The organism is Haloterrigena sp. KLK7 (genome assembly GCF_037914945.1).
Taxonomy (GTDB): domain Archaea; phylum Halobacteriota; class Halobacteria; order Halobacteriales; family Natrialbaceae; genus Haloterrigena; species Haloterrigena salinisoli.
Window position 1 is genome coordinate 846,655 of record NZ_CP149787.1, and the last position, 894,210, is coordinate 1,740,864.

Genomic DNA, 894,210 nt, shown 5'->3' on the forward strand with positions numbered 1-894,210 from the left:
CGTCCTGAATCAGTCCCTCCACGCGCTCGAGGAGGTCGTCGAGTTCCTCGGTGCGCCGCTCGAGGGCGATTTCGGCCTCCTTGCGCGCCGTGACGTCGTTCTGGAAGCCGACGTAGTTGGTGACCGTTCCGTCCGCGTCGCGGACGGGCGCGATCGTGACCTCGTTCCAGAACTCGGTGCCGTCCTTGCGGTAGTTCTTCAGTTCGACGGTGACCGGACGGTCCTCGTCGATGGCCGCGGCCATCTCGGCGATCGCCTCCTCGTCGGAGTCCTCGCCCTGCAGGAACCGGCAGTTCCGGCCGACGACCTCGTCGTAGCCGTAGCCCGTGATCTCCTGATAGGCGTCGTTGACGTAGACCAGCGGGTTGTCCTCGCGGTCCGGATCCGAGATGGTGATCCCGACCGGCGCCTCGTTGATCGCCCGGTCCTTGACCGTGCGGTCGCTCTCGCCGATCGCCGTCTCCGCCCCGGTCTCGGCCGCCGCAGCGTCGTCCGCGTCGCGGTCGAACGTGACCGTCGCCACCGCCGCGTCCCGGTGGATCCGCGCGTCGTACGGCTCGTCCTCGAGGGGGACCCGGCGGGCCGTTCCAACGGTCGTCTCGTCGATGGCGGCCTCGAGTCGCGGCCACGACTCGAGTTCGCTCGCCGCGTCCCACTCGTCGGCCCCGGGCTCGCCCTCGGTCGACGCCGTCAGGTCGAGGGCCGACCGCGCTGCACCGTTCGCGTACGTGATCGTCCCGTCGGCGACGGCGACGACGGGGTCGACGACGGCCTCGAGCGCGCTGGCCGCGGGCCCGATCCGACCCTCGTTCTCCGCCGCATCGGCGTTCTCCATAGCCCTCCTTGGGTCGGCAGCGCCGTAAGAACCGCGGTGCCCGATCGAACGGGTCAACGATCGGACGGGTATCCTAGATTGTTATGTAATGCCATACCATAACTAGACGTATGTCAACCTATCGGTCACCCTTCGAGCGACTCAAGGCGAAATTCGACGAGTCGGATCCGAAATGCCCGGCGTGTGGCTACGTCGACACCGAAGGCGGCTGGCGCGTTCGGACGAGCGGGAGCCGCGTCACCTACCAGTTCGTCTGTCCGACCTGTGACGCCATCGAAACCCGGGAGATGCGACTCGGATAGGCCGATCGGGACCGAACGGGTGGCAGTGCGTCGCTTCGAGGGAGATCGATGACACGGAATTTCATCGCCGAGATGATCATCTCCCACCCCGATCTCCCACTGACGCCGACGATTCGAACCGTTGACGGCGTGGAAATAGCAGTGGAATCTGAGCCGTTGACCTATCCGGATCGATCCGGATCGATCCTCTTCTATTCGGTAACGAACTGTGACTTTCGAGCGTTCGACTCCGCGCTCGAGACCGATCACACGGTAGACGAATGGGAAGTGACGATGGAGTTTCGAGACCACCGCGTCTACCAGATCTATCACACCCGCGAGACGAAGTTCACGAGCCCCGAAATCGCCGATCTCGGGTTACAGGTGCTTTCCAGTCGGACCGTCGACCGGGACTGGGAACTGCGATTACACGCGCCCGATCGAGAACGGCTCGGCGACTACTGGGAGTTCTGTCGCGAGGAGGACATTCGATTCGATCTCGAGAAGATCTACAGCACCGAATCGCAAGCGAGCGCGGTCTCCGTCGGTCACGCCGAGGTCGCTCTCACCGAACGCCAGCGAGAGGTCGCCCGGACCGCGGCTCGAATGGGCTATTACGAACCCGAGGGCGCGAGTGCGGCCGAAGTCGCCGACGAACTCGGTATCTCACAGTCGACGCTATCGACGCATCTGCGGCGAATCATGGCCAAAGTGTTCCGCCACCTGTTCGACGACTGACGGCTCCGAAGGAGGAATCGACCCCGATCATCCGCCCCGGTATAAATAACGGAAGAATACGACAGTAGATACGAGGCCATCGAAGGAGACCATTCGGTAATGAGTGAACCAATCTTCTCTGCAGAGCCATCGAGCGAGACACCGAGTCTGGAGATCATCGAACGGGTCGCCTCGCTCGAGGAAACCGATCCGGTGGCGTTACCCCCGCTCTACGACACCATCGATCCCGACGCGTTGAATTCGCTCGTTCAGTCGTCGACTGCCGACGGCGCACGGACCGAATCGACGGTCCGCTTCACGTACTGCGGATACGACGTTCGCGTCGGCGCAGACGGCAGTATCGTCGTCTCCGAATAACGCCGGCCGATATCGTAGCGGTGCGCTCGTGCCCCCAGACGAAGGCGCTTTACGCGCCGGACTGCTTCCCCCTCGTAATGAGTAAACCGAGCCCCGACGTCTACGAGCAGGGCAAGGGCATGGACGCCCACAATCAGGTCATGCGCGAGATCCGCTCGCGCAAGGAGGCCAGCTACGATCCCCACGAGCCGACCCGCGTCTGGCTCGACGAGGACAACACCCCCGGCGGCGTCAAGCGGAGCCTGACGATCATCCTGAACACGGGGGGCTGCCGGTGGGCCCGCGCCGGCGGCTGTACGATGTGTGGCTACGTCGCCGAGAGCGTCGACGGCGGCAGCGTGAGCCACGAGGCCCTGATGGACCAGATCGACGTCTGCCTCGAGCACGAGTCGGAAAACGCCGACGACACCGCGGACCTCATCAAGATCTACACCTCCGGCTCCTTCCTCGACGAGCGCGAGGTCGGCGCCGAGAGCCGGCGGGCCATCGCCGAGACGTTCGCCGACCGCGACCGGATCGTCCTCGAGTCGCTGCCCGACTTCATCGACCGCGAGAAGATCGGCGACTTCACCCAGCACGGGCTCGATACGGACGTCGCGATCGGCCTCGAGACGGCCACGGACCGCGTCCGTCACGACTGCGTGAACAAGTACTTCGACTTCGCGGACTTCGAGGACGCCTGCGCGGAGGCCGCCGCGGCCGACGCGGAGGCGGCCGGCGACGCCGACGCGGGGATCAAGGCCTACCTCCTGATGAAGCCGCCGTTCCTCACCGAGTCCGAAGCCGTCGAGGACATGATCTCGTCGATCGAGCGCTGCGCCGACGTGGAGGGGTGTCACACCGTCTCGATGAACCCCTGTAACGTCCAGCGCTACACCATGGTCGACGAACTCTACTTCAACGACGGCTACCGCCCGCCGTGGCTCTGGTCGGTCGTCCACGTCTTAGAAGAGACCGCCGACGTCGACGCGATCGTCGTCTCGGACCCGGTCGGTCACGGCTCCGACCGCGGCCCGCACAACTGCACGGAGTGCGACGACCTCGTCCAGAAGGCGATCAAGGACTTCGACCTCCGGCAGGATCCCTCGGTCTTCGAGCAGGTCTCCTGTGAGTGCGAACTGACCTGGGAGACCGTGATGGAGCGCGAGCGGAGTTTCAACCAGCCGCTGACGCGATAGGTTGACTCAGTCGTTGACGCGTAGCTGGCCCAGGACGAAGGTTCTCTGAGGTCCCGCGACCTTCCCAGTCGATTTCGTCACTCGCGTGGCTCGGTGCGTCGCATCCTCGAGAGAACGGTGTAAAACGAAGCGTCCTGCTATCGTGGCGACAGGGAATCGCCACGCCCTCCCCAGCCGATTCGCTCGGTCGCTTCGCTCCCTCACGCATCCAACGGAAGGCGCGGAGCGTCTTCCGAGCCGTTCGCTCATTTCATCTGCTCACGGGCTTCGCGCCGTTCGCACGGTATGCGAGACCTCCTGTCTCGCACTATTCGCGAAGACCTCGCACGTACTCGTCGGTCGACCTCACTCCCGTTCGGTCGACCGACAGCGCGCGCCGCCGCACGTCGAGCGGTCGTCTCGAGCGCGGGTCCTTCGCTGGTCTCGCCGGCAACGAGAGCCGCGCACCGAAACCGGCATCAGTAGTCGCTGGTCACCGTCGAGTCGCCCGTCGAACGGGCCAGTTCGGCGTCGGCCCGCGGAATCTCGAGCGTGACGACGGTGCCCCGCGGCTCGTTCGCGTCGAAAGTGAGCTGGCCGCCCGCCTGCGTGACGACGAGGTTGACCAGCCAGAGCCCGAGACCGCTCGCGTGGCGCAGCTGGGTGATCTCCCGGTCGCCCTGGAGCAGTTCCCGCTCCTCGTCGGGCATTCCGGGCCCGTCGTCGGCGATCGACAGCGAGAGCATCCCGTCGTCGCGCCGATCGCAGACCGAGACGTCGATCGTCGGCGCCGACCGGTCGTGGTGTTCGACCGCGTTCTCGAGGACCTGATAGAGCGCGGTCCGGAGCGAGGCGTCGATCCGGGCGAACAGTCGGTCGGGGACCGAACGGGTGACGGTGACGCCGGGATAGTCGGTCTCGAGGCGGTCGAGGGCCTCCTCGATCGTCTCGGTGACGTCGATCGGGCCCGTCGTCACCGACTCGCGTTCCAGGACGCGCTCGACGGCGCGGGTCTTCTCGGCGAGCGAGACGAGTTCGCCGGCCCGCTCCTGAATGGTGGTGGCGTACTCGATATCGTCGTCGTCGACGGCGTCGGCGAGCATCTCGGCGCAGCCGTCGATGATGTTCATGCCGTTTCGCATGTCGTGGCGCAGGACGCGGTTGAGGATCTCGACGCGCTTCTGTCGCTGTTTCCGGTCGGTGATATCGGTGTAGAGGCCGAACGTGTGGTCGGTCGACTCACCGCGGTCGACGGGAACGACTCGCATCATGAAATCGCGCAGTCCGTCGGCAGTCCGTCGCTTGACCTCCGTCTCGATGGTCTCGCCGTTACCGCCGCGGCGGGTGAACGTTTCCGCCTCCGCGGTCCTGTTGGCGGGCACGATGATCCGATCGAGCGGCCGACCGACGATCGCCGACTCGTCGTAGCCGAACATCCGTTCGAACGCCGGGTTGACTGCCTCGACGATCGCTTCGTCGGCGGTCTGGCGCGCGCTGACGACGGCATCGGGGACGTTCTCGAACAGCGCCGCGAACCGATCGCGTTCCGCCCGCAACTGCTCCTCGAACGCGAGCCGATCGAGCGCGGCTTCGGCCGTCGCGGCCAGAACGTGGGTGAGGTGAATCTCCGCGAGATCGAAATCGGCGTCGTCCGCCGGCGCCACCGACAGCAGACCGTGGTCGCCGAGCGGGTAGAGGACGGCGTTACTGACGGCGACCCCGATCTCGTACGGGATCAGCTCGGTCCTGACGTCCTCGATGACGAACGGCTCGCCGTCCTCGTAGATCTGCCAGAGCGCCCCGCCGTCCGGTCCGATCGAAGAGATGTCGCCCGTTACCTCGTCGAGCGTCTCGCTGATCGCCGCGAGCTCGAGCGCCTCGCGGTCCTCGTCGCGGATCCGGACCGCGGCGAGCGGACGATCGATGACGTGTTCGGTCGCGTCGGTCACGATCGCGGCGATCTCGTCGGCCGACCGGGCGCGCATCAGTTCGCGGGTCGTCTCCTGAAGCGCCTCGAGCGCGTTCGCGCGCTTGCGTTCGGGGGTGACGTCTTGAACGAACGAGAGGACGCCGACGATCTCGCCGTCGTCGTCGGTCAGCGGCGTGTTGACCCACTCGCAGGTGATCGTCGTCCCGTCCTTGCGAACGTTCTCGTTGACTCGCCACGCGGTGTTCCCGTCGAAATCCCCATCGAGCAGCTGCTCCCAGTGTTCGAGGACCTCCCCCCGAACGTCGGCGGGGACGATCAGTTCGGTCGCGGACCGGCCGCGTGCCTCCGACGCCGCGTAGCCGAACAGCTCCGTCGCCGCCGGATTCCAGCACGCGACGTCGAAGTCGAGCGACCACTCGATAATGGCGAGCGGCGATTGGTCGATCAGTAACTCGAGACGGTCCGAGAGATCGGTCGTCGAACCGGACGCGGAGGGAGTCACAGCGGTCGACGACGCGGTGTCGTCGTCCTCGAGGAGGGCGTCGAGACGGGTCGCGAGCGTGTCGACGCCGTCAGCGCGGGGAACGTAGCCGTCGGCGCCGGCGGCGACGGCCGCGCCCGCCAGCGACTCGCTGCCGTCGGTCGGGAAGACGACCACCGGGAGCTCGGGGCGGTACGCTCGGAGTCGCCGACAGCACTCGATCGGATCGGTATCGGACAGTCCGTCACCGACGACGACGCAGTCGGCGCTCGAGAGGGCCGTCGGACGGTCGGCGACGGCGTCGACGGTCGTGACCCGACCGACGCGTTCGCGCAGTTCCCGAACGGTCCCGTCGGCGCCGTCGGGGCAGACGTAGACGACCTCCGTTTCAGATCCCATGCGCTCGTCCCCACCGGTTGGATATACCGGCGTCAACGAACTGCCGTCTCATTACTGTTCGACTCGACTCAGAAACTGAGTCGTGGCTCGATCGGCAGTCTGGCGGCGCGGTCGGACGATCGATAGCGGGAGCAGCGGACGTCTACGCCTCCGTCTCGGACAGTTCGAATCCGCGGAGGATCCCCTGGCCGTCCGTCGGGCCGACGTCGGGTAGCGTCGCCCGTTCGGGATGGGGCATCAACACCGCGACGGTCTCGCGCTCGCCGAGGACGCCAGCGACGTCGTGTTTCGAGCCGTTCGGGTTCACGTCCGGCCCCGTTTCGCCGTTCTCGTCGCAGTAGCGGAAGAGAACTCGGTCGTCGTCCTCGAGGGCGTCGAGTCGGTCGTCACCGATCTCGTAACGGCCCTCGCCGTGGGCGATAGGGATCTCGATGACGTCGCCCTCGTCGTAGGCGGCGGTCCAGGGCGTGTCCGCGCGTTCGACGCGCAGGTAGACGCGTTCACACTGGAAGCGGGCGCTCTCGTTTGTGGTGAACGCCCCCTCGGTGAGCCCCGACTCGCAGCCGATCTGGGCACCGTTGCAGACGCCCAGAACCGGCGTCCCCTCGGCCGCGGCCTCGCGAACCTCGGCCATGATCGGCGAGCGCGCGGCCATCGCGCCGGCACGCAGGTAGTCCCCGTAGGAGAACCCGCCCGGGAGGACGATCCCCGAGGTGTCGGCGGGTAGGCCGTCCTCGTGCCAGACGATCTCGGCGTCGATATCGAGGTGCTCGAGGGCGCGCTCGGCGTCCCGGTCGCAGTTCGAGCCGCCGAAGCGAATTATTGCAACGGTCATCTACCGCTCGTCGACCTCCACGTCGTAGTCGTGGATGGTCGGGTTCGCCAGCAGGCGCTCTGCCATCTCGCTCGCGCGATCGTGGGCGTTCTCGGTCGATTCGGCCTCGAGGTCGATCTCGAAGCGGTCCGCCGAACGCAGGTCCTCGAGGTCGAAGCCCAGCCGCTCTAAGGCCTGCTGGGTCGTCTCGGCCTCGGGATCGAGGACGCCGTGTTTGAGCCGAACGGTCACCGTCGCGGTGTAGGCGGTCATTACCTGAATCCCCGTATCCGTGCTCAAAAACGCTTTCGACTCGGATTCGTAATACACGTTCGTGGATATCCGCACGTATCAAGCCGGAACGGCCGGTCGGCGCGCCTCGAGCGTGCGTGCGATCCGGTCGGCCGCGCGCCGGCGACGTTGCCCGCCAGCGGACCGACGGTTCCCGCCGCGAGCGCGCCCGTAACGAACAGCGGCGTCTCGTCGCCGGTCGCGTCGCGCCAGGCCAGCGTCTCGTCGTCGAGTATCGGCATCCCGCGGTAGCCGCGCGCGAGGTCGAGCGACGCGGCGACGCGCTCGACGAACGGATGCTCGAAGACGGGAGCGAACCCCGTCGCCAGGACGACGCGCTCGGCCGAGCAACAGCCGCCGTTCTCGAGCAGCAGCCGAACCCGATCGTCGATCTCGCGTGCGGAACGGACGTCGCCGGTTCGAACCACCAGATCGCCGTCGTCGACGGCCGACTCGAGGCGCTCGAGCAGTCGCGGCGGAACAGTGCCGTCGTTGCGCGCCTCGCGGACGGTCTCGAATCGCACCCGCGATCCGGGCGGGTACCGATGAAGGTGTTTCTCGATGTGGTTCCAGTTGATCCAGCGCGGATCGGCCTCGATCGTCGCTTCCGCGATGTCGTCGCGGGGACACAGCGTCACCGGTTCGCGCTCGGCCAGCGCGGTCGCGAGCTGGACCGCGGTGATCCCGCCGCCGACGACGACCGTCTCCTCGGCGCGGCGCCCGGGATCGAACCCGTCCCAGACGTGGGTGATCGCGTCGACGCCGTCGGCCCACGGCGGATACCGGTAGCGACCGCCGTGACCGATCGCCAGCACGCAGCTCCGCGTTCGGATTCGCCCTCCACTCGAGTCGCCGTTCCCGGTTTCGTCTCCGTCCTCCGCTCCGTCTCCGTCGCCTGCATCCGTCTCGAGGACCAGCGAGCCGTCGCCCTCGGTCGATCGGCGAATCGACTCGACGGCGGCTCGCCGGTGGCGGTCGGCGAGTCCCTTGCGTTCGATCGCGTAGTCGGCGAAGTCCAGGAACAGCGACAGCGTCGGACGCGGCGGATACCCCGGCGTCGGCCGGAGTTCCCCCTCGCGACCGCGGCTCTCGGCGAACGACTCCAGACCGAACGGTTCGGTGCCGACGTGCTGGACGAACGTCGATCGGAGTTCGTCCATCCCGCAGGCCGCCGCCTTCCGACGAAACGACGCGAGCAACTGGTCGTGCGGATCGACGAGCAGGAGGTCCTCGCGCTCGAGGGCGGTGTCCTCGAGTAGGCGCTGACAGCAGTAGGTCCCGTGAACGCCGCCGCCGACGATGACGCAGTCGTACATCGAACCGCGGTACACCCTATTATTACTTTAGTGCTTTGTATTATTAACTACAGCTATTCTTCACCGATAGATTCACACCTTTGCCGAAACTCGAGCGACTCCGCGTGCGGGACCTCGAGGGCGAACGCAGCCGCGACCGCAAGCGGTCTCCGGGTGAGTGCCGTCGACGTTGGGACGGAATTGCGATCAGTACAGAAGCCGTCCCGTCCACGCGATGACGAACGCGAACCCGACCGCCGCGGCGGCCTGTCGCGCGAGCATCGCGGCGACGAACCGCACCGAGACCTCGCGGGCGACCGTGATCGCCGTGACGAGACAGGGCAGCAAGACGCCGGCCAGATAGACGGCGACCAGCACCTCGACGGGCGAGAGGGCCTCGATCGCGGTCGACTCGGCCGTCAGGAGCGCGATTCCGTCCTTCCGGATCGCCGCGAGGACGATCGGCAGCGCCGCCTCCGATGGGAGGGCAAAGGCGGCCATCGCCGGCTCGAGGACGGTTCCGAGACCCTCGAGCGCACCGACGTAGTCGAGCAGCGCGGCGACGACGCAGATAGCGGCGAAGACGGGGAGCGCCGTCGTAACGAAGCCGTCGAGCGAACTGCGGGCCTCGCGCCAGACAGCGCGAGGACGGGGCCGCTCGAGGAACGTCCGACGGGCGACCGCCAGATCGGTCGTGCGCGCTTCGGGAGGCGCGATCAGGCGGACGTAAACGAGCGTCGTCGCGGCGAGAACCGCGAGATACGGACCGACGAGCCAGGGCATGCCCACCGCCGCGAAGACCGCGAGCGTCGCGGGGAACTGGTAGGAACACGCCGAGCCGAACGAGATCGCCGAGATGGTCGTACAGCGCGTACAGTCCGAACAGCCGCGCGTGCTCGTGACCGCGGGGACGTTACAGCCGAAGCCCATGACGATCCGGACCAGATCGCGACCGGCGAGACCGACGCGGCGCATGGCCGGATGGAGCGCCGTCGTGACTCGCATCGTGAGCCCGCTGGCCGAATACGCGCCCGTGAAGAGGGCGAAGATCAGCAGCGTCGGCAACGCCCAGACGAAGAGGAACGGCCCCATCGAGAGCAAGCCGTAGTCGCCGGCCGAGACGGCCGCCAGCGGACCCGGCAGCGTCCGGCCCCAGGATACCGCGGGCTCGAGGGCGGCCCCGACGAGCGGATCGAGGTCGTCCGCGACGGCGTTGGCGAACCAGACGGCGACCGCGGCGGGCGACAGGAGGACGAGGGCGCTCACGACGGGGCCGAGGTACGGGCGCTCGAAGACGCGCGCCGGCGGTTCGACCGCCCAGCCGGCCCGCACCGCGGTCCCGCCGGGGAGTTCGTCCGCGTACCGCAGCGCGGCGCGGACGTCGCGACCGTCGGCCGCTCGAGGCGCCGTCGCTCGTCGGCGTGGCGCCGTCCGCCGCGACGCGCTCGAGGGTCCGCGCGTCGACCGGCACGACGGGGACGCCCAGATCCGCCTCGAGGTCGGCGATCGTTCCGCGCGCCTCGCCGGTCGCCTCGACGCGGTCCCAGTGGGTGACGATCACCGCACCGGTCCGGCCCTGCACGAGCGGCAGGAGGTCGGCGAGATCGCGATCGAGGTCGGTCGCCGGCACGACGGGGACGACCGTCTCGGCGTCCGCGAGCGCTGTCAGCGCCTCGCGGGTCGTCTCGGTGTCGGCCTCGAGGGTGATCCCGGGCGTGTCGATCACCTCGAGGTCGCCGCTCCGGTAGACCTCGCTCGAGACCGTCGCCCCCGCGACGTTCTCAGCGGCCGGCGCCGCGCCGGTGAGTCCCGCGGCCAGCGCCGACTTGCCGACGCTCTCCTTGCCGATCAGGACAACGCGGTCGGGTCTCGAGCCGTCCCGAGCAGGATCTGCGTCGATCATTCGGCCCCGATCACCTCGTCGCGTCGTGCGGTTCGGTCAGCGGACGGTACACTCTGCGCCGGCCCCAGCGATGATCCTCGCATGCTCGAGTCGGCTATGGTGCCACTGATTTAATAATCCTACTGCATAAGATAATAATATCTATTACATTGGAGCCAATATTGTTAATTGAATGCCCGACAACTCGACTCCCGTCACGGTACTCTCCGGCGTCCTCGGAGCCGGAAAGACGACGACGCTCAACTACGTGCTGGGCGAGACCGGCCGCGATCTCGCCGTCCTCGTCAACGATATGGGCGAGGTGAACGTCGACGCCGAACTCGTCGCCGAGTCCTCCGACATCACTGACGAGGACGAGGAGCTGATCGAGCTCTCGAACGGCTGTATCTGCTGTGAACTCCGGGGAGACCTGCTCGACGCCGTCGGCGAGCTCACCGCGTCGGACCGGGAGTTCGACGCGATCGTCGTCGAGTCGACCGGCGTCGCCGAACCCCTGCCCGTCGCCCAGACGCTGACGCTCGGCTTCGACCAAGCCGATCTCGATCCCACCGAGTTCTACGAGGAGACCGGCATCGAACCGCTCGAGGGCTGTCACCTCGATACGACCGTTACGGTCGTCGACGCCCACCAGTTCCGGACGGCGATGGAGTCGGACGAGTTGCTCGACGACGACGGCACTACGAAACATCTCGGCGACCTCGTCGTCGAACAGATCGAGTTCTGCGACGTCCTCCTGTTGAACAAGTGCGACCTCGTCGACGAGGACACGCTCGCGGAGATCGAGGCGACGCTCGAGGTGCTCCAGCCCCGCGCCGAGATCGTCCGCACCGAACACGGCCGGGTCGATCCCGACGACATCGTCGACACCGATCGGTTCGACTTCGAGGCAGCCAGCCAATCCGCGGGCTGGATTCGGGAACTTCAGCAGCCCCACGAGTCGGCCGAGGAGGAACACGGCGTCTCCTCGTTCGTCTTCGAGGCGCGCCGTCCGTTTCACCCGGAACGCTTCGCCGATCTGCTCGACGAGTTCCCCGACGCCGTGGTCCGCGCGAAGGGCCACTTCTGGATCGGCAGTCGTCGGGACGAGGCGTTCACCCTCAACGTCGCCGGCCAGTCGATTCGCGTCGGTCCCGGCGGGACGTGGGTTGACGCGCTACCCGAGGACGAGCGCCGCGAACGACTCGCCGAGGAGCCCGAACTCGAGTCCGTCTGGCACGACCGATGGGGCGACCGCGGCGTTCGCCTCGTCCTGATCGGCACCGAGATGGACCGCGAGTCGCTGCGAGCGAGCCTCGAGGACTGCCTGGCGACCGACGCGGAACTCGCGGCCGATCCGGACGCGTTCGAGGACCGATTCCCGACGTTCGAAGCGCCCGAGGACGCAGAGGTAGCGGCGGCCGACGAGGACGATCCGGACACCGCCGATGCGTCCGAGGACCGCGACGACCACGCGGAGGAACTCGGCATTGCGGACTGACACTGCACCGCGATGACCGACCGAGACACAGACGCCGAGACCGCGAGCGAAGCGCCACTGCGCCCGGATCCGCAGCCGGCCGACGGAGAGATATCGCCGTGCTACAAGGCCTACGTCGAGCGAAACGAGCACCGACCGGACGTCTGTACGATCTACTCGGACGTGACGCCGGGCGACGTCGAGGAGACGTGGATCCGCGCCGTCGGATCGGCGTTCGTCTCTCGAGACGAGATCCGCTGACGACCCATAACTCGAATCAGAGGCCGACTGCGCTCGAACGGGGCGGAACTCGAGCCGCGCCCGATACGCGCGTCCGGGTGCCCCGTCGACCACGTCGTCTCGGTGCCGGCGATATCTCGGCCCCTATTTTTGTGATCGGCCGTGGGAGGGCAACCCGAACCATGACATACAGCTGTTCGAACTGTGACGACTCGTTCCAGTCTGCCGCCGGCGTCACCCAGCACGTCGCGCTCCACCACAACACCTGTGCCGTCTGTGACGACTCGTTCGACGAAACCGACGAATTGCGCGAACACATCCACTCGAGTCACTGACGCGAACTCGGAACCGCTCGAGTCCGTTTTTTCTGCCCGATCGCTCCCTCAGCAGTCGCAGTAGTCCGGCTCGCAGCACTCGAGGTCTTCGAGGAACATCCGCTTCTCTCGGTACTCCTCGAGCGGATCGGTGTCGACGCCGAGTCGGTCGCCGACGGTCTCGGCGACGACGGCGAACCGCTGGCGGAACTTGTAGATGAAACAGAACTGCTGACCGTCGTGGGCGACCTGTGGCCCGACCAGAAAGAGGCCAGGTGTCTCGGTCGACTCGTCGCGGTCGGTCAGCGCCGGCGCGCCGCCGTCGAACGCGAAGAGGTCGTCGACGACGGCGAGACTTCCCTCGAACCCGGTCGCAAGTAGCGGCGGCGCCCGCGAGCGGAACGCGTCGCCGTCGGCCGTCCGGACGACGTACTCGTCGCCGTCGGCCCTGACCGGACCTCGTCGCTCGCGCTCGATCGCCTCGACGCGCGCGTCGGTGACGAGATCGATCGGCCGCCCCTCGGTGAGCGCCGACTCGAGCCGATCGCTCGTTCGCGGCGAGAGCACCTCGCTGGGGTCGGAACTGCGGTACTGCCAGGGGCCGTCACCGTCGAGAACGGTGACCGAGCAGCCGGTATCGGCGAGCCCGAGCGCCGCGTCGATGCCGCTCTCCGCGCCGCCGACGATGACGACGTCGTCGGTGATCGGCCCGGCCGCGCCGGCGCCGTCGGCCGCGATCCGCGCTGGCTCGCGGTCCGCGTCGCTCGCAGCGCGCTCGGCTTCGGCGTTCCGTTCGTCCTCGTCGATCGACCACTGGCCCGCGTAGGACGCCCACGAATCGACGGTCGAGACGTGGACCGCGTGGTCGGCGCCCGAGAGGGAGCCGTCGGACGGATACTGGTACTGGCCCGCCGCCCAGACGACGTACTCGGCCTCGATCGGCCCCTCACTCGTCTCGAGAGTGAAGCCGCCCGCCTCGTCGCCAGCGGCCGATCGATCGGCCGTCTCGTCGTCGGGAACGACGCGGTCGACTTCGACGCCGCCGTAGATCGGCAACTCGTGGAACGTCGCGACGGCCTCGAGGTAGTCGGCGTACTGCTCCCCCGTCGGGTGTTCGCAGTCCAGCGCGAGCGCGGGCGAGGTGTCGGTCGTGACCGCGTTCAGATCGCGCACTCCGAAGGCGTTAGCGGGGAACGACGGCGTCAGGAGCCGCATCTCGTCGGGCCACTGCCGGAACGAGGCGCCGATGCAGTCGCGCTCGAGGACGACGTGTTCCGTCTCGAGGGCGTCGAGTGCGACCGCCGTGCCGATTCCGGCGGGACCGGCGCCGACGATCGCGACGTCGATCGTACGTGGGAGTGTCATCTGTTGCTAGTACTTGTCGGTCCGCTATTAACAATACCTATAGTTATCTTACTAATATATCATAACTAGGCCTCCTTCTTTATTATGACCGGCCTCAGAGACATCCGCGGAAAGCAGGACTTTTGGCGGCAGGTAGATTGAAACACGTAGTGATGAATCCAATTTCGCTCGAGCGGAGGTGGTCCCGATGACGACCGATATCACCGAAATCACCGTGATCGGAGACGACGACACGGGACTGGTCGCCAACGTGACCAGCCTCCTGTTCGAGCGCGGAATCAACATCGAGGACCTCGATCAGGCGGTCCGCGACGGCGTCTTCCGGATGTATCTCGCCGTCGATACCGCTGAGATGGTCTGTACCGAGGAGACGCTCCGCGAGGACCTCCACGAGCTGGGCGACGACCTCGGACTCGACGTTCAGGTTCGGTTCCCCGCCGACCGCGAGACTCAGCAGATCGCCGTTCTCGGAACGAAGGAGAGCCACTGTCTCGAGGCCATCTTCGAGGCGTGGGCCAACGACGAACTCGGCGCCGACATCGGCGTCGTCATCGGGAACCACGACGACCTCCAACCGCTGGCGGAGCACTACGACGTCCCCTTCCACGACATCGGCGACGAGAAGGGCCAGCAGAACGAGGACGAACTGCTCGAGTTGCTCGCCGAGTACGACGTCGACCTGATCGTGCTCGCGCGGTACATGCGCATCCTCTCGCCTAACGTCGTCTTCCGCTACGAGGACCGCATCATCAACGTCCACCCCTCCCTGCTGCCCGCGTTCCCTGGGGCCGAAGCGTACCGTCAGGCCCTAGAGGAGGGCGTCCGCGTCGCGGGCGTCACCGCCCACTACGTGACGACCGATCTGGACCAGGGGCCGATCATCACGCAGCGCGCGTTCGACGTCCCCGACGACGCCGACTTGGACGACATGAAACGTCGCGGCCAGCCCCTCGAGGCCGACGCCCTCCTCGAGGCGGTCAAACTCCACCTGAACGGCGACGTCTCGGTCCACCGCGGCCGGACCTCGGTCCGGGAGAACGGCACCGACTACCAGCTCGGCCTCCCCGAGGAGATCGACGAGGTCACGCCGGACCGTCCGGTCGACGGCATCGGCGACGTCGTCGCGAAGGAGCAGTAGCGAGTCGGACCGGTCGAGCGCCGATCGGGAGCGTTCCGCACTGCCGTCTCGCAGTGCGATTCGCGGTTTTCGAGTCCGCGTCGAACTACGACTCCCAGCTCTCGAGGCAGTCGTCGCTACAGAAGTGTTCGTAGACCGTCTCGCCGTCCTCGACGGTTGTCACGACGCGGTGGTCGGAAGACGATGCAACGGGGTCGCCACACGCTCGGCACTCCTGTGAGTCCTCGTCCGTCGAATCAGCCATTAGGTGAGTGAAGGGACAAGACCCACTTCAACGCACCTATCGCGGCTGATACGGCCACCGGCCGACGAATCCGCCCGCTGAGCGGATCTGACGGCGAAAACCGCGCTCAGAGCTGCTCGGGATCGACCGTCACGTCCTCGAACAGCGGGTGGAGGTCGTCGTCGAGCTGGGACGTGAGATCCCGGACCTCGCCGTCCGTGAGCGCGGCGGCGACGGCGTCGGTGACCGCCTCGGCGAACTGCTCGGCGTCGTCGGGTTCGACGTCGGTGTCGCGGAGGTGTTCACCCACGCGGTCGACGAACGCCTCGCGGTCGTAGCCGGCGCCGTCGTGGTCGGCGTCCTCGAGAGTCCGCGCCAGCTCATCGGGCAACTGGGCGGCGACGTCCTCGGCCTCGCCGCCGGTCAGGGTCTCGCCGAGGGTCGCGAGGACGGCCTCGCTGGCCGCCTGCGCGCGATCCATCGACTCGAGGTGGCCGGCCTCCTGTACGAGCGAGTAGAACTCGTTTTCCTGCATACGCGGGCGTTCGACGGTGATCAGTTTCGAAATTAGGCACGCAGATACAAGGACGGCGAAGCGACACCTCGAGCGGGCGACGGCGCGACCTGACGGGGTAACGGCGCGGCCTCGGTGGACGACTGCCGACGGCGCTACCGGCCGCTCTCGCCGCCGGTGAACAGCGATTCGACGTCTTCGGGGAGCTGTGAGCGAACGCCGCGTTGCTCCTCGCGGGGGATCGTCTCCTGCAGCGCCTCCGTGACGGCTTCGACGCGGGGCCGGAGTTCGTCCGTCTCGTCGGGGATTCCGCCGCCCGCGTAGTCGGCCGCGCGGTCGCGGACGCGTTCGACGAACGCCGCTCGAGAGATCGATTCGGCGGCCTCGCCGTCGGTGTCGCTCTCGTCATCGCCGGCGCGCTCGCTCGCGTCGGTCAGCGTCGACGCGTACTCGCCGGGGAGGTACTCGGCGACGTCTTCGGCCTGCCCGCTCGAGAGCGTCTCGCCGAGGGTCTCGAGGGTCGCCGCGGTGATCGGTTCCGGGTCGTCGATCTCGCCGGCCCGCGTGACGCGGTCGTGGAAGTCGGATTCGTCCATCTCGACTCACCGTCGAACCCTAGAACGTTCCCGCCACTACCGGCGTTGCCATCGATTGCAAGCGTGGCTCGAGACTGTCAAAATCAAGGAGCAACGCGCTCGAAACGCGGGTTCCGGCGACAGTAGGCTTATCGACGACGACGGCGTAGTGTGCTATGTCATGGCACAACGAGAGGTTCAACAGGAACTGTCCGTCGACCAGTACACGCTCGGTCTCGTCGGTCCGGATCAGGAGTGGGCGGGCACCGTCGCGGACGGCGGGACGATCGAGACGTACACGCCGCCGGGCTGTTGGGGTCCGATGGTGACGCCCGAGTTCCGCGGCGGCCACGAAGTCACGCGGCCGATCCGCGTCGAGGGCGCCGAGGTCGGCGACGCCGTCGCCTTGCACATCCGGGACGTCGAGGTGACGAGCATGGCGACCAGCACGGGCTCGATGGCCGAGCGCGAGGACGCCTTTTACGACGACCCGTTCGTCGATCACCGCTGTCCCGAATGCGGGACCGAATGGCCCGAGACGACCGTCGAGGGCACGGGCGAGGAAGCGATCAAGTGCGCCGAGTGCGGCGCCAACGCCTCCTCCTTTGGCTTCGAGTACGGCTACACCGTCGCCTTCGACGACGACCGCACCGTCGGGATCACGCTCGACGAGGACGGCGCCCACGAACTCGCGAAAAACGCCGACGAGGTGATGGACATCCCCGAGAACTCGCGCCAGCACCCCATCCTGCTGTACGAACCAGGCGAGATGCCCGGCACGCTGGGTCGTCTGCGACCGTTCATCGGCAACGTCGGAACGACGCCGTCGATCACGATGCCCGACTCGCACAACGCGGGCGACTTCGGCCAGTACCTCATCGGCGCCGAGCACGACTACGGCCTCGAGAGCGAGGACGAACTCGAGGCCCGCACCGACGGCCACATGGACATTCCCCAGGTGCGGCCGGGCGCGACCCTGCTCTGTCCGGTCGAGATCGACGGCGCCGGCGTCTACGTCGGTGACCTGCACGCGAACCAGGGCGACGGGGAACTCTCCCTGCACACGACCGACGTGAGCGGCACCGTCCGGATGGACGTCGAGGTCATCGACGACCTCGAGCTCGACGGTCCCGTCCTGCTGCCGCCCGAGGAGGACCTGCCCTTTATCAGCAAACCCTACAGCGAGGACGAACGCGAGGCGGGTCGCGAACTCGGCGCCGAACACGGCGTCGATATCGAGGACGACATGGGCCCGATCCAGGTGATCGGCTCCGGCGCGACGGTCAACGACGCGACACAGAACGCCTTCGACCGCGCCACGAAACTGCTGGACATGAGCGAAGGGGAGGTCCGCTCGCGGTGTACGTTCACCGGCGGCGTCCAGATCGGTCGGCTGCCGGGCGTCGTCCAACTCGACATGCTCGCGCCGCTGGACGTGCTCGAGGACCGCGGCATGGCGCATCTGGTGCGCGACCAGTACGGGCTGTAGGCGAGAAACGGCTCGGCGGTCGTAATGCGGTGGCGCGCGCTGAATCGGGGTGAGGCGTGCGAGGTCCTCCCGTCAGTTGGACCTCGGTAAGCGAGCGGTGATCGAAGGGAACCGCGAGTCACTGACGAACCCCGATTCGATATCGTGCGAGCGAATCGGGTGGGGAGGGTGTGGCCTTCCTAGCTGCCGCGTGAGCAGTGCCTCGATCGCCCAATTACCCGGATCATAGCGAAACGTCTCGAGAGCCGCCCTGAACCGCGGGCATTAGCGCCAGCGACGCGTCGCTCGGAACCGGTTCGTCGAGGCCCGCGCGCTCGTCGTCGACCGTCACCCTGACGCTCGGCCGCACCGTCTCACCGTCGTAGAGCTGTGACTCCGCTCGCGGATACGCGTCGACGAACGCCGCGATGGCGTCCGCGGCGGTGCCGCCAGACCACTCGAGCGTGACCGTCTTCTGGCCGGTCGCGCTCCGGAGCGGGCCGTAGACCGTGATCTCGGTTTCCATACTACCCGTTCGGTGACGGAAGACATATAGAACGTGACGCGGGTCGTTGTTCGTCTGATCGCGAAAATCGAAACCGAATCGGTCGTCAGTCGTCGCTGGGTTCGGCGCCGGCCGCGTTCGTCGCCGTCGCGTCTTCCCGGCCGGACCAGTCCGAGGAGAACGCCGACGCGAGCGTGAAGTAGAGCATCACGAGGACGAACAGCCCCAGCACGGCGCTCGCGACGGTCCCGATCCCGGACGTGAGGTTGAACAGGACGATACCCGCTGCGATTCCGCTGGCGGTGAGAGACATTTGCGCTCGTTCGAATGTGGTTCGGCCCTCAATATGAGGGTTACTTCTCCGGATCCGGGTGCTGATCGCTACCACAGCGCTCACTTCGGTGGCGGTCTCGCTCGACGAGTCGGTCGTCGGTCCGAGAACTGCCGGTCAGTCGCGGTCCGGTCGAACTAGAGGCGTCTGACCGCGCCGATCGCGCTCGAGAGCGGCGGCGCGTCGAACAGTTCTCTGCCGGTGTAGGCGTTGGCGCCGGCGCAGTAGAGGTCGCGGGCGGTCTCGACGACCTCGTCGTCGAGCGGTTCGGGTTCCTCGTCGCACAGCGACTTCCAGTCGGCGACGTCGGTCCGTTTCGCCTCGGCCTTGGCCTCGTCGACGGCCTCGACCCAGTCGGGCTGGGTGCGCTTGTGGTACTGCCGGAGGACCTCCTTCGAGAGCTGCGTGCCCTCGTAGCTGAAGCGGTTCTCGTCGAACGTGCCGACGACGTCCGCGACGCGGATCTCGCCCTGATAGTAGCAACACTCGATCTTCCCGTCTTCGTGGGTCAACCCGGCCGACTCGGCCTGCTCGGTGACGATCCGGTTGACCTCGCGAGCGACCGACTCGAGCTCCTCGATATCGGCCCGGCCGGCGATCTCGTCGGCCTCCGCGCGGTCGAGTTGCCGGTCGCTCTCCTCGTACTTCGTCGTGAACTCGACGATCGGCTCCTCGAGGTCGACGGCCTCGTCGGGCCACTCGTCGAAGGCGAGACCGTGGTCTTCGGGCTCGGTCCGACGGCGCAGACTCGAGCCGACGGGAACTCGGTTCCGGAAGACGATCTCCAGCGGGACGAGGTAGTTCTCGCCCGCATCGGCGTGGTAGCTGTCGTACTCGTACTCTCGACCCTCGTGGGGGAGGTCGGGGACCTGCGTCAGCTCGATGGCCATCTCCCAGGGCGGACTGGAAGTCTCCTCGAGCGGGACGACCTCGCCCGACTCGACGACGCCGCGGTAGTGGGTCGAGACGCCTTCCGACTCGAGCAGTTCGAAGTTGAACGCGCCCATCGTACAGAGGCTCGCGCCCTTGTCGGGGATGCGATCGGGCATCTGGCCCCAGTCGAAGACGGAGTAGGCGTCGGTGAAGACGAACGACCCCTCGCCGAGTTCCTCGTCGGTCGCTTCCTGCTCGATCCGGAACTCCTTGACGCTCGTCACGTGAGACACCTCCGACGGGGGCGTACGTGACGTTCGAACGGTTTCGCTGTGAGAGCAGTCATACGCGACACCTCAGGACGTGTCCGCCGCCGCAGTTCATACCCCAGTTGCCGTGGTCGGCCCCTAAGAAGGTTTCAGTATCGCGCAGGGGACTCCGGTCGGCGAGGCCGCGTCTCGAACCGGAGTCCGAATCGATCGCTGGATTCCCGCTCACTCGCCGTCGACGGTCTCGAGCAGTTCTTCCGCGTCCCGCTGGAGCGGGTCCTCGAGGGCCGCGTCGTCGACGAGGTGGCGAAGGGCCGAATCGCACTGGGACGTCGCCATCGCTTCGAGCGCCTGCCGTCGATACCGGTCGGCGATGTCTCCTTCGCGGACGAGCGCCGCGAGCTCGTCGCACTCGTTGGCCGTCTTCAGTTCGCGGATCGCACCCGCGCGTTGCTCTTCGTCGGCCCCCTCGTCGAGGGCGAGGTCGATACACTCTTCCGGTGTCCGTGAGCTCATAGACGACCGTTCGCGGTCACTGCCGATAACTTCGGGACCTGCGATCGACGGACGGGCAGCGGAACCGTTCGACGACGACGGGCCGGGGAACTGACGTGACGCCGGCCCGTCCGCGAGTCCGCAAATTTTCGCGCTCTTCCTGTCCGTATCGGTGCAAAAGTCCGACACGGCTGGCGCTCCTTCGACGCGTATGGAGCTGAATCACATCCGTCGCGGCGACGGCGAGCCGTTGCTCCTCGTTCACGGGCTCGGCGGCAGCTGGCGGACGTGGACGCCGGTGCTCGACGGGCTGGTCGCCGAGCGGGAGGTGATCGCGGTGGACCTCCCCGGTCACGGTGAAACGCCGCCGTCGTCCGGCGAGGCGTCCGTCGACACCCTCGCTGATGACGTCGCCTCGTTTCTGACTGCGAACGATCTCGAGGGGGTCGACGTCGTCGGGAACTCGATGGGCGGGCGGCTCGTCCTCGAACTCGCGCGTCGGGGCGACGTCGGCGCGACCGTCGCGCTCGATCCCGGCGGGTTCTGGACGGGCTGGGAACGGTACTTCTTCTACGCGACGCTGGCCCCGTCGATCCGCCTCGTTCGCGGGCTTCAGCCCGTGATGGATCGACTCATGGACAGCGCCGCGGGCCGGACCCTGCTGCTGGCGCAGCTTTCGGCTCGTCCCTGGGACCTGCCCGCCGACGTCGCCCGCGAAGAGATGCGGACCTTCGCCGACTCGCCGTCGTTCGACGAACTGTTGCGGCGATTGGCGTTCGGACCCGGCCAGCCCGGGACGGAGTCGACGCCGGGACCGGTCGTGATCGGCTGGGGCCGCAAGGATCGGGTCACGCTCCCTCGACAGGCCAAGCGCGCCGCGAACCGATTCCCCGGCGCGCGATTCCACTGGTTCGAGGAGAGCGGTCACTATCCCCACTGGGACGCTCCCGAGGAGGCCACGCGGGTGATCCTCTCCGCCACGGCCCGCGAGGCGTTCGACGAGTCGTGAGGACTGGACTCCGCGACCGCTGGCGTGGAACGCGGTCGCGACCGAAACGACTCGAACCTCGCTCCGACCGAGACGTCTCCTCCGAGCGGACGAAAGGAAGGATCCATCACCCTTTTCTCGCTGTGCTGGTATCGTTACGTCGATGGAGCGACCGGTGACCGAGGCAGACCTCGCGTTCGAACACACCCCCGAGACCGACCAGTCCTTCGAGAACGCACTCGAGAAGGCGCGCGACGGCGACCGACTCACGGTCGACGACGCCGTCGAGTTGCTGACGACGGGAACCGACGGCGAGGGCATCGACCAGCGGCGCAAGGAGCAGGTCCTCGAGGCCGCCGACCGCCGGCGCGCCGAGGTCGTCGGCGAGGAGGTCACCTTCGTCGCCAACCTGAACAACAACGTCACGACCGCGTGTAACGTGGGGTGTCTGTTCTGTAACTTCAAGGACGCCGCCCACACCTTCGAGAGCGACGCCGAGGTCGAGACCGCCGGCTTCACGAAGACGCCCGCGGAATCCCGCGAGATCGTCGCCGACGCCGTCGATCGGGGCATCTACGAGGTCACCTCGGTCTCCGGTCTCCACCCCGCCTTCGCGCTCGACGCGGAACACCGCGAGATCCTCGAGGCCCACCCCGAGCCGAAGGAGATCAACTACAAGTCGCCCGAACGCTACGACACGAGCCCCGGCACCTACACGGATCAGATCGCGGCGATGAGCGTCGACGGGGTGCACGTCCACTCGATGACCCCCGAGGAGGCCTATCACGCCCGCCGCGGGACCGACTGGTCCTACGAGGAGGTGTTCCGACGGCTGAAGGACGCCGGCCTCGACACCGTCCCCGGAACCGCTGCCGAGATCCTCGTCGAGGAGGTCCGCGACGTGATCTGCCCCGGCAAGATCGGCACCGAGGAGTGGCTCGAGGCGATGGAGGCCGCCGCAAACGTCGGCCTCGGCATGACGGCGACGATCATGTACGGCCACGTCGAGAACGAGGCCCACCGCGCGCTACACCTGAAACGGATCCGCGATCTGCAAGACCGGACCGGGAACATCACCGAGTTCGTTCCGCTGTCCTTTATTCACCAGAACACGCCGCTGTTCGAGCACGACGTCGTCTCGAGCGGCGCGAGCATCGACGAGGACGAACTCATGATCGCCGTCGGTCGACTCTTCCTCGACAACGTCGATCACGTCCAGTCCTCGTGGGTCAAGTACGGCGACGAACAGGGACTGAAGATGCTCTCCTGTGGCGCCGACGACTACATGGGGACGATCCTCTCCGAGGAGATCACGACCCGCGCCGGCGGCGAGCACGGCGAGTTCCGCTCGTTCGAGGACTACGTCGAGATGATCTCCTCGATCGGCCGCGTGCCGGTCGAGCGCTCGACCGACTACGAGAAGCGCCGCGTTATCGATCCCGAGAACCCGCCCTTCGGCCCGCAGTTAGGACCGAAGGCCGACGGCACGCCGCTGCTGACTCGGGAGGAGCGGGAGTCGCAGACCGCGATCGCGGACGACTGAGATCGACCACGAGTCGAGGGCCGTCGTCTCGAGCGTTGGGTGGCATACTCATTCCACGTCACTGACGCCGACCGCCCGAGCCGGTGCGCCGTCGCTGTCGAGCGCGATCGGATACGCTCGGAGGTCGAACCGATCTCCGAACGCGTCGAGGTTCGTGAGGTTCTCGAGGATCAGCAGGTCATTGCCCAGCGCGTGGTGGGCTGCGAACCCGTCCGGTTCGTCCTCAGTGGCGTTTTCCGTCGGCGTCGGATCGGGGTTGAGGTCGCCGACTGCGGCGACGTTCCGGTGTTCCCGATGGACCTCGAGACCACCGCGGAGTCGATTCACGGTCCACGTCGCGACCGTCGCTGCGCAGGGGACCATGCCCGTCCTCGTCGGCGGCGATCACTACTGTACGTTCCCGGCGTTTCGAGGCTTCGCGGAGGGGTCTGACCACGAGACGATCGGGCTGGTCCAGATCGACGCCCACACCGACACCGCCTCCGAGAGCCCGCTGTTCGGCGAACACTTCCACGGCTCGCTGACCACCACATCGCGGACTCGCCACACACCGACTTCGAACACGTCGCCCAGGTCGGGATCCGCGGCTACGAGTCCCCCGTGTTCTTCGAGTTGGCCGAGGAGACCGGACTCGGGCACTATATCATCCGCGACGTCGAGAAACGCGGCGTTCGACCAGTCGTCCGCGATGCGATCGAACACGCTGCGGCCGAAACCGACGCCGTCTACGTCACGTTCGACATCGACTCGGTCGACCCGTCGGTCGCACTCGGAACCCGGCGGCCTCTCGGCCTCGCAGGCACTGGCCGTCGTCGAAACCCTCGGAGAGCACCCGGCGGTCGGCGCCGCCGACCTAATGGAGGTCGCGCCGCCGTACGACCCCACCGACGAGACGGCGCGGCTGGCCGCGTATCTGTTGACGACGCTGCTCGAGCGGCGGTTCGCCGAAGAGGTGTTTGAGCCGCGGTAGCTGTTCTATTTCAGTCGCGTTAAAAGAGCAAGATTTCCGTGTGCGCCTCTCCGGATCGGTAGGCGTTACTGCTGTACGAGGGAGAGTGTCTCCGATTCGGTTACTGCACCGCCGAGGATCGAAACGGTAGCGTTGACCGTATTACCGAAGATATCGATGAGGTCGTTGAGACTGTCCTGAACGACGATCTGAACGAGATCGTCATCAGCGGTAAGGATTTCGACGTCCGAGATATCGATCAACTCATCGTTGAAGAAGAGCTGGACGTTGTTCGCATTGAGGGCGTTCAGACTGACACCGCCGACCTGGAGAACGACGAGTCCCTGTCCTGCTTGATTAGCGGTCACATTGCTTTGAATGTCCTCTATCGTCGGCTGACCGCCTTGTCCTTGCCCACTCTGTCCTTGTGCTGCAGCCTGTCCGCCGAGTGCGGCGAGACTGGTCGTTGCTGCTACACCTTTTACGAACGTACGTCGGCTGGATTTCTCTGTCATAGCGAGCCGGGTAGGACGGGACCGCGAGTCCGTAAAAACCGACGCGACCGTTCCGGGGAGTTTCTCTCGAGAATTCGATAGCCGGTCGATCGCCGAATCGACAGTATCGCAGTCCGGTACGTGACGCCTCTTCTTGGCGGTATCACAGGTTCCGTTATCGATGATTAGTCGATCCGCCGCCGATAATCGGGCAACGATACAGCGATATATCGAGCGAAAACGTTCGTTGTCTCGGACCGATCGCAGCGACCGCACCCGTTTCGGTCTCTCGGAAATCGGTCACGAACGCGGGTTCGAGCGTTCCACTCCTGAAACGGAAACTCCGCTGATAGAAATCCGTGATTTTCATCGGGTCATATTTGATATCCAACCGTCACTTCTGATCTGAAGCCGAATGGCCGATCTGTCATGCGATCTACCACTGGAACCGGGTATACCGAAATCCGTTCGCTTGAAAGTGATCAACTGCTGTCAGTACAGCCAATGCGAAGAGTCCGTCGCCGAGACTCGACTTGAGCCGGCAACTCGACGCATCGGTCCGATATTTATGTGGCTACTCGAGAAGGAACGCGTATGCGACTCGAAGGCAAGACAGCGTTTATCACAGGGGCAGGGTCCGGTCTCGGCCGAGAAGCAGCGCAATTGTTCGCCGCGGAGGGAGCGACGGTCGTCGCCGCCGATATCGACCTCGAGAGCGCCGAGGAGACGATCGACCGCGTCGAAGAAGCGGGTCAGGACGGGGCCGCCGTCGAACTGGACGTCCGCGACGCGGACGCGGTCCACGCGGCCGTCGACGAAGCGGTCGAGGAGTTCGGCCTCGATATCGTGGTGAACAACGCGGGCGTCAGCCACGGGCGCGCGAAGATCGAGGAGATCGACGAGAGCGAGCGCGACCGCGTCATCGACGTCAACGTGAAGGGCGTCTGGAACGGCTGTCACGCCGCGATTCCGCACTTCAAGGAGCAGGGGTCGGGCGCGATCGTTAACACCGCGTCGCTGGCGGGCGTCATCGGCGCGCCGGAACTGGGCGCCTACTCGCTGTCGAAGGGCGCGGTCGTTAACTTCACGCGAACGGTCGCGGCGGAGGTCGGCCCGGCCGGCGTCCGGGCGAACGCGGTCTGTCCGGGCGTGACGGACACGGCGATGCCCCGGAAGAACCGCACCGAGGAGGAGTGGGAACGGGCCAAAGAGGAGATGGCCCGGTACTATCCGCTCAAACGACTCGGAAGGCCCGAGGACATCGCCAACGCCATGCTGTTCCTCGCGAGCGACGAGGCCGACTGGATCACCGGTCAGGCGCTGGTCGTCGACGGCGGCTTCTCCTGTTCGTAACGACCGGCGGCGTTCCCGCTCGAGGGGAACCGTTTCGGAACCGACGGTCGAACGTCCGCTATGGCCACCGATGAGTCCTTCGTGCGGCAGGCGATCGACCTCGCCGGATCGGCAGTCGAACGCGGGAACACCCCGTTCGGTTCGCTGCTCGTCGTCGACGACGAGGTCGTTCGAACCGCGGAGAACACCACGCTCACCGACGACGACGTCGCCGCCCATCCCGAGTTCAAACTGGCTCGGTGGGCCGCGAGCGAACTCGAGCCGGCCGAGCGCGAGCGATGTACGATGTACACCAGCACCGAGCCGTGCCCGATGTGTGCGAGCGCGATCGTCTACGCGGGGCTCGGACGGGTCGTCTACAGCGTCTCCGTCGAGTCGCTCGCGGAACGCAGGGACGACGGCGTGATCGAGATCCCCTGCGAGGAGGTCGTCGACCGGGCGGACGCCGAGACGACCGTCGAGGGTCCGTTCCTCGAGAACGAGGGACTCGCGGTCCACGACGAGTACTGGTAGCGCGGCGTCGACTCCTCAGCGCGTCGCCGCCGCCGCGTTTCGGAGCACCGCGCGATACCGCTTCCCGGCCCCGTCGTCGGCCGCGAGCGCCTCGCGGATCGTCGGCGAGAGCCACTCGCGGTCGGTGGCCGGATCCCGTTCGCCCGCGGCGCCGGCGGTCCCGTCGGCGGCCACGCCGTCGAACCCGTCGGTGCGCAGCTCCTCGGGCAGGAACCGCTCGTAGACCGGGAGCCGCTCGCCCAGCGGTAGCTCCGCGGACGCGGCGATCTCCTCGAGTTCGCGCAGCGCGGGCCACTTGTAGTCGGGGTTGATGTGGTCGTCGGTGACCGGCGAGACGCCGCCCAGGTCGTCGACGCCGCAGTCGATCAGGTCCGCGGCGGGGGCGAGGTTCGGTGGCACCTGCACCGACACCTCCTCGGGTAAGGCGGCGCGGGCCATCGCCGTCACCCGGCGCATCGTCTCGAGGGCGGGCGATCCAGCCGACCAGCGCTCGTTTTCGACGACGGGCTGGACGATCACCTCCTGGATGTGGTCGTAGCGGTCGTGCATCTCGCGGATCGCGAGCAGGCTCTCGGCTCGGTCGCGCCACGTCTCGCCGATCCCCACGAGGATTCCGGTGGTGAAGGCGACGTCGAGTTTCCCGGCGTTCTCGATCGTTCGCAGGCGCTGGCCCGGTTCCTTCGTCCGCGGGCCGGCGTGGGCGCCGACCTCGGCGGTCGACTCGAGCATCACGCCCATGCTGGCGTTGACGTCCGCCACTTCGGCCATCTGCTCGCGCGTCTGGTCGCCCGGGTTGGCGTGGGGGAGCAGCCCCTCCTCGAGGGCGACCTCGCAGGCCTCGCGCAGGTAGGTGTGGATCGAGTCGTGGCCCCACTCCGCGAGTTGCGCGTGGATCTCGGTGTAGCGGTCGTCGGGGTCGTCGCCGAAGGTGAACAGCGCTTCCGTACAGCCCGCGTCGGCCCCCTGTCGGCAGATCTCGCGGACTTCCTCGAGCGAGAGCAGTGAGGCCTGTCCGGGCGGATCGAAGTACGTGCAGTAGGTACAGGTGTAGCGACAGGCCGTCGTCAGCGGCACGAAGACGTTTCGCGAGAAGGTCAGCGCGGGCGGCGCGCCGACGTCGGCGGGCGTGACCTCGAGGAGGTCGTCGACCGCCGCGTCGTCGACCGCGATGTCGACGCCGTACTCGCTCGCCCCGGGGAACATTACCTCCGAATCCCGGCGCTCGACACATAAGCCCTTCACTTCCGGGCGGCCCGACGCAGCGCGGACGAGGGATCGCCCGATCGAGCGTCCGGTCGGCGAAAAACTCCCGGACCGGTTGAATTACGTCAGTGGTCCGGCATAGGGGTATCCGTATGCTCGATATCGCACTCCATACCGGTACAGAACATCCAGACCTCCTGTGGATTCTCGTCCCTAGCCTCCTGACGTTTATCACGGGACTCGTCCTCGCCGCGTATTCGGACCGGATCCGAGCGTGGTCCAGTCCCGAGGACGACGCTGTGACCGAGTAACGGCCGTCTCGCTCTGTTGAACCCGAGTTTCCACGCGTCGCTGAGTCCCGACTCCGCCCCGTCGACGGCGCTACTCCGGTCGCGACTCCTCGAGTCGCGCGACGGTCACGCGGCCGTCCGTTCGCTCGAGTTCGAACCCGAACTCGCGAAGCCGGGCGGGCGCGCGGTCGGTCTCGGTTCCGTGGACGAGCACTTCGACGAGATCCGCGGGTTCGTCGACGTCGGTCCCCAGCCGGAACGAATCGACCGTCTCGAGGGTCGCGCCGACGTCGCGGGCGATCTCGCAGTGATCGAGATAGGAGGCACCGTGGTAGTCGACCCGAAAGTCCGGGTGGGCGACGACGAGCGCGTTCGTCCCGCCGCCCCGACCCGGTGCGACCGCGATATCGCCCCCGGCGGAACACAGCGACTCGAGCGCGTCGGCGGTCGTCAGCGCGAGATCGGCCATGACGACGGCCACGGGGTCGGGATCGGTGCCGTCGCCGCGCTCGGGCAGCCGCGCGTTGACCGCTTCGGTGAGCGACCGCTCGTCGACCGCGACCGAGACCGCGGCGCGGACGTCGGCCGCGAGTTCGAGCGTCTCGAGATCGAGCGGCGCCGTCGCGAGGACCGTCGGCTCGTGGCCCGCCTCGACGACCGCGGTCAGGACGTCCGCGAGCATCGCGCGTGCGAACGACGTCCGCTCCGCGGGCGTGAGGACGTCGGCGAGCCGGGTCTTCGGCTCCGTCGCGGCGAACGGGACGACGACCTGCATCGACCGACGGTACTCCGGACGGGGGCAAAAACACGTCGAACTCGGACTCGAGTCCGGAATCGAGAGCCGACGGGGCCAGCGTCCCCCGTCGTACCCCCCGATACGAGTGCGGTCGCTGGCGCCGTCGGGGTCCGAAAGAAGGGCGAGCCTAGAACAGCGGCTCGAGTTCGTCCTCGTCGTCTTCGACGAGTTCTTCGAGGTTCTCCTCGCTCTCCTGCTGGATGTCGTCGATGTTGTCCTGTGCCTCGATGGCGACCTGCTGGAGGCGCTTGATCCGCGGGACGTTCGTCACGCCCGAGAGCAGGATCGCCGCGGCGACCTCCGGCTCCTCGCGCGGGTAGTCGCCGCCGCGGACTTCCATGCTGCCCGTTTCCTCCTCGAGCCACTTCCGCCCGCGTTCGATGCCTTTCCGGTTTAAGTACTCCGAGGGGCCGGCGAGCACGAGCAGCGCGCGCTCGGTGCCTTCGATCTCACACGGGAGGGTCAGGCGTCCGAGCGCGGCCTTACGAACGAGACTCGTGATGCGGTTGGTCGTGTTCGCGGCGTCCAGCTCGTCGTCGCCGCCGGCGTCGCCGGTAAACCGGGAGAGCAGACCGCCGCCGGTGTTCAGGTCGACCTCCTCGCTGGCGAAGCCGACCGTGGAGACGCCACCGCCCGAGAGCGTGTTGATGATCTCGGAGGAGTCGACGACGCTCTCCGCCACCTCCTGGCCGTCACCGACCTCGCCGGCGCCGAAGAGGATGCCGAAGCGACGGACGATCTCCTCGTTGATCTGCTCGTAGCCGCCTTCGACGGACTCGCCGGTCTGCCGCCACGAGTCGTTGTCGAAGACCATGAGGTTGTCAACCTCGCGGACGAACGTCTGGAACGAACGGGCCGCGTTGAGCGTGTAGATCCCGCCCTCGTCCGTGCCCGGCAGGACGCCGAGCCCGTAGACGGGGATCGTGTAGATCCGCTTGAGGTGCTTCGCGAGGACCGGCGCACCGCCGGACCCGGTCCCGCCGCCCATCCCGGCGACGACCAGAAACGCGTCGACCTCGTGGGTCGGAATCGCGTCGATGGCGTTTTGCACCTCGTCGATGTCTTCCTCGGCGACTTCCGCGCCGAGCTCGTTGTCTGCACCCACGCCGTGGCCCTTCACCCGGGCCTGGCCGATGAGTACTCGATTCTCCTGTGGTATATTCTTCAGACCCATGAGGTCCGCTTTCGCGGAGTTCACGGCAATCGCCGCACGGACGATTCCGCTACCCGTCCGATCGTCGTAATCGAGGAATCGATCGACGATCTTGCCACCGGCCTGTCCGAATCCGATCATCGCCAACTTCATAGTTTGTCAGGGGGCTCCGTTGAATTGGTACAGAGTGATCAAGGGCATAAGTCTTTTGTTGAGCTGAATTTCTCGTCTTCTTCAAAGTCCGCGAAAATCGCAAGCGGGCGTCGGGATCGATCGCGTATTCCCGCGGAAGAAAGCCATCATGTACGACGAAGGACCTCTGTTTTATATTAAATGTTTGGGCCGACTGGTCCGGTCGTAAATGGGGGGAGCAATCGCCGGACGGCGGTATCGCCTCGGGCGCGGGTCACGGTGACGGTCGAGACGCCCCCCGTCGCCCGGTCGCGCCGACGCCGAGATACGAACCGAGCGTCGTCAGTTCGTCCTCGGAGACGCCGAACGCCGACGCGTCGTTGGTGACGACGGTGTTGTTCATCTCGAGCGACCGCGCCTGATCCGCGCCCAGCGGAACGAACGGTAGTGGATCGATAGCCGACAGCCCGAATTTCGCCAGCGACATCGGAATCGAGACGATGGAGACGGACTTCCCCTCGGCCGCGTAGGCCAGTTCGGTCGCGTCCGCGAGCGTGACGATCTGTGGCCCCGCGATCTCGTAGGTCTCGCCGACGTGGGTGCCGTCCTCGAGGGCGTCGGCGAGCATCGGGACCAGATCGCCGACCCAGATCGGCTGGAACCGCGTCTTCCCGCCGCCGGGAAGCCCCGTCACGTACGGCGTCGTCAGCTGTTTCGTGAACTCGAGGAACTCGGCGCCGTCGCCGAAGACCACGGAGGGGCGGACGATCGTCCACGCGAGCCGCGAGTCCCTGACGACGGCCTCGGCCTCGCCTTTGGTACGGAGAAACTCGGTGTCGGCGTCCGGGTCCGCCCCGAGGGCGCTCATCTGGACGAACCGATCGACGTCGCCGTCTTCGGCCGCCCGGACGAGGTTCGCCGTGCCCCCGAGGTGGACCGTCTCATGGGCATCCTCGTCGGGGGGTTTGTACAGCGGCGAGAGCGAGACGAGGTTGACGACGGCGTCGTGGCCCGCGACCGTCTCGGCGATCGAGTCGTAGGCGCTGACGTCGCCCGCGGCTCGCTCGACGTCTGCGGGAAGGTCGGCGTCGCTGGGATCGCGGGACAGCGCCGTCACCTCGTGGCCACGGTCGTGGAGTTCCGTACAGAGGTTCGTGCCGATGAAACCGGTACCGCCGGCGACGAGGATCTTCATACTCGAGAGATGACGACGCAGCGATAAATAGCTGGTCGCCTCCGCTGTTGGGGTCCGATGGATCCTTCTAAATACCCCTCGGCCACACGTGGGAGTATGCTGGTCACGCTCGAGGGACTGGACGGAAGCGGCAAGACGACGGTCTGGGAGGCCCTACAAGGTCGCTATCCGGACGCGGTCTTCACGCGGGAGCCCACGAACGACTCCTGGTACGGCGACGCGGTCTACCGCTCGATCGGCGACGACGACGCCGACTCGCTGGCGGAACTGTTCCTCTACACGGCCGACCACGCCGACCACCTCTCGCGGGTGATCGAACCCGCCCTCGAGCGGGGCGACCTCGTGATCTCCGATCGCTACTCGGACTCCCGGTTCGCCTATCAGGGCGCGACCCTCGAGACGTACGACCGCCTCTCGGTGGACGACCCGCTCGAGTACGTGATCGACGTCCACGACCCCTTCACGATCCCGCCGGACCTGACGATTTACCTCGACGTCGACCCCCAGACCGCCGCCGAGCGCGCGGGCGCGACGAACAAGTTCGAGCGGGCCGACTACCTCGAGTCGGTCCGCGAGAACTACGAGCGACTCCTCGAGCGCGACCCCGACCGGTTCGTCCGCGTCGACGCGACGCAGGCACCGGACGCGGTGCTCGAGGCGGTGTCGGGGGCTCTCGAGTCGGCGCTTGAGGGGTCCGGCCTCGAGTCGGCCTGAATCGTTCGAGCTGTGGCAGTAGATAGCGGTGGTGTTTATTCAACCGAGTAGACATGTGAAACCTACGGCAAGTACAGGATGCTCACTTAGCAGGAGACCTCCCCTTGTGAGGAAGACGAGGTCGTCCTCACGTATCAAGAGGCACCAACCAAGACGGAAGTCCCTCGATGGCATTCGGGATGGTACCATAGCGATGCTGCATCCATACCTGGACAGCAACGGTCACGTAGAACCACAGATTCGAGAGAGGGTCCTCTTCGTACCTCCCTTAACTACTGGACTGATGCGTCCAGACTTCGGAGCACCATCTGCGCCGCAGCACTGTCAGTCGCAGTTCCGAAGTACATGTGGAATTCATGTTACACTCCAACTCGTCGTCTCGAAGCATCCTGATTAACATCCACAGTAGGCCTTACCAACAATCAAGAATCAATATGAATAGCCGCCAACCGACGACCGATCCAACAGTACAGCAGAGTATCCGAACTCCCGGGTAGAGTGTTCTCGGTATCCAGTCGATGAAGCACGGAGTAAACTAGTGATGAACGAAAATAATACGACAGACGAAGATATCACGGCAGGTCTCACCTATGCGTTCCCCGAGCGAGAGATCGAGGCGGTGCGTCCCGCGGGACTGTCTTGGAACGACCTAAACGAGACAGTTCGTGTCGAGTTCGCCGACGGTCGATCGGCGTTTCTAAAGGTCGCCAGAGATGACGATGGGTCCAGAATCACCCGGGAGTGTGCCGTTATCGACTACGTCGACACATGCTGTGACGTGGACGTGCCAACGGTGGTTGCAAGCGATGCGACCAGTGAACCGCCGTATCTCGCTACAGCACCGATGTGTGAGCGGACTCTCGCATCTCAATGGGAAGAATTGAGCAGGACTGAACGGACAACTGTCCTGCGACAAGTTGGGGGTGCCATCGCTGAGGTACACTCCCAAAAATTCGATCACCACGGGCACATCGTAGATGGTGATGCAGACGGATTTGTGGTAGACACCGGATCGTGGACCACCATCCTCGTCGAACGAATCGAGATGATGCGAGAATTAGCGTCGGCAGATCGCTTCGAACATTACTTCGACGAAGTGGTCGAGGCCGTCAACACAAATCACGAACGTCTCGACCTCGCACCAGCGACTCTCGTTCACGGCGATCCGGCGATGCCAAACATCTGTCGAAGCGAAACGACGTTCGGTTTCATCGATTGGGAAATTGCGCATATTGGCGATCCCGCCAGGGAGCTTCATAAAGCACAAAAGCGGTTACTCGAATCGGTGGATCGTGGAGACGACGAGCAACTCGTACGCGCACTTCACGAAGGGTACCGACAACGCGCGGGTTCCTTGCCAGCCGGCCTCGATGATCGTGCACCGATCTACGATGCAGTTCTGTTCCTCGGGACGGCTGGATACTTCGACAAAGTCGTCGACTCCTCCGACGACTCACCCGAGGAAGTTGCGAGGTGGATTGAGACAGAGATGACTGAACGACTTACAGCAATTCAATAGTTAGTAGTGGACGACAACAAGAACCGGCAGGCAGACGCTCCACACTGTTCCCGTCGGGCCGACAACGAGGAACGGTGGTCGTTCATTCGAGTCCATGTTTCTATCAGGCATAATCACTATATCAGTTGATCATAACTGTCTGCTGTGCAGCAGCTCAGGGACCTCCGGAGATGGGTGTTCATGCGGTTCCAGCCGTCTGAGCGGGAACTTTCGTTTTCTCGTGGTAGTGTCTCAGCTGTGCAAATGGAGTATGGCGACTACGTAGAGTTGAACCGGGTCGGATCGGAATCGAGCCTGATCACCGAGCTGTGTTCACGCGCCAGCTCGGACGATGTCTTCTTCGACATCGGGGCGAACCTCGGGGTGGTCTCCGCCGCGGTCGCCACGCACACCGGGGCGACGGTCCACTCGTTCGAACCGAACGAATCGACGGCAGCGAAGTGTTGGGAAACGTTGCGACGCAACGGGGTCGAGCCGTCAGTATTCGAAGTCGCTCTGTCGGACGAAAACGGCACCGGACGCCTCGAAGCACCGTGGGAACATGGGCAAACCGCTGTGTCGGATGACGGTAGTATCGAGGCCACTCTCCGACGGGGGGACGATTTCGTCGACGACGCCGACCTCCCCACTCCCACTCTCGTCAAGATCGACGTCGAGGGACACGAAGCGGCAGTGTTGAACGGACTCAAACGCACACTGTCCAAACAGCAGTGTCGGACGATCTTCTGCGAGGTACACGACGAGCGCGGTATTGAGGTAGAGGAGGTATCTTCGCCACTCAGGCGCTATGGGTTCTCGGTGACGGAGTTTGAGACGAGAAAGTACACAACGATGCTCGTCGCCGAAAAATAGTGGGACTGAGGCACGTGAGATGGACTCCCGATGCGATTGATGTCGAGATGAGCCACGAATGGGCAACAACGAATGATCCGTGAATGGACCGCTGCTTCAAAGACAATTCTGCTCAGTACGCACACGTAGTTACCGAGTCCTCCAATCCGCGCTGAATAACGGATCCGTTCTCCTGATGGATCCCCGACGAACGTCGCCGCGGCGAGTCGCGCCCCCCGTCAGAGCCCCCAGAAGAACGCGATACCGAGCACCGTCACGACGGAGAGCAGCAACTGCAGCGGCGCGCCGACGCGGACGAAGTCCATGAACTTGTAGCCGCCGGGGCCGTAGACGAAGAGATTCGTCTGGTAGCCCACGGGCGTGAGGAACGCCGTCGAGGCCGCGAAGGTCACCGCCAGCACGAACGCGAACGCGTTCGCGCCGATCTGGGAAGCGGTCTCGACGGCGACCGGGAGCATCAACACGACGCTCGCGTTGTTGGAGATGACGCCCGTGATGAGCCCGGTCGCGAGGTAGAACACCCAGAGGACGCCGATGACCGGGAGATAGGCACCGGTCGCGGCGACGAGACTCCCCAGCAGGTCCGCGCCGCCGGTCTGTTCTAAGGCCATGCCGAGGGGGATGATGCCGGCCAGCAGGAAGATCACGTCCCACTCGACGGCGTCGTAGATCTCGGTCGGCTTGAGGACGCCCGTCGCGACCATCGCCACGACGCCCGCGAGCGCGGTGACCATGATCGGGAGCGAAAGCGCCGACATCGCCTCGAACGCCGCGACGCCGGTCGCACCGGCGAGGGCGGCGCCGACAGCCCCCCAGGGCACGGCGACGAAGCCGACGACGCCGGCCATGATCGCTACCGCGTGCGGGATCTTCTCGCTCCGGTAGTCCGGTTCCTCGGGTTCGTGGGCGACGATGAAGTCGTCGTTCTGCGAGAGCCGGTCGATGCTATCGGGGGCCGCCTGGACCAGCAGCGTGTCACCGACGCGGATCCGTCGCTCGTCCATGTGATCCCGGACCGTCTCGCCCCGACTGCGGAAGGCCAGCACCGTCGCGTCGTACCGCTGGCGGAAGGTCGAACTCGCGAGCGATTCGCCCACGAGGAACGACCCCCGCGGGACGACGATTTCGACGAGGGTCCGCTCGGGCACCTCGTCCGGCTCGAGGTCGTCGACCGTCTGCGGGTTCCCCACGAGCGAGAGAGTCTCCTGATCGACGAACTGCCGGACGGTATTGCGGTCAGCGCGCAGTCGCAACACGTCCCCTTCACGGATCGTCTTCTGGCCGATCGGTTCGATGAACTCCTCGCCGTCGCGGACGACCTGGAGGATGTCGGCGTCGAACTCGACGTGATCGATGGCGTCCTCGACGGTCGTCCCGACGATCGGCGAGTCGTCGTCGACGACGACCTCGGTCAGGTACTCCTCGATGGCGTACTCCTGGACGTAGTCCTCCTCGACGGGGACGCGCTCGGGCAACAGTCGGTGGCCGACGGTCATGAGATAGATGCTGCCGACGATCAGCACGATGATTCCGAGCTGGGTGAATTCGAACATCGAGAACGGATGGTCGAGCAGCCGCGCGGAGACGTCGCTCGCGAGGATGTTGGTCGAGGTGCCGATGAGGGTGAGCATCCCGCCGAACATCGAGGCGTAGGAGAGGGGGATCAGGAGCTTCGAGGGCGACGTCTTCCCCTTGTGAGCGATGTCCGAGACGACGGGGACGAGGATGGCGACGACCGGCGTGTTGTTGATGAACCCGGAGATCGGACCGCTGACGCCGATCGTCGCGAGCAGTTGTTTGTCGAGGTCCTCGCCCGCGAACGCGGACATCTTCCGGCCGACGATCTGGACGACGCCCGTTCGGCTGATCCCCGAACTGAGGATCAGCATCGCCAGCACGGTGATCGTCGCCGAGTTCGAGAAGCCGGAGGTCCCTTCCGCGGTCGAGATCTGCGTGAAGTTCACCACGCCGTCGGTGCCGAGCACCATCAACAGCACCATAACGAGGATCGCGGTCACGTCGATCGGCAGCCACTCGGTGACGAAGAGCACGAGCGCGAGCAGGATGATCCCGAACACGACGATCATGTCCGGCGTCACCTCGAGCCCGCCGGCCTGTGCGGGGAAGAAACCGATACCGTCACTGAAGAGAAAACGACCGAACACGGTTGACGTCCCGGACTCTCGACCGATCCCGCTTGAAGGTCCCGGTTCGGAGAGATGGACAACGGCGACGGCATTCGGCACCCGGTGGCCGATACCCGCCGCCCGCCGCTGGGCAAAGGCTTTAGTCGTGCCATAGAGTACCACACTACCGATGGTCCACGCGTTCATCATGGTGAAGACGGCCGCCGGAGAGTCCGAGGGGTCGCTCGCGGAAATCAGGGGCCTCGAGGCGGTGACCGACGCCCACATCGTCGCCGGCAACTACGACATCATCGCCGAGGTCGACGGCCAGGAGGTCTACGACGTTCTCGAGACCGTTTCCTCGAGCGTGCAGGGACTCGGCGGCGTCAGCGACACGAAGACCTACATCGCGATGGGGTGAGCCGAGCGGTCGCGCCGCGAGCACGGCGGTACCGACCCCGAACGGACGACGGCAGGCCGTTTCCGCGCGGTCACACTCGTTCTCTCGTCCGGTCTCCCACGGCGGTCGCGGACCGCTCGAGCCGGTAGCGACGACCGCGTAGTCGCGCGATCGCGACGGTCGAACCCCGTACGGCAGCCAGCCTGTCGAACAGCTACCATGGTAGTCGGGGGCAAGCTTATTCACGGGGGCGAGCGTACCCCTGTCCATGCGGTTCGTGATTATCGGGGCAGGACGGGTCGGCCTGCGCACGGCGCGCGTCTTGCGCGACGAGGGCCACGAGGTAACGATGATCGAACGCGACGAGGCGAGGGTTCGCCGCGCTCGCGACCAGGAGTTCCCCGTCGTCGAGGGCGACGGCTCCCGCGAGGACATCCTCGAGGAGGCCGGCGTTCGCGACGCCGACGCGTTGGGCGCGCTGACCGGCGATCTGAACGTCAACTTCACCGCCTGCATGATCGCCAACCACTACGGCTGCCGAACGATCATGCGCATCGACGAGGCCTACCGCGAGGGGATCTACCGCAAGTACGCCGACGCCGTCGACGAGGTGATCTACCCCGAACGCCTCGGCGCTATCGGCGCGAAAAACGCGCTGCTGGGCGGGACGATCCGCGCGATCGCGGACATCGCGCCCCACCTGCAGGTCGTCGAACTCACGATCACCGACGCGGCCCCCGTCAACGGCTACACGATCAGCGAACTGCAACTCCCCGCCGACGCGACCCTCCTCGCGTTCGGCAAGCGCGACCAGCCGCTCGGGCTCCCCGACGCGGACCTCTCGCTCGAGAACGGCGACCGCCTCATCGTCCTCGCGGACTTCGACGTCCTGAGCGAGGTCCGCCAACTGCTGGTCGGCGAATCGGCGGCCACGGCGGCCGCGAACGCGGGTTCGGGCTCGAGTTCGGCGGCGACGGACCTGTCGTCGGAGACGGACACCGGAGGTGTCAACTGATGGTCACGGCATTCATCATGATCAAAGCGAACACGGGCGAAGCGGATCGACTCAGAGACAGCATCCAGACGATCGAGGGCGTTCAGTCCGCCTACATCGTCGCCGGCGACGTCGACATCATCGCGAAAGCGCAGGTCGAAACCCCCGCGGCGGTAAAGGAGATCGCGGCCACCAAGATCCAGGGCGTTGACGGCGTCGAGAACACCCAGACGTACATCGCGATGGACTAGCAGCGAAGTTTTGCGCTGCGGGCGCGGCTTCGCCGCGCCCTCGGCAAAAATTCGATTAAAAGCAACGGAAGACGTTCCCGCTCACTCCGTTCGCGGGCTGCGACTTCCGAGCCTTCGTTCGCTCCGCTCACGAAGACACTCCTCCCTCCGTTCGGCCTCTTCGAGGCCTCCACATCGGTCGTCGGCCCGCTCGTTCACTTCGTTCACTCGCGGTGATCGACTGGGCATTAGCCTGCCCTTCCCCGGGTCGCGCGACTCTCGCATCTGCTCGAGTCGCTCTCCCGGCCATCCCGCAGTTTCAAACGTTCGTTTGAGTAGACAATCTGATGCCGTCGAATCATTCCACCGATATGACGTCGGCGAGCGAGCGGTTCGGAGAACCCGAGCGACGCCGTTCACCGAGCGCTTCGCGCTCGGGCCGACGACTGACATGGAACGAACGAAGTGAGTGGAATGGAAGGAGGAGTGCTTTTCATCGAAGTTTTACCGAGTGCGGTCGCTTCGCGACCGCACGCAGAGTAAAAGTTCGGTCTACATCGGCATGCCGCCGCTGCTACCGTCGCCTCCGTTCTCCGCGGCCTGCTGGCCGCGGTTCTGGGCGTTCTCGAGCAGCGTCGCGGCCGCGCCCTGGTACTCGTAGCCGGGGATGATCCCCTGAGCGAACGTCCCCTCGACGAACTCGATGAGGGCTTTAGCGTCGTCGACGCCCTCCGCGGCGTCCCAGGCGACGTACTCGAGCGTGACGGTGACCGCGTCGTCCCCGCGGTCGACGGCGGGCTCGTCGTGCGTGCTCGTCTGCGCGACCGTGAACGTGTCCTCGAGACGGCGCTCGAGGGTCTCGAACCAGCCGTCCTCGACGACGGGGGCGACGGTCTCGCCCGCGACGGCGGCGTCGAGCGTCGGGAGGGTAACGGTGACGCGGAACTCGCCGTCTCGTTTCCCCTCGGCGTCGTCGGCGGTGACGGTCGCATCGAAGACGGTCGTCGTGAGGTCGTACTTGGGGCCGTCCTCGAGCGGGACGAACGCGTCGTGGGACTCGAGTTCGCGCGCGACGGGGTCGGGAAGGTCGGTCATTATCACGTCGAACGGCGGTGAGCGAAAAGGGTGTTACGCTGTCGGGGTATCTATCACGAACGTTGTCTTTCGAAGGGGACTGTTACAGGGGTAATCGCCCGACGGCGGCGGGATCGTTTCACGACCCTAATCGTCCATTTCCGCAGCAAATGGGATGCATTACTACAACGGATATTGCCGTTTTTCGTCGGCATGAGTCTCGATAGACATGCCGCTGAACGCCGCCGGTTCGCACGCCTCCTCGGTATCGACGGGGAACTCGGCTCCGGACTGCCGATCGGAACTCGCTCGAGCGGAACCGCCGAGGAGGACATCGACCGCGACCGTCGCGAACGGGACGACGACCGAGCGACCGGCGAGGAGTCCGCTACTGGATCTCGCGATCGTTGAGGAACGTATTGATTGCCGTCGCGACCTCTTCGAAGTCCTTGACCGTGAGCCCGTCCGTGGTGACGAAGATCCCCTCGCTGTCGCTGGTCACCCGGACGAGAAAGCCGTTGTCGAAGACGCGAATGGTGTAGTTATAGTCGCCGAGTTCGGAGTTATCGTAGGCCGTCTGGGCGGTCTTGAAGCCACGCCACTCGTGACCGATGAAGGTCGACAGATCGGCGTCGCGCTCGAGGTCTTCGCGCAGGTACACCTGCTCGAAGTCGTCTCGCGTGAAGTAGGTGATCGAACGGAGACTGTCGCCGATCGCCGTCCGACAGGTGATGACGATCTGTTCCGCAGCCTCGTCCGTGAGTAACCCAGTAGGCATACCGAACGAATCGATCCGCGTGACCTTAACGACAAGGGGCTGATTCGACTCGCTGAAAACGGCGTTCGACGTCGAGCGCCGTTCCGCCGTCGAACACCGATCCGCCATCGAACGCCGTTCTATCACCGAACGTCGTTCTGTCCTCGCGCGCTGTCACCGGCGACTCGAGGGCGAGCGATCAGGCCGCGTCGATCGCTCGATCCAGATCCGCGATCACGTCGTCGATGTCCTCGATGCCGACCGAGAGACGCACCATATCGTCGGTAGTACCGCTCGCGAGTTTCTCCTCCTCCGTGAGCTGCTGGTGGGTCGTGCTCGCGGGGTGGATGATCAGCGTCTTCGCGTCGCCGACGTTGGCAAGCAGGCTCGCCAGATCGACCTCGTTACAGACCGTCTCGGCGGCGTCGTAGCCGCCCTCGAGGCCGAAGGTGATCATCCCGCCGTAGCCGCCCTCGAGATACTTCCGGGCGTTCTCGTGGGTCTCGTGGCTCTCGAGGCCGGGGTAGTTGACCCACTCGACGTCGGGATGATCGTCGAGATACTCCGCGACGGCCATCGCGTTCTCGCAGTGTTTCTCCATCCGGAGGGGGAGCGACTCGAGCTTCTGGAGGGTCACCCAGGCGTCGAAGGGGGACTGCTGGTTGCCCAGGTCGCGCAGACCGCGAGTCCGCGCGACGACCGAAAACGCCGCCTCGCCGAAGGTCTCGTAGAAGTTGACGCCGTGGTACGCGGGATTCGGCTCCGTGATCTCAGGATACTCGCCTCGTTCCCACGGGAAGGAACCGCCGTCGACCAGCACGCCGCCGACCGTCGAGCCGGCGCCGTGGATCCACTTGGTCGTCGAGTTCCAGACGAGGTCGGCGCCGTGCTCGAGCGGCCGGCACAGGTACGGCGTCGCGAAGGTGTTGTCGACGAACAGCGGCACGTCGTGGTCGTGAGCGATGTCGGCGATCCGTTCGATGTCGGGCGTGACGAGCGCGGGGTTGCCGATCGTCTCGAGGTGGACGAACGCGGTGTCGTCGTCGATCGCCTCCGCGTAGGCCTCGTAGTCCAGCGTGTCGACGAACGTCGTCTCGATCCCCCGCTTCGCGACGGTGTGGGTGAGGTAGGTGTACGTGCCGCCGTACAGCGAGGACGCGCTCACGATGTTGTCGCCGACGTCCGCGAGGATGAACGTCGCGAGGTCGAACGCGGCCATCCCCGACGACGTGGCGAGGGCGCCGACGCCGCCCTCGAGCGTCGCGATGCGCTCCTCTAACATCGCGTTCGTCGGGTTCATGATCCGCGAGTAGATGTTGCCGGTCTCCTCGAGTCCGAACAGCGCGGCGGCGTGATCGGTGTCCTCGAACTCGTAGGAGGTGGTCTGGTACAGCGGCGGCGCCCGGGCGCCCGTCGTCGGATCCGCTACCTGACCGGCGTGGACGCTGTTCGTGGCGAACTCGTTGTCGTCGGGGCTGTCTCCCATATCCGGCTCGTTGTCAGCCGTGGGAGTAAAACTGGAAGTCGATCATGTTCGGGCCGCCGCGGCGAGCGGCGCGTCGAAAAACGAAAGAGGGCGAAGCGGTCAGCGGAGTTTCGCGAGCACGGCGGCCACGAGGGCGGCGAGCGCAGCGAGCGCGGGGCCGACGGCGAAGCCGGGGACCGACTCGGCGTCGTCGTCCGACTCACTGTCGTCGGCGTTCGATCCCGAATCGTCGTCCGATGGGGAACTGTTTCCGTCGGATTCGGAGCCATTGCCGTCGGATTCGGACCCGTCACCGTCGGATCCCGAGTCGGGACCGTCGGACTCCGAACCGTTGGGATCCGATCCCTCATCGCCGGTTCCGGGCGTCGTCTCGGGCGTGTCGTCGCCGATCGTCAGCGTTCCGGCCTCGAGCGACGGATCGATAGCGCTGCCGTCGTCGTCGTCGACCTGCATCGACGTCACGCGCAGGTCCGTCTGACCGTCGTCGCCGCCGGCCACGTCGATCGTCGCCAGCGTGACGTTCGTCGCGCCGGCCGCGATCTCATCGTCGAGATCGGCGGCCTCGACGGTGACGGTCTCCCCGTCGGCGCTCACGTCGGGATCGGTCGTCAGTCCGAAGTGGTCCGGATAGCTGGCGTTCGCGACGGTCGCGACGTCGCCGTCGTCGACGGCGAGCGTGAGCTTGAATCCCGCGAGGCCGTCGGGTACGTCGGTCAGCGAGACGCGGAGACCGGCGGTCGAATCGGGCTCGACCGTCGCGTCGGAGACGACCAGCGTGGGCTCAGTTCCGCTCGAGGCGGAATCGGTCGACGCGGCGCCGACCGAACCGAGCGCGGCCGTTCCGGCGACCGTTCCGATCGCGAGCGCGACGACGAGCGTCCGGAACGCGCGCCGGCGGAGCGCCGAGCGATCCCTGCGGCGCGATTCGGAACCGGACGTCGACGCGTCGGTGTCGTTTCGAATCATCGGTTACAGTTCGTCGTAGAGGGCGACGACGTCGTCGTAGTCGATGCGACCGTTCTCGTTGAAGTCGAAGGCGGCCTCGTTGAGCCGGACGGACTCGTCCTCGAGGTTCTCGAACAGCAGGGTGACGTCCTCGTAGTCGAGGCGACCGTTACCGTTGACGTCCTCGAAGAGCCCGTCGCCGTCGAGGTCGGTCGGGGCGCGGCCCGAGCCCTCGCCGACCGGCGGCGGGCCGACGACCACGACGCCCGGACGAGCCTGAGTGTCGATCGCCGTCCCGTCGTCGTCGTCCAGCGAGTGGACCTCGATCGTGACGTCGGTCGTTCCGGTCCCGACGCCCTCGAGGTCGAGCGTCGCGAGCGTGACCTCCTCGCGGGTGGCACCGATCTCGTTCTCGAGGTCGGCGAAGCGGAACTCGACGCTCGAGCCGTCGCCGTCGATCGACGGCCCCGAGGTGAGTTCCAGCGCGTCGTGGTAGCTGGCGTCGGTGATCTCGGCGACGTCGGCGTGCTCGACCGAGACCGTGATGCGACCGCCCGCGAGCCCGTCCGGAATCGACGACAGCGTCAGGTCGACCGTCCCGGTCGCGCCGTGGCTGACCGCCACCGAACTCGCCTCGAGAACCGCCGGCGGCTCGTAGACCCACAGCGCGTCGTTCTCGTACGTGCGGCCGAAGCTGCCCTTGTCCTCACAGAGGAGCACCCGACCGTCGTCCATGACCATCACGTTGTCGACGTTGATGAGCGACTCGTCGAGCAGCGATTCGGAATCGCTCGCGTTCGGCCCGACGACGACCGGCTCGAGCGTCGAGACGTCGTAGTCCGCCTCGAGCTCGGCCCGGTAGAGGACGCCAGTGTCGACCTCGTCGAACCGGAGGTCGCCGTGCTCGTCGGTCATGTAGCCGCTGAGCGAGGAGATGCCGAAGTAGATGAAGTCGCCGGGCTCGGCCTCGTCGTGGGAGTCGATCCCCTCGGCCTTGTTGAACTCGATGCTGGCGCCGATCTCCTTGGCCGCGGCGCGGGTCTCGAGGAAGGGGACGCGCCGCAGGTCCTCGTCGACGCCGTCGGGGCCGCGCTCCTCGTACTGCTCGGCCCACTCGACGACCTCCTCGTCGGTGATGTAGTCCTGATTGCCGTTGATGGCGACTTCCTCGTCGGCTTCGGCGAGCGCAGCCTCGAGGTCCTCGGTCCAGTCGGTCTCGGCGTGGGTCTCGAGGTAGTCGACCTGCGTGACGTCGTCGTACTCGGCGATCCAGGACTCGACCTCGGCGTTGCTCGCGGTACCGAGTTCGAGCCACTCGACATCGAGATCGGTCTCGGCGACCGGCCCCTCGCCGATCTCGGTGGCCTTGATCGCGTACAGGGTGCCGCGGACGTCCATCCGGTCGTCGTAGCTCGGGATCGGTTCCTCGGCGACGAACTTGTAGATGCCCTTCGCGCCGCCGTCGGAGGCGAGGTAGACGGTCCGCTCGTCGGGGAGGACTTCGGGACACTCCCACGCGGCGCGGCCGAAGACGTGGTGTTTGACCGGGATCGGCTCCTCGGCGGTCGGTTCGGTGATCTCGACGATGTACCCGTACCGGTAGCGGTTCGGGAACGCCTCGTCCCCGATGGGGCGGGGCGTGTTCACGGTCTTGGTGCCGTCCCCGTCCTGATCCTCCGCCGCGTCATCGACCTCGACTTCGGTCATATCGATCGGCTCGGCGCCGAGCTGATAGGCCATCTTCTCGGTGCCCCGGTTGTTGTTCAGTCCCATCGGATACGCGTGCTCCTCGCCGAAGAGGTCGCTGAGCGAATCGTGGACGTCCAGAATGTTGGGGCGGTTCCAGAACTCGCTGCCGCCGCGAAGGCCGACGCCGCTGCCGGCCTCGACGATATCGCTGACCGTCGCGAGCCCGTTGACGCGCGGATGGCCGTACTCCTCTTCGGCCGACAGCGGCGTCTCCCACGGACTGAGATCGCCGTAACAGTTGACCTTCGTTCCGCCGACCTCGCGGAACGCCTCGGTGTTCTCGAGTTCCATCGCGTTCTCGAGGTCGGCCTGCCAGTAGCCGTCCTCGTCGCGGTAGAGCGGCGTTCGGGAGATCGCGCCCGGTCGCGTCTCGTTGTTGGTGAAGAGGTACCCCTCCGTGCCCTCGTCGTTCGTCGCGACGAAGAAGTTCATGTCGGCCTGTTCGCCGACCCCCTCGTAGGCCTCCGCGGCGATTTCTTCGAGGTCCGTGCCGTCCGGCGTCTGCGGGTGACCGAACCGTTCGTCTCCGCCGTTGATCTCCTCGCCGGTATGGACGAGGAGACGGTACTGACCGGCCGCCGAGAGGACCTGTCGCTCCTCTTGTTTGGTTCGCGGCGCCTCGAGTTCCTCGAACTCGTCGTTCTTCCCGTTGAAGGTGAACCGGAAGTCGTCGAAGACGCCGACCCCGCCCGTGTCGAAGGGAGCGACGTTCTCCGGGCTGGGACCCTGCAGACTGTAGAGGAGTTCCCCCGTCTCGAAGACGAACGGTCCGGTGACTTCGGCGCCGAGCGCCGTCGTCGAGAACCGATCGATGTTCCCCTTGACGTAGGGCGCCTCGAGCGTGTCGTGTTCCTCCGGGTCGTCCTCGCCGCTCGCGACGCCGACCGTTCCCGCGCCGATCGCCGCTGCCGCCGACGATGCCATCAGTTTCCGCCTGGTAAATTCGACCATGCAGACGGATCACTCTGCGATTAACTAATGGCGGTTTATAATATTCGGATGTAGGACACTATAGGTAATGAGATAGAACGTTCGGAAATATACGGAACATACGTCTCTGACGGCTATTGATCGGTCCGTAGTCGACGGTATCGGTATGTAGCTGACCCATCACGGAGACGGAAGCGTTACCACACCGGCGAACGACGGACGGGCGATCGAGCGACGAGTCCGCACGGCCGAAACGGAACAGTGTCGCGAGTCGCGCCGAGCGAGCGGCGCGGCCGCGAGGACGGCGGTCGCCGTGATCGGCGATCCGAACGCGGAGCCGGGACGACCGAGCCGGCGTCCGATTCCGCGCCATCGGCGTCGGACTCGAATCCAGTGCCGTCGAATCCGATCGGTCGTCCGATCTCTCCTCCCGGTTACAGTTCGTCGTAGAGGGCGACGACGTCGTCGTAGTCGATGCGACCGTTCTCGTTGAAGTCGAAGGCGGCCTCGTTGAGCCGGACGGACTCGTTCTCGAGGTTCTCGAACAGCAGGGTAACGTCCTCGTAGTCGAGGCGACCGTTACCGTTGACGTCCTCGAAGAGCCCGTCACCGTCGAGGTCGGTCGGGGCGCGGTCCGAGTCCTCGTCGACCGGCGGTGGACCGACGACCACGACGCCCGGGCGGGGCTGGGTGTCGATCGCCGTGCCGTCATCGTCGTCCAGCGAGTGGACCTCGATCGTGATATCGGTCGTTCCGGTCCCGACGCCCTCGAGGTCGAGCGTCGCGAGCGTGACCTCCTCGCGGGTGGCACCGATCTCGTCTTCGAGGTCGGCGAAGCGGAACTCGACGCTCGAGCCGTCGCCGTCGATCGTCGGCCCCGAGGTGAGTTCCAGCGCGTCGTGGTAGCTGGCGTCAGTGATCTCGGCGACGTCGGCGTGCTCGACCGAGACCGTGATGCGACCCCCCGCGAGCCCGTCAGGGATCGACGACAGCGTCAGGTCGACCGTCCCGGTCGCGCCGTGGCTGACCGCGATCGAGTCGGCGCGCAGGACCGCCGGCGGCTCGTAGACCCATAGCGCGTCGTTGGTGTAAGAGCGGCCGAAGTTCCCCTTGTCCTCACAGAGGAGCACCCGACCGTCGTCGAGGACCATCACGTTGTCGACGTTGAGGGGCGACTCGTCGACGATCGACTCGCGATCCGTCGCGTCGGGACCGACGACGACCGGCTCGAGCGTCGAGACGTCGTAGTCCGCCTCGAGTTCGGCCCGGTAGACGACGCCGCCGTCGACGCGATCCATCCGAATGTCGCCCTCGTCGTCGCTCATGCCGTCGTTGAGCTCCGAGATCCCGATGTAGAGGAAGTCGCCGGGCTCGGCGTCGTCGAGCGAGTCGATTCCCTCGGCCTTCCGGAACTCGACGCTGGCGCCGATCTCCTTGGCCGCGGCGCGGGTCTCGAGGAAGGGGACGCGACGGAGGTCCTCGTCGACGCCGTCGGGACCGCGCTCCTCGTACTGCCGGGCCCACTCGAGGATTTCCTCGTCAGTGATGTAGTCCCGATTGCCCTCGACCGCGACCGTCTCGTCGGCTTCGGCGAGCGCTGCCTCGAGGTCCTCGGCCCAGTCGGTCTCGGCGTGGGTCTCGAGGTAGTCGACCTGCGTGACGTCGTCGTACTCGGCGATCCAGGACTCGACCTCGGCGTTGCTCGCGGTGCCGAGTTCGAGCCACTCGACCTCGAGGTCGACCTCGGCCGGGGGACAGTTCTTCGCCGCGTCGTCGTTCGTGACGCGGGCGGCGTACAGCGTGCCGCAGACGTTCATCCGGTCGTCGTAGCTCGGGATCGGCTCCTCGGCGACGAACTTGTAGATGCCCTTGCTCGCGCCGTCGGAGGCGAGGTAGACGGTCCGCTCGTCGGGCATGAACTCGGGACACTCGAAGGCCGCCCGCCCCATGACGTGGTGTTTGACCGGAGTCGGCTCCGCGGCGGTCGGGTCGGTGATCTCGACGATGTGGCCGTACCGGTAGGGGTTGGGGTAGACGTCACCGATCGGGTCCGTCGTGTTCGTCTCACCGTCCTGATCGACGGGCTCGGCCCCGAGGTAGTAGGCCAACATCTCGAGTCCCGCCAGCGCCCACGTTCCCTGCGGGTCCCAGCCCTCGTCGAACAGGTCGCCGTCGTCGCCGAGTTCGCCCGCGATCTCGGTCGGGTTCGGTCGGTTCCAGAACGCCGCCGCGCCGCGGAGACCGACGCCGCTGCCGGCCGCGTCGATATCGCTGACCGTCGCCGGCCCCGACACGCGCGGATGGCTGTAATCCTCTTCCGAGGACATCGGCGTTCCCCACGGACTCAGGTCGCCGTAGCAGTTGATCCGGGTGCCGCCGACCTCGCGGAACGCCTCGCGGTTCTCGAGTTCCATCGCGTTCTCGGGGTCGGCCGTCCAGCCGTCCTCGCCGCGGCTGATCGGGGTCCGGCTGATACAGCCCGGACTCGTCTCGTTGTTCGTAAAGAGGTAGCCCCCGAGCCCGTCCTCGTCGGTCGGCACGAAGAAGTTCATGTCGGGGTTGTAGCCGACGTCGCCGTACCGGGACCCGACGTAGTCGGCGATGTCGGTGCCGTCGGGCGTCTGGGGGTGCCCCCACCGCTCGTCGCCGCCGTTGATCGGGTCGCCCTCCTGGACGAGGATGTCGTACTCGCCGCCGGCGACCTGGACGCGCCCCTGTGCCGCGTCCGATCGCGGGGCCTCGAGCTCGTCGAACTCGTCGTTTTTCCCGTTGAAGGAGAACCGGTGCCCCGCGAGGACGCCGACCGCCGCCGTATCGTACGGCGCGGGGTTGTCCCGGCTCGGGTGCTGGAGACTGAAGAGGATCTCGCCGTTCTCGAACACGAACGGTCCGGTGACCTCCGCGCCGCGAGCCGTGGTCGCGAGGCGCTTGATGTCGCCGTTGATTCGCGGTGCTCCGGGCGTGTCGCCGTCCTCCTGTCCGGAGACCGTCCCGATCGCCCCAGCGCCGATCGCGGTCGCTGCCGAGGTTGCCATCAGTTTTCGCCTGGTGAATTCGACCATGCGGGTAGAGAAAGCCGTTCATCGGGGTATCAGATTTTATAATAGTGATACCAATCCGAATGTAATTCGACGTTTAGATTCGTACTACTGGATAGATACTGCGAACACAGAGCGGACTATCTATCGAGCGAGAGCGGGAAGGGGAACGGCCGAACACCGTGGGCGGCGCCGGTGACGAAAACGGACGGAGTCGGCAGCGAGCGACGCGGTTGACGACACCGCTACCGCAATCCGTTCTCGGGTCGATATCGAGTTCGGCTCGAGGGACGAGCGAGTCGTCCGAGAGAAGAGCGATCGGCGGTCAGGCCCGAGACGACGGAGCGGCGGACGGCTACTCGAGGTCGCGGTTCGCCGCTCGAGTGCGGATCTCCTCGGCGCGGTCGCGGACCCACGTGAGGTAGCGCTCGGTTTCCTCCGGCGTCGCGCCGTAGAAGGAGGCGACCCAGTTGACGTCGGCCCAGGGCATCGTCACGAGGTACGCCGCGAGGGTGTCCTTGCCGGCTTGCACGACCTCCGGCGGAACGCCCCGCTCGCCGGTGCCCTCCTCGACGAAGCCGTTGACGTCGAAGTAGACGTCGGCGTAGAGGCGGGCGTCCTCGAGGCTGTCGAACGCGATATCGGTGTGTTCGGGCGCCTCGAATCGGTAGCGCTCGTCGGTCTCGTCGTCGACGATGCGGACGCCGAAGACGTAGTCCTCGACGACTCGGTCGGCGGTTTCGGGGGCGGGATCGGACGTGGACATCTCCGTGAACCCACTCGGGCCCGAGACGGTATTGAACGTTGATATGATGGCTATAGGGATCTCGTGAGCGGTTCGTACCGCTACCGGATCGAACGGACCCGGAACCGTGTTCGAGTCGCGGACGCATCGGCGGCGTACTCGGCGGCGGAGTCAAGCAGGCCCTATCTTTTCGGAGAGCGCCGTCGTCACGGGCGGATACGACGCCGAATGAACGTCCTGATCGTCCTCGGCCATCCCCGGACCGACAGCCTCTGCGGCGCGCTGGCCGAGGCCTACCGCGAGGGGGCGCTCGAGGCCGGCTGCGAGGTCCGCGAACTCGCGGTCGCCGACTGCGAGTTCGATCCCGACGTCCGCGAGGTCTCGCCGACCGACCAGCGGCTGGAGCCCGACCTGCGGGAGGCCCAAGAGCTGATTCGATGGGCCGACCACCTCGTCTTCGTCTACCCGAACTGGTGGGGGACGATGCCGGCGCGCCTGAAGGGCTTCTTCGATCGCGTCTTCACCCCCGGCTTCGCGTTCGTCGAGTACGACGAGGGGGAGGGCGCGGGCCACGAGGGGTTGCTCTCCGATAAGACCGCCGAGCTACTCGTGACGATGGACATGCCGCCGTGGGTCTACCGCTGGATCTACCGCCAGCCGGGCAACAACGCCGTCAAACGGGCGACGCTGGGCTACGCGGGGATCCGCACCACGCGGATCACGAACCTCGGTCCCGTCGCGGAGTCGACGCCCGCGGAGCGCGAGGCGTGGCTCGAGCGGGCGACCGAACTGGGCAGGGACCTCGCCGACGGCCCCGACTCGCGGTCGACGCGCGTCCGCCGGCGGACGACGGCGTGGCTGAAAGCGCTGCGACTGCAGTTCTATCCGATGGCGTGGGTGGCCTACACCATCGGCGCGCTGGCGGCCGTGGGCTCGAGCGACGTGTTCTCCTCGCTCGCCTACTGGCTGGGCTTCGCGTTCCTCTTCTGCCTCGAGGCGGCGACGGTGCTCTCCAACGAGTACTTCGACTACCCGACCGACCGCGAGAACGCGTTCGCCGGCCCCTTCACCGGCGGCTCGCAGGTGCTGGTCGACGGCCCGCTCGAGTTCGACGATCTCAGACGGGGGATCGCCGCCGCCCTTCTGTTTGCCGTCGCCGCCGGCGGGGCCGCGCTCGCGGTCGGTCCCGGCTCGCCCGTCGCCCCGGCGGCCGTCATGGCCGTTCTGGGGCTGCTGGCGCTCGGCTACACGGTCCCGCCGCTCGAGCTCTCCTACCGAACCCTCGGAGAACTCGACGTGGCCGTCACCCACAGCACCGGGGTCCTGCTGGTCGGCTACGTCCTGCTCGGCGGGCGGGCGACCGACCCGCTCCCGTGGCTGCTCTCGGTGCCGTTCCTGCTGTCGGTGCTGCCGTCGATCACGCTGGCCGGCGTTCCGGACCGCGACGCCGACCGCGCCGCCGGCAAGGAGACGATCGCGGTCCGCTTCGGCATCGACGGCGCCGCGACGGTGGCCACGGCGACCGCGGGTCTGGCCTGTCTGACGGCGCTCGCCTGGATGGCGTTCGACGTCGCCGGCGGCGCCTACGGGCCGCTGGTCGCGCTCAGCGTCCCGCACGCGCTCGGGCTCTGCTGGCTCCTGCGGGATCGGCTGTGGGACCGGACGGAGCCCGCCCGGATCGACGGGCTGATGGCCGCCGCGCTTTCCTTTCTGAGCTGGTTCGGCGTCGTGCCGCTGCTCAACCTCGCCTGAACTCGAACCGCGGGTCGGGCCTACTCGAGCAGCGACTCGCCGGTCATCTCCGGGGGCTGCTCGAGGTCGATCAGCTCGAGGATCGTCGGCGCGATGTCGGCGAGGGTGCCGCCCTCGCGGACCGTCCGGCCGCCGTCGGTTCCGTCGTCGGCGACGTAGACGAGCGGGACGAGATTGTACGTGTGCGCGGTGTGGGGGTCCGCCTCGGTCCCCATGTCGTCGGCGTTGCCGTGATCCGCGGTGATCAGGACGTGCGAGCCGGCGGCCTCGAGCGTCTCCGCGAGCCGGCCGAGCTGGGCGTCGACGGCCTCGACGGCCTCGATGGCGGCCTCGTAGTCGCCCGTGTGGCCGACCATGTCGGGGTTGGCGTAGTTGAGCACGAGGACGTCCGGATCGTCCGACTCAATGGTATCAACGGCGGTGTCGGTCACCTCGGGCGCGCTCATCTCCGGTTGCAGATCGTAGGTCGGCACGTCCGGGCTCTCGACGATCTCCCGGATCTCGCCGTCGAACTCGATCTCGCGGCCGCCGTTCAGGAAGTAGGTGACGTGGGCGTACTTCTCGGACTCGGCGATTCGAAGCTGCGTCCGGTCCGCGTCGGCCAGCACCTCGCCGAGCACCTGCTCGGGCTGGTTCGGCGGGTAGGCGATCGGGAGGTCGAAGGTCTTGTCGTACTGGGTCAGCATCACGACCTCCGCGTCCGGCGGGCTGGTTTCGAACTGATCGGCCCAGTCCTCGGACCGGATGTCCGCCAGCATTCGCGTGAGTTGACGGGCGCGATCGGAACGGAAGTTGAACCAGACGACCGAGTCGCCGTCCTCGAGGGCCGGCCCGCCCTCAACGAGGGTCGGCTCGACGAACTCGTCGGTCACCTGGCGGTCGTAGGATCGCTCGACCGCCTCGACGGCCGTCTCGGCTTCGTGGTCGGCCTCGCGGTGGACCATCGCGTCGTAGGCCCGCTTCGTCCGCTCCCAGTTCTGGTCGCGGTCCATCGCGTAGTAGCGACCCGTGACCGTCGCCACGTCGCCCGTTCCGTGCTCGGCGACGACGTCCTCGAGCGTACTGAGGTAGTCCCGACCGCCGGTCGGGGAGGTGTCCCGACCGTCCGTGATCGCGTGCGTGACGGCCTCGACGTCGCGGTCGCCCGCCAGTTCGATCAGCGCGTGGAGGTGCTCGTGGTCGGAGTGGACCCCGCCGTCGCTGACGAGGCCGACGAAGTGCACCTTGCCGTCGTTCGCGCGGGCGTTATCGAACGCGGTGTTGATCGCGTCGTTCTCCCGGAAGGAGCCGTCCGCGATCGAGTCCGAGATCCGGGTGTACTCCTGGTAGACCACGCGACCGGCGCCGATGTTCAAGTGGCCGACCTCGCTGTTGCCCATCTGCCCGTCGGGGAGACCGACGCGCCGGCCCGCGACCTCGAGCGTCCCGTACGCGCCGTCGTCGGCGAGCCGGTCGAAGTTCGGCGTGTCGGCGGCTTCTACGGCGTCTCTGCTCGTCCCGTCGCCGAGTCCCCACCCGTCGAGGATGATCAGCGCAGCGTCCATGTGCGACGGGTCGCCAGCCTCTCGTAACTAGCTGTCGTTGTCTCGCAGACTCGAGGAGGGCCGGAGGCCGAGCGGGGCCTGTGGGATCCGGACCCGTCCGACACCGCTCGGGACGGTCCGAGCGAAGCGACCCGCTCGGCGACTCCCGACGACGCCTGTCGCCAGACGGAAAGTATATACAACGCAACTAGAGAATGTGGCGCAGTTACGGGTCGCCGCGACGGCGGCGGCCGCCCCTCGATCATGACCGGCCGTCCCTCCCCCACGACGCTGCCCGATCGCGCTCGGCTCCGCGACGCGCTCGATCGCCGTCTCGGGATCGACGCCCGCGCACTGGCGGCGTTTCGGATCCTCCTCGGCTGTACGCTGCTGTTCGACGTCCTCCACCGGTCGCGGGATCTGGTCGCGTTCTACGCCGACGCCGGCGCGTACCCGCGGGCGCTGCACCTCGCGGTCGGCGACTCGACCGGCCGGTACTCGCTGCACGTGCTGTCAGGCGAGCCGTGGGTGCAGGCCGCGCTCTTCGGTCTCGCGGCGCTGCTCGCAGTCGCCTTGATCGCCGGCTACCGAACGCGGCTCGTTACCTTCCTCTCGCTGGTCCTGCTGGTCTCGGTCCACTTCCGCAACCCGCTGGTGCTCAACGGCGCCGACAGGCTGTTGCGCGAGGTGCTGTTGCTGGCGCTGTTCCTGCCGCTCGGACGGCGGTGGGCCGTCGACGCGCTCGGCGGCGACCGAGCGCGCGACGGCGGAAGCGAACGCGAACGACGGAATCGGGCGGGTGCGGGCGGCGAGAACTGGGTGGCGACGCCCGCGACGGCGGCCGTCCTCGTCTACGTCGTCGGCTTCTTCGCGAATAACGGCCAGCACAAGCGACTCGGCGACACCTGGACCACCGGCGAGGCGCTGGGGTACGCTCTCCGACAGGATCACATGACGATCCTGCTGGGCGACCGCGTCGTCGACTATCCGCTGTTCCTCGAGATCGGCACCTACGGCTGGCTGGCCATGGTCGTCGGCGCTCCGCTGTTGCTGGTGCTGACGGGGTGGCTCCGGACCGCCTACGTCGGGGCGTTCCTCGGCGCCGTCGCCGGACTGGGGCTGAGCATGGCCGTGGGACTGTTCCCCGCCGTGCTGACGGCGGTGCTGGTGCTGTTCCTGCCGTCGTTCGTCTGGGACCGCCTCGAGGCCGCCGGCGCGGCGCTCTGCGAGCGCGTCGGGCCGCTCGAGCGCCTGCGAACGCGAGCGGGCGCGCTCACGTCGCGGATCAGACCGCCCCGCAGTCTCCGTTCGGCGGTGCCGCCCGGGGTCAGAACTCGACAGCGACGGGTCTGGTCAGTCGTCCTCGGTGGCGTGCTGCTCGTCGTCGTCCTCTGGAGCATCGGACTGCTGGGCTACGCCGACCCGTTCGAGCCGGTCGACGCCATCGATCCCGACGACAACCAGTGGACGATGTACGCTCCGAACCCGTCGACGAGCTACGGCTGGTACGTGGTCGAGGCGGAGCTCGAGTCCGGGAAGGAGATGGACGTCCTGCGAAACGAGGCGCTCCGGGACGGGCCGCCGCCGGAGGCGTCCGACACGCTCCCGAGCTTCCGGTGGCGGAAGTACATGAACTCGCTGGACGAGGAGGCGGCGCGCGCCGATCGGTTCGGGACGTACATGTGCGACCGCGCCGCCGACCAGTTCGATAAACCAGTCGAGCGGATCGAGGTCACCTACCACTACCGGTCGATCGAACCCGAGGGAGACGAACCGACGATGGGGAGTGCGACTCGCGTCGAGACGGCGTGTTCGGGCGCGACCTGAATCGGGACGGGACCGGAACGTTGACCACTCGGCGATTCGAACTCGGGATATCCGATGGACACGGACGTACCGGACGACGGCCCGATCGTCCTCTTCGACGGCGTCTGCAACCTCTGTCACGGCTTCGTGCAGTTTCTCATTCCGCGGGATCCGGAGGGCCAGTTTCGGTTCGCGTCGTTGCAGTCCGACGTCGGCCAGCGGCTGCTGGCCGAGCACGGTCTCTCGGACCGCGACCTCGATTCGGTCGTGTTGCTCGAGGGCGACGAGGCGTACGTCAAGTCCGACGCGGTGATCCGGATCGGCCAGCTACTGGGCGGCGTCTACCGACTGCTCGGGCCGTGTCGGTTCCTCCCCCGTCGGTTCCGCGACCGGGCGTACGACCTCGTCGCGCGCCACCGCTACCGGCTGTTCGGGCGGAAAGAGCAGTGCATGCTGCCGACCGGAAACGTCCGGGATCGGTTCCTCGAGTAGACAACAGGGGCTCCACTATCGGTTGCCATCGTATCTCGGAGGACGGTGCTACCACGTGAGGCGGCTGATGTGCACCGAATCAACGCCGCGAACGCCACAGGGGTCCGAGGACGGTGGTAACGACACCCGCATCGCTGATTCTACCGGTATCTCGACAGGTAGACGGAGACCGATATTCGACGCCGGTAGGGCGGCCCGCGTCGTCGAACCCGACTCGAGTCGGACTCCTCGAGCCGTCGGGAAGAGACTAGTCGCGGCGGTGGTCGAAGGTCGCGCCGCAGTCGCCACAGACCGTGCTGCGGCCGGGTTTGGTCCGCTGGGCGAAAACGGCGCCGCACTCGTCGCAGATCATGAAGAGCCGACGTTCCGGCGGGACGCCGGCCTCGAATCGGACCTGGATCCAGGCGTCGGCGTTCGTCTCGTCGTAGAGCGTGACGTCGGCGCCGTCCTGCCGCCAGTTGATCGGGTCATCGTCGGTGTCGACCGCTTCCAGACCTCGCTTGGACATCGGGGTATCGGGATTCATCGTCCGCCCACATATAATTTTTCTGATAATTTTTTACCCGGCCTCGAGTTAATGCATTGCTACCGGAGCGATCGGTCCGACCGCGGTCTTTTTGCGAGTGGGGCGGCAGCCACCGTGTATGACTCTCGATCCGGTCCACTTCGACGGCATCGCGCAACTCGCGAGGCGGATCGATCACGGGGCCGACGAGCGCGATCGCCGCGCCTTCGCCGAGACGGTCTGGACCGAGTTCCTCGACCCGCTGATCGACCGGGACGGTCGGACCGTCCTCGAGCCGGTCGACGAGCGGCACCGCCGTCACGTCGACTGCGAGGACGTCGCGCTCCGCGATCGATCGTTCGCGAGCGAGCACGGCCTCGACGCGGGAACTATCAATCCGACGACGTTCAAAAACGGCCTCGTCATCGACATCGCGCAGGCGGCGATGGCCGCCACGCCGAGCGACCTCGACCGTCACCGCTCGCGGACCACCGTGATGACGGTCCACTCCAACGACGAGACGATGACCGTCGACGAGTCGTGGGGGAAGTTCGACGAGGGCTACAGTCGGAGCCGCGCCGTCAAGATCCCGCCGCTGCCGCGCTTCGCCGAGGGGGTCGTCCACGCGCTCGCGCTCTACCTCGCCGAGAGCAAACACGCCCTCGAGAACGCCGACGCGGTCGACGACTTACTCGTACTCGACGGCCCGATCTACCCCCGCGGGCTCCTCCGCTGGGCCGATCAACACCCCGACCTCGCGGACTTCCTGCTCGAGGATCCCCGACCGACGACGGTGCTGGAGAACTACGTGCGACTGGTCGAGCGGTTCGTCGAGCGGGACGTGCCGCTCGTCGGGTTCGTCAAGAACCCGGCGACGCGGGTCATCACGCGAACGCTGAAGAACAAACGGGACGTCGACGTCGCCACCCCGTGGAACGACGACGCGGCGCTGTTCACGCGCCTCCTCGAACGCGGCGAGTACGTGGACGACGTCGACGGCCAGCGCTGGGAACGCCACACGTCGGCGCTGACCTACACGAACTGGTTCCGCTCCCGCGGCGGGGTCGATCGCCCCCTCTCGGTCGAGGGCGACGCGCTCGGCGTCGAGCGCGACCTGTCGCTCGAGTCCTACGAGGTGACGTTCTTCGTCGTCTACGATCCGCGCGACGATCTCGTCTACCGGATCGAGGCCCCCTACGCGTTCACTCGGGAGCCGGAGACCCGGCGGGCGGTGACGATGCAGGTCCTGCAGGACGTCGCCGTCGCCCACGGCCCACCGACGGTCGTCGAGAAGGCCGACGAGCTCGCCAAAATCAGCCGCTCGGAGAAGGCGTCGCTGCGCGAGACCCTCGAGACGCAGTTCGACACGTCGCGGGACCGGACCTACGACGACCACCGGTGGGACGAGGAGTACTAGCGCCGCCGACGGTTCGATCGAGTACTGTGACAAACGTACTGGATCCGGCAGCACATAGCAACGATAGTGGTAATTCCTTTCGCTGACTGTCACGATGACAGGAACGTCCGGACGTGACGACAGTGACTCGACCGACTCGGGTATCGATCCGCGCCGCCGTCGATTGCTCGGCATGGCCGCAGGCGCGTCGGCCGCCGCCGTGCTCCCGACGACCGGGAGCGTCGGAGCGGAATCCGCCGAGACGGTCACGATCGTCCACGACACGCACTTCCACGGCCGGTTCGAGGACGCCGAGGCGGCCGCCCTGAACCTTCCGCGGTACTACACGGTCGTCCGAGACGCGCTCGCTGACGCCGATAACGCCCTGTTCGTCGGGAACGGCGACGACATCGCGCCCTCGGTGATGGGCCTCGAGTTCGAGGGCGAGCACATGATCGAGGCGCTGAACGCCACGGAGCTCGACGTCGTCGGCGTCGGCAACCACGAGTACGATTTCGGCGCCGACGTCGCGACCGAGCGGTTCGAGGAGAGCGAGTTCCCGTGGGTCGTCGCGAACCTGCTCGACGACGCGGGGGAGCCGGTTCCCGGAACCGAGCGGTGGGCAACGTTCGAGGAAGGGGACCTGACGGTCGGCGTCTTCGGCCTCGTCTCGACGAACTTCCACTCGCTGACCGACTATCCGGAATCGTGGCAGGTGCTCGGCTACGTCGAGGGCGCGCAGGAAGCGGTCGACGCGCTCCGCGAGGAGGCAGGTGCCGACGTCGTCGTCTGTGCCTCGCACGTCTCGACGGGCGTCCACTACACGCTCGCCGAGGAGGTCGACGGCCTCGATGCGATCGTCGGCTCCCACTCCAACGTCGTCTTCGACGAACCCGAACGGGTCGACGGGACGGTCATCAGCGAGTTCGGCGACGAGTTCGATCACGTCGGCTCGCTCACGCTCGACGCCGACGGCGAGCTCGTCGACTGGCAACGGACCGATCTCTTACCCCCCGAGGCGGATCCCGACCCGGTCGTCGACGAGTACGAGGAGATCGGCGTCCGCTACGCGGACGAGATCGAGGAAGACGACGCCCTCGCGGCCGTGGCCGACGACTGGTCCGAGAAACTCGAGGCGGAGCTCGGAGCGCCGGTGGTCGAAAGCGAGGTCGAACTGAACGCGACGTTCGACAACTACGCGATCGAGACCAACTGGGGGAACCTCGTGACCGACGCGATGCGAACCGTCGGCGAGATCGGCGACATCGAGGTCGACATCGCCGCCCAGAACGGCGGCGGCATTCGCAGCGGGTCGACGTACGGCCCCGGCGAGATCACGGGCGCCGACGTGATGAACATCCTGCCGTTCCCCAACGAGATCGAGGTCGTCGAACTGACCGGCGAGGACGTCGTCGCGTACCTCGAGGAGGCGATCCGTCCGCATCCGTCGGAGAACTACGGTACGCAGCCGGCGATTCAGGTCTCGGGAATCTCCTACGAGTGGTGGGGACACGACGGCGAGGCCCGGGTCGAGAACGTCTTCGTCGGCGGCGAGCCCATCGATCCCGACGAGACGTACTCGCTCGCGCACAACGACTACTCGATCGGGAACTCCGACGTGCTCTCGGAGGCCGAGGTCGTGCTCGCCTCCGGTCAGTATCAGGGCCCGTTCGTCATCGACTGGCTCGAGGAACGGGACACCGTCGCCCCCGAACGGGAGAACCGGATGCTCCGAGTCGACGAGACGGTCGGCGAGGCGTCGGTCGCCGCCGGCGACGGCGAGGCCGTGCTCACCGTCGACGTCCCGGACGGCGCCGACGAGGTCCTGCCCGACACGTTCCGGGCCGTGATCCGGACCGGCGCCGACCTCGAGGCGAAATCGGCGACCCGGAACGGCGACAGCGTCGATGTGACGTTCGATACCGACGACTTGCTCGCCCTCGTCGCGGACGTCGACGAGCCGGCGCTGCGACTGTTCGGCGGCTACGACCCCGATCAGGAGTACTGGGACTACGACTTCGAGGTACCGACCTCGAGCGGCTACGACCACTTCCGACTCCGCGCGGAGGTGAGCGCGGCCACCCTCGAGGGCCTCGGCGACGACTCGAACGGCAACGATGGGACGGACGACGATACCGACTCGAACGAGACCGACGAGGGTGACGGTTCGGGCGATTCGGGCAACGGGTCTACTGACGACGGTTCGGGCAACGGGTCTACTGACGACGGTTCGGGCAACGGGTCTACTGACGACGGTTCGGGCGACGGGTCTGCTGACGACGGTTCGGACGATTCGGGCAACGGGTCTTCCGGCAATGGATCGGACGACGGGTCTTCCGGCAATGGATCGGACGACGGGACGCCCGGCTTCGGTCCGCTCGGCGCGATCGCCGGCGGGAGCGTCGGCGGCTACCTCTACTCGCGTCGTCGGGCCGCCGGCGACGACGAACCCACCGAGACCTCGACCGACGGAGCGGACGACTGATCGGCCGATGCGACCATGCTCTCGCCTCCCCAGCGCGACGATCAGCGTCAAACGAGGAACCGCGCGATGAGAGTCGCTACGGGCCGACGGACGATCGCCGTCGGAAGCGGCCTGCTACTGGGAACGGCCGTCCTCGCGCTGCTGACCGTCTCCCTGCTCGGGTTCGCCGCCGGTACGGCAGCCGCCGGCGATCGGTCCGCGGCCGTCCTGCCGTCGGAACGGACGATCGACGCCGACCCCGGCGAGGCGGTGACCGTCGACGTCGTCATGCAGAGCGACGGCGGCTACGGCGGCGAAGGCGTCGAGTCGGTCACCCTCGTCGCCCGGTACAATCCCGAGTATCTCGAGATTACCGACGTCGAACGGGGGCCGTGGCTCGAGCAGGGCGCGGAGACGGAGGTCCGCGCCGAACGGGCGCTCGCACACGACGACGGTACCGCCGTCCTCGAGCAGCGGCGCGATCCCGTCGCCGACGGCGCGACCGGCAACGCCGAACTCGCGACGCTCACGATCGCAGTCGCCGAAGACGCGCCGCCGTCGGAGGCGGCGATCTCGTTCGAGGAGAGCCGCGTCGAACTCCTGCGCGGGACGCCGATTCCGGTCTTCGATACGAACGCCACCGTCTCGATCGACGGCGGGGGCGACGAGGCACCACCGTTCGATCATCCGGATCCGGACGAGCTCGAGACGACGGCCGTCGACGACGAAGCTACTGACGGCGCCCCGTTGTCGGGGACCGAATCGGCGACGGAAGACGAGTCGACGGAGACCGACGGCGCTGAAAATGGAAGCGGCGAGACCGAGCGGGACGACGGGGACGCCGTTCCGAGACTCCCGGCACCGATCACGGCGGCGATCGTCGGCGGAACCGCTCTCGTCGTCGCCGTCCGATCGCGCCGAAGTGCCGGCGCTCGAGCTGGCTCGGAACGGAACTAGCCGTCGATTACCCGGATAACAGGTCTTGGGAAACGGTCGTGTCCCCCCGACCAAACCGGCATCGGCAAACCCGTGAGTTCACAGCCGGGGTAATCTGCTGGCCGGATTGCCCACGGAGGAATCCCACGACTTCAGTCGTGTGGAGGACGTCAATCGTCGGTTTCGCTGTTTTTCTCGACCTCGAGTTCGACGTCGTCCGGATCGACCCCGATGCGGGCGAACTGCGTCCGGACGTGTTCCTTGGCGCCCTCGAGGGCCTGCTCGCGGGTGTCGAAGCCGCGGGGCATGGGGGATTCGAACGCGAGGTGAACCTCGCGGCCGTCGATCAGCTGGGTCGAACCGCCGCTGTCGACCTCGTAGAACTCGTCGCAGACCCAGACGTAGGCGGCGTCTTCGTCGGGCGCGCCGCGAAACGAGGGCGCTCGTTCGCCCCGTTCGTACAGCGTGCCAGTGAGTTCGGTGCCGCCGGCACGACCGCGGATCAGTATCATACCGCTCTTTGGGCTCGTACGCGCAAAAAGACAGTGGCACGAGTCTCAGGGACGTTTCCCACCGTCTGTCGGTCTCGAACCGGATTCGCCGCCGAAACGGACCGGCCGACCCCGCGGTCGGGATCGAACGCAGCGGTTAGTATCGACGAATCTCACGATTATCCTACCGTCTAGAAGCGAGTATTCTTCCCTCTCGAGGGGGTTTCGCGGCGGATTAGCGCGTTAGTCGGCTATTACGCGAGTAACCATTCGTTCCGGATCCAAATCGTTTTGGAAATGGGCTTAACCCCGTTCCACCGCTGCCTGTTAGTAATGAGTTCGAAAGCGTCCATCGGCGGTGACAGCGACCGGGGCCCATTGACAGACGTCCCTGAGGAGTGTTACGACGTCCTCCGACACCCGCGCCGGCTTCGCATCCTCGCGACGCTCGGCGCCCGTCGCACGCGACTGTCGCTGATGGAACTGACGACGGCGATCGTCGAGAACGAAGACCTGGACGTCCCGACCGGTAAGGCCCGCCACGACGTCCGCATCAGTCTCGTCCACAACCACCTCCCCCGACTGGCCGAGTACGGCCTCGTCGAGTTCGACGCCGAGACCGGCGCCGAACTGGTCGACGAACCGCCGGTCCACCCCGCCGATCTCGTCAGCCTGCTCGATCTGTGCGAGGACCCGGAGGGACAGCGCGTGCTCGAGGCGATCGTCCATCCCGTCCGAATGCGGGTCCTCGCGATGCTGTCGGGCGCCGAACGGACCGTGTCCGTCGACCGGCTCGCGTCGGAACTCGCCGCCAGCGACGTCGGCGCGGACGACCCCGAACGCGCGAAGATTTCGCTCTACCACGCACAGCTCCCCATGCTGGCCGACGTCGGCGCACTGGAGTTCGACGCCGACGCCGGACTGGTCACGCGACGCGAGCAGACCGCGTCGATCCTCCGCTGAGCGCCCCTCGTCACCGCCGAACTCGCCGCCGGTCTACCGCTGGCGCGATCGGCCCTCCACCGACAACCACCGTCGCCCGGCCCGTTGACGCGGTTTCCGTTTCTCCTCGACGCCCCTGGTCGCAGGCTTCGGCCGTTCCGTTCTGTCGTCAGTCCCGATCGTCTGTCCCGACGAACCAGTGTGCCGCCTCGAAAAGTAGTTGTGGGGGCGGCCTGATGGACCTGATATGACCGATCTGGGTGACTTCGGCGATTTCAACGCCGGGTCCGGCGCCGATTCCGGCGACAGAGACGACGACGTGGGCGGTTCCGACGGATCGACGGGGACCCCGTCGAGTGCCGGCGGATCGACAGGTACGGACGGCGGAACGACCGACGAGTTCGAACCGACGCCCGTCGAGCCGCGAGGCGAGGACGTCGGTATCGGCGCGATCTGCGTCTCGCAGGGACTGCGCGTCGCCGAGGACGGCGACGAGACCACCCTGCGCGCCTACGTCACCCGCGGCAACCGTTCGTCGATCCGCATCGGGAGCTATCTGCTCGCGCCCTATCCCGACGGCGAGACCCTGTTCTGTCGTATCACCGGCCTCGAGTACGCCCAGCAGTACCACGCAGACGACGCCACCGAGATCCACGCGCGGCGCGCGATGCGATCGGACGGGGTCGACGAGGCCGACTACAAGTTCGTCGCGGAACTCGAGCCCGTCGCAGTGCTGTACGACGACGACGGCGAACTCAAACGGCGGATGACCGACCGCGTCCCCAAGCCCCAGACGGTGATCCGGCAGGCCGACGATACCGCCGAGATCAAGACCGGGCTGAAGATGCCCGACGACGGCGTCTTCCTCGGCCACCTCTCGGTCGGCGGCGAGAAGGTGCGGACCGCGGCGTCGCCGCCGACCATCGATTATCGGCTGAAAGACGACTACGAGGCCGGCGACCCGCTGGTCTACCGACACACGCTGATCGCCGGCGGAACGGGGTCGGGGAAGACCCACGGCGCGAAGAACATCCTGCGCCAGTACCTCGCCGAGGATCGCACCTATCCGATGGACGACGGCCGCGAGGTCCGGCCCGCCGTCGTCCAGTTCGACCCGCAGGACGAGTACGCCCAGATGCACGACGACAACCCCGACCTGGACGACGAGTTCGCGCGCCGCCTCGAGCGAGAGGGAATCGCCTACGGCGGCCACGAGGACACGACGGCGTTCGTCCCGAAGGTGGGATCGGCGTCGTACGCGGCGGGCCACCACCGCGCCCGGCAGGTCGAGTTCACGATTCCGTTCTCGATGGTCTACGACAACCCCTGGCTGGTCGCGGGCAGCGGGCTGAACGACAACCAGTACGGCGCGCTGGTCAGCGTCCTCCTGCCGCGGTTCCGGAAGCAGTACGGCGAGGACGGCACCTACGAGGAGTTCACGACGTTCCTCGACGACCCCGCGCTGCGCGAGGAGCTCGACGAGTCCGGCCGGGTCCACGAGGCGACCTTCGACGCGGTCCGGCGGCGCGTGCTCGGCTTCGGCCACGTCTTCGATCAGGACGCCCGCCCGATCACCGACCTCGTTCACGAGTTCGTCCGTCCCGGCGGGCTGACCGTCGTCCCGACCTACCACATCAACGACAGCCGGGCGACCGAAACGATCGTGCTCGCGGTCTCCTCGCTGCTCATCGACCAGAAGCTCTCGAACGACCCGTTCTACGACCGGATCAAGGAGACGCCGCTGGTCCTCGGGATGGACGAGGCCCACAACTTCCTGACCGACGCCGACTCGGTACAGGCGGGGAAAGTGATCTCGAAGTTCACCGAGGCCGCCAAACAGGGCCGCAAGGAGCGACTCGGCCTCTTTCTGATCACGCAAGACCCCCAGGACATCCACGACGCCGTCTTCAAGCAGATCAACACCACCGTCGTCCTGAACCTCGGCGACGAGGACGCCATCAAGAGCGTCAATATCCCGAGCAACCTCGAGTCGAAGGTGCCCTACATGGAGAAGGGGCAGATGGTCGTCTACTCGCCGGACAACTCCGAACCCGTCGAACTGATCGGCCTCTCGAAGTGTCTGACCCGGCACGGCCGGGACTGAAAAAAGAGCGTCGCGGATCGCCGTCCGACGACCCTAACAGAAGTTCTGCGTGACGAACACGCGGTTATCGTCGGTGACGGAGACGCCGATGCCCTCGTTCTCCCACTGGGTCGCGAGGAGGTTCTCGCGGTGGCCCGGCGAGTTCATCCACTGCGTGACGATTCCGTCCGCGAGTTCCTGCTCGGTCTCGTAGCGGACGGTCTCGCCGTCGTCGGTGACGACCGGCGTGTCGTACCACGTCTGCGCGAGGTTCTCGCCGCCGGTGTAGCCGTTCGCGTTGCACTCGTATCCCGCCTGTTCGTACCGGTCGGTGACGTCGTTCCCTTCCGGATCGACGTGCGCGAAGTAGCCGCGCTCGGCCATGTCCTCGCTGTGGGCCCGGGCGATGTCCCGCAGCTCGGTGTCGAATTCGAGCGGCTCGAGGCCGCGGGCGGTGCGTTCCTCGTTGACCGCCTCGTGGACGTATCGCTCGAGGGCCGCGCGATCGATCTCGTCGCTCGAGCCGTCGTCGGTTTCGTCGCTCGAGCCGTCGTCGGTTTCGTCGCCCGCGGTGTCGTCGGTTTCGTCGCCCGCGGTGTCGTCGGTTTCATCGCCCGCGGTGTCGTCGGTTTCATCGCCCGCGGTGTCGTCGGTTTCATCGCCCGCGGTGTCGTCGGTTTCATCGCCCGCGGTGGCGTCAGTTTCGTTGGTCTCGTTTCCGTCAGTTTCGTCGCTATCCGTCTCGTCCGTTTCGTCGTCGCTATCGGTTTCGTCGGTCTCGTTGCTGTCGGTCTCGTCAGTTCCGTCATCGCCGTCAGTTTCACCGGTCTCCTCACCGTCCGTCTCATCCGCTCCGTCGCCGGTATCGTCATTCGTCTCGTCCGTTCCGTCGTCCGCATCGTCGGGCGTGTCCTCGTCGTCGATACGGTCAGTGATGTCGCCGTCGAACAGCGACTCGAGCAGCGACGTAGCGTCGCCGGCCTGTCCGCTATCGAGGTCGCCGACCGGCGACTCGACGTCGCTGTCGAGGCCATCGGTGGTCACCTCGACGGTGTCGTCGGTCCCCGAGGTCACCGACGAGACGGTGGTCACGTCGGACTGGGTGACGACGTTCGACTGCGAGACGTCGTCCGTATCGGTCTCGGTCGACGCGTCCTCGACCGGACTCGCGGCGGGCGCGGCGGCCCCCGCACCGACCATACTCAGAGCGAGCAACGCTACGACTGCGACGGCCGTTATCGATTGCAGTTTCATCCGCGATATCTTTCGGAATTTCATCGGAAATAGTAATACTCGAGATACCGGTCAGAAGATGGTTCAGGATTCTGCAAGAGTCCGTCTCGAGACGAAGGATCGATCGATACCGTTTCGAAGAACGCTGTATGCGATAGTTTCGCCCGGATTCGGTTCGCCTACGGCTCGAAAGTGTCGGATACGGCGGCCGACGGCGTCTCGAGACCGCGTCGCCGAATCGATCCGCCGGACCACTCACTCCTGTGGCTGATAGTACTGCTTGAGCCAGGTCGTCAGCCCCTCGAGGTCGGGAAACAGCGTCCGGTGGTTGACGTTCATCTGGTCTAACTTGTCGCGGAACTCGAGTTTGCGCTCGCCCGGAATCACGATCTTCCGGTAACAGTCCGGGCGATCCTCGAGCCAGCGGTCGAGGGTGAGCCGGGGATCCGACTGGAACGAGAAGACGGCCGACTGATTGGCGATGCGGTCGTCGATCGCCGGCGGCCGGAAGAAGACGACGTACTGGTCGTCGGCCTCGTCGTCGGCGTCGACGCCCCACCGCTCGCGCCAGAGATCGTCCAGTCGAGAGACGTCGTTTATGTTTCGCGTCGTCGCCTCGTCTCTCGCGTCGGCCGCGGCCGCATCGGCCTCGAGCGTCGCGTTCGAGAGCAGATGCACGTCGAGCATGTCCGTCTCCGTCCGCTCGAGGACGCGCTGGTAGTGGTCGGGCAGGGAATCGTGGAGTTGCCGGAAGTCGACCGCCCAGACGGCCCCGTCGTGGGCGGTGTCGCCGTCCCGGACCGCGAAGTAGGTCGCGACCAGCGGCGAGAACGACCAGTCCAGCAATCGGGTCGGCAGGCCGTAGTGCTCGGCGATCGAGAGCAGGTGCCAGACCGACTCGGGCTCCTCGATCTCGCTCACGGCGTACTGGTGGAAGTTCCGCAACAGCAGCGACTCGAGTTTCCACTCCCCCGAGTCCCCGACGAACCGCTTGATCGAGGTCTCGAGGGTGTGGTCCCGTGAGGGGACGCCTCGGAACACGAAGGGGGAGCGATGCCGCGAGATGTCGGGCATCCACATCTCCGCGGTGACCAGTTCCTGTAGTTCCGCCCACGATTCGGCCCGGACGGTCGACGGCGAGCTATCGGCAGTCATCGGTATGTACGACCGTTCCGTCGTCGATCGCGCGTCGGTTCCGCATCGAAGCGATACTCACAGGGTCGGGGCACGATTGTCCACGGTCGACGAAGGATACCGGTCCGAGCGCGTCGTCAGAGCGGACGTCTCGAACCGCCGTCACTGTGCGAGGTACCCTCCCTCGACTGGCAGCGTCACGCCGGTAACGCGGGACGAGAGGTCCGATCCGAGAAAGAGCACGGCGTTCGCGATCTCCGTCGGGTCCGCGAGGCCGGGCATCGGCTCGGTGTCCCGGAACTGAGCCTCCATCTCGGGATGGTCCTCGATGGTTCGTTCGATCATTTCGGTGCGGACGATTCCGGGTGCGACCGCGTTCGCCCGGATGCCGTCCTCGGCGTACTCGATGGCCGCGTACTTCGTGAGCTGACTGACTGCCGCCTTCGCGGCCCCGTAGCCGCTGTACTGCGGCACCGCGACCTCACCGCCGATCGAGGAGGCGCTGACGATAGCGCCGCCGTCGTCGGCCAGCATCGCCTCGATCGCGTACTTCATTCCGTACCAGACCCCCTTCAGGTTTATATCCAGGACCTGTTCGAAGGCATCGCTATCGTACTCGTCGATTCGCGCGACCGGCCCTTCGATGGCCGCGTTGTTGTAGAGGACGTCCAAGCCGCCGTAGACGTCGATCGCAGTTTCGATCATTCGTTCGACATCATCTGGATCGGAGACGTCGGTCTCGACGAACGTCGCCTCACCGCCGTCGTCGGTTATCGCCGCGACCGTCTCTTCGGCGCCGTCGGCGTCGACGTCGGCGACGACGACGGACGCACCGTTGTCGGCGAACGTCTGCGCCGTCGCTCGTCCGATTCCGGATGCCGCCCCCGTGATCACCGCGACGTCGTTTTCGACTACGTTCATCACCTGTTATCAGCCCTCCTGAGCGGATATAGCTAGTGATGCGAAAGCCATCGTGTATCATAATCTTCCGATATATGTCGCGGATAAAGGAACGGTCCCGTTCGTTCTGAGTAGCGTCACGGTAAGTGACCGGACATCGTAAATCAGACCGCGAGACGGGAACGGAACGATTCGTCGCTCCGACGGCGTCGCTCAGTCCGACGCGAGCAACGTCCGTTCGAAGAACGTCGCGACCTCGCTCGCGATGGCGTCGCGTTTCCCGAGGAAGAAGTGATCGCCCGCCAGCGCGGAGACCCCATCGCCGCGCTCGCGAGCGCGCTCGACCACCGGCTCCCAGTCGACGGTCGTGTCCCGTTCCCCGTAGAGGACGTGGACGGGCGTCTCGCGCTCGAGTGACTCGAGCGCCGCGACCGCGTCGAGGTCGTCGGCCAGTCGCGCGGTCGGCGCGAGGACGGCGACGGCGTCGGGATCGACGTCCGCCGCGGCGAGCAGCGTCAGCGACGCGCCGAAGCTGTAGCCGAAGACGCCGACGGGGCAGTCGTACTCCTCGCGGGCCCAGCGGACGGCGTTGCGCACGTCCTCCCGCTCGCCGTATCCGTCGTCCCACGACCCGTAATCGAACCGGAGGCTAGCGATACCCGAGTCGCGAAGCGCCGCCGCGACCGCCACGAGGCGCTCGTCGCTGCGCGAGCCGCCGTGCTGTGGGTGGGGCGGACAGGCGACGACGATCGCGTCGGCCCCGTCGGGCGGTTCCTCGAGGATCCCGCGGACGTCGCGACCGCCGGGAATCAGGACGTCGCTCATGGTCGGTCGTTCGCCGCGGGCGATAATCAAAACACGTCACTCGATCGGCGACGACGGACGCGCGCCGGTGCGGTCGGAAAACGACTCGCGCAATCGCAACCGCTCGTACTCGCCGACGACGGCGTAGCCGACGAATCCGAGCGGTAGGGCCGAGACGCCGAGGCCCTGTACGCCGACCCCGATGGGCGGCTCGGTCCGGCCGTCCCAGACGACGACGGCGGCGACGAGGGGACAGCGACGATCCTCGTCGACGAGTCGGTCGCGGTTCGTTCGGTTTCGGTCGACCGGTAACGGCCGCTCGAGTCCGGCGTCGGTGCCCCGCTCGATTGACCGGCCGGCTGACGGCCGCGTGACCGGTATCGAGACGGTCGCGTTCATCACAGTCTGTTGACGAAGTGATGTTTTTAAGGGCGACGAGCGATACGTACGACTATGGGCATCCTCTCGCGGACCTCCTACATCATCCGGTCGAAGCTCAACTCGGTGCTCAACCGCGCCGAGGATCCGACGGAGACGCTCGACTACTCCTACGAGCAGATGCGCGACCAGCTCCAGCAGGTCAAACGGGGCATCGCGGATCTGACCACGCAGAAGAAGCGCCTCGAGATGCAGAAGCGGCGCCTCGAGGAGAACGTCGAGAAACACAACGATCAGGCCCGCACCGCGGTCCAACAGGACCGCGAGGACCTGGCGCGACGCGCCCTCGAGAAGAAGAAGACGAAGATGAACCAGATCGAGGACCTCGAGCGCCAGATCTCGAACCTGCAGAACCAGCAGGACAAGCTGATCGACCAGAAGAACGAGCTCCAGAACCGCATCGAGCAGTTCCGCACCAAGAAGGAAACGATGAAGGCCCGCCACGAGGCCGCGAAGGCGAGTTCGACGGTGTCGGAAGCGATGACGGCCACCGGCGAGGAGTTCGAGGACGTCGGCCGCGCAATCGAGCGCGCCGAGGAGCAGACCGAGGACATGGAGGCACGCGCCGCCGCGATGGACGAACTCCACGAGTCCGGCGCGTTCGAGGACGTCCTCTCGGACAAGGACAACATCGACCGCGAACTCGAGCAGTTAGAGACCGACAGCGGCGTCGAGGCCGAGCTCGAGACGCTGAAATCCGAGATGGGCGAGGGAGAACGGGAATCCGCCGCCGAACCGGCCGGCGACGTCGACGAGGAAGAACTCGAGGACGTGGAGTCCGAGGTCGAGGACATGGAAGCCGAGGTCGACGACAGCGAAGTCGAGGCCGAGCTCGCGGAGCTCCAGGACGAGGAGAACGCCTGAATCCGCCGACGGAGGTCTACCGATAGCGACGCGGGCGGCGACCGGTCCGTATCGGATCCCGCGCGATCGTTTTCTCGCAGTGGGTCGTGGGGTAACGACTACCACAGTTGACGTTGAACCCCGAGTATGGCCACGGATACGGACACGGATACGGACGCGTTCGACGAGATCTCGCTGACCAATCAGGTCGTGCTGCTCGGCGTCGCCGAACTCGATCGGCGCGGCGAGACGCCCGTTCAGACTCACGACCTGCGACGCGTCTGCGAGACCCAACTCGAGGGCGTCGACGTGGGCGTCGTCGGGACGCTCACCGAGGCGGACGTGATGCGATCGCTCTACCGACTCGAGGACGAGGGGTTCGTCGAGGAGATCGACACCGAGCGGACGTCGCCGACCGGAAAGGGGCGTCCCGCGTACGCGCTCGATATCGCTCCCGAACTCGTTACCGAGGGCGTCGCCGACGAACTCCTCGAGTCCACCGACTGAGAGGAGTCAGCACGTCGGGTCGGCGGCCGAAGAGGCGTTAGGACGGCGTCCCCAACACCGCGATGTCGTAGTTGGCGACGTCCGACGGCGCCTCGAGGACGACCACCTGGAACTCCCAGGTCTCGCCGCCATCGAGGTCGCCCGTCGTGGCCAGATACCGACCGATCACGTTGCCGGCGTCGTTGTAGATCCGGGTTCGCACTTCGACGATCTGGATCCGATCGCTGCCCGTGTTCTCGACGGTTCCCTGCACGGTCGAGCCGAGATAGCCCCCCTCGACGACGAACTGGTGGTCGGTCAGCGAGAGGGGATCCAACGGCGTCACGGACTGAGACGGTTGCTGGTTTGCGAGCGCGGCCGCCGTAGACATCTCCGACGTCGTCCGGTTAGAGACGTTACTGGCGTTTATCTCGACGCCGTTGCCGTCCTCGTAGGAGGGTTCGCCGCTGAGGCCCCCGCTGCCGGTACAACCGGCGACCGCGGCCGAGACGCCGGCACCGACCGCTGTGAGAAGTCGGCGTCGGCTCGTCGACTCCGATCGGGTCATCGCCGTCGCACCCCCCTCCACGAGTGGGTTCCGTGACCGAGCATGTATCGGACCGACACTGTCGACGCATTTCAGTGTAGGCCCTGAAGGGGCAATTCTCGAGTCTACCTTCTCGCGTTCGGCCGACGTGTCGGCGGCGAGGACGATCCGGTATCGACGCTTGCGCTCACACGGTTCCCGTTGCGGTCCGGTCGCGGTGCCGGCGGTGTGCAACGCAGGCTCTTATTGTCGGGTGTGTGGAACGTGGCGCCATGAGTCCCTCCGAGAGCGATGAGACGCTCGAGTCCTTCGGAGCCGACGTCGGGAAACGGGAAGGGACGGTGACGCGGGTTCAGGAGTGGTTCCTGATCCAGGGAGGTCGTCTCGCCGTCGCTGCGGTCCTCGCACTCGTCGTCCTCGTCTCGCTCGTCGCGGCGTACGAACTCGAGGTCGTCGCGTTCGCCAATCCGAACTCCGTGACGCGCGTGGCCAGCGGGATGATCGCCGGCACGTTCTCACTGGTGACGCTGGTCGTCTCGGTCAACCAGCTCATCCTCTCCCAGGAGTTCTCCGCGGCGAGCAAGGCCCGCGACCGGCTCGACGGAGTCATGGAGTTCCGGCAGGACGTCGCCGAGGAGGCCAGCGTTCCCGCGAGTCCGGCCGCGCCCACGAGGGTGCTCGAACTGGTCATCGAAGCGATCCGCCACGACGCCGTCGAACTCGCCGACGCCGTCGCGGACCACGACGACGAGGTCCGCGACGTCGTCGTTCGGTACACGAACAGCATCGAGCAGCGGGCCGATCGAATCGACGAGACGCTCGAGGAGACGAGCTTCGGCACGTTCACGGCCGTCTCGGCGGCGATCAACTACGACGAGGCCTGGCAGCTGTACGTCGCGACCCACCTCCGCGGCGAGTACGCCGACTCGCTGTCGTCGGACGCGACCGAGCGACTCGACGAACTGATCGGCTCCCTGAAGCTGTTCAACGTCGCCCGGGAGCACCTCAAGACGACCTACCTGCAGCGGGAGCTCACCCGGTTCTCGCAGCTGACGATCTACTGCGGCGTGCCGTCGATCCTGTCGGCGGTCGCCATCGGGCTCCTGTACGCCGACTTCACCGGGCCGAACGTCAACCTCGCCGCGATGCCCTACGCCGTGATCGTCCTGATCCTCATCGGGCTCTCACCGCTGTTTCTCCTCGTCTCGTACATCCTCCGCACCGCGACCGTCACGCGACGGACCGCGTCTATCGGACCGATGATTCCTCAGAAGGATCCCGATGAGGGGCCGTTCGACGTGTCCTACGGCGAGGATTCCTAACTATTCCCAACCGACGTCCTCGCCGCGATCGGTCTCCCGAAGGATGAACGGGCCGATCGCGAGCGTCCACTTCGCGACGGTGACGACCCGCAGGATGTACGACAGGAAGATCGCGAAGGGCGCCACGCCGACGGCGAAGGCGAGGCCGACGAACAACAGTCCCTGATCGAACCCCGCGACGATCCCGGCCACGTCACCCACCTCGAAGACGAGGATCATGTACGCCGAGACCGCCAGCGCCGGTAGGGCGAGGTACGCCAGCGACCGCGAGAGGGTGATGATCTCCCACCGGAAGTACAGCGTCTTGAAGTGTTCCCGGGCGGGGCCGAAGAAGCCGAGCACCTCGAGCAACTCCTCGAGTTGCTCGTCGATAGCGTCGGGAAGCGCCTCCTCGTGGCGGTTCCGTACCCGGTTGCCGGTGTAGATCTTCCAGGAGTAGTTGTACTCGAGGGCGGCCTTGACGACCTCGAACCGACCGAACTGTTTGCCCTCGAGGTTGTCGGCGACCCGTTCGGCGTCGGCGGCGATCCCCTCGGCGTACTCGCGGACGTCCTCGCGAACCGCCTCGTCGAGATCGGGGTCGGACTCGAGCGCGTCGATGAGTTCGTCGGCCCGGTCGCCGGTCGCTTCGACGAGTCCGCGGAGGAAGGCGGAGGGCTCGGGGGGGCTGGTAGTCCGGTCGACGGCGTCTTCGGTATCCCGGCGGAACTCCATCGCACCGGCCATTCGCTCGCGCTGATCGGCGACGGGGCCGAGTTCCTCGGCGAGGACGAACTGGTTGAACGTCAACACGAGCGTGACGCCCATGATAATCCCGATGATGGTCGGAGTGAACGTCGAGGCGATCGGCGCGGGATCGAACAGCTTCGAGATGGAGCCGGGGCCGAACGTGCCGAGAACGACGAGGATGGTGTAGGAAACGGCGAGCATCACGCCGGCGACGAGAACGCGATTCCCCTCGACCAGAAACCACAGCATCGGTCGACCGCCGCGAACGCGGTCGACCATCGTGTTCGACGTCTCCTCGCTCGCGCTCTCGGCGGACTCGCTCATGGAATCGGTCGTACCATGGCCCCGCCTACAAGCCTTTGGCCGTCAACGGTAGTTTCGGTGGTGGGAACGAGCGACAGCCGTCGACGTCGGGGTTGCTTTCGCCCGGATGACTCTTTTACCCGCCGCCGTGGTCACTTCGGGCAGGCAATGAGCGACTCGGACTCGAGCGGCGTGTTGGGACAGCGGGCCGGCGTCGGCGGCCCGCGGTTGTGGGTGTTGCTCCGGCTGAACCGCTGGCTCTTCACGGCGGCCGTGCTGGTGATCGTGTTCGCCGTGCTGGTCGGCGCCAGTCTGTTCGGGCTCGCACCCCACCGGGTACTCGTCGAAACACACAACGCGACCTTCTGGATCTTCTCGGGGTTCATCGGGGCGATCATCACGGGGACGTCGATCGTCGTCACGATCAACCAGCTCGTGCTCTCCCAGGAACTCGGCGCGGTCGGCGATCAGCGCGAGCGCATGCAGGACGCGATGGACTTCCGCAAGGACATCGAGGACTCGCTGGAGTACGAGGACGTGACGCCGCCCGAACCCGCGGCGTTCCTCTACGAGCTCGTCGACGGCGTCGAGGAGGAAGCGCAGCAACTCGAGGAGACAGTGGCGGACGACCACGGCGACGAGATTCAGGAGAAGGTCTCCGGCTACGTCGACGACGCGGTCGAGAACGCACAGGTCGTCAAGGACGACCTCGAGGACGCTCAGTTCGGCACGTTCGACGTGATCTGGAACGCGCTGAACTTCAACTACTCGCGGAAGATTTACGACGCGCGCAAGATCCGCGCGGACCACAGCGACGACCTGTCGGACGAGGCCGACGACGAGCTCGACGAGATGATCCAGATCCTGAAGTTCTTCGGCCCGGCCCGCGAGCACTTCAAGACGCTGTACTTCCAGTGGGAGTTGATCAACCTCTCGCGGGCGCTGCTGTACGTCTCGGTCCCCGCGCTCACGGCGATGGGACTGCTGATGATGTATATCGACGGTACTGCGCTCCTGGGAACGTTCCTGGGGATCGACAACCTCGTCTGGCTGACCAGCGCGGGGTTCGTGATCGGTATCTCCCCGTTCGTCGTCTTCATCGTCTACATCCTGCGGATCGCCACCGTCGCGAAGCGAACCCTCGCGATGGGACCGTTCATCCTGCGGGAGACCAAGCGGGACGAGGATCTGGGCTGAGTCGCGTCGCCGACTGCGATCCTGCCGTAGCTATTTCCCGCCCATCGTGGTACTCTCGCGCTCGAGCGATGAGCGACGACGGCTCCCAGCCCAGCGACACGATGGCCGAGCGCAGCGAGTCTCCGACGCTGAAGCATACCCTCCTGTTGAACGCGAACCGGTGGTTGATCACCGCGGGACTCATGCTGTTCGTCTTCGTCGGACTGCTCGTCGCCGCCCGGCTCAGCCCCGTCTCGCTCCAGGCGGTCGTCGGCGCGCGGGACCCGATCGAGACCCTCTTTCAGGCCCTCGTGACCGCGCTGATCACCGGCGTCACGCTCGTCATCACCATCAACTCGCTGGTGCTCTCGCAGGAGCTCGGCGCCGTCGAGGATCAGCGCGAGCGGTTCTCCGGGGCGATGGATTTCAGGGAAGACGTCGAGTCGTCGATCGACGCGCCGATCAGTCCGCCGGAACCGTCGTCGTTCTTTCAGGCGATCATCGCGGCCTCCGAGGACCGGGCGACCGACTTCCGCGAGGCCGTCTCGGAGAGCCAGGACGAGGAACTCAGAGAGCGCGTCGACGACTTCGTCGACAACGTCACGACCCACGCCGACTCGATCCGCGAGGACCTCGAGGACGCGGACTTCGGGACGTACGAGGTGATCAAGGCGGCGTTGGACTACAACTACTCCTGGAAGATCTTCCGGCTCCGCCGGATCCGAAACGTCCACGCGGACTCGTTCACCGACGAGGCCCACGACGCCTACGACGACTTGCTCGAGTCGCTGAAACTGTTCGGCCTCGCCCGCGAGCACTTCAAGACGCTGTACTTCCAGTGGGAACTGATCAACCTCTCGCGAGCGATGATGTACGCCGCCGTTCCCGCGCTGGTGGTCACGATCTCGATGATCCTCTTTTTCGATCCGAGCGCCGTGAGGGGGGCCGCCCTCGGTATCGACGCCGTCGTCTGGGCCGTCGCGGCGGCCGCGACCGTCGCCGTCGCCCCGTTCCTCCTGCTGATCGCGTTCATCCTGCGGATCGCGACGATAGCCAAGCGAACGCTGGCGATCGGCCCATTCATCCTGCGGGACTCGAGTCGCGGCGAGGAGATCGACTGGGAGTGAGGTCCCACTCCTGGCGACGGTTACGCTTCGCGCTGTGGCTTCTTACGTTTCGCCGACCAAGTGACACCCATGGCGAGCACCGCCTCGGATACCGTTCGCGTCTGGCTGGTCGAACGGACCTATTCCGACGACGAACAGAACCTGATCATCCTCACCTACGCGACGACCGACGGCGAGCGATACTTCCGGAAGGAGCGCGCGCTCACCTCGTTCACGGACGTTCGAGACACGACCGCGGCCGTCGACGTCGATTCGGACAATCTGGGCGCAGTCGACGATCCCGACCTGCGAGAACAGTACGCCGCCGAAGCCCAGCGGATGGCCGAGGTTCACGACCCCAGCGACGTCATCTGACGGCGGTTCGACCGCAATCTCGACTGCGATTCGAGGCCGCTAGAGCGGCGCGCCGACCAGGACCAGCTTCACGCGCTCGTCGCTGCGGTTGAAGATCTGGCGGGTCTCCTCGGGATCGAGCCGGATCAGGTCGTCTTCCTCGAGCGTGACCGTCTCGTCCCGGTCGGTCAGTTCGACGTCGACGGTACCGCTGACGACGTAGTAGATCTCCTCCTGTCCGCTGTCGCTCTCGTCGTGTTCCATGCCCTTGCCGTCGGGCTCGAGCTCGAGGATCGAGAAGCCGGCCTCGTCGGCGTCGACCTCGTCCTTGAGGAACCACATACCGCCCCACTCCTCGTCGATGACTGACTCCGGATCGGTCTTGCTGGCAGTGTCGTAGCCCATGCGTGGTCGTTCACGCGAGAAGCGTAAATCGATGAGGGAACCGGCACGGGAGTGGGGTGGCTCGCTGCGATTCGCGTTCGTGGTTCCCGTTCCGTTCGCGCTCGAAGACGCTCGGGGTCGGTTTTCGCTCGAGACAGTCGATCCGGTATGCGGTGGCGCGCGCTGTCGACCGTCCGAGCGGCGCGAGGTGCGAACGGAGTGAGCACCTCGGAAAGCGAACGTGAACGGAGTGAACCGTGAGCGACAGCGAGGACGGGCGTCGAACTCGTGCGAGGGACGAGTGAGCGAGCCTGCGAGGGACGAGTGAGCGAGCCTGCGAGCGAACGAATCGGTCGGGGAGGGTGTGGAAATCCCTGTTGCCACGCGAGCAGCGCACTTCCGTTCATTTGGGTTTTTGAATGGGCTTGTGGGAGAGATAGTGGTGAAAACAACGTCCTGCTATCGTGGCAACGGGGAATCGCCACGGCCTCCCCAGCCGATTCGCTCCCTCCGGTCACTCATCCCTCGCACGGTATTATCGATCGGCCCTCACTGCGTTCGGACACGATCGACAGCGCGCGCCATCGCAACGGCGATCGGAGCATCTCGAGCGAGAGATAGACTGCTTGCACCGCGCGACACGTAGCGATAATTCGACGACGGTTAGGGGCCCGAGGACTAATTTCGCCCGTGAGTGCCGAGTGATCCTCGTCGTCTGTGGGCCGCCGGGCGCCGGTAAGACCACCATCGCGACGGCAGTCCGTAACCGCCTCGAGGCCCGCGGCGAACCTGTCCCCGTCCTGCTCCACCACTCCGACGACTTCTCGAGTCGCACCTACGAGCAGTTGTTCGAGCGAGCCCGCGACGACCCCGTCGAGACGCTCACGGTCGTCGACGGGACCTTCTACGAGCGCGAGTGGCAGACGCAGTTTCGGACCCTCGGCTTCCGCGAGGCGATCCGCTTCGTTTTCGTCACCGCGAGCCTCGAGACCTGCCTCGAGCGGAATCGAACGCGCGCGGATCCGATCGAGGAGCAGGGCGTCCACGTGATCTACCGGGAGTTCGACGCGCCCGAGGACGCTCTCGAGCTCGATACCGACGCGGTGGACGTCGAGAGCGCCGTCGACCGGATCGAGCGCGCGCTCGAGGCGTGGAACTGGATCGCAGAGTCGACGACGTGACCGGCATCGCCGCGCGCGGAGCCGATCGGACTCGAGTCGGCGACTAACCCGGTGAATCGAAATACGCTATACGCAATCGGTGGCGAGCGCTACAGCCCCGGCACCAGCGCCGCCAGGTCCTCCGGTCGCCGCTCCGGGACGAGTTCGTCGGGCAGCACGTCCCAGTCGAGTTCGTCGGACCCGGGTTCGGCGTCGGTCTCGAAGCCGGCCTCCGCGGCGGGTTCCCGATCGCGGTTCTCCGCCGGCGGCGCGTCGTGCGCGTAGACGCTCTCGGGGTGGTCGACCGCCCAGACGTGGAGCATACAGGGCGTCCGACAGGGGAGGTCGATGTCTCCGTCGGCGAAGTCGCGCTCGTAGGCCTGCTGGTAGTACCACCACGCGAACCGGCCGGGGAGGCCGGAGTGATAGTGCCACGGGGAGCAGGGGGACTCCGGTTCCGCGGTGGCGCCGATGGGGGCGTCGTCCGCCGTCTCGCCGCTCGCATCGCCGCCGTAGACCGCCGGCGGCTCGATCCGCTCGCCGTTCCGCGTCGCGACGAACATCACGCCGATCGACCGCCAGGACTCGTCGTCGACCAGTACCGACTCGGGTCGTTCGGGGTCGAGCACCGCGTCGTCCCCGACGTACTCCGGATTGATCCAGTGGGAGTAACTGTCGTCCTCCCGATCGAGCGTGTCGAAGTACGGCTGGTACCCCTCGTCGATCAGCGCGCCCACGTCGGAGTAGCGCTCCTCGAGGGCCGTCTGCACCCCCGATCGGAGTTCGGTCGTCGCCGGATGGTCGTCCGCACAGCCCTCCATCCCGTTCTCGACGCAGTGGCCCATGTTCGGCTCGAGGGTCGCGTCGGGACAGCGGTCGTCGAACCACGGCGTCGTCCCGGTGGCGTCGCTCCCGTTCGCTTCCGCCGATCCGACACCGACTGCAGAAAATACGGCCGTCCCCGCCGACGCTCGCAAGAGCGTTCGCCGAGAGACGGTCACGTCATCGGTACCGTCGTGCATACCAGCAGTTCTCCACCGACGACCGTTGTAAACCCCCGTTGCCGACCGGAGTGACAGTCCGACCGCGTGATCCGTTTCGATGAGTGATGAGACTACTCGCGGACCGCGCCCGTCCCCGACCGCTCGAGTCCCGCCAGATCGATCCGACCGCCGGGCATCGGGACGCCGTCGTAGGGATCGTCGGCGAGCAACAGCGAGCCGTCCAGGTCGGCGTAGTCCAGCAGCGGCGCGAGGTGACAGGCCGCGGCGATCGAGGCGTTGGACTCGGTCATACAACCGCACATCACCTCGAGGCCGTGGGCGCGGGCGGCGTGGATCATCCGCTTCGCCTCGCGGAGGCCGCCGCACTTCATGAGTTTCAGGTTCGCGATATCACAGCGGTCCGCGACCTGCGGAATATCCGCGAGCGTCACGCAGGACTCGTCGGCGGCGATCGGCAGCGGCGAGCGCTCGTAGACGTATCGCAGTCCCTCGGGGTCCTCGGCGGGGACGGGCTGTTCGACGAACGCGAGGTCGTAGTCCGCGAGGCGCTCGATCTTGCGGACGGCCTCCTTCGGCGCCCAGGCCTCGTTGGCGTCGACGAACAGCCGAACGTCGGGTGCGACCGCCCGAATCGCCTCGACGATCTCGAGGTCCCCATCCGTCCCCAGTTTGACCTTTAACGTGCCGTGGCCGCGCTCGAGGGCGGTCTCGGTCTTCTCGCGCATCGTCTCCGTGTCGTCGAGACCGATCGTGTAGGAGGTCTCGAGGGTCTCCGCCGGATCGAGCCCCCAGTACCGGTAGAGCGGGACGTCGAGTCGCGTGGCGACCAGATCGTGGCAGGCGATGCTGACCGCGGCGCGAGCCGCCGGGTTCCGCCGGACGGTCTCGCGCATGCGACGCTCGATGCGCTCGAGTCGGTGGGGATCGCCCACGTCCTCGACGACCGCGAGCAAGTCGGGGAGGACGGCCGTCACCGTCTCGACGGTCTCGCCGTAGTGGGCCGCGGGCGCGGCGCCGCCGACGCCGACGGCGTCGTCGTCTTCAATGCGGACCGTGACGACCGCTCGCTCGGTCGTCGTCCCCCGGGCGATCCCGAACGGGTACTCGAGGGGCAGCGCGTGGCGTTCGAAGGAGGTCTCGAGCGCCATGGTTCACTCGACGATGGCCTCGAGGACCGCGTCGGCCCCGAAGCGGAGCACGTCCGTCGCGGGGGCGTCGATCTCGGTCCCGTACGCGTCGACCGCCTCGCGCGCGTCGGCGTCGGTCTCGAGGCCGCTGGTGTTCAACGCGCCCGCGACGATTTCGCCGCCCGAAACGGGCGCGGACAGCGACTCGTAGAGGTCGACGTAGGTCTGCAGGTCGGGGAGCGAGAACGACTCGTAGCCGTGGATCGCCTCCTGTCCGGCGTTGTGACAGAGGACGAGTTCGTCCGGCATCGACCCGTGGAGGATCCCGCAGGTGACCGCCGAGTACGCCGGGTGGACGATGCTGCCCTGGCCCTCGACGAAGAGGTAGTCGTGCTCGTTCCCCTTCTCGAGGACCATCTCCTCGACCGCGCCCGCGGTGAAGTCGCTGACGACGCGGTCGATCGGGTTCCCCCAGCCCTCGATCATGATCCCCGTCTGGCCGGTGGGGATCACGGCGGCGTCGTGGCCGGCCTCGCGGGCCGCCCGCGCCAGTTCCATCGTGGTCGTCATCTTGCCGACGCCACAGTCGGTGCCGACGGTGAGGACGACCTCGGCGTCGACCTCGCCGGCGACGCCCTCGGCGACGGTCAGGTCTTCGGGCGGCTCGCGGACGTCCCGCAGCTCGCAGCCGTTTTCGGCCGCGAGACGGGCGAATTCCTCGTCCTCGGCGAGGAAGTAGTGCAGCCCCGAAATGACGTCGCAGCCGTACTCGAGGGCCGTTCGCACGTCATCGCGCCAGCTCTCGTCGAACTCGCCGCCGATCGGAGAGATGCCGATCAGCAGGGCGTCGACGGCGTCGGCCTCGAGGTCGGCCATCCCCTCGACGATCGGCGCGTCCTGGACGTCCGGGACGACGTCGTTCACGCGACGGCCGGCCGACTCGCGATCGAGGACGGCCGCGGCCTCGTAGTCGGCGTACCGCAGGACACCCAGCGCGGTCTTGGCTCGGTCGGGAAACTTCTCGTGGGCGAGGATCGCGACGCGCATACCGGATCATCGCCGAGGGTGCACTTAAACGGTCGATATCGCGATCCGAGTGCGACCGATCGAACGACGTGCGGTGGCGCGCGCTGTCTGCGAGGCGCGACCGAAGGGAGCGCCTCGAAACGCGAATCGCGCGGGACCGACGGTCCCGCGAACCATACGAACGGGCGCGGAGCGCCCGTGAGTAGACGGGGAACGAAGTGATCCGTGAGCGAGGACGACCGAACGACAGTGAGGTCGGCCGACGACACCGTGCGAGGTCGTCGCGAGCGTAGTGAGTGACGGCTTGGAAGACGCGAAGCGTCTTCCGTTGGATGAGTGAGTGAGCGGAGCGAACGAGCGAATCGGCTGGGGAGGGAGTGGCGATTCACTGTTGCCAGCACGAGCAGGACGACCCGACCTGCTTCCGCAGAAAGCGGTGAAACGGAGCTCCCACGAGAGTCCCGCTAGTCGCTACCCCGTCCGCTCGAGCGAGAAAACAACGATCCGCACTCGATCGCGCTCGGGTCGCGTCCTCGAGCGCGGTCGTTCCGGTTAGCGATCCGTTTTCAGCGATCTATTTTCAGTGCTCCTCGAGCGCGCAGGCGGGCGAACAGAACCCGCGATCGGCCGCGTTCGCGTCGGGGTATGCCTTGAACTCGTCACCACAGCCGCTGCAGCTGACGGTTTCGAAGTCGGACATCGCTCGGTCGAACAGTCGTTCGCGCCGACCAAAAATGCCCCCGATTCGGCTCGAGCGACACTCCACCCGAACTCGGACACCGGTCCCGGCCGGCTCAGAACAGCCGAAGCTCGGTCGTCCAGAACGACCGGTGGGCGTCCTCGAGCGCCGGTTCCGGGTCGCCGGTCGCGTCGACGGCGGCGGTGCCGGCCGGCTCGAGGCCGCTCTCCTCGGCGAGGGTCTCGACGACGCCGCGCTGGCCGACCAGGTACAGTCGCTCGATGTCGTCCCCGACGTCGTCGGCCAGCGCCTCCCGGCAGCGCTCGAGGTGATCGTCGATCTGGTCGTCGCGGATGCGCTCGAAGCGGGCCTGCGAGAAGCCGCCCTTCGAGTGGTTCCCCTTGACGTCGCTCTCGAAGCCGCGATAGTCGACGCGGTCGCCGTCCTCGTAAGCCCCGAGGGCGAAGAGGTCGGTCCGGACGAGCGCGAGCGCGTACCGACCGGTCGGCAGGAACCACTCGCGCTCGAGGGCGAACCGATCGTCCCAGGCGACCCGCGAGTCGGAGCCGGGGTCGGGGTCGGGCATCGCCGGCGGCTCGAGCGCGGCGGCGATCAGTCCGGCGTCGTCCAGACAGAGCACGCACGGCGTCGCCTCGTCGACGAGCGCGGCGCGGTCGCCCAGCGGCGTCTCGAGGTCGACGTCGAACTCCTCGACGAGCGTCTCGCCGCCCTCGTCCTCGCGGAGAATCGCCGTCAGGGCGCCCTCCGGACCGGTGCGAAACGACGTCAGTCGGTCGACGACCGCCTCGAGTCGGCTCCCCCGGAGCCGTTCGCGCCGGCGGACGGAGCGGCCGGCTTCGTGGCCCTCCAATTGCTCGAGTTCGCCCTCGAGCTGGGCGATGCGGTCCTCGAGGCGGTTGACCCGCTCCTCGGCGTCCTGTCGGGCGGTGGCCGCCTCCGATCGGCGCTCGGATTCGGCCTCGTACCGGTTTCGTAACCGCTCGTTTTTCTCCTCGAGTTCGTCGATGCGCTCCTTGAGGGAGGCGCGGCCGAGTAACGCGTCGAGCATCTGCGTCTGGACGAAGGGGTGCAGCGAGGCTACTTCTAGGTTCCGGCGGCGGGGTGGTCGTCGGAAGCGGACAGGCCGCCGGCCCACGTGAGCAGCTGCTCGGCGCGCTCGCGACGGGCGAGCAGGACTTCCCGCAGCGACGGCGGGTTGCGCACGTCGGTGTCCTCGAGCATCGGTTCGGGCACGGCGAGCGTGTTCGTTGGCACGGCGTCGTCGCCGTGGACGGGGAAGTGCCCGGACTCGAGTTTCATCACGAGCGGCGCGTCGAGGCGCTCGAGACCGTCGCCGGTCGCGTACACCTCCTCGTTGATCCGCTCGTGCTGGTCGCTGTGCATGAGGGCGCGGTCCCCGTCGATGGGGGTCACGTAGAGTCGTCCGAGATAGTAGCTCCGCGAGAAGACCTCGAACATGGTACTAACACACACGGGCTGGCGGGATATAACTATTTTCGGATAGATTTATGTCGTCGGACTTTCAGCGAAGAAGACAAACATATATCGTCTACAGCTGGACAGACGAAACGTATTAAGAGTTGTTTTCCATTGAATGCACAGCAATCAACTGTTGTGAGCGTCGGAAACGCTCCCGTTGCGATGCTCGAAACCGATCCGCGAGAGAGCGGACAGCGCGGCGCTCGTCTCGCTGACCGCCGACCGTCAGCGGGGCCGAATCGCCGCTCGGATCAACAGTTCACGTGATTCAAGAGCCAGTTGAACCGTGCTGACAGTGTCTCCGCCTCGCGTAAACGTTCGAACCGTCAGAGCGACGGTTACGGAGGGGAGTAAACGGTTCGAACGAAGGTTCGTCTTTTTAGTACGTTCGACGGAACGGGCGCAGTGATGACCTCTCGGTCGGTTGCGCTCCTCGCACTGGTCGCCGTCTTCGGGCTCACGATCGCCCCGCTCGTAAGCGGTGCCGTCGTCGTTCCGTTCGCCGACGATACCGGAACCGAGTCGAACAGCAACGCCACCGTCTCGACGTTTATGCAGTCGAATGCGGCCGACACCGAGAACACGGTTGACGCCGAACTGTTCACCAAGCGATACGAGGGGGCCGAAAACGAGAGCCGCGAAACGCTCGTCCTCGAGCGGACGGACGACCTCGTCGAGCGCCTCGAGACGCTCGAGGCCGAACGCGCGGAACTGCGCAAGCGCCGGGACGAACTCCACCCCGGGGAGTATCGGGCGCGGATGACCCGATTTACCGTCGAGATCCGCGCCCTCGAGCGCGAGATCGATCGAACCGAACGGCGCGCTAACGAGACCGACGTCGACGCCGACCGCCTCGAGGCCCTCCGTACCGACGCGGCGAACCTCAGCGGCCCCGAAGTGGCCGAAATCGCCCGGGAACTCGGCGGACCGGACGCCGTCCCGGGACGGGGGCCGCCGGACGACCGATCCGGTAACGGTCCACCTGACGACCGAACCGGGAACGGACCGCCCGCCGAGCGCGACGACGGAACGCCGGGTAACGGGCAGGGCCAGAGCGCCGAGCGGTCGCCGGGGCAGAACGAGGGCGGTCCGTCCGGCGCCGCGGACGACGGCTCGAGCGCCGATCCCGGGCCGCCCGACGAGACCGGGACCGCGGACCGCGAGCGGTCCGGGAACGACGACAACGGCTCGGCCGCCGACGGCGAACAGCCCGATACCGTGACCGACGGCTCAACTCCCGACTCCGCTTCGCCGATCGCTGGAGGGGGCGACGGCTCGAGTTCCGATTCGGACTCGTCGGCCTCGGACGAAGATTCGGCAGCCGACTCGCCGGGGTCGGCGTAGCGAACGGCTACCCGGGACACGGTACCGCGCCGAGCGGTGATTCTGATAGCGGTTCTCACACTGAGCAGACACGCTTTTCAGCGCCGACCCCCAATCATCGCTCGATGGACTCCGCCGCATTACTGGATTTGCTCGGAAATGAGAACCGGAGACGGATTCTTCGGTTGCTCGCCCGCAAACCCTGTTACGTCACGGAAATCTCGGATTACCTCGGCGTGAGTCCGAAGGCGGTCATCGAACACCTGCGCAAACTCGAGGAGGCGGGCCTGATCGAGAGCCGGGTCGACGACCAGCGGCGGAAGTACTTTCATATCGCTCGCAACGTCCGTCTCGAGGTGAACGTCTCGCCGTACGGCTTCGCGAGCAAGAGCGCCTATCCCGCCAGCAGTAGCTTCGACATCACGACCTGCCGGCACCTCTCGCTGGACGTCGCCTGGGAGGACGCCGACGAACTCGACGACCTCCTGCGGGCTCTCGAGGACCTAGAACAGCTCGAGAACGAGCTCTCGCTTGCCCAGCGGTGGGTGCAGGGACGGCTCTGTGACGTCCTCGATGGGATCTCCGAGACCGTCGGCACGGGCCCCGAGAGCCGGATCTACGCCGACCTGCTGGCGAGCATCCGAACGGAGCCGAAGTCCGTCGGCGAACTCAGCGAGGACGTCGACGCGCCCCGCGAGGTCGTCGCCGACCTCCTCGAGTCGATGGCCGACGAGGGGATCGTCCGCCGCACCGAACGCGGCTGGGAGCTGACGACGAGTTAGGAGTCGGTCGAAACGCCGTTACTCGATATCCTGAGTGAGCCCGTTTCGCAGATCGCGTCCGAAGTAGTAGCCGAGCAGACAGCCGACCAGCCCGACGGTAACGCCGACGGCGAGGACGGCCCGCGTGGAGCCGGCGATCGCGATGACGGCGTTGCTGACGACGGCCGAGACGCCACCGACGGCGGTTCCGGCGGCGCCCATCTCGAGGTAGCGCCGCTTCGAGGTGAGCAGGCCGACGGCGAAGGCGACGCCGAACATGCCGACCAGTCGACCGGCGATCGGAATCGCCATGCTGCCGGCGAACAGCCCTGCACCGACGAGGAGCACCAGCGCGAGAAACGCCCGCGGCGAGAAGTAGTCGCCCGGCGAGCGCCCCGGCGTGAGCCGGGACCGCAACCGTCCGAGCCGCGAGCCCGACGACTCCGGGGACGCGTCCGCAGCCGGCGCGGGGCCGTCGGACGACCGCACCGAGTCGGTCCCGAGCGGATCGTCGGCGGCTCCGACGTCCGCGCCCGCGTCCGGTCGATTCTCCGGCGTCGAGGCCGTTCCGGTCCCGGGATCGGCCTCGACGTCCGACTCCGAGAGCAGGCTCTCGGTCTCCTCGAGGAGGTCGTCGGTGTCCCGGCTCTCGGTGACCTCGTCCGAGCGGTCGCTCATGCGTTCTCGTTGGGCAGCCGACAGCATGGGTCTTTCCCATCGGCCAGAGGATATACGACCGCGGACCGCCCACCGGCGGTATGAGCTGGCTCCCGCTCGCGACGTTCGGCCTCTTCGCGGCCGGCGCCGGCGTCCTCTGTTACGTGCTCGTCGCGAACGTAGAGCCACAGCCGGAGTATCCGGAGCTGATGACCGATCTGGTCCGGCTGCTCGGTCTGGGGATCGCGCTCGGCGGGCTCGCGATCGGTGCCGTCTTCCTGCGGGCCGCTGCCGGTGCGTACGTGTCGTGAGTCGACGGTCGTCGGCGTTCGACTGTCATCGTCGGACCGGCGGCGTTCGTCTGTTATCGTCGGATGGGCGGCGGATCATCATCGGCGGATCGCCACCGTCGTTCGCCGGCCGAGCGGAGACGAACGTTCTCGACTCTCGAGTCGTGGGGCCCTCCCTTATCACGCTGGCCGCGGTAGCAACGACGGATGAGCACCGAGCTGGTCGCGTTCGGTATCAGCGCGCTCGCGCTGGGGATCGGGATGCTGGTGGCCGGCCGGCGGCTTTACCCGCGACTCGACGTTCCCGAAGACGCCGAGTCGTCGCTGCAGTCGCTGACCGCGATGATCGCGGGAATCTTGCTGCTGACCGGGCTGGGACTCGTTCTGCTCGGACTGTTTACCTGACGAGAACGCGACAACGGGATCGATCCCGGAAAGCGTGCCTTCAAGTCCGCCGCCGCGCAACGCCCACGCATGAATCCAGGCGATCGCGTTCGCGTCGACCGCGCGGATCGCACGTACGAAGGCGTGTTGCTCCCCTCGAGTACGGACGACCACCTCGTGGTGAAACTCGAGGGCGGCTACAACGTCGGCGTCGACCGAGCCGAGGCCGACGTCGACGTGCTCGCGGAGGACGTCTACGAGATCGACGGGACCGACTCGACGGGGGCGGACGACGACACGGGCTCGGAGATCGAGTTCGACGACGACCTGCCGACGATTTCGCTGCTCTCGACCGGTGGAACGATCGCCTCGACGGTCGACTACCGCACGGGCGCGGTGACGGCGCAGTTCGACGCCGAGGACGTCCTGCGCGCGGTCCCCGATCTGGCGGGCCGGGCGAACTACCGCGGCCGCGTCGTCGCGAACATCCTGTCAGAGAACATGGAACCGCCGCTGTGGCGGGACCTCGCCCGCGCCGTCGCCGAGGAGATCGAAGCCGGCGCCGACGGCGTCGTCGTCATGCACGGCACCGACACGATGCAGTACTCCGCGTCGGCGCTCTCCTTCATGCTCGAGACGCCCGTGCCGATCGTCTTCACCGGCTCGCAGCGCTCGGCGGACCGGCCATCCTCCGATAACGTGATGAACGCCGTCTCGGCCGTCGAGGCCGCCAAGAGCGACTGCGCGGAAGTGATGGTCTGTATGCACGCGTCGGAATCGGACGACCGCTGCGCGCTCCATCGGGGCACCCGCGTCCGGAAGAACCACACCTCCCGTCGCGACGCGTTCGAGACCGTCGGCGCGGAGCGGCTGGGTGAGGTCGACTACGACTCGGAAGAGATCACGTTCCACCGCGACTACCGGGAGCGCGACGAGACGGAACTGGAACTCCGCGACGACCTCGAGGAGGACGTCGAACTCCTGAAATTCACGCCCGGAATGGATCCCCAGTTCCTCGACGTCGTCGAGGGGAGCGAGGGCCTGATCATCGAGGGGACCGGACTCGGCCACGTCCACACCGATCTGATTCCCCGCATCGAGGACCTGATCGAGGAGGGCACGACGGTCGTGATGACCAGCCAGTGTCTCGAGGGCCGGGTCTGCGACCGCGTCTACGATACGGGTCGGGACCTGCTCGAGGCCGGCGTCGTCGAGGCCGGCGACACGCTGCCGGGGACGGCGAAGGTGAAACTGATGTGGGCGCTCGAGAACAGCGAGGACGTCGAGGAAGCGATGGGCACGTCGCTGGCCGGCGAGATCCAGGAGCGGTCGGTTCCCTGGGAGTAAGCTGCGAGATATTCGGGGCGGATTTTCGTCGGCGGTCCGCGTCCGAGACGAACCGAGGAGGCTCGGTCTGCTCACACTGGCGGCGAGGAATTGCCACGCCCTCCCCAGCCGATCCGCTCGCTCCGAGGCTCACGGCTCGCGCCGTTCGCTTCACCGCGGCGCGTCGCGCCGCGCTCCGCTCGCTCATCCCTCGCGCAGTGTGATCGCCCGCCCTCACGTTCGCTCGGTCGGACGACAGCGCGCGCCACTGCACTGATTCTGCGAAGTTCTTTCCCGTTCGACCCTATGAGAGTCCCATGGTCGATCGACGATGGTAACTGACTCAGTAGCCGACCCCTCCATTGAGATCCGACGGGCGACCCACGACGACTACGCGGCCGTGGCCGACTTCACGGGCGATATCTGGGCCGAGCGCGGCGGCGACTACATCCCGCGGGTCTACCACGACTGGCTTGAGGACGAACCCGGACGGGGGAAGAAGACCTTCCTCGCGGAGGTCGACGGCGAGGCAGCGGGGATCGTCCAGGGCGTCATGCTCACCGACGACGAGGCCTGGTTCCAGAGCCTGCGGGTCGCGGCCGACTACCGACGACGGGGCATCAGCCACCGACTCAACGAGGCGACCTTCGAGTGGGCCCGCCGGCAGGGCGCGACGGTCGGTCGCGTGATGATCTTCTCGTGGAACGCGCCCTCCTTCGGCGCCGCGCGGGCCAGCGGCTTCGAGCCGCTCACCGAGTTCCGTTTCGCGCATCCGGACCCAGACGCGGCTGTGGACCTCGGGTCGAACGTCGACGGCGCTTATCGGGTCTCGAGCGATCCCGCCGCGGCGTGGCGGTACTGGACCCACAGCGACGCGCGCGAGCACCTGAACGGACTCGCGATGGCCCCCGAGGAGTCGTGGGCCGTCCGGGAACTGACGCGCGCGGACCTCGAGCGACTCGCCGACGAGACGGCGGTGTTCGCCGTGACGGGACCGGACGGGCTAGCTGGGACGGCCTACCGGTCACGAACGTACGAGCGCGAGGGCGACGAAACCGACGAGTCCGACGAGGCAGCCGATACCGAGACGTGGGCCGAGTACGGCGTCGGCGCGTGGGAGGGCGTCGACGCCGCCCGCGCGCTGTTCGCCGCGATCGCTCGAGACGCGGCCGACCGCGGCGCCGACGAGACGCGCGTCCTGATCCCCGAAACGCCCCGTCACGTCACCGACGCGCCCTACGCGGGGGTCGGTGTTTCAGAGGAGCCGGACTTCGTGCTCGGGATCGATCTGGGCGGAACCTGATCGCGAGCGAGACCGATAGCGGAAACGCTGGGGGACGGCGAGCCCGCGTTTTGTTATACAGCGAAAGACACGGAGCGTTCTGCTATCGTGGCTTCAGGGATTGCCACACCCTCCCCAGCCGATTTCTGCTCACGGGCGCTACGCGCCCGTTCGCATGGTTCGCGGAACCGGAGGTTCCGCGCTAACGCTCCCTTCGGTCGCTCATCCCTCGCACAGTGTCGTCGGCCGCCCTCGCTAGCACTCGGTCGGCCGACAGCGCGCGCCACCGCACGGCGGCTGATCGTCTCAGAACGAGCCGCCGCTGACGGGCGGGAACAGCGCCAGTTCGTCGCCCTCCTCGAGCACGGTTTCTAACCCCTCCTCCTCGACGAGGACGTTCGTCCCGTTTCGCAGGACGTTGATCTGGGAGCGCAGGTCTCCGTCCTCGAGGACCCGTCCCTCGAGGTCGGGACGGTCCGCGACGAGTTGCTCGAGGGCGTCCCCGACGGTGTCGCCGGCGTCGGCCTCGACGGTGACGTGTTTGTCGCCCGCGCGTTCGGCGAGGTCGGCGAAGAGCTTCCACTCGGTGGCCATACGTGGCGGTATCGGTGCCGACGGCAAGTAGCTACCGCTCCCAGGTGCGTTCCCGCGGGGTGTCGCCGGCCGGCTCCGCGTTGTCGTCCGGGTCGAGGTCCGACGCCGGCCCAGGTTCCGTGTCCGAGTTCGGATCCGCGTCGGAACTCGCGCGCTCCGCCGGGCCCGATTCGGACTCCGCGTCCGGCGTCCGCTCGAGGTCGCCGATGCGCCGCAGGGCGTCCGGGCGGCCGAGGACGTAGGCGACGTCGCCGGCCTCGAGGCACGTCTCGGCCGACGGCAGCGCGACCGGTTCGGCGGTCTCGTCACCGGTGCGGTCGAGGGCGACGACCAGCACCGGCAGGGAGCCGACGGTCGCGCCCTCGAGCGGCTCGCCCGATTCGACGGGAAGCGCGGTCACGGTCTCGTCGGCCGCCCGGAGCAGGGAGACGAGGTCCCGCTCGGCGCCGGGGTCGCGGGGCAGCGTGACGAGCCGGTACTCCTCCTCGGACGGGAGCGATCCAGCGTCGTCGGCGTCGACGGCGACGGTGGCCACGTCGCCGGCGACCCCGCGGAGTTCCCCGCCCGTGGCCCGTCGGAGCGAATCGCCGTCGCGTCGCCAGATTCGAACGGCGTCGCCAGGGCTGGCGTCCGGCGCCGGATCGCCGCGGATCGCGACGGCGACGGTCCCCGGCGCCAGCGTCGATCCGATTCCCGACGGGCGGCTGCCGAGGGCCAGGTAGTCGATCGTCCGATCGGCCCCGAACTCGACGTCGACGTGACCGATCCCGTAGTCGCGCTCGAGGCGGTCGACCAATCGCTCGCGCAGGTCGTCGACCGAGAGGCGCCGCGGGAACAGCAGCGTGTGGCCGGCCAGTTCGGTCTTGATTGACTCGTCGACGGGGTCGTAGCCGTCGACGTCCGCGATCTCCGCGGGGAGTTCGACGGCGACGACGCGGCCGGCCGACCGGACCAGCTGCCCGACCTCGGTGATCGTCCGCGGCGTCGCGATCGAGAAGACGTCCGTCGCGAGGTAGTCGCCGAGCCGTCGGCCGCCGTCGGCGGCGATCGCGCTCGCGGCGAACGCGACGACCGTGGAGACGACCGTACTCAGCTCGAGCAGTTCCGCGTCGCCGCTGATCACCTGCTGGAGCGCCGACTGGGCGTTGAGCCAGATGGCGACCATCGAGACGCCGAGCAGAATCGCGACGCCCTCGGGGATCCCGTCGGCGCTGTACCAGCGGAAGACGAAGGCGACGCCCGCGGCGGTTCCCCCCGCCAGCAGCGTGAAGCCCAGGATCCCGACGAGCGAGGCGAGCAGCGTCTCCGAGGTGATCGTCTGGGCGAGAATCGGCTCGAGTCCGGCGGCGACCGTCGCCGTCATCGGGCGACCGCCTCCACGAACTCGTCGGTCGCCGCCCTCGGCCCCGCGACGAACACCTCGTCGCCGGGCTCGAGCGACCGTTCGATGCCGGGCGCGAACACCCAGCCGCTGCGGCGGCCGCCGGTCTCGCTGCCCTGTCGGCGGGCGGCCAGGACCGTCACGTCCGCCGCGGCGCGGACGTCTGCGTCCGCGCTCGGGCCGACGGTGAACCGCCGGATCGCGTGCCCGGCCCGCTTGACCAGCGTGAAGGCCTCGAACTCCCGGCTGGTTCCCCGGGAGCGGACGACCAGCCGCGGCGTCTCGGCCTCGAGCAGCGCCTTGACGTCCCGGCGGGCGACGGCGACGGTGACGCGGCCGACGCCGCCGGCGCTGGCCGCGGCCGACTCGGGCGCGGGGGTCGGGCCGGCCTCCGCGTCGCCGCCGTCGGGGACCGGCGTCTCGCCGTCGTCGACCGGCTCGTCACCCGCGGCCGCGTGTTCGTCGTCGACCTCCGTCCGGGCGCTCAGCACCGTTCCGGAGAGCGTCCGCTCGCCGGCGCGGATCGACACCTCGTCGCCTCGCGCGAGCCCGGTCGGGACCAGCGTCGCGATCGAGACGGCCCGTCGGCCGTCGGGGATCCGCTTGGAGAGCCCGCCCGACGGCGGGGCCGCGGTGATCACCGCGCGGGCCCGCTCGTCGATCGTCACGTCGATGTCGGCCAGGTCGTGATCGGTCCGCAGTCGCTCCTCGAGGCGGGACTCGAGCTCCGAGAGCGGCAGATCGGCGGGGAGCCGCCAGGAGCCGTTCTTCAGCGATCGGCGGAGGGCCGGCGACAGCGGCGGGTAGCCCTCCATGTCGTGGATCTCCCCGGTGGGACGGACCGTGACCTGGCCCATGTTGCCGACGAGTTCGACGACGTCGGCCGACAGGGTCCGCTGGCGGATCGAGGTGAAAGAGAGGTGCCGCGGGAGTTCGGCGCCGAGTTTGTCGCCCTGGTTGTGGGCGTAGAGCGCGAGCATGAGAACGACGAGGACGGCGACCAGCAGCCGCGGCGACTGGGCGATAGTCGGTTCGACGAGACCGAGCAGGCCGCCCTGCACGCTGGCGATCGAGAGCGCGAGGACGACGACACCGAAGCCGGGCAGCGTCACCCCCGTGAAGTAGCGGACGAGAAAGCCGAGCGAGCCGGCGACGAACGCGGGAACGATACCCGTCAGGAGACCGAGATAGATGCCGAGCAGGACTTCGACCGGGAGCGCCATTGTGGGCGAGTGGGACGGGATCGTTAAATCTCCACCGGCAGCGGCGGTGCGCTCGCCGGCGCGCGATCGGTTCCTACGGGTGGCGAGGGGCCGCTAGACTGCCTCGGATCGCGACGAGCGAACGGAACAATCGGATCACGATGAGCGGACGAACGGCCAGTGATCGACGGGCGGACGGAACGTCGGATCACGATGAATTGACGAGCTGACAATCGATAGGCAGCTGTGAACGTCTGCCAACAGAGGCGTTTAACTGACGCCGTCGCGGATCGGGGTGTATGGCCGACGACCGGTCGTTTCGATCGCGGCTGCCGGACAACTGGCATCGAGTCCTCTCGATGCGGGCAGCCGTCGCGCTGGCGCTGATCGTCGCCGGGCTCTCGGTCGCGACGGCGATCGTCAACATCGGCACGAACGCCGTGGGCGGGCCGCTCAGCGACTACGTCCCCGAGGCGATTCAGAGCGCCGCCGCGTTCACCGGGGCCCTCACGGGATTCCTGATGGTCGGCAGCGCGCTCGCGCTCCGGCGGGGACTGCGAGTGGGATGGTGGGCGACGCTACTGCTCCTCCCGCTGACCGCCGCACAGGGGTTGCTCCAGTCGAGTCCGTACTCGCTCCCGCTGGTCGTGCTGTCGCTGCTCGCGATCCCCGTACTGCTGATCAGCCACGGGCGGTTCGACAAGTCGCTCTCGCTCGGCACGACCCAGATCGCCGCCGGCTTCGCGCTGCTGGGCGTCCAGGCCTACGGCACTATCGGCGCGTACGCGCTCCGCGAGGACTTCGAGGGGATCAACACTATCCTCGACGCCTTCTACTTCACGCTGATCACCTCGAGCACGGTCGGCTACGGCGACGTCACGCCCGACCAGGGGTCGACGGAGGCGATGCTGTTCACGATGTCCGTGCTCGTCCTGGGCGTGGCCAGTTTCGGTATCGCCATCGGGGCGCTGGTCGGCCCGGCGATCCAATCTCGCATCACGAAGACACTCGGAAAGATGACCGACTCACAACTCGAGTTACTCGAGGACCACGTCCTCGTGCTCGGCTACGGCGAACTGACGGAACCGATCGTCGACGAACTCGCGGCCAACGACCGGGAGTTCGTCGTCGTGACCGGCGACCGCGAGGCGGCGGAGGCGCTGACCGATCGCGGCCTGTCGGTGATACGGGGCGATCCCAGCGACGAGGAGCCGCTCCAGCGGGCGAAGATCGACCGCGCGAGCGCGATCCTCGTCGCCACGAACCACGACGCGGAGGACGCGCTGTCGATCCTCACCGCGCGCCAACTCGCCCCCGAGACCCGCATCGTCTCGGCCGCGACCGACCGCGAGAACACCCGGAAGCTCGAGCACGCCGGCGCGGACGCGGTGATCAGTCCGTCGGTGCTGGGCGGGCACCTGCTGGTCCAGTCGGCGCTGGGCGAGGACGAGAGCTCGCTAATCGAACACATCATGGGCGGCGACTGAACGTCGCCCCGGTTCGCGGGAGGCGACGACACACCGCAGTGCGGGATCGCGGCGACTACTGATGGCGACCGCGGTGAACGATCGCCACGTCGGTCTCGAGGTCGCTGAGCCGTTCGAACGTCGGCGGGGAGACGAACCGCGAGGCGGTCGACCGATCGGTGCTCGAGCCGACGAAGACCACGTCGTACTGCAGCGAGACCCGCTCGAGGTAGGACTCGACGGGTTCGGTGACGACGTGGGTCTCGAAGCGGCCGTCGAAGGCGTCGACGAGATCGGCGACTGTGGTCTCCGCGCTGCGGCGCTCGGATTCCCGGTCGATACAGGTACAGACGCTGGTCGGGTTCCAGGAGCCGGTCACCCGCTGGGCGAAGTCGACCATCGCGCGGGCGGTGTCGCCGGCGCCCCGAACCGGGACCAGCGCGTGCTCCCAGCGCTGTCGCGGCTCGGCGGCGCGGAAGGCGATGACGTCGATCTCGCTGTCGAACAGGCCGACGATGAACGACGAGAGGCCGCCGCCGTCGCGCTCGGCGTACGGCGTGACGATCAGGTCGCAGTTGTGCTCTCGGGCGGTTCGAAGGACCTGCCCCGACGAGCGCTCGCCGGCCGCGACGACGACCTCGCAGGGGACGTCGTACTCGGCCGCGAGAGCGGCCGCGAACGACTCGAGGCGGCGGGCCGCAGGTCCCGGTTCGCTCTCGGCGATCGCGTCGCCGTCGTCGACGATGTCGAAGAGGACGATCTTCCCGGCGTCGTGTGCGCTGGCGAGTTCGGCGGCGAATCGCGCGACCGGTGTCGCGTCGCCGTCGTCGTCCCAGCCCTCGTCGAGCGGGACGAGGACGTGGTCGTCGCCGTCGGTCGTCCGGTAGAGGTACTGCGCTCGGCGCTCGTAGAATCGGTTCCGCCAGACGACGAAGACGGCCGCGACGAACGAACTCGAGACGACGATCCCGAGCACGTAGACGAAATGCGCGTTGCCGGAGACCAGCACGAGCAGGGCGGTCGAGAACGCGGTCGGCTCCTCCAGGTCAAGCGCCCAGGTGAGGGCGCCGGTGAAGAAGATGCCCAGCGCCGCGCCGGTCGCGCTGACGCCCGCGGCGCCGTTGACGCCCGCGGCACCGACGGACTCGAGCGCGAGCCAGCCGCAGAGCGCCCCCGCGGTCATCCCGCCGACGAACTTCGTCGGCGTCGAGTACCGGCCCTCGGGATCGGCGAACAGCGTGTACGTGCCGGAGGCCAGCGGCGGGAACAGGAGGAAGGAGACGGCGGCCGTCGCGTTCGCCAGCCACGTCACCGCGCCGATCAACAGCGGGACGAAGAGCAACACCGAGAGGTGAATCAGGTTCCCGGTGTGCTCGAGCCAGCGCACGAACGCGTCGAGTTCGCGCCGCTCCAGCCGGCGCAGTCGCCGCCGAAGCGATCGAATCCGGGCCCAGACCGACTCGAGCATAGGCTCCGTTGGACGACGCCCGACGAAAAGTGTTCGCGTTCGTGATAGCAATCGCCGATCCACTGTCGTCGTTTCGGACCGATTCGCCGACGGCGGGACGACCGGAACCGGAACCGGTCGCGTCGTCCTACTCCGGTGCGCCCTCGAGGATTTCGACGCCGCTCGAGGCGCCGATCCGCTCGGCGCCGGCCGCGAGCATGGCCATCGCCTCGTCGTAGCTGCCGACGCCGCCGCTGGCCTTGACGGGGAGGTACTCGCTCATGAGTTCGACGTCAGCGACGGTCGCACCACCGTCGGCGAATCCGGTCGAGGTCTTCACCATCGCCGCGTCGGCCGCGTCCGCGGCCTCGCAGGCCCGGCGCTTCTCCTCGTCGGTCAGCAGCGCGGTCTCGATGATCACCTTGACCGGGATCGGCACTGCGGCCGTAACCTCCGCGAGTTCGGCCCTGACGACGTCGATCTCGCCGGCCTTCAGCCGACCGACGTTGATGACGACGTCGAGTTCGTCGGCACCGGCCTTCCAGGCGAGGACGCCCTCCCGTCGCTTCGCCGCGGCACTGTGCTGGCCGTGGGGGAAGCCGATCACCGTCGCGAGCGTCACGTCGGGCGCGTACTCGGCCATCTCCTCGAGCGCGAAGGGCGGGATACAGGCGTTCATGCCGTACTCGCCTGCCTCGTCGACGACGCGGCGGACGTCGGCGATCGACGTCTCGGGGCCGAGCACGGTGTGATCGATCAGCGGGGCGAGTTCGCTGCGGTCCATACGGGGAGGGAATCGCCCGACGGGCAAAAACCCCGCCCGATCACTTTTGCCGTCCGGAGTGCAACTCATTGGCATGGACGACCGTGGACCCGACGTCGCGCCGGCCGTCGAGACGACCGCCGACGAGATCGCCGCGATGGAGATCCGCGGGGCCGCGACGATCGCTGACGCGGCGGCCGAGGCGCTCGCGATCCAGGCCGAGCGATCCGACGCGGAGCGGCCCGACGCGTTCGAGCGACAGCTGCGAGCCGCCGCGAAGACGCTCTACGAGACGCGCCCGACGGCGGTGAGTCTGCCCAACGCGCTCCGATACGTCCTCGCCGGGATGGACGGCGAGACCGTCGCGGAACTGCGCGCGTCGACCGTCGCCCGCGCCGACGAGTTCCGGCGCGACCTGGCGCAGGCGCAGTCGAAACTGGGGTCGGTCGGCGCGAACCGGCTGCGCGACGGCGACGTCGTGATGACCCACTGCCACTCGACGGACGCGCTGGCCTGCCTCGAGGCCGCCGTCGAGGACGGCACGGAGCTCGAGGCGATCGTCAAGGAGACCCGACCCAGGCTGCAGGGTCACATCACGGCCCGACAGTTACGCGAGTGGGACGTGCCGGTGACGGTGATCGTCGACGGGGCGGCCCGTCGCTACCTCGATCGGGCGGATCACGTCCTGGTCGGGGCCGACAGCATCGCGGCCGACGGGAGCGTGATCAACAAGATCGGAACCAGCGGACTGGCGGTCATCGCCCGCGAGCGCGGCGTGCCGGTGACCGTCGCCGCCCAGACGATCAAACTCCACCCCGATACCATGACGGGCCACACCGTCGAGATCGAACGCCGCGACGAGCGGGAGGTGCTCGACGACGAGGAGCGGGCCGCGATCACCGACACCGCCGACGGCGCCGACGACGGACTGACCGTCGAAAATCCCGCCTTCGACGTCACCCCGCCGCGGTACGTCGACGCGATCGTCACCGAACACGGCCAGTTCCCGCCGGAAACCGTCGTCACGCTGATGCGAGAGCTGTTCGGAGAGACGGTCGACGAACCCTGGGAGGAGTAGCGGAGCCGCCGGAACAGCGCCGCGAGACGGCTCGCAGACGTTACGGCGTCGGGAAACAGTCAGCCTCGTGAATAATTAGCAATCGGAAAGTGTTTGTCACTGGTGTGTGCCAGTACGGATATGGTATTACCCGAGGGGTTCGTGCTCCCACCGTGGTACCTCCTCGTCCCGCTGCTGGTGATACTGGCGGGGATCGTCGCATTGCTGTGGGTACTCGAGCCGCCGGTGACCGACCGGACCGTGCTGGCGTTCGCGCCGTGGATGATGTTCGGCTCCGCCCTGCACGTCCTCTATCAACTGAGAGCGTATCCGGAGAGCGTCGAGACGCTGTTCGCGACGCCGACGGTCTATCTGGTCGCCGCGGTCGTCGCGGGCGCCGCCTGGATCGTCGCGATCTTTCTGTACGCCGGAGGGCTCCAGCCGACGATTCCGCGATTCTTCGGCATCGCCGGAACGGCCTTTTTCGCCGTCTTCGCGTCGATCATTCTCAACCTGAGCTGGGCCGAAGAGACGTTTAACCTGTTCTGGCCCGTCATCATCGTCGTCGTCACCGGAATCGTCACCGCGGTCGCGTGGGTCGCACTGGGACTGTGGTTTACCGACGTCGCGGCGACGACGAGTTACACCGGCGCGCTGGTCGTCTTCGGCCACGCGCTGGACGGCGTCTCGACGGCCGTCGGCTACGACATCATCGGCGTCAGCGAGACGGTGCCCCTCTCGGCGCTGCTCCTCGAGGCCGGCGAGTCGCTGCCGACCGCCGAGTACGTCGGCGCCGGCTGGCTGTTTATCCTGGTGAAGACCGGCCTGGCGATGGTGATCCTCGGGCTGTTCAGGGAGTTCGTCGAGGACGAACCCCAGCAGGCGCGGATCGTCCTCGCCGGGATCGCCGCGGTCGGACTCGGGCCCGGCGTTCACAACGTCTTACTCTTTATCGCCACCTAGATTTTTTTCCGACGGTCCCTTCTTCTCGGTCGTATCGAATGGCCCCCACCGTACTCACCGCCGGCCACGTCAACTGGGACGTGACGCTGCGCGTCGACCGACTCCCCGCCGCCGACGGCGAGGCGACGATCCGCTCACAGCGCCAGTCCGGCGGCGGCAGCGCCGCCAACGTCGCCGCCGCGCTCGCCGGTCTCGAGGTCGACACCGGGCTGATCGGCAGCGTCGGCGACGACGACAACGGGCTGCTGGCCAGGCGCGGCCTCGAGGAGGCCGGCGTCTCGCTGTCGGGGATCCGGGTCGTCGAGGGCGCCGAGACGGCGGTCAAGTACCTGCTGGTCGACGACGACGGCGCGGTCGCGATCCTCGGCAACGACGGCGTCAACGAGGCCGTTCGGCCGGCGGATATCGACGCCGATCGGATCCGGGCGGCCGACCACGTCCACCTCACGAGCCAGCGCCCGGCAACGGCCGCGGCGATCGCCACGACCGCCGCGGCGGCCGACGTCACCGTCAGTTTCGATCCCGGCCGCCGGTTCGGCGACCGCGACTACGGCGAGACCGTCGCGGCGGCCGACGTCCTGTTCGTCACCGAGCGCGAGGCCGCGGCGCTGGCCGACGCGGCCGCCGTCGATTCCGAACCGACCGATCGGATCGTCGCGATCACGTCCGGCGCCGACGGCGCGGCGATCCGGACCCCAGAGGGCAGCCACACGCATCCCGGGTTCGACATCGACTCGGTCGACACGGCCGGCGCCGGCGACTCGTTCGCGGCCGGCTTTCTCGCCCGCCGGCTCGAGGGGGCATCGATCGCGGACGCGCTCGAGTACGCGAACGCCTGCGGCGCGTTGACGGCGAGTCGAGAGGGAGCGCGCAGCGCGCCGACGGCGGCCGAGGTCGAGCGGTTCCTCGAAGAGCGCGCGGGCTGAGTCGAGGGCCGATGTCGGCGCCGGTCCCCGCTCGAACGCGGTGACCGCAACGCGATCGTCGTCACTGACCGGCGGAACGAAACCGCTCGAATCGGCCGCTACCGCGCAGTTTTCACCCGATGTTGTCTGACGGTAAGTATATGGTCGGGGCCGTTGCCCACTCAGCTAGACGGTCACGGAGACGTGACGGAGAGATATGACGGAACGAAGGATCAGAGAGTCCCCTGGATGCGAGTTTCAACGCCGCATTCAGTACGAGCGAGATACGGACGAATCGCCGAGTATAGCCACTGCAACCGCGCTGTCGCAGTATTTCGACGAAGATATCAGTGCGACCAGTACCCGACTGTACGACTACATCGACCCGGACGCACTCGACTCCCTCTTCGCGGATACGAACCGGGGAGCGAGTCGAACCGACGGGACCGTCGAATTCAGCGTCGAGGACGCGACGGTACGGGTCACGCCCGAACGGGTAGAGATCTCCCCGAACTGCTGACCGAACGGCCGGATCGAACGTCCCTCGCGGCCGGGTCGCACTCGGCGGTGGGTGGGGACGGGGGCGATCGCAGGTCGCCGAAACGACGGACGCTCGGGACCCGTCCTCGAATCTTTTTTCTCACCGCCACTGGAATCGACGGGTATGGCAACGCAGCCACACCTGTTGGTCGACGACGGCGACGTGACCGATCGCGTACTCGTGCCGGGCGATCCCGGTCGCGTCGATCGCATCGCCGACCACTGCGACGAGGCGGAGACGGTCGCCCAGAACCGCGAGTACAAGGTCGTCAACGCCACCTACGAGGGGCAGGCGCTGACGATCTGCTCGACCGGCATCGGCTGTCCGTCGGCGGCGATCGCCGTCGAGGAACTGGCTAACGTCGGCGTCGAGACGCTGGTCCGCGTCGGTACGATCGGGGCCCTCCAGTCAGGTATCGAGATCGGCGACATGATCGTCGCGAACGGGGCGGCGAAAAACGAGGGAACGACGAAACGGTACGAGGACGTCTCCTATCCGGCCGTTCCCGACTACGACGTGCTGTCGGCACTGGTCGACTCGGCCGAAGCGAACGACGAAGCCGTCCACGTCGGGCCGGTCGCCACCGACGACGCCTATTACGCCGAGAGCGGCGACGTCGTCGACGACTGGGAGGCCGCCGGTCTCCTCGCCGTCGAGATGGAGGCCGCCGCGCTCTTCTCGCTGGCCCGCCGCAGGGGCCTGCGCGCCGGCGCGATCTGTACCGTCGACGGCAACCTCGTCGAGGGCACCCAGAAGGGCACCGACACCGAGGACGACGAACTCCCGGAGAAGGCGAAGAACAACGTCGGCCGCGCGATCGACATCGCGCTCGAGGCCGTGACCGACCTGTAGTCGGGCGGCGCGGACCGTTCGCTCGTTACTCCGATCCGAACAGCCGCTCGCGGAGCGACCGCTCCGCCGGCCGTTCGGCGAGCAGGACCGAGCAGTCGACCTCGTCGACGACGTCGAGGACGAGCGAGCCGCGGACGAGCCGCGAGAGCAGGCCGCGCTCGGTCGCGCCGATGATCACGAGCGTCCGGTCGTCGGCCTCCCGGGCGATCGCTCCCTCGACGTCGCCGGAGTCGTCGACGGTCAGGACGGCGTCGCCGAACCCGTGTTCGGCCGCCCAGTCCGCGAGGAACTGTTCGCCCGACTCGCGCTCGGTCTCGTCGTCGACGACGTGGAGCAGCTGGATCGACGACCCGGTCGCCGAGCGCAGCGTCTTCGCGACCTCGGCGCTGAGATCGGAGTCCGGCCCGCCGGCGGTCGGCAGGAGGATCCGCGAGGGATCGTAGTCCCGATCCTTCAGGACGAGGAAGTCACACGGCAGGTCGGCCGCGAGTTCGTCCAGCGGCCGCTCGGCGCGGCCCGCGGCCCACGGGCGGTCGCCGCCCCAGCCCATCACGACGCGATCGGCGTCGTGCTGACGGGCCGCGTCGAACACTTCCTCGAACGAGCGGTGGGAGACGATCGTCGTCGTCTCGATCTCGGCGCCGCGGCCTTCGGCGTGCTCGCGGGCCTGCTCGAGCAGCGCTTCGGACTCGGCGTCGATCCGCTCGAGGTCGTCGGCGCCGCGATCCAGCGGCGTCTGGTCGGGGACCTGTACGATGTGGACCGCGTGGACGACGCCGTCGTTTTCGGCGGCGAGCGTGCTGGCCAGTTCGATCAGGTGTCGCTCGGTCCGGGGGTTGGCAAGCGGCACCATGACGCGGTACTCGCTGGAGCCGTCGGGTCGAGCGGCGCTGGCCGCCGAGACCGCGACGTCGGGCATCGACTCGGAGCGATCGAGGATGTACTCGCCGAGGACGCCCTGTCGAGGCGTCTTCGTGCGGGCGTAGAGGGCGTACCACAGCACCGCGACGGCGACGAACGCGAGGCTCAGCGCGATCTCGATCGTCTCCATGAAGGCGACGAGCCCGAACGAGAGGGTCGCGCCGACGATCGGCGTCACCGGGTAGAACGGTACTCGGAAGTCGGGCTCGTACTCGGGGACGTCGGCCTCCCGAAACGCGATCAGCGCGACGTTCATCAGCGCGTAGACGATCAGGTGGAGGACGCTCGCTGCCTTCGAGAGGATCTCGAGGTCCTGCCCGAGCGCGGCGATGAAGACGATGATGACCGCGCCCGTCAGCATGATCGATCGGTAGGGCGTCGCGTATCGCGGGTGAATTTCGTTGAGTTCGTCCGTGACGATCTTATCTCGGCCCATCGCGAAGTTGATTCGGGCCGAGGAGAGGATCGACGCGTTGGCGCTCGAGGCCGTCGCCAGCATCGCCGCCAGCGAGATCAGCGTCACGCCGACGGCGTCGAGGACGGGGATCCCCGCGAACGTGATCTCGGCGACCTGCGAGACGGGGACGCTGTCGTCCAGCGAGTGCCACGGGACGATGCCGACCATCGTCCCGACGAGCACGGCGTAGATCGCCGTCACGACGCCGACGCTGCCGATGACCGCGATCGGGAGGTTCCGGCCGGGGTTCTTCAGCTCCTCCGCGACGGTCGCGATCTTCGCATAGCCGAGGAAGGAGACGAACACGAGGGCGGTCCCCGGCAGGATCGCGCCGTAGCCCGCATCGGTCGGCGCGAGGCCGTCGGTCGTCAGCGTCGACCACTCGAAGTGGAGGAAGCCGGAGGCCGCGAAGACGGTCAGAATACCCAACAGGATCGTGACGATCACCGTCTGGACGCCGCCGGTCTCCTTCGCGCCGACGTAGTTGACGCCGACGAACAGCAGGCCGGCGATCAGCGCGCCGAGCTGGATGTCCGTCAGCGTGACCAGGGCGAGGTCGAGCGTCGGCAGCGCGAGCATCGTCCCCGCGAGGAGCTCGGTGAGGTAGCCGCCGAAGCCGATGCAGTAGAACGCCGACGCGAAGGCCAGTCCCATCCAGTCGCCCATCCCCGCGATCGAGCCGAACAGCGGCCCGAGCCCGCGGTTGATGTAGTAGTAACCGCCGCCGGCCTTCGGCATCGCCGTGCCGAGTTCGCTCACTGCCAGGGCGTTGACCATCGCGATCAGGCCGCCGATGACGAACGAGACGACGACGATCGGCCCGGCCTCCTGGGCCGCGACGCCGGGCAGCACGAAGATGCCGGCGCCGATCATCGTCCCCATGCCGATCGCCAGCGCTGACAGCAGTCCGAGGTCCTTGGCGAGTTCTTCGTCACTCATGGGCGTCCCCCCCGCGGCGGGCGTACCGCCGGTCGATCCGCGTCGGCGAGCCGATTCTGTGCGACGTCGGTCCCGTACGGGTGCTCCGTGTCGACGGCGGCGTTCGTCCCGGTCACCGCCGTCTCGAGGCGGAACTCACCCATCGAGCGACCCCTCCGTCGGCGATCGCCGACGCGCGCGTGTCGGTGGTCGATCGCCCGAACTGTGCGTTCCCTCCCTACACGGTTGATCGGTCATTATCTCGCGCCTTTCCCCGACTAGACCATAAATGATCCGAAGCCATTGCTGATTACTCATTTTGGAGCGGGGAGAATTGGCGCATCGGCAGAAATGACACTTCGGTTATCGTTCTGCCCACGAAAGATCAGAACCGTGTATATCGATGACGGAATACCTGGAGACATGGACCACCGGCTCGACGAGATCGATCGTCGAATTATCTACGCGCTGATGGACGACGCCCGAAACATTTCGGCTCCGACGATCGCCGCGGACGTGAGCGTCTCTCCCGGGACGATTCGAAACCGAATCGAGCAACTCGAGGAGCGAGGGATAATCACCGGCTACCACGCGAACGTGGACTTCGAACGGGCGGAGGGACACCTCGCGAACCTCTTCATGTGTAACGCACCGGTTTCGGAGCGCGAATCGATGGCCCAGCGGGCACAGGTCATCCCCGGCGTCATCAACGTGCGGGAGTTGCTGACCGGCCGGCGGAACCTGCACGTGCTCGCGGTCGGCGCGGACACGTCGGACCTGCGCCGGATCGCGCGGGCGCTCTCGGATCTGGGGATCGAGATCGAGGACGAGGTGCTCGTTCAGAACGAGACGACGCGACCGTACGCGCCGTTCGGTCCCACGGACGAGACCCACGAGGCCATGCTGACGGACTTCATCAGTCTCTCCGGAGACGCCGAAGTCGCCGAAGTGACCGTCGATCGGGACGCGCGGATCGCCGACATGAGCCTCCAGGAGGCGGCTCGCCGCGAAGTGCTCGACGACGATTCGCTCGTCGTCGCGATCGAGCGCGACGAGGACGTCCTGACGCCCCACGGTGACACGGTGATCCGGCCGGACGACATCGTCACGCTGTTCGCTCGCGACGGCGTGGCCGACGAGACGATCGACGTGTTTCGCGCCGACGACGAGGCGGCGTGAGACTCAGGACTCCGTCAACTGGCTCGCCAGCGTCATCGTTCGGTCGGTCAGCGTCTCCGTCGTCGTCGAGGCGCCCTGGAGGCTGTCATTGACCGACGAGAACAGCCGTTCGAACGCGATATCGCCGTCCTCGGTCCGCCAGTCGGCCGTCTCGAGCGCCTCGAGGCCGCAGGTCGAACAGACATCGCCCTCGATCGGTTCGAAACAGCCGTGACAGCGCTCGAGTCCCGCGGGAACGGACTCGGCGAGGGCGACGGCCTCGCGCAGCGTCGACTGCAGGTCGGTCGCGGTCTCGACGACCGTCGACAGCGACGAGCGGACGTCGGCGTCGAACGCCGTCTCGTCGACCGCCCGGACGCGCTCGAGGCGGGCGTCGGCGACGTCGAGCGCGAGCAGGGCCTCGCGGCGGCCGTCGCGATACTCCGCGGCGGTCTCGTCGACCGCCGATTCGAACGCCGACCCGGAGTCGGCCGCGGCGTCGGCGTCGGTCCGGGCCTCGGCGATGGCCGTCGGCAGCGACGTCGCGAGCGAGGCGAACGAGGCGACGTCGGCGATCGCGCCGCCCTGTACCCGAGTCGTCTCGCGGACGAGGCGGAACAGGTCCCCGCTCGAGACCGATTCGACGGTCGAATCGGGCGAGTCGCGGGCAAACTGCAGCGTTTCGAAACAGTCGGTACAGACGGTCGCGAGGGAGCTCTCGTGGACCGTTCCCTCGAGGGGGACGGCACCGACGGGATGCGTTCGGAGGTCGGTCGGGTCGGCGGCGTCGCCGGGTTCCTCACAGTGGCGACACGCGCGGTCGTCGCGGTCGAAGACGGCGCGCCGGTCGGCCTGCCAGTCGCGGGAAGTCACGGGCGAGCGGAGACAGCGCGGCGACAAAAACGCACCGGCCCTCCGGACCTCGGTCGGAATCCGACCAACCACTAACACGCTGGCCGACGTAGGGGTCGTATGGACGACTCACCGACGGAGATCGAGTTCGAACTCGAGCGCGCGTACGACCGCGAGGAACTCGCCGCCGTCTTCCGCGAGTTCGCGGCCGCACTGGCCGACGACCGCCCCCTGAAGATCGACGACGGCGACCGGACCGCGGCGGTGTCGATTCCGGAACGGGTCGTCGCCGAGTTCGAGGCCGAATGCGAGGACGACGAGCCGCCCGTCGCCGAACTGGAGCTCGAACTCGAGTGGGACGACCCGGACGGATCGACGATACGGCTCGGCGACAGCGAGCGCGAGACGCCCGGCGTCGTGGGCGCCGAGCCGGCGGGAGAAGGCGAGCCCGAGACCGATCCCGCGGCGGCGACGATGCCGCCCGAGGCCGTCTCCGGTGGCTCCGACGCGGACGACTCGTCGTCGGACCGGACCAGTCGGTTCGAAGTCTACGAGGACCGCGGCGGCCAGTGGCGCTGGCGGCTCGTCCACTGGAACGGGAACATCGTCGCCGACAGCGGCGAAGGGTACAGCTCGCGGTCGAACGCGAAACGGGCGGCCCGAAGCGTCATGCGGTCGGCGCCGACCGCGAGCGTCGAGGATCGGGAGGACTGAGCTCGAGACCGATCGTCGCGTCGCGGCTACGGCCGGAACTCGTCGATATCGGCGTCGAAATCGACGTCCGGCGTCCGGATCGCCGATTCGTACTCGAGCGACGGTCGCCGCCCCGACGGGATCGCGTCGTACGTCCGCAGAAACGAGACGACGCCGCGTTTCCCGCCGAAGTCGCCTCGATACCGGTGAAAGAGTCGGGGAACGGTCGCGACGCCGGCGTCGGCGTCGTACGTGACGGTCTCCTCTATGAACCACTCGACGGCGACGTCCAGTTCCGCGTCCACGTCGGGCGGCGAGTAGGTCGTGATCGGCGGCGAGGGATCGGCGCAGTGACTGATGGCGAAGTGAATCCGCGGGTCGCACTCGGGGAGCCGATACCGCCGCTCGAACGACGAGGGAAACGGCCGCGGGACGTAGCCGAACCCCCAGGGGTGTTTCGACCGCCGAAGCATCCCGTGTTCGATGTCGGCGAGGCTGAGGCGAACGCCGCCGATCGGGATCCGATCGCGGGAGACGAACTTCCAGCGCTCGAGGCGGCCCGCCTCGCCGTCGAGTTCGGACCCGTCCTCGAGCAGCAACTGGGTGTAGGCGTTGTAACAGTTGAGCCAGAAGGCCAGCTTCCGGTCGCGGGTCTCGAGGGCCCGGTCGAGCCGCGATCGCTCGAGCGTCGCGAGGTGGTCCTGCAACCAGTCGGTATCGCCCTCGGTCTTGACCGTATAGAGCAGATCGGCCGAGAGGGAGAGGGGATCGAGCTGGGTCGACATTCCCTCCGACGTAAGCCAACCAGCACCTTGAAGCCGTGTGAGAGCGAGGGCGACAGTCTCCCCACCGGACAACTCCGGGCCCGGTTTTATCGGTTAGTAGGTGGACAGGTGGCCTGTGAACCTCAGCAAGGGGTATCTGCTGGCGCTGGTCGGGGTCTTTACGTATCTCTCGTGGCTGCTCGTCGAACCGTTCGTGCAGTACGTCCTCGCGGCCGTCCTCATCGCGTTCGTCCTCTATCCGCTGCAGGGCCGACTCGAGGAACGCGTCTCGCCGTCGATCGCCTCGTTCCTGCTCATCCTGCTCGCGGTCGTGGCGTTCTTCCTGCCGTTTCTCGTCGTCGCCGGACTCGTCGCCGAGGACGCCGCCCGGATCCTCGAGAACGCCGATACGGGCGCGCTCGGGATCACCGAACTCGAGCAGACGATCGAGGCGGAGACCGGGATCAGCGTCGACCTCACGTCGTCGCTGATGGACGCCGCACAGGGGATCGGAACGACGGTGCTCGAGCGCTCGACCGCGTGGTTCAGCGCGTTCACCCACGCGCTGATCGGGCTGGGGCTGGCGCTGTTCCTCGTCTACTACCTGCTCAAGGACGGCGACGACCTGATGGCGTGGCTGCGGGAGATGACGCCGCTGCCGGCCGACGTCCAGAACGACCTCTACACCGAACTCTCCGACGTGATGTGGGCGGTGCTTGCCGGCCACGTCCTGATCGCGATCATTCAGGGCGTCATCGCTGGATTGGGGCTGTTCGCAACCGGGATTCCCAACGCCGCGCTGTGGACGTTCGTCATGGTGATCCTCGCGCTGATCCCGCTGATCGGCGCGTTCCTCGTCTGGGGACCCGCGGTCGTCTACCTCTTCGCGACCGGCGAACCGGCCCTCGCGGTCGCACTGGCGGTCTATAGCACCGTCATCGTCGGCGTCTCCGACGACTACCTGCGGCCGATCGTCGTCGACCGCTACGCCGAACTCAACCCCGCCGTCATCATCCTCGGGGTCCTCGGCGGCGTCTACGCCTTCGGCATCATGGGACTGTTCTTCGGCCCCGTCGTCCTCGGGGCCCTGCTCGCGACGATCGACGTCGTCGACGACAACTACGACCGCCTCGAGGGGGAGTCGGGAACGACCGAGACCTGATCGCCGGCGGCGAGACCCGCCCAACGGGCTCGAGCCCCCTCGCGAAACGGACGTTCCTTCACCGTCGAGCCCGTACCCCCGTCATGCGCGTTCGGACCTACATCTACGATTCCGCGGCCGCTCCCGACCACGTCGACCGCGTCCGCGAGCGACTCGCGGCCCGCGACGAGGAGATCGAATCGCTGGACGTCGCCGGCGCGGACGATCGGTCCGACGCCGTCCGGGAGGCGATGTTCGCGGTCCGCGAGTCGGTCCGGATCGGGACGGCCCCCGACGAGATCTACGACGAGAGCGGTGAGCCAGACTTCTCGGCCGGCGTCCTCCTGACGGAGGAGCCGACCGGCCGTCGGAACGTCCACGTCGGACGGGACGCGCTCGAGGCGCTCGCCGACGACGAGTGAGACGACAGGAGCGATGATCCCGTCCGGGTCGACCGTCGCGTCGATACCGCCGCATCCGCTTAGATCCACGACGTCCGACGGCCGAGCCAGCGTCTGCCGAGCGCTCCGGCTCCGAGGAGCGCGAGCAACGCAACTACGGTGAGTCCCGGATTGTCGATAGCGACGGCGGCGACCGTCTCGAAGAGCGACCGCTCGCGGCCGTAGTAGACGACGCTCCCGGTGGCCGCGTAGAACCCGACGGTCCCGACGGCCGTGAAGACGCCGAACCTCGTCGGGTCCATTCCCGCGAGCCCCGCGGGGATCGAGACCACGGACCGCAACGCGGGGAGGAATCGGCCCCAGAGCACCGACGACTGGCCCCACCGTCGGAACCACTCCTGGCCCCGTTCGATTCGGGCCTCCGAAACGTCGATCCGATCTCGGAGCCAGTCGGTTTCGCCGACTCGAGCGCCGCGAAACACGTAGAACGGAACGAACGCACCGACCGTCCCGCCGACGCCGGCCGCCACCACGAACGCGAGAAACGACGCGGGGTCGCTGATGAGCAGTGCGGCCGCCGCCGGGACGACGACCTCGCTCGGGAGAAGCGGGAAGAGCATCGACGTCTCGAGGAAGGTGAACAGACACAGTGCGAGCGGGCCGTACAGACGCAGGAACCGGAGCGCGACCGTCGTCAGGTCCACCATGGGCGGGCTAGGTGCCGCGGTCGTAACACGCTTTGGACGGGGATCGGTTCGGGAGCGAACGCGCCGTCTGCGGACCGTCCCTCGGGAGGGGGCACGCACCACCCGAACCGGATTCGTCGCGCTTTTGCCGTCCCGGACCCGAAACACGTTCAAGCGAATGGCCCGGTATCACATCGAAACCTACGGCTGTACGTCCAACCGCGGGGAGAGCCGCGAGATCGAGCGCCGGCTCCGCGATGCGGGCCATTACCGCGTCGACGGTGCGGACGAAGCCGACGTCGCCATCCTCAACACCTGTACCGTCGTCGAGAAGACCGAGCGGAACATGCTCCGCCGGGCCGAAGAGCTCTCCGAGGAGACCGCGGACCTCTTCATCACCGGCTGTATGGCCCTCGCACAGGGCGAGGAGTTCCGCGCGGCCGACGTCGACGGCCAGGTGCTCCACTGGGACGAAGTACCGGAAGCCGTCACGAACGGCGAGTGTCCGACGACGACGCCCGACGCCGAACCGATCTTGGACGGCGTCGTCGGCATCCTCCCCATCGCTCGGGGCTGTATGTCCGACTGTTCGTACTGCATCACGAAGCAGGCGACCGGCAAGATCGACTCGCCGCCGATCGGGGAAAACGTCGAGAAGGCCCGCGCGCTGATCCACGCCGGCGCGAAGGAAATTCGGATTACGGGGCAGGACACCGGCGTCTACGGCTGGGACGAGGGCGAGCGAAAGCTCCACCGACTGCTCGAGGCGATCTGCGAGATCGAGGGCGACTTCCGGGTGCGCGTGGGGATGGCCAACCCGAAGGGCGTCCACGGCATCCGCGAGGAACTCGCCGCGGTGTTCGCGGAGTACGACGAACTCTACGACTTCCTGCACGCGCCCGTCCAGTCCGGATCGAACGACGTGCTCGGCGACATGCGCCGCCAGCACCAGGTCGAGGAGTACGTCGAGGTCGTCGAGACCTTCGACGACGTCCTGGACTACTGGACGCTCTCGACGGACTTCATCGTCGGGTTCCCCACTGAGACCGACCGCGATCACGCCCAGTCGATGGCGCTGCTGCGCGAGACCCGCCCCGAGAAGATCAACGTCACCCGCTTCTCGAAGCGCCCCGGCACGGACGCCGCCGAGATGAAGGGGTTGGGCGGCACGGTCAAGAAGGAGCGCTCGAAGGAGATGAGCGAAGTCAAGCGCGAGATCGTCCGCGAGGCCTACGCCGACATGGTCGGCGAGGTCCGCGAGGACTGTCTCGTCGTCGAGCAGGGAACCGCCGACTCCGTGAAGTGTCGCGACTCGGCGTACCGGCAGGTTATCGTGCAAAACGCGAGCGAGTACGGCCTCGAGCCCGGCGACTTCGTCGACCTCGAGGTCACGGCCCACGAGACGATGTACGCGTTCGGCGAGCCGGTCTGATTTTCCGCCCGTCGTCGCGTCCGGGTTAGAGACTCGCGATTGCGTCTTCGATCTCCTCGAGCGGCAGCGGCGAGATCCAGTCGTCCGCGACGAAGGCGTACCGGACCTCGCGGTCGGCGTCGACGACGAACGCCGAGCGCCACGGCGTCGCGACGTCGGCCATGTGATCGCGGTCGACCAGCAGGTCCAGCGACTCACCGATCTCGCCGTTCACGTCGGCGAAGAAGCGGAACGCGGGCTCGTCCAGCCAGCGCAGGAACTCGTTTTGCGCGTAGGGCCCGTCTCGGCTGACACCGAGGACGGCGACGTCCTCGAACGCGCCCCAGCCGGCGCGGACGAACTGCGTCCACCAGTTCTGTGCGATCGCGCTGAACGCGAAGCCGGTGCTTATCAGGACGCCGCCGCGCTCGCCGAGCGCCGCGGACAGCGCCGTCGAGCGGAACGTCTCGCCGTCGCACAGCAGCGCCTCGAAGTCGGGGAGTTCGTCGCCGACGGTCGGTGGCATACCCGAACTGGTCCGGGCAGCGACAAAAGTCTCCGTGCCCCGGCAGGTCGTTGCCGACGAGCGGGCGAGGCGATCGCGGGCGAGCGACACCCACCCTTTTGGCGATCCGCGCCGAAGCGCCGACCATGGTTACGCTGTACCAACTCGAGGGCTGTCCGTACTGCGAGCTCGTCGCCGACCGCCTCGACGAACTCGATATCGACTACGACAGCGTCTGGGTCGAGGGGCTGCACTCGAAGCGCGACGAGGTCAAGCGGATCTCCGGCCAGCGGCAGGTCCCGGTGATCGTCGACGACGAGTACGGCGTCACGATGGCAGAATCCGAGCGGATCGTCGACTACCTCGAGCAGACCTACGCCTGATCCGTCGAGGGAGACGGCGCCCGTTATTCGTCCTCCGTCTCCGCCTCGAGCCCGTGGGGATCCAGTCCCGGGTCCTCGACGGCCGGCGCGCCGATGGCGAGCACGACGCCCTCCTCGTCGCCGACGTTGCGGTGGCCGTGGCCGATCTCGGGTTTGGCGATCCAGAACGTTCCCGGTCCGGCCTCGACGTATTCTTCCTCGCCCGAGCGGCCGAGCTTCAGCGAGAACTCGCCCTCGAGGACGTAATAGAGCTCCTCCTGCTCGGCGTGGGCGTGATACCGAATTTCCTCGCCGGGGTCGAAGTACCAGAGTTTGAGGTGGACGTCGTCCGTGTCGAGCACCTCGTCGAGCGCGCGGATGCGCAGGTCCGGCGGGACGTCGTCGCTCTCCGAGAGATCGGTCATCGGGACGTCGTCGGTGTGGACGACTTCATACTCCATGCTACCGAATCGCACTATACCGGCCACCAAAAGTGTCCGGTCCGCTCGCCGCGGCTGCCATCACTCGTCGTTTCCGCCGGTATCGTCCGGGCCGACTCGAGACGCGGATCGCGGGCCCACGGCGGCGGCCTGTTCGAGGGCGCTCGGGCTCGCGGCGGCGAGATCGATCCCCTCGCGCTCGAGGCGATCGACGATTTCGCGGGCGTACTCCGAGCGAATGCGACCGTAGGTGCCGCGGTCGGGGTCGGCGATCCAGAACGAGGCGACGACCTGCACCGCGTCGTCGAGGGCCGCGATTCGAGCGGTCGGCTCCGGGTCCGCGAGGATCTCCGGGTGGTCGATCGCCGCGTCGGTCAGGATCCGAGCGACGGCGTCGAGATCGTCGTCGTACCCGACCGCGACCGGAAAGGTCAACCGGAGGCGGTCGTTGAGGACGGCGTTCGTGACCGCGTTCGCGGTCAACTCCGAGTTCGGGACCGTGATGATCTCGTTGTCGAACGTCCGGACTCGCGTCGCGCGGAAGCTGATGTCCTCGATGACCCCCTCCTGCTCCGACCAGCGGATCCAGTCGCCGATGTTGAAGCTCGGATCGGTGACGATGAACGCGCCGCTGACGAAGTTGCCGACCACGTTCTGGGCGGCGAACCCGAGCGCGACCGTCAGGCCGGCGACGAGGATCGCCGCTCGATCGAGGACGAAACTGAGGCCAGCGATCGACAGCCCGACCACGACCGCGGCGGCGATCACGCCGATGGCCACGACCCGCTCGAGGCCCTGCTGGAGGGTCCGTTCCGTCTTGCGATAGTTCAGCGCGGCGCTCACGAGCGGTCGGACAATGACGCGACCGAACGCGTACACCAGCGCGAACGTCAACAGGAAGGTCGCGACGTTGTCCAACAGGGAGAGATACGCCGCGATCAGTTCCTCGAGTCTGGTCAGCACGTACACGCGTTCGGCGTTCGACGGGGACTCGGACAAGGATTCGGCCGGCAATCGCGCCCGGGACGAGGTCGCAGCGCGACCTCGGCGGCGTCACTCGAACTCGAGGACGACGGCGTCGTCCTCCTCGGCGACGGTCGCGCCCGGTTGCTCGGCGAACGCCTCGCGGACGCGATCGTAGGTGTCGGCGAGCGCCTCGACGATCACCGACGTGTCGCTCAGGACGGGCATGAAGTTGGTGTCGCCCTCCCAGCGGGGCACGACGTGGGTGTGGAGGTGGTCGTCGATGGAGCCGCCGGCCCCGTCGCCGAGGTTCAAGCCGGCGTTGAAGCCGTCCGGTTCGAGGGCGACCTCGAGCGCGTCGAAGGTGCGCTGTTTCAAGCGGGCGTGATCGAGCAGTTGCGCGTCCTCGAGCGCGGTGTAGTCGCCGGTATGAGCGTGAGGAATAACCATCGCGTGACCCGGGTTATACGGGTAATTGTTGAGCATGACGAACGCGTGCTCGCTCCGGGCGACGATCAGGTTCTCCCTGTCGGGTTCGAGGGCCGGCAGTTCACAGAAGACGCAGTCCTCGATCTCGGGATTTCCGTCGTCGCGCTCGATCCAGTCGATCCGCCACGGTGCGAATACCTGCTCCATACCTGACACAAGTGAGGAGAGGTCTAAAGGGTTTCACTCCGCCGATTCGTTCGTTATGGATGGTAATATAACATTTCGTGTTAATACTGGAGGGAATGTAGGGGCAGAATAACGTTTCGAGAGAGCTCGATAAACGATATAGAACGTTCTCGGAGCGTTCTATAGACACCATAACGCCGTCTTGCGGTTTTTCGACTCAGTGTTCGAAATGAAACAGGGATTTAAGCTTGTACTACCGAAAGGACTCGGTAATGGCAACGACAGACGACTCCTTCAACGGGATGACCGAGCACTGCGACGACTGCGACCTCGAAACGCTTCACGAGGTGTCCGTTCAGATTCGGACCGAGAGCCTCAAGAAAGAAAACGCCCAGTTCTCGCGCGAACCCTACCGCGTGGCCGAGTGCCAGCGGTGCGGGAACCGCTCGAGCCAGCGGATGAACAACGCCTGAGAGCGACCGAACGCCGACCGCGCTACGAACCGCCCTCGTTGCCGGTCTCCCGCTTACCCCCCTACACCCCTCTTCTCGACGCGCGATCACGTCGCCGAGCGAGCGCTCGAGACGAGTTCGCGACCGTCAGTCGGACGCCGTCGTGACCTCACAGCCGTCTTCGGTGACGATGATCGTGTGCTCCTTCTGGCTGACGAGATAGCCGTCGTCCTCCTTGAGAACGGGGTACCCGTGGACGATGTCGTTGCGCTTGAGCCGTCGCAGCGCCATCTCCGCGCGGTCGGTCTCGAGCCATCGGGTCGCGAACGGCAGCGTGCGGAACTCCTCAGTGATCTGTTCCAAGGCCTCGCGGGCCTGTCGGTTGCGGACGGAGCCCTCGCGCTCTAAGGCGAAGATCTCCTCGCTTGCGCCCTCGCTGACCTTGCCGCCGCCGTCGGTCGCGAACGGCTCGATGGCGACGACGTCGCCGGTCTCGAGGGTCGTTCCCTGCGAGACGGCGCGGTTAGGGATGTTCGGGCTGGTGTGTTGCTCCCAGTGCCCCAGTCCGTGTCCGGTCAGGTTGACGACGGGGTTGTAGCCGTAGCCCTCGATGACGTCCTCGATCTCGGCGCCGATGTCGCCGGTGTCGATGCCCGGTTCGATGATATCGAGAGCGGCCTCGAGGGCCTGCTCGGAGGCCTCGGCGAGCTCCGGATTGCCCGAGAGATCGACGGTGATCGCGGTGTCGGCCAGCCAGCCGTCGACGTGGACGCCGATGTCGAGGTTGACCATCTCCTCGCCGAACGTCGTCTCGTCGCCGATCGACGGCGTCGCGTGGGCCGCCTCCTCGTCGATCGAGATGTTGACCGGGAAGGCGGGTTCGCCGCCGAGTTCGCGGATGCGGTCCTCGGCGAACTCGGCGACCTCGAGGTGACTCGTGCCGACCTCGACGCGCTCGGCTGCCTCTTCGCGCACCTGCGCGAGGATCTCTCCCGCCTCGCGGTGCTTCTCGTACTTCTCGGACTCTAAGTCCACCTCGGATTCGGCCATGCACCGGGGTTGTATCGGTCGACAAAAAGAGGTTCCGCCTTGGCGACGGTCCCGGGAGCGCGATCGGGAGACGGTAACGGCGGCGCCGACGTCACCGCCGAGCGTCAGTCGGCATCGATCCACTGACACTCCGGACAGGCGTCGACGCCCTGGACATTGGACAGCGTCGTCGCGCAGTGGGGACAGTGTCGCGCCGCGTAGTGTGGTGTTTCCAGCATACGTCCGACCACGGCAACGACGATGATAAAACTACTCGACGTCGATCGTCGAACTTTCGAGGCCGATCGCGGGCGGGCGGCCGATACCTGACCCGTCGACTCGCGGGAAGTCGGCCGTCGATCGCGGAAGAAATCACCGATAACATTAGTACGTTGCCAGAAACGGTCACCGGCGTTTTATCGCGCGCTCGCGTCGGTGTAGCCGGCGTGAGAGACGCCACTCCGAGCGAGTCGGTTCCGACGGTCAGCGCGCGACGTGAACCGTCCTCGAGTCGGCGGCGAATCGACCCGGCGGGTGGAACCGCCGACCTCGAGGGCGTTCACGGCCGATGTCTCCTCGCGTCTGTGAGCCGCGTCGACGCGCCGCGATCCATCGACCCGAGAGTTCCACGTTCGTCGATACCGATCTCCCCTGCCGTCGATACGAAGTTGTGATTTTTTCCGTCTGCGTACCCGTCATAAGACGAATGTTTATATGAAGCGCATATCTCCCTCCGGCAGAATTCAACGGCTGCAGTACCTCACGCGGCGGATGTCTCTCTCGTCCCCGTCGTGGATCGTTCAATTTTTGCCGGCCGTCGATGGAAATGGTAGGCCTTTTACCCCCATCGAGTAACCGTATAGACGAGATGAGCTACGACAAGATCGAGGTCCCCGAAGCGGGGGAGAAGATCACGCTGAAAGAGGGTTCCGAGGACGAGATCGAGGTGCCCGACAACCCGATCATCCCGATTATCCACGGCGACGGTATCGGGAAGGACGTCGGTCCCGCCGCACAGAAGGTCCTCGAGGCCGCCGCCGAGGCGACCGGTCGCGAGATCAGCTGGATGCGCGTCTACGCCGGCGAAAGCGCCCGCGAGAAGTACGGTGAGGACGTCAACCTGCCCGACGAGACCGTCGACGCGATCGAGGAACACCGCGTCGCCATCAAGGGCCCGCTGACGACCCCCGTCGGCGCCGGCTTCCGGTCGCTGAACGTCGCGCTGCGACAGACGCTGGACCTCTACGCCAACGTCCGTCCGACCTACTACCTCGACGGCGTCCCGTCGCCGATGAAGGCGCCCGAGGAGATGGACATGGTGACCTTCCGGGAGAACACCGAGGACGTCTACGCCGGCATCGAGTGGGAAGCCGGAACCGACGAGGTCGAGCAGGTCCGGGAGTTCGTCGAGGACGAGATGGGCTTCGACGAGACGATGCACGACGGTCCCATCGGTATCGGCCTCAAGCCGATCACCGAGAAGGGGTCGAAGCGACTCGTCCGCGAGGCCATCGACTACGCCCTCGAGCACGACCGCGACAAGGTCACGCTCGTCCACAAGGGCAACATCATGAAGTTCACCGAGGGGCAGTTCGGCGACTGGGGCATGGAGGTCGCCGACGAGGAGTACCCCGACGAGGAGGTCTTCGCCGCGCCCGACTCGCTGTGGGAGACCCAGGACGAGGTCGACATCCCGGAGGACGCCGTCATGGTCGAGGAGCGCCTCGCCGACGCGATGCTCCAGTGGATGCAGCTGCGCACCGACGAGTTCGACGTGCTCGCGATGCCCAACCTCAACGGTGACTACCTCTCCGACGCCGCCGGCGCCCAGATCGGCGGCCTCGGCATCGCGCCCGGCGGCAACTTCGGCAAGGGCCGCATGCTCGCGGAACCCGTCCACGGCTCCGCGCCCAAGCGCGCCGGCCAGGACATGGCCAACCCGACCGCGATGATCCTCTCCGGCCGACTCATGTTCGACTACCTCGGCTGGGACGACGCCGCCGACCTGATCCGCGACGCCGTCGAGGAGACCATCTCCTCGGGCAAGGTCACCTACGACTTAGAGCGCCAGCTCGAGGACGCCGAGAAGCTCGGTACCAGCGAGTACACCGACGAGATCGTCGACACCATCGAGAAGCTCTCGTAGAGACCTTCTCGTCCTCTCGCGGCGAAGCCGCGAGAATATCGAGCAGCTGTCGTAAGCCGGCGTTTCGGGCCGTCGGAAGCGTCGCGTTCTGACGCGCTCGGGAACCCGGCGGAGACGGTTTTTCGCACTCGCACGGGCTCTCCGTGCGACCATCGAGGCGCGTTCTCCGACCGCGTCTCACCCGCAGTTTCGCGTTCGCAGTTTCTCTCTCCCTCTTTGTCGATATCGTCGATCGCCGCGCGCTCGAGACCGTCGAGGAACGGAGCCGGGAGCATCGCTGGTCCGATCGACGAACCCGACAGTCACCGATGCCGCGAGGAGCGACGGTATCGATCGCGATCAGTAGCTTTTCGGGGCGGTGTCAACGCGTGTTACCCATGAATCCGACCCTCGAGCCCGAACCCCTCTGCGAGCGCGACGACGTCGACGTACAGACCGAGACGCGGACGCTCACCCGGACGGAGTTCGAGACCGCCCGCGACCTCGAGAACCACCTGACGATCGGCGTCGCGAACGACGCGGGCGAGGTGCTGCTGGTCACCGACGGCGTCCGCGGCTGGACGCTGCCCGGCGCGCCGGTCGATCCGGACGGCGACTGGGACGGCATCGCCCGCCGCGCCCTCGAGTCGCTGACCGGGGTCGACGCCGACATCGCCGAGCCGGTGCGCGTCCGGCGGGTCGAGTTCCGGCGGGAGGGCGACGCGGGCCGCCAGCGGACGACCTACGACGTGCTCGTCCGGACGGCGTCGGTTCCCGGCCGGCCCATCGCCGACGAGCCGACGGTGGCCGGCGAGGACGTCACGGACCTCATCTGGCTCGACCGCGTCCCCGAGGACGCGTCCGACGCGATCGCGGCCGATATTCGATCGATCCTCGAGCGGGCGGCGGAGTGACGGTTCGGCGCGGAGACGTCGGCAGGAGTACCGGTCGTCGCGCGGTTTCGACCGGAGACGCCGAGACAATTCACCGCCGGTTATCGTCCTACATCCCTAAATTCGCGTTCTCGTAACCATCAACTAACCTTATTCGCCGCCGCAGAAGATTAGTAGATTGACACATGACAGACGATCGCGATCCATCGGCGACGCCCAGACGAGCGTTTCTCGCGGGAACCGTCGGAACGGGGCTGATCGGGACCACCGCGGCCGCGGTCGGAGACGAGAACGGCCGTGGGAAAGGCGAAGGGAAACGAAACCGGGGCGGGCGGAAGGGACGAGCGGACGGCTCCGAGACGGGGCCGCCGACCGCCCACGATCTGACGATGGACGACGGCCACCGACTTCGGGTCTGGGAGCGGACGACCGCCGCCGACCCCGCCGAGGCCGTCATCTTCGTCCACGGGATGACCTACGGCGCGCTATCGATGTTCGAACCGCCCGTCGCCGAGGGCTTCGGCTGGCTCCCGTACGCCGCGACCCAGGGGCAGGCGACGTTCGCCCCCGATATGCGCGGCTACGGCGACACCGAACTCCCGCCCGAGTACGACGAACCGCCGGAAGCGAACGGGCCGCCGCTGTCGTTCGAACGCGAGGCGCTCGATATCCTCGAGTTGACCCGCTGGCTCCGGGAGGACCGCGGCTTCGATCGCATCCACTACGTCGGCCTCTCCGGCGGGACCTGGCGCGGTCGCGCGGTGTACGAACTCGGCGACCCCGACTACGCGACGGTCACGCTCGCCGGCGGCTCGTTCGACACCCTCGAGGTCGGCGCCGATCCCGAGGGTCCCGCGTACCTGACTCAGGAGCGGTCGGAATTCATCGACCGGTGGAACGCGGAACTCCCCGAGGGTGCCGACCGCGACTACTGGATCGGCGGCGAGGAGTACACCGCCGACGAGGTCCAAGCCGCGGTCTGGGAGGCGATCTACGAGACGAATCAGGCGATCGGCGACGGCGAGGCGTCGGAGACGCCTCGAGAGGGCGGTGAAACCGCCGACGAGGAGACGATCATCGCCCCGCTCGTGGTGCAGGAAAGCGAGTACCACCCGCGGCAGATCGACGATCCGACGCTCGTGATCCGCGCCTCGAGCGACGGGATCATCTCCCGGGCGGGCGCGCTGAACCTGTACGACGCCGTCGGTGCGATCGATCACCGGAAACGGTACGTCGAGATCGGCGGCGGGACGCACTTCGTCTTCCTCGAGCGCAAGCGCCGGGAACTCTTCGACGCCGTGAGACGGTTCCAGACCAGATACTGAGGCGGCGCCGCGGATCGGGACGGAAGCCGGTCCGCCGTAACGTTCTCGTCGCGGCCGTGCGTACTCGCGGCCGATGGTCGAGGTACGCGTCGCCGACACGGAGCGAGCGCGCGAGGACGCCTTCGCCGTCAGGCGAACGGTGTTCGTCGAGGAGCAGGGCGTCGACGAGGAACTCGAGTACGACGAGCACGACGCGACGGCGACCCACTTCGCGGCCTACGACGGCGACGAGCCGGTCGGCGCCGCCCGCCTGCGAGCGTACGAGGACGGCGTCGGCAAGGTCGAGCGCGTCGCGGTGCTCGAGTCGCACCGCGAGGCGGGCGTCGGTCGCGCGGTGATGGCCGCTCTCGAGGAGCAGGCACAGCGGGAAGGACTCGAGTCCCTCAAACTGCACGCGCAGACTCGCGCCGCCGGGTTCTATCGCAGTCTGGGCTACGAACGGTACGGCGAGGAGTTCGAGGAGGCCGGGATTCCACACGTGGCAATGCGGAAATCGCTCGAGTGAGTCGTTCGACGCGTCGCTCAGGTTGGACCAAGCAGTTGACCCGAGCAATAGCGACGGAATACGAATCGTTTCGAGTTGAAAGTCGACGTGTGGTGGCGCGCGCTGTCGAGTGACCGAGCGGGAGCGAGGCTACTCGACGCTGGGGAGGGCGTGGCAGCTCCCTGTCGCCACGATAGCAGAGCGGTTCGTTCGACTCCGATCCGCCTCGAGTAGACCGTTCGAACCGAGTTATCGCTCTCCCTCGACCCCGAGTTCGTCGGCGAATCGGGCGAAAAACGACTCCGTGAACTCCCATCGGGACGCCCCGAGGCGACGGGCGGGGTCCGTATACAACTCGTCCAGCCGCTCTCGCGCCCACTCGCGGAGGAGCGCGACGTCCGGACCGTCCGCCGTCGCCGCTCGCTGCACCGACGAGTCGTCGATCACCGCGTATTTCTCGCCCGTGCGACCCGAGCGTTCGCCGACGATACAGGCCAGACGGACGATGCCGACCGCGCCGGCCGCGTCCAACTTGTCCGCGTCGAAGAGCAACTTCGCCTCGAGCGTCTCGGGCTCCGGAGAGCTAGACCGAATACTGTGCGCCCGAACGCAGTGTTCGATCGCAGCGATTCGGTCGGCAGACACCTCTTCGCCTGCGAGAAGCGCTGCCGCTTCGCCCGCACCCCATTCGTCGTGGTCCTCGATCTCCCCCGTTCGCTCCGCGGGACGACCGATGTCGTGTAACCACGCGGCCGCAGCCAGCACGTCTCGATCGACGGTTCCCTCGCACTCGTTCGCTAATCGGAGTGCCACATCGCGGACGCGATTGGCGTGGAAACTGTCGTGTGCGGGGAGGGCGACTTCGTAATACGGAATCGATACCTCTCGAGCGAGCCCGTCTAATTCCAGACTCATCCAGCGGAAAGAAACCGGCCATCGATATAGGAGTTGTGGGACGGCCGACAGGACCCGGACGTGAGACTCGAATTCGCTATCCGAGCCGCTGCTCCCACTCCTCGGCGGGCATCGACTCGCCGCTGACGCCGTCGGGACCCTGCGCCGCGAGGAGCACGGCCGCGTCGTTCATCACGTCCGGATCGAGGATCTCCTCGCGCTCCTCGTCGGGGAGGTGCGCCCAGATATCGGTGTCGACCCGGCCGCCCGGATCGAGCGCGTTGGCGTTGACGCCGCGGTCCTCGCCCTCGAGCGCGATCGTCTGGGTCAGCCCCTCGAGACCCCACTTCGAACTGACGTAGGGGCCCGCGCCGGCGATGGCGTGCCGGCCGAGTCCCGAGGAGATGTTGATGACGTTGCCCTGCTCCTGTTCGTACATATGGGGCAGAACGGCGCGAGTGAAGAGGAAGACGCCCTTGAGGTTGACCTCGAGGACGGTGTCCCAGTCGTCCTCGCTGATCTCCTCGAGCGAGGTTCGCCCGTCGTACATCCCGAGCAGGCTGACGCCGGCGTTGTTGACCAGCGTGTCGACGCGGCCGAACTCCTCGATCGTGCGGTCGACGACCCGTTCGACGGCGGCGGCGTCCCGAACGTCCGCGGGGGCGACGAGCGACTCGCCGGGCAGATCGGTAGCGACCTCGTCCATCCGTTCCTCGTCGCGGGCGGTGAGCACGACGCGAGCGCCCTCGTCGGAAGCGCGTTCGACCATCGCGCGACCGAGGCCGCGGCTGGCGCCCGTGACGATGACGACGTCGTTCTGAAGGTCTCCCATGAGCGATCGGTCGGTTCCGATCGGCTTGAAGATTGGTCCGCGAGGCGATCGCGCTGCGAGTGGTCCGCGAGACGATCACGCCGCGAGCCGATCGCGACCGTATTTGCCGGCGAGGCCGACGATCGCCAGCGCCATCGCGGCGGCGAAGACGACGACGAAGGCCGAGGCCGGTTCGGTAATCGTCTCGAGTTCATCCTGAACGAACTCGCCCGCGAGGACGGCGGCGACGACGAACAGGGCGATCCCGCCGACGTTGGCGGGCAGCGAGTTCGTCTCGGGGACGACGTCGGGGTCGTTCAGGAGCACGAGGAGCACGGCGATGGCGAAGGGCGTCCCGACGAGCCCGAACGCCAGCGTGAGCACGAGCAACTGGAAGAACGTCCCGCCGAGGAACGCGCCGACGGCGGAGACGAGCGCGAAGCCGGCGATCGCGGCGCGGTAGCGGCCGTCGTCGGTGGAGCGCTCCCAGCCGAGTTTGTCGGCGAGCAGGTACGGCGGGACGATCGTGTTCCCGCCGAGGGTCGACACCGCGGCCCCGAGGAGGCCGGCGAGGAACACCCAGGTGGCGTACTCGCCGGCGACCGGGCCCAGCGTCTGTGCGGCGCCCACGCCGTCGATCGTCGCGGGGTCGACGCCGGCCGACGGGAGGACGCTCGCCGCGACGAGAAAGACCGCGAGGCTGAAGGCGCCGAACGCGAGGAGCATCGAACTCGCGACGTCGACGAGTGCGGTGTCCGCGTCGCGGACGGTCCAGCCGCGGGCGCGCATCGTGTAGCTCTGCATCGTCAGCAGCGTGATGTGGACCGCGCCGCCGAGGATGCCCGCGGCGACGAGCGCGCCGTCGACGCCCGCGGGCATCGCGGGGACCAGTCCGCCCGCCGCCGCGGCGGGATCGATCGGTGCGACGAACGCAGCCGCGAGGAACGCGACGACGACGATCGAGACGAGCACCTTGGCCCCGGCCTCCGCGAAGCGGTAGCCGCCGCCCGCGAGTCCCAGCGCGAGGAGGAGGGCCCACGCGATCCCCCAGAAGCGCGGATCGGTCAGCGCGGCGACGCCGACGCCCGCTTCGGCGGCCATCGTCGCGCTGACCGACGCGAGCGTCTTCATGATCACGATCTGGGCTAACCCCGCGGCGAGCACGGCGTCGACCACGAGCACCCACGCCCAGAACGAGCCGAGGTGTCGTTCGGCGACCGAGACGATCCCCGCCTCGGTGAGCAGCCCCAACCGCATCGCGAGATACTGACCGACGGTGCCGAGGACCGCCGAGAGGACGACGACCCACAGCAGCGCGTACTCGAAGCTCGCCCCCGCGACCAGCAGGCTGCCCATCGTCGCGGGCCCCGCCGCGATCGCGCCGGCGAGCCACGTCGGCCCCAACCGCTCGAGGTGCGTTCCGATGCGTCCGATTCCTCGGGAGTTCGATGACTGCGACTCGGTTGCCATCGACTGTCCTTGCGAGTTCGAGCGTATAACTCCGTGGTATTCGTAAGTGTATCGGCGGTGAGAGACGACGCTCGCGGGAGCGATCGGCGATTACTCCGACTGCCAGCTCGGATTCTCCCGCGGCGGGCTGAAGATGTCGACGCCGCGGACCGTCTCGTCGCCGCGGTTCTCGGCCGCGTGGGGCTGGTCGCCCGGGATCGCGTAGGAGTCACCGGGTCCGCAGATGATCTCCTCGCCGTCGGTGAGGAACGTCAGTTCGCCCTGCGTGATGTAGCCCGTCTGGTCGTGGGGGTGGCTGTGCTCGTCGACGGTCGCGCCGGGTTCGATCTCGAAGTGCTGGACGTTCATCGAGTCGGTACCGGCCATCAGCGCCAGGTGGACGCCGTCGGCCGCCTCCGACGGATCGCAGTCGTCGATCGAAACGCGTTCCATACGAAGGGCACCGGTGACGATCCACATAGGTCCGCCGGTCCCGGCGATCGGCCGTTGATCGCCGACTGCCGACCGTCGGCCGAGATCGCGGACTCGAGGCGCCGCTCGCCCGTCGGTTCGGCCCGTCGACTCGAGCCGGTCGCGGACCGCCTCGTCGTTCCACTTCCGCCGCGCTTGCCGAACCTTGAACTGCCGGGCGCACCCACTGCGAGCCATGTACGCCGTCGTCGGCTGTAGCGAGTGTTCGAACCTCTGGATCATCGAGGGTCGCTCCGAGACGACCCAGTGTCCCCGCTGTGGCGCGCGGAAGGCCTACGAGAAGCGCAAGAAGTTCGTCGAGACCGACGACGCGAGCCACGCTCGCGACGTCCGCGCGTCGATGCTCGCGAACCGACAGGGCGAGGGCGAGGCCTTCGCCGAACTGGACTCCTTCGACGCCTTAGAGGACGAGGTCGCCGACGGCGTCGTCGACGACGACGAGTACCTCGCGGAGTCCGGCCTCGACGTCGACGAGGTCTCCGCCGCCGGCGAGCGCGACCCGCGCGGGCCGACTCGCAGCGGCAGCAAGAAGGAGATCGTCGAACGCGCCCTCGAGGACCTCGAGCGGCCGACCGAGGACGAGATCGTCGACTACGCCGGCGAACGCGGCGTCTCCGCGGAGTACGTGCGGGACGCGCTCGAGAAACTCGTCGGCCGCGGCGAGGTGAGCGAGAGCCGCGGCCGGTATCGACGGCTGTAGCGGTCGCCCGAGCGGCGGGGACGCATCGACGAGCGACGTACTGGAACGGCAGGGCTTTGCACCGCGGACGGCAACTCGGTGTCATGGACGAGACGGTGGACGTACAGGAGCAGGCGATCGGTGCCGGATCGATAGCGGCGCTCGCGCTCGTCGCGTACGGACGGTTCATCGACGAGACGCTGTTGGGCGTCGACGCGACGACGCTGGGGCTGGTCGCCTTCGCTGCGACCTTCGCCGCCGTCGCCCTCCTCCACGGCGCGTACGGGCGCCGGGACTTCGCGGTCTCGCACGCGCTTTCGGCCGTCGGGCTGGGGCTGGTCGCGCTGGCCTCGAGCGTGCTCCCGATGCTCGTCGGCCTCGTTCTGCTCGTCGGCGCCGGCAGTTACACCGCGCGAACGACGATTCGCGCTCGGAACGAAGCGACGGAGGAGCGCGAGGCCGCGACCGAGAACGCGTAGTCGGATCTGCCTCCGAAATCGAAGCCGTCACTCGAACGGATCTGCGACGCCACACGCGGTACAGAAGTTGAGCTTCGACGGCTTCCCGACATCGTTCGAATCGACGGGGATGTGGGCCACGGACAAGTTCTCGGGATCCCGCGGGAGGTCCTGAAGGTGATGACAGTCGCGTTCCGCGTGGAAGAGCGGATTCTCCCTGTAGACGCAGAACCAGAAGCGCATCATCGGCACCGAGTCGGTCTCGTTGCTCATGACCATCGATTCTCGGTCGACTCGCTTATTCTTTATAGCGAGTCTCGACCGGTGACAGTGGCTCGAGAGTCAGTTCACCGCCCGAGATCCTCGTGAGCGCTCGCGAGGTGACGGGACGACAGCGCACCGAGCAGGGAGAGTTCGCCGGCCAGCGCGCCGACGGCGATGATCTCTGCTAAGGCGTCGGCGTTCGATCCCGGCGGGTCGCCCCCGCCCCGCAGCCCGAGGACCTCGAGCGCCTCGGCCTGCGTCGGCAGTTTCGTCCCGCCGCCGACGGTGCCGACCTCGAGTGAGGCGAGCGAGACGCTGGCGTAGAGGTCGGTGGTGCCGTCCTCGCGCTCGCGGGCGTCCATGGTGGTGATCGCGTTCGCGGCCTCGACGACCTGGGCCTCGTCCTGGCCGGTCGCGAGGAAGGCGGCGGCGACGACGTTGGCCGCGTGGGCGTTGAACCCAAGGCTGCCGGCCTTGGCGCTGCCGGTGAGATTCTTGCGGGTGTTGGCCTCGGCGATGGCCTCCGCGGTGGTGTGGAGTCGGTCCTCGACGAGTTCGCCGGGGATCACGGCGTCGGCCGTCACCGAGCGCCCGCGGCCCTCGACGGCGTTGATCGCGGCCGGTTTCTTGTCCGAGCAGAGGTTGCCCGAGAGCGCGACGAGATCGGCCGGGGTCTCGCGTTCGACGATCTCGCAGGCCTCGCCGGTCGCGATGGTGGCCATGTTCATCCCCATCGCGTCCTTCGTGTCGTAGGCGAAGCGCAGGTAGACGGAGTCGCCGACGACGTACGGTTCGACGTCGATCAGTTCGCCGTGGCTCGTCGTGGACTCGGCGGCTTCGGCCAGCGCTTCGGTGTTGTCGTCCACCCACTCGACGGTCTCGGCGGCCTCGGCGACGCCCGCGACCCGAAACACCGGCGCGCGGGTCATCCCGTTTTTCGTCACGCGGGCGTCCGCGCCGCCCGCGGAGCGGATCACGCCCAGCCCGCGGTTGACCGACGCCAGCAGGGCGCCCTCGGTCGTCGCCAGCGGCAGGTAGTAGTCGCCGGCGGCCGCGCCACCGTCGTTCGCTGCGGTCTCCTCGCCGTTGACGGGCACGGGGCCGACGACGCCCATCGGCACCTGCGCGGCGCCGATCATGTTCTCGATGTTCGGTTCCGCCGCCTCGGCGGGGAAGGCGTAGTCGCCGATCGCCTCGAGTTCCGTCCCCGTCTCGCGCTCGAGGAGCAGCCGGCGGGCTTCGGCCGCGGTGTCGTGGTCGGCGTGGTCCTCGAGTTCGTGCAGGCGCAACTCGCCCTCGCGTACTCGCTCGACGAGGTCCTCGGGGTCTGTCATGCGTTGCCCAAAACGGCGGTCGATCCTAAGGATTGCTGATTCCGCACGCGACGGCGATCACCCCTGCGAGAGGCTCCCCTCGCTCGAGCCGCGGTGCCACCGCAGCGCCTCGTAGCAGACGAGTCCGATGACCGCACACGAGCCGATGGTCGCGATCGCGAGGTAGCTGATTCCCGACGCGTCGTCGGCGAAGGCGAGCGCGAAGACCGCCGTCGCGACGGCGGCGAACTGGACGCGGCTCCGGGCCGGGTCGTGGTCCCTGGTCTCGTCGTCGGTCGCGGCGAGATAGAGCTGCGGCGCGGCCAGTGCGAGACCGGCGAAGACCAGGAACGACAGGACCGGGTACTCCCGCAGTCCGACCCCGAGCTGCGCCTCGACGACGATTGAAAGGGTAAGCACGAGAACCAGCGACAGGAGGGCGCCGAAGACGATGCGGCCGTCGCGATCGATCATTGTTATCGGGGGATCCACGAGCCGGTAGGTTAAGCTTGCGCCGGACTGCACGCTCGGTCGCTCAACGGGAGCGAGAGGAGCAGTGATCGATCGTGGCGACTGACTGGTCGAAATACCGAGATATCGGCTGACTGGACGAAATACGGCGGTGTCGGCAACCCGGGAACCCGTCGCGATATCGGCCGGCCGGTCGACGCTCCCGGGCGGGACTGAACGGGGCGACTCGCTGGGCGCCCGCGCCCAGCGAGTCGGGGCTTTCGGGTGGGACTGAGAGGGGCTGCCGCGCTCGAGCCGACGGATCGAGCGCGGCAGGGGCTTTCGCCCGAACCGTTTTGGCCCTCGCCGACACCCTCTCGAGCATGACCGAGGCCGCCGATCTCCTGTTGATCGACGGGGAGATCCACGCGCTGACCGACCCCGATATCGTCTACGAAGCGATGGCGATCCGCGACGGCGAGATCGTTCGACTCGGCGACACCTACGAGGTCGAGTTCCTCGAGGGCGTCGCGACCGACGTGGTCGACTGCGGCGGGCGAACCGTCCTGCCGGGCTTTATCGACGCCCACACGCACGTGGAGCAGCTGGGACAGCACCTCGTCCACGCCGACCTCTCAGATGCGACGAGCGTCGCGGACTGCCTCGAGACGCTGTCGGCCCACGCCGACGCCGAACCGGACCGCGAGTGGGTCCTCGGCTTCGGCTACGACGAGAGCGCGTGGGACGACTCGCGGACGCGACCGCTCACGCGCGAGGAACTCGACCGCGTCAGCGAGGACCGCCCGGTCGTCGCGATGCGCGTCGACCTGCACACCGCCTCGCTGAACTCGGTCGCCCTCGAGCGACTCGGGGACGACCTCCCCGCGTCCGATCTGCGGCGATCGGGCGGTGAGCCGACCGGCGTCGCCGTCGAGGACGCCGCCGAGGCCGTCCGCCGGGAGCTGACGGCCGACCGCGCGGAGATGCGCGAGGTGCTCGCGGCGGCAACCGAACGCGCGGTCGAGTTGGGTGTCACCGGCGTCCACGACAAGGTCCGCGGCTCGGTCGCGCCGCGAGTCTATCGCGACATGGCCGTCGACGGCGACCTCCCCCTGCGCGTTCGGATCGACTACTGGAGCGACCACCTCGAGGCGCTCGAGGAGGTCGGGCTGGCGACGAACGCGGGCGACGACCGCGTGCAGACGGGCGCGATCAAGTCCTTCTCCGACGGGAGCTTCGGGAGCCGAACGGCGCGACTCCGGGAGCCGTACGCGGACGCCAGTGCGGCCGGAGCGGACGCAGAACACGATGCGGACGAGGGGACCGACGACGACGACCGCGGCCAGTGGGTCGTCGACCCCGACGACCTCGCGGCGCTGGTCGAGCGCGCCGACAGTGCGGGCTATCAGGTCTGCGTCCACGCTATCGGCGACGCGGCCATCGAGGAGACGCTGTCGGCCCTCGAGTCGACGGCCGATCCCGGCGGCCGGCGCCACCGGATCGAACACGCGGAACTGGCGACCGACGACCAGTTCGAGCGCATGGCCGACGCCGGGGTCGTCGCGTCGATGCAGCCGAACTTCCACCGCTGGGCGGACGAGGGCGGCCTCTACGACCGGCGACTGGGACGCGAGCGGCGGAATCGGACCAACCGGTTCCGGCGGGCGCTCGAGGCCGGCGTCCCGCTCGCCTTCGGCTCGGACTGCATGCCGCTGGATCCCCTGCTCGGCGTCCACCACGCCGTCACCGCGCCGACCGAGGCCCAGCGACTGTCGGTCACCGACGCGCTGCGGGCCTACACGCGCGGCGCGGCGTACGCCGGCTTCGACGAGGACCGACTCGGGACCCTCGAGGTCGGCAAGAAGGCGGATCTGGTCGTCCTCGAGGAATCGCCGTGGGACCGCGCGGATCGAATCGACGAGATCGACGTCGCGATGACGATGGTCGACGGCGACGTCGTCTTCGACGGGGTCGGCGGCTGACGGCCCTCGAGGCGTCGTCTCGCGGCGGACCGTTCGCCTCGAGTGATAGACGGTCTGCCTGGCGGGAACTGTAACTGTTATTTGGCTAAGGGTTGGCCGGACTAGTGTGGGAGATAATGTCAACCGAACAACTACCAACGGCGACCGCAGTGGTCGTCGACGACGTCCGGCGGACGTACCGGCTCGGGGAACCGGTTCACGCGATCGACGGGATTTCGCTGACGCTGGGTGAGGGGTCGTTCACCGCGGTGATGGGACCGAGCGGGTCGGGGAAGAGCACGCTCATGAATTTGATCGGCTGTCTGGACACGCCGACCGAGGGGCGGATCGAGGTCGGCGGCGAGACGATCGGGGAGCTCTCGGACGCCGAACGGGCGCGGCTTCGCGGCACCGAGATCGGTTTCGTCTTCCAAACGTTCAACCTCATGCCGCGGCTGACCGCCGCCGAGAACGTCACGCTACCGATGGTGTTCCACGACGCGGTCGACGAGAGCCGGCGCGAGCGCGCCGAGGAATTGCTCGAGCGCGTGGGGCTGGGTGATCGGCTCGAGCATCGACCGACGGAGCTCTCGGGCGGCCAACGCCAGCGGGTCGCGCTCGCCCGGGCGCTCGCGAACGAGCCGACGCTGGTTCTGGCCGACGAGCCGACGGGGAACCTCGATACCGAGACCGGCGCGGGGATCATGTCGCTGTTGGCCGAACTCAACCGGGAGGGGACGACGGTACTACTGGTCACCCACGAGCGAGCGGTCGCCGAGCACGCCGACCACGTCGTCCACCTCGTCGACGGGCGGATCGAGGACGTCGAGCACCTCGCGGACGCTCGAGACGTGACGGGCGAGACCGTCGACGATCGAATCGGCGAGAGGCGACCGGATATCGGCGATTCGGGGTCCGAACCTCTCGGTCCGAGCGAAGCCGGCCTCGCCGACGAGGGGGTGCGCGAAGAGTCATGAACGTCCGCGAGAGCCTCCGAATCAGCTGGCGATCGATCCGCTCGCACAAACTGCGCTCGACGCTGACGACGATCGGCGTGATCATCGGTGTCGCGGCCGTGATCACGTTCGTCGTGCTCGGCGGCGGCTTCTCCGAGAGCGTGATCGGCGACGTCGAGGCCGAGCAGGAGCCCGTGATGACCGTCCAGACGCAGACGAACCCCGAGGCGGGGTACGGGATCATGACCGTCGACACGCCGATCTACACCGAGAGCGACGTCGCGGCCCTCGAGGATAGCGAGGGCGTCGAGTTCGTCGCCCCGCAGGGGACGGTCGACGTCGTCCAGACAGCGACCGACGACGAGCAGGTGACCGGCGTCGTCGACGCGCAGGCGACGACAGCGGATCGGTTCGAACACGCGACGTTCGTCGCGGGCGGCCCGTTCGACGGCGAGGGCGAAGTCGTCGTCAACGAGCAGACGGTCCAGCTGTTCGAGGGCGACGTCGCGGTCGGCGACGAACTGACGCTCACGTTCGAGGACGGCGAGACCGAGACCGTCACCGTCGCCGGGGTCGTCGAACCCGAGTTCGGCGACCAGACGCCGCCCCGGCTGTTCCTCTCGATCGACGCCTACTACACCACGACGGTCGAGACGCCGGCCGGCGAGGAAGAGCGGGCTTACCCGGGACTACTGGTCGGCGCCGAGAGCGTCGACGAGGTCGACTCGGCCAAGGCGTCGGTCGCCGACTACCTCGAAGAGGAATCACACGCGGCCGAGTTGAAACAGGACGATCACGAGATCGCGGTCCAGACCGTCGAGGACGCCATCGAGCAGTTCACCGACATCGTCGATCAGCTCACGCTGTTCATCGGCGCCGTCGCCGGGATCGCGCTCGTGGTCGGCTCGATCGGCATCGCTAACATCATGATCGTCAGCGTCACCGAACGGACCCGCCAGATCGGCATCATGAAGGCCGTCGGCGCGACGAAACGCGACGTCATGCAACTGTTTCTCGTCGAGTCGATGATCCTCGGCGTCATCGGTGCCGCCGTCGGCGTCATCGTCGGGATCGGGGTCGGCTATCTCGGCGTGTCGCTCCTCGAGTGGCCGATGGCGTACCCGATCGACTGGATCGCCGTCGCTATCGTCGTCGGTATCGGCGTCGGCGTCGTCTCGGGGCTCTACCCCGCGTGGCGCGGCGCCCGCGTGGACCCGATCGAGGCACTGCGCCACGAGTGAGTCGGTCCGTGGCGAGTTTCGTCACGGATTCTCCCGGCGGCTCGAGTTCCAAGGTTCATGTGAGTGGATAGCAAACGGTTCCGCATGAGCGAGGCGCGGGTCATCGCCGAGATCACGCTCGTCCATCCCGAGCTGGTGCTCACCCCGACGATTCGGGCGCTTCCCGAGATGACCACCGAACTCGAGTACCAGACGATCGCCGGGCCGGGGGAGTACTACCTCTTCTTCGAGACCTACGGCGGCGATTTCGACGCGTTCGACCGCGTCGTCGCCGACGATCCCACGGTCTCGGAGCCGACGGTCGTCATCGACGGGGGCGAGTTCCGCGTCTACCGGATGCGACTGACCTCGGCGGAGCGGCTGGTGTTGCCCCGCGCCGCCGAACTGGGGATGCGGGTCCTCCACGCTACGAGCGGTCGCGGCGGCTGGATCGCGACCCTCGAGGTGCCCGAACTCGGCCGGTTACAGGAGTTCCGCGACCACTGTCGGAGCAAGGACGTCGCCTTCACCGTCGACCGGCTCTACCACGCCGAGGACGGCGACCGGAGCCCGGGACAGGGCTACGGTCTGACCCCCGTCCAGCGGGAGACGCTCGTCACCGCCTACGAACGCGGCTACTTCGAGGATCCGCGGGACTCCTCGGTCGAAGACCTCGCGGACGCGCTCGAGGTCTCCTCGTCGGCCGTCAGCGGTCGCCTCCGCCGCGGGCTGAAGGCGCTGATCGAGAACTCGCTCGTCCGATGAGCTTATAAAACCGGGCATATACCGTCCGCTCCTTCAACGTGTTTGCGGACGTATTCAGTGCAATGAACGGCCTTCTCTCCGAACACGAGTGTCCGCCCGTCCACTGCGCCCATTTCGACCCGACCGTCTCCGGCCAGCTCTCGAGTGCGATCGTCAGCGCGGTCACGACCGTCACGGACCGTTCGCCGATGGCGATCGACCCGCTGTGGGAGACGATCGATCCGGAGGCGCTCGAACGACTGCTCGACCACGCGGCCACGCAGGGCGAGGGGACGTCGTTCGGCCTCGAGTTCAGCGTCGCCGGTCTCGACCTGGTCGTCACCGACGCCGGGGAGATCGTGGTGTACGACTGCGCGAGCGAGCGCGAGTCCGCGGACGGTCTCGAGTTCACGTTCGAACGGTAGCCCGATTTTTTCTCGCTGGCTCCCGTCGTCGGGAGCATGGACGTCGGACTCATGGTAACGTCGTTCGGTGACCTCGATCTCGCGGACATCGCGGTCCGCGCGGAACAACTGTCCTACGACGCCGTCTGGGTCGGCGAGCTCTGGGGCGAGAGCGGCGTCGTCCAGCTGACCGAGATGGCCTGTCGGACCGACGAGATCGGCCTCGGGAGCGCGATCCTGAACGTCTACTCGCGGTCGCCGGCCGTGCTCGCGATGACCGCCGCATCGTTGCAGCGAGCGTCGGACGGTCGCTTCACGCTCGGCGTCGGGACCAGCACGCCGAAAGCCGTCGAGGACCTCCACGGGATGGCGTTCGATCGGCCCGTCCGGCGGGCCCACGAGGCGATCGAACTCGTCCGCGCGTACACCGCCGGCGACGGCCGCGTCGACTACGACGGCGAGGTGCTCGCGGCCGCCGACTTCCCGTCGCTCGAGGCCCCGGTGCCGATCTACCACGCCGGTCTCGGGCCGGCGAACCGGCGGGTCGTCGGCCGGCTCTGCGACGGCTGGATCCCCCACAACATCCCGTTCGCGCACCTCGAGGAGGCCTTCGAGGAAGTCGCGGACGCGGCCCGCGAGCGCGACCGCGATCCGAGCGAGATCACCGTCGCGCCCTACGTCCCGTCGGCGGTCAGCGAGGATCCCGACGAGGCCCGGGAGACGCTGCGCCGGCACGTCGCCTACTACGTCGGCAGCGGCGAAGGATACCGCCGTGCGGTGGCGACGGCGTACCCCGAGCGCGCGGACCGAATCGCCGACGCCTGGCGCGGCGGGAACAAACGCGAGGCCGCCGAGGCGGTGACCGACGCGATGCTGGCGGACCTCGGCGTCGCCGGCACGCCGGACGACGCGCGCGAGCAGCTTCGGACGCTCGTCGCCGAGACGGGGATCGACCACCCCATCGTCGTCGTTCCGGAACCGGCCTCGAGGGACGTCGTCGAGACGACGATCGACGAACTCGCACCCGACCGGCTCTGAGCGGGTCGGCTCGAGCGGCGCCGATCGCCCGCCTCGAGGCGATCGAGAACCGTTTCTCAGGCCATGCCAATCCCGGGATGACGTTTTTCGACAGTTCTCTCCACAGTACCGGGCGAGGGCTCCCCTCTGATTCCCGATGTCCCAGAAGAAGACCAACTACACGGACTTCGTCGGCGAGGTACAGCATCGCATCGAAGCCGGGACCCAGGCCGAGGCCGTCCGGACGGTGCGGGCCGTCCTCGAGACGATCGGCGAGCGCGTCGACGAGGGCGGCGCGACGGACATCGCCAGCCCGCTGCCCATGGAGATCGACCGCTATCTGCTGGGGGTCGACCACGGACAGGGGTACGACTTCGACGAGTTCGTCGGACGGGTCCACGAGCGGCTGAACTACGACGACCTCGATCTCGACACCGGCTACGGGAAGCCCGCGGAAATCGACGAGAGCGAGGCAGTGTTCCGGATCAAGGCGGTCACCGCCTTGCTCGCCGAGACGGTGCCCGGCGGCGAGCTCGCGAACGTCGAGGCACAGTTCCCCGACGAGTTCGACGAGCTGTTCGAGCTGGTCGACGCCGAGTCGACGCCGTGGGAGGAAGCGTCCTCCTGACGGGCCGAGGATCGTTTTCTCCTCGAGGTACAGTCGTTCCCAAACGTACCTCCGTGGGAATCACTGATTGGCTGCGACCGCGGTGGCGCGCGCTGTCGGCGAGGCGCGACCGCGGAGAGCGCCTCGAGAGCGAACGGAGAGCGAAGCGAGCCGTGAGCGAGGCCGGCCGAACGTCGTGAGGACGGCCGACAACGCCGCGCGAGGGATGAGCGAGTGAGCAATGCGAACGAGCGAATCGGCTGGGGAGGGGGTGGTACTCCCCGTTGCCAGCGCGAGCACCAGAGACTGTGTGTTACCGCGACGTTTCATCGGCCCGTTTCCGCCCGCGCTGATACGCCGGCCCACATCGAATCTCGAGGTCCAGCCGGCGAACCGTCACTCAAGAGCTACCCGACGCCCGTCACTCGAGCCCCACTCGACACCCGGTCTCGGCGGACTCGTAGGCGGCCTCGATCGCCTCGAGATCCACGAGTCCGTCCTCGCCGTCGGGCTCCGGCGCCGTCCCGGTGAGCACGCAGTAGCCGAAGTAGTCGAACTCCTCGCGGACCTCGTCGACCGGCGGGCCCGTGTACTCCATGCGGACGTCGCCGCTCTCGACGACCATCTCCTGGGGGACGACGCCGCCGAACGGCGACTCGACGTGGATCTTCCCCTCGGTGCCGACCAGCTCGAGCTGGCTGCTGGCGTGGGCGTCGAAGCTGGCCGTACACGAGGCCGTCGCGCCCGACTCGAACTCGAGCTGGAAGGCGACGTGTTCGTCGACCGCGTCGAAGGGCGCGCCGCTCGAGTGGGTGGTGGCGTAGACGCCCGTGGGATCGGCCTCGAGGACGAACCGGATCGTGTTGAGCGGATAGACGCCCAGATCGACCAGTGCGCCGCCGCCCGCGAGGTCTGGATCGAGGCGCCACGTGTCGGGACCGGCGTCCTCGAGCAGCGGGTGCGAGAAGCCCCCGTGAACTTGAACAATGTCGCCGATGACGCCGCTGCGGACGAGTTCCCGCGCCCGTCGAACCGTCGGTTCGGTCTGCAGCCGATAGGCCGTCATCAGCGTCACGTCGGCCGCCTCGCAGGCGTCGACGATGCCGAGAGCGCGCTCGCGAGTCGTCTCGAGGGGCTTCTCGCAGATGACGTGTTTGCCGCGCTCCGCGGCGGCGACGGTGTACTCGCCGTGAGTGGCGTTGGGCGTCGCGACGTAGACCGCGTCGTAGGAGTCCGCGTGGTCGCCGGCCAGAAACGCGTCGTAGCCGAGGACGTGGGGAACGTCGAACGACTCGGCGACGGCCCGCGTGCGATCTGACGAGCCGGTGACCAGCGCCGTCGTCTCGCAGTACCGACCCGCCGCGATCGCCGGGAGCGCGCGATTCCGGGCGAAGCCGCCGACGCCGACGACGGCGAGTCGAACCGTTTCGTCGGGCGATTCGTCCTCCCAGTCCCGCCGGGTGAAGTGCGTGAAGACTTCCTCGAGCGCCATATCCGCTCTAGGGACGCGAGCGGAAAGGAGCCACTGCACGGAGAGGTGACTGTCAGCGAGAACGACCTATAGACCAGGCTGAACCACGGGCAATCAGTTTTCGTCCGTCATATCCATCGATGGTATTCCGCCGGTGTGCAGTATCGAAGGAAAAACTTCTTCAACGGAGCGGTGTGACGTGGAGTTACCCACAGGTGACGTGAAATGGTCAAAATGGAAACGGCGGAGCTGGAGACCGATTTGAGTCTGTTCAAATACGATAATCTCGAACAACTACCGCCTCGATACCGTGATCTCGAAGAAGACGAGCGCACGAAGCGCATCGAGGCGGCGCTCGAGGAACTCGGCGACGACGTCGTGATCCTCGGGCACAACTATCAGCGCCGGGAGATCGTCGAGCACGCCGACTTCATCGGCGACTCCTACCAGCTCTCGAAGGAAGCCGCGAACGCGGACGCCGAGTACGTGATTTTCGGTGGCGTGACGTTCATGGCCGAGAGCGCGGACATCATCACCGACGACGACCAGACGGTGATCCTCCCCAGTATGGAGGCCTCGTGTCCGATGGCCGGGATGGCCGAGGCCCTGCAGGTCGACAGCGCGTGGGCCGAGATCACCGACGCGGCGCCCGACGCCGACATCGTCCCGATCACGTACATGAACTCCTACGCGGACCTAAAGGCCTTCTGTGCGAGTCAGGGCGGGCTGGTCTGTACCTCATCCAACGCCCACAAGGCCTTCGAGTACGCCTTCGAGCGGGGCGACAAGGTCCTCTTCCTCCCCGACAAGCACCTCGGAGAGAACACGGCCCACCGGCTGGACATGGAAGACGAGATCGCCGAGTGGGACCCGTGGGACCCCGAGGGCAAGGACGCCGAAGAGGTCGCCGAGAGCGATATCATCCTCTGGGACGGCTACTGCCAGGTCCACGAGCGGTTCCGCGAGGACCACATCGCCGAGATCCGCGAGGAACACCCCGAGGCCAACGTGGTCGTCCACCCCGAGTGTCGCCGCGAGGTCGTCGAGGCCGCCGACGTCGTCGGCTCGACGAGCACGATCTGCGAGACGGTCGCGAACGCCGACCCCGGCGAGACCTGGGCCATCGGCACCGAGATCCACCTGACCAACCACCTCCAGCGCTGGCACCCGGAGGTGAACGTCCTGCCGCTCTGCGGCGACGCCTGCATGGACTGCAACGCCATGCGCCAGATCGATCCGAACTATCTGACCTGGGTCCTCGAGGAGCTCGTCGCGGGCCGCGAACGCAACGTCATCGAGGTCGCCCCCGAGGAGAAGGAACTCGCGGGCGTCGCGCTCGACCGCATGCTCGAGATCTGAACCATGACCGATACACCGAACGCGACGCAGGAGACCGCGGACGTCCTGGTCGTCGGCAGCGGGATCGCCGGCTGTGCGGCCGCGCTCGCGGCCGCCCGGGAGGGCGCCGAGGTCCTCCTGCTGACGAAGGCGACGAAACCCGACGGCGCCAGCACCGACTGGGCCCAGGGCGGCATCTCGACGACGCGAGGCGATCCCGAGAGCCTGAAAAGCGACATCCTCGAGGCGAGCGACGGCACCGCGGATCCCGACGCGGTCGACGCGCTCGTCGAGCACGCCGACGACGCCGTCGAGGACGTGCTCGTCGATACCCTCGGGGTCGACTTCGACGAGGGCGACGACGGCGAGTTCGACTACACCCGAGAGGCGGCTCACTCCGACCACCGCATCCTCCACGTCGACGCCGCGACGGGGACCCACATCCTCCGGCCGTTCCTGAATCACGTCGACGCGCACGAGCGGATCGAGGTCCGCCAGGACACCGCCGCGCTCGATCTGATCACGCACGAGGGGCGGGTTCACGGCGCGCTGACCGACGAGGAACCCGACGGACACCCCGTCTTCGCCGGGACGACGGTCCTCGCGACCGGCGGGATCGGCGCGCTCTACGCGCGCTCGACCAACCCCGACGACGCGACCGGCGACGGGATCGCCGTGGCCGCGCTCGCGGGCGCCGAGGTCGAGGACATGGAGTACGTGCAGTTCCATCCCACCGCCTACGACGGTGACGACCCCTTCCTGCTGTCCGAAGCGCTCCGCGGCGAGGGCGCCGTGCTCCGCAACGGCGACGGCGAGCGGTTCATGGACGACTACCACCCCGACGCCGAACTCGCGCCGCGGGACGTCGTCGCCCGTGCGGTCGAGACGGAGCGCGAGGAGACCGGTGAAGTCGTGCTTGACGTGAGCACGCTCGAGGGCGAGTTCGCCGAGGAGTATCCCGCCATCGCCGAGAAGTGCCGCGATCGGGGCATCGAGGGCGACGAGATCCCCGTCGCCCCCTGCGAACACTTCCTGTGTGGCGGAATCGCGGTCGACGACCGCGGTCGGACGTCGCTCGATCGGCTCTACGCCGTCGGCGAGTGCGCCCGCACGGGCGTCCACGGCGCCAACCGGCTGGCGAGCACGAGTCTGCTCGAGGGGCTGGTCTGGGGGCTGCGGGCCGGCGAGGACGCAGTGGCGGCCGGGTCCGAACCCGAGGTCGTCGAGGCGCCAGACCTCCGGAACAGCGACCCCGACCTACCCGAACGGTTCGCCGCCGAGAAGTCCGTCCGCCTGAAGCGGACGATGGACGAGTACCTCGGCCTCGAGCGCGACCCCGAGGAGATCGCCCGCGCCAGTGCCGTCCTCCGGCGACTCAAGGGCGAGGTCGACGCCTACGTTCGGACGCGGACGGCGCGCGATCTGTACGAGCACCGGAACGCCTGCGTCGTGGCGCTGCTGATCGCGCGGGCGGCCGGCGAGAACACGACATCGACGGGCTGTCACTACGTGAGTGACTCGAGCGACGAGTCGGCGGCGGAGCCCGAACCACCGGCGGACGACTGACCACCGATGATCACGAACGCACAGGTCGAACGCTGGCTCCGCGAGGACGTCGGCCACCACGACGTGACCAATCAGGTGCCCGGCGAGACCACGGGACGGCTCGTCGCCAAGGAGTCGGGCGTCGTCGCGGGCCTCGAGGCCGCGACGGCCGTCTTCGACTATCTCGACGTCGCGGTCCGCGACGCGCTCGAGGACGGCACCGCCGTCGAACCCGGCGACGAACTGCTCCGCGTCGAGGGGGCCGCACGCGAGATTCTTCGAGGCGAGCGCGTCGCGGTCAACCTCGCCGGCCACGCCTCGGGAATCGCGACGCGAACGAACGAGGTCGTCGAGTGCGCTCGCGAGGCGCAACGCGCCTCGGAGACGCGAGCGGCTACCGGCCGCGAGCAGCGCACCGAATCGGAGGACGTCCGCATCGCCGCGACCCGCAAGACCACGCCCGGTCTGCGCGGCCTCGAGAAACGCGCCGTCGTCGCGGGCGGCGGCGACACCCACCGACTCGACCTCTCCCACATGGTGATGGTCAAGGACAACCACGTCGCCGAGATGGGACTCGAGGGCGCGATCGAGCACTTCCGAGAGCGGACCTCGTTCGCCACGAAACTGGACGTCGAGGTCGAGTCGGTCGACGACGCGCCGCGGGCCGCCGAAGCGGGCGCCGATATCGTCCTGCTGGACAACATGACGCCGAACGAGACTGCAGAGGCCGTCGACCTGCTCGCCGACTACGACGCACTCGCCGAGGCCAGCGGCGGCATCACCCTCGAGACCGTCGCCGACTACGCCGCGACGGGCGTCGACATCGTCTCGATGGGATCGCTGACCCACTCGGCGCCGTCGCTGGACCTGTCGTTCCGGACGGGCGACTGACGGCCGGGGACCGAGCGGTTGGTTTCGCTCGAGCGAGTACGGGCGATCGTGACGGACCCGATTCGAACCTGTGAGGAGCACGGGCCGTACTCGAGCGCCAACGGACGGTGTCCCGTCTGCGACGCCCGCGGGAAGCTGTTGCTCTCCGGTGAGCGACGCCGCCGGCTTTCGAAATTCGTCAGCGGCGCGCTCCGACACTTCCCAGAGGACGTCGGTCTCGAACTCGACGAGCGCGGCTGGACCGACTACGAGTCCCTCGCCGATGCGGTCGAACGGAAGTACGACTGGGCCGAGCCCAGCCACGTCGCGGCGGTGATCGCCACGGATCCGAAGGGACGGTTCGAGCGGACCGACGTGGAGTCGGAGAGCACGGGCGGGGGTCGCGTCCGGGCGTCGTACGGTCACTCCGTCGACGTCGACCTCGAGAGCGAAGCGACCCGCGAGTCGGAGCCGACCGACGCGCCGGTGCCCGACGAACTGTATCACGGGACGGCGCCCGCCAACGTAGCGTCGATACGCGAGGAGGGGCTCCGGCCGATGTCCCGCCAGCGGGTTCACCTCTCGGGGAGCCGCGAGGCGGCCCGCGGCGTCGGAGCGCGCCACGCGAGCGATCCCGTCGTGCTCGCGGTCGACACCGCGGCGATGCTCGCGGACGGCCACCGCATCATCAAACGCGGCCGGGAGACGTACACGACCGACGCGGTAGCGCCCGAGTACATCGATTTCCCCGCGAAGGAAGGCTGACTACGCCGCGAGCGACGCCACACCGACCACGACACCGAGGAACGCGGCCACGCCGACGGCGGCACCGACGATCAGATAGAGCCGGCGCTTCGTGCGGATCACGAGACCGTCGCTCAGCCCGTCGGCCCCGTCGTACGACGGGAACGAGGGCAGCCGGGACGCCACGACGGCGCCGACAACTCCGGCGAGCGCGAGTCCGATCCCACCGAGGACCGACGGCGAGAGCGACCCACGCAGCGTCTGCGCGGCGAGCGCGAGCGCGGGTCCGACGATCGTCAGCCCGAGAGCGACGAGGATCGCGCTCCCGCGGAGGTACTGGGTCCGACGGTCGGCGATCGCTCCGTCGGCGTCGGTCGGGAGCGCCAGTCCGGCGGCCTCGAGCGCTGTCCGGACGCGCGGCAGGTCCGCGTCGGAGATCTCGAACGCCGTCGGCTCCGAGACGTTCACGCCGGCGTACGAGACGGTCAGTACGGTCGTTCCGGGGAGCGAGAACGCGCCGACCGATTCGACGCGGTCGAGGTCGATCACTGGGACGTCGCCGGTCGCGGGGACCAGCGGATTGTCGGTCTCGACGCCGACCCGTTCGATCTCGAGTCGGCGGGCGTCGGTCTCGAGCGTGTACTCGGTCCGCGCAGCGCCGGCGGACGTAAACCAGACGAACAGAACGGCGATGAACCACGCGCCGGCGGCGAACGTCAGCCCGGGTTCGCCGACCGCGGCGACGATTCCGGCGACGACGAGCGGGCCGGCGACGAAGAACGCGACCAGTATCGATCGGGGCATGCCGGCGAGGGTCACCGCGACGCGGAGCGGAAATCGAATCGGCCCGCGGTGATCGACGGTCCAGGTCGTCGGTTCAGTCATCGTACATACCTGATAGCTGTGTAACAAAATACGTTCCGTCGCGACGCCGCTCGCGTCCGAGGGAGAACGACGAACCGCGATGAAGGGACTTCGACGACGACACGATATTTTCACCAGGAGGTTACCGGCATGATCCACAGCAACGATCAGCCGATCAACGACGAACCCCACGTCCCCTTCGGCGGGATGAAACAGTCCGGACTGGGGCGGTACAACGGTGAGTCGCTCCTCGAGGAACTGACGACGACGAAAGTGGTCTCCGTCCAGCGCGAACGGCGGGAGTACCCCTTCTGAGCGGCCCGGTCCGCTCAGTCGTCGGACTCGTTTTTGACGATCGCGAACCAGAAGTCCTCGACCTCCCGGACGAAGTCGATGAACTCCGCGGTCTCGACGGGCTTGCGGATGTACTCGTCGGCCTCGAGGCCGTGGGAGCGGACGATCTCCTCGCCCATCTCGGAACTGGTGAGCACGATAACGCGGATCTCGTCCAGCGGCGGCTCGTTTTTCAGTTCGGAGAGCACCTCCATCCCGCTGGTTCCCGGGAGCTGGGGCTCGAGCAGGATCAGGTCCGGTCGCGGCGCGCCCTCGTACTCGTCCCGCCCGTGGAGAAAGTCGAGCGCCTCCTCGCCGTCGGTGACGGCGTGGACGGCGTTCATGAGCTTCGCGTCGCGAAAGTTTTCCTCGAAGAGACGGGTGTCGCCGGGGTTCGGCTCGACTAACAGAATATCGATCGCCTCCCCCACATCGGTCTCACCCGTCTCGTCTGCTGACGCCATACCTGAGCATGCGGCTGCAAGGATAAAGTTGCAACTCTCACGGAGTCCACACGGTCACTCCCGCCGCCCTGTTTCGGGCTCGAACTATCGGCTGCGAGACGGCCGTTCGAGGAGATCGGTCGGCGGCCAACTGTCTAACTCGTCGGCGGCCTCGAGGAGCTGATCGACGCACTCTTCGTCGGTCAGCGCTACCGCCTCGTCGTCCCAGTCGATATCGATCAGCTCCCGCGCCTGGAGATGTGGGAAGTGAGCGTGCACCAACCGGACGTGCGCGCGCTCGACCATCGCGTCATCAATCTTCCCGGACGAGAGCCGATGCCGTCGAGCGGCCACCTGTCGCGAGAGATCGTCGATACTGGCCGTCCCGTCGCGCTCGAGGAGTTCGTGGAGCACGAGCTGGCGATCGGCGCTCGCGAGAACGCGGAATGCCTCTGTTTGTTTCATAACGATGCGTGTCTCGAGCAAGAAGACCGAGGGGGAAAGCACCTCTTCCTAAAGCCATTGGCACTTGCGTCTACTGCCGTCACCGTTACATTACTGCGATTATCGCTACGAAAGCAGTGCGAGGGTTGGGATTTGAACCACGCCCGAGAACCTACTCGCGTCGCTTGCAGAACCTCGGTCTGATTCAAATCCCTCGTCTCGCAGACACGACTCTCACTGTCGTTCGAGTCGGTATGCGAGGGTTGGGATTTGAACCCAAGGACCCCTACGGGAGCGGGTCTTAAGCCCACCGCCGTTGGCCTGCTTGGCTACCCTCGCACAGAAGCGCACTCGAGGGTAGTCGTCCCCCGGGAATGTGCGTTTCGATGTTCGCCTCCCGAACGACTGCGGCGGGTCTGCGTCGTGATTGCGGTCACTCGACGCTCAGCGATCGAGTCTGGCACGAATCCACGTCGATCGATGGCGCAGGCGCGTCCCTGTACAGCGCGGGCGGTGTGCTCAAAGCGTGCCCGTTCGGAGAAACCGAATCCGTTAGTCCCACAATCTGTCGGGGGAGAATGTACGTTCGTTGCAATACAATTTAGAGACGGATTCGCGTGTCTACTGATGTGGGCTGTTTTTGCAAGCCAAACGCACACCCACGATCGTCCGATTCTCGTAGTATGGATTCGCTAGTAAACGGCGGCGAGCGGTGTCGAAACGCGATGGTGGTGGTTCGCGATGGCGAATAGTAACCGCTACACGCGGCGGGCGTTGCTCGGTGCCGGTGGGGCGACGGTCACCGCAGCGACGGCAGGCTGCCTGAGCTCGCTCACCGACGCCGGGGCGAAACCGGGGGAGTTCACGGTCGGCGAACTCGGTAACCCGAACGACAATTGTCTGGACTGCATCTCGCCGTCGGCGTCGTTCGCAATCGCCGATCGCCTCGAGGAGGAATCGGACGGCGAACTGACGATGATCATCCAGCCGGACAACCAGATTTGCAGTTCAGCGAGTTGCGGAACGAAAGTTCAGAGTCAGGTCATCGAAGCCGGCTACGGGTCGGTCGGGAACTCGACGGCGTTCTTTCCGGAGAACCAGGTCTGGCTCGTTCCGTACACGTTTCCGTCGCCGGAGTCGATAACGCACACGCTCACGCACGAATACGCCTGGGAGAATTTCTGGCTGCCGTTCGCGCGGAAGTACAACGTCTTGCCGTTCTATTACTGGACGCCCGCGCTCCGGGACGTCTTCATCTCCGAGGACGGGACGGACCAGATCGGCGGCGACCTCAGGCGACCGGAGCAACTCGAGGGCCTGATCATTCGCCGGACCGCGTCGCGGGCCGCCGACGAGTCCCTCGGGACCTGGAGCGCGACGCCGACCGAAGTGTCGTGGGGCGACACCGTCCAGGGGATGGAGACCGGCGTCGTCCAGGGGCTCGAGACGTGGTCGTCGGTCGCGATCGGCTCGGGGATGGGGCCGGTCATCGATCAGGTCGTCGACGTGGGGTTCATGTGCGGGCAAGGGACCCTGTGGGTGAACACGGACTGGCTGCAGTCGCTCCCGGACGAGCATCGCGACCTGATCGCCGAGGTCACGCGGGAGACGACCGAAGAAGCGGTCGCGCAGGCCGACGAACTGGTCGACGAGCGCGTCGGGCAACAGGAGTCGCCGCCGGACGGCTCGGCGTGGGACGATCTCGGCGTGACGGTGAACATCCTCGACGACGACGAGCGACAGGCGTGGGTCGATCCGCTCGATCCGCGACAGAACCCCGAGAAGTGGGAGCCCGAACGGGCACTGCTCGATAACTTCGAGGAAACGCCCGACGACTTCTACGAGCGGATCTACGAGATCGCCCGCGAGGGCGACGCGCCGGAGTCGCCGTCCGAGTTCAGCATCGACGCGTGGTGGGACGACTACCTCGAGGAGATATAACGACCATGTCAACGATAACGGAGACGAGCGACGTTCGGTTTCCGCCCTGGCTCCAGTACCTCGAGAAGTACTTCGAGGGAATGCTCGCACTGACGCTGTTGATGGTGGTACTAGCCATTACGATTACGGACATCTTCGGTCGCACGTTCTTCGCGTGGACGATCGACTGGGGGTTCGAAGTCGCGCAGGGACTGTTCGTCTGGATCGCGTGGCTCGCTGCGTCGTTCGGCCTCCGCCACCAGTCGTACTTCCGGTTTACGCTGTTTCGATCGAATCTCTCGGGGGTCGGCCAGTACGCCATGTACGTGATCGAGTGGCTGCTCTGGGTCCTCGTCGTCGGCGCGATCTTCTGGCACTCGCTCCCGGAGCTCGTCCAGGTGTTCGAGTCCGGTCGGATGGTCGTCGGCACCGAGAACGTGATGCAGGCGCACTTCTATCTCGCCGTGCCGGTCGGGACGGGGCTGATCCTGCTCCGGGTAGTCCAACAGGCAATCACCACGACGATCGCCTATCGAAACGGTGACGATATCCGCCCGGACCCGCAGATCGGGGTGAGAGACGAATGATCGCCGCGAGCCTCCCGCTCGAGGTGCTCCTGCTGGCGGTCGCGATCGTCAGCGTCCTGCTGTTCGCACTCGGCGTACCGCTCGTGCTCTCCTTCGGTCTCTGGGTCGTCACGTTCTACCTCTTCGTTCCCGGCTTCTCGATGGCGAACATGTCGATCACGGCCTTCTCGGAGTTGGAATCGTTCACGTACATCGCGATCCCGTTATTCATCCTCGTCGGGGACCTCTTCAGGAAAGCGGACGTCTCCAAGGACATCATCGCGTTCTCGCGTGCCTGTCTCGGCTGGCTTCCCGGGAGCACCGGGAACACGGTCATCGGGACGTCGGCGATCTTCTCGGCGATCACGGGATCGAACGCCGCGACGACCGCGTCCGTCGGTCAAGCGCTCTACCCGTCGATGGAGGAAGAAGGGTACGAGCCGGGGTACGCGGCGGCCACGATCGCGTCCGGCGGAACGATCGGGAGCGTACTCCCGCCGAGCATCATGCTCATCGTCTACGGCGTTACTTTCGGCGTCTCGATTCCGGACCTGTTCATCGCCGGCATCGTTCCCGGGATAGCGATGCTGGGTATTCTGCTGGGCATCAACATGTTCATCTCGAATCGGTTCGATTACGGCATCGACACGGACGCGTACGACTTCGAAGCGCGGGACGTCGCGGAAACTGCCTGGAAAGCGAAGATCGGGCTCGGCGCGATCGTGATCCTGCTCGGCGGCATCTTCGCAGGGATCTTCTCGCCCGCGGAATCGGCGTCCGTCGCCGTACTCTACATCCTCGTGACGGCAGTCGTCACCGGTCGACTCCGGAGCGGGAACGAAATGGTCAGGGCCGGCTACACGTCGCTCGTGCTGGTCGGCGTGCTGATGCCGATCATCGTCATCGCCGTCCTCGTCCAGCAGAATCTGGCGTATCTCAACCTTCAGGACGCCGTTTCGGAAGCGATCCTCTCGCTGGGATCGGACTGGCTCATTATCGTCGCGCTCGTCGCGACCGTGTTGATCGCGGGCCTGGCCCTGGCGTCGATTCCGAATGTCGTACTGACGGCACCGCTGCTGACGCCCGCCGCGCTCGAGATCGGCCTCGATCCGGTCGCCTGGGGCGTCATCTTCATCCTGGGCGACGCGATCGGCTTCATCACGCCGCCGTACGGGCTGAACCTCTACATCATCAGCGGACTCACAGACATCGACTACATGGTCGTCGCGTACCGCGCGCTGCCCTACCTCGGCGGTCTGCTGGCGCTGCTGTTCGTCCTCCTGGCGTTCCCGCAGGTCAATTTCCTCGCCTGAGGGGGCTATTCGCACTCGGTCGCTCGAGACGCGATCGACGGTCGAGTCGCTACCAGTCGACGCTCAGCGTCCCGTCGCCGTGCGGATCGGGCGCGATCTCCTCGTCGGTCCGGCGGTCGACGACGTGGATACAGCCGTCGTCCTTCTTGGCCGGGCAGACCTCCGCCGCGCGGACGTTGTGCTCGAGGTCCTCCTCGCCGAAGAAGTACTCGTTCGGTTGGGCCATCCCCGAGGCGATGGACATCTCCCAGTTGTCGCTGACCTCGGCGCACTTGCCCGCGCCGAAGCACTTGTTCGCCTCGAAGACGATCTTGTAGGGCTTCTCCTCGACCGGGGGCGCGTCCGACGAACCGACGTCGCTCGCACGCTGGATACCGTCGTCGCTCATTACTCGATGATTCGGCTGCGTCGTCTTTCGCGTTACGGTCGCCGCGACGTCGGTCGCCGGCCCGGACTCACGGCGACTGAGCTTTCGGCTCGGGAAGTCGGTCGTAGGTCACGCCGGTCAACTCGCTCGAGACGTCCCACAGCCGTCGGGCCGTCTCCTCGTCGTAGGAGCGGTCCGAGGAGGCCTGACGCTCGGGCGCACCGCGCATGTTCTTGAATCCGCCGGGGCCGTAGTAGGCGCCGCCCTCGGCCTCGGGCGCGGTCGCGGCGTACAGCGTCGGCAACGCGCCCATCTCGGCCGACTGCGCGAGAACGGTGTTCATCACCTTCATCGCCGCCTTCCGGACCCGGCTGCCGCTCTGTTCGGGACCGCGAAACTGCAGCCGCGTGTTCGCGTAGCCCGGGTGGACCGCGTTGCTCGTCGCGTTCGCGTCCGCCGTCAGCAACCGGCGCTCGAGTTCGTAGGCGAACAGCACGTTGGCCAGTTTCGACTGGGCGTAGGCGTCCCACTTGTCGTAGGAGTCCTCGCCCTGGAGGTCGTCGAAGTCGATCTCGCCGCTCTCGTGGACGCCGCTCGAGACGGTGACGATCCGCGAGTCGCCCTCGTCGTGAATGCCCAGGTTCTCGAGCAACAGCCCCGTCAGCGCGAAGTGGCCGAGGTGGTTGACGCCGAACTGGGTCTCGAACCCGTCTTCGGTCTCCGAGCGAGGGATCGCCATGACGCCGGCGTTGTTGATCAACACGTCGAGGTCCTCGCCGTCGAGTCGGTCCGCGAACGATCGGATCGACTCGAGGTCCGCGAGGTCGCACTCCTCGACGCGGAGGTCGGCGTCGGGAACGTCCGCGCGGACGTCGCTGACGGCCTCCGCGCCCCGCGCCGCGCTCCGGCAGGCCATGATCACCGTGGCGCCGTTGCGCGCGAGCTCGCGCGTCGCCTCGAGACCGATACCGCTGTTGGCGCCCGTGACGACGACCGTGCGACCGTGCTGATCGGGAATATCGGCGGCAGTCCAGCCCATACGCTCGCTACGAGGCGTCGCGGGTAAACGGATGGGATACCCCTCGCGTTCGCCGGCTCCGGCCGCGACGGCTACGAGTCGCGGGAGGCGGGGAGGGCGACGGAGAACGTCGAGCCCTCGCCGGGTTCGGAGTCGACCCAGATCTCCCCGCCGTGGCGCTCGACGATGCGCTCACAGAGCGCCAGCCCGATCCCGGTCCCGTCGTACTCGCTGCGACTGTGGAGGCGGTCGAAGATGGTGAACACGCGGTCCTGGTCCTCGGGATCGATGCCGATCCCCTCGTCCGCGACCGAGATCACCCACTCGTCACCCCGGCGCTCGGCGCCGACGTGAATCCGTGGCGATTCGTCGCCGCTGTAGGTGAGCGCGTTCGACAGCAGGTTCTGGAACACCTGCCGCAACTGGCTGGCGTCGCCCTCGACGCGCGGGAGGTCCTCGACGGTGAGCTCGGCGCCCGTCTCCTCGATCCGGAACTGGAGGTCCTCGAGGACGTCGTCGACGATATCGTCGAGATCCATCGGTTCGAACGGATCGCCCCGCGTCTCGACGCGGGAGTACTCGAGGAGGCCGTCGATCATCTCGCGCATCCGATCGGCGCCGTCGACCGCGAACTCGAGGAACTCCCGCCCGTCCTCGTCGAAGGCGTCGGCGTACCGGTTCTCGAGCAGCGTGAGGTAGCTCGTGACCATCCGCAGGGGCTCTTGCAGGTCGTGGCTGGCCGCGTAGGCGAACCGTTCCAACCGCTCGTTGGACTCCTCGAGTTTGCGCTCGTACTCCTTGCGCTCGGTGACGTCCTGGGCCATGACCATGCCCGCGAAGATCTCGTCGTCCTCGTTTCGAAGCGGGAGGGTGTGGGCCCAGACGTCCCGTCCGTGGGCCTGATACTCGAACGTGTTCGACTCGCCCTCGAACACGGCCCGGAAGTACGGTCCGATCTCCGCGACGAGCTCGTCCGAAAACCGCTCGTCGACCGTCGCCCCGGCGACCTCGTCTTCGTCGATGCCGAGGTCGTCGAACGCCTCGCCGCCGACGACGATGTACTCGAGGTCCTCGTCGTACAGCCCCACCGCACCGCCGGGGAAGTTCTCGACGAGCGTTCGGTACCGCCGCTCCGACTCCTCGAGCCGGCGTTCACGTTCCCGTCGCTCGCTGATGTCCCGGACGATGCTGACGCGGTGCCACGCGCTGTCGTCCTCGGGCAACATCGAGAATGTCGCCTCGACCGGGAGGCGGTCGCCGTCGGCCGTGTGGACCTCAGCCTCGAGCGTCGGTCGGTCGACCTCGCCCGCCATCAGTTCCTCGACCCGTTCGACGACTTCGTCGTCGACGATCCGCGAAGCGTCGGTCCCGACGAGTTCGTCCGGTTCGTAGCCGAGCATCTCGGCGTAGGTCTCGTTGACCATCGTGAAGTTCCCGTCCTCGTCGACGACGTAGATGCCGTCGTTGACCGTCTCGACGATCGTCTCGTAGCGCTCGAGGTGTCGCTCGCGCTCGAGCCGGTCGGTGATGTCGCGCCCGATACCGGCCAGTACCGTGTTCCCCCAGGGATCCTCGAGGCGCGAGGCGTTGAACTCGAAGGGGACGGCGTCGCCGTCTTCGGTCCGGACCGTCAGTTCCGCGTTGAACGACCCCGTCTCGAATCCCTCCCGAACGGCGTCGAGGGCGCCCTCCAGATCGTCGTCCGTAAAGAGGTCCGTCGTGTCCATCGCGGCGATCTCCTCGTCCGCGTAGCCGGTCACCTCGGTCACGCTCCGGTTCCACCGCTGCAACGAACCGTCCTCGCCGACGACGTAGAACACGTCGTCGATGGCGTCGAGGATCTCGTCGATGTACTCCTTGTACTGCTCGAGGCTGCGCTCGCGCTCGCGGAGTTTCCGCTCGCGTTCCTTTCGCTCGGTGATCTCCTGGACCATGACCATCCCGCCGAAGATCTCGCCCGCGTCGTCCGTGACGGGGACCGTGTACGCCATCCAGACCCGGTCGTGGTACTCCCACTCGAAGGCGCTGATCTCGCCCTCGAGTGCGGCCTCGAATCGCGGTTCCAGACGCTCGGCGACGTCCGGGGGATACCGCTCCCAGAGCGTCTCGCCGATGATCTCGTCCGCGGAGACGCCGATCTCGTCGAACGCGCCGCCGCCGGCGATCTGATACTCGAGGTTCTCGTCGAACAGCCCGACCGCGCCGTTGGGGAAGTGGTCGATCAGCGTCCGGTAGCGCTGCTCGGACTCCTCGAGTTTGCGCTGGGACTCCCGGCGCTCGGTGATGTCGGTGACGGTGACGACGCCGCGGGTCACCTCGCCGCGCTCGTTCCGGACCGGCATTCCCTCGACTCGGACGATCCGGCGCTCGCCGTCGGCGGCTTCGATCTCGTAGATGTCGGGCTCGGTCACCGCCTCGCCGTCGAGGACGCGCGCGAGAGTCATCTCCCCCGGAGAGACGCGCTCGCCAGTGTCGGCCGACCACACCGGATACTTCTCGTACTCCGCGACGGAGTCGGTATCGAAGACGTCGCCGCCCCAGATCTCCTCGGCGGTGTCGTTGGCCTGGAGAATCCGACCGTCGGCGTCGGCGACCACGACCCCGACGGGGAGGACGTCGAACAGCGTCTCGAGTTGCTCGTTGGTCCGTTCGAGCTGTAACTCGGCGCGTTTGCGCTCCGTGATGTCGGTGACCACGCCGGGAAATCGGACCGGATTCCCGTCCTCGTCGCACTCGACGCGGCCCCGGGCGACGACCCAGCGGAGGTCGTCGTCGGCGGTTCGGACGCGGTACTCCGCCTCGTACTCCCCGCAGGACTCGAAAGCCGCTTCCAATTTCTCCTCGACGCGCCCGAGGTCGGCAGGGTGGATCGCCTCGAAAAACCGCTCGCTCGAGATGCCCGCGCGGGCCGCCTCGGGATCGACGTCGAAGGTCTCGGCGAACGTCTCGCCGGCGACGATCTCGTCCTCCGGAATGTGCCACTCCCACGTCCCGACCGCGCCCGCCTCGGTCGCGGCCTCGAGTTGCGCCGTCGTCTCCCGGAGGTATCGCTCGTGTTTCTTGCGCTCGGTGATGTCCTGGGCCATCGTCATCCCCGCGAAGACGTCGCCGCGCTCGTCCGTGATGGGGGCTACCCGCAGGACCCACTCGCGACCGCTGTACTCGAGTTCGATCGACTGCGCCTCGCCGTCCAGCGCGGCCTCGAACACCGGCTGTAGGACGTCGGCGGTCTCGTCGTCCCAGACCTCCCTGACGTGGCTGCCTTCGAAGTCCGCGGGATCGACGGGAATGCGGTCGAATCCCTGTCCGGCCGCCAATTCGTACCGGAGGTCGGGGTCGAACAACGTCACGAGTCCGTTCGGGAAGTACTCCGTGAGCGTCCGATAGCGCTGCTCGGACTCCTCGAGTTCCCGCTCGCGCTCCTTGCGCTCGGTGACGTCCTGGGACATGCCGAGCGCGGCGAACACCTCGCCGTCGTCGTCCCGAACCGGGACGACGTGGAAGTCGAAAACGCGCCCGTTAGCGGTCGCCTCGAACGAGCTCGACGCACCCTCGAGGGCGGCTTCGTAACACGAGACGAGTTCGTCGGCCAGCGGAGACGGGACGGCCTCCGCGACCGGCTCGCCCTCGATCTCCTCGGCCGTGGCGTCGGCCGTGTCCGTCGGACTCCCGCCGACGGTCCGATAGGTGAGGTCCTCGTCGACGAGGGCGACGGCGCCGTTGGGGAAGTGATCGACCAGCGTCCGGTAGCGCTGTTCGGACTCCTCTAACTGCCGTTCGCGCTCCTTGCGCTCGGTGACGTCGCGATCGGAGACGATCACCGAGATGACCTCCCCCGCGTCGTTCGTGACGGGTCTGAACGCGCCGTTCAGGGTGTATCGCTCCCCGTCCGGCCGCGTGAGATCGGCCTCGAAGTTCACGTATTCGCCGGCCGCCGCTCGCTCGGTCCACCGCCTGACGTCGTCACGGACGTCGTCGCCCTCACCCCACCACGGCGTCTCCCAGAACGGCTCGCCGGTCACGTCCTCGAGATCGGCGTCGATGTACTCCATGGCCGTCCCGTTGATGTCGAGGACCGTCCCGTCCGGCTCGAGCAGCCCCGCGAGGATGTTCGGGTCCTCGAAAATCGCCTCGAACCGTCGCTCCGTTCGCTCGAGCTCGCGCCGCGTGCGGGCGCTCTCGACCGCCGACCCGAGGACGTCCGCGACGCGCTCGAGGAAGTCGACGTCGGCGTCGGCAAACGCGTGTTTCTCGGTCGCGTACGCGCCCAGAACGCCCCACGGCTCTTCGGCCGGCCCGATTCGGACGGCGACGCCACTGCCGGCGCTGTGATCGGCGAGCAGTTCCGAGGTGGAAAACCGCGATTCGTCGTCGAAATCGTCGGCGACGACCGGCTCCACCGCACGAGCCGCGCGTCCGATCCACGTGGACCGGTCGGCGGACACGGCGGTCGATCCGACGGAATCGGCGGACCAGCCGGCGCCGGCCCGCAACGCGGCCGTCGTTCGATCGGGTCGGAGTTCGAAGACGGTACAGTACTCGATACCGAGCGTCTCCGCGACGGCCCGCGCCGCGTCCGCCAGCACTCCGTCGAGTTCCCCCGTCTCGAGGGCCTGCTGGCTGAGGTCGGCGACGACCTCCTGCCGGTGAAGCTGCGCGCGGTGATCCGCGTCAGTGGACGACGATCCCATTCACCGGAATACAGTAGCGGGGGCGGTAAAACGTCTTGGTCGGCCGCTCCCGAATACCGCGTCACTCGAGGGGGCAGTGACGGCGATCCGGACGGCGATAGCCGTCAGCGACGGCTCCGCAGCGGGTCGTTACTCGTAGTCGACGGAGACCGACTCGAGGACGACGTCCTCCTTCGGCTGGTCGTTGGCGTCGGTGTCGACGCTCCCGATCTCGCGGACGACGTCCATCCCGTCGATCACTTTGCCGAAGACGGAGTGGCGGTCGTCGAGATGGGGCTGGGCGTCCAGCGTGATGAAGAACTGCGAGCCGTTGGTGTCGGGCCCGGAGTTGGCCATCGAGAGGATGCCCTCGTCGTCGTGGCGAAGCTCCTCGTGGAACTCGTCGTCGAACTGGTAGCCGGGGCCGCCGCGACCGGTCTCGGTCGGGTCGCCGCCCTGGATCATGAAGCCCTCGATGACGCGGTGGAAGGCGACGTCGTCGTACAGGGGCTCGCCCTCGACCTCCTCGCCCGTCTCGGGGTCCTCCCACGTCTTCCCGCCCGTGGCCAACCCGACGAAGTTGTCGACGGTCCGCGGTGCGCGCTCGTCGTAGAGTTCGACTTCGATATCGCCGCGGTTCGTGTGCAGGGTGGCAGTAACGTCTCCCATGTCCGCCGGGACGGCGGGACTACGGAAAACGGTAGTGGTCTCGACCGCTGCTCCCTCGCTTCGAGCCGTCGATATCTGTTCTCATCGCCCTCGATCCGTTCACGGCACGTAGACACTAGTTCCAGTAAAAATACTGCTTCCACACATGCGAACGGGACGACCACCTGCACACATGCGAACAGAACGACTCCTGCAATGTATCGTAGCGCGAGAGAAGGTCACACCTCGTTGGCAGGAGGGGGGAGCCGCACGGTAGACAACCAGAAGTTCTCGAACACGCGAAGTGTCGCTTCGAGTTCGTCCGGTTCCGCTGTCTTGGTAATACAGGCGTTCGCGTTCTTCGCATACGCATCGCGGACCTCCTGTTCAGACTGCGATCCCGTCAATACGATAACGGGGATACGACGGTGATTCGAGTCGGAGTTCAGTTCGGCTAATACGGTCCCGCCATCTATGCCGGGGAGATGCCAATCGAGGAGGATGAGGTCCGGCCGCTGGGCATCTACGTATTCTCCGCGTTGATTAACGAAATCGAGCGCCTCATCTCCCGTCGAAACGACGCGGAGTCGGTCCGCGAGTGCTGGACTGAACGCTTCCTCGATGAGCCGTGCGTCACCCGGATTATCCTCTACGAGCAAGAGCGTCTGGGAGTGGCCGCTATCCGGCGTCGCACAGCTATCGGTCATTGTCGGTTCAAATGCTGCTATCTGTATAATCGTTGTGTGAGTAATCGGGTGAAAGGGTGGTGGTCGTACAGTCGTCACCTGTACTCATCGTTGAAAATATAAATACTATAATACTATTAGCAGTTCAGTATGCTTCTCTCAGAGCGGTTACGTTTGTAATCTCGAGCGATATCGGCAACCGGCCGGCCGCAGCTACATACCGCCGGGCGTGGAACGACGCCGTATGAGTCAGCACACCGGATACACCGGAACCCATACGGCGGAGGAGGTGACGCTCGCGACGCTCCCCTCGGGAGTCGACCTCACGACGACGATCCACACCTACGACGGCGCCGAAGACGGACCGACGCTGTACGTACAGGCCGCCCAGCACGGCCGCGAGATCAACGGCACCGAGACGCTCCGGCGGTTTCACGAGCGGCTCCCGCTCGAGGAGCTCTCGGGAACGGTCGTCGCCGTCCCCGTCGCGAACCCGCTGACCTTCGATCTCGTCTCCTACATCACGCCCGAGGAGTTCGACAGCGTCAATCCGAACATGAACCGTATCTGGCCGGGCGACGCGGACGGGAGCCTCCACCAGCAGATGGCCGCGCGGCTCTGGACGGAGGTCAGCCGCGCCGACGCCATCGTCGACCTCCACACCGGGAGCCCCGACATGTACCCACACGTCGTCTACCGTGAGGGGGACGAGCGCTCGCGCGCGCTCGCCGAAGCCTTCGGTACCGACCTGCTGCTCTCCGAACAGGCCGACGAGGAGGCCTCCGACGAGTGGCACCGGCGCGGCTTCGCGGGGAAACTCCGCGTCGCCGCCGCCGGGGAGGGGATCCCGTCGATCACGCCCGAGCTCGCGCACAACAAGCAGATCCTCGAGGACGCCGTCGAGGAGGGCGTCGACGGCCTGCTCGACGTCTGTCGGTATCTGGGGCTGCTCCCCGGCGATCCCGCCGAATACGACGGGACGGTCGCCCGGAACCACCTGGGACAGGTCACCGCCGACGGCTCCGGCCTCTTTCGCCCGGAACCGGAGCTCGAGGTGGGTCAGTCCATCGCCGAGGGAACGTCGCTCGGGACCGTGTACGATCCGCGGACGTACGAACCGCTCCACGAGGCGGCCGCGGATCGCGACGGGATCCTCTACGCGCTCACCCGGGAGGCGACCGTGACCGCGGGCGATCAGCTCGCGAGCGTCGCGCTGGTCCGCGAGGAGTGACCGCTCAGGGGAGCCCGAGCAGCGAGAGCCCGACGGTCGAACCGCCGACGAGAACGACCGTCCAGGCCGCGAGTCCGACCGTGAGCCAGCCGGCGGTCAGCCGCGCGTCTTCGCCGACGACCACCGCCAGCAGCGCCGTGAGGTGGATTCCGGCGAGTATCGGGCCGGCGAGCGAGAGCCCGACGATCCCGTAGCGCTTCCAGACTCGTCGCGCGCGGCCGTATCGGTCGCTCGAGTCGAGTTCGTCGCCGCCCCGCCGGCGAGCCCACCAGTCGGTCAGTCGCTCGTGGGCGACGACGATCAGCCCGACCGCGGTGACGCTGCCGGCGAAGGCGGCTCCGCCGGTGGCGACCGGATCGAATCCGAGCCCGATCGCGACCGGGATGACGATGAACGGTTCGATCGCGGGAATCATCGCGAGGGCGAACACGAGGAGGTATCGACCGGCGCCGGTCGCCTCCTCGAGCGCGCTGCCGACGTCGACGAGTGCTGGAGCGAGTGTCATGGGACCGTCGTCCGACGAGCGGACGTGTTAGTGGAGATAGAATATCGCTGTTGAAAAAACGGTTTCGGTCCGACTGCGAACGGCGTCCTCGAGCCCGGTTTCAGGCCGAATAGCCGCCGTCGACGACCAGTCCGTGGCCGGTGACGAACGAGGCCTCGTCGCTGGCGAGGAACAGGATCGCGTCGGCGATCTCCTCGGGTTCGGCGAGCCGCCCGAGCGGGTACTCCTCGACCATGGCCTCGCGAGCCCGCTCCGGGTCGCCCTGCTGTTCCAGATAGTCGTCGAGCAGCTGGGTCTCCGTGAAACCGGGACAGACGGCGTTGGCGCGGACGCCGTAGGGGCCGGCCTCCGCCGCGACGGTTCGGGTCAGGTTCAACACGGCGGCCTTGGTCGTCGAGTAGGCGGCCTGGTGTGGGAGCCCGAGGATACTCGCCAGCGAGCCGACGTTGACGATCGCGCCGTGGCCCTGTTCTTTCATGTGCGGGAGGGCCGCGGAACAGCCGTTCCAGACGCCGTTGATGTTGATATCGACCACGAAATCGCGGACCTCGTCGTCGAGTTCCTCGAGCGGGCCGCCGGGATGACCGGTGCCGGCGTTGTTGATCATCACGTCGAGCCCGTAGTCCTCTGCGACGGCGTCGACGACGTCGTGGACCCGATCGCTGTCGGTGACGTCGAGTTCGGCGAACTCCGCCTCGCCGCCGGCGTCCTCGATGCGCTGGACGGTCTCCTCGCCGCCCTCGACGTCGACGTCAGTGACGATGACGCGCGCGCCCTCGTCGGCACACCGTAGTGCCGTCTCCCGACCGATTCCCGCGCCCGCACCCGTGATAACGACGGTTTTGTCTTCGAGTCGCATACTGACAGTATCGGCCGCTCTTTATATAAATTCGTTCATTATTTTAGCGGGTAGCGGAACCTCTGTTCGCGAAAGTCAGCCCTTAGGGAAACAGTGGTAGTTACAGAAGGTAGTAGCCGAACGATCGGTAGTTAGAAACCGGACTCGGGAGAAGTCGGCGCTTCGTTCGAGGACGAACGCTTATCTGACGTTCGACGCTAGTAGACCGTATGGCCGCGATCGAGATCCCGGAAGCAGTGTACGACGCGCTTCGCCTTCCGGAAGGCGAACGAGAGGGCATTATGCGCGAAGAGCTCGCGTGCTCGCTGTACGATCGAGACGTCCTGTCCTTCGGAAAGGCCCGCGAGCTTGCAGGAATGACGAAACGGGAGTTCGGTGAACTACTCGGTGAGCGCGGAATCGAGCGGCATTATACCGCGGAAGAACTGGACGAAGACCTCGAGTATGCCAGCGACTGAACTCGTCGTTGCGGATACCTCTCCTCTTCTCAATTTGGCTCTGATCGACCGTCTCGAGCTTCTTCGATCGCAGTTCTCATCGATTACAATTTCCAAACCGTCCGAACGGAACTGCTTGCTGGCGAGGCTGGCGTCGAGAGACTCGAGGCACTGCTCGATACCGAATTCGTAGCGATCGCTCACCCACAGCGCGATGACCTCGTTCGGGAACTTCGAACCGAAATCGATGGTGGTGAAGCGACCGCGATCGCACTGGCGATCGAACGTGATGCGGATCGCGTACTGATCGACGAGCGGGACGGCCGTCAGGTCGCGCGCCGTCACGAGATTCCCGTAACGGGAGTTGTCGGGATCCTTCTCAAGGCCGCTCGGCAAAACGATCTCGCCATCGAACCGGCGCTCGACGAACTTCGCGAAGCCGGATTCTGGATCGGTGACGATCTCTACCAGCGTGCGGTCGACGCCGTCGACGAAAGTGATACCTGAATCGGCCACACGTACTGGGCCGCAATGCGGATACTGACGAAATCGACCGCCACGTCTCAGAACGCCCGCAGGTCCTCGAGCACCGCCTCGGCGCTGCCGTCGGCGATGACGTCACGGGCGGTCTCGAGGCCCGTCTCGAGACTGTCGACGTCCTCGCGGGCGTACATCCGGAACGCGCCGTTGAGGGCGATAGCGTCGGCGAAGTGGCCGTCGCGCTCGCCGGCCAGCACGTCCTCGGTGATCGTCGCGGAGTCGGCGGTGACGTCGTCGACCTCGAGGTCCTCGTTTTCCATCTCCATCCCGTACTCGGCGGTCTCGATCTCGTAGTCCTCGAGTTCGTCACCTTCGGTCCATTCGGCGACCTTCGTGTATCCGGGGCGGATGTCGTCGTAGCCTTCCATCCCCTGGAAGAAGATGGCTCGAGAGTAGTCGAGGTGGTCGCTGTTCCGGATGAGGTCGGTCAGCTTCTTCGCGAACGCGAGGTGGTAGAACGAGCCGAGGTGAACGTCGGCGTTGGCGGGGTTACCGACGGTCTCGATCGTGTTGACGAACGTCCGGACGCCCATCTGGTCGCGCCGCTCGAGCAGGTCGTGAACGCCGGGATTGAATTCGGGCTGGTAGTAGAAGCCGAATCCGGTCTCGTCGACCATGTCGGCGCTCTCCGCGGGCTCGAGCTCGGTCCTGACGCCGAGTTCGTCGAGGACGTGTTTATACGCCGTTTCTTTCTGGGTCGGGACGCGGTCCCCGGAGTGAACGACGACCGGCGTGCCCGCGGCGGCGGCCACGAGGCCGGCGCCGACGCCGAGGACGGCCGAACTGTGCTTGCCGTCGTAGTTGGCTCCGCAGTCGACCGGATCGGCCTCGGGCTCGGCGGTGACGACCGACTCCTCCCGCATGACGTCGGTGTAGCCGGCCAGCTCCTCGGGGTTGTTTCGCTTCCAGCGGTTGGCCAGCCAGAACGCGCCCAGCGTCGTCGCGTCGGGCTCGCCGGCCAGAATCCGCTGGAAGGCCTCGCGGGCCTGCTCGCGGCTCATGTCGTCGGCCGACTTGGGACCGGAGCCGACGACCTCCGTCATCAGCCGTTTCAGCGGCCACTCACCGAACTCCTGGGATGCCTGCGCCATGAGAGTCCGTTCGGACGGCGTCCGCAAAAGGGTCCCGTTTCCGGCGACGGAAGCCAGTATGAATGCCTCGAGAATCCGCGAGCGTAGCGAGCGGTTTGCTACGAGAGAGCGTTGCTCTCTCGGCATCTCGCGGAACGAAGTTCCGCGACGACTCATCGAGGTGGCTTTGCCACCTCGAGATCACGAAAGAGCGCTCGGCGCTCTTTCGAACGACACCGCCGAAGCGGGCGAAGCCCGCGGAGGCGGCCTTTTTCATCGAAGTTTTTGCGCCTACGAGGGACGCAAGGCGTCTCTCGAGCCGTGCGAACGGGAGCGTAGCTCCCGTGAACAGAAAGCGGTTCGCCGCAGGCGAACCCGATGCGCAAAAAGTTCGCTACAGTTCGATCGCCATCATCACCTCGTCGATGTACTCGTCTTCGAGTTTGTAGTGGTCCTCTCGGACGGCCTCGATGACCCAGCCCCGATCTTCGAAGAACTCGATGGCCGCCTCGTTGCTCGAGGGGACGCTCTGGTAGACCTTCTCGTGGCCCTGCGAGCGCGCCCACTCGAGGGCGCGGTCGAGCAGTTCGCTCCCGATCCCCATCCCGCGGTACTCCTCCAAGACGCCGACCGTCAGTTCGGCGGTGTGGGAGAGCTTCGCCAAGTTGGGGACGTGCAAGTGGGCCCAGCCCACGACCTCGTCGTCGACGGTCGCGACGAAGAACATCCGGGATTCGAACTCGTTGTGCCGGAGCAGGACGTTCTCGTGGTCGAGTTCGTCGGCGACGGTCTCGGCCTCGATATAGGTCATCCCCTCGACGAGCCGTCGCATCGCGCCGACGATGCCCGAGAGATCCTCCTGTCTGGCGGGTCGAATCGTGACGTCGACGTCCTCGATCGAGAACTCCTCGCGCTCGTCCTCGACGTCGATGGCGATGCGGAGGGTTCCGTCGTCGTCCTCCTCGAGATACCCGTCCCGCTTCAGGATCGCCACGTTGTGCCGAAACGCTCGCGTATACTGGGGGTCTCCCGGCGGATCCTCCGGGAAGAGCTCCTCCCGAGCACGGACCCGAGCGACCGCGCCGTGGGTCTCGACGTACTCGTAGATCTGCTCCCGTTCGTCGCCCTCGATCGCGATCGGTTCGGTGAGTGCCATGTATAATGATAACGTTCACCACCCCCATAATCGTTTCAATAGTCACGCGGGAGAGACTGTAATACCCACGAATACGAGCGAAAACCGTCTCTCGTCGGCCGGACCCGAAAGCAATACGGTACCCTTCTCCCTAGGGGCACTAATGAGCACCCTCTCGGGGGACTGGCGCGAGGGGATCGACGACGTCGACGCGGCCATCATCGACGGCTACCAGAGCGGTGTCCCCGTCGAGGAGCGACCCTTCCGATCGATCGGCGCTGCGCTGGGGATCGGCGAGGACGAGGCGCTCGAGCGCGTCACGCGCCTCCACGAGTCGGGGATCGTTCGGCGGTTCGGCGCCGTCCTCAACCCGCCGGTGATCGGCTCCTCGACGCTGGCCGCCGTCAAGGCGCCCGAGGATCGGTTCGACGAGGTCGCGGCCGTCATCAACGAGTACCGGCAGGTCAACCACAACTACGCCCGCGACCACGAGTGGAACATGTGGTTCGTCGTCACCGCCGGCTCGCGGGCCCGACGCGACGAGATCCTCGCCGAGATCGAGATGCGCACGGGCTGTCCCGTGCTCAACCTGCCGATGCTGACCGACTACTACATCGACCTCGAGTTCCCCGTCGTCAACGGCGATCGTTTCGCGCGGGAGAGCGCGGACCTACGGTCCGCGGAACAGGCGAACGGTGAAACCGTGAGCCGCAAATCGCTCGAGGAACGACTGGACTCCTCCGCGACTCGGATCAGCGAGGAAGCGACGGGCGATCTCTCCGCGCTCGAGGCCGAACTGTTGCTCGCGATCCAGGACGGGTTCCCGCTGTCGGCGACGCCGTACCGCGACATCGCCGCGGAGGTCGGATACGCCCTCGAGGACGTCCTCGAGGGCGTCGAGCGCCTCGTCGACGCCGGCTGTATCAAGCGGATCGGCTGCGTGGTCAACCACGTCGTCACGGGGTTCGACGCGAACTGCATGGTCGTCTGGGACGTTCCCGACGACCGCTTAGACGAGTGGGGCGAACGCGCGGGGGGACTGCCGTACGTCACGCTCTGCTATCACCGGCCCCGCCGCCCCGAACAGGCGTGGCCGTACAACCTGTTCACGATGATTCACGGGCGCGATGCCGACGCCGTCGACGCGAAGATCGACGAACTGGCCGCTGAGTATCTCCCCGTCGAACACGAGCGCCTCTACTCGACGGAGACGCTGAAACAGACCGGGGCGCGCTACGAGGAACTGGTCGATCGCTGAACCCGGTCCACGATACCGTTTTCCCGTCCCTTCCCCGTCCCCTCACCGTGGTGATACCAGCCACACCTCGAAAATCGTCTGCGTCGATCTTCGTGAGGCGAGAGAATCCCGCTGTCGGTCACTCATCCACGTCCGGGTGGAAGAGTTCCTCGACGGCACAGTCGAAACACCGGGCGAGCTTGAACGCCAACGTCAGCGACGGATCGTACTTCGAGTGTTCGATCGCGTAAATCGTCTGGCGGCTCACGCCGACCTCGTCGGCCAGTTCCTGCTGGGTGAGGCCGCGTTCCTCGCGCCGTTCCCGAAGTTCGTTGTCCATCGCTCGGTCGAATATCGGGCTCGAGCATCAAATACGCTGACGGATCTCGGTCGCACCGAGGACGAGCAAGACCGTGACGACGCCGACGGCGGCGAGAACGTCGACCTCCCGCGGAACGGTGGCGTCGCCCACAACGTTCCAGCCGTAGAGACTGACCATCGTTCCGAGGAGGACTGCGCCGACGACGGCCAGCGCGAGATCGAGGTTCCGGACGTCGCGCTCGTCGACGACGCCGCCCGCACCGCGGCGCGTCCGCCCGTAGTAACCGACGTTGAAGAGGAGGACCAGTATCGTCGGAGACACGAGGAGGGCCCCGAGCGACGGATCGGCGGGCGCGGTCCCAGTAGCGACTTCGAACGCCGGGATAACCAGTGCCGGCACGAGAAACAGGAGCACGTTGTACTGTAGGGGGAGCAGCGACCCCGTCGACCCGTCGGCCGGGGCGGGTTCCGGTCGGTCGGCACCGAAGAATTCCTCCTCGAGGATACCTCTGAGATCGACGGCCAAACCGACGAACGCACAGACGACTATCACGCCGACGGCCCCGAGGTAGCCCCAGACCGTGATCGTGTCGAGAACGACATCGATCGCGACGAATCCGGACGCAATGACGAGGCCACTGGCGATCACTGCAGCGAGAACGAAGAGGGCGCCGTACGCCCTGAGCGGGTTTTCGGGCATACGCGATACTTGTGGCTTGTCCTACATAAATGTAAAGGTATCTTTGCATTCGGTCGGCCATCGACCGTGGAGCGGCGACTCGAGCCGGACCTCGGCCCTCGGCTCAGCGCATCGAATCGATTCGTTGAGCCGACGATCGAAGCCGGACGGCATATTCGGCGTCGACGAGTTGGAACGAGTCCGGAACTCGTCGCCGAAGACGAGATCGCCTGCGAGTCGCTCCCGCTCGTCGAGGCGGCTGAAACGGTCCCCGAGGCGACGCTGGAAGCCGAGACCGGTTCCGATCGGGGCCGACACCCGCCGTTTATCACCACCGTGATTCACGACTGCCCGAACGAGTCGAACGAGCCTTCGACTCGCCGGCGTTCGCGGCGGAGTACCGCTGATCGACCGAACTGACGAGCGACGACCGTCGCGTCCGAACGCGGTCGTCTCATCGGAGACGTTCTATCGAAGGATTGACTGGGTCCGGCCGCTATGCCTTCTCATCCGGAGTGTCGAGTGAAATCGGCCGATTTCTCGGCGAGAAGCGGTTCTCGTTACCACTCCGGAACTCGACACCCCGACTGTCGAATGAAATACGATAGCGAGGCGAACAGCCGTTCGAGCGTGACCGCCGAACCCGCGAGCCGGACCAATCCCCGAGCGACCTGTCCCGTAGCCGAGTCTCGAGTCTGGGCGGCTCCTAATACCCCGGATGTCGAGTGAAATCAGTGTGGGATCTCCACCCCAGGTGTCGAGTGAAATCGGTCGTGGACTGCTACCCTACGTGTCGAATGAAATCAGTGCGGAACCACCGCCCCAGATGCCGAATGAAACCGGTCGGGAACTACTACCCCAGGTGTCGAGTGAAATCAGTGCGGGACCACCACCCCAGGTGTCGAGTGAAACCGGGGCGATTTCCCGGTGGAACAGGTTTCTATTACACACTTAGGAATTTGACACCCCAGGTGTCGAGTGAAATCGGTCTCGAGGTTCTGGGTGCCGCGTGCCCGTCAGACTCGAGTGTACGTAAAACCCACTACCCCAGGCGTCGAGTGAAATTATTGGAAATAGTCACCCCGGGTGTCGAATGAAATGCAATCCCATGATCCGAGGCGTCGAGTACACGGGGAATCCACTACCAGAGGTGTCGAGTGGAATCAGTAACCCCAGGTGTCGAGTGAAATGTGGTATCGAGACACGTTCGTCGGGCCGCGGTCTGCGTGGACCGACTCGCCGCCGTGAACCGACTCGCCGCTCACCCCAGGTGTCGAGTGAAATCAGGTCTCGAGAGTCGAGGGTCGAGTACACGGAGACTCGAACGTCGAGGATACGGCGGACCCGAGACCCCAGGTGTCGAGTGAATTCCGCTCGAATACGTTCCTTCCAGTTACTGCTGCTCGAGTTCCGAGAAGCGATCGTCGTCGTGAATAACGGCCTGCACGACGGACGGGTCCTCCAGCAGGTAGTAATAGTTCGTCACGCCGCTACTGTATCCGCGGCCGACTCGTTCGGTCCGGCCGAGGATATCCAGAAAGACCTGCTCGTCGAGTTTATCGCTCATCCGACGCTGCGAGAGCGTCTCGATCCCGAGGGCGCTGTCCGAGGTAATGGACTTGTACATCTCGTAGATTTCGCGGGTCGCGAACTCCTCTCGATCGCTGTGTCGGTCGGCGAGTATCGACAGCGCGTACACGGACGCCTTGATCTGCGTCGGCTGCCCCTCGAGGAGCTGCGAGAAGCGGTCGATATCGGCCTTCTCTCGAGCGTTACGGACGTGGATCTCGGTCACCTCGTCGGCGTCTTCGTCCTTCGCCAGTTCGCCGGCGTTTCGGAGGATGTCCAGCGCCTTCCTCGCGTCGCCGTGTTCCTGTGCGGCGAAGGCGGCGCTCAGCGGGATGACGTCGTCGGAGAGGACGTCCTCTCTGAACGCGTCCTCTCGATTGGACATGATTTCGCGGAGCTGATTCGCATCGTACGGCGGGAAGACGAATTCGCGGTCCTGGAGGCTGCTGAGGATCCGCTCGTCGAGCGTTTCCTTGAACGAGATCTTGTTACTGATCGCGATGATCCCGACCTTACAGGCGTCCAACTTCCCGGCTTCCCCCGCCCGCGATAGCTGCATGAGGATCTCGTTGTCCTGGAGCTTGTCGATCTCGTCGAGAATGATGATCGCGACGTCGTAGAGTTGATCCAGGATCGACCAGAAGCGCTCGTAATAGACGTCGGTCGAGAGCCCGGTGACGGGAATACTGATGCCGGTCTCTTCCGGCTCGTTCAGCTCTTGAGCCAGATTAATCACGACGCGGGTCTCGGTCTTCGTCTGGGTGCAATCGATGTACGCGCGCCCCATCTCCGTCCCGTTTTCGACCGAATACTGCTGGGCACTTCTGGTAACGTGTTTCGCGACGAGCGATTTGCCGGTTCCCGTTTTCCCGTAGATGAGCGTGTTTCGGGGCGATTGGCCCTTCACTGCGGGGTGAATGCTCGAGGCGACGTTCTGAATTTCGCTGTCCCTGCCGATGATCCGGTCCTCGTTCGGAACGAGGTCGATATCGAGGAGTTCCTTGCGGTTAAAGATCGGGTCCTCCGTCGCCCAGAAATCCTCAAGAGATCCGTCTTCGTGACCGGAGCCGTCGTCCATACTCATCACCTACCGATGAGGGTTACATATAGGCTAGTGATTGAGAGCCACCGAGTGTCGTATGTAGACCCTAGAAATTAGCAGCCCTATCCCATCTATTGCAGAGATGGTGCGCATACCGATCATCCTCGTGTCGAGTGAAATTGAAGCGGTGAGTCGGCGAAATTCGTTCGGCGACCCGCCTGTCGAGCGAGAACCGATCCGCCAGCCGTCCGTGAAACGATGAGCTGAAGAACGATCGCACTCGAGTGGCCCACACCCCAGGTGTCGAGTGTAGATTGTCGAAAACGAAAGGGGAGACGTCTAGAACGCGGTTTTAGAAATGGATGTGGTCGCGAGTGGATAGCGAAGGGGTGAGACGCGCGTAGTGAGAAGGAAGAGAACTGGCGGAGACTCCCAGCAGAGACGTTGCGCCGCCCGTTCGAACGGTCGTTCGAACTCTATCGGTCCAGTACGGTTCTGGTTTCCTCCTACTCTACATAAATATTTCCTATTAGGATGGGTATTTGTTCTCACTATATTCCTTCTCACTATACTGATACTACTGATACTGGAGATCTCTTTCATCGACGGAGACATCGCTATTGGCGTCAGCCGAGCACTATACTCCGTTTGACTGCCATTTCAGTTCCACCAGTAAATCCTCTCTACCCCCGCCACACAGACATCTACATTCGACACCTGGGGTGTGGGGGAGCAGAAGAGAAGTTGGAGGCTGAAATCGGAGGCTGAAATCAGAGATCGAAATTGGACGAAATTGTGCGTGAAATTAAACACGAAATCGAACGTGGAGGGAACGTGGGAGTGTGATCGTCTCGAAAAGAACTGGCGGTGCCGCGCCGCGAGTCGCGGCTACTCGAGCGCCTTCGCCACCAGTTCGATCGGCGTCGGCGGATTCTCGTCGGCGCCGGGACGGTGCTCGAGTTGCGTTCGACACGACGCACCGGGAGCGACGACGCGGTCGCCCTCGCTCGCGTCGACCTGCTCGTAGAGGATCTCGCCGATCCCGTCGCTCATCGAGGCGTGTTCGGCCTCGTAGCCGAAACTACCGGCCATCCCGCAGCAGCCCGAATCGAGCGGATCGACGGCGTAACCCGCCCGGCGCAGGACGCCGACCGCGTGGTGGTCCTTGGCGACGGCCTTCTGGTGGCAGTGGCCGTGGTACGTCAGCGCCTCGGTGGCCGCGCTCTCGTCGAACACGATTTCCTCGTCCAGCCGGAACGTATCGACGTACTCGCAGACGCCGTACGTCGCGGCCGCGACCCGTTCGGCGCGCTCGTCGGAGAGCAGATCGAGGTAGTCCAGTTGGAACATGACCGCGTCCGAGGGCTCGATGACGACGATCTCTCGGCTGTCCTCGACGAGCGGCGCGAGCTTCGAGACGTTTTCGCGGGCGGTCTCGCGGGCCTTCTCGAGGAAGCCCTTCGAGAACGCCGGCCGACCCGTATCGCCCAGTTCGTCGGGGACCGTCACGTGGACGTTCGCGGCCTCGAGCACCCGTACCGCGGCCTTCCCCGCTTCGGGATGGCTGTAGTTGGTGTAGGTGTCTGGATAGAGGACGACGTGCCGGTCCGCTTCGGACTCGCTGACCCGCGCACGACCGCGCTGGTCGAACCAGTCGCGGAACGTCCGCACCCGAAACGTCGGGAGCGGACGATCGGACGCGATACCGACGGTCGCCTCGAGGACCTTCCGGGCGCCCGGCAGGTTCGGCAGGGCGTTCGAGAACGGGGCGAGCTTCGACCCCACTTTCGAGAGGGTGGCGACGTTGGCGAAGAGGCGATCCCGCAGCGTCGCGCCGTTGCGCTGGTGGTACTCGTGGGTGACTTCGGCCTTGAGCTTCGCCATGTCGACCTCGCTCGGACAGTCGATGGCACAGCCCTTGCAGCCGATACACAGGCCCATCACCTCCTCGACGAACTCGTCGGAGACGGCCTCTTCGGGATCGAGATCGCCGCTCATGGCCTGTCGAAGCGCGTTCGCTCGGCCCCGGGTGGCGGTGATCTCCTCGCGGCTCGCCCGGTAGGTCGGACACATCACGCCACCGGTCGTCTCCTGCTCGCCGCGACAGCCGCCACAGCCGTGGCAGAGTTCGACCATCCCCTGCATGCCGTTGTCGTTGTCCCACTCGAGTTCGGGCTCGAAGCCCGCCTCGAACTCGTAGTCGGGATCGAACCGGAGATGCTCGCGCAGGTCGGTCGGGTCTTCCTCCCGAAACACGACCTGGCCCGGGTTCAGAAGCCAGTCGGGATCGAAAGCGGTCTTGAGGTCCTGAAACGTCTGCCAGAGCTCGTCGCCGTAGAGCTTGCGGTTCCACTGGGTGCGAGCGCGGCCGTCGCCGTGTTCCCCCGAGACCGAGCCACCGAGCTCGACGACGAGATCGGTCACGTCGTCCGCGATCCCGTGCAACTGCTCGAGGCCCACCTCGGTCTTCGTGTTCACGAGCGGTCGCACGTGGAGTACGCCCGGACCCGCGTGGGCGTAGAAGCTGGCGTAGGTGTCGTGGGACTCGAGGATCGACTCGAACTCCTCGACGAACGCCGGCAGGTTCTCGGGCGGGATCGCGGTGTCCTCGATAAACGAGATGTGCTTCGCGTCGGTCGTCCGCGAGAGCAAGATTGGAAGTCCGGACTTGCGGAGTTTCCAGAGCTGGGCGCGTTCCTCCCTCTCGTAGGCCTCGAGCGCCTCGAGGGCGAGCGTCTCCGCGCCGTCGGTACGCGGCGCGTCCTCGGCCGGCTCCCCCGCGGGCGTCGCCGACGGCACGCGGTCGGTGAGCAGTCCGGCGACCTGTTCCTCGCCGTGGTCGGCGTCCTCGGCGTAGAACTCGACCAGCAAGACGGCGTTGGTTCCCTCGGGGAGCATCTCGGTGACCGGCCCGAACTCCGCGGTGTCGCGCGCGAGGTCGATCAAGACGTCGTCTAACACCTCGACGGCGGCGGGGTCGTGTGCGAGGATCGGTTCGACGTCCCGCATCGCCTCGTGGAGGTCCGGATAGCACAGCAACGCGACGGCCTTCGTCTCGGGGACGGGCTCGAGGGCCAGCGTGGCCTCGGTGACGATAGCCAGCGTCCCCTCGCTGCCGGCCAGCAGGCGCGCGAGATTGACCGTACCCGGCTCCCCCGCTTCGGCGGTTTCACCGCCTTCGCTTCGCGACGACTCCGTCGTCGCGCTCCCCTCGCCGCCGGGCAGCTCCTCGCCGCGGGCTTCGGCGACCAATCGGTCGAGGTTGTATCCCGAGACGTTCCGCTTCAGGTCGGGATACGCCTCCTCGATCAGGTCCGCCTCGTCCTCGAGGATCCGCTCGACTTCCGCGTAAATGCGCTCCTCGAGGTCGCCCTCGGGGTCGGCCCGCTCCGCGATTTCCTCGAGGGTGACTTCGCCGAAGGTCGTCACGGTGCCGTCGGCGAGGACCGCTTCGCACTCCTCGACGTACGCGTCCGTCTTCCCGTACTTCAGGGAGTGCGAGCCCGTCGAGTTGTTGCCGATCGCGCCGCCGACGGCGCTCTTGTCGCCCCAGGCGGGGTCGGGCGCGAACTTGAGGTCGTGGGGAGCGAGGGCCTCGTTCAGCGTCCCGAGGATCGTCCCGGGCTGGACCGTCGCCGTCCGCCCGTCGGGATCGATCTCGAGGATATCGTTCATGTACCGCGTGAAGTCCAACACGACGGCGCGATTGACCGTCTGGCCGGCGAGACTCGTTCCGCCGCCGCGCGGGAGCACCGGAATCCCTCGCTCGGCGCAGTACTCGACGATCCCACCGACGTCGGCGGTCGACTCGGGGAAAGCGACGGCGATCGGCGTCACCTCGTAGGCGCTCGCGTCGGTCGCGTAGAGTTCCCGCGAGTAGGAGTCGGCGCGAACGTCACAGTCGACGAGTCGCTCGAGGTCGTCGACCAGCGCCGGCCGATCGACCTCGTCGCTCCGGTAGTCGTAGTTCGCACGTCCGTCGGCGGCCGGATCGGCGCTCGGCTCCAGTGACATAGTTGTCCCTTGTCCGGCGGTGCTTAAGTGATCATCCTTCGGGAAAGATCCCGCCCTCGGACGGTTCGTTCCGAAGCGTCCGAGATGAGCGGCGATATCCGCGGTAGTGTAACCGTTTCAAAACCGAATCGTTGGCCCGCGGTGTCGCCACGAATATTTGCGCCACGAGCAACTGCCGCTGATAACGGTGATTATCACCGTCGTCAACCCGTCGTTCGGCCGGTCACCGCCACCGAAGCGTACGAGAGCGATACGGTCCGAACGGTCGCCGCGATTCTCGTTTATGGGTTCGACAAACGGTACGCGGTTCGATCACTTCCGGTTGCTTTTCTCTACTGCAATCCAATTCAGACGCTAAGTATCTGTGTAACTGCTACAATCGAATTTAATATCAGGGAAAATATGGGCGGTAGTACCGATGACTCACTCCTCATGAGTTGCCATTACTTCGTATCAATGACACGCCGAATCCGGTCCGGCTTCAATCGGACGACGCGAGTTCGGTTTCGATCAGCGACCGCGCACGGACCGCGCACGTAATCAGATGGGATCGGTCGTTATCTCTCTCGATGCAGAAGTAGGCTGGGGATTTCACCACGACGAATCCGTGTCGGAGACGTTTCTTCGCAACACGCACCAGAATTGGCGTCGCCTCCGGGAACTATTCGACGCGTTCGAAATTCCGGCGACATGGGCGGTCACCGGGCACCTATTCTTGCGCTCGTGTACTGACAGACACCGGAACCACCCCGCCGGCGAGCGATGCTGCCAGAAATCGATCGACGACCTTCCCGCGAGCGATATCTGGTTCGGAGCCGAACTCGTCGACGAAATCGCGACCGCCGACGTCGACCACGAAATCGGCGGTCACGGGTTCACGCACGTTCACTTCGACCACGATCGGATGGACGAAGCGTTCGCCACTCGAGAGATCGAAAACTGCGTTCGTGCCGCGTCGCGCCGCGGCCACGACCTGTCGTCGTTCGTCTTCCCCGTCAACAGGATCCGACACCGGGACGCACTCGCGGCACACGGTTTCGACTGTTATCGCGGGACGAACCCGCTCCGCGACTCGCAGAGTACGCTGATGCGACAGTTGACGAAGGTATCGAGCGCGGCGGTCGGAAAACCGACGCCGCCGATCGTCGACCCGTACGTCGACGACCACGGCCTGGTCAACGTACCGGCGTCGATCTACCTGTTCAACTTCGAAGCGAAGTATAGGAAACTGTTTTCCGCGTTCGGTGAGGATCCGGTAGTCAGACAAGTGAAATCCGGGATCGACCGCGTCGCCCAAACGGACGGCGTGTTGCACATGTGGCTTCACCCTCACAACCTCCGGACGCCGGCGCACTACCAGCGGCTTCGATCGATCGCGGGGTACATCGACCGTCGTCGAAGCACGGACGGCCTACGCGTCGAAACCATGGCCGAGGTCGCAGACAGGGTGCGAGACGAGAGTCGACCGGGAACGACATTCGAGAACAGCTAACGTCTATCGATGACCGATTCGGACCCGTACGAGATCCGACAGTACGAACCGGCCGATAGGGACGCGTTTCTCGACCTGTTCGCCGACGTACTGGGCGGGCGAATGGGCGACGACTGGTTCACGTGGAAGTACGAACGGAATCCGTACGTCGACCACGTTCCCATTCTAGTTGCACAGCGAGACGACGAACTCGTCGGCGCGCGGGCGTTCTTCCCGCTCCGCCTCGCGGCGGGCGACGACGAGTTCAGCGCCTTCCAGCCGTGCGATTCGATGGTCCGTCCCGAGCACCAGCGTCGGGGACTCTTCACGCGGCTGACCGAGCGGGCGATCGACAGATACGACGACGTGGATCTGTTCTTCAACTTCCCGAACCACCGCTCGCTCCCGGGGAATCTCAAACTCGGCTGGCGGGTCGCGAGCGAGCGAGAGACGTACTACCGAATCCAGAATCCGACCGCGTGGCTCCCCCGACTCGAACCGGTCGAGCCGATCGTTCGATCGCTGGCGAGCGGGTACGTCTCGCTCCGGGATCGATTCGCCGATCCGACCGATGCGGTCGAACTCTCGCGGTACGATCGCGTGCCGGCCTCGCTGCTCGCGACGCTGGCTTCGTCCGAGACGATCCCGGAATTTCACGTCGTTCGCGACGAAACGTTCTACGAGTGGCGGTTCGCGAATCCGCTCTGGACGTACCGCACGATCGTCGCGACGCGGGACGGAGCGCCCGTCGCAGCGGTCGTCTACGGTCGACGGGATCGAACGACCGGTCCGACGGTCGTCCGAATCCTCGACGTCCTCCCGCTCGCAGCGGGGACGAGTTCGTCCCCGTCCCGGCAGGCGACACTGGCTGCACTTCTCGACGCGGTGCTTCGAGAAACCGGCGATGCGGACGTCATCGCCGCTCCCGGGTCGGTGGTCCCCCGGGCGGTGTTGCGGTCGCGGGGCTTTCACAGCGACCAGCGAGCGCCCCTGAAGTGGGGCACCTCGTCGTCGACGCACGTCGTCAGACCGGCCGGGACACCGCCGCTTGACTGGACGCGGTCCGGAACCCGGCTCGCGGACGGCGCGAACTGGCGACTCGCGTTCTGCGAGGTCGACAGCGGGTGAGGAAACCTCGTTTTCGGTGACCGCGTTCGGACGCTCGATCACCGGGCGTTAGGCCGAGAACGAACCCGTCACCGTCCTCGTCGGAGTTCGTCGGTCAACTGCTCGATCGTCTCCTGTTGGCTCTCGAGGCGATCGCTCTGCCGTTCGATCCTGGTTTCGATCGTTTCCAGTCGCTCGCGAACGTCCGAGCTCGAGACCGCGTTGCTTTCTGCCGCCGCGTTTCGGTCTTCCGGTTGCTGTCTCTCTCCGACGGTCGACGCGTCGTCGTCCGGGTCCTCGTTGACGTCCGCTTCGCGGTCATCGTCGACACCGTCGAACGTAGCACGGAGGGTGGAGCCGAACGAACCGATCGGGTCCGGTGCGGCCTCGAGGGGGGTGATAACCTCGTCGAGGTCGAGCGCACCGACGGCGACCGCGGCCACGAGGAAGAGCGCCGCCCCCACAGGGGGGACGACGGCCAGTGAGAGGATCGAATCCCCGAGAAATCGTGCCAGCAGACCGATCGGAATCGAAGCGATCCCGCCCGCGAAAATGACCCGCGGAATCCGCGCACCGGTGATCGGGTCGAATCCGATTCTTTTGGCGCTCCAGACGTGAAACACGAACATAGACCCGTAGCTGAGGCTCGTTGCGGTCGCCGCACCGTACATTCCGTACCGGGGGATCAACAGCGCGTTGAGCGCGATGTTGCCGACCGCCGCTGCACCGGTCGAGGCGATCAGCACGTGAAGATCGCCTTTTCCCTGCCCGATCGCGAGAATCGGTCGCGCCAGCGCGAACCCGACGCAGCCGGGAAGCAACAGCAGGATCGGACCGTAGCTCGCGATGTATTCGTCACGAAATATGATCGGTAGCGCAACCGGGGCGAGCGTGCCGATGCCGACCATGAGTAGTAAGGTAAACAACAGTGTGTATCGTGTGACACGAGAGGCAAGCGAGTTGATCCGCTCGTGGTCGCGATTCGACCAGATGTTCGAGGTCGAGTGTAAGAGCACGTTCTGTAACGCCAGCGGGACGATCCAGAGGAACTCCGCGATCGTGAGGGAAATGTTGTAGTAACCGGTCTCCTGTGCCGTCGTAAACATCCTGAGCATTATGACGTCGATTTTGTACAACGACGTCAAACAGAGGATCAAGACGATGCTGAGCGCGTTGAAGGTGAACAGTTCGCGGCGCGGAAAGTCTGTAGGCGGAATCCGGGCGAGCGCGGTTCGCAGCGACACTGTGCGGTTTATCAGTACGAGCCCGATGATCGAGGTCGTTACCGCGCCAGTCATGTGGCCGATCAGCACACCCGGGACGCCGTGTCCGAGGAACGCGAGGCCGACGCCGACGGTGATAAACAGAATTTTATCGAGGAAGAGCAACGGCTCGGAGTAGCGCTCGAGACCGAATCCCATGAGCGTCCGCCGCGTGTACTCGCGGAACTGGGAGGTGAACACGAGCAGCGAGAGGAGATAGAAGTACGTCCGATACGACGTCCCGAACCGGGACGTGATGATCCCGGTCTGGGCCGCGAGCGCGAGTCCGAAACAGCCGATCGCCGCGAGCAGGATCGCCATCCGAAGGTAGAATCCGACGACGTGTTCGTCCCAGTGGGGACTGTCGCGTTCCTCCGCGACGTACTTTCGCACGCCGTCGCCGACGCCCGAACTGACGAAGATCATGTAGACCGAAAAGATCGCCATCAGACCCGCGTAGTCACCGTATCCCGACGACCCCAGAAACCGAGTCAACAGCGGTGCCGAGAAGAAATCGAGACCGATGAGGAGAAACTTGATGCTGACGATCGAGAGAAAACCGCTCATGATGCTTCGTTTCATGTCTCGTGATGCAACCGTCGCGATAGGGTGTCATTCGCGCTACGCGTTATCAGTTCGGCCGACGTACCGAGCATCGGGGTGAACTTGACGACTCCGACTCGCGGGTCGGACGCGTCGACGGTGCAACGAAAGCGACTGGCGATGATCGGACGCGCGCAGTCGATGGAAACGGCGACGAACTCGTTCGCGTGCGCTGGAGAACGCGTCCGTACGTTCGACCGCTCGAACGGAGAGAGTGACGACCGACCGGTCAGATCCATTGATCGCTCGTAGTAACCGTTCTGGGATTATTATACAGCGAATAAGTGGCCGGAAGCACCGATTTTCCCGAATCCGACGATAGCCACCCCGGTCGGGGAGGCGGACCGCGAGAGTCGCGTCGCGAACACCGTCCCGCGAGCGGCCGGCGTCGCTCTCGCAGTTATCCTCCGAAAACACCATAAAACATTCATATATGTCGTCTAGATATTTTCAGTGCGGCTTTCACACGTCGAAACGTCTAAAAACGAGTGAAACGTCGATATATGGCCAAATAAGGCGGTTTTACCGTCGAATTTGGCCAGCAATCAGAAGGAGTTAGATAGTTTAATTATTGGTCTAATATCGGTATTCAAGCACCCTAAACGGCGGAGATATGATGTTCTCGATCGAGATCGGTGGAACAGCGTTAAAAACATAATAGAATAGAATAGAACGATGTCTTATAACTAATCCAGAATATTATGCCGTCTCACTACTCGCCGGTGAACTCCGGCTCGCGGCTCTCGAGGAACGCCTCGATTCCCTCGTTGTCGTCTTCGATCGCAAACGGCCGAACGGTTCGGCTCGGACTCGAACACCGTCCGCGAACGTTCCGTCATACTCGATCACGTCCGCAGCGGTAACGAACGCGCGCGAGTCCACCCGCCGGTGAAGACGTGCACGCGAATCGCGTCCGCGACGGTCCCGCTAGTTCGGTGCGGACCCGCCAGTCGACGCCTCGGGGCGTTCGTGCGTTCGATGGCGACTGTCGTCACCGCTCGGGGTGTCCGCCAACCGGGACGAAGACCGCTTCGAGAGTAGCGTCGAGCGCGGCGAGTCCGATCATTCGTCCGTACCCCAGTCGCCGCTCGTGCCGACGCGCTCGCCGTCCTCCCAGACGTAGTAGCCCTCGCCGGTCTTCTTCCCGAGCTTGCCCGCGCGGACCTTCCGGCGCAGGGACTGTGGCGGCTTGAATCGCTCGCCGAGCTCCTCGCGGAGGTGTTCGGCGATGTGCAGGCGGACGTCCAGCCCGACGTGGTCGGTCAGTTCGATCGGTCCTATCGGGTGGCCGTAGCCGAGTTCCATCCCCTCGTCGATGTCGGCCGGCTCGGCGACGCCCTGTTCGACCATCCGGATCGCCTCGAGTCCCAGCGCGACGCCGAGTCGGGAGGTGGCGAAGCCGGCCGTGTCGCGGACGACGACGTCCGCTTTCTCGATACCCTGCACGTAGTCGACGGCGAACGCCTCGGTGCGCTCGTCGGTCTGTTCGGCGATCACGATCTCGACGAGGTCCATGATGTGGGGCGGATTGAAGAAGTGCAGCCCCACTGCGCGCTCGGGACGCTCGAGCGCGCTGGCCATCTCCGTGACCGACAGCGAGGAGGTGTTCGAGGCGATGACGGTGTCCTCGCTCGCGGCGTCCTCGACGTCCGCGAAGACGTCCTTCTTCAGGTCCATGTCCTCCGGGACCGCCTCGACGACCAGGTCGGCGTCTTCGACGGCCGCCTCGAGGTCGGTCGTCCCCTCGATGCGCTCGAGGGTCTCCTCCATCTCGTCGTCCGTGATTTTGTCCCGGTCGACGCCCCCCTGCAAGTTCTCGCGGATCCCCTCGAGGCCGTCCTCGACGAAGTCCTCCTCGATGTCCCGCAGCACGACGTCGTGGCCCGCCATCGCGGAGACCTGTGCGATTCCGTGACCCATGCTCCCGGCTCCGAGGACTGCGACGTGCATGTGCGAAGCCACAGCGGAAACTATCAAAAGCGTTCCCGTTCGAACAACCCGCTCGAACCGCACGCGTACGGTACCGGTCCGAAATCAACTGCACGGCAGTCGAAACAGTCCACGTGGCGCGACGTATTCCTCTCTACTGCCCATGACACCGGCCGAACATCCACCACTGGACGTAATGGATGAATCGTCGATCACGTAGCGGAGAACGGAGCTACTTTGGGTTCGGAGCCCGAGTCAATCGGTACCAATGAGCGACCGACAGCCAGTCATCATTGCGGCAGTCAGGACCCCGCAGGGGAAACACGGTGGCGTCTTCGCCGAAACCGGCAGCGAGGAGCTCTCGGTGCCGCTCGTCGACGAAATGCTCGAGCGAACCGGCCTCTCCGGCGACGACGTCGACGACGTCCGCTGGGGGTGTGCCAAGCAGGTCAACGAGCAGAGCAACAACATCGCCCGCGTCATCGCCCTCCTCTCGGAGCTCGGCGAGGGCGTTCCCGGCACGACCATCGACCGCCTCTGTGCCTCCTCCGCGGAGGCGATCATGAGCGCCAGCGACGCGATCCGCGCGGGCCAGCGCGACGTGATCGTCGCCGGCGGCGTCGAGAACATGTCTCGCAACGAGCGCCGGAAGGGGATCGACTCCTACGACGGCATCGCCGAGCAGTACGACGCCGCCGGCCTCGCGATGGGCCAGACCGCCGAAAAGGTCGCCCGCGAGTACGACATCTCCCGCGAGGAACAGGACGCATACGGCGCCCGCAGCCAGCAACGGGCCGTCGAGGCCACCGAGGCGGGGAAATTCGACGACGAGATCGTCCCCATCGAAACCGAGGACGGCACCGTCACCGAAGACGAGGGCCTTCGTCCCGGCACCACGACAGAGAAGATCGCCGACCTCCCGCCGGCGTTCGAGGAAGACGGCACCGTCACCGCCGCCAACGCCTCGCAGGTCTCCGACGGTGCCGCGGGCGTTCTCGTCACCAGCCGCGCGTTCGCCGAGGAGAACGACCTCGAGATCGCGGCCGAAATCGAGGACCACAACGTCGCGGGCGTCGACCCGACGATCATGGGCATCGGCCCGGTCCCCGCGGTGCGGGGCATCTGGGAGCGCAACGGCCGCTCGGCCGAGGACTACGACCTCGTCGAACTCAACGAGGCCTTCGCCAGTCAGACGATCTACTGCCGCGACGAACTCGGCTTCGACGACGAGACGTTCAACGTCAACGGCGGTGCCATCGCTATCGGTCACCCGCTGGGTGCGTCGGGCGCCCGCCTCCCCGTTACGCTGATCCACGAACTCCGGCGCCGCGGCGGCGGTCTCGGGCTCTCGACGATGTGTGTCGGCTACGGACAGGGAGCGGCGATCGAATTTACCGTCGACTGAGACGGTTCGGCTGGGATTGTGCGAGGCCGACGCTGCGCGTCGGCCGAGACAAACGGTGGACGCGTCAGGACGCGACGGCCGACGATCGGCGGTAAACGGTCGGCCTCGAGCGCCGCGGCTCGTGCTGGCGAGAACGAGGGAACGACACTGACGGCTACGACGCCGTCCGACGAGGGAACCGCGGAACAAAGGCGGTGAACCGACCGAATCAGAAGATCTGGTCGGCGATGATGTTCTTCTGGATCTCGCTGGTGCCCTCGTAGATCTTCGTGATGCGGGCGTCGCGGTAGTACCGTTCGGCGGGGTAGTCCGTGACGTAGCCCGAGCCGCCGTGGACCTGCACGCCCTCGTCGGCGACCTCGACGGAGATCTCGCTCGCGAACAGCTTCGCCATGCTCGAGTACTGCGCGGCGACGTCCTGGTTGTTCCGTTCGACCTGGCTGGCGGCGCGGTAGGTCAGCGAGCGGGCGGCCTCGACCTTGGTGGCCATCTCGGCGATCTTGTGCTGGATGGCCTGGAACTCCTTGATCTTCTGGTCGAACTGCTCGCGCTCGTTGGCGTACTCGACGGCGGCGTCGAGGGCCCCTTGCGCGGCGCCGACGGCCTGCGCGGCGACGCTGGTGCGACCGGAGGCGAAGAACTCCATCAGTTGGTAGAAGCCCTTGTCGACCTCGCCGATGACGTTCTCCTCGGGGACGCGGACGTCGTCGATGACGACCTCCGCGAGGTCGGAGGCGCGGATGCCCAGCTTGTTGGTGATCTTCTCGGTCTTGATGCCGTCGCGGTCCATCTCGACGAGGAACGCGGTGATACCGCGGTGGCCCTCGTCGGGACTGGTCTTGGCCATCAGGACGCCGACGTCGGCGACGGTCCCGTTGGTGATCCACATCTTGTTGCCGTTCAGGACGTACTCGTCGCCGTCTTCCTCCGCGACCGTCTCGATGCCGGCGACGTTCGAGCCGTGGGCGGGCTCGGAGATCATGGAACAGGAGGCGGTCTCCCCGTTAGCGATCTTCGGGAGCCACTCCTCTTTCATCCACTCGTCGCCGAACTCGATGATCATGTCCGAGCCGAAACCGGCGCTGCCGACGGCCGAGCCGATCCCCGGATCCGCGCGCCAGAGCTCCTCGGTGACGATCGTCGTCGAGAGCTTGTCCATCCCCGCACCGCCGTACTCGATCGGAATGTTCGGCGCGACGAAGTCGTATTCAGCGGCCTTCTCGCGAAGCTCCTCGGGATACTCGTGCTCCCGGTCGTGCTCCTCCGCGACCGGTGCCATCTCGTTTTCCCCGAACTCGCGAACGGCCTCGCGAATGGCCTCGTGTTCGTCGGACAGCGTAAATGCCATACCGTATCGATCGACTGCGGGAACCAAAATAGCTTCGGTATATTCAACAGATGTAAAGTGTCCTCGCCCAATCGCTAACCTTGTTAAGGATGCTCGGCGAAACGGCGAGCCGCGAGCAGAACGCTTGTTGCCCATCGGACCCACTCCGCCACGCCCCTCAAAACGTATTCGTCTGACAGAACGTACCGTAATACCTATCCGGACATTGGTAGAGTATCACGTATGCTGGATTTCGTCGATCTCGAGGCGGATTTGGACCAGGAAGAGCGCATGATCCGCGATACGGCCCGGGAGTTCGTCGCGGAACACGTCAGGCCCGCCATCGGCGAGCACTTCGAGAACGGGACGTTCCCGAAAGAGGTCATCCCGAAGATGGGCGACCTCGGCTTCTACGCCCCCAACCTCGAGGGATACGGTTCGCCGAACGTCTCCGAAACGGCCTACGGACTCCTCATGCAGGAACTCGAGGCCTGCGACTCGGGGCTGCGGTCGATGGCGTCGGTCCAGGGTGCACTCGTCATGTATCCGATCCACGCCTACGGGAGCGAGGCCCAGAAGGAGGAGTGGCTGCCGAAACTCGGCGAGGGCGAGGCCGTCGGCTGTTTCGGGCTCACGGAACCCGAACACGGCTCGAACCCGTCGGCGATGGAGACCCGTGCAGAGGAGGACGGCGACGGCTACGTCCTCAACGGCTCGAAGACCTGGATCACCAACTCGCCGATCGCGGACGTCGCGGTCGTCTGGGCGCGCGACCAGTCGGATCCCGACACCCCCGTCAGAGGCTTCCTCGTCGAGACGGACCGCGACGGCGTCTCGACGAACAAGATCACCGAGAAGCTCTCCCTGCGGGCCTCGATCACGGGCGAGATCGGCCTCAACGACGTCTCCGTCCCCGAGGAGAACGTCCTACCCGGCGTCTCCGGCATGAAGGGGCCGCTGTCCTGTCTCACGCAGGCCCGCTACGGCATCGCCTGGGGCGCCGTCGGCGCCGCCCGCGACTGCTTCGAGGAGGCCCGCCAGTACGCACAGGACCGCGACCAGTTCGGCGGCCCGATCGGACGCTTCCAGCTCCAGCAGCGCAAGCTCGCGGAGATGGGAACCCAGATCACGCTGGCCCAGTTGCTCGCCTACCGCCTGGCGGAACTCAAGGAGCGCGGCGAGATGCGGCCCCAACACGTCTCGATGGCCAAGCGCAACAACGTCCGAACGGCTCGCGACCAGGCCAGAATCGCCCGCGAGATGCTCGGCGGTAACGGCATCACGACCGACTACTCGCCGATGCGCCACATGGCCAACATGGAGACGGTCTACACGTACGAGGGCACCCACGACATCCACACGCTCGTCCTCGGCGAGGAGTTCACGGGTATCCCGGCCTACCAGTAACGACTCGAGGCGACCGTCTCGAGACGGTCCGGTACGAGAACTGCGTTACCTGCAGGAAGCGATTCGTCACTCTTGTCCCGACTTCCGGAATACGTATTTCGTAATACGGGATATTGTTCCCGGAAAGCGAAAATAGTCGGGTCATCTCGCGACGGCAACGACAAGCGTTCCGCAGCTCTGCAACTGCGTTTCACTCTCCGGAACATTGAACTGGTTAGTGACGGATGTACACGTATGGAGACGGACGAGGGAGACGAAACCGACGCGGGCGTCTCGACTACGCGAAAGACGTTCGCGATCCTCGAGGCGCTCGCGGAAACGGACGGGCTCACGATCACGGAACTCACCCGCCAAACGGGACTGAGCAAGAGCACCGTCTACCGCCATCTCGCGACGCTGACCGACATGGGATACGTCGTCGAACGCGACGGCGAGCACTCCATCGGCTTCCGACTGCTCGAGATCAGCGAGCGGGCACGCAACCGAGAGGCGGGCTACGCGGCCGCGAAACGGGCGGTGTTCGAACTCGGTCAGGAGACCGGCGAGCGAGCGGTCTTCACCGTCGAAGAGCGCGGCGAGGCCGTCTACATTCACCGATACGGCAGCCGCTCGAACACGTTGATCGGCGAACGGCGGCCGCTGCACTCGCTAGCGTCGGGGAAGGCGATCCTCGCGGAGTGGGACGACGACGCGGTCGCCCGGTTCGTCGACGAGAAGGGTCTCGAGGCGATCACGGACAACACCATCACCGACCCCGGTGAGCTCCGCGCCGAACTCGAGCGGATCCGAGAGCGCGGCTACGCCGTGAACGATCAGGAACACATGGACGGCCTCCGGGGCGTCGCCGTCCCCGTCTACACGCCCGACGACGACCTGCTCGGCGCGCTTAGCGTGTTCGGACCGACGAGTCGATTCAAAGACGCGACCGTCCACGAGGAACTTCCGGCCCGACTCCGAGACAGGGCCGACGAGATCCGCGTGACGCTCGCCTACGGCTGAACCGGTCGCGATCGATCCGACGGCGTCGAACGGACGTCCGACTCGTGCGTTCCCACGCTCGAGTGATCGATCCAGTAGCCGGTTCGACTCGAAACGAGAGACAGCCACCCGTTCGATTTCCCGTCCTTCGATTTCGTCTGCATATTGTTTCACCATACGGAACAGATGACTGGCGTAGCGAGAACGCTCACTGCGGCCGCACGTTTATCAGTGATCACGCGGCCAACGGGGGTATGTCGACGCGACAGCAATCGACGCGACGAACGGTACTCCGAACGATCGGCTCGCTGGGTCTGGCATCGGTCGCCACGGCGGCGACGGCCAGCGCCGACAGCGACGCCGACGAACCGACACCGCCCGCAGACGCAGGCGATGCCCGCTCGAGGTCGGCTACGGCCGGCTGCGAGCCGGCCGACGTGAACCAGTACATCGCGACCGTCGACCGGATCGTCGACGGACGATACGTCGTCCTCTTGCTCGAGGAGGACGGCGAACTCGTCGATCAGCACGTGGCTCCGCGATCGACGCTCGAGTCGGTCGATGCCGACGATATCCTGCGAGTAGTTATCAAGGACGACGACCTCCTCGTGGCACAGCGACTCCCGAGACGACCCGGCCGGAGCGCCACGGACCCGACGCCACAGGAACGATTCGACTCGCTGGCCAGCGACGACGAGCCCGCGTAGCCACGGTCGTCGAAGCGGTGGGTAGCCGTCCGGAGGCGACTCCGGCAGTGGGCCAGAACCATCTGTAGCCATCGCTCTATCGGGCGTTTCCCGGTATCGGCCCGATCGAACGAGGGGCGAACTCGCCCGAGAGTCACCTCATGATTACACACATACGGGTGTAATATTCTGTTAGAATAGTTCCGCTTCGAGCGCCTCGATCTCGTCTCTCAGCAGGTGGCCGATCTCCTCGCTCGTCGATTCGTCGACGGCCATGCGGTACGTCGGGCCGCCGATCGAGAACGCGCCGACGACCTCGCCGTCCGGACTCGTCACCGCCGCGCCGATGGATCGATACCCCTCGATCAGTTCTTCGTTGTTGATCGCGTACCCGCGAGACCGGATCGCCTCGAGTTCGTCGAACAGCGCCGTCTCGTCGGTGACGGTTCGATCGGTCGTGGCCGGAAGTCCCCAGCGCTCGATGATCTCCCGAACGCGCGATTCGGGCATCGACGCCAGCATGGCCTTGCCCGAGGCGCAGTTGTGCATGTAAAACCGATTACCCGCACGGAAGGGGCCCGACTCCGACAGTCCCCGGCGGCTCGACTCGCCGATGGCGTACTCGAGGGAGTACGCGCGTCCGTTTTCCTCGACGATGAAGTCGGCCTCGTTGCCCGTCTTCTCCGCGAGGGCGTAGACCCGCCGCCGGGCCGTCACGTACCGCGGATTTCGGTCGCGCGCGTGCTTACCGAACGGGAGAAACTGGAGCCCGACGTGGTAGGTGTCGCCCTCCCGAACGAGAAACCCCTCCTCGACCAGCGTGTGGAGGTGGTTGTGAACGGTACTCTTCGCCAGCTCGAGTTGGCCGGCCAGGTCGCTCAACGTGGCACCGTCGCTGTCGCGGATCGCGCGCACGAGCTCGAGCGACGTTTTCGTCGTCTTGACCGAGCGTGGACCGGTATCCGACATTGTTCAATCCGTGGTCGTCCCTCGACATAAGCGTTCGGAATGTGTGAACGGGTTTGTCGGGATGAATGATTACAATCTCAAGCCGCTACATTATTTCTAAAGATAGTTTCTGAAAAGAGCTTTATTTCATATATGAGTTAGAATTGCAGTCTGGAGCAGGTACCGACGATACGTTCCCGTCATCGACGGTCATTCGGCGAGTCGCTCTGACGGAGATATGTTCGGAAAGCGTGAACGGTCGGAAACGGGCGGTGTCCGTTCCGACCGAGTTCGGGAAACCATCGTGCGTTACTGGTCAGTATCGATATCGGTCGTTCACGCATTCGGAACACCATCGCCGAAAAGGTAGTGCACCCGCGTGTCGCCGCGTTCGGTTCGCGCGAGATTCGATTCGCGCGGACAGGACCTGATCGAGTGAACTCAGTGGAGAACAGCAACCGGGCCGATCGGCGCTAGTCGGCGCCGCAGCGTCGCATCCAACCGCAGTGCCGACACCACTCCGACGAGACGGCGGCCGGTCGACCGCAGAGCGGACAGCTCGTCTCAGTCATCGTCGGTCGTGATGTCAGCGGACAGCCCCTGGGCCATCTCGATGTCCTTCGAGTTGTTCAGTGTCCAGGCGGTGCGTTCGGTGACGGCTTCGATCACTTCGCGACCGCTCGGGTAACCGTTCCCGGACTTGTTGACGCCGCCGAACGGCAGGTGCACTTCCGCACCGATGCACGGCAGGTTGCCGTACGCGAGCCCGACTTCGGCGTTATCGCGGTAGTAGTTGATCTCGCGGTAGTTCTCGGAGATGATCGCTCCCGCGAGCCCGTACTCGGTATCGTTGTGGATCTCGACGCCGTCCTCGATGTCACCCGAGTACTTCATGAGCGCGACGTGAGGACCGAAGACCTCCTCCTGCGTGCAGCGGAGGTCCGCGTCCGGGTCGGCCTCGTAGACGAACGGTCCGATCCAGTGGCCGTCCTCGTGGTCGTCCGGAATCTCCTCGTCGTCCAGTTCGTCGCGGTCGACGAGGACGTTCACGTCCTCGTTTCGGGCGAGTTCGTTGTACTCGAGGACCTTCTCCTTGTGCTCGCCCTCGACGAGCGGGCCCATGAAGGTGTCCTCAGCCAGCGGATCGCCGACGGCGAGGTTCTCGGCGATCTCGACGAATCGCTCTTTGAACTCATCGTAGACGTCCTCGTGGACGATCAGCCGTTCGCTCGAGACGCAGCGCTGGCCGGTGGTCTTGAACGAACTCATCACGGCCGAGTGGACGGCCGTGTCGAGGTCGGCCTCGTCGCTGATGACGACCGCGTTCTTGCCGCCCATCTCGCAGGCCGCGAGCTTCCCGGGCTGTTCGGCGACGGACCGAGCGACCTCCTGGCCGACCTCGGCCGAGCCGGTGAAGAGGACGGTGTCGACGCGCGGATCGTCGACGATCGAGGCCCCGGCGTCGCCGAAGCCCTGCACCATGTTGAACACGCCGTCCGGGATGCCGCTCTCCTCGAACATCTCGGCGATGATCTGGCCGCACCACGGCGTCTGCTCGGCGGGCTTCCAGACGACCGTGTTCCCTTCGACCAGCGAGACGGCCATGTGCCAGAAGGGGATCGCGACGGGGAAGTTCCACGGCGTGATACAGCCGACGACGCCGCGGGGTTTGCGACGCATGTAGGCGTCCTTGCTCCCGATCTCGCTCGGCACCACGTCACCGTGGGGGTGACGGGCGTTGCCGGCGGCCCACTCGACCATATGGGCGGCCTCGACGACGTCGGCCTTGCCCTCGGAGATCTCCTTGCCGCACTCCTTGGTGACGATCTCCCCGAGTTCGTCCGTCCGCTCGCGCAGCTCGTGGTAGATGTCCCAGAGGTACTCCGCGCGGTCGATGTACGACAGGTCGCGCCACTCCTCCTGTGCTTCTTCCGCGGCCTCGAGGGCCTCGTCGACGTCGGCCTCGGTCCCGCGGTGGAAGGTCCGCAGCGTTTCGCCGGTCGCCGGGTTCTCGCTTTCGAAGGTCTCGTCGCCGTTCCCATCGGTCCACTCACCGTTGATGTAGTGCCGGTCAGGCTGGGCTGTCGTCTGCTGACTCATACGGTATGGATGACGGATCACCGCGGAATAACCACGGCCTCCCATGGTCGGGCGCTCCCGCGTCCATCGGTGACCGAGGAGCGGACCATCGCGCGGCGCGATTTCGAGTCGCGGTACGGACGGAACCGATACGAGCGCCGTGGAACGAGACACGAACGCTGACGAGCGGACGGGCGTTAGCGACATTCAGTATGTTTATGGTGCGCACACGGGAGTATCGAGTAGAGCCGACGCATGAGCAGCACCAGTCCGACGACGACTACGACAGGGACCGCGGACGGCACACGACTCACGCTCGAGATCTGGCATCCGGATTGCTGGGGCTTGCAGGCGACCGAGGCGGTCGACGCCGGCCTGCTCGTCCACACCGTCCATCGAACCGTCGAGGATGCGGTCAAGGGTCACTTCACCGTCTACGCCGACACGACGGACCAACTCGACGAGTTCGTCGCGTTCGCAGACGAGTCACCGCTGACGCACTCGACGGTCGAACTCGGACAGCGACCGACCGGCACGGCACCGAACCCGGGGAACGCGACCCGCGAACTGTTCGTCGAGTACGAGCCCGAACACAGCATCAGCGACGCGCTCGTCTCCCACGGCTTCATCCACGACGCGTCGGTGCGCGTCGAAGGCGGCGTCGAACACTGGCCCGTCTTCGTCGCCGGCGACCGCGACGAGATCCGGGCCCGACTCGAGGCCATCCGCACCGAGACCGATGCGGAGATCTCGATCAGCCGAGTCGCCACGCCCGACGGCGGCCCGTCGGAGACCGCCGACCGGACCGATCGTCTCACGCCGCGCCAGCGCGAAGCGTTCGAACTCGCCTGCGAGCGAAACTACTACGCCTGGCCCCGCGAGATCAGTACGCGCGAACTCGCGGACGAACTCGACATCTCGAAGACCACGCTACTCGAGCACCTTCGGAAGGCGGAAGCGAAATTGCTCAATCCCGACGACGCCTGATCCGTTCTCGAGGATTTATTCTCACTCCTTCAGCCCGAATCTTTTGGTCGGGTATCGATTTAGGGGGCTTCCGTTCCAGCGATTGGGTATGATTCCCCCGATCGCAAGCCGGTTCGTCGCCGGCACGTCCGCATCCGGTGCACTGGATCACGTTTCGGAGTGTAACGAAGCAGGCATGGGCGGCATCCTGAACCTGCTCGGCGAACACTATCACGAGCCCGAACCTGCGGCCGAGGACGCCGACGAATACTGCCGTCTCGCCGCGGGTCTGGCCGACCGCAATCTGAACGGGACCATCTCGGTCAAACCCTCCCAGATCGGGATCGACGTCGGTCCGGACGTCTTCACGGAGAACTTCGAACGAATCGTCGAGGCCGCGGCGGCCGAAGACGTGTTCGTCTGGTGTGACATGGAAGACCACACGACGACCGACACGACACTCGACGCCGTCGAAGCGACGGCCCGCGACCACCCGAACGGCGTCGGCGTCGCGATTCAGGCCAACCTCACGCGGACGCGCGACGACCTCGAACGACTCGCCGACGTTCCCGCAGCGGTCCGTCTGGTCAAGGGCGCGTACGACGAACCGTCGTCGGTCGCTCTCGATTCGAAAGCGGCCGTCGACGAGGCCTACGAGGACCACCTCGAGTTCCTGTTCCGGGAATTCGATCAGGGTATCGCGGTCGGAAGCCACGACACGAAGATGCTCAAGACCGCAGTCGACCTCCACAAGGAGTACGGAACGCCGTTCGAGATCCAGATGCTCATGGGCGTTCGCGAGGACGCCCAGCGCGAACTCGCCGAGAAGGGCTACGAGGTCAATCAGTACGTTCCCTACGGCGACAAGTGGATGCAGTACTTCTACCGTCGCGTCCGCGAACGGAAGGAGAACGCGCTGTTCGCCCTCCGCGCCGTCGTCGGTGTGTGACGGAGCCGGGAACAGTTCGAAACGCGACGCGATGACACAGCGATTGACTACTGGAATGTAATCCCCCTGGAATTCTTTCCGTTCCGAGATAATCCGCTATCAAGGAGGTAAATTCGGTATGTTTATCTGTGGGTAGTAAGCACACGGCAGTATGCTTGAGAGTGGTTCAGTCGAATTGCTGTGGTTATTCGGACCGTTCGCCGTGTATCTGGTGATGCTCGGCGTCTACTACGTCTGGGAGGGAAAGCGCGAAGAACAACTCCGAAAGCGCTACGAGGAGGCAGAGCATGGCCAGTGACGGACTAGCCGGCTCGGCCGGAATCTGGGTGCTCGGAACGTTCGCCGTGTATCTGCTCGTCCTCCTCGGGATCGGCCTGTACTCCTCGCGACTCATGGACTCCGTCGACGACTACGTCATCGGCGGACGGAGCGTCGGCCCGGTCGTCACGGGCTTCTCCGAACGCGCCTCCGAGATGAGCGGCTGGCTCACGCTCGGTGTCCCGAGCGACGCGTTCGGTACCGGTGTGATGGCCTTCTACAACGGGCTCGGGATGATTCCCGCCGACCTGTTCGCGTGGGCCGGAATCGCGAAACGCCTCCGGAAGTACACGGAAATCGTGAAGGCGGTCACGCTGCCGACCTTCTTCGAGACGCGTCTCCAGGACGATACCGGCTACGTCAAGGGCGTCTCCGCGTTCGTGTTGATGATCTTCGAAGGCGGATACGTGGGTGCACAGATCGTCGCCGCCGGGACGCTGCTGGAGGTCCTCACCGGTGTCTCGTCGCTGGTCGGGATCCTCGTGGGCGGCGTCATCGTCGTCGGCTACACCATGCTCGGCGGCTACTTCGCCGTTGCGTGGTCCGACTACGTGCAGGGCGCGATCATCCTGGCCGCGTTCATCGTCCTGCCGATCATCGCCTTTACCAACTACGGGCTCCCGTTCGGCGAACTCGCGTCCGCCGGGAGTTCGTACACGAGCGTCACGGCCGGCATGACCGGCTGGGCCGCGATCTTCGGTATCATCAGCTACGCCGCGATCGGGCTCGGTATCCCCGGGAACCCGCACGTGATGGTCCGGTTCATGGGAATCGACGAGGTCGAGAACATTCGGCTGGCGGCGCTGGTCGCCCAGCTGTTCATGTTCGTCGCCTACATCGGCGCCGGCTTCGTCGGACTGTACGCGCTGGTCGTCTTCGGTCAGGGCGGCATCAACGACCCGAACAACGTCATGCCGCTGCTCACGCTCGAGTTCTTCCCCGGTGCGATCGCGGGGATCATCCTGGCGGCCGCACTCGCCGCGATGATGTCTAGCGCGGACTCCCAGCTGCTCGTCGCGACGAGCGCGATCGTCGAGGACGTCTACCACGGCTACGTCAACCCGAACGCGAGTCAGGAGACGCTCGTCCGTTACTCCCAGTACGTCACGCTCGGGCTCGGAGCAGCGAGCGTCGCGTTCGCCTTCCTCGCGCAGAACACGCCGATCTACACGCTCGTCCTCGACTACGCCTGGGGCGGCCTCGGCGCGGCCATCGGTCCGACGCTCATCGCGGCCGTGTGGTGGAAACGGGTCACCGCGACCGGATCCGTCGCGAGCATGATCGTCGGAACCTCGACGATGATCCTCTGGACGCAGCTGTCGAACGTCCTCGACCTGTTCGGACTCATGGGAGCCGTCGAGGGCTCGGCGTTCCTCACGGGACTGGTCGGGGTCTACGGACTCTTCCCCGCGTTCATCCTCTCGACGGCGACGCTCATCGTCGTCTCGCTTCTGACGACGCCCCCGGAGGGCGTCGACGACCACTTCAAGTCCTTCAACAAGCCGCTCTCTGCCCTCTCGAGCAGTGACGATCCGACGGGAACCCCCGACTACGTGACCGACGGCGGTCGCGACGTCGGTCCGAAGGCCGTCACGGAAACCGATAACATCCGCGCACACGTTACGGCCAGCGAGTACTGGGACGAGGGTGACGAGTAGATGAGCGACACGCGTCGGCAGTCGGTCGAGCCCGCGCCCATCACGGGCGAGCCGCGTGACTGCGCGGACCTCACCGTCATCGAACCGACGGTGACGCGCGAGGACGTCGACTCGAGCGGTCGTGTCGGCGCTGTCGCATACCCCTATCGCATTTACGACGCCGTTGCGACGATCGAACGACCGCTGATTGCGGACCGCGACGTCGAATACGTCGTCAGCGTCGATCGTTCCCGTCGACTCGCCGTCCGGGCCGACGTGTTTCCGGAGACCGTCGCGACGACGGTCGACGACGTGCTCGTCGTTCCGTCCGAACTCTCCGACGAACAGGTTCGCGAGAAAGCCGAAGACGCCGTGTTCACGTGGACGCTTCGGAAGGTCGCCGTCGGCTCCGCGCCGGACATCGCGTTCGAGCAGTCGGTCGACGCTCACAAGCTGTTCTGGATCGCGTCCCGACCCGACGGCGACGTCATCGTCGATAGCGTCCGCGGGACCGAGTCGCCGCTCGCCGACTGAGACTCCTCGCGTCCGCGACGCTCCCGAACCACCGTTCGGGACGTCGATTCTCTCGTCCTCGTTCGTCTCGAGCCTCGCAGTCACATCGCGAGCCGGTCGATGCAGCAGCGGCGCGAAGCTACTGCTCGTATCACGGGCTACGATTTACGGCCGTGTGCGCCCGAGAACGTCGCGAGGATCTACTTCGACCGTCCGTACTGCTATAGTGGTTTAGGGAACAGTATATTCGTCGTTGTATCGGACTACCCATGTATTTGGTAGCGCGGCAGTTTCCACACCAGTCGATTTCGAGACTGACTGTACCGGGACGGGTACCGTTCGGTTGTATTCCCTCTCGAGAAGCACAAGCGCTGCTCTGTGTTCCGTTCCACTCCTGAAAGAACGCCCGTGTCGTACCCGCTCACCGGGATCGGCAACCGAAGCGGCTCGCTGCACTCGTGAACAGCGCCGCACAGTCAAGACAACGGCTCAGCGATCCGATTACTGCTTCGTGTAGTGGCTCCGTTGACCGGCGATTGGTTTGAAAATTCACTCGAGTCGAACCTGACCACGACCCCACTTCGATCATCGATCAACGCTAACCCTCGGATTGGCGAGTAGTTTTTGAAAGCGAGGGGTGTATAGAATCGGTCTCTCCGTGGTGGGTATCATGGCTAGACTATTACGTTCGTAGCGATCGTCTCCTGAGCACTCCCCAAACGGCCGCGGGATCGCTCTCGTATTCAAGACACTCGTGGACGGCTCTGCTGTACGAGCCGTAACGCCGACCGGCGGGATCGAACCGCCGCCGGACTACTGTCGATTCTCGAGGACTGCCTCTATAAATACGAAACGCCCCACACAGCAGTGGCTGTGTGGGGCATAATGATGGGAGTATGAGTGGATGGCGGCGAATCGGGTCTCCCAGAGGCTCGCGCACTCCAGTACTCGCCGAAACGCAGGTGGGCTTAACGTCCGTGTTCGGGATGGGTACGGGTGGCACCCCACCGCTGTGGCCGCCTCAACGCCGATCGACGGAATCGAACCGTCGCAATACCAGTATCGGTGGCAAAACCGTGTATAGTACGTGTAGTCCAGTTAGCGCCTGGACCCGTTTCCGGGTCAGTGTTGATCCAGATGCGATATGAGTGTGTGGCTTGGCCGGTTAGTGCTCGCGGACTCAACACCTCGTTGCCTTGGTGCGTACATCCCGAGTCTATCGAACTCGTCTTCTACGAGTGGCCTCGGTGGTATCTCTTTTCCAAGTGGGTTTCGAGCTTAGATGCGTTCAGCTCTTACCCCGTGGTGCGTCGCTGCCCGGCACGTGCCCTCTCGGACAGCCGGTACACGAGTGGCACCCATTCGTAGTTCCTCTCGTACTATACGAACGTTCTTGTCAGATACCGTAACACCCCCAATAGATAGCAGCCGACCTGTCTCACGACGGTCTAAACCCAGCTCACGACCTCCTTTAATAGGCGAACAACCTCACCCTTGCCTGCTTCTGCACAGGCAGGATGGAGGGAACCGACATCGAGGTAGCAAGCCACCCGGTCGATATGTGCTCTTGCGGGTGACGACTCTGTTATCCCTAAGGTAGCTTTTCTGTCAGCAATGGGCCGCATCAAGCAGCCGCATTGGTTCGCTAGACCACGCTTTCGCGTCAGCGTCCGTCGTTGTGCCGGACACTGTCAGACTTCCTTATGCTCTTGCGCTCTTTCCCGCGTCTCCGACGCGGGTGAGGAAATCTTGGGGCGCGCTCGATATCTTTTCAAGCGCGTACCGCCCCAGTCAAACTGCCCGGCTACCAGTGTCCTCCGCCAGGAGTGAGAGTCGCAGTCACCATCGGGTAGTATTTCAATGCTGGCTCGGTGGCCCGCTAGCGCGGGTACCTGTGTAACGCCTCCTACCTATGCTGCACAATGGCGACCACGTCTCAGTGACAGCCTGCAGTAAAGCTCTATAGGGTCTTCGCTTCCCCTTGGGGGTCTCCAGACTCCGCACTGGAACGTACAGTTCACCGGGCCCAACGTTGGGACAGTGGCGCTCTCATTGATCCATTCATGCAAGCCGCTACTGAAGCGGCAAGGTACTACGCTACCTTAAGAGGGTCATAGTTACCCCCGCCGTTAACAGGTCCTTCGTCCCCTTGTACGGGGTGTTCAGATACCTGCACTGGGCAGGATTCAGTGACCGTACGAGTCCTTACGGATTTGCGGTCACCTATGTTGTTACTAGACAGTTGGAGCGCCCGAGTCACTGCGACCTGCCTCGTTGCGAGGCAGGCATCCCTTATTGCGAACGTACGGGACTAACTTGCCGAATTCCCTAACGTCGGTTGCTCCCGACAGACCTTGGCTTTCGCCGCCACGAATACCTGTGTCGGATCTCGGTACGGACAGTGTGCTCGCCTTTTCACGGGCTCTAGGTTGACCTCTCTTGCGCTATCCAGCCATTCGCTCGCTTCGTGCCATTACGGCTTCCACGAGTTTCGACTGTTCGCCCGGGCGAAAACCCGGGAGAGGCGGCCCCAAAGCGTCGGCTTTGAGTGCACACTGGCATAGGAATATTAACCTATTTCCCTGTTGTCTGCTTCGACTTACGGGCAGACTTAGGACCGGCTAACCCTCAGCTGATCAGCATTGCTGAGGAACCCTTATTCGTTCGGCCGTCGGGGTTCTAACCCGACTAACGCTGCTACTATGACCAGGATTTTCGTTACTGAACGGTCCACACGATCTCTCGACCGTGCTTCCACCCGAACAGAACGCCAACCTACGAGATCACCTTGTGACAGGTGCTGCTAGGTCTCGGTGGTAGACTTGAGCCCCGATCATTTTGGGCGCCGCAAACCTCGGCCGGTAAGCTGTTACGCTTTTCTTAGAGGGTAGCTGCTTCTAAGCTCACCTCCCGGCTGTCTAGGGCTTGCGACCACCTTCGATCGCACTTAGTCTACACTTGGGGACCTTAACCCAGCTCTGGGTTGTCTCCCTCACGGTACACAGGCTTACCCCGTGCACCGGACTCCCTGCGTCGAGCGGCGTTTGTAGGTTCGGAGTTGGACAGGGGGGCGCACTCCTCTCGGAGTGCGGTCCCCCAATCCGTCGCTCTACCCCACAAACTACCTCGGCAGAGGTCATGCTTCGACATGTTTCGGTTGGAACCAGCTGTTTCCGGATTCGATGGGCCTTTCACCCCTAGACATAGGTCACGCGAGGGTATTGTAGGACACCAACGCTATCGGGCCTCCACGTGGCTTTCGCCACGCTTCACCCTGCCCATGCCTAGATCATCCGGTTTCGGGTCGTGCCCGTTTGACTCCCCGCGCTTGAACACGGCGGCCCTCGTCGTAAGACTGCGGCCATGTCGGTTTCCCTACGCCTTCCTCGATGATCGAGTTAGACTCGTCAAACAGGCACACTCCCTGGTTCGTTTTTCAAAACGTACGACTGGACACCGGCTTCCCGAACGGCTTACTACAGGTTTGCACCTGATTCATTGGGTTCGGGACCTTTTGTGCCCAGTCGCTCCATCGCCAACTGATTTCACGCCCTATTGCACCTCCCTTCGTGGGGTGCTTTTCAGCGTTCGCTCACGCTACTTGTTCGCTATCGGTCTTGAGGAGTGTTTAGTCTTCGCGGTCGATGCCCGCGATCTTCACGAGGGATATCCAACCCCCGATACTCTGGAGCTGACTCGTCTCTTACTAATCGACAGTACGGGACTGTCACCCTGTTTCGTGCTCCATTCCAGGAGACTTCGTGTCGCGGTTCGGAGAGTGATCGTCAGTCCGAACACCACATTGCCCGTGAAGGCTTCGGTTTGGACTGTGTCGCGTTCTTTCGCCAATACTAACGACATCGCGTTTGCTTTCTTTTCCTGTCGATACTAAGATGTTTCAATTCTCGACGTTCCCCATTGCGCGAAGCAATTGCGGTGGGGATTCCCATTCGGAGATCCTGAGTTCTTCGCCTCCGTGCGGCTCCCTCAGGCTTATCGCAGCTTGGCACGTCCTTCTTCAGCTCTCAAGCCGAGCGATCCACCAGCTGGCACAGTAGCCACGTTCATCGGATCGACGTTACACGGAAGTGTAACGGATAGTGACCCGGGAACGGGTCCAGTGGACGCCTGGACTACACGTACACACGGTCTCATCTGCACACCGTAGACGCGGCATGCATTAACCCTTCCCAGCCACGTTTACACGGGCTGGTGCATCGGTTCGTTCGGATTAGATCGAAAGTCCGTCTCCCACTTAAGGGACACGATTCGATCCGCTCCGAGTATGGACCCACAGGGATTCGAACCCTGGGCATCCTCCTTGCAAAGGAGGCACTCTACCACTGAGCTATGGGCCCACGTCCGCCCGGAGGGCGGACAGAGCGCGAAAGTGTTAGCCTTGGTAGTTCAAAGGTGCCCGATCGGCCTAACGTGGGTCGATCGAACGTGAACTGCGTGGCGCAGAGCGCCACGACTTGTGGGCCGGGGCAGCGCCCCGGTCCCGGTCTGTGGAGGTGATCCAGCCGCAGATTCCCCTACGGCTACCTTGTTACGACTTAAGCCCCCTTGCGGAGCCCAGATTCGACCAGCGTTGCGCTGGCCTCATCCGGACCCCACTCGGGTGCTTTGACGGGCGGTGTGTGCAAGGAGCAGGGACGTATTCACCGCGCCCTTCTGAGGCGCGATTACTACCGAATCCAGCTTCATGAGGGCGAGTTTCAGCCCTCAATCCGAACTACGACCAAGTTTCGGAGATTAGCGCCCCCTTTCGGGGTTGCATCCCACTGTCTTGGCCATTGTAGCCCGCGTGTCGCCCAGCACATTCGGGGCATACTGACCTACCGTTGCCCGTTCCTTCCTCCAGTTTGGCACTGGCAGTCCTCCTAATGTACCCAACCACCACAAGGGTGTTGCTGGCAATTAGGAGTGCGGGTCTCGCTCGTTGCCTGACTTAACAGGACGCCTCACGGTACGAGCTGACGGCGGCCATGCACCTCCTCTCAACGGCTCCAGTAAGCTCATCACACTGACCTTCACGGCACGTTGTCGATGCTGGTGAGATGTCCGGCGTTGAGTCCAATTAAACCGCAGGCTCCTCCGGTTGTAGTGCTCCCCCGCCAATTCCTTTAAGTTTCATCCTTGCGGACGTACTTCCCAGGCGGTCTGCTTCACGGCTTCCCTACGGCACAGCACAGGCTCGTAGCCTGTGCCACACCTAGCAGACATCGTTTACAGCTCGGACTACCCGGGTATCTAATCCGGTTCGTGACCCGAGCTTTCGTCCCTCACCGTCGGATCCGTCTTCCAGAGGCGCTTTCGCCACCGGTGGTCCGTCCAGGATTACGGGATTTCACTCCTACCCCGGACGTACCCCTCTGGTCTTCCGGTCCCAAGCCATGCAGTTTCCACCGGACGCCCGCGCGTTAAGCGCGCGGATTTCCCGATGGACTTGCACGGCCAGCTACGGACGCTTTAGGCCCAATAATAGCGGTCATCACTCGTGCTGCCGGTATTACCGCGGCGGCTGGCACCGGTCTTGCCCAGCACTTATTCTGCGACCACCTTACGGTCGCGAAAAGCGAGGACGATATGCCCTCGCACTTGGAGTCCCCTTATCGCACTCGCGTGCAGTGTAAAGGTTTCGCGCCTGCTGCGCCCCGTAGGGCCCGGTATCTTGTCTCAGATACCGTCTCCGGGCTCTTGCTCTCACAACCCGTACCGATTATCGGCACGGTGGGCCGTTACCCCACCGTCTACCTAATCGGCCGCAGCCACATCCTATGGCGCCGTAACGTTTCGGATTCCCCGCAGTTCCAGCGTGGGAATCGTATTCCGAATTAGCCTCAGTTTCCCGAGGTTATTCGGATCCATAGGGTAGTTTGGCCACGTGTTACTGAGCTATCTGCTACGAGTCTAAACTCGTGCAACTAGCATGGCTAAATCGGACTCCAATAGCAATGACCTCCGGCAGGATCAACCGGAATGCTATATGATCTCCCCAGTTGGGGAGGGTTTGTTGGCGGTGAATGTTAAGATACACACTCACACATGGGTCCACGTTCGGTGACCACGGATCGTCGACCGATCGGGCGTCACCGAACTACCAAGGCTAACATCAGACCCCTTCTGTACGGCGGACCGCAGGGGAAGGGTCCTCATCTTCTGCGTATTACTTTGTAACCGCTGGGTACTATTTAAGGCCTCTGAATCGAACCTTCAAAGATAGGTAGTACCATGCAACAATCAATACGAATATACTATTCCGATCCGTGTGATCAGTTCGGCTACTCGAGACCGGAACAGGAGACGAGTCATCTTCGGATCGCCGCTCACTGAAAACGCGTACGCGATGAGTTATCCTGATCGCTCGAGTGAACCGGGGGAGCCCGTTCGAACACGAGACCGGTGGCTCGCTGTCTCGAGTAGAGGGCGACTCCCTCCGAGCGTGAACATGCGTTACCCGTGATTCCGACCCTCGTGGTACGGTGGTGCTCAGTAGACGAGTCTGTTCGTCGAGAGAGACGGATCGCTACGGATTTGGACGATCTCGAGGTGACGAGATCGCCGACCCCTTTCGCGTCGGTCGCTTCGGGCTGTGACTCGCAGAGACCCAGCTGAGGTGCCGGACCGAGGAAGACGCTCTGGAGTACTCACTCTGTCCGTTTCCGAGTACGCGATTTCCGGAGTTCCGATTCGAGTGAGTCTATACCCGCAACTCGCGAATTTACTCGTCGAACCGTAGTGAGGCGATTCGAATTAGAAACAACCGAAGACGTTCCGGGTCGCTCACTTCGTTCGGTCCCGGGCGTGCGACTTCCAAGGCTCAACTCCTCGTGGCTGCACGTATCTCCGACTCACGGATTTGTTCGTCGGAAAAGTAGTGGGCCAACTCGGATTTGAACCGAGAGCCTCCACCTTATCAGAGTGGCGCTCAACCTAATTGAGCTATTGGCCCGCGCTTCGCACTCAATAGTTGCGGGGTGGAACGTTTAAGCGTTTCTTTCTTCGGGCCCCGTGCGAACCGCTACCGGGCGGAGGGGTCGTCGTCCAGATCGTCGCCGGAATCGGACGTCCGTTCGTCGCCGAAGTCGATCGTATACGAGTCCCCGTCGCCCGTGTCGTCGACCGTGTAGTCGTCAGCACCGAGATCGTACGTCCCGCCGTCGGTCGAACCGCCGCTGCTACGCCCGTCTCGAGTCGATCCGTCGTCGGGGAAGCCGAACGTCCAGACGTTTCCACTGGCGAAGCCGCCGGTCTTCTTGTCCGCGTAGGGGACGATCACGTAGCGTTTGAGCGCGGCCCGAATCGGAATTCGGGTCAGCGGGACGGCCAACAGGAAGCCGATGGCGTCCGTGACGAGGCCGGGAGTCAGCAGGAAGGCCCCGGCCGCGATCAGGAGGGCACCGTCGAGCAGTTCGTTCGTCGGTGGCTTCCCCTCGGCCATCGTTCGCTGCATCTTCCCGATAGTTCGGCGACCCTCGGCACGGACGAGCAACATGCCGACGAGTCCGGTCAGGACGACGAGCAGCACCATCCCGACCCAGGTGAGCGCGCCGAACTGGGTGACGAGGAACCCGAGCAACACCGCATCGAGGAACGGGATGAGCAACAACGCGGCAATCCACCGGAGCATGCCTCGACATAGCCGGCGGAGGGTGAAAACGCTTTACTCTCACTACACATCCGTGAAACGACCACTCCGGAGCGGCTCCGCTCGCCAGCAGGTCGATCCGGTTGATCCCGCGATCACGCCGGTTTCATCGGCGGTTCCGCAGTCGAAGGGCTTACGCCCGCGACAGCCGAGGGTCCGATATGAACGACCAGACGCGTGTCGAGTGGCGCGAGTGGGGTCAGGACGCCTTCGACGAGGCGGCGGAGGCGGACGCCCCGGTCTTGCTCTCGCTCACTGCGACGTGGTGTGATCACTGCCACGAGATGGACGCGGAGACCTACGCGGAGCCCCGCATCGCGGCGAACGTCAACGACAGTTTCGTCCCCGTTCGTGTCGACGTCGATCGTCGCCCGCGCGTGCGTGATCGGTATAACATGGGCGGGTTTCCGTCGACGGTCTTTCTGGCCCCGGACGGGACGGTGCTGACCGGCGCGGGCTATCTCGGTCCCGACGGGATGCGACAGGTACTGGACAGCGTTCGGACCATGTGGCAGACGAAAGGCAGTGGCGCCGGTCGCGTCCCTCGCCCGCTCCGCGAGGACAACCCGCCCGCGGGCCGACTCACGGCCGACGTCGAGTCGGCGATGCTCGGCCAGTTAACCGAGGCCTACGACGAGACCGCCGGCGGCTGGGGCGGGAGTCCGAAGTTTCCGCTGCCCGACGCCCTCGAGTTCGCGCTCAAGCGCGACCGTGAGATGGCTCTGCGGTCGTTCGACGCGGTCAGCGCGAACCTGCTTGACGAGTACGACGGGGGATTCTACCGGTTCGCGGCCGAACGCGACTGGGCCGGACTCCAACACGAGAAGCTCTTAGACTCCAACGGCGCGCTCGTGCGCGCGTTCGCCAACGCCTACCTGCTGACGGGCAGAGACGAGTACCGCGAGCCCGCCGAGCGGACCGTCGACTACCTCACGACGACGCTGTGGAACGACGACGCCGACGCCTTCGCGAACAGTCAGGCGCCCGGCGAGGACGACGCCCACACGATCGACGCGACCGACCGCGCCGCGGCCGACGAGCCGCCGGTCGACGAGGGCGTCTTCGCCGGCCCGAACGGACTGGCAATCGAAGGACTGCTCACCTACCACGCCTACACCGACGACGAGCGGGCGCGTCGGTACGCCGAACGCGCCCTCGAGACCGTCCGAGCGGACCTGCTCGAGGACGGCGTGGTCGTCCACGCGCTCGAGGGCGACGCCGAACGCGACGCGGACGGCGAGCCGATGGCGTTGCTCGCGAATCAGGCCCGCGTCCTGTCGGCGCTGACGACGACCGCGAGCGTCCTCGAGAGGGACGCGCTGGCGTCCGCGACCGCAGTCGCGGACGCGGCGATCGATCGGCTCCGCGACGGGGAGTCGTTCCTCGACGGGCCGGCGACGGGGGCCGGACTCCTCGATCGGCCGCTTCGACCGCTGGATACGAACGTCGCCCTCGCGGACGCGCTGCTGGAGCTCGCGGTCCTGACCGGCGAGACGGAGTACCGCGAGGTCGCCCGGGAGACGCTCGAGGCCTTCGCCGGCGCGAGCGACCGCTTCGGCGTCCAGATGGCCCGCTACGCGACCGCCGTCTCGCGACTGCTCGAGGGGCCGCTGGTGATCCGCATCGCGACCGAACCCGGAACCGATCTCCACCGGGCCGCCCTGCGAATGGCGGACCACGAGAAGGTCGTCGTTCCCGACGCCGACGACCTCGAGGCCGGTCTGGCGCGAGTCGAACGCGGCGAGCAGCGCTCGGACGTCGCCGAAACCCCTGCCGAGTTGAGCGAACGCGTCCAGTCGGTCCTCGAGTAACGCGCGTGGCCGAGTTCGCGCGCCAGTCAGTCGTCCATCAAACGACCACAGCGTTTATATTCCCGCGGTTAGTTCTTGCAGACAATGTCCAGTCTCAGGGATCTCGGGCTCTCGGAGTACGAGGCCCGAGCCTACCGGTCGCTGCTCAATACCGGTCCCACAACGGCGAAAGAGTTGTCGCGTGCCAGCGACGTGCCGATGGGACGGATCTACGACGTGCTCAACAGCATCGAGCAGTACAACCTCGTCCGGAGCCAGACCGCGAGTCGGCCAAAGAAGTACGTCGCCGTCGAACCGTCGACGGCCCTCGATCGGCTGCTCGAGGACAAGAAACGCGAACTCGAGGAGAAGGCCGACCAGTACGAGTCGATCGTCGACGACCTGGCCGACGAGCTCGACGCGGCCGAGCCGGTCGAAGACCAGTTCTGGACCGCCGCGGTCGGCCCCGAGGAGACCGTCGACCTCATGCTCGAGCGACTCGCGGCCGCCGACGACCACATCGTGATGGTGTCGGCCGATCCGTCCCCGCAGTGGGACATGCAGTCGGTCAGCGAGGCGGTTACCGCGCAACTCGAGGACGCCCTCGATCGGGGCGTCTCCATCGATCTCCTGATGACGCGCGAGATGGTCGCCTCGATGTCCGAGGAGGTCGGCGAGCGCTACCGGGAGACGCTCCAGCAGCGTGACGACTTCGACGTGCGCACGAACGACGACATCTCGGGGTCGTTCAACATCATCGACGGCGTCGAAATCTGTATCCAGGTGCCGAACCCGCTCTCCTCGGGCGACGCGTTCGGGATGATCGACCTCAAGGACCCGGAGTTCGCCGCGAACGTCCACGAGGAGTTCGTCCCCCGATGGGGGGAAGCGGAACCGCTCGAGTTCTGACGCGCCGACTCGATCCGTCGATCGTCCCGTCCGCGTCAGCCGTCACGCCTCGTCGAGGACAACGGGGACCCCATTGGCCGCAACGTCGGCGGCGAACGCCCGCGAATCGGCCTCGAGGTCCGGGAACGTGTTGTAGTGGATCGGACAGACGAGGTCGGGATCGATCGCCGCGGCGAGTTCGGCGGCCTCGGTCCGGTTCATGGTGAAGTTCTTCCCGATCGGCGGCAGGAATAGCGAGACGTCGAGATCGGCGTGACCGTCGAGAACGTCGCTGTCGCCGGTCCAGAACGCGCTCGTTCCGTCGACGACGAACCGATAGCCGCAGCCGAATCCCTCGGGGTGGATCGGCTCGCCGCTCTCGTCGACGTTGCGGCCGTCGGGGTGGTTGTAGGCGGAAATCACCTCGAGGTCGATGTCGCCGACCGCCAGCTCGTCGCCGTATTCCACGCGGCGGACGTCGTAGGGGAGCGCGTCGAGGTCTTCGACCTCGCGCCCGCCGGCACGGATCGACGCGGCGTCGACGGCCTCGTAGGCGACGACCGTCGCGTCCTCGCGGGCGACTCGGCGGACGCCGTCGGAGTCGTAGTGGTGATCGTGGGTCACCAACACGAGATCGCCGTCGCGTTCGGTGTACTCTCGGCCCGGCGGATGGGGAACGTCCCGGTCCCACTCGCCGGTGAGCGTGCCGTATCGACCGGGGTCGATGTAGACGACGGTTCCAGTGTCGGATTCGATCCGAACGGTCGCGTAGCCGAGCCACGAGATCGTCAGCGTGTCGTGTCGCACTGTCACGACCGATGGTATCCCGGTCGCGCCGATAAAAGTTGTCTCGAGTCGAGAGTCGGTGCTCGAACGTCGACCGCGGTGCTCGTCCGGCATTCCGTCGATGACCGCCGTTTCCCGATCATACCATTTATGACAGATGTGGCGAAAGTTGGGTTATGGTTCATATCGCGGATAGAACGAGCGTTTCGATCGGTGTGGCGACAGTCGTCTTGCTGGCGACGAGTCTCGGCGTCCTCGCGATGCCCGCCGCCGCAGAAGAAGCGTACGGCTCGGAGAGCACGGAGGTTACGGTGTCCGAGAACGGTTCGGTCGAGCGGGTAGAACTGGTCTGGGGAGTGGACGAAGAGACGTACAGCGACTACGAAACGTATGCGGAGTTGGAAGGATACGACGGGGTCGAGGCCTGGTACGAGTCGCTGTACGAAGCGGATGACTGGATCGGTAACGTGTCGGTGACGACTTCGCAGGTCGCCGGTGGCTACGTCTTCTCGGTCGAACTCGTCGACGTCGATACGGGCGGACAATCAGAGGCCAACGTCACAGCGGACGGAGACACGGTCGTCTACGAGGAGTTTAACATCACGAATCGCGGTGCTGATCCGAACGTCTCCGAATACACGTATCGGGTGAACATGCCGGGCGAGATTACGGATTCGAACGCCCACGAGGTCCGCGATGACGTGGCGGTGTGGCACCTCCACGAGGAACACACGAGCGAGTTGTTCGTCGAGGCGACCGTAGCCGACTCGTCCGATGACGACGCGGACGATGAGAACGAGTCCGATAACGAAGCGGAGACGTCTACCGAAGACACGGACGATGAGAACGATACCGACGACGAGGACGGCGTTCCCGGCTTCGGCAGCCCCGTCGCGCTCGTCGCCCTCTGTATCGCCGCCACGCTGGCGATCGACCGGCGAGTCGACCGGTAATCGACCCGGACGGCACGACTCGAGCGCAGTTGGGTCGAATACAGGGAGTCCTCGAGTGCGTCGACCCCGTCGAGGACGGCGGTGACGAAATCGGCAACGACGCAGATCCCGGCGGCGGCGAAATTCGCGTTTCGCGGGTCAGCGCTCGAGGTCGCCGTCGACTTCCTCGCGTAGCGTCTCCATCTCGACTTTCCGTTCGGCGTGGGCGTTGTGCTGGTGGATCGACTCGTCGTTAGACTGTTTCATCGTGATCACCGCGTCGTCCGGGAGGTGATCGAACTCGTCGACGACGCCCTCGGCGAGCGCCCGCACGCAGTCCTCGACGAACTTCGCGTCGGCGTGGGCCGCGTAGGTCATGTGGTCCTCGTCCGGCCGCTTCGCGAGGTTGTAGATCCGCGCGCTCATCGCGTCGCGCGCGATGTCGATGACGTCGTTCAGGTCGACCTCGGGATCGCCGTTCGATTCGACGGTCAGCGTCGCGTGACCGCGCTGGGAGTGGCCCGGCTGTGGGACCTCCTCGAGGAACTCCGTGATCGTCCCCTCCTCGACGCCCAAGTCCTCGAGGGTCTGTTTCGCGCGCGCGGCGGACATCCCCTGCGAGCAGGGGCAGACGGTCATCCCGGTGACCTCCGCACCGATCTCCTCGCGGGTTCCCTCCTCGGTCGCGGTCGCCGAGGCGATGATGTCGACGGTGTGTTGGGTCTCGCGGTCGCTGGCGGGCGTCTGCTCGCGGCGCATGAACTCGGCCTCCATCGAGACCTTGGCCGTGGAGGTGTAGTCGTGTTTCTCGAGGAGCCGTTCGGCGGCGTCGCCGCAGACGTCCTCGACGCGGTAGGCCTCCTCGCGGGTGGCCTCCTCTAAGATCTCGTCGATGACCTCCATGTTGCGACTCATGTCCGCGCCCTTGCGCCAGGCGGGGAGGTCGACGAAGACCTCGAACTCGGCGGTGAGGACGATCGGTCGTTTCCCCTCGCGGGCGATCTTGACGAGTTTGTCGACGCCGGTGACGCCGACCTGGCTCAGACCGACGGTGACGTCGGGCGACGTTGCCTGCACGTCCGGAAGCTGATGACTCATTGTCCGCATTCAGGGCAGGCAGCGATTCAAGCTTTCGGAACGAGAAGTCGTCGGCGAACAGTTGGCCAATTCGGACCGCAGGCGGATCTCGCGTCCGCGAATCGGCTACGGCGCCTCGCGTCGCTTTACGTACTTCTGGTCACAAGGTGGAGATACGACGGGAGAACGGTTCCTTCTCGAGTCACCTCGTCTCCACCAGCGGTAGCGCTCGAGTCACTGATCAGCGATCCTCGACGGTCGTTCTTTAAGTGGCTCTCGTCACAAGGTGAAGCTACGAAGAGCTTCTCGCGGACCGCTGTCTCGCTGGACACGAGAGCGACAGCCATGTCTACCGTCCCCGACGCCGTTTTCGAGACCGTCGACGACCTGCTGGCGACGATCGAGCACGACCGCGACGTTCGCGTCGCGCTGGCGGTCGCCCGCGGGAGCCACGCCTGGGGCGCGGCGAGCCCCGAGAGCGACTACGACGTCGGCGTCGTCTTCGTCCCTGACGATCTGCGTCGCTACGCCCATCTCGAGGGACGACCGGAGACGATCCTCGAGGAGTCCGGCGACGTCGAACTACAGGGGTGGGACGTCCGCACGTTCGCGCGGCTACTGGCTGACTCAAACGACGGCGCGATCGATCTGCTCCGGAGTCCGGTCCGCTATCGCGTCGCGTACGATCCCGCGGCCCTCGCCGCCTACGTCGACCGGACGTACAATCCGATGGACCTCTATCACGCGTGGCGAGGTATCGCGACGAGCAACTACCGGAAGTACGTCTCGCACCATCTGGTCCGCAGCGACGACGCGACGTTCCCGATCGTCGAGGTGCGCGAGGACGAGTACGTCGTCGAGACCCGAGACGAGGGAGGAGGAGACGACTCTGGCACCGGCGACGGAACGCGAACGATCCCGGCCGACGACGAGCGGTTCACCGAGACGCAGACGAAACCCACGGTGAAGCGAAACCTGACGATCGTCCGGGCGGCGATGTCGGCTCGCTACCTGAGGGCGACCGGGGAACGAGGCGACCACGAGCTCCCGGCGATCGAGTTCGACCGCTTCCTGGACGAGCAGGCGCCGTCGGTCTTCGACGCCGATCGAATCCATCGCGCCCGCGCGTTGCTCGAGCGAAAGCGGGCCGGTGAGGGGGCGGCAGTGATCGGCGACGCCGTCGGCCGCGAGTTCGCCCACCCGCCCCGCGAGATCGATCCCGCGATCCACGCGCGCAGCGGTCCCGCTCTCGGACGGCTGGACGGGTTCATCGACGAGTTGATCGACGCGGTCCGGTAGCGGTCGGACGGCGTCTCGGAGAGCGATCGTTCTTTAAGTGGCTCTGGTTACAAGGTGAAGATACGACGGGACGGCGTCGTTCTTCGAGGCTATCGAAACCCGATCAGAGACCGATCTCTCGAGTGATCTCTCGTCCGTAGACGAGCGACTGAGCAACCGGGCGAACTCGAGTGCCGGTGAGCGCGGTCCACAGAGACGGGCCGTCCGCTAACTGATCACCGCTGGACACCGCTGCCGTTACTCCGTCTCGTAGTCACAATAGCGGTTACTGGCGTGAGCGTCTGGCATCGCTGATGACGTGCGATAGTTGTGGTGAGGAGATCGAGGGAACGCGATTGTATACGGCGAACGGAGGAAGGACGAGCAACCTCGGTGTCTACCATCCGGATTGCCGCCCGTAGCCGCGTGTCCGCCACGAGCGACGTGGGGCGATCGGTCCGCGATCGCGCTTTCCGTATCTCTGGTTACGAGGTGGAGCGATGACGGAAACGAGGTCCTCGAGGAATAAGACGAGGGAGCGATGGGCCTCTGCAGTGATCGGCCGCCAGTGAACGACGTTTCTTTAAGTAGCTCTGGTCACAAGGTAGAGATACGACGGGAGAACGGTTCCTTCTCGAGTCACAGATTCGCGGGTAGCGACATCGATCTTCGAACCGTGGCCCGAACCAACGACTGGCACTTCTTTAAGTGCTTCTGATCACAAGGTGAAGCTACGAAGGGCTTTTCGCGGCGCCGAAATCCGTCCCCAGCCACGAGAGCGGTTGCGCCGTCGGGCGGTCGTCCCGCGGATTCGTATCATCGAGCCGGTCAGTTCCCTCGAGCGACGGTTCGCCTAGGAGGTGCCTTTTTCCGTCTGCCGGTCCGAGGGAGCGGTAATGAGAGACGACGGTGCTGAACCCGGTCCAGGCCTCGACGACGCCGCGGCCGTCGGCGACAGCCCGCAACTCGAGTACGAGGACGAACGCCGACTCGAAAACCGGCCCGGCTCCGGGTCGCTCTCGCGGGCGGACGTCCAGCGCGATTCGACGGTCCGCCAGTGGGGGGTCGTCACGCCGAGTGCGACCGTGATCGGCCGCGCGGAGTCGCCGGAGGGGGACCTCTCGGAGAGCGTCCGCCGACTGCACGACGAACAGCACGCGGCCACGCCGGGCTACAGCGAGCGCGCTCACCGGCTCGACCGGCTGCGGACGACCCAGGCGCTGTGTAACGCCCTCGAGGTGACGCCGTGGCAGCGGGACCTCGCGCTGGGCGTCATGGACGAGATCGATCTCACCGAGTTCGGTAGCCAGCGCGCGATCGAGAAGGTCGCGCTGGTGGTCATCCGCCACGTCGTCGACGTCGACCGCCAGCAGTACTTCGGGCTCGACGACATCGACGCCCAGGCGCTGTCGGCCGACCGGATGGACGACCTGTTCGCCCAGTACCGGGCCCACGACATCACCGAGGAGGAGACGTTCAAGCGTCTCGCGGCCGACTACGGGCTGGACACGACCAGCCTGAACCGGCTCCGACGGGTCCTCAAGGAGCAACTCGAGGACGAGCTCCCGGCGTACGGCCGGAACCCCTACCGAGACCCCAACCTGCCGGACGTCACCGAGGCGAACGCGGGGAGCGAGGAGGGCGTCGCCGCCGGCGACGGCGCGAACGAGGCCTGAATACGCCAGCGGCGCCAGCAGCGGGCGCGAGTCGGTGCCGAGCGACCGATCGATAGAGGCGTTCCCTTCCACTCCGTTTCGTTCCGTTCCGGTTGCCGGCGACTTTTCCGTCGTCGCTCCCTATCGTGGGTATGTCAGATTCAGCCGATGCGGTCGACCGACTCGAACTCTACGCCGATTACGTCTGTCCCTTCTGTTACCTGGGAACGCGATCGCTCGAGCAGTACCGCGAGAATCGGGACGCGCCGCTCGAGGTCGACTGGCAGCCGTTCGACCTCCGCAGCGGCAAGCGGAACCCGGACGGCTCCATCGATCACGAGGCCGACGACGGCAAGGACGAGCAGTACTACGAGCAGGCCAAACAGAACGTCCGCCGGCTGCAAGAGGAGTACGGCGTCGAGATGGCCCAGATAATGGCCACCGAGGTCGACTCGCTGCCCGCCCAGCAGGCCTCGTGGTACGTCAAACAGGAGTATCCCGACCAGTGGGCGGCCTTCGACGAGGCGATCTACGAGGCGCTCTGGCAGGACGGTCGCGACATCGGCGACACCGACGTCCTCGCGGACCTCGCGGAGACCGTCGGGCTTCCGGTCGACGAGATCCGCTCGGCGATCGACGACGACGGCCTCCGAACGGAGCTCGAGGACCGGTTCCAGGCGGCCCAGCAACGGGGCGTCACCGGCGTTCCGACGTTCGTTTACGAGGACCACGTCGCCCGCGGCGCCGTCCCGCCGGCGCAGCTCGAGCGACTGCTCGAGGGAGCGGAGCAGCCCCAGCGGTAGCTCGCGACGACGCGACGGCGTTCAGTCGAGTTTTTCGAGGCTGGAGACGAAGTCGCCGCGGGGGCCGACGAGCCTGATCGGCTCGTCCGCGACCGAGACGGTGACCGTCGCGGGGGGCTCGAGTCGGCGTCGGTTCCGACCGTCGCTGATCGCGTAGGCCGTGTCGGTCTCCGAGATCGTAATCGAGAGATCAGTATTCGGATCGACGACCAGCGGCGGCATCGAATCGGCGGCGGCCATCTGTGTGACGATCAACGCGTCGGCCGTCGGGTGAACCAGCGGCCCGCCCTCGCTCAGGTTGTACGCGGTCGAGCCCGTCGGCGTCGCCACGAGGACGCCGTCGGCGTGGCTTGCGGCGTACCGCCCGCCGTCGACGCGGATCTCGACGGTCCCGCCGCCGCCGGGTCCCCGGCGCGGGCCGTGAACGACGATCTCGTTGAGCGCCGGCTCGAGGGTCCAGTCGGCGTCCTCGCCCGTCGCCTCGAGGCGGGCGAGTTCGCGCCCCTCGAAGGCGCCGGTCTCGCGGTAGTCCGCGACGAGTTCGGTGACGACGTCGACGGCGTCCTCGGGCGCGACCGCGTTGAGAAAGCCGACTTCGCCGAGGTTGACCCCGAGGATCGGCGTGGGGCCGACCTCGCGAGCGACGAACAGCAGCGTGCCGTCGCCGCCGATACTCACGACGAGATCTCGGTCGTCCATCTCGTCGACCGGACGCGCGGGCACGTCGACCGTCTCGCCGGTCGCCTCGTCGACGACGACCGCGGTCTCCCCTCCATCGCGTCCGCGTCGCTCGAGCGTCTCCGCGAGCGACGCGGCGAGTCCCTGTGCGCGCTCGTTGCCTCGCTGGCCGACGATTCCGACGGCGACGTCCATCGTCGGCGGCTACCCGCTGCGTCGTCAAAAAGCCATCCGTCACGCCGTCGGCCCGGCAACAACATTCATCGTGGTGGGGGACACTCGAGTACGTGAACGGTCCCGCGGTCCCCGCCGTCCCAGATCCGGTATGAGAGAGGCTATCCCGCCGAGGTATCACGACCGGTCGTTGCAACCGCCGCGAGCGGACGCCCTCGGCGGCGCTCCCGGTGACGGTCGTCGCGGGGCAGCGAACGACGGTGATTCCCGTGCGTGACGGGTGTGACGAGTCCGACGACTGGTTCGAACGCGCGCTCGAGGACGCCGAGGACGCAGTGAGCGACGAGACCGAAGCGACGGTCGCGGACCGGCGTGAAACGGAGAACGGGACGACCGACGAAGGCGAAGGGGAAGCGGAACGGAGAGGGAAAGGGGAAGGGGAAGACGAGAGCGAATTATTCGAGGAAGACTTCGGCACCGCGCTGGGGGACGTCGACGTGCCGACCGTCGGGGGCGACGCCGCCAGGCCGGACGGCTTTTCGGACGTCGACTTCGGACTCGCGACGGCCGACGAGACCGACTTCGACGAAGCGGTCGACTCCGAACTCCCCCGACTCGAGCTCGGCATCGAGGGGCTCGATCGGATGATCCAGGGCGGCGTCCCCGAGCGCTCGCTGCTCGTCGCGATGGGCAGCGCCGGGACCGGGAAGACGACCTTCGGCCTGCAGTTCCTCGAGCACGGCCTGGCACGGGGCGAGAACGCGGTGTTCATCACCTTAGAGGAGAGCCGCCGGCGGGTGATCGACAGCGCGACCGAGAAGGGCTACCCCTTCGACGAGTACCTCGCCGAGGACCGACTCGCCGTCGTCGACGTCGACCCCATCGAGATGGCCAACAGCCTGCAGTCGATCAAAAACGAGCTCCCGGCGCTCATCGCGGAGTTCGACGCCGACCGACTCGTCCTCGACTCGGTGTCGCTGCTCGAGATGATGTACGAGGACCGCGCGACGCGGCGCACCGAGATCTATGACTTCACCCGGAGCCTGAAGGACGCCGGCGTCACTGCCCTGCTGACGAGCGAGGCCGCCGAAGAGACGCCCTACGCGTCCCGGTACGGTATCGTGGAGTACCTCACGGACGCGGTCTTCGTCCTGCAGTACATCAGACCGGACGACTTCCGGGAGACGCGGCTGGCCGTCGAGATCCAGAAGATCCGAGACGCGAATCACTCCCGGGAGAAGAAGCCCTACGAGATCACGGGCGAGGGGATTTCGGTCTACCAGCAGGCGAACCTGTTTTGAGTCAGTCTGGTGGGGCCGTCGTCGTCTCGCTCCGAGCGGAGGTCGTCTCGTTCCTCTCAGTGTCTATCTCGTCACGATCAGTGGTCGTCCCGTACCTGTTAGTACTCGTCTCGTTCCGGGTGCGATAGCGGTCAGGCCGCGTCTGGAGCAGTAACCCTCCGTTAGGAACCCGTTTGCTGCCCATACTTTTGCGGATATCGCCGCCACTAGCGCGTATGGCTCAACGGACGACGGCCGACGAGAAACTTCCGCGATCGGAACTCGCAGCGTTCCTGTCGACGCTGTCCGAAGAGTTCGACGGAGACGCCGAGGAGATCGACGTCACCGTCGGCAACAAGACGGTCTCGCTGAATCCGTCCGAGGAGATCGACGTCTCGATCGACGTCATCGAACGCTCCTCGATGATCCGGGGGAGTCGCGAGACGATCGAGATCGAACTGAACTGGAAGGCCTAAATCATGGCTGTAATCGATTCCGCCATCATCTTCGTCCTCAGTCTGCTCGTCGGAACGGTCGCGATCCTGGCCGGCGCCCGGGTCATCCTCGATCGGGACGCCAGCGCCTTCAACGCCGCGTTGACCGCCCTCATCGGCGCGGCCGTCTGGGCGCTCACGAGTTACTTCGTCGGCTGGATCCCGCTGTTGGGCGTGCTGGTGATGCTCGTCGCCTGGGTCGGCGTCATCAACTGGCGCTACCCCGGCGGCTGGGGGACTGCGGCCGCGATCGGCATCATCGCCTGGGTCGTCGCCGTCGCGATCGTGTACGCGGCTTCGATACTCGGCATCGTCACCCCGGAGGCGCTGGGCATCCCGGGCGCCTAGGGCACACCGAAATCGGTCGCTGACCGCGGCGTCCGAGGTATTCCCACGCGAAGAGAACGACGGCAATCGCTTTTTCACCGCGGCCGAGTGTCTCGAGTACGCCCGATGTACGAGACACTCCTCGTTCCGACCGACGGCAGCGATCAGGCGGCAGTCGCCGCGAGCCACGCGATCGATATCGCAGCGACGCGATCGGCGACCGTCCACGTCCTCTCGGTCGTCGACGACCGCGCGTTCCTCGTCCTCGACGAGGATCGCGTCGAGACGGTCCGCGACGACCTGCGAGCGAACGCCCGCGACGCGATCGACGACGTCGCGACGAGCGCGGCGGCCCGCGACCTCGCGGTCGAGACGGCGACCGACACGGGACATCCAGCGGAATGCATCGTCGACTACGCGGCCGACCACGACGTCGACATGATCGTGATGGGAACCAGCGGCGACGAGTACGAGACCAACGTCGTCGGGAGCGTCTCCCAGCGGGTCGTTCGCGAGGCCCCCGCTCCCGTCCTGACCGTCGGCCCGGACGTCGAGGGCTGACTCCGCTCTGAAACCACATAGATTGATGTGTAACCCGTCGCTAGTAGGGAGAACATGCGTCGCTCGCTCGTGATCGCACTCGCGTTACTCGTTCTCGCCGTGCTCTTCGTCGGCGGGCCCTCACTGCTGTTCTCTCCCTCGACCGAGTCCATCTCTTCGAACGAGACGGAGGTCTCGCCCAGAATGACCGAACTCGAGGACTCCGAGAGCAGGTTCTGGCGGTACCTGAGCCCCGACGAACGGTTCAAGCAACGGAGTCCGATCAACGTCGTCGTTCGCGGCGACGTCGACGACGTCGAGCGGGTTCTGACCGAAGCCAGCGACGGCGAATGGACGGAGATCAACGAGACGGAGACCGAAGCGGGGCCGAACACCTACGCGCTCATCGGCGACGGCAATAGCTCCGACGATCCGAACGACACGATAGCCAACGACACGACAGCCAACGGGTCGATCGGCGACGCTCCGCCCGCGAACGACACCGACAACGAATCCGAGTCGGCCAACGAGACGTCGGGTCCGATCCCCGACCTCGAGTGGGGCGACGCCGACGGTGGCACTCGCTACGCCTATCTCGATCCCGGACCCAACGAGTCCGGCTACTGGACGACCGAGACGCGGCAACTCGAGGACGGCGACTACTACGGCCAGCGCTACCACATCAGGCTCTACGAGAGCCCCAACGAGGACGACCAGTGGGTGATCATGCAGACCCACTCGGAACACTTCGACTGGTTCACGCTCCGCCACCGAGTCCACGGCTCGCAGGACGCCCAGACGAAAGTCGAGAACGACTTCATGAAGCATCCGCGGGTCGACGTCGAGGAGGACGTCCACCGGATGTACCTCGACAACAGGAACTCCAGCGACGCCGACGGCTGGGCGACGGTCGTCGATCTGACCGGGATGATTCTCCTGCCCGGGGCCGTCGGCCTCGTCGCGCGCAGACGCAGTCGGACGGTACGGGCCGATACCGGCGGCCGAATCGATCCCGAACGCGTCGCCAACCGGACGCCGTCGGCCATCGACGACCACCTGACGGACGTCGACCGCCGGCGGATCGCGGCCGCGTACGCCCGGATCGAGATCGGCCACCTGCTCCTCGTCGGCGCCATCGTCGGGCTGTACTTCGCCGTGCGCTTCGGCGGCCTCGCCCTCGAGCACCGCGCCGGCTTCCTGACGCCACACCAGATCGCCGGCCTGCTGTACCCGGTGCTCGCCGTCGGGATTCCGACCGCGACCTACCTGATCGCGGGGACGCTCACCCGGCGGCTCGACGCCGCGCTCGTCGCCGCGGGCTCGCTGGCCGCCGCGATCTGGCTCGATTACGGCTACCTCGGCGTCGATTCGCTGCCCGTCGACGTCGTCCTCCAGCGCATGCTCGTCGTCGTCGCGCTGGGACTGATCGCCGGCGGCGCGGCCAAGCGCGCGACGCGCGAGTCGCGATTCAACGATATGCTCGTCGCCGGCGTCGCGTTGTGGGTGCTCGTTCTCACCGGAACGCTGATAGGGTACTTCTGAAGGGGGTTCGCGGCTTTTTAGCGGTTCGGCGGTTCAGAAAAACAATCGATTTGTGGAGGGCGACACCTAAAAGCCTCGGCCGTCATTGTCTATACGAAATGGCTCGCCCATCCCGCCAGCGTGAACGCGAATCAGCATCGACCGAAACCACAGACCAACGTGAACGCGAGCGGGCGTGTGACGAGTGCGCCGACGGCACGCTCGTCACGAGCGAGGATCAGGGCGAACTCGTCTGCGATCAGTGCGGACTCGTCGTCGAAGGCTCGAACATCGACCACGGCCCGGAGTGGCGCGCGTTCAACCACTCGGAGCGACAGAGCAAGTCCCGCGTCGGCGCGCCGACCACCCAGACGATGCACGACAAGGGGCTGACGACCTCCATCGACTGGAAGAACCAGGACGCCTACGGCCGCTCGATCTCCGCGGACAAGCGCAGCCAGATGCGCCGCCTGCGCAAGTGGCAGGAACGCATCCGCACCAAGGACGCCGGCGAACGCAACCTGCAGTTCGCCCTCAGCGAGATCGATCGAATGGCCTCCTCGCTGGGCATCCCGCGATCGGTCCGCGAGGTCGCCTGCGTCATCTACCGGCGCGCCCTAGACGAGGACCTTATCCGCGGCCGCTCGATCGAGGGCGTCGCCACCAGCACCCTCTACGCCGCCTGCCGCATGGAGGGCATCCCCCGCTCGCTCGAGGAGGTCGCCGCCGTCTCCCGCGTCGAGCGCAAGGAGATCGGCCGCACCTATCGGTACGTGGCGCAGGAACTGGGACTCGAGATGGAGCCCGTCGACCCGAAACAGTACACGCCGCGGTTCTGCTCGGAGCTCGACCTCTCGGAGGAGGTCCAGGCCAAGGCCACCGAGATCATCGACACGACGACCGAGAAGGGACTGCTGTCGGGTAAGTCGCCCACGGGCTACGCCGCCGCCGCGATCTACGCCGCCTCGCTGCTCTGTAACGAGAAGAAGACCCAGCGCGAGATCGCCGAGGTCGCCCAGGTGACCGAGGTGACCATCCGGAACCGGTATCAGGAGCAGATCGAAGCGATGGGGATCTAGCGGGCGGTTTTTGGGCGCGTTTTGTCGTCCTCGGTGACACGGACCCGGCTCTCGAGAACTCTCCGATCCAGAGGTAGATCTATCGAAGCGTAAAATTTCGAGGGATGCGCCGGCCGGGAATTGAACCCGGGCCGCGAGCTTGGGAAGCTCGAGTCCTACCACTGGACCACCGGCGCTCACTTTGTTCGCGCCGTAATTCGACGGACATCATCCGTCTCACCACCGGCGCTCACCCAAACGTACCCGCCGACTCCACTTCAACGTAGCGTTCCTTCTCGAGTCCACGACCACACCGACAGCCCGATCGCCGAACAGTCGTCCACTTTTCGCCGTCGAGGGGAGGCTATTAGGACGGGCCAGCCGTACAGACGCCCAGACAGATGCTCGACCTTCGCTTCTCGGAGGCGGAACTGGAACGGCGACGCGAACACATCACCGAGTTCATTCGGTCGCAGGTCGACGCCGCCGGCGCCGACGGGGCCGTATTGGGGCTTTCGGGCGGGATCGACAGCACGCTCACCGCCCATCTCGCCGTCGAGGCGCTGGGCGCCGAGAACGTCCACGGGCTCGTCCTGCCGGCCCGCGTCAGCAGCGAGGGGAACATGAGCGACGCCGAGCGAGTCGCGAAGGACCTCGAGATCAGCTACGACGTCATCGAGGTCGAGCCGATCGTCGACGCCTTGCTCGAGGCCTACCCCGAAGCGGAGGGCGACCGCGAGGCCGTCGGCAACGCTCGAGCGCGCGCCCGTGCAGTGTTAAACTACCTCGTCGCGAACCACGAGGAGCGGTTGGTCCTGGGCACGGGCAATCGCAGCGAGGCCGCGGTCGGCTACTTCACGAAGTACGGCGACGGCGCGGTCGACTGCCACCCGATCGGCAACCTCTACAAGGGCCAGGTCCGCCAGCTGGCTCGTCACGTCGGCGTCCCCGAGGAACTGGCCGCGAAGACGGCCACGGCGGAGCTGTGGGCCGACCAGACCGACGAGGACGAGATGGGCGTCAGCTACGAGACGCTCGACTCGATTCTGGCGACCCACGTCGACGGCCCGCTGTCGGTCGACGCGACCGCCCGGCTGCTCGAGGTCGACGCGGAGACCGTCGAGAAGGTTCGCGGCATGTACGACCGCAGCGAACACAAGCGGCAGGCGCCCCCGGCGCCGGAGCCGCTCGACTGACTGCGCTCAGTCGGCTCGCGAGCGCCAGTTCGCTTCGAGGAGCCCGTACCAGTACGTGTCCCGGTAGTCGCCGTCGATGAACACTTCGTCGCGGTGGATCCCCTCCTTCGTGAACCCGATCGACTCGAGCAGCCGCTGGGAGGCCTCGTTGAACTCGAACGCGCGGGCCGTGATCTTGTGCAGGCCGAGTTGGTCGAAGCCGTAGGTGACGAACCGCTCGGCCGCGTCGGTGGCGTACCCCTGCCGGTGGTGGTCGGGGGCGATCCAGTAGCCGATCTCCGCCCGGTCCGCCTCCTGATCGATATCGTTGAACGCGATCGTCCCGACCGGCGTCGAATCGGCGACGATCAGGAGGTTCACCGTGTCGTCGCCGCAGACGACGTTCTCGAAGAACTCCCGTTCCTGCTCGCGGTTGACGGGTCGCGACCGGCCGATCGGGCGCCAGACGCGCGGATCGTTGACCGCCGGGCGCAGGAACTCGAGGTCGTCTTCTTCGATCGGTCGGAGATCGACGCGGTCGCCGGAGAGGAAGGTCGGGCCGGGCATTAATCGTCCCTCATCGTGAAACGGGAAAAACATTTCTGGAACTATAGTTCTCGCGGTCTCGTCGTCTCGTCCGTCGATCGCTACTCGAGGACGGCGGCTACTCGAGGACGGCATCGATATCGTCCGCGTGGGCCGCGACGAGGTCGCCGAAGGCCCGAGCCTCGCGACGTTCCTGCGTCGCGCGCTCGCTATCGTCTCGGACGCGTCGTTTGAGGGCGGCGAGCGCGTCGGGCGCGTTCCCGGCGATTTCCTCGGCGACCGTCCGCGGATTCTCGTCGATCCGCGAGATCAGGCCCATCCGCAGCGCCGCCTCGGCGTCGACGGCCCGCCCCGAGAGCGCGAACTCGAGGGCGTCGCCCTCGCCGAGCACGCGGGGCAGCCGGACGGTGCCGCCCCAGGCGCCGAACAGACCGAACGTGACCCCGGGCTCGCCGTAGGTCGAGTCGGGCGTCCCGACGCGGACGTCGCAGGCCAGCGCGAGCTCGAGGCCGCCGCCGCGGGCGGGGCCGTCGACGCCGGCGACGACGACCGACGGCGAGTCCTCGATCGTCCGGGCGACCCGCTGGCCCAGGCGGGCGAACTCGACGGCCCGCTCGCTGTCGCCGTCGAGATCGGCGACCGCCGCGAGGTCCGCGCCCGCGGAGAAGGCCTCGCCGCGTCCGCGGAGGTAGATCACCGGCTCTTTGGCGTCCGCGACGGCCGTTTCGAGCGCCTCGAGTCCCGCGACGGTCAGGGCGTTGCGCGCGTCGGGGCGGTCGATCGTTACGGTGCGAATCGATCGGTCGGCGTCACTGTCCACATCGATCATGTACGCGAGTCTACCGGACGTTTCCAAAGGTCTTTGGCTCCCCCGTCGTAAGCCGCTATCAATGGATCGAGCCGACAGCTGTCGGCGTGCCGCCTACGAAGCCGTCGCGGACGTGGAGCCGCCGGCGCTGCACGACCGCATCGAGACCACCCTCACCGAGGCATCGATGGTTCCCGGCGTGTTGACACTCGAGAGCGCCGCGACGACAGCAGCCGACGGCCGTGCCGTCGCCGAGTCCGAGCGGGAGCGAGGAGGGGAGTCCGATACGGATCGAGAGACCGACCAGAGCCGCACCCGGCGCCGCGGCCGTGGCCGCGACCGCGACGGAGCCCCCGATTCCGACGGGATCGCCACGCAGGCGGCCGGCGTCCAGCTCATCTACGAGGGGCTGCGACTGACGCGGTCGCTCGCCCACGACGAACCCTGGGCTACCGATGGGGAGGGTGACGACGACAGCGACCTCGCGATCCTCGCTGCCGACATCCTCGTTGCCCGCGGATTCTACCTGCTGGCTCGCACCGACGCCGCCGGCAAGGCGGTCCGGACCGTCCAGAAGTTCGGACGCGATCAGACTCGTCGCGACGCGGTCGCCGACGGCTCGAGCGCGGCGGCCACCGACGCGGACAGAGAGGCGCGCTCCGACGGCGACGAGGCGACGGCGATCGACGCCAATCTCGAGCGCGATATCCTCGAGCTCGCGGTCCGCACGGGCGCCGCGGCCGTCGGCGATGCACCGTCCCAGCGGCTGCTCGCCACTGCCGAAGGACTCGCCGACGCCGTCGGCCCCTCCTTTCCGCCGGCCGCGGACTGTCTCGCCGACCTCGAGCCGATGCCCTCCGAGCAGTCGCTCGAGGACCCGACGACCGATCGGGCGACGTCGGCGACCGATCCCTGAGGAGAGCGGGCTCGACACTGCAGGACGGCACCGCGATACACCGCCGCACGGCCCGGTGGAATCGAAAGCCCTAAAGAGTACTCCCGACAACGAAAGGATGCGCGCCTGGGTAGCTTAGCGGTAAAGCGCGTCCTTGGTAAGGACGAGAGCCCGGGTTCAAATCCCGGCCTAGGCTCTTCTCACGAACTCACACTCATAGCGTCAGTGCTACGTACTGAATACACGAGTCCACCCCGAGAGGGGCGCGACCGTCGGGACGTCGGTTCCGCATTCGGCCCTGGTAGCAGTGGCGGGGCGGGGATTCAACCGTGGCGAGAGTGTACGACGGCCCGTACGGACCGAACGGCCAGTGCGGACGACTCTCAGCACGATTCATCATGTCCTCTCACAGCACCGACACGGCCGACCTCGAGGCGACGTACGGAACCGACGAAACCGACACGCAGTCCGAGGGGAGCGGAATCCCGTCGACCATCGGCTCCCGAGTACGGGACGGCACGCTCCCGATCCTGTCCGGCGCCGCCCTGCTCGTCGATGCGATCCGGACGGCGGGACGGAGCCGACGCCGCGCCGGCCTCCGTGCGTTCGCCGGGGGCGCCCTCCTCGGGGCCGGGCTCCGGCAGCGGCGCTCGAGCGACGACACGGCCGAAACGGCGGGCGACGAGTCGGGCGAGTACGCCGAAACCGAATCGATCGGGATCGGTGACGACGCGGGTGAGCTCTCGGACGACGCTCGAGCCCACCGCGAGCGGTCCGACGTGCGCCACGAGTCCGAGACGAACCCCCGCGGCGTCTCGGGGGAGCCCGACGTCGAGACCGAAACCGATCCCGACGAGGGCGAGGTCCGGTTCGCGACCGCGCGGAACGAGAACGCGTCGCCGAAGCCGCGCCTCGAGGACGCGGACGAGGAGGACCCGCGGCGGCCGGACACCGAGGATCCGTCGACGCCCGACGACCACGTCGAAGTCGACCTCTCGACGGCCGCGATGGCCGACGAAGCCAGCGAGGCGACGGGTCCCGATCCCGAGCAGGCCTACCCCTCGCTCGAGGGGACCGATCCCGAACCGATGTCGGAAGAGGCCCCGCCGCGAGGCGGTCTCGCCGGTTCGAACGCCGATTCGGGCGATACTGAAGGCGAGCTGAGCGACGATCGCTCGCCGACAACGGACGGCGAAACGGACCGCGAGGACGAGAACGATTTCTGACGCCGACGGAAACCGTTCGCTCGTCGCTCACGGCGACGCGAGCCCCGATTCGGAGGCGATCTCTCGATCGGTGACCGGACCGCTACGCGCTCGAACGTCGAACCAGAACGGCGCCGAATAAGACGTCTTCAGCGTTTCTATCGTCGATTCTCATCTACTGGCGAGACGGTAAGCGGATAATATGTGACGGTACTCGGACGTTCGTATATCGTATATATACATAGATTGAAATGATCGCTTCACATCGAAATCCCGGTAAGAATCTCGCCGTCAACCATACCCGGTAGTTCTAGCTGGAAACTAACGCGTTCTAGAAGATGTCTCCGGAGAATACGTACGGAGAATAACTATTTCTGTCACTATTATAGCTCTGTTCTGGGTGCCAGATGACACAGCGATACCAATCGAGAACGGGAGGGAACAGGTGGGGCCGTCACTCACGGTGGGGGTCCAAATGAGCGTCGAATCGGTGGGACAGACGTCCCTCGAGGAGTCCGACGACGCGACCGACGGGCTGACGCAGGAGGTAGCGTTTACCATGTTGAGCTGTCGGCGGCGACGATACATTCTCCACTATCTCAGACAGGAAGGCCGAGCGGTGACGCTCCACGAGCTGTCGAAGCAGCTCGCTGCCTGGGAGAACGACGTCGATCCAGACGCCGTCACGCACAAGCAACGAATGCGGGTCTATACGGCCCTTCGGCAGTCTCATCTGCCGAAGTTAGACGAGAACGGCGTCGTCGAATTCGACGCGTCGGCCGGCACGATCGCGTTGACAGACGACGCGTCGGAACTCGAGGTGTATCTGGAGGTCGTCCCGCACGACGAGATTCCGTGGAGCACGTACTACCTCGGGCTCGGAGGAATCTGTGCCAGCGTGGTAGGGCTTTTCGGGATCGGCATCTTCCCGTTCTCGGCGCTCTCCGGGATCGGTATCGCCGCGCTCGTGACGCTCCTGTTTACGGTCTCAGCGGTCGCGCATCGATATCACGAACGACGGAACCGCCTCGGTTCGGACGGGGAGCCGCCAGCGTGAGGTGACCGATATGGGAACGGACGAATCCACACGAGAGAGCCGTTGGAATCGGAGAACGCTCGGTAACATCATCGGCGTTTGTCTACTAATCGGGATCGTCACGCCGTTTCTCATCGTAGGCGTCCCGCAACTCGCGGGCGCGAGCGAGAGCCACGTCGTGCTGTCCGACAGCATGAGCCCGACGTTCGAATCGGGCGACGTAATCCTCGTCGAGGACGTCGGTCCCGAGAACATCGAGGAAGGCGATGTGATCACCTATGCGGACGGCAGTGGGGAACGGACGACCCACCGCGTGGTCGACGTCGTCGAACGGGACGGCGAGCGCCAGTTCCGGACGAAAGGCGACGCGAACGAAGAACCCGATAGCGACCTCGTGTCAGCCAGCGCTGTTGAGGGCCGACACGCACATACACTGCCGTATATCGGGCACGTCGTCCTGTTTGCCGGCTCGAGGCTCGGGATCGCCCTGCTGCTGATCGTCCCGGGAACGCTGCTGGCCGTTTCCGAGGTATGGGAGCTGTATCGTGCGTGGAAGACTACCAACGACGACAGTCCGACCGATTCCGGAAAAACCGATGACGATGAGGTCAGTGAACGGGCGACGAAGCACAGTAGACCGGAACCGACGGAAGACGATTGAGCGAAAGCCACGAATGAAATTGAACCATCAAACACGATTCGCGATCCTAATAGTGACGATCACGCTCGCTCTGACGAGTGCGACAGTATCAACGACAACGGGAACTTTTCTCGATGAAGAAAGGGTGAACAACAATGAAATCGAATCCGAAATCTATGGAAGTGAGTCGGCGAACAGTAGTAACGGAACACAGACAGTTGAGATTGATCAAAAGGGATCTGAAAACCAAACTGTCCTCAATGGAATGAATAATGGCGGCCACGATCAAAGCAGCGACAATGAATCGAATGGATAAAATAATCTGAGGAAGACACGAAGTAGATCCAATGGGATAATCATTACAGGATCTGTTCTAGTACCAAAGATACAGTTGGTTAATAGATATAGAATAAGTTATTGTAATCGTCTTCTCTGATCCTCTCCTTTGAGGTATTACTATGGGAAGAATTGCTAGCTATATTCAGTATCCACTCTAGTAGTGTTCAAGAGAAGCAGGGTGACTGCCAGTGAGTTAACTGGAACCCTGACGTAGAGAGAACGTCACGTTCGTCTTAACTACGTCTCCCTGATAGTCATTCGGTATTTCCGCTGCGAGTGCGACCTCGATCGTCACGGTCGTTTGAGTGTCCTTATCATCGGCGGATCCGCCTTTCGGAGGGACTGGTGTGAGGTCATCTAGCGCGTCTTCGTTTTCTGCTGCAGCCAAGTCATCGAGATCGATGTAGCCGTTACCGTTCGTGTCTCGAATATCGGGATGATCGCTATTACTCACTGATTCACCGTCGTTGACTAGTGTCAAGACAGTATTGCCGTCCGTGTCATCGTATCCCAACTTTTCTACCTTCACGTACTCAGTCATACCGTCGGCTCCATCAGTCGGATCACTTTCTGGACCGGATGAGGTTCCATCATCGCGATCACCGTTATCGTCCTCATATGTGTTATTCTCGAAGTCCAGTTTAACGTGAGAGCCATCAACCGTGCCACTGTTGAACAGCTGAACGTCTTGATCGTCCCACGCGTTCGAACCACCTGGCGCGCCACCCTGTATGAGCCACTCTATCGATCCACCGTTCGTAATACCGAGGTCAAGAGTGCCTGCAGTTACTTCGTTTCTAGCACTTGTCTCTGAGTCACTGAAGTATGCCCATGTTCCAGCGCCTACACCGCCAGCAGCGAGACCTACAGCTGAGAGACCCTCGAAGAAACGTCGGCGAGTTAATTCGAGTTGCGATTCGCTGTCGTCCATGACGTGTCAGTTCTGTTTTAGCGCGACTTCGACGTCAAAGGTGACTTGGTCACCCTGTGCGTCGTTCTGGTTCCCATTGTTCGGGAACTCCCACTTGACATAGAGGTACTTAGTCTCTGACGTCGAGAGGCCTTCTTCGGCGCTTTGTGGTCCGTTGCTGGCCACCGTATGGATATTGGCCTTGCTCAGGACATCGTTTTCGTCGCCATCACCGAGATCCGTATCATTAGCGTAGTCGGGATCGATACCGACCTCAACCTTGAGGTAGTCGTCAAGTTCACCGTCACCGTCATCATCCACGGGTTCCGGGTCCTCATACCCGTTTTCAAGGCTCACAACATTGATGACATCAAGTTCAATGTCGCCCCCATCGATGGATCCTGCGTTGTTGAGCTGCCAGACAGCGTTTCCGGTGTCTCCTGGTTTTGCGTCGGGAACCGAAATGGGAGCATTCGCCTGCGTGGACAGCTCGAGATCGAGCGTCCCCGCGGACACAGTGTTCCCCGTACTCTCTTCGGTGTCGCTGAAGTACGCCATCGTCCCCGCACCGGCAGCTGCGCTGCCAGCGCCGATGAGACCGATACTTCCGAGCACTTTGCGCCGCGAAATGTCGAACGTGTTGTCGGACATAGTTGGTATTCTCCGTCGTCACCCCGTCGCGCTCGAGAGGTCGACCCCACCGGCCGACCCCCGAACGCCCGGGGCGACTGCAAAAATGGCTACGGCACAGTCCACACTATATATACACAGGGTGACAAGAACATAGAAACACCCTCACATCGTCGGAGAGGTCGTATAAGCTCGATAAAGCGATGGTTGTGAACTGGAACCGAGGAATATACGCCGTCTATTTTCGCTGAGAGACCGTCTATTTCCGGGTATGTGGCGTCTACCGATTCGGGTGCCATACGGACGAGGCCGATCAGGCAATCACTCCGTCCATTTTGCTCGAGCCGCGTAGCTGCTCTTCGGTCAGGAACTCGAGTCGCCGCTGCCCTTCTCGAGGTGCAGTTCGGAACCACGGTTTAGTGGGTGACCGTTGGACGACCGGTATGGCCGAAACCGAACTATCGACGGCGGAGTTCGAGTACGATGTCGAGACCGCGATCGTCACGGGGGCGACCGGGGACGTCGGGTCGTGGGTCGTCGACCGACTGGCGGACCGAGGCGTCGACGTCGTCGGGATCGATCTCGAGCGGCCCGACGGCGTGCGCGCGAACGTCGACTTCCGCGCCGTTGACCTGACCGAGGGCGTCGACACGTGGGAGACGATTCACGAGGTCGACCCCGACGCCGTCGTCCACCTGGCGGCCCTCTCGGATCCGCTCGAGAACCCGTCGACGCGGCTCTTCGAGAACAACGTCACGAGCGCGTACAACGTCCTGCAGGCGACCGGACGCGAGGGGATCGACGTCGTCTGGTCGTCGTCGCAGGCGACCTACGGCGCGCTGTTCGCGGAGTCGACGTGGACGCCGGACTACCTGCCGATCGACGAGGCCCACGACCGCCGACCCGAGGACGCCTACGGCCTCTCGAAGGTCTGCGGCGAGGAGATCGCGAAATCGATCGCCCGTCGGTACGACATCTCGGTGACGACGATCCGGCCGGCGACGATCTTTTCGCCGACGAAGGAGCGAGCGCGCCCGCCCGAGGACGGCTCGGACCTCTCGAGCGAGGAACCGACCGGGAACTTCGCGTCCTACGTCGACGTACGCGACGTCGCCCGGATGGTCGAAGCGGCGCTGGCGGCCGACCTCGAGGGTCACGAGGAGTTCCTCTGTGTCGCCGACGAGAACTACCTCGGGCGGCCGACCGCGGAACTCGTCGAGACGGTCTGCGGATCGATTCCCGGCGAGGTCGACCTCGAGGGCAAGGAGTCGGCGCTGTCGAACGCGAAGGCCGCCGAGGTGCTCGGCTGGACGCCAGCCCACACGTGGCACGAGGGGTCCGACGAGGACGTCTCGGGACCGACGTGGCTCTGAGCCCCGCTGCGAGCCGGTTATCGAGGAGACGGGAACCGGGGACGCCACCGCGGAACGTCCGTCTCGTTCCGGGCGACCAGCGTGACGCGCGGCTCGTCGCCGACCCGGTGTTCGGCGTAGTAGAGGATCGCGAGGTCAGAACACGCCGTCAGGAGTTCGTTTGCATCGAACCGAAACCGATCGCCCGGTCCGAAGTCGTCCGCCGGCGACGCGAGGTAGTGTTCGTAACAGAGGACGCCGCCGGGCGCGAGGGCGTCGATCAGCGCCGGTAGTCGGTCGCGCGCGTCGAAGAAACTCACCGTCACGAGGTCGTAGCGCCCCTCGGGGACGCAGTAGCTGTCGATGTCGGCGAGAATCCAGTTGACGGTCGATTCGAACCCGGCCGCCCGCTCGCGATCGCGGGCCCGCGAGAGCTTCGCGCTCGAGAGGTCGACGGCGTCGACGGTCCAGCCGCGGTCCGCGAGGGCGAGGGCGTTCCGGCCGGTTCCGGTGGCGACGTCGAACGCCCGTCCGGGCGACAGGGCCTCGACGACCGTGCTGACGACCGGTGCGAGCCCGTCCGGTTCGGCGGCGTCGCCTCGAGAGTGGGACGCGTCCGACCCGGTATCGGGGTCTTCAGTCACGGCTCGTACTCGCGGGATGCAGTCCCCTTAGTCTTCCCGTGAGAGTCACCGATCGTCAGCGGGCGTCGACACGATAGCGCGTCCGTTCCACCGCCGTCTACGTCACGTACAGGGAGTAGGCGATAATGACGAAGCCGGCGAGCATGAGGAGGCTCTCGAGCAGGATGCCCGTCATCAACGAGACGCCGAGGATCTCGTACAGCAGGCCGGCCAGTACGAGCCCCAGCGTCACGAGGCCGAATCCGACGGCGAGAAGACGGAGCGCGCGCTGGCGCGTCCGGCGGTACGCTTTGAACGCGAGAAACGTGATGAGACTGCCCACGAGCAGGATGAGGGTCTTGACGACGGCGAGCGTGATGGCGATCGACGTTCCTGCGTCGTGGAAACTCATAGTGGTCCGTACGTCGAAAATTACGAACGGGAACCAAGTAGCTTGCGTTCACGACGAATGCGGCCGGCCGTAGCCGCGGTCTCGAGGCGAATCGGACCGACGCGCGGACACCGAATCTTTTGCACGGCGGTCCCGAACCGACGGCCATGACGCGATTGGTCGAACTCGAGGAGACGGGACCGCGAAAGCTCGACCCGTCGGATATCGACGACGAGAAGGGAGACGTCGCGGTCTGTCGGTGCGGCCTGTCGGAGTCGTTTCCGTTCTGCGACGGGAGCCACCGACGGACCCGCGACGAGGACCCGGACGAGACCTACGTCTACGAGGACGGCGAGCGCCGAGTCGTCGAACGAGTCGTAACTGAAGACGAGTCGGCCGCCGACAGCGACGGGAGCACCGAGGACAGCGGAAGCGGTTCCGATGCCGATGACGACGGCAGCGCCGAATAAGCGGCGCTACCGGAGTTACCGTTACCGCATCGAACGCGAGGAGTTGAGCACGACCAGCAGGCTGCTCGCGGCCATCGCGACGGCGGCGAAGAGGGGGTTCAGCAGGCCGGCGACCGCCAGCGGGATCGCCACCGCGTTGTAGCAGAACGCCCAGCCGAGGTTCTGTCGGATGCGCCGGTGCGTGCTCGCGGCGATCGCGAGCGTCTCGCCGACCGCCTCGAGGTCGTCGCCGACGATCACCGCGTCGGCCGCGTCGGTCGCGAGTTGCGTCCCGCCGCCCATCGCGATGCCGACGTCGGCGGCGGCCAGCGCGGGCGCGTCGTTGCTCCCGTCGCCGACCATCGCGACCGTCCCCCGCGCGCGGAGGCGGTCGACGGTCTCGGCTTTCGCCTCCGGCGGGACGCCCGCGAAGACCTCGTCGACGCCGTCGACCGCGCGGAACCGCTCGGCGGCCGGCCCCTCGTCGCCGGTGAGGACGACGATCTCGCGACCCACCGAGAGCGTCTCGAGCGCTGCATCCAGTTCCTCGCGTTCCGAGTCGCCGACCGCGACGACGCCGTGAACCCGGCCGTTCCAGCCGACGGCTACCGGGACGCGACCGGCCGCGCGGGCCTCGTCGATCGGGGACTCGAGGGCGTCGGGAACCGACAGCCCGCGCTCGCGGCAGAAGTCGGGGTGGCCGACGACGACGCGAGCGCCGTCGACGACGCCGCTGACGCCGCGGTCGGCTCGCTCGAACGAGTCAACAGCTGTGGAGCCGTCGGCGCCGGCCACGGTACCATCGTCATTTTCGGCCTCGAGACCACCGCCGTCGGCCGCGGCGACGGGCGCCGCCTCGACGACGGCGGCGGCGATCGGGTGCTCCGATAGTGATTCGACCGCGCCGGCCCGGCGGAGGAGTTCGTCCGAGTCGGTCCCGTCGACGACGTGGACGTCCTCGACGGCCATTTCCCCGGTCGTCAGCGTTCCCGTCTTGTCCAGCACGACGACGTCGACGTCCGGCGCGTCCTCGAAGATCGTCTCCGCGGCGACGACGATCCCGCGCTTCGCGGCGGCCTGGACGCCCGCGGCGATCGCCAGCGGCGTCGCCAGCCCGAGCGCGCAGGGACAGGAGACGATGACGACTGTCAGCCCGATCAGGAGGGCGGTCGACGGGCTCGAGCCGGTCGCGAGCGAGACGGCGACCGTCCCAGTGGCGAGGGCGACGACAAGCGGGACGAACACCGTCGCGAGCTTGTCCGCGAGCCGCTGGACGCCGGGCCGCGAGCTCTGGATCGACCAGAGCAGGGAGACGAGCCGATCGAGGGTGCTCTCGGCCTCGTCGCCGACCGCGAGGACGATCGGCGCGTCGGTGACGACGGTGCCGCCGCGGAGTTCGTCGCCGGGGGCCTTCCGGACCGGGAGGGACTCGCCGGTGACCAGCGACTCGTCGACGGCGGCGGTCCCCTCGACGATCTCGCCGTCGAGGGGAACCCGCTCGCCGGGGCGGACGAGCAGTCGGTCTCCGGGGTCGACGGCCTCGAGCGGAACCGTCTCGCCGCTCTCGAGGCGGGCCTCGTCGACCTGCCGTTCGGTCAGTTCCGAGAGCAGCCCCGTCGCGCGGCGCTTGACCGCCCGCTCGTAGTGGGTGCCCGCCGTGACGACGAGGACGACGGCGACGGTGACGTCGAAGTAGAGGTGGCTCTCCCCGAGGAGGATCGCGACCGCGCTGTAACCGTACGAGCCGAGCGCGGCCGTCGCGACGAGCAGGTCCATGTTCGGCCGGCCCGCCCGGAGGCTGACGTACGCGCCCCGGAGGATCGGATACCCGGTGTAGAAGAGGATGAACGACGTGAACGCCCAGATGTTCGCGGACAGAAAGGCGAGCTCGTAGCCGCCGAAGGCGACGACCGGATCGAGGTCGAAGTAGGTCGGGTAGAGAAAGAGGACGTACCACACCATGACCATCATGCCGAAGAAGCCGCCGAGCAGCAGCCGAGCGATCCCGTCGTCGGAGCCCGCGTCGCCGTCAGCAGCCGATCGGTCGGTCGCGGTGTAGCCGTATCCCGAGACGATCTCGGGGAGGTCGTCGGCCGCGAGCCGGTCGGGATCGTAGACGATCCGGATCGTGTCGGTCGCGTAGCTCGCCGTCGCACCGAGCACGCCCGCCTCGCCCTCGGCGACCGACTCGAGGAAGGCCTCGCAGGTCGAACAGTGCATCCCGTCGACCGCGAGGAAGGCGTCCTCGCCGTCGAGGTCGTCGAGGTCGCGCTCGTCCGCCGCGCTCGACCCGTCCAGCCGCGATCGAACCGCCGACTCGTCGGGTCCGTCGGCGGTCCGCTCGAGCGTCCGCGAGACCTCGAGACAGCCCCGACAGCAGTAGGCGCCGCCGACGTCGGGATCGGTGATCGGCGCCGACGGGAGCGGCAGGTCACAGAGGTCGCAGCTGTCAGCCCCGTCGGCTGTCGACGAGGCGGGCGATCTCGCGGACGGTCGTGAGTTCGTGCGCATCGTTAGAACGGGGGTGCGAACGGCAACGGCAGGTGCGGGAGGTGGATCCCGTACAGCATCAGCCCGTGCGAGAGGGGGACGTAGCCGAGGACGACGAAGGCGACGCCGAGCCCCCGGTGGAGCCGGACGCGCGTCGCGGACTCGAGGGCGGTCAGGACGGTCCCGTAGGCGAACAGCGTCGGGATCGTTCCGAGCCCGAGGACGGCCAGCGAGAGCGCCCCGCGCGTCGGCGAGCCGACCGCGAACGCGTAGAGGTACGCCGGATAGATGATCGGACACGGCATGAGTCCGTGGACGGCACCGAGCGCCGCGATCCCCGGCGACGTCGCGAGCCGGTCGACCCGACTCGAGAGCAGCCCCGAGAGCCGACGGAACAGCGTCCCGACGATGGGGAGATCGTGACCGGGGACGGCCGTCCGCCCGCGGACGTAGTAGAGGCCGCTCGCGATGATGGCGATCCCGACGAGGACGCCCGTCGCGCCCCTGACGGAGTCGCCGACCGCGGCGACGGCCTCGCTCGAGGCGACCGTCGCCGCACCGAGGAGGCCGAAGAGGCCCCCGATCGCCGCGTAGCTCGCCGTCCGACCGAGGTTGAACAGCGCGTGCTGGCGCACCTCGTAGCCGGTGAGCGCGTCGTCGCGGCGCTTGTCGCTGGCGGCGCCGACCCGATCGGCGTAGGTCGTCACCAGCGGCCCGCACATCCCCAGACAGTGGGCGCCGGCCAGCAGTCCGACGACGAAGAGGACGACCAGGTCCGCGTGCTCGAGTCCGAGCCCCGGACCGGCGGTGCTCGCGAGCGTCGCGTCGGCGACGAGCCGGTCGAGTCCGGGAAAAGCGACGACAGCGGACGGGGACGGTGCGAGTGCCACGGCGGTCATCGGAACGGCGGTCGTCAACGGGCGGTTCCGTTCCCGTTTCCGGAGTGGTCGCCGTGTGCCCCCTCGACCGGCGACATCGCGAGGTACAGCGAGCCGACGATCAGTGCGACGTTGACCGCGCTGACGAGGCCGGCGACCCCCGAGTTCGTGACTCCGTAGACGAGGACCGGAACGACCGCGAGCAGTCCGATGGCAGCCGCGTACCGCGGCGTGACAGTCTCGAGCGTCATAGCCGTCTCTCGGGCGGTCAACGAGTTAATACCTCGAGAAGTTCCCATCGGTCGGGAATTACGATCGGTCGTAAGTTCTCGCTCTTCCCTATCCACCCGTATGAGTTCGGCAACAGAACAACGGACGACCGATCAGGCCGGCGAAACTGCGTCTGGGGAGACCGGCCCGGTTCGCACGATCGGTCACGACGAGTACGATCCGATCGGGACGCTGATCCTGATCGCGATCTACTTCGCGATACTGGTACTGCTGTGGCTGTTCATGTACTTCGTCGAGTTCCTCGGCAACGGGCCGACCGTCGTGGGGGCGCTCATGCCGGTGGTGGGGCTGGCATGAACATCCACACCTACGAGAAGCTCTGGCTGGCCGCGGCGATGGTGTTGATCGTCGGCTTCATCGCGACGATCACGTACGGCGCCGTCGGGCCCGGCGTCACGATGGTCAGCGACGACGGCGGCTCGATCGACCCCGACGCGATCAACGACCACGAGCGGTTCGGCGAGACCGGCGTCACGCACGTCGGCGGCAACGAGTACGAGGTCGACGTCGTCGCGCAGGCGTGGTCGTACTCGCCGGGCGAGATCGAGGTGCCGGCCAACAGCGAGGTGACGTTCTACGTCACGAGCCGGGACGTGACTCACAGCTTCTCCGTGGTCGGGACGAACATCAACACGATGGTCATCCCCGGCGAGGTCTCGGAGATGACCGTCGAGTTCGACGACCCGGGCGAGTACGGCATCCTCTGTAACGAGTACTGCGGCCAGGGCCACCACAACATGGAGGGCAAGCTGAACGTCGTTCCCGAAGACGAGTTCGAGATGACCGAACTGGACGTCGAGGCCCCCGACGAGGTCGACGCGGGCAACGAAACGACGATCAACGCGACCGTCAGCGACGGAATGCAGACCGACCTCGAGACGACCGCGACCCTCGAGATCGGCGACCAGCAGTACGAAGAAGACGTCGCGATCGAGGGCGCCGGCAGCCAGTCCGTCGAGTTCGCGGTCGACGCCGACGAACTGGGCGCGGGCGACCACGACTGGACGGTGACCGTCGACGGCGAGGAGGAGAGCGGCACGCTCACCGTCGCGGACGGCAACGGCGGCTCCGACGGAGGTGACGGCGATGCGTAACGCCTACGTCGATCAGTTCCCGGCGGAGGCGAAGGTGATCAAGGCCGCCTTCTGGAGTTCCTTCATCGCGCTGGCCATCGGCGGCCTCCTCGGACTCGTGCAAGCGCTCCACCGGACGGACGTCGTCCGGTTCATCGATTCGGCGGACTACTACACCGTGTTGACGGCCCACGGCGTCCTGTTGGCGATCACGTTCACGATCTTCTTCCTCGTGGGCATCTTCACCTGGGCGGTGACGACCAGCCTCGAGCGGGGCGTCGTCGACACCCGTTTCACCTGGTCGTGGTACGCGATGATGGTGGTCGGCACGGTACTGGTCGGCGTCACGATCTTCGCCGGCTTCCTCGAGGACGCGCCGGAGATCCTCGGCGCGCCGCTGAACGCGGACGTCCTCTTCACGTTCTACGCGCCGCTGCAGGCCCACCCCTTCTTCTACGTCGGACTGGTGCTGTTCGTCGTCGGCTCCTGGCTCGCCGGCGTCGACTGGTTCCGGACGTGGTGGGCCTGGCGTGACGAGAATCCGGACGCGCGGATCCCGCTGCCGACGTTCATGGTGTTGACGACGACGCTGTTCTGGTACATCTGTACGTTCGGCGTCGCGCTGTCGATCCTCGTCTTCCTGCTGCCGTGGTCGCTGGGGCTCGTCGACTCCGTCAACCCGCTGCTGACCCGGACGCTGTTCTGGTACTTCGGCCACGCCGTCGTCTACTTCTGGCTGATGCCGACGTACGTGATGTGGTACATCATGCTGCCGAAGTTCTCCGGCGGGAAGCTGTTCAGCGATCCGCTCGCACGCGTCGTCTTCGTGTTGTTCCTGCTGCTCTCGACCCCGCTGGGCATCCACCACCAGTATCTGGATCCCGGCATCGCGGAAGGCTACAAGTTCATCGCGATGACGAACACGATGTTCCTGTTGCTGCCGAGCCTGCTGACCGCGTTCACCGTCGTCGCGAGCATGGAACACGGCGCGCGCCAGCGCGGCGGCGAGGGCTATCTCGGCTGGCTCAGAGCCCTGCCGTGGCGCGATCCGGTCTTCACCGGCATGGCGCTCGCGGGCCTGATGTTCGCCGCGGCCGGCTTCTCCGGCATGATCAACGCGGGGATGAACATCAACTACCTCGTCCACAACACCTGGTGGGTCGTCGGCCACTTCCACCTCACCGTCGGCACCGCCGTCGCGCTGACGTTCATGGCGGCCGCCTACTGGTTCATCCCGCAGGTGACCGGCAAGGCGCTGTGGAACCGCTCCGTCGCGCTGGGGCAGGTCCTGCTGTGGTTCATCGGCATGACGTTCATGTCGAACGCGATGCACCGCTCGGGGCTGTTCGGGATGCCCCGCCGGACCGCCGAGCCCCAGTACAGCGGCTTCGAGTTCGAACCCGCGGCCGGGACCGTCGGCGAGATCAACGCGCAGGTCGCCCTCGGCGCCGTGATCCTGACCGTCTCGCTGGCCCTGTTCCTCCTGAACATGGTCCTGACGTCGTTCAACGGGACCAGCGACGCGATTCCGGACAACACCTACGCCGGAACGCTCTCCGGGCCCGAGGACGCGCCGGAGATCCTCGATAACCTCACGCTCTGGACCGCCATCGCCATCGTCCTCGTGATCTTCGCGTACACGCTCCCGCTCGCGAGCATCGTCGAGAACGGCGGCCTGTTCGGCCCCGGCATCGAGGGGCGACAGCTCACGCTCGCCCCCGATACCGCGGCCGTCCTCGAGACCGTCCGTGAGGTGATCCCATAGATGCGCATCTCCAAGGCCGGTCTACTCGTCGTCACGGCGATCGTCATCCCGGTCGTCGTCGAACTCCGCACCGCGCTCTCGTGGTTCGGCATCGAGCTCTCGGTCCTCGAGGGGGTCGCCCTCGCCGTCGCGATCGTCCTCGCGATCGTCGTCTGGGCGGTGTGGCCGTCCGACGGGAACGGCAACGCCGAATCCGAACCCACCGGTCCCGAGTGATCGAGGGCGGCGATCCGACGCCCTAACCGGGAGTCGGGCTGCGGTTTCCCTTTCAGAGAAGGGCGAAAATCGCGGTGCGTACGGGGAACGCCGGTATCGAACTCGTGCGCCACAGCGAGACCGCCGCTCACGTTTCGAACGGAAGATCCCCGAGAAACTCGTCACTCTGGTAATCGAGATGGTCCAATCGAGGGCCGAGCAGTTCGCGGGTGAGGACCACCAACGGATTGGTCCGTCCCTCTCCGATCATCGCGACCTCCGTTTTCTCACCAGTGGCGTCCTCCTCCCAGAGACCGACGACGACGGTCTCTCGATCGGCGACGATGAGCCGACTCACCTTGGGATAGTTCGCCCGTTCGTACATCCAGTCCATCTGTGGCTCCCAGATCGTCGCTTCCGGGAGACGCTCCCGAAAGAACTCTCGAGCGGCTCGATTTTTCGTCCCGGCGTGAAGTTCGACGCCCCGCTCGATGGCGTTCTCCGCGCACGGGAGACACGCTTCGTCGAGTAAGTCGGCGGACGCGTAGATCAGAAAGAGCTCGTCGTCGGCGCTGTCAGCCAGGTCTCGGCAGTAGTCGTACACCGCTTCGCGACCCTCGAGCCGTCCGACGGTACGCTCGGCCGGTCCGTCTCCCGTCCCGAACTGCGAGAGCAGTTCGTCGAGCGCTTCGACGGCCATCCAATCGGCGTCACCCGTCGAGCGATGTCCGCCAGTAACGATATTTTCATCGCGGTCGTACGTGACGAGTCCGACTTCGTCGAGTCGGGGAAGGTACTCGTGATGAAGCGAGACGATCGTCCGGTCCAGTTCCGTCTCGTCCGCCGAAGCGAGGCGTTCAGCGAGCTCCGTTACGGAGAGGCCGCGAGGACAATCATTGAGAGCAGTTAGAACTTTACGATTAGTGGCATCTGTGAGTAATCGAATGAGTTCTTCGTCATTTATCCCCATTGCCGATGGATATCCCCGTGCGGGTCTTAAAAAACAGGTTTCTATTCGCGGATATTATTACAGGAGCATATCCCGTCAATTTTCGTTGAAAGTCACCACCCTTTGAACCCGATTCACAGAAGTAACTACCGAATCGGCCGAATTCGGTTCCGAGAGCGACGTTGAAGGACGAAATCGTGTTACTAGCTACCGGAAACGCGGCGGTCGCTACCAGGTCTCGATCCGTCCCTCGCGGACGTCCTCCGCACAGCCCTCGCAGTCGGGATGGCCCGCTTCGAAACACGCCGGCCGATACTGGTCGTCGAGCTTCGCCGCCCGCTGTTCGGCGTAGCGTCGGCAGACGATCTTCGCTCGTCCCGCCTCGTCCGAGGGCAGGCTGCGGGCGTTTTTCGCCACTTCGTAGGCCTCACGGGCCTCCTCGAGTTGCTCGCCCGTCGAGCCGCGAACCTGTTCGTACTGCTCGCCAGCCTCCTGAAGCTTCGAGCGCAGGAACCGCTCGAGCCGACGACGATCCGCCATTGGAACGTCGTTGGACCGCCGGCCACATAGACCCGTCGCCGCCGTTCCGGGGCGCGTCGGGACGGAAACGGTCCCGGAGAACCGTCGAAGAGAGACAGAGAGCGCGAGCGCTCGAGACGGGGCGAAGGGTTTTGCCAGTTCGTGGCGTGTGGTATCTATGAGCACAGATGAGTCTCGAGAGAGCCGCCGCGACGAGATCGACGCGATCCTCGAGCGAAAGGACGGCGGCGTCCGAGAGGCCCGCGATGAGGCCGACAAGTACACCGTCGTCGGCGCGGCCGACAGGCGAACCTACGCGAACTGGCTGACGCCCGTCGAGGAGCACTTCGTCTGCCACCGCAACGACATTCCCGACGCCGACGCGGACTCGTGGACCGTCTCCCTGACGGGCCACCTCGACGAGGAGTACTCGCTGTCGGAACTGAACGACGAGTTCCCGACGGTCGCAGTCGCCCACACGATGGAGTGTGCCGGCAACGGTCGCGGACAGCACCGCCCGGAGACGGGGAGCGTCCAGTGGGGGTTCGAGGCCGCCGGGACGGCGATCTGGACCGGGACGCCGCTCAGTTCGGTGCTGCGCGGCCGACTGGACGACGCGGACGACGACGCGTGGCTCACGGCCGTCGGCGGCGATCCCTCGGACGGCGACGACGTCTTCGCGCGGTCGATCCCGCTCTCGAAGGCGCTCGAGGACTGCATCCTCGCCACCGAGATGAACGGCCGGCCGCTCCCCCGCGAACACGGCTTCCCGGTTCGGCTGATCGTCCCCGGCTGGTACGGCGTCAACTGCGTCAAGTGGGTCGAGGAACTCCGGCTGATGGACGCGATGGTCGTCGACGGCTCGCTGGATCGGCCCGGCGACCACGCCTACTGGCAGCAGGAATCCTATCGACTGCATCCCGCCGACACCGACCCAGAACCGAACGAGACCGTCGAAACGGTCGATACGTGGGCGCAACTCGAGGCGGGCGAGCCCGAACACCCGTACACGTTCGACCAGACCGTGATGTCGATCATCGGCGCCCCTGACGGCGAATCCGCGGTGAGCGCACCCGATGACGGGACGGTCGAAATCACCGGCGTCGCCTGGGCCGGCGACGACGGCGTCGAACGCGTCGAGGTCTCGACCGATGGCGGCGACACGTGGGACGACGCGGAACTGTTCGGTCCCGACTACGCGGGCGCGTGGCGGCTGTTCCGATACGACTGGGACGCGACGCCGGGGACGCATGTCCTCTGCTCGCGGGCGACCGACGAACGGGACCGCCGACAGCCGATGCGAATCTCCAATCCAGATGCGTGGCGCGACGCGCTCGAGGCCGACGAGTTCCCCTGGAACGAGGGCGGGTACGCCGCGAACGCAGTGATGCCCAACGCCGTCGAAATCGACGTCGAGGAGCCGTAGCGGCGCCGCGCTCGACGCGCTGACGTTCACTTTCACCCCGGTGCCGGTACTTTAAATACTATCGGGCGCGAAACGAGGTATGCCTCCCAGTGAAACGAAAGAGGAGGCGTGACACAATGAGCGACGTACGACAGCACGCGGACGACATACACGACCAGTTTTCGGATCACATCGACGTGAGCGTCGACGACGTCGAGGAGCGACTGACGACGCTCGTCGACGAGTACAAGGTACCCATCGACGAGGCGCGCCGGAGCGTCACCAACCACTACCTCGAAGAGGCCGGCCTCGAGCGAGAGGACATCTCGCGGGGCGGCAGCGAGGAAGTGAACGTCGAGGACGTGGACGAGCCCGAACAGTGGATCGACCTCACCGCGAAGGTCATCGAACTCTGGGACCCCCGGAGCGACTCCGTCGCGCAGGTCGGCCTGCTGGGCGACCCGACGGGCACGATCAAGTTCACCAAGTGGGCCAAATCGGACCTGCCGTCCCTCGAGGAGGGCGCGGTCTACGACCTTCGCAACGTCGTCACCGACGAGTACCAGGGCCGGTACTCGGTCAAACTCAACTCGACGACGGTAATCGAGGAGCTCGACGAGGACCTCGAGGTCGGCGACGACACCAGCGAGATCGAGGGCGCGCTCGTGGACATGCAGAGCGGCAGCGGCCTCATCAAGCGCTGCCCGAAGGAGGACTGCACGCGCGTCCTCCAGAACGGGCGCTGTAACGAACACGGCGAGGTCGAGGGCGAGTTCGACCTCCGCATCAAGGCGGTCGTCGACGACGGGATCGACGCCCACGAGGTCATCTTCGACAAGGAGGCCACCGAGGACCTGACGGGTCTGAGCCTCGAGGAGGCCAAGGACATGGCGATGGACGCCCTGGACACGACCATCGTCGCCGACGAGATTCACGAGGACATCGTCGGCACCTACTACCGCATCGAGGGGCCGACCTTCGGCCGCTACGTGCTGGCCGACGAGGTCGAGGAACTCGACGACGGACCCGCCGACGCCGAACAGCTGCTGATCAGAGCGAGGTCGATGTGATATGAGCCAGTCAGAACTCACCCGCGAAGTCGCCCGCCGCGTCTTCGCATCGGAATTCAACGATTCGACGTACACCTTCAAAGAGAGCGACGACGAGCGCGCGCCCAACTACGCGCTGCTCCCGACCGGCGACCGCGCGAACCGCGTGTTCGTCGTCGGCACCCTCACGGAAACGGAGGACGTCGGCGAGGACAGCGAGTACTGGCGCGGCCGGGTCGTCGACCCGACCGGGACGTTCTTCGTCTACGCCGGCCAGTACCAGCCCGAAGCCGCCTCGACGCTCCGCGACACGGAGCCGCCGGCCTACGTCTCCATCGTCGGCAAGCCCCGGACCTACGAGACCGACGACGGCACCGTCAACGTCTCCCTGCGGCCCGAGTCGATTTCGATCGTCGACGACGCCACCCGCGACCGCTGGGTCGTCGAGACCGCCGAGCGCACCCTCGACCGCATCGAGGCGTTCGAGGAGTGGGAGGCCGAGCAGGAGGCCCCCGAGAGCGGCTCGACGGCGCCCGCCAACGAGTACGCCCAGATGGCCCGCGAGCGCTACGACTCGCCGGTCGTCAACTACCGCAACGACGTGATTCAGGCGCTCGAGCAACTCGAGGACGTCGAGGACGAGGCCGAAGCGACGGCCTGAACCCGAGTTCGGCAGTCACCGTTCCGTTCTTTTTCGCAGCGTTCGATCGACGGCGAGCGACGGCTCCGCAGCCAGCTCGGCTCACGCCTCGAGGGCGGTCTCGAGCAGGTCGCCGATCGCCGAAAACTCGTCGTCGGTGACCTCGTGACCCGCGTCCGGATAGCGCCGCTCGTCGACCGCGGCGTCCGCGCGCTCGAAGATCCGTGCCGTCGCGGCGACGCGCTCGGAGTCGACGCGGGGGTCCTCGCCGCCGTAGCCGAGCAGGACCGACGTCTCCTCGAGCGAGCCGTCGATATCGGTCGCCTCGAGTTCGGCGTCCGATCCCGGCAGGGTCGCGGAGAGAACGGCGAGCCCGCCGTATCGGCCCGGGTTTCGGCGAACGAACTCCGCGACGACGCAGGCGCCCTGCGAGAAGCCCGCGAGAACGGTTCGCTCCGGTTGGATACCGATCTCGGCCGCGGCCTCGCAGGCGGCGGCCACGCAGTCGACGCTCGAGGAGAGCCACGGCTCGTTTTCGGTTCGCGGCGCGGTCGCCGATCGGGGATACCAGCGGCTCCGCTCGGCCTGCGGGGCGAGGACGGCGACGCCGTGACGGTAGACGGGATCGAAGAGGTTGACGACGCCCTGGGCGGTCGCGCCGCGGCCGTGACAACAGACGAGCGCGGCCTCGGCGGCCAGCGCGGGTGCCCCGGCCGTGAGCAGCGGTTGACCGGCGTGCGGACCGTCGACGGCGTCCATCGACCGTCTCGAGTCGGCTCCCGTCATCGGTCAGCGCCGGTCTCGGTGTCTGTGTTGTCGATATCGCCGTCAGTACGCTCACTCGCCGCGGGAACGGTCAGTTCCGGCAACTGGCTCTCGATCAGCCCCCGATCCCGCTCGAACCAGTCGGGCAGGTGCAGCGACTCGCCGGGGCCGCCCTCGGGACCGCTCGCGGCGACGCCGTCGGTCTCGGTCGCCAGTTCGAAGAGGACGCCGCCCGGCTCGCGGACGTACAGCGAGTGGAAGAAGTGGCGGTCCTTGACCCGCGAGACGTCGTGGCCGCGGTCGTCGAACAGCGCCCGCCACTCGTGGAGGTCGTCCTCGCTCTCGACGCGGACCGCGACGTGGTGGAGGGTGCCCGGCCCCTCGCGGCCGAACTCGGCGTCCCGATCGAGGACGTCGACGACGGCGGCTCGGTCGCCGGTGGCGCGGTACCGCACTCGATCGTCGCGTTCCGCCTCGTACTCGAATCCGAGCGTCTCGAGCGTGCCCGCGGTCGCGTAGGGGTTCACCGAGAGCGTCGAGACGCCGTGGAGCGCGCGGATCGCGACGTCCTCGGGAACCGGCCCGTCGGTCCACGGCTCGACGCCGCTCGGGTCGGGCGCGTCCGGCGGACCGGCGACGAGTTCCAGTCGCGTCCCGGCGGGGTCCTCGAACCGCAGGACGCGCTCGTCGAAGCGCTCGAGCGGGCCCTCGACCGCGACGTCGTGATCGACGAGTCGATCTCGCCAGTACTCGAGGGCGCCCTCGGGGACGACGAACGCGACCGACGCGACCTGCGGTTTGCCGACCCGGCCCGGATCGGCGTGGGGATCGGGAAAGTGGGTCAGAACCGTCCCGGGCGTGCCGACCGCGTCGCCGAAGTAGAGGTGGTGCTGGAGGATGTCCTCGAAGTTCACCGTCTGGGTCGCGAGTCGGAGGCCGAGCGCGCCCGCGTAGAAGTCGACGGCCGTCTGGGCGTCCCCGACCAGCCCCGTGACGTGGTGGAGGCCCGGCGTGTCGGTGCGCATGGGCTGTGTTGGGTCTCGAGCGGGATAGCACGTCTGGTCCCGGCGACGGTCGGCGTGGGGGCCTCGTCTGACGAATCGTTAAGTGTCACGGCCGACGAATAGACGGCAGACAGATGGGCAACAAGAACAAGACGATCTCGTTTCGGGTGAACGAGGACGCGTTCGAGGCGCTTCAGGACATCGCCGAAGAGCGCGACATCTCGTTGTCCGCCGTCTTCCGGGACTACGTCGACCAGCTGGTCGAACACGACGGCCAAGTCGAGGTCGTTCCCGAGGACGAACTCGAGGCGATGGGCGGCGAGGACGACGGCGAGCAGACGTTCCCGCCGACCGTCGAAGTCCGGAAGAGCTTCGTCCGCGAACACGAACGGCTCGAACTCGAGGCCGAACACCTCCGAGAGCAGCTCGACGAGTACAAGGGCTACGTCAACGACCTGCAGGACCGCCTCGAGGACGAGGAAGACGAGATCCTGCTGCTCGACGATTTAGACGACGAAGACGAATCGTACCAGTTGCGATAGCCGGCGTTCGGAGCAGACTGGACCGATTCCTGCGGTGGCGCGCGCCGGAGTGGGACAACCGAAGCGTAGGCCTCCACCGTGTGACGTCTGAATATATCGAGCACGAATCGTTTCGGAGTCAGGTCCCAAGTCACTCGGCCTGTCGCCTGTAGCTGTGGTACATCAACCGAGATTCTTGAGGAGATCCGGCATCTCACCGGTTACCAGCCATCGAAGGAGACTCCATCCGAGAGCGATCCAAAACACGATCACTGCTCCGAACACTACTTGCTCCATACACCGACGTGCCCACTATTTTATAAATACACGTCGGTTATCTCTCACGTTCAGGTACCGGATCGTCAGATCCGTTTCTGGCGGTGTGAGAAACGACGGAATCGGGCGCCAATCCACTGCTCCAGCCAGCAGCGATACCGAGCGTACTACCGGGCGAGATTCTGCTTCGCCTGCCGGATCTCGTCGTGTTTCTCGCTCTCGCCGTCGACCCGCGCCAGCCCCTCGGCCGCCTCGAGCGTCCGGACGGCGTTGTCCAGAAACGAGAGGACGTCGCCGGGGTAGGCGTAGACCATATAGTCGTCGGTCATCACGTCGACGATCGCGTCCGGGCCCAGCCCCTCGGCGCGCAACTCGAGGAGATACCGGATGAACTTCCGCTCCGGGCAGCCGCAGTAGGGGTTGTTGTCGCAGCTACAGTCCAAGAAGTCCTCCGTGAAGTCGAGGACGCGATCCCGGGTCGCGTCGTCTAACTTCTCGAGGCCCTGACCCTGGAAGAGCATGTCCAGCGTCGCGCCCTTGAACGCGCCCTTCGGGATGTTCGTCTCGAGCTGGGAGCTGAGCTGGCGGTGATTTTTGACGTAGATTTTGTCGGTGATGGCCACGCGTTGGCGGCCCTAGCGGCGCTGGGCCGAAAAACGTCCCGGTCCGCGTCGCCGGCCGGTGAGTGTCCCTGAATCACGCGGTACTGTCTCGCACAGTGGCGTACTCGAGTCGTAACGTATTTCAGTTGGACCGGCCGTAACTGATTGTGTAAGCGTGTCCGGGTTGGGGTAGTGGTTATCCTTCAGCCTTGTGGAGGCTGAGACGCGGGTTCGATTCTCGCACCCGGACTTCCAATTCTCCGAAAACTACGGGGTTCAGAGATTCCTGTAGGGAATCTGTATTCCTTGATCAACATAAGGAAGGATGCCGCAAAAGGCTGCAAAGAATCCTGTTATGAAGCCCTCACGCCGTCGGGCGACTCTTCGAAAACATCAGAACAAATACAACTATAACCACGGAACTGCCGGACGGCATCCCCCTCGTTCACGACGTCGACACAAGGCAACTGAACAGCCTCCAGTTCGATGACTACCGCGACCTTCGAGGAGTTTACCTACCGCTTCCCCGTCAGCGATGAAGAGTAGGCGAAATGTTACTGTCCTCGACTTTCAACGAGCTTCTATGTCGGATGACGGAGAGTCGTCAGACTTAGAATTCGACGACGAGGCACTCCGGCTTCTGCGCGAAGACGCCGGGAAGACTGTTGACCGACTCATCCAGAAACATGATGCGCACCAGAAGAAGGCGGTACAGATGATACAGGTGAACGGCGTTGTAATCTCTCTTCTTCTCGCAGCTGGAACTCAGATCAGCCTCAACGTGCTCCTGATTCTCGGTGGCGTTGCCTTCCTCGGGTCGGCGCTACTGTCCGGCTGGGCACTTCGTGGCCGGAAAATCGACGTAGGACTTGCACCGGAACAGGTGACAGCACACATCCAGCACGAGATTTCTGAGACACAGTACCTTCGTTGGTATCTCGAGGGCTTCTACTCTGACGCGTTCAACGACCTGAACTCGAAGACGAACACACGGGCTCGTCGGGTTCAGTTCTCTGTGTATGCCTTCCTCGGCGGTCTCGTGTTGACGGCCAGCGGAATCATTATCCAGTTCGCGCCAAAAATCCAAGGTAATGTCTGGTGATGACGAGGGCGAGAAGTCCGAGAGCTGGGAGGCACTCCCTGATGGGATCAAGAAGGAAAATGCCAGTATAGAGGCTAACCGCGAGAACGAGGACGTTGGCGACGCCGACGTAGAAATTCTTGTCGACGACGACGGCGGCGATAGTGGCGACGAGGAGTAGTCCCACCATTCCTTTTCGGGGAGTACCTAAGCCGCACGTGCCCTGACCCGCGTCGTTCCCCCATACTATGAGGTCGGACTCGACCAATATATAATCATCAAATAAGATATTGCTCACTAGGGGTTCAACGAGAAATGTGGCTGATTCAGTCAAGTTCTCTCGGTTGCCTTTAAAGACAACCGGGGCCGGCATTTAAGTGAGCCCACCAAGATCTCTTGTCTTGCGATGGCGTGATGGATTTCAGACACACTTGCGGAAAACAGGGCTCACAAGGCTCAGAACGGCCAGTATCTTCTACACAAGGATAGCGTCTCGTATGCCCTACACGAACCTTGCGCGGTGAGTTGGGTAGGCAACCGCGCTGAAACCTTGTGGAGGCTGAGACGCGGGTTCGATTCTCGCACCCGGACCTTTTCGCGACGAACAAATCCGCCAGCGGTGCAATCCGCCTGCAGATTTGATCGTACAGTATGACACATCTCCACTGCAGGTGCGAAGGGTGAGGAGTGAACGGCGCCACAGGTTGAATACCGCTGCCGCCGTCGATTCGAACGATGACGGCTACCGACGGACCGTTCGAGTGTGACACCTGTGACGCCGACGTTCGATTCGAGGAGGCCCGCCGGACGAAAACGATGGGCGGACTCGATCCGACGACGTGGCAGACCCTCTGTTGTCCCCACTGCGGCTCCCGGCTGAAAACGGTCTACGTCGGCGACTGATCGGCCGCTCAGGGCAGCGATCGAGCGAACCCTGACTCGAGCGGCCGAGAACGTGATCCGTGCGAGGAGCCGAGTATCGCCCTCGAGCGGCCGAACGATCCGTTCGGCGGCGTGGTCATGCGCCCGCGTTTAGGACGGCGGTCGCGTACGGAGCCGTATGGCCGACGCCAGACTGGGACGGACCGTCGATAAGCCCGGGCGGAACGCGGCGCTGGCCTGGGTCGTCACGCTCGTCCTCGTCGCCCTCGCGATCAACCACGGTCTCGCCGAGTCGTATCGCTGGTTCGCCTTCACCGGCTTCGCGGTCGCGATCGTGTTGCTCCCCGTCGCCGCGTTCCTGGATCCGCTCGCGATGCCGCCGTGGGAGCTGCTGGTGCTGGTCGCCGTCCCCGTCGTCGACGCGACGGTGTTCGGCCAGTCCCCGCTGACGACGGTCGCGACCTACGTCGCCGTCGCCGCGGTCGCGCTCGTCGCGACCGTCGAGATCGATCGGTTCACCGCGGTCCGAATGAATCACGCGTTCGCGATCGTCCTCGTCGTGCTCACGACGCTGGCGGTCGCCGGGACGTGGAACGTCGCCCAGTGGCTGGCCGACGCGACCCTCGGCACGCACTACCTCCACGACGGCCGCTCGCAGGACGCCGCCAACCGTGCGCTGATGATCGACTTCGCGTACGCGGCACTGGCCGGGTTCCTCGCGAGCGTCGTCTTCGGTCGCTACGTCGCCTACGCGCCGGAAGGTAGCGATCGCACGCGGACGTACGCGTCCGGCGACTCCCCGGACGACAGCGATCCAGATGACGGCCCGAACGACGACGCGCCGGACGAGGAACCCGACCCGGTGCCGAGTCTGATCCGTGACCAATTGGACGTTCCCGACCGGATCGTCGAGTTACTCTCGCGGGTCATGCAGGTCGCCCTCGCCGTCCTCCTGCTGTACGGACTCTTCACGCGGGACCTGACGACGGTCTCCAACAGCGCCATCGCGCTCGGGATCACGTTCCTCCCCGCGGTCTTCGAGCGAGACCGGCGACTGCCCCTCGAGCCGGGACTGGTCTTCTGGCTCACGGCGGCGGTGTTCCTGCACGCGCTGGGGTCGGCCGGCCTGTACGCGTTCATCGGTCCGTGGGACAGCCTGACCCACACCGTCTCGGCGTCGATCGTCGCCGCCGCGGGGTACGCCGTCGTCCGGGCGATCGACCTCCACACCGACGAGATCTACTTCCCGCCGCGGATGCTGGTCGCCTTCATCCTCGTGTTCGTGCTGGCGTTCGGCGTCCTCTGGGAACTGCTCGAGTTCGCGCTCGACTGGAGCGCCCAGCGGCTCGGGCTCAGCGCGGTCGTCGCCCAGCACGGACTCGACGACACGATCGTCGACCTCGTCTACGACGTCGTCGGCGCCGCCGTCGCCGCCATCTGGGGTTCGTTCTACCTCACCGAGCTCTCGCATCGGATCGCCAGCCAGCTCGAGAACTGAGTACCGGCCGGCGACGCGAACCGACGCTCGCGAGGGGCCCGCCGCGACGCCGGCTCGTCCACCTTACGCCGACTCGTCGATCTCGTCTCGCTCGGCGCGCTCGATCGGATACCGCTGACCGTCGGCGAGATCCGCGAGCGCGTCGTCGCCGATCGACTCGACGTCGGCCAGCAGTCCCGCCTCGAACTCGGCGACGAGTTGGTAGGTCAGTTTCCCGTCGTCGGTGACGCCCGCCGGAAGGACCCGCTCGCGAAGTCGCTTCGCGAGGTCGTCGTCCTCGTCCAGCCGCGCTACCGCATCGTCGAAGTGTTCGATCCCGCGGCCGACCGCGTGGTGAAACTCCACGAGCGCGCCGTGGGCCCGGCGGAACTCCTCGAGGCCGCGTTCGATCTCCTCGAGGGCGGCTCGCTCGTCGTCGGACAGGTCGGCGATCGGAGACAGGTCACTCATACCGACCGTCTCTCGGTCGAGTAGTTAGAGATACGGCCTGAATTGACGGGGTGGCGCGGTCGGTGAAACCGGAGCGCGGACCGAGCGCTCTCGCGGGACGCCTCTCGTCTGCACGGGTCGGACGGTCAGTCGACGGGACCGAAACCGGCGGCCGGACCCGCGGCGGTCATCCGTACACGCGCTCCGCGAAGAGCAACGCGACGAGTCCGAAGATGATGATCGTGTACGAAACCGCGGCGAACAGGGCGTCTTGCGTGCTCGCGTACTCGCTCGTCCGGAAGATGATCGCTTTTCGGATCATCGCGATCACTCCCGTGTAGATCACGAGCCTGACGATCTGTCGGGTGTCGCTCTCCTGCGTGTACGCGATGACCGTGTGATACACCTCGACGATTATCAGCAACAGGAGCCCCGTGTCGATGAACCCGATGACGACGAGCGGATCGGTGATGTTTCCCGTTCGGATCGACCGCAGGATCTGCAGCGTCAGGTCGACGACGCCGATCGCGAAGAGGACCGCGAAGACCCACGCGGCGACCAGTTCGACGTATCGAATGAACTGGTCCGCCACCGCGGCGATCCGATCGGGATCGACGACGGTAGCGGGAGCGTCGGACGCCGGCCCTCGAGAACCGTTGTCGTCGTCAGACATGGCCGTTCGGAGACCGTACGGTCCAGACGTCGACTCGGACGAGGATAAGCGTTCCCGGGCGGAGGGACGTCGTACGCCGGCGACGGTTCCGTCCACTCTCATTCCGTTACCGAAGGCCGACGCGATCGTGCTCGCCGGCGATCACAGACGGGTCCCGCCGTACCGCGCCACGGACGGTCCCGGGACCACGACCGCGAAGCGAGTATCGCTTCGGGCGAAACGCAGGAGTATCGTCGACCGGGCCACCTACTCGAGGCGGTCCGCGAGGTCGTGGACGCTCTCGACCACGGCGTCGGGGTCGCGTCCGAGACGCTCCCGCGGAGCGTCCTGTTCGGGCCGCGCGAGCCACGCCCCACGCATGCCCGCGTGCTTGGCGCCCCACACGTCGCGCAGCCTCCCGCCGGAGACGTGCAGGATCTCCTCGATCGGCGCGCCGATGCGGTCGGCGGCGTGGCGGTAGATCGCCGGGTCCGGCTTGTAGGTCTCGACCTCGTCCGCGCTGATCGTCCGCGCGATCGTTCCCTCGAGGTCGGCGGCCGCGACGAGGTGCTCGAGCATTTCCGGGGTTCCGTTCGAGAGAACGGAGACCTCGTAGCCCGCGTCGGCGAGTCGCTCGATCCCGTCGGTGACGTCGTCGAAGACGGTGAGCCGCTCCTCGTAGACCTCGCGCCGGATTCGATCGCGGACCTCGGTGGACGCCTCGTAATCGGTCTCCTCGAGGGCGTACTCGAGTCCCTGCCCGATCAACTCCCAGAAGGGACGGTACTCGTCGATGTCGTTCGCGATCATCGAATACTCGATGTACCGGCTCCGCCACAGTTGCGAGACCCGTTCCCCGTCCTCGATCGCCGGGACGCGCTCCTCGAGGACGTCGGCCTGCGATCCGACGTCGACCAGCGTCGTATACGAGTCGACCGTAATCGTCTCAATGTCGTCCACGTTCCTCCCAGCGGACGGACCGGTATAAGGGTGTTTTCGAGGGGACCGATCGTGGAACGACGATCACGCCCCGGGCCGTCTTCGATCTGCTCCGGCCGGTAGCCGGTGCGCTTCCGATGGCAGCGCCGCCTCGGACCCGACCGACAATTTCGTTCCGCGTTACCGTTTCCCAACCCCTAAGCGACCGGCGACCGTACTCACTGCGTGATCTCGCTCGGCCAGCTCTACGCCGCGATCCTCGCCGCGCTCCTGCTCGGCGCCCTCGGCGTTAGCATCCCCGTTCTCCGAGGGGTCGTCCGAGAGGGACGCGAGCGCCGGCGACAGCGACGGGCGGGCGAACTGGACCGCGAGACCGACGACGAGGCGTCCGACCGGGTCACGTCCCCGCCCCTCGAGGGAGAGACGACGGGGCGGAGGCGCGCGACGTGCCGGCAGTGTGGCGCGGAGAACGATCCGCAGTTCACGTACTGCCGCCGTTGTGCGACGCCCCTCTGACGCACGCAGGGCTCACAGCGGCGGTCGGCGTCTCGCGACGGACGGGCAACGCGTCGGCGGCGACCGATACGGTTCGAGCCGCGAACTGGCGGCCGATTTCGACTGTCGGATCGGGGACGTCTTCCGCTACGAACCGGCCGACGACTGATCGACCGCGGGCGACGATCACGTCGATCCCCAATCCGTTCGCGAAGGCCGATGCGATCACCGACGGCCTGTATCGGAACGACGCCGACGTCAGAGCGGGATCGCGGCAGAAGCGCTCAGTCGGCCGCCTCGGTCAGCCGCTGTACCTCGTCGTCGGACAGCGAGAGCTGCGAGGCCGCGACGTTCGACTCGAGGTGCTCGGGATCGGACGTCCCCGGAATCGGGAGGATGACGTCCGAGCGCTCGAGGAGCCACGCCAGGGCGACCTGGCGGCGCGTCGCGTCGTGCTCGTCTCCGATCTCGTCGAGGAGGTCGCCGTGCTCGTCGACGTCGTCGCCGTTGATCGGCGCCCACGGGATGAAGCCGATGCCCTCCTCGGTACAGAGTTCGAGGGCGTCGGCGGCGCCGCGGTCCCCGACGTTGTACCGGTTCTGGACGGTCGCGATCTCGACCTGTTCGCGGGCCTGATCGATGTGTTCGGGCGAGACGTTGCTGAGCCCCACCTCGCTGACGAGCCCCTGGTCTTTGAGTTCGGCGAAGGCCGCCACGGAGTCCTCGAACGGCGTGTCGTCGTCGGGACGGTGGAACTGGTAGAGGTCGATGGTCTCCGTCTGGAGGCGATCCAGCGAGGTGAGCACCTGATTACGGATGTAATCGGGATCGCCGTGGGCGAGCCACTCGCCCTCGCGGTTGCGCAGCAGGCCGGCCTTGGTCGCGACCAGCACGTCGTCGCGGTCGCCGATCGCCTCGCCGATGAGGCGCTCGCTCACCGCGGGCCCGTAGGAGTCGGCCGTGTCGACGAGATCGACGCCGACCTCGACCGCTCGCTGGAGCACCTCGCGAGCCTGTTCCTCGTCGTCCGGCGGTCCGATGATCTCGTCACCGGTGAGACGCATCGCCCCGAAGCCGAGCCGATGGACGGTTCTGTCGCCGATCTCGAACGTGTCGCTCTCGTTTTGCGGTGTCTCGCTCACGGGCGTGCTACTGCGGGCGGACTGATAATCGTTGGCCACGGCTACCTCGGGTTCCGGTTTCCGCCCGCTCGAGGTCTCGGTCGCCGCCTCGGACCGAGTGGAGCGATTCGGTCGAGGCGCCGTGACGGCCCAAAATTCGGGTTAGAAGTCTTCCCCGGTCGCTTCTTCGGCCGTTTCTTCGATTCCTTCCGAAATCGCTTCTTCTGCCCCGCCCGAGAGGTACCCCTCGATCGTCTCCGCCAGTATCTCGAGTACGCTCATAATTCATGGTTAACCTGATAGTACAATAATCTGTTGTGTTCGCGATACTCGAGGAGTTCTATCTACTCCGACAGAGAAAACGGGCCGGGTGCCTCGGGGCGTGACCCCGAGGCGGTTCACGAAGACAGCCATTCGTTCGAATCCCGACGTACTCGATCAGAGGTCATGGAAATCGCAGTCTCAGGGTCCACGAAGTCGTTTACACGAGCCGTGCTTCCCGGATTTGAACCACGCGAACGCCTCACGGTCGTTCGACGTTCTCTACTTCAAATCCGCTCGGAGAGATTTCTGCTGCTCGCGGAGTTGCTCGCAGCAGAAATGCAGCCTCCCGAATTTGAACCTCGCCGAGACGTTCCTGCTCGCTACGCTCGCGGGCTGCGACTCGTCTGGTTCAAACCGGTCGGGTTCCATTTCTGTCGCTCACGAATTGTTCGCGACAGAAATGCCGCCTCCCGGATTTGAACCGGGGACAGCTCGATCTTCAGTCGAGTGCTCTCCCAGTCTGAGCTAAGGCGGCGCACCTCTATCTCTGTCGATCGTATAAAAAAGGATTTCGAATCGGAGACGGTGTGCCAGCCGTCTGCATGAGTCTCATTTCGTCTGCAATCGATGCGGTTAGGAAAACACATCGAGAAGTAACGCGGAGAATACGCTCGAGTTTATCAGTCATTGATGCTTGTCTGTTGGATTTTTAGATATTCAAGACACCCTTTTCCGGGCTGGCGAGTAATATCGTGTTATGGAGGGACTTACCTCGAGTCAGGAGGGTCGACACCTCTCTGCAGATACCATCCTCGAACTGCTCGCGAATCGTCGGCGGCGGTACCTCCTCTATGCGCTCCGCGGGCAGGAAGACCCGATCGAGCTCTCGACGCTGGCCGAACAGGTCGCCGGCTGGGAACACGACGTACCGCCGGACGAAGTCGCCAAAAACGAGTACAAGAGCGTCTACGTCTCCTCCGTTCAGTGTCACGTCCCGAAACTGGCCGACGCGGGCGTCGTCGACCACGACGAGGACAACCACACCGTCGTCCTCGGGGACAACTTTAATCAGCTCGAGCCGTACCTCCGCGTCGTCGTCAAGGACGAACCGGAGAACTCGACGCTCCACGCCGCGCTCGAACACGAGTCCGGCGACGGCCTCCTGGGACGCGTCCGGGAGAACGTCGCCAGACTCAAGCAGTGATCCGATCCGAATCGCGTCGAACCGATGACGGTCGACGAGCGCCGCTCGAGGCACAGTGGCTGTTTCTCGCGGGCGGATTCGTTCCGGACGACTCGAGACGAGCGGTGAAACGGTGCGCCGCGAGGCTCTCAGCGCGGGAAAGCGATTCCGGCCGCGCGAAACCGATCGCTAGCGACGTATTTTCGAGTTGCCAGCCGGACGGCAGTGGCTGTGGAGACGGTCCATAATACGACGTTTCGTTCCAACTGGAACCACCTCGTGGAAGGAAACGGAGCGAATCGAACGCTACCGGAGCCGAGAGGTTCACCCGCGTCGGAGAGTCACGAGCGACGGAATGGACCGCATACCTGACTGTAACGTGCAGTGCCTTCTCGTGGCGGTTCGGAACAACCGCCACAGACGAGCCGACGGCCCAGCGTGCGGGCCCGCCTCGGCCGCGTTGCCGGGACGCTGCGATCGGAGGGGCCGCGCTCACCCCGAGCATTCCGCCGTCTGCGACTTGCATCAGTTCGAACCGCGGGTCGGTGGGGACCCGATACCGGTGACAGGTGAGCGATCGGGCACTACTGACGGAGTGGCGAGGTCAGTCACCAATGGCGGCGTGGCGAGCGTACTGCGATCGGGAACCGTCGTAACGCGGCAGTGGGGAGTCGTAACGGGGCAGTGGCGAGCGTAATGCGGCCGCTACCGACTCGCCACGCGCTCGGCGCGAGAGCCGTCTCGAGTGGTATCAGTCGAGTACCGCTCGTACGGGCACACCTAACTAACCGACACGAACGCGTCGTCCGGGACGAGCTATGCTCGAGTCTCGAGACGAGGACACGTTCCGACCGGCGCCCGCCGAAGCGGAGTGGGTGCCCCAGTCGAAGTCCGGCGTCGTCGGCGTCCGCATCGCGACCACGGAGGGCGATCGACCGTCGTCCTCGGAGTGGCTCTGGTCCACGCAGTGGCTGGACCTCGTGGCCAAGCGCTGACCCGCTTCGCCGTCGGGCGCGTCGTCCGTCGACCGCGTCGTCGTTTTCCTCCCGTTACGGCTCAGTCCCGGCCAGATCGCGACGGTCCGGATGGTCGCCGGTGGTCCCGTTCCGAGCGCACCGTTCCCGGTGTGTCATCCACGCCCGGTGGCGGACGAGGACGCCGACATCCCGGTGTTAGACGAGGCGACGAGCGACCTCGACGCGACCATCGAACGGCGCATCCGGGACGGCATCGAATCGATGGCCCGAGAGTACGCCATCGTCGCCATCGCCCATCGCCTCTCGACGTCTGCGAGGCCGACCGGATCTACTACGCGGACCTGGACGCCCCGTCGTGATTTCCGAGCACGCGTAGCGAGGCGTCTCGAGTCATCTGCGGTCGTTCGTCGTCGCTCGAGCGGGTTCGTAGTTGGAGTGACTCGAGTCGGTTCGAAGACGGCACTGACTCGAGTGGAGAAGGGCTCGGGCGGGTTCGAACCACGCCGAGACGTGCTCACTGCGTTGCGCGCGTCTCGTCTAGTTCGAACCGCCCTCGATCCACATACCTGCTGCTCGCGACGTTGCTCGCAGCAGGAAGTGGGCTCGGGCGGGTTCGAACCACCGACCTCGGCCTTGTAAAGGCCGCGTCATGACCAGCTAGACCACGAGCCCGCATCCGAACCAAGTCACCCCGTCCGAATAACCTTTACTTTCTCGAGTTCGACATCGACCATGGCCCTCGAGCGCGTCCAGAAGGTCCTCCTGGCGATTGCAGCCGTCGGCGTGATCGTCATGCTCGTTCTCCAGATGGGGCTGGTCGAACCGCCGTGGACCGAAGACGAGGGCACCGTCCGCGTCGTCGACGGCGACACCGGTGCGGAGCTCGCGACCGTCGAGGTCGAGGTCGCGGACACCCGAAACGAGCGCTACACCGGATTGAGCGACCACGAATCGCTCGCGGACGGCCAGGGAATGCTGTTCGTCCACGGCGACGAGGACGAGCGGACCTACGTGATGCGGGAGATGGACTTCGACATCGACATCGTCTTCGTCGGCGCCGACGGCGAAATCACGGCGATCGAACACGCCCGCGCGCCCGAGGCCGGCGAGGACGGCGAGGAACTCGAGTACTCCGGCGAAGCGAAGTGGGTCCTCGAGGTGCCGCGGGGCTACGCCAACGAGACGGGAATGGCGGCCGGCGACGAGGTCGACATCGAGTACGAGTGAGGCGTCGCCCGCACTCCGCACGCCACTGTTTCGGTTCGTAGCAACCCTTATTGGCGGCCGTCCCGGAATCGGAACAATGAGCGGGAGTGGCGTCGACTGGGAGGACGAGGACCCGTTCGAGGAACAACGCGAGGAGATCGAGAACCCGATGAAGCGGCTGTTCCTCGAGTACGGACGCAACTACACGTTTCAGGCGATCGTCGGCGTCTTCGCGAGTATCTTCGCCCGCGTCCTCGATCTGTTGCCGCCGATCATGCTGGCGGTCGCCCTCGACGCCGTGTTCCGCGACGAGGCCGCCAGTTACGCCGGGGCGTTACCCTTCGGCGGCGACCTGGTCGCACCGTACGTCCCCGCGACCCAAGAGGGACAGTTCTACCTGACCGTCGGCGTCATCGCGGCCGCGTTCTTCCTCGGTGCGACGTTTCACTGGCTGCGCAACTGGGGGTTCAACGCCTTCGCCCAGAACATCCAGCACGACATCCGGACCGACACCTACGACAAGATGCAGCGGCTGAACATGAACTTCTTCGCGGACAAGCAGACCGGCGAGATGATGTCGATCCTCTCGAACGACGTCAACCGCCTCGAGCGCTTTCTCAACGACGGGATGAACTCCCTGTTTCGGATGGCGGTGATGATCGTCGGGATCGGCGTGATTCTCTTCGCCTACAACTGGCAACTCGCGCTGGTCGCCCTGCTCCCGGTGCCGCTGATCGCCGGGTTCACCTACCTGTTCGTCAGGATCATCCAGCCCAAGTACGCCGCCGTCCGCTCGACCGTCGGCAAGGTCAACTCCCGCCTCGAGAACAACCTCGGCGGGATTCAGGTCATCAAGTCGAGCACCACCGAAGACTACGAGTCCGAGCGGGTCGAGGACGTCTCGCAGGATTACTTCGACGCCAACTGGGACGCCATCGAGACGCGAATCAAGTTCTTCCCGGGACTGCGCGTCCTCGCCGGCATCGGCTTCGTCGTCACGTTCCTCGTCGGCGGCCTGTGGGTCTTCCAGGGACCCCCTGGACCCTTCTCCGGCACGCTGACCGAAGGCGAGTTCGTCGTCTTCATCCTCTACACGCAGCGCTTCATCTGGCCGATGGCGCAGTTCGGGCAGATCATCAACATGTATCAGCGCGCTCGCGCCTCCTCGGCGCGGATGTTCGGCCTGATGGACGAACCGAGCCAAGTGGCAGAGAACCCCGACGCCACCGAACTCGAGGTGACGGAGGGTCGCGTCGAGTACGACCACGTCACCTTCAGCTACGGTGATAGCGGGGCGCAAAGCGCCTCGCAGACGCCGACCGAGGAGCGCAGCGACTCGGGAGACGACGAGACCATCGTCGAGGACGTCGACTTCACCGTCGCGGGCGGCGAGACGCTGGCGCTCGTCGGTCCCACGGGCGCGGGCAAGTCGACCGTTCTCAAACTCCTCCTGCGGATGTACGACGTCGACGAGGGAGCGATCACTGTCGACGGACGAGACATCCGCGACGTCACCCTCGAGAGTCTCCGAGAGTCGATCGGCTACGTCAGCCAGGATACCTTCCTCTTCTACGGCACCGTCGAGGAGAACATCAAATACGGCACGTTCGGCGCCGACCGCGAGGACGTGGTCGAGGCCGCGAAGATGGCCGAGGCCCACGACTTCATTCGGAACCTCCCCGACGGCTACGACACCGAGGTCGGCGAGCGCGGCGTCAAACTCTCGGGCGGCCAGCGCCAGCGCATCTCCATCGCGCGGGCGATCCTCAAGGATCCCGAGATCCTCGTCTTAGACGAGGCGACCAGCGACGTCGACACCGAGACGGAGATGCTCATCCAGCGCTCGATCGACGAACTCGCTGCCGACCGGACCACGTTCGCCATCGCCCACCGCCTCTCGACGATCAAGGACGCCGACCAGATCCTGGTCCTCGAGGGCGGCGAGATCGTCGAACGCGGCGCCCACGGGGAGTTGCTCGAGAACGGCGGACTCTACTCGCATCTCTGGGGCGTCCAGGCCGGCGAGATCGACGAACTCCCTCAGGAGTTCATCGAGCGCGCCCAGCGCCGACAGGCGCGGACGGAGGTCGACGTGGACGCCGGCGACGATGACGACTGAGTCGCCCCAGTCGCTCGAGCGATCGATCGACTACGAAAAACAAAAGAGCCGGGACGGCCGTCAGAACGACTCCTGTCCCTCCTGATCGTCCTGATCCGGCGCGCCCTCGTCCTGTCGCTGCTCGCCCGCCGCGGGCGGGGTCCGGTCGCTGTAGTTCTTCCGACCGATCGCGTCGTCGCCGACCATGTTCATGATCGCCGTCTCGATGTCGCCGTAGTCCTGATACTCCTCCTGGTTGAGTGGACCGATGAGCTCCTCGAGGGTCGTCGTGTTCCCCTCCATTTCGATCTCCTCGTCGCCGTAGCGGTCGAACAGTTCGTCCTCGCTCAGCGGGTAGTCCGCGGACTTGAGTTCGTCGCCGAGATCGCCGAGGTCGACGCCGAGTTGGCGGTCCTCATTAGTCATGTGAGGAGAGTGGGTACGCCTTCGGAAACCGGTTAGCCCTGCGTTCGCCACCGCTTCCGTCGACCGACTGGATCGCCGGCGACGGACCGGTCGCCCGACGACCGCGGAACTTTCATGTCCGCCCCGCGGGAGTACTCGCGCATGGACCTACGCGACGCGACGTGGACGGACGCCCGCGACTGCGAGACGGATCTGGCGGTCGTCCCCGTCGGCAGCACGGAACAGCACGGCCCCCACGCCCCCCTGGGAACGGACGTGGTCGCCGCGGAAGCGGTCGCCGACGCCGGCGTCGAGCGCGTCGACCGCGAGGTCGTCCGCGCGCCGGCGATTCCGGTCGGCATCGCCGAGGAACACCGCCAGTTTCCCGGCACGATGTGGGTCTCCGAGGAGACCTTTCGGGACTACGTCGGCGAGGCCGTCGAGAGCCTCGCCCACCACGGCTTCGATCGGATCGTCGTCGTCAACGGCCACGGCGGCAACGTCGACGCGCTACGGGAGGTCGGCGGCCGGATCACCCGCGACGGCGACGCCTACGCCGTCCCCTTCACCTGGTTCGAGGCCGTCGGCGAACACTCCGCGGAGATGGGCCACGGCGGCCCGCTCGAGACCGCCCTGCTGCGCCACTGCGCGCCGGAACTCGTTCGCGAGGAACGGATCGAGGAGGCACGGGACGGACGGGCCGAGAGCTGGGGCGATTGGCTGAGCTATACGAATCTGGCCTACGACGCGGCGGAGTTCACCGAAAACGGCGTCGTCGGCGATCCCGCGGACGGGGATCGGCAACGCGGCGAGGAACTGCTCGAGTTGGCGGGCGACGCGCTGGCACGGTTGCTCGAGGCCGTCGCCGAGCGAGACGTCTCACGGCCCGAGCGTCGGGAGTAGCGGCGGACACGGAGATGCGGGCGTCACGTCTCGAGTAACGGCGGCGTCACTCCTCGTCTTCGTCGGACTCGTCGTCCCCGTCGTCCGCCTCTGTGTCGTCCGCTTCGTCCGCTTCGTCTTCCTCGTCTTCCGCGCTTTCGTCCGTGTCCTCGGCTTCCGCCGATTCCTCGGACTCGTCGGCGTCGGTGTCCGGACCGGCGTCCTCGAGCGTGCCCCGAAGCGCGGGAATCGTCGAGGTGAGTTCGCCGACCTGCTCGCCGGCCTCGGAGATGTCCGCGATGGCGTCCTCGAGGTCGCCGATCGCTTCCTCGAGGTCGTCGGCGTCCTCGAAGGCGTCGGCGCGCTGGCCCATCGTGAACCACTTCTTGGCGTCGCGGAGGTGCTCCTCGGCGTCGCCGGCGTCCAGCGCGGAGTTGAGTCCGTTGAGCACGCCGAGCACGTTGTCGGCGTCCGTCTCCCAGACGTCGTCGGCGTCCGGCAGCGCCGCCCAGCCGTCCTCGAGCGAGGATTCGACGTCTGCGCGCATCTCGTTTGCGGCCTCGCCGAACAGTTCCTCGTCGTCGCCGAATGTCGCTTGGCTCATAGCTCACTCTTCACGGGGACCGGGGTTAAAAGGTCGCCCGAAAGTGAAAGTGAAAACCGACTCGAGCGAGTCGATATCGGCCGAACGGGAGCGAGATTTCGAAAGGGAGGTGACTCGACGTAATCCGGTACCGATACCGGTACCGGTACTCGCCGGTGATCCAGAGCCGATTCGAGCGGGTACGACTCGGTCGCGGTGCCTCGCGTACCGGGTTCGAGTCGCCCGGCGCTCGAGGGGGGGGGCGAAGCGGAACGTCACCCGTAGAGGTGTTTCTTCGCCGCTTCCTCGTCGTCGACGCGCGGGTGATTCGACCACTCGTTCATCTTCTCGACGCAACAGGAGAGACAGAAGAGGTGATACGTATTCGGATTTCGACAGTTCTCCCGCTCCAGCCACCATCCTTCGGTCTCGCTCCCGTCGACGAGGGTTTCGCACTCGAGACAGGATTTCGGTTCGCCCGGCGGGTTCGGTCTGGGCCAGTACAGTCGCATCGGCCGCGAGTTCGACGAGTGTGGATATTGTTATCGTCTGGGTATCGCTAAATAGAGGGCTGACGGTGTGTTTATTGTAGTATTACCGTTCGGTATACCTTCGTTCTAGCGGCGACTCCCGTCTCCGATCGACCCGTGACCGGACCCGAGACTCGAGCGCCTACTGACGACCGCGGACGGACTCGACGCGCATCAGCGGATAGCCGTCCTCCATCGCCATGCGGGTGACGACCTCGCGGCCCTCGTAGTCGACGACGATCTCGACCTCGAGGAACCGGCCCGTCAGCTCGGTGTAGTCGGCCGCCGAGTCGGCGAGTTCGGCCTCGAGTTCGTCGGTGCGGACGTCGACGGTGACGTCGGTGCAGTGGGGCTGGTTCTCGATGGCCTCCTCCATCGCCGTCTCGAGGCTGGCGGCGCTGTCGGGCGAGACGGGCGTGCCGGCGAACTGGTGGTAGAGCGTACCGAACTTGATGCCGGCCTCGAAGCAGGCGGCCTCGGCGTCGGTGGGATCGGTCGCAGTCATACGCGGATTCTCGGGTGCGCTCGGGAAGGGGATTGCGATGCGGGCGGACGGTCGATCGAGACGCAGTGTGGGTCACGGGCACGCTATCGAAAATAGGAGACAGCGACGAGAGTGAGATGCTCACTCGAGGAGTCGTGATCGGCCTCCCGGCGTCAGGGCGGAATGCCGTAGATATCGTCGTCGACGTCGATCATGTAGACGTTGTCCATTCGGTCGATGTCGTCGATGCGAGCGACGTCGTCGTCGTCGAGTTCCCACTCGAAGAGGTCGATATTCTGTCGGAGATGGTCCGCCGATGACGACTTGGGCAGCACGACCGCGTCCTTCCGGAGCGTCCACTTCAGGGCGATCTGTGCCGGCGTCTTCTCGTAGGTATCGGCGATATCGTTCAACACCGGGTCCTCGAACAGTTCGGTTCTGGCCAGCGGCGCGGCCGCCTCGACGACGATGTCGTGCCGCTGGCAGTACTCGATCAACTCCTCGCGGTAGTACCACGGATGGAGTTCGATCTGATTGACCGCGATCGGCACGTCGGCCACCTTCCGGGCGAACGTGAGCTGATACCGGCTGAAGTTGCTGACGCCGACGTTTCGGATCAGTCCCTCCTCGTGGGCTCGCTCGAGGGCATCGAACGTCTCTCGCAGCGAGATCGCCGGGTTCGGCCAGTGGATGAGATACAGGTCCAGGTAGGACGTGCCGAGTTTGTCGAGTGACGCCTCCAGGGACTCGAACACGTCGTCGTAGTGGAGGTTCGACGGAAGCACCTTGGACGTGAGAAACACGTCCTCTCGGTCGTGCTCGGCGAGAACCTCGCCGATCTCGGCTTCGTTCTGGTACCCCTCCGCCGTGTCGACGTGGGTGTAGCCGAGATCGAGCGCGGTTCGGACCGACTCTTTCACGGCGTCGCCGCCGATGTCCCACGTACCGGCGCCGACGACCGGAATCTCGTCACCGCTCGGAAGCGATTGAGTTGGTACTTCGTCCATAAAAATCACGGCTCACCGTTTCCTGGCAACGCACAAAATAGCTACGAACGACGGTGATATCGCGGAATCGCTGGGCTCACGACCGGAGGTCGAACTCGAGTGAGCGACGAGCGCACGTCGTCCGTCAGCGTTCGAAACGTATGCGACTACCGACCGAACTGCCGCGGAACCGCATGGTACTTATCGACGCTTTCCCTTCCACCGAACGAATGGCACAGTCAGTCCTGCTTACGGGGGCTGCGGGGCGGGTCGGAGAGGCCATCCTCGGCGGCCTCGCGGACGACTACGAGTGGCGGTTGCTGGATCGCGATCCACCGACGGAGGACTACCCCGGCGAGTTCGTCGTCGCGGACATCACCGAAGAGGAGGCCATCCGCGAGGCGATGGAGGGCATCGACGTCGTGCTCCACCTCGCGGGGGATCCCCGAAAGACGGCGCCGTGGGACAGCGTCCTGACGAACAACATCGACGGAACCCAGACGATCTTCGAGGCCGCCGTCGACGCCGGCGTCGAGAAGGTCGCCTTCGCCTCCTCGAACCACGCCGTCGGCCACTACGAGACCGAGGAGCGAACGCCCGAGCTGTACCGCGCCCACGACGACTACCTGCTCGACGGGACGGAACAGCCCCGGCCGGGCAACCTCTACGGCGTCTCGAAGGTCGCCGGCGAGGCGCTCGGTCGCTACTACCACGACGAGTACGGTATCTCGGTAGTCAACGTCCGCATCGGGAATCTCACGGAGAACCACCCGCCGATCGACTACGAACGCGGCCAGGCGATGTGGCTCTCCTACCGGGACTGTGCACACCTCTTCGATCGCTGCATTCAGGCCGACTACGACTACGAGATCGTCTACGGCATCTCCGACAACGACCGGAAGTACTACTCCATCGAGCGCGCCCGCGAGGCGCTGGGCTACGACCCGCAGGACAACTCCGCCGCCCACACCGACGACTGACGGTCGCCGGCGAGTGACTCGAGCAGCGACCCCCTCGAGCAACGGCTTCTAACGCGACTGCAGTGAAAACCGGCAACCGGAACCGGCGGGCCTCGACGTTTTGGTTCCCGCTCCGTCAGTGAGCCTATGGAGTACACGACGCTCGGTTCGACCGGGATGGAAGTCAGTCGCATCGGCCTCGGCTGCATGAGTTTCGGCAGCGGTCGGGAGTGGATGCTCGACCGCGAGGAGGGAACCGAACTCATCGAGCGCGCGATCGACCTCGGGATCAACTTCTTCGACACCGCCAACGTCTACTCCACGGGCGAGTCCGAGGAGATCCTCGGCGACGCCCTCGAGGGGTACGACCGAGACGCGCAGGTCGTCGCGACGAAGGTCTACGCCGAGATGGACCCCGACAACCCAAACGCCAGCGGCCTCTCGCGGAAGGCGATCGAACAGGAGCTCGAGGCCAGCCTCGACCGACTCGGCCTCGAGACCGTCGACCTCTACCAGACCCACCGCTGGGATTACGACACGCCGATCGACGAGACGCTGCGGGCGCTGGACGACGCCGTCCGGCGCGGAAAGGTGCGCTACGTCGGCACCTCCTCGATGTGGGCCCACCAGTTCGCCGAGGCCGTACAGACGAGCGACCGACTCGACCTCGAGCGGTTCGCGACGATGCAGAACCACTACAACCTGTTCTACCGCGAGGAGGAACGCGAGATGCTCCCCCTCTGTGAGAAGGAAGGCGTCGGCGTGATCCCGTGGTCGCCGCTGGCCCGCGGTGTCGGTACCCGCCCGCACGATCAAATCGAGTCGACGACCCGCGGGCAGACGGATCAGTATCTCGAGCAGATCCCCTACCTCGAGGGCGGCGGCGAGGAGATCAACGAACGGGTGCAGGAACTGGCCGCCGAGAAGGGCGTCACGATGGCCCAGATCAGCCTCGCGTGGCTGCTGCACAAGGACTGGGTCGACGCTCCCATCGTCGGCACGACCAGCGTCGAACACTTAGAGGAGGCCGTCGAAGCCCTCGACGTCGATCTCACGGCGTCGGACGTTGCCTACCTCGAGGAGCCCTACGAGCCGCTCCCGATCGCGGGCCACGAGTAGCGACCGCGACGACGGCGGGAACGGCCCAATTACGACGGGATACGCCATCGCGGCGGTCGAGCGGAGAGACCCGATTAGAACAGTCCTTCGACGTCGGACTCGCGAGCCTCGCGCCGACCGACGTGATCCGTGAGCCGCTGATAGATGATCCCGCGGTGGTCGTCCTCGCGGACGAAATCGAACAGCAGCGAAATGAAGCGGCTATCGTCGTCGCCGGCCGCCAGATCGCGTTCGGCGTACTGGCGGGCCGTTTCGACGGGGGTCGCGTCGTAGCCCAGTTCGTCGGCGAGGACGGTCGCGGCGATCGCCGTCGGTTCGAACGCGAGCGTCGACGGCCTCGGCACGGTTCCCTCGTGGACGAGGCGGACCGGCGACCGACGCTCGACGAGTTCGGGATCGGCCGCCAGCGCCTCGAGGAACGATCGCACCGGCGGGAGCCGAACGTCGCGATACTCGGCCGGCAACTCGGCGAGGTACTCCCGGCCGCTCTCGGCCAGCCCGACGGCCCCCTCCCAGTTGCGCTCGCGGGCGTGGACGACCGCAGCTGTGAACTGGATCAGTCCGTGGAGTAATCGCTCGTCGTCGGTGCCGGCCTCGAGATCCAGCCAGTGCTCCTCCCAGGCGTCGTGGGCGGCGTGGTAGTGACTCGCGTTGTAGATCGCGGCCCCCGCCCGGAGCTCGTCGCGCATACCCGTCGTAGGAACTCGAGCCTCGAGACACTGTCGCCGACAGAAACCCGACCGCGGTGGGTGCCGGATATGACCGCCTCCGGCGGGGCGGGCAGACAACTGTGAACAGGGGTACGCTGATCGACTCGGTATGGTGATCTGATGACGGGACGAGCAGCGAGTCCCCGACCGGTTACGTGCCGCCACCGGTCATGGCGGTAATTGAGATGAGACCCCAGTGGTACATTATTATGGAGCGGCTTCACCAGTTGTTGGCGCGTTACAACACTCATAAGAGACCGTTAACTGACTTCTACGGTCCCGTTTCGGGGGTTTCGAATTCTTCGCTACTCCTCACGGTTCGCTACGCTCACCGTTCGGTATCCGTGGTTCTCACTCACTACGTTCGTTCCGAACCACGCTCTTCCCAACGGAACCGCCCGTTCCGTTGCACGACCTCGCCGTCGATCTCGAGACGCGAGTCCTCGCTGACGTCGGTGATCAGGTCGACGTGGATCGCGGAGTCGTTGCCCGACTCGCCATCGGGGAGGTTCGCGTCGTAGGCCCGGCCGAGCGCGAGGTGGATCGTGTCCCCCATCTTCTCGTCGAAGAGGATGTTGTCCGTGTAGCGGTCGATACCGCGGTTCATCCCGATGCCGAGTTCGCCGAGTCGGCGCGCACCGTCGTCGGTCTCGAGGATTTCACCGATCACGTCCGCACCCTGCGCGGCGTCGTAGTCGACGACCGCGCCGTCTTCGAACTCGAGGCGGACGTCCCGGACCGACTCGCCGCGCAGCGTCATCGGGACGTCGAAGGTCACCTCGCCCTCGGTCGCGTAGGGCGCGGTGAACACCTCGCCGCTGGGGAGGTTGTGGGAGTCGTATGCGACCGAAGCGGCGCTGTTGACCGCCGTTCGGTCGTCGATTCGCAGAGTGAGATCGGTCCCCTGCGAGACCAGCCGGACCTCGTCGCCCTCGTCGAGCAGGTCCTTCAACTGGGCCATCTCGTCGGCCAGCGACTCCCAGTCCCGGAGGATCGCATCGTAGGCGAACTCCTGGTACTCCTCGTAGGCCATGTTGGCCTGCTGGGCCAGCGAGCGCGTCGGATGCACCGTCGAGACCCAGCGGGTTCCGAGTCGCGTCTCGCGAATCTCGCTTCTGGCGTTGTTGTACGCTCGTCGCCGCTCGCCCGGGACGTCGGCCGTCGCACTGGTGTTCCGGCCGCCACCGAGCGAGAGGTAGACGTCGGCGTTTTCGACGAGCGCGAGTTCGTGGGCGGGGTTCTCGTCGAACTCGCCGTCGTGAGCGCGGAGATACGCACGGGTGATCTCGCCGGAGCTGTAGGTCGCCAGCAGGTTCGCACCCCGTTCCCCCAGTTTCTCGGCGACCGCGACCGCGAGCTCGTGGGCGTCGGGACCGACCGAGAGCACGACGTCGTCGCCGTCCTCGACGCGGGCGCTCCAGTCGACCAGTACGTCGGCGTGTTCGCGTACGCGTTCGTCCATACCGGCCACTCGCGAGCGGCCCACTAAACGTCCTCGCTCGCGGCGGCGACTTACGCGACGGTCGTCTCGTCGGCCGCCTCCTCCTCTCGAGCGCGCACGAACGAGACGACCGCGTAGACGATCGGCGTGTCGAGGACGGCGATGGCGAGTTTCAGCAGGTACTGCCCGACCATCAGTGCGAGCAGCGCCTCGAGCGGGAGGACGACGCCGACGCCGAGCAGGGCGGGAGCGACCGCGAACGCGACGGCGACGAAGATGACAGTGTCGATGGCCTGACTGCTGGCCGTCGAGGCAATGTTTCGCAGCCAGAGCTTCTCTCGGCCGGTGTAGTCGCGGATCCGGTGGAAGACGATCACGTCCCAGTTCTGGCTGACGACGTAGGCGAGTAGGCTCCCGAGGACGATGTTCGTCGAGGCGCCCAGCACGTCCGCGAACGTCCCCGGATCGATGCTCGAGTCGGCCGCGGGCGCCGCGATCGTCGACCAGACGAGCGCGAGGACGACGAAGTTCATCGCGAAGGCGACGTTGACGATCACCTGCGTCGCCCGGCGACCGTACAGTTCCGCGTAACAATCGCTCGCCAGAAACGTCAGCGCGTAGGCCAGCGCCGCACCTGGTAGGGCGAGCTCGGCGCCGGTAATCGGCAGCGACACCGGCAGCGAGAACGCGAGCACCTTCGACGCCGTCAACTGCGCCGTCACCAGGGCCGTCACGAACAGACCGATCAGCGCCACCTGCGCGACCGTCGGCCCCGGCGGCCCCCGTGACTGCGACTGTGAGTGGGACATGCACTGCGCGTACCCAGTGGATCCACCTAAACGATTCGAGACCGCCTCGGAGCGACCGTCGAGACGGCCGGTCGGTGTCGAGACGGTATCGAAGGGCACGACCGAGACGTTCCCATTACGCGAGTGATATCGCGATCTCTCGATAGCGGCCCGGAGACGCATCTCTCGTGGCCATTAACAGATAGTAATCAGAATACGGAGGTATTCCAAACACCGGAATAGTCCGCTGAAATCCGTGTTTTCGGCAGGTTCGATTCGACGATTGTCCCGTTCGCGAGAGGACGAGTATAACACAACCGTTATACGTGTCGCTCTACTCTCTCAGGATGCAATGGCGAAAGGAAACGTTGATTTCTTCAACGACACAGGCGGCTACGGTTTCATCGATACTGAGGACGCGGACGAGGACGTTTTCTTCCACATGGAAGACGTTGGCGGCCCGGACCTCGAGGAAGGCACAGAGATCGAATTCGACATCGAACAGGCCCCCAAGGGCCCCCGCGCCACCAACGTCACCCGCCTGTAACACGGCTTCTTGCGTTCGGTAACGGGTTTCACAGTCGACTACACATTCTTCGGCAGGCTTCGTTCGATAGCGTTGGCCACGGATTCAGCTTCGGCAGACGAGCCGATAGTGTCGATAAAAACCGATGAATGTATTCCGATATTGTCGTTTATCATCGGCATAAAATTCGATAGCGGGCAGTGCTTCGGCCGCGATATCCTGTACTCACCCGTTACCGTCGGTGAACGAAATGATTCGTGTGATTATCTGAGTTAGTCCCTCGAAACGGCCGAGAAACAGTTGATACGAGAACGATAACAAATAGTCGAACAGTTGGTGTATCGGTGTGGTTGCAAAATGGACGATCTGACCGGATTTCAACGCGATCTTCTGTACGTGATCGCCGGGGCCGACCAGCCGTCTGGCCAGGAAGTCAAGGACGAAGTCGAGAAGTATTACAACAGTGAGATCAATCACGGCCGACTGTACCCCAATCTCGACACGCTCGTCAACAAAGAGCTCGTCGAAAAGGGGCAACTCGATCGTCGGACGAACTACTACGACATCAGCGACGAGGGGCAGTCGGCCATCGAACGGCGCCGCGAGTGGGAACGGCAGTACATCGACTGACGTCTCTGCGAGTCCCACTCCCAAACCGCACGTCCGTCAGTGGGGTCCGGCGAGCACCGGGTGTCGGTTCCGCTAGCGCAACGGGCCACGCGGGACGATCGGCGACACTCGAGTCACAGGCCGACCGCTCTCGAACTGAGAGACATCGGTGGCGGAGCGACGATCACACGTCGTCGACCTGAATCTCGATCTCGTCGCCGAGATCGCGCAGTGAGACGTGTGTACCGTCGATCACGAACGAGACCGTCGTTGCCGCGTTCTGATTGAACCGAAACAGTCGCTCGAGGGCATCCGGGTTGATACTCTCGTACAGCGTGAAGTCCGCCTCCACGAGGTCGATGTCTCGATGGGCCTCGATCGCCCCCAGCACGGCCTCGCTCAGGGTCCGATCGTCGTTCGGACTGAACGTCGTGTTGCCACTCCCCTGATACGCTTGATTGTCAGTAGACATATGTGGCATGCCGAGACCGCTGTAGGTAATACCACCCGTAGCACGTGCCAGCCCCGTTGCGATCGGTGATACGGACTGGAAGCAGTGTTTGTGACGGTTGTCGGAGGTGTAACAGTTCCACTCTCGAGTCGCTCTTCCTACTCGTCTCCGCGAACCGTCTGCAGCGATCGTCAACGCTCGAAGAGATGACCCCTGGGGAATCCACGACGGATTCGAACCTCGTCCAGACGTGCTCGTTTCACTGCGCGCGACTGGTCTGGTTCGAATCGTCAGCGATCAACTCCGCGAGCCTCTCGAATTGCTCGGCTCGCTCCATGGGCCCTGACGGATTCGAACCATCGACCACTCGGTTATGAGCCGAGCGCTCTAACCAGACTGAGCTAAGGGCCCCTCTAAACGAGAGAAAACGTGCACGCTAATTAACCCTTGCTGTCCAGTTCGATCGAAAGAAACGGTCTCAGTCTACGCGGTCAGCGCCTCGAGTTCCTCGTCGCTCAGTTCCGCTTCGAGCTCCGCCTCGTCGTGGGACTCGAGGACGTCTTCGCGCTCCTCGGCGTCGAGTTCGGTGACGGATTCGAAGTGGTGGCACATAGCACTCGAGGATACGCGCGTGCCGCCAATAAGCGTTGGTTCAGGCGATCCGACCGGTCGCGTTACTCCCCGTAGTCCGCGAGCGTCTGCTCGTTCGTCTCGGTTCGATGGCGCGTCGCCAGTCCCGCGAGGTGGGGGGCTTCGGGGACGATCAACTCCTCGCAGGCGGTCTCGCAGGCGCTCGTACTCCCGGGGAGACAGAACACCGGCGTGTCGACGGCGATCCCCGCCGTCGCGCGCGAGGCCATCGCACGGGTGCCGACCTCTTCCCAGGAGAGCGAGCGGAAGAGTTCGCCGAACCCGGGCAGTTCGCGTTCGAACAGCGAGGCCGTCGCCTCAGGCGAAACGTCGTCGGCGGTGACGCCCGTCCCGCCGGTCGTGAGCACGACGTCGATGTCCTGTCGGGCGACCAGTCCGCGAACGGCGGTCCGAATCGCGGAGTAGTCGTCCCGGACCAGCAGTCGCTCCCGCACGTCGTGGCCCGCGTCCTCGAAACACGCCTGAATCGTGTCCCCGCCCGGATCGTCGGGGTCCGCCTCGTCGGCCTGCGCGCGCGAACTCGAGACCGTGACGATGCCGACGTAGAGCGGATCGATGACGTCGTGGCCGTGGTCGTCCGTACTCCGACGGTCGTCTCGATCGGTTGGCATACTGGGTACTCGTCGCTCGAGGTCGATAATAGCTCGCCCTCTGTCGGAGACTCGACACGTCCTCGTCTCCGCTCGCGCTACGACGGCGGCCACCGAAGCGCCTCGAGTCGTTCCTCGAGCAGGTACTCCTCGGCCCAGTTGCTCCCGGCGTGCCGGTCGGTTTTCGGCTCTCGGAACCGAATCACCATCTTGCCCTCCGCAGCGTCCGCGACGGGGATCAGATACCGATTATCGTTGACCGGATCGTACACCGCGAAGTACTCCTCCGGACCGTCGTATCTCTCGCGATCGTAGCCGTTGCCGCGCCGCCGCGTGGTGACCGTCTCGAAGGCGACCGTTCCCTCGCTCTTTCGGTAGGCCGTCTCGCACTGAATGCGGTGGAATCGGCCGCCGACCTCGACGACCAGATCGTACGGCTCGTCGTCCGACGTCGGAACGAGCACTGGGATATCGCGCACCGCGAACGCCGCCCGAATGATCGCTTCGGTCGCGTGGCCGCGTTTCTGTGGCTGCTCGAGGTTCTCGTAGCACGTGGTTCGATCGAGCATACCCGGACTGGTCGCTCGATGCGGTATAAATGACAGCACGTCTGAGGACGAGACGGCGATAGTGTACGCTGAGCCACGGTGAGCGAACGATTACTCGAGCAAAACAGAGGTAAAACGCTGTGAAGGCGTGACGCTATCTCTCCTGCTCGAGAAATTGAGATCGCAGGAAGCGCCGAAGCCAGGACTCGAACCTGGGACAACCTCGTTAACAGCGAGGTGCTCTACCATCTGAGCTACTTCGGCTCAACTCATGATAGCCGGGTGTATTTGATAGGGCTTTCGTTTTCGCTTCCGGCGGTTCGACACCCTTTCACGCACCGCTCGAGTAGCCACGCGCGATGAGCGAGGAGGACGCCGAGCGCGACGAGCGAGACCCCAGGGCCCGCGACGAGCACGACTCGAGTACCGACGGCGAGCGCGACGACCTCGAGGCGGTCGTCGCCGCCGTTCGAGAGCGTATCGAACCGGACGCCGACGAACGACACCGACTCCGCGAGGTCGCCGATCGACTCATCGAGCGCGCCGAGGCCGCCGCGACCGAGCGCTGTCCCGGTGCCGACGTGATGCAGGTCGGCTCCACCGCCAGAAACACCTGGATCAGCGGCGATCGGGATATCGACATCTTCGTGCGCTTTCCGCCCGAACTCGACCGCGAGACCTTAGCGGAGTACGGCCTCGAGGTGGGCCACGCGACGCTTCCCGAGGGCCACGAGGAGTACGCCGAACACCCATACGTCAAGGGGACGGTCGAGGGGTTCGACGTCGACGTCGTCCCCTGTTTCCGCCTCGAGTCGGCGACCGAGATCCGCTCGGCCGTCGACCGCACGCCCTTCCACACCAGCTACTTGCAGGAGCGACTCGACGACGACCTCACGGCCGACGTGCGACTCACCAAACAGTTCCTCAAGGGGATCGGCGCCTACGGGAGCGACCTCCGCACGCGGGGCTTCAGCGGCTACCTCACTGAACTGCTCGTCTGCGAGTACGGCGGCTTCCGCGACCTGCTCGAGGCCGCGGCCGACTGGCAGCCGCCGGTCGCGCTCGATCCCGAAGCGCACGGGCGAGAGACGTTTCAGGATCCGCTGGTCGTCATCGACCCCACCGATCCCGAGCGCAACGTCGCCGCCGTCTGTGCCGCCGAGAACGTCGCTCGCCTCCAGCACTACGCCCGCTCGTTCCTGGAGGACCCTCGAACCGAGGTCTTCGAACCCGACGATCCGGACCCCCTCGACGAGAGCGACCTCCGCGCACACCTCGAGCGGCGGGGCACTACGCCGGTCGCGGTCCGGTTCGAGGCGCCCGACCTCGTCGAAGACCAGCTCTACCCCCAGCTCCGAAAGTCGCTCGAGGGGATCACGACCGGCCTCGACGACCGCGGCTTCGACGTCTTCCGGGCGACGACGATCGCCGACGACACCGCGGTGATCCTCGCCGAACTCGCGGTCGCGGAACGACCCGCCGTCGAGCGCCACGACGGGCCGCCGGTCCACGTCCGGAGTCACGCCGAGGGGTTCTACGAGGCCTATGCCGACGATTCCGACGCCTACGGTCCCTTCATCGACGGCGACCGCTACGTCACCGAACGGCCTCGAGAGTTCACCACCGCCCGCGCGTTCCTCGAGAGCGAACGGCTCTTCGACGTCGGCCTCGGTGCGCACATCGAGACGGCACTCGCCGAGGAGTACGAGGTGCTGGTCGGCGACGAGATCGCGGTGCTGTGCGAGGAGTTCGGTCGGGAACTGGCCCGGTACTTCGAGCCGCGACCCTGACTCGGACTCGCGTCACGGTTGCAAAACAGTCGAAGGAGTGCTCGGACTCGAGTCGAGTCGAACCCGCGCTTAGCCGTCGAGGTCCAGATCCAGTCCGTGTTCCGAGATGACCTCCTCGAGGGCGGACTCGGCCTTCTCGCCGCAACTCGAGTCGGGTTCGATCGGCTCGCGGCCGTCGAAGGTCTCGTGGACGATGGCGACGCTGTCCGCGAGGACGTCCAGCCCGTAGCCGCCCTCGAGGACGAAGGCGAAGGCGGCGTCGGTCTCGTCGGCCAGCGTCCGGAATCGGTCGGTCATCAGGGCGTAGGCCTCCGTCGAGAGCCGAATGCGGGAGATCGGATCGTGGCGATGAGCGTCGAATCCGGCGCTGATCAGGAGCAGGTCGGGATCGTAGTCGGTCAGCGCCTGCGTGATCGGCCCTTCGATCGCCGCGAGGTACTCGCGGTCGTCGGTGCCGGCCGGCATCGGGATGTTCATCGTCGTCCCCTCGCCCGCGCCCTCGCCGGTCTCGTCGACGGCGCCGGTTCCCGGATAGAGGCCCTGTTCGTGGATCGAGACGAAGAAGACGTCGTCGCGGTCGTAGAAGATGTCCTGGGTCCCGTTGCCGTGATGGACGTCCCAGTCGACGATCGCGACTCGATCGACGTCGTGCTCCTCGGAATCGAGGGCGTACTGGGCGGCGACCGCGACGTTGTTGACGAAGCAAAACCCCATCGCGTCGTCGTAGACGGCGTGGTGGCCCGGCGGCCGACCGATCGAGAACGGCGTCTCCCGACCGGACGCCCCCTCGAGGGCGGTCTCGGCGGCCCAACACGCGAGGCCGGCGCTCTGGCAGACCGCGTCCCAGGTCTCCTCGACGGCGCTCGTGTCGGGATCCCAGTTGCCGCCGCCGTCGGCACAGAACTCACGGACGGACTCGAGGTAGTCCCGCTCGTGGACGGCCGCCAGCCGGTCGAGATCGCAGGGATCGGCCTCGACGTACTCGACGCCGTGTTTCTTCTTCAGTCGTTCCCGAATCGCGCGAAGCCGGTCCGGCGTCTCCGGATGACGCGAACCGGGATCGTGTGCGAGACAGAGCTCGCTGTAACCAAACTGCATCTCACTCGAACAACGAGAAGTATGTCTCGATGTCGTCGTCGGTGATCGTCCGGCGGTCGGCGTGGTGTGCGAGGGTCGCGGCCGCCCGAGCGACGTTGTCCGCGTAGTCCTCGAGAATGTCGGCCAGCGCCACCCGGGCGTCCATCGAGACGCGATATCGGTCGTCGATTTCGAGTCTGGCGATGCGGTCGACGGGCGCGACCGGGAGCTCGAGGTCGTCCTTGTCGACGACCGTCTCGACGCCGAAGTCCTGAGCCATCAGCGTCTTGCGCCCGTCCCGAGTCGCGTGCTCGGCGGCGTCGATCGCGAGCTCGCTCCCGTGTTCCTGAATCCGCGTTGCGAGTTCCTTCGACGCGTCGGCACTCACCCGAAGATCGCCCGCGTTCCGCCGGATAATCGTGTCCACCGGGGCGAACGGGAGTTCGACGTTCATACCATGCTAGGCGGAGCAAAGTCCCTTAACGCTTTTCCTAGACGGCCGATGAGGTTGCTCGCGCCGTCAGAACACGTCGTTTGCCTCGAGCCGACCGTCGCGGACGATTCCGCGGACGGTCACCTCCTCGCCGAGACCGACGTCGACGTCGGTCGCGACGCTCATCGTCGACTCGCCGTCGTCCAGCACGACCGGATCGCCGGCCTGGACGACGACGCCGGTGAACTCGAGTTCCTCGCCGTCGGTCGGCTCGTCCGTTCCGGCGTCGGCCTCGGTACCGACATCGGTAGCGCTGGCGCCGCCGGCTTCGTCGTTCGAGGCGGAACTCGCTCCGGTTTCGGCCTCGCCTGCCCCGCCGTCGTCGCCGGCGAACGCCGAGAGGCCGGCGTTCTCGTCGCTCGCGCCGCCCGCATCGCTCTCGCCGGCGGAACCGCCAGAGCCGCCGGAGTCGGACTCCAGTACCGTGATCGTCGACTGCCAGCCAGCAGAGGCCTCGAGGTCGTCCTGCCAGCCGTCCTGGATCTCGACGTCGCCCAGCGCGACCTCGTCGCCCGGTCCGACGTCGAGATCGGCCTTCTCCCCCCACATCGCCACCCGGATGTCGCCGGTCGCGTCCTGGACGCGGATGTTCCGGACCTGTCCCTCGGAGCCGTCGTCGCGATCGAAGGTCCGTTTCGGGTCCGCAGAGCGGACGACACCTGCGATGTCGACCGTCTGTCCGATCTCGAGGTCGTCGATGGGCGTGCTCTCGGGGACGTACTCGACGTCCTCGTCGACTTCCTCGACGGCGCCGCGGTTGCCGACGTGGAGCTCGAGGTTGCCGTCGCGTTCCTTCACGTAGCCGTCGATCACCTCGACGGTCTCGCCGGGCTCGAACTCGGTCGCGAGGTCGGCCTGCTCGTCCCACAGCGTCACGCGGATGCGGCCGGTCTCGTCGCCGAGGACGAGGTTCGACACCTTCCCCTCGGAGCCGTCGTCGCGGTCGAACGTCCGGACGCTGTCGGTGTCGAGGACGAGTCCGACGAGGTTGACGTTCGAGAGGCCGAGCGAGAGCGCCTCGACCGTGTGCGTATCGGAGACCTGGACGTCGACCTCCGTGTCCGGATCCGGTTCGACGTCGTCGACGCTGACCTCGACGCCGGAGAAGCCCTCCTTGGGGCGGCCCTTGATTCGCAGTACCTGCCCCTCCTCGAGTTCCTCGGTGGCGGCCTCGGCGTGCTCGTCCCAGAAGGCGGCCCGGACGGAGCCGGTCTCGTCGGCGACCTCGACGTTGACGACGCGGCCGTCCTCGTCCTCGCCGTCGCGTTCGAACGTCCGCACCTCGCCGATCGAGAGCACTTTGGCGACGAACTTCGCCTCCTCCATGCCGGGTTCGATGTCGGCGATACCGCCGACCTCGCTCTCGCCGATCTCGTGAGCGACGAGCATCGCCGCCGTCTCCTCGTCCGCGAGTCCGCCCATCTGCTCGACTTTCGCCTCGACGGCCTCGCGAAACTCCTCGAGAGAAACGTCGGCCTCGAGGTCTTCGTACACGCCCTCGATGTCGCTCATTCTATGTTCGTGCATGGGTAGGCCGCGCATAAGCGTTGTTCATTCGGTGTCCCAGTGCGGACCGCCGGACGACGAGTACGGCGGCGATACCGATCTGATCGGACGATTTCGGTCGGTCCGGAACGGCGCTCACGGACCGCGCGTCGACGGGACTCGAGCGGTGGCTCATGGCTCCCGCTGGGCGCCCGATCGGATATAAACGTCAGCGTGGACGGCGGAGTCTCGACGATCGCTGCACGACCTCGAGAGACAGCCGTTTAAGAGCAGGTCGTGCGTGAAATTGTCGTGCGGGAGCCAGTCGCTTTCGAAAGTGCTTTATTGGTCACCCGGTTACTAAGAGATGAGTCCTGATAGGGTAGTGGACTATCCTCTTGGCTTGCGGAGCCAGGGACCGGAGTTCAAATCTCCGTCAGGACGTTTTTACCGACGCAACGACACCGAGCAGCGCGAGGTGTCCGCGTCGGTGAAAACTCATACGCGGAGATTTGAGCAGGGAAGTCGCAGCGGTCGAACGAAGTGAGGCCGACCGTCTTCCCGTGTTCAAATCTCCGTCAGGACGCATATCCAACCGAATACACTACCTCTGAGCGAGGCGAGTTGCGGTTTCGGATACGACCTCGAGACAATAGCCGGATCAATAGCTGGAACGGCCACTCGAGTCGAACCGACCGTCGGCACTGGAGACTGTTCCGAGAGTCCATGGCATCGACGGTGACGTCACACTGGAATGTGCCTGCACGGCCGGTACGTGGATCCAGTCCCGAGGTGGCGCTACGCTGCGGTCTCTATACCATGGATCGAAATCAGGCGGACGAAATCGACGACGCATCGACGAACGAAACCGAGTCACCGACCGTCAATCGGCGCGCCCTGCTCCGGACGACGGCGGCGACCGCGGTCGGCGGCGCCGGCATCGCCGGCGCAACTGGATCTGCGTCGGCATCGGGCTTTACCGGCTGTGACGACTGGGTCGACGCGCCCGCGGAGTATCCGGAGATCGACCTCACCGACGGGAACCCGACGGCGACGAACGTCGACGACCTCGAGGACGTCGACGAGGTCGTCGTCTTCGTCCACGGCTGGCTGGGTCTCGAGACCAGCACCGATCAGGCTCACACCCTCGAGCGAGCGTTCGACGAGACCGACTACGACGGACGCGTCGTCGCGGCGTCATGGCCCTCGGATACCCTCAACTACTGGCAAGCCGAGGACACGACTGAGACGGCCGGGCAGCGCCTCGCGTCGTGGCTGACGACCGGTCGTATCGACCTCGAGGAGACGACGGTCCGCCTGGTCGGACACTCGCTGGGCGGCCGACTCTGTCTCGAGGCGCTGACGGCACTCGGCGACGACGCGACCGTCGACAGCGTCGCACTGGTCGGGACGGCTGCAGACGACGACTCGGTCTGTACGGACGGCGAATTCGCCTACGGCGTCGAAACCGGCGCCGACGCGGTATTCAACTACCACTCCGAGAACGACGACAGCGTCTGTTACGGCTACGACGTTCAGTCGCTCTCGAGCGGGCTAGGCTGCGGTGGCGCCGACTGCAGCGGCGGCTGGCTCACCGACGACAGCGGGACGACGCCGGATAACTACACCGACGTGGACGTGACCGACGCGGTCGACGATCACTGCGACTACATCGAGCCCGAGGTGGGCTGCGTCCCGCAGATCGTCGACGGTTTCGAGTCGCAGTGAGCCCGAAAGGGTGCCTCTCGCTCGTGACGGGAGACTGGGTAGTACTGCAGTGGTACTTATCGGTTCAGGCAGCGTAGTAGCGCTCGTATGCCAGAAGAAGTGCTGTTCGAGTCGGAGAGCGACCTGACCAGAGCGGAAATCGCGTCGTACCTCCGAACGGTCGCGGACAACCTCGACGGCGGCGACGATATCACCCTGAAAGCGGGCGACGAATCCGTGACTCTCGATCCGCCGACCCGTCCCACCTTCGAGGTGAAGGCCGAACGAGAGGGACCGTCGGACGGACCGGGGGAACTGAGCATCGAGTTCGAACTCGAGTGGGACGAAAACGCCGCCGGCGAGGACGGCAGCGGCGGATCGTTAGAAATCGAGTGAGCCGGACGCAGCGGTAGCGATCGGCGTCGTCACTCGAGGGCGTGAAAACGGGTGAGAGGAGTAAGCCCCCTTCTGTTCGTTCCGGCATTCGGCTGAGCGTCCGCGCCGTCCGCGGCGAATCGCCGCGGGGCGTTCGGGCTACCACGGCACGGACTTGCACCGGTGAGGGTTCGCCGTTCCATCGGTCCTCGACCGTCTCCGTGCGGTCGGTCACGACGGGCGTGACCTGTGGGTTCGAACCACGTGTCTTCAACCGCACATCCTCTGCGGGTCAACTCCCCTTCCTCTCGGTCGGGTTCGCGCGCATCATCGGTCGGGCCGAGACGTGTCGTTTCTGTTCCAGAGCCAGCGGTCTCCCGCTCCGGACTTGCGTCCGGTCACCTGCCCGAACAGGTGGGGGGACTTTCCTCGCGTGCGTGGCGCATCTCGAAGAGATGGGCCACGTTATGAGCGTTGGGCAACCTGGAGGGTTGGCCAACGTTACGTGGCCGCGCCGTCGCCGGCGGGGCCATCGCGGCGGCCGGGCTCTCTCTCCCACTCGAGGTAGGCGCGTGACCCGAATAAGTCCCCCGGTCGACGTACAAAAAGCGCACCGTAACGAATGGAAGCGTTTTAGGACGACTATTCCCATGTTCATCTATATGTCCCAGCGACAGGGCGTCGAACTCTCCTACGAAGACGGTGCACGCGCGGTCGAACTCGCGCGTGAAGCCGTCGAGTCTTTCGTACAACACGGGCAGCGAGAACAACCGGGCAGTATGCGCGAGGCCTTCTACGAGCGAACCGGCGCGTTCGTCCGCCTCGAGTCGACACGCGGCCGGGGGAGCCTGCGTGGCTGCGCCGGTGGCTATCGGTCAGGGGAACAGCTCGGCCACGTGATCGTCGACTCGGCGATCGAGGCCGCCAGCGAGGACTCCTGTGGCTCCGAAGTGACTCCCTCCGAACTGCCGAATCTCACCGTCTCGGTCTGCGCCGTCAAGAACGTCGTCCTGACGGACGATCCCCTGGCGGACCTCGAACTGGGGACCCACGGCATCGCCATCGACGGCGCCGGCGAGGGCGGGTGGCTCTACCCGACGGTTCCGGTCGAGAACAAGTGGAGCGCTCGGGAGTACCTCGATCGAACCTGTCGAAAGGCGGGGCTGCCGCCGACGGCCTGGCAGGACGACGACGTCGTCGTCACGCTGTTCGAAGGGCAGGTCTTCCGCGAGCGCGAGGCCGACGGGAGCATCGAAGAGCTCTAGGCCCGACACAGGGGGAGTCGAACGCGGACAGGGAAAGCGATACGCTCGCGATTAGCACGCGATTTTCGAGCGATCCGTTCTCGAGTGGCGACTCCGCCGACCGGACGTTCGTCCCGCTCGGAACACTTCCTTCCGGTGACATTATGTGCGAGGCGTGGTTATTTCGAGAGACGAAACAGTGAGCGAAGGAACTCCCAGGTTGTCGCTCGGTCTGCGAATGATCGCGACGACGCTCGTCCTCGCAGCGCTGACGGTCGCCTTTCTCGGCGCTATCTGGCGAATCGTCTCCGCCATCGCGGCGATCTTCGCGCTCCCGTCGATCGTTGCGGGAGCGATCGCCCTCGGACTGCTCGCGATCTTCGTCGCCACCCGGCTCTCCCAGGTCAGTACCGTCGCGGCCCACGCCGACGCGAGACCGGTCTCGTCGGACGCGTATCCGGCGCTGGACGCGGCCGTGACCAGAGCCGCGGCGCAACTCGACGTTCCGGCCCCGACGATCGCCGTCTCCGATCGGTCGGCGCCCGAGGCGCTCGTCGTCGGCTTCCGCCCCGAAAGCGTTCACCTCGTCCTCTCGCGGGGGACCATCGACGCGCTCGAGGACGCGGAACTCGAGGCGGTCGTCGCCCACGAACTGGCCCACGTCGCGAACCGCGACGCGATGGTGATGACCGCCGCCTCGACGCCGGTCGTCCTCGCGTCGGCGCTCAGATCGAAGGCGGCCCGACTGGCCTTCGCCCGTCCCGACGAGACCGAGTCGCCGGCCGCGTTCCTGCGGCGATCGCCGGGGAAGTTCGTCGGCTACACGCTCATGGGGATCGCGGCAGCGCCGCAGCGGATTCTCTGGCTCCTGTTCGGCGGGCTGTCGCTCGTCACGCTCGCGCTCGCGAAACCCGCCGTCGCCGTCCTCTCGCGGGGCCGAGAGCTGGCCGCGGATCGCACCGCCGCGGCGGCGACCGGCTCGCCGGCGGCGCTGGCCAGCGCGTTACGCACTCTCGAGGACGGAATCGCCGAGACGCCCGCCGAGGACCTCCGGGCGGCCTCGAGCGTCTCGTCGCTGTCGATCCTGCCGCTGGACCGTCCGGGAGATGACGCGACGGCAGCGGAAACCGCCGGATCCGCGTCGAGCGGCGGCCTGATCCGTGGCGGCCGACTCGAGCGGTGGCTCTTCGCGACGCATCCGTCGACCGAGCGCCGCCTCGAGATCCTCGCCGACCTCGAGGCGACGGAGGCGGCGGCCTGACCGTCGGCGGCTACTCGCTCGAGGCGAAACCGACCGCGTCGGCGTCGGCCAGACAGCGTTCGCTGGCCGCCTCGAGGTCGAACTCCCGGACGATCTCGCCGTCCCGGACCAGCGGCTCGAGCAGCGCCTCGCCGTCGTCCGGCCCCTCGCGGTCGGCCAGCGCGACGTGGTGGCCGCCGTCGGGCGTTCGGTACACCTCCTTCACGCCGGAGAGCTTGCCCCGTTTGGAGATCGGCTCGCCCGCTATTTCGACGATATCGAGGCTGAAGTCGACCGAGTCGGCGCCGGTGATGTGGCTGCCGACGCCGAAGCCGTCGGCGACGTCGCGGAGAGGGCGGATGCTCTCGGGGGTGAGCCCGCCGCTACAGAAGATGTCGACGTCCTCGCGGCTCCGCGCGTCGAGTTCCCAGCGGACCTCGCGGATGATGTGTCGGAAGTCGCCGCGTCGGGAGCTCGTCGTGTCGATGCGGACGCCGTCTAAGTCCTCGCCCAGCGTCTCGGCGGCCAGCAGGCTCTCGCTCTTCTCGTCCCAGAAGGTGTCGACCAGCGCGATCCGGGGGACGTCCTCGCCGACGGCCTCGTCGAAGGCCGTCCAGGCCTCGTCCTGGTTGCCCTCGCCGAAGCAGAACATCAGCGCGTGGGGCATCGTCCCGCCCGGTTCGCGATCGAGGATCTCCCCCGCGGCGACGTGGGAGAAGCCGTCCAGTCCCGCGAGCAGGGCGGCGCGTTCGACCGTCGCCGTGATCGACGGGTGGACGTGGCGGGCGCCGAATGAGAGCACCAGCGAGTCCGGCGCCGCCAGCCGCGCCTCGAGGGCGGCCGTCGCGAAGCCGCTCGGCTGCGAGAGGAATCCCAGGAGAGAGGTCTCGAGTTCGGCGAACTCGAGGTAGGGGCCTTCGATGCGCAGGACGGGCCCGCCGTCGAACAGCTGGCCGTCTGGCAGGGCGTCGACGTCGACGTTCCGGCCCTCGAACAGCGTGGCGACGTCTGCCACACCGGTGAAGACGTCGAAGGAGCCGGTGGGGAACTGGTCGGCGGTCACCTCGGCCACGACGTGGGGATTCTTCCCCGCGTGCTCGAGCGTGGCGCGGGTGCGCTCGAAGTAGGCGTCGGTCGCGCGCCCCTCGAGAACGGCCTCAGCTGGGACGGTACCGAACGGATTTGACATATCGGTGGGTTCCCCGGGGAAGTAAAAAAGCTACTCGTCTGCGGACGCCGTCGCCGCCGGTGCTGGTGCCGCCGTGGTTCCCGCGGAGAACGGGACGGTCGGCGCGGCCGTCGCGGTCGATTCGCTCGACGCGGCTGGGACAGTCGCCGCGGTCGGGACGTCCGACGGGTTCGACGCGGCCGCCGCGTCCGCTCTCGGCGCGCGGACGCCCTCGAGGTCGTCGACCGTCGGCGCGCCGACGACGGTGACGGTATCGCCGGTGACAGTCACGCGGTAGGCGCCCTCGAAGGAATCGCCGTCGGGAATCCGGTACGTATCTGTCCCGGTGTCGGCCGACTCCGCGCCGCGGGTCTCGAGGAGGGTTCGGTACGCGGTGGCGAACTCCCGGGCGTCGGCCTCGCTCTCCCAGGCGAGCCGCCAGACGTGGCCGGTCCGCTCACCGTCGTCGGCGTCGCGGTACGCCGTGAACGCGTCGCCGTCCCAGCCGTCGGTCGCGGGATGGGAGTAGTTGTACGGCGAGAGCTCGGTCGCTCCCGCAGTGATCGGGCGCTCGATAACATCGTTGGCCCACAGCGCGCCGAAGATAGTCGCCTCGCCGACCGTCTCGGTTCGAATCTCGCCACCGGCGGTGATCGGCTCCCAGTCGTCGCTCGAGCGGTCCGGGACGTCGACGTCGACCGGTCGATCGTCGGGATAGCGGTCGGGGTGGATCACTTGGCTGGTACTGACGGGATAGTCGTCGTGGGCCTCGTCGACCGCGGCCCAGTCGCCGCGTTCGCGGAGGGCCTCGACGAACGACGGCCCCTCGGCGTACGGCGCGTAGATCGAGAGGAAGAGCCCGACGTTGAACGGCCGATCGGCGGTTCCGACCTCGGCCGGCGCCGGCGTCTCGAGCAGACACTGCCACTCGTCGCCACAGCGCTCGTCGTAGCGGTGGGGCACGTAGTCGGCCTCCCCCTCGATCAGGCCGAGTTCGGCTCGCCGCTCGTCGATCGTCGCCCCCGTCCGCTCGAGACCGAACCGCTGGTCTTGCAGCGCGTGGACCAGTTCGTGGACCAGCGTCTCGCGATCGATGCGGATCTCGTCGGCGTCGTCGGCGACGATGACGATCCGATCGTTCACGTAGTAGCCCTTGACGCTGGTGCCGTAGAGATCGTCCATCGCCGCGCCGACGTCCGTCTCGCCGTCGACGACGAACGCCCCGCGCCACAGTTCGTTCGTGAACGCCGACGCCGAGCCCGGACCGCCCCGCTGGCTCCGGTACTCGGATCGCGTGATCACCTCGAGGTCGACGTCGCGTTCGAACTTCAGCCCGCGGACGACCTCGATTCGGGCCATCGATCGGTACTTGACGGCCTCGAGCTGCGATTCGATGAGCCGCTCCTCGCCGTCGAACGCGAACGCGTCGTCGTGGGCGTAGTCGCCGACGTAGCCGAGGTCCCGACTCGTATCGAATCGGTCGGGCGAACCGGGCATCGCACACCCGGAGAGGAAACAGAGGGTGACGAGCGCGATCACCGCGAGACGACGCCGTTGCATCGAGGGTCGGTTTCGAGGGCAGGGACAAAGAATCGTCGTTCAGAGACGTCCGCGGTCGGACCGGCCGCCGTCGCTCCCTTCGAGTCCGGCGTCGGGACCGGACGGAGCCGACCGCGGGGAGTCGGCGGTGACCGGCCCCGTCCCTGCCGACGAATCAGAGCCGTCACCGCGTCCGGCTCCGATCCGCCGAGCGCGCGCTCGCGCCGCCAGCAGTGCGATCGCGACGGCGGCGCCCGTTCCGGGGACGGCGAAGCCGGGGAGCGAATCGTCCTCGTCCCCGTCTCCGTTCGCTTCTCCGTCTCCGTCCGCACCCTCGTCTTCCCCCTCGGCGGAGTCGCCGACGGCGACCGGCTCGACCGTATCTCCGCCCTCCGGCGCGGCGGTCGCCGAGATTCCCTCGAGTCCGTCGACCGACGGCGCGTGGACGATCCGCACCGTCTCGCCGTCGCGCTCGAGGGAGTACGCGCCGGGGTAGTCCTCGTCGTCGATCGCGTAGGTGTCCCGCCGGTCCTCGACGGGATCGGCGCCGTGGATCTCGAGGAGTTCGAGGTAGGCGCCGGCGAACTCCCGGGCGTCGTCGGCCGATCGCCACTCGGTCTCCCAGACGTAGCCGGTTTCGGCGGCCGTCGCGTTTCCGTCGGCGCTCGAACCGGTGTAGGCGACCAGTTCGTCGCCGACCCAGCCGGCCGTGGACGGCTGATCGTAGTCGAAGGTCGTCGGGTCGTCGCCGATGACGTCCCCCCGCTCGAGCACCGACGATCGAGTCGACTCGAAGGCGCCGTCGGCGAACATCGCGACCATCGCCGCCTCGCCGACAGTCTCCGTCGCGACTCGGTCACCGACCTCGAGGGGCCGCCACGACGCGTTCGATCGGTCCTCGACCGTGACGTCGACCGGATCGCGGTCCTCGCGGTGGATCACCGTCGACGAACTCGCCGGCGGATCGTCGTAGCGCTCGTTGACGGCCGCCCAGCCGTCGCCGGACTCGCGCAGGTGGTCGACGTACGCCGGCCCGTCGTCGTAGGGCTGGTACAGCGTCAGGTAGATCCCCCAGTTGCTCGGGGTCGCGCCGGCGGACTCGTCGTCGGGGAGACACGACCAGTCGTCCCCGCAGCGCCGTTCGTACTCGGTCTCGACGCTGACCGCGTCGCCCTCGATGAGACCGTTCTCCGCCGCCTCCTGATCGATCGTCGCGCGATCGTAGTTCGACAGGTTGAACTGCTGGTCCTGGAGGGCGTGGGTCAGTTCGTGGCCGAGCACGATCTCGTTCAGTTCGGGCCGCTCGGGCGTATCAGAGACGATGACGATCCGGCCGGTCGACGGCTCGTAGTAGCCCTCGACGCTCCCGCCGTACATCGACTCGAGTTCGGCCGTCGCGTTGCTCTCGGTGTCGACCATGAACAGCGCCTCGTAGGTGACGTTCTGGACGCGCTCCTGGCTCTCGTTGACGTCGACGAACGCGCCGTCGCTGGACTGGAACTCCTCGCGGGAGATCACGTCGACCGGCACGTCGTCCTCGAAGGTCAGGCCGCGGATCTTCTCGACGCGGGCCATCGATCGGTAGACGACCGCCCGGAGGTCGTCGTCCTCGACGACGGCGTCGTCCCGATCGTCCACGGGGAGGTCGTCGTCGTACCAGTAGCCCTCGACGTAGCCGACGGTCCCCTCGGTGGTCGGATCGTCGGGTCGGTCGGAGCGGTCGGGCGAATCGTCCGCGGGCAACAGCGGAACGGCGACACCGGACGCGACTGCGATCAGTGCGACCGTCGCGAGCACGGCGAGTGCGGCGGCGACTCGCGTCGAGGAGGGCCTCATTGAGAGCGGATAGCGATTCGTACGGCGGCGAGCGCAAAAAGCCCGCTGATCCGACCGGTTCGGGCCCGCTCGGACGTTCCCGACGTCGCGAACGTTTTTAGGAAGCCGTCCGTAGAGTTACATATGAACCTCGAGCCAGACAGCACGGCGGTCGTGGTCGTCGACATGCAAAACGGCTTCTGCCACCCCGACGGCTCGCTGTACGCGCCCGGCAGCGAGACGGTGATCGAACCGATCGCCGACCTCGTCGAGCGGGCCCGCGAGGCCGGGGCGCGGGTGATCTACACCCGGGACGTCCACCCGCCCGAGCAGTTCGAGGACGCCCACTACTACGACGAGTTCGAGCGGTGGGGCGAGCACGTCCTCGAGGGCTCCTGGGAGGCCGAGATCGTCGACGAACTTCCCGTCGAGGCCGCCGACAACGTCGTCGAGAAACACACCTACGACGCCTTCTACAACACCGAACTCGAGGGGTGGCTGAACGCCCGCGGGATCGACGACCTCGTGATCTGTGGCACGCTCGCGAACGTCTGCGTGCTCCACACCGGCGGCAGCGCCGGCCTGCGGGACTTCCGCCCGGTCATGGTCGAGGACTGCATCGGCGCCATCGAGGACGAGCACAAGGAGTACGCCATCGACCACGCCGGCTGGCTGTTCGGCGAGGTCCGCGAGATGGACGACCTCGAGTTCGCGAGCACCTGAGTCGACTTCACGAGGAGCCCTCGCCGACTCGAGGCGGGGACTCGAAGGAGAGCGTTTTCAACGTCCCGTTCCAACGACACGGTATGAGAGACGTTCGACTCGCTCGGGCCAACCGACTCGAGCGACTGATCGCGACGCGAGCGGGTGAGGGCGTATGAACGCCCGCCGGCTCCGGTCGATGTACGTATTCGGGATCCTGCTGAACGCGGTCGCGCTGGTCTACGCGGCCGTAGACGGCGCGATACTGTTCGCGGTGACGTTCGGGATCGTCATGCTCTATCTCGGCGTCCGGTACTGGATGGTCTCGACCGCTTGAGACCCTCGTCTCGAGCGTGAACGGCGCTCACTCCACCTCGGGGCGGAAGATGCGGTAGGCGCCCTGACCGGTCGCGACCTCCGTGGTCTCGCCGTCGGGGGTCGTGCTCTCGACGGTGATCTCGCTGACGCCGACGCTGCGGCCGACCCTGATCACGTCCGCCGTCGCCGACAGATCGCCCGTCGCGGGCCGGAGGTAGTTGACGTTCAGGTTGATCGTCGCGATCCGGGCCCCGAACGGCTCGTCCAGTTTCGTTCGGAGCACGAGACCGCCGGCCGTGTCGATCAGCGTCGCGGCGATGCCGCCGTGAATGTCGGCCCGCTCGTTCGGTTCGGTGTCCGGCCGCGTGTTGCTCAGCTTCTCGTCGTAGGGGAGCGAGAGCGTCATCGTTCCGTCGCCGACGTCGTCGACGCGCGTCCCGATCCACGAGAGGAACTCCTGATGTTCGTCGATGAAGTGCTGGATCATCCCCTCGAGATCGTCGAACTGCTCCATTATCGTCCGCATGTCGTCAGTCATGTACGCCCATGTCCCTCCGACGGCCTTTATGGCTGCGTTTCTCGCCGTCCGCGTTGTCGACAGTTGTTTCGCGTGGGGCCGACTCGAGGACGGCGACTCGGTCTCGTTCCGTCCTAGCCTGACGGGAACTGCTGACGGGACGCGTCGTCGACGCAAACTCAAAGAGCGACTTCCGCGGCCGAAGGTCGACCTCGCGTTCCCGACGTTCGGCATCGAGTCGAAGTTCAGCCTCGTCGAGACGATGCGGGAGTCGGGCATGGAGCGGGCCTTCGACGGCGCCAGTGCGGACTTCAGCGGGATGGTCGAGAGCGACGAATCGGACCTGTTCGTCGACGACGTCATCCACCAGAGCTTCGTCGAGGTCGACGAGGAGGGGACCGAGGCGGCGGCCGCGACGATCGTCGTCGTGGCCGACTCCGCCGTCCCGGACCGCGTCGAGCTGACCGTCGACCGACCGTTCCTCTTCTACGTCCGCGATCGGCCGACCGAGACGCCGCTGTTCGTCGGGCGCGTCGTCGACGGCGAGATGCTCCAGGACGCGTAGACCGTCCACCTGATTAGTGCGGTGGCGCGCGCCGAGCTGCGCCGAACGGACAGTGAGGCGCAGTTCGAAAGCGTGCGAGGGATGAGGGAGTATAACGAGCGAATCGGTTGGGGAGGGGGTGGCGATTCCGTGTTGCCACGAGAAGCAGACCGCTCCGTTCCGGTCTCTTTCCTTTCGAATTACCGCTATTCGATCCTGTACTCACCCGAGACAGCTCAATCACCGCCACTCGAGCGAACCCGCACCCGGACCCGTTGCCCGACCTCGAGCGCCCGATCGGGACAGATCAGCTTCGCCCCGAAGTCGGCGTCTCGAGCGCAGAACAGCGACAGGCCGGTGATCGGCTCGCCGTTCGCCGTGACGACCACGTCGTCCCAGGTGATCGTCCGGCCTCGAGCGACGCCGAGTCGGTCGCCGTTCAACGTAACGACGGACTCTACGTCCGGTTCCGACACGGCTAGCAGCCCGCCGCCGTCGTAGTGGGGCAGTCCACCGTCGAGCACGCCACCGTCGGATCGTCGCTCCGACGAGGATCGCCTCCCCCCGCTCGGCTCACCCCCGCCGTCGGAGCGAACGCCGACGAACGCCTCGCCCGGCGCCGGATGCGTCGGCGCGTCGAGGACGGCGTACGTCTCGCCGGTCGAAACGACGGTTCCGGTGCCGTCCCACTCGAGCGGCCGGAGGTCGACACCGATCTCGAGCGGGAGCGATCCCGACGCCCGGTGGGGATTCTGGTCCGGCCGGCGCAGGCCGAGATGGAGGTGGTTGTCGACCCACGGCGCGAAAAAGCCCGCGCGGACGAGTTCGCCCAGCGAGTCGCCGCGCTCGATCCGATCGCCGGCCTCGACGGCGGGTTCGACGTGGAGGATTCGGGCCGTCAGCCCCTCGAGGTCCCCCGGTCCGTCGCAGTCGATCAGTATCAGGTGGTCGTGCTCGGGCGCGTAGGGTTTCGGCGGCGCTCTCACGTCGCGGGTCTCGCGGACGGTCCCCGAAACCGGGCTCGGAGCGGCGCTCGTCCGCCCGTCGCGGAGCGTGCCGGGGTACAGATCGACGGCACAGCCCTCGTCGTGGGCCGGATACGGCGAGTTGTACAGTGAGAAACGCTGGTACCGCGTCAACAGTTCCTCGGGGAGCGTCACGGCCATCGCTTGTCGACTCCGTCTGCGCGGCGAGACCGTTTAGGTCCGTCGGGTCCAATCCCGACGCGACACACGATGCGAGTTTTTCGCGGCCGCGCGGCGACGATCGAGACCGACCGCGAGGCCAGCCGACGGCTCCTCTCGACGGCCGCCGACGGCGAGCCCGCAGTGCGCGTCTGGACGCCCCACAGACAGGTCGCCTTCGGCCGCCGGGACCGGCGACTCGAGGGGTTCGGTCGCGCCCGCGAGCGCGCTCGAGAGCGCGGGTTCCCGCCGGTCGAGCGCGACGTCGGCGGCCGGGCGGTGGCCTACGACGGCGCGACGACGCTCGCCTTCGCCCGCGCGGAGCCTGTCGCGGACTTCCGTCGGGGGACCGACGATCGATACGAACGCGCGACGGCCGCTGTCGCGGACGCGCTCCGGTCGCTCGAGGGCGGCCTCGAGCCGAGTCGCGGCGAGCCAGACGACTCCTTCTGTCCCGGAACGCACTCGCTGTCGCTGGCGGCCAGCGACGTCGAAGCGGGTGGAAACGGGCGCCACCGCAAGGTCGTCGGCATCGCTCAGCGCGTCCGGCAGGACGCCGCCGTCGTCGCCGGGATCGTTCTCGTCGCGAACCGAGATCAGCTCGCGGCCGTCCTCGAGGCGGTCTACGGTGCGCTCGAGGTGCCGTTCGATCCCGGCACGGTCGGGTCCGTCTCGTCGGCGGGCGGCCCGTCGGACCCCGCCGTCGTCCGCGAGGCGCTCGAGGACGCGCTCGTCGGTGACGAGACCGACGTGACGGTCGCGTCGGTCGCGACGGGCGAGTGACGAGTGACCAGAAGACAACGTTTTTCCCCTCGCTGACCACCGACTCGAGTATGGAGACGCGAGCGCGACCGCGGACGGAGGGGGATCGATGACGACGACCGATCCCGCGCGGTGGACGGAACTCCTCGAGGACGCGGTGGCTATCGCCGAGGAGTATCAGGACAACGGCTGGGATGCGATCGTGTTGGAACCCGACGCCGTCACGCCGGTCGACCGCGAGGAGCGAACCGGCTTCGACGTCCGCGTCTCGGCGGACGAGTACGACCTCGTAGCGGAGTTGATCGACTGCGGCGACGTCACCGTCACCGCCGCCGACGTTTACTACCGGCCGCCCGAGGACGGCGACGAACGGCGAATCGCTCTCGTCGTCGAGCGCGACGAGGACACCGATACGGCCGTCTTCCTCCCGCTGACGTACGATCTCGGCGAGTCACGGTCGGTCTTCGAGACGGCACTGGCGGACGGAGAGTTGCTGCTCCACGTGACGACGGCCGACACCGCGACCGACGGCTGGGTCAGCTTTTCGCACGGAGATCCGTCGCTGTTCCTGGAGGAATCGGACGTCCGGAGCTGGGACTGATAAAACGGAGCGCTGCGCTCGACCGGCGATGACGCCGACGAGCCGATACGTTTCAGGAGTCGATACGTCTCAGGAGCCGATACGGGTCAACACTGATCGAACTCGAGTTTCCCGTTGAGCGCCATCGAGTGGTCGTCGTAGTAGGCGTAGAGGTTTTGCGGAGCGGTGTACCGTCCGCCGTAGTGCCCGACGGGGCCGGTCGTGTCGATGATGTTGTCGTCGAGGTCCTCCGTGAACCGAATGTCCTTGCGCTCGAAAATGAGGTCGTCGTCGAGCCAGTATCGAACGATCCCGTCGCGGTTCGCCTCGCCGTCGGTGATCGTGTTCACACGCACGTAGTATTCAAACTCGTACCACGCGCCGGGTTCGATTTCCGGCGACCCGACCGCGTATTCCTCGCCGTCGATGAGATAATCGTGGTCACCGACACCCCCCATGTGGTAGGTGTTCGAGAGGAGGTGGAACGGTCCCTCCGGGTCGCCGTCTCTGGTGGTCACGTACATCCGATTGCTCCAGCCGTTGGTGCCGTCGGGGGTACCGCCGCCGGCACTCCCTTCGCCCCTCGCGATCGCGCAGTTCCAGAGGCGACAGTTCGTCGGCGCGTCGCGTCCGGTCATCGCCCAGTCGGAGTTCAGTGCGAAGCTGACGCGTCCGTTGAGTTCGAACAGCCCGTCGTCGAAGTCGTAGTGGGTACTCAGGCCCCAGTGGTCGTCTTCGCGGACGCGCAACTGTAGTGCGCTCTCCCCGGACGCCGTCGGGCTCGAGACGAGCGTGAGATTGTCGGGATCACCGTTCGACATCCGATAGATATCCTCCCAGCGATCGTAGTCGTCGTAATCGAGGTGGACGATGTTGTCCGGTCGATCGCAAGCCGCTGCCGAATCGGTTCCAAGCCCGGCGACACCAAGCAGACTGCCCGCGCCGAAGAGCCCGCCCATCTGGAGCGTCCGACGTCTAGTCACGCTGGCGCCCGTCGTTTTCTCACTCGATTCGGTTCCGTCGTCGTCTCCCGCTCGGTTCTCTGCGTCGGTAGTATTCGTTGCCATCCGGATTGGTGTTGCAGTACAATGGCTAATTGTATCGAATTCTCTACCCAGAATAAGGGCGTAACCATATTAGAATACTAACAATTGATGTGTACAAAACTATCGTATCGGTGAGAATATTCGGGATCGCTCGGCCAACGGGTTCGCTCGAGCGCTACGGCGCGACGCTAGCCGGAATCTGTCCGCCGCTCGGCCGGGAAACGAGTCGGATCTCGGGCGGTACGGCTCTCAGAACGTGTCACGAGAACGGGGGTCTTACTGGGACACATAAGGCGTTTGCTTGCGAATAACAGCGGTCAGGCGCTCCGTTATTACGCGAAGACGGAACGTGAACGACGGCGTTACTCCTCGTCCTCTCGCTCTCGCAACTCCTCGCTCGCCTCGCGAACCTCGCGCATCACGCTCGAGATGCGCTCCTCGGCCTCGAGTTCCTCTTCGACGGAGAGGTCGACGCCCTCGACCTCGAGCAGGAACTTGGCGACTTCGGTCGACTCGTACATGACGTCGTCGAGCTCCTCGGCGGTGAAGAAGTCGCACATCGCGCCGTAGAGGAAGGTCGCACCGGCCTTGCGGACCTTCTCCTCGAAGGATGCCCGGGCCTGATTGACCGCTTGCGGGGTGTAGGTGTCGGTCATGAACGGCACCAGTTCCGGCAGGTTCTCGCCGATCTTCGTCATCTCGACGCCGGTCTCGGTCCGGAAGTCGGAACAGAGGCGGGCGATGGCCCACTCGCGGGCGGTGACGTAGGTCCGATCCCGGAGGAACTCGTTGACCCGGTCGTACTGCGCGCCGTCCATCTTCGTAAAGCGGGCGTACTTCCGTACGTCCTCCGGCACGTCGTTCTCCTGGGGATCGGGATCCGGAACGTTCGGCATCGGCCCGTCGCCGTCCGCGTCGTCGCTCGCGTCGGGGTCGGCGTCCGCTTCGGAGGGCGATTCGTCGTCGGCAGCGAACCGGGAAGCGTCCAGTCCGTCCTCGTCCATGGCCGCGTATTACCAGCAATCCGAGATAAGCGTTCGGAAGGGTGCTCTCGAGTCGTCGGCGACGGTCGCGGTCCGGACGACCTGACTCCCGTCGAATCGCGCGGCCGGTGGTGCAGTCGTGTTCCGATAGACGAGACGTCAACGCTCGGTCCCAGTATCCGATATCGACCGGAAAGTCGGGATACGGGCCTCGAGCGTCGCGTAAACGGTTCGAACGTGTACGGGAGTTCGACCGGATTTAAGTCCGTGAGGAATGTTCGGTAGTACATGTCACAGACGCCAGTCGTGGTCGAGGCAGTACGGACCCCGCAGGGGAAAGAGGACGGCGTGTTCGCGGACGTCCGCAGCGAGGCGCTCTCGGTGCCGCTGATCGACGAGATCCTGGCCGAGACCGGGCTCTCCGGCGACGAGATCGACGATCTGATGTGGGGCTGTGCCCAGCAGCGCGGCGAGCAGGACAACAACCTCGCCCGCGTCATCGCTCTCCTGTCGGAACTCGGGGAGAACGTGCCCGCGACGACGATCAACCGCTGGTGTGCCTCCTCGATGCAGTCGGTCATCTCCGCCTCCGACGCCATCGCGGCCGGCAATCGCGACGCCATCATCGCCGGCGGCGTCGAGAGCATGAGCCGCGTCCCGATGGGCGGCGGCTTCGAGCACATCAACCCGAAACTGGCGGAGCTGTACGACCTCGGCGACCTCCAGATGGGGATGACCGCCGAGAAGGTCGCCGAGGAGTACGGCATCTCCCGCGAGGAACAGGACGAGTACGCCGCTCGCAGCCAGCAAAACGCCGCCGAGACGACCGAGTCGGGCCGCTTCGACGACGAGATCGTCCCGATCGAGACCGAGGACGGCACCGTCAGCGAGGACGAGGGCATCCGCCCCGGCACGACCGAGGAGAAGCTGGCCGAACTGCCGACCGTCTTCAAGGACGACGGCACCGTCACGCCCGGCAACGCCTCCCAGATCTCCGACGGCGCCTCCGCCCTGCTGATCACCAGTGAGGCCTTCGCCGAGGAGCACGACCTCGAGATCCTGGCCGAGGTCGGCCAGAACAACGTCGCCGGCGTCGACCCGACCGTCATGGGGATCGGTCCGGTGCCCGCGACGCGGGGCCTGCTCGAGCGCAACGGCCGCGACATCGACGAGTACGACCTCGTGGAACTCAACGAGGCCTTCGCCAGCCAGTCGCTGTACTCCCGCGACGAGCTCGGTATCGACCCCGAGATCTTCAACGTCAACGGCGGCGCCATCGCGCTCGGCCACCCGCTCGGCGCCTCCGGTGCGCGCCTCCCCGTCACGCTGATCAACGAACTCCGGAAGCGCGGCGGCGGCCTCGGGCTGGCGACGCTCTGCGTCGGCTTCGGGCAGGGTGCGGCGATCGAGTTCGAGGTCAACTAACGCGTCACCCGTCGGCCGAGTCGGTCAGCTCAGATTCTGCAGTTCTTTGCGAACGGACCAGCTGACGAGTAGCGAGAGCAATCGACGTGGTGGTGGCGCGCGCTGACGGTGCGCCTGAGTACTGCGAAGGCGCGCCGGTGAATGCGTGCGAGGGATGAGTGAGCGACCAGCGGGAGCGAGCGAATCGGCTGGGGAGGACGTGGCGATCCCCGTTGCCACGGTAGCAGAGAGACTACCTCTTCATCACCACTCGGAACGCTCGAAGTCGAACAGATAGCACCGCCAGCGCGCTCGAGTCCGCGCCATCGGAGCGATTGTTGTCACGAACGACCGACGAAGAGAAACGACTCGCACCCGCCGTATGACCGTGTATTTAGATAGCTCGAGACCGTCGACACGAGTATGAGCGCGCCCTTGCTGGCGGTGATCGTGGGGATTCCCCTCGCCTGGCACCTCGGGCTCACCGCGGTCGCCTACTGGGACGCCGGTCGGGTCGGTCTCGAACCGCCGACGAAGTGGGCGGCGATCACGTTCTGTATCCCGCTGTTCGGCTTCTTCATCTATCTCTTCGAGCGCAGCGAGCTCTCCTACGAACCGGACGACGACCCCTACCGCGGGAACAACTTCAACATCCACCCCTCGAGGGCCGACGACGCGCCGCTGCCCTCCCGCGGGGACGACCGGCTGTCGGTCGACGAGGACGACTGGGACGAGACCGACACCGCAGACGAGCTTCGAGACCGGGCAGAACCTCGAGACCGGGCGGAACGACGGGGCGAAGACCACGATCGCGACGATCGCTAACGGTTCGACGCCCGCTGGCGCTTAAAATAACGGGACAGGTGCAGACGAACGGTCATCTCGTCGCGGTCGAAGGAACGACTGTCCCGCGGATACCATCGATTGCCTCTCACTCTCCGTGTCCGCGGGATCCTCCTCCCTCTCCACGGTTTTCGCGGCTGTCGAACGACGATGCGCTCGAGCAGTCGCTCTCGAGCGAGGCCAGCCTCTCGAGAAAATCATCGGTTCGAAAGAGCCGCAGCCTCGCGTCCGTCGCCGAACGGGCCGATTCGAAACGCCGCCACCCGACGACGGGTTCACGTCACCGAACGGACTCCCTGTGGCCGTTCAGTCGTCTGCCGGCGCCGCGCCGAAGTCGGCGTCCTCGAAGCGCTCGGCGGGCACCGTCCCGTCGGCCTCCCAGCCGCGCTCGTCGTAGTACTCCGCGAGGCCCGCCTCGAAGTCCGGAATCTCGTAGGGCAGGGTGTCGTCGCTCCGGTCGAAGCCGCGCTGGTTGTTGAAGTGGCGCTCGAGGGAGACGACGGTGCCGCCCAACTCGAGCAGGGCCTCGTAGTCGGCGTCCAGCAGCGTCTCCATGCGCTCCTCGGTGATGAAGTCCCGCGAGAACTTACAGAGGACGGCGCTGTCCTTGATGGCGTTGATGTTCTCGTGTTCGACGATCGCCGGCGGCTTGCCCTCCAGGCCCGCCTTGTCGAAGGCGTCCTCGGCGTCGACGAGCGGGTACTCGTAGGGATAGAACTCGGCGTACATGTGGTCGGCGCCGCGGTTAGAGGTGGCGAAGGACAGCCCCTGTCCGTTCAGGGTACGGCCGTCGTGGGCGGGAAACTCCATCCCCTTGACGGTCCAGTTCTCGACGCCGAGGTCGTCGTGGAAGCGGTCGATCCCCTCGGCGAGCCGGTCGCCGACGCCCTCGCGGTAGGCGATCTGCTCGACGAGGTCGTGGATCAGGTCGACGTTGCCGAACTCGTCCTCGCTGGCGAGGTAGGCCGCGACGGCGTCGCCGGCCGAAATGGTGTCGAGGCCGAGTTCGTCGCAGATCTGGTTCGACTTCATCACGTCGACGATATCGTCGACGCCGGAGTTCGGGCCGAACGCCATCAGCGTCTCGAACTCCGGCCCCTCGGTTTCGACGCCGGACTCCTCGTCCCGCGTCGGTAGCTTACAGGCGAAGGCGCAGGCCGAACAGGTGCCCTTCTTGTACTTCTTCTCGGCGACGCGGTCGCCGTTGACGCCGTCGATCCCCTCGAAGGAGAGCTCCGAGAAGTAGTAGCTGGGCAGCGCCTCGACCATGTTGGCGTACTCCGTGACGGAGGTCGTCCCCGACTCCTTCATCGGGTGGTCGGCCTGGGCGGCCTCGCCGTGGATCTCCATCTGGACCGGCGGAATCTCGACCTCGCGGGTCGAGTCGCCGTCGAAGGTGATCGCCTTGACGTTCTTCGCGCCCAGGACGGCGCCCAGTCCGCCGCGGCCGAAGGCGCGTTCCTCCGAGGTCATCATCGAAGCGAAGCGAACCCCGTTCTCGCCCGCGGGCCCGATGACGACCGTGTGCTCGGACTCGAGGCCGTGTTCCGACTCGATATAGTCACAGGTCTCCGGGACGGTCGCCTGCTCGAGGTCCGGCACCGGTTCGAACTCCGCCCCGTCGTCGGTGACGTGAACGATGACGAGCTCGTCGCTCGCGCCGGTGACCTCGACGGCGCTGTAGCCCGTTCCGATGAAGTTCCGCGAGAGGAAGCCGCCGGCGTTCGAGGAGAGCAGGCCGTCCGTCAGCGGCGAGACGCCCGTCGCCGACATCCGGCCGGTGAAGCTCATGGTCGAGTGCTGGAGCGGGCCGGTGGCGAAGAACAGGCGATTGTCGGCCCCCAGCGGATCGACGTCGAACGGGATCCGATCGTGGGCGAGCTTCGTTCCGAGCGCACGCCCGCCGAGGAACGACTCGAGGACGTCGTCGATCGCCTCGGTCTCGACCGTTCGCTCCCCGACGTCGATCGTACACAGCGGTCCCTGGACGTGTTTCATGAACTGTAATGACAGAGCCGACCGCAAAAATGCTACCGGTTCGGGTGACGGAAGCGGTCGCTCGCCTGCGCTCACCGCGGACGCACGGACGTTTGCGAGTCGACCGACACGCGGTGGCGCCGGCCTCGATTCGCCCGCCGATCGCCGTCCGAGCGAGCCGCCATCGGTCGGCGCGTTTTTACGGTCGTGGCGTCCCTGATCAGGTATGTCCGGCTCGGAATCCGCGGTGCCGCCCGACGAGGAGACGCTCGAGGAGCTCTACGACCAACTCGAGGCCCTCGAGGAGACCGTCGACACGGCCGACGAGCGAACCGAGGTGCGCCGGGCGCGCAGGCTCGTCAACCGACTTTCGCACAACGCCATGGTCGGCAGAGTGATCACGCGGTTCACCCGCAAGGACAAGGCCGAGGCGTTCGTCGGCAGCGTGGTGATCGGACTGCCGATGCTCGTCGAGGACGGCGTCTTCGAAATCGGCCGGTTCCTCGCGGCACACCCGCCGCTCTTCGCCGTGAACATAGCGATGGCGGTCGCGCTGGTCGTCGGCATCCTCTACGTCGCCGACTTCCGAGAGATCCAGATCCACAATCCCTACTTCGGCGTGATTCCGCGCCGTCCCGTCTGGGTGTGTGGAATCGCCTTCGCGACCGCGGCCGTCCTGATGACGCTCTGGGGACGGATCGCGTGGGACGAACCCTGGGTGAACGTCTGTCAGGTATCGGTCGTCTTCACCGCAATGGCGCTGGGCGGTTCGCTGGGTGACATCCTGCCCGGCGAGACGTGAGCGAGCGCGAGATCGTTCTCAGTTTACTCACAGTCGTTCCGGCTTGGCTAGCAGGAGGAGGAGTACGGTTCCGCTCTTCAGCAGACGTCACGAAACACGTGGCACGTCTAGCCGGTTGATCTATTCAATCCGCACCAGATGATCGCTGGTGGATGAATGGAGGTCGCGATACAGTACCGGACAGTGCTTAACTACGATCGGTACGAAATCTCACCTATGAATGACGATCCGAACGAACCGACTCCACCAGAGGGGTTACCCGAACGACTCGTTTCGGACTTGAACGGACTCACCGCCGAGGAACTCCACAAGGCGATCATTCACGCGCAGGAACTCCTCAATTTTCGAAACGAGGGTCCGTCCGCGATCGATCCGCAGCCCGGTGATGACATCATTCGAGTCACCGAATACGACGGATATACCGAAGTGGTGAAACAGGTGTACTGCGGCGAGAACTGCGACGACTGCCCGCACGGTCCGTACCTCTACCGCGTTACGCGGGAACGCCATCCCGATGGCACGACATCGGCGTACTGGAGATTCATTGGGGACGTTCGACTTGACGACGAGTGACGCAGGGACGGTCGATCGAACGCCGGACGACCAATCCGCCGAATCGTTATAGTGGCGGACTCCCTCGCGTCTCGTATGAGCAACGCGAGCGACTCCACTCGGAGTGATCTCCTCGATCACGTCCTCGTTCCGGTCGCACACGAGGACGACGCCCTGAAGACAGCGAGAGCGCTCGAGCCGTACGATCCCGACCGTGTGACGGCACTCCACGTCGTCGAAAAGGGAGGTGGAGTGCCGGACAAAACGCCCGTCGAGCAATCCGAGGAGTTGGCCGCGGAGTCGTACGCCGCCGTCCGGCAGGTGTTTCCCGACGCCGACACCCACACTGCGTACGCTCGCGACGTCGTCGGAGCGATCTTCGAGGCTGCCAACGACGTCAACGCGAGCGCCATCGCGTACCGTTCCCGCGGTGGTAACCGGATCATGCAGTTTCTCTCGGGCGATCTATCGCTCAAACTCGTTACTCAGGCAGATCGGCCCGTCATCGCCCTTCCACGAACAGATACGAACGACTGACATCCTCCTACGGCTAAAGCCGTGGGGTTCCCCCACTGGGGGTTGCACCCACGGAAACGGAGAGGTTCGCAGGTTCGTCGTCACGCTGGACGATGACCTGCGTTTCGGGCTGTGCCAGTACAGCCCCCGCCTCGGACAGCGGTTTCGAGAACTTGCCCAAGGCTCGTTTGCCGATATTGAGCGCACCGTTCTTGTCCGCATTCTCGTCCAGCCCACATTCAGGACACTCGAAGCGTCCCTGCGTCTCTCTGACGCCCTCGCAGGCACATCGATTGCACGTCTTCGACGTGTCGTACTCCTCGACCAACTGTACATCGACGCCCGAGTCGTGGGCTTTGTACTCGATGTAGTTGAGCAGGCGGGCGAACGGCATCTTGTGGGTCTTGTCGTTGACGTACCGCCCCTTGTCGTTGTCCTTACGAATCCCGCTGAGGTCGCCCACGACGATGATCGCATTCCGTTCTTCGGCATCCTCTACGATTTGGCGAGCAATCTTGTGGAGGCGGTCGTCTACCTTCCGCGCTTCGGCGTCACCGATACGCTCCACGACCTGCTGGCCCTGTCGGGGTTTCGCCTTCCCGATGGACTTCCGGAGTTGCTTGTAGTGTTCGCGGATACGACGCACTTCCTCGCCATAGAAGGAGGTCTTACGGTCGGAGAGGAACGCGCAGGTGGCGACCCAGCGTGCGCCCATGTCGATAGCCAGTACGTCGTCGTACTCGTCTTGGACGGTCACAGACCGCTTGACGACGAGATGGACGTACCAGTCACCGTCACGACGCACCAGTTCGCTGTCTCGAACGTCGCCCTCGCGGATGAGTTGTTCGTCCTTCCGAGGGATGTGGGCGGGACACCAGATGGAGTTGCCCCGTCCCCGTTTGGGGTCGTAGACAGGGACTTTGACCCACCACGACGAGAGAACGGTGTCCTCGTCGTGGGCTACATCGAACACGTCGTTGCGGAGGACGACAGGTTGTTCGGTGTCGGGGTTCGGGTCTTTCTGCCGTTGTACCTTCGACGCCTGCTGGTCGGTCGCGGAGTAGAGGTCGGCGTCTCCGCCGTGAACAGCCGTCTGGAACGCCTCGTACTCACGGCTGAGCAGGTCGGCTTTCCTGTTGGTCAGCGAGTGGAGTTTGACCTGCACCGTGGTTGAGACGTTCTGTTGCATGACTACTCACCTGCTTGGGCGTCGATGTACTCCTCGATTACCTCGCTGGATACGTCGCCCGCGCTTGAAACGAAGTATGAGCGCGCCCACAGCGACGGCAAGCCGAAATCGAACTCGTCGCGGAGATGGCGAGAGGAGTAGCCCTTGCCCTGTTGCATGATTTTGTTCGGGGCGAGTGTCGGGTCGCCCGTGATGAACAGGTGTACGTGGTCGGGGCGAATCGCCAACTCCAAGATTTCGAGCTCGAGTTCGTCAGCTTTCATCTCGATGAGTGCTTCGAGACGGTCGCGTACCTCGCCCTCAAGCAACGATTTGCGGTATTTTGGACACCAGATGAAGTGGTATTGGAGTTTGTGAACGGTGGTACGTTCCCTGTCGAACCCCGAGGCATCGTCAGTATATAGAAACTTCTCACCTAAGGGTATTATGCAAATATCCAACCCCAGCTGTGGCTACGAACGTGGCCAGCCGTGGCTACGGGCGTGGATAGATTCCCAGTTGTCGGCTTCATCCCACCCCTAAAGTGTGGGCTTTCGCCTCGCTACCGCTGTAACGCTACGCGATCGGAGACGCCAGGTCTCTCCTGAATTGCTCGTGAGAAACGAGCAACATTCGTAGAGAGCGATCTCTCGTGATTCGCAGATGGGGCACTCGCCACCGTCACTGTCGAGTTTCGCACCGCAATCTCGGCACTCGTACAGCTCTGTTTTGCTGTACGAGTTTCGCCGGTGTTAGATAAATACATCCCTACTCAATTGGTATATGAATACATATAATTACTCAAGTGACTTATCCGAGAAACGTTCCGAAGCCAGAGACTGTGTTAATCGGTGTCTACTTCGATCGAGATGCTCTCGAGCGGATTTCCCGACCTGTCCGAACGTGATCGCGCCGTTTCATACGCGGATGCGCTCACCGAACTAGCCGATTCAGTTTCGGAGTCTATTTTGAATAACGGGATCGGAGTACCGACTGCGACTAGACGACAGCAAGTCCCCTTAGTCCGACCGCAGCAGTTCCGGTTCGTCGTCCGGCAGGTGCATCTCGTCGTCGAGGACGACCTCGAGGCGGTCGTCCTCGAGCAGGCGATCGATCTGGTCGTGGGTGAACCGGCCGTCGCAGTCCGACCCGACGAAGGTCACGAACCGGTCGGTGCGTTCGACGACGGTCGCCAGCGAGTCGCCGGTGCGGTAGTGATAGCGGACGGTCGTCCCGGGGAAGAGGGCAGTCGCGGTCGTCCGAAACGACGACCGGCGGGGAGCGATCATGTCGGCGGCCACTCAGCGGACCCAATAAAGCGGCGGGGCGAACGAGTGCAGCCATTATAGCGCGTCGGCGAGCGACGACGCGAGCGGAACCGATACGCCGACGGTCGCCGACGGGACTCGAAGGCCTCGCTGTCGTCCGCGCTCTCATCGCAACCCGTGAACGGGACGGGGCGCGGCCATCGGAGAGACCAACGCTTAATGGGGCGGCCACGGACCTTCAGACAGATGCTGGGCCAGGACTCGGCCATCGACGTCTACAGGCAGGCGCTGCCGATCATTCTCGTCAGCCTCGTTGCGGGACTGTTCTCCGGCACGCTGCTGGGTACCGAGACCATGCGCGAGGGGATCGAGAGCGTCCCCGGAATCCTGCTGTTGCTGCCGGCCTTTCTCGCGACGCGGGGCGGCGTCTACGGCTCGCTCGGCGCGCGCCTCTCGAGCGGCCTCCATCAGGGGCTGATCGATCCCCACTTCGAGTGGAACGACCGGCTGCGCAACGCCGTCGTCGCCTCCTTTTGTAACGGGATGATCGTCTCCGTGTTCATCGCGGTGTTGAGCTGGGGCGTCTCGCTCGCGCTGGGACGGGAGGCGAATCTGCTCGAGTTGCTCATCGTCCTGATCGTCGCCGCCGTGCTCTCCGCGTTCGCGATGCTGGGCGTGTTGCTGACGGTGATCTTCAAGGGCTACCGCCGCGGCCTCGATCCGGACAACGTCATCGGGCCGGTCGTGACGACCGTCGGCGACGTCTTCGGCGTCGCCTTCCTGCTGATCGGCATCTGGGTCGCGGGGGTGGTGCTGTGAGCGCCGGCGGCGACGAACCGGAGGAGGAACTCCCGCAGGAGGGCCTCCCGAACGAGTGGACTATCACCGGAATCGTCTCGACGCTCGTCCCGCTGCTGATCGGGCTGTCGATCCTGCAGATGGTCTCGGGGACCGTCCTCGAGTCGTTCGAGGAGCAGTTGCTGTCGTACCCGTCGCTGCTCGTCCTCGTTCCGGTGATGATCGGCACGGCGGGCAACCTGGGCTCGATCATGTGCGCGCGGCTGTCGACCCAGTTACACCTCGGGACCCTCGAGTTTTCGCCGACCAACCCCGACATCCGGGCGAACGTCGGCGCCGTGATCGGGCTGGCGGCGACCGTCTTCGTCCTGCTGGGGTTCGCCTCGTGGGGGATCGGCCGAGCCCTCGGCGGGAGCCTCGGACTCGGAACGCTGCTGGTGATTACGATCGTCAGCGGGATGCTGCTGGCGATCTGGGTCGTTCTCGTCAGTACCGTTTCGGTCTACCTCTCCTACCGGCTCGGCTACGATCCCGACGACACGACGATCCCCGTCGTCACGAACGTCTGCGACATCACGGGCGTGCTCATCCTCTTCGGCGTCGTCGCGGTCGTGCTCTGACCGCCGCGATCCGCTACCGGAGTCGGCGGACGATCGCTGGACGGCCGGCTACACCGGCTCGCCGTACCGCTCGATCGCCTCGCTGACCGCCTCGCTGCGACCGATGAGCGTGATGTGGTCGCCCCGCTGCAACTCGACGTCGGGCGTGGGCACCTCGCTGGTGCCGTTCCGGCTCACGAGCGCGATGAGGACGCCGTTGGGGAGGTCGCCGCCGATGTCGACGATCTGCTTGCCGACGAGGGCGTCGTCGGTGATTTCGATCTCCTGGACGTCGCCGGAGCGGCCGAGTTCGGACATCCAGTTCGAGAGCGCCGGCCGTTCGATCTGGTTGTCGATCGCCCACGCGGTCGACTCGGCCGCCGAGATGGTCTCGACGCCGAGGTCCTCGAACGCCGACGCGTTCGACGGGTTGTTCGCTCGAGCGATCACGTTCTCGACGTCGAAGTTCGACTTCGCGAGCTGTGCCACGAGCAGGTTCGCGTCGTCGTCGCCGGTCGCCGCGACGACGGTCTTGGCGTTCTCGGCGCCCGCCTCGCGTAACACGTCCACGTCGGTCCCGTCACCCCGGCGGGCGGTGAACCCCTCGTTGCGAAGGGCCTCGAGGGTAGCGAGGTCCTCCTCGATGATGACCACGTTTTCGCCGCGCGCTTCGAGTCGTTCTGCCAGCGAGCGACCGACGCGGCCGCCGCCGATGATGAGTACACGCATTGGTATCACGTCGAGTTTCTCCGCGATCTGTCTGGCGAATCCGCCTTCGAGGACGACCGTCACGAGGATAACGAGAAAGACCGTCCCGACGAGCAGGTCCGCGCTGGCCTGATTCCCCTCGTTCTGCAGTCGGATGGCGAACAGGGTCGCGACCGACGCCGGGATGATTCCCCGCGGGCCGACGAAGCTCATGAACAGCATCTCCCGAACCGTGAATCGGTCGCCCCGCGTCGAGAGAAAGACCAGTAGCGGTCGCAAGACGAACATCACGACCGCGACGACGGCGAGGCCGCCGAGGCCGAGCGCGAACAGCTGGTCGAAGTTGAGCAGCGCCGCGAGCGTAATGAAGACGAACGAGAGAACGAGCAGGGTGATATCGCCCTTGAACGCCTCGATCTCCTTCTCGTAGGGGAGGTTCGCGTTGCCGAGGATCAGCCCGGCCGTCGCGGCGGCCGCGACGCCCGCCTCGTGGAAGATGGAATCGGCGACGCCGAAGGCGATGATCGCTCCCGCCAGGGTGAGCAACCGCGCGTTCCGCGGTGCGTCGTCGGGCGAGATGTCGACGTACTGGAGCACCGCCCAGATGACCGCGGCGACGACGAGACCGACGAGCAGCCCCGTCCCGAGCCGTTCGGCGAACAGCTGGAGGTAGTTGAGCGACTCTCCGTCGACGACCATCGCCTCGAACAGCACGATCGCGAGGATCGCCGCCGTCACGTCGTTGACGATCCCCTCCGTCTCGAGGGCCGCCGCGACCCGGTCGCGGACGGGAACGACCTTCAGAATCGGCGTGATGACCGTCGGCCCCGTCGCGACGAGGAGCGCGCCGATCAACAGCGAGATGTCCCAGTTCGCGTCGAGGAAGAACCGAACCGAGGCGGCGGTCCCCAGCAGCGCGATCGCTGCTCCGATCGTCGTCAGCCGCAGGACGGCCGACGGCGCTTCCCTGATCTTGTCGATCTTGAGGTGGAAGGCGCCCTCGAAGACGATGATCGCGACCGAGAGCCCGACGATGGTGGAGAGCGCGGGACCGAACGTTTCCTGAGTGACGAACGGGTCCATCGTCGCGATCCACCCGGGGACGTCGCCGGGACCGACGATCGCCTCCGCGGCGGTCGGGAGCCATTTCCCGATCCCTTCCGGACCCAGGAGGACGCCCGCCGTGAGCAGGAAGATGATGCTCGGAACCCGAAAGCGCGCCGAAAGGAGCTGTGAGAAAACGCCGAGGCCGACGATTGCGGCGACCAGTATGAGCAGATTGCCGCCCGTTTCGATACTCGTCATAGTTGTGCCCGTCACCAGTTGGCACGACGATACTGCAAACACGTCCATTCGTATTGAAAAAATCAGCCCACCCGGTTAACTCCTGTGAGAAACGCGCGCGAGTGGTCGAGTCGTCTCGAGCCGTCGGGGCCGACCGGAACCCGCGAGGGAGCGCGACGACCGCCGTCGCGACGGGAGCGATCAGTCGTCCGCGTAGATCCGGTCGACGCGGTCCTCGAACTGCTCGAGGATGACGCGGCGCTTCTTCTTCATCGTCGGCGTCAGCATGTCGTTCTCCTCGGTGAACTCCTGTGGGACGAGTTCGAACCGCTTGATCGTCTCGTGTTTCTCGAAGTTCCGGTTGACGCGGTTGACCTCCGCCTGAATGTGCTCGCGGACGCGCTCGTCGTCGCACATCGCCTCGGGATCGTCGGGGAGGTCGATCCCCTCTTCCGTGGCCCATTCGCGAATGTGGGCCGTGTTGGGCACGAGCAGGGCGCCGATAAATTTCTCGCCGTCGCCGACGACCATCGCCTGCTCGACGACCTCGCTGGCCGCGAAGGCGTCCTCGATCGGCCCCGGCGCGACGTTCTTCCCCGTCGAGAGCACGATGATCTGCTTGAGCCGGTCGCGGAACTCGAGGTAGCCGTCGGGCCGGCGGTGGACGATGTCGCCGGTGCGGAACCACCGTTTTCCGTCGTCGTCCTCCGTGAACGCGCCCTGGGTCGCGCCGGGCTTGTCCCAGTAGCCCTCGGTGACGCTCGGTCCCGCGACGAGGAGTTCGCCGACGTCGCCGGGATCACCGTCGAACGCCTCCTGATCGGCGACGGTCTCGTCGATCTCGAGTTCGACGTTGGACAGGGGCGGGCCGATGGTGCCGATCTCCGCGGCGTCCGGGGGATTCGTCGAGACGACCGGTGAGGTCTCGGTCAGTCCGTACCCTTCGAAGATGGGCAGCCCCATGGCGTGATAGAGCCGACAGAGCTCCGGCGAGAGGCTGCCGCCGCCGCTGATCAGCAGTTCGATGTTGCCGCCCAGCGCCTCGCGGACCGTCGAGAAGACGAGTCTGTCGGCGAGCGCCCGTTTGGCGTTCAGGATCGGCCCGGGCGAGTCCGCCCGCTGGTACTCGACGCCGACGTCGGTCGCCCACTCGAAGATCCGCTGTTTCGCGCCGGACTCGCTGGCCTGCTCGCGGATCCCATCGTAGATCTTCTCGTAGACGCGGGGGACGCTCGTGGCCGTCGTCGGCCCGACGATACTGAAGTCCTCCTGGAGCGTGTCCGGACTCTCCGCGTAGGCGACGCAGGCGCCGCTGGCGAACAGCACGAAGTGGCCGGCCGTCCGCTCGAAGACGTGGGCCAGCGGCAGGTACGACATCGCCAGCGACTCCTCGTCTAACGTCGGTACGTCGTCGTCCCGATCCGGTCGGCTCGCGAGCCGCTTGCGGATGCCGTTGACGTTCGATCGGAAGTTCCAGTGGGAGAGCTGGACGCCCTTCGGCTGGCCGGTCGTCCCGCTGGTGTAGATGAGACTCGCCAGATCGTCCAGTTCGACCGCCTCGAGCCGGTCCTCGTAGGCCTCGAGGTCGAAGGTCTCCGCGCCGCGGTCGTAGACCTCGTCTAGGGTGTAGACGTCGTCGCGGTCGTCGTACCCCTCGATCTCGTCGATCGAGACGATGAACTCGAGATCGAGTTCGTCCTCGACCTCGAGGACCGTCTCGAGGAGATCGCCGTTCTCGACGACGACGGCGTCGGCGTCGGGATCGTCGAGCAGGTACTCGACCTGACTCGGCGACGAACCCGTGTAGACGGTGGTGACGACGGCACCCGTACTGAGCAGGGCGAAGTCACACTGGGCCCACTCCATCCGGGTGTTCGCGAACAGGCCCACGCGGTCGCCGGACTCGACGCCGAGGTCGTGAAAGCCCGCCGAGAGCTTGCGCACGATATCGCGCATCTCGGCGTAGGAGAGCGGACGGAACTCGCCGGGAGTCGCGGCCGAGATCACCGAATCGGTCAGCGACCGGTCGTAGATGCCGCCCTTGTACCGCTGGGCCGGACGGTTCGAGTTTCGCTCGGCCGACCGTTCGAACATCCGTCCGAGCGTCGTCTCCCGGATCGTCTCGTCCTCGTACTCTCGTTCCGCGTCCCGCCAGTCCATATACGCGTGACAGTACCTCCCGAGCGATAAAACGTGCTGAAACTGCGGTCAGTCACCCCGCGGCGCGTCCCGATCGCCGAATCGGTTCGAGCGGGACTGTACGGCCCGATCGATCGCCAGTGGGAGAAACTCACAACGGGTTGCATCGCTCTTCGGTGCGCTCCCGTCGGTGCGCCCGAGTCCGCCCGAGGAGTCGAGGACCGAGCGCGAAGTCGAGCGGACCCCGATCGAGTCGGCTCAGTCGCGCTCGTCGAGGTAGCCGAGGACGCCCCGCGCGTTCATCGCGGCCTCGGCGCCGGCCTTGCGCTCCCCCCAGACGTCGGCCATCGCCTCGGAGTCGGCGAAGTGGTCGATCACGGCCGCGTCGTCCCCGAGTTCCGCGCGTATTTCCGCGACGGTCTCGACCCACTCCTCGAGGACGGTCGCGTACGCCTCGAGCGCCGCCGCGGCGTCGTCGCCGACCTCGCGGGGCCCGAAGTGCGTGTAGAGCAGGACGTCCGGATCGATCGATTTGAGGGTCTCGACGTCCTCGAGGCACTGCTCTAGGTGGAAGTCGGACGGCGGCGAGGTCTCGCGGATCTCCTCGGTCTCGGGGACCCAGATGCCCGCGGCGTCGCCCGTGAAGACGGCGTCGTTCGCGGGGTCCTCGAAGACGACCTGGTGGAAGGCGTGGCCCGGCGCCTCGTGGACGCGCAGTTCGTGAGCGCCGAGATCGACGGTGTCGCCGTCTTCGATCTCGACGATGCGCTCTTCCGGGATCGGTTCCGGTTCGACGTAGTACTCCCACTGGTCGCCGACGGCGGCTTTCGTCCCCTCGACCAGCCGCGTCGGATCGACGAGCAGTCCCGCGCCCGGCGACGGGACGTAGACGTCCGCGTTCGGACACGCCTCGGCGAGGTAGCCCGCGCCGCCGGCGTGATCGAGGTGGATGTGCGTGACCGCGACGGCCGCGAGCTCCTCGCGGTCGATGTCGAGTTCGGCGAGCGCCTCGAGGATCAGTTCGTGGTTCGTTCCGAGCCCGGTCTCGACGACGGCGGGCCGCTCGTCGTCGACGATGTAGACGGCGCCGTACTCCGGGGTATCGTACATTCCCGTGTCGAGATAGTAACAGTCCGTGCAGTCGCCGGCCGTCACCTCGTGAACCGCACCGGTCTCCGTGGCCATACAGGTACCCCGTCAGCGCCGGAGATAAAAGCTGGCACCGTCTCCGCGAACGACCGGCGACGGTGAGGAACGCGGGACTGCCGGCGGGGACCGTCGCCGCGAGGCGGCGACCGGGGTTCCGGACGGACCGATCGCCGAGTCGTTACAAACTTCACATCGGGCTGAGTTGGCTACCGCAGATGCCGTCACCGTCCGCGACAGGATCGTCGGTGAGGAGAGCATGAGCGGTGCGCCGAGACGCCGACGGACGGAACGGACGACGCGGCTACACCCGTGGACGGTCTGCGCGTTCGGTCTCCTGTCGGCCGGGTTTTTCGTCGCGTGGTGTCTCCGATTCCGATCACTGCTCACCGCGACGGCCGTCGTCATCGGTTTCTGTACGGTCGCCGTCCCCGCGCTCGCGCTCGTCTGGGCCGGCGTTCGGCTCGACCGGAGCGATATCGGCGGCGACCGATACGAACGGATCGTCCGGTGGAGTTCCGGCGGCGCGATCGTCTTTCTGGCGGTCAACGCCCTCGTGATGGCCTTCTTTCCCTGGTACAGCTTCGCCGGCAACGTCGCCTGGGCGCACTTCTCGCTGAACGTCGGTGCCGCGGGCGGGTTTCTCGTCGGCTACCTCGAAGCGCGGGCGATCCAGCGCGAGGTCGTGGCGACGGCCGCGGTCGTCCGCGCCGAGCAACTCGAGGAGGACCGCGAACTCCTCGCGTATCTCAGCGATCTACTGCGCCACGAGGTCCTCAACAGCACCCAGATCATCGGCGGCCACGCGACGTTGCTCCTCGAGGACGCCGACGACTCGACGCGGGCGTCCCTCGAGACGATCGACCGCGAGAGCGAGGAACTGACCGCGGTGATCGACGATATCCGCGCGATGTTGAACGCGACGCGGACGTCGACGGGCCGGGCCGTCGTCGCGCTCGACGACGTCCTGTCCGACGAGGTGACGGAACTGGAACGGCAGTTCGACGACGTCGAGATCGAGGTCGAACTCGAGGCGACGGTTCCGGACGACGTCCGCGTCGTGGGCAACGAGGGAATCAGGTGGATCTTCGCGAACGTCCTCGAGAACGCCGTCGAACACAACGACAGCGAACCGGCCCGCGTCGAGGTGGCGGTCGCTGCGACGGACGAAACCGTGACCGTCCGCATCGCGGACAACGGGCCCGGAATTCCGACGCCCGTCCGAGAGACGCTGTTCGAACGGCGATCCGATAACCACGGACTGGGGCTGTACCTCGTCCGGATTCTGGCGACGCGATACGGCGGGCGCGTCGATCTCGCGGAGACCGGGCCCGAGGGGAGCGTCTTCACCGTGACGCTGCCACGGGCCGACGCCGAGCGAGCGGCCGAGGCCGCAGATCGGAGGCGGCGTCGGACCGGTTCGAACCCGCCGGCGGCGGCCGTCGAATCGCGGTTGACAGCCGCCGCTGGAACGGCGCCCGCCGCTGGCGGGAAGCGAGAACGGAAGCCAGCGGCGGAGACGGGCTCGAATAATCGGACAGCGGGAGAGACGAACTCGAGCGATCGGGACCCGGCCGACACGGATCCGAACGACCGGGATGATATCGAATCGGAACCGACGGATTCTACGACGAAACCGCCCTGAGGCCGGCCGTCACCGCTCGTCGAGACACTCCTTCCACTCGCCGATCCCCGACGGATCGAGGTGGACGTGGGCGTCTCCGACGTCCTCGAGGCCGCGCACCCGATCGACCAGGTCCGACTCGACGTCGTGGGCCTTCCGGAACGGCATGTCGCCGTCGACCTCGACGTGGACCTCGACCTCGAGGACGGTGCCGTCGTAGAAGACGGTCAGATCGTGGACGCCCTCGACGTCGGGGTGGCTGCGGAGGGCGTCGACGATTTCCGTCCGCTTCTCCGGGCTCGCCGCGGCGCCGATGAGGTAGTCGACGTTCTCGCGGCCGATCTCGACGCCCTGGTAGACGACCAGCAGGCTGACGAAGCCGCCGGCGATCGGATCGAGCAGCGGCTGGCCCAGCAGGACGCCGACGACGCCGACGACGGCGGCGAAGGAGGTGTAGATGTCGTTGAGACAGTCGACCGCCAGCGCCTTGAGTGCGGTCGAGTTCAGCGCCTCGTTGATCACCGTCGTGTACCGGTAGACGAGGTACATATCGACGATCGAGAACGCGAGCGCGGCGAGCAGGAGCGGGCTGAACTCGACCTCGACGCCGTAGAGGATCCCCTGGGCGGACTCGTAGAGCAGGTTCAGACCGAGCAACGCGATGACCGCACCGACGAACAGCGCCGTCAGGGGTTCGATCCGGTCGTGACCGTGCGGGTGAGTGTCGTCGGGTTCGGCGTAGGAACTGCGGCCCCAGACGAGCACGACGAGGCTCGCGATCAGATCGGCGATCGAGTGGGCCGCGTCGGCCAGCAGGGCGACGCTACCGAAGAGCAGCCCCGCGGCCCCCTCGACGACGATCTTCACCGCGTTCCCGAGGACGTTGACTACCGCCGCTCGCGTGAAGCCCCGTCGCCCGCTCCCGGCACCGTCGGTGGCCATGGCTCGGTCTAGAGCCAGTCTAACCTTGGCTCTTTTCCTTCCGTCGGTGGGACCGACGCGCCCCCGGTCCGCTCCCCGCTTCGTGTCCTCGAGCGCGGGCGCGTTCCTCGCCGTGGGGGCGACCGGGTCGCCCATCCGAGTCGATCAGACGGCCGGTTCCTCGAGGGACCGTTTCGCAATCCTGATATCGACCGTGTGAGAACTCCGCACCGTATCGGTCCCGAGACCGACCGTCCCACCGATCACCGATGACCGCCGACCATCCGCTCGTTCGCCTCGAGACGCTCGCGCTGATCGCCGTCGGAGCGTTCGCCGGGGCGAACCTCCGCTACGTCGCGATGGGGCTGGGGTCCGACGTCCGGGCGGTGCTGGCGGTCAACGCCCTCGGAAGCGCCGCGCTCGGATTTCTCGTGTACGAAGCCGAGTACGCGGGACTCTTGGGCCGGCGGTCGCGGCTCCTCCTCTCGACCGGCTTCCTCTCGTCGCTGACGACCTACAGCACGTTCGCGCTCCAGACCGCGCTAGCGGCCGACCCCGTCGTCCTCGTCGCCATCGTCGCCGGCAACTACGGGTTCGGCTTCGCCGGCGTTCTCGTCGGACGTGCCGTCGCGCGTCGACTCGGCGCGGGCCTCGAGTCCGGAACGGGCGGTGAGACGGCGTGAGCGGTGATCGCACGTGATCCTCGAGTCGGTCCCGGACGTCACCGTCGCCGTCCTCGTCCTCGTCCTCGCGGCCGCCGCGTTCGACCTCGATCCGGCACTGATCGTGGGGATCGGTGGCGCGATCGGCGCGGTGCTTCGCCACTGGGTCTCGCTCCGGGTAGCCAGCGAGCGGTTCCCGTGGCCCACGCTGGTCGTGAACGTCCTCGGCAGTTTCGGCTTCGCGCTCGCCCTCTTCGGGGGCGTCGGCGAGTCGACGCTTCGACTGGTCGGGACCGGAATCTGCGGCGCGTTCACGACGTTCTCGTCGTTTTCGGTCGAGACCGTCCAGTTGTACGAGCGCGGTGACCGCCGCCTCGCCGTCGCTAACGCGGCCGGAAACCTCGCGCTCTCGCTGTCGGCGATCGGGATCGCGTGGGTAATCGTCGACGTCTGGCCGCTGTAACGGCTCGAGAACGACGATCGGTCACGCGAACGGAACGCCGATCGCCTCGTAGGTCGCGAACCCGAGGGAGGCGAGGACGGTCAGCACGACCAGGGTGACGACCCAGGCGATGAGAGCGATCGAGACGGCGTTACGCCAGCCGCCCGGATACCGGCGGTCGACCATCCACGCGTAGACGGCCAGCACGAGCAGTTGGCCGAGCAGGGGGATCCACCCGAGGAGGACGCCGCCGACCACCCAGACGACTGCCCCGAGCAGTCCCGTCAGGATCGCGTGCAGGGGTTCCTCTTCCCCGACGACCAGCCGCGCGCCGACGTAGATTCCCAGTCCGCCGGTCAGCAGACTAACGACGAAGAGCGTGCCGACGACCATGACCGACGTTCGGGTATCCGACGGTGAACGGTTGAGCCTGCACACGCGCATCGACTGCGGGTTCGACGCGACCGTCGGCGTCTCGGGAGGTCGTCGTGTCGCCACAGCGACACCGTACCGACGACAGTGCGGTAGTCACTGCGCCCGACTCGAGCGATTCGAGACGCGTCCCAGAACGGGACCGACGGGACGATCAGAGACGCGGCGTCTCGAGGCGACGTTCCTCAGCGTCCGCTTCCGCTTCCGACGCCGCGGCGTCGACGCTCGAGTCGCGGCCGCTCCGCAGCAGTCTGTACCCCGCGTAGACGGCTCCCGCGACGAGTCCGGCGCCGAGCGCGCTCGAGCCGGGGAGTTCCCGCCGCTGCCGGAGACTCGTGTAGAGGCTCGTCTCGGAAACGTGGCCCTCGTAGCCGCCGCGTTGCTCGAGGTCGCCGGTCGGCTCCTCGAGGCCGTCGGCGGCGTCGGGGCGCGGCGGGTCGCCGGTGCGCTGCTGGCGGTAGAAGACGGTCTCCATCAGCTTGTCCATCGCCCTCGAGGCGAACTCCCCGAGGACGGTCATCTGCTTCCCGCCGGCCCCGACGGTCACCTCGTGCTGGGGGTGTTCGGCGGCGTGGCAGATCGCCCGGGCGACCGTCTCCGGCGCGTAGACCGGGGCCGGCAGCGTCGCTTCCTCGTCCATGTGATTTTTCGCGTGATCGGGGAACGGCGTATCGATCGCGCTCGGCTTGATCAGCGTCACCGAGACGGGGGCGCCCTCGCGCTCGAGTTCCATCCGAAGCGTCTCGGTAAAGCCCTTCACGGCGTGTTTCGAGGCCGAATAGCTGCCCTGCAGGAGGACGGCGCGCTCGGAGACGATGCTGCCGACGTTGATGATCGCCCCCTCCCGTCCCCGGGATTTGAAGTGATCGGCGGCCTCGAGCGAGCCGTAGAGCAGTCCCCAGACGTTGACGTCGAACTGCTCGCGCATCTCCTCGACGGGGACCTCGTCGAGTTCGCCGTAGATGGAGACGGCCGCGCCGTTGACCCAGGTGTCGAAGCCGCCGTAGGTCTCCTCGGCGACCCGCCGGATCTCGCGGACGTCCTCGCGGTCGCTGACGTCGGCGGCGACGGCCGTCGCCTCGCCGCCGTCGGCCTCGATCTCCGCGGTCAACTCCCGGAGGGCGCCCTCGCTCCGGGCGGCGACTACGACGCGGGCGCCCCGCTCGGCGGCCATCCGCGCGGTCGTCAGCCCGATCCCCGACGACGCGCCGGTGATCACGATCACCTGCTCCTCGAGCGGCTTCAGCTCTGCGTTCATGGTTCGTCCCCGTACTACGGGTTCGAGCCGCCTTGCACTCGCCCCTGTATGGGCATGGCCGCGGCCGCTGCGGGCGGAGAGACGGACTCGCGCGCTGACGTCCGCTTCGGCCGATCCCGATCGCCGGGCGATCGGGGCGATCCGCGAGACCGGTGTCGGTTCCGCGTCGGCCGGGCGTCAACCCGTCAGTCGAGCGTCTGACTGAGTTTCAAGTGTTCGACCGTGGGTCCGATTCGTATGGACCCAGCCCGACCGTCCCGCGGCCGACCGCATCGAGAAGCCCGTACTCGACGGTGCCGAGACGCCCACCACGCGGAGCGTCCGCTGCGAACGGAACGGAGGTTCGGGCGATGATCGGCTTCTTCCGGGCGATCCCGATTCGAAAACAGAGCGAGACGCTCGTGCCGTTTGCGCTGGCCGCGGTAATCGCCATCCTCGGGGCCGTCGTCTACCTCGAGCTGGTGACCGCGCTGGTCGAGTACGCCGGTTGACGCGACTGCCGACGGCGACGGCAGACGAGGCTCGGAGACGAACTCCACGGCGGCGCTCGTCGGACGATCAGGCCTGCGCGAGTTCCTCGAACGCCGCCGCCGACGTCCGGGTACCCTTCGAGATGAGGACGTCGCCCCCCTGTAACTCGGCGTCGGCGTCGGTGACCAGCAGCCACCCCTCGCCGGGTCGGCGGATGGCGATCACCGACATCGTCGACTCGACGTCCGGAACGCCGCCGGTCACTTCGATACCGTCGAGGTCGCTGTCGGGCTCGACCTCGACGCGCGTGATGATCTCGTCGCTCTCCTGGACCGCCAGCTGAACGACCGGGTGGACGTCGATGTCCCGGAGCACGCCCTCGCTGATGTCGATCGCCGCGTCGCTGATGACCTCCGTGCTGGTCCCCAGCCGGATGAGTCCCCGCAGCACCACCGGATCCTCCGCGTCGGCGGCCGCCCGGAGCGTCCAGGCCTCGAACCGCGACTGCATGGCGTCGACTTCGACCTCGAGGTTTCGGACCTCTTCGGCCAGCTCCGCGCTGTCGAACAGCACGCTGCTGTAGGCCAGATCGACCGCCAGTTCCGAGAGGTTCTTCATGTGGATGATGGTGTCGACCGCCCGCTCGAGATCGGGAACTGTGGGGTCGTCGATCGACGGCAACTCGTAGACGTCGCCGGTCAGTTCCTCACAGACGTCGCCGATCGACGGGTCGGGGCCGCGCAGCAGTGCGACGTCCCCGCTGGCGACGGTCGTCTCCGGGCCGGGGTTGAGCAGCCAGTCCTCGCCCCGGCGAAGCGCGATCACGCGCACGCCCGTCTCGGACTCGAGGTCGATGTCCTGGAGGGTGCGGTCCGCGTAGACGGAGTCGGGATCGACGACGCCCCGAACCAGCGTCTCGGCCGCTTCGGGCAGCGCCGCGCGCATGGCCTCCGGGAGCCCCATCTCCTCTAAGACGATCTTCGCGATATCGCCGGCCGCGTCGCTGATCTCGTCGGCGGCGGCGACGATCCCCAGCACGGGCGCGAGTTCCTCCGCGTCGGCCGGCTTGCGGACGGCCATCATGAGGCTCATCCGCGCCCGGAGCTTGAGGATGTCCATCCGCTCCTCCAAGCGAAGCACTTCCCGCGCGAGATCGGCGTTGCGGTGGAGGACCGCCGAGTACGAGAGGTCGATGAGCAGCTCCGCCGTGTCCTTCATCTCGACGAGCACGTCCTTGACGCTGACCGGCTCGTACTCGACCGATACCGACGACGCTTCGCCCTCGAGCGGGTCCATAGCACGAACTCGGTTACGCGGCGAAAAAAGCGTTTCCCGCACCGGTATCCGCGAGCCGTGCGAGCGGTTCACCGCCGGAACGGGCGAAGCCCGTGACGGCGGCCTTTTTAGCGTAGATTTTTATGCTGAGTGATTCCTCGCGGAGCGAGAAATCCGAAGCATAAAAAGGTACTTCGACACGGTTTTGGCGGGGCACAGAGAACCCACGGGCAATGATCGATCGGACCTATCTGCGCGAGAACCCCGAGGAGGTACGCGAGGCCCTCGACGATCGCGGCGCCGACGTCGACCTCGACGAGGTCCTCGAGATCGACGAACGCTGGCGCGAGCTGAAGGCCAAGGGCGACGAACTCCGCCACGAGCGCAACCAGATCACCCAGCAGATCGGCGAACTGGTCGCCGAGGGGAAAGACGAGGAGCGCGAGGAAGCCATCGAGCAGTCGAAGGAGCTCAAATCGGAGATCGAGGACGTCGAGGCCGAGGCCGACGAGCTCAAGGACGAACTCGAGGAGCGGCTGCTCGAGGTCCCCCAGATCCCCCACGAGAGCGTTCCGAAGGGGGTCGACGAGTGCCACAACGTCGAGGACCGCCGCTGGGGCTTCGACGACCGCCGCGACGTCCCCGCCGACGTCGTCCCGCACTACGACCTCGGCGAGGAGATGGACATCATCGACGAGCAACGCGGCGCGAAGACGACCGGCAGCGGCTTCTACTTCCTGAAGGGCGACGGCGCCCGCTTAGAGCACGCGCTGATCCAGTTCATGCTGGACGTCCACCGCGAGCAGGGCTACGTCGATATCTTCCCGCCGGTGCCGATCAACAGCGAGTCGATGCAGGGGACCGGACAGCTTCCGAAGTTCGCCGACGACGCCTACCGCATCGGCGGCGACAACGAGGAGGACTACGACGACGACGACCTCTGGCTCTGTCCCACCGCCGAGGTGCCGGTCACCAACATGTACGCCGACGACATCCTCCTCGAGGACGACCTGCCGCTGAAACACCAGGCCTACACGCCGAACTTCCGGCGCGAGGCCGGTGAACACGGCACCGAGACCAGAGGGATCGTCCGCGTCCACCAGTTCAACAAGGTCGAACTCGTCAACTTCGTCGAACCCGAGGACAGCTACGATCGCCTCGAGGAACTGCTCGGCGAGGCCGAGGAGGTCCTCCAGCGTCTGGGCCTGCCCTACCGCGTGCTCGAGCTCTGTACCGGCGACCTCGGGTTCAAGGCCGCCAAACAGATCGACCTCGAGGTCTGGGCCCCCGCAGACGACATGGACGACGGCCCCGAGGAAGGCGGCCGCTGGCTCGAGGTCTCGACGGCCTCGAACTTCGAGGCCTTCCAGGCCCGCCGTGCCGGCCTGCGCTACCGCCCCGAGCGCCACGAGTCGGCGGAGTACCTCCACACGCTGAACGCCTCGGGCGTCGCGATTCCGCGCGTGATGGTCGCTATCCTCGAGTACTACCAGAACGAGGACGGCACCGTGACGATTCCCGAGCCCCTGCGGCCGTACATGGGCGGCCAGGAGGTCATCGAGGGCCACGAGAAGGTCGGCGAGGCCGCGCTCGGTGCGGGCGAACGGGAGTAAGCGAGTCCTCGGCGCTGGCAGTACCTCACTTCTCGAACGCTTCTCGAGTCCGTTTCACTCGTTCGTCGCCGCGGCCGGCGAGCCGTCGGCTTCGATTCGCGCCGGCTTCGAGCGAGCGCGAAAATAATTCCCTCGAGCGGCGACGAACCGATCGGATCGGTGGCAGACGGGTCGGCTTCTGAAATCGTCGAGAGACGGAGTCAGCACTCGAGGCGAAAAATAACGGAAGAAATCGACCGGTTGCGAGCGGCGAGTCGACGTTACAGGTAGTCGATGCTCGGCGGCAGCTCGAGCTTCATGCCCTTGCGCTCGCGGATCTCCATGATCTTGTCACGCTGGAGGGAGTCGGACATGACCTCGAAGCCGGCGTTCTCGGTGTTCCAGGAGGCACGGCCCTCGGTCGCGGAGCGGATGTCGCTCGCGAAGCCGATCATCTCGCCGACGGGCGCGATACCCTCGACGACCATGAGGTCCCCTTCCTGGTACATGTCGTCGACGCGGCCACGACGACCCTGGATCTCGCCGGAGGCGGCGCCCATGTGGTCGTTGGGCACGTCGATGCGGACGTCCTGCATCGGCTCGAGCATCTTGATCTTCCCGTCGATCAGGGCCTTGTGGACGGCCTCGCGGGTCGCCGGGATGACCTGTGCCGGACCGCGGTGGATGGTGTCCTCGTGGAGCCGGGCGTCGTGGAGCCGGATGAGCGTCCCCTGAACCGGCTCGTTGGCCAGCGGACCGTTGTCGAGGGCCTCCTCGAGCCCCTCGACGACGAGTTCCATCGTCTCGTTGAGGTGCTGGATACCCTTCGTGTCGTCGATGAGGATGTTCGTCCCGTGGATGTGCTCGACGTTCTGGGACGTGTCCTTGTCCATGCCGGCTTCCTGCAGGGCCTCGCGGCGTTCCTGCTCGGGCATGTCCATGGAGGCCTCGCCGAGCTTGATGGTGTCGACGAGTTCGTCCGTCATCGGCTCGATGGAGATGTAGAAGCGGTTGTGGCGGTTCGGCGAGATGCCCTCGACCTCGTCGCTGGGGTTCTGGGGCTGCTCGCGGTAGACGACGATCGGTTCGCCGGTGTTGACCGGAATGCCCTGGTTCTTCTCGATACGCTGGGTGATGACCTCGAGGTGGAGTTCACCCTGTCCGGAGATCAGGTGTTCGCCGGTGTCCTCGTTGATGTTGATCTGGATCGTCGGGTCCTCCTTGGAGACCTGTCGGAGCGTCTCGATCAGCTTCGGCAGGTCGTCCATGTTCTGGGCCTCGACGGACTTCGTAATGACCGGCTCGGAGATGTGCTCGATCGACTCGAACGGCGTCATCTCGACGCTCGAGACGGTCGAGCCGGCGATGGCGTCCTTGAGGCCGGTGACGGCGGCGATGTTCCCGGCGGGAACTTCGTCGACCTCCTCGCGTTCGCCACCCATGTAGATGCCGACCGACTGGATGCGGTTCTTGCCCGCGGTCCCGGAGACGTACAGCTCCTGGCCCTTCTCGAGCGATCCCGAGAAGACGCGACCGGAGGCGATCTCGCCCGCGTGGGGGTCCATCGAGATGTCGGTGACCATGAAGACGACCTCGCCGTCCTCGTCGACCAGCTGCATCGATTCGGCCAGCTCCGACTCGTCGTCGCCGCGCCAGATGCGCGGAATACGACGGGGCTGAGCGTCGACCGGGTTCGGGAAGTGCTCACAGACCATGTCGAGCACGACGTCCGACAGCGGCGTCCGCTCGTGGAGCTCCTGGCGCTTGTCGTTGCGCTCGAGTTCCATGATCTCGCCGAAGTCCATCCCGGTGCGCTGCATCGAGGGCATCGAGACGCCCCACTTGTACAGCGCGGACCCGAATCCGACGGTGCCGTCCTCGACGGAGACGGTCCAGTCCTCGATGTCGTCCATGTCCTGAGTCATCCCGCGGATGAGCTCGTTGACGTCGTGGATGACCGACAGCAGGCGCTGCTGCATCTCTTCGGGCCCTTCCTGCAGTTCGGAGATCAGGCGGTCGACCTTGTTGATGAACAGGGTCGGCTTGACGCCCTCGCGCAGGGCCTGTCGAAGCACCGTCTCGGTCTGGGGCATGGCCCCTTCGACGGCGTCGACGACGACCAGCGCACCGTCGACGGCGCGCATCGCGCGGGTGACGTCGCCACCGAAGTCGACGTGGCCCGGCGTGTCGATGAGGTTGATGAGGTGGTTGGTGCCCTCGTACTCGTGGGTCATCGAAACGTTCGCCGCGTCGATGGTGATCCCACGTTCCTGCTCGTCTTCCTCCGTGTCCATCGCGAGCTGTTCGCCGGCAGTCTCGTCGGAGATCATGCCTGCACCCGCGAGGAGGTTGTCAGAAAGCGTTGTTTTCCCGTGGTCGACGTGAGCGGCGATGGCGATGTTCCGGATGTTCTCCGGTTCGTCCATCAACCGTTCACACTCTTGGACGATCTTCTTGCGTCGGCCCATATACCCCCCATTACCGCCAGCGGGGTCAAAAGGGTAGTGTTTCGTCGCCGCCGGAATCCGTCGCGTTTCCGGGTTCCAGCGGTGGAATATCCAATTTGAGTGAGTGAATGCCTCGCACAATTCTCCCGTCGGCATCGCGAGCGACGCTCGTCGAACCCACGGTTCCGCGCGGTATCGACGAGAGAACCGCGTGATCCCACGTATTCGTCCCGGCCAACTGCCCGATTCCGAACCGGTCCGTCATCGGTCCGGTATCGATTCGAGCCCACGCGCGCTGCGCGGCCGGACCGACCGGCCGACCATCGCACGCGAACGCACAAAAGAGTCAAATCCTTCGGTCCCTTGCTATCCGTACACATGAATATACGCGTACAGGGACCCGGTCCGACCTCTCCATTCCTCAGCGCCCGCGACCTCTTCGAAACCGAGCACGACCTCTCGCTACCGGTCGACGTCCAGCTCCGGGACGATCCCGACGAACGAACCTGGGCCGGCCACTACGACGACCGCCACGTCCTGAACATCTCGCGGCAGGCCGCCTCGAGCGCCATGGCCCGCGAACTGGCCCTCCACGAGTTCGCCCACATGGCCAGACACGAACAGGAACACCCCTCGCACACCCAGTCCACCGAGGAAGTGCTCTTCCTCGCGCTGGCCGGCAAGAGCGTCGAACGGCGAAAACTCGCTCACTGCTACCAGATCGCCAACCACATGAAGGACATCTACGCCGACGACATCACGCTCGCGGTCGGCCCCGGCGAGAAACTGCTCTCCTTTCTCGAGTCGAGCCTCGCGATGGCCGTCGCCGACCGCCCCGAGACGCCGTCCCGACCCGGTTTCGAGCGCCTCTCCGCGAGCTCCGATCCCGAGATTACGGCCGTCAACGCCGCGTTCGCACTGGCGCTGGCCGAACGGCACGACCTCGTCGCCGACGACCACCGACTGTACGACCTCGCACACGCCGCCGCGATGGACGCACCGGACGTCGATTTCGAGGGGTTCAAACGCCGTTTCCGGGAACTCGCCCGCGACCCCGACTCGAGTACCTACCGGCAGGTTCTCGTCGACGCCACTCGCGCGTACGTCAGTAGCCCGGAACCGCGAGCGGACGGCCCCGCGGCGGACTGATCGGCACCAGCGTTCCCGGCTGAAAGCCGACAGCCGGTCTGCAGGTCCGCTCGAGGCGATACCCCGCACACACGGGTTCACTTCAACCCGAACATTTAATGTTTGATCCCGCTAATAGGCTAACATATATTGATGTTCTCGCGCAAAGGCTGGGGTAGCGGGTCCGACGACGAGCAATTCACGACGGAGCTATCGCAGTTGAAACGCCAAGGGGCGAGCGTGCTCGTCGTCGGCGCCGTCCGAACCGAACAGCGACGGGACGTCTGTCAACGCCTGCTGGGGCAGGCGACCGCCCAGCCGCGCCGACGCGTCCTCGTCTCGACGACCGGCGAGGGTCACAATATGTCTCACCTCGTCGACACTGACGACAGCGAGCCAGCGACGACCACACGCGTTAGCTACGAGACGCATTCTCGGAGCGCTGCCGCCAGCGACAACAGCGCACAGTCGATGGAGTCCGTCTCCGTCTCGGACGACGAGTCGCCGATCACTACCGCTACGCTCGCTGACCTCGGGATCGCCATCTCGGACGCCATCAAGGAGTTCGAACACGACGACACCAGCCTCGCACCCGGAGAGCTACGTGTCGCCGTCGACTCGCTGGTTCCGCTGCTCGAGGAGTACGGCGCCGAACGCGTCTTCAAGTTCGCCCATCTGACCAACGGCCGCACGCGAGACGCCGACGGGATGATCCACTACCACCTCCCCATGGACCGCGACTCCGACGTCGTATCGGTCCTGACGCCGGTATTCGATATCGTTATCGAACTCCGGGAGCGAAACGGCGTCTTCCAGGAGCGCTGGACGATCAACGACGGCGACCACAGCTCGGGCTGGCTCTCGATTGAGCAGTCGTAACGCCTATCGGCCACTCGAGCGTCACGTCCACTATCTCGTCCAGTGATCAGCCACAGCCCCCCTCTCACTCGCCGATGCTATGAAACCGAAATTCGCCCCCCTCGACGACGGCCTCGAGATCATCGATCCGATCGAACGTCACCGGTATCAGTTGACGACACACGATCCGGTAGATCCCGAGCCAGTGGATACGGACCGGATCCAGTTTCCAGTGACCACTGCCGTCGAGATCACGACGGAGATGATCACGTTACCCACGAATGAGAGCGTCTATGTGCGTGATGAAAATGGGTCAATGATTGCTGAAGTTCGCCCCAACAAACAATCGTCACTGCCCGCGGGCACCTACACGCTCGATTTATCTGGGCCGTTGAAAGTCTACGCTCGCGTCGAGAGTTCTGTCTATATCTACTCCGATAACGAGCGAACGTACATTACGCTCGATGAATCGACCCGAACTACTATCGGAGCACGATCCTACCACAGACGTCCAGCAGGAACAATCACAACTACCTCTGAGGCGACCGATGTGATGCAAGCGGTCTCGACGTTTGGCTCTGCACTCAAGTCAACGACGCCTGAACGTTCCTATCCGACTCTTCGAGGTCACCCGCCAGTTGTTGAACTCGGTGCTGAACTGAGCATTCCCGATAAATTCGAGCGACCAGATACTGGCATCCAGATCGAAGTTCCGCCGGACCTCGGCAGTATATTTGTTGTTACGCCGTTAGCATACTACCTCGGTGCTGAAGTCGTTCAGGGTTCGGACCCACGCCTGTCCACAGAAAACGGTTTCACATATCATCTAGATAGAAATGATGGACTCGAGTCGTCAGTAGAACGCATTCTCAAACTAATATTCTTCCTCGACTGTGTGGTTCGAACTGAGGGGACAACTCCCCTTCCACTCTACGAACAACAACTAGCTGAGCCGAAACTCGAATTTGATCTCCAAGAAATATATGAGATGGACATTGCTGACCAAGTAGAAGAATATCTCCACGTTGATTACAGAGATATGGAACCCCATATTCCAAAATGGAGATCAAAGACAGAAATCCATGAAAATCCCTCAGAAGTCGAATTTTTGCCGTTTCTCGCGGATTCACTCTCCCTCATGAGTAGACAAAAGGAAACGGCACAGGCAACAGAAACCCAAATTCAGGCTGTTGAGGAGTTTACAAGAGGCGATTTCACACGAAGTACAGATCCAATTCGAGGAACATCTGACCCATATACCCTAGAGATACAATCAGATACACCAACGATAAAACAGCACTGGGACTGCTTAGGAACAACCAGTATAACGAGTATCACACCCCTTTCTGCCTATTATACCAGTGTCGGCCAAACACCAAGAGACGATCCCATTGAGATTGTTGTTGTTTGTAATGATTCAGAGATGCGAGAAGAGCTTAAAGCGGTTGATAGTATTTATGGAAACCGCGCTGAACTACCATTTGACGTTTCTATACATTACAATACTAATACAGAAGAATTGAGATCAATATTGTCAAGAGAAGTAGACTTCTTTCATTTTATCGGCCATATAGATGAGAAGGGGTTCCAGTGCCCAGATGGAAAGCTAGATGTGTCTATGATAGGGGAAATAAATATTAAAGCATTTTTCCTTAATGCATGCCAATCCCATGATCAGGGGTTACAATTAGTAAGGGCAGGGAGTATGGGGGGAATAGTAACTATATCAGAGATTATCAACAGTAGTGCAGTTGAGATTGGTGATACGATCGCCCGTCTATTGAACCGAGGATTCCCACTTCACGCTGCATTAGATGTTGCCCGGAAAGATAATTTAGTTGGTGAACAGTATTGCGTAGTCGGGAACAGCAAGACAACAATAGCGCAATCAGAAACTGCTCCTCCATTCGTATGCATGCTTGAGACCGAAGGCGAATCGTTCAACATGCATATAGAGACATATACGAAAAAGGAATTCCGAAAAGGGAGTCTATTTATACCCTATCTGGATGGTGAAGACGATTATTTTCTTGTCTCTGGAAGATCGGGCGATTACTCGCTCACCAGAGAACAGATCGCTGATTTCTTAGATATGGAAATGTTTCCCGTAGTGATTGACGGGAAAGTTGTCTGGAGCAAGGAGATCGACGTAGAGCGTCTATAACGATTAGATCCCGGTGAACCCGGCTCCAGCTCCAGCTGCCGCGGTTCCAGCCTGTGATAAGGCCACTGCAATCGTGAACAGAACGCCGATCATTCGTGGGTGCTTCTTCAGGTACTGGGTTAGGTCGTCCATGGTACACCTTAGACATACCCGCCGGCTACTATAAATTTATTTTAATATATCCGATGAATAAATAATAGTGTTATTGTATAACATGATCGTTTGAAAATCAACGCAAAACAATCGCTGCTACGGAAACCAGCTTCTCCGGACAGAGATACTACTCGAGCAATTGTCGAAGTGCCTGATCGAATTCGTCACTCGAAAGTTCGTCGCGAATCGCTGCTGCCCGTTCACGAGCGTCGTAGAGGTCACAGATGACGGACTGGTATCGCTCGATGACGTCGAGTCCGGACTGGAGTTCGCTCTCGAGAAGGGCGCGCTCGGTCGAGAGGCGAAAGAATTCGTCCATCGCCGTCTCGTAGGCTTGCTGGAGAAGCAGACGCTCGATCGTCGACTGCAACGTCTCGTCGGAGAGAGGGCGAACGAGAAGTTCGTCTGCACCACGGTCAACGGGATCGTCGCTAGGGACGTCGTCAGCAAGTACAAGTACCTGCGTGTTCGGAGCCTGTTGTCGAAACGCATCGAGAACACCGCGAGCATCAGGCGTCTCGAGTTCCCAATCGAGAACGAGGAGATCGTAACAGTCGTCGATCTGATCGAGGATCGATCGATCGAAGTCTGCTTGCCGCGTCGTCGCCGTAATCCGCGACTGGTCGGTTTCTAGACTAGTAAGAGAGAGAGTAGGATGGACGATGAACAGTTGAGAGGTAGATTTCAGCAACACAGTTCCTACCAGTACTGGGCGGGCAGATACTATTAAATGTGGTCAGGTCCAAACGGGAACCTTCTGAGTCTATGACTCGATACACATAAATATAGAAAGTATGAAACATATTGATAGCCATAACGTATATTCCCTATAGCACATACATATTTTGATACGAAAGACGAGGGCTCCGAGTAATCTTTCGTCAAACACTACGACTGATGAGACCAAAATTTGAGGCAGTTGAAAAGGGATTGGTTGTCAAAGATCCGATCGAACGGAGACAGTGTATACTGGAAACGAATACTCCTCTTTCACCGGAACTAGTCACCGATAGTAAAATACCATACACGATGGATTCTGCGGTGGAGATTGCGACAGATGGATTCGAACTCTCGAGTAACAATGTCGTCTACATCCGGGACTCTGATTGGGAGTTAATAGATGAAGTCCAACTTAACGAACGACGTAACCTACCAGCAAAGGAATATACGCTCGATATATCTACAGGTATCAAACTATATATCAACGTGAATAGTGAGGTGGAAATTCAAAATAGCAATAGAAAGACGGCTATTGCATTCGGACAACCAAGCCAAATAACCGTAAGCGCGCGGTCTCATCATACACGACCAGCGACGACAGTTACGACGACTACAAAGCCAACCGATGTAATGCAAGCAGTCTCGACGTTCGGTTCGGCTTTGAAGACGACAGGGTCCGAACGATCGTATCCGACACTCCGTGGACATCCACCCACGATAACGGTGGACAGCAAACTTGACGTTCCAGACGAATTGACCCTCCCGAATACGGGGGTGAGAATTGAAGTACCACCATCCCTTCGCCACGTCTTCATTGCTGCACCGCTAGCGTACTACCTTGGGGCAGAGATCGTCCAAGGGTCTACGCCCCGACTCATTACTGATAGTGGGTTTTCCTATTCGCTCGAATCAGAGTATGAGTTTGACAAGACGGTTAGCCGTATTGTAAGGCAGGTTTTTCTTCTCGACTGTATTGTTCGGACGGAAGGATCAACCCCAATTCGGTTACACGAACGTCAAGCGCTCGAGCCAGTACTTGAATTCGATATTGAAGGGGTTTACGGTCAACCATTAACAGAACAACTTGAGGCATATCTCAGTGTACCCTTTGAGAAGATAGCGCCGTATCTTCCGGAATGGCGTCTTGAAACTCAACTAAGAACGATTCCGGACCATATAGAATTCCTTCCATTTACTGTAGCAGATCTCGGGACAATCACTGTCGAAAACAAGGGTACTCCATCTCCTTCGATAGATCTCCGAGAAACAGGGACTGATACGACCGGCGAATACGAATCAAAAGCCGCTACCGCATCGCAATCGTGGGACGATGGAAATACCGAAATCACGAGCACGGTATCGCTCTCGGCATATGAAAACGGGATAGATCAGACGCCTCGTAACGGACCACTTGAAATCGTCGTCGTTTGTAACGACCAAGCAATGCGCGAGGAACTCGTGACGGTCTACAGTACATACGGGGATCGTGATTACCTTCCGTTCAATATTACGGTCTACCAAGACCTTACAACAGCCGAATTCGAAGAGGTACTCGCTCGGGAGAGTGATTTGCTCCACTATATTGGCCATATTGATACAGACGGGTTCCGGTGCTCGAACGGACAATTTGATGCCACGACCGTCGAATCAGTTGGTGCGAAAACCTTCCTTCTTAATGCATGTCAATCACATGATCAGGGGTTACAACTCATCGAAGCGGGGAGTATCAGTGGAATCGTTACACTCGATTCGGTTGCTAACAAAGAGGCAGTCCGAATCGGACGTACCATTTCGCATCTACTCAATCACGGCTACTCACTCTATGCGTCACTAGATATTACACGGATGGAAACCGATGTCGGGAACCAATATCATATTCTCGGTAATGGGAAGAAAACGATAACACAGTCAGAGACCGGACTCTGGAATATATACTCTATCGATACTCACGAAGATACGTATTCTATTAGTATCAAATCGTATTCCGGAAATAGAGAGCAAAAAGGGAGTCTTTTCATTCCGTACTTAGATCCAATAGAAGAGTATCATATCTCACCTAATCAGATCGGTCCTATTTCCGTCGAAAAACCACAGTTAGTCAAATTCATCAATTCAGACCGGTTTCCAGTTCTGCTAGACGGGAAATTCCAATTAAGTGATGGAATACAGCTAAAGGACCTATAACAGACCCGGAGTCGATCTATACACCATATCTCTCAGTCCCGGATTCCTCCTCTCTCGTTCTAGGAGGATATCATTCCAGCACGTTCCGAAGGCGGACCTCATCGACTTCCTCAACAGAGAAACGTTTCCAGTCCTCCTCGAGGGAGAGCTCCGCTGGAGTACCGAGATCAAGACCAGCGAACTGTAGCCGACCGTCTCGAGACCCGCTGCTGGACGGTCGAGAGAACGAATCGAAGAGAGAAACCGGCGATCGCTTAGCGTGCAGCCGCCGCGACGCGCTCTTTCTCTTCTTTCTGACTGACTGCGTAGGTCTGGACGTCGTAGTTGGCCGCGCCGACGAGCTGGTTGGCGATGGCCTCTTCGACCGGCGTGGGCGTCTTGAACGAGTCGTTGTAGACGCCTTCGGCGAGGAACTTCAGGGCCTGGTCGACGCGACGCTGGGGCGCGACGTCGACGGCCTTGGGGACCGAGATGCCGCCGTACTTCAGGCGGACGGTCTCCTCGCGGGGAGCGGCGTTCTCGACGGCGGTCACGAGCACCTGAATGGGGTTCTCGTCGGTGCGCTCGTGGATGAGTTCGAACGCGTCACGGACGTGGTTGAGCGTCTTCTGTTTCTTGCCCGTGTTCTCCTCGGTCTGCATCAGACGGTTGATGAACCGCTCGACGATCGAGATCTGAGACTTCTTGAACTGCTTGCTGGCGTGACGACCGGCGGTGTGTGCGACCGGGGTCACCGTGATGTAGCGTTCGGTCGAGGGGTCCTCGTAGGCGATCTCTTCGATCTCCCAGGTACCGAACAGCTTCGCACCGACGTCCGCCCCGCCCGCGGGGGCGTCCGGATCGGGTTGGTCTTCTGCCGCCATGGTTATCGCACCGGTTTCTCCGCGTTTCCGCGAACGAGTTCCTTCAGTGCGACGCCGTTGACCTTGTCGACCTTGTAGTTGACGCCGGAGAGGTCGCCCATCGCACGACCCTTCGCCCCACCGATCCCGGCGATGGTGACTTCGTCGTGTTCGTCGATGAACGAGATGGCGCCGTCACCGGGACAGAACGCGGTGACCTGTTTGCCGTTCTTGATCAGCTGCACTCGGACGCACTTTCGGATCGCCGAGTTGGGCTGTTTGGCTTCGATACCAACTTTTTCGAGGACGATGCCGCGGCCCTGCGGAGCACCCTCGAGCGGGTCGGACTTCTCGCGGAGGCCTCGTGCGCGGCGCGCATAGTCGGAGTCGGACCACCGCTGGTTCTGGCGGTCCTTCTTGAGTTTGCGCGCGGCGTATTTGCCGTTTGCCATGGGCGTCGCTATCCGACGAAGGCACTTAAGCGACCCGTTTCGAATCGGCGTTACGGCTCGAGAGCGCCCAATCGGGGTCGACGAAGGAATCTGAGCGGGTTTCGCCAGCAAGTAACAGCTCTCGGGCCGTCCGCGCCAGTTCGATACCCGAGCTACGACGGATGAATCCCGCTCTGAAGGGGACACTCGACACAGAACTGAGACCGGTACTGCCCCGAGAGGAGCGACGAACCGACGGGAAATTACTGCAGGAGCAGTCGGAAGACTCCGTGGCTTTCGATCGTTCTGCCTCGGAAACGTCGGTCGCTACTCATTATCAAATATAATAACTTACTAGAAGTTATTAGTTAGATTGGTTGTGATCTCTACTCGTTATGGCTACAACCAATACGGTATTCGTTACCACGTCCTTGTTCAAGCGACTCGTCGGTCTCTCTGGCGATGAGTCTCAGTCTAATGATGAATCACCGACGGTAGACGGTCGAATCGGATTCGACGGGTCGCTCGAGGACTCGGAAGTGATCGGTCGGAGTCCCCTGTCGTACGTCGCTGCGGGCGAATCGGTCTCCTCGTTCGTAGGCAAACAGATCGCCAATAAACTCGCCGAGTACGGACTCGAGGACATCGAGCCCGATGAGTGGTATCCGCTCGAGATTCCGCTCGCCATGCTGTACGATATGCGCGACGAATACGGCGGCGTCAGAATGCGGAATATGGGACAAAACGTCCCGGAGCACGTCGAATTTCCACCGGAGCTTTCCGAGGTCGATAACGCGCTACGGGGGATCGATACGGCGTATCAGCAGAACCACCGCGGCAGCGAAATCGGTTCCTATGAGTTCCAACAGGAAGGGCCGAACGAGGGCATTATGATCTGTGAGAACCCCTATCCGTGCGAATTCGATAAGGGGCTGATCAGGGGCGTCGCGAAGAAGTTCGCCGACAATCCCGTCGAGGTCGAGGAAGTCGGCGACCAGTGTCGATCGGACGGAGATCGCCACTGCGAGTATCGCGTCGAGTGGCTCTGATTACAGCCCCATCGTGACTGGCGTCACGGGTATCCGAAACGATCCGGTTCAGGAGCGATAGCCGGTCAGTACGGGTACTCTCGAGGTTCGCGTTGGATCGAAATCCACTTCATCGACGTCAAGGTTTCCAAGATCCACTCGTCGTTGTACCGACCCATTCCCGACGCGCCGACGCCGCCGAACGCGACGTGCGGTTCGTCGTTCAACGGCTGGTCGTTGATGTGGACCATGCCCGTCTCCATCGCGTCGGCCACGTCGCGCGCCCGAGCGACGTCTGTCGAGTGAACCGATCCCGACAGGCCGTACTCGGTGTCGTTAACCAGCCGGATCGCTTCCTCGTCGGTCTCGAAGGGGATGACCGGCGCGACCGGCCCGAAGTGCTCGTTGCAGGCGACCGGCATATCGTTGGTGACGTCCGACAACACCGTGGGCTCGACGAACAGACCGTCGTGGCCGCCACCGGCCTCGACCGTCGCACCCCGCTCTAGGGACTCCTCGATGAAGCCGACGATCTTGTCGCGCTGGCTCTCGTTGATGACCGGTCCGACGAGGGTTCCCTCCTCGAGCGGATCACCGATTGGGAGTTGTTCGGCGCGGTCGGCCAGCCCCGCCACGTACTCCTCGTACAGCGATTCGTGGACGAGGTGACGATTGATCGAGATGCACTCCTGTCCCTGATGGGTGAACGACCCGAACGCGCCGGCATCGATCGCCCGCTCCAGATCGGCGTCCGAAAGGACGACGTGAGCGTTGTTCCCGCCCAGTTCGAGCGCGGGTTCCGTGTACGATCCGACGGCACGCTGGCCGACGCCTCGTCCGACTTCCGAGGAACCGGTAAACGACATCACCGATGGGACCGGATGTCCCGAGAAGTGATCGCCGATCTCGTGGCCGTAGCCGGGGACGACGTTCAGGACGCCCTCAGGGAGACCGGCCTCTTCGAAGGCCCTTGCCAGCACGAGTCCGCCCGTCAGCGGAGTGTGCTCGTCCGGCTTTACCACCACGCTATTGCCCAGTGCGATCGCGGGCGCGACGACCCGGCTGGTGAGGTACAGCGGGAAGTTCCACGGCGTGATAACGCCGACGACGCCGGCCGGTTCGCGCACGAGCAGGTTCTCCTTTCCGGGCGTGACCGAGTCCTTACGCCGGCCGCCGTCGCGCATCGCCAGTCCGGCACCGACGTCCATCGTGCCCTGTGCGAGCTGGATCTCGAAATCGGCTTTCAACTGGACGCCGCCACATTCGACCGCGAACAGCGTCGAGAGGTCGTCGGCGTACTCGCCCAGCAGTTCGCAGGCCTCGGACACGACCGCGGCCCGCTCTTGGGGCGGACGCTCCGCCCACTCCGCTTGCGCCGCATCCGCGATCGCGTACGCCTCGTCGACGTCGTCTTCGGTACCCGAGGGAACCGTCGTCAGGGTCGTGCGTGTCGCGGGGTTTTCGACGTCGATCAGGTCTCGATCGCCGGCGGGGACCCACTCTCCGTCGAGATACAGGGCGTTCCACCCGTTTTCCGGCGCGATTCCGAGTTCGTCTACGTCACTCCCCCTAGCGGCTGAGTTGCTCGTATCCGTCATACGAATACTCCCTCTCGATGGAATCTTCTTATTAATTCTGTTATGACATTCTCTACTTCCGATCACTTTCCGATACTCTCAGATGTCGATAGGAAATCGACGCGGTACGGTCTCGCCGCTAGATCCGTAGTCTCTCTACCGTTCCGTGAGCGCGCTCGAGCGATTATTTCGTCGTTGCGCCCGCGAGTTCGGTACTACGAGGCTACTTGCCCGTCAGTTTCGCGGGGCACGGATCGCATTTGCTACCACTGCGAGTCCGCGACCGATTCCGGTTGCAGGGAGAACCGTCCGGTCAACGGGGAGTTCGCTGGAGAGAAATCGATAGCGCGTCGAAAAAGTTAGATGAGCTGTACGTCGTCGATCCCGAAATGACGGTCCGCGAGCGTCCGCGCGGTGTCGATCGTTCGGCCGTTCGAACCGATGGCGACGCCGCGGTCCTCTTCGGCGACCTCGACGTAGGCGACGGTGTCCTCGTTTTCGCTGATCGTCACGTTGTACACCGCCGCCGGCGAGAGCGCGTTGGCGACGAACGCCTCCGGATCGTCGGCGTCTTCGACGAGTCTGACGGGCTTGCCGACGCGTTCCTCGTACCGCTTGACGGTTCGACCGCCGGGACCGATCGCCTCGCTCATCTGTCCGCTCGAGACGACGACGGTCAGTCGCTCGTCGGCGTCGGCCGCCGGCGCGTCGGTGACCAGACAGTCCTGGCCGCTGACGTCGGTGACGTCCTCGAAGGCGGCCAGGTACTGACGGGCGTCGTCGTCGAGGGTGACGCCCATCGATTAGTCGGCCTGGCTGCTTCCGGAACTCGTCGATCCCATCCGGAGGTCGACGTCGCCGGTGCCGAGCTTGATCGGTTTCCCGACGATGACGTTCTCCGTGACGCCGTCGAGCTCGTCGACTTCGCCGTGGATCGCGGCGTTGAGCAGGTGGTTGACCGTGACCTCGAAGGCCGCGCGGGCGAGCACGGACTCCTTCGAGCCCGAGATGCCGTGGCGACCGATCGACTCGATCTCGCCCCGGTTGGTCATGATGTCGGCGACGAGCATCAGGTGGCGGACGTTGACGTCGTCCAGCCCCTGCTCGGCCAGCGTGTTGTTCGTCTCCTCGATGATCGCTTCGCGGGCGGCCTCGATGCCGAGGTTGCGGTGGATCTCGTGGATGTTGTTACACGTCGTCCGCGAGGCGTCGACGCCCTCGATCTCCAAGACGTCGCCGAAGGCCGACCCCTCGGTGTAGAGGACGAACTGCTCGCCCTCCTCGAGTTCCTCGCGGCGGATGACGACCCGGGAGATCTCCTCGATCCCCTTGAACGTGATGTCGCGGAGTTCCTCGACCAGCTGGAGCAGGTCCCGGTAGGACGGTTCCTCGGGACCGAACTGGATCTCGGTCCCCTGCTGGACCGTGCTCACGCCGAGGTTGTCCTCGATGATCTCGGCGACTTCCTCGGGCGTGATCATTCGCTCGCGGAGCGTGTCCTCGTTGAGCGAGATCTGGACGCGCATGTCCGCGACGTTCGTCGAGACGTCGCCCAGCGCGAGGATCTTGGTGGCCTCGATGTTCCAGACGACCTCGTGGGCCTTCTCGCGCTCGGTCGCGTACTCGTCCTCGAGGTAGACGGTCATCATCGGCGTGTCCGGGGTCTTCCGGGCGTCGACCAGCTCGATCAGCCGCGGCAGCCCCTGGGTCACGTCGATCTCGGCGACCCCCGCGTAGTGGAACGTGTTCATCGTCAGCTGGGTCCCGGGTTCGCCGATCGACTGGGCCGAGACGGTCCCGACGGGGTCGAGCGGATCGACGCGGGTGTCGAGGTAGCGGTCCTCGACGGCCTTCGCGAGTTCGTCGGCGTCCTCGACGGTGGCGTCGCCGCGACCCTCGAGGGTCTCGTAGACCTCGTCCTTGAGCCGGCGCGGGAGGTCGGTGTCCTCGACGACCGCGATCGTGTCGTCGTCGACGTCGTACTCGACGTTAGTCATCGGAGGTCACCTCCGAGCCCTCGAGCAGGCGATTGTCCGCGTGCTCGGAGAGGTTCGTCGGCTCCGTTCTGAGGCCGAGGAACTCGTCTCGCTCTTCCTCGGAGGCGAACTCCGAGTCGAGGACGCGGTCGGCGATCGCTTCGACGTCGATCTCGTTGTCGTTGTCGGAGGAGACCTTGACCGGCGAGGTGCCGTCCTCGCCGAACTCGAACTGGACGATCGTGTCCGAAGTGTCGCGGACGGTGCCGTCGTACTGGGTCTCGAGCTCCGACAGCGCGTTGATCAGCCGGCGCTGCAGGTAGCCGGACTTGGAGGTACGGACTGCGGTGTCGACCAGGCCCTCGCGGCCACCCATCGCGTGGAAGAAGAACTCCCGCGGGGTCAGGCCGCTGGTGTAGGAGTTCTCGACGAAGCCGTGGGCCTCCGCGGAGAGGTCGTTCGGTTCGTAGTGGCTGAGGGTCCGATCCTCGTAGCCGCGGTTGATCCGTTCGCCCCGAACCGCCTGCTGGCCGACGGCGCCGGCCATCTGAGTCAGGTTCAGCATCGATCCGCGCGCACCGGAGTCGGCCATGACGACCGCGGGGTTGTCGTTGTCGAAGTGCTCGTCGGCGATGTTCCCCGCGTTGTCACGCGCACGCGAGAGCGTCTGCATGATCTTCATCTCGAGGGTCTCGTCGATCGTCCGACCCGGCAGGCTCTCGAGTTCGTTGTTCTCGTAGGCTTCGATGAGCTCTTCGACGCGGTCGTTGGCGTCCTCGATGGTCTCGTCGATGCGTTCCCGGGCCTCCTCGGGGATGGTCTCGTCGTCGATCCCGATCGAGAACCCGAAGTGCATGATCGCGCGCATCGCCAGCGTCGAGACCTCGTTGACGAAGATCCGGGCGCGGGTGTTGCCGTAGACCTTCGTGATGGTGTCGACGATCTCGCCGCCGAACTCGCCGACCTCGTCCTCGGCGATGGTGCCCTCGATGAGCTGGCCGTCCTCGATGACGACCGGCTCGCCGATCGTACCCGTAAACTCGAGGTTCAGATCGTCGGGCAGCAGTTCGGAGAAGACGTCGTGGCCGGTCCAGAACGGCTCGCCCTCGTCGTCGATGCCGCTCGGCTCCGGCAGTTCGTCGATTCGGGTCGCGCGCAGGAGGTCGAGGGCCTGCGTCTCGTTGAACCGCGGGTTGTCGTGGGTGAGCAGGTACGTCCCACTGATGTGGTCCTGAATTGCGCCGATGATGTTCTCCCCGAAGCGCGGGCTCAGGATCTGTTCCTGGACGCGCATGAGCACGCGGGCCTCGGCCCGGGCCTCCTCGTTCTGGAGGGCGTGCATGTTCATCTCGTCGCCGTCGAAGTCGGCGTTGTACGGCGGACAGACGACGGTGTTCAGCCGGAAGGTCTTGTACGGCATGACCACGACCTCGTGGGCCATGATCGACATCCGGTGGAGCGACGGCTGGCGGTTGAAGATGACGATGTCGCCGTCGATGAGGTGGCGGTTGACCTCCCAGCCGGCCTCGACCTTCTCGGCGAGCTGTTCGCAGTTCTTCTCGGTGACCTTCAGTCGGCGGCCGTCCGGTCGCCGGACGTAGTTCGCGCCGGGGTGACCCTCGGGGCCGTTCGAGACGAACCGACGGGCCTCATCGAGGTTCCGCTCGGTGACGTTCATCGTCTGGGTCATCTCCTTGGCGACCCGGTCCGGAACCCCGACCTCGTTGAGCGAGAGGGTCGGGTCCGGGGAGATGACGGTCCGAGCCGAGAAGTTCACGCGCTTCCCGGAGAGCGAACCGCGGAAGCGCCCCTCCTTGCCCTTCAGGCGCTGGGAGAGGGTCTTGAGCGGCCGGCCGGAGCGGTGGCGAGCCGGCGGCGTACCCGAGATCTCGTTGTCCATGAAGGTGGTGACGTGGTACTGGAGCAGCTCCCAGAGGTCCTCGATGATCAGCTGGGGCGCTCCCGCCTCGCGGTTCTCCATGAACCGCTGGTTGATCCGGATGATGTCGACCAGCTTGTGGGTCAGGTCGTCCTCGGAGCGCTGGCCGTTGTCGAGCGTGATCGACGGCCGTGCGGTGACCGGCGGAACGGGCAGCACCGTCAGGATCATCCACTCCGGTCGGGACTTCTCGGGATCGATCCCGAGTACCTTGATGTCCTCGTCCGGGATGTTCTCGAACCAGTCCCGGATGTCCGAGGGCATCAGCTTGTTCGTGTCCTCCTCGGTGAGATCGATGTCCAGGGCCTTCTCGATGGCCTTGCGCTGGCTCTCGCGGGGACGGAACGACCCCGAGAGGATCTCGTTGATCCGGGTGAGGTCGATGTCGGTCTGCTCGGCGAGTTCGTCGGGCGACATCCGCTCGGCGTCCTCGCCCTCGCCCTGCATCGCGGCCGCGATCTCCTGGGAGTACTCGCTGGTCAGGACCTGCTGGACCTCGTAGTAGGTGGTCGGCTTCTCGTGGTCGATGTCGTACTGGATCTCGCCGCAGAACGGACAGCGATCCTTCTTGCGGGCCTGCCGGATCGCGGCCTTGGTGACGTCGTTCAGGTCGCGACCGAGCTTGCGCGACTCCGTGATATCCGCGCGGAACTCGTCGCGCTCGTCCTCGGTGAGCAGGAGTTTCGAACACTCCCGACAGGTCCCCCGCAGGAGCCGTCGGATGAGCTTCGTGAAGCCGACGTGGATGACCGGCGCGGCCAGTTCGATGTGTCCGAAGTGTCCGTTACACGAACCCGAGTGCTTGCCGCAGGTCTTGCACTCGAGGCCGGGGTCGATCACGCCGAGTCGCGGATCCATCAACCCCATGTCGATGGGGAAGCCGTCGTCGTCGTAGGTGTCGGCGGTGATGATCTTCGTCGCGCTCATCTCCCGGTACTCTTCGGGCTGCATGAGCCCGAACGAGAGTTGTCCGATGTCTTTGGGTGTACTGTTTTGCATTGTTTAGACGGCGTCTTCCAGTTCCAGTCGCGGTGCGATACCCAGCGCCTTCATCTCGTCGAGCAGGAGCTTGAACGCGTAGCTCATCTCGATCTCGTGGATATCGGTTTCCTCGTCGCAGTTCGGACAGTAGACGCGCCGTTGTTCGACGTTTTCGACCGCGCTCATCCCGCAGTTCGCACAGACGTGGATGAACTCGCGGTCGGACTCGTCCAGCAGTCGTTCCTTCAGCGTCATCGCGGCCCCGTGGCCGATGAACACGTCGCGTTCCATCTCCCCGATACGGAGTCCGCCCTCGCGGGCGCGTCCCTCCGTCGGCTGGCGGGTCAGCACCTGCACCGGCCCGCGAGAGCGGGCGTGCAGTTTGTTCGAGACCATGTGGTAGAGCTTCTGGTAGAAGATCACGCCGACGAAGATCTCGGCCTCGATCTTTTCGCCGGTGACCCCGGAGTACATGGTCTCCTTCCCCGCGGAGTCGAAGCCGGCCTCCTCGAGGCCCTCGCGGAGTTCGTCCTCGTCCTCGCCGAGGAACGGCGTCCCGTCGACGCGTCGACCCTCCATCGAGCCGAGTTTGCCGCCGATCATCTCGAGGATGTGTCCGACGGTCATCCGCGATGGAAGCGCGTGCGGGTTGAGCACGAGGTCGGGGACGACGCCCTCCTCGGTGAAGGGCATGTCCTCCTGTGGTGCGAGGTGGCCGACGACGCCCTTCTGGCCGTGCCGGCTGGCGAACTTGTCCCCGAGTTCGGGGATCCGTTCGTCGCGCACGGAGACCTTCGAGAGCTTCGAGCCGTCCTCGCCCTCCATGAGAGTGACGGTGTCGACGACGCCCGATTCACCGGATCGCATGGTGACGGACGTCTCGCGGCGCTTCTGGGGCGAGAGCCCGCCCATGTCGTCGGGCTCCTCTAAGAACCGCGGCGGGGAGGTCTTCCCCAGCAGGACGGAGTTTTCGTCGACCTCCGTCTCCGGGTTCACGAGTCCGTCCTCGTCCAAGTGGTTGTACGCGTCCTCGCCGCGAGCTCCGCGGACGTCCTGGGAGGGGATCTCGAAGCGGTCTTCCTGGCCGCCGGGGTAGCGACGTTCCTCGCCCTCGTAGGTCCGGAAGAAGTGCGACCGGGCGAGCGCGCGCTCGACGGACGCTTTGTTCATGACCAGCGCGTCCTCGATGTTGAACCCCTCGTAGCTCATCACGGCGACGACGAAGTTCTGCGCCGCGGGGCGCTCGTCGTAGCCGATCTGTTCGGTCGTCTGGGTTTTCACCATCGAGAGCTGCGGGTAGTGCAGCAGGTGCTGGCGCGTGTCCGGCCGGATTCGGTAGTTCGCGCTCGGCAGTCCCAGCGACTGCTTGATCATCCCCGCACCCATCGTAATACGCGGCGAGGCGTTGTGCTCGGGGTAGGGGATCATCCCCGCACCGATCGAGAAGATCAGCGACGGGTCGATCTCGAGGTGGGTGTGCTTCTCGGTGAGGTGTTCCTCGTCGACGGCCACGAGGATGTCCTCTTCCTCCTCGGCGTCGATGAACTCGACGTAGCCGTGCTCGACGAGGTCCTCGAACTCGAGATCACCGTCCTGCAACGCCTCGATCTCCTGCTGGGAGACTCGCGGTTCGCCGTTTTCGACGACCAGCAGCGGTCGTCGCGCGCGGCCGGCGTCGGCGTTGACGATCACTTCGCGGGTGCGCTCTTTCACCGAGACGTTGACCATCTCGCTGACGTCGCCGATGCGTCGCGCTTCGCGGATCTGTTCGGCTAGCTCGTGCGGGTCCGGGTGTGTCCCCACCAGCGACCCGTTGACGTATACCTTCGCGTCTCGTTGTTGGCTGCTCATGATTGATCAGTCGTCTGCGGTCGATCGTTCGATGCCCTCGAGGCCGGGAATCCCCTCGACGCCCATCGATGCCAGTTCGCGTTTGAGTTCCTGTTCGTCCTCGACGTTCTGGGAGAGCTCCATCGACTGCGCGAAGTTCTTCACCAGTCCACAGTTCGGGCCCTCCGGCGTCTCGGAGGGACCGATGCGACCCCATTGGGTCGCGTGCAGGTCCCGCGCCTCGAAGTGCGGTTGCGAGCGCGACAGCGGCGAGCGAAGGCGCCGCAGGTGGCTCAGAACGCCCATGAAGTCGGTCCGGTCGACCAGCTGCGAGACGCCGGAGCGGCCGCCGACCCAGTTGCCCGTCGCGATCGGGTGCTCGAGTCGCTCGGTCAGGACGTCCGAGCGGACGACCGTCGAGACCGAGAGGTTCCGGTTGCGCATGTTGGCGCGCTCGAGCTGGTACTTGACGTCCCGGGCCAGCTTGTTCAGCGCGGTCCGGAAGAGGTCCTTCATCAGGTCGCCGCTGACCTTCAGGCGCTTGTTCGCGTAGTGGTCCTTGTCGTCCGAGTCGCGCCGACCCAGTGCGAGCTCGAAGCAGGCCTCGGCCATCCGGCAGAGGTAGTGGGCCTTGTTGATCCGAACGTCCTCCTCCTCGACGCCGTCCTCGTGGAGGTGCGGCAGGAGGTAGCGGTCGATGACGTAGTTCGCGCGCTTGAGCTGGTAGTTCTTGCCCTGACCGGAAGCGACGCGCTTCCCGAGCTCCTCGATGGCCTCCTCCTCGCTCTGGACCTCGGCGGCCTCGAGGTTCTCGAGCATGTACTTGACGACCTCGGGATCGTTCGAGACCTTGTGGACGATCTCCTCGTCGCTCTCGAGGCCCAGCGCGCGGACGAGCGTGACGAAGTTGATCGAGCCCGATACCGACGGGAACGAGACCTCGAGCAGGCCCTCGCGGTTTCGCTCACAGAGAACGAGTGCGCGGTAGCCGCGGCGCTGAGAGAAGGTCTTGGCGACCTGGATCTCGTCGCCGTACTTGGTGTCGTATTCGGCGAGGATCTTGTTGGGTGCGAGGTCCTCGCTGGTCATCAGCACCCGCTCGGAGCCGTTGACGATGAAGTACCCGCCTGGGTCTGCAGGGTCCTCGCCGATCTCGACGAGTTCCTCGTCCGAGAAGCCGGCGATGTTACACTTGTCGGAGCCGACCATGATCGGCATCCGGCCGATCTTCGTCTCCGTGGAGTCGACGACCCGCTGGTCGCCCTCCTCGCCCTTGACGATGGACATCTCCATGAACACCGGCGCGGAGTAGGTGATGTTCCGTAGTCGGGCTTCCTGCGGGTAGAGCAGTTCCTCCGAGCCGTCCGCCTCCCTGACGCGGGGCGTCACGACGCGGACGTCGCCGAGCTTGACGTGAACGGGCTCCTCCCCTTCCTTGTCACCGATGTCCGTGTCGATCGTCTCCTTCTCGTCGACGACCTCCTGCATCCCTCGGTTGAGGAAGGCGTTGAACGATCGGTAGTGGTGTTCGGCGATCCGTTCCTTCGCGAAGTATTCGCGCGAGATCTCTCGCCGTTTCTCGCGATCGAGTTCCATTGACATTTATTCCACCACGAGTCGGTATACGACTGCCTGATCGGTTGTGCGTGAGTTCCGAACGATCTTGATAACGTCGCCGATCTCCGCCTCGTCCGGGAGGGCGGGATCGCTGCGCTTGATTTTCGGCAGGTCTGTGCGGTCGATGGCATACTCGTCGAGGACCTCGTCGAGCGTGTCCTCGTCGAGTACGGTGTGCTCCGGAACGAGTTCGTGTTGGCTTACGTCTACCATGTGTTGGGGTTAGTGTGCGTGTCGGCTATCGGGAGAGAAGCGGCTGTCACGAGATACTACAGCAGAATACCGCCGGGACGCATTTAACGGTTACTAACTCGACCGGGAAGCGCCGCTATCCGACCGGGGCGGCCCTGACCGGAGGCACCGATCACATGCGATACTACCTCGGTATCAGTTAAATTCCTTGTGGAGCATGTGAAGAGGTTACACAGGACGGCTCGAGAGCGGCGCTGTGGCTCGAGTCGCCCTACCACACGGTAATCGATTGAAAAGCCTTAATACTATCACCGGGAAACGATGAGTTGCGTTGGAAGCCCGGATGGTGTAGTGGCCCATCATACAACCCTGTCACGGTTGTGACGCGGGTTCAAATCCCGCTCCGGGCGCTTTCTCGAAATTCAAACCCATGAGCAACCAGCTTGCTGTGTTGCGAACAATCGAATTTCGGGAAACGCCGAATGGGATTTGAAAACAAAGAGTCGCACGCCCGGACCGGTCGAACGGAGTGAGACCGCAGCCCGGAACGTCTCTGCCGGGTTCAAATCCCGCTCCGGGCGTCTTCTTCCGCGAACCATTCTATATCATGAACGGTTCGTGTACTCAGTATTCGAGTCTCTTGGAGGCAGTGTTGCTGACACTGATTCGCCGAGGGACAATCGACGAGCGATCGCTGGCATCAGCAAATACGTAAGTTTCAATTCAACGCCAGAGTTCTCCGGAGTCAGCTCGCCTAGTCGTTCCATACGGAGATCGACTCTAAAAATGATAAGGTAGCTGAATAATATCCAGAACACAACCCTTAATACCGTCACCGGGAAACGATGAGTTGCGTTGGAAGCCCGGATGGTGTAGTGGCCCATCATACAACCCTGTCACGGTTGTGACGCGGGTTCAAATCCCGCTCCGGGCGTCTTCTTCCGCGAATCATTCTGATCAGTATCGTGTAACATATCATATTGTTCAACCGAGGATTGTTATTCGATACGCTATCCAATCGCGGTATGCGTAACTCGAAGGAAGTCGGCGACGAGACTGAGTCGAGAGCGCTTTCGACACTGATCGAGCACGGATACAGCGTCTCGATTCCGTTCGGGGATAACGACAAGTACGATCTCGTCGTTGACGATGGGGAGGAACTCTACCGGCTTCAGTGCAAAACGGCGTGGTCCAATAAGGACCAGACGATACGCTTCAATACGCATTCCCAGACGACGAAAGACGGAACGTACCACGAACAGACGTATCAGGGCGATATCGATGCGTTTCTGGTCTATTATCCGGAAAGCGATCAGTTCTATTGGATCGACGCGGCCGACGCGACCGAACAGAAGATGGAGCTTCGATTCACGGCCGAAATCGATCATCCCTCGATAAACTGGGCCGAAGCGTACGAGTTCGACGGGACGATTCCCTGAACGCTCGAGTCCGGAGAACACTACCGGTGACGACGACTAGAGTCGATCACTCGAGAACGCTAATTACTTAGTACCCACTCGGTCATCCATCAGTGGACCGCAACGATTTGCGACACTGGTAACCAATGACGAAACCGATTACCGTTCTCATCGTCGACAACGAACCGGGGTTCGCCGATCTCGCCGGCGAGATGCTCGAGCGCGAACGCGACGCGATCGTCGCCGAGTCGGCGACGAACGCGGCGGCGGCGCTGGAGATCCTCGAACAGCGAGAGATCGACTGCATCGTCAGCGATTACGAGATGCCCCAGATGACGGGGCTGGAGCTCTTGGAACGGGTTCGCGAGGACGATCCGGATCTGCCGTTCATTCTGTTTACCGGTCGCGGCTCGGAAGAGATCGCCAGCGAGGCGATCGCCGCCGGCGTGACTCAGTATCTCCAGAAGGAGTCCGGCGAGGAGCAGTACGCGCTGCTGGCCAACCAGATCACGAACGCGGTCTCCCAGTACCGGACCGAGACGGAACTGCGAGAGAGCGAGCGGCGGTACGAACGGACGCTGACGACGTTACACGAGACGACTCGAGATCTGATGCGGGCGAGTACGAAACGGGAGATCTACCGGTCAGCGGTCGATACCGCGAGCGAGATCCTCGACGTCCCGATCGTCGCGGCGTACACGTTCGAACCGACCGACGGGATCCTGAAGCACGCGGCGTCGACGCGGGAGTCGCGGAAACTCGCCGATCCGGAGGTACAGTTCGAGCAGGGAGAAGGACACGTCTGGGAGGTGTTTTCGGAGGGCGAGAGCGACTACTACGAGGACGTGGCGCGGGACACCGAGGACAAGACGCTGAGTCGAAGCGAACTGATCGTCCCGCTTGGGACCCACGGCGTGTTGGTCGCGGGGACCGAAGACGTCGACGGCTTCGACGAGACGATGACCGAACTGTTGCACATCCTGGCGGCCAACACCGAGGCGGCGCTCGATCGGGCCGAACGCGAGCAACTCCTCCGAGAACACGATCGGACGCTTACCCAGCAAAACGAGGAGTTAACGCGGCTCAATCACACCAACGAGATCGTCCGCGAGATCAACCACGGGGTCGCCCAGGCCTCGACGCGGACCGAAATCGAGACGACGGTGTGCGAGCGGTTGGCCGACACCGAGCGCTACTGCTTCGCCTGGATCGCCTCGAGCGACGACGAGCCGCCCGAACCGACGGCCTGGGCCGGCATCGACGCGGCCTTTATCGACCGGGTCCGGGACGACGGAGAGTGTGCGCCGGAGCTCGCGCTGGTCACGGAGACGCTCGAGACCGGACGTGTACAGATCGTCCGAAACGTGCTCGAGACCGACGGCTGGGATCGCCGCCGAAAGGAGGCGTTGACCTACGGGTATCAGACGATACTGGCGGTGCCGTTGACCGATACGGAACGCCAGTACGGCGTCCTGCTCGTCCACGTGACGGGTGTCGACTCGGTCGGTGACAGCGAGCTGGAGGTGCTCGGCGAACTCGGCGAGACGATCGGCCACGCGATCCGATCGGTCGAGCGGACGCGAGCCATGCTGACGGACAGTCGACTCGAGCTCGAACTCGCCGTTCACGACTCGCGACTGCTGTTGAATCGATTCGCCGAGCACGTCGACGGGCAGGTGACTATCGAGGGGGTTATCGAGCGAGACGACGACGTCGTCATGTTCGTCAGCGCGCCGAAGACGGCCGATCTCACGCCGCTCGAACAGTGGGCGTCGCTCGAGACGGTCTCGATCGTTTCGGAGGGCGACGACGAGATCCTCTTCGAGGTGACGGTCACCTCGTCACCGATCCTGGAGATCCTGCGGACCTTCGACGTCCAGTTGCGGACCGCGACCGCGCAGAACGGATCGACGACGCTCGTCCTCGAGGTTCCCCAGCGAGTCGAAACCCGTTCGCTGGTCGAAGCGATCAGGGACGGGTATCCCGAGACGGAACTCGAGGCGCGGCGCGAGACGACCAGCGCGCGGTCGGCCCGGCAACTCGACACGCACCTCGAGGAACGACTCACGGACAAGCAGTTCGAGGCGCTACAGGCGGCCCATTACAGCGGCTTCTTCGAGTGGCCCCGCGAGAGCACCGGCGAGGACCTCGCCGACGCGCTCGACGTCACGCCGCCAACGTACCATTACCACTTGCGAGCGGCCGAGCGAAAGCTCGTCACGCTGGCGTTCGACGGACACTCTAGTTGATTAGTACTCGATTCTCGAGGCCACTAATAGATTAGAAGCTATACTTACCACCTCCCGGTACATACGGATAAATGGCGATCTGCGATAGTCTATCGCCACCCCCAATCCCCCCACCCCCCAACTTTCCCCCCTGAACGAACGTCCGAGAGCCATCAGTCGGTTTTCGCCGTCGGTTCGCGATCGGGAGAGTTCGATCACTCCTCGTTGTATGCATCGGTTGAATCCTCTCACGAGTCCCGCAATCCCAGTGGGAGTATCGCGTTCGAACTGCGGATCGACCGGCCGTTGCCAGTTTCCGTTTCGAGCCGAATCCGCTCCCCTTGCAAGCAGAACGAAACGACTCACTACTCCGACGAGACGTCTCGGCGTCCCGTCTCGCTGACCTTAATTAATTAGATGAGGGGCGCAGCAGCCCACTAATTACAGAGGAAGTATATTTAATCCCAGGCAGCGCGTACGAATCGATGGCGATCTGCGATAGTCTATCGCCACCCCCAATCCCCCACCCCCACTTTTCCCAGGACGACGCCGGGAGCGACGGCTGTTCGGCTCAGACCGGCAGATCGATCACTGCGAACCGATCGACTCCTCCCACTCGATCCAGTCCTGTTCCCAGCCGCGCCGGGATTCGGCGCGGCGCACGGCGTGTTCTCGATCCTCGCGGGCCGTCCGGTTGCGTTCGACGGCGCCCGACTGTTCGCCCTCGACCAGTAGCGGGGCGAACGAGACGGGGTCGAACTGCGATCGCCCGCCGTCGGCCGAGACGGCCTCGAGTCGCTGTCCCTGGGTCCCGCGCGGGAACACCAGTCGCCCGTCGTCGGCCAGTTGCTCGAGCAGGGCTCGCGGCGGCTCGACGGCCGCGGCTTCGAGGAGTACTCGATCGAACGGCGCGTACTCGGGGAGGCCGTCCGCGCCGTCGCGGCGGTCGACGAGGACGCCCTCGTAGCCCGCTCGAGCGAGGTTCCGGCGGGCTTCGACGACCAGCGGTCGAGAGATGTCGATGGCGTGAACGTTGGTCTCACCGACGACTTCGGCCACGACGGCGGCCGTGTAGCCGACGCCGGCGCCGACGATCAGTACCTCGTCGTCGTCCTCGAGCGCCAGTGCTTGCAGTAATCGGGCGGCCGTGCTCGGAGCGAGGACGCGCGTCCCCAGCACCACGTGTTCCCGATCGGCGTAGGCCGATCGGTCGTCCTCGAGGAACTCGTGGCGGGGGACGTCCCGCATCGCGACGGCGACGACCTCGTCGTGGAGGACGTCCTTGGCCGCGGACTCGAGGCCGTCGACCATGTCCTCGCGCAGTACCGCAGGGTCCATACTCGAGGTATCCCTCGGGCCGTTATCAATGGCGCGCTTGCGCCGCCCGGCGGGTATTGAGCGATCAATACGACGTTACTCGCCGCGTATTTCCACGAATCGGACCCCGCCGTGCTCGGTGCGCTCGAGGCTCCCGTCCTCGCGTTTCGTGGCCTCGACGAGGGTCTGGAATCCGGACCCGATCGGCGCGAGGAGCGTGCCACCGGTGCGCACCTGTTCGATGACCGGATCGGGGAACGCCGCGGTCGCACACGTGAAGTACGCGGCGTCGTAGGGCGCGTGTTCGGGCCATCCCTCGCGTCCGTCGCCCGTCCGAACGTCGACCCCGTCGTAGCCGACGTCCGCGAGTCGCTCGCGGGCCCGTTCGGCGAGATCCGCGCTGTATTCGACGGTCGCGACCGACTCGTCGCCGACGATCTCGGCCGTGACCGCGGCGTGGTAGCCACAGCCGGTGCCGATCTCGAGGACCTCGTCGCCGGGCGCGAGATCGAGCGTATCGGCCATCACGGCGACCATGTGAGGCGCGCTGATCGTCTGTCCGTCCCCGATCGGGAGGGGGCGATCATCGTAGGCGCTCGATCGGCGATCCGGCGGGACGAAGGCGTGGCGGGGGACCGATTCCATGGCCTCGAGAACGCGGTCGTCGTCGACGCGGGACGCGATGGTCCGAACCATGCGCTCGCGTGCGGCCTCGTAGTCGTCAGCGCCGGAGTCGGAATCAGCGCCGGAGCCGGAGCGGAAGTTTCGGAACATGTTCCGACGTACCGCCTCGCGAGCAATAGGCCGTGGGTGGCGAGTGCTGGCACGGTCCGAACGATTCGCGGCCGCCGGCCGAACGATTCTCGAGCGACTCGCGACCGGGTCCCGAACGCGACCCTACCAGGCCGACCAGGCGCTGGTCTGCTGGTCGTAGGCGTAGACGCGCTTCGCGTCCTTCGCGAGGATCGAATCGCCCTCCATCTCGTAGCGGTCCCGGTCGTAGGTGGCGGCGTCGCTGCGGACGACGAACGCGTCGATCTCGAACTCGTCGTCGCCGAACTGTTCGACCTCGCCGACCTCGAACTCGTAGTCGCCGGGCACGTGGACCGTGATACTGCGGCTATCGTCGCGCGAGCCGTCCTGCGGATGGACCGTGACGTTGACCGCGACGTTGTCGACCTCGCGGGTCCAGACGGTCTCGATGTCCTCGGCCGAGGCCTCCTCGCGTCGCTTGTGACCGTCGAGTTCGACGCTCGTGACCCGAACCGTCGAGAGCACTTCCTCGGTCTCGAGGATGAACTCGTCGCCGACCGCGACGGTCTCGTCTTCGGGCGTCGTCACGTTCGCCGTGAAGGACTCGCCGCCCTGAGAGACGACGACGTCGAGGGTGACCTCTCGCTCGCGCTCGGGCTGGATCTTGTGGACGTGACTGCACTCGCTACAACGAACCGTGAGGGTGCCGCCGCCTTCCGTGAGTACCTCGTGGACCGTCTCGAGGTCCGGCGAGCACGAAGGACAGGGCGTCGGAACCCGATCCGGAATTTCGCTCATAACCGCTCTAGACGCTACGCACCTAAAAAGCGATTGAAGCCGTCGTCCCCCCGACCGCCGAGCGAGATCGCATCGGACGAGGTCGAGTCGACCGCGGAAGCGGTTCGGCCCACGACTCGTCTCGAGACGATCTAGTTCCCCTGAATCGCGTCGATGACCATCGCCGCGGCGACGACGGGCTCTTTCGGGACGGAACTGGCGTCGTCGATAGTGATATCGTAGCGATCGCGCAGCGAGAGTCGTCCGCTGATCGAGCCGACGTGAGCGCCCGCCGCGTCGGTGATCTCGTACTTGTGCGGAATCCACTCGCCGAACGGGACGACGTTCCGGACCAGCGTCACGAGCGCACCGCGGGAGTTGATCTCGGCCAGTCTCTCCTCGGTAATCGCGTCGCGGATCGTCCACGTGTCCCGAAGCAGCGAGTAGTCGTTATCCAAAACGACGAGGTCTTCACCGGTCTGGGCGTCCGAGAGCACATAGTTGCCCGCGACGTCCATGATCCCTCCGGCCTTCACGGTGAACACCTCGTTGCCGTCCCCGTCGGTGAACGGGAACTCCTCCTTCAGCTTGAACATCTTCTGTTTCCCCTTGAGGACGGTGTTCCCGCCGGCGTCGAGCGCCCTGTACTTGTTCCGAACGAGTCCCTGTTCGACCGTGTATCGATCGTCGACGAGTTCGATCCCCTGAATATCGTACTCCCGAGTGTCGCGCATTGGTCCGAACTCTCCCTGTCACCGCTTGAATCCACTAGGTTCTCACGGATTGTCGAGATCAGGTATCGTTCAGACGAGACAGAAGTTCGGTCCGTGCGTTCAGTTCGAGGCCGGAACGACCCAGGCTCAGGCCCAGGCCCAGACCTGGACCCGGACTCGGACCTGGACCGCTCGAGTCGCGCCGTCGATCAGCCGTCGGTCGCGTTCGGAAGGTCGATCGGCTCGCCGTCGGCGTACACCGACGGTTCCCGCAGGATTCCGTCGAGGTGGATCGGCGCCTCCGTCTCGCCGCCGATCCCCGCGTTGTCGCCGATCGCGATGTGGACGGTGCCGCCGGCCTTCTCGTCCAGGAGGACGGAGCCGACGAGGTCGGTGACGGCGACGTTCGTCCCGATCCCTAGTTCCGCGAGGTTGTAGGCGGCATCACCCACGTCTTCGGCGGCGCCCTCGACCGTTTCCCGGATCTCGTCGTCGGAGATGTGCGTGACCAGTCCGTCCTCGACCTCGAAAGTGAGTCGCTGCCCGTCCTCGAGCAGACCGTGGGGGCGCATCGTCCCGTCGACGACGAACGTCCCGTCGGCGGTCTCGGGGCTGACGAAGACCTCGCCGGCCGGCAGGTTCGACATCTGGCCGGCCTCGTGGACGATCCCGGTATCCGAGAGCCACTCCCGGTCGCCGATGCCGAACGTGACGTCCGTCCCGGCGGACGTGGTCACGCGGACCTCGTCGGCGTCGGCCACCTGCTCGAGGACGTCCTCGCAGTGGGCGGCGATCGACTCGTAGTCGGCCGCCAGTCCCGTCGTGAAGACGTCCTCGGTGATCCCCGGGAGCGTCGCGACGCGGGCGCCGGCCTCGTTCGCCTCGGTGCGGGCGCGCGTGTGACTCAAACTCTTCGTCGTCGGCGCGAGGACGACGTCCGCGCCGGACATCGCCGCGGCGACGGGTTCGGGCGGTTCGCCGCCGTGGGTCTCGCCGGGCGGATAGCGGACGATGACCGCGTCGTCGGTGATCTCGCCGGCGACGTCGTACAGCGCCTCCCCGATCGGTTCGCGCTCGTCGTCGGTGACGATCGCACACGATTCCGTTGCCTCGAGGGCCAGACACTGCCGCACGGCCGTCTCGGCGGCACCGCGCAGTTCGGACATACGCGTATATGTGAGTAGGGGGCCGAAAGCTATTGCCCTTGGCGTCACGTCGCGCTGTAGGTCTGATTCCCGGCGGTATCAGCGGTGAACGCGGCGGCTGCCGCGGTCGTCCCGTCTCGAGTGACGCGCCCATCTGAGTATCGATTCGCCGCCTATGACGTCGCTTCCGGCGGTTCGTCCGTGTCCACCTCCGGCATCGTGTCATCCGCGTCCGAGGGCGACCCCTCGAGTTCGGCGGGCGTCCCGAAGACGTGGATCCTGTCGCCGGCCTCGAGCGGTTCCCTGTCGGCCGGCAGCGACACGATCTCGTCGCCGCGTTCGATCGCGAGCACGCGTCCCGGCACCCAGCCGGCGAACTCGTTCTCGAGCGGACCGCCTCCCTGGACGGTCGTCACCGTCACTGTCTCGTCGCTGGTCCTGATCGCGGCGACGAGCGCGTGGCCGCCACTCGGCGTCTCCGGACGCGTCGTGAGGCGATACCGCTGGCCGGGTTCGAACGCCTCGGCGTCGTCCGCGTCGACGAGCAGCGTCGTGATCGGTCCCCTGCTCGCTCGCAGCGTCCCCGTCGCGACGTACCGTCGCGAACCGGTCGCACTGGTCCAGACCTCGACCGGATCGCCGGTGCTCGCCCGCGCCGGCGGATCGGCGACGATCGCGACGGCGACCCGATCCGGCCCCAGCGCGGGGCTGATTCCGGGCCGTCGATCGCCGACCGCGACGGCCTCGACGGCACCGTCCTCGGCGAGTTCCGCGCGGACATAGCCGATGCCGAAGTCGGACTCGAGGCGCGTCTCGAGTCGGGACCGAAGGTCGGGGACCGACAGGTCGTTGGGGAACAGGAATCGCCGCCCCGCGAGGTCTCGCTTGAGACCCTTGTCGACGGAGGGGTACCCCTCGGCGTCGTCGATCGACTCGGGGAGGGTGATCGCGACGGCGAGTCCGGCCGAGCGGACGAGGTCAGTGGCCGGTCCGTCGGTCTCGAGTCTCGTCACGTCGTAGACGCCGCACGCGAGCCGGTCGCCGAGTCGATGGCCGCCGGCCGCAGCGATGAAGCCGGCGGTCAGTAGCCCGAGGAGGTAACTGGCAGACGTGTAGTGGATCAGCGGCGAGTCGACGACGACCTCGCCGTGGCGAATCGCCTCGAGGACGAGCCAGCCGGACGGGAGGGCGAGTCCGGCGAGGGCGGCCGCCCCGACCGGCAGTTTCCGAACGGTCGCTCCCCGATAGGCGAACGCGGCCGCGAGCGCGCCGACGCCCGCCAGCAGTCCGTACCCGAGGATGCCGAGCAGGGCCGTCCGCGTCCACTCGATCGACGTCGAACCGCCGAACGCGTCACCGCTCTGGAGGAGTTCAGCCGCGCCGATCGCCTCGAGCGGGATCACGATCGTCATCAGTAGCTCACCTCGATCGCTCGTCGGTCGCGGCCGTCCGAGTCCGATTTCGTCTCGAGGGCGTCCCCGTCGGTCCCGAGGAGGAACGCCTCCGTACCGACCGTGATCGCTGTCGGATCGGGGTCGAACTGCCACGGCCCCTCGCTCATCGTCGCGCCCGGACGGGCGGTCTCGTCACCGGTGTCGGCGGCGGCGTCGAGGCCCTCCCGACGGACCGCGAACGCCTCGAGGTCGACCGCGTCGCTGTCGATCGCCTCGAGTATCGGTTCGGTCAGCGTCACATTGCGGATCGCCGTCCCGTCGCGTTCGAGCAGCGAGACGGCGTCGAATTCGCGGGTGGTCTCGCCCGGTTCGACGACGATCCGCGCCCGATCGGCCTCGAGAAGCGTCTCCGCGTCCGTCGTCGGCACGGCGACCGTGACCCGGCCCTCACCGCCGCGGACCGCGGCCGCCGGCCGAGCCGTTCCGCCGGTATCGCTATCGTCGGCTGCAGGAGTCTCGGTCGCGTCCGGCGCGACGCGTCCACCGTCCGCGACGATATCGTCGCGGACGGTCGCGCTGAGGACGGTCCCGGCGACGGTCGTCGCCTCGGTCACCGCGCGCACGTCGTCGCCCGGCGCGAGCCCCGTCGGGAGGAGCGCCCGGACCGACACGGCGCGCCAGCCGCTCGGAACCTGCTTCGCGATGCCGTTCGTCGGCGGCGCCGCAGTGATCGTCGCCCGCCCCCGCCCGTCGACGGCGACCGACACCGACTCGAGACCGTCGGTCGTCGCCAGTCGGTCCTCGAGGCGCCGTTCGAGTTCCGAGCGCGGTAGATCCGCCGGCAGTCGCCACGCGCCGTCCTCGAGGGCCGCCCGGAGCTCCGGATCGAGCGGCGGATACCCCTCGAACGCGCGGACGTCGCCGCTGGCGCGGACCGTCACCTGGCCCATCGCGTCGACCGCGTCGATCGCGTCGCCGGATAACGGCTGGCCGCGCTCGACGGGCAGCGACGTCTCGCGCGGGAGTTCGGTCGCGAGTCGCCAGCCGAGACGCCCCGCGTAGGCGGCGACCACCCCGACGACGAACAGCGCCGTCGCGATGCGGACCGCCTGCGCCGACAGGGGATCGACGTCGAAGACGCCGATCGCGTCGCCGATTCCCCCGGCCAGCGGGACCGCGATCAGGACCGACGCGAACCGCGGCAGTCGTCGCCGCCGGGCGTAGCCGAGGCCGATCGCGACCGCCGCGACGACGGCCGCCGTCGCGACGGCGATCAACAGGCCATACGAGACGCCGATCAGCGATTCGTACGCTACCGTATCCATAGCGTCTCAACTCGTGTCACCGTACCGGTTCGATAGGCAGTCTTTCTCGAGGGACCGCCGGACATCACCAGTCGCTTTCCGGCGGGTCGCCACTGGGCGCATGACTTCCGCGATCGCCGCCTCCGACGGAAGCGACTGCTCGATCCGCGAGCAGTGCCTCCAGTTTGCATCTCCTTGCGGGGCATACCGCTATTCCCTCGCTTATTATACTTAAACTATGGCAGAAAATTATAACTTCAACTATAAGGATATTATTCCCATGAGCTTCGTAATTGGACGCGGCGACGACTTGGCGGAGGGGCCCGCGGGCCACGTCGGTCGGTACCGGGCGCTCGACGGGAGCGAAGGCGCGGATCTCTTTCTCGATCTCGACGGTCCACACGCCATGCTCGTCGTCGGCAAACGCGGATACGGAAAGTCGTTCACGATGGGGGTCATCGCGGAGGAACTCGCGCGGTCGGAGGGCGTCGCGCCCGTGATCGTCGATCCGATGGGCGTCTTCGACACGTTGGCCGCCGACGCCGAGGGCGATCCGGTGCCCACCGAGGTCGTCGCCTCGCCGGCGGTCGAAGCGACGTCGCTCGATCCGCAGTCGTGGTGTGCGCTGTTGGATCTCTCGCCGGAGAGCGGCGCCGGGAGCCTCGTCTGGCAGGCGGCGACCGAATCGGAGACCATCGCCGCTATGCGCGACCACGTCGAGGCGACCGACGCGCCCGACGCGGACAAACGCGCCGCCGTCAACCACCTGAATCTCGCGGCGTCGTGGGACGTCTTCGATCCGGACGGCCTCTCCGCGACCGACCTCGGCGGCCCCGAGGTGACGATCGTCGACGTCTCCGGCCTCGAGGCTCGAGCCATGAACGCCGTCTGTCGCGGCGTCGGCGAGGCGCTCTACCGGGCTCGAGTCCGCGAGACGATCGATCGCCTGCCGTGGCTGCTGCTCGACGAGGCCCACACCTTCTTCGAGGGCGTGGCCGAGCCGGCTCTGCAGACGATTCTCACGCGCGGCCGCGCGCCGGGTGTCAGCCTCGTGACCGCGACCCAGCGACCCAGCGCCGTCCCGCCGGTGGGCATCTCCCAGTCGGACGTGCTCGTCTCGCACCGGCTCACCTCGGCGGCCGACCTCGAGGCGCTCGAGAGCGCCCAGCCGACGTATATGAACGAGTCGCTGGACGATCGGATGCCAACGGAACCCGGCGAAGTGGTCATCGTCGACGACGCCACGGAGACGATTCACGCCGCGCAGGTCCGGTGGCGGGACACGCCCCACGGCGGCGACAGTCCGCGCGCGAGCGACACGCGGCAGTACTCCGGCACCGGCGCGGAGACTGATACCGCTCCGACGGTCGGCACGGACTGAACCGATCACGTCCCGTTCCGACCGAGTCGACCGGCCGTCGCTCCGACCGAATCGAGCGCTCGCTGCTCGAGGGAGCCAGCTCCGCGCTGCTGCTTCCGTTCTTCGTGTTGAGGTTTAAATGGAAACGGGAGCGAAGAGAGACTATGGCCGATATCGACCGAATCGATCATCGTCTCGCCGCCGTCGAACGGGCCGTCATCGACGGCGACTACGAAGTCGATGAGCTGGGGGACCTGGCGGCGCTCACCGAGACCGTCGAGCGCCTCGAGGTACGGGTCGACGAACAGGAACGGCGGCTCGCGGCCCTCGAGGCGAAGACGGAGTCGCTGACCGGGTTCGTCGACACCGTCGAGTCGGTCAACGACGACGTCGAACGGCAGGCCGCGACGGCCGTCGCGACCGTCGACCGACTCGAGGATCGGATCGACGAACTTGAATCGGCGCTTGAAGCGGTTCGGCCGGAAACCGCCGATGCCGGGGCGGGAGCCGGGCGGTCGAAAGCGTCGACTGACGGTGACTCCGATCTCGACGCCGAGAGACGGAACGCGGCGTCGGCCTCGACCGAAGTCACGTTCTCCGAACGGGAGACGGCAGCGAGCGACGACGGAGCGAGTACGCCGGAGCACACGGTCTCGGAGATCGGCGGCAGTGGTGACGGTGACGCCGACAGCGATTTCGAATGGGGTGCCGAGGAGTCGGCCGCAGACGGGAGCGCCGCGGAGTCCCCGGCCAGCGGTCCCGGTGCGGCCGGGACCAACGCGGCCGAGCAGGAGTCCGTCGATCGATCGCTCGACGAGTCGGCGAGCGATCGATCCGAATCGGCAACCGATGAGACGGCGGCTGCGGATGCCGACGACGGGAAACCGCCCGACTCAGACGGGCTCCTCTCGTCGGTCCGCTCCAAACTACCGTGATCCGATACGTCCTCGTGGCCGCCCTCGCGGTCGCGCTGCTCGCGCTCCCGATCCCGCGATCAACTACGCCGTGACGGGGAACACGGATCGACGGGTCGTCGGTCCGCTCTCGAGTCTCGGCGGCGTCAGTCACCTGCTGAAACGACGACTCGGCGGCGAGGCCGACGGGACTGACGAGGTCGACGAGCAATAGCCGGAATCGTCCGCTATCCGGACGCGCCGTCGCTCGGCGATCAACGCGCTGCGTCTTCGCTGCCGCTCGAGCGCGACGTCTCGAGTTCGAACGACTCGACGAGCGTTCCGTCCGGTTCTCGGATCTCGCCCTCGAGACCGCTCTCACCCGCTCGCTCCTCGAGCACGGCGAACCCCGGCCGATTTCCGCGCGGATCGGCGTGGCTGCCGGGATTCAACAGGAGGACGTCCTCGGTCTCGGTTACGGACGGTCGGTGACTGTGACCGGAGACGACGACGTCGGCGTCCCGCGAGCGGCCGAACATCGCCAGCCCCGTCCCGCCGCCGTCGCGGCGGTGGGTGACGGCGAACCGGACGCCACCGGCCTCGACGACGCGGGCCGTCGGGAGTCGCTCTCGGACGGTCGCGCCGTCGGCGTTGCCGTGGACGGCGTAGAGGAGGTCGCACTCCTCCTGAAAGGCCTCGAGGGAAGACTCGCTCGTGAAATCGCCGGCGTGAATCACCGCGTCGGCCTCGCGGGCCGCGGTGAGGGCCTCGCCCTCGAGTCGGTGGCCGTCGCCGCTGTGCGTGTCCGAGAAGATCGCGATCATGGTCGCCCTTCGACCGTCGGCGACAGGTCGCTTTCGGATGCGGTCGCGCCGGCGTTCGGATCGTCAGAGAGGCGTCCGAGGCGCTCGAGACGGGTCGAAACCGGCTCTAGAACGCCTTAGATTTTAGGATCGGTCCTCCGTAGTCCCCAGCGATGGCCAGTAGCACCTCCGTCGTCCTCGCCGCACTGTTCGCGAACGGCGCGATCGCGATTCTGAAGTTCGGCGGGTATCTGCTGACGGGCAGTCCCGCGATGCTGTCAGAGACGTACCACTCGATCTCGGACACGGGCAACCAGATTTTCCTGCTCGTCGGAATCAAGTACGGCGCACAGGAGGCCACCCGGAGCCACCCGTTCGGCCACGGGAAGGCGCAGTTCTTCTACAGCCTGCTGGTCAGTATCATGCTCTTCGGCATCGCCGGCTGGGAGAGCGCTCGGCACGGGTACGACGCGCTGACCCACGGCGGCGTCCACCGCGCCGCCGGAGACGTCACGCTATTGGGACAGACCTTCGATCCGGTCTACGTCAACTACGCGGTGCTGCTCGGGGCGATCGCCTTCGAGTCCTACGCGCTCTGGAAGGCCTACCAGGGCATCAGCCGTCAGATGGACGAACACGGCTGGGAAACCCTCCGCGAGGCGTTCAGCAAGACCAGCGACGTGACGACGCTGACCGCGCTCACCGAAGACACCATCGCGCTAGCCGGCGCGGGGATCGCCCTCTTCGGGATCTATCTCACCAGGACCACCGGGAACCCGATGTACGACGCCGGCTCCGCCCTGCTCATCGGGATCATGCTCATGGGATTCGCGGTCGCGCTCGCGTGGCAGAACAAGCGGCTCATCCTCGGGGAGAGCCTGCCCAAGGAGGACGAGGACGAACTTCGGCGAATCGTCGCCGACTGGGAGGGCGTTACCGAACTCGTCGACTTCCGGACCGTCTACTTCGGGGCCGAGGAGCTGCTCGTCACCGCCGACGTCGCGTTCGAGCCCGATCTCGACGCCGAGACGATCAACGAGCGCATCACGGACCTCGAGCGCGCCCTGACGGAGCACGACGGTCAGATTCAGAAGGTGTACATCGAGCCCGAAATCTAAGCGTCGGTCGCGTTACGCGTTCGTTCCCGCGGATTCGTCGTCCCGGTCGTCGTAGCCCGCGACGACCGTCGACCCCGGCGGTCGATCGTTGAGCAGGGCCGTCACCGTCGTCTCCTCGAGATCGACCGTCGACTCGAGCGGTTCCCACCCGTCATCGGTTTCGACGGCGACGGCGACGTCCGTCGGACTCGCCCCGGGCGGGAGCTTCGCGGGATCGTAGACGAGCGTGATCTCGACGGCCTCGATGGCCTTCAGCTCGTCGACGGCCGTCAGCTCGACGGGGTCGGCGAGGGCGTCGACCGGCCCCTCGTCCCCGCTCTTTTCGAGCCCGAACGCGTCGGGGACGACGCCCGCGACGACGGCGACGCGAGCGCCGACCTGCTCGAGTGTGTACTCCGCGACGTTACTCGAATCGTATCCGGGGATTGCCATGTCTGGAACGAGGGACGCGACACGCTTGTCGCTGTACCCCGCGATAGCCGGCCCCGTTATGTCCCACCGATTCCACGCCCGCCAGCGTCGAGCGAACGACGGACGAACATCCGAGAGCCGCTCCCGCCGTCGATCGGGAGCGGCCGATCGGGACACCGCGCCGAGACGAACCCTTTTATCGTAGCGGGATCCAATCACTCACCGTGTCCGAGACAGCCGGGTACATGCGCTTTTTCCCGTACGATCAGCCGTACGAGAACCAGCGCGAGGCGATGGACCGCATCCACAACTCGCTGACCCGCGGCCAGAACGTCCTCTTCGAGGGGGCCTGCGGGACCGGGAAGACCCTCTCGTCGCTCGTCCCCGCCCTCGAGGTGGCCCGCGAGCAGGACAAGACGGTCGTCATCACGACCAACGTCCACCAGCAGATGCGCCAGTTCGTCGCCGAGGCCCGCGCGATCACCCGCGAGGAGGACATTCGGGCGATCGTGTTCAAGGGTAAATCCTCCATGTGTCACATCGACGTCGGCTACGAGGAGTGTCAGGCGTTGCGCGACAACACCCGCGCCGTCGTCGACGCCGAACGCGACAAGCGCCAACTCGAGCGCCGCCAGCGCGAACTGCTGGAGGAGAGCCAGGGCGGCGACGGCTCGGCGGCCGACGCGCGCTCGGCGGTGATGGACGAACTCGAGTCGATCGAGGAGCGACTGGACGATCTCGAGGAGCAGAACGTCTGCGACTACTACCGCAATAACCTGACCGAGGATACGGACGACTTCTTCGCGTGGCTCTTCGACGACGTTCGCACGCCCGACGAAATCTACGAGTACGCGGAACGACAGGAGTTCTGCGGCTACGAACTCCTGAAGGAGGGGATCGAGGGCGTCGATCTGGTCGTCTGCAACTACCATCACCTGCTCGATTCCACCATTCGAGAGCAGTTCTTCCGCTGGCTCGGCCGCGATCCGGAGGACGTCATCGCCGTCTTCGACGAGGCCCACAACGTCGAGGACGCCGCCCGCGAGCACGCGACCCGGACCTGCTCCGAGCGGACGTTCGACTCGGCGCTGGACGAGTTGGCCGACGCCGACGACCCGCGCTCCGAGGACGCCGCGAACGTCCTCTCGGCCTTCCACCGCGCGCTCGTCGAAACGTACGAGGACTCCTTCGGCTTCGGCGAGCGCGAGCGGATCGACGAGAACTGGGAAGACGTCCCCATCGCCAACGAGGACCGCAAGGACGACCTCACCCTCGAGTTCCTCCAGCGGTACTCCGGCCGGGGGATCGAGGACGACCTGGAGGCCGCGATGAAACTGGGCCAGGAACTCGACGAGCAGTACGAGGAGGCCTACCGCGAGGGCGAGAGCGCCACACGAACGGAGTGTCAGACCCTCCAGGCCGCGGCCTTCGTCAGCGCGTGGATGAACGAGGGGAGCAAGGAGGGGCTGTATCCGGTCGTCTCCGTCACCCGCGACGCGGGAACCGACGAGATCTACGGCCGCGCGGAGCTCTACACCTGTCTCCCCCGGCAGGTCACGGGCCGGCTGTTCGAGGAGGTGTACGGAACGATCCTGATGAGCGCGACGCTCCAGCCGTTCGACGTCACCGAGGACGTGCTCGGCCTCGAGGACCCCGTGACGATGGCCTACGGGCTCCAGTTCCCCGCGGAGAACCGGCGCACCTACGCCGTCGAGACGCCGCCGCTGTTCTCGTCGGACCGGGACGACCCCGCCGTGCAGACGGAAGTGACCGACACGATCCACGACGCCGTCCGCATGACCCCGGGGAACACCCTCGCCTTCTTCCCCAACTACGGGGAGGCCGAGCGATACGCGAAGCGACTCGAGGGGCGGACCGAAAAGACGGTCTATCTCGACGAACCGGGGACGTCCGTCGAGGAGTTGCGCCAGCAGTTCGTCGCGGACGACGGGGCAGTGCTGTGTACCTCGCTGTGGGGGACGCTGGCGGAGGGCGTCAGCTTCGACGGCGACGACGCCCAGACAGTGCTCGTCGTCGGCGTTCCGTACCCCCACCTCGACGACCGCGCCGAAGCGGTCCAGGAGGCCTACGACGCGGCCTTCGAGGGAACCGAGACGGGGTGGCGCTACGCCGTCGAGATTCCGACGGTTCGCAAGACGCGGCAGGCGCTCGGTCGGGTCATCCGCTCGCCGGAGGACGTCGGCGTCCGCGCCCTGCTCGACCGGCGCTACTCGCGGTCGGCCAAGTCCGACCTCGGCCGGTACAGCGTCAACGGCACCTTCCCCCACGAGGAACGAGAGGAGTTGATCGACATCGCCCCCGAGAAACTGAAGTTCTCGATGCTGAACTTCTACGGCGGCAACGACGCCTACGACGGCGAGACGCCGGCGCCGTAGGCTCGAACGAACGCACCCCGTCACTCGCCGTGCAGTTATTCGCTCGGTTTCGATCGGCACGTCGACGTGGCCGAGTCCGAGACCGCCCGCGCCAGTATCCGAACGTATCGAAGAACAGCTACCGGACGACCCGCGGTTCGATTTCGATCCCGTTCAGGCGGGCAACGAGACCCGGCTCACCGGAAGCTTGTAGGTACCGTCCCAGAACTCGAGTTCGCTGACCGTCCACCGGATCGGCTCGATCTCGCGGTCGGTCACCCGTTTCGCGGCCTCGAGGTCGCCGCCGCGGGCCAGCGTGACGTGGGGGACGTAGTCGCTCCCCTCGAGTCCCTCGACGGTCTCGAAGGAGTCGGTCAGGTCGGCGTGGATCGACTCGAGGCCGGGGCTCTCGACGGCGAGGTAGACGACGGGTGCGGAGCCGAGCGGCGGGTCCTCGAAGTAGTCGATCCCCGAGATTTTCGCTTCGACGGCGGGAGCGCCCTCGAGCGCGCGGTGGGCGCGGTGTTGCAGCTGGGCGACGTGGTCGGCCTCGCCGAGACGTTTGAGCAGACACGAGTGGTCCTCGCGGACGCGATCGAAGCCGACGAGTTCGGGGTAGAGCTCGTTGGCGAGCGTGCGGACGCGTCCGGGGACCGGAACGTTGACGCTGTACACTTCGGTCGACGTACGGCGTGTCTACCTATCAGTGTGCTGGTCGACGAGTCGTTCAGACCCGCTCGAGGAGCCAGAGGACGATCACGAGGGCGATCCCCAACTGAACGAGAACGAAGAACGGGCCGAGCAGGCTCGCGATACCGCCGATCACCGCCTGCAGGATCTGAAACGCCAGGAACACGGCGAGTAGCGCGAGGACGATCTTCAGGAGGGTCTCGACCTCGAGTTCGCCGCGCGAATCGTGCATACAGTCACGGACGATTGACTGTGTGAAAAATACACCGTTCCGGGCTCGGAAAGACCTATCTGGGCGGCTCTGGCATATCTCTACAATGGACCTGAAAGAGCAGGGGCGTTGGGCCCTGTTCTGGGTGCTCGTGAGAATCGGGTGCATGCTCGTGGTGGTCTCTGCGGCCTCGATCGGCGCCGTCGGCGGCGCTGGAGCCCAGGGGGCGACCCCGCAGGAGGCGGACAGCGCGAGCGACCGCCTCGACGCGGCCGACGAGATTCACATCGACGTCTTCGTCCACGAAAACGGGTCGGCGACGTTCGTCGTCGACTACCGGTTCGAGAATCAGACCGACGAGGAGTGGAGCCGACTCAGTAGCGACATCCAGTCGAATCAAGCGGTGTACGCCGACAGTCAGGAAGACCGATGGACCGACATCCTCCGCGAGGGGGAAAACGCGACCGAGCGGGACATGGCGATCGAGAACGTCACCGTCGCGACGGACAACAGCTCCGCGCCGCGAGAGATGGGCCACGCCATAGTGACGTTCGAGTGGGACTCGTTCGCCTACCCGCAACTGACCCAGATCGAGGCCGGGTCGGCGCTCGCCGGCCTCTCGCTGCCCAGCGGGACCTGGTTACAGGTGTACGCGCCCGAAGGGTACACTATCGACGAGGTCAGTCCGCAACCCGAAGGGAACGACGGGTCGGTGACCGGCAACTCCGAAGACAACGAACTCGAGTCGGTCCGGTGGGGCGATTCCGGCGACCCGTTCTCGTCGACGGCGCCGACGATCGTCATGATCGAAGAGAGCAACGAGACCGAACAACCGGCAGCGGCCGGTCCCGAGACCGACCGGTCAGTGCCGTGGCCGCTCGTCCTCGTCGCCCTCGCCCTCCTCGCGACCGTCGGGGCCGCCGGCTGGTGGCTCAGGGGGGATCGGGGCGACGAACGGACGGCCAGCGCGACGAACGGGGGATCGACGACGAACGCCACCGCTCCCGGACTCGAGGACGAGACCCCGCCCCCAGAACTACTCAGCAACGAGGAGCGGGTCCTGCAGTTGCTCGAGAAGCGGGGCGGACGGATCAAACAGCAGGAGGTCGTCTCGGAACTGGACTGGACCGAGGCCAAGACGAGTCAGGTCGTCAGCGGCCTGCGCGAGGACGAGGAGATCGAGGTCTTCCGGATCGGCCGGGAGAACGTCCTGGCGTTACCGGACGGGGAAGACGAGGAGTAGCCGCCAGCGTCCGCCGCCGCTCATCCGTGCAGTGGGTTGCCATCCCACAGGCTGCTCGCGGCCTGATACCCGCGATATTTGCGAGGTAGCAGGATTTAATACCGATGATGGTCATAGAACTACCAATGAGTCACACCGTCGGCGCCACGACCGCCGTACCCGGTACCGGCGGGGCTGTTTCTCCGCGGCGACCGCGACGACGACGGCCGGGCCGTTGAGCCCGACTACTACCCTACTCCCCTCGACCCGGTTCGTTCCAACGATCCAGCAAACGCAGAATTTTCAATTAGCAGCCGCTCTACCGCTAATTTACGCGTCTCAAACCAATGAGCTTAAGTCCCTCCTACCGCTTCCCTCACATACGACATGACCCGCGTGGCACTTGCGTTCTCGGGCGGCCTGGACACGACTGTCTGTGTCCCCTTGCTCGAGGAAGAGTACGGATACGACGACGTTATCGGCGTCACGGTTGACGTCGGCCAGCCGGCTTCCGAGTTCGAGGAAGCCGAAGAGACCGCCGACGCGCTCGGCCTCGAGCACTACGTCGTCGACGCGAAAGAAGAATTCGCCGACCTCTGTCTCGACGGCGTTCGCGCGAACGCGACCTATCAGGGCTACCCGCTGGGGACGGCGCTGGCCCGACCGGTGATCGCGGAAGCGATCCTCGAGGTCGCCGAAGAACAGGACTGTACCGGCATCGCCCACGGCTGTACCGGCAAGGGCAACGACCAGCTCCGGTTCGAGGCCGTCTGGCGCGACTCCGATCTCGAAGTCATCGCTCCCGTGCGCGAGCTCGGCCTGACCCGCGAGTGGGAACAGGAGTACGCCGCGGAGAAGGACCTGCCCGTCGAGGGCGGCAGCGGCGGCGACTGGTCGATCGACACCAACCTCTGGAGTCGCTCCGTCGAGGGCGACGAGCTCGAGGACCCCAACTACGTCCCGCCGGAGGAGATCTACGCCTGGACCCAGGCGCCGACCGGCGAGACCCAGGAGATCGAGATCACCTTCGAGAAGGGCTACCCCGTCGCCGTCGACGGCGTCGAGTACGAGCCCGTCGAACTCATCGAACATCTCAACGGCGTGGCCGGGGCCTACGGCGTCGGCCGCACCGACTCGATGGAGGACCGCATGCTCGGGCTGAAGGTCCGCGAGAACTACGAGCACCCCGCGGCGACGACGCTGCTCAACGCCCACGAGGCGCTCGAGGGGCTCGTCCTGACCCAGGAGGAGCGCGAGTTCAAGCAGCTGATCGACCAGAAGTGGTCGAAGAAGGGCTACGAGGGCCTGATCGACGCGCCGCTCGTGGACGCGCTCGAGGGCTTCATCGCCGAGACCCAGAAGCGCGTCACCGGAACCGTCACGATCCGCTTCGAGGGCGGCCAGGCCCGCGCGGTCGCACGCGACAGCAAGTTCGCGGCCTACTCGGCCGAACACGCCTCCTTCGACACGGAGACGGTCGGGAAGATCAAGCAGGAAGACGCCACGGGCGTCGCGAAGTACCACGGCTTCCAGCGCCGCCTCGCGAACGAGGCGATCGCGGCCAACGCCGAGGACGTCGAGAAGCCGGAACTCGCCACCGACGGAAGTGGCGACGAGGAAGACGAGGAATAACGATGACCGAGGAGAGCGCTCAGGACGACGGTTCCGAGCCCGCAGTGGAAACGGACGGAAGCGGCGCAACCGACGAGGGCGTCGTCCGACGGGACCGCTTCAGCGGCGGCCCCGCCCGGAGCTTCCTCTCCTCGCTCGCAGCGGACGAACGCATCTTCGAGGCCGACCTCGAGGTCGACCGCGCCCACACGGTCATGCTCGCCGAGCAGGGGATCATCGAGGACGACGTGGCCGGGCAGATCCTCACGGCGCTGGACGCCATCGAGGTCGACGGTCACGGCTCCCTGCCCGACGGCGAGGACGTCCACGAGGCCATCGAGACGGCCGTCATCGAGCGCATCGGCGCCGAGGGCGGCAAGATGCACACCGCACGTTCGCGCAACGACGAGGTCGCGACCTGCATCCGGTATCGCCTCCGCGAGGACGTCCTCGAGGCCATCGAGACGACGCTGGCGCTGCGCGAGTCGCTGGTCGCGGTCGCCGACGCGCACGCGGAGACGATCATGCCCGGCTACACCCACCTCCAGCCCGCCCAGCCGACCACCGTCGCCCACTGGGCGCTGGCCTACGAGGGCGCGGTGCGCCGCGACACGGCGCGGCTGCTCGAGGCCTACGATCGGATCAACGAGTCGCCGCTGGGCGGTGCAGCGTTCGCCGGCACCACGTTCGACATCGACCGCGAGCGGACAGCCGAGTTACTCGGCTTCGAAGGGGTCGTCGAAAATTCGATGGACGCCTCCTCGAGCCGGGACTTCCTGCTCGAGACGACGCAGGCGCTGTCGACCCACGCGACGACGCTGTCGGGGCTCGCCGAAGACGTCGTCATCTTCGCGAACCGCGGCTTCGTCGACCTCTCGGACGACTACTCCTCGACGTCGTCGATCATGCCCCAAAAGAAGAACCCCGACACGCTGGAGCTCGTCCGCGCGGTCGCGGGCGACGCGGCCGGCGGGGTGCAGGGGCTGACGACGACGCTCAAGGGACTGCCCCGCGCGTACAACCGCGACCTACAGCGGGCGACGGCCCACGCCTGGGAGACCGTCGACGCCGTGACGGAAGCCAGCGAGGTCGCCGCCGGCGCGGTCGCGACGGCCGACTGGAACGAGGAGACGCTCGCGGCGGAAGCCGGCGAGGGGTTCTCGACGGCGACCGGCGTCGCCGACCTGCTCGCGGCCAACGGCCTCCCGTTCCGAACGGCTCACGAACTGGTCGCGCTCGCCGCGGAGAACGGGGGCGACTACGACGCGCTCGAGGCCGCCGCCAGAGACGTCCTGGGCGAACCCCTCGAGTCGCTGGTCGATTCCGACGCCGTCGAGGAGGCGCTCGATCCCGCCGCGAGCGTCGCGAGTCGCGACTCGCAGGGCGGCCCCGCCCCCGAAGCGGTCGCCGACCAACTCGAGGCGGCCCGCGACGCGCTCGCAACTGACGAAGAGACCCTCGAGGAGACGGACGCGGCGCTCGAGGCGGCCCACGAGGACCTCCGCGAGGAGGTGAACGGCTATGTGTGAGGGCGTTCCCGCCATCGCTGCGCGTTCACCGCGATCGCCCCGACTGCCGTCGGTCGCGGGTCCGTCCGGACGGACCTGTGAGCGAGCGGGAGCTCCGCTCCCGCCACCGTCCCCGCGAGGGGACAAACTACTCATCAAATGATATGTCAAAATAAATCCGCGGTGTGATGCCGTCAGTGGTCCGTTAGCGGGCAGTGCAGTTTATGTAATTTTGCTGTTAATTTCGAAGGCTTTAAGGGATCCCGGGTCCGAGTTGGAGGTACAATGACCGAATGCGTCGAGTGTGGGGCTGAGGTGTCCCTGCACGACGATCTGGAGGTTGGAGAGATCGTTGACTGTACCACGTGCGGAGCAGAGCTGGAAGTCGTCGACACCGAGCCGCCAGTCCTCGAGCGAGCCCCGGAGCTCGAAGAGGACTGGGGTGAGTGACCTTGCAAGTAGGAATACTCTATTCCCGGATCCGCAAGGACGAGAAGCTCCTGCTCAACGAGCTGCGCGAGCGCGATCACGAGATCGAGAAGATCGACGTTCGCAAACAGACGTTCGACATCAGCGAGGCGCCCGCGGAGTTCGCGGACCTCGACATCGTCGTCGACCGCTGTCTCGCCACGAGTCGGAGCCTGTACGCCACGCAGTTCTTCGAGGCGTACGGCATCCCCGTGGTCAACAGCCACGAGACCGCGGACATCTGCGCCGATAAGGTGAAGAACAGCCTCGCGCTCGAGAAGGCGGGCGTGCCCACGCCCGCGACGAAGGTCGCGTTCACCAAGGAGTCCGCGATGGAGGCCATCGAGGAGTTCGGCTACCCCTGCGTCCTCAAACCCGTCGTCGGGTCGTGGGGACGCCTGATGGCCAAGATCGACTCGAAGTCGGCCGCGGAGGCCATCTTAGAGCACAAGTCCACGCTGGGCCACTACGAGCACAAGGTGTTCTACGTCCAGGAGTTCGTCGAGAAGCCCGGACGCGACATCCGCGTGCTCGCGACCGACGGCGAACCCATCGCCGGCATGGTCCGGTCCTCGGACCACTGGATCACCAACGCCGCGAAGGGCGCCGAGACGGACGTCTTCGAGCCCGACGAGGAAGCGAGAGAACTCGTTCAGAAAGCGAGTGACGCCGTCGGTGGCGGCCTCCTCGGGATCGACCTCATGGAGACCGAAGACGGGTACACCGTCCACGAGGTCAACCACACGGTCGAATTCAAGGCGCTCGACGGCGCCGTCGACACCGACGTCGCGGCCACCGTCGTCGACTGGCTCGAGACGAAGGCGGACGCCGCGACCGAGGACGAACTCGAGGTGAGCGCCTGATGGCGGTCGGCACCGAGACCGGCGCCGACGCGAACGCCGAGACCGTCACCGCGACGGTCATCGGCGGCTCGGGCTTCACGGGCGGCGAGCTCCTTCGCCTGCTCGCGGGCCACCCGAACTTCGAGCTCACGGAGGTCACCAGCCGCTCGAAGGCCGGCAAGAGCGTCGGCTCCGTCCACCCGCCGCTTCGCGGCACGGACCTGCGCTTTACCGAACCCGAGGACCTCGAGTCGGTCGACGTCCTGTTCGCGGCGACGCCCCACGGCGTCTCGATGGGACAGATCGACGAGTTCTTCGAGATCGCCGACACCGTCGTCGACCTCTCGGCCGACTTCCGCCTCGAGAGCGAGGACCAGTACGACGAGTGGTACGACGGCCACGAGGCCCCCGAGTACTTAGAGAAGGCCGAGTACGCGCTCCCGGAGATCAACCGCGAGAACCTCAAAGGCGCGGGCCTGATCGCCGGCGGCGGCTGTAACGCCACTGCCACCATTCTGGGACTGTATCCGCTGTTCGAACACGACATCCTCGAGGGCGGCGAGCAGATCGTCGTCGACGTCAAGGTCGGCTCCTCCGAGGGTGGCGCCGGCGGCGGCGAGGCTTCCTCGCACCCCGAGCGCTCGGGCGTCGTCCGTCCCTACGCGCCGACGGGCCACCGTCACGAGGCCGAGATCGAGCAGTTCCTCGACACGAGCGTGTCGTTCACCTGCCACGCCGTGGACATGATCCGCGGCGCCAGCGCGACGAACCACGTCTTCCCGTCGGGGCCCGTCTCGAAGGGCGACCTCTGGCAGGCCTACCGCGCGTGTTACGAGGACGAGCCGTTCGTCCGGATGGCCGCCGGCGGCTCCGGCGTCTATCGGTATCCGGAACCGAAATCGGTCGCGGGGACGAACCTCGCCGAGGTCGGCTTCGAACTCGACCCCTCGAACAAGCGCGTCGTCGTCTTCTCGGCGATCGACAACATGATGAAGGGATCCGCGGGCCAGGCGGTCCACGCGGCCAACATCGCGCTCGGTCTCGAGGAGACGGCCGGACTCGAGTTTGCGGGGATGCACCCCGTGGGGGCACCCTGAAATGACTGTAGTCGTCAAGATCGGCGGCGCTCGCGCCGTCGATCCCGAGGGTGCGCTCGCCGACGTCGCGAGTCTCGTCGAGGACGGCGAGGACGTCGTCCTCACGCACGGCGGCTCGACCGCCGTCGACGAGACCCTCGAGGAACTCGGCGAGGAACCGACCTACGTCGAGACGCCCGGCGGCGTCGTCGGCCGGTTTACCGACGAGCGCACCATGGACGTCTTCAAGATGGTCATGCCCGGCAAGCTCAACACCGATCTGGTCGAGAGCCTGCACAACGAGGGCGTCGACGCCGTCGGCCTCTCCGGCACGGACGGCAAACTGCTGGAGGGCAAGCGCAAGTCCGCCGTCCGCGTCAAGGAAGACGGCAAGAAGAAGATCAAGCGCGGCGACCACTCGGGCAAGATCGAGTCGGTCAACGCCGACCTGCTCGAGACGACCCTCGAGGGCGGCTACACGCCCGTCGTCTCCGTTCCCATGCTGGGCAAGGAGAAGTCCGGCGGGTACACCGCCGTCAACGCCGACGCCGACCGCGCCGCGGCCGCGATTGCGGGCGCGCTCGAGGCCGACCTCGTCGTGCTGACCGACGTCTCGGGGATCTACGAGGACCCCGACGACGAGTCCACCAAGATCGACTCGGCGTCGACGCCCGCGGAGTTCGAGAACGTCAAGGACGCCGCGGAAGGGTTCATGACGAAGAAAGTCATGGCCGCCGAAGAAGCGCTCGAGGGCGGCGCTGCGTCGGTGATCGTCGCGACCGCCAACGCCGACGAACCGATCACGAGCGCGCTCGCGGGCGAGGGGACGACCCTCGAGCCCGGCGTCTTGGATACTGAAACGGAGGAAGCAACGCAATGAGTGACCTCGACTTCGTCTCCGGCGGCAAGCCGATCGGCATCGAGCGCGGCGAGGGACCGTACCTCTACACCGCCGACGGCACGGAGTACGTCGACGCCGGCGCGAGCTTCGCGTGCACGCCGTTGGGCCACAGTCATCCCGCAGTCGTCGACGCGGTACAAGAGCAGGTCGGCGACCTGACGTTCGTCGACTCCTCCTATCCCGTTCAGGCCCGCGAGGACGCTTACGCGGCGTTCGTCGCGGCGGTTCCGGACGGCCTCGAGTCCGCCTGGTTCTGTAACTCCGGCACCGAGGCCAACGAGGCCGCCCTGAAGTTCGCCCGGTCGGCGACCGGCGAGTCGAAGATCGTCGCCGCGACCCGCTCGTTCCACGGGCGGACGATGGGCGCGCTCGCGGCGACCTGGAAGGACAAGTACAAGGAGCCCTACGAGCCGCTGGCCGGCGACGTGGAGTTCGTCCCCTACGGCGACGGCGAGGAGCTCGCCGACGCCGTCGACGACGAGACTGCGGCCGTCATCCTCGAGCCGATTCAGGGCGAGGGCGGGATCAACGTCCCGCCCGCGGGCTACCTCGAGACGGCTCGCGAACTCACCGACGAGGCCGGCGCGGCGCTCGTCCTCGACGAAGTCCAGACCGGCATGGGACGGACGGGTTCGATGTGGGCCTGCCAGAACGCGGGCGTCACGCCCGATATCCTCACGACGGCGAAGGGGCTGGGTAACGGCCTGCCCGTCGGCGCGGTCGCAGTACGGGACTGGATCGCCGACGGCGCGGCCTCGCACAACGCCACGTTCAGCGGCGGCCCCGTCGTCGCCGCGGCGGTCCACGCGACCGTCTCGACGCTGGTCGAGGAGGAGTGGCCCGCCCACGCCGCCGAGATGGGCGACTATCTCACGTCGGAACTCGAGTCCGCGCTGGGCGATTCGGTCCGCGAGGTCCGCGGCGAGGGGCTGCTCGTCGGTATCGAGTTGAAACGCGGCGCGAACCGCGTCGCCCGCGATCTGGCGATGAACCACCAGGTGCTGGCGCTGCCCGCGGGGCGGACCGTCCTGCGTCTGCTGCCGCCGCTCGTGATCGACGAGTCGGACGCGGATCGGCTCGTGAACGCACTGACCGCAGTCATCGCACCCGAAGCCGAGGCCGAATCATGAGCGCGAGCATGTCCGAACCGGCCGACGTGTCGCTCGACGAAGCGCGGCAGCTGTTGATCGACCTCGTCTCGATTCCGTCGCCGACCGGCGAGGAACGGAAGGCCGCCGAACGGCTGGTGGCCTTCTTCGAACTCCACGATCGGGAGGCCTGGATCGACGAGGTCGGCAACGTTCGCGCGCCCGCGGACGACTCGGTCCTGCTGACCTCGCACATCGACACCGTCCCCGGCGAGATTCCGGTCGAAGTGCAGGCGGCCGACGAGGCCGACGTCGAGGCCGACATCGCCGAAGAGACCGGCGAGGACGTGCTCTGGGGTCGCGGCAGCGTCGACGCTACCGGCCCGCTGGCCGCGATGGCCGTCGCCGCCGTCCGCACCGGCGTCTCCTTCGTCGGCGTCGTCGGCGAGGAGACGAACTCGCGAGGGGCCCGTCACCTCGTCGCCGACCGCGAGGAGCCCGACGCGGTCGTCAACGGCGAACCGAGCGGTGCGACGGGAATCACGCTGGGCTACCGCGGCTTCCTCGCGGGTACCTACGTCGCGACCAGCGAATCCGGCCACACCTCGCGTCCCGAACCCAACGCGATCCAGCACGCGACCGAGTGGTGGACGAGCGTCGAGGACGCCTTCGAGAACGACGAGTACCAGGCCGTCTTCGAGCGCGTGACCGCAAAGCCCGTCGACATGGACGGCGGAATCAGCGAGGACGGCCTCTCAGTCGAGGCGACGCTGGACGTCCAGTTGCGGATCCCCCCGTCGCTGGACGCCGAATCGGTCCGCGAGACCGCCGAGGCCGAACTCGAGATCGGGACCGTCTCCTGGGACGAGCCGATCCCACCGGTGATGGAGAGCCCCCGAACCGAGGCCGCCCGCGCGTTCCGCGTCGCGATCCGGGAGGAGAACGGCGATCCGCGGCTCCTGCGCAAGACCGGCACAAGCGACATGAACCTCTACGCCGGCGCGTGGGACTGTCCGATGGTCACCTACGGCCCCGGCAACTCGGAGCTCGACCACGCCCCCGACGAGCGGCTCTCGCTGTCGGAGTACGACCAGTCGGTGAAGGTCTTAGAGCGCGTCGCGACGACGCTCTCCGGAGGTGACGACGAATGACGGACGAGCTGCGACACTTCCTCGACGTCGACGACGTCACGCCCGACGAACTGGACGCCGTCCTCGACCGCGCGGAAGAGTACAAACGCGCCCAGCACGCCGGCGAGGACCACGAGGACCTCGAGGGCCAGACGCTGGGCATGATCTTCCAGAAGCCGAGCACCCGGACCCGCGTCTCCTTCGAGACGGGGATGACCCAGCTCGGCGGCCACGCCGTCTTCCTCGGCGAGGACGACATCCAGCTGGGACGGGGCGAACCGCTGAAGGACACCTCGCGGACGCTGTCGCGGTACGTCGACGCCGTGATGGCCCGCGTCTTCAAACACGAGAACATCGAGGTGTTCGCGGAGTACTCCTCCGTCCCGGTGGTCAACGGGCTCACCGACGACGCCCACCCCTGCCAGACGCTCGCCGATCTGCTGACGATCCGCGAACAGGAGGGCGGCTTCGGGGACGTCTCGGCCGCCTGGATCGGCGACGGGAACAACGTCGCCCAGTCGTTCGCGCTCGGCGCCGCCCTGACCGATATGGACCTGACGGTCGCGACGCCCGAAGGCTACGGCATCGACGACGCGGTGCTCGAGCGCGCCCGCGACCTCGGCGGCGATCCGACGACCACGCACGATCCCGTCGAGGCCGCCACGGACGCTGACATCATCTACACGGACGTCTGGATCAGCATGGGTCAGGAGGACGAACGCGACGTTCGGATGAACGACTTCGAGGGCTTCCAGATCTGTGCGGACCTCCTCGAGCACGCGTCCGACGCCTCGGTGATGCACTGTCTGCCCGCCCACCGCGGCGAGGAGATCACCGACGACGTCATCGAGAGCGGCCGCTCGGTCGTCTTCGATCAGGCGGAAAACCGGCTCCACGCGCAGAAGGCGCTGCTGAGCTGGCTGCTCGAGTAGACGCGCTCGCCTCCGTCGGTCTCGCTGCGCGCGACTCGACGCGACGATCCCGACCCGGCGAACCCACGTCCTTTTTCTCCCTCGCCTCCCTCTCGTCGGACAATGAGTCTCAGCCTCTCCGCTGACCGGCCGGACGTCCCCGATGACGCCGACGACGGCGTCTGGCTCGAGTGTATCGACTGCGGCGAGACGTTCGCTCCCTTCGACGACGTCCGCTACACCTGCGACGCGTGCGACAGCCTCCTCGAAGTCCGCTACGTCGATCTCCCGACGTTCGACGACTTCGAGGGCGAGGGCGTCTGGCGCTACGCCGACGCCCTGCCCTTCGAGTCGGGCGTCTCGATACAGGAGGGCGCGACGCCGCTGTACGAGGTTCCCCGTCTCGAGGACGACATCGGCGTCGAGACGCTGCGGATCAAACACGAGGGGATGAACCCCACCGGGTCGTTCAAGGACCGCGGCATGACCGTCGGCGTCAAGGTCGCGAGGGAACTCGGCGTCGGCCGCCTCGCCTGTGCGTCGACGGGGAACACGAGCGCCGCGCTCGCCGCCTACGGCTCCCGCGGCGGGATGGAGACGCTCGTGCTCCTCCCCGCAGGGAAGGTCGCGGCCGGAAAGATCGCCCAGGCCAGCCTCCACGGCGCCCGCATTCTCGAGGTCGACGGCAACTTCGACGCCTGCCTGGACATCGTCCAGGAACTCGCCGCGGGCGGCGAGGCCTACCTGCTGAACTCCTTGAATCCGTTCCGGCTGGAGGGCCAGAAGACGATCGGCCTCGAGATCCTCGAGGGCTTCCTCGCGGACTACGACACCGTGCCGGACCGAATCGTCCTGCCGGTCGGCAACGCCGGCAACACCTCGGCGCTGTACAAGGCGTTCCGGGAACTCGTCCAGGCGGGCGCGCTCGAGGAAGAGGACGTGCCGAAACTGACCGGTGTGCAGGCCGAGGGCGCGGCGCCGATGGTCGAGGCCATCGAGAACGGCGCGGACGAGGTCCGGCGCTGGGAGGACGTCGAGACGCGCGCGACCGCGATCCGGATCGGCAATCCCGTCAACGCGCCGAAGGCCCTGCCCGGCATCCGCGAGACGGGCGGCACCGCCGTCGCGGTCTCCGACGAGGAGATCACCGAGGCCCAGCGCGATCTGGCGGGCGAGGGGATCGGCGTCGAACCCGCCTCCGCCGCCTCCGTCGCCGGCCTCCGAAAGCTCCGCGCGGAGGGGATCGTCGGCGACGACGAGCGCGTCGCCTGCCTGACGACTGGCCACCTGCTCAAGGACCCCGACGCCGCTGCCGCGGCGGGGAGCGATCCCGAACCCGTGCCAGCCGACACGGAGGGAGTGCTCGAGCACCTCCAGGACTGAGGGTCTGACGCGCGTCGGTCGAACGCACGACCGGCGTCGGACGCGTCTGACGGCCGACTGACTGGTATTTTTCCGCGCCGGGATCGAACCGAACGGCGACCCATGTCCGCCGACCGCCAGGGTGACGAACCCGCGTCCGCTCCCAACGTCGCGAGCCCGGACCGATCCCCGCGACCGACGTCTCGGTCCGACGAACCACACCTCGAGGCAGTTCGCGTCTCGGTTATCGGCGACGCGAGCGACCGGGGACGATCCGTCCCGCTCGCCGCTCGAATCGAACGCACGCGACTCGAACTGCGGATCGCAGCCCTCGAGGACGCGCTCGAGACGAGCGAGCGTCGCCGGCAAGCGGTGATCGATCGATACGAGCGCCTCCTCGAAGATCGAACGGCGCCCGACGAGACGTCCCCGTCTGACGGACGGTTGGACTCCCTATTGGCGCGATTGCGCGAATTGTAGCGGCTATCGCGTCGACCGACCCTCGAGTCGGTCAGCCGAACACGAGTCGAGAACGCTCTGGCCAGCGTGAGCGACGAGCGATTAATTACCTTCGAAATTCCAGTATTTTAAATACCATGGGGATACTAATCAATACTGTATCAGGTAATTACCAATGGTGGATGTTGACTCAGCTCCCGTCTGTCCCGAATGTGATGGGAGATTGCGGACCCGAGGTACCGAAACGATCTGTGAGGAGTGCGGTCTCGTCTCTTCCGAGGATGCGATCGATCGCGGCCCCGAATGGCGCTCGTTCGACGACGACGAGACCGATCGTCGGCGAACGGGAGCCCCGTTAACCCGCTCGCGGCACGATCGCGGCCTCTCGACGAAGATCGGCTACGGCTCCGGTTCGGGCGGGGAGTACAGCTCCCGGCTGACCGGACGGAAGCGACGCCAGATCGCCCGACTGCGTCGCGAGCACAACCGAGCGCGGATCTCCTCGAAAGCCGACCGGAATCAGGTCTACGGCTTCACCGAGATACGCCGGATCAACACCCATCTCTCGCTGCCGGAATCGGCCAGAGAACAGGCGTGTGCGCTCTTCAATTCGGCCCAGTCCGAGGGGCTCCTTCAGGGCCGGTCGCTCGAGGGGTTCGCCGCCGCTGCGGTCTACGCGACCTGCCGAACGCGATCGAACGCCCGGACGATCGACGAGATTGTCGACGTCGCCCGCGCCGACGAAGACGAACTCACGGTCGCCTACGACGCGCTCAATCGCGAACTCGGTCTCCCGACGGGGCCGATCGATCCGGCCCAGTACCTGCCGCGGTACGCCTCGAAACTCGACCTCGAGACGGCGATCGAGAACCGAGCACGGGAGTACGTCGCCACGCTCCTCGACGAAGGACTGATCGGCGGCCGCAACCCGAGCGGGGTCGCCGCGGCGTGTCTCTACAAGGCCGCCGGCGAACGCACGGAGTGGCCGACGATCACGCAAGCCGACGCGGCCGCCGTCGCCGACGTCGCGCCAGTGACGATTCGCTCGACCGTGGTGGACCTCAGAGAACTCTGAGGCGCTGGTCGACGGCGTCGATGGAACGGTCTCGAGTCGAGAGAGCTCTACCGTCTCGAGAACAATTCGCTGAACGGACTTGCAGACGGAACGTTGACGACTATGTCGTCCGCAGCGTGTCCGTACTCGGCTCGTAGACCTCGCCCTTCTGCTTGAGCTTCTCGATCTCGTGTTCGGCCTTGGACTGGTCCATACCGACCTCCTCGGCCCGTTCCATGACGATGTCGACGGGCGCCCCCTCGTCGTACTCCTCCTCGATGTCGCTGATCAGCTGTTTCAGGTTCTTGATCCGGTCGCGCTGGGACTTCGAGGTGCCGGCCTCGACGATGTCCGCGTCGAACTCGCCGGTCTCCGGATCGACGCCGATGTCCTGGAGACACGAGCGAACGATCTCGATGACGCGGTTCGCGTCCGACTCCTCGACCGTATCCGAGAGGCGCACGCGGGCGCTGGCCTCCGAGAGGCGCACCAGCGCCTCGAGCTTTCGGGCCGTGACGGGCACGGGGGCGTCCTCGTCGGTCCCCTTCGCGCGTAGATCCACGTAGAAGTCCCGGATCGCGTTCCGGGCCGCCTCGGTCATCCGCGGATGGCAGTTCTGCTTCGCGTAGGCGATGTACTTGCGCAGCAGTTCGGCGTCGATCTCCGGATCGACCTGATCGGTCATTTCGTCGATCTCTTCGCTCGAGACGTCCAGCGAGGTCATCTCCTCGCGCTGGGTGGTCAACTCGCCGGCGTAGTTCGTGGTGATGATGTGTTCCGCGAGGTTCTTGTCCTTCTCCTCGTCGGGCTGGTCCGTGACCGTGAAGATCAGGTCGAATCGAGAGATGAGCGCCGGCTCGAGGTCGATCTGCTCGCCGATCGGCTCGTACTGGTCGAACCGACCGTACTTGGGGTTGGCCGCGCCGAGGAGCGAACAGCGGGACTTGAGCGTGGCGTTGATGCCGGCCTTCGAGACGGAGATCTTCTGCTGCTCGAGGGCCTCGTGCATGGCGCTGCGGTCTTCCGCGCGCATCTTGTCGAGTTCGTCGATGGCTGCGATCCCCTGATCGGCGAGGACGAGCGCGCCGGCCTCGAGGGTCCACTGCTGGCCGTCGCCGAAGTCGTCGCGGACGGCGGCGGCGGTGAGTCCCGCCGAGGACGACCCCTTCCCGGAGGTGTAGACGGCCCGGGGGGCGATGTTCTGGATGTAGCTCAGCATCTGGGAGTTGTGCGAGATGACGCCGTTCGAGACGTAGTTGTGAGTTCCCTCGATCTCGAGGTCGTACACCCAGTCGTAGTCGGGTTCGAGTGTTTCGATCGAGACGATTTGATCCGTCTCAGGGGTACCGTGTGCAGCCGCGACTCCACCATCAGCCAGCACTTCTCTCGTGTCGATTTGGCCGACTGGATCCGGGGCCGTATCCATCGCAGCGACGGTGTCACCGACCGACAGTTCGTCGGCGCGGACTGCCCGAAAGCTGGACTCGTCAGGAACGAATAGCGGATGCGACGGCGTCACCTCGAGTTCCCGCCCGCTCGAGGTCTGCACGCGATACATCTGCTCGGGTGCTTCGCGTTTCCAGACTTTCGTCGCTCGCTGTGGAGCGATTGAACCGTCGTCCTGCAGGGACGGAACCTCGAGATCGATCTCATCGTAGCAGCCGTCATCGATCGGTTTCGGATCCTCGAGGTTCGATTCGACGAGATCACGAATTGGGACATCTCGTCCGTCTGCGAGCGTGACCTTTGTGTCTCCGTGGACGCATTTACCCGTACCAGGGTCCCCGATCAGTAGCATGTGCAGGTCCCCGCGGATCCTCGAGCCGTCGGGAAGCTGCTTCGTCACGCCCGAGAACAGCTGGAGGATCATCGCGAGCTTCTCCTGGTCGTAGCCGTAGATCGAGGGAGCGATGGAGGCGACCATCTGCTCGTAGATGTCTGCGCTCGAGGAGAGCCGGACGATTTCCTCCTTGTCCTCGTCGGTGATGTCCATGTCCTCGAACTGCTCTTCGTCGATGTCGACGGCCATCCCCTCCATGTAGAAGTCGAAGACGGGCGACTTCTCCTGCTGGTCGCCCTGTTGCTCGAGGCGGAGGACGCCGGTCGCGGAGACGTGGTCGCCGGGGGTCACTTCGCCGGTGATGTCGTCCTCGACGTGGACGTCCAGCGACTGTGGCGTCTCGCCGCCGCGCAGCCCTTCGGGGCTCTCCTGAATGCGGAGCTTCTGGGAGTCGACGAACTCAGACTGATCGAAATTCACCTGAAACGGTCCCTGCCGCTCACAGCCCTGACACTCGTGGGGTTCCTGAAAGTCCCCGCTGGACTGGGGAATGCGGGTCAGGGTGCCACAGAGCTGACACTCGAAGGCGGCCTCCTCGATTTTGGGGCGAACGTCGGTCGCTTTCCGAACGATCCCGTGGACCTCGACGAGGGTGTTCATGTCCGGGGCGCGGATCTCCCGGATCTCAGGGGACTCGGTCTCCGGGAGGTTGTGGATCCGAACGTGGGCCTGCCCGAGACTGACGTCGATCGGAAGGTCGTACAACCGCAGCGCCTCCTCGGCGTAGCGCTGGAGCTGTTCGGGCTGGGCGAGGAAGTCGTCGGCGAGGTCGGGATCGAAGCGGTAGAGATCCTGCCAGTCGATGTGAAGCGAACGCTGCTCGTTGGGATATCGCTGCGCAAGCTGCTTGATCTCGTTGTCGTAGTAGTTGCGGAAGAACTGCTCGAACGAGTCGACGAGTTCAGAATTGCCCGCTTGCGCCATTGCACTCTCTTAGGGTCGCCATCCGGTATAAATGGTGGCAAAGCGGGGCGGAACTGAACCGCGGCCGATCGGTCGCGATCGACTCGGCGACCGCGGGACGGTGCCGTCGCTCGAGTAGAGCGCGCGAGAGCCGTCAAAACCGGACGGGTCGATGCCGGGCCACGACGAACCGTCCGTTCCCGCTCTCGTCGCCGGTGACTGCCGGCGACGCACACGCCGTGTCCTGGTTCCCAGTCAGGTCACGTGGCCTCGTTTGGTATAGGAACCGCTCGAGTATGTATGTGTGGCCAATCTGTGTTGGGGAGGCGGTGACTGTCCGGGACTCGAAACTGTCACCGACGGTCAGGTACCGTCACCAGCGATTCGGTGACCATATCGGCGGTCAGGTATCGTCACCGAGGTCGTCGGAGGCGACGCCCAGCGTCGCGATCGCGCGGAAGGCCTCTTCGACGGTGACGTCGACGTCGTAGACGTGTTCGGCGGGCATATGCATGATGAACCCGTTCGTCGTCGGGTTCGGGCCCAGCGGAACCATGATCGTGACCATCGGGCCGTTCCCGACCTGCGTCTCGATTTCCGGCGGCGTCTGTGCCGTCAGAAAGCCCAGCATGTAGGCGTCCCGGTGGGGGAACTCGACGAGTTTGACGTCTTGAAACTGGTCCGTGTCGTCGTCGACCAGCAGTTTGCTGGCCTGCCGAACGCTCTCGTAGATCGCGCTCACGCCCGGAATGGTCTCCATGGTCGCGTGGACGCGCTTCGAGATCGCTTTCCCGGGCGTGTACTCGGCGACGATTCCGACCAGCAGGAAGAAGACGAACAGCGCGAACATCATGACGAGCTGTACGACCGCCTCCGGCGGCTCGTTGGGCCAGACGAACATCACACCGCGGACGACCGGCGAGACCATGTTCAGAATGAAATCGACGACGACGATCAACACCAGTATCGTAATCACCAGCGGGATCGCCAGCGCGATCCCGTTGATGAGCCAGCGTTTGAGGAGCGCCGTGATGCCGGCACCGGATTTCGACATTGGTTTCGAGCAATGCGATCCGTTGGGGAAGTCGTTCGGCTTGCATGGATAGTCGCGTCAGCTGACAGTCGACGCACCGTGCGGCGAAGCGAAAGCGGCAATAAATCCTCCGGGAGACTCGAGCGCTGCGCCCTCGAGTAACCGTTATCCGTCGGATACGCGTGCGTGGTGTCGTATGTCCGGAGCCGAACGAGTCGACGCGGCGGGCGATGCTCACGGCCGTCACCGTCGAGGACATCGACTTCACTGCGCTCGCTCGGAAATCCGTCCTCGAGGACTGGGGCTTCGAGGAGGACGATGTCGGTCGCGACCGCGACTGTTTCGACGACGTTTGAACGGTCCGGACTCGATCGGTATCGCGTGACCGAGGTCAACGGTCGGCGCCGCAGGACTCGTCTCGAGTCGACTGCGCCGGTGTCCCGGCGGCCCACGGATAGTCGTCGTGCCAGGGGTTGACCCGTTCGTAGGCGGCGCTGGCGGCGACGATCGGTCGGTCGTCGTGGACGGGGCCGATGAGCTGGAGGCCGACCGGCGCGCCGTCGTCGGTCAGCCCCGCCGGGACGGACGCCGCGGGGTGTCCAGTCATGTTGCAGACGGTCGTGATCAGCCACCCGACGATCGGATGGATCTCGGTCCCGTCGACCTCGGTCGGGCCGAGGATATCGTTCGGGAACGGCGGCACCGACAGCGTCGGCGTGGCGATCAGGTCGTACTCCGCGAGTGCATCCTGGAGGCCGGTATAGGCGCGGGCCCGCGCCTCGATGGTGGTCGCCAGCGCGTCGTCGCGGAGCTCGCCGTCCTCGTCGAGGTAGTCGAACCCGGTCTCGATGATCTCGAGCAGCGGGTCCGGGTACAGGTCGCGGTCCTCGCCGAGGACGTCGACCCCGAACTCCTCTATATGCGTCCGCGCCAGGTCCGCGTAGGAGGAGGTCCAGACGATCCAGATCGCGTCGATCAACGCCTCGTAGGACTGGCCGAGGTCGACGGTGGTCGCCTCGACGGTCGTTCCTTCGGCACTGATCGTCCGAACCGCATCGTCGACGACCCCGCGGACGCGCCGATCGACGGGGTAGGTGCTCAACCCCGGATCGTACCCGATCCGCAGGGTCGAGACGTCGTCGTCCAGCGCCGCCCGGTAGTCGGTCGCGTTCGGATCGTCGCCGCGCATCACCGACATCGTGAGCGCGGTGTCCGCGACGGTCCGCGTCGACACGCTCGGCTGGAAGTACGTGTCCCCCGTGCCGAACTGACCGGGTTCCTCGACTTTCGGGAACAGTCCGTAGGTGTTAGTAAACGACGCGGGGATTCGGATCGAGCCCGCCCCGTCGGTGCCAGTCGCGAACGGGAGCATCGCGTCGGCGACCGCGGCGGCGCTGCCACCCGACGAGCCGCCGGCGTTCAGCGCGAGGTCGAACGGCGTCGGCGTCGGGCCGACGACGAGGTTGTCCGTCTTCCCCATGTAGCCGCCCTCGGGCGTGTTGGTCTTCCCGACCGGAATCGCGCCGGCGTCGAGAAACGCCTGCACTTCGGGGTCGGTCTCCTCGGCGATCCGGTCCCGGAACGCGAGGAAGCCGTCGGTGAAGCGCACGCCCTCGAGTTTCTGCCGATCCTTGATCGCGAACGGGATCCCGTGGAGCGGCCCGAGGTCGTCGCCACGCTCGATCGCGCGCTCGGCCTCGCGGGCCTGCGCTCGAGCGTGCTCCGGGAAGAGCGTGATGAAGGCGTTTATCTCGTCGTTTCGTCGCTCGATGCGCTCGAGGAAGGCGTCGACGACCTCGACGGGGGAGAGCTCGCCCGCGCGGATCCGCTCGGCGAGGGTCGTGGTCGACGCGAAGACGATGTCCTCGCGGCCCCCGTTCTCACCGCGGGTCCGGTCTCCGGTCGCGGCGGCGTTCGTCGCACCGGTACCGAGGAGAGCGGCGCCGGTGGCGACGCCTTTGAGGTATCGTCGTCGGGTACGGTCTGTCAATCGATTGGTGTGTGATGGCACGATCGAGCCCTCGGCAGTGGGATGGATAAGTAATAGTCGTAATATCTGACGCGTCGCAGCGAGGAATCTACGGTCGGGACTCGAGCGCGTCGGTATCAGCGTACGTGAACGGTACGGGCGGGAAATTCGATGTTTTCCGGCGGGCGCGGATCGACGTTCCGTACATCGCTGCCCCGAATCCGGCCGCCTCACTCGCTACGAGGGACTGTCGTGAACGGGACCGTCGCTCCGCGGCTCTCGGGGTGCTCGAACAGTTCCGTCCGTCGGAACCCGTTCGAGCGACCGAAAACAGAGGGCGTTCCCTCTCACCAGCGGGGGACGGACTGCGCGGGTCGCGTCCCACGCGTCGCCCACCAGCGTCGAAGCCGCCGCCGGAGGCGCTCGAGTCTGGATTCGCGCCGGTAGCTGACGGTCATCGACCGGACGCTCCGCGTTCCCGTATCGTCCGTGACGTCCAGGACGTCCGCATCGACGAACGCGTCGACGTCCAGTCGGAACTCGCTCCGCCGGCCGTCGTCGGTTTCGACGACCCGGCCGGGGACTTGCCGCACCTCCGGCCACGCGCTCTCGTCATCGGTGGCGATGGCGGTCAGCAGTCGAACGCCCGGATCGGTCCGGACGACCGCTACGGTCGCGTCGTCGGGCGCTGGCGGCAGCGTCACGAACGACACGTCACCCGAGAGCAGACGGACGGTTCGCTCGTCGTCGGACGCGGGTGTGCGCATCGACACGGATTCCATATGTGTATTGTTAACAAACAACCCTAAATAATCACTGCCCGGCTGGTTCTCTGCCCTGATCGAGCATCTAGCGTGACCACGAGTGGTAGCCTGCCCGTACATCCCAGGGATGTCGCCGTGCGGGCGGATCGAGACCGTTGTCGGACTCGAAACGGCACTCGAGGTGAACCCGACGAGCGATCTACAAAATCGGTGTTCGGCGTCCCGTCGCGACGGATCGGGACAGTCCTACCGCATGCGAGCCTGACGACTCGTCCGGATTCGGGGCTCGGACGTCACGGCGCTCGAGCGAAGCGAGGGCGACGGTCTGCCGTCGTTCGAACCGGCGATCGGAACGGAGTCGTCGCTCGCGGAATTGTTCGCGACGAAGTAAGTGGGATCGCCCGGATTTGAACCACGGTCGTTCCGCTTCGCTCCACTCCCTGATTCAAATCCGGGCTCTTTCAATAGCTGCCGCTCGCGGATTTGCGAGCGGCAGCAATATGGGATCGCCCGGATTTGAACCGGGGTCACGGGCACCCAAGGCCCGAAGTATACCAAGCTAACCCACGATCCCGTACACCCTCCTAAAAGACGCAGGTCATAAAGGGTTTCGTTACCGGCCGAACGGTTTTGGCAGTCGACGTGATACCGCCGCGTACATGACTGGTCTCGAGATTCTCGTCCTGATCGCGGTCCTCATTGGCGTACTGGTCGCCGCAGTGCTCGTCCGCGCGCTCGCCCCCTTCATCGTCAACGCAGTCGTAGGACTCGTTGTATTGTTTCTCAGCCACGTCGTCTTCGGCCTCTCGATCGCCGTCACACCGGTGGTGCTCGTGATCGTCGGCCTCGGTGGGATCCTCGGCGCGGCCGCGGTAATCCTGTTCGCGCTGTTCGGTGTCGCCTTCGTCCCGTAGTCGCTATCGCCACCCCCTGGCGACCCCCCGGTCGCCAGCCCCGGTGCCGACGCGTCGCGTCAGTTCCCCAGGATCCGCGCGATGTCCTCGTCGGTCGCTTCGGTCGACGGCTCGGACGCGAAGTCGAATCCGCCGTCGGACTCGTCGCCGACACCGTCGTCGGTCTCGTCGGTCCACGCCGCCAGCAGATCGGCGACCTCTTCGTCGGTCGCCTCCGGCAGCGACTCCTCGCTGCCCTCCTCGGCGACGACCGCGTCGAAGATCTCCCCGAACGTCGAGACGACGCGATCCTCGTGGCGCGTCGGATCGAAGTGGAAGTGCGCGTACGCGTCGACGCTCGAGAGCCGATTGGTCAACACGTGCGCGAACTGGAAGACGTCCTTCGGCGGCGTCGATCGGAGCAGTGCGTCCAGCGAGTCGAAACAGACCGTGAGTTGCTCGTCGGACCAGTGCTTACAGAACCGACTGACGGCGACACCGATGGCGGAGAGATCGGTCGGATCGCGAACCGTGTCGACGACGATCCGCTCGTCAAAGTCGCGGGCCGACTCGGCGGTGTCCTCGACCAGAACGTCACCGACCGTTAGGAGGCCGACTCTGCCCGTCACCGCGTTCGGATCCGGCCGATTCGGCCGATTGTCCGCGAACGAAACCCTGAGATCTGCCGTCGCGCCGGTATCGTGGCAGAGGTCGGGACAGACGGCTGGCTCGCACTGCGTCTCGTGAACGAGCAAGACGTTCGCCGGCGGATCGATCGCGGCTGGGGTTGCTGGCTCCATTGGTCTCTCCGGGCTGGTCCCCGGCGCTACTCTTCCATTGGGCGACTCGCTCTTTACCGTTCCGGCCGCTGATACGTTCGGGAAAAGCGTTCCGGCCAACTCGTGCGGACGTGAAATACGGGCCAACTCGAGGGCGACTACAGGTCGTCGTCGCGCAACTCGAGGTCGGCGACGAGTTCGTAGGGGTGGGCGTCCTTTCGGATGCCGTCTAACAGGGCGAACGCCTCGCCGGGGTCGAGGAAGTGTTGGGTGACCACCTGTCCCAGCGGCGTGGGTTCGAAGCCGTCGATGAAGTCGTACTCGAGGAGTTTGCCGATGGCGTGTTTGGTGGGAACGTCGCCGAGCATGCGGTCGTTGAGCGCCTTCGCGGCCTTGCCGCCGACGGTGACGTTCGCCAGCGTCTCCTCGACGGCGGCGCCCTCGTCGTAGTGGGTCATCACCGACTCCATGTCGCCCTTGAGGAGTTTGAACGCGACCTCGTCCTCGGTCATCTCCATCGAGTTGTGGTAGGCGCAGTCGGGTTCGACCAGCACGTACACCGTGCCCTTGTCGTGGTAGTCGGGCCGGCCCGCGCGGCCGAGCATCTGGTGGAACTCCTGGACCGAGAGCCACTCGATGCCCATCGCCAGCGAGTCGAAGACCACCTGCGAGGCCGGGAAGTCGACCCCCGCTGCGAGGGCGGCGGTCGTGACGACCGCGGACAGGTCCTGATTACCGAACTGCCGTTCGACTTTCTTCCGGCGCTTGTAGTCCAGCCCGGCGTGGTAGGGCGCGGCCGAGTAGTCCAGTTTCCGGCTGATCTCGTGACACCGCCGACGGGAGTTCGTGAAGATGATCGTCTGGCCGCGATACCCCTTCGAGGACTCGGTATCGAACTCGCGTTTGACCAGCTTGTTCTCGATGCGGACCTTCTCCTGCCCGTCGGCGAAGGTGACGTGGCGCTCGATCGGGACCGGGCGCTCCTCGAACTCGATGAGCTTCGACTCGAGGGCGGTCCCGAGCTGTTCGGGGTTGCCGACGGTCGCCGAGAGGTAGACCCACTGGGCGCCGCCGTAGTCGTCCCGTCGCTTCGCGCGCTGCTCGCAGGTGTACTTCAGTCTGGAAATGAGGCCGTCGAGGCGGTGGCCCCGCTCCTCCTCCTTTAAGGTGTGGACCTCGTCGATGACGACGGTCCCGATGTCGCCCATGTCCTTGCCCGTCCGGAGGGCGTGGTCGATCCCCTCGTAGGTGCCGACGATGACGTCGGCGTTGGGGTCGAACTGGTTGCCGTTGTCCGAGATGCGGCTCGCGCCGACCCGAATGGAGACGTCGACGAGATGGCCGTACTCGTCCTGGAAGTCCTCGTACTTCTGGTTGGCCAGCGCGACGAGGGGGACGAGGAAGAGCATCTTCCCCTTCCCGTTCAACACGCGGTCGATGCCGGTCATCTCGCCGACCAGCGTCTTCCCGGTCGCCGTCGCCGAGACGACGAGCTGGTCGTCGCCGTCGAACAGGCCGTGCTCGACCGCGAGGCTCTGGACCGGCAACAGGGTCTCGAACCGGTCCTCGAGTAAGTTCTGCAGTCCCGGATGCAGGTTCAGCGAGTCCACCCGGACGGGGTCGACCTCGTCGGTCGTCGCCGAGATGGTATCGAACTTCGTCAGGTCGGGATCCAGCTGGCCCTGCAGCAGGTTGACGATCCGTTCTAAGTCCTGGACCTCGAGCATGAGGTCCTCGAGGCGCTCCTTCGCGGCGCCCGTCACTTCGCCGCTGCCGGAGTAGGTGAGCTGGCGCTCGAGTTCCTGACGAGCGCAGTCCCGGCAGATCCAATCGTTGTCGTCCTTGACCGCGGTCTCCGTCGTGATCGGCGAGTAGCGCCCCGCGGAGGCGCAGTAGCGGCAGGTCCGGACGGCCTTGGTCTTGTCCTCGAGCTGGTAGCCCTCGAGCATCTCCGTCAGCTCGCGGCGCTTCTCGGGCGAGGTCTGTTCGGAGATGCGAATCCGCCCGGCGCGGCGGGCGAGTTCGACGAACTCGTCGGGCTGGCGGGGCTCCTCGCTCGAGCCCTGCTTCAGCCGGAACTTCGCGGGTCGGGGACCCGCCGACGTCTCGGAGAGCCCGAGCTTCGCCCGGAACAGCCGCTGTCCGTCGCGCTCGACGACGACGAGGTAATCGTCACCGGTCGCGTGACAAAAGATCGTTTCGACCTCCTGGACCTGCTTCGACACGAGTGGCCGTAGGGCGTGACGGTATTTCAGCGGTTCGGACTGTGCCGCTCGAGTCGCGCCGCCGCGTCGGACCGCGAAGAAAAGGCACGAGACGTCCGGTCGGTCCGACGCTCAGAAGTCGCCGTTGACGATGTCGCTGACGGCCTGCGGGTCGAACAGGTCGTCCTCGACGCCGTAGAGCTGCTCGGCCAACCGCTGAGTGGCGACGAGGTTGATGATCGGGCCCTGATAGAACGGGAGGCTCCTGTAGACGTCGTCGTTCTGGATGGCCGTCAGTTCCTGCCCGACGTTGTGGCTTCGCATCGGTTCGACGAAGTTCTGCTGGAACTCCTCCTCGGTGAGATATTGCTCGGTTCGAAGCAGGATGTACTCCGGATCGACCTCGAGAAGCGTCTCGTAGTCGACCCCTCCGCGAGTGGCGTGGAAGTCCTCGACGTCGGAGTTCGCGAGCGCGTCCTCGACTCCGAGGTCCCGCAGGTGTTTGTAACTCGTCGACTCGTCGATGACGTAGGGGAGGAACGAGTCATCCTCTATCTGCGGGTACAGGACTGCAGCCTCAGGTCGGTCGTCCGAGGGAACGACGTTCTCGAGTTCCGATTGGAAGTCGTCGTGCAGCGTCTCGAACTCGGCGTAGCGTTCCTGTTCCTGGAAGACTTCGGCGAGTTTCTCGAAGGCCTCGTACATCGTGAGGTAGTCGTAGTCCTGATGCCACTCGTAGTCCCGGGAGGTGATACTGTTCCCGAAAAACGGCGTCCCCGTCGATTCGACCTGCTCGATGTCGTCGTCGCTCCAGTCGGCTCGCCCCTTGAGGAAGTTCGGGTCCATGACGAAGAGATCCACGTCCTCGGCGAGGTTCAGGAACTCTTCTCGAGTCAGCTCGTCGTCCCAGAGCGAATCGATCTCGTCCGGATCGACGCTCACGTCGGGAATGTCGTCGTAATACCCCGTATGGAGCCGCCGCGTGAGATAGAGGGCCGCCGGCGGCTCCTGACCCAGCGCGATCCCCATATCGGCCCAATCCCCGGTTCCGGCGGCCCACGTCTGGGGCACCGATTCGAACTCGACCTCGCCGACCGGCGGCATCGAGACCGTGTACGGCCCGTCGACGCCGTTACCGTCTCCGTTATCGTTTCCGTTCTCCTCGCCGGTGATACAGCCGGCCAGTGCGGCCGTCCCGGCGATCGCACCGCTCGTTCGAAGGACGTTGCGTCTCGTCCACGTAGACTCGTCGGTCATCGATCTTTAGGTCAGCCTAAAACATCAAAAGTGTTCCGAACTTATAGAGACGGCCGGTCCGTGGTCCCCCTGATTACGCGTCGCCGAGTTCACCGGACCGCTACCGCTCGGGCAGCGCTCGACGGGGCAACACCTGCAGTTCGGGCTCGTGCTGGACGGTCGCCTCGACGCCGAAGACGTCGGCCAGCAACTGCTCGGTCACGACCTCCTCCGGCGGACCCCAGTCGTACAGTTCCCCGTCGTGCATCGCCACCAGATAGTCCGCGAAGCGGGCCGCCTGCGCGATGTCGTGGAGGATGACGGCCACGGTGACCCCCTTCTCCTCGTTGAGCTGGCGGATCGTCTCGAGGACGCGGAACTGGTGGTGGACGTCCAGGAACGTCGTCGGTTCGTCGAGCAGGAGGACGTCCGTGTCCTGGGCCAACACCATCGCGATCCAGGCCAGTTGCTTCTGGCCGCCGCTCAGCTGGCCGAGTTCGGCGTCCCGGATGTGTTCGATCCCCGTCAGCTCGAGGGCGCGTTCGACGGCCGCGTGATCCTCCTCGCTGACGCTGTCGAAGAAGCCCCGATGCGGGTAGCGGCCGTGGTAGATCAGATCCTCGACGGTGATCGAACTCAGCGAGTCGTTCTCCTGAGAGAGCACGCCCAGTTCGCGGGCCAGTTCCTTCCGATCGAACGCGTCGAGGTCCTGGCCGTGAATCGTGACCGTTCCCCGATCGGGCACGAGGTGATTCGAGAGCGCCTTCAACAGCGTGCTCTTCCCGCTGCCGTTGGGGCCGACGAGCGCGGTCACGGCGTTTTCGGGAACGTCCAGTCGCGCACACTCGACGATCGTTTCCTCGGTCGACGGATAGCTCAACGCGAGGTCCTCGCCGATGAGTGCGCTCTCGACGGCGACGCCGTCGCCGTCGGTGATCCGTTCCTGCGTCGTTTGCGTCTGCGGTTCGTTCTGTGACATTATAGCTCACCCATGGACTGCTGTTTGCGCATCAGATAGAGGAAGTAGGGACCGCCGACCAGCCCGGTCACGACGCCGACTGGCATCTGCATCCCGCCCAATGCGAGGCGCGCGCCGACGTCGGCGGTGACCATCAGCGCCGGTCCGGCGAACAGGCAGCCGATCATCAGCCGTCGGTAGTCGCCGCCGACGACGTTCCGGACGATGTGCGGAACGACGAGGCCGAAGAAGCTGACGATGCCCGCGACGGCGATCGCGACGCTCGCCGCGAGAATGGCGACGGCCGAGAGGAAAAAGCGAACGCGCTCGACGCGCATTCCCAGCGACTTGGCCGTGGTCTCGCCGAGCAACAGGACGTTCAACTGTCGCGAACTGGCGAGCGCGATTCCGATCGACGCGATCCCCGGAACGAGCGCGATCCGGACCTCTCGCCAGCCCGTTCCGGTAAACGAGCCCGTGAGCCAGGCGATCGCCGTCTGGGCGACGCCGAGATCGTCGACGAAGAAGAACAGCCCCTGCTGGAGCGACTGGAAGACCATGTTGACGATCACGCCAGCGAGCACGAGGCGAACGGGGCTGGTCCCGCCCTTCCAGGCGATCCCGTAGACGACCAGAAAGGCGACGGTCCCGCCGAGCGCGGCGATCAACGGGAGGTACGGCGCGAGTCCGGTGAAGACGACGAGCGTCGCCAGCACCGCGAACCCGGCGCCGGAGCTAACCCCGAGCACGAAGGGGCTGGCCAGCTCGTTTCGGGTCACCGCCTGGAAGATCGCCCCGGAGATCGCCAGCGTCGCGCCGGCGATAATCGCGACGAAGACGCGAGGGAGCCGGAGGTTCCACACCACGACGCTGTCCGTGCTCATCGGGGGGCGTTCAGTGCCGAAGAGAAACGACGACCAGGCCTCGAGATTGAAAAGCACCGTGGGCTCGAACACGGCCGCCCACGCCTCGCTGAACGTCATCGAGTACTCCCCGAACGTCACCTGTACGAGTCCGCCAGCGATCGTGATGATCGTACTCGCTAAACAGAAGAGCACGAGCGTCCCGGTCAGCCACCCCTCCCGGTCTCGAGCTGCCGCGTGCTCGCCGACCGACTGCGCTTCTACCATCGGGGTTTAGGTTATCCTAAAAGACGTTTAGTACTTGTGGTTGACGACCGAGACGGCGTCGGTCCCCTTCGCCCGACTCCCGTGACGGTCACTCGAGCAGTTCGATCTCGTCGTCGCCGTTCGGGACGGCGCAGATGAACGCGCCTGGATCGTCGCCCTCGTTGCGGTACCAGTGGACCGTCCCGGCGGGGATGAGCAGCGAATCGCCGGCTTCGACCGCGTACTCCTCGCCTCCGATACCCACGGTGTACTCGCCCTCGAGGACGTACTGCTCGTGTTCGACGTCGTTGGTGTGTTTCGGCACCTCGGCGCCGGGTTCGAGGACGAACCGGCGGATCGCGAAGTGGGGCGCGCCGTGGTCGTCGCTGACGAGGACGCCCTTCTCGAGGCCGTCCGCCGCGTCGACCGTCTCGTACTCGATCTCGTCGCTCCGTCGGATCAGCGGTTCGGACATACCCCGCGTCGGCGCCGAACCCACAAAACGATCCGGGTCCGTCGCTACAGTGCGCTGCGCAATCGACCGAGGAGGTACCAGACGCCGCCGAGGGCACCGAGGACGAGCGCGAGGTTGAAGAGGAGGATCGAGAGTTCGGGAACGCCGATCGCGGGGGCGTACATGCGTGTCAACGACAATCGCTCATACCGACTTATACTTATCTCAACAGGTATGCACCGATGTCGCTTCGCCGAGCGTTCGATCGATGGCCCAGCCGACGACAGCGCCGCCGCTGGCCGGTGTAAAATACGTCAGTCAAGTGCCGATACCGCTGCGAATTCGCCTTACAGGCGCTCGACGTTCGTCGCGCGCGGGCCCTTGGGGGCCTGCTCGATGTCGAACTCGAGCTCCTGTCCTTCCTCGAGGTCCGGGCCGCCGATGTCTTCCATGTGGAAGAAGACGTCCTCGTCCGCGTCCTCAGTTTCGATGAATCCGTAGCCGCCAGTGTCGTTGAAGAAATCAACGGTTCCTTTCGCCATTGCTTCTAAAGAGAACGCCGCGACACTGATAAACCCTGCGGCTCGACTCAAACGCCGATATCGGAGGCGTATCGGCCCATAGTCCGTGTTCAGCCGAAAACTGGCGATCAATCACCGCTCGTCGCGGTCCTCGAGTCGGTGGACCGCGACCGAGGCGAAGAACACGATCATGAACAGGGAGAACCCGACCACGAGTCCGCCGAGCTCGGCCGCACCGATACCGCTGGGGTCGGAGACCGCCAGGACGACCAGCCCGCCGAGGAAGACGAGGATCGTGAACAGCCCGACCGCGACGTAGAATCCCGTATCGGACTCGAGGCGGGTTCGCATGCGAAGTGATGGCAGTGCGAATAGCAAAACGGTACCGACACGGAGGCGCCGGTGTGACGGCGACGAGGCCGCTCGCACGCACCGAGGAGCGGTAGCTCGTCCGCTCGAATACCGGTTCGTTCGTTCTGTCAGCCGAAGTTCCTTATAGCCGCCGCGGACAAACGAACCGTATGACAGACTACGAACTCGACGCGGTCGACCGGGAGATCCTCTACGCGCTCCAGGAGGAGGCCCGGAACCTCTCCTCGAGCGAGATCGCCGAGCGGACCGACGCGTCCTCGAGCACCGTTCGCAAACGCATCCAGCGGTTGGAATCGGAGGGCGTCATCAAGGGCTACAGCGCGAACATCGACTACACGAAGTCCGGGTATCCGATTCGAATGCTGCTCTACTGCACGGCGTCGATTCCGGAACGAGGCGACTACATCGACGATCTCCTGGCCATTTCCGGCGTCGTCTCGGTACAGGAGCTGGTCACTGGCGAGCAGAACCTGCTCGTGACGGCCGTCGTCAAGAACGACCGGGAGATCACGCCGATCGCACAGGAGATCTCCGACATGGGACTGACGATCACCGACGAGGTGCTCGTGCGAAGCCACCAGTCGACGTCGTTCGACGAATTTTCCTCCGAGTGACGCCACGAATCGGCTCCGTTGCCGGACGAACGCCCCTCCGTTTCGCTCGTTCTCGCGTCGCCGTTCGGCCCGATTCTCGAGACCGTCGACTGCGACGTCCGTGACCGACCGAGACATTCGCGACGAGCGCCCAATTTATCACGATCGTCTACTACGGTGTGAGGGACGAACGATTTGTTCGAACCAAAGGTTATAATAACCAGTCTGTTCGTATATAGGGTGAAGACGACCGGCCGTGCAAGTGTTGCCGGGATCGTTCGGCCAGACCCGGCCGCGATCCCGCGCTGGTCGAGCGCGAAATCGAAGCATGACCGACGACAGAGCACCCACATCCGACGCCGCCGTCGCACAACTCTCCGAACCGACGCCATCGACCTCAGTCGTTCCGCGAGCGTCGACCCGGACCGTCTGGACGCTGTTCGCACTCAGTCTGGGGGTACTCGCGCTGGCGGCCCGGAACGGCGCCGGATGGGAGCTGTCGGGCGCGCTTCGCGTCGACGGACTGACCGCGGTGATGTGGGTCGTGGTCACCTTCTTCAGCGGGATCGTCCACAGCTACTCCCGCCGTTACATGGCCGGCGACCGCCACATCGACCGATTCTATTACCGAGTCCTCGGATTCACGCTCGCCGTCATGACGATGGCCGCGGCGAATCACGTCGCGCTGTTCGCGGCGGTGTGGCTGGCGATGGGACTGCTCATGGCGTCGCTCATCGGCCACGTCCGCGACTGGGAGCAGGCGCGGGCCGCGTCCGCGCTCGCTCGCCGCTACTTCCTCGCTAGCAGCGGACTGCTGGCCGCCTCGCTGGCCCTCCTCGCCTGGGCGACGGGCGCGACCACCGTCACCGGCATCTTCGCCGGCCTCGAGGGCGTCTCCCGGACGGTCGGCCTCCTCGCCGCCGGAGGGATCGTCCTCGCGGCGATGGTCCAGTCGGCCCTGTTCCCCTTCCACAACTGGCTGCTGTCCTCGATGACGGCGCCGACGCCGGCGTCGGCGCTGATGCACGCCGGGTTCGTCAACGCGGGCGGGATCCTGCTGACCAGGTTCGCTCCGGTGGTCGCCGACCGCCTCGCCGTCATGTCGATCGTCGTCCTGGTCGGCGCCGTCAGCGCCCTGCTCGGACAGGCGATGATCCTCGTCCAGACGGATATCAAGCGCAAGCTCGGCTGCTCGACCATCGCCCAGATGGGCTTTATGATACTGCAATGTGGCCTCGGCTTCTTCGCCGCGGCGATCGCCCACCTCGTCCTCCACGGCTTCTACAAGGCCTATCTCTTCCTGTCCTCGGGCGCCGCCGTCGAGCAGGCGGTCCCGAAAGACGGGACGCAAACCCACCTCGGCTTCTCCGGAATCGCCGTCAGTCTGCTGACCGCCGTCGGCGGCGGCGTCCTGTTCGGCGTCCTCACCGGGAAGGCGACGAGCCTCGAGTTGAACAGCGGGACGATCCTGACGCTGGTCGTGGTCCTGACGACGCTGACCGCGGCTCGGGACATCCTCCGACGCTCGACCCTGCCGACGTCGGTCAGGTTCGTCAGCGTTCCGCTGGTCGTCTTGACCGCGATCAGCGGCTACGCCGTCGCGTTCAACGCCGTCTCGAGGATGCTGTCGGGCGTGCCGATGACTCACGTCTCGACCGAGATGACGATCGCCCACTACCTCGTCGTCGTCCTGTTCGTCGGCGCCTATCTCGTGGCCGAGCTCGGCTGGTACCACTCGAGCAAGCGCCTCTACGTCTCGCTCTTGAACCTCTCCCAACCCGATCCGAACACCGTGCTCACCGACAAGGAGGACTACAATGACGCGTAAGGAAGCCGACGACCGTCGTCGAATCGAGGAGCGTATCGACCGCGCGGCCGACCGCATCGGCTCGGTCTGGCCGCTGCACTCGTTCGTCACGGCCAACCCCCTCTCGGGGTTCGAGGACGAGCCGTTCCACCGGGCCGTCGCCGAGGGCGAACGCCTGTTCGGCGGCCGCGGCTACCCGCATCCGTCGGTCTTCCGCCGGGCGTGGGAGACCGGACGGATCGACCCCGACGCGCTGCAGCGCGAACTCGAGGCCCACGATATCGACCGGGATCCCGAGACGCTGCTGGACGAAATGGCCGACACCGAGGCCGAACGCGGCAGCGAGACCGACGACGCGACCGCGGCCGTCGACCGCGTGCTGACGAAGTGGCTCGCCGCGTTCCTCGATCAGGGACAGTCGAAGTGGCCGATGCCCGACCGCGGGGACGGGTTCTACGCCGCGTGGCGCGAGATGGCGCCCCACGACGGCGACGTGCCCGGCTGTGACGACCCCGACGACCTCCCCGAGACGGCGACCGAGGCGCTCGAGTCGGTGCTGGGCGACTATCCCGAGGGACGCTGGGCCGACATCGCCGAGCATCACCTCGCCGCGCTCCCGGGCTGGAGCGGTTTCATCAAGCAGCGGGCCGACGACGACGCCAACGCGTGGCAGGAACGGTACCCGATCACGCTGACGGAGTACCTGGCGGTGCGGCTGACGCTGGCCGACCTGCTGGACGCGCCGATCGACCTCGCGGCGGCCGCCGACGGCGATGCGGACGACACGGCCGTCGCGGACGACACGAGCGGCGCCGACTCGAGCGACACGGACGACGAGGACGTTCCGCTCCCCGAGATCTGGCTGACCGCGTGGGAACGCAGCTACCGCGAGCGCCTCCTCGAGGGGATCGACGACTCGGTGACGGACCCGTCCGAGGCCGATGACGGCGAGCGTCCGGCCGCACAGCTCGTGTTCTGCATCGACACCCGCTCGGAGGTGATCCGCCGCCACATCGAGGCCCAGGGCCCCTACGAGACCCACGGCTACGCGGGCTTCTTCGGGATTCCGATCCGCCATCGGGAGTACGATTCCCACGCCGAGGCCGACGCCTGCCCGCCGATCGTCGAGCCACAGCACCGCGTCGTCGACCGCCCCGACGAGGAGACCGAGGCGGTGACCGCCCGCGACCGCTGGACCGGGCTGGCGGGCGCGGCCCGCAAGCACTTCAAGACGCTCAAGAACAACGTCGTCGCCGCCTTCACGTTCGTCGAGGGCGCCGGCAGCGCCTACGGCTCGGCGATGGCCGCGCGGACGCTGTCGCCCTCGACGATCGCCGCCCTCGAGAGCGCCGTCGACGAGCGCGTGCCCGACTACTACGAGGCCTCGTCTCCGGCCGTCGATTACGACGCCTACGACGACCACGGCCACGGCGACCACGACCTCCCGCGGGGGATGAGCCTCGAGGAGAAGGTCGAGTACGCCGCGACCGCCTTCGAACTCATGGGCTGGACGGAGTTCGCCCGACTGGTCGTCTTCGCGGGCCACGCCAGCGAGACGACGAACAACCCGTTCGACTCGAGTCTCGACTGCGGGGCCTGCGCGGGGAACCCGGGCGGCCCGAACGCCCGCGTGCTCGCCGAGATCTGCAACGACGAGAACGTGCGGGCCGAGTTGCGCGAGCGCGGCATCGACGTCCCGGAGGACACCGTCTTCCTCGCGGGCGAACACAACACGACGACCGACGAGATCGAACTGTTCGACGGTGACGTGCCCGAGAGCCACCGCGAGGACCTCGAGGCCCTGCGCGAGGACCTCGAGGCGGCCCGCGCCGGCGCCGCGGCCGAGCGCACCGAGGCGACGGGCGGCGATCCGGACGCGAGCGTCGCCGAAGTCGAGCGCAAGGCGGCCGACTGGGCCGAGGCCCGCCCCGAGTGGGGGCTGGCCGGCAACGCCTCGTTCGTCATCGGTCCCCGCGATCTGACCGCGGACCGCGATCTGGACGGCCGCGCGTTCCTCCACTCCTACGACTGGACGACCGATCCGGACGGCGAGGCGCTCGAGGGAATCGTGACGGGGCCGCTGGTCGTCACCCAGTGGATCAACAACCAGTACTACTTCGCGACCGTGGACAACGCGGTCTACGGCAGCGGCTCGAAGGTCACCCAGAACCCGCTGGGCAACGTCGGCGTCGTGCAGGGCAACGGCGGCGACCTGATGACCGGGCTGCCGCTCCAGTCGCTCAAGGTCGACGACGACCGACCCTATCACCAGCCGCTGCGGTTGACGGCCGTGATCCACGCCCCGGTCGACCGCGTGACCGAGATCCTCCGCGAGCACGAGGACGTCACGCAGTTGCTCGACAACGGCTGGATCGGCGACCTGACGGTCGTCGATCCCACGCAGGACAACGCCGCCTTCCAGTACGCGGGCGACCTCGAGTGGGCGGCCGAGACCGAACTCGACGTCGAGGCGACGGCGGAGACCGAACCTGCGACGCCGCCCGCACGGCCGGCGGACGACGACTGACGGCTCGCGGAGCGCTCGTTCTCGCCGTCGTCACGACTCGAGGCCGTCGTCGCAGTGAATAGGGACAGGCAGTTCGCGAAGGGGCGGTCGGACGGTGTACCGCGAAGACGGCAACCGTGGCCGTCGCGACCGTCCCGAAATCGCCGACCGGACGCGACACCGGACCGCGTCAGTATCCGGTTCCGAGATAGGTGTGCACGGCGTTGCCCGCCTCGAGTTCGTCCGCGAGGGCGACGGCGAAGTCCTCCATCGAAATGTAGCTGTCTCCCTCGTCGTCGGTCACGAGTTCGCGGTCGGCAGTCCGGTACTCGCCGGTCCGCTCGCCGGGTTCGATCAGCGCAGCGGGCGCGAGGTACGTCCACTGCAGGTCGTCGGCCTCGCTGAGGATATCGTACGCATCGATGGCCGCGCTGGCGACCGGCTCCCACTCCTCGGGGAACTCCTCCGTTTCGATGAGCATCGTCTCCGGGCCGACCTCGAGCCCGCCAGCGCCGCCGGTCCAGACCAGTCGATCGACGTTCGCTCGGCGCAGCCCGTCGATCACGGCGTCCATCATCTCCGTGAGAATTTCGGGCGACTCATCGTCACTCGGGCCGAGCGCCGACGCCACGGCGTCGTGCCCCGTCGCGAGCTTCGCGATGTCATCGGGGTCGGTCGCGTCCCCGGCGACGGCGACGAAGTCGTCGTCGTCGATCCCGTCGACCGTCCCGCTCCGGGAGACGCCCGTAACGGCGTGACCGCGGTCGAGGAGTTCAGTGGCAGTTCGCTGTCCGATTCGTCCGCTCGCACCGAGTAGGAGTACGTTCATGTTGGGAGGCGGGTTCGCCGATGGCTGTCAGACGATTCTGAGGGCGATCTCTCGAGTGCGGTCATGTTATCATACTTGGTCATGGAGCGAGATCCTCATATAGTTCAGCGAACGTCAGCCTGACCAAGTCACACCGATGTCATCGGATGCTACGCTCGAAACGAAATACGGGGACTGTCCGGTAATCAAAACCCTCGAAGAGGTCGGTTCCCGGTGGCGTATGACCGGTATCCACGTCCTCCGGGAGGGCGAGCTTCGGTTCAACGAACTCAAGCGTGCCACGGACGCGAACTCACAGACGCTGTCTCGAGTGCTCGACGATCTAGCGGAGAAGGAGTACGTCGAACGCCGAGTCGACGAGGGGAGTCCGATCGCCGTGTATTACTCGCTGACACCGAAGGGGCGAGAACTCCTCTCGGCGTTCGATGAGATCTACGACTGGGGTGAGAAGTGGATCACCGAGGAAAGCTGAGGCGTATCGAAGCGGGCATGTAATCGATCTCCCAGTCGGGAGGCCGAGCCGGAGTCCCGGCTACCGGGAGAGCAGACTGCGAGCCGTCGCCTCGTACCCCTCCGGCACGAGATCCGCGAGCGCGTCGGGATCGGTCTCGCCGTCGACCGTGACGAGGTACGTCCGGCCGGGCTCGTCGCCGTAGACGCCCTGGAAGTCGTAGACGAAGCCGTAGACGACGACGTCGTCCGGAACCTCGTCGGCCTCCGCGAGCGAGCGCGCCTGATACCCGACGTTGTACTCGACGAGCTGGTTGATCACCCGTCCCTCGTCCGCGTCGGTGTCGATCAGTCCGCTCTCGAGGGCCTCCTCGACGACCGGGACGAGCTGGTCGACCCACTTGTCGACGCCCTGTGGCCCCGGCGGCTCCTCGCCGGTCGCGACGCGATAGGCGGCGGTGACGGCCCCGCAGCCGGTGTGGCCGACGACGGCGACGACGTCGGTCCCAGTGTGGTGGATCGGATAGAGGATGCCGCCGTCGACGATGCGCTCGCCGTCGTCCTCGTCCCAGATCTGGTTGCCGATGTTGCTCGGCGTGAAGACCGCGCCCGGCCGATCGATCCCCCACATCCCCTCGTGGGAGACCCGCGAGTCCGAACAGCAGATCGCGACGACGGTCGGATGCTGGTCCGTCTGGACGTCCGCGAAGTAGTCCTCCGGGAGCGCCTCGACGTGGCGCTCGTTGCCGGCGAGCAGCGCCTCGAGAGCGTCGAGATCGGGTTCCATACGCGACGTACGCGAACGGTAGCCAAAAAAGTTCGACTCGCTGCCATTCGTGGCGGTGAGAGCGCCTCGCGCTCGGGCCGGCGGGTCGGCGGGTCGAGTCGTCCGCCACACTTCCGCGAACCCAACGTTCACCTCCCGGCGCGGCCTCGTACCTGTATGGCAGAAACCAGACAGTGGCGACTCGCCAGTCGCCCCGTCGGCGAACCGACGTCGGAGAACTTCGAACTCGTCACCGTCGACCGCCCCGAGCCGGACAACGGCGAGGTACTCGTGAAGACGCTCTACCAGTCCGTCGACCCGTACATGCGCGGTCGCATGCGAGACGCGGAGTCGTACGCCGAGCCGTGGGACGTCGGCGACCCGATGAAGGCCAGCGTCGTCGGCGAGGTCCTCGAGTCCAACGCCGGTCAGTTCTCGGCGGGCGATATCGTCACCGGCGACCTCCTGTGGGCGGAACACGCCGTCGCGGACGCGAACGAGCTCCAGCCGGTGAACCCCGACCACGGACCGATCTCGACGGCGCTGGGCGTGCTCGGGATGCCCGGCGTGACGGCCTACTGGGGCCTGAACGACGTGGGCGATCCGAAGCCCGGTGACACCGTCGTCGTCTCCGCCGCGGCGGGCGCCGTCGGCTCCGTCGTCGGCCAACTGGCCCGCCTCTCGGGCGCTCGAGTGGTCGGCACCGCCGGCAGCGAGGCGAAGATCGACTGGCTCACCGACGAGCTCGGCTTCGACGCCGCGATCAACTACAAGGAGACCGACGACCTCTCGGCCGCGGTCGACGACGCCTGTCCCGACGGCGTCGACGTCTACTTCGACAACGTCGGCGGCCCCATCACGGACGCCGTCTGGCCCCGCCTGAACGTCGACGCCCGCGTCGCGGTCTGCGGCCAGATCGCGCTCTACAACGAGACCGAGGTGCCGACGGGGCCGCGAAAGCTCGCCAAACTCATCGAGACCCGCGCGACGGTCGAGGGCCTGCTCGTCAGCGACTACCAGCCCCGCTGGGGCGAGGCGCTCGAGCGCCTCTCGACGTTCGTGCAGAACGGCGACGTCCAGTACCGCGAGAACGTCGTCGAAGGGTTCGAGAACGCGCCGGACGCGTTCCTCGGGCTGTTCGAGGGCGAGAACATCGGGAAGCAGCTGGTGAAGGTCGCCGACCGCGAGAGCTGATCGGTCGGCGAGCGGTCAGTCCGTCAACCCGTAGCCGATCTTGAACAGGTAGACGTCGATCGCCAGCACGAGGACAGTGGCCGCCGTGAGCACGCCGAGTGCGAACAGCGGCGCGAAGTCGGTGTAGGGTGCGGGGAGCACTCCGACCTCGATCAGGTCCGAGTAGCCCAGCAGCCCGTACCGGACGCTGTCGACCATGTAGACCATCGGGTTCACCAGCGAGAGGTTCACCTGCCAGGTCTGCTCGAACGTCTCGAGGGAGTAGAAGACGGCCCCGAAGAAGACGAGCGGTCGGAGGATGAACTGATTCATTACCGTCAGGTCGTCGAAGTCGCGGGCGACGAGTCCGCCGATGATCCCGAAGCCGGCGAACAGCGCCGTGATAACGACCATCGTGGCCACGAGGAACAGCCCGTGCTCGAGGCTGATCGGGACGAACAGCCGGCCCACGGCGGCGATAATGACGCCGACGATGAGGCCCCGAACCGCGCTGGCGCCGACGTACGCGAGGACCATCTCGACGTACGAGAGCGGCGACGTCAGCGTCTCGTGAATGTACTCGTTCCATCTGCCGTGGAAGATCGAGAACGACGCGTTCTCGAAGGCGTTCGAGATCGCGCCGAGGACGATCAGCCCGGGCACGATAAAGAGGATGTAATCGTAGCCGGCGATCTCGTCGATCCGGTTACCGAGAATGACGCCGAAGACCGCGAAGTAGAGGACGTTCGTGATCGCCGGCGGCATGAACGTGTTCTTCGGGCGGCGAACGAACCGCAGGATCTCGCGGCGGAACAGCGCGCGGAAGCCGACCGACAGCATCAGGCGACCCCCTCCTGTTCGCGCTCGCGTTCGGATTCGCGTCCGTCGGTTGCGTCCTCACCGCCGTCACCGGCGCTCGAGGCCGACGACCGCGTCACCGTCCGGTCGTCGCTCCGGGTGAGATCGACGAAGATCTCCTCGAGCGACGTCCTGGTGATCTCGAGGTCGGCGATCTCGTACCCTCTCGCCTCGAGGTCGTTCAACAGGCGCGGCGCGGTCGAGCCGCCGTCGTCGACGCGGACCTCGAGGGCCTCGCCGCTCGTCGTCACCTCGTGGGCGTACGCGCCGAGGTCGGACTCGAGGTCGGCCGCCGCGCTCGAGGTGATTCCGGACTCGAGGCGGACGGAGATCGTGTCGGTGCCGCGCTCCTTCAGTTCGTCCGGCGTCGCGACGGTCACCTTCCGGCCCTCGTTCATGATCGCGACGCGGTCACAGAGGCGTTCGGCCTCCTCGATGTAGTGGGTCGTCAGGAGGATCGTCGTCCCCTCCTCGTTGAGTTCGGTCACGAGTTCCCAGAGGTCGTGGCGCAACTGGACGTCGACGCCGGCCGTGGGTTCGTCGAGGATGAGCAGGTCGGGATCAGTGACGAGCGCCCGCGCGAGCAGCAAGCGGCGCTTCATCCCGCCGGAGAGCCAGTCGAAGCGCTCGTCGCGCTTGTCGTAGATGCCGACGCGCTTGAGGACTTCGTCGGCGCGTTCGGCGGCCTCGTCCTCGGGAATGCCGTGGTAGCCGGCCTTGTGCATCAGCACTTCCTTGATCGGGAAGAAGCGATCGACGTTGAACTCCTGCGGTGCGAGGCCGATCGCGTCGCGGGCCGCCCGGTACTCCGTCTCGACGTCGTGGCCGAAGACCCGCGCCTCGCCGCCGGTCTTGCGGACCAGCCCGACCAGCGTGTTGATAAAGGTCGTCTTGCCCGCCCCGTTGGGGCCGAGCAGGCCGAAGAACTCGCCCTCCTCGACGGTCAGCGACAGCTCCTGCAGTGCGCGCAAGTCCCCGTATTCCTTCACGAGATCGACGGTCTCGATGGCCGGTGGCATCGCCGAATCGTCGGCCCCGACCGCGGTTAAGAATGTTGATTGCGGCCCTCGAGACGGGCGTTACGGACGTTTTTGCCGGTTCGTTTCGACGGATCGCTTCGACCGTTCGGCGCGCCAACCGATTCGCCACACCGATCAGTTCGCGGTCCGCGGGAGACCGCCTGGGTTGACCGCGCCGCTCTTCTGGACGATATCGAAGGCGGTCATCACGTCCGACCGCGAGATCAGGCCGACGAGGTCGCCGTCCTCGACCACGAGCAGGCGACCGATGTCGTTCTCGCGCATCTCCTCGATCGCCGTCATCGCGTCCGAGTCGGGGGTGATCGTCTTCAGATCGGTCGTCATGACCTCGTCGACCGTGAACGCGTCGCGCTCGACCGGATCGACCTCGCGGGCGTCGGTCAGCGTGACGAGTCCGACGAGGCGCTCGCCCTCGAACGCGTCCGTGTCGATGACCGGATAGCCGGTGTGGCGCTCGGTGAACATCCGCTGGACCAGCTCCGCCACCGTGGTCTCGGGTTCGACCGTGTGGAGATCGCCGGCCGGCGTCATGATGTCGCCGACGGTGACGTCCTGAAACGCGGCCTTCATCGTCACCTGCTGGGCCTCGCTCGAGGCGGCGATGTAGACGAAGAAGGCGACGCCGATGAAGATGATGCTGAACTGCAGGAGCCCGATCAGACCCATGACGACCGCCAGCAGTTTGCCGACGCTGGCGGCCTGCTGGGTGGCCGTCGCGTACGGGCGACTGCGAGCGAGAAACGCGCGGAGGACCCGCCCGCCGTCCATCGGGAACGCGGGAACCATGTTGAAGACCGCGAGCACGACGTTCAGGATGGCGAGGTAGCCGAGAACGAACCGGGCGCCGTCGAAACTTTCGGGGACGGCGAGAAACAGCGCGTACGAACCGACGCCGACGAGCACGGAGACGATCGGGCCGGCGATGGCGATGGTGAACTCCTGTCGCCAGTCCTCGGGCATCTCCGAGAGCGCGGCGATGCCGCCGAACAGCCAGAGCGTGATCGAGTCGATCGGAAAGCCGTAGCGCTGGGCCGTCAGCGAGTGGCCGAGTTCGTGGAGCACGACGCCGACGAACAGTCCGATGGCCGCGGTCAGACCGAGAATCCACGGCGTCGTCCCGCTGGTGATAGCGGCGACGTCGATCCCCGCCGCCAGCCCGCTGTTCAGTAGATTCGCGACGTCCCCGATCTGCTCGCCGATGAGATACGCGAACAGCGGGAGCACCAACAGAAACGTGAGGTCCAACTTGATCGGAATCCCGAACAGGGACCCGATGCGAAAACTCCGGGGCATGCCCCATGGTACCCGTGGAAAGGCCTTAAAAACGCCGACGACAGTGAGGATCGCCGTTTCTCGCCCCCTTCGACCTCGTTCCCGAGTCGCCGACCGAAGCATCGAGAACGCGGTGATGTCAGTGAACCGACCATCCGGTCGCTGCCCCCACCGGTCAGCTCGAGAGAGCAGCGATAGCCGAATTCGAGGCAGAGAGTCGCTAGGCACCGTCTCGAGACGTCTTCGCTGCGTCGGCAACCACTGATATTAATATTCATTATATGGGTCGCGAACGGCGTCTCACAGTACAATATTACGACAGATATCTGCGCTTCGGATCGCGATTTCATCCACCGATCGAAACGATTCGCTTCCCATCGACAAAATATAAAATATATGTTATTTATCGTGAGAGTGTCTGTACGGACTCGAGAATACATTTCCATGGAGAATAGCGATCGAGTCCGATAACGAGTCTGCGTGTGACTGGCTCTGTATGCATATAATGCCACTAGTATGCTTTATCGAATATGCACGCGGTGCACAATAGCTTTATACAGTAGTTCGTCGATGGTGTAAGTACGATGATGGAACAATCCTACGCCGACGCCGGACTCACCGAACTGCCGACCGAACTCAACTCCGCACAGGGGAAACTCGTCTACCTCTACCTCGAGGCGACGGACGGAGCGACGGTCGACGAACTGGGCCAGGTGCTGGCCATGAAGAAGATCGACATCCTGAGCGTCTGCAACTCCCTCTCGAGTCAGAACCTGATCGAGAAGACCGACGAAACGTACGTGCCGCGTCGCTGATTTTCCGCGCCGACTGCGCCGACTGCGCCGTGTTAGAGCGCCCGTCGATCGCTCGTCGCTGAGCCGCCGGCTCGTCGGCCCACCGCTCGACGCCCTCGAGGGCGGACGCGCTCGAGTCGACGGACGGGATCGAGAGATTCGAGACGGAGACGCCCGCGTTCGGGGCCGCGGATCCGCATCCAGCGCGCGCTTCGAAGCCTTTATCCGCACGGTAGGCCTGCGTTTTCGTAAGTAACCACAACCATGTCCGACAAACCCGCCTCAATGTACCGGGAGATCAGCAAGCCGGCCTACACGCGACGCGAGTACATCACCGGCATCCCGGGCTCCAAGATTGCACAGCACAAGATGGGCGACATCAGCGCCGATCCCGAGGACTACCCCGTCCAGATCAGCCTCATCACCGAGGAAGAGGTCCAGCTCCGCCACGGCAGCCTCGAGGCCTCGCGCCTCTCGGCCAACCGGCACATGCTGAAAAGCGCCGGCGAGAACAACTACAAGATGATCCTCCGGAAGTTCCCCCACCACGTCATCCGGGAGAACAAGCAGGCGACGGGTGCGGGTGCGGACCGTGTCTCCGACGGGATGCGCCAGGCCTTCGGGAAGATCGTCGGTACCGCCGCGCGCATCGACGCCGGCGAGCGCATCTTCACGATCTGGTGTGACGTCGACGACGCCGAGTTCGCCAAGGACGCGCTCCGTCGCGCCTACAACAAGATCTCGCCGCCGTGTCGCATCGTCGTCGAGAAGGGCGAAGAACAGCTTATCGCATAAAACGAACTTTTCCTCTGCGGGTGCGCCTGCGGCGCACCCTCGGGAAAACTTCGATGAAAAGCACTCCTCCTTCCGTTCACTCGTTCCCGATAGTCACTCGTTCACATCAGTCGTCGGCCCGCTCGCTCGGCCTCCGGCCTCGCTCGCGGTTGTTTTCTGGGTGATAGCCTGCCCTCCCCCGGGTCGTGCGTCTCTCGCAGCTGCGAGAGACGCACTCCCGGCCGAATCCGTGAACTCGAGTGTGGACGGTCTCGAGCAGCTTTTTACCCTTCTCTCCCCGAGTGCCGACTATGATCGATCTCGCGGTAGCGAACGCGAAACAGACGTTCCGGCGGATGCGAGAGCCGCTGTCCGAGCGGGGAATACGGGTCCATCACGTGCCCGTGCGCGAGCGCACGATCGCGCTCGGCGATCCGCCGTGGGACCCCGACGACTACGACGTCGGCTTCGTCTACCCCGGCCGACTCATGGAGGGCGGCGTCGCCGACGCCCTGCTCGAGATCCCGTGGCTCAACGACCACGAGACGGTGCTGACCTCGCGGAACAAGGCCGAAGTGATCGCGCGACTCGAGCGGGCCGACCTCCCGGTTCCGGAGTCGGTCTACGTCTCGAACGACGTCGGCGAAGCGGCGCTGACCGACGTCTTCGAGCGGTTCGACCCGCCGGTGGTCGTCAAACCGAACTCGACGACCCGCGGCGTCGGCGTCGCGAAGGCCCACGACCTCGATTCCTTCCTCGGAATCTGCGACTACCTCTCGCTGGTCCACGACTACAAGGCGACGGGCGACCAGTCGTTTCTCGTCCAGGAGTACCTCCCCGACGCGACCGACTACCGCGTGATGGTGCTGGAAGGCGAGTACGTCGGTGCCGTCGAGCGACGACTGCCCGACGAGGCCGTCGCCGAGGGCCAGTGGAAACACAACGTCCACCGCGGCGCGGAAGCGACTGGCGTGGAGTTGCCCGACGAGTACCGCGAGCTGGCTGAACGGGTTGCGGCGGCGCTCGAGATCCCGTTCCTCGGCGTCGATCTGCTCGAGACCGACGACCGGCTGGTGGTCAACGAGACGAACGCGCGGCCGACGATCGACGACGAAACGAAGTACGAACCGGACTTCTACGATCGGCTCGCGGACGCGATTCGAACGGCTGCGGACCGGCAGTGAAAACGAGAGTCGACCGCGACGGCCCGGTTACTCGAGACTGATACCCGAGGACTGCTCCGCGGGATCGAAGACGACCTCGAGGACGCCGTTGTTGTAGGTCGCGGCGGCGGTGTGTTCGTTGACGCGCTGTGGCAGGGAGACGCGCTCGTCGTACTGGCGGTGCTCGCTCTCCGCGGAGATGGTCAGGGTCTTCCCGTCGCACTCGAGTTCGATGTTGTCCTTCTCGACGCCCGGGAGGTCGGCGACGACTCGGATCTCCTCGTCGGTCTCGTGGATGTCGACGTGGGTGTCCATGCCGAAGCCGTTGCCGACGTCGCTCGAGGAGGAGAAGTCGACGTTCGCGTCCGCGCCGTTCATCATTTCGTTCATCATTCGCTCGATCTCGCGGAACAGGTCGTCGAAGGGTTCGTCGCGGTCGTCTCGGCGCATGCGAAACGGTAGTAGACGGCGGGCCAAAAACTTTCTGTCGTCTCTAGTTGTTTGCGGTGAACGAAACCCGACGAACGGCGGGTCGAACCCGTGAGGAGAGTAGGGGACGAGACAGCGGTGAACTACAGCCCGATACCGATCGACTCGTCGGTCGTCTCGATGCTCTCCTCGGCGTCGGCCGCGCCCAGTACCGCTCGGATCGCGTCGACGTTCTCGGGCACGACGTCGCTCTCCTGGTGGATCCCCTGGAAGAGGTAGAGATCGTTACCGACCGTCGAAACCGACTCCTCCCAGATGCAGTTCTCCCAGACGTCGCCGCGCGGGCGGCCCGCGTCCAGCGCGTACTCCTTGAGTTTGCCGCTGCCGTCGATGTCCATCCGCTCGGGGATCTGGAAGAGCCGGGACTCCTCGGCGAACAGGTCGCGAACCTCGCTCGCGTCGACCTCTTCCTCTAAGGTGACGTTTAAGCTGTGCATGTGCATCAGCGTCGCGGGCACCTTCATGCCCAGCGTGTCGATGTCCAGATCGTCGAAGATGGTCTCGACGTCGGGGCCGTGGTGAGAGGGAATCGTGACCGGGTTCGGCAGGATATCGTTGATCGGGCCGCGGGAGGTCTGCCCAGGGTCGCCGCCCCGGCGGACGAGCGTCGCGCGGACCTTCTCGACGCCGTAGGCCTCGCGCAGGGGCGCGATCACGCGGGAGAGGCCGGTCGTGTTACAGGAGACGACGCGGACGTGGTCGGCGTCGACGGCGTCCTCGAAGTTCGAACGGGCGTTGAAACTGGTGTCGACGAGGTCGGCGTCCTCGCCGCCCTGATAGAGCGCGGGCGTGTCGTACTCCTCGTACATCGACTTGTTCTCGGCGCCGATGCCGGAGGGCGTGGCGTCGACGACGACGTCGGCCGCGTCGACGAGGTCTTCGACGGGACCGGCGATCTCGAGGCCGGCTTCCTCGAACTGATCGGCCCGTTCCTCGACGGCGGCGTAGAGCGGGAACCCCTTGTCGACGGCCGTCTCGGCCTCGAAGTTGGGACGCGTCTTGGCGACGCCGAGAACCTCCATATCGGGCTGCTCGCGGACGGCGTCCGCGACGCGTTTTCCGATCGTGCCGTAGCCGTTGATCGCGACCTGAATCATGTGTCCGGGTGTCCACTACCGAGGGGGATAACCGTTTCGAGGCTTCTCGACCGATTTTAACTCGAGAGAGAGTTGTACGCGGGTCTCCGTCGCGGTTCCGCGAACCGGATCGGTCGCGAGCGGCGACCGAATCGGTACCGCGGCGGCCCCTGGTGGCGCGGCATCGATGAACGCGTTCGTTCTCGCTCGAGGGACGGTACATATCGCCGAACTGGTGGTGGAATTTATACGTCATCGAGCGCGATAATAGTGGCATGGTCGAGGTGGAAGCGACGTGTGAGCGATGCGAGGACGTGACGCTGGTCCGAGTGACCGTCACGAACACTCGGTCGACGCCACAGACGGTTCGTCTGCGGAGTCGGCTCGAGGGACCGGTCTGGCCGCCGCGAGCGGGGTCGGTCGCGGCCCCCGAATGGGACGAAGACAGGTGGACGGGACGGGTCAAACCGGGCCGAACGCGCGGACTCGGGTTCGCCAGTCCGGCGCCGCCGCTCGAGTCGCCGGTCGAAATCGCCGAGGTGCGACGGGCCGACGGCGACGAACCGACCTCGTCGGAGACCGTCCTCGCCGATCTCGAGGAGTGGGCGCCGACGACGGACGTCCTCTCGCGGGGGCTATGATCGTCGCGGTAACCGGCGGCAAGGGAGGGGTGGGGAAGTCGACGACGTCGCTCAACCTCGGGTACGAACTCGACGCGGTCGTCGTCGACGGCGCCCTCGCGACGGCCGATCTCCCGTCCGGAACCGGCCCCGACCTCCACGACGTCCTCGCCGGCCGCGCCGACCCGGTCGCGGCCGTCGAACGGTTCGGGCCGGTTCGCTACCTCTCCTGCGGACGGACCCTGGCCGGCGCCCGGGCAGCGGATCTCTCCGCGCTCGGCCGCGTCGTCGAACGGCTCGAGCGTGAGTACGGCCGGGTCGTCATCGACTGTCCCGCCGGCCTCGCGAGGGACGTCGGCGCGCAACTCGAGACGGCTCATCTCGCCGTTCTCGTCACGACGCCCGACGAAGCCGCGCTCGTCGACGCCGTCCGGACGCGACGGGTCGCGGCCGACCTCGAGACGCCGATCGCGTCGGTCGTCCTCAACCGGGCCGACCGCGACGAACGCGACGGACTCGCGAGTCGCGTCGAGGAGACGTTCGGCGCGACGACCGCGATCGTCGAAGATCGAGCGGCGATCGACGACGCCCAGTCGCAGTGGCTGCCCGTCGACGCAGTCGACTCGGACTGTCCGGCGGTCGGCGCGTTCGACGAGATCGCCCGGACCGTCGAGCGCTCCGAAGAACGCATCTCGAGCCGTATCGGCGTTCTGTGATCGGTCGACGGTCACGTCGATAGCGCGATACCGCTACCGAGACGAGATCGAGACAGAGACTGCTACTACTGGGAGCGTTACTCGTCCGACGGACCCTCGCCGGTGACGCCGGGAGCGGAACCGGCCTCCAGTTCCCCGTCGGCCGGCACCGTAATCGCGTTCGGCGCCCCGTCGAAGCGCAGTTCGATCGTCTCCGAGAAGCCGCAGTCGGCGCGGTGTTTCGGGACCGAGAGGTAGTGTTCGACGTCCGCTCCGGAGGCGGGCGAGACGGTCTCGAGTTCGAGCACGACGTCCGCGAAGTGGGTCGTGATCTCGCGGTTCTCCGGTGGTCGCCGCGTCGGACAGTGGAGGACGGCGACCCCATCGGTTTCGACCATCTTGTCCGTGAGATCGTTCATGAATTCGACGTAGGCCTCCCTGTCGCGGCGCTCGAGCGCGTTCGCGGTGTCGACGAGCAGGTTCGCGCCGTCGGGAAGCTTGTCGAGGATCTCCCGGAACCGCTCGAACGGCTCCGCACTCTCGCCGCCGATCCGGCGAACCGTCGGGGTACCGGTCTCGAGCGTCGAGGCCTCGATCGCGCGGTCGACGTTCCGTTCGGAGCGACGCGTCGTGACGTAGAGCGAGCCGCGGACGGCCGTCGTCTGATAGAGGAGCTGTTCGCTCTGACTCGCCGGATCGGCCGTCAGTGCGACGACGGTGCCGGGCGGGACGCCGCCGCCGAGTCGGCGGTCGAGCGCGTCGATACCGGTCCCCAGCAGTTCGTCGGCGTACGCCGGCGGCGTCCGGGCCGTCGCGTTCTTCGTCTGGAGCGTGCGCACGATTTCGTCGTAGACCGCCCGGGACTCGTCGGCTGCCAGCGGTTCGTCGACCTCGGGAACGACGCCCAGTACGGGGACGTCGACCCACGACCGGACCGCGTCGGGGACGTCGGTCGTCCGAGTGACGACGGCACCGAGCACCGGCACGCCGAGCCGGGTCGCCATCTCGACGGTCGTTTCGGCGGCCTCCAGACTTCGGTCGTCCGCGGTCGTGACCACGATCGCCGCGTCGGCGGCCGAGAGTGGATCGACGACATCGGGACCCGCGCCCGACGGACAGTCGATCAGCAGCTGCACCGAGTCCAGCGACAGTCGCTCGAGCGACGTCTCCATGTCGAGTTGGTCGGCGGATTTCGGCGCCGGGAGCAGCCCGACGTTCGACGATCGCGGATCCTTCTGGGCGACCTGCAGGACGTCGTCTTCTCCGCGGACCGCCGCGAGCGTGGGTTCGCGGTCGATCCCGCTCCTGACGTGGAGATTCGGAAGCTGTCGGTCGGCGTCGGCCGCGAGCGCTGGCGTTCCGGCACGACCGAACGCCTCGGCGAGCGCCAGCGTCGTCGTCGTCTTGCCACAGCCGCCTTTCGCACCGGCGATAGCGATCATGCCTCGATTAGGCTTCCGCTTCCTATTTGAACGTGTACACGAAGACAGTGAATAGTAGTCCACTGCTCGAGTCTGTACTCGAAGTCGTGCGGTGACGACACTCGACTACCGAGGCAGTCACGGGAGACAGTACGTCAGCGGGGCCGTCGCGTTCCGACCGCCATCGGAAACGCGACTGGAGGGTTCACGGCGTCGGTCGATGCGTCCGAGATCGCCCGCGTCGGATCGGAGCCGTCGGATGGGAGAGGGTGATGGTGGACCCGCGGGCGATCGGGCTCGATCGCACCGTCGCAGTTGCCGACCGAGCCGCACTCTCGGCTACGAGTCAGCGGAGAATATAGTCAACGCAAGGTGAAACGCCGATTTGAGTTTGCAGTCGGTCGACGGAGAGTCGGCCTCCACCGCCGTATCGAGTCGTGACGCCGACACGTGAACGAGGTCGAAACGATTTTGCGCGCTGACACGGTACGCCCGGTATGCTCGACCTCATCCCTGACGACCCCGTCATCATCGCTATCGTCGTGATCCTCCTCACGTTGATCTTCTTCTCGTATCTGCTCATCCGCCGGACCATCCTCGAGTTCCGGGACGGAATGCGTTAATCGGCCGTCGGATCGTCGAACGCCGCACTGAACGCCTCGAGCGCGCGCTGGATATCGTCCCGCGACACGTCTCGGTGGGTACAGCACCGAACGGTCGTCGCGCCAAAGGCCGTCGCGAGAACGTCGCGTTCGCGGAGTCGCTCGAGGACCGTCGCCGTCTCGAGACCCGTCCCCTCGATATCGACGAGAACGACGTTCGTTTCCGGTTCCTGAACGTCGAACCCCGGAACCTCGGTCAGTCCCGCGGCCAGGGCACGAGCGTTCCGGTGGTCCGCCTCGAGGTCGTCGACGTTCTCGAGGGCACGCAGACCGGGCGCCGCGACGATACCGGCCTGTCGCATCCCGCCGCCGAACAGTTTGCGGACGCGGCGCGCCCGCTCGACGAACGCCTCGCTACCGGCCAGCATCGAGCCGACCGGCGCGCCGAGCCCCTTCGAGAGGCAGAACATGACCGAGTCGACCGGTCCCGTGATGTCGGTGACCGGGACGTCCAGCGCCGTCGCGGCGTTGAACACGCGCGCGCCGTCGAGATGGACCGGCACGTCGCGCTCGCGGGACGCCTCGGCCGCGGCCGCGATCAGTTCGGGGGCGATCGCAAGCCCGCCGCGAGCGTTGTGCGTGTTCTCGAGACAGAGCAGCCCGGTTCCGGGGCGGTGGAGGTCCTCGGCGACGTGTTCGCTGGCGACCTGTTCCGGCGTCGGGACTCCGCGATCGGTCTCGAGCGTGCGGACCTGCAGGTCGGCGTGTTGGGCGAGCCCGCCGAGTTCGTACTTCACGACGTGGCTCTTCCGGTCCGCGAGGACCTCCTGGCCGCGGTCGGTGTGGACTCGCGCCGCGATCTGGTTGCCCATGGTGCCGGAGGGAACGTAGAGGGCCGCCTCCGTGCCAACGGCCTCGGCCGCGCGGGCCTCGAGTTCGTTGACCGTCGGGTCCTCGCCGTAGACGTCGTCGCCGACCTCGGCGGTGGCGGCGGCCTCGCGCATCTCGTCGTCGGGTTTCGTCACCGTGTCCGAGCGCAGATCGATCATAGTGAGCCATTGCTCGCAGCGGACGAAATAGCCGGCGGCGATCGAGTAGTTACGTTTCAAACCAGTCGTCGGGGCCGTATGATCCCGCCGCCCGATAGCGGCGTCGGGACGCCGGGAGGAGCGAGACCGTGAGCGAACCCGACGCCGGCCCGCCCCCGCGCTCGCCGGCCCGGGGATCGTCCCTACATTGCGTACCGCGGTGTTTCCGCTGCTCCTGCTCGGCTTCAGCGGCCGGGTGATCGACGAGGGCGGTGAGGGCGGCCTCGAGTCGCCGTTCACGCGGGCGTCGGCTGCGCGCTGGTGTCGATCTATTCGGGACCTTCCTCGAGAACAGGGACTGAGCCGACGGCCCGTTCCGCCCGGCGTCGCCGCCGGTGACGGGTTTCGATGCGAAAACGGTATCCCGGCGGTGAGAGACGTGTGGAGTATGGACCCACGTATCCGCGAGCACGCCGAGATCATCGCCAACCACTCGGTCGACCTCGAGGCGGGGGACAACGTCGTCGTCGACGCCCACCCCGTCGCCGAGGACCTGGTCGTCGCCCTCCACGAGGTCATCGGCGATCAGGGCGCGAACCCGGTCACGGTCAGCCAGCGCACGGGCGAGCGCCAGCGGCGGGCCTTCCTCCGCGCTGCGGATGACGACTTCGACACGCCCGAGCACGAACTCGCGCTCATCCAGAATACGGACGTCTACATCGCCATCCGCGCCAGCGACAACGTCACCCAGACCAGCGACGTCGACCCCGAGACGCAGGCGGCCTACCAGCAGGCCCACCGGCCGATCTTAGAGGAACGGCTCTCGAAGCGCTGGTGTCTCACGCAGTATCCCGCGCCGGCCAACGCCCAGCTCGCCGAGATGAGCACGGAGGGCTACGAGAACTTCGTCTGGGACGCCGTCAACAAGGACTGGGAGGAACAGCGCGAACACCAGGAGCACATGGTCGAGATCATGGATCCCGCGGAGGAGATCCGGATCAAGAGCGGCGACACGACCGACGTCACGATGTCCATCGCGGGTAACCCGACGCTCAACGACCACGGCGAGCACAACCTCCCCGGCGGCGAGGTCTTCACCGCGCCCCAGCCCGACAGCGTCGAGGGCGAGGTGCTGTTCGACATGCCGCTGTACCATCAGGGTCGGGAGATCACGGACGTCTACCTCGAGTTCGAGGGCGGCGAGGTCGTCGATCACTCGGCGGCGAAGAACGAAGAGGTCCTCACGGAAGTCCTCAACACCGACGACGGCGCGCGCCGACTGGGCGAACTGGGGATCGGGATGAACCGCGACATCGACCGGTTCACCTACAACATGCTGTTCGACGAGAAGATGGGCGATACGGTCCACATGGCCGTCGGCCGGGCCTACGACGACACCGTGGGCGAGGGCAACGAGGCCAACGATTCGGCGGTCCACGTCGACATGATCGTCGACATGAGCGAGGACTCGGTCATCGAGGTCGACGGAGAGGTCGTCCAGCGGGACGGGACGTTCCGGTTCGAAGACGGCTTCGAAGAATAGCTTCCGCGAGCGACTAACGGGAGCGAGCGGCCTTTTTCATCGAAGTCCGCAAGAGCAACGCTCTTGCGGGCCCAGCAGAAATCTTCGATTTCTGCGGTCGTTTTTGCGCGAGAGGGTGCCGAGATGTCTCTGCTCGTGGCGGTCTCGTTGGATCGGATCCGAAACGAACCCCGATTATCCTCGAGTGCGACAGTGAATCCTCGAGTATGTCAGTTCCATAATCCACAAATATTTCGCATAACGTATCGACGGATCGAACGTCTATGTCCGCGCTGTTGCTCGCCGTCGGGCTGCTCGTCGCGGCCTTCGTCGGGTACAACATCGGTGGATCGACGACCGGACCGGCGTTCGGCCCCGCCGTCGGGGCCGGCGTAATCGGCAAGGTCGTCGCGGCGGCGCTCATGTCCGTCTGTTTCTCCGCTGGCGCCCTGACCGTCGGCCCGGCGGTCGTCGAGACGCTCGCGGGCGATCTCCTCCGCGATCCGTCGGTGTTCACGCTTCGCTCGAGCGCCGCCGTCCTGCTGGTGATCGGCGGGGCGTTGTTCCTCGGCAACTACGCGGGCGTTCCCACCTCGACGTCGATGACCGCCGTCGGCGCGGTCGCCGCGCTGGGGTTCGCGGCCGGCGAACTCGACCGCGCGGTGCTGAGCGAGATCGTCACGTGGTGGCTCGTCGCGCCGGTCGTCGGCTTCTGGGTCGCCGCCGTCGTCGGCCGGTACTGGTATCCCCGGCTGCTGGCGTGGCTCGCCCTCGAGGAGCGACAGCGGGACCGGCCGCTCGTGCGACTGGTCTCGTCGGGGATCGTTCCGCGGTTCCGCGTCGCGGGGGTCGACGGGCGACGCGAGCTGTCGGGTTCGGTCGCCGTCGTCGCCGTCGGCTGTCTGATGGCGTACGCCTCGGGGACGAGCAACATCGCCAACGCCGTCGCGCCGCTGTACGCGACCGGCGAACTGCGACTCGGCGCGCTGATCCTGCTCGGGTCGGCCGCCGTCGCCGTCGGCGCGTTCACGATCGCCCGGCGGACCCTCCAGACGCTGGGCAACGACGTCACGGCGCTGCCGCTGCCGGCGGCGATCGTCGTCGCCGTCATCAGTTCGGCCATCGTCGTCGGCCTCTCCGCGATCGGCATCCCCGCGAGTTTCGTCATCGTGGCGACGATGAGTATCGTCGGGCTGGGATGGGGGCGGGCGTCCCGACAGACGCTCTCCGGCGCCGCCCGCGGCGGATCGTCGTCGCTGTTCGATCCCGCGACCACGGCCCGCGTGATCGCGATGCAAAACGTCGTCCCGATCGTCGCGACGGTCGGGGCGTTCGTGCTCTTCGAGTTCGTTCCGGTCTTCGGCGTCTGAGTACGGTTCGATCGGGGTCGGCGTCCGAGACGACCGTTGCGCGGTCGGGACCCAGCGGTCGGGTTTATGTCACCAGAGGCGCTATCCCAACTATGAACGTCCTCGTCGCATACGACGGTTCCGCGCCCGCACAGAAGGCAGTAGAATACGCGTTCGACGAGTACGCCGACGATGAGATCGTCCTCCTGCGCGTCGTCGAGTTCGCGGACGGCTACACGGAGGCGAGCATCAGGGCCATCCAGGACCTGCTCGACGACCGCGAAGAGGCGGCCGCCGCGAAACTGCGCGAGGACCTGATGGACCTCGTCGACACGAGCGGCGTCGACTTCCGGATGGAGGTCGCCTCCGGCGATCCCGCTCGAGAGGTCGTCACGTACGCGGAAGAGAACGATATCGACCACATCCTCGTCGGCAGCCACGGTCGGAAGGGGGTCTCGCGAATCCTGCTGGGCAGCGTCGCCGAACGGATCGTTCGCCGCGCCCCGGTTTCGGTCACGCTCGTCCGGTGAGCGCCACCTCTCGAGGGACTAAATGAGTTCGACGGGACCCTTCTGTCCCGCCGGCTGATACTCGCAGCGGTAGGTGTCCATCTCGGGGGTCGCCTCGAACGCGAGCGTCTCGCGCTCGCCCTCGACGTCGGTGCCGTCGGTCGAGTAGTCCTCGACGACCTCCCGGTTCTCGTCCCAGAACGCGAAGTTGTGGTGGATGCCGTCCTTGTTCTCCCACGTGACCTCGTACTCCCGGCCCTCGACGAGGACGAGCGTCGGGTTCTCGACGCCCTCGATGGCGGCCGGTTCGACGCCGAGCCAGCCCCCGACGTAGCCGTCGAACCGGAGCGCCTCGACGTCGCGCCACGCCGCGGGGTCGGTGTCGCCCTCGGCCGCCGTCGCCTGATCGAGTTCGGGTTCGGGCTCGTCGTCTGCGGACTCCTCGCTCCCGCCGAGACAGCCCGCGACGGAGACGGCCGCGGCCGCGCCGGCCACCGTCGACAGGACCGTCCGCCTGTCCGCGCTGTTCGGAGCCATTAGCGATCCTACGCCGTTGCGGGGGATAAGCGCCAGTCACGACGAGAATGAGTGTCTCTCGAGGCGGAACGTCGCAGAGAGCGGTGCCGACGCGAGGAGGTCTGTCGGCGTCGGACGTCAGTTCTCGACGAGCGCCGCGACCATCCCCGAGACGAACTCGAGTTCGTCCTCGTTGACGCCGTGGCCCATCCCCTCGTAGAGGCGTTTCGTCAGGTCGGCGCTCATCGACTCGAGGACGTCGGCCGTCTCGTGGACGCGCTCCGCGGGAATGTGGGGGTCGACGTCGCTGCAGCCGAGGAAGGCGGGGGTTCCCTCGAGATCGGCGTCGCCCTCGAGGTAGTCGTCGGGATCGACGGATTCGCCGATGAGGCCGCCGCTGAGGGCAGCGAGTCCGCCGTACCGTCGCGGGTTGCGAGCGACATACTCGCTGGCGAGACAGGCACCCTGCGAGAAGCCGACGAGCATGACGCGGTCGGTCGGGATCCCGGCGTCGTTGGCCTCGTCGATCGCGTCGCTGATCGCCCGCAGACCGGACGACCGGCCGGGCTCGTTTCGCTCGACGGGCTCGAGGAAGGAGTTCGGATACCACGTCTTCCGGGCCGCCTGCGGTGCGAGGAAGGCGACGCCCTCCCGATGGACTTCGTCGGCCAATTGGATCATCCCCTGCGCGGTCGCGCCGCGGCCGTGGGTGAGCACCAGCGCGGCCTCGGCGTCCTCGAGGGCGGTGCCGCCCGTAACGAGCGGTTGTCCCTGATGGGGACCGTCCACGCGATCATCGGCGCTCATTCGACACCACCGACGCCGGTGCTGGCCTCGGGCAGGTCGTGTTCGACGACCTCGAGACCGAGCGCCTCGATCGCGCCGCGGAGATGTTCGTCCTTGGCGTAGTCAGCGCCGTCGTCCTCGCGGAGCTCCTGGGCCTTGGCATAGATCTCGCCCTTGCGATCGGTAGGGATCTCGTACTTGTCCGCCGAGAGTTCGATCACGAGGCCGTTGTTGTCCGTGGTGTAGATCGAGTGGAAGATGCCCCGGTCGAAGACGTTGTACTGGTGCCCCGCGTCCTCGAGGGCCGCCATGATCTCCTCGTAGTCGTCGGGATCGACGCTGAAACAGAGGTGGTGGACGGCGCCGACGCCGCCCCGCTGGCCGTTGGCAGAGGGACGGTCGCCGACGAAGAACGTGAGGATCCGTCCGTCGCCGGTGTCGAAGAACAGGTGGGTCTGGGAGGGATCGTCGAGGTTGGGCTGTCGGAGCACGAGGGGCATCCCGAGGAGGTCGCGGTAGAACGCGATCGTGTCCTCCTCGTTGCTCCCCCAGACGGTGATGTGGTCGGTTCCCGTCGTGTGGACGGGGCTGTCGGGCAGTTCGGGCGTGACCGGATTCGGTGATTCCTGAGACATTGTGGTGGGTTCGATTACTCCGCGACCAGTTCGCCGAAGACGCGCGAGGCGTCGTCGGGGACGTCGAAGTCGTGGTAGTGTTCCCCGCGTACGGCCGAGAGGATGTTGAGTGCTGCGGCGGCGCCGTCGCCGACGGCGATGGCGGCCTGCCACTCTTCGGGGCGGACCATCGCGCCCGTCGCGTAGGCGCCCTCGACGCTGGTCTCCATCTCGACGCCGACGTCGACGGTGCCGTCCTCGGCGAAGTCGACGCCCAGTTCCTCCGCGAGGTCGCGGTTCGCGCCGGTTGCGAGGACCACGTAGTCGGCCTCGTAGCTCCCGTCCTCAGTCTCGACGGCGAAGCCGTCGCCGGACTCGGCGACCGCGGTCACTTCCTCGCCCTGTCGGCGGTCGGCGCCGAAGTCGTCGACCTGCTGGCGCGCGGTCGCCATGAACTCGCTGCCGCCGACGGAACCGATGCCGAGGTAGTTGAACAGGTGGGCCTTGTGCATCCACGTCTCGTCGGTGTCGAACACCGTCGTCTCGAGGCCGTTTTTCGCGGTGAACAGCGCGGCACTCAGGCCGGCGGCACCGCCGCCGACCACGATCACGGATGCGTTCCGTTCGTCTCCGTCCGAAGTCGTCTCGTCGCTCATGTAGTTACAGAATGTTACCGCAGCCGTATGAACCCCGCAGAGACGCCGGGTCAACTACGTAACACGCGTGTTACCGGGACGGCAGTCGGTCGACGACCGGACGATCGTCTCGTACACGATAACGGAAAGCGTGCAGCTCTGCGCTCGACGTGTCTGATGAGGAGACAGACTGTTTCGGCGTACCGTCCGTATTTCCGTGAATAAAAGCCTGAACCCGATGATATCACCCTGGCGTACGCAGGCTCAACCGCTTCAGGCGAAACCGGGCAACACTGACAGTACGGAAACGAATCACCCGACGCCGGCCCGCGATCGTCCCCCCGCGGCCGTCGGCGTCTCCAATCAGTCGTGGCCCGGTGACGGCTTGCTCGAGGGCCACCCGACATCGCAGCCCACGGAGACATCCATGAACACAAGCCTCGAGGTGGAATACTGGGTCATCGACGACGACGGCGACCTGGTTTCACCCGGATCACTGCTCGACCACTCCGAACAGATTGATCCAGAGTTCGTCGAACCGATGCTCGAGATCAAGACGACGCCCTGCTCGTCGATGGCCGAGCTCCGCGAGGAGTTCCTCGGCCTCATCGAGGAGGTCGTCGACGCGGCCCGCGAACGGGACAAGCGACTCGTCCCGTTGGCGACGCCGCTGCACGCCGCCCCGTCGGAAATCCCCTACCGCGATAAGCGGGGGACCGACCTCCAGCGGCGGATCGTCGGCCCGGCGTTCGACGACGCGAGAGTCTGTGCGGGCACGCACATACACTTCGAGCAATCGAACGTCGCCGACCAGTTGAACGCGCTGACGGCGATCGATCCCGCCTTCGCGCTCGTGAACAGTTCCTCGCACTACCGCGGCGAGCAGATCCTCGAGTGCGCCCGCCCGTTCCTCTACCGGCGCTCGTGTTACGAGCCCTGTCCCGACCAGGGACAGCTCTGGCCCTACGTCGACAGCGCCGCCGAGTGGGAACGGCGCCTCGAGGGCGCCTTCGAGACCTTCCGCGAGCGCGCGCTCGAGCGCGGCGTCGATTCGGCGGCGTTCGACGACGAGTTCGCCCCCTACGACGCGGTCTGGACGCCGGTCCGACTGCGGCGGGCGATGCCGACGGTGGAGTGGCGCTCGCCCGACGCGGCCCTGCCGAGTCAGGTGCTGCGCCTCGCCGAGACGGTCCGCTCGATCGTCAGCCGCGCCGACGCTCGAGGAACCGTGATCGGTGACGGCGACCCGACCGACACCCACGGCGACAACGAGGGCGCGGTGACGCTCCCGTCGTTCGACACCGTCGAGACCGTCACCGACGCCGCGATCCACGACGGCCTCGAGGGCGCGGGCGTCCGGAACTACCTGCGGAACCTCGGCTTCGAGCCGTCGGCGTACGATCCGCTCGCGAGCCGCCTCCCCGACTCGCGGCTCTCGAAACGCCGCGCGAAGAACCTGCGACTCGAGGCCGCGACGCAACTCGAGGCCGACCTCGAGCGGCGCCGCGTTCGGGCGTGATCTGGCCCGCGACCGCGGGAGGGAGAGTCACGATCGGCCCCGCGATTCGAATCGCGGACGCCGCTGGTGCCGGTGCGGTGCGTCCGGAGCGCTAGCGGCGATTTTTGTAGCGCCCGCGACCCGGTGCGTGGGCGCTGTTACCCGGTCCCTCGCCGCGGTGTCCCGACGGGTGACCGCTGTTACCCGGTGCGTCGGCGTCCTCGTCGCTCGACGGCTCGTACGCGTCGAACAGCGGGTACGAGTCGTCGATCGCCGTCGTCTCGAGGACCGTCGGCTCGCCCCCGAGGTTGCGCTCGGGGTCGACGACCGCGTCCGCGTTGAACCGCAGGTCCGTCTGCAGTCGCGCGGCGACGGCGTTCAGGTGGCGCGTGTGCTCGGCGGACGCCGCGGCGCTCCCGAGCAGGACGACCGCGCCGCCGGCCGTCCGAACCCGACGGAGGGCGAGCAGTTCGCCGATCTCGAGGTCCCGCACGGGCGCACTGAGCAGGACGGCCCGCGGAACCTCGGCTTCCAGTTCGTCGAGGAGCGTTTCCGACAGGTCGTTGATCTGGCGGAGGCGAACGCCGACTCCCTCGAGGTACCGCTGGTAGTACATGCAGTCCTCGAGCGAGATCGAGCCGTCGGCGTTGAACTGGCCCTGGCCGCCGGCGACGAGCACGTCACCGTCGGCGTCCGAGAGATAGTCGATGAGATTCGTCAGGAACGGGAAGTTGCCGTAGCCGCTCGTATCGACGCCGAACGACTCGGTCTCCTCGTAGTCCTCGTGGACGAGGAGCCCGCCGACCAGCGCGACGCGCCGTCGCTCGTCGACGCCGACCAGGGGAACGTCAGCACCGTCGCCGTCGTACGCGACGCCGCCGCGCTCGAGTCGTTGCTCCGCGCTCGGCGACGCCGCGACCGGGACGCGGTCCGACTCGAGGCGGCCGCCGTTGCGCCCGCGAGCGCTGCGGATACTCCGCGGTGCGGGGACGAACAACTCCTCGACGGACTCGTTGCGGATCTCCGGGAGCGCGTCGAAGTCGGCGGCCGACCAGATCCCGCGCCCCGCTGCGAGGGCGTCCTCCTCGAGCGCGGCGAAGTCGTCGTGAGCGGCGAAGCCCGAGGAGTAGACGCGGGCGTACCCTTCCTCGACGAGCTCGCGATTGTAGGTGGCCGAGAACGAACCGCGATCGAAGTCGGCCTCGAAGTCGTCGGGGTCGTAGTGGACGTAGCCCAGGAGCCGCCCGTAGTTGCCCCGCAACGGTTCGGCCTCGTCGAAGGTGACCGTCACGTGGCGGCCCTCGAGGCCGGACTCGTCGACCGCCGCGCCCTCCGGAGCCAGCCGCTCGAGAGCGAACTCGGCCGCCCGCTGGCCCCAGTCGTGCAAGTGGTCGCCGGCGTCGTCGGGGATCCCGAACCACTCCTCGGGAGCGGGCGCCGTCGGCGGCGTCTCGGCGGTGTCGACGCCGACGTTGCGCACCACCTCGCGGTAGCCGTACTCGGTGTCGAACTCGACCTCGACGGTGTCGCCGTCGAACACCCGGACGATCCGTCCGTCGTACTCGCCGTCGCGATCGAACTCGATGTCGACGCCGTCCCGACCGCCGAAGTAGTCGAACGCGGGCGAGAAGTCGGTCGCGAGCGGGACGTGCGCCGGCCCGGCGTTGTGGACCTCGTCCTCGACCTGCCCGCCGTTGAACCGGAAGGCGAGGTCGAGGCGTTCCGCGATCGCGTTCAGGTTCTCGGTCCGGTCGTTGCCGCCGAAATCGGACTGATCGAACAGGAAGACCGCGCCGCCGTCGGCGACGAACGACTCGAGAGCCTCGAGTTCCGACTCCCGGAACTCCCACTGGGGCGTGGTGATCACGAGGCCGTCGGCGTCCGCGAGGCCGACCGACTTCGTTTCGGGATCGAGATACGACTCGTCGAAGTCGGTCGTCGTGAAGACGTGACCGTCCCAGCCGGTCGACTCGTCCTCGACCTGATCGTCGTTGAACCGGAATCCCAGATCGAGGCGCTCGGCGATCGCGTTCAGGTGGGCCGTCTCCGCGTGACCGCCGTAGTCCGCCTGGTCGTGGAGGAAGACGGCGCCGCCGTCGGCGACGAACGACTCGAGAGCCTCGAGTTCGGCCGCGGTGAACGGCTCGGCGGGGGTGGTGATCACGACCGCGTCGGCGTCCGCGGTGGCATCGCCGTCCGAACCGTCGGAGTCGCCCGCGAGGACCGTCAGTAGGTCGTCGGTCGACTCGACCGCGTACCCCTCGCTCTCGGCGTCGGAAATGAACGTCTCGAACCGCCCGGAGCCGTAGTACTGGTCGTGGCTCTCGTCCCAGTAGACCGTCTCGCCGTCGACGACGTCGTCCCAGACGCCCCGGAGGAACGCGGGGTTCTCGGCGTGATCGCTGTCGTCGTTGACCAGCGGCGCGCCGAGACCGACCACGCGATCGTCGCGGGTGATCAGCGGAATCCGCTCGTCGTCGGCGTAGTGGTAGGGGTCCGCGTCGGCCCGATCGACGTTCGTCGCCGTCGGTTCGGCCCGCGCGAGCACCTCGAGGCCGTCGTCGGCCGCCACGCGGTCGTCGGTCAGCGCGTCTCCGGCGGGCGACACCTGACTCGCCGTCGAGTAGAACTCGAGGGACGTCCCGTCGGTCTCGAACTCCTCGAGCGCCCGCAGGTCGTAGCCGTTGTCCTCGGCGTAGCGCCGGAAAACGGTGTGACTCTCGAGGTCCCAGTACTGCTCGTGGCTCTCGTCCCAGAGGACCGTGCTGTCTGTCCCCACGAGTTCGTCCCAGACCTCGAGCATGAACTCCTCGTTACCGACGTCGAAGCCGCCGCGCTCGTCGCTCAGAAAGGCCGCGCTGCCGATTCCCATCACGGTCCCGTCCTGGGTGATCAGCGGAATCCGCGCGTCCTCGTAGGAGACGACGTCGGACTCGTCGGTGCCGTCGTTCGTGATCAGTACGGCGGCGTCCTCGGAGGCCCACGCGACGACGCGGCTCTCGTCGGTCAGTTCGTCGTACTCGGCGCTGACCTGTGAGGCCGTCGAGTAGAGGGAGAGGGCCTCGAGGCCCTCGCTCGAGTCCGAGTTCGGCTCAGTGGGACGAGCGCTCGACGAACTCGAGAGGGCGAACGCCCCCGTCGCAGTGCCGAGCAGCGAGACGAACGATCGGCGGTCCAGACGACGCGCGTGGCCGGTCGGAAGGGAGACCATGATGAGTCGTTTCCCATTCGATAGATGAACGTTCGTAATAGCGGTACGTTCCGGTATGTGAGATGGATACGCAACCGGAGCCGCTGGCCGTCTCCGAAGGCGTGTCGTCGAGACGGTCGCTCGAGCAGTCGGTCGCTCCCCGCACCGTTCTCACTCGAGAGACACACAGCGTATCGAGTCCCGACGGATTCCGACGACGCAGCGAGAATCAGTGCAGGCGGTCGAGCCACCGCTGGCCGGTCCGGAGATCGGTCGGCACCTCGTCGCCGAACGCACAGCGGGTGCGGTCGGTCTCGCAGGGGTTGCCCGTCGCGACCTCGATCTCGGGGGAGCCGCCCTCGAAGACGGCCGTGCTCGCGGTCGTCAGCTGCCCGAAGGCGTGCGGTTCGTCCGTCTCCGGCTCGGGGTGGCGACAGATCGAGTCGTCGCCAGGCCCGTTCGCGTGGTCCCGCGCGATCGTCCAGAGGTCGTCCCGATCGAGGCGGTCCTCGTCCTCGAGCAACTCGAGGGCGCGCCGTCGACGTTTCGTCGAACTCTCGGCTTCGGTCGACTCCGAGCGGACGAAGTGGTTCGTCCGGGTGACGACGGGCTCGTCGTCGACGAAGATCCGCTCGGTCGCGGGATCGACCTCGAGCAGGACGTCGTCGGTGTCGTCGGCCAGGAACAGCGTCTGGCCCATCAGGCGGCGCGTGGGACGGGACTCGAGGAATTCCCGGGCCTCGTCGACGGTCGCGCACTCCTCCAAGAGCATCCGGATGACGGTCCCGTTTCGCAGTTGCGTCTCGGGAGAGACGTCCGCTCCCTCGCCCTCGCAGTCGATATACGTGTTCGCGGCGACCAGCCCCTGATCGTTGACGCCCTTGAACATCGAGACCGTCCCGCAGGTGTCGATCGTCAGGATCCCGTGGTAGTCGTCGATCGGCGGCTGCTCGACGATCGATTTCGGCCGCGCCCCTCGGCCCGCGATGTCCCGGTTCTTGAGCACCAGCGGGCCGCCGGTCGCGGTGCTGGGGCCCGCGTCGGTCGTCGATTCGGGATCGACTCGCGAGGGCGCGACGAGCGCGTTCGTACACCCCTCCCCCGTTCCCGTCGCCGTTCCCGCGCCCAACGGGTTCTTCTCGGAGCGGCCCTCGCCGTCGGCCAGTTCCTCGCAGAGTTCCGAGTACGCGAAGACGTACGCCTCGTAGACGTCGGGGTCGACGTCGAACACATCGGCCATCGCCTCGTAGGCCCGCCGGTGGCGGTCAGGCAGGCTCTCTCGACTGCGGCGGGCGTACTCGAGCAGCGGTTCGAGGTCGACTCCCTGCTCGTCGACGATCGACTCGAGTTCGTCGATCGCCCACTCGACGGCCTCGCGTTCGGTCTCGGCGCGGCGCCGAGCGTGGTCTGCGAAGGAGTCGACGCCGGCGATCGAGTCGTCGTACGCAATGGTGTCGACGGCCGTATCGTCCATATGAGGAAGAGGGGGCTCGAGGGGGTTGTATCGCCGGCCTGAATTAGTACACGGCAAGAGTGTGCACCCACCGCGAGCGAACGAAGTGAGCGAGCGGGCCGACGAGCGACCAAGACGCGGCGCGAAGTGTCTTTCGTCATCAAGCGAGAGCTTCGCTCTCGCGGACCTCGCGAATCTCCGATTCGCTCAGTCACGGACGACGCTACACGTCTTCCGAACGACAGCGCAAAAGTTCGGTATAAGGGTGTACGCGTGTCGGCAGCGGGGATGGCGATCGTCGCGCGTGGCGATGATCGAATTGTGTTCCCCCCGATCCCCACTGTGATGCCGTCGACCGGCACTGCCGACGTTCTATTTAACGTTAGTGGCCGGCATTAGTGTATCGGAAACATTCAACTGTTCTTGCACGTAGCGATTGATCACCTGAGTCCCCCACTAATGCGAAGCCGACGCCGCCTGCTGACGATGGTCGCTCTCGTCGGTACCGCCGGTTGTCTCGAACCGCCGGTGACCGGGTCGCCGCCGTCCCGTCCGCGGGCAGTTTCGAGTTCGCCTTCCGAACGGTCGACGGTGCCGAACTGGTCCGGATCACGGCGACGAACGTCAGCGGTGATCCGTCGGGTCTCAGGGTTCGGATCGGCGATACGGTCGCCTACACCGACGGGGGATATGGCGAGTCGTACACCGCCAGCCGCGAGTACGTCGACGAGTGGGACGACGGGATCGACTCGAGCGACGGTCTCGAGTTGACGACCGGTGACGCGCTCCCCGAAAACGAGCGGCTAGTTATCGAGGTCGAACGCGACGAGAGCGACGAGTACGTCACCATCGGGGAGACACGGATTTGACAGCCTTCGCTCGGTCTCAGTCTCGAATCAGCGTCCGGTAAATCACCCTCGGCATAGTCTAGCTGTCGCTCACGGATCGGTCGCGACAGCAAGCGGGCGGGAGGGGATTTGAACCACGGGGAGAGCAAAGCTCTCATCTCGTTCAAATCCACGTGTTGGTTCACTCATCGCTCCGCGACTCGTTGCACGGGCGCGATGGGATTTGAACCACGGTCGGAGCAAAGCTCCTCCCTGATTCCAATCCCACGTGCCGGTTCGCTCGTCACTTCGTTCCTCGCTGTACGGGCGCGATGGGATTTGAACCCACGACCGTCGGATTAGAAGTCCGACGCTCTTTCCGGACTGAGCTACGCGCCCTCGAGTAGGAGTCCATGTCGGATCGGTATAAGCGGTGTGGATTTCCCACAGCTACCCGTGGAACCGATACAGCGAGGTCACGACGGGCGGCCGATTGACCAGCCGGATCGCTACCGGGAGACCGACCTCACGAGGTCAGTGTCGTCCGAGGCGACCGCGAAAAAGCCGTGCGACGTCGACCGTCTCCCGTTCCCGACGGCGAGTGCTAGGAGCCGGCGGTGCCCTCCGCGTCCGAACCGTTGTCCTCGGTACTATCGTCGTCGAGAAACGGATTGTCCGATTCGGTCTCGCCGTCGGTGGACTCGTTTTCGGCGTCCTCGGAGTCGTTCTCGTCCGCGCCCGGGCCGGACAGTTCGTCCTCGGTGTCGGAGTCGTTCCCGCCCGCGCCCGGTTCGGCGCTGCCGTTCTCGCCAGCGCCGGGCTCGTCGCCCGTCTCGTTCTCCCCGGGCTCGCTCTCGTTGCCGGGATCGCCGTCGCCGCCGTCGGATTCGTTCCCCTCGGACCCTCCGTCGCTGCAGCCGGCGAGCGCGGCGATCGAACCGACACCGACTACCTTCGCGAACCGTCGTCGGTCGAGTTTCGAAGCTGTCATAGCGTGCAGTCGGCGGCGACGATCGACCACTAAATAATAGCGACAGTCGGTTCCGATTGTTAGTCCGGATTCGGTCGAATTATCCGACGTAAACTCGAGCCGAGCGAACGGTTGTGCGCGTCGCCGTCGTTCCGTTCCACACAAGCGGGAAGGGTGCGAGCGCTACGCGACGGCTAAGCGTTCGGTCGCGAGCGCCGGCTCGAGGGCGACGATTCGCTCCGGAGTGGGCCGCGTCGCACTCCGCGATCGAGTCGGGAACCCGAGTCCTACTGACGTTTCGCTGGCTGCAACCCGACCGTTTCGTCCGCCGCAAGCGCGCTCGAGTCGAGCGACGAACAACAGCGCTTATACACGTCTCGCCGGTACGATCCGTCGATGCACGTCATCGGAACGGTGGGACTGCCCGGCAGCGGGAAGGGCGAGGCCGCGACCGTCGCGCGCGAACACGGCATCCCGGTGGTGACGATGGGCGACGTCGTCCGCCAGGAGACGGCCGACCGGGGGCTCGACCCGACGAAGGATCACGGCAAGGTCGCGCAGGCGCTGCGCGACGAGAACGGGCCGACCGCGATCGCCGAGCGGTCGCTGCCGATGATCGAGGACCGCCTCGAGGACCACGACACCGTCCTCGTGGACGGCATCCGATCGGACACGGAAGTGGACATCTTCGAAGAGCGGTTCGGCGAGGCGTTCACGCTGGTCAGCATCGAGGCCCCCTTCGAGGTCCGGGCCGAGCGGATCGACGCCCGCGGCCGGGACGCCAGCGAGGACGACGGCGGCGAGGGGCTGGCCGCCCGCGACGAGCGCGAGCGCGGCTTCGGGATGGACGACGCGATGGACCGCGCCGACGTCGTCGTCGAGAACACCGACTCCCTCGAGGCGTTCCACGAGCGCATCGAGGCGATCATCCGCGAGGGCGGCGCGGCGACCGACGGTGACGACGGCGAACCGGAATCGGAACCGGAACCGACACCAGACTCCGTCTCGAATACCGATCCATGACCGACATCTATCGCGTCGACATCGAGATCACGGCGCCGATCTACGACACCGAAGTCACGAGTCGGGTCGTCGACGCCGTCGCGAACATCTTTCCCAACGCCGACATAGCGGAGGAGTTCGGCGAAGTCAGGGGCGAAGCGCACGCGATGGACCACTTCTCGGACCTGCTCCACCGCCAGGAGATCCTCGACACCGCCCGCGGAGAGTTCTTCGCGAACCGCGAGGACGAGACGTTCACCTTCGCGCTGAAGAAGCAGGCGGCCTTCGAGGATCGGATCAACTTCTCCGTGGGCGAGCCGGACGAACTCGGCGAGATCGCCGTTCGGGTGCGGGTCGAAGAGCCGACGCTCGAGGAGTACGTCGACCACATCGCACCGCCGACCGAGGACGGCCGACCGGTCGACGCCTGAGCGCGCTCGACGGAACTCGTCGCCTCGGATCCGCTCGTCGTGTCCCACCCACCGCGTCTCCCCCTCGCAGCCCTCCCTTCGCTCCGTCCCCGCGACCGTCGGCTATCGTCTCGAGTCGGCGAACCCGTTTCCGCACTGCTCGCAGCGAGCGAACGACGGGCGGGGAGTGAAAGGCCACCGACACGTACACCGAGGGGATGCACGACACGATCACCGTCTCGGAGATCATGGTCACCGACGTCGTCACCGCCACGCCGGACACCACCGCCTCCCGCGCCGCGACGCTGCTGCGCGACGAGGGCGTCAGTTCTGTCGTCGTCGTTCGCGACGGCGCGCCGATCGGCATCGTGACCGAAGGCGACTTCCTCACGCACCTCTGCGAGCGCACCGATCTCGGCAGCGTCGAACTGACCGACGTGCTGTCTGCGCCCCTCGAGACGATCTCCCCCGAGACGACGATCATCGACGCCGTCGGCGTCCTGCAGGAGAACGGGCTCGAGCACCTCCCGGTCGTCGAGCGCGAAGCGGGCGATAGCGACGCTCACGGTGACCTCGTCGGTATCCTCACCACGACGGAGCTCAGCTACTACGTCCCCCACCTCGCCCATCGGACGGGCGGCCTCGAGGCCGAGCGCCCGCGACAACGAGTTCGGACCGACACGCAGTACGAGCGCGACGACTGGACGTTCGAGTACCGCGCCGAGAACGAGTCGACCGTCGACGTCGGCGACGTCGCTCGGTTCTCGAAGGTGCTCTCGGAGAGCGACGTCGAGGCGTTCGCCGAGATCAGCGGCGATACGAACCGCCTGCACCTCGACGCGGCCTACGCGGCCGAGACCAGATTCGGCGAGCGGATCGTCCACGGCGTCCTCGCAAACGGGCTGATCAGCGCCGCGCTCGCCCGCCTGCCGGGGCTGACGATCTACCTCTCACAGGAGAGCAGCTTCCTCGCGCCGGTGCCGATCGACGACCGAGTGACGGCCGTCTGCGAGGTCGTCGACGACCTGGGCCGCTCGAAGTACCGGATCGAGACGACCGTCACCGACGGCGACGACACGACCGTGCTCGAGGGCGACGCCGTCGTCCTCATCGACGAACTCCCGCCCGAGGCGACGGCCGAGGACGAACAAGTGACCGTCGATTGAGGCCGGAGACGGTATCGCCGACGCCACCGACGACACCGAACTGAGACCGCTGACTCGAGTCGGTTGCGGACCGCCGATCCGTGTCGGTTACGTACAGTCGCCGGCCGCGTCGACCGATTGCTCGCCCGTTTCCTTGTGGTTCTGAGCCGCAATGCGGTCGCCGTCGGCCGCGGCGATCGCCCACTCCTCGAAGGCCGCCGCGGCGTCGGTGAGGTGCTCGCTCTGGCAGATCGCTGTTTCGACGTGCTCTGCGATCCCGCTCGGCGGCTCCTCGTCCTCCTCGAAGGTCGTCGTCGCCGTCTCGAAGGCCGACTCGGCGGTACCGAAGGCGGTCTCCGCCTCCCCGAAGTCCCTGTTCTCCATGTGGTCGCGGCCCGCCTGCAGGCGCTCGTAGCCGTCGAGCAGCGACTCGAGCCCGTCGCCGAGCGTCGCGAGCGACGCGGTCGCGTCGCCCAGCGTCGCGACGCCGTCCGCGAGTTCGGCGGGGTCGATCCGGACCAGTCGCTCGAACGCCTCGTCGAACGATTCGACGTCGGCGGCCGCCTCCGCGTGGTTCGTCTCGGCGGCCGCGAACTCGTTCGTTCGCTCGTCGATCGTCGCGGACGCCTCCTCGAGGTCGTCGTCCGCGTCGCCACCGTCGCCCTCGGCGTCGTCGCCGCCGATCGCCCCGAAGACGCTCTCGAGGTCCTCCTCGAGCGTCTCGTCGGTGACCGTCTCGGTCACGTCGACCAGTCGCTCGAGGACGGCCGCGTACGTCCGCAGGAGTTCGATTTCGGACTCGCGGTCGTCGTCCAGTTCGTCCGCCGCCGTCTCGAGGTGTTCCCGGGCGCTCTCGATCCGTTCGGTCGGGACCGAAGCGTCGAACTCGACGTCGGTGGGGTCCTCGACGTCGTCCGCGGCGAACAGGGCGAGGGCGGCCTCGTTCAGTTCGCCGACGGCGCGGTCGAGTTCGCGGTCGCCGGTCCGATCGGCGACCGCGACGGAGTCGCCGTTCGAATCGGTACCGGGGAGATCATCGAGACAGCCGGCCATCGCGGCCAGCGTGGCGAGGGGGACGCCAGTGCGCGTGAGATACTGCCGACGGTTCATCGACTCGAGGATACGTCTAGAGGAACATGAACGTAGTGGCAGCCGACAATACGTGTCTCGAGTCCGAAACGAACGGGCTCGAGGGGAGAATCGATCGGCGGTGAGTCGAGTGAGGGTCGCGTCGCGATCAGCCGAACGGCCCCATACCGCCCATGCCACCGCCGCCACCGCCGCCGCCCTGCTGCATCTGTTTCATCATGCGCTGCATCTCCTGTTCGGAGCCCATGCCCTGGAACTGCTTGATCGTCTTCTCCATCATCTTGTACTGCTGGAGCAGTTCCCGGACCTCGTCCTCGCTGGTACCCGAGCCGCGGGCGATGCGTTCGATCTGGCTGGCGCCGATGGCCTTCGGGTACTCCTTCTCGGCCTCGGTCATCGAGTCCATGATGACCGAGAACGTGCGCATCCGTTCCTGGGTGACGTCCATCGCGTCGTCGGGCAACTGGTCCTTGATCCCGCCGCCGAAGCCGGGGATCATGTCCATCACCTGATCCAGCGGCCCCATGTTGTTCATCGCCTCCATCTGCTTTTGCATGTCGTGGAGGGTGAACGAGCCCTGGAGCATGTCCTCGGGGTCCCAGTCGTCCTCCTCCATCTCGGTCTGCTCCATGGCGCGCTCGACGCGTTCCGCGAGCTGGCCGAGGTCGCCCATGCCGAGCAGCCGTGAAATGAAGCCGTCGGGCTCGAAGCGCTCGATGTCCTGGACCTCCTCGCCGGTCCCGAGGAAGGCGATCGAGGAGTCGGTCTGGTCGACCGCCGTCAGCGCGCCGCCACCCTTCGCGGTCCCGTCGATCTTCGTGATGACGACGCCGTCGATCCCGATCGACTCGTCGAACTGCTGGGCCTGGTCCTTGGCTCCCTGCCCGATCGCCGCGTCCAGCACGAGCAGCGACGTGTCGGGATCCGCGACGTCCTCGATCTCCTCGATCTCGTCGATCAACTCGTCCTCGAGCGCGTGGCGACCCGCCGTGTCGACGATGTGGACGTCGGCCTCGCTGGTCTCCGCTAAGCCCTTGCGGGCGATCTCGACCGGATCGTCGTTGTCCGGGTTCCCGTAGAAGTCGACCTCCGCGCGCTCGGTCATCTCCTTGGCCTGCTCGTAGGCGCCGGGACGGAAGGTGTCGGTCTGGATCACGGCGGGGCGAAGCCCCTTCGTCGAGAACCACCAGGCCATCTTCGCCGCGGAGGTCGTCTTCCCGGAACCCTGCAGCCCGGCCAGGAGAATGGTCTGTTCCTCGAGGGGCAACTCCGTCGAGTCACCGATGAGGGCGACCAGTTCCTCGTAGACGATGCGGAGGACGAAGTCCCGCGCCGGCGTGCCGGCCGGGGGCTCCTCCTCGAGGGCTCGCTCCTTGATGTTGTCCGACAGCTCCATCACGAGCGAGACGTCGACGTCGGCGGAGAGCAAGGAGCGCTGGATCTCCTTGACGATCTCCTCGATGTCCTCCTCGCTGATGCGTGACTTCCCGCGGAGCTTATCTAAGGTTCCCCGCAGAGAACTCCCGAGATCGTCGAGTACCATTTGCTCAGTCTACGGGGCGATGGCGTTAAAGGCTTTTTCTACTCTCCACACCGCGCACGGAATATCGAGAACCGGTTACCGGGTCCGTTCTCGAATATCCGGCTCGTCGACAATCGATGCGGTGTCCGCTCGAGGAGGCGCCGACCGTCGCGGCGTCGATGCGTATTTCACTCGAGGGCCGCGAAGTCGGTCGTATGAGCGAAGACGGCGACGAAGACGACGCGATCGCTGACCCCAGCAACTACGAGGCGCTCGAGGACGCCGACGTCACGATGCGCGAAACCGAACACGGCCTCCACATCGCCGACGACGAGGTCACCGGGGTCTCGAGCCAGGGCCAGACTCCCGACGAGGCCCTGCGAAACCTCGCGGAGGCCGTCCGATCCTACCGGGAGGCGACGGACGACGACACGGGCGACGACTGGCTGTGAGCGCGCCAGTGCCACCGAATCCAGCAACGACGGCGATAGCGCCGGCGATGCGAACCGGTATGCGAGTAGACAGATTCTTTCGATAGTCACACCAGAGTAACTATTCGTTCCAGCGGTGAACTGGAACACTGTCGCATGGACGAGACACGATCCGATTCGTCACGGCGAAGCGACTCGACGACCGACTCGGCGATGGCTCGACGCCGCGTGCTTCGGGGCGGAACCGGGCTCGCGGCGACGGCCCTCGGCATCGCGACGCTCGGGGGTCAGGCCGCCGCGCACTTCCCGGCGGACCTCGAGATCGACGTCAAACCGGGCACCGATCGAGCGCCGATCAATCCGAACAGTTGCGGCGTGATCCCGGTCGTCGTCCGACAGACCGACGAGTTCGATCCGACGAGCGAAGTCGTCCGATATCGGTTCGGCGCACCCGACGTCGTAGCGGACGGCGGCGGTGCACGACCGATGCACGACGGTCACGCGATCGACATGAACGGCGACGGGCGGGACGATCTCCTGTTGCTGTTCCCGGCCAACGACGCCGGGTTCGACGGCGACGAATCGGCCGCCCGACTCGAGTGGGAACGGAGCGAGGACGGAGCGCACGGACTCGCGGGGACGGCGCCGATCAGAATCGTCGGTCGACGCGGACGGTAACGACGCTGCGGCGACGACCGCCACCGGGCTCGTTTTTCTTCCGGCCGCACCCGTCGCGCGTCGTGTCAGTTCGACTGGAGCGAAAGCGTTCGCTCGCGGACCGGCGTCGATCAGTGTGCGACGACGACGAGCGCCGTACAGACGGCCATGAACGCGACGTGGGGAACGAACGCGCGATAGGCCAGACGCCTCGAGTCGGCCATCGTCGCGGCGACCTGCCAGGCGATCAGCCCGCTCCAGGCGACGGCGAGCCAGAGCCAGTCGGCGACGAAGAACGCGTCCCAGGCCGAAACGAGCGCCGGCTCCGCGCCCGCGGGGAGGTCAAGCGGGATGCCCAACCCGTTCGCGAACGCGTTCAGGCTCTCGCCGCCGTCCTCGAGCAGGCCCCCGATAACGTGGGCGCCCAGCGAGTACATGATTCCCAGCGGCGCGTACGCGAGCCCGAACTTCGTGAACGACTCGGTCCAGTCGAGGCCGCCCCAGTCGCTCGCGAGCCGATTGACGGCCGTGAATCCGAGCAGCGTCGCCGCGATGCTCGTCAGATACGCCACCGTGGGCGTGAGCAGCCCCGGGAGTCCCCCGACCAGCGCCGTCGACTCGACGGCGTCACCGAGGACGTGATCGATCGGGAAGACGGCCCAGATGACCAGCGCGACGATCGCCTCGTCGACCAGCGGGATGCGCTCGGTGACGATCTTCGACCCCGGCCACCGAAAGCGAAGGTCCACGTCTTCGTCCGGTCGTTCGGTCGTACACTTCATGCAGACCGTACACCGGCGGTCCGTGCTCAGGTACTCGCTCCGGTACTCGAGGGTCGCACACTGGACGCCGGTCTCGCTCCGCTGGGCGATCTCGAGCGGCGAGAGCTTCGACGTGACGCTCATCACCCCAGTCGCGGGACAGACGTACCGACAGAACGCCTGTCGCCGATAGACGAGGCTGACCGCGACGGCGACGCCGAGGATCGCGAGCCAGTAGTACGGAATCAGACGCGGCGTGTAGGCGACGCCGACCTTGTACATCGGCCACCGGGCCAGCGCGAACGTCACCGCGGTCAGCGACAGGACCGACAGCGGCAGCCCGTAGACGACCCACTTCCGGTGGGAGTACATCGGGAAGTGTCGCTGCAGTCCGAACCGCTGGGTGAGCCTGACGATCGCGCCGAGCGGACAGAAGAAACACCAGATCCGACCCAGGAACAGCAGGCTGAGGATCATCGCCGGCGACCACCACAGGTCGAAGAAGGCCACGGCTCCGAAGTTCGCGCTCGAGTCCGTCGGGCCGACCGCGGCCCGATAGATCGCGTACACGAAGAGCGCGGCGGTGAGTAGATTGACCGCCGGCTGGACGTACTCGTTCGTGAACAGGAATCGGACGACCCGATTCCGGGTGATCGTGATTCCATCGCTCGACTCGGTCTCTGTCGCCATAATCGCTCGTCCGGCCGATAGCGAGGTTAATTATCTTGTTTAGTAGACGAAATAAGATCGCGGCGATGTGCCGCAGCCGTTATGTTCGGCGATATCGTGTCAATTCGCATCGATTGCGGGATCGCGCCGAGACCGTCCCGCGGACGAGATCCCTCGAGTCGCAGGCTCCGGTTTTACGCGCGCAGCCGTGGTCGGCTCGCGTATGGACGAGTACGACGTAGTCGTGATCGGCGGCGGATCGGGGAGTCAGGTCGCGACGGCGGCCGCCGAGCGAGGTCTCGAGGCGGCCGTGATCGAGCGCGGCCCGCTCGGCGGCGCCTGTATCACGCGGGGCTGTGTTCCCTCGAAGGCGCTCATCCACCGGGCCGATATCGCCGAGACGGTCCGCCGCGCCGGGGAGTTCGGCGTCGGTGCCGCGCTCGAGGGCGTCGACTACGGCGAGATCACGGCGGCGATCCACGAGACGGTCTACGAGAAGGCGGATCGACAGCGGGCGAGTCTGGAGGACGCCGAGAACGTCGCGCTCTACCGCGGCGAGGGCCGGTTCGTCGACGAGCGGACGCTCGCGGTTGACCTGAACGACGGGGACGAGGTCGAACTTCGGGGCGACAGCGTCGTCATCGCGGTCGGCAGCCGGCCGTTGGTGCCGCCGATCGACGGCCTCGAGGACGTCGATTTCCTCACGAGCGACGACGCGCTCTTCCTGGACGAGAGACCGGATTCGCTGGTCGTCGTCGGCGGGGGCTACATCGGCGCCGAACTGGGCTACTTCTTCGCCGCAGTAGGGACGGACGTCTCGATCGTCGGGCGCAGCGAGCGACTCGTCCCCCGGGAGGACGACGCGGTCAGCGAGGTCGTGACGGAGTCGCTCGAGCGCTACTGCGACGTCTACGCCGGCTACGAGGCGGCCGAAGTCGCGGAGAACGACGCGGGCGTCGTCGTGACCGCCGAACCGAGCGAGGGCGGAGACGACGGCGGTGGCGAGAGCGGTTCCGGAGACGGCGTCGAGCTCGAGGCCGACGACCTGCTGCTCGCGACGGGTCGTCGTCCGAACACGGACACCCTCGATCTCGAGGCGACCGGCGTCGAGACCGACGACGGCGAGTACGTCGCGGTCGACGACCGCCTCGAGACGACCTGCGACGACGTCTGGGCGCTCGGCGATATCGTCGGCGAGCAGCCGTTCAAACACGCGGCGGACTACGAGGCGAAGACGGTTTCGGCGAACCTCCTCGAAGGCGCCGGCGAGGCGGTCGATTACACTGCGATGCCCCACGCCGTCTTCACCGAGCCGCAGGTCGCCGGCGTGGGACGGACGGAGGGCGAACTCGAGGACGCGGATCGAGAGTACGAGTCAGCGACGGTCCCCTTCGACGCCGCGCCGCTGGGGATGATCATGGACGCCGACGACGGCTTCGTGAAGGTGCTCGCAGCACCGGACGGTGAGATTCTGGGCTGTCACATCGTCGGCCCGCAGGCCTCGACGCTGATCCAGGAGGTCGTCACTGCGATGGACAGCGGCGGCGGGACCGTCGACGACGTCGCCGAGCCCGTCCACGTTCATCCGGCGTTGTCGGAGGCAGTTTACGCCGCGTTCGACGAACTGTCCTCGAGCGAGTTCTCGACGGCGCCGGACTGGCGGGACGTGGGCGACTGAGGTGACGAGCAGACCGACAGCGACCGAAGAAGCGGCTCGAGGGTCCGCGACTACCAGTTCCAGGGACCGTGGTCGGGATCGATCTCGCGGTGGCGGCGGTCGATCGAGTCGATGGTGTCGATGTCTTCCGCGTCCAGTTCGAGGTCCAGCGCCTCGAGGTTCTGAATCATGTGGTCGCGGCTGCTGGCCTTCGGAATCGTGGCGACGTTGTCGTGGCTGAGCAACCACGCGAGCGAGACCTGCGCCGGCGTCGCGTCGTGTTTCTCGGCGACCTGCTGGATCTCGGGGACGTCGAACACCTCGCCCTTGGCCAGCGGCGAGTAGGCGACGAGCCAGTGGTCGTGTTCCTGCGCGTACGCGACCAGCTCCTCCTGTGGGAGCAGGGGGTGCATCTCGACCTGGTGGGCGAACAGCGGGGCGTCGAGGACCTCGCGGGCCTCGTCGAGCAGTTCCGGCGTGAAGTTAGAGAGACCGACGTGACGCGTCTTGCCCGCCTCGTAGGCGTCGTCGTACGCCGGCAGGATCTCGTCGTGGTCGTAGATCCCCGACGGCCAGTGGACGTAGAGGAGGTCGACGAAATCGACGCCGAGTCGCTCGAGACAGCCGTCGATCGCGTCGGGCACGGCGTCCGGATCGGACGGCACGTCGTGGTGGACGGTCTTCGTCGAGAGGAAGACGTCCTCGCGGTCGACGTCGGCGGAACGCAGTCCGTCGCCGACGAACCGCTCGTTCTCGTACACCTGCGCCGTGTCGACGTGTCGATAGCCGACCTCGAGGGCCGTCCGGACGTTCTCGGTCCACTGTTCCCGGTCGTCGTCGGAGTACGTCCCGAGACCGATCCGCGGAAGGGAATCGCGAGCCATGGCTGCGGTGTACTCGAGGGCGTCGGTTTACCCTTCTGCTTTGTTCCTCGTTCGCCCGGTCCGTCCGGACGCCTGCGAGCGGAGAGCCGGCGGGCACGTCGCGCGCTCGGCGTCAGACGACCGCGTGCTGTTCGTCGATGAAGGAGTGATACCACGCGACGTAGGTGAGGATCATCCAGAGCGTTCGACCGACGGACTCCTCGCCGCTGCGGTGTGCCTCGCGCAGCGACAGGGCCCGGTCCGCGTCGACGTACGGCGTCTGTCGGAGTTTCTCCCGGGTGAACCAGGTCTCGATCGAATCGTGCTCCTCCTCGAACCAGTCCTCGACGGGCGGGCGCATCCCCATCTTCTCGCGCTCGAGGATCGGGTCGGGCAGGAGGTCGCTGACGGCGGTCTTGAGCACCCGTTTGACGTCGTCGTCGGTGACCTTGAGCTCGGCCGGCAGCGAGTGGGCGAACTCGACCAGCTCTTTCGAGAGGAAGGGGACGCGAAGCTCGAGCGACTGGGCCATGCTCATGTGGTCGGCCTTGTAGAGGTGGTAGTCCGGCAGCGTGTAGCCCGTCTCGTAGGTCGACATGTGCTGCTCTAAGGCCGGGTCCGCGACCTCCGTAGTGACCTCGCCGACGTTCGCTCGCAGGCCGGACGTCGTGGCGGACTCCCCCGTCCGGAGGAACTCGTCCGGTTCGGGTCGGAAGGTCGTGAAGCCACAGACGTGATTGAGCAGCATCTCCTCGTTGTTCTTCAGGCCGGAGAAGTACCGGAGGTGCTTGTTCCCGACCGGCGCCACCTGCGCGACGGCGTCGGCGACGTCGTGGGTGAACGCCGGCATGAAGTCGACCTTGCGCTTGTGTTCGGGGACGTGCTGGTACCAGGGGTATCCCGCGAACAGTTCGTCGGCGCCCTCGCCGGCCAGCGCGACCTTGACGTCCCGACTGGCCCGCTCGGAGAGGGCGTACATCGGCAGCATCTGCAGGTGGCCCGTCGGCTCGCCGAGGTACTGCATCATCTCGCCGAACAGGTCCATCGACGAGAGGTCGATGTCGACCTCGTGGTGGTCGGTGCCGAAGTGGTCCGCGACGAGCCGCGCCTCGTCGCTCTCGTCGAGGTTCTCGTCGGCGAAGGAGACGGAGTAGGTCTTGAGCGGGTCGTCCTTGAGTTGGGAGGCGATCCCGGTGACGGCGGAGGAGTCCAGTCCGCCCGAGAGGAACGCCCCGACCGGCACGTCCGCCATCATCCGCTTCTCGACGGAGCGTTCGAGCAGGGTCCGCAGCCGGTCGGCCGCCGCCGCCATCGTCGTCGTTCTGGTCCCGGTCTCGAGGTCGAGCAGGTCCCAGTACTTCCGCGTCTCGACGCCGTCGGCGCTGATCGTCACCGACTGCCCCGGCTCGACCTTCCAGACGTCCTCCAGCAGGGTCTGGGGGGCCGGCGTGTACTCGAGCGAGAAGTGGTTGTAGACGGCCGCGGGATCGATCGTCCGGTCGACGCCGCCGATCAGCAGCGCCGGGAGCTCGCTCCCCCAGACGTAGCCCCGGTCGGTCGTCCCGAAGTACAGCGGTTTGATGCCGAACCGGTCGCGGACGAGGAAGACGGTCTCGGCCTCGCGGTCCCAGATGGAGAACGCGAACATGCCCTCGAGGTGAGAGACCATCTCCTCGCCGTATTCCTCCCAGAGGTGGACCAGCACTTCGGTGTCGCACTCGCTCTCGAACCGGTGACCCTCGCGGGAGAGTCGGTCGCGTAACTCGCCGTGGTTGTAGATCTCACCGTTGAAGACCACGCCGACCGTCTCGTCCTCGTTCCACTTCGGCTGGGACCCGCCCTCGAGGTCGACGATCGAGAGGCGGCGCGCACCCATCATGAGTCCCGCGTCGCGATCGAGGTACGACCCCTCCTCGTCGGGGCCGCGGTGTTCGATCCAGTCGAGCATCGACGAGAGCGTCTCGTCGTGGGTCCACCCGTACGCACCAACGATACCGCACATGGACTACCAACCGGGAATATCGGTCCTTGTAATAGAGGCCTTGCAGCCCGGTAATTATCCCATTACCGTTGGAAGAGTTACAGCAATCGGGATCGGAAAGGAATCGTGACGGTCGGGCGATCCGGGGAGGGCGGTGCCAGTTCTCCGGTCAGGCGCCAACGCAGTGGAAGCGAACGGATGCGCAGTGATCGCCTAGCGAGTACTGTCGCTCAGCGTGTCTCATTCGAACCGCGAGACGAACGGGACCGCGACGATCGGATTCGACCCGGTGACTCGAGGGACGGCGTTAGTTGCCGGCTTCACCGTCTCGAACGCCCCGTTCGCGCCGCTCACTCGGCCTCGCCGCGCTCCCCGTTCCGCCTCGAGGCTTCGTTCGCGCCGCTCACTCAGCCTCGCCTGTTCCGCGGTTCGCCTGACGGCTCACCGCTCCACATCGAGGTCTCGTTCACTCCGTTCACTCGACCTCGCCGCTCTCCGCGGGTCGGCTACGCCTCCCCGCTCCGTCTCGAGGTTTCGCTCACTTCGTTCGCTCAACCTCGCCGCTCTCTACCGCCCCATCGTTCGCCACCCACTCCGTCAGGCTCCCCTCGTAGAAGGCGACGTCCTCGTAGCCCAGCGCCCGGAGCACGACGTAGGTGTGGCTGATCCGTCGCGCGGTGTTACAATAGAGGACGATCTCTCGATCGGGCGTGATACCGTGCTCGGCCAGCAGCTCCTCGAGTTCGTCCGCGGGCTTCAGTCGCCGCGTCTCGTCGTCGACGACCTCGCGCCAGTCGAACCGGACCGCGCCCGGCAGGCGGGCCTCCTCGAACTCGTGGGCCTCGCGCGTGTCGACGAACAGCGCGCCGCGCTCGAGGGCCGCTTCGACGGCGGCGTAGTCGACCAGCGGGCTCTCCTCGGGCGCCAGCGGGTCGGGGTCGTACTCGGTCGGCTCGACGTCGGGGGTCTCGCTCGAGGTCTCGTACTCGCGGTTCCAGGCGCTGTAGTCGCCGTCGAGCAGGCGCACGTCGTCGTGGCCGTACTCGAGGGCGGTGAGCACGAACCGGGCGGCGAAGACGCCGTGGGTGTCGTCGTAGGCGACGATCGTGTCCTCGGGCGCGATGCCGGCCTCGGAGCACAGGTCGGCGAAGGCGTCGGCGCCGGGGAGGGTCCCCCGATCGACGTCGCTCTCGTCGCGGTAGCTGTCGAACGGGATATTGAGGGCACCGGGAATGTGGCCGATGCCGTCGTACTCCCAGGCGTCCCTGACGTCGACGACGCGTACCTGCGGGTCCTCTCGGTGCGTTGCGAGCCAATCGGGCGTGACGACGACGGAATCGTTCATTAATCGGGCTATACGAGCGGAGCTCCGAGAACGCACCGGTTTGGACCCGAACGAACGGGTACCGGGACAGTGGCAACTATTGCTGGTGTCAGTCGTCGGAACGTATCGCTGAACTGGTCTATCAGCCGGAAATACCACGTTTCAGCTTCTTTCGGGGCCTGTGAGCGGAGACAAACCGGTCGGGGAGCGGAAGATGTGGCAAGTATTTCCGCCAGGGTCGATCGGTGTCCGAATTGACCGGTTAAGCAGTCCCTTTGTGTGTCGGCGTCGTAGGAACGCGTATGGCAAACGACTACGCCAACGACGTACTCGTCACGGCCGACTGGGTCGAGGAGCGCCTCGACGAGTTCCAGGACGACGACTCCGACCTCCGACTGGTCGAAGTCGACGTCGACACGGAAGCCTACGAGGAGGAGCACGCCCCCGGTGCGATCGGGTTCAACTGGGAGACCCAACTGCAGGACCAGACCACCCGCGACATCCTCTCGAAGGAGGACTTCGAGGAGCTGCTGGGCAGTCACGGCATCAGCGAGGACGACACGGTCGTCCTCTACGGTGACAACTCCAACTGGTTCGCCGCCTACACCTACTGGCAGTTCAAGTACTACGGACACGACGAGGTCTATCTCCTCGACGGTGGCCGCGAGTACTGGCTCGAGAACGACTACCCGACCACGGACGAGGAGCCCGACTTCTCGGAAACCGAGTACGACGCCGCCGGTCCGCGCGAGAGCATCCGCGCCTACCGCGAAGACGTCGAGAACGCGATCGAGCGCGGCGTTCCGCTCGTCGACGTTCGCTCGCCCGAGGAGTTCTCCGGCGAAGTCCTCGCGCCCCCGGGACTCCAGGAGACCGCCCAGCGCGGCGGCCACATCCCCGGCGCGAAGAACATCTCGTGGGCCGCCGTGACCAACGACGACGGCACCTTCAAGACGCGTGACGAGCTCGAGGAGCTCTACGCCGACGAGGGCATCGACGGCGACGAGACGACCGTCGCCTACTGCCGCATCGGCGAGCGCTCCTCCGTCGCCTGGTTCGCCCTGCACGAACTGCTCGGCTACGACGACACCGTCAACTACGACGGCTCGTGGACCGAGTGGGGCAACCTGGTCAACGCGCCCATCGAGAAGGGCAGCGCTGAGTAAGTAGTTTCAGACAGCCGTTTTTTCGGACGCTACGTCGCGAGTAGCGACTGCGGTATCACCACTGATCGCCGAGGAGTGACGCGAAAACCGCCGTTTCGAGCGTCCGACTACTTCGCGAAGACGCTGTCGGCCGTCGCCGCACCGACGATGCTGAACACCGAGCCGACGCTGACGGCCTTGAACGTGTCCCACGCGACGTCGGCCGTCGTCGGAGGGCCCCCGAGGAACGTGGCGGGCGCGTTGAACAGGAGCGCGAGGATCGCCACTGAACCGAACGAGACGAGCAACAGCGAAATGAAACGGATCGGAACGCCGGCGACCTCCTGCTCGGTGTCCGGATCGCGGGTCGTGTCGGCCGTATAGAGGGCGCCGTAGCCGATCGCGGAGACGACGCCGACCGTCAACACTGCCTGCAGCGCACTCATGCTGACCGCGAGGTCCCAGACCTCCTGGGTCACGACGAACGGTCCGGCGAGCAGGAAGCCACCAACGGTTTGTTGTGCCGAGTCGGCCACCCGGAACTGGCGGGGGCGTCGCGGCCGTCGGATTCTCATGCACCCCTGTTTCTAATCCGCCGTGAAATACCGACCGATCGGTACTCCGGACGGATAGCCTCTCGAATCCCTCGGCGTCAGGGTCGGTCGTCCGCGGAACTGTGGCCGGATCGGTCACGCGATGAGAGGTCGCGATGCGTGTTATCACTCACCACTCGTCGGGCCGCGGACGCTATCGCGACAGACCTAACTCGAGGCCGATTGAAAGAGCCGGTATGGCCGATTCCGAGGCGTTTATCGAAGCCGTTGAGGAGAACAACCAGACCGCGCTCTCCCGACTCGGGTCCTCGAAGTCGCTGTACGCCGACACCGACGGCGACATCGACACCGAACCCGTCCTCCGGGCGACCGCCGACGCCGAACACGCCGCCTGGCAGACGTTCCTCGAGTGGGCCGAGAGCGAGGACCACGAGGCCGCTCGCGAGGCCTTCGAGGCGACCGCCGACGAGGAGGAGGGCCACTACGAGACCGTCCTCGACCACCTCGGGGACGACGAGTACGAGCCGCGGGAGGTGCCCGCGCTCCACGAGTACCTGCGCGGCCTCGAGTCGACCGTCGAGCGCGTCGGCGCCTTCGTCGGCCGGATCCTCGCGAGCCAGCGTTCGAAAGACCAGGTCGTCGGCTACTTCGTCGGCGACGCCGACCCCCAGACCGCGAGCGTCTTCCGCGAGTTCGGCGACGATCTGGACGAGCAGCTCGAGCGCGCCGCGGAACTCCTCGAGGACGTCTGCGAGGACGAAGACGACCGCGAGCGCGCCCACGAGGCCGCCGACGGCGCGATCCAGGCCGCCTACGACGAGTACGTCGAGAGCCTCGAGGCGATGGGCGCGAATCCCAAGCCCGTCTGCTGATCGCGGCCGGACGCTGATCGTGGCCGAGTACTGACCGCAAAACGAGTGATTCGGCGCCGTTCCGAGTGCGTTCAGACGCCTTCGACCGTCTCCCGGAACGCCCGGACCGACTCGAGGGCGTCGTCTACCAGGTCGGCGACATCGCCGCCTTCTTCGTCGGCGATATCGGTGAGGATGTGCTCGTGACGGGCCAGTTTCCCGTGGTCGGGCCCGCGCTCGGCCTCGGCGAGGTCGGCGAACTGGTCTGCCTGGTTCTCGAGGCGCTCGCGCGTCTCGTCGTCGGACGCGGCGTCCGCGGCCTCCCGGAGCGTCGCTGCTGCGTCTTCGAGGTTCTCTCGTGCCATACGCTGACGTTCACCCGGGGCGGTTAAAACGGTTTCATTCGCTCCCGGCAACTGGAACGTCTCGAAATAGCGGGTGAGGGTCGACCCCCGTCAATCGACGCGCTCGATCCGACTCTCGAGGTCCGATTCGACCGCGGTCTCCGGATCGAAGCCGGCGACGGCGTCGTGGAAGTTCGTCCGGAAGCTGGCCGGCCCCTCGTGGGGCATCTCGGCCGCGCGCTCGCCGGCGAGACCGAAGGCGAGCGCGCCGTGGACGGCGGCCGTCGTCGAGTCGTCGACGGCGCCGCGGAAGGCCGCGAGCGTGGCGCCGAGCATACAGCCGGTGCCGACGACCTCGGAGAGCCGTTCGTGACCCGCCGAGAGGCGAATCGCCCCGTCGCCGGTCGCGACGACGTCCTCGACGCCGCTGGCGACGACCGTCGCGCCCGTCGATTCCGCCAGCGACCGCGCGGCGTCCTCGATCTCGTCGTACTCGCCGACCGACTCGACGCCCTTCACTTCGGCCTCGACGCCCGCGAGCGCGCTGATCTCGCCGTAGTTGCCCTTGATGATCGAGAAGTCGACGTCCTCGAGCAGCGCCTCGGCGACCGCCTCCCGCGTGGGCGTCGCGCCGACGCCGACGGGATCGAGGACGACGGGGATGTCCCGCTCGGCGGCGGTCTCGCCGGCCTCGTGCATGGCCTCGACTTTTCCCTCGGGAACCTGTCCGGTGTTGAACAGGATCGCGGCGGCGCCGGCGGCCATCTCGCCGGCGTCGCCCGGCGAGTCGGCCATCACCGGGAGCGCGTCCCAGTGGAGCGTGAGGTTGGCCACGTCGTTCATGGTGACTTCGTTGGTCAGGTGCTGGACCAGCGGCGACTGTCGGCCGATCGCGCGCAGCGAGTCGGCGAGCTCGTCCCCGGTGATACCATCGGGTAATGAGTCAGTCATCACGATCCCGTCCGTTCCGCATCGACTTCGCAGTTTCGACCGCGTCGGACAGCGCTTCGGTCGTGGCCCGCGGATCGTCGGCCGCAGTGATCTCGGAGATGACGGCCACGCCGGTCGCGCCGGCCTCGACGACCGGGCCCGCGTTGTCGGCCGTGATCCCGCCGATGCCGACGACCGGGATCGAGACCGCGTCGACGATCTCGGCGATCCGCTCCGGGCCGACCCCGTCCTTGTACCGCTCGACGTCCTTCGACGTGGTGGCGTAGACGGTACCGACGCCGAGATAGTCCGCGCCCGCGGCCTCGGCCTCGAGGGCCTCCTCGACCGTCGCCGTCGAGCAGCCGACGACCGCCTCGGGACCGAGCAGCTCCCGCGCGACGCCGACCGGGAGGTCCGACTGACCGACGTGGACGCCGTCGGCGTCGATCGCCTCGGCGACGTCGACGCGGTCGTTGACGATCAGATCGACACCCGCCTCGGCGGTCAGTTCGCGCAACTCGAGGCCGAGTTCGTACCGCCAGCGGGCGTCGGTCTCCTTCTCGCGCAGTTGGACGACGTCGACGCCCCCGTCGATCGCCGCGCGGACGACGTCGACCGTCGAGCGGTCTCCGGAGATCGACTGCTGGGTGACGAGATAGGTACCGTACTCCGATGGATCCATGGGAGGAACTGGCGGGGCTAGGCCACTAATCGACTGTGGTTCCGCGCACGGGCGTTCGGACCGTGCGATTACGATCCGCGGCCGATCTTCAGGACTCGAGGCGATCCACGCCCGTCCGAACCAGCGCGTCCCAGTCGGCCTCGTCCAGCCGATCCCGGAGCGCGGGCAGCGGCGTGATCGGTTCGGGCTCGGCCGTCTTCTCGGCGATCGACCGGCGCCACCAGGCGACGTCGTGCCACTCGCCCTCGGTGTGACCGATCGCCGGGAAGTCGACGCAGCGCTCGAACCCCATTCGCTCGTGGAACCGCTCGGTCTCGGGGTTGGGGACCGTCGTCACGGCGTAGGCGTCGCGAACGCCCTGTCGCTCGAGGACGGCGAACAGCGACTCGTAGAGCGCGCGGCCGACGCCCGACCGGCGGGCGTCCGCGGCGACGTAGATCGAGAGTTCGACCGTCCACTGGTACGCCCGGCGCTCGCGAAGCCGGCTCGCGTAGGCGTAGCCGACGACCTCGCCACCGACCTCGCAGACGAGCCACGGATACGTCTCGAGGGTCGATGCGATTCGATCGGCCGTTTCGTCGTCGGTCGGCGGCGCCTCCTCGAACGTGACCGCCGTCGACTCGCAGAAGGGGGCGTAGATGTCGCGGACCGCGGCGGCGTCCGCCGGAGTCGCGACTCGAATCCGCGCGTCGGCTGTCATACGGGCGTGTCTTTCCGACTCGAGAGATAAGTCCCCCGAAACCGACGGCGCCGAGACCCGGGGCTGGTCGATCGAGTTCCTCGAGAACGACGTCTTCCCGTCGTATCTCTACCTTGTGACCAGAAGCACTTAAAGAAATCTGCGTTCGACACACGGGACTGCCGAGAGATTCAGCTGTGGCTACTCGAGAGTGAGATCCGGAGAACGACGCTTTCCCGTCGTAGCTTTACCTTGTGACGAGAGCCACGTAAAGACCGTCCGCGTTCGCCGCGTCGAATCCTCGAGCGAAAGACAGTGGCGACTACTCGAAATTGTAACCCGGAGAACGGCGTCCTCCCGTCATAGCTCTACCTTGTGACCAGAAGCACTTAACGGACGAACGGAGTTGTGGCACCGGCAAGAGTAGCCCGTGCACCGACCGTAACGCCCATACCGAGCACTGAGAGTATCACAGCCGTGATGCAGGGAACGACTGCAAAGGTGACGAGTCCCTCGAGCAGACCGCCTCGCGGAGAGGGTGAGCGCTGACCGATGGCCGATCTGATCGGCATCTTCGCCTCGGCGATCGGGCCGATCGTCGCGATCGCGGGGATCGGCTACGCCCTGGCGACCGTCAAGGAGATCGATCCGGAGCCGTTGAACACGGCCGTCGTCTACGTGCTGGCGCCCGCGCTAGTGTTTCACAGCCTCGCCGTCACGGAACTCGCCGCGGCGACGCTCGCGCGAGTGACGGTCGGGATCCTCGTTTTCACCGCGTCGATGTGGGGGATCGCCGAGCTGATCGGCCGCGCCACCGGCGAGCGCGAACCGGCGTTGAGCGCCCTGGTCCTCGTCGCGATCTTCACCAACTCGGGGAACCTCGGCATCCCCGTCTCCGACTTCGCGTTCGGCGACGTCGGCCGCCAGACGGCCGTCCTCTTCCTCTCGGTCCAGTCGGTGCTGATGTACACCCTCGGCGTCTACATCGCCTCCCGGAGCAGCGGCTCCGCCGGCCTCGAGGGCGTGCGCCGCGTGTTCTACGTTCCGCTGGCCTACGCCGTCGTCGCCGCGCTGGTCGCCCGGGCGCTGGATCTGGTCCCGCCAGCGGACACGGCGGCGATGGAGACGCTGCAACTCGTCGGCGACGCCTCGATCCCGCTGATGTTGCTCATCCTGGGGATCCAACTCGCGCGCACCGACACCGCCTCGGCGGTCTCCCGCGCCTGGTCCGCGACGGCCCTCAAGATGGCCGTCGCGCCGCTGGTCGGCCTCGGGATCGCGTTCCTGATCGGCTTCGAGAACGCCACCGTCGCGCGCGTGTTCGTCCTCGAGACCGCGATGCCGGCCGCGGTGACACCGCTGATCCTCGTTATCGAGTTCGCCGGGAGCGCCCGCTCCGAGGGCGTGCTCGTCTCGGAGTACGTCTCGACCTGCGTCTTCCTGACGACGCTGCTGGCGATCCCGGTGCTCACCGTTCTGATCGCGATCCTGCGGTCCGGCGTCGTGATCTGACGGAAACCGACGGGCTACCGTGTCACCTCAGGTGCTCGACCGGTCGCGAACGCGGCGAACGTACTGCGACCCGCCGAACGCGACGAGGGTGGCGACGAAGATCAGTACGGCGTCGACCGCGGCCCCGCTCGCGACGAGCGCGACGACGCCGACGCCGATCGCGATCGCGAACGCCACCGTCCGTTGATCGGTCGAGCGGGCCGTCAGCCCGTTCGCGACGACCAGAAACGACAGCCCGACGGCGACGCCGGCGACGACGTCGACGAGATAGTGGACGCCAAGCGCGACCCTCGAGGCGCAAACGAGCGAGACGACGGTCGCAGCGCCGAGGGCCCGCTGGCGAGCGGTACCGATCGAGAGCCGCCAGGCGAGGCTACCGTAGACGACCGTCGTCAGGACGGCGTGTCCGCTCGGGAACCCGTAGCCGTCGGCGGTCCCCGTCGCCTCGTACAGCGACCGGGCCAGTGGCCCCAGCGACTCGAGGGCCACGAGCGGCTGACCAGGGCGGGGCAGGGCGAACGCGTATTTCAGGGCGGTCACCAGCGAGAAGCCGGCCAGCATCAGCCCGACGAGGACGGCGGCGTCCTCGCGGTCGTTCGGTCGAAGCCAGTAGACGAGCCCCACGAGGAGGGCCAGAAACCAGACGTCCCCCAGCTGGGTCAGCAGCGCGACGAGCAGCGCTGCCCAGTCTGGGAGCGCGTCCTGAACCGCCGGCAGTACACCGATACCCCTGGACATGCGAACCGCTACGCCGACGGATCACTAATCGGTGTCGGCTGGACGGCGACCCGTGGCCCGCCGCGCCCGTCGGCCGAGCGACGGCGACGCCACTCGGAAGAAAACTCGATCGTCCTCGAGAATCCGAACGAGGACGACTTCCCGTCATAGCTCTACCTTGTGACCAGAGGCACTTAAAGAAACGTCGGCGGTCGATCACGAGCAGCAGGTCAGCAGGTGACGAACCGCCAGAACGAATCGACGACGGAGACAGTCGACGAGAAGACGCGCTCGAACGACGGCAATCGAATCCGGACCGACCGATCTAGTGGCCCTGATCGTGCGGGTTCAGCGCGGTGCCGTAGTTCTCGGCGTGGTCGGTGTAGTCGATGAACCGCGGCGCGTCGGGGTCGAAGGGACGCTCGAGGCTCTCGAAGGCCTTCTTCTTGTCCCAGCCCTGGAGCTTGCCGACCGCCGAGCGGTCCTCGAGGTCGTGGTAGTCGAGTTTCGGCTCGGTCATGTCCCAGGCCTTCATCCCCTGTTCGGTCCGGATGATGACGCTGGAGTACTCGTCCGAGGAGCCGACGGAGCCGACGGTGATGTCCGAACAGAAGCCGGTGAAGTCCGCACACTCGTCACAGCCCTTTAGCGCGGCGTCGTGGAAGTTCTCGATGTCCTCCTCGACGATCATCTCGCCGTCGTGGTCGTAGACCATCATCTTCCCGTTGAGGACGTCCATCTTGCCGATTTCCGACGGCGAGATGCCTCGCTTCTCCTCTAACTGCTCGCCCATGAGGCTGTGGTAGTTGAAGTTCTTCGTACACATCAGCGCGATCGTGTAGTCGACCGCGCGGATGCCCTCGTTTTGCTTCTGGTAGTCCCACTCGAAGTCCTGCAGGGCGCGGATGCCCTCGATCTCACACGGCGTGCCGACGATGGCCAGCGAGAGGTCGTCCCAGTCCTTGTCGGGAAGCTTGTGCTCCCACTGTTTCAGGTCGAGGTTGCCGAGCGCCAGCGTCTGGTTGTAGACGGTGCCGGCGTTCTCGATGAGTTCCTCGGTGGTCGTCGCGAGGAAGCTCTCGGCCTTCCACTCTTCCTCTTCGCTCTCGGTGGCGACGAGCGCGCCGTCGATCTCGCCCTCCTCGAGCAGCGTCGCGAGGACGCCCGTGACGACGCCGCCGTCCTGGGCGTTGTCGGTCCAGTCGTCCTCGACCTTCGCGGAGAACTCCGTGATCGGGTCGCCGGCGCCCTTGACGTTGTCTTCGCCGCCGGTGATCTTCCACTGGCGCTCGTACCGGAGGCCGCCGCGGGGACAGAAGTCCCAACAGAGCGAACAGCCGGTACACATCTTGACCAGCTTCGGGAGGTCGTCCTCGCCGACGCCGATCGAGTCCGAGGGACAGGCGGCGACGCAGGTCCCACACTGGATACACCGTCCTTCGTCGATGACGGCCTCGTCCAGTTCCATGAACCAGGTCTTCTCGTCGGGCGTCTCGATGTCGTTCATCTGCGACCGGATCGAGTACTCCGGCGTCTCGAGGTCGACGCCGTCCGGAATCCCGACGCGGGTATCAGGTGCGTCGTCGTAGACGTCCTGACTGACGTCCTGTGCGGGCTCGGTGAACTCGAGCTCGCCGAGTTCGCCCATCTCGTCGACGTTGGCGGCGCCCGCCCCGTCGGTGGCGACGCGCTTGTCGTCGGCCGAGCCTGCGGACGCGGCCGATTCGGTCGTCTTCTCGCCGCAGGTGCAGGTGTCGGGCGAGCAGCCGTCTCCGTCGGCGGCACCGCCATCGGTGGCGATGGCACCGTCTCGAGCGTGCTCGGTTCCCTCTCGAGACCGCGGCGCGGCACCGCCGCTCTCGGGGAACATCACGGCCTCGTCGTCGTCCGTGTTCGACTCGGGGACGGTCGGGAAGACGCGCTCCGAGGACTCGCTTCGCTCGTCCTCGCGGCTCGCGTGTCGCTCCGCTCCCGCTCGCTTCTTCGAGGACTCGCTTCGCTCGTCCTCGCCGTTAGTCCCCATGGGCAACACCTCGTGCGACCGGCGCGTCGGCCCCTTGCATGATCTGTCGGAGCCGCTCGTTGTCGACGCGGCGGGTCCACTCGTAGAACTTCTCGCCGTCGTCGCGACCCTCGCTGTAGGCCTCGAACAGCTGCTCGAGCGCCGGGATCACGGCGTGGGCGGGCACGGCGTTCTCGACCCAGTCTAAGAACTCGTTGTCGGCGCCGAGCGAGCCGCCGAGTCCGAAGTCCATGCCTTCGACGATGTTGTCGCCCTCGGCGTTGGTGCTGTTCTCGTCGTCGAGTTTGACCGTCTCGCCGCGGAAACCGATGTCCGCGATCTGGGGCTGGGCGCAGGAGGCCGAGCAGCCGGACATGTGCATCCGAATGGCCTCGATGTCGTCGGGCACGTCGATGCGTTCGTCGAGTTCGCGGGCCCAGCGCTTGGTGCGCTTCTTCGTCTCGATGATGGCGTAGTTACAGAACTCGTTGCCCGTACAGCCGACCGCGCCGCGGGAGAACGGCCCCGGATCGGGGCTGTACTCCTGGGCGAACGGCTCCGCGAGGAGATCGTCGACGTTCTCGTCGGGGATGTGGGTGATGAGGAAGTTCTGGTCGGTCGCGAGGCGGACGGAGGCGTCCTCGGTCCCGTACTTCTTCGCGGCGCGGGCCGCCGCGGCGAACTCGTCGCCGCCCATGCGGCCGGCGATCACGTTGAAGCCGACGTAGTTGAGTCCGTCCTGTTTCTGCTCGTGGACGCCGACGTGGTCGCCCTGGTAGCCGACGGTCAGGTTCTCGCCGCCGGTGGGCAGGTCGATCGTACAGCGGTCGCGGACGGCCTCCTCGAACTTCTCGGGACCCATTTGCTCGACGAGGTAGCGCATGCGGCAGACGCCGCGGTTGTTGCGATCGCCGAGTTCCTTGAACGTCTGGGCGACGGCGCGGCAGAACTCCACGGCGTCCTCGGGTCGGATGAAGGCGTCGAGTTCCGAACTCATCCGCGGGCCGTCGGAGAGGCCGCCGCCGACGCGGGCGTGGAAGCCGTAGAGGTGTTCGCCGTCGATCTCTTTCTTCGCGGGGACGAGTCCGACGTCGTTGATCTGGGACTGCGCGCAGTCGTGGGCGCAGCCGGTGATCGTGATCTTGAACTTCCGCGGGAGGTTGGCGTACTCGCGGTTGTTGGTGAAGTAGTCGGAGACGGCGTCGATGACCGGTTGCGCGTTGAAACACTCGTGGTCGTCGAGCCCGGCGGCGGGGCAGCCCAGTACGTTCCGGGCCGAGTCGCCACAGCCCTGGACCGTCGTCAGGCCGACCTCGTCGTACCGTTCCCACATCTCCGGGACGTCCTCGACGCGGATCCAGTGTTTCTGGATGTCCTGGCGCGTCGTGATGTCGAGGTAGGCGTCGCCCCAGAGCTCGTTCTGCTCTTCGCCGCCGTACTCCTCGGGAGCGACGGCGTAGTCCTCGGTGACCTCGCCGATCACTTCGGCCTGTTCGGGCGTGAGCTTGCCGCCCGGCACCTTGGTCCGGATCATGAAGTAGCCCTCCTGCTTCTGGGCGTACATGCCGGCCCACTTCAGACGCTCCCACTCGCCGCCGCCGGCGCGCTCTTCGATCTCCTCGAAGGAAAGCTCCTCGTCGGCGTAGTCGTAGACGTCGTCGATGACGTCGAGCGGGTGCTTGTTCTGTTTGTACTGTTCCGTCGTGTTCATGCGAAACACCTCGTTCGCGCGAGTTCGAAAGCGCTTGCGGTTTCGTTCTTCATAGAGACCACCACTGGCGAGCGCTGCCAGTAGCCGGCGTAGTCACGGTATTTTGAGAGACCATCGTTTAGCGGGTAGTAACAGCCTAACCCTATACCACCCTGCAAAGGGGCGAATCATGACGAGGGTCGTCCGAACAAGAAAATATTGCCTCCTTCGGAACCCGTCGCACCCACCGCGGGCGAGAGACCACCGCCGAGCGGGCGGAAACGGGGACAGATCAGCCCGATCGAGCGAACCGCGTCATCGATACCAGCAATAGTCTCCGGTAGGAGAGCGACTGCGTTACTTGAAACAGGCGACGGGCTCGCCCGCGTTCCGCGGATCGGGATCGAACGACGGACCGTCGGCGAACCCGCTGTAGCGGGCCCGGAGGACGATGTGTTCGTCGACGTAGTACGTGACGCGGACGGATCGCTCGGATTCCGCTGGATTCCCTCGCGTCTCGGTCGTCAGATCGTAGACGAGCGAGACCAGTTTCGCGTCGCGGTCCGACTCCGTGTCGACCGGTTTCGTTTCTCCCTCCTCGAATTGGAAGTCGAATCCGTCGGCTTCCGATCCGTACTCCTCGAGGAAGGCGTTCCGTCGATACGCCGCTTCGAACTCGCGGACGTACTCGTCGGCCGACTCGAGCAGCGGGTTCGGCGGCGTCGGATACAGCGCCGGGTCGAGGGCGTCGTCGCGGGAGGGCTCCATCGGCTCGGGCCGATCGACGTCGTCGCAGTCGAACGTGTCCGCAGAGACGATACCGGAATCGAGCGACTCCTCGGACTCCGTGAGGTTACCTTGGAAACAGCCTGCAACCCCCAGAGACAGCCCCACCATCGACGTGAGAAGGGCACGGCGGGAACGAGGTTTGCGCATACAGTGATGTCAAACAGATATTATATGTATGTTTCGTATTCGATTTCGAGTAGTAATCGATTGTATCAAACGGTCGAATCGGTGAGCGCAGGCTCAAGAGAGGAACCGGAATGGGCGACGGAAACGCGTCCGAACGCTATTCGTCGTCCTCGAGCAGTCGATCGACCATCTCCTCGGGGTCGAACGGCTCGAGGTCGTCGTAGCCCTGACCGACACCGAGGAAGAGGATCGGCTTCCCGGTGACGTGAGCGATCGAGATCGCCGCGCCGCCGTTGGAGTCGGCGTCGGCTTTCGTCAGGATCGCCCCGTCGATCTCGGCGGCCTCGTTGAACTCGCGGGCCCGGTTGACGGCGTCCTGTCCCGCCACCGCCTCGTCGACGAACAGCGTCATGTCGGGGTCGACGACGCGATCGATCTTCTCGAGTTGGTCCATCAGGCCCTCGTTGGTGTGGAGCCGACCCGCGGTGTCACCGAGCACGACGTCGATGTCGTTGGCCTCGGCGTACTCGACGCCGTCGTAGAGCACGGCGGCGGGGTCGCCGCCCTGTTCGTGCGTGATGAGCTTCGTGTCGAGCGCCTCGGCGTGTTGCTCGATCTGCTCGTTGGCCCCGGCGCGGTAGGTGTCGCCGTTGGCCATCACCGTCGAGTAGCCGCGCTCCTCGAAGTACTGGCTCATCTTGGCGATCGACGTCGTCTTCCCGACGCCGTTGACGCCGGTGAAGACGATGGTGACCGGCTTGTCCGCGACGGCGATGCGCTCGTCGAAGTCGAACTGGCCGACGCTGATCACGTCGTAGATCGCGTCGCGCAGCGCCTCCTCGATCACGTCACCCGTCGAGGTCGTGAACGATCGGGTCTCCCCGATCAGGTCGTCGCGCAGGTTGTCGAGGATTTCCTCGGTGACGCCCATCTCCACGTCGCTCGAGAGCAACGCCATCTCGAGTTCGTGCAGGGGCCCCTCGAGGTCCTCCTCCTCGATGACGAACTTGCCCTTGACGAGCGATCGGGCCTTGGTGCCGAACCCGGTCGAGCGTTCGTCTTCGGTCTCGTCGTCGTCGTCGGCGGCGGCGTCGGCTTCCGCCTCGAGCGGCTCGTCGTCGCCCGCGTCGGCCGTCTCGGCACCGGCGGTCGGCTCGGCGACGTCGGCCGGTTCGTCCTCGACGGCGTCCGTCTGCTCGTCCTCCTCCTCGTCCTCGCTGCCCCGTTTGATGATTCCCTTGAGGTCGAGTCCGGACGACTCCTCCTCGTCTTCGTCTTCGGATTCGGACGCGGTCTCGGTCTCAGTCTCGGGTTCTGCCTCGGTCTCCGGTCCGACCTCGGGCTCGGGCTCGATTTCGGACTCAGTCCCGAGTTCGGGCTCAGATTCGGATTCGGGTTCGGGTGCCGGCTCCGCGGCCGACCGGTCGTTCGTCGACGCCGCGTCGGCCGCCGACGCGGACTCCGACTCGGCGTCGGCCTCCGATTCGGCACTGGCCGCCGCCGTCTCGGTCGGCGCCGCCGGCTCGGCCTCGAGTTCGCTCTCGGGCTCGTCGACCGGTTCACCGGTGGTATCAGGAGCGTCCGGAGTCGCCGCGTCGCCCTCGCCGGCCGCGGCCGCGTCGGCCGTGTCGACCGCCGACTCGGACTCGGACTCGGCTTCGGCCTCGAGGTCCTCGCCTTCTGCCTCCTCGAGCTCGTCCTCGTCGACTTCCTCGACGTTCTCTTCGGCGGCTTCTTCGGCGTCTTTCCGGAAGCTCCCGAGTTTCTCCTTCAGGTTGTCAAACATGGTGGGAAAGGGGTCCCGTCGTTACTCGTCGGGCTGTTGGCCCTGGCCCATCTGCTGCATCTGCTGTTGCATCGCCTGCTGTTGAAGCTGCTGGGCCTGCTGCTCGAGTTCCTCGCTCTCGGTCTCGAGCTCGGCGATCTCGCTGTTGATCTCGTCGATTCGGTCGTCGAGGTTCTCCTTCTTGCTCTCGAGGGCGTCGACGGCGTCGTCCTCCTCGAGTTCCGCGGCGTAGTCGGCGCCGAGTTCGACGATCACTTCGTCGATGTCCTCGATGGTGGCACGGAGGTAGGCCCCGCCGCCGATGGGCACCTGCACCGTCGACTCGGTGTCCAGCGTGTCGAGGGCCTCGATGGCCTCGTCGGTCTCGCTCTTCTGTTGCTGGACGGCCTCGACGCTCTCCTCGAGTGCCTCGATCTGTTCTTCGATCTCCTGTAGCTCCTGTGACAGCTGCTGTAGTTGTTGCTGACTCATTGTTGGTCCTCGAGTTCGATCTGCATCCGCTTTGGTCCGCATCGACTCTCGAGTCGAGAGAGAACGCGTTCGCGACCGACGCTCTCGTTTTCGGTCACAGCCGCGGTTTCGGACGCCGCGAAACCGTCGGAATCGGCAACCCGGCCGGTGACCGTAAACCGACTCATGGCTATGACTCCGGCAGGCAGTCGGAAGAATGTTCCTTTCCTTCGGAGCCGACGCCCCTTCGCGGCGGCCGTCGCAGCGAGCGGCCGGTCGTCGGTGCCAAACGGTTTTGCGGACGACGCCGTACGGGCGCCTATGAGTGAACTCGAGCCCGACGACCTCTTGCCCAGCGAGCGAATGCAGTCCCAGGCCCTCGAGGGGGACGTCACCCAGATCCACCGCGGCCATCAGTACGCCGAGGCGGGCGATACGTTCACCATCGACGGAACGACGTTCGAAGTGACCGACGTGACCGAGCGCCGGCTGGGCGATCTGACCGACGAAGACGCCCGAGCCGAGGGGATGGACGACCTCGAGGGGTATCGACGCATGCTCGAGCGCGCCCACGACGACTTCGAGTGGGACGACGACAGCGAGGTCGTTCGCCACCGCTTCGAACGGCAGTAGCCGCTACGCGACGCGTTCCCGGCCGAAGATCCCTTTCAGTACGGCAGTCGTGACGACGAACGCCGTCGCGAACACGACGCCCTGACGGAATCCCTCACCGATCGGTTCCGCACCGAGGGCGGCATAGCAGACGCGAGCGACGACCGGAGCGAGGAACAGCAGTCCGTAGTACAGGAGTCGATGCCGTTCCAGATACGCTTCGAACCGCCGGTACCGATTCCGGACCGACATTCTGTGCTCGAGGCGACGACCGAGCGCAGCAAAAGTATTTCTCCACCAACGAATCCGGGCGGAAACGAACAGTCGTCCTGAGAACCGTCGGCCGAACGACCGATCAGTCCAGATAACCGAGGGCGTCCTCGATCCGGCCCAGTTCCGGACCCGTCGTGTCCTCGCCGACGACGTAGCCGCTCTCGTTGGCGATCAGTCCCGAGCCGACCAGCGGCGCGCCGTAGTTGACGGTGCCGACGTCGGCCCGGACGTCCAGCGTCTCCTCTAAGACGTCCAGTTCCTCGTCGGTCGCCTTCGGGTGACAGAGCACCCCGGAGTTCGTCGCGACCGCGGCGGTGCCGACCGTCCGGACGCCCGCGAGGTCGCCGCGTTCGACGGGGACCTCGAGAGTGTCCTCGACGATCTGGACCGTCTCCCGCGGGAGGTCGGGGTGGACGTACGCGCCGGAGTCGTTGGCGAGCACGACGTTACCCGCGGCGTTGATGTTCCCCGGCAGTTCCGCGACGGGGAGATCGACCGCCTCCTCGAGGGCCTCGCGCTCGTACTCGAGGACTCGGGAACTGACGAGCAGCCCGTTCTCGTTACCCGTCGCTAGGGCGCCGACCGTCGAGGAGCCGCCGACGGTCGTCTGGATCGCGGGCACCTCGAGTTCGTCGGTCAGGTCGGCGACGACGTCGTCGTCGACGTCCGGGCGAACGAGCACGCACGAGTCGGTCGCGCGGGCGAAGACGCCGACGTACGCCGACCCGGCGAAGGCGAGGCGTTGCAAGTTTAGTCGGCGACCTCGGCCTCGACGACGGCCTCACCCTCTTCGTCGAAGCGGGCCGCGCGGACGCGCAGCTTTCGCGGCGGGTTGGAGCGGCCGTTCGACCAGACTTCCTCGTTGATCGAGGGGTCCAGGCGGATGGCGTCCTCGTCGACCGCGAAGTGTTTCGCGAGGTGTTCGCGGATCAGTCGCATCGCGTAGTCGGCGGCCTCGTGGTTGGCCCCCTTCTTGACGTCGCGCAGCGGAACGGTTACGACGCGTTCCTCGAAATCACTTGCACTCATCGTTACTCGTCGGTGTCGTTACGCCGCCAGTTGCGTCGCTTGGGGTTTCGCTGGACTTCCATGTCCGTCTTCATCATGACCCAGGCCGGAACGCGGCTGTTCTGGTTCTCGAGTTTGGCAAGTCGCTTCTTCTTGCCCTTCGATTTCTTACCCATAGTAGCCGGACGTAGCCCACGCTGGCTTAAAATCTTGTCCATCTTCGCGACGGAGCCGTCGACGGCGTCGCTGCCGGCTACGGGCCCGCAGTCCGCTCGAGATAGCGCGTCACGCCCTCGAGCGTCGCCTCGCTCAGATCGGTCGTGTACGTCCAGTTCTCGACGCCTTCGGTTCCGCCGTGGCGGTGGAACGCCGAGTGGTCGTAGCAGCCGGTACCGTGGAATCGGGTGCCGGCGCCGATCTCCTCCCGACCGGCGTAGGCGGACGCCATCGGGGAGATGCGCAGCGTCTCGTCGTCGACCCGGACCGCTTCTCCGAGGTCGTGATCGCACGGAGAGCCCCCGACCGCCTCGACCACGTCGGCCGAGAGGAACGTGTGCAGCGTCTCGTGGATCGCCATGTTCCGCGTGACGTCCCGGGAGTCCCAGCGCTCGCTCGCGCCGACGTTCGCCACCGTCAGCGCGTCGCCGGAGGTCCCGTCGGCGTCGTCGCCGACGTGCGCGTTCGGCGACAGCGTCCCGCCGTAGCCGACCCGATAGTTCAGCGGCTCCCAACACAGGAGGAGGTGACAGGTCGATCCCGTCAGCGCGTCGCGCTCCCGCAGCCGGCGGTGGAACCCGTCGAGGACCGCCTCGAAGGACGGAACGACGACGTCGGACGGGCGCTGCACCGCCGAGCGCGCGAGCCGAACCGACCCGCCGCGCTCGACGCGGAGATCGGGGGACTCGAGTCGCGAGCGCTCGCGGGCGTAGTCGCGGACCTGCTCGAGGGCGTCATCGACGGCCCCCAGCGCGTCCCGCAGCGCCGGCGGCCAGCCGTCCGAACCGGCGACGGCGCTTCGCAGTCGGATCCGCAACGGAAGCGATCCGGAATAGACGCGAACCTGCACCGATGTGTCGCCAGTAGCGTCAGCCATCGGTCGCGCGTCTGCTCGGGACCACGAGACGGCGGCCGCACCGCCGACGGCGGCCAGCACCTCTCGACGCGAGACGACGCGCCCGCTCTCGGCCGCGTCGGCGAGTCGAGTCGGCAGTGACGGTGTCACGAGCGATCGACGGCGGGCTCGGCCATCGTGTGCGGTCGCTACGCGAGGGATCGGTATCGATGTCGACCCTGCATTCGCCGAACCGTCGTCGCCGCCGTCACGGCCGACTACTCGAGGGAGAACGACTCGACCGTCGAGTACACCGGGCCCGAATCGGTGAGGGTGCTCTCGGTCAGACGAACCTCGTCGACCGTCGTCTCGCCGATCGTCGGGTCGCGCTCGCGGACGAGTTCCTGGACGCGGTCCTTGCCGCCGGCGTGTTCCATTCGCGCGAGCGTGACGTGGGGCGTGAAGTCGTGGGACTCCGCCTCGAACCCCATCGCCGTCGTTCGCTCCTCGATGGCCTCGTGGAGGCGCGTGAGTTCCTCGCCGCCGGTCTCGGTCCCGAACCAGACCACGCTGATGTAGTCGAGGCTCGGGAAGACGCCGAGTCCGCCGTAGCGGACCGGAACGGGATCGACGTCGGCGTCCGCGACCGCGGCCTCGAGCTCCCGCTCGAGGGTCGGTAGCCGATCCTCGGTGACCTCGCCGAGGAACTTCAGCGTGATGTGGGCCTGTTCGGGGTCAGTGAAGTTCAGCCCGCTCGCGTCCTCGAACTCGGCTTGCAGGTCGGCGACCGGCTCCGCGAGGTCGTCGGGCAGGTCGACGCTGACGAACAGTCGCATATCGGGCGTCCGGTCGGCAAGCTATTGAATCGTGCGCCAGGCGGCCGCGGCGTCGGCGCGGCGATCGTCGCCGCCGACGCGGACGAAAGCAGAGTGCACAGCTATTCAGTCGACGGTCCGGGACCGATCACTCGAACTCGTCCTCGAGGTCGCTGAAGTCCTCGATGACGTGGTAGCTGATCAGGTCGGCCGGCCCGTCCTGTGCGATACCGATCACGAGGCTCTGCTCGTCGGTGTTGTCGACCGACACCGTGTCGGTCTTGCTCGGTCCGCTCTGGGACGGATCGTCGGTCTCGTTCTCGCCGTCGGTCTCGTTCCCATCAGTTTCGTTTCCACCGGTTTCGTTCCCGTCAGTCTCGCCGTCAGCGTCCTCGACGACCGTCGATTCGTCCTCGGACACGTTGGCGCCGTCGGACTCGTTCGCCAACGTCTCGTCGGCCGTCGATTCGGACTCGTTCGTCTCGTTACCGGCGTCGGACTCGCTCGAGCCGTCGTTCGTCTCCTCCTCGAGGGGGTCGTCGAGCGCGACCGTGACCTCGTAGTCGCCGGTGCCGGTCCAGACGTCGTCGTATTGGACCGTCGCCTCGGTGTTCTCGTCGGACTCGTCGTCCTCGGGCGGGGCCTCGAGATCGAACGTCTCCTCGAGGACGGTCTCGTCGTCGGGGTCGACGACCTCGATCGTCCCGCTGACCGACTGATCGGCGCCGTTGAAGACGTTCACCTCCTGCAGCGCCATGTCGGCGAGGAAGTCGGCGACCGCCGAACAGCCGGCGAGCGAGACCAGCGCCGTCGCGCTCCCGGCGGCGACGAACGTGCGCCGGGAGAGGAGGCGATCGGTTCGGGAGCGGTCCGTCGACGCGGAGGGCGTCGCTGTCGATCGGGGGCGGTTTGGCGGGGACATGCCACCTAACACTAATCGGTTAGGTTACAAAAATTTTCGTATTGACACATTATGGTCGCGACTGCAGTCGCGGTCGGATACCCCCTCAATCGCCCGACGGTCAGAGGTCGGTGTTCCTGAAGCGGAGATAGCCGATCGCGACGGGACCGAGGATCCAGCCCGCCAGAACGAGCAGTGCGGTCCAGGAGTTGACGACCGACGGCGCCTCCGCGGCGAGGTGGGCATGCGTGGAATCGAACTCGAAGCGCACGGCGACGAGGTGTCGGTACGCTTCGCTCGGCGACGCCAACTGGAGGGCCACCGCCCAGTCGGGGATCGGCGAAGGGGTGTTGAAGCGGAACAGAACCGCCACGATCGTATCCACCAGCCAGATCCAGGCCCGATCGAGCGCGACGTAGAGGCCGATCGCCCTGACGAGAACCTGTCGATCGGTCGCGAAGCTCATCGAGCAGGCGAGCGCGATCGACACGAACGCGACGCCGTACAGCGCGGTGGCGCCGACGAAGCCCAGATACGACAGCGGCGCGGCGGACTCGTACTGCGTGAGAGCGACCGCGCCGACGACGACGAGCCCGGCGACCAGCGGGAGTCCGAGCACGAGCGAGCGACCGACGAGTTTCCCGGCGACGAAGTCCCGCCGGGACTGTGGGAGCGACAGCGCGAGGACGAGGCTCCCCGATTCGCGCTCGTAGAGAACGGCCTTGTAGCCCAGCACGATGCCCACCAGCGGCACGAGTCCGTAGACGGTCGCGAACGTCGTCTCGACGAACGCGGCGAACGCTCCGGAGTCCGGACCGAAGACCGCGCTCCTGAGGACGAGCAGTCCCGCGAGCGCCGCGAGGGCCCAGATCGTCCGCGAGCGGATCGAGTCTCGGACGTCCTTCCGCGCGGTCGGCCGCCAGTTCATCCGCGATCACCGCCGCTTGCGGGCGCTCGAGGGAGTGGCCCGCTGCCGGAGAGCGTTCGGAGGGTCGTACTACCGTTGGAGGGTGCTCGATCGATCATAGGTCCGTGTTTCGAAACCGCAGGTAGCCGAACGCGATCGGAACGACGGTCCAGGCGAGGAACAGCGCGAGCGCGAGCCACTCGCTCAAGTACCAGGCGTTCGATCCGGCGTAGGCGCCGGCGCTCCCGTCGACGAAGAACCCGGTCAACAGCCGATCGTACAGCGTCACCGGATTCAGGCCGAACAGGAACAGTACCGCGTCGGGCAACTCGCCGTCGACGAGTCCGATCGCCTCGAGGCCGTACCGCAGGGCCGACCGAGCGGCGCCCCAGACGGGGACGAACAGCCCGTACGCGCCGAAGGCACCGACGGTCGCGAGGTGCTTCGATCGCGTGAGCATCGACATCGCGGTCGCGATCCCGGTGAAGATCCAGCCGTAGAGGACGGTCAGCGCGATAAAGGCCAGATACCAGCCCGACGAGAGCGAGCCGAAGGGGTAGACGACGAGCGCGCCGGCGACGGTCAGGGCGGCGACGAGCGTCGTCGCGAACGCGAGCGAGCGGCCGACGAGTTTTCCGAGCACGAGGTCCCGACGGCTGTAGGGCAACGACAACAGCAGCGTCAACTGCCCCGACGTCCGCTCGGTGACGATGGCGCCGTAGCCGAGAAAGACACCGATCAGCGGCAGGAGGTAATCGACGCTCCCGGTCAGGAAGCCGAATCCGACGAACGCCTTCGTCGTGAACGGCTCGCTGCCCAGGACCGGGTACAGGTACCCGCTCAGGACGCAGGCGCCGGCGAGCGCCCACAGCAACCACCGGATCGCTCGGGAGTCGCCGGTCGCCGCATACTCCCGGCGAGCGATCGTCGTCCACGACATCAGCTCGCTCCGCTCGTGTACTCGACGAACATCTCCTCGAGCGACGCCTCCTCGGTCCGGAAGTTCTCGACGTCGACTCCGGACTCGTTGAGCGCGACCAGCACGTCCATCTTGGCGTCGTTCGAACAGGTCACCTCGACCCGGTCGGCCTCCGGGTTCGGCCAGGCGCGCTCGACGCCCGCGAGGGATTCGACCGCCTCGAGGTCGCTCTCGTCGACGCGGTCGACCGTGATCAACAGCTTCGTCGCACCGCCGACCGACCGGCGCAGCCCCTCGATCGTGTCCGTCGCGACGAGTTCGCCGTCGTAGAGGATGCCGACGCGGTCACAGACCGCCTCGACCTGTTCCAAGATGTGACTCGAGAAGAAGACGGTCGCGCCGCGCTCGCGTTCCTCCCGGATGACGGTGCGGATCTGCTTGATCCCGTGCGGGTCGAGACCGCTGGTGGGCTCGTCGAGGACGAGCAGGTCCGGTTCGCCGACCAACGCCATGCCGAGGACGAGCCGCTGAGCCATCCCCTTCGAGTAGCCGCCGGCCCGTTGGTCGGCCGCGTCGCGGATGCCGACCCGATCGAGAACGGCCATCGGTTCGACGTCGGCGTCTTTCGCCTCGATCGCGTACTCGACGTGCTGGCGGCCGGTCAGTCGGTCGTAGACGGTGTACCCGTCCGGGAGGACGCCCATACGGGACTTGGCCGCGACGGACTCCGCCTGGCAGTCGTGCCCGAAGATCGCCGCCCGACCGGTGTCCGGCTGAGCGAAGTCGAGGAAGACGTTAATCAGCGTCGACTTCCCCGCGCACCGTTGGGGCCGAGGAAGCCGAAGATCTCGCCCTCGTCGACCGTCAGATCGACGCGATCGAGCGCCGTCACGGTCCCGTACCGCTTCGAGACGTTCTCGACCGTTATTGCAGCCATATATTGTTAGTAGTATAACTATTTTATAGCTCTTTATATTCGGTGAATTCGACGGTAATATATCGGCCACTCCCGAGGTCGCAGCCCTTAACAGTCGTCACCGCTAGTTTCCGACAATGACTGACCGAGAAGGCGATCGCGAGGGCGATCACCGATTCTCCGACGGCGACGGATTCGACGACGCCTACGAGGAGTTCGATCTGGACCCGCCGGAACTGGCCGTCGATCCGGGAAAGGTCGACCCCGTCGACTCGCGGGTCGTCACCGACACGCTCGACGACCAGAACATCGCCAAGGACGACGTCGACGCCGAGGAGTTGCTCGACGTCGGCCTGAACTACATGCAGATCAACCGCTACGAGCAGGCCACCGACGCCTTCGAGCGGACCGCCCAGTTCGCCGAGGACGAGCGCGTAGAGCAGGAGGCGTGGGTGAACAAGGGCGTCGCCCACGCCGAACTCGAGGAGTACGACGCGGCGATCGGTGCCCACCGCGAGGCCATCAACATCGACGACTCGAGCGAGCACGCGGCGACCGCGGAGACGAATCTCGCGTACGCGCTCTGGGAGTTCGGCGAGACCTCGCAGGCGCTGGACCACGCCGAGCGCGCCGTCGAGATCGACGACCGGTTCGCCGAGGGGTGGTACAACCGCGCGTTCTTCCTCTCCGAGCGCGGACTGGCCGAGGAGGCGCTGCACTGCATCGACAACGCGATTCGACTGGGCATGCGCAACTCGAAGATCTTAGAGGAAAAGGCCGAGATCCTCGAGGAGTTGGGCGAGTACGACGAGGCCGAGGAGATCGCCGACGAGGCCATCGAGATGCGCGAGCGCGCCGAACAGCGCGTGATGGAGGAGCGCAGGGAGATGCAAGGCGAGTCCCTCGGCGACCCCCGATCTCAGTCTCAGTCCCAGCCCCAGCGCCGGCAGGGCCGACAGGACGGGTTCGACATGGCCGACCCCGGTCAGGCGTCCGACCGCGACGAGGAAGACTGGCGGCTCGAGTAACGAATGCTCGTCAACGAACGGGAGACACAGGAGGGATTGCTCGTCGCGGTCTGCGACGAGGACGTCCTCGGGGAGACCTTCGAGAGCGACGAGATCTCGCTGACCGTCACCGAGGAGTTCTACGGCGGCGAGACCGCCGACGAGAGCGCCGTCGTCGACAGCCTCTCGCGGGCGGCCGTCGCCAACATCGTCGGCACGCGCGCCGTCGAACTCGCCATCGAGGAGGGGTTTATCGACGAGGCGAACGTCCTCGAGGTCGGAACGACGCTCCACGCCCAGTTACTGCGCATGCAGCGGTTCTGACGGTCTCGAGGCCTCCGTGGACGTTGCGAGGCGTCGACCGTGTCGGCGGTATCGAGGGGACGACTCGTTCGCGCCGATCGTCTCGCGTTCGACGACCGGCCGGGACGAATACGTCCGTTCCGAGCCGACTACCGGGTGAATTCTTCCCGGGAGGATGGTATCCACACACCGCCATAATAAGTTAGACAACATTACCAAAACAGTTTGGAGACACCGATATGCCGATCGGTCGAGAACACGGAAATGGCAGGGCGGGATACTGGACGATCTGAGCGCACCCCTGCCGAGGCACCCACCCACCCACCTACCCACCACTCCCACCGACCACCGCTTCCACCACTCCGTCCACTATCCACCGTTTCCCGCTTTCCGTTTTTCACACCGCGTCTGGCGTCCGAGACGACGGCTTCGAGTGCCTCGACCGAAGGAGTGTTTTGTCTGGGGACCCTCCGGAGAGACAATGAGTCAACAGAACCTCGAGTCGCTCGACGTCGGAGCGATTCGCGACGAGTTCCCCATCCTCGAGCGCGAGTTCGACGGCCAGCAGGTCGTCTACCTCGACAACGCGGCGACGACCCAGACCCCCGATTCGGTCGTCGACGCGATGAGCGACTACTACCGCGAGTCCAACGCGAACATCCACCGAGGGATCCACCACCTCAGTCAGGAGGCCTCCATCATGTACGAGGAGGCCCACGACCGCGTCGCCGAGTTCATCAACGCCGAGGGCCGCGAGGAGGTCATCTTCACGAAGAACACGACCGAGGGCGAGAACCTGATCGCCTACGCGTGGGGCCTGAACGAGCTCGGCCCCGGCGACGAGATCGTCCTCACGGAGATGGAACACCACGCCTCGCTGGTCACGTGGCAACAGATCGGCAAGCGCACCGGCGCCGACGTGAAGTACATCCGGATCGACGAGGACCAGCGCCTCGACATGGATCACGCCCGCGAGCTCATCACCGACGACACCGCCATCGTCTCGGCGGTCCACGTCTCGAACACGCTGGGCACGGTCAACCCCGTCGCCGAACTGACCGACCTCGCCCACGAGCACGACGCGCTCTCCTTTATCGACGGCGCGCAGGCGGTCCCCAACCGTCCCGTCGACGTCGCCGAGATCGACGCCGACTTCTACGCCTTCTCGGGCCACAAGATGGCCGGCCCTACCGGGATCGGCGTCCTCTACGGGAAACAGCACCTGCTCGAGGCGATGGAGCCCTACCTCTACGGCGGCGGCATGATCCGGAAGGTCACCTTCGAGGACTCCACCTGGGGCGACCTCCCCTGGAAGTTCGAACCCGGGACGCCCCAGATCGCCGAAGCCGTCGGCCTCGAGGCCGCCATCGACTGGCTCGAGGACATCGGGATGGAACGGATCCAGGCCCACGAGGAGGAGATCGCTCGCTACGCCTACGAGCAACTCGAGGGCGAGGAGGACGTCGAGATCTACGGCCCCGAACCGGGTCCCGACCGCGGCGGACTGGTCAGCTTCAACGTCGAGGGCGTCCACGCCCACGACCTCGCCTCGATCATGAACGACCACACCATCGCCGTCCGCGCGGGCGACCACTGTACCCAGCCGCTCCACGACAAGCTGGGCGTGCCGGCCTCGACTCGAGCGTCGTTCTACGTCTACAACACGCGCGAAGAGGTCGACAAGCTGGTCGCAGCGCTCGAGGACGCGCGCGAGCTGTTCGCGTAAACGACTGCTGACTGCGGGACGGTTTCGCGGGTTCTTCGCTCCCGTCCGTTCGAATCCGACGAACTGCGTCGCGGACACGATTCTACGACTCGAACCGGATAGCGGCAGCGGCGGAAACCAGTCCACGTGCAGTGGCGCGCGCTGTGCCGCGGTGAACTGCTGTGAACCGCGGCACGAACCCGTGCGAGGGATGAGCGAGTGAGCCCGCGAACGAGCGAATCGGCTGGGGAGGGCGTGGCAACTCCCTGGTGCCACGATGGGCAGAGCGCTCGAGAAAACCACCGATACGCTAAACGGAATCCGGACTCGCGAAGCTATTACTCGATTCAAACCATTGGCAGGAACATGTCCGGGGCGCCCCTCACGCTTCAACGGGCCGACGAGAGCGCACTCGAGGACATCGAAACCCTGCTCGCCGAGAACGACCTCCCCTCGGCGGACGTCCGAACGTCATCCGCGCGGTTCTACGTCGCCTACGACGGGGACGACCGGATCGGCATCGGGGGCCTCGAGCGCTACGGCACCGACGGACTGCTTCGGTCGGTCGTCGTCGAGCGCTCGGCGCGCGGGAAGGGGTACGGAACGACGCTCTGTGACGCGCTGGAACGGCGAGCTCGAATCGACGGTCTCGAGACGCTGTACCTGCTCACGACGACCGCCGCCGGGTTCTTCGCCGGTCGCGGCTACGAGGAACTCGAGCGAAGCGACGCACCGGCCGCGATTCGAAGGACGTCCGAGTTCAGGGAACTCTGCCCCGCGTCGGCCACGTGTATGCGGAAATCCCTCTGAGATCGGTCTCGATAGGACTGGCAGTCGTCTATGACGGAACGGGCTAGCGCTCCACTGACAGGAACCCGTTCAGCGAGTCGGGTCGTTCTCGTGGCTGACGGGTAACACTTACTTATGAGGCGTGAATAGCTATGAATAATGAATAAGTCTGAATCCTCGACGGACTCTGAAAAAGAGATCGTTTCGGTCTCCAAGCACGGTCAGGCGACGATTCCGAAGCGATTCCGGGAAAAACTCGGCATCGACGCCCCGGGGAAAGCACTGTTCCGCGAGACTGAAGACGGCGAGGTCATCGTCGAACAGGTCCGATCCGCGAGCGAAATGCAGGGCTTCGCTGCACGAAGTGAGGCGTCGACCGACACCCCCGCTACCGAACTTCTTCGAGAGAAACGGGCTCAGGATACGTCCGCTCGAGACGAGCGGTTTTCGTCGGAGCAATGACGACGGTCCCCGATCGCATCGTCTTCGACGCCGAACCGTTGGTCGCACACGCCGCTGACGAACCGGGCGCGTCGGCTGTCGCGGAATTCCTCGACGCAGTCGGTATCGAAGATGCCGACGGCTACAGCAGTCGGGTGAACCTCTCCGAAGTCCGGTATATCCTCGCTCGCAAGTATGACCGCGACGTCGCCGACGAGTATCTCGAGTGGCTGTTCGACCTCGGACTCGAACCGGTCGACGTCGAACCGGTCTGGATCGACGCGTCCGAACACGTTCTCGAGTACAATCCCGCACTCGGCGACTCGTTCGCGTTAGCGACCGCAGCGCACGTCGATGCGACGCTGCTGGTGGGTAGCGACGACGATTACGACGAGATCACCGACGCGCCGATCGAGCGCTTTCGCGACGGATCGGTCTAGAGTCCGAAGGAAGACTGGTAACGTACATCTGAGCGTCCGTCACCTGCGAACGGAGCGCTTATTCGATCGGTACCGAAACACGACGGCCATGCTCGAGGCAGTCCGCACCCGCGCTCGCAGCTACTTCGAGGGCGCCCCGCCGGCTCACGACTGGCACCACGTTCAGCGCGTCGAGACGCTCGCGGAGACGCTGCTCGACCGGTACCCGACCGACGAAATCGACGGCCAGGTCGTCACACTCGCCGTCTATCTCCACGATATCGGCCGGGAGAAGGAGGCCAGCGGCGAGATCGACGACCACGCGACGTGGGGCGCCGAAGAGGCGGGTCGCATCCTCGAGGACGGCGGCGCCGACCCGGCGACCATCGACGCCGTCGCACACTGCGTGCGCGCCCACCGCTATTCGAACGAAATCGAGCCAGAGACCCTCGAGGCCGAGATCGTCAGCGACGCGGACGACCTCGACGCGCTCGGGGCGGTCGGGATCGCTCGCACCTTCGCCCACGGCGGCGCGCTGGGCGAGCCGATCCACGATCCCGCGATACCGGTCGCCGACGACGAGACGACCGCCGGGGCCACGCAGTACAATCACCTCTCTAAGAAGCTCCTCAAGCTGCCCGAGCGCATGTACACCGACGTCGGCCGGGAGCTCGCGACCGATCGCGCCGAGTTCGTTCGCGACTACGTCGCGCAGTTCGACGCGGAACTGACCGGCGAGCGCTGAGTCAGACGGACCGTCCCTCGAGCCGTCAGTTCGGGAACAACAAGAAACTCGCGTAGGGTTTTTGAGGATCGCACCGGTACTAGGCGGTGCCGAGGTGAGAACGATGCAAGAGAGTACGATCGGTCGCCCCCGACGGGATCCGTTCGAGACCCTGGTCGACGTTCTCGCCGAGGCCAGCCGGTACGACCTCCTGCTGGGGATCGTGCCGGTCGTGTTCACGGTTGCACTGGTCGCGGCACACGTTCTGCGCCTGCCGGTAGTGCACGCGATGTTCGTCGCGGCGACTATCGGCGCGCTCGTGATCGTCGATGCCTGCTACCTCAATCCCCCCGTCGACCAGGGATCGCCGTAGCGGTATCGACCATCAACCGTTTCCGCGGTCGATGGGGCGTTCGTCGAGGGCGGACTGCACCGACTCCAGCGACGCGTCCGCCGATCGGTGTCCGTCCGCGATCGCGGTACAGACCACCTCTCGATACCGGAGCGCCGTCGGCCCCGGAACCCTTTTACAACTCTCGCGTCTATTCAGGGATAACAATGGGACTGGGCTCGGATATGTACCGACAGCAGATCCTCGACCACTACAAGAACCCCCGGAACTACGGGGAGCTCGAGGATCCGACGTTCACCCACGTCGGCGAGAACCCGATGTGTGGCGACGAGATTCGCATGGACGTCAAGCTCGACGACGACGAAGAGACGATCGAACACGTCGCGTTCAAGGGCGACGGCTGTGCGATCAGCCAGGCCTCCGCGAGCATGCTCTCGAAGGAGCTTCGAGGGAAGACCCTCGAGGAGCTCCAGGAGATGGACCGCGACGACGTCGTCAACATGCTCGGGGTCGACATCTCGCCGATGCGGATCAAGTGTGCCGTTCTGGCGGAAAAGGTCGCCCAGGACGGCGCGGAGATCTATCAGGGCGAACTCGACGTCGAGAAGACGACGACCGAGGACTGAGACCCACCTTTTTCCGCTCGGACTCGCTCGCTTCGCTTACGGATCGGTTCACTCCCCGATCGCGTACTTGCGGCGCTACGCGCCGCACACCACTCGTCCAGCATTCCCTGCTAAGCCGGAGTCCGCGCCTCGATACCGTGTAACTCGTCCGGGTCGAATACGCAGCCGATGAGCGGCGCGTTCGGCGTCAGGTCACCGCTCGGGGTCGACTTCGGCCAGCGGGTTCGGCACGGTGCCGTGCTCGATCGCGTGGGGCCGCTCGGTGAGGTCGCCGTAGCCGAAGTCGACGATCCGGTTGCGATTCAGCGTCAGCTTCGGGAACGTCGGCTCGAGCAGGTCGAACAGCTCGAACCGGTCCTCGAGCTCGGGGAACCGCTCGTGGTAGTCCTCGATCGCAGCCCGGACCTGCCCCCAGAACCGTTCCTCCGAGTAGTCGTGATGGTGGGCGAGCAGGTCCGCGAGGTACCGGTAGACGCCGACGAACAGCCCGTAGACGACGAACAGGCGCAGTTCTTCCGGCGGCACGGACAGCAGGACCTCCTCGAGGTCGTCGGGCAGATCCCGGAGCTCCTCGAGGGGCGCCTCGGCGACGTTGACGTCGTCGACGAAGTCCTTGACGGCGAGCCGGGACGGCCGATCGTCCTCGAGGACGAGGATCGTGTTCTCCCCGTGGGGCGAGAACGCGGTTCCGTACCGGTAGAGGTAGTGTAGCAGCGGCGGGAGCATCGTGGCGAACAGCTCCTCGAGCCACTCGTCGAGTTCGAGGTCGGAGCGGGCGACCAGCTTCGAGAGCACGGGTTCGCCGTCCTCGACGTGCAGCAGCGACGAGAGGGTCATCGCGCGCTCGCCGTCGTCGATCAGGTCCGTGACGCTCTCGCGCCAGACGGTCCCCAGCAGTTCGTTGTACTGGTAGGCCGGGGCCTCGAGCGCGTCGAACGTCGGGTGATCGAAGTTCACGCCCGCGATTTCGCCGGGCAGGACGACCTCGCACTCGTCGCGCAGGAACGGGTCGGAGTCGCGAACGTCCTTCACGTACTCCGTGACCAGCGGCGCGGCTTCGGTCCGTTCGCCGGGGAGCCCGCGCCAGACGAGCGTGTTGATGATCTGCATCGGGAGCTTCACGTTGTGCTTGGTCGGCTCGTCGGCGTTGACGAACGTCCGGATCGACTGCATGGGCAGATATTCGTCCGGCCCGTCGCCCAGCGGCACGATCTCGTCCGTCGCGAGCTGTTTGCCGAACAGCGGGACGATGGCGTTCTCCCACTGCCAGTCGTGGACCGGCAGAAAGAGGTAGTCGTCGGGGTCGAGCCCGCGGTCCTCGAGTTCCTCGCGGAACCGCCCGTAGCGGCTCCCGAGTTCCGACTCGAGCAGCGACTCGTGATCGAGCCCCTCGACGCTGACGAACTCGGCCGCCTCGCGCGAGACGGCACACCACGAGAGGCGGATCGGCTCGGCGCGCTCGGGCGCGTAGTCGCGGTAGTCGTCGTACCCCCAGCCGACCCGGCCCTTGTTGAACGTGAGCCACGGGTGGCCGGTCATCTCGCCTTCGATCTCGGCGTAGGACATGTCGAGGACCGACTCGTCGGTCTGTCCGTCCTCGGCGTCGATGTGGGCGTCCGCGAGCAGCGTGTTCGTGTACTCGCGGACGAGGTGGCTGGCCGTGATCGAGTCCATGTCGATCGTCGGCTCGAGGTCGGCGACGAACTGGAGCGGGTCGTCGGCGGGCTCGAACCCGTCGCCGGCGTCGCGCTCGATCGAATCGACGCGAACGCTGACGGAGTCCCAGAACCGCTCGACGGCGGCGAAGCGGTAGCGGGTCCCCTCGAGATGGATCTCGTAGGTGGTCCACTCGCCCGCTGAAGCGTCGTCGACCGCTTCGGGCTCGATGAGGTCCTCGTAGGTGAATTCCCGCAGGATTTTCGCGAGCAACTCCTGCCCGACGTCGGTCCAGCGGTCTTCGGTCAGCACGTCGTCCAGCGTGTCGATTCCGTCGAGTCCGTACTCCGTCTCGGTGTCGTGTCGTGGGTTCTGCATGAATTACTCCGTGTCGAGTGACGGCGATCGCGGCGCGTCGGTGCGAACCGGCGCGTGGTCGGCGAACTGTTCGACGTCGAAATCCTGGAAGACGGTGTCCCGATCGATCGGGTACACCTCGCGGCCGGCGAGCCGATCGATAATGACCGCGTTCCGGTAACAGCCCAGCCCGAGGTCCGGCGTTCCGACGCCGTGCGTGTGCATCTCGGCGTTCTGGACGAATATCCGGCCGCCGGCATCGTCCGCCCCGCCGAGTTCCCCCTCGAGCCGGTAGTCCTCGCTCACGCGGAACCGGCCTCGGTCGTCGAACGCGATCCGGTCGGCGATCGGCTCGAGGAACGTCGGCGTCGGCCGCTGGTAGCCCGTTCCGAAGATCACGGCGTCGGTCTCGAGGGCGAACCGATGGTCCTGCTGGCGCTGTTCGCACTCGAGCCAGTAGCTGCCCTCGAGGCGCTCGATATCGAGCACTTCGGTCGTCGCGAGCATGCCGAAGTCGGGGTCGCGGTCGCCGATCGAGCGCTCGTAGAGGGTGTCGTAGATCCGCTCGCTGGTCTCGGGATCGATCCCCTTGTACAGCAGGTCCTGCTCGGGCAGCAGGTCGTCCTTTCGCGACTGCGGCAGGTCGTAGAAGTACTCCGTGTACTCGGGCGTGAAGTGCTGGAGCCCGAGCTTCGAGTACTCCATCGGGAAGAAGCCGTCCGAGCGAGTCAGCCAGTCGAGTCGGAACTCGCGGGCGGACTGGCGCTCGAGCAGGTCGAGGACGACCTCGGCGGCGCTCTGTCCGGAGCCGACGACGGTGATCGAGTCGGCCTCGAGGACGTCCGCGCGGCGCTCGAGGTAGTCGGCGGTGTGGAACAGCGGGGCGTCCCCGCCGGCGTGGTCGCGGGCGAACTCCGGCAGCGCGGGCCGGGAGCCGACGCCCATGACGAGGTCGTCGGCCCGGTAGCGGTAGCGCTGGCCCGTCTCGGGGGCGACGGCCTCGACGACGAACGTCCCGCCGTCGGCCGCGTCGGCACCGTCCCGTCCGGCACCCGCGTCCGCGGCCTCGTACTCGACGCTCGTCACCTCCCGGCCGAACCGCGTCGTCGGCACCGTCTCGGCGACCCAGCGCAGGTAGTCGTCGTACTCGCGGCGGGGAATCTGGAACGTCTCGTAGAAGTAGAACTCGTAGATGCGATCCCGCTCGCGGACGTAGTTGAGGAAGCTGTAGGGGTTGGTGGGATCGGCCATCGTCACCAGGTCCGCGAGGAACGGCACCTCGAGCGTGACGCCCTCGATCAGCATCCCCTCGTGCCAGGCGAACTCGGGTTCGCGCTCGAGGAAGAGCGCCTCGAGGTCGGGGTCGGGGTCGGCGTCTGCACCGTCCAGCAGCGCCGCGAGTCCGAGGTTGAACGGCCCGAGGCCGACGCCGAGGACGTCGTAGCGGCCGCGGTCGATGACGGTGTCGGAGACGTCGTCGCCGACGACGGTGTCGCTGTCGTCGCCGCCGACGGTATCGGGAGCGTCACCGTCGGCAGTGGTCGCATCGCCATCGGGGCTGTCGGTAACGGGGATGGAGACGTCGTCCTCAGTCATCGTCGCTCACCTCGGGCGGTCGCGCGTCCGCACCCTCCGCGGTCGCAGTCGGCGGCCAGACCTCGCGTTCGAACCGCTCGCGGGGACAGACGATGAGTGTCGCCGTCTTCTCCTCCTCGGGGAACTCGAACTGACGCCGGCGTTCACAGCCACAGCGTTCGGCGACCGTCAGGACCGCCTCGTTGCGGGCGTCGGGCTCCCCGACGACCCGATCGGTCTCGGGGTGGCTGAACTGGAGGGCCATCATCGCCCGGAACAGCGGCGTCGCGTAGCCCTCGCCGAGGTACTCCGGCGGGCCGATCAAGACGTGCAACCCCTGATCGGCCGGCTCGGCGTCGTAGTACGCCGCCAGGTCGTCCTCGGCGGCCCAGTAGCGCTCCCAGTAGCTCATCGGCACGTGATCGAGACAGCCGATGTACAGCGTCTGGTGGTCGTCCGCGAGCTTCTCCCGGAGCGTCTCGCGGAACTCCGGCAGCGGTTCGTCGAGATCCCAGTAGGGCTTGACGTGGTCCGAGCCCAGCCACGCGTGCAGCCGGCCGAGGTCGCGCTCGAGCGAGACCCGCCGGAACCCGATGTGGCGGTCGATCGTCTCGTCGTAGTACTCGAAGTCGTACTCCGAGACGACCGTCGCGTGCGGGCCGCGAGTCGGTTCTCGCGCCGTCATCGGCCCACCTCCGGCTCCGGCGCGTCCGGCGAGTCGACCGCGTCGGCGGACTCGTCTTCCGGCGGGTCGACGAGCGGGTTCCGCACGTCGGCGTAGACCGACTGCTCGTCGAGCGACGGCGCCTCGAGTTCGTCCAGGCCGCGAAAGCGGGTCAGCAGGTTCGCCTTGCGAGGCACCGTTTCGGACTCGAGCAGCGGGTCGAGGATCGACGTCCCGGGACGGTCGAACTCCCGGAGCGACTCGAGTTCCTCGCGGAGAACGGCGAGCAGCCGCCCTTCGTCGACCAGTCCCGCGGTCCCGAAGGCGTTGATCACGCCGAGGGCGTTGTTGAGCACGACGTAGTAGCGGATCCGCTCGTCGGCGACCGCGTCGGGGCAGACGCTGCCGGCCCGCTCGCCGATTCCCGGAGCGATCGCCTCGATCCGGTCGTAGGCGTTCTCGGGGAAGTAGTACCCCTGATTGTCTCGATAGCGGAACTCGTCGGGGTAGCCGGCCTCGTCCAGCGAGAGGACGCTGTTCTGCTGGTGGGCCTCGAGGCCGAGCCCCCGCTCGAGGTAGAGCCACAGCAGCGGCCGCACCGAGATCTCGAGGTAGCGGCGGAACCACTCCTCGCTGACGGCGGCGGCGTCGCGGCCCTCGCGCTCGGCGATCGAGGCGACGATGCGACCGAGGCGGGAGCGGCCGTCCCCGATCGCGTCCTGACAGAGCGCGACGACGGGCGTCGCCCGGCGGGCGTCCTCGCCCCGGAAGGGGTTCTCCCGGAGGACGACCTCGAAGCCCGATTCGTCGTCCTCGACGCCCAGCGCGTCCGGATCGATCGTCAGGTAGGCCGGGTCCCGGACCACGTCGAAGTCGGGGAACCGATCCGACAGATCGTCGCCGAGCTCGGTCGCCAGCAGGTCCGAGATCGCGACCCCGCGCTCGAGCTCCGGCCGCTTGTTCGTCCGCAGCGAGTTGGTGATCTCGACGGCGAGCGATCCCTTGACCATGAACGGCGAGTCGGGCGCGTACAGCGTCCGCACGGATGTCGTCGGGTAGAACTCCCGTCCCAGTTCACCCAGCGACTCGAGTTTCCCCGCCGAGACGAGGTCCTGCACTTCGGGCCGCTCGAACAGCCGCTCGGCCTGCCACGGGTGGACGGGCAGGAGCACGTCGTCGTCCGCGAGAGACTCGCGGACCGACTCCGGAACGGCCGGATCGTCGCGTAGCGTCTCGCGAACCCACGATGCGGCGGAGCCGTCGCGAGCCGACTCGCTCTCGACGATCGAGGGGTCGGCTCGAACGTAGTGCAGCGGGAACGAGCCCTCGAGTTCCGGAGCGTAGCGCTCGGCGTCGCGCTCCATCCCCCGGCGGCTCTTCGGCGTCGGATGCTGGAGATGGCCGAAGACCAGCGACTGCTCGGCCTCGCGGAAGGTGAAGTCCGTTCCGTACAGGACGTCCGCGTCGCCCGCGCGGGCGTCGACGTACCGCTCGACGTTCCGACAGGAGCGAACGACCCGCTCGACGAGGTCGTCGCGGTTCGGGTCGGCGCCGCGCGCGAGTTCGAGTTCCTTCGTCGCGAGCGTCGCGAGCGTGGCGTAGTCGAGTTCGACCGGCTCGCCGGCGGCCTCGAGGTCGGTGCCGTCCGGATCGACCGTGCCCGCGCCGGCTCCGGCGCGGTAGTACGCGGGCAGATCGAACAGGTGGCGACCCGTCGGAGACCGATACTCGACGGGGACGAAGCAGTCGATCCCCTGATTCGGCAGCGAGAACCGCAGGACGAGCCCGCTCGCCGGTGAGCGGTCGATCGGCGCGTCCGCGGCGGGGACGAACTCGCCGGTCCCGGTCTCGTGGCAGTAGCAGTTCAGGAAGCTGTGCAGCGTGGCGTCGCGCGCGACTCGCGTCGCGTCGACGACGCGCTCGTCGGTCGTGGGTGTCGTCTGTCGTGGAGTCATGCGGAATCGATCACCTCTCGGTCGGCTTCGAGCGCCTCGCCGCGGTCGACGACCGCCTCGAGGACGTCGCGGAGGTCCGAGAGCGTCGTTCGCGGGTTCAGGAGCGTGAGCTTCAGCGCGGCGGTGCCGTCGACCTCGGTGCGGGCGAGGACGGCCTCGCCGTCGGCCAGCAGTTCGTCGCGGATCGCCCGGTTCACGCGGTCGACGGCGGCGGTGGGAAGAGAGTCGGAGCCGCTGTCCGGCCGATACCGGAAGACCACCGCGCTCAGTTCGGGGTCACAGCACAGCTCCAGCGCCGGTTCGGCCCGGATCTCGGCGGCGACCGCGTCGGCCAGCTCGCAGACGTACTCGACGCAGTCGGCTACGCCGGTCCGGCCGAGGGCGTTGAACGTCACGAACGGCTTCAGCGCGTCGAACCGGCGGGTGGTCCGGGTCGACTTCGAGACGAGGTTCGGCACCCCGGCGGCGTCGTCGCGCTCGGGGTTGAGGTAGGCCGCGTTGCGCTCGAGGTGTCGGTAGCGATCGCCGTCGCGGAGCAGGAAGGCCCCGCAGCCGATCGGCTGGTAGAACAGCTTGTGGAAGTCGACGGCGATGGAGTCGGCGCGATCGATCCCCTCGAGTTTCGGCCGGAGCCGGTCGCTGATGGCGCACGCCCCGCCGTAGGCGGCGTCGACGTGGAGCCACAGGTCGCGCTCGGCGGCGCGGTCCGCCAGCGCCTCGAGCGGGTCGATACTGCCGAAGTCGGTCGTCCCGGCCGTGCCGACGATCGCGAACGGGTGGCGACCGTCGGCCTCGAGGCGCTCGAGCGTCTCGTCTAGTGCCTCGAGGTCGATCCGACGGCGGTCGTCGGTCGGGACCGTGACGACCGCGTCCTCGCCGAGCCCGAGGTGGTGGGCGGCCTGCTCGGCGGTGAAGTGGGCGGCGTCCGAGCAGAGGAGGCGGAGGTCGGACGCCGCTTCGGGTCCGATCCCCGCCGCCTGCACGTCGCGGTCGAACTGCCGCTCGCAGTACCGATCGCGAGCCAACAGCAGCCCGAGGAAGTTCGACTCCGTGCCGCCGCCCGTGAAGACGCCGTCGGCGCCGGTCGGATAGCCGAACAGGTCACAGCACGCGTCGACGACCCGCTCCTCGAGCACGGAGGCCGCGGGCGCCTGGTCGAACGAGTCCATCGACTGGTTCGTTCCCGACAGCAACAGCTCCGCGGCCAGCGCCGGGACCGTCGGCGGACAGTGGAGGTGGGCGACACAGCCCGGATCGTGGACGCGGACGGAGTCCGCGAGCACCTCGTCGGCGACCGTCTCGAGGGCGTCCTCGATCGACGACCCGTCGTCGGGGACGACCTGGAGGGCGGCGATCCGCTCGCGGAGCGTCCCGTGGTCGGTTCCGGCGTATGGGCCCTCGGCCGTCGCGAACGACTCGAGGAGGACGTCCCGCGCCCGCTCGATCGCGTCCCGGTACGCGGCGTTGCCGTCCGACCCGCCGAGGAAGGCGGTCGCGGCCGTCGCCGGTGGCGTCGGGTCGGTCTCGTCGACGCGGGACTGATCCCGGCCGACCGCACTGCGCTGGCCCGTCACGTCGTCACCTCCGCGGGCGCGCGGTCGTCGGCGACGACCGCACGCACGCTCTCGTGAACGATCTCGCCGACGGCGTCGATCTGCGATTTCGAGATCGTCAGCGGGGGCAGGAACCGGACGACGCTACTGTGTCGGCCGCCGGTCTCGACGATCAGTCCGCGGTCGAACGCTTCCGACTGGACCGCCGACGCGAGGTCGCCGTCGGCGGGGTAGTGGCCCAGCGAGTCGGGCTCCCCGTCGGGATCGACGAGTTCCATCCCGAGCATGAGCCCGCGCCCGCGGACGTCGCCGACGACGTCGAAGGTCGCGGCCGTCTCCTCGAGGTGGCCTCGCAGCCGGTCGCCCATCTCGGCGGCGCGATCGTCGAGGTCGTTCTCGAGGACGTGCTCGATGGTGGCGACGCCGGCGGCCATCCCGAGCTGGTTGCCCCGGAACGTGCCGGCGTGGGCGCCGGGCTCCCAGACGTCGAGCGACTCGTCGTAGACGACGACCGAGAGGGGGAGGCCGCCGCCGACGGCCTTCGAGAGGGTCATCACGTCGGGGACGACGTCGGCGTGCTCGACCGCGTACAGTTCGCCCGTGCGTCCGAGCCCGGTCTGAATCTCGTCGACGATCAGCGGGATATCGCGCTCGCGGGTGACGCGGCGCATCTCCCGGAGCCACTCGGCGGGCGCCGGCACCGCGCCGCCCTCGCCCTGCACGGGCTCGACGATCATCCCCGCGGGATCGACGATCCCGCTGTCGGGGTTCGAGAGCGTGCGCTCGACGTACTCGGCGCTCGTCCGCCAGCAGTCCTCGCCGCCCAGCCCGAACGGGCAGCGGTAGGCGTGAGGATAGGGGAGGTGATGAACGTCCGGCATCAGCCCCGGAATCGGCTCCTTCGCCGCCGTGTCTCCCATCAGGCTGAGCGCGCCGTTGGTCATCCCGTGATACCCGCCCTGGAACGCCAGCATCGATCGGTTGCCCGTGGCCGTCTTGACGAGTTTCATCGCGGCCTCGACGGCGTCCGTCCCCGCCGGACTACAGAACTGGACCTTCGCGTTCGCGGCGAACTCGTCGGGGAGGCTCTCGAGCAGTCGGTCGACGAACCGCTCTTTCACCGGCGTCGTCAGGTCGAGCGTGTGGACCGCCCGGTCGCGCTCGAGCAGCTCCTCCATCCGCTCGACGACTGCGGGGTGGTTGTGCCCGAGCGCGAGCGTTCCCGCCCCCGCGAGACAGTCGACGTACTCGTTCCCGTCGACGTCCTCGAGGACGGCGCCCTCGGCGCGGTCGATCGCGAGCGGCAGCGACCGCGGATAGGTTCGCGCGTTCGACTCCCGGCGGGCCTGCTGTGCGAGGAGGCCCTCCGCGTCGGGGTCGTCGCCGATCACGGCCCTGCACCTCGCGTTGCCGGTCGGTTTCCGATTCGATCCGGTTGATATTTCAGGACTGCCATACGACCTTTAGGCCAACCTAAACCGATAAAAGCGCTCCGGTTTTTAGGTCAACCTAAAATATATGCCGGATGCGCTGAATAGCCAGATATCCGACGGTAGACGGTCTCAGAAGAGCCCAGTGACACGGCGAGGCGGCGAACACATTCTCCAGTTCACAAGAATGGCGGGGTGGACGGAGCAGGATCGAGGGTAGCAGCGGATCGATACGGCGCATCATCCCGATCGCACTCTAGAGGTGGTCACAGAATAGTCGATGGTCGAATTTCGCAGCCGACGTCGACCGCGACGGCGACGAGACGATCAGCGTCTCGCTCGAGTCGCCCGAGTGATCCGGTCGAAAAAATCGAACCGCAGCGCGCGCGTTACTCCGGCTTCAGCCCTTCGTCCTGAACGCGCATAACGGCCTCGCCGTCGGCGAGGTTCGGCGCGTCGACCAGGCGAACGATCCGTTTGTCGCCCTTGGACTTGCGGAGGTAGATCCGGAACGTGGACTTGTGGCCGAGGATGTTGCCACCGATCGGCTGGGTCGGGTCGCCGAAGAACGAATCGGGGTTCGAGGCGACCTGATTAGTGACGATGACGGCGCAGTTGTAGAGGTTGCCGACCTTGTCTAAGTCGTGGAGGTGTTTGTTGAGCTTCTGCTGTCGGTCCGCGAGTTCGCCACGGCCGACGTACTCGGCGCGGAAGTGGGCGGTCAGCGAGTCGACGCAGAGCAGGCGGACGGGGTACTCCGAGTCCTCGTGCTCGCCCGCGAGTTCCTTGGCCTTCTCGGCCAGCAGCATCTGGTGGTTGGAGTTGAACGCCTTCGCGACGTGGATCTTGTCGAGGACGTCCTCGACGAGTTCGTCGACGGCGGCCTCGTCGGCGGCCGAACCCTCGATCTCGCGGTCCTCGAGCGTCGCGTTGATGGCCTCGTCGGGCAGGCCGCGGACCATGTCGTCGATCCGCTCGGGACGGAACGTGTCCTCGCTGTCCACGAAGATCGCACAGCCGTGGAGGCCGCCGACTTCCTTGGGAAGCTGGACGTTGACGGCCATCTGGTGGGTGACCTGGGACTTGCCGGCGCCGAACTCGCCGTATACTTCGGTGATCGACTGGGTCTCGATCCCGCCGCCGAGCAGGTCGTCAACCTCGTCGATGTGCCAGCTCAGTTTTCCGATCTCGTTTCGTCGCTCGAGGACGGTCGACCCGGTCTCGAAGCCGCCGATGTCGGCCGCGTCTCGGGCCGCGCGGACGATGTCGGACGCGGTGGACTCGCCGACGTCCGCCGTGTTCGACAGTTCCGAGGGAGAGGCGACGGCGAGGCTCTGAAAGGAATCGAAGCCAGCGTCGTGGAGCTTGTCTGCGGTTGCCGGTCCGACGCCGGGGAGCGTCTCGAGGTCTGCTTCAGGCATATCCACTCCTTGTGCCGGACCCCTCATAAACCCTCGTTAACAGGGAAGTGAAAGTGAAACTGTGGGCAGGCGCGGGGGTCCTTCGAGGACACGACAGTGCGTTTATCAGAAATGGCGCGAACGAATCCGGACGAAACAGGGACGAGCGAAGAGCGGACCGGGCGATCGATCGCTCGACCGGTTACGGCGTCGATCGATCGGACGCCCGCTCGAGACAGTGGAGTCGGCCGTCGTCGCTCCCGGCGAACAGCGCGTCGGACCCGAGCGCGGGCGTTCCCGTGATCCCGCTCTCGAGGTCGGCGTACCAGACCAGCTCGCAGTCCTCCGCGTCGCCGGAGACGTCGACGCCGTACAGCGAACCGGTGGCGTCGCCGATACAGAGCACGTCGCCGGCGACGACGGGGCTCGAGCGAACCGGACCGTCGAGGGCGACGCCCTTCTTCGAGAACAGCCAGCCGCGGAGTTTGCGCCGGCCGAAGGTGGTGTCGGTGACGTGGAGGTAGCCGTCGTCGGCGCCGACGAACGTCGCGTCGGCCGCGGGGAGGACGGTCGGGGACGACGTGAACGAGCCCTGGATCTCGTAGGTGAACCACGACTGCCCGGTATCGGCGTGTAACGCGACTAGCGTGCCGCCGTCGTCGGCGACGTACACCCGTCCGTCGGCGACCGTCGGGCCGTCGACGACCGCGCCGCCGGTCGGCGCGTCCCACAGTTCCTCGCCGGCGTCCGCCTCGAGCGCGATCACCGTTCCGTCGGCGGTGCCGGCGTAGACCCGATCCCGATCGCTCGTCTCCTCGTCCATCGCCGCGTCGTCGAGCGACAGCAGGTCGATCTCCGCCTCGTCGCGCTCCCCTCCCCAGCCCTGCCGCGCCCGATCCGCGGCCCGATCGACCGCCGGCGCGCCGGCGACGGGGGCGTCGGTCTCGTGGGTCCAGACGCGGGCGCCCGTCTCGGCCTCGAGCGCCGAGAGCCCGGCCGAATGGCCGGCGTAGAGCAGGCCGTCGGACAGCGCGAGCGGCGACTCGAGCGCGCCCGCGAGGTCGGTCTCCCAGCGCTGCTCGCCGGTCCCTGGGTCGAGCGCGCGGACGGTCCCGTCGCCGGTGGCGAGATAGAGCCGGTCGCGGTCGACGACCGGTGCCGTCTCGGTCCCGCCCGTCGTCTCGAACGTCCAGCGCCGGCGGCCGGTCTCGCGCTCGAGGGCGTAGCAGTCGCCCCGCCGCGTGCCGACGAAGACGGTGTCGCGGTCGAGAACCGGCGATCCTGGCGGACCGTCGAGGTCGGCCGTCCAGGCGTCCGTGACGCGATCGGGTCCCTCGAGGTCGCGACGGACGCCCGAGCGTTGCGGATCGCCCTTGAACTGGTTCCAGTCGCTCACTGGATGGTGATACCGAACGGACGGCTATTAATTGATACGACCTCGTCGGATCGAACGAAATCTCAAGAGCCGCTACGCGTCGAATCGGTCGGCTCGAGACCGGTGAATTCGAATCGGGCCCCGCCCGCGGGGCTCTCGCCGACCGAGACGTCCCAGCCGTGGGCCTCGGCGATGCTCTGGACGATGTTGAGTCCGAACCCGGTTCCCGCGTCGCTCGTCGTGTACCCCATTTCGAACACCGTCTGTCGACTGGCGGCCGGGATTCCGGGACCGTCGTCTTCGACGACGAACCCCTCGTCCGTCCGACGGACGGTGACGGTCACAGACGGGTCGGCGCTCTCGGCGCCCTCGTCGGCCGCGGGCCGGTCGTTCGCCGTGCCGTGCTCCAGAGAGTTTCGAAACAGGTTCTCGAGCAGCTGCTGCAGTCGATCCCGGTCGCACGAGATCACGCCGAGGTCGCCGTCGATCCGGAGGGCCGCCGCGGACGACCCGACCATCAACCACGCCGCTTCGACGACAGGTCGGAACGAGACGCGCGTGCAGTCGTCGACCAGCTTGCCCTGTCGCGCGAGCGTCAATAGATCGCCGATGAGGGCGTCCATCCGGGCCAACGCGTCCGCGGCCCGGCGGAGGAACTCGTCGTCGCGTTCCTCGCGCGCGAGTTCGAGGTTGCCCGTCGCGACGTTCAGCGGGTTTCGGAGGTCGTGGGAGACGACGCCGGCGAACGCGTCCAGCCGTTCGTTCTGTCGGGCCAGTTCGCGCTCGCGTTCCGCGAGGCGGTCGCGCGTGTCGATCGAGGCGACGGCGTGACCGATCGTCTCGCCGAGTTCCGCGAGCACCGCCCGTTCGTGGTCGTCGAACACGTTCCGGCGGTCCGCGTAGATGCTGAAGAACCCGTAAACGGTATCCTCGTGATCGATCGGGACGACCGCGAGCGACTCGACGCCGTGCATCTCCAACAGGTCCCACCACGGTTCCATCGTCGGATCCTCGAACACGTTCGGCACGCACTGGAGTTCACGGGTCTTGATCGCGCGCCCGCCGGCGCCGGTTCCGGTCGGGCTGTCGTCGACGGTGATGTCGATCGACTCGAAGTACTCGTCGTCGAAGCCCGACCACGCCGCGGGGCGAACGCGGGAGTCGTCCTCGTCGTACCGGCCGATCCACACGGCCTCGTATGAGTCGGACTCGCTCAACCGGTCACAGACGGCCTGCTCGAGTTCCGACCGGTCCGTCTTATCCACCAGCTCTCGCGTCGCGATGCGAAGCGTGTCGTTGATTCGATTCAGCTGTTCGATCGAACGCTGGCGCTCCAGTCCCCGGACGTCGTAGACGCCGACCAGCAGGCCGACGAGCGCGCCGAAGGTCGCGACGTTGACCATCGCTGCGAGCGGATTCAAAAGCGAGACCTCGCCGACCACGGTCGCGGCGAACAGCCACGCGCCGAGCGCCGAGAGCGCCAGCGCGCCCGCGCAGGTCCACGCCAGCAGCCGACCCGCGAACTGCGCGGGGAGCAACCGCCCTCGAGCGAGCAGGACGCCGACGGCGACCAGTCCCAGAGACAACAGGAACGGCGGGACTGCGACGAGCAACTGCGCCGACGTCGCCCGCAGGCCGACGACGATGGTCAGGTGAAACAACGAGAGAAGGAACCCTGCAGCGACGAGTATCCGGCCCGCGAGCGGGTTCGAAACGCGTCTCATTGCATCGATCATTCGGTAATGCGGAGCCACGGCTATAGGCACTCCGGCCACGGACGGTCCGCCGCCTGACCGTCGCGCTGGGCCGAATACCGATCGATAATTGGGAGCCGAAAAACGGACGCGAGCGGTCTGACAGGGGCGACACTGCTCGAGTCCGTGACTATCGGAAATGGTGGGGAAGCGGCAGGAAAAGGGGGGGCAACTGGTGTATGGCGCAGTTGGTGATGATGTGGCTTGGAGTGATTCCTGCCGTGTATTCGGCTATGGTGGCGAAGTGCATATCGGTAATGCCAATAGAATTTGGTATCGGCAGCTGGGACGTTTCGCTAGAGGGAGACGTTTCGTCAGCGCTGACCAATCGAATCACGGGAGAGCGAGAGCGACGGCCGGCTCGTCGGCTCGCTCACTCCCAGGGATGGGTCCCGCCCTCGCTGGGCCACAGGGGATACCAGTAGTCCTTGTCGCGTTCGATCTCGAGTTCGCCGTCCAGTTTCGACTCGAGTTTGAACTCCACGCTCGAGTCGCGCTCCCGGCCCGAGCGCGGAGCGAACGGGTAGAATCGACCGCGACGGAACGAGTAGATCCAGTAGGCCGGTCCGTCTCGATTCTCGTAGGCGAACACCGCCGCGAGCAGCCGCGAGCCGTAGCCGTGTTCGATGAACGTGTCGGCGGCGAAGTGCATGCTCGTGATGAGGTCCTCGGGATTGTCGTCCTCGAGGACGACCCAGTGGTAGCCGTGGTCGTCGCTGGTGACCGAGAACTCGGTGCCGGTCTCCTCGCGGCCGGCCTCGAGGATCGCCTCGACCTCGTCGACCGCGTCGCGGAAGCTCGTCGAGTCGACGCCGGAGAAACAGAGCGCGCCGACGTCGGCCGACTCGTAGCCCAGATCGGCCTCCATCGTGAGGTAGGCGGTGCTCATCCCGAACAGGTCCTCGGGATCGGCGTCGCGTCTGGCGTCGGTCTCGGCGCGCAGGCCGAGCACGGAGCGGAGTTCGTCGACCAGTCCCATAGAAAGGGCAACGAAGGCGGTCCCTTAGAAACCTCCTGTTGGCGACTCGCCGATCCCGGCGTCGGCACCGTCGTCCGTCGGCCTCTGGAGGCGACGCTCGAGGCGCGATCAGCCGACGCTCCACCGCGTCTCGTAGGGATACCGCTCGGCTCGGTAGAGGGCGACGTGGATCACGAGCGCGGTGACGATCAATCCGAGGTTCACCGGCGTCGAATCGTAGGCGATGATGTTGACGATGACATCGTCGCGGTACAGCGGCCAGAGGGGCGCGATCGCCGCGTCCGGCTCGGCCGAGAGCAGATCCACCGCGATGTGGCTGAGACCGCCGGCACAGAACGCCGCCGTCGTGAACACGAACGTCGTTTCGGACGTAATCGAGTCGCTGTGAATCAACCGGGTAGCGTTCAGGAACGGCGTCAACGCGTACGCGGCGCCGACGCCGAAGACGACACCTACGACCAGCATGAACGGCACCGTATGGGTGATCCCGTGGTGCTGGAGCAAGGGGTGTCCGAAGTGCTCCCGGAGGTAGAGATCGACGTCGGGAACCAGCGCCGTCGCCTGCGTCAGGACGGCGAAGGTGACCGCGGGACGACGGCCCCACAGGAGCCACGCCGGCACCGCGGACAGCAACGCCATCGCGACGTGGCCGATTGGTTCGACCATACCGGCTCACACCGATCGCTCGCTCTTAAGTAATCGCCACCATGCGGAGGCTCGAGGGGGACGGAGACCGTCCGACGGGAACGCGTTCGGGACGCACAATCGGCGCGCGTCGATCAGGCGATCAGGCAGTGAGTTCGCGCTCGAGCGAGCGGAGCTGTTCGACGCGCTTCTCGGTCGGCGGGTGGGTGCTGAAGAGGCGGCCGACGACGCCGGACTTGATCGGGATGATGAAGAACGCGTTCATCTCGGCCTCCTCGCGCATGTCCTCCTTCGGGACCTTGTCCATCTCGCCGGAGATCTTCAGCAGCGCCGAGGCGAGCGCGGAGGGGTTGCCGGTGATGGCGGCCGCGCCGCGGTCGGCGGCGTACTCGCGGTACCGCGAGAGCGCCCGGATGAGCAGGTAGCTGATGATCCAGACGACCAGCGAGACGAGGATGGCGACGATGATACCGCCGCCCCCGCCCTGACGGCCGCGGCCGTGACCGCCGCCGAAGAACGCGCCCCAGCGGACGATCATGAACGCGATGGTCGAGAGGAACGAGGCGATGGTCATCACCATCATGTCTCGGTTCTTGACGTGGGCGAGTTCGTGGGCGAGCACGCCGTCGAGTTCGTCCTTATCGAGCGTCCGCATGATCCCCGTCGTCACGCAGACGGCCGCGTTTTTCTGGTTGCGCCCGGTCGCGAAGGCGTTCGGCACCTTGGAGTCGACGACCGCGACTTTCGGTTTCGGGAGGTCGGCCTGCTGCGAGAGCCGCTCGATCGACGCGTGCAGCTCCGGATACTCGTCGGCCGAGACCGTCTTCGCGCCCATGCTCCGCAGCGTGAGCGTGTCGCTGAAGTAGTACTGGACCAGCGACATCCCGCCGAAGAGGACGACGAAGACGACGAAACTACCCATGTACGCGGCGATTACGCCCGCGAAGACGATGTACAGCGCGAACAGCAGAAACATCGTCAGGAACATCCGGAAGCGTAACCCCCAGTCCGCCTGCCATTTCATACATCAACGAAGGGGCTCCGGAGAAATAAGTGCCTTGACGAGATGCACGACGGGACACCGTCCGAGTCGACGTCGACGGCACGAACAAAAGACGTATTTCCATTGACCAATTCCACCGAACCAGCGGATGCCTTCTCCCAGTTCAGTACGCCTCGAGGAGTGTACCTGGCCGGAAGTCGAAACGGCGCTCGAGAACGGACGGCGGACGGCGATCGTGGCGGTCGGCTCGATCGAGCAGCACGGCCCGCATCTGCCGCTGAACATGGATACGCTCGACGGCGACGAACTCTCGCGGCGCATCGCCGTGGAACTCGGTGACGCGCTGGCGGCGCCGACGATTCGCCCCGGATGCTCCGGCCACCACATGGAGTTTCCGGGAACGATCACGGTGCCGCCGGAGACGCTGATGGACCAGATCCGCGCCTACTGTCGCTCGCTGGACGACCACGGCTTCGAGCACGTCGTCCTCGTGCCGACCCACGGCGGAAACTTCGCGCCGGTCTCGACAGTCGCGCCCGAGATCGCTCGCGAGATCGACGCGAACGTGATCGCGCTCGCGGACCTCGACGACCACATGGCCCTGCTGAACGAGGGCCTCCGCGACGCCGGCGTCGACTATCAGGAGGACGTCATCCACGCCGGAGCCGCCGAAACCGCCGTGATCCTCGCGATCGACGAGGGACTAGTCCGAACGGATCGACTCGAGGCGGGGCCGGAGGGATCGATCTCCACCGCGCGCTTGCTCAGCGAGGGGTTCAAATCGATCACCGAAAACGGCGTGCTGGGCGATCCCGGCGAAGCGACGCCCGAGGCCGGCGAGGCGATTTTCGACGCCGTCACCGCGGCCTACGTCGGACTGATCGAGGCCGAACGCGACGCGGTTCGATGACGAATTCGTCGATTCGTCGGCGATTCCGAAATCCGCGTCGATGGATGAGAACGTAACTAGTCGCTAAAATACAGTATCAGCGATCAGTCAGACCCCTTCATTTCGCATGGAGACACCGGTACGGGAGGGCGACCGACGGGTCGAGGACGACCGTCGTCTGACGCCCGTCTGACTGGTTTCGCGGACGCCACCGATCACCGATCCCCTCGTTTCCCGTAGCGTATTCAACCGCTCGGATAGTCACCGTTCGAAGACGACTCGCCGGTACCGGCGCCCGTTTCGGCCGTACACACCGACGGTTGACACTTATCGAACCGTTATGATCGATGATTCGAAGGTGACAACGATTCTACCCACTCGGTAGCTATTGACTCGAGTGACCGACGGTCGATCGTATGGTCGAACACGAGAGACGACGAGTACTGCAGTACGCGGGACTCGCGATCGCAGGTGGATCGCTCACGACTAGCGCCGCGGCTGCCGACGAAGGCGACGACCCGGCGTCGATCGGGGAAGCCGCCGGCTGGTCGTCGCTGGGCGGAAACCCGGGGAACAACGCCGCCGTCCCGACCGAGAGCGGGCCGAAAGTGCCGGTCACCGTCGCCTGGGAGTACGACCGCAGCGGCCCGACCGCGGTCGTCGACGGCACCGTCTACCTGGCGACCGATGGCGAGGTCCACGCGCTCGACGCCGCCGACGGATCGCTCGAGTGGAAAATCGACGATATCGGCGCGAGCGGGACGCCCGCAGTGACGGACGAGGCGGTGTACGTCGGCGGGGAACGGCTGACGCGGATCGAACGCGACGGCACGCTCTGTTGTCAGGCCGACCTCGGCTACGACGAGGCGATTCCGTCGCCCGTCGTCGCGAACGGGCTCGTCCTCGTCGTCGCTGGCGGGATTCTCTACGCCCTCGACGCCCGCGACCTCGAGGTCCGGTGGCAGTTCGACCCGGCCGACGGAACGCTGTACGAACAGCCGGTCGCCGTCGGCGACGGCGCGGTGTTCGCCGTGAGCGAGTCGCGGCTGTTCGCGCGCGAACTCGCGGACGGGACCCATCGCTGGACCGACGACGATCCGTCGGGCGAAGACGAGTACAGCCACTTCACGTCACCCAGCGACAGACAGATCAGCTACCCGGTGGCGACCGACGACGTCGTCGCCGTCGGCAGCGTGGATTCGGAGCCCGAAGCCGTGTGGGAAAACGGCCACGTAACGCTCTACGACGCGGAAACGGGCGTGAAGCGGACGAGAAGCGAATCCGCGATCACGCCGGGACCGATCACTGATGGGCGGTTCTTCGCCCGGACGACTCACGACCTGTACGGGTTCGATCGGGAGACGGGAGAGAACGATTGGGTGACGGAGTACGCCATGTACCACGTGTCGTCCGCGGTCGTCGCCGACGGGACCGTCTACGCGAGCGCCACCGTCAACGGGGATCGCTACACAGCGGACGGGATGCCCGACCCCCAGACCGGCGTCTACGCCTTCGACAAGAACGGCGAGGTCGAGTGGGCGATCGGCACCGGCGAACGGCCGACTCTGGCGCTGGCCGACGGAACGCTCTACGCCGGGGGCGAGACGCTGCTCGCGATCCGATCCGAAGCGAACGAGGCCGGCGACGAGTCGGACGGCGAGGACGATACCGGTGACGATGCACCGGAAGACGACGGCGGAGACGCCGAGGACGGCAGTGAGGGATCGGACGGCGACGAGGGAGCCGCGGAAGACGGCAGCGGAGGATCCGACGGTGACGACGAACCGACGAACGAAACCGAAGCGAACGGTGCGGAGCAGGACCCCGGATCAGACGACGGAGACGACGGAAACGGAACGAGCGACGCCAACGAGGAAGGGACGGCATCCGAGGGGGCCACCAACGACACCGAAAGCACGAACGACGGATCGAACGGCGACGCCGGCGAGGGAGACGGTGACGGGAACGCGAGCGAGGAAGAGACCGACGACGGCATGCCGGGGTTCACCGCGGGAGCGGGGATCGCCGGCGGCGCGCTCTCGCTCGAGTGGCTCCGCCGACGCGAAACCGACGGGGGATCGGGGGCCACCGACGAGGAGAACTCGTGACCGGATCCCATCGCGGAGAGCGCGGCGCTTAACTCCGCGAGACCCCAAACGGGGACACTAATGAGTGAGTCGCGTGCGTTCTGTCCCCGGTGCGGGGATCCCGTTCCGGAGCGATCGGCAACCGACGCGGACGGCGAAACCTCCGCGGATCCGCTCCGACCGGGCGCGGAGGTCGAACTCTGCGATTCGTGTTACTTCGAGAGCTTCGACTTCGTGGACGCGCCGGATCGGATCGACGTCCGGGTCTGTGCCCAGTGCGGTGCGGTCTACCGCGGGAATCGGTGGGTCGACGTCGGCGCGCAGGATTACACCGACATCGCCATCGAGGAGGTCAGCGAGGCGCTGGCCGTCCACGTCGACGTCGAGGACGTCGCCTGGCAGGTCGAACCCGAGCAGATCGACGAGAACACGATCCGGATGCACTGTTACTTCACGGGCGTGGTCCGCGGGACACCCGTCGAGGAGCAGGTGATGGTTCCCGTCAAGATCGCCCGCCAGACCTGTCTGCGCTGCGGGCGGATCGCCGGCGACTACTACGCCAGCATCGTCCAGATCCGCGCCGAGGATCGGACGCCGACGAGCGAGGAGATGGACCGCGCGAAGGAGATCGCCAACACCGTCGTCGCCGACATGGAGGCGACCGGCGACCGCAACGCCTTCGTCACCGAGATGGGCGAGGTCGACGAGGGGCTGAACATCAAGGTCTCGACCAACAAGATCGGCAAGAAGATCTCGAACAAGATGATCGAGGAGTTCGGCGGCACCGTCAACGACGCCGAGACGCTCGTGACGGAGGACGAGGACGGCAACGAGGTCTATCGGGTCACCTTCGCCGTCCGCCTGCCGCCGTACACCCCCGGCGACGTCATCGACCTCGCCGACGACGACGGCGGGCCCGTAATCGTCCGCAGCGCCCGCGGCAACCTCAAGGGGATCCGCGCGACGACCGGCGAGCGCTACGAGGCCGGTTACGAGGAGGGGAACGCGCCCGACGCCCGGAAGCTGGGCGACCTCGAGGACGCCGTCGAGACCACGGTCGTCACCGTCGAGGACGAGAACGCCGTGCAGGTGCTCGACCCCGAGACCTACCAGGCCAAGACCGTCTCCCGACCGGACTACTTCGATCCCGAGGCCGAGACGGTGCCCGTGCTGAAGAGCCGCGCGGGACTGCACGTGCTGCCGGGTTCGGACGGTGACACCGACCAGGACGTCGACGACGAAGAGTACGACCCGTACGCGGACACCGGTGCCGATGTCTGACGACTCGGAGCGGGTCGGTGAAACGCCGGTCGAGAACGTCGAAAACAACGAGAACACCAACGTGGACGCGGCGGACGTCGAGACGCGACTCGAGCGCGCGGACGCGCCGCTCGCGGCGATCGTCGAGAAGTCACGGACGGAGACGGCCATCGAGTCGCTGCGGGCCGAGGGCGTCTACGACGACTCGCGAAAGGTTCGCGAGGCGCGAGGCCGAAGCGGAGCGGACCCCTCGGACCGCGCAAATGAGTCGGAGACCCGCGAGGACGACCCTGAAAGGATCGCGCTCCCGATCACCGAGCCGCCGACCGAGACGCGGGTCCTCGAGATCGTTCGCCAGCTCGAGCCCGAACCCCGGAACCCGGACCTCGAGGACCTGTTGGCCGACCGCGGCTGGAGCGACGCGGAACTCGAGTCCGTGCCGGGCTCGTGGGCCGTGATCGGCTCGGTGATCCTCGTGACGGTGCCCGAGGGCTGTCCCGACGAGGCCGAACTCGGCGAAGCCCTCCTCGAGATCCACGGCGAGGCCGACAGCGTGCTGGCCGACGAGGGGATCGCCAACGAGAGCGAGGCGGGAACCTACCGCGAGCCTCGAACGCGGCTCATCGCCGGCGAGCGCGACACCGAGACGATCCACACCGAACACGGGACGCGGTACGGGCTCGATCCCGCAACGGTGATGTTCTCGCCGGGTAATCAGGCCGAGCGCGCCCGAATGGGCGAACTGTGCAGCGACGGCGAACGCGTCTTCGACATGTTCGCCGGCATCGGCTACTTCACGCTCCCGATGGCCCGGGCCGGCGCGCGGGTGACCGCGACCGAGATCAACCCGACCGCCTTCCGCTACCTGCTCGAGAACGCCGTGCTGAACGACGTCGGTGACCGCGTCGACGCCTACATGACCGACTGTCGGGAGCTCGCCGGCGAGATCGAGGCCGACCGCGTGGTGATGGGCTACTACGGCAGCGGTGAGGGAGCGAGCGGAGACGGTGACGGGGCTAGTGGCGGCGACGGGAGCCGCACGGACGAAGCCCACGAGTTCCTCCCCGACGCCCTCGAGGCGCTCTCCCCCGGCGGCGTCGTCCACTACCACGAGGCGACGCCCGAATCACGGCTCTGGGAGCGTCCGCTCGAGCGCCTCACGGCAGCGAGCGAGGCCGCCGGACGGGAGTTCGAGGTGCTCGAGAAACGCCGCGTCAAGAGTCACAGCGCCGGCGTCGCACACGTCGTCGTGGACGCGCGGTTCGAGTGACGACGGAGCCGGGGCGCCGGCGCAGAATCGCCGAGCGAACCGGACGGTCGTGACATTCATACCGGTGTAGTGAGTGCCATCCGGTATGGATCGGAACCAGATTATCGCCCTCACCTTCGCAATCCTGCTGGTCTCCTCGATGGTCGCGTGGGGAATCACCGCGCTCTAGGCGCGCTCCGGGCCGGTTTGCGCCCGTTCAGCGATTCGCCTCGTTGCCGTATTTTCGATAGCAGACGCTTCGTCAGCCGGTGGAACTCCTCGTCGTGAGCAGCGACGCCGCGAGCTAGCCGTCCGTGTCCCAGACGTCGGCCACCGGACTCGAGTCCGACGACCGGCTCGATCGCCGGGAACGCGAGCGCGTCCGGGACCGATCGGTTCGCGTCCGCCGCTCGGATCCGCCGGCGTCGCCGGTTCCGCCCCCTCGAGTCGACGACGCACCACCGCTACTGTCACCGCCGTCGAGTGCCGCTGCCGGCCGGAAATCGGGGAGATCCGGCCGCGTCATCCGATCGACCTGCGCCTCGAACCAGTCGGGCATGTCCGTCCGCGCTCGATCGAACAGATCCAAGAGACTCGAGTCGGCCAGGTACGTCGCGCCGTGGTCGTCGGGCGCTCGGACGACGCGACCGCAGGCCTGGATGACCGTCCGCAACGCGGTGCGGTAGTACCACGCCCACTGGCCCTCTTCCAAGCGATGGGCGACTCGCGAGTCGCCGGTGTTGAGGAAGGGAGCCTTGCAGAGCACCTGCCAGCGACAGAGGTCGCCCTTGAGGTCCAGCGCCTCCTCCATCTTGACCGAGAGGAAGACGTCGGGATCGTCGCTGGCCTTCCAGCCGTCCAGCGCGGCGTCGCGACCGTCCCGATCGTGAGTCCGGACGCGGTCGCCGACGCCGAAATCGGAGAGCAGGTCGGCGAGTCGCTCCTGGATGTCGTAGGAGTGGGCGTGGACCAGTCCCTTCTCGTCGGGGTGGCGTTGCATGAGCCGAACGATCGTGCGGGCGATCTTCGGCGTCGTCTCGTCGCGCTGTTCGTAGGTCATCTTCCCCTGCGAGACGTCGTACAGCGGCCGGTTCTCGACGGGGAAGGTGTGTTCGACGTCGACCAGCGCGACGTTCTCGGGGGTCAGCCCGACCTGTCGGCAGAAGGCCGCCTTGTTGAGGATCGTCGCCGACAGCAGTGCGAACCGATTGCCCCGGTCCCAGACGGTGTGCTGGAGGTACTTCTCGGGGTTCATCGGCTTGATCGTCAGGGGGCCGCCCGCGGGGTCGTCCGCGTCGCCGTCGGCATCGCTGCTCGTCCCGGAGCCCGACGATTCGGACTGATCGACCAGCCAGGTCGTCGGGCTCTGCGGGTCGCGATAGTCCGAGACGAACCAGTCGAGTTCGCCGATGAGTTCCTGCAGGCGGTCGCGCTCGCGCACCTCCGCCGGCGTCAGCGAGTCCTGCGAGAGCACCTCGTCCTTCCGTCGCGTGCACTTCTGCTGGAGGTTCTCGGCGTATCTGACGGCCCGATCGAGGTCGTCGATCTCGGGAACCCGCAACTCGTCCCAGAAGGGGACGGTCCGCGGCCCCAACTGAATGGTCGCGTACATTTCGGCCCACTCGGCCAACCCGTGGGCCTCGTCGACGACCACGACGTCGCGTTTGCGGAAGACCTCGCTGCCCGCGGTCTGCATGAAGTAGGCCAGCGTCATCGCGGCGATATCGCGGTTCGACGCGATCGCGCGGTCCGAAAAGTAGGGACAGCGATGCTTGACCGAACAGTCGTACCCCCGTTCGCGGACGCAGGGCGCTTGATTGACCGGCGTGTCGCGCTCGTCGGGGAGGATACAGGAGTAGTTGGACTTCCCGCGGATGACGTTCAGGTCCGCCAGCAGGTCGTCGGCCGCGACGTCGTCCAACTGCGAGACCTGCGGGGTCGTGTAGTAGGCGCCGGTCGCGTCGCTGGGATCGGCGTCGTCGACGTTGCGCGCACAGCCCGCGACCGCGCGGGCGAGCAGGGACTTGCCGCTGCCCGTCGGGGCGCGGACCAGCACCACGTCGTTGCCGGCCGCGAAAGCGTCCTGAATGTCGCGGAGGGCCTGCTTCTGTGCCCCACGGTAGCTGGGCGCGGGAAACTCCTCGAAGATCCGCTCGGGATTCACCGTTCGATGCACCGCGCGGCCGCGTCCTAAAGGCTACGAACCGTCGCGCGCGATGCAGTCGAACCGCCGCACGCGATTCGGTCGCGGGTCGACTCGAGTCCGTGGCGGCCGTCTCGAGCCGGTAACGGACGATAGTAGCTACTGAAACGAATTACACATCGATCGCGAAGCCGTCGTGCGATCGAGTGTGCATTGACTTTCAGTAGCTACTATACCTACCGCGACGATACCCGCGAGATCCGGTTCGGTAGGTGATCGCTATCCGCCGCTGGTCGACCGTAGTCGGTCGATTACAAACACGATATCGGCCATCGAACGCGGGTACGGAAGGGTCGCTCAGCGGTAGAGCACCGCGGCGTCTTCTGACCCGCGGCGGCGTTTCGCCTCGTGGCGTTCGAATCCCACCCCTTCCGCTTGCGGTGACGGTACCGCAGTGTGACGCGAGCGTGGCTCACGCGACAGTCCGCGATCGGTCGCGCGGCGATCGCCGTCCGATCGCACCGACCCGCGATTTTTTGCGACGCCTACGGCACGCTGAGCTGTGAGGTCTCCGCGTCGACCTGCTGCAGGCGCTCGACGTCCTCGGCGGTCGGCTCGTCGGGCAGCGCCTCGATGCAGGGATAACACAGCAGATGCTCGCTCCCGTCGACCAGCTCCAGCGTCATCGCGGTCCCGTCGCTGCCCTCTCCGAACGTCCAGAGGTTGGCGATACCGCCGGTGACGGTGACCGTTCGGCCGCAGCCGTCGCAGGAACTCTTTGCCATGGCTAGAGACGGGTTCCGAACGCTGAAAGTCGTTCCCCCGAAAGCCCCTGCCGGCGCCGGGTACAGCGCGGCGCCGGCAGCCACGTTCAGTCCCACCCACCGCAGCGGCGGCTGTCGATCGACCGACACGGGGAATCGAAGGGGGTCGTAGCGTGCTCGGTGGTTCGCCGGAGTCCCCTCTCGCCGCCCGCTTCCGGCCGGTCGGTTATTACTCGTCGCGTCGTAGCGGCGCGCATGGAGGTGCACTGTGAGGGCTGTGCCGGCTGTTGTATGGACTGGCGACCGCTGCTCGACGACGCGGACGACGAGGAGACGGCGCGCGGGCGGCGACGCACGCCGTTCGACGAGGGCGACGGCCGGCCGCCGCTCGACGACGACGCCAACTTCGTCGCCCTCACCCGCGACGAGGTCCGCGGATTCCTCGAGGCGGGGATGGCGCCGGCCCTGACGCCGCGGTTCTGGCGCGCCCGGGACGAGGGCGAGGGCGTCGAGATCGACGGTCACAGCGTCGCCGCCGTCGCCGGACGGCCGGTCTTCTTCGTCGGCCTCCGGAAGCCGCCCAAACCGGTCGCGCCCTTCGACCGCGAGGAGCCGGCGTGGCTCCCGACCTGCGTCTTCCTCGACCCGACGACGCTGCAGTGTCGGATCCACGACAGCGAGCGCTTTCCCGACGAGTGCGGCGCCTACCCGGCGCACAACCTCGCGCTCGAGCAGGAGACCGAGTGCGAGCGCGTCGAAGCGGCGTTCGGCGGCGAGCGCCTGCTCGAGGCCGCGGTCGACGAGGATCTCGACGGCCTGCTTCTGGGATCGCAGGCGCTCGGCACGAAACTGTTCGCGCATCCCCGACCCGAGGCCCTCGAGGGAATCGTCGAGCGGACCGCCGCGGGCACGCTGACGGTCACCGACCGCGCCGAGTGTCTGGCCGTCGCGGCGGCCTCGAGTCCCGGCACGCTCGCGACCTCCGACTACCACTACGAGTGGGGGAGAGAGCGGGCGCTCGAGGCCGCGGCGGACGCGCGTCGCGACTCGAGCGATGGCCGCGACGCGAGCGACGGCCGAATCGACGGCACCCGTGACTCCGATCGGGAGCGCGGCGAGTCGTGGGTCGGGCCGGCGATCCGGGAGTGGCACCGCCGCCGGACGGCCGCGAACGGGGCGGTTCCCGCCCCCGACGTCGCTATCGACGTCGAGGACGATCGCGGTGCACTCGAAACGCCGGGCTGGGACGCCCTCGAGTGACCGGGGGCCGGACAGCGATCGCACCGGACTCGAGACGAACTCCTCGAGGGCGAACGCATCGCTACCGATGAGCTATGAGAGCCCGTCGACGGGAGAACGAAGGGGACCGGTCGGCGCTATTTCGACTTGATCTGCTCGAACTGGTCGAGCAGCGCTTCGGCCGACTCGCCGGAATCGTACTCGACTTCGCCGTGGTAGATCGTCCGCTCGTCGTCGAAATCCGCGTCGACCCTGGAGGCCTGCTGCTCGCGTCGCTCGTGCTCGTCTTCGTCATAGGCACCCATTGACATGGTAAGTGTACACACGTTAGTTGTTGTCGCTAATTAATGTAACGGTCCATCATACCGAGCCGACACGTAACACGTATGCACCCCGGCGCCCTAATGAGAACGTGGCACGGCCGCTTCGCTTTCGGTACTCGCCCGCGTCGTGGAGCGAGGGGAAGGTCCGACAGGAGATTCTCCAGCCGCTCCGGTCGAACATCGGGGCCCGCGCAGTGGCGCCGCGGTTCGAGATCGGCGCCGACTGGGAGACCCACCGCTTCGAGATGCAAAACGGCGACGTCGCGCTCTTCGCGCGAAACGGCGAGGAGGCCTACTGGATGGGCAACACCGAGACGCCCTCGTCGCTGTGGAAGACCGATAAGTTCGGCTGGCGCGAGGTCCCCTATCACGTCTCGAGATGGGCCCAGCGCGAACTGCTCGCGACCCTCCACGAGGAGGATCCGTGGCTGGCCGACTACCCGCACCTCTCGTGGTTCTTCCTCCCGGTCTTCATGTCCAAGGACGGCCGCGAGTCGACGCGGGCCTTCTTCCGTGAACACGCCGCCGGCTTCCCCGACGCCGGCCGGCGCGAGACGACCCAGTTCTTCGAGGACCTCCTCAGGACCGGCGTTCTGGACGAGTATCGACACGTCATGTCGGGGAAACTCGGCACCAGCGACCACGTCGATCGGGTCCGCATGAGCGCGGCGATGGCCGAGTTCATCGCGGCGAAGCTCCTCACCGACGCCGGCTACGACGTCGAACCCGAGATCGAGGTCACGACGGGCCACTCGCTGGACTTCCGCGCCGAGGACGAGCACACGAACGTCCTCGTCGAGGTGACCCGCCCCCAGCCGCCGATCAACCGCGCGGCGGCGGGCCCCGTCGCCGCCGTCCGCGACACCGCCGAGACCAAGACCAACGGCCAACTGGCCGAGCACGGCGGCGGCGCGGTGCTGTTCGTCGACTGTTCGAGTTTCCGCGACGACGCCTGGAACGCCGTTCGCGCCGAACAGCCCGACGTGCGCCACCGACCGGCCGTCGTCTACCGCGTCCGGCCCGACGGCCGCGCCGAGGGGTACACGAAGGGCCGCGTCCCGCTCGATCTGGCGGGCGCGATCGAACTCCTGAACTGACCTCGCCGGACCCACATCTCCGAACGGTTCCCGACGAACAGCGGCTGCAACAGCTATTCTCTCCCTGCTGCGCTCGCGAGCCACCGACTGCATCGCATGAGAACGACGCGCAGCTATATGCTACACGGTATCGTCTCCCACAGACATGCGCGCAGCAGTTCTCGAGGAACACGGCGAACCGCTCTCGATCGAAGACGTCGACGCACCGGATCTAGATCCGAAGGGTGCCGTCGTCGAAGTCGAAGCCTGCGGCGTCTGCCGGAGCGACTGGCACGGCTGGCAGGGCGACTGGGGGTGGCTGGGCCTCGAGACGAAACCGGGACAGATTCTGGGCCACGAGCCCGCGGGCCACGTCGTGGCCGTCGGCGATGAGGTGACGAACGTCTCGGAAGGAGACCACGTCGCCGTTCCGTTCAACCTCGGCGACGGAACCTGCCACGAGTGTCGCCGAGGCCACTCGAACACCTGCGAGAACGTGATGCCGCTGGGCTTCGTCGAACCCGTACAGGGTGCGTTCGCCGAACAGGTACACGTCCCCGCGGCCGATCACAACCTCGTCGAACTTCCCGACGGCGTCTCGTCGGTCGACATGGCGGGACTGGGCTGTCGGTTCATGACGTCGTTCCACGCCCTGGCCCACCGGGCCGACGTGAGCGCGGGCGACTGGGTGTCGGTCCACGGCGTCGGGGGCGTCGGCCTCTCGGCGGTCCACATCGCCGACGCCCTCGGCGCCAACGTGATCGCCGTCGACCTCACGGACGAGAAACTCGAGAAAGCGCAGGAACTGGGCGCCGTCGAGACCGTCAACGCCGGCGACGTCGACGACGTCCCGGCCGAGGTCAAGGCGATCGCCGACGGCGGCGCCAACGTCTCGATGGACGCCCTGGGCATCGAAACGACCTCCCAGAACTCCGTCCAGAGCCTCGGCAACCGCGGCCAGCACCTCCAGGTCGGCCTGACCACCCAGGACGAACAGGGCATGATCACCGTTCCGTCCGACGCGATGGTGATGAGCGAGATCGAGTTCATCGGCTCGCTCGGTATGCCGCCGACCCGGTACGACGAGATCTTCCGGATGGTCGCGACCGGCAAACTCCGGCCCGCGGACGTCGTCTCCGAGACGATCGGCCTCGAGGACGTCACCGACAAACTCGAGGCGATGACCGACTACGAGACCGAAGGGATCCCGGTCATCGACAGCTTCTAGAACCTAAATTTTGCTCTGTCGTTCGAGAGAGCTTCGCTCTCTCGTGATGACGAAAGGCGCTTCGCGCCTTTCGAACCACGGGCGCGGCAAAGTCGCGCCCTCGGCAAAATTTAGTATAAAAGCACTCCTCCCTCCGTTCGCTCGTCCTTTCAGTCCTCGCTCACATCAGTCGTCGGCCCGCTCGCTCACTGCGTTCGCTCGCGGATGCTAGCGGTGTTTCCTCTATCCGCGGTGAGAGCAAGTAGTTGTACCGAGCGCGAGCGAAGCGAGCGCTCGGCCTTTTTTAATCGAATTTTTTGCTCGAGCGGTCGGCCTTCGGCCGACCCGAGAGTAAAAAACTTCGTTCCTTAGAACGAGACGGCGTCGGGCGAGTACGGACTCCCGGTCGGCGTCGGATCGCGATCGCTGTAGCCGACGCGGCCGACGGCCTTGTCGCTGACCGCGGAGTAGACGGCGAAGCGCGCGTCCTCCGGCGCTTCGAAGGTCTCCGACTCGAGGCGGGCGAGTACATCGCCGACCGTCTCGGACCCGTTCGGGAGTTCGAGGGTTCGATCGCCGTAGTTTTCGATCAGTTCCTCGGTGGTGGCGGGATACTCGTGGTCGTCGATGACCTCGCCGGTGCCGTTGAGCAACATTACACCCTATCTTCTGTGAACGATAATTATAAACATTGTCCATGTATGTCTGCTAGTGGCACTGGATACCTATTACACCTAATATTCCAGCCGGCGGGGTCGAGATCGAAGTCAGGTTCGGTCAGGTCGGGCGCGGAGAAACGGCTTTCCGACCGGCAGCCCTCGACTCGAGTAGATGCCATACGCCGATCTGCACGTCCACACGACGCGCTCGGACGGGAGTCTCGATCCGGAGTCGATCCCCGACGCCGCCCGCTACGGGGGCGTCGAGGTCGTCGCGGTGACCGACCACGATCGGCTCCAGCCGTTCGACGCGCCGGTGGTCGAGCGCGAGGGCGTAACGCTCGTCAACGGGATCGAACTCCGCGTCGAGACGCCCCACGGCGAGCGGGTCGATCTGCTCGGGTACGGCGTCGAGCCGACTCCGGAACTCGAGGGAACCGTCGAGCGGATCCAGCGAAATCGCATCGAGCGGGGGCGGGCGATCGTCGACTGCGTGGAGGCGCGACTGGGAGTCGATCTCGACGTGACCGTCGACGAGGGGTTCGGGCGACCGCACGTCGCCCGGGCGATCGCGGCCCATCCCGACGTCGACTACGGCTATCAGGACGCCTTCGACGAGCTCATCGGCTACGGCGACCCCTGCTACGTGGCCCGCGAGGTTCCCTCGTTCGAGCGCGGGCTGGCGGCGCTCTCCGGGGCCAGTCGGCTCGTCTCGCTGGCCCATCCGCTCCGCTATCGGGACCCCGAAGCGGCGCTGGGGTTGACGGCCGAGCCCGATCTCGAGGCCGTCGAACTCCACTACCCGTACGGGCGCGACGACGTCGACCGGGAGCTCGTCGAGCGAGCGATCGACCGCAACGATCTGCTGGCGACCGGCGGGAGCGACGCCCACGGGGAGGAACTCGGCATCGACGGTCTGTCGCGACGCGAGTACGAGGCGACGGCCATCGGCGAATCGTGAGACAACGTTAGCCGATAGCGGAGGGTTCAATGCATCGTGGTCCCAAAGGGCACCTATGAACTGCCACTACTGTGACCGCGAGGCCGCGTTCGCCGCCGAATCGGACGGTCTCAAAGTCGGTCTCTGTGAGGAACACTTCCGCGAGCGTCTACAGGAACTCGCCGAAGCCGACGGCCTCGAGACGCTCAAGGAGAAAGTGGACGTCGATCGCGCCGAGTAGCAGCTATCGACCGCGGTTCAGGCCGAGCGTCCCGCGTCGACGTCGATGGCGTCGACCGGACAGACGTCGACGCAGAGCATGCAATCGATACACTGGGCTTCGTTCGCGGGGTCGGCTTTCTCTTCGCTTTCGGGGTGGCCCGGTGTGTCGACCCACTCGAAGACGTCGACGGGACAGTCCTCGAGACAGGCACCGTCGGCGATACAGAGGTCGAAATCGACCGCGACGTGCGTCCCGTGGATGCCGAGCTCTTCGGGCTCGTCGACGGGACCCCAGACGGCGTGGCCCGCGTGCTCGTCGACCTGGTCGCGGTTCTCGTGAAACTGCGGATCGATGGCCATTGCTAACAGTTCTAGACGCGGCGTCACCTTAAATATACATACTCGCTGACCGGCGGCCGTCGGTCGCAGCGGCGGAATCGACCGGTCACTCCTCGAGCGAGCGGTCCTCGTGGCGGATCTCGAGGCGGTCGTCGAGCAGTTCTCGCATCCAGACGGCGAAGCCGTGGTCGTGACCGTAGGTCCAGACCGCCACCTGCTGGGTCACGTCGGGGAGGTCGCTCTCCTTGATCCCGGTCGCGACGATCGATTCCTGATCGGCCATGAGCAACTGACCGGGCCACTCCGAGTGGATTTCGTTCGTCGTCGCGATATCGGGCGAGAGCGAGACGTCGGCCCCCGGGACCGCGTCCGCGAACGCCTCGCGTTCGTCCTCGGTCGGCACTTCGATGTAGACGGCGACGCCGCGGTCGGCGGCCGACGCCAGCGCCTCGACGATCCGCGTTTCGGCCACCTCGGGCGCCGGGACGAGGTAGTGGACCGTGTCGTCGGCGTCCTCGAGGAACGTGACGACGCGGTCGGTGACGTGTTCGTTCTGTGTGATCGCCCACATCCCCTCGTCGTCGTCCGATTCCGGCGTCTTGAGATTGCCGAGCGCGTTCTCGGCGGCGTTGATCCGGGAGTCGTAATCCTCGCGGATGCGCCGGCAGGCCGTGTCGACAGAGACGGCCTTGTACTCGCGAGGGTCGGTCTGCTGGACGTTGACGAGCCCCTTCCGATCGAGACGTTCGATCGTATCGTACACTCGAGACCGGGGAATGTCTGCGACCTGACTCACCTCCTTGGCGGTCCCTCTGGAAATCCGCGTGAGGGCGACGAAACATCGCGCTTCGTACTCGGTCAGCCCCAGTTCTTCGAGGGCCATGACCGCTTCCTCGGCGTTGGACACGAACGGTTATCAGTGAGAAAGGGGGAAAAAACGCGGCTTGCCAACGCCGCCCCGTCATGTGACGGTCAGCCGAAGACGCGAAACGAGTTCTCACCGCAGGGACAGCCGTTCGCGCTTCCGATGGGACGAACCTCGTCGCCGTCATCCGAAAACCAGACCGCCATCGCCCTGCCACAGTTCGTACACCGCGCCGCTCCCTTTCGTTGTGACCGTGCTCCCATGATCGCTGCTTCTCCGGCACGACGGATAAGCGAGATGTGAGTCCTCGGAGCGTACGGTTCCGGATACTTCGGCCGTAACAACAGCCCGGACTCCGCCTCGAGCGCGAGGCGTACTCCCGACCGGTAGCGGCAGTAGCCGAGGAGAACGCCCGCTCGGTCGCGGGCTCCGACCCGACCCGCCCACGGACCGCCGGCGGACGGTCCGCACGGAACCGTGCCGACTACTGACTCGACGAGTGCCCCGCAGGACACGAAATCGGACCGCGAACGAGATTCTTTTGCGACTCCCGCCGGAAGAGACGGGTATGGATCTCACACATCGTCCCCGGCGTCTCCGACAGGATCGGGTGCGCGGTCTCGTCAGCGAGACGAGCCTCGAGCCCGCCGACCTGATCGCACCGGTGTTCGTCGACGCGACGACCGACGAGCGGGTGCCCATCGAGTCGATGCCCGGCCACGAGCGAGTGCCGATCGACGAGGCCGTCGCCCGCGTCGAGGACGTCCTCGAGACGGGCGTCGAAGCCGTCATGCTGTTCGGCATCCCCGAGTCGAAGGACCCAGAGGGGAGCCGCGCCTGGGCCGAAGACGGCGTCATTCAGGAGGCGCTGCGCCGAATTACGGCGGAGACCGACGCCTACGTCATCACCGACGTCTGCCTCTGCGAGTACACCGACCACGGCCACTGCGGCCCCCTCGAGGAGGAACTGCGCGGCGACGTCGACGTCGATTCCGGCGAGGACGCCCCCGCCTGCGAGCCGACGCTGACCGTGGACAACGACGCGACGCTCGAGGCCCTCGAGCGGATCGTCACCTCGCACGCCCGTGCGGGCGCGGACATGGTCGCGCCGAGCGGCATGATGGACGGTATGGTCGGGACGATCCGCGAGGCCCTCGATAGCGCGGGATTCGAGCACGTCCCGATCATGAGCTACGCGGCCAAGTACGAGAGCGCCTTCTACGGCCCGTTCCGGGACGCCGCCGACGGCGCGCCCTCCTTCGGCAACCGCCGACACTACCAGATGGACCCCGCGAACTCCCGGGAAGCCATGCGGGAGGTCCGCCTCGACGCCGAGCAGGGCGCCGACGTGATGATGGTCAAGCCCGCACTGCCCTACCTCGACATCGTCAGCGCGGTGCGTCGGGAGTTCGACCACCCCGTCGCCGCCTACAACGTCTCCGGCGAGTACGCCATGCTCCACGCCGCCGCCGAGAAGGGCTGGCTGGATTTAGAGGAGGTGGCGCTCGAGTCGCTGCTGTCGATCAAACGCGCGGGCGCGGATCTGATTCTGACCTACTTCGCGGAGGACGTGGCGCGGCGACTGCCCGCCGGCCAGTAGGGCGGTCGCGTCGATTTCGTTGCAAGCGGACACTCGACAATTACCGTATCGAGTCCGATTCGAGTCTATCGGCCGGTGGATCCGACCGTCGACGTCCGGCATTCGGACGAACGTCCATTCGGAATCGCCACGGTCGCACAGGTGGCAACATCTGCCGCGCGCGAGCGTCGCCGGGCCGCTCGAGCCGCGATATCGGGTTCTCGTGATTGGGAGCCGGATTCAGTTCGGTTTTTCCGGGTTTACAAAGAGAGAATATATAACCACGGCTCGAAAAATCCGCAAGATCGAATAGCCTTATACACATTAAATCTCCTCTAGATTTGATCGTATGCACCTATTACGGCCTGATTATTAGACAAACTTAAACGCTAACCCTTATATGAAGTCAGTCCATCGGAATCAGACGTGATTAAGCAGACAACCATGAGCTCGAACGAAGCAGACATGGACAAACGTCTACAACGTATCGGTGGGGGTTCGATCGGAACTGAGGTGGTCGCCTGATGGAGTCGACGCTCCTGCAGAGCGAAACGGAGATCGAGATGCTGATGGAGGCGGTCAACTACACGTGGATCCTGGTCGCGACGTTCCTGATCTTCTTCATGCACGCCGGCTTCGCCATGCTCGAGGCGGGGCAGGTGCGCTCGAAGAACGTCGCCAACCAGCTGACGAAGAACCTGCTGACCTGGAGCGTCGGCGTAACGGTGTTCTTCCTGATCGGTTCCACGATCGAAGGATTCGTGGCCGGTAACGGTATCGCGTTCCAGTTCAACGCCGAGGCTGTCAGCTGGATGGACTGGCTGTACGGCGCCGTCTTCGCGATGACGGCGGCGACCATCGTGTCCGGGGCCGTCGCCGGCCGCGCGAAACTCCGCGCGTACGTCACGTACACCTTCCTGCTGGCCGCGGTCATCTACCCGGTCGTCACTGGGATGACCTGGGCCGGCGGTCACATCGAGGCGATCACCGGCACGCCGTTCTCCGACTTCGCGGGCGGCATGATCGTCCACGGGATGGGCGGCATCGCCGGCCTCACCGCCGCGTGGATCCTCGGACCGCGCATGGACCGATACAACGACGACGGGAGCGCCAACGTCATTCCCGGCCACTCGCTGACCTTCGCCGTGCTCGGAACGCTCATCCTCGCGTTCGGCTGGTACGGCTTCAACGTCGGGACCTCGGCGATCTTCACTGACGGCTCGTTCGACGGCGCCGTTCTCGGTCGCGTCGCCCTGACCACCACGCTCTCGATGGCCTGCGGGGCGATGGGCGCCGGCCTCATCGCGCTGTTCAAGACCGGCAAGGTCGACACGCTCTACGTCGCGAACGGCCTGCTGGCTGGCCTCGTCGGGATCACCGCGATTCCCGACGCCTCGAGCTGGTTGGGCGCGCTCCTCGTCGGTACGCTCGCCGGCGCGCAGCTCCCGATCGTCTTCGGACTCACCGAACGCATGGGCATCGACGACGTCTGTGCGGTCTTCCCCGTTCACGGCTCGGCCGGCGTTCTCGGGACGCTGCTGTTCCCGGTCGTCGCCACTGACGGTGCACTCGAGGCGATCGGGGCGACCCGCGCCGAGGCGGCCGTCGCTCAGGTCACCGGCGTCGTCGCCATTACCGTCTGGACGGTCGTCGCGACCGGCATCATCTGGTTCATCTTCAAGCTGGCAGGCCAGGCTCGAGTCACGCCCGAACACGAACGCGACGGACTCGACGTCTCCGAACACGGCGTCGACACGTACCCCGAGTTCGGTCAGCCAGACGTCGCGACCGACGGCGGTGAGCGATTCGGAGAATCGCGATCCTCGTCAGAACTCCGTTCTGACGGCGGTCGCACTACTGACGACAAGATCATCCGCACTGACGGCGGTGAGCGACTCGACGAGTCGCGATCCTCGTCAGAGCTTCGCTCTGACGGCGGCAAGCCCAACGACGGCGATCTCAAGATGATCACCGCGGTTATCCGCCCCGACAAGCTGGGCGACGTCAAGAAGGGCCTCGCCGAGATCGGCGCGCCCTCGCTGACGGTCACCAACGTCTCCGGCCGCGGCTCCCAGCCCGCGAAGAAGGGCCAGTGGCGCGGCGAGGAGTACACGGTCGATCTCCACCAGAAGGTCAAGGTCGAGTGCGTCGTCGCCGACATCCCGGCTCAGGACGTCGTCGAGGCCATCGGCGAGGCCGCCAACACCGGCGAGCCCGGCGACGGCAAGATCTTCGTGATGCCCGTCGAGGACGCCTACCAGGTCCGGACCGGAAAAACCGGACAGGACGCCGTCTAAGCTCGGGGCGCGCCGGTCGTCATACGCGCGTTCCGCCGAGACGCGTTCCGCGGGCACGCTCGTGCTCGCGCGACCCACGTTCCGCGGTGCCTCTGACAATCGGCAGTTCGGCGCCCGCTCCGAACCGGGCGCCACCGGTCGTCGATGACACACCGACGACCGACGGTCTGGTGGGGTCTCGCTGACGCTTCGATCGTGTCACGGGAGTGGCTGTAATACGTCTCCACCGCTCTTTTCGCCGTTCGATGGTCGCCCGACGCTCGAGTCGATAGCGCCGCGAGTCTCGATCGCCGACGCGACGGGTGCGACGAGCGAACCTGCCAGTACGCTTATTGAATCGGGCTCCAAGACGGGGACTGTATGAGTCAGCAACGCGACGGGTCGGAGTTGGTGTACGACGAAGCCGAGACGGCCGACCGTGGTCCGGACCGTTCGAATCGGACCGAATCGGCGAGCGAACTCTCGCTGCTCGAGGGCGAGGAGGTCCTCGTCGACGCGCAGCCGACGTGGTGGAACTGGATCGCCCACGCCGTCGTCGGCGGACTGGCCGGACTGGCCGGACTGGTCGCCCTCGCGGCCGGGAGCACAGCGGCGGCGGCGCTCGGATTCGTCACGGGGCTCGCGATCGGGGGCTATATCTGGTATCGACGGCACCGAGTCCGCTATCTCGTCACCGATCGACGAATCGTCGTGATCGCGGGGTTCACCGCCAGGACGACCACCGAGACGTGGATGGAAGACGTCCGCGGACTACGGACGAGTACGACCGCCTTCAGCCGCGGCCGAGGGTTCGGAACGATCACCGTCTCGCACGCGGTGATCCCGCAGGGGTTCAGCCGGACGAGCGCGCTGTCGCTGGCGGGCGTGCCGAACTACGACGACGTGGCGAACACGATCCGACGGCGCCAGTCCGAGCGGAAGGCCGGCGACTACTGACGCCGCTTCGGGACCGCCCTCGAGGAGACCTCGGTACTACTTTCCCGTCCCGTGGCCAAGGCTGAGATATGAACGACGACAACTCACGCGACCTGTACGACCGGGCCCTGTCGGTCATGCCCGGCGGAGTCAACTCGGCGGTTCGCGCGGCGATCGAACCGTATCCGTTCTTCGTCCAGAAGGGCGAGGGCGGCCACGTCATCGACGCCGACGGCAACCGCTACATCGACTGGGTGATGGGACTCGGACCGCTGCTGCTCGGTCACGACCTCCCCGAATCCGTGCAGGCGGGTATCCAGCGGAAGGCCAGCGAGGGCCCGATGTACGGCACGCCGACCGAGGTCGAGGTCGACCTCGCGGAGTTCGTCGTCCGTCACGTCCCCAGCGTCGAGAAGATCCGCTTCGTCAACTCGGGGACCGAGGCGACCACCTCCGCCGTCCGGCTCGCACGCGGCTACACCGGTCGGAACAAGATCGTCGTCATGCAGGGCGGCTACCACGGCGCCCAGGAGTCGACGCTGGTCGAGGGCGACGCCGAGAATCCGCGCCCCTCCTCGGCGGGGATCCCGCAGTCGTTCGCCGAGCATACCCTCCCCGTCCCGTTCAACGACGAGGACGCGGTCCGCGAGGTCTTCGAGGAACACGGCGACGACATCGCGGCGGTGCTCACCGAGCCCATCCTCGGCAACTACGGCATCGTCTACCCCGAAGAGGGCTACCACGAGTTCCTCCGCGAGATCACCGACGAGCACGGCTCGCTGCTGATCTTCGACGAGGTGATCACCGGCTTCCGCGTCGGCGGCCTCGGCTGCGCCCAGAGCGAGTTCGGCGTCACGCCGGACCTGACGACCTTCGGGAAGATCATCGGCGGCGGCTTCCCCGTGGGTGCCATCGGCGGCCGCGCCGAGATCGTCGAGAACTTCACGCCCTCGGGCGACGTCTTCCAGGCCGGCACCTTCTCCGGCCACCCCGTCACGATGGCCGCCGGCCTCGAGACCCTGCAGTTCGCCGCCGAGAACGACGTCTACGAGCACGTCAACGGCCTCGGCGACCGACTCCGGCGCGGGCTGACCGACATCGTCGCGGATCAGGCCCCCAGCTACACGGTCACCGGTACCGACAGCATGTTCAAGGTGATCTTCACGCGCGAGGGGCCGGGCCCCGACTCGCTCGAGGAGCAGTGTCCGGCCGGCTGCCGGCAGGATCCGACCTGTCCGCGCTACGACTACAGTCCCAAGAACGCCGGCGACGTGAAGAACGCCGAGACCGAGCGCTGGCGGCGCATCTTCTGGGGCCAGATGAAAGAGCAGGGCGTCTTCCTCTCGCAGAACCAGTTCGAGTGCCAGTTCGTCAGCTACGGCCACACCGAGACGGACGTCGAGGAGACCCTCGAGGCGTACAAGCACGCGCTGTGATCGAGACGGGACCGTGATTCGGCACTCCCTCGAGCGCGTCGGAACGCGAGGGAGACTACGATCGACCGAGCGGCAGCGACGCGGGAGGAGAACCGGCGGTCAGCGGCGTGAGGCCGACCGCCGACGGCGCCAGAACGACTCGCGCTCGGAATGAGGACACACGTCGACGAGATCGATTGGGCGCGGATCATCGAGCGGTTGCTGTACCTGTTTCCGCCGATAATCGGGGTCGGAATCGTCGGCGCCCTACAGGACGTGGGGCCGGGCGTTCCCGGCCTCCAGTTCGTATTGGTGCTCCTCAGCGGGTTCGGGTACACCGCCCTGACTGTTGGCGTCCTCGTCGCGATCCTCTTCGACGCGCGGCGGATCCGCCGGCGACCGCGGGCCAGCGGGAACTGGACGCCGAACCCGTGGCTCAACGCGGCCGTCGCGCTCGTCTCGGCCCCGGTCGCGGGCGTCGTCTATCTCGCGCGCCGCCACAGGCGGTTCGGCACGCCGTCGGACCGGTCGGGCTGGTGGGTCGTCGTGGCGGTCTCGCTCGCGACGACGCTGTTCGGGTTCGTCGCCGCGGCCGTCGCGATCGTCTTCACGATTCCGGGATTACTGGCGGCCAGCGTCGGTCTCGCGGGGACGATCGCCGTCGGCTCGTTCCCGGTGGCGATCCACCGGGACGCGGCCTACATCTGCACGCATACCCGCTCGTGGCGCCCCAATCCGGGGCTCTACCTCGGGATCGCCTTTCTGAGTCTGTCCGTTCCGCCGCTCCAGCCGATCGTGGCGGGCTACTACCTCGTGCGTCGACACGACGCGGTCGGTCGACCGTGACGGCCAGCGGACGCACTCGGCCCGTGTCGGACACGTGATCGATCGCGTCGCCTCGATACGCGGCCCGGTTCTCCGTCGCGAGCAACCGGTTCGCTCTCACGGCCGCGGCCGACCTCCGTCACGAACGCAGCCGCACCTCCGCTACGACGGCGACCTCGAGCGGGCGTTCGAGGACGCGGTCGACGGCGAGTCGGCCGCCGGAAGTTCGACCGTAAACGTGGTTCCGTCGGGTCCCGTCTCGGTCACTTCGACCGCGCCGTCGTATCTGGTGACGAGCTGGCGAACCAGATACAGACCGATCCCGTGGGAGCTTCCGTGGCTCTCGGTTCGGTCGAAGAGCGTCTCGAGCGTCGCGTCGTGAATGCCGGGGCCGTTATCCGCGATTTCGATCCGGACGGTTTCGGGGCCGGGATCGACCGTGATCGCGACGTGCGGTATCGCGGCGTCGTTGTGTTCGACCGCGTTCGAGAGGAGGTTCCCGAAGACGCGAGCGACCAACTGATCGGCTCGAACGGAGACGTTCGGGGGGATCGACGTCTCCACGTCGACGGGCTCCCACTTGTGCTCCAGTTTCCGCACTTCGTCGGTCAGGACTCGAGAGACGTCGACCGGCTCGAGTTCCCACTCGCCGTCGGTCGACTGTAACAGGATTCGCACGTCGTCGATCACCGTCGACATCTCCTCGGATTCGTCGATCACGACCTCGGCCCACCGGCGTTGCTGGTCGGTCGTCGCCGCTTCCTCGTAGAGCAGCGACGCGTACCCGTTGATGATCGTCGCGGTGTTCAACACCTCGTGGCGGAGGATGCCGTTGAGGTAGTCGAGATACTCCCGTTGCTCCGCTGCGTGTTCCGCCCGGAGCGAGGCCCGTTCGGCGGCCAGGGACCGTTCGATGGCTCGCCCCTCGAGACAGCCGACGAGCAATCCGATTCCGGCACCGAGCGCGACGGCCCACCGGCTCCACGAGACGACGTGAGCCCACGATTCGGTCGGCATCACGGCGATGAGAGCGAGATTGACGAGCAGGAAGCCCACCAGTCCGGCGAGCGACCAGCCGGCGACCCGCGGATAGCGAGACGGCGAGAGGTCACCGGTACGGAGCCAGTACCCGCCGAACGCGATTCCGGCGAGGAACGGGATCGTCGTGACGACGCCGACCAGAAAGACGCCTTCGAAGACGAACCGTGGCGCGAGCGCGAGGTACAGCGCGATCTCACCGAGTAGAACGAGCGTCAGGGCCACGCCGAAGCCGACCACGTACTGTGGGATGCGGTCGCGTGAGGCGAGATCGGTGTCCGCGAACCAGCGCATACAACGGTACTCAGTGTCGGTTCGGTTAGCAGTTTTGGCTCGGTCGACGGGACCCCGGTTCGAGAAGTGAGCGCTCGCGGACCGCAAAGAACCCCGATCGGGAGTCAGTCGTCGTCGCTGACCGGGTCGACGGGGTCGACGACGTCGTCATCGCCGAAGATCCGGTCGGCGATGACGTGGCGTTTGGTCTCCTCGGCGGTCGCCTTCCGCTGGAAGAGGAGTTTCGCGGCGACGTCCCAGGCGAAGACCATCGCGCCGGCGATCAGGAGGGTATCGCCGGGCATGCGCAGCCAGAACAGCGTCTGGATCAGCCCGCCGTTGTAGAACTCGAGGCTGCGCGAGGCGGCGTATCCCTCCGTGAAGGCGACCTCGAGCTGGAGGAAGCCCACGGGGAGCAGCGACATGAACAGCATCAGCGCGAGCCCGGCGTTGCACAGCCAGAACGACCAGCGCAGCCGCCGGTCGGACCAGTGCGTGTCGCGGGTGGTCACCCGGAGGATGTAGACGGCCATCCCCATCGCGAGGAAGCCGAAGGCGCCGAACATCGCGCCGTGGGCGTGAGCGACCGTGAGGTAGGTCCCGCTCTCGAAGTAGCTGATCACCGGGAGGTTGATGAAGAACCCGATGACGCCGGCCCCGAAGAAGTTCCAGACGCTCGAGGCGACGATGAAGTAGAAGGCCATCCGGTAGGGGAAGTCCTTCCCGGCGGCGTCCATCGCGCGGTACTGCCCCAGCGCCTCGTAGAGGATGAACAGCAGCGGGATGAACTCGAGCGTCGAGAAGACGCTCCCGATGGGGAGCCAGACTTCGGGGAGGCCGGCCCACCAGTAGTGGTGGGAGACGCCGATGATGCCGCTACCCATGACCAGCGCGGCCTGGAAGATGACGGCCTTCTCGGCCGATTTCTTGGTCAGGAGGTTCATCGAGACCAGCGTGAGGGCGATAACGACGAGGATGAAGAACTCGAAGACGCCCTCGACCCACATGTGGACGACCCACCAGCGCCAGAACTCCGTGATGACGAAGTTCGTCTTCGGCGTGTAGAGGAAGCCGGCCATGAACAGCAGGCCGATCGAGCCGCCCGCGTAGACGATCATGTGGGCCAGTCCGTAGCGAGGCTCGCGGTCCAGCAACGGCTTGAATCCGCGCGCCACGAGCGCGGTCCAGCCGAGGAAGCCGACCAGCAGGCCGGCCTGCCAGACGCGACCGATCTCGAGGTACTCCAGACCCTCGTTGCCCAGCAGCCACCACAGCTGGCCGTCGAAGAAGTTGTTGACGCCGAGCCAGATACCAGCGAGGCCGCCGACGGCGACGACCAGCAGCGCACCGATCAGGCCCTTGATGTACAGCGCCTGCTTGCGCGGTTCGCGGCCCGTCAGCAGCGGCGCGAGGAAGAGCCCGGCGCCGAGCCACATCGTGGCGATCCAGAGGATCCCCAGGTCGACGTGCCACGTGCGGGCGATCGTCCACGGGAGGTACTCGAGGATGTCGACCCCGAGGACCTCGTGGAGGCCGAAGAAGTCGTCGCGCTCGACGTAGTAGTGGGCGAGCAGCCCGCCCATGAACGTCTGGAAGACGAACAGCAGCGCACCGATGAGGACGAATCTGGTGCTCAGTAACTGACTCGGGGTGAGGTCGATCTCCTTGGGATGGGGGATCGAGACGCCCGCAGCCTCCGGTTCGGGGAGTTCGACGGCCTGGTAGAGCCAGATCGCGACGCCGGCGCCGGCGACCAGCAACACCATCGCGATGACGCTCCAGGTCATCACCGCGCCGCCGGCGTCGTTACCTGCGGCCGGCGAGTACGGGAAGTCGTTCGTGAAGGAGACGTCGCTACCGGGCCGATCGGTGTGGGAGATCCAGGCGGTCCACAGCGCGAAGTCAGCGAACTGCTCGGCCTCCTCCTCGGTCGGGATCAACCCTTCCTGGACCCCGCGCTCGCGGTCGCCCTCGTGATACGTCTCGACGTAGTCCTGACGCACCTGCTCGTGGGCGTACGCTTCGGCAGCGGAGTACTCGACCTCGTCGGGGTCGTAGCTGCTCGACTGCAGTTCCTCTCGGACCTGCGCGTCGATCGCGGCCTGTTCGGACGACTCGAGGTCCTCGTAGGCCGTATCGTGCTCTTCTTGCGCGTAGTAGTCGCGCATGTAGTCGGTCTTCAACTCGAGGGCGTCGGCCGTGTAGTCGACGTCGTAATAGCTACCGCGACCGAGCATCGAGCCCTGGTTCATCAACCCGTTCTCCTGGAAGACCATCTTCCCGGACTGGACGTCGTCGCTGGTCGCGACGGTCTCGCCGTCCGGGCCGACGATCGTCTCCGGGATCTCGGGTTCGTTCTCGTAAGACAGCCACGCCCCGCCGCCCATCACGACGAGGTTCGCGACGAAGATCACCGCGAGGAACGTGGCCAGTTGTTTTCTGGAGACTTGCATGACAAGCGGTGATCGGACCTCCACCCCCTCAAGTAGCGCTGCAATTCCTACGGAGTGGAAAAACGTGCGAACCAATTCGGGCGGGGAGTCAAGGGGGAACGATCGAAGGGTTCGCGCGCCGAAATCGAGCGCCGAACGGACTCAAAACGCGTGCGTCTCCGCGAACCGCCCGACGCCGCGAGGCTCGAGCGCGCCGCGCGAGGCGGTCGTCGACTGCAGGCTGTGGCTCTTTGCCGCCCATGCCGGTAGGAGCGCTCGATGAGCCACATCGACGACACCGCCGACGAGGTCAGATCGCTCGAAATAGGGGCCGTGAGCCGGCTGTTCGAGGAGACGACGTTCCCGATGACGACCGACGAGATTCTGGCGGAGTTCGCCGACGTCGAGATCAGCTACCCCCGCCGGTCGGAGCCGCTCCGAGAGATCCTCGAGACCTCGGGTCACGAGACCTACGAGAGCGCCGACGAACTCGAGCTGGCGATTCTGAACGGCGTCCGACGCGACGCAGTGGGACGGCCCCGCTACAGCGACCGCGGGGACAGCCCCCACGAGACCGACGAGCGGATGCGGATGCAGCAGTCGTTCTGACGGCCCGACGCGCGAAGCGAGCGAACGCGAGAGCCACCGAGAAATTCCCATGAGTCCCACAGCGACCACAGCACGCGACGCACTGACGGCCCAGCTCGAACGACTGTACGCCATCGAACGGGAGCTGCAGTCGGCCCTCGAGACGCTGTCGACCGACGTCTCGATCGATACGCTCGACGACATGCGCACCATGGAGTGTCGCGAACAGCTCCAGTACGTCATCGACCAGCACCGGGAGGAGACCGACGCCCACCTCGAGCGGATCGAGAACGCCTTCGACGCCCTCGGCGCCGAGCCCGACACGCGGCCCGTACCGGCGCTGGACGGCCTCGTCGCCGACAAGGAGGCGTTCAACAACGTCGTCCTGAACGACGGGCTCCGACCGCTGTTCTACGTCCAGACGACGCTCCAGCTCGAGGCCGTCGAGTGTACGGCCTACGAGACGACGATGGCGCTGGCCAGCGCGCTCGAGGACGGCGAGACGGAGTCCACGTCTCGAGCGGACGCCGAGGATGCGGACACTGACGAGATGACCGATGCGGGCGACGCGGTCGTCGACGCGCTCGAACGCAACTACGACGACGAGCGACGGATGCGGACGGACCTCGAGGCGGTCGCCGACGGCGAGGCCCTCGAGACGCTGCTGGCCGCGAGTCCGGTCGACGACGCGCCGCGAGAATCGCTCGATCGATCCCGGAGAGAGTCCCCCTGATAGCCACCGATGAACGTCGAAACGCTCGAGGACCTGTTCGGCTTGCAGCTCCAGCGCGCCTACTACGCCGAACGCACGCACGTCGAACTGCTCTCGGAGATGGCCGAGACGACCCCGACCGCCGACCTCCGCGACGTCCTCGCCGACCACCGCGCGGAGACCGATCGCCAGATCGACCGCCTCGAGGACGTCTTCGCGGCGCTCGGTCGACGCCCGCGGGCGAGTCGAACGCGAACGATCGACGGACTGATCGAGTCGTGGCGCGGGCACCGATCGGCGGCGGGCGACGAGCCCGCGATCCCGAGCGCCCTCGAGATCGCGCTCACCGCCGAACGGGTCGAGATCCGCGCGTACGAATCGCTGCTGACCCTCGCCGGACGGCTGGCCTACGCCGACGACGTCGTCGAACCGCTCGAGACGACGCTGGCCGAGGAGCGGGCGGCGGTCGAGGCGCTCGAGGAGGTCGAAACGGAGGTATCGATTCCGGAAACCGTCGCGGTCGAGGAGGGGTAACGCGATTCGTCCGCGCTGTCCGCGGCGGGAGCTACTCCGAACGGAACCGATCGTAGCGGGCGCGATAGCCCGCCAGCCGACCGACGGGAGCGGTGGCCGTCGCGAGCGCCCGCTGGAGCGCGAGCGGAGCGCGCGCGAGGGCGAACTCGTCGCGATACGCGTCGGCGATCACGGCGAGTTGCAGCGGTCCCGGCAGGCCCCAGGCGTTGGTCTTCCCCTCTCGAGCGAGGCCGAACAGCGTCTCGAAGAGCCGATGGGTCTCGAGGGCGGGCCGCAGTTCGATGGTCGTGCGGACCGGCTCGTCGCCGTCGTTCCAGATCGTGTGGTCGGAGCCGGCCGGCACCGCGAAGCGAGTCCCCGGCGTCGCCGTCCACTCGTCGCCCCCGATTCGGACGCCGAGTCGGCCCGCCTCGACCGCGATCCGTTCGTCCTGCCCGGGGTGGACGTGGTCGACCTTGCCGACGGCGAACCCGTCGGGCTCGAGCGCGTACTCGAATCGCAGTCCCGCCGCCGTTCGCTCTCGAAACGCGATCCGTTCGCCGGTGACCGGGTTCGAGATGGCGGCCGTCGTCGATAGCGAAGTCACGGTCGGGCTTCACCGGTTCGAGGGAAAGCGCTTGTCGACGGACAAGAGAGTGTCAGCACCGCCGATACGAACCCGTACGCCGATGCAGCGTGGTCGAATACGACGGAAGCGCCGGCAGGCGGCTGCAGGCACCGTCGCTTCAACGAACCGCGTGAAAGGGACCGTATCGAACCGCGACGGCGGCGTCGGCCCCACCGACGAGCGCGCCGTCGTCGAACCGATCGGTAGCGCGGCGGCGAGAACCGCTCCGTCGGCTCGGCCGACGGGCCACCGACAGCGACCGCTGCGACGCCGGACGGCTGAACTCCCTTTCGAGTATGAACACGAGCATCGAAGTCGAGTACTGGGTCGTCGACACCGACGGCGAACTCACCGAACCGGGCGCGCTCGCGGACGTCTCCGAGCGGACCGAACGGGAGTTCGTCGAGCCGCTGTTCGAGGTGAAGACGCCTCCCTGCGAGACGATCGACGAGCTGCGGGCGACCTTCGCCGAGCAACTCGACGAGGTCCTCTCGACGGCGACGGCCGAGGAGAAGCGACTCGTCCCGCTGGGGACGCCGATCAACTGCGGCGCGATCGATCGCCGGCCCGACGAGCGCGGGCGCATCCAGAAGGAGGTCATCGGCGACGACTTCGCGTACGCGAAGTACTGCGCCGGAACCCACATCCACGTCGAGAAGCGAAACGTCACCGATCAGCTCAACACGCTGATCGCCCTCGACGCGGCGCTGGCGCTGGTCAACTCCTCGCCGTATCTGGACGGCGAGCGGGTGGCCAACAGCGCCCGCGCCCACTGTTACCGAAAGAAGTGCTACGGCGACCTCCCGAAACACGGCCAGCTCTGGCACTACGTCGACACCGTCGGCGAGTGGCGCCGCCGACTCGAGGACCGCTACGAGGAGTTCAAACGAGCCGCCCTCGAGGAAGGGATCGACGAGGCGGCGGTCGAGAACAACTTCTCGACCGACGACGTCGTCTGGACGCCGATCAGGCTGCGCGACGAGATGCCGACGGTGGAGTGGCGCTCGCCCGACGCGGCCCTGCCGAGCCAGTTGCTCCGACTGGCCGACGACCTCGAGGCGGTGATGGAGCGCGTCCACCACACGAACGTCGAGGTCGAGTCCGTGAGCGACAGCCGCCACGCCGGCCACGTCACGGACGACGGCATCAGGCTTCCCGCGTTCGAGACGGCCTGCGACTTCGCCGAATCGGCGATCGACGACGGCCTCGAGTCGGCCGACGTCGTCGGCTACCTCGACCGGATGGGGTTTTCCGTCGACGACTACCACCCGATCGCCACGCGGATCGACGGCCGCCAGTACGTGACGCGAAGCGACGCGCGGGACCTCCGACTGGAGTACGCGAACCGACTCGAGGAGGACGTCGACGAACTGGTCGAGCGAGTCGGCGTCTGACCGTTCGTCGGCATCGAGAGAAACAGCTTATAACAGTAGTCGGTAATACGGTTTCTTCATCCAGATGATAGACGAAAATTGTGTTTAGTGGAGGATAATAACTACGCTCTGGAGAGACTGATTACTGACCGCTCGAGAAGAAATCTTATATCTCGGATCAACCAAAATAAATCATGGCGGCTAACACAACAGATTCGGGCGGTAGTCTGTTTATCCGACTCCCGTGGGGGGTGAAAATCGGACTTGCACTGAGTAGTTTCGTGTACGGTATGGTGATATTGTCCGACACTATCGAGGACCCAATTCCACCAAACGTATGGGCAGTCGTGTGGTTCGCGGTGGCTGGCTACCTGTTTGTGCGTGCGGTACGCCTGAGTAGGCAGTCATGATACACTCGCATACGTAGCCACCATAATTCAGTTACAGGCACTGTTATGAATAAAGAAATCGCGCTACTATCTACTGATAACGATCCACGCCAGGACCGTTCTCAGTTCCCGTCGTTGTACTCGTACTCCTCCTCCGGATCCTCGACGCCCTCGGTCCGCGAACCGACCCAGGCGCCCAGCGAGAGTCCGTAGACGAGGTGACCCGCGTGGAACAGCGCGAGTTCGTCCGTGTCGAGGCGAATGCCCAGCAGTTCCTTCAGCATGAACTGCGAGCCGAACGCGGAGAGGACCATCCCGTAGATCGAGCCCCAGACGAGTCCGCGTTGCTCGGGTTCGATCGACCGCTCTGCGTCCTGGAGGGCGAACAGGCCGCCGAAGATCGCCCCCGCCTGAATTCCGTACACGAAGTGGAGGACGAGCCCCATGAACGTGTGCTCCTCGGGGTCGTCGCCGGTGACGTACTGCGCCCAGAAGTTCGCCGACGGCGGCAGCGACCGCAGGATCGGGAGGCGGAACGCCGTCATGATGATCGTCGCGACGAACCCGGCCTGAATTCCGCGGAGGACGGCGCCGGCGAAGTGCTCTCGTCGCGAATGTCTGTCGGTGGTCTCCGTGTCCCCTTCGGTCTCGGCGATCGATCGCAAACGGTCAGATATGGACATCGTGTGTCGCGTCTCTACCACGAACGGCGCCTTAACCGCCCGGCGTGCAGTGGACGGCCCCGAGGGTTGTTAGAACGCGGGCGACTATCTTCCGCATCGGAAGGAATTTGTATATTTGAAGTGATTTGAATTCTAATACGTATGCAATCGCTCTCGCTCGACGGCCCATCGATCGCGACCGGCGCCTACGTCGGGTTGGTCGGCTACGTCGCCGGCATAGCTGTCGGAATCGACGGAACGGGGTTGCTCGTCGGCTGCGGACTCACCTGGCTGCTCGTCGCGCTCGCCCTCGGACGGCGACCGGACCTGTGGGTCGAGCTGGGGCAGCGCCGACTGCTCGCCGTCCCGACGGTCGTTCCCACGGGAGTGATGGTTACCCTCGTTCTCGAGGACGAACTCGTCAACGGTGTCAGCGTCTCGTTACCGGTGTTGCTCTCGGGGATCGGATTCATGGTACTCGGCTTTGCGATCTGGATCCTGGGTAACAGGGCCTACGCCGACCAAGCGGCGGGCAAACTGCGTGCATACTGGGTTGCAAAACCGGATCCGGGGCGACGGCGGCGGATCCGTCGATGGAGCCTGCTGTTCGGTCTCGGAACCGTCGCAGCGTTCGTCGGTGTGCTCTACGGCGCCCCCTCGTTTCTCCTGAGCGGCGGGCTTGCGGCGCTTATCACGATGCAGATCAGCGTCCGACGGCCGCGGGAGTACGAGGTCTGCGAAAACGGGCTCAAATACGCCGATATCGGTACGGTGACCACCCAGTACGTCCCCTGGGAGCGGTTCGACGGGCTCCGCGAGACCGGCGGCGCGGTCGTCCTCGAGCGCCGCTGGTGGCTCGACGAGCGAATGGCCGCCGACGAGGTGCCTCCGGACGCCCGCGAGGCGATACGGGCGGCCGTCGATTCGCCGACGACCCGATAGAGAAGCCGCAATCGCCGTCCAATGCGGGGATATTTGAGGACGGTCGGGCAACGTGGCGTATGGATTTCGGCGTACTCAGTACGGCCGGTATCGCCCGGAAATCGTTTCTCCCCGCCCTCGAGGCCACGGAACACGAGGTGACGGCCGTCGCCTCCCGCGACGGTGAACGCGCGCGGACCTTCGCGGACGACCACGGGATCGACGAGTCCTACGAGGGGTACGAGGACCTCATCGCGGACGCGAACATCGACGCCGTCTACATCCCGCTTCCCAACGGCCTGCACGCCCAGTGGACCGAGCGGGCGGCCGACGCCGGCCTCGACGTCCTCTGCGAGAAGCCGTTGACGGTCGACGCCGGAGAGGCCCGCGAGGTCGTCGAACACTGCGAGGATCGCGGCGTGACCCTGATGGAGGGGTTCATGTACCGGTATCACCCGCGGACCGAGCGGGCGATCGAACTGGCTCGAGACGAACTCGAGGACGTCCGCTCCGTGACGGCCGCGTTCAAGTTCCCGCTGTTCGACCGCCCGGACGACGTGCGGCTCTCGCCCGATCTGGCCGGCGGGAGCCTGATGGACGTCGGCTGTTACCCGGTCTCGCTGGTCCGGCAGATCCTCGGCGAACCCGAGCGGGCCTACGCGCACGCGGACGACTCCCGCGGGGCCGGCGTGGACACGGAACTGGCCGGGATCCTGGAGTACGACGACGGCTCGTCCGCGCGCGTCGCGTCCGGGTTCGACACGCAGAAAGTCCAGCGGTACCGCGTCGAGGCGGCCAACGGCTGGCTCGAGGTCCGCGATGCCTTCGACGCGCCGACGGACGAGCCGCTGGACCTCGAGTACCGGATCGACGGCCGGCACGGCGTCGAGACGTTCGATCCGACCGACCAGTTCCGCCTCGAGATCGAGGAGTTCGCCTCGAGCGTCGAGGACGATCGACCGCCGCGGACCGACGGCGAGGAGGCGATCGCGAACATGCGGGTCATCGACGCGCTGGCGGAGAGCGCCGAGCGGGATCGCTCGGTCGAGGTCTGATCGCGGCCGCGCCGTCGAGCGCCGGGGCCGACCCGACGACAACGCGCTTTTGCCCGTCCGGTGCGAACCACGGGCCATGACAACGCTCGAGGCGAAACTCGAGGCCGCGCGCGAGGACCTCGCGGACCGCGACGGCGTGCTGGTCGCGTTCTCCGGCGGGGTCGACTCGAGCGTCGTGGCCGCGCTCGCCCACGACGCCCTCGGGGACGACGCGGTCGCCTGCACCGCGAAGAGCGAGACGCTCCCCGAGGCCGAACTCGAGGACGCCAAGCGAGTCGCCGACGAGATCGGCGTCCGCCACGAGATCGTCGCCTTCTCCGAACTGGAGAGCGACGCGTTCGTCGAGAACGACGACGAGCGCTGCTATCACTGCCGGACGATGCGGTTGGGCGAGATGCTCGAGACGGCCCGCGAGTTCGGGATCGAGACGGTCTGCGACGGCACCAACGCCGACGATCCGGGCGCGGGACATCGCCCGGGTCTCCAGGCGGTCGAGGAACTCGAGGTCCACTCGCCGCTGCTGGCCCACGACATCACCAAGGAGGAAGTGCGCGAGATCGCCGACCGCTACGGCCTCTCGGTCGCCGACAAGCCGTCGATGGCCTGCCTCTCCTCCCGGATTCCGACGGGGCTCGAGGTCACCGAGGAACGGCTCAGCCGCGTCGAGCACGCCGAGGCCCTGCTGCGCCAGTGGGGGTTCGACCAGTTCCGCGTCCGCGACCACGACGGACTGGCCCGGATCGAAGTCGCACCCGACGAACTCGAGCGGGCGCTGACCCGCGAGTTCGCGGAGACGGTCCGCGAGGAACTGTCGGAACTGGGCTTCGACCACGTCACGCTCGACCTCCACGGGTATCGGACGGGGAGCGTCAGTCCCGAGGGCGAGGCGGAGCGCGAAACCGACGGCGACGGCGAACGAGCCGACGGAACCCGCGACGGCGACGAACGGACCGACGGAACTCGCGACGGCGACGAACCGCTCGTCGAGGACGTCTTCGCCGCGGATTCGCGCTCCCGGAGCGACGACTGACGACCGACGGCGGTTCGGGACGAGCGATCGGCTGTCGAATGCTGTCCGCTCTCGCGCTCGAGTCCAGTTCCGTCTCGGGTTCCGGAGTTGATTTCGATATTCTCCTTATTACGGATCTGTTATTGCACGTGCTTTCAAAATATAATCCTCTTTGGCGCATCGAACCCATCATTAGTTGGGTCTGTGAACTAACGTCCGGGAATATTGCTCATTTCGATACGGACGTAGCACTCGGGTCGGTATCGTTGGATGATGGACGCCGACGTGCCGTCTGCGTGGAACACGGAAGAGAGTCGGACCTATACCCCGGCCGATACCGACCGGGAAATGGAGTATCGGACGTATCGTCACGAGTCGGGTGATCTGCGGCTGAAGGTCGCGCCGGCGTCGCTCGACGGCGAGGACCACCCCGGATACGCGTTGACCGCGACGAGCTATCCCGGCCTCGACCTCTCCGAGACGATCCGCATCCGAACGGTTCTCACGTTCGAACGCTGCGACAGCATCGCTCGCGACTTCATGGACCTCTTCTCGGCCAACTACGACGGCCCCGGGTCGCTCGAGGACGCGCTCGACTACGCCTACGAGCGAACGCGGGAACACCGGTAGGCAGCGGCTGCGAATCGCCGTCGTCCTTTTCCCTCGGCGTGACCGTCGTCCGGACGCGATGCTCGACGTTCGCGCGGCGGTCGTCCAGTGGCTGTACCTCGACGGCGATCGCCACGTCGTGGCGGCGGCGCTGGTGATCGGCGTCTGGATCGTCCTGACGGGACTGGGGTACGGCGGAATACTCGCCCTCGACGAACCGGCCGCAGTGCGTGGAATCGCCGGCGGACTGATCCCCGGGCTGTTCACGTTCCTCTCGATCGTGCTGGCGATCAACCAGCTCGTTCTCTCCCAGGAGTTCGGCTCGGCCGACGAGATCCGAACTCGCGTCGAGGAGTTGCGAGAGTACCGCCAGGACGTCGAGGACGCCGCCGAGACGTCTCCCAGCCCGATCTTACCGACGGAGTTTCTCGCCGTGGTCGTTCGGAGCATCGAGTCGGAGGCGGCGAGGCTCGGGGACCGCGCGACGACCGATCTCGACGGCGACCGGCGCGACTCGGTCGTCGACTTCGCCGACGCTGTCGCCGCCGACGCCCGGCGAGCCGACGAGATCCTGACTCGGAGCGGCGCCGGCCGCGTGAACGCGATCCTCTCGGTGCTCGACTACCCGTACTCGCGGCAACTGTACGAGGCGCGCCGATTTCGCGACGACGCGAACGCGCCGCCGGCGATCGACGAGGCGCTCGCGGACCTCGCCGAGACGCTCGAGTTCTTCAGCGTCGCCCGCACCCACTTCCGGACGACGTATACCCAGCGGGTGCTCGCACAGCTATCGCGGCGGCTACTGCTGGTCGGGGTTCCGGCGTTGCTCGCGACGTTCGCGGCCGGGCTGATACCGCTGCCCGTTCCGTCGCCCCTCGAGGGATACGGACTCGTCGTCGTCAGCGGGCTCTTCTCGATCGCGCTCGCTCCCTTCGCCGTGCTGTTCGCCTACATCCTCCGCATCGCGACCGTCTCCGAGCGGACGATCGCCGTCGGACCGTTCGTTTCGCGGCCCCACGAGTTCGAGAGCGAACTCGCGGAAGAGGAGAGGGCGGAACGGTGACGACGATCGTGCCGCCGTCGGGACAGCGATCCGCGTCGACGGTCGCTCGTCAGCCGTAGACGGCGCCGAGAACGCCGAACAGCCAGATCGCGATGTGGGCCCCGACGACGGGGATCAGCGAGCGCCGATACAGATACGCGAGCGTGAAGACGAGCGCGGCCAGCGAGACCTGCAGGAGATCGCCGAGGCGCCAGCCGACGGCGTGAGAGAGGGTAAACGCCGCCACCGAGAGCCCGCCGGCGAGACGCGCGCTCCCGGTGTACTCGGTGAGGCGCTCGATCGCGTAGCCGCGGTACAGCGCCTCCTCGACGACGCCGATCGTGATCGCGGACGCGACGGCGACCCCGACGCCGACTCGGTCGACGTCCAGTCCCGTCACCCGTCGCTCCGGAAGGCCGAGCGCGTCGATCAGCGGCCCGGTCGCCGCCAGCGCGAGGAACCCGAACACCGCCGCGACGAGCAGCGGGACCGCGTCGCGTCGGGACGGTCGGCGGACGCCGAGCGACCGGAGCGATCGGCCCTCGACCCCGATCGCGAGTCCGACGACGAGTCCGAGGAGCGCCCATTGGGCCGCGATCGTCACTAGCGGATGGAGGTCGATTCGGAGCGCTCGAGTCGCGCCGGAAAGCAATGGGAGTCCGAACAGCGCGATCGCGAGCCCCGCGGTCGTCGTCCGGGAGAACCCGTGACGCGTCGTCCGATCCGCGGCAGTCATGTCCTGTTATTAGGACTACACGAGCGTAAAATTACCTATCGACAGCGCTCGGCGCCGTACTCACGGGAGACGAAGAACCGACTACCGTCGGGCGACGCTCGTCCGACCGGAATCGCGGCGATACTCGAGTCAGTCGTCGGACGGAGCCGCGGCCTCCTCACCGGCGGCGGCCGCCGCGGACTCGCTCTCGGCGAAGGGGTACCAGGACTGCTTGGCGTCGTCCATGTACGGGGCCTCGAAGTCCGTCTCCTCGGGTTCGCAGAACTCGACGAGCTGTTCCTCGGCCGTGGCCTCGACCCACTCGCGGAACGTCTGTCCGTCCTCGCGGTGGGCCGCGTAGGCCTCGAGCAGGTTGCGGATCGCGCCGGGAGCCTCGTCGGCCGGGACGCGCTGCTGGACCCAGTCGATGAAGGAGGGGTCCTCGCCGACGCCGCCGCCGACGCCGATGTCGAAGGCCTCGACCATCTCGCCGTTCTTGCGTGCGCGCATTCCCTGCAGACCGATGTCGGCGGTCATCGCCTGACCGCAGTCGGCCGTACAGCCGGAGTAGTGCATCTTGATCTTCCCGACGTCGTCCGGCAGATCGACGTTCTTATTGAACCAGCGCAGCATGCGGGCCATCCGTCCCTTCGTCTCGGTCAGCGCGATCGAGCAGAACTCGGTGCCGGTACAGGCCATCGCGCCGCGCTCGAACGGGCTGGGTTCGGCGGGGTACTCCTCGAGGATCGGTTCGGCGAGCAGGGCGTCCAGATCCTCGTCGGCGACGTCGACGATGACGGGGTTCTGGCGGCGGGTCAGGCGGACCTCGCCGGAGCCGTACTCGTCGGCCAGATCGGCGATTTCGATCGCGTCCTCGGCGGGCAGACGGCCCACGGGAACGCTCAGGCCGACGTAGTTCCGCCCGTCCTTCTGGTCGCCGACGCCGACGTGGTCGTGCTGGCCGTCCTCGACGGGGCGGCCGGCGTTGTAGGTGTACTCCTCGCGGAAGTCCTCGCCCGCGCGGTGCATCTCGAAGTCCACGTACTCCTCCTGGAGCGTCTCGCGGATCTTCTCCATGCCCCAGTCCTCGGCGAAGAACCGGGCGCGGTTCTTCGAGCGGTTCTGGCGGTTGCCGTAGTCGTGGTAGAGCTCGACGAAGCCGCGGCCGACCTCGTAGGCGTTCTCGGGCCGAACGAAGACGTCCAGCGGCGTCGCGGCGCGGGGCTGGCGACCGCCGAGCCCACCGCCGATGCACACGTTGAACCCGCGAACCTCTTCGCCGTCGATCTCCTTGGTCGCCGGCTCGAATCCGATATCGTTGAGCGAGTCCTGGGCGCAGCCGACCGTACAGCCCGACGCGCTGATGTTGAACTTCCGGGGCATGTTCGCGAGCGCGTCGTCCTTGCGGAGGTCCTCCTCGAAGCGCTCGAGCAGGGGCCCGGCCTCGACGAACTCCTCGGCCTTGCCGTGGAGCGGACAGCCGGAGATGTTGCGCATCGTGTCGCCGCCCGCCGAGCGGGAGTGAACGCCGACGGCCTCGAGTTTCTCCCAGATCTCGGGGATGTCCTCGAGTTTGAGCCAGTGGAGCTGGACCGACTGACGGGTGGTGAGATCGATCCAGCCGTTGCCGAACTCGGGGTTCGCGACGGGACCCTTCGCGTACTCCTTCGCGACTTCGCCGATGCGGCGCAGCTGCTCCGGCTCTAAGATGCCGCTGGCGTTGGTCAGCCGCATCATGAAGTACTCCTCCTGGCCGGAGCGCTGCTGGAACACGCCCCAGAACTTGAACCGGGTGGTCCACTTGTCGACCTCGTCGTCCGGGATGGCCTCGAAGCCGCCGTTCTCGGCGAACCGCTCGATGTGTTCCCGCACTTCGTCGCCGTAGCAGTCCTCCTTCTGTTCTTCTTTCTTATGCGCCATTGTCGACCACCTCGATCGAACGATCGGACCCGCAGTCGCGAATTTCCACTCCAAACATGACGTAATTCACGTTTTTACGTCATGGCTCTAAACCATATAACAGTAATCGTTTACAAATGGGTATTTTTCTACCCCATCCAGCGTCGAACGTATCATCTCCAATCGGATATGATGTATATTAGGACGTATATTCGACTCGAGCGACGTGGCAATTGATCGATTCGAAACGGTGAGATCGGCTCGCAACCGGTAGAGAAGCTGCCAGCGAGATTCGATGGCGCACAACTGCACCTTCCGTCGCGCTCGAGACGCGGTCGCGAGTCGTCGGGTGCGGACGATGGAGCGGTCGCGCGGACTGCCCCACGTCGAGCGGGAGATCGATCGTCCACTTCGATATCGAAATCCGAAACGTTCGGTCGCCGCTCGACTCGCGATCGAAACGGGGGCGATCAGTCGTCGGCGGGCGTCGAGGAGTCGGCCGGAGCCGGCGTCGGCCGGGCTCGGTAGAGTCCGCTCGAGAGGCCGATCGAAACGACCCCGAGGACGAGGAAGACGACGAATCCGGTCGCGTATCCCGCCGTTCCCTGCAGGTCGACGAAGAGGCCGAGGATCGGCGGAACGGCGAATCCGCCGAAGGCGCCGATACCACCGACCAGACCGGAGGCACCGCCGACGGCGTCGGGGACGTATTTCGGCACCAGCTGGAAGACGGCCGCGCTGGCGACGCCCATGCCGGCGCCGAGCAGGACCGTCGCGGCGACGGCGAGGGCGAACTCGCGGGTGACGACGAGCACCAGCGTGGCGAGCGCGATCGCGCCGAAACTGGCGATCGCGGTCGGTTCGCCGCCGAACCGATCGCTGACGAACCCGCCCGGGACGCGGATCACCGCCGCGAGCAGCGTGAAGGCGACCGCCGTGAGCGCGCCGGCGGTCCGCACGTCGACGCCGTGGACGGCCTGCCAGTACGACGGGAGCCAGGTCGTCAGCGCGAGGAAGCCGCCGAAGGACGTGAAGAACAGCGCGACGAGGACCCACGTCCGCGGGATGCTCGCGGCGCCCCGGATGGAGGCCATCGCGTCGCCGCCGGGGAACAGCTCCTGCCCGCAGGCCTCGGCGCGCCGCCGAGCCTCGCGCTCGTCGACCCCTCGCTCGACGAACTGGAAGTAGGGGGCGTCGACCGCGTAGTACGCGTAGGCGACGGTTCCGACGATCAGGAACGCGAACCACGCGAGGTACGCGCCCGTCAGGCCGAGCGCGGCCAGCGCGACGGGGAGGGCGAGCGTGAACAGCCCCGGCGACGTGTTGCCGAGGCCGCCGAAGACCGCGAGCACCGTCCCCTGTTTCTCCGAGGGGTACCAGTAGGACGTCTGGGTGGTCCCGACGGAGAACGTCGCGATGCCACAGCCCGACAGCGCCCCGAAGAAGAACACGAGCGGGTAGTGAGCCATCGTGAGCCCGTCCGGATAGGACGTCAACAGGAGCACGGACAGACCGCCCATGCCGACGATCGACAGGCCGAGCAGGACCAGAAACGGCTTCTTCGCGCCGACGTCCTCGACCCACGCCCCGAAGGGGATCCGGAGCAAGGAGCCGGTCAGCTGGGGCGCGGCGACGAGCAGCCCGAGCAAGAGCCCGGAGAGCCCCATCGCGCCCTCGAACTCCGAGGCGACCGGGCCGTAGCAGACGACGCCGGCGAAGCCCACGAAGAACCCGAGGGTAGCCGAGGCGACGCCCCGTCGCGGCGTCCCCCGGACGGCGGGCGCAGGCCCGTCGCTCGAGTCGACCGGCTCCGGCGGTCGCTCACGCATCGGTCGAACACCCGAAACCGACCGCCATCGTCAGGCACTCGCTTCCGCGACCGCTCTGGCCTCGCGCTCGCGGGGCGCCTCGAGGCGGACCGCGCACTGTTTGAAGTTTGGCTCTTTCGAACGCGGGTCGACCTCCGAGAGCGTGAGTTCGTTGACTTCGGGCTGATGGATCGGGAGCCAGACCACGCCGTCGGGGATCGCCTCGTCGCGCTCGACGCGGACGGTGATCGAGCCCCGGCGGGAGACGACGTGGGCGTACTCGGCGGGGTCGTCCTCGTCGTCGGACTCGCCGGGCCGGGACTCGAGTTCGTCGACTAGCGCGGCGGCCGTCGCGGGGCTGACCCTCGCGACGGGATCGTCGTCGCGCGCGCGGACACCGGAGTTGTACGCGTCGGGACGCCGAGCCGTCGTCAGGGTGAGGGGGTACTCCTCGTCGGTCGACTCCGGCAGCGGCCGGGCCTCGCCCGTCGAGAACTGCGCGCGGCCGGTGGGAGTCGGGAACGACCACGACTCCTCGCGCTCGGCCGCTGCGTCGTCGTCGGCCTCGGTCTCAGTTTCGTCGCCGCTCCGGTCGTCGCCGGCCGGCCCCTCGTAGTAGCGGTAGCCGGCCGAGACGTCCGGCTCCGGCGCGGGCCAGCGGACCGCCACTTCGTCCTCGAGGCGGTCGTAGCTGATCCCCGAGAGGTCGGCGGGGGTCCCCTCGGTCAGCGCCGCCAGTTCGTCGAAGACCGCTTCGGGCTCGAGATCCTCGTCGAAGAGGTCGGGAACGAGTCGATCGGCGAGGTCGCCGATCAGTTCGAGGTCGGTCTTGACGCCCGACGGCGTCTCCGTCGCGGCGCGCACGCGCGAGACGGTTCGTTCCATGTTGGTCGTCGTTCCCTCGGACTCGCCCCACGTCGCGGCGGGGAACACGACGTCGGCGAGTTCGACCGTCTCGCTGTGGAAGGCGTCCTGGACGACGAGGAAGGCGTCCTCGAGTCGCTCGCGGACGCGGTTGGCGTCGGGCATGCCGGCGACCGGATTGGTCGCGACGGCGTAGACGGCCTCGACGTCGTCGCCGATCTCGTCGACGATGCCGACCGGGCCGGGGCCGGGATCGTCCGGCAGCCGCGACCGGGGAACGTCCCACGTCTCGGCGACCTCGCGGCGGTGGTCGGGATCGGTGAAGGGCCGGTGGCCGGGCCAGGACCCCTTCGAGGAGCAGACGCGGGTCCCCATCGAGTTGGCCTGGCCGGTCAGCGAGAACGGACCGGAGCCGGGCCGGAGGTTCCCCGTCGCCAGACAGAGATCGATCAGGGCGCCCGACGCTGCCGTCCCGTTGACGCTCTGGTTGATCCCCATCCCCCAGTAACAGAGGGTCGGATCCTCGAGCGCCGCGGCGATTCGGTCGACGTCCTCGAGGGAGACGCCGGCGGCCTCGGCGGCCGCGGCGGCGTCGGGCAGGTCCTCGCGGAGGGCGTCGAAGCCGTCGGTCGCCTCGGCGACGAACGCCTCGTCGACGCGGTCGGTCTCGACGACGCGCGCGAGGATCGCGCGAGCGAGGTCGAGGTCGCCGCCGGGCGAGACGGGGACGTGGCGGTCGGCGACCTCGGCGGTCTCGCTCTCGATCGGATCGACGACGATCAGTTCGGAGTCGTCGTCGTCGGCCGACTGGTTGATCCACCGGAACATGACCGGGTGGGCCGCGGCCGGGTTCGCCCCCCAGACGAGGTGGGTCTCGGCCTCGGGGATGTCGTCGTAGGTCGGCGGCGGCGCGTCGCTGCCGAACGCGTCGTAGTAGGCCGTGACGGCCGAGGCCATACACAGCGTCGTGTTGGCGTCGTAGTACGGGGTTCCGAAGCCGCCGCGGGCGAGCTTACCCAGCGCGTAGGCGGCCTCGTTGGTCTGCTGGCCGCTGCCCAGCACCGCGACTCCCTCGCCGCCCGAACCGCTCTCGAGGGCCGCGTCGAGCCCTTCGGCGGCGCGCTCGAGGGCGGTCTCCCAGGTCGTCGGCACCAGTTCGCCGTTCCGGCGGACGAGCGGGCGAGTCAGCCAGTCGGCGTCGGGATCGACGGACTCGCTGATCCCGCGCTGGCAGGCCAGTCCGTTGTTGACCGGATGGGCGGCGTCGCCGCGGACGACGTCGAGACCGTATCCCTGTTCGACGGGACGGTGGACGTGACCACAGCCGACCGCACACCGCATACACGTCGTCGGTACGAGCTCCGTCACGCCGTCCACCTCCGCCCCGATCCGCGACGACCGGCGTGTGATTTACAATCACACTCTGCAGCAGGAGTTTGGCCCAATATCATACACTCATTCACAGTAATAGAGAACGTATGGGACTACTAAACGGTAATCGTTTACAAACCGTGACTATCTGGGCAATAACGGAGACTATCCATCAATCTACGGACGGATAGAAAGAATATAAGGACCTGAAATCAGCGGACGAGGCGAGCGATCGGACGGCCGTCCACGAATCGACGGGCCATATGATGGGAACTAATGGCATACGGACGCGGAAGTCCGGTCGGGAGTGCGCGAGCGCAGTCGCTCTCGAGCGGACCGATCGCACGAAAAACCGACCGCGTCGGGAGAATCTCCGACCGAACGGTCACTCCCGTCCGACCCACTTCAGGATGAAGAGGGTCCCCTCGAACAGCAGGATCATCGTGACCGCCACGAGGATGGGCGCCATCATGGTCGGGTCCATCGTGAACATGAATGAGAGGCCCGCGAAGCCCGCCCAGAAGTAGAGTCGCTTCTGGGCCAGCCAGCGGCGGGTCGTCACGCCCATCATGATCGCGAGCATGATGAAGAGCGGAATCTGGAAGACGATCGCGAGGAAGCCGGTCAGCGTGATGATCAGATCGAACGTCTCACCGAGCGCGTACGCGATATCGGCGCTGCCCTCCGCGTAGTAGGTGAAGTACTGGAAGAGGACGGGGAGGACGAGTACGTACGAGAACAGCATGCCCAGCGCGGCGAGAACGACGCTCAGCGGGACGGACGCGAGGTAGTACTTGCGCTCGTGGGGGTACAGCCCCGGCTTCATGAACTTGTAACACTCGTAGACGAACGTCGGGAGTGCCACCATGATACCCAGCAGCGCCGAGAGCTTGACCCGGGTCATCCACAGCTCGAGCGGATGGTAGATATGCGGCGGCGGCACTTCCTCGGCCTGGGCCGGGAAGACGTCGAGCCAGATGAACTCGAGTGCCTCCGACGCTCCCAGCAGCCCGATCGCCGTCCCGGTCGCCCCGAACAGGAGGACGACCGCGAACCGGAGCACCATCTCCTCGATGTGGTCGGCGAGGGGCATCTCCTCGTCGTCAGGCGGCGTCGAGATACCGCCGATATCGTCGTCGGGATCGGGGTAGTCGGCCCCGCCGTGGTCGGTGTGATCGCCGACGACGCCCTCGCCGTCGGTCTCGATCGGCCGGTCGTCGGGATCGGACTCGTCTCCACCGTCGGTCGCGACGGGCGGAGCGTCGTCGCTCCCGTCGTCGTCGATCGGTGGTCCCTCACCGGGCGACTCCTGTGGCTCTGTGGAACCCTCGACGTCCCCACGGTCCGCCGGCTCGTCCGACATCTATAGGAGTATGAAGGGGCCCCGGTTATAGGCCTTTTTCTTACGGACATCGTGCGAGAGTGACAAGGTCTGGAATCGGTCCGCATCGGGCCCCAGCACTCGAAAGGTTGATAACTGGATGTCAGTTAGCCACAGACGATAAATGAGTTCTGCCGTCGACGAGGATACGGCCAAAGCCATCAACGCCGGTCGAGAGTCGATCGGTGTGATGCTCTCGACCGCGCAGACGCATCTCCAGAAGGTATTCATCGTCTTCGTCATCGGCTTCATCGGGTCCTTCTACGCCCTCCGAGTCTTCATCTGGGACTTCCTCGAGGCGACGGCGAAAGCGCAGATGAACGAGACGGTCGCCGACGCGACCAATATCATCACCCGCACGCCGTTCGAGGTAATCCTCTTACAGGCGAAGATCGGGATGCTCATCGGCGTCATCGTCGCGATACCGGCGCTGCTGTTCTTCTCGCGACACACGCTTCGCCGACGCGGCTTCGACTCGGCGTTTCCCGTCTCGCGGGGGTACATCGCCCTCTTCGCGCTGACGTCGTTCACCCTGTTCTGGATCGGCGTCGGCTACGCCTACGGCATCTTCTTCCCCTTCGCCTTCGAGTTCCTCGGGTCGGTCGCCTTCGACGCCGGCGTCACCCCGAGCTGGGGGATCACCGAGTTCACCGAGTTCATCGCCCTGCTGACCATTTCCTTCGGGCTCGCGGCGCAACTGCCGCTGGCGATGAGCGTGCTGTCCTACACCGAGATCGTCTCCTACGAGACGTTCCGCGACAAGTGGCGCCACGCGGTCGTCGCCATCACGGTCTTCGGGGCGGCCTTCTCGCCGCCGGACCCGTTCACGCTGGTCATGTGGGCGCTGCCGCTGGTCGCCCTCTACGGGTTCAGCCTCGGCCTCGCGAAGGTCGTCGCCAACATCCGTCGGCGCGGCGCGGCCGAACTCGACACGGGCACCTCGTTCATGAAACGGCGCCTCCTCCAGTTCGCCGGCGCGCTGGCGCTCATCACCGTCGGGACGAGCGTCTTCATCAATCAGGACGGCGCCGATACCTTGGACGAAGCGGTCTTCCCGCTGCTTCCGGCGCCGATCCGACCCGAGGGAACGCTCGGTCTCGAGACGTACGCGGCCGAACACGGCCTGCTCGGTGACGTCGCCGTCGGCGCCGCCGTCGCCGCCGCGGTCGGGTTCCTCGTCCTCCTCGTCTACACGATCCGAGTGTTACAGGCGCCGGTCTACCCCCGAGAGGGAGACCTCCGGAGCGCCGACGATCCCGAGGACGTCGACTTCGAGACGCTCTCGGCCGAGGACATCGAAGAGATTCCGGCGACAGTTTTCCTCTCGATGGAGGAAGAGGACGCCCTCGACTACTCTCGGCAGGCGATGTACGACGACAACCGGGAGAAGGCGCAGGCGATCCTCGACCGGTTCGACACCCTGCAGGAACAGCAGGCGGGCGACGAGACCGACGGCGAGGGCGAAACCGCCGCGAGCGCCGCGGCCGGTACGGCGGCCGCCGGTGACGCCGCGGCCGCCGGCAGTGGCGGTGACGACGAGGAGAGCGTCTTCTCGAGCACCGCTGCGGGAATGCTCGACGCGTTCACCGAGGACGAGACGACCGAGGACGACATCGGCGGCTACGCCTACGACCTCGCCTTTATCGTCAACAGCCTCACCTCGAAGGCGATCTACATCGTCGGCGTCTTCATGGCCGTCCTCGCCGCCTCGTTCCTCGCGCTGTATCAGGGCGGGTTCGGCATCATCCTCGCCCAGTTCGTCGACCGCGTCCCCGAGGAGGTCCTCCGAGAGGTCTCGGGCGGCGCGGGCGTCGCCGGCGCGGAGACGACGACGGAACTACTCGAGGAGCTGGGACTGGTCATCGCCCTCCACCCCGTCGAGGTGCTGATCTTCATGGTGAAGGTGAGCACGATCCTCGCGTTCATTTCCGTCGTCCCCCTGATCATGTACTGGGGCTGGCCGGCGGCCAAGGAGCGCGGGCTGGTTCGGGGCGATGCGCGGGTGTTCCTCGTCTGGGGGCTCGCGATGTTCCTCGGCTTCGGCGCCGGGCTGTTCGCCGGGTTCTACTGGATCGCCCCGTCGGTCATCTCGTACCTCATCTCCGACGCCATCCAGAACGGGATGGAAGTCTCCTACCGGATCAACAGCTTCTCCTGGCTGGTGATCTACACGACCCTCGGCGTCGGCTTCCTCTTCAACATCGTCGTCACGATGGCGCTGTTCCACGTCGGCGGCATCGTCAGCTACCGGACGATGCTCGACCGCTGGCGGCCGGTCGTCGTCGGCATCTTCACGCTCGCCGCCTTCGCCAGCCCGAAGGGCGTCCTGACGATGCTGCTGCTGGCGATCCCGCTCGCGCTGACGTACCTGCTCGGACTCGCTCTCCTCTACGTCCTCACCGCCGGCGGCCGCCTGTTCGGTGGCGGGGGAAGCGGCGGCGAGCCGGCCGATCCGGAACCGGAGCCCGAATCGGGCGCTACGCCGGAGTAGTCGGCCGTCGTCGTGACGAGGACTGTTAAGGCAGCCGGCTCCAAACGATCACGCAAATGCCGAAGATCAGCGTCGAAATCCCACAGGAACTGCTGGACGATCTGGACGATCACGTCGGCGACGACGGGAAGTTCGTCAACCGCAGCGACGCGATCCGCGCCTCGATTCGCAAGACGCTCGACGTGTTAGACGAGATCGACGAGCGACACGATCGGCTCGAGGCCGACGAGCGAGAGTGAGCTTCTCATCGCGGCGGCTCCGAAACCGCGACGGAGAGCGGCAGTAGCCGCTTGACACGACGTCAGTAAGTAGCAGCACGACACGGCGTCAGCAGGTAGCAGCGCGACACAGCGTCAGCCGGTGTATCCGAACGCAGAACGGAGTCGAACCGTCTCGAGCGGCGCCCTCACTCGTCGTCGAGCGGCCGCGCGAACCCGAAGTTCGGCTTGACGTCCTCGATGCGGACGTCGACGACGTCGCCGGGTTCGGTCTCGGGGACGAACAGGCGGTAGCCGTCGACGCTCGCGATCCCGTCGCCCTCGCTGCCGACGTCGACGATTTCGACCTCGAGTTCGTCGCCCTCTCGGACGGGAGCGGTGAGTCTTCCCTTTCCGATCAGATAGATCTCGGAGGACTCCTCGCGGCTGGCCTTCGGCGCGGTCGCGCGGACGTACTGGAACTCGTCGTCGATGTCGGCTCGGAGGTCGTCGACGTCCGGCCCCTCGAAGACCTTCACGACGAAGTTTCCGCCGGACTCGAGGAGTTCGAGCGCGGTCTCGAAGGCCTGTCGCGCGAGGTACAGCGAGCGGGCCTGATCGAGCGAGTACTCGCCGGACATGTTAGGCGCCATGTCCGAGACGACCACGTCCACGGAGCCGCCCGCGGCGTCGGTGACGCGGTCGCGAGTCTTCTCCTCGGTCATGTCGCCGCGGATCGTCTCGACGCGCTCGTTCAGCGTCTCGTCCTCCAGGTCCTTGATCCGCTGGAGGTCGACGCCGATGACGGTTCCCTGCGGGCCGACCTTCTCGGCGGCGACCTGCAGCCAGCCGCCGGGAGCGGCGCCGAGGTCGACGACCGTGTCGCGCCCGGAGATGACGTTCTCGAGGTCGTCGAGCTGTTTGAGCTTGTAGGCCGCCCGACTCCGGTAGCCCTGCTGTTTCGCCCTGTTGTAGTAGTCGTCTTTCCGCGCCATGATCGGTTTCTGAACCCGCTAGGAGCCCGGTACGGATAGGTGTGGCGAGACGCGCGCCGGGAACCCCGTCTCGAGCGCGATCGAACCGCCGGCGAGAGAGCGGCAAGGGGTCCGAGGTAGCAGTTTCGTGCATGCCGCTTACGGCGAGCGGGCGCGACCGCTCGCACATGGACACGCCACCGGAACTGGAGGCCGCGGTCGACGATCGCGACGACGTCACGATCACGAAACGCGAGTACGGCGACGAACAGGTCATCGCGGTCGATTTCGGTCCCACCGGCGCCAAACCGTCGCTCGACGTCGTCGATGGGACGGCGATCGTCGTGGTAGATGGACAACAGTTCGAGTTCGACGTTCCCGCCGGCGCGAGCGACGTGACGGTCAACGACGGCATCCTGACGATTACGAACTGATTACTCGCTCGAGTCGCCGGGGCCGCCGCGTCGGGCGACGTCCTCGTCGGAATCGATCTCGGCCTCCGGCTCGCCGTCCGTCACCTCGTCGGGATCGACGTCGACGTCGTCGCGGTCTGTTTCGTCAGTAGTCGTCTCGTCAGTCGCTGTCTCTTCGACTCGATCGTCCGACTCCGACTGCGGTTCGGTCTCCTCCGGCGGCTCCATCTGGTCGTCGGGATCGATTCGCGCCCCGTCCTCTGGGGAGTCGTAGAACTCGTCGTCCTCGACCATCGGATCCGTCCCCTCGCGGTTGCCGATTTCGTCGTCCGGCGTCGTCCCGGGCTCGTCGGGCGGCGCTTCGGTGGGGTTCGAGGCCACCGGCTCGCCGGGGTCGTAGTCGGCGTCCTGGGGGTCGATCTCGGGCGCCTCGTCGTTCGACGGCGCGTCCTCGCTCGTCTCGTCACCCGACGTGACGGCGTCCGCCGCGAACCCGGCCTCGAGTCGGATCGCGTCCCCGGTCCACTCGCTGACGGCGCTGTCGGCCAGCGGGACGGCCTCCTCGTCGCCGCCCCAGTCGAGGGCGGCTCGGGTCGAGTCGCCGACGTCCGGTGCCGGTTCCACGTAAGCGGTCTCGGGATCGACGTCGGCGACGACGCCGATCTGATCGCCCTCGGCCGTCTCGACCGGCTTTCCGACGTCGTCGCTGGTGAAGCTCGGACTCATCCCCTCGAGGTTCGGGCGAGCGGAGCAAGCCGTTCGTGCCTGCAACTGCACAGGTGCTCGCCGACTCGAGGTACCGCCGTTGCTGTCGCGTTACGCCGCCTCGAGAGCCGCCTGCAGGTCCGATTCGATCGCGTCGACCTTGCTCCGGTCGTACAGCGCCGCGGCCGGGTGGAAGATCGGCATCACGTTGCGGTCTTCCCGTTCGAAGTCTTCGCCGTGCAGATCGGTGATCGTCTCGTCGGTCTCGAGGAGTTCGGCCGTCGCGAAACTCCCCATCGGGACGACGACCGAGGGGTCGACGCGCTCGAGTTCGGCCTCGAGCACCGGCCACCAGGCCTCGATCTCGTCGACGTGGGGATCGCGGTTCTCCGGCGGCCGCACCTTGACGAGGTTGGTGATATACAGGTCTCGCCGGTCGTGGCCGATCGACTCGAGGGCGCGGTCCAGTTGCTGGCCGGCCTGGCCGACGAACGGTTCGCCCTGATTGACCTCCTGTTTGCCGGGAGCCTCGCCGACCAGCATCACGTCGGCCGACAGCGGCCCGACGCCGGGGACGAACCGCTCCGGCTCGCGGTGCTCGTCGGGGACCGCCTCGAGGGCGTCGGCGAAGACGTCCTCGAACTCCCAGTCGGTGGACTCGCGGTCGCTCATGGGCCCTCACTACCGTCGCCTCGACAAACGTTCGTTCCCCTGCGTACGCATCCGGTCGGTGCTGACCCCCAATAGTCAACCGCTTCCCCGGTGGAGCGACGCGTATGACGGCGAACGAATCGTCCGCCGTGGTCGATATCGAACTGCCCGACGTGACTCTCGAGGGGGAACTCGCCGTTCCGGCGGAATCGAGCGGACTGGTCGTTTTCGCCCACGGGAGCGGCAGCAGCCGGCACAGTCCCCGGAACAACTTCGTCGCCGAGCGGTTGCGCGAGCGGGGACTGGGAACGCTCCTGTTCGACCTCCTCACCGAGCGGGAAGACCGGGCTCGAGAGAATCGGTTCGACATCCCGCTGCTGACCGATCGGCTCGTCGCGACCACCGAGTGGGTCCGCGAGCGGCCGGAAGCGAGCGGTCTGTCGATCGGTTACTTCGGCGCGAGCACGGGCGCCGCGGCGGCGCTGCGGGGTGCGGCCCGTCCCGAGACCGAGATCGATGCAGTCGTCTCGCGGGGCGGCCGGGTCGACATGGCGGCCGAGGTCGTCGACGGCGAGGCGTCGGAGACGCCTCGAGAAGGCGGTGGAACCGTCGACGCACCGACGCTGCTGATCGTCGGCGGCGAGGACGAGTCGGTGCTGAAACTGAACCGCGAGATCCACGAGGCGCTGTCCTGCGAGCGGGACCTCCGGATCGTCGAGGGCGCCGGCCACCTCTTCGAGGGCGAGGGCGAACTCGAGGCCGTCGCCGACCACGCCGCCGACTGGTTCGCGGCGCACCTCGAGTGAGTCCGCGAACGGCCGCGACCCGGCCCGCGCTCGAGAATCGATCCCACCCCGAAACGGGCGTATTCAGGGCGTACCGTTAGGCTCGCGGCCGGTGGAGGCGTTCGCATGGCCGACACGCCAGACGTCAACAAGGTGGAGACGGAGGACGACTACATCCACGTGCGGTTCCGCGACCCCGACGAGTACGACGAGGTCCGGACGCCCGACTGGGCGGAGAACCCGGCGGAATCGGTCTCGGAGAACAGCGAGGTCCGGACCGGGAAGGTCGAGGGCGACGACGACTGGGAGGTGACCAGCGTCCTGATCAAAAAGAGCGTCGGCGAGAACAAAGCCGAGGAGCAGGCGAAGGAGATCGTCGAGAAGATCGAGTCCTGAGCGATCGCTCGCTCGAGCGCTCGGTCGATCGCCCTGACGGCGGTTGCGAACTCCGGGCCAGCAGTTATCCCGACGTAGGGTGGAGCCCCGACCATGAGTACGGACCTCACGACGGAGGACGCCGGCAAGCGGGTCATCGACGGCGACGGCAACGAGATCCGCGTCGTCACCGACGACGCGATCCAGTTACGCGAGGAGTACTGACCGGAACGCCGGTACCGAGCACCGCCGTCACGGCCCGACGCGGCGGTTGCCGTCCGTCGCGAAACCGCGCTATCGGGGGCGTCGTAGCCGCGCGTAAAGGGTGCCTTTTTATGGCAACCGTCCGTAGCACGGCGTATATGTTCAAGGCCATCGTGAGCGCGGAAACGCTCACCAGCGCGCTCGATTCGATCAGCGTGCTGGTCGACGAGTGTAAGATTCACCTCGAGGAGGACGGCCTCGAGATCCGGGCCGTCGATCCCGCTAACGTCGGCATGGTCGACCTCTCGCTCGATGCCTCGGCGTTCGAATCCTACGAGGCCGACGGCGGGCTGATCGGCGTCGACCTCTCGCGGCTCGAGGACATCGCGAGCATGGCCGAGTCCGGCCAGCTCGTCCAGCTCGAACTCGACGAAGAGACGCGAAAGCTACACATTCAGATCGAAGGGCTGGAGTACACCCTGGCGCTGATCGACCCCGATTCGATCCGCCAGGAACCGGACATTCCGGACCTCGATCTGCCCGCGGAGGTCGTCCTCGAGGGGAAAGACGTCAACCGATCGGTCAAGGCGGCCGACATGGTCTCGGACCACATCGCGCTGGGCGTCGACGAGGGCGAGGAGTACTTCTACGTCGACGCGGAGGGCGACACCGACGACGTCCACCTCGAACTCACCGAAGCGGATCTGATCGACCTGCAGGTCGGTCCGGCCCACTCGCTGTTCTCGCTGGACTACCTGAAGGACATGAACAAGGCCATCCCCTCGGACACCGAGGTCACGCTCCACCTCGGCGAGGAGTTCCCGGTGAAGATCTACTTCGGCTTCGCGGAGGGCCAGGGACAGGTCACCTACATGCTCGCGCCGCGTATCCAGAGCGAGTAAGCCGACGTTCGCTTCGTTTCGATCGACTGTCGACGACAGTAGTCGATAGGGGAGACGGCGATCCTGACGGAGCGGCCGATAACTTAAAGGAATCATATGGAAAGGTGGGAGTCTACCAGTCCCTCCCGAATAGCCAGGGGCATGCCCTCCGCAGGCGATCCGACGGACACGAGCGACGCGGACGAGCCGACGTACGTCACGACGTTCGATCCGGACACCGGCGAGCGAGCCAGCGAGGCCGTTATCACGGCCGTCGCGGCGCTCGTCGGCAAACGGCCGGTCGACCTCGAGCCCCTCTACGAGGCCGTCGATCCGGACGCGCTGGACTCGCTGATCGACCACGCCCGGCGAGCCGACACCGGCAGCCACGAACTCTGGTTTCCCTACGCGGGATACGAGGTCGGCGTGCGAAGCGACGGGCGAATCCGGTTCTACGACGGCGCCGCCCCGTCGCCCGCGTAACCCCGGCCCGGTCGCCGCGACGATCAGTCGTGTTCGGCGAGGAACGCCCGCAGCTCCTCGTTGACCCGTTCGGCGTTCTCGATGAAAAAGCAGTGCGAGCCGCCCTCGACCCGCTCGAGTCGCGCGTTCGGAATCGCTTCCTCGAGCAGCAGTCCGTTCTCGAAGGGGACCACGCGGTCGTCGGTCCCGTGGAGCACCAGCGTCGGCACGCGGAGCCGATCGAGCCGATCGCTGACGTCGAAGTCCAAGACGGCCGCGGCCTGCGCCTCGCGGGCCGGATCCCCGGCGTCCTGCGCGAGTCGCCACTCGATGATCCGATCCATCAAGTGCGGATTACGATTGGTGAACCGCTCGTTGAAGGCGGGGCGCATCCGGTGGCGTAGCGTTTCGCGTTCGCTCGCGCCGTCGGGGACGTCGAAGATGAACTCCTGGGTCTCGTCGGGAACCGGGACGGCGTCGGGGCCGCCGTGGCTCGTACAGCACAGCGTCAGCGTCTCCGCCCGGGTGTACTCGAGCGCGTAGCGCTGGGCGATCATCCCGCCCATGCTCGCGCCGACGATGTGAGCCCGACGGATGCCGGCGTCGTCGAGGACCGCCTCGAGGTCCGCGGCGAGACCGCCGACGGAGTAGCCGGCCAGTTTGAAGATGAGGGGCGCGCGGAGTTTCCGCGGCAGGCGCGGGAGCAGCGGCGGGAGGCCGGCGTCGGATCGGCCCGTCCCGCGGTTGTCCGGCGCGACCGCGTCGCGGTCGCCGCCGACGGCCTCGCGCTGCCAGCGCCACATCCAGCGCCCGTAGCCCAGCCCCTGCACGAAGACGACCGGTGTCCCGTCGCCCTCGCTCTCGTCGTACTCGTAGTAGATCGACACGCCGTCTCGAGTGGCCCGTGGCATACTCGAGGAGACGTGTCGAACGCCCTTTAAATCGATCCTCGAACGCTGACCGATACGTCGGTCAGGGCCGCTTCTGTCGCCGATCGAGCGGGGATCCAATCCCGGCTTACCCGCGCCACCCTCCGCCGAACAATCAGCGGCTTTAACCCCGCGCAGTAACATCGCATTACCGATGCAGCGACTGCACGCCCGGTACCCGTTCCTCGAGACCGCCCGCGACGCCGTGGCGACGGAGGCCGTCGATCTGGCCACCGTCGTCGACCAGGACCGGGCGGTCGTCGACCGCGCCCGCGAGCGCGTGGTGGCGGCCCTCGAGGACGGCGAAACGGGCGAGCCGCGACGTGACACCCGCGTCGAATTGCTCTCCTACCCGGTCGCGCGCGTTCTCGTCTCGATGGTCGGCGAACGCGTCCTCGTGCGCAAGTACGCCCGCGCCGAGGCCGCGACGGCCTACGATCGCTTCACGGCCGACTTCGAGGACACCACGGAACTGAAGAGCGTCGAGTCGACCGGTCTGGACCTCGAGACCCTCCTCTCGGAGTTCGACCTGGCCGAGGCGGTCCGGGAGACGGACGACGGCTACCGGATCGACGTCGGCACCTACCTCCCCCTCGCCGAGGACCTGTGGGGCGACGAGTGGCGACTGGTCAACCGCGCGCTGACCGACGGCGAGGTGCCGGTCGACGACGACGAACTGCTGACCCTGCTGCGGGAGGCCATCCGTGGCCGTATCGAGGACGGGCTCCCCTTCGACGTCCCCGACGTCATCGCTTCGGCCCTCGAGGACGAGGCCGCCGAGATCCGCGAGGTGCTCGCCGATCTCGAACTCACGCAGGACATCGACACCGTCGTCCCCGACCTGTTCCCGCCGTGTATGAAGGCCCTGCTCGACGACATCCAGAAGGGCGAACACCTGCCCCACCACTCGCGGTTCGCGATCACCGCCTTCCTGACGAGCATCGGAATGACCACCGACGAGATCGTCGACCTCTACCGGGTCAACTCGTCGTTCGGCGAGGAGATGACCCGCTACCAGACCGACCACATCCGCGGCGACACCTCGCCGACGGAGTACTCGCCGCCCTCCTGTGCGACGATGCAGTCCTACGGCGACTGCGTGAACAAGGACGACCTCTGTGAACGCATTCCGCACCCGATGGCCTACTACGAGGAGCGGATCGACGACGCCGACGACGAGGAGATCGAGGACTGGCGCGAGGGGGAGAGCGAGGAACAGTCCGCCAGCGGCGATTAGGACGTCGCTCGCCGGTCGCTCCCGAAATCACGATCGCATCGACGCGACGTTCGGCGCCGTTACTCCTCGAGCTCGTCGGCCTGCCGCTGGATCTCCCGGAGCGCCCGTTCCTGTTCGCCGCGAGTGAGACCGCCGGATTCGGCGTGTCGACCGTCGTACTGCCAGGGCGGAATCGCGTTCCAGACGGTAGACTCCGCCCCGTCGCCGCCACTGCGGTCGACGGCGGCGTCGACGCCGCTACCGGTATCCTCGGCGGCCGTCGAGTCCGCGTCGCGACGCCACAGCAGGCCGGCCGCGGCGAGCGTCAGAATCGCGATTCCGCCGACGGCGACGCTCGAATCGACGAGCGACGTCACGAGGAACAGCAGCGACGATCCGAGCAGGGCGGCGAGGACGACAGCGGGGATCGCCGCCCACCTCGAGCGGGACCGATCCGTCGATTCGGGGTCGGCGTTGGAACTGCCCATAGTTTCTGTCAAACGGGAGTCGTGAAAAGAATACCGCCGTCGTCAGATCGCGCTTCCGGTATCGGCGTCCGTCTCGTCGTCGGCCTCGAGGCCGTCCTCGGGGTCGTTCAGGACGTACGCGAGGCCGATACCGACCGCGAGCATCAGGACGATGAAGCCGGTGATCGTACCGACGAGCAGTTCGCCGCCTTCGGGGGAGAGCGTACCGCTGGACCCGCCGTACTGGGTCCCGATAGTGATCATGGCGCCGAGCATCAGCAGGACCATCGAGACGGAGACGCCAATTTCGATGATCTGTTCGCGGTCGAGCATTGGTACGTTGCTTTCGGCGGCCGAGGCAAAAGCGCTTCGAAGGGCGTGGGCCCGCTCGCGTCCGATGTGACAGCGGAGCGAGCGCGTCGAAACCCGCATAAAGCGCCGGCCTGCAACCGCCGGCGCGCCCGTTATATCGCTCGAGCCCCTACTCTCGTCGAATAGCCAGCCGACCGACCCAGCGATCACTCTGACGCACCCATGAACACAACAGCGTCACCGAAAACAGCCCTGCCAGTACCGTCAAGCGACCACCTCGAGGAGCGCTCGCGCCGCGCCCGCACCGAACCGATGTCGGTGCTGGCGCTGGGCGACGGCCTCTACGAGGTCGAGTCGGCCAGCGATCACACCTACCTCGTCGACCTCGAGTCGGGTCGCTGTACCTGTCCGGATTACGTCTTCCGAGAGGCCCGCTGCAAGCACATCCGCCGCGTGGCGATCGAGATCACCCACGGCCGCACGCCGCCGCCGGGCGAGATCGCCATCGCGTGTCACGACTGCAGCGCGACGACCTTCGTCGACGAGGACGAGACCGAGCCGTTCTACTGCGAGGACCACGAGATCCGCCCGGGCGAGACCGTCGTCGACCGCGAGACCGGCGATCGGCTCACCGTCGTCGACGTCTCCGACCTGCGGGCCGACGCCGTGACGATCGGCGGGAGCGACACCACCGTCGCCGACTACGCGACCAACGAGGGCTACGACCCCGACGTTCCCGTCGTCGGCGCCGTCTATCCCCACGCGACCGTCGCGAAGAACGGCGTCGTCCCCGGCTCGCTGAAGGTCTACGTCTTCCCGCGGACCAGACTCGAGAAAGCGACGTAGCTCGTTTCTCGATGTCGATCGGTTTGCAGCGCTGACTTATTGTGCTTGACCACCAACCAGTGGTATGAGTATTATCGCCGAGTTTTCCGTCAAATCAGACGATCTCGCACTGAACCACGCACTCACAGCGGTTCCACAGATGATCGTCGAGATCGAGCAGGTCGTGGCGACGATGGAAGATCGGATTATGCCCTATTTCTGGGTGAGTGGCGGTGACCACGCGGAGTTTGAAGACGCGTTTCGGGACGATTCCTCCGTGACAAACGCCGCTGTTATCGACGAAGTAGAGGGGGCGAGATTGTATCGGGCCGAGTGGACGGAAAACGTCGAGACAATCATCTATGCATACGTTGAACTCGGCGCGACGCTCATGCAAGCAATCGGCAAAGCGGAAGACTGGGAATTGCGAATGCGATTCGACAGTCAGGACGCTCTCTCGGAATTTCAAAAATACTGTAATGAGAACGACATCTCATTTGAACTCAATCGAACCCAAGAACAGGAACAGGCGATGGCGAGCGCCCAGTACGATCTCACGCCGACGCAACGGGAGACACTGGTAGCTGCGCTCGAAGCGGGCTACTACGAGGTTCCACGCGCAGTAACAATGAGGGAACTGGCGGAACAAATGGGGATCGCACAACAGACGCTTTCGAATCGATTTCGCGCTGCATACAACAATCTCATCACCAGTACGTTGACGATCAGCCATCCAGACGAGGATAAAGACTAATTCACCAACTACAGGTGGCTGGACGCCACTCTCGGAAGTAGTACTATACAGCCCTTCCCCTCTTCCGCAAGGGGCCTATCTATCTGTTTATGGTTGGGACTTCTACCGAGTTCGATACGCTTCTCGAATTGTGTCGAGAGCAACACCGTCGCATCGTCCTTGCAGTACTCGCGAGCGAGAAGCGGTCGCTAACGGTGAACGATCTCACGAAGACGATCATTAAACACAATCATCACACACCGCTGAGAGAGATTTCCGGCGAAGAATCGATGCAGATCCGGATGGAACTGCACCACGTGCATATCCCGATGTTAGAAGAGCAATCGCTCGTTGAATACGATCAGAAACGCCAACTGGTGGAACCAACTCCCGAGTTCGATCAGTTGCAACCCCAGCTGTCAGCCATTATCGACGCGGATCCCGTTCTTCACCCGCTAGTTGCGCTGTGAGATCGTTCACAGTCATCCGCAAATGACGAGGTACTTCGATTGTGCTGTTCGACTATTCCCCTCTGCATCTCGCTCAGTGACCGTGATAGCCCGAACGTCGTCCTCGACAGAGATCTCGATCTGGTAACCGTCAGCGCTCATCGCCTCATCGCAGGAACCACCGAGAAGTCGAGTATCGGGATGTTCATTCGATTTCCCAGGGCCGACACGAAGCGCTATGGAATCGTCCGTCCCGTCGAAGGAGACGTCAGTAAGTATCGCTTCAGTACAGTTCTCTGATCCAACCCAGATCGCTCCCTCGACCGTTGCTTCGCTGGGTCCCTCGGTGAATGAGATCACGGGATCGTCCCTCGGATCGAAACCGGTATCGGTGATCTCGAATTCGAGTTCCGATACCGGATCGGGCAGTGATACGGAGTCCGAATCGGTAGCCGCTCGTCGTCCGAGGCACCCAGCTACCCCAACGGACGGAAGGATCGCTAGAGTAGAGAGGAGAACTCGACGGTTCATGTCAGATAAGACGATGCAAGATCGGAAAGACCTTCCTCTGACTCAAACGTCTATTTGACCTACCGTTCAGCTCGCATCTGGAGTCGCCGAACCGGACGTTCCGATTCGAACCTGATTTCGGACAATGAGGCCGTCCAGCCCCGCTAGCGCCGCGATCACGAAGACGGCGGCCGTTCCGACTCGAACGACCGGCGAGAGCAACCCGGAGTTCGTCGCCAGACGCGCGAATTGCGGATAAGATCGATAAATGAAGCGATCGGAAGGAAGCGGCTCGCGGTGACGGCTCGAGCGGCGTCCGATCGCGACTCGAGCGCAGCGGACGGCCCCGATCACGAGACCCGGCGGAAGTCGGTCCCGCCGCAGGGACAGTTCCTCGGGGAGCCGATCGGCCGAATCCGTCCGTCCGGCCAGATCCGGACCGCGAACACCGAGCCGCAGTCCTCACAGACCGCCGTCCCGCGCGAGATCGCCGTCGAATCGGTCATCGGTCACTGAATTCAGGCCGGTCGAATGGAAATCAGTTGACCCCAACTAGTTGGGCGGGCGTCGACCGCTCGGCGGCTCGCGGTCGCGGGCCGATCGGCGCCCGCTCACTCGAGCAGCTCCGCGGCTTCCTCGACGTCCATCACGTCCTGCTTGACGGCGTTGAGTACGCGCAGAACGTCCTCGTCGGGACCGTCGTCGCCGTCCTCGCCGACCTCCTCGAGGGTGACCTTCTCGGAGCGACCGACGAACTCGTCGAAGTCGGTGCCGTCGGCGATGGCGGTCTCCTTCTTGACGCGGTAGTTGCCGCCGTCGGTGACGTGGAGGTCGCCGGGGTGGAAGAAGTACCAGTCCTCGCGGTCGAAGCGGACGCCGATGCGGGGTTTCGCGCCGAAGTTCTGCGCGAAGAAGATCAGCGCCTCGACTTCCTCGCCGGTGAGATAGATGGGGTCGCCGGAACTGGACTTGGCCTCGATCGCGTAGAACACCTCGCCGTCGCCCGCGAGGACGTCGGGGAGTTCGCGTTCGGTCGCGGAGCCGCTGGCGGGCGCGCGCATCACCGCGAAGCCGGCCGCGTCGAGTTCGTTGACGAGTTCCCGCTCGCGGCGGTCGCCCTTCGCCTGAGACATACGGACCTCTCACCCGCGGGCGATAATAAAAGGACGGAGGGCGCGGCGAAAGTGATCGCTCGGCTACAGCGCCGGCGGCAGGGTCGCGACCGTCGCCACCAGGTCGACGAACGCCTCGGCGGTCGGCTCCGCGCCCTCGACGTCGTAGACGAGCACGATATAGATCAGTCCGAACTGGAAGCCGTTGTAGACGGCGTGAGAGAGGATCGGCACGAGCAGGTTCTCGCTCTTCGCGTAGAGGTAGCCGAAGATGAGTCCGCCGCCGAAGACGGTCGCGATCGGCACCATCGTCGCGAGCAGCGAGTCCGAGAGGACGGCGTAGGACACGAAGTGGACGAGCGCGAAGATGACGCTGGCGATGACGATCGCCTGAGTGCGGCTGAACGCCTCGTAGAGGCGCTTCTGGACGACGTTCCGGAAGAGGAACTCCTCGGCGGGCGCGTTGAAGAAGAAGACGATGCCGATCATGATCAGGACCATCGTCGGGTCGTCGCCGATGTAGGTCATCACGTCGTTTTCGGCGGAGGGCAGCGAGAGCATGGAGACCACGACGGCCACGATGAAGTAGAACACGAGGATGCCGACGACGCCCGCGATGGCGTATAGCCAGCCCCGTTTCGTCGGCACGCGGAGGTCGACGTACGACCAGCCGCGGTCGGTGACGGCGAGGTAAATGGCGCCGGCCAGGGCGATTCCGACGAAGTTGAGCGACAGCAACGCCGTTCTGGCGGTGATCGATGCCTCCGTCGGCGAACGGATCAGCGCGGGATCGAGCAGAAACGCCGGCAACGTCGTGAAGTTGGGGGCCACGAGGACGCCGAAGACGGTCAGTCCGATGGCCACGAGCGTCGAGCGGAGCGGTCCGTCCGTCCGCTCGCGGCGCCGTTGCGATGTTTCCATACCCGACTATATGCGGACCGGACCCTTGGGCGTTCCTCTCTCGAGCGGGATCGAGTCCGGCCGACGCGCCGTCGGAAGCCGAGGGGCTCACGAGCCGTCGGCGAGCGAGAGCGTCTCGTCGTCGAACAGTTGCGACAGCAGCCGCTGCTGGCCGATCCGGAGATGGCGGTTGACCGTCGGCTGGGTCACCTCGAGCATCTCGGCGATCTCCTCGCCGGTGCTCTCGCGGGGCCACTCGAAGAAGCCGGCCAGATACGCCGTCCGGAGCACCTCGAGTTGGCGGTCGGTCAGGTCCTCGAACAGCGACGTCACCAGTTCCTGTCGGGTGTGCATCGCTCGCTGAACGTGCCGGCGCGACCGCAGGTCGACGCGCTCGTACCGATCCCGCAGCATCTCGACGAACTCGCGGACGTCGGTCGTCACGGGGACGTCGACGGTGACCTCGGTCCGGCCGTCGTCGATCGCGATCGAGCGCGGACTCCCGCCGTGGCGGACCAGCCGCGAGGCGAGGACGTCGCCCGTGACGGTCGCCTCGAACAGACAGCCCTCCTCCCCGTCGCTGACGAGTCGGGACGCCGTCACGGAGACGAGGTCGTCGAGCGCGTCGCGGACGGCGTCCGCCGACGCGCCCCGGGTCTCGAAGAACAGGACCGTCTCGGACTCGCCGTGGGTACCGAGTCCCTCGTAGGTGACCGCGGCGCCGGTCGCCGTCGCGATCCGCGACAGGACGTCGTCGGCCTCGAGGTCGAGAGTCAGTTCGACGAGCGTCTCGGCGTGGAGGGCCTCTCGGGTCTGTGCCGCGTTGATCGCGTTGGCGATCCCCTCGCCGAGTTCCGCGAACACCGACCGCTCTAAGTCGGTGAACGCGTCGGGCTCGTCGGCGTAGACCGTCAGGACGCCGTACCCGTAGTCCTCGAAGGTGAGCGGCACGGCGATGACCGACTGGAAGCCCGCGTCGAGCGCGTCGGTTCGCCACGCCTCTCCCTGGAGCCCCTCGACGACGTTCTCGACGACCGTCGGCGCCTCCGACCGGGCGGCCCGGACCGCGGGCTCTCGCGACTCGCCCTCGAGACCGAGATCGACCGCGTCCAGATACTCCGGCTCGTCGCCCGCCCAGGCGCGCGGCTCGAGGGTCGAACCGCTCGCGTCGAGATCGCCGATCCAGGCGAAGGAGACGTTGTCGGCCGCGACGAGCCGTTCGGGGACGGTCCGTTCGATCTCGTCGCGGCCGTCGGCCCCGATGAGCGACCGGTCGATCCCTCGGATGATCTCCGTGATCTGGATCTGGCGGCGGAGGCGGCGGTTCTGGGCCGCCAGCTCCGCGTCGCGCTCCCGCAGGTTCGCCTCGCTCTCGAGGCGGTCGAACGCCGCTTCGGTGGTCGCGACGAGCGTCTCGAACAGCCGGCGGGTCTCGTCGTCGATCGTCGCGGGCGAGGCCAGCAGGACGAAGACGCCGTAGTCGCCGATCGGAACGAGCAGCCCGCCGGGGGCGTCGCCGCCGAATATCGGCGACCGGTCGCCGATCTCGGCGGCGTCGACGACGGTCTGGGTGCCCGTCACGTAGGTCGTCCAGAGCACGGAATCGCCGTCACCGACCGCGATGGACGGCGGACCGTCGGAGCGGTCGGCGAAGCCGGGCGTCGACGAGACCGGTTCGAACCGATTGGTCTCGGAATCGAGCAGGTAGACGCCGGCGCCGACGTCCCCGGACTCGAGCAAGTCGGCGGCCGCGTCGACGACCAGATCGGCGGCCGTCGACTCCGTCTCGGCGTTGAGCAGTCCGCGAGCGGTCTCGTGGAGCGACTCGAGGGCCAGTTCCCGGCGCTTGCGGTCGGAGATGTCCTGGACCGTGCCGCGGTACTTGTGGAGGTCGCCGGCCTCGTCTCGGATCGGTTCGCTGATCGAGCGGACCCACCGGATCTCGCCCTCGCCGGTCCGGATGCGGGCCTCGAAATCGTACCCCGTCTCCGTCTCGATGGCCGTCTCGATTCGCTCGCGGACGAACGCCCGGTCGTCGGGATGGTAACACTCGATCGTCCGCTCGAGGTCGGGCGTGACGTCGGGCGAGAGGTCGTGGAGCCGATACATCTCGTCGGTCCAGGTCGCGGTCCGCGGCTCGGGCTCGAGGTCGAGCTCCCACCCGCCGACCTTCGCCATCCGCTGGACACGCTCGAGCAGATCCGTCGTCCGCTCGAGTTCGCGCTCGCGTCGCTTGCGGTCGGTGATGTCGCGAACGACCCCCGCCGTGCCGGCGAACTCGTCGTCGTCCGTCGGCAGCAACGCCATGTGGTTTTCCGCCTCGATCACGCCGCCGTCCGCGGTCTCGAGGTCCATCTCGAAGGTCTCGTAGGGCTTTCCCTCCCGGAGCAGTTCCCGGACCAGTTCCCGGGCGGTCTCGAGGTTCTCCGGAGACATCACGGTCTCGATGTCCGAACCGATCAGCGTCTCGGGGTCGTACCCTGCGAGCGGTTCGATCGCGTCGTTGACGAACCGGAACGTTCCGGACTCGTCGAGCGTGTAGACCGGGTCGCCGATCGCCTGAATGATCGTCTCGTAGCGCTCGAGTTCGCGCTCGCGTTCCTTGCGGTCGGTGATGTCGCGGACGACCCCCGCCGTACCGGCGAACTCGCCGTCGTCCATCGGCAACAGGGCGACGTGCGTTTCCGTCTCGATCACGTCGCCGTCGGCCGTGACGAAGTCCGTCTCGACGGTCCCGTACGGCTCGTCCTCCCGGAGCAGGTCTCGCACCTGCTCGCGGGCCCGCTCGAGGTCCGGGGGCGGCAGGAGCGCCGAGACGTCGTCGCCGATCAACGCGTCGGGATCGTATCCCGCGAGCGGTTCGATCGCGTCGTTGATGAACTGAACCGTCCCGGACTCGTCGAGCGTGTAGACCGGATCGCCGATCGACTGAATGATCGTCTCGTAGCGTTGCAGGTCCCGTTCGCGCTCCTTGCGGTCGGTGACGTCCTGCAGCGATCCGTAGAGTTTGACGACTCGCCCGTCCTCGGAGACGGGTTCGCCGATCGTCCGGACCCAGCGTTGATCGGCGCCGTCGGCCGGTTGGAGTCGGACCTCGAGGTCGTAGCTCTCGCCGTCCTCGATCGCGCGTTCGATGGCCGTCCGGACCGCGTCGCGATCCGCCGGGTGGTAGAATTCCATCGCCCGCTCGAAGTCGACGTCCGTCCCCGGCGGGAGCTCGTGGACCCGGGCCACCTCGTCGGTCCACCGGACGTCCGGCGGGTCCTCGCGGACGTCGAGCTCCCAGGCGCCGACGGTGGCCAGCTGCTGGGCCTGCTCGAGCAGGTCGGTCGTCCGCTCGAGGTCGCGCTCGTACCGCTTTCGCTCGGAGATATCGCGGCCGATCCCGGCCACGACGGTGTCGCCGTCGATATCTTCGATCCTGGTCGCGACGAACTCGTAGGGGATCGACTCGCCGTCGGCGGTCAGGATCGGTATCTCCACCCGGGCCGTCCCGGTCTCGAGGGCGTCTCGAACGGCTTCGGTGACGGCCGCGTGGTTCCGTTCGGCGAAGAACTCGAGGCCGCTCATCGATTCGATCTCGGCGGCGTCGTAGCCGGTCACCGCGGCGAGCGTCTCGTTCCACCGGAGGAGCGATCCGGTCTCGTCGAGCACGTAGAACACGTCGTCGATGGCGTCGAGGACGTCGTCGGTGTACGCCTTGTAGCGCTGTAGCTCTCGCTCTCGCTCGCGCAATCGCCGCTCGTCGGCCTTTCGATCGGTGACGTCGCGGCTGATCGCCACGACCCGATCGCCCTCCGGGAGTTCGATGCGGATCAGGTGGACCTCGATGGGGAACGTCGACCCGTCCCGACGGCGGAATCGACCCTCGAACTTGCGGCGCTCGCCGACCGCCAGTTCGTCGAGCAGCGTCGTGATCTCGTCGGCGTCGAGCAGCCGCTCGTGGTCCCAGATCTTCGTGCCGATCAGTTCCGATTCGGCGTAGCCGAGTTCCGTACAGAGCCGCCGGTTCACCTCGACGACTGTCCCCTCGAGGTCGACGACGTCGATCATATCGGGAGAGTGCTCGAACAGCGCTTCGAGGCGCGCGCTCGTCCGCTCCAGTCGGCGTTCCCGTTCCTTGCGTTCGGTGATATCCTCGAGCGCGCCCATCGTGCCGGCGATCTCGCCGTCGGCGTCGTAGATCGGAGCGGCGGAGACGCTCACGTCGATCCGATCGCCGGTTTTCGTCACGCGCTGGGTCTCGCGACCGGTGATCGACTCGCCGTCGAACAATCGCTCGAAGATCTCGCGGTGGTCCTCGGCCCGATCGTCGGGGACGAACGGAAGCGGTTCGCCGAGGACCTCGTCCTCGGTCCAGCCGAAGATGCGTTCGGCGGCGGGGTTCCACAGCGTCACCGTATCGTCGGTATCGAGCGCGACCACCGCCGTCGGTGAGGACTCGAGGATCGCCTCGAGGCGCTGGTTCGACTCCCGAAGCTCCCGTTCGTGCGCGTCGAATCGACGCTCCCGCTCCCGGACCGCCGTCGTCAGGTCGTCGATCGCCGTCGAGAGGCGGCCGAGGGCGTCGTCGCGCTCGAGTTCGAAGTCGGGGTCCCCGGCGTCCGCGTCGAGAGCGGCGGACGTCTCGTCGCCGTTCCGAATCTGTGAGACGAACGTCTCGAGTTCGCCGGCGAGGCGATCGAGCGTCGACTCGCGATCGGCGCCGCCGCGGGCGGCCAGACCGAGAACGAAGGGGACCGGGACGACCGACGGATCGCCGAGTCGCGAGCAGAGACCGAGGAGCACCGCACCGACGAGAACCGCTTCGAAGAGAGTCAATGGCGGCCACCGGCCGGTGGTGTCGTCGACGGCGCCGCCGCGAGACGAACGAATGTCCATGGCCGACGTACGCAAGGGGCATACATGATCTGTACGGTTATTATCGGTAGTCTTCGTCCGGAATTTATCGGTCGCGTTATATCGATAGTGGATGACTCGTGAACCGACCTCGACGAACGGTCGGGCCCGGGCCGATCAATCGATGAAGGGAGGCGCGAGCGGTTCGAATCGATCGGCCTTCTATACATGTAGTGTCTCGATCGCGACGGGATTACGTGTATAATGGACAGCCGGATACCCGTCGTTCGCCTTTGAACGAACATAATGCCCGGAACGACGCTTGACTACCACAACGATTCGCTCAGTCTCTCAGTCATCGAGGCCCTCGCCGACGCGACCGACACCGACCCCGTCGAACTCGAGCCGCTGTACCACGTCGTCGATCCCGAGGCGCTCGATCAGCTCTTTCAGGAGACCACGCCGACGACCGCGCGCGTCCAGTTCAACTACGGCGACCACACGGTCGAAGTCCGAGGCGACGGAACCATCTCGGTCGACGGGACGGTCCATGAGCAACCGTAAGCGGTGCGGTCGCGCGACGGGGGCGGCCGTTCCCTCCAGCGTCGAGCCCTCGCGCGCGGATCGACCGGGTGGGAACCGATGACTCCGGCGGCGATCGCGCCCGACCTCGAGAGACGGTCGCCGATCGCCGAGGAGATTACGGCCCTCGCCGTCGGCGATCGACGGCACATCGAGCGGGTCGAAGCGGCCGTCGCCGACGACGATCGGCTCGCGGTTCGAACCGCGCCGTCGGTCGCGGACGCGCTCCCGGATCTCGACGACGCCGACTGTCTCGTCGCTTCCTACCCGTCCGAAAACGGGACCGAGCTCCTCGAGCGGGGGACCCGGCAGACGACCGACCGTCCGGTCGTCCTCCTCGTCGACGAGGGAACGACGGTCGGCGACGCGGTGCGGTCCCATCGCTGGATCGACTGGCTCGATCGCTCCGCGGCGACCGGTGACGGCGGGCAGTTGGGCCGCCAGATTCGGTCGCTCGTCGAGCGACGGCGACTCGCCGGTCTGACCCAGCGCTCGCTGGCCGGTATCGAACTCGCCGGGGACGCCATCGCCATCGTCGCGCCCGACGGCACCGTCCAGTTCGCGAATCGAGGGTTCGCGATGCAGTTCGGCTACAGTCGCGACGAGCTCTCCGGACGGTCGTGGCGGGCGCTGTTCACCGACGACAGCGTCGACCGGCTCGAGACGACCGCGGTACCGACGGTCGCGGACGGCTGGCGCTGGACCGGCAGCTGTACCGGCCGGCGAAAATCGGGGGTAACGTTTCCCGTCCAGGTCCGTCTGGGCGGTCCCGAGGACGGGAGTCTGGTATTCGTGGTGGAATCGCTCGACGCCGACCCCGAAGCGGCGGCGGACGACTCGGTGTAGTTTTCGGGAACTCGTATTCGGTTCCGTTCCGGACGACCGAACGGTAGCTGCTGCGCTTACGTTCCGTGGTCCCAGGAGTCCATGTACTCGCGCTGGGTCTCCGTCAGCGAGTCGTGGTCGACGCCCTCGGCCTCGAGTTTGATCTCGGCGATTTCCTTGTCGAGCTCGTCCGGCACGTCGTGGACGCCCGCGTCGTAGGCGTCGCCGTTCTCCAGCATCTCGCGGACACAGACGGCCTGAATACCGAAGCTCTGGTCCATGACCTCGACGGGGTGGCCCAGCGAGACGGGCGCGGCGAGGTTGACCAGGCGACCCTCGGCGATGACGTTCAGTTTGCGGCCGTCCTCGAGTTCGTAGGCCTCGACGCCGTCGCGGGCCTCGTAGCGGTCGACTGCGAGGTCGTCTAACGCCTCGAGGTCGATCTCGATGTCGAAGTGGCCGGCGTTCGCGAGCAGGACGCCGTCCTGCATCTTCTCGAAGTGCTCCTCGACGATGACGTCGCGGTTGCCGGTCGTCGTCAGGAAGACGTCGCCGACCTCGGCGGCCTCCGACATGGGCATCACGTCGTAGCCCTCCATGTGAGCCTCGAGGGCGCGTCGGGGCTCGACCTCGGTGACGATGACGTTCGCGTTCTGGCCCGCGGCCTTCTTCGCGACGCCCTTGCCGCAGTAGCCGTAGCCCGCGACGACGACGTTCTTGCCGGCCCACGAGAGGTTCGTGGTCATCGCGATGGAGGCCAGCGAGGACTCGCCGGTGCCGTGGACGTTGTCGAAGAGGCGCTTCATCGGCGTGTCGTTGACCGCGAAGACGGGGTAGTCAAGCGCCCCGTCACGGTCCATCGCGCGTAGGCGGTGGACCCCAGTGGTGGTCTCCTCGGCCCCGCCGACGATGCCGTCGATCAGTTCGGGGTAGTCCTCGTGGATCGCCGCGACGAGGTCCATCCCGTCGTCGACCGTGATCGTCGGCTCGTGGGCGATGACGGCCTCGATGGCGGCGTAGTACTCCTCGTCGTCGACGCCGCGTTTCGCGTAGCTGGTGATGTTCTCGTGAGTGTCGAGCGCGGCGGAGACGTCGTCGTGGGTCGACAGCGGGTTGCAGCCCGTGACCGCGACCTCGGCGCCGCCCTCTGCGAGCGTCTCGACGAGCATCGCCGTCTTGGCCTCGACGTGCATCGCCATGCCGATGCGTTCGCCCTCGAAGGGCTGGTCGGCGACGAACTCCTCGCGGACGGACTCGAGGATGGGCATGTGCTGGGCGGCCCAGTCCATCTTGCGACGGCCCTCCTCGCGTGCGGACTCGAGATCGTCGAGTTGCTCGCTGATCGGCGGATACGCAGTGTCGGTCATGAGTGGACTGAGTGGGAGGGGCGCCAAAACGCTACCGAAGCGATGTCGAGCGTGGAACGGCTGTTCGAAGCGAAACGATCGGTGGACGAGCGACTCCCCCACTGGAAACTGTCGCTCAGCCAGTATCGATCTCGGTCGAAAAAGGTCGTTCGAACGGCGACGACGGGGTTCGTTCCTCTGACGACTCGAACGCCGCACCGTCGACCGCCGTCCGCCAATCGGTCGTTAGTTGTTCGGACCGGCGTGAGACGGCGGACCGCCGCCGTCTTCCGCTTCGTCGTCGTCAGCGTCCTCTTCCTCCTCGTCTTCGACATCGTCGTCGGTATCGTCATCCTCGTCCGGCGGACCGGCGTGGGCCGGCGGACCCTGGCGCTTCTCGTCGTCGTCATCGTCGACGTCGTCACCGCCCGACGGACCGGCGTGGGCCGGCGGACCCGCGTGATCCGGCGCGTTACCCGGGTTGTGGTCGACGACGAAGCCGGCCAGTGCGAGACCGAACGGCTCGTCGCTCTCGTTGTCGGACGCGTTCTCGTGTTCCTCCATGAACTGGCCGACGAGCGAGCCGAAGTTCGGCGCGGTATCGTCGTCCTCCTCGGCCGGCTCGAGCGTCGCCGTCGTCTCGGCAGTCTCGCCGTCGAACGCCGCCGTGACGGTCACGTTGATGCTCTCGTTGCCCTCGGGCGCCGGAAGCGAGAACGTGCCGTTCTCGTCGGTCGTCCCGCTGGCCTCGTAGGAAACGTTCTCGCCGTCGGCCGACGCCGAGACGCTCGCGTTCGCGACGGCCTCGCCGTCGGCGGTGACAGTCACGACCCCATCGGTGACGTCGATCGAGAGCGTCACGTTCTCCTCGATCGAGTCGTTCTCATCGACCGTCTCGTTATCAGACGTATCAGTTTCGTTGGTCGGTTCTACCGTCTCGTCCCCGTCGGAGAGCGAGGCGGCCTCCGTGGTTGCGCTCGCTGCTGCCGCGGCCGGCAGTGCGAACAGCGATACCAGCATCGCGACGGCCAGGGCCGTCGCAAACAGTTTTCGTCTACTCATTCCGCTCGAGACATTCAGCAATTCGTGAATAAACCCCCCGGGTGGTTCTCGGTGTTTCTTGCACACCGAGACGGATTGAGAGACGTTTTGAACGTTTATAATTAGTTCTGAGTGTTCAGATTTCGGTGCGGACGGCGGCCACAGACGGTCCGATCGAGGTCACTCTTCGGCCGCGGTGACCAGCGTTTCGGCCGCCTCGCTCGCTCGCGACCGGACTGCCCCCTCGTCGAGGGTCGTGACCTCGCGGTCGCGCATGAGGACCTGTCCGTCGCAGACGGTGTGGCGGACGTCCGCAGCCGCCGCGGCGTAGGCGAGGTGACTCACGGGATCGTGACGCGGCGTGAGATGTGGCTTTTCGAGGTCGATCACTGCGAGATCGGCGGGCGAGCCTTCCTCGAGGCGACCCGTGTCGAGCCCGATCGCGTCCGCGCTGCCCTGCGTCATCATCTCGACGACCGCCTCCGCGGGGACGGCGCTGGCGTCCTCGGCCGCCAGTTTGCCGATCATGGCCGCGTCGCGGGCCTCGTCGAGCATCGAGAGGTCGTTGTTCGAGGCCGCGCCGTCGGTCCCGATGCCGACGGTGACGCCGGCCTCGCGCATGCGCTGGACGGGCGCCATGCCGCTGGCCAGTTTCATGTTCGAGGCCGGGCAGTGGATCACGCTCGTCCCGGCCTCCGCGAGCAGGCCGATCTCGCTCTCGTCGACGTGGACGCCGTGGGCGACGAAGTCCCCGTCTTCGACCATCCCGCGCTCGGCGGCGTAGGCCAGCGGCCGCACGCCGTGCTCCTCGACGATCGGCGCCACCTCGTCTTCGGTCTCGTTGGCGTGGTAGTGGATCGGGACGCCGAGCTCGCGGGCCTGCGGCACGAACTCCTCTAAGTACTCGCCGTCGACGGTCGTCAGCGAGTGGGGCATGAACGCCGACGAGATCCGGCCGTCGGCCAGCCCGTCGATCTCCTCGGCGACCGCGAGGCCCTCGCGGGCGTCCTCGCGGGCCGCGTCCGCGTCCTTGGCGACGGAGATCACGCCGTGACCGAGGCGGGCCCGCAGCCCCGCGTCGGCGACCGTCTCGGCGATCGTCGGCACGAAGAAGTACATGTCCGCGAACGAGGTCGTCCCCGACTTGATCATCTCGAGGAGGCCGAGTTCGGTCCCCGCGCGGACGGTGTCGGCGGTCAGTTCGGCCTCGACGGGCCAGATGTCCTCCCGCAGCCAGGCGTCCAGCGGCTTGTCGTCGGCGTAGCCCCGGAGCAGGGTCATCGCGACGTGACAGTGGCCGTTGACGAACCCCGGCGTGACCAGCGAGTCCGCGGCGTCGAGGGTCTCGTCGGCCGCGCCCGCGAGATCGTCGCCGATCTCGAGGATTTCGCCGTCGTCCTGATCGATCAGTACGTCCGCTCGGGTCACCGTGATATCGGGCAACAGCACCTGCCCGCCGGTGATCGCCAGCGTCGTCATGGCTCGGCGTTTCGCGCGGAGGGGCCTTATACTGTCGACCCGACGGCGGTCCGAGCCCCTGGCGGGAGCCGTCCGGCGCCGAATCCCGCCGACCGACCGGAGATTTATCCCCCATTTCGGTGAACTGCCACCATGAGCGGGAGCGACGACGACCGGGCCGGGCGGACCGACGCGACGACCGACCGCGGCGAGCGGCCGCCGTCCGACCGCCGCGACGAACCGCGGACCGACCGGCCTCCCGTCGACCCGCAGGACGATCGGGAACGCGACGCCTCGAGTCCGGAGCCGAACCGCGGCGGCGGGACGGAGCCGCCCGACTCGCCTGCCGGTCCGGGCTCCCGGCGGAATCGGGTCTGGGCCGCGCTCCTGCTCTCGCTCGCGGTCGTCGCCGTCGGTACCGCGGGGACGATTTTCGTCGCTCACGACGCGCCGACGGCGGCCGCCGGCGCCGCCGTTCTCGGGGTCGGACTGGGCGCGGCCGGCCTCGTCGGCCGAACGATCGCCCCGTCGCTGCTCGGCCGCCTCGACGACGCGTGGGCAGAGCACCGGCCGTACGTCTGGTTCTCGGCGGCGCTGTTCGCCCTCGGGATCGGCATCGGCGTCGCGCTGTACGCCGCCGGCGTCGACCTGACCGAGCTGTTGCTCGAGGTGATCACGGAGGACCTCGGCGAGGGCGAACTGCCCGGAGGGGGCGTCGATCCCGGCGGTGGGATCCCGTTCGAGCCCACGGCGTCGTTTTTCATCGCGAACAACACGCCGGCGTTCCTGTTCGCGATCGGCGGCGCGCTCACGCTGGGGATCGCGACGCTGCTGATCATGGTCTTCAACGGGCTGCTCATCGGTAACGTCGCGGCCGTCCTCGGCGCCGAAACAGGTCCGCTGGTGATCCTCGCTCTGATCGGCCCGCACGGGATCTTCGAGCTTCCGGCGCTGTTTATCGCCGCCGGCGTGGGGTTCCGGTTCGTCCACCGGGTCGGCCAGCGCCTCGTCGGCTCCCGAGACGCGCTGTTCACGAAGGCGTATCTCCTGCGAACGACCGTGTTCGTCGTCTTCGGCTGGCTGCTGCTCGTCCTCGCCGCGTTCGTCGAGGCCTACGTGACCTTGCTCATCGCGGACGCGCTCGTCCCGATGTAGCGTGGAACTCGACACCCGGCGTTCGATGGACTGACCGAACTCCGCCGTGCGGTGGCGCGCGCTGTCGGCTGGTCGAGCGAAGCGAGGTGCGACCGACGGGAGCACCTCGGATGCGAACGGGGAACGGAGTGACCCGTGAGCGATAGCGAGACCAGCCGACGAACCCGTGCGAGGGATGAGCGAGTGAACAGCGTGAACGAGCGAATCGGTTGGGGAGGGTGTGGCATTCTCCGTTGCCACGGTATGCGGAAAGTCAGCTGCGTCCGTCGATTACTCACCGAAACAAGGGAAATCCGTCGAAAACCGGAGTCCGCAGATACCGCACGCGACTAGCGTCGCAGTCGGCCGAGCAGTTCGTAGTCGTGATCGGGCGTGTACCGCCGGAACAGCAGGCTGTTCGAGAGCACCGACACCGACGACAGCGCCATCGCGCCGGCCGCGAGCACCGGCTGGAGCAGCCCCAGCGAGGCCAGCGGGATCATCGCGGTGTTGTACCCCAGCGCCCAGACGAGGTTCTGCTTGATCTTCGCCAGCGTGGCCTCCGAGATCCGGATCGCCTTCACCACGTCGAGCGGATCGTCGCGCATCAGGGTCACGTCCGCGGCCTCGATGGCCACGTCGGTCCCCGAGCCGATGGCGGTGCCGACGTGGGCGACCGCCAGGGCCGGCGCGTCGTTGACCCCGTCGCCGACCATCATCGCCTTGCGACCCGACGACTGGATGTCCTCGAGGGCGTCGGCCTTGTCCTCGGGCAACACGCCGGCGCGGACGTTGTCGGGGTCGATCCCGACCCGCTCGGCGACCGCACGGGCCGTCCGCTCGTTGTCGCCGGTGATCAGCATGACGTCCAGCCCGCGCTCGCGCAGGTCGGCGACCGCGTCGGCCGAACTCTCTTTGACCGTGTCGGCGTCCGCGACCACGCCCGCGACCGCGCCGTCGACCGCGACCAGCATCGCCGTCTTCCCCTCGCGCTCGAGGCGTTCCATCGCCGCTTCGGCGGGCGCGGGGTCGACGCCCCCGCTCTCGAGCAGCCGCCGGTTGCCGACCAGCACCTCGCGGCCGCCGACGGTCGCCCGGACGCCCTGCCCGGGGACGTTCTCGAAGTCTTCGGCGTCGACCAGTTCGAGGCCGCGCTCTTCCGCGCCCTCGACGATGGCCTGCGCGAGCGGGTGTTCGCTGTCGCGCTCGGCGCTGGCGGCGAGGCGGAGCACCTCGTCCTGGTCGAGCGTGTCGCGGGTTTCCACTACGCCGCCGTCGGCCGCCGTTTCGCCGCCGTCAGCGGCCGCTCGGGCGCCCTCTCCCTCGTCCTCGAGGGCGACCACGTCGGTCAGCGTCATCTCGCCGGTGGTCAGCGTCCCGGTCTTGTCGAAGACGACGGTGTCGACGTCCTTCGCGCGCTCTAAGACGTCGCCGCCCTTGAACAGGACGCCGTTTTGCGCGCCCAGCGTGGAGCCGACCATCGTCGCGGCGGGCGTCGCCAGCCCGAGCGCGCAGGGACAGGCGATCAGCACTGCGGAGGCGAAGACGACGACGGCGAACTCGAACGTCGAGAGGGCGGCCGGGCCGCCGCCGACTAGTCCCAGCGCCGGAACGACGTCGACGATCCCGACCAGCGTCTCGGGGAAGAGGAACCAGACCAGCCCCCAGAAGGTCGCGTTGAGGATGACCGCGGGGACGAAGTACGCCGAGATGCGGTCCGCGAGGTTCTGAATCTCCGGCTGGCGGGACTGGGCCTCCTTGACGGTCTGGACGATCCCCTGCAGGGCCGTGTCCTCGCCGACCTTGGTCGCCTCGACGACCAGCACGCCGTTCTCGTTGATCGTCGAGCCGATTACCTCGTCGCCCTCCTCCTTCTCGACGGGGACGGACTCGCCGGTGACCATCGACTCGTCGACCGCCGATTGGCCGTCCACGACGACGCCGTCGGTCGGGACCTTCTCGCCCGGCCGGACCTTCATCCGGTCGCCGACGTCGACGTCCTCGAGGGGCACTTCCTCCTCGTTGCCCTCGTCGTCGACCAGCGTGGCCGTCTCGGCCTCCATCTCGAGCAGTTTCCGCAGGGCGTCGCCGGCCTGGCCCTTCGAGCGGGCCTCGAGGTAGTTGCCGAGCGTGATGAACACGAGGATCATCGCGGCGGTGTCGAAGTAGAGGTTCCCCGCGAGCAGGCCCAGCAGGACGACGAGGCTGTAGACGTAGGCCGTCGAGGAGCCCAGCGCGATCAGCACGTCCATGTTGGCGGTCCGATTCTTCGCGAGCGCGGTGTAGGAGTTCTCGAGGAACTCACGGCCGAGCACGACGTAGACCGGCGTCGCGAGCAGGAACTCGACCCAGCCGAAGGAGACGCCGAAGACCGTCTCGGGCAGGACCGAGCCCCCGAGCAGGAACCTGTTGGCGAGGAAGAACAGGAACGGGGCCGAGAGCACGGCGCCGAAGATCGTCAGCCGGCGCTGCTTGCGGATCTCGGCCTGCCGGGCCGCGTCGCGACGGTCCTGGTCCGACTCGTCGCCCTCCCCCGTATCGTCGCGGACGGGCGTGTAGCCGGCGTCCTCGATCGCTCCGTAGAGGTCCGCGGGCGAGGCGTCGGCCGGGTTGTACGCGACGGACGCCTCGTCGGTCGCGTAGTTGACCTCCGCCTCGATGACGCCGGGGACGGACTCGAGGGCCGACTCGTTCGTTTCGGCGCAGTTCGCACAGGACATGTCCGTGATCCCGATCGACCGGCTCGAGCGGTCGGCCTCGTAGCCGGCCTCGTCGATCGCCGCGTATATCTCGGCGAGCGATACCGCTTCGGGGTCGTACTCGACGGTCCCCTCGTCGGTGGCGAAATTGATGGTCGCCTCGCGGACGCCGTCGAGGGACTCCAGGGCATCGCTGATCGTCTGCGAACAGTTCGCACAGCTCATGCCCCGGATGTCCAGGTGTGCGGTCCGGGTACTCATTAGTAACTCATAGGGGACTCCGCCTTACCCACTTTACTGGTCGAAATCCAAAGTTCAGAGCGGTCCGAAGCTTCGCATCGAAAGTCAGACGCCCTCCTCGAGCCGATCGTATCGGCCTTCGAACCGGCTCGAGCAGGACGGACAGCAGAAGTGGTACACCTCGCCGTCGATTCTCGTCGATTCCCCTTCGCTGTCGACGGTGTTGCCACACTCCGCGCAGGTGAGCGCGAACTGCGTGCCCTCGAGCGAGGGCGTCCACTCCGCGTCGTCGATCAGCGTCACGTCGTAGTCGACGCCGTCGCCGTCGGGGAGCAGCCCGTCGAGCCACTCGCGGACGCGCTGAACCTGCGCGCGGGCGTAGAACCAGAGCTCGCCGTCGGCGGTGACGAACACGTGCTCGACGGCGTCGGCGTCCGCGACGGCCGCTCGGCAGTCCTCGACCGTCCCCGCGGGGACGGTCGCCCGCACGAACACCGGGACGCCGGCCCGGAGCTGCGCCTGATCCACGTCGACGGTGAACCGCTCGATGACGCCCGCGTCCTCGAGGCGCTCGACGCGGTCGGAGACGGCCGGCCCGGAGAGCCCCACTCGCTCGGCGATCTCGCTGTAGGGTCGACGGGCGTTCTCGCCCAGCAGCCGCAGGATCGTCATGTCGGTCTCGTCGAGGTCGCGCATACGCCCCGTTCGGGCTCGAGTGAAAAGAGCGTGCCGCCCGTCACTTTGGAATCGAAACCCTCGAACCCGTTCGCGTTCGAATCGAAAGCAGAAACGCACAAAGTCCGGCGGCCCCTCTCTTCTCGTATGAGCCAGACCATCACCGTCGAAGGCATGTCCTGCGAGCACTGCGAACAGACCGTCGAAGAGGCGCTCGAGGGCGTCGAAGGCGTGCAGTCGGTCGACGTCGACCGGGAGGCGGCGCAGGCCACCGTCGAGGGGGACGCGGAGAGCCGGGAACTCGTCAGCGCGGTCGACGAGGCCGGCTACGACGCGAGCGCGTGATCGGAATCGGGTGACGTCTCCCCGATATTCCGTCGGGTCGCTTCTCAGCCGAGATCTGCCCCCTCGAACAGGCGGTAGCCCGCGAGGACGGGAACGATCCCCCACGCGAGCAACACGACTACTGAGAACCAGTCCGCGAGGTAGAACGGCACCGCACCCGCGAGCCGGTTCGAGAGCTCGAGCGTCTCGGGCGAGACGGTAGCGGGGACGTCCTCGAGCGGGAACTCGGGAACGGCGTCCACCCGCTCGTCGAGGACGGCACCGACGACGACGCGGTAGGCCTCGAGCGGGTTGAGCCGCTTCAGGAGGAAGTACCAGGGCTCGGCCTGAATCCCCGGGAGCGATCCCGTGACCGCATAATAGGTCCCGACGACGACCGGCTTCCAGAAGAACACCATCCCCACGAACGAGCCGATGGTGAGCGTCCGCGCCCGTCCCTGCGTCGAGGCGGCGGCCGAGCCGCCGACCGCGAGGGCCGTGAACGTCAGCCCGAGCAGGACGCCGGTCGCGACGAACCCGGCGAACGTCGTCACGTCGGGAACGCCGTACAGCGCCACGACGAGACCGCTGGCCGCGGCGAACCCGATCAGTAGCGCCGCCCCGGTGACGAGCAGTCGACCGGCGAGTTTGCCGACCACGATCTCCCCCCTCGAGAACGGATAGCTCAGCAGCACCCGCAGGCTCCCGGATCGGCGCTCGCCGACCACGGCCATGTAGCCGACGGCCAGCGCGATGCCCGGGACGAACAGCTGTGCGAGCATCGCGACGCCCGACAGCGCCAGCGCGGCGTCGACGGTCACGGGCTCCGGAAAGAGCTGTTCGGCCGAGAGCAGCGACATCACCAGGAAGGCGACGAAGACGGCGATGAGCCCCCAGAGCAGCCGCGAGCGGACGGCGTCCTCGAAGTCCTTCCGGGCGACGTCCCGCCAGGTGGCCGTCACGGCGCCACCTCCTCGACGGGTACGGGGTCGTCCGTCTCCGCGTCGCGAACGTCGCCGTCGGTCGTGTACGCCGTGAACACGTCCTCGAGCGACGCTTCCGCGGAGTCGACGTCGAGGATATCGACGCCGGCGTCGGTCAGCCGGGTGACGACCCGCGCTTTCGCGCGCGAGTCCGAGCAGGCGACCCGGTAGATGCCGTCCGCCGACCGAACCGACTCGACGCCGTCGATATCGCCGATACCGACGTCGATACCGCCGGTCACGCGCAGGCGGAGTTCCGAGCCGGCGCCGACGGTTTTCCGCAGCCCCTCGACGGTGTCGACGGCCACCAACTCGCCGTCGGACAGGATGCCGACGCGGTCGCAGACCGCCTCGACCTGGCCGAGGACGTGACTCGAGAAGAACACCGTCGTCCCGTTTCGAGCCTCCTCGCGGACCAGATCCCGCATGCGGCGAATGCCGTGGGGATCGAGCCCCGAGGAGGGTTCGTCGAGGATCAGCAGGTCGGGATCGCCGACCAGCGCCATCCCCAGCGCGAGCCGCTGTTGCATGCCCTTCGAGTAGTCGCCGACCGACCGGGCCGCGTCGCGGTCGTCGAGTCCGACGCGGTCCAGTATCGCGTGAGGGTCGTCGTCGGCGTCGGCCCACTCGATCGCGAACTCGAGGTGACGCCGACCGGTCAACCGGTCGTAGAGGTCGATCCCGTCGGGGAGCACGCCGATGCGCTCCCGGATCGCCGCCGACTCCTCGCGGACGTCCACGCCGAGGACCGTCGCGGTCCCCGCGGTCGGGCGGACGTAGTCCAACAGCACGTCGATGGTCGTGGACTTGCCGGCGCCGTTCGGGCCGAGGAAGCCGAACACTTCCCCCTCCCGAACGCGCAAGTCGAGGCCGTCGACGGCCACGACGTCGTCGAAGCGTTTGGTCAGGTCGTTCGTTTGGATCGCAGCCATCGCCCGCCGATACCGGCGCGAAACGCATTGGCCGTGCTCCGAGTATACTGGGACGGTTTATTCCGGCTCGAGCGGCGCGGCCGGTCGGTCGGAAACCGGTCAGGCGAGTGATCGGTGACCAACGCTTTACCCCGGTTCGTGGTACCTACGCGCATGAGGGAAGCCCACGTGACGCTCACCGATCCGGCGTTCGATCGGATGGGAATCGCGGAGCTGGTCTCGCTCAGTCGCGAGGCGGGGGTACTGGGATTCGAGGAACTCGCGTGTCACGGGACCGGAGCCATCGTGCAGGTCGCGGTCGAGAGACCGATCGACGAAGAGCGGCTGTCCGACCTCGAGTACGTCGACTGGTGGGAGCGAGTCGCCGACGCGGACGACGACCACCGCTACGTGATCGCGTTTACCGCACCGGGGCTCCCCCAAGGGCTCGCGGAGCGAGCGGACGACCTGATCGGGACCTGCGAGCCGGACGTGACCGATCGGGGCGCGACCCTGTCACTGGTCGGCTCACGGGAGACGATCTCCGAAACCGTCGCCGAGTACGAGGCCGCGGGCGTGTCGCCGGATCTCCGGAAGTTCGGGACCTACGACGGACGTGATCACCCGCTGGACGAACTGACCGACCGCCAGCGCGAGGCGATCGGAACCGCCTACGAGATGGGGTACTACGAGGTACCGCGGACGGTGACGAGCGAGGACGTCGCCGCCGAGCTCGAGGTCGATTCGTCGACGGTCGCCGAACTGCTCCAGCGAGCCGAGCGGAACCTGCTGGAACAGCACCTGTAGCCCGGTGCGCGGGGAGGGCGGCGTCGTTCGAGCGCTCGAGCGGTCAGTCGGTGAGTGCGGCCGCCAGTTCCGTGGCGCCCTCGAGCGGCATCGCGACGGTCGCCGCCGAGACGGAGTCGGCCCACCGCTCGTACGCCTCGCGGTCCGGGAACGCCCTGACGTACGGACAGACCGCGGCGTAGACGTCCGCGTGCGACGGCTCGCCGTTCGACGGCGGTTCGACGCTATCGTCGACGCCGAACGAGAACACTGCCGTTTCGGGAGTGGTCGTCAGGCCCGTGGTCCCCGCGGCGCGCGCTTCGATCACCGTTCCGTCCGGGCTCTCGGTTCGAATCGCGACCGGCCGCTCGGCGAGCGCGGACAGCAGCACGGCGTCGTAGAAACACCGGAAGCGGTAGCGGGTGCCGTCGAGCTCGCCCCAGTGAGCCGTCTCCTCGCCGGCGTGGCACAGATCGTCGACCGCGATCGGTCCGCCGCCGGTCCGACGACGGACCGCGGCGATCCACTCCTCGAGCGTTTCGACGGGTTCCGCACCGAGGAGTCGTCCCAACGCCGTCTGCAGATCCGAGGGAAGCTGTGTCTCGAGAACCGGGACGTCGGATAGCCATCGATCGGTCGTCGAGTCCGGTTCGCGCGTCCGGTCGTCAGTGCCGCTCCCACGGGCACCAGAATCGTCCGTCATACTCGGTAGACGAGCGGTCAGGGCTATCGAGGTGACTCCCAATTTACTGGGACCGTTTAGATGGTCGACGGAAGGTCGACGGAGAACGGTGCGCGAACGGCGTGCGAGGTGATCGGCACGGTTCGGTCACCGAGTCAGTCCGCCGGCCGCGGCTCCCGCGGCGCGGAAACGCCCGGCAGACCCGGTATCGAGAGGTCCGTCCGGCGGAGGAACTGCGCGTTGATCGCGACGATCACCGTGCTGAGCGACATGAGCAGTGCGCCGACGGCCGGCGAGAGGAGGATCCCGATCGGCGCGAGGACGCCCGCCGCCAACGGGATCGCGAAGACGTTGTAGCCCGCCGCCCAGACGAGGTTCTGCTGCATCTTCCGGTAGCTCGCGCGGCTGAGTTTGACGAGTCGGACCACGTCCATCGGATTGTTCTGGACGAGGACGATGTCCGCCGACTGGACCGCGACGTCCGTCCCGCTCCCGATCGCGATACCGATGTCGGCTCGCGCGAGCGCTGGCGCGTCGTTGACCCCGTCGCCGACCATCGCGACGGACTTGCCCTTCTTCTGGAGCTCCGTGATCTTCTCGTCCTTGTCCTCGGGCAACACCTCGGCGAAGACCGTGTCGATCCCGAGGTCGGCCGCGACCGCGCGGGCGACGTCCTCGGAGTCGCCGGTCAGCATCGCCACCTCGAGCCCCAACTCGTGGAGCGCGTCGACGACGCGGTAGCTCTCCGCGCGGATCACGTCCGCGAGCGCGAACGCGGCGACGGGCTCGCCCTCTCGGACGAGATACACTACGGTTTGCGCGTTCTCGCCCGCTCGAGCGGCGAATCGCTCGAGTTCCGTCGGCACGTCGCCCTCGAGTTCCGAGAGGAGGTTCGGCCCGCCGACGTAGATCCGTTCCCCATCGACCGTCGCGCGGACGCCCTTGCCTTTCAGCGCCTCGAAATCGGTCGCGGTTCGGCGCTCGAGGCCCCGCTCGTCGGCCGCCTCGCGGACGGCCTGTGCGATCATGTGCTCCGAGTCGCCCTCGACAGTGGCGGCGAGCCGCAGGGCTTCCTCCTCGGAGGCGTCCTCGACGGTCGCGATGTCGACCACGCCCTGCTCGCCCTCGGTGAGCGTCCCGGTCTTGTCGAAGACGACGGTGTCGAGCGTACGGGCCTGCTCCATGGCGATCCGGTCCCGGACGAGCATTCCGTTGCGCGCGGCCAGCGAGGTGTTGATCGCGATCACCAGCGGGATCGCCAGTCCGAGCGCGTGCGGGCAGGCGATGACGAGGACGGTCACGACCCGCTCGATCACTGCCGAGTCGAACCCGGTCGCGATCGTCCACGCGACGGCCGTGACGGCGGCCGCGCCGAGGGCGACGTAGAACAGCCAGCCCGCGGCGCGGTCCGCGAGCGCCTGCGTCTTCGACTCGCTCGACTGGGCCTCCTCGACGAGGCGCATGATGCCCGCCAGCGTCGTCTCCTCGCCCGTCGCGCTGATCCGCACCCGGAGGCTCCCGTCGCCGTTGACCGTCCCGCCGATCACCTCGTCGCCGGGCTCCTTCGAGACGGTCGTCGACTCGCCGGTGATCATCGACTCGTCGACGTCCGACTCGCCCGTCTCGACGACGCCGTCGGCGGGCACGCTCGCGCCGGGCCGGACGAGCACGAGGTCACCCTCTGCGAGTTCGCTCGCCGGAACCTCCTCTATTTCACCGGGCTGTGCACGGTTATCCGCGGGACGTGGTCCCGCGCTCTCGCCGTCGTCCGTGATCCGCTCGGCGGTATCGGGCATCAGCTTCGCCAGTTCGTCCAGCGCGCTCGAGGCCCGCCGGACGCTACGCATCTCGATCCAGTGGCCCAGCAGCATGATGTCGATCAGCGTCACCAGTTCCCAGAAGAACGCCGACTCGGTCGGGACGACGAGGCTCGCGAGGCTGTAGACGAACGCGACCGCGATCGCCATCGAAATGAGCGTCATCATCCCCGGCGCGCGATCCCGCAGTTCCGGGACGGCCATCTCGAGGAAGGGGACGCCCCCGTAGGCGAAGACGATCACCGCGAAGACGGGGACGATCCACTCGCTGCCGGGGAACGCCGGCACCGAAAAGCCGAGCCACTCCTGGAGCATCTCGCTGTACAGCAGGACGGGGATCGAGAGCAGCGTCGAGACGAAGAATCGGCGGCGGAACATCGTTTCGTGGCCGGCGTGCATGCCGCCGTGGGCGCCGTGGCTGCCACCACCGTGCCCGCCACCGCGATCCTCGCCGTACCGGCCGTGACTCCCGCCGCGCTCGTCGCCCGTGTGACCTCTCTCGCGCTCCCGTCGATCGCGGATCTCGTCTCGGCCGCGGGCGGCGTCGGCCTCGTCCTCGAGTAGCGACTCCTCGACGCGGTCCGATCGCTCGTCGGCGTCTCGAGCGCCCTCGGTCGGCACCGAATCGCTCCCGGTTCGGCGGTCGCGGTCGTCCATGAGCCGTTCCTCGGGTCACCGAAACGGTATCGCGAACCAAGGAACCGGGGCTGGCGACTCCCGGGGAAGGGGTTCGGGCGCCGACGGGTCGTCCGGATGAAAAGACAATTCCCCGCCGGCGACCAACGGAGGCCATATGCGAATCGCCGTTCCCAACAAGGGCCGCCTGCACGAGCCGACGATCGACCTCTTAGAGCGGGCGGGGCTCCATCTCGAGAACGGTGCCGACCGGAAACTGTACGCCGACACCGTCGATCCGGAGGTCTCCGTCCTCTTCGCCCGCGCGGCGGACATCCCGGAGTACGTCGCCGACGGCGCGGCCGACCTCGGAATCACGGGGTACGATCAGGTGCAGGAAGCGCGCGTCGACACCGTCTCGGAACTGCTGGATCTCGAGTTCGGGCGCTGTCGGCTCGTCCTCGCGGCGCCGGAGGACGGCGACATCGACGGCGTCGACGACCTCGAGGGCGGCACCGTCGCCACCGAGTTCCCGAACATCACTGAAGACTTCTTCGCGGACACCGGCGTCGAGCCCGACATCGTCGAGGTCACGGGCGCGACGGAGCTGACCCCGCACGTCGAGATGGCCGACGCCATCGTCGACATCACCAGCACGGGGACGACGCTGAAGATGAACCGGCTGGCCGTCGTCGAGGAGGTGCTCTCGAGTTCGGTCCGGCTGTTCGGTCGCGAGGACGTCCTCGACGACCCGAAGGTCGAGGAGGTCCGGACGGCGCTCTCGTCGGTCAAGCAGGCCGAGGGCAAGCGCTACCTGATGATGAACGTGCCCCGGGAGCGACTCGACGACGTCCGCGACGTCATCCCCGGCATGGGCGGACCGACGGTGATGGACATCGCCGGCGGGGAGACGCCAACGGGGTCTCCGGACGGGGAGACGCGAGCGGAGGCCGAAGGCGACGGGATGGTGGCCGTCCACGCGGTCGTCGACGAACGACGGGTCTTCGAGACGATCACGGAGGTCAAGAACGCCGGCGCGAGCGACATTCTGGTGACCGAGATCGAACGGCTGGTGGAGTAATCGCGGCCGCGCGGCGCCCGGTTCGCGCGGAGCGACAGCGGGCCCGAATCCTCCGAGCTACGGCCGCGACGACAGTCACGCGCGATCCGAGTTGCTGAGCGCCTCGAGATCGAGGACCGATTCGAACGCCGAGAGCCGCGCTCCGGGGGCGACGCAGCCGCACCCTTCGTCGTAGGCCAGCACGCGGTAGTTCTCGAGCAGCGGCAGGTGGGTTCGACACAGCGAGACGTGGACGCGCTGGCGCAGTTCCAGCAGTGAGGTGACGGCCGTCGCGTCGTGTTCGGCGTCGGCGATCCGGGCGACCAGCGCCGGCAACTCGAGCGTCTCCTCCGCGTCGAGCAGACAGCGCAGCAGTTCGCGGCGGCGATCGCTGTCCAGGACGCGGCGGACGGCCGCCTGCGGGATGGAGTCGTCGGCGGCGACGGCAGTCCCGTCCGCACGGTCGTCGCCGTCGTCCGCGCGCCGACGGCGGCTGGCAGGTGACGCGGTCGTCGGCCGGTCTGTGTGGATCGTCATCGATACCAGACACTCAGCGTCGGCGAGTGGATAAACCGGGTCAGTCGTTGGGCTGCTTGAGACCGAATTCAACCCACTATGGATCGTTCAACGGGGTTTGAACGATCGAAATTCGGCGGAAGAGCGGTGAAGTGACGGCGAAACGGTTTCCGGGCCGGTGATCGGCGAGAGTCGAAAAACCGCCTCGACTATCGACCGAAAGCGACCACTAATGCCAATGAGCAGAACAGTTATCGACCGAGATGGCGTCCGTCCGCGGTGGTTCGAACCCAGTCGGTGGCGGTGTCACGAGCGCGGCGCGGTGCGTTCGAGAATCGCACTGTGATTCTCGAGCCCACAGCACTGCGACACGCGGCTGTGGACGCCGCGGAAAACTATACGGCCCTTAACCGCGAGCCGATGAGGGGGCGAAAACGGGTGGCGCTACTCGAGCAGGCCCAGGTCCTCGAGGCGGGAGACGATCTTGTCGACCGCGTGTTCGGCGTCCTTGGGCTTCTTGCCGCCCGTGATGACGAGCTTGCCGGAGCCGAACAGCAAGGCGACGACCTCGGGCTCGTCGAGGCGGTAGACCAGACCGGGGAACTGCTCGGGCTCGTACTCGATGTTCTCGAGGCCCAGCCCGATCGCGATGGCGTTCAGGTTGAGGTTGCGGCCCAGATCGGCGCTGGTGACGATGTTCTGGACGACGATCTCGGGGTCCTCGTTGACCTGGATCTGGAGTTCGCGGAGCTTGTCGAAGACGATGCGGAGGCTCTCGTGGACGTCGTCGGTGCTCTTGGCACCGGTACAGACGATCTTGCCCGAGCGGAAGATCAGCGCGGCGGACTTGGGGTTCTGGGTGCGGTAGACGAGGCCCGGGAACTGCTCCGGATCGTAGTCGGCGCCCTCGAGGTCCATCGCGACGCTCTGAAGGTCGAGTTCCTGCCCGATACCGGTCGACGCCACCACGTTTTCGATGTTGATGGTGTCCTTGGGATCCGTCATAAGTCGCTTAAAAAGACGTATTTAAGGTTTATAAAGGTTAGTACCGCCACCTGATATATCCGGTATATTCGACGGCTCCGAAAGCGTGTTATATGCCAATTTAACCGGTGTCACTGGCTCGCAAGTGGGTTTAAGTCAGGACGAATTCGAAGCCGATCGGCGTTCGGAACGGCGCGGCGACGACCGCGAAGCGGTAGGCTCATGGCCGCCGCCGCGGTGAGCTACGGGCGTGTACCTGCTCGAGCTCGGCGGCGAGGACGACGCGTTCGCGGCCCGCGAAGCGACCAGCGCCGCGACCGGCGTCCGGCGGATCGCCCCCGGCCTCGCCGTCGCGAACGCCGTCAGCTCCGAGCGCGTCCGCGGACTGGCGTACACCCACCGCGCGAGCGAGCTGATGGGTCGGACGGACGCCGACCTCGAGAGCGCGCGGGCGCTGCTCGAGACCGCGCCGATCGACCGCGAGGGGAGCGTCGCCGTGCGCGCGACCGACGTCCACGGCTCGACGGCCGTCAGCACCGAACGCGCGGAGCGCGAACTCGGGAGCGTGCTGGTCGAGCGGGGCTTTTCAGTCGACCTCGACGACCCGGACCACGTGCTGCGTGCGACGTTTTCCGAGGGGACGCTCGAGGGCGGCGGGAGCCTCGAGGCCGACGCGGAGACCGGCGACCTGTTCGCCTCGGAGGGGGCGGACGCGGACGCACTGAGCGAACGCGTCTCCGTCTGCGCGCTGGGCTGGCTCGCCGCCGAGAGCGTCCGCGACTTCGGGAGCCGCGCGCCGACGGACAAACCCTTCTTCCAGCCGGGGAGCATGGACCCCCTGCTGGCCCGCGCGGCGGCGAACATCGCGGGCGCCCGGCCCGGCGCGACGATCCTCGATCCGATGTGCGGGACCGGCGGTGGCCTCGTCGAGGCCGGTCTCGTCGGCGCCGACGTCGTTGGAACGGACGCGCAGGAAAAGATGGTCCGTGGCGCGCGGGAGAACTTAGCACACTTCCTCGAGCCCGAGACGGCGTCGCCGACCGGCGTCGACCGCGGGGGCTGGGCCGTCGCGCGCGGCGACGCGACCCACCTTCCGCTCGCGGACGACGGCGTCGACGGCGTCGTCTTCGACGCGCCCTACGGTCGCCAGTCGAAGATCGAGACCCACCGCCTCGAGGATCTGGTGTCCGGGGCGTTGGCCGAGGCGCGACGAGTCGCCCCGCGGGCCGTGATGATCGCCGATCGATCGTGGGCGAGCGAGGCCCGCGCGGCGGGATGGGAACTCGAGGCCGCGTTCGAACGCCGCGTCCATCGCTCGCTGACGCGGTACGTGCTCGTCCTCGAGCGACGGGAGCCGTCGACGTAGGGGCGAGCGGACCGAGACTCGATCGGACGCGATCGGGTCGGGCCGCGGCACCGACCGGCGACGGCGGCGAGCTACTGCTCGACGTCGCAGGTGAACGTGGACGCGATCCACGCGCGATCGTTCTCCGGATCGACGATGACGCCGCCGACGCCGTCGTCGGACGTGAATTCGCGGAATTCCTCGCGGATCCGATCGTCCGCGGCGTCGGCGTCGGTCATCGGAGTCCCCGCGACCGTCGGTGACGGTTACGGGGTATCGGGTCCGTCGCGGGACGGGCGCCACTCGTCGCGGCACGCGTCGCTACAGAACCGAGCGAGACGGTACGTGTCGTCCGCGTCCGTCCACCCGACAGTCGGATGCCAACTGCCTCGATCGAGGCTCGTCCCGCAGTTCGCACACCGATCGGGGGCGTCGGACGCGTTGGTGGTCGATGGGGAGTCATCCATCGAACCCGTCGTGGCTGACGATGCGCATCTCAGTTCACGCGCGCAGGCATCGAGGTGGCCCGGTCGTCGGACGTCTCCGCGTCCGGGAAGACGGTAACGGTGCCGTCGCGGACGCTGACGGTGCAGCCCGCGATCGAGAAGGAAACGTGCGTATCCGCCTGCGGACGATCGCCGTTGCGTGGCTGGAAGATACCGTTGAGGGCGTCGGGGTCGATCACCGAGTACAGCGGCGGTAGTTCGTCGACCGGCGTCTCCGTCGCGTCTGCGACCGCCAGCGCTACCGTGGTACACACTTCATCGGATCGAGAGAGACGTCGGGTCGTTGGCTCAGTTGCGCTCATCTGTTATCTATTCGGAGAAACGAACCGTTCGGGGAAAGCAGTACTAGCTCAATTGAGAGGTACCCCTCTCGAGCGGACGCTATCAGTTGAGATATCCCCGATAGATCGACTCGAACGACGGTCGAGCGCTGCAAATGGAGACCCCTCAGTGCGTTCGGTCGACTGACACGTCGATCAGTCGGTGTAGAGCAGCGTCAATAGCTTGCGCAGGGCCGCTCGGAGGTGGTGGTTGAACGTCGGCTGCGTGATGTCGAGGGTCGCCGCCACGTCCCGCCCGCTGCTCGCGCGCGGCGATTCGAAGTAGCCGCTGAAGAAGGCCGTCCGAAGGACCTCCGCCTGCCGATCCGTCAGCCGGTCCGCCAGCGTCGTCTGGAACGCCTGTCGCGTCTGTACCGATCGCTCGTCCTCCCGACTCGCCACCAGCGATGTCCCGGGATACGTCGACTGAAACCGCTCTGCAAACCCTCGAACGTCCGCATCGCTGGAGAGTTCGACCGTCAAGTGGCCCGCTCCGTCGGCCGCCGTCAGCGTCTGCACCGTCACTCCCTGCTTGAGACAGAACGAAACGACGTTCGGCTCTCGCAGCGTACACTCGAACACGCAGTCGGTCGCCCGCTCCGCGACGAGCGTGAACTCCTCGATGACGAGCGATCGTTCGGCGAATTCGACTACTTCGTCGACCGATGCGCCGCCGGTCGAGAAGAACACCCGGAGCCGATCGTCCATTCGCGGAACGACGCTCTCGACGGTGCACTCGCAACCGATCTCTGCGGTCAGCTCGAGAAAGACGATATCCGCGTCCTGCACCTCGAACTTGAGTTCGACGATCCGGTCGCTGATCAGCGCTCGCTGGCTTTCGACCGCGTTGATCGCGTGGGCGATCGTCTCGCCGAGTTCGGTCAGCACGGACTGTACTCGCTCGGTGAAGATCCGCGGACGGTCCGCGTAGATCGTGAGGACGCCGTACAGCGTCTCCGCGTAGACGAGAGGGATGCTGGCGATGGACCGATAACCGCGTTTCATCGCTTCCTCGCGCCGTGAGGCGGACGACAGCTTCTGGACCGCGTCCTCGACGACCCGGAGTTCACGCGTCCGCACGGCGGCCCCGACCGGGCCGCACTCGGCCGAATCCCCGTCGGTCTCGAACGGGACGCTGTCGAGGTAGCCGTTCTCGACACCCGACCGAGCGTTCGGCGTAACCGTCCCCGAGAGCGAGTCGTGGGCGCCGATCCAGGCGAAGCGAAACGAATCGACGGCCACCAGTCGATCGCAGACGGCCTGCTCGATCTCGGTTCGCGTCGTCGCGTGGACGACGCTCTGGACGACGTCACGGATCATGGTGTTGATCCGGTTGAGTCGTTCGAGGGACTCGGTCTGCGACTCGAGCGCAGCCTCTCGCTCCTGCAGTCGCCGTTCGCGGCTGAGCCGATCGAGTGCCGCCTCCGTGTTCGTCGCCAGGATCGTCGCGTAGTCGACGCCGATAGACGGAATCGTCGGCGCGTTCGTCGAACCGACGAGGAACACACCGTGCGTATCGAGCGGGAAGGTGAGCCGACTTCGCAGCGGAGAGTCGGTGTCCGAGAGGGAGGACTGTGCGTCGTCGGCCGTAGCGACGTCGACCTGATTCGTGGCGAACACGCGCTCTACGATCTCCGCACAGGACGCCGATAAGCAGGTCGAGACCTCGGCCGCGTCGTCGGTCGGTTCCTCGGTGAACAGTAGTTCTTCGGCCCGATCGGTGGCAGCGCGGAGCCGCAACTCGCCTCGATCGGTGTCGTAGAGACAGATCACGGCGACGGGAAAATCGAGGGATTCGGCCGCCGCCGTGACCGCCCGCTCCGCGATGTCGTCGAAGGAGGTCATGGACATCAGTTCCCGCGAGACCGTCGAGAGCGCGGTCAACTGCGTTTCGCGATGGTGGCGTTCGAGCGCGTGTCGGAGCGATCGGGTCAGTAGCCCGCTGGTGATCTCGTCTTTGACGAGGTACGCCTGTGCGCCCTGCTGGACGGCGCGGACGCCGACCCGTTCGTCGGAGAGGCCGGTCAGCACCACGATCGGCACGGCCGCGGAACGCTCGAGGACGGTCGTGAGCGTGTCCAGACCCGAACTGTCCGGCAGTCCCAGGTCGAGCAATACGATGTCGACCGACGACGCCGCTAACCGCTCGAGTCCCGTCTCGAGGCGATCGGCACGAAGGATCTCCACCGCCTCGGCTCCGCGGTCGACGTCCGATCTACGGTCTCTACCGCGTTCGATCGACGACAACGGGACGGTCGTCTCCCGAAGCATCTCTTCGATCAAGCGAGCGTCGCCCGGATTGTCCTCGACGAGCAGGATCCGGAGACCGTCGTTCGCTATCATGTAAGAATATAGTTATCTATCATTCAGTTGCGGCCGTATACCAACCATAATTCAGAATACATTTACGGCCTATCTCTGATACGTCCACGTGGTCACTCATCGAATACATGATCTGATGACGAGGAAGCAAATAAATCCATAGGAGGCCGTGACCGGATGGTTATCCCCCAATGAATTCGAGCGGCATCCCATTCGTCGTTTGTCATAACCGCCCGATTCGTCGGTCGGTGCGTTAGTGTACTCGGATCGACAAGACGGTTCGTCCGAGCGGACCGTCGCACGCCGTTCGCGTGTCGAGGTCCGAGGGCAGCACCCGATTTCGCTACTCGGTGTATCGCCGCGAGCGCGACGGCCGGCACCTCACGGATCCGTGTCCCGGTCGCGGAGCACGGCCGTCTTCGTCGAATCGTCCGGAGGAACGCGAGCGTTCCGCGGTTCCGCTCGCACCGACGCCTGCCCGAGCAGGCCGACGGCCGACGCCGTTTCCAGCGATCGAAGCACGCGTCGGCGAACCGATTCGGTTTCGAGCCGCCGCTCTACGGGTTCGGGTCCTCCGATCGAGAGACTGTACCGTGTTCGTCAGTGGTGGGAACGCGACCGATCACCGCGTCCTCGAGCGCGGTTCACTGCGCCGACGCCCGCCGCTCGAGCAGCGACTCCACTTCCCGAGCGACCTCGGGGGGCATGACGATCCGCCGCGGGCCGGGAACGTACTGCCCGTCGGGCTGGGCGTACTCGAGCGTCACGATCGCCGCATCTCCGACGCGGCGACTCGAAGCGTCCCGAATGACCGCGAGATCGATCGCCTGATCGGGATCGTAGAGGTAGATCGTCCCCTCCTCGCGGTCGAGCGCGCCGACCGACCGCAGAAACGAGGCGAGCACGAGCGCGACGAGGGCCAGCGGGACCAGCAGCGCGGCCAGGCCGGTAAACGGTCCGGCGCCGACCGCCAGCAGCTCCCGCTGGGAGACGATCCGACCGACGGCCATCAGCGACCCCATGACCGCGAGCATCGCGATCGTTCCGAGGGCGGCGTCCACCGCCCGCTCGAGGCCCTGCCCCGAGGGCGCGTCGACGGGCAGTCGGCGGGCGAGGGCCGAGAGGTGTCGTTCGGTGTCGCCGACGGTGGCGACGGCGAACACCGTCACGACGAGGGCGGCGAACACCGCGATGACGAGGCCACCGGCGCCGCCCTGTCTGGCGAGGTCGTACAGGCGCCAGAAGACGATGATGGAGACGGTCGCGAAGAACGTTCCGACGCCGAGCGACCACAGGAGCCGGACGGTTCGCGACGTCGAGGCGTCGCGTCGCCACTGGATCGTCTCGGCGTCGCTCGAGTCCGCGGACACGTCCTCGTCCATACGCTCACTCGCGACCGGTCGTGTAAAGCCTGTTCGATGTCGACCGACTCATACGGTCTCCCGTCAGTCAGTGCCGGTGCACCCGCAGGCGGTCGCGGGTGCACCGGTACCCAGTGACAATAAACCGTATCAGCCGAGAACGGCGGCGACCGCGGTGAAGGCGACGTAGGAGATGATGATCGACCCGGCCAGCGAGCCGATCCACGCGAGGACGGTGTACCCCATCTTCCGGGCGCTGACGCCGCCGCCGGCGCCCGCGGCGGCGTAGCCGCTCCCGATGATCGCGCTGACAATGATCTCGTTGAACGAGACGGGGATCCCGAAGAGCACCGCGCTCTGTGCGATCATGAACGAGGGGATGAGCGCGGCGATCGAGCGCCGCGGGCCCAGCGAGGAGTAGTCCTGCGAGATCGCCTTGATCATCCGCGGTGCGCCGGTCCACGAGCCGAGCAGGAGCCCGAACCCGCCGCCGACGAGCAGCGCGATCAGGGGGATCTCGAGGGTGCCCGACAGCGGGATCAACGGCCCGACCGCCAGTCCGACCTGACTGCCGCCCGCGGAGAACGCGACCAGCCCGCCGAGGACGAGCAGGAAGTGTCGCTCGCCGCTCTCGAGATCGCTTCGCAGATCGAGGCCGACCACCACCGCCCAGAGGGTCGCGATTGCGGCCGTCATCGCGACGACGCCGGCGATTTCGGGACCGGGAATCCATCCGCTCGAGGCCTGCGCGATCGACGCCCCGCCGGCGCCCGCCGAGCCGAGGATCGCGAACTCGATGTTGGCGACGAGGACGCCGACGAACGCGGCCAGGACGGTGATCAGATACCGCTCGGCGATCAGTTCCGCACGGAGCACGCGCGCGATCGTGTACGCGATGCCGCCGCCGACGAACGGCACGAGAATCCACAGCGTCGCGATCTCTGTGTACTTCGCCCACGCGGGATCGCCGCCCATCGCGAGGCCGACGCCGATGACCGCCCCCGTCACCGTGAAGGCGGTCGCGATGGGATAGCCCGCGAAGACGCCGATCGCGACCAGTCCGGCCGCGATCGACAGCCCGATCGTCGCCGCCATCGGCGACAGCGTCACGCCGCGGATCAGCTCGGCGCCGACCGCCTCGGAGACGTTCGCTCCCTGTAACACCGCGCCGGCGAACCCGAGGAGGCCGACGAGAAAGCCCGCTCGCATCACTGAGATCGCGTTCGCGCCGACCGCCGGGGCGAACGGCGTCGATCCGCTCGAGCCGGCGCCGATCGCCCAGGCCATGAAGAGGCTGGCCAGTGCGGCAACCAGAAACGTCGCGATCGTCACGAGCTCGACCATCTATTCCGGCTTACCAGCTAGCCCTACAAGTGTGTGCCGACCTCCGACTCCCGCGCGAGCGCTGGCGGTGCCGTCAGGGCGCCGTCGTGTCGTCGGATCAGCGCTCAGTTCGTCGTCGACCGCGAGTCGTCGTCCGGCTCCGGCGGCGGCTCGGCCCCTTCGATCGCCTCGGCCGCGTCGGTGTCCTTCTCGACGCCGACGTGCCAGCGGTCGACCTCGTCCTCGTACTCGGCCAGCAGGTCGGAGACGTCGTCCTTGAGGACGTCGTCGTTGACGTTGACCTCGAAGACGAACTGCTCGCCGTTCCCGCCGTTGCGCGTCGACTGCTGGATGTTGGCGCTGATCAGCTCGTTGTCGAAGTAGTACGGCGCCAGCTGGGTCATCACGTTCTGGTAGACCGTGTCCTCGACGCGACGGAGCGCCTTGCGGCTCGCCGAGTCGGCCGCGCGCGCGACGTAATCGATCGACTCCCGCCAGTTGCCGACCGCGCCCTCGGCGTCGTCGTCCTCGAGTCGCTCGTACGACTCCGAGAGCTTCTCACCGGCGGTCTTGATGTCCTCATCGGGATCCTTGCCGGCCTTCTCGCCCTTGCCCTCCTCGACGCTGGCCTGGTCGGACGTCTTCTCGCTGACGTCGGTCTCGAGGGTCTCGTGGGCCTTGGGACGCCACTCCTCCCACTCCTCGAAGGCGTCGGCGAAGCGGGCACTGTCGGCCTCCTCGACCCCGTCGGAATCGGCGGGATCGTGGACGCCGGCGTCCCGGAGCGCGCGGGTGATGCGCTCGCCGTGCTCGACGACGTCGCCCCAGTCACCGCGAACCTTGAAGCCCGAGATGCTCTCTTCCATTCGGTTGCCCCGGCATAGGAGATGGATCGCTATAAACTTCGTTACTGCGCAATACTGGCCGCGGTCGCGATCAGTATCGCTGGCCGGTCATCTCGGAGCCGCTCCGCGGCTGGCCGCTCATTCCCTGCCCGTACTGCCCCTGTTCGCGCATCCCCTGCATTCCTCGAGCCCGGGACTCTCCGGTACCGGTCCCGGACCCCTGAGGTCCCTGAGAACCCCCGTCGACCTGCCGGAGGAGACTCTCGCAGGCGTTCATCGTTCGCTCGATCGTCGCCACCGTCTCGAGGACGTGCGGGTGGCGCTGCTGGAACCGTCGGAGCGTCGGCAGCCCCTCGTCCGCGACCCGCAGGAACATGTCCGCGACCTCCGGTCCGAACATCGAGTCGCGAGCGATCAGCAACTCGTTGAGCGCGGCGATCTCGGCGATGTCCTGGCAGATCCGGGCGCAGCGTCCGAGCTCCGGTCCCCCGCTCGCACACCGCGTGGCGCACCAGGCGGCGACGTGCGAGAGTTCGCCGAAGTCCTCGAGGGCGATCCACAGTTCGTCGGTCATGTGGTCCTCGAAGAAGGCGGCCTGCGTTTCCGCCGAACCGCCCTGCAGTCCCCGTGACGACTGCATCCCCCGTGTCGACTGCAGTGTCCCCTGCATCTCGGGTTGGGAGCCACTCGTCCGCTGGCCGCCTTGCCGACCGCTCGTCCGCTGGTCGCCCTGCTGACCGCTCGGTTGCTGGCCGCCTGGGTGGCGGCCGCGCATCGACCCGGACCCTCGCTCGGCCATCGATCGATCATCCCCCTGACTGGGACGCTGTCGAGTACTCCGCTGTCGGCTGTTCGTCGACCGATTCGCGTCCGCCTCTTGATCCCTCGAGTCGGTCCGGTGGGACGAGCCGCCGAACTGCGGCTGGTGGTCCATGCCGGTCCCCGTTCGCGTTCCCGTCCCCGTTTCGCCGGGCTGCTGGCCGTACTGTTCGCCGCTTCGGTCGTGCTGGCGCTGATCCGAGTGGTGAGTCACGAATAGTGCACCTCGAGTGCTGCCAGCGGCTACGCCGATCGGTCGATTAAACCGACGCTACCGTTTCGGCCGCTTGCGGCGACGAACGGTGGGCTTTCGCGGTCCCAGCGGTCGATAACGACCGAAACCGCTCGGACGCGAGCGAGTAATAGCGGATTGAACGCCACCGTCGGGTGGCGATTCGCGGGCCAGCGGCCGGAACTGCGGGAACGCTCGCCCCGCCCACGGCTGATCGACAACGTGAACTATCCGGCGACAGGCTGTACGGGTATGACGATCGAAGACCGGGAAAACGCCTATCTCGTCACGCACGCACTGGCGAAGGACACGCTCTCGCGGATTCGCGACGTCGAGACCGAGCAGGTCAGCTTCCGGAAGGGCCTGGTGAAGCTCGGCCGGATCTGTGGCTACGAGATCATCGACGGCCGGATGGAGACGGAGTACGTCGAGATCGAGACGCCCCTCGAGCAGACCATGGGCGAGCGCGTCCGCGGGCTCGACGACGTTGTGATCATCAACGTCTTGCGCGCGGCGACGCCGTTCGTCGAGGGGCTGTTGAAGGCCTTCCCGCGCGCGCGTCAGGGCGTCATCAGCGCGAGCCGCGACGAGGAGGCCGGCCGCGACGAGGACGGCTCGTTCCCGATCACCGTCGACTACGTGAAACTGCCCGAGATCACCGAGGAGGACACGGTGATCATCGCCGATCCGATGCTCGCGACCGGGAGCACGATGTGTACCGTCCTCGACCACGTCATCGAGAACTCGCCGGAGCCGGAGAACCTGATCGTCCTCTCGGCGGTCTCGGCCCCCGAGGGGCTGCTCCGCGTCGACGAGGCGTTCCCCGAGGCCGACCTGCTGACGGTCTCGATCGACGACCGCCTCGACGACGACGGCTTCATCGTGCCCGGACTGGGCGACGCGGGCGACCGAGCGTTCCGCACCACGTAACCGTCCGTCGCCGACTCGCCGCTGGCCGCCGTCGACTTTTTGTGAGCGAGCCGTAATCGGTTCGTATGGACTATGCCGTTATCGATCCGGACGACCTCGAGCGCGTCGAAGGCCGTCCCTGCGATCTGCGCCGCTTGAGCGACGCCGCGGGGATGGACAACGTCGCGATCAATCGCTTCGACGCGGAGCCGGGCGAACAGCTGCCGCTGGCCTATCACGTCCACGATACACAGGAGGAGGCCTTCCTCGTCCTCTCGGGAACCCTCCACGTCGAAACGCCCGAGGGCGACCACGTGGTCCCCGAAGGGTCGATGTTCGCGGCCCAGCCCGAGTCGCCGCACCGAGCGTACAACCCCGAGGACGCCGACGAACGGGTGTCGGTCGTCGCGGTCGGTGCGCCGTCGGTCGACGACGTCGCGCCCTACGAGGCCGACGAGTAGCGTTTCGGCCGCGGTTCACGCACTCGAGTCGCATCTCCCACCGACGGCCGGAGGGGATTACTTACCCGTCGGCTGGAGGGGATCACTTACCCGTCGGCCGAACAGGTATCGATCCCGAAGACGGCGTTGACCGGACACCGCTGGATGACCGCCGTCGCGACGACGTCGCTGCCGGCGACGAACGCGAGCGTGCCGGCCGTTCGGTCCCGGTTCCGGTAGCCGATCAACAACAGGATCGCACCGAGAACGACCCGCAGAAGGCGGTCCGATCCGCCGACGTTCTTGTCCATACCTGACCGAACGATCGAGACGACCGTAGTAGTGATCCCTGCACGCCGCGACGAACCCCTTCATTTCCGGTCGAACCGACTCGAGCGCCCGTTTCCGGGCGGCTCGACGGTCGCCGATCCAGACGAAACGGTGCTCCGGTCGCTCGAGGCTCGCGCCGCGACGCCGCAGGGCTCACGCTTCGTCCCGGTCGTCCTCGCCCCCGCTCGAGAGCCCCGCACCGCGCTCGCGCTCGAGCGCCGGCGGGGCGTCGCGGTGGGCGGAGTAGCCGTCGAACCAGCGGGCGATGCGCTCGAGTCGGTCGACGACGTGGGCGGGTTCGCCCGAGCGGGAGAGTTCGTGGCCCTCGCGGGGATACCGGACCAGTCGCGTATCGACGCCGTGTTTCTGCAGCCCGCGGACGAACAGTTCGGCCGTGTTGGCGGGCGTCCGATAGTCGCGGTCGGCGTGCATCACGAGCGTCGGCGCGTCGACGTCGGCGACGCCGGCCGCGGGCGACTGGTTCCAGAGGAACTCGGGGTCCGTCCAGGGGGTCGCCCCGAAATCGTCCTCGACGAGTTTGAACGCGTCGCTCGAGCCGTAGAACCCGGTGAGATCGTAGACGCCCCGCTGGGCGACGGCCGCCTCGAAGCGGTCGCTCCGGGCGACCGCCCACGCGGTCATGAACCCGCCGAAGCTGCCGCCGGTGACGAACACCTCGTCCTCGTCGACGAATTCGCGCTCGCAGACCGTCTCGACGCCGGCGAGCACGTCGGTCAGCGTGACCTCGCCCCAGTCGGCCTCGATGGCCGTCGCGCGGTCCTCGCCGTACCCCGTCGATCCGCGCGGGTTGCACCAGAAGACGACGTACCCCCGCGCCGCGAGCGTCTGGAACTCGTGCCACATCGTCCCCGCGGTCGTCCAGTGGGCGTGGGGACCGCCGTGGATCTCGAGGACGAGGGGGTAGCGCTCGCCCGGCGAGGCGTCGGCGTCGAACTCCGGTGGCGTCAGGAGCCAGCCCTGGATCGACTCGCCGTCGCTCCCGTCGTCGGCTTCCTCCCTACCGTCGTCGACCTCGAACCACACTTCCTCGGGCCGGCGCACCGGCCGATCGCCGAGGTAGTCGTCGTTGACCCGCGTCAGTCGGTGGACCTCGTTACCGCCCCGCGTCGTCACGAAGACGTCGCCGGGATGGTCCCACTCGCTGTAGACGTAGGCGACGGCGTTCGCGCCGACGGAGAAGTCTTCGATCGTGACGCCGTCGCCGTAGACTCGCGTCGGTTCTTCGCTCGCGTCGCCGGGCACCGACCAGCAGACTCGAGACCCCTCGTCTGGCGTCGTGAAGTACAGCGTCTCGCCGTCCGGCGCCCACTCGAACGCACAGCGGTGGCCGACGGTCCGATCGAGCGGTTCCGTCGGCGTTCGCACCTCGCCGGTGTCGCGGTCGTGTACCCGAATCTCGGTCTGGCGCATCGAGGTTCGGTCCTCGGGCGTGAACTCGACGGCGACGCGGCCGTCCGCAGTGGCGTCGATCGATCCGGACTCGAGCCAGCCCGTGGTTTGCGCGAACGTCTCGACCTCGTCAGATTCCGTCTCGTGCTCGTACAGGTCGTAGGTCAGCGTGTCGTCGGGTTCCTCGCCGGCCGCGGCGGCCTTGGCGGCGTAGTAGACCGTCTCGCCGTCTCCCCACGTGGGTGAGACGTAGTCGACGCGCGCGTCGGCCGGCCCGTCTCCGGTGAGTCTGGTGATCGCGTCGCCGTCCAACTCGTCTTCGGGATCCCTCGAGAGCGCTTCGGCCACGTCGAGGACGTAGACGTGGCGCCGCCGGCCGTCGAAATACTCGGTTCCCGCTCGGTAGATCATCCGGTCGATCACCCGGGGATCGGGGGCCGCTCGCTCGTAATCTGGATCGACCGCGCGGTCCCGGTCGGCCTCGCGGTCCTCGGACGTGACGCGCTGGGAGAAGCAGAGTCTGGAGCCGTCCGGACTCCACTCGAGGTCGTCGACCCCGCCGACGACCGACGTGAGCCGGCGCGCTTCGCCGCCGTCGGTCGGGACGAGCCAGAGCTGCTCGCGGTCGCCCGCGCCGCGGGTGCTGGCAAACGCCAGTCGATCGCCGCCGGGGCTCCAGCGGGGCTGGGAGTCGACGCCGTCGCCGGCGGTGAACTGCGTGGCTTCGTCGCCGCCGACGGGAACGGTGTAGACCGACGCCGTGTACGACGCGTCGCCTGCGGGCGTCCGCCGGACGAACGCCACGCGCTCGTCGTCCGGCGAGAGCCGCGGCTCCTCGGCGTGGACGAGATCGTGATAATCGCTCGCCGCGATCCTGTTCATACTCGAGGTCGGACCCGCCGGCCCATATATCTCGGCGAGGCGGCAGGCGGACGCATCCGCGGTCGTGCTCCTCGAGCACCGATCGACGTCGTCCGTCGCCGATCCGCGGGTCGACCGACCGTCAGCGCCGTCGGGTCCGGTAGGATTTTGTCAGTTCGCCGTCGTCTCTCGAGTATGGCAACGCGAAACTCGACCGAGCGCGTCTCGCTCGGCGACGGCGACGACGAGCCGTCCGACGGGCGCTTCCGGCTCGCCGTCGCCGTCTACGCGGGTGCCCTCGTCGCCGGCGTCGTCTCGATCGCGGCCGTCCTGACCGCGCTCGTCCCGGGCGATCTCCCCGTCGTCTACGCGGTCGGATTCGCCGGCGGTTTCGTCGGCGGACTGGCGCTGGCGAGCGTCGATCCCCGCCTCCCCTCGCGCCTCGGCCGTTCGCTCGTCCGCCGCGTGGCGCTCGTCGCGCCGGCGTTTCCGGTGCTATTCGGGTGGTTCGTCCTGCTCGAGTCGACCGTCGGGTTCGTCGTCCTCTGGTCGGCGCTGGCCGTCTTCAGTTCGGGCTACGTCCTCTCGCAACTGGCCGGAAATCGGTACGTCGACGCGATCACCGCCGGTGAACCCGACGAGCGATGGCGCTGGGAACCCGCCAGTTCCGCGGTTCTCGACGGAGTCATTGCCGGACTGTGGGCGCTGCTCGCGGTCGGCAACGTCGCCGTCGGCAACTCCCTGGAAGCCCTCGTCTGGCTGTTGATGGCCGTCGGCTGGATCGCGTCCGGACTCGCGGAGGGGCGCTGGTCGTTCGGCCCGGGACGAGAGCGCTGCGAGGTTCAGCTCTACGAGCGCGGACTCGTCAAACGACGCCCGTACACGAAGGAGTTCGTACCGTGGCGCGAGATCGGTCACGTTCGCCTGCGCGAAGACGAACTCGTCCTCGATCGCGGGCTGCGCGACGTGCGGTTCGACCGCGAGGAACTCGAGGACGCCGACGCGCTCCTCGAGGCGCTCGACCGACACCTCGAGACGGCCGGCGGACGATAGCTCCGGCTACCCCGTGTCACTCGAGGTCCGCCCGCCCGCTCGTCGCGCTCCGCAGTCGGTCCCGGAACGCGTCGGCCTCCTCGAGGGGGACTCGCACGTCGAAGGAGACGTCCTCCTGATAGTCGGCCTCGAACTCGTAGCCCTCGCTCTCGAGAATGCCGCGGACCGTCCCGGAGTCGTCGTACTCGACGGTGATTGAGACCTGTTCGTGGGGCCGTTCCTCGACGACACCGGCCGCCTCGACGGCCTCCTTCACCGCGCGGGAGTAGGCCCGGACGAGGCCGCCGACGCCGAGGTTCGTCCCGCCGTAGTAGCGCGTAACGACGACCGCGCAGTTCTCGATCTCCTGCTGGGTGAGGACGTTCAGCGCCGGCTTCCCCGCCGAGCCGGAGGGCTCGCCGTCGTCGCTCGAGTACTCCCGGAGGAATCGGCCCGCTCCCGGGGCGTCCTCACCGCCCCCGCCGTTCTCGCCGCTCTCGTCGCCGACCCGCACCCGGTAGGCGGGAACGTTGTGGGTGGCGTCGGCGTACTCCTCGCTCACGGCGTCGACGAACGCCTCGGCGGCGTCGACGGAGTCGACCGGACGAACGCGGCCGATGAACTCCGAGCCCTGCACGACGAAGTCGGCGGTGGCCGCCTGTGCGACGGTCCGGTACGATCGACTCACGGCGACTTCCCTCGCACGATACTCGGCGGTACGCCCGGTAGCGAAAAGAGCGCGTCGGTCCGTTCGGCCGTCCGAATTGTCATATTCCCGATGTTCAATACGCTCTTGTCCCCCGCTGTGGTGGATGCGGGTATGAGCGACGAAACCGAGCTCGAGACCGAAACCATCGACCGGACGCTCGCGGAGGAACTGCTCAGCGTCAGCCGAACCGCCGTCGGCGACGAACTGCGGAGCATCACCTACTTCACCGAGGACGAGGTCGAGCAGATCTACCTCCGCTCGGACCTCGAACAGACGGCCGACCTCGTCGGCTTCGCCGATCACGAACGGCTCGGCTTTCGCTCCCAGTCGGCCTACCGAAACACGCAGCTCGGCGAGTATCAGGCGACGGTTCGAATGTTCGAGAACGGCTACCTCTCGCGGGTGATCCGGGGCCCCCACGGCGTCTGGGTGACGACCGACAGTATGTCCATGGACCGGTTCAAGGAACTGACGACGGCGACCAAGTCGGTCTTAGACGAGCACGCCGACACGGTGTCGACCGATCGCGACGACTGATCACTGGAGTTCGATCTTCCGGACGAACTCGAGGTCGCGGATCTCGGTGATCGTCTCGCCCGGCAGGTCCTGGTCGGTGATCAGGTAGAGCTTCGGCTCGTCGGTGAACTCGGGGTCCTCGCTGATCGTCTGGCGGATCGAGATACCGTGCTCGGCGAGCGTCCCCGTGACGTCGGCGACGATCCCCTCCTGTTCGGCGTCGTGGACCGCGATCGACAGCACCGTCAGGTCGAGCACCGGCGCCAGGTCCATCAGGCTCGGCACCTGCGAGATGTTCTGGAAGATCCGTCGTAACTCGGGATCGTCGAGGATGACGTCCGTCGTCGAATCGACGACGCGCCGGTCGACGCCGATCTCGCGAGCGATACCCGTGTTCGGAATCTCGATCCCGCCGGAGACGACGCGACCGTCGTCGTTGACCGAGAACCCCCGCTCTAGCAGTAAGCGAATCACCGCCTGCTGGCTGGGCGAGCCCTCGAACTTCTCCATGATCTCGTCGAACATTCGTTGGCGGGTATACGCGGGCCGAGGTATAAGGCCCGGTGATCGCTCCGGCGGCCGATCGGTGCCACCCAGCGGACGTCGCGTCTGACGGGCGATTTTTGAGAGTCCGGGCGGAACGGCACAGCATGCGCGAACTCCGACGCTGTGACTTCTGCGGCGGCGACGCCGCCGGGGCCTTCGAGATCGTCCCGCCCGAACTCGAGCCGAGCGAGGGCGAACAGCGACGCGTCGTCCTCTGTCCCGACTGCAAGGACCGCCTGCAGACGCTCATCGAACCGCTACTCGCCCGTGTGAGCGCCGCCGCCGACGACGAGCCGTCGGCAGCGGCCACGGAGGGCGCGGGCGGGACCGACCGGCGCGCCGACGAGACCGACTCGAGAGACGACGGCGACAGTGACCGTCCGGACGCCAGCGAGAGCGAGGCCGAAACCGTCGTGGCGTCGGCCGACCAGGCGACCCGAGAGCGGTCGGCGGACTCGAGTCCCGATCCCGACGCGACGGTCTCGGACGGCACCGCCGAGGAAAGCGAGGCGCGCAGCGCCTCGGAACGGAGCGACGAAGTCGCGAAGAAGGACGCCGACGGCGACAGCGCCGAAACCGGCGACAGCGCCGAAACCGGCGACAGCGCCGAAACCGACGACAGCGCCGCCGAGGCCGGCGCCGGCGACGCGGAAGCGGCGTCCGGTTCGATCCTCGAGGACGGAATCACCGTCGAACGGACCGCGTCCGCGGAGGCGGAGCCAGAGGCGGAATCAGAATCGGAATCGGAACCGCGAGAGGAGCCCGACGAACCGACTGACTCGGACGACGAGCGCTCGAGCGGCGAAGAGACCAGCGGGTCGGCCGGTCGAGACGCCGCGAATCGGCCGCCGGCCGCGTACGGCAAGGTGTTGCGACTGCTGCGGAACCGCGAGTTCCCCATGCAACGCAGCGCCGTCGAAAGCCTGGCCAGCGGCGCCTACGACCTCGAGTCCCGCGAGGTCGACGCGATCATCGACCACGCGATCGAACGGGGCGAGTTCGTCGAGAAGCGCGGCGAACTGCGGCGACCCGAGCGCTAGAGCGTTCCCTTCGTACTCGGGGTTCCCTCGCGGTGCTCGTCGAGCCGCGTCGCGTCGTCGAGCGTCCGCGCGAGCGCCTTGAACAGCGCCTCGACCTCGTGGTGGGCGTTCTCGCCGGAGACCACCTCGAGGTGGACGGTCAGACCGCCGTTCATCGCCAGCGACTCGCCGAAGTGACGCGCCATATCGCTCGTGAAGCCGCCGATCGCGGCCTGCGAGAACGTGCCGTCGAAGTAGAACCGGGGCCGTCCGCTGACGTCGACGACGGCGCCGGCGACGGCCTCGTCCAGGGGCACCTTCCGGTCGGCGTAGCGGACGATCCCCGAGCGGTCGCCCAGCGCCTCGTCGAAGGCCTCACCGAGGACGATCGCGACGTCCTCGACGGTGTGGTGATCGTCGACCTCGAGGTCGCCGTCGCAGTCGACGGTCAGGTCGAACAGGCCGTGTTTGGCGAACGACGTCAGCATGTGATCGAAGAAACCGATTCCGGTGTCGACGTCGGCCTCGCCGTCCCCGTCGATCGCGAGCGTGAGTTCGATCGACGTCTCGGCCGTCTCCCGCGTGCGGGTCGCCGTTCGCTCGCTCATGCCGTCCCGAACGGACCGCCGGTACAAGGGAATTGCGCTCGGTCGGTCCCGTCGAGGGGCCGCTTCCGACGGCGTCTATAGACCGCTACTGTCGGCCACGTTTCACTCCCGAGCGGTCCAGATCCGAGAATCCGGTAGAAACGGAGTTATCGTCTTAGAATGACGTATGAAAATTCTAAACATATCTAAGAGAGTTTCGAAGTATCGTAGTGACTCGTTATCAGCGATGAAATGAAGCGAAACGACGGCAATATTCAGCCCGTTATATCACAGGTGGAGAGAATGTCGTGTATACGAAGAGGTGACCCGAATCGATGTCCAACCCCTCCCCGCTATCGAACGAATCGATCGGTCCGTCCGGCCCTGAATCGGACCGACAACGCGAGCGACGCGTCTACAGGCTCGTCCACTCGCTCAAAGGTCCGACGCAGTTCCTGTCGTTTTGGATCGCAATCGCCCTCCCGTTCGTCCATCTCCCGCTGCTCGCGCAGGGACTGGGCGATCCACAGATCACCTCCACGTTTCTCGTGCTCCTCCTCGTCAACGTCCTCGCACTCTACGCCGGCCACGGCTACAAGCAGTAGCGCACCGGCACCGCCCGCCCTGACGTCGCGCCGTTCCCGGTATCGGTCCCGTATCGTCCAAATCTGTTAATGGTCTCCACCGCCCAGGAGTATCCATCCAATGCGGATCCGCGTCGACTGGCGCTCGAGTTGTAGCCTCACCGGGACCGTCCTGAAGTGGCTGTCCGTGCCGCTGGCCGCGCCGCTCGTGCTGGCGCTCCTGGACAGACACGACCCGGTCCCGTTCGTCGTCGCGATCGTCGCGACGGTCGCGATCGGGATCGCCCTCGAGACCCTGCGCGGCGATCCGACGTTAGGGCAGCGCGAGGCGTTTCTCATGGTCTCGCTGACGTGGCTGATCGTCGCCCTCGTCGGCACGATTCCGTTCGTGCTCGTCGGCGTCGGCGCGCCGCCGGCCTCCGCGTTCGCCTTCTCGGTCGACGGCGTCGTCAACGCCGCCTTCGAAGGGATGAGCGGGCTCACGACGACCGGCGCGACGGTGATGAGCGGCTGGGACTTCAACAACCAGTCCCGGGCGATCCTCCTCTGGCGCCAGATCCTCCAGTGGCTCGGTGGCCTGGGAATCCTGATCGTCGCCATCGGGCTGCTCTCGAACCTGCTCGTCGGGGGCGCACAGCTCATGGAGACCGAAACGCAGACGAAAAACGTCACGAAGCTCCGCCCCCGAATCGGCGAGACCGCCCGCCTCATTTGGGGGCTGTACGTCGGTCTCACGGCGCTGGCCGCGGGGACCTTCTACGGGCTCCACCTGCTCGGTCTGGCCCCGAACATGGACCTCTTCAACGCCGTCTCCCACGCGTTAACCAGCGTCGCCACCGCCGGCTTCTCGCCGGAGGGCGGGAGCGTCGGCGCGTTCGAACCGATCGTTCAGTGGGCCGTCATCCCCTTCATGATCCTCGGCGCGACCAACTTCGTCCTCCTGTACGCCCTCACGCAGGGGGCGTGGCGGCGCCCCCTCGAGTCCGAGGAGTTCCGGTTCTACATCGGCCTGCTGGCGGGGATCGGCGCGCTCGTCGCGGCGATCCTCTGGCTCGATCCGGAAATCGACGCGGGCCTCGAGGCGACGGTCCGACACGGACTGTTCAACGTGGTCTCGATGCTGACGACGACCGGGTACGCGTCGACGGACTTCAACTACTGGTCGGCCGGCGCGACCCAGCTCCTGTTCTTCTGTATGTTCCTCGGCGGGATGGCCGGCTCGACGACCTGCTCGATCAAGACGCTGCGCTGGCTCGTCGCGCTCAAGGCGTTTCGGCGCTCCCTGTTCACCGCGATCCACCCGCAGGCGATCCGCCCGATCCGGCTGAGCGACGACGTCGTCGACGAGGAGACGATCGGCGACATCTTCGCCTACCTCATGCTGGCGATCGGCATCTTCGCCCTGCTGACCGTCTTCGTCGTCGTCGACGCGGTCCGCGCCGGGACGGCCGTCTCCGAGTTCGAGGCCTTGAGCGCGTCGGCCTCGATCTTCCTCAACATCGGTCCCGCGTTCGGGATGGCCGGTCCCATGGACAACTACGCCGGCTTCCCCACCACCACGCGGGTCGTCATGATCGGTATGATGTGGATCGGCCGCATCGAGATCGTCCCCGTGCTCGTGTTGCTGACGCCGGCGTTCTGGCGATCGTGACCAACCTTTTGCTCTGCGTGCGGTCGCTTCGCGACCGCACTCGGCAAAACGTTGATGAAAAGCACTCCTCCCTCCGTTCCGGCTCGCACAGCGAGTCTGGCTCACGGCTTCGCCGTTCGCCATACGCGGCGCGTAGCGCCGCGCTCTCCACATCGGTCGTCGGCCCGCTCGCTCGGCCTGCGGCCTCGCTCGCGGTCGGTGGCAGGGTGGCAGCCTGCCCTTCCCCGGGTCGCACGGCTCTCGCGGTGCTCGAGCCGTACTCCCGGCCGCGGAGACCTCGAGTGTGGGAGCCGAGCCCCTCGCCGCGGCGGTCGACAGCGACGGTCCGGTCTCCCGTCTCGGGCAATTCGTTTGCGGTGGCGAGCGAACGAGCGGCAGGAAATCGCGCGTTACGATTCGTCGACCGCGGCTCGGGCCTCCGCGAGCGTGAACTGCCCCTCGTACAGCGCGCTCCCGACCACGACCGCGGCCGCGCCGGCCGCTTTCAGGTCCCGCACGTCCTCGAGCGTGGCCACGCCGCCGCTGGCGATTACAGGAATATCGGTCGCCTCGACGAGCTCCCGAACCGGCTCGGTGGCGACCCCCTCGAGCTGTCCCTCGACGTCGACGTTCGTGAACAGGATCGCCGCGGCGCCCAGTTTCTCGTAGCGCTCGGCCGCCTCGACCGGCGAGACCCCGGCGCCCTCGGTCCAGCCCTCGACGACGACCTCGCCGTCCTTCGCGTCGAGGCTGACGACCACGCTGTCGGGATGGTCGGCGCTGATCTCGGCGACGATCTCGGGGTTCTCGACGGCCGCCGTCCCGAGAATGACCCGGTCGACGCCGCGCTCGAGCAGGTCGACAGCGTCCGCGACGGTTCGAATGCCCCCGCCCAGTTGGGTCGGGACGTCGACGGTCTCGAGGACGTCGTCGATGGCGTCGCCGTTCGCCCGCTGGCCCTCGAAGGCCCCGTCCAGATCGACGAGGTGCAACGCCTCGGCGCCCTCGTCGAGCCACCGTCGGGCGGCGTCGACGGGGTCGCCGTAGGTCTTCTCGGTGCCGCGCTCGCCCTGGACGAGCTGGACGACCTCGCCGTCCTGAACGTCGACGGCGGGAATCACCTGAAACTCCGGAAACGCGCTCATACGATGGCGCAGGCCGGGCGCGGGCCTAAAGCCACCGACTTCGGGGCCGCGGTATCGACGACGGGTCCGGTGGGACTCGAGGCGGGGCGACTCGGGCGGCGGGACGACTCGGGCGGCGGGACGACTCGAGCGGTGACTCGGTCGCGGCGGTCGCGGCAGCGGGAATCGGTGCGGACCCGTTCGCGTTCGTCCTCGCGGGACCGTCGCCGGTATCGCCGTCTTCCGGGGCGTGTGATGCAGTTTCCCCAAAGTAATTTCACACGCTACCCTGAAATGACACTACGTTATGAGCGTCCGTGTGGATCGAGTCCGAAATCGACCCGTGACTACGCTGGAGAGGCCGACCGAACGATGAATCCACGCCGCATCGACGCGCTCGTCGATCTCGCTTACGGAGTACTGATCTTCCTCTCGGTCGTGCTGATCGTCGTCGAGGGAACGCGGGTCGGGTTAGCGCTCGGGCTCGGCGTCCTCGTATCGTACGCATTACACGTCATCTGGAAGATGGCCCGTTTCGATCCGGAGTGGATGACGCGGGAAGTCGAAGAGACGGTCGAAGAGGCCGTCGAACAGTCGATCGGCGAACAGGTCGATGCGGTTCAGCAACAGATCGAAACCGTCGACGAGCGCCTCGACCGTCGTCCGCGCGAAGACGAGATCGAAGACCTCCTCGAGGAGACGGTCGCCGACGAAGCGGCGGACGGCGGGGACGAGACCGGAGACACGACGCGGTAACCCCTCGCAGTCTCATCGGGTCACCGACGTGGGCACCACCCGCACCCGACGGCTCGTCGATTCTCTCAGCGTACACGACGGCACAACGAATATCCGAATCGACGTGAAAGCCGTATATCAGTATGGTGTCCGTGCTGCTGGTCGTGGGAGTTCTCGTGGCCGTCTTCGTTGGCTACAACATCGGTGGTGCGACGACGGGGCCGGCGTTCGGTCCGGCCGTCGGTGCCGACGCCATCTCGAAGACGATGGCCGGCGTACTGATGACGGTGTTTTTCTTCGTCGGCGCGTGGACGATCGGCCGTCGCGTCGTCGAGACTCTCGGCGGTGATCTCGTGTACGATTCCGCCGTCTTCACGCTCGAGGCGAGCGTCGGCGTCCTCTTTTTCATCGGCGTCGCGCTGTTCATCGGTAACTTCTTCGGCGTCCCCGCTTCGACGTCGATGACCGCCGTCGGCTCGATCGCGGGACTCGCACTCGCCGCCGGGGAACTCAACTGGGTCGTGATGGGGCAGATCGCCATCTGGTGGATCGTCTCCCCGTTTATCGGCTTCTGGGTCTCGCTGATCATCGGCCGCTACTTCTACTCGTCGCTCAATCGACGGCTCGCGATGGCGCGCAGCGAAGGCCCCCTCGTCCGGATCGATCGGTCCCGCCGCGTTCCGATTCCGGTCCCGACCGACACCACGAACCGACGCGAGCTGGGAGGCGTAGCGATGGTGATCGTCATCGGCTGTCTGATGGCCTTTTCCTCCGGCACCTCGAACATCGCGAACGCGATCGCTCCGCTCGTCGGCAGCGGCGAACTCGAGATGAATCCCGCCATCCTCATCGGCTGTGTGGCGGTCGGGATCGGGACGGTCACCATCGCGCGGCGCACCCTCGAGACGATGGGGAACGAGCTCACGGAACTGCCGCTGACGGCGGCGATCGTGACCGCGACGGTGAGCGCCTCGCTCGTTATCTTCCTCTCCGCCATCGGCATTCCCGCGAGTTTCGTCATCATCGCGACGATGTGTATCATCGGTCTCGGCTGGGGGCGGGCGACGCGCCCAGTGACGGTCGCCGACGCTGTCCGGGGCGAGGAGTCAGCCCCGGTCTCGGTCGACGCACTGACCACCGATCGGGAGGGCGAAGAACTGCCACCGATCGGCGACGAGGAACCCGAACGGGTCCCCAGTGCGGCCGACCTCTTCGATCCGGCGACGACGGCCCGCGTGGTTCTCATGCAGAACGTCGTCCCGATGATCGCGACGCTCGGCGCGTACGCCACGTTCCGGTTCGTCCCGCTCTTCGGACTCTGACTCGACGGCACCACCTGCGCTTATTTCCGTCGGCGTGGGAGGGCACGTATGATCACGCGCGTCCTCGTTCCGATGGACGGATCCGAGATGAGCGAACACGCCCTCGAGTACGTCCTCGAGGCCCATCCCGACGCCGAAATCACGGTGCTGACCGTCGTCGGAGAACCGTCGGCTCTGTGGGGCGAAGCGACGGGACTAGCGCTGGCCGACGACCTCGAGGAGATGGCCGACGACCACGCGGAAGCAGTGTTCGACCGTGCGCGCGAACTCGTCGACGCGGCAGACGGTGATGCGACCCTCGAGACGACGGTGGAGCTGGGACATCCGGTTCGGGCGATCCTCGAACGGGCCGACGAGTACGATACGATCGTCGTCGGCAGTCACGGCGGTACCATCGCGGACCGGCTGTTCGTCGGTAACGTCGCGGAGAAGGTGGTCCGTCAGTCGCCGGTCCCGGTGACGGTCGTCCGGTGAGCGCCGCGGTCGGTCCGACAGTACGTCAGTGAATGCGTACCGGTCACCGATCGACGGCGACTGTCAGTCTCCGGAGCTCCGCCGTCGACGGCTTCCGCGATTGGATCTCGGACCACGTCCTCGCGGGGCCGGCGGATCCGCGCGGACCGCTGTCGCCTGCAACCACGGAGACGAATGGGCGCGTTTTTAGTATCGGATCGCGTGATTACAGGACGTGAACGCGGAACCGCTGCTTATCGTCGGAATTCTCACCGCGGTCTTCGTCGGCTACAACATCGGCGGCTCGACGACCGGCCCAGCGTTCGGGCCCGCCGTCGGTGCCAACGTCATCACGAAGTTGATGGCCGCCGGCCTGATGTCGGTGTTCTTCTTCATCGGCGCCATCACGATCGGACCGCAGGTCGTCGACACGCTGGGGAACGACCTCGTTACCGACACCGCGATCTTTACGATGCGGTCTAACGTCGCCGTCCTCTTCTTCATCGGGGGCGCGCTGTTCGTCGGCAACTACGCCGGCGTCCCGGCGTCGACGTCGATGACCGCCGTCGGCGCCATCGCCGCGCTCGGCCTGGCGACCGGCGAACTCGACTGGTCGGTGCTGGGCGAGATCGTCGTCTGGTGGATCGTCGCCCCGATCATCGGCTTCTGGGTCGCCGGCGTCGTCGGCCGGTACTTCTACCCGCGGATCAACGCCTGGGTCGCCATCGAGGGGAGCACGGACGGCGAGCCGATGATCTCGGTCGACCGGTCCGGTGCCGTGCCGCGGCTCCAGTTCGGGGCCGACGGCGACCGACGGGAGGTCACCGGTGCGTTCGTCGTCGTCGGGATCGGTTGTCTGATGGGCTTTTCCTCGGGGACGAGCAACATCGCCAACGCGATCGCCCCGATCTACGGGACCGGCGCCGTCGACATGGTGACGCTGATTCTGATCGGGTCGGTGGCCGTCACCGTCGGGTGTTTCACCATCGCCCGCCGGACGTTGGACACGCTGGGCAACGACATCACGAACCTCCCGCTGACGGCCGCGATCGTCGTCGCGGTCATCAGTTCGGGGATCGTCATCACCCTCTCCTGGATCGGGATTCCGGCCAGTTTCGTCGTCATCGCGACGATGAGCATCATCGGCCTCGGCTGGGGGCGGGCCACCCGAACGACCACGCTCTCGGACGCCGCCCGCGGCGAGGAGACCCGCGTCTCCGTCGGCGCACTGACCGCCGAAGAGGAAGGGGAACGCTCGCCGAAGATCGGCGAAGAGGAACCCCAAGACATCCCGAAGGCGTCTGACCTCTTCGACCCCTCGACGACCGCCCGCGTGATCCTCATGCAGAACGTCGTCCCGATGATCTCGACGGTCAGCGCGTTCCTCACGTTCCGGTTCGTTCCGATATTCGGCTTCTAGCCGAGCCGGCAACGGCCGGTCTCGAGGGCATCTCGATGACGTCAGTTCGACGGCATCCCTCGAGTCGGCGACGAGCCGTCGGCCGGCGGCGTCGCCGCCGTCACCCCTCGAGCGCGGTCAGTATGGTAGCAGCCGGGGAAAGCGGCAAGTGATACGGGAACTCGGCAAGTTCGTTGAAACATTTCTTTTTCTCTCCTGTTTTGTGGACCCCCAGTTGACGGATAGTGACATTCTTGCGTTCGAACTTCCAAATTCCGAGTCAAAGACAATTTAGGACTGAACAGCAAGCTATACCAGTGCGGGACGTGAATCGTTGAGTGATGCCCACGGTAGAATACCTCAACTACGAAGTACTGGACGACCAGGGCTGGGATATGGACGACGACGACCTCTTCGAGCAGGCCGCCGACGCCGGTCTCGACGACGAGGACTACGGTACCCTCGATGTCGCCGAGGGCGAGTATATCCTCGAGGCCGCCGAGGCCCAGGGCTACGACTGGCCCTTCTCCTGCCGTGCAGGCGCCTGTGCGAACTGCGCGGCCATCGTCTTCGAGGGCGAGATCGACATGGACATGCAGCAGATCCTCTCGGACGAGGAAGTCGAGGAGAAGAACGTCCGACTGACCTGCATCGGTTCCGCCGAGACCGACGAGGTCAAGATCGTTTACAACGCCAAGCACCTCGACTACCTGCAGAACCGCGTCATCTAAGCTAGCCGCTGGGCCCGAACGGGCCGGCTTGCAGAGACGCAGGTTGTCACCACCTGCAGACGAATTTTTAGTGTGCGCGACCGCTCCGCCCTCCGAGAGTCATCGACGGTCGAGAGCGTCTGTCACCCCGTCCGTCCGGCGTCCGCAGCATCGGAGTCTCCACGGGGATCGATCTCGAGTCGCGACGCCGGTGACCGGCCGAAAGGATAACACTCCCCCGCTTCGAGAGGGGCACCTGTGACTCTCGCCGACGTCGCGACGATTCCCGATCTCCTGCGGCTCGTTGCCGTCCCCGTCTTCGCCTGGGTCGCCGTCCGCGACATTAAGACCAGGCGCGTCTCGAGCGCCGTCTGGATTCCCCTCTCCCTGCTCGGCGCCGTCCTGCTCGTCTGGGACGGCTGGCTCGCCTGGACGGCGGGCGGCTACGCCTGGACCTACGACTTCCTCCTGCCGACGGCGGTGAGCCTGGGGTTCGTCGTCCCCATCGCCTACCTGTTCTGGTGGGTCGGCGGGATCGGCGGCGCGGACGCGAAGGCGTTGCTCGTGTTGGCCCTGCTCTTCCCGGTCTATCCGGAGTACGCGGTCGGCTCGTGGACGTTTCCCCTGACGACCATGCCCGTCGCGGCGTTCGCGTTCACCGTCCTGGTCAACACCGTCTTCATCGGCCTCGCCGCCCCGATCTTCCTCGCCGTCCGCAACGCCGTCGCCGGCCGGTTCACCGGCGTCATGTTCATCGGCTGGCCCGTCTCGTGGGACGCGGTTCCCGAGACCCACGGCCGGCTCCTCGAGACGCCGGACGGTCCCTCCCGCGGCGGCCTCGACCTCGACGCCTTACGGATGTACCTCCGCTGGCGCGGCCTGACGCTGGTCGACGTCCGCGACGATCCCGACCGCTACCGCGATCCGGCGACCCTGCCCGACGAGCCCAATCCACCGACCGACGGCGCCGTTACCGCCGCCGTTCGCGGCGACGGCGGGACCGCGTTCGAGGCGGAATCGGCTGATAACGGAGCTGATTCCGCAGGCGACGACGTCGAGACCGACGCGGACGCTCGAGCGAGCGACGGCGAGGACGAACCGCCGGCGTTCGACGACCCGTGGGGCGCCGCGGCCTTCCTCGAGGATATCGACGGCTCGGCCTACGGAACCCGCCCCGCCGAACTGCGGGAGGGCCTCGAGGTGCTCGCGACGACGGAGACGGTCTGGATCTCGCCGGGGACGCCGTTTCTCGTGCCGACGTTCCTCGGGCTGCTGGTCGCGCTGGGCTACGGCAACCTGTTCATCGGACCGCTGCTCTGAGCGTCTCGAACGCGACCTTCGGCGTTCGTTTCGCCAGTCAACGACTGACGTGGACGGGCTCTCGATAGATCCGTTCTGAGCAATTGCCGTGCGGTGGCGCGCCGTCGATCGTGACCGAGCGAAGCGAGGGACGATGATTCGCTGTTGTCAGCGCGAGTAGTGTGCTCACTGCGCTGCTCAAGTAGTGCTTTCGGGTAACCGATCGGTCGAGAGAGAACTGAGACGGTGAACTCGAGGAAACCGAGTGCGAAACGAACCGTCCCGCTACTCGTGGCGGCTAGGGACCGCCACACCCTCCCCAACCGATTCGCTCACGTCGTTCGCTCATCCCTCGCGCAACTTCGTGTCGTGGTTCGCCGTTCGCTCACCACGATACAGCGCGCGCCACCGCACATCAATTCCGCAGTCCGGAGTGGAAGGGAAGTGCGATCCACCGAGAACGGATCAGTGACACTGACTGCGACTCACTGCTCGTACACGAATCGCTCGTACAACGGCACCAGGGCCGTCCAGAAGACGACGAAGACCGCGCCGACGCCGATGAGGACGAGCCACGGATCGCCCCGACCCGTCGGAAGACCGGTGGCGAACAGCGCGAGCGTCCCCAGAAACAGGAACAGACAGACGACCACGCTCCCCATCTCGAGGATCGTGGCGACGGGACGGGCCCGGAAGCTAGCGGCGATATCGGCGAGCATACGCGAGAGTGACGGGCGACTATCAAAAGCGTCACGGCACGCTTTCCGCCGGGCTCGTGTATCGCCCACCCGCGGGAACGGACCGCGAAATCAGGCTCGAGACTCGATTCCGTCGGCGATCTCGTCGAGTCGGTCGTCGTCGAGATCCTCCTGACCGCCGAACATGGCGTGGATCGGCCCGCCGCCGTCGCCCTCGAACCGCGGGACGATGTGACAGTGGACGTGGGGCACCTCTTGTCCGGCCGCCTCGCCGTTGTTGAACGCGACCGTCGAGGCGTCGGCGTCGACGCTCTCCTCGACGGCGGGCACCAGCCGGTGGACCGTCGCGTAGAGGTCCTCGGCGACGTCGTCGGGGACGTCGTTCAGCCGCTCGTACTCGTCTTTCGGGATGACCAGCGTGTGCCCCGGCGCCAGCGGATTGGCGTCGAGGAAGGCGATCGTCGTCTCGTCTTCGTACACGACTCGAGCGGGGATCTCCCCCTCGACGATCTGGCTGAAGATCGTACTCATACGCGAGTGTGTGTCGGCCGGCTGTAAGAAGCTTACTCGCCGGCCTCGCTGGCGAAACTGCTATCGACCGGCGACTGTCGCTGCTCGAGAACGGTGTAAATTGGCGTGAAATTCGGCTAACTGCGCTTACGTGTCGGAAATCGTGATGGACGATCGGTCCCGTTCAATACGTCTCTCCGCATCGATACGAGCGCCCAGCGGGGGCTGTCGTATCGCGCCGATAGGAACCTCGTGTCATCACGCACGCCCGTATCGGACCGACGCTGTCACCGACCGCTGGTATCGAACCACCGCGTCACGCACCCTGACACACCACCGCCAGCGGTTTTTCGCCGCTACTCGACGCGAACGGCGAGCGACGGCGCCGCGCTCGACCGCGAGACACCGCGAGGGCGCCCCGAAATCGGAATGGGTCGTTAGATCCGATCGACTGTACGATCGGTCGAAATATTCACGTGCGATTGACGTTCGTGCTTTTCACCCCCGTTTGAGTGCAAGTATTATTACTCTCACTGACCTACTCGGGGTATCGACCGACCGGTACCCCGGGGAGACGTCGTATCGGCTCGCGGACCGAGACGAAACGTCCGACGACCCGGTTTTCGGGTGACTGTGAGATGGTAGAGATACTGTACGCTATCGAACGACCGTTCATGCGAAAGACGTTCGAAGCGATCGACCGCCACGTAGCCGTCGAGTCGGCGTTCGTGGCGGTCCGAGCGGACGCGCGCGGCTGTAGCGACCGCATCGAGGAAATCGAGGTCCGCGATCCCGGCGCGGTCGACGAGAACGTGCGAGCGATCGATCCGTCCGTCGTCGTCTACAATCACCGGTTCGGAATCGAGCGGTTCAGCTTCTACGAGGAGTACCCGCTCGTCCACGTGCGCCACGGCGCGTCGATCGGTCGCGGGGAGATCGCCGTCACGGCGGAGACGATGCTCGAGCGCGTCGCCGCCGCGCTGGCTCCCGGCGAGCGGTGGGCGCGGGCCTACCGGGCCGCCGCGCCGCCCGACGTGACCGTGGCCGTCGTCGGCCTCCCGGAGGCCGACGCGCTGGTCGGCGCGCCGCCGCCCCGCGAGCGCCGGGTGCTGTACGCCCCGACCAACTACCTGGTCGGCCGCGGCGCGTACGCGAACACCGCCCGCTCGGTCGTCGAGTGCTTCGCCGACACCGAGTACGAACTGCTCTTTCGCCCCCATCCGACCGACAGGCGCGAGGGTCCGGGGCTGGCCGTCACTCGCGAGTGCAGGGCCCGAATCGCCGAGCTACCGAACGTCGTCTTCGACACGGCGGCGACGCCCACCGAGAGCATGCTCCGGTCGGACGTCCTCGTCTCGGACTACTCCGGCTCGATCGCCGAGTGGCTCCACACCGGACGGCCGCTCGTCCAGCTGACGGACGTCGACGCACCGGACCGCACGGTTCCGGAGATCGGCGTCACGACGGACGCGCTCGATCTCGAGCTCGTCGACGACCTCTATCGGAACGGCGAGCCCACACCTATCGCGCGCCGACGCGAGTCGTGGCTCGCGGCGCTCGGAATTCCGATGGACGGCCGGGCCGGCGAACGCGCCGCCAGCGAGGTGCTGCGATGCGGGGCGTGATCCTCGCCGCGGGCCGGGGCCGGCGAATGCGACCCTACACCGACGACGTTCCGAAGGCCTTCCTCGAGTTCGACGGGCGGACGCTGTACGATCGACAGCGCGCCCTGCTCGAGCCGTACGTCGACGGGACGAGCGTCGTCCTGGGATATCGCCACGAGACCGTTCTCGAGCGGTACGATCCCGTCGATCCGATCGTCCTCGAGGGATGGGACCGGTACGAGAACGCCGCGTCGCTGCTCCTCGCGCTCGAGCGGATCGACGACGATCTGCTGGTGATAAACGGCGACGTGCTCGCCGACGAGCGGGAGGTCGGGCGGCTGTCCGGCCAGTTCGACGCCTTCGGCGGTCGCCTCAACCTCGTCGGGTGCATTCCGGGGCTCCAGAGCGCGGAGACGGCGATCCGGTGGGACGAAACGGGACGCGTCTCGGCCTACGGTCTCATCGAGGGCCATCAGCACGCCGGACTCGGCGTCGTGAGCCGCGAGTATCGGACGGCCGCGATGCGAATCCTGCGCGAACGGCTTCAGGACTGGTACCCGTGCGTCTATCCGCGGACGCCGACGCGGCCGCTGTTGATCCCGGCCGAACGTCACGTGGAGCTCAACCGACCGGTCGATCTCGACCGACTGCGAGCGTGGCTCGCCTCCGACCGGATCCGGTGTGCGTGATCAGTGACCGGGAGAAGCCGTTTGAGATCGCGCTCCCGCGAGGCGGTCCCCCGCCGACCGACAGCTACGCCGGTCAGCGTTCGATACATTCTGGACGATTGTCCGAACTAGTAGCGCGGAACCAAAATGTTGATTGTCGGTGGCTACTGGGACCCGGATAGATGGAGATAATCGGCCATCGTGGCTGTGCCGCTCAGTTTCCGGAGAATACCCTCGTAGCTATCCGCGAAGCCGCCCGTCGCCTGCCCGCGGTGGAAGTCGACGTCCGGCGCTGTGCTACGGGTGAACTGGTCGCGTTTCACGACGAGACCCTCGAGCGCGTCACCGACGCGTCCGGCCGGGTCGCGGAGACGCCGTGGACCGACCTCCGCGACCTGACCGTCCTCGAGTCGGACGAATCGATTCCGCGCCTCGAGACGGTCCTGCGGGCCGTCCCGGACGACGTGACCCTGCAACTCGAGCTCAAGGAGCGAGGGATCGCCTCGGACGCGTTGCAGTTGGCGATGGCGGCCGGCGCCGACGTCCGCGTCTCGTCGTTTCTCCCCGAGGCGCTTGCTGAGATCGGGGACGCGTATCTAGACGTCCCGAACGGGCTGCTCTTCGGCGACGAACCCGACGAGAACCTCTCTCGAGCGGTCGACCTCGACTGTACGCACGTCTTCCCGCACTACGATCTCTGCGTCGAAACCGACGTCGTGTCCGCCGCCCGCGATCGCGGGTTCGACGTCATCGCGTGGAAGGCCGCGCGGACGGCCGACGACGTCCGCGCGCTGCACGAGGCCGGCGTCGACGGCGTCACCGCGGATCGGTGGGACGTCGCGCCCGCTTCGCTCCGAGCGAGCGCCGAATCACAGCGGTCGTAGCGGGGCGACGACCGTTCGGCGTCTCCGGTAGCGATGCGAGACCGCAGTCGGAGCGCTACTCCCCGACCGGATCACACAGCTCCGCGAGCGCCTCCCCGATCGCCGCGAGGTACTCGTCGGGCTCGTACCCCAGCCGCCCGATCCAGACGTCCTGATAGGAGGGGTGGAGGATCGGCAGGAGCGTCGTCTCGAGGCGCTCACAATCTACGGGCTCGAGGACCGTGTCGATGAAGCCCTCGAGGTCGCGGTCTTCGGCCGCGAGGACGCTCGCCGTCGCGTGTTTGCCGGTCGCGAGGACGACGTCTGGGGCGACGGTCTCGATCTCGGTCAGCAGGTGGCCGCGACAGTTCGTCCGTTCCTCGGGGGTCGGTTCGCGGTTACTGGTGGGGTCTTCGGGATCGGCGGGGAAGCACTTCACGGCGTTCGTGTAGTACGCGTCGTCGTCGTAGCCGACCCGCGCGAGCATCCGGCGGATGCGCCGACCGGAGTGACGGGAGGTGTAGGCCTTGCCGGTCCAGTTGCCGCCCTTCCAGCGGTCGGCGTCGGGATTGCCGGGGCCGGGCGCCTCGCCGATGACGAGCACGCTGGCGTCGAGCGGGCCAGTCCCCCACGAGATGCACTCGCGGTGTTCGGCGAGCGCCGGACAGCGGTCGCAGCCGGGTTCGATGACGTTGCGCGTCGTCGGGTAGGCCGGATCGGTGTCGGTGCCGGCCTCGGCGTCGGAGGGAGGGGATGGAGACACGTTCGTCACGTGGGCCGGCGGCGGGTTAGGCGTCTCGGATTCGCGTCCCGCTCGAGCAGACAGATTTACCTTTCCCCGGAAACTCTCGACAGGTAATGGGAACGGCAATTCCGGAACTCCTCACAGAACTGCTTCCGATGGTGGCCTACACGATCGCCGCGGGCGCCCTGACGGTCGGCGGCTTCGCCGCCGAATACGCGAGCATGCAACACGTCGGCGCGGGCGAGACGACGGTCGCGTTCTGGCTCGCCGCGATCGGCTGTGTCATGCTCTACGCCGGCGTCTACGGCCTCGGCTATCAGAAGGTGCTCGCGCGGCTGTTCGGCGTCGAAGCGTAGCGGTTCTCCGACTCCCGCTTTTCCCACCGATCCCGATCGAGCGACCGCCGCCTCGAGGCGCGCGGCCGCCCGCGGGACCGATTCCCCTTTACTCTCGGAGTGAGATTGCTCCCGTATGAGCAGATTCGGCGAGGTCGACGACCAGTACGATCCGCACGAACTCGAGGGGCGGATCTTCGACTACTGGGACGACGTCGACGCCTACGAGCAGACGGTCGAGCACCGGTCGGACGGTGAATCCTTCTTCTTCGTCGACGGGCCGCCGTACACGTCGGGGTCGGCGCACATGGGAACGACCTGGAACAAGTCCCTGAAGGACGTCTACCTGCGCTTCCTGCGGATGCAGGGGTACGACGTCACCGACCGGCCGGGCTACGACATGCACGGCCTACCCATCGAGACCCGCGTCGAGGAGCGACTGGGCTTCGAGAACAAGAAGGACATCGAGGAGTTCGGCGAGGAGAACTTCATCCAGGAGTGCAAGGACTACGCCGACGAGCAACTCGAGGGCCTCCAGGAGGACTTCCAGGACTTCGGCGTCTGGATGGACTGGGACGACCCCTACCGGACGGTCGAACCCGAGTACATGGAGGCCGCCTGGTGGGGCTTCTCGAAGGCCGCCGACCGCGGCTTAGTCGAGAAGGGCCACCGCTCGATCTCGCAGTGTCCGCGCTGTGAGACCGCGATCGCGAACAACGAGGTCGAGTACGAGGACGTCGAGGACCCCTCGATCTACGTCAAGTTCGACCTCGAGGACCGCGAGGGGAAGCTCGTCATCTGGACGACGACCCCGTGGACGGTCCCGGCGAACACCTTCGTCGCCGTCGACGAGGAGGGCGACTACGTCGGCGTTCGCGCGGAGAGAGACGGCGAGGAAGAGTTGTTGTACGTCGCCGAAGCCAAACACGAGGAAGTCCTGCGGGAAGGCCGGTACGACGACTACGAGGTCGTCGAGGAGCGCTCCGGCGAGGAGCTGATCGGCTGGTCGTACGAGCACCCGCTCGCCGAGGAGGTCCCCGACCGTCCCGACCACGAGGGCGCACGCGAGGTCTACGCCGCCGACTACGTCGACACGGACGGGGACGGGACGGGACTCGTCCACTCCGCGCCCGGTCACGGTGAGGTGGACTTCGAGCGCGGCCGCGAGCTCGGCTTCCCGATCTTCTGTCCCGTCGGCGGCGACGGCGTCTACACCGAGGAAGCGGGCAAGTACGAGGGGCAGTTCGTCAAGGACGCCGATCCGGAGATCACCGCCGACCTCGAGGACAACGGCGCGCTGCTCGCCTCGGGCACCGTCCAGCACAGTTACGGCCACTGCTGGCGCTGTGACACGGGCATTCTCCAGATCGTCACCGACCAGTGGTTCATCACGATCACCGACGTCAAGGACGAGCTCCTCGAGAACATCGAGGACAGCGAGTGGCACCCCGACTGGGCCCGCGACAACCGCTTCCGGGACTTCGTCGAGGAGGCCCCCGACTGGAACGTCTCCCGCCAGCGCTACTGGGGTATTCCGCTCCCCGTCTGGACGCCGGAGGACCGCGACGACGACGAGGACATGATCGTCGTCGCCGATCGCGAGGAACTCGCCGAGCGCGTCGATCAGGATATCGATCCCGAGGACGTCGACCTCCACAAGGACACCGTCGACGATCTGACGATCACCGAGGGAGACACCACCTACACGCGCGTGCAGGACGTGTTCGACGTCTGGCTCGACTCCTCGGTCGCCTCCTGGGGCACGCTAAACTATCCCGCGGACGACAGCCAGTTCGACGAGCTCTGGCCCGCCGACTTCATCCTCGAGGCCCACGACCAGACGCGGGGCTGGTTCTGGTCCCAGCTGGGGATGGGCACCGCCGCGCTCGGCGAGAGCCCGTATCAGGAGGTGCTGATGCACGGCCACGCGCTGATGCCCGACGGCCGCGCGATGAGCAAGTCCAAGGACATCCTGATCGACCCCCACGAGGCCATCGACCGCCACGGCCGGGACGTCATGCGCATGTTCCTGCTCTCTAATAACCCGCAGGGCGACGACATGCGCTTCTCCTGGGACGGGATGCAGACGATGGAGAACCACCTCCGGACGCTGTGGAACGTCTTCCGGTTCCCGCTGCCGTACATGCGGTTAGACGAGTTCGATCCGCAGGAGACGACCCTCGAGGACGTCGATTCGGACCTCGAGCTGATCGACGAGTGGGTACTCGCCCGCCTCCAGTCCACGAAGGACGAGATGACCGAGGCATTCGAGGACCGACGACAGGACCGCGCGCTCGACGCGCTCATCGAGTTCGTCGTCGAGGACGTCTCGCGCTTTTACGTCCAGGCCGTCCGCGAGCGCATGTGGGCCGAGGAGGACAGCGGCTCGAAGCGGGCCGCCTACGCGACGATCTACCGCGTGCTCCGGGAGAGCGTCGCCCTGCTCGCGCCGTACGCGCCGTTCATCAGCGAGGAGATCTACGGGACGCTGACCGGTGACGACGGGTTCGACACCGTCCACATGGAGGACTGGCCCGAGGTCGACGAGTACTGGCAGGACGAACAGCTCGAGGACGACGTCGCCATCCTGCGGGCCATCGAGGAGGCCGGCGCGAACGCCCGCCAGCAGGCCGGCCGCAAGCTGCGCTGGCCCGTCCCGCGGGTGGTCGTCGCCGCCGACGACCAGCGCGTCGTCGAGGCCGTCGAACGCCACACGCCGCTGCTCGAGGACCGGCTCAACGCCCGCGAGATTGAGCTCGTCTCGCCCGACGACCGCTGGGGCGAACTGCAGTACAGCGCCGAAGCGGACATGAGCGAACTCGGGCCGGCCTTCGGCGACCGCGCCGGGCAGGTCATGAACGCGCTCAACGAGGCCCGCATCGACGAGCCGAGCCTCGAGGCGATCGAGGACGCCGTCGCGGACGTCCTCGAGGACGGCGAGGAGATCACCGACGAGATGGTCTCGTTCGTCACCCAGACGCCCGACGGCATCGCCGGCACCGCGTTCGGACTGAACGGCGACGACCGCGGCGTCGCCTACGTCGACGCCTCGCTGACCGACGACATCGAGAGCGAGGGCTACGCCCGCGAGGTCATCCGCCGCGTCCAGGAGATGCGCAAGGACCTCGATCTCGACGTCGAGGAGCGCATCGCGCTCGACCTCGCGATCGACGACGACCGCATCGCCGACCTCGTCGCCGAGCGCGAGGACCTGATCCGCGAGGAGGTCCGCGCCGACGAGATCGGCGAGATCGACGACGGCCACCGCAAGGAGTGGGAGGTCGAGGACGTGACGATGGAGATCGGGGTCGAACCGCTGGCGGCAGCGGAAGCGTCGGACTAGGCCGCTCACTCTTATCGACGATCTGCTTCTGATTCGTTTTCAGCCGCGTCAGTCGTATTCGGCCGACAGTGTCCGTGCCACAAAAGTCATGGTCGCTGATTTACCAGCCGTAGATAGTGACCTCTCGGATCCCCGTTCTCGTCATCGTTCTGCTACTGATCGGCACCGTTCCGGCCGGCGTCGCCGGCGCCAGCGGGATGCCGGCGGCGAGCGAGCCCGCGTCCGGTAGCGCTGTGGCGCTCGAGCCGGCTACCGAAGCCGCCACCACCGGCGCCCTCGAGTCGGCCGCTGCGACGAACACCGATACCGAAGCGGCCGCGACGGCCGAAGCGGACGATATCCTCCACCGAACGGTCGAACTCCGGCACCTGCCCGAGCGACCGGACGAGTTCGAGGCCGCGTTCACGTTCGACGTGCCGGAGCCGATGAGCGGCCTGACGGTCGACCTCGAGGGGGCGGCCGACGTGCGGTCGACCGAGGGATTCGAGGCGACTGACGAGGGAACCTACCGGTGGACCGGGGACGTCGAGGAGCCGACGATCCGAGCCCGGTTCCCGGCCGATCGGACGGGGACCGGCGACCGCGTCGGGCCGAGTCGGAGCGGCTACAGCTTCGTGGATACCGGCGAGTGGGGCGTCGTCCCCGTGCCGGGCGTCAGCCTCTCCTACCAGCGAGACGCCGACGTCAGCATCGGGATCGAGGAGACGGTGACCGTCGACGGACCGGGGGCGACCGGGAGCGATATCGCCGTCTTCGGGCCGGTGACCGAGTACGAACGGACCGCCGACGGCGAGACCGTCAGACTGGTCGTCCCGGAGGCCGCCGAGCTGCGGGAGGATCCGGACGCGATCCTCGAGACGCTCGGCGAGGCGAGCCGCGAGCTTTCGATCGCCCCGAGCGAAGCGGAGGTGTTCGTCGCCGCGGTACCGAACGACGTCGACTGGGGCTCGCGGGGCCTCCAGTACGGCGAGGCCGACGCGTGGGTCGTCGCCGACGCCCCGCTCTCCGAGGCCTCGAACGTCTGGCTCCACGAGTACGTCCACGTCCACCAGCGCTTCGCCAACGGCGACGTCGCGGCCGACGCCGCCTGGCTCGTCGAGGGCGGCGCCGAGTACCACGCCGCGTCGCTCGCCTACGAGCAGGGACTGATCTCGTTCAGCGAGTTCCGCGATCACCTCGAGCGCGGCGAGCGGTCGCCGTACGCCGACGGCGTCCTCGCCGAGCCGGAGAGCTGGGCCCACGAGCGGACCGACTACGCGAAGGGCGCGCTCGTCTACGGCGAACTCGACCGGCGGCTTCGGGAGGCGACCGACGGGGATCGACGCCTCGAGGACGTCGTCCGGACGCTGAACGCCAACGATGGCCAGGTGACGGCGGCCGACTTCCTGGCGGCGCTCGAGACCGCGGGCGGGACGGAGCTACGAGAGAGCGCGACACGGTACGCGCACACGACGTCGACGCCCGAGACGTGGAGCTCCCTCGATCACCGGTCGGCGTTCGGGCAGCCCCGTACCGCGGTCACGTCGGGGCTCGGCGACGAGCCCGTCACGGTCGACGGCCAGCGGTGGGAGCGCTGGGATCGCGGGGGGCTCTCGGGGCCCGGCGCCGAGATCGGCGCCGGCGACGTGCTGGCGGTGCCGGCCGGCGACCGCGTCGCGGTGCCGGTCGCGCTCGAGAACGTCGACGACCGCGCGGGGACCGCCGACGCGACCCTGCGGGTCGACGGCGACGTCGTCGCGATCGAACAGCGGTCGCTCGAGGCCGGTGAGACGGCGACGACGGCGCTCGCGTGGACGCCGACGAAGCCCGGGATCTACGACGTTCGCGTCGGGACCGATCGACTGACGGTCTACGTCCGGTCGACGCCGAGTACGACCGTCACCGAACTGCGGGTCGAACCCGACAGCGTCGACCCCGGCGAGTCGGTGACGGCGACCGCCTCGGTCGCGACCGCCGACTCCCTCCCCGCGGCCGGGCGCCTCGCGTTCCGGACCGCGTCGGGGACCGAACGCGCCGAGCCGATCGCGCTCGCGCCCGGCGAGACCGGGAGCGTCGCCACGGAGCTGACGTTCGACGACGGCGGCGACTACGAGGTTAGCGTCGGCGGGCGGTCGACGACGGTCTCCGTCGGCGGGATCGAATCGACGGTCGAATCGATGCCCGGCTTCGGTATCGCGGCCGCGACCGTCGCGCTGGGACTCGCGGTCGCGGTCGCGGCGGTCGGTCGGCGGCGCCGCTGAGCGACGGTCGTCTCTGGAACTATCGGGACGGCGTCTCGAGAGCGCACGCTCCGAGTCGCCCGAAAAGCCGTAAATCCGCGCAGCGCGATGTTTGCGTGCCGGTTACAGTTCGTCGGCGATCGACGGCGCGACCGAGACGGCGCTCACTTCGCGTTCGATCGTATCGGTGCCGTAAATCGCTTCGACGCCCGCGCGGCGGAGCTTCGTCACCGCGTTCCGCGCCAGCAGCGGGTGGACGCAGGTGACGAAGACGCGCCCGACGTCTCGCTCCCGGAGGACGCCGACGGCCTCGCTCATGGTCGATCCCGTCGCGATGATGTCGTCGGTCACGACGACGTCGCGGTCGGCCACGTCGACGTCGCTGGGGGAGATTTCGACCTCGGTGCCGGAGTGGCGAGTCTTCTCGAAGTAGTCCGTCTCGCCGTCGCCGTAGGCGTCCCGGACCGTTTCGGCGAGCTCGATCGCTCCCGCGTCGGGCGAGAGGAAGACGGGGTCCGCGAGCTCGGCGGGCAGCGGATCCGCCAGCCGGCCCGACGCGTCGACGGCGGTCGCCGTCGGCTCGAAGAAGTCACAGATCGCCCCCTCGTGGGGGTTGACGGTCACCACGCGGTCCGCTCCGGTCGAAATCGCCCGAGCGACCGCGCGCGCGGAGACCGGATGGCCCGCCTCGAAGGCCTCGTCCTGCCGGGCGTAGCCCATGTACGGCAGGACGGTGACGACGTCCTCGGCGCCGGCCTCGCGGACGGCGTCCTGGAGTTGGAGCAGTTCGAGGTGGGCGTCGCTCGAGACGGTCGAGCCGACGACGATCGCCCTGTCGTCGTCGAAGTCGGGAGCGGCCGCGAGCAGTTCGCCGTCGGGGAACCGGTCGTACTCGACGGCGGCGAGCGATACCTCGAGTTCGTCCGCGAGGGACGCGGCCAGCGTCTGCGAGGCCGAGCCGCTGACGATCGTGGTCATACTCGAGCAGACAGGGCGGGGGATAAACCCGCTTTCGTTCTCGTATCCGGCAGCGTCGGAGACCGACCGCGGCGGTAGCCGGGGACGGCCGGCTACTCCGATTCGTCGTCCGTCGCGCCCTCGCAGTGGCCCGCGTCGGTATTGGTCGAATGCGTCATCGTCTGGCCGTCGGTGATTCGGACGAAGATGCTGAGACAGTTCGATTCGTTCCAGTTCGCGGGGGTGATGTTCACCGGCTCGCCCCCGTTGAGACGGGCAGTCACGCGGAACTGCTCCCGGTCGGACGACCAGCTGTGCTCGAAGGAGATGGTCTCGTCGGCCCCTGGAGATCTGGTCTCCCAGTGCTGGATCTCACCGCCGTACTCGACGAGAATGTCGAAGGTGTGAGACGACTCGTCGAGGTTGTCGACGACGATTCTTCCGGAGACCTGCTCGGCGACGGTCTCGTCGCCTTCGTCTTCGGTTCCGTTTTCGGCCTCGTTTTCGGCGCCGTTCTCGCCGCCGCTTTCGTCGCTCCCCAGACAGCCGGCGATCGCACCCGTGAGGCTGACACCGGTCGCGGTGAGGAGTCGACGGCGTTGGATCCCACTCATATTCGAAGTTGAAAGTATCCAAAACAGATAAGTTTTCGTCAGACGGTCGAACCGTGATCGTCGACTCGGGACGTACTGGAACCGCTACTCGTCGGTGGGAACGGCGAGCCCCGTCACACCGCTGACGCCGATCGTCTGCGAACGCCATCGGCCGGCCCCGTCGTCGGGCGTCGCCGCGAGGAAGGTGCCCCGTTCGGTGACGGCGTAGACCGTCCGCCCGTAGCCGATCCCGACGATCGACTCGCTCGAGCGGTCGTACTCGGTCCACGACTCGTCGGCGGCGTCGTAGCCGTAGATCGGATTCGCGTCCCCGTCTCCGGCGACCGCGTGGGCGCGAGTCAACTGCCCGCGCTCGCTGCGCGGGTCCGCGGCGACGGTCTCGAAGCTCCCCTCGAGGGCCTCCATCCAGCCGTTGCCGAGCTTGTAGAGGCCGTCGGCGGTCGCGGCCAGCGGGACGCCGGCCGCGGAGACGTCCCGCACGTCGGAGAGACCGGCGTGATCGAGTCGCCCCTCGTGGACCCGGTAGACGCCGCCGTCGGTTCCGACGAGGTCGCCGTCGATCGCCCGCACCGCCGCGATGCCGTCGCTCTCGAGCGTCGTCCACTCGCGAGCGTCCGCATCGGTGCTTCCGGCATCGGCGCCGGCACCAGTGCGGGTGGAAGGCGACTCGAGGCGGGCGACGTCGCCGTCGGGCCCGGCGGCGACCAGCCCGGCGCCGTCGGCGCCCACGGCGACGGCGGGACCGAAGCCGCTGTCGACGAACGTCGCGTCGCCGGTCGTCTCGTCGTCGGTCGCGTCCGCGTCCTCGCCCGCCTCGAGGTCGAGCAGGCGGACGTCCTCGTCGGTCGCGATCGCGACGACGCCGTCGGTCGCCGCGATGTCGCGGGCCGTAGAACGGTCACAGAGGCCGAACTCTCCGACGGTGTCGTCGGCGACGCGGACGCGGACGACGCCGATCGAACTGGCGACGTAGGCCTCGAGGGCCCCTTCGCGGTCGCCGTAGACGCGCTTTTCCTCGATGGAATGCATACGTCCACGGTCGGGGTCCCGCGCCGAAAGCGTTCCGTCTGCTCCGGAATCCCTTTGAGGGGACCCATACGACTAGCGCGTGATGCAAGTGTTCGGATCGAGCGGAACGCGCGGCGTCGCCAACGAAGAGCTGACGCCGGCGTTCGTCCTGCGCGTCGCGAAAGCGGCCGGGACGGCGTGGGGGGTCGACCGGGTCGGTATCGCGCGCGACACGCGATATACCGGGCGGATGCTCGCCGACGCGGCCGCGAGCGGACTCGCGAGCACGGGGACGGACGTCGATCGGCTGGGGATCCTTCCCACACCGGGCGCGCAGGCGTACGCCGAGCGGGAGGGCATTCCCGTCATGGTGATCACGGCCTCGCACAACCCGCCCCAGTACAACGGCGTCAAATTGATCGGCAGCGACGGGATCGAGCTCGCGGTCTCCGACCTCGAGGGGATCGAGGAGGTGCTGCTCGCGGAGGCGTTCGACGTCGCCTCCTGGGACGAGACCGGTCGCGTCCGGGAGGTCGACGGCGTGAGAGGGGAGTACGTCGACGAACTGCTCGCGGCGGCCGACCGCGAGACCATCGCCGACGCCGAGCTGACGGTCGCGCTCGACCCCGGCCACGGCGCCGGCGCGCTCACCAGCCCCGAGTTCCTCCGCGAACTGGGCTGTCGCGTCGTCACCGTCAACGGTCAGCCCGACGGCCACTTCCCCGGCCGGGATCCCGAGCCCGTCCCGACCAACCTCGAGGACCTCGGGGAACTGGTCCGGGCCACCGACGCCGACGTCGGTATCGCTCACGACGGCGACGCCGACCGCGCCATCTTCTTCGACGAGACCGGCGAGTACGTCGAGGGCGACGCCACCCTCGCCGCGCTCGCCGCGGCCGAACTCGAGCCCGGCGACACGACCGTCTCGGCGGTCAACGTCTCCCAGCGGCTGGTCGACGTCGTCGGCGAGGTCGGCGCCGACCTCGAGCTGACGCCGATCGGGTCGACGAACATTATCACTCGAATCGAGGAACTCGAGGCGAAGGGCGAGCGCGTCCCGATCGCGGGCGAGGGTAACGGGGGGATCTTCTTCCCCGACTTCCGGCTCTCGCGGGACGGCGCCTTCACCGCGGCCCGATTCCTCGAGCTCGTCGCCCGGCGGCCGGTCAGCGAGATCGTCGCCCCCTACGGCGGCTACGCCAACGTCCGCCACAACGTTGCCTACGAGTCGACGGCCGAACGCGACGCGATGCTAGACGCCGCGGCCAACCACGCCCAGTCGGCCGACGCCGACCTCAACACGCGCGACGGCTACCGACTCGATTACGGCGACGCGTGGGTGCTCGCCCGCCCCTCCGGCACCGAGCCGCTCGTCCGGATCTACGCCGAGGCCCGCAACGCCGAGCGCGCCCACGAACTGGCCGACGAGATGTTCGAGACGCTGACCGAGGCGAAGGCCGAGGTCTGAGTCGGTCGATCAGCGAGCCGGTCTCGACCCCTCCTTCCGGCTTCGTCCGAGCTGACCACACTACGTGCAGTGGCGCGTGCTGAGCACCAGTGAGCCGGCGGCGAACTGGTGCTCGAACGCACGCGAGGGACGAGCGAGTGACCGGCGAACGGCCACCGGCCGTGAGCCACGGAGCGAGCGAATCGGCTGGGGAGGGCGTGGCAATTCCCCGTTGCCAGCGCGAGTAATCTGCGTACGTCCGTCAGTATCGCTCCAAACGCAGGCCGATTCAGCCGAATCGCTCAGCCCGGACGAGACGAACACTCATCCGAGGAACGGACTCGAGAGCACGAGCAGGATCGCCCCCGCCACGACGGCGCTGGCGCCGACCATCGCCGCGGTCGCCGCCCGATCGGAGCGCTCGAGTCCCGCCCTCGAGGCAATGGCCTCGACGGTCGTTCGGAGGAGTTTGCCGCCGTCGAGCGGGTAGCAGGGAATGCAGTTGAAGACGCCCACCAGCAGGCTGAGCCACCACGTCCAGAACAGGGCGTTCGCCGCGAGGAAGACGCCGCCGCCGAGGATCGAGAGCGGCCCCGTCACGGCGTAGAAGTCCGCGACCGGGCCGACGAACCCGCCGAAGTTCGCCGTCGAGAGGCCGTCGATCAGCCCGGCGAAGGGGAGGGCGAACGCCGCGAACCCGCGCGCTACGGGCGACGACCCGAGCCCGTCCGCGACCGGCTGCCCGCGGAGGACGCCGAGGTGCTGGGCGCTCGGATACGGATCGACGCCGAGGTCGGTCACCGTCGTCCCGCTCGTTCCCGGCACCAGGGAGATCCCGAGGACCGCCTCACCGTTTCGGTCGCCCAGCCCCACCTCGTACTCGCGGCGTTCGCCGTCGACGTACGCCTCGAGCGAGACGGTCTCACCGGGGGCGGCGTCCGCGAGCGTCTCGCGGAGATCGTCGCCGTCGACGATCCGCTCGCCGTCGAGGCGCGTGACGACCAGCGACCGCGGATCGCCGTCCGGGTCGGGGACGCCGGCCGCCGCGAGCGGGCCGTCGTCGTCGATCCCTGCGACGGCCGCACCGGCGACGACCGTCGTCGAGCCGTCGTCGGTCTCGAGGGTCGCGACCGTGTGATTCTCGAGGGCCGCTCGGAACTCGCGTTCGGTGGCGACCGGGCTGTCGTTGACCGTCGTGATCGTCTCGCCCGGCTCGAGCGCGGTCGCGTTTCCATTCCCGCCGTCGGTGCCGTCGTTTCCGTCGTCGCCGCCGTCGGCCCCGCTGTCGCTCCGCTCGCCGCCACCGGAGCTCGCCGCAGTCCCCTCGAGCGTGCCGGTAACGACGACCGATCGCTCGAGAGTCACCGTCTCGGTGCCGTCACGCCCGTCCCTGACGGAGAGGGCGACGCGCTCGTCGGTCGCGTCGAGGGCCGCGCGCAGGTCGTCGGCGTCGTCGATCGCCTCGCCGTCGACGGCGGTGACGACGTCGCCGCGCTCGAGTCCGGCCCCGTCGGCCGGCGTCCCGGCGTAGACGCCGCCGACGGCGACGCCCGGAACGGCGGCGATCGAGGTGGAGACGAGCAGGAACAGGGCGAGGAACGCGACCAGCGCCACCGCGAGGTTGTTCGTGATCCCCGCGGCGTAGATCCGGTTGCGGCCGGTCGGCGAGGCGTCGGCCTCGTCGGTCTCGTCGATACCGACGAACGCGCCGAAGGGGACGAGGGCGAGGAAGATCAGACCGGCCGACTCGACGGCGACGCCCTCGACGCGAGCGAGCAGCCCGTGGCTGAACTCGTGGACGACGACGGCGACGGCGAGGCCGACGAGGATCGCCGGCGTCGCCGCCAGCGGCAGGAAGTCGTTGACGCCCGGAATCGCCAGCGCGTTTCGCGGCTGGTTCACCTGACTGGCGCCCCCCTGCGTCAGCGCCGCGTAGGCGGCGAACAGGACGACGGCGGTCATCGCGACGAGCGACAGCAGCGCGACGACGGTGCCGACGTCGGTCCACCGCCGCCAGAAGCGACGGTAGCGCGGGCGGGCCAGTCGGTCGAGCGCGCCGAGCCCGTTCTCCGTCTCGCAGGTGACGACCGGTCCCCAGACGCTGATCCACGGCGGGAGGAGCCCGCGGGCCTCGAGGGCCATCGCGACGACGGTGGCACTCGCGGCGGCGATCCCGATCAGAAGCAGTGTCGTCAGCATGGCCGCCGACGGACGCTTGCGGGCGTTAAGCCGGTCGCTCGCGGTTCGATTCGCTCGGTCCGCTCGTTCCCACCGGTTCGCGGCATCGTATTCGATATCGTGATAGTCCCGATACCGTATCAATATCGCGGTCGCGCGGTCGTCGCGGTCTACGACCGGAGCCGGTTCCCGTACCGCGCGCCGACCCGTGCGGTCGCGAGCAGGAGTTCGTGAGCGGCGACGAGCACCACGACGGTGGCGACGATGAGGACGCCCTCGAACGGCCTCGAGAGCAGGCCGAGCGAGACGATCAGCGTCGTCGCACAGGCCGGCGGGTGGCGAGTATCGGTCCAGAGCATGCCGCCCGCGGTCAGCGTCGTCGCGATGACGCCGCTCGCACCGAGGCGAAGCGCCTCGAGCGAACCGGGATCGGCCGTGGCCGTGATCGAAATCGTGACGCCGAGCAAGTGGTAGGCGAGCAGGCCGGCGGCGACGCCGATCGCGTGGCCCCCGATCACGCGTCGCGGGGAGGTCGCCTCGCTGTCCTGGAACAACGCGAGCACGAACGCCGAGGGGCCAAGACTCGGGAAGAGCATCGGGAGGCCGGAGAGCCACGCCATCGCGGCCGTCGTCGAGATGAGAAGTCCGGTGTGGATCGTCGTCCCCGTCCGATCGTCCATAGCGATCCCTTACGTCTTCGATCGAAAAACACCCGCGATTCGATAGATCACCGGTTCTCGAGTCGGCCGGCGATCGTCGTCGGACGTTCGTCCGGTTTTCGGACGGTGACCGTGCAGACGACAGATCGACGGCCGGACCGTCGAATCCGGCATTTCAGCGGCTACGAGAGGGAACGATCGTAACCGGCACCGACGCCTGCCGCGTGACCGCTTCGGCGACGCTGCCCAGCAGCATCCGCGAGACGCCCGACCGGCCCTCGCTTCCCATCACGATCCCGTCGACGTCGTTGTCGCGGACGTACTCGAGGATCGCGTCCGCCGACGTGCCCTCGACGACGGCCGTATCGACGCGGCGGTCGTGCTCGGCGGCGATGTCGCGCACGTCGGCGAGGAACTCGGGTTCGTCCGCGTCGGCCCCGCCGCTGTCGGTCACCGGCGGCCGACCGCCGTACCCCGCCTCGAGTTCGTCGACGACGTGAATCACCGTCACCTCGTCGTTCGGGAACACCGCCAGCGCGTGCTCGAGGGCCGCGCGGGCCGTCTCGGAGTCGTCCATCGGAACGAGCAGGTGTCTGGTCATACCGGTGGTACGACGGCCGGCGCCTTCAGTCGTCGCCTCGAGGCCACCGTCCCGACGGTCGGTCCGAGTCGCGGGTGCTCGAAGACGCGCGGAGCGAGTTCGCGATCGCGAGGGCGTCCGAGCGCCCGCGGAGCGAACGGCGTTCGAACGCCACGGAGCGGGCAGCGTCCGCGTGCACACTTTTCCGGCGCTGTATCGACAGCGATGGCATGAGCGCGGACGAGTCCGGTATCGACGAGGAGGAACGGATCGACGAGGCGGTGAGCCGGAGCGATCTCGTTCACGAGCGGCTCCGCGAGTCGCCCGTTAAACGGTGGCTCCTGCTGGACGGGAACCGATACGTCATCACGGGGCTGTTCTCCGTGGTCGTCTTCACCGCGTGTGCGAGCATCGGCGTCGCCGGGTACGTTCCGGTCACCGATCCCGACACCGCGACGACGCTCGTCGCGGCGGTCGTCGGCGGGACCCTGCCGTTCATCACCATCGTGCTCGCGATCAACCAGCTGGTCCTCTCGCAGGAACTGGGCTGGCCGGGCGACCTCTCGGATCGGTTCGAGGAGATGGCGACCTTCCGGCGCGAGATCGAGACCCTGACCGACACGCCGGTCAGTCCGGCGGCGCCGGCCGACTTCCTGCAACTGGTCGTCGACACCGTCGTCGAACGGACAGAGCGGCTGGAGGCGGTCGCCGAGCGAATGACGGATCCGGACCGCGCCGCCGTCATCGGGGAGTTCATCGAGGCGGTCGAGACCGAGGGCGAACTCGTCTCGGCGTCGCTCGAGGACTCGGACTTCGGCACCTTCGAGACGCTGTCGGCGGTGCTCGGCCACTTCAACGGGGCGCACCTGTACGCGGCCCGGCAGATCCGGGCCCACTACGCCGACGCGCTCTCGGAGGCGGACCTCGAGACGCTCGACGACCTCGTCGAGTTGCTCGGCCAGCTGGCGATCGCTCGCCAGACGTTCAAGACGCTCTATATGCAGTACGAACTCGCGCACCTCTCGAAGGTGCTGCTGGTCGTCGGCTTCCCGACGCTTCTGGGCGGTGGGATCTTCATGATGACCTACTCGACGATCATCGAAGCGGTCGGATCGACGGGAATCCTCGTGCTCGTCGTCAGCACCGTCGTCACCTTCGTCTTCCTCCCGTTTACCGTTCTACTGGTCTACACGTTCCGGATCGCCTCGATCGCGTCGCGAACCGCCGACTTCGGTCCGTTCGTACCCCGCGTTGACTTCGACGAAGCGGCGGAACTCGAGGAGAGGCAGGAGTGACGCGTTCGAACGGTTCCACGCGGCACTCCCTCTCTATCTGTCGAACGTTCGCACAAAACACATATATTTCTAATAATACTCTGTTGCCATGCACCGTCGAGCGCTTATCGCGAGTCTACCTGTCGGAGCGGTACCCCTGTTCAGCGGCTGTGTCGATTGGACGACTGCCTCCCACAGGATCTCCCTCGCTCCCGTGGATGCCGCCGAGGTCACGCACACTGCGACGAGAACGGCGGACGATTTATCCCCCTCGCCGCTCGTCGGTGACCTCGTGTCCGCCCTCCTCGACGAGGAAGCGATCACACTGGAACTCTCCGGTACCCTCGATCTGTTCGAGCACTCGTCGTTTCATCACGGACCCGTCTACTACCGAACCGAAGAGGGGGCGCCGGTCTATCGGTTCGACCGAGAGACGCTCGACGAAGGGACAGTCACCGGACCGAAATACGAGATCTCCCGAATTCACGCCCTCCCCGACGACGTGTCGGCAACTGACGAGGGCGAAGTCCTGCCGTTCACGGACCTTCCCGAGTACGAACGGTGGCGAGTCCACGAAGCGTTCACCTTTTCGGACGGGAGATTGATCTTCTTTACGAATCCGGTCGTTATCAGCTATCTCGAGCCCGATTGGGAGGAGAATTCGCGACTCCTCGGCGGCGTCGAGCAACGGTTCCTCGAATTCAACGACAGGTACGTAGAATTGAAGGAACGAGAGACGGTTTCGGAACCCGTACAGCGGATTCGAGTATCGGGAGAGCGGTTCGCGGAGGACGAGGACTCGTTCGCGGAGCGGATTCTCGACGAATACGCCGTCGACGCGACGGCGATGAGCGAAGACGCGCAGCAGTTACTCGACGACGTTCGCGAGAACGGCGGTTCGCTCACCGCTTCCGACGAGGACAGCGGGTTCGAGGAGCAGCAGGAGATACTGGAAGAGTTCGAATCGAAACGCGACGAAACCGAGACGCCTCCCGGAGAGAGACCTGGGGCGTATATTCTGTACGAGGACGAATACTATCGTCTCAGTTGGAGTTCTCACGTGGCACCATAGCAGCAGTAGTTACTACCGAACGAAATTCGAGAACGGACGTCGGTTCCGGGGCATCGATCCGATCAGATCGGGTCCTCGACCTCGAGCGCGTCCTCCAGCCGCTCGCGCTCGCGGCGCAGCGACTCGAGTTCGTCGGCGACCCGGCCGTCGGCCAGCCGCTCGCGCTCGGCGGCCGAAAGCCGTGCGACCGCCTGCGCCGCGGTCTGGAGTCGATCGTACTCGAAATCGGGATCGGTCGTCAGTCGGCGGACCGACCGCAGCTTCGCGACGACGTCTTCGCCGGCGACGCGCTCGACGAACGGGCGACACTCGCGGATCCGGTGTCGGAGCGCGCCCGCCTCGCCCGGCGGCCACGGGATCGTCAGCGGCTCGGCGTCGATCCCGTCGAGGAACGTCTGCTGGGTCGCCACCCGCCGCTTGAGTTCGTCCGCGCTCTCGACGTAGTGCTCGAGTTTCGACCGCGAGTAGTTCGCGTACTCCAGCAGTTCGGGAATCGTGTACTCGCCGGCCGGATCCTCGCGGACGTATCTCGCGAGGTCGTCCGGCGGTCGCTCGTAGTCGACGAAGGGGTACCAGCGGCTCCGCTCGAGCAGTTCGAACACCTCGCGAGCCGACGCCTCGAGGCGGTACTCCTCGAACGCCGCCTCGATCGCCTCGTTGTACGTCGCGATCGGCTCGCGGAGCTCCTCGACCGGCGCCTCGAGGTCGGCCTCGCCGAGTTCGACCAGCCGTTCGCGGTCCGCGATCGCGTCGTCGAGTTCGCGCCGGCGCTTCGCGGCGGCGGTTCGGGCCTCGTCGATCGACTCCCGGGCGTCCTCGCGCTCGTCGAGCAGTTCGGCGTATCGGGCCGCCGGCTCGAGGGCCTCGTGGGCCCGCTCGAAGTCCGACTCGCTGAGCCGGCGCTTGTCGAGAACGTCGAGGGCCTCCTCGAACGCCTCGCGGCCCTTCAGATCGTCGGGCAGTCCCGAGACCAGCGAGTCGAACTTCCCCTCGAGTTCGACGTAGGCCTCGAAGTTCTCCCGACCGGTGCCCGTCGCCCTGTCGACGTAGTCCTCGAGCAACGCCGTCGCGTCCCGGTAGGCCTCGGCGGCCTCGGCGACCGCCTCGCCCCCGTGGTCTTCGATGCGCCGTTCGGCCTCCTCGAAGCGGTCGCGGGCCGCCTCGAGGGCCTCGAGCGGGGACCGTCCCGCGGACCCGGTTCCGGCGGCGTCGCCGCCGCGGTGGGCGCGTTCACTCATGGGCGGTTACGCGTCGTCGTATACTTCGTCGGGGTCGTAGACCTTCTCGCCGACGTTCTCGCCCTCGATGGTGCGATAGAAACACGAGCGATGGCCGGTGTGGCAGGCCCCGCCCTCCTGATCGACCAGGTAGAGCAGCGTGTCGGCGTCGCAGTCGACGCGCACCTCCTCTACCTCCTGGACGTGGCCGCTCGTCGCGCCCTTCTCCCACAGTTCCTCGCGGCTGCGGGAGTAGTAGTGGGCCCGGCCCGTCTCTCGCGTGCGCTCGAGGGCCTCGGGGGAGACGTAGGCGAGCATGAGCACCTCGCCGGACTCCGCGTCCTGTGCCACGGCGGGGACGAGTCCGTCCTCGCCGAAGTCGACCGAAACGTCGTCGTCCATGTACGGGCGGTTGGTTGGAAGGGCGATAGGTCTTTTGCCGCGCCCCCGACCCGGCTCGCTCGAGGGCGTCGGCGGCGCGTTCGCGGACGACGGGCCGCTGTGGACGAGCGAGCCGAGCCGCGCGCTCGGCGGGATCGACGGACGTCCCAGCTGTCGGTGACATCACACCGGGATACGCCGGAAACGGGTTTCAGGAACGGGGCGGATTCTTACGCCGCGGGAATCGGACCGAAGCCGGCGCTCGCAGTCACTGGGTTCCGCGAACGCGCACCGTCTGCTGGTCCGAATCGTCGGCCGTCTCGACCCGGACGGGGAACTGCTGGTCGGACGCGACCGGGGGCGTCTGGTAGCCCATCGTGAGCGTCGTCTGAGCGCCGGCCTCGAGCGACACCGACCGCGACTCGACGGGCGTCGGATCGCGACCGACGATGAGGTCAACGGACCCGGTTCCGGCGGCGCCGCCGGTGTTCTCGACCCGCACGGTGCCCTCGAGAGAGTCGCCCGCGTCGACCGGGGAGTTGGTGCCGACGATCGAGACCTCGAGCGACGGCTCGGCGCCGGCGTCGCTCTCGCCGTCACCGCCGTCGCTATCGGTGTTGTTGCTCTCGTTGTCGCTGTTGCCGCTCTCGCCGTCGTCGCTCTCGTTATCGGTGTCGCCGCTACCGTCGTCGCCGCCATCGTCGTCGCTACCTCCGTCGCTGCCATCGCCGCCGGCCTCGGACTCGAGTTCGCTGAGGCAGTCCTCGGCGTGCGGGTTCGGCGTCGTCGGCGAACCCACGGCGTAATCCGTCTGCTCAGTCGTCAGCGACGTGATCACGGTACCGACGCTGCCGTAGTCGGAAACCGTGACGACGATCTCGTCGCTTCCCTCGGAGACGCCCGCTTGGGCGCCGACCTCGAACACGACCGTGCCCGAGAAGGGCGCGGCGACGTCGTCGCCGAAGACGACGCCGTCCTCGACGATCGTATTGCCGTAGAGGCCGTCGTCGTCATAGAAGCCCGTACTCGCGAAGGCGACGTCACCGTCAGCGAACGAACCGGACACCGTCGCCCGCGTGCAGGACTCGAACGAGGTCGTTCGTTCCGACGGGACGGATTCGTCCTCGTTTTCGCCGTCCGTTTCGTTGGTGTCGTTGCCCTCGTCCGCGTCCGAGCCGTCGGAATCGTTGGACTCCGAGTCAGTCGCAGACTCGTTGTCGCTGTCGTTCCGATTCCCGTCGGCGCCGGGGTCGCTCGAGTGACTCGCATCCGCAGAGTCGTTCGCGTCGAGACTCGCGTCGCCGGCGTCGTCGCTATCGGCCCCGTCGTTCCCGTCATCGGTTCCGTTACCGGTGAGACAACCCGCTACGCCGACAGAGACACTCGTCGCCGCGATGAATTTCCGACGATTCATATCGAGAAGCGCAATATCCCGGCTCATAAAAATGTATGCTACCCGTCATATCCGATTACAGTCGCTGTTCAGTGAGAGTCTCGAGACAGTGATTCGGGATCGGCCACCGGGGAAAGGGTCGTGATATCGTGTGTCACGAATGTCATGATCGTTCGCCGACCGCGTCCGAAAGAAAGACAGTCGAATACGCCGAGCGGCCGGCCGACCTCTCAGCCGATGTGAGTCGGTCGACGGGCCGGGTCCGAATCGACCGCGGCGTAGCGAGGATCGGTACTGGGTGGCGGCTGATCGGTGCCGCGGACGGTGCTTGCAAACGTCAGCGCGTCGGATATCCCCCTCGAGGCCCGACTATCGACGATGAGTTCACAGAGACATCTCGAGACGCCAGTCACCTGCCGCGTCTGCGGAACGGAAAACGACCACCACTACACGTACTGCCGAAACTGTCTCCAGACGCTTCCCGCGAGACCGGACGCGAACCGCTGAGCGACGACGGCGGCCGTCGGATAGCGCAGTCCCGGGACTCTCCTGCGATTCGGTGTTCCGTCCGCGCTCGCAGCCGCTGCGGTCGCGCCGAACCGCGAGCGAACGGCAGGTCGAACCCGCTCAGGCCTGGCCGTTCAGCGTGATATAGTTGAGACCGATGATCCGCTCGTCGGCCTCGAGCTCCTCGCGGGCGGCGTCGGGGATCTCGCTGTCGACGTTGTAGACGGTCAGCGCCTCGCCGCCGATGGTCTCGCGGGCGTTGAACATGCCGGCGATGTTGACGCCGTGGTCGCCCATGACCGAGCCGATGAGGCCGATGACGCCGGGTTCGTCGGTGTTGCGCGTGACGACCATCTTGCCGTGGGGGATGGCGTCGACGCGGTAGCCGTCGACGCGGACGATCCGCGGGTCGTCACCGGCGAAGAGGGTGCCGTCGACGGAGACCTCGTCCTCGTCGTTGCCGACGGTCACGGAGATCAGGCTCTGGAAGTCCTCTGCCTGACGGCTCTTGGACTCGGTAACGTCGACGCCGCGGTCCTCGGCGACCTGCGGGGCGTTGACGGCGTTGACCTGCCACTCGAGCGGTTCGAAGACGCCCTTCAGGGCGCTGGCGGTGACGAACTCGACGTCCTCGTCGGCGATCTCGCCCTCGTAGACGACCTCGATGTCCTCGATGCGGCCCTCGAGCAGTTGGGCGGCGATCTTGCCCGCCGTCTCGGCGATGTCGATGTAGGGCTCGAGACGGGGGAACGCGCTCTCGTCGATCGAGGGCGCGTTCAGGGCGTTCGCGACGGGTTCCCCGACCAGTGCGGCGTTGACCTGCTCCGCGGTAGAGGTGGCGACGTTCTCCTGTGCGGCCTCCGTCGAGGCGCCGAGGTGGGGCGTGACGATGATCTCGTCGTGCTCGAGCAGCGGCGAATCGGCCGACAGGGGTTCCTCGGCGAAGACGTCGAGCGCGGCGCCGGCGACGGTGCCGTCCTCGACCTTCGCCGCGAGCGCGTCCTCCTGGACGATGCCGCCGCGGCCGACGTTGACGAGGTAGCCGTCCTCGAGCAGGTCGAGTTCCTCTTCGCCGATCATTCCCTCGGTCTCGGGGGTCAGCGGCGTGTGGATCGTCAGGAAGTCGGCCCGCGCGAGGCAGTCCTCGAAGTCGACGAGTTCGGCGCCGAGTCGGTCGGCGCGCTCCTCGGAGATGTAGGGGTCGAAGGCGACGATGTCCATGCCCAGCGAGTCGAGCTTCTTGGCGACCTCCTGGCCGACCCGGCCGAGGCCGACGACGCCCAGCGTCTTGCCGTCGAGTTCGGCGCCGAGGTAGTCGCTTTTCGCCCACTCGCCGTTCTTCAGGCGGATGTGGGCCTGCGGGATCGAGCGCGCGACCGCGAACGTCATCGCGACGGTGTGTTCGGCCGCCGCGCGGACGTTCCCTTCCGGAGCGTTCGCGACGATGACCCCCTCGTCGGTGGCGGCGTCGATGTCGATGTTGTCGACGCCGATACCCGCGCGGCCGACGATCGCGAGCTCCTCGGCGGCCTCGAGCACCTCGGCGGTGACTTCGGTTCCCGAACGGACGATCATGCCGTTGGCGTCCGATACCGCCTCGAGGAGGGCCTCTCCCTCGAGCTCGTAGCCTGTCTCGACCTCGTGGCCGGCGTCCCGAAGCACATCCAGACCCGCATCGGCGATCGGGTCTGTCACCAGTACTTTCATGCGCGAGACAATCGCGCGCAGCGGGTAAACGCTTCCGTTGTCGTCGGCGGTGGCAAGATTTGTCTCGACCGGCCTACAGGTCGTCGGTTCCGGCGGCGTCGACCCGAACCGAAACGACCGGCCGTCCCACCGTCGGCTCCGACGATGTTCGAACGAACAACTATATGTGCGACTCGTGTCACATCTCACCAATGGCACGACTCGAGCGACTGCGGGTCTACCCGGTCAAGGGACTCGACGGTATCGACCTCGAGGCCGCCGACGTCATCGAGGGCGGTACCCTCGCGCACGACCGAGAGTTCGCCCTGTTCGACGCGGACGGCGAGGTACTCAACGGCAAGCGAACGGATCGCGTCCACGACCTGGGGACCGATTTCGATCCGGAGGCCGCGACCCTCGAGGTCGACGCCCCCGACGACGAGCGCGTCCGCTTCGACCTCGACACCGAGGCGGACCGCGACCGCGCCGAGGCGTGGTTCGGTGACTTCTTCGACGCGGACCTGACCCTCGAGCGCGACCGGACGCTCGGCTACGTCGACCGCCGCGAGATGGGACCGTCGGTGATCAGCACCGCCACGCTCGAGACGGTCGCGGACTGGTTCGACGACGAGGGCATGACCGTCGAGGGGGCCCGGCGACGGCTGCGGGCGAACATCGAAATCGGCGGCGTCGAGCCGTTCTGGGAGGATCGGTTCGTCGGCGAGGGCGCCCCCGCGTTCGAGGTCGACGGCGTCCGGTTCGAGGGCGTCACGCCCTGCGGTCGCTGCGTCGTCCCCCAGCGCGACCCCGAGACCGGAGACCCGATCGAGGAGTTCCAGCAGCGGTTCGTCCGGAAGCGCGAGGAAACCTTCCCCGACTGGGCCGACGAAGAGGCGTTCGACCACTACTACACGGTGATGCTCATCTCACGAGTTGCGGAGGCCGACCGCGGCGCGACGCTTCGCGTCGGTGACGACGTCAGCGTCGACGAGTAAGGCAACCGCGGTGGCCGATACGGGCGGCGCCGTCCGATCGCGAGTCGCTACCCCGCCGGCTCGGCGTCGGGCGTATCGGCGGGGAGCTCGAGGGCGTCGGCGACCCCCGTCACGTCCGTGATCGGACCGAGATACCGGTCGGGCGCCTCGCGATCGACGGCCGTCCGGCCCGCGATCAGAGCGTGATCAGCACGGCGCCGGCGACGATCAGCGCCGCGCCCGCGACGACACCCCTCGTCACCCGCTCGACGTCTCGCAGGAGGACGGCGGCGAACAGCAGGGTGAAAAAGGGCGCGGTCGCGACCAGCGGATCGACGAGCGCGATCCGGCCGCCTTCGAGGCCGAGTGCGGCCATCAGGGAGAGCATCGCGACCGTGGTCAGGAGGCCGCTACCGGCGAAGTAGCGATACGATTCCCGCGGCCGCTCGAGCGCGTCGCGGCCGCCGACGGCGACGGCGTAGGCCGCCAGCGCGACCAGTCCGGCGGTCTCGTTGAGCGCTACCGCCTCGAGCGCCGACAGCGGGGACTCGAGCATGCCGTACCGGCGCGCGACGTTCGCGACGGCGAAGGTCGCGGCGGCGGCGATCGGCCACAACAGGTCCCGGGGCGCCCAGCCGGTCAGATCGCCGCCCCTCGAGACGGTCAGCAGGGCGAGACCGGCCACGAGAACGACGATTCCGACGCCGGTCACCGGGCCGAGCGGTTCGTCCAGCCAGACCAGCGCGATGAGGGTCGCGAACAGCGGGCGGGTACTGAGGATCGCGCTGTTGAGGCTCGCCCCCACCCTGTCGACGCCGACGAAGATCGCGATCCGGCCGACGGCAGTGCCGACGACGCCCGCGAAGGCGAACACGGCCGCCGTCTCGAGGGTCAGGGCCGAAAACGCCGCGCGGCCGTAGAGTGCAGCGATGACCAGCCAGTAAATCGTCGAGTCGACGAGGGCGACGACCAGCGACGCCTGCACGGAGCCGCCGCCGGCGGCCATCCCGCGCTTATCGAAGATCGGCGTGAATCCCCAGAGGACCGCCGGCACGAGGGCGAGCGCGAGGACCGCCGGCGTCGTTCCCGCGCCCGTCATCGCGTCGTCTCACCCCCGCGCGTCCGAGCACTCATCGACGGTCCTCGTCGGGGACGGAGGGTCAACGTTGCGGAGGCGGTTCGATTCCCCGGCTCTCGGCGTCGATAGCGGGCGCCGTCAGTCGGGTCAGTCGGTCTCGTCTATCGTCGCGATACCGGAACCACCGGCGCGACGCGAAACCTGAACTGGTTTATCCGGGGCCGCACAATCAGCGGGCGATGACAGTCGTCGCTTTCGACTTCGACGGGACGCTTTCGGACTCCGAGATGACCGTGTTGCTGGGCGACCGCCGCGACGTCGCCGACGAGATGGCCGAGATCACCGAGCGCTCGATGAACGACGAGATCGACTACGCCGAGAGCCTGCGCAAGCGCGCGGCGCTGCTCGAGAGCCTGCCGAAAACGGAGGCCGATGCCGCCTTCGATCAGGTCGAGCTCCGGGAGGGCGCGGCCGACCTCATCGCCGAGTTGAACGACGCCGGCGTGACCACCGCGATCCTCACCGGCGGCTTCGAACGCGGCGTCGCCGCCGCCCTCGAGCGCGAAGGCGCTTCCGTCGACCACATCGTCTCGAACCGGCTACCGATGCAGGGAGACGAGCTCACGGGCGCCGTCGAGGGACCGCTCATCGAGGGCACCAAGGACGACGCGCTCGAGGACCTCGCCGACGACGTCGGCGTCGATCTCGCCGACACCGTCGCGGTCGGCGACGGCGCCAACGACCTGCCGATGCTGAAAGTGGCCGGCCTCGCGATCGGCTTCGAGCCGAAGCCGGCCGTCGAGCCCCACTGCGACGTCGTCGTGTCCTCGATGGCCGACGCCCGCGAGATCCTCCTCGAGGAAGGCGTCCTCCCGGAGACCGACGAGTAACGGGGTTTTTCTCCGCTTCGTGCGATACCGTTCGAACGGTTACGCGTCATTACGGAGTCGTACTACCGAGGTATTGCGGCCGACGCGAGCGAATTCATCACTATCGATCATTGAGGCTTCACGTAGTGGCCTGAAATTCTCCTAACCGTGAAATACCGGCGTAAGAGCCGATTTCCGGACCGAGAAGGTTATTAACTCATGAGCGAGTAAGTAGTTGTATGATGTGGCAAGACTTCATCTTCATGATCGGTAGCAGCCTTTCGATCGTCTTCCTGGCGCCGACGCTCCGCGACGCCAGCGCACGCGTTCCCCTCGGAACGAGTCTCCCCTCGATGGTGATCGGCGTCGTCTACGGAATGACCTTCCTCTCGCTCGGGATGGGGTTCTCCGCGATCGGCTCGCTCGCGGCCGGAACGATGTGGGCCCTGATCGCGATGGTTCGCTCGCCGATCGGCATGAGCATCACGGGTCGACTCTTCCGGCTCGAGAGTCCCGTCCTCTTCGCGAGCGATCTCCGTCGCTGGCTCACCGGCTCCTCGTCGTCGATCGACGCCGACCAGTTCGTCTCGTCCGGCGCCGACGCCGACCACCAGTACCGATCGGCGGCCGACGGCTCCGCGGACTAACTCTCTTCTCGGTTGTCGCGACTCCGTTCGAGTAGCTCGGCGTCGAGCGGTCCGAAAGCGAAAATAGCGTCGATCGAACTGCGCCTCGCCGGCCGAAATCGGCCGTGACCCGACCCTACAGCCGGTCGACTTTCGCCATCAGCTTCTCGAGGGCGTCCTCTCGCTGGGCGGCGACGCCGCCGAGCGCACCGAGGACGACCGGCACGGCGATGCCGGCGTAGAGGATCGCGTCAGTGACCGACGGCCCGAACTCGACCTCGGAGGTCACGTGCCCGTCCGAGCCGAGGTACTCACCGGCTTCGAGTCCGGGAACGGCACCGCTGCTGAACTCGCCTCCCACGAGCGCCTCGATCGCGGGCGCCTCGGAGAAGGTGTGCGACGTCACGAGCGCGGCCAGCAGCGCGAACGCGAAGTACGGGAGGGCGACGGTCACGCCGGCTTTCGCCGCCTCGACGGCGTCGTCGGCCGCCGTGTGTCGGGCGACCGCGTAGCCGGCGGCGGCGATCCCGCCGATCGTCACGAGAAACAGGAACAGCGTCGACATCGAGAACGCACCGGTCACGTACGCGGCACCGTGGTTCGGAACACCGCCGAGGCGCGCGATTTCGCCTTCGGCCTCGAACCCGGTCCCGAACGTGCTGAGATAGCTCCAGCCCGCGGCCTTCCACGAGGCGATCAGCTCCGAGACCACGAGCGAGGCGTCACCCTCCGCGCCGACCGTGCGGGCGGCGGGCGTGGACTGAGCCGTCGCGATGGCCGTCAGGAAGAGGTGAGAGAGATACGTGGCGAGCAGCGCGAGCGCCCCGAACACCGCCCCCTGTTTGATCGGGAGATCGCTCCCGGTGTGCTGTCCGGCTGCCGGTCGCTGTGCCGGCTGGTCGTCCGTCCGTTCGTCTTCGTACTCGAGTTGACTCTCGTTTGCCATCGATGACAGATCAAACAGGGATACATTATAAGTTACGACATAGTATTTACAGAGAGGAAGTCTCGAGTGGCACTCAGCCGCGTGTACTCGCGAGTCGATCGACCGGGTCCGGAGAAGGTATCACTCAGAGAAGAGGCTCGTGTGGACCGGTGCGAACGACTCGGACTCGACGGGTTCGTCGGCGGCGTCGGTGTCGGTGATCGCCCGACCGGAGAGACCGGTCTCGAGCAGATCCGACAGCGGCGGCCCGACCTTCTCGGGTTCGACGAGGAAGGCGTCGTGGCCGTGGTCGGACTCGACGACGTGATGAGCGACGTCGACGTCCGCCTCGCGGGCGGCCTCGGCCAGCGCCTCGGCCTGCTCGGCGGTGAAGTGCCAGTCGCCGGTAAACGAGAGGACGAGGAGTTCGCCCTCGAAGGCCGCCAGCGCGTCGGCGTCGGACTCGTACCCCGCCGAGAGGTCGAAGTCGTCCATCGCACGGGTCATGTAGAGGTAGCTGTTGGCATCGAAGCGGTCGACGAACTTGTCGGCCTGATAGTCCAGATAGGACTCGACCTCCCGGTAGGGGAAGAAGGCGGCCGCGGGGTCCGGCGGCTCCTCGCGGACGGCCTCGCGGCCCGCCGATCGGCGGCCGAACTTCCGGGCCATCGAGGGTTTCGAGAGGTACATGATGTGACCGATCTGGCGCGCGCGTGCGAGCCCGTCCGTGGGCTCCGGACCGCCGTAGTAGTGGCCGCCGTTCCAGTTGGGGTCGCTGGTGATCGCCCGCCGGGCGACCGTATCGAGCGCGAGACACTGCGGATCGAGTCGGGCGGCGGTGGCGACGGCGCCCGCCCGCTCGACGTCGTCGGGATAGCGGCGGAGCCAGTCCAAGACGTTCATGCCGCCGACGCTGCCCCCGACGACGGCGTGGAGGCGGCCGACGCCGAGTTCGTCCAGCAGCTGCCGCTGGGCGCGCGTCCAGTCGCCGACCGTTACGGGCGGGAAGTCGGTTCCGTAGGGCTCGCCCGTCTCGGGGTTCTCGCTGGCCGGCCCCGTCGTGCCGTAACAGGAACCGGGCGCGTTCGCACAGACCACGAAGTACTCGCTGGTGTCGATGGCCTTCCCGGGGCCGACGACGTCGCCCCACCAGGCCCGCGCCTGACCGGCGGTGTCACCGCCCGAGTCGGGCCGCCGAGCGACGTGTGAACTCCCGGTCAGCGCGTGACAGACCAGCACCGCGTTGTCGCCCGTGAACTCGCCGTAGGTCTCGTAGGCCACCTCGAGGCTCGGAATCGTCTCCCCCGAGAGGAACTGGAACTCGCCGAGGTCGGTCGTGTCCTTGGTCGTCATCGGTACCACCCCATCGGCGTCGGGCCCCGTGGTCGAGAGTCGCGACCGCTCGAGGCGACGGTCGCTCGATAGGAAGAGTCGAGAGATCGATTCCGGCTAGTCATACGTGAGGTGCATAGCTTTCCTCGAGTGTATAACCGAGAGTTACGGTAATTTCTGCAGGGATCGGGTAGCGGGCGGCGATATGGGGAGACTGAGGGCTACCAGAATTGAGCCAGAGAAGAAACGGCCGAACCGAAACAGTGCGTCGTGTGCCGAACACGCTCATCGTCTCGCCGGCGCGCTATCGAACATCGACGGTATGGTTCTCGAGGAAGGAAACCGAGTACCACGCCGAACCAGTCGTCGCGGCGATCGCAGACAACGACGCCCAGCCGGAAGCGAGGGCGACGAGTCGACGAGCGGAGAGACCAGTGAGATCGACGAGCACCTCGAGCAGCGTCGGCGAGAGCACGACGAGGATCGGCACCGCGACCGCGACGTAGACGAGACCGTACGTCACGAACGCGAGCGGTGACGGAACGATCACTGTCGTCTTCCGCGTGACGTGGGATTCCTCGAACTTGGGAAACAGGAGGCCACAGGCCGTAGCGACGCTCGCTGCCATCACTCCAAACCCGATACAGAGGAGCGCGTACCCGACAAGTTGCGCTAACCCGGTTCCGGTGGCGAGGCCGGAGAGTACCAACAGTGAGAGAAAAATCGGAACGCCAGGAAGACACCCTGCCAACACGTTTGCAGTGAACACCAGCCGGTTCCTGGGAACCGAGATGAGCGTCAGCGGACGTGCAGACTGTTCGTCGCCGAGAACGTTCAACGACAGCACACCGCCCATCGCCCACGGACCGTATAAGACGATGAGAAGGGGAACGTACGAGGGGACGGACCCGGTTTCGACGATCGTTTTAACGGGGAAATAGAGCCCCATCAACGGATACAGTACGTACCACATTTTGAGTGGTCTTCGGATTGCTCGGGTCCATTTCGTGACGAGGATCGTCGAAAGCGGCGTCGTAATCGATGTCGACCTGATCGACGAACTATCGGTACTCGTCCCGGTCGCCGAATCGGATCGGGGGGTATCTCTGAACGTCGAGACCGCGGACAGCCAGCTGAAAGAGAGCAGGAAAACGGGGAGAAAGGCCAGTGTTCCTCCTGCAGTGGCGACTGCTCGCCGAAGCGATCCGCCCTGAGAGAGCCAGAATAGGTCCGCGTACCAGCCGAGCGGCGACCCGCCGACCAGTTCACCTGCTCTGCTGACGGACGTTTGCGATACGCCCGATGCGATCAGAACGAGTAGCATCACCATCGCGACGACGGACAGTTCACTCGAACTGGTATGCGGTCGAACGAATTCTCGTACGAGAGCTCGGACCGCTCCCGCGACGAGAATTGCCAACAGCGCACTCGAGACGACGGTCAGCAAAACGCTTCCCGTCGCCGCCGGAACGAGCACGAGCGACCGGAGTCCGAATCCGAACCCGATCGCTCCGGACGCAGCGGGAACGAAGACGGACAGTATCGGGACGGTAGATCGTGCGAAGAACGTTCCCAAAACGGCATCAGAAAACGGTACCGAAGTGACGAGACCGGTATCTACGACAAACAGATCCGGCGTCCGGACGACCCACAGCGAAACGAACAGAAAGACGGTCACCCAGAGGAGTCCGACGAACTGTCGGGTTCCGTCTACGAGCGAAAGCGAGCTGGCATCGGCGTATCGTCCGATTCCATACGCAGTCAGACAACAAAATACCGCGGCCACGATCCACGCAACTGTCTCGAGAAGCAGGCCGAGAGAGCCTCGTTTCCCGCTTGCTCTGCGTCGAAACCGCCGTCGAAGTTCGGTTCGAGTGACTAGGAGAACTCGATCCGGGGTGATCATTAGTATCGAACACCTTATTCTAAACACATTTAACTTTCTATGATAGATATCAGATCGTATCCGATTTAGCGGCCGAAAAGAACTGGTCCGGAACTTCCGGACGTCACTCGGCAGCGTCGTCAGCTGCCGCGATCGCCTGCTCGAGGTCGGCCAGAATATCTTCGGGATCCTCGATCCCGACGGACATTCGGATCAGGTCGTCGGTCACGCCGGCCTCCTCCCGCTCCTCGGGGGTCAGCTGGCCGTGGGTCGTGCTCGCGGGGTGAATCACGAGCGTCTTCGCGTCGCCGATGTTGGCGAGGAACTGGGCCACCTCGACGTTCTCGCAGAAGGCCTTGCCGGCCTCGAAGCCGCCCTCGAGACCGAACGCGACCATGCCGCCGAAGTCCGCGAGGTACGTTCGGGCGTTGTCGTGGGTCGGGTGGGTCTCGAGACCCGGATGGGTCACCCAGGCCACGTCCTCGTGGTCGGCGAGGTACTCCGCGACGACCTGCGCGTTCTCGCAGTGCTTCTCGACGCGGAGCGGCATCGACTCGAGGCCCTGCAGAGTCTGCCACGCGTCGAACGGCGACTGCTGGTTCCCCAGACTGCGCAGCGAGCGGTAGCGCGCGGTGGCGGCGAACGGCGCCTCGGGGAAGTCCCGCGAGAAGTCGACGTCGTGGTAGGCGTGGTTCGGGCCCGCGATCTCGTCGTAGCCGTGCTCGCCCCACGGGAACGACCCGCCGTCGACGAGGACGCCGCCGACGGTCGTGCCCGAACCGTGGAGCCACTTGGTCGTCGACTCCCAGACGACGTCGGCCCCGTGCTCGAGCGGGCGACAGAGCGCCGGCGTCGCGAAGGTGTTGTCCACGACGAGCGGCACGCCGTTGTCGTGGGCGATCTCGGCGACCCGCTCGAAATCGGGCGTCACGAGCGAGGGGTTGCCGATCGTCTCGACGTGGACGAACGCGGTGTCCTCGTCGATGGCGTCGTCGTACTCGTCGTACTCGAGGGTGGGGACGAACGTCGTCTCGATGTCCCGTCGGGAGGCGGTCTTGGAGAAGTAGGCGGTCGTCCCGCCGTAGGTGTCGGTCGAGCAGACCACGTTGTCGCCCGCCTCGGCGAGGATCAGCGTCGCCGAGTCCAGGGCGGCCATCCCGCTTGCCGTCGCGACCGCGTCCGCGCCGCCCTCGAGCGAGGCCAGGCGCTTCTCGAGGGTGCGGACGGTCGGGTTCGCGATGCGCGAGTAGATGTAGCCGTCGTCCTCGAGGGCGTAGCGGTCGGCGGCGGTGTCGGCGTCGTCGAAGACGTAGGAGGTCGTCTGGAAGATCGGCGGGGCCATCGCTCCCGTCTCCGGGTCGGGCGATTGGCCGGCGTGGACGCTTCGTGTCCCGAGACCGCGCTCGGGACGCTCCGATTCGTCGGCGGTCCCGTCGCTCGCGTCGTCGCTCATGTTTCGTATGCATACTACTGCAGAGCCATATGCGTCTCAGTAACGGCAAAAACCGCAGCCGATTCAGTGGTATTCACACACAGACGGAACGATCACCGCTCGTTCGGCCGGTCTCTTTAAGACCACATCGCAGCGTAGAGACCTGCATGAAGGGAACGCAGGACCGATTCAACGGCGACGCGAGGGTTCTGCATCAACGCGCCGTCAGAACGCCGCTTCCGAACGAGGAGGCCGAGCGGCTGTTCCACGAGAACATGATGAACGTCGCCGCGGCTCGCGAGCGCAAGGCGGACCTGCTCGCCGATCCCGACGTCCCCCTGCTCGAGGCCTACGAGCGGGAACTCGAGCGAGTCGCGGGGAGCTTCGAGCGTCGGCTCCGGCGGATCGCCGGTGACGACTACCGAGCGGTCGCCACGGCGTACAACCGCGGCGAGCGCGACGATCGGATCGGGGCGATCGCCGCGTACTACTTCGAGGGGCTGTGGCGGATCCAGCAGCGGACGACCGTGACGGACATGCTCTTCTCGCCGCTCATCCTCCGCTACCCCGACAGCTTCACGGTGAACGTTCGGTTCACCAGCGGCTACACGACGCCGAAGTCGATCCGCTACGAGTCACCGGAACACTCCTCGGAGGAGTTGACGGACGATCACGCCGAGACGTACTACGAGGAGAGCCTGTACTCGCAGCGTCAGGCCGCGGAGTACGTCAGGGAAACGGCGGAGGTCATCCGCGAGGAGTTCCCCGACCCCGCTGAGACGAGCTTCGAGGAGCGCAAGTACGGGGGCATCGTCTCGGCGGGCGGCCGGCGCGGCTCGGTGTTCTCCGCGATGCTCGACTCCGTCGAGCCGGATCCGGACCGCTTTTCGGAGTCGATCGCCGAGCCGAGGCTCGTCGAAGCGGGTCCGGAGGCGAAGCAGACGGAGCGGGAACTCGGTCTCGACGAGGAACTCGTCTACTGACTGGGCGGACGGTCCGGTACGGAACCGGCGGCGAGCGCTCGAGTGACGGCCGCGTTATCCTTGCAGGGCTAACAACTACCCGGGCACGCGACGGAGCGTCGGCCGTGCAGACAGTCTTCCACCTGATCGCCGACGACCCGAAACAGCAGCAGACCGCGCTCACCATCGCCAAGAACCTCACGGAGGACGACTCCGTCGAAATCGACGACGTCGCCGTCGTCGCACAGGCCGACGGCATCGAACCGCTGACGATCGGCGGCGACGGCAGCGACGCGGTCGAGGAACTGCTCGAGACGGGCGTCGCGGTCAAGGCCTGCAGCAACACCCTCGATCTGAAGGACCTCGCGGAGTCCGACCTCGTCGACGGCGTCGAGACCGTCCCCTCCGGGGGCGGAGAGCTGACTCGGCTGCAGGACGAGGGATACGCCTACATTCGCCCGTAGTCGTCGCCGCGCGGTTCGCGGCTCGTCGTTCGGCTGCGCCGAGCGTCACCGGGGAACGGTGGCGTCCATCAGATAGTAGTCGTGGCGGGGCTCTCGCCCCCACAGCGTCGGCTCCGTTAGCGGTTCGTGTTCGACGTCCCGAAGGCCTTCCCCGGCGAGCACCTCGCGCAGTTCGTCCGGCGGGCGGCCGTCGTACAGCGGGAGGTCGTCGTGGATCGCTTCGTACTCGTCCCACGGTTCGTCGTGGTCCCAGTACCCCTCGATGAGGAGAATCCGGCCGCCCGGCTCGACGACGCGCTGCCACTCTCGAATCGCCGCCTCGGGGTTCGGGAGCGTCCAGACGAGGTGCCGAGCTGTGACCAGCTCGACGGTGTCGTCCGGAACGGGGAGCGCCTCCGCGTCTCCGCGGTGAAAACCGATCGACTGGTCCGTCTCCCGAGCTTTCTCCCGGGCGCGCTCGAGCATCGCCGGCGCGAAATCGACGCCCGTGACGGCGTGGCCGAGTTCCGCCAGTAACAGCGAGACGACTCCCGTTCCACAGCCCACGTCGAGGACGCGACGCGGTTCGTCGCCGATCCGCTCGCGCAGAACCTCGAGCCAGCGATCGCGCTGTTCGTCGGTGTGAATTCCGTGCTGGGGCTCCTCGTCGAACGTCGCTGCGCGACCGTCCCAGTGCTGCCGGACGAGGCCCTTCACGGTTCCGTCGTCCTGTGGTGACGGCGTCACGAACGAATACCCTCCATCCCGTCGAACGTGTGTCCAATTCGACGTAATCCTGTGGGTTCGATCAGTTCGAACGCGACACGAATCGGTTCGCGCGATCCTCGAGTCGCCGCGCCGTTCCCGTCGAGCGCTCAGTCGTGCTCGAGGGCCTCGAGCAACGTCCGGACGTTCCCTGATTCGGTTTCGAAGCCCCGGACCTGCGGGAAGACGGCGACGCCGACCGCGAAGTCGTCCCCGTGGGCGACGGGTTCGCTGACCTGCAGGAAGACGTCGAGAGTCGTCCCGACGTCGATCAGTCGGGCCTGAGCGCGGTAGCGAGCCAGCGTCGTCTCGGTTCCCAGTATCGAAACCGACTCCGCGCCGACGCGCTCGACGGCCTCGAGTTCGTCGTATCGGTTCTGGATCAGCGCGACGAGTTCGTCCGTCGAGTACTCGCCGACGGGATTGAACGTCTTCCCGAGCACCGACACCTGCGGCGTCGTGAGCACGGAGACGACCGACGCCTGCAACCGTCCCAGGCCGAGCGCGTCCAGCGCGAGCGCGCGGTCGTACTCGGCGTACCAGTTGCGGGCCTCGATCGTCCGCTCGAGGCCGAATCGACCGACGGTCCGTTCGACGACGACCTCCTCGACGGTGTGTTCGGCGTAACCGGTCTCCTCGAGGGCCGCTCGAGCGACCGTCGCCCGGTCCGACGAGAGCGAATCGGCGACGAAATCCGTACAGCCGGCGAGCGCGCTCGCTCCGGCGGTCGCCCCCGCTGCGAGGAGTCCGCGGCGCGCGAGAGTCATCGGAGAAGACAGGTCGGCAGCGAACGAAAGTACATCGGTTCAATACGCCAGTCCGTATCCCGACACCGTTCGCCGAGACCGACGGCCTTGATAGCCAGCAGTGAGAAGGGAGAGACGTGCACTCGAGCGATAGGGAACGGGTTCTGCTCGCGGCCGTCGTCTTCGCCGTGCTGTTCTCACAGCTGTTGCTCTATCCGGGCGTATCGACCCTCGTCGACGCGCTGGGAGCCGACGCGGCGACGTCGGCGTTCGCGGCGACCGCCCTCGACGCCAGCATGTGGTTCCTCGTCGCCGAGTTCGCGGGCTACGTCGCCTTCGTGGGCGTCTGGGGCGCCGCGAGCGATATCACGGGGCGTCGCACGCCCTTTATCGTCGCCGGCGCGCTCGCCGGCGCCGCCAGCTACGCCGCCCTCGCCGCCGTTCCCGCGATCGGCGCGATCCCGTTCGAGGGCGTCCTCGTCATGCGGTTCGTTCAGGGGTCGCTGACCATCGGGGCGTTCTCGCTGACGATGACCATGCTGATGGACCTCGAGGGGGGCCACGGGCGGAACATGGGCGCGGCGGGGATCGCCATCGGCCTCGGCGCCGCGCTCGGCGCACCGATCGGCGGCCAACTCTCCGAAGTCGACCCGCTCGCGCCGCTGCTCGGCGCCGCCGGGTTGCTCGTCGTCGTCGGCCTCCTGGTCACGCGGGTCGCGGACCGCTCGCCCGACAGCCGGCGGGCCGCCCGCGCGCTCCTCGAGGGCGTTCGGAAGCGACCGACGCTGTCGATCCCCTTCGCCTTCGGCTTCATCGACCGAATGACGGCGGGGTTCTTCGCGCTCGTCGGCACGCTCTACTTCCAGGACGCCTTCGACGTCGGACCCGCCGCGACCGGACTGCTGTTGGCGTGCTTTTTCGCCCCCTTCGCGCTGTTGCAGTACCCGATGGGGGCGCTCTCGGACCGGATCGGTCGAACGATACCGATCGTCGTCGGTTCGGTGTGTTACGGGGTCGGGATCCTCGCGGTCGGGGCCGCGCCGTCGATCGCGACCGCGGCGATCGGTATGGTCGGCGTCGGCGTCCTCGGCGCGCTGGTCTCGCCGGCGACGATGGCGCTGGTCACCGACATCGCCGCCGAGAGCGAGCGCGGGCTCGCGATGGCCGGCTTCAACGTCGCCGGCAGCCTCGGCTTCCTCGGCGGCTTCCTGATCGGCGGCACCGTCGCCAGCGACTACGGCTACGGCCTGGCTTTCCTCGCCATCGGCGGCCTCGAGATCGCCATCGCGCTGCTGGCCGTACCGGTGTTCCTGCGCCTGTCGATCGGCGGTCGCGACGGCTTCGCAACCGAAGACCGTGGACTCCTCTGAGCCGCTCTCTCACCAGACACGGTAGATCGCGCGATTCGTTCGACCCAGCTGTCAGTAAGGAAATAATACACTCGAACGAGAGGGTCCGTAGGCCGATCACGCTCGAGCAATCGTCGATCTCTGTAATGGTCTTTGAGACGCTCTCGAGGCTTCTCTGACTATCATATCCTGGGGACCTACCAGAACGCTGAATGGTGTGTGAACACATGACAGTGTCACGATAGAGGGTATCAATTTTTATGTACTCAATCCTAATCCCGTAGTGATGGCACGAGATAACCCAATCTCACGGCGGACAGCGTTGAAGCTCACAGGCGCGACGGCAGCGGCCACGATGGTCGCCGGCTGTGGCGGTGGCGGCGGTAACGGCGGCGAGAACGGCGGCGGTAACGGCGGCGGCAGCGACGGGTACGAAATCGACCCCGGTACGACGATCGAACTCGACGCCCAGACGACCGAGTGGACCGGTATCGCTCCGAGCGACATCGAGGGCGAGTCGAACCCGACGCTCATCCTCCAGGCCGGCGAAGACTACGAGATCGGCTGGACGCAGGGCGACGGCTCGTCACACAACATCGAGATTTGGGACGACAGCGACAGTGTCGTCGACGATCTCTCGACGGAGGAAGTCTCCGAGGAGGAGCCCAGCGACCAGATGCTCCAGTTCACCGCCAGCGAGGAGATGACCCAGTACGTCTGCCAGCCCCACTCGGCTAACATGAACGGCGACCTGCAGGTCGAAGGCAGCAACGGCGGCGGCAACGGCAACGAGTCTGAGAACGGTAACGAGTCTGAAAACGGCAACGAGTCCGCGAACGGTAACGAGTCCGGCAACGAGTCCGACAACGAATCCGAGTAATAACGACTGACGCGGCGTTCGCCGCAGTTCGCCGCCGAACAGGGCTACGCTCTGTCCACGATCTGTCGGTTTCGGTTTTCCCGTTTTATAGCTCATTGCCGACGAGTGACGACCGTCTCGATCGAAGCGCGAGCAGTAGGCGGTTCGGAAACGCCGAGAAGAGTATCGACGAGCGGATCGTACGATGTGATCGATAGAAAGAATTTTTATTCAATGATAGTAGTGATACTATGACTCATTCCGACCGGATGACTCGCCGGGCCGTCGTTCGAGCCGTCGGGCTCGCAACAGCGAGCGCCGCACTCGCCGGCTGTATCGACGAGAGCAGCGTCAACGACCCGAACGAGTCGACCGACGGGGACTCGCAACCGTCCGACGAGCAGGGGTCGGAACCGAACGATACCGGCGACGAGGACCGATCGAACGGCGACGACGAGTCGGCCGACGACGCCGGCGAGGAGCAGATTCCGGCGCCACCAGAGCTCGAACTCCGTGGCGAACGCGATGGCTGGCGGGTGCTCGCGCCGGACGGACTCGAGGGCGACGTGAACCCGGACCTCCTGCTCGAGGCGGGACGGACGTACCGAATCGGGTGGACCGAGGGCGACGGGCTCGGACACAACATCGAAATCCGCGACACCGACGGCAACGTCGTCGACGATCTCTCGACGCCCGTGACCCAGGACCCCGACGGGGAGCAGTGGCTCGAGTTCGAGGCGACCGAGGAGATGGCCGCCTACGTGTGCACTCCCCACGAGAGCACTATGCGCGGCGAACTCTCCGTCGAGACGCCCGTCGACCGAGGGTCGGATTCGTCCGACGGGGAGGAGCCAGCGCAGGACCGCGAGTTCCGGATCGAACCGGAGACGACGATCGAACTGTACGCGAGGACCGCCGACTGGAGGGGCATCGCTCCAGCGGCGCTCGAGGACGTGGCGAACCCGACGCTCGTCCTCGAGGCGGGCGAACGGTACGAACTCGGCTGGACAGACGGTGACGGCGCCGAACACAACATCCGAATTCTGGACACCGACGGAAACGTGATCGACGACCTCAGGACCGATCTGACTAGCGATCCCGGTGACGAGCAGGTTCTCGCGTTCGAAGCCAGCGAGGAGATGGCCATCTATACCTGTGAACCGCACCGGAGCCACATGCAGGGCGATATCCGCATCGACGCGACCGAATAGCGGACTAACGGAGAGGAGACGCTCGTCGCGGATGCGGTCGCCGAACGACCGCTCCGTCTCCGGCGTGGCATCAAAAGTACCATACCATCGCACGACGCAGTAGGCCGTACTCAGGTGATTCCGTGACAGAGAAACGCGAATACGGAGACGACTATCCCGACAAGACGCTGTACATCCCGGGTCCGACCGAGGTACGCGAGGACGTCATCGAGGAGATGAGCCAGCCGATGTTCGGCCACCGGATGGACCGCATGACGGACCTCTACACGACCATCGTCGAGGACACGAAGGAGTTCCTCGGCACCGACAACGAGGTCATCATCCTCACCGGCTCGGGGACCGAGTTCATGGAGAGCTCGATCCTCAACCTCGTCGACGAGAACGTCCTCGTCACTACCTGTGGCAGTTTCAGCGAACGGCAGGCCAACGTCGCAGAACGGCTGGGTAAAACCGTCGACACCCTCGAGTACGAGTGGGGACAGGCGGTCAAGCCCGAGGACGTCCGCGAACGGCTCGAGGAGAGCGACACCGACTACGACGTCGTCACCTGCGTCATGAACGAGTCCTCGACGGGCGTCCGGAACCCCATCGAGGAGATCGGCGACGTCGTCGCCGAGTTCGAGGACACGTACTTCGTCGTCGACGCCGTCTCCGCGCTGGGCGGCGACCTCGTCGAGATCGACGACCACAATATTGACGTCATCTTCACGTCGGTCCAGAAGGCCTTCGCGATGCCACCCGGATTAGCGGTCTGCGTCGTCAGCGACGACGCCTACGAGCGCGAACTCGAGAGCGACTCCGCGTCGTGGTACGGCGGCTTCCAGCGCTCGCTGGATTACTACGATCGGAAGGGCCAGACCCACTCCACGCCGGCGATTCCGGTCATGCTCGCGTACCGCAAACAGATGAAACACATGCTCGAGGAGGGCCACGAGGCCCGGGACGAGCGCCACCGCGAGATGGCCGAGTACACCCGCGAGTGGGCTCGCGAGCACTTCGACATGTTCCCCGAGGAGGGCTACGAGTCCCAGACGGTCTCCTGCATCGAGAACACGCAGGGGATCGACGTCGCCGAGACCATCGACGCCGTGAGCGAGGAGTACGACTTCGTCTTCTCGAACGGCTACGGCTCGGCGCTCGGCGAGGAGACGTTCCGCATCGGGCACATGGGCGAACACGACCTCGAGTCGATTAAGGAGCTAACCGACGCCATCGAGGACGTCGCCGATCTCTGAGCTGCCGCTCGGATTCCGATTCCAGCGCGACCGCTCGGGATAGTCCGACGGTGATGACGTCTCGAGGGTCGAGCGGGCGGCTGGAGGCGTCGGCGACACCCGGGGTGACTCGCCGTCGGCTACGAAAACAGCCCCCAGAGCCACTCGAGGAAGCCCGCGACGAGGTCCACGAACCGCTCGAGTAGCGACCGAAGCCCGCCGACGGGACCGCTGCTCCAGTCCGCACCCTCCGTCGCGCGCTCGTCGCCGAGCGCCGCCGGGGCGTTCACGAGCCCGTCTCCTTCCGCGCAGGTTCCGAGCACCGTCTCCGCCGTCTCGCCGAGGATCTTCCGAACCGGATCGGTCGGTCCCGGGCCGTCCTCCTCGCGAGTCTCCCAGACCAGCGCCGCGACGCCGGTGACGAACGGACACGCCATACTCGTCCCGCTCGCCTCGGCGTACTCGTTGTCGACGGTGCTCGAGGTGACGTTCGTCCCCGGCGCCAGCAGATCGACGGCCGATCCGACGCTGCTGTAGGACGCCAGCCGGTCGTTCTCGTCCATCGCAGTGACCGCGACGACGTTCTCGTGAGTCGCCGGATAGGTCATCGTCTCCGCCTCACAGGAGTCGCTCCCGTCGTTCCCCTTGTTCCCGGCCGCACAGAGCAGGAGGTGTCCCGCCGAATGCGCGGCGTCAATCGCCCTGCCGAGCGTGGAACTCTCGGCCTCGCCGCCGAGGCTCATCGAGATGATCTCGACGTCGTTGGACATACACCAGTCGATTCCGGCGATCAGCTCGCTGTACCGGCCGGAGCCGTCGTCGCCGAGCACCTTCACGGCGTACAGGTTCGCCTCGGGAGCGACGCCGACGACGCCGCGATCGTTGTCCGACGCACCGGCGATCCCGGCGACGTGGGTCCCGTGGCCGTGGCGGTCCTCGTAGTCGCCGGCCGTCCCGTCGTTCGTGAAGTTCCGACCGCCGGCGACCGACAGACTGCAGTGATCCGATTGGATTCCCGTGTCCAGAATCCCCACGTCGACGCCCGACCCGGACGGACCGACGTCGTGGGCGCCGATGCGTTCCAGCCCCCAGGACGGTCGCTGGTCGGGATGGGTAGAACAGTCCGAGCCGCCGGGGGGATCGAAGATGCCCGGCAGGGACGGCGACCAGTCCCCGGGAATTCCCGTCTCGTCGTCGTCTTCGACGGACGCCACGCGGCGGTCGCGCCGCAGCTCGTCCAGTCCGCTCGAGGGCACCTTCGCGACCACGAAGTCGAAGTTGTCGTACTCGAGGACCGTCGTGCCGCCGACGGCCTCGACCACGTCGAGGAGTTCGCCGAGTTCGTCGAGCAGTCCCGTTTCGGGGTGGACGAACACTCGCTCGGTGTCGGTGCCGATGCCGGATTCCGCGGCTGACGCCGGCACTCCGAACAGTCCGGCCGCGGCGCCGGCCCCGATACCGCCGAGTAACCGCCGCCGACTGAGTTTCATGCGCGGGTGGATGCACAAAGGCAAAATAAGTCTTCTGTATTGAATGACAGTCAGTAGAAATGATGGGTCGCGCTCTCGAGCCGCTTGACTGGACACCCTCGAGAACGCGTTTTCTGCGGCGGTGAACCTCGTTCGTACCGTCGGCGAGTGAGCGGTTCGGAGAACCCGAACGGTGCGCGGTTCTTGCCCCTACGGGACTCCGAACCGCGGAGAAGCGAACGGGGAACGAAGTGATCCGTGAGCACCGCCGTTCACCGCGAGCGCCGACGGCGCTCGCGGGCCGACGACTGACCCGGAGTGAACGAGAGCGCGGCGCAACGCGCCGCGAGTCGAGTGAACGCAGGGGAAGGAGGAGTGTCCTCGTGAGCGAAAGCGAACGAGGGCTCGGAAGACGCGAAGCGTCTTCCGATGCTTTTCATCAACGTTTTGCCGAGGGCGCGGCGAAGCCGCGCCCGTGGTTCGAAAGGCGCAAAGCGCCTTTCGTCATCAAGCGAGACCTTCGGTCTCGCGGACCTCGCGAATCTCCGATTCGCTCAGTACGAGAGAGCGAAGCTCTCTCGAACGACAGAGCAAAAGGTTGGTTATTGGATATGGCCTTCCTCGCGCAGCTGGTCGGCCTCGCTCTTCTCGTAGCGCCAGGTGATGTCGGCCTTCTCGTCCTGCCAGTCCCAGGGTTCGACGAGGACGACGTCGTCCTCGCGGATCCAGATGCGCTTTTGCATCTTACCGGGAATGCGCGCGGTGCGCTCCTGACCGTCGGCACAGCGTACTTTCACCCGATTCGCTCCGAGCATGTCCGTGACGGTCGCGAAGACCTCGTCGTCCTCGGGCATCCGGAGGTTCTTCCGACCGCCGTTACCGTCGTCGCTCATGGGCGAGCGTTCGGAGCCTAGCGGTTTAATCGTTTATCAACGCGAGGAGCGGACCCGACGCCGACGGCGACTCGAAACCGGAAAACCACGCCGTTTATTTCCTTCGGCTAGGCAGTGCTAGGTATGCTGAAGAATCTCGACGCGTTCGGTATCATCGGGCTCCTGATTCTGCTCGGCGGGATCGGACTCATCGCATATGCGAACCCGCTGATCGCGCTCGGTATCGCGCTCGTGGTCGCCGGACTCGGACTGGTCGTCAAGTCCCTGATCTCGGGGATGCTCCAGAACTTCGGGATGTTCTGATCGGCCGATCGCCAGCCGGTGAGCGCGGCGTCGACGGCGGCATACCACCGTTGCGAGTGCGCTCCGAAACGTTTTGGCGATCCGTCGACGTGTTCGCGTATGGGCTACTCACTGCACTACTACGATCTCGTCTTGCTGTGTATCGCCGCGAGCCTCGGCCTCGGCGCGGGGATCGGCTACGCGACTGCGATCGAGATCGAGACCTCGATCGCCGTCCTCGGCCTCGTCGCGATCGGCTTCATCGTACACGCGCTGTTCGTCAACGGGCCAGTCGATCAGCCCGAGGAACTGACCGAGGAAGTCGAACTCGAGGAGGTACCGCAGGTGCTGTCGCCGGTGGACTCGCCGGAGTAGTCAGACCTCGTTGTCGCCGGCGCGGTGTTCGCTGATGAGTTGATCGACCATCGACGCCTTTCGATCGCGCCGGCGTTCCTCGGCGCGGTCGTGCCAGTCGTCGATGACGGCCTCGACGTCGTCCTCGCGGGCGACGGCGAGTTCGTCGACCTCCTGCATGGCGACGTCGTCGGCGGGGCCGACCGGGATCTCCTCCTCGAAGAGGATCTCGTCGGCGATCTCCGAGAGCCCGCCGTCCTTCAGGATGACGCGTGGTTCGAACCCCGCGAGCAGTTCGGCCGTCGATCGGCCCGCACCGCTGGCGTCGCGAAGGTAGACGACGTCGTCGGAAGCGATCCCGTACTGGTCGTCGGCCTCGCGGATCGCGCCCTTGGTGAACTTCTCGACGACCTTGACCGGGACCAGCCCCTCCTTCTTCGCGGAGACGTCGCTGAAGTTCGAGTGGTCGAGCTTCCAGAGGGCCTTCATCCGCTCGACCTTCGACTCGAGTTCGTCGACCTCCTCCCGGGCCGCGTCGCGCTCGCTCTCCAAGCGATCGGCCTTCCGCTCCAAGCGGCTGACCTCGCGGTCCTTGCGGACCTGCGTGCGCTCCTCGCGGCGCTTGAGGGTGAGTTCCGACTCGAGTTCCTCGATGCGCTCGTCGCGCTCCTCGACGCGGCCCTCGAGGGTCTCGACGTGGTCCTGGAGGCGTTCGACCTGTCGCTCGAGCTGTTTGATCCGCTTTTCCTCCTCGGTGAGTTCGCGGGGTTCGTGTTCGGTCGACTCCTCTTCGCCGCCGGTATCGTCGTCGTTCAGGTCCGTGAGAACGGCCTCGACGCTCTCCTCGCCGGCGACGACGCGGGCAGTGACCTCGCCGCGGTCGATCCCCGGCGGGAGTTTGTCGGCGATGCGGTCGAACTGATCCTCGTGGGCGTCGACGGCGTACAGCGCCGCGGCCATCGCGTCGCGCTGGTGGTCGTTATCGTAGGGTTCCTCGCGCGTGCGGTGCTGTTTCTCGTCGACCGGGAGATCGCTGTCGGGGGCCCAGCCCGCGGCGTCGAAGCTCCGGCGGAACTTCTCGACCGTCTCGGGCATCGGCGTCACGTCCGCGGCGACGATGATCGGCCGGCCCCGCTCGACGATCCACTCGATCACGTCGGCGGTGTCGCTGGTGCGAGAGCTCCAGACGTCCAACACCTCGCCCTCGAGCGAGACGATGGCGACCGCGGTCGTCGTCCCGGGGTCGATGCCGACGATGACGTGGTCGCGGCGCTTGACGAGCGGCCTGAACTCGATGCCGTCGCGGCGCTCGCGCTCGATTTCGACGCGGACGTCGCCCGATCGATTGCGCGAGACGGGGATGTCCTGCGGACGGGCCTCGACGGTGAAGACCGCGTTGGCGAAGCCGCCGTAGGCCTCCCGGACGTCCCGCTCGTACTCGAGGTTGGCGTCCTCGAGTTCGGACTCGACCTCGCGGGCCCGTTTCCTGACCGAGCCGTGGATGCGGCGGGTGTAGCGATCCTCGCTCCAGCCGCCGCTGCCGGTCGAGCGCCCCCTCGAGACCTTGACCGTCGTGGTGTCCGTGAACGCGGAGACCTCGTGGCCGACGTTGTGGGCGGCCAGCCGGGCCGCGGCCTCGGCCTCCTGCATGGGATCCTTCCCGTAAGGGATGCCGTGGCGTTTCGCGACCCTGGAGAGCGGTTCGGGCTGTTCGGCGCCGGTCACCTGGACGAGCTTCGTCCCGGCGGGCAGGGAGCCCAGAAAGTGGATGAGCTGGTCTTTGTCGGCGGCCAGCTCGTACATATTGTCCGTCGCGACGATCGCCGGCTCCTCGTCGTCGATCAGTCGCCGGAGCTTGCGGTGGGTGACGACGTCTCGAGTGACGTCCTCGCCGTCGTAGACCGCCAGCGCGTACGACGGGGCGTCCCCGCGCACGTCGCCGCTCTGGATGTCGACTCCGAAGACGACCGCATCGAGCGCACTCGTTCGCGTACTCACAGCGGGCCATAGGGGCGAGTCGAGTATAAATCCGGCGCGGGTTCGCACGATGTCGTCGAGGTACGTATTGAACGTAGACTGGATGGAGGCGATGGTGAAACGAAGTGTCCTGCTACCGTGGCAACGGGGACTCACCACGCCCTCCCCAGCCGGTTTCTGCTCACGGGCGCGGAGCGCCCGTTCGCACGGTCCGCGGAACCGTTGGTTCCGCGCTACGCTCGTTCACGACGTTCACTCGCTCATCCACAGTCAGAGCAAGCTCTGACAAGTCTTCGCGAGTTTCACGAGCGAAGACTTCGCACGAGTTCGGACTGCGGTTCGTCGATGACTCACCGCAGTCAAGCGTGCGCCACCGCACGCCGGTTGTGACGGCTCGAGCGCTCTGTAGACTTCTGTCTCGATCGGCGACGGATAGTCGAGCCGCTCGGAAACGGAGCCCGAGGTTCGATCCGAGCTATTCCGATTCGCCGTCCGGATACGGAATCTCGAGTTCGTCGCCGTCGTCGGGGACGAAAACGCTCCCGGCGTCGCCCGCGAAGACCTCGCGGGCCTGTGCCTCGTGGTCGTCGGTGTGACCCGCGTAGCGCGAGGAGAGGTGCATCAGCGCGAGCCGATCCGCGCCGGCCCGGGTGGCGATCTCGGCGGCCTGGCGGGCCGTCGAGTGGGCCGTCTCGGCGGCGCGGTCGGCCCGATCGTCGGCGAACGTGGCGTCGTGGATCAGCAGATCGGGCTCGTCGGCGGCCTCGACCGTCGCCGCCGCGGGGCGGGTGTCGCCGGTGTACACGATCGACCGGCCGGGACGGGGGTCGCCGACGACCTGCTCGGGTTCGACGACGGTCCCGTCCTCGAGTTCGACCGGCTCGCCCTCGTGGAGTTTCGAGAACTTCGGTCCCACCGGTACCCCCAACTCTTCGGCGCGCTCGCGGTCGAATCGGCCCTTGCGGTCGTCCTCGACGAGGGCGTAGCCGACCGAGCGGGCGTCGTGGTCGGTCGCGAACGCGCGGACCTCGTACTCGTCGGCGCGGTAGGCCACGTCGCCGTCGCCGACCTCGTTGATCCGGACGGGAAACGAGGGGCGGTTTCCGAGGGCGTTCACCAGCCCCTTCAGCTGGCGGCGCGTCCCGTGGGGCGCGTGGATCGCCAGCGGCTCCTCGCGGTCGTTGAAGTCCATCGTCTGGAGCAGCCCGGGAATCCCGAGGACGTGGTCGCCGTGGAGGTGCGTGACGAACAGGTGCGAGACCGAAAACCCCGTCCCGAAGCGCATCATCTGGCGCTGGGTCCCCTCGCCGGCGTCGAACAGCAGCTCCTCGCCCTCTCGAGCGACGAAGATCGCGCTCGGGTTCCGCTCGGTCGTCGGGATCGCTCCGGCCGTCCCCAGAAACGTCACGCGCAGTGGCATCAGTGGCTCCTCCGGCTGCCGGCACTAAACCCCCTTCGGATGGCCACTGGGGCCGTCTCCGCCTCGAGAGGGCATCGAGCCGCGGGGACTGACTCGAGAGCGATTCCGGCGGTTCGGGAGCGGTCGACGGTTCGGAGTGCCGGCGCGCTCGAGTCGGTATCGCGTCCGCGCGTTCGGTCCGAGTGCCCTCGCAACCGGCCGAGCCACGGGACGGAGCCGGGCGTGAACGGTTTCGAACGATTTCGACTCGCGCGAAGGCGGCGAAACCGCTCCACGCCGTGCGAACGGACTCGGTATTTTACGTCCGTCGAGCCCCTACCCACGGACGATACCACCCCCAATGAGTTCAGGACTGACGTTCGGTACGATCAAGCGGGTCGGCGCGATCCTGCTCGCGATCGCGATCGTACTCGCGGCGGGGATCGTCATCTTCCAGGCCCCCGCGATATTCGGCGTCGAGGAGAATCCCGACGCGTCGATCACGTTCGACGACCAGCGCGGCGACGGGGAATCGGTCACCGTCGACGAGGTCAGCCTCTCTGACGGCGGCTTCGTCGTCGTGGCCGGGAGCGACGGCGAGACGGTGGCCGTCTCCGACTACCTCGAGGCGGGGACCCACGAGAACGTGACCGTCGAGCGCGGCGAGGACGCCCAGACCGAACTCGTCGGTCAGCTCACCGCGACGGTCCACCGCGACAGCGACGGCGACGAGAGCTACGACTACGGCGACAGCGACGGCGAAGACGATCAGCCCTACCTCGCGGACGGCTACCCGGTCTCGGACACCGCGACGGTGACCGGCGACACCGAGGACGCGCTCGACGACTCCTTCAGGGTCGAGTCCCTCAGCGCGCCCGACTCGGCGACGACCAACGAGACGATCGAGGTCAGCGCCGAGATCGCCAATCCGAGCGATCTGGGGAGCCAGCAGAGCGTCGAACTGCGACTCGACGGCGCCGTCCTCGAGCAGCAGGCCCTGGAGCTGGGGGCCGGAGAGACCGGCGAGGTCACCTTCGAGATCAACACGACCGGCCTCGCGGCAGGCAACCGAACCGTCGGCGTCTACACCGAGGGCGACGGGGAGCTCAGCGAGATCGAACTCACGTTCCACACGACGCCCGGGATCGACATCGTCGAGGCGAGCGACGACGCGATCACAGCGGACGTCGCGACGCCCCGGGAGGGATTCGTCGCCGTCCGGGACGCGAACGACACCGTCGTCGGGACCAGCGACGGATTCGGACCCGGCGAACACGGGAACGTCACCGTCGAATTCGACGAGAACGCGACCGTCGAGGACGACGACGAGCTGACCGCGCTCGTCGCGACGGGCGACCCGAGCGCCCCCGAGAACGCGACGCCGCTCGAGTACGAGGGCGAGCGCATCGAGACGACGTTCACGCTCGCCGACGTCGCGGGTGGGAACGGTGCGGGCAACGAGAGCGAGACCGACGGCGAGTAACGAGAAGCGGCGGCGACGGACCGACCGATTCTTACCCCGGCCGGCCCTACGGACGGCCGATGGACGCGCCGCTGTGGACTGACACCCACGCCCCCGAGCTGGCCGAGTTGCCCCAGGACGACGCCCGCGAGTACCTCCAGCGGGCCGTCGACGAGCCGATCAACCTCCTCCTGCAGGGCCCGCCCGGCAGCGGGAAGACGGCGGCGGCGCGCGCGCTCGCCCGCGAGGCGCACGCTGACCCGGACAACGACCTGATCGAGATCAACGTCGCCGACTTCTTCGGGCGCACGAAGACCGAGATCAAGAACGACCCGCGGTTCGCCCAGTTCCTGGTCGGCCGGTCGTCGATGTCCAAGCGGGACATGATCAACCACGTCCTCAAGGAGTCGGCGAGTTACGCCTCCGTCTCCGGCGACTACAAGACGGTCCTGCTGGACAACGCCGAGGACGTCCGCGAGGACTTCCAGCAGGCGCTGCGCCGGATCATGGAGCAACACCACCGGACGACGCAGTTTATCATCGCCACCCGCCAGCCCACGAAGCTCATTCCGCCGATCCGCTCGCGGTGTTTCCCCGTTCCCGTCCGCGCGCCCACGAGCGAGGAGACCGTCGCCGTCTTAGAGCGAATCGTCGAGGCCGAGGGCGTCGAGTACGACGCGGACGGCCTCGAGTTCGTCGCCGGCTACGCGAACGGCAACCTCCGGCAGGCGATCCTGGCGGCCCAGACCACCGTCGAGGACGAGGGCGAACTGACGATGCAGGCGGCCTACGAGACCATCGGCGAGGTCGGCCTCGAGGACGAGGTCGAGGGGATGTTAGACGACGCCGAGGCCGGCGACTTCACGGACGCCCGCAAGACCCTCGACGACCTGCTGGTCGACGAGGGGTTAGACGGCGGCGAGGTGCTCGACTCGATCCTCGGTGTCGCTCGCAAGCGATACCAGGGCGAGCGGCTGGCCCGCATCCACCGGCTGGCCGCCGATATCGAGTTCGAGATGCAGGAGGGCTCGAGCGACCGGATCCACGTCTCCCACCTGCTCGCCGAACTGGGTCGAGACGCATAGTTGCCCGTTTCTGCAAGCTTTTTCGGGTCCCCCTCTCGAGTACTGCTATGCCCACCGTACTCGACACGTACATCAAGAACCGATATCGGGTGCAGCCGAACCACGCGAACAACAACGAGACGCTCCACGGCGGCAACCTCATGAAGTGGCTCGACGAGATCGGCGCGATGTCGGCGATGCGATTCGCCGGCGAGACCTGCGTCACCGCCCGGGTGAACGAACTCGACTTCGAGCGCCCGATCGGGATCGGCGACACCGCGATGGTCGAGGCCTTCGTCTACGACGCGGGTCGTCGGAGCGTCCACGTCGGACTGCGCGCCTGGCGCGAGGAGCCCAGAACCGGCGAGACCGAGCGGACGACCGAGTCGTCGTTCACCTTCGTCGCGATCGACGAGGACGGATCACCGGTGCCCGTCCCGGAGCTAACGGTCGACTCCGAACGAGGCCGAGAACTCCGGGATCGAATGCTCGAGGCCGATAGGACCGCTAACGGCGACGACTGACTACTCCGAGGGGACCGACTCCTCGTCGGACTCCGCTTCCTCCGACGCTTCCTCGAGGGGTTCGGGCGGCTGCTCGAGTTTCCGCAGCCTGGCCTTCATGATGCGGGTGTTCTCGACGGTCTCGACGGTGATGCGGACGCCGTCGTAGGTGATCTCCTCGCCCTCCTCGACGAGCCGGCCCGCGCGGTTGAAGATGAAGCCGGCGATGGTCTCGAACTCCTCGCCCTCGGGGAGGTCGATCTCGAGGGCCTCGTTGACGTCCTCGATGTTGACCTCGCCGCGGACGATGACGGTGCGGTCGTCGAGCTGTTCGATCGGTTCGTCCTCGCCGGACTTGAGGATCTCGCCGACGATCTCCTCGATCATGTCCTCGACGGTCACCAGCCCCTCGGTGGTGCCGAACTCGTCGATGACGATCGCCATGTGCATCCGGTTTTCCCGCATCTCGGTCAGCAGTTCGTCGACGTTCTTCGACTCGGGGACGTGCAGCGTCGGCTGGATGAGGTCCTCCAGGGCCAGGTTCTCGGCCTCGGTCTCCCCGTAGTTCAGATCGCGAACGAGATCGCGGATGTGAACGACGCCGAGGACGTTGTCGAGACTGCCCTCGTAGACCGGCACGCGGGCGTGGCCGCTCTGGATACAGGTCTCGATGGCCTCGTCGATCTCGGCGTCCTTGGGGACCGCGGTCATGTCCAATCGGGGCGTCATGACCTCCTTGACGATGGTGTTGTTGAAGCGGAAGATCCGCTGGAGCATCTCGTGTTCCTCCTCCTCCAAGACGCCCTCGCGTTCGCCGGACTCGATCATCTCCTGGATCTCGTCGCGGGTGACGTACGGCGACTCGATCGCACCGGTCGAGCCGATGAGCCTGTTGACCTGTCGGGTGAGGTAGTCGAAGAGAATGATCAACGGAAACAACAGGTACTCCGTCGCCTTCAGCGGCCTCGAGATGCGGATCGACCACGACGCGGCGTTCTCGACGGCGTAGGACTTGGGAACGCTCTCGCCGAACAGGAGGACGAGCGCGGTGATCCCGAACGTCGCCAGCAACACGCCGACCAGTCCGCCGAAGTGCAGCGACAGGATCGCCGTCGCGATCGAGGACATCGCGATGTTGACGATGTTGTTGCCGACGAGAATCGTCACGAGAAGGCGGTGGGGATCGTCCTTGAGTGACTTGACCAGTTCGGCGCCCGGGACGCCCTCCTCGACCATCCCCTCGAGGCGGTGTTTCGGCAGGTTGAACATCGCGATCTCCGAGGAGGAGAAGAACGCAGAGAATCCGATAAGCAGGAGTACGGCGATGCTGCCGAGAATCGTCACCGTCGACTCGTCGAACTCGAGACCCACGACTGGCACCTCGTAGGCGGCGGCTACGACCGCGGACGGCAGAGATAACGCCATTGATGTGGAGGCTTGTAGCCGGATCGGTTAACCGTTTACCATCTCGGCAGGTAGCGGGTCCGCCTCGCCGCCGACGACACGTTTACCCGCTCGTTTCCCCAACGAACGAGTATGGAAGCGTCCGCCACCCCGGCCAGCGACGCACCGATCACGTTCTACCGGCTACAGGCGTGTCCCTACTGCGAACGCGTCGCTCGGCTGCTCAACGAGTACGATCTGGAGTACCGATCGCGGTTCGTCGAACCGATGCACTCGCGGCGCGACGTCGTCAAACGGGTCGCCGGCGTCCGCACCGTTCCCGTCGTAGTCGACGAGAACACGGGCGTCACGATGGCCGAGAGCGCCAACATCGTCGACTACCTCGAGTCGACCTACGGCGACGGCGCCGACGCGGCCGCGACCGGAGGTGACGACTGATGCCGGACTTCGAGGTCACCGACCTCGGCCCCGCGGACCACCTCGAGGCGGGCGACGAGGCGCCCGATATCACGCGCCCGCTGGTCACCGACGAGTTCTGGGAGGACCGGAGCCTCTCCGAGGTCGCCGCCGACGAGGGACGAACGGTCCTCGTCTGCACGCCGATGATCGGCTCCTTCGCCGCGAAGTACATCTACGACGAGCTCGACGAGCGGGACTGGTTCGACCGCGCCGACCGGATCGTCGGTCTCACCGCGTCGACGCCGTACGCGGTCTCGTCGTTCCTCGACGAGAACGACCTCCCGCTTCCCGTCTTCGCCGATCCGGCCAACGACGTCGCCGACTCGCTCGGCGTCGTCAACGATCTGGACGGCATGGCGGGGATCACCGAACCGCGCGTCGCCGTCTTCGGACTCGAGTCCGACCTGACGATCGACGGCGCCTGGGTCGCCACCGAGTGGCCCGAGTTCCCGCCGTACGACGACCTCGAGTCGGAACTGGGCCTCGAGTGAGTCGGCTCGCGGAACGGGAACCGTTTCCGCTCCGAGGAGCGGAGCGGACGGCGTGACGCTACGTTTTTGTCGCCGACGCGGCGAGAGACGGGTATGGACGAGGACGCTCTCGAGCGCGCCGCGGAAGCGGTCCGCGCGGGCGAACTGGTGGTGTATCCGACTGAGACGGTCTACGGGCTCGGCGCAGACGCGCTCGATCCCGACGCCGTCGAACGGGTCTTCGAAGCCAAGGGACGGGATCGCTCGAAACCGGTCTCGTTCGCCGTGCCGACCTTCGAGACGGCCGTCGAGGAGGGGTACGTCCGCTCGAGCGAGCGCGAGCGTGCGTTCGCCGACGAGTTCCTGCCGGGCCCCGTGACGCTGCTCTGTCGGCGGCGAGAGCCGCTGCCCGACGTTCTCACGGCCGGTCGCGACCGGGTCGGCGTCCGGGTCCCCGACTGCGAGCCGGCGCTCCGCTTTCTCGAGGCCGCCGACCGGCCGGTCACCGCCACGAGCGCCAACGTCAGCGGGGAGCCCAGTGCTCGGCGAATCGAGGACATCGGCCGACAGGTACTGGACGAAGCGGTCGTCCTCGAGGCCGACGACCTGTACGCGTCGATCGACGAGACGGTCCCGAGCACTGTCGTCGACCTCGAGTCGGAGACGATCCACCGCCGCGGGGCGCTGGCCGACGAGATCGAGGCGTGGCTCGAGGCGCACTGAACAGGAGTCGAAGTCGAATCGGGGACGAAACGGCGAAAACGGCGAAAACGAGGGTCAGTCGGCCGCTTGCTCTGCGTCGGTCGCCGCGGACGGTCCGGCACCGAGCGCGTCGGTCACGGACCGCCGGGCGCGGCCGGGCAGTGACGCGACGAACCGGGCGATCGTTTTCGGTCCGCTGACGGGACCGGGCGAGCGGTAACAGGCGATCAACGACCACATGGTCGCGACGCCGAACGATCCGAGCGCGGAGAAGGTCATCCCCATCGTCGCGTAGGTAATCGAGTAGACGGTCCCGACCGTCATCGACGGGACGCTCGAGCCCAGCGGGACCTGTGCGGCCGGGTCCCGGATCGTCGGGGCGAGGACGGCGATCGAGAAGACGCTTCCGGCGAGGAAGACGAGGTCTTGCCACATCATCGTAGAACACACTACTCGGTTACGAGTAAAAGTCTCTCGGTATCACTCCCACAGGATCGCTTATACGTCTGAATTCGTGACTTACAAGCCGTTGTGCCCGATATCAGGTTCCGACTCATCCCGAGCCGAATCCGGGCAACAGCGAGCGCAGGGTTCGGGTCCGGACGCCACATTGGGCGGCGAACTCGCAGGACTCGCACTTCGAGCGGTTCGTCGTGCGGGCCGGCGGGCCGTCGAGATCCCACACCGTCCGGAGCGCGCGTCGATATCGCGCTTTCCGCCGCGTCGTCAGGTCGATCGAGCGAATCACGCCGTAGGCGGGGTACTCGAGCCACGCGCGGTCGACCGACTGCTGGTGCTCCCAGGCCAGCGCCTTCGCGGCCGCGACGGCGTGGACCGATTGGGGCTCCCAAACGCCGTCCGACGGCGGTTCGCCGGACGAGACCAGTACCGGCTCGAGGGGGTCCGCGAGGACCTTGTGAACGATCCCGCGGCAGTGGCGGCCGGTCGCGAGGACGTCCCGCTCGTCGGGTTCACAGAGGCGGTCCCACTGTTCGCGCGCCGCGAGTCGCTCGCGGGTCGCGGCCAACCGCTCGCGGTAGCTGACCGGTGGGACGGCGATCGGTTCGCCCTCGAGCGCGCCCGCCGGCGACTCGAGCAGTTCCGCGTAGCGGGTCGAGAGCGCTCGAACGGACTCGACTCGATCCGGCGGCTCGCGGTCGACGTCGTCGCGCGTCCGCTGGTAGTAACACTTTCGCGGACAGTACGCGGCCGTTCGCAGGTCGCTGAAGGAAACGTGGGCTCGAGACACGGGCGGTCTGGCCGCCCCTTCTCGTAAAAAGTCTCGGACGGGAGTGGAATCCTCTCGAGTGGAAATGGAGGCGTTATCTCGAGGGAAACCACAGCGTTCGCTGTGCGGTAGGGAAAGCGGTTGTACCGAACGCGAGCGGAGCGAGCGTTCGGCCTTTTTTCATCGAAGTTTTTTGGCTGGGTTCGAGCGAGCGAAGCGAGCGAGGACCCCGTTAAAAAAGTTCGTCTCTAGAACTCTACGTCCGTCTCCATTCCCTCGGTCGCGTCCTCGAGGCCGTCCTCGCGGACGTCGGTGGTCATGCGCTCGGAGAGGTCGGCGTCGGCGAGGACGCTGTCGAACTCGTCGCGGTAGCGGTCGTTGGCGGCGCGGGACTCGTCCTCGGCCGCGGCGACGCGGCGGTAGCGGCGGATCTGTGGCTCGCTGACGTCGTACTCGTCGGCGAGGGTGGCGTCGTCCTCCTCGCGGTCGCGGATCGCCGCGAGGTCGACCTCGTCGGCGTCGTCCTCGCCCACGAGGTGCAGCGACATGCGGGCCTCGAAGACCGTCTCCTCGTCGACGTCGAGATCGGCGGCGATGTCGGCGTCGCTGTCGCCGTCGTAGAAGCCTCGCGCGACCTCGATGAGCTCGTCGTCGGACAGCGACACGTCGAACCCGTAGCGCTCGCGCATCTGCTGGACGACGCTCTCGAGACGCTCTTCGTCGGACCGCTCGTCGCGATCGAGCGATCCGCGGGTGTTCTCCTGCGATTCGGTGACGGTTTCCTCGCCGTCGGTGACGTCGGTGAAGATATCGCGGAGTTCCTCGGTTTTATCGTTCATGGATGGACACTCCCGACGGGCGGCTATTTAAGCCTGTTGCCAGATAGCGTTGGGGCTGAGAATAGACATCGTGAATTATTATAAACTAGATGTGCGTGGTGAATTTTCGCAAGACGGCAGTAGGGTATGGTCTGCGGGCCGTGACAAGAATTAAGTCATAGCCTCCCACGTCATTGTACATGAACACCATAGCACAGTCGGAGGTGAGCAGGGAGACCTACCTGGGAATCGGCGGCGTGGAATACGTGCTGTTCTATTTCCTGGTCGCGGTAACGCTCGCCGTCTTCGCCTACGGCGTCTACCGGCGGTTCAGTCGGTACACCGAGGGCGACGGCGATCCGTTCGCTCGGCTCAACGAACTACCGAGTCGTATCGTCAGCGCGGCGAAGATCGTCATCTCGAACGAGAAACAGTTCAACAGGGATCTCTACGGCGGCCTGATGCACTCGTTTATCCTCTGGGGGTTCCTGACGCTGTTGATCGCGACGTCGATCATCGCCGCCGAACAGTACGGAACCGAACTGCTGCTCGGGTTGACGTTCTGGGAGGGCGACTTCTATCTCACCTACCAGTTCATCGTCGACGCGATGGGACTGCTGTTCGTCGTCGGGATCGGAATGGCGCTCTATCGGCGCTACTGGGTCCAGAATCACCGTCTCTGGGGCCGACACACCTCTAACGAGGACGATATCTTCATCTGGACGCTGTTCGGTCTCGGCGTCGGCGGCTTCCTGCTCGAGGGCTTTCGCATCTACATCAGCGGAATGCCGGACCACGAGGTCGTCAGTTTCGTCGGCTACGGGCTGGCGACGGCCTTCGACGCGGTCGGTCTACCGACGACCGGAGCAGCGACCGGCGCGGGGTACACTGCCGTCGCCAACCTCGGCTTCAACGCCGAGACGCTCCACTGGCTGACGTGGTGGTCTCACTCGCTGCTCGCGCTCTTCTTCATCGCGTGGATCCCCCACGCCGGCAAGCCGTTCCACATGCTCTCGTCGTTCGCGAACGTCGTCACGCGCGACGAGAAGGCCGGGCGGCGCCTTCCCAACGTTCCGTCTGATCTGGACGCGACCAACGCCGAGTCCATCGACGACTTCACCTGGAAGGAGATCCTCGACCAGGACGCCTGTACCAAGTGCGGTCGCTGTTCGTCGGTCTGCCCCGCGAAGGCCTCCAACCGCCCGCTGGACCCGCGCGACGTCATCCTCGACCTCCGCAAGTATCGGGAGGACCTCGAGGCCGGCGGCGAGGAGCGGCCGATCATCGCCGATGGCGGGACGAGCGTGATCGACACGGAGACGATGGAGTCCTGCATGGCCTGCATGGCCTGTATGGACGCCTGTCCCGTCGAGATCGAGCACCTCCAGTCCTTCACTCGGCTCAACCGCCAGATGACAGATCAGGGCGACGTGGCCCCCAGCATGCAGGACGTCTTCCAGAACGTCATGCAGAACGGCAACACGTTCGGCGACTCGCCGCGCAACCGCGGTGACTGGAGCGAGGAACTCGAGTTCGACGTCCCCGACGCCCGCGAGGAGGAAGTCGACTACCTCTGGTACGTCGGCGACTTCCCGAGCTACGACGAGCGCAACAAGCAGGTCGCCCGCTCGCTGGCGACGATTCTGAAGGAGGCGGACGTCAGCTTCGGCATCCTCTTCGACGACGAGAAGTACGACGGCAACGACATCCGCCGCGTCGGCGAGGAACTGCTCTACGTCGAACTGGCCGGCCACCACGTCGAGACCTGGGAGGACTGCGAGTTCGACAAAATCGTCTGTACGGATCCCCACTCCTACAACACGTTCGAGAACGAGTATCCGGAGCTCAACTTCGACGAGTTCGCCGACGATCCGATGATGCCCTTCGAGTACGACGAGCAGTGGAACGCGGACGGCGAGATCGAGGTCTACCACTGGACCCAGGCCGTCGAAGAGTTAGTCCGTGAGGGCAAACTGAATCTGAACGGCACCGAACTCGACTACACGGTCACCTACCACGACCCCTGCCATCTCGGCCGGTACAACGACGAGTACGAGGCCCCGCGCGAACTCATCCGCGCCACGGGCTGTGAACTCGACGAGATGCCCCGCAACCGCGACAACTCCTTCTGTTGTGGCGGTGGCGGCGGCGGCCTCTGGATGGACTTCGAGGAAGAGCCAAAGCCCAGCGAGGAACGGATTCGGGAGGCTCTCGAGGACACCGACAGCGGCCCCGGCGTCGAGAAGTTCGTCGTCGCCTGTCCGATGTGCATGACGATGTACGAGGACGGCCGCAAGACCGGCGGCTACGAGGACGAGATCGAGATCGTCGACGTCGCCGAACTCATCGTCGAAGCGATCGGCAAGGAGGAGGAAGCGAACCTCGAGGTCGCGGCCGACTGATCAGTTCATCCGGTTCCGGTTCGGTGAACTGTCCGCCGTAATCGCGTTCGAACGTGTTTCCGATTCTCTCGAGACCCAATTCGATGCCGGCGTGAGACGCGTCTCCGCCTACGGTTCGCCTCGCGGAAAACGGTTACTCGAGAGACGAGAGAGGACGGAATCCGAGAGCTCCGAGACGGAAGAGCTAGTCAGAACGGCCGACTCGAGCGGCCTCCCGAGACTCGGCCTCCGTCTCGGCCGCGACCTCGCCCGCTCGAACCTCGCAGACGAACTCGAGGAAGTTGTCGAAGACGAGTTTCGCCTCGCAGGCCCGTTGATAGTTCTCCTCAGTGATCTCGTCGAGGACCGACTGGCGGCGGTCGTCGGAGAGGTCCTTGCGGTGGACGAGTTCGCGGGCGGTCTTGGTGTCGTACTCGGGGTGGAACTGGACGCCGAAGACCCGGTCCTTGCGGAAGCCGTGGTTGGAGTAGTGATTCTCGGCGAGGGGCTCGGCGCCGGGGGGAAGTTCCGAAACCTCGTCGGAGTGGCTGGTGAAGGCGGTGAACTCCTCGTCGATGTCGTCGAAGAGGCGCGAGTTCCCGTCGTGTTCGATCTCGCTGTAGCCGACTTCGTAGGCGCCCATGTCCTCGACGGTGCCGCCGAGGACGTCCGCCAGGAGCTGGTGGCCCCAACAGACGCCGAGGAACGGAATTCCACGGTCGATCGCCTCGCCGACCCACTCCTTGATCGGTTGCATCCACTCCTCGTCCCAGTACACCGACGACCGCGACCCCGTGACGACGGCGCCGTCGTAGTCGAACTCGTCCGGCACCTCGCCCTCGGTAGCGTCGAACTCCGCGAGCGAAGCGTCGAGTTCGCGCCGGAAGTTCCGCGTCGTGTTCTCGTCCCGATGAGCCGCGTTCAGGACGGCAATACGAAGCTGTTCCATCGTCCCGTATTGGCGACTCAGGGAAGATATGCCTTCTGTCCCGGACCGGGGTTGCCGCAACCGCTGACGGCTAGCCCGTCCCGATCTCGAGCGAGAGCACCGAAATCCGGGGACGAAGGATGGGAGGTCGGCAGTCACTGCGGCCGATAAGCGCCGTCCTCGTCGCGCCGGTACCGATCGCCCGTTTCGAACCGGCCGTCGGTGAACCGACCACGGTCGCCGGACTCACCGTAGTCGTCGCTTTGTTCCTCGGCCGACGCGTACCAGTTCCCGTCGTCGGTTCCGGCAGCGTTTACGTAGCCGTCGGCCACGACCGGGCCAGACAGTTCGAGTCGGCCCTCGGCCGCGCCCTCGAGGACGGTCCCCGACTCGTCGACCAGTCGCGCGCGGCAGTCGGGGACGGGCGTGCCGACGTCGTCCGCCTCGGCGTCCGCGTCGAACGACTGGCAGAACGCCGTCGGACACTCGAGGCGGCCGTCCGCGCGTGCGACCGGGACGTTGCGGTCGCGGTAGGCCCCGAGCGCGTCGTCCTCGATCGCTCCCTCGACGATCACGCGCTCGAGCGAGTCGACCGCGTCGTCGAACCCCGACTCGGCGGCGAGGTCGCGGATCGCCGTCTCGCGACCTGCGAGCAGCGTCGCGTTCTCCTCGGCGATCGCGGTCAGCGTATCGCCGGGATCGAACGCCCGATCGAGCAGCAGGGTGCCGCCGACGTACAGCACCGACAGCGCGACGCGGACGAGCCCGTCGGGACTCGAGAGCGGCGGCGTCAACGGAACGACGTCGTCGCTCGAGAGCCCCCACGCGACGAGCGACGAGACGCAGTTCCACTCGAGCGCGGAGGCCGAGTAGCCGACGAGCGGTCGGCCGTCGTCGCCGTGGAGGAGCGCGAGCGGGGCGTCGGACTCGGAACCGCGGTCGCGCTCGTCCGGGTCGGTGACGGCGTCCCGGTCGGCCTCGGCGAGCTCCTCGAGGGTCACCGACCGGTCGAAGGGGATCGAGCGCACGAGGTCGCGCTGGGCCGCCTCGGAGACGACCAGATCGGGTTCGATCGCGTCGAACGGGCGCTCGACGGACGCGGGCGTCAACCGGTGGGAGATCGGGAAGAAAGTGGCGTCGAGCCGCCGACAGGCGAACAGGAGCGCGAGCGACGCGACGCGGTTGCGCGTGAGGAGACAGACGACGTCGCCGGCCCCGACCCCCAGCGCGGAGAGGTGTTCGGCCGTCCGCGTCGCCATCGCCGAGAGTTCGCCGTAAGAGACGCGGTTCTCGTGGATCGTCTCCGCGGGGGCGTACAGCCGCTCCTCGGAGACGTCGACGACCGCCGTCCGTTCCGGAAACCGTTCGGCCCGACGTACCAGCGAGAGCGTCACGAACGGGACTGCCACCCCCGCGTCCGTAGTAGCTGGGGGGTCAATCGCAAGCACGTGAGCGCGTTCATCGAGCGTGTCCGCGTGGCAATCTAGCTCGATGCGCAACTGAACCGGTATGAGTTTACGGCAATAGTGGGCACCCCGGAAATAGCACCAATCAAATTATTCTCAGATTATAAATGCAGCCCGATATAAAGAGGGTTATATGCCGTTAGAAAATGGCGAAATCAACACCAGTCGCCGGCGCCTCCTCGAGACAGCCGGTCGGGTTCTCGCAGGGGGATTCGCCCTCGGCGCCATTTCATCGAGTACGAGCGCCGATTCTGGTGCCGATTCTGACGCCGATTTAGCGTTGGAATCGGATTTCGAGGCACTGTCTCACTACATGGGGAGTACTACCGGAACCAAGCACGTGAGCTACGACGCATACGTATACAGACCGATGCAGGATACCGAACTCGGGCGTAGCGGGACTCGAGTCGTAACGGTCGAAATAGAAATCGGCCCCGACGGGCCACCGCTTCGCGATGCCAGAATCGAAATCGACGGTATGAACGGAGCGTTTTTCGAAACGACGTGGCCGGGAAACTGGCTTCCGGTCGGGACGTCGTCCGGGACTGTCGACATCGATAGCGGAACTGGCTCAACTAGTCTCTCGTTTTCATTGAATACTCGGTTGACGAAGAGCGCGTCCGCGGACGATAAAAGCGAACGCAGTAGCGATACCTATCGTCAACAGTACACCTTCGACTCAGTATCAGAGCATCGCTCCGTTGCTATCGGTGGGTTGACCGCTTTCGATACGTACGGCGTCGAAGACGGCGAGCAGTTACTCGACGGAGAATGGGAAGTAGTCGTCGGAGACAGTATCAACCGTACCAGCATCTCAGACGAGTTCTCCCGGATATACTATTCGGGGAATTTGGAGTGAGAATCCGGCCTCGATTCCCAGTCGGTCGCCCTCTCGAGAACGATCGATAATTGCCGGCGACCGTTCGATCCCGAATCGGGCGTCCTATTCGTCGTCGGTGTGGGCCTCGAGAAAGCCGAGCACCCGATCGTTGACGTCCCGCGAGCGCTCGATAAACGCCAGGTGGCCGGCATCCTCGAGCTCGGTGAACTCACCGCGGGGCAATCCGTCTGCCAACGTCCGCCCCGCCGACGGGGACACCAGTTCGTCCGCGCCGCCGTGGAAGACCAGCGTCGGCTGGGTCACCTCGACGAGCCACTCGGTCGCGTCGAATCCCTCGAGGGCCGCGACCTGTGCCTCCCAACCCGCCCGGTCGGCGTCGCCGTCGGCCCGCCAGTCGACGATCCCCTCGCGCACGTCGGCGGGCTGGCTCTCGAGGAACTCGGCTGAGAGGCCCGCCTCGAGCGAATCGGCCAGCGCCTCGCGGTCGTCCGGCGGCGCGAACAGCGGTTCGAGGTCGAACTGCGCTCCTCGGGGCGCGGTGCCAAACAGCGTCAGCGTCGCGACGCGACTCGAGGTCCGGGCGGCCTCGAGGGCGATGGCCCCGCCGAGCCCGCAGCCGACGAGGTGTGCCTTCCGGATCTCGCACTCCGAGAGGACCGCCTCGAGGTCGTCCGCGAGCGTCTCGAGCGTATATGGGCCGGGCGGTGCGTCCGAGCGACCGGTACCCCGGAGATCCCAGACGACGGCCTCGTAGGGGCCGGCGACGGCGGCGTGTTGCCAGCCCCAGAGCCAGCCGCCGAGGCCGGCTTCGGGGACGAAGACCACTGGGTCGCCCTCGCCGGCGCGGTCGTAGTACAGCGAGACGCTCCCGTTCGATGCGATGGGCATACGGAACGTGTGGCAGCCGAGAAAGGCGACGGTTTCGATTCCGTGCGGTCCTCAGCGATGGCAGCCGGTACTATTCGTAGAAGTTATAAATTATTCATTATTTTCATCGTTGAACACCCTACCCCCATTATAACTTGATGTCCTATATTAAGGGAAATTATAAATACAGTAAATATTATATCTCTGGTATGGGGTTCGAAAAAGAACGATTGGGTGCAGTATTCTTCGCCGTACTACTGGCGACCTCGCTGGTCGCTATGCCCGCACTCGCGAGCGGACCGAGTGCGAGTGCGGCGGACGAGCAACGGTCTCCGTTCGCAGTCCAGCCCGGTAACGCTCCCGGGCCTAACGATGGATCGCTCGGTCAGAAGGGCGGTGGACCACCGGGTCAAGACGGACCGCCGGGACACGACCGCGGCGATGCAAACGTCGCGGTTCCGAATCTCGAGGAGAACACGACGCTCGAGACGATCCTCGCTGCGACTGAGCGCCTCGAGGAGCTCGATATCGAGGACGACGACGCCGCGACGGCGGCGGCGAACGATACCGTCGCAGCGATCAATGCTTCGCTGCACGAGTACCGTCGGGTCCGATACGCTGATTCGCAGGCAGCCTTCAAACACTTGGCTGACGCACAGCAGGCGCTCGCGACACTGCGGAGCGAAGTCGTTGAGGACGACGAAGCGGTCGTCGATGCGATTAGCGAAGAACTGTACACGGCGGGCAACGCGAGCGCTCGCCTCGCCGTCTCCGATGCGACCACTGTCGTCGCCGAAAACGAAGGCGAGTTCCGCAATCACGGACAGCGACAGAAGGTTGAGAGTGCACTCGGAAACGCCATCAATGCCCTCGAACGGGCCGATAGGACCGTTTCGCGGGATACCTCTGGGAAGGGAAAGAAACGAGGCAAGTCCGCTGACCGATCGATCGGTCCGGACGACCGCGCGAAAGCGCTGTCGCACCTCGAAAACGCCTGGAAGCAGACGGAGCGAGTGTTCGACACGGTCGAAGCAAACACCGAACCCTCGCTGTCGCTGACGCAGGGGCGCCCATTCGAACGAAACGGGACGGTCCAAGTGTCGCTTCAGGCAATCCTGACTGACGTTCGTCCCTATAACTACGACAACGCCACGGTGACGGTCGATGGAAACGCCGACGTCGATCCCGTTTCGTTCACTACCAGCGAAAAAGCGGGAACGACTGCGATCGGGTCGACGCTCGTCGATCTGGGGTCCAACCCCGAAAATGTGACCGTTACCGTGGCGGCGACGGCGGACCACGACGCCGACCGAACGGTCGAAGCGACCCACGAGATTCGTATTACGGAGGACGATATCGTGTGGGAACGGCCCGCCCCCGACGAATACCAGACCGTTGAAGCCATCGACGAATCCTCTGGCGTTTCAGTCGCCGTCGGCGGGGACGGCCTCCACGAGACCGACATCTCGGTTTCCGACGAGACGCCCGCGACCGATAGCGCGTACCGTGCCGGACCGATGGTACGCATCGAGAACGCGACGCCGATCGACGAGGCGACCGTCGAGATTCCTCTCGACGGCGAGGCGCTCGAGCGCGAGGGGAATCTCTCGATCGTCACGTGGGATCCCCACAGCGACGAGCCGTGGACGCCGGTCGAGACCGAGATCGACCGCGACGCCGGCGTCGCGACCGCCGACGTCGACCACTTCTCCTTTTTCTCGGTGTTCTGGATCGACGACTGGGAGGATCGGACGAGCGATACGATCACCCTCGACGACGAACACCTCGACGACGGCGTCGGAAACGGCACCGAGATCGAAAAAGCCGATTTCGTCTTCGTGCTCGACGAGAGCGGCAGTATGAGCGGTGCGCCGATCGACTACGCCGAAGACGCCGCCAAGCGCTTCGTCGGCGCGCTCACCACCGACGAACGCGCCGGGCTGGTCGGCTACGACTCGAGTGCGAGCCTCGATCAATCGCTGACGACCGACCGCGACGCGCTCAACCGCAGCCTCGAGCGACTGGACGCCGGCGGCGGTACCCACACCGAAGCCGGCCTCCGCGTCGGCCTCGATCACCTCGAGAGCGCAGGCTGGGAGAACCGCTCGGACGTGATGATCCTATTGTCTGACGGAAAGTCAAACAGCGACTCCTATCCGCTATCGGTTGCCGAAGACGCCGCCGACGCCGGCGTCGAGATCAGTACGATCGGCCTCGGGAACAGCATCGACGAGAACGAACTCCGCGAGATCGCGGCCATCACCGGCGGCGACTTCCACCACGTCGAACGGGAGGAAGACCTCCCCGAGACGTTCAAGCGCGTCGCCGAAAATCAGACCGGCGTCGACCTGCAGGATACCAACGGCGACGGGATTCCCGATCTCGTCGCTGAGATGGATCTCTCGATGCCGACCGGCGAACCCGGCGTCGTCGGCGAACCGCTGAACCTCGATCCGATTGCTCTAGATACCAGCGGCGACGGCATCCGCGACAACGAGACCGTCGACATCAACTATCGCGTCTACGAGGAGAACAACGAGACGAAGCTCACCGCACAGGTCACCTACGCCGAGCATCATCCGGCACGGATCGATACGACTGGCGACGGATTGACGGATCGCGAACAACTCGAGGGCTGGGAGATCGAGGTCGTCGACAATTGGAAGGACGCGAAGGCTCTCGAAGAAGCACTTCACGAGAAGGACAATCCAGACCTCGATCCGTACTTTACACCGAAGACTGCATCAGCCGATCCGTTAGTTAGCGACACTACTGGAAACGGTCTCACCGATGCCGAGCAGGTTACACTCGGAACGGATCCCGCTGCAGTCGATACGACGGGTGACGGTCTCTCGGACGCGTACGCCAGCGAATCGTTCCAAGAGGATCCAACGGTCTTTACCACCACACCGCCGCGGATCACGGCACTTGACGCCGACGAGGAAACCATCACGGAATGGCGAACGAAAGATGTGCTTTGGTGGACGGTCTCGTACCCCGTTTACACCTACGAGTACGAGTTCGAGTACACGATCGAAGACGAGGCGGGTCTCTCCCGGAGCGAGTTGACGAAAGACGGCCGGAGCTGGGACACTAACTACTATAGCGGTATCGAGGAAGTTGACGAATACACGCGCTTTACGTCGGCGTACGAAGGGTTCATCGCCGATTCGCTACGCGGTGCCGAGGTCTACATCGAAGTTGCCGACGTCCACGGAAACGAAGACAAGGTTCGCGCGTTCCAGAAGAATGCGTTCTATACCGACCTCGCCGAGGAGTACGCCACCGGCTCGCTGTCGGCCGGGACGACGGGAACGCTCTCCGGGTTCACACACGGGGCATCGGAAACGGCGGATCTCCTCGTCTTGGTGTTCACCCGGCCCCACGACACATACGAGTCGTTACAGGAGGTTCGAGACGCGCTCGGGGAGACGACGGTCAGAGAAATCGTCGAAGGCCTCCCCGAGAGCGTCAGGGAGCAGCAACGTCAGGAGAATCCCTTTAACCCCCACACGCAGACGGCCAAACACGACGCGTTCGCTGACGGCTGGTACGCCGGCTACAGCCTGCACTTCGCCGCTTCGATGGCATACGGCGGCTCCGTGACCAAAGCGGCCAGAAACCCCGACGAACTCATCGACGCGCTCCGGCAGGCGCGTCGCGGCGTCGGCGACCTCTCGGTGGGGCTGCGATCGGGATCGAAGACTGGGATGGTCAAGCAGGTAGCTGCAGACGGTGGACGGGTGACCGACGACCTCGTTTCGGGGCTTTCGTCGGCTCAGGCGGCCCAAAAGGTCAGGGAGCTGGTCGACGATATCCCGCCAGGGAAGTACGACGACCTCAGCCGTTCCCACGAACAGCTGGGCACGTTCCTCAACAGACACGGCGAGGACGGCGTCACGGTGATCAACCGCCTCGATTCGGGCGACGCCCACCAGTTGCTGTCGGCCTCGCCCGACGACGAACTGGTCACGACTATCGTTCGCACGACGAACGACCACGCCATCGATCCGAACGCGCTGATGCGGGTCGCCGAGCGGGGCCAGGACGTGCGGCATGTGGAGAAAACCCTGAACAACAAGGCGACCGGTCGATGGTCACCCGGTGGGCCCGGTGACTCGGCAGCGAACTTTAATCGTCATCACAGCGATCACGCCAGCGAGTGGAGCCCGACGTTGAGTAAGGATGAGTACCGGACTAAGGCGACGAATCTTGCAAACCAAGATTCGAATGTCGAGCTGTACTATCAATTTGACAAGCAGAATATGGCAGTATACGATCGGGCATCGAACGAACTCGTAACAAAGAACGCAAATGGCGAAATCCAGACGTACTTTAAGCCTCGACCACCGAGAGAGTACGTCGATGATCGAGTGGATGCCGATCAGGCGATCAGGATGGATCTGGGGTGATCACGATGGCGATTGATCCCTCACAAGAACGGACAAAACGGTACTTGAGATCCTATCGTGACCAACTGGACCGGTTCAGCGCTATCGAGGACTACTCTCAGCTTCCACCGGCCGAAGAGCCGAGCCTCTCGGCAGCCCTCGTCGCGGACACGGAGGTGAAGGGGTTACTACGAGCGCTTCGCGAGACGGACGTGGATATGTTAGAGTTGGAATCCGAGTACGCTACGTGTCGGGAAGAGATGGAGGAACTCCTGCGTTCACCTGACGTGCGACGATACGCGGTCGCCGAACTCGAGTATTTACTCGAATCGTTCCCGGCAAAGGTGAGCCACTTCTTAGAACTCGAACCGCTCCAGATGGAAGTCGAACAACATCTCGGATGGCGAGACAGCATCGAAGCGCTGCTCACCGAACTCGATACCACCGAATCGATCGACGTCCACGAACAGCGAATCCGTCTCGAAACGCTGGATGAGGTGTTGCGGGTGCGGTACGAGGAGGGCATCGAGACGATCCGATCCGAGTGCCCCACGGTCCAGCGTCCCTACTATCCGGAGTCGTTCTGGTGGCGACATCCGTCGAAGGTCGACGAAGAACTCGATTCGTCGTTGAACGGAGCCTGAGCGACAAGGTGGGAGACTCGACCGTCTGGAGATCACCGCGGGAAAATTGCAATACCCGATCATGCCACATCACGAATTAGTCGAACGGCACGCCGATTCACTCGGCGAGAGCGTCTCAGCAGTCCGGGACGCGTCCGTCGAGGATCTAGATCCGTTCAATCGACACGCGCTCAGCGGGATGCTTTCGCTGTCGGGAGAATCGAATTCCTCCTCTCGAACGAGGAAACACGAAACGAGGTCGATACGACGGTCACCAGTGAATATCGATCACTCAAAGCCGAGATCGACGAACTGCGCTCGAGCGACTGGTTCCAAGAGCAGGCCAGTAGCGAGCTCGAGACACGTATCGATCACTTTGAGAACATGGTCGAGAATATCGAAACGAACGACTCGCTTCCAGACCCGTTCGACAACATGATCTGGAGCCGAGATTCCCTCGAGTTCGGTCTCGACGAGTTGGACTCCGTGCGAGACGTCGACGCGCACCGGTCCCGTCTCGAGGACATCGACGAGCGATTTCGCCGGGCGTACGAAACGCACGTCGACGATATTCTCGAACGGGCGCCTCACATCGAGCGGTCCTGGTACCCCGACTCGTTCTGGTGGCGACATCCATCGTGGGTCGCGAACGAACGAGACTCGGTCGAATAAACGAGATCTTCTCTTTCCGACTCTCGGTATCTTCACTGTATTCTTGCAGGAAGCGATACTATCTCGAGTCGCGATTTGACGAGACTATGACGACGGCTCGACCGATCCGGATCGAATATAACGATAGGTGACTACGTTTACAATCGGGCTTCCGACGGTCAAATGACGAAACTGGATGGAGGAACGTAACGTGACCACATTATCACAACAACTCGAGAGGACCCTGAATCGGTACGAGACGGCACTGGCTGAATTGCGAGAGACCGATCACCTCGAGGAGATCACGCCGTACGATTCACCGATCAGCAGGATCATTCTGTACGATGCGAAAGCTGACTTTCTGCTGGACGAAATTCCGTCAGAGACCGTTGAGAGCGGCACAATCGACCGGTACGAACGGTTGAGTACGGAAACGCAATCCGTGCTGGACACCGCCGAATATCGAGAGAAAGCGCGCTCCGAACTGCGGACCCGAATAGACCACTTCCCGAAAACGGTGTGTTACTTCCACGAACTCGATCCGGTACCGAACGAAGTCGAACTCGCCGTGAACCGTCGTGACGCGATCGAGATGTACCTGGACAAATTAGCGGACTACTACGACCTTTCCGAACAACAGATTCGAATTGATACGTTAGACGATGTGTTCCGGTGCCGGTACGAGATGTACATCGATGATGTCCAGGATTACGTGGTAGAGTTGCCGTACTACCCTGATTCGTACTGGTGGCGTCACCCGTCGGCAGTCGCCGCCGAACTCGAGTGAGATTGTGCTATACGCGAGAAAGCGCTCTCGACCCGGATCGACGAACCGGGGAGGAGCCGTCGATCGTCATAGAATCGACGGCACTCATCGAGGAATCCCTCCGAGCGGCAAGGGAGTTTCACGAGCTGGTGATCGACGAAAACGAGCGGCTCGCCGACGAGCTGATCGAGTTCGAGCGATATCGACGCGCTACTGAACGGATTGCGGCTGATCTGACGGTGGGGCGATCGTCGTAATCTCCCGAACCACCGAATACGCGTACCGGGGAATTGACGACGACATAGTCCGGATCGCTCGTCGATGCGTTCCGCCGGGACACAGCCGAATACATCGAAACGGTGACCGACGAGAAGAATAGGAGAGCCGAACAGCGATCAGACGTCCTGAATCTGCCGCAACACGTCCGGTGCGTCCTCGAGCGCCGCGTCTAAGTCCTCGACGTTGGGACCGCCGCCCTGCGCGAAGTCCGGCGGGCCGCCGCCGCCGCCGCCGACGCGGCCGGCGAGTTCGCCGACGACCTCGCCGGCGTTGACGCTCGAGTCGTCGGGCACCGCGACGACGAACTGAGCCCCGCTCTGGCCGCTGCCGAGGACGGCGATCTTCCCCTCCTCGACGAGGGCGTTCGCGGTCGCGCGGAGTTCGTCCATATCGGCGTCGATGCGGTCGACGACCGCGGTTCGGTCGCCGACCTCGACCTCCTCGCCGCCGCCACCGCCGCCGGCGCGGGCCGCGGCGAGCTGTTCCGTCAGGTCCTCGATCTCCTTGCCGCGCGCCTTCCACTCCTCGAAGAAGCGTTCGGCGGTCTCGGGCACGTCCTCGGGGGAGACGTCGAGGATTTCGGCGGCCTCGTAGAGGGCGTCCTCCGTTCGCTGGGTCGACTCGATGGCAGCCTCGCCCGCCGCAAAGGTGATGCGCTCGACGCCGTCCTGGACGCGTTCCGTGTTCAGGATCTTGATCGAGCCGATGTCGCCGGTCCGGGCGACGTGCGTGCCGCCGCAGGCCTGGATATCGTCGGCGACCTGGATCAGCCGGATCTGCTCGCCCGGCGGGATCCCGCCCTGGTAGAGGTCGAAACCGTGTTCGGCCTCCGCGTCGTGGCGGTCGGGCCACTCCTGGGTGACCTGAACGTTGTCCATCACGAGCTCGTTCGCCAGCGATTCGATCTCCCTGACGTCCGCGCGGGAGATGCGGTCGTAGTGGCGGACGTCGATCCGCGAGGAGTCGACGCCCTTCTGGGCGCCGGCCTGACGGATGTGCTCGCCCAGCACCTGTCGGGCCGCGTGGATGACGATGTGGGTCGCCGTGTGGTGGCGCATCAGCTGCCGGCGGCGGCCGCCGTCGATCTGTCCGTTGACGAACTCACCCTTGCCGGGGTTCTCGTCGGCCCGGTGGAGGATGACGCCGTCCTCGATCTGGACGTCCGTGACCTCGGCGGCCGTGTCGTCGGTCGAGAGCGTCCCCGTGTCTGCGGGTTGGCCACCGCCCTCGGGGTAGAACATCGTCTGATCGAGGACGACGTCGTACCCCTCCTCGCGCTCGAAGACGTCGAGCACGACGGCCTCGAACTGGGTGCGCTGCTGGTCGTCGTAGTAGAGCTTCTCGGTCTCGGGGAGGTCCTCGAAGCGGTCCTCCTCGTCCTCGTCGGCCGCCTCGACGGCCTCGGGGGTGTCGTGGCGCTGGGCGACGAGGCTGTAGAAGTCGTCCGGCACGTCGATCTCGGCGCCGGCCTCCTCGGCGATCTCCTCGACCATATCGGGCTGGATGCCGTGGGAGTCGTAGAGTTCGATCAGCTCCTCGGTCGGAATGGGCTCGCCCCGTTCCGCGTACTCCTCGGCCAGCGACTCGACGCGGCGGCCGCCGCGCTCTAAGGTCTCGCGGTACTTCTCGACCTCGGTGCGGACGATGTCGCGGATCGTGTCGCGGTTCTCGTACTCGAGGCGCTCGGCCTGCATGTCGACGAGTTCGTCCAGCGGCGCGTCGACGCCGGCGTTGTCACAGAGGCGCTTCGTGCGACGCAGGACCATCCGCGCGAGGTAGCCCGTCCCGACGTTCGAGGGGACGATACCGTCGCCGAGCATGTAGGCCAGCGTGCGGCAGTGGTCGGCGATGGCGTAGATGTCCTCGAGCGGCTCGACGAGATCGCGCAGTTCGTCGACGGAGACGCCGATTTCGGCGGCAATATCGCCGCGGGCGGCCTCGACGTCGTCGACGTCGTCGATATCGAGCTGCCCGGAGAGGCGGGCGGCACGGGAGACGACCTCGGTCTCCTCGTCGGTGTAGGAGAGGCCGGCGTTGTCCTTGAGGAAGTCGATCATCTCCGGGTAGATCGCCTCGTAGACCGTCGCCGTGCCCTGGCTCATCCAGGTCCACCGCTCGAGGCCGTAGCCGGTGTCGACGATGTAGGTGTCCATGTAGGAGTACCGGTTCCCGTCCTTGAGCTCGTACTCGCCCTCGGGGTCCTGCTCCATGCACATGAAGACCAGCGTGGCGATCTCGAGCCCGCGGTAGATGACCTCGATGGCGGGGCCGGCGTTGCCGCCGCCGACCCAGGGATCCTCGATGTAGGTGACCTCGCTGATGTCCGCGCCGAGTTCCTCGAGCAAACCGTCGCAGAGCTCGACGGTGCGGTCCTTCCAGTAGACCTCGCCGTGGTAGGCGTACTTGTCCTCGGGGATGTCCTCTCGCGTGTTGAACGCGTGGTGGGCCATCATCTCGAAGGCCATCGTGTGCCGCCCGGTCTTGCCGACGTTGTCGATGTCCTGCATCCGGATGCAGGGCTGGGACACCGTCAGCGGATTCGCCGGCGGCGGCGTCTCGCCGCTGGTGACCAGCGGCTGGAAGTCGTAGATCGACGCCTGCGTCAGCAGGACGTCGTCGCGCCAGCGGTTGGCGGCGACGGGGTAGGGATCGATCCGCTCGTGGTCGTGGTCCTCGAAGTACGAGAGGAACACCTCGCGCATCTCCGTCAGACTGTACTCCTCGTCGAAGCCGGGGTTCTCGATGAAGCCGTACTCCTCGCAGGGCGGCTCGCCGCACGTCTCCCGGTCGTGGTCGCGGGTCCAGAAGTGCGCGCCACAGGACGGACACTCCTTGCGTTCGAATCCTTCCTCCTCGAAGTACTCGAGGCGGTACTCGTCCGCCAGTTCGCTCATTACGTATGTGTTGGCCAGCCAGCGCCTAAAACAGTTCCGCAACGTTCAATCGGGCGAAATCGTTGGGCACGGCCGAAGCCGTCGGTTGCTGTGGGACGTTTCGTTAGCTCGCGGCCGTCCCATTGAAAAGGTATATACTATTGCCATTGATTTTATCGTGCAAGAGTCGAGATGGAGAACGCCGAACAAGTCACTCGAGGCGGCCGCGGGCGCTCGATTCGAGCGATCGGGGGGTAGCGATGCGATCGAGACGCTCCCTGCTCCGGACCGGTGGACTGGCCGCCGTCGGGACGCTCGGTGGCCTCGTCGCGTTACCGTCGCCGCCCGACGCGACGCCGATGGATCGAACGGCCGAAGCCGCCGCGCTGCCGAACGCGGTGGCCGGGTGGACCGACGATCAGATTACCCGCGAGACCGAGACACCGATCGCGCGCTACCAGTATCGAGCGACCGCTGCCGAACCCAACCGAACCGACCGCGAGAAGTTCGTCGCGACGTCGCCGATCAACGTCGTCCTCGTGCCAGACACCGAGACCGACGCGTCCGGCCTCGAGAGCGTCATGCAGGTGCTCGAGGCCGAGGGCTGGCTTCGCGACCCCGACGAGTACACGCGCTATGCCTGGGACCGGACCGAGGGTCGGTTCGTCCGCCAGCAGGCGACGGCCGCCGAATCCTACTTCGGCGCCAGCGGCCGCTTTCACGTGCGCTGCTGGTCGTTCGAGGGAATCGTCTCGATGCAGGTCCACGAGGACTCGGCCGCGCGGCCGAAACACGACGTCATCTCCTACGACCGCGGCCGGAAGTCGATCGCCGCCACCTTCGACGCGGCCGGCTGGGAGGTCTCGCCGGACGCGATCGATCTCGACAACGGCCAGCGCGATTACGACGGCCTCGCGGCCGTCATCACGGAGTCGCCATGAGCACCGACGACCGCCGCGGATTCGACCTCCGATCCGCAGTCGGTACCGTTCTCGACCACCCACTGGTCGGCCTCGAGCGCCGTCGAACGGCGATCGCCGTCGCGTCTCTGGCCGCCCTGATCGGGCTGTTCGCCGTCAGCTACGCGGGAGCGACCGTCAGGGTCGACGGCGCGCTGCTGGACACGCTGTCGCTCGGGTTCGATCACGTCAGCACGGTCCTGATCGTCGCCGCGACGGTGACGATCACGATCGGCCCGTTCGCCTACGCGATCTGGAACGGCGGACCGGGACTCGCCTTCGCGATTCCGCTGGTGCCGATCGCCCTCGGCGACCTCGCGGCGGGGCAGTACGTCCTCGGCGTCGATACGGCGGTCGCGCTGACCACCGGTGCGGTCGGGAGCGCGCTCGCCCTCTACGCGGCCGACGTTCGAACTGCGGACTCGCTTCGTCCCTGGCGGACCGCCGGCGGCCCCGCGATCCCGCGGCTGCTGGCGGTGACGGTACTGACGGTCGTGGCCGCCTTCGGCGTCGTCCGGTTCGTCGCCGTCGTCCCGCCGCGGAGCCTCGAGCGGTACGCGCCGTTTGCCGCGCTCTGGCTCGTTCCCCTCGGGATCGTCGCCAGCTACTGGGCCGGCGAGGTTCGAACGACGGTCGCGACGCGGACCGACCACGCCGACAGCGACCGAGCCGACACGTGACCGACGGCGAACCGACGTAGCGATTCTCTCGAGCGGGCTCGAGTAGCGGTTCTACGGAGCGGCCTCGAGTAACGATTCGACTCGGCGTACCGTAATCGGCGGCGACCGATCAGCTCCGAATACGGTCACGAGTGGCCGTGAAACAGTTCTTTACCACTGGTTCGTGAGAGCTACGGCCGCATTATGGGAACTGTTGATGTCGCGATCGGCGTCGACGCGGACTGCGTCGCCGGCTGGCTCGGCTCGTACGGCGGCGAAGACTCGCCCGCGGATCTCTCGCGGGGGCTGGCCGCCGGGAACGAGGGCATCCCGCGGATGCTCGCGCTCTTCGACGAGCAGGACATCGAGACGTCGTGGTACGTCCCCGGCCACACGATCGACACCTTCCGCGACGAGATCGAGGCGGTCGCGGCCGACGGCCACGAACTGGGCGTCCACGGCTACTCTCACGAGAACCCGACCGACCTCTCCCGAGAGCAGGAAGACGAGATCCTCGAGGTCTCGATCGACCTCATCGAGGACGTCACCGGGTCGGAGCCCGTCGGCCACCGCGCCAGCTGGTGGGAGTTCAGCGAGAACACGCCGGAACTCGTCGAGAAGCACGGCTTCCTGTACGACAGCAGCCTGATGGAGCGGATGTTCGAACCGGGCTGGATGCGGAAGGGTGACAGCTGGGAGAAGATCCAGTACGACGAGGAGCCCGAGACGTGGATGGAACCCTATCAGTACGGCGAGGAGACCGACATCGTCGAGATTCCGATCAGCTGGTACCGCGACGACATTCCGCCGATGCTGTTCATCAAGCAGCCGATCTACCACGCCGGCTACAAGGATCCGGAGATGATGTACGAACAGTACTACAAGCGGCAGTTCGACTACCTCTATAATCGCCGCGGCGCGGGCGTCTACACCTTCACGATCCACCCGGACATCCACGGCCTCCCGCACATGATCCCGCTGTTCGAAGAGTTCATCCAGTACGTGAAGAGTCACGAGGACGCACAGTTCACCACCCTCGAGACGATCGCCGAGAAGTACAAGGAGGATCCATCGGTGTACGAAGCCGAGAGCGACTACGTCTGAGAGTCAGCGGGCGAAAACGCCTCCCGAATCGCGTCCTCGTCGTCGAACGCCGTGAGCGCCAGCGCGAGTCGAAGCCTGGCCTGCTGGGCGGTGCGATCGGCGGCGAAGATGGCCCCGTACTCGCGAAGCCGTTCGCCGCCGCCGTCGCCGCCGTAGACCGGCGCGACTCGCCCCTCGAGACAGCGCGACGTGACGACGACGGGGACGCCCGCCTCGATCGCGTCGCGGACGGCGTCGGCGAGTCCCGCCGTGGCATTTCCGAGTCCCGTCCCCTCGAGGACGAGACCGTCCGCGTCGCGCTCGAGGGCGGCGTCGACCAGGTCGCCGGTGACGGCGCTCCCGCTCTTGATCGTGTAGACGGTCGCCGCGAGCGACGTCGCCTCGATCGGTCGCGTCTCGCTGCGGGGCCGGCGGTGGATCGCGACGCCGCTCCGGTCGACGGTCGCGACCGGCCCCGCGTTCCGCGAGCGGAACGCCTCGAGGGCGGACGTGTGCGCCTTCGTCACCGTGCGGGCGCTGTGGACCGTCTCGTTGAACGCGACGAACGTCCCGCCGGCGTCGCGATCGGCGAACGCTTCGGCGGCGCGGACCGCCGTCAGGAGGTTGCTCGGCCCGTCAGAGCTCACCTCGTCCGGTCGGCGCTGGGCGCCCGTCAGGAACACCGGCGTCTCCGGCTGGACGGTGACGTCGAGGTAGTAGGCCGTCTCCTCCATCGTGTCCGTGCCGTGCGTGACGACGACGGCGTCGACCGTCGGATCGGCCTCGAGCTCGCGGACCCGCTCGCCGATCGTCTCGAGCGTCTCGCCGTCGATCTCGAAGCTCGGTACCTGCGCGACCGACTCGACCGAGAGTGACGCGTGTGACTCGAGTTCCGGGACGGCCTCGAGGAGTTCCGCGCCCGTTCGCGTCGGTCGCGCCCCGCCGTCCGCGTCGGTGCTCGCGATGGTACCGCCCGTGCTGAGAAGCGTCACGTTCATGGACCCACGTTTCACGGTGACGGCCGAAAAGGTAGTCCAGACCGGGGTCGCGCACGTGGCCTCGAGTCAATCGTCGACGGACGACGAGCGGGGTCGACCGCGAGCCACTCGTGGCAGGCGGCGAACAGGTTCGGCCGCCTCAGCGTTCGATACGTCCGGTGGATTAGTATAGGGGGAGTCGGTCACTGCAAACGAATACGAGTCCAGGGTCATGACTCCCTCGCCGCGATCACGACCGCGTACGGTGATCTACCTCGCCGAGACCGACGCCGCGGCCCGCGACGGCGCGGCCGCCCTCGAGGGCGTCGACTCGGGCCCACAGCGGCTGGTCCAGCCGCTGACGCCGGACGCGGTCGATCAACTGGACAGTTGGGCGGCCGAGGCCGACTGCGTCGTCTTCGCTGCGACGCCGACGACCGCGGCGGGCGCCACGCTGCTCCAGGCCGTCGGGGCCTGTGGGCCGACGCCGGTGATACTCTTCTCCGAGGCCGCGTACGCGCCGTCGGCCGCGCGGGCGACCGACGGGATCGACGGCTACGTCCGCCGGGATACCGACGACGCCGTCGCTCACCTCGCGGACGAGATCGAGTGGGCGTGCGCCGGCGAGCGCGAGGACGCGCCGACGGCGCTGCCCGCCGCAGATCCGGACGCTGACGCGGCGTCGGACGCCGTCGAGACGGGCGATACCGATGACGCGACCGATACCGGTGACGCGACCGGACGGCCGACCGCCGGGCTCCTCGAGTCGATCGCCGAGGTCACCGGCTGCGAGGAACGCGGTCCCCTCTTCCAGCGGCTGGTCGAGATCGCCGCCGACGTCGCCGGGGTCGAGTACGGCTGGCTGTCGACGGTCCACTTCGGCGAGTTGACGGCGCAGGCGACCACCGAGGCGGTCGCGGCGAACGACCTCGAGCCGATCCCCCGGGAGGGCCCGCTCGACGAGGCGCTGCGGACCGGCGATCCGATCCGAATCGACGATCTCGCGGCCCGCGAGGACCTGACGACGCCCCTCGAGGGCGTAACGTCGCTGTGCTGTGCGCCGGTCGGCGACGTCGGCCTCCTCCTGCTCGCCGCCGAGGACCCGGCGGCGTTCGACGAGCGGGACCGCGACCGCCTCGCCGCGTGCGGACGGTTCGGCGCCGCCGCCCTCGAGCGCCTCGAGACCGCGTCTGGCCTTCGAACCGACCGCGATCGGCTGCGCCGGGAACTGGACCGCGTCGAGGCGAATCGGGAGCGACTGGCCGCCGAGCGCGACGAACTCGAGGCCGAGCGCGACCGCCTCGCCGCGGAACGCGACCGCGCCCGAGCGCTGTTCGCGAACGTCCCGGAACCGGCGGTCCGCTACGAGATCGACGGCGGCCGACCGATCGTCCGGGACGTCAACGACGCCTTTGCCGACGTCTTCGGCACCGATTCGACGGCGATCGTCGGCGAGCCGCTCGACGCGGCGACCGTCCCGCCGGGACTCGAGCACCGACAGGAGAGGCTGATCGAGGCGCTGCGGACCGGGGACCGCCGGCAACTGGGCAGTCGGCGCGAGACCGTCGACGGCGTCCGCGAGTTCCGCCTGACGCTGATCCCCTTCGAGGCGGCCGATTCGGACGGGTCCGACCCGAGTCGCGACGGTGCCGACGGCCCCGAGACGGCCGATGACGGGATTCACAACCCCGAGGGGCTGATCGTCTACAGCGACGTCACCGACGCGAACCGCCGGGAGCGAGCGCTGGCGGCCGCCGAGGCGCGCCTCGAGTCGATCGCCGAGAGCCTCGAGGCGGACGTCCGGACGTCGCTGAACGTCGCCCGGGGCTATCTCGAACTCGCCGAGGAGACCGGCGACGCGGAGCACTTCGCGGAGGTCGAAACGGCCCAGGAACGCCTGCGCGAGCGCGTCGCGGAACTGCTCGCGGTCGCCCGTCGAGACGCGGTGGCCGTCGAGACCGAACCCGTCGCCGTCACTGACGTCGCGCGCCGGGCCTGGGTCGCCGTCGACACCGGCGACGCGCGGCTCGTGACCGGCGAGGACCGCGTCCTCGAGGCCGACAAGGCGCAGGTGCGGGAGCTGTTCGAACACCTGTTGCGGGCGGCAGTCGAGAGCGTCGACGCCGACGGAGACGGGGCCGACGACGAGGACGCCGGGGACGGGACCGCCGAAACCGGCGGCGACGCTCCGATCGTCACCGTCGGGGCGACCGACGACGGGTTCGCCGTGAGCGGCCACCCCGCAGGGACCGACGTCGACCCCACCGGACGGGAAACGACCCCCGTCGACGGCCGGTTGACCGCCGCCGACGGCACCGGGTCCGAGCTCGGCCCCGTCGAACGGATCGCCGACGCCCACGGCTGGGACGTCGGCGTCGCCGAGGGCGAGGGCACCGCGTTCGCGTTCCGTGGGGTCGGTCCAGCCGACGTGAACGGCGACTGACGGAGGCACTCGAGCGCGCCAGCGGCCGTTTTCGGACGGGGGTTTACGAGGACTCGAGTCGAAACGAGGGGCCGAGAGCCGTGGTGAACGGAACGCTGGTCCGGGCGGACGGGTATCCGGCCCCCGAACGGTTCGACGATCCGGCCGTCGCGGAGTACGGGCTCTTCTCGCGGTACGCGGACGCGGCGGCGCTGCTCGAGGCGTCGTCGCTGTCGGTCGACCGCGTCGAGCCGTCGCCGGCCACCCTCGAGGACCTCTGGCTGTGCTGTTCGGAGCGGCGGCTCCGGCGCCTCCTCGGGTCCCCGCCGGCGGACCCGCGAACCGTCTCGAGCGCCGACCCGGAGCTGCGGGCGGAGGCGCTCGCCGTCGGCGGGACGCTCGCGGCGACCGAAGCTTCCTGTTCTCGATGCACGGCTGGAACCTGTTTCCCGGCACCGGCTGGCTCCACGAGACCGGCCGCGGGCACGCGACGGGTAACCACCTCAACGTCCCGCTCCCGGCCGCCACCGGCGGGCGGACGTCCCTCGCCGTCCTCGAGCGACTGCTCCCGCCGTGGCTCCGGCGAGTCGATCCCGATCTCGTCGTCTACGTCGCCGGTGCGGACGTTCACGCGGCCGATCCGACGGGGAACCTCCGGCTCACGGTCGGCGAGATCCACGAGCGCGACCGCCTCGTCGCCGAGCACGTCGGCGCTCGCCCGCTCGTCGCGGTGCTGGGCGGCGGCTACGGGCCCGAGGCGGGGACGATCCACGCCAACACTGCGGCGGCGATTCTCGAGGGTGACGTCGATTCGGACCCGATACGAACGCCGGACGGCTCGGCGATCGAACCTGACGAACGACCGACGCCGGAAACGAAAGGCGACGACGCGCCTCGAGTGGTCGCTCGGCGGTGGCTCGCGGCGCTCGTCGACTACTGCGAGCGTCACTACGACGGGGTGGCCGATCCCGAATAGCGAACGGAGGGAAAACCGAACCGCGGTCAGGCCTCGTCCTCGAGGGCCAGCGACGCCAGCATGGCCTCGAGTTGCAGCCGCTCGTTCGCGCCCTCAGTGATCCGATAGTCCACTTCGCCAAGTCGCTCGAGCAGCCGAACCGTCGCCCGCTCGGGGATGTCGAACTCCCAGGCCGAGCGGTGGAGCTGATCGATGACGTCGCCGCCGGCGAGGCCGCGCTCCATCAGGAGGTCCTCGAGGGCGGCGCGAGCGGCGGTGAAGTCGCCGTCGATGGCGTGCTCGACCATCTCCTCGACCTCCTCCGGGCGGGCGGTGGCGGTGATCGCGAAGACGGTCTCCTCGTCGACGGTCTCGCCCATCACGGCGGCCGCCTGGAGGCCGTTGATCGCCTTTCGCATGTCGCCGTCGGACGCGTAGACCAGCGCGTCGACGCCGTCGTCGGTGACCTCGATCCCCTCGTTGTCGGCGATTTCCCGGACTTGGGCCTCGATGGCGTCCTCTGTGAGTTCGGTGAATCGGAAGACCGCACACCGCGATTGAATGGGGTCGATGATCTGGCTCGAGTAGTTACACGAGAGGATGAAGCGCGTGTTGTTCGAGAACTGCTCCATCGTCCGGCGCAGCGCCGACTGGGCGTCGGAGGTCAGCGCGTCGGCCTCGTCCAAGAAGATGATGCGGTGATCGTAGCCGCCGAAGGACGAGCGCGCGAAGTCCTTGATCCGGTCGCGGACGACGTCGATCCCGCGCTGGTCGGAGGCGTTCAGTTCGAGGAAGTTCTCGCGCCAGTCGTCGTCGTAGATTTCGCGGGCGATAGCCTGTGCTGCGGTCGTCTTGCCGGTTCCCGCCGGCCCCGCGAACATGAGGTGGGGGAGGTCGTCCTGCTCGACGTACCGCTTCAGGCGCGGCACGATGTTCTCGTGGCCCTTGATCTCGTCGAGCCGTTCCGGGCGGTACTTCTCGATCCAGACTTCGGTCTTCCCGGGAGTCGGCTCCGCCGCCTCGACGTCGGCCTCGCTCATACCGCTCGAAAGGGACGGCCGGAAGGTGAATCTTGCCTTGTCCGCGTCCGGACGGTCGTCCCGGCGTTACCGTCGTACGGAGCGAATCACGGCGGAAAGACAGTCCGTCGTGCTGACTACTGCGTGTGGGATTTTTCTCAGCGTTCGTCGTACGGTAGTGTATGGGAGATAACATAAACTCGCGGACACTACTCGTCGTCGCTCTCGTGGGAATCGTCGTCGCTGGCACCGTCCCGATGACCGTCGCGGCACAGGCGGATCGAACGGGCGGAACGGTCGTCGTCGAGGAAGGAGAGACGGTCGACAGCCTCGAGGCGTTCGGCGGCACCGTCATCGTCGAAGGCACCGTGACGGGCGACGTCAGCGGCGTGGCCGGCGACGTCCGGATCGAGGGCGACGTCGGCGGCGACCTCGAGGTCGCGGCCGGCAGCGTCACGATCGCGGGGACCGTCGAGGGCGACGTCGAAGCCGCCGGCGGGAGCGTGACGATCACCGAGGCGGGCGTCGTCGGTGGGACGACCTCGATCGGCGCCGGAACGGTCGTCGTCGACGGAACGCTCGAGGGAGACGCGGAGATCGGCGCCGAGACGATCCAACTGGGTGAGGACGCGTCGATCGCGGGCGACCTGCGCTACGGCGGCGACCTCCAAGGGAACACCGACGCGGTCGCCGGCGACATCGAGCAGGACTCGTCGGTCGGCGTCGATCTCGCGCCGACGATCCAGCCGATCGCCTCGTGGCTGTTCGCGGCGTACGCGCTGGCGCTGAACCTCGTGCTCGGAGCCGCGTTGCTCGCCCTGTTCCCCCGGTTCTCTGACGGAGTCGCGGACCGCGTCTCGAGCGCGCCCGGTCGGTCCGGGCTGGCCGGGCTCGGCGTCCTCGTCGGCGTCCCCATCCTGCTCATCGCGCTGGCGATCACGGTGGTCGGAATCCCGTTCTCGATCGTCGGCGCGTTCGCGTTCGTCCTCGTCGTCTGGCTCGGGATCGTCTACGGTCGCTTCGCCGTCGGGGCGTGGCTCCTCTCGCTCGTCGGCGTCGGCAATCGGTGGCTCGCGCTGGTGGTCGGGCTGGTCATCGGCGCGGCCCTCGGACTGATTCCGATCGTCGGCGGCGTGCTGGACCTGCTCGTCCTCCTGCTGGGCATCGGCGCGCTCGCCGTCGGCCTGTACAGCCACTGGCGGACCGCGCGGAAGCGCGACCGAGAACCCCGACACGGGGTCGGCCCCGACGGGCCGACGATCGACTAATGGGACCCCGCGTCAGCGCCGGCCCGCCGGTCCGCGGCCGAGGGCGAGAGCGACGCGCTCAAGTCCGCGCTCCCGCAAGAGCGATCATGCGCGTCACCGTCGATGTCAAGGGCGAGACGACCCACGAGATCGACCTCGAGGCGGTCTCGGCGTCGGGAACGGCCGCGGACGGCGAGACGGTCTCGACCTATCAGGACCTCCTCCGCGAGGTCGATCTCAGCCCTCACGAGGTGAGCGTCCTCGTCGACGGTCGCCCCGTTCCCGAGGATCAGCCCGTCGAGAGCGACCACGTGACGGTGTTGCGGTTGATCAAGGGCGGCTAGCGGTGGTCACGACTGCTCTCCTCGGGACTCGCGGCCGGAACTGATCGGGGGTAGCGTCCGCTCGAGTTCCGAGAGCACTCCGTCTTTCCCACGTCTCTGAGCGAAACGTTGATTTTCGGAAGCGCCTAGCTCTCACGTGGCCAGTGAATGACACTTGGTAACATCGACCGATACGATCCGTCGATGGGCCGACGAATCGGTGGACGAGCCGTGATACTCGGTGCGAGTATGTCCGGTCTCGCCGCCGCGAGGGCGGTTTCCGACGCGTTCGACGAGGTCGCCGTTCTCGAGCGCGATCCGTTACCGGAGGGTCCCGAGACGCGGGCCGGGGCGCCACAGACCGACCACCCACACGTGCTTTTGGAGGCCGGTCGAACGACGCTGGAGGACTTTTTCCCCGGCTTCAGCGAAGACGTCATCCGGAACGGCGGACTCATGGTCGATGCCGCGACGGAGATGAAGTACTACGAGAACGGGGGGTTCTTCGCTGATGGCCCGAATCGGTTGCCGATGCTCTGCGCTAGCAGGGCCTTGTTCGAGCACGTCACTCGCGAACGCGTACGAGACCTGGAGAACGTCGATCTCCGCGACGGGTGTCGGTTCGTGGACTACGTATTCGAGTCGAAAGACGGCGTTAGAGGGGTGCGATACCGCGATGAGGACGGGACCGGAGCGACGCTCTCGGCGGACCTCGTCGTCGACGCGACCGGTCGAACCAGCCGAACGCCCGCCTGGCTCGAGGAGCACGGATTCCGAGCGCCGGACGTCGACGAAGTGACCGTCGACGTGACCTACAGCACGATCCGTCTCGATAGACCGACGGGCGAACGAACCGTTCTGTTCGTCCCGCCGTCCCCGCCGCGCACCCGTGGGGTCGCAGCGATCCCGATAGAAGACGATCAGTGGGAGTTCATCCTCCAGGGAATCCACGGGGACACCACACCGACGGACCCCGACGCGTTCCTCGCATTCGCGAACAGTTTCCCGGTCGCCGAGGCGGGACGGCTGCCGGCCGAACGCGAGTGGACCTCCGAGGAGATCCGCCACTATCCGTTTCCGTCGAGCATCAGGCGCCGCTACGACGAGCTCGAGGCGTTCCCCGACGGGCTCGTCGTGACCGGTGACGCGATCGCCAGCTTCAATCCGGTATACGGGCAGGGGATGTCGATCGGCGCGCTGGACGCGCTGATGGTCCACCGAACGCTCGCAGAGAACGGGCTCGACGATCTCGCGCTCGAGTACTTTCCGCGCGCCGCCGACCTGATAGAACAGGCCTGGCGAGTGGCCGTCGGCGCCGATTTCGAATTCCCGCAGACGACTGGCCCCAAACCCCGGGGAACCGACCTCTTCAATAGATACGTGAACCGACTGATCCGGAAGGCCCACGCGGACGACGAACTCACGGACGCGTTCTACCGCGTGTTCAGGCTGGAGCGTTCCGCCACGACGCTGTTGCGTCCCGGCATCGCGTGGCGAGTGCTGCGGCCGTAACCTGTCCCACACCTCCCGATATGCGTTTCCCGTGTCGTGACCGTCCAGCGACGGAAGTGAGGGGAACGTCGCGACCGTCCGAGGCGAAACGAAAACGACGACCGCAGTCGAGAGTCGACGTTCGACGCGTCGGCCACCCTCAATCGTCGTCGGGGGTAGCCGACCCGGTCGGCGCGGTCGAGCGGTCCTCTTCGCGCAAGAAGACCGCCCGACGGCTGCCGAAGACCCAGATCATGACCCCGACGGCGATCAGCGTGATGATCGCGAAGGGACCGCCGGCGATGATCGCGGCCTGTTGTAACGCCGTCGTGCCGCCGGCGACCATCAGCAGCGAGGCCAGCGCGCCCATGAGCGCGCCCCAGATGACGCGGTTGATCGTCGACGGCTTCCGCTTGCCGCCGGTGGTGAGCATCCCCAGCGCCAGCGTCGAGGAGTCCGCCGACGTCACGAAGAACGTCGTCACCAGGACGAGGAAGAGGACGGTGAGCAACTCGCCCGCCGGCAGCGCCTCGAACAGCGGGTAGCCGGCGACGGCCTCGTTGTACCCCCACGCCTCGAGCGTCCCGAGGATGTCGGCCTGGCCGCTCGACTGCAGGAAGATGGACGTCCCGCCCATCGTCGCGAACCAGGGGATCGTGACGGCCGTGGACGCGACGACGCCGGTCGCGGCGACCTGCCGGACGGTCCGTCCCCGGGAAATCCGGGCGATGAAGAGGCCGACGAACGGCGCCCAGGAGAACCACCACGCCCAGTAGAAGACGGTCCAGGCGCCGACGAAGCCGGCGTCGGCGCCCTGCCCACCGGTCTGGCCCGCGCCCATGAAGAAGCTCATCGAGACGAACTCGTTGATGTACGCCCCCAGCGCCTGCGTGCCGACGGTCATGATGTACACCGTCGGCCCGAGGACGAACGCCGCGGCCGTCAGGACGACGAACAGTCCCATGTTGAAGTACGAGATCCGTCGGATCCCGCGCTCGACGCCGAGCGCGACCGAGGCGGTAAAGGCGACGGTCAGTCCCGTGATCACGAGCACCGTCCCCGCGTCGCCAAAGGAGACGCCGCCGGCGTACTCGAGGCCGACGAGGAACTGATTGCCGACCAGCCCGAGCGTCGTCGCGATGCCGCCGATGGTGGCGAACACGGCGAGGACGTCCACGAGCTTCGCCCAGGGGCTGTCGAGGTTGTCGAACCCGATGATGGGCCCGATGATCGTCGAGATGCGCATCGGCGCGTCCCGACGGTAGGCGAAGTAGGCGATCGGAATCGCCACGATCACGTACGCCGACCACGCCGAGAGTCCCCAGTGGAAGAACGTGTACTGGAGCGCGCTGACGGCCGCGGCTGTCGACTCGGCTTCGACCCCCGAGAAGGGCGACGGGGTCGAGTAGTGGAAGATCGCCTCCGCCGGCCCCCAGAAGACGATGCCGGCGGCGATCCCCGCGGAGTACAGCATCGCGAAGTACGCGAGAAAGCTGAACTCGGGGTCCTCGTCCGGCTCGCCCAGCTTGATGTTGCCCCAGGGACCGAAGATGAGGAACAACACGAACGCCACGAGCGCGAACATCGACACGAGATACGCCCAGCCGAAACTCGTCCAGAGGTACTCGTTGGTTCCCTCCATGAGCGCGAGCGTTTGGCTCTCCCGGAAGAGAAACGCCGCGACGACCAGCGCGGCGACGACGAATCCGACCCCGAAGACGATCGGATCGAGTTCGTCGAGGAACGTTCGGACCGCTCCCTCTCCGTCCCGTTCGCGGTCACTCATCGCCGATCACACGCCACCGGCGTCCGATAACTCGCTCGCTCGGTCGATCCCTCTCGAGTTCGCTCACGGGCGAATCGACGAACGCACCCTCGTTCCGCTCCGGCACAGGTGTTGCGCCAATGTGTTCCATGATCTCACGCACCGTGGTGAAGAATAACAAGTACCGCAATCAAGATTGATCTTAATAACCGGCGTCGCTTTTATACCGCCGACCGAACCGGTTAGCGAGAAGAGTGGGGAAAGTCACGCGTTCACGTGTCGGACCTCGTACCCGTGATCGCGAATCGACCGGACGATCGTCCGCGATTGGCTCGAGCCGCTGGTCTCGATCTGGAAGACGAGGTGGGCCTCGCCCACGTCCAGTTCGGGCGCCGAGCGGTCGTGTCGGACGGTCTGGATGTTGGCGCCGTGGTCGGCGATGAGCCCGGAGACCTCCTCCATCTTCCCCGGTCGGTCGTCGATGCGGACGCGCAACCGGAGCAGTTGCTCGCGGTCGGTCAGCGCGTGGACGAGCACCGTCTGTAACATCGTCATGTCGAGGTTCCCGCCGCTCAACAGGGGCATCACTGTCTCGCCGCGCACGTCGAGTTCGTCGCTGACGATCGCGGCGACCGACGCCGCGCCGGCCCCCTCGACCACCTGTTTTGCCCGCTCGAGCAACAGGAGCACCGCGCGGGCGATCTCGCCGTCGGTAACGGTGACCACCTCGTCGACGTGCTCGTCGATCAGCGAGAGCGTCAGCTCCGAGACGCCGCCGGTCGCGATGCCGTCGGCGATCGTGTCGACCGAGTCGAGCGAGACGGCCGTCCCCTTCCGGAGACTCTCGGCCACGGTCGCCGCGCCGGCCGCCTGCACGCCGACGATGCGCGTCTCCGGCGAGCGCTCGGCGAAGGCCGTCGCGATCCCCGAAACGAGGCCGCCACCGCCGATCGGGACCACGACGGTGTCGACCGACGGGAGGTCGTCGTACATCTCGAGGCCGAGGGTCCCCTGGCCGGCGACGATCGCGGGGTCGTCGTAGGCGTGGACGAACTCCGTCGCGTCGTCGTCGACGAGGCCCTTCGCGTGGGCCATCGCCTCCCGGAAGTCGCTGCCGACGAGTTCGACGTCGGCGCCGTAGCTCCGGGTGGCGTCGACCTTCGCCTGGGGCGCGCCGCGGGGCATGACGATCGTGGAGTCGACGCCCAGTTTCGTCGCCGCGAGCGCGACGCCCTGGGCGTGGTTGCCCGCGCTGGCCGCGACGACCCGCTCCGTGCCGCCGTCGGCGACGGACTGTGCGATCCTGTTGTACGCGCCGCGGGTCTTGAACGAGCCCGTCCACTGGAGGTGCTCCATCTTGAGGTGGACCTCGCCGCCGGTCAGGTCGTCGAGGGACGTGCTCCGCTCGACCGGCGTGCGCTTGACGACCGACTCGTCGTCGAGCCGGTCGCGGGCCGCTTCGATGTCGTCGAACGCGACGGGGGCGAACTCCTGGCTCATCGTTCACCGGATCATCTTCTCGCGGTCGGGATCGAACAGCGGCTCGTCCCGGACCGTCGCGGCGTACCGGTCGTTCTCGTAGCTGATCTCGACGTCGCGGCCGGGTTCGGCGTCGGCCGCCGGCAGGTAGGCGTAGGCGATCCCGGCGTCGATCGTGTAGCCGTAGTCCGCTCGGGAGACGTAGCCGAGCACCTCGTCGCCGCCGGGTTCGAGCACCGGGTGGCCGGCGTCGACGAGCGCGCCGGGCTCGTCGAGCGTGATCGGCGCGAGCTTCCGGTCGATCCCGTTCTCGCGGGCCTCGAGCAGCGTCTCCTTTCCGATAAAGTCCGTCTCGAGGTCGACCGCGAAGCCGATCCCCGCCTCGTAGGGGTTGTACTCCGGCGTGACGTCGCTCCCCCACAGCCGGAACCCCTTCTCCATGCTCGTCGAGTTGAGGGCTTCCCACCCCATCGGGACGATGCCGTACTCCTCGCCGGCGTCCTCGATCAGCTCCCAGAGCCGCGCGCCGTACTCCATCGGCGCGTACAGTTCCCACCCTAACTCGCCGGCGTAGGAGAGCCGGAGCATCGTGACCGGGACGCTCTCGAGGTAGGTCTCCCGAGCGGTGTAGAACGGGAACGCGTCGTTCGAGAGGTCCGCCTCGACGAGCGACGACAGGACCTCGCGGGCCTCGGGGCCGAAGACGCCGATCCCGCACATATCGGAGTCGCGGGTCGTCACCGACACCGAGCCGTCGTCGGGCGCGTGCTCGCGGATCCACCGCGAGTGCAGCGTCGCGGAGTTCCCGCCGCCCGTGAACACCGTGTAGCGATCCTCCGCGAGCCGCGCGACCGTCACGTCCGCGAGGATGCCCCCGTCTTCGTTGCACATCGCCGCGTAGCGGATTCGCCCCGGCGAGACGTCGACGTCGTTCGTCAGGAGTCGCTGGAGGAGGTCGGTCGCACCGTCGCCGGTCACCTCGATCCCGGTGTAGGTGGTCATGTCGACCATCGCGACGCGGTCGCGGACGGCCTGGTGCTCGACGCCCTGCGCCTTCGACCAGTTGCGGTCGAGCCAGTCGGGCCTGGCGGGCACGTCGTACTCCTCGAGCAGGGCCTCGTTGGTCTCGTACCACTGCGGGGTCTCCCAGCCGCCCGAATCGTAGAACTCCGCGCCCAGCTCGTCCTGACGTCCGTAGAACGGACTTCGGCGGAGCCCGCGCTGGCCCTCGGGCTGTTCGCGCGGGTGGATCAGCTGGTAAACCTCCTGGTACTGCTGTGCACCGCGTCCCCGCGTGTACTCCCGCGAGCCCGCGTGGGGCTGGAACCGCGAGATGTGCGCGCCCGTCGCGTCGACGCGCTCGCCGTCGAGGCGGGGGACGCCGTCTTCCATCCAGTGGGCGACGATGCTCCCGGCGCCGCCCGACTGGGTGACCCAGATCGCGAGCGCCCACCAGAGCCCGTCGATCTCCTCGGTCGGGCCGAGGATCGGCATCCCGTCGGGGGTGAAACAGAACATCCCGTTGATCGCGGACTCGAACTCGGCGTCGGCCAGCGAGGGGACGAGTTCGCTGGCCGCGTCGGCGGCCGCCTGGTCGTGGTCCGGATGGGTGTTCTCGTGGAAGTGCTCGTCGGTGAACTCCCGCAGCGACGGGTACTCGAGTCCCAGGTCCTCGAGCTTCTCGGGGCCGTAGATGTCCTCGGGATCGACCAGCAGCGAGTCGTGGTTGTACGAGCCGATACCGTACCCCTCGCCGTGCTGGCGGAAGTACAGCGACCGGTCCTGGTGGCGCAACAGCGGCTGCTCGATCTCGCGGCTCGCCCCCGCCAGCTCCGGGAGTTCGTCCGCGACGAGGTACTGGTGAGCACAGGGGATCAGCGGGATATCGACGTCGACCATGTCCCCGAACAGCGGGCCCCAGATGTTCGTCGCGAGCAACACCTCGTCGGCCGCGATGCGGCCGCGGTCCGTGACGACGGCCCGGATCTCGCCGTCTTCGACCTCGAGGTCCGTCACCGTCGTCTCGCCGTAGAACTCGGCCCCGTCGTCGCGGGCCGCCTCGGCCATCGACGCGGAGGCGTCGACGGCGTGGGCCTTGCCGTCCGTCGGGACGTAGTAGCCGCCGCGAATGACCGATTCGTCGATCTGCGGGATGCGGTCGGCGACCTCGGCCGGCGAGAGGAGTTCTCCGCCCTCGATTCCGTAGGACTGGCCGCGCTCGCGCTTTCGTTTGAGGAACTCCCAGCGGTCCTCGGTGTACGCGACCTCGATGCCCCCGCAGGTCCGGAAGCTCTCGAGGTCCTCGTACAGCTCGCGCGTGTACGACGCCATCCGCGTCATCAGCTTGTTGCCGCCCGTCTGGAACACCAGCCCCGGGGCGTGGGAGGTGGAGCCGCCGGTCTCGAACAGCGGCCCCTGATCGACGACGACGACGTCCTCGCGACCGAGGCGAGTGAGATGGTAGGCGGCGCTACAGCCGACGCAGCCGGCGCCGACGACGACGGTTCCCGCGCTGTCAGGAAGTATGTTCCCTGTGCTCATATATCACGATTGCACCCGGCGATCGAGCATAGCTATCCGGGTGGATAATCTGCGGCGTATAACAACCGGTGGTGTGATCGGGTCCCGACCGACCGCCCTCGAGTCGGCGATCGATCGACGACGTATCGACCCGTTCGAATCGGTATCGCCTCGGACGAGGACCCGATCGCGGACACCACCGATTCGAGCGTCCGAAGCCATCGGTGCCGAGTCGAGGAGGGGACGCGAGCGGCTCAGTCGTCGAACCGATCGAGCCGGAACATGTCGATCGGGTGGTCGGTCTCGCCGTCGACCGCGAGGTCAGCGAGGATCTCGCCGATGACGCTGGCGAACTTGAAGCCGTGGCCCGAGAAGCCAGCGCCCACGGCCACCTGCGGGTGCTCGGGGAGCGTATCGAGGATGAAGTGCTCGTCGGGGGAGTTCGTGAACATGCAGGTCGCGAGCCGCATCGTCGGCCCGGCCGCCCCGGGGAAGTAGTTCTCGGTGACCTCGCGGAGGAGTCGCTCGTCCTCGCGGTCGGGTTCCGTCTCGTAGTCGTCCGGATCGACCTGCTCGTCGCGGTGGTGGTACTTGCCGATCTTGAACCCCGGCACGTCGTAGATCGGTAGCCCGTAGAACCGCCCCTCGGGAACCTTCAGGTTCCAGACCGGGAAGTTCGCGGGTTCGAACGTCGACGGGCGCTCGGGCTGGAACCAGCCGAGCACCTGCCGTTCGGGGACCGCGAGTCCCTCGAGCGCGTCGGCGAACTTGGCGTTCCAGGCGCCGGCGGCGAGCACCATGTTGTCGGCCTCGTAGGTCCCGCGGTCGGTGTCGACGCGGACGCCCTCGTCCGGCGTCGGCTCCCACTCGAGGACCCGCTCGCGGGCGCGTATCTCCGCCCCCGCCGCCTGGGCCGACTCGACGTGACCGACGATGGCCTGTTCGGGGACGACGAATCCGCCGTCGGGCTGATACAGGGCCTTGTACCCCTCCGGCAGGTCGTAGCCGGGGAACCGCTCGGACACCTCCGCGCTCGTGAGCACCTCGTGGGGGATGTCGTGTTCCTCGCAGGATCGCAGCGAGCCCTCGAAGACGACGTTGTCCTCGGGACCGGCGTCGATCGATCCCGTTCGGTGGATCACGTCGCGGCCGGTCTCGTCCGCGAGGTCGTCCCAGAGCTCGTAGGCCCGTTCGATCAGCGGGATGTAGGAGGGATGCTCGTAGTAGGCCCGCCGGATGATCCGCGTGATCCCGTGGGAGGACCCCATCGTGTGGGGCACGTCGTAGCGCTCGAGTCCCAGCACGTCGCGGCCGCGAGCGGCGAGATGAGCGGCCGTCGCACTGCCCATCCCGCCGACGCCGATCACGATAACGTCGTATCGATCTCCTGTCGCGTCCATACCGACGGTCGGTTCGTCGAGCCCCTACTTGATTGTTAGTGCGTCCCATATCGTACCTTTTTGAAGCGTCGGGGACGACTCGAGGCGAATCGCTCGCAGTCGCAGGGGCGATTCGATCAGCGGTCGGTCGACACCGCCCGGAGGCGCGTCACTCCTCGCGGAGCGTCGACTCCACGAGTTTCCCGGTCCCGCGGCGGATACGGCCGCCGACGGCCGTCGGGGAGATGCCGAGACGGTCGGCGAGCTCCTCGAGCGAGGTCTCGCGGGGCTCCTCGAAGTAGCCTTCCTCGTGGGCGCTGACCAGCGCGGCGCGCTGTTCGTCGGTCACCTCCGGAACCGTCTCGCTGGTCCACTCGTCCTGCCGGAACATCCGGCGCAGTTCGAACGAGATGTCCCGCTCCTCACAGCAGTCCCAGAGCTCGGCGAGCGCTTCCCGATCGGGGAGGTGAAGGCGGTTGGTCCAGCCCCGCTCGGTGCTCTCCGCGTTCAACAGCAGTCCGCCGAGTTCGGTCGTCATCGGCGAGATGAGCACGGTGTCCTCGGCGTGCTGGAACCGATAGATCCGCGTCGAGCCGAGATCGTCGACGAGCATCCAGTCCGTCACCGTGTGATCCCGCTCGAGCACGTCCTCGAACGTCTCGTCCGCCCCCTCGACGAGGTAGAAGAACAGCCCGGTCTCCGGATCCGTCGTGGAGTGAGGGACGACCTCGATGGAGACCTCGGGACAGTCGCGGATCGTCGGCGTCAGCGCGAGATCCGGGTGCGCGATGTCGAGGATTGCGATCAGGCTCACGGTTCGTCACATCGACGACTGTCGCGCGGCTCTCCGGTTCCAGAATCGCCTCTCGGGCGGGATTTTTTCGACTGGTTGTTAACGTTATCGCCGAATGTGTTCCCCATATTGGTATCGGGTATGAGACACCGTCACTTAATCGTTACTTCGAACCCGAACGCGGAAGTGAAACCGCGCGTGGTTCATCGCGGGTCCGCCGCGAGCGCACCGCGTTCGATCGGGGAGGTTCGGCCGCCCCCGGCGACGCCGACGGTAGCACCCCCCTGTCCGATGAAAGCCCAGTCGCTTTCCCGACCGCCGTGGTACTCCGCGTATGACAGAATCTCCCCGCGAGCTGACCTTTCCGAACGTCGGTCCCGGGCCGGACCCGCTCTCGCTCGCCGACCTGACGGACCCGGTCGCGCCGGCCGACCCGACGACGACCGAGGACGCCGATCCGGCCCACGACGCGATCCTCCTGTTGCTCCATCGGGACCACCACGCCGGCCAGTGTCGCCGGCAGGTCCGGGCCGTCGCCGACCGCTATGGAGAGTTCCGCGACCGGGGCTGTCAGGTCGTCTCGATCGTCCCCGAACCCCGCGACCGGGTCGCGGAGTGGCAGGAGCGCTACGACCTGCCCTTCCCGATCTGTGCGGACCCGGAGGCGACCGCGGGCGAGGCCTTCGACCAACCCGTTCGGCTCGGGCCGGTCGGTCGCCACTTCGACCTCGTCGGGCGGATGCCCGCCGCCGTCGTCCTCGATATCAGCGACCCCGACGCCCTCGAGGTCGTCGCGACCTACCGCGGCCGGACGAACATGGATCGACCTGAAATCGACGACCTGTTAGCCACGGTCGACCGACGCACCTGACGAATGGACGACTCCGACGAGAGGGGACCGGACGATCCCGGCGAGGCGGTCGGGTACGTCCGCACCGCGACCGACGACGACGCGCTCGAGGTCCGGCGCATCCTCGACGCGGCCATGCTCGAGCCGGGGGACGTCGAGGCCCGGATCGCGGAGGAGAACGTCCTGGTCGCCGGCGACGAGCGCGGCGGAACGAGCGGCGGCACAGACGCCGAACGGGTCCTCGGGACGGTCGTGCTCGAGCCCCTCGAGGCGGGCGGAGACGGCAGCGGGAGTGGAGACGGCGACCGGGGCGCCCACGTCGCGGCGATCGGCGTTCGCCGCCGCCACCGCGGGCGCGGCATCGGCACGGCGCTGATCGATCGGGCGCTCGAGCGGGAGGGGAGACTGACGGCGCGGTTCGACGACGGCGTCCGCCCGTTCTACGAGCGACTCGGCTTCGCGATCGAGCCGATCGACGGGCAGCGACACCGCGGCGTCAAGGCGGATCGCGAGACCGAATCCGACTGACGACCCGTCGCCTGCCAGCGGAGTTTTATCCGGGAGAACGTGGTAGCCACCGCCGCATGGCACTCAAAGGATTACTCAGCGGCAATCCGTCGCGAAACGCCAAACTCTACATCGGCATTGGTCTCATCTCGCTGGTCAAAGCGGTCGCGGTCCGCAACGACCGAAACCGGTTCCGCCGGGAACTGACCGACGCCGCCATGTTCATCGGCGTCGGCCTCGCGTTACGGCAGTACAGCCAGCTCAAGGACGAGAAACGACGGGAAATCGAATCGCAGGTCCCCGACTGGGCGATCGACATCGCGACCTCCAAGGGGGCCCAGCAGGGCGTTCGCAGCCTCGCGAAGCGCCGACTGGGGAGCCAGTCCGAACCGGAGCCGACCCTGAAGGATCGGGCTCAGCGAATGCTCTCGAGTCGCTGATCGGCGGCGACGGCGCCACTTCTTCGGCGGTCGCTCGCGTTCTCACGAGGATATCGGCTCGAGAGACGCCGTGAAGTGGCGGAGCTCGCGGTTTTCGGGTTCGGAGACGATCTCGAGTCCGTCGACCGCCTCGCGCTTCTCGAGGACGGCCGCGGCGGTCTCCGCGACGTGTTCGAAGTGTTCCGCGTGGTACGTGCGCCGCGGGACCGCGAGCCGAACCAGTTCCGGTCGGTCGGTGTCGGGGAACGCGAAGCTCCCGAGTTCGACCCCGCGGACGCCGCCCTCTCGATACAGTTCGCAGACCAGCGCCTGCCCCGGGAACTCGTCGGCCGAGAGATGGGGGAGCGCCGCGCCGGCGTCGAGGTAGACGGCGTGGCCGCCGGGCGGCGTGTAGATCGGCACGCCCGCGTCCTCGAGCAGGGCCGCGAACGCGCGGACCTCGTCGATCCGATCGGTGACGTAGGCCTCCTCGACGGCCTCCCGGAGACCGACGGCCAGCGCCGCGACGTCCCGGCCGGACATCCCGCCGTACGTGGGAAAGCCCTCGTAGAGGATCGCGCGCTGCTTGCACCGCTCGAAGAGGTCCTCGTCGTCCGTCGCGACGAACCCGCCGGCGTTGGCCAGACCGTCCTTCTTCCCGCTCATGACGATTGCGTCGGCGTAGCCGAGTTGCTCGCGGGCGATCTCGTCGATGTCGGCGTCAGAGAACTCGTCCTCGCGGCGCCGGACGAAGCCGGCGTTCTCGGCGAACCGGCAGGCGTCGATTACGAACGTCGCGTCGATCTCGTCCGCGAATTCACGGGCGCGGCGCGTGTTCTCGACGGAAACTGGCTGGCCCGCCGTCGAGTTGTTCGTGATCGTCAAAATGACCAGCGGCACGCGCTCGGCGCCCACCTCGTCGACGACCGACCGGGCGCGCTCGAGCGAGAGGTTCCCCTTGAACGGCTCGTCGGCCTCGAGGTCGTGTGCGCCCTCGGCGGGGCAATCGACCGGCTCGGCGCCCTGGTTCGCGACGTGGGCTCGCGTCGTATCGAAGTGGGTGTTGTTGATCGCGACGTCCCCCTCCTCGAGGAGGGTGCCGTAGAGGACGTTCTCCGCGCCGCGGCCCTGATGGGTCGGGACGACACGCTCGAATCCCATCACGTCCCGGACGGCGGACTCGAGTTCGTCGAAGCTGCGCGAGCCGGCGTAGGACTCGTCGCCACGCATCAGCGCCGCCCACTGGGCGTCGCTCATCGCACCGGTGCCGCTGTCGGTCAGGAGATCGACGAAGACGTCCTCGGCGTCGACATTAAAGAGGTTGTATCCCGCCTCGGCCAGCGCCCGTTCGCGCTGGTCTCGAGAGGGGAGGTGGATCCGTTCTGCTACTTTCGTCTTGTAGGCGACCATGTCCCCTCATGGCCGTCGCGCGTGTTCAGTCTAGTTGAGAGTTCGTGTGCATCGATGAGTCGAACCGTTCGTTCCGGTCCGAATCGGGTCATCGACGGGCGAACGTAGCGGTATCTCGTCGCGACCGAACGTCGATAAGGGTCGGAGGAGACCGACCGGGATCAGGACCCGTCCCCGTTGACCCGGCCGAAGACGTCGGTATCGATCCGCGTCGTCGTCGGGTCGGGACCGACGAGTTCCAGATCGGCCGTCGACTCTTCGGCATCGGTCGGCGCTTCGGCCTCGGTTATCACTCCGGACTCGAGCGGCGCGTCGGCCTCGTCACTAGCGGGCGTCTCGTCTGACCCGAACACGCGCTCGGCGACGGCGTTGAGTTCGGCGGCCGTCGACTCGACGAGCCCCTCGTCCTCGCGGCCGGCGACCGACGGATCGCCGACGAAGGCCGCCTCGAACTCCTCGAATTCCGGCGCGGACTCGCCGTCGCTCGACTCGGCCGTCGCGTCGGTCGTCCCCTCGTCGGGGTCCCGTTCCTCGAGGACGGGCGTCTCGGCGGCCTGCGCCTCGAGGTCGGCGAACAGTTCGGCCGCCGTCGTGTCGTCCACGTCTCTCTCGTCGTCCGGGACCGTGTCGTGGGCGCCGCCGTCGGCGACGAGGTCGTCGGGCGACTCCACGCCGAACGCGTCGAGAACGGCGTCGGGATCGGGGTCGATGTCTTCGAAGGCGTCCGTGCCCGTCTGCTCTGTGCTCATGGCAGCGGCTGCCACGCTGTCCCCCTTCGTTACGACCCCCATTACCGTGCTTTCGGGCCGATAATCGACGACTAAAACACTGTCACGGACTCCGAGATATCGCCGCAAAATCGACCGACGGAACCGGTCCGACCTCGGCTCGAGGGGCTCTCCCCGCTAGAAGAGGTCCTGAGTCAGCTCGAGGGTCTCCTCGCGGTCGTCCCAGTCGACGAACAGCGCGACGCTGGTCGCGCTGGTGATGATGTCGTTCAGGTGGATCCGGGCCTCGTTCAGCGGGTTGACGATCTCGCTGATGATCCCCGGCTGGTTGGGGAGCTCGCCGCCGGTGACGCGGACGACGGCGACCGGCGAGTCGACGGTGACGGAGGAGAGCTCGTCGCGGGCGATGACCTCGCGGTGGAGGATGTTCTCGGCGCGTTCGGCCTCCTCCTCGTCGATGTAGAAGGTGATGGTGTCCATCCCGCTGGCGACGGCGTCGACGTTGATGTCGCTCTCGGCCAGCGCCTCCGAGAGGTGGTTGAAGATGCCCGGCTCGTTCCGGATCGCGCGGCCGGCGACGGTCAGGCAGGCCAGCGGTCGCTCGCGCAGGTCGACGAGGTTCTTGAACTCGCCCTCGATGCTCGTCCCGCCCGAGAGCAGGTCGCCGTGCTGGTAGTGGACGACGCGGACGTCGAGTTCGCCGTCCTTGTAGGACAGCGCGGAGGGCGCGACGACCTCGGCCCCGCGGAACGAGAGGTTCCGCAGCTCGTCGACGGAGATCTCGCCGACGTTCCGGGCTCCCTCGACGACGTGGGGGTCGCCGGTCATGACGCCCTCGACGTCGGTGACGATGACGACCTCGTCGGCGTCCATGTACTTGCCCATCATGACCGCCGTGGTGTCGCTGCCGCCCCGTCCCAGCGTCGTGATCGAGCCGTCCGGTCCCTCGGCGAGGAAGCCGGTGATGACCGGGACCGTCGCGTCCATCTCGCTGGCGACCTCGAGGGCGCGCTCTTTCGTCTCCTCGACGTTGACCTCGCCGTACTCGTCGGTGACGACCGGCCAGTCGTCGCTGCCGGGTTCGAGGAAGGTCGCGTCGATGCCCCGCGCGGAGAGCGCGGCCTTGAGCATCCGGACCGAGGTTCGCTCGCCCATGCTGACGATCTGGGCGCGGTCCTCCTCGTCGGTCTCGAAGGTGATCTCGTCGAGGAGGTCGTCGGTGGTCGATCCCATCGCGCTGGCGACGACGGCGATCTCGTGGCCGTCCTCGACGGCGGCGGCGACCGAATCGGCGGCGCGGTTGATCCGATCCCCGCTGCCGAGGCTCGTCCCGCCGAACTTGGCGACTACGCGCATACTGACACCTCGTCCGCGGCTCGCGTGACGATAACTTCGCTCATATGCCAGACCGTTACCAGAGCGGGCAGATAACTGTGTCCCATCGCCCGCGTTTTTACCGCGAGCGATCGAACGGCCGAATGTCAGTACCGACGAACAGTCCCGGACGGCGCCCCCACCGACGCGGGTCGACGGGGCGCCGTCGCGGCCGGGATTTATATTTGTGGGTGTCATTACCATACGCTGATGAACGTACGGGACGCACTCGAGGCCGACGCGGACGCGCTGGCGTCGATCGCCGACTCGCCGACCGACGTGATGCGGAATCTGGTCCACGACCGGACCGTCCGCGTCGCCGAGGACGGCACGCACGACCCCAACGCCGACGTGTCGGACTCGCAGTTCGACGGTTCCGATCCGGAAGACCTGCTGGGCTTCATCAGTTTCGACGCCCGCGAGGACACCGTTCACGTCACCCAGCTCGACGGCACGGCCGAGGCGTGCAAGCAACTCCTCGGCGAGCCGGTTCGCTTCGCGAAACGCGAATCGATGGCCGTCGAACTCCTGGTCTCGCCCGACTCGGAGGTCATCGAAGACGCCGCCGAGGAACTCGGGTTCGAACGGCGCGGCCGCGGTCCGCGGTTCGACGGCGCGCCGACGACCCGGTTCCGACTCGAGCCCTAAACGCTGGCGCCGCGTCGGCGGGCGCCGTATCGACGGCGGCGTCGCTCGAAACTGATCGGGCGTCTCCCGGTCAGGGAACGACGCTGCCGGCAGCTACGTCCGTGCCGTCCCTCCGCTCAGACGATTCTCCGCGTCACGAAAACGAGGATACCCACGACGAGGAGGGCGACGCCCCAGTAAACGGACGGGTACGGGAGATACGCGAGGGTGAGCGTTACGATTCCGGACGTGATGAGCGACCAGCCGATCGTCGTTCGAATCGCCATACGCACGCTCGAGGGTATCGAGAGTTAGTTAGGGACGGGCTACAGTCGAGTCAGCGTTCGAGTGCGCGAGGGACGAGCGACGTGGCGTCGTCGCGAGTCGCGACGACTACTGGACGTCCGAGCTCGAGGCGCTGTTCAGGAAGTAAACGGCCACGGCACCGAGCACGAGGTCCAGTGCGCCGAGCACCGCCAGCGCGGGGACGAGCGTGTTCCACATGCCGCTGAACGCCGACACCTCGAGGACCGTCATGACGTCCTGGCCGAACATCAGGGCGCGGGCGGCGTCGACGCCGTAGGTGATCGGGTTGAGCGCGGCGATCGTCTGGACCCACTCCGGGAGCGCTTCGATCGGGACGAACGCGCTCGAGAGGAACAGGAGGGGGAACTGCAACACGTTCACGGCGATGATCGTCGACTCCTGGTCGCGGGTGATCAACGCGACGACGTTCGAGATGGCGGTAAACCAGATCGAGAACAGGATGGCGACGAGGACGATCCCGACGGCGCCGAGGAAACCGGTCTGGACGTACTCGCCGGGCGAGGCGCCCGTGTCCAGGTAGAGGAGCAGGTAGCCGAGCGTGAGGATGATCGAGACCTGCGCGACGATCCGGATGATCTCCGACAGGGACTTCCCGAGGAACACCGCGCCGCGGTGCATCGGCGAGACGAGCATCTTCTCGAACATGCCGTTCTCGATGTCGTCGACCTGCCCGATGCCGGAGGTCGTCGCGGCGATCAGCGCCGTCTGGATCGCGATCGCCGGCACCAGGTAGGTGACGTAGCTCACCTCCGCGCCGAGGCTCTGGCTGACGGTACCCGCCGTGATGCCGCCGAACACCTCCGTGAACAGGACGAGGAAGACGATCGGATTCAACAGCGAGGAGGTCATCACGAACGGGTTCCGGACGGTCTTTATCAGCCATCGCTTCAGGACGATCCACGTGTCCCTGGCGAACCCGTTGCCGCTCGTCTTCCGGCCGCCGGCGGGTCCGGTGCCGGTTCCAGCCCCGGGCTCGGTCTCGGGTTCGGCGCTCATCGGCTCACCTCCGCGGACGCCGAGGCGTCGCTCGTCCCGCCCGTCCCACCGGCCGGATCGGTCGCTTCCTCATCGAGTCCCTCGCCGGTGATCGCGAGGAAGACGTCGTCGAGCGTCGGATCGCGGACGTTGAACCCCGTGACGGGAACGTCTGCCTCCTTCAGTGCGACGAGCAGCTCCGGTCCCCGCTGCCGGGCCGCCGTCGACCGGACGCTGAGCCCCTCGTCGGTGACCTCGATCGCCGTCTCGTCGAAGACGTCCGCCTCGAGGGCGACCTCGCGCGCTCGCTCTCTGGTCTCCGCGTCCGAATCGCCGAGTTCGACCTCGAGGACGGCGCCGCCGACCCGGTCCTTGAGTTCGGCGGGCGACCCCGAGGCGACGATCGAGCCGTCGCGAATGACGCCGATCCGATCGCAGAGTTGGTCGGCCTCCTCTAAGTACTGCGTCGTCAGGAAGATCGTCGTCCCCCGATCGTTGATGCGCTCGAAGTAGTCCCAGAGACGGTTGCGGGCCTTCGGGTCGAGGCCGGTGGTCGGCTCGTCCAGGAAGACGATCGGCGGTTCGTGGACCAGCGCCGTGGCCGCGTCGAGGCGCTTTTTCATCCCGCCGGAGAACCCCTTGGCCTGCTTGTCCGCGACGTCGGCCAGATCGACGAGGTCGAGCAGGTCGTCGATCCGCTCGTCGCGGTCGGCGCCCGTGACGCCGTAGGCCTCGCAGGCGAAGCGGATGTTCTCGCGGGCCGTGAGTTCCGGATCGATGCTGGTCTCCTGGGCCATGTAGCCGATCGACTCGCGGACCGACCGCGACTCGGCCTCGACGTCGTACCCGTTGACGGTGACGGTGCCGCCGGTCGGCACGAGCAGCGTCGTCAGGACCTTGATCGTCGTCGTCTTCCCGGCGCCGTTCGCGCCGAGGAAGCCGAAGAACTCGCCCTCCGGAATCTCGAGCACGAGGTCGGTGACGGCCTCCGTCCCGTCCGCGTACGTCAGTTCGACGTGGTGGGCGTCGATTGCGTTCGTCTCGCTCACACGTGATAGAAGGAAGTGACAAGGCATATAGCTTTTTAATGAATATTCATTCACATGGGTGCACCCGATCCCTTCGAGTCCGCGTCCGACGAGACGCGCGCCGAGATGATGCGCGCGACCTACGACGCGCTCCGGAAACACGGCTACTCGGACCTGACGATCCAACGCATCGGCGACGAGTTCCCCAAGAGCAAGTCGCTCATCTACCAGCACTACGACGGGAAGGACGGGCTGCTCGTGGCCTTCCTCGAGTTCCTCCTCGAGCGGTTCGAGGCTGACGTGCCGACCGACGACGAGTTCGCGGACGCCCGCGAGCACGTGCTGACGCTCGTCGACCACGCCCTGGCGGACCCGGACGACGACGAACACGCGGCCTTCCTCGGCGCGATGACCGCGCTCCGCGGACAGGCGCCGTACGACGAGGCCTACCGCGAACAGTTCGCGGACACCGACGCGTTCTTCCGCGAGCACGTCGCCGACATCGTCCGCGACGGGATCGAAGAGGGCGTCTTCCGGGACGTCGATCCGGAGCGAACGGCCGCGTTCGTCGCGGCGACGATCGACGGCGCGCAGTCCCAGTACGTGACGACGGGGAACGACGAACCGATCGAAGCGGCGCGCCGCGAACTCACTGACTACGTCCGGACGCGACTGGTCGCCGACGGCGAAGACGATCGGTAACGGGACCCCGCGCTGTAGCCAGTTTTTATCCGACCGCTCGAGCCCCGAAACCATCCGTAGTAATTATTGCCGCAAGCGATGGCGTCCGTGGTATGGTATCGGAGCACAACATGCCCGACTACGAGCGGGTTCGGGACGGCTTCGCGTGGGAGGACCTCCACGAGGCGGCCGACTGGGACGCGCCCGAGGAACTGAACGTCGCCCACGAGGTCTGTGACCGCCACGCCGAGAACCGAGAGAAAGTGGCGCTCTATCAAGTGAGCGAGGACGGCGAACTGACCACGACGACGTTCTGGGAGCTCGCCGAGGCGACCGACCGGTTCGCGAACGTCCTCGAGGACCTCGGGATCGAGCGGGGCGACCGGGTCTTCTCGTACATGCCACGAGTTCCCGAACACTACGTCGCGCTGGTGGGGACGGTCAAGCGCGGCGCCGTCTTCGGCGGGATCAACGAGCGGTTCGGGCCCGACGGCATCTCGTATCGGCTCTCCGACTGCGACGCGAAGGCGATCGTGACGACCGCCGATAATCGAGAGACCGTCGCCGACGCCCTCGAGGACGCCCCCTCGGTCGAGCACGTCATCGTCGTCAGCGACGACGGGCGGGGACTCCGGCGGGGCGACGTCAGCTACCGGGCCGCGATGGAGACCGCGAGCCGCGAGTACGAACCGGCCGATACCGGCGCCGAGGACGACGCGCTGCTGTACTACACCAGCGGGACGACCGGGCTCGCGAAGGGCGTCCTGCATAAACACCGGTGGGTGTTGGGCGTCGCGGCCACCCAGAAGTACGCCGTCGACCTGCAGGAGGGCGACTGCTACTGGTCGACCGGCGATCTGGGCTGGCTGACCGGGCCGATCAACACGCTCGGCGCGTGGTTCTGGGGCACCGCCCTGTTCACCTACGAGGGCGAGTTCGATCCCGAAGCGTGGGCCGACCTCCTCGACACGTACCCGATCAGCGTCCTGTTCTCGGTGCCGACGGCCTACCGGATGCTCAGAGAACACGAGGACGTCCTCGAGGACGTCTCGCTGGACCTGCGCCACGCTCTCTCGATCGGCGAGCCGCTCTCGGCCGGCGTCGTCGAGTGGGGCGAGGAGACGCTCGGCGTGACGGTCCACGACACCTACGGCCAGACGGAGACGGGCAACATGATCATCAACAACTACCCGACGATGGCGGTCCGTCCGGGCTCGATGGGGAAGCCGCTGCCCGGCATCGAGGCCGCCGTCGTCGACCCCGAAACGGGCGAGGTGCTCGAGCCCGGCGAGACGGGCGAGATCGCCCAGCGCGGGGACTACCCCTGCTTCTTCGCGGAGTACTGGGAGAAGCCCGAGCAGACGGCCGACTGCTTTGTCGACGGACCGGACGGGGAATGGTATCTCTCCGGAGACCTCGCGCACACGGACGAGGACGGCTACTTCTGGTTCGAGGGCCGGGCCGACGACGTCATCCTCTCGTCGGGCTACCGGATCGGCCCCTTCGAGGTCGAGAGCTCGCTGGGCGAACACGAGGCCGTCGCCGAGGCGGCCGTCGTCCCCAAACCCCACCGCGAGCGGGGCAACATCGTGAAGGCCTACATCGTCCCCAGCGAGGGCGCGACGCCCTCCGAAGAGCTGAAGGAAGACATCCGGACCCACGTCAAGGAGGAGCTCTCGGCCCACGAGTACCCCCGCGAGATCGAGTTCCGCGACGAACTGCCGAAGACGGTCACCGGGAAGATCCGCCGGACGGAGCTCCAGGACGAGGTCGAGGCGGACGACTGACCCGACTCTCGGTGACGGCCCGGCCGCCTCGAGAGCGAGGCGCGAGCGAGAACGGGTTCGTCCGCAACGAATCCGACTCGAGGTCGGATTCGGCCACGAGCGGCGACGCATCGATCGACGACCGACGACCGACGCGACGAACAGCGATTCGTACGCGACAGCACACATGAACTTCGAAGACACGCAAGAACGGCAGATGATTCGGCGGACGGCGAGCCAGATCGCCGAGCAGTTCGGACCCGAACACTGGCGCGAGAAGGAGGAGGCCGGCGAGTTCTCGAGCGAGTTCTGGGACGAACTCGGGGAGGCGGGCTTTCACGGCCTGCTGGTCCCCGAGGAGTACGACGGCGCCGGCATGGGAATGGAAGAGATGGGACTCGCGATGGAGACCCTCTGCGCCGAGGGCTGCGGGATGGCCGGCACGTGGTACCTGGTGCTGACCGCCGGCATGGCCGCGGTCGGCCTCCGGGAGTACGGCACCGACGAGCAGAAGGAGCGGTACCTGACCGACATCGCGACGGGAGCGCGCAACGTCTCGATCGGGATCACTGAGCCGGAAGCGGGGACGAACACGCTGAACGTCGCGACTCGAGCCGAGCGGGAGGGAGACGAGTACGTCCTCAACGGCAAGAAGGCGTGGATCACCTTCGCGGATCGGGCCGACGACATGATCCTCGTGACGCGGACGACCCCTCGCGACGAGGTCGAGCGCGGCACCGACGGCATCAGCCTCTTCGTCGTCGACATGGACGACCCGAACATCGACGTCTCGCCGATTCCCAAGCACGCGATCAACTACTCCAACTCCTGCGAGGTCTTCCTCGAGGACGTCCGCGTCCCAGCCGAGAACCTGCTCGGCGACGAGGACGACGGCTGGTGGGTGCTCGTGGACATGCTCAACCCCGAGCGGATCGGCTTCGCCGCTGCGGCGACCGGGATCGGCAAACTCGCGGCAGACGCGGCCATCGAGTACGCCAACGACCGCGAGATCTTCGGCGCGCCGATCGGGACTCACCAGGCCGTCTCGTTCCCCATCACCGAGGCCTACGCGAAGATGGAGACCGCCGCGCTCATGCGCGAGAAGGCGGCGTGGCTCTACGATCAGGGGGAGGACTGCGGGTACGAGACGAACGTCGCGAAGGCGACGGCCGTCGAGGCCGGCATCGAGGCCGTCGAGCACGCGATGCAGGCCTTCGGCGGCTGGGGCTACGCCAAAGAGTACGACGTCGAGCGCTGGTGGCGCGAGGTCAACCTCACGCGACTCGCGCCCGTCTCCCAGCAGATGGCGTACAACCACATCGCTCGCCAGCTCGGCTTCCCGAGGTCGTACTGAACATGCCGACGACGATCACGCTGACGCCGACCGCACTCGAGACGCCACCGCCGGTCCGGTTCCCCACTGACGCCACCCGCATTCACGTGCTACCAATCGGCACAGCCGATATGAACGCCCCCCTCGTAGGAGCCACCTGACGGAGCACGCATGGAACTCAGAGTCAACACCGCCGCGACGGACCAGGAGGCACAGGCGATCGCGAAGGCGCTGGCATCCCACTTCGGGGAGGAGGTGGAACTCTACCCGAAGCGGGGCGACGACCTCCTCGCGACGGCCGCGCCGGAGGAGAGCGAGACCCCGACTGACGCGAGCGAGGCCGCTGCGGAGGCGATCGACGCCGCGGCCGCCGGCGGCTCCAAAAATGCCGCGTCGTCCGGCGACGATCTCGGGCCGACCGATCGCGAAGCGACGCTTCGGGAGGAGATCGACGACATCCTCGAGGGCGGCCCCGAGAAGTACCGCGAGCGGCTCACCGAGCAGGGGAAGCTGTTCGTCCGGGACCGACTGGACCTCTGGTTCGGGGAGGACGGTCTCGCCTTCGAGGACGGCAAGTTCGCGAACTTCGACTCGTGGCACCCCAGCGGACAGGAGGGCGAGGCGGAGTCGGGAGACCGACTGCCGGCGGACGGGCTGATCACCGGCGCCGCGGAGTTCGAGGGACGGGACGTCCACTTCATGGCCAACGACTTCACCGTTAAGGCGGGGTCGATGGCCGAGAAGGGCGTCGAGAAGTTCCTCCGGATGCAACAGCGCGCGCTGAAGACCGGCCGGCCCGTCCTCTACCTGATGGACTCCTCGGGCGGGCGAATCGACCAGCAGACCGGCTTCTTCGCCAACCGAGAGGGTATCGGGAAGTACTACTACAACCACTCGATGCTCTCCGGGCGCGTGCCCCAGATCTGCGTGCTCTACGGACCCTGCATCGCTGGTGCGGCCTACACCCCCGTCTTCGCGGACTTCACGGTCATGGTCCGCGATATGTCGGCGATGGCCATCGCCTCCCCGCGGATGGTCGAGATGGTCACCGGCGAGGAGATCGATCTCGACGAACTGGGCGGGCCGGACGTCCACGCTCGCCACTCGGGCAGCGCCGATTTGATCGCCGAGGACGAGGAGCACGCCCGCGAACTCGTCGCGCAGCTGATCGGCTACCTGCCCGACAACGCCGACGAGAACCCGCCCCGGACGGACGGCCGGGAGCCGAAACGGGCGCCCGCGGGGATCGACTCCGTCGTGCCGCAGGCGCCCAACCGCGGCTACGACATGTTCGACGTCATCGAGCGGATCGTCGACGCGGATTCGACCCTCGAGCTCCGCCCCGAGTACGGATCGGAGATCATCACCGCCTTCGCCCGCATCGACGGCCGACCCGTCGGCATCGTCGCCAACCAGCCGAAACAGCGGGCCGGAGCCATCTTCCCCGACGCGGCCGAGAAGGCCGCGCAGTTCATCTGGACCTGCGACGCCTACGACGTGCCGCTGCTGTACCTCTGCGATACTCCCGGCTTCATGGCCGGCTCGGGGGTCGAGAAGGAGGGCATCTTAGAGCAGGGCAAGCGGATGATCTACGCGACGTCCTCGGCGACTGTACCCAAGCAGTCCGTGGTCGTCCGGAAGGCCTACGGTGCGGGGATCTACGCGATGTCGGGACCCGCCTACGACCCCGAGAGCGTGCTCGGACTGCCCAGCGGAGAGATCGCCATCATGGGCCCCGAGGCGGCGATCAACGCCGTCTACGCGAACAAGCTGGCCGCGATCGACGACCCCGAAGAGCGCGCAGCGAAGGAGCAGGAGCTCCGCGAGGAGTACCGCGAGGACATCGACGTCCACCGGATGGCCAGCGAGGTCGTCATCGACGAGATCGTGCCGCCCAGCGAGCTCCGGGACGAACTCGAGGCCCGCTTCTCGTTCTACGAGACCGTCGAGAAGGACCTGCCGGACAAGAAACACGGAACGATCCTCTGAGGTGCGCGCTCGAGTCGAAACGATCCCCCACCACACCGACCCCACTGAAACGAATTCCACCGAACCCATGACAGGTCTGTACTACGAGGAGTTCGAGGTCGGCCAGACCATCGAACACGAGCGACGGCGCACGATATCGGAGAGCGACAACCAGCGCTTCTGCGACATGACGATGAACCAGCAGCCGCTGCACTTGGACGCGGACTTCGCCGAAGACACCGACTTCGGCGAGCGGCTGGTCAACGGGCTCTACACGATGAGCCTCGCGGTCGGCATCACGATTCCCGAGACGACCGACGGGACCATCGTCGCCAACCTCTCCTACGATAACGTCGAGCACCCCGAGCCGGTGTTCCACGGCGATACGATCCGGGTGCAGTCAACGGTCACGGACAAACGCGAGACCAGCGACGGCGAGCGCGGCGTCGTCACCATGCACGTCGAGGTGTTCACGGTGAACGACGGTCCCGCGAGCGAAGCGAGTGGGACCTCGTCGGACGAGTCCGACGGTGCCGACGAACCGCTGGTCTGTGAGTTCGATCGCACGGTGCTCTCGCTGAAACGCGAGCACGCCGCGGAGTGACGGCAGACGGCGATTCGACCGCCCGCTCCGGCTCCGATCCATCCGCTCCGGCTCCGATCCATCCGCTCCGACTCCGATCCATCCGCTCCGACTCCGACTGACGAACCGGCGTGCGGTGGCGCGCGCTGTCGAGGGTCTGAGCGAAAGCGAGGACCCGCGACGAAACCGTGCGAGGGATGAGCGAACGAGTTTGCGAGTGAGCGAATCGGCTGGGGAGGGCGTGGCGACCCCCAGCCGCCACGATGAGCAGCGTACCTGTTCTGTCTCGGCTCCGTCGAATCCGCTAGTCCCGTTCGAACGTGACTGAACGGTGTGCTCGAGGGAAATGCGGACGAACCCGAGAACTGTGCTGCTGACCCTGGCAACGGGGAGTTGCCACATCCTCCCCAGCCGATTCGCTCCCTGCGTCTGCTCACGGCGCTTCGCGCCGTTCGCATGGTATGCGGGACCTTCGGTCCCGCACTATTCGCTCATCCCTCGCGCGGCTTCGAGACGCGGATCGTCAGTGACTCACCGCATCTCAGCGCGCGCCATCGGACGCTGTTCTTGGTTGTCCGCGATGTGTTTCGCACTGATATACATCGCTGATAGGAGGATCAGTCCGAAGAATCCACGACAGCGTCGTCCTCGAGCCCCAAATACTCGAGCGCGGTCCGGTAGAAGATATCTCGTGCGGCCTCCCGCGGAAGGTCCCGACCGAGCAACTGTGCCCGCTCCTCGCGGTACGGATACGGAATATTCGGGAAATCGGAGCCGTACATGATCGACTCCGAACACTCGACGAGCGCCGCGTCCGAAATCGACGACGGATCGAACCCCATCGTTTCCGGTGCGGACGTCGACATCGCGAAGGTCGTATCCAGATAGGCCCCCTCGTACTCGCGGGCGAACGCGAGGAATCGATCGGTCTCGTAGGTCCCCATGTGGGCACAGCAGACCCGTAGCTCCGGATACGACTCGAGCAGTTCCTCGAAGACGTCCGCGCCGACGTAGGGGCTCCCCTCGTACAGCGGCGCCGTCCCGCCGTGGTAGGTGATCGGCCGGTCGTAGTCGGCGGCGACCTCGAGCGCGGGCGCGAGCCGCGAGTCCGCGGGCTGACACTCCTGGACGGGACAGTGGATCTTCAGGCCGCGGGCGCCGGCCTCGAAGGCGTCGCGGACGACGGCCGCAGGGTCATCGTCGTCGGGGTGGACCGTCGCGAACGGAATCAGGAAGTCGGAGGCGTCGGCCTGCTCGAGGAGCCACTCGTTCAGGTCGGTCGCGAGGCCCGGCTCGTGAGCGTACGGGAGGGCGACGTAGGCCTCGACGCCGGCCGACCGGAGGACGTCCTCGACGTCGGCTCGAGCCGTCGGCGTCGAGAACTCCCAGTCGGTTTCGGCGCTGAGCGTTCGCTGAATGGCGGCCGCCAGCCGGTCGGGAAACAGGTGCGTGTGGGCGTCGATGGCCGGCCGAAAGGCGGTCGAGCGGTCGTCGGCGTCCGTCGATCGATCGGAAGCTGGCATCTGAATCAGTGAGAGTCGAGGCTCGAGGACGGCTACCACAGGAACGGTGATAGGCGTACCGCCGGCGGCGGATGGCCCGTCGGTTCGCGGTCGTGGGGTCGTCGCTCGAGAGTTGTTCGAGAGTGGCTCGAGAGCCGCGGAAATTATGGGCGCCCGTATAGTGCGTGTGGGTAGAACACCACATGACCCGGCCAGTCGAGGGCGAGACCCACACGTTCGAGCGGACGTTCACGACCGACGACGTCGAGCGGTTCGCGGAGCTCTCCCGCGACAGACAGCCGATCCACACCGAGCCGGACGAGGACGGCCGCCTGGTGGTCCACGGCCTGCTGACCGCGACGGTCCCGACGAAGATCGGCGGCGACCTCGAGGTGCTGGCGCGGTCGATGGACCTCGAGTTCGTTCGACCGGTCTACACCGGCCAGCGCATCACCTGCACGTGGACGTTCGAATCGGTCGCGGAGCGCGACGATCGCTACGTGATCGGTGTCGACGTGGACTGCGAGAACGGCGACGGGGAAGCGGTGCTCACCGGTAGCGTCGAGGGCGTCATCTGGAAGGACGAGAGCTAACTGAACTTCTGGACCGTCACGTCGAGCGTGTCGAGGTCGACGATCGGCGCGTAGCCGGCGTCGGGATCGATGTTGACGCTCTTCTGGAAGTCGGTCTGGGCCTGCCAGCAGCCCGAGTTAATGGCGAGCACGTTGTGGTACTTGCCGAAGCCGAGCTTGTGGACGTGGCCCGTGTGGAAGATGTCGGGGACCTCCTCCATCACGAGGTAGTCCCGCTCTTCGGGCGCGAGTCGGGTGTGGCCCCCGAACTGCGGGGCGACGTGGCGCTTCTTCAGGAGCTGGTACATCGCCTTGTGCGGGTCGTCGTAGCTGGCCTTCTCCTCGGGGAGTTCGGCGATGACCTCGTCCAGGCTGACGCCGTGGTACATCAGCACGGAGACGCCCTCGAGGGTCACCGTCGAGGGATTGCTCACGATCTGTGGATCGTGGGCGGACATGATCTCCCGCAGTTCCTCGTCGAACCCGGGCTGGGGCTCCGCGAGGCGGACCGCGTCGTGGTTGCCCGGGATCATCACGATCTCGATGTCGCCGGGAATCTTCTTCAGGTGCTCGCTGAAGGCCTCGTACTGCTCGTAGATGTCGACGATATCGAGTTCCTCGTCCTGATCGGGGTAGACGCCGACGCCCTCGACCATGTCGCCGGCCAACAGCAGGTACTCGACGTGTTGGGCCTGCTCGGTGTGCAGCCAGTCGGCGAATCGGTTCCAGGCGTCCGCCATGAACTCCTGGCTGCCGACGTGGACGTCGCTGATCAGCGCCGCCTGCACGTGTCGGTCCGCGGTCGACGGCTCGTGCGTTCGCGGAATGTCGGGGAAGTACATCGAGTCGACGAAGGCGATCCCCGAGTCGTCCGCCAGCGTCCCCTCCATCGCCAGCACCTCGTCGCAGAGCAGTTCGTCGACCAGATCGACGTACTCGCGGTCTTTCATCACCAGCCACGGGAAGGTCCCGGTCGCGTCCTCGAGTTCGATCAGCCAGTGGCCGCTGGCCGTCGACCGGATGTCGTTGACCAGTCCGACCATCGCGACGTCGCTGCCGCCGGGCATGTCCTGAATGGCCGACGCCGGCCGGTGGTTGACCCGCCCGCGGAGTTTCGAGCCCAGTCTGTCGAGCCGGTCCCGGAAGACGGCGACGAAGTCCTCGTACTCGCCGGTTCCGGTGCTCTGGCCGGTCATGTCTCCGTCGATCTCCAGCGATCGGAGCTCCGGGTCGATCGAACGGTCGGTGTCTCCTCCCCCCTCCGTTTCAACTGGAGCTGTCCCGCCCGTAGTCGTCGTATCGGCCATATCGTCTCCAGTTGAAACAGTGGAGTCAGACGGCGCGCCGGTAGCGCCGTCGGCTTCCGAATCCGCGGTCGCGCCGACTGACGGCTCGGCCGTCGAATTCGCTGTCGTCGAGTCCGCGGTCCTCGAGTCCGACCGGGAGAGGGCCGCGTCGACGTGGTCGGTCCGGACGACCAGCGCGTCCTCGGGGAGGTCCTCGACGACGCGCTCGAGGGCCGCCTGCGGGTTCTCGGCGGCGGCGAGGCGGGTGACGGCCTCGCGCTCGGCGTTGTAGCCGCGACTGGTGAGTTCGCTGACGATCCGGGCCGACGCCTCGAGTGGCACACGCGTCGCATTCGCGAGCGACGAGAAAAGGATACCGTAATCGGTGTCCCCGACCGGGGTGGGTCTGCAGCGAGCGGGAAGGGGCCGAGCACCAGTAACATTATTTCCGCGAGCGATAATTCTACCCCAATGGTAGGATCCGACGGGCTCGGTCCTCGAGCGCGGGTGGGATTCGATACCCCCCACCGGAGCAGAAAGTTGATTGGACGCCCCGGCGAAACGGGTGACGATGAGCGGCTCTAGCTCCGGTGACGCGTCCGACGATCCCGACGACGTTTCCGCTCCCGATCCCGATCGTCCGAACGATCGGGAGCGGAATCGCGGGGATCGAAACGCGGCCGACGGTCCCGCCCCGGGCAGGGGCGACTCGAGTGCGGCTACTCCGGCGTCCGACGACGGCGTGACGATCGAAGACGACGGCGTCGTTCGCTGGTTTCTCCGATCCGAGGACGAGAACGTCCTCTTCGCCCGCGACGTGCTCAGCAGCGTCGCGATCGTCGCCGTCATCGGACTGATCCTGTTCGGCGTCAGCGGCGTCTGGCCGCCGCTGGTCGCCGTCGAAAGTCCCAGCATGGACCCGAACATGAAGACCGGTGACCTCATCTTCGTCGTCGAGGACGATCGGTTCGTCGGCGACGGCGCCGCCGCCGGTACCGGCGTGGTCACCCTCGAGAACGGGCGGGAGAGCGGCTACCAGAAGTTCAACAAACCCGGCGACGTGATCGTCTTCCAGCCGAACGGAAACGAGCGGCGGACACCGATCATCCACCGCGCCCACTTCAGGGTCGAAGAGGGCGAGAACTGGGTCGACACCAAGGCCGACGAGGAGATCGTCGGCGACATCACCTGCGCGGACGTCACCACCTGTCCGGCGCCGTACGACGGATTCGTCACGAAAGGTGACGCGAACAGCAACTACGATCAGATCGCGGGAGGCGCGAACACGAACGTCGTCAAATCCGAGTGGGTCACCGGCAAAGCGATGTTCCGGGTCCCGTGGCTCGGCAACATCCGCCTGACCTTCGACAAACTCCTCGGCGGCATGGTCGCCCCCTCCCCGACGGGTCCGACTCCCACCGTCAACAGTGCGCCGGCTCCCACGACTCCGGACGCACCCGCGACTCCGGCGAGTCTCGCCGGCGCGACCGGGTTCGCAGCCCTCGGCGGCGGCGCCGTCACCGCCATCGGACGGAGACGACACTGACGGATCGTCCGACGCAGTTTGCGGGACTCCCTGTACTCATTTCTGCAGGACGTGATCGCGACTCGAGTATCTCGAGCAGTTCTCGGACGTCGTTCCGAAATACGGGTCGGTGTTGTCGAGATATGCCGGCGTTCAACCGTTCATGATAGCGATGTCCGTTTTCGACAGTTCCGGAGTTCGTTTCCACCAGACACTCGATAACAGAAAGCTGATTGATAGGCGCAACGAAGCGGGTGGCAATGAGTGGTGGCTCCGTCGATCCCTCCAGTGGGTCGAGTGATGGCGGCGGTTCGGAACGAGACGCTCAAACTGCGGGCGATCCCTCACCACGCGGAGAGCCATCGAACAGGTTCGGGGCAGAGTCGGATAGCGAAGAGACAGCACGCGTGACGATCGAAGACGACGGCGTCGTTCGCTGGTTTCTCCGGTCCGAGGACGAGAACGTCCTCTTCGCCCGCGACATGCTCAGCAGCGTCGTGATCGTCGCCGTCATCGGACTGATCCTGTTCGGCGTCAGCGGCGTCTGGCCGCCGCTGGTCGCCGTCGAAAGCCCCAGCATGGACCCGAACATGAAGACCGGTGACCTCATCTTCGTCGCCGAGGACGATCGGTTCGTCGGCGACGGCGCCGTCGCCGATACCGGGGTGGTCACCCTCGAGAACGGGCGGGAGAGCGGCCACGAAAAGTTCGGTAATCCCGGCGACGTGATCGTCTTCCGGCCGAACGGAAACGAGCGGACGACGCCGATCATCCATCGCGCCCACTTCTGGGTCGAAGAGGACGAGAACTGGGTCGAGACCAAGGCCGACGAGGATATCATCGGCGATATCACCTGTGCCGACATCGATGACGAAATCTGTCCGGCAGATCACGCCGGTTTCATCACGAAGGGCGACGCGAACTCCAACTACGACCAGGTCAGTAGGACGAGCGGTGCGGACACGGGCGTCGTTAAATCCGAGTGGATCGCCGGCAAAGCGATGTTCCGGATCCCGTGGGTCGGCAACATCCGCCTGACCTTCGATAAGTTCCTCGGCGGCACGCTCACCCCGTCAACGGCTCCGACTCTCGACGGCGTCTCGAGTCCGGAATCCCCGTCTACAGCCGCCAACCCGCCCGGTATCGCAGGCATGACTGGACTCGCAGCCTGTGGAGGCGGCGCCGTCACTGCCATCGGTCGACGACGGAACTGATCCACAGCTCCGGCAATTGGCGGCGGGATTCGGGACGTACCGTTCTCACGTTTCTGATTTCGACGGGTGACTCGAGGCCGACTACTAGCTGTCCGGCTGAAAACAACGGACCTCGAACCGAGACACCGAATCGGTGGCGTGCGCTGTCGGCCGTCCGAACGACAGTGAGGGCGGACGATGACAGTGCGCGAGGGATGAGCGACTGCAAGGAGCGAATCGGCTGGGGAGGGTGTGGCACACCCCGTTGCCACGATAGCAGAGCGTCCTGTACGGGAACGGGGCACACCGAACGACAGCAGAACACGCTGGACACCGCAGACAAGTCCGGGTCGGTTACTCGTCGCTCGCTTTCGCATCAGTCGTGATCGTGCGTCGCCGCAATGTATCGGTCGCAACTACGTCTCGGTCGTGATCTCGAGGCGAAGATCGTCGCCGTCGCTGACCTCGTACTCGGTGGGATCGACCGGCTCGTCGTCGACCAGAAACGTCAGCTCCGTCCCCGACTCGCTCCCGTCGTACTCGGTGCCGTCGATGGTCACGACGTGGTCGCCGTCCCGCTGTGCGTACGCGAAGTGGGGCAGCAGATCGAGTCCCTCGGCGAACGTGACCGGCTCCTCGCCCTCCATGTACCAGTAGTCGTCGTCCTCGTGGAGGTGAAAGGCGATCGAGTCGTTCTCGACGTTTTCGGACTGGAATCGGTCCGCGGAGAGGTCGACCGGCTCGCCGTCGACGACGACCGCGATATCGCCCCGATCGTACTCGACCTCGCCGTCGGTGAAGACGCAGCCGGCGAGTATGGCGAGCGTCGCCGACCCGGCCCCGGCGAGGACCGCCCGTCGATTCATGTGGAGGAGAAGTGACTCGAGGTATATCGATGCGTCGTTACTTCCCGCGAGGAGTTCGGTCCGATCTCTCGAGTCGAAGTCGATCCGAGCGCCGCTCTCGAGTCGAATCCGTCGGTCGCTCGTTCAGTTCTCGAACCGCGCTTGCACGAACGGCTGGACGTCGTCGATGTCGGAGAGTCGGGAGTCCGAGAGGAGGACGGCCTCCGTCTCCTCGAGTGGCACCGAGAGGCTGATCTCCTTGGTGCGACCGTAGCGGCCCTTGGAGACGACGACGGCGTTGACGATCCCGAGCATGTCGAGTTCGCTGATGAGGTCGGTGACCCGGCGCTGGGTGAGAACGTCGGCGTCGATCTCCTCGCACAGGCGCTTGTAGATGTTGAACACCTCGCCCGTGTTGATGCTGTGAACGCCGTTCTTCTCGAGCAGGATGATCGCGAAGAGGACGAGCTTCGACTGCGTGGGCAGCGTGCGGACGACCTCGACGACGCGGTCGAGCTCGATCTTGTCCTGGGCCTCGCGGACGTGCTCCTCGACGATCGTCTCGGCCTGGGAGCGTTCGGCGAGTTCGCCCGCGGTCCGGAGGAGGTCCAGCGCGCGACGCGCGTCCCCGTGCTCCTGGGCCGCGAAGGCCGCACACAGCGGGATGACGTCCTCGGAGAGCGCGCCGCCCTTGAACGCGACCTCCGAGCGGTGCTCCAGGATGTCCCGCAACTGGTTGGCGTCGTACGGCGGGAAGACGATCTCCTCCTCGCCCAGCGAGGACTTGACGCGGGGATCGAGGAAGTCGGTGAACTTGAGGTCGTTGGAGATACCGATGATCGACACGCGGGAGTTCTCGAGTTCGGAGTTCATCCGCGAGAGGTTGTAGAGCGTGTCGTCGCCGCTCTTCTCGACGAGCTTGTCGATCTCGTCCAACATGATGACGACGACCCGCTCGTCGTAGTCGACGGCGTCGAAGAAGACGCTGTAGACGCGATCGGTCGGCCACCCGGTCATCGGCACCTCCTCGAACGACTCCTTGTCGTCCTCGAGGGACTCGATTTCGGCCTCGATCCCGCTCCGAGAGTCGAACGGCGTCGAGGCGAGGGGATGGTCCGGCGGGACGTCGTCGGATCGGTCAGCGGACGACCCGGAACCGGTCAGTTCGGGATCGGTCGTCTCGCGGTCGGGTTCGGCGTCGGCACCGTGAGCGGTACCGTCGTCGCTCCCGTTGGACGGCAGCTGGCTCGCCGGGTCCTGATCGACCGGGTCCGAGCCGGCGGGATCGGACGGTGGAGACCCCCCTGTTTCGAGTGGAGATTCGCCGGACGACGGCTCGGTTCCGGTTCCAGACGAAACGGATTCGTCATCGGTGTCCGGAAGCGCCGATTCGAAGGGGTCGCCCTCGTCGAAGAGATCGGAGCCCTCGGTTTCGGGTCGAGCTGCGGCGTCCGCGTCCGCGCTCGCGGCCTCGTACTCGTCGAGGGCCGCGAGCAGCGACTCGAGTTCGTCGATCCGGTCGTCGATGCGGGCCTCGTTCTTCTCGATGAACTTGTTGGCCAACTGCGCGAGCACGCGATACTGGGTGTCGGTGACCTCGCAGTTGATGTACTCGACGTCGCAGGGGACGCTGTACTTCTGGGAGGTGCTCTCGAGTTCCTTGCTGACGAACTTCGCGCTGGCGGTCTTGCCCGTCCCGGTCTTGCCGTAGATGAGGATGTTCGACGGGGTTTCGCCGCGGAGCGCGGCGACGAGGATCGTCGCCATCTTGTTGATCTGGTCGCTCCGATGGGGGAGTTCGTGTGGCGTGTACGACGGTCGCAGAACCTCCTTGTTCTCGAAGATCGGTTCGCCGCTGAGCAGGTCGTCGAACAGTCCCTGACTCGACTCCTCGTCGGCGAGGTCGGACCCGTCGAAACTCGAGAACCCGCCGGTCTCGTCAGTGTGTTCGACCTCCTCTGATCTCGTCCGTTCTGAATCGTCGTCTGACATCCGTCGTACACATACCCCCTCGTTTCGAGTGGAATTCGGACCCGAACGCAGGAATAACACGCAGTAGATGGGACGAATAGGGTCTCCCACTAGTTCGCGTCCCTGAGCCGAGTCCAGTTGATGCAAACGAAACAGAGGAAAACCACGGTATTAAATTCTTCCCTTCCCTCCACAAGGATCAATCATCGCCGACGATATCGGCCGTCTAGCGGCCTAAACGGGCGGGTACGACGACCATCGAGCGGAGACACCGAAGTCGGCCACGTGACAGACGTCCGTTTCGAGTCGATACGATGCCCATAATGAATGTAGTTTCACGCGCGGTCGGGGTATCTTCGGGATCCGATAGGGATCGGGAACGCGTCGACAAAAATAGCGCTGCTCGCCCGGGGAAGCTGCCGTCCTCGGATACTCATCCTCGAGTACTCATCCCCGAATCGCCGTCGAGAGAGGGAGTTGCGACTCGAGAGCGCAAATGAACATCGTGCTGGGAGTATCGATGTTCGCGATGTGGCGGTCAGGCTCATCGGAGATGCCGTTCAAAGCGGGATGGGTGTCCGTGAAGGTGAGTGAGCGTGGGTCCGACTGACAGGAGTGGAGGCGATGGGAACTGTCGATAGCTGTTCGATGGTGACTGCGAACAGAGCGTCTCTCGAGCAAAGGGCGTGATATGTTATTTCACAACGGGAATGAGCTATTGATTGATAGTGTTGGTAGTGTGATATAGTAGCAGACACCATGATATGAGTTGTGAGTAAACACGATACCATTCCCTACCATTCCAACCCCCCCACCCCTTCGTTTCGAGTGGAACGCTACGAAGGAGGGGGTGGGGGAGGGGGCGTCTCTAGGACGGGAACCTTTATGACCATAGGCCAGAAACACGGTCCGTAGCACTAGCAAACTAGGTTTTTTACTAGAAGAGTTGGTTCTAGTTACTAGTCCCTACTAGGACAGCTTCTCTAGGCGGCTCGAGTTACTAGAGTCATCGCTCGACCCGAAATACTCGGTCTCAGGGTTCGTACTGTCCTTCTACCGGATATCTCGGGATCTCTACAGCGACGTTCCACCTGATCAATACCGTTCCCCCTCCCACCCCATCGTCGCTCTCCAGTCGAAACGAAGGGGTGGGGGGCTATCTCGCGTCCAGCGAACGTTCTCAGTGTGTGATTAAGGCTCACTATGAGATCAGATTCTATAGCGAGCTAACCTAGGGGAATCTAGTATCGCTAGTAGAGTATTAGCAGCAGGGTATAATCTCGAGGCGATTCCGCTGTGCAAATAATGCACAGGTGCTCTCTCATTCGCTTTCCACAGCGACGAACCGACCATCTTCTCCGCAGAGCCAGTCGTCTGTAGCGACAGTTCCGATTCCTGTCGACCCCCCCAATTTCGACTCGAGTCGACCGTTTCCCGACCGTAGCACCGTATTTGCTCCGCCGGTGGGTATCCATCCATATAACTCCGTCTCATTGAATAGTCTACACGTCTGACGTAGGCTTAAGTGGGTTCAGTTTGTAGTACGCGCAGATGCACCACCCCGCGGTGCTGGAGGGCCCCACAGATGGGACTGTTCACAGAACTCAAAGATAGTATCTCTCGGGTTACGGATCGCCTCTTCTCGGAAGAGGAACCCAAACGAATCGGTATCTACGGTCCGCCGAACGCAGGAAAGACGACGCTTGCCAACCGAATCGCTCGCGACTGGACCGGTGACGCCGTCGGTGCGGAGAGTCACATTCCACACGAAACGCGACGCGCACGCAGGAAAGAAGGCGTCGAGATCGAACGCAACGGGAAGTCCGTGGAGATCGACATCGTCGACACGCCCGGCGTGACGACGAAGGTCGACTACGAGGAGTTCACCGACGAGATGGAGGAAGACGACGCCATCCGTCGCTCCCGCGAGGCGACCGAGGGCGTCGCCGAAGCCATGCACTGGCTGCGCGAGGACGTCGACGGCGTCATCTACGTCCTCGACAGCGCGGAAGATCCGATCACGCAGGTCAACACGATGCTGATCGGCATCATCGAATCTCGAGATCTCCCGGTTCTCATCTTCGCGAACAAGATCGACCTCGACGACGCCAGCGTCAAGCGCATCGAGGACGCCTTCCCACAGCACAAGACCATCCCCCTCTCCGCGAAGGAAGGCGACAACATGGACGAAGTCTACGACAACATCGCGGAGTACTTCGGGTGATTATCGATGCCAAAAGCAACTAACGCGGACGACCCGGACGCTCCTGACGGTGTCCAGATCGACCTGATCAGCGGCGAACGGATGGAGAACATGGCCACCATGGAGAAGATCCGGATGATCCTGGACGGCGTCCACGATGGCAACATCGTCATTCTCGAGGAGGGGCTGACCCCCGACGAGGAGAGCCGGCTCATCGAGGTGACGATGTCCGAGATCAGCCCCGACGAGTTCAACGGTATCGAGATCGAGACCTATCCGAAGTCAAAGACGAAGGACTCGTCGCTGCTCGGTCGGATCATGGGCGGCGAGGAGTCCGCGGCGAAGCTGACGGTTATCGGACCCGCCAACCAGATCGAGACGCTCCACAAGGACGAAACGCTGATCAGCGCGCTCGTATCCCGAGACTAATGCCACACGAATGTACGAACTGCGGCCGGACGTTCCCCGACGGCTCCAAGGAGATGCTGTCGGGCTGTCCCGACTGCGGTGGGAACAAGTTCCAATTCGCACCCGCCGCGCGGGCCGCGACCGGCACGAGCGAGTCGGCCACCGCGAACGCGGCCGATTCGGCGGGCGATCCCGGCGGGAACGCGGCCGAAGCGGCCGACGACGCCGGCACGGTCGAACGCGCCGCAGAGACCGTTCGTGACTGGGTCTCGTCGGATACGAACCGATCCGCGAATCAATCGCCGACCGACGTCGACGATCAAACGGAGCACTCCTGGCCCTCGAGCGACGACCCGGCCGACGGCGCGGACGCGACGCCAGCCGGTCAGTTCGAGGAGTGGCCGGAGACAGCCCGCCGGCCCGAGGATCGGTCGCCGTCGGACGCGGACGCTTCCTCGGCATCGACGCCGACAGCGGATGCGTCCACGTCGTCGACGCCGACGCCAGACGCTTCCTCGGCGTCGACACCGACAGCGGACGCCTCCCCGTCGTCCTCGAGTGCGAACGCGGCGGCCGAAGCCGCCGATTCGCCGGACGAGCGGTCGATCATGGCCGACAGCGAGAACGACGCGCAGGCCGACGCCCGGACCGAGGTCGTTTCGACGAACGATCTACCCGACAAATCGCCCCAGAGCGATCGGGTACCGGACGCTCCGTCCGACGAGGCCGCTCGAGCGGCCGAGCCGGGCGACGGTACCGACGCCCCGCCCAGCGACGGCCGGGTCGTCAGCGAACCGTCGGGGGAGCAGCCCTCGATCGAGGAACTCCGGGAGGAGCTCAACGAACAGTTCGAGAGCATCAAGATCGTCAGTCCGGGGCAGTACGAACTCAATCTGATGGAACTCTACAATCGCGAGGAGTACATCATCTCCCTCCAGGAGGACGGTCGGTACGTCATCGACGTCCCGGATTCGTGGCGGGACGACGAGGAGTAACGCCCGGTAGCGCGACGAGCGCCCTTCTCTGTACCCCACTCTTTCGACTGCAATTCTCGTCTGAACATCGCCGTCAAGATACGCTATTGGTATTTCGGTTCCACATGAAATGATGGTTCAAGAACCCGACGGCAGGGCGAGCGATACCGCCGAGCGCGAGAGAGCGACCAGACGTTGCTGTGTACACGGACGCCCTCGGCGGTGAAACGCCTCGATAGCGGTCTTCTGTCGGGAGAGAAAGATGGATTTAAGCGACGCGGCCGAGTTGCCTTACGCATGAGCACCCCAACCAAGGTCGTTCTCACCACGATCGCTGCATCGGCACTCCTGGCGCTGCTGGTCGTCGCCCAGACCACCCTCGCCTGATGTTCGCGGCCCGCGAGCTCTCGAGCCCCGTCGCGGCGGTTCGCGACGAGTACGCGCCCGACGCACGGATCGTCGACTGCGAGCGCGACTTCGAGACGCTGCCGCCCGCTCAGGCCGAGGAGCTGGGACTGTTCGCCGACGCCCTCGAGCCGGCGAGCTATCCCGCCGACTGGCTGCCCGCGGACGCCCCGCAGTTGCTCGCCCGGTACGCGAGTTCGGATTTCACCGTCGGGATGCCGGGCGACGGCAGCGTCGTCTGGACCCGCCAGACCGACCCGCCGACGGTCATCGTCAAACCTCGCGTCGAGGGATCGCCGGAGTCCTTTATCGACTTCCTGCTCGCCGAGGCGCTCGTCGAACTCGACCTCGCGGTTCCCGAGCACTTCATCGGTTTCTTCGAGGAGACGTATCCGGACCTGAATCGAGCGGTCGACCTGGATCCGAACGGCACCTACCAGGTGGCCGCCGCGCTGTACGACGGCTGGGTCGGACTCCAGAGCCGCGAGGTCTTCGCCGACTGGCACGACGACCACCCGGAACTCGCCGACGCGTGGCAGGACGCGGGGACGCGACTCGAGGACCGCGTCTCGGGACTGCCGCGGGCGGTCGCCCGCGGCGAGACGGAGTTCGCCGACGCGACGGAACTGGCGTGTGCGGCGATCAAGCACGCCATCGAGTTGCCGGCGCCGTTCGCGGCGCTGGACACCGACGCCTACCGGGATCACGGTCCCGAGTACGCGATTCGGTGGGCCGAGAAGACGTTCGAGTCGCTCGCTGAGTAGCTTCTCGAGGAACTATCGCCATTTCCGAACGGAAGCCGCCGACTCGTCGCGGCTGAGTCGTTCGGACTCCTCCTGCTATCGTGGCAACGGGGATTGCCACACCCTCCCCAGCCGATTCGCTCGTTCGCTTCGTCTGCTCACGGACGCGAATCGTCCGTTCGCACGGTACGCGGAACCGGAGGTTCCGCGCCAGTCACTCACTCATCCACTGGAAGACGTAAAGCGTCTTCCACGCCGTTCGCTCACTCCGTCTGCTCACGGCGCGAAGCGCCGTTCGCACCTCGCTTTCGCTCACCGCGATTCGGCGCGCGCCACTGCGGGGTCTCGGATCGGCACTAGCCGACGCCGGACCCACCGAAAAGCGAAACCGAAACTCGACCGCGGCCTCAGAACTCGGCGTCGACGCTGCCGTCCTCGTCCAGATCGATGACGCCGTCGAAGAGATCGCGGAACCGCTCGACGAGTTCCGGGTCGTGAGGTTCCTCGGAGACGTGGAAGAGGCCGATGGCGTCGTACTCCTCGAGCAACTCGAGGATGCGCTCGACGGCCTCGAGCGCGTCGTCGTCGCCGGCGTAGTAGGCGAGTTCGGTCACGGAGTCGAAACTGAGGCGGAGCTTGCCGTCGTGGCTGTCGAGGAAGCCGTCGATGTGCTCGACGATGCCGTCGATGTCGTCGGGAGCGGCGACGTAGTGGACGGTGTCGCTCTTGCGCCGCGAGTAGCCGTGTTCGATGCTCAGCGTGTCGAGGATCTCGGCGCGGTCCTCGTCGACGTCGTAGTACTCGAGTTTCTGTTTGACTTCGCGAGCGGTCGTTCGCGTAGAGACGACGAGGAAGTGATCGGTATCTGTCTTGAGAAATTCGGTGTCGATACGGTCGGTTTCACCTGTGCTGGGGTGGAGGAGGAGCACGCCGGTGCCGCCTGGGACCGTCTCCGGTGTGCCGTCTATCTCAAGCGTATACTCCATACTGCCGTGAACAACTTGCGGGACCGACTTAATAGTGCGGATGTTTGTGGGACCGTCGCGTCCCTACTCGGCGCGAAAAGACGACCCACGGAAGAGTTCGCTCGGCCACGATCCGATGCCCACGGATTTCGGCCGACCTAAACCTCTCCGTCCATTTCTATTTAGGCTAGCCTAAAAAGCCTGTCGGTCGATCCATCGTCAGCGACTCGAATCGAGCCGGTGCGTCCTCGAGGCGGAATCGACGCTCGCGGCGCCGAGTCGAACACGTTTTCCTCGCCCGGCGTGAGGACTCGCGTATGAGCGTTCGCGAGGAGTTCGACGAGTGGGCCGCGAGCGGCCGGGACAGAGGCATGGAAGACCGCCACTGGCACACCGCGAAGCACGCGCTCGCGCGGATGCCGGTCGAACCGGGCGACGTCGTCCTCGATCTGGGCTGTGGTAGCGGCTACGCCGGCCGCGCGCTGCGAGACACCAAGGACGCGGGACGGATCTACGGCCTCGACGGCTCGCCGGAGATGGCCCGAAACGCCGCGGAGTACACCGACGATCCGGCGGTCGGATTCCTCGTCGGCGACTTCGACGAACTGCCCTTCGAGGACGACTCGATCGACCACGTGTTCTCGATGGAGGCCTTCTACTACGCCGCCGACCCCGACCACACCCTCGAGGAAATCGCCCGGATCCTCCGACCCGGCGGTACCTTCTACTGCGCCGTGAACTACTACGAGGAGAACGTCCACTCCCACGAGTGGCAGGAGTTCATCTCGATCGAGATGACCCGCTGGGACCGCGACCGGTACCGCGAGGCCTTCCGCGAGGCGGGACTGCACGTCGCCGAACAGGACAACATCCCCGACCGCGAGATTACGATCCCCGCCGAGGCCGAGTTCCCGACCGACGACTGGGACACTCGCGAGGAGATGGTCGAACGCTACCGGGAGTTCGGCACGCTGCTGACCGTCGGCGTCGCGCCGTGACGAAGTCGTCATTAATTCCGGCGCTGACTTTCCGTAGCGCCCGTGCCGTCGTATCCAACCTGTAGTGGCGCGCGCTGTCGATCGGCTGAGCGAATGCGAGGCCGATCGATGAATCCGTGCGAGGGATGAGCGAGTGAACAGCGTGAACGAGCGAATCGGTTGGGGAGGGAGAGGGATTCCCCGTTGCCACGATAGTAGGGCGCTTCTTTCCGTTTCGTCCGCTATCAAAGCGTCTCCCAAAAGTGCGTTACTCGTTTCCGTGTGCCCCCGTTTCGACTCGAGTTATCCGTCGTCTGACAACCCCTTCGCTTCGACTCGAGACGCGCTGCCGTCTGCCGGTTTCCGAACTGTAACTCGACCCGAAACTGTCCGTGGGAAACGAGGTCACACGGGACAGCGTAGCCGTCGTCACCGTACACGGCGTCGCTACTCGAACCGTTCCCCGGCCGGAATCGCCACCTCGAGCCAGTTCTCTTCGGGCGGCAGCGGGCAATCGAAGGTGTCGCTGTAGGCGCAAAACGGAGTGTACGCGAGGTTGAAGTCGACGACGATCTCGTCGCCGTCCGCGAGGTCGCGGTCGGCCGACAGCTCCATGTACCGACCGCCCTCGTAGCTCTGCTGGCCCGTGGTCTTGTCCCGGAAGGGGACGAACAGCGGCTCCTCGTTGGGGCTCTCCATCTGGTACGCGTTGAGTTCGAACGCGCCGTCCTCGAGGTCCTCGTCCTCGCGCTCGAGGTCGAACTCGAGGGTCGCGACCCGCAGATACCGCATCTCTCGGCCCGCGGTCGTGTCCATCAGGACGACCTCGGGATCGTCGTGGACCGTCGCGGTCGCGGTGACGCGGTAGTCCGGATCGGGATCGAAGTAGTCCAGGCCGTCGAACGAGTCGCGCTCTTCGGGCGGGATCGGCGACTGCGGGTGGTCCGCGAAGAACTCGTCTTTCTCGTCGCGTTTCGACTCGAGTTCCTCGCGCCAGCGGTCGACGTCATCGATAGTGCTCATGGGAGTCGTTGGACGTCGCGACTGGTGTGCGTTGCGTTTGTCGCCGACCCTACAGCCGGTTGATCAACAGAACGGTACCGCCGAATAGCGGCAGCCAGAGCATCGTCGTGAGGATCAGCCCCAGGAGCGCGTTCGTCGTCCGCGTCTCGCGGTCTACTGACTGACTCGAGTCCGTCATCGGTCGCCGGTAGTTGTTCGGATGACGAGTTTATTGCTATGACTGCCACAGAACCGCAGAGCGACGACCGGAATCTCGCCTCCCGCGGTCGTCTCCTCCGTCCGCCCCGCAGTTCGTGACGCGCGACCCGCCGGAGTCGTCGTTCTCTCGGAGTCGTCGTTCCCTCGTTCTCGAGCGAACCCGCCGTCGCCTCGCTACTCCTCGATCGTGAGGACGCCGTTTCGCGCGGAGACGTCGCTGGCCTCTGGGGGCAGTTCGAACTCGAACTGCTCGCCGTCGGCGACGATGATCGCGGTCGAACCGAGAACGTCCATCTCGATGTCCGCGGCGGCGTTCCCGAAGTCGACGGCGATGACGCTGCCGTCGTCGTACTCGAACGTGCGGATAACCACGTCGTCCCGGTCGACGTTCTTGAGTGAGGTGGGGACCTTCATGTGCATCGATAGGGGCCGAGGCAATTAAAGGGGCACGCCGGCAGCGTCCGGCCGATCGACACCGGACTGATCGTCGATATCGCGAGACTCGGACGCTGTATCTGCCGTTCGGTCGGCGGCAGAGCGACGCTCGATAACGGTGATAACGCGGGTAATGATCCACGACACGGCACGACGATCGACTCGAGATGCGCGGAAACGTGACTCGAGGTACCATCACCCGACCGCGCGATCGACGGTCCCGTCCGTGACTTTTTGTATCGGGGCGCGCCCAACACAGTTCGTCAACGCTATGGACGACCACCCCCGAGTAGGCGAAGAATGACCGACTGGCGCTCGATCTTCGGCCACGACCGTCCCTACGACGAGCAGGTCGACGGCATCGAGACCGCGATCGACACTGCTCGAGACGGCGGCTACAGCGTCGTCGAGGGCGCCTGTGGTACCGGGAAGACGATGATCGCGCTGACCGCGGGGATCGACCTCGTGCGCGATCCGGACACCGACTACGAGCGCGTGTTCGTGCTCACGAGCGTCAAACAGCAACTACACCAGTTCGAAGAAGACCTCGAGACGATCAACGAGAACCTCCCCGACGACTGGAACCCCGTTTCGGGGCTCACCCTCGTCGGAAAGGCCGACGTCTGCCCGTACAACCGCGCCGGCGCGGGCGGGATCGACGACGGCAACGTCTACGACCGCTGTGAGACCCTGCGGGACCGCACGCGCGACCTCACCGGCGAGGGCGGCGACACCACCGCCGGCAGCCTGACGGCCCAGGCCCGCAGCCAACAGATGGGATTGGCGGACAGCGGCGCTCAGGGCGGCGGCCCGACGCTCCTCGAGACCGCCGGCGAGACCGCGCCCTACGCGCCGGACCTGCCGGAGTACAGCGACGGCGGCCCCGTCGACGTCTCGACGGAGTACTGCCCGTTCTACGCCCAGTACCTCGAGGACCTCCCCGAGGAGGGCAGCGACGGCGACGCGGTCGAAGCCGTCCCCTACGACTTCACCGAGGCGGGGATGATCACCCCTCAGGACCTCGTCGCCCGCTCGGTCGCCCACGGCACCTGCCCGCACTCGGTGATGGGCGCCGTGCTCGGCCACGTCGAGGTCGTCATCGGGAACTACTACCACGCGTTCGATCCTCGGACGACCGGTTCGTTCACCGGCGCCCTGCTCGACGACTCCACGTTCGTCGTCTGCGACGAGGCCCACATGCTCGAGCCCCGCGTCCGTGATCTGGTCAGCGACGGGGTCGCCGACACGACGCTGCGCGACGCCGAAACCGAGCTCTCGCGGGTCATCCAGCCGATCAAGTTCGAGCGCGAGGGCCGGCGCGCCGAGGGCGGCTCCAAGACGGCCGACGCCGACCTCGTCCGAGCGGAACTGAACGACAGCGACGTCAGCTACGACGAACTCGAGCAGACCCTCGAGTTCGTCCGCGACCTCCGGAGCGAACTCGACCGCCGGGTGACTGCCCGTCTCGACCGGAAACACAGGGGATGGCAGTCGAACCTCACCGACCTCGCGGACGACGAGATTCCGCTGCGAGATCCCGCGGAACCGACCGAGGACGAACTCACGGCGTGGGCCCGCGAGGCGGGCTACGGCGACGCTGACTGGGTCCGCGCCGAGGCCGTCGGCGCGGTAGTCGAGCGCATTCTGAACGAAGCCGAGGACGAGGACCGGACCCGCGCGGCCCCCGCCGTCGGTCGCGTCCTCGGCGAGTGGTACCGCCGCGGCCACACCGACTACTTCCGGGAGATCGAACTCGAGCGCACCTGGGACGACACCGAGCCCGCCGACTCCTGGCGTCGGGCCTACAACGCCCGGCTGGCCCTCCACAACTGCGTCCCCAGCGACGCCATCGGCGAACGACTCGGGATGTTCGGCGGCGGGATCCTCATGAGCGCGACCTTAGAGCCGATGGACGCCTTCACCGAGGTGACCGGACTGGACTACCTCGAGCGCGAGGAGGACCGCCCGGTCGTCGAACGCCGATACGGGCTGCACTTCCCCGAGGAGAACCGCGAGAGCTTCGCCGTCGCAGCGCCGAAGTACACCTACGACAACCGCGGCCGGCCCGGGGAAGAGAATCCCACGCGACGGCAGTACGTCGACGCCGTCGCGAAGGTCGGCCGGCTCCCGGGCAACGTCCTCGTCGGGATGCCGAGCTACGCGGAGGCCGACTGGCTCGCCGGCGTCTTAGCGGAGCGACTCGAGAAACCCGTCCTGCTCGACGCCGCCAGCGACGACGAGACCACGCAGGCGCTCAAACGCGAGTTCTTCGCCGGCGAGGGGAAGGTGCTGGTCACGAGCCTCCGGGGCACGCTGACCGAGGGCGTCGACTACAGCGGCGACCGGCTCGCGGCCGCGGTGGTCTGTGGCGTCCCCATCGTCAACACCTCGAGTCCGCGCACGAAGGCCGTCCGCCGGGCCTACGACGATGAGTTCGGCGACGGCTTCACCTACGCGCTGACGATTCCCGCGGTCCGGAAGGCCCGGCAGGCGATCGGCCGCGTCATTCGGAGTCCCGAGGACGTCGGCGTCCGCGTGCTGCTTGACGAGCGCTACGCTCGCGATAGCTGGGACTCCGTCCGCCCGTACCTGCCCGACGACGGCGAGTTCCAGCCCGTCAGCCCAGACATGCTCGACGTCGGCCTCGAGCGGTTCCGGGGCCGACTCGAGCGGTAGCCGGAACCGACTCGCGCGGTGGCGAAATCGACTCGGACGGCCCTCCTCCCGACCCGGACTCGGCCCTCATCCCGACTCGGACTCGGACTCGGCGTCGGACCCGGATCCGGATTGATTCAGCGTGATCGTCGTCGTTCTCGTCGTCGTCTCGGCGTACAGCGAGTACAGTAGAATCGTGAAGCCGCCGGCGGTGCACCCGCTCTGGATCGCGACGCCGAGTCCGACGTTGCCGGCGCCGAGGTGGGCGATCGCGCCGCCGACCGAGCCGGCGACGATGAAGCTAAAGCCGATGGCAACCGCTCGCAGCGCCGCCGACTTCGTCCGCTGAAAGGCCCGATAGGCCAGCGCGGCGACGGCGCCGCCGGTGACGAACGTCGCCGTGTTCGCGGCCGCGATGAGGAGCGTGTATTCGTCCATAGCTACGTGGGGTCACTCGGTGATTCGCTCCTCGAGTCCGAATCGCGGACCGTCGCCGTCCCGTCGATCGGACTCGAGTGAATCGATAGTACGGTGTCCGCGGCTCTCGTACTTCAGTGACGTCGCCGATTCTCAGTCGGAAAGAACGGTCCGAAGACGTTCGGCGTATGTGGTCGGTTTCCGACCGACGTCACCGGTTGGGTCCGACGGCGCGGCGGCCACCTCCGCTGATCGAACCCGAGGTTCCGCCGATCCGAAAGATTTTGTCACACCGGTGAGAGTCACGGCTGTGACAGCGAACGCGACTGCGGCCGATAACCGACGGTACGTGCTCGCGGGTATCGTCGCGCTCCTCGGCCTCGTTACCGGTGCGATTCTGCTCGACGTCCTCGGTACGATCATGTTTGCACTGACGGTGGCCTACGTCCTGTTGCCCGTGCAGGGCTGGCTCCACCGACGCGGTCTCTCGGAGCGGCTGTCGGCCGTCGCGGCGACCCTGCTCGGTTTTCTCGGCACCGTCGCCGTCTTCGCGCCGCTGGTCGTCGCGCTCTACTTTCGGTTCGAGCAGATACAGACCCTCGTCGAAGAGGTCCCCCGCGAGATGCCCGTCGCGGCCATGGGCTATACGTACACGGTCAACGTCGCCGAAGTCAGGTCGCTCGCGCTGGACTTTTTGAGCGACGCGGCCGTCTCCTTCGCCGCGGCGCTGCCCGTGCTGGGGATCAAGTTCGCCCTGTTCGTCATCCTGCTGTTCGCGCTGCTGCTCGAGGCGGACGCCGCCGGCCGCGCGGCCATCGCGCCGGTCCCCTACGACTACCGCGACGTCGTCTACGCGCTCGCGACGCGGGCCCGCGAGACGCTGTACGCGATCTACGTCCTGCAGTTCGCGACGTCGGTGGCGACGCTCGCCGTCGCCTACCCGCTGTTCTGGCTGCTCGGCTACGACGCGGCGTTCACGCTCGCGTTCTTCGCGGCGATCCTGCAGTTCATCCCGATGATCGGCCCCAGTCTGCTGATCGCGCCGATCGCGCTCTATCACGTCGCCGTCGACCAACTCGTCGCGGGCCTCCTCGTCGGCGTCCTCGGGATGGCCCTCGTCGCCTGGTTCCCCGACATCGTCGTCCGGCCGCGACTGGCCCGCCGTTCGGCGGGTCTCCCCGGGAGCCTCTACTTCGTCGGCTTCACCGGCGGCCTGTTCACGCTGGGCGCGATCGGCGTCGTCGTCGGTCCGCTGATCGTCGCCGTCTTCGTCGAGGCCGTCGACCTGCTGGCCGACGAGGTCAACGGCGACGCGACGTTCGCCGAACTCGTCGAGTCCGATCTCGAGGAGCCCCCGGGCGACGCCGCCGACTCGCGGCCCGGAACCGAGACCACGATGACCTCGCCGGAGGAGTCGGGAACGCGACCGGCCGACGACTGACCGATCCGTCCCTCGAGGTCGGTCCGCGCAGACGGACTCGACCTCGCGACCCACCGCCACCCCCTGCCACTTTTTACCACGGCAGCCGTCCGTTCGGTATGGCTTCCGGCCGAACGCTCGCCAACGCGATTATCGGTGCCATCGTCGGCGTCGTGCTCTCGTTTATCCCGCTCTCGCCCGTTCTCGGCGGCGCTATCGCGGGCTTTCTCGAGGGGTCGAACACCCAAAAGGGAGCGCTCGCCGGCGCGCTCGCTGGCGCGCTCGCGTTCCTCCCGGTCGCCGGCTTCGCGATCCTCGGACTCGGGGTCCTCGGGTTCGGGATGGGGGTCGTCGAGGCGCCGATCGAGGGCTTCGCGATCGCGGCGCTGGCCATCGTCGGCTTCGGACTGCTGCTGTTCCTCTACACGGTCGGCCTGTCGCTGCTCGGTGGCTATCTCGGCGCGTACCTCGCCCGCGAGTATCCGGACCAGCGGATCCGGACCCAGGAGACCCTCGGCCTCTCCGCGGATCGATCGCGGTCGGTCGACGCGACCCGGCCTCCGGACGTCCGCTCGGACTCGCTGCGGAACCGCGACCGCAGGCGCGAGCGACCCGGAGTACGCGACTCCGACTCCGGATCCGTGTCCGAGTCTGAATCCGAGTCCGGAGCCGAGTCCGACTCGGAACGCGACCGAGACGTCGATCGAGAACGGTTCTAGGGCGACGCCGTCGATCCCGCTCCGGTCACTCGTATCGAAGCGCGTCGATCGGATCCGTCCGCGCGGCCCGCCAGGCCGGGTACAGCCCCGCGAGGATCCCGACGAGCATTCCGACGACGATCGCCAGCGCGACGTACTCGTAGGGGTAGACCAGCGGGAGCTCGATGTACCACGCGCCCAGATAGCCCGCTGCGAGGCCCAGTAGCGTGCCGAGGATCGCCCCGACGACGCCCAGAATCACCGATTCGGCCAGAAAGAGCCCCAGAATCTCCCGGTTCTGTGCCCCGACGGCTTTCATGATCCCGATCTCGCGGGTCCGCTCGGTCACCGAGACGAGCATGATGTTCGCGATGCCGACCGAGCCCACGATCAGCGAGATCGCCGCGATACCGACGATGAAGTTCTGGAGCAGGTTCAGCACGTCCTCGAGCTGCTGGAGCAGCTCCGCGCTCGTCTGGAGCCGCACCTCGAGGCCGTCGGCGAGCAACGCGCTGGCGTCGGACTCGTCGCTCTCGAGGTAGGTCCGCGCGCTCTCCTTCGCTCGCTCGATCGCCGCGTCGTCGGCCGACTCGGCCTCGATCACGATCGCGAGGAACAGCGCGTCGTTCGTGCCGTTCGCGCCGCCCGCGTCGCTCGAGTTCCCGTCGGTCGCGGATCCGTTCCCGTCGGTCGCGGTTCCGTTGCCGTCACCCCCGTCGCTCTCCCCGCCGGAGCCGCCGCTGCCCGGAATCATTCCCGCGGCGTCCTCCGTGTAGAAGGGGTCGGTCGGGACGTAGACCCGCGGCGACGGCTCGAACCCTTCGAACGGGCTCAGTCCCTCGGAGCTCTCGGTGATGCCGACGACGGTCACGGTCGTCCGCTGGCCGCCCTGCAGGGCGATCGTCAGCTCGTCGCCGACCGCGACGTCCTCCTCGAACTGGCCGGCGACGGCCGGGTTGATGACGGCCTCGCGCTCGCCCTGTTCGAACTGGCGTCCCTCCGCGAGGGTGTCGTTCCGGATGTACGGCGGACCGGCCGCGACGAGGGCGTCGCTCTGGGGTGATATCTCGCCCTCGTAGACGAGCGCCTGCGTCGACAGCGGCATGTAGCCGTAGGCCGCATCGACCCCCTCCCGCTCCGATACTTCCTCGAGATCGTCCTCGCTGAAGACGGGCTGGGCGCCCGCGAGCGGGCCGCCCTCGGTCTCGGGCTCGGCGGCCCAGCCGTAGACGTTGCGCCGGTCGTCGGGGCTGACGTCCCCGAGGACCCCCTCCTGCAGGCTCGCGCCGAGCGTGACGAACGCGATCACCGCGGCGATGCCGATCACGATGCCCAGCGTGGTCAGCGACGACCGCAGTTTGTGGCCGCGGATCGACCGCCACGCCAGGCGCAGGCTCTCGACCGGTCGCATCAGTCGCTCGCTCCCGAATCGGCGCGACTCGAGGCGTCGCCTGCCTGCTCTTCCCCGTCACCGTCCCCGGCCCCGTCTTCCTCGAGGCTCTCGATCCGTTCGATCTTCCCGTCGAGCAGGTGGACGATGCGCTCGGCGCGTTCCGCGACGTGGCGCTCGTGGGTGACGACGATCATCGTCGTCCCGGCGTCGTGGAACTCCCCGAAGAGGTCGAGGATGTCGGCCTCCGTGTCGGTGTCCAGATTGCCCGACGGTTCGTCGGCCAGCACGAGGGCGGGGTCGTTGACCAGTGCCCGCGCGAGCGCGACTCGCTGGCGCTGCCCGCCGGAGAGTTCGTTGGGCAGGTGATCGGCCCGATCCGCGAGGCCGACCCGCTCGAGCAAGTCGCGGGCCCGCTCGCGGCGTCGCTCGCGATCGACGTTCTGGAACAGCTGCGGGAGCGCGACGTTCTCCGTGGCGGTCAGCCGGGGCATGAGGTTGAACGTCTGGAAGACGAAGCCGACCGTCGTCCCTCGCAGCGTCGTCCGTTCGCGGTCGGTCAGCGCCGCCACGTTCTCGCCGTCGACGACGACGGTGCCCTCGGTCGGCGTGTCCAGACAGCCGACGAGGTTCATCAACGTCGACTTCCCCGAGCCGCTCGGCCCCATGATCGCCGTATAGGAGCCGCGCGGAATCTCGAGGGAGACGCCGTCTAACGCGTGGACCGGTTCGCCAAGCTGGTAGGTCTTGCGGACGTCCTCGAGGGCCACTGCCGTGCCGATACCGTCGTCGGGATCGGCACTGCCGGCGCCCCCGGTTCCCGATGTCGCCATAGGTGGTCGACCACGGCCCCGCCGAAAAAGCTAGTACTAGCGGCGGATCGCGTCCACGAACTCGAGCCAGCGCTCGTGGTCGTCCAGCGTCGCCGAACGGGCTTCGGCGCCGAACCGCTCGCGCCGAAGGCTCTTCAGGGCGTTTCGCGCGCGGTCGATCCCGACGATCGTCTCGACGATCTCCTCGCCCGTCTCGCGGTCGATCGGGGCCGACTCGAGGCGCTCGACGAGTCGTTTCCGTTCGGCGGCCAACTCCCGTTCGGTCTCCCGGACCAGCGGCTTCACGTCATCGGGGATACCTTCGACTTTCCGGGTCTCGATGATGAACTCCTCGAGGGGGAGGTCGTCGTCGCCGACGGTGATCGTCTCGGGGAGTTCCCGTCCGATGGTCGCGCTCTGGCGGTTGGCGCGCTCGAGGAGGTCGCGTCGGTCAGCGGCGTCCAGTTTGTCGGTTGAGCCTGTCATACTGCGTGAATCGAGTGAGAACGCGGGACGGTCGTCGCTACCAGTCGGTGTCGTCAGCGTCGCTCTGGGGGGAGTCCCATTCGTTGCCGGTCGTCTCGGCCGCTGTCGGCTCTCCGTCGGTTGCGTCGCCCCGAACGAAGTAGTACACGATGAGTGCGATGACCCCTGCAGGAGGGAACAGGAACATCACCACGCCGGCGCCGATCGCCCAGCGGAGTTCGTTGTTCTCCCGCTTGGACGCGTCCCTGTAGACCCAGTAGCCGGCCCCGATTCCGAGGAGCAGCAGGACTGCCAACTGAATGAGTAGCGTTTCCGTGCTCGGCATAGTGACCTCCTCGCCGGCCTGTAACGGAACGAGCGCGAGTTCGATCATGCGATCACCTCTCGGTCGCGACTCGCTCGAGCGCTGTGACGCCGCTGTTGACCGTCGATCTGCGGGGATACCATGTTCATCTGTTTTCTACAGGCAAAAAATAATAGATATCGAATATATTTCTTTCGTTTGTTCCGCTGCTATCTGGATAACAAGAACTGATAATTACCTCTCCTTTAATCGGGATGAGCCGCGTAAATCTATGGGAGAAGCGATAATTTCCCCGTTCGACGTTCCTCTAATCGGATGAACCTATTTAATAGCAGAACATATATGTATAATGGATAGAAAAGACTTACTTAATACTGTGTCAGCAATCGAACTTTCCAACGTGACGAAGCGGTACGGGTCGGAGACGGCCCTCGGCGGGCTGGATCTCACGGTCGAGTCCGGCGAGATCTACGGCTTCCTCGGGCCCAACGGCGCGGGGAAGTCGACGACGATCAATCTCATCCTGGATTTCATCCGCCCGACCGCCGGCGAGGTGCGCGTCTTCGGCCTCGACGCTCGAGCGGAGACCCTCGAGATCCGCAATCGGACCGGTATCCTCCCCGAGGGCGTGGAGACCTACGACCGCCTGACCGGCCGCAAACACGTCGAGTTCGCCATCGAATCGAAGAACGCGGACGACGACCCCGACGAACTGCTGGAACGGGTCGGCATCGCCGACGCGGCCGACAAGAAGGCCGGCGGCTACTCGAAGGGGATGGCCCAGCGGCTCATGCTCGCGACGGCGCTGGTCGGCGAGCCGGACCTCCTGATTCTGGACGAGCCGTCGACCGGACTCGACCCCAACGCCGCCCGCGAGATGCGCGAGATCATCCGCGAGGAGAACCGCCGCGGTGCGACCGTCTTCTTCTCGAGTCACATCCTCGGTCAGGTCGAGGCGATCTGTGACCGCGTCGGCATCCTCCGGGACGGCGTACTGGTCGCCGAGGACACCATCGAGGGGCTCCGAGACTCCATGCCCAATCAGACCCGCCTCCGCGTCCAGCTCGATCGGGTTCCCGACGACTCGGCGGGCGCCCTCGAGGCGGTGCAGTCGATCGACGGCGTCTCCGAGGTCTCGGCCGACGGAACGACGCTCGTCGTGACCTGCGAGGACCGGGTGAAGACGGCCGTCCTCCGGACGATCGAGGAGTTCGACGTCGAGGTCGACGACTTCGCGACCGACGAGTCCTCGCTCGAGGAGCTGTTCATGGCGTACACCGAGGACGACGCCCAGGGGGTGCAGCCATGAGCGCGGTCACCGTCGCGAAGAAGGAGTTCGAGGACGCCGTCCGATCACGCAAGCTGATCGCGCTGACGGCGGTCTTCGCCCTCTTCACGCTCGGCGGAGCGTACCTCGCCGCGCAGCTCGGCGAGTTTTTCGCGGAAATCGGCGAAGAGGGTGCACAGGGGACGCTCGATCTCGTCTTCGCCCTGCAGACGCCCGCGGCCTTTCTCGTGCCGATCATCGCGTTGATGGTCAGCTACAAGGCGATCTGCGGCGAGCGCGAGAGCGGGAGCCTGAAGTTCCTGCTCGGCCTGCCGCACACGCGTAACGACGTCGTGTTCGGGAAGGTCCTCGGCCGCTCGGCCGTCGTTGCCGCCTCGATCGTCGTCGGCTTCGCCGTCGGATTGGGCGGCCTCGTGGCCTTCGTCGGCTCCGTCTCGATCGTCGATTACCTCCTGTTTACGCTGGTGACGATGCTGTTCGGATTCGTCTACGTCTGTCTGGGAATCGGTATCTCCTCGATGACGCGCTCGACGACTCGCGCGGCGGTCGGCGCGTTCGGACTGATCCTGTTCTTCCAGATGGTCTGGGCGATCCTGTTGCAGGTGCTGCTGTACGTCGTCGAGAACACGCTCGTCCCCGAACAGTATCCGGACTGGTACATCGGACTGGCCTCGATCTCGCCGGACGCCGCCTACGGCTCCGCGCTGGGGGCCGTCTTCGACGAATCGGCGCTCACCATGGCCAACGCGTACGGCGTCGAGGAACTTCCGCTGGTCGCGGAGCCGTGGTTCGGCTTCGTCTGGCTCGCGCTCTGGGCGGCCGTCCCGCTCGGACTCGGTCTCTGGCGGTTCGGCAGCGTCGATCTCTGAGGCGGAGACCACCGATCGACTCGAGAGTACAACGTTTTTCCCGTCGCCCCGCGCCGTAGTAGCCATGAAGACGGCAGGCGGTTCCGACGCGGCGAAGCGACGGGCCGGCGAACGCGCCGCCGACGAGGTCGCGGACGGGTTCGTCGTCGGGCTCGGCACCGGGTCGACGACCGCGTACGCGATCGAGGCGCTCGGCCGGGCCGTCGACGACGGCCTCGAGATCCGCGGCATCCCCACCTCGTTTCAGTCCCGGCAGCTGGCCCTCGAGGTCGGGATTCCGCTGACGACGTTAGACGCGGTCGAGGGAGTTGACCTCGCGATCGACGGCGCCGATCAGGTGGCCGACGACCCCGCGGCCGACGGCTACGGCGCGCTGATCAAGGGCGGCGGCGCCGCGCACACGCGCGAGAAACTCGTCGACGCGGCGGCCGACCGGTTCGTCGTCGTCGCCGACCCCTCGAAGCTCGCGGCGACGCTCGAGCGATCGGTCCCGATCGAGGTGATCCCCGACGCCCACACGGTCGTCGCCGACCGCGTTCGCGACCTCGACGGTGAGCCGACCCTTCGGGAGGCCGAGGGCAAGGACGGGCCGGTCGTGACCGACAACGGCAATCTCGTCCTCGACTGCGCGTTCGGCTCGATCGAGGATCCCGACGCGCTGGCGACCCGCCTCTCGCGGCTCCCCGGCGTCGTCGAACACGGCCTGTTCGTCGGGCTGGCCGACGCGACCTACGTCGGGACGGACGACGGCGTCGAGCGCCGCGACTACTGAGCGGTCTCGGTGTGACGTCGATATCGGCTCACTCGCGGCCGTCGTCCGGCGCGGCTCCGCGGCCCGCGAACAGTCCGACGGCCAGATACCACGCTCCAAGCAGTCGCGTCGCCGGCACCACCCACGGTTTCACCTCGAGTGCCGTCGGATTCGCGTAGGCGGTCCGAAGGCCGAGCCGGAGCGACGTTCGCGGCGCCAGCGCGAGGGCGATTCCCAGTCCGGCGAGGGGCCGCTCGAGGGCGGTTATCCCGTCGGGACGGCGGACGACTACCCAGACGACCAGCAGTCCCTCGAGCCGACCGATCGGGAGCGTCCACGGTCGCAGCCGGCCGTCTTCGGGGTTCTCGAAGGCGAGCCGTTCGGCGGGCTCGACGATCCGATTCGGAGCGAGAACCATGAGCAGCCCGAGCCCGAGCGTGAGGTATCGTCGCATACGGCTACGTCTCGCGCCAGTCGCAAAACGGTTCGCGAGCGGTCCGTCACGGACCGCGGCGGTCGCGCCGACTACCGCTCCGTCGACTTCGGTCCGATCTCGGGCAGCACCTCGTCGCTCCCCGTCGCCTCGTCGCCGCCCATCGATAGGACGACGACGAGCAGGTAGAGCGCACCCAGGGCTCGAGCCGCGGGCCCGATCCACGGCTTCAACTCGAGATCGTCCGTGTTCTCGTAGACGACGCGCTGGCTGAGTTCGATGACCGGCTGCGGGAGCAGTACCAGCACGAGCCCGGCCAGCCCGAGCAGCGCGCTGACGGGTGTCGACCCCTCTCGGCCGCGAACGAGCAGCCAGACGAACAGGAGCCCCTCGAGTCGCGCCCCCCATAGCGCCCGCGGACGCAACTCCGCTTCGTCGGGGTTTTCCAGGCCGATCCGCTCGCACGCGTCCATGACCGGTCGTGGCCTGACGATCTCGAAACAGCCGAAGCCGATCAACAGTTTCCTGAGCATCCTCGGCCGGCCGATACCACAGCCATCGTGAAAAAGTTCGACTCGGCAGCGCCACGGCGCCCGGTGCGACCGAACGGATGGCCGACGCTACTCGAGAACTGACGTCGATAAAAAACCGCTTCCGTGGCGAACCTTACAGGTCGCGGGGCTGGACCGTCTTCCGGTCGTTCGCTTCGGCTCGTCGCGCAGCGTCCTCGAGCAGCTCGTCGACTTCGTCGTCGAGCGCTTCGTAGAAGTCCGAGGCGACGTTCTTGTCATCGAGCGCTTCCTTCACGGCGGCTTTGACGATAAGATCTGCCATACGATTCACGGATTCCGCTTTACCTACTATAAATGCTCTGGTTGCTATCGGGAATACGGGGGTTGCAGCGGTTGCTCCGCCTGTTTCGACGCCCGACACCACCGGAAAGTATATGTTTGATGAATCACCGAGCGCGATTCGACCGCCGTCGACGGACGAAATCCGGCTCGCGCGCGCTGCAGGTCCGCTCGCGCGCGCTTTCGTTTGACACGCGTTGGGCCCGACCACGCGCGAACGGGTCGACGCATTGGAGTACGTTCGCCCACGAGTGCGCGTATGCGCGAACTGCTCGAGGCCGTCGCTGACGGCTCGCTCTCGCCGTCGGCGGCCGAAGCACAACTCAGAGGATACGTGACCGGCGAGGCCGGCCGGTTCGACGCGGCCCGAAAGCAGCGCCGCGGCATTCCGGAGGCCATCCTCGCCGAGGGGAAGTCGGCCCCACAGGTCGTCGCGCTCGCCGAGACCGCTCTCGAGACGACCGACCGAGCGCTCGTGACTCGCGTCTCCGACCCGCAGGTCGAGGCCCTGGAGACGAGTCTCGAGGAGACGTTCCCCGACGCCACCCTCGAGCGCCGAGGATCGACGGTTCGGGTGCTGGCGGCCGACTACGACCCGCCGTCGCTCGAGGCGACCGTGGGAATCGTGACGGCGGGGACCGTCGACGGTCCCGTCGCCGACGAGGCGGAGGTCGTCTGCGTCGACGCGGGAGCGACCATCGACCGGATCGACGACATCGGCGTCGCGGCGCTCGACCGGACGCTCGATCAGGTCGACCGCCTCCGGGAGGTGGACGTCCTGATCGTCGCCGCTGGCCGGGAGGGGGCGCTCCCGACGGTCATCGCCGGGCTCGTCGACACGCCGGTCATCGGCGTCCCCGTCTCGAGCGGCTACGGCCACGGCGGCGACGGCGAGGCCGCGCTCGCGGGGCTGCTCCAGTCGTGTACCGTCCTCTCGGTCGTCAACATCGACGCGGGATTCGTCGCCGGCGCACAGGCGACGCTGATCGCGCGAGCGATCGATCGCGCCCGCGAGGAGGGGTGATCTAACGCACCACGAAAAATATCTTCGGTGAACGCAACGCCAAACGGTGTTTGGGGAAGCTTATTTAACTTCACACCGGGTAGCTTTGGATACCGGCTCCGGCCGGTGTGACCAGTACCCAATGCCAACCTGTGACCATTGCGGCGCACACGTCTCCGAACGCTTCGCACGCGTCTTCGCCGACGAGAACGGTGAAATCCGTGCGTGTGTGAGTTGTTCGGCCAACGCTGGGATCGAACAAGCCGCGAGAGAACGCGCGCGCGGCGCCTGATCCCACTGGAGCATCGCGACCGACGACCACGCGTCCCCGTAGCGTGACGCTTTTTACGCCCCGTTTCGATCGATCGCGCATGACCGAGGCCGACCACGTCGTCTACGTCCTCGAGTGTGCCGACGGGTCGCTCTACACCGGCTACACGACGGACCTCGAGCGGCGGGTCGCCGAACACGACGCCGGCGAGGGCGCGAAGTACACGCGCGGCCGCACGCCCGTCGAACTGCGCTACCACGAGCGCTACGAGTCGCGATCGGCCGCGATGTCCCGGGAGTACGAGATCAAGCAACTCTCCCGTCGGGAGAAGGAGCGTCTCGTCGGCCTCGAGTGAAGGTCTCGAGTCCGCTGCCCTCGAGTACGGGCCTGATCTCGTCGCCTCTCGAGCGACGGCGACGAAACCGGGTTCTCGTGCTAGTATTCTCCCGTTGGATATCCCGAAAAATAGATACTATCGGCGCCCCCTTGTGGGAACGACATGGAACTCGAGATCGTCGACGACCTCAAACAGCCGGCGTACACCGGCGAGAATCGGTGTGAGCCGTGTACGATACTGAACCTGGTTATCGCCGCCCTGGTCGGCTCGCTGATCGCGCGCAAATCCAGACTCGGCGGCGCGCTCGCGGTCGGCATTTCGATCGCGCTCATCTATCTCCGGGGGTATCTCGTCCCCGGAACGCCGACGCTGACGAAGCGCTACCTGCCGCCGGAACTGCTTCGCTGGTTCGGCAAGGAGCCCGAACCGGAGCTCGCGAGCGGGCTCGGTGCCGTCGACGGCACCGACACCGCGGCGTCCGCCGCCGACGCCGCTCCCGCCACCGACGACGAGCGACCCGCCGAGACGAGCGCGACCACCGACGAATCGACCGCCGAAACGGACGCGACCGACTCCGCGGATCCCGCTGACGAACGGCCCGTTGCCGACCTCGAGACGTACTTCCTCGAGCACGAGGTCTTAGAGCCCTGCGCCGAGGACGACGACCTCTGTCTCACCGACGCGTTCGAGACCGTCTGGCTCGAGGAGATCGAGGCGGTCGAGGAGTCGGGGCTGGCGGTCGCGGACGCCGTCGACGCCTTCGGCTTCGACGCCGACGTCGAGGAGTTCGAACTCGACACGCGCGACGACGTCCACGTCCTCCGTTCCGAGCGGGGTATCGCCGGCCGCTGGCCGTCGCGGGCCGCGCTGCTCGCCGACGTCGGCGCCAGCCGCGCGCTCGCCGAGTGGATCGACGACTGGGACGCCCACGGTCCCGAACTGAAGGGACAGGTCCTCAACGGGCTCCGGATGTTCCTCGAGACGTGCCCGACCGGCGGCGAGATCAGCATGAGCGAGGAGACGGTCGAGTCCTGCTGTACCTCACACGAGGTCTTCGCCGTCACCTGCGACGAGACCGGCGAGCGGCTGTTCGAACAGCGACTCGACGCCGTCGACGCCTGAGCGCGGGGGGGCGGCGTTCGGTCTCGATTTCGCGCTCAGTCGTCGGCCGCCGTCGACTGCGCCGACGTGACGCTGGGGTCGATGAAGGCGTACTCGACGAGGTTCCGACCGAGTTTCTCCACCCGGTCCTGCAGGCCGGGATCGCGGAACCGACGACCGTCGATGGATTCGGGATCGGCCTCGAACTTCCCCGAGGCGTCGCGGAGGCCGACCTGATGGGGAAGGACCCAGCCGTGGACGCCGCGGACGGTGATTCGCAGGTGATCCAGCGTCGAGCCGTAGCTGCCGCCGCCGGCGGTCGCCAGCAGCCCGACCGTCGTCTCCTCGTACTCGTCGAAGCCGCAGTAGTCGTGGAAGTTCTTCAGCGCGCCCGAGTAGGAGCCGTGGTAGACCGGCGTCCCGAGCGCGACGGCGTCGGCCTCGCGGACGAGTCGCGTCGCTTCGGCGGCGTCGCCCTGATCCTCGAGGTCGCGGTCGGGGTCGTAGACGGGGAGGTCGTACGCTCGGAGGTCGAGCAGCGTCGTCTCGGCGCCGGCGTCAGCGGCGGCCCGTAATACGTACTTCAGGGCCGTTCGGGTGTAGCTCTCGTCACGGAGACTGCCGCTGACGGCGACGACGGAGGGCGTCTGGCTCATACGTGGTCCTACGAGCGACCGTCGGAAAACGTCAGTGCCGGAACCCACCGGTCTCTGCGCGTCGGGTCGTCCCGTCGGTTCGACGCCCGCTCTCCCTCGAGCGCCCGCTGCGGAATGGCGTCGCTTTTTTCGCCGCCGACGTAGACCCGCCTGTATGGAGTCGATCAGCTTCGGCACCGACGGCTGGCGGGCGACGCTCGAGGAATTCACGACGCCGCGGGTCCGGATGGTCGGGCAGGCGGTCGCAACGTATCTGACCGACGAGGGACTCGAGGGGACGGTCGCGGTCGGATACGACGCCCGCGAGAGCTCCCGTGGATTCGCCGAAGAACTGGCGCGCGTGCTGTGCGTGAACGGGTTCGACGTCGTGATGCCCGAGCGCGACCGGCCGACGCCGCTGGTCGCCCACGCCATCGTCGAGCGTGATCTGATCGGCGGGTTCGCCATCACCGCCTCGCACAATCCGCCGGAGTACAACGGCGTGAAGTTCATTCCGCGGGACGGTGCCCCCGCGCTCCCCGAGGTGACCGACGCCATCGCGGACCGGCTCGCCGAGCCCGAACCGCTCCCCGAGGACGAGCACGGGACCGTCGAGGAGGTCGACCTCGTCACGCCCCACGCCGACGCCGCCCTCGAGTTGGTCGAGGAGATCACGGGCAGCACCGACCTCTCGGGGCTGACCGTCGCCTACGACGCCATGCACGGCAGCGGCCGTGGGACGACCGACGCCCTCTTAGAGCGGGCCGGCGCCTCGCTGGAACTCCTGCGCTGCGAGCGCGACCCCGAGTTCGGCGGCGGCGCGCCCGAACCGGCCCCCGAAAATCTCGAGACGCTGATCGACCTGGTCACCGACGACGACGCCGGACCGGACCTCGGGGTCGCCAACGACGGGGACGCCGATCGGATCGCAATCGTCACGCCCGAACGGGGCTATCTCGACGAGAACCTCTTCTTCGCCGCGCTCTACGACTACCTGCTCGAGGACGACGCGGGAGCGGTCGTCCGGACCGTCTCGACGACGTTCCTGATCGACCGCGTCGCCGAGGCCCACGGCGAGACGGTCCACGAGGTCCCGGTCGGATTCAAGTGGGTCGCCGACGCGATGGGCGAACACGACGCCCTCGTCGGCGGCGAGGAGTCCGGTGGCTTCACCGTCCGCGGCCACGTCCGCGAGAAGGACGGCGTCCTGATGGCGTTGCTCGCGGCCGCGATGCACGCCGAAGAGCCGCTGGACGAGCGGGTGGATCGGCTGCTCGAGGAACACGGCACCGTCGTGCAGGACAAGATCAGCGTGGCGTGTCCCGACCACGAGAAGGTGCGAGTCCTCGAGGACCTCGAGGCCGAGATCCCCGACGAAGTAGCGGGGACGGCCGTCGACGGCGTCAATACCGCCGACGGCTTCAAACTGCAACTCGCCGACGGCTCGTGGCTGCTGATCCGCCCCAGCGGGACCGAGCCCGTGCTACGGGTTTACGCCGAGGCCGAAAACGAAGAGCGGGTGGGGGAGTTGCTCGAGGCCGGCGAGGAGTTAGTCGAGCCGCTGGTCTGACCTGATTCGGGCGGCCTGCCCGTGACTCGAACCGGGTTGCGTGCTCCGGGCCCTTCTTTACCACTGTTGGTCCGTAAGTTAGACACATGAGCGAACGAGACCGCGAGGACGCCGCGTACACGGAACTCACGCCGGACTCGTGGCACCAGAACGACGAGGGCGGCTACTATCTCGATTGCCCGGAGTGTGGCTCCGCGGCGACGCTGATGAACATCGTCAAACACGGCCGCTGTAACGGCTACATGGACCAACGGGAGGAGGAGACCGAACTCGACGAGGAGGGGGAGGAAGGGGTCGACTGTACGGCGAAACTCACCCTCGAGCTCGGCTACACGTCCGATCCCGATCCCGGAGCGACCGAGTCGGACGCCGAACAGTCTTCCGAGAGCGTCTCGACGGGCGAGGGCGTCCCCGGGGAGGGATCCCCAGCGGGCTCGGACGGGACCGTAAGCAACGAGCAACAGTAGGAACCTGGCGAATCCGTGCGTCGACGCTCAGACGGACTGTTGGAAATCGGTACAGCAGACCGTCTCAGTCCACCCGTTCTGCCGGTACCCCGACGACCGTCGCGCCCGGGTCGACGTCACTCGTGACGACCGAACCCGCGCCGACGGCCGCGTCCTCCCCGACCGTGATATCGCCCAGCAGCGTCGCGTTCGCGCCGATGTGGACGCCCGTCTCGACCGTCGGGTGGCGCTTGACGGGTTCGTTCGTGTCGCCGCCGAGCGTGACGCCGTGGTACATGTGGACGTCGTCGCCGATGTCGGCCGTCTCGCCGATCACCACGCCCATTCCGTGGTCGATCGTCACCCGCTTTCCGAGCGTCGCGCCGGGATGGATCTCGACGCCGGTCAGCAGGCGCACGACGTTGGACAGCAGCCGCGCGGTGAGTTCGAACCCGTCGTTCCAGAGTCGGTGGAGCAGCAGGTGTGCCCAGACGGCGTGGAGGCCCGGATAACACAGCAGGACCTCGAGTCGGCCCGTCGCCGCGGGGTCGCGGGCGGCCATCGCCCGGACGTCCTCACGTATTCGTCGGAACATCGCTCACCCGGTTGCACGCGGTCGGAGCGGTCGCGGCGCGAGGCTGGCGGTGCGGTGTTCCGTGAGGACGCGGACCACAGCGACACCGGCCACTGTCGCGACGCGGATAGTTCCTGTCGGTACGCGCGGTGTGGCCGGTGGGTACCATATCCGGCCATATCGGCGAGATCGTCTAAAAGGGTTCGTTTCCCCGCGGTCCGGACCGACCGGCGGGCCGTCACTTCCCGCGGGCGAGCCGCCGGCCGATCCGTTCGGGGAGCCCCGCCTCCGTGACGGCCGCCTGGACGGCCTCGATATCGTACTCGAGGCGGTGTGTCTCGACGGTCAGCGCGTCGAGGTCGACGACCGCGTAGCCCGCCCGCGGGTCGCCGTCGCGGGGCTGGCCGACGCTGCCCGGGTTGACGACGATTCCCTCGGTGAACTTCTCGACGCCCTGGACGTGGGTGTGGCCGAGCACGAGGACGTCCTCGTCGCCGAGCAGCCGCGGTGAGAACTCGTCCGGGTACGTATAGCGGGTGTACCGGTCCGGATCGTCCGGATGGCCGTGGACGAGTTTCACCCGCCCGTCGCACTCGAGGCGCTCGGCGGGCAGGGACTCGAGCCACGCCAGCTGGTCGTCGTCGAGGCGCTTTTTCGCGTGTTCGACGCCCGCCTTTGCCATCCCGTTGAATCGGAACGGGGTAGTCGCGGCGACCGCGGCGTCGTGGTTACCCATCACCGTCGGCACGTCCCGCTCGCGGAGTTCGTCGACGCACTCTCCGGGCCACGGATTGTAGCCGACCACGTCGCCGGCACAGAGGAGTCGGTCGACGGATGGCATGTCCTCGAGGACGGCCTCGAGGGCGACCCGGTTGCTGTGGACGTCCGAGATGAGTCCGACCTTCATGCGCGATTATAACAGCCGCGAGGGGCTTGTAGGTTGGCCGAGTGCTTCGTCATTGTAGTCATCACGCGAGGAACTCGAGCGGAGTGGGACGAAACGACGTGTTCTGCTATCGTGGCACCAGGGAACCGCCACCCCCTCCCCAACCGATTCGCTCGTTCCCGTTGTCTGCTCACGGGCGCGACGCGCCCGTTCGCATGGTTCGCGGAACCTCCGGTTCCGCGCCAGTCACTCGCTCATCCCTCGCGCGTCGCCGTCGACCGCCCTCACTGACGTTCGGACGTCGACAGCGCGCGCCACCGCATACTGACTGATCGGGACGGAGTATGCCGTAACCCGAGCCGGTCGAACAGCCTCGGTTCTGCGGGAAGCGACCTCGGCCGTTCGAGTCGCGACGGACCGATCAGTCGCCGTTCTCGATCGCCGTCTCGAAGCCGTTCTCGGTTCTGGCGACGCCGGCCGCACAGACCGCGTGTTCGAACTCGAGGTCGTACGCCTCGCTCGCCGCTTCCGACGCGCTCTCGGCCTCGAACGCGAACGGCTCGGGGGCGTTCTTCTCGTAGGTCGCGACCAGCGTCGGCTCGTCGACGGTCTCGACGAGCAGGGCGTCCTTCCGGACCGTCCCGATCAGCGCCTCGCCGTCGTCGCCGATCGTCGCCGCGATGCGGGGCGTGTCGTAGTCGTCCTTCTCGTAGTCCAGCGCCAGCAGGCTCTCAGCCAGCGCGTCGCGGGCCGGGTAGCCTAACTCGAGTTTCTCCGCGATCGGATCGACGTGCGAGCCGTTGCCGAAGGCGACCGTCTCGCCGGTCGGCGTCTCGACGACGCGCAGGCAGTTGTACGAGACGTAGGGGTTGTCCGTCTCCGGGGCGTCCGCGGTGGGCCCCACGGTGAGGGCCTCGTCTCGAGCGGTGATCTCGCGGTTCGGGAACGATCTCGAGGAGACGCGGTAGGCGCCGCCCTCGGGGCCGACGACGACGAATCGTCCGACGTACATACTCGAGGGTGCGCGCGACCGGGAAAAAGGAATACCGATTTGACTCGAGGCGAGGCGTATCGGCCTCGTCCGAGAGTTTATCTGTTATCGAGCGGCCAACCGGGGTGTGACTACGGCGGAGGAGTGCCTCGAGGCGTTGCGCGAAGCCGCCGAGCGACTCGGCGAGTCGCCGACGAAGGCGCAGTACGAGGAGCTGGGGTTGACGCCGGCGTCCGCGACGATCATTCGGACGTGTGGCGGCTGGAACGATGCGAAGGAGAAGGCGGGGCTCGAGACGTCGCACTCGAGGGGGTCTCGAGTTCGAAAGGAGCACTACGACTTGCACTGTACCGATAATCTGAGTTCGTAACACTCTAATACGGGTGCCGTCTATCACATGATACGCCGTTGGAAGCGGACACCAACGGAGACATATCAGTCCATTGGGGTAGCGGCCAATCCTGAAGCCTTCTGGGGGCTTCGACCCTGGTTCGAATCCAGGATGGACTACTCCTTTCCGTTCTTTCGACTCGAGTCCGTTCCCAGTCCCGTCTATCGATTTCCACTCGAAACCAAGGGGTCTGACGAACGCCGTTCCGCCACCAGAAGCCCTATCTCTCCCTCCACACTACAAGTCGAGTATGAATCGACGGACGGTCCTCGCTGTCGCCGGGGCGACGGCGCTGGGCGGAATTGCGGGCTGTCTCGGTGATGGCGATGACAGCGCGACGGCGGCAAACGAGTTCGACTACGAACTGTACTCGCCACGCAACGGACCCGACGTTCCGCTCGTGCCGGTCGAAGACGCCTACGAGTGGTACAAAAACGACGAGGCGCGATTTGTCGATGCGCGCGGTCGGGCCCAGTACGACGAGGCGCGGATCAAAGGCGCCGTCTTCTCGCCGGCAAAGGCGGCGGGTGACGTCGACGACGATCCGGTCGAGGAGTGGTCGACCGATACCCGGATCGTCACCTACTGTCAGTGTCCGCACCACCTGTCGTCCCAGCGGGCCGCGTCCCTGATCGAAGCGGGATACGAACACGCGTACGCGATCGACGAGGGGCTCCGCGGTTGGATCAACAGCGGTTACCCGCTCGAGGGGTCGGCCGTCGACGCCGAATGGCAAAAGTACGAGATCAACGGGACGACTGATTCCCAGTACGCGGGTGAGATGGTCACCCTCGAGCAACTCGAGAAGGATCGCAGCGAGATCGCGCCGATTCAGGACGACGGCTCGTACACGCTTCAGTTACACTATGCGGGGTCGACGGACTCGCGGTTCAGAGTCGTGGCGCCCGATTACACGGTCGAGGGAACCCTGGAGGAACTGACGAACGAAACCGTCAGCGGCTGAACCGGTTGATCGTCACGACTCGGTCCGATCGTACACGCCTTCGCGCTCGAGTTCGCCCCGCTTTCGAAGCACGTCCGGCGTCCGACAGATTCCGGGGGCACCCGTCACTTGCGGAACGGTACAGTTGTTGCAACTCTCACAGAGCACCCGCGGGTCGGTATCTTCTGCCCCGGTCTCGAGCAGTCGCGCACCCAGCCGCGGTTCGGCGTAGAAGGGCCGGGCCATGCCGACCATGTCGCAGGCCGGCGGCTCGCCCCCGTTAGTTCCCCCACCACTCGAGCCCCCCAGCAACCGATCCATCCGCGATCGCTCGCGGATCCCGCCCTCTGCAAGCACGGGGATCGACACCCGCTCGCGAACGCGCCGGCAGAAGTCCGCGTTCCACGCGGATTCGAAGTCGTACTGCAGCGACTGGACCCGATTCGCCGCCGAGACGAGTCGCTTTCGCGTCGAACCGCCGAAGGCCGCGTCGTACGCCGCCTGCAGCCCCTCGTTAGTCCACGCCCGTTCGGGGTACTCTCCGCGGACGATGCTCATGTCCCAGACGACCGACGTCTGCACCGGGACGACCGCATCGTAACCGATCCGCTCGAGTCGGCGGGCGATCTCGACGCCGTCCTCGAGCGACAGCTTTCGGCGAACGACGGGTGCGGGCGGCGCGGGCGTCTCCGCCGGTACTTTGGTCATCAGCGGGACGTCCCCGGCCCGATCGCGGATCTCGTCGTGGACGACGGCGAGGAACTCGAGTCGCGCCGCCGGACTGCCGCCGAACTCGTCGTCGCGCCGGTTGTAGAAGGGCGAGAGGAACTGCTGGACGATGCCCATGTTGGCCCCCGCGAGGTGGATCCCGTCGTAGCCGGCGTCGACCGCGGACGCCGCGGCCCGGCCGAAATCGGCCGCGAGGTCGTACACGTCCTCGGTCGAGAGGACGCGCGGATCGTAGTCTAGGAAGCCGAGTCGATCGAGCAGCCGCAACTGCCACGGCGGCCGCGAGACCGCGAGCTGCTCGAGGTCGGGGTGCTCCCGGCGATACTCGGCGTGCCAGGTCTCCATGCTCCGCAGGCCGCCGTGCTCGAGTTGGACGAAGATTCGACTGCCGTAGTCGTGAATGCGGTCGGTCAGCCGGGACAGCCGCGAGACGAAGTCGGGGTCGTGGACGCGGGTCATCCCCGGCGCGGCGCAGCCGCCGTCGCCGCGGACGATCGTCGCTCCCTGACAGATGAGACCGACGCCGGACTCGGCGGCCGGCTCGAGGTCGTCGATTAGCGCGTCGACCGCGTCGGGGCCGTTGCCCGCACACTCGAGCAGCGGCGCGCGGTAGAGCCGGTTGGGGATCGTGACGCCGCCGATCTCGATGGGATCCTCGAGGGTGGCCATGGAGGTGATATCAGGCGATTCCACAAGAGGGTAGCGACGCCGACGGTTCGACCCTCGAGGGACCGATAGACGGCGGCTCGGTTTCGGCGTGACTGGTTCGAAATACTGACGGTGCGAACGTCTATTTCGTGGTGGGTGTTACCATAGGATGGTGGTGGTGATGGCCGCCGAAAACGAGCGAACCACGGAACCGCCCACGTGTTCGGGCTGTGGAATCGAGATGGAGTTCAGGGGTGCCGGGACCACGAGGACCGTCCCGATCGTCGGCCAGGAGATCGAGTTCCGGCAGTACAGTTGTCCCGAGTGCGGACAGGGTGCTCGACTCGAACGGCGCGAGCATGAGGAGGCGTGGTCGCGACCCACCCTCTGAACGGACGCGAGGAGCCGAACCGTCCGAACGGCTGTCGATCCGAGGTGTCGATCGTCGAACACGCTCCGCGGCGCTATTTCTATCGACGAACGCGACGATCGGGTCGCCGTCGCGACGGACGGTCCGACGCCGTCCGTTCGGTGGACGCCGCCGGGAGGCTCCGCTCCGAGAGGTATCTGCGACGGCCGAGCGACTCACGGCGGCTGGATCACCGCCCGGCCCTCAATCTCGTTGTGCTCGAGTCGCTCCGCGACCGTGTTGATCTCGCTCAGGTCGTGGCGTTCGGTGCGCAGTTCGACCTCGCCGCGGTCGACGAGCGCGACGAGCTCCTGCAGTTCGGCGTACTTGCCGACCAGCGTCCCCCGGAACGAGAACTCGCCGTCGACCAGTGCCTGGCTGGGTTCGTGGATGTGGCCGCCGTAGCCGACGATGTGGTGGTCGCCGCCGGCGGCGACGACGTCGCCCGCGAGCCCCGTCGTCTCGTCGCTCCCGACGAAGTCGATCACCTGTTGGGCGCCCTTGTCGTCGGTCAGATCCGCGATCACGTCCGGGAGGTCCTCCTCGGCGGAGTTGACGGTGTGTCGAGCGCCGAGATCCTCGGCCAACTCGAGGGCCTCGTCCTTGATGTCGGCGGCGACGATGTCGGCGGCGCTCATCGCCTCGAGACACTGCAGGCCGATGTGGCCGAGGCCGCCGACGCCGACGACGACGCAGGTGTCGCCGGGGTTCAGTTCGTCGACCGCCTTCTTGACGGCGTGGTAGGCCGTGATCCCCGCGTCGGCGTGGGGTGCGATCTCGGTCGGATCGACGCCGTCGGGCAGCGGGATCACGGCGCGCTCGTTTGTCTGCAGGTACTCCGCGAAGCCACCGTCGGTCGTGAGCCCGTTGAACGCGCTGTTCTCGCAGTACATGTCCTCACCGAGCCGACAGGGCCGACAGATGCCGCAGGTCTGGACGGGGTGGCAGATCACCGGATCGCCCTCCTCGACCAGCGTCACCTCTTCGCCGGTCTCGGCGACGATCCCGGCGTTCTCGTGACCCAGCGTCATCGGCAGATCCTGCGGAGCGTACTCCGCCCACATCCCCTCGATGATGTGGTTGTCCGTCTGGCACCACCCCGCGCCCGCGACCTCGACCAGCACCTGATCCGACCGCTCGAGATCGGGGCGGTCGATATCGTCGATCTGCAGCGCCTCGCTCATCTCCTCGGTGTACTCGTGGAGTCGTGCTGCTTGCATGGTACTGAGTCACAGTTCACCGTCATCCGTGATAACGTTCCGCTCGCGTATCGCCGCGTGTGAATATTTGAATTTTGATACGAATTGGACGATCCGCTAATTTTAGTGAAGCGTACTCGTGTCCCAGTGTCACTCTGTGATGTCTGAAAAAAGAGTAATGTGGTGTGGTATCTACCTTCACGGTGCGATGTACCAGCACAACGGCGAGGAGATCTTCGTCATCGACGGGCACGTCCACCTGTGGGACGCTACAGAGGAGAACATCAAACACGAGGGCGGGGAGGAGTTCATCCAGTGTTTCTACGACTATCACACGACGTTCACCCCGGACGATCGGCAGTGGAGCATCGACGAGTATCGCGAGTACGGCGCCGACCGAATGGTCGAGGACCTGTTCGGCAACGCCGCCGCGGACATGGCGATCTTCCAGCCGACGTACCTCACTGACTTCTACGAGGACGGCTTCAACACGACCGAGCAGAACGCCGAACTCGCGACCGAGTACCCCGAACGGTTCGTGCTCAACGGCACGTTCGATCCTCGGGACGGTGAGGAGGGCCTCGAGTACCTCGAGGAACTCCACGAGACCTACGACGTTCCGGGCGTCAAACTCTACACCGCCGAGTGGCGCGGCGAGTCGAAGGGGTGGCGACTCGACGACGAGGAGGCGTTCGAGTTCCTAGAGAAGTGTTCGGAACTGGGGATCGAGAACATCCACGCGCACAAGGGCCCGACCATTCGCCCGCTGAACCGCGACGCGTTCGACGTGGCCGATATCGACGACGCGGCCTCGTCGTTCCCGGAACTCAACTTCGTCGTCGAACACGTCGGACTGCCCCGCCTCGACGACTTCTGCTGGATCGCCACCCAGGAGAGCAACGTCTACGGCGGGCTGGCCGTCGCCGCGCCGTTCGCCCAGAACCGGCCGGGCAAGTTCTCGGAGATCCTGTCCGAACTCCTCTGGTGGCTCGGCGAGGACCGCGTCGTCTTCGGGTCGGATTACGCCATCTGGAACCCCGACTGGCTGGTCGAGGAGGTCATCGAGGCCGAACTCACGCAGGAACACCGCGCGGAGTACGGCGTCGAGTGGGACCTCGAGACGAAACGGAAGGTCATGGGCGAGAACATCGCCGACCTCTACGACATCGACATCGAGGAGAAACGGCGGGCGTTCCGGAACGACGAGATCAGCCGGGAGTTCGGTCTCGGCGACCACTACGCCAGCGAAGAACCCGCGGCGGCCGACGACTGATGAGCGGGACCGAATCCGACGGTGCGACGCCCGAACCCGCGCGGGCGGCCGTCCGCGACCGACTGGACCGCGTCACCGATCCGGAACTGGACCGCTCGATCGTCGAACTCGACTACGTCGACGGGATCGAGATCGACGGCGGCCGCGTCGGCGTCGATCTCACGCTCCCGACGGCGTGGTGCTCGCCCGCGTTCGCCTGGATGATGGCCGTCGACGCCCGCGACGAGGTCGAGTCGCTGTCGGCGGTCGACGAGGTCCGGATCACGCTCCGCGAACACATGCACGAGACCGAGATCAACCGCGGCGTCAACGAGGGCCTGTCGTTCGCCGAGTCGTTCCCCGACGCGGACGGCGACGTCGCCGCGGTCCGCGCCGAACTCGACGAGAAGGCCCGCGTCGCCCGCCAGTACGACGCGGTCGAGGCGCTGCTCGAGGCCGGACTCGACGCGGATTCGATCGTCGACCTTCGACTGCGGGACGTCGATGGGCTCGAGCCGACGGAAGCCGGAGACGAGGAGGTCGTCGGCGAGAGCGGGGACTCGGACGAGACGGTCGCCGTCTACGTTCGCGACCGCTCGTTCGCGGTCAGCGTCCCAGCGGATCCGCTCGAGCGCTACCTCGAGAAGGCCCGCGAGACCGACCTCGTCTCAGATCCGGACGACGTCCTGTTCCGAACGCCCGAGGGCGAGCCGATCGAGGCCGACTCCTTCGACCTCGTCCACCAACGGGGCCGGCTCGCGCAGGTCAACATGTCGAGTCAGGGCGGCATCTGCGACGGTCTCCGGGAGGCCAGGGAGGGGCGACTCGAGGACCCCGCGGACGACTGATTCCGACGGCGGTGTCGTCTCCGGGAGACGGTTCTCTCCCGAATGATGAATCCCGCGGGCGGCCGGTCACTTCTCGACCTCGAGCAACGCCACGCGCTCGCGGACCAGCGCCGACAGCGAGGCGTCGGTCGCCCCGCGCTCGGCGTCGGTGATCTCGAAGAAGGCCGACAGGGTCTCCTCGTCGGGCTCCTCGAGCGTCGGTTCGGTCGCGACGACGGCCGCGAGTTCCGTGACGGCCTCGACGGCGGCCGCTTCGTCGGCGTCGGCGGTAGCATCGCCACTGCCGCCGTCCCCGTCCGGAACCCCTTCGTTTCCGGTGGAACCCCCGTCAACGAGGACCACGGTGCGGGTCTCGCCCTCGTCGACGCCCATCTCGAGGGCGCGATCGATCTGGCGGCGGCCGGCGGCGTACAGCAGGATCTCGACGGCCCGATCCCGGGCGACGTTCTCGCCGCGGGCGATGGCGCGATCGGCGAGTTCGACGGCCCGCTCGAGGTGGGCGCGGTCGACGACGTAGCGGGCGTCGAAGGCCTGTATCGTCACGTCGTGGCGGTCGCCGATTTCGCCGAGGTCGGCGACGAACGCGTCGAGGTCGTCGATCGAGAGGGTACACTCGAGTAGCTCCATCAGAAGTCACCCAGGCTGGACTGGCTGTCGTCGGATTCGGTCCCCGCCGTCGAGGCCGCGTCGTCGCCGCTACTCGAGTTTACGGCGTCTGTCCCGTCCCCGTCGATGCCAGCCGGTTCGACGCCGTCCATCGAGGGATCCTCGCGGCCGGCGTTCTCGAGGATGTTCTCGGCCGTCTTTTCGCCCTTGAGCACGCTCAGCACGACGCCCTTGTCGGCGCTCCGGAGGTCAGCGGGCTCCTCGATGCCCGCATCGTAGAGTCTGCGGGCGCGCTTGCGGCCGACGCCGCCGACCGAGACGAGCTCGAGCAACTCCTCGCCGACGCCGTGTTCGACGCAGGCCCGCGCCTCGCGGACGGCGACGGTCCACTCGCTGCCGAGCTCCGCGGCCAGCGACTCGGCCGCGCCCAGCAGCCACTCTGCGGTGTCGACCTTCCCGCGGAGGTCGCCGGGACCGATCTTGTACCGGTCGGTGATCGTCTCCTCGTCGGTCTCCTCGGCCCAGTCCTCGAGCAGTTTGCCCGTCTTCAGCGCGGCCAGCCAGTCCTCGAAGCGGTCCTCCTCGTACTCGCTGGGCGCGTCGCCGAGCAGTTCGGCCTCGCGCTCGTAGAAGAGTTCGCCGAACTTCTCGTCCTCGCCCGAACGCAGGTAGAGCTCGTACATGTCCGGCGTCCGCGAGACCAGTTGGTAGAGACCGAGCGCGGTCGGGCGCTCGTCGGCGCGCTCGAGGCCGTGGACGATCTCGGCGGCGCTCATCGGATCGAGATAGAGCCGCGAGACGGTGTGACCGAGGCTGGTCGCCTCGAGGGTCTCTTCTCGCTTCGCGGCCTGCTGGTCGGCGAGGTCGGCCGCGGAGGTGAAGGGGCCGTCGTCTTCGCCGCTGTCCTCGGCCGCGTCGTCTTGGCCCCGTTCGATGAAGTCGTTCCGCTCGAGGTAGTCCAGCACGTCGTCGGTCACGGACTCGAGTCGACCGCTCTCCGTCGACTGGCTCGCGTAGAGGGTGGCCTCGAGGAACTCGAGCAGTCCCTCTCGCGTGCGGGCGAAGCCGGAGGCGATGGTCGCGAGCACGTGGGTCCGCAGGGCGGGTTCGGCCGCCAGTTTCGAGCGGACGGGTTCGGGGTCGGCCCAGACGTAGCGGTCGAACAGCTCCTCGCTCTCGTCGTGGCTCTTCGCGAGCAGGACGGCCTCGCCGTAGGGGTCGAGGCCGGGTCGGCCGGCCCGGCCCATCATCTGGTGGACCTCGAGGACGTCCAGCGGGGCCATCCCGCCGGCGCTGGGGTCGAAGCGCCGCCAGTCGCGGACGATGACGCGCCGGGCCGGCGTGTTGACCCCTGCGGCGAGCGTCGGCGTCGCCGAGATGACCTTCAGCAGGCGGTCGCGGAAGGCGTCCTCGACGAGGCTCCGCTGGGTGCTCGAGAGCCCGGCGTGGTGGAAGGCCGCGCCGCGCTCGACGCAGTCGGCGAGGTCCTTGCTGGTCTCGGTGTCGCTATCGTCGCGGATCTCCTCGGCGAGGGCGGCCAGTTCCTCGCGTTCGTCCTCGGTGATCTCGCGGCTCGAGACCTGTCCCAGTCGCTTCGCGGCGCCCTCGGCGTTGCGCCGGGAGTTGACGAAGACGAGCGAGGAGCCCCCCTCCTGGAGGATGTCCCGGACGAGCGCGGCCTCCTGTTTCTCCGATCCCTCGACGGGCACCTCTCGGGTCGAGCCGTCGTCGAAGTTCAGGGCGTTGCCGTAGTGGACCCCCATCCGGAGGTCGATCGGGCGCCAGTCGGTGTCGACCAGCGCGGCGTCGAGCCAGTCGGCGATCTCGTCGGCGTTGCCGACCGTCGCCGAGAGCGCGACGACCTGCATTCCGGGGTTGAGCTGCCGGAGCTTCGCGAGGGTGACCTCGAGGGTCGGTCCTCGGTTGCGGTCGTCGATCAGGTGCACTTCGTCCGAGACGACGCAGGTCAGCTCCGAGAGCCAGTCGGCGCCGTTTCGCACCAGCGAGTCGACCTTCTCGCTCGTCGCGACGATGATGTCCTTCGTCGCGAGCCAGTCGTCGGTGCTCTCGTAGTTGCCGGTCGTCACGCCGACCGTGACGCCGAACTCCTCGTAGGCCTCGAACTCTTCCTTTTTCTCGCTGGCGAGGGCTCGCAGGGGGACGATGTACAGCGCTTTCCCGCCGCGCTGGATCGCCGACAGCATCGAGAGCGCGGCGATCATCGTCTTCCCGCTGGCGGTGGGGACGGCCGCGACGAGGTTCTCCCCGTCGGTCGCGCCGGCCTCGACGGCGTCGGCCTGAGGCGGGTAGAGCTCCTCGATCCCCTCCGCCCGGAAGTGGTCGGTCGCACCGGGCGGGAGCCCCGACAGCTCCTCGATATTCATTACTCGCCCTTGGCGCGTCCCGCGGTTTAAAGTATCGTCTCGAGGGCTCGAGCTCATTTTCGGTGCCAACGACGTCGACGAACGCGCGAGCGATGGCGATCTGCGATGCGTCCGGGACGACGGCGTCTGACGTCGTCCGGCAGTAGCTAATACGATCGAGCGTCACTGACGGTCACTCGAGGGCGCGCTTGCGCTCTCTCCGGTGGGCCATGAGGTCGGCGCACGTCTTGAAAAACACCAGGACGACGATTACGCCCATCGGGCCCCGGGTAAACGAGGTTGCACCGAGACCGAAGATGATCGTCAACAGAAGTGCCCAGAACCGCGGTGCCGGTTCGACCAACAACGACACCGGACCCCGTCGTTCGTACTCCCGGAGCCCGACGTACTCGTACCAGTACGAGAAGACGTGGTAGCCAACGAGGCTGACGCCCGCGAGGGCGACGACGCCGGGACTCGCCGGCTCGACGGACCACTGTTCGTCGACGAACGGGATGATGCAGACGAACCCGCCCGCGAAGAGCCAGGTACCCGCGTAGTTCGAGACGAGGGCGTCGGCCACCGTTCGGTTCGACTCGCCGACGTACGACTGGGGCCGCTCGCCGCTGACCTGTGTCCACGACCGAATCTCCTCGGGGTCGTCGGTCCCCTCGGCGCGCAGGATTTTCGCCACGGAGACCGCCACGACGACGCCGGTCTCCAGCCAGTAGACGATCAGGAGTGCGTGGGCTCGCCAGTCGTACCACCAGATCGCGGCCACCGACGCGAGATTGGCGAGGATGACGCCGACGAACGACGTCTGCGAGCGCTTCCACGTTGTGCGCACATCGGCCCGTCGCGCGCCATATTTTGTTAACGTATTGATCTCTATCGCAGCTGTGATCGAAGCTGACCCTCGTGCGGCGCAGTTCGCGTGTCGACTGTCACAGTCCGATGATCGCCTCGAGGGCGGCGGTGCCCCGCTCCCGTCCGGTCACTGTCCGCTACCCCAATCGTTTAGAACGACGCGAAAGCCTTCGACGTATGGCCGAACAGCTAACGGACGTTCAGCAGGCGATCGCGACGTCGCCGACGCCGGCCGCAGAGTTCCAGCGACTGTCGCGGCGTCGCCAGCGAGAGGTGTTCTTCCTCCTCCCGGAGACGGTCCGGGAGTCGCTCGTCGCGGACATGGACCGCGAGGGGTTGCGGGAGTTCGTCCGCCGGCTCGATCCCGACGAAGTCGCGGACGTCCTCGAACTGGCGGACGAAGACACGCGGACGGCGGTGCTCCGGCGACTCGACGAAGACCGTCGAGAGCGGGCCGAGTATCTCCTCGGATTCAGTTCCGAGAGCGCCGCCGGCCTGATGCACCTCGACTACGTCACCGTCGACGTCGATCAGGGACTCGAGGCCGTCGCGGACCGCGTCCAGCGCCACGAGGCCCGGACCGACCGGATCCCGACGATCTTCGTCACCGACGACGGGGAGTTCGTGGGCGAACTTCCCGGACAGGTGCTGGCGATGGCCGACGACGGACCCGTGGATCTCGGCGAGCACGTCCACGAGACGCCGGCGGTCGCGTACGACGCGCCCGACGAGGACGTCCTCGACGTGTTTCGACGGCATCCCGAGAGTTCGGTCGCCGTCCTGGACGACGACGGCTCCGTCATGGGCGTCATCTACGCCGAGGACCTCCTCAGCGTCGTCGAGGAGGAGGCGACCGAGACGCTCTACGAGTTCACGGGCGTCCAGGAGGAGGAGAGCATCCTCGACGGCCCGCTCTCGAAGGTCCGGTACCGGTACAAGTGGCTGATCATCAACCTCGGGACGGCGTTCCTGGCGGCCGGCGCGGTCGGCTTCTTCGAGGACACGATCGCGGCGTTCACGCTGCTGGCGGTGTACATGCCGGTCGTCGCCGGGATGGGCGGCAACGCCGGCACGCAGTCGATGGCCGTGACCGTCCGCGGCATCGCTCTCGACCAGATCTCGCTGTCGACCGGCGGTCGCGCCGTGGTCAACGAGATCATCGCCGGCGCCGCCAACGGCCTCATCACGGGCGTCCTCGTCGCGGTCATCGCGTCGGTGTTCAACCAGAGCCCGCTGCTGGGGCTCGTCCTCGGCGTCTCGATGGTACTGAACCTCGTCATCGCCGGCTTCTTCGGGACGATCATCCCCCTGATCCTCGACAAGATCGGCAAGGACCCGGCGACGTCGGCGACGATCTTCATCACGACGATGACCGACGTGCTCGGGTTCTTCATCTTCCTCGGGCTGGCGCGAGCCGTCCTCTGAGGCGGTCGCCTCGTCCGTTTCCGCGGTCGCCCTTCTCGAGTGTCCCGTCCACGTCCCGTGACGACTCGAGCGACGGCGACGCTCCCGGCGATAGACCGATGGCCGTGGCGACCGAACCCCCACCCATGGCCGATCCCGACCGCGTCCTCGTCCCCACGCTCGGCCGTCCGCGGGAGGACGAGGCCCTCACCTACGCCCTCGAGACCTTCCCCGACGCCGAGATCACCCTGCTGGCGGTCGTGACGCCGCTGGACGCGCCGCTCAGCGAGGGCGGCGTCCTCGAGCGGAGCGAGGACCGCGCGTCACAGGCGCGATCCAGCGCGGCCGAGTTGCTCGAGTCGGTCGCCGAACCGACCGCGGCGGCGCGGGTTCGAGTCGAGACCGTCGACGGGCGGCCCGGAAACGTCATCCCGCAGTACGCGAGCGAGGCGGACGTCGATCACGTCGTCATGTACGGCCACGGGACCGAGACGAGCGGCTTCGTCCGGCGGTTCCTCGGCCGCGGAATCGCCGCGACCGTCGTCGAACGCACCTCGGAGCCGGTGACGGTCCTCGAGTGAGGCGCCGTCGCCTCGGTCTCGAGCCGCCGCTCGCCCGCTCGAACGCCGTCACCCGCCGATGACGGCCGCGAGCAGCCGGTACAGTCCGTAGCCGACGACGATCGAACTTCCCAGCGTCAGCAGCCAGAACGTGATCGTGACGCCGATCTTCCGTCGCGAGACGCCGGCCGAGCCGCCGGCCAGCCCGCCGCCGATGACCCCAGAGAGGACGATGTTGTTCAGCGAGACCGGAATCCCGAGCGCGATGGCCAACTGCGCGACGACGAAGCCCGGCACGAGCGCGGCGATCGAGCGCCGGACGCCGAGCTGGGCGTACTCCCGCGAGGTCGCCTGCAGCAGTCGCGGCGCGGCCATCCAGGCGCCCGCGAGGATGCCGGTCGCACCGATCGCCAGCAGGACGATTCCCGGCAGACCGAGTTCGACGCGAAAGAGGTTCTCGAGCGGGCCGGTCGCGAGGCCGACCTGCGAGCCCCCCGAGGAGAAGGCGACGATGCCGCCCAGGACGAGCAGGAACGACCGAATCCCGTCCTCGACGGAGACGCGGACGCGCTCGCGGACCCAGTAGAAGGCGAGCGCGCCGCAGGCGATCGTCACGAGGGCGGTCCCGAGGTCGAACTCGCCGACCAGCGCCGGTCCGCCGCCGAACTGCCGGGCGACGAAGCCGGCGAGGGTGCCCTGGTCAGCCGCCGGATCCGGGATGATCCCGAGGCGGACGTTCGCGACGATGGCGCCGACGATGCCGGCCAGCAGCGGCACGCCCACCGTCTCGGGGACGTCGTCGCGTCGCAGGACCGTCGCCGTCGCGTACGCCAGCCCACCGGACATCACCGGCACCAGCGCCCAGAAGATCCCGAGCCGGCGGTAGGTCGCCATCGCCGGATCGCCGCCCAGCGAGAGGCCGACGCCGACCATCGCGCCCGTCGTCGCGAACGCGGCGGGGATCGGATACCGCGTGTAGATGCCGATCGCCATGAACGTCGCCGCCGTCAGCAGGCCGGCGGTGGCGGCCAGCGGCGTGATCACGACACCGTTGATGAGATCCGCGCCGACCGTCTCGGAGATGCTCCCGCCCTGCATGAGCGCCCCCGCGGCCGCGAGCAGCCCGATCACGAACGCGGCCTGCATCGTCGAGATCGCGTTCGCGCCGATCGCGGGGGCGAAGGGCGGTGAGTTGCTGTTCGCCCCGAGCACCCACGACATGAACAGACAGGTGACGATCGCGGTCCCGACGAGTACCGCAGACGACAGTGCGACCATTACGTCTCGTACCCCGTCGTTCCACGACCCGGTGGAAAAGCGTTGGCTCGGCGGGCCCTATACGGACCGCTTTTCCAGCACCGCTCGGTAGTGGGCGTCCCCGTCGGCCCGGAGCACGTCGCAGACGCGCCACGGCGTCTCGACCGTCGTCTCGCGGAGCCGAGCGGGCGAACACAGCAGGAAGTGCAGCGTCCGACCGACCTCGCGGTACCGCCCGCCGTCGGCCCGTTCGCCCACGAACTCGAGGTGAAAACACCGGTGAGCGATTCCCTCGCGGGGATCCGACCGGTAGCCGAAGCAGTCGTCCAGTCGCGTCGGATCGTAGTTGTCGACGACGCCCATCGCCTCGTCGGCCGTGACGCGGGCGAACTCCCGAAGCAACTCGCGGATCCCCGCCAGCGAGCCGCCCAGTCCCAGCTGGGTGCCGGCGGCGTGGACGGCCCCGAACGCGCCCGTCGGCACCGGCAGGTCGAACATGTCGCCGACGAGGACGGCCTCGAGGCCGCTCCGCTTCGAGGTCCCGCGGCCCTCGCACCGCTCGCGGGCCGTCAGGACCGCGTTCGGGCTCGCGTCGACGCCGACGGCCGCGACGTCGCGGGCGGCCCACCACAGGAGGTGCGCGCCCGCGCCACAGCCGACGTCGAGGATCGGCTCGCAGTCGGCCAGGCGCTCGAGGGCCTCGATCGTGGCCCGGTCCCAGGACTCGCTGGGCGAGAAGTAGAACGACTCGACGTTGCCGTCCCGGGTGTCGGCGCCGTCGCGATAGACGAGTTCTCCCGGTTCGTCGCGGTGGTGTGCGAGCATCGCTCGGCCGAGCGGATCGGCCGCCGCCTGCATTCCGTCGCGATCCCCTGTCGGCTGTGAGCCCACCGGTCGAGTCCGATCTCGTCCCATGCTCGAGTCGACGTCTCGGCCGATAGTAAAGATCTAGTGACATGTGTTCTACGCACACATTGAACACAATCCCGACCGCTACCGATTTACGACGATCGATCCAACGCTCACGCATGAAGGTCGAATTCGACGAGGAGGTCTGTATCGGGATGTACCAGTGCGTCGCCGAGTGGGACGCCTTCGAGAAGGACACGTCGAAGGGAAAGGCCGTCCTCGAGGGCAGCGAGGAGGTCGAGGACGGCGTCTTCGCCCGCGAGGTTCCCGAGAGCGCGGAACTGGACGCGAAGTTCGCCGCCCGGACCTGTCCCGTCGACGCGATCAGGATCTACGACGACGACGGCGAACAGTTGATTCCCTGATTTCCCTCGATTCCGACTCGCCGTCGTCGACCCGTCACCGAGCGACGGCGGCCTCGACCAGCGCGGCCTCCGCCGATCGGAGCAGCGTCGACGCCGCGCTCTCCGAACAGTCCAGTTTAGCGGCGACCTCGGCCAGCGACCCCGTTCGCGGGACGTCGAAGTAGCCCAGTTCCTGAGCGACCTCGAGCGCCTCGAATTGGCGGGCGGTGAGCCGCCCCGCGAGCGTCTCCGCGCGACGTTGGTGTTCGCTCACGCGCCGGACCTCGACGCCGACGCCGTCGGGAATGCGTCCGAGCAGCGTCGGCATCGCTTCGGGATCGCCAAGAACGGTGATGTGAACGTTCTCTCGGCCCGTGTACACCATCGGTGGGACGATCACGAGGCCGGGAAGATCGAACGCCTCGAGGAGCGCAACGTCGGAGCTCCGGAGGTCCATCTCCACGTAGCCGTAGAACGTATCGGCGTCGACCGGCGTGAGGTCGTATCGGTACATGTGCTCGAGGTCGTCGGCCAGATCGCCGAGCACGCCGGGATCGCCGACGATCAGTGACAGGAAGCGGATCCGCCGGGCCTCGCGGTCGATCTCCCAGGAGAGCACCTCCTCGCGCCGGACCGACTCGAGCGTCCCCTCGGGAGCCGGCGACTGCATCGCGGGCGGGAGTCGAAGGGTGAGATCGGCCGATTGCACAGCGGGCGTTCGACAGCCTCATATAAAGAGGTTCAGTGGTTCGAGCGAGCGACGATGACCTATCGGCGCGAACCGAGAGCTATGAGCGACGCACGACCGTCGACGTCCTCGCTTCCGGGCCCCCGCGGCCTCCCGCTCGTCGGAAACACGATCTCGTTCGCCCGCGAACCGCTCGCGTTCCTCGAGGCGATCCGCGAGTACGGCGACCTCGCCCGGTACGAGGCGTTCGGTCGCGAGTTCGTCGTCGTTTCCCGCCCCGACCTCGTCGAAGCGGTGCTGGTCTCTCGGAGCGACGAGTTCTGGCGGGGGTCGTTCGAACACGAGTTGGGCGAAGGCGTCGGTATCGAAGGGGTGTTCTTCTCCGAGGGCGAGCAGTGGCGACGGCAGCGGCTGCTCCTGCAGAACGCGTTCACGCCGGCGCGGATCGAATCGTACGCCGAGGTCATGGTCGACGAGACCGTCCGAGAAGTCGACGGCTGGCGCGAGAGCACGGTCGTCGACGTGAACGAACGGCTGTCGACGCTGACCCTCGGCGCGCTCACGCGGTCGCTGTTCGCGCTCCCGCTCGAGGGCGACCGCGCCGACCGCGTGCGACGCTGGGTCGACGCTATGGGCGCGTACCTCGAAGCCGACTTCTTCGGCCCGGGCGCCGTGTTGCCGTCGTGGCTGCCGCGGCGAACCGAACGCGAGTACGAGCGCGCTACGGCCGACGTCGAAGCGCTCGTCGGTGACCTCCTGACGGAGCGTCGAGAATCGGACGGCGAGGGCGACGACCTCCTTTCGCTGCTCGCGACGGCCGAGTACCCCGACGGAACCCGTCCCTCGGCCGACGAAATCTCCGATCAGTTGTTGACGTTCCTGCTCGCGGGCCACGAGACGACCGCAACCGCGCTCACCTACGCCTGTTGGTTCCTCGCGGCCGACGACGAGATTCGGGAACGGCTCGAGCGGGAGGTCGAGGCCGTCTGCGGCGACCGCGACCCGACGTTCGCCGATCTCCCCGAACTGACCGTTGCCAAGGCCGTCGGTCGAGAGGCGTTGCGGCTCTATCCGCCGCTGCCGTTCCTCCACCGAGAGCCCCGCGAGCCGACGTCCCTCGACGGCGTCCGCGTCGCGCCTGGGACGACGATCCAGTTGAACATGTACGGGATCCACCGCGACGATCGCTGGTGGGCTGCTCCCGATTCGTTCCGTCCGGGGCGCTGGCTCGACGACGCCGATCGACCCGAGTACGCCTCCTTCCCCTTCGGCGGGGGACCGCGACACTGCATCGGCATGCGATTCGCGATGACGGAGCTCAAACTGTCGCTCGCGACGATCGCGCGTCGGGTCCGGTTCGACCGCGTCTCGACGTCGCTCGATCCGTCGATCGAGGTCTCGCTCGATCCAGGGACCGTCGAGATGCGTGTTCGTCGACCGTAGCCGCGGGCTCGCTTCTCGAGGTCCGGATTCGACGGTCGTCGGTGCGTTCTTCTGGTGGGATACTAAGCATGGTCGATCGTCACTACGCGTCTCTCTCCGTCCCCGTTATCGACGAAAAAAGCGGGCTCGAAACCGAGAGACCGCGATTACGAGATCTCGTCGTACTGCTCGGAGAGCTTCTCGGCGGCCTCGCCGAGCTGGTTGCGCTCGTACTCGGTGAGGTCCCACTCGACGATCTCCTCGACGCCGTCGGAGCCGAGTTTGACGGGGACGCCGAAGGCGGTGTCCTCCTGCCCGTACTCGCCCTCGAGTTTGACGCTGCAGGGCAGCACCTCGCCCGTATCGCGGAGGATGGCCTCGACCGTGTGGCCGACGCCGGTCGCCGGGCCCCACTGGGTCGCGCCCTTCTTCTCGATGACGTTCATCGCCGAGGTCTGGAGCTCCTCGAGCAGGTCGTCCTTCTCGTCCTCGTCGAACTCGGGGTCCTGCCCGTTGACGCGGACCTTCGAGAACACGGGGACCTGCGCGTCGCCGTGTTCGCCGAGGATCGTCGCCTCGACGTTCTGGACCGGTGCGTCGAAGCGCTGGGAGATCACGTAGCGGAACCGGGCGGAGTCGAGCCGGCCGCCGAAGCCGATCACCTTCTCGCGGGCGCGGTCGCCCGTCTCGTAGAGGTGGCGGTTGAGCAGGTCGACGGGGTTCGACGTGGTGACGGTGACGAAGTCGTCGTTGTGCTCGGCGATCGAGGAGCCGATGTCCTCCATGATCGGCGCGTTGTCGCCGGCCAGATCGATCCGGGTCTGGCCCGGCTGGCGCGGGATGCCGGCGGTGATGACGACGACGTCCGAGCCGGCGGTGTCCTCGTAGCCGCCCTGCCGGATCGTCGTGTTGGCGTCGTAGGCCGCGCCGTGGTTGACGTCGGCGGCCTGCCCGATCGTGTCGTCTTCCTTGTCCGGAATGTCCACCAGGACGAGTTCGTCGGCGATGTCCCGAAGCGCGATGTTGTACGCCGCAGCGGCCCCGACCGTGCCGGCCGCTCCGACTACGCTAACTTTCGTCATACCACGTAAATCTCTACCACGCTACGCGTTAAATCCGTCGGAAACCGCTCCGTGAGATGGTCTGACGATCGATCGTTCGACAGTCGTCGATCACCGGCGAGCCCGTCCGATTGCACCGCAGGAAACTACACGTGTCATCACATCTCGAGCGTATTCGGTTCGAAAATCACACGTCCGTCGGCTAGTGGCCGCGAGCGATCGGCGGCAGTGTCGATCGAGCGATCCGCCTCGAGGCCGACGGCCGCGGACCGACGCGGCAGCCGCGATCGGCGTGGGAGCGACCACGGCCACTGGCCGGAACCGAACCGATCATTGCCGACGTCGTCGTCGTTCGCGTATGCGCGTCAGCGTTATCGGCGGCGGTGCGATCACCGACGAACAGGCGGCTCGCGCGGAAGCCGTCGGGCGGGAACTCGGCGCCCGCGAGCACACGGTCGTCTGCGGCGGCCGCGGCGGGACGATGGAAGCGGTCTGTCGCGGCGCGACGGACGAGGGCGGCACGACGATCGGGATTCTCCCGAGCGACCGCCGCGAACAGGCGAACGAGTACGTCGACATCCCGGTCGCGACGGGGCTCGGCCACGCCAGGAACGCCCTCGTCCCCATGAACGGCGACGCAGTTATCGCGCTCACCGGCGGCGTCGGCACCCTCTCGGAGATCGGCTTCGCCGGCATCTACGACCGACCCGTCGTCGGCCTCGCGACCCACGACGTCTCGAGTCTCGAGGCTGACCTCGCGCTCGAGATCGAGACCGTCGAGACGCCGGCGGCAGCGGTCGACGCGGTTGAGGCGGCGCTCGAGCGTCGTTCCTGAGCGGGAGCCCGGCGGTTCCGAGCGGCAATCAGATGGAACTGATATAGCTGCGGAACTGACTACCGGCCGACATGGGGCTCGTGGCCGAATTCGACATCTCCTGTGAGCGGCTTCCGCTCGTCGGCGTCGCAGCGGCCGTGCCGGACGCGGCGCTGACGCTCGAGTTACAGTACAATCACGGCGAGCGGCCGCCGTTTCTCGCCACCGTGACCGGTGGCTCGCCGACCGCGATCGAACGCGCCTTCGACGACGCCGTCGACGTCGCCGAGTGGACGCTGGTGGGTGAAGCCGGCGACACGCGGCGCTATCAGGCGTTACCGGCGTTCAGCTTCGAGGAGCAACTCGGGGCTCACCTCGACGATCTCGAGGGACTGAAGGCGCTCGCAACGGCCGACGCCATCATCGAACGAATCGAAGTGACTAGCGAGGGGTGGACGCAGACGGGCTGGTTCGCCGACCGCACGGCGTTCGACTCGTTCCGGAAGTTCTGGCAGCGCAACGACTATTTCCGGCTCCGTCGACTCACTCGAGACGGTGATCCCGAACCGCCCGGCGACGGGCTCACCGACCCCCAGCGCGAGGCGCTTCGGACGGCCTACGAACTGGGCTATTTCCGCGTTCCGCGGGGTGCGTCGCTCGAGGACGTCGCGGCGGAATTGGGCGTTTCGGCGTCGTCGGTCTCCGAACGCCTGCGCCGCGCCCAGACGCAACTCATCGAGGAGTCGGTCGCCACGATGTGGCCGCCGCTGCACCACTGAGGGCGTTCCATCGGACGCTCGACGATCGGATCTCCCGGAGCCGTCTCGTGGAACTCGAGGGCGTCGGTCGCGTCGGTATCCAGACGGCGCCCGACCGGGTCGCGACGGCGCTTCGAACCTTCCGGCAGGAGCAAACGTCAGGGGCTCGATCGGCGCTCGGACTGAAACTCGCTTTCGAGGACGAGAGCTGTCACTTTGATAGCGGACGTCGACGGCTTCGACGAGCGATTCGGGGACGAGGAGATCCGTCCCGCCTCGAAGGGGATGGCCCGTCAAACCGAGTCGCGCTCCGTTCGCCGGCGTTCGGGCGCTGCAGCGTCGCCCGTTCGCCCCTTCGCAGCTTTTTCGACGTTCCAATCCCTCGAGACGGATATGAGCGACTTCGACAAGGAAGCCGAGCGCGAGAAACTCCGGGAGAAGTACGAGCGCGATCAGGAGGAGCGACAGGCCACCCAGCGCATGAGCGATCTACTGCTCAAGGGCGCGACGATGACCAACGCCCACTGCGGCACCTGCGGCGACCCCCTGTTCCAGATGGACGGCACCACCTTCTGTCCGAGCTGTCACGGCAACCCCGACGCCGTCGAGGGGACGCAACTCGAGGCCCAGTCGGCCGAGGAGACGGCCGACGAAGCGACCGACGAGACGGCCAGCGACCGGGACGCGACCCGTCGCGACTCGAGCCAGGCGGCCGGCGGCTCCGAGTCGACCGAAACGGCCGAACCGGACGCCGCGGCCACACGCTCGGACCGACGTCGCGGCCAGCAGGCGGGCGGTGCCGACGCGAGCGGGCCGACCGACTCGAGGACGGCGGCCGACGAGACCGCGGCGGGCGACTCGGAAACCGCGAGCGAGACTCCGACGGCCCCCGCCGCCGCGGACGACCGGCAGCCGTCGACCGCTCGCTCGGAGTCGACGCGCTCGACCGGCGCCGACCGCGAGCGCGCCCCCCGATCGGCCACCGACGACCGGCGATCGACTGGCGGTGCCAGCGCCGGCAGGACCGCTCGCGCCGCTGACGGCGACCTCGAGGCCGCCCACGATTCGCTCGTCGCGGCCCTCGAGAAGTTCGCCGGAAAGGCCGCGGCGACGGACGACCCCCGCTACGCGAAGGAGTGTCTCGAGGCGGCCCGCGAGGCCGGCGAGACCCTCGAGACGCTGCGCTGATCGGCGTCGGTCCGGTTTCGCGTCGGTCGACTCGAGCGGACGACGCCCCGATCGGCGCCGTCAGCCGTCGGATCGCTCGACACTCGTTCTATCGTTCGGATCGCTCGCGTTCGTTCGACGGCGGTCGAACGGAGCGCGATTCGGAGTCGCGAGTGATTCTATTCTTAACTGTTTGCGGGAACGTGTTCACGGGACTTCCCACCCGGTAAGAACGGCCTCGCCCCGTTATACGTCGGCTCTTCATAGGATCGCATGTCTATGAACGATCGCATCGGCGCACCCGGATCCGGCCTCTCGCGACGCGACGTGATGATCGCCACCGGCGGCGCGGCGGCCCTGGCCGGCTGTATGAGCCGCAGTCGGGCGGACGATCCCGAGTCGTCGGAGTCGAGCAATGAAGACGAAGACGAAGACGAGGGCCGGTCGTCGGACCTCCCCTGGACGAGCGCGCCCGAAGTCGTTCGGGTGGACGAACAGGGCGGGAGCGTGACGCTGCGTTCGGTGACGTCTCGGCACGCCGTCCACCCGATGGATTCGATGGGCGGCCCGATCGAACTCCCGAAGGTCTGGGCGTTTCAGGCCGACGACGGCGAGCCGAGCGTTCCCGGCCCGATCCTTCGGACCACGGAGGGCAACGACATGGAAGTCACGCTGGACAACACGGACGCCAGCCATCCCCACACCCTGCACTTCCACGGCGTGCGGAAGACGTGGGAGAACGACGGCGTTCCCACGACGACCGGGATCCGCGTCGATCCCGGCGAGAAGCACACCTACACGATCCCGGCGAACGTCCCCGGAACGCACTTCTATCACTGCCACTACCAGACCCATCGCCACATCGATATGGGGATGTACGGGATCTTCCGCGTCGATCCGAAGGGGTACGAACCCGCCGACAAGGAGTACTTCTTCACCCTCAAGGACTGGGACTCGCGGGTCAACCGGCAGCTGGCCGGTGAGGACGTGGACTACAGTCCGCGCCAGCGCAACCCCGACGTGTTCACGATCAACGGAAAGAGCCTCCCCCGGACGCTCCACCCCGAGGAGGGGTCGCCGATCATCGTCGACCACGGTGACACCGTCCGCCTCCACATGGTCAACGCGGGCTACATGTCCCACCCGATGCACACACACAACCACCGGTACCGCCTCGTCGAGAAGGACGGCGGGCAGATCCCCGAAGCCGCCCAGTACGAACAGGACATCACGAACATCGCGCCAGCCGAGCGCCACACTATCGAGTTCGAGGCCGACGCCGACCCCGGCATCTACCTCATGCACTGCCACAAGGTCGACCACGCCATGAACGGGCGCTCATACCCCGGCGGGATGGTCAACGGCATCGTCTATCGCGACGCGATGGACACCGACGTCTTCGCTGATCTCATGGAGTACGCCGGATACAAGGGCTAAGCCGACGATACAGGTCGTCGGGAGAGTTCCACGCCGGTACGATCACGAGAGCCGGTATCGACGGGCGCCGGAGGGTTTCCGAATCGGTCGCACGGATTCCGGTCGATACACGCCTCTTTCTTCCGGTCGAACGGGTACCGTCCGATGGACGCGGTTCGCTCCGGTCGGGGATCCTCGAGCGACCGCGATTCGCACTCGATTCAAGTAAATAGATATATATATAAGTAAAAGATATAGAATTACTAGAATAACGAGGATACTACGATAATGGCACTGGCTAATATGCTCCTCCTGACCGTCCTCGCCGTCCTGGCCGGGTTGACGATGACGTGTTGTCTCTGCCTCGACCGCGAGAAACTCCGCCGAACCGTCGGTGAGTACGATTACCGACTCCGGGAAGTCGCCCCGTATCTCGGCGTCGCGGCGCTGTTCTTCCTGACTAAGCGGGCGACTCACGGCTACAGCGTGAAACTCTCGCACGCGCTCGACTGGGATATCACGGCCGAACTCTACGCCGTCGAAGGCGAGTTCGTCGCACACCTCCAGCGTATCGATCCACCGGCTATGCTGGAGTTCTTCTCAATCATGTACATGTTCGGCTTTCCGTTCCTCCTGGTGACCGCGCCGATCCTCTACTTCGCGTTGCCCTCCCAGCGCCACCTCAAGGAGTTGCTCATCGCGTACGTGCTCAACTACGTGATCGGCGCGATCTGTTACACGCTGTTCATCGCGTACGGACCGCGAAACCATCTGTCGACCGTCGAGGGCCTCATGTACGACTTCTACCCGCAAACGCAGGACATGACGTCGGCGGTCTCGGCGAACACGGACGTGTTCCCGTCGCTGCACACGTCGCTGGCGGTCGTCGTCCTGCTGTTCGCGTGGCGCTCGCGCCGGGAGTACCCCCGCTGGTTCCCGCTCGCCGCGTTCGTGGTCTCCAGCGTCGTCTTCTCGACGATGTACCTGGGCATCCACTGGTTGACGGACGTCGTGGCCGGCCTCGTCCTCGGCGTGGGAAGCGTCTACGCCGCGGAACGGATCGTCGCCCGCTCGGAAGGCGACGCCGGTCGGGTGACCGTTCCCGGCGACCGCGAGGAGGGGATCGCGTCCGACGCGACCGACTGACGTAAACGCCGACTACCCCGTATACTCGCTCCCGATGACCTCCCGGATCCGCTCGGCGGTCACCGCCCCGACGCCGTCGGCCTCCTGTAACTCGTCTTCGGTCGCGATCATCATCGCCTCGACGGTGCCGAACTCCTCGAGCAGCGAGCGCGCCGTCACGGGCCCGATCTCGGCGATCGAGGAGACGACGTACTCCTGTTGCTCGGCGAGCGTCTTCGACTGCTTCTCGCCGTGGACCGACACCTCCCGGTCGGCCGTCTCCTGCTCGCGGCCGGCGATTACCGCCAGCAGTTCGGTCGTTTCCTCCTCGCCCTCCGTCCGGAGGACGCTCGCGCCGAAGTCGACGGCCAGACTCGAGAGCGCGCCTCGGACTGCGTTGGGGTGGACGTCCCGCTGCTCGTAGAGGCCGTCGCCCTCGACGATCACGATCGGCCGGGAGTAGTGGCGGGCCATCGCGCCGACCTGCTCGAAGACCGACCGGTCGCCGCCGACCAGCGAGTCGACGAAGTCCGCGACGGACTTGCGCTCGACGACCACCCGGTCCGAACAGACGTAGTCGCCGACGTCGAGCGTCTCGAGGGTCACTTCGATCTCCTCGCGTCTCGAGAGGTCTCGCGCGATGTTGGCGTCCATCTCGCGCTGGTCGGCGACGACCTCGATCGCGTCGCCCTCGGCGTGGGGTTCGTGGGTTTCGACGTCGTCTCCCGCAGCGCCGTCTCCGCTCTCCTCGTTCCCGTCGGAGCCGTCTTCGGTTTCGCCGTCGCCCGCGAAATCCCGCAGTCCCGGCTGTGTCGAAACCCCTTCAGTTCCACTGGAAGAATCGCCGACGGCGTCGGGGTTTTCGCCTTGCCCGTCCACTTTCACTTCGCTTTCCGCGGCGCCTCGGCTCGCGGCTCCGCCGCTCGCCCCGTCCGAGGAGCGTCGCTCCTCGCTCCCGTCGAAGTCCGTCAGCGCCTGCTGGGAGTCGTCGAGTTCCGCCTCGAGCTCGTCGGCGACCCCTTTCAGGTCGCGCAGCTCCGACTCCATCTCCTTCTCGCGGCGCCGCGAGATCCAGAAGTAGGCCTCGTCGCGGGTGTCCTCGGCCATCAGGACGACGACCCGGCCCTCGGACTGGCGGCCGGTTCGGCCCTTGCGCTGGATGGAGCGGATCGCCGTCGGGACGGGCTCGTAGAAGAGCACGAGGTCGACCTCCGGCACGTCCAGCCCCTCCTCGGCGACCGAGGTGGAGACCAGCACCTCGAACTCGCCGCCGCGGAACTGGTCGAGCACTTCCTGTTGCTCCGTCTGTGTCATCCCGTCCGAGCCCTCGCGGTCGCCCTGCCCGACGAACCGCTTGGCCTCGAAGCTCTCCGAGAGGAACTCCGTCAGCGCCTCCGCGGTGTCGCGGGACTCGGTGAAGACGATGACGCGTTCGCCGCCCTCGAGACCCAGCGTCTCGGCGAGCAGCATTCTGGTCTTGCGGTACTTGGGGTGGAGCTGGTCGAAGCTCTCGGCCTTGCGCATCGCCTCCCGCACTCGCGGGTCCGACACCAGCCGCTGGCTCGCCTTCGAGGCGCCCGACGAGCGGGCCTGGTTGCGCTGGCGGTCGAAGTACCGACAGACGGCCTCGACGCTCTGGGTCTCGACCAGCGTCACGGCCTGCCGGAGCTTCATGATCTCCGCGTGGATGGACATCCCCTCGAACCCCTCCGACTGGTCGTTGTTGATCAGCTTCTGGAGCTCCGCGCGCATCTTGTTCAGGTCCTTCTGGGACTGGTCGGGCTGGGTCGAGGACGCGACGCCGAGTTCCTTCAGCTTCTCGAGGCGCTCCTTGATTACCTCGTTGAGCCCGTCCCGGATCTCGATGACCTCCTCTGGGAGGTCGATGCGCTCCCACTCGACGTCGGTGTCGTGGGTGAACTCGTCGACGTCGGCGTCCTCCTCGGTCATCACCTCGACCTCCTGCAGGCCGAGGTTCTCGCAGACCTCGAGGATGGCCTCCTCGTCGCCGCCGGGGGAGGCCGACATGCCGGTCACCAGCGGATCCGTCGCGTCGGCGTGGTAACGCTCGGCGATATAGTTGTACGCGTAGTCACCCGTTGCGCGGTGGCACTCGTCGAAGGTGATGTGAGTCACGTCGGACAGGGAGATCCGACTGCCGACGAGGTCGTTCTCGATCACCTGCGGGGTCGCCATCACGACCGTCGCTTCCTCCCACATCGCGGCGCGGTCGTCGGGACTGACGTCGCCCGTGAAGACGACGATCTCCTCGTCGGGGATCTGCAGCGCTTCGCGGTAGAAATCGGCGTGTTGCTGGACGAGGGGTTTCGTCGGCGCGAGCATCAGCGACTTGCCGCCGACCTCCTCGAGTCGGCGGGCCGTGACGAGCAGGCTCACAGTCGTCTTCCCCAGTCCGGTCGGGAGACAGACGAGCGTGTGATGGTTCGCGGCCGTTCCCGCGAGCTTTAGCTGGTAGAGTCGCCGTTCTAGAAAGTCGGGCTCGAGGAGCGGATGCTCGATCGAGGGCGGTTCCTCGTCCTGTGCTGCCATTGCCGGCGATTCGACGCGGCCGCGGTTAAGCGTTGAGAAAGCGGGGTGGAAGTGAACGCGATGTTCGAGCCGGCTTCCTCCCGCGGCGCTATCGTCGATTTCAGCCCGAACGTGTAGATTTAAATATACTATGTACGGATCCTCGACGTGATGGACGAGCCCTCGAGTCGGTCCCCCGCCGAATCGGCGACGAACCGACTACATCCACGCATACGGATCGTCTGGGCGATCAAGTGGCTGCTGGTCGGCGTCGTCGCGGCGGTCGTCGCGACGATCGTGCTGTCGTCGGACTCGAGCCTCGAGCGGCCCCTCCTCGCCGTCGCGGCGGCGACTCCCGTCGTCGGACTCCTGCTGGCGGTCGTCCGCTACCGCCGGTTCCGATACGCGGTCACCGACGACGGCGTCTACGTGCGCCGCGGGCTGGTCACCGTCAACGAGACGGTCGTGCCCGCCGCGAGCATCCAGCAGGTCGACGTCGACGAACCGCTCCTCGCGAGGCCGTTCGGCCTCGTCTCCGTCCGGCTCTACACCGCGGGGACGTTCGGCGGGCGGGTCGCGATCCCCGGACTCGACTCGGACACGGCGGCCGACCTCGCGGACCGACTCGATCGACTCGCCAGAGGTGAGTCGGGCGTATGAGTGCGCACACGAGTCTGAAGCCTGACATCCGGTCAATTCCGGTCAGAGCGCTCGAGAACGTCGACTTCACGACGGTCGCGATGCTCGCGGTGATGCTGACGGTGCTCGGCGACGGATCGGCGTCCGGAATCGACGCGGTCGTCTCGGGAGTGGTAACCCTGGTGCTGATCGCCGTCTCCTTGGGATGCTTCAACCTCGTCATCGAGGGCGTCGAGTGGTGGCGCTACGAACTCACCCTCGAGGAGGAGTCGATCGTCGTCCGCTCCGGCTTCTTCCGGCCCAAACGCCGGACGATCCCGTTCTCTCGGATCCAGCAGTCGACGGTCTCGACGACGACGGTGAGCCGCCCGTTCGGACTCGCTGCCCTCGAGTGCGAGACCGCCGGCAACCCCGACGAGCCCGACGTCTCGGTGCGGTACCTCGAGCGGGCCGACGCCGAGGAGCTCCAGCAGCGAATCCAGTCGGCCGCCGCCGTCGATGCGACGGCCGCGGAGCCGCCGGACCGCCGTCGCGTCTTCACGCTTCGGCCGCGGGAGCTCGCCCTGTACGGCGTGACCCGAACCCACCCCAAGACGGTGCTCCTGGCCGCGCTGGCGTGGGTCGGGGCGCACTACTTCGAACCGGACGCGATGACCGACTTGCGATCGACCGCCGTCGCCGTCCTCGAAGATTTCCTGCCGCTGTCGCCGGCGGTTATGCTGGGTCTGGTCGTCCTCACCGGCTGGCTCGCCGGAGTCGCCCTCGGAATCGAACGGATGGCCCGCTTTCGCCTCTCCGCGGGCGAGGGCTCGTTTCGGCGCCAGCACGGCCTCTTCCGGACGACTGACGCGGACGTCTCGAGCGACCGCATCCAGATCGCCCGCGTTCGGTCGAACCCGCTACACCGACGGCTGGGACTGGCGCAGGCGGATATCGGCACCGCTGGGCTCTCGGACCCCGTTCCGTTCGGATTGCAGTGGCCGCTGGCACCGCTGGCCCGGCGGGACGTCGCGTGGGACCTCGTCGAGCGAGCGGTCGGAGTCGACCGATCGGCGGTCCAGTTGCGGTCGCTCCCCACCCGCGCCCGACGGCGGTACGTCGTCAGATACGCGCTCGGCGTCGTCGCGCTGGCCGTCGGCACGGCGATCGCCCGGCAGTTCGTTCCGGCGGCTCGAGCGATTCCCCTCCCGCTGTTCGCCCTCCTCCTCGCGCTCGCGCCGCTCGCGGGCCACGTGACGTGGAGCCATCGCGGCTACGCGCTGCTCGAGGACCATATCGTCGTCCGGCGCGGCTTCTGGACGCGCCGAACGTACGTCGTCCCGACCGACACCGTCCAGAACCTGACCGTCTCGCAGAGCCCGTTCCAGCGACGCGTCGATCTCGTCTCGGTTCGCCTCGACATCGCGTCGATGCCGTTTCTCCCCGGCGTTCCGCTACCCGACGTCGACGCGTCGGTCGGCGGACGACTTCGGCATCGGCTGCTCGAGGACGATTCCGATGGTGACTCCGAGGACGGCCCCATTGAGGTACCGAACGAACGCGCATGATGACGGATCGCACCGTCGGTTCCGGGCCTGCCGCCGGGCGACCGTCGGCATCGTCGACCGCCTCGAGCGCGCCGTCCGTGACGATGTCCCTGCGCACCGACGGCGACGATCACAGTTCGGTGCGGCTGAATCGCTAGTAGCCGATTCGCTATCGCCTGCCGACGAAACGGCGGTCGCTCGAGTGTCGACCGGCAGCTCGGAACGGCACGCGTTGCGTCCCGCTCGCGCGATCGCGTTCGTCGGGAGCCGAGAACTCGTCTCCCGCGTCGGCAGCCGTCGGCTCAGTCCGCGCTCGCGTTGGCGGACGAGGCGGTGGTCGCCGCCGTCGCTCCGGAGACGGTCCCGGTCGCGTCCGGAATCTCGCGCTGTCGAGCGTCGATCGCCGCACGGAACGCCCGAGCGAGCCGCTGAACCCGGTCCACCGAATACGACTGCCGCGCGTCGGGCCGTCGTTCGCTCGAGTCGCGGTCGTCGGACGCCGTCCCGACGAGCGGAACGCGGTCGACGAGCAGCGAGAGGAGCCGGCGGAGCCGATCCGCCGGCGAGCGGTCTCGAGTCGCGTCGGCTTCGGTCGTCGCTCCTGCAGGTACATCCGATGCCCGTTTCTCGCACTCGACGTAGCCCTCGAGTCGCGCCCGAATCGTCTCCAGTTCGCGGAGCGTGAGTTCGCCCGTCGGATCGACGCCCGTGATATCGACTAGCAGGTCGCGATGGGGCTCGAGCGAGAGCCGCCACTGTCCGTCCTCGCCGTCGAGTCCCTCGACCGGCGGTGGCATCCGTTCTCCGTCGACGCGAATCGGTAGTTCCCCACCCATGAGTCGTCGAATCATACTGACTAATATGTATTTAATACTTTGGATAATAGATGTACGTTCGAAAACGTATTCTCGGAATTCGAACGTAGAATCCGATGATAGCGGTACCTCTTTTCGATATCGAACGCCCCTTCCGCTCGGCGGAGGGGAGTACGGAGTACCCGGTCGATCGATCCATCGTTCCGATTCGAACTCGCCGCTCGTCCCGTTCTGGCCGGTCTAATGCCCTATTCCGTCTGTTCTGATTCACCGTCAGTGTACGTACTCCGGATCGAACTTCGGTGCGTTCCGTTTCGAGAGCCGAATCGAATCGTCTCCAAGAGTGGATATGATGGACTATATACCGATACGTATTCGAACGTATATAAAATATAACATCTTATCTCTGATTTTTCGAAGCTTTTGGTAGGAAACTCGTGACGATTGTTCCATCCGCTGCCGACGACGAGGTATCGTTCGACCATCAGTGTCTCGACGCCGACTCCTACGACGATGTCTACGTCATCGGCGACGTTCACGGCTGTCTCGACTCCCTCGAGCGGTTGCTCTCGACGCTCGAGTTCGGCCCGAACGATCTCGGCGTGTTCGTCGGAGATCTCGTGCGGAAGGGACCGGAGAGCAAGGCGGTCCTCGAGCGAGTCAGGGACTCGCCGCAGTTGCAGTCGGTCAGGGGCAACAACGAGCAGAAACTCCTCGACGACGAGGCCGACCTCCCGGATCTCGAGCCGGCCGATTACCGGTACCTCGAGTCGCTGCCGACCGCCATCTCGTGGGACGACCACCTCGTCGTCCACGGCGGCGTCGATCCGACGCGATCGCTCCCCGACCACTCGGATCGAGACCTGCTGACGATGCGGAGTCCGAACGGCGACGGCTACGACGGCCCGTTCTGGTTCGACGAGTACGCGGGCCCGCTGCGGGTCTTTTTCGGCCACACCGTTCTCGACGAGCCCCTCGACCGCGAGTGGGCCGTCGGTCTCGATACCGGCTGCGTCTACGGCGGCCGGCTCACGGCCTATGACCTCCGCGGCGAGCGGTTCGTGAGCGTCTCGACGCCCGAGCACCAGCCGCGCCCGGACGAGAAGTTCGCCGAACCTGCGGAGTGAGATCGGGATGAACGGGGATGACACATCCGAAGCCGATCGATCGGAGCAGTGGAATCGACCGACCGAACGACCGAACCGCACGACCCAGGACGACGACGTACCGACCGCTCGAGCGATGAGCGACGGCGGTTCGTCGGGGGACGACGCCGACGCGACGGCCGAGGACGACGCGACGCTCGCGTACGATACGGGTGCCGACGACGCGCCCGCCGCTGACCCCGACGATGGAACCGGGTCCGAGCCCGACGCAGTCGATGCCGAGGACCGTGGACCCGACGCCGACGAATCCGAGCCGACCAGCGCCCTCCCCGCCGACACGTTGTCGGTCGACGAGGCGAGCGTCGCGGACGCCGCGGCGACGACCGACTCGGCCTCGGAAGGGGACGTCGTTCGGGCCGAGTCCGTCGATCTCTCGGACCCGCGCTACTACCTCAACCGCGAACACAGCGTCCTCGAATTCCAGCGTCGCGTCCTCCACGAGGCCATGGACGAGAAGAACCCGCTGCTCGAGCGGGTGAAGTTCCTCGCGATCTTCACGACGAACGTCGACGAGTTCATCCGGAAACGCGTCGGGGGGCTCAAACAGCAGATCGCCGCGGGCATCACCGAGGAAACGCCCGACGGCCGCACGCCCCGCGAACAGTGGCGCGAGGTCCTGGCGGAGGCCCGTTCGCTGCTCGAGCGCCAGAGCCGCTGCTACCGCGAGGAGATCCGACCCGCCCTCCACGAGGAAGGGATCCACATCGTCGACTACGACGAGCTCTCGACCGCCGAGCAACGGGAGGTTCGCGACTACTTCGAGAGCTCGGTCCTGCCGACCCTGACCCCGCTGACGTTCGATCCGGCCCATCCCTTCCCGTTCATCTCGAACCAGAGCCTCTCGCTGGCCGTCCTGACTCGGGAACGACCCGGCGCCGATCTCACGTTCTCGCGGGTGAAGATCCCGCGCAACCAGGTCCGGTTCGTCCAGCTCGGCGACGACGACCGCTACGTGCTCCTCGAGGACATCGTTCGGGCGAACCTCGACCTGCTGTTCCCGGACGTCGAGGTCGTCGATACGGCCCTGTTCCGGGTGACGCGAAACGCCGAGGTCCGCCGCGACGAGGAGGTCGCCGAGGACCTCATCGAGATGATCGAGGAGGTCTTAGAGGAGCGTCGGTTCGCCACCGTCGTGCGCCTCGAGATCGAGGAGGACGCGCCCGAGGGAATCCTCGAAATCCTCCGGCGTGAACTCGAACTCGACGAGCGGGAGGTGTTCCACCTCGACGGGCCGCTGGACTACCGGGACTTCTTCGAACTGGCCGACCTCGACCGCGAGGAGCTGCAGTTGCCCGACTGGACGCCCCAACCGCATCCGCGGCTGGGAACCCGGGGGGACGGCCGCCCCATCTTCGACGTGATCCGCGACCGCGACGTCCTCGTCCACCACCCCTACCACGCCTTCGAGGACACCGTCCAGCGGTTCTTAGAGGAGGCGGCCGAGGATCCCGACGTGCTGGCGATCAAGGCGGCGATCTACCGCACGGCCAGCGACTCGAAGATCATCGAGACGCTCATCGATGCCGCCCGCAACGGGAAACAGGTCGCGGTCATGGTCGAGCTCAAGGCCCGCTTCGACGAGGAGAACAACCTCGAGTGGGCCAAGAAACTCGAGGAAGCGGGGATCCACGTCGCCTACGGGACGATCGGCTACAAGACCCACACGAAGACGTCGTTGGTCGTCCGCGAGGAAGACGACGGCGTGCAACTCTACTCCCACATCGGCACCGGCAACTACCACTCCGAGACCGCCAAGCAGTACGAGGATCTCGGCCTGCTGACCGCCGATCACGACATCGGGCAGGACCTCGTGCGGGTGTTCAACTACTTCACGGGCCACTCGATGCACCGCGACTACCGCAAACTCCTGATCGCCCCCGGCAACATGCGCGAGCGGTTCGTCGACCTCGTCCGGACGGTCGCCCGGCGCGCTCGGGACGGTGATAACGGCCGAATCGTCGCCAAGATGAACCGACTGGAGGACCCGCAGCTCGTTCGGGAACTCTATCGCGCGTCGATGGCCGGCGTCGACATCGACCTCATCGTTCGCGACATCTGTCGGCTCCGTCCCGGTCTCGAGGACGTCAGCGAGAACATCACTGTCCACAGCGTCGTCGGCCGGTTCCTCGAGCACTCGCGGATCTTCTACTTCCGGGTAGGCGACGAGGACTGCTATTACACCGGCTCGGCCGACTGGATGACCCGAAACCTCGACAACCGCGTCGAGGCGGTCACGCCGATCGAGGACCCGCGGCTCCAGTCCCGCCTCGACGAGATCCTCGAGACGCTCCTGCAGGACACCCGAAACCGGTGGGTGATGCAATCGGACGGCACCTACGAGCGGTGCCGGAAGCGGGTCGACGAGGCGACGACGGACGCCCACGCGACGTTCATGGAATCGGCTCGAGAACGGACGACGCGACACTGACCGGCGCGAACCCGCGTTTCGGTCCGCCGCGTGCGATCCCGTCCGGCACTCGCACCCGGAACGACCGGTAGCGACCCGCGTCGGCGTGATTACTTTCCGTCGTCCTTCGAAAACTGATAATCTACCTCGCACTTTTCAACGGTACTGACGTTCTCGAAACCGTGACTGACTGGACCACGACGCGGCGCGGACTGCTCGTCGCCGCCGGCGCCGGCGTCGGCCTCGCCGGCTGTCTCGGGAGCGGCGATGACGACGACGGCGGTAATGGAAATTCGAACGAGAACGGCTCCGACGACGGAACGGCGGACTCGACCGAGCAGGTCAACGGCGTCCCGGCGGGGGACATCGAGGCTCGCCGGGAACAGATGCCCGACCCTGGCGTCACGGTCGACTGGTCGGACGCCCGGGAGTTCCGCAAGTGGCTGTTCGACGACGGCAACGCGAGTAACGGTCGGTTCGACTACACGGAAGACCTGCCGCCCGCCGAGGACGTCGACTCGCCCGTCCTCGAGGTGCTCGACGTCTATCCCGATCGAGTCGACGGGCTGCTCAGCCAGGGCACGACGCAGGTCGTCCTCGGTCAGTTCGACGCCGACGCGCTCGAGACGCAACTCGCGGAGTCGGACCGGTACGACGCCACCGACGAATACGCCGGCTACGCCCTCGCCGGGGGGACCGACGACGAAACGTCGGCGGGACCGATCGCCGTCGGCGACGACGCGCTCGTCCTCGGCGCCGGCTACGAGGCGCCGATCGACGCCAGACACGGCGACCGCGACCGACTCGAGGACGTCGATCCGTGGATGACGCACCTACTCGAGACGCTGCCCGAGGACCCCCTCGTTACCGGGGAGTATCTGACGCCGCTCGTCGACACCGTCGATATCGACGAAATCTACTGCTGGGGGCTGTCGATGCCGGGACGCGACGCCGAGACGGCGACCTGGGCGTTCGTCTTCGACGATCCCGACGACATCACCGACGACGTTCGCACGGAGATTCGGACGCTGGTCGACGAGGTCGACGACCTCGAGACCGACGGTCGGACGCTGACGATGACGGGGACGGTCCCCGAGAGCCCCGATGCGGGCCAGTAGCGGTCGATACGGCAGTCAGTCGATAGCGATCGTCGGGACGGGGGACGGTCGTCAGTCCGACGCCGATTCCGTGAGGTCGGGCAGCCACCGGACGAGCGCCATCGCGACGAGCGCGAACGCCGCCAGCACGACGTAGCCCTCGTCGAAGAACCCCCGCTCGGCGAGCGCGCCGAACAGGACCGGGCTCCCGGCGCCGATGGTCATGTAGGTGCTCCGCAGGAACCCCACGCCCGTCCCCTGCATGTCCGACGGGAACGCCGCGGTCATGTACGGCAGCGTGATCGTCCCGTACCCGAGGATGCTCGAGAGCAACACCGTCCCGGCGACGACCGGCCAGAACCCCTCGAGGAACGGGAGGGCGACGAGCGAGACGGCGATGACGGCCAGGATGACCGGAAGCGACCGTCGGATCCCCAGTTCGTCGTAGAGTCGCCCGGTCACCGGCTGGACGACGATCCCGAGCGCGAAGAACGCGCTGAACAGCGCCGTGGCGACCCCCTCCGAGAACCCCTTGATCTCGATCAGATAAGTCGGATAGAAGCCGGTAAACGCCTGCCAGACGCAGTAGGTGAGGATCTGGATCGCCGTCACGACGACGATCTCTCGGCGGCGCAACTGGGCGGCTACGTACCGGACGGTCTCGAGCGAGAGGCTATCGACGGCGCTGCCCTCGCCGGAGGTGCGGCCGGGGACGACGGTCCACAGCAGGCCGGCGACGAGCAGGAAGACGGGCGCGGCGAGCCCGAAGCCGAACTGCCAGGCCAGCGTCGTCGCGATGGCGCCGGCCGCGAGCGGGAGCGCGGCGTTCCCGACCTCGCCGGCGGCCATCGTGACGCCGACCGCGGTCCCGGCGTTGTTCGGGAAGACGTCCGAGAGGATGGTGAACCGAGCGACGCCGTACAGCGCCGTCCCGAAGCCGAAACAGCCCGTCGCGAGGTAGACGAGCGCCGCCGAATCGGCGACGGCGACGACGCCGACCGTCACCGCCGAACTGAGCGTGCTCAGGACGAGGATGTTCCCCTCGCCGAGGCGGTCGGCGAGGATCCCGCCGGGAAGTTGGCCCAGCGCGTACGCGAGCCACAGCACCGTCAGCAGGAACCCCGCCGTCGTCAGGTCGAGTCCGTAGGCCTCCCGCAGGAAGGGTAACAGTACCGGATAGGTGAGCCGGACGCCGATCGAGAAACACCAGCCGGTCGCGACGGCGAACAGGATCCTCCCCCGCCCGTCCGCGAGCACCGACTGGATCCGCGACACTCGTTCGAACCGCTGCAACCGAGACACGGGCCTCCACGTTCGAGGCAGGCGATGTTGAGGCCTCCTGAACGGTACGGTGTTGCCGATACCGGAACGGGCTACGTGATCGGTCTCGCTGGACAACACGGCAAAAGGGTACTGATATCGAATCTCTCCGCCCCGGATTCGCTCGCTTCGCGAGCGGCTGCTACATTCAGACCGGCCCGAACTCGAGGACCAGCGTCGCCAGCAGGCCGGCGTAGATGGGGATCGTCAGGTTGTCGTCGACGATGTACTCACCCAGCCTGAGCTTGACACCGTCGGCGACGGTCGCCCCGACCGCGGCCGCGAGGACGGCCAGCGGTCGCTCGTGGAGAAAGGGGACGGCGATGAGCGTCGAGACGACGAACATCGTGACCAGCACCTTCGGCCCCTTGACGAACTTGAGGCTGTCGTCCGAGACAGTCCCGCTGATCGGATCGCCGATCGCGAGCATCAACATCGCCGGGAGCGCGACCCGCGGCTCGAAGAACAACACGGCGGCCGTCATACTGACCATGTAGTAGCCGTAGCCGGCGAACTGGTCCTGTTCGTACTCTCGAGTCAGTGGGTCGTAGAGCGACAGCTCGAGACCGACCTGCAATCGGAGGAACTCGAGGGCGATCGTTCCGGCCGCGAGGAGCCCCATCAGGAGCTGAAATCGATCCCAGGTCAGTCCGAGATCGAACTGAGCGGCGAGGAGATAGAGCGCGACCAGTCCCGCCCCGCTCGCGTGGACGGCTCGTCGCTTTAGTTCGTCAGCCATCAGGTTTTCCCTCGAAGGTAGCGACCTTCAGTCCGTCGATCAACTCCGACCTTTTGCTCTGCGTGCGGTCGCTCCGCGACCGCACTCGGCAAAATCTCGAGAGAGCGAAGCTCTCTCGGACCTCGCGGGATCGAAGATCCCGCTTAGCTTCGATGAAAAGCACTCCTCCCTCCCCTCCGCGCGGCGAGCCGCGCTCCGGGTCGGTCGTCGGCCCGCTCGCTCGGCCTGCGGCCTCGCTCGCGGATGCAAAACGGTGTCCCGGTGGAGTCGACCTACAGCTCGTCGAACTCGAGGTCGCCCTCTCGGATCGCCGACAGCGTCTCCGCGAGATCGTCGACCGAGAGTCGCTTCTGCTCGGTCGTGTCCCGCTCGCGGACGGTGACGGTCGTCTCCTCCTCCTCGATCGTCTCGTAGTCGACGGTCACGCAGAACGGCGTGCCGACCTCGTCCTGCCGGCGGTAGCGCCGCCCGATGTTCCCCGAGTCGTCGTAGGTCACGGAGAGCCCGACCTCGCGCAGGTCGTCGACGATAGCCTGAGCCTGAGACTCGAGTTCGTCGTCGCTCTGCAGCGGGAAGACGCCGACGAAGGTCGGCGCGACCTCGGGCTCGAGTTCGAGGTAGGTCCGCTCCTCGTCGGCGACCTCGTCCTCGCGGTAGGCGTGGTGCAGGACGGTGTAGACCAGACGGTCGACGCCGAAGGAGGGTTCGACGACGTGGGGCGTGATGTGCTCGCCCGCTTCGGTCTGCTCCTCGACCGCGAAGCCGGTCTTCTCGACGGGGAGCTCGTGGGTCTCGCCCTCGAGATCGATCTCGACGGTATCGCCGTCGAAGGCCGAGCGATCGCGCGCGGCGAGGTCCTCGAGTTTCTGGACGACGGCCTGCGCGTCGCCGCCGAACTCGGGACCCAGGTAGCTCATGTCGGGGTCGACGGTGGCGCGCTCGACGGTCTTCGGTTCGTCGTACTGCTTGAAGATCGTAAAGCGATCGTCCGAGTGCTCGCCGTGCTTCGAGAGGTCGTAGTCGCCCCGGTAGGCGAAGCCGGCCATCTCGATCCAGTTCCCGTCGATCTCGCTCTCGGCGTCCCAGCAGTCGCTGGCGTAGTGGGCCCGCTCGCCCGAGAGGTGCTGGCGGAACCGAAATCGGTCCATGTCGACGCCGACCGCGTCGTACCACGGCTTGGCGACCCCGAGGAAGTAGGCGACCCACGGGCTCGAGATGATCCCCTCCTCGACGGCGTCGCCGATCGTCGTCTGGATCTCGTCGCCGTCCTCGGCGTTCTGCTCGCTGGCCGGATAGAGCGTCACCTCGACGTCTGCGACGCTCGAGAGGTCCGGTTCGTCCGTCTCGGGATCGATGAAGTACTCGAGTTCGGCCTGGGTGAACTCCCGCGTCCGGATGATCGAGCGTCGAGGGCTGATCTCGTTCCGATACGCGCGGCCGATCTGGGTGACGCCGAAGGGGAGCTGGTTGCGCGCGTACTCCTTCAGGCGGGGGAACTCGACGAAGATGCCCTGTGCGGTCTCGGGGCGCATGTAGCCCGGATCGGAGTCGCCGGGGCCGATGTTCGTCGCGAACATGAGGTTGAACGTGTCGACGGCCTGGCCCGCCAGTCCCGCCCCGCAGGACGGACAGACGAGTTCGTGCTCGGCGATGACCTCCTCGACCTCCGGAATGGGGAGGCTCTCGGCGTCCTCGTACTCGGTGTTGTCCTCGACGACGTGGTCCGCGCGGTGGCTCTCGCCGCAGTCGGGACACTCGACGAGCATGTCGTCGAAGCCCTCGAGGTGGCCCGAGGCCTCGAAAACGGGTTCGGGCATGATGGTGGGGGCGTCGATCTCCATGTTGCCCTCGGCGACGGCGAAGCGATCGCGCCAGGCGTCCTCGACGTTGCCCTTCAGGGACGCGCCCTGCGGGCCGAAGGTGTAGAAGCCGCCGACGCCGCCGTAGGCCCCGCTGGACTGGAAGAAGTAGCCCCGGCGCTTGGCCAGTTCGACCAGCTTCTCGCTGGTCGCCTCCGCTTCGTCCTCGGTCGCCGCCGCGGACTCGTGCTCGCGGTCACTCATAGAGGGCCTCCAGGAGATCGACGTCACAGACGACGCCGACGAGGTCCTCGCCCGTGACCATCGGGATCTGTTCGATATCGTTGCTGATCATCCGCTGTGCGGCCTCCTGAATCGACGCGCCCGCCGAGACCGTCACCACGTCGTCGCTCATGAACTCGCTGACCGGCTCGGCCGGAATCTCGATGTCCCGCGTGGGGAGGTAGCGACTGCCGACGGCCTTGATCCCCTCCCACGACCAGTCGTCGTCCTGATCGCCGAAGTTGTCGCCGGTCTCCTCCTCGCCCTCGACGATGCGGGCGACGTCGATGACGTCGACCTCCGTCAGGACGCCGCTCATCCGGCCGTCGTCGTCCAGCGCGACGGTGTAGGGGACGTTCGCGTACGAGAGCTCGCGTTCGGCGACCGGGAGCGGCGCGCCCTCGTAGGTGGTGTTGACGTCCTCGCTCGCGTAGGACTCGACGGTGCCGTCGGTCTCCTGATCGCCCGTCGCGATCGCGTGGATCACGTCGGTCACCGTGACGATGCCTTCGAACTCCCCGTCCACGACCGGGACGCGGCGCGCTCCGTCCTCGACCATCGTCCGCGCGACGTCCTCGAGCGCGGTGTCGGCCGTGGTGGTCGGCACGTCCTCGTCTAACAGCATGACGAGTTGGTCCTCGTCGGGCTGTTCGATCAGGGCGTCGCGGGAGATCAACCCTCTGTACTCGAGGCCGTCCTCGGTCGATTTGAGCACCGGAACGGACGAGAACGGCCGCTCCTGGAGGTACTCGAGGACGTCCGAGCGCGAACCCGGCAGTTCGACGGTTACCACGTCTTCGCGGGGCGTCATCGCGTCGGCTACGTTCATATCCCCACGGTACGGCGAAAATGAGTATAAACCCAGTGTTTCGTGTGCCCGCGATAGCGTCAGGTGACCAGTCACGCAGACGGATAGTTCGATTCGATGAGTTTATATGTTATTGGGAAAGAGTCACATGCATGGCGACGAACCCCCACGCCATGACGTCCGACGACAGCGACACCGTCGTCGGTTCGATCGACTCGACGGACTCGAGTACGGAGTACGTCATCGCCGACATCTCGGCCGATGGCGCCTGGCTTTCCATGCAGGCTGACGACGCACCGACGCTTCCGGCATGGCGATAATTGGGGGTGGGACACGGGATTTCTGTCCCGTCGGCGGAATCGGGTCGCGCACCGGTCACCGGTGATCGGGCGGGGACCGACTCCGACTCGACGGAGTATTTCACGAGGCCAGTCGCGACGTTCGTCGCGGCCGAGAGCGGCATCCCGACGGTTTCCGTCGGCGTCCGTCGCGACGCCGAACGAGACGACCGCGATCGATGGCGTCGCGATCACGTCGCCGGTCGCTCGCGTCTCCGGCGCCAACGGCCGTGGGGCGACCAACGACTTTAGTACGCGAGGGACGAGCGTCCGATCGATGGACAGTCCAGACCCTCGACGCGACGGCGGGTCCGAGCGCCAGCGGTCGGCGGACGCGTTCGGCCTCGAGCGCGACGGCTCGCGGCCGACCGTCGCGACGTTCCTCTCGTCGCTCGTCCCGGCGGCGCTGGCCCGGCGGGCGATCGCCGTCTCGATCGCGACCGACCGCGACGTCTACGCTCGCGACGAGCCGGTCGAAATCTCGATCGACTTCAAAAACCGGCTGCCGGTCCCCGTCTCGGTGCCGACGCCGCGGCGGCGCCGCTGGGGGTGGACGATCGACGGCGACCTCGAGGGCAGCGACGAGCGCCGCTACGTTCCGGAGCGGCCCTCCACGTTTCGCTTCCGGGGCGGCGAGCGGAAACGGGTTCAGGTGACCTGGAACGGCCGCCTCGAGCGCACCGGCGGCGACCGCCGCGAGTCGGTCGTCCCGGATCCCGGCACGTACGACCTCCGGGCGTTCGTCGCGACCGGCGCGGACCGGTACCGGCCCAGCGACGCGACGACGATTCGCCTCGAGTAGCGCGATTCGGACCCACCGGTAACCGTTTACTCGATTGTGCTGTGGTATCATACATGTCGCTCGAACAGGTGTTCTCTCGACTGCCGGACCCTCGATCGCACGCGTTTCCGGACCACTCGCTGCCCCGCGGCGAGCCCGTGTTCCCGATCGCGGTCACCCGAGCGGAACTCACGACGGTTCTGGACCTCTACGAGACGTTTCGGGCCGTCGACCCGACCGGACTCGACGCGAGCCCGTTCCTCGAGGCGGCGACGACGCACATGCGACAGACGTTCGGGGTGCCCCGGTATCGGCCGGACGAGCAGTTGGCCGACGACGTCGCGGCGCTGCTCAACGACTTCTCGGACGATCTGGGCGGCCGATCGATGGGCGTCGTCGACGCGACGCCGGCCCACCACCGGACGCTGTACTTCTTCCTGGTGAGTTGTCGCGGCTATCACGGCGCTCCCCACATTCGATTCGAGCCCGACGAGGCGGCCGTGGAGACGCTGTACGACCTCTATCAGCGGGTAACCGAACAGGAGGTGTATCTCAAGCGGCCGTCGTCGGTCCTCGAGTGACGTCGTCGCGTTCCGTTCGGTGTCCTACGCGTCGCCGGTCGCTCGAGTGAGGCGCCCTCGAGCGCGGCGCTATCGCCGGCGTTCGACCGCGTCTGCGGTCCCGCTGCGACGCCAGCATTCCCTGGCCCAACCGCCACGGACGGCTCCGTGCAACGGGACGCTATGGAACGACACGACTTCTACCAGTCCGTGCAGTACGAGGCGACCCTCGCGGGCGAAGCCGACGCGCGAAACGCGACGCAGGCGGTGCTCTCCGCGCTCGGCGAGCGACTCGACGAGACGCGGTCCCAACGCCTCGACGGGCAGCTGCCCGAGGAGATCGGTGACCACCTCGTCCGGGGCGATTCGGACCGGCGGTTCGACTACGACGAGTTCGGTGCGGTGATTCCGGAGACCGGACCGGGCGCCAGGAGTTAACAGTCGATTGTAAGAACCCGTTTCAGGGAGAGTGGCCGGGCTGTTGCTGTTTCCCGCCCGCCACCCGGCAGTTGCCGCCCGAACCGTGAGGGCCAGAGTCACCCTTCCCACGGATATGGAGCAAGCAGAACTACTCGAGACGGTACGCGACCGTGCCGCCGCCGATGCGGACGAGGAATCGGCCGACGACGCGACGCGGGCGGTTCTCCAGACGCTCGGCGAACGCCTGAGCGAGGACGAGGCCGAGGATCTGGCCGCACAACTTCCCGGCGATCTGAGTCGGCACCTCACGCAGAGCGAGTCGGGGCAGCGCTTCTCCGAGGAGGAGTTCGTCTCTCGAATCGACCAGCGCATGGACACCGTCGAACTGCACGGCGAAGAAGCGGCGACGACCGTCCTCGGGACGGTCCTCGAGGCGGTCGACGAGAGCGAGCGCGCGGCCGTCGTCGACCGGTTCCAGCACTACGGCTTCGGCGAACTGCTGGCTGAGACGGACGCGGACGTCGACGTCAACGATCGGACGCCGGGCGAGTACTGACCGCTCGATTGCTCGAACCCCGTTCGCGCTTTTTTCGCAGCGTCGGACTCGGGCTGAGTCGTCGCCCTACGCTTGATCGACCTGCTCGCGGTAGTCTTCGACCTCTTCGATCGCCTCCTCGACCTTGTCCTTGGTGTTGCCGTCGGCCTCCTCGCGGACCTGCCGGAGCGTGTTGAGCCGCTCGTCGAGGATCGCGTGATCGGGCGCCGTGTCGCTCATCACGTAGTCGTCGAACGCGTCGGTCGTCTCGCGGATGTCGTCGCGGACGTCGTCGTCGGCCGACTTGGCCGCTTCCTCGAGGTCGTCGCGCGCCTGCTGGAGTTGCTCAGTCATGGTCGAATCCACCACGAGACGACGCATAACGATTGGGCGAGCAATCGCCACGTTCGTCAACTCCACTTCGGACCGGGTTTCAGTATGCGATGGCGCGCGCTGTCGATCGTGGCCGAGCAATAGCGAGGCCCGATCGACGACACCGTGCGAGGGATGAGCGAACGCAGTGAGCGAATCGGCTGGGGAGGGTGTGGCGATTCCCTGTTGCCACGATAGCAGAACACTCCCTTTCGGATCACATTCCATCGGTTTCGACGATCAGTTCGCAGACGGTGTCCAGGTTCGATTCGTCTACCGAGAAGTCGCGTAATGCGAGCGCGTAAAGTACCTCGAGGCCCTGATCCCGCTAATGAGCGACTCCGATTCTCGAGGCCCTCTCCAGCCGGATCGTCCCGACGTCGATCGACCGTTCGAGGTCGACGCGCCCTTCGAACCCGCGGGCGACCAGCCCGAGGCGATCGAGCAGTTAGCCGAGGGCTTCCGGCAGGGGATGGACAAACAGACCCTGCTCGGGGTGACCGGCTCCGGGAAGACCAACACCGTCTCGTGGCTGATCGAGGAGATCCAGAAGCCGACCCTCGTAATCGCGCACAACAAGACGCTGGCCGCGCAGTTGTACGAGGAGTTCCGGAACCTCTTCCCCGAGAACGCCGTCGAGTACTTCGTCTCCTACTACGACTACTACCAGCCCGAGGCCTACGTCGAGCAGACCGACACCTACATCGACAAGGACGCCTCGATCAACGACGAGATCGACCGCCTGCGCCACTCCGCGACGCGCTCGCTGCTGACCCGCGAGGACGTCATCGTCGTCGCCTCGGTCTCGGCCATCTACGGCCTCGGTGACCCGCGCAACTACGTCGACATGTCCATGCGACTCGAAGTCGGCGAGGAGGTCGGCCGCGACGAGCTCTTGAAGCGGCTGGTGGACCTGAACTACGAGCGCAACGACGTCGACTTCACGCAGGGCACCTTCCGCGTGCGCGGCGACACCGTCGAGATCTACCCGATGTACGGCCGGTACGCGGTGCGCGTCGAGCTCTGGGGCGACGAGATCGACCGCATGGTCAAGGTCGATCCGCTCGAGGGGCAAACCCAGGGCGACCAGCAGGCGGTGCTGGTCCACCCGGCGGAGCACTACTCGATCCCGGAGACGACCCTCGAGGAGGCGATGGACGAGATCAGAGACGATCTGGACTCGCGCATCTCCTACTTCGAGCGGCAGGGCGACATGATCGCCGCCCAGCGCATCGAAGAGCGAACGAGCTTCGACCTCGAGATGATGCAGGAGACGGGCTACTGTTCGGGGATCGAGAACTACTCGGTCTACCTCTCGGACCGCGAGTCGGGCGACGCACCGTACACGCTGCTGGACTACTTCCCGGACGACTTCCTGACCGTCGTCGACGAGTCCCACGTCACGCTACCCCAGATCCGCGGACAGTACGCCGGCGACAAGTCGCGCAAGGACTCGCTGGTCGAGAACGGCTTTCGACTCCCCACGGCGTACGACAATCGGCCGCTCACGTTCGAGGAGTTCCAGGAGAAGACCAACCAGACGCTGTACGTCTCGGCGACGCCGGGCGACTACGAGCGCGAGGAGAGCGACCAGATCGTCGAACAGATCGTTCGGCCCACCCACCTCGTCGACCCCGAGATCGAGGTCTCGCCGGCCAGCGGCCAGATCGACGACCTGATGGACCGCATCGACGAGCGCATCGAGCGCGACGAGCGCACGCTCGTCACCACCCTCACCAAGCGGATGGCCGAGGACCTCACGGAGTACCTCGAGGAGGCCGGCGTGAACGTCGAGTACATGCACGACGAGACCGACACGCTCGAGCGCCACGAGATCATCCGCTCGCTGCGACTCGGTGAGATCGACGTCCTCGTCGGGATCAACCTCCTGCGGGAGGGGCTGGACATCCCCGAGGTCTCGCTGGTAGCGATCTTGGACGCCGATCAGGAGGGCTTCCTCCGCAGCGAAACGACGCTCGTCCAGACGATGGGTCGCGCGGCGCGAAACGTCAACGGCGAGGTCGTCCTCTACGCCGACGACCCCTCGAACGCCATGGAGTCGGCGATCGAGGAGACCCGCCGGCGCCGCCGGATCCAGCAGGAGTACAACGAGGAACACGGCCTCGAGCCAACGACGATCGAGAAGGAGGTCGGCGAGACCAACCTCCCGGGGAGCAAGACCGAGACCTCGAGCGTCTCCGGTCGGGACATCGCGGACGACGAGGAGGCCGAACGCTACATCGCCGAACTCGAGGACCGGATGGACGAAGCGGCGAGCAACCTCGAGTTCGAACTCGCCGCGGACATTCGGGACCGCATTCGGGAGGTCCGCGAGGAGTTCGATCTCGCAAGCGACGAAGACGAGGGAATCGCGCCGCCGACCGAGGAGTTCTGAGCGGGCCGACGACCGATGGATGGTGAAGTCGGTAGACACGCGCGAGCCGGGGGCCGCTTTCGAGAACCTACTCTCAGAAAGATTCCGATCAAAAGCCGAAACTGATCCGGAAAATCGCCACGAGCAACTGGAGTCTGTCTCTACGAAAATTCGGGAGACGGGCATCGAATACGATGTGTTTGCGCTATACGAGGAAGCGGTAGATTATTGCCAATCACTCAGTAGTCCTCTCCCGAAGATTCTAGAGCTTACAGCACGCCGAAACCGTACTCCGCCATCCCGAAGACGGGCGCCCACAGGAGGTGGAGCGCGACGCCGACGACGACGGCGGGCAGGAAGTTGTAGATCGTGGCGACGATCGCGGCTCTGGCGTCGACGGCCAGCAGCGGGAACAGCGCGTCGCCGTCCTGGGCGATCGCGTTGGCGGTCAGCGCCGAGAACGGCAGGCCGCCCTCGGCGTAGACGCTCGCCAGCAGGATCTGCGGGCCACAGCCGGGAATGAGGCCGACGACGGCGCCGCCGATCGGCGCCAGCACCCCCGCCGCCGCGGCGACGGTGGTGACGTCGATCCCCGTGAGGAGGACGGCGTACTCGTAGACGAGGAAGGCCACGAGCACCCAGACGGTGACGAAACTCGTCTCCATCGCCGCGTGGGTGAGCGTATCGTATATCGACCCGAAGGAGTCCCGCGCCCGGGCGATCTCGCCCTCGCCGACGTAGTGGCGGCCGACCGCGTAGAGGTACAGCGACAGCGCCGCGCCGACGATGCCGACGACGGTGAAGAGCCCGTCGAAGCCGAGGCCCGCGGTCAGCGCGACCTCGGGACCGCCGCGCAGCAGGTAGAGGCTTCCGAGGACGAGCCCCGCGACGGCCGCGACCCACCACAGCACGTGCGCGAGGTGCGAGAGCGGGGTCAGCACCCGAGACGTTCGATCCGGGCCGGCTTCGTGCGCGTGCGCCGGCGCCGGGCCGCCGTAGTCGTGGGCGGGATTCGGTCCGACACCGCTGTTGACGACGGTGCCGCCGTCGGCCATCGCCGGCGAGAGCTTCGCGACGGCGTCGTCGACTCGAGTGACGCCGAGCCCGACGGAGTCGACGAGGTAGCCGGTCGCGACGGAGGCCGCGAAGGCGATGGCGTAGGCGTACAGCGCGGCTTCGGGCGCGAGCGCGAGGATGACGAACGCCGAGTCGCCCGCGGTCGCGCCGAGGGTCGCGACGACGGTCCCGAAGCTGACCGTGCCGCGGACGTACAGCGGCATCACGACGATCGCCCCGCCGCAGCCGGGCGTCAGCCCGAGGAGGCCGCCGAACAGCACCTGCAGTCGCTCGTTCTCCTCGATGGTCGAGAGCACGGCGCCGTCGGTCCGGTACTGGATCAGTCCGAACGCCAGCACCGTCACCGCGACGAACGCGCTCACCTGGACGTAGCCGTCCCGTAGCGACTCGAGCAGGACGGTCAGCAGTTCGTTCACGGGACCTCACCCGCCGTTTGTGAGGGGCTCCACAAAAGATTAGACATCTCTAAACATAGGTTTAGTAGCATACGCTATATAGTTGCTGGTGGCCCCTGCCGGTCGGTGCGGCGACGATCGATCGACTGTCCGCTACAGCGAGCGTCGGCTACGCCGTGTTCGCCGCCGTCCGCTCCCAGTACTAGCGATCGCAAGCGATCGGTCGGCGGTCGGCGCGGCGTCTCGAGAACAGTCGCTCGAGCGACGCTCACCCGTCGTTCGGTCCGAATGCCGGCTACCCGACGGTCAGAGTTCGAGCGTGTAGACGACTTCCCGGCGCTCTTGGCCGCCTATCTCGACGGTTCCCTCGCCGGTCCGCTCGAACCCCTGTCGCTCGTAGAACTCCTGGCCGCCCTCGTTGGAGGCGAGGTCGATCGCCCGCACGCGCTCCATATTGAAGTCCTGCAAGTCCTCGCAGAGCCGCTCGTGCAGCGCCGTCCCGATCCCCTGTCCCTGATGGTCCGGATGGACCGCCATTCGGAGGACGTCGCCCTCTGCCCCGCTGACGACGCCGTGGGTGAAGCCGACCACCTCATCGTCGACTTCGGCGACGAGAAACGCCGTTCCCGGTTTCGACAGCGACTCCTCGAGTCGCTCGTCGCCGTACCAGTCGTCGATCGTTTCGTCGATCGCGTCGGACTCGAGTTCGTCGTACGTTTCGTGCCAGGTGTCGCGAGCGACGCTCCTGATCGCCGAACGGTCCTCGAGGGTGGCCGGTCGAAGCTCCATACCGCCCGCTACACCGTCGGCTGTCAAAGTGGTTTCACCCATTCCTCTGGGGCAATAACAGGCGACTAGAACGGTCGCTTCGAGTGGAACCGAAACGGGAGTCGAACGCTGGTTGCGGGAGGCGGTCGAACGATACGACTCCGTGCGAATGACTGTCGAGCCAGCGGAGGCCGGTGGCTGCGATCGGCGCGGTCGCTACGAAGTCAGTCTCGAGTGGAAGGAGAGGGGTCGCGATCGCGGGCGGCGGACATCGCCGTCGTCCTCACCCGGTGAGGAGACCGCCGGCCGGGATACGCGTCGCGGGACTGCCGTCCTCGTTCGTCGTTCGGTCGTCCCCGAAGTCGGGGGAGTGGCGGATCGTTCGTCGGGCCTTTGCGAATCGCTGCGTGCCTGCCGTGACGGTGGCGAGTATCTTACTCATGTATGAGTAAAGAAGTGCGGCACGCATATAAGTATTTTCGAAATGAAAGATGGTGTGGTTCCAGCGGTACTGGACAGAGATCCTGTTATCTGACGAACGGGCGCTTTAGACTCCTTCGATGCCGAATTCGGGTGATTTATCAACACTAATTTCCGGTCCTAGAGAGCAGTTCACAATGGTACTAAATCAGATACAACGGCGGTATCGATGCCGAACCGTCAGCGGTGGAGGTGACACGCGGCGAAGTGCTCGCCCGACCCGACGGCCGGCTCGAGTTCGTACGCGGGTCGCTCCTCGGCGCAGATACTGCGTTCGGCGAACGACTCGAGCAGGAGGGCGGCCGCCTCGTCCCAGTCGTCCTCGGTGACGGCCCCGCCGCCCGCACCGGCCGAGCCGTCGCCGCCGTTGCGGTCGGTCGCGAGCCGGTCGATCGCCTCGGCGACGATCTCGCCGGCTTCGCCGCCGGGCGGCTGGCCGCCGAAGAACTCCCGGCGGAGCTCGTCGGCCGGCATCGCCTCGAAGGTCCGGCGTTTGACCGCGCGCATGAACGCGCGGGTGTGGGCCCACTCCTCGTCGGTCAGGTCGTACTCGTCGGGGGCGATCAGCCGCGGGCATCTGGTTCGGAACCGACAACCCGAGGGCGGGTCCTGCGGGCTCGGTACCTCTCCCTCGAGGACGCCGCGGACGCCCTCTTCGCGCGGATCGGGGACGGGGATGGACTCCAGCAGCGCCTTCGTGTAGGGATGCTGGGGGTTCTCGAACAGCTCCTCTTTCTCCGCGAGTTCGACGATGTGGCCCAGATACATCACCGCCACGCGGTCGGAGACGTAGCGGATGACCGAGAGATCGTGGGCGATGAAGAGGTAGGTCAGGCCGAACTCCTCCTGGAGCTCGTCCATCGTGTTCATCACCTGGGCCTGGATGGAGACGTCGAGCGCGGAGACCGGTTCGTCACAGACCACGAAGTCGGGGTCGACCGACAGCGCCCGCGCGAGGTTGATCCGCTGGCGCTGTCCCCCCGAGAACGCGTGGGGATGGCGGTTGTAGTGGCGCGGATCGAGCCCGACCTTCTCGAGCAGTTCCTTCGCCCGCGCCTCCCGCCCCTCGTCGTCGAGCATGTCGTGGGCCCGCATCGGCTCCTCGATGATCTGCCCGACCTTCATGCGGGGATCGAGCGACGACTGCGGGTCCTGGAAGATCATCTGCATGTCCGAGCGCGTCCGCCGCAGCTCCTCGCCGCCGAGGTCGGCCAGATTCTCGCCCTTGAAGTAGATGTCCCCCTCGGTCGGCTCGAGCAGGCGCAGGATCGTCCGGCCGAGCGTGCTCTTCCCGCAGCCGGACTCGCCGACGAGCCCGAGCGTCTCGCCGGGCCGAATCTCGAGCGAGACGTCGTCGACCGCCTGAACGCTCCCGTGGTCCACGCTGATCGGTGGAAACCGATCCGGATCGAACTGCAGCCCCGCGAACAGCCCCGACTCCTGGGCGAAGTGCTTCGAGACGCCCTCGAGTTCGAGCAGCGGGCCGTCCCCCTCGTAGCCGCTGTCGTCGCCCAGTCGAAGCCCGCTACTCACGGCCCTCACCTCCGCCGTCGTCGGTCGTCGGGTTCGCGGTGAGACTCGAGTCGGCGCCGGCGGCTTCCTCCCCGCTCGGCGTCGGCTCCCGTCCCTCGAGCGGCGGGCTCTCGTCGTAGCCCACGTCGAAGGCGTCGTGTTTCACGCAGGCCGCTCGATGGGGCTCGCCGTCGCCGTCCGCGACGACCTTCGGCTCGGGATGGACTCGCTTGCACACCTCCCGCGCGTCGGGACAGCGGGGGTGGAACCGACAGCCAGAGGGCGGGTCGATCGCTTCGGGCATCACGCCCTCGATGGGCTCGAGGTCCTCGACGGTCCGGTCGGGGCGGGGCATCGAGTCGAGCAGGGCGTTCGTGTAGGGGTGTTGGGTGTCGTAGAACAGGTCGTCCACGGAGGCCTGCTCGATGATCTCGCCGAGGTACATCACGTTCACGCGGTCGCAGATCTCCGCGACGACGCCGAGGTCGTGGGTGACCCAGATGAAGCTCGTCCCGTACTTCGCCTGGAGCTCGTCGACGAGATCGAGGATCTGGCCCTCCACGGTGACGTCGAGCGCCGTCGTCGGCTCGTCGGCGATGATGAGACTGGGCTCGCAGGCTAAGGCCATCGCGATGAGCACGCGCTGGCGCATCCCGCCGGAGAACTGGTGGGGGTACTCCTCGTAGCGCTGCTCGGGATCGGGGATGCCGACCTCCCGGAGCATGTCGATCGCCTCCGCCTTCGCCTCCTCCTCGGAGAGCCCGCGGTTGAGTTCGATGAACTCCCGGAGCTGTCCGCCGACGGTGAAGACGGGGTTGAGCGACTCCATCGGGTCCTGGAAGATCACCGCGATCTCGTTGCCCCGGATTCGGGTCCGGATCTCCTCGTTCGAGAGCACGTCGTCCCGTTCCCGGAGTTCGCCGTTCGGTCCCTCCTCGAGGCCGAAGATGGTCTCGCCCTTGTAGGTGATCTCGCCGGCGACGATCTCGCCGGGGTCCTCGACGAGCCGCAGCAGGCTCATCGAGGCGACCGACTTGCCGGCGCCGCTCTCGCCGACGAGGCCGACGATCTCGCCCTCGTAGACCTCGAAGGAGATCCCGTCGACTGCGCGCACTGTACCGGCTTCCGTGAAGAACTGCGTCTTGAGGTTCTCGACGCGAAGGAGTGGTTCGGAGCTCATGTTAGTCGTTGATCCGCGGGTCGAGGGCGTCCTGTAAGCCGTCGCCGAACAGGTTGAAGCCCATGATGGTGATCATGATCGCGATTCCCGGCCAGATCGACAGCCAGACGTTCGAGTGCATGTAGCCGTGGGCGGTCCTGAGCATCGCGCCCCAGTCCGGGGTCGGCGGCTGGGCGCCGTAGCCGAGGAACGAGAGGCCGGCGACGATGAGGATCGTCACGCCGATCTGCAGCGTCGCGTACACCAGCACCGGCGCGAAGCTGTTCGGAATGACGTGCCTGAGGATGATGTTGCGATCCTTGACGCCCGCCGCCCGAGCCGCCTCGATGTAGTCCATCTCGCGGATGCTCAGGACCCGGCTCCGGATGATGCGGGCGAAGACCGGCACGAACGTGATTCCGACGCCGAGCACCGCGTACCAGATGTTCGCCCCGCCGACGAAGACGGTGAAGACGATGATGAGGATCAGCGGCGGGATCGAGTAGACCGTCTCGACGGCCCGCATCAGGACGTCGTCGATTCGACCGCCGTAGTAGCCGGCGGTGGCGCCGATGAGCGTCCCGCCGAGCAGTCCGATGAACGCCGAGATCAGCCCGACGAACACCGACACCTGCGTCCCGTAGACGATCCTCGTGAAGTAGTCCCGGCCGGCGCGATCGGTCCCCAGCGGGTGCTCGAGGGTGCCGCCGGCCGGTAACGGGTTCCACGACTGCTCCGCGAGCGGGAAGTACGGCGGGACGTGTTCCTGGCCCTGGCCCGGCGGCGGGATGTGGGTCGGATGGTCGAAGATCGGGAGCAGCTGCGCGAACCGATAGTTCGACACGTGCCCGAACGTGAGCCGCGAGAGGTTGCTGTCGATCAGGGCGTACACCGCGACGAATAGCACGAACGAGACGATGTACAGCCCCCAGCGGGCCGTCGTGTCCCGTTTGACCTGTGCGACGGTGTACCGCCAGCCGACGCGGGCTTCGACCTCGTCGTCCTCTGGGACCGATTCCGAGCCGCTTTCGATCTGTGATTCGCCGACTGCCATGTTATTCACTCTCTCCGTAGGTAACGCGCGGGTCGACGTACGCGTAGGAAATGTCGGTGACGATGACGCCGATCACGAACAGGAACCCGAGCATCATCGTGATCCCCATCACGAGCTGGTAGTCGTTCTGGGCGATCGCGTCGACGAACAGCCGACCCATGCCGTTGATGTTGAACACCGTTTCGACCAGCACCGCGCCGCCGATCGCCGTCGACAGGTTCAGTCCGACGATCGTGATGATCGGCAGCTGGGCGACGTTGAAGGCGTGCTTTCGCAGGATCGTCCGCTCGGGCACGCCGTAGGCGCGGGCCAGCTTGACGTACTCGCCCTGCAGGGACTCGATCATCTGCGTCCGCTCGACGCGCATGATCGTCGCCATCTGGAGGGTCCCCAGCGCGATCATCGGCAACAGCAGGTGCCTGATCGTCTCGTAGTAGAGCTCGGGGTACCCGCTGATTCCCCGAACGGCACTGGGCGGTCGCCAGGGGTAGACGAGCCCGCTCGAGGGGAACCAGCCGAGTTTGACCGCGAAGATGAGGATCAGGACGATCCCGATCCAGAACGACGGGGTGCTGACGCCGAAGAGGGCGACGATCCGCGAGACGTGGTCGGTCGGTTCGTTGCGCTTGTTCGCGGCGATGATGCCGAGCGGGATCGCCGTCACGAGCGCGAACGCGTACGCCGACAGGACCAACAGCAGCGTCGGTCCGATCCGTTCCAGCATCAGGTCCGCGACCGGGCGCCGGTAGTAGATGCTCCGGCCGAAATCGCCCTGCAACAGGCCGGCCATGTACGTGACGTACCGCTCGTGTAACGGTCTGTCGAGTCCGTACCGCTGTTCGATCGCCCTGACCTGTGCTTCGGTGTGCTCCTGTCCCTGCAGCATGAGGCTGACCGGATCACCTGGTCCGAGGTTCGCCAGCAGGAACGTGATGACGGAGATCCCGATCAGAACGGGGATCGCCTGTAAGATCCTGTATATCGTGTATTTGAGTAGTTTCATTGGTCCGCGGGTCGGTAGTGATCTCGTCGCCGTTCCGGTGCCGGCGGTGGGGGCGGTCCGCCGGGGTTCGATCGACGGGCCCGAACACCGTGTTCGGGCTCGGTTCGTTCACTCGATCGAGACGTTCGCGTAGTCCGAGGCGAGGGTCGGGTTGTACGTGGAGTCCGGGTGCGCCTGCAGGTCCTGCACGTAGTCTCGCGAGGCCATCGTGTTGTCCTGCGTGAACGCGGGCAGCGCCGGGAGCTGCTCGACGATCTCCCGGATGATCGGTTCGTAGATCTCGTAGCGCGCCTCCTGATCGGCCATATTACGCGCCTGCGCCAGCCCCTCGTGGAAGCCGTCGCTGCCCTCGTAGAAGTGGCCCTGGTTGAGCTCCTCCTGACTCTCGTGGAACAGCGAGTAGAGGTAGAAGTCCGGGTCGGGACCGCCGCTCCACCCCAGCAGGTACATGTTGTAGTCGTCGGCGTTGCCCGTGGTGTACGTGTCCACGAGCGTCGAGAAGTCGAGCTGCTGGACGTCGGCGCCGTAGCCGATCTCGTCGAGCCGCGTGGCGATCCGTTCGGCGAGCTGCGCGCGGATCCCCTCCGGCGTGATGATCGTCGGCTCGAAGTCGTCGGGCGCGTGCTCGTCTAACAGCGACTGGGCCTCGTCGGGATCGTACCCCGGCAGGAGCTCCTGGTACTCGTCTTCGGGGAATCCCCAGACCTCGTTGACGACCGGCGGGATCGGGCTGTACATCGGCGACGTCACGTTCGCGGCGTTGGACTCGATGAAGTCCTGCATCGAGAACGAGTGGGCGACCGCTCGGCGGACCTCGGGGCTGGTCGTGGGCCCCTCGTTGCAGTTGAACGCCATGTACATGTACGTGGCACTCTCCGCTGAGTGGAGGTTCACGCCCTGCTCGCTCTCGAGGACGTTCCAGTCGTCGTTCGGAATGCCCGCGATCACGTCGGTGTTCTCGGACCGGATGTCGGAGACGCGTCCCGCCGGGTCGTCGTGGGCCACGAAGCGGACTCGCTCCAAGTTCGGCTCCAGATCGTCCCAGTAGTCGTCCCATCGGGCGATCTCGACGTAATCGCCCTCGAGTGCCTCGAAGGTGAACGGCCCGCTCCCCACCGGGTTCCTGTTGAACGCCTCGGGGTCTTCGGACCGGACGCTTTCGGGGACTACCGACACGCCCATCGTCTGGAGCTCGAACGGACCGTACGGGTCCTCGCCGAGGTCGACCTGGAGCTGATAGTCGTCGATGACCTCAGTGCTCTCGATCATGTCGTACTCGGCGGCGTTCTCCGTCTCCTCCTCGACCGGGGCGGTAAACGAGTAGGCGACGTCCGAGGCGGTCACGTCGTCGCCGTTGTGGAACTCGGCCGCCTCTTCGATCTCGAAGATAAAGCGCGTTCCCTCGCGCTCGACGGTCGGCTCGCCCGTCGCGAGTTTCGGCTGGAGCTCGAGGTCCTCGCCGAACTCGTAGAGCCCGTCGAAGACGTGGTTGATCACCTGAAAGCTGTAGACGTCGTTCGAAACGATCGGATCGAACTGGTCTTCCCGCGATTGCTCTTGCGTGAACTGGAAGGCGTCGTCGCCGCCGTCGCCTCCCCCACCGATGCACCCTGCGATCGCTGCTCCGGAGACCGCAGCACCCGAGGCGAGGAGCTGCCGTCGAGAGAGTTCTATGCTGCGTTGCACCATAACGTATGATATGGTATGACACTACGAATATAGCTTTTGCCACCTATCAAAATTATTGGAGAAATTGCGTGGATGGTTGTTGGAATATGAGTAATCGTGGATATGTTAGGGACATGCCGTATACTTATATACGGAATCGTCCACTCTCGTTGTACTCTCCCGATACCGCGCCCGACTGTCCGCTCTCGTTGTCGGTTTCGTGCTCCGGCGACTCGGGGGAGCGATCGCTCCACGGTGGCCAACCGGAGAGCTTTTTCTATGGGCCGGTACAGATGTTGAGTATGAACTACCGCGCCGTCGAGACGACGGACGAGTACGTCGCCCGCCTCGAGCACGGCGCCGACTGGCGGGCCGAGATCGAGTCGCTCGCCGAGGAGGTCGAGGCCGACGCGGCCTGGTTTACCGCCCTCGGCGCCGTGCAGGACGCCGAACTCTGGTTCTACGACCAGGCGGAGTGCGAGTACTACCCGATCGAGTTCGACGAACCGCTCGAGGTCGCCAGCTGCGTCGGCAACGTCTCGCGGCTGGATGACGAGCGATTCGCGCACACCCACGTCGTCCTCTCGGACGACGAGGGGACGACGTACGCCGGCCACCTGAACGAGGCGACGGTCTGGGCCGGCGAGGTCCACATGCGCGTCTTCGAGGAGCCCCTCGAGCGCGAGTACGACGAGACCACCGAACTGGACCTGTGGCTCTGACATGCGCGAGGCAGACGAGCGCTACTTCGAGCGACTCGAGTCCCAGTTAGACGAGGCCTTCGACGTCGCCGAGCGGGCCAAGGAGCGCGGCGCCGATCCGAAACCGGAAGTCGAGATCCCGACCGCGCGGGACATGGCCGACCGCGTCGAGAACATCCTCGGGATCGACGGCGTCGCCGAGCGCGTCCGCGAACTCGAGGGCGAGATGAGCCGGGAAGAGGCGGCCCTGGAACTGGCGAAGGACTTCGCCGAGGGACGGGTCGGCGACTACGAGTCGAAGGCCGGCAAGGTCGAGGGCGCCGTCCGCACCGCGGTCGCGCTCCTGACCGAAGGGGTCGTCGCCGCCCCCATCGAGGGGATCGACAAGGTCGAGATCTTAGAGAACGACGACGGGACGGAGTTCGTCAACGTCTACTACGCCGGTCCGATCCGCTCTGCGGGCGGGACCGCGCAGGCCCTCTCGGTGCTCGTCGCCGACTACACCCGCGCGCTCGTCGGCATCGAACAGTACGGCGCCCGCGACGAGGAGATCGAGCGCTATGCCGAGGAGATCGCCCTCTACGACAAGGAGACCGGGCTCCAATATACGCCCAAGGACAAGGAGACGAAGTTCATCGCCGAGCACATGCCGATCATGCTGGACGGTGAAGCCACGGGCGACGAGGAGGTCTCCGGCTTCCGCGACCTAGAGCGGGTCGACACCAACAGCGCCCGCGGCGGGATGTGTCTGGTCATGGCCGAGGGGATCGCGCTGAAGGCCCCGAAGATCCAGCGCTACACCCGCAACTTAGACGAGGTCGACTGGCCGTGGCTGCAGGACCTCATCGACGGCAACTACTACGACGACGCCGGTGACGAGGAGAGCGCGGACGACGGCGACGAAGACGACGCGGCCGACGACGGCGACGCGGAGAGCGCGGACGGCGGCGACGCCGAGTCCGACGCCGACGGCCCCGAGGGACCCCCGCGCGTCGACGAATCCACGAAGTTCCTCCGGGACCTGATCGCCGGGCGGCCCGTCTTCTCTCACCCCTGTGCGGAAGGGGGCTTTCGACTGCGCTACGGTCGCGCGCGCAACCACGGCTTCGCGACCGCCGGCGTCCACCCCGCCGCGATGCACCTGGTCGACGACTTCCTCGCGACCGGCACCCAGATCAAGACCGAACGACCCGGCAAGGCCGCCGGCGTCGTCCCCGTCGACTCCATCGAGGGGCCGACCGTCAAACTGGCCAACGGAGACGTCCGGCGGATCGACGACCCCGACGACGCTCTCGAGATCAGAAACGGCGTCGAGAAGATCTTAGACCTCGGCGAGTACCTCGTCAACTACGGCGAGTTCGTCGAGAACAACCATCCGCTCGCCCCGGCCTCCTACACCTACGAGTGGTGGATCCAGGACTTAGAGGCCGCCGGCGCCGACGTGCAGGCCCTCGCGGACGACCCCCGGATCGACCTCGAGTTCCCCGACCCCGAGGAGGCCCTCGAGTGGGCCCTCGAGTACGACGCGCCGCTGCATCCGGAGTACACCTACCTCTGGCACGATATCTCGGTCGACGCCTTCTGCGGCCTCGCCGCGTCGGTCGCGGACGGGCGGATCGAGCGGGACGGCGACGGCAGCGTGAACGGCAACGGGGACGACAGCGTCCTCGTCCTCGCGCACGACGACGCCGTCGCGGACGCCCTCGAGACGATCGTCATCGAGCACCGCCAGCGCCCCGACGCGGACCGCATCGAGATCGACGACTGGCGGCCGTTCGTCCGCACCGTCGGCTGCGAGCCCCGGCAGGCGGTCGCCGACGGGGCCGCGCTCGAACCCGAGGGCGGCGAGCGCCCCGTCATCGAACTCGAGCGCACCTGGTCCGACGATGACCTCTCCGACCGCGCCCGTAACTGGGGCCGCGAGGACGAACCCGCCGGCGCCAACGCCGTCGAGGCCGTCAACGAAGTCGCGCCGTTTCAGGTGCGCGAGCGCGCCCCCACGCGGATCGGCAATCGGATGGGACGCCCGGAGAAGTCCGAGAGCCGCGACCTCAGCCCGCCCGTGCACACGCTGTTCCCGATCGGCGAGGCCGGCGGCGCACAGCGCAACGTCGCCGACGCCGCCAAACACGCCGAGACGATGTCGGACACGCCCGGCGTCGTCGAACTGCAGGTCGGCCGCCAGCGCTGTCCCGACTGCGCGACGGAGACGTTCAAGAACCGCTGTCCCGACTGCGACGCGCGGACCGAACCGGACTATCGGTGTCCCGACTGCGACGAGTCCCTCGAGCCCGACGACGCCGGCCGCGTCGAGTGCGACCGCTGTGAACGCGAGGGCACCTGCGTCGAGGTCCGCGAGATCGACGTCAACGACGAGTTCCGCTCCGCCCTCGAGTCCGTCGGGGAACGCGAGAACGCCTTCGACATCCTCAAAGGCGTCAAGGGGCTGTCCTCGACGAACAAGATCCCCGAACCCATCGAGAAGGGGATCCTGCGCGCGAAACACGACGTCTCGGCGTTCAAGGACGGCACCGTTCGCTACGACATGACCGACCTCCCGGTCACGTCCGTCCGCGCCAGCGAACTCGACGTCGACGTCGGTCAGCTCCAGTCGCTCGGCTACGAGGAGGACATCCACGGCGATCCGCTGACCCACGAGGACCAGCTGGTCGAACTCAAGGTGCAGGACATCGTCCTCTCGGACGGCGCGGCCGAGCACATGTTGCAGACGGCCGACTTCATCGACGACCTGTTGGAGCAGTACTACGGCCTCGAGCCGTTCTACGAGTTCGAGGACCGGCAAGAGCTGGTCGGCGAACTCGTCTTCGGGATGGCGCCCCACACCTCGGCAGCAACTGTCGGGAGGGTGATTGGTTTCACGAGCGCGGCGGTCGGATACGCTCATCCGTACTTTCACGCCGCGAAGCGGCGGAACTGCGACGGTGACGAGGATTGCGTGATGCTGCTTCTCGACGGACTTCTCAACTTCAGTAAGTCTTTCTTGCCCGATCAGCGCGGGGGGAAGATGGACGCCCCCCTCGTCATGTCCTCCCGCATCGATCCCTCCGAGATCGACGACGAGGCCCACAACATGGACGTCGTCTCGCAGTACCCCCGCGAGTTCTACCTCGCGACCCGCGAGCAGGCCGACCCCGAGGACGTCGACGTCCAGATCGCCGAGGCGAACCTCGGAACCGACCTCGAGTACACCGGCTTCGAACACACCCACGACACCACCGACATCGCGATGGGGCCCGACCTCTCGGCGTACAAGACGCTGGGTTCGATGATGGACAAGATGGACGCCCAGCTCGAGCTCTCGCGGAAACTCGAAGCCGTCGACGAGACCGACGTCGCGGAACGGGTCATCGAGTACCACTTCCTCCCGGACCTGATCGGGAACCTGCGCGCGTTCTCCCGGCAGGAGACCCGCTGTCTCGACTGCGGCGAGAAGTTCCGGCGGATGCCCCTGACCGGCGACTGCCGGGAGTGCGGCGGCCGGGTCAATCTCACCGTCCACAAGGGCTCGGTGAACAAGTACATGCAGACCGCGATTCAGGTGGCCGACGAGTACGACTGCCGACCCTACACGAAACAGCGGTTAGAAGTGCTCGAGCGATCCCTCGAGAGCATCTTCGAGAACGACAAGAACAAGCAGAGCGGTATTGAAGACTTCATGTAGACCAAACTTTTGCTCTGCGTGCGGTCGCTCCGCGACCGCACTCGGCAAAACTTTGATGAAAAGCACTCCTCCTTCCGTTCCGGGACGCAGAGCGTCCCTCCACATCAGTCGTCGGCCCGCTCGCTCCCTTCGGTCGCTCGCGGCGACTACCGGTGAATCGCCTGCCCTCCCCCGTTGAGCGGACGCTACGCGTCCGCGATGCTCGGAAGAGCTTGCTCTTCCGTAGAGTCGCGCGGCTCTCGCAGTGCTCGAGCCGCGCTCTCGGCCATACAGTTAGAAACGTAGATGCGTTCGCTCAGTTACCGACTCGAGTGACCCCGGGCATCTCGGCCGTCGGGTAGTCGATCGTCGGCGCACAGCGGCGGTCCGGGAGCCAGTTTCGGAGGCTCTCGTTGAACCGCTCGGGGCGCTCTCGAGGCGCCCAGTGGCCGCAGTCCTCGATGACGTCGAGTTCGGCGTCCGGGATACGGTTCGCGGCCCGTACCGACCACTCGAGGGGGACGAGGGGGTCCTCCTCGCCGTGGATCAGCAGCGTCGGGACCGACAGGTCGTCGAGATCGTCGACGAAGTTCGTCGCGACGCGGCCGTCGTACGAGAGTTCGTTCCCCTGAAACTCTTTGAACGCCTGAATCGATCCCGGTTCCATCAGTTTCTCTCGGGCGTCGTCGACGAATTCGTCGGAGAGGCCGCCGGAGTCGGCGACGAGGCTATCGAGGACCAGTCTGACGCTATCGGTGGTGGCGCCGGCGGCGATCTTGCCCAACTCCGTCATCCCGGGGACCTGCGACAGCAGCTTCCACGGGAGCGCGTTGGGCAGTCGCCCGCCCAGTCCGTAGCTGTCGACGAGCGCCAGTCGCTCGATTCGCTCGGGGCGCTCGAGGGCGTAGCCCAGCGCTGCACCGCCGCCCATCGAGATCCCAGCCAGCGAGACGCGCTCGTAGGGGAGCGACTCGAGGAACCCGTCGAGGACGTCGACGTAGGTATCGATCGTGTGGGTGACCGAGCCGGTGCTGCGGCCGTACTCCGGCCAGTCGATCGCGTAGACGCGGTAGTCCTCGGAGAGTGCGTCGATGGCGTGGCGCCACGAGACCGTCGCGTCGTCGATGCCGGCGCCGTGACAGAGGACGATCGGGGGGCCGCTCGTCCCCGCGCGCCGGTAGGCGATCCGACAGTCACCGACGGTGGTGACGCCGGTTCCCGTCATAATCGCCCCTCGCTATCGACGGGACGGCTCGGAGACGGGACGACGATCGGACGGCGATCGAACTGACGACCGAACGAAGGCGTCTGAATCGACACGTCCACCGAAAGCGCTCGATCGTTGTCCACCTTTTCCCTTGCAATAGTCGGTACCGTTCTCACCGCCTCGTCACCGATACCGCGTCGGCTAGCCGACCGCCGACCGTCGGGCGAATCGAGCGTGCGGGTACGTATCATGCCATGGCTATCTATACGGGGGATGTATATTGTTTTCTATTATCGCGGGTATCCCTTCCATCACTTCCTGACAGCTCGGTTTCGGTTTACAATTCTGCTCCCCTTCCGTACCGCTCACCGATCGCTCGTCACGGGCCGGTACTGATCCTCGAGCGGCCGTTCGCACAATGCGCGCTGTGACTTTATCGCCGTCGCCGGTGTCGATTCACATATGGTCGAAACTGGGGAGACACCGGCGAAGGAGGGCGAGCAAGAAGCCGTCGAGGACGTTCGCGACCTCAACTTCGGGCAGGTCGTCTACGACGAGGACGGGAACGAACTCGGGACGATTCGCGGTTTCGAGCAGAGCGGCTTCTTCGTTACCACGCGCGAGGGAGCCGAGGCGATGAGCGTCGAACACGCCCGCTCGGGCCACGAGTTCGGCGAGGCGGAACTCATGTGGCGCTGCATGGAGTGCGGCGAGATGGGCGACATCGACGACGGACTGCCCGACGAGTGCCCGAACTGCAACACCGAGCGGGAGAACCTGATGTACTGGACCGAGGACTGAGCGGGCGTCGATCGGACCGGTACCGGCAGAAAGGAACGACGATGTCGCACGCGGCGGGTCTCGCGACGCGACGACGTCCGGACGAAAACCGTTTTTATCGCTCCGCACGGACCCCTGGCCATGGAGATCGTCGTCTTCGGGGCCGGCAGCCTCGGCAGTCTCGTCGGCGGCGCGCTCGCGCGCGACCCGACACACGACGTGACGCTCGTCGGGCGCGACCCCCACGTCGGCGCCGTTCGCGAGTCGGGCCTCGAACTGTCGGGCCACATCGAGGCGACGGTCACCCCGTCAGCGACGACCGACGGACGGGGGCTCGCTGCCGACCTCGCGATCGTCGCGGTCAAAGCGTTCGACACGGCGTCGGCCGCCGAGACGCTCGCGACGGGCGACTACGAGGCCGTCCTCTCGCTGCAAAACGGGATGGGAAACGAGGAGACGCTCGCCGCCCGCCTCGAGGCGCCGGTGCTCGCGGGTACCGCCTCCTACGGCGCGATCCTGCACGCTCCCGGCCGCGTCGAGTGCACCGGGATCGGCGAGCTCGTCCTCGGCGCGCGCAACGGCGGCCGCTCGGACCGCGCCGACCGGATCGGTTCGGCGTTCGCTGCGGCCGGTCTCGAGACCACTGTCGCCGACGATATGCCCCGCCGTCTCTGGGAGAAACTCGCCGTTAACGCCGGGATCAACCCCGTCACGGCGCTGGCGCGGACCGACAACGCGGCCGTCCTCGAGGCCGAGGGAAGCGACCTCGCTCGCGGGGCCGCCCGCGAGACGGCGCGGGTCGCACGGGCCTGCGACGTCGGGCTCTCGAACCGCGAGGCGCTCGCCGCGCTCGAGGCCGTCGCGAGCGATACGGCCGCGAACACGTCCTCGATGCACCAGGACGTCCGCGCCGAGCGGCGCACCGAGATCGACGCCATCAACGGCTACGTGGTCGATCGAGCATCCGAGCAGGGACTCGAAGTACCGACGAACCGGGTCTTGACGTCGCTGGTACGGACGTGGGAGCGCGAACGCGAGCTCCGGTGACGGCGGTGGCCCTCGCTTCGATTCGCTCCGGATCGTCGCGGGAGCGCTAGTCGGACCCTCGCGAATCCCGTTCCGCACCGATCCACGTCTCTCTGACCTCCGCGAGCGAGTCACCGATCTTCTGTCCCCGGTAGCCGAAGATGTCCTCGGCGCCGTCCGCGGACATCAGTAGCGGCCAAAAGGGCTCGTCGGCGGTCAGCTCCTCCCCGTCGACGGTCGCGTAGGCGGTCCCTTCGGGGACGCGTTCGAAGTTCTCGACGTGCACCTCGTAGGACGATCCGTCGGGTTTCGGTACGGACTCGCCCATGTGGTAGTAGTCGGGATCGGCTTCGGGCGGCTCTCCGGGGAGCGCGTCCACCCGCTCGAGGAACGCGCGGGCCTGCCGTTCCGCGGTCGCGGCCACCTCCTCGGAGTTCTCGGCGGCGAGCTCGATCTCGACGCTGAAGCCACACGTCGTGATCGTGTGCTCGTTGACTCCCCAGTGATCGATGACGTGTGGAACGGGCAGCTCCGAGGCCAGTTCGAACTCGCGTTCCTGAGCGCTGTGTACGAGCGCGAACGGCGTGGGCTCGGCTTCGGTCCCGTGCAACGAGAGCGTCGTCCGCCCCTCGACGAACTCGCAGAGTCGCGCCGCGATCCGTTCCTCCCGGTCGCCGTCCGGATCGCCGGGGAACACGCGGTTGAGGTCCGAGTCGAGGTAGCGTTCGTCGGCCGCGATCGCGGCCGGGTTGGCGAGGACGAACGCGACGCCCCGTCGGAGCTCGAGGTCGGCCTCGCGCAGCCGGCGTACCGCGCGAATGCCGCTCCGCTCGTCGCCGTGGACGCCGGCGACGACCACGACTTCGGGCTCCCCTGGTCCCCGGAGCGTCACGTCGAGCGGGCCGTGGTCAGTCTCCATGCTGCTGTCATGAGTGAGTGGCGAGCGAGTAATGAGCGATCGGCCGGCGTATCACGGCTCTCCGAGAGAACGGAGAGAACGACGTAGACGCGTAAACGCTGTGCGACACGCTCGAGTAACGTTACCCTCCGCCGGACCGGCTGTACGACCGGCTCTCGGCGGCTAAAATAGCGAAAATACGGTTCGAACTACGCGGGACGACCGGTGCTCAGAACGGTGCTTCCGGCCCTTCGTCGGCCTCGCCGTCGTCGTCGACGGTCTCGCCGGGGAACGAGGGGCTCATGCCGCCGCCACCCATGTCGGCTTCGCCGCCGTCCATACCGGTCGAGGCGTTGACTTTCTCGATCTCGGGAATCTCCTTGACCATCCGGCTCTTGATCGCCTGGATCGTCATCGGCGAGATCCCGCAGCCGCTGCACGCGCCACCGAGGGCGATGCTGACTTCGCCGCTCTCGCGATCGATGTCCTGAATCGCTGCGCTGCCGCCGTGCATCTGGATCTGCGGGAAGTTGCGTCGGAGGAAGTTCGCGACGCGGTCTTCGAGGTCGTCCCCGTCGTTCTGGGTTTCGGTGCTCATGAACCACCCTTGGATGTGGGAGCCCCTAAACCTTCCGTCATACCCGTTCGGCTGCCGACACTGGCGACGTCCGAATCGCGGTGCTCGAGTCGTCTGGTCCGGCTCAGGCGAATCCGAAGACCCGCTGCAGTTCGGTCTCGATCTCGTCGACGTGGCGCTCGAGGATCTCCTCGAAGCGGTCCCGTTCGACGAGCACGCCCGTGAGTCGATCGTAGGGGTCCTCGGGGAGTTCGACGCGGAACTCGCCGTCGCCCTCGTAGAAGGGCTCGCTCTCGTTTAACACCTGCTGGTCGATCGCGTGGACCAGTTCGGAGTCGTACTGATCGTTCATCCGATTGAACGCGTTCTTGTACGCCTGCTGGAGTTCCGGGAAGTAGTTGGCGTACTTGTCTTCGAATTTCTCGGGGTCGAAGTCGGCCATACCCGGAGAGAGAGCGAGCGGAGACAAAAGTCGGACGATCGGTCGGCCGCTGTCGGCTCGCAGCTGTCACCCGCCGAGAGAATGACAAGGCACTGACCCGGTAGCGGGTGTGATATACGAACGATGCGTACGCAAGCGGAACCAACACTCCCGTATCTCTCCTCAGAGAGGGACATGCCCCCCGATCAGCCCCCTATCCCACGCGAGGCGTTACCACCGGGATGGGGCCCCATCGACTGCTGTGACGCCCGGTTCGAGTACCGTCACAGCCAGCCGCCGCTCGAACTCATCGCGGACCGAACGGCCGCCGATCGCTCGCATCCGGGGCTCGGCCTCTGCCGGTGCTGGGAGCTTCGATATCGGTACTTTCTCACCGATCAGACGATCACCGAAGTGATCGGTCGCGTCTCGACTCGTCGGGCCGCCGTCAAAGGCACCCTCGCCTGTATGGAACGGATCCACGAGACCGTCTCGACGACCGACGATCCGCTCGAGGTTCGGGACGTCCTCGAGAGCGTCTCGCTCCCGGACCTCGTCCCCGACGGCCTCTCGCGGTCGTCGCCGTAGCCTCCGTCGGTGGACGGGCGATCAGACACGCCGTGTCAGATGCGCCCGAACCGTCCGCTGACAGTCGCCGCAGATTCCGTACAGCCGCGTCGCGGTCGATAGGAGCGGGTACTCGACGGAGAGGTCCGCGTAGATCGCCGCGACGAGTTCCCGGTAGCCGTCGGTCCCGCGAGGGTTCGTCTCCCCGGCGAACTGCGCCTGCCGCTCGTCGATCAGCGCCTCGAGTCGCTCTCGGTGTTCCTCGAGACGATCGTGTTTCTCGTGGAGTTCGTCGAACCCGAACTGGAGCAGCGATTCGTCGGCCGTCGCCCGCAGCCACGCGACGATCTCGTCGATCTCGTCGATCGCCTCCTCGAGCGTCCGTCGCTCGCGCTGGAGCGTCTCCTCGAGCAGCACCGTCTTCCGGCGCTGGGTCTCGACTTCCTCGAGGACGGCCCGCTTGAGCGCCGGCGTCCAGTCGGTTTCGGCGGCCAGCGAGACCGCGATCTCCTCGGAGAGTTCGGTCGCCATCGCCTCGACGAGCGAGTCGTCCTCGGCGGCGATCGTGTGCGGTTCGACGGTATCGGCGAACGCCTCCCTGACGGTCGCACAGCGATTCTCGGACGGCTGCGGAGTGGCGGCCGCCGATCCGACCGCCGTCGCCATCGCCTTCGGCGTCGTCGGTGTCGTCCCGGTCGCCCGCGCGGGTCCGGACGCCGTCGGCACGTCTCGAACGTCGCGCGCGAAGGTCTCGAGCGCCGACGCTCGGTCGGCGACGTCCGCCCGCTCGTCCTCGAGACACGCCACGGCTCGGTGGACGTCCGTCGAGTCCGTCACGGTTCCTCCTCCCTGAGACAGACGAGGCCGCCGGCCGTCTCGATGTCACTGGTCACGACGAGTTCCCAGTCGCCTTCGCCCAGCGCGGTCACGTCGGTCACCCCCAGCGCCGCGGTCGTCTCGGACGTCCGGCGCAGGATGTCGATCCCGATCGGCAGGGTCGGAAACCGTCGGCCGTCGCAGTCGATCGCGTACCCGCGCAGGGAGACGGTCCAGGCGTCGGTTCCCGTTCGCGGCTCGCGCGTGACGTCGTACGAGCGCACCAGCGACAGCGAGTCCAGGTACGCTAGACTCGCCTCGACCGGATCGGCCGTCGACGCGACCGGCGAGAGGTTCTCCGCCGCGGCCCGCAACAGTCGCGTCCGCTCGTCGACGGTCAGGTGTCGCTCGAGTTCCGCCGCCATCGCCTCGAGCAGCACGAGACAGAGCGTGTTCCGATCGGTCGTCGCCTCGGCCGCGGCCAGATAGGTCTCCATGATCGCCGTCTCGGCCGCCTCGTGAGCGCTTCCCGAGAGGACCTCGAACACGGCGCCGGAGACGTCGTGGCAGAAGCTGATCAGCGGATCGTCGGTCTCGTCGTCGTCGACGGCCCGCTGGGGGGCGGGAGCGGTGTCCTCGTCGGTTCTATCGGGGCCGTCGCCGACGTGTAGCGGCTGGTTCTGACGGACGATCGGATCGTAGTAGGGCAACTGCGGATCGTACCGTCTGAGCGCGGCCCGGTACTGTTCGGTCGCTCGAGCCGCGTCGGCCGCGGCCGTACGGGTCGCGAACCGCTGGCCGGCGACGGGGACGGGCCGCTCGCCGGAGCGGGCACAGACGACGTAGTAGTCGCCGTCGTCGTCGGCCAGCCGTTCGATCTCGTGGCGAATCTCTCTGAGTGTCGTTCCGACCATGGGTCCAGTCACTCCGTGGGAGCAGTTTGGCGGTCACGCGGCGCCATGTCCCCGATGCGGGGACGGATCGTCTCCTGGCACCGATTCGCGGTAGCGGGGACCGCCGCTCGTTCTTTAGGCCTACCTAAACTAACATAAGTCCATCGAATTTTAGGGTTGCCTAATTCTCGGAGGTCGAACCGACTGCGGGGAGATTTCGTATACCGAAATAGGATTTACTCTCTCTGCCTCCCGGTAACGGATCGTTGCTCCGGACTGCCGGCTCGAGCGCTCTCGACGCTGCTTCCTCCCGATTCGGCACGGGACGCGGGAGGAGCCGTTTTCCCGATCGATGCGAACGAAGGGATCGGCCGACGAATCACCGCGAACTGCTCGAGCGTAGCCGCCCCGTCACCGGTGTCCCCTCGTCATCCACGTCGACAATCCCGACTTCGAGGCGATTCCGGCGACGATGCGGTCACGTCGGCGCTCGCGGCGCGGATGAAGGTGTCGACTACTTAATATATCTGGCCAATGCTCTCATTGGGTCGTCGGACGAGCGTCAATCGGTTGCTCCGGGTCAGTGGCGCGTGGGCTCTCGGTCCTGGAACGACGTTCGTCGAACCGACGAGTTTCCGGCCGAACGCGCTCCTCACGCAGCCCCCATCGATGCCCTCGACGTCATCCGCGCGGCCGACGACCTCGAGATCGGCACCGCCGTCTACGGCCAGCTCGGCGTCGGCTACCGATCGACGCCGGGTTCCCCTCCGCTACTCGATTCTCTGGCTCGGACGTTTCGACGCGTGTTTCGTCGCGGATTCACATCGCTCTCGAGTCGTCGATCGGCTCGTCACGGCCCGTTTCCCGCTGCCATAAATTCGATATTGCTATATTGAATTCCTATGCCGCTCGACGGCCGATCGGCAACACAGCGTTTATGCGGACCAGCACAGTACTGGGCGTAGCGTTCCCCGCTGCCCTGATCCCGCTATGACGACTCAGATTCCGTTCGCGATCGACTTTCACGTCCACTCGGACGATTCCTACGACGGGCACGAACCGATCGAACTCATCCTCGAGCAGGCGGCCGACATCGGACTCGACGGGGTCGTTATCACTGACCACGACGAGATCAGCGAGTCGCTTCGCGCGGCCGAACTCGCGCCGGAGTACGGCCTGATCGGCATCCCCGGCGTCGAGGTCTCGACGCGCCACGGCCACCTGCTGGCCATCGGAGTCGAGGAACGGCCCGACCCCGGTCAGCCGTTCACGGAGACCGTCGAGGACGTCCGCGCCCTCGGCGGCGTCGCGATCGTCCCCCATCCGTTCCAGCGCAGCCGCCACGGCGTCCGCAAACGTCGCATCGAGGACGCCGACGCGATCGAGACCTACAACTCGATGGTCTTTACCGGCTACCGCAACCGCCGGGCGCGGGCCTTCGCCCGTCGCTGCGGCTATCCCCAGATCGGCGCCAGCGACGCCCATTACCTCCCTAACGTCGGCAAAGCCTACACCGAGATCCTCGTGTCCCCCGACGCCGATTCCCCGACCAGGGCCGACATCGACGGCGACGAACTCGTCGCGGCCATCCTCGAGGGCCGGACCCAGATCCGCGGCAAGCGGACGCCGATTCACGAGAGCTCGGTTCAGTACGCCAAGGGCGCGGTGCGGAAGGTGTCGTACATGCTGACCTCGCGCGCGCCGCTGGTGCCGACGGTCCCGGCCTCGATGGACCGGTCGACCTGAGTTCGAACGCTACCGACTCGAGGTCGGATCCCGCGGACTCGAGTCGCCGTATCCGCTCGTCAGGAGAGTTGATCGCCGACGATTTCGTCGGCTCGCTCGATGAACGCGTCCTCCTCGCCGCGGGGTACCGTCGCTCCGGCCGCGACGTCGTGCCCGCCGCCGTCGCCGCCGACGGCCCGCGAGGCGTCGCCCATGACGGTCGAGAGGTCCAGCCCCTGCCGGACGAGGTTGTGGGTCCCGCGGGACGAGACCTTCACTTCCTCCTCGTTTTTGTCTGCAAAGGCGACGATCGGCTTCGAGCGGCTGATCCCCTCGTTGCCCATCGCCATGCCGGCGACGATGCCGACGATGGTCTCGCGGATCTCGTCGCCCGCGTGGAACCACTGGAGATGGTCCTCGTGGGTGACGCCCTCGCGCGTGACGAGGTCGATCCCCTCCGAGAGGTTGCGCCGGTGGTTGCGCAGCAGTTTCCGGGCGCGCTCGAGCGCTCCGTCGCGGTCCCCGAGACAGACTCCGAGACCGACGTCGGCGCGCTCGTAGCGGGCGGTCGCGTTCAGCAGCGTCGAGAACTCGCTGGCGTCCCGGAGCTCCGTGCCGACCGGCTCTTCGGGGAGGACGTACGCCGTACTCACGAGCTGGTCGATCTTCGTCGCGGGGACGCCCGTCGAGACGGCCCGCTTGACGAGCGCGCTGGCGACGGTCTGCTTCTCGTCGTTGGTCAGCCCCGACCAGCGGCGCCACTCGCCGTCGCGTTTCAACTCGAGGTCGAGGCCGTCGAGGAACCGAAGCGCACCGTTCTCGTCGTTCGAGATCCCGGGGATGTGGACGTCGGTGGCGTACTCGAGCAGCTTCGGCAGGGGCCGGGTCTGTTTCCCGTAGAGCGCCAGGTCCTTGCCGGTCTCGAGGACGCCCGCCTCGACGCCCTCCGCGACGATCTTCTCGTTGGCGCCGTGGAGTTCGCCGCCGGAGGCCTGCATGTCGCCGACGGCCCCGACGACCGCGAGGGCGGCCAGATCGCGGTTGTCGGCGCGGACGTCGGTCGCGCCCGAGGCGGTGACCATCCCCCCATCGGAACGCAGTTCCGCCGACCGATCCGCGGTGTCCGCGAGCGCCCGCGCGAGGACGTAGCTCGCGCCGGCGCCGGACAGTTCGGAGGCGCCGTCGATCCCGAACAGCAGGGGATTCAGGTGGAACTCGGTATCGCGGTCGGCGGGCTGGTGGTGGTCGGCGATGACGGGCGTAAAGGCGCCCGCGTCCTCGTGCTCGCCGATGATATCGAGCTGGCCGCTCCCGAAGTCGGTGAAGAGAACGGTGTCGTAGTCGGTCTCCGCGATCGAGGCGATCGCCGCCTCGTCGAGTTGCTTCTCGAAGACCGTCTCGAAGGGGATCGCCGCTCGCTCGAGGGCCCGCGCGGCGATCGCGGCGCTGGTCAGTCCGTCGGCGTCGATGTGCGAGGCCAACAGGACGCGATCGGCATCGAGGAGGCGGTCGGCGCAGGCGGCCGCGCGATCGGCGAGGTCGGGAACCGGACCGGTCATCGGTGCATCGATCGAAGATGAGGCGGCATCCGGCATAAACGTCCGGTCATCGGTCATCGGTGGCGGCCGGCGTCAGCGCCGGCGTCACCACAGCCCGAGGAGCTCCGGCAGCGGTTCGCGAAACGCGAGGAGGAGCACGTTGTTCGCTGCGAACAGGACGTACAGGCCGACCACGATCGCGACGAACCGAACGTCCATCGGATCCGAGAGGAAGTGACCGATCAGCATCACGATCGCGGCGTAACAGGCGGCAGCGAGCACGACGCCGGGCAGTCCGACCAGCTGGTAGAAGAAGACGGTAACGGGGTTGAGCTCGCTCGCGTAGGGGACGAGAAAGAACAGGGTCGCAGCAGTCGCGTCGATCCCCCAGAGGACGAAAAACGCGAGGCGCACGCCGACCGAATCCGGCGGGTCGAGTCGCTTTCCGAGGGACGTTTGTACTGACACAGTAGGAGAACAATCGGGCCAAGTGCGAGTAGGGGTTACCCTTGCTAACGCGGGTTGCGACGCCCCTGCACGGGTTTTCTCGCGCTCGAAATGTCCGGACGGAATCGGGTCGCGGGGGCTACTCCCGACCGCGGCGAACGGCCGCGACCGTCTCCCGCGCGAGCGCGTCGAACGTGGCCTCGTCGGGCACGATGTCGACGTCGATCCCCCGCTCGGCGGCGGTCTCGGCCGTCGGCTCGCCGATGACGCCGACGGTGGCGTCGGCGAGCCCCTCGAGCGCCGCGTCTCGGACCCCGCGTTCGGCGGCGGCCTCGAGGAAGTGATCGACGGTCAGCGACGAGGTGAAGCAGGCGGCGTCGAGTTCGCCGTCGGCGGCCAGCGCGGCCGACTCGCCGCTCCCCTCGGGACGGACCAGCCGATAGAGCGTCGTCTCGTGGACGTACGCGCCCGCGTCCTCGAGGCCGTCCAGCAGGACCGCGCTGCCGTGGTCGCTGCGGGCGACCTCGACGCGGGCGCCCGCGACGCGGTCCGCTAACGCGGCGACGAGGCCGCTCGAGGTGAACTCCTCGGGGACGAGATCGACCGCGTACCCCTCCTCGCGGAGCGCGTCGGCCGTCGCGGGGCCGATCGAACAGACGGTCTGGTCGCCGGGCTCCCAGCCCGCCTCGGAGACGAGTTCCGCGCCGGTCTTGCTCGTGAAGACGACGTAGTCGGCGTCGGTCCGCGGGGTCGCGCCGGTCGCCTCGACGGCGAGCATCGGGTCCGGGACCGGGTCGGCGCCGAGGTCGGTGAGCAGCGTCGCGGCCGTCTCGAGTCGCTCGTCGTCGGGGCGGAAGACGGCGACGGTGGGCGTGTCGGTCGCGTCGGGCGTCTCTGGTTCGCTCATCGGTCGCCTCCGTTCGCCTCGTCGGCGTCGACCGCGCCGTAGTCGTTCTGTAGGAAGTCGACGACCGACGCGCGGGTACCGGCGACGTCGCCGATCACCGTTACGGCCGGCGGCTCGATCCCGACCTCGTCGCGGGCGTCGACGATGGTTTCGAGGGTACCCGTCGCGACCTGCTGGTCGGGCCAGGTGCCGCGTTCGACCAGCGCGACGGGCGTCTCAGGGTCCATCCCGGCCCTGAGCAGCGCCTTCGTGTAGTCCGGCAGGCGGCCGACGCCCATCAGGACGACGATGGTGCCGCCGGTCGCCGCGAGGGCCTCCCAGTCGACCGCCGACTCCTCCTTCGTGGGGTCCTCGTGGCCCGTGACGAAGGAGACCGAGGAGGCGTGATCGCGGTGCGTGACCGGGATGCCGGCGACCGCGGGCGCGGCGATGGCCGACGTGACCGCGGGGACGACCTCGAACGGCACGTCGTGGGCCGCGAGGTACTCGGCCTCCTCGCCGCCGCGGCCGAAGACGAACGAGTCGCCGCCCTTCAGGCGGACGACGGCCTTGCCCTCGCGGGCGAGTTCGACCAGTCGCTCGTTGATCTCCGACTGGGGCGTGCGCTCGCCGCCGGCGCGCTTCCCGACGTCCTCGCGGCGGTCCTCGGGCAGGAGATCGATGATCTCTGGACCCGGCAGTTTGTCGTGGAGGACGACGTCGCTCTCCTCGAGCAGTCGTTTGGCCTTGACGGTCAACAGATCGGGATCGCCGGGGCCGCTACCGACGAGGTAGACGGTACCCGGTTCGGCGTCGATAGTTGTGCCTGACATTCGGTATCGGCTAGCTATTTCCCCTCGGGCTTATCTTCCTCGGCGACGCTCTCGCCCTCGTCGCTCTCGGCGTCCTCGCGGGCGGCCTCGATCAGGTCGGCCGCGCCGCGGTCCGCGAGATCGCGGGCGAACTCGCGGGCGGCCTCGGCGTGGGTCTCGACCGGCAGGTCGCGGCTCCCCTCCACCGACTCCTCGCCGTCGCGGTCGAAGACGCTGACGGTCGCGTGGACGTACTCGCCTTGGACGACCGCGTAGATGCCGACCGGCGCGATACAGCCGCCGCCGAGTTCGGCGAGGATCGTTCGCTCGACGGTCGTCTCGACGCGGCTCCGGGGGAAGTCGATCGCCGACTGGATGTCGCGGGCCGTCTCGCCGTCGCGCGCGGTCACCGCGAGGGCCCCCTGGCCCGGCGCGGGAACGAACGTCCCCGTCGGGAGTTCCTGATAGTCGACGTAGTGGGCGAGACCGCTGCGCTCCAGCCCCGACTGCGCGAGGACGATCGCGTCGTACTCGGTCTCGACCTCCCGTCCCAGCGCCTGTCGCTCGAGTTCCGACAGGTCGTCGAACCACTCGTCGACGGTGCGATCGTACTCGGGTTCGAAGTCCTCGTCCCCGGTGTTGCCCTTGCGTTCTTTGTCGGCCTCCGAGCGCTCCTGGTGTTCCCGCTGGAGCGCGGGCGCCAGCAACTTCTCGAGGCGCGTGTCCACGTTCCCGCGCAGCGGTTCGACCTCGAGGTCGTCGCGCTCCGAGAGGAGCTGCGCGCGACGGCGCAGACTCGAGGTGCCGACGGTCGCGCCCGCGGGGAGTTCCTCGAGCGTCGACCCGTCGGGCGTGATGAGGACGTCCCCCGGCGGCCCGCGTTCGGGTACCGCCGCCGTGACGAGGTCCTGGGGCTGTTCGGTCGGCATGTCCTTCATCGAGTGGACGGCGCCGTCGAGATCGCCCTCGAGGACGCGCTCGTCGAGTTCGCGGACGAACGCGCCCGTCTTCCCCAACCGATGGATGAGTTCGTCTCTGATCTGGTCGCCCGTCGTCTCGACGGTGACCAGTTCCACCTCGTATCGCCGGTCCTCCAGGGCCTCCTTCACCAGCGAGGCCTGTCGCCGGGCGAGTGTGGAACCCCGTGTCGCCAGTCGCAGCGTCCCGCGCGTTCTCATAGGAAGCAGTCGGCGCCTGGGGTATGAAAAGCGCACGCTTGTCGGACGACCGTCGGCGGACGGCGTCCGTGCGATGCCACCATTGTCATTTGTGACCACTAACCATGAATTTTCGCGCGAACATATTCGAGAGACGATTTAATGAGCCGCCATTAGTAGGGCCGACTGGATGAGCGAAACTCTGTACGAACGACTCGGCGGACAGGACGCGATCGGTGCAGTCGTCGATCAGTTCTACGAGCGCGTGATCGAGGACGAGCGAGTCGCCCACTACTTCGAGGACGTCGACATGCAGAAACAGCGGGCCCACCAGACCCAGTTCATCAGCGCGGTCGCGGGCGGTCCCGTCGACTACTCGGGCGAGGACATGGAGGCCGCACACGACGACCTCGGGATCACGAAACCCGACTTCGACGTCATCGTCGAGCACCTCGACGCGACGCTCGAGGAGTTCGACGTCGACGCCGAGGACCGCGAGGCGGTGCTGAACGCGATCGCCGAGTACGAGGACGACATCGTCACGGTCCCGGCCTGATCGGGCTCCGACGGGACGGTCGCCGACCGATCCCCGGCGAACCGACCGACAGCGTTCGAGACGGACCCGAGGCCTTTTGATCCCGTCCGCGCTATCACCAGCCGATGGTCGCAGTTACGCTGGGTCCCGAAGGAACCTACTCGCACCGGGCGGCGACGGCGGTCGCGGACGGCGACGAGATCGACTTCCGACAGTCGGTGACGGCCATCGTCGACGCCGTCGCCGGCGGCGAGTACGATCGCGGCGTCATTCCGATCGAGAACAGCATCGAGGGCTCCGTCACGGAGAGCCTCGACGCGCTCGCGGAGTACGACGTCGCCGTCGTCCGCGAGATCGTCACCCCGATCCGCCACGCCCTCCTCGCCCAGGGACCGGAGTTCGACACGATCGCCAGTCACTCTCAGGCGCTGGCCCAGTGTCGCACCTACCTCGAGCGCGAGTACCCCGACGCTACCCTCGAGGCGGTCGCCAGCACCGCCCAGGGCGTCGAGTTCGCCCGCGAGGACCCCTCCGTCGCGGGCATCGGGCATCCGGCCAACGCCGACGACGAGCCCACGCTCGAGGTGCTCGCCGAGGACATCCAGGACCAGGACTCGAACGCGACCCGTTTCTTCGCGCTGGCGCCCGCCGAGGAGCGCTCGAAGGGCGGCGGCAAGAGCTCGCTCGTCGTCTACCCCAACGCGAACTATCCCGGTCTGCTGCTCGAACTCCTCGAGCCCTTCGCCGACCGCGACATCAACCTCACGCGGGTCGAGTCGCGCCCCAGCGGGCAGCGGCTCGGCGACTACGTCTTCCACGTCGACTTCGAGGCCGGCCTCTACGAGGCCCGGACGAAGGAGGCGATCGAGGAGTTAGAGGAACTGGCCGAGAACGGCTGGGTCCGCCGGCTGGGCTCGTACGACACCGAACACGTCGTCGAGTGATCGATCGCCGTCGAGAGTTCGTTTCGATACCGACGTTCGCTACCGGACGGCGCTCGATCCGTTAGAACGCCGTCGCGTCGCGCCGGAGCTCGAGCGCCGCGGCGAAGTCGGCCCGCGAGACCAGGCCGACGGGCTCGCCGTCGCGCACGACGAACCCGACGTCGGCCCGGCTCCGTTGCAACGTCTGGAGCGCATCGAACGCGCTCGTCTCGGCGTCGATGCGCGGGAGATCGGTCGTCGCGACGTCGCCGACGGCGGTCGTTTCGTACTCCGCCGGACCGATGTCGCGCAGCGCGGTCGCGGTGATCGCGCCGACGATCGCACCGGTCTCGTCGACGACGGGGAGATCAGTTCGCCGAGCGGCGAGCAAGCGAGCGAACACGGTTTCGACGGTCGCGCCGACCGGAACCGGCTCCCGCGACGCGAGGAGGTCCGTCACGGTCAGCCCCGAGAGGAGGTCGTCGAGAACGACCGCGCGGGACTCGCCGGTCGCACTGACGTAGATGAAGAGCGCGACCAGCACGAGGATCGGGCTGAACGTCACGACGACGCCGAGAAAGATGAACAGGATCGCGAACAGCGTTCCGGCGCGGGCGGCCGTCCGAGTGGCGCTGACGTACGAGCGGTTGCGCGCGAGCACGGCCCGAAACACCCGTCCGCCGTCCATCGGGAACGCGGGGAGCATGTTGAACGCCACCAGCGAGACGTTCATGACGCCGAGCAGCCCGATCGCGAAGACGACGACCGTCGCCGACTCGGGAACGACGAAGAGCGCGCCGATGCACGCGGCTCCGACGAGGAGGCTCGCCGCGGGTCCGGCGACGGCGATCCAGAACTCGCGGTTCCACTCCCTGGGCATCTCGGAGAGGTTCGCCAGTCCCCCCAGAATCCAGAGCGTGATCGACTCGACCTCGATATCGTAGCGCATGGCGGCCCACGCGTGGCCCAGTTCGTGGACGGCGACGCTCGCGAACAGGCCGACGGCCGCGAGGCCCCCGATGAGCCAGCGGTCGGCGTCGGTGAGGCTCGCCGCGTCGACCGTCGCCGGCGTCGCGGCGTTGATGACGGTCTCGTACGCGGCGAGCTGTTCGCCGCTTCCGATGAGCCACACGAGAATCGGAACGAAGACGAACAGCGAGACGTTCACGCGGATCGGGATCCCCCAGACGCGGACGACTGTGTAGTTCACGGCGTGTCTACTCGAGAGAACGCTGTTAGGTGTTGGGAATACGGTCACCGGCTGCGTCAGCCGGTTCGCGCTCTCGACTCGAGTCGACCGCCCCTCGCGGCTTTTTCTCGCTGGAAACCGTGCGTTCGGTATGCTACGCGCGTCCATTTCCATCCCGCCGGAAGCGCTGGCCCTCGACCACGCCGCGAGCGCCGTTTCCGGGCTCGAGGTCGAGGCCGAACGGATCGCCGCGCACAGCACCGAGTGGGTGATGCCCTGTCTCTGGGTCGCCGATGCGGAGTCCGACGGCGTCGAGGCGGCGATCCGGTCGGATCCGTCGATCGACGAGATCGTCGAGAGCGTGCGATTCGACGAGGCGGCGTTCTATCACGTCGAGTGGACCGACGACGTGAAGCGGCGGATCGATTCGTACCTCGACAAGGAGGGATCGCTGCTCGAGGCGCGGCTCGCGGCGGAGGAGTGGCGAGTCGACCTCCGCTTCGCCGACCGCGAGCAGTTCGACGCGTTCCGCGACCAGCTCGCGGACCGCGGGCACTCCTTTCGCCTGTTGAGCCTGACCGAAATGACGTGCCCGGACCGCGGCGTGCGGGTCCTCACCTCGGCGCAGCGGGACGCGCTCGTGACCGCCGCGGAGCGCGGCTACTACCGCGTTCCGCGGGAGACGACGACCGACGAACTCGCGGACGACCTCGGCATCTCCCATCAGGCGATCTCCGAACTCCTCCGGCGCGCCACTGAGAACCTCGTCTTTTCGACGTTGACCGCGGAGCGGGACTCCGGGCCGTCGTAACTCGCCGTCTGGTCCGGTACGCGATCCGCATAAAACGTTGCGCGGCGCAAGTTCGGCGCTCTTCCGGTCGTATCGCCTAGTCGAGCTAATGGTGGATGAGAATATCTCGCAAGACGTCGCGTTCCGACTGTTGAGTCACGCCTATCGTCGCGCGCTGCTCGAGTGTCTCGATCGACGCGACGATCCCGTCTCGCTGGCCGACGCGGCGAAAGAGGTGGCACGAGCGTGCAAAGGGAAACCGGCGCCCGACGTCTCGGACGGGGAAATCGAGCGGATCCGTCTCTCGTTGCACCACTCGCACGTCCCGCGGTTAGCCGCTCGGGACGCGGTCGCGTACGACCGGGACCGAACGCTGATCACGCTCACCGAACGAGGCGAACGGGTCATCGCCGTTCACGATCGAGTGGGCGCCGCCGAGCCGCTCGAGGCGACGGAGTAGGGGTGACTACGGGCTGTACTCCGGCGACTGGGACTCGATCGTGTCGGCGACGTTGTTCAGTTGCTCGCCGATGGTCGCGACGAGGTCGTCGAGCGTGACGATTCCCGCGAGCGCGCCGTTCTCGTCGACGACCGGGAAGCGGCGCGCGCTCTCTTCCTTGATCGCTCGCGAGACCTCGATCGCGTCCGCGTCCTCGCGGAGCGTCGTCAGCCCCGCCGTCATCACGTCCTCGGCCGGTGTCGCGGCGACGTCGTCGCTTTGGGCGACCTCGAGGGCAATGTCGCGGTCGGTGACGATCCCGACCGGCTCCTCGCCCTCGGTGACGACCGCGGCGCCGACGTTGTTCGACGCGAGCCGCTGTGCGACCGTTTCGAGTTCGGTGTCCGGATCTGCCGTTACGACGTCGTTCGGACCGAGTTCGCCGACTGACATAGCACGAAGGGAGACAGCCGGCTGACTCTTCAGCGCGAGGCTTTCACCTGAACGCGACGCGACTGGCCGCGACCGTCGACCGTCGCGGTTCGCGCGACGCCGCGCCTCGGCACTGCAAACGGTTTTCCGCGTCCCTCCAGTACCCCCGTCCATGACGCTCGACGAAGGCGACGACGCGCCGACCGTGACCGCACCGAATCAGGACGGCGACGAGGTCTCCCTCGAGTTCGACGAGCCGACGGTCCTCTACTTCTACCCGAAGGACGACACCCCCGGCTGCACGGTCGAGGCCAATCAGTTCCAGCGCGAACGCGAGAGCTACGAGGACGCCGGCGTGGACGTCTACGGCGTCTCTACCGACGACGTCGACTCCCACGAAGCGTTCTGCGAGTCGGCGGGGCTCGAGTTCGACCTGCTGGCCGATCCGGACGGCGAGATCGCCGACGCCTTCGACGTCGAACTCCGGGGCGGGACCGCCGCGCGGACGACCTTCGTCATCGCCGACGGCGAGGTGAAAGCGGTCTACGAGAACGTCGATCCGGACGGACACGCGCGCGAGGTGTTGTTCGACGCGCTCGACGACGGACTGGTGACGCTTTCCGAGTAGCGATCTTTTGACCTCGAGTCGCGGGCAGAATTTATCTCGCTCGAGCCCCTACCTGTGCGTATGCGACGAAATCCGTTCGACGATATCGAGGAGTTGCTCGACCGCGTCAGCCGACAGGTCGAGGAAGGGATGGGCAGCGGCGGCCTTCAGGTCCCGGGCTCGGTCCCGGTCGACGTCGTCGACACCGGCGAGGAGTACCTCGTCACGGCCGACCTCCCCGGCTACGAGACCGACGACATCGACCTGACCCTCTCGGAGGGCACCCTGCGCCTCGAGGCCAGCCGCGAGGACGAGTCGGAGTACGCCGAGGGACGGTACCTCCGTCGCGAACGGACGCACACGTCGGCCAACCGTCGGATCCGCCTCCCCGAACCGGTCGAGGAGGAGAACGTCTCGGCCGGCTTCGAGGACGGCGTGTTGACCGTCCGACTCCCGCAGGTCTCGGGAACCGACGACTCGAAGCGGATCGACATCGAGTAGCGCCGCGACGACGCTCGAGTCCCGCCGTACTGTGGCCGCTCGCTGACAGCCGGCGAATCGGTCGCCCGAGACTCGCCGACCGAGCCGTGATCCGGCGAGCGCGACGAGCGATAGCGACTATCGCCGACCGATCGCGTCGGACCGCATCGTGAATTTTCAAACGATTATTGTCTCTCTGCTATAACTTCTCAGTTATGGTCAGGCTGTTCGTCCTCGCCGTCGCAGCAGGGTTCATGCTGTTCGGTTGGATGGCTCTCTCCAGCGCTCGTGAGCGGCGCGATCGGCAGACGACGATCGACGAACTCGAATCGACGGACGAGGGTCGTCTCGAGCCGGGCGGCGAAGCGACGATCAGCGGCCCGGTCTCCGTGGTCGAACCGGCGTCGCCGGAGCGAACCGGTCCCGAGTCGAACGGGACCGACTCGGCCGCCCTCTGGGCGTGGCGGCTCCGCCGGAAGGAGGGTACTGAGAACAAGAGATGGCAAACCGTCGACGGCGAACTCGCGGTCGGCGAGTTCACCGTCGATCACGGCTGGGACCGCGTTCGCGTCGACGCATCGACGCTTTCGGCCCGGGTGGACGACCCGTTCGATGCGTCGCAGTTGTTCCTCGACGAGCCGGAAACGGACGTCTATCTCGGTGAACTCGATCCGATCAACAAGTTCCTCGAGCGCCACGGGTTCGCGGACGAAGGGGGTATCGTGAGCGATGTGGAGGTCTCGATCAGCGCCGGTGGGAAGACCGCCATGCCCGACAAGTATCAGGCCACAGTCGTCCGTGACGGCGACGAACTGATCGTCCACGGCGATCTGACCGAGACGGCAGACGGGTACGTTCTCCGAGGATCGGACGAGACGCCGCTGTCGGTCGCGGCCGGTGATCTCCAGAACCAGGAGGACCGGTTGCGCTCGGAGGTCCGCATGCGAAAAGTGGTCAGCGGTGTGTTCTTCGGTCTCGGTGTGTTCGCCGCGATACTCGCCGTTCTCTAGGGGCGGTGTCGATGTCCCCCAACGTTAGTACCACGCTCCGCCCGAGGAGACGTTGATATCCTGGCCCGTGACGTGGCGCGACGCCTCGGACGCGAGGTGGACGGCCAGCTCGGCGACTTCCTCGGGCGGGACCAGCTCCTCGATCATGAGACTGTCGAGGACCTCGCCCTCGACGTCCTCCACGGGGACGCCCGCCTCCTCGGCCTGTCGCTCGAAGACGCCCCGGATCCGCTCGCCCTCGACCGGCCCGGGACAGATCGCGTTGACGGTGACGTCGTCGTCGCCGAACTCGGCGGCTAACGCGCGAGTCACGCCGATCAGCCCCATCTTCGAGGCGGCGTACGGGCCCCGGTTGGCGTAGGGTCGTTTCCCGCCGATCGAGGAGATGTTGACGACGCTCCCCCGCTCGGACTCGCGGAGGTGCGGAGCCGCCTCGCGCGTGACGCGAGCGACGCCGACGACGTTGACGTCCAGGGTCTCGAGCCACTCGTCGTCGGTCGTCTCCTCGAGCCGCGCGGTGGGGCCGGCGATGCCGGCGTTGTTCACGAGACAGTCCAGACCGCCGAAGGTCTCGATCGTCTCGTCGACGGCGTCGGCGACCGAATCGGGATCAGTCACGTCCGTCTCGACCGCTAGCGTCCGCTCGGGAGCGTCGATCAGTTCTTCGGTCTCGTAGATGCCGTCGCTTCTGGCCGCGAGGACGACGTTCGCACCCGCCTCGGCGAACGCGGCGGCGATCTCGCGGCCCAGTCCCCGGCTCGCACCCGTGACGAAGATAGTGTGGTCTGATACCATGCCTCGAGATGGCGTGAGACGGACCTAAAACCTCTCGGCTACCGGAACCCGACCGCTCGCGACGACTCGAGGCGGCGATCGATCGCGTCGACGGGGGTACGGTATGGAAAGGTATAGGGCGGCGTCCCCGCCTATAGCTATATAAGCAAATGAGTGACGCGGGATACGACCACGCAACGGTCGAACGGCGCTGGCAAGAGGCGTGGGACGAGGCGGACGCCTATCGGACGCCCGACGACGTCGACGATCCGACGTACGTGCTGGGGATGTATCCGTATCCGTCGGGCAAACTCCACATGGGCCACGTCCGGAACTACACGATCACGGACGCCTACGCTCGGTTCCGCCGGATGCAGGGCGACGAGGTCCTCCACCCGATGGGCTGGGACGCCTTCGGGCTCCCCGCGGAGAACGCGGCCAAGGAGCGCGACACCAACCCGCGCGACTGGACCTTCGACTGCATCGAGACGATGACCGAGCAGATGGAGTCGATGGGCTTCGGCTACGACTGGGAGCGGGAGATCGCCACCTGCACGCCGGAGTACTACCAGTGGAACCAGTGGCTCTTCGAACGGTTCCTCGAGGAGGATCTGGTCGAGCGCCGCGACGCCGAGGTCAACTGGTGTCCCCACTGCGAGACCGTCCTCGCCGACGAGCAGGTCGAGGGCGAGGCCGAACTCTGTTGGCGCTGTGACACGCCGGTCGAACAGCGCGAACTCGAGCAGTGGTTCCTGAAGATCACCGAGTACGCCGACGAGCTGTTAGAGGCGATCGACGACCTCGAGGGGTGGCCCAACTCGGTCCGGCAGATGCAGCGCAACTGGATCGGCCGCCAGTACGGCTCGGAAGTCGACTTCGACGTGGACGGGCACGGTCCCGTCACGGCCTTCACGACCCGCATCGACACTATCCACGGCGCGACGTTCTTCGCGCTCGCGCCCGACCACCCGATCAGCGAGGAACTGGCCGAAGAGAACGACGACGTCCGTCGCTTCGTCGAGGAGGAGGCCGATCCCGACGGCGACGAGCCGAACGGCGTCGAGACGGGCCTGACCGCCACGAACCCCGTTACCGGCGAGGAGATTCCGGTCTACGTCGCCGACTTCGTGCTCTCGGACGTCGGGACCGGCGCACTGATGGCCGTCCCCGGCCACGACGAGCGCGACCACGCCTTCGCGGAGAAGAAGGACCTGGATATCGTTCCCGTCATCGCTCCCGAACCCGAGGAGGGCGAGGACCCCGAGGCGCCCGACGTCGAGGAGGCGGCCTACACCGAGGACGGTGTGTTGATCAACTCCGGCGACTACTCGGGCCTCGACAGCGAGACGGCTCGAGAGCGACTGACCGAGGACATCGACAGCGCCGAGGAAGCGAAACAGTACCAGCTTCGCGACTGGGGAATTTCCCGACAGCGCTACTGGGGAACGCCGATCCCGGTGATCCACTGCGAGGAGTGCGGTCCCGTCACGGTCCCCGAGGAGGACCTGCCGGTCGAACTGCCGGAGTTCATCAACACCACCGGCAACCCGCTGGACGCCGCCGAGGAGTGGAAGCAGACGACGTGTCCCGACTGCGGCGCCGACGCCGAGCGGGAGACGGACACGATGGACACCTTCGTCGACTCCTCGTGGTACTTCCTGCGGTACGTCTCGCCCGGTCTCGAGGACGCGCCGTTCGACTTAGAGCGGGCCAACGACTGGATGCCCGTCGACCAGTACGTCGGCGGCATCGAGCACGCCGTGATGCACCTGCTGTACTCGCGCTTTTTCACGAAGGTGCTGGCCGACCACGAGGGCCTCGAGCACCGCGAGCCGTTCACGAACCTGCTGGCCCAGGGGATGGTCCAGCTCGAGGGCGAGAAGATGTCCAAGTCCAAGGGCAACGTCGTCTCGCCCCAGCGGATCGTCGAGGAGTACGGCGCCGACACCGCGCGGCTGTTCATGATGCAGGCCGCCCAGCCCGAGCGCGACTTCGACTGGAGCGAGGAGGGCGTCCGGTCGACCAACGCCTTCCTCGCCCGACTGAAGGGGATGGTCGAGGAGTTTGCTGCCGACGAGCCCGCGGGCGAGGACGACGCCGTCGCGGACTACGTCGCGGCCGAGATCGACGCGACGATCGCCATCGCTACCGACGAGTACGACGAGCTGACCTTCAACAAGGCGCTGCGCGAGACGCAGGATCTGGTGCGGACGCTGCGGCAATACGCCGACTACACGGAGCCCCACGCCGAGACCTACGAGCGCGGGCTGTCGGCCGTCGTCCGCCTGCTCTCGCCGGTCGCGCCCCACCTCGCCGAGGAGCTGTGGGACGCACTCGACTACGACGGCCTCGTCGTCGACGCGGAGTGGCCGACCGCCGAGGTCGACCGCGACCACGTCACTAAGCGACGCCGCCTGGTCGAGAACACCCGCGAGGACATCCGCGACATCGTCGACGTCGCCGGCATCGAGGATCCCCAGCGGATCGACGTCGTCGTCGCCCCCGACTGGAAGTACGACGCCCTCGAGATCGCGATCGAGAGCGACGCCGACAACCTGATCGGCGAACTCATGCAGGAGAGCCACATCCGCGAGCAGGGCGACGCCGCGGCCGACTACGGCCAGGACCTGCAGGCCGAACGCGAGGCGCTGTCGATGACGCTTCCCCCCGAGGCGGAGTACGCGGCCCTCGAGTCGGCGGCCTGGCTGATCGAACGCGAGTTCGAGGCGCCGGTGACCGTCGTCGACGCCGACGAAGCCGACGCGGACGTGCTCGCGAACGCCGAACCCGGCCGCCCGGCGATCGAAATCGACGACTGAGCCGCCCCGTTCGAGCATCGTTCGACCGGTGCCTCCGGGTTTGACCGTTCGTCACTGACCGAGCGGTAGTCCGCGAGCCCGAAGCCGTTCGGTTATCGATGCCGAACCCGGTCGGAGACTCTCGAAATTGGACATTTCTCGTCCGCGCCGTTCTTCGCTCTGATACGAGAACCATCTGGGAGGGCTGAAACGCGCTCTCCTCCGTTCGAGCGACTGATCGCGGTCTCCCGTGGAACACCAACCTCAGTTGAGTGTTCAAGCGTGTCGATACATTCAATTACGATGAATGTGCACCATTACGGAGACACGTCGCAGCAGTACGCTGCTCGACACGTCCACGGTACACTATGGCACTCGAGGATTCCATCCCTGATCGACTCAGAGAAACGTATAGCGTAAAGATCGGTTTGATTTTCGTCGCGATCGCTCTCGTGACGCTGCTCGTCTCGGCGCTCTTTTTCGCCCACGTCTCCGGGGCGGTCGGGCCGGCGGCGGAACAGCACTTCAGCGACCGAACCGACGACCGGAGCGACGTCGCGGCGACGTGGCTCGAGACGAACGCGGAGACGACGGCCGGACTGGCGGCGGACGCGACCGTCCGGGACGGCGATCCCGGAGCGATCGGCGATCGACTCGCCGACGCGCAGGCCGAACGCAGCGATCGCGTCGCGGAAATCCACTACCTCGACGGGAACGGGACGGTACTCGCGAGCAGTGACGACGCGGCGACGAGCGAGAACTTCTTCGACGTCGCCGGCGTCGACGGCGCGACCGACGAACCGACGACGACCCACGAGGCGCTCTCGAGCGACGACGAGGTCCTCTCGTTCGTCGCTCCCGTCCCGGGCGAGGATCGGTACGTCGCCCTCTCGGCGCCCGTCGGCGCCTTCGCGTCGACGCTCGAGAGCGGCGACGGCTACCGGACGGTCGTCACCGACGCCGACGGCGAACGGGTCGTCGGCGTCGGCGAGCTGAGCGGGGACGCCGAGATCGACGACGCGGCCGTTCTCGAGGCCGTCGACACCGACGCGTCGGGCGTCGTGACGGCGACTCCGGCGGGAAGCGAACGGGAAATCGCCGCGACGACGGCGACGATCGGCGGCGGCGAGTCGGCGATGCGGGTCACGACCTACGGCGTCGCGGACGAGGTCTTCGGAGCCCAGAACGCCGCAACCGCCGGCATCGCGGCGCTGGCGTTCATCGTCGTCATCAACCTCGGCTTCGTCGGCATCGTTCTCGGCGGCAACCTCTCCCTGCAGCTCCGCCGGCTCGCCGACAAGGCCGAGCGGATGGGCGACGGCGATCTCGACGTCGACCTCGAGACCGATCGGATCGACGAGGTCGGAATCCTCTACGACTCCTTCGACTCGATGCGCGACGACCTCAGCGTGACGATGACCGATCTGGAGGACGAACGCGAACGCGCACGCGAGGCCAAGCACCGCACCGAGCAGCGCAACCGCGAACTGGAGGCGGAAGCCGAGCGGTTCGGCCAGGTCATGGCCGACTGCGCCGACGGCGACCTCCAGCGACGGCTCGAGCCGCGGACCGACCACGAGGCGATGGTCGAGATCGCCGAGTCGTTCAACGAGATGATCGCCGACCTGGAGTCGGCGGTGTCTCAGGTCAAGCGGATCTCGCGGGACGTCGCGCGGACGAGTACCGAGGTCCAGTCCAGTTCCGAGGAGATCAGCCGGGCCAGCGAGGAGGTCAGCGCGTCGGTCCAGGAGATCTCCGACGGCTCCTCGGCGCAGGCCGAGGATCTGGAGACGGCGACGACGGAAGTCAAGGAGATGTCGGCGACCGTCGAGGAGGTCGCCGCGGCGACGAGTACGATCGCCGACCAGTCGACGCAGGTCGACGAACTCGCGACGACCGGACAGGAATCGGCCGAGGAGACGACCGCGGAGATGCACGTCGCCAGCGACCAGACGGAGACCGTCGCGGAGACGATCCACGAACTCGAGCGCGAGGCCGAGCAGATTCAGGAGATCGTCGAGCTTATCGACGAGATCGCCGGTCAGACGAACATGCTGGCACTGAACGCGGCGATCGAGTCGGCCCGATCACAGAGCGCCTCGAGCGAGGACGGCGGGTTCCAGGCCGTCGCCGACGAGGTCAAGGAACTGGCCGAGCAGACGCAGGCGGCGGTCGACGACGTCGAAGCCATGATCGAATCGATACAACAGCGTGCGACCGAGAGTGCGGCACAGATCGAGGAGACCGAGGAGACGATCGGATCGGCCACCGAGCGCGTCGATTCGCTCGCGGACAACCTGGATCGGATCGCCCGGGAGATCGAGCAGGTCGCGAGCGGCGTCACGCAGATCGACCAGGCGACGAACGAGCAGTCCGAGTCCGCGGAGGAGCTCGCGACGATCGTTCAGGAGGTCGCCAGCGTCGCCAACGAGACGACCTCGCAGGCCCAGCAGGTCGCGGCGGCGGCGGAAGAGACGACGGCGACGATCACCGACGTCTCCGCCGAGGCGACGCGGCTCGACCAGCGGGCGACGGAGCTGGCCGACGCCGTCGACGAGTTCAGCGTCTCGGAGGCGAACGCGCCCGAGTCACGGCCGGCGGCCGCCGAGTCCGGAGGTGAGAGTCGATGATCTCCGAACTCCGGATGTACCGGCTCGGCTTCTACGTGACGGCGGTCGCGACGCTGGCGTTTCTCGGCTGGGTCGCCCGCAAGCCGGCGGGGACCCGCCGGTACTACCTGCCGGCGCCGATCGTCTGCGGGACGCTCTCGCTCGCGTACTTCGGGATGTCGATCGAACTGCTTCGAGTGACGACCCCGAGCGGTCAGCCACTCCCGATGACGCGATACGTCGATTACTTCATCGCGACGGCGATCATGGTCGCGGTCGCGGGGAAGGTCGCGGGCGCGACCCGACGCCAGTTGGCCGCGCTCGTCGCCCTGACGGTCGGCTGGGTCGGCGTCAGCCTCGGCCGATACTTCCTCACGGGGACGGCGGTGCTCGTCGCGACCCTGGGCACGGTCGTCGTCCTCGCGGCCCTCCTCTACGTGATGATCTGGCCGGTGACGAAACGCTCCGGGAGGACCTCCGGCGAGCGAGTGCTGCTCTACGGCAAGCTCAGAAACGTGCTCATCCTGCTCTGGATCGCCTACCTGGTGATCGGCGTCATCTCTCGACAGGGAATCGGCCTTCTCGACGCTTTCGGCGGCGTCTTCGCGGGCGCCTATCTCGACATCGCCACCCGGATCGGCTTCGGACTGCTGATCCTGCGGGGGAGCGATGCGATGGTGCAACTCATCGACGATACCCAGTCGAACGGCGGCTCCGGCGAGTCCGGCGACGAAGTGACGTTCACGGAGTCGTCGGACGACCCCGACGCCGATCCCGACATCGAACCGGCCGACTGACCGGTCGCGTTCCAGTCCGAGATCTGACCGAGTATCATATTTCGAGATATCAATCGAAACTGGCAACTATCTGTCTCCTTTATGCAGCCGTCTACCGTATCGGGGATACAGTCCGCAGGACTGAATCTCGAGGATGACGGATCACAACGATAGACAGACACGACGCCGAACACGATCGCGAACTGATCCCTTTCGGTGGAACTTCGCCGACGGCTCGATCCCGACCGCACCACACGTCGCCTCGATGACGTGGCGCGACGGGTTGTTCGTCCACTGGCCCGTCGACGCCGACGCCCTCCGTCCGCACGTCCCCGATCGACTGACGCTCGAGACCCGAGACGGCGACGCCTGGCTCAGCGTGTTGCCGTTCGTGCTCACGGACGTCGGACTCCGCGGTGTGCCGACGGTCGCCAGAACGGCCGTCGCCGAACTCAACGTCCGAACGTACGTCCGGTACCGCGGCGACCCCGGCCTGTTCTTCTTCAGTATCGACGTCGGGAACCCGCTGATCGCGGCGATCGTCGGCCGGACGACGCGGCTCCCGGTCTATCACGCCCACATGCGGGTCAGCGCCGACAACGGGCACGTCGACTTCTCGAGCACGCGGAGTCAGACCGCGGTCGGCGCGCGGCCGCGGTTCGACGGGGACGCGCCGCCGGCTCGCTTCGACGCGACGTATCGGCCCGAGGGCGACGTCTTCCGGCCCGAACCGGACACGCTCGCCTACTGGCTCGTCGAACGCCGGCGGTTCTACGCCGCCGAAGACAGGCGGGTGCTAACGGGCGAAATCGCCCACGAGCGGTGGCCCCTCCAGCCCGCCACGGTGACGATTCACGAGAACACCATGTTCGAAGTCAACGACTTGCCGGAACCGATCGACGAGCCGGTCGTCCACTACTGCGACGAACTCCCGATGACCGGCTCAGTCCCGCGACGGATTCGAACGGAGTGAGGGGTTTCGTCGGGGAGAGCCCGCGAGACCGGAGATCGAAGCCGGAACGCATCGGGGACGCTCGAGACGCGAGAGAGGTAACGTCGCGATGACAGCTCCTGCGGAAGACCGGAGGATTTGTTAACTACGATACGAGATAATTATATTGTAGAATCATCCATGACTACGACATCGACCGACGGTGCGGTCGACGGACGGAACTCGTTCGTCTACGTCGTCGCGGCGCTCGCCGCGCTCAACGGCTTACTGTTCGGCTTCGACACCGGCGTCATCTCCGGTGCGATGCTCTATATCCGAGAGACGTTCGAACTGGCAACGATATTCGGCTACTCGATAAATCCTTCGCTCATCGAAGGAGTCATCGTCAGCGGTGCGATGGTCGGCGCAATCGTCGGCGCCGCCTTCGGTGGCCGGCTAGCTGACCGACTCGGTCGCCGACGGCTGATCCTCGTCGGCGCGGTGATCTTCTTCATCGGCTCGCTGATCATGGCGATCGCGCCGAACGTCGAAGTGCTGATCCTCGGACGGATCGTCGACGGGATCGGCGTCGGCTTCGCCTCCGTCGTCGGGCCGCTGTACATCTCGGAGATCTCTCCTCCGAAGATTCGCGGCTCTCTGGTTTCACTGAACCAGTTGACGATCACGAGCGGGATCCTCATCGCCTACCTCGTGAACTACGCCTTCTCCGAGGGCGGCCAGTGGCGCTGGATGCTCGGCCTCGGGATGGTCCCCGCGGCGATCCTGTTCGCCGGCATGCTCTTCATGCCCGAGAGTCCCAGATGGCTCTACGAGCGGGGCCGCGAAGACGACGCTCGCGACGTGCTCTCCCGCACGCGCACCGAGAGTCAGGTGGCCGGCGAACTTCGCGAGATCAAAGAGACCATCCAGACCGAGTCCGGAACCCTCCGCGACCTGCTTCAGGCGTGGGTGCGCCCGATGCTCGTCGTGGGAATCGGACTGGCGGTGTTCCAGCAGGTCACCGGCATCAACACGGTGATGTACTACGCGCCGACGATCCTCGAGTCGACCGGCTTCGCGGATAACGTCTCGATCCTCGCGACCGTCGGCATCGGCGCCGTCAACGTCGCGATGACCGTCGTCGCGGTCCTCTTGATGGACCGGCTCGGTCGACGACCGCTGTTGCTCTCGGGGCTCGGCGGCATGACCGTCATGCTCGCGGTCCTCGGTGCCGTGTTCTACCTGCCCGGGCTCTCCGGGATGCTCGGCTGGTTCGCGACGGGGAGCCTGATGCTGTACGTCGCCTTCTTCGCGATCGGGCTCGGTCCCGTGTTCTGGCTCATGATCTCGGAGATCTACCCGATGGAGATCCGCGGGACGGCGATGGGCGTCGTCACGGTCCTGAACTGGGCCGCGAACCTGATCGTCTCGCTGACGTTCCTCCGTCTCGTCGACGTCTTCGGCCAGTCCGGGACGTTCTGGCTGTACGGCGTGCTGACGCTGTTCGCGCTCGTCTTCTGCTATCAGCTCGTCCCCGAAACGAAGGGGCGGTCGCTCGAGGAGATCGAGGCGGACCTGCGGGAGACGGCGTTCGGAACCGACGCCGACGGCAGCAGTCCGCGACCCGCTGAGACGGACGACTGATCGCTCCGGACGGTTTCGACTTTTTTCGGCCCGTATCCGCCGCGAGCGCTTCGCTCGACGGTGCCGACTACTGCGCGGCGTCTCCGGCGCCGACGAGATCGAACGACAGCCCCTTCCCCGCGTCGCTCGCGCGGTCGTAGACGACGTGGGCCGCCGCGACGTCCTGGATGGCCAGCCCAGTCGAGTCGAAGACGCTGATCCCGGTCTCGTCGGTCCGTCCCTCCTTCGCGCCGACGACGACCTCGCCGATCTCGGCGTGGATGTCGTCGTCGGTCAGGGTGCCCTCGCCGTAGGGGACGTTGATCTCGCCGGAGTGGGTACACTGCTCGTGGTCGTCGATGACGATCGTCGCCGCTTCCAGCAGTTCGTCCGTCAGTTCGTGTTTCCCTTCGGCGTCGGCGCCGATCGCGTTGATGTGGGTGTCCTCGCCGACGTCTGCGAGGTCGACGACGGGGTCCTCGACGGGCGTCACCGTCGAGAGGATATCGCAGCCCCCGGCCTCCGAGATCGAACCGCCGCGGACGTCGAACTCGTCCTCGAAGGTCTCGACGAATCGCTGGACGCGGTCCTCGTCGGGATCCGAGACGACGACCTCCTCGATCGACCGCACTTCGCTGATCGCCCGCAGTTGCGTGTAGGACTGGACGCCGGCACCGACGATACCGAGACTCGAGGCGTCCTCGAGGGCCAGATAGTCGGTCGCGACGGCCGCGGCGGCCCCCGTCCGCTTCATCGTGAGCGTCGTCCCGTCCATGATCGCCAGCGGGAAGGCGGTCTCCGGGTCGGAATAGATCATCGTCCCGAGGACGGTCGGCAGGTCGTGGTCCGCGGGGTTGTCGGGGTGGACGTTGACCCACTTGAGCCCCGCGGCGTCCCAGTCGCCGGTGTCCAGATACGCGGGCATCGACCGGAAGTCGCCGTTGTACTGGGGCAGGTCGATGTAGGACTTCGCGGGCATCTGGGTGTCTCCGCGCTCGAAGGCCCCGAAGGCCTGCTCGACGGCGTCGATGACGTCGCCGAGGGCGGCGTACTCGTCGACGTCGTCGCTATCGAGAAGCAGCGTGTTCATACTGGCAAATATCGCGGGAAGCTACTTAATTTGCCCCGAAACGCTACAGGTGACGCCAATCGGGAGCCCGACCGCGCCTCGAGTCACGTTTTGAACGGTCTGTTCGTCAACGACTCGAGTTACGACTGGCACGCTCGTCTAGCCAGTGCCGATCGGACGGACCGCGAGAGTACGGAATTCGGGAGCGACGACGAAAGAGAGATCGATGAAATGGGGCCGACTGCAGTGGACGACTCGAGCGGGCGATAGCCCGCCGAACAAGCTTCCGATCGAACGTCGGCGAGTGAGCGGTTCGGAGAACCCGAACGACGCCGTTCACCGAGCGCGAAGCGCTCGGGCCGACGAGCGACCGGTGCGCGGCGCCACGCGCCGCGGCATGGCGAGCGGCGAAGCCGCGAGTCAGGGAGCGAGGAGCGCTTTTATACTAAATTTTGCCGAGGGGCGGCGTAGCCGCCCCGCAGAGCAAAATTTAGGTTTACATCATGCCGCCCATGCCGCCGCCCATACCGCCCATGCCGCCGCCCATGCCGCCGCCGGGGCCGCCGGGCATCTCCTCGTCATCGTCGTCGTCGGCGACCGCGAGGTCGCCGGCGGCGATGACGTCGTCGATGCGCAGCAGCATGACGGCCGCCTCGGTGGCAGACTCGATGGCCTGGGTCTTCACGCGCAGCGGCTCGTAGACGCCTTCCTCGGCCATGTCGATGGTGTCGCCGGTGTAGGCGTCGAGCCCGGAGCTGGTGTCGCCCGCGTCGTGGTCGGCGCGGAGTTCGACCAGCGAGTCGATGGGGTCGAGCCCGGCGTTCTCGGCCAGCGTGCGCGGGATGACCTCGAGGGCGTCGGCGAAGGCCTCGACGGCGAGCTGCTCGCGGCCGCCGACGGAGTCGGCGTAGTCGCGAAGCGACAGCGAGAGGTCGACCTCGGGGGCGCCGCCGCCGGCGACGACCTTGCCGTCCTCGAGGGTCGTTCGCACCACACCGAGGGAGTCCTCGATGGCGCGGTCGACCTCGTCGATGACGTGGTCGGTGCCGCCGCGGAGGATGAGGGTGACGGCCTTGGCGTCGTCGACGTCCTCGACGAAGATGCGCTGGTCGCCGGCGATCTCCTTCTGGGCGACGCTCCCGGCGAAGCCGAGGTCGTCCTCGCTCAGGTCGTCGACGCTCGAGACGGGCGTGGCGCCGGTCGCGCGGGCCAGCTGGTTCTGGTCGCTCGCCTTGACGCGGCGGACGGCGATGATGCCCTCCTGGGCGAGGTAGTGCTGGGCCATGTCGTCGATGCCGCCGTCGACGAAGACGACGTCGGCGCCGGCGTCGGAGACCTTCTCGGCCATCTCCTTGAGCTGCTGTTCCTCCTGCTCGAGGAACTGCTCGAGCTGGTCGGGGTCGGTGACGTTGACCTCCGCGTCGATCTCGGTCTCCTTGATCTCGAGGTCGCCGTCGACGATCGCGACGTCGGCGTCCTCAGCGAAGTAGGGCATGTTCTCGGAGACGCGCTCCTTGTCGATGATGACGCCCTCGACGAGCTCGGACTCCTCGATGGAGCCGCCGACGACCTTCTCGACCTTGATGTTGTCCGTGTCGACGCCCTCGTCGTCCGCGACGGCCTGGACGGCCTCGACGACGAGTCGGGACAGCAGGTCGCGGGCGCTCTCGGCGCCCTTGCCGGTCATCGCCGTGGCGGCGATCTGCTCGAGGATTTCGTCGTCGTCCTCCTCGACGTCGATGGCGACCTCCTCTAAGGCCTCGGTGGCCTCCTCGGCGGCCTGTCGGTACCCCTGGGCGAGGGTGGTCGCGTGGATGTCCTGGTCGAGGAGCTCCTCGGCCTGGCTGAGGAGTTCGCCGGCGATGACGACGGCGCTCGTTGTGCCGTCGCCGACCTCGTCCTCCTGAGTCTCGGCGACTTCGACGATCATGTCGGCCGCCGGGTGGTCGATCTCCATCTCCGACAGCAGGGTGACACCGTCGTTCGTGACGATGACGTTGCCCGTCGAGTCGACGAGCATCTTGTCCATCCCCTTCGGACCGAGCGTGGTCCGTACGGACTCGGCGACGGCTTTCCCGGCCTGAATGTTCATCGACTGCGCGTCTTTTCCGGAGGTCCGCTGGCTATCCTCCGAGAGAACGATAAGGGGCTGGTTACCCATCTGCTGAGCCATAGTCAAGAGAACGATTGATTGTTATTCTATATAAGTTTTTCGTTTACGCTCCGGTCGGTCCCCCTTCCGTACGGGAGTTTTTCACACGCCGTCGATCTCGAACCGGGCACCGCCGCGATCGCTGTCGGTCACGGAGATACTCCAGCGGTGGGCGTCGACGATCTCGCGGACGATGTGAAGCCCGAATCCGGTCCCGTCGTCGCTGTCGGTGTATCCGCGCTCGAATATCCGGGACCGCTCCGCTGGCGGGATACCGGGGCCGTTGTCGGCGACGAAGAACCCGTCTCCGTCGTCGAGCGTTCCGACGGTGACGACGAGTCTGTCGTCCGTTTCGCTGTGTTCACCGTCGTCAGCGCTGGAATCGCGTTGACTGCTCGCCGAGCCGTTCTCGACGATATCGTCGGACTGCGGCCGACTATCCGTGGACCCGTGTTCCACACTGTTCCGAAACAGATTCTCGAACAGCTGTCGAAGCCGATCCGGATCGGCTTCGAACGTCGTCGAGTCGGCGACGCGAAGCGTCGCGTCGGCCGTCTGGACGGTCCCCCAGGCCCGTCGGGCGATCGACTCGAGATCGACGGACTCCGCGTCGTCGATCCCCTGTCCCTGACGGGACAGCGTCAGCGTGTGGTCGATGATCCGATCGATGCGTTCGTGGGCGTCTCTGACCTCCTGAACGTACTCTTCGTCACCGGTTTCGACGGCCAGTTTGAGGTAGCCCTCCGCGACGGACAGCGGATTCCGCAGGTCGTGGGACACGATGTTCGCGAAGTCCTGGAGGTCCTCGTTTTTCCCCTTGAGTTCGTCGCGGTCGTCCTCGAGCGTCCGAATGCGCCGCCGACGTTCGATCGCGCCGATGGCCGCCGTCGCGATCGGTCGAAACGTCCGGACGTCGATCTCGCTCACCGCGTCGGCGTCGACGTCGCCGAGTCGGACGATCCCCAGCGTCTCGGACGGGACGACGAGTTCGGTGGACGACACCGCGGTCGACTCGTCCGACCGGAACGCCGACCACCACGGCTCCGCTCCCTCGGCGATCGGTTCGATCTCGAATCGGGATTCGGCCGCGGGCGTGACGAGTTCGGGAACGAGTTCGGATCGGAGGCCGTCGTACCGGTAGACGGCGACCGCGTCCGTATCGAAGAATTCGCCCGCGACGTCGGTCACCGGCTCCGCGATCCCCTCGATCGTTTCCGACTTGACGAACGATCGGACGGCGTCGTCGACGACCTCGAACCGGGACCGATCGGAACCGTCCTCGTCGCCGCCGTTCGTCTCCGTCGACGGATCGTCGACGTCGAGCGCCTCGATCCACCGCTCGACGGCGTCGCTCGAGAGTCCGGTGAGTGCGGCGATCTCCGCTGTCGAACGGCCCCGGCGCGACGCCAGCGCCACCAGCAGACCGTCGCGCGTCGCCGGCGACTCGGCCGCCAGCACGGCCTCGACGGCGTCGCTGTCCGACAGCGAATCGAGATCGGACATTGCCTTGCAGATAGTAACGAAACGGCATAGTCATTGTGGGCCGCGGGTGGTCCTCCCACGGACCGCGTTCGAGCGTCTCCGACTCGTCGCCGCTTCGCGTCTCACAGTGGGTCTCCGGCGCTGTCGACGCGCCGGACAGTACGTTTATATGAGTGTGCTTCCATCCTTGCCACTAAGTATCGATGAGCACGATCCTCGCCGGAGTCGGCCACGCGACCGACGACGACCCGACGACGGCCGGACGACGCGCGGCCCGCACCGCACGAGACGAACTCGACGGCGACGAGCGGCTCGCGTACGCGTTCGGCTCGAGCGAGTACGACCAGGCCGCGTTGCTCGGTGGTATCGAGGACCGGCTCGACTGCCCGGTCGTCGGCTGCTCGACGGCCGGCGAAATCGCTCACGCACAGTCGTACACGGAGAGCGTCGTCGTGCTCGCGCTCGCGGGCGACGGCGTTCGTCCCGGTATCGGTTCCGCACCGGGCTTCGCCGAGCATCCGAGGCAGTCGGGAATGGATGCGGCCTCGGCGGCCGTCGACGAACTCGGCGACGGACCCGTCCCGACGACGGTGTCGACGGCCGAGTCGGGCCGTCGGCGGTGGTACCCGAAACTGCTCGTGAACGCGTTCGGACCCGGTCTGACCGGCAGCAAGGAGTGGGCGCTGATCGGCGTTCAGGACGCGCTGGGCTGGGCGCACGTCTCCGGCGGGTTCGCCGGGGACGACTGGAAGCTCGATTCGACGTGGGTCTATCGAGACGGCGAACCGGTCGAGGACTCGATGACCGTCGCCGCGATGGACGTCGACGTCAAGACCGGCATCGGCGTCGCTAACGGCCTGCGCGAGACCGAGCACACGTTCACCGTGACGAGAGCCGAGGAGAACCGCCTCTACGAACTCGACGGCAAACCCGCACTCGAGGCCTACCGCGACCGCTACGGCGACCGGGTCACCCAGGAACACTTCCTGATGACCCACCCGCTCGGAACGGACGACGACGGCGAGGAGAGCCACATCGCGATGGTCACCGGGGTCGACGAGGAGGCAGGCTCGATGATCGTCGGCGAGAAACCGATCGAGGAGGGCCAGGAATTCACCGTCATGGACACGTCGGCCGACGCGGTCCTCGACGGTGTCGAGACCGCGGTCGACCGGGCGTTGACGGCCGCCGGCGGTCCGGAAGATATCGCGGCCGTACTGGTGTTCGACTGCAACTGCCGGTGGTACCACCTGTCAGACGAGGAGACTCGCAACGCCGAACTCGACCTCGTCAGGGAGCACGTCGGGTCGGACGTTCCGGTCGCCGGATTCTACAGCTACGGCGAGATCGCGACGCCGAACCCGCTGTGGAACGACGATCCGCGGTCGCTCATGCGCCAGGACGTCCACCACCAGAGCATCGCTATCGAGATTATCACCAATGAGTCACTGTAACCCCGTTCCGACGCGGCGGACGAGCGCGCCTCACCCATGTCCATGACGAGCGAAACCCCCGGTTACACCGCACTGATCCAGGCCGCGATCGACCGGGAGAAGGACATTCTGGGTCCGGAGGACGCGATCGAGTGTGCCGACACGGTCGACGGACTCGTCGTCGACGGTGACGGGACCGTCGTCACCGTCGAGCGCGACGGACGGGCCGTCCTCGACGACCTCGTCGGTGCGTACGTGGCGACGGCGGGCGACGTGGCCGCGTTCCTCATCGCCCGTCGCCTCGAGAACATGTGCAACCGGGAGGACATCGATTTGCCGGACAACCTCGCGAAACACATGTGATCCGACGGACCGCGTAGCGGAGACTGTCGGTCCGAAGCGGACGAAGAAATCGAGAACTCGAAATCAGGACTGTCCGCCCGGGAACCGGTGGTACTCCATTCCCTGGTGTTTCATCTCGTTGTGTTTCTCCTCGAGGAAGGAGTACACCGCCCCGTGCGGAGCGCCGTCGAGGAGCATCTCGGCGGCGCTCCGGACGGCGTCGACCTGTTCCGGCGTGCCGATGATACCCAGCGTCGAACCGTAGATGACGACGTCGGCGCCGGTGAGCTCCTCCATGAGTTCGCGGGTCCGACCGCCTTCGCCGATGAGTCGGCCCTTCTTGCGCTTCATGTCGTTTTTGTTGCGGGCGGCGGCGTCGATATCGACGACGTCGAACAGCATCATGTCGTCCTCGAGCAGGCGCAGCGCCGCGTCGGGGGCGAAGCCGCGACCGACGGCGCGGACGATCTCGGGGCCCTTGAGCCCGCGGACGGGGTCGCCGACGGTCTCGACGGCGACGGAGCCGTTCTCCGAATCGATGTCGAGTCGCACCTCCGCTTCCGCTTCGATCTCGCGCATCGTCTCGCCGCCCTCGCCGATGAGGACGCCGATGCGGTCCTGCGGAATCTTCACGTGTTGCATACTGTCCGATACTGGCTGGGTGAGGTTAAGACCTTGGTCCGAGCGTTCAGGGTCGATGTGGAGCGGTCCCGGACCGACCCGGTTCGTCGATCGCGGCGGCCGCGATCCGACGGTGACCGCCCTCGAGCGTCGCGGTCGAGTCTCGTCGTCGGCGCGTCGGTTCGGTCGCGGTCCGCGACAGCCGGAAGATGGAGGTACGACGTTGAAGGTTCGCTCTCGCGTAGGGCTCTCATGGCTTCCGATCCAGCGTACGACGTCATCGCCGAGAGCGACGAGCCGCTCGAGGGACCCTTGCTCGTCGGACTCTCGAACGTGGGACTGGCGGGGCTCACGGCCATCGATTACCTCGTCACCCACCTCGAGTTCGAGCAGGTCGGTCACGTTCGGGCCCGCGGGCTGCCGGATATCACGCCGGTCGAAGACGGCGTCCCGCGACACCCGATGCGCGTGTACGCCGCCCCGAACGCTGACTACTGCGCGTTGCTCAGCGAACTGTTCGTTCCGGTGTGGGCGGCCGACGCGTTCGCCGACGGGATAGCGGAGTGGCTCGATTCGACGGAAATCGACGAACTGGCCGTCTTTCACGGGATTCCGTACCCGCACGGTCCGGACGAGCACGACGTCTTCTCCGTCGCTACCCCGGCGTACAGGGACCGACGACTCGACGGAACGAACGTGTCGCCGGCCAGCGGCGGCGTCCTCGACGGCGTCGCCGGTGAACTGACGGCCCGCAGCCTCGACGGGGAGGCCCCACCGCTCGGTGCGTACGTCACTCCGTCGCATCCGCCCGGGCCGGACCTCGAGGCGTCGCTGCGGTATCTGGACCTCCTGCGAACCGTCTACGGCCTCGAAATCGACGACGATCAGCTCCGCGAGCGCGCCGCGGAGCTACAGCGGTACTACGCCGAACTCGCGGATCGCATGGCGACGCTGGAGGCTCGAGAGGGTCCCGGGAGCCAGAACTTCCCGGAGGATCGGATGTTCATGTGACGGCTCGGCTCGGGCGATCCCGGAGGGAATCGCCGCCCGCGACGAGCGCCGCGTCCCGACCGCCTCCGGCGGGATCGTCAGTTCGGAAGGTCTCGATCGGTACAGAGATCGAGGAGCGCTCTGACGATCTCGGGGGGATCGCGATAGACGACTACCGACGTCCGCTGATCGTACTCGACGAGGTTCACTTCACGTAATCGCGGCAGATGCGTGTGGAACAGCTCGAGCTCGATTCGGTCGATCAGTTCCCCGGAAACCATTTCGGACCGGGACGCGCGCTCCCACGCTGCGAGCTGCCGCGCGATGCCGCCGATCGATGCGCGCCCCTCCTCTCGCAGATAGTGGAGCACGTATCGTCGCCGGTAGTTCGCGAAGACGGCGAAGAGATCGTCGAGTCGCGACCCGCTCTCTGATCCGTCGTCGGGTGATCGATCGTCTACCATGGGTAGTAATTTCCGCCCACCATGATTCGGGGAAAGTTATAGATGCCTAATAAGTTTGTGGTTATTTCCAGCCCTCGAGCGGATCGAGTGTTAATTCATAAATTCTGATGGCGGTATTATGAATGCTGTGGGAGAATACAAGCTATTTTTATTCAATTTGGGGTGGTATTCGAGCGAAGCCGAACCGAAACTCGGCGAACCGACGAGTCGACGGCGGCTGCGTTCCGATCGGCGGTTACGACGATCGAACCGAGACGCGCCGTCCGGTACTGACGACCGGAACCGTCGACCACCTGCTCCCGTGGCCCGGTACGGACCGAACGGGACTGGGACTCACTCGAGGGCTCGAAACCGAACCGACTCCGAGCGCGTGTCGACGACCGCGACCGTGCGGTCATCGTCGCTCGCCAGCACGTGTGCGCCGGGGTTCAGTACCGTCGTTCGACCCTCCTCCGACAGCTCGCGCTCGTGGTGGTGGCCGTAACAGACGAAATCGAACGTCTCGCCGGCGGCGATCGCCTCGACCTCCTCGAGACTCTCGCCGTGGAGGACGGCGAAGGAGAGGCCGTCGAACTCGAGGCTCGCGAACCGACCGTGGAGTTCGCTCTCGCCGCCCAGCGCGTCGAACGCCGCCTGCAGGTTGGCGACGTCGCCGTCGTTGTTCCCGAGGACGCCGTGGAGTTCGAACTCGTCGAAGTAGTCGATCATCAGCGGCGCGACGAAGTCGCCGCAATGAATTACGATCTCGACGCCCTCCTCGGCGAAGATCTCGGTCGCCCGTTCGATCGCGTCGACGTTGTCGTGCGTGTCGGCGACGATTCCGATGTTCATACGGGAGTAGGCGCGGGCGAGCCACTAATGTGTTCGGAGCGGCTCCCCCGCGGCGGATCTGTAGCGGTCCTCCCGTGACATGTCTCACGATATCGCGAACGTGACATCGGTCTCACGACGATATGGGAGTCACTGAACCGAATCACACACTGATCGCTATGCTATCGTGCGAGCAGATGTGTATTGACTTTCAGTAGCCACTATGATCAGTATTAATACATTATATATTGGCACTATCGCGTATGATGACGGTCCCTCGCTGGGTGCGCCGCAGCGTCCGAATCGCCCGTATCGAAGTGACCCGTGTGCGACGGAAACGCGGCCGCTCGCGAGGTCTGCGTCTCGTTCTCGGTACCGCACTGATCGCGCTCTCGATCGGCTGTGGCGTCGGCGCGTACGGTCTCGGGATGGCGGTTTCCCGGGACCAGTTCGTGTTCCCAGTCGAGACCGTACGAATGGGAGCAACCGTGGGATTACCCACCGCGATCGTCATTTTCGCACAGGCGACGTCGCGGCGGCTCGAGCGCGCCGAAACAGATCTGTTGCTGACGACGGTCACCACCCGCGAGTTCGTCGTTGGGATCGGCCTCGCCGTCTATAGCCGAGTTGCGCTGCCGTGGCTGGCCCCCGTCTGTAGCGGGGCCGTCGGGTTCGCCGTCGGCGTCCGATCACCGGTGACTGCCGCGGCTATCGTCGTCGCGGTCAGTGGTTTCCTCGCACTCGCGGCGGTGGTCAGTGCGGTGGGCGTGTTCGCTTGGGGCCTCGTTCCCGCTCGTGTCACGGTCCTCGTTCGGCAACGATCCGTCCTGCGGTACGTGCTGATCGGCGTCGGGGGGCTCATCGCGAGCGTCGTCGCCGGCGGTGGACTGCCCCCGTTCGATCGAGTGACGGAGATCGCTCGCCGAGCGCCGATTGCGTGGCTCGTCGATCTGGGGCTGATCGCCGTCCCGGAGATCGACACCGTCTCACGTCGCGGCCTCGGTGCGCTGGTGGTACTCGCCGTCGGCATTCCGGGCGGTGTAATCGCCGCAGTCGCGATCGCCGACCGAGTCCTCGGCGAGGAACCGGGCCAGATCGAATCGACCGCCGTATCGCGATCGCTCGTCGGCGCCGGGCTCTCGAGTCGACTGTTCGGACGCTACGTCTCGCGCCCTACCCTGACCGTCGCCCGGAAGCGGTGGGTCCAAGAGCGGCGGATATCGCTGGCGTTCTTCATGGCTATCTGCTTCCCGATGTTCGGTCTGAGCGGAATCGTTCTCTACGCGCTCTCGGTGAGAGACGTCCCTCCGATCGCGCTGGTATCTATCGCGTTCGTCTGTGCGACCGGCGTCGGACAGGGGTTCGGAAGCGAGGTGCTCGGCGCCGAGTACCCCGTCTTACCGATGACGCTCACGTCGGCTTCCGGCCGGGAGTTCGTCCGCGGGACCGTCCTCGCCGCCGTCGCCGTCGGTGCTCCGCCGACCGCGCTACTCACGCTGGGCGCCGGACTGGTCGGTTCGGTCGGCGTCCTCGAGGCCGTGCTGGTCTCCGTCGCGAGCGTCGCGTGGTGTTGCTGTAGCGCCGCCGTCGCGACGGCGCTCGGGATGGACGTCCGGTATCGGGACATCTATCCGATGCCGTATCCGTTCACCAGCGCGATGATCTACGGGGAGATCGGGCGCGCGTCGTTCATCCGACTTGGACTGGTCGGGGTCGCGCTCAGCGTCGTCTGCTTGCCGGCGGCTATCGCGGCCGTCCCGGCCGTCACCGACGCGATGACGGCGGTACTCGGCGTTCCGGCGCCGGTCGTTCGAAGCGCTGCCGTCCTCCTGACGATCGGTATCGCGCTGGCCGTCTCGAGGGCGGCCGTCGACCGCGCCGCCGAGTCGTACGCGGCGTACACGCTCAGATGATCACGAGGGCTGGAGAGCGGGCTTACCCCTCGAGCCCCGTCGGCACACCGGCCCGCTCGAGCGCTCGCCGTCGCTCCCGATCTGTCAGCCGGTAGGGCTCGAGTTCGGTCTCGAGCGATCCCAGTTCCGCCCGTCGACGCTGGTGGTCGGCGAGGAAGTCGCTGATCCGCTCGATCGCGAGTTCCTTCAACTCGCCGCTGAGCAGGTCCCCGGCGCGGTAGTCGGCGGCGATGCGCTCGAGTTCCTCGTCGTCCGGCTCGAAGAAGAATCGCAGGTACTGGAAGGGGACGTCGACGGTCGGATCGCCGCCCTTCTCGCGGTGTTCCGCGAGCGTCGCTCGGCTGCCGGTGTAGGCGTGCGTTCGGATCGTCTCGGCGACGCTCTCGGGATCGTCGGTGAGCTCGATCGACGGCGCGCCGCCGGAGGAACTCATCTTGCCCGGCCCCTCGAGGCCCGGGAGGAAGCGCCCGAGCAGCGCGCCCGGCTTGTCCACCGGGAGCGCCTCCTTCGCGGCGACGTCGCGACAGACGCGGACGTGGGGGTCCTGATCGACCGCGATGGGGACCAGCGTCGGCTGCCGGCCCGCGACGAGTTGCGGGAGCAGGAGGTGGGTGGCCTGCACGGCGGGATAGAACTGCAGGCCGACGGTGTCCTGGTCGCCGTAGACCGCCTCGACCGTGGCCGGCGTGAGGTGCTTCGCGAGGCGAACCGCGATCGGGTAGACCACGTCCGCGTCGGCCGTGTCGACGACGATCCGGGTCCGTTCGGGGTCGAAGCCGACCGCGAGGACGTCCCGCAGGTTCTCGCGGGTGTGCTCGCCGATGGAGTCGAACGACTGGTCCTTCGCGAGGAACTTCTCGTCGTCCGAGAGCGGGACGTACACCGTCGCGCCGGTCGCGCGCTGAAACCGCTTCGCGAGGTACAGCGGGAGGACGTGGCCCAGATGCATCGCTCCAGAGGGGCCGCGACCGGTAACGATCGCGTGCGGATCGCCGACCGCGGCGGCCTCGAGGTAGTCGTCGACGTCCCGACCGGCGTAGAAGGTCCGCCGTCTCAGTAGCGGGTGGTCGGGGAACCGATTGATCTGTTCGTCCGTTAGGGGATCGGCGCCGAAGCGCTCGAGCAGTTTCTCGTAGTCGATCTCGCCGTCGACGGCGTAGGGCGTGACGGTGAACGCATCGGAGTCGGGGCGATTCGGTTCGGTACTCGGCTCACTGGCGGTGCTGTCCGGTGTCTCGGATGGTTCTGGCATTGCTCTCTGCTGGTGGATCGGATGATTGGAACGCGATTCGCGCGAAAACGAGCGGAGGGAGCGTCCGTCGCCGCGGCCGCCGGGTTAGGCCGCGTCGCCCGCCGCGACGGGACTGTCCGCTCTCGAGGGGGTCTGCCAGTGCCACTGCCACTCGAGGGCGGACCGCATTATCGATGCCTAGTCTATCATCCGATCTAAACGTTTCGGTGCCGGCTACCTGATCCACGCCGAGCGACGGATCGTCGCTCGGTCGCGCCCGGGCTAAGCGCGGATATCGATAGCGGAGACTACCCCCTCGCCGTCTCCGTCCGTCTCAGTCGCGCTACGTTCGAGTATTGTTGTTTTAGTATAAAAAATACAACAGGAATATCAGGGCTCGGTCGGAGACATCGCGTATGCCATCCGAACCGACAGACGGGATCGAGCGACGGCGACTGCTGGGATACGCCGGATCCGCGGGCGTCGTCGCGCTGGCCGGGTGTGCGTCCGGCGGAGAAACCGCGGACGACGAGGACGAGAACGGTGAGTCGGAACCCGACGACCCGGACGAGTCCAACCCCGATGAGACGGAGCAAGAGAACTCGAGCGACGGGGAATCGACGACCGTCCGGTTGCTCCACGACACGCACTTTCACGGGTCGATGGGGGCTCCCGACGAGGCGCTCAACGTCGCGAACTACTTCGGGCTGATGGACGACCTCGCCGCGGACCCGCCCGACGGGAACGCGCTCGTCGTCGGCAACGGCGACGATCTGCACACGTCCGTCGAGTCCTCGGTCTTCGACGGCGGCCACATGGTCTCGCTGTTCAACGCGGCCCCGCTCGAGTACGACACGTACGGCAACCACGAGTTCGACAACGGCCCGGAGAGCCTCCGGGAGAACGTCGCCGACAGCGAGTTCACGTGGGTGAGCGCGAACGTTCGCGACGAGCGGACCGACGACGTCTTCGCCGCCGGGGAGGGCGCCCGGCGGTACGCCCTCGAGGAGATCGACGGGGTGCGGTTCGGGATCACCGGGCTCGCGCCGGCGGACACCCCCGACGTCGCCTCCGTCGGCGATCACGTCGACGTTCTCGACCCGGAGACCGCGATCGAGGGGGTCGTCGGGGAACTCTGCGACGAGGGCGCGGACGTGATCGTGCTGCTGTCGCACCTCGCCAGCCCCGTCGCTCGGGAACTGGTCGCGGCCGTCGACGGGATCGACGTCGCCGTCGGCGACCACGCCGCGATGGTCTACGACGAACCCGAGACGGTCGACGGGACCGTCGTCTCGGTCGTCGGCGACGAGTTCGACTACGTCGGTCGACTCGACCTCGAGATCGGACCCGAGGGGCTCGTCGACCACTCGTTCGAGCGATTCGACCTCGCCGCGGAGGTCGAGAGCGGGAACGTCGAACCGCACGAGGCGGTCCAGTCGCTGCTCGAGGAGTACGAGAGCGACCTCGAGGCGGAACTCGACGTGGTCATCGGCGAGACCGCGGTGCCCCTGGACGTGCGGACCGAGACGGTCCGCAGCGAGGAGTCGAATTTCGGGAACTGGCTGACCGATATCATGCGCGCGGATCTCGGGGCAGACGTCGCGCTCCAGAACGGCGGCGGCATCCGCAGCGATCGGTTGTACGAGGCCGGCGACCTCACTCGACGAACGATCGTCGACATCCTTCCGTTCCCGAACCGGACCGTGAAACTCGAGGTCACGGGCGCGACGCTTCGCGAGGCGATCGAACTCGGCGTCAGTACGGTCGCCGACGGACACGGTCGGTTCCCGCAGGTCAGCGGGATGGCATATGCCTACGATCCGGACGCCCCCGCGGGCGAGCGCGTCGAAGAGATCACGGTCGGCGACGAACCCCTCGAGGCCGACGCGACGTACGAACTCGCGACGAACGACTTCGTCGCGGGCGGCGGCGACGGCTACGAGATGTTCGCGGACGGCGACGTCCTCGTCCCCGCCGACGAGGGGACGCTGCTCTCGGCGCTCGCGATCGAGGCCATCCAGGAAGCCGAGGTCATCGGACCCGAAACGGAGGGACGGATCGAGGTCGTCTGAGACCGGGTTCGACTGCGTTCGGAGACGGTAGCTCGGCTCTCAGTCCCGCGACGGATCCGGCTCCGGACTCGTGACGAACTCGAGTAACTCGTCTTCGGTGACGTCCATCCCCTGCCGCGAGAAGAATCCGGCGACGTTCCGGCAGTCCCGCTCCAAGAACTCCCGGCTGTTGGGGTGGTGGACCGTGACGGCCTGGCCGAGGTCGATGAAGACGAGCTGTCCCTCGTCCTGGTCGAAGACGACGTTGTACTCGCTGAGATCGCCGTGGATCAATCCCGCCGAGTAGAGGCGACGCATGTACTCGCGCATGACCTCGTAGGCGGTTTGGGGATTCTCGATGTGGACCTCGCCGAGGCGTTTCGCGCGGCCGTCGTCGGTGCCGATGTACTCCATGACAAGCACGTTGCGCTCGGTCGCGAGCGGTTCGGGAACGCGGACGCCGGCCGCCTTCGCCCGCTCCAAGTTCGCGAGTTCCTTCTTCGTCCACGCGAGGACGACGTCCTTCTTCTTGCCGCCCAGCCCCTCGAAGCGCGGGTCGCCCTCGAGGTAGTCGCGCATCTGCCGGAAGTTCGAGGCGTTAATGCGGTAGATCTTGACCGCGACCTCGCGGTCGTCGCCCAGCGCGTGGTAGACGTTCGCCTCCTTGCCCGTCGAGAGCGGCCCGCCGAAGGCCTCGACGTAGCCGTCCTGGACGAGTTTGTACAGCGCAGCGAGGGTCGCGTCGTCGAACACCGACTGCTCGACCTTGAACTGGTCGGCGTCCTTGATGCGCTCCTCGAACTGCTCGAACTCCCGGTCGCGCTTGCGAGCGATCCGGTCGGCCTCGGTGTCCGAGACGTCGATCTCTTCCCACTCGTCGCCCGGCGTCTCGACCTCTTCGAGGTCGACCAGCCCGTATTCCGTTCCCTCTCCCATCTACTCGGTCGTAGGCGCCCCGACGGGTAAAGTACTGGGTCTGGGCGACGGCCCGTTCGCTCGCTGCCAAGACGGGGGTCGACGGCGAACGGGGAATGGCGAGCTATTTGTATTCGCTGTCGAAAAAACGCGTGCGACCTGCTCATGGCACTGGACTTCACACCGAAGACCTACGACGAAATCCCCGAAGACAAGCGGCCGTCGTTGGGGGAAGCGCTCGTTCCGATCGCGGGAATGCTCCTGTTCCTCTCGGTCGGGATGATCTGGCTCGAGATGGACCCGCAGATGCCGCTGCTGTGGGGGATCGCGTTCGCGGGACTGTTCGGACGGTACTACTTCGGCTACGCCTGGAGCGACCTCTACGACGGGATCGGTCGCAGTATTCTGACCGGCCTGCAGGCGATTCTCATCCTGTTCGTCATCTACATGCTCATCTCGGCGTGGATCGATTCCGGGACGATCCCCACGCTCATGTATTACGGGCTCGAGTTCCTCTCGCCGACGATCTTCCTCCCCTTTACCGTCGTCCTCTCGGCGGTCGTCGCCTTCGCGATCGGTTCGTCGTGGACGACGGCCGGGACGCTCGGCGTCGCGATGATCGGGATCGGCTCCGGGCTCGGGATTCCGGAGGCGATGACGGCCGGCGCCGTCCTGTCTGGGGCCTACACCGGCGACAAGAACTCGCCGCTTTCTGACACCACGAACCTCGCCGCCGCGGTGACGAACACGGACCTGATGGATCACATCCGGGCGATGCGTCCCGGAACCGCGATCTCGTTCGCGATCTCGCTGCTCCTGTTCGTCGTCCTGGGTCTGAACGCGAGCGGAACGATCCCCGTCGATCGGATCGCCGAGATCCAGGGCGGCCTCGAGAGCAGTTACGCGATCTCGCCGCTGACGTTTATCCCGTTGGTCATCACGTTCGCGCTCGCGTTTTACGGCTTCCCCGCGCTGCCGTCGCTCGGGGCCGGCATCTTCGCCGGCGTCGGGATCACTACCGCGGTTCAGGGCGGGAGCTTCGCCGCCGCCTGGGACGCCGTCCACAACGGGACGAGCCCCGAGACGGGCGTCGAACTCACGAACGAACTGCTCGCGAGCGGCGGACTCTCGGGATCCGTGTGGGTCGTTACGATCGTCATCGCCGCGCTGTCGCTGGGCGGCATTCTCCAGGAGACCGGCGTGCTGGCGGCGATCGCGTACCACATCGCACGAGCCGTCAGTAGCGTCGCCGGTCTCACGGCCGGGACGGCCGCGGGAACCATCGCGATGAACTTCCTCGCCGCGGAACAGTACATGGCGATCGTCGTCCCCGGGATGACCCTGCAGAACGTGTACGACGAGTACGACCTCGAGAGTCGGAACCTCTCGCGGGCGGTCGAGGCGTCCGGGACGACGACGTCGGCGTTCGTGCCCTGGGGCTCGGGCGGCGTCTTCATGGCCTCGGCGCTCGGCGTACCGGTGATCGAGTACGCCCCGTACTACTTCTTCGGGATCCTCTCGCCGCTGGTACTGATCGCGATGGGGCTGACCGGCTGGCGGATCTTCTACGAGGACGACCCCGAGCGGGAATCGTCGGTGGAAACCGCCACGTCGACGTCCTCCGTCGACTAGCATCGCAGCGCGAGCAGACTTCACGCGCGGACTTTTTCCCGTCGCCCGCCGTACCGTCGGCCATGGTTCCGGACGAACTGCACGCACAGCGAGCACCGACGACACGGGAACGATGACGAGCCACGACGTGACCCTCGAGTGGGCCGACGGCTCGACGCAGACGGTCGACGTCGACGAGAACGAATCGGTCCTCGAGGCGGCCCAGCGGGCCGGCGCCCGGCTCCCCTACGACTGCCGCGAGGGGACCTGTATCACCTGCGTCGGTCGGCTGATCGGACTCGAGGGCGAGGATTTCGACGCCGACGAGGGCGGGACGGACCGGCCGCTCGACGCCGCTGACGCGTTCACCTATCGGCGGCCGCCGCAGGCGTTGACCGATGGGGAACGATCGGACGGCTACGTCCTGCTGTGTATCGCTTCGCCGCAAACCGACTGTCGCGTCGAGGTCGGCCCGATGGTCCGCGCCGAAGTCGGCGACAGTCCCTGGGCGTAGCACCTGCGCTGTCCGTTCCGGCGCGGTACCCGAACAGACTTATCTATCCGTTCGTGGTCGGAATTCCTATGAGTGACGTTAGCACACCAGACGACGTCGAACCCGAATCGGACCACGAGCACGAACACCACCACGACCACGAGGGCCCCGGCTACGCGACGCCGCAGGCCGCCATCGAGGAGGGCGAGCGAGAGGAACTGGCCTACGTGATGAGCCTCTACGTCGGCACGGACGTCGACGCGCCGGACTTCGTCTCGGTCGTCGACCTCGATCCCGACTCCGACACCTACTGCGAGATCGTCGACCGCATCGAACTGCCCAACCGCGGCGACGAACTCCACCACTTCGGGTGGAACGCCTGCTCGTCGTCGTGTCACATGGAGGGCCTCGAGCGCCGACACCTGATCGTCCCCGGCCAGCGCTCCTCGCGGATCCACGTGATCGACGCGAAGGATCGGCGCAACCCCGAACTCGAGACGGTGATCGAACCCGAGGAGGTCTTCGAATACGACCTCTCGGCACCGCACACCGTCCACTGCATCCCGGACGGCGAGATCCTGATCAGCATGCTCGGCGACGCCGACGGCGACCTGCCGGGCGGCTTCCTCGAGCTGAACGACGACTTCGAGATCGAGGGCCGATGGGAGCCGCCGGGCGAGATCGAGATGAACTACGACTACTGGTACCAGCCCCGCCAGAACGTGATGGTCTCGAGCGAGTGGGCCGCACCGAAGACGTACTACCCGGGCTTCGACCTCGAGGACGTCGAGGCGGGCAACTACGGCCAGCGGCTCCACTTCTGGGACTGGGAGGCCGGCACCGTCGAGCAGACGATCGACCTCGGCGAGGAAGGGCTGATCCCGCTCGAGGTGCGGTTCCTTCACACGCCCGAATCGACTCACGGGTTCGTGGGGGCCGCGCTCTCGTCGAACGTCTTCCACTTCTGGCGCGACGACGATGCGGACGGCGGCGACGGCGCATACCGCGCCGAGAAGGTCATCGACTTCGAGAGCCGGGAGCACGACGACTGGGACATGCCCGTCCCCGCGCTCCCGACGGACATCCTGATCTCGATGGACGACCGCTACCTGTTCGGCTCGAACTGGCTCCACGGCGACGTCTGGATGTACGATATCTCGGATCCGTCGAACCCGCGACGGGCCGACTCGCTGTCCGTCGGCGGCACCTTCGGCGAGATTCAGGAAGTGCAAGGCCGCGAACTGGCCGCCGGACCGCAGATGATCCAGCTCTCGCTGGACGGCGAACGGCTCTACTGGACCACCTCGCTGTTCTCCTCGTGGGACGAGCAGTTCTACCCCGAGGAGGGCGAGCGCGGCTCGGTGATGCTGAAGGCCGACGTCGATCCCCGAAAGGGGACGATGGAACTCGACGAGGACTTCCTCGTCGACTGGGGCGAGTGCCCCGAGGGGCCAGCCCGCGCCCACGAGATCCGGTGGCCCGACGGCGACTGCACGAGCGACGTCTGGCAGTGATCGACCGCGCAAGCGCCGATCGCCCGCTCCCATGACGACTCGCGAGACGCACGACGTGACGCTCGAGTGGCCCGACACCGACCGCGAGACGCGGACGATCGCGGTCAGCGAGGACGAGACGGTCCTCGAGGCGGCCGAACGCGCCGACATCGCCCTTCCCTTCGGCTGTCGCACCGGCGCCTGTGGAACCTGTACGGGCCGCCTGCTCGAGGTCGATGGAGCGGAGCCGGCGGCCGGCCACGACGAACGCGCCGTCGACGTCGACGGCGCGTTCTCGTATCGCCGTCCACCTCGAGCGCTGAAGGACCGACACTGTACCGCGGGCTACGTCCTGCTGTGCATCGCCTCGCCGCGAGCCGACTGTCGGCTCGCCGTCGGCGCGAGCGTCCACACCGAACTCGTAGAGAACCCGTGGAAGTGACGGACTCGCAGTCGGTCGGCGACGATGCCACCCGCACTGGCGACGCAGTCGATTCGGTCAGTAACGTTAACGGGTCCGAGCGGCAACCCTCGAGCAATGTCTGTCGCCGACGAGGACGAGAAGAACCCCTACCTTCGGGACCCGCCGACCGACTTCGCCCCGGTCGAGGAACTCTCGGAGGACGAGGCCCGCGAGCAGGTCGAACTGCTCCGGGACGCGATCCGCGAGCACGACCGCCGGTACTACGTCGAGAGCGAACCGCTCATCGCCGATCGAACGTACGACGCCCTGTTCGCCCGTCTCCGGGAACTCGAGGACGCCTTCGGCCTCGAGCACCCCGACAGCCCGACGCGCAGCGTCGGCGGCGAGCCCCTCGAGGAGTTCGAGACGGTCGAGCACGTCGCACCGATGCTCTCGATCGATCAGAGCGGAGAGGTGGAGGACGTCAGGGAGTTCGCCGACCGCGTGCGCAGGGAAGTCGGCGACGTCGACTACGTCTGCGAACCCAAGTTCGACGGCGTCTCGATGGAGTTCGTCTACGAGGACGGCCGCCTCGAGCGGGCGGCGACCCGCGGGGACGGCCGCGAGGGCGACGACGTGACGCGCAACGCGCGCACGATCGGTTCCGTCCCCCAGCGGCTCCACGGCGACTACCCCGACTTCCTCGCCGTCCGCGGCGAGGTCTACATGCCCAAGGACGCCTTTCAGGAACACAACCGCGAGCGCATCGAGCGCGGCGAGGAGCCGTTCGCCAACCCCCGGAACGCGACCGCCGGGACGATCCGGCAGCTCGACCCCTCGGTCGTCGCCGACCGCCCCCTCGAGGTCTTCTTCTTCGACGTGCTCGAGGCCAGCGACCTCGAGGACTCCCACGGCGCCGAACTCGAGCGTTTCCCGGAGTGGGGACTCCGGGTCACCGATCACATCGAGTTCGCGGCCGACATCGACGAGGCCATCGACTACCGCGACCGCATGCTCGAGGCCCGCGACGACCTGAACTACGAGATCGACGGCACCGTCATCAAGGTCGACGACCGCGAGGCCCGCGAGGAACTCGGCCGCACGGCCCGCCACGACCGCTACGCCTTCGCCTACAAGTTCCCGGCCCGCGCAGAGGTGACGCCGATCGTCGACGTGGCGGTCCAGGTCGGCCGCACGGGTCGGCTGACGCCGGTCGCCCTGCTCGAGCCGGTCGACGTCGGCGGCGTGACGGTCTCGCGTGCGAGCCTGCACAATCCCGACGAAATCGAAGAGAAGAACGTGAATATCGGGGACACCGTCCGCGTCCAGCGGGCCGGCGACGTCATCCCCTACGTCGAGGAAGTCGTCGAGAAGGGCAGCGAGGGCCACTACGAGCTGCCCGAGCACTGCCCCGTCTGCGACAGCGCCGTCGAGCGCGACGGCCCGATGGCCTTCTGTACCGGCGGCCTCGCCTGCGACGCGCAACTCCGGCGCTCGATCGAGTACTACGCCGGCGACGACGGCCTCGATCTGGAGGGACTCGGCGAGAAGAGCGTCCGCCAGCTGGTCGACGCCGGCCTCCTCGAGTCCGTCGCGGACCTCTACGAACTCGACCGCGAGGACCTCACGGCACTCGAGGGCTGGGGCGAGACCAGCGCCGAGAACGCCCTCGCCGAGATCGAGGCCAGCCGCGAGCCGCCGCTCGCCGACTTCCTCTCGGCGCTGGGTATCCCGCACGTCGGACCGACGACGGCTCGCGAACTCGCCCGCGAGTTCGGCACCTTCGAGGCGTTCCGCGAGGCCGCCGAGGACGAGCCCGAACGCCTCGAGGACGTCCCGGACGTCGGCCAGACCGTCGCCGAACAGCTCCACGAGTTCTTCACCAGCGAGGCCAACGCCGCGGCCGTCGATGACTTGCTCGAGCACGTCTCACCGCAGGAGTCCGATCTCGAGGCCGGCGGCGACGAACTCGAGGGACTCACGTTCGTCTTCACGGGCTCGCTCGAGGGGGTCACCCGCGGCGAGGCTCAGGAGACCGTCGAGGCCCACGGCGCCAACGCGACGGGCAGCGTCTCGGGGAACACGGACTACCTCGTGGTCGGCGAGAATCCAGGGCAGACGAAACGCGACGACGCAGCGGCCAACGACGTCCCAATCGTCGACGAGGACGAGTTTCGGGAGTTGCTCGCGGAGTACGGAATCGAACTCGAGTGATCGATCACTGACGCCGGCGGTGACGCGCAGTGAACTCAGTCACGCCGACTGATGACCGCGACGATGGCGATCGCGGCGGCGACGGCGCCGATGAGCGTGGGACCGAGTTGGCCACCGCCCCACTCCCAGCCGAGGAACTGGGTGCCGACGATCGCGACGATCGCGACGGCCAGTCCGATCGCAGTGCCGATCGAGGACGTGTTCCGGCCGATGGAAAGCGCCATACGCTACTATTGGGCGTCCAACAAGTAAAACAAACGGGGCCGCTCCGCCGTTTTTCGACACCCGTCTCTGGCATCCTTCGCACCGTTGCTGCCGAGCCGTCTCGAGCCGACGGCGGTCACGCTCACGCTTCGGCGGGCAACCGCGCCGCGATCTCCGCCACCGCCTCGAGGCCCTGCACCTCGCCCTCTCGTTCGGGCAGCGTCACGACCTCGAGGTCGGGAAACGTCTCCCGAACCTCGGCGACCCGCTCTCGGTGCCGCTCGTGGCGCGACTGACAGCGCGAGCAGTCGTCCTCCGGATCCTCGAAGACCCGATTCACGACGAGGCGGTCGACCCGCACGTGGGCCTCCCGCAGCGTCGCCACTAGCCGTTCGGACTCTGCGATGGCCATCCTCTCCGGAAGGAGAACGACGCGAAACTCCGTGCGCTCGGGATCGGTCAGCAGGTCGCGAGCGCGCTCGAGGCGAGTGCGAAAGGCCTCGAGGCTCTCTTCCTCGTCGTCGCTGCTCGAGCCCATCATCGACATCGGGCCGAGCACCGCCGTCCGCGCGGCGTTTCCGATCCGCTTGGCCTGGCCGCGCAGCGACTGGGCCGTTTCGAGGGCCAGCCCCATCACCTCGGGCATGTCGAACAGCCGGAGGGTGTGGCCCGTCGGCGCGGTGTCGAAGACGACGACGTCCCAGTCGCCCTCGTCGACGTACTCGACGAGCAGGTCCAGCGCCGCGATCTCGTCGCTGCCGGCCGGCGCGCCCGAGGCGAACAGCCGCCGGACCTCCTCGTCGTCCAGCCGAATGCCGGCGCTACGGAGGTCCGTCGCGAGCGCCCGCGCCAGTTTCTCGTAGCGCTCCTTCTGCGTGTCGGGGTCGATCTCGACGGCCCAGAGGCTGCCGCCGCTATCGCTGCCGGGCTCTCTACCACGCTCGTCGCCCACGCCCTCGAGTTCGCGGGGCTCGGCGCCGAGGTCGACCTCGAGCGAGTCCGATAGCGAGTGGGCCGGGTCGGTCGAGACGACCAGCGTCTCCCGGCCGGCGTCGGCCAGTCGGACGGCGGTCGCCGCCGCGCAGGTCGTCTTGCCGACGCCGCCCTTGCCGCCGTAGAAGATGCAGTCGGTCACGGGAGCACGTACGACCGCCCGAAACCTAAATCGATTGCCACGATGGGCGGAGTGTCATCGCTGGCGATCGGATTTCGGGGGAGCCTTTAGCGTGAACGGCAGGCAGGAGAGGATCGGCTGCGAGTCAGTTCAGAGGTCGACGCGGTCGAACCGCCAGAGCGCGATCGTGATCGGGACGACGATCCAGAGCAGGAGGATGATAAAGGAGAACCAGTCCTCGAGGTAGAACGGCACGTCGCTCGAGAAGTAGTAGTCCGGATACGTGGTTCCCTCGACGGTGGAGCTGATGATCGAGAGCGCGTTCCCGAAGGCGTTGCCCGGATCGAGCGAGTCGATGAACAGCGCCCAGTCGGGCACTCGTTGGGCCGTTATCTGTTCGGTCGTTCCGTCGGCCATCTCGAAGGTCCGCGTGTATTCGACGCCCTCGATCGTACCCCGGGACATCAGGATCTGAACCCCGGTGAGGATACCGTTCCAAACGCCGTAAAACAGAAGGAAGATGCCGAACATCGCGGCACCGGCGATCGTCGTCGACTTGGTCACTGAGGAGAGCGAGACGGCGATGCTGGTGTACGCGAGCCCGTAGAGGATCGCCATCCCGAGCAGTCCGGCGTACTCGACCACGTCGAAGCTCCCGAGTATCGCCGCAACGACGGCGGCCGCGAGGACGAACCCGATGACTAGCGACAGCGAGAGCACGGCCGCTCGGCCGAGTAGTTTGCCCAGCAGCACGTCCTTGCGCGAGTGAGGCAGCGAGAGCAACACCTTGATGCTCCCGGTCTCTCGCTCGCCGGCGATGGCCTTCCAGCCCAGCACCAGCGCGATCAGCGGAATGACGACCTTCGTCATCTGGCTGACCAGCGAGACGAGCGCCCCCGTCGTCTCCGCCTGCGTCGGCGAGACGTCGGCACCGAAGTACGAGAGCGCGCCGGTCACGCCGACCAGCAACAGGAAGAAGAAGGCGCTCAGTCCCCAGAACATCCACGAGCGAACGGCGTCCTGGAAGTCCTTCTTCGCGACGGCGCGGACGCTCTCTGCGTTGACCGAACTCGAGGCCGATCCCGACCCCGACTGCGATCCGGTCGCGGTGTCGGTGCTCATCGCGCGTGCACCTCCGAACCGGTCGTGTACGACTGGAAGACGTCCTCGAGCGAGGCCTCCCTGGTCGTGAAGTCTCTGACCTCGATGCCGCGGTCCTCGAGCTCGCCGAGGACGGCCGTCTTGGAGCCCTCGACCTGGGCGACGAGCACCGGCGGATTCCGGTCCTCGACCGTGGCGTCGGAGACGTCCGGCAGCGAGCGGACGACCTGCAGCGTCTCGTCGTCGAGGCGGTCGACGGTGACTCGCAGCGTCGTCGCGCCGCCGACGGAGTCGCGCAGCCCCTCGACGGTGTCGACGGCGACCATCTCGCCGTCGCGGAGGATGCCGACGCGGTCACAGACCGCTTCGACCTGCTCCATGATGTGACTCGAGAAGAAGACGGTCGCGCCGCGCTCGTTCTCCTCGCGGACGATCTGGCGCATCTCGCGGGCGCCGTTGGGGTCGAGCCCCGTCGAGGGCTCGTCCAGAATGAGGAGGTCCGGCTGGCCCACGAGGGCCATCGCCAGCATGAGCCGCTGGGACATCCCCTTCGAGAAGCCGCCGGCCTTCTTGTCGATAGCGTCGGCGAGGTCGACCCGCTCGAGCAGCTCGCGAGGATCGTCGTCGGACCCCTTCGAGTCGATGGCGAACTCGAGGTGCTGGCGGGCCGTCAGGCGGTCGTAGGTCTCGACGCCCTCCGGGAGAACGCCGGTCCGCGAGCGGATCTCGCGGCTGTTGGCCTGGGCGTCCATCCCGAGGACGGTCACCTGCCCGGCGGTCGGCCGGATGAAGTCGAGGATGACGTTGATCGTCGTCGACTTGCCGGCCCCGTTCGGACCGAGGAACCCGAATACCTCGCCCTTCTGGACCTGAAACGAGAGGTCCTCGAGCGCGAGGGTCTGACCGTAAGACTTGGTCAGGTCGTCGACCGTAATAGCTGGCATAGCTGTGTGGTCTCACCCGCGTCCGATAAGAGTTGTTACTCTCCCACGATAATATACCGCTTCAGCGAGAGGAAGAAACGGTCTATATCGGGTCCTCCGGCTCGTACTGCTCGGCGGTTCGTTCGGCCTCCGTGGCGTACCGCTCCCGGGTCTCCGCGTCGTCGACCGGCTCGAGTTCGTCCTCGGGGACGTCGACCGCTGCGGTGACCGTCCCGCCGGTTTGCAGCGACTGGCCCGACCGCTCTCGCTGCTGATACCGCGACCCGTCCGGCGTCGCATAGACGAGCGTCACGATGTTCCGGCTATCGAAGTCGCGCTCGACGAGCCAGCACCGCACTGTCGACTCACTCATGGGCGTCTCTTGCGCGTCGACGACCGAGAATGTACCGTGTCGCTCTCAGATCCGGGGCCGGTACGCGGGACGCGGTCTCACGCAGCGACAGATGTCGCGAGCTACTTGCCTCTCGAGGTCGGAGGGTCCGATTCGATGCAGGAAACCTGGAGCGAGCACGTCGACCAACTGCTGGACGAGGGCGAGCGCGAACGGCATCGCGTCGACCTCGAGAAAGCGACGGTCGTCGTCACGAACCGTCGCGTGCTGGCCTTCACGCCCGATGTGGACGGCCCGAACTACCGGTCCGTCGAGCGCCCGAACGTCACGCGAGTCTCCGTCGAGACCGACAGCGCGCCGGGCCGACTCGTCTGGGCGACTCTCTTCCTGTTCCTCGGCCTCGGCCTCCTTCTGGTCGGGACGATGTTCGATCTCGCCGCCCTCGCCGACGACTACGCCGGCAACACCGGCGATCCGACCGGTATCGCCGACGGCACCCTCGAGACCCTCTCGACGGTGCTGACGGTGTTCGACCTGTCCATCCTCGTGGGCGGCGGCGTCCTGCTCGCGCTCGCCGTCCTGTTCTTCGCCGCCTACGCCCGGTCGCGCGTACAGCGGCTCGCGCTCCGGGTCAGCGGCGGCGACGACGTCCTGTTCCCGGTCACCGACGCCGATCTCGAGGCCGAGCGGGCGGTCGCTCTGGAGGAGGCGATCCTCCCGAACCCGGCGCCCGCGGACGGCGGCGCCGCGACCGGCGAGTCGCCGACCGAGCGGTCGCCATCCACCGATCCGCAGCGCGATGACCCGTCGGCCGGCGGGGCCGATGAGTCAGGCTGAAAGCCACTGGCGCCCTAGGCCCGCCGATGAACGCCGACGGGGTTCGCGAACGAGCGAAGTCGCTGCCGCGTGAGCCCGGCGTCTACCAGTTCCGGGCCGAGGGAACCACCCTCTACGTCGGGAAGGCCGTCGACCTCCGGAGTCGGGTCCGCTCCTACGCCGATCCGCGGACGGCGCGGATCCGCCGGATGGTCGACCGCGCCGACGAGATCGAGATCGCCGTCACCGACACCGAGACGCAGGCCTTACTCCTCGAGGCGAACCTGATCAAGCGCCACCAGCCCCGCTACAACGTCCGACTCAAGGACGACAAGTCCTACCCGATGGTGCAGTTGACCGACCACGAGGCCCCACAGATCGAGATCACGCGCGACCCGAACGAGTCCGCGACGGTCTTCGGCCCCTATACGAACAAGGGACAGGTCGAGACCGTCGTGAAAGCCCTGCGCGAGACCTACGGCGTCCGCGGCTGTTCGGACCACAAGTACAGCGGTCGCGACCGCCCCTGCCTCGACTACGAGATGGGGCTGTGTACCGCGCCCTGCACCCGCGAGATCGACCTCGAGAGCTACGTCCAGGACGTGTCCGCGGTCGAGCGCTTCTTCGAGGGCGAGACGGGGATCCTCGCGGACCCGCTGCGCCGCGAGATGGAGGCCGCCGCGGAGGACCAGAACTTCGAGCGCGCCGCCAACCTCCGGGACCGCCTCGAGACGGTCGAGGCCTTTCACGGCGAGGGCGGCGAGGCCGTCCAGTCGGTCGGCGACGAGCGCGCCGTCGACGTGCTCGGCGTCGCCATCGAGGGCGAGGACGCCACCGTCGCCCGCCTGCGCGCCGAGCGCGGCAAACTGGTCGACCGGGACCGGCACACGCTCGAGGCGCCGGGCGCGGCGGACCCGACCGACGCGACTCGCGACGACGGCCACGGCGGCGACGAGGGCGGCGTCCCCGCAGTCCTCGCCGCCTTCATCGTCCAGTACTACGCCGAGCGCGACCTGCCCGACGCCCTGTTGCTTCCCGAACGCCACGGCGACGGCGAGGTCGCGGCGTGGCTCGAGGCCGAGGGCGTCTCGGTCCGCGTCCCCGGCGCCGGCCGGGAGGCCAAACTGGTCGACCTCGCGCTGAAGAACGCCCGCCGGAACGTCGGCGGCCGCGACGAGTGCGGGATGCTCGCCGACGCCCTCGAGATCGACGCGGCCCGGCGGATCGAGGGATTCGACGTGAGCCACGCGCAGGGGAAGTCGGCGGTCGGCAGCAACGTGACGTTCGTCGACGGCAGCGCTGAAAAGGCCGACTATCGCCGGAAGAAGCTCACCGACCAGAACGACGACTACGACAACATGCGGACCCTCCTCGAGTGGCGCGCCAGCCGCGCCGTCGAGGGGCGAGACGACCGCCCCGACCCCGACCTGTTGCTGATCGACGGCGGCGAGGGGCAACTCGAGGCGGCCCGCGACGCGCTCGCCGCCGTCGGCTGGGACGTGCCCGCGGTCGCGCTGGCGAAGGCCGAGGAGCGCGTCGTGACGCCCGATCGGACGTTTTCGTGGCCCAGCGACGCGCCGCACCTCCACCTGCTCCAGCGAGTCCGCGACGAGGCCCACCGCTTCGCCGTCCAGTACCACCAGACCGTCCGCGACGAGGTCAAGACCGTGCTGGACGACGTCCCCGGCGTCGGTCCCGAGACGCGAAAGCGGTTGCTCGGTCGGTTCGGCAGCGTCGAGAACGTCCGCGAGGCGACCGTGGACGACCTCGAGAGCGTCGAGGGGATCGGCGAGAAGACCGCGGAGACCCTCAAATCGCGGCTGTAACGGAAACGCGCTGACCGACATCGGTAGCGGTCGCCGTCACCCCTCTCAGAACGGTTAATTCGCTAGTCCTTTCACAAGTAACTTATCCCGCATCGTTGGAGCCACTGCTATGAAAAACGGGTTGAGCCGACGGCACGTTCTCGGCGTTTCCGGCGCGCTCGCGGTCGCTGGTTGTCTCGACGCGGGCGACTCGGGCGAGGCAAACGGTGAGGCGCAGGCCGAGCCGGCCGACGGAACGGAGGCGACGAGCGACGAGGTCGAGGAGGGGAACGAGACGGAGTCGGCGAGCGACGAAGGTGGGGACGGGAACGAGACCGACGCCGACGCGGAACCGGTTCACGAGGACTACGAGACGACCGAGGTCAGGGTCGTGACGGCGGACGGCGACGAACTCGGGTCGGTGACGGCGGCGATCGCCGACACGCGCGAGCTCAGGTACCTCGGGCTCAGCGACACCGAGGAACTCCCCGACGACCGCGGCATGCTGTTCGTCTACGAGTCGGTCGCGGAGCGCGCCTTCGTCATGCGCGAGATGGACTTCGGCATCGACATCGTCTACGCCGACGCGGACGGGACGATCACCGACATCCACCACGCCCCGGCACCGGGGCCGAACGAGGTCGGGGAGGATCAGCGCTACCCCGGCCGGGGTCAGTACGTGCTCGAGGTCACCTACGAGTGGACGACCGAACGCGGCGTCAGCGAGGGTGACGTCCTCGAGTTCGATCTCGAGGCGTAGTTCGAACCCGAGGTGGCCGATACCGCTACCGGGCGTCGTCTTCCGACCGTTGCGAAAGCAAGGACAGGGCTATCCCCCGTACCGGTCCTATGATACGGCATGTCAAACGACGACGAACTCGACGACCTGCTGGACGAACTCGACAGTCAGGGCGACCTCGAGACGTCACAGCAGATGTTATCGATCCGGACGGAAAGCCGTCGGTACGACAAGCCGGTGACGATCGTCGAGGGGTTCGACCTCGAGTCGGACGAGATCAAATCGATCGCGTCGGACCTCAAGAGTTCGATGGGGACGGGCGGAACCGTCGACGACGGCCGGATCGAACTACAGGGCGACCACCGGGATCGAGTGCCCGACCTCCTCCGCGAGCGGGGATTCGACGTTCGCGAGTGAGCCGTCCCGAACGGCCGAACTGACTCTTCTCGCGTCGAACCGACGTCGCGAGTCGGTCCCGCGGTCGAAGTCACTTTATGTCCGTCCTAGTAAGTACGAGTATGAGGATTCGTCCGGCAGCGGACGACGATTTTCCGGACATACGAGCGGTCGCGCGGAAGACCTGGCACGATACCTACGACGAACTCGACGAAGACCTGATCGACCGAACCGTCGAGAACTGGTACACCGACGACTCGATGCCGCTCGAGGCGCCGGGGACGGTCGTCCTCGTCGTGGAGGCGACCGACGAGAGCCGGACGGAGTCCGACGACGAAATCGTCGGCTTCACCCACGCGGTCGTCCAGGGCGACACGGCCGACATCCTCCGGATGTACGTCGATCCCGACCGTCAAGCGGCGGGCGTCGGCACCGACCTCCACGAGCGGCTGGTCGAGCAGCTCCGGGTCTACGACGTCGAACGGATCCGCGCCTTCGACTTCGCCTTCAACGACGCCAGTCGGCAGTTCTACGAGGGATTTGGCTTCGAGCGGACCGACGTCGGCGAGGTCGAGATCGACGGCGAGTTCTACGACGAGGCGGTCTACACGCTCGAGTTATAGCGCGATTCGCGGCGGAACGACGTTCTCCCGCGCGTTCGATCGAACGGGAAGCGGACGCGTCGAATCACTCTCGAAGCGATGCGAGCGGCCGTTTCGGATCGATGTCCCGCTCGTAGCTGCACTCTCGAGGCGAGAAACGCGGCAGTCGGTGTTACTGCAGCAGCGGACTCACCGGCGACGTCTCCGCTGGCGTCTCCTCGTCGAAGAAGCCCTCGACGCCCTCGAGTTCGAAGACGAAGTCGGCGCCGAACGCGCCGGCGGGGGTCTGGAATCCGGCGTCGGCATCGCCCGCGAGCACCCGCTCGGCGACCGTCACCGCGCCGTCGACGGTGACGACGTACGGATCGGGCGTCCGCAGGCGGGAGACGACGCGCTCGCCGTCTTCGGTGCGCGCTTCGCCCCAGACGTAGGCCGAGCCGCGCTCGCGGGCCCGCTCGGAGGGACCCTCGCGGACGCCGACCAACTGTTTCAGCGTCCAGCGAACCGGTTTCGACTCGAACACCGGCGAGAGGTAGCGATGCAGCCGCAGCGCGGTGCGAGCGGGCTGGGGCATCACCGCGTACATCTCGACGTTCGGAATCCCGGTCGTGTAGTGGGCCGTCGAAATGTCGCCCATCGGCATCGTCACCGCCGGCCGTTCGCCGCGACCGAAGTCGATTTCGCGGGTCTTCCACCCCGTCGGCGCGCTCTCGAGGTCGCCGTCGCGGCGGACGGCGTTCTCCGTATCGGCGCCCTCGATGACCGTCCGGAGCGTCCCGATCGAGGGCACTCGGAACGAGTCGACGCCCAGCGCGAGGTGAGTCGCTTCCGGCAGCCGGTCGGCGAGGTGGGCGGCCAGACAGTCCATCGGAATCGTCGAGAGGGCGGCGGCCGGCAGGAGGGTGATCCCCGCTTCGGTCGCCTCCGCGTCGCGGTCGTGAATCGACTCGATGACTGGAATCTCACCGGTGATATCGACGTAGTCCGTCTCGCTGCGGAGACAGCCCTCGACCAGCGCCTCGGCGGTGTTCGAGAACGGCCCCGCGCAGTTCAGGACGCAGTCGACGTCCTCGAGGGCCGTCGCGACGGTCACGGGGTCCTCGAGCGAGAACCGGCGACCCCGCTGCTCGAGTTCGTCGATCTGCTTTCGGACCCGTTCGCGGTCGCGGCCCGCGAGGATCGGATCCAGTCCGCGGTCGATCGCTTCGCGAGCGACGAGGTCGCCGACGAAGCCGTACGAGCCGTAGATCAGGAGCGTCGGCTGCCCCGAATTCGTGGACATACCTCGAATTACGGCGCGTCGGCGGTTAAGCGGCGGGCCGGCATTGCTATCGGCCGGACAGACGTCGGTGAGAACGGACGACTCGCGGACTCGCGACCGCCGCTCACTCGAGCCGTTCCAACACCGCGTCCTTCTCGTAGGATAAGGACAGCGACCGCGACCGGCCGCGGCCGTCGACCTCGGCGTAGTCGGCGTCGATCAGCCCCAGCTGGTCGAGTTTGTTGACGATCTCGGAGTAGCGCGTGTAGCCCAGTTCGGTCTCCTCGTGGAAGACGTCGTAGACGTCGCCGGCCTGTTCGCCGTCGTGGTGGGCGATCACCTCGAGCAGCGTCCGTTCGGTGTCGGTCAGCCCCGAGAGGCTCCGCGAGAGGTTGATGTACTTGGACTTCTCGTAGGCCTCCTCGACGTCCTGGCGCTCGACGGTGCGGCTGGCCCGCATCTCGGCGTTCAGCCCGGCCCGGCGCAGCAGGTCGATCCCGACCCGCAGATCGCCGCTGTCGGCGGTGAGTTCGGCGACGTACTCGAGGGTGTCCCGGGCGATGACGCCGTCGTTGAAGCCGCGTTTGACGCGCTCGTCGAGGATATCGACGATCTCGGGCTGGTCGTAGACGGGGAAGTAGACGTCCTCGGGGCGGAAGACGCTCTGGACCCGCGAATCGAGTTCGTCGATGACGTCCAGTGCGGGGTCGGAGGAGACGACGACGACTCCGATCTTCGCGCCGGGGTACTCCTCGTGGGCCCGCAGGAGCGAGTAGAGCGTGTCCGAGGCCTCGTTCTCGTAGAAGAGGTAGTTGATGTCGTCTAAGGCGACGACGAGCACCTTGTCCTCCTCGACGAGCTTCTCGGCGATCTGGCCGAACAGCTTCTTGAACGAGATGCCCGAGGACGGGGGCTCGTAGTCGAAGGTCCCCTCGAAGAGCCGCGAGAACACCGAGTACCGGGTGGCGTTGACCTGACAGTTGACGCGGATGGTGCGGACGTCGCTGGTCTGGGCGCCCACCTCGTCGAACAGCTTCTGGATGGCCGTCGTCTTGCCGGTACCCGGCGGTCCGCGGACCATGACGTTCAGCGGTCGGGAGCCGCGCACCGCCGGCCGAAGCGCGTACGTCAGGCTCTGGGTCTGGCCTTCACGGTGCTTGAACGTCTCGGGAACGTAGTCGATCTCGAAGACGTGCTCGTCCCGGAACACGGATTCGTCCCACGACAACATCCCCTCCTCGGGGTCGTCTGCCATCACTTTCACCCTGCTTCCGAAGCGTCTTAAGGATTCGGGCGCCCGATCCCGCGATCCGCGAAGGCATGCCTGGAATGTGTGACCATATCACAATAATTAATATCGATAAAGTAGACAGTCTTCCGAGGAGACCGATATGACCCCACCGAAGCCACCGGCGGCGATCCCTGACTTCCTGCTCGATCAGTTCATCGATCACTCGCCGGAGACGCTGCGAGACATCGGCGAGTACGCCCGCAAGGAGACCTACGTCGCACCGGAGGCGGCGTCCGACTCCATCGTCGAAGCCTTCGCGCTGCAGGACGAGGCGACGCTCGCGGCGATCGCACGGTACGTCGACGAACTCGCCTCGTTCCTCGAGGAGCGCGACGCCGACTCGCTCGCGGCGATCACCGGCGACGACGCGGACGACGAGAAATCGTGGGGCCACCAGCGAATCTTGGACTGGCACAGTTGAGCGGTCGACCGGCGGCGGCTCCAGCGTAGTCGACTCGCTCGCACGGCCCGCCTACGCCAGTTCGACGCGGTCCGTCTCGCGTTCGATATCGGCCTTCGCGATCCGTCCGTCGTGGGTCATTCGAACGTGCGCTCGCACCAACCGTTCCACCTCGTCGGAACTGCTCGAGCGGATCAGAAACTGGCAGTGATCCGCCGAACACTCGAACTGGTAGGGCATGTCATAGCATCGCTCAGGGACGTGGGTAGCTATTGCACTTGCATTTGCGGGAACAGGATTCGACCGAACCGGTTCCGTGGTCTATCAGGTGGCCGTCGAACGGATCATATTCCGTCCACGTCGCTTCGATTCGTCCAGCCGGCGTGCGGCGGCGCGCACTGGCGACGTTCCCGAGCATTGTGAGGGGGCGTCGCCGACACTGTGTGAGGGATGAGCGACCGAAGGGAGCGAAGCGGCTGGGGAGGGCGAGGCAATTCCTGAATACCGGTCGTGTGCTCGAGATGAAACGGACCGCCACCAATTGGACTGCTACCGTGGCGCCGGGGTATTCCACACCCTCCCCAACCGATTCGCTCAGTCGCTACGCTCCGGCGCTCATCCCTCGCACAACGTCATCGACCGGACTCGCGCTCGCTCGTCCGATCGACAGCGCGCGCCACCGCATGCCGATCGGCTGTCTCGAGTCGCAGGACGGAACGCCGTTCGGCGGTCGTTCTATCGCGGCTCGTCCGCAACCGACGCCTCGAGAAGCGCCCTGTCCCGACACTCGAGCGGGGATCAAGCGGGAGCCGAGCGGGCAACCGACTTGGACGAATCGAACTAGTCGAACTTCTCGAGGAGGCGATCGTAGAAGACTGGTTCCGGGTCGCCATCGCCGTCGTTTGCGGGCGCGCCGCCGTTGGTCGCAACCGCGTCGTCCCGGGCTTCGTCGGCCAGTTTCTCGACGATCAGTTCGGGCGTCGACCGCGCGAGGTGGTCCTTGACGGGCGAACGGTTGACCTCGAGTTCGCCGTCAACGAGGCCGACCGCCTCGATGCCGTCGACGGTCACGTCGTAGTCGGCCATCTCGCGGATCTCGCCGGCCAGGTGGGAGACGAAGACGGCCGTCGCGCCGTTCTCTGAGAGCGCCTCGAGGATGCCGGCGATGATCTTCGCCGACGCGCCGGGTTCGGTGATGCTCTCGAGTTCGTCGACGAGCACGAGCGAGCCCTCGCCGCCCTGCGCGAGGTCGGCGAACTCCCGAACGGTGGACTCGAAGGCGCCCGCGTCGAGCGTTCCCTGGGTCTTGGCGTGGTAGTGGAGGTCGTCGAACCGCCGGAGGCGCACGCGCTCGGCCGGCACGGGGAGGCCCATGTGGGCCAGCACGACGACGCTGGCGACCAGATCCAGCGTCGAGGTCTTCCCGCCGCTGTTGACCCCCGACAGCAGGGCGACGTCCGAGACCGCGTAGTCGACGGGATCGATGGCCTCGAGCGGTTCGTCCAGCAGCGGCGACTGGCCGCCCTCGATGGCGAAGCCGACGGAATCGTCGCTCTCGGTCGCGGTTTCACCGCTCTCACCCACGAACTCCGGCATCGTACACTCGTACTCCCGCGCGAAGCGGGCGATGGCGAGTTCGACGTCCAGCTCGAGGGCGTCCCGAACGAGCTGGCGGGCGCCCTCGCGCTGGTCGGCCAGATCGGCCGCGAGCTCGCGTTTGAGCCGGCCGGCGCGGCGCTCCTTGGCCGCCGTGAGCTCCTCGCGAAGCCGCGAGACGACCGCCTCGTCGCGCTCGACCGGAAACGCCGGTTCGTCGCTGAACGCGCGCCGGGCGATCTCGCTCTCCCCCTGATCGAGGTCGAGCGCGTCGACGAGGTGCTCGCGGGCGGCCTCGACGGCCGCGGCGTACTCGTCGGCCAGTTCGCGCGCGAGCAGGGAGTCGACGCCGGCGCCCCGCTCGACTAAGGAGAGCAGGTCCGAGCCCTCGATCGTCACGTCCTGTTCGCGGATCGCCTCCCGCAGGCGGTCGTTGGCCACGCTTTCCGCCGCGCTCGCGGCCGCGTCCAGATCGTCGACCGCCGTCGTCAGGCGATCGAGTTCGTCGTCGCCCGCGACGGTGCCGTCCTCGTCGAGCCGCGAGAGGCCGTCCTCGAGGGCCTCGAGGTCGCAGGCCGGTTCCAGGTCCGCCGTTCGATGCACCTCGACGGCCGCCTGCAAGCGGTCCCGGTTGCGCGCGAAGAAGGACAGCGGCCGCTCCGGGACTACCTCCGCCGGGTTCTCGAGCGCGTCGGGTTTGACCTGCACGTCGCCCTCGAGGGTGACGCCGGCGAACGACTCGTCCAGGGCGATCACGGTCGAGTAGCCCCGCGCGAGTTCGGCCAGCCCCTGCGCGTCCTCGACGACCTCGACGGAGAGTTCCGGGATCGCCTCGCGCGCTTCGGAGTAGCGCTCGGCGTCGGTCGTCGCCAGACAGCGCTCGCGGACGCGAACGTCGCCCGGATTCCGAAGGGGTTCGAGGCCCTCGAGGGCTTCGAGCACCGCGTCGTCGTAGTCGCGCTCGATGGCTTCGCGGGCGAACGCCTGGACGTCCTCGATGCGCGAGCGGCGCGGACTCGGGTAGATCGTCTCGAGTCGCTGGGCGGCGTAGTCGGTGACGGTCCGCGCTTGCAGCAGATCGAGCACCTCCCGGTAGACCTCGCGGGCGCGGTCGGTCGCGAGGAAGCCGCCGGGATCGTCGTGTTCCTGTCGGATCGCGCCGCGCGCGATGCGCGCGGCCCGCCCCTGTGTGATCCCCGGCGCGGTCGCGATCGTCGCGACGTCGCCCCGCCGCAGCGCGCGCTCGGGCTCGTCGAGCGCTTCCAGCGCCCGAGCGGTCTTTTCGCCGACGCCCGGGATCGTCTCGAGATCCATTGCTTCTCGACGGTCGTATCCAACCGGAGCGAGAAAAAGTTCCCGCCCGGTTTTTCGCGGTCGGCGTGGTAGCTCGGCGCATGCCAACCGGAGCGCTCGACTACCACCGCCGGACGAAACACTCGCCCAGAAGCGTCCGCGAGGGGAGTACGGGACTGAATTTCGACAACAAGCCGACGCCGTACAAGGCGTACGTCGACCTGCCGTCGATACCGCTCGCCGAGCGGATCCGGCCGCCCCAGCAGCCGGCGCTGTCGGCGATCGCCGAGCCGACGCCCGACGGCGACTCGAGGCGGGAGCGACGTCCCGACCGCGAGACCGTCACGACGCTCTGTTACTACGCTGCGGGTATCACGAAGGAGATCGACCTCCGAAACCGGACGAAACTGTTCCGTGCGGCGGCGACCACCGGCGCGCTCTACCACGTCGATCTGTACGTCGTCTGCGGCGACCTCGAGGGGTCGGACGACGCCTCGACTGCCGATCGCGACCTCGAGGCCGGCGTCTATCACTTCGATCCCCGAACGCTCTCGCTCGACGTCCTCCGCGAGGGCGACTACCGCGACGTCTTGGCGGCCGCCACCGAGTACGACGCCGTTACCGACGCGCCGCTATCGGTCGTCGCGACCTCGACGTGGTGGCGAAACGCCTGGAAGTACGAGGCTCGCACCGTCCGTCACGCCTTCTGGGACTCGGGAACGACGCTGGCGAACCTGCTCTCGGTCGCCCACGCGCTGGACTACCGCGCCGAGGTCGTCACCGGCTTCGCCGATCGACCCGTCGCCGATCTGCTCGGCGTCGATCCCGAGCGGGAGGTGCCCCTCGAGATCGTCCCGATCGGCGCGGGCGCGCCCGTTCCGAGTTCGGCGTCCGCCGATATCGACCCGATCGATCCCGCTACTGAAACTCTCTCACCGAACGAACGGGAATTTCCGCTGATCCACGAGGCCTGGCAGGCCGGAACGCTCGAGGACGGTGCCGCTGCCGAGTCATGGCGCGCCAGGGGACCGAGGGAGAACCGGACGATCGGCACCCGCGACCCCGGCAACGGCGAGCGCGTTCCGCTCGAGCCGGTCGGCCACGAGCGGGCCTCGAGCCGTCCTCTCCATCGAACGATCCGTCGACGCGGCTCCTGTCGCGAGTACGAGCGCGAGCCGATCAGCTTCAGACAGCTATCGACCGTGCTCGACCGGGCCGTCCGCGGCGTTCCGATGGACGTGCGGGGCGGGGCCGACCGGAGCGAGACCGGAGCCGACCCGCCGCTCTCGTTCGTCGACCCCTATCTGATCGTCAACGGCGTCGACGGTCTCGAGTCGGGCAGCTACCACTACCACCCCGACGCGGGCGAACTCGAGCGGCTGCAGTCGGGCGAGTTCCGTCGGGAGGCGAGCCACCTCGCGCTGGACCAGCGCCTCGGCGGCGAGGCCGCCGTCTGCATCTATTTCCTGACCGACTTAGAGGCGCTCGTCGACGCGCTCGGTGATCGCAGCTATCGCGCGGCCCAACTCGAGGCCGCGCTGACGGCGGGCCGACTGTACCTGGGAACCTACGCCCACCGGACGCTGGGCGGGACGGGGCTGACCTTCTACGACGACGTCGTGACGGATTTCTTCGCGCCGCGTGCCGCCGGACAAACGCCGATGTTCCTGTACACGATGGGGCGGCCGGCCTGAGCGAGCGCGCGGCCGTCGCGACGCGGGAACGGGCCGACAGGCGACGCGGGTCGACGGGCGGTCCGGAGACACGCGCCGACGTCGGTGTCGCACTTTTATACGGCCGCGCGTTACCCACTCGACTATGCAGACCAGACCGCCCCTCGGTTCGTCGGCGCGGTACCGACTCGGATCGATCCCCACTCCGAACGGACGGCGACGAGAGGGGACGCATGGAGTATGAACGCACCGACGTGGTCGACCGCGTCGAACTGCTTCGCGCCTACGCGTACGGCCTCTGTATGGGCGCGGTCGACGCCCTGCCCGGCGTCTCGGGCGGCACCATCGCGCTCCTGCTCGGCTTCTACGGACGGCTGATCGCCGCCGTGACCGCGCTCACCCCCGGACGGGCGCTCACCGTCCTGCGAGGGTATCGCCCCGAGCGGCGCTCCCAGGCCCGGGACGCGCTCCTCGAGATGGACCTCCAGTTCCTGCTGCCCCTCGGCGTCGGGATGGTCACCGCCGTCGTCTTCATCGCGGACATCGTCTCGTCGCTCGAGTCGTCCCACCCGATCGCCCTGTTCGGCTTCTTCACCGGCCTGATCGCCGCCTCGGCGGTCGCCCTCTACCGGAGCCTCGAGATCTCCTCGCCGAGCCACGTCGTCGCCGGGCTGGCCGGTGCCGGGCTCGCCTTGCTGGTCGCCGCCGACGTCGTCCAACTTCCGGGCAGCGGCGGAGTCGTGATCTTCCTCGCCGGCGCCGTCGCCATCAGCGCGATGATCCTGCCGGGGATCTCGGGCTCGCTCATCCTGATCCTGCTCGGCCAGTACGTCTACCTCTCCGGGGAACTGAGCGCGTTCGTTCACGCGGTCACCGACCTCGTCGTCGGCGGCTCGCTCGCGGCCGTCGTCGACCCGGGGACGACCGTCGCGCTGTTCGTCGCCGGCGGGATCGTCGGGCTCGTGACGATCGCTCGCGTCGTCCGCGCGGCGCTGGCCCGCCACCGCGAGGTAACGATGATCTTTCTGGTGAGTCTGATCGCCGGGTCGACTCCCGCCCCGCTGCACAATATCGGCGAGGCGTCCGCGTGGACGGTCGAGACGGTCGCATTGACGGCCGCGTGGGCGGTTCTCGGAGCCGTCGCCCTCTTCGGGCTCGAGCGCCTCGTCGGCGGCTTCGATCCGGAGTGACCGACGGCTCGAGGGCGGTTCGGCCGCGCTTGCGCGGGCCGGGACGCTCGTTATTCGGTCGGCGTCCCGAGGACGGATATGGTACTCAAAAAACTCCTCGGCTCGAAGGCGACGCGGTCGCTGACGGTGGTCTCGGTACTCTCCGACGCGAAACGGGCGTTCGACGGCGGTAACAGGACTCGCGGCCTCCTGCTGGTCGGCGTCGCCGTCCTCGCCTGGAAGTGGACGGTCCTCGGCATGGCCGCGCAGGGCATCGTCAAACTGCTCCGCCGCGGCGGGTCGTCGGCCTCGAGTCCCGCGTGAGTGGCCGGAATCCCGTTCGCAACTCGAGTATTCGAGACCGTACGGATTACGCTACTGTCGTTACGGATTACGCTACTGTCGTGGCAACTGGGGGTTCCACGCCCTCCCCAGCCGATTCGCTCGTTCACTTCACTCTCTCGCTCGTCCCTCGCACGATGTTGTCGGCCGTCCTCGGTATCACTCGGCCGGCCGACGGCGCGCGCCACCGTACGCCAGTTCGCGCTTCGAGGTACTGGTTTCACGTCCGTCTGCAGAGACGACGAGCAGTGGGATCACCGACGAATCACTCGTCCCCGAAATCGGCGTCCTCGAAGTTATCGTTCGCGAGTTCGTCGATCATGTCCTCGATCTCTTCTGCCTTCTCGTCGTCCAGATCCTCGACCGCGCCGACGCCGTGACCGCCGCTCTTGGCCGTCTGAAGTGCGTTCTTGTTCAGCTTCCCGTCCGGATCGACGACGGGCAGTTTCAGGTCCGTGAAGTTCTCCGGCGGAAACCCCGACGACGAGAGAATGAAGTGGTCCGCGACCTCCCCTAAGTCGTCCGTGTCGAAGTCCTCGAGTTGCGGCTCGTCCCACTCCTCGGTCGTCGTTCCCGAAAAGTCGGGCTCGTGCATCTCGTAGTCGGTCATATGCGGACCGTCGGCGACGCGAGGAATCGAACTAGTCCCTGCGCTCGCAACGGTCTCGAGTCGCAGTACGACGTCCCGTCGATACGCCTTTTTCCCGCGACCGACAACACCGACGCGATGGAGTCGCCGACGATCACCGTCGTCCGCAACGAGGTCGATTCCGACTGCGAGTACCACTGCGACGCGCTCGAGCGGTTCGTTTCGAAGGCCGCGGCTACTACGCGAACGGTCGACTACCCCGCCGGCGAACGGCCCGCCCTCGAGGCCACCGACGGCGTCGTCATCACGGGGAGTACCGCGGGGGTCTACGAGGTCGACGACCGACCGTGGATCGCCGAGCAGAAACGGCTCGTTCGGGAACTGATCGATCGCGAACTCCCGACGCTGGGCGTCTGCTTCGGCCATCAGATCGCCAACGCGGCGCTCGGCGGCACCGTCGAGCACGTCGAGACGACCGCGCGACCGGTCGCCGCCGACCTCGACGACGACCCGCTCTTCGACGGCGTCTCGTCGGTCGTCCCAGTCACGCACGGCGATATCGTCACCGACACCGGTGCGGAGATGGAGATCATCGGCTCGGCCGACTACTACCCCGCGTTCGCCACGCGCCACCGGACGGCGCCGCTGTGGACGGTGCAGTTCCACCCCGAGTTCACCGCCGATCTGCGCGACCGCCTCGAGGCCGATTTCGGCTGGACCGAAGACGATCGCGGATTCGAAGCGGTGAACGCGACCCGCGTCGTCGAGAACTTCGCGTCGATCGTCGCGGACGCGGACTCGAATTCGGACGCGTAGCGCCGACGCCCGTACCGCGGGCGGGACCTGGCGCGGCGGCCGCGAGGACGACCGTCTCGAGTTCCGAAGGAAGGGAGCCGGTATGGACCCGGTCGTCAGTCGTTGCTGGTCGGGCTCGCGCCGCTTCCGCCTCCGTTGCTCGTGGCCGGGTTCTCGGAGATGAGCCAGCCGTTTTCCGTCGCGCGCTCGGCGATGTGGGGCTGGAACACCCATGCGCTCAGCGCGATGATCGGGATCATCGTGGCGCCGACGACCGCGTAGCCGAGGTGGAGGTTCGACAGGAACGGCGCGGCGAAGATCAGCGGGTAGATCGACCCGCCGGAGGAGCCGATGCCGCCGACGAAGCCGGCCACGGAGCCCGAGTTGTCGGGGAACATCGCGGGCACTTGGGCGAAGATCGCGCCCTCGGAGAACGCGCAGCCGACGCCGACGAAGAAGCCGGCGACGACGGCGACGTAGATGTTCCCGGTCAGGCCGGCCGCCGTCATGCCGAACATCGCGAACATGACGAATACGAGCGTCGCGAACGTCCATTGTTCGCGGTAGCGACCCGTGAACACCGGGAGGATGTTCGTCTCCTCGCGCGCGACGAGGTCGCTGACGTAGCCCCCGATCGGGCGGAGCAGCCCCGCCGCGATCGAGAACGTCGCCGCGAACGTCGCCGCGATCACGATGTCGCTCTGGCCGAACGCCTCGCGGTAGTAGGTGCCCAGCCAGCCGTTCATCGCCAGCTCGAGGCCGAAGGTCATGACGTACGCCACCGCGAGCACGACCGCGCCGTGGCGCGTCGCGATGTAGAGCCACTGATCCAGGCTGACGCCCTGCTTGGTCTCCGCGCGTTTCGCGTCGCTCTTCGCCGCGTCGCCGAAGACGAAGTAGAGGACGCCGAGGACGACGGCGAGCACGCCGGTGTAGAAGAACGCGGCCCGCCAGTTCGACGAGAACAGCGGTCCGGCGTACCCCTCACCGAAGATCCGCGGCAGAGTGAAGTACGCGCCCAGTCCCGCGCCGGCGTTGCCGATTCCGGCGAAGATCCCCTCTGCCGTTCCCAGGTTCTCCTCCTCGAACCACTCGGAGACGTGCTGGATCCCGATGACGAAGGTGATCCCCGCCAGCGAGGCGACGATCCGCGAGGCGGTGAACACTTCGTAGGTCCGTGCGAACGCGCTGATAATCGCGAAGGTCCCGACGAGGAGCATCGTTCCCCCCGCGGTCACCGGGGCCCCGTATCTGTCGGTCAGCGGCCCGACGATGATCCGGCCGAGCGGGACGGCGATGACGGCCGCACTCGAGACGATCCCGAGCTGAGCCACCGAGAGCCCGAACTCGTCGGCGATCTCGCCCGTGAAGGGAGCGAAGGAGAACCAGATGACGAACCCGAGGTTGAACATCGCCGTCGCGAGGATCAGGTTCTTGTACTTCGCGGGGATCATACGGTCGCCTCACCCCCGGCTACCCGTTGGCGCGCTCGCAGTTCGAGCGCTGAACGAAATGTGGTAGTACAAATGTCCGGCTCGACACGACTTCGACTCGATTTTGGGCACATATTACGAATTAGTCTGGCCTTTCGACGCTACATAAGCGTATTTATTAGACGGTTCTAACAATAGTGCGCAGTGGCTATCGGACTAAACACCCTCTAGGACTTCGACGACGTCAACGAATCGGGAATAGAAAATTAAAAGATAACTATATATGTGGGTATAGTGGATGGATGTTTCTGAATAGGTCGAGAACGAGAAAAACCACCTGCCGAAACCTCACTCGTCTAGGTGTTCGATACCTTTCTTCGAGACGTTCGCCTCCGTGATCTCGCCGGGCATCCAGTCAGGCTTGTCGTCGGGTGCCGTCTCCTCCCACGCCCAGCCGTCGTAGATGTGAACCTTGTCCGTGCCCTTCTCTCGTAACCTGAGCTCGACGCGTTCCGCGGCGTCCTCGCTCGAGCCGGGCTCGAGCCGACGGGCCGCCTTGAGGGCGGCCTGCCGCGGGGTGTTTCCGGAGAAGACGCTGGACTCCTCGCCGTCCGACTCGCGCAGTGCAAAGTTTCGTTTCCCGTCTTCGCGTACCATAAGTTTCGCCTCCGTGTCAATCCAGCACACGATCCGACATAAAGATATCCCCCAAAACCGACCGACTGCGGCGGTATCTTTAAGTGAATCGCTCGCGCCACTGTTCCGCACTACCGAATCAGTGGTTGCTGCGGCGACGACGCCTCCGTCCCCCGGTTCCACCGCTCGGACGATCATTCGTTGAGGCGTCGAAAACACTTAAGTATATCCTACGGCGAAGTTCGGGATAGAATCCCGCGATGGTACGGAAAAAGAAGCTGAGTCCAAGCGGTGCCAAAGACGAAGACGGCAACTATCACAACGTCCATCTGAACCTCCACGAGGACGAACTGGCAGTCGCGGGCATGGATATCGGCGACGAGGTCTTCGTCCGCGTCCGAGACGGCAAGATCATCATCCAGAAAGCCGACGAGGAAGACGTCGAACACGAATTCTAGAGAACGAAATTTTACTCTGCGGTCTGTCGCGCTGGCGCCAGCGTAGCTGTCGCCAGCGCGGCGTCCCTCGGTAAAATTTCGATTAAAAGCACTCCTCCTTCCCCTCCGCTCACTTCGTTCGCTTCAGGTCAGTCGTCGGCCCGCTCGCTCCCTTCGGTCGCTCGCGGTACAATAGATTGAACCGCGACCGCAGACCGACTCCCAAACTCGAGAAGAACGACTGCTAGTCGACTACTGCAGCGCCTCGAGGTCGAACTCGAAGGCCGCGACGGGTACCTCGAGGTCGTGCTCGACGAGCACCTTTGGATGGACCTCGCCGATCACGCCGACGTCCTCGCCGTCGATGACGACCGCTGCGGTGCGCCCCGAGATGAAGCTCGGATGCTCCGCCGGCGGCGTCTCGAGGTCGACGTCGAAGTTCTCCGCGAGCGCCTGCAGGCGCGCCTTGGCGTCCTCGTAGCCGGCGTCGTGGCTCGCGAGGACGGCCCCGACGTGGCGGTTCTCGCCGACGCCGGTGTTCTCGCTCTCGTCGACGCGAGCCGTGAAGCCGATCTCCGAGAGGTGCTGGGGGTACGAGCGGTGGGTGTTGCGCTCTAAGACCATCAGCAGCGAGGGCAGCGTCCACGTCCGCAGCATCGTGTAGTCCTCGCTGTAGGCCTCCTTGATCGTCGCGGGCTCGCCGGCGCCGTAGGCGTCGGCTCCGGGTTCGATCTCCATGCGCTCGTAGTTCTCCTCCTCGTTGATCATGTGGAAGTTGAGGAGGTCCTCGAAGCCCAGCCCGACCAGCTGGGTGCGCGCGGCGCGCTCGAGACGGGAGCGCTCGTGGCGGCCGCCGACGGTCCCCACGTCGGGATAGGTCGGCTCGAGGTCGTTGAAGCCGTAGGCCCGTCCGAGGTCGTCGATGACGTCAAGCGGGTGGAGGACGTCGACGCGGTACGGTGGGACGGTGACCTCGTAGACCAGTTCACCGGCCTCGTTCTCTTCGCGTTCGGCCTCGAGGCCCGAGCGCTCGGCGAGGTCGATCACTTCCTCGGGGTCGAGACCGATCCCGAGGATGGTCTCGATGCGGTCGTGAGCGACCGTCTTCGTCTTCGTCGAGAGGTCCGGTCGGACGATCTCTCGGTCAGGGTACTCGATTTCGACATCCTCGAGCGTGGCCCCGCGCGCGGCGAGCGCGTAGCAGACGATGTTCAGCATCTTGTCGATCGTCCACTGATCGGTGCCCGTCATCTCGACGAACAGGTCCCTCGAGTCCGTCGAGACCTCGGTGCGCCGACCGTTGATGACCGGCGGGAACGAGAACAGTCCCAGATCGTCGTAGATCGCGGGGTAGCGCTCGTACTCGCTGACGAGGTCGGCGTAGGTCTGGCCCGTCTGGTGGTCCTCGAGGACCTCCGCGGGCGTCATCTCCCGGTCGGAATCGAGGGGGACGAACGTGTCCTCGTCGGGCTCGAGACCGACGTACTCGATCGTCGGTTCGCTCTCGTCCGTGGCGGACCGCCCCTTCAGCATCGTCAGGTCGTGGATCCCGATCGCGCCCTTCGCGCGCTTGCGGCCCATCGTCGCGTGGAGCTTCTCCTGCAGTTGGATGAGCGACTCGAGGGCCTCTTCGTCGAGATCGACGTCGCGGATCACCGCGCCCGTCACGTAGGGACGTTCGTCGGGGACCGACTCGTCGACCTCGATGGTCCAGTCCGCCGAGTTCGTCGAGGGAACGTGGACCCCGCGCGAGTCGCCGTAGTGGTACCGCATCGAACGCGCCACGCCCTCGACCGAGAGCCGGTCTAAGCGGTCGGGCGCGAACTCGAGTTCGAACTCGCCGTCCTCGGTGCGCCCCTCGAACTCGAGGCCGAGGCCGAACAGGTCGTCTCTGAGTTCGTCGTCGCTCTTCTCCTCGCGGCCGGTCAGGTCGCGCAGTTCGTCGGGGTCGATGTCGACGGTGGGCATCAGTAGGTCACCTCCGCGTTCCGCAGGAACTCGAGATCCGCCAGCGTGCCGTGGAGGTCGCGGATGTCCTCCGCGCCGGTCGTGAGCATGGCCAGTCGCTCGAGGGCCAGTCCCCAGGCCATGACGTCGCAGTCGACGCCTAAGGGCTCGAGCATCTCCTCGCGGAAGATGCCGGAGTTACCGATCTCGATCAGTTCGCCCGTCGTGGGGTGGGTACCGAAGAGCTCGAAGCTCGGTTCGGTGTAGGGGTTGTAGTGGGGTTTGAACTGGATGTCCTCGATGCCGAACTGGGCGTAGAACTCCTCGAAGGTGCCCATGAGGTCCCGCACCGAGAGGTCCTCGGCCATCACCCAGCCCTCGATCTGGTAGAACTCGAGCAGGTGGGTCGCGTCGAGCGTGTCGTTGCGGTAGGCCTTCTCGACGCTGAAGAACCGCGCGGGCGGTTCGATCTCGCCGATCTGGGTCCCGGAGAGGTATCGGGTCGACAGCGAGGTCGTGTGGCCCCGCAGCGCGAGCGCGCGGGCGAAGTCCTCGTCCCACGGCGAGTGGTATCCCTCGCTGTCCTCGCCCAGCCCCTCGCGGTGGACGCGCTCGACGGCCTCGACGAGGTCCTCGGGCAACTCGTCGATGTGACTGGGCTGCTCCATCGCGAAGCGGTCCCAGTGGGTCCGCGCCGGGTGGTCCTGGGGCATGAACAGGCAGTCGTTGATCCAGAAGTCCGCGTCGACGTGCGGGCCGTCCATCTCCTGGAAGCCCATCCCGACGAGGACGTCCTTGACGCGCTCGGACATCTGGCGCAGGACGTGGACCTTGCCGCTCTCGATCTCCTCGGCGTCGGCCTCGACGTTGTACTCGGCGAACTCGACGTCCTCCCAGTCGCCGCTCGTGAGGAGTTCGGGCGTGACCTGGCCGACCGTCTCGGCGGTCTCGATGCCCGCCATCAGCTCCGTGACGGCGCGCTCGGTCAGGACGACCTCGCGGACGGTCGACTCCCGTCGCTCGAGCAGGCCGCGCCGGTCGAGTTGGTCGATCGTGTCCGCGTCGACGTCGACGCTGTCGACGGGGGCTTCGTCCGCGTCCGAGAGCGCTTCGAGCGCGTTCGCCTCGGCGTCGGCCGACGGATCGGCGTCGGGATCGGCCGTGATCTCGCCGCTGTCGATCGTGCCGTACCCCTTCCGGGCGTAGTTCGAGAGCGCGATGTCGACCTGGGACCCCTCGAGCCCCGAGGCGCCGATGACCCGTCCCATCTGCACCGGTTCCTCGTCGGCGCCGGCCTCGAGGGCGGCCTCGTAGAGCCGGATCTCGGGGAGCGTTTCCGACGCGTAGTCTGTGCCCTCGTCCGTGAGCGTCACCGTTTCGTCGACGCGTTCCTCGACGGCGACCAGCCCCTCCGTCTCGAGTTCGAACGCCGCCCCGGTGACGGTTTCGGGTGGAAGGTCGGCTCGCTCGGCGAGCGCGTCGACGGACGTTGCCTCGTCCGCACTCGCGGCCTCCAAGACCGCGACCTGTTGTTCGGGAAGTTGCATTCGCTTACCTGAATTGCCGTGGGTCGGTCAGTTAGCGGTTCCGACTCGGTTCGAGGCCGTTGCGAGCGGGCCAGACCGCCGCGAGACCCGTCGTCGCGACTCGAGCCGAGAGAACTGACGCGGACGGTTTCGCCGCGGGCGACCGCTAGATCGCTCGCGGCTCCACCGGCCCGGACTCACCGGGCGAAGAAGAAGCCGAATCCCGACCGCAGTCGCTGTGGCCGTCCGGCGACACCACCGTCGTCGTGGGATTCGGTTGCCATACGCGATAGCACTCAGTATCGGCCCAAAAGCGTTGTGGTACGAGTGAACACACCAGTGGGTGGCGGGGCGACGGCGTCCCCGCTCAGTCGTTCGAGAGCCGCGTCGTCTCGAGGGCGCCGCTATCGACCCACTCGAAGCCTGACTGCTCGGCGCTGGCCGTCGCCTCGGGGACCGCCGCGGGATCGAACTCGTCGGCGAACTCGATACGCGTCTCGCTGGGGCCGCTCGCCGGCAGTTCGGGGAGGAAGTCGTCGTCCTCGAGCAGTCCCTCGACGTCGACGGCGCCGCCGGCGCCCAGCGCGACCCCGAGCGCGCGGTAGCGGTCGTTCTCCGTCGCGAACTCCTCGCCCGCGCCGAAGGAGTCGTTGGTCACGCGGGTCGTCTTCGTGGTTCCCGAGAGCGTGCCGAACCCGTCGTCCGATGAATCGTCACTGCCCTCGCTCTCGTTCTCACCATCGCCGCTGCCGTTGCCGTCCCCGTCGGAACGATCGTCTCGCCCTCCCGTTCGCTCGCGCTCCGTCTCGAGGATCGAATCGGCGACGTCCCGCGGCGACGCACCGGAACTCGAGTCGTCGTCGCGGACCCGCGAAACGGTCGGCGAACCGCCGCGGATCTCGAACCCGCCGGCCTCCGTCGACGGCGCCGACGTGGCTGTCGACGACGACGATCGCTGGGTCGAATCGCTCGCGTCGGCCGGGGTGTCGTCGGTGGGGCTGTCATCGGTTCGTGCCATCGAGGGGCGTTCGGGCTCGGCCTCGTCGATGAGCGACGCGACCGAGTCCCGTCCCTCGTCGGCCGCCGCCGCTTCCGTCTCGACGTCGACGGTGCTGACGAGGGGATCCGAACGCCGTCTGGCGCGCTCGAGCGCCCACGCCGGCCACGGATCCGACGCGGTCGCGTCCGTCGGATCGATCCCGTCGTCGGGGTCATCGGGCACGTACGCCGCGAGGTCGTGGGTCGGCAGCAAGGGTCGGTCGAACGCCGAAATCCGCTCGCCGTAGCGATCGCGAAGCGTCTCGAGTTCGCCGTCCTCGACCAGCGCGGCCCGCCAGCGGTCGACGCCGGCCGAGAGGCGGACGACGGTCGCGTCGGTGCCCGCGAGGAGGCGCTCGTCGACCGCCCGCAGGACGGCGGGCAGGTTATCGTCGGCCAGCGGCGTTTGCGGGTAGGTGACCGTCGCCTCCCGTTCGCGGCCGTTCGGGTCCGTCGCGGCGAGTTCGAGCCGGTCGCGACCGTTCTCGGCCGGCCCCGTCCGCGTCCACTCGAGCGACCAGCCGATCGACTCGAAGACGGCCTCGAGTTCGCGTCCCAGCGCCCGCTGGGCGTAGCGCGCCGAGCAGGTCAGCCCGCGGTCGCTCCGGCAGATCAGCTGGCGCACCGTCGCCGTCCGGTCGCGCGCGTCAGCGAGGACGTCCGAAAGAATCGACTCGAGCGATCGCTCCTCCTGGCCGGGCGGGACCGCGGTGCGGTACTCCCGCCGCTGGGCGCGGACGTCGTCGGGCGTGACGCCGAACGAGCCGAGGACGTCGGCGCAGACGACGACGTCCCGGCTCGGACCGTCGGCGCGACCGGTCTCCATCGATGCGGTCTACACCGCGACCCCGGATATGCCTTCTCCTGAAATCGAGAAAAATCAGCGAACTGATACCGATTATACCCGTGTCACCGCGGCACCGTCTACTGTCGCCGGCGCGGCGACTCGAGTTCGATGTCGGTCTCTTCGAGCAGTTCCTCTACCTCCTCGCGTTTCTCCTGGTGTTCCTCGAGGAACTCCCGCATCAGCTGCGCCGCTTGCTCCTTGCAGTCGCCACAGAGCCGGTCCCCGCTCGTACACTCGTCGTAGACGCGCTTGGCGAACTCGTCGTCGTCGCCGGCTAGCAGGTAGGCGTAGAGCTCGTAGACGGGACACTCGTCGGCCTTTCCGCCCTTCTCGCGGTGTTCCTCGGCGGTCTCGCGACCGCCGGTCGAGGCGGCCTTCACCTTGTCGTAGCCGTCCTCGGGGTCGTCCAGCAGCGAGATGTGGGAGGCGGGGACCGAGGAGGACATCTTGCCGCCGGTCAGTCCGGTCATGAAGCGGTGGTAGATCGACGACGGCGGACGGAAGCCGTGGCCGCCGTTCGCGACCTCGATCTCGCGGGCGAGCTCCTCGGCCTCTCCGCGGTCGAGTTCGAAGGCGTCGACGTGGCTCTCGTAGACGCGCTTCTCGCCGTCGATCGTCTCGACGAGGGCGTCGAAGGCCTCCTCGGTCGCCCGCCGGTCGGAGAAGCGCGTGCGGGGCCGAATCGGTTCCATCCCGGCCTCCCGGAGCTTCGTCAGCACCGAGTCGAGGACGTCGGCGCCGACCTCGAGTTCCGAGAGGGGCGTCTCTTCTACCGCCTCGGCGACGTGGACGCAGCGCAGCGTGTCGTCGTCGAACTCCTCGGGCTCGAGGCGGTCGTAGAACGCCGCGACCAGAGCGCGCTCCTCGTCCTCGAGTTCGAAGCTGGCGTAGGCCTCGGTGACTTTGAAGAAGCGCATTCGCTCGGCGAGGTCCCGCGCCAGTCGGACGTGGGGGTCCTGGTCGGGACCGACGGGGATGACCGTCGGTTTGGGCTCCTCGAGTTGCGGGTAGAGGATGTCGGCCATCTGGGTGACGACCGACTGCATGTGCGAGACGTCGGTCTCGCCGTCGAAGCCGTAGATCGCCTGGAACTCCGAGAAGTTGGCGTCGGCGCCGAGTTCGAAGGCGAGATCCTGCAGGTCGCGGTTCTCGGACTGGCGGTAGAGTTCGCCCTCCTCGGGGTCGAAGCCCAGCGCGAGCAGCGAGAGCAGGTAGTCTCGGGCGTGCTCGTCGATCTCTTCCCACGACATCCCGCGGGCGGAGTTGGCCTCGAGGTCGGCGATCAGGCCGTAGGCGTCGGCGCCCTGCTGTTGGTGCCAGATGATCTCGTCGAAGACCAGCTTGTGGCCGATGTGGGGGTCGCCGGTCGGCATGAACCCGGAGAGAACGGCCGCCGGTTCGTCGTTCTGCAGGGCCTCGGCGACCGGCCGGTAGTCCCGGTGGCCGAAGATGACGCCCCGCCGCATCAGGTAGTGGGGGTTCGGGACCTCCTCTAAGACCTCGTCGAACTCCTCGATGCCGAACTCCTCGAACAGCTTGCGGTAGTCGGAGACGCTCGAGGATCCCCAGGGGTCCAGCGCGACGTCATCGGCACCGGCGGCCCCGCCGTCGGGTCGGAGTTCCGACTGCGGTTCCGCGGTTCCGTCACCTCCATCGGTCGTCGATTCCCCTGACTCGGACTCCTCGAGTGGGTCGTCTCCGGTCATTAGCTTCGTCTTGGCGCGCCAGTTCGCAAAAGCCTTCGGCTTCGCGGCGGTGTCCGCACCGAATCGGGAATCGATCCGCCTCGCGCGGCCGTCGTTTCGCTCGTTCGAACTGTTCTCGCAGGCGGAACGGGCTACCGCGCGTATAAGAATACCGCGGTCCGGCGACGGGTGACGTATGACCGAACACAACAGACGGACGATACTGGCCACCGGAGCGGCCCTGACCAGTGGGGCACTCGCTTCGATCGGGACGGTCGGCGCCGATACACGGTCCCGCTCGTCGACGGCAGCGGAATCGAGCGGATGGACGTCGTACCGCGGGACCGCAGCGAACACTGCGTACGTCGAGACCGATTCGTTCCCGGAACTGGGGACGGTCGCGTGGGAGTACGACGAGACTGGGGACGTCGCCGCCGTCGACGACTGGGTCTTCCTGCGGACCGACGACGGCGAAGTCCACGCGCTCGACGCCGTCGACGGGAGCCTGAAATGGAAGCGAACGGAGCTTGACGCGACGGGAACCCCTGCCGTCGCTGACGGGACGGTCTTCGTCTCCGGGAACCGACTGACCGCGCTCGACGGCGCGACCGGCGACGTGCTGTGGAAGGTCCCGTTCGACGAGGGCGAGTCCGTCGGCAGCCCGACGGTCGCCGACGGGACGGTCTACGTCGTCGCCGACGGTTCGCTCTACGCGGTCGACGCTCGCGACGGGTCGATTGTCCGGCGGCACGACAGCATCGAGGTCACCGCCTTCGTCGGGGAACTCCAGGACGGCGAAGAAGAGGAACGCCAGTTCGCGGCCCACGCCGTCTCCGTCGCCGACGGTACCGTCTACGCGCCCACCTCGTCGTCGGGGTTCGTCGCCCTCGATGCTGCCTCGGGCGACACGCTGTGGACGGCGGACTTGATGAGCGATGGAGACCTCCTCATCCCGACCGAGGACGGCGTCTACGTGGAGAACTTCGAAACGGGCCACACGGCTGGGGAGGCCTATCAGACGGCGTACGACGGTGAACCGGAGCCCGTCGGTCCCGGTGGACGTCAGGAGTCCGCCGATCGCTTCAACGAGAACACCGCCTTCGCGACGTCCGACGAGGTGCGACTCGTCGTCTCCGAGGCCGGAGACCGCCTCGGGGCGTGGGACTACGAACGCGAGAAGTACCGGTGGACGTACGACGATCTCGGCGAGTTCCGCCTCTTCCGGTGGCCGCTGATCGTCGGCGATACGGCCGTCGTCGCCTACTCCCTCCCCTCCGACCCCGACGACGTGTTGGCCGGCTACGAGGAGACCGAGGAGTTCGGAACGGAGTCGGCGATCCTCGGGATTGATCTCGAGGACGGGTCGAAGCGATGGGCGATCCCCTACGAAGACGTCGGGGGCCTCGACCCCGCGATCGACGAGTTCCCTTATGCGGCCAGCGAGGACGCCCTCTACGTCAGCGCCGACACGCTCGTTGCCGTTCGACCGTCCGCGGCCGGTGCCAACGGGGAGAACGATACCGATGACGACGCAGCCGACGAACCGCAGGACGACGAGACGAGCGACGGCGAGACGGGTGACGGCGAGACGGGTGACGGCGAAGCGGACACTAGTGAAACGAACGATAGCGAGACGAACGGTGCCGAGACGGACGACAGCGAAGCGAACGATGGAGCCACCGACGACGAGCCGTCGGTGAACGAGAGCGATAACGACGTCGACCGCGACAGCGAAACGGACGCAGACCCCGATGCGGACGTGTCCGAAAACGCCACCGAGAGGGAAGCCGCCAACGAGACCGAGTCGAACGAAACCGCGGACGAGAGCGACGGCGCTCCCGGCTTCTCCACCGGCGCCGGACTCGTCGGCGGCGGTCTCACCCTCGAGTGGCTCCGCCGTCGAGCGACGACGGACGAGTCGGCGGAGCGAAGCGAGTGATCCCGTTCGACGGGACCTGACCTGCTAGAGTAAAGCGACGCCCCGACGAACGACGCGATATGCAGATCCGAGTGTTCGACCGCGAGTGCGAGATCGACGACTCGAGGATCGACGCGGACGCGGAGACGATCCGCCGGCAGGTACGCGAGTACGAGGCCGGCGAGCGAACGACGTTCGCCCTCGAGGTCGAGTATCCCGACGGCTTCACCGGCGAGGTCATGCGGGCGATGCACGGGATTCCGGTCGGTAAGACGCGAACGTACGGCGAGATCGCCGCGGCCCTCGAGACGGCGCCGATCGCGGTCGGACAGGCCTGCGGCCGCAACCCGATCCCCGTCGTCGTCCCCTGTCACCGGATCGTCGGCGCCGACTCGCTGACCGGCTACGCGGGCGGACTGGAGTTGAAACGACGGTTGCTCGAGCACGAGGGGGCTCCGATTCCGGGCGAGGCGTAGGTCGGCGTTCGTTCGGTGTGCGATCCGCTCGAGCGGTCGACGAACCGGTATGGTCGCTGTTTCTGGCGCGCCGTCTACGGCGCCCGATCTGCCGCCCGCAACTCCTCGATCCGGTCCGATTCGATCCCGGCCAGCACGACCGCCGCGAAGACCGTCTCGCCATCGGGACGGGGCGCGTCGCCGCCAAGCACGCCGTTCCCACCGACGGTCGACTGCAGCGCCCGCCGTCCCTCGGCGATCGCCTGCCGGTTGAGCCACGCCGGCGGGCCGCCGACGACCAACAGCCCGCGCGCGGCCGTCTCGGGGTCGCACTCGAGGGTGAGCTTCCCGTGTGTCCCCTTCCGGACGACGGTCTCGACGGCGCTGACCGCCTCGCTCGTCTCGACGTCGCGCTCCGCGGAGACGAGACCGAGTCCGAACCGCGAGCTACTCGTCTCGACGTCTTGATCGCCGTAGCCCAGCGCGACGATCGCCGACTCGTTACCGAGGATCCGCTCGACGTCGCTCGCGTCGATCACGTTCTGAGCGACGGGACCGTCCGACTCGGCGCCGCCGCCGGCGAAGACGGCCGCGACGCGACCCGCTAACTCCCGATTGCATCGATCGTGAGCGTCCGAGACCGTCTCGCCGGGGCGCAGCCACGTCTCGTTGTCGAACGCGATGAGCGCGCTCGCCAGCCCCTCGAGTCGCTCGAGCGTGGCGGCCGCGTTCGCGGCGGCGTCGGGCCGCGGCGGCTCGCCGGACGCGGTTCGAGACGTCGTTCCCGCGTGCGGTCCGGTGTCTCCCGCGTCGGCGTCGGGATCGAACTCCCGATCGGCCGGTAGCGTCGCGAGCACGTAAACTGGCGCGTCGTACCGCCGCTGCAGCGCGGCGACGAGTGCGGGCGCCGTTCCGCCGCCGGTCGCACCGCCCAATCCCACGGCGACGAGTCGAGCGTCGGCCTCGCCTCCGGATTCGCGATCCAGTGTCTCGAGCAGTTCGTCGGCGTGCGTCTCACCGATTTCGAACCGCCGCTCGAGGTCGTCGTCCGCATCGATCCCAGTGCCCTGCCCGTATTGGTGGCGGTGCGATTCGGGGACGACGGTTCGCTGGAGCGTCGCCGCGTCGGTGTCGAAGACGAAGACGTCCGTCAGAAACGAGTTCGCCGCCGGTTCCGCGGCCCGGATCGCGTCGGCGATCCGACAGCCCGCGCCCCCGACGCCGATCACCTCGAGTTGCATGCCCGGATACTCGGACGAGGGGGTTTTCACGGTTCCGCTCGCTCGTGGCTCAGGGCGTCAGTCGCTCGAGGGTCCACCAGTCGACGCCGCCGGACGCGTCGACCAGCGCGAACGCCATCGTCTTCCGGACGCCGTGGGCCAGCCTGACGTCCAGCGCGAGGTCCCGGGGCTCGAAGACGTAGTCGTCGGGGTGGACCCGAACCAGCAGTTCCGAGTGGCCCAGGTTCTCGACGGACTCGACGTCGGCGTAGGTCCGGAAGTCCGCGCCGAACTTGTAGCCCGTCTTCGGGACGACGCCGCGCTCGCGCAGGGTGGTGTAGACCGCCAGCCGTCGGTCGAACCGCTCGCCCTCGACCTCGCGGCCCCGCTCGCGGACCGCCGTCGGCTCGAGGGCGATCGCGCCGCGTTCGGCGAGGTAGGCCGCCTCGAGCAGCGAGCACTGCAGCGTCGGCTTGTCGTACTCCCGTCCCTCGAGGGGCTGGCCGTAGAAGGCCGACTCGTAGAGGTCGACGGGCGGCTCCCAGACGACCACGCGGTCGGCCAGCAGGTCGGCCTCGCAGCCGTCGGGGAGGGAGGCGTCGGTGGACCCCGACGGATCCCGCCGGGAGACCTCGAAGTAGGTGATTTCGCTCTCCTCGTCGACCACCGCGAGGACGCCCTCGGCGAGTTCGTCCGCGGGCACGTCGGTTCGTTCACCGATCACCCGCAGCGCGTACTCGACGTCGCCGTCGCCGGGCCCTTTTCCGCGCGGGAAGACCGCGAAATCGGCCCGTTCCGCGGGCGGGTCGGCGATCCACGGCTCAGCCGCGGGCGAGAGGTAGAATCCCCGCGACCGCAGGTCGGCGTAGACCAGAAACCGCACGCCGAACTTCTGACCGGGCTCGCGGGCCACGAACGTCCGGAAATCGAGTCGGTCGCCCGCGTCGTCGACGACCGCCTCGAGGTCCCCGCGGTAGAGCAGGTGGGCCGCCTCGACCGGCGCGAGCGCGATCTCGTTGCCCTCGAGCGGATAGCCGTACCCTCGAGAATCGTGATAGCGCTGGCGCGCGTCGTCCCCGACGCGAACGACGCCAGCCTCCTCGTCGAACCGCCCCTCGAGTGCCATAGCCGAGGTTTGGCGGGCCGGAACTAAGGGGCTGCGGATCGACTCCTCTTCGTCGTTCGTCCGGTTGTACACGCGATCGATTCGAACGCCCTGAAAGCCCCTGCCGGTCTCGGCTCGCGCGCCTCGCTGCGCGCCTCAGTCGCTCGTTTCACTCGCTTCGTTCGGTGCTTACGTCGTCGGGCTTCCCGAGACCGCCAGCCCCTTTCAGTCCCACCCACCGCAGCGCCGGCCGGTCAGGGGCCGTAGTCAGTGGACGGCCCACCCTGTCGTCTCGTCGGCGTTAGTCGTCCGCCGCGGAATCGGCCTCGAGCGGCCGCGCCAATCCCTTCTCGCAGGTGGGGTCGAGACAGCGAGTGCCGCTGGCGGTCTCGAAGGTGGGGAGGCCACAGCCGCACTCGCCGTCGACGACGCCGGCGGGGACGGCGAAACCGGTGTCGCAGTCGGGGTAGTGCTCGCAGCCGGCGATCAGGCCGCCCCGGCGGAGGATCCGGAGGTCGCCGTCGCAGTCCGGTTCCGGGCAGTCCCACTCGCGGTCGAAGGCCTCGCGGACCGCCGCGTCGAGGGACTCGCAGCTCCGGTCGAGACAGACGTTGAAGGCGAGGCCGCGTTCGACGCGCATTCTGGGGAGCCCGCAGTCGCAGTCGCACTGCTCGTCGCGGATCGTCGCGTCGGCGGGCACGCCGTAGCGGTCCCCGCAGCCGACGCAGTGGACGCCGCTCGAGCGCACCAACGCAGCGCCGCAGTCGGGGCAGTGGCCGACAGGGGTCCCCGCGGCGGAGGCCGGATAGGTGGCGAAGCCGTCCCGGTCGTGGGCGGCGATTCGCAGCGTCTGGGTGCCCTTCTTCGCGACGAGCGTGAAGTCGTCCGCGCGGTCGCTCGAGACGCTGTCGGCCCGCGTCAGCCACGCGACGGGCTGGTAGCCGTCGATGTCGTGAACGAGAACGGTGTTGTCCGGTTTGACGATCGTCGTCACCCGGCCGCGGTACTCCTCGCGGTCGGCGTCCTCGGCGATAACGGTACAGTCGCCCGCGAGCACGCGGATCGCGTCGTCGATCATGGGCGGTCTGGCCGCGGATTGATATTTAAACTCGAGGGCGGCGTATCGATCCGCCGGTCGTCCAGCCGCGGTCGCTCAGCCGTCGCTCCCGTCCGACGCCTCGAGCGCCTCCTCGACGCCGCTGACCAGGTTGCCCGCGGTCGTGCCGCCCTCGTCGCGCCAGTGGGCCTCGCCGGCGCCGTCGACGGCCAGCGTCGTCGGGGTGCCGGTGACCCCGTAGGCGTCGAACAGCGCGCCGTCCTCGTCGACGGCCAGCGTCCAGTCGCCGTTTTGCTCGGCCCACCAGTCGGCCAGTTCCGCCGGCGACGGCGCCGCACCGGAATACTCGTCGACGACGGTCACGACGTGGACGTCGCCGTCGGGACCGACCTCGTGGGCGGTCGCGAGTTCGTCGCGGGCCTCGCCCACGCGGGAGAGCATGGCGCGGCTGGTCGGGCAGGTGATCCGGATACAGTTGACGAGCTGGACCTGTCCCTCGCTCGGAATCCTAATCGTTCCCTCCCCGCTCCCGGGCGCGTCGATGGTAGCGAGTTCGATCGCCGATTCGGTCGACTCGTCGCCGTTCTCGTCGCTGCCGTTCCCGTCACTGTTCGAGTCCAGTCCGCCCTCGAGGCAGCCGCTCAGAGCCGGTACGCCCGCAGCGCTCGCCGCCCCTGCGATGACCGTTCGTCGTTTCATGTCGATGTCGTCGCCGCTAGTCGGTCGTTCCTGACCGCCGGATCGGAGGCACAACGCGATATCGGGAACGTGTTTCCCTTGCGTGGCTCGTCCCGTGACGCGTACACGTTCGCGGCGGTCCCGTGCCCATTCCGGCACAACACGCTTCACTCGCGGCATCGACCGTCACGATATGGCCGAAACTACCGTCGAGATCGTGCTGTTCGATGGCTTCGACGAACTGGACGCGATCGGTCCCTACGAAGTGTTCGAGAACGCCGCCCACGCGGGCGCCGACCTCGAGGTCGCGCTGGTGACGCTCGACGAGACCGATCTCGTCACGGCGAGCCACGGCCTGCGCGTCGAACCGCAGGGCACGCTCGGCCAGCCCGACATCCTCCTCGTCCCCGGCGGCGGGTGGACGTCCGCCAACGAGGGCGTCCGAGCGGTCGTCGAGGACGGCGAACTCCCCGACAAAGTCGACGAGTGCTACACCGAGGGCTCGACGGTCGCCTCGGTCTGTACCGGCGCGATGGTGCTGGCCGAGGCCGACCTGCTCGAGGGCCGGCCCGCCGCGACACATCGGGTCGCGGTCGAGGACCTCGAGGCCCACGCGGCGAACGTGGTCGACGAGCGCGTCGTCGACGACGGCGACGTGCTCACCGCCGGCGGCGTCACCTCGGGCATCGATCTGGCGCTGTGGCTCGTCGAGCGGGAGTTCGGCGCGGACGTCGCGAGCGAGGTCAGCGAGGAGATGGCCTACGAGCGCGGCGAAGTGTTCGGCTAATAGTCGCCGGAATCCGTACCCCGTTTCTCTCGTCTCGAGTAAGTGCACGAGCCTAGAGAGTGTGAGAGTCCTGGGTACGCACGAAGCCCCGAGTGAGTAGAAGCGAGAGCGTTCTGCTATCGTGGCAACGGGGAGTTGCCACGCCCTCCCCAGCCGATTCGCTCGTTCGCTTCGCTCACTCACTCATCCCTCGCGCACTGTCATCGATCGGCCCTCGCTTCGCTCAGGCACGATCGACAGCGCGCGCCACCGCACGCGGAGAGGTCAGTACCAAGAGGACGTACCGTCAATACCGATCGAACCACCGCTCCCGGTTGCTCCTTGCCAAATTGCTATCCGTGACGCCCGGGTAGGCAGGGCCACATGAGTGCAGTCCTCTTCGACATGGACGGCGTCCTCGTCAACAGCGAGGACTACTGGACCGAGTTCCAGGCCGAGGACCTCCTCCCCGCGGCCGTCCCCGACGACGACGTCGACGTCGCCGAAGTGACCGGGATGAACTACCGCGAGACCTACGACTACCTCGAGGCGGAGTACGGAACCGCGATCTCCCGCGAGGAGTTCGAGGAACGCTTCGAGGAGACCGCTCGCGAGATCTATCGCGAGCACGTCGAGGCCCTAGACGGCCTCCACGACCTGCTGGCCGAACTGGACGCCCGCGGGGTCGAGCGCGCGCTCGTCTCCTCCTCCCCGCACGAGTGGATCGACATCGTCCTCGAGCGATTCGACCTCGAGGGCTCGTTCGACCACGTCATCAGCGCCGACGACATCGACGCGGCGGGCAAGCCGGAACCGGACGTCTTCGAGTACGCCGCGAGCGAGGTCGGCGTCCCGGCCGAGGAGTGCGTCGTCGTCGAGGACTCGGAGAACGGCGTCGAGGCCGGCGCGCGGGCCGGCGCGCTGGTCGTGGCGTACCGGATCGACGCCCACGACGACCTCGACCTCTCGCCGGCCGACGAGATCGCGGACTCGGCCGCGGAACTGCGCGAGACGGTCCTCGAGCTGGCCGGCTGATCGTCGCAGAGCGTTACCGAGCGCAGGCACGATTCGACGGCAGTTGGGCAGTCGATCAGTAGCTCCGCCGGAACGCGTTGTAGAGCCAGCCGACCGTGACACCGAAGACGAAGCCGTCGGCGCCGCCCCACGCGACGCCGGCGAGCGCGCCGCCGCGGTCCTCGTCGAACCCTGGATACAGATCGGCGTACAGCGTCCGCCAGCGCTCGGCCATTCCGAACCGGGAGAGGACCCCGACGAGACCGACGCTGGCGGCCATCGCGGTTCCCAGCGCGAAGCCGAGCGCGATCGGATCGAGGTCCGCGCTCTCCGCGTCTATCGCGTCCATCGCCGGTACCGGATCCCGCGGCCGGTTCTGCGATTGCATCGCGACGATATCCCATCGGGTCACTGAAAGTAGCTAGACGCGCGAGTTCCGGCCGTCCGTCCGTCCGCTCCCGTGGGGGTACTCGAGTCACTCGACCGTGACCGTCCGACTCGCTTCGATCGGCACCAGCGGCTCCTCGGGGAAGGCGACGCTGACTGTGTACTCGAGAACGTCTGCGTCGGCGCCGAAGACGCCGACGGGAACGGTGTCCGTATCGCGGAGGTAGCTGTTCGTGCTGGTCATCTCGACTCCGTTGACCGTCACGCGAATGCCGGCCCGCGCCGGTTCGCCGACGTTGCGGACCGTCACCTCGCAGACCTCGTTCTCGCCGGTGGCGATCGTCTCGGGGAACGCCCCCCAGTCGATCTCGAGGGCGGGCAGCGACTGGGCGCCTTCGAAGACGCGCTCGGCGACGCCCTCGGAGAGGCCGGCGTCGACGAGCCCCTCGACGCCGACGTCGACGATGTCACCGGGGGCCGACAGCCCCTCCTTCGAGAGCTTGCTCGCCCGACCCGGTCCGACGCCGTCGATGGCCGTCAGGCCGACCGCGTCCTCGGCGACGCCGTTCTCGATCCGGGCCTCGACGCGCCGGGCGAGGTTCGCGGCGTGGGGGCCCACGAACCGATCCAGGAAGGCCCCGAGCGCTGAGACGAGTCGCGTCGCGTTGCGCCGGATCACCCACGCGTCGCTGGCCAGTTCCGACGGCGTCGAGCCGTCGGCCGCTCCCCGGAGGATCGCCAACACCTTCCGCTGGCCCGCCTCGAGGTCGTCGGTCTCCTGGCCGACCAGCACCGCGTCGATCGCGTCCCGTTCGGACTGCCGGGCCGATACCGAGTCGAACTCCTCGGCGGTCGCGATCGTCTCGAGGATGTCACCGGTCTCGAGGTCGATCGTTCCCTCGTCGACGCGGTCACAGAGGGCCGCGAAGTTCGCGGCCGTCTCGAGTCGCAGGTAGTACTCGGAGGCGAGTTTGCCCCGCGGCGTCGGTTCGATCGAGAGATTCGCGGAGTCGCCGATCTCGACGAAGCCGCGCTCGACGAGGTCCTCGAGGCAGTTCCGAACGCGCTCGCGGAGGTTCGGGAAGTCGTACGCCTCGGGTTTCGACTGGCCGCGGACGTAGTAGAAGGTGGTCTCGAGCCAGTCCATGACCTCCTCGAGATCGGTGATGGTCCCCATCGCGATCTCGGCATTGAGATGGGTCTCCAAGCTCTCGGCGAGGCGGGACTCGATCTCCTTGCCGTCGCGCAGCAGGCGCCGATACTTGTCTGCGTCCGCGCCGTCACAGACCACCCAGCCGTAGCCGACGTCGTCGTACCCCGGCCGTCCGGCGCGGCCGAGCATCTGGAGGACGTCCAGGGGGCTCATGTCGACCTCCCCCTCGAGCGGATCGTGGTACTTCGTGTCCCGGATCACGACGCAGCGAGCGGGCAGGTTGACGCCCCAGGCCAGCGTCGACGTCGAGAAGAGGAGTTCGACGTGGCCCTCCTTGAACCACTCCTCGACGAGGTCGCGGTCGTTCTTCGAGAGGCCGGCGTGGTGGAAGGCGACGCCGTCCAGCACCGACTTGCGGAGCGTTGCGTCGTCGAGTTCCTTCGCGTCGGTATGAAAGTCGTAGTCGCCGCGGGCGCCCATCGGGATATCGCGTTCGGCGATCTCGTCTCTGGCCTTCTTGGCCGCCTGGACGGTGTCCTGGCGGGAGGAGACGAAGACGAGCGCCTGGCCGTCTTCCCGCAGATGCGGTTCGGCCAGATCGAGGGCGCGATAGAGGCGGCGGTACTTGTCCGCGAAGGCGTTGTCGCCGTGCGTGTAGGTCTTGACGCCCGATTGGAGATCGACGGGCCGGTACTCGTCGCCGAACTCGAAGGTGGTCTCCTCGGGGGCGTCGAGCCACGCCGCCACGTCGTCGACGTTGGGCATCGTCGCCGAGAGCGCGACGACGCGGGGATCGCAGAGGCGCCGGAGGCGGGAGATCGTCACCTCGAGCACCGAGCCCCGCCGATCGGCGTCGAGCAGGTGGACCTCGTCGATGACGCAGACGTCGATGTCGGTGACGAAGTCGTATCGTCGCGAGTCGTGTTTCCGCGTCGCCGAGTCGAGCTTCTCGGGGGTCATCACGAGGATGTCCGCGCGCCGCGCGCGCCGCGGGTTCAGGTCCCGCTCGCCCGTGACGACGTACACCGAGTAGTCGAGGTCCTCGAAGCGGTCCCAGTCGTCCTCCTTCTCGTTCGTCAGCGCCCGCAGCGGCGCGATAAAGAGCGCGGTGCCGCCGTCGGCCAGCGCCTTGCAGATCGCCAGCTCCGCCAGCGCGGTCTTGCCCGAGGCCGTCGGCGCGCTCGCGACCACGTTGTCCTCGGACTCGAGCAGCCCTGGCAGTGCCTCGCGTTGCATTCGGTTGAACTCCTCGAAGGCGAAGGCGTCGGCGAATTCGGGGAGAACCTCGGCGACCTCCATCACCCTCAAACGGGGAGCGCCGGGTCAAAGGCGTTTCCTTCGAGGCCGCCGCCGCTACCGACTCGCGAGCACGCCGCCGAGGACTGCCCCAACGGTGGCGAAGACGAGGGGATAGAGAACGCCGCCGAGGACATCGCGGCGCCTGCTCGAACGCTCGAGGAGCGCCGACGGTCTCGGAAAGTGATTAATATGACGATGATGTTCGCCTTCTCGTTACATGTCCGAAAACGAGAAGCCACGGCGGACGTCGCGCCGCGGCGTGCTGTCGGCGGTCGCGGGAACCGGCGTCGCAGCTGCGTTCGGGACGGTCGCGTCGAACCGCGCGACTGGTGACTCGAGTATCGGCGACGCGATAGACGAACTCTCGCTCGGCACCTTCGAGTCGACGCTCGACGGGTGGGATGTCGACGGTTCGCTCGCGCTGTCTCGAGTCTCCCGACGGGACCGGCCGGTCGCCGTCACCGAGGGCGAGTACGCCCTCGAGGTCGCCGCCGACGGCGAGTCGGCGCCGACGATCTCGCGGCCCGTCACCGATCTCGACCTCTCGACGCATCCGTACTTCGTCGCCGACGTCACACCGGGCCGGGTCGACGGGACCGACGCGCCGATCGCCTTCCGATTCCGACTCTATCGCCCGTCGGACCTCCTCGAGGACGGGCTGACGGGGGAACCGGCCGCCGAGTCCGAGCCGGTGACGGTCCCGCAGGCGACGCCGGGTCGCGTCTACTGGGATGCGAGCGACATCGATCTCGGTATCCTCGACGCGGTTTCCCGGCTCGAGATCGGCTGGTACCCGGCCGACAGCGGTTCTGGTTCGTCCGATTCGGCGGATGAAACGTTCGCGTATCGGGGCGACGTCGTCGTCGACGACATCCGCGCGACCGACTCGGTCGACCCCGTGGGGCGGGCCCGCCTCGCGGCGACGATGCGGGACCTCCAGTTCGAGCACGGCGCCTACGTCCGGACCGAGGTTCTCGAGGAGTTCGAGGCTGGGGAGGCCGGCGCGTTCTACTTCGGCGATGGCGAGACCGAGCCGTACCGGTTCGAGACTCTCTCCGCGGATCGGTTCCTGCTCACGATCGCGGACGCCGAGATCGCGTTCGGCGGGGGGTGGTCCTGATGGCCGACCGCGCCGCGTCGGCGACGACGATCACGCTGCTGCCCGGCCACAGCGAGAACAGCTCGGAGGGCGGCGATCCCTTGAACAGCGCGATGCCCGACTACGACGGGAAGAGCCTCGACGCGTGGTTCGTCGCCGACGCCGTCACCGACCTCCCCGACGACCTCGAGACGGTCCGGGAGATGCGAAAGCACCTCCCGGAGTACGACGAGGGACTCCGGCAGTACCGCCTCGCGAACGAGATCGAACTCTCCTTCGCCACGCCCGACGGTCGGAGCGTCGTGGACTCGAGCGTCGCCCTCGAGACGAACGCGGACGAGCGGCCGTCGTACGTCGGCGTCGAGGGTGAACCGGGCGAGGGGAACGTCGTCAGGGACATCATCGAGCGCGACGACCTCGACTGGTTCGACGGGAAGGACAAGCTCCCCGCCGACGTGTCGAACAAGCGGTTCGAGAGCGACGCCGTCCGCGAGGCGGTCGACGGCGTCGAGGGCGTCCGCGCCGCCGTCGTCTTCGGCGGCACCGACACGTACATCGAGATCATGCGCGAGAAGTTCTACGAGCTCGGGCCGGTCGAGTTCCTCGAGACGACGGGGATGGACGTCGAGGCGGTGCCCGCGTTTATCGTCCAGCCGCCGACGATGTACACGTTCCTCGAGCTCGCGGTGATGGCCGACGGGACGACGCTCGCTCGGACCTGGGACGCGAGCCCGTATCCCAAACACTACCTCTACGTCGACGAGCGAAAGCGCGACGAGACCGAGTTCGAGGAAGGCAGTCGGCTCTCGGGCGGAGAGTGGCGGCGAAACGAGAACGCCAACGAGCGGTTCGGCCAGTGGGCGATGGAGGAGCAGGACCTCCGATCGCCGTTCTCGCCGCACACGCGAGCGGGCTACGAATGGTCCGTCGACGGCGCCGCCGCGGCCGGACTCGCTCCGGTGATGAGCCACGGCGAGGACGGCGACGAACTGACGGCGTCGGCGGTCGCGTCCGCCCTGCCGCCGCTGTTCCCGTGGTAGGCGGTCGCACAGTCGCGCCGATACCGATCGTGAGGGAGTACCGATGCGTGAGGAATGATGGAGTCGATTCGGTCTCGACCGCGGTCAGACGGCCGTCCCCTCGCTCGAGACCGCCGTCTCCTCGAGCTGGTCGCTCAGCAGCCGCGAGGCGAGTTCGGGTTCGGGGACGCGTTCGAAGACGAGTTCCGGTTCGCCGGAGCCGGCGGTGTAGACGGTCAGGTCGCCGTAGCCGAGCGCGCGTCCGACGACGCTCTGGCTGAGGCTGGTGTTCTGGACGCGCTCGAGGCGGAACTGGGTGACGTCCCGCGAGACGACGCCGTGCTTCTTGTAGAGCTCCGAGGTCGTGATCACGTAGCGCGTGTTCGTCCAGACGAGGTAGCGCGCGCCCGCCAGGGCCGTTCCGGCGACGGCGACGAGGACGCCGACGATCGTCAGGAAGCCGATGCCGTCACTCGCCGTCCAGCCGGCCATCACGAGGCCGACGATCGCGACCGCGACGCCGATCGGGAGCCGCGACCCCATCGAGACGGGGTGGGGACGACTCTCCCAGACGATGTCGTCCTCGTCGCTGATGTGAAACCAGTCGGGCGTCGTGCTGAACGCCATTGTCGACGGTATTCCGTTCGCTCCCGTAAAGGTATGGATACGCTTCGGTCACACGGACTCGCTGCGCGCCGCTCGCACGTCCAGCCCGGGACTGTAGTAGTACACCGGCTCCGTCTCGGGGATCTCGAACCCGTTCGCCCGCAGTAGCGTGTTCGTCTCGACGTCGGCGGTCGCGGGATAGAGCGTCCACGGCTCGTGATCGACTCGCGTCTGGCGGATCGTCCCGTCCGGCGCCTCGGTGTAGAACCGGTACCGCTCCACGAGGAACCGCGCCAGCGGATCGTCGGGCGCCGAGATCGGGTCTCCCGTCGGCCGATAGGTGGCCTCGTACGCGGCCGGACGCGCGCCGGGATGCTTGCGCCGACTCGAGAACCGAATTCGACCGTCCCGGGACTCGAGGGCGATCCGCGCGTAGTAGTAGGGGAGGTGGTGGAACAGCCGCGCCCCGAGCACGCTCGCGATCCCCTGAGCGTCGAGACTGAAGAAGTAGACGGCCGGCTCGCCGTCCCGGCGGACGTACGTTCGCAGGTTGATCTCGGGCAGCCGGATCCCCAGCCGCTTCGGACAGCCCTGTGGCCGAACGGCGACATTGGTGAACGGAATCACGGAGAGCCAGCCGCGGCCGTCGTGTTCGTCGACGGTGAGGCCCCTCGGGAGGTGGGCCTCGAGCAGCGACGGTTCGACCGGCCAGTTCTCGAAGAGCAGGTGGCGCCAACCCATCCGCAAGGGAACGACCATGGTTCTACAACCGACGGCTCCCAAGTAATCCTTCCGTTGACGTGTTCGCCGGCGCGTTCGGGTCGGTCCGGTGGCTCGAGGGACACCGTTTTTCACGGCTCGCCGCTAGAGACCGGGTATGAGCAGCGCACGCAAGCCCGATTGGCTCAAGATGCGGCCGCCGTCGGGTCGGGAGTTCACCGACATTCGGGAGACGCTGCGCGAGCGAGACCTCCACACGGTCTGCGAGGAGGCCAACTGCCCGAATCTGGGCGAGTGCTGGTCCGGCGGCGCCGGAACGGGCGACGGGGAGGGCGGAACGGCCACCTTCATGCTGATGGGCGATCGCTGCTCTCGAGCCTGTAACTTCTGTGACGTCGAGACGGGCGGGATGGAGGCCCTCGACCCCGACGAGCCGGAAAACGTCGCCGAGGCGGTCGCCGAGATCGGGCTGGACTACGTGGTCCTGACCTCGGTCGACCGCGACGACCTGCCCGATCAAGGAGCCGGTCACTTCGCGGAGACGATCCGCGAGATCAAGGAGCGCCATCCGGGCATCCTGGTCGAGGTGCTGATTCCCGACTTCCAGGGCGAGGAGCGTCTCGTCCGGAAGATCATCGACGCCGATCCGGACGTGATCGCCCACAACGTCGAGACCGTCGAGCGCCTCCAGTTCCCCGTCCGGGACCGCCGGGCGGGCTACGAGCAGAGCCTGAGCGTCCTCGAGCAGGTCGACCGCGAGTCCGATATCTACACGAAAACGTCGATCATGCTCGGCCACGGCGAGTACGACCACGAGGTCTACCAGACGCTGGCCGACTGCCGCGAGCGCGGGGTCGACGTCGTCACGCTCGGGCAGTACCTCCGGCCCTCGATGGATCACCTCGAGGTGCGCCGCTACGACCACCCGGACAAGTACGAGACGTGGCGACGCGTCGCCGAAGAGGAACTGGGATTCCTCTACTGCGCCAGCGGCCCGATGGTGCGCTCGTCGTACAAGGCCGGCGAACTGTTCGTCGACGCCGTGTTGCGGGAGGGCAAGACCGTCGAGGAGGCGCGAGCGGACGCGCGACGCGATGGGCAGACGCCGGCGGCCGAGTGATTCGGTTCCCGCCAGGTACGCGGCCCTGGCCGTGGGATGTCCTGTCAGTCGGACTGGCCGACGTGACGGTCGGAGGTGAGATCACTCGTTCTGGACGAACTCGCCCGAGCAGTCGTACTCGAGCAGTTCGTACCTGGCGACGTCAGGTTCGTCGTCGGACGGTCGGGCTTTGTCGGTCAGTCCGTAGAGGGTGAGCGACTCGAGTTCGGTCTCGTGGGTTCGGCTCCAGCGGTCACACAGGTAGTTCGCGTAGTACGAGCGGTGGTTCTCGTTGCCGGCGTACCGCATGTTTATGACGTACTTTCGATCCCGCGAGGTCTCGTAGGTGTCCGCGGCGTTCGGCGGCCGATCCCAGTCGACGGCCGTCCCGTCGCGGGCGTCGACCGTCGTCCCGTCCGCCAGCTCGCCGGGGACCACGAGCCACTTGGCCGTCGACGTCGGTTCCGGAGCGAACATGCGCCAGCTCTGCTCGGCCTCGACCGTGTCGAGCACCTGTTCACCGGGATCCGGAACCTCGGTGTAATCGACCGCCTCGGCGTTCGAGAGCACGACCAGCACGAGAACGAGCCAGGGCAGCACCGTCCCGAACGCGACGCGACTCCGCGCTCTGAGACTCGAGAGCGACGGGGCGGCGCCAGCGACCGCGACGGGAAGCGTCGGCACCGGCAGGGTCGGAACGAGGCGCTGGAGTCCGGCAAGTCCCCGTCGGCAGTCGTCCGCGACGCCGATTCGGGCCGCGAGCGCGGTCGCGCCGTCCCAGACGACGGGTGGGTAGAAGACGAGCAGCCCCGCGACGACGATCAGCGGGAACAGATCGATGCGAAGCGTGACGAGCATGCCCAGATGCATCCCGACGAACAGCGTGGCGAACACTGCGCGGCGGTAGCCAGTCAGCAACACGAGCAGCGGGGAGAGCAGGATGAGCGCCATCCAGACGTGCGTGAACGCGCGCAACAGTTCGAACTGGTCCGCGAGGACGTTGCCGAGCAGGATCGTGAGGTGGTCGGCCTGGAAGATGTGGACGAGCGCCTCGCCGTCCGTCCACACGTCGCTTCTCGTCTTGTGGACGGCGTTGGTCACGTACATGAGCAGAATCTGCAACAGCAGCGCCATCGTCGCGACGGAGGCCACGGTCGAGCGCTCCCGGTCGATCCGGCGCGCGTCGATCGACCACCGCTCGCCCAGCGGCAGGAACGTCCCCCAGAAACAGAGCATCCGCAACAGCACGTCGCCGCCGTTGAGGACCATCGGATTGCGGGCGTGAAGCGAGAGCAACAGGAGCCACGAGACGACCGTCGCGGTCCGCGTCCGATAGCCGACCGTCACGGCGAGCGCGAACGCGCCCGCGACGAGGAACAGCAGCGCCTGCACCCACGCCTCCCCGGAGAGCGCGTGCAGGGTGTAGACCGGCGAGTAGTCGGCGAACAGCGCCTCTCGAGGGAGCACGCCGTCGTCCGTGTAGAACGTCACGAGCTGGCGCGACCGGAGCAGGAGGTCGGCGAGGAGCAGCGCGCCGAGGGCGATCCGAAACGCGGCGAGCGCTCGCAGATCGATCTCGAGGCGTCGCTGGAGGCCCAGCGAGAATCGATCCAGCCCGTTCGAGAGCCGCTCTCGGACGGCGTTCGGTGGAGGGGTGCGTTGAGCCATCGGTTCGTAGTGAGTCGTCTGTTCGAATCACGTGTCGCCTGTGATAAGTTTTGTGAACGTTGAAACGTCGGTTTCACCGCTGTCGACGACCCTTTCGGACGGGAGTCGTCGCCGCCCTCTCGAGCGAGAATTCTCGAGGATCGTCCGCGCTGAACTCATCGGTCCGTCGTGGTCGCTCCGTTCACCGATTCCGCGTCGCCGGAAGCGATCGGTGGGTGACTCGGCTGCGCCTCGTTGCCGTGCGCGACCCGGTCTCGCAACTCGCTGCCCGTCAGCGACCAGAACTGTACAGTCGTGTCCAGTTATCGGCGGCGTGCCGGGCAAGAATCTCACTATTAATAAACTATTTTGGGAAACTCCTTTACCCTGAGCGATAGTTCACTAGGGTATGTACAGGTGGGTCTTCCCGTGAGTACGATACAGCGCGACCCCCGAGAACGAGTACAGGTGCTCGACGAGGACGGCCGAGTCCTCGAGGGCGCCGACGTCCCCGATCTCTCGGCCGACGAGCTCGTCGAGATGTACGAGCAGATGCGGCTGGTTCGTCACTTCGACGAACGGGCGGTGAGCCTCCAGCGGCAGGGGCGAATGGGGACGTATCCGCCGCTGTCGGGCCAGGAGGGGTCCCAGATCGGCAGCGCCCACGCGCTGGCCGAGGACGACTGGGTCTTCCCCAGCTACCGCGAACACGGCGTCGGCCTCGTTCGCGGGCTGAGCCTCGAGCGAACCCTGCTCTACTGGATGGGCCACGAGCGGGGCAACTACATCCCGGAGGACGTCAACATGTTCTCCGTCGCGGTCCCCATCGCGACCCAGATCCCCCACGCGACCGGCGCGGCGTGGGCCTCGAAGCTCAAAGGCGAGGAGAAGGCCTTCATGTGTTACTTCGGCGACGGCGCCACCTCGGAGGGCGACTTCCACGAGGGGCTGAACTTCGCCGGGGTCTTCGACACCCCCAACGTCTTTTTCTGTAACAACAACCAGTGGGCCATCTCGGTGCCCCGCGAGCGCCAGACGGCCAGCGCCACCTTAGCACAGAAGGCCGAGGCCTACGGCTTCGAGGGCGTGCAGGTCGACGGCATGGATCCGCTGGCGGTCTACAAGGTCACGAACGAGGCCGTCCAGAAGGCCACGGATCCCGACTCGGTCGAGGACGACTCCCCCGGCGACGCGACGCGGCCGACGCTGATCGAGGCGGTCCAGTACCGCTTCGGCGCCCACACCACCGCGGACGACCCCTCGGTCTACCGCGACGAGGACGAGGTCGAACGCTGGAAGGCGAAGGATCCGATCCCGCGACTCGAGTCGTACCTGCGCCGCGAGGGAATCCTCGACGACGAGCAGGTCGACGCGATCGAGGAGCGGATCCGCGAGGACGTGGCCGACGCGATCGAGACCGCCGAATCGATCGAACGGCCCGATCCCGAGGAGATCTTCGCCCACGTCTACGAGGGGATGCCCCGGCGCTTACAGCGGCAACTCGAGTACTTCGAATCGATTCGCGAACGCCACGGCGACGACGCGCTTCTGGAGTGATACCATGGCAGCAGAGACCGGAACCCAATCGGACGCGGACGTATCGGAGACGGAGAACCTCACCCTCGTGCAGGCGGTTCGCGACGGACTGCACACCGAGATGGAACGGGACGACGACGTCGTCGTCATGGGCGAGGACGTCGGGAAGAACGGCGGCGTCTTCCGGGCGACGGAGGGGCTGTACGACGAGTTCGGCGAGGACCGGGTGATCGACACCCCGCTGGCCGAGTCGGGAATCGTCGGCACGGCCATCGGGATGGCCGCCTACGGGATGCGTCCCGTCCCCGAGATCCAGTTCCTCGGATTCATCTACCCCGCGTTCGATCAGATCGTCTCCCACGCCGCGCGCCTGCGGACGCGCTCGCGCGGACGATTCTCGTGCCCGTTAGTCGTCCGCGCACCCTACGGCGGCGGCATCCGGGCGCCCGAACACCACTCCGAGTCGACGGAGGCGATGTTCGTCCACCAGCCCGGACTGAAGGTCGTCGTCCCCTCGACGCCCTACGACACCAAGGGGCTGCTCACGAGCGCGATCCGGAGCCCCGATCCAGTGGTCTTCCTCGAGCCCAAGCTCATCTACCGGGCGTTCCGCGAGGAGGTCCCGACCGACTCCTACGAGGTGCCGCTGGGCGAGGCCGCGGTCCGTCGGGAGGGTAGCGACATCTCCGTGTACACGTGGGGCGCGATGACTCGACCGACCCTCGAGGCCGCCGAGAACCTCGCGGAGGAGGGGATCGACGCCGAGGTGATCGACCTGCGGACCCTGTCACCGCTGGACGAGGAGACGATCGTCGAGTCCTTCGAGAAGACGGGCCGCGCGGCCGTCGTCCACGAAGCGCCGAAGACCGGTGGGCTGGGCGCCGAGATCGCGGCGACCCTGCAGGAGGAAGCACTACTGTATCAGGAGGCGCCGGTGGAGCGCATCACGGGTTTCGACACGCCGTTCCCGTTGTACGCGCTCGAGGACTACTACCTGCCCGAACCGGCGCGCATCGAGGACGGCATTCGAGACGCCGTGGAGTTCTGATCATGGTCAGGGAGTTCGAGCTACCGGACGTCGGCGAAGGGGTCGCGGAGGGCGAACTGGTCTCGTGGCTGGTCGCGGAGGGCGATACGGTCTCCGAGGACCAGCCGGTCGCGGAGGTCGAGACCGACAAGGCCCTCGTGGAGGTCCCCGCGCCGGTCAACGGGACGGTCCGCGAGTTACACGTCGGCGAAGGCGAGGTCGTCCCCGTCGGGACGGTGATCATCTCGTTCGATGTAGAGGGTGAAGAGGCGGAGCAAACAACCGACGAGGAACAGGAGCGGGCCGGCGAGCCCGAAGGCGTGGACGCGCCCGAGGAGGCGACCGCGGCCGGGAGCGAAGCCGGGGCCGAAGCCGACGAAACCGCCGGCAGCCCCGAAGCGATCGGCGCCGACGCCGAGGAGACCGCCACGCCGCAGGATCGCGTCTTCGCGCCACCGCGCGTGCGACGCATGGCCCGCGAGGAAGGGATCGACCTCTCGCGTCTCGAGGGCAGCGGCCCCGGCGGCCGGATCACCGCGGCCGACGTGCAGGCCGCCGCGAGCGGCGGTCCCGCCGGCGGCGAAACGCAGCCCCAGCAGTCGGCGGAGACGGCGACCGAATCGGGCGCGACGACGGACTCGAGCGGGACCGGCGCCGCTGCAGTCGAAACGGCAGAGCGGACCGAGTCCGGGGCCGAGGCCGGCACCGGAGCCGCGAGTACCGGCGAATCGACGACCGAACCGCCGGCGGATCTCGAGTCCGCAGACCGCGAGAAGACGCTCGCCGCGCCGGCGACTCGGCGGATCGCTCGAGAGGAGGGGATCGACATCGACGCCGTCCCCACCGACGAGGAGCGCGAGGGAGAGGCGTTCGTCACGCCGGAAGCGGTCCGGGAGTACGCCGAGGCCCAGCGGCGGGCACAGGAGGCCGACCGAGAGGCGGTCGAGGCGGGCGAACCGGTCGGGACGAAGGGCACCGACTTCGCCGAGGGCGAGCGCGAGCGCCGCGAGCCGTTCCGCGGCGTTCGCAAGACGATCGCCGACGCGATGGTCGAGTCGAAGTACAGCGCGCCCCACGTCACCCACCACGACGAGGTCGACGTCACCGAACTCGTCGAGGCCCGCGAGGAACTCAAGCCTCGCGCCGAGGAGCGGGGCATTCGGCTGACCTACATGCCGTTCATCATGAAGGCCGTCGTCGCGGCGCTACAGGAGTACCCCGAGATGAACGCGGTCATCGACGAGGAGAGCGACGAGATCGTCTACCGCGACTACTACAACGTCGGGGTCGCCACCGCGACCGACGTCGGCCTGATGGTCCCGGTCGTCGAGAACGCCGACGAGAAGGGGCTCCTGCAGCTCTCCTCGGAGATGAACGAGTTAGTGCAGAAGGCCCGCGAGCGGTCGATCAGCCCCGGCGAGCTGCGGGGATCGACGTTCACGATCACCAACGTCGGCGCCATCGGGGGCGAGTACGCCACGCCGATCATCAACTACCCCGAGGCGGGCATCCTCGCGATCGGCGCCATCAAGCGCAAACCGCGCGTGGTCACCGACGAAAACGGCAATGAGTCGATCGAGCCGCGCTCCGTGCTGACCCTCTCGCTGTCGTTCGACCACCGGCTGATCGACGGCGCGATCGCCGCGCAGTTCACCAACGCCGTCATGGAGTACCTCGAGAACCCCAGCCTACTATTGCTCGAGTGAGCGTAGACGAAGCCACGACTCGTCACCACCAATTTACGATTCACCGATTATGTACGTTGAACTACCGCACACACGAGACGCGCCGTACGTGCACACCGAGGAGGGAGCGAACTGATGGTCGTCGGAGACGTCACCACCGGGACGGACGTGCTGATCGTCGGCGCCGGCCCCGCGGGCTACGTGGCCGCGATCCGGGCCGGACAGCTCGATCTGGACGTCACGCTCGTCGAGAAGGAGGCCTACGGCGGGACCTGTCTGAACCACGGCTGTATCCCGTCGAAGGCGCTGATCACGGCGACCGACGTCGCCCACGACGCCCGCAACGCCGAGGCGATGGGAATCCACGCCGATCCCGCGATCGACCTCGCGGGCATGGTCGACTGGAAGGACGGCGTCGTCGACCAGCTCACCAGCGGCGTCGAGAAGCTCTGCAAGGCCAATCAGGTCAACCTGCTCGAGGGGACCGCCACCTTCACCGACGAGCACACCGCCCGCGTCTCCCACAGCGGCGAGGGACAGGGCTCGGAGACCCTCGAGTTCGAACACGCCGTCGTCGCGACCGGCTCGCGACCGATCGAGATCCCGAACTTCGAGTTCGGCGACGAACCCGTCCTGAACTCGCGACAGGCGCTGGCGCTCGACTCCGTCCCCGACTCGCTGGTCGTCGTCGGCGCCGGCTACATCGGGATGGAACTGGCCGGCGTCTTCGCCAAGCTGGGTACCGACGTGACCGTCATCGAGATGCTCGACTCGATCCTCCCGGGGTACGACGACGATCTGAAGCGGCCCGTCAAGAAGCGGGCGAACGACCTCGGAATCGAGTTCGAGTTCGGCTACACGGCGTCGGAGTGGTACGATCGGGACGACGGCGGGGGAATTCGAGTCGTCGCCGAACCGGCCGCAGACGCGGCGGCCGACGGCGGGAGTGCAGAAGCCGTCGAAGACGAGGACGCCGCGGACGAGCGCCTCGAGCTCGACGTCGAGAAGGCGCTCGTCGCCGTCGGTCGCGAACCCGTCTCCGACACGCTCGACCTCGAGGCCGCGGGCGTCGAGACGGACGACCGCGGCTTCATCGAAACCGATTCGCGCGCACGCACGAACGTCGACCACATCTTCGCCGTCGGCGACGTCGCGGGTGAGCCCATGCTGGCCCACAAGGGCAGCGCGGAGGGACAGGTCGCCGCCGAGGTCATCGCCGGCGAGCCCGCGGCGATCGACTACCAGGCGATGCCCGCCGTCGTCTTCACCGATCCCGAAATCGCGACCGTCGGGATGACAGAGTCCGAGGCCGAGGAGAACGGCTTCGACACCGTCGTCGGTCAGTTCCCCTTCCGTGCCAGCGGCCGCGCGCTGACGACCGGCGAATCGGACGGGTTCGTCAAGGTCGTCGCCGAGGAGGAAGACGGGTACGTCCTCGGCGCCAGCATCGTCGGTCCCGAGGCCTCCGAACTGATCGCGGAACTCGGGCTGGCGATCGAACTGGGCGCGACCCTCGAGGACGTCGCGTCGACGGTCCACGCCCACCCGACGCTCTCCGAGTCGGTGATGGAGGCCGCCGAGAACGCGCTCGGCCACGCGATTCACACGCTGAACCGTTAAGCGGCCGACCCCGCCCATAGACGCCGTTTTTCAGGCGGAGAACGTGCCCTCGATTGTCGCTGATTCCCCTCGAGCGGGAATATCTCTCTCGGGGTGGGAATTACCTCTACACCCTTCATTAGGGGGGACCTCTCTTTGAATATGAACACATCCCCCACCGCGAACTCCGCTCTCCGACGCCGAACCGTTCTCTCGATGGCTGGTACGGGCGCTCTCGGCGCCCTGGCGGGCTGTCTCTCCGGCCTCTCGAGCGATACCACCGAGGCGACCGAACCGGACAACGAGTCCGATACCGACGAAGACGGGGCACCGCTGACCGACTACGAGTACACCGAGCCGCCACAGATCGTCGATCTCGCCGAACAGGACCACAAGTCGACGCTGCGGACCGTGTCTGCCCGCCACCAGCTCGTGAGCGACGAGGCCAAGGGCGGACCAGTCGAACTCCCGGAGGTGTGGGCCTGGCAGGCCGACGACCTCGCACCCAGCGTGCCGGGACCGATCTACCGCATGCGGGAAGGCGAGACGTTCGAACTCACGTTCGAAAACGATCACGGTCGGCCACACACCGTCCACGTCCACGCGGTCGGCAAATCCTGGAAAGACGACGGTGCGCCCGTCTCCACGCGGACGAAAGTCTACCCCGGCGAGAGCAAAACGTACGTTCTCGAGGGCGACGTCCCCGGGACGCACTTCTATCACTGCCACTACCAGACGCACAACCACCTCGACATGGGGATGTACGGCATCATCCGCGTCGATCCCGAGGGATACGAGGCGCCCGACCGCGAGTACTTCCTGACGCTCCGGGAGTGGGACGGTCGACTCCACGAACAGACGGCCGGCGGCGACGCCGAGTACGACGCCGGTGACCGCCGACCGAACTTCTACACGGTCAACGGGCGAAGCGCACCGACGACGTTCCACCCCGAACTCGGCTCGCCGCTCATCATGTCTGCGGGCGACACGGTCCGCGTCCACGTCGTCAACGCGGGGTACGAGACCCACGCGTTCCACACGCACGGCCACCGCTTTACGGTCGTCGAGGAAGAGGGCAGCCCGATCCCCGAGGCGGCCCGCTACGAGCAGGACGTCGTTCCGATCGCGCCCGCCGAGCGACTCACCCTCGAGTTCGAGGCCGACGCCGACCCCGGGCTCTACCCGGTCCACTGCCACAAGGTCGACCACGTCACGACCGACGGTCGCTACCCCGGCGGGATGGCGACCGCGATCGTCTACGAGGAAGCGATGGACTCCGAGGAGTTCGCCGACGTAATGGACGACGCCGGATTCGAGGGCTAGTTCCGCACCCGCGGATGGCGGCCGTCACTTCGCGTACAGCGAATACGCGATCACGAGGAATCCGGCGAGCACGAGTAGACTCTCGAGCAGGATTCCCGTCGCGAGCCGAACGCTGAGCAGTTCGTAGAGCATTCCCGCGAGGACGAGTCCGAGCGTCACGAGGCCGAACCCGGCAGCGAGGAACCCGAGCGGGCGCTGCCGCGTCCGCCGATAGGCCTTGAACGCGACGTACGTGATGATCCCGCCGACCACCAGCACGAGCGTCTTGACGACCGCGAGGGCGAGCGCGATTTCGGTGACGCCGGTGTACGGGCTCATGTCTCCTTTCGTACCTCCGACCACAGTTCCGCGAGGCGCTCGTCTGCCGTCCGGGCCGGGCGCTCGATCTGAACCGCCAGCGACCGATCCTCGTCCAGCGTGAGCGTGATCTCGTCGAACGCGATCGCGTACTTGCTCGCGTGGTGACCGTCCTGGCGGATCTCGGTCGACTCCTCGAGCAGCGTCGAGTCGGTCAACACCTCCAGCTTCCGGTACAGCGTCGACTGGGGGATCTCACACCGGTTCGTGAGTTCAGAGGCCGTCATCGGTTCCTCGAGATTCCGGATGATCTCACGGCAGTCGGGATCGTCTAGCGCGGAGCAGATCTCCTCTGCAGACGGCGTCGACTCCGAAGCGAGCGGGTCCCGGACCATTCGTATACCCGTTACGACGCACGTGGTTTATCGGCATCGATGCGCGTTCCCGCTCGCAGCGCCCAACACGCGGTCTCCCGAACCGGTTCGCCCGTTCGCCGGTCCTCGCGGCTCGAGCCGACACCCATCGCGACACCTTCTTGCGCGTGCACGCTCGAGTACGAGCACGCGGGTCTCATTCGGTCCGACCGCGTCTGCGAGGACGGGATGACCGACCGACCTCCGCCCGCGTGATATTCTGGCGCGATCGATTTGATGAGAGGGCTCGGGCTCGAGGACTTGATTTATATCTGTAACTGTAGTGATTGGCCGGTGGAAAACCGTGCCACGGTAGCGGGTTCCGCGGCGTCTCTCGTTCGACGGCCTTATATATGAACCCGGTCTTCCACACTAATGCGAACGACGTGGCGCACATCGCCGCGTTCCCTCCGGCCGCGTTCCGGCGCGGAGGTAGGCACTGCATCCATTCCCGTACCCGACTGTCGGTCTGATCCGATGGTCTTATCCGTATCAGGGCACTCCAACTGTGATGTGCTCGTGGCCGGCTACGCCGGCCACGGCGATCCGATGCCCTTATACGTGATCGGGCACTCAGATTGGATCGCAACCGTCTCACTGGATGCGGATTCCGGCGGGAAGCGATCCGACGCCCTTAAGTGTATACGGGGATTCGGATGGATTGCAAAGAACATGTGATCGACGGGACGTTCAACTCGTTCCGTCATCTCGGATCACTCACAGTCCGAAGGGGTTAAGTACCCTTCGTGGCTTACGAGTAGGTCCGAAGGAGATGAGGATTCCACCCCTGCGGTCCGCCGTACAGATGGGATCTGATGTTAGCCTTGGTAGTTCGGTGACGCCCGATCGGTCGACGATCCGTGGTCACCGAACGTGGACCCATGTGTGAGTGTGTATCTTAACATTCACCGCCAACAAACCCTCCCCAACTGGGGAGATCATATAGCATTCCGGTTGATCCTGCCGGAGGTCATTGCTATTGGAGTCCGATTTAGCCATGCTAGTTGCACGAGTTTAGACTCGTAGCAGATAGCTCAGTAACACGTGGCCAAACTACCCTATGGATCCGAATAACCTCGGGAAACTGAGGCTAATTCGGAATACGATTCCCACGCTGGAATTGCGGGGAATCCGAAACGTTACGGCGCCATAGGATGTGGCTGCGGCCGATTAGGTAGACGGTGGGGTAACGGCCCACCGTGCCGATAATCGGTACGGGTTGTGAGAGCAAGAGCCCGGAGACGGTATCTGAGACAAGATACCGGGCCCTACGGGGCGCAGCAGGCGCGAAACCTTTACACTGCACGCGAGTGCGATAAGGGGACTCCAAGTGCGAGGGCATATCGTCCTCGCTTTTCGCGACCGTAAGGTGGTCGCAGAATAAGTGCTGGGCAAGACCGGTGCCAGCCGCCGCGGTAATACCGGCAGCACGAGTGATGACCGCTATTATTGGGCCTAAAGCGTCCGTAGCTGGCCGTGCAAGTCCATCGGGAAATCCGCGCGCTTAACGCGCGGGCGTCCGGTGGAAACTGCATGGCTTGGGACCGGAAGATCCAGAGGGTACGTCCGGGGTAGGAGTGAAATCCCGTAATCCTGGACGGACCACCGGTGGCGAAAGCGCTCTGGAAAGACGGATCCGACGGTGAGGGACGAAAGCTCGGGTCACGAACCGGATTAGATACCCGGGTAGTCCGAGCTGTAAACGATGTCTGCTAGGTGTGGCACAGGCTACGAGCCTGTGCTGTGCCGTAGGGAAGCCGTGAAGCAGACCGCCTGGGAAGTACGTCCGCAAGGATGAAACTTAAAGGAATTGGCGGGGGAGCACTACAACCGGAGGAGCCTGCGGTTTAATTGGACTCAACGCCGGACATCTCACCAGCATCGACAACGTGCTGTGAAGGTCAGTGTGATGAGCTTACTGGAGCCGTTGAGAGGAGGTGCATGGCCGCCGTCAGCTCGTACCGTGAGGCGTCCTGTTAAGTCAGGCAACGAGCGAGACCCGCACTCCTAATTGCCAGCAACACCCTCGTGGTGGTTGGGTACATTAGGAGGACTGCCAGTGCCAAACTGGAGGAAGGAACGGGCAACGGTAGGTCAGTATGCCCCGAATGTGCTGGGCGACACGCGGGCTACAATGGCCAAGACAGTGGGATGCAACCCCGAAAGGGGGCGCTAATCTCCGAAACTTGGTCGTAGTTCGGATTGAGGGCTGAAACTCGCCCTCATGAAGCTGGATTCGGTAGTAATCGCGCCTCAGAAGGGCGCGGTGAATACGTCCCTGCTCCTTGCACACACCGCCCGTCAAAGCACCCGAGTGGGGTCCGGATGAGGCCAGCGCAACGCTGGTCGAATCTGGGCTCCGCAAGGGGGCTTAAGTCGTAACAAGGTAGCCGTAGGGGAATCTGCGGCTGGATCACCTCCACAGACCGGGACCGGGGCGCTGCCCCGGCCCACAAGTCGTGGCGCTCTGCGCCACGCAGTTCACGTTCGGTCGACCCACGTTGGGCCGATCGGGCACCTTTGAACTACCAAGGCTAACACTTTCGCGCTCTGTCCGCCCTCCGGGGCGGACGTGGGCCCATAGCTCAGTGGTAGAGTGCCTCCTTTGCAAGGAGGATGCCCAGGGTTCGAATCCCTGTGGGTCCATACTCGGAGCGGATCGAATCGTGTCCCTTAAGTGGGAGACGGACTTTCGATCTAATCCGAACGAACCGATGCACCAGCCCGTGTAAACGTGGCTGGGAAGGGTTAATGCATGCCGCGTCTACGGTGTGCAGATGAGACCGTGTGTACGTGTAGTCCAGGCGTCCACTGGACCCGTTCCCGGGTCACTATCCGTTACACTTCCGTGTAACGTCGATCCGATGAACGTGGCTACTGTGCCAGCTGGTGGATCGCTCGGCTTGAGAGCTGAAGAAGGACGTGCCAAGCTGCGATAAGCCTGAGGGAGCCGCACGGAGGCGAAGAACTCAGGATCTCCGAATGGGAATCCCCACCGCAATTGCTTCGCGCAATGGGGAACGTCGAGAATTGAAACATCTTAGTATCGACAGGAAAAGAAAGCAAACGCGATGTCGTTAGTATTGGCGAAAGAACGCGACACAGTCCAAACCGAAGCCTTCACGGGCAATGTGGTGTTCGGACTGACGATCACTCTCCGAACCGCGACACGAAGTCTCCTGGAATGGAGCACGAAACAGGGTGACAGTCCCGTACTGTCGATTAGTAAGAGACGAGTCAGCTCCAGAGTATCGGGGGTTGGATATCCCTCGTGAAGATCGCGGGCATCGACCGCGAAGACTAAACACTCCTCAAGACCGATAGCGAACAAGTAGCGTGAGCGAACGCTGAAAAGCACCCCACGAAGGGAGGTGCAATAGGGCGTGAAATCAGTTGGCGATGGAGCGACTGGGCACAAAAGGTCCCGAACCCAATGAATCAGGTGCAAACCTGTAGTAAGCCGTTCGGGAAGCCGGTGTCCAGTCGTACGTTTTGAAAAACGAACCAGGGAGTGTGCCTGTTTGACGAGTCTAACTCGATCATCGAGGAAGGCGTAGGGAAACCGACATGGCCGCAGTCTTACGACGAGGGCCGCCGTGTTCAAGCGCGGGGAGTCAAACGGGCACGACCCGAAACCGGATGATCTAGGCATGGGCAGGGTGAAGCGTGGCGAAAGCCACGTGGAGGCCCGATAGCGTTGGTGTCCTACAATACCCTCGCGTGACCTATGTCTAGGGGTGAAAGGCCCATCGAATCCGGAAACAGCTGGTTCCAACCGAAACATGTCGAAGCATGACCTCTGCCGAGGTAGTTTGTGGGGTAGAGCGACGGATTGGGGGACCGCACTCCGAGAGGAGTGCGCCCCCCTGTCCAACTCCGAACCTACAAACGCCGCTCGACGCAGGGAGTCCGGTGCACGGGGTAAGCCTGTGTACCGTGAGGGAGACAACCCAGAGCTGGGTTAAGGTCCCCAAGTGTAGACTAAGTGCGATCGAAGGTGGTCGCAAGCCCTAGACAGCCGGGAGGTGAGCTTAGAAGCAGCTACCCTCTAAGAAAAGCGTAACAGCTTACCGGCCGAGGTTTGCGGCGCCCAAAATGATCGGGGCTCAAGTCTACCACCGAGACCTAGCAGCACCTGTCACAAGGTGATCTCGTAGGTTGGCGTTCTGTTCGGGTGGAAGCACGGTCGAGAGATCGTGTGGACCGTTCAGTAACGAAAATCCTGGTCATAGTAGCAGCGTTAGTCGGGTTAGAACCCCGACGGCCGAACGAATAAGGGTTCCTCAGCAATGCTGATCAGCTGAGGGTTAGCCGGTCCTAAGTCTGCCCGTAAGTCGAAGCAGACAACAGGGAAATAGGTTAATATTCCTATGCCAGTGTGCACTCAAAGCCGACGCTTTGGGGCCGCCTCTCCCGGGCTTTCGCCCGGGCGAACAGTCGAAACTCGTGGAAGCCGTAATGGCACGAAGCGAGCGAATGGCTGGATAGCGCAAGAGAGGTCAACCTAGAGCCCGTGAAAAGGCGAGCACACTGTCCGTACCGAGATCCGACACAGGTATTCGTGGCGGCGAAAGCCAAGGTCTGTCGGGAGCAACCGACGTTAGGGAATTCGGCAAGTTAGTCCCGTACGTTCGCAATAAGGGATGCCTGCCTCGCAACGAGGCAGGTCGCAGTGACTCGGGCGCTCCAACTGTCTAGTAACAACATAGGTGACCGCAAATCCGTAAGGACTCGTACGGTCACTGAATCCTGCCCAGTGCAGGTATCTGAACACCCCGTACAAGGGGACGAAGGACCTGTTAACGGCGGGGGTAACTATGACCCTCTTAAGGTAGCGTAGTACCTTGCCGCTTCAGTAGCGGCTTGCATGAATGGATCAATGAGAGCGCCACTGTCCCAACGTTGGGCCCGGTGAACTGTACGTTCCAGTGCGGAGTCTGGAGACCCCCAAGGGGAAGCGAAGACCCTATAGAGCTTTACTGCAGGCTGTCACTGAGACGTGGTCGCCATTGTGCAGCATAGGTAGGAGGCGTTACACAGGTACCCGCGCTAGCGGGCCACCGAGCCAGCATTGAAATACTACCCGATGGTGACTGCGACTCTCACTCCTGGCGGAGGACACTGGTAGCCGGGCAGTTTGACTGGGGCGGTACGCGCTTGAAAAGATATCGAGCGCGCCCCAAGATTTCCTCACCCGCGTCGGAGACGCGGGAAAGAGCGCAAGAGCATAAGGAAGTCTGACAGTGTCCGGCACAACGACGGACGCTGACGCGAAAGCGTGGTCTAGCGAACCAATGCGGCTGCTTGATGCGGCCCATTGCTGACAGAAAAGCTACCTTAGGGATAACAGAGTCGTCACCCGCAAGAGCACATATCGACCGGGTGGCTTGCTACCTCGATGTCGGTTCCCTCCATCCTGCCTGTGCAGAAGCAGGCAAGGGTGAGGTTGTTCGCCTATTAAAGGAGGTCGTGAGCTGGGTTTAGACCGTCGTGAGACAGGTCGGCTGCTATCTATTGGGGGTGTTACGGTATCTGACAAGAACGTTCGTATAGTACGAGAGGAACTACGAATGGGTGCCACTCGTGTACCGGCTGTCCGAGAGGGCACGTGCCGGGCAGCGACGCACCACGGGGTAAGAGCTGAACGCATCTAAGCTCGAAACCCACTTGGAAAAGAGATACCACTGAGGCCACTCGTAGAAGACGAGTTCGATAGACTCGGGATGTACGCACCAAGGCAACGAGGTGTTGAGTCCGCGAGCACTAACCGGCCAAGCCACACACTCATATCGCATCTGGATCAACACTGACCCGGAAACGGGTCCAGGCGCTAACTGGACTACACGTATTACACGGTTTTGCCACCGATACTGGTATTGCGACGGTTCGATTCCGTCGATCGGCGTTGAGGCGGCCACAGCGGTGGGGTGCCACCCGTACCCATCCCGAACACGGACGTTAAGCCCACCTGCGTTTCGGCGAGTACTGGAGTGCGCGAGCCTCTGGGAGACCCGATTCGCCGCCATCCACTCATACTCCCATTATCACGCCTCACACAGCCACCGCTGTGTGGGGCGTTTCGTATTTATAGCAGGTACTGTCGCACAGTAACGACTGTGCCGTACCGCTATGCTTAAACGACCGCAGTGATAAGAGACAAACGCGCCAAGGTGGCAGAGTCCGGCCGAACGCAGCGGCCTGCAGAGCCGCCCATCGCCGGTTCAAATCCGGCCCTTGGCTTTCTGTCGTGATCGACTCGACGAGCGGGAGCTCTGAGCAGGAACGTGGAATCCACGGACAAATAGCACGGTTACTCCCGAGTCTTCTCCATTATTAGAACACCACCCGTCCAAATATCCTGCAGCCGTAGCGTTCAGTTGCCCCACCCTCAGTTGTAGTACCAGCGAGAGCCAACTCTGCCCGTATTTGAACCCACGAAACCCGATACCAGCGATTACTGTATGTACTCTTCAGAAAGTAGTCGCGTCGCTCTCCACGTAATCGTTCGAAGCAGAAGCGGGCCGGGCGCGATTTGAACACACGGTCGGACGTACTCTCTTCGTTGCGCGCGACCTCCCTGCGTTCAAATCGCTCGTGATCGTTTTGCCACTCGCGAATTTGCTCGTGGCAAAAGCGGGCCGGGCGCGATTTGAACACGCGACCGTCTGGTTAAAAGCCAGACGCTCTGCCAGACTGAGCTACCGGCCCTGTGGGTCCTACTTTCGGGGAGTGATGGTTAAACGTTTCTTTCTCTGCCCGCGTGACGGTCAGTTCGAGGCACTGGACGCGCTCGAGCGATCCGAGCTCAATCGAAGTACTGCTCGAGTGCGTCGGTAACGATGTCGCCGGGAGCGACGCCGTCGACGGAGGCGCGCCGGCGGAGATTGCGATACGTCGACGGCGAGAGCGTGAGTTCGAGTCGGCCCAGTGTGACGTCGTGATCGGCCAGCGCCTGTTCGATCGGGGTGCCGTCGTTGATGGTACTGGCGACGTTTCGGACCTCGCGGACGGTGAGATTCCCGTCGAGGGTCGCCCAGGCCAGAAGGAGTCGCGCTTCGCCGCCGACGCGGGCGATGTGTTTGGCGGCGGTGGGAGCGATGCGGCCGAGCGCGACCTGTTTGCGGACCGACCGCGGGAGGTCGTGGACGCGAGCCCATTTGCGGATAAACGAGACCGTCGCGTCGCCGCCGGCGCGTTCGGCTGCGGCTTTGTAGGAGCCTTCGCCGCGGACGAGCGCGGCGCAGGCGGCGGCGCCGCGCAGCATGTAGAGGTGGTCGTCGTTGGTCGAACCGCTGGCGAACTCGCGAACGGTTTCGGCGGCGTCGGCGAGGCTATCGGGATCGTCGGGATCGAACTGGACGGCCTCGCGGGCGCGCGTTCCGGCGACCGATTCGTCGCCCCGGATAACTGGTGCGCCGACGGGTGATTCACGGTCCGTCGGGATCGAACGACCATCCGCACGACGGCGATGTGAACTGTCACCGGGCCGATTGTCGGTCATGCCTCTCGATAGGAACTTGAACGCTAAAAAGCCGCTGCCGTGGCAAATCTCTCACTCGTCGCGCTTTTCGGCGAGATGTTCCCAGATTTCCGTGCAGCCGGCCCCTTCCTCGATGTCGTCGAGGTGGGCATCGTCGCGCTCTTCGTCGTCCTGCTCGGGCTCAATCGCCTCTGGTTTACATTCGGCCGCGTCAGTCATGGATGACCTTTCGAACGGAAAGGGCATAAGTACCACCTCGGCTGCAAGCGATACCCGTGCTCGGTCTTACAGGTCAGTCATGCCGCTATCTCCGACACGGTATCACTTCGGATCGCCGTGTCACCGGGTGATTCCGCCCGAACGACGCGTCACGAATCGATGTCGTGATAGCGAACGATCGAGATGGCGACCGATCAGAGCGGCTGAGCGTTCGGTTCGACATACCGATCGGGATCGGGCCGCCAGTGCCCCGATCGACGGCGGGCTGGAAACGGCTTTCGAGGCAGTTGGACGCCGGTACGGGCGGCACAGCGAGTACTCGTCTGGAATCGATTTTGTCTCGGTCGACGGGAGGTGATCGACCGCAGTCGTCCACGCTGTACTGAGAATCCGCGGGCGATGGCGGTCGTCGGATAACGACGATGAGTGGCGACGTCCCAGAGTGGGTCGAGCGAGGCACTCCGGCGCGGTCACCTGAGACCGGCCGACGAGTCGCATACCGCAGGCAAAAACATCCGGTAAATGGGGCACCGGATCGTCGGCGATATCGTTCGGTGTGAACTGATACCGCTGCTACTCGGTGCGGGTACGGTGCAGTGGTCCACCGCGTGGCTCGAGGTCGGCCGGAAGCGGTCCGTGAGTCTCGAGTCCGCGTTCAACGTCCGAGAAAGGCGTCGACGCGTGCTGGCCGCCAGTCATCACCGCGTCGAGTTCTTCTCCTCGTTACGCTCCCTTCGCGGGCGCGCTCTCGCGGCGCCTAAGTGGGTTCGGCGTGAGCGGTGTCGTATGTCCGATCGACTGATGACGGTCAACGCGTACACGACGCTGGACTACGTCGAGGCCGTCGCGAAGGGAGCGACGTTCGAGTGGGAATCGGTCGCCGTCGTGAACGCGACTGCCGACGACGAGCAGCCCGACGCCGTCCACCTGCGACTCGAGTTAGACAACCTCTCCGAGGAGCACCTGCCCAAACACATGGAGGACCTCGAGCTGACGCCCGATCAGGCCCGGGCGCTGGCGGCCGACCTCGAGAAACACGCCGACCGCGTCGACGACGCCCAGTCCGACGAGTGAGGAGACGAGATTGCGCGCGACGGGAAACCGGCCGCTCGCGGGCGCCTGCCGTCGCAGGCTGGCGGTTTTTTCGCTCCGCTGGTGAATCGCCGGCTGGATCATGAGCATGGAAACTATCCAGGACCTGTTCGAACACGGCCTCGAAGACATCTATCACGCAGAGCACCAGCTACTCGACGCCCTCGAGGACTTGGAGAACAACACCGAGCGCGAGGAGATCGCGCAGGCGTTCTCGGAGCACCGCGAGGAGACCCAGGGCCAGATCGATCGGCTCGAGGAGGTCTTCGACATGTTCGGCGAGCCCCCCGAGAAGGAGGAGTGCGAGGGTATCGAGGGGCTGCTCGAGGAGTACGAGGAGTTCACCTCGATGGATCCGTCCCAGGAGGTCATGGACTACCACAACATGGCGGCCGCCGAGAAGACCGAGCACTACGAGATCGCCGCCTACGGCAACCTGATTCCCCTGGCCGACCAGCTCGGGATGGACGAGGCCGCCGACCTGCTCGAGGAGAACCTCCGGGAGGAACAGGACGCCCTGGACGAACTGACGGAACTCACCGAGGCGTTCGAGATCGACGCCATTCCGGCGGAGTGACTCCGATGGGGGACGAGAACGCCGACGACGCTGACGAGGAACAGACCCAGTACGGCGGGACCGAAGACCAGGAGCCGACGACCCATATCGAGGACGAAGACGAAGACGAGGACGAGCGCGCCGAGGCGGACGACGAGGGCGCCGACGAGTAGCTAGCTATCGACTCGAACCATCGAACGTTCGAGGGACTACTTCTTTTACCGCTGGACGTCTAGCACCGACTGTGACAACGCCGGTCTCCGGAGCGTCCGACGGTGACGACGGGCTCTCGATCCGTCCAGCGGAGCGGGCGGATCTGCTCGCGATCGTCCGTATCGAGAACGAGTCGTTTTCCCAGCCGTGGCCCTACGACGCCTTCGAACGGTTTCTCGGCAACGACGGATTTCTCGTCGCCGTCGAGGAGGGCGCGATCGCCGGCTATCTCGTCGCCGACGTGAGCCAGCAGTTCGGTCGGCAACTCGGTCACATCAAGGACATCGCCGTCCACCCGGACCACCGCGACGCGGGGATCGGCACCGCCTTGCTCACCCGGGGAATGGCCGTGATGACCGCCCGCGGTGCCGATTCGGTGAAACTCGAGGTTCGCCGCTCCAACGACGGCGCGAAGCGGCTCTACCGCCAGTTCGGCTTCGAGCCGCTCCGGCGCGTCCCGGGCTACTACGGGAACGACGAGGACGCGATCATCATGCTCCGCAAGCTCGAGTAGGTGAGCGCGCCCTCGAACGCGAACGAACAGGATCGTTCGAGGGGCCCCGCGACCGCGGACGTGGCCGTTTTACCGTCGGCGTTCCTACCCGCGAGCATGGGATACGCCTGCCCCGTCTGCGACGCCGAACAGGCCGACGCGGAGCACCTCGCGAACCACCTCGCGATCACGGCCTCGCTGGGCCGCGAGGAGCACCGCGAGTGGCTCGAGGAGCACGCCCCCGACTGGGGCGACCGCAGCCCCGAGGAGCTGGGCGAGGTCGTCAGTCAGTACGCGCCCGAGATCGAGACGCCCGAGTTCGAGTCGGCGAGCCACGGCCACGACCACGGTCGGCCGGGCGGTCTCGAGGAGGGGCTGGCTCGCCAGAGCCGCCAACCGGGTCGCGGCGGGCCGCCCGGACGCGGTGGGATGAGCAGCGAGGCCGAGAGCGCGCTCCGAGAAGCCCGGGAACTGACGCAGCAGATGCGGGAATCGACGAGCGACGACGAGACGCCCTCGAACGACGGGACGGACGCCGGCGAAGCGACGGACGACGAATAGGTGCGGCCGGGGAGGCCGCGATCGACGGGCGTCCGCCGCCGGAACGCGAAACTGGTAACTGCCTCCCGCGAGCACCTCGAGGCATGCACACTGTCGGGACGTTCGCGCCGACGTCGGCCGCGGAGGCCCGCGATCGCTACGAGGAGGTCGGGCCCGCGGCCCAGACCGTCGTTCGCGAGGTCGCCAAGGCCATGGAGTTCGACCGGGAGGAGTACGACGACCGCGTCACCGGCGACGTCGTCGAGACCGCCCGCGACGCGCTGTTCGCGAACCTGCTCGCGGTCCGCGTCGGTACCCGCGAGGAGTTCGATGACTGGCGGGCGGCGTACGACGGCGAGGTCGCGGTCGTCGGGAGCGAGAACGTCGAGCGCGTCGTCTGGCACGCCGGTCCCGAGGGCGAGGCCGTCGCCGCGACCTTCCAGAACGAGGAAGAGGCGGCGGTCGCGACGCTCCGTCGGCAGGCGTTCGGACGGCTCTACCGGGAACTGGTTGCCGAACCCGAGTAATCGAACGCCGACCGGACGGCCGCCCTCCCGCTCGAGTCGCCGGACCGAACGCGATCCGATCGCCGAACGGCACCTATTACCCGCTCGAGGCCGACAGCATCCGTCGATGACTGCACCCGACGAGTTCGACGCGCCCGACGAGTGGACGCTCCGCGAGGAGGTCACCGAGTACGAGACGCCCTGGTACGACGGCGGTTACGACCTGCTCGAGCAGCCCGACGGCACCGAGAAGCGTTACTACTGGGCGGACCTGCCGGACGCGGTCATCGTAGTCGCCCGGGTCGACGGCACCGCCGTGGCGTCCATCGACGGCGAAACGGCGGACGCGAGCGGCGACGATCACCTCCTGTTCGTCGAACAGTACCGGCCGGCGATCCGCGAAACCCACCTCGAGCTCCCCGCGGGAATCGTCGAGGACGGCGAATCCTACACGCACGCTGCCGCGCGCGAACTCGAGGAGGAGACCGGCTTCAAACCCTCGAGCACCGCGTTGCTCCAGGAGTACGCGGTCGCGACCGGCGTCCTCCGCCACGATCGGGGCGTCGTCTTCGCCGAGGGACTCGAGCCCGGCGAGCGCGAACTCGATAGCAACGAATTCCTCGAGGTGACGACGGTGCCCGTCGAGGAGGCCCTCGAGCGCGCCCGCGAGCCGCCGGCCAACGACTCGACGCTCTCGGCGCTGTTGCTGGCGAAGGAAGACGGGCTGCTCTGACGTCCGTCGAACGCGGTCGGGATCTCCCGTCGAACCCGAACGGGCTCGGGCGCGTCGCCTCGCCGCGACCGCGTCGTCGCGGGCACGACGGGTCGGGTCGAGTCGGGTCGGACCGCCGTCCGCGAGTGAGAACCGAACCGTGGGCTTATTCTGCCCGCGTTCTAACCCGAGCGTAATGGACGGCGAAATCTCCCCCGAAGAGGTCAAGGACCTGCTCGAAGACGGCGCGGACGTCCGCGTCGTCGACATTCGCGACGAGCAGAGCTTCGAGCACAGCCGCATTCCCGACAGCGAGAACATCCCGTTTCACGAACTGACGAGCCGCGTCGAGGAACTCGAGGGCGAGGACCACATCGTGACGGTCTGCCCCCACGGCAAGGCCAGCCAGCAGGCGGCCCAGCTCATCGGCTCCTACGAGGGCACCGCCGACGCCCGCGTCGAGAGCATGGAGGGCGGCCTCGACAAGTACGGTCTCCAGTTCGGCCTCGTCGGCGGCGGGGACGACGAAGCGGAGTCGACGAACGCCGAGTCCCCCTTCTAATCTCTCGGGTCCGCGTTTCGATCGACGGACGGATCGGCTCGAGAGCGGCCGCTCACGGGGGTGAAAAACGGAATCGGTGAAGAAGCGATACGGGAGACGGCCGCGGGGTTCGGAAGTCGTCTCAGATCATCGCGGGCATTAGGCGACGTTGAAGCCGCGGTCCCGAAGGAACTCTTCGATGCGGCCGGTGTGGTTGCCCTGCAGTTCGATCTGGTCGTCCTCGACGGTCCCGCCACAGGCGAACTTGGACTTGAGATCCGACGAGAGACTGTCCAGGTCGACGTCCTTCGGATCGAATCCTTCGACGATCGTTACCTCTTTACCGTATCTGCGCTCGTCAATGCGGATGTTGAGTTGCTGTTGTCCCTTGGCCACGTCCTCGCAGACGCAGAGTTCCTCGGGCAGCCCGCACGTCGAGCAGACTTCCGACATTACGTTCGCTGGTACGAATCGGCCATATTAAACACTATCGGGACCCGTATCCCGTCACGCGGTTCTTTTTGAGTGAGCGGGCGCTCAATTCTCCCGTTGGCCGCCGCCGGGGAGGCGCTCCCGCGCGAGTTCGTCGACGATCGCCATCGCCTCGTCGGCCCCCTCGCGATCGACGCCGCCGCCGTAAACCGCCCGTTCGTACCGCTCGACGACGGTTTTCGTCCGCGTATCGACTCCCTCGTCGGCCTCCTCGGCCAGCGCCTCGAGATAGCCGCGCGCGGACTCCGAGCGCTCGCGGGGGCGGTACGCGGCGTCCAGCAGGCGCTCGAGCCGTCGATAGGCGCGTTCGGCGTCGCGGTCGGGATCGTCGCTGCGCCGTTGCCAGTAGAGGCCGACGGTCCGGCGGAGCCGCGCGACCGCGCCGGTGCGGTGGACGCCCGCGACCAGCCCGGTGAGGGCGACGAGGGCGACGGTGGCCGCCTCCCGGGAGATCGAGACGCGCTCGACGAGCGCCGCGAGCCAGCCGTCGCCGTCCTCCCCGTCGGTGGCAGAGCCGTTGTCCGCGTCCGGTTCGGCCGGACCGGGCTCCGGTGACGTGTCGTTTTCGCGCGTGTCGTTGTCCGGCCCGTCCCCAGTGTCGGGTTCGGAGTCGTTCCAGTCCTCGCTCTCGTTGCCGTCGACGATGTTCGTCGGCTCCTCGCCGGGTTCGTTCCGCGCCTCCTCGTCGGAGAGCGGAACGTCATCGCTCGAGTCGGTGTCGACGTCCTCGCTGCCGTCCTCACGGGCCTGCTCGACCCGCTCGTCGTGGGCCGCGTCGCGGGGCCCGGACGGCGTCGGGTCGAACGCGACCCAGCCGTGGTCGGGGAAGTAGACCTCGACCCAGGCGTGGGCGTCGGTCCCGCGGACGACGTACTCGTCGTCGTCGACCTGCTGGCCGCTCGTGTAGCCGGTGACGTAGCGGACCGGGACGTCCTCGGCGCGGAGCATCTGGGCCATCGTCGTCGCGAAGTAGACGCAGTAGCCCTCGTCCATCTCGAGTAAGAACGCCTCGGCGACGTTGCCGTTCGGCCGGTCGACCTCGAGGGAGTAGCCCTTCGTCGACCGGAGGTAGTCCTCGATCGCGGCGGCTTTCTCGTACGGCGTGTCGGCGTCGGCGGTGATCTCCGCCGTTCGGGCCTCGAACTCGCTCGAGACCCCCTCGGGGGTCTGGAGGTACCGATCGGTGATCGGGTCGGGGTAGTTCGTTCCCGCGGTCCGGAGCTCGTCGGCGTCGGGATCGATGACCGCGCTCTCGACGGCGTACGTGTCGCCCTCCACGATGGGATCGCTCGGATGGATCTGCCCGTGGGTCGAGACCTCGGTGTGCTGGGTGAGGTCCCCGTCGACGGTGACCGGTTGCGGGGCGGCGGGCATGACGCCGAGCGTGGTTTCGGCGGTGACGAGTTGTTCCACGCGTTCGGACTCGCCAGGCGGCGACGCGATGGGACCCGAGTAGCCGTCGCGGTCGCCGGTCCGGACCCACTCGTCGCCGGTGAAGCGATCGTAGACGCCGGTCCGCCAGTAGGACGCCTGTTCGGCTTCGACCGTAAACCGGACCTCCGGGGAGAGGTCGACCGAACCGCCGATCATCGAGCGATCCGATGCGTGGTCGATGGTCCCCTCGAGCGTTCCGGCCTCGGTCCCGGCGAAGCGTCCCGGCGTTCCCGATCCGCCGGGGACGACCGTGACGGTCAGCGAGAGGACGATGATCAGCGCGAACAGGGCCGCGAGCAGGTCCGTCTGGGCGATCGAGCCGCCGCGGCGCTCGAGTTCGCCGCAGCCGACGGCGCTGACGGCGGCCAGCGTCCCCACCAGCGTGAGTACCGTCCCGGCGTCGCCGGTCAGGACGAGGAAGAGCAGCGCGATCCCGCCGGGAACGACGCCGAGCGCGTACCGACCCCGGACGGCGAGATACCACGAGAGGAAGACGGGCGCGGGGACGAACGCGAGCGTCCAGACGCCCGCGTCGACCATCCGGAGCAGCGGGAGGCCGGTCGCGAGCGCGACCGCGTCCGAGAGCAGGACGTCGCTCGCCGAGAGCAGGACTCCGACGCCGAGGCCACTGGACTCGAGGTAGTAGGCGAAGCCGAGCGCGGCCGCGGCGAGCGCGATGACCGTCGCGGTCCGCGGCCGGATCGCCCACGCGAGCACCGTCGCCGCGACCAGCATCGCCCCGACGAGGGCCAACAGCGTCTCGGTCCCGCCGACGACGCGAGTCACGTCGCGCAGGACGCTCACGTACGACGCCGTCAGGAGCAACACGCAACAGAGCGCGAGCAGTCGGAAGGTTCCGGGACCGATCGATCCGTCCGGTGTGATCTCGATCGTCCGCTCGTCCGTCTGCGAGTTCGATTTCGTACTCATGACGTCACCCCTGGTTCGCCCGCTCCGCCGTCGGGTCGGTCTCGCTCCGTCCGATCGGGCGCTCCGGGCCCGCCCCGCGGGTCCGCCGCTCGGTCGCGGTCCCCGACGAATCGCTCGAACGGGATCGTCCGGTCGTCGATCACGACCCGCGTCCCGTCGGCGTCGCTCTGGATCAGCACGTCCCCCTCGTCTCGTCGGCCCGCCTCGAGTTCGCCGGCCTCGAGGCGGGCCGTCGCCGCCAGCAGCCGTCGCCGGTGGTCGCGGCCCGAACCCGGCTCGCAATTGCCGTTCGGGAGCGCGAGGCCGACGTCGACGTCGGCCTCGAGGAGGTGTACCGCGACGCTCGCGACTGCCGTCGCCAGCTCGTCGTCCCGGTCGGGCGTACACTCGGCGGCGATCGTCGCCGAGCCGCTCTTCTCGGTGTCAGCGTACTCCGTGACGACGAGATCGGCGTCGGGACGCTTGGCGGC

Annotated in this window: 847 protein-coding genes, 20 tRNA genes, 6 rRNA genes, 1 other RNA gene and 8 pseudogenes (2 of these 882 cut by a window edge); 437 read left to right on the forward strand and 445 right to left on the reverse strand. The window is 66.4% G+C overall.

The features are described 5' to 3' along the window. Positions 1-835 carry the 5' portion of a bacterio-opsin activator domain-containing protein gene (locus tag WD430_RS04140; RefSeq protein ID WP_339104770.1) on the reverse strand. It extends 1,091 nt beyond the left edge of the window, so 835 of the gene's 1,926 nt are visible here — the first part of the coding sequence; it begins with the start codon at positions 833-835; the stop codon falls past the left edge of the window. Between the two features lie 110 nt (positions 836-945). Here WD430_RS04140 and WD430_RS04145 point away from each other — a divergent pair, with 110 nt between their 5' ends. The 4 genes from WD430_RS04145 to WD430_RS04160 all read left to right on the forward strand — a co-directional run bounded on the left by WD430_RS04145 (position 946) and on the right by WD430_RS04160 (position 3,389). Continuing rightward, positions 946-1,137: an HVO_0649 family zinc finger protein gene (locus WD430_RS04145; RefSeq protein WP_339104771.1), complete on the forward strand. Its 192-nt coding sequence runs from the start codon at positions 946-948 to the stop codon at positions 1,135-1,137. A 48-nt stretch (positions 1,138-1,185) separates the two neighbouring features. Beyond that, positions 1,186-1,854 carry a helix-turn-helix domain-containing protein gene (locus tag WD430_RS04150; protein WP_339104772.1) on the forward strand — a complete coding sequence of 223 codons (669 nt, stop codon included), beginning with the start codon at positions 1,186-1,188 and terminating at the stop codon, positions 1,852-1,854. A gap of 99 nt (positions 1,855-1,953) precedes the next feature. After that, positions 1,954-2,211, forward strand: a complete 258-nt coding sequence (locus WD430_RS04155) for a HalOD1 output domain-containing protein (RefSeq protein ID WP_339104773.1) — start codon at positions 1,954-1,956, stop codon at positions 2,209-2,211. 77 nt (positions 2,212-2,288) lie between these two features. After that, on the forward strand, positions 2,289-3,389 hold the full coding sequence (locus tag WD430_RS04160) for an archaeosine biosynthesis radical SAM protein RaSEA (RefSeq protein WP_339104774.1): 1,101 nt from the start codon (positions 2,289-2,291) through the stop codon (positions 3,387-3,389). A 458-nt stretch (positions 3,390-3,847) separates the two neighbouring features. Here WD430_RS04160 and WD430_RS04165 read toward each other — a convergent pair whose 3' ends face one another. The 6 genes and pseudogenes from WD430_RS04165 to WD430_RS04190 form a co-directional block, all read right to left on the reverse strand. After that, the gene (locus WD430_RS04165; RefSeq protein ID WP_339104775.1) at positions 3,848-6,178 is read right to left on the reverse strand and encodes a PAS domain S-box protein; all 2,331 of its coding nucleotides are present in this window, start codon (positions 6,176-6,178) and stop codon (positions 3,848-3,850) included. A gap of 142 nt (positions 6,179-6,320) precedes the next feature. After that, positions 6,321-7,013: a phosphoribosylformylglycinamidine synthase I gene (gene purQ, locus WD430_RS04170; protein WP_339104776.1), complete on the reverse strand. Its 693-nt coding sequence runs from the start codon at positions 7,011-7,013 to the stop codon at positions 6,321-6,323. Further along, positions 7,014-7,265: a phosphoribosylformylglycinamidine synthase subunit PurS gene (purS, locus tag WD430_RS04175; protein WP_339104777.1), complete on the reverse strand. Its 252-nt coding sequence runs from the start codon at positions 7,263-7,265 to the stop codon at positions 7,014-7,016. Between the two features lie 23 nt (positions 7,266-7,288). Continuing rightward, positions 7,289-8,599: an FAD/NAD(P)-binding protein gene (locus tag WD430_RS04180; protein ID WP_339104778.1), complete on the reverse strand. Its 1,311-nt coding sequence runs from the start codon at positions 8,597-8,599 to the stop codon at positions 7,289-7,291. 186 nt (positions 8,600-8,785) lie between these two features. Beyond that, complete coding sequence (locus tag WD430_RS04185; RefSeq protein WP_339104779.1) at positions 8,786-9,910, reverse strand: nucleoside recognition domain-containing protein; 1,125 nt, start codon at positions 9,908-9,910, stop codon at positions 8,786-8,788. 169 nt (positions 9,911-10,079) lie between these two features. Beyond that, positions 10,080-10,481 (reverse strand): annotated as a pseudogene (locus WD430_RS04190) (GTPase); the annotation flags it as partial. Between the two features lie 172 nt (positions 10,482-10,653). Here WD430_RS04190 and WD430_RS04195 point away from each other — a divergent pair. The 3 genes from WD430_RS04195 to WD430_RS04205 all read left to right on the forward strand — a co-directional run bounded on the left by WD430_RS04195 (position 10,654) and on the right by WD430_RS04205 (position 12,512). Next, positions 10,654-11,958 (forward strand): GTP-binding protein, encoded by a 1,305-nt coding sequence (locus WD430_RS04195; protein ID WP_339104780.1) that lies wholly within the window; start codon positions 10,654-10,656, stop codon positions 11,956-11,958. Between the two features lie 12 nt (positions 11,959-11,970). Beyond that, positions 11,971-12,198: a hypothetical protein gene (locus WD430_RS04200; RefSeq protein ID WP_339104781.1), complete on the forward strand. Its 228-nt coding sequence runs from the start codon at positions 11,971-11,973 to the stop codon at positions 12,196-12,198. Positions 12,199-12,359: 161 nt separating this feature from the next. Beyond that, a complete protein-coding gene (locus WD430_RS04205; protein WP_339104782.1) occupies positions 12,360-12,512 on the forward strand; it encodes a hypothetical protein in 153 nt (50 codons plus the stop codon). 48 nt (positions 12,513-12,560) lie between these two features. On the opposite strand, the gene WD430_RS04210 is transcribed toward WD430_RS04205, so the two are convergent. Beyond that, entirely contained in the window at positions 12,561-13,856 is a 1,296-nt protein-coding gene (locus tag WD430_RS04210; RefSeq protein WP_339104783.1) for an NAD(P)/FAD-dependent oxidoreductase, read from the reverse strand. A gap of 187 nt (positions 13,857-14,043) precedes the next feature. Here WD430_RS04210 and WD430_RS04215 point away from each other — a divergent pair, with 187 nt between their 5' ends. After that, positions 14,044-14,994, forward strand: coding sequence for a formyltetrahydrofolate deformylase (locus WD430_RS04215; RefSeq protein ID WP_339104784.1), 951 nt, complete (start codon positions 14,044-14,046; stop codon positions 14,992-14,994). 85 nt (positions 14,995-15,079) lie between these two features. On the opposite strand, the gene WD430_RS04220 is transcribed toward WD430_RS04215, so the two are convergent. The 3 genes from WD430_RS04220 to WD430_RS04230 form a co-directional block, all read right to left on the reverse strand. After that, the gene (locus WD430_RS04220) at positions 15,080-15,238 is read right to left on the reverse strand and encodes a hypothetical protein (RefSeq protein WP_339104785.1); all 159 of its coding nucleotides are present in this window, start codon (positions 15,236-15,238) and stop codon (positions 15,080-15,082) included. 106 nt (positions 15,239-15,344) lie between these two features. After that, positions 15,345-15,752: a DUF2267 domain-containing protein gene (locus tag WD430_RS04225; protein WP_339104786.1), complete on the reverse strand. Its 408-nt coding sequence runs from the start codon at positions 15,750-15,752 to the stop codon at positions 15,345-15,347. Positions 15,753-15,886: 134 nt separating this feature from the next. Beyond that, complete coding sequence (locus tag WD430_RS04230) at positions 15,887-16,327, reverse strand: DUF2267 domain-containing protein (protein ID WP_339104787.1); 441 nt, start codon at positions 16,325-16,327, stop codon at positions 15,887-15,889. A gap of 160 nt (positions 16,328-16,487) precedes the next feature. Between WD430_RS04230 and WD430_RS04235 the strand changes: the two genes are divergently transcribed. Further along, entirely contained in the window at positions 16,488-17,795 is a 1,308-nt protein-coding gene (locus WD430_RS04235; protein ID WP_339104788.1) for an acetamidase/formamidase family protein, read from the forward strand. 223 nt (positions 17,796-18,018) lie between these two features. Here WD430_RS04235 and WD430_RS04240 read toward each other — a convergent pair whose 3' ends face one another. From WD430_RS04240 to WD430_RS04255, 4 genes are all read right to left on the reverse strand, one after another. Further along, positions 18,019-18,300 carry a MoaD/ThiS family protein gene (locus WD430_RS04240; protein WP_339104789.1) on the reverse strand — a complete coding sequence of 94 codons (282 nt, stop codon included), beginning with the start codon at positions 18,298-18,300 and terminating at the stop codon, positions 18,019-18,021. Positions 18,301-18,385: 85 nt separating this feature from the next. Beyond that, entirely contained in the window at positions 18,386-18,592 is a 207-nt protein-coding gene (locus tag WD430_RS04245; protein WP_339104790.1) for a hypothetical protein, read from the reverse strand. Positions 18,593-18,747: 155 nt separating this feature from the next. Further along, positions 18,748-19,767, reverse strand: a complete 1,020-nt coding sequence (locus WD430_RS04250; protein WP_339104791.1) for a phosphoribosylaminoimidazolesuccinocarboxamide synthase — start codon at positions 19,765-19,767, stop codon at positions 18,748-18,750. Positions 19,768-19,977: 210 nt separating this feature from the next. After that, a complete protein-coding gene (locus WD430_RS04255; RefSeq protein ID WP_339104792.1) occupies positions 19,978-20,268 on the reverse strand; it encodes a hypothetical protein in 291 nt (96 codons plus the stop codon). 190 nt (positions 20,269-20,458) lie between these two features. On the opposite strand from WD430_RS04255, the gene WD430_RS04260 reads away from it, so the two are divergent. Together WD430_RS04260 and cofH are read left to right on the forward strand one after the other, a co-directional pair. Continuing rightward, positions 20,459-21,256, forward strand: a complete 798-nt coding sequence (locus WD430_RS04260) for an alpha/beta fold hydrolase (protein ID WP_339104793.1) — start codon at positions 20,459-20,461, stop codon at positions 21,254-21,256. Between the two features lie 142 nt (positions 21,257-21,398). Then, entirely contained in the window at positions 21,399-22,778 is a 1,380-nt protein-coding gene (gene cofH, locus WD430_RS04265) for a 7,8-didemethyl-8-hydroxy-5-deazariboflavin synthase subunit CofH (protein WP_339104794.1), read from the forward strand. Positions 22,779-22,826: 48 nt separating this feature from the next. Here the strand turns inward: cofH and WD430_RS04270 are convergent. Next, positions 22,827-23,051 (reverse strand): annotated as a pseudogene (locus WD430_RS04270) (cyclase family protein); the annotation flags it as partial. Here WD430_RS04270 and WD430_RS04275 point away from each other — a divergent pair. After that, positions 23,040-23,748, forward strand: a pseudogene (locus tag WD430_RS04275) (agmatinase family protein); the annotation flags it as partial. The pseudogenes WD430_RS04270 and WD430_RS04275 sit on opposite strands and share 12 nt — an antisense overlap. Before the next feature lie 65 nt (positions 23,749-23,813). Here the strand turns inward: WD430_RS04275 and WD430_RS04280 are convergent. Beyond that, positions 23,814-24,242 (reverse strand): twin-arginine translocation signal domain-containing protein, encoded by a 429-nt coding sequence (locus WD430_RS04280; RefSeq protein WP_339104795.1) that lies wholly within the window; start codon positions 24,240-24,242, stop codon positions 23,814-23,816. A gap of 573 nt (positions 24,243-24,815) precedes the next feature. On the opposite strand from WD430_RS04280, the gene WD430_RS04285 reads away from it, so the two are divergent. Further along, complete coding sequence (locus WD430_RS04285; protein WP_339104796.1) at positions 24,816-25,574, forward strand: SDR family oxidoreductase; 759 nt, start codon at positions 24,816-24,818, stop codon at positions 25,572-25,574. Between the two features lie 60 nt (positions 25,575-25,634). Continuing rightward, positions 25,635-26,087, forward strand: a complete 453-nt coding sequence (locus WD430_RS04290) for a nucleoside deaminase (protein WP_339104797.1) — start codon at positions 25,635-25,637, stop codon at positions 26,085-26,087. A gap of 15 nt (positions 26,088-26,102) precedes the next feature. Here WD430_RS04290 and cofG read toward each other — a convergent pair whose 3' ends face one another. From cofG to WD430_RS04310, 4 genes are all read right to left on the reverse strand, one after another. Continuing rightward, the gene (gene cofG, locus WD430_RS04295; protein WP_339104798.1) at positions 26,103-27,290 is read right to left on the reverse strand and encodes a 7,8-didemethyl-8-hydroxy-5-deazariboflavin synthase subunit CofG; all 1,188 of its coding nucleotides are present in this window, start codon (positions 27,288-27,290) and stop codon (positions 26,103-26,105) included. Between the two features lie 381 nt (positions 27,291-27,671). Beyond that, a complete protein-coding gene (cofC, locus tag WD430_RS04300; protein WP_339104799.1) occupies positions 27,672-28,355 on the reverse strand; it encodes a 2-phospho-L-lactate guanylyltransferase in 684 nt (227 codons plus the stop codon). Positions 28,356-28,503: 148 nt separating this feature from the next. After that, entirely contained in the window at positions 28,504-29,682 is a 1,179-nt protein-coding gene (locus WD430_RS04305) for a tubulin/FtsZ family protein (RefSeq protein WP_339104800.1), read from the reverse strand. A 253-nt stretch (positions 29,683-29,935) separates the two neighbouring features. After that, complete coding sequence (locus WD430_RS04310) at positions 29,936-30,856, reverse strand: complex I NDUFA9 subunit family protein (RefSeq protein WP_339104801.1); 921 nt, start codon at positions 30,854-30,856, stop codon at positions 29,936-29,938. Between the two features lie 96 nt (positions 30,857-30,952). Between WD430_RS04310 and tmk the strand changes: the two genes are divergently transcribed. The 3 genes from tmk (at position 30,953) to WD430_RS04325 (ending at position 33,941) form a co-directional block, all read left to right on the forward strand. After that, entirely contained in the window at positions 30,953-31,570 is a 618-nt protein-coding gene (gene tmk, locus WD430_RS04315; RefSeq protein WP_339104802.1) for a dTMP kinase, read from the forward strand. Positions 31,571-32,111: 541 nt separating this feature from the next. Then, positions 32,112-33,089, forward strand: coding sequence for a phosphotransferase family protein (locus tag WD430_RS04320; protein WP_226481427.1), 978 nt, complete (start codon positions 32,112-32,114; stop codon positions 33,087-33,089). Between the two features lie 243 nt (positions 33,090-33,332). Further along, positions 33,333-33,941 (forward strand): FkbM family methyltransferase, encoded by a 609-nt coding sequence (locus WD430_RS04325; protein WP_339104803.1) that lies wholly within the window; start codon positions 33,333-33,335, stop codon positions 33,939-33,941. Between the two features lie 218 nt (positions 33,942-34,159). Here the strand turns inward: WD430_RS04325 and WD430_RS04330 are convergent, their stop codons facing one another. Continuing rightward, a complete protein-coding gene (locus tag WD430_RS04330) occupies positions 34,160-36,028 on the reverse strand; it encodes an SLC13 family permease (RefSeq protein ID WP_339105791.1) in 1,869 nt (622 codons plus the stop codon). Positions 36,029-36,257: 229 nt separating this feature from the next. Between WD430_RS04330 and WD430_RS04335 the strand changes: the two genes are divergently transcribed. From WD430_RS04335 to WD430_RS04345, 3 genes are all read left to right on the forward strand, one after another. Next, positions 36,258-36,488 carry an Lrp/AsnC family transcriptional regulator gene (locus WD430_RS04335; RefSeq protein ID WP_339104804.1) on the forward strand — a complete coding sequence of 77 codons (231 nt, stop codon included), beginning with the start codon at positions 36,258-36,260 and terminating at the stop codon, positions 36,486-36,488. Between the two features lie 247 nt (positions 36,489-36,735). After that, positions 36,736-37,482 (forward strand): TrkA family potassium uptake protein, encoded by a 747-nt coding sequence (locus tag WD430_RS04340; protein WP_339104805.1) that lies wholly within the window; start codon positions 36,736-36,738, stop codon positions 37,480-37,482. Beyond that, complete coding sequence (locus tag WD430_RS04345; RefSeq protein WP_339104806.1) at positions 37,482-37,712, forward strand: Lrp/AsnC ligand binding domain-containing protein; 231 nt, start codon at positions 37,482-37,484, stop codon at positions 37,710-37,712. The genes WD430_RS04340 and WD430_RS04345 overlap by 1 nt, the downstream gene beginning before the upstream one ends. 531 nt (positions 37,713-38,243) lie before the next feature. Here the strand turns inward: WD430_RS04345 and WD430_RS04350 are convergent. Then, positions 38,244-38,786 (reverse strand): DUF5813 family protein, encoded by a 543-nt coding sequence (locus WD430_RS04350; RefSeq protein WP_339104807.1) that lies wholly within the window; start codon positions 38,784-38,786, stop codon positions 38,244-38,246. A gap of 192 nt (positions 38,787-38,978) precedes the next feature. Here WD430_RS04350 and WD430_RS04355 point away from each other — a divergent pair, with 192 nt between their 5' ends. Further along, the gene (locus tag WD430_RS04355) at positions 38,979-39,176 is read left to right on the forward strand and encodes a hypothetical protein (RefSeq protein ID WP_339104808.1); all 198 of its coding nucleotides are present in this window, start codon (positions 38,979-38,981) and stop codon (positions 39,174-39,176) included. Here the strand turns inward: WD430_RS04355 and WD430_RS04360 are convergent. From WD430_RS04360 to WD430_RS04385, 6 genes are all read right to left on the reverse strand, one after another. After that, positions 39,154-39,543, reverse strand: coding sequence for a hypothetical protein (locus tag WD430_RS04360; RefSeq protein ID WP_339104809.1), 390 nt, complete (start codon positions 39,541-39,543; stop codon positions 39,154-39,156). The genes WD430_RS04355 and WD430_RS04360 overlap by 23 nt on opposite strands. A 178-nt stretch (positions 39,544-39,721) precedes the next feature. Next, positions 39,722-41,008, reverse strand: coding sequence for an O-acetylhomoserine aminocarboxypropyltransferase/cysteine synthase family protein (locus WD430_RS04365; protein WP_339104810.1), 1,287 nt, complete (start codon positions 41,006-41,008; stop codon positions 39,722-39,724). 99 nt (positions 41,009-41,107) lie between these two features. Beyond that, the gene (locus tag WD430_RS04370) at positions 41,108-41,974 is read right to left on the reverse strand and encodes a hypothetical protein (RefSeq protein ID WP_339104811.1); all 867 of its coding nucleotides are present in this window, start codon (positions 41,972-41,974) and stop codon (positions 41,108-41,110) included. A gap of 3 nt (positions 41,975-41,977) precedes the next feature. Further along, a complete protein-coding gene (locus tag WD430_RS04375) occupies positions 41,978-44,653 on the reverse strand; it encodes an alkaline phosphatase PhoX (RefSeq protein WP_339104812.1) in 2,676 nt (891 codons plus the stop codon). A gap of 413 nt (positions 44,654-45,066) precedes the next feature. Continuing rightward, a complete protein-coding gene (locus tag WD430_RS04380; RefSeq protein WP_339104813.1) occupies positions 45,067-47,694 on the reverse strand; it encodes an alkaline phosphatase PhoX in 2,628 nt (875 codons plus the stop codon). Between the two features lie 331 nt (positions 47,695-48,025). Then, entirely contained in the window at positions 48,026-48,436 is a 411-nt protein-coding gene (locus WD430_RS04385) for a hypothetical protein (protein WP_339104814.1), read from the reverse strand. Between the two features lie 207 nt (positions 48,437-48,643). Here WD430_RS04385 and WD430_RS04390 point away from each other — a divergent pair, with 207 nt between their 5' ends. Continuing rightward, entirely contained in the window at positions 48,644-50,167 is a 1,524-nt protein-coding gene (locus WD430_RS04390; RefSeq protein WP_339104815.1) for an NAD(P)H-dependent oxidoreductase, read from the forward strand. A 20-nt stretch (positions 50,168-50,187) separates the two neighbouring features. Here the strand turns inward: WD430_RS04390 and gpmI are convergent, their stop codons facing one another. Then, positions 50,188-51,711 carry a 2,3-bisphosphoglycerate-independent phosphoglycerate mutase gene (gpmI, locus tag WD430_RS04395; RefSeq protein ID WP_339104816.1) on the reverse strand — a complete coding sequence of 508 codons (1,524 nt, stop codon included), beginning with the start codon at positions 51,709-51,711 and terminating at the stop codon, positions 50,188-50,190. Between the two features lie 243 nt (positions 51,712-51,954). Between gpmI and WD430_RS04400 the strand changes: the two genes are divergently transcribed. Both WD430_RS04400 and WD430_RS04405 read left to right on the forward strand, forming a co-directional pair. Beyond that, complete coding sequence (locus WD430_RS04400) at positions 51,955-53,517, forward strand: hypothetical protein (protein ID WP_339104817.1); 1,563 nt, start codon at positions 51,955-51,957, stop codon at positions 53,515-53,517. A 54-nt stretch (positions 53,518-53,571) separates the two neighbouring features. Beyond that, entirely contained in the window at positions 53,572-53,988 is a 417-nt protein-coding gene (locus tag WD430_RS04405; protein WP_339104818.1) for a thiol-disulfide oxidoreductase DCC family protein, read from the forward strand. Between the two features lie 247 nt (positions 53,989-54,235). On the opposite strand, the gene WD430_RS04410 is transcribed toward WD430_RS04405, so the two are convergent. Next, positions 54,236-54,514, reverse strand: a complete 279-nt coding sequence (locus WD430_RS04410) for a hypothetical protein (protein ID WP_407067135.1) — start codon at positions 54,512-54,514, stop codon at positions 54,236-54,238. Between the two features lie 118 nt (positions 54,515-54,632). On the opposite strand from WD430_RS04410, the gene WD430_RS04415 reads away from it, so the two are divergent. The 3 genes from WD430_RS04415 to WD430_RS04425 all read left to right on the forward strand — a co-directional run bounded on the left by WD430_RS04415 (position 54,633) and on the right by WD430_RS04425 (position 59,310). Next, complete coding sequence (locus WD430_RS04415) at positions 54,633-55,910, forward strand: DNA double-strand break repair nuclease NurA (RefSeq protein WP_339104819.1); 1,278 nt, start codon at positions 54,633-54,635, stop codon at positions 55,908-55,910. A gap of 94 nt (positions 55,911-56,004) precedes the next feature. Then, positions 56,005-58,374, forward strand: coding sequence for a bifunctional UDP-sugar hydrolase/5'-nucleotidase (locus WD430_RS04420; protein ID WP_339104820.1), 2,370 nt, complete (start codon positions 56,005-56,007; stop codon positions 58,372-58,374). 66 nt (positions 58,375-58,440) lie between these two features. Then, on the forward strand, positions 58,441-59,310 hold the full coding sequence (locus WD430_RS04425) for a hypothetical protein (RefSeq protein WP_339104821.1): 870 nt from the start codon (positions 58,441-58,443) through the stop codon (positions 59,308-59,310). A gap of 149 nt (positions 59,311-59,459) precedes the next feature. Here the strand turns inward: WD430_RS04425 and WD430_RS04430 are convergent, their stop codons facing one another. Next, on the reverse strand, positions 59,460-59,801 hold the full coding sequence (locus WD430_RS04430; protein WP_339104822.1) for a hypothetical protein: 342 nt from the start codon (positions 59,799-59,801) through the stop codon (positions 59,460-59,462). Positions 59,802-60,113: 312 nt separating this feature from the next. Between WD430_RS04430 and WD430_RS04435 the strand changes: the two genes are divergently transcribed. Then, positions 60,114-60,743 carry an ArsR family transcriptional regulator gene (locus WD430_RS04435; RefSeq protein ID WP_339104823.1) on the forward strand — a complete coding sequence of 210 codons (630 nt, stop codon included), beginning with the start codon at positions 60,114-60,116 and terminating at the stop codon, positions 60,741-60,743. A 226-nt stretch (positions 60,744-60,969) separates the two neighbouring features. Then, positions 60,970-62,826, forward strand: coding sequence for an ATP-binding protein (locus WD430_RS04440; protein WP_339104824.1), 1,857 nt, complete (start codon positions 60,970-60,972; stop codon positions 62,824-62,826). A 33-nt stretch (positions 62,827-62,859) separates the two neighbouring features. Here WD430_RS04440 and WD430_RS04445 read toward each other — a convergent pair whose 3' ends face one another. The 5 genes from WD430_RS04445 to WD430_RS04465 form a co-directional block, all read right to left on the reverse strand. Next, positions 62,860-64,005: a CAP domain-containing protein gene (locus WD430_RS04445; RefSeq protein ID WP_339104825.1), complete on the reverse strand. Its 1,146-nt coding sequence runs from the start codon at positions 64,003-64,005 to the stop codon at positions 62,860-62,862. Between the two features lie 288 nt (positions 64,006-64,293). Further along, positions 64,294-65,193, reverse strand: coding sequence for an FRG domain-containing protein (locus tag WD430_RS04450; RefSeq protein WP_339104826.1), 900 nt, complete (start codon positions 65,191-65,193; stop codon positions 64,294-64,296). A gap of 141 nt (positions 65,194-65,334) precedes the next feature. After that, a complete protein-coding gene (locus WD430_RS04455; RefSeq protein WP_339104827.1) occupies positions 65,335-66,093 on the reverse strand; it encodes a glucose 1-dehydrogenase in 759 nt (252 codons plus the stop codon). A 192-nt stretch (positions 66,094-66,285) separates the two neighbouring features. Further along, entirely contained in the window at positions 66,286-66,897 is a 612-nt protein-coding gene (locus WD430_RS04460; RefSeq protein ID WP_339104828.1) for a CocE/NonD family hydrolase, read from the reverse strand. Between the two features lie 36 nt (positions 66,898-66,933). After that, the gene (locus WD430_RS04465; protein WP_339104829.1) at positions 66,934-67,275 is read right to left on the reverse strand and encodes a hypothetical protein; all 342 of its coding nucleotides are present in this window, start codon (positions 67,273-67,275) and stop codon (positions 66,934-66,936) included. 54 nt (positions 67,276-67,329) lie between these two features. Here WD430_RS04465 and WD430_RS04470 point away from each other — a divergent pair, with 54 nt between their 5' ends. Together WD430_RS04470 and WD430_RS04475 are read left to right on the forward strand one after the other, a co-directional pair. Continuing rightward, a complete protein-coding gene (locus WD430_RS04470; protein ID WP_339104830.1) occupies positions 67,330-68,178 on the forward strand; it encodes a PspA/IM30 family protein in 849 nt (282 codons plus the stop codon). 126 nt (positions 68,179-68,304) lie between these two features. Next, positions 68,305-68,664: a hypothetical protein gene (locus tag WD430_RS04475; RefSeq protein WP_339104831.1), complete on the forward strand. Its 360-nt coding sequence runs from the start codon at positions 68,305-68,307 to the stop codon at positions 68,662-68,664. Between the two features lie 37 nt (positions 68,665-68,701). Here the strand turns inward: WD430_RS04475 and WD430_RS04480 are convergent, their stop codons facing one another. Next, a complete protein-coding gene (locus WD430_RS04480; protein ID WP_339104832.1) occupies positions 68,702-69,211 on the reverse strand; it encodes an FxLYD domain-containing protein in 510 nt (169 codons plus the stop codon). Between the two features lie 251 nt (positions 69,212-69,462). On the opposite strand from WD430_RS04480, the gene WD430_RS04485 reads away from it, so the two are divergent. Further along, positions 69,463-70,512, forward strand: a complete 1,050-nt coding sequence (locus WD430_RS04485; protein WP_339104833.1) for a hypothetical protein — start codon at positions 69,463-69,465, stop codon at positions 70,510-70,512. Here WD430_RS04485 and WD430_RS04490 read toward each other — a convergent pair whose 3' ends face one another. Beyond that, positions 70,513-71,565: a hypothetical protein gene (locus WD430_RS04490; RefSeq protein WP_339104834.1), complete on the reverse strand. Its 1,053-nt coding sequence runs from the start codon at positions 71,563-71,565 to the stop codon at positions 70,513-70,515. It abuts the gene before it with no gap. A 147-nt stretch (positions 71,566-71,712) separates the two neighbouring features. Here WD430_RS04490 and WD430_RS04495 point away from each other — a divergent pair, with 147 nt between their 5' ends. The 3 genes from WD430_RS04495 to WD430_RS04505 all read left to right on the forward strand — a co-directional run bounded on the left by WD430_RS04495 (position 71,713) and on the right by WD430_RS04505 (position 74,201). Further along, positions 71,713-72,741, forward strand: a complete 1,029-nt coding sequence (locus WD430_RS04495; protein WP_339104835.1) for a hypothetical protein — start codon at positions 71,713-71,715, stop codon at positions 72,739-72,741. A gap of 68 nt (positions 72,742-72,809) precedes the next feature. Then, positions 72,810-73,847 carry a hypothetical protein gene (locus tag WD430_RS04500; RefSeq protein WP_339104836.1) on the forward strand — a complete coding sequence of 346 codons (1,038 nt, stop codon included), beginning with the start codon at positions 72,810-72,812 and terminating at the stop codon, positions 73,845-73,847. A gap of 69 nt (positions 73,848-73,916) precedes the next feature. After that, the gene (locus tag WD430_RS04505) at positions 73,917-74,201 is read left to right on the forward strand and encodes a hypothetical protein (RefSeq protein WP_339104837.1); all 285 of its coding nucleotides are present in this window, start codon (positions 73,917-73,919) and stop codon (positions 74,199-74,201) included. 39 nt (positions 74,202-74,240) lie between these two features. Here the strand turns inward: WD430_RS04505 and WD430_RS04510 are convergent, their stop codons facing one another. Next, positions 74,241-74,585 (reverse strand): cupin domain-containing protein, encoded by a 345-nt coding sequence (locus WD430_RS04510; RefSeq protein WP_339104838.1) that lies wholly within the window; start codon positions 74,583-74,585, stop codon positions 74,241-74,243. Positions 74,586-75,265: 680 nt separating this feature from the next. On the opposite strand from WD430_RS04510, the gene WD430_RS04515 reads away from it, so the two are divergent. Next, positions 75,266-75,745, forward strand: coding sequence for an AAA family ATPase (locus WD430_RS04515; RefSeq protein WP_339104839.1), 480 nt, complete (start codon positions 75,266-75,268; stop codon positions 75,743-75,745). Positions 75,746-75,834: 89 nt separating this feature from the next. Here the strand turns inward: WD430_RS04515 and WD430_RS04520 are convergent, their stop codons facing one another. From WD430_RS04520 to WD430_RS04540, 5 genes are all read right to left on the reverse strand, one after another. Then, positions 75,835-76,746 (reverse strand): hypothetical protein, encoded by a 912-nt coding sequence (locus WD430_RS04520; protein ID WP_339104840.1) that lies wholly within the window; start codon positions 76,744-76,746, stop codon positions 75,835-75,837. A gap of 92 nt (positions 76,747-76,838) precedes the next feature. Next, a complete protein-coding gene (locus WD430_RS04525; protein ID WP_339104841.1) occupies positions 76,839-77,876 on the reverse strand; it encodes a dipeptide epimerase in 1,038 nt (345 codons plus the stop codon). Positions 77,877-77,879: 3 nt separating this feature from the next. Further along, positions 77,880-78,902, reverse strand: a complete 1,023-nt coding sequence (locus WD430_RS04530) for a DUF1611 domain-containing protein (protein ID WP_339104842.1) — start codon at positions 78,900-78,902, stop codon at positions 77,880-77,882. A 773-nt stretch (positions 78,903-79,675) separates the two neighbouring features. Then, positions 79,676-80,629: a Vms1/Ankzf1 family peptidyl-tRNA hydrolase gene (locus WD430_RS04535; protein ID WP_339104843.1), complete on the reverse strand. Its 954-nt coding sequence runs from the start codon at positions 80,627-80,629 to the stop codon at positions 79,676-79,678. Positions 80,630-80,664: 35 nt separating this feature from the next. Continuing rightward, positions 80,665-81,039 (reverse strand): DUF5802 family protein, encoded by a 375-nt coding sequence (locus tag WD430_RS04540; RefSeq protein ID WP_339104844.1) that lies wholly within the window; start codon positions 81,037-81,039, stop codon positions 80,665-80,667. A 429-nt stretch (positions 81,040-81,468) separates the two neighbouring features. Here WD430_RS04540 and WD430_RS04545 point away from each other — a divergent pair, with 429 nt between their 5' ends. Both WD430_RS04545 and WD430_RS04550 read left to right on the forward strand, forming a co-directional pair. Beyond that, positions 81,469-82,404 carry a hypothetical protein gene (locus WD430_RS04545; protein WP_339104845.1) on the forward strand — a complete coding sequence of 312 codons (936 nt, stop codon included), beginning with the start codon at positions 81,469-81,471 and terminating at the stop codon, positions 82,402-82,404. Between the two features lie 104 nt (positions 82,405-82,508). After that, complete coding sequence (locus WD430_RS04550; protein WP_339104846.1) at positions 82,509-83,165, forward strand: metalloregulator ArsR/SmtB family transcription factor; 657 nt, start codon at positions 82,509-82,511, stop codon at positions 83,163-83,165. 18 nt (positions 83,166-83,183) lie between these two features. Here WD430_RS04550 and WD430_RS04555 read toward each other — a convergent pair whose 3' ends face one another. After that, entirely contained in the window at positions 83,184-83,822 is a 639-nt protein-coding gene (locus WD430_RS04555) for a DUF456 domain-containing protein (RefSeq protein WP_339104847.1), read from the reverse strand. Between the two features lie 80 nt (positions 83,823-83,902). On the opposite strand from WD430_RS04555, the gene WD430_RS04560 reads away from it, so the two are divergent. From WD430_RS04560 to WD430_RS04575, 4 genes are all read left to right on the forward strand, one after another. Then, complete coding sequence (locus WD430_RS04560; RefSeq protein WP_339104848.1) at positions 83,903-84,112, forward strand: hypothetical protein; 210 nt, start codon at positions 83,903-83,905, stop codon at positions 84,110-84,112. A gap of 186 nt (positions 84,113-84,298) precedes the next feature. Next, entirely contained in the window at positions 84,299-84,496 is a 198-nt protein-coding gene (locus tag WD430_RS04565; RefSeq protein WP_339104849.1) for a hypothetical protein, read from the forward strand. 69 nt (positions 84,497-84,565) lie between these two features. Then, entirely contained in the window at positions 84,566-85,822 is a 1,257-nt protein-coding gene (gatD, locus tag WD430_RS04570; protein WP_339104850.1) for a Glu-tRNA(Gln) amidotransferase subunit GatD, read from the forward strand. 310 nt (positions 85,823-86,132) lie between these two features. Beyond that, positions 86,133-87,104, forward strand: a complete 972-nt coding sequence (locus WD430_RS04575) for a GNAT family N-acetyltransferase (RefSeq protein WP_339104851.1) — start codon at positions 86,133-86,135, stop codon at positions 87,102-87,104. A gap of 285 nt (positions 87,105-87,389) precedes the next feature. Here WD430_RS04575 and WD430_RS04580 read toward each other — a convergent pair whose 3' ends face one another. From WD430_RS04580 to WD430_RS04590, 3 genes are read right to left on the reverse strand one after another with little or no spacing between them, the layout of a single operon-like run. Further along, the gene (locus WD430_RS04580) at positions 87,390-87,677 is read right to left on the reverse strand and encodes a ubiquitin-like small modifier protein 1 (protein WP_339104852.1); all 288 of its coding nucleotides are present in this window, start codon (positions 87,675-87,677) and stop codon (positions 87,390-87,392) included. 31 nt (positions 87,678-87,708) lie between these two features. After that, a complete protein-coding gene (locus WD430_RS04585) occupies positions 87,709-89,040 on the reverse strand; it encodes a TrkA C-terminal domain-containing protein (RefSeq protein WP_339104853.1) in 1,332 nt (443 codons plus the stop codon). Next, positions 89,037-90,281 (reverse strand): potassium transporter TrkA, encoded by a 1,245-nt coding sequence (locus tag WD430_RS04590; protein ID WP_339104854.1) that lies wholly within the window; start codon positions 90,279-90,281, stop codon positions 89,037-89,039. The genes WD430_RS04585 and WD430_RS04590 overlap by 4 nt, the downstream gene beginning before the upstream one ends. Positions 90,282-90,559: 278 nt before the next feature. On the opposite strand from WD430_RS04590, the gene WD430_RS04595 reads away from it, so the two are divergent. After that, positions 90,560-91,747, forward strand: coding sequence for an NAD-binding protein (locus WD430_RS04595; RefSeq protein ID WP_339104855.1), 1,188 nt, complete (start codon positions 90,560-90,562; stop codon positions 91,745-91,747). Positions 91,748-91,802: 55 nt separating this feature from the next. Here the strand turns inward: WD430_RS04595 and WD430_RS04600 are convergent, their stop codons facing one another. Continuing rightward, on the reverse strand, positions 91,803-93,194 hold the full coding sequence (locus WD430_RS04600; RefSeq protein WP_339104856.1) for an HPP family protein: 1,392 nt from the start codon (positions 93,192-93,194) through the stop codon (positions 91,803-91,805). A gap of 127 nt (positions 93,195-93,321) precedes the next feature. Beyond that, positions 93,322-93,957 carry a deoxyribose-phosphate aldolase gene (deoC, locus tag WD430_RS04605; protein ID WP_339104857.1) on the reverse strand — a complete coding sequence of 212 codons (636 nt, stop codon included), beginning with the start codon at positions 93,955-93,957 and terminating at the stop codon, positions 93,322-93,324. 73 nt (positions 93,958-94,030) lie between these two features. Here deoC and WD430_RS04610 point away from each other — a divergent pair, with 73 nt between their 5' ends. From WD430_RS04610 to WD430_RS04630, 5 genes are all read left to right on the forward strand, one after another. After that, the gene (locus WD430_RS04610; protein ID WP_339104858.1) at positions 94,031-95,014 is read left to right on the forward strand and encodes a ribose 1,5-bisphosphate isomerase; all 984 of its coding nucleotides are present in this window, start codon (positions 94,031-94,033) and stop codon (positions 95,012-95,014) included. Between the two features lie 120 nt (positions 95,015-95,134). Then, positions 95,135-95,956 (forward strand): DUF63 family protein, encoded by an 822-nt coding sequence (locus WD430_RS04615; protein WP_339104859.1) that lies wholly within the window; start codon positions 95,135-95,137, stop codon positions 95,954-95,956. A gap of 38 nt (positions 95,957-95,994) precedes the next feature. After that, on the forward strand, positions 95,995-96,882 hold the full coding sequence (locus WD430_RS04620) for a PfkB family carbohydrate kinase (RefSeq protein WP_339104860.1): 888 nt from the start codon (positions 95,995-95,997) through the stop codon (positions 96,880-96,882). Between the two features lie 196 nt (positions 96,883-97,078). After that, positions 97,079-97,381, forward strand: a complete 303-nt coding sequence (locus WD430_RS04625) for a HalOD1 output domain-containing protein (RefSeq protein ID WP_339104861.1) — start codon at positions 97,079-97,081, stop codon at positions 97,379-97,381. 144 nt (positions 97,382-97,525) lie between these two features. Beyond that, the gene (locus WD430_RS04630) at positions 97,526-98,254 is read left to right on the forward strand and encodes a nucleoside phosphorylase (RefSeq protein ID WP_339104862.1); all 729 of its coding nucleotides are present in this window, start codon (positions 97,526-97,528) and stop codon (positions 98,252-98,254) included. 25 nt (positions 98,255-98,279) lie between these two features. On the opposite strand, the gene WD430_RS04635 is transcribed toward WD430_RS04630, so the two are convergent. Both WD430_RS04635 and WD430_RS04640 read right to left on the reverse strand, forming a co-directional pair. Further along, the gene (locus WD430_RS04635; protein ID WP_339104863.1) at positions 98,280-100,571 is read right to left on the reverse strand and encodes an amino acid permease; all 2,292 of its coding nucleotides are present in this window, start codon (positions 100,569-100,571) and stop codon (positions 98,280-98,282) included. Beyond that, positions 100,568-100,714: a hypothetical protein gene (locus WD430_RS04640; RefSeq protein WP_339104864.1), complete on the reverse strand. Its 147-nt coding sequence runs from the start codon at positions 100,712-100,714 to the stop codon at positions 100,568-100,570. Before WD430_RS04640 ends, WD430_RS04635 begins: the two co-directional genes overlap by 4 nt. Positions 100,715-100,973: 259 nt before the next feature. On the opposite strand from WD430_RS04640, the gene WD430_RS04645 reads away from it, so the two are divergent. Then, positions 100,974-101,729, forward strand: coding sequence for a winged helix-turn-helix transcriptional regulator (locus WD430_RS04645; RefSeq protein WP_339104865.1), 756 nt, complete (start codon positions 100,974-100,976; stop codon positions 101,727-101,729). 3 nt (positions 101,730-101,732) lie between these two features. On the opposite strand, the gene WD430_RS04650 is transcribed toward WD430_RS04645, so the two are convergent. Further along, entirely contained in the window at positions 101,733-102,581 is an 849-nt protein-coding gene (locus WD430_RS04650; RefSeq protein WP_339104866.1) for an HNH endonuclease, read from the reverse strand. A 99-nt stretch (positions 102,582-102,680) separates the two neighbouring features. Between WD430_RS04650 and WD430_RS04655 the strand changes: the two genes are divergently transcribed. Continuing rightward, positions 102,681-103,274 carry an amphi-Trp domain-containing protein gene (locus WD430_RS04655; protein ID WP_339104867.1) on the forward strand — a complete coding sequence of 198 codons (594 nt, stop codon included), beginning with the start codon at positions 102,681-102,683 and terminating at the stop codon, positions 103,272-103,274. Positions 103,275-103,300: 26 nt separating this feature from the next. Here the strand turns inward: WD430_RS04655 and WD430_RS04660 are convergent, their stop codons facing one another. Further along, on the reverse strand, positions 103,301-104,038 hold the full coding sequence (locus WD430_RS04660; RefSeq protein ID WP_339104868.1) for a DUF547 domain-containing protein: 738 nt from the start codon (positions 104,036-104,038) through the stop codon (positions 103,301-103,303). Positions 104,039-104,153: 115 nt separating this feature from the next. On the opposite strand from WD430_RS04660, the gene WD430_RS04665 reads away from it, so the two are divergent. Beyond that, positions 104,154-105,179, forward strand: coding sequence for an AI-2E family transporter (locus WD430_RS04665; protein WP_339104869.1), 1,026 nt, complete (start codon positions 104,154-104,156; stop codon positions 105,177-105,179). 83 nt (positions 105,180-105,262) lie between these two features. Continuing rightward, positions 105,263-105,580 (forward strand): hypothetical protein, encoded by a 318-nt coding sequence (locus WD430_RS04670; RefSeq protein WP_339104870.1) that lies wholly within the window; start codon positions 105,263-105,265, stop codon positions 105,578-105,580. A 59-nt stretch (positions 105,581-105,639) separates the two neighbouring features. On the opposite strand, the gene WD430_RS04675 is transcribed toward WD430_RS04670, so the two are convergent. Further along, a complete protein-coding gene (locus WD430_RS04675) occupies positions 105,640-106,266 on the reverse strand; it encodes a DedA family protein (RefSeq protein WP_339104871.1) in 627 nt (208 codons plus the stop codon). A 157-nt stretch (positions 106,267-106,423) separates the two neighbouring features. On the opposite strand from WD430_RS04675, the gene WD430_RS04680 reads away from it, so the two are divergent. Beyond that, positions 106,424-107,677 carry a tRNA (N(6)-L-threonylcarbamoyladenosine(37)-C(2))-methylthiotransferase gene (locus WD430_RS04680; RefSeq protein WP_339104872.1) on the forward strand — a complete coding sequence of 418 codons (1,254 nt, stop codon included), beginning with the start codon at positions 106,424-106,426 and terminating at the stop codon, positions 107,675-107,677. 25 nt (positions 107,678-107,702) lie between these two features. On the opposite strand, the gene WD430_RS04685 is transcribed toward WD430_RS04680, so the two are convergent. Continuing rightward, positions 107,703-108,182 (reverse strand): redoxin domain-containing protein, encoded by a 480-nt coding sequence (locus WD430_RS04685; protein ID WP_339104873.1) that lies wholly within the window; start codon positions 108,180-108,182, stop codon positions 107,703-107,705. A gap of 125 nt (positions 108,183-108,307) precedes the next feature. Here WD430_RS04685 and WD430_RS04690 point away from each other — a divergent pair, with 125 nt between their 5' ends. Beyond that, on the forward strand, positions 108,308-108,544 hold the full coding sequence (locus WD430_RS04690) for a glutathione S-transferase N-terminal domain-containing protein (protein ID WP_012941773.1): 237 nt from the start codon (positions 108,308-108,310) through the stop codon (positions 108,542-108,544). A gap of 23 nt (positions 108,545-108,567) precedes the next feature. On the opposite strand, the gene WD430_RS04695 is transcribed toward WD430_RS04690, so the two are convergent. From WD430_RS04695 to WD430_RS04705, 3 genes are read right to left on the reverse strand one after another with little or no spacing between them, the layout of a single operon-like run. After that, positions 108,568-108,984 carry a cupin domain-containing protein gene (locus tag WD430_RS04695; RefSeq protein ID WP_339104874.1) on the reverse strand — a complete coding sequence of 139 codons (417 nt, stop codon included), beginning with the start codon at positions 108,982-108,984 and terminating at the stop codon, positions 108,568-108,570. 60 nt (positions 108,985-109,044) lie between these two features. Then, positions 109,045-109,962, reverse strand: coding sequence for a mechanosensitive ion channel domain-containing protein (locus WD430_RS04700; RefSeq protein ID WP_339104875.1), 918 nt, complete (start codon positions 109,960-109,962; stop codon positions 109,045-109,047). Positions 109,963-110,016: 54 nt separating this feature from the next. Continuing rightward, positions 110,017-110,562, reverse strand: a complete 546-nt coding sequence (locus tag WD430_RS04705; RefSeq protein WP_339104876.1) for an HIT domain-containing protein — start codon at positions 110,560-110,562, stop codon at positions 110,017-110,019. Positions 110,563-110,813: 251 nt separating this feature from the next. Here WD430_RS04705 and WD430_RS04710 point away from each other — a divergent pair, with 251 nt between their 5' ends. Then, on the forward strand, positions 110,814-111,014 hold the full coding sequence (locus WD430_RS04710; protein ID WP_339104877.1) for a hypothetical protein: 201 nt from the start codon (positions 110,814-110,816) through the stop codon (positions 111,012-111,014). A gap of 126 nt (positions 111,015-111,140) precedes the next feature. Here the strand turns inward: WD430_RS04710 and map are convergent, their stop codons facing one another. Continuing rightward, the gene (gene map, locus WD430_RS04715; RefSeq protein ID WP_339104878.1) at positions 111,141-112,043 is read right to left on the reverse strand and encodes a type II methionyl aminopeptidase; all 903 of its coding nucleotides are present in this window, start codon (positions 112,041-112,043) and stop codon (positions 111,141-111,143) included. An 847-nt stretch (positions 112,044-112,890) separates the two neighbouring features. On the opposite strand from map, the gene icd reads away from it, so the two are divergent. From icd to WD430_RS04735, 4 genes are all read left to right on the forward strand, one after another. Beyond that, positions 112,891-114,168 (forward strand): isocitrate dehydrogenase (NADP(+)), encoded by a 1,278-nt coding sequence (gene icd, locus WD430_RS04720; protein ID WP_339104879.1) that lies wholly within the window; start codon positions 112,891-112,893, stop codon positions 114,166-114,168. A gap of 377 nt (positions 114,169-114,545) precedes the next feature. After that, complete coding sequence (locus tag WD430_RS04725) at positions 114,546-115,061, forward strand: hypothetical protein (protein WP_339104880.1); 516 nt, start codon at positions 114,546-114,548, stop codon at positions 115,059-115,061. 164 nt (positions 115,062-115,225) lie between these two features. Continuing rightward, entirely contained in the window at positions 115,226-116,365 is a 1,140-nt protein-coding gene (locus WD430_RS04730; RefSeq protein WP_339104881.1) for an alpha/beta fold hydrolase, read from the forward strand. Positions 116,366-116,438: 73 nt separating this feature from the next. Further along, positions 116,439-116,870, forward strand: coding sequence for a GNAT family N-acetyltransferase (locus WD430_RS04735; protein ID WP_339104882.1), 432 nt, complete (start codon positions 116,439-116,441; stop codon positions 116,868-116,870). A 228-nt stretch (positions 116,871-117,098) separates the two neighbouring features. Here the strand turns inward: WD430_RS04735 and WD430_RS04740 are convergent, their stop codons facing one another. From WD430_RS04740 to WD430_RS04755, 4 genes are all read right to left on the reverse strand, one after another. Then, entirely contained in the window at positions 117,099-117,764 is a 666-nt protein-coding gene (locus WD430_RS04740; RefSeq protein ID WP_339104883.1) for an HD domain-containing protein, read from the reverse strand. Positions 117,765-117,840: 76 nt separating this feature from the next. Further along, positions 117,841-118,575, reverse strand: coding sequence for an SDR family oxidoreductase (locus WD430_RS04745; RefSeq protein ID WP_339104884.1), 735 nt, complete (start codon positions 118,573-118,575; stop codon positions 117,841-117,843). 75 nt (positions 118,576-118,650) lie between these two features. Then, positions 118,651-120,024: a divalent metal cation transporter gene (locus WD430_RS04750; protein ID WP_339104885.1), complete on the reverse strand. Its 1,374-nt coding sequence runs from the start codon at positions 120,022-120,024 to the stop codon at positions 118,651-118,653. Between the two features lie 90 nt (positions 120,025-120,114). Then, positions 120,115-120,456 carry a cupin domain-containing protein gene (locus tag WD430_RS04755; protein ID WP_339105793.1) on the reverse strand — a complete coding sequence of 114 codons (342 nt, stop codon included), beginning with the start codon at positions 120,454-120,456 and terminating at the stop codon, positions 120,115-120,117. Between the two features lie 214 nt (positions 120,457-120,670). Between WD430_RS04755 and WD430_RS04760 the strand changes: the two genes are divergently transcribed. Together WD430_RS04760 and WD430_RS04765 are read left to right on the forward strand one after the other, a co-directional pair. Then, on the forward strand, positions 120,671-121,195 hold the full coding sequence (locus tag WD430_RS04760) for a DUF5817 domain-containing protein (RefSeq protein WP_339104886.1): 525 nt from the start codon (positions 120,671-120,673) through the stop codon (positions 121,193-121,195). A gap of 83 nt (positions 121,196-121,278) precedes the next feature. After that, positions 121,279-121,653 carry a hypothetical protein gene (locus WD430_RS04765; protein ID WP_339104887.1) on the forward strand — a complete coding sequence of 125 codons (375 nt, stop codon included), beginning with the start codon at positions 121,279-121,281 and terminating at the stop codon, positions 121,651-121,653. A gap of 27 nt (positions 121,654-121,680) precedes the next feature. Here WD430_RS04765 and WD430_RS04770 read toward each other — a convergent pair whose 3' ends face one another. The 3 genes from WD430_RS04770 to WD430_RS04780 all read right to left on the reverse strand — a co-directional run bounded on the left by WD430_RS04770 (position 121,681) and on the right by WD430_RS04780 (position 123,683). After that, positions 121,681-121,905 (reverse strand): hypothetical protein, encoded by a 225-nt coding sequence (locus WD430_RS04770; RefSeq protein WP_339104888.1) that lies wholly within the window; start codon positions 121,903-121,905, stop codon positions 121,681-121,683. Between the two features lie 74 nt (positions 121,906-121,979). Next, on the reverse strand, positions 121,980-123,230 hold the full coding sequence (gene hmgA, locus WD430_RS04775) for a hydroxymethylglutaryl-CoA reductase (NADPH) (RefSeq protein WP_339104889.1): 1,251 nt from the start codon (positions 123,228-123,230) through the stop codon (positions 121,980-121,982). Between the two features lie 57 nt (positions 123,231-123,287). Beyond that, positions 123,288-123,683: a hypothetical protein gene (locus WD430_RS04780; RefSeq protein WP_339104890.1), complete on the reverse strand. Its 396-nt coding sequence runs from the start codon at positions 123,681-123,683 to the stop codon at positions 123,288-123,290. A gap of 359 nt (positions 123,684-124,042) precedes the next feature. Between WD430_RS04780 and WD430_RS04785 the strand changes: the two genes are divergently transcribed. From WD430_RS04785 to WD430_RS04815, 7 genes are all read left to right on the forward strand, one after another. Continuing rightward, a complete protein-coding gene (locus tag WD430_RS04785) occupies positions 124,043-125,641 on the forward strand; it encodes an amidohydrolase (protein WP_339104891.1) in 1,599 nt (532 codons plus the stop codon). Positions 125,642-125,757: 116 nt separating this feature from the next. Beyond that, a complete protein-coding gene (locus tag WD430_RS04790; protein ID WP_339104892.1) occupies positions 125,758-126,597 on the forward strand; it encodes an ABC transporter ATP-binding protein in 840 nt (279 codons plus the stop codon). After that, complete coding sequence (locus tag WD430_RS04795) at positions 126,594-127,817, forward strand: ABC transporter permease (RefSeq protein ID WP_339104893.1); 1,224 nt, start codon at positions 126,594-126,596, stop codon at positions 127,815-127,817. The genes WD430_RS04790 and WD430_RS04795 overlap by 4 nt, the downstream gene beginning before the upstream one ends. 84 nt (positions 127,818-127,901) lie before the next feature. After that, a complete protein-coding gene (locus tag WD430_RS04800; RefSeq protein WP_339104894.1) occupies positions 127,902-128,561 on the forward strand; it encodes a helix-turn-helix domain-containing protein in 660 nt (219 codons plus the stop codon). Positions 128,562-128,623: 62 nt separating this feature from the next. Then, on the forward strand, positions 128,624-128,965 hold the full coding sequence (locus tag WD430_RS04805; RefSeq protein ID WP_339104895.1) for a HalOD1 output domain-containing protein: 342 nt from the start codon (positions 128,624-128,626) through the stop codon (positions 128,963-128,965). 36 nt (positions 128,966-129,001) lie between these two features. Next, a complete protein-coding gene (locus tag WD430_RS04810; protein WP_339104896.1) occupies positions 129,002-129,982 on the forward strand; it encodes an LLM class flavin-dependent oxidoreductase in 981 nt (326 codons plus the stop codon). A gap of 136 nt (positions 129,983-130,118) precedes the next feature. Continuing rightward, positions 130,119-130,589: a DUF2267 domain-containing protein gene (locus WD430_RS04815; protein ID WP_339104897.1), complete on the forward strand. Its 471-nt coding sequence runs from the start codon at positions 130,119-130,121 to the stop codon at positions 130,587-130,589. A gap of 400 nt (positions 130,590-130,989) precedes the next feature. Here WD430_RS04815 and gfo6 read toward each other — a convergent pair whose 3' ends face one another. Then, positions 130,990-132,060 (reverse strand): D-xylose 1-dehydrogenase Gfo6, encoded by a 1,071-nt coding sequence (gene gfo6, locus WD430_RS04820; protein ID WP_339104898.1) that lies wholly within the window; start codon positions 132,058-132,060, stop codon positions 130,990-130,992. Between the two features lie 204 nt (positions 132,061-132,264). Here gfo6 and nadA point away from each other — a divergent pair, with 204 nt between their 5' ends. The 4 genes from nadA to WD430_RS04840 are packed head-to-tail and all read left to right on the forward strand — an operon-like array spanning position 132,265 to position 136,557. Next, entirely contained in the window at positions 132,265-133,398 is a 1,134-nt protein-coding gene (gene nadA, locus WD430_RS04825; protein ID WP_339104899.1) for a quinolinate synthase NadA, read from the forward strand. Between the two features lie 3 nt (positions 133,399-133,401). Further along, a complete protein-coding gene (locus tag WD430_RS04830; protein ID WP_339104900.1) occupies positions 133,402-134,943 on the forward strand; it encodes an FAD-dependent oxidoreductase in 1,542 nt (513 codons plus the stop codon). A gap of 6 nt (positions 134,944-134,949) precedes the next feature. Then, on the forward strand, positions 134,950-135,813 hold the full coding sequence (gene nadC / locus WD430_RS04835; protein WP_339104901.1) for a carboxylating nicotinate-nucleotide diphosphorylase: 864 nt from the start codon (positions 134,950-134,952) through the stop codon (positions 135,811-135,813). A gap of 48 nt (positions 135,814-135,861) precedes the next feature. After that, positions 135,862-136,557 (forward strand): RNA 2'-phosphotransferase, encoded by a 696-nt coding sequence (locus WD430_RS04840; RefSeq protein ID WP_339104902.1) that lies wholly within the window; start codon positions 135,862-135,864, stop codon positions 136,555-136,557. Here WD430_RS04840 and WD430_RS04845 read toward each other — a convergent pair whose 3' ends face one another. Next, positions 136,558-137,421, reverse strand: coding sequence for a hypothetical protein (locus tag WD430_RS04845; protein WP_339104903.1), 864 nt, complete (start codon positions 137,419-137,421; stop codon positions 136,558-136,560). A 111-nt stretch (positions 137,422-137,532) separates the two neighbouring features. Between WD430_RS04845 and WD430_RS04850 the strand changes: the two are divergent. Continuing rightward, positions 137,533-137,715 (forward strand): annotated as a pseudogene (locus tag WD430_RS04850) (aldehyde dehydrogenase family protein); the annotation flags it as partial. A gap of 14 nt (positions 137,716-137,729) precedes the next feature. Here WD430_RS04850 and WD430_RS04855 read toward each other — a convergent pair. From WD430_RS04855 to WD430_RS04865, 3 genes are all read right to left on the reverse strand, one after another. Further along, positions 137,730-138,197: a response regulator gene (locus WD430_RS04855; RefSeq protein ID WP_339104904.1), complete on the reverse strand. Its 468-nt coding sequence runs from the start codon at positions 138,195-138,197 to the stop codon at positions 137,730-137,732. Positions 138,198-138,281: 84 nt separating this feature from the next. Beyond that, complete coding sequence (locus WD430_RS04860) at positions 138,282-138,641, reverse strand: hypothetical protein (RefSeq protein WP_339104905.1); 360 nt, start codon at positions 138,639-138,641, stop codon at positions 138,282-138,284. A 234-nt stretch (positions 138,642-138,875) separates the two neighbouring features. Continuing rightward, a tRNA-Leu gene (locus tag WD430_RS04865) sits at positions 138,876-138,959 on the reverse strand. A gap of 402 nt (positions 138,960-139,361) precedes the next feature. Here WD430_RS04865 and WD430_RS04870 point away from each other — a divergent pair. From WD430_RS04870 to WD430_RS04880, 3 genes are read left to right on the forward strand one after another with little or no spacing between them, the layout of a single operon-like run. After that, positions 139,362-140,561: an ABC transporter substrate-binding protein gene (locus tag WD430_RS04870; RefSeq protein ID WP_339104906.1), complete on the forward strand. Its 1,200-nt coding sequence runs from the start codon at positions 139,362-139,364 to the stop codon at positions 140,559-140,561. 5 nt (positions 140,562-140,566) lie between these two features. Next, the gene (locus tag WD430_RS04875) at positions 140,567-141,127 is read left to right on the forward strand and encodes a TRAP transporter small permease (protein ID WP_339104907.1); all 561 of its coding nucleotides are present in this window, start codon (positions 140,567-140,569) and stop codon (positions 141,125-141,127) included. Then, complete coding sequence (locus tag WD430_RS04880) at positions 141,124-142,419, forward strand: TRAP transporter large permease (protein WP_339104908.1); 1,296 nt, start codon at positions 141,124-141,126, stop codon at positions 142,417-142,419. Before WD430_RS04875 ends, WD430_RS04880 begins: the two co-directional genes overlap by 4 nt. A gap of 49 nt (positions 142,420-142,468) precedes the next feature. On the opposite strand, the gene WD430_RS04885 is transcribed toward WD430_RS04880, so the two are convergent. The 5 genes from WD430_RS04885 to WD430_RS04905 all read right to left on the reverse strand — a co-directional run bounded on the left by WD430_RS04885 (position 142,469) and on the right by WD430_RS04905 (position 149,829). Further along, a complete protein-coding gene (locus tag WD430_RS04885) occupies positions 142,469-142,807 on the reverse strand; it encodes a ferredoxin (protein WP_339104909.1) in 339 nt (112 codons plus the stop codon). Between the two features lie 67 nt (positions 142,808-142,874). Next, a complete protein-coding gene (locus WD430_RS04890) occupies positions 142,875-143,825 on the reverse strand; it encodes an oxidoreductase (protein WP_339104910.1) in 951 nt (316 codons plus the stop codon). 71 nt (positions 143,826-143,896) lie between these two features. Continuing rightward, on the reverse strand, positions 143,897-148,495 hold the full coding sequence (locus WD430_RS04895) for a PAS domain S-box protein (RefSeq protein ID WP_339104911.1): 4,599 nt from the start codon (positions 148,493-148,495) through the stop codon (positions 143,897-143,899). Positions 148,496-148,624: 129 nt separating this feature from the next. Next, positions 148,625-149,143: a peptidylprolyl isomerase gene (locus tag WD430_RS04900; protein ID WP_339104912.1), complete on the reverse strand. Its 519-nt coding sequence runs from the start codon at positions 149,141-149,143 to the stop codon at positions 148,625-148,627. Positions 149,144-149,361: 218 nt separating this feature from the next. Further along, a complete protein-coding gene (locus tag WD430_RS04905) occupies positions 149,362-149,829 on the reverse strand; it encodes a response regulator (protein WP_339104913.1) in 468 nt (155 codons plus the stop codon). A 223-nt stretch (positions 149,830-150,052) separates the two neighbouring features. Here WD430_RS04905 and WD430_RS04910 point away from each other — a divergent pair, with 223 nt between their 5' ends. Next, complete coding sequence (locus WD430_RS04910; protein ID WP_339104914.1) at positions 150,053-151,039, forward strand: succinylglutamate desuccinylase/aspartoacylase family protein; 987 nt, start codon at positions 150,053-150,055, stop codon at positions 151,037-151,039. A 4-nt stretch (positions 151,040-151,043) separates the two neighbouring features. Here WD430_RS04910 and WD430_RS04915 read toward each other — a convergent pair whose 3' ends face one another. Both WD430_RS04915 and WD430_RS04920 read right to left on the reverse strand, forming a co-directional pair. Then, entirely contained in the window at positions 151,044-151,544 is a 501-nt protein-coding gene (locus WD430_RS04915) for a small multi-drug export protein (RefSeq protein WP_339104915.1), read from the reverse strand. A 100-nt stretch (positions 151,545-151,644) separates the two neighbouring features. Further along, positions 151,645-152,403: an SDR family NAD(P)-dependent oxidoreductase gene (locus tag WD430_RS04920; RefSeq protein WP_339104916.1), complete on the reverse strand. Its 759-nt coding sequence runs from the start codon at positions 152,401-152,403 to the stop codon at positions 151,645-151,647. Between the two features lie 209 nt (positions 152,404-152,612). Here WD430_RS04920 and WD430_RS04925 point away from each other — a divergent pair, with 209 nt between their 5' ends. Together WD430_RS04925 and WD430_RS22575 are read left to right on the forward strand one after the other, a co-directional pair. After that, a complete protein-coding gene (locus WD430_RS04925) occupies positions 152,613-152,861 on the forward strand; it encodes a UPF0175 family protein (RefSeq protein ID WP_339104917.1) in 249 nt (82 codons plus the stop codon). 387 nt (positions 152,862-153,248) lie between these two features. After that, a complete protein-coding gene (locus tag WD430_RS22575; protein WP_345786461.1) occupies positions 153,249-153,347 on the forward strand; it encodes a DUF3368 domain-containing protein in 99 nt (32 codons plus the stop codon). Between the two features lie 56 nt (positions 153,348-153,403). Here the strand turns inward: WD430_RS22575 and WD430_RS04935 are convergent, their stop codons facing one another. Then, positions 153,404-154,471 (reverse strand): anthranilate phosphoribosyltransferase, encoded by a 1,068-nt coding sequence (locus WD430_RS04935; protein WP_339104919.1) that lies wholly within the window; start codon positions 154,469-154,471, stop codon positions 153,404-153,406. 373 nt (positions 154,472-154,844) lie between these two features. Then, a complete protein-coding gene (locus WD430_RS04940; RefSeq protein WP_339104920.1) occupies positions 154,845-155,606 on the reverse strand; it encodes a GNAT family N-acetyltransferase in 762 nt (253 codons plus the stop codon). A 142-nt stretch (positions 155,607-155,748) separates the two neighbouring features. Between WD430_RS04940 and WD430_RS04945 the strand changes: the two genes are divergently transcribed. Beyond that, positions 155,749-156,843, forward strand: a complete 1,095-nt coding sequence (locus tag WD430_RS04945; protein WP_339104921.1) for an Lrp/AsnC family transcriptional regulator — start codon at positions 155,749-155,751, stop codon at positions 156,841-156,843. A 118-nt stretch (positions 156,844-156,961) separates the two neighbouring features. Here the strand turns inward: WD430_RS04945 and WD430_RS04950 are convergent, their stop codons facing one another. The 4 genes from WD430_RS04950 to WD430_RS04965 all read right to left on the reverse strand — a co-directional run bounded on the left by WD430_RS04950 (position 156,962) and on the right by WD430_RS04965 (position 164,447). Continuing rightward, entirely contained in the window at positions 156,962-157,162 is a 201-nt protein-coding gene (locus tag WD430_RS04950; protein ID WP_339104922.1) for a helix-turn-helix transcriptional regulator, read from the reverse strand. 27 nt (positions 157,163-157,189) lie between these two features. Further along, the gene (locus tag WD430_RS04955) at positions 157,190-157,843 is read right to left on the reverse strand and encodes a hypothetical protein (protein WP_339104923.1); all 654 of its coding nucleotides are present in this window, start codon (positions 157,841-157,843) and stop codon (positions 157,190-157,192) included. Between the two features lie 1,372 nt (positions 157,844-159,215). Further along, positions 159,216-160,469: an orc1/cdc6 family replication initiation protein gene (locus WD430_RS04960; RefSeq protein WP_339104924.1), complete on the reverse strand. Its 1,254-nt coding sequence runs from the start codon at positions 160,467-160,469 to the stop codon at positions 159,216-159,218. An 852-nt stretch (positions 160,470-161,321) separates the two neighbouring features. Beyond that, a complete protein-coding gene (locus WD430_RS04965; RefSeq protein WP_339104925.1) occupies positions 161,322-164,447 on the reverse strand; it encodes an FAD-linked oxidase C-terminal domain-containing protein in 3,126 nt (1,041 codons plus the stop codon). A gap of 544 nt (positions 164,448-164,991) precedes the next feature. Between WD430_RS04965 and WD430_RS04970 the strand changes: the two genes are divergently transcribed. Together WD430_RS04970 and WD430_RS04975 are read left to right on the forward strand one after the other, a co-directional pair. After that, complete coding sequence (locus WD430_RS04970; RefSeq protein WP_339104926.1) at positions 164,992-165,939, forward strand: polysaccharide deacetylase; 948 nt, start codon at positions 164,992-164,994, stop codon at positions 165,937-165,939. A 9-nt stretch (positions 165,940-165,948) separates the two neighbouring features. After that, entirely contained in the window at positions 165,949-167,046 is a 1,098-nt protein-coding gene (locus WD430_RS04975) for a GNAT family N-acetyltransferase (protein WP_339104927.1), read from the forward strand. Positions 167,047-167,114: 68 nt separating this feature from the next. Here WD430_RS04975 and WD430_RS04980 read toward each other — a convergent pair whose 3' ends face one another. From WD430_RS04980 to WD430_RS04990, 3 genes and pseudogenes are all read right to left on the reverse strand, one after another. After that, positions 167,115-168,869 carry a polysaccharide biosynthesis C-terminal domain-containing protein gene (locus tag WD430_RS04980; protein ID WP_339104928.1) on the reverse strand — a complete coding sequence of 585 codons (1,755 nt, stop codon included), beginning with the start codon at positions 168,867-168,869 and terminating at the stop codon, positions 167,115-167,117. 733 nt (positions 168,870-169,602) lie between these two features. Further along, positions 169,603-169,686 (reverse strand): annotated as a pseudogene (locus WD430_RS04985) (3-hydroxybutyryl-CoA dehydratase); the annotation flags it as partial. 266 nt (positions 169,687-169,952) lie between these two features. After that, positions 169,953-170,840: a 3-hydroxyacyl-CoA dehydrogenase family protein gene (locus WD430_RS04990; protein ID WP_339104929.1), complete on the reverse strand. Its 888-nt coding sequence runs from the start codon at positions 170,838-170,840 to the stop codon at positions 169,953-169,955. Positions 170,841-171,087: 247 nt separating this feature from the next. Here WD430_RS04990 and WD430_RS04995 point away from each other — a divergent pair, with 247 nt between their 5' ends. Continuing rightward, a complete protein-coding gene (locus WD430_RS04995; RefSeq protein ID WP_339104930.1) occupies positions 171,088-172,224 on the forward strand; it encodes a thiolase family protein in 1,137 nt (378 codons plus the stop codon). Between the two features lie 208 nt (positions 172,225-172,432). Here WD430_RS04995 and WD430_RS05000 read toward each other — a convergent pair whose 3' ends face one another. Further along, the gene (locus WD430_RS05000) at positions 172,433-173,572 is read right to left on the reverse strand and encodes an acyl-CoA dehydrogenase family protein (RefSeq protein ID WP_339104931.1); all 1,140 of its coding nucleotides are present in this window, start codon (positions 173,570-173,572) and stop codon (positions 172,433-172,435) included. A gap of 222 nt (positions 173,573-173,794) precedes the next feature. Here WD430_RS05000 and WD430_RS05005 point away from each other — a divergent pair, with 222 nt between their 5' ends. The 3 genes from WD430_RS05005 to WD430_RS05015 all read left to right on the forward strand — a co-directional run bounded on the left by WD430_RS05005 (position 173,795) and on the right by WD430_RS05015 (position 176,643). Beyond that, entirely contained in the window at positions 173,795-174,958 is a 1,164-nt protein-coding gene (locus WD430_RS05005) for an acyl-CoA dehydrogenase family protein (RefSeq protein ID WP_339104932.1), read from the forward strand. 234 nt (positions 174,959-175,192) lie between these two features. Next, on the forward strand, positions 175,193-175,957 hold the full coding sequence (locus tag WD430_RS05010; protein ID WP_339104933.1) for an IclR family transcriptional regulator: 765 nt from the start codon (positions 175,193-175,195) through the stop codon (positions 175,955-175,957). 233 nt (positions 175,958-176,190) lie between these two features. Beyond that, a complete protein-coding gene (locus WD430_RS05015) occupies positions 176,191-176,643 on the forward strand; it encodes a DUF3006 domain-containing protein (RefSeq protein ID WP_339104934.1) in 453 nt (150 codons plus the stop codon). A gap of 171 nt (positions 176,644-176,814) precedes the next feature. Here the strand turns inward: WD430_RS05015 and WD430_RS05020 are convergent, their stop codons facing one another. Both WD430_RS05020 and WD430_RS05025 read right to left on the reverse strand, forming a co-directional pair. After that, positions 176,815-177,591, reverse strand: coding sequence for an IclR family transcriptional regulator (locus WD430_RS05020; protein ID WP_339104935.1), 777 nt, complete (start codon positions 177,589-177,591; stop codon positions 176,815-176,817). Between the two features lie 543 nt (positions 177,592-178,134). Beyond that, the gene (locus WD430_RS05025) at positions 178,135-179,670 is read right to left on the reverse strand and encodes an aldehyde dehydrogenase family protein (protein ID WP_339104936.1); all 1,536 of its coding nucleotides are present in this window, start codon (positions 179,668-179,670) and stop codon (positions 178,135-178,137) included. A 234-nt stretch (positions 179,671-179,904) separates the two neighbouring features. Here WD430_RS05025 and WD430_RS05030 point away from each other — a divergent pair, with 234 nt between their 5' ends. From WD430_RS05030 to WD430_RS05050, 5 genes are all read left to right on the forward strand, one after another. Further along, entirely contained in the window at positions 179,905-180,636 is a 732-nt protein-coding gene (locus WD430_RS05030) for a helix-turn-helix domain-containing protein (RefSeq protein WP_339104937.1), read from the forward strand. Positions 180,637-180,724: 88 nt separating this feature from the next. Further along, positions 180,725-181,564, forward strand: a complete 840-nt coding sequence (locus WD430_RS05035; protein ID WP_339104938.1) for a proline dehydrogenase family protein — start codon at positions 180,725-180,727, stop codon at positions 181,562-181,564. 151 nt (positions 181,565-181,715) lie between these two features. After that, positions 181,716-181,862: a hypothetical protein gene (locus tag WD430_RS05040; RefSeq protein ID WP_339104939.1), complete on the forward strand. Its 147-nt coding sequence runs from the start codon at positions 181,716-181,718 to the stop codon at positions 181,860-181,862. Then, entirely contained in the window at positions 181,852-183,540 is a 1,689-nt protein-coding gene (locus tag WD430_RS05045; protein ID WP_339104940.1) for a sodium/proline symporter, read from the forward strand. The genes WD430_RS05040 and WD430_RS05045 overlap by 11 nt, the downstream gene beginning before the upstream one ends. Then, positions 183,541-184,053 carry a hypothetical protein gene (locus WD430_RS05050; RefSeq protein WP_339104941.1) on the forward strand — a complete coding sequence of 171 codons (513 nt, stop codon included), beginning with the start codon at positions 183,541-183,543 and terminating at the stop codon, positions 184,051-184,053. It begins immediately after the preceding gene. Positions 184,054-184,934: 881 nt separating this feature from the next. Here WD430_RS05050 and rrf (WD430_RS05055) read toward each other — a convergent pair. The 6 genes from rrf (WD430_RS05055) to WD430_RS05080 form a co-directional block, all read right to left on the reverse strand. Continuing rightward, positions 184,935-185,056, reverse strand: a 5S ribosomal RNA gene (rrf, locus tag WD430_RS05055). A gap of 123 nt (positions 185,057-185,179) precedes the next feature. Beyond that, positions 185,180-188,099, reverse strand: a 23S ribosomal RNA gene (locus WD430_RS05060). 219 nt (positions 188,100-188,318) lie between these two features. Further along, a tRNA-Ala gene (locus tag WD430_RS05065) sits at positions 188,319-188,390 on the reverse strand. 151 nt (positions 188,391-188,541) lie between these two features. After that, positions 188,542-190,016, reverse strand: a 16S ribosomal RNA gene (locus WD430_RS05070). Positions 190,017-190,913: 897 nt separating this feature from the next. Beyond that, positions 190,914-190,987, reverse strand: a tRNA-Ile gene (locus WD430_RS05075). A gap of 69 nt (positions 190,988-191,056) precedes the next feature. Continuing rightward, on the reverse strand, positions 191,057-191,665 hold the full coding sequence (locus WD430_RS05080; RefSeq protein WP_339104942.1) for an FxsA family protein: 609 nt from the start codon (positions 191,663-191,665) through the stop codon (positions 191,057-191,059). Positions 191,666-191,844: 179 nt separating this feature from the next. On the opposite strand from WD430_RS05080, the gene WD430_RS05085 reads away from it, so the two are divergent. Together WD430_RS05085 and WD430_RS05090 are read left to right on the forward strand one after the other, a co-directional pair. Then, on the forward strand, positions 191,845-193,494 hold the full coding sequence (locus WD430_RS05085) for a DUF255 domain-containing protein (protein ID WP_339104943.1): 1,650 nt from the start codon (positions 191,845-191,847) through the stop codon (positions 193,492-193,494). Positions 193,495-193,578: 84 nt separating this feature from the next. Beyond that, positions 193,579-194,382, forward strand: a complete 804-nt coding sequence (locus WD430_RS05090; protein WP_339104944.1) for a helix-turn-helix domain-containing protein — start codon at positions 193,579-193,581, stop codon at positions 194,380-194,382. 42 nt (positions 194,383-194,424) lie between these two features. Here the strand turns inward: WD430_RS05090 and WD430_RS05095 are convergent, their stop codons facing one another. Continuing rightward, the gene (locus WD430_RS05095) at positions 194,425-195,174 is read right to left on the reverse strand and encodes an MBL fold metallo-hydrolase (protein ID WP_339104945.1); all 750 of its coding nucleotides are present in this window, start codon (positions 195,172-195,174) and stop codon (positions 194,425-194,427) included. 188 nt (positions 195,175-195,362) lie between these two features. On the opposite strand from WD430_RS05095, the gene WD430_RS05100 reads away from it, so the two are divergent. Beyond that, the gene (locus tag WD430_RS05100) at positions 195,363-196,100 is read left to right on the forward strand and encodes a PGF-CTERM sorting domain-containing protein (protein ID WP_339104946.1); all 738 of its coding nucleotides are present in this window, start codon (positions 195,363-195,365) and stop codon (positions 196,098-196,100) included. A 138-nt stretch (positions 196,101-196,238) separates the two neighbouring features. Here WD430_RS05100 and mptA read toward each other — a convergent pair whose 3' ends face one another. Beyond that, positions 196,239-197,177, reverse strand: coding sequence for a GTP cyclohydrolase MptA (gene mptA / locus WD430_RS05105; RefSeq protein ID WP_339104947.1), 939 nt, complete (start codon positions 197,175-197,177; stop codon positions 196,239-196,241). Between the two features lie 324 nt (positions 197,178-197,501). On the opposite strand from mptA, the gene WD430_RS05110 reads away from it, so the two are divergent. The 3 genes from WD430_RS05110 to WD430_RS05120 all read left to right on the forward strand — a co-directional run bounded on the left by WD430_RS05110 (position 197,502) and on the right by WD430_RS05120 (position 200,892). After that, positions 197,502-198,455 (forward strand): DNA polymerase beta superfamily protein, encoded by a 954-nt coding sequence (locus WD430_RS05110; RefSeq protein WP_339104948.1) that lies wholly within the window; start codon positions 197,502-197,504, stop codon positions 198,453-198,455. A gap of 875 nt (positions 198,456-199,330) precedes the next feature. Further along, positions 199,331-200,110: a DNA-directed RNA polymerase subunit epsilon gene (locus WD430_RS05115; RefSeq protein ID WP_339104949.1), complete on the forward strand. Its 780-nt coding sequence runs from the start codon at positions 199,331-199,333 to the stop codon at positions 200,108-200,110. A gap of 131 nt (positions 200,111-200,241) precedes the next feature. Further along, the gene (locus tag WD430_RS05120) at positions 200,242-200,892 is read left to right on the forward strand and encodes a DsbA family oxidoreductase (protein WP_339104950.1); all 651 of its coding nucleotides are present in this window, start codon (positions 200,242-200,244) and stop codon (positions 200,890-200,892) included. A gap of 21 nt (positions 200,893-200,913) precedes the next feature. Here WD430_RS05120 and WD430_RS05125 read toward each other — a convergent pair whose 3' ends face one another. After that, entirely contained in the window at positions 200,914-201,765 is an 852-nt protein-coding gene (locus WD430_RS05125; protein WP_339104951.1) for an NAD(+)/NADH kinase, read from the reverse strand. 248 nt (positions 201,766-202,013) lie between these two features. Between WD430_RS05125 and WD430_RS05130 the strand changes: the two genes are divergently transcribed. From WD430_RS05130 to WD430_RS05155, 6 genes are all read left to right on the forward strand, one after another. Continuing rightward, positions 202,014-203,045 (forward strand): KaiC domain-containing protein, encoded by a 1,032-nt coding sequence (locus tag WD430_RS05130; RefSeq protein WP_407067136.1) that lies wholly within the window; start codon positions 202,014-202,016, stop codon positions 203,043-203,045. Positions 203,046-203,260: 215 nt separating this feature from the next. Then, a complete protein-coding gene (locus tag WD430_RS05135; RefSeq protein WP_339104952.1) occupies positions 203,261-203,500 on the forward strand; it encodes an amphi-Trp domain-containing protein in 240 nt (79 codons plus the stop codon). A gap of 3 nt (positions 203,501-203,503) precedes the next feature. Beyond that, a complete protein-coding gene (locus WD430_RS05140; protein ID WP_339104953.1) occupies positions 203,504-203,866 on the forward strand; it encodes a hypothetical protein in 363 nt (120 codons plus the stop codon). A 105-nt stretch (positions 203,867-203,971) separates the two neighbouring features. Further along, positions 203,972-204,406 carry a universal stress protein gene (locus WD430_RS05145; RefSeq protein ID WP_339104954.1) on the forward strand — a complete coding sequence of 145 codons (435 nt, stop codon included), beginning with the start codon at positions 203,972-203,974 and terminating at the stop codon, positions 204,404-204,406. A gap of 54 nt (positions 204,407-204,460) precedes the next feature. Further along, complete coding sequence (locus WD430_RS05150) at positions 204,461-205,927, forward strand: hypothetical protein (protein ID WP_339104955.1); 1,467 nt, start codon at positions 204,461-204,463, stop codon at positions 205,925-205,927. 98 nt (positions 205,928-206,025) lie between these two features. Further along, entirely contained in the window at positions 206,026-206,985 is a 960-nt protein-coding gene (locus WD430_RS05155; RefSeq protein ID WP_339104956.1) for a transcription initiation factor IIB, read from the forward strand. A 105-nt stretch (positions 206,986-207,090) separates the two neighbouring features. On the opposite strand, the gene WD430_RS05160 is transcribed toward WD430_RS05155, so the two are convergent. Continuing rightward, a tRNA-Gly gene (locus WD430_RS05160) sits at positions 207,091-207,161 on the reverse strand. A gap of 204 nt (positions 207,162-207,365) precedes the next feature. On the opposite strand from WD430_RS05160, the gene WD430_RS05165 reads away from it, so the two are divergent. Next, positions 207,366-208,160, forward strand: coding sequence for an NAD+ synthase (locus WD430_RS05165; RefSeq protein ID WP_339104957.1), 795 nt, complete (start codon positions 207,366-207,368; stop codon positions 208,158-208,160). 6 nt (positions 208,161-208,166) lie between these two features. Here WD430_RS05165 and WD430_RS05170 read toward each other — a convergent pair whose 3' ends face one another. Continuing rightward, on the reverse strand, positions 208,167-208,706 hold the full coding sequence (locus tag WD430_RS05170; protein WP_339104958.1) for a GNAT family protein: 540 nt from the start codon (positions 208,704-208,706) through the stop codon (positions 208,167-208,169). 97 nt (positions 208,707-208,803) lie between these two features. Further along, on the reverse strand, positions 208,804-209,514 hold the full coding sequence (locus WD430_RS05175; RefSeq protein ID WP_339104959.1) for an enoyl-CoA hydratase/isomerase family protein: 711 nt from the start codon (positions 209,512-209,514) through the stop codon (positions 208,804-208,806). Positions 209,515-209,575: 61 nt separating this feature from the next. Between WD430_RS05175 and WD430_RS05180 the strand changes: the two genes are divergently transcribed. From WD430_RS05180 to WD430_RS05200, 5 genes are all read left to right on the forward strand, one after another. Then, a complete protein-coding gene (locus WD430_RS05180) occupies positions 209,576-210,409 on the forward strand; it encodes a hypothetical protein (RefSeq protein WP_339104960.1) in 834 nt (277 codons plus the stop codon). A gap of 103 nt (positions 210,410-210,512) precedes the next feature. Continuing rightward, positions 210,513-210,584, forward strand: a tRNA-Thr gene (locus WD430_RS05185). Positions 210,585-210,786: 202 nt separating this feature from the next. Next, positions 210,787-211,614 carry a hypothetical protein gene (locus tag WD430_RS05190; RefSeq protein ID WP_339104961.1) on the forward strand — a complete coding sequence of 276 codons (828 nt, stop codon included), beginning with the start codon at positions 210,787-210,789 and terminating at the stop codon, positions 211,612-211,614. A 454-nt stretch (positions 211,615-212,068) separates the two neighbouring features. Beyond that, positions 212,069-212,650: a hypothetical protein gene (locus WD430_RS05195; protein WP_339104962.1), complete on the forward strand. Its 582-nt coding sequence runs from the start codon at positions 212,069-212,071 to the stop codon at positions 212,648-212,650. A gap of 10 nt (positions 212,651-212,660) precedes the next feature. Then, positions 212,661-213,290 carry a signal peptidase I gene (locus WD430_RS05200; protein ID WP_339104963.1) on the forward strand — a complete coding sequence of 210 codons (630 nt, stop codon included), beginning with the start codon at positions 212,661-212,663 and terminating at the stop codon, positions 213,288-213,290. 511 nt (positions 213,291-213,801) lie between these two features. On the opposite strand, the gene WD430_RS05205 is transcribed toward WD430_RS05200, so the two are convergent. After that, entirely contained in the window at positions 213,802-214,539 is a 738-nt protein-coding gene (locus WD430_RS05205) for a TasA family protein (protein WP_339104964.1), read from the reverse strand. Positions 214,540-214,545: 6 nt separating this feature from the next. Beyond that, the gene (locus WD430_RS05210; protein ID WP_339104965.1) at positions 214,546-215,169 is read right to left on the reverse strand and encodes a TasA family protein; all 624 of its coding nucleotides are present in this window, start codon (positions 215,167-215,169) and stop codon (positions 214,546-214,548) included. A 422-nt stretch (positions 215,170-215,591) separates the two neighbouring features. Between WD430_RS05210 and WD430_RS05215 the strand changes: the two genes are divergently transcribed. After that, entirely contained in the window at positions 215,592-216,521 is a 930-nt protein-coding gene (locus WD430_RS05215; RefSeq protein ID WP_339104966.1) for an NAD(P)-dependent oxidoreductase, read from the forward strand. A 17-nt stretch (positions 216,522-216,538) separates the two neighbouring features. Here WD430_RS05215 and WD430_RS05220 read toward each other — a convergent pair whose 3' ends face one another. Continuing rightward, a complete protein-coding gene (locus WD430_RS05220) occupies positions 216,539-217,144 on the reverse strand; it encodes a class I SAM-dependent methyltransferase (protein ID WP_339104967.1) in 606 nt (201 codons plus the stop codon). A gap of 97 nt (positions 217,145-217,241) precedes the next feature. Next, the gene (locus WD430_RS05225; RefSeq protein ID WP_339104968.1) at positions 217,242-217,535 is read right to left on the reverse strand and encodes a hypothetical protein; all 294 of its coding nucleotides are present in this window, start codon (positions 217,533-217,535) and stop codon (positions 217,242-217,244) included. Positions 217,536-217,681: 146 nt separating this feature from the next. On the opposite strand from WD430_RS05225, the gene WD430_RS05230 reads away from it, so the two are divergent. Next, entirely contained in the window at positions 217,682-217,984 is a 303-nt protein-coding gene (locus WD430_RS05230) for a CDGSH iron-sulfur domain-containing protein (RefSeq protein ID WP_339104969.1), read from the forward strand. A 21-nt stretch (positions 217,985-218,005) separates the two neighbouring features. Here WD430_RS05230 and WD430_RS05235 read toward each other — a convergent pair whose 3' ends face one another. From WD430_RS05235 to WD430_RS05245, 3 genes are read right to left on the reverse strand one after another with little or no spacing between them, the layout of a single operon-like run. Beyond that, on the reverse strand, positions 218,006-220,474 hold the full coding sequence (locus WD430_RS05235; RefSeq protein WP_339104970.1) for a cation-translocating P-type ATPase: 2,469 nt from the start codon (positions 220,472-220,474) through the stop codon (positions 218,006-218,008). A gap of 2 nt (positions 220,475-220,476) precedes the next feature. Then, positions 220,477-221,352, reverse strand: coding sequence for a sulfite exporter TauE/SafE family protein (locus WD430_RS05240; protein ID WP_339104971.1), 876 nt, complete (start codon positions 221,350-221,352; stop codon positions 220,477-220,479). A gap of 14 nt (positions 221,353-221,366) precedes the next feature. Beyond that, on the reverse strand, positions 221,367-221,582 hold the full coding sequence (locus WD430_RS05245; protein WP_339104972.1) for a cytochrome-ba3 oxidase subunit: 216 nt from the start codon (positions 221,580-221,582) through the stop codon (positions 221,367-221,369). A gap of 100 nt (positions 221,583-221,682) precedes the next feature. Between WD430_RS05245 and WD430_RS05250 the strand changes: the two genes are divergently transcribed. From WD430_RS05250 to WD430_RS05265, 4 genes are read left to right on the forward strand one after another with little or no spacing between them, the layout of a single operon-like run. Further along, complete coding sequence (locus tag WD430_RS05250; protein ID WP_339104973.1) at positions 221,683-221,919, forward strand: hypothetical protein; 237 nt, start codon at positions 221,683-221,685, stop codon at positions 221,917-221,919. Further along, positions 221,916-222,716, forward strand: a complete 801-nt coding sequence (locus WD430_RS05255; RefSeq protein WP_339104974.1) for a cytochrome c oxidase subunit II — start codon at positions 221,916-221,918, stop codon at positions 222,714-222,716. The genes WD430_RS05250 and WD430_RS05255 overlap by 4 nt, the downstream gene beginning before the upstream one ends. Then, positions 222,709-224,460 carry a b(o/a)3-type cytochrome-c oxidase subunit 1 gene (locus WD430_RS05260; protein ID WP_339104975.1) on the forward strand — a complete coding sequence of 584 codons (1,752 nt, stop codon included), beginning with the start codon at positions 222,709-222,711 and terminating at the stop codon, positions 224,458-224,460. The genes WD430_RS05255 and WD430_RS05260 overlap by 8 nt, the downstream gene beginning before the upstream one ends. After that, positions 224,461-224,676 (forward strand): CbaC protein, encoded by a 216-nt coding sequence (locus WD430_RS05265; protein ID WP_339104976.1) that lies wholly within the window; start codon positions 224,461-224,463, stop codon positions 224,674-224,676. 127 nt (positions 224,677-224,803) lie between these two features. Here WD430_RS05265 and WD430_RS05270 read toward each other — a convergent pair whose 3' ends face one another. Continuing rightward, positions 224,804-225,625 (reverse strand): ArsR family transcriptional regulator, encoded by an 822-nt coding sequence (locus tag WD430_RS05270; RefSeq protein ID WP_339104977.1) that lies wholly within the window; start codon positions 225,623-225,625, stop codon positions 224,804-224,806. A gap of 207 nt (positions 225,626-225,832) precedes the next feature. Continuing rightward, positions 225,833-226,144 (reverse strand): hypothetical protein, encoded by a 312-nt coding sequence (locus WD430_RS05275; protein ID WP_339104978.1) that lies wholly within the window; start codon positions 226,142-226,144, stop codon positions 225,833-225,835. A gap of 157 nt (positions 226,145-226,301) precedes the next feature. Between WD430_RS05275 and WD430_RS05280 the strand changes: the two genes are divergently transcribed. From WD430_RS05280 to WD430_RS05290, 3 genes are all read left to right on the forward strand, one after another. Further along, a complete protein-coding gene (locus tag WD430_RS05280; RefSeq protein WP_339104979.1) occupies positions 226,302-227,549 on the forward strand; it encodes a sulfite oxidase in 1,248 nt (415 codons plus the stop codon). A 116-nt stretch (positions 227,550-227,665) separates the two neighbouring features. Continuing rightward, on the forward strand, positions 227,666-228,598 hold the full coding sequence (locus WD430_RS05285) for a replication factor A (protein ID WP_339104980.1): 933 nt from the start codon (positions 227,666-227,668) through the stop codon (positions 228,596-228,598). A gap of 1 nt (position 228,599) precedes the next feature. Continuing rightward, positions 228,600-229,238 carry a DNA-binding protein gene (locus tag WD430_RS05290; protein WP_339104981.1) on the forward strand — a complete coding sequence of 213 codons (639 nt, stop codon included), beginning with the start codon at positions 228,600-228,602 and terminating at the stop codon, positions 229,236-229,238. Between the two features lie 81 nt (positions 229,239-229,319). On the opposite strand, the gene WD430_RS05295 is transcribed toward WD430_RS05290, so the two are convergent. Together WD430_RS05295 and WD430_RS05300 are read right to left on the reverse strand one after the other, a co-directional pair. Continuing rightward, entirely contained in the window at positions 229,320-230,003 is a 684-nt protein-coding gene (locus tag WD430_RS05295; RefSeq protein WP_339104982.1) for a phospholipase, read from the reverse strand. After that, positions 230,000-231,007: a VOC family protein gene (locus tag WD430_RS05300; protein WP_339104983.1), complete on the reverse strand. Its 1,008-nt coding sequence runs from the start codon at positions 231,005-231,007 to the stop codon at positions 230,000-230,002. The genes WD430_RS05295 and WD430_RS05300 overlap by 4 nt, the downstream gene beginning before the upstream one ends. A gap of 113 nt (positions 231,008-231,120) precedes the next feature. Between WD430_RS05300 and WD430_RS05305 the strand changes: the two genes are divergently transcribed. Further along, on the forward strand, positions 231,121-231,528 hold the full coding sequence (locus tag WD430_RS05305) for a ribbon-helix-helix protein, CopG family (RefSeq protein ID WP_339104984.1): 408 nt from the start codon (positions 231,121-231,123) through the stop codon (positions 231,526-231,528). 422 nt (positions 231,529-231,950) lie between these two features. Here the strand turns inward: WD430_RS05305 and WD430_RS05310 are convergent, their stop codons facing one another. Beyond that, on the reverse strand, positions 231,951-232,406 hold the full coding sequence (locus tag WD430_RS05310; protein WP_339104985.1) for a DUF5814 domain-containing protein: 456 nt from the start codon (positions 232,404-232,406) through the stop codon (positions 231,951-231,953). A gap of 157 nt (positions 232,407-232,563) precedes the next feature. On the opposite strand from WD430_RS05310, the gene WD430_RS05315 reads away from it, so the two are divergent. The 5 genes from WD430_RS05315 (at position 232,564) to WD430_RS05335 (ending at position 235,846) form a co-directional block, all read left to right on the forward strand. Then, positions 232,564-232,635, forward strand: a tRNA-His gene (locus WD430_RS05315). Between the two features lie 333 nt (positions 232,636-232,968). After that, positions 232,969-233,487 (forward strand): hypothetical protein, encoded by a 519-nt coding sequence (locus WD430_RS05320; RefSeq protein WP_339104986.1) that lies wholly within the window; start codon positions 232,969-232,971, stop codon positions 233,485-233,487. Further along, positions 233,477-233,647 (forward strand): hypothetical protein, encoded by a 171-nt coding sequence (locus WD430_RS05325; protein ID WP_339104987.1) that lies wholly within the window; start codon positions 233,477-233,479, stop codon positions 233,645-233,647. Before WD430_RS05320 ends, WD430_RS05325 begins: the two co-directional genes overlap by 11 nt. Positions 233,648-234,201: 554 nt before the next feature. Then, positions 234,202-234,369: a hypothetical protein gene (locus WD430_RS05330; RefSeq protein WP_339104988.1), complete on the forward strand. Its 168-nt coding sequence runs from the start codon at positions 234,202-234,204 to the stop codon at positions 234,367-234,369. A gap of 157 nt (positions 234,370-234,526) precedes the next feature. Beyond that, positions 234,527-235,846 (forward strand): hypothetical protein, encoded by a 1,320-nt coding sequence (locus tag WD430_RS05335; protein ID WP_339104989.1) that lies wholly within the window; start codon positions 234,527-234,529, stop codon positions 235,844-235,846. A gap of 63 nt (positions 235,847-235,909) precedes the next feature. On the opposite strand, the gene WD430_RS05340 is transcribed toward WD430_RS05335, so the two are convergent. The 3 genes from WD430_RS05340 to WD430_RS05350 form a co-directional block, all read right to left on the reverse strand. Beyond that, positions 235,910-236,296 (reverse strand): hypothetical protein, encoded by a 387-nt coding sequence (locus WD430_RS05340; protein WP_339104990.1) that lies wholly within the window; start codon positions 236,294-236,296, stop codon positions 235,910-235,912. A 166-nt stretch (positions 236,297-236,462) separates the two neighbouring features. After that, positions 236,463-236,948, reverse strand: coding sequence for a phosphate-starvation-inducible PsiE family protein (locus WD430_RS05345; RefSeq protein WP_339104991.1), 486 nt, complete (start codon positions 236,946-236,948; stop codon positions 236,463-236,465). Positions 236,949-237,194: 246 nt separating this feature from the next. Beyond that, positions 237,195-237,887: a haloacid dehalogenase type II gene (locus tag WD430_RS05350; RefSeq protein ID WP_339104992.1), complete on the reverse strand. Its 693-nt coding sequence runs from the start codon at positions 237,885-237,887 to the stop codon at positions 237,195-237,197. 204 nt (positions 237,888-238,091) lie between these two features. Here WD430_RS05350 and WD430_RS05355 point away from each other — a divergent pair, with 204 nt between their 5' ends. Beyond that, positions 238,092-238,382, forward strand: a complete 291-nt coding sequence (locus tag WD430_RS05355) for a zinc ribbon domain-containing protein (protein WP_339104993.1) — start codon at positions 238,092-238,094, stop codon at positions 238,380-238,382. A gap of 263 nt (positions 238,383-238,645) precedes the next feature. On the opposite strand, the gene WD430_RS05360 is transcribed toward WD430_RS05355, so the two are convergent. Together WD430_RS05360 and WD430_RS05365 are read right to left on the reverse strand one after the other, a co-directional pair. Beyond that, positions 238,646-239,503 carry an aldo/keto reductase gene (locus WD430_RS05360; RefSeq protein WP_339104994.1) on the reverse strand — a complete coding sequence of 286 codons (858 nt, stop codon included), beginning with the start codon at positions 239,501-239,503 and terminating at the stop codon, positions 238,646-238,648. Positions 239,504-240,207: 704 nt separating this feature from the next. Continuing rightward, a tRNA-Phe gene (locus WD430_RS05365) sits at positions 240,208-240,281 on the reverse strand. A 222-nt stretch (positions 240,282-240,503) separates the two neighbouring features. Here WD430_RS05365 and WD430_RS05370 point away from each other — a divergent pair. The 3 genes and pseudogenes from WD430_RS05370 to WD430_RS22580 all read left to right on the forward strand — a co-directional run. After that, positions 240,504-240,950, forward strand: coding sequence for a hypothetical protein (locus WD430_RS05370; protein ID WP_339104995.1), 447 nt, complete (start codon positions 240,504-240,506; stop codon positions 240,948-240,950). 797 nt (positions 240,951-241,747) lie between these two features. Then, positions 241,748-241,924: a hypothetical protein gene (locus tag WD430_RS05375; protein WP_339104996.1), complete on the forward strand. Its 177-nt coding sequence runs from the start codon at positions 241,748-241,750 to the stop codon at positions 241,922-241,924. Between the two features lie 156 nt (positions 241,925-242,080). After that, positions 242,081-242,238 (forward strand): annotated as a pseudogene (locus WD430_RS22580) (ABC transporter ATP-binding protein); the annotation flags it as partial. A 266-nt stretch (positions 242,239-242,504) separates the two neighbouring features. Here the strand turns inward: WD430_RS22580 and WD430_RS05380 are convergent. After that, positions 242,505-242,578, reverse strand: a tRNA-Val gene (locus WD430_RS05380). Positions 242,579-242,638: 60 nt separating this feature from the next. On the opposite strand from WD430_RS05380, the gene WD430_RS05385 reads away from it, so the two are divergent. Further along, the gene (locus WD430_RS05385) at positions 242,639-243,133 is read left to right on the forward strand and encodes a DUF192 domain-containing protein (protein ID WP_339104997.1); all 495 of its coding nucleotides are present in this window, start codon (positions 242,639-242,641) and stop codon (positions 243,131-243,133) included. A 76-nt stretch (positions 243,134-243,209) separates the two neighbouring features. Further along, entirely contained in the window at positions 243,210-245,231 is a 2,022-nt protein-coding gene (locus tag WD430_RS05390) for an ABC transporter ATP-binding protein (RefSeq protein ID WP_339104998.1), read from the forward strand. Positions 245,232-245,291: 60 nt separating this feature from the next. On the opposite strand, the gene WD430_RS05395 is transcribed toward WD430_RS05390, so the two are convergent. Further along, a complete protein-coding gene (locus WD430_RS05395; RefSeq protein WP_339104999.1) occupies positions 245,292-245,636 on the reverse strand; it encodes a hypothetical protein in 345 nt (114 codons plus the stop codon). Between the two features lie 141 nt (positions 245,637-245,777). Here WD430_RS05395 and WD430_RS05400 point away from each other — a divergent pair, with 141 nt between their 5' ends. Next, positions 245,778-246,518 carry a creatininase family protein gene (locus tag WD430_RS05400; RefSeq protein ID WP_339105000.1) on the forward strand — a complete coding sequence of 247 codons (741 nt, stop codon included), beginning with the start codon at positions 245,778-245,780 and terminating at the stop codon, positions 246,516-246,518. A 46-nt stretch (positions 246,519-246,564) separates the two neighbouring features. On the opposite strand, the gene WD430_RS05405 is transcribed toward WD430_RS05400, so the two are convergent. The 4 genes from WD430_RS05405 to WD430_RS05420 all read right to left on the reverse strand — a co-directional run bounded on the left by WD430_RS05405 (position 246,565) and on the right by WD430_RS05420 (position 249,101). After that, the gene (locus WD430_RS05405) at positions 246,565-247,101 is read right to left on the reverse strand and encodes a DUF5790 family protein (protein ID WP_339105001.1); all 537 of its coding nucleotides are present in this window, start codon (positions 247,099-247,101) and stop codon (positions 246,565-246,567) included. Positions 247,102-247,355: 254 nt separating this feature from the next. Further along, entirely contained in the window at positions 247,356-247,592 is a 237-nt protein-coding gene (locus tag WD430_RS05410) for a hypothetical protein (RefSeq protein ID WP_339105002.1), read from the reverse strand. A 160-nt stretch (positions 247,593-247,752) separates the two neighbouring features. After that, entirely contained in the window at positions 247,753-248,115 is a 363-nt protein-coding gene (locus tag WD430_RS05415) for a dihydroneopterin aldolase family protein (RefSeq protein ID WP_339105003.1), read from the reverse strand. Positions 248,116-248,267: 152 nt separating this feature from the next. Then, entirely contained in the window at positions 248,268-249,101 is an 834-nt protein-coding gene (locus tag WD430_RS05420) for an aldo/keto reductase (RefSeq protein ID WP_339105005.1), read from the reverse strand. Between the two features lie 209 nt (positions 249,102-249,310). Between WD430_RS05420 and azf the strand changes: the two genes are divergently transcribed. Further along, entirely contained in the window at positions 249,311-250,060 is a 750-nt protein-coding gene (gene azf / locus WD430_RS05425; RefSeq protein WP_339105006.1) for an NAD-dependent glucose-6-phosphate dehydrogenase Azf, read from the forward strand. Positions 250,061-250,186: 126 nt separating this feature from the next. Beyond that, a complete protein-coding gene (locus tag WD430_RS05430) occupies positions 250,187-251,158 on the forward strand; it encodes an aldo/keto reductase (RefSeq protein WP_339105007.1) in 972 nt (323 codons plus the stop codon). A 74-nt stretch (positions 251,159-251,232) separates the two neighbouring features. Here the strand turns inward: WD430_RS05430 and WD430_RS05435 are convergent, their stop codons facing one another. From WD430_RS05435 to WD430_RS05445, 3 genes are all read right to left on the reverse strand, one after another. Next, positions 251,233-251,847, reverse strand: coding sequence for a DUF309 domain-containing protein (locus WD430_RS05435; protein WP_339105008.1), 615 nt, complete (start codon positions 251,845-251,847; stop codon positions 251,233-251,235). Positions 251,848-252,226: 379 nt separating this feature from the next. Further along, positions 252,227-253,330, reverse strand: a complete 1,104-nt coding sequence (locus WD430_RS05440; RefSeq protein ID WP_339105009.1) for an aminopeptidase — start codon at positions 253,328-253,330, stop codon at positions 252,227-252,229. A gap of 50 nt (positions 253,331-253,380) precedes the next feature. After that, entirely contained in the window at positions 253,381-254,118 is a 738-nt protein-coding gene (locus WD430_RS05445; protein ID WP_339105010.1) for a queuosine precursor transporter, read from the reverse strand. 331 nt (positions 254,119-254,449) lie between these two features. Here WD430_RS05445 and WD430_RS05450 point away from each other — a divergent pair, with 331 nt between their 5' ends. Together WD430_RS05450 and WD430_RS05455 are read left to right on the forward strand one after the other, a co-directional pair. Beyond that, on the forward strand, positions 254,450-254,644 hold the full coding sequence (locus WD430_RS05450; RefSeq protein WP_008892789.1) for a cold-shock protein: 195 nt from the start codon (positions 254,450-254,452) through the stop codon (positions 254,642-254,644). Between the two features lie 336 nt (positions 254,645-254,980). Next, the gene (locus WD430_RS05455) at positions 254,981-255,253 is read left to right on the forward strand and encodes a PadR family transcriptional regulator (RefSeq protein WP_339105011.1); all 273 of its coding nucleotides are present in this window, start codon (positions 254,981-254,983) and stop codon (positions 255,251-255,253) included. 163 nt (positions 255,254-255,416) lie between these two features. On the opposite strand, the gene WD430_RS05460 is transcribed toward WD430_RS05455, so the two are convergent. The 6 genes from WD430_RS05460 to WD430_RS05485 all read right to left on the reverse strand — a co-directional run bounded on the left by WD430_RS05460 (position 255,417) and on the right by WD430_RS05485 (position 257,736). Beyond that, positions 255,417-255,704, reverse strand: coding sequence for a HalOD1 output domain-containing protein (locus WD430_RS05460; protein WP_339105012.1), 288 nt, complete (start codon positions 255,702-255,704; stop codon positions 255,417-255,419). A 315-nt stretch (positions 255,705-256,019) separates the two neighbouring features. After that, a tRNA-Ile gene (locus WD430_RS05465) sits at positions 256,020-256,094 on the reverse strand. A gap of 72 nt (positions 256,095-256,166) precedes the next feature. Continuing rightward, a complete protein-coding gene (locus WD430_RS05470; protein ID WP_339105013.1) occupies positions 256,167-256,295 on the reverse strand; it encodes a hypothetical protein in 129 nt (42 codons plus the stop codon). Between the two features lie 62 nt (positions 256,296-256,357). Further along, positions 256,358-256,945 carry a MogA/MoaB family molybdenum cofactor biosynthesis protein gene (locus WD430_RS05475; protein WP_339105014.1) on the reverse strand — a complete coding sequence of 196 codons (588 nt, stop codon included), beginning with the start codon at positions 256,943-256,945 and terminating at the stop codon, positions 256,358-256,360. Between the two features lie 77 nt (positions 256,946-257,022). Further along, on the reverse strand, positions 257,023-257,493 hold the full coding sequence (locus tag WD430_RS05480; protein ID WP_339105015.1) for a group I intron-associated PD-(D/E)XK endonuclease: 471 nt from the start codon (positions 257,491-257,493) through the stop codon (positions 257,023-257,025). A gap of 170 nt (positions 257,494-257,663) precedes the next feature. Then, positions 257,664-257,736, reverse strand: a tRNA-Asn gene (locus tag WD430_RS05485). A gap of 95 nt (positions 257,737-257,831) precedes the next feature. On the opposite strand from WD430_RS05485, the gene cca reads away from it, so the two are divergent. Beyond that, positions 257,832-259,262, forward strand: a complete 1,431-nt coding sequence (gene cca, locus WD430_RS05490; protein WP_339105016.1) for a CCA tRNA nucleotidyltransferase — start codon at positions 257,832-257,834, stop codon at positions 259,260-259,262. Between the two features lie 69 nt (positions 259,263-259,331). On the opposite strand, the gene WD430_RS05495 is transcribed toward cca, so the two are convergent. From WD430_RS05495 to WD430_RS05505, 3 genes are all read right to left on the reverse strand, one after another. Beyond that, a complete protein-coding gene (locus WD430_RS05495) occupies positions 259,332-260,360 on the reverse strand; it encodes a histone deacetylase (RefSeq protein ID WP_339105017.1) in 1,029 nt (342 codons plus the stop codon). 1 nt (position 260,361) lies between these two features. Further along, entirely contained in the window at positions 260,362-260,793 is a 432-nt protein-coding gene (locus tag WD430_RS05500) for a histone (RefSeq protein WP_339105018.1), read from the reverse strand. A 66-nt stretch (positions 260,794-260,859) separates the two neighbouring features. Next, entirely contained in the window at positions 260,860-262,344 is a 1,485-nt protein-coding gene (locus WD430_RS05505; protein ID WP_339105019.1) for a single-stranded DNA binding protein, read from the reverse strand. Positions 262,345-262,688: 344 nt separating this feature from the next. Between WD430_RS05505 and WD430_RS05510 the strand changes: the two genes are divergently transcribed. From WD430_RS05510 to WD430_RS05520, 3 genes are all read left to right on the forward strand, one after another. Next, positions 262,689-262,761: transfer RNA gene (locus WD430_RS05510), tRNA-Arg, on the forward strand. Positions 262,762-263,136: 375 nt separating this feature from the next. Next, positions 263,137-264,045, forward strand: a complete 909-nt coding sequence (locus tag WD430_RS05515) for an alpha/beta hydrolase (RefSeq protein WP_339105020.1) — start codon at positions 263,137-263,139, stop codon at positions 264,043-264,045. Positions 264,046-264,132: 87 nt separating this feature from the next. Further along, on the forward strand, positions 264,133-264,420 hold the full coding sequence (locus WD430_RS05520; RefSeq protein ID WP_339105021.1) for an amphi-Trp domain-containing protein: 288 nt from the start codon (positions 264,133-264,135) through the stop codon (positions 264,418-264,420). A gap of 49 nt (positions 264,421-264,469) precedes the next feature. Here WD430_RS05520 and rnpB read toward each other — a convergent pair. Next, positions 264,470-264,956: RNase P RNA component (gene rnpB / locus WD430_RS05525), an RNA gene on the reverse strand. Positions 264,957-265,061: 105 nt separating this feature from the next. On the opposite strand from rnpB, the gene WD430_RS05530 reads away from it, so the two are divergent. Both WD430_RS05530 and WD430_RS05535 read left to right on the forward strand, forming a co-directional pair. After that, the gene (locus tag WD430_RS05530; RefSeq protein WP_339105022.1) at positions 265,062-265,664 is read left to right on the forward strand and encodes a TIGR00296 family protein; all 603 of its coding nucleotides are present in this window, start codon (positions 265,062-265,064) and stop codon (positions 265,662-265,664) included. Positions 265,665-265,842: 178 nt separating this feature from the next. Then, positions 265,843-266,904 carry a M48 family metalloprotease gene (locus WD430_RS05535; protein ID WP_407067137.1) on the forward strand — a complete coding sequence of 354 codons (1,062 nt, stop codon included), beginning with the start codon at positions 265,843-265,845 and terminating at the stop codon, positions 266,902-266,904. 10 nt (positions 266,905-266,914) lie between these two features. Here WD430_RS05535 and WD430_RS05540 read toward each other — a convergent pair whose 3' ends face one another. Genes WD430_RS05540 through WD430_RS05550 form a run of 3 tightly spaced genes read right to left on the reverse strand, consistent with a single transcriptional unit; the run spans position 266,915 to position 271,426 of the window. Continuing rightward, positions 266,915-268,072 (reverse strand): nicotinate phosphoribosyltransferase, encoded by a 1,158-nt coding sequence (locus tag WD430_RS05540; RefSeq protein ID WP_339105023.1) that lies wholly within the window; start codon positions 268,070-268,072, stop codon positions 266,915-266,917. A 30-nt stretch (positions 268,073-268,102) separates the two neighbouring features. After that, positions 268,103-269,611, reverse strand: a complete 1,509-nt coding sequence (locus tag WD430_RS05545; RefSeq protein WP_339105024.1) for an Hvo_1808 family surface protein — start codon at positions 269,609-269,611, stop codon at positions 268,103-268,105. A gap of 39 nt (positions 269,612-269,650) precedes the next feature. Continuing rightward, positions 269,651-271,426: an Hvo_1808 family surface protein gene (locus WD430_RS05550; protein WP_339105025.1), complete on the reverse strand. Its 1,776-nt coding sequence runs from the start codon at positions 271,424-271,426 to the stop codon at positions 269,651-269,653. Positions 271,427-271,549: 123 nt separating this feature from the next. On the opposite strand from WD430_RS05550, the gene WD430_RS05555 reads away from it, so the two are divergent. After that, entirely contained in the window at positions 271,550-272,128 is a 579-nt protein-coding gene (locus WD430_RS05555) for an isochorismatase family cysteine hydrolase (protein ID WP_339105026.1), read from the forward strand. A gap of 154 nt (positions 272,129-272,282) precedes the next feature. Next, the gene (locus WD430_RS05560) at positions 272,283-272,444 is read left to right on the forward strand and encodes a hypothetical protein (protein WP_339105027.1); all 162 of its coding nucleotides are present in this window, start codon (positions 272,283-272,285) and stop codon (positions 272,442-272,444) included. Positions 272,445-272,471: 27 nt separating this feature from the next. Here the strand turns inward: WD430_RS05560 and WD430_RS05565 are convergent, their stop codons facing one another. Beyond that, complete coding sequence (locus WD430_RS05565) at positions 272,472-272,963, reverse strand: PaaI family thioesterase (RefSeq protein WP_339105028.1); 492 nt, start codon at positions 272,961-272,963, stop codon at positions 272,472-272,474. Positions 272,964-272,991: 28 nt separating this feature from the next. On the opposite strand from WD430_RS05565, the gene WD430_RS05570 reads away from it, so the two are divergent. Continuing rightward, positions 272,992-273,507 carry a serpin family protein gene (locus WD430_RS05570; RefSeq protein WP_339105029.1) on the forward strand — a complete coding sequence of 172 codons (516 nt, stop codon included), beginning with the start codon at positions 272,992-272,994 and terminating at the stop codon, positions 273,505-273,507. 215 nt (positions 273,508-273,722) lie between these two features. Here WD430_RS05570 and WD430_RS05575 read toward each other — a convergent pair whose 3' ends face one another. Then, positions 273,723-274,652 (reverse strand): hypothetical protein, encoded by a 930-nt coding sequence (locus WD430_RS05575; RefSeq protein WP_339105030.1) that lies wholly within the window; start codon positions 274,650-274,652, stop codon positions 273,723-273,725. Between the two features lie 69 nt (positions 274,653-274,721). Between WD430_RS05575 and WD430_RS05580 the strand changes: the two genes are divergently transcribed. Next, the gene (locus tag WD430_RS05580) at positions 274,722-275,453 is read left to right on the forward strand and encodes a lipoyl protein ligase domain-containing protein (protein WP_339105031.1); all 732 of its coding nucleotides are present in this window, start codon (positions 274,722-274,724) and stop codon (positions 275,451-275,453) included. Positions 275,454-275,541: 88 nt separating this feature from the next. After that, positions 275,542-276,033 carry a hypothetical protein gene (locus WD430_RS05585; protein WP_339105032.1) on the forward strand — a complete coding sequence of 164 codons (492 nt, stop codon included), beginning with the start codon at positions 275,542-275,544 and terminating at the stop codon, positions 276,031-276,033. An 86-nt stretch (positions 276,034-276,119) separates the two neighbouring features. On the opposite strand, the gene WD430_RS05590 is transcribed toward WD430_RS05585, so the two are convergent. Together WD430_RS05590 and WD430_RS05595 are read right to left on the reverse strand one after the other, a co-directional pair. Beyond that, positions 276,120-277,079 (reverse strand): hypothetical protein, encoded by a 960-nt coding sequence (locus tag WD430_RS05590; protein ID WP_339105033.1) that lies wholly within the window; start codon positions 277,077-277,079, stop codon positions 276,120-276,122. Positions 277,080-277,420: 341 nt separating this feature from the next. Further along, positions 277,421-278,062 carry a DUF5806 family protein gene (locus WD430_RS05595; RefSeq protein ID WP_339105034.1) on the reverse strand — a complete coding sequence of 214 codons (642 nt, stop codon included), beginning with the start codon at positions 278,060-278,062 and terminating at the stop codon, positions 277,421-277,423. Positions 278,063-278,329: 267 nt separating this feature from the next. Between WD430_RS05595 and WD430_RS05600 the strand changes: the two genes are divergently transcribed. Together WD430_RS05600 and WD430_RS05605 are read left to right on the forward strand one after the other, a co-directional pair. Further along, on the forward strand, positions 278,330-279,466 hold the full coding sequence (locus tag WD430_RS05600) for a thiolase family protein (RefSeq protein WP_339105035.1): 1,137 nt from the start codon (positions 278,330-278,332) through the stop codon (positions 279,464-279,466). 402 nt (positions 279,467-279,868) lie between these two features. Further along, the gene (locus WD430_RS05605; RefSeq protein ID WP_339105036.1) at positions 279,869-280,270 is read left to right on the forward strand and encodes a hypothetical protein; all 402 of its coding nucleotides are present in this window, start codon (positions 279,869-279,871) and stop codon (positions 280,268-280,270) included. A gap of 324 nt (positions 280,271-280,594) precedes the next feature. Here the strand turns inward: WD430_RS05605 and WD430_RS05610 are convergent, their stop codons facing one another. Further along, positions 280,595-282,286 carry an aldehyde ferredoxin oxidoreductase C-terminal domain-containing protein gene (locus tag WD430_RS05610; protein WP_339105037.1) on the reverse strand — a complete coding sequence of 564 codons (1,692 nt, stop codon included), beginning with the start codon at positions 282,284-282,286 and terminating at the stop codon, positions 280,595-280,597. Positions 282,287-282,491: 205 nt separating this feature from the next. On the opposite strand from WD430_RS05610, the gene WD430_RS05615 reads away from it, so the two are divergent. The 3 genes from WD430_RS05615 to WD430_RS05625 all read left to right on the forward strand — a co-directional run bounded on the left by WD430_RS05615 (position 282,492) and on the right by WD430_RS05625 (position 284,156). Continuing rightward, entirely contained in the window at positions 282,492-283,067 is a 576-nt protein-coding gene (locus tag WD430_RS05615) for a DUF2391 family protein (RefSeq protein WP_339105038.1), read from the forward strand. 216 nt (positions 283,068-283,283) lie between these two features. Continuing rightward, positions 283,284-283,640 carry a hypothetical protein gene (locus tag WD430_RS05620; RefSeq protein ID WP_345786462.1) on the forward strand — a complete coding sequence of 119 codons (357 nt, stop codon included), beginning with the start codon at positions 283,284-283,286 and terminating at the stop codon, positions 283,638-283,640. A gap of 75 nt (positions 283,641-283,715) precedes the next feature. After that, positions 283,716-284,156, forward strand: coding sequence for a universal stress protein (locus tag WD430_RS05625; protein WP_339105040.1), 441 nt, complete (start codon positions 283,716-283,718; stop codon positions 284,154-284,156). Positions 284,157-284,169: 13 nt separating this feature from the next. Here WD430_RS05625 and WD430_RS05630 read toward each other — a convergent pair whose 3' ends face one another. From WD430_RS05630 to WD430_RS05640, 3 genes are all read right to left on the reverse strand, one after another. Next, positions 284,170-285,324 carry a transposase gene (locus WD430_RS05630; protein ID WP_339105041.1) on the reverse strand — a complete coding sequence of 385 codons (1,155 nt, stop codon included), beginning with the start codon at positions 285,322-285,324 and terminating at the stop codon, positions 284,170-284,172. A gap of 2 nt (positions 285,325-285,326) precedes the next feature. Further along, the gene (tnpA, locus tag WD430_RS05635) at positions 285,327-285,749 is read right to left on the reverse strand and encodes an IS200/IS605 family transposase (RefSeq protein WP_339105796.1); all 423 of its coding nucleotides are present in this window, start codon (positions 285,747-285,749) and stop codon (positions 285,327-285,329) included. A gap of 573 nt (positions 285,750-286,322) precedes the next feature. Beyond that, entirely contained in the window at positions 286,323-286,592 is a 270-nt protein-coding gene (locus WD430_RS05640; RefSeq protein WP_339105042.1) for a hypothetical protein, read from the reverse strand. Between the two features lie 225 nt (positions 286,593-286,817). On the opposite strand from WD430_RS05640, the gene WD430_RS05645 reads away from it, so the two are divergent. Together WD430_RS05645 and WD430_RS05650 are read left to right on the forward strand one after the other, a co-directional pair. Beyond that, on the forward strand, positions 286,818-287,390 hold the full coding sequence (locus WD430_RS05645) for a magnesium transporter (protein ID WP_339105043.1): 573 nt from the start codon (positions 286,818-286,820) through the stop codon (positions 287,388-287,390). Then, positions 287,387-287,989, forward strand: a complete 603-nt coding sequence (locus WD430_RS05650) for a magnesium transporter (protein WP_339105044.1) — start codon at positions 287,387-287,389, stop codon at positions 287,987-287,989. Before WD430_RS05645 ends, WD430_RS05650 begins: the two co-directional genes overlap by 4 nt. Positions 287,990-288,037: 48 nt before the next feature. On the opposite strand, the gene WD430_RS05655 is transcribed toward WD430_RS05650, so the two are convergent. From WD430_RS05655 to WD430_RS05665, 3 genes are all read right to left on the reverse strand, one after another. Continuing rightward, the gene (locus WD430_RS05655) at positions 288,038-289,981 is read right to left on the reverse strand and encodes a cation:proton antiporter (protein ID WP_339105045.1); all 1,944 of its coding nucleotides are present in this window, start codon (positions 289,979-289,981) and stop codon (positions 288,038-288,040) included. Between the two features lie 180 nt (positions 289,982-290,161). Continuing rightward, on the reverse strand, positions 290,162-292,120 hold the full coding sequence (locus WD430_RS05660; RefSeq protein ID WP_339105046.1) for a long-chain fatty acid--CoA ligase: 1,959 nt from the start codon (positions 292,118-292,120) through the stop codon (positions 290,162-290,164). A 237-nt stretch (positions 292,121-292,357) separates the two neighbouring features. Beyond that, positions 292,358-293,284 (reverse strand): MBL fold metallo-hydrolase, encoded by a 927-nt coding sequence (locus WD430_RS05665; RefSeq protein ID WP_339105047.1) that lies wholly within the window; start codon positions 293,282-293,284, stop codon positions 292,358-292,360. Positions 293,285-293,450: 166 nt separating this feature from the next. Here WD430_RS05665 and WD430_RS05670 point away from each other — a divergent pair, with 166 nt between their 5' ends. Further along, positions 293,451-294,890, forward strand: a complete 1,440-nt coding sequence (locus WD430_RS05670; RefSeq protein ID WP_339105048.1) for a HAMP domain-containing sensor histidine kinase — start codon at positions 293,451-293,453, stop codon at positions 294,888-294,890. Between the two features lie 9 nt (positions 294,891-294,899). Here the strand turns inward: WD430_RS05670 and WD430_RS05675 are convergent, their stop codons facing one another. Beyond that, the gene (locus WD430_RS05675) at positions 294,900-295,811 is read right to left on the reverse strand and encodes a cation diffusion facilitator family transporter (protein ID WP_339105049.1); all 912 of its coding nucleotides are present in this window, start codon (positions 295,809-295,811) and stop codon (positions 294,900-294,902) included. 248 nt (positions 295,812-296,059) lie between these two features. On the opposite strand from WD430_RS05675, the gene WD430_RS05680 reads away from it, so the two are divergent. Together WD430_RS05680 and WD430_RS05685 are read left to right on the forward strand one after the other, a co-directional pair. Next, the gene (locus WD430_RS05680; RefSeq protein WP_339105050.1) at positions 296,060-296,473 is read left to right on the forward strand and encodes a CrcB family protein; all 414 of its coding nucleotides are present in this window, start codon (positions 296,060-296,062) and stop codon (positions 296,471-296,473) included. A 16-nt stretch (positions 296,474-296,489) separates the two neighbouring features. Continuing rightward, positions 296,490-296,915: a CrcB family protein gene (locus WD430_RS05685; protein WP_339105797.1), complete on the forward strand. Its 426-nt coding sequence runs from the start codon at positions 296,490-296,492 to the stop codon at positions 296,913-296,915. 21 nt (positions 296,916-296,936) lie between these two features. On the opposite strand, the gene WD430_RS05690 is transcribed toward WD430_RS05685, so the two are convergent. Beyond that, positions 296,937-297,287 carry a hypothetical protein gene (locus WD430_RS05690; protein ID WP_339105051.1) on the reverse strand — a complete coding sequence of 117 codons (351 nt, stop codon included), beginning with the start codon at positions 297,285-297,287 and terminating at the stop codon, positions 296,937-296,939. Positions 297,288-297,480: 193 nt separating this feature from the next. Beyond that, positions 297,481-298,584 (reverse strand): SDR family oxidoreductase, encoded by a 1,104-nt coding sequence (locus tag WD430_RS05695; protein ID WP_339105052.1) that lies wholly within the window; start codon positions 298,582-298,584, stop codon positions 297,481-297,483. Between the two features lie 350 nt (positions 298,585-298,934). Here WD430_RS05695 and WD430_RS05700 point away from each other — a divergent pair, with 350 nt between their 5' ends. Beyond that, the gene (locus tag WD430_RS05700; protein WP_339105053.1) at positions 298,935-299,075 is read left to right on the forward strand and encodes a hypothetical protein; all 141 of its coding nucleotides are present in this window, start codon (positions 298,935-298,937) and stop codon (positions 299,073-299,075) included. Between the two features lie 67 nt (positions 299,076-299,142). Here the strand turns inward: WD430_RS05700 and WD430_RS05705 are convergent, their stop codons facing one another. Continuing rightward, positions 299,143-300,351, reverse strand: a complete 1,209-nt coding sequence (locus tag WD430_RS05705) for a TrkA C-terminal domain-containing protein (RefSeq protein WP_339105054.1) — start codon at positions 300,349-300,351, stop codon at positions 299,143-299,145. Between the two features lie 212 nt (positions 300,352-300,563). Here WD430_RS05705 and serS point away from each other — a divergent pair, with 212 nt between their 5' ends. Further along, a complete protein-coding gene (gene serS, locus WD430_RS05710) occupies positions 300,564-301,943 on the forward strand; it encodes a serine--tRNA ligase (protein WP_339105055.1) in 1,380 nt (459 codons plus the stop codon). A gap of 260 nt (positions 301,944-302,203) precedes the next feature. Here serS and WD430_RS05715 read toward each other — a convergent pair whose 3' ends face one another. Further along, positions 302,204-304,390 carry an elongation factor EF-2 gene (locus tag WD430_RS05715; protein WP_339105056.1) on the reverse strand — a complete coding sequence of 729 codons (2,187 nt, stop codon included), beginning with the start codon at positions 304,388-304,390 and terminating at the stop codon, positions 302,204-302,206. A 357-nt stretch (positions 304,391-304,747) separates the two neighbouring features. Between WD430_RS05715 and WD430_RS05720 the strand changes: the two genes are divergently transcribed. The 3 genes from WD430_RS05720 (at position 304,748) to WD430_RS05730 (ending at position 308,519) form a co-directional block, all read left to right on the forward strand. Continuing rightward, complete coding sequence (locus WD430_RS05720) at positions 304,748-305,518, forward strand: DUF5781 family protein (RefSeq protein WP_339105057.1); 771 nt, start codon at positions 304,748-304,750, stop codon at positions 305,516-305,518. Between the two features lie 132 nt (positions 305,519-305,650). After that, positions 305,651-306,376: a hypothetical protein gene (locus tag WD430_RS05725; RefSeq protein WP_339105058.1), complete on the forward strand. Its 726-nt coding sequence runs from the start codon at positions 305,651-305,653 to the stop codon at positions 306,374-306,376. Between the two features lie 532 nt (positions 306,377-306,908). Continuing rightward, a complete protein-coding gene (locus tag WD430_RS05730; RefSeq protein ID WP_339105059.1) occupies positions 306,909-308,519 on the forward strand; it encodes a hypothetical protein in 1,611 nt (536 codons plus the stop codon). A gap of 3 nt (positions 308,520-308,522) precedes the next feature. Here WD430_RS05730 and WD430_RS05735 read toward each other — a convergent pair whose 3' ends face one another. Both WD430_RS05735 and WD430_RS05740 read right to left on the reverse strand, forming a co-directional pair. After that, positions 308,523-308,651, reverse strand: coding sequence for a hypothetical protein (locus WD430_RS05735; protein ID WP_339105060.1), 129 nt, complete (start codon positions 308,649-308,651; stop codon positions 308,523-308,525). Positions 308,652-308,799: 148 nt separating this feature from the next. Beyond that, complete coding sequence (locus tag WD430_RS05740; protein ID WP_339105061.1) at positions 308,800-309,366, reverse strand: HalX domain-containing protein; 567 nt, start codon at positions 309,364-309,366, stop codon at positions 308,800-308,802. A gap of 656 nt (positions 309,367-310,022) precedes the next feature. Here WD430_RS05740 and WD430_RS05745 point away from each other — a divergent pair. Beyond that, positions 310,023-311,576 (forward strand): hypothetical protein, encoded by a 1,554-nt coding sequence (locus WD430_RS05745; protein WP_339105062.1) that lies wholly within the window; start codon positions 310,023-310,025, stop codon positions 311,574-311,576. 254 nt (positions 311,577-311,830) lie between these two features. Here WD430_RS05745 and WD430_RS05750 read toward each other — a convergent pair whose 3' ends face one another. Both WD430_RS05750 and WD430_RS05755 read right to left on the reverse strand, forming a co-directional pair. Further along, positions 311,831-312,439, reverse strand: coding sequence for a 30S ribosomal protein S7 (locus WD430_RS05750; protein ID WP_339105063.1), 609 nt, complete (start codon positions 312,437-312,439; stop codon positions 311,831-311,833). A 2-nt stretch (positions 312,440-312,441) separates the two neighbouring features. Beyond that, positions 312,442-312,870 carry a 30S ribosomal protein S12 gene (locus WD430_RS05755; protein ID WP_005580585.1) on the reverse strand — a complete coding sequence of 143 codons (429 nt, stop codon included), beginning with the start codon at positions 312,868-312,870 and terminating at the stop codon, positions 312,442-312,444. Positions 312,871-313,244: 374 nt separating this feature from the next. Between WD430_RS05755 and WD430_RS05760 the strand changes: the two genes are divergently transcribed. After that, positions 313,245-313,898 carry a 4-vinyl reductase gene (locus WD430_RS05760; RefSeq protein ID WP_339105064.1) on the forward strand — a complete coding sequence of 218 codons (654 nt, stop codon included), beginning with the start codon at positions 313,245-313,247 and terminating at the stop codon, positions 313,896-313,898. A 65-nt stretch (positions 313,899-313,963) separates the two neighbouring features. On the opposite strand, the gene WD430_RS05765 is transcribed toward WD430_RS05760, so the two are convergent. The 7 genes from WD430_RS05765 to WD430_RS05795 form a co-directional block, all read right to left on the reverse strand. Beyond that, entirely contained in the window at positions 313,964-315,475 is a 1,512-nt protein-coding gene (locus WD430_RS05765) for an aldehyde dehydrogenase family protein (RefSeq protein WP_339105065.1), read from the reverse strand. A 338-nt stretch (positions 315,476-315,813) separates the two neighbouring features. Next, positions 315,814-316,254, reverse strand: a complete 441-nt coding sequence (locus WD430_RS05770) for a NusA-like transcription termination signal-binding factor (protein WP_339105066.1) — start codon at positions 316,252-316,254, stop codon at positions 315,814-315,816. A 3-nt stretch (positions 316,255-316,257) separates the two neighbouring features. Then, on the reverse strand, positions 316,258-317,451 hold the full coding sequence (gene rpoA2, locus WD430_RS05775; RefSeq protein WP_339105067.1) for a DNA-directed RNA polymerase subunit A'': 1,194 nt from the start codon (positions 317,449-317,451) through the stop codon (positions 316,258-316,260). Then, entirely contained in the window at positions 317,444-320,368 is a 2,925-nt protein-coding gene (locus WD430_RS05780) for a DNA-directed RNA polymerase subunit A' (protein ID WP_339105068.1), read from the reverse strand. Before WD430_RS05780 ends, rpoA2 begins: the two co-directional genes overlap by 8 nt. Before the next feature lie 3 nt (positions 320,369-320,371). Next, positions 320,372-322,201, reverse strand: coding sequence for a DNA-directed RNA polymerase subunit B (rpoB, locus tag WD430_RS05785; RefSeq protein ID WP_339105069.1), 1,830 nt, complete (start codon positions 322,199-322,201; stop codon positions 320,372-320,374). A gap of 6 nt (positions 322,202-322,207) precedes the next feature. Then, a complete protein-coding gene (locus WD430_RS05790) occupies positions 322,208-323,782 on the reverse strand; it encodes a DNA-directed RNA polymerase subunit B'' (RefSeq protein ID WP_339105070.1) in 1,575 nt (524 codons plus the stop codon). Then, on the reverse strand, positions 323,783-324,010 hold the full coding sequence (locus WD430_RS05795; RefSeq protein WP_339105071.1) for a DNA-directed RNA polymerase subunit H: 228 nt from the start codon (positions 324,008-324,010) through the stop codon (positions 323,783-323,785). 316 nt (positions 324,011-324,326) lie between these two features. Here WD430_RS05795 and WD430_RS05800 point away from each other — a divergent pair. The 4 genes from WD430_RS05800 (at position 324,327) to WD430_RS05815 (ending at position 327,656) form a co-directional block, all read left to right on the forward strand. Then, positions 324,327-324,399 (forward strand) — tRNA-Asp (locus tag WD430_RS05800). A 451-nt stretch (positions 324,400-324,850) separates the two neighbouring features. Beyond that, positions 324,851-324,923 (forward strand) — tRNA-Asp (locus WD430_RS05805). 91 nt (positions 324,924-325,014) lie between these two features. Further along, positions 325,015-325,428: a group I intron-associated PD-(D/E)XK endonuclease gene (locus WD430_RS05810; RefSeq protein WP_339105072.1), complete on the forward strand. Its 414-nt coding sequence runs from the start codon at positions 325,015-325,017 to the stop codon at positions 325,426-325,428. A 125-nt stretch (positions 325,429-325,553) separates the two neighbouring features. Beyond that, complete coding sequence (locus WD430_RS05815) at positions 325,554-327,656, forward strand: bacterio-opsin activator domain-containing protein (RefSeq protein WP_339105073.1); 2,103 nt, start codon at positions 325,554-325,556, stop codon at positions 327,654-327,656. Positions 327,657-328,223: 567 nt separating this feature from the next. Here WD430_RS05815 and WD430_RS05820 read toward each other — a convergent pair. The 7 genes from WD430_RS05820 to WD430_RS05850 all read right to left on the reverse strand — a co-directional run bounded on the left by WD430_RS05820 (position 328,224) and on the right by WD430_RS05850 (position 335,059). Beyond that, on the reverse strand, positions 328,224-328,973 hold the full coding sequence (locus WD430_RS05820) for a methyltransferase domain-containing protein (protein ID WP_339105074.1): 750 nt from the start codon (positions 328,971-328,973) through the stop codon (positions 328,224-328,226). 75 nt (positions 328,974-329,048) lie between these two features. Beyond that, positions 329,049-329,726: a protein-L-isoaspartate(D-aspartate) O-methyltransferase gene (locus WD430_RS05825; protein ID WP_339105075.1), complete on the reverse strand. Its 678-nt coding sequence runs from the start codon at positions 329,724-329,726 to the stop codon at positions 329,049-329,051. Positions 329,727-329,849: 123 nt separating this feature from the next. Then, the gene (locus WD430_RS05830; protein WP_339105076.1) at positions 329,850-330,503 is read right to left on the reverse strand and encodes an HVO_0476 family zinc finger protein; all 654 of its coding nucleotides are present in this window, start codon (positions 330,501-330,503) and stop codon (positions 329,850-329,852) included. A 131-nt stretch (positions 330,504-330,634) separates the two neighbouring features. Beyond that, on the reverse strand, positions 330,635-331,216 hold the full coding sequence (locus WD430_RS05835; protein WP_339105077.1) for a hypothetical protein: 582 nt from the start codon (positions 331,214-331,216) through the stop codon (positions 330,635-330,637). Positions 331,217-331,404: 188 nt separating this feature from the next. Further along, on the reverse strand, positions 331,405-332,361 hold the full coding sequence (locus WD430_RS05840) for an aminopeptidase (RefSeq protein WP_339105078.1): 957 nt from the start codon (positions 332,359-332,361) through the stop codon (positions 331,405-331,407). Positions 332,362-332,513: 152 nt separating this feature from the next. After that, positions 332,514-333,752 carry a TrkA C-terminal domain-containing protein gene (locus WD430_RS05845; RefSeq protein ID WP_339105079.1) on the reverse strand — a complete coding sequence of 413 codons (1,239 nt, stop codon included), beginning with the start codon at positions 333,750-333,752 and terminating at the stop codon, positions 332,514-332,516. Continuing rightward, complete coding sequence (locus tag WD430_RS05850) at positions 333,752-335,059, reverse strand: hypothetical protein (protein WP_339105080.1); 1,308 nt, start codon at positions 335,057-335,059, stop codon at positions 333,752-333,754. Before WD430_RS05850 ends, WD430_RS05845 begins: the two co-directional genes overlap by 1 nt. Positions 335,060-335,318: 259 nt before the next feature. Between WD430_RS05850 and WD430_RS05855 the strand changes: the two genes are divergently transcribed. The 3 genes from WD430_RS05855 (at position 335,319) to WD430_RS05865 (ending at position 337,526) form a co-directional block, all read left to right on the forward strand. Beyond that, positions 335,319-336,419 carry a helicase HerA domain-containing protein gene (locus WD430_RS05855; protein WP_339105081.1) on the forward strand — a complete coding sequence of 367 codons (1,101 nt, stop codon included), beginning with the start codon at positions 335,319-335,321 and terminating at the stop codon, positions 336,417-336,419. Between the two features lie 143 nt (positions 336,420-336,562). Beyond that, complete coding sequence (locus tag WD430_RS05860; protein ID WP_339105082.1) at positions 336,563-337,333, forward strand: hypothetical protein; 771 nt, start codon at positions 336,563-336,565, stop codon at positions 337,331-337,333. Between the two features lie 70 nt (positions 337,334-337,403). Beyond that, a complete protein-coding gene (locus WD430_RS05865; protein WP_339105083.1) occupies positions 337,404-337,526 on the forward strand; it encodes a hypothetical protein in 123 nt (40 codons plus the stop codon). A 40-nt stretch (positions 337,527-337,566) separates the two neighbouring features. Here the strand turns inward: WD430_RS05865 and WD430_RS05870 are convergent, their stop codons facing one another. Continuing rightward, a complete protein-coding gene (locus WD430_RS05870) occupies positions 337,567-338,115 on the reverse strand; it encodes a metallophosphoesterase (RefSeq protein ID WP_339105084.1) in 549 nt (182 codons plus the stop codon). Between the two features lie 152 nt (positions 338,116-338,267). Between WD430_RS05870 and WD430_RS05875 the strand changes: the two genes are divergently transcribed. After that, complete coding sequence (locus tag WD430_RS05875; RefSeq protein ID WP_339105085.1) at positions 338,268-339,212, forward strand: cation diffusion facilitator family transporter; 945 nt, start codon at positions 338,268-338,270, stop codon at positions 339,210-339,212. 12 nt (positions 339,213-339,224) lie between these two features. Here the strand turns inward: WD430_RS05875 and WD430_RS05880 are convergent, their stop codons facing one another. Next, a complete protein-coding gene (locus WD430_RS05880) occupies positions 339,225-339,644 on the reverse strand; it encodes a hypothetical protein (protein WP_339105086.1) in 420 nt (139 codons plus the stop codon). 203 nt (positions 339,645-339,847) lie between these two features. Here WD430_RS05880 and WD430_RS05885 point away from each other — a divergent pair, with 203 nt between their 5' ends. Next, entirely contained in the window at positions 339,848-342,019 is a 2,172-nt protein-coding gene (locus tag WD430_RS05885; RefSeq protein WP_339105087.1) for an ATP-dependent DNA helicase, read from the forward strand. Positions 342,020-342,172: 153 nt separating this feature from the next. On the opposite strand, the gene WD430_RS05890 is transcribed toward WD430_RS05885, so the two are convergent. Then, positions 342,173-342,673: a 2'-5' RNA ligase family protein gene (locus tag WD430_RS05890; RefSeq protein WP_339105088.1), complete on the reverse strand. Its 501-nt coding sequence runs from the start codon at positions 342,671-342,673 to the stop codon at positions 342,173-342,175. Positions 342,674-342,725: 52 nt separating this feature from the next. After that, a complete protein-coding gene (locus WD430_RS05895) occupies positions 342,726-342,920 on the reverse strand; it encodes a hypothetical protein (protein WP_339105089.1) in 195 nt (64 codons plus the stop codon). Positions 342,921-343,005: 85 nt separating this feature from the next. Between WD430_RS05895 and WD430_RS05900 the strand changes: the two genes are divergently transcribed. From WD430_RS05900 to WD430_RS05960, 13 genes are all read left to right on the forward strand, one after another. Then, positions 343,006-344,142 (forward strand): hypothetical protein, encoded by a 1,137-nt coding sequence (locus WD430_RS05900; RefSeq protein ID WP_339105090.1) that lies wholly within the window; start codon positions 343,006-343,008, stop codon positions 344,140-344,142. 366 nt (positions 344,143-344,508) lie between these two features. Next, complete coding sequence (locus WD430_RS05905) at positions 344,509-345,753, forward strand: argininosuccinate synthase (protein WP_339105091.1); 1,245 nt, start codon at positions 344,509-344,511, stop codon at positions 345,751-345,753. Positions 345,754-345,755: 2 nt separating this feature from the next. Continuing rightward, a complete protein-coding gene (argH, locus tag WD430_RS05910; protein WP_339105092.1) occupies positions 345,756-347,261 on the forward strand; it encodes an argininosuccinate lyase in 1,506 nt (501 codons plus the stop codon). Between the two features lie 264 nt (positions 347,262-347,525). After that, entirely contained in the window at positions 347,526-347,690 is a 165-nt protein-coding gene (lysW, locus tag WD430_RS05915; RefSeq protein WP_005554620.1) for a lysine biosynthesis protein LysW, read from the forward strand. Beyond that, complete coding sequence (gene lysX, locus WD430_RS05920; RefSeq protein WP_339105093.1) at positions 347,687-348,571, forward strand: lysine biosynthesis protein LysX; 885 nt, start codon at positions 347,687-347,689, stop codon at positions 348,569-348,571. The genes lysW and lysX overlap by 4 nt, the downstream gene beginning before the upstream one ends. Continuing rightward, the gene (gene argC / locus WD430_RS05925) at positions 348,571-349,647 is read left to right on the forward strand and encodes an N-acetyl-gamma-glutamyl-phosphate reductase (protein ID WP_339105094.1); all 1,077 of its coding nucleotides are present in this window, start codon (positions 348,571-348,573) and stop codon (positions 349,645-349,647) included. The genes lysX and argC overlap by 1 nt, the downstream gene beginning before the upstream one ends. A gap of 1 nt (position 349,648) precedes the next feature. Continuing rightward, a complete protein-coding gene (locus WD430_RS05930) occupies positions 349,649-350,506 on the forward strand; it encodes an acetylglutamate/acetylaminoadipate kinase (RefSeq protein WP_339105095.1) in 858 nt (285 codons plus the stop codon). Beyond that, positions 350,503-351,657, forward strand: a complete 1,155-nt coding sequence (locus WD430_RS05935) for an aminotransferase class III-fold pyridoxal phosphate-dependent enzyme (RefSeq protein ID WP_339105096.1) — start codon at positions 350,503-350,505, stop codon at positions 351,655-351,657. Before WD430_RS05930 ends, WD430_RS05935 begins: the two co-directional genes overlap by 4 nt. Then, positions 351,654-352,766, forward strand: coding sequence for a [LysW]-lysine hydrolase (locus WD430_RS05940; protein WP_339105097.1), 1,113 nt, complete (start codon positions 351,654-351,656; stop codon positions 352,764-352,766). Before WD430_RS05935 ends, WD430_RS05940 begins: the two co-directional genes overlap by 4 nt. Next, positions 352,763-353,677: an ornithine carbamoyltransferase gene (gene argF, locus WD430_RS05945; protein ID WP_339105098.1), complete on the forward strand. Its 915-nt coding sequence runs from the start codon at positions 352,763-352,765 to the stop codon at positions 353,675-353,677. Before WD430_RS05940 ends, argF begins: the two co-directional genes overlap by 4 nt. 102 nt (positions 353,678-353,779) lie before the next feature. Then, positions 353,780-355,039, forward strand: a complete 1,260-nt coding sequence (gene thrC, locus WD430_RS05950; RefSeq protein WP_339105099.1) for a threonine synthase — start codon at positions 353,780-353,782, stop codon at positions 355,037-355,039. 102 nt (positions 355,040-355,141) lie between these two features. Further along, entirely contained in the window at positions 355,142-355,498 is a 357-nt protein-coding gene (locus WD430_RS05955) for a hypothetical protein (protein ID WP_339105100.1), read from the forward strand. 154 nt (positions 355,499-355,652) lie between these two features. Further along, positions 355,653-356,552 (forward strand): transcription initiation factor IIB family protein, encoded by a 900-nt coding sequence (locus WD430_RS05960; RefSeq protein WP_339105101.1) that lies wholly within the window; start codon positions 355,653-355,655, stop codon positions 356,550-356,552. Positions 356,553-356,652: 100 nt separating this feature from the next. On the opposite strand, the gene WD430_RS05965 is transcribed toward WD430_RS05960, so the two are convergent. Beyond that, positions 356,653-359,295 (reverse strand): ATP-binding protein, encoded by a 2,643-nt coding sequence (locus tag WD430_RS05965; RefSeq protein WP_339105102.1) that lies wholly within the window; start codon positions 359,293-359,295, stop codon positions 356,653-356,655. A 382-nt stretch (positions 359,296-359,677) separates the two neighbouring features. Then, a complete protein-coding gene (locus tag WD430_RS05970; protein ID WP_339105103.1) occupies positions 359,678-360,328 on the reverse strand; it encodes a DUF502 domain-containing protein in 651 nt (216 codons plus the stop codon). Between the two features lie 161 nt (positions 360,329-360,489). Here WD430_RS05970 and WD430_RS05975 point away from each other — a divergent pair, with 161 nt between their 5' ends. Next, the gene (locus WD430_RS05975) at positions 360,490-360,663 is read left to right on the forward strand and encodes a hypothetical protein (protein WP_339105104.1); all 174 of its coding nucleotides are present in this window, start codon (positions 360,490-360,492) and stop codon (positions 360,661-360,663) included. A gap of 35 nt (positions 360,664-360,698) precedes the next feature. Here WD430_RS05975 and WD430_RS05980 read toward each other — a convergent pair whose 3' ends face one another. The 3 genes from WD430_RS05980 to WD430_RS05990 all read right to left on the reverse strand — a co-directional run bounded on the left by WD430_RS05980 (position 360,699) and on the right by WD430_RS05990 (position 363,614). Continuing rightward, positions 360,699-362,318: an amidase gene (locus tag WD430_RS05980; RefSeq protein WP_339105105.1), complete on the reverse strand. Its 1,620-nt coding sequence runs from the start codon at positions 362,316-362,318 to the stop codon at positions 360,699-360,701. 305 nt (positions 362,319-362,623) lie between these two features. Continuing rightward, positions 362,624-363,058: a hypothetical protein gene (locus tag WD430_RS05985; RefSeq protein WP_339105106.1), complete on the reverse strand. Its 435-nt coding sequence runs from the start codon at positions 363,056-363,058 to the stop codon at positions 362,624-362,626. A 483-nt stretch (positions 363,059-363,541) separates the two neighbouring features. Beyond that, positions 363,542-363,614: transfer RNA gene (locus tag WD430_RS05990), tRNA-Pro, on the reverse strand. 85 nt (positions 363,615-363,699) lie between these two features. On the opposite strand from WD430_RS05990, the gene WD430_RS05995 reads away from it, so the two are divergent. Then, positions 363,700-363,954, forward strand: coding sequence for a hypothetical protein (locus WD430_RS05995; protein WP_339105107.1), 255 nt, complete (start codon positions 363,700-363,702; stop codon positions 363,952-363,954). 59 nt (positions 363,955-364,013) lie between these two features. Here WD430_RS05995 and WD430_RS06000 read toward each other — a convergent pair whose 3' ends face one another. From WD430_RS06000 to WD430_RS06035, 8 genes are all read right to left on the reverse strand, one after another. Further along, positions 364,014-364,733: a hypothetical protein gene (locus WD430_RS06000; protein WP_339105108.1), complete on the reverse strand. Its 720-nt coding sequence runs from the start codon at positions 364,731-364,733 to the stop codon at positions 364,014-364,016. Positions 364,734-364,870: 137 nt separating this feature from the next. Next, positions 364,871-366,937 (reverse strand): DEAD/DEAH box helicase, encoded by a 2,067-nt coding sequence (locus WD430_RS06005; protein ID WP_339105109.1) that lies wholly within the window; start codon positions 366,935-366,937, stop codon positions 364,871-364,873. A 111-nt stretch (positions 366,938-367,048) separates the two neighbouring features. Then, the gene (locus tag WD430_RS06010; protein ID WP_339105110.1) at positions 367,049-368,173 is read right to left on the reverse strand and encodes an ABC transporter substrate-binding protein; all 1,125 of its coding nucleotides are present in this window, start codon (positions 368,171-368,173) and stop codon (positions 367,049-367,051) included. 100 nt (positions 368,174-368,273) lie between these two features. Further along, a complete protein-coding gene (locus WD430_RS06015; protein WP_339105111.1) occupies positions 368,274-369,131 on the reverse strand; it encodes an ABC transporter ATP-binding protein in 858 nt (285 codons plus the stop codon). Continuing rightward, on the reverse strand, positions 369,131-370,240 hold the full coding sequence (locus WD430_RS06020; protein WP_339105112.1) for an iron ABC transporter permease: 1,110 nt from the start codon (positions 370,238-370,240) through the stop codon (positions 369,131-369,133). Before WD430_RS06020 ends, WD430_RS06015 begins: the two co-directional genes overlap by 1 nt. Positions 370,241-370,328: 88 nt before the next feature. Next, on the reverse strand, positions 370,329-370,694 hold the full coding sequence (locus WD430_RS06025) for a cupin domain-containing protein (protein WP_339105113.1): 366 nt from the start codon (positions 370,692-370,694) through the stop codon (positions 370,329-370,331). A 326-nt stretch (positions 370,695-371,020) separates the two neighbouring features. Beyond that, positions 371,021-371,215: a cold-shock protein gene (locus tag WD430_RS06030; protein ID WP_007259363.1), complete on the reverse strand. Its 195-nt coding sequence runs from the start codon at positions 371,213-371,215 to the stop codon at positions 371,021-371,023. 111 nt (positions 371,216-371,326) lie between these two features. Further along, positions 371,327-371,545: a hypothetical protein gene (locus WD430_RS06035; protein ID WP_339105114.1), complete on the reverse strand. Its 219-nt coding sequence runs from the start codon at positions 371,543-371,545 to the stop codon at positions 371,327-371,329. A 170-nt stretch (positions 371,546-371,715) separates the two neighbouring features. On the opposite strand from WD430_RS06035, the gene WD430_RS06040 reads away from it, so the two are divergent. The 3 genes from WD430_RS06040 to WD430_RS06050 all read left to right on the forward strand — a co-directional run bounded on the left by WD430_RS06040 (position 371,716) and on the right by WD430_RS06050 (position 376,493). Next, positions 371,716-372,180, forward strand: a complete 465-nt coding sequence (locus WD430_RS06040) for an Lrp/AsnC family transcriptional regulator (RefSeq protein ID WP_339105115.1) — start codon at positions 371,716-371,718, stop codon at positions 372,178-372,180. Positions 372,181-372,487: 307 nt separating this feature from the next. After that, complete coding sequence (locus WD430_RS06045; RefSeq protein ID WP_339105116.1) at positions 372,488-373,987, forward strand: proton-conducting transporter membrane subunit; 1,500 nt, start codon at positions 372,488-372,490, stop codon at positions 373,985-373,987. Next, positions 373,977-376,493 carry a DUF2309 domain-containing protein gene (locus tag WD430_RS06050; protein WP_339105117.1) on the forward strand — a complete coding sequence of 839 codons (2,517 nt, stop codon included), beginning with the start codon at positions 373,977-373,979 and terminating at the stop codon, positions 376,491-376,493. Before WD430_RS06045 ends, WD430_RS06050 begins: the two co-directional genes overlap by 11 nt. A gap of 169 nt (positions 376,494-376,662) precedes the next feature. On the opposite strand, the gene WD430_RS06055 is transcribed toward WD430_RS06050, so the two are convergent. Beyond that, a complete protein-coding gene (locus WD430_RS06055) occupies positions 376,663-377,301 on the reverse strand; it encodes an NAD(P)H-binding protein (protein WP_339105118.1) in 639 nt (212 codons plus the stop codon). Between the two features lie 136 nt (positions 377,302-377,437). Between WD430_RS06055 and WD430_RS06060 the strand changes: the two genes are divergently transcribed. Then, on the forward strand, positions 377,438-377,773 hold the full coding sequence (locus WD430_RS06060) for a helix-turn-helix domain-containing protein (protein ID WP_339105119.1): 336 nt from the start codon (positions 377,438-377,440) through the stop codon (positions 377,771-377,773). A 60-nt stretch (positions 377,774-377,833) separates the two neighbouring features. Here WD430_RS06060 and WD430_RS06065 read toward each other — a convergent pair whose 3' ends face one another. Further along, positions 377,834-378,538 (reverse strand): carbonic anhydrase, encoded by a 705-nt coding sequence (locus WD430_RS06065; protein WP_339105120.1) that lies wholly within the window; start codon positions 378,536-378,538, stop codon positions 377,834-377,836. 156 nt (positions 378,539-378,694) lie between these two features. Between WD430_RS06065 and WD430_RS06070 the strand changes: the two genes are divergently transcribed. Continuing rightward, positions 378,695-379,711 (forward strand): NADP-dependent oxidoreductase, encoded by a 1,017-nt coding sequence (locus tag WD430_RS06070; RefSeq protein WP_339105121.1) that lies wholly within the window; start codon positions 378,695-378,697, stop codon positions 379,709-379,711. A 15-nt stretch (positions 379,712-379,726) separates the two neighbouring features. Here WD430_RS06070 and WD430_RS06075 read toward each other — a convergent pair whose 3' ends face one another. From WD430_RS06075 to WD430_RS06085, 3 genes are all read right to left on the reverse strand, one after another. Continuing rightward, positions 379,727-380,530, reverse strand: coding sequence for an ABC transporter permease (locus tag WD430_RS06075; protein ID WP_339105122.1), 804 nt, complete (start codon positions 380,528-380,530; stop codon positions 379,727-379,729). Further along, on the reverse strand, positions 380,530-381,567 hold the full coding sequence (locus WD430_RS06080; protein WP_339105123.1) for an ABC transporter ATP-binding protein: 1,038 nt from the start codon (positions 381,565-381,567) through the stop codon (positions 380,530-380,532). Before WD430_RS06080 ends, WD430_RS06075 begins: the two co-directional genes overlap by 1 nt. Before the next feature lie 135 nt (positions 381,568-381,702). Then, complete coding sequence (locus WD430_RS06085) at positions 381,703-382,881, reverse strand: CBS domain-containing protein (RefSeq protein WP_339105124.1); 1,179 nt, start codon at positions 382,879-382,881, stop codon at positions 381,703-381,705. A 563-nt stretch (positions 382,882-383,444) separates the two neighbouring features. Here WD430_RS06085 and WD430_RS06090 point away from each other — a divergent pair. The 3 genes from WD430_RS06090 (at position 383,445) to WD430_RS06100 (ending at position 385,612) form a co-directional block, all read left to right on the forward strand. Continuing rightward, a complete protein-coding gene (locus tag WD430_RS06090; protein WP_339105125.1) occupies positions 383,445-383,675 on the forward strand; it encodes a MarR family transcriptional regulator in 231 nt (76 codons plus the stop codon). Positions 383,676-383,918: 243 nt separating this feature from the next. Beyond that, the gene (locus tag WD430_RS06095) at positions 383,919-384,449 is read left to right on the forward strand and encodes a 50S ribosomal protein L16 (RefSeq protein ID WP_339105126.1); all 531 of its coding nucleotides are present in this window, start codon (positions 383,919-383,921) and stop codon (positions 384,447-384,449) included. Between the two features lie 290 nt (positions 384,450-384,739). Continuing rightward, on the forward strand, positions 384,740-385,612 hold the full coding sequence (locus tag WD430_RS06100) for a RimK family alpha-L-glutamate ligase (protein WP_339105127.1): 873 nt from the start codon (positions 384,740-384,742) through the stop codon (positions 385,610-385,612). Positions 385,613-385,639: 27 nt separating this feature from the next. Here WD430_RS06100 and WD430_RS06105 read toward each other — a convergent pair whose 3' ends face one another. Both WD430_RS06105 and WD430_RS06110 read right to left on the reverse strand, forming a co-directional pair. After that, positions 385,640-386,041: an Hsp20/alpha crystallin family protein gene (locus WD430_RS06105; protein WP_339105128.1), complete on the reverse strand. Its 402-nt coding sequence runs from the start codon at positions 386,039-386,041 to the stop codon at positions 385,640-385,642. Between the two features lie 122 nt (positions 386,042-386,163). Continuing rightward, positions 386,164-387,177 carry a type II glyceraldehyde-3-phosphate dehydrogenase gene (locus WD430_RS06110; protein WP_339105129.1) on the reverse strand — a complete coding sequence of 338 codons (1,014 nt, stop codon included), beginning with the start codon at positions 387,175-387,177 and terminating at the stop codon, positions 386,164-386,166. A 254-nt stretch (positions 387,178-387,431) separates the two neighbouring features. Between WD430_RS06110 and WD430_RS06115 the strand changes: the two genes are divergently transcribed. After that, entirely contained in the window at positions 387,432-387,797 is a 366-nt protein-coding gene (locus tag WD430_RS06115; protein ID WP_339105130.1) for a hypothetical protein, read from the forward strand. Further along, the gene (locus WD430_RS06120; RefSeq protein WP_339105131.1) at positions 387,794-388,492 is read left to right on the forward strand and encodes a chromosome partitioning protein ParA; all 699 of its coding nucleotides are present in this window, start codon (positions 387,794-387,796) and stop codon (positions 388,490-388,492) included. Before WD430_RS06115 ends, WD430_RS06120 begins: the two co-directional genes overlap by 4 nt. Before the next feature lie 77 nt (positions 388,493-388,569). Here WD430_RS06120 and WD430_RS06125 read toward each other — a convergent pair whose 3' ends face one another. Then, positions 388,570-389,913: an AAA family ATPase gene (locus tag WD430_RS06125; RefSeq protein ID WP_339105132.1), complete on the reverse strand. Its 1,344-nt coding sequence runs from the start codon at positions 389,911-389,913 to the stop codon at positions 388,570-388,572. 476 nt (positions 389,914-390,389) lie between these two features. Here WD430_RS06125 and WD430_RS06130 point away from each other — a divergent pair, with 476 nt between their 5' ends. Beyond that, on the forward strand, positions 390,390-390,515 hold the full coding sequence (locus WD430_RS06130) for a hypothetical protein (RefSeq protein WP_339105133.1): 126 nt from the start codon (positions 390,390-390,392) through the stop codon (positions 390,513-390,515). Here the strand turns inward: WD430_RS06130 and WD430_RS06135 are convergent. Further along, positions 390,512-391,543: a GntG family PLP-dependent aldolase gene (locus WD430_RS06135; RefSeq protein ID WP_339105134.1), complete on the reverse strand. Its 1,032-nt coding sequence runs from the start codon at positions 391,541-391,543 to the stop codon at positions 390,512-390,514. The genes WD430_RS06130 and WD430_RS06135 overlap by 4 nt on opposite strands. 427 nt (positions 391,544-391,970) lie before the next feature. On the opposite strand from WD430_RS06135, the gene WD430_RS06140 reads away from it, so the two are divergent. The 3 genes from WD430_RS06140 (at position 391,971) to WD430_RS06150 (ending at position 394,923) form a co-directional block, all read left to right on the forward strand. Then, positions 391,971-393,065 (forward strand): aminopeptidase, encoded by a 1,095-nt coding sequence (locus WD430_RS06140; RefSeq protein WP_339105135.1) that lies wholly within the window; start codon positions 391,971-391,973, stop codon positions 393,063-393,065. 263 nt (positions 393,066-393,328) lie between these two features. Next, the gene (locus tag WD430_RS06145; RefSeq protein ID WP_339105136.1) at positions 393,329-394,414 is read left to right on the forward strand and encodes an inorganic phosphate transporter; all 1,086 of its coding nucleotides are present in this window, start codon (positions 393,329-393,331) and stop codon (positions 394,412-394,414) included. 92 nt (positions 394,415-394,506) lie between these two features. After that, a complete protein-coding gene (locus WD430_RS06150) occupies positions 394,507-394,923 on the forward strand; it encodes a universal stress protein (RefSeq protein WP_339105137.1) in 417 nt (138 codons plus the stop codon). Positions 394,924-394,941: 18 nt separating this feature from the next. On the opposite strand, the gene WD430_RS06155 is transcribed toward WD430_RS06150, so the two are convergent. The 4 genes from WD430_RS06155 to WD430_RS06170 all read right to left on the reverse strand — a co-directional run bounded on the left by WD430_RS06155 (position 394,942) and on the right by WD430_RS06170 (position 397,474). Further along, positions 394,942-395,439: a hypothetical protein gene (locus tag WD430_RS06155; RefSeq protein ID WP_339105138.1), complete on the reverse strand. Its 498-nt coding sequence runs from the start codon at positions 395,437-395,439 to the stop codon at positions 394,942-394,944. 117 nt (positions 395,440-395,556) lie between these two features. Further along, on the reverse strand, positions 395,557-396,225 hold the full coding sequence (locus tag WD430_RS06160; protein WP_339105139.1) for a dienelactone hydrolase family protein: 669 nt from the start codon (positions 396,223-396,225) through the stop codon (positions 395,557-395,559). Beyond that, a complete protein-coding gene (locus WD430_RS06165) occupies positions 396,222-396,839 on the reverse strand; it encodes a VOC family protein (RefSeq protein ID WP_339105140.1) in 618 nt (205 codons plus the stop codon). The genes WD430_RS06160 and WD430_RS06165 overlap by 4 nt, the downstream gene beginning before the upstream one ends. 14 nt (positions 396,840-396,853) lie before the next feature. Continuing rightward, on the reverse strand, positions 396,854-397,474 hold the full coding sequence (locus tag WD430_RS06170; RefSeq protein WP_339105141.1) for an FAD-dependent oxidoreductase: 621 nt from the start codon (positions 397,472-397,474) through the stop codon (positions 396,854-396,856). Positions 397,475-397,880: 406 nt separating this feature from the next. Here WD430_RS06170 and WD430_RS06175 point away from each other — a divergent pair, with 406 nt between their 5' ends. Then, positions 397,881-398,972: a glutamate-cysteine ligase family protein gene (locus WD430_RS06175; RefSeq protein ID WP_339105142.1), complete on the forward strand. Its 1,092-nt coding sequence runs from the start codon at positions 397,881-397,883 to the stop codon at positions 398,970-398,972. 91 nt (positions 398,973-399,063) lie between these two features. Here the strand turns inward: WD430_RS06175 and WD430_RS06180 are convergent, their stop codons facing one another. Both WD430_RS06180 and WD430_RS06185 read right to left on the reverse strand, forming a co-directional pair. Then, complete coding sequence (locus WD430_RS06180) at positions 399,064-402,162, reverse strand: thermonuclease family protein (protein ID WP_339105143.1); 3,099 nt, start codon at positions 402,160-402,162, stop codon at positions 399,064-399,066. Positions 402,163-402,370: 208 nt separating this feature from the next. Then, positions 402,371-403,615 (reverse strand): C45 family peptidase, encoded by a 1,245-nt coding sequence (locus tag WD430_RS06185; RefSeq protein ID WP_339105144.1) that lies wholly within the window; start codon positions 403,613-403,615, stop codon positions 402,371-402,373. Between the two features lie 491 nt (positions 403,616-404,106). On the opposite strand from WD430_RS06185, the gene WD430_RS06190 reads away from it, so the two are divergent. Then, positions 404,107-404,463, forward strand: coding sequence for a hypothetical protein (locus tag WD430_RS06190; protein WP_339105146.1), 357 nt, complete (start codon positions 404,107-404,109; stop codon positions 404,461-404,463). A gap of 282 nt (positions 404,464-404,745) precedes the next feature. Here the strand turns inward: WD430_RS06190 and WD430_RS06195 are convergent. Continuing rightward, positions 404,746-404,820, reverse strand: a tRNA-Arg gene (locus tag WD430_RS06195). Positions 404,821-405,025: 205 nt separating this feature from the next. Beyond that, positions 405,026-405,412: a hypothetical protein gene (locus WD430_RS06200; protein ID WP_339105147.1), complete on the reverse strand. Its 387-nt coding sequence runs from the start codon at positions 405,410-405,412 to the stop codon at positions 405,026-405,028. A gap of 375 nt (positions 405,413-405,787) precedes the next feature. Between WD430_RS06200 and WD430_RS06205 the strand changes: the two genes are divergently transcribed. From WD430_RS06205 to WD430_RS06215, 3 genes are all read left to right on the forward strand, one after another. Further along, positions 405,788-406,414: a nucleoside monophosphate kinase gene (locus WD430_RS06205; protein WP_339105148.1), complete on the forward strand. Its 627-nt coding sequence runs from the start codon at positions 405,788-405,790 to the stop codon at positions 406,412-406,414. Beyond that, positions 406,411-406,824: an RNA-binding domain-containing protein gene (locus tag WD430_RS06210; protein ID WP_339105149.1), complete on the forward strand. Its 414-nt coding sequence runs from the start codon at positions 406,411-406,413 to the stop codon at positions 406,822-406,824. The genes WD430_RS06205 and WD430_RS06210 overlap by 4 nt, the downstream gene beginning before the upstream one ends. Before the next feature lie 197 nt (positions 406,825-407,021). After that, on the forward strand, positions 407,022-407,969 hold the full coding sequence (locus WD430_RS06215) for a CBS domain-containing protein (protein WP_339105150.1): 948 nt from the start codon (positions 407,022-407,024) through the stop codon (positions 407,967-407,969). Positions 407,970-408,056: 87 nt separating this feature from the next. Here WD430_RS06215 and WD430_RS06220 read toward each other — a convergent pair whose 3' ends face one another. After that, on the reverse strand, positions 408,057-409,058 hold the full coding sequence (locus WD430_RS06220) for a hypothetical protein (RefSeq protein ID WP_339105151.1): 1,002 nt from the start codon (positions 409,056-409,058) through the stop codon (positions 408,057-408,059). 127 nt (positions 409,059-409,185) lie between these two features. Further along, on the reverse strand, positions 409,186-410,580 hold the full coding sequence (locus WD430_RS06225) for a signal recognition particle protein Srp54 (protein WP_339105152.1): 1,395 nt from the start codon (positions 410,578-410,580) through the stop codon (positions 409,186-409,188). Between the two features lie 194 nt (positions 410,581-410,774). On the opposite strand from WD430_RS06225, the gene WD430_RS06230 reads away from it, so the two are divergent. Together WD430_RS06230 and WD430_RS06235 are read left to right on the forward strand one after the other, a co-directional pair. Continuing rightward, the gene (locus WD430_RS06230) at positions 410,775-411,011 is read left to right on the forward strand and encodes a hypothetical protein (RefSeq protein WP_339105153.1); all 237 of its coding nucleotides are present in this window, start codon (positions 410,775-410,777) and stop codon (positions 411,009-411,011) included. A 135-nt stretch (positions 411,012-411,146) separates the two neighbouring features. Beyond that, complete coding sequence (locus WD430_RS06235; RefSeq protein ID WP_339105154.1) at positions 411,147-411,668, forward strand: hypothetical protein; 522 nt, start codon at positions 411,147-411,149, stop codon at positions 411,666-411,668. A gap of 110 nt (positions 411,669-411,778) precedes the next feature. On the opposite strand, the gene WD430_RS06240 is transcribed toward WD430_RS06235, so the two are convergent. Next, positions 411,779-413,098 (reverse strand): 4Fe-4S binding protein, encoded by a 1,320-nt coding sequence (locus WD430_RS06240; protein WP_339105155.1) that lies wholly within the window; start codon positions 413,096-413,098, stop codon positions 411,779-411,781. A gap of 202 nt (positions 413,099-413,300) precedes the next feature. On the opposite strand from WD430_RS06240, the gene WD430_RS06245 reads away from it, so the two are divergent. Further along, entirely contained in the window at positions 413,301-414,755 is a 1,455-nt protein-coding gene (locus WD430_RS06245; protein WP_339105156.1) for a dihydrolipoyl dehydrogenase, read from the forward strand. 50 nt (positions 414,756-414,805) lie between these two features. Here the strand turns inward: WD430_RS06245 and WD430_RS06250 are convergent, their stop codons facing one another. From WD430_RS06250 to WD430_RS06260, 3 genes are all read right to left on the reverse strand, one after another. After that, on the reverse strand, positions 414,806-415,618 hold the full coding sequence (locus WD430_RS06250) for an aldo/keto reductase (protein WP_339105157.1): 813 nt from the start codon (positions 415,616-415,618) through the stop codon (positions 414,806-414,808). A 112-nt stretch (positions 415,619-415,730) separates the two neighbouring features. Further along, entirely contained in the window at positions 415,731-417,599 is a 1,869-nt protein-coding gene (gene asnB / locus WD430_RS06255; protein ID WP_339105158.1) for an asparagine synthase (glutamine-hydrolyzing), read from the reverse strand. 517 nt (positions 417,600-418,116) lie between these two features. Then, on the reverse strand, positions 418,117-418,923 hold the full coding sequence (locus tag WD430_RS06260; protein ID WP_339105159.1) for a sulfurtransferase: 807 nt from the start codon (positions 418,921-418,923) through the stop codon (positions 418,117-418,119). A gap of 281 nt (positions 418,924-419,204) precedes the next feature. Between WD430_RS06260 and WD430_RS06265 the strand changes: the two genes are divergently transcribed. Next, on the forward strand, positions 419,205-420,068 hold the full coding sequence (locus WD430_RS06265) for a sulfurtransferase (protein WP_339105160.1): 864 nt from the start codon (positions 419,205-419,207) through the stop codon (positions 420,066-420,068). Between the two features lie 107 nt (positions 420,069-420,175). Here the strand turns inward: WD430_RS06265 and WD430_RS06270 are convergent, their stop codons facing one another. Beyond that, on the reverse strand, positions 420,176-420,622 hold the full coding sequence (locus WD430_RS06270; protein WP_339105161.1) for a DUF2391 domain-containing protein: 447 nt from the start codon (positions 420,620-420,622) through the stop codon (positions 420,176-420,178). Positions 420,623-420,837: 215 nt separating this feature from the next. Here WD430_RS06270 and WD430_RS06275 point away from each other — a divergent pair, with 215 nt between their 5' ends. Beyond that, positions 420,838-421,473, forward strand: coding sequence for a rubrerythrin family protein (locus tag WD430_RS06275; RefSeq protein ID WP_339105162.1), 636 nt, complete (start codon positions 420,838-420,840; stop codon positions 421,471-421,473). 71 nt (positions 421,474-421,544) lie between these two features. Here the strand turns inward: WD430_RS06275 and WD430_RS06280 are convergent, their stop codons facing one another. The 4 genes from WD430_RS06280 to WD430_RS06295 all read right to left on the reverse strand — a co-directional run bounded on the left by WD430_RS06280 (position 421,545) and on the right by WD430_RS06295 (position 424,108). Continuing rightward, positions 421,545-421,817: a hypothetical protein gene (locus WD430_RS06280; RefSeq protein WP_339105163.1), complete on the reverse strand. Its 273-nt coding sequence runs from the start codon at positions 421,815-421,817 to the stop codon at positions 421,545-421,547. Positions 421,818-421,907: 90 nt separating this feature from the next. Next, on the reverse strand, positions 421,908-422,747 hold the full coding sequence (gene thiM / locus WD430_RS06285; protein ID WP_339105164.1) for a hydroxyethylthiazole kinase: 840 nt from the start codon (positions 422,745-422,747) through the stop codon (positions 421,908-421,910). After that, entirely contained in the window at positions 422,740-423,408 is a 669-nt protein-coding gene (thiE, locus tag WD430_RS06290; RefSeq protein ID WP_339105165.1) for a thiamine phosphate synthase, read from the reverse strand. The genes thiM and thiE overlap by 8 nt, the downstream gene beginning before the upstream one ends. Positions 423,409-423,496: 88 nt before the next feature. Then, on the reverse strand, positions 423,497-424,108 hold the full coding sequence (locus tag WD430_RS06295) for an N-acetyltransferase family protein (protein ID WP_339105166.1): 612 nt from the start codon (positions 424,106-424,108) through the stop codon (positions 423,497-423,499). Between the two features lie 531 nt (positions 424,109-424,639). Here WD430_RS06295 and WD430_RS06300 point away from each other — a divergent pair. After that, entirely contained in the window at positions 424,640-425,599 is a 960-nt protein-coding gene (locus tag WD430_RS06300) for an AEC family transporter (protein WP_339105167.1), read from the forward strand. Between the two features lie 27 nt (positions 425,600-425,626). Here the strand turns inward: WD430_RS06300 and WD430_RS06305 are convergent, their stop codons facing one another. The 7 genes from WD430_RS06305 to WD430_RS06335 all read right to left on the reverse strand — a co-directional run bounded on the left by WD430_RS06305 (position 425,627) and on the right by WD430_RS06335 (position 433,347). Beyond that, a complete protein-coding gene (locus WD430_RS06305; RefSeq protein ID WP_339105168.1) occupies positions 425,627-426,337 on the reverse strand; it encodes a phosphatase PAP2 family protein in 711 nt (236 codons plus the stop codon). A 304-nt stretch (positions 426,338-426,641) separates the two neighbouring features. Further along, positions 426,642-428,339, reverse strand: coding sequence for a Coenzyme F420 hydrogenase/dehydrogenase, beta subunit C-terminal domain (locus WD430_RS06310; RefSeq protein ID WP_339105169.1), 1,698 nt, complete (start codon positions 428,337-428,339; stop codon positions 426,642-426,644). After that, positions 428,329-430,029, reverse strand: a complete 1,701-nt coding sequence (locus WD430_RS06315) for a ferredoxin--nitrite reductase (protein ID WP_339105170.1) — start codon at positions 430,027-430,029, stop codon at positions 428,329-428,331. Before WD430_RS06315 ends, WD430_RS06310 begins: the two co-directional genes overlap by 11 nt. Before the next feature lie 336 nt (positions 430,030-430,365). Continuing rightward, positions 430,366-430,905 (reverse strand): hypothetical protein, encoded by a 540-nt coding sequence (locus tag WD430_RS06320; RefSeq protein WP_339105171.1) that lies wholly within the window; start codon positions 430,903-430,905, stop codon positions 430,366-430,368. Between the two features lie 175 nt (positions 430,906-431,080). After that, positions 431,081-432,709, reverse strand: a complete 1,629-nt coding sequence (gene ftsY, locus WD430_RS06325; protein WP_339105172.1) for a signal recognition particle-docking protein FtsY — start codon at positions 432,707-432,709, stop codon at positions 431,081-431,083. Between the two features lie 21 nt (positions 432,710-432,730). Then, positions 432,731-433,180: a prefoldin subunit alpha gene (gene pfdA / locus WD430_RS06330; protein WP_339105173.1), complete on the reverse strand. Its 450-nt coding sequence runs from the start codon at positions 433,178-433,180 to the stop codon at positions 432,731-432,733. Continuing rightward, a complete protein-coding gene (locus WD430_RS06335) occupies positions 433,177-433,347 on the reverse strand; it encodes a hypothetical protein (RefSeq protein WP_339105174.1) in 171 nt (56 codons plus the stop codon). The genes pfdA and WD430_RS06335 overlap by 4 nt, the downstream gene beginning before the upstream one ends. Positions 433,348-433,480: 133 nt before the next feature. On the opposite strand from WD430_RS06335, the gene WD430_RS06340 reads away from it, so the two are divergent. Next, positions 433,481-433,792: an ASCH domain-containing protein gene (locus tag WD430_RS06340; protein ID WP_339105175.1), complete on the forward strand. Its 312-nt coding sequence runs from the start codon at positions 433,481-433,483 to the stop codon at positions 433,790-433,792. A 3-nt stretch (positions 433,793-433,795) separates the two neighbouring features. Here WD430_RS06340 and WD430_RS06345 read toward each other — a convergent pair whose 3' ends face one another. From WD430_RS06345 to WD430_RS06390, 10 genes and pseudogenes are all read right to left on the reverse strand, one after another. Continuing rightward, complete coding sequence (locus WD430_RS06345) at positions 433,796-434,023, reverse strand: hypothetical protein (RefSeq protein WP_339105176.1); 228 nt, start codon at positions 434,021-434,023, stop codon at positions 433,796-433,798. A gap of 103 nt (positions 434,024-434,126) precedes the next feature. Next, positions 434,127-434,792, reverse strand: coding sequence for a translation initiation factor IF-6 (locus WD430_RS06350; RefSeq protein WP_339105177.1), 666 nt, complete (start codon positions 434,790-434,792; stop codon positions 434,127-434,129). A 2-nt stretch (positions 434,793-434,794) separates the two neighbouring features. Then, on the reverse strand, positions 434,795-435,073 hold the full coding sequence (locus WD430_RS06355) for a 50S ribosomal protein L31e (RefSeq protein ID WP_008892985.1): 279 nt from the start codon (positions 435,071-435,073) through the stop codon (positions 434,795-434,797). A 2-nt stretch (positions 435,074-435,075) separates the two neighbouring features. Continuing rightward, on the reverse strand, positions 435,076-435,228 hold the full coding sequence (locus WD430_RS06360) for a 50S ribosomal protein L39e (protein WP_004267621.1): 153 nt from the start codon (positions 435,226-435,228) through the stop codon (positions 435,076-435,078). A 77-nt stretch (positions 435,229-435,305) separates the two neighbouring features. Beyond that, positions 435,306-436,274 carry a hypothetical protein gene (locus tag WD430_RS06365; protein WP_339105178.1) on the reverse strand — a complete coding sequence of 323 codons (969 nt, stop codon included), beginning with the start codon at positions 436,272-436,274 and terminating at the stop codon, positions 435,306-435,308. Positions 436,275-436,381: 107 nt separating this feature from the next. Continuing rightward, entirely contained in the window at positions 436,382-436,939 is a 558-nt protein-coding gene (gene thpR, locus WD430_RS06370; RefSeq protein ID WP_339105179.1) for an RNA 2',3'-cyclic phosphodiesterase, read from the reverse strand. A gap of 127 nt (positions 436,940-437,066) precedes the next feature. Continuing rightward, positions 437,067-437,840: a hypothetical protein gene (locus WD430_RS06375; protein ID WP_339105180.1), complete on the reverse strand. Its 774-nt coding sequence runs from the start codon at positions 437,838-437,840 to the stop codon at positions 437,067-437,069. A gap of 100 nt (positions 437,841-437,940) precedes the next feature. Further along, on the reverse strand, positions 437,941-438,747 hold the full coding sequence (locus WD430_RS06380) for an ABC transporter permease subunit (protein ID WP_339105181.1): 807 nt from the start codon (positions 438,745-438,747) through the stop codon (positions 437,941-437,943). A 94-nt stretch (positions 438,748-438,841) separates the two neighbouring features. Further along, positions 438,842-439,666 carry an ABC transporter permease subunit gene (locus WD430_RS06385; RefSeq protein WP_339105182.1) on the reverse strand — a complete coding sequence of 275 codons (825 nt, stop codon included), beginning with the start codon at positions 439,664-439,666 and terminating at the stop codon, positions 438,842-438,844. Further along, positions 439,666-440,582: pseudogene (locus WD430_RS06390) on the reverse strand (ATP-binding cassette domain-containing protein). Before WD430_RS06390 ends, WD430_RS06385 begins: the two are co-directional and overlap by 1 nt. Before the next feature lie 116 nt (positions 440,583-440,698). Between WD430_RS06390 and WD430_RS06395 the strand changes: the two are divergent. The 9 genes from WD430_RS06395 to sufU all read left to right on the forward strand — a co-directional run bounded on the left by WD430_RS06395 (position 440,699) and on the right by sufU (position 446,927). Next, the gene (locus WD430_RS06395) at positions 440,699-441,589 is read left to right on the forward strand and encodes a tetratricopeptide repeat protein (protein ID WP_339105183.1); all 891 of its coding nucleotides are present in this window, start codon (positions 440,699-440,701) and stop codon (positions 441,587-441,589) included. 3 nt (positions 441,590-441,592) lie between these two features. Beyond that, positions 441,593-441,892 (forward strand): DUF424 family protein, encoded by a 300-nt coding sequence (locus WD430_RS06400; protein ID WP_339105184.1) that lies wholly within the window; start codon positions 441,593-441,595, stop codon positions 441,890-441,892. A gap of 460 nt (positions 441,893-442,352) precedes the next feature. Then, positions 442,353-443,597 carry a cysteine desulfurase gene (locus WD430_RS06405; RefSeq protein WP_339105185.1) on the forward strand — a complete coding sequence of 415 codons (1,245 nt, stop codon included), beginning with the start codon at positions 442,353-442,355 and terminating at the stop codon, positions 443,595-443,597. Between the two features lie 345 nt (positions 443,598-443,942). Continuing rightward, positions 443,943-444,386 (forward strand): arsenic resistance N-acetyltransferase ArsN2, encoded by a 444-nt coding sequence (arsN2, locus tag WD430_RS06410; RefSeq protein WP_339105186.1) that lies wholly within the window; start codon positions 443,943-443,945, stop codon positions 444,384-444,386. Between the two features lie 138 nt (positions 444,387-444,524). Further along, complete coding sequence (locus WD430_RS06415) at positions 444,525-444,827, forward strand: AbrB/MazE/SpoVT family DNA-binding domain-containing protein (protein ID WP_339105187.1); 303 nt, start codon at positions 444,525-444,527, stop codon at positions 444,825-444,827. Beyond that, complete coding sequence (locus tag WD430_RS06420) at positions 444,824-445,246, forward strand: PIN domain-containing protein (RefSeq protein ID WP_339105188.1); 423 nt, start codon at positions 444,824-444,826, stop codon at positions 445,244-445,246. The genes WD430_RS06415 and WD430_RS06420 overlap by 4 nt, the downstream gene beginning before the upstream one ends. Before the next feature lie 88 nt (positions 445,247-445,334). Next, complete coding sequence (locus WD430_RS06425; protein ID WP_339105189.1) at positions 445,335-445,970, forward strand: HD domain-containing protein; 636 nt, start codon at positions 445,335-445,337, stop codon at positions 445,968-445,970. 103 nt (positions 445,971-446,073) lie between these two features. After that, positions 446,074-446,322, forward strand: coding sequence for a hypothetical protein (locus tag WD430_RS06430; protein ID WP_339105190.1), 249 nt, complete (start codon positions 446,074-446,076; stop codon positions 446,320-446,322). A gap of 185 nt (positions 446,323-446,507) precedes the next feature. Beyond that, positions 446,508-446,927, forward strand: coding sequence for a Fe-S cluster assembly sulfur transfer protein SufU (gene sufU, locus WD430_RS06435; RefSeq protein ID WP_339105191.1), 420 nt, complete (start codon positions 446,508-446,510; stop codon positions 446,925-446,927). Positions 446,928-447,119: 192 nt separating this feature from the next. Here sufU and WD430_RS06440 read toward each other — a convergent pair whose 3' ends face one another. From WD430_RS06440 to htpX, 12 genes are all read right to left on the reverse strand, one after another. Next, a complete protein-coding gene (locus WD430_RS06440) occupies positions 447,120-448,961 on the reverse strand; it encodes an IucA/IucC family siderophore biosynthesis protein (RefSeq protein ID WP_339105192.1) in 1,842 nt (613 codons plus the stop codon). 3 nt (positions 448,962-448,964) lie between these two features. Beyond that, positions 448,965-450,536, reverse strand: a complete 1,572-nt coding sequence (locus tag WD430_RS06445) for a lysine N(6)-hydroxylase/L-ornithine N(5)-oxygenase family protein (protein ID WP_339105193.1) — start codon at positions 450,534-450,536, stop codon at positions 448,965-448,967. Then, the gene (locus tag WD430_RS06450) at positions 450,529-451,200 is read right to left on the reverse strand and encodes a GNAT family N-acetyltransferase (protein ID WP_339105194.1); all 672 of its coding nucleotides are present in this window, start codon (positions 451,198-451,200) and stop codon (positions 450,529-450,531) included. Before WD430_RS06450 ends, WD430_RS06445 begins: the two co-directional genes overlap by 8 nt. After that, a complete protein-coding gene (locus WD430_RS06455) occupies positions 451,197-453,134 on the reverse strand; it encodes an IucA/IucC family protein (RefSeq protein WP_339105195.1) in 1,938 nt (645 codons plus the stop codon). The genes WD430_RS06450 and WD430_RS06455 overlap by 4 nt, the downstream gene beginning before the upstream one ends. Further along, entirely contained in the window at positions 453,131-454,708 is a 1,578-nt protein-coding gene (locus tag WD430_RS06460) for an aspartate aminotransferase family protein (protein WP_339105196.1), read from the reverse strand. Before WD430_RS06460 ends, WD430_RS06455 begins: the two co-directional genes overlap by 4 nt. Further along, positions 454,705-456,078, reverse strand: a complete 1,374-nt coding sequence (locus tag WD430_RS06465; protein ID WP_339105197.1) for a diaminobutyrate--2-oxoglutarate transaminase — start codon at positions 456,076-456,078, stop codon at positions 454,705-454,707. Before WD430_RS06465 ends, WD430_RS06460 begins: the two co-directional genes overlap by 4 nt. 428 nt (positions 456,079-456,506) lie before the next feature. Further along, positions 456,507-457,538 carry a DNA repair and recombination protein RadA gene (gene radA, locus WD430_RS06470; protein ID WP_339105198.1) on the reverse strand — a complete coding sequence of 344 codons (1,032 nt, stop codon included), beginning with the start codon at positions 457,536-457,538 and terminating at the stop codon, positions 456,507-456,509. 181 nt (positions 457,539-457,719) lie between these two features. After that, entirely contained in the window at positions 457,720-458,913 is a 1,194-nt protein-coding gene (locus WD430_RS06475) for a PQQ-binding-like beta-propeller repeat protein (RefSeq protein ID WP_339105199.1), read from the reverse strand. A gap of 62 nt (positions 458,914-458,975) precedes the next feature. Continuing rightward, positions 458,976-460,616, reverse strand: a complete 1,641-nt coding sequence (locus WD430_RS06480) for an ATP-binding protein (RefSeq protein WP_339105200.1) — start codon at positions 460,614-460,616, stop codon at positions 458,976-458,978. A gap of 403 nt (positions 460,617-461,019) precedes the next feature. Then, entirely contained in the window at positions 461,020-461,625 is a 606-nt protein-coding gene (pspAB, locus tag WD430_RS06485; protein WP_339105201.1) for a PspA-associated protein PspAB, read from the reverse strand. 108 nt (positions 461,626-461,733) lie between these two features. Then, positions 461,734-462,291, reverse strand: coding sequence for a metal-dependent hydrolase (locus WD430_RS06490; RefSeq protein ID WP_339105202.1), 558 nt, complete (start codon positions 462,289-462,291; stop codon positions 461,734-461,736). Positions 462,292-462,412: 121 nt separating this feature from the next. Beyond that, positions 462,413-463,294, reverse strand: coding sequence for a zinc metalloprotease HtpX (gene htpX, locus WD430_RS06495; RefSeq protein WP_339105203.1), 882 nt, complete (start codon positions 463,292-463,294; stop codon positions 462,413-462,415). Between the two features lie 127 nt (positions 463,295-463,421). On the opposite strand from htpX, the gene WD430_RS06500 reads away from it, so the two are divergent. The 4 genes from WD430_RS06500 to WD430_RS06515 all read left to right on the forward strand — a co-directional run bounded on the left by WD430_RS06500 (position 463,422) and on the right by WD430_RS06515 (position 468,779). Further along, on the forward strand, positions 463,422-464,183 hold the full coding sequence (locus WD430_RS06500; protein WP_339105204.1) for a creatininase family protein: 762 nt from the start codon (positions 463,422-463,424) through the stop codon (positions 464,181-464,183). A 395-nt stretch (positions 464,184-464,578) separates the two neighbouring features. After that, on the forward strand, positions 464,579-466,270 hold the full coding sequence (locus WD430_RS06505; protein WP_339105205.1) for a PQQ-binding-like beta-propeller repeat protein: 1,692 nt from the start codon (positions 464,579-464,581) through the stop codon (positions 466,268-466,270). Positions 466,271-466,330: 60 nt separating this feature from the next. Beyond that, positions 466,331-467,530 carry a 60S ribosomal export protein NMD3 gene (locus tag WD430_RS06510; protein ID WP_339105206.1) on the forward strand — a complete coding sequence of 400 codons (1,200 nt, stop codon included), beginning with the start codon at positions 466,331-466,333 and terminating at the stop codon, positions 467,528-467,530. Further along, a complete protein-coding gene (locus WD430_RS06515; protein WP_339105207.1) occupies positions 467,523-468,779 on the forward strand; it encodes a class I SAM-dependent methyltransferase family protein in 1,257 nt (418 codons plus the stop codon). Before WD430_RS06510 ends, WD430_RS06515 begins: the two co-directional genes overlap by 8 nt. Before the next feature lie 283 nt (positions 468,780-469,062). Here the strand turns inward: WD430_RS06515 and WD430_RS06520 are convergent, their stop codons facing one another. Continuing rightward, the gene (locus WD430_RS06520) at positions 469,063-470,922 is read right to left on the reverse strand and encodes an ATP-dependent DNA helicase (protein WP_339105208.1); all 1,860 of its coding nucleotides are present in this window, start codon (positions 470,920-470,922) and stop codon (positions 469,063-469,065) included. Positions 470,923-471,247: 325 nt separating this feature from the next. On the opposite strand from WD430_RS06520, the gene WD430_RS06525 reads away from it, so the two are divergent. Then, positions 471,248-471,335 (forward strand) — tRNA-OTHER (locus WD430_RS06525). A gap of 111 nt (positions 471,336-471,446) precedes the next feature. Here the strand turns inward: WD430_RS06525 and WD430_RS06530 are convergent. Next, positions 471,447-471,686 carry a hypothetical protein gene (locus WD430_RS06530; RefSeq protein WP_339105209.1) on the reverse strand — a complete coding sequence of 80 codons (240 nt, stop codon included), beginning with the start codon at positions 471,684-471,686 and terminating at the stop codon, positions 471,447-471,449. A 234-nt stretch (positions 471,687-471,920) separates the two neighbouring features. Here WD430_RS06530 and WD430_RS06535 point away from each other — a divergent pair, with 234 nt between their 5' ends. Further along, complete coding sequence (locus WD430_RS06535; protein WP_339105210.1) at positions 471,921-472,925, forward strand: YkgJ family cysteine cluster protein; 1,005 nt, start codon at positions 471,921-471,923, stop codon at positions 472,923-472,925. A 116-nt stretch (positions 472,926-473,041) separates the two neighbouring features. On the opposite strand, the gene WD430_RS06540 is transcribed toward WD430_RS06535, so the two are convergent. Next, positions 473,042-473,215 carry a DUF5786 family protein gene (locus WD430_RS06540; RefSeq protein ID WP_339105211.1) on the reverse strand — a complete coding sequence of 58 codons (174 nt, stop codon included), beginning with the start codon at positions 473,213-473,215 and terminating at the stop codon, positions 473,042-473,044. Between the two features lie 101 nt (positions 473,216-473,316). On the opposite strand from WD430_RS06540, the gene WD430_RS06545 reads away from it, so the two are divergent. Both WD430_RS06545 and WD430_RS06550 read left to right on the forward strand, forming a co-directional pair. Continuing rightward, positions 473,317-474,324, forward strand: a complete 1,008-nt coding sequence (locus WD430_RS06545; RefSeq protein WP_339105212.1) for a DUF5784 family protein — start codon at positions 473,317-473,319, stop codon at positions 474,322-474,324. Between the two features lie 145 nt (positions 474,325-474,469). Next, the gene (locus WD430_RS06550; RefSeq protein WP_339105213.1) at positions 474,470-475,531 is read left to right on the forward strand and encodes a zinc-dependent alcohol dehydrogenase family protein; all 1,062 of its coding nucleotides are present in this window, start codon (positions 474,470-474,472) and stop codon (positions 475,529-475,531) included. 347 nt (positions 475,532-475,878) lie between these two features. Here WD430_RS06550 and WD430_RS06555 read toward each other — a convergent pair whose 3' ends face one another. Continuing rightward, positions 475,879-476,166, reverse strand: a complete 288-nt coding sequence (locus WD430_RS06555) for a DUF2795 domain-containing protein (RefSeq protein ID WP_339105214.1) — start codon at positions 476,164-476,166, stop codon at positions 475,879-475,881. Positions 476,167-476,341: 175 nt separating this feature from the next. Here WD430_RS06555 and WD430_RS06560 point away from each other — a divergent pair, with 175 nt between their 5' ends. Both WD430_RS06560 and WD430_RS06565 read left to right on the forward strand, forming a co-directional pair. Beyond that, positions 476,342-477,130 (forward strand): PHP domain-containing protein, encoded by a 789-nt coding sequence (locus WD430_RS06560; RefSeq protein ID WP_339105215.1) that lies wholly within the window; start codon positions 476,342-476,344, stop codon positions 477,128-477,130. Between the two features lie 55 nt (positions 477,131-477,185). Continuing rightward, positions 477,186-477,350 (forward strand): DUF6757 family protein, encoded by a 165-nt coding sequence (locus tag WD430_RS06565; RefSeq protein WP_008893031.1) that lies wholly within the window; start codon positions 477,186-477,188, stop codon positions 477,348-477,350. 17 nt (positions 477,351-477,367) lie between these two features. On the opposite strand, the gene WD430_RS06570 is transcribed toward WD430_RS06565, so the two are convergent. Together WD430_RS06570 and WD430_RS06575 are read right to left on the reverse strand one after the other, a co-directional pair. Beyond that, entirely contained in the window at positions 477,368-477,691 is a 324-nt protein-coding gene (locus tag WD430_RS06570; RefSeq protein WP_339105216.1) for a ferredoxin family protein, read from the reverse strand. Positions 477,692-477,776: 85 nt separating this feature from the next. After that, the gene (locus tag WD430_RS06575; RefSeq protein WP_339105798.1) at positions 477,777-478,553 is read right to left on the reverse strand and encodes a helix-turn-helix domain-containing protein; all 777 of its coding nucleotides are present in this window, start codon (positions 478,551-478,553) and stop codon (positions 477,777-477,779) included. Between the two features lie 550 nt (positions 478,554-479,103). On the opposite strand from WD430_RS06575, the gene hemB reads away from it, so the two are divergent. The 5 genes from hemB (at position 479,104) to WD430_RS06600 (ending at position 485,587) form a co-directional block, all read left to right on the forward strand. Further along, entirely contained in the window at positions 479,104-480,135 is a 1,032-nt protein-coding gene (gene hemB / locus WD430_RS06580; RefSeq protein WP_339105217.1) for a porphobilinogen synthase, read from the forward strand. Between the two features lie 503 nt (positions 480,136-480,638). Next, positions 480,639-482,411, forward strand: coding sequence for an ammonium transporter (locus WD430_RS06585; protein ID WP_339105218.1), 1,773 nt, complete (start codon positions 480,639-480,641; stop codon positions 482,409-482,411). A gap of 360 nt (positions 482,412-482,771) precedes the next feature. Continuing rightward, a complete protein-coding gene (locus tag WD430_RS06590; RefSeq protein ID WP_339105219.1) occupies positions 482,772-483,347 on the forward strand; it encodes a PH domain-containing protein in 576 nt (191 codons plus the stop codon). Positions 483,348-483,415: 68 nt separating this feature from the next. Beyond that, entirely contained in the window at positions 483,416-484,762 is a 1,347-nt protein-coding gene (locus WD430_RS06595; RefSeq protein WP_339105220.1) for a glutamate-1-semialdehyde 2,1-aminomutase, read from the forward strand. Positions 484,763-484,912: 150 nt separating this feature from the next. Next, positions 484,913-485,587 (forward strand): hypothetical protein, encoded by a 675-nt coding sequence (locus tag WD430_RS06600; RefSeq protein WP_339105221.1) that lies wholly within the window; start codon positions 484,913-484,915, stop codon positions 485,585-485,587. Positions 485,588-485,728: 141 nt separating this feature from the next. On the opposite strand, the gene WD430_RS06605 is transcribed toward WD430_RS06600, so the two are convergent. Further along, a complete protein-coding gene (locus WD430_RS06605; RefSeq protein WP_339105222.1) occupies positions 485,729-486,898 on the reverse strand; it encodes a HAMP domain-containing sensor histidine kinase in 1,170 nt (389 codons plus the stop codon). A 104-nt stretch (positions 486,899-487,002) separates the two neighbouring features. Then, positions 487,003-489,330, reverse strand: a complete 2,328-nt coding sequence (locus WD430_RS06610; protein WP_339105223.1) for a cbb3-type cytochrome c oxidase subunit I — start codon at positions 489,328-489,330, stop codon at positions 487,003-487,005. Positions 489,331-489,588: 258 nt separating this feature from the next. Here WD430_RS06610 and WD430_RS06615 point away from each other — a divergent pair, with 258 nt between their 5' ends. From WD430_RS06615 to WD430_RS06625, 3 genes are read left to right on the forward strand one after another with little or no spacing between them, the layout of a single operon-like run. Beyond that, the gene (locus tag WD430_RS06615) at positions 489,589-489,918 is read left to right on the forward strand and encodes a hypothetical protein (protein WP_339105224.1); all 330 of its coding nucleotides are present in this window, start codon (positions 489,589-489,591) and stop codon (positions 489,916-489,918) included. 49 nt (positions 489,919-489,967) lie between these two features. Further along, complete coding sequence (locus tag WD430_RS06620) at positions 489,968-490,630, forward strand: DUF892 family protein (RefSeq protein WP_339105225.1); 663 nt, start codon at positions 489,968-489,970, stop codon at positions 490,628-490,630. A gap of 9 nt (positions 490,631-490,639) precedes the next feature. After that, complete coding sequence (locus WD430_RS06625; protein WP_339105226.1) at positions 490,640-491,143, forward strand: DUF892 family protein; 504 nt, start codon at positions 490,640-490,642, stop codon at positions 491,141-491,143. A 31-nt stretch (positions 491,144-491,174) separates the two neighbouring features. On the opposite strand, the gene WD430_RS06630 is transcribed toward WD430_RS06625, so the two are convergent. Then, positions 491,175-491,729, reverse strand: coding sequence for a cupin domain-containing protein (locus tag WD430_RS06630; RefSeq protein WP_339105227.1), 555 nt, complete (start codon positions 491,727-491,729; stop codon positions 491,175-491,177). Between the two features lie 317 nt (positions 491,730-492,046). Here WD430_RS06630 and WD430_RS06635 point away from each other — a divergent pair, with 317 nt between their 5' ends. Then, entirely contained in the window at positions 492,047-493,144 is a 1,098-nt protein-coding gene (locus WD430_RS06635) for a glutamate-cysteine ligase family protein (protein WP_339105228.1), read from the forward strand. Between the two features lie 490 nt (positions 493,145-493,634). On the opposite strand, the gene WD430_RS06640 is transcribed toward WD430_RS06635, so the two are convergent. Next, complete coding sequence (locus tag WD430_RS06640) at positions 493,635-494,195, reverse strand: DUF6789 family protein (RefSeq protein WP_339105229.1); 561 nt, start codon at positions 494,193-494,195, stop codon at positions 493,635-493,637. Between the two features lie 141 nt (positions 494,196-494,336). Between WD430_RS06640 and WD430_RS06645 the strand changes: the two genes are divergently transcribed. The 5 genes from WD430_RS06645 to WD430_RS06665 all read left to right on the forward strand — a co-directional run bounded on the left by WD430_RS06645 (position 494,337) and on the right by WD430_RS06665 (position 498,831). Continuing rightward, complete coding sequence (locus WD430_RS06645) at positions 494,337-495,116, forward strand: hypothetical protein (protein ID WP_339105230.1); 780 nt, start codon at positions 494,337-494,339, stop codon at positions 495,114-495,116. Positions 495,117-495,175: 59 nt separating this feature from the next. Then, positions 495,176-496,150, forward strand: coding sequence for a Gfo/Idh/MocA family oxidoreductase (locus WD430_RS06650; protein ID WP_339105231.1), 975 nt, complete (start codon positions 495,176-495,178; stop codon positions 496,148-496,150). A 76-nt stretch (positions 496,151-496,226) separates the two neighbouring features. Beyond that, positions 496,227-497,180 (forward strand): ATP-dependent sacrificial sulfur transferase LarE, encoded by a 954-nt coding sequence (gene larE, locus WD430_RS06655; RefSeq protein ID WP_339105232.1) that lies wholly within the window; start codon positions 496,227-496,229, stop codon positions 497,178-497,180. A gap of 252 nt (positions 497,181-497,432) precedes the next feature. Continuing rightward, entirely contained in the window at positions 497,433-497,789 is a 357-nt protein-coding gene (locus WD430_RS06660; RefSeq protein ID WP_339105799.1) for a hypothetical protein, read from the forward strand. A 58-nt stretch (positions 497,790-497,847) separates the two neighbouring features. Beyond that, positions 497,848-498,831, forward strand: a complete 984-nt coding sequence (locus tag WD430_RS06665) for a hypothetical protein (protein ID WP_339105233.1) — start codon at positions 497,848-497,850, stop codon at positions 498,829-498,831. Positions 498,832-498,880: 49 nt separating this feature from the next. Here WD430_RS06665 and WD430_RS06670 read toward each other — a convergent pair whose 3' ends face one another. The 5 genes from WD430_RS06670 to WD430_RS06690 form a co-directional block, all read right to left on the reverse strand. After that, a complete protein-coding gene (locus WD430_RS06670; protein WP_339105234.1) occupies positions 498,881-499,546 on the reverse strand; it encodes a CPBP family intramembrane glutamic endopeptidase in 666 nt (221 codons plus the stop codon). Between the two features lie 129 nt (positions 499,547-499,675). Continuing rightward, positions 499,676-501,445, reverse strand: coding sequence for a ferredoxin--nitrite reductase (locus WD430_RS06675; RefSeq protein ID WP_339105235.1), 1,770 nt, complete (start codon positions 501,443-501,445; stop codon positions 499,676-499,678). Positions 501,446-501,894: 449 nt separating this feature from the next. Further along, the gene (locus WD430_RS06680; protein ID WP_339105236.1) at positions 501,895-503,253 is read right to left on the reverse strand and encodes an MFS transporter; all 1,359 of its coding nucleotides are present in this window, start codon (positions 503,251-503,253) and stop codon (positions 501,895-501,897) included. A 30-nt stretch (positions 503,254-503,283) separates the two neighbouring features. Further along, a complete protein-coding gene (gene nasA / locus WD430_RS06685; protein WP_339105237.1) occupies positions 503,284-505,464 on the reverse strand; it encodes an assimilatory nitrate reductase NasA in 2,181 nt (726 codons plus the stop codon). 388 nt (positions 505,465-505,852) lie between these two features. Next, positions 505,853-506,830 carry a twin-arginine translocase subunit TatC gene (locus WD430_RS06690; RefSeq protein ID WP_339105238.1) on the reverse strand — a complete coding sequence of 326 codons (978 nt, stop codon included), beginning with the start codon at positions 506,828-506,830 and terminating at the stop codon, positions 505,853-505,855. Between the two features lie 142 nt (positions 506,831-506,972). Between WD430_RS06690 and WD430_RS06695 the strand changes: the two genes are divergently transcribed. Next, a complete protein-coding gene (locus tag WD430_RS06695) occupies positions 506,973-509,339 on the forward strand; it encodes a twin-arginine translocase subunit TatC (RefSeq protein WP_339105239.1) in 2,367 nt (788 codons plus the stop codon). Between the two features lie 56 nt (positions 509,340-509,395). Continuing rightward, positions 509,396-509,578: a CopG family transcriptional regulator gene (locus WD430_RS06700; protein WP_339105240.1), complete on the forward strand. Its 183-nt coding sequence runs from the start codon at positions 509,396-509,398 to the stop codon at positions 509,576-509,578. 167 nt (positions 509,579-509,745) lie between these two features. On the opposite strand, the gene WD430_RS06705 is transcribed toward WD430_RS06700, so the two are convergent. Then, a complete protein-coding gene (locus WD430_RS06705) occupies positions 509,746-510,531 on the reverse strand; it encodes a 23S rRNA (uridine(2552)-2'-O)-methyltransferase (RefSeq protein ID WP_339105241.1) in 786 nt (261 codons plus the stop codon). Positions 510,532-510,698: 167 nt separating this feature from the next. Between WD430_RS06705 and WD430_RS06710 the strand changes: the two genes are divergently transcribed. Beyond that, positions 510,699-510,944 (forward strand): hypothetical protein, encoded by a 246-nt coding sequence (locus WD430_RS06710; RefSeq protein ID WP_339105242.1) that lies wholly within the window; start codon positions 510,699-510,701, stop codon positions 510,942-510,944. On the opposite strand, the gene WD430_RS06715 is transcribed toward WD430_RS06710, so the two are convergent. Both WD430_RS06715 and WD430_RS06720 read right to left on the reverse strand, forming a co-directional pair. Then, positions 510,945-511,649 carry a hypothetical protein gene (locus WD430_RS06715; RefSeq protein WP_339105243.1) on the reverse strand — a complete coding sequence of 235 codons (705 nt, stop codon included), beginning with the start codon at positions 511,647-511,649 and terminating at the stop codon, positions 510,945-510,947. Between the two features lie 90 nt (positions 511,650-511,739). Next, a complete protein-coding gene (locus WD430_RS06720) occupies positions 511,740-512,300 on the reverse strand; it encodes a uracil-DNA glycosylase (RefSeq protein ID WP_339105244.1) in 561 nt (186 codons plus the stop codon). Between the two features lie 104 nt (positions 512,301-512,404). On the opposite strand from WD430_RS06720, the gene WD430_RS06725 reads away from it, so the two are divergent. From WD430_RS06725 to WD430_RS06740, 4 genes are all read left to right on the forward strand, one after another. Beyond that, positions 512,405-513,085: a dienelactone hydrolase family protein gene (locus tag WD430_RS06725; RefSeq protein WP_339105245.1), complete on the forward strand. Its 681-nt coding sequence runs from the start codon at positions 512,405-512,407 to the stop codon at positions 513,083-513,085. 105 nt (positions 513,086-513,190) lie between these two features. Further along, entirely contained in the window at positions 513,191-513,460 is a 270-nt protein-coding gene (locus WD430_RS06730; protein ID WP_339105246.1) for a hypothetical protein, read from the forward strand. 341 nt (positions 513,461-513,801) lie between these two features. Beyond that, complete coding sequence (locus WD430_RS06735) at positions 513,802-514,545, forward strand: DNA polymerase sliding clamp (protein ID WP_339105247.1); 744 nt, start codon at positions 513,802-513,804, stop codon at positions 514,543-514,545. A gap of 141 nt (positions 514,546-514,686) precedes the next feature. Next, positions 514,687-515,007 carry a HalOD1 output domain-containing protein gene (locus tag WD430_RS06740; protein ID WP_339105248.1) on the forward strand — a complete coding sequence of 107 codons (321 nt, stop codon included), beginning with the start codon at positions 514,687-514,689 and terminating at the stop codon, positions 515,005-515,007. 23 nt (positions 515,008-515,030) lie between these two features. On the opposite strand, the gene WD430_RS06745 is transcribed toward WD430_RS06740, so the two are convergent. Next, complete coding sequence (locus WD430_RS06745; protein ID WP_339105249.1) at positions 515,031-515,897, reverse strand: alpha/beta hydrolase; 867 nt, start codon at positions 515,895-515,897, stop codon at positions 515,031-515,033. Positions 515,898-516,069: 172 nt separating this feature from the next. Between WD430_RS06745 and priL the strand changes: the two genes are divergently transcribed. Continuing rightward, on the forward strand, positions 516,070-517,152 hold the full coding sequence (priL, locus tag WD430_RS06750) for a DNA primase regulatory subunit PriL (RefSeq protein ID WP_339105250.1): 1,083 nt from the start codon (positions 516,070-516,072) through the stop codon (positions 517,150-517,152). Between the two features lie 59 nt (positions 517,153-517,211). Here priL and WD430_RS06755 read toward each other — a convergent pair whose 3' ends face one another. Both WD430_RS06755 and WD430_RS06760 read right to left on the reverse strand, forming a co-directional pair. Continuing rightward, the gene (locus tag WD430_RS06755) at positions 517,212-517,619 is read right to left on the reverse strand and encodes a hypothetical protein (RefSeq protein WP_339105251.1); all 408 of its coding nucleotides are present in this window, start codon (positions 517,617-517,619) and stop codon (positions 517,212-517,214) included. 42 nt (positions 517,620-517,661) lie between these two features. Then, entirely contained in the window at positions 517,662-517,931 is a 270-nt protein-coding gene (locus WD430_RS06760; RefSeq protein ID WP_339105252.1) for a hypothetical protein, read from the reverse strand. A gap of 201 nt (positions 517,932-518,132) precedes the next feature. Here WD430_RS06760 and WD430_RS06765 point away from each other — a divergent pair, with 201 nt between their 5' ends. The 3 genes from WD430_RS06765 to WD430_RS06775 all read left to right on the forward strand — a co-directional run bounded on the left by WD430_RS06765 (position 518,133) and on the right by WD430_RS06775 (position 519,938). Further along, positions 518,133-518,756: an SWIM zinc finger family protein gene (locus tag WD430_RS06765; RefSeq protein ID WP_339105253.1), complete on the forward strand. Its 624-nt coding sequence runs from the start codon at positions 518,133-518,135 to the stop codon at positions 518,754-518,756. Between the two features lie 64 nt (positions 518,757-518,820). After that, positions 518,821-519,489 (forward strand): bacterio-opsin activator domain-containing protein, encoded by a 669-nt coding sequence (locus tag WD430_RS06770; RefSeq protein ID WP_339105254.1) that lies wholly within the window; start codon positions 518,821-518,823, stop codon positions 519,487-519,489. An 89-nt stretch (positions 519,490-519,578) separates the two neighbouring features. After that, the gene (locus tag WD430_RS06775) at positions 519,579-519,938 is read left to right on the forward strand and encodes a hypothetical protein (protein ID WP_339105255.1); all 360 of its coding nucleotides are present in this window, start codon (positions 519,579-519,581) and stop codon (positions 519,936-519,938) included. Between the two features lie 12 nt (positions 519,939-519,950). Here the strand turns inward: WD430_RS06775 and WD430_RS06780 are convergent, their stop codons facing one another. Continuing rightward, positions 519,951-520,448: a hypothetical protein gene (locus WD430_RS06780; protein WP_339105256.1), complete on the reverse strand. Its 498-nt coding sequence runs from the start codon at positions 520,446-520,448 to the stop codon at positions 519,951-519,953. Between the two features lie 276 nt (positions 520,449-520,724). Here WD430_RS06780 and WD430_RS06785 point away from each other — a divergent pair, with 276 nt between their 5' ends. Beyond that, positions 520,725-520,943: a hypothetical protein gene (locus WD430_RS06785; RefSeq protein WP_339105257.1), complete on the forward strand. Its 219-nt coding sequence runs from the start codon at positions 520,725-520,727 to the stop codon at positions 520,941-520,943. Between the two features lie 95 nt (positions 520,944-521,038). Here WD430_RS06785 and hjc read toward each other — a convergent pair whose 3' ends face one another. The 3 genes from hjc to WD430_RS06800 all read right to left on the reverse strand — a co-directional run bounded on the left by hjc (position 521,039) and on the right by WD430_RS06800 (position 527,320). Then, positions 521,039-521,560: a Holliday junction resolvase Hjc gene (hjc, locus tag WD430_RS06790; RefSeq protein ID WP_339105258.1), complete on the reverse strand. Its 522-nt coding sequence runs from the start codon at positions 521,558-521,560 to the stop codon at positions 521,039-521,041. Between the two features lie 63 nt (positions 521,561-521,623). Beyond that, entirely contained in the window at positions 521,624-522,460 is an 837-nt protein-coding gene (locus WD430_RS06795; RefSeq protein ID WP_339105259.1) for a CPBP family intramembrane glutamic endopeptidase, read from the reverse strand. A gap of 87 nt (positions 522,461-522,547) precedes the next feature. Then, a complete protein-coding gene (locus WD430_RS06800; RefSeq protein ID WP_339105260.1) occupies positions 522,548-527,320 on the reverse strand; it encodes a PAS domain S-box protein in 4,773 nt (1,590 codons plus the stop codon). A gap of 264 nt (positions 527,321-527,584) precedes the next feature. Here WD430_RS06800 and WD430_RS06805 point away from each other — a divergent pair, with 264 nt between their 5' ends. Beyond that, positions 527,585-527,842, forward strand: a complete 258-nt coding sequence (locus tag WD430_RS06805; RefSeq protein WP_339105261.1) for a HalOD1 output domain-containing protein — start codon at positions 527,585-527,587, stop codon at positions 527,840-527,842. Positions 527,843-527,920: 78 nt separating this feature from the next. Next, complete coding sequence (locus WD430_RS06810) at positions 527,921-528,706, forward strand: PAS domain-containing protein (protein WP_339105262.1); 786 nt, start codon at positions 527,921-527,923, stop codon at positions 528,704-528,706. 56 nt (positions 528,707-528,762) lie between these two features. Here the strand turns inward: WD430_RS06810 and WD430_RS06815 are convergent, their stop codons facing one another. The 3 genes from WD430_RS06815 to WD430_RS06825 form a co-directional block, all read right to left on the reverse strand. Continuing rightward, positions 528,763-530,052 carry an adenosylhomocysteinase gene (locus WD430_RS06815; RefSeq protein ID WP_339105263.1) on the reverse strand — a complete coding sequence of 430 codons (1,290 nt, stop codon included), beginning with the start codon at positions 530,050-530,052 and terminating at the stop codon, positions 528,763-528,765. Positions 530,053-530,277: 225 nt separating this feature from the next. Beyond that, positions 530,278-531,093, reverse strand: a complete 816-nt coding sequence (locus WD430_RS06820) for a carboxypeptidase-like regulatory domain-containing protein (protein ID WP_339105264.1) — start codon at positions 531,091-531,093, stop codon at positions 530,278-530,280. Positions 531,094-531,252: 159 nt separating this feature from the next. Beyond that, on the reverse strand, positions 531,253-532,551 hold the full coding sequence (locus WD430_RS06825; protein ID WP_339105265.1) for an amidohydrolase: 1,299 nt from the start codon (positions 532,549-532,551) through the stop codon (positions 531,253-531,255). A gap of 132 nt (positions 532,552-532,683) precedes the next feature. On the opposite strand from WD430_RS06825, the gene WD430_RS06830 reads away from it, so the two are divergent. After that, positions 532,684-533,685 carry a stage II sporulation protein M gene (locus WD430_RS06830; RefSeq protein ID WP_339105266.1) on the forward strand — a complete coding sequence of 334 codons (1,002 nt, stop codon included), beginning with the start codon at positions 532,684-532,686 and terminating at the stop codon, positions 533,683-533,685. Positions 533,686-534,014: 329 nt separating this feature from the next. Here the strand turns inward: WD430_RS06830 and WD430_RS06835 are convergent, their stop codons facing one another. Together WD430_RS06835 and WD430_RS06840 are read right to left on the reverse strand one after the other, a co-directional pair. Further along, positions 534,015-536,624 carry a heavy metal translocating P-type ATPase gene (locus WD430_RS06835; protein WP_339105267.1) on the reverse strand — a complete coding sequence of 870 codons (2,610 nt, stop codon included), beginning with the start codon at positions 536,622-536,624 and terminating at the stop codon, positions 534,015-534,017. 84 nt (positions 536,625-536,708) lie between these two features. After that, the gene (locus WD430_RS06840; RefSeq protein ID WP_339105268.1) at positions 536,709-537,299 is read right to left on the reverse strand and encodes an AsnC family transcriptional regulator; all 591 of its coding nucleotides are present in this window, start codon (positions 537,297-537,299) and stop codon (positions 536,709-536,711) included. Between the two features lie 126 nt (positions 537,300-537,425). Between WD430_RS06840 and WD430_RS06845 the strand changes: the two genes are divergently transcribed. Then, a complete protein-coding gene (locus WD430_RS06845) occupies positions 537,426-537,623 on the forward strand; it encodes a heavy metal-associated domain-containing protein (RefSeq protein WP_339105269.1) in 198 nt (65 codons plus the stop codon). A gap of 44 nt (positions 537,624-537,667) precedes the next feature. Here WD430_RS06845 and WD430_RS06850 read toward each other — a convergent pair whose 3' ends face one another. Together WD430_RS06850 and WD430_RS06855 are read right to left on the reverse strand one after the other, a co-directional pair. Continuing rightward, positions 537,668-538,564, reverse strand: coding sequence for an ABC transporter permease subunit (locus WD430_RS06850; protein ID WP_339105270.1), 897 nt, complete (start codon positions 538,562-538,564; stop codon positions 537,668-537,670). Next, positions 538,561-539,517: an ABC transporter ATP-binding protein gene (locus tag WD430_RS06855; protein ID WP_339105271.1), complete on the reverse strand. Its 957-nt coding sequence runs from the start codon at positions 539,515-539,517 to the stop codon at positions 538,561-538,563. Before WD430_RS06855 ends, WD430_RS06850 begins: the two co-directional genes overlap by 4 nt. 153 nt (positions 539,518-539,670) lie before the next feature. Here WD430_RS06855 and WD430_RS06860 point away from each other — a divergent pair, with 153 nt between their 5' ends. Continuing rightward, positions 539,671-540,303 carry a helix-turn-helix domain-containing protein gene (locus WD430_RS06860; protein WP_339105272.1) on the forward strand — a complete coding sequence of 211 codons (633 nt, stop codon included), beginning with the start codon at positions 539,671-539,673 and terminating at the stop codon, positions 540,301-540,303. Between the two features lie 43 nt (positions 540,304-540,346). Here WD430_RS06860 and merB read toward each other — a convergent pair whose 3' ends face one another. Both merB and WD430_RS06870 read right to left on the reverse strand, forming a co-directional pair. After that, positions 540,347-540,985, reverse strand: coding sequence for an organomercurial lyase (gene merB / locus WD430_RS06865; protein ID WP_339105273.1), 639 nt, complete (start codon positions 540,983-540,985; stop codon positions 540,347-540,349). Between the two features lie 134 nt (positions 540,986-541,119). Continuing rightward, on the reverse strand, positions 541,120-543,438 hold the full coding sequence (locus tag WD430_RS06870; protein ID WP_407067138.1) for a heavy metal translocating P-type ATPase: 2,319 nt from the start codon (positions 543,436-543,438) through the stop codon (positions 541,120-541,122). A 136-nt stretch (positions 543,439-543,574) separates the two neighbouring features. Here WD430_RS06870 and hisG point away from each other — a divergent pair, with 136 nt between their 5' ends. After that, positions 543,575-544,477: an ATP phosphoribosyltransferase gene (gene hisG / locus WD430_RS06875; RefSeq protein WP_339105274.1), complete on the forward strand. Its 903-nt coding sequence runs from the start codon at positions 543,575-543,577 to the stop codon at positions 544,475-544,477. Between the two features lie 75 nt (positions 544,478-544,552). On the opposite strand, the gene WD430_RS06880 is transcribed toward hisG, so the two are convergent. Further along, complete coding sequence (locus tag WD430_RS06880; protein ID WP_339105275.1) at positions 544,553-544,993, reverse strand: hypothetical protein; 441 nt, start codon at positions 544,991-544,993, stop codon at positions 544,553-544,555. Between the two features lie 423 nt (positions 544,994-545,416). Further along, positions 545,417-545,977: a TATA-box-binding protein gene (locus WD430_RS06885; protein ID WP_005554970.1), complete on the reverse strand. Its 561-nt coding sequence runs from the start codon at positions 545,975-545,977 to the stop codon at positions 545,417-545,419. A 229-nt stretch (positions 545,978-546,206) separates the two neighbouring features. Between WD430_RS06885 and WD430_RS06890 the strand changes: the two genes are divergently transcribed. Then, entirely contained in the window at positions 546,207-547,322 is a 1,116-nt protein-coding gene (locus WD430_RS06890; protein ID WP_339105276.1) for a methyltransferase domain-containing protein, read from the forward strand. A 71-nt stretch (positions 547,323-547,393) separates the two neighbouring features. Here WD430_RS06890 and WD430_RS06895 read toward each other — a convergent pair whose 3' ends face one another. The 7 genes from WD430_RS06895 to WD430_RS06925 all read right to left on the reverse strand — a co-directional run bounded on the left by WD430_RS06895 (position 547,394) and on the right by WD430_RS06925 (position 555,011). Continuing rightward, complete coding sequence (locus tag WD430_RS06895) at positions 547,394-547,540, reverse strand: hypothetical protein (RefSeq protein ID WP_339105277.1); 147 nt, start codon at positions 547,538-547,540, stop codon at positions 547,394-547,396. Positions 547,541-547,797: 257 nt separating this feature from the next. Continuing rightward, positions 547,798-548,061 (reverse strand): HalOD1 output domain-containing protein, encoded by a 264-nt coding sequence (locus WD430_RS06900; protein ID WP_339105278.1) that lies wholly within the window; start codon positions 548,059-548,061, stop codon positions 547,798-547,800. Positions 548,062-548,283: 222 nt separating this feature from the next. Then, positions 548,284-550,470: a bacterio-opsin activator domain-containing protein gene (locus WD430_RS06905; RefSeq protein WP_339105279.1), complete on the reverse strand. Its 2,187-nt coding sequence runs from the start codon at positions 550,468-550,470 to the stop codon at positions 548,284-548,286. A gap of 623 nt (positions 550,471-551,093) precedes the next feature. Further along, a complete protein-coding gene (locus WD430_RS06910; RefSeq protein ID WP_339105281.1) occupies positions 551,094-551,831 on the reverse strand; it encodes a hypothetical protein in 738 nt (245 codons plus the stop codon). A 129-nt stretch (positions 551,832-551,960) separates the two neighbouring features. After that, complete coding sequence (locus WD430_RS06915; protein WP_339105282.1) at positions 551,961-553,154, reverse strand: inorganic phosphate transporter; 1,194 nt, start codon at positions 553,152-553,154, stop codon at positions 551,961-551,963. Positions 553,155-553,258: 104 nt separating this feature from the next. Continuing rightward, positions 553,259-553,999 carry a DUF5828 family protein gene (locus WD430_RS06920; protein WP_339105283.1) on the reverse strand — a complete coding sequence of 247 codons (741 nt, stop codon included), beginning with the start codon at positions 553,997-553,999 and terminating at the stop codon, positions 553,259-553,261. 70 nt (positions 554,000-554,069) lie between these two features. Beyond that, positions 554,070-555,011 (reverse strand): hypothetical protein, encoded by a 942-nt coding sequence (locus WD430_RS06925; RefSeq protein WP_339105284.1) that lies wholly within the window; start codon positions 555,009-555,011, stop codon positions 554,070-554,072. A 270-nt stretch (positions 555,012-555,281) separates the two neighbouring features. Between WD430_RS06925 and upp the strand changes: the two genes are divergently transcribed. Both upp and WD430_RS06935 read left to right on the forward strand, forming a co-directional pair. After that, on the forward strand, positions 555,282-555,959 hold the full coding sequence (gene upp / locus WD430_RS06930; RefSeq protein WP_339105285.1) for a uracil phosphoribosyltransferase: 678 nt from the start codon (positions 555,282-555,284) through the stop codon (positions 555,957-555,959). Between the two features lie 65 nt (positions 555,960-556,024). After that, positions 556,025-556,399, forward strand: coding sequence for a cupin domain-containing protein (locus WD430_RS06935; protein ID WP_339105286.1), 375 nt, complete (start codon positions 556,025-556,027; stop codon positions 556,397-556,399). Positions 556,400-556,485: 86 nt separating this feature from the next. Here WD430_RS06935 and WD430_RS06940 read toward each other — a convergent pair whose 3' ends face one another. Together WD430_RS06940 and WD430_RS06945 are read right to left on the reverse strand one after the other, a co-directional pair. Next, positions 556,486-556,689, reverse strand: coding sequence for a DUF2892 domain-containing protein (locus tag WD430_RS06940; RefSeq protein ID WP_339105287.1), 204 nt, complete (start codon positions 556,687-556,689; stop codon positions 556,486-556,488). Between the two features lie 172 nt (positions 556,690-556,861). Then, positions 556,862-559,000: a S9 family peptidase gene (locus WD430_RS06945; RefSeq protein WP_339105288.1), complete on the reverse strand. Its 2,139-nt coding sequence runs from the start codon at positions 558,998-559,000 to the stop codon at positions 556,862-556,864. A 174-nt stretch (positions 559,001-559,174) separates the two neighbouring features. On the opposite strand from WD430_RS06945, the gene WD430_RS06950 reads away from it, so the two are divergent. Continuing rightward, complete coding sequence (locus WD430_RS06950; protein ID WP_339105289.1) at positions 559,175-560,032, forward strand: hypothetical protein; 858 nt, start codon at positions 559,175-559,177, stop codon at positions 560,030-560,032. Positions 560,033-560,048: 16 nt separating this feature from the next. Here WD430_RS06950 and WD430_RS06955 read toward each other — a convergent pair whose 3' ends face one another. Beyond that, entirely contained in the window at positions 560,049-560,699 is a 651-nt protein-coding gene (locus tag WD430_RS06955) for a YigZ family protein (RefSeq protein ID WP_339105290.1), read from the reverse strand. Positions 560,700-560,831: 132 nt separating this feature from the next. Here WD430_RS06955 and WD430_RS06960 point away from each other — a divergent pair, with 132 nt between their 5' ends. After that, the gene (locus WD430_RS06960; RefSeq protein ID WP_339105291.1) at positions 560,832-561,257 is read left to right on the forward strand and encodes a hypothetical protein; all 426 of its coding nucleotides are present in this window, start codon (positions 560,832-560,834) and stop codon (positions 561,255-561,257) included. Here WD430_RS06960 and WD430_RS06965 read toward each other — a convergent pair whose 3' ends face one another. Next, complete coding sequence (locus WD430_RS06965) at positions 561,258-561,761, reverse strand: amino acid-binding protein (protein ID WP_339105292.1); 504 nt, start codon at positions 561,759-561,761, stop codon at positions 561,258-561,260. Positions 561,762-561,886: 125 nt separating this feature from the next. Between WD430_RS06965 and WD430_RS06970 the strand changes: the two genes are divergently transcribed. Next, positions 561,887-562,822: a hypothetical protein gene (locus WD430_RS06970; protein WP_339105293.1), complete on the forward strand. Its 936-nt coding sequence runs from the start codon at positions 561,887-561,889 to the stop codon at positions 562,820-562,822. Here WD430_RS06970 and hisB read toward each other — a convergent pair. Beyond that, positions 562,819-563,409 carry an imidazoleglycerol-phosphate dehydratase HisB gene (gene hisB, locus WD430_RS06975; RefSeq protein ID WP_339105294.1) on the reverse strand — a complete coding sequence of 197 codons (591 nt, stop codon included), beginning with the start codon at positions 563,407-563,409 and terminating at the stop codon, positions 562,819-562,821. The genes WD430_RS06970 and hisB overlap by 4 nt on opposite strands. A 314-nt stretch (positions 563,410-563,723) precedes the next feature. On the opposite strand from hisB, the gene WD430_RS06980 reads away from it, so the two are divergent. Both WD430_RS06980 and WD430_RS06985 read left to right on the forward strand, forming a co-directional pair. Continuing rightward, positions 563,724-563,993 carry a hypothetical protein gene (locus WD430_RS06980; protein WP_339105295.1) on the forward strand — a complete coding sequence of 90 codons (270 nt, stop codon included), beginning with the start codon at positions 563,724-563,726 and terminating at the stop codon, positions 563,991-563,993. Positions 563,994-564,093: 100 nt separating this feature from the next. Further along, positions 564,094-565,623 (forward strand): TrkH family potassium uptake protein, encoded by a 1,530-nt coding sequence (locus tag WD430_RS06985; protein WP_339105296.1) that lies wholly within the window; start codon positions 564,094-564,096, stop codon positions 565,621-565,623. Between the two features lie 389 nt (positions 565,624-566,012). Here the strand turns inward: WD430_RS06985 and hisA are convergent, their stop codons facing one another. Beyond that, positions 566,013-566,747, reverse strand: a complete 735-nt coding sequence (hisA, locus tag WD430_RS06990; RefSeq protein WP_339105297.1) for a 1-(5-phosphoribosyl)-5-[(5-phosphoribosylamino)methylideneamino]imidazole-4-carboxamide isomerase — start codon at positions 566,745-566,747, stop codon at positions 566,013-566,015. A gap of 351 nt (positions 566,748-567,098) precedes the next feature. On the opposite strand from hisA, the gene WD430_RS06995 reads away from it, so the two are divergent. The 6 genes from WD430_RS06995 (at position 567,099) to WD430_RS07020 (ending at position 572,665) form a co-directional block, all read left to right on the forward strand. Next, positions 567,099-567,482, forward strand: a complete 384-nt coding sequence (locus tag WD430_RS06995; RefSeq protein WP_339105298.1) for a hypothetical protein — start codon at positions 567,099-567,101, stop codon at positions 567,480-567,482. A 122-nt stretch (positions 567,483-567,604) separates the two neighbouring features. Then, positions 567,605-568,783, forward strand: a complete 1,179-nt coding sequence (locus WD430_RS07000; RefSeq protein ID WP_339105299.1) for an inorganic phosphate transporter — start codon at positions 567,605-567,607, stop codon at positions 568,781-568,783. A gap of 48 nt (positions 568,784-568,831) precedes the next feature. Further along, positions 568,832-569,257 carry a universal stress protein gene (locus WD430_RS07005; protein ID WP_339105300.1) on the forward strand — a complete coding sequence of 142 codons (426 nt, stop codon included), beginning with the start codon at positions 568,832-568,834 and terminating at the stop codon, positions 569,255-569,257. 214 nt (positions 569,258-569,471) lie between these two features. After that, complete coding sequence (locus tag WD430_RS07010) at positions 569,472-570,656, forward strand: inorganic phosphate transporter (protein WP_339105301.1); 1,185 nt, start codon at positions 569,472-569,474, stop codon at positions 570,654-570,656. Between the two features lie 320 nt (positions 570,657-570,976). Then, on the forward strand, positions 570,977-571,366 hold the full coding sequence (fer, locus tag WD430_RS07015) for a ferredoxin Fer (protein ID WP_008893134.1): 390 nt from the start codon (positions 570,977-570,979) through the stop codon (positions 571,364-571,366). A 237-nt stretch (positions 571,367-571,603) separates the two neighbouring features. Beyond that, positions 571,604-572,665 (forward strand): prepilin peptidase, encoded by a 1,062-nt coding sequence (locus tag WD430_RS07020; RefSeq protein ID WP_339105302.1) that lies wholly within the window; start codon positions 571,604-571,606, stop codon positions 572,663-572,665. A 464-nt stretch (positions 572,666-573,129) separates the two neighbouring features. Here the strand turns inward: WD430_RS07020 and WD430_RS07025 are convergent, their stop codons facing one another. Together WD430_RS07025 and WD430_RS07030 are read right to left on the reverse strand one after the other, a co-directional pair. After that, a complete protein-coding gene (locus tag WD430_RS07025) occupies positions 573,130-573,363 on the reverse strand; it encodes a hypothetical protein (RefSeq protein WP_339105303.1) in 234 nt (77 codons plus the stop codon). A 90-nt stretch (positions 573,364-573,453) separates the two neighbouring features. Continuing rightward, the gene (locus tag WD430_RS07030; protein ID WP_339105304.1) at positions 573,454-573,873 is read right to left on the reverse strand and encodes an HIT family protein; all 420 of its coding nucleotides are present in this window, start codon (positions 573,871-573,873) and stop codon (positions 573,454-573,456) included. Between the two features lie 617 nt (positions 573,874-574,490). Between WD430_RS07030 and WD430_RS07035 the strand changes: the two genes are divergently transcribed. From WD430_RS07035 to WD430_RS07045, 3 genes are all read left to right on the forward strand, one after another. Further along, positions 574,491-575,477: a hypothetical protein gene (locus WD430_RS07035; RefSeq protein WP_339105305.1), complete on the forward strand. Its 987-nt coding sequence runs from the start codon at positions 574,491-574,493 to the stop codon at positions 575,475-575,477. Further along, on the forward strand, positions 575,465-576,145 hold the full coding sequence (locus tag WD430_RS07040) for an NTP transferase domain-containing protein (protein ID WP_339105306.1): 681 nt from the start codon (positions 575,465-575,467) through the stop codon (positions 576,143-576,145). Before WD430_RS07035 ends, WD430_RS07040 begins: the two co-directional genes overlap by 13 nt. A gap of 161 nt (positions 576,146-576,306) precedes the next feature. Then, positions 576,307-577,008, forward strand: coding sequence for a glycerophosphodiester phosphodiesterase (locus WD430_RS07045; protein WP_339105307.1), 702 nt, complete (start codon positions 576,307-576,309; stop codon positions 577,006-577,008). A 55-nt stretch (positions 577,009-577,063) separates the two neighbouring features. Here the strand turns inward: WD430_RS07045 and WD430_RS07050 are convergent, their stop codons facing one another. Further along, entirely contained in the window at positions 577,064-577,759 is a 696-nt protein-coding gene (locus WD430_RS07050) for a uracil-DNA glycosylase (protein WP_339105308.1), read from the reverse strand. 86 nt (positions 577,760-577,845) lie between these two features. Here WD430_RS07050 and WD430_RS07055 point away from each other — a divergent pair, with 86 nt between their 5' ends. From WD430_RS07055 to WD430_RS07065, 3 genes are all read left to right on the forward strand, one after another. Then, positions 577,846-578,088, forward strand: a complete 243-nt coding sequence (locus WD430_RS07055; protein ID WP_339105309.1) for a hypothetical protein — start codon at positions 577,846-577,848, stop codon at positions 578,086-578,088. A gap of 115 nt (positions 578,089-578,203) precedes the next feature. Next, a complete protein-coding gene (gene ileS / locus WD430_RS07060) occupies positions 578,204-581,410 on the forward strand; it encodes an isoleucine--tRNA ligase (protein WP_339105310.1) in 3,207 nt (1,068 codons plus the stop codon). A 116-nt stretch (positions 581,411-581,526) separates the two neighbouring features. Next, on the forward strand, positions 581,527-583,650 hold the full coding sequence (locus WD430_RS07065) for a hypothetical protein (protein WP_339105311.1): 2,124 nt from the start codon (positions 581,527-581,529) through the stop codon (positions 583,648-583,650). A gap of 102 nt (positions 583,651-583,752) precedes the next feature. Here the strand turns inward: WD430_RS07065 and WD430_RS07070 are convergent, their stop codons facing one another. The 3 genes from WD430_RS07070 to WD430_RS07080 form a co-directional block, all read right to left on the reverse strand. Continuing rightward, a complete protein-coding gene (locus tag WD430_RS07070) occupies positions 583,753-584,607 on the reverse strand; it encodes a ribose-phosphate diphosphokinase (protein ID WP_339105312.1) in 855 nt (284 codons plus the stop codon). A gap of 92 nt (positions 584,608-584,699) precedes the next feature. Next, positions 584,700-585,200, reverse strand: a complete 501-nt coding sequence (locus tag WD430_RS07075) for a hypothetical protein (RefSeq protein WP_339105313.1) — start codon at positions 585,198-585,200, stop codon at positions 584,700-584,702. An 84-nt stretch (positions 585,201-585,284) separates the two neighbouring features. Next, entirely contained in the window at positions 585,285-586,229 is a 945-nt protein-coding gene (locus WD430_RS07080) for a hypothetical protein (RefSeq protein WP_339105314.1), read from the reverse strand. Between the two features lie 82 nt (positions 586,230-586,311). Here WD430_RS07080 and glmM point away from each other — a divergent pair, with 82 nt between their 5' ends. Beyond that, on the forward strand, positions 586,312-587,676 hold the full coding sequence (glmM, locus tag WD430_RS07085; protein ID WP_339105315.1) for a phosphoglucosamine mutase: 1,365 nt from the start codon (positions 586,312-586,314) through the stop codon (positions 587,674-587,676). Between the two features lie 303 nt (positions 587,677-587,979). Here glmM and WD430_RS07090 read toward each other — a convergent pair whose 3' ends face one another. From WD430_RS07090 to WD430_RS07100, 3 genes are all read right to left on the reverse strand, one after another. Continuing rightward, positions 587,980-589,854: a site-2 protease family protein gene (locus tag WD430_RS07090; RefSeq protein ID WP_339105316.1), complete on the reverse strand. Its 1,875-nt coding sequence runs from the start codon at positions 589,852-589,854 to the stop codon at positions 587,980-587,982. A 149-nt stretch (positions 589,855-590,003) separates the two neighbouring features. Further along, positions 590,004-590,513 carry an HPP family protein gene (locus WD430_RS07095; RefSeq protein ID WP_339105317.1) on the reverse strand — a complete coding sequence of 170 codons (510 nt, stop codon included), beginning with the start codon at positions 590,511-590,513 and terminating at the stop codon, positions 590,004-590,006. Between the two features lie 154 nt (positions 590,514-590,667). Next, complete coding sequence (locus tag WD430_RS07100; protein WP_339105318.1) at positions 590,668-591,093, reverse strand: universal stress protein; 426 nt, start codon at positions 591,091-591,093, stop codon at positions 590,668-590,670. A gap of 209 nt (positions 591,094-591,302) precedes the next feature. Between WD430_RS07100 and WD430_RS07105 the strand changes: the two genes are divergently transcribed. Then, entirely contained in the window at positions 591,303-592,367 is a 1,065-nt protein-coding gene (locus WD430_RS07105; protein WP_339105319.1) for a hypothetical protein, read from the forward strand. 193 nt (positions 592,368-592,560) lie between these two features. After that, the gene (locus tag WD430_RS07110; protein WP_339105320.1) at positions 592,561-593,418 is read left to right on the forward strand and encodes a hypothetical protein; all 858 of its coding nucleotides are present in this window, start codon (positions 592,561-592,563) and stop codon (positions 593,416-593,418) included. A gap of 62 nt (positions 593,419-593,480) precedes the next feature. Here the strand turns inward: WD430_RS07110 and WD430_RS07115 are convergent, their stop codons facing one another. Then, positions 593,481-594,656 (reverse strand): hypothetical protein, encoded by a 1,176-nt coding sequence (locus WD430_RS07115; protein WP_339105321.1) that lies wholly within the window; start codon positions 594,654-594,656, stop codon positions 593,481-593,483. A 6-nt stretch (positions 594,657-594,662) separates the two neighbouring features. Further along, complete coding sequence (gene hisI / locus WD430_RS07120; RefSeq protein WP_339105322.1) at positions 594,663-595,037, reverse strand: phosphoribosyl-AMP cyclohydrolase; 375 nt, start codon at positions 595,035-595,037, stop codon at positions 594,663-594,665. A 34-nt stretch (positions 595,038-595,071) separates the two neighbouring features. On the opposite strand from hisI, the gene WD430_RS07125 reads away from it, so the two are divergent. Then, a complete protein-coding gene (locus WD430_RS07125) occupies positions 595,072-595,197 on the forward strand; it encodes a hypothetical protein (protein WP_339105323.1) in 126 nt (41 codons plus the stop codon). A gap of 87 nt (positions 595,198-595,284) precedes the next feature. Here the strand turns inward: WD430_RS07125 and WD430_RS07130 are convergent, their stop codons facing one another. Beyond that, a complete protein-coding gene (locus WD430_RS07130; protein WP_339105324.1) occupies positions 595,285-596,430 on the reverse strand; it encodes a hypothetical protein in 1,146 nt (381 codons plus the stop codon). Between the two features lie 357 nt (positions 596,431-596,787). On the opposite strand from WD430_RS07130, the gene WD430_RS07135 reads away from it, so the two are divergent. Continuing rightward, positions 596,788-596,916 carry a hypothetical protein gene (locus WD430_RS07135; protein WP_339105325.1) on the forward strand — a complete coding sequence of 43 codons (129 nt, stop codon included), beginning with the start codon at positions 596,788-596,790 and terminating at the stop codon, positions 596,914-596,916. 120 nt (positions 596,917-597,036) lie between these two features. Here WD430_RS07135 and serA read toward each other — a convergent pair whose 3' ends face one another. Next, on the reverse strand, positions 597,037-598,623 hold the full coding sequence (gene serA / locus WD430_RS07140) for a phosphoglycerate dehydrogenase (protein ID WP_339105326.1): 1,587 nt from the start codon (positions 598,621-598,623) through the stop codon (positions 597,037-597,039). Positions 598,624-598,814: 191 nt separating this feature from the next. On the opposite strand from serA, the gene WD430_RS07145 reads away from it, so the two are divergent. After that, a complete protein-coding gene (locus WD430_RS07145; RefSeq protein WP_339105327.1) occupies positions 598,815-599,597 on the forward strand; it encodes an MOSC N-terminal beta barrel domain-containing protein in 783 nt (260 codons plus the stop codon). 175 nt (positions 599,598-599,772) lie between these two features. Here WD430_RS07145 and WD430_RS07150 read toward each other — a convergent pair whose 3' ends face one another. After that, complete coding sequence (locus WD430_RS07150) at positions 599,773-600,675, reverse strand: DMT family transporter (protein ID WP_339105328.1); 903 nt, start codon at positions 600,673-600,675, stop codon at positions 599,773-599,775. A gap of 218 nt (positions 600,676-600,893) precedes the next feature. Here WD430_RS07150 and serB point away from each other — a divergent pair, with 218 nt between their 5' ends. Continuing rightward, a complete protein-coding gene (gene serB / locus WD430_RS07155) occupies positions 600,894-601,544 on the forward strand; it encodes a phosphoserine phosphatase SerB (protein WP_339105329.1) in 651 nt (216 codons plus the stop codon). A 218-nt stretch (positions 601,545-601,762) separates the two neighbouring features. After that, positions 601,763-602,170 carry a hypothetical protein gene (locus WD430_RS07160; RefSeq protein WP_339105330.1) on the forward strand — a complete coding sequence of 136 codons (408 nt, stop codon included), beginning with the start codon at positions 601,763-601,765 and terminating at the stop codon, positions 602,168-602,170. Positions 602,171-602,285: 115 nt separating this feature from the next. Here the strand turns inward: WD430_RS07160 and WD430_RS07165 are convergent, their stop codons facing one another. The 4 genes from WD430_RS07165 to WD430_RS07180 form a co-directional block, all read right to left on the reverse strand. Next, the gene (locus WD430_RS07165) at positions 602,286-603,095 is read right to left on the reverse strand and encodes a hypothetical protein (protein WP_339105331.1); all 810 of its coding nucleotides are present in this window, start codon (positions 603,093-603,095) and stop codon (positions 602,286-602,288) included. Between the two features lie 120 nt (positions 603,096-603,215). After that, positions 603,216-604,427, reverse strand: a complete 1,212-nt coding sequence (metX, locus tag WD430_RS07170; protein WP_339105332.1) for a homoserine O-acetyltransferase — start codon at positions 604,425-604,427, stop codon at positions 603,216-603,218. 283 nt (positions 604,428-604,710) lie between these two features. Beyond that, positions 604,711-606,312, reverse strand: coding sequence for a hypothetical protein (locus tag WD430_RS07175; RefSeq protein ID WP_339105334.1), 1,602 nt, complete (start codon positions 606,310-606,312; stop codon positions 604,711-604,713). A 103-nt stretch (positions 606,313-606,415) separates the two neighbouring features. Then, on the reverse strand, positions 606,416-607,744 hold the full coding sequence (locus tag WD430_RS07180; RefSeq protein ID WP_339105335.1) for an O-acetylhomoserine aminocarboxypropyltransferase/cysteine synthase family protein: 1,329 nt from the start codon (positions 607,742-607,744) through the stop codon (positions 606,416-606,418). 146 nt (positions 607,745-607,890) lie between these two features. Here WD430_RS07180 and WD430_RS07185 point away from each other — a divergent pair, with 146 nt between their 5' ends. Together WD430_RS07185 and WD430_RS07190 are read left to right on the forward strand one after the other, a co-directional pair. Further along, complete coding sequence (locus tag WD430_RS07185; RefSeq protein ID WP_339105336.1) at positions 607,891-608,706, forward strand: hypothetical protein; 816 nt, start codon at positions 607,891-607,893, stop codon at positions 608,704-608,706. A gap of 104 nt (positions 608,707-608,810) precedes the next feature. Then, positions 608,811-609,149 (forward strand): DsrE family protein, encoded by a 339-nt coding sequence (locus WD430_RS07190; RefSeq protein ID WP_339105337.1) that lies wholly within the window; start codon positions 608,811-608,813, stop codon positions 609,147-609,149. A gap of 45 nt (positions 609,150-609,194) precedes the next feature. On the opposite strand, the gene WD430_RS07195 is transcribed toward WD430_RS07190, so the two are convergent. Beyond that, entirely contained in the window at positions 609,195-609,875 is a 681-nt protein-coding gene (locus tag WD430_RS07195) for a methyltransferase domain-containing protein (protein ID WP_339105338.1), read from the reverse strand. A 128-nt stretch (positions 609,876-610,003) separates the two neighbouring features. After that, positions 610,004-610,660, reverse strand: a complete 657-nt coding sequence (locus WD430_RS07200) for a DUF6517 family protein (RefSeq protein ID WP_339105339.1) — start codon at positions 610,658-610,660, stop codon at positions 610,004-610,006. 116 nt (positions 610,661-610,776) lie between these two features. Here WD430_RS07200 and WD430_RS07205 point away from each other — a divergent pair, with 116 nt between their 5' ends. From WD430_RS07205 to WD430_RS07220, 4 genes are all read left to right on the forward strand, one after another. Further along, positions 610,777-612,009, forward strand: coding sequence for an MFS transporter (locus WD430_RS07205; protein WP_339105340.1), 1,233 nt, complete (start codon positions 610,777-610,779; stop codon positions 612,007-612,009). Between the two features lie 265 nt (positions 612,010-612,274). Beyond that, positions 612,275-612,868 carry a twin-arginine translocation signal domain-containing protein gene (locus tag WD430_RS07210; protein WP_339105341.1) on the forward strand — a complete coding sequence of 198 codons (594 nt, stop codon included), beginning with the start codon at positions 612,275-612,277 and terminating at the stop codon, positions 612,866-612,868. Positions 612,869-613,098: 230 nt separating this feature from the next. Continuing rightward, positions 613,099-614,058, forward strand: coding sequence for a plastocyanin/azurin family copper-binding protein (locus WD430_RS07215; RefSeq protein WP_339105342.1), 960 nt, complete (start codon positions 613,099-613,101; stop codon positions 614,056-614,058). A 122-nt stretch (positions 614,059-614,180) separates the two neighbouring features. Beyond that, complete coding sequence (locus WD430_RS07220) at positions 614,181-615,293, forward strand: alanine--glyoxylate aminotransferase family protein (protein ID WP_339105343.1); 1,113 nt, start codon at positions 614,181-614,183, stop codon at positions 615,291-615,293. 119 nt (positions 615,294-615,412) lie between these two features. Here the strand turns inward: WD430_RS07220 and WD430_RS07225 are convergent, their stop codons facing one another. Then, positions 615,413-616,762, reverse strand: a complete 1,350-nt coding sequence (locus tag WD430_RS07225; RefSeq protein WP_339105344.1) for a S8 family peptidase — start codon at positions 616,760-616,762, stop codon at positions 615,413-615,415. A gap of 581 nt (positions 616,763-617,343) precedes the next feature. Then, on the reverse strand, positions 617,344-617,634 hold the full coding sequence (gene eif1A / locus WD430_RS07230; RefSeq protein ID WP_339105345.1) for a translation initiation factor eIF-1A: 291 nt from the start codon (positions 617,632-617,634) through the stop codon (positions 617,344-617,346). Positions 617,635-617,757: 123 nt separating this feature from the next. Here eif1A and WD430_RS07235 point away from each other — a divergent pair, with 123 nt between their 5' ends. Together WD430_RS07235 and WD430_RS07240 are read left to right on the forward strand one after the other, a co-directional pair. Beyond that, a complete protein-coding gene (locus WD430_RS07235) occupies positions 617,758-617,937 on the forward strand; it encodes a hypothetical protein (protein ID WP_339105346.1) in 180 nt (59 codons plus the stop codon). Positions 617,938-618,036: 99 nt separating this feature from the next. Continuing rightward, a complete protein-coding gene (locus WD430_RS07240; protein WP_339105347.1) occupies positions 618,037-618,291 on the forward strand; it encodes a hypothetical protein in 255 nt (84 codons plus the stop codon). On the opposite strand, the gene WD430_RS07245 is transcribed toward WD430_RS07240, so the two are convergent. After that, entirely contained in the window at positions 618,292-620,268 is a 1,977-nt protein-coding gene (locus WD430_RS07245; protein ID WP_339105348.1) for a DUF460 domain-containing protein, read from the reverse strand. Positions 620,269-620,722: 454 nt separating this feature from the next. Continuing rightward, entirely contained in the window at positions 620,723-621,667 is a 945-nt protein-coding gene (rnz, locus tag WD430_RS07250; protein ID WP_339105349.1) for a ribonuclease Z, read from the reverse strand. Between the two features lie 340 nt (positions 621,668-622,007). Between rnz and WD430_RS07255 the strand changes: the two genes are divergently transcribed. Genes WD430_RS07255 through WD430_RS07265 form a run of 3 tightly spaced genes read left to right on the forward strand, consistent with a single transcriptional unit; the run spans position 622,008 to position 624,696 of the window. Beyond that, a complete protein-coding gene (locus tag WD430_RS07255; RefSeq protein WP_339105350.1) occupies positions 622,008-623,129 on the forward strand; it encodes a CARDB domain-containing protein in 1,122 nt (373 codons plus the stop codon). 59 nt (positions 623,130-623,188) lie between these two features. Then, positions 623,189-624,193, forward strand: a complete 1,005-nt coding sequence (locus WD430_RS07260) for an AAA family ATPase (RefSeq protein ID WP_339105351.1) — start codon at positions 623,189-623,191, stop codon at positions 624,191-624,193. 47 nt (positions 624,194-624,240) lie between these two features. Further along, entirely contained in the window at positions 624,241-624,696 is a 456-nt protein-coding gene (locus tag WD430_RS07265; protein ID WP_339105352.1) for an acyl-CoA thioesterase, read from the forward strand. Here WD430_RS07265 and WD430_RS07270 read toward each other — a convergent pair whose 3' ends face one another. Then, positions 624,697-626,100, reverse strand: coding sequence for a hemolysin family protein (locus tag WD430_RS07270; RefSeq protein WP_339105353.1), 1,404 nt, complete (start codon positions 626,098-626,100; stop codon positions 624,697-624,699). A 111-nt stretch (positions 626,101-626,211) separates the two neighbouring features. Here WD430_RS07270 and WD430_RS07275 point away from each other — a divergent pair, with 111 nt between their 5' ends. From WD430_RS07275 to WD430_RS07285, 3 genes are all read left to right on the forward strand, one after another. Beyond that, positions 626,212-626,517, forward strand: a complete 306-nt coding sequence (locus tag WD430_RS07275; protein WP_339105354.1) for a glutathione S-transferase N-terminal domain-containing protein — start codon at positions 626,212-626,214, stop codon at positions 626,515-626,517. After that, a complete protein-coding gene (locus WD430_RS07280; RefSeq protein WP_339105355.1) occupies positions 626,517-627,029 on the forward strand; it encodes a redoxin domain-containing protein in 513 nt (170 codons plus the stop codon). Before WD430_RS07275 ends, WD430_RS07280 begins: the two co-directional genes overlap by 1 nt. A 93-nt stretch (positions 627,030-627,122) precedes the next feature. Then, the gene (locus WD430_RS07285; protein WP_339105356.1) at positions 627,123-627,731 is read left to right on the forward strand and encodes an L-threonylcarbamoyladenylate synthase; all 609 of its coding nucleotides are present in this window, start codon (positions 627,123-627,125) and stop codon (positions 627,729-627,731) included. A gap of 54 nt (positions 627,732-627,785) precedes the next feature. Here WD430_RS07285 and WD430_RS07290 read toward each other — a convergent pair whose 3' ends face one another. From WD430_RS07290 to WD430_RS07300, 3 genes are all read right to left on the reverse strand, one after another. After that, positions 627,786-628,148, reverse strand: a complete 363-nt coding sequence (locus tag WD430_RS07290) for a hypothetical protein (RefSeq protein ID WP_407067139.1) — start codon at positions 628,146-628,148, stop codon at positions 627,786-627,788. Between the two features lie 115 nt (positions 628,149-628,263). Then, entirely contained in the window at positions 628,264-628,959 is a 696-nt protein-coding gene (locus WD430_RS07295) for a hypothetical protein (RefSeq protein WP_339105357.1), read from the reverse strand. 227 nt (positions 628,960-629,186) lie between these two features. Further along, positions 629,187-629,777, reverse strand: coding sequence for a conditioned medium-induced protein 4 (locus tag WD430_RS07300; RefSeq protein ID WP_339105358.1), 591 nt, complete (start codon positions 629,775-629,777; stop codon positions 629,187-629,189). Between the two features lie 179 nt (positions 629,778-629,956). Between WD430_RS07300 and WD430_RS07305 the strand changes: the two genes are divergently transcribed. Further along, the gene (locus WD430_RS07305) at positions 629,957-632,158 is read left to right on the forward strand and encodes a (Fe-S)-binding protein (RefSeq protein WP_339105359.1); all 2,202 of its coding nucleotides are present in this window, start codon (positions 629,957-629,959) and stop codon (positions 632,156-632,158) included. A 184-nt stretch (positions 632,159-632,342) separates the two neighbouring features. Here WD430_RS07305 and WD430_RS07310 read toward each other — a convergent pair whose 3' ends face one another. Together WD430_RS07310 and WD430_RS07315 are read right to left on the reverse strand one after the other, a co-directional pair. Then, a complete protein-coding gene (locus tag WD430_RS07310; RefSeq protein ID WP_339105360.1) occupies positions 632,343-633,086 on the reverse strand; it encodes a type 1 glutamine amidotransferase in 744 nt (247 codons plus the stop codon). A 134-nt stretch (positions 633,087-633,220) separates the two neighbouring features. After that, positions 633,221-634,474: an AMP-binding protein gene (locus tag WD430_RS07315; RefSeq protein WP_339105361.1), complete on the reverse strand. Its 1,254-nt coding sequence runs from the start codon at positions 634,472-634,474 to the stop codon at positions 633,221-633,223. 397 nt (positions 634,475-634,871) lie between these two features. Here WD430_RS07315 and WD430_RS07320 point away from each other — a divergent pair, with 397 nt between their 5' ends. Then, positions 634,872-635,390 carry a hypothetical protein gene (locus WD430_RS07320; RefSeq protein WP_339105363.1) on the forward strand — a complete coding sequence of 173 codons (519 nt, stop codon included), beginning with the start codon at positions 634,872-634,874 and terminating at the stop codon, positions 635,388-635,390. A gap of 84 nt (positions 635,391-635,474) precedes the next feature. On the opposite strand, the gene WD430_RS07325 is transcribed toward WD430_RS07320, so the two are convergent. Further along, complete coding sequence (locus WD430_RS07325; protein WP_339105364.1) at positions 635,475-636,260, reverse strand: alpha/beta fold hydrolase; 786 nt, start codon at positions 636,258-636,260, stop codon at positions 635,475-635,477. A 188-nt stretch (positions 636,261-636,448) separates the two neighbouring features. Here WD430_RS07325 and WD430_RS07330 point away from each other — a divergent pair, with 188 nt between their 5' ends. From WD430_RS07330 to WD430_RS07340, 3 genes are all read left to right on the forward strand, one after another. Next, entirely contained in the window at positions 636,449-640,651 is a 4,203-nt protein-coding gene (locus WD430_RS07330; protein ID WP_339105365.1) for a VWA domain-containing protein, read from the forward strand. A 5-nt stretch (positions 640,652-640,656) separates the two neighbouring features. Next, positions 640,657-641,274 carry a hypothetical protein gene (locus tag WD430_RS07335; RefSeq protein WP_339105366.1) on the forward strand — a complete coding sequence of 206 codons (618 nt, stop codon included), beginning with the start codon at positions 640,657-640,659 and terminating at the stop codon, positions 641,272-641,274. An 826-nt stretch (positions 641,275-642,100) separates the two neighbouring features. Beyond that, a complete protein-coding gene (locus WD430_RS07340; protein ID WP_339105367.1) occupies positions 642,101-642,691 on the forward strand; it encodes a hypothetical protein in 591 nt (196 codons plus the stop codon). 374 nt (positions 642,692-643,065) lie between these two features. Here WD430_RS07340 and alaS read toward each other — a convergent pair whose 3' ends face one another. After that, entirely contained in the window at positions 643,066-645,843 is a 2,778-nt protein-coding gene (gene alaS, locus WD430_RS07345) for an alanine--tRNA ligase (protein WP_339105368.1), read from the reverse strand. Between the two features lie 239 nt (positions 645,844-646,082). Between alaS and WD430_RS07350 the strand changes: the two genes are divergently transcribed. The 3 genes from WD430_RS07350 to WD430_RS07360 all read left to right on the forward strand — a co-directional run bounded on the left by WD430_RS07350 (position 646,083) and on the right by WD430_RS07360 (position 648,544). Then, the gene (locus tag WD430_RS07350; RefSeq protein WP_339105369.1) at positions 646,083-646,763 is read left to right on the forward strand and encodes a hypothetical protein; all 681 of its coding nucleotides are present in this window, start codon (positions 646,083-646,085) and stop codon (positions 646,761-646,763) included. Beyond that, positions 646,760-647,461 carry a hypothetical protein gene (locus WD430_RS07355; protein ID WP_339105370.1) on the forward strand — a complete coding sequence of 234 codons (702 nt, stop codon included), beginning with the start codon at positions 646,760-646,762 and terminating at the stop codon, positions 647,459-647,461. The genes WD430_RS07350 and WD430_RS07355 overlap by 4 nt, the downstream gene beginning before the upstream one ends. A 183-nt stretch (positions 647,462-647,644) precedes the next feature. Further along, entirely contained in the window at positions 647,645-648,544 is a 900-nt protein-coding gene (locus WD430_RS07360) for a polysaccharide deacetylase (protein ID WP_339105371.1), read from the forward strand. On the opposite strand, the gene WD430_RS07365 is transcribed toward WD430_RS07360, so the two are convergent. Then, on the reverse strand, positions 648,535-649,521 hold the full coding sequence (locus tag WD430_RS07365; protein WP_339105372.1) for an asparaginase: 987 nt from the start codon (positions 649,519-649,521) through the stop codon (positions 648,535-648,537). The two genes, WD430_RS07360 and WD430_RS07365, sit on opposite strands and share 10 nt — an antisense overlap. 211 nt (positions 649,522-649,732) lie before the next feature. On the opposite strand from WD430_RS07365, the gene WD430_RS07370 reads away from it, so the two are divergent. Further along, on the forward strand, positions 649,733-651,943 hold the full coding sequence (locus tag WD430_RS07370; RefSeq protein ID WP_339105373.1) for a GAF domain-containing protein: 2,211 nt from the start codon (positions 649,733-649,735) through the stop codon (positions 651,941-651,943). Positions 651,944-651,986: 43 nt separating this feature from the next. Here WD430_RS07370 and WD430_RS07375 read toward each other — a convergent pair whose 3' ends face one another. Beyond that, complete coding sequence (locus WD430_RS07375) at positions 651,987-652,187, reverse strand: hypothetical protein (protein WP_339105374.1); 201 nt, start codon at positions 652,185-652,187, stop codon at positions 651,987-651,989. Between the two features lie 18 nt (positions 652,188-652,205). Here WD430_RS07375 and WD430_RS07380 point away from each other — a divergent pair, with 18 nt between their 5' ends. After that, complete coding sequence (locus tag WD430_RS07380) at positions 652,206-652,898, forward strand: hypothetical protein (protein WP_339105375.1); 693 nt, start codon at positions 652,206-652,208, stop codon at positions 652,896-652,898. 26 nt (positions 652,899-652,924) lie between these two features. Here WD430_RS07380 and WD430_RS07385 read toward each other — a convergent pair whose 3' ends face one another. Then, on the reverse strand, positions 652,925-653,917 hold the full coding sequence (locus WD430_RS07385; RefSeq protein ID WP_339105376.1) for a replication factor C small subunit: 993 nt from the start codon (positions 653,915-653,917) through the stop codon (positions 652,925-652,927). 161 nt (positions 653,918-654,078) lie between these two features. On the opposite strand from WD430_RS07385, the gene WD430_RS07390 reads away from it, so the two are divergent. The 3 genes from WD430_RS07390 to WD430_RS07400 all read left to right on the forward strand — a co-directional run bounded on the left by WD430_RS07390 (position 654,079) and on the right by WD430_RS07400 (position 656,978). Continuing rightward, complete coding sequence (locus WD430_RS07390) at positions 654,079-655,164, forward strand: polymer-forming cytoskeletal protein (RefSeq protein WP_339105377.1); 1,086 nt, start codon at positions 654,079-654,081, stop codon at positions 655,162-655,164. Between the two features lie 86 nt (positions 655,165-655,250). Then, the gene (samp2, locus tag WD430_RS07395; RefSeq protein WP_339105802.1) at positions 655,251-655,487 is read left to right on the forward strand and encodes a ubiquitin-like small modifier protein SAMP2; all 237 of its coding nucleotides are present in this window, start codon (positions 655,251-655,253) and stop codon (positions 655,485-655,487) included. Between the two features lie 228 nt (positions 655,488-655,715). After that, positions 655,716-656,978, forward strand: coding sequence for an FAD-dependent monooxygenase (locus tag WD430_RS07400; RefSeq protein ID WP_339105378.1), 1,263 nt, complete (start codon positions 655,716-655,718; stop codon positions 656,976-656,978). Between the two features lie 139 nt (positions 656,979-657,117). Here WD430_RS07400 and WD430_RS07405 read toward each other — a convergent pair whose 3' ends face one another. The 5 genes from WD430_RS07405 to WD430_RS07425 form a co-directional block, all read right to left on the reverse strand. Continuing rightward, positions 657,118-658,743 (reverse strand): BCCT family transporter, encoded by a 1,626-nt coding sequence (locus WD430_RS07405; protein ID WP_339105379.1) that lies wholly within the window; start codon positions 658,741-658,743, stop codon positions 657,118-657,120. A 243-nt stretch (positions 658,744-658,986) separates the two neighbouring features. Beyond that, a complete protein-coding gene (gene ilvA / locus WD430_RS07410) occupies positions 658,987-660,222 on the reverse strand; it encodes a threonine ammonia-lyase (protein WP_339105380.1) in 1,236 nt (411 codons plus the stop codon). Between the two features lie 3 nt (positions 660,223-660,225). After that, the gene (locus WD430_RS07415; RefSeq protein ID WP_339105381.1) at positions 660,226-662,742 is read right to left on the reverse strand and encodes an FAD-dependent oxidoreductase; all 2,517 of its coding nucleotides are present in this window, start codon (positions 662,740-662,742) and stop codon (positions 660,226-660,228) included. Between the two features lie 233 nt (positions 662,743-662,975). Continuing rightward, positions 662,976-664,121 carry an N-methyl-L-tryptophan oxidase gene (solA, locus tag WD430_RS07420; protein WP_339105382.1) on the reverse strand — a complete coding sequence of 382 codons (1,146 nt, stop codon included), beginning with the start codon at positions 664,119-664,121 and terminating at the stop codon, positions 662,976-662,978. A gap of 148 nt (positions 664,122-664,269) precedes the next feature. Next, positions 664,270-664,914: a helix-turn-helix domain-containing protein gene (locus WD430_RS07425; protein ID WP_339105383.1), complete on the reverse strand. Its 645-nt coding sequence runs from the start codon at positions 664,912-664,914 to the stop codon at positions 664,270-664,272. Between the two features lie 313 nt (positions 664,915-665,227). On the opposite strand from WD430_RS07425, the gene WD430_RS07430 reads away from it, so the two are divergent. From WD430_RS07430 to WD430_RS07440, 3 genes are read left to right on the forward strand one after another with little or no spacing between them, the layout of a single operon-like run. Next, a complete protein-coding gene (locus tag WD430_RS07430; protein WP_339105384.1) occupies positions 665,228-665,764 on the forward strand; it encodes a redoxin domain-containing protein in 537 nt (178 codons plus the stop codon). 3 nt (positions 665,765-665,767) lie between these two features. Beyond that, positions 665,768-666,271 (forward strand): GNAT family N-acetyltransferase, encoded by a 504-nt coding sequence (locus WD430_RS07435; RefSeq protein WP_339105385.1) that lies wholly within the window; start codon positions 665,768-665,770, stop codon positions 666,269-666,271. A gap of 56 nt (positions 666,272-666,327) precedes the next feature. After that, on the forward strand, positions 666,328-666,690 hold the full coding sequence (locus tag WD430_RS07440) for a hypothetical protein (protein ID WP_339105386.1): 363 nt from the start codon (positions 666,328-666,330) through the stop codon (positions 666,688-666,690). 42 nt (positions 666,691-666,732) lie between these two features. Here the strand turns inward: WD430_RS07440 and WD430_RS07445 are convergent, their stop codons facing one another. The 3 genes from WD430_RS07445 to WD430_RS07455 form a co-directional block, all read right to left on the reverse strand. Continuing rightward, complete coding sequence (locus tag WD430_RS07445) at positions 666,733-668,079, reverse strand: tryptophanase (RefSeq protein WP_339105387.1); 1,347 nt, start codon at positions 668,077-668,079, stop codon at positions 666,733-666,735. Between the two features lie 161 nt (positions 668,080-668,240). Next, positions 668,241-668,870, reverse strand: a complete 630-nt coding sequence (locus WD430_RS07450; RefSeq protein ID WP_339105388.1) for a sugar ABC transporter substrate-binding protein — start codon at positions 668,868-668,870, stop codon at positions 668,241-668,243. 114 nt (positions 668,871-668,984) lie between these two features. Further along, positions 668,985-670,163 (reverse strand): aspartate kinase, encoded by a 1,179-nt coding sequence (locus WD430_RS07455; RefSeq protein WP_339105389.1) that lies wholly within the window; start codon positions 670,161-670,163, stop codon positions 668,985-668,987. 228 nt (positions 670,164-670,391) lie between these two features. Between WD430_RS07455 and WD430_RS07460 the strand changes: the two genes are divergently transcribed. Beyond that, positions 670,392-670,829: a hypothetical protein gene (locus WD430_RS07460; RefSeq protein WP_339105390.1), complete on the forward strand. Its 438-nt coding sequence runs from the start codon at positions 670,392-670,394 to the stop codon at positions 670,827-670,829. Positions 670,830-670,945: 116 nt separating this feature from the next. Here WD430_RS07460 and WD430_RS07465 read toward each other — a convergent pair whose 3' ends face one another. The 3 genes from WD430_RS07465 to WD430_RS07475 form a co-directional block, all read right to left on the reverse strand. Beyond that, the gene (locus tag WD430_RS07465) at positions 670,946-671,095 is read right to left on the reverse strand and encodes a hypothetical protein (protein ID WP_339105391.1); all 150 of its coding nucleotides are present in this window, start codon (positions 671,093-671,095) and stop codon (positions 670,946-670,948) included. A 106-nt stretch (positions 671,096-671,201) separates the two neighbouring features. Continuing rightward, on the reverse strand, positions 671,202-672,131 hold the full coding sequence (locus WD430_RS07470) for an ABC transporter permease (RefSeq protein WP_339105392.1): 930 nt from the start codon (positions 672,129-672,131) through the stop codon (positions 671,202-671,204). Further along, positions 672,128-673,186: an ATP-binding cassette domain-containing protein gene (locus tag WD430_RS07475; protein WP_407067140.1), complete on the reverse strand. Its 1,059-nt coding sequence runs from the start codon at positions 673,184-673,186 to the stop codon at positions 672,128-672,130. Before WD430_RS07475 ends, WD430_RS07470 begins: the two co-directional genes overlap by 4 nt. A 27-nt stretch (positions 673,187-673,213) precedes the next feature. Here WD430_RS07475 and WD430_RS07480 point away from each other — a divergent pair, with 27 nt between their 5' ends. The 5 genes from WD430_RS07480 to WD430_RS07500 all read left to right on the forward strand — a co-directional run bounded on the left by WD430_RS07480 (position 673,214) and on the right by WD430_RS07500 (position 679,490). Then, on the forward strand, positions 673,214-673,840 hold the full coding sequence (locus tag WD430_RS07480) for a TetR family transcriptional regulator C-terminal domain-containing protein (RefSeq protein ID WP_339105394.1): 627 nt from the start codon (positions 673,214-673,216) through the stop codon (positions 673,838-673,840). A gap of 92 nt (positions 673,841-673,932) precedes the next feature. Beyond that, positions 673,933-675,606 (forward strand): AMP-binding protein, encoded by a 1,674-nt coding sequence (locus tag WD430_RS07485; protein ID WP_339105395.1) that lies wholly within the window; start codon positions 673,933-673,935, stop codon positions 675,604-675,606. A gap of 166 nt (positions 675,607-675,772) precedes the next feature. Then, complete coding sequence (locus WD430_RS07490) at positions 675,773-676,939, forward strand: acyl-CoA dehydrogenase family protein (protein ID WP_339105396.1); 1,167 nt, start codon at positions 675,773-675,775, stop codon at positions 676,937-676,939. 150 nt (positions 676,940-677,089) lie between these two features. After that, positions 677,090-678,907 (forward strand): acyl-CoA carboxylase subunit beta, encoded by a 1,818-nt coding sequence (locus WD430_RS07495; protein ID WP_339105397.1) that lies wholly within the window; start codon positions 677,090-677,092, stop codon positions 678,905-678,907. Positions 678,908-678,974: 67 nt separating this feature from the next. After that, a complete protein-coding gene (locus WD430_RS07500) occupies positions 678,975-679,490 on the forward strand; it encodes a MaoC family dehydratase (RefSeq protein ID WP_339105398.1) in 516 nt (171 codons plus the stop codon). Between the two features lie 596 nt (positions 679,491-680,086). Here WD430_RS07500 and WD430_RS07505 read toward each other — a convergent pair. Further along, positions 680,087-680,992: an amidohydrolase family protein gene (locus WD430_RS07505; protein WP_339105399.1), complete on the reverse strand. Its 906-nt coding sequence runs from the start codon at positions 680,990-680,992 to the stop codon at positions 680,087-680,089. A gap of 182 nt (positions 680,993-681,174) precedes the next feature. Here WD430_RS07505 and WD430_RS07510 point away from each other — a divergent pair, with 182 nt between their 5' ends. Continuing rightward, entirely contained in the window at positions 681,175-681,564 is a 390-nt protein-coding gene (locus WD430_RS07510; RefSeq protein ID WP_339105400.1) for a MaoC/PaaZ C-terminal domain-containing protein, read from the forward strand. On the opposite strand, the gene WD430_RS07515 is transcribed toward WD430_RS07510, so the two are convergent. Further along, positions 681,561-683,171, reverse strand: a complete 1,611-nt coding sequence (locus WD430_RS07515; RefSeq protein ID WP_339105401.1) for a DNA-directed DNA polymerase II small subunit — start codon at positions 683,169-683,171, stop codon at positions 681,561-681,563. The two genes, WD430_RS07510 and WD430_RS07515, sit on opposite strands and share 4 nt — an antisense overlap. Before the next feature lie 229 nt (positions 683,172-683,400). Here WD430_RS07515 and WD430_RS07520 point away from each other — a divergent pair, with 229 nt between their 5' ends. Together WD430_RS07520 and WD430_RS07525 are read left to right on the forward strand one after the other, a co-directional pair. After that, entirely contained in the window at positions 683,401-684,375 is a 975-nt protein-coding gene (locus WD430_RS07520) for a S26 family signal peptidase (RefSeq protein ID WP_339105402.1), read from the forward strand. A 239-nt stretch (positions 684,376-684,614) separates the two neighbouring features. Beyond that, positions 684,615-685,568, forward strand: coding sequence for a S26 family signal peptidase (locus WD430_RS07525; protein WP_407067141.1), 954 nt, complete (start codon positions 684,615-684,617; stop codon positions 685,566-685,568). 395 nt (positions 685,569-685,963) lie between these two features. Here the strand turns inward: WD430_RS07525 and WD430_RS07530 are convergent, their stop codons facing one another. Continuing rightward, positions 685,964-686,413, reverse strand: coding sequence for a hypothetical protein (locus WD430_RS07530; protein WP_339105404.1), 450 nt, complete (start codon positions 686,411-686,413; stop codon positions 685,964-685,966). Between the two features lie 123 nt (positions 686,414-686,536). Continuing rightward, positions 686,537-688,384 (reverse strand): AAA family ATPase, encoded by a 1,848-nt coding sequence (locus WD430_RS07535; RefSeq protein ID WP_339105405.1) that lies wholly within the window; start codon positions 688,382-688,384, stop codon positions 686,537-686,539. Between the two features lie 1,564 nt (positions 688,385-689,948). On the opposite strand from WD430_RS07535, the gene WD430_RS07540 reads away from it, so the two are divergent. The 4 genes from WD430_RS07540 to WD430_RS07555 all read left to right on the forward strand — a co-directional run bounded on the left by WD430_RS07540 (position 689,949) and on the right by WD430_RS07555 (position 693,117). Next, positions 689,949-690,587, forward strand: a complete 639-nt coding sequence (locus tag WD430_RS07540) for a GTP-binding protein (protein ID WP_339105406.1) — start codon at positions 689,949-689,951, stop codon at positions 690,585-690,587. A 6-nt stretch (positions 690,588-690,593) separates the two neighbouring features. Continuing rightward, positions 690,594-690,995 (forward strand): DUF2073 domain-containing protein, encoded by a 402-nt coding sequence (locus tag WD430_RS07545; RefSeq protein ID WP_339105407.1) that lies wholly within the window; start codon positions 690,594-690,596, stop codon positions 690,993-690,995. Beyond that, a complete protein-coding gene (locus WD430_RS07550; protein WP_339105408.1) occupies positions 690,995-691,969 on the forward strand; it encodes a Zn-ribbon containing protein in 975 nt (324 codons plus the stop codon). The genes WD430_RS07545 and WD430_RS07550 overlap by 1 nt, the downstream gene beginning before the upstream one ends. 365 nt (positions 691,970-692,334) lie before the next feature. Beyond that, positions 692,335-693,117: a hypothetical protein gene (locus WD430_RS07555; protein WP_339105409.1), complete on the forward strand. Its 783-nt coding sequence runs from the start codon at positions 692,335-692,337 to the stop codon at positions 693,115-693,117. Positions 693,118-693,503: 386 nt separating this feature from the next. Here the strand turns inward: WD430_RS07555 and WD430_RS07560 are convergent, their stop codons facing one another. After that, on the reverse strand, positions 693,504-694,082 hold the full coding sequence (locus WD430_RS07560; RefSeq protein ID WP_339105410.1) for a hypothetical protein: 579 nt from the start codon (positions 694,080-694,082) through the stop codon (positions 693,504-693,506). Between the two features lie 296 nt (positions 694,083-694,378). Here WD430_RS07560 and WD430_RS07565 point away from each other — a divergent pair, with 296 nt between their 5' ends. After that, positions 694,379-695,059 carry a class I SAM-dependent methyltransferase gene (locus WD430_RS07565; RefSeq protein WP_339105411.1) on the forward strand — a complete coding sequence of 227 codons (681 nt, stop codon included), beginning with the start codon at positions 694,379-694,381 and terminating at the stop codon, positions 695,057-695,059. Positions 695,060-695,485: 426 nt separating this feature from the next. Here WD430_RS07565 and WD430_RS07570 read toward each other — a convergent pair whose 3' ends face one another. From WD430_RS07570 to WD430_RS07580, 3 genes are all read right to left on the reverse strand, one after another. Beyond that, a complete protein-coding gene (locus WD430_RS07570; protein ID WP_339105412.1) occupies positions 695,486-696,061 on the reverse strand; it encodes a DUF1684 domain-containing protein in 576 nt (191 codons plus the stop codon). 49 nt (positions 696,062-696,110) lie between these two features. Continuing rightward, positions 696,111-696,239, reverse strand: a complete 129-nt coding sequence (locus WD430_RS07575) for a hypothetical protein (protein WP_339105413.1) — start codon at positions 696,237-696,239, stop codon at positions 696,111-696,113. Positions 696,240-696,433: 194 nt separating this feature from the next. After that, positions 696,434-696,673, reverse strand: coding sequence for a hypothetical protein (locus WD430_RS07580; protein WP_339105414.1), 240 nt, complete (start codon positions 696,671-696,673; stop codon positions 696,434-696,436). 321 nt (positions 696,674-696,994) lie between these two features. Between WD430_RS07580 and WD430_RS07585 the strand changes: the two genes are divergently transcribed. Next, positions 696,995-699,370 (forward strand): ATP-dependent DNA helicase, encoded by a 2,376-nt coding sequence (locus WD430_RS07585; RefSeq protein ID WP_339105415.1) that lies wholly within the window; start codon positions 696,995-696,997, stop codon positions 699,368-699,370. A 66-nt stretch (positions 699,371-699,436) separates the two neighbouring features. On the opposite strand, the gene WD430_RS07590 is transcribed toward WD430_RS07585, so the two are convergent. Then, positions 699,437-699,787: a hypothetical protein gene (locus WD430_RS07590; RefSeq protein ID WP_339105416.1), complete on the reverse strand. Its 351-nt coding sequence runs from the start codon at positions 699,785-699,787 to the stop codon at positions 699,437-699,439. Positions 699,788-700,076: 289 nt separating this feature from the next. Here WD430_RS07590 and WD430_RS07595 point away from each other — a divergent pair, with 289 nt between their 5' ends. After that, a complete protein-coding gene (locus WD430_RS07595; protein ID WP_339105417.1) occupies positions 700,077-701,207 on the forward strand; it encodes an AI-2E family transporter in 1,131 nt (376 codons plus the stop codon). A 98-nt stretch (positions 701,208-701,305) separates the two neighbouring features. Beyond that, on the forward strand, positions 701,306-701,905 hold the full coding sequence (locus WD430_RS07600; protein WP_339105418.1) for a DUF5518 domain-containing protein: 600 nt from the start codon (positions 701,306-701,308) through the stop codon (positions 701,903-701,905). Between the two features lie 25 nt (positions 701,906-701,930). Here the strand turns inward: WD430_RS07600 and WD430_RS07605 are convergent, their stop codons facing one another. From WD430_RS07605 to WD430_RS07620, 4 genes are read right to left on the reverse strand one after another with little or no spacing between them, the layout of a single operon-like run. Next, on the reverse strand, positions 701,931-703,295 hold the full coding sequence (locus tag WD430_RS07605; protein WP_339105419.1) for an ABC transporter permease: 1,365 nt from the start codon (positions 703,293-703,295) through the stop codon (positions 701,931-701,933). Then, entirely contained in the window at positions 703,295-704,107 is an 813-nt protein-coding gene (locus tag WD430_RS07610) for an ABC transporter ATP-binding protein (protein WP_339105420.1), read from the reverse strand. Before WD430_RS07610 ends, WD430_RS07605 begins: the two co-directional genes overlap by 1 nt. Before the next feature lie 36 nt (positions 704,108-704,143). Next, a complete protein-coding gene (locus WD430_RS07615; protein ID WP_339105421.1) occupies positions 704,144-704,572 on the reverse strand; it encodes a DUF5788 family protein in 429 nt (142 codons plus the stop codon). 37 nt (positions 704,573-704,609) lie between these two features. Next, a complete protein-coding gene (locus tag WD430_RS07620; protein WP_339105422.1) occupies positions 704,610-704,945 on the reverse strand; it encodes a hypothetical protein in 336 nt (111 codons plus the stop codon). A 307-nt stretch (positions 704,946-705,252) separates the two neighbouring features. Between WD430_RS07620 and WD430_RS07625 the strand changes: the two genes are divergently transcribed. The 3 genes from WD430_RS07625 to rpiA all read left to right on the forward strand — a co-directional run bounded on the left by WD430_RS07625 (position 705,253) and on the right by rpiA (position 707,805). After that, a complete protein-coding gene (locus WD430_RS07625; RefSeq protein ID WP_339105423.1) occupies positions 705,253-706,185 on the forward strand; it encodes an ABC transporter ATP-binding protein in 933 nt (310 codons plus the stop codon). After that, entirely contained in the window at positions 706,182-707,033 is an 852-nt protein-coding gene (locus WD430_RS07630) for an ABC transporter permease (protein ID WP_339105424.1), read from the forward strand. The genes WD430_RS07625 and WD430_RS07630 overlap by 4 nt, the downstream gene beginning before the upstream one ends. Before the next feature lie 64 nt (positions 707,034-707,097). Then, complete coding sequence (gene rpiA / locus WD430_RS07635) at positions 707,098-707,805, forward strand: ribose-5-phosphate isomerase RpiA (RefSeq protein WP_339105425.1); 708 nt, start codon at positions 707,098-707,100, stop codon at positions 707,803-707,805. 28 nt (positions 707,806-707,833) lie between these two features. On the opposite strand, the gene WD430_RS07640 is transcribed toward rpiA, so the two are convergent. The 3 genes from WD430_RS07640 to WD430_RS07650 all read right to left on the reverse strand — a co-directional run bounded on the left by WD430_RS07640 (position 707,834) and on the right by WD430_RS07650 (position 709,051). Next, entirely contained in the window at positions 707,834-708,238 is a 405-nt protein-coding gene (locus WD430_RS07640; protein WP_339105426.1) for a hypothetical protein, read from the reverse strand. A gap of 71 nt (positions 708,239-708,309) precedes the next feature. After that, entirely contained in the window at positions 708,310-708,750 is a 441-nt protein-coding gene (locus WD430_RS07645) for a hypothetical protein (RefSeq protein WP_339105427.1), read from the reverse strand. 133 nt (positions 708,751-708,883) lie between these two features. Then, a complete protein-coding gene (locus WD430_RS07650) occupies positions 708,884-709,051 on the reverse strand; it encodes a DUF1931 family protein (RefSeq protein ID WP_339105428.1) in 168 nt (55 codons plus the stop codon). Between the two features lie 276 nt (positions 709,052-709,327). Here WD430_RS07650 and larB point away from each other — a divergent pair, with 276 nt between their 5' ends. From larB to WD430_RS07665, 3 genes are all read left to right on the forward strand, one after another. Beyond that, positions 709,328-710,092, forward strand: coding sequence for a nickel pincer cofactor biosynthesis protein LarB (larB, locus tag WD430_RS07655; RefSeq protein WP_339105429.1), 765 nt, complete (start codon positions 709,328-709,330; stop codon positions 710,090-710,092). Between the two features lie 350 nt (positions 710,093-710,442). Beyond that, positions 710,443-710,697, forward strand: a complete 255-nt coding sequence (locus WD430_RS07660) for a GIY-YIG nuclease family protein (protein WP_339105430.1) — start codon at positions 710,443-710,445, stop codon at positions 710,695-710,697. A 144-nt stretch (positions 710,698-710,841) separates the two neighbouring features. Next, positions 710,842-711,801 carry a hypothetical protein gene (locus tag WD430_RS07665; protein ID WP_339105431.1) on the forward strand — a complete coding sequence of 320 codons (960 nt, stop codon included), beginning with the start codon at positions 710,842-710,844 and terminating at the stop codon, positions 711,799-711,801. A 35-nt stretch (positions 711,802-711,836) separates the two neighbouring features. On the opposite strand, the gene WD430_RS07670 is transcribed toward WD430_RS07665, so the two are convergent. Continuing rightward, positions 711,837-712,436 (reverse strand): NAD(P)H-dependent oxidoreductase, encoded by a 600-nt coding sequence (locus WD430_RS07670; protein WP_339105432.1) that lies wholly within the window; start codon positions 712,434-712,436, stop codon positions 711,837-711,839. A gap of 154 nt (positions 712,437-712,590) precedes the next feature. Here WD430_RS07670 and WD430_RS07675 point away from each other — a divergent pair, with 154 nt between their 5' ends. Beyond that, positions 712,591-713,985, forward strand: coding sequence for a phosphoglucomutase/phosphomannomutase family protein (locus WD430_RS07675; protein WP_339105433.1), 1,395 nt, complete (start codon positions 712,591-712,593; stop codon positions 713,983-713,985). An 86-nt stretch (positions 713,986-714,071) separates the two neighbouring features. Beyond that, a complete protein-coding gene (locus WD430_RS07680; RefSeq protein ID WP_339105434.1) occupies positions 714,072-714,452 on the forward strand; it encodes a hypothetical protein in 381 nt (126 codons plus the stop codon). A gap of 64 nt (positions 714,453-714,516) precedes the next feature. Here WD430_RS07680 and cysE read toward each other — a convergent pair whose 3' ends face one another. The 3 genes from cysE to WD430_RS07695 form a co-directional block, all read right to left on the reverse strand. Continuing rightward, positions 714,517-715,026: a serine O-acetyltransferase gene (cysE, locus tag WD430_RS07685; RefSeq protein WP_339105435.1), complete on the reverse strand. Its 510-nt coding sequence runs from the start codon at positions 715,024-715,026 to the stop codon at positions 714,517-714,519. Between the two features lie 217 nt (positions 715,027-715,243). Beyond that, positions 715,244-715,912, reverse strand: coding sequence for a metallophosphoesterase family protein (locus tag WD430_RS07690; RefSeq protein ID WP_339105436.1), 669 nt, complete (start codon positions 715,910-715,912; stop codon positions 715,244-715,246). A gap of 400 nt (positions 715,913-716,312) precedes the next feature. Further along, positions 716,313-716,903 (reverse strand): IMP cyclohydrolase, encoded by a 591-nt coding sequence (locus tag WD430_RS07695; protein WP_339105437.1) that lies wholly within the window; start codon positions 716,901-716,903, stop codon positions 716,313-716,315. A 106-nt stretch (positions 716,904-717,009) separates the two neighbouring features. Here WD430_RS07695 and WD430_RS07700 point away from each other — a divergent pair. From WD430_RS07700 to WD430_RS07710, 3 genes and pseudogenes are all read left to right on the forward strand, one after another. Then, positions 717,010-717,225, forward strand: a pseudogene (locus WD430_RS07700) (homing endonuclease associated repeat-containing protein); the annotation flags it as partial. 94 nt (positions 717,226-717,319) lie between these two features. After that, a tRNA-Gln gene (locus WD430_RS07705) sits at positions 717,320-717,392 on the forward strand. Between the two features lie 131 nt (positions 717,393-717,523). Further along, on the forward strand, positions 717,524-718,237 hold the full coding sequence (locus tag WD430_RS07710) for a rhodanese-like domain-containing protein (protein WP_339105438.1): 714 nt from the start codon (positions 717,524-717,526) through the stop codon (positions 718,235-718,237). 12 nt (positions 718,238-718,249) lie between these two features. Here WD430_RS07710 and WD430_RS07715 read toward each other — a convergent pair whose 3' ends face one another. Continuing rightward, entirely contained in the window at positions 718,250-719,614 is a 1,365-nt protein-coding gene (locus WD430_RS07715) for an NADH:flavin oxidoreductase (RefSeq protein WP_339105439.1), read from the reverse strand. A 160-nt stretch (positions 719,615-719,774) separates the two neighbouring features. On the opposite strand from WD430_RS07715, the gene WD430_RS07720 reads away from it, so the two are divergent. Further along, the gene (locus tag WD430_RS07720) at positions 719,775-719,984 is read left to right on the forward strand and encodes a hypothetical protein (protein WP_339105440.1); all 210 of its coding nucleotides are present in this window, start codon (positions 719,775-719,777) and stop codon (positions 719,982-719,984) included. Between the two features lie 194 nt (positions 719,985-720,178). On the opposite strand, the gene WD430_RS07725 is transcribed toward WD430_RS07720, so the two are convergent. Next, positions 720,179-721,222, reverse strand: coding sequence for an NAD(P)-dependent alcohol dehydrogenase (locus WD430_RS07725; RefSeq protein ID WP_339105441.1), 1,044 nt, complete (start codon positions 721,220-721,222; stop codon positions 720,179-720,181). A 187-nt stretch (positions 721,223-721,409) separates the two neighbouring features. Here WD430_RS07725 and WD430_RS07730 point away from each other — a divergent pair, with 187 nt between their 5' ends. Beyond that, positions 721,410-722,474 (forward strand): amidohydrolase family protein, encoded by a 1,065-nt coding sequence (locus WD430_RS07730; RefSeq protein ID WP_339105442.1) that lies wholly within the window; start codon positions 721,410-721,412, stop codon positions 722,472-722,474. Further along, positions 722,474-723,301 (forward strand): iron-sulfur cluster assembly protein, encoded by an 828-nt coding sequence (locus tag WD430_RS07735; RefSeq protein ID WP_339105443.1) that lies wholly within the window; start codon positions 722,474-722,476, stop codon positions 723,299-723,301. The genes WD430_RS07730 and WD430_RS07735 overlap by 1 nt, the downstream gene beginning before the upstream one ends. A 66-nt stretch (positions 723,302-723,367) precedes the next feature. Here the strand turns inward: WD430_RS07735 and cgi121 are convergent, their stop codons facing one another. The 3 genes from cgi121 to WD430_RS07750 form a co-directional block, all read right to left on the reverse strand. Further along, the gene (cgi121, locus tag WD430_RS07740; protein ID WP_339105444.1) at positions 723,368-723,928 is read right to left on the reverse strand and encodes a KEOPS complex subunit Cgi121; all 561 of its coding nucleotides are present in this window, start codon (positions 723,926-723,928) and stop codon (positions 723,368-723,370) included. Continuing rightward, positions 723,928-726,291: an ATP-dependent DNA helicase gene (locus WD430_RS07745; protein WP_339105445.1), complete on the reverse strand. Its 2,364-nt coding sequence runs from the start codon at positions 726,289-726,291 to the stop codon at positions 723,928-723,930. The genes cgi121 and WD430_RS07745 overlap by 1 nt, the downstream gene beginning before the upstream one ends. A 172-nt stretch (positions 726,292-726,463) precedes the next feature. Next, complete coding sequence (locus tag WD430_RS07750) at positions 726,464-727,117, reverse strand: DUF6498-containing protein (protein WP_339105446.1); 654 nt, start codon at positions 727,115-727,117, stop codon at positions 726,464-726,466. 197 nt (positions 727,118-727,314) lie between these two features. Here WD430_RS07750 and WD430_RS07755 point away from each other — a divergent pair, with 197 nt between their 5' ends. Then, positions 727,315-728,562 carry a magnesium transporter gene (locus WD430_RS07755; RefSeq protein ID WP_339105447.1) on the forward strand — a complete coding sequence of 416 codons (1,248 nt, stop codon included), beginning with the start codon at positions 727,315-727,317 and terminating at the stop codon, positions 728,560-728,562. A 125-nt stretch (positions 728,563-728,687) separates the two neighbouring features. Continuing rightward, positions 728,688-729,122 (forward strand): universal stress protein, encoded by a 435-nt coding sequence (locus tag WD430_RS07760; RefSeq protein ID WP_339105448.1) that lies wholly within the window; start codon positions 728,688-728,690, stop codon positions 729,120-729,122. A gap of 48 nt (positions 729,123-729,170) precedes the next feature. On the opposite strand, the gene WD430_RS07765 is transcribed toward WD430_RS07760, so the two are convergent. After that, positions 729,171-730,379 carry an inorganic phosphate transporter gene (locus tag WD430_RS07765; protein ID WP_339105449.1) on the reverse strand — a complete coding sequence of 403 codons (1,209 nt, stop codon included), beginning with the start codon at positions 730,377-730,379 and terminating at the stop codon, positions 729,171-729,173. 57 nt (positions 730,380-730,436) lie between these two features. Beyond that, positions 730,437-731,273 (reverse strand): class I SAM-dependent methyltransferase, encoded by an 837-nt coding sequence (locus WD430_RS07770; RefSeq protein WP_407067142.1) that lies wholly within the window; start codon positions 731,271-731,273, stop codon positions 730,437-730,439. Positions 731,274-731,386: 113 nt separating this feature from the next. On the opposite strand from WD430_RS07770, the gene WD430_RS07775 reads away from it, so the two are divergent. After that, positions 731,387-731,632: a ferredoxin gene (locus tag WD430_RS07775; RefSeq protein WP_339105450.1), complete on the forward strand. Its 246-nt coding sequence runs from the start codon at positions 731,387-731,389 to the stop codon at positions 731,630-731,632. A 34-nt stretch (positions 731,633-731,666) separates the two neighbouring features. On the opposite strand, the gene WD430_RS07780 is transcribed toward WD430_RS07775, so the two are convergent. Continuing rightward, positions 731,667-732,320: a helix-turn-helix domain-containing protein gene (locus WD430_RS07780; RefSeq protein WP_339105451.1), complete on the reverse strand. Its 654-nt coding sequence runs from the start codon at positions 732,318-732,320 to the stop codon at positions 731,667-731,669. Between the two features lie 81 nt (positions 732,321-732,401). Here WD430_RS07780 and WD430_RS07785 point away from each other — a divergent pair, with 81 nt between their 5' ends. After that, positions 732,402-733,742 carry a cytochrome P450 gene (locus WD430_RS07785; RefSeq protein WP_339105452.1) on the forward strand — a complete coding sequence of 447 codons (1,341 nt, stop codon included), beginning with the start codon at positions 732,402-732,404 and terminating at the stop codon, positions 733,740-733,742. A gap of 146 nt (positions 733,743-733,888) precedes the next feature. On the opposite strand, the gene mdh is transcribed toward WD430_RS07785, so the two are convergent. Beyond that, on the reverse strand, positions 733,889-734,803 hold the full coding sequence (gene mdh, locus WD430_RS07790) for a malate dehydrogenase (RefSeq protein ID WP_339105453.1): 915 nt from the start codon (positions 734,801-734,803) through the stop codon (positions 733,889-733,891). 337 nt (positions 734,804-735,140) lie between these two features. Between mdh and WD430_RS07795 the strand changes: the two genes are divergently transcribed. The 5 genes from WD430_RS07795 to WD430_RS07820 all read left to right on the forward strand — a co-directional run bounded on the left by WD430_RS07795 (position 735,141) and on the right by WD430_RS07820 (position 740,083). Then, positions 735,141-735,617, forward strand: a complete 477-nt coding sequence (locus tag WD430_RS07795) for a TIGR00725 family protein (RefSeq protein WP_339105454.1) — start codon at positions 735,141-735,143, stop codon at positions 735,615-735,617. A 71-nt stretch (positions 735,618-735,688) separates the two neighbouring features. Continuing rightward, positions 735,689-736,375: a helix-turn-helix domain-containing protein gene (locus WD430_RS07800; RefSeq protein ID WP_339105455.1), complete on the forward strand. Its 687-nt coding sequence runs from the start codon at positions 735,689-735,691 to the stop codon at positions 736,373-736,375. A 372-nt stretch (positions 736,376-736,747) separates the two neighbouring features. After that, positions 736,748-737,542 carry an Sjogren's syndrome/scleroderma autoantigen 1 family protein gene (locus WD430_RS07810; RefSeq protein ID WP_339105456.1) on the forward strand — a complete coding sequence of 265 codons (795 nt, stop codon included), beginning with the start codon at positions 736,748-736,750 and terminating at the stop codon, positions 737,540-737,542. A gap of 258 nt (positions 737,543-737,800) precedes the next feature. Continuing rightward, on the forward strand, positions 737,801-738,958 hold the full coding sequence (locus WD430_RS07815) for a multicopper oxidase domain-containing protein (RefSeq protein WP_339105457.1): 1,158 nt from the start codon (positions 737,801-737,803) through the stop codon (positions 738,956-738,958). Positions 738,959-739,225: 267 nt separating this feature from the next. Further along, positions 739,226-740,083, forward strand: coding sequence for a phosphatase PAP2 family protein (locus tag WD430_RS07820; protein WP_339105458.1), 858 nt, complete (start codon positions 739,226-739,228; stop codon positions 740,081-740,083). Between the two features lie 12 nt (positions 740,084-740,095). Here WD430_RS07820 and WD430_RS07825 read toward each other — a convergent pair whose 3' ends face one another. After that, positions 740,096-742,612, reverse strand: a complete 2,517-nt coding sequence (locus WD430_RS07825; RefSeq protein WP_339105459.1) for a DEAD/DEAH box helicase — start codon at positions 742,610-742,612, stop codon at positions 740,096-740,098. Positions 742,613-742,762: 150 nt separating this feature from the next. Here WD430_RS07825 and WD430_RS07830 point away from each other — a divergent pair, with 150 nt between their 5' ends. Then, positions 742,763-743,251, forward strand: coding sequence for a PH domain-containing protein (locus WD430_RS07830; RefSeq protein WP_339105460.1), 489 nt, complete (start codon positions 742,763-742,765; stop codon positions 743,249-743,251). After that, positions 743,248-744,777 carry a PH domain-containing protein gene (locus WD430_RS07835; RefSeq protein WP_339105461.1) on the forward strand — a complete coding sequence of 510 codons (1,530 nt, stop codon included), beginning with the start codon at positions 743,248-743,250 and terminating at the stop codon, positions 744,775-744,777. Before WD430_RS07830 ends, WD430_RS07835 begins: the two co-directional genes overlap by 4 nt. 281 nt (positions 744,778-745,058) lie before the next feature. Here WD430_RS07835 and WD430_RS07840 read toward each other — a convergent pair whose 3' ends face one another. After that, complete coding sequence (locus tag WD430_RS07840) at positions 745,059-745,607, reverse strand: hypothetical protein (RefSeq protein WP_339105462.1); 549 nt, start codon at positions 745,605-745,607, stop codon at positions 745,059-745,061. 401 nt (positions 745,608-746,008) lie between these two features. Between WD430_RS07840 and WD430_RS07845 the strand changes: the two genes are divergently transcribed. The 3 genes from WD430_RS07845 to WD430_RS07855 all read left to right on the forward strand — a co-directional run bounded on the left by WD430_RS07845 (position 746,009) and on the right by WD430_RS07855 (position 750,262). Further along, a complete protein-coding gene (locus WD430_RS07845; RefSeq protein ID WP_339105463.1) occupies positions 746,009-746,698 on the forward strand; it encodes a metallophosphoesterase family protein in 690 nt (229 codons plus the stop codon). A gap of 7 nt (positions 746,699-746,705) precedes the next feature. Continuing rightward, complete coding sequence (gene ppk1, locus WD430_RS07850; protein ID WP_339105464.1) at positions 746,706-749,165, forward strand: polyphosphate kinase 1; 2,460 nt, start codon at positions 746,706-746,708, stop codon at positions 749,163-749,165. Between the two features lie 161 nt (positions 749,166-749,326). Then, positions 749,327-750,262: a hypothetical protein gene (locus WD430_RS07855; protein ID WP_339105465.1), complete on the forward strand. Its 936-nt coding sequence runs from the start codon at positions 749,327-749,329 to the stop codon at positions 750,260-750,262. A 51-nt stretch (positions 750,263-750,313) separates the two neighbouring features. Here WD430_RS07855 and WD430_RS07860 read toward each other — a convergent pair whose 3' ends face one another. The 4 genes from WD430_RS07860 to WD430_RS07875 all read right to left on the reverse strand — a co-directional run bounded on the left by WD430_RS07860 (position 750,314) and on the right by WD430_RS07875 (position 755,210). After that, positions 750,314-751,516 (reverse strand): MFS transporter, encoded by a 1,203-nt coding sequence (locus WD430_RS07860; protein ID WP_339105466.1) that lies wholly within the window; start codon positions 751,514-751,516, stop codon positions 750,314-750,316. A gap of 193 nt (positions 751,517-751,709) precedes the next feature. Continuing rightward, complete coding sequence (locus tag WD430_RS07865) at positions 751,710-752,300, reverse strand: dolichol kinase (protein ID WP_339105467.1); 591 nt, start codon at positions 752,298-752,300, stop codon at positions 751,710-751,712. Between the two features lie 272 nt (positions 752,301-752,572). After that, positions 752,573-754,363, reverse strand: a complete 1,791-nt coding sequence (gene glyS / locus WD430_RS07870) for a glycine--tRNA ligase (protein WP_339105468.1) — start codon at positions 754,361-754,363, stop codon at positions 752,573-752,575. Then, on the reverse strand, positions 754,356-755,210 hold the full coding sequence (locus WD430_RS07875) for a CBS domain-containing protein (protein WP_339105469.1): 855 nt from the start codon (positions 755,208-755,210) through the stop codon (positions 754,356-754,358). The genes glyS and WD430_RS07875 overlap by 8 nt, the downstream gene beginning before the upstream one ends. Positions 755,211-755,341: 131 nt before the next feature. On the opposite strand from WD430_RS07875, the gene WD430_RS07880 reads away from it, so the two are divergent. The 5 genes from WD430_RS07880 (at position 755,342) to WD430_RS07900 (ending at position 757,844) form a co-directional block, all read left to right on the forward strand. Next, on the forward strand, positions 755,342-755,509 hold the full coding sequence (locus WD430_RS07880; RefSeq protein WP_339105470.1) for a hypothetical protein: 168 nt from the start codon (positions 755,342-755,344) through the stop codon (positions 755,507-755,509). A gap of 295 nt (positions 755,510-755,804) precedes the next feature. Beyond that, a complete protein-coding gene (locus WD430_RS07885) occupies positions 755,805-756,329 on the forward strand; it encodes a hypothetical protein (protein WP_339105471.1) in 525 nt (174 codons plus the stop codon). A 53-nt stretch (positions 756,330-756,382) separates the two neighbouring features. Further along, a complete protein-coding gene (locus WD430_RS07890) occupies positions 756,383-756,889 on the forward strand; it encodes a hypothetical protein (protein WP_339105472.1) in 507 nt (168 codons plus the stop codon). 162 nt (positions 756,890-757,051) lie between these two features. After that, a complete protein-coding gene (locus WD430_RS07895; RefSeq protein WP_339105473.1) occupies positions 757,052-757,306 on the forward strand; it encodes a DUF2267 domain-containing protein in 255 nt (84 codons plus the stop codon). Between the two features lie 115 nt (positions 757,307-757,421). Continuing rightward, positions 757,422-757,844 (forward strand): DUF2267 domain-containing protein, encoded by a 423-nt coding sequence (locus WD430_RS07900; RefSeq protein WP_339105474.1) that lies wholly within the window; start codon positions 757,422-757,424, stop codon positions 757,842-757,844. 66 nt (positions 757,845-757,910) lie between these two features. Here WD430_RS07900 and WD430_RS07905 read toward each other — a convergent pair whose 3' ends face one another. Then, the gene (locus tag WD430_RS07905) at positions 757,911-758,177 is read right to left on the reverse strand and encodes a hypothetical protein (RefSeq protein ID WP_339105475.1); all 267 of its coding nucleotides are present in this window, start codon (positions 758,175-758,177) and stop codon (positions 757,911-757,913) included. A 349-nt stretch (positions 758,178-758,526) separates the two neighbouring features. Between WD430_RS07905 and uvrB the strand changes: the two genes are divergently transcribed. Further along, on the forward strand, positions 758,527-760,590 hold the full coding sequence (gene uvrB / locus WD430_RS07910; protein ID WP_339105476.1) for an excinuclease ABC subunit UvrB: 2,064 nt from the start codon (positions 758,527-758,529) through the stop codon (positions 760,588-760,590). 248 nt (positions 760,591-760,838) lie between these two features. Here uvrB and WD430_RS07915 read toward each other — a convergent pair whose 3' ends face one another. The 8 genes from WD430_RS07915 to WD430_RS07950 all read right to left on the reverse strand — a co-directional run bounded on the left by WD430_RS07915 (position 760,839) and on the right by WD430_RS07950 (position 769,706). Beyond that, positions 760,839-762,062, reverse strand: a complete 1,224-nt coding sequence (locus tag WD430_RS07915) for a putative manganese transporter (RefSeq protein ID WP_339105477.1) — start codon at positions 762,060-762,062, stop codon at positions 760,839-760,841. Positions 762,063-762,347: 285 nt separating this feature from the next. Then, positions 762,348-762,830 (reverse strand): GNAT family N-acetyltransferase, encoded by a 483-nt coding sequence (locus WD430_RS07920; RefSeq protein WP_339105478.1) that lies wholly within the window; start codon positions 762,828-762,830, stop codon positions 762,348-762,350. A gap of 262 nt (positions 762,831-763,092) precedes the next feature. Next, entirely contained in the window at positions 763,093-763,251 is a 159-nt protein-coding gene (locus tag WD430_RS07925) for a hypothetical protein (protein WP_339105479.1), read from the reverse strand. A 218-nt stretch (positions 763,252-763,469) separates the two neighbouring features. Next, positions 763,470-764,822, reverse strand: coding sequence for an oligopeptide/dipeptide ABC transporter ATP-binding protein (locus WD430_RS07930; protein WP_339105480.1), 1,353 nt, complete (start codon positions 764,820-764,822; stop codon positions 763,470-763,472). Next, the gene (locus tag WD430_RS07935) at positions 764,815-765,981 is read right to left on the reverse strand and encodes an ABC transporter ATP-binding protein (protein ID WP_339105481.1); all 1,167 of its coding nucleotides are present in this window, start codon (positions 765,979-765,981) and stop codon (positions 764,815-764,817) included. Before WD430_RS07935 ends, WD430_RS07930 begins: the two co-directional genes overlap by 8 nt. A gap of 1 nt (position 765,982) precedes the next feature. After that, positions 765,983-767,014, reverse strand: coding sequence for an ABC transporter permease (locus tag WD430_RS07940; RefSeq protein WP_339105482.1), 1,032 nt, complete (start codon positions 767,012-767,014; stop codon positions 765,983-765,985). A 1-nt stretch (position 767,015) separates the two neighbouring features. Then, on the reverse strand, positions 767,016-768,017 hold the full coding sequence (locus tag WD430_RS07945) for an ABC transporter permease (protein ID WP_339105483.1): 1,002 nt from the start codon (positions 768,015-768,017) through the stop codon (positions 767,016-767,018). A 108-nt stretch (positions 768,018-768,125) separates the two neighbouring features. Beyond that, complete coding sequence (locus WD430_RS07950) at positions 768,126-769,706, reverse strand: ABC transporter substrate-binding protein (RefSeq protein WP_339105484.1); 1,581 nt, start codon at positions 769,704-769,706, stop codon at positions 768,126-768,128. 281 nt (positions 769,707-769,987) lie between these two features. Here WD430_RS07950 and WD430_RS07955 point away from each other — a divergent pair, with 281 nt between their 5' ends. Together WD430_RS07955 and WD430_RS07960 are read left to right on the forward strand one after the other, a co-directional pair. Next, positions 769,988-770,407 (forward strand): PPC domain-containing DNA-binding protein, encoded by a 420-nt coding sequence (locus tag WD430_RS07955; protein ID WP_339105485.1) that lies wholly within the window; start codon positions 769,988-769,990, stop codon positions 770,405-770,407. A 1-nt stretch (position 770,408) separates the two neighbouring features. Further along, positions 770,409-774,068, forward strand: a complete 3,660-nt coding sequence (locus tag WD430_RS07960) for a DNA polymerase II large subunit (protein WP_339105486.1) — start codon at positions 770,409-770,411, stop codon at positions 774,066-774,068. 295 nt (positions 774,069-774,363) lie between these two features. On the opposite strand, the gene WD430_RS07965 is transcribed toward WD430_RS07960, so the two are convergent. Continuing rightward, positions 774,364-775,272, reverse strand: a complete 909-nt coding sequence (locus tag WD430_RS07965; protein ID WP_339105487.1) for an alpha/beta hydrolase — start codon at positions 775,270-775,272, stop codon at positions 774,364-774,366. A 444-nt stretch (positions 775,273-775,716) separates the two neighbouring features. Between WD430_RS07965 and WD430_RS07970 the strand changes: the two genes are divergently transcribed. Both WD430_RS07970 and WD430_RS07975 read left to right on the forward strand, forming a co-directional pair. Then, a complete protein-coding gene (locus tag WD430_RS07970) occupies positions 775,717-776,055 on the forward strand; it encodes a hypothetical protein (RefSeq protein ID WP_339105488.1) in 339 nt (112 codons plus the stop codon). Positions 776,056-776,175: 120 nt separating this feature from the next. Further along, positions 776,176-777,081, forward strand: a complete 906-nt coding sequence (locus WD430_RS07975) for a ketopantoate reductase family protein (RefSeq protein ID WP_339105489.1) — start codon at positions 776,176-776,178, stop codon at positions 777,079-777,081. A 46-nt stretch (positions 777,082-777,127) separates the two neighbouring features. Here the strand turns inward: WD430_RS07975 and WD430_RS07980 are convergent, their stop codons facing one another. The 3 genes from WD430_RS07980 to WD430_RS07990 form a co-directional block, all read right to left on the reverse strand. Further along, the gene (locus WD430_RS07980; RefSeq protein ID WP_339105490.1) at positions 777,128-777,979 is read right to left on the reverse strand and encodes a succinylglutamate desuccinylase/aspartoacylase family protein; all 852 of its coding nucleotides are present in this window, start codon (positions 777,977-777,979) and stop codon (positions 777,128-777,130) included. 208 nt (positions 777,980-778,187) lie between these two features. Beyond that, positions 778,188-778,556, reverse strand: coding sequence for a NifU family protein (locus tag WD430_RS07985; protein WP_339105491.1), 369 nt, complete (start codon positions 778,554-778,556; stop codon positions 778,188-778,190). Positions 778,557-778,659: 103 nt separating this feature from the next. Continuing rightward, complete coding sequence (locus tag WD430_RS07990) at positions 778,660-778,977, reverse strand: DUF5783 family protein (protein ID WP_339105492.1); 318 nt, start codon at positions 778,975-778,977, stop codon at positions 778,660-778,662. A gap of 174 nt (positions 778,978-779,151) precedes the next feature. Between WD430_RS07990 and WD430_RS07995 the strand changes: the two genes are divergently transcribed. Continuing rightward, entirely contained in the window at positions 779,152-779,544 is a 393-nt protein-coding gene (locus WD430_RS07995) for a hypothetical protein (RefSeq protein ID WP_339105493.1), read from the forward strand. A gap of 21 nt (positions 779,545-779,565) precedes the next feature. On the opposite strand, the gene WD430_RS08000 is transcribed toward WD430_RS07995, so the two are convergent. After that, positions 779,566-780,360, reverse strand: a complete 795-nt coding sequence (locus WD430_RS08000) for a hypothetical protein (RefSeq protein WP_339105494.1) — start codon at positions 780,358-780,360, stop codon at positions 779,566-779,568. Then, positions 780,357-781,253 carry a hypothetical protein gene (locus WD430_RS08005; protein ID WP_339105495.1) on the reverse strand — a complete coding sequence of 299 codons (897 nt, stop codon included), beginning with the start codon at positions 781,251-781,253 and terminating at the stop codon, positions 780,357-780,359. The genes WD430_RS08000 and WD430_RS08005 overlap by 4 nt, the downstream gene beginning before the upstream one ends. Before the next feature lie 969 nt (positions 781,254-782,222). Between WD430_RS08005 and WD430_RS08010 the strand changes: the two genes are divergently transcribed. After that, positions 782,223-782,978, forward strand: coding sequence for a CehA/McbA family metallohydrolase (locus WD430_RS08010; RefSeq protein ID WP_339105496.1), 756 nt, complete (start codon positions 782,223-782,225; stop codon positions 782,976-782,978). Positions 782,979-783,037: 59 nt separating this feature from the next. Here WD430_RS08010 and WD430_RS08015 read toward each other — a convergent pair whose 3' ends face one another. The 5 genes from WD430_RS08015 to hemC form a co-directional block, all read right to left on the reverse strand. Next, a complete protein-coding gene (locus WD430_RS08015) occupies positions 783,038-784,516 on the reverse strand; it encodes a DHH family phosphoesterase (protein WP_339105497.1) in 1,479 nt (492 codons plus the stop codon). A gap of 84 nt (positions 784,517-784,600) precedes the next feature. Beyond that, the gene (locus tag WD430_RS08020) at positions 784,601-784,963 is read right to left on the reverse strand and encodes a hypothetical protein (protein WP_339105498.1); all 363 of its coding nucleotides are present in this window, start codon (positions 784,961-784,963) and stop codon (positions 784,601-784,603) included. Positions 784,964-785,081: 118 nt separating this feature from the next. Beyond that, entirely contained in the window at positions 785,082-785,849 is a 768-nt protein-coding gene (locus WD430_RS08025) for a uroporphyrinogen-III synthase (RefSeq protein WP_339105499.1), read from the reverse strand. Beyond that, entirely contained in the window at positions 785,846-786,661 is an 816-nt protein-coding gene (gene cobA / locus WD430_RS08030) for a uroporphyrinogen-III C-methyltransferase (RefSeq protein ID WP_339105500.1), read from the reverse strand. Before cobA ends, WD430_RS08025 begins: the two co-directional genes overlap by 4 nt. 14 nt (positions 786,662-786,675) lie before the next feature. Next, complete coding sequence (gene hemC / locus WD430_RS08035; protein ID WP_339105501.1) at positions 786,676-787,818, reverse strand: hydroxymethylbilane synthase; 1,143 nt, start codon at positions 787,816-787,818, stop codon at positions 786,676-786,678. Positions 787,819-787,987: 169 nt separating this feature from the next. Between hemC and WD430_RS08040 the strand changes: the two genes are divergently transcribed. Further along, complete coding sequence (locus tag WD430_RS08040) at positions 787,988-788,353, forward strand: group 1 truncated hemoglobin (RefSeq protein ID WP_339105502.1); 366 nt, start codon at positions 787,988-787,990, stop codon at positions 788,351-788,353. Positions 788,354-788,457: 104 nt separating this feature from the next. After that, entirely contained in the window at positions 788,458-789,276 is an 819-nt protein-coding gene (pheA, locus tag WD430_RS08045; protein ID WP_339105503.1) for a prephenate dehydratase, read from the forward strand. A 61-nt stretch (positions 789,277-789,337) separates the two neighbouring features. Here the strand turns inward: pheA and WD430_RS08050 are convergent, their stop codons facing one another. Further along, complete coding sequence (locus WD430_RS08050; protein WP_339105504.1) at positions 789,338-790,465, reverse strand: site-2 protease family protein; 1,128 nt, start codon at positions 790,463-790,465, stop codon at positions 789,338-789,340. Between the two features lie 130 nt (positions 790,466-790,595). Here WD430_RS08050 and WD430_RS08055 point away from each other — a divergent pair, with 130 nt between their 5' ends. Together WD430_RS08055 and WD430_RS08060 are read left to right on the forward strand one after the other, a co-directional pair. Next, positions 790,596-791,255, forward strand: a complete 660-nt coding sequence (locus tag WD430_RS08055; RefSeq protein ID WP_339105505.1) for a helix-turn-helix domain-containing protein — start codon at positions 790,596-790,598, stop codon at positions 791,253-791,255. A gap of 88 nt (positions 791,256-791,343) precedes the next feature. Beyond that, positions 791,344-791,694, forward strand: coding sequence for a hypothetical protein (locus WD430_RS08060; protein ID WP_339105506.1), 351 nt, complete (start codon positions 791,344-791,346; stop codon positions 791,692-791,694). Between the two features lie 6 nt (positions 791,695-791,700). On the opposite strand, the gene WD430_RS08065 is transcribed toward WD430_RS08060, so the two are convergent. Beyond that, complete coding sequence (locus tag WD430_RS08065) at positions 791,701-792,126, reverse strand: CBS domain-containing protein (protein WP_339105507.1); 426 nt, start codon at positions 792,124-792,126, stop codon at positions 791,701-791,703. A gap of 151 nt (positions 792,127-792,277) precedes the next feature. Here WD430_RS08065 and WD430_RS08070 point away from each other — a divergent pair, with 151 nt between their 5' ends. From WD430_RS08070 to WD430_RS08080, 3 genes are all read left to right on the forward strand, one after another. Continuing rightward, on the forward strand, positions 792,278-792,733 hold the full coding sequence (locus tag WD430_RS08070; protein WP_339105509.1) for a peroxiredoxin: 456 nt from the start codon (positions 792,278-792,280) through the stop codon (positions 792,731-792,733). Positions 792,734-792,793: 60 nt separating this feature from the next. Continuing rightward, positions 792,794-793,213 (forward strand): Hsp20/alpha crystallin family protein, encoded by a 420-nt coding sequence (locus WD430_RS08075; protein ID WP_339105510.1) that lies wholly within the window; start codon positions 792,794-792,796, stop codon positions 793,211-793,213. Between the two features lie 194 nt (positions 793,214-793,407). Continuing rightward, the gene (locus tag WD430_RS08080) at positions 793,408-794,202 is read left to right on the forward strand and encodes a hypothetical protein (protein WP_339105511.1); all 795 of its coding nucleotides are present in this window, start codon (positions 793,408-793,410) and stop codon (positions 794,200-794,202) included. Between the two features lie 24 nt (positions 794,203-794,226). On the opposite strand, the gene WD430_RS08085 is transcribed toward WD430_RS08080, so the two are convergent. Further along, on the reverse strand, positions 794,227-794,997 hold the full coding sequence (locus WD430_RS08085; protein ID WP_339105512.1) for an SDR family oxidoreductase: 771 nt from the start codon (positions 794,995-794,997) through the stop codon (positions 794,227-794,229). Positions 794,998-795,146: 149 nt separating this feature from the next. On the opposite strand from WD430_RS08085, the gene leuS reads away from it, so the two are divergent. The 5 genes from leuS (at position 795,147) to WD430_RS08110 (ending at position 803,734) form a co-directional block, all read left to right on the forward strand. Then, positions 795,147-797,795 (forward strand): leucine--tRNA ligase, encoded by a 2,649-nt coding sequence (leuS, locus tag WD430_RS08090; protein ID WP_339105514.1) that lies wholly within the window; start codon positions 795,147-795,149, stop codon positions 797,793-797,795. Positions 797,796-798,226: 431 nt separating this feature from the next. Continuing rightward, entirely contained in the window at positions 798,227-800,404 is a 2,178-nt protein-coding gene (locus tag WD430_RS08095) for a methyl-accepting chemotaxis protein (protein WP_339105515.1), read from the forward strand. Then, a complete protein-coding gene (locus tag WD430_RS08100; RefSeq protein WP_339105516.1) occupies positions 800,401-801,180 on the forward strand; it encodes a bacteriorhodopsin in 780 nt (259 codons plus the stop codon). Before WD430_RS08095 ends, WD430_RS08100 begins: the two co-directional genes overlap by 4 nt. A gap of 133 nt (positions 801,181-801,313) precedes the next feature. Then, positions 801,314-802,132, forward strand: a complete 819-nt coding sequence (locus WD430_RS08105; protein ID WP_339105517.1) for a DUF2071 domain-containing protein — start codon at positions 801,314-801,316, stop codon at positions 802,130-802,132. A gap of 159 nt (positions 802,133-802,291) precedes the next feature. Continuing rightward, entirely contained in the window at positions 802,292-803,734 is a 1,443-nt protein-coding gene (locus tag WD430_RS08110) for a sugar porter family MFS transporter (protein WP_339105518.1), read from the forward strand. A gap of 67 nt (positions 803,735-803,801) precedes the next feature. On the opposite strand, the gene WD430_RS08115 is transcribed toward WD430_RS08110, so the two are convergent. From WD430_RS08115 to WD430_RS08125, 3 genes are all read right to left on the reverse strand, one after another. Then, entirely contained in the window at positions 803,802-804,803 is a 1,002-nt protein-coding gene (locus tag WD430_RS08115; RefSeq protein ID WP_339105519.1) for an ornithine cyclodeaminase family protein, read from the reverse strand. Between the two features lie 475 nt (positions 804,804-805,278). After that, positions 805,279-806,943 carry a thermosome subunit alpha gene (thsA, locus tag WD430_RS08120; protein ID WP_339105806.1) on the reverse strand — a complete coding sequence of 555 codons (1,665 nt, stop codon included), beginning with the start codon at positions 806,941-806,943 and terminating at the stop codon, positions 805,279-805,281. A 93-nt stretch (positions 806,944-807,036) separates the two neighbouring features. After that, positions 807,037-808,437: a HAMP domain-containing sensor histidine kinase gene (locus tag WD430_RS08125; protein WP_339105520.1), complete on the reverse strand. Its 1,401-nt coding sequence runs from the start codon at positions 808,435-808,437 to the stop codon at positions 807,037-807,039. Between the two features lie 182 nt (positions 808,438-808,619). Here WD430_RS08125 and WD430_RS08130 point away from each other — a divergent pair, with 182 nt between their 5' ends. Continuing rightward, positions 808,620-809,870, forward strand: coding sequence for an FIST N-terminal domain-containing protein (locus tag WD430_RS08130; RefSeq protein ID WP_339105521.1), 1,251 nt, complete (start codon positions 808,620-808,622; stop codon positions 809,868-809,870). 36 nt (positions 809,871-809,906) lie between these two features. Continuing rightward, positions 809,907-810,212, forward strand: coding sequence for a hypothetical protein (locus WD430_RS08135; RefSeq protein ID WP_339105522.1), 306 nt, complete (start codon positions 809,907-809,909; stop codon positions 810,210-810,212). A gap of 63 nt (positions 810,213-810,275) precedes the next feature. On the opposite strand, the gene WD430_RS08140 is transcribed toward WD430_RS08135, so the two are convergent. Continuing rightward, positions 810,276-810,833 carry a pre-rRNA-processing protein PNO1 gene (locus tag WD430_RS08140; RefSeq protein WP_008893413.1) on the reverse strand — a complete coding sequence of 186 codons (558 nt, stop codon included), beginning with the start codon at positions 810,831-810,833 and terminating at the stop codon, positions 810,276-810,278. A 231-nt stretch (positions 810,834-811,064) separates the two neighbouring features. Here WD430_RS08140 and WD430_RS08145 point away from each other — a divergent pair, with 231 nt between their 5' ends. Further along, entirely contained in the window at positions 811,065-811,823 is a 759-nt protein-coding gene (locus WD430_RS08145) for a PAC2 family protein (protein ID WP_339105523.1), read from the forward strand. Positions 811,824-811,900: 77 nt separating this feature from the next. Here the strand turns inward: WD430_RS08145 and WD430_RS08150 are convergent, their stop codons facing one another. Further along, entirely contained in the window at positions 811,901-812,266 is a 366-nt protein-coding gene (locus tag WD430_RS08150) for an ArsR family transcriptional regulator (protein WP_339105524.1), read from the reverse strand. 333 nt (positions 812,267-812,599) lie between these two features. After that, positions 812,600-813,097 (reverse strand): metallophosphoesterase, encoded by a 498-nt coding sequence (locus WD430_RS08155; protein WP_339105525.1) that lies wholly within the window; start codon positions 813,095-813,097, stop codon positions 812,600-812,602. A 455-nt stretch (positions 813,098-813,552) separates the two neighbouring features. On the opposite strand from WD430_RS08155, the gene WD430_RS08160 reads away from it, so the two are divergent. Further along, positions 813,553-814,989 carry a hypothetical protein gene (locus WD430_RS08160; RefSeq protein WP_339105526.1) on the forward strand — a complete coding sequence of 479 codons (1,437 nt, stop codon included), beginning with the start codon at positions 813,553-813,555 and terminating at the stop codon, positions 814,987-814,989. A gap of 22 nt (positions 814,990-815,011) precedes the next feature. Here the strand turns inward: WD430_RS08160 and WD430_RS08165 are convergent, their stop codons facing one another. Beyond that, positions 815,012-816,241, reverse strand: a complete 1,230-nt coding sequence (locus WD430_RS08165) for a tryptophan--tRNA ligase (protein WP_339105527.1) — start codon at positions 816,239-816,241, stop codon at positions 815,012-815,014. A 395-nt stretch (positions 816,242-816,636) separates the two neighbouring features. Here WD430_RS08165 and WD430_RS08170 point away from each other — a divergent pair, with 395 nt between their 5' ends. Further along, positions 816,637-818,292, forward strand: coding sequence for a bifunctional UDP-sugar hydrolase/5'-nucleotidase (locus WD430_RS08170; protein ID WP_339105528.1), 1,656 nt, complete (start codon positions 816,637-816,639; stop codon positions 818,290-818,292). A 39-nt stretch (positions 818,293-818,331) separates the two neighbouring features. On the opposite strand, the gene rio1 is transcribed toward WD430_RS08170, so the two are convergent. Further along, positions 818,332-819,207: a serine/threonine-protein kinase Rio1 gene (gene rio1, locus WD430_RS08175; protein ID WP_339105529.1), complete on the reverse strand. Its 876-nt coding sequence runs from the start codon at positions 819,205-819,207 to the stop codon at positions 818,332-818,334. A 144-nt stretch (positions 819,208-819,351) separates the two neighbouring features. Between rio1 and nhaC the strand changes: the two genes are divergently transcribed. The 5 genes from nhaC (at position 819,352) to ligA (ending at position 825,400) form a co-directional block, all read left to right on the forward strand. Then, positions 819,352-820,818, forward strand: coding sequence for a Na+/H+ antiporter NhaC (gene nhaC, locus WD430_RS08180; RefSeq protein WP_339105530.1), 1,467 nt, complete (start codon positions 819,352-819,354; stop codon positions 820,816-820,818). A gap of 112 nt (positions 820,819-820,930) precedes the next feature. Further along, positions 820,931-821,311, forward strand: a complete 381-nt coding sequence (locus WD430_RS08185) for a 2Fe-2S iron-sulfur cluster-binding protein (protein ID WP_339105531.1) — start codon at positions 820,931-820,933, stop codon at positions 821,309-821,311. 68 nt (positions 821,312-821,379) lie between these two features. Continuing rightward, the gene (locus WD430_RS08190) at positions 821,380-822,804 is read left to right on the forward strand and encodes a selenium-binding protein SBP56-related protein (RefSeq protein WP_339105532.1); all 1,425 of its coding nucleotides are present in this window, start codon (positions 821,380-821,382) and stop codon (positions 822,802-822,804) included. A gap of 31 nt (positions 822,805-822,835) precedes the next feature. Further along, entirely contained in the window at positions 822,836-823,225 is a 390-nt protein-coding gene (locus WD430_RS08195; RefSeq protein WP_339105533.1) for a 2Fe-2S iron-sulfur cluster-binding protein, read from the forward strand. Between the two features lie 96 nt (positions 823,226-823,321). Continuing rightward, complete coding sequence (ligA, locus tag WD430_RS08200; RefSeq protein ID WP_339105534.1) at positions 823,322-825,400, forward strand: NAD-dependent DNA ligase LigA; 2,079 nt, start codon at positions 823,322-823,324, stop codon at positions 825,398-825,400. A gap of 35 nt (positions 825,401-825,435) precedes the next feature. Here the strand turns inward: ligA and WD430_RS08205 are convergent, their stop codons facing one another. From WD430_RS08205 to WD430_RS08225, 5 genes are all read right to left on the reverse strand, one after another. Then, positions 825,436-825,624 carry a multidrug transporter gene (locus WD430_RS08205; protein WP_339105535.1) on the reverse strand — a complete coding sequence of 63 codons (189 nt, stop codon included), beginning with the start codon at positions 825,622-825,624 and terminating at the stop codon, positions 825,436-825,438. A gap of 122 nt (positions 825,625-825,746) precedes the next feature. Continuing rightward, positions 825,747-826,739, reverse strand: a complete 993-nt coding sequence (locus WD430_RS08210; RefSeq protein WP_339105536.1) for a TRC40/GET3/ArsA family transport-energizing ATPase — start codon at positions 826,737-826,739, stop codon at positions 825,747-825,749. 129 nt (positions 826,740-826,868) lie between these two features. Then, positions 826,869-827,840, reverse strand: a complete 972-nt coding sequence (locus tag WD430_RS08215) for an ABC transporter permease (RefSeq protein WP_339105537.1) — start codon at positions 827,838-827,840, stop codon at positions 826,869-826,871. Beyond that, positions 827,837-828,763, reverse strand: coding sequence for an ABC transporter ATP-binding protein (locus WD430_RS08220; protein ID WP_339105538.1), 927 nt, complete (start codon positions 828,761-828,763; stop codon positions 827,837-827,839). The genes WD430_RS08215 and WD430_RS08220 overlap by 4 nt, the downstream gene beginning before the upstream one ends. Before the next feature lie 82 nt (positions 828,764-828,845). Further along, entirely contained in the window at positions 828,846-829,115 is a 270-nt protein-coding gene (locus WD430_RS08225; protein WP_339105539.1) for a hypothetical protein, read from the reverse strand. A 135-nt stretch (positions 829,116-829,250) separates the two neighbouring features. Between WD430_RS08225 and WD430_RS08230 the strand changes: the two genes are divergently transcribed. From WD430_RS08230 to WD430_RS08250, 5 genes are all read left to right on the forward strand, one after another. Next, positions 829,251-829,931 (forward strand): hypothetical protein, encoded by a 681-nt coding sequence (locus WD430_RS08230; protein WP_339105540.1) that lies wholly within the window; start codon positions 829,251-829,253, stop codon positions 829,929-829,931. Positions 829,932-829,957: 26 nt separating this feature from the next. Next, positions 829,958-831,736 (forward strand): excinuclease ABC subunit C, encoded by a 1,779-nt coding sequence (locus WD430_RS08235; RefSeq protein WP_339105541.1) that lies wholly within the window; start codon positions 829,958-829,960, stop codon positions 831,734-831,736. A 109-nt stretch (positions 831,737-831,845) separates the two neighbouring features. Continuing rightward, complete coding sequence (locus WD430_RS08240; protein ID WP_339105542.1) at positions 831,846-832,475, forward strand: DUF192 domain-containing protein; 630 nt, start codon at positions 831,846-831,848, stop codon at positions 832,473-832,475. A 99-nt stretch (positions 832,476-832,574) separates the two neighbouring features. Next, positions 832,575-832,871, forward strand: a complete 297-nt coding sequence (locus WD430_RS08245; protein ID WP_012944746.1) for a translation initiation factor — start codon at positions 832,575-832,577, stop codon at positions 832,869-832,871. 101 nt (positions 832,872-832,972) lie between these two features. Further along, positions 832,973-833,473, forward strand: a complete 501-nt coding sequence (locus WD430_RS08250) for a GNAT family N-acetyltransferase (RefSeq protein WP_339105543.1) — start codon at positions 832,973-832,975, stop codon at positions 833,471-833,473. A 151-nt stretch (positions 833,474-833,624) separates the two neighbouring features. Here the strand turns inward: WD430_RS08250 and WD430_RS08255 are convergent, their stop codons facing one another. Both WD430_RS08255 and WD430_RS08260 read right to left on the reverse strand, forming a co-directional pair. After that, positions 833,625-834,734 carry a saccharopine dehydrogenase NADP-binding domain-containing protein gene (locus tag WD430_RS08255; protein WP_339105544.1) on the reverse strand — a complete coding sequence of 370 codons (1,110 nt, stop codon included), beginning with the start codon at positions 834,732-834,734 and terminating at the stop codon, positions 833,625-833,627. A gap of 103 nt (positions 834,735-834,837) precedes the next feature. Then, complete coding sequence (locus tag WD430_RS08260; RefSeq protein WP_339105545.1) at positions 834,838-835,968, reverse strand: ORC1-type DNA replication protein; 1,131 nt, start codon at positions 835,966-835,968, stop codon at positions 834,838-834,840. A 136-nt stretch (positions 835,969-836,104) separates the two neighbouring features. Here WD430_RS08260 and WD430_RS08265 point away from each other — a divergent pair, with 136 nt between their 5' ends. Next, positions 836,105-836,425: a hypothetical protein gene (locus WD430_RS08265; RefSeq protein ID WP_339105546.1), complete on the forward strand. Its 321-nt coding sequence runs from the start codon at positions 836,105-836,107 to the stop codon at positions 836,423-836,425. A 51-nt stretch (positions 836,426-836,476) separates the two neighbouring features. Here WD430_RS08265 and WD430_RS08270 read toward each other — a convergent pair whose 3' ends face one another. Together WD430_RS08270 and WD430_RS08275 are read right to left on the reverse strand one after the other, a co-directional pair. After that, positions 836,477-836,644, reverse strand: a complete 168-nt coding sequence (locus WD430_RS08270) for a DUF1059 domain-containing protein (RefSeq protein WP_339105547.1) — start codon at positions 836,642-836,644, stop codon at positions 836,477-836,479. Positions 836,645-837,244: 600 nt separating this feature from the next. Continuing rightward, positions 837,245-839,314: a MutS-related protein gene (locus WD430_RS08275; RefSeq protein ID WP_339105548.1), complete on the reverse strand. Its 2,070-nt coding sequence runs from the start codon at positions 839,312-839,314 to the stop codon at positions 837,245-837,247. A gap of 80 nt (positions 839,315-839,394) precedes the next feature. On the opposite strand from WD430_RS08275, the gene WD430_RS08280 reads away from it, so the two are divergent. From WD430_RS08280 to WD430_RS08290, 3 genes are all read left to right on the forward strand, one after another. Beyond that, entirely contained in the window at positions 839,395-840,987 is a 1,593-nt protein-coding gene (locus WD430_RS08280; protein ID WP_339105549.1) for a SagB/ThcOx family dehydrogenase, read from the forward strand. Between the two features lie 212 nt (positions 840,988-841,199). Next, the gene (locus tag WD430_RS08285; RefSeq protein ID WP_339105550.1) at positions 841,200-842,156 is read left to right on the forward strand and encodes a DUF368 domain-containing protein; all 957 of its coding nucleotides are present in this window, start codon (positions 841,200-841,202) and stop codon (positions 842,154-842,156) included. Positions 842,157-842,234: 78 nt separating this feature from the next. Next, positions 842,235-842,459 carry a hypothetical protein gene (locus tag WD430_RS08290; RefSeq protein ID WP_339105551.1) on the forward strand — a complete coding sequence of 75 codons (225 nt, stop codon included), beginning with the start codon at positions 842,235-842,237 and terminating at the stop codon, positions 842,457-842,459. A 283-nt stretch (positions 842,460-842,742) separates the two neighbouring features. On the opposite strand, the gene WD430_RS08295 is transcribed toward WD430_RS08290, so the two are convergent. Continuing rightward, positions 842,743-843,087 (reverse strand): hypothetical protein, encoded by a 345-nt coding sequence (locus WD430_RS08295; protein WP_339105552.1) that lies wholly within the window; start codon positions 843,085-843,087, stop codon positions 842,743-842,745. 117 nt (positions 843,088-843,204) lie between these two features. Between WD430_RS08295 and WD430_RS08300 the strand changes: the two genes are divergently transcribed. Beyond that, entirely contained in the window at positions 843,205-843,882 is a 678-nt protein-coding gene (locus WD430_RS08300; protein ID WP_339105553.1) for a type 1 glutamine amidotransferase, read from the forward strand. Positions 843,883-843,977: 95 nt separating this feature from the next. On the opposite strand, the gene WD430_RS08305 is transcribed toward WD430_RS08300, so the two are convergent. Continuing rightward, a complete protein-coding gene (locus tag WD430_RS08305; RefSeq protein WP_339105554.1) occupies positions 843,978-845,315 on the reverse strand; it encodes an MFS transporter in 1,338 nt (445 codons plus the stop codon). Positions 845,316-845,642: 327 nt separating this feature from the next. Then, the gene (locus tag WD430_RS08310) at positions 845,643-845,951 is read right to left on the reverse strand and encodes a non-histone chromosomal MC1 family protein (protein WP_012944734.1); all 309 of its coding nucleotides are present in this window, start codon (positions 845,949-845,951) and stop codon (positions 845,643-845,645) included. 239 nt (positions 845,952-846,190) lie between these two features. Between WD430_RS08310 and WD430_RS08315 the strand changes: the two genes are divergently transcribed. Next, complete coding sequence (locus WD430_RS08315) at positions 846,191-846,388, forward strand: hypothetical protein (protein ID WP_006111025.1); 198 nt, start codon at positions 846,191-846,193, stop codon at positions 846,386-846,388. Positions 846,389-846,619: 231 nt separating this feature from the next. Here the strand turns inward: WD430_RS08315 and pheT are convergent, their stop codons facing one another. The 4 genes from pheT to WD430_RS08335 all read right to left on the reverse strand — a co-directional run bounded on the left by pheT (position 846,620) and on the right by WD430_RS08335 (position 853,431). Next, complete coding sequence (gene pheT, locus WD430_RS08320) at positions 846,620-848,335, reverse strand: phenylalanine--tRNA ligase subunit beta (protein WP_339105555.1); 1,716 nt, start codon at positions 848,333-848,335, stop codon at positions 846,620-846,622. Continuing rightward, a complete protein-coding gene (locus tag WD430_RS08325; protein WP_339105556.1) occupies positions 848,335-849,861 on the reverse strand; it encodes a phenylalanine--tRNA ligase subunit alpha in 1,527 nt (508 codons plus the stop codon). The genes pheT and WD430_RS08325 overlap by 1 nt, the downstream gene beginning before the upstream one ends. A gap of 346 nt (positions 849,862-850,207) precedes the next feature. After that, positions 850,208-851,704, reverse strand: a complete 1,497-nt coding sequence (locus WD430_RS08330; protein WP_339105557.1) for a hypothetical protein — start codon at positions 851,702-851,704, stop codon at positions 850,208-850,210. A 98-nt stretch (positions 851,705-851,802) separates the two neighbouring features. Next, positions 851,803-853,431, reverse strand: coding sequence for a tryptophan--tRNA ligase (locus tag WD430_RS08335; protein WP_339105558.1), 1,629 nt, complete (start codon positions 853,429-853,431; stop codon positions 851,803-851,805). Between the two features lie 175 nt (positions 853,432-853,606). Between WD430_RS08335 and WD430_RS08340 the strand changes: the two genes are divergently transcribed. Both WD430_RS08340 and WD430_RS08345 read left to right on the forward strand, forming a co-directional pair. Beyond that, positions 853,607-855,349: a PQQ-binding-like beta-propeller repeat protein gene (locus WD430_RS08340; protein WP_339105559.1), complete on the forward strand. Its 1,743-nt coding sequence runs from the start codon at positions 853,607-853,609 to the stop codon at positions 855,347-855,349. Between the two features lie 59 nt (positions 855,350-855,408). Next, positions 855,409-855,804, forward strand: coding sequence for a methylated-DNA--[protein]-cysteine S-methyltransferase (locus tag WD430_RS08345; protein ID WP_339105560.1), 396 nt, complete (start codon positions 855,409-855,411; stop codon positions 855,802-855,804). Between the two features lie 74 nt (positions 855,805-855,878). On the opposite strand, the gene WD430_RS08350 is transcribed toward WD430_RS08345, so the two are convergent. The 4 genes from WD430_RS08350 to WD430_RS08365 form a co-directional block, all read right to left on the reverse strand. Continuing rightward, complete coding sequence (locus WD430_RS08350) at positions 855,879-857,024, reverse strand: tubulin/FtsZ family protein (protein WP_339105561.1); 1,146 nt, start codon at positions 857,022-857,024, stop codon at positions 855,879-855,881. A gap of 49 nt (positions 857,025-857,073) precedes the next feature. Next, complete coding sequence (gene endA, locus WD430_RS08355; protein WP_339105562.1) at positions 857,074-858,129, reverse strand: tRNA-intron lyase; 1,056 nt, start codon at positions 858,127-858,129, stop codon at positions 857,074-857,076. 280 nt (positions 858,130-858,409) lie between these two features. Beyond that, complete coding sequence (locus WD430_RS08360; protein WP_339105563.1) at positions 858,410-859,186, reverse strand: DUF91 domain-containing protein; 777 nt, start codon at positions 859,184-859,186, stop codon at positions 858,410-858,412. Between the two features lie 75 nt (positions 859,187-859,261). Continuing rightward, positions 859,262-859,864 (reverse strand): TlpA family protein disulfide reductase, encoded by a 603-nt coding sequence (locus WD430_RS08365; protein ID WP_339105564.1) that lies wholly within the window; start codon positions 859,862-859,864, stop codon positions 859,262-859,264. Between the two features lie 172 nt (positions 859,865-860,036). Here WD430_RS08365 and WD430_RS08370 point away from each other — a divergent pair, with 172 nt between their 5' ends. Next, the gene (locus tag WD430_RS08370; RefSeq protein ID WP_339105565.1) at positions 860,037-860,630 is read left to right on the forward strand and encodes a DJ-1/PfpI family protein; all 594 of its coding nucleotides are present in this window, start codon (positions 860,037-860,039) and stop codon (positions 860,628-860,630) included. Positions 860,631-860,993: 363 nt separating this feature from the next. Further along, a complete protein-coding gene (locus tag WD430_RS08375) occupies positions 860,994-861,644 on the forward strand; it encodes an HAD family phosphatase (protein ID WP_339105566.1) in 651 nt (216 codons plus the stop codon). A gap of 55 nt (positions 861,645-861,699) precedes the next feature. On the opposite strand, the gene WD430_RS08380 is transcribed toward WD430_RS08375, so the two are convergent. Together WD430_RS08380 and WD430_RS08385 are read right to left on the reverse strand one after the other, a co-directional pair. After that, positions 861,700-862,011 carry a bacteriophage holin gene (locus WD430_RS08380; RefSeq protein WP_339105567.1) on the reverse strand — a complete coding sequence of 104 codons (312 nt, stop codon included), beginning with the start codon at positions 862,009-862,011 and terminating at the stop codon, positions 861,700-861,702. Between the two features lie 87 nt (positions 862,012-862,098). Beyond that, positions 862,099-864,462 carry a DEAD/DEAH box helicase gene (locus WD430_RS08385; protein ID WP_339105568.1) on the reverse strand — a complete coding sequence of 788 codons (2,364 nt, stop codon included), beginning with the start codon at positions 864,460-864,462 and terminating at the stop codon, positions 862,099-862,101. Between the two features lie 217 nt (positions 864,463-864,679). Here WD430_RS08385 and WD430_RS08390 point away from each other — a divergent pair, with 217 nt between their 5' ends. Both WD430_RS08390 and WD430_RS08395 read left to right on the forward strand, forming a co-directional pair. Next, complete coding sequence (locus WD430_RS08390) at positions 864,680-865,582, forward strand: hypothetical protein (protein ID WP_339105569.1); 903 nt, start codon at positions 864,680-864,682, stop codon at positions 865,580-865,582. After that, positions 865,582-866,601, forward strand: coding sequence for a hypothetical protein (locus tag WD430_RS08395; protein WP_339105570.1), 1,020 nt, complete (start codon positions 865,582-865,584; stop codon positions 866,599-866,601). Before WD430_RS08390 ends, WD430_RS08395 begins: the two co-directional genes overlap by 1 nt. An 84-nt stretch (positions 866,602-866,685) precedes the next feature. Here WD430_RS08395 and WD430_RS08400 read toward each other — a convergent pair whose 3' ends face one another. Both WD430_RS08400 and WD430_RS08405 read right to left on the reverse strand, forming a co-directional pair. Beyond that, on the reverse strand, positions 866,686-867,207 hold the full coding sequence (locus WD430_RS08400) for a PH domain-containing protein (RefSeq protein WP_339105571.1): 522 nt from the start codon (positions 867,205-867,207) through the stop codon (positions 866,686-866,688). Positions 867,208-867,255: 48 nt separating this feature from the next. Then, positions 867,256-867,945, reverse strand: a complete 690-nt coding sequence (locus tag WD430_RS08405; protein WP_339105572.1) for a DUF2071 domain-containing protein — start codon at positions 867,943-867,945, stop codon at positions 867,256-867,258. A gap of 118 nt (positions 867,946-868,063) precedes the next feature. Between WD430_RS08405 and lipA the strand changes: the two genes are divergently transcribed. Continuing rightward, positions 868,064-869,026 carry a lipoyl synthase gene (lipA, locus tag WD430_RS08410; RefSeq protein ID WP_339105573.1) on the forward strand — a complete coding sequence of 321 codons (963 nt, stop codon included), beginning with the start codon at positions 868,064-868,066 and terminating at the stop codon, positions 869,024-869,026. Between the two features lie 81 nt (positions 869,027-869,107). Here the strand turns inward: lipA and WD430_RS08415 are convergent, their stop codons facing one another. After that, the gene (locus tag WD430_RS08415) at positions 869,108-870,673 is read right to left on the reverse strand and encodes an HTTM domain-containing protein (RefSeq protein WP_339105575.1); all 1,566 of its coding nucleotides are present in this window, start codon (positions 870,671-870,673) and stop codon (positions 869,108-869,110) included. Positions 870,674-871,081: 408 nt separating this feature from the next. Between WD430_RS08415 and pdhA the strand changes: the two genes are divergently transcribed. From pdhA to WD430_RS08440, 5 genes are all read left to right on the forward strand, one after another. After that, positions 871,082-872,209, forward strand: a complete 1,128-nt coding sequence (pdhA, locus tag WD430_RS08420) for a pyruvate dehydrogenase (acetyl-transferring) E1 component subunit alpha (protein ID WP_339105576.1) — start codon at positions 871,082-871,084, stop codon at positions 872,207-872,209. Between the two features lie 4 nt (positions 872,210-872,213). Beyond that, positions 872,214-873,236, forward strand: coding sequence for an alpha-ketoacid dehydrogenase subunit beta (locus WD430_RS08425; protein ID WP_339105577.1), 1,023 nt, complete (start codon positions 872,214-872,216; stop codon positions 873,234-873,236). Positions 873,237-873,238: 2 nt separating this feature from the next. Next, positions 873,239-874,921 carry a 2-oxo acid dehydrogenase subunit E2 gene (locus WD430_RS08430; protein WP_339105578.1) on the forward strand — a complete coding sequence of 561 codons (1,683 nt, stop codon included), beginning with the start codon at positions 873,239-873,241 and terminating at the stop codon, positions 874,919-874,921. 114 nt (positions 874,922-875,035) lie between these two features. Then, entirely contained in the window at positions 875,036-876,520 is a 1,485-nt protein-coding gene (gene lpdA, locus WD430_RS08435) for a dihydrolipoyl dehydrogenase (protein ID WP_339105579.1), read from the forward strand. Positions 876,521-876,715: 195 nt separating this feature from the next. Then, positions 876,716-877,822, forward strand: a complete 1,107-nt coding sequence (locus WD430_RS08440) for a multicopper oxidase domain-containing protein (protein ID WP_339105580.1) — start codon at positions 876,716-876,718, stop codon at positions 877,820-877,822. 24 nt (positions 877,823-877,846) lie between these two features. Here the strand turns inward: WD430_RS08440 and WD430_RS08445 are convergent, their stop codons facing one another. Both WD430_RS08445 and WD430_RS08450 read right to left on the reverse strand, forming a co-directional pair. Next, positions 877,847-878,140 (reverse strand): hypothetical protein, encoded by a 294-nt coding sequence (locus tag WD430_RS08445; RefSeq protein WP_339105581.1) that lies wholly within the window; start codon positions 878,138-878,140, stop codon positions 877,847-877,849. Next, complete coding sequence (locus tag WD430_RS08450) at positions 878,137-878,514, reverse strand: helix-turn-helix domain-containing protein (protein WP_339105582.1); 378 nt, start codon at positions 878,512-878,514, stop codon at positions 878,137-878,139. Before WD430_RS08450 ends, WD430_RS08445 begins: the two co-directional genes overlap by 4 nt. A gap of 965 nt (positions 878,515-879,479) precedes the next feature. Between WD430_RS08450 and WD430_RS08455 the strand changes: the two genes are divergently transcribed. The 5 genes from WD430_RS08455 (at position 879,480) to WD430_RS08475 (ending at position 884,772) form a co-directional block, all read left to right on the forward strand. Beyond that, a 16S ribosomal RNA gene (locus WD430_RS08455) occupies positions 879,480-880,954 on the forward strand. Between the two features lie 152 nt (positions 880,955-881,106). After that, positions 881,107-881,178, forward strand: a tRNA-Ala gene (locus WD430_RS08460). A 219-nt stretch (positions 881,179-881,397) separates the two neighbouring features. Next, positions 881,398-884,317 (forward strand): 23S ribosomal RNA (locus tag WD430_RS08465). 121 nt (positions 884,318-884,438) lie between these two features. Beyond that, positions 884,439-884,560, forward strand: a 5S ribosomal RNA gene (rrf, locus tag WD430_RS08470). Between the two features lie 136 nt (positions 884,561-884,696). Further along, positions 884,697-884,772, forward strand: a tRNA-Cys gene (locus WD430_RS08475). 394 nt (positions 884,773-885,166) lie between these two features. Here WD430_RS08475 and WD430_RS08480 read toward each other — a convergent pair. The 3 genes from WD430_RS08480 to WD430_RS08490 form a co-directional block, all read right to left on the reverse strand. Continuing rightward, a tRNA-Lys gene (locus tag WD430_RS08480) sits at positions 885,167-885,240 on the reverse strand. Between the two features lie 97 nt (positions 885,241-885,337). Beyond that, positions 885,338-886,033, reverse strand: coding sequence for a hypothetical protein (locus WD430_RS08485; protein WP_339105583.1), 696 nt, complete (start codon positions 886,031-886,033; stop codon positions 885,338-885,340). A 51-nt stretch (positions 886,034-886,084) separates the two neighbouring features. Continuing rightward, the gene (locus WD430_RS08490; RefSeq protein ID WP_339105584.1) at positions 886,085-886,231 is read right to left on the reverse strand and encodes a hypothetical protein; all 147 of its coding nucleotides are present in this window, start codon (positions 886,229-886,231) and stop codon (positions 886,085-886,087) included. Positions 886,232-887,017: 786 nt separating this feature from the next. On the opposite strand from WD430_RS08490, the gene WD430_RS08495 reads away from it, so the two are divergent. The 8 genes from WD430_RS08495 (at position 887,018) to WD430_RS08530 (ending at position 890,905) form a co-directional block, all read left to right on the forward strand. Next, complete coding sequence (locus tag WD430_RS08495) at positions 887,018-887,305, forward strand: DUF6360 family protein (protein ID WP_339105585.1); 288 nt, start codon at positions 887,018-887,020, stop codon at positions 887,303-887,305. A gap of 100 nt (positions 887,306-887,405) precedes the next feature. Continuing rightward, entirely contained in the window at positions 887,406-887,900 is a 495-nt protein-coding gene (locus WD430_RS08500) for a ferritin-like domain-containing protein (RefSeq protein WP_339105586.1), read from the forward strand. Between the two features lie 5 nt (positions 887,901-887,905). After that, positions 887,906-888,052, forward strand: coding sequence for a hypothetical protein (locus WD430_RS08505; RefSeq protein ID WP_339105587.1), 147 nt, complete (start codon positions 887,906-887,908; stop codon positions 888,050-888,052). Positions 888,053-888,123: 71 nt separating this feature from the next. After that, positions 888,124-888,606, forward strand: a complete 483-nt coding sequence (gene rimI, locus WD430_RS08510; RefSeq protein WP_339105588.1) for a ribosomal protein S18-alanine N-acetyltransferase — start codon at positions 888,124-888,126, stop codon at positions 888,604-888,606. A gap of 96 nt (positions 888,607-888,702) precedes the next feature. Continuing rightward, complete coding sequence (locus WD430_RS08515; RefSeq protein ID WP_339105589.1) at positions 888,703-889,146, forward strand: DUF5810 domain-containing protein; 444 nt, start codon at positions 888,703-888,705, stop codon at positions 889,144-889,146. Between the two features lie 83 nt (positions 889,147-889,229). Further along, a complete protein-coding gene (locus WD430_RS08520; RefSeq protein ID WP_339105590.1) occupies positions 889,230-889,652 on the forward strand; it encodes a DUF5809 family protein in 423 nt (140 codons plus the stop codon). A gap of 106 nt (positions 889,653-889,758) precedes the next feature. After that, positions 889,759-890,364, forward strand: a complete 606-nt coding sequence (locus WD430_RS08525) for an NUDIX hydrolase (protein ID WP_339105591.1) — start codon at positions 889,759-889,761, stop codon at positions 890,362-890,364. 175 nt (positions 890,365-890,539) lie between these two features. Beyond that, positions 890,540-890,905: a rhodanese-like domain-containing protein gene (locus WD430_RS08530; protein ID WP_339105592.1), complete on the forward strand. Its 366-nt coding sequence runs from the start codon at positions 890,540-890,542 to the stop codon at positions 890,903-890,905. 138 nt (positions 890,906-891,043) lie between these two features. Here WD430_RS08530 and yciH read toward each other — a convergent pair whose 3' ends face one another. From yciH to WD430_RS08545, 3 genes are all read right to left on the reverse strand, one after another. Next, positions 891,044-891,337: a stress response translation initiation inhibitor YciH gene (gene yciH / locus WD430_RS08535; protein WP_006180453.1), complete on the reverse strand. Its 294-nt coding sequence runs from the start codon at positions 891,335-891,337 to the stop codon at positions 891,044-891,046. 84 nt (positions 891,338-891,421) lie between these two features. Beyond that, positions 891,422-893,740 (reverse strand): transglutaminaseTgpA domain-containing protein, encoded by a 2,319-nt coding sequence (locus WD430_RS08540; protein WP_339105594.1) that lies wholly within the window; start codon positions 893,738-893,740, stop codon positions 891,422-891,424. Beyond that, a protein-coding gene (locus tag WD430_RS08545; protein WP_339105595.1) for a DUF58 domain-containing protein crosses the window boundary here: on the reverse strand, positions 893,737-894,210 show its 3' end. It continues 639 nt past the right edge of the window; the window shows 474 of its 1,113 coding nt (coding positions 640-1,113); its start codon lies off the right edge, out of view; it ends in the stop codon at positions 893,737-893,739. The genes WD430_RS08540 and WD430_RS08545 overlap by 4 nt, the downstream gene beginning before the upstream one ends.

What these genes read in the sequence shown, in the direction of transcription:
- WD430_RS04145 (WP_339104771.1), top strand. Translation starts at nt 946, where the DNA reads ATGTCAACCTATCGGTCACCCTTCGAGCGACTCAAGGCGAAATTCGAC.
- WD430_RS04150 (WP_339104772.1), top strand. Translation starts at nt 1,186, where the DNA reads ATGACACGGAATTTCATCGCCGAGATGATCATCTCCCACCCCGATCTC.
- WD430_RS04155 (WP_339104773.1), top strand. Translation starts at nt 1,954, where the DNA reads ATGAGTGAACCAATCTTCTCTGCAGAGCCATCGAGCGAGACACCGAGT.
- WD430_RS04160 (WP_339104774.1), top strand. Translation starts at nt 2,289, where the DNA reads ATGAGTAAACCGAGCCCCGACGTCTACGAGCAGGGCAAGGGCATGGAC.
- WD430_RS04165 (WP_339104775.1), bottom strand. Translation starts at nt 6,178, where the DNA reads ATGGGATCTGAAACGGAGGTCGTCTACGTCTGCCCCGACGGCGCCGAC.
- purQ (WP_339104776.1), bottom strand. Translation starts at nt 7,013, where the DNA reads ATGACCGTTGCAATAATTCGCTTCGGCGGCTCGAACTGCGACCGGGAC.
- purS (WP_339104777.1), bottom strand. Translation starts at nt 7,265, where the DNA reads ATGACCGCCTACACCGCGACGGTGACCGTTCGGCTCAAACACGGCGTC.
- WD430_RS04180 (WP_339104778.1), bottom strand. Translation starts at nt 8,599, where the DNA reads ATGTACGACTGCGTCATCGTCGGCGGCGGCGTTCACGGGACCTACTGC.
- WD430_RS04195 (WP_339104780.1), top strand. Translation starts at nt 10,654, where the DNA reads ATGCCCGACAACTCGACTCCCGTCACGGTACTCTCCGGCGTCCTCGGA.
- WD430_RS04200 (WP_339104781.1), top strand. Translation starts at nt 11,971, where the DNA reads ATGACCGACCGAGACACAGACGCCGAGACCGCGAGCGAAGCGCCACTG.
- WD430_RS04205 (WP_339104782.1), top strand. Translation starts at nt 12,360, where the DNA reads ATGACATACAGCTGTTCGAACTGTGACGACTCGTTCCAGTCTGCCGCC.
- WD430_RS04210 (WP_339104783.1), bottom strand. Translation starts at nt 13,856, where the DNA reads ATGACACTCCCACGTACGATCGACGTCGCGATCGTCGGCGCCGGTCCC.
- WD430_RS04215 (WP_339104784.1), top strand. Translation starts at nt 14,044, where the DNA reads ATGACGACCGATATCACCGAAATCACCGTGATCGGAGACGACGACACG.
- WD430_RS04220 (WP_339104785.1), bottom strand. Translation starts at nt 15,238, where the DNA reads ATGGCTGATTCGACGGACGAGGACTCACAGGAGTGCCGAGCGTGTGGC.
- WD430_RS04225 (WP_339104786.1), bottom strand. Translation starts at nt 15,752, where the DNA reads ATGCAGGAAAACGAGTTCTACTCGCTCGTACAGGAGGCCGGCCACCTC.
- WD430_RS04230 (WP_339104787.1), bottom strand. Translation starts at nt 16,327, where the DNA reads ATGGACGAATCCGACTTCCACGACCGCGTCACGCGGGCCGGCGAGATC.
- WD430_RS04235 (WP_339104788.1), top strand. Translation starts at nt 16,488, where the DNA reads ATGGCACAACGAGAGGTTCAACAGGAACTGTCCGTCGACCAGTACACG.
- WD430_RS04240 (WP_339104789.1), bottom strand. Translation starts at nt 18,300, where the DNA reads ATGGAAACCGAGATCACGGTCTACGGCCCGCTCCGGAGCGCGACCGGC.
- WD430_RS04245 (WP_339104790.1), bottom strand. Translation starts at nt 18,592, where the DNA reads ATGTCTCTCACCGCCAGCGGAATCGCAGCGGGTATCGTCCTGTTCAAC.
- WD430_RS04255 (WP_339104792.1), bottom strand. Translation starts at nt 20,268, where the DNA reads ATGAGCTCACGGACACCGGAAGAGTGTATCGACCTCGCCCTCGACGAG.
- WD430_RS04260 (WP_339104793.1), top strand. Translation starts at nt 20,459, where the DNA reads ATGGAGCTGAATCACATCCGTCGCGGCGACGGCGAGCCGTTGCTCCTC.
- cofH (WP_339104794.1), top strand. Translation starts at nt 21,399, where the DNA reads ATGGAGCGACCGGTGACCGAGGCAGACCTCGCGTTCGAACACACCCCC.
- WD430_RS04280 (WP_339104795.1), bottom strand. Translation starts at nt 24,242, where the DNA reads ATGACAGAGAAATCCAGCCGACGTACGTTCGTAAAAGGTGTAGCAGCA.
- WD430_RS04285 (WP_339104796.1), top strand. Translation starts at nt 24,816, where the DNA reads ATGCGACTCGAAGGCAAGACAGCGTTTATCACAGGGGCAGGGTCCGGT.
- WD430_RS04290 (WP_339104797.1), top strand. Translation starts at nt 25,635, where the DNA reads ATGGCCACCGATGAGTCCTTCGTGCGGCAGGCGATCGACCTCGCCGGA.
- cofG (WP_339104798.1), bottom strand. Translation starts at nt 27,290, where the DNA reads ATGTTCCCCGGGGCGAGCGAGTACGGCGTCGACATCGCGGTCGACGAC.
- cofC (WP_339104799.1), bottom strand. Translation starts at nt 28,355, where the DNA reads ATGCAGGTCGTCGTCCCGTTCGCCGCGACGGAGCCGAAGACCCGGCTC.
- WD430_RS04305 (WP_339104800.1), bottom strand. Translation starts at nt 29,682, where the DNA reads ATGAAGTTGGCGATGATCGGATTCGGACAGGCCGGTGGCAAGATCGTC.
- WD430_RS04310 (WP_339104801.1), bottom strand. Translation starts at nt 30,856, where the DNA reads ATGAAGATCCTCGTCGCCGGCGGTACCGGTTTCATCGGCACGAACCTC.
- tmk (WP_339104802.1), top strand. Translation starts at nt 30,953, where the DNA reads ATGCTGGTCACGCTCGAGGGACTGGACGGAAGCGGCAAGACGACGGTC.
- WD430_RS04320 (WP_226481427.1), top strand. Translation starts at nt 32,112, where the DNA reads ATGAACGAAAATAATACGACAGACGAAGATATCACGGCAGGTCTCACC.
- WD430_RS04325 (WP_339104803.1), top strand. Translation starts at nt 33,333, where the DNA reads ATGGAGTATGGCGACTACGTAGAGTTGAACCGGGTCGGATCGGAATCG.
- WD430_RS04330 (WP_339105791.1), bottom strand. Translation starts at nt 36,028, where the DNA reads ATGATCGTCGTGTTCGGGATCATCCTGCTCGCGCTCGTGCTCTTCGTC.
- WD430_RS04335 (WP_339104804.1), top strand. Translation starts at nt 36,258, where the DNA reads ATGGTCCACGCGTTCATCATGGTGAAGACGGCCGCCGGAGAGTCCGAG.
- WD430_RS04340 (WP_339104805.1), top strand. Translation starts at nt 36,736, where the DNA reads ATGCGGTTCGTGATTATCGGGGCAGGACGGGTCGGCCTGCGCACGGCG.
- WD430_RS04345 (WP_339104806.1), top strand. Translation starts at nt 37,482, where the DNA reads ATGGTCACGGCATTCATCATGATCAAAGCGAACACGGGCGAAGCGGAT.
- WD430_RS04350 (WP_339104807.1), bottom strand. Translation starts at nt 38,786, where the DNA reads ATGACCGACCTTCCCGACCCCGTCGCGCGCGAACTCGAGTCCCACGAC.
- WD430_RS04355 (WP_339104808.1), top strand. Translation starts at nt 38,979, where the DNA reads ATGAGTCTCGATAGACATGCCGCTGAACGCCGCCGGTTCGCACGCCTC.
- WD430_RS04360 (WP_339104809.1), bottom strand. Translation starts at nt 39,543, where the DNA reads ATGCCTACTGGGTTACTCACGGACGAGGCTGCGGAACAGATCGTCATC.
- WD430_RS04365 (WP_339104810.1), bottom strand. Translation starts at nt 41,008, where the DNA reads ATGGGAGACAGCCCCGACGACAACGAGTTCGCCACGAACAGCGTCCAC.
- WD430_RS04370 (WP_339104811.1), bottom strand. Translation starts at nt 41,974, where the DNA reads ATGATTCGAAACGACACCGACGCGTCGACGTCCGGTTCCGAATCGCGC.
- WD430_RS04375 (WP_339104812.1), bottom strand. Translation starts at nt 44,653, where the DNA reads ATGGTCGAATTTACCAGGCGGAAACTGATGGCATCGTCGGCGGCAGCG.
- WD430_RS04380 (WP_339104813.1), bottom strand. Translation starts at nt 47,694, where the DNA reads ATGGTCGAATTCACCAGGCGAAAACTGATGGCAACCTCGGCAGCGACC.
- WD430_RS04385 (WP_339104814.1), bottom strand. Translation starts at nt 48,436, where the DNA reads ATGTCCACGTCCGATCCCGCCCCCGAAACCGCCGACCGAGTCGTCGAG.
- WD430_RS04390 (WP_339104815.1), top strand. Translation starts at nt 48,644, where the DNA reads ATGAACGTCCTGATCGTCCTCGGCCATCCCCGGACCGACAGCCTCTGC.
- gpmI (WP_339104816.1), bottom strand. Translation starts at nt 51,711, where the DNA reads ATGGACGCTGCGCTGATCATCCTCGACGGGTGGGGACTCGGCGACGGG.
- WD430_RS04400 (WP_339104817.1), top strand. Translation starts at nt 51,955, where the DNA reads ATGACCGGCCGTCCCTCCCCCACGACGCTGCCCGATCGCGCTCGGCTC.
- WD430_RS04405 (WP_339104818.1), top strand. Translation starts at nt 53,572, where the DNA reads ATGGACACGGACGTACCGGACGACGGCCCGATCGTCCTCTTCGACGGC.
- WD430_RS04410 (WP_407067135.1), bottom strand. Translation starts at nt 54,514, where the DNA reads ATGAATCCCGATACCCCGATGTCCAAGCGAGGTCTGGAAGCGGTCGAC.
- WD430_RS04415 (WP_339104819.1), top strand. Translation starts at nt 54,633, where the DNA reads ATGACTCTCGATCCGGTCCACTTCGACGGCATCGCGCAACTCGCGAGG.
- WD430_RS04420 (WP_339104820.1), top strand. Translation starts at nt 56,005, where the DNA reads ATGACAGGAACGTCCGGACGTGACGACAGTGACTCGACCGACTCGGGT.
- WD430_RS04425 (WP_339104821.1), top strand. Translation starts at nt 58,441, where the DNA reads ATGAGAGTCGCTACGGGCCGACGGACGATCGCCGTCGGAAGCGGCCTG.
- WD430_RS04430 (WP_339104822.1), bottom strand. Translation starts at nt 59,801, where the DNA reads ATGATACTGATCCGCGGTCGTGCCGGCGGCACCGAACTCACTGGCACG.
- WD430_RS04435 (WP_339104823.1), top strand. Translation starts at nt 60,114, where the DNA reads ATGAGTTCGAAAGCGTCCATCGGCGGTGACAGCGACCGGGGCCCATTG.
- WD430_RS04440 (WP_339104824.1), top strand. Translation starts at nt 60,970, where the DNA reads ATGACCGATCTGGGTGACTTCGGCGATTTCAACGCCGGGTCCGGCGCC.
- WD430_RS04445 (WP_339104825.1), bottom strand. Translation starts at nt 64,005, where the DNA reads ATGGTCGGTGCGGGGGCCGCCGCGCCCGCCGCGAGTCCGGTCGAGGAC.
- WD430_RS04450 (WP_339104826.1), bottom strand. Translation starts at nt 65,193, where the DNA reads ATGACTGCCGATAGCTCGCCGTCGACCGTCCGGGCCGAATCGTGGGCG.
- WD430_RS04455 (WP_339104827.1), bottom strand. Translation starts at nt 66,093, where the DNA reads ATGAACGTAGTCGAAAACGACGTCGCGGTGATCACGGGGGCGGCATCC.
- WD430_RS04460 (WP_339104828.1), bottom strand. Translation starts at nt 66,897, where the DNA reads ATGAGCGACGTCCTGATTCCCGGCGGTCGCGACGTCCGCGGGATCCTC.
- WD430_RS04465 (WP_339104829.1), bottom strand. Translation starts at nt 67,275, where the DNA reads ATGAACGCGACCGTCTCGATACCGGTCACGCGGCCGTCAGCCGGCCGG.
- WD430_RS04470 (WP_339104830.1), top strand. Translation starts at nt 67,330, where the DNA reads ATGGGCATCCTCTCGCGGACCTCCTACATCATCCGGTCGAAGCTCAAC.
- WD430_RS04475 (WP_339104831.1), top strand. Translation starts at nt 68,305, where the DNA reads ATGGCCACGGATACGGACACGGATACGGACGCGTTCGACGAGATCTCG.
- WD430_RS04480 (WP_339104832.1), bottom strand. Translation starts at nt 69,211, where the DNA reads ATGACCCGATCGGAGTCGACGAGCCGACGCCGACTTCTCACAGCGGTC.
- WD430_RS04485 (WP_339104833.1), top strand. Translation starts at nt 69,463, where the DNA reads ATGAGTCCCTCCGAGAGCGATGAGACGCTCGAGTCCTTCGGAGCCGAC.
- WD430_RS04490 (WP_339104834.1), bottom strand. Translation starts at nt 71,565, where the DNA reads ATGAGCGAGTCCGCCGAGAGCGCGAGCGAGGAGACGTCGAACACGATG.
- WD430_RS04495 (WP_339104835.1), top strand. Translation starts at nt 71,713, where the DNA reads ATGAGCGACTCGGACTCGAGCGGCGTGTTGGGACAGCGGGCCGGCGTC.
- WD430_RS04500 (WP_339104836.1), top strand. Translation starts at nt 72,810, where the DNA reads ATGAGCGACGACGGCTCCCAGCCCAGCGACACGATGGCCGAGCGCAGC.
- WD430_RS04505 (WP_339104837.1), top strand. Translation starts at nt 73,917, where the DNA reads ATGGCGAGCACCGCCTCGGATACCGTTCGCGTCTGGCTGGTCGAACGG.
- WD430_RS04510 (WP_339104838.1), bottom strand. Translation starts at nt 74,585, where the DNA reads ATGGGCTACGACACTGCCAGCAAGACCGATCCGGAGTCAGTCATCGAC.
- WD430_RS04520 (WP_339104840.1), bottom strand. Translation starts at nt 76,746, where the DNA reads ATGCACGACGGTACCGATGACGTGACCGTCTCTCGGCGAACGCTCTTG.
- WD430_RS04525 (WP_339104841.1), bottom strand. Translation starts at nt 77,876, where the DNA reads ATGGCGCTCGAGACCTCCTTCGAACGCCACGCGCTGCCCCTCGAGTAC.
- WD430_RS04530 (WP_339104842.1), bottom strand. Translation starts at nt 78,902, where the DNA reads ATGCGCGTCGCGATCCTCGCCCACGAGAAGTTTCCCGACCGAGCCAAG.
- WD430_RS04535 (WP_339104843.1), bottom strand. Translation starts at nt 80,629, where the DNA reads ATGCTCGACGCGTTACTCGGCCGCGCCTCCCTCAAGGAGCGCATCGAC.
- WD430_RS04540 (WP_339104844.1), bottom strand. Translation starts at nt 81,039, where the DNA reads ATGTTCGAGGTCTTCTCGCGGAGCTACTATCTCGGACGACTCTACGTG.
- WD430_RS04545 (WP_339104845.1), top strand. Translation starts at nt 81,469, where the DNA reads ATGACCTCTCGGTCGGTTGCGCTCCTCGCACTGGTCGCCGTCTTCGGG.
- WD430_RS04550 (WP_339104846.1), top strand. Translation starts at nt 82,509, where the DNA reads ATGGACTCCGCCGCATTACTGGATTTGCTCGGAAATGAGAACCGGAGA.
- WD430_RS04555 (WP_339104847.1), bottom strand. Translation starts at nt 83,822, where the DNA reads ATGAGCGACCGCTCGGACGAGGTCACCGAGAGCCGGGACACCGACGAC.
- WD430_RS04560 (WP_339104848.1), top strand. Translation starts at nt 83,903, where the DNA reads ATGAGCTGGCTCCCGCTCGCGACGTTCGGCCTCTTCGCGGCCGGCGCC.
- WD430_RS04565 (WP_339104849.1), top strand. Translation starts at nt 84,299, where the DNA reads ATGAGCACCGAGCTGGTCGCGTTCGGTATCAGCGCGCTCGCGCTGGGG.
- gatD (WP_339104850.1), top strand. Translation starts at nt 84,566, where the DNA reads ATGAATCCAGGCGATCGCGTTCGCGTCGACCGCGCGGATCGCACGTAC.
- WD430_RS04575 (WP_339104851.1), top strand. Translation starts at nt 86,133, where the DNA reads ATGGTAACTGACTCAGTAGCCGACCCCTCCATTGAGATCCGACGGGCG.
- WD430_RS04580 (WP_339104852.1), bottom strand. Translation starts at nt 87,677, where the DNA reads ATGGCCACCGAGTGGAAGCTCTTCGCCGACCTCGCCGAACGCGCGGGC.
- WD430_RS04585 (WP_339104853.1), bottom strand. Translation starts at nt 89,040, where the DNA reads ATGACGGCGACGGTCGCCGCCGGACTCGAGCCGATTCTCGCCCAGACG.
- WD430_RS04590 (WP_339104854.1), bottom strand. Translation starts at nt 90,281, where the DNA reads ATGGCGCTCCCGGTCGAAGTCCTGCTCGGCATCTATCTCGGTCTCCTG.
- WD430_RS04595 (WP_339104855.1), top strand. Translation starts at nt 90,560, where the DNA reads ATGGCCGACGACCGGTCGTTTCGATCGCGGCTGCCGGACAACTGGCAT.
- WD430_RS04600 (WP_339104856.1), bottom strand. Translation starts at nt 93,194, where the DNA reads ATGCTCGAGTCGGTCTGGGCCCGGATTCGATCGCTTCGGCGGCGACTG.
- deoC (WP_339104857.1), bottom strand. Translation starts at nt 93,957, where the DNA reads ATGGACCGCAGCGAACTCGCCCCGCTGATCGATCACACCGTGCTCGGC.
- WD430_RS04610 (WP_339104858.1), top strand. Translation starts at nt 94,031, where the DNA reads ATGGACGACCGTGGACCCGACGTCGCGCCGGCCGTCGAGACGACCGCC.
- WD430_RS04615 (WP_339104859.1), top strand. Translation starts at nt 95,135, where the DNA reads ATGGTATTACCCGAGGGGTTCGTGCTCCCACCGTGGTACCTCCTCGTC.
- WD430_RS04620 (WP_339104860.1), top strand. Translation starts at nt 95,995, where the DNA reads ATGGCCCCCACCGTACTCACCGCCGGCCACGTCAACTGGGACGTGACG.
- WD430_RS04625 (WP_339104861.1), top strand. Translation starts at nt 97,079, where the DNA reads ATGACGGAACGAAGGATCAGAGAGTCCCCTGGATGCGAGTTTCAACGC.
- WD430_RS04630 (WP_339104862.1), top strand. Translation starts at nt 97,526, where the DNA reads ATGGCAACGCAGCCACACCTGTTGGTCGACGACGGCGACGTGACCGAT.
- WD430_RS04635 (WP_339104863.1), bottom strand. Translation starts at nt 100,571, where the DNA reads ATGAGTGACGAAGAACTCGCCAAGGACCTCGGACTGCTGTCAGCGCTG.
- WD430_RS04640 (WP_339104864.1), bottom strand. Translation starts at nt 100,714, where the DNA reads ATGGGTGAGTTCCGCCTCGAGACGGCGGTGACCGGGACGAACGCCGCC.
- WD430_RS04645 (WP_339104865.1), top strand. Translation starts at nt 100,974, where the DNA reads ATGGACCACCGGCTCGACGAGATCGATCGTCGAATTATCTACGCGCTG.
- WD430_RS04655 (WP_339104867.1), top strand. Translation starts at nt 102,681, where the DNA reads ATGGACGACTCACCGACGGAGATCGAGTTCGAACTCGAGCGCGCGTAC.
- WD430_RS04660 (WP_339104868.1), bottom strand. Translation starts at nt 104,038, where the DNA reads ATGTCGACCCAGCTCGATCCCCTCTCCCTCTCGGCCGATCTGCTCTAT.
- WD430_RS04670 (WP_339104870.1), top strand. Translation starts at nt 105,263, where the DNA reads ATGCGCGTTCGGACCTACATCTACGATTCCGCGGCCGCTCCCGACCAC.
- WD430_RS04675 (WP_339104871.1), bottom strand. Translation starts at nt 106,266, where the DNA reads ATGGTGGACCTGACGACGGTCGCGCTCCGGTTCCTGCGTCTGTACGGC.
- WD430_RS04680 (WP_339104872.1), top strand. Translation starts at nt 106,424, where the DNA reads ATGGCCCGGTATCACATCGAAACCTACGGCTGTACGTCCAACCGCGGG.
- WD430_RS04685 (WP_339104873.1), bottom strand. Translation starts at nt 108,182, where the DNA reads ATGCCACCGACCGTCGGCGACGAACTCCCCGACTTCGAGGCGCTGCTG.
- WD430_RS04690 (WP_012941773.1), top strand. Translation starts at nt 108,308, where the DNA reads ATGGTTACGCTGTACCAACTCGAGGGCTGTCCGTACTGCGAGCTCGTC.
- WD430_RS04695 (WP_339104874.1), bottom strand. Translation starts at nt 108,984, where the DNA reads ATGGAGTATGAAGTCGTCCACACCGACGACGTCCCGATGACCGATCTC.
- WD430_RS04705 (WP_339104876.1), bottom strand. Translation starts at nt 110,562, where the DNA reads ATGGAGCAGGTATTCGCACCGTGGCGGATCGACTGGATCGAGCGCGAC.
- WD430_RS04710 (WP_339104877.1), top strand. Translation starts at nt 110,814, where the DNA reads ATGGCAACGACAGACGACTCCTTCAACGGGATGACCGAGCACTGCGAC.
- map (WP_339104878.1), bottom strand. Translation starts at nt 112,043, where the DNA reads ATGGCCGAATCCGAGGTGGACTTAGAGTCCGAGAAGTACGAGAAGCAC.
- icd (WP_339104879.1), top strand. Translation starts at nt 112,891, where the DNA reads ATGAGCTACGACAAGATCGAGGTCCCCGAAGCGGGGGAGAAGATCACG.
- WD430_RS04725 (WP_339104880.1), top strand. Translation starts at nt 114,546, where the DNA reads ATGAATCCGACCCTCGAGCCCGAACCCCTCTGCGAGCGCGACGACGTC.
- WD430_RS04730 (WP_339104881.1), top strand. Translation starts at nt 115,226, where the DNA reads ATGACAGACGATCGCGATCCATCGGCGACGCCCAGACGAGCGTTTCTC.
- WD430_RS04735 (WP_339104882.1), top strand. Translation starts at nt 116,439, where the DNA reads ATGGTCGAGGTACGCGTCGCCGACACGGAGCGAGCGCGCGAGGACGCC.
- WD430_RS04740 (WP_339104883.1), bottom strand. Translation starts at nt 117,764, where the DNA reads ATGAGTCTGGAATTAGACGGGCTCGCTCGAGAGGTATCGATTCCGTAT.
- WD430_RS04745 (WP_339104884.1), bottom strand. Translation starts at nt 118,575, where the DNA reads ATGGGAGACCTTCAGAACGACGTCGTCATCGTCACGGGCGCCAGCCGC.
- WD430_RS04750 (WP_339104885.1), bottom strand. Translation starts at nt 120,024, where the DNA reads ATGGCAACCGAGTCGCAGTCATCGAACTCCCGAGGAATCGGACGCATC.
- WD430_RS04755 (WP_339105793.1), bottom strand. Translation starts at nt 120,456, where the DNA reads ATGGAACGCGTTTCGATCGACGACTGCGATCCGTCGGAGGCGGCCGAC.
- WD430_RS04760 (WP_339104886.1), top strand. Translation starts at nt 120,671, where the DNA reads ATGTACGCCGTCGTCGGCTGTAGCGAGTGTTCGAACCTCTGGATCATC.
- WD430_RS04765 (WP_339104887.1), top strand. Translation starts at nt 121,279, where the DNA reads ATGGACGAGACGGTGGACGTACAGGAGCAGGCGATCGGTGCCGGATCG.
- WD430_RS04770 (WP_339104888.1), bottom strand. Translation starts at nt 121,905, where the DNA reads ATGAGCAACGAGACCGACTCGGTGCCGATGATGCGCTTCTGGTTCTGC.
- hmgA (WP_339104889.1), bottom strand. Translation starts at nt 123,230, where the DNA reads ATGACAGACCCCGAGGACCTCGTCGAGCGAGTACGCGAGGGCGAGTTG.
- WD430_RS04780 (WP_339104890.1), bottom strand. Translation starts at nt 123,683, where the DNA reads ATGATCGATCGCGACGGCCGCATCGTCTTCGGCGCCCTCCTGTCGCTG.
- WD430_RS04785 (WP_339104891.1), top strand. Translation starts at nt 124,043, where the DNA reads ATGACCGAGGCCGCCGATCTCCTGTTGATCGACGGGGAGATCCACGCG.
- WD430_RS04790 (WP_339104892.1), top strand. Translation starts at nt 125,758, where the DNA reads ATGTCAACCGAACAACTACCAACGGCGACCGCAGTGGTCGTCGACGAC.
- WD430_RS04795 (WP_339104893.1), top strand. Translation starts at nt 126,594, where the DNA reads ATGAACGTCCGCGAGAGCCTCCGAATCAGCTGGCGATCGATCCGCTCG.
- WD430_RS04800 (WP_339104894.1), top strand. Translation starts at nt 127,902, where the DNA reads ATGAGCGAGGCGCGGGTCATCGCCGAGATCACGCTCGTCCATCCCGAG.
- WD430_RS04805 (WP_339104895.1), top strand. Translation starts at nt 128,624, where the DNA reads ATGAACGGCCTTCTCTCCGAACACGAGTGTCCGCCCGTCCACTGCGCC.
- WD430_RS04810 (WP_339104896.1), top strand. Translation starts at nt 129,002, where the DNA reads ATGGACGTCGGACTCATGGTAACGTCGTTCGGTGACCTCGATCTCGCG.
- WD430_RS04815 (WP_339104897.1), top strand. Translation starts at nt 130,119, where the DNA reads ATGTCCCAGAAGAAGACCAACTACACGGACTTCGTCGGCGAGGTACAG.
- gfo6 (WP_339104898.1), bottom strand. Translation starts at nt 132,060, where the DNA reads ATGGCGCTCGAGGAAGTCTTCACGCACTTCACCCGGCGGGACTGGGAG.
- nadA (WP_339104899.1), top strand. Translation starts at nt 132,265, where the DNA reads ATGGTCAAAATGGAAACGGCGGAGCTGGAGACCGATTTGAGTCTGTTC.
- WD430_RS04830 (WP_339104900.1), top strand. Translation starts at nt 133,402, where the DNA reads ATGACCGATACACCGAACGCGACGCAGGAGACCGCGGACGTCCTGGTC.
- nadC (WP_339104901.1), top strand. Translation starts at nt 134,950, where the DNA reads ATGATCACGAACGCACAGGTCGAACGCTGGCTCCGCGAGGACGTCGGC.
- WD430_RS04845 (WP_339104903.1), bottom strand. Translation starts at nt 137,421, where the DNA reads ATGACTGAACCGACGACCTGGACCGTCGATCACCGCGGGCCGATTCGA.
- WD430_RS04855 (WP_339104904.1), bottom strand. Translation starts at nt 138,197, where the DNA reads ATGGCGTCAGCAGACGAGACGGGTGAGACCGATGTGGGGGAGGCGATC.
- WD430_RS04860 (WP_339104905.1), bottom strand. Translation starts at nt 138,641, where the DNA reads ATGAAACAAACAGAGGCATTCCGCGTTCTCGCGAGCGCCGATCGCCAG.
- WD430_RS04870 (WP_339104906.1), top strand. Translation starts at nt 139,362, where the DNA reads ATGGCGAATAGTAACCGCTACACGCGGCGGGCGTTGCTCGGTGCCGGT.
- WD430_RS04875 (WP_339104907.1), top strand. Translation starts at nt 140,567, where the DNA reads ATGTCAACGATAACGGAGACGAGCGACGTTCGGTTTCCGCCCTGGCTC.
- WD430_RS04880 (WP_339104908.1), top strand. Translation starts at nt 141,124, where the DNA reads ATGATCGCCGCGAGCCTCCCGCTCGAGGTGCTCCTGCTGGCGGTCGCG.
- WD430_RS04885 (WP_339104909.1), bottom strand. Translation starts at nt 142,807, where the DNA reads ATGAGCGACGACGGTATCCAGCGTGCGAGCGACGTCGGTTCGTCGGAC.
- WD430_RS04890 (WP_339104910.1), bottom strand. Translation starts at nt 143,825, where the DNA reads ATGGGCTGGACTGCCGCCGATATTCCCGATCAGCACGGTCGCACGGTC.
- WD430_RS04895 (WP_339104911.1), bottom strand. Translation starts at nt 148,495, where the DNA reads ATGGGATCGTCGTCCACTGACGCGGATCACCGCGCGCAGCTTCACCGG.
- WD430_RS04900 (WP_339104912.1), bottom strand. Translation starts at nt 149,143, where the DNA reads ATGGGAGACGTTACTGCCACCCTGCACACGAACCGCGGCGATATCGAA.
- WD430_RS04905 (WP_339104913.1), bottom strand. Translation starts at nt 149,829, where the DNA reads ATGACCGATAGCTGTGCGACGCCGGATAGCGGCCACTCCCAGACGCTC.
- WD430_RS04910 (WP_339104914.1), top strand. Translation starts at nt 150,053, where the DNA reads ATGAGTCAGCACACCGGATACACCGGAACCCATACGGCGGAGGAGGTG.
- WD430_RS04915 (WP_339104915.1), bottom strand. Translation starts at nt 151,544, where the DNA reads ATGACACTCGCTCCAGCACTCGTCGACGTCGGCAGCGCGCTCGAGGAG.
- WD430_RS04920 (WP_339104916.1), bottom strand. Translation starts at nt 152,403, where the DNA reads ATGCGACTCGAAGACAAAACCGTCGTTATCACGGGTGCGGGCGCGGGA.
- WD430_RS04925 (WP_339104917.1), top strand. Translation starts at nt 152,613, where the DNA reads ATGGCCGCGATCGAGATCCCGGAAGCAGTGTACGACGCGCTTCGCCTT.
- WD430_RS04935 (WP_339104919.1), bottom strand. Translation starts at nt 154,471, where the DNA reads ATGGCGCAGGCATCCCAGGAGTTCGGTGAGTGGCCGCTGAAACGGCTG.
- WD430_RS04940 (WP_339104920.1), bottom strand. Translation starts at nt 155,606, where the DNA reads ATGGCACTCACCGAACCGATCGCGATCGAGGGCGACGAACGGGAGCAG.
- WD430_RS04945 (WP_339104921.1), top strand. Translation starts at nt 155,749, where the DNA reads ATGAGCACCCTCTCGGGGGACTGGCGCGAGGGGATCGACGACGTCGAC.
- WD430_RS04950 (WP_339104922.1), bottom strand. Translation starts at nt 157,162, where the DNA reads ATGGACAACGAACTTCGGGAACGGCGCGAGGAACGCGGCCTCACCCAG.
- WD430_RS04955 (WP_339104923.1), bottom strand. Translation starts at nt 157,843, where the DNA reads ATGCCCGAAAACCCGCTCAGGGCGTACGGCGCCCTCTTCGTTCTCGCT.
- WD430_RS04960 (WP_339104924.1), bottom strand. Translation starts at nt 160,469, where the DNA reads ATGGACGACGGCTCCGGTCACGAAGACGGATCTCTTGAGGATTTCTGG.
- WD430_RS04965 (WP_339104925.1), bottom strand. Translation starts at nt 164,447, where the DNA reads ATGTCACTGGAGCCGAGCGCCGATCCGGCCGCCGACGGACGTGCGAAC.
- WD430_RS04970 (WP_339104926.1), top strand. Translation starts at nt 164,992, where the DNA reads ATGGGATCGGTCGTTATCTCTCTCGATGCAGAAGTAGGCTGGGGATTT.
- WD430_RS04975 (WP_339104927.1), top strand. Translation starts at nt 165,949, where the DNA reads ATGACCGATTCGGACCCGTACGAGATCCGACAGTACGAACCGGCCGAT.
- WD430_RS04980 (WP_339104928.1), bottom strand. Translation starts at nt 168,869, where the DNA reads ATGAAACGAAGCATCATGAGCGGTTTTCTCTCGATCGTCAGCATCAAG.
- WD430_RS04990 (WP_339104929.1), bottom strand. Translation starts at nt 170,840, where the DNA reads ATGCACGTCGCAGTCCTCGGAGCCGGGAGCATGGGTCACGGAATCGCA.
- WD430_RS04995 (WP_339104930.1), top strand. Translation starts at nt 171,088, where the DNA reads ATGAGCGACCGACAGCCAGTCATCATTGCGGCAGTCAGGACCCCGCAG.
- WD430_RS05000 (WP_339104931.1), bottom strand. Translation starts at nt 173,572, where the DNA reads ATGGCATTTACGCTGTCCGACGAACACGAGGCCATTCGCGAGGCCGTT.
- WD430_RS05005 (WP_339104932.1), top strand. Translation starts at nt 173,795, where the DNA reads ATGCTGGATTTCGTCGATCTCGAGGCGGATTTGGACCAGGAAGAGCGC.
- WD430_RS05010 (WP_339104933.1), top strand. Translation starts at nt 175,193, where the DNA reads ATGGAGACGGACGAGGGAGACGAAACCGACGCGGGCGTCTCGACTACG.
- WD430_RS05015 (WP_339104934.1), top strand. Translation starts at nt 176,191, where the DNA reads ATGTCGACGCGACAGCAATCGACGCGACGAACGGTACTCCGAACGATC.
- WD430_RS05020 (WP_339104935.1), bottom strand. Translation starts at nt 177,591, where the DNA reads ATGTCGGATACCGGTCCACGCTCGGTCAAGACGACGAAAACGTCGCTC.
- WD430_RS05025 (WP_339104936.1), bottom strand. Translation starts at nt 179,670, where the DNA reads ATGAGTCAGCAGACGACAGCCCAGCCTGACCGGCACTACATCAACGGT.
- WD430_RS05030 (WP_339104937.1), top strand. Translation starts at nt 179,905, where the DNA reads ATGAGCAGCACCAGTCCGACGACGACTACGACAGGGACCGCGGACGGC.
- WD430_RS05035 (WP_339104938.1), top strand. Translation starts at nt 180,725, where the DNA reads ATGATTCCCCCGATCGCAAGCCGGTTCGTCGCCGGCACGTCCGCATCC.
- WD430_RS05040 (WP_339104939.1), top strand. Translation starts at nt 181,716, where the DNA reads ATGCTTGAGAGTGGTTCAGTCGAATTGCTGTGGTTATTCGGACCGTTC.
- WD430_RS05045 (WP_339104940.1), top strand. Translation starts at nt 181,852, where the DNA reads ATGGCCAGTGACGGACTAGCCGGCTCGGCCGGAATCTGGGTGCTCGGA.
- WD430_RS05050 (WP_339104941.1), top strand. Translation starts at nt 183,541, where the DNA reads ATGAGCGACACGCGTCGGCAGTCGGTCGAGCCCGCGCCCATCACGGGC.
- WD430_RS05080 (WP_339104942.1), bottom strand. Translation starts at nt 191,665, where the DNA reads ATGCTCCGGTGGATTGCCGCGTTGTTGCTCATCCCGTTCCTCGATGCG.
- WD430_RS05085 (WP_339104943.1), top strand. Translation starts at nt 191,845, where the DNA reads ATGAACGACCAGACGCGTGTCGAGTGGCGCGAGTGGGGTCAGGACGCC.
- WD430_RS05090 (WP_339104944.1), top strand. Translation starts at nt 193,579, where the DNA reads ATGTCCAGTCTCAGGGATCTCGGGCTCTCGGAGTACGAGGCCCGAGCC.
- mptA (WP_339104947.1), bottom strand. Translation starts at nt 197,177, where the DNA reads ATGAGTCATCAGCTTCCGGACGTGCAGGCAACGTCGCCCGACGTCACC.
- WD430_RS05110 (WP_339104948.1), top strand. Translation starts at nt 197,502, where the DNA reads ATGTCTACCGTCCCCGACGCCGTTTTCGAGACCGTCGACGACCTGCTG.
- WD430_RS05115 (WP_339104949.1), top strand. Translation starts at nt 199,331, where the DNA reads ATGAGAGACGACGGTGCTGAACCCGGTCCAGGCCTCGACGACGCCGCG.
- WD430_RS05120 (WP_339104950.1), top strand. Translation starts at nt 200,242, where the DNA reads ATGTCAGATTCAGCCGATGCGGTCGACCGACTCGAACTCTACGCCGAT.
- WD430_RS05125 (WP_339104951.1), bottom strand. Translation starts at nt 201,765, where the DNA reads ATGGACGTCGCCGTCGGAATCGTCGGCCAGCGAGGCAACGAGCGCGCA.
- WD430_RS05135 (WP_339104952.1), top strand. Translation starts at nt 203,261, where the DNA reads ATGGCTCAACGGACGACGGCCGACGAGAAACTTCCGCGATCGGAACTC.
- WD430_RS05140 (WP_339104953.1), top strand. Translation starts at nt 203,504, where the DNA reads ATGGCTGTAATCGATTCCGCCATCATCTTCGTCCTCAGTCTGCTCGTC.
- WD430_RS05145 (WP_339104954.1), top strand. Translation starts at nt 203,972, where the DNA reads ATGTACGAGACACTCCTCGTTCCGACCGACGGCAGCGATCAGGCGGCA.
- WD430_RS05150 (WP_339104955.1), top strand. Translation starts at nt 204,461, where the DNA reads ATGCGTCGCTCGCTCGTGATCGCACTCGCGTTACTCGTTCTCGCCGTG.
- WD430_RS05155 (WP_339104956.1), top strand. Translation starts at nt 206,026, where the DNA reads ATGGCTCGCCCATCCCGCCAGCGTGAACGCGAATCAGCATCGACCGAA.
- WD430_RS05165 (WP_339104957.1), top strand. Translation starts at nt 207,366, where the DNA reads ATGCTCGACCTTCGCTTCTCGGAGGCGGAACTGGAACGGCGACGCGAA.
- WD430_RS05170 (WP_339104958.1), bottom strand. Translation starts at nt 208,706, where the DNA reads ATGCCCGGCCCGACCTTCCTCTCCGGCGACCGCGTCGATCTCCGACCG.
- WD430_RS05175 (WP_339104959.1), bottom strand. Translation starts at nt 209,514, where the DNA reads ATGATCGATGTGGACAGTGACGCCGACCGATCGATTCGCACCGTAACG.
- WD430_RS05180 (WP_339104960.1), top strand. Translation starts at nt 209,576, where the DNA reads ATGGATCGAGCCGACAGCTGTCGGCGTGCCGCCTACGAAGCCGTCGCG.
- WD430_RS05190 (WP_339104961.1), top strand. Translation starts at nt 210,787, where the DNA reads ATGTCCTCTCACAGCACCGACACGGCCGACCTCGAGGCGACGTACGGA.
- WD430_RS05195 (WP_339104962.1), top strand. Translation starts at nt 212,069, where the DNA reads ATGAGCGTCGAATCGGTGGGACAGACGTCCCTCGAGGAGTCCGACGAC.
- WD430_RS05200 (WP_339104963.1), top strand. Translation starts at nt 212,661, where the DNA reads ATGGGAACGGACGAATCCACACGAGAGAGCCGTTGGAATCGGAGAACG.
- WD430_RS05205 (WP_339104964.1), bottom strand. Translation starts at nt 214,539, where the DNA reads ATGGACGACAGCGAATCGCAACTCGAATTAACTCGCCGACGTTTCTTC.
- WD430_RS05210 (WP_339104965.1), bottom strand. Translation starts at nt 215,169, where the DNA reads ATGTCCGACAACACGTTCGACATTTCGCGGCGCAAAGTGCTCGGAAGT.
- WD430_RS05215 (WP_339104966.1), top strand. Translation starts at nt 215,592, where the DNA reads ATGGCCGAAACCGAACTATCGACGGCGGAGTTCGAGTACGATGTCGAG.
- WD430_RS05225 (WP_339104968.1), bottom strand. Translation starts at nt 217,535, where the DNA reads ATGAGTTTCCACGACGCAGGAACGTCGATCGCCATCACGCTCGCCGTC.
- WD430_RS05230 (WP_339104969.1), top strand. Translation starts at nt 217,682, where the DNA reads ATGACGCGATTGGTCGAACTCGAGGAGACGGGACCGCGAAAGCTCGAC.
- WD430_RS05235 (WP_339104970.1), bottom strand. Translation starts at nt 220,474, where the DNA reads ATGCGCACGAACTCACGACCGTCCGCGAGATCGCCCGCCTCGTCGACA.
- WD430_RS05240 (WP_339104971.1), bottom strand. Translation starts at nt 221,352, where the DNA reads ATGACCGCCGTGGCACTCGCACCGTCCCCGTCCGCTGTCGTCGCTTTT.
- WD430_RS05245 (WP_339104972.1), bottom strand. Translation starts at nt 221,582, where the DNA reads ATGACGCTCGAGACTGTCACGCCGCGGTACGCGGCTGCCATCGGACTG.
- WD430_RS05250 (WP_339104973.1), top strand. Translation starts at nt 221,683, where the DNA reads ATGAGTTCGGCAACAGAACAACGGACGACCGATCAGGCCGGCGAAACT.
- WD430_RS05255 (WP_339104974.1), top strand. Translation starts at nt 221,916, where the DNA reads ATGAACATCCACACCTACGAGAAGCTCTGGCTGGCCGCGGCGATGGTG.
- WD430_RS05260 (WP_339104975.1), top strand. Translation starts at nt 222,709, where the DNA reads ATGCGTAACGCCTACGTCGATCAGTTCCCGGCGGAGGCGAAGGTGATC.
- WD430_RS05265 (WP_339104976.1), top strand. Translation starts at nt 224,461, where the DNA reads ATGCGCATCTCCAAGGCCGGTCTACTCGTCGTCACGGCGATCGTCATC.
- WD430_RS05270 (WP_339104977.1), bottom strand. Translation starts at nt 225,625, where the DNA reads ATGGGGATAAATGACGAAGAACTCATTCGATTACTCACAGATGCCACT.
- WD430_RS05275 (WP_339104978.1), bottom strand. Translation starts at nt 226,144, where the DNA reads ATGGCGGATCGTCGTCGGCTCGAGCGGTTCCTGCGCTCGAAGCTTCAG.
- WD430_RS05280 (WP_339104979.1), top strand. Translation starts at nt 226,302, where the DNA reads ATGAGCACAGATGAGTCTCGAGAGAGCCGCCGCGACGAGATCGACGCG.
- WD430_RS05285 (WP_339104980.1), top strand. Translation starts at nt 227,666, where the DNA reads ATGAGCGACGTACGACAGCACGCGGACGACATACACGACCAGTTTTCG.
- WD430_RS05290 (WP_339104981.1), top strand. Translation starts at nt 228,600, where the DNA reads ATGAGCCAGTCAGAACTCACCCGCGAAGTCGCCCGCCGCGTCTTCGCA.
- WD430_RS05295 (WP_339104982.1), bottom strand. Translation starts at nt 230,003, where the DNA reads ATGACGGGAGCCGACTCGAGACGGTCGATGGACGCCGTCGACGGTCCG.
- WD430_RS05300 (WP_339104983.1), bottom strand. Translation starts at nt 231,007, where the DNA reads ATGCGCACCGACACGCCGGGCCTCCACCACGTCACGGGGCTGGTCGGG.
- WD430_RS05305 (WP_339104984.1), top strand. Translation starts at nt 231,121, where the DNA reads ATGGGCAACAAGAACAAGACGATCTCGTTTCGGGTGAACGAGGACGCG.
- WD430_RS05320 (WP_339104986.1), top strand. Translation starts at nt 232,969, where the DNA reads ATGTCGGATGACGGAGAGTCGTCAGACTTAGAATTCGACGACGAGGCA.
- WD430_RS05325 (WP_339104987.1), top strand. Translation starts at nt 233,477, where the DNA reads ATGTCTGGTGATGACGAGGGCGAGAAGTCCGAGAGCTGGGAGGCACTC.
- WD430_RS05330 (WP_339104988.1), top strand. Translation starts at nt 234,202, where the DNA reads ATGACGGCTACCGACGGACCGTTCGAGTGTGACACCTGTGACGCCGAC.
- WD430_RS05335 (WP_339104989.1), top strand. Translation starts at nt 234,527, where the DNA reads ATGGCCGACGCCAGACTGGGACGGACCGTCGATAAGCCCGGGCGGAAC.
- WD430_RS05340 (WP_339104990.1), bottom strand. Translation starts at nt 236,296, where the DNA reads ATGAGTGACCTGTCTCCGATCGCCGACCTGTCCGACGACGAGCGAGCC.
- WD430_RS05345 (WP_339104991.1), bottom strand. Translation starts at nt 236,948, where the DNA reads ATGTCTGACGACGACAACGGTTCTCGAGGGCCGGCGTCCGACGCTCCC.
- WD430_RS05370 (WP_339104995.1), top strand. Translation starts at nt 240,504, where the DNA reads ATGGAGGGACTTACCTCGAGTCAGGAGGGTCGACACCTCTCTGCAGAT.
- WD430_RS05375 (WP_339104996.1), top strand. Translation starts at nt 241,748, where the DNA reads ATGCTCGAGTCTCGAGACGAGGACACGTTCCGACCGGCGCCCGCCGAA.
- WD430_RS05385 (WP_339104997.1), top strand. Translation starts at nt 242,639, where the DNA reads ATGGCCCTCGAGCGCGTCCAGAAGGTCCTCCTGGCGATTGCAGCCGTC.
- WD430_RS05390 (WP_339104998.1), top strand. Translation starts at nt 243,210, where the DNA reads ATGAGCGGGAGTGGCGTCGACTGGGAGGACGAGGACCCGTTCGAGGAA.
- WD430_RS05395 (WP_339104999.1), bottom strand. Translation starts at nt 245,636, where the DNA reads ATGACTAATGAGGACCGCCAACTCGGCGTCGACCTCGGCGATCTCGGC.
- WD430_RS05400 (WP_339105000.1), top strand. Translation starts at nt 245,778, where the DNA reads ATGGACCTACGCGACGCGACGTGGACGGACGCCCGCGACTGCGAGACG.
- WD430_RS05405 (WP_339105001.1), bottom strand. Translation starts at nt 247,101, where the DNA reads ATGAGCCAAGCGACATTCGGCGACGACGAGGAACTGTTCGGCGAGGCC.
- WD430_RS05410 (WP_339105002.1), bottom strand. Translation starts at nt 247,592, where the DNA reads ATGCGACTGTACTGGCCCAGACCGAACCCGCCGGGCGAACCGAAATCC.
- WD430_RS05415 (WP_339105003.1), bottom strand. Translation starts at nt 248,115, where the DNA reads ATGACTGCGACCGATCCCACCGACGCCGAGGCCGCCTGCTTCGAGGCC.
- WD430_RS05420 (WP_339105005.1), bottom strand. Translation starts at nt 249,101, where the DNA reads ATGGACGAAGTACCAACTCAATCGCTTCCGAGCGGTGACGAGATTCCG.
- azf (WP_339105006.1), top strand. Translation starts at nt 249,311, where the DNA reads ATGGCACAGTCAGTCCTGCTTACGGGGGCTGCGGGGCGGGTCGGAGAG.
- WD430_RS05430 (WP_339105007.1), top strand. Translation starts at nt 250,187, where the DNA reads ATGGAGTACACGACGCTCGGTTCGACCGGGATGGAAGTCAGTCGCATC.
- WD430_RS05435 (WP_339105008.1), bottom strand. Translation starts at nt 251,847, where the DNA reads ATGCGCGACGAGCTCCGGGCGGGGGCCGCGATCTACAACGCGAGTCAC.
- WD430_RS05440 (WP_339105009.1), bottom strand. Translation starts at nt 253,330, where the DNA reads ATGGACGAACGCGTACGCGAACACGCCGACGTACTGGTCGACTGGAGC.
- WD430_RS05445 (WP_339105010.1), bottom strand. Translation starts at nt 254,118, where the DNA reads ATGTCCCACTCACAGTCGCAGTCACGGGGGCCGCCGGGGCCGACGGTC.
- WD430_RS05450 (WP_008892789.1), top strand. Translation starts at nt 254,450, where the DNA reads ATGGCGAAAGGAAACGTTGATTTCTTCAACGACACAGGCGGCTACGGT.
- WD430_RS05455 (WP_339105011.1), top strand. Translation starts at nt 254,981, where the DNA reads ATGGACGATCTGACCGGATTTCAACGCGATCTTCTGTACGTGATCGCC.
- WD430_RS05460 (WP_339105012.1), bottom strand. Translation starts at nt 255,704, where the DNA reads ATGTCTACTGACAATCAAGCGTATCAGGGGAGTGGCAACACGACGTTC.
- WD430_RS05470 (WP_339105013.1), bottom strand. Translation starts at nt 256,295, where the DNA reads ATGTGCCACCACTTCGAATCCGTCACCGAACTCGACGCCGAGGAGCGC.
- WD430_RS05475 (WP_339105014.1), bottom strand. Translation starts at nt 256,945, where the DNA reads ATGCCAACCGATCGAGACGACCGTCGGAGTACGGACGACCACGGCCAC.
- WD430_RS05480 (WP_339105015.1), bottom strand. Translation starts at nt 257,493, where the DNA reads ATGCTCGATCGAACCACGTGCTACGAGAACCTCGAGCAGCCACAGAAA.
- cca (WP_339105016.1), top strand. Translation starts at nt 257,832, where the DNA reads ATGAGCGAGGAGGACGCCGAGCGCGACGAGCGAGACCCCAGGGCCCGC.
- WD430_RS05495 (WP_339105017.1), bottom strand. Translation starts at nt 260,360, where the DNA reads ATGCAGTTTGGTTACAGCGAGCTCTGTCTCGCACACGATCCCGGTTCG.
- WD430_RS05500 (WP_339105018.1), bottom strand. Translation starts at nt 260,793, where the DNA reads ATGAACGTCGAACTCCCGTTCGCCCCGGTGGACACGATTATCCGGCGG.
- WD430_RS05505 (WP_339105019.1), bottom strand. Translation starts at nt 262,344, where the DNA reads ATGAGCGACATCGAGGGCGTGTACGAAGACCTCGAGGCCGACGTTTCT.
- WD430_RS05515 (WP_339105020.1), top strand. Translation starts at nt 263,137, where the DNA reads ATGGATCGAAATCAGGCGGACGAAATCGACGACGCATCGACGAACGAA.
- WD430_RS05520 (WP_339105021.1), top strand. Translation starts at nt 264,133, where the DNA reads ATGCCAGAAGAAGTGCTGTTCGAGTCGGAGAGCGACCTGACCAGAGCG.
- WD430_RS05530 (WP_339105022.1), top strand. Translation starts at nt 265,062, where the DNA reads ATGTCCCAGCGACAGGGCGTCGAACTCTCCTACGAAGACGGTGCACGC.
- WD430_RS05540 (WP_339105023.1), bottom strand. Translation starts at nt 268,072, where the DNA reads ATGTCAAATCCGTTCGGTACCGTCCCAGCTGAGGCCGTTCTCGAGGGG.
- WD430_RS05545 (WP_339105024.1), bottom strand. Translation starts at nt 269,611, where the DNA reads ATGCAACGGCGTCGTCTCGCGGTGATCGCGCTCGTCACCCTCTGTTTC.
- WD430_RS05550 (WP_339105025.1), bottom strand. Translation starts at nt 271,426, where the DNA reads ATGAGGCCCTCCTCGACGCGAGTCGCCGCCGCACTCGCCGTGCTCGCG.
- WD430_RS05555 (WP_339105026.1), top strand. Translation starts at nt 271,550, where the DNA reads ATGAACCTCGAGCCAGACAGCACGGCGGTCGTGGTCGTCGACATGCAA.
- WD430_RS05560 (WP_339105027.1), top strand. Translation starts at nt 272,283, where the DNA reads ATGAACGCCCGCCGGCTCCGGTCGATGTACGTATTCGGGATCCTGCTG.
- WD430_RS05565 (WP_339105028.1), bottom strand. Translation starts at nt 272,963, where the DNA reads ATGACTGACGACATGCGGACGATAATGGAGCAGTTCGACGATCTCGAG.
- WD430_RS05570 (WP_339105029.1), top strand. Translation starts at nt 272,992, where the DNA reads ATGGCTGCGTTTCTCGCCGTCCGCGTTGTCGACAGTTGTTTCGCGTGG.
- WD430_RS05575 (WP_339105030.1), bottom strand. Translation starts at nt 274,652, where the DNA reads ATGGCCGTGACGCTCCCCGAGGAACTGTTGACGCGGTACCAGCGTTTC.
- WD430_RS05580 (WP_339105031.1), top strand. Translation starts at nt 274,722, where the DNA reads ATGCGAGTTTTTCGCGGCCGCGCGGCGACGATCGAGACCGACCGCGAG.
- WD430_RS05585 (WP_339105032.1), top strand. Translation starts at nt 275,542, where the DNA reads ATGACGACGACCGATCCCGCGCGGTGGACGGAACTCCTCGAGGACGCG.
- WD430_RS05590 (WP_339105033.1), bottom strand. Translation starts at nt 277,079, where the DNA reads ATGGCAACGAATACTACCGACGCAGAGAACCGAGCGGGAGACGACGAC.
- WD430_RS05595 (WP_339105034.1), bottom strand. Translation starts at nt 278,062, where the DNA reads ATGGACGAGGACGGACTGGACGCTTCCCGGTTCGCTGCCGACGACGAA.
- WD430_RS05600 (WP_339105035.1), top strand. Translation starts at nt 278,330, where the DNA reads ATGTCACAGACGCCAGTCGTGGTCGAGGCAGTACGGACCCCGCAGGGG.
- WD430_RS05605 (WP_339105036.1), top strand. Translation starts at nt 279,869, where the DNA reads ATGAGCGCGCCCTTGCTGGCGGTGATCGTGGGGATTCCCCTCGCCTGG.
- WD430_RS05610 (WP_339105037.1), bottom strand. Translation starts at nt 282,286, where the DNA reads ATGAAACACGTCCAGGGACCGCTGTGTACGATCGACGTCGGGGAGCGA.
- WD430_RS05615 (WP_339105038.1), top strand. Translation starts at nt 282,492, where the DNA reads ATGTCCGGCTCGGAATCCGCGGTGCCGCCCGACGAGGAGACGCTCGAG.
- WD430_RS05620 (WP_345786462.1), top strand. Translation starts at nt 283,284, where the DNA reads ATGAATGACGATCCGAACGAACCGACTCCACCAGAGGGGTTACCCGAA.
- WD430_RS05625 (WP_339105040.1), top strand. Translation starts at nt 283,716, where the DNA reads ATGAGCAACGCGAGCGACTCCACTCGGAGTGATCTCCTCGATCACGTC.
- WD430_RS05630 (WP_339105041.1), bottom strand. Translation starts at nt 285,324, where the DNA reads ATGCAACAGAACGTCTCAACCACGGTGCAGGTCAAACTCCACTCGCTG.
- WD430_RS05640 (WP_339105042.1), bottom strand. Translation starts at nt 286,592, where the DNA reads ATGATCGCTCCCCGCCGGTCGTCGTTTCGGACGACCGCGACTGCCCTC.
- WD430_RS05645 (WP_339105043.1), top strand. Translation starts at nt 286,818, where the DNA reads ATGCTGGGCCAGGACTCGGCCATCGACGTCTACAGGCAGGCGCTGCCG.
- WD430_RS05655 (WP_339105045.1), bottom strand. Translation starts at nt 289,981, where the DNA reads ATGACGAGTATCGAAACGGGCGGCAATCTGCTCATACTGGTCGCCGCA.
- WD430_RS05660 (WP_339105046.1), bottom strand. Translation starts at nt 292,120, where the DNA reads ATGGACTGGCGGGACGCGGAACGAGAGTACGAGGACGAGACGATCCGG.
- WD430_RS05665 (WP_339105047.1), bottom strand. Translation starts at nt 293,284, where the DNA reads ATGGCCACGGAGACCGGTGCGGTTCACGAGGTGACGGCCGGCGACTGC.
- WD430_RS05675 (WP_339105049.1), bottom strand. Translation starts at nt 295,811, where the DNA reads ATGGCCACCGACGGTGCCGGGAGCGGGCGACGGGGCTTCACGCGAGCG.
- WD430_RS05680 (WP_339105050.1), top strand. Translation starts at nt 296,060, where the DNA reads ATGACCGCCGACCATCCGCTCGTTCGCCTCGAGACGCTCGCGCTGATC.
- WD430_RS05690 (WP_339105051.1), bottom strand. Translation starts at nt 297,287, where the DNA reads ATGGTCGTCGGCACGCTCTTCGTCGTTAGTCTGCTGACCGGCGGACTG.
- WD430_RS05695 (WP_339105052.1), bottom strand. Translation starts at nt 298,584, where the DNA reads ATGAACGCAGAGCTGAAGCCGCTCGAGGAGCAGGTGATCGTGATCACC.
- WD430_RS05700 (WP_339105053.1), top strand. Translation starts at nt 298,935, where the DNA reads ATGATCGGCTTCTTCCGGGCGATCCCGATTCGAAAACAGAGCGAGACG.
- WD430_RS05705 (WP_339105054.1), bottom strand. Translation starts at nt 300,351, where the DNA reads ATGGACCCGCTCGAGGGCGAAGCGTCGTCGGTATCGGTCGAGTACGAG.
- serS (WP_339105055.1), top strand. Translation starts at nt 300,564, where the DNA reads ATGATCGATCGGACCTATCTGCGCGAGAACCCCGAGGAGGTACGCGAG.
- WD430_RS05715 (WP_339105056.1), bottom strand. Translation starts at nt 304,390, where the DNA reads ATGGGCCGACGCAAGAAGATCGTCCAAGAGTGTGAACGGTTGATGGAC.
- WD430_RS05720 (WP_339105057.1), top strand. Translation starts at nt 304,748, where the DNA reads ATGAATATACGCGTACAGGGACCCGGTCCGACCTCTCCATTCCTCAGC.
- WD430_RS05725 (WP_339105058.1), top strand. Translation starts at nt 305,651, where the DNA reads ATGTTCTCGCGCAAAGGCTGGGGTAGCGGGTCCGACGACGAGCAATTC.
- WD430_RS05730 (WP_339105059.1), top strand. Translation starts at nt 306,909, where the DNA reads ATGCAAGCGGTCTCGACGTTTGGCTCTGCACTCAAGTCAACGACGCCT.
- WD430_RS05735 (WP_339105060.1), bottom strand. Translation starts at nt 308,651, where the DNA reads ATGGACGACCTAACCCAGTACCTGAAGAAGCACCCACGAATGATCGGC.
- WD430_RS05745 (WP_339105062.1), top strand. Translation starts at nt 310,023, where the DNA reads ATGCAAGCAGTCTCGACGTTCGGTTCGGCTTTGAAGACGACAGGGTCC.
- WD430_RS05750 (WP_339105063.1), bottom strand. Translation starts at nt 312,439, where the DNA reads ATGGCGGCAGAAGACCAACCCGATCCGGACGCCCCCGCGGGCGGGGCG.
- WD430_RS05755 (WP_005580585.1), bottom strand. Translation starts at nt 312,870, where the DNA reads ATGGCAAACGGCAAATACGCCGCGCGCAAACTCAAGAAGGACCGCCAG.
- WD430_RS05760 (WP_339105064.1), top strand. Translation starts at nt 313,245, where the DNA reads ATGGCTACAACCAATACGGTATTCGTTACCACGTCCTTGTTCAAGCGA.
- WD430_RS05765 (WP_339105065.1), bottom strand. Translation starts at nt 315,475, where the DNA reads ATGACGGATACGAGCAACTCAGCCGCTAGGGGGAGTGACGTAGACGAA.
- WD430_RS05770 (WP_339105066.1), bottom strand. Translation starts at nt 316,254, where the DNA reads ATGGGCGTCACCCTCGACGACGACGCCCGTCAGTACCTGGCCGCCTTC.
- rpoA2 (WP_339105067.1), bottom strand. Translation starts at nt 317,451, where the DNA reads ATGACTAACGTCGAGTACGACGTCGACGACGACACGATCGCGGTCGTC.
- WD430_RS05780 (WP_339105068.1), bottom strand. Translation starts at nt 320,368, where the DNA reads ATGCAAAACAGTACACCCAAAGACATCGGACAACTCTCGTTCGGGCTC.
- rpoB (WP_339105069.1), bottom strand. Translation starts at nt 322,201, where the DNA reads ATGAGCAGCCAACAACGAGACGCGAAGGTATACGTCAACGGGTCGCTG.
- WD430_RS05790 (WP_339105070.1), bottom strand. Translation starts at nt 323,782, where the DNA reads ATGTCAATGGAACTCGATCGCGAGAAACGGCGAGAGATCTCGCGCGAA.
- WD430_RS05795 (WP_339105071.1), bottom strand. Translation starts at nt 324,010, where the DNA reads ATGGTAGACGTAAGCCAACACGAACTCGTTCCGGAGCACACCGTACTC.
- WD430_RS05810 (WP_339105072.1), top strand. Translation starts at nt 325,015, where the DNA reads ATGCGTAACTCGAAGGAAGTCGGCGACGAGACTGAGTCGAGAGCGCTT.
- WD430_RS05815 (WP_339105073.1), top strand. Translation starts at nt 325,554, where the DNA reads ATGACGAAACCGATTACCGTTCTCATCGTCGACAACGAACCGGGGTTC.
- WD430_RS05820 (WP_339105074.1), bottom strand. Translation starts at nt 328,973, where the DNA reads ATGGACCCTGCGGTACTGCGCGAGGACATGGTCGACGGCCTCGAGTCC.
- WD430_RS05825 (WP_339105075.1), bottom strand. Translation starts at nt 329,726, where the DNA reads ATGTTCCGAAACTTCCGCTCCGGCTCCGGCGCTGATTCCGACTCCGGC.
- WD430_RS05830 (WP_339105076.1), bottom strand. Translation starts at nt 330,503, where the DNA reads ATGAGCGAAATTCCGGATCGGGTTCCGACGCCCTGTCCTTCGTGCTCG.
- WD430_RS05835 (WP_339105077.1), bottom strand. Translation starts at nt 331,216, where the DNA reads ATGCGCGACACTCGGGAGTACGATATTCAGGGGATCGAACTCGTCGAC.
- WD430_RS05840 (WP_339105078.1), bottom strand. Translation starts at nt 332,361, where the DNA reads ATGTCCGAACTGCGCGGTGCCGCCGAGACGGCCGTGCGGCAGTGTCTG.
- WD430_RS05845 (WP_339105079.1), bottom strand. Translation starts at nt 333,752, where the DNA reads ATGACGATCGTGATCCCGCTCGAGGCGATCGGCGCGGCTGAACTCCTC.
- WD430_RS05850 (WP_339105080.1), bottom strand. Translation starts at nt 335,059, where the DNA reads ATGGATACGGTAGCGTACGAATCGCTGATCGGCGTCTCGTATGGCCTG.
- WD430_RS05855 (WP_339105081.1), top strand. Translation starts at nt 335,319, where the DNA reads ATGAGCTTCGTAATTGGACGCGGCGACGACTTGGCGGAGGGGCCCGCG.
- WD430_RS05860 (WP_339105082.1), top strand. Translation starts at nt 336,563, where the DNA reads ATGGCCGATATCGACCGAATCGATCATCGTCTCGCCGCCGTCGAACGG.
- WD430_RS05870 (WP_339105084.1), bottom strand. Translation starts at nt 338,115, where the DNA reads ATGATCGCGATCTTCTCGGACACGCACAGCGGCGACGGCCACCGACTC.
- WD430_RS05875 (WP_339105085.1), top strand. Translation starts at nt 338,268, where the DNA reads ATGGCCAGTAGCACCTCCGTCGTCCTCGCCGCACTGTTCGCGAACGGC.
- WD430_RS05880 (WP_339105086.1), bottom strand. Translation starts at nt 339,644, where the DNA reads ATGGCAATCCCCGGATACGATTCGAGTAACGTCGCGGAGTACACACTC.
- WD430_RS05895 (WP_339105089.1), bottom strand. Translation starts at nt 342,920, where the DNA reads ATGCACGATTCGCGCGGCGAACTCGAGGTCGAGACCCTCCTGAAGATC.
- WD430_RS05900 (WP_339105090.1), top strand. Translation starts at nt 343,006, where the DNA reads ATGGACCTGAAAGAGCAGGGGCGTTGGGCCCTGTTCTGGGTGCTCGTG.
- WD430_RS05905 (WP_339105091.1), top strand. Translation starts at nt 344,509, where the DNA reads ATGACCCGCGTGGCACTTGCGTTCTCGGGCGGCCTGGACACGACTGTC.
- argH (WP_339105092.1), top strand. Translation starts at nt 345,756, where the DNA reads ATGACCGAGGAGAGCGCTCAGGACGACGGTTCCGAGCCCGCAGTGGAA.
- lysW (WP_005554620.1), top strand. Translation starts at nt 347,526, where the DNA reads ATGACCGAATGCGTCGAGTGTGGGGCTGAGGTGTCCCTGCACGACGAT.
- argC (WP_339105094.1), top strand. Translation starts at nt 348,571, where the DNA reads ATGGCGGTCGGCACCGAGACCGGCGCCGACGCGAACGCCGAGACCGTC.
- WD430_RS05930 (WP_339105095.1), top strand. Translation starts at nt 349,649, where the DNA reads ATGACTGTAGTCGTCAAGATCGGCGGCGCTCGCGCCGTCGATCCCGAG.
- WD430_RS05935 (WP_339105096.1), top strand. Translation starts at nt 350,503, where the DNA reads ATGAGTGACCTCGACTTCGTCTCCGGCGGCAAGCCGATCGGCATCGAG.
- WD430_RS05940 (WP_339105097.1), top strand. Translation starts at nt 351,654, where the DNA reads ATGAGCGCGAGCATGTCCGAACCGGCCGACGTGTCGCTCGACGAAGCG.
- argF (WP_339105098.1), top strand. Translation starts at nt 352,763, where the DNA reads ATGACGGACGAGCTGCGACACTTCCTCGACGTCGACGACGTCACGCCC.
- thrC (WP_339105099.1), top strand. Translation starts at nt 353,780, where the DNA reads ATGAGTCTCAGCCTCTCCGCTGACCGGCCGGACGTCCCCGATGACGCC.
- WD430_RS05955 (WP_339105100.1), top strand. Translation starts at nt 355,142, where the DNA reads ATGTCCGCCGACCGCCAGGGTGACGAACCCGCGTCCGCTCCCAACGTC.
- WD430_RS05960 (WP_339105101.1), top strand. Translation starts at nt 355,653, where the DNA reads ATGGTGGATGTTGACTCAGCTCCCGTCTGTCCCGAATGTGATGGGAGA.
- WD430_RS05965 (WP_339105102.1), bottom strand. Translation starts at nt 359,295, where the DNA reads ATGGCGCAAGCGGGCAATTCTGAACTCGTCGACTCGTTCGAGCAGTTC.
- WD430_RS05970 (WP_339105103.1), bottom strand. Translation starts at nt 360,328, where the DNA reads ATGTCGAAATCCGGTGCCGGCATCACGGCGCTCCTCAAACGCTGGCTC.
- WD430_RS05985 (WP_339105106.1), bottom strand. Translation starts at nt 363,058, where the DNA reads ATGGAATCCGTGTCGATGCGCACACCCGCGTCCGACGACGAGCGAACC.
- WD430_RS05995 (WP_339105107.1), top strand. Translation starts at nt 363,700, where the DNA reads ATGACTGGTCTCGAGATTCTCGTCCTGATCGCGGTCCTCATTGGCGTA.
- WD430_RS06000 (WP_339105108.1), bottom strand. Translation starts at nt 364,733, where the DNA reads ATGGAGCCAGCAACCCCAGCCGCGATCGATCCGCCGGCGAACGTCTTG.
- WD430_RS06010 (WP_339105110.1), bottom strand. Translation starts at nt 368,173, where the DNA reads ATGACCGACGAGTCTACGTGGACGAGACGCAACGTCCTTCGAACGAGC.
- WD430_RS06015 (WP_339105111.1), bottom strand. Translation starts at nt 369,131, where the DNA reads ATGTCACAGAACGAACCGCAGACGCAAACGACGCAGGAACGGATCACC.
- WD430_RS06020 (WP_339105112.1), bottom strand. Translation starts at nt 370,240, where the DNA reads ATGGTAGAAGCGCAGTCGGTCGGCGAGCACGCGGCAGCTCGAGACCGG.
- WD430_RS06025 (WP_339105113.1), bottom strand. Translation starts at nt 370,694, where the DNA reads ATGTCCGAACCGCTGATCCGACGGAGCGACGAGATCGAGTACGAGACG.
- WD430_RS06030 (WP_007259363.1), bottom strand. Translation starts at nt 371,215, where the DNA reads ATGGCGAAAGGAACCGTTGATTTCTTCAACGACACTGGCGGCTACGGA.
- WD430_RS06035 (WP_339105114.1), bottom strand. Translation starts at nt 371,545, where the DNA reads ATGCGAACCCGCCTCGAGTCCGATACGGGATTCTACGTCGCGGTCGGG.
- WD430_RS06040 (WP_339105115.1), top strand. Translation starts at nt 371,716, where the DNA reads ATGACAGACTACGAACTCGACGCGGTCGACCGGGAGATCCTCTACGCG.
- WD430_RS06045 (WP_339105116.1), top strand. Translation starts at nt 372,488, where the DNA reads ATGACCGACGACAGAGCACCCACATCCGACGCCGCCGTCGCACAACTC.
- WD430_RS06050 (WP_339105117.1), top strand. Translation starts at nt 373,977, where the DNA reads ATGACGCGTAAGGAAGCCGACGACCGTCGTCGAATCGAGGAGCGTATC.
- WD430_RS06055 (WP_339105118.1), bottom strand. Translation starts at nt 377,301, where the DNA reads ATGAACGTACTCCTACTCGGTGCGAGCGGACGAATCGGACAGCGAACT.
- WD430_RS06060 (WP_339105119.1), top strand. Translation starts at nt 377,438, where the DNA reads ATGTCATCGGATGCTACGCTCGAAACGAAATACGGGGACTGTCCGGTA.
- WD430_RS06065 (WP_339105120.1), bottom strand. Translation starts at nt 378,538, where the DNA reads ATGGAACCCGATCTCGACGCTCTCGAGGCGCTGCTCGCCGGCAACGAG.
- WD430_RS06070 (WP_339105121.1), top strand. Translation starts at nt 378,695, where the DNA reads ATGGCAGAAACCAGACAGTGGCGACTCGCCAGTCGCCCCGTCGGCGAA.
- WD430_RS06075 (WP_339105122.1), bottom strand. Translation starts at nt 380,530, where the DNA reads ATGCTGTCGGTCGGCTTCCGCGCGCTGTTCCGCCGCGAGATCCTGCGG.
- WD430_RS06080 (WP_339105123.1), bottom strand. Translation starts at nt 381,567, where the DNA reads ATGCCACCGGCCATCGAGACCGTCGATCTCGTGAAGGAATACGGGGAC.
- WD430_RS06085 (WP_339105124.1), bottom strand. Translation starts at nt 382,881, where the DNA reads ATGCCCCGGAGTTTTCGCATCGGGTCCCTGTTCGGGATTCCGATCAAG.
- WD430_RS06090 (WP_339105125.1), top strand. Translation starts at nt 383,445, where the DNA reads ATGATGGAACAATCCTACGCCGACGCCGGACTCACCGAACTGCCGACC.
- WD430_RS06095 (WP_339105126.1), top strand. Translation starts at nt 383,919, where the DNA reads ATGTCCGACAAACCCGCCTCAATGTACCGGGAGATCAGCAAGCCGGCC.
- WD430_RS06100 (WP_339105127.1), top strand. Translation starts at nt 384,740, where the DNA reads ATGATCGATCTCGCGGTAGCGAACGCGAAACAGACGTTCCGGCGGATG.
- WD430_RS06105 (WP_339105128.1), bottom strand. Translation starts at nt 386,041, where the DNA reads ATGCGCCGAGACGACCGCGACGAACCCTTCGACGACCTGTTCCGCGAG.
- WD430_RS06110 (WP_339105129.1), bottom strand. Translation starts at nt 387,177, where the DNA reads ATGATTCAGGTCGCGATCAACGGCTACGGCACGATCGGAAAACGCGTC.
- WD430_RS06115 (WP_339105130.1), top strand. Translation starts at nt 387,432, where the DNA reads ATGGTCGAGGTGGAAGCGACGTGTGAGCGATGCGAGGACGTGACGCTG.
- WD430_RS06120 (WP_339105131.1), top strand. Translation starts at nt 387,794, where the DNA reads ATGATCGTCGCGGTAACCGGCGGCAAGGGAGGGGTGGGGAAGTCGACG.
- WD430_RS06125 (WP_339105132.1), bottom strand. Translation starts at nt 389,913, where the DNA reads ATGATCGCTATCGCCGGTGCGAAAGGCGGCTGTGGCAAGACGACGACG.
- WD430_RS06130 (WP_339105133.1), top strand. Translation starts at nt 390,390, where the DNA reads ATGCTCGACCTCATCCCTGACGACCCCGTCATCATCGCTATCGTCGTG.
- WD430_RS06135 (WP_339105134.1), bottom strand. Translation starts at nt 391,543, where the DNA reads ATGATCGATCTGCGCTCGGACACGGTGACGAAACCCGACGACGAGATG.
- WD430_RS06140 (WP_339105135.1), top strand. Translation starts at nt 391,971, where the DNA reads ATGGACCCACGTATCCGCGAGCACGCCGAGATCATCGCCAACCACTCG.
- WD430_RS06145 (WP_339105136.1), top strand. Translation starts at nt 393,329, where the DNA reads ATGTCCGCGCTGTTGCTCGCCGTCGGGCTGCTCGTCGCGGCCTTCGTC.
- WD430_RS06150 (WP_339105137.1), top strand. Translation starts at nt 394,507, where the DNA reads ATGAACGTCCTCGTCGCATACGACGGTTCCGCGCCCGCACAGAAGGCA.
- WD430_RS06155 (WP_339105138.1), bottom strand. Translation starts at nt 395,439, where the DNA reads ATGGCTCCGAACAGCGCGGACAGGCGGACGGTCCTGTCGACGGTGGCC.
- WD430_RS06160 (WP_339105139.1), bottom strand. Translation starts at nt 396,225, where the DNA reads ATGAGCGCCGATGATCGCGTGGACGGTCCCCATCAGGGACAACCGCTC.
- WD430_RS06165 (WP_339105140.1), bottom strand. Translation starts at nt 396,839, where the DNA reads ATGTCTCAGGAATCACCGAATCCGGTCACGCCCGAACTGCCCGACAGC.
- WD430_RS06170 (WP_339105141.1), bottom strand. Translation starts at nt 397,474, where the DNA reads ATGAGCGACGAGACGACTTCGGACGGAGACGAACGGAACGCATCCGTG.
- WD430_RS06175 (WP_339105142.1), top strand. Translation starts at nt 397,881, where the DNA reads ATGAACACAAGCCTCGAGGTGGAATACTGGGTCATCGACGACGACGGC.
- WD430_RS06180 (WP_339105143.1), bottom strand. Translation starts at nt 402,162, where the DNA reads ATGGTCTCCCTTCCGACCGGCCACGCGCGTCGTCTGGACCGCCGATCG.
- WD430_RS06185 (WP_339105144.1), bottom strand. Translation starts at nt 403,615, where the DNA reads ATGGACGATACGGCCGTCGACACCATTGCGTACGACGACTCGATCGCC.
- WD430_RS06200 (WP_339105147.1), bottom strand. Translation starts at nt 405,412, where the DNA reads ATGACAGCTTCGAAACTCGACCGACGACGGTTCGCGAAGGTAGTCGGT.
- WD430_RS06205 (WP_339105148.1), top strand. Translation starts at nt 405,788, where the DNA reads ATGCACGTCATCGGAACGGTGGGACTGCCCGGCAGCGGGAAGGGCGAG.
- WD430_RS06210 (WP_339105149.1), top strand. Translation starts at nt 406,411, where the DNA reads ATGACCGACATCTATCGCGTCGACATCGAGATCACGGCGCCGATCTAC.
- WD430_RS06215 (WP_339105150.1), top strand. Translation starts at nt 407,022, where the DNA reads ATGCACGACACGATCACCGTCTCGGAGATCATGGTCACCGACGTCGTC.
- WD430_RS06220 (WP_339105151.1), bottom strand. Translation starts at nt 409,058, where the DNA reads ATGAACCGTCGGCAGTATCTCACGCGCACTGGCGTCCCCCTCGCCACG.
- WD430_RS06225 (WP_339105152.1), bottom strand. Translation starts at nt 410,580, where the DNA reads ATGGTACTCGACGATCTCGGGAGTTCTCTGCGGGGAACCTTAGATAAG.
- WD430_RS06230 (WP_339105153.1), top strand. Translation starts at nt 410,775, where the DNA reads ATGAGCGAAGACGGCGACGAAGACGACGCGATCGCTGACCCCAGCAAC.
- WD430_RS06235 (WP_339105154.1), top strand. Translation starts at nt 411,147, where the DNA reads ATGGACGAGACACGATCCGATTCGTCACGGCGAAGCGACTCGACGACC.
- WD430_RS06240 (WP_339105155.1), bottom strand. Translation starts at nt 413,098, where the DNA reads ATGGCGACAGAGACCGAGTCGAGCGATGGAATCACGATCACCCGGAAT.
- WD430_RS06245 (WP_339105156.1), top strand. Translation starts at nt 413,301, where the DNA reads ATGGACGAGTACGACGTAGTCGTGATCGGCGGCGGATCGGGGAGTCAG.
- WD430_RS06250 (WP_339105157.1), bottom strand. Translation starts at nt 415,618, where the DNA reads ATGGCTCGCGATTCCCTTCCGCGGATCGGTCTCGGGACGTACTCCGAC.
- asnB (WP_339105158.1), bottom strand. Translation starts at nt 417,599, where the DNA reads ATGTGCGGTATCGTTGGTGCGTACGGGTGGACCCACGACGAGACGCTC.
- WD430_RS06260 (WP_339105159.1), bottom strand. Translation starts at nt 418,923, where the DNA reads ATGAACGATTCCGTCGTCGTCACGCCCGATTGGCTCGCAACGCACCGA.
- WD430_RS06265 (WP_339105160.1), top strand. Translation starts at nt 419,205, where the DNA reads ATGGCAAACGACTACGCCAACGACGTACTCGTCACGGCCGACTGGGTC.
- WD430_RS06270 (WP_339105161.1), bottom strand. Translation starts at nt 420,622, where the DNA reads ATGAGAATCCGACGGCCGCGACGCCCCCGCCAGTTCCGGGTGGCCGAC.
- WD430_RS06275 (WP_339105162.1), top strand. Translation starts at nt 420,838, where the DNA reads ATGGCCGATTCCGAGGCGTTTATCGAAGCCGTTGAGGAGAACAACCAG.
- WD430_RS06280 (WP_339105163.1), bottom strand. Translation starts at nt 421,817, where the DNA reads ATGGCACGAGAGAACCTCGAAGACGCAGCAGCGACGCTCCGGGAGGCC.
- thiM (WP_339105164.1), bottom strand. Translation starts at nt 422,747, where the DNA reads ATGACTGACTCATTACCCGATGGTATCACCGGGGACGAGCTCGCCGAC.
- thiE (WP_339105165.1), bottom strand. Translation starts at nt 423,408, where the DNA reads ATGGATCCATCGGAGTACGGTACCTATCTCGTCACCCAGCAGTCGATC.
- WD430_RS06295 (WP_339105166.1), bottom strand. Translation starts at nt 424,108, where the DNA reads ATGACAGCCGACGCGCGGATTCGAGTCGCGACTCCGGCGGACGCCGCC.
- WD430_RS06300 (WP_339105167.1), top strand. Translation starts at nt 424,640, where the DNA reads ATGGCCGATCTGATCGGCATCTTCGCCTCGGCGATCGGGCCGATCGTC.
- WD430_RS06305 (WP_339105168.1), bottom strand. Translation starts at nt 426,337, where the DNA reads ATGTCCAGGGGTATCGGTGTACTGCCGGCGGTTCAGGACGCGCTCCCA.
- WD430_RS06310 (WP_339105169.1), bottom strand. Translation starts at nt 428,339, where the DNA reads ATGGGGACTAACGGCGAGGACGAGCGAAGCGAGTCCTCGAAGAAGCGA.
- WD430_RS06315 (WP_339105170.1), bottom strand. Translation starts at nt 430,029, where the DNA reads ATGAACACGACGGAACAGTACAAACAGAACAAGCACCCGCTCGACGTC.
- WD430_RS06320 (WP_339105171.1), bottom strand. Translation starts at nt 430,905, where the DNA reads ATGGTGGGGCTGTCTCTGGGGGTTGCAGGCTGTTTCCAAGGTAACCTC.
- ftsY (WP_339105172.1), bottom strand. Translation starts at nt 432,709, where the DNA reads ATGTTTGACAACCTGAAGGAGAAACTCGGGAGCTTCCGGAAAGACGCC.
- pfdA (WP_339105173.1), bottom strand. Translation starts at nt 433,180, where the DNA reads ATGAGTCAGCAACAACTACAGCAGCTGTCACAGGAGCTACAGGAGATC.
- WD430_RS06335 (WP_339105174.1), bottom strand. Translation starts at nt 433,347, where the DNA reads ATGAGTCGGTTTACGGTCACCGGCCGGGTTGCCGATTCCGACGGTTTC.
- WD430_RS06340 (WP_339105175.1), top strand. Translation starts at nt 433,481, where the DNA reads ATGAGTGAACTCGAGCCCGACGACCTCTTGCCCAGCGAGCGAATGCAG.
- WD430_RS06345 (WP_339105176.1), bottom strand. Translation starts at nt 434,023, where the DNA reads ATGTCGGTCCGGAATCGGTACCGGCGGTTCGAAGCGTATCTGGAACGG.
- WD430_RS06355 (WP_008892985.1), bottom strand. Translation starts at nt 435,073, where the DNA reads ATGAGTGCAAGTGATTTCGAGGAACGCGTCGTAACCGTTCCGCTGCGC.
- WD430_RS06360 (WP_004267621.1), bottom strand. Translation starts at nt 435,228, where the DNA reads ATGGGTAAGAAATCGAAGGGCAAGAAGAAGCGACTTGCCAAACTCGAG.
- thpR (WP_339105179.1), bottom strand. Translation starts at nt 436,939, where the DNA reads ATGCGACTGTTCGTCAGCGTCGACCTGCCCGACGACCTCGCGGAGCCG.
- WD430_RS06375 (WP_339105180.1), bottom strand. Translation starts at nt 437,840, where the DNA reads ATGTCCCCGCCAAACCGCCCCCGATCGACAGCGACGCCCTCCGCGTCG.
- WD430_RS06380 (WP_339105181.1), bottom strand. Translation starts at nt 438,747, where the DNA reads ATGAACTGGCGGCCGACCGCGCGGAAGGACGTCCGAGACTCGATCCGC.
- WD430_RS06385 (WP_339105182.1), bottom strand. Translation starts at nt 439,666, where the DNA reads ATGTCGTGGACGACGATCGCTCGCCGGGAGTATGCGGCGACCGGCGAC.
- WD430_RS06395 (WP_339105183.1), top strand. Translation starts at nt 440,699, where the DNA reads ATGACTGACCGAGAAGGCGATCGCGAGGGCGATCACCGATTCTCCGAC.
- WD430_RS06400 (WP_339105184.1), top strand. Translation starts at nt 441,593, where the DNA reads ATGCTCGTCAACGAACGGGAGACACAGGAGGGATTGCTCGTCGCGGTC.
- WD430_RS06405 (WP_339105185.1), top strand. Translation starts at nt 442,353, where the DNA reads ATGAGTCAACAGAACCTCGAGTCGCTCGACGTCGGAGCGATTCGCGAC.
- arsN2 (WP_339105186.1), top strand. Translation starts at nt 443,943, where the DNA reads ATGTCCGGGGCGCCCCTCACGCTTCAACGGGCCGACGAGAGCGCACTC.
- WD430_RS06415 (WP_339105187.1), top strand. Translation starts at nt 444,525, where the DNA reads ATGAATAAGTCTGAATCCTCGACGGACTCTGAAAAAGAGATCGTTTCG.
- WD430_RS06420 (WP_339105188.1), top strand. Translation starts at nt 444,824, where the DNA reads ATGACGACGGTCCCCGATCGCATCGTCTTCGACGCCGAACCGTTGGTC.
- WD430_RS06425 (WP_339105189.1), top strand. Translation starts at nt 445,335, where the DNA reads ATGCTCGAGGCAGTCCGCACCCGCGCTCGCAGCTACTTCGAGGGCGCC.
- WD430_RS06430 (WP_339105190.1), top strand. Translation starts at nt 446,074, where the DNA reads ATGCAAGAGAGTACGATCGGTCGCCCCCGACGGGATCCGTTCGAGACC.
- sufU (WP_339105191.1), top strand. Translation starts at nt 446,508, where the DNA reads ATGGGACTGGGCTCGGATATGTACCGACAGCAGATCCTCGACCACTAC.
- WD430_RS06440 (WP_339105192.1), bottom strand. Translation starts at nt 448,961, where the DNA reads ATGCAGAACCCACGACACGACACCGAGACGGAGTACGGACTCGACGGA.
- WD430_RS06445 (WP_339105193.1), bottom strand. Translation starts at nt 450,536, where the DNA reads ATGACTGAGGACGACGTCTCCATCCCCGTTACCGACAGCCCCGATGGC.
- WD430_RS06450 (WP_339105194.1), bottom strand. Translation starts at nt 451,200, where the DNA reads ATGACGGCGCGAGAACCGACTCGCGGCCCGCACGCGACGGTCGTCTCG.
- WD430_RS06455 (WP_339105195.1), bottom strand. Translation starts at nt 453,134, where the DNA reads ATGACTCCACGACAGACGACACCCACGACCGACGAGCGCGTCGTCGAC.
- radA (WP_339105198.1), bottom strand. Translation starts at nt 457,538, where the DNA reads ATGCCTGAAGCAGACCTCGAGACGCTCCCCGGCGTCGGACCGGCAACC.
- WD430_RS06480 (WP_339105200.1), bottom strand. Translation starts at nt 460,616, where the DNA reads ATGAGACGCGTTTCGAACCCGCTCGCGGGCCGGATACTCGTCGCTGCA.
- pspAB (WP_339105201.1), bottom strand. Translation starts at nt 461,625, where the DNA reads ATGGGACTGGTCGACGAACTCCGCTCCGTGCTCGGCCTGCGCGCCGAG.
- WD430_RS06490 (WP_339105202.1), bottom strand. Translation starts at nt 462,291, where the DNA reads ATGGTCGAACCAATCGGCCACGTCGCGATGGCGTTGCTGTCCGCGGTG.
- htpX (WP_339105203.1), bottom strand. Translation starts at nt 463,294, where the DNA reads ATGAAATGGCAGGCGGACTGGGGGTTACGCTTCCGGATGTTCCTGACG.
- WD430_RS06500 (WP_339105204.1), top strand. Translation starts at nt 463,422, where the DNA reads ATGCCTTCTCCCAGTTCAGTACGCCTCGAGGAGTGTACCTGGCCGGAA.
- WD430_RS06505 (WP_339105205.1), top strand. Translation starts at nt 464,579, where the DNA reads ATGGTCGAACACGAGAGACGACGAGTACTGCAGTACGCGGGACTCGCG.
- WD430_RS06510 (WP_339105206.1), top strand. Translation starts at nt 466,331, where the DNA reads ATGAGTGAGTCGCGTGCGTTCTGTCCCCGGTGCGGGGATCCCGTTCCG.
- WD430_RS06515 (WP_339105207.1), top strand. Translation starts at nt 467,523, where the DNA reads ATGTCTGACGACTCGGAGCGGGTCGGTGAAACGCCGGTCGAGAACGTC.
- WD430_RS06530 (WP_339105209.1), bottom strand. Translation starts at nt 471,686, where the DNA reads ATGGCAAAGAGTTCCTGCGACGGCTGCGGCCGAACGGTCACCGTCACC.
- WD430_RS06535 (WP_339105210.1), top strand. Translation starts at nt 471,921, where the DNA reads ATGGAGGTGCACTGTGAGGGCTGTGCCGGCTGTTGTATGGACTGGCGA.
- WD430_RS06540 (WP_339105211.1), bottom strand. Translation starts at nt 473,215, where the DNA reads ATGTCAATGGGTGCCTATGACGAAGACGAGCACGAGCGACGCGAGCAG.
- WD430_RS06550 (WP_339105213.1), top strand. Translation starts at nt 474,470, where the DNA reads ATGCGCGCAGCAGTTCTCGAGGAACACGGCGAACCGCTCTCGATCGAA.
- WD430_RS06555 (WP_339105214.1), bottom strand. Translation starts at nt 476,166, where the DNA reads ATGTTGCTCAACGGCACCGGCGAGGTCATCGACGACCACGAGTATCCC.
- WD430_RS06560 (WP_339105215.1), top strand. Translation starts at nt 476,342, where the DNA reads ATGCCATACGCCGATCTGCACGTCCACACGACGCGCTCGGACGGGAGT.
- WD430_RS06565 (WP_008893031.1), top strand. Translation starts at nt 477,186, where the DNA reads ATGAACTGCCACTACTGTGACCGCGAGGCCGCGTTCGCCGCCGAATCG.
- WD430_RS06570 (WP_339105216.1), bottom strand. Translation starts at nt 477,691, where the DNA reads ATGGCCATCGATCCGCAGTTTCACGAGAACCGCGACCAGGTCGACGAG.
- WD430_RS06575 (WP_339105798.1), bottom strand. Translation starts at nt 478,553, where the DNA reads ATGGCCCTCGAAGAACTGGGGCTGACCGAGTACGAAGCGCGATGTTTC.
- hemB (WP_339105217.1), top strand. Translation starts at nt 479,104, where the DNA reads ATGGATCTCACACATCGTCCCCGGCGTCTCCGACAGGATCGGGTGCGC.
- WD430_RS06585 (WP_339105218.1), top strand. Translation starts at nt 480,639, where the DNA reads ATGGAGTCGACGCTCCTGCAGAGCGAAACGGAGATCGAGATGCTGATG.
- WD430_RS06590 (WP_339105219.1), top strand. Translation starts at nt 482,772, where the DNA reads ATGAGTCAGCAACGCGACGGGTCGGAGTTGGTGTACGACGAAGCCGAG.
- WD430_RS06595 (WP_339105220.1), top strand. Translation starts at nt 483,416, where the DNA reads ATGAACGACGACAACTCACGCGACCTGTACGACCGGGCCCTGTCGGTC.
- WD430_RS06600 (WP_339105221.1), top strand. Translation starts at nt 484,913, where the DNA reads ATGAGGACACACGTCGACGAGATCGATTGGGCGCGGATCATCGAGCGG.
- WD430_RS06605 (WP_339105222.1), bottom strand. Translation starts at nt 486,898, where the DNA reads ATGCGCTGGTTCGCGGACACCGATCTCGCCTCACGCGACCGCATCCCA.
- WD430_RS06610 (WP_339105223.1), bottom strand. Translation starts at nt 489,330, where the DNA reads ATGCAAGTCTCCAGAAAACAACTGGCCACGTTCCTCGCGGTGATCTTC.
- WD430_RS06615 (WP_339105224.1), top strand. Translation starts at nt 489,589, where the DNA reads ATGAGCCACATCGACGACACCGCCGACGAGGTCAGATCGCTCGAAATA.
- WD430_RS06620 (WP_339105225.1), top strand. Translation starts at nt 489,968, where the DNA reads ATGAGTCCCACAGCGACCACAGCACGCGACGCACTGACGGCCCAGCTC.
- WD430_RS06625 (WP_339105226.1), top strand. Translation starts at nt 490,640, where the DNA reads ATGAACGTCGAAACGCTCGAGGACCTGTTCGGCTTGCAGCTCCAGCGC.
- WD430_RS06635 (WP_339105228.1), top strand. Translation starts at nt 492,047, where the DNA reads ATGAACACGAGCATCGAAGTCGAGTACTGGGTCGTCGACACCGACGGC.
- WD430_RS06640 (WP_339105229.1), bottom strand. Translation starts at nt 494,195, where the DNA reads ATGTCCATATCTGACCGTTTGCGATCGATCGCCGAGACCGAAGGGGAC.
- WD430_RS06645 (WP_339105230.1), top strand. Translation starts at nt 494,337, where the DNA reads ATGCAATCGCTCTCGCTCGACGGCCCATCGATCGCGACCGGCGCCTAC.
- WD430_RS06650 (WP_339105231.1), top strand. Translation starts at nt 495,176, where the DNA reads ATGGATTTCGGCGTACTCAGTACGGCCGGTATCGCCCGGAAATCGTTT.
- larE (WP_339105232.1), top strand. Translation starts at nt 496,227, where the DNA reads ATGACAACGCTCGAGGCGAAACTCGAGGCCGCGCGCGAGGACCTCGCG.
- WD430_RS06660 (WP_339105799.1), top strand. Translation starts at nt 497,433, where the DNA reads ATGGACGCCGACGTGCCGTCTGCGTGGAACACGGAAGAGAGTCGGACC.
- WD430_RS06665 (WP_339105233.1), top strand. Translation starts at nt 497,848, where the DNA reads ATGCTCGACGTTCGCGCGGCGGTCGTCCAGTGGCTGTACCTCGACGGC.
- WD430_RS06670 (WP_339105234.1), bottom strand. Translation starts at nt 499,546, where the DNA reads ATGACTGCCGCGGATCGGACGACGCGTCACGGGTTCTCCCGGACGACG.
- WD430_RS06675 (WP_339105235.1), bottom strand. Translation starts at nt 501,445, where the DNA reads ATGGCGCATAAGAAAGAAGAACAGAAGGAGGACTGCTACGGCGACGAA.
- WD430_RS06680 (WP_339105236.1), bottom strand. Translation starts at nt 503,253, where the DNA reads ATGCGTGAGCGACCGCCGGAGCCGGTCGACTCGAGCGACGGGCCTGCG.
- WD430_RS06690 (WP_339105238.1), bottom strand. Translation starts at nt 506,830, where the DNA reads ATGTCGGACGAGCCGGCGGACCGTGGGGACGTCGAGGGTTCCACAGAG.
- WD430_RS06695 (WP_339105239.1), top strand. Translation starts at nt 506,973, where the DNA reads ATGAGTTCTGCCGTCGACGAGGATACGGCCAAAGCCATCAACGCCGGT.
- WD430_RS06700 (WP_339105240.1), top strand. Translation starts at nt 509,396, where the DNA reads ATGCCGAAGATCAGCGTCGAAATCCCACAGGAACTGCTGGACGATCTG.
- WD430_RS06705 (WP_339105241.1), bottom strand. Translation starts at nt 510,531, where the DNA reads ATGGCGCGGAAAGACGACTACTACAACAGGGCGAAACAGCAGGGCTAC.
- WD430_RS06710 (WP_339105242.1), top strand. Translation starts at nt 510,699, where the DNA reads ATGGACACGCCACCGGAACTGGAGGCCGCGGTCGACGATCGCGACGAC.
- WD430_RS06715 (WP_339105243.1), bottom strand. Translation starts at nt 511,649, where the DNA reads ATGAGTCCGAGCTTCACCAGCGACGACGTCGGAAAGCCGGTCGAGACG.
- WD430_RS06720 (WP_339105244.1), bottom strand. Translation starts at nt 512,300, where the DNA reads ATGAGCGACCGCGAGTCCACCGACTGGGAGTTCGAGGACGTCTTCGCC.
- WD430_RS06725 (WP_339105245.1), top strand. Translation starts at nt 512,405, where the DNA reads ATGACGGCGAACGAATCGTCCGCCGTGGTCGATATCGAACTGCCCGAC.
- WD430_RS06730 (WP_339105246.1), top strand. Translation starts at nt 513,191, where the DNA reads ATGGCCGACACGCCAGACGTCAACAAGGTGGAGACGGAGGACGACTAC.
- WD430_RS06735 (WP_339105247.1), top strand. Translation starts at nt 513,802, where the DNA reads ATGTTCAAGGCCATCGTGAGCGCGGAAACGCTCACCAGCGCGCTCGAT.
- WD430_RS06740 (WP_339105248.1), top strand. Translation starts at nt 514,687, where the DNA reads ATGCCCTCCGCAGGCGATCCGACGGACACGAGCGACGCGGACGAGCCG.
- WD430_RS06745 (WP_339105249.1), bottom strand. Translation starts at nt 515,897, where the DNA reads ATGCCACGGGCCACTCGAGACGGCGTGTCGATCTACTACGAGTACGAC.
- priL (WP_339105250.1), top strand. Translation starts at nt 516,070, where the DNA reads ATGCAGCGACTGCACGCCCGGTACCCGTTCCTCGAGACCGCCCGCGAC.
- WD430_RS06755 (WP_339105251.1), bottom strand. Translation starts at nt 517,619, where the DNA reads ATGGGCAGTTCCAACGCCGACCCCGAATCGACGGATCGGTCCCGCTCG.
- WD430_RS06760 (WP_339105252.1), bottom strand. Translation starts at nt 517,931, where the DNA reads ATGCTCGACCGCGAACAGATCATCGAAATTGGCGTCTCCGTCTCGATG.
- WD430_RS06765 (WP_339105253.1), top strand. Translation starts at nt 518,133, where the DNA reads ATGAACACAACAGCGTCACCGAAAACAGCCCTGCCAGTACCGTCAAGC.
- WD430_RS06770 (WP_339105254.1), top strand. Translation starts at nt 518,821, where the DNA reads ATGAGTATTATCGCCGAGTTTTCCGTCAAATCAGACGATCTCGCACTG.
- WD430_RS06775 (WP_339105255.1), top strand. Translation starts at nt 519,579, where the DNA reads ATGGTTGGGACTTCTACCGAGTTCGATACGCTTCTCGAATTGTGTCGA.
- WD430_RS06780 (WP_339105256.1), bottom strand. Translation starts at nt 520,448, where the DNA reads ATGAACCGTCGAGTTCTCCTCTCTACTCTAGCGATCCTTCCGTCCGTT.
- hjc (WP_339105258.1), bottom strand. Translation starts at nt 521,560, where the DNA reads ATGTCTCAGGCGAAGGGCGACCGCCGCGAGCGGGAACTCGTCAACGAA.
- WD430_RS06795 (WP_339105259.1), bottom strand. Translation starts at nt 522,460, where the DNA reads ATGGAAACATCGCAACGGCGCCGCGAGCGGACGGACGGACCGCTCCGC.
- WD430_RS06800 (WP_339105260.1), bottom strand. Translation starts at nt 527,320, where the DNA reads ATGGACATTCGTTCGTCTCGCGGCGGCGCCGTCGACGACACCACCGGC.
- WD430_RS06805 (WP_339105261.1), top strand. Translation starts at nt 527,585, where the DNA reads ATGCCCGGAACGACGCTTGACTACCACAACGATTCGCTCAGTCTCTCA.
- WD430_RS06810 (WP_339105262.1), top strand. Translation starts at nt 527,921, where the DNA reads ATGACTCCGGCGGCGATCGCGCCCGACCTCGAGAGACGGTCGCCGATC.
- WD430_RS06815 (WP_339105263.1), bottom strand. Translation starts at nt 530,052, where the DNA reads ATGACCGACACTGCGTATCCGCCGATCAGCGAGCAACTCGACGATCTC.
- WD430_RS06820 (WP_339105264.1), bottom strand. Translation starts at nt 531,093, where the DNA reads ATGAGTAGACGAAAACTGTTTGCGACGGCCCTGGCCGTCGCGATGCTG.
- WD430_RS06825 (WP_339105265.1), bottom strand. Translation starts at nt 532,551, where the DNA reads ATGACGACGCTGGCGATCACCGGCGGGCAGGTGCTGTTGCCCGATATC.
- WD430_RS06830 (WP_339105266.1), top strand. Translation starts at nt 532,684, where the DNA reads ATGAGCGGGAGCGACGACGACCGGGCCGGGCGGACCGACGCGACGACC.
- WD430_RS06835 (WP_339105267.1), bottom strand. Translation starts at nt 536,624, where the DNA reads ATGAGTACCCGGACCGCACACCTGGACATCCGGGGCATGAGCTGTGCG.
- WD430_RS06840 (WP_339105268.1), bottom strand. Translation starts at nt 537,299, where the DNA reads ATGCGCGACCTCGACGAGACCGACATGACGATCCTGCGGCTGCTGGGC.
- WD430_RS06845 (WP_339105269.1), top strand. Translation starts at nt 537,426, where the DNA reads ATGAGCCAGACCATCACCGTCGAAGGCATGTCCTGCGAGCACTGCGAA.
- WD430_RS06855 (WP_339105271.1), bottom strand. Translation starts at nt 539,517, where the DNA reads ATGGCTGCGATCCAAACGAACGACCTGACCAAACGCTTCGACGACGTC.
- WD430_RS06860 (WP_339105272.1), top strand. Translation starts at nt 539,671, where the DNA reads ATGAGGGAAGCCCACGTGACGCTCACCGATCCGGCGTTCGATCGGATG.
- merB (WP_339105273.1), bottom strand. Translation starts at nt 540,985, where the DNA reads ATGACGGACGATTCTGGTGCCCGTGGGAGCGGCACTGACGACCGGACG.
- WD430_RS06870 (WP_407067138.1), bottom strand. Translation starts at nt 543,438, where the DNA reads ATGGACGACCGCGACCGCCGAACCGGGAGCGATTCGGTGCCGACCGAG.
- hisG (WP_339105274.1), top strand. Translation starts at nt 543,575, where the DNA reads ATGCGAATCGCCGTTCCCAACAAGGGCCGCCTGCACGAGCCGACGATC.
- WD430_RS06880 (WP_339105275.1), bottom strand. Translation starts at nt 544,993, where the DNA reads ATGACGATCCACACAGACCGGCCGACGACCGCGTCACCTGCCAGCCGC.
- WD430_RS06885 (WP_005554970.1), bottom strand. Translation starts at nt 545,977, where the DNA reads ATGACGGATCCCAAGGACACCATCAACATCGAAAACGTGGTGGCGTCG.
- WD430_RS06895 (WP_339105277.1), bottom strand. Translation starts at nt 547,540, where the DNA reads ATGACCGACGCCGACGCCGCGGACGATCGGATCCGCGAGGAATTCCGC.
- WD430_RS06905 (WP_339105279.1), bottom strand. Translation starts at nt 550,470, where the DNA reads ATGATAGCGAACGACGGTCTCCGGATCCTGCTCGTCGAGGACAATCCG.
- WD430_RS06910 (WP_339105281.1), bottom strand. Translation starts at nt 551,831, where the DNA reads ATGGACGAGGACGTGTCCGCGGACTCGAGCGACGCCGAGACGATCCAG.
- WD430_RS06915 (WP_339105282.1), bottom strand. Translation starts at nt 553,154, where the DNA reads ATGGTCGAGCTCGTGACGATCGCGACGTTTCTGGTTGCCGCACTGGCC.
- WD430_RS06920 (WP_339105283.1), bottom strand. Translation starts at nt 553,999, where the DNA reads ATGGAAGAGAGCATCTCGGGCTTCAAGGTTCGCGGTGACTGGGGCGAC.
- upp (WP_339105285.1), top strand. Translation starts at nt 555,282, where the DNA reads ATGACGATCGAAGACCGGGAAAACGCCTATCTCGTCACGCACGCACTG.
- WD430_RS06935 (WP_339105286.1), top strand. Translation starts at nt 556,025, where the DNA reads ATGGACTATGCCGTTATCGATCCGGACGACCTCGAGCGCGTCGAAGGC.
- WD430_RS06940 (WP_339105287.1), bottom strand. Translation starts at nt 556,689, where the DNA reads ATGGACAAGAACGTCGGCGGATCGGACCGCCTTCTGCGGGTCGTTCTC.
- WD430_RS06945 (WP_339105288.1), bottom strand. Translation starts at nt 559,000, where the DNA reads ATGAACAGGATCGCGGCGAGCGATTATCACGATCTCGTCCACGCCGAG.
- WD430_RS06950 (WP_339105289.1), top strand. Translation starts at nt 559,175, where the DNA reads ATGGCAACGCGAAACTCGACCGAGCGCGTCTCGCTCGGCGACGGCGAC.
- WD430_RS06960 (WP_339105291.1), top strand. Translation starts at nt 560,832, where the DNA reads ATGAGCGACGAAACCGAGCTCGAGACCGAAACCATCGACCGGACGCTC.
- WD430_RS06965 (WP_339105292.1), bottom strand. Translation starts at nt 561,761, where the DNA reads ATGTTCGACGAGATCATGGAGAAGTTCGAGGGCTCGCCCAGCCAGCAG.
- WD430_RS06970 (WP_339105293.1), top strand. Translation starts at nt 561,887, where the DNA reads ATGCGCGAACTCCGACGCTGTGACTTCTGCGGCGGCGACGCCGCCGGG.
- hisB (WP_339105294.1), bottom strand. Translation starts at nt 563,409, where the DNA reads ATGAGCGAGCGAACGGCGACCCGCACGCGGGAGACGGCCGAGACGTCG.
- WD430_RS06980 (WP_339105295.1), top strand. Translation starts at nt 563,724, where the DNA reads ATGTCCAACCCCTCCCCGCTATCGAACGAATCGATCGGTCCGTCCGGC.
- WD430_RS06985 (WP_339105296.1), top strand. Translation starts at nt 564,094, where the DNA reads ATGCGGATCCGCGTCGACTGGCGCTCGAGTTGTAGCCTCACCGGGACC.
- hisA (WP_339105297.1), bottom strand. Translation starts at nt 566,747, where the DNA reads ATGAGCGCGTTTCCGGAGTTTCAGGTGATTCCCGCCGTCGACGTTCAG.
- WD430_RS06995 (WP_339105298.1), top strand. Translation starts at nt 567,099, where the DNA reads ATGAATCCACGCCGCATCGACGCGCTCGTCGATCTCGCTTACGGAGTA.
- WD430_RS07000 (WP_339105299.1), top strand. Translation starts at nt 567,605, where the DNA reads ATGGTGTCCGTGCTGCTGGTCGTGGGAGTTCTCGTGGCCGTCTTCGTT.
- WD430_RS07005 (WP_339105300.1), top strand. Translation starts at nt 568,832, where the DNA reads ATGATCACGCGCGTCCTCGTTCCGATGGACGGATCCGAGATGAGCGAA.
- fer (WP_008893134.1), top strand. Translation starts at nt 570,977, where the DNA reads ATGCCCACGGTAGAATACCTCAACTACGAAGTACTGGACGACCAGGGC.
- WD430_RS07025 (WP_339105303.1), bottom strand. Translation starts at nt 573,363, where the DNA reads ATGCTCGCCGATATCGCCGCTAGCTTCCGGGCCCGTCCCGTCGCCACG.
- WD430_RS07030 (WP_339105304.1), bottom strand. Translation starts at nt 573,873, where the DNA reads ATGAGTACGATCTTCAGCCAGATCGTCGAGGGGGAGATCCCCGCTCGA.
- WD430_RS07035 (WP_339105305.1), top strand. Translation starts at nt 574,491, where the DNA reads ATGGTAGAGATACTGTACGCTATCGAACGACCGTTCATGCGAAAGACG.
- WD430_RS07040 (WP_339105306.1), top strand. Translation starts at nt 575,465, where the DNA reads ATGCGGGGCGTGATCCTCGCCGCGGGCCGGGGCCGGCGAATGCGACCC.
- WD430_RS07045 (WP_339105307.1), top strand. Translation starts at nt 576,307, where the DNA reads ATGGAGATAATCGGCCATCGTGGCTGTGCCGCTCAGTTTCCGGAGAAT.
- WD430_RS07055 (WP_339105309.1), top strand. Translation starts at nt 577,846, where the DNA reads ATGGGAACGGCAATTCCGGAACTCCTCACAGAACTGCTTCCGATGGTG.
- ileS (WP_339105310.1), top strand. Translation starts at nt 578,204, where the DNA reads ATGAGCAGATTCGGCGAGGTCGACGACCAGTACGATCCGCACGAACTC.
- WD430_RS07070 (WP_339105312.1), bottom strand. Translation starts at nt 584,607, where the DNA reads ATGACCACGATCGTCAGCGGCTCGGCCTCGCAGACGCTGGCCGCGTCC.
- WD430_RS07075 (WP_339105313.1), bottom strand. Translation starts at nt 585,200, where the DNA reads ATGAGTGGGATCCAACGCCGTCGACTCCTCACCGCGACCGGTGTCAGC.
- WD430_RS07080 (WP_339105314.1), bottom strand. Translation starts at nt 586,229, where the DNA reads ATGCATTCCATCGAGGAAAAGCGCGTCTACGGCGACCGCGAAGGGGCC.
- glmM (WP_339105315.1), top strand. Translation starts at nt 586,312, where the DNA reads ATGCAAGTGTTCGGATCGAGCGGAACGCGCGGCGTCGCCAACGAAGAG.
- WD430_RS07090 (WP_339105316.1), bottom strand. Translation starts at nt 589,854, where the DNA reads ATGCTGACGACACTGCTTCTGATCGGGATCGCCGCCGCGAGTGCCACC.
- WD430_RS07095 (WP_339105317.1), bottom strand. Translation starts at nt 590,513, where the DNA reads ATGGACGATCGGACGGGGACGACGATCCACACCGGACTTCTCATCTCG.
- WD430_RS07100 (WP_339105318.1), bottom strand. Translation starts at nt 591,093, where the DNA reads ATGACCAGACACCTGCTCGTTCCGATGGACGACTCCGAGACGGCCCGC.
- WD430_RS07105 (WP_339105319.1), top strand. Translation starts at nt 591,303, where the DNA reads ATGAGCGCGGACGAGTCCGGTATCGACGAGGAGGAACGGATCGACGAG.
- WD430_RS07115 (WP_339105321.1), bottom strand. Translation starts at nt 594,656, where the DNA reads ATGAGTGAACGCGCCCACCGCGGCGGCGACGCCGCCGGAACCGGGTCC.
- hisI (WP_339105322.1), bottom strand. Translation starts at nt 595,037, where the DNA reads ATGGACGACGACGTTTCGGTCGACTTCGGCGAGGACGGACTCGTCCCC.
- WD430_RS07130 (WP_339105324.1), bottom strand. Translation starts at nt 596,430, where the DNA reads ATGAATCGTCGGAAATTCATCGCGGCGACGAGTGTCTCTGTCGGCGTA.
- WD430_RS07135 (WP_339105325.1), top strand. Translation starts at nt 596,788, where the DNA reads ATGAGTTCACAGAGACATCTCGAGACGCCAGTCACCTGCCGCGTCTGC.
- serA (WP_339105326.1), bottom strand. Translation starts at nt 598,623, where the DNA reads ATGAAAGTACTGGTGACAGACCCGATCGCCGATGCGGGTCTGGATGTG.
- WD430_RS07145 (WP_339105327.1), top strand. Translation starts at nt 598,815, where the DNA reads ATGGCACGACTCGAGCGACTGCGGGTCTACCCGGTCAAGGGACTCGAC.
- WD430_RS07150 (WP_339105328.1), bottom strand. Translation starts at nt 600,675, where the DNA reads ATGACGGGCGCGGGAACGACGCCGGCGGTCCTCGCGCTCGCCCTCGTG.
- serB (WP_339105329.1), top strand. Translation starts at nt 600,894, where the DNA reads ATGACAGTCGTCGCTTTCGACTTCGACGGGACGCTTTCGGACTCCGAG.
- WD430_RS07160 (WP_339105330.1), top strand. Translation starts at nt 601,763, where the DNA reads ATGATGTGGCAAGACTTCATCTTCATGATCGGTAGCAGCCTTTCGATC.
- WD430_RS07165 (WP_339105331.1), bottom strand. Translation starts at nt 603,095, where the DNA reads ATGGCAAACGAGAGTCAACTCGAGTACGAAGACGAACGGACGGACGAC.
- metX (WP_339105332.1), bottom strand. Translation starts at nt 604,427, where the DNA reads ATGACGACCAAGGACACGACCGACCTCGGCGAGTTCCAGTTCCTCTCG.
- WD430_RS07175 (WP_339105334.1), bottom strand. Translation starts at nt 606,312, where the DNA reads ATGATCACCCCGGATCGAGTTCTCCTAGTCACTCGAACCGAACTTCGA.
- WD430_RS07180 (WP_339105335.1), bottom strand. Translation starts at nt 607,744, where the DNA reads ATGAGCGACGACGCGAGCGACGGGACCGCCGACGAATCGGAGCGTCCC.
- WD430_RS07185 (WP_339105336.1), top strand. Translation starts at nt 607,891, where the DNA reads ATGAAGGGAACGCAGGACCGATTCAACGGCGACGCGAGGGTTCTGCAT.
- WD430_RS07200 (WP_339105339.1), bottom strand. Translation starts at nt 610,660, where the DNA reads ATGACTCTCGCGCGCCGCGGACTCCTCGCAGCGGGGGCGACCGCCGGA.
- WD430_RS07210 (WP_339105341.1), top strand. Translation starts at nt 612,275, where the DNA reads ATGGCACGAGATAACCCAATCTCACGGCGGACAGCGTTGAAGCTCACA.
- WD430_RS07215 (WP_339105342.1), top strand. Translation starts at nt 613,099, where the DNA reads ATGACTCATTCCGACCGGATGACTCGCCGGGCCGTCGTTCGAGCCGTC.
- WD430_RS07225 (WP_339105344.1), bottom strand. Translation starts at nt 616,762, where the DNA reads ATGAAACTCAGTCGGCGGCGGTTACTCGGCGGTATCGGGGCCGGCGCC.
- eif1A (WP_339105345.1), bottom strand. Translation starts at nt 617,634, where the DNA reads ATGAGCGACGACGGTAACGGCGGTCGGAAGAACCTCCGGATGCCCGAG.
- WD430_RS07235 (WP_339105346.1), top strand. Translation starts at nt 617,758, where the DNA reads ATGCTGAAGAATCTCGACGCGTTCGGTATCATCGGGCTCCTGATTCTG.
- WD430_RS07240 (WP_339105347.1), top strand. Translation starts at nt 618,037, where the DNA reads ATGGGCTACTCACTGCACTACTACGATCTCGTCTTGCTGTGTATCGCC.
- rnz (WP_339105349.1), bottom strand. Translation starts at nt 621,667, where the DNA reads ATGCCACTGCGCGTGACGTTTCTGGGGACGGCCGGAGCGATCCCGACG.
- WD430_RS07255 (WP_339105350.1), top strand. Translation starts at nt 622,008, where the DNA reads ATGAGTTCAGGACTGACGTTCGGTACGATCAAGCGGGTCGGCGCGATC.
- WD430_RS07260 (WP_339105351.1), top strand. Translation starts at nt 623,189, where the DNA reads ATGGACGCGCCGCTGTGGACTGACACCCACGCCCCCGAGCTGGCCGAG.
- WD430_RS07265 (WP_339105352.1), top strand. Translation starts at nt 624,241, where the DNA reads ATGCCCACCGTACTCGACACGTACATCAAGAACCGATATCGGGTGCAG.
- WD430_RS07270 (WP_339105353.1), bottom strand. Translation starts at nt 626,100, where the DNA reads ATGGCGTTATCTCTGCCGTCCGCGGTCGTAGCCGCCGCCTACGAGGTG.
- WD430_RS07275 (WP_339105354.1), top strand. Translation starts at nt 626,212, where the DNA reads ATGGAAGCGTCCGCCACCCCGGCCAGCGACGCACCGATCACGTTCTAC.
- WD430_RS07280 (WP_339105355.1), top strand. Translation starts at nt 626,517, where the DNA reads ATGCCGGACTTCGAGGTCACCGACCTCGGCCCCGCGGACCACCTCGAG.
- WD430_RS07285 (WP_339105356.1), top strand. Translation starts at nt 627,123, where the DNA reads ATGGACGAGGACGCTCTCGAGCGCGCCGCGGAAGCGGTCCGCGCGGGC.
- WD430_RS07290 (WP_407067139.1), bottom strand. Translation starts at nt 628,148, where the DNA reads ATGATGTGGCAAGACCTCGTCTTCCTCGCCGGAAGCGTCTTCTCGATC.
- WD430_RS07300 (WP_339105358.1), bottom strand. Translation starts at nt 629,777, where the DNA reads ATGAACGATAAAACCGAGGAACTCCGCGATATCTTCACCGACGTCACC.
- WD430_RS07305 (WP_339105359.1), top strand. Translation starts at nt 629,957, where the DNA reads ATGAACACCATAGCACAGTCGGAGGTGAGCAGGGAGACCTACCTGGGA.
- WD430_RS07310 (WP_339105360.1), bottom strand. Translation starts at nt 633,086, where the DNA reads ATGGAACAGCTTCGTATTGCCGTCCTGAACGCGGCTCATCGGGACGAG.
- WD430_RS07325 (WP_339105364.1), bottom strand. Translation starts at nt 636,260, where the DNA reads ATGCCCATCGCATCGAACGGGAGCGTCTCGCTGTACTACGACCGCGCC.
- WD430_RS07330 (WP_339105365.1), top strand. Translation starts at nt 636,449, where the DNA reads ATGGGGTTCGAAAAAGAACGATTGGGTGCAGTATTCTTCGCCGTACTA.
- WD430_RS07335 (WP_339105366.1), top strand. Translation starts at nt 640,657, where the DNA reads ATGGCGATTGATCCCTCACAAGAACGGACAAAACGGTACTTGAGATCC.
- WD430_RS07340 (WP_339105367.1), top strand. Translation starts at nt 642,101, where the DNA reads ATGGAGGAACGTAACGTGACCACATTATCACAACAACTCGAGAGGACC.
- alaS (WP_339105368.1), bottom strand. Translation starts at nt 645,843, where the DNA reads ATGAGCGAACTGGCGGACGAGTACCGCCTCGAGTACTTCGAGGAGGAA.
- WD430_RS07350 (WP_339105369.1), top strand. Translation starts at nt 646,083, where the DNA reads ATGCGATCGAGACGCTCCCTGCTCCGGACCGGTGGACTGGCCGCCGTC.
- WD430_RS07355 (WP_339105370.1), top strand. Translation starts at nt 646,760, where the DNA reads ATGAGCACCGACGACCGCCGCGGATTCGACCTCCGATCCGCAGTCGGT.
- WD430_RS07360 (WP_339105371.1), top strand. Translation starts at nt 647,645, where the DNA reads ATGGGAACTGTTGATGTCGCGATCGGCGTCGACGCGGACTGCGTCGCC.
- WD430_RS07365 (WP_339105372.1), bottom strand. Translation starts at nt 649,521, where the DNA reads ATGAACGTGACGCTTCTCAGCACGGGCGGTACCATCGCGAGCACCGAC.
- WD430_RS07370 (WP_339105373.1), top strand. Translation starts at nt 649,733, where the DNA reads ATGACTCCCTCGCCGCGATCACGACCGCGTACGGTGATCTACCTCGCC.
- WD430_RS07385 (WP_339105376.1), bottom strand. Translation starts at nt 653,917, where the DNA reads ATGAGCGAGGCCGACGTCGAGGCGGCGGAGCCGACTCCCGGGAAGACC.
- WD430_RS07390 (WP_339105377.1), top strand. Translation starts at nt 654,079, where the DNA reads ATGGGAGATAACATAAACTCGCGGACACTACTCGTCGTCGCTCTCGTG.
- samp2 (WP_339105802.1), top strand. Translation starts at nt 655,251, where the DNA reads ATGCGCGTCACCGTCGATGTCAAGGGCGAGACGACCCACGAGATCGAC.
- WD430_RS07400 (WP_339105378.1), top strand. Translation starts at nt 655,716, where the DNA reads ATGTCCGGTCTCGCCGCCGCGAGGGCGGTTTCCGACGCGTTCGACGAG.
- WD430_RS07405 (WP_339105379.1), bottom strand. Translation starts at nt 658,743, where the DNA reads ATGAGTGACCGCGAACGGGACGGAGAGGGAGCGGTCCGAACGTTCCTC.
- ilvA (WP_339105380.1), bottom strand. Translation starts at nt 660,222, where the DNA reads ATGAGCCAGGAGTTCGCCCCCGTCGCGTTCGACGACATCGAAGCGGCC.
- WD430_RS07415 (WP_339105381.1), bottom strand. Translation starts at nt 662,742, where the DNA reads ATGAGCACAGGGAACATACTTCCTGACAGCGCGGGAACCGTCGTCGTC.
- solA (WP_339105382.1), bottom strand. Translation starts at nt 664,121, where the DNA reads ATGGACGCGACAGGAGATCGATACGACGTTATCGTGATCGGCGTCGGC.
- WD430_RS07430 (WP_339105384.1), top strand. Translation starts at nt 665,228, where the DNA reads ATGACAGAATCTCCCCGCGAGCTGACCTTTCCGAACGTCGGTCCCGGG.
- WD430_RS07435 (WP_339105385.1), top strand. Translation starts at nt 665,768, where the DNA reads ATGGACGACTCCGACGAGAGGGGACCGGACGATCCCGGCGAGGCGGTC.
- WD430_RS07440 (WP_339105386.1), top strand. Translation starts at nt 666,328, where the DNA reads ATGGCACTCAAAGGATTACTCAGCGGCAATCCGTCGCGAAACGCCAAA.
- WD430_RS07445 (WP_339105387.1), bottom strand. Translation starts at nt 668,079, where the DNA reads ATGGTCGCCTACAAGACGAAAGTAGCAGAACGGATCCACCTCCCCTCT.
- WD430_RS07450 (WP_339105388.1), bottom strand. Translation starts at nt 668,870, where the DNA reads ATGGGGGTCGTAACGAAGGGGGACAGCGTGGCAGCCGCTGCCATGAGC.
- WD430_RS07455 (WP_339105389.1), bottom strand. Translation starts at nt 670,163, where the DNA reads ATGCGCGTAGTCGCCAAGTTCGGCGGGACGAGCCTCGGCAGCGGGGAT.
- WD430_RS07460 (WP_339105390.1), top strand. Translation starts at nt 670,392, where the DNA reads ATGAACGTACGGGACGCACTCGAGGCCGACGCGGACGCGCTGGCGTCG.
- WD430_RS07465 (WP_339105391.1), bottom strand. Translation starts at nt 671,095, where the DNA reads ATGGCGATTCGAACGACGATCGGCTGGTCGCTCATCACGTCCGGAATC.
- WD430_RS07470 (WP_339105392.1), bottom strand. Translation starts at nt 672,131, where the DNA reads ATGAGCGCCGAACCCGAGACCGAGCCCGGGGCTGGAACCGGCACCGGA.
- WD430_RS07475 (WP_407067140.1), bottom strand. Translation starts at nt 673,186, where the DNA reads ATGCCTTGTCACTTCCTTCTATCACGTGTGAGCGAGACGAACGCAATC.
- WD430_RS07480 (WP_339105394.1), top strand. Translation starts at nt 673,214, where the DNA reads ATGGGTGCACCCGATCCCTTCGAGTCCGCGTCCGACGAGACGCGCGCC.
- WD430_RS07485 (WP_339105395.1), top strand. Translation starts at nt 673,933, where the DNA reads ATGGTATCGGAGCACAACATGCCCGACTACGAGCGGGTTCGGGACGGC.
- WD430_RS07490 (WP_339105396.1), top strand. Translation starts at nt 675,773, where the DNA reads ATGAACTTCGAAGACACGCAAGAACGGCAGATGATTCGGCGGACGGCG.
- WD430_RS07495 (WP_339105397.1), top strand. Translation starts at nt 677,090, where the DNA reads ATGGAACTCAGAGTCAACACCGCCGCGACGGACCAGGAGGCACAGGCG.
- WD430_RS07500 (WP_339105398.1), top strand. Translation starts at nt 678,975, where the DNA reads ATGACAGGTCTGTACTACGAGGAGTTCGAGGTCGGCCAGACCATCGAA.
- WD430_RS07505 (WP_339105399.1), bottom strand. Translation starts at nt 680,992, where the DNA reads ATGCCAGCTTCCGATCGATCGACGGACGCCGACGACCGCTCGACCGCC.
- WD430_RS07510 (WP_339105400.1), top strand. Translation starts at nt 681,175, where the DNA reads ATGACCCGGCCAGTCGAGGGCGAGACCCACACGTTCGAGCGGACGTTC.
- WD430_RS07520 (WP_339105402.1), top strand. Translation starts at nt 683,401, where the DNA reads ATGAGCGGCTCTAGCTCCGGTGACGCGTCCGACGATCCCGACGACGTT.
- WD430_RS07525 (WP_407067141.1), top strand. Translation starts at nt 684,615, where the DNA reads ATGAGTGGTGGCTCCGTCGATCCCTCCAGTGGGTCGAGTGATGGCGGC.
- WD430_RS07530 (WP_339105404.1), bottom strand. Translation starts at nt 686,413, where the DNA reads ATGAATCGACGGGCGGTCCTCGCCGGGGCCGGGTCGGCGACGCTCGCC.
- WD430_RS07535 (WP_339105405.1), bottom strand. Translation starts at nt 688,384, where the DNA reads ATGTCAGACGACGATTCAGAACGGACGAGATCAGAGGAGGTCGAACAC.
- WD430_RS07540 (WP_339105406.1), top strand. Translation starts at nt 689,949, where the DNA reads ATGGGACTGTTCACAGAACTCAAAGATAGTATCTCTCGGGTTACGGAT.
- WD430_RS07545 (WP_339105407.1), top strand. Translation starts at nt 690,594, where the DNA reads ATGCCAAAAGCAACTAACGCGGACGACCCGGACGCTCCTGACGGTGTC.
- WD430_RS07550 (WP_339105408.1), top strand. Translation starts at nt 690,995, where the DNA reads ATGCCACACGAATGTACGAACTGCGGCCGGACGTTCCCCGACGGCTCC.
- WD430_RS07555 (WP_339105409.1), top strand. Translation starts at nt 692,335, where the DNA reads ATGTTCGCGGCCCGCGAGCTCTCGAGCCCCGTCGCGGCGGTTCGCGAC.
- WD430_RS07560 (WP_339105410.1), bottom strand. Translation starts at nt 694,082, where the DNA reads ATGGAGTATACGCTTGAGATAGACGGCACACCGGAGACGGTCCCAGGC.
- WD430_RS07565 (WP_339105411.1), top strand. Translation starts at nt 694,379, where the DNA reads ATGAGCGTTCGCGAGGAGTTCGACGAGTGGGCCGCGAGCGGCCGGGAC.
- WD430_RS07570 (WP_339105412.1), bottom strand. Translation starts at nt 696,061, where the DNA reads ATGAGCACTATCGATGACGTCGACCGCTGGCGCGAGGAACTCGAGTCG.
- WD430_RS07575 (WP_339105413.1), bottom strand. Translation starts at nt 696,239, where the DNA reads ATGACGGACTCGAGTCAGTCAGTAGACCGCGAGACGCGGACGACGAAC.
- WD430_RS07580 (WP_339105414.1), bottom strand. Translation starts at nt 696,673, where the DNA reads ATGAAGGTCCCCACCTCACTCAAGAACGTCGACCGGGACGACGTGGTT.
- WD430_RS07585 (WP_339105415.1), top strand. Translation starts at nt 696,995, where the DNA reads ATGACCGACTGGCGCTCGATCTTCGGCCACGACCGTCCCTACGACGAG.
- WD430_RS07590 (WP_339105416.1), bottom strand. Translation starts at nt 699,787, where the DNA reads ATGGACGAATACACGCTCCTCATCGCGGCCGCGAACACGGCGACGTTC.
- WD430_RS07600 (WP_339105418.1), top strand. Translation starts at nt 701,306, where the DNA reads ATGGCTTCCGGCCGAACGCTCGCCAACGCGATTATCGGTGCCATCGTC.
- WD430_RS07605 (WP_339105419.1), bottom strand. Translation starts at nt 703,295, where the DNA reads ATGCGACCGGTCGAGAGCCTGCGCCTGGCGTGGCGGTCGATCCGCGGC.
- WD430_RS07610 (WP_339105420.1), bottom strand. Translation starts at nt 704,107, where the DNA reads ATGGCGACATCGGGAACCGGGGGCGCCGGCAGTGCCGATCCCGACGAC.
- WD430_RS07615 (WP_339105421.1), bottom strand. Translation starts at nt 704,572, where the DNA reads ATGACAGGCTCAACCGACAAACTGGACGCCGCTGACCGACGCGACCTC.
- WD430_RS07620 (WP_339105422.1), bottom strand. Translation starts at nt 704,945, where the DNA reads ATGATCGAACTCGCGCTCGTTCCGTTACAGGCCGGCGAGGAGGTCACT.
- WD430_RS07630 (WP_339105424.1), top strand. Translation starts at nt 706,182, where the DNA reads ATGAGCGCGGTCACCGTCGCGAAGAAGGAGTTCGAGGACGCCGTCCGA.
- rpiA (WP_339105425.1), top strand. Translation starts at nt 707,098, where the DNA reads ATGAAGACGGCAGGCGGTTCCGACGCGGCGAAGCGACGGGCCGGCGAA.
- WD430_RS07640 (WP_339105426.1), bottom strand. Translation starts at nt 708,238, where the DNA reads ATGCGACGATACCTCACGCTCGGGCTCGGGCTGCTCATGGTTCTCGCT.
- WD430_RS07645 (WP_339105427.1), bottom strand. Translation starts at nt 708,750, where the DNA reads ATGCTCAGGAAACTGTTGATCGGCTTCGGCTGTTTCGAGATCGTCAGG.
- WD430_RS07650 (WP_339105428.1), bottom strand. Translation starts at nt 709,051, where the DNA reads ATGGCAGATCTTATCGTCAAAGCCGCCGTGAAGGAAGCGCTCGATGAC.
- larB (WP_339105429.1), top strand. Translation starts at nt 709,328, where the DNA reads ATGCGCGAACTGCTCGAGGCCGTCGCTGACGGCTCGCTCTCGCCGTCG.
- WD430_RS07660 (WP_339105430.1), top strand. Translation starts at nt 710,443, where the DNA reads ATGACCGAGGCCGACCACGTCGTCTACGTCCTCGAGTGTGCCGACGGG.
- WD430_RS07665 (WP_339105431.1), top strand. Translation starts at nt 710,842, where the DNA reads ATGGAACTCGAGATCGTCGACGACCTCAAACAGCCGGCGTACACCGGC.
- WD430_RS07670 (WP_339105432.1), bottom strand. Translation starts at nt 712,436, where the DNA reads ATGAGCCAGACGCCCTCCGTCGTCGCCGTCAGCGGCAGTCTCCGTGAC.
- WD430_RS07675 (WP_339105433.1), top strand. Translation starts at nt 712,591, where the DNA reads ATGGAGTCGATCAGCTTCGGCACCGACGGCTGGCGGGCGACGCTCGAG.
- WD430_RS07680 (WP_339105434.1), top strand. Translation starts at nt 714,072, where the DNA reads ATGAGCGAACGAGACCGCGAGGACGCCGCGTACACGGAACTCACGCCG.
- cysE (WP_339105435.1), bottom strand. Translation starts at nt 715,026, where the DNA reads ATGTTCCGACGAATACGTGAGGACGTCCGGGCGATGGCCGCCCGCGAC.
- WD430_RS07690 (WP_339105436.1), bottom strand. Translation starts at nt 715,912, where the DNA reads ATGAAGGTCGGACTCATCTCGGACGTCCACAGCAACCGGGTCGCCCTC.
- WD430_RS07695 (WP_339105437.1), bottom strand. Translation starts at nt 716,903, where the DNA reads ATGTACGTCGGACGATTCGTCGTCGTCGGCCCCGAGGGCGGCGCCTAC.
- WD430_RS07710 (WP_339105438.1), top strand. Translation starts at nt 717,524, where the DNA reads ATGAATCGACGGACGGTCCTCGCTGTCGCCGGGGCGACGGCGCTGGGC.
- WD430_RS07715 (WP_339105439.1), bottom strand. Translation starts at nt 719,614, where the DNA reads ATGGCCACCCTCGAGGATCCCATCGAGATCGGCGGCGTCACGATCCCC.
- WD430_RS07720 (WP_339105440.1), top strand. Translation starts at nt 719,775, where the DNA reads ATGGCCGCCGAAAACGAGCGAACCACGGAACCGCCCACGTGTTCGGGC.
- WD430_RS07725 (WP_339105441.1), bottom strand. Translation starts at nt 721,222, where the DNA reads ATGCAAGCAGCACGACTCCACGAGTACACCGAGGAGATGAGCGAGGCG.
- WD430_RS07730 (WP_339105442.1), top strand. Translation starts at nt 721,410, where the DNA reads ATGTACCAGCACAACGGCGAGGAGATCTTCGTCATCGACGGGCACGTC.
- WD430_RS07735 (WP_339105443.1), top strand. Translation starts at nt 722,474, where the DNA reads ATGAGCGGGACCGAATCCGACGGTGCGACGCCCGAACCCGCGCGGGCG.
- cgi121 (WP_339105444.1), bottom strand. Translation starts at nt 723,928, where the DNA reads ATGGAGCTACTCGAGTGTACCCTCTCGATCGACGACCTCGACGCGTTC.
- WD430_RS07745 (WP_339105445.1), bottom strand. Translation starts at nt 726,291, where the DNA reads ATGAATATCGAGGAGCTGTCGGGGCTCCCGCCCGGTGCGACCGACCAC.
- WD430_RS07755 (WP_339105447.1), top strand. Translation starts at nt 727,315, where the DNA reads ATGGCCGAACAGCTAACGGACGTTCAGCAGGCGATCGCGACGTCGCCG.
- WD430_RS07760 (WP_339105448.1), top strand. Translation starts at nt 728,688, where the DNA reads ATGGCCGATCCCGACCGCGTCCTCGTCCCCACGCTCGGCCGTCCGCGG.
- WD430_RS07765 (WP_339105449.1), bottom strand. Translation starts at nt 730,379, where the DNA reads ATGGTCGCACTGTCGTCTGCGGTACTCGTCGGGACCGCGATCGTCACC.
- WD430_RS07770 (WP_407067142.1), bottom strand. Translation starts at nt 731,273, where the DNA reads ATGGGACGAGATCGGACTCGACCGGTGGGCTCACAGCCGACAGGGGAT.
- WD430_RS07775 (WP_339105450.1), top strand. Translation starts at nt 731,387, where the DNA reads ATGAAGGTCGAATTCGACGAGGAGGTCTGTATCGGGATGTACCAGTGC.
- WD430_RS07785 (WP_339105452.1), top strand. Translation starts at nt 732,402, where the DNA reads ATGAGCGACGCACGACCGTCGACGTCCTCGCTTCCGGGCCCCCGCGGC.
- mdh (WP_339105453.1), bottom strand. Translation starts at nt 734,803, where the DNA reads ATGACGAAAGTTAGCGTAGTCGGAGCGGCCGGCACGGTCGGGGCCGCT.
- WD430_RS07795 (WP_339105454.1), top strand. Translation starts at nt 735,141, where the DNA reads ATGCGCGTCAGCGTTATCGGCGGCGGTGCGATCACCGACGAACAGGCG.
- WD430_RS07800 (WP_339105455.1), top strand. Translation starts at nt 735,689, where the DNA reads ATGGGGCTCGTGGCCGAATTCGACATCTCCTGTGAGCGGCTTCCGCTC.
- WD430_RS07810 (WP_339105456.1), top strand. Translation starts at nt 736,748, where the DNA reads ATGAGCGACTTCGACAAGGAAGCCGAGCGCGAGAAACTCCGGGAGAAG.
- WD430_RS07815 (WP_339105457.1), top strand. Translation starts at nt 737,801, where the DNA reads ATGAACGATCGCATCGGCGCACCCGGATCCGGCCTCTCGCGACGCGAC.
- WD430_RS07820 (WP_339105458.1), top strand. Translation starts at nt 739,226, where the DNA reads ATGGCACTGGCTAATATGCTCCTCCTGACCGTCCTCGCCGTCCTGGCC.
- WD430_RS07825 (WP_339105459.1), bottom strand. Translation starts at nt 742,612, where the DNA reads ATGGCAGCACAGGACGAGGAACCGCCCTCGATCGAGCATCCGCTCCTC.
- WD430_RS07830 (WP_339105460.1), top strand. Translation starts at nt 742,763, where the DNA reads ATGGACGAGCCCTCGAGTCGGTCCCCCGCCGAATCGGCGACGAACCGA.
- WD430_RS07835 (WP_339105461.1), top strand. Translation starts at nt 743,248, where the DNA reads ATGAGTGCGCACACGAGTCTGAAGCCTGACATCCGGTCAATTCCGGTC.
- WD430_RS07840 (WP_339105462.1), bottom strand. Translation starts at nt 745,607, where the DNA reads ATGATTCGACGACTCATGGGTGGGGAACTACCGATTCGCGTCGACGGA.
- ppk1 (WP_339105464.1), top strand. Translation starts at nt 746,706, where the DNA reads ATGAACGGGGATGACACATCCGAAGCCGATCGATCGGAGCAGTGGAAT.
- WD430_RS07865 (WP_339105467.1), bottom strand. Translation starts at nt 752,300, where the DNA reads ATGGCTGACGAACTAAAGCGACGAGCCGTCCACGCGAGCGGGGCGGGA.
- glyS (WP_339105468.1), bottom strand. Translation starts at nt 754,363, where the DNA reads ATGAGTGACCGCGAGCACGAGTCCGCGGCGGCGACCGAGGACGAAGCG.
- WD430_RS07875 (WP_339105469.1), bottom strand. Translation starts at nt 755,210, where the DNA reads ATGAACGTAGCCGACGCGATGACGCCCCGCGAAGACGTGGTAACCGTC.
- WD430_RS07880 (WP_339105470.1), top strand. Translation starts at nt 755,342, where the DNA reads ATGGCGACGAACCCCCACGCCATGACGTCCGACGACAGCGACACCGTC.
- WD430_RS07885 (WP_339105471.1), top strand. Translation starts at nt 755,805, where the DNA reads ATGGACAGTCCAGACCCTCGACGCGACGGCGGGTCCGAGCGCCAGCGG.
- WD430_RS07890 (WP_339105472.1), top strand. Translation starts at nt 756,383, where the DNA reads ATGTCGCTCGAACAGGTGTTCTCTCGACTGCCGGACCCTCGATCGCAC.
- WD430_RS07895 (WP_339105473.1), top strand. Translation starts at nt 757,052, where the DNA reads ATGGAACGACACGACTTCTACCAGTCCGTGCAGTACGAGGCGACCCTC.
- WD430_RS07900 (WP_339105474.1), top strand. Translation starts at nt 757,422, where the DNA reads ATGGAGCAAGCAGAACTACTCGAGACGGTACGCGACCGTGCCGCCGCC.
- WD430_RS07905 (WP_339105475.1), bottom strand. Translation starts at nt 758,177, where the DNA reads ATGACTGAGCAACTCCAGCAGGCGCGCGACGACCTCGAGGAAGCGGCC.
- uvrB (WP_339105476.1), top strand. Translation starts at nt 758,527, where the DNA reads ATGAGCGACTCCGATTCTCGAGGCCCTCTCCAGCCGGATCGTCCCGAC.
- WD430_RS07920 (WP_339105478.1), bottom strand. Translation starts at nt 762,830, where the DNA reads ATGGAGCTTCGACCGGCCACCCTCGAGGACCGTTCGGCGATCAGGAGC.
- WD430_RS07925 (WP_339105479.1), bottom strand. Translation starts at nt 763,251, where the DNA reads ATGAGTAAGATACTCGCCACCGTCACGGCAGGCACGCAGCGATTCGCA.
- WD430_RS07935 (WP_339105481.1), bottom strand. Translation starts at nt 765,981, where the DNA reads ATGAGCTCCGAACCACTCCTTCGCGTCGAGAACCTCAAGACGCAGTTC.
- WD430_RS07940 (WP_339105482.1), bottom strand. Translation starts at nt 767,014, where the DNA reads ATGGCAGTCGGCGAATCACAGATCGAAAGCGGCTCGGAATCGGTCCCA.
- WD430_RS07945 (WP_339105483.1), bottom strand. Translation starts at nt 768,017, where the DNA reads ATGAAACTACTCAAATACACGATATACAGGATCTTACAGGCGATCCCC.
- WD430_RS07950 (WP_339105484.1), bottom strand. Translation starts at nt 769,706, where the DNA reads ATGGTGCAACGCAGCATAGAACTCTCTCGACGGCAGCTCCTCGCCTCG.
- WD430_RS07955 (WP_339105485.1), top strand. Translation starts at nt 769,988, where the DNA reads ATGAACTACCGCGCCGTCGAGACGACGGACGAGTACGTCGCCCGCCTC.
- WD430_RS07960 (WP_339105486.1), top strand. Translation starts at nt 770,409, where the DNA reads ATGCGCGAGGCAGACGAGCGCTACTTCGAGCGACTCGAGTCCCAGTTA.
- WD430_RS07965 (WP_339105487.1), bottom strand. Translation starts at nt 775,272, where the DNA reads ATGACGGGAACCGGCGTCACCACCGTCGGTGACTGTCGGATCGCCTAC.
- WD430_RS07970 (WP_339105488.1), top strand. Translation starts at nt 775,717, where the DNA reads ATGGTCGAAACTGGGGAGACACCGGCGAAGGAGGGCGAGCAAGAAGCC.
- WD430_RS07975 (WP_339105489.1), top strand. Translation starts at nt 776,176, where the DNA reads ATGGAGATCGTCGTCTTCGGGGCCGGCAGCCTCGGCAGTCTCGTCGGC.
- WD430_RS07980 (WP_339105490.1), bottom strand. Translation starts at nt 777,979, where the DNA reads ATGGAGACTGACCACGGCCCGCTCGACGTGACGCTCCGGGGACCAGGG.
- WD430_RS07985 (WP_339105491.1), bottom strand. Translation starts at nt 778,556, where the DNA reads ATGAGCACCGAAACCCAGAACGACGGGGACGACCTCGAAGACCGCGTC.
- WD430_RS07990 (WP_339105492.1), bottom strand. Translation starts at nt 778,977, where the DNA reads ATGGCCGACTTCGACCCCGAGAAATTCGAAGACAAGTACGCCAACTAC.
- WD430_RS07995 (WP_339105493.1), top strand. Translation starts at nt 779,152, where the DNA reads ATGCCCCCCGATCAGCCCCCTATCCCACGCGAGGCGTTACCACCGGGA.
- WD430_RS08005 (WP_339105495.1), bottom strand. Translation starts at nt 781,253, where the DNA reads ATGGTCGGAACGACACTCAGAGAGATTCGCCACGAGATCGAACGGCTG.
- WD430_RS08010 (WP_339105496.1), top strand. Translation starts at nt 782,223, where the DNA reads ATGACGACTCAGATTCCGTTCGCGATCGACTTTCACGTCCACTCGGAC.
- WD430_RS08015 (WP_339105497.1), bottom strand. Translation starts at nt 784,516, where the DNA reads ATGACCGGTCCGGTTCCCGACCTCGCCGATCGCGCGGCCGCCTGCGCC.
- WD430_RS08025 (WP_339105499.1), bottom strand. Translation starts at nt 785,849, where the DNA reads ATGAGCGAACCAGAGACGCCCGACGCGACCGACACGCCCACCGTCGCC.
- cobA (WP_339105500.1), bottom strand. Translation starts at nt 786,661, where the DNA reads ATGTCAGGCACAACTATCGACGCCGAACCGGGTACCGTCTACCTCGTC.
- hemC (WP_339105501.1), bottom strand. Translation starts at nt 787,818, where the DNA reads ATGAGAACGCGCGGGACGCTGCGACTGGCGACACGGGGTTCCACACTC.
- WD430_RS08040 (WP_339105502.1), top strand. Translation starts at nt 787,988, where the DNA reads ATGAGCGAAACTCTGTACGAACGACTCGGCGGACAGGACGCGATCGGT.
- pheA (WP_339105503.1), top strand. Translation starts at nt 788,458, where the DNA reads ATGGTCGCAGTTACGCTGGGTCCCGAAGGAACCTACTCGCACCGGGCG.
- WD430_RS08055 (WP_339105505.1), top strand. Translation starts at nt 790,596, where the DNA reads ATGCTACGCGCGTCCATTTCCATCCCGCCGGAAGCGCTGGCCCTCGAC.
- WD430_RS08060 (WP_339105506.1), top strand. Translation starts at nt 791,344, where the DNA reads ATGGTGGATGAGAATATCTCGCAAGACGTCGCGTTCCGACTGTTGAGT.
- WD430_RS08065 (WP_339105507.1), bottom strand. Translation starts at nt 792,126, where the DNA reads ATGTCAGTCGGCGAACTCGGTCCGAACGACGTCGTAACGGCAGATCCG.
- WD430_RS08070 (WP_339105509.1), top strand. Translation starts at nt 792,278, where the DNA reads ATGACGCTCGACGAAGGCGACGACGCGCCGACCGTGACCGCACCGAAT.
- WD430_RS08075 (WP_339105510.1), top strand. Translation starts at nt 792,794, where the DNA reads ATGCGACGAAATCCGTTCGACGATATCGAGGAGTTGCTCGACCGCGTC.
- WD430_RS08080 (WP_339105511.1), top strand. Translation starts at nt 793,408, where the DNA reads ATGGTCAGGCTGTTCGTCCTCGCCGTCGCAGCAGGGTTCATGCTGTTC.
- WD430_RS08085 (WP_339105512.1), bottom strand. Translation starts at nt 794,997, where the DNA reads ATGGTATCAGACCACACTATCTTCGTCACGGGTGCGAGCCGGGGACTG.
- leuS (WP_339105514.1), top strand. Translation starts at nt 795,147, where the DNA reads ATGAGTGACGCGGGATACGACCACGCAACGGTCGAACGGCGCTGGCAA.
- WD430_RS08100 (WP_339105516.1), top strand. Translation starts at nt 800,401, where the DNA reads ATGATCTCCGAACTCCGGATGTACCGGCTCGGCTTCTACGTGACGGCG.
- WD430_RS08105 (WP_339105517.1), top strand. Translation starts at nt 801,314, where the DNA reads ATGACGGATCACAACGATAGACAGACACGACGCCGAACACGATCGCGA.
- WD430_RS08110 (WP_339105518.1), top strand. Translation starts at nt 802,292, where the DNA reads ATGACTACGACATCGACCGACGGTGCGGTCGACGGACGGAACTCGTTC.
- WD430_RS08115 (WP_339105519.1), bottom strand. Translation starts at nt 804,803, where the DNA reads ATGAACACGCTGCTTCTCGATAGCGACGACGTCGACGAGTACGCCGCC.
- thsA (WP_339105806.1), bottom strand. Translation starts at nt 806,943, where the DNA reads ATGGGTAACCAGCCCCTTATCGTTCTCTCGGAGGATAGCCAGCGGACC.
- WD430_RS08125 (WP_339105520.1), bottom strand. Translation starts at nt 808,437, where the DNA reads ATGTCCGATCTCGATTCGCTGTCGGACAGCGACGCCGTCGAGGCCGTG.
- WD430_RS08130 (WP_339105521.1), top strand. Translation starts at nt 808,620, where the DNA reads ATGAGCACGATCCTCGCCGGAGTCGGCCACGCGACCGACGACGACCCG.
- WD430_RS08135 (WP_339105522.1), top strand. Translation starts at nt 809,907, where the DNA reads ATGTCCATGACGAGCGAAACCCCCGGTTACACCGCACTGATCCAGGCC.
- WD430_RS08140 (WP_008893413.1), bottom strand. Translation starts at nt 810,833, where the DNA reads ATGCAACACGTGAAGATTCCGCAGGACCGCATCGGCGTCCTCATCGGC.
- WD430_RS08145 (WP_339105523.1), top strand. Translation starts at nt 811,065, where the DNA reads ATGGCTTCCGATCCAGCGTACGACGTCATCGCCGAGAGCGACGAGCCG.
- WD430_RS08150 (WP_339105524.1), bottom strand. Translation starts at nt 812,266, where the DNA reads ATGGTAGACGATCGATCACCCGACGACGGATCAGAGAGCGGGTCGCGA.
- WD430_RS08155 (WP_339105525.1), bottom strand. Translation starts at nt 813,097, where the DNA reads ATGAACATCGGAATCGTCGCCGACACGCACGACAACGTCGACGCGATC.
- WD430_RS08160 (WP_339105526.1), top strand. Translation starts at nt 813,553, where the DNA reads ATGGGAGCAACCGTGGGATTACCCACCGCGATCGTCATTTTCGCACAG.
- WD430_RS08165 (WP_339105527.1), bottom strand. Translation starts at nt 816,241, where the DNA reads ATGCCAGAACCATCCGAGACACCGGACAGCACCGCCAGTGAGCCGAGT.
- WD430_RS08170 (WP_339105528.1), top strand. Translation starts at nt 816,637, where the DNA reads ATGCCATCCGAACCGACAGACGGGATCGAGCGACGGCGACTGCTGGGA.
- rio1 (WP_339105529.1), bottom strand. Translation starts at nt 819,207, where the DNA reads ATGGGAGAGGGAACGGAATACGGGCTGGTCGACCTCGAAGAGGTCGAG.
- nhaC (WP_339105530.1), top strand. Translation starts at nt 819,352, where the DNA reads ATGGCACTGGACTTCACACCGAAGACCTACGACGAAATCCCCGAAGAC.
- WD430_RS08185 (WP_339105531.1), top strand. Translation starts at nt 820,931, where the DNA reads ATGACGAGCCACGACGTGACCCTCGAGTGGGCCGACGGCTCGACGCAG.
- WD430_RS08190 (WP_339105532.1), top strand. Translation starts at nt 821,380, where the DNA reads ATGAGTGACGTTAGCACACCAGACGACGTCGAACCCGAATCGGACCAC.
- WD430_RS08195 (WP_339105533.1), top strand. Translation starts at nt 822,836, where the DNA reads ATGACGACTCGCGAGACGCACGACGTGACGCTCGAGTGGCCCGACACC.
- ligA (WP_339105534.1), top strand. Translation starts at nt 823,322, where the DNA reads ATGTCTGTCGCCGACGAGGACGAGAAGAACCCCTACCTTCGGGACCCG.
- WD430_RS08205 (WP_339105535.1), bottom strand. Translation starts at nt 825,624, where the DNA reads ATGGCGCTTTCCATCGGCCGGAACACGTCCTCGATCGGCACTGCGATC.
- WD430_RS08215 (WP_339105537.1), bottom strand. Translation starts at nt 827,840, where the DNA reads ATGAGCACCGACACCGCGACCGGATCGCAGTCGGGGTCGGGATCGGCC.
- WD430_RS08220 (WP_339105538.1), bottom strand. Translation starts at nt 828,763, where the DNA reads ATGCCAGCTATTACGGTCGACGACCTGACCAAGTCTTACGGTCAGACC.
- WD430_RS08225 (WP_339105539.1), bottom strand. Translation starts at nt 829,115, where the DNA reads ATGAGTGAGTCGACAGTGCGGTGCTGGCTCGTCGAGCGCGACTTCGAT.
- WD430_RS08230 (WP_339105540.1), top strand. Translation starts at nt 829,251, where the DNA reads ATGCAGGAAACCTGGAGCGAGCACGTCGACCAACTGCTGGACGAGGGC.
- WD430_RS08235 (WP_339105541.1), top strand. Translation starts at nt 829,958, where the DNA reads ATGAACGCCGACGGGGTTCGCGAACGAGCGAAGTCGCTGCCGCGTGAG.
- WD430_RS08240 (WP_339105542.1), top strand. Translation starts at nt 831,846, where the DNA reads ATGAAAAACGGGTTGAGCCGACGGCACGTTCTCGGCGTTTCCGGCGCG.
- WD430_RS08245 (WP_012944746.1), top strand. Translation starts at nt 832,575, where the DNA reads ATGTCAAACGACGACGAACTCGACGACCTGCTGGACGAACTCGACAGT.
- WD430_RS08250 (WP_339105543.1), top strand. Translation starts at nt 832,973, where the DNA reads ATGAGGATTCGTCCGGCAGCGGACGACGATTTTCCGGACATACGAGCG.
- WD430_RS08255 (WP_339105544.1), bottom strand. Translation starts at nt 834,734, where the DNA reads ATGTCCACGAATTCGGGGCAGCCGACGCTCCTGATCTACGGCTCGTAC.
- WD430_RS08260 (WP_339105545.1), bottom strand. Translation starts at nt 835,968, where the DNA reads ATGGCAGACGACCCCGAGGAGGGGATGTTGTCGTGGGACGAATCCGTG.
- WD430_RS08265 (WP_339105546.1), top strand. Translation starts at nt 836,105, where the DNA reads ATGACCCCACCGAAGCCACCGGCGGCGATCCCTGACTTCCTGCTCGAT.
- WD430_RS08270 (WP_339105547.1), bottom strand. Translation starts at nt 836,644, where the DNA reads ATGCCCTACCAGTTCGAGTGTTCGGCGGATCACTGCCAGTTTCTGATC.
- WD430_RS08275 (WP_339105548.1), bottom strand. Translation starts at nt 839,314, where the DNA reads ATGGATCTCGAGACGATCCCGGGCGTCGGCGAAAAGACCGCTCGGGCG.
- WD430_RS08280 (WP_339105549.1), top strand. Translation starts at nt 839,395, where the DNA reads ATGCCAACCGGAGCGCTCGACTACCACCGCCGGACGAAACACTCGCCC.
- WD430_RS08285 (WP_339105550.1), top strand. Translation starts at nt 841,200, where the DNA reads ATGGAGTATGAACGCACCGACGTGGTCGACCGCGTCGAACTGCTTCGC.
- WD430_RS08290 (WP_339105551.1), top strand. Translation starts at nt 842,235, where the DNA reads ATGGTACTCAAAAAACTCCTCGGCTCGAAGGCGACGCGGTCGCTGACG.
- WD430_RS08295 (WP_339105552.1), bottom strand. Translation starts at nt 843,087, where the DNA reads ATGACCGACTACGAGATGCACGAGCCCGACTTTTCGGGAACGACGACC.
- WD430_RS08300 (WP_339105553.1), top strand. Translation starts at nt 843,205, where the DNA reads ATGGAGTCGCCGACGATCACCGTCGTCCGCAACGAGGTCGATTCCGAC.
- WD430_RS08305 (WP_339105554.1), bottom strand. Translation starts at nt 845,315, where the DNA reads ATGATCCCCGCGAAGTACAAGAACCTGATCCTCGCGACGGCGATGTTC.
- WD430_RS08310 (WP_012944734.1), bottom strand. Translation starts at nt 845,951, where the DNA reads ATGGTACGCGAAGACGGGAAACGAAACTTTGCACTGCGCGAGTCGGAC.
- WD430_RS08315 (WP_006111025.1), top strand. Translation starts at nt 846,191, where the DNA reads ATGGTACGGAAAAAGAAGCTGAGTCCAAGCGGTGCCAAAGACGAAGAC.
- pheT (WP_339105555.1), bottom strand. Translation starts at nt 848,335, where the DNA reads ATGCCCACCGTCGACATCGACCCCGACGAACTGCGCGACCTGACCGGC.
- WD430_RS08325 (WP_339105556.1), bottom strand. Translation starts at nt 849,861, where the DNA reads ATGCAACTTCCCGAACAACAGGTCGCGGTCTTGGAGGCCGCGAGTGCG.
- WD430_RS08330 (WP_339105557.1), bottom strand. Translation starts at nt 851,704, where the DNA reads ATGGAGACCGGTCGCGCCGACGGTCCGAGCCGGGACGTCGTCGTCTGC.
- WD430_RS08335 (WP_339105558.1), bottom strand. Translation starts at nt 853,431, where the DNA reads ATGACCGGAGACGACCCACTCGAGGAGTCCGAGTCAGGGGAATCGACG.
- WD430_RS08340 (WP_339105559.1), top strand. Translation starts at nt 853,607, where the DNA reads ATGACCGAACACAACAGACGGACGATACTGGCCACCGGAGCGGCCCTG.
- WD430_RS08345 (WP_339105560.1), top strand. Translation starts at nt 855,409, where the DNA reads ATGCAGATCCGAGTGTTCGACCGCGAGTGCGAGATCGACGACTCGAGG.
- WD430_RS08350 (WP_339105561.1), bottom strand. Translation starts at nt 857,024, where the DNA reads ATGCAACTCGAGGTGATCGGCGTCGGGGGCGCGGGCTGTCGGATCGCC.
- endA (WP_339105562.1), bottom strand. Translation starts at nt 858,129, where the DNA reads ATGGCACTCGAGGGGCGGTTCGACGAGGAGGCTGGCGTCGTTCGCGTC.
- WD430_RS08360 (WP_339105563.1), bottom strand. Translation starts at nt 859,186, where the DNA reads ATGATCGACGACGCGATCCGCGTGCTCGCGGGCGACTGTACCGTTATC.
- WD430_RS08365 (WP_339105564.1), bottom strand. Translation starts at nt 859,864, where the DNA reads ATGAAACGACGAACGGTCATCGCAGGGGCGGCGAGCGCTGCGGGCGTA.
- WD430_RS08370 (WP_339105565.1), top strand. Translation starts at nt 860,037, where the DNA reads ATGGCCGAAACTACCGTCGAGATCGTGCTGTTCGATGGCTTCGACGAA.
- WD430_RS08375 (WP_339105566.1), top strand. Translation starts at nt 860,994, where the DNA reads ATGAGTGCAGTCCTCTTCGACATGGACGGCGTCCTCGTCAACAGCGAG.
- WD430_RS08380 (WP_339105567.1), bottom strand. Translation starts at nt 862,011, where the DNA reads ATGCAATCGCAGAACCGGCCGCGGGATCCGGTACCGGCGATGGACGCG.
- WD430_RS08385 (WP_339105568.1), bottom strand. Translation starts at nt 864,462, where the DNA reads ATGGAGGTCGCCGAGGTTCTCCCCGAATTCGCCGACGCCTTCGCCTTC.
- WD430_RS08390 (WP_339105569.1), top strand. Translation starts at nt 864,680, where the DNA reads ATGTCCGAAAACGAGAAGCCACGGCGGACGTCGCGCCGCGGCGTGCTG.
- WD430_RS08395 (WP_339105570.1), top strand. Translation starts at nt 865,582, where the DNA reads ATGGCCGACCGCGCCGCGTCGGCGACGACGATCACGCTGCTGCCCGGC.
- WD430_RS08400 (WP_339105571.1), bottom strand. Translation starts at nt 867,207, where the DNA reads ATGGCGTTCAGCACGACGCCCGACTGGTTTCACATCAGCGACGAGGAC.
- WD430_RS08405 (WP_339105572.1), bottom strand. Translation starts at nt 867,945, where the DNA reads ATGGTCGTTCCCTTGCGGATGGGTTGGCGCCACCTGCTCTTCGAGAAC.
- lipA (WP_339105573.1), top strand. Translation starts at nt 868,064, where the DNA reads ATGAGCAGCGCACGCAAGCCCGATTGGCTCAAGATGCGGCCGCCGTCG.
- WD430_RS08415 (WP_339105575.1), bottom strand. Translation starts at nt 870,673, where the DNA reads ATGGCTCAACGCACCCCTCCACCGAACGCCGTCCGAGAGCGGCTCTCG.
- WD430_RS08425 (WP_339105577.1), top strand. Translation starts at nt 872,214, where the DNA reads ATGGCAGCAGAGACCGGAACCCAATCGGACGCGGACGTATCGGAGACG.
- WD430_RS08430 (WP_339105578.1), top strand. Translation starts at nt 873,239, where the DNA reads ATGGTCAGGGAGTTCGAGCTACCGGACGTCGGCGAAGGGGTCGCGGAG.
- lpdA (WP_339105579.1), top strand. Translation starts at nt 875,036, where the DNA reads ATGGTCGTCGGAGACGTCACCACCGGGACGGACGTGCTGATCGTCGGC.
- WD430_RS08440 (WP_339105580.1), top strand. Translation starts at nt 876,716, where the DNA reads ATGGCTGGTACGGGCGCTCTCGGCGCCCTGGCGGGCTGTCTCTCCGGC.
- WD430_RS08445 (WP_339105581.1), bottom strand. Translation starts at nt 878,140, where the DNA reads ATGAGCCCGTACACCGGCGTCACCGAAATCGCGCTCGCCCTCGCGGTC.
- WD430_RS08450 (WP_339105582.1), bottom strand. Translation starts at nt 878,514, where the DNA reads ATGGTCCGGGACCCGCTCGCTTCGGAGTCGACGCCGTCTGCAGAGGAG.
- WD430_RS08485 (WP_339105583.1), bottom strand. Translation starts at nt 886,033, where the DNA reads ATGACCGACAATCGGCCCGGTGACAGTTCACATCGCCGTCGTGCGGAT.
- WD430_RS08490 (WP_339105584.1), bottom strand. Translation starts at nt 886,231, where the DNA reads ATGACTGACGCGGCCGAATGTAAACCAGAGGCGATTGAGCCCGAGCAG.
- WD430_RS08495 (WP_339105585.1), top strand. Translation starts at nt 887,018, where the DNA reads ATGTCCGATCGACTGATGACGGTCAACGCGTACACGACGCTGGACTAC.
- WD430_RS08500 (WP_339105586.1), top strand. Translation starts at nt 887,406, where the DNA reads ATGAGCATGGAAACTATCCAGGACCTGTTCGAACACGGCCTCGAAGAC.
- WD430_RS08505 (WP_339105587.1), top strand. Translation starts at nt 887,906, where the DNA reads ATGGGGGACGAGAACGCCGACGACGCTGACGAGGAACAGACCCAGTAC.
- WD430_RS08515 (WP_339105589.1), top strand. Translation starts at nt 888,703, where the DNA reads ATGGGATACGCCTGCCCCGTCTGCGACGCCGAACAGGCCGACGCGGAG.
- WD430_RS08520 (WP_339105590.1), top strand. Translation starts at nt 889,230, where the DNA reads ATGCACACTGTCGGGACGTTCGCGCCGACGTCGGCCGCGGAGGCCCGC.
- WD430_RS08525 (WP_339105591.1), top strand. Translation starts at nt 889,759, where the DNA reads ATGACTGCACCCGACGAGTTCGACGCGCCCGACGAGTGGACGCTCCGC.
- WD430_RS08530 (WP_339105592.1), top strand. Translation starts at nt 890,540, where the DNA reads ATGGACGGCGAAATCTCCCCCGAAGAGGTCAAGGACCTGCTCGAAGAC.
- yciH (WP_006180453.1), bottom strand. Translation starts at nt 891,337, where the DNA reads ATGTCGGAAGTCTGCTCGACGTGCGGGCTGCCCGAGGAACTCTGCGTC.
- WD430_RS08540 (WP_339105594.1), bottom strand. Translation starts at nt 893,740, where the DNA reads ATGAGTACGAAATCGAACTCGCAGACGGACGAGCGGACGATCGAGATC.